General features: G+C 34.6%; 787 protein-coding genes, 10 tRNA genes, 1 other RNA gene, 3 pseudogenes and 1 riboswitch (2 of these 802 cut by a window edge). Of the genes and pseudogenes, 385 read left to right on the top strand and 416 right to left on the bottom strand.

The genetic code is table 11. The features are described from left to right. The 7 genes from ACFQ39_RS13860 to nudK all read left to right on the top strand — a co-directional run. Window positions 1-39, top strand: the 3' portion of a protein-coding gene (locus tag ACFQ39_RS13860) for a cupin domain-containing protein (RefSeq protein ID WP_377179943.1). 324 nt of this gene lie to the left of the window's left edge; 39 of the gene's 363 nt are visible here — the last part of the coding sequence; the start codon falls outside the window, past its left edge; the stop codon is at window positions 37-39. A 65-nt stretch (window positions 40-104) separates the two neighbouring features. Next, window positions 105-1,061, top strand: coding sequence for a DUF368 domain-containing protein (locus ACFQ39_RS13855; RefSeq protein ID WP_377179941.1), 957 nt, complete (start codon window positions 105-107; stop codon window positions 1,059-1,061). Continuing rightward, window positions 1,062-2,105, top strand: coding sequence for a DUF368 domain-containing protein (locus tag ACFQ39_RS13850; protein ID WP_377179939.1), 1,044 nt, complete (start codon window positions 1,062-1,064; stop codon window positions 2,103-2,105). 5 nt (window positions 2,106-2,110) lie between these two features. After that, complete coding sequence (locus ACFQ39_RS13845) at window positions 2,111-2,881, top strand: shikimate dehydrogenase family protein (protein ID WP_377179937.1); 771 nt, start codon at window positions 2,111-2,113, stop codon at window positions 2,879-2,881. A 124-nt stretch (window positions 2,882-3,005) separates the two neighbouring features. After that, window positions 3,006-5,099 (top strand): DUF349 domain-containing protein, encoded by a 2,094-nt coding sequence (locus ACFQ39_RS13840; protein ID WP_377179935.1) that lies wholly within the window; start codon window positions 3,006-3,008, stop codon window positions 5,097-5,099. 103 nt (window positions 5,100-5,202) lie between these two features. After that, a complete protein-coding gene (gene ettA, locus ACFQ39_RS13835) occupies window positions 5,203-6,894 on the top strand; it encodes an energy-dependent translational throttle protein EttA (RefSeq protein ID WP_377179932.1) in 1,692 nt (563 codons plus the stop codon). Between the two features lie 3 nt (window positions 6,895-6,897). Continuing rightward, the gene (nudK, locus tag ACFQ39_RS13830; RefSeq protein ID WP_377179930.1) at window positions 6,898-7,488 is read left to right on the top strand and encodes a GDP-mannose pyrophosphatase NudK; all 591 of its coding nucleotides are present in this window, start codon (window positions 6,898-6,900) and stop codon (window positions 7,486-7,488) included. On the opposite strand, the gene ACFQ39_RS13825 is transcribed toward nudK, so the two are convergent. Beyond that, window positions 7,485-8,006 (bottom strand): DUF7935 family protein, encoded by a 522-nt coding sequence (locus tag ACFQ39_RS13825; protein ID WP_377179928.1) that lies wholly within the window; start codon window positions 8,004-8,006, stop codon window positions 7,485-7,487. The two genes, nudK and ACFQ39_RS13825, sit on opposite strands and share 4 nt — an antisense overlap. A 155-nt stretch (window positions 8,007-8,161) precedes the next feature. Here ACFQ39_RS13825 and ACFQ39_RS13820 point away from each other — a divergent pair, with 155 nt between their 5' ends. From ACFQ39_RS13820 to ACFQ39_RS13780, 9 genes are all read left to right on the top strand, one after another. Further along, window positions 8,162-10,273, top strand: a complete 2,112-nt coding sequence (locus ACFQ39_RS13820; RefSeq protein WP_377179926.1) for an OmpA family protein — start codon at window positions 8,162-8,164, stop codon at window positions 10,271-10,273. A 125-nt stretch (window positions 10,274-10,398) separates the two neighbouring features. After that, the gene (locus ACFQ39_RS13815) at window positions 10,399-12,726 is read left to right on the top strand and encodes an ATP-dependent helicase (protein WP_377179924.1); all 2,328 of its coding nucleotides are present in this window, start codon (window positions 10,399-10,401) and stop codon (window positions 12,724-12,726) included. Window positions 12,727-12,783: 57 nt separating this feature from the next. After that, entirely contained in the window at window positions 12,784-13,413 is a 630-nt protein-coding gene (locus ACFQ39_RS13810) for a DUF4290 domain-containing protein (RefSeq protein ID WP_377179922.1), read from the top strand. A 20-nt stretch (window positions 13,414-13,433) separates the two neighbouring features. Continuing rightward, window positions 13,434-14,750: a UDP-N-acetylglucosamine 1-carboxyvinyltransferase gene (gene murA, locus ACFQ39_RS13805; RefSeq protein ID WP_377179920.1), complete on the top strand. Its 1,317-nt coding sequence runs from the start codon at window positions 13,434-13,436 to the stop codon at window positions 14,748-14,750. A 79-nt stretch (window positions 14,751-14,829) separates the two neighbouring features. Beyond that, entirely contained in the window at window positions 14,830-15,390 is a 561-nt protein-coding gene (locus tag ACFQ39_RS13800; RefSeq protein ID WP_377179918.1) for a nucleotide exchange factor GrpE, read from the top strand. A gap of 80 nt (window positions 15,391-15,470) precedes the next feature. Next, window positions 15,471-16,586: a molecular chaperone DnaJ gene (dnaJ, locus tag ACFQ39_RS13795; RefSeq protein WP_377179916.1), complete on the top strand. Its 1,116-nt coding sequence runs from the start codon at window positions 15,471-15,473 to the stop codon at window positions 16,584-16,586. Between the two features lie 348 nt (window positions 16,587-16,934). Continuing rightward, window positions 16,935-17,251, top strand: an RNA gene (gene rnpB, locus ACFQ39_RS13790) — RNase P RNA component class A. 178 nt (window positions 17,252-17,429) lie between these two features. Then, window positions 17,430-19,694: an aconitate hydratase gene (locus tag ACFQ39_RS13785; RefSeq protein WP_377179914.1), complete on the top strand. Its 2,265-nt coding sequence runs from the start codon at window positions 17,430-17,432 to the stop codon at window positions 19,692-19,694. A gap of 121 nt (window positions 19,695-19,815) precedes the next feature. Beyond that, the gene (locus ACFQ39_RS13780) at window positions 19,816-20,397 is read left to right on the top strand and encodes a TlpA family protein disulfide reductase (RefSeq protein WP_377179912.1); all 582 of its coding nucleotides are present in this window, start codon (window positions 19,816-19,818) and stop codon (window positions 20,395-20,397) included. Between the two features lie 57 nt (window positions 20,398-20,454). Here ACFQ39_RS13780 and ACFQ39_RS13775 read toward each other — a convergent pair whose 3' ends face one another. The 11 genes from ACFQ39_RS13775 to ACFQ39_RS13725 all read right to left on the bottom strand — a co-directional run bounded on the left by ACFQ39_RS13775 (window position 20,455) and on the right by ACFQ39_RS13725 (window position 35,360). Further along, window positions 20,455-20,796 (bottom strand): hypothetical protein, encoded by a 342-nt coding sequence (locus ACFQ39_RS13775; RefSeq protein WP_377179910.1) that lies wholly within the window; start codon window positions 20,794-20,796, stop codon window positions 20,455-20,457. A gap of 320 nt (window positions 20,797-21,116) precedes the next feature. Then, complete coding sequence (locus tag ACFQ39_RS13770) at window positions 21,117-22,286, bottom strand: aspartate aminotransferase family protein (RefSeq protein WP_377179908.1); 1,170 nt, start codon at window positions 22,284-22,286, stop codon at window positions 21,117-21,119. After that, on the bottom strand, window positions 22,283-23,779 hold the full coding sequence (locus tag ACFQ39_RS13765; RefSeq protein WP_377179906.1) for an OstA-like protein: 1,497 nt from the start codon (window positions 23,777-23,779) through the stop codon (window positions 22,283-22,285). Before ACFQ39_RS13765 ends, ACFQ39_RS13770 begins: the two co-directional genes overlap by 4 nt. 75 nt (window positions 23,780-23,854) lie before the next feature. Then, on the bottom strand, window positions 23,855-25,126 hold the full coding sequence (locus tag ACFQ39_RS13760; protein WP_377180031.1) for an adenylosuccinate synthase: 1,272 nt from the start codon (window positions 25,124-25,126) through the stop codon (window positions 23,855-23,857). Between the two features lie 15 nt (window positions 25,127-25,141). Next, window positions 25,142-25,579 carry a Fur family transcriptional regulator gene (locus tag ACFQ39_RS13755; RefSeq protein WP_377179904.1) on the bottom strand — a complete coding sequence of 146 codons (438 nt, stop codon included), beginning with the start codon at window positions 25,577-25,579 and terminating at the stop codon, window positions 25,142-25,144. A gap of 69 nt (window positions 25,580-25,648) precedes the next feature. Further along, on the bottom strand, window positions 25,649-27,862 hold the full coding sequence (locus ACFQ39_RS13750) for a RelA/SpoT family protein (protein ID WP_377179902.1): 2,214 nt from the start codon (window positions 27,860-27,862) through the stop codon (window positions 25,649-25,651). A gap of 59 nt (window positions 27,863-27,921) precedes the next feature. Beyond that, window positions 27,922-29,154, bottom strand: a complete 1,233-nt coding sequence (locus ACFQ39_RS13745) for a M48 family metallopeptidase (protein ID WP_377179900.1) — start codon at window positions 29,152-29,154, stop codon at window positions 27,922-27,924. Then, window positions 29,151-29,954, bottom strand: a complete 804-nt coding sequence (locus tag ACFQ39_RS13740; RefSeq protein ID WP_377179898.1) for a TrmH family RNA methyltransferase — start codon at window positions 29,952-29,954, stop codon at window positions 29,151-29,153. The genes ACFQ39_RS13745 and ACFQ39_RS13740 overlap by 4 nt, the downstream gene beginning before the upstream one ends. Before the next feature lie 54 nt (window positions 29,955-30,008). After that, the gene (locus tag ACFQ39_RS13735) at window positions 30,009-31,292 is read right to left on the bottom strand and encodes an amidohydrolase family protein (protein ID WP_377179896.1); all 1,284 of its coding nucleotides are present in this window, start codon (window positions 31,290-31,292) and stop codon (window positions 30,009-30,011) included. Window positions 31,293-31,304: 12 nt separating this feature from the next. Continuing rightward, window positions 31,305-34,259, bottom strand: coding sequence for an amidohydrolase family protein (locus ACFQ39_RS13730; protein WP_377179894.1), 2,955 nt, complete (start codon window positions 34,257-34,259; stop codon window positions 31,305-31,307). A gap of 33 nt (window positions 34,260-34,292) precedes the next feature. Beyond that, window positions 34,293-35,360, bottom strand: coding sequence for a DUF3810 domain-containing protein (locus ACFQ39_RS13725; RefSeq protein ID WP_377179892.1), 1,068 nt, complete (start codon window positions 35,358-35,360; stop codon window positions 34,293-34,295). A 208-nt stretch (window positions 35,361-35,568) separates the two neighbouring features. On the opposite strand from ACFQ39_RS13725, the gene dnaB reads away from it, so the two are divergent. Then, complete coding sequence (gene dnaB / locus ACFQ39_RS13720; RefSeq protein ID WP_377179890.1) at window positions 35,569-37,083, top strand: replicative DNA helicase; 1,515 nt, start codon at window positions 35,569-35,571, stop codon at window positions 37,081-37,083. A 10-nt stretch (window positions 37,084-37,093) separates the two neighbouring features. Further along, window positions 37,094-38,353, top strand: coding sequence for an asparagine synthetase B (locus ACFQ39_RS13715; protein ID WP_377179888.1), 1,260 nt, complete (start codon window positions 37,094-37,096; stop codon window positions 38,351-38,353). A gap of 22 nt (window positions 38,354-38,375) precedes the next feature. Here the strand turns inward: ACFQ39_RS13715 and purL are convergent, their stop codons facing one another. From purL to ACFQ39_RS13700, 3 genes are all read right to left on the bottom strand, one after another. Continuing rightward, entirely contained in the window at window positions 38,376-42,032 is a 3,657-nt protein-coding gene (gene purL, locus ACFQ39_RS13710) for a phosphoribosylformylglycinamidine synthase (RefSeq protein ID WP_377179886.1), read from the bottom strand. 78 nt (window positions 42,033-42,110) lie between these two features. Next, window positions 42,111-43,340, bottom strand: coding sequence for an RsmB/NOP family class I SAM-dependent RNA methyltransferase (locus ACFQ39_RS13705; protein WP_377179884.1), 1,230 nt, complete (start codon window positions 43,338-43,340; stop codon window positions 42,111-42,113). A gap of 81 nt (window positions 43,341-43,421) precedes the next feature. Further along, window positions 43,422-44,186 carry a TIGR02757 family protein gene (locus ACFQ39_RS13700; protein WP_377179882.1) on the bottom strand — a complete coding sequence of 255 codons (765 nt, stop codon included), beginning with the start codon at window positions 44,184-44,186 and terminating at the stop codon, window positions 43,422-43,424. Window positions 44,187-44,259: 73 nt separating this feature from the next. On the opposite strand from ACFQ39_RS13700, the gene recG reads away from it, so the two are divergent. Both recG and ACFQ39_RS13690 read left to right on the top strand, forming a co-directional pair. After that, window positions 44,260-46,368 (top strand): ATP-dependent DNA helicase RecG, encoded by a 2,109-nt coding sequence (gene recG / locus ACFQ39_RS13695; protein WP_377179880.1) that lies wholly within the window; start codon window positions 44,260-44,262, stop codon window positions 46,366-46,368. Between the two features lie 28 nt (window positions 46,369-46,396). Continuing rightward, complete coding sequence (locus ACFQ39_RS13690) at window positions 46,397-47,416, top strand: DUF481 domain-containing protein (RefSeq protein ID WP_377179878.1); 1,020 nt, start codon at window positions 46,397-46,399, stop codon at window positions 47,414-47,416. Here the strand turns inward: ACFQ39_RS13690 and ACFQ39_RS13685 are convergent, their stop codons facing one another. From ACFQ39_RS13685 to lon, 6 genes are all read right to left on the bottom strand, one after another. Then, window positions 47,417-48,607 (bottom strand): C40 family peptidase, encoded by a 1,191-nt coding sequence (locus ACFQ39_RS13685; protein ID WP_377179876.1) that lies wholly within the window; start codon window positions 48,605-48,607, stop codon window positions 47,417-47,419. Between the two features lie 32 nt (window positions 48,608-48,639). Beyond that, window positions 48,640-49,293, bottom strand: coding sequence for an alpha/beta hydrolase (locus ACFQ39_RS13680; RefSeq protein WP_377179874.1), 654 nt, complete (start codon window positions 49,291-49,293; stop codon window positions 48,640-48,642). A gap of 77 nt (window positions 49,294-49,370) precedes the next feature. Further along, window positions 49,371-49,703 carry a DUF4870 domain-containing protein gene (locus ACFQ39_RS13675; protein WP_377179872.1) on the bottom strand — a complete coding sequence of 111 codons (333 nt, stop codon included), beginning with the start codon at window positions 49,701-49,703 and terminating at the stop codon, window positions 49,371-49,373. 77 nt (window positions 49,704-49,780) lie between these two features. Further along, the gene (locus ACFQ39_RS13670; RefSeq protein ID WP_377179870.1) at window positions 49,781-51,040 is read right to left on the bottom strand and encodes a dihydroorotase; all 1,260 of its coding nucleotides are present in this window, start codon (window positions 51,038-51,040) and stop codon (window positions 49,781-49,783) included. A gap of 22 nt (window positions 51,041-51,062) precedes the next feature. Then, window positions 51,063-52,997, bottom strand: coding sequence for a BatA domain-containing protein (locus ACFQ39_RS13665; RefSeq protein ID WP_377179868.1), 1,935 nt, complete (start codon window positions 52,995-52,997; stop codon window positions 51,063-51,065). Between the two features lie 85 nt (window positions 52,998-53,082). Then, complete coding sequence (lon, locus tag ACFQ39_RS13660; protein ID WP_377179866.1) at window positions 53,083-55,545, bottom strand: endopeptidase La; 2,463 nt, start codon at window positions 55,543-55,545, stop codon at window positions 53,083-53,085. A 335-nt stretch (window positions 55,546-55,880) separates the two neighbouring features. Here lon and ACFQ39_RS13655 point away from each other — a divergent pair, with 335 nt between their 5' ends. From ACFQ39_RS13655 to ACFQ39_RS13635, 5 genes are all read left to right on the top strand, one after another. After that, window positions 55,881-56,450 (top strand): RNA polymerase sigma factor, encoded by a 570-nt coding sequence (locus ACFQ39_RS13655; RefSeq protein ID WP_377179864.1) that lies wholly within the window; start codon window positions 55,881-55,883, stop codon window positions 56,448-56,450. A gap of 11 nt (window positions 56,451-56,461) precedes the next feature. Continuing rightward, window positions 56,462-57,013: a DUF4179 domain-containing protein gene (locus tag ACFQ39_RS13650; RefSeq protein ID WP_377179862.1), complete on the top strand. Its 552-nt coding sequence runs from the start codon at window positions 56,462-56,464 to the stop codon at window positions 57,011-57,013. 11 nt (window positions 57,014-57,024) lie between these two features. Beyond that, window positions 57,025-58,101, top strand: coding sequence for a hypothetical protein (locus tag ACFQ39_RS13645; protein ID WP_377179860.1), 1,077 nt, complete (start codon window positions 57,025-57,027; stop codon window positions 58,099-58,101). A gap of 14 nt (window positions 58,102-58,115) precedes the next feature. Next, entirely contained in the window at window positions 58,116-58,832 is a 717-nt protein-coding gene (locus ACFQ39_RS13640; protein ID WP_377179858.1) for a head GIN domain-containing protein, read from the top strand. 168 nt (window positions 58,833-59,000) lie between these two features. Then, complete coding sequence (locus ACFQ39_RS13635; protein WP_377179856.1) at window positions 59,001-59,537, top strand: hypothetical protein; 537 nt, start codon at window positions 59,001-59,003, stop codon at window positions 59,535-59,537. Window positions 59,538-59,598: 61 nt separating this feature from the next. Here the strand turns inward: ACFQ39_RS13635 and ACFQ39_RS13630 are convergent, their stop codons facing one another. Continuing rightward, a complete protein-coding gene (locus ACFQ39_RS13630) occupies window positions 59,599-60,774 on the bottom strand; it encodes a GlmU family protein (protein ID WP_377179854.1) in 1,176 nt (391 codons plus the stop codon). A gap of 494 nt (window positions 60,775-61,268) precedes the next feature. Here ACFQ39_RS13630 and ACFQ39_RS13625 point away from each other — a divergent pair, with 494 nt between their 5' ends. Both ACFQ39_RS13625 and ACFQ39_RS13620 read left to right on the top strand, forming a co-directional pair. Next, a complete protein-coding gene (locus ACFQ39_RS13625) occupies window positions 61,269-61,658 on the top strand; it encodes a DUF302 domain-containing protein (RefSeq protein ID WP_377179852.1) in 390 nt (129 codons plus the stop codon). Between the two features lie 39 nt (window positions 61,659-61,697). Next, entirely contained in the window at window positions 61,698-62,558 is an 861-nt protein-coding gene (locus ACFQ39_RS13620; protein ID WP_377179850.1) for a DUF3943 domain-containing protein, read from the top strand. Window positions 62,559-62,590: 32 nt separating this feature from the next. On the opposite strand, the gene carB is transcribed toward ACFQ39_RS13620, so the two are convergent. Together carB and rpmH are read right to left on the bottom strand one after the other, a co-directional pair. Beyond that, the gene (gene carB / locus ACFQ39_RS13615; protein WP_377179848.1) at window positions 62,591-65,440 is read right to left on the bottom strand and encodes a carbamoyl-phosphate synthase large subunit; all 2,850 of its coding nucleotides are present in this window, start codon (window positions 65,438-65,440) and stop codon (window positions 62,591-62,593) included. A gap of 113 nt (window positions 65,441-65,553) precedes the next feature. Beyond that, entirely contained in the window at window positions 65,554-65,712 is a 159-nt protein-coding gene (gene rpmH / locus ACFQ39_RS13610; RefSeq protein ID WP_377179845.1) for a 50S ribosomal protein L34, read from the bottom strand. A gap of 163 nt (window positions 65,713-65,875) precedes the next feature. Here rpmH and ACFQ39_RS13605 point away from each other — a divergent pair, with 163 nt between their 5' ends. The 7 genes from ACFQ39_RS13605 to ACFQ39_RS13575 all read left to right on the top strand — a co-directional run bounded on the left by ACFQ39_RS13605 (window position 65,876) and on the right by ACFQ39_RS13575 (window position 72,072). Beyond that, entirely contained in the window at window positions 65,876-66,757 is an 882-nt protein-coding gene (locus tag ACFQ39_RS13605) for an SDR family oxidoreductase (protein WP_377180029.1), read from the top strand. A 144-nt stretch (window positions 66,758-66,901) separates the two neighbouring features. Next, on the top strand, window positions 66,902-67,675 hold the full coding sequence (locus tag ACFQ39_RS13600; protein WP_377179843.1) for a ParA family protein: 774 nt from the start codon (window positions 66,902-66,904) through the stop codon (window positions 67,673-67,675). Next, window positions 67,668-68,564 (top strand): ParB/RepB/Spo0J family partition protein, encoded by an 897-nt coding sequence (locus ACFQ39_RS13595; RefSeq protein ID WP_377179841.1) that lies wholly within the window; start codon window positions 67,668-67,670, stop codon window positions 68,562-68,564. Before ACFQ39_RS13600 ends, ACFQ39_RS13595 begins: the two co-directional genes overlap by 8 nt. Then, on the top strand, window positions 68,565-69,146 hold the full coding sequence (locus tag ACFQ39_RS13590; protein WP_377179839.1) for a DUF5683 domain-containing protein: 582 nt from the start codon (window positions 68,565-68,567) through the stop codon (window positions 69,144-69,146). Window positions 69,147-69,155: 9 nt separating this feature from the next. After that, complete coding sequence (gene dapB / locus ACFQ39_RS13585; protein ID WP_377179837.1) at window positions 69,156-69,860, top strand: 4-hydroxy-tetrahydrodipicolinate reductase; 705 nt, start codon at window positions 69,156-69,158, stop codon at window positions 69,858-69,860. A gap of 50 nt (window positions 69,861-69,910) precedes the next feature. Beyond that, entirely contained in the window at window positions 69,911-71,452 is a 1,542-nt protein-coding gene (gene lepB / locus ACFQ39_RS13580; RefSeq protein ID WP_377179835.1) for a signal peptidase I, read from the top strand. Beyond that, the gene (locus ACFQ39_RS13575; protein ID WP_377179833.1) at window positions 71,452-72,072 is read left to right on the top strand and encodes a WbqC family protein; all 621 of its coding nucleotides are present in this window, start codon (window positions 71,452-71,454) and stop codon (window positions 72,070-72,072) included. Before lepB ends, ACFQ39_RS13575 begins: the two co-directional genes overlap by 1 nt. A gap of 47 nt (window positions 72,073-72,119) precedes the next feature. Here the strand turns inward: ACFQ39_RS13575 and ACFQ39_RS13570 are convergent, their stop codons facing one another. From ACFQ39_RS13570 to ACFQ39_RS13560, 3 genes are all read right to left on the bottom strand, one after another. After that, a complete protein-coding gene (locus tag ACFQ39_RS13570) occupies window positions 72,120-72,737 on the bottom strand; it encodes a tRNA (guanine-N1)-methyltransferase (RefSeq protein WP_377179831.1) in 618 nt (205 codons plus the stop codon). Window positions 72,738-72,894: 157 nt separating this feature from the next. Beyond that, window positions 72,895-75,801: an FAD-binding and (Fe-S)-binding domain-containing protein gene (locus tag ACFQ39_RS13565; protein ID WP_377179829.1), complete on the bottom strand. Its 2,907-nt coding sequence runs from the start codon at window positions 75,799-75,801 to the stop codon at window positions 72,895-72,897. A 22-nt stretch (window positions 75,802-75,823) separates the two neighbouring features. Beyond that, window positions 75,824-76,162 (bottom strand): tRNA-binding protein, encoded by a 339-nt coding sequence (locus tag ACFQ39_RS13560; protein ID WP_377179827.1) that lies wholly within the window; start codon window positions 76,160-76,162, stop codon window positions 75,824-75,826. Between the two features lie 32 nt (window positions 76,163-76,194). Here ACFQ39_RS13560 and ACFQ39_RS13555 point away from each other — a divergent pair, with 32 nt between their 5' ends. Then, entirely contained in the window at window positions 76,195-76,749 is a 555-nt protein-coding gene (locus tag ACFQ39_RS13555) for a thioredoxin family protein (protein WP_377179825.1), read from the top strand. Here the strand turns inward: ACFQ39_RS13555 and ACFQ39_RS13550 are convergent, their stop codons facing one another. From ACFQ39_RS13550 to aroC, 4 genes are all read right to left on the bottom strand, one after another. Then, on the bottom strand, window positions 76,750-77,889 hold the full coding sequence (locus ACFQ39_RS13550) for an alpha/beta hydrolase (RefSeq protein WP_377179823.1): 1,140 nt from the start codon (window positions 77,887-77,889) through the stop codon (window positions 76,750-76,752). A 3-nt stretch (window positions 77,890-77,892) separates the two neighbouring features. Beyond that, entirely contained in the window at window positions 77,893-78,708 is an 816-nt protein-coding gene (locus tag ACFQ39_RS13545) for a hypothetical protein (RefSeq protein ID WP_377179821.1), read from the bottom strand. Between the two features lie 279 nt (window positions 78,709-78,987). Continuing rightward, a complete protein-coding gene (locus ACFQ39_RS13540; protein ID WP_377179819.1) occupies window positions 78,988-79,920 on the bottom strand; it encodes a peptidylprolyl isomerase in 933 nt (310 codons plus the stop codon). A 588-nt stretch (window positions 79,921-80,508) separates the two neighbouring features. Continuing rightward, window positions 80,509-81,567, bottom strand: coding sequence for a chorismate synthase (gene aroC / locus ACFQ39_RS13535; RefSeq protein WP_377179817.1), 1,059 nt, complete (start codon window positions 81,565-81,567; stop codon window positions 80,509-80,511). 100 nt (window positions 81,568-81,667) lie between these two features. Here aroC and ACFQ39_RS13530 point away from each other — a divergent pair, with 100 nt between their 5' ends. Next, window positions 81,668-81,943, top strand: coding sequence for an acylphosphatase (locus ACFQ39_RS13530; protein ID WP_377179815.1), 276 nt, complete (start codon window positions 81,668-81,670; stop codon window positions 81,941-81,943). On the opposite strand, the gene ACFQ39_RS13525 is transcribed toward ACFQ39_RS13530, so the two are convergent. Further along, window positions 81,933-82,688, bottom strand: a complete 756-nt coding sequence (locus ACFQ39_RS13525; RefSeq protein ID WP_377179813.1) for a sulfite exporter TauE/SafE family protein — start codon at window positions 82,686-82,688, stop codon at window positions 81,933-81,935. The genes ACFQ39_RS13530 and ACFQ39_RS13525 overlap by 11 nt on opposite strands. A gap of 135 nt (window positions 82,689-82,823) precedes the next feature. On the opposite strand from ACFQ39_RS13525, the gene ACFQ39_RS13520 reads away from it, so the two are divergent. Beyond that, a tRNA-Ser gene (locus tag ACFQ39_RS13520) sits at window positions 82,824-82,911 on the top strand. A gap of 545 nt (window positions 82,912-83,456) precedes the next feature. Here the strand turns inward: ACFQ39_RS13520 and ACFQ39_RS13515 are convergent. The 11 genes from ACFQ39_RS13515 to ACFQ39_RS13465 form a co-directional block, all read right to left on the bottom strand. After that, window positions 83,457-84,386 (bottom strand): hypothetical protein, encoded by a 930-nt coding sequence (locus ACFQ39_RS13515; RefSeq protein ID WP_377179811.1) that lies wholly within the window; start codon window positions 84,384-84,386, stop codon window positions 83,457-83,459. Window positions 84,387-84,560: 174 nt separating this feature from the next. Beyond that, entirely contained in the window at window positions 84,561-85,463 is a 903-nt protein-coding gene (locus ACFQ39_RS13510) for an alpha/beta hydrolase family protein (RefSeq protein ID WP_377179809.1), read from the bottom strand. Between the two features lie 215 nt (window positions 85,464-85,678). Then, window positions 85,679-86,473: a DUF6090 family protein gene (locus ACFQ39_RS13505; protein ID WP_377179807.1), complete on the bottom strand. Its 795-nt coding sequence runs from the start codon at window positions 86,471-86,473 to the stop codon at window positions 85,679-85,681. 259 nt (window positions 86,474-86,732) lie between these two features. Continuing rightward, window positions 86,733-87,194, bottom strand: a complete 462-nt coding sequence (locus ACFQ39_RS13500; RefSeq protein ID WP_377179805.1) for an RES family NAD+ phosphorylase — start codon at window positions 87,192-87,194, stop codon at window positions 86,733-86,735. Continuing rightward, complete coding sequence (gene parS, locus ACFQ39_RS13495) at window positions 87,194-87,685, bottom strand: type II RES/Xre toxin-antitoxin system antitoxin (RefSeq protein ID WP_377179803.1); 492 nt, start codon at window positions 87,683-87,685, stop codon at window positions 87,194-87,196. Before parS ends, ACFQ39_RS13500 begins: the two co-directional genes overlap by 1 nt. Window positions 87,686-88,087: 402 nt before the next feature. Continuing rightward, window positions 88,088-88,480 (bottom strand): hypothetical protein, encoded by a 393-nt coding sequence (locus ACFQ39_RS13490; RefSeq protein WP_377179801.1) that lies wholly within the window; start codon window positions 88,478-88,480, stop codon window positions 88,088-88,090. Between the two features lie 244 nt (window positions 88,481-88,724). Further along, window positions 88,725-89,144 carry a VOC family protein gene (locus tag ACFQ39_RS13485; RefSeq protein ID WP_377179799.1) on the bottom strand — a complete coding sequence of 140 codons (420 nt, stop codon included), beginning with the start codon at window positions 89,142-89,144 and terminating at the stop codon, window positions 88,725-88,727. Window positions 89,145-89,177: 33 nt separating this feature from the next. Beyond that, entirely contained in the window at window positions 89,178-89,723 is a 546-nt protein-coding gene (locus tag ACFQ39_RS13480) for a pyridoxamine 5'-phosphate oxidase family protein (protein WP_377179797.1), read from the bottom strand. Between the two features lie 149 nt (window positions 89,724-89,872). Beyond that, window positions 89,873-90,388 (bottom strand): DUF3124 domain-containing protein, encoded by a 516-nt coding sequence (locus ACFQ39_RS13475; protein WP_377179795.1) that lies wholly within the window; start codon window positions 90,386-90,388, stop codon window positions 89,873-89,875. 157 nt (window positions 90,389-90,545) lie between these two features. After that, window positions 90,546-91,607, bottom strand: a complete 1,062-nt coding sequence (locus ACFQ39_RS13470; RefSeq protein WP_377179793.1) for a 3-oxoacyl-ACP synthase III family protein — start codon at window positions 91,605-91,607, stop codon at window positions 90,546-90,548. 84 nt (window positions 91,608-91,691) lie between these two features. Further along, window positions 91,692-92,243, bottom strand: a complete 552-nt coding sequence (locus ACFQ39_RS13465) for an acyl-CoA thioesterase (protein ID WP_377179791.1) — start codon at window positions 92,241-92,243, stop codon at window positions 91,692-91,694. Window positions 92,244-92,600: 357 nt separating this feature from the next. On the opposite strand from ACFQ39_RS13465, the gene ACFQ39_RS13460 reads away from it, so the two are divergent. Both ACFQ39_RS13460 and ACFQ39_RS13455 read left to right on the top strand, forming a co-directional pair. Next, window positions 92,601-93,542: a sugar phosphate isomerase/epimerase family protein gene (locus ACFQ39_RS13460; protein WP_377179789.1), complete on the top strand. Its 942-nt coding sequence runs from the start codon at window positions 92,601-92,603 to the stop codon at window positions 93,540-93,542. A gap of 46 nt (window positions 93,543-93,588) precedes the next feature. After that, on the top strand, window positions 93,589-95,889 hold the full coding sequence (locus tag ACFQ39_RS13455) for a chondroitinase-B domain-containing protein (RefSeq protein WP_377179787.1): 2,301 nt from the start codon (window positions 93,589-93,591) through the stop codon (window positions 95,887-95,889). Between the two features lie 41 nt (window positions 95,890-95,930). On the opposite strand, the gene ACFQ39_RS13450 is transcribed toward ACFQ39_RS13455, so the two are convergent. From ACFQ39_RS13450 to ACFQ39_RS13420, 7 genes are all read right to left on the bottom strand, one after another. Then, complete coding sequence (locus ACFQ39_RS13450) at window positions 95,931-98,117, bottom strand: DUF5916 domain-containing protein (RefSeq protein WP_377179785.1); 2,187 nt, start codon at window positions 98,115-98,117, stop codon at window positions 95,931-95,933. A gap of 118 nt (window positions 98,118-98,235) precedes the next feature. Further along, entirely contained in the window at window positions 98,236-99,360 is a 1,125-nt protein-coding gene (gene chrA / locus ACFQ39_RS13445; protein WP_377179783.1) for a chromate efflux transporter, read from the bottom strand. A 38-nt stretch (window positions 99,361-99,398) separates the two neighbouring features. Then, entirely contained in the window at window positions 99,399-102,140 is a 2,742-nt protein-coding gene (gene fdhF, locus ACFQ39_RS13440) for a formate dehydrogenase subunit alpha (protein ID WP_377179781.1), read from the bottom strand. Between the two features lie 5 nt (window positions 102,141-102,145). Continuing rightward, entirely contained in the window at window positions 102,146-103,798 is a 1,653-nt protein-coding gene (locus ACFQ39_RS13435; protein WP_377179779.1) for a NuoF family protein, read from the bottom strand. Then, window positions 103,779-104,600 carry a formate dehydrogenase accessory sulfurtransferase FdhD gene (fdhD, locus tag ACFQ39_RS13430; RefSeq protein ID WP_377179777.1) on the bottom strand — a complete coding sequence of 274 codons (822 nt, stop codon included), beginning with the start codon at window positions 104,598-104,600 and terminating at the stop codon, window positions 103,779-103,781. The genes ACFQ39_RS13435 and fdhD overlap by 20 nt, the downstream gene beginning before the upstream one ends. A 124-nt stretch (window positions 104,601-104,724) precedes the next feature. Beyond that, entirely contained in the window at window positions 104,725-105,927 is a 1,203-nt protein-coding gene (locus tag ACFQ39_RS13425; RefSeq protein ID WP_377179775.1) for an alginate lyase family protein, read from the bottom strand. 190 nt (window positions 105,928-106,117) lie between these two features. Then, the gene (locus ACFQ39_RS13420) at window positions 106,118-106,978 is read right to left on the bottom strand and encodes a DMT family transporter (RefSeq protein WP_377179773.1); all 861 of its coding nucleotides are present in this window, start codon (window positions 106,976-106,978) and stop codon (window positions 106,118-106,120) included. A gap of 389 nt (window positions 106,979-107,367) precedes the next feature. Here ACFQ39_RS13420 and ACFQ39_RS13415 point away from each other — a divergent pair, with 389 nt between their 5' ends. Together ACFQ39_RS13415 and ACFQ39_RS13410 are read left to right on the top strand one after the other, a co-directional pair. Beyond that, window positions 107,368-108,993, top strand: coding sequence for a sodium:solute symporter (locus ACFQ39_RS13415; RefSeq protein WP_377179771.1), 1,626 nt, complete (start codon window positions 107,368-107,370; stop codon window positions 108,991-108,993). 71 nt (window positions 108,994-109,064) lie between these two features. Further along, on the top strand, window positions 109,065-109,943 hold the full coding sequence (locus ACFQ39_RS13410) for a hydroxypyruvate isomerase family protein (RefSeq protein WP_377179769.1): 879 nt from the start codon (window positions 109,065-109,067) through the stop codon (window positions 109,941-109,943). Window positions 109,944-110,172: 229 nt separating this feature from the next. Here ACFQ39_RS13410 and ACFQ39_RS13405 read toward each other — a convergent pair whose 3' ends face one another. The 4 genes from ACFQ39_RS13405 to ACFQ39_RS13390 all read right to left on the bottom strand — a co-directional run bounded on the left by ACFQ39_RS13405 (window position 110,173) and on the right by ACFQ39_RS13390 (window position 117,341). Beyond that, a complete protein-coding gene (locus ACFQ39_RS13405) occupies window positions 110,173-112,626 on the bottom strand; it encodes a DUF4982 domain-containing protein (protein ID WP_377179767.1) in 2,454 nt (817 codons plus the stop codon). Between the two features lie 193 nt (window positions 112,627-112,819). Next, window positions 112,820-113,746, bottom strand: coding sequence for a nucleoside hydrolase (locus ACFQ39_RS13400; protein WP_377179765.1), 927 nt, complete (start codon window positions 113,744-113,746; stop codon window positions 112,820-112,822). Window positions 113,747-113,753: 7 nt separating this feature from the next. Further along, a complete protein-coding gene (locus tag ACFQ39_RS13395; protein ID WP_377179763.1) occupies window positions 113,754-115,109 on the bottom strand; it encodes a glycoside hydrolase family 140 protein in 1,356 nt (451 codons plus the stop codon). Window positions 115,110-115,124: 15 nt separating this feature from the next. After that, window positions 115,125-117,341 (bottom strand): outer membrane protein assembly factor BamB family protein, encoded by a 2,217-nt coding sequence (locus ACFQ39_RS13390; RefSeq protein ID WP_377179761.1) that lies wholly within the window; start codon window positions 117,339-117,341, stop codon window positions 115,125-115,127. 215 nt (window positions 117,342-117,556) lie between these two features. Here ACFQ39_RS13390 and deoC point away from each other — a divergent pair, with 215 nt between their 5' ends. Then, a complete protein-coding gene (gene deoC, locus ACFQ39_RS13385; protein ID WP_377179759.1) occupies window positions 117,557-118,270 on the top strand; it encodes a deoxyribose-phosphate aldolase in 714 nt (237 codons plus the stop codon). A gap of 295 nt (window positions 118,271-118,565) precedes the next feature. Here the strand turns inward: deoC and ACFQ39_RS13380 are convergent, their stop codons facing one another. Beyond that, a complete protein-coding gene (locus tag ACFQ39_RS13380; RefSeq protein ID WP_377179757.1) occupies window positions 118,566-121,868 on the bottom strand; it encodes an FG-GAP-like repeat-containing protein in 3,303 nt (1,100 codons plus the stop codon). 472 nt (window positions 121,869-122,340) lie between these two features. Here ACFQ39_RS13380 and ACFQ39_RS13375 point away from each other — a divergent pair, with 472 nt between their 5' ends. The 9 genes from ACFQ39_RS13375 to ACFQ39_RS13335 all read left to right on the top strand — a co-directional run bounded on the left by ACFQ39_RS13375 (window position 122,341) and on the right by ACFQ39_RS13335 (window position 130,997). Next, complete coding sequence (locus ACFQ39_RS13375) at window positions 122,341-123,711, top strand: 3-keto-disaccharide hydrolase (RefSeq protein ID WP_377179755.1); 1,371 nt, start codon at window positions 122,341-122,343, stop codon at window positions 123,709-123,711. A gap of 6 nt (window positions 123,712-123,717) precedes the next feature. Continuing rightward, window positions 123,718-125,046: a Gfo/Idh/MocA family protein gene (locus tag ACFQ39_RS13370; RefSeq protein ID WP_377179753.1), complete on the top strand. Its 1,329-nt coding sequence runs from the start codon at window positions 123,718-123,720 to the stop codon at window positions 125,044-125,046. A gap of 1 nt (window position 125,047) precedes the next feature. Beyond that, window positions 125,048-126,229: a Gfo/Idh/MocA family protein gene (locus ACFQ39_RS13365; protein WP_377179751.1), complete on the top strand. Its 1,182-nt coding sequence runs from the start codon at window positions 125,048-125,050 to the stop codon at window positions 126,227-126,229. A 133-nt stretch (window positions 126,230-126,362) separates the two neighbouring features. Continuing rightward, entirely contained in the window at window positions 126,363-127,457 is a 1,095-nt protein-coding gene (locus ACFQ39_RS13360) for a Gfo/Idh/MocA family protein (protein WP_377179749.1), read from the top strand. Window positions 127,458-127,563: 106 nt separating this feature from the next. Then, on the top strand, window positions 127,564-128,586 hold the full coding sequence (locus tag ACFQ39_RS13355) for a LacI family DNA-binding transcriptional regulator (RefSeq protein WP_377179747.1): 1,023 nt from the start codon (window positions 127,564-127,566) through the stop codon (window positions 128,584-128,586). Window positions 128,587-129,196: 610 nt separating this feature from the next. Next, a complete protein-coding gene (locus ACFQ39_RS13350; protein WP_377179745.1) occupies window positions 129,197-129,526 on the top strand; it encodes a hypothetical protein in 330 nt (109 codons plus the stop codon). A 25-nt stretch (window positions 129,527-129,551) separates the two neighbouring features. Further along, complete coding sequence (locus ACFQ39_RS13345) at window positions 129,552-129,923, top strand: hypothetical protein (protein WP_377179743.1); 372 nt, start codon at window positions 129,552-129,554, stop codon at window positions 129,921-129,923. Between the two features lie 82 nt (window positions 129,924-130,005). Further along, a complete protein-coding gene (locus ACFQ39_RS13340; protein ID WP_377179741.1) occupies window positions 130,006-130,371 on the top strand; it encodes a hypothetical protein in 366 nt (121 codons plus the stop codon). A 62-nt stretch (window positions 130,372-130,433) separates the two neighbouring features. Then, window positions 130,434-130,997 (top strand): DUF2911 domain-containing protein, encoded by a 564-nt coding sequence (locus tag ACFQ39_RS13335; protein ID WP_377179739.1) that lies wholly within the window; start codon window positions 130,434-130,436, stop codon window positions 130,995-130,997. Between the two features lie 67 nt (window positions 130,998-131,064). Here ACFQ39_RS13335 and ACFQ39_RS13330 read toward each other — a convergent pair whose 3' ends face one another. Further along, window positions 131,065-131,472 carry a thiol-disulfide oxidoreductase DCC family protein gene (locus ACFQ39_RS13330; protein ID WP_377179737.1) on the bottom strand — a complete coding sequence of 136 codons (408 nt, stop codon included), beginning with the start codon at window positions 131,470-131,472 and terminating at the stop codon, window positions 131,065-131,067. Window positions 131,473-131,547: 75 nt separating this feature from the next. Here ACFQ39_RS13330 and ACFQ39_RS13325 point away from each other — a divergent pair, with 75 nt between their 5' ends. From ACFQ39_RS13325 to ACFQ39_RS13305, 5 genes are all read left to right on the top strand, one after another. Further along, complete coding sequence (locus tag ACFQ39_RS13325) at window positions 131,548-132,243, top strand: ABC transporter ATP-binding protein (protein ID WP_377179735.1); 696 nt, start codon at window positions 131,548-131,550, stop codon at window positions 132,241-132,243. Window positions 132,244-132,246: 3 nt separating this feature from the next. Beyond that, window positions 132,247-133,476, top strand: coding sequence for an ABC transporter permease (locus ACFQ39_RS13320; RefSeq protein WP_377179733.1), 1,230 nt, complete (start codon window positions 132,247-132,249; stop codon window positions 133,474-133,476). A 10-nt stretch (window positions 133,477-133,486) separates the two neighbouring features. Beyond that, the gene (locus tag ACFQ39_RS13315) at window positions 133,487-134,746 is read left to right on the top strand and encodes an ABC transporter permease (RefSeq protein WP_377179731.1); all 1,260 of its coding nucleotides are present in this window, start codon (window positions 133,487-133,489) and stop codon (window positions 134,744-134,746) included. Window positions 134,747-134,770: 24 nt separating this feature from the next. Next, window positions 134,771-135,883 carry an efflux RND transporter periplasmic adaptor subunit gene (locus ACFQ39_RS13310; RefSeq protein ID WP_377179729.1) on the top strand — a complete coding sequence of 371 codons (1,113 nt, stop codon included), beginning with the start codon at window positions 134,771-134,773 and terminating at the stop codon, window positions 135,881-135,883. Window positions 135,884-135,985: 102 nt separating this feature from the next. After that, window positions 135,986-136,420, top strand: a complete 435-nt coding sequence (locus ACFQ39_RS13305) for a DUF6146 family protein (protein WP_377179727.1) — start codon at window positions 135,986-135,988, stop codon at window positions 136,418-136,420. Between the two features lies 1 nt (window position 136,421). Here the strand turns inward: ACFQ39_RS13305 and ACFQ39_RS13300 are convergent, their stop codons facing one another. Then, the gene (locus ACFQ39_RS13300; RefSeq protein ID WP_377179725.1) at window positions 136,422-137,081 is read right to left on the bottom strand and encodes a hypothetical protein; all 660 of its coding nucleotides are present in this window, start codon (window positions 137,079-137,081) and stop codon (window positions 136,422-136,424) included. A 96-nt stretch (window positions 137,082-137,177) separates the two neighbouring features. On the opposite strand from ACFQ39_RS13300, the gene ACFQ39_RS13295 reads away from it, so the two are divergent. Continuing rightward, on the top strand, window positions 137,178-138,536 hold the full coding sequence (locus ACFQ39_RS13295; protein ID WP_377179723.1) for an aspartate kinase: 1,359 nt from the start codon (window positions 137,178-137,180) through the stop codon (window positions 138,534-138,536). A 33-nt stretch (window positions 138,537-138,569) separates the two neighbouring features. On the opposite strand, the gene ACFQ39_RS13290 is transcribed toward ACFQ39_RS13295, so the two are convergent. Together ACFQ39_RS13290 and ACFQ39_RS13285 are read right to left on the bottom strand one after the other, a co-directional pair. After that, a complete protein-coding gene (locus ACFQ39_RS13290) occupies window positions 138,570-138,950 on the bottom strand; it encodes a PUR family DNA/RNA-binding protein (protein WP_377179721.1) in 381 nt (126 codons plus the stop codon). Window positions 138,951-139,040: 90 nt separating this feature from the next. Next, a complete protein-coding gene (locus tag ACFQ39_RS13285; RefSeq protein WP_377179719.1) occupies window positions 139,041-140,807 on the bottom strand; it encodes an ABC transporter ATP-binding protein in 1,767 nt (588 codons plus the stop codon). A gap of 203 nt (window positions 140,808-141,010) precedes the next feature. Between ACFQ39_RS13285 and nusB the strand changes: the two genes are divergently transcribed. The 8 genes from nusB to ACFQ39_RS13245 all read left to right on the top strand — a co-directional run bounded on the left by nusB (window position 141,011) and on the right by ACFQ39_RS13245 (window position 147,416). Then, a complete protein-coding gene (gene nusB / locus ACFQ39_RS13280; protein ID WP_377179717.1) occupies window positions 141,011-141,949 on the top strand; it encodes a transcription antitermination factor NusB in 939 nt (312 codons plus the stop codon). A 32-nt stretch (window positions 141,950-141,981) separates the two neighbouring features. Beyond that, a complete protein-coding gene (locus tag ACFQ39_RS13275; RefSeq protein ID WP_377179715.1) occupies window positions 141,982-142,437 on the top strand; it encodes a DUF1573 domain-containing protein in 456 nt (151 codons plus the stop codon). A gap of 14 nt (window positions 142,438-142,451) precedes the next feature. Beyond that, the gene (gene yajC, locus ACFQ39_RS13270; RefSeq protein ID WP_377179713.1) at window positions 142,452-142,775 is read left to right on the top strand and encodes a preprotein translocase subunit YajC; all 324 of its coding nucleotides are present in this window, start codon (window positions 142,452-142,454) and stop codon (window positions 142,773-142,775) included. Between the two features lie 135 nt (window positions 142,776-142,910). Then, window positions 142,911-143,819, top strand: a complete 909-nt coding sequence (locus ACFQ39_RS13265) for a CdaR family protein (protein WP_377179711.1) — start codon at window positions 142,911-142,913, stop codon at window positions 143,817-143,819. Between the two features lies 1 nt (window position 143,820). Beyond that, window positions 143,821-144,402 (top strand): dephospho-CoA kinase, encoded by a 582-nt coding sequence (gene coaE, locus ACFQ39_RS13260; RefSeq protein ID WP_377179709.1) that lies wholly within the window; start codon window positions 143,821-143,823, stop codon window positions 144,400-144,402. A gap of 99 nt (window positions 144,403-144,501) precedes the next feature. Beyond that, a complete protein-coding gene (locus tag ACFQ39_RS13255) occupies window positions 144,502-146,067 on the top strand; it encodes a sensor histidine kinase (RefSeq protein WP_377179707.1) in 1,566 nt (521 codons plus the stop codon). An 11-nt stretch (window positions 146,068-146,078) separates the two neighbouring features. Beyond that, window positions 146,079-146,774, top strand: coding sequence for a response regulator transcription factor (locus ACFQ39_RS13250; protein WP_377179705.1), 696 nt, complete (start codon window positions 146,079-146,081; stop codon window positions 146,772-146,774). A gap of 12 nt (window positions 146,775-146,786) precedes the next feature. Then, window positions 146,787-147,416 (top strand): L-threonylcarbamoyladenylate synthase, encoded by a 630-nt coding sequence (locus ACFQ39_RS13245; protein ID WP_377179703.1) that lies wholly within the window; start codon window positions 146,787-146,789, stop codon window positions 147,414-147,416. On the opposite strand, the gene ACFQ39_RS13240 is transcribed toward ACFQ39_RS13245, so the two are convergent. Continuing rightward, on the bottom strand, window positions 147,413-148,033 hold the full coding sequence (locus tag ACFQ39_RS13240; protein WP_377179701.1) for a hypothetical protein: 621 nt from the start codon (window positions 148,031-148,033) through the stop codon (window positions 147,413-147,415). The two genes, ACFQ39_RS13245 and ACFQ39_RS13240, sit on opposite strands and share 4 nt — an antisense overlap. Before the next feature lie 3 nt (window positions 148,034-148,036). Further along, the gene (locus ACFQ39_RS13235) at window positions 148,037-148,531 is read right to left on the bottom strand and encodes an RNA polymerase sigma factor (RefSeq protein ID WP_377179699.1); all 495 of its coding nucleotides are present in this window, start codon (window positions 148,529-148,531) and stop codon (window positions 148,037-148,039) included. A gap of 373 nt (window positions 148,532-148,904) precedes the next feature. Here ACFQ39_RS13235 and ACFQ39_RS13230 point away from each other — a divergent pair, with 373 nt between their 5' ends. Genes ACFQ39_RS13230 through ACFQ39_RS13220 form a run of 3 tightly spaced genes read left to right on the top strand, consistent with a single transcriptional unit; the run spans window position 148,905 to window position 151,331 of the window. Then, the gene (locus ACFQ39_RS13230) at window positions 148,905-150,239 is read left to right on the top strand and encodes a 2TM domain-containing protein (RefSeq protein ID WP_377179697.1); all 1,335 of its coding nucleotides are present in this window, start codon (window positions 148,905-148,907) and stop codon (window positions 150,237-150,239) included. 18 nt (window positions 150,240-150,257) lie between these two features. Beyond that, window positions 150,258-150,563, top strand: coding sequence for a 2TM domain-containing protein (locus ACFQ39_RS13225; RefSeq protein WP_377179695.1), 306 nt, complete (start codon window positions 150,258-150,260; stop codon window positions 150,561-150,563). A 12-nt stretch (window positions 150,564-150,575) separates the two neighbouring features. Next, window positions 150,576-151,331, top strand: a complete 756-nt coding sequence (locus tag ACFQ39_RS13220; RefSeq protein WP_377179693.1) for a LytR/AlgR family response regulator transcription factor — start codon at window positions 150,576-150,578, stop codon at window positions 151,329-151,331. Here ACFQ39_RS13220 and ACFQ39_RS13215 read toward each other — a convergent pair. Genes ACFQ39_RS13215 through ACFQ39_RS13205 form a run of 3 tightly spaced genes read right to left on the bottom strand, consistent with a single transcriptional unit; the run spans window position 151,323 to window position 153,428 of the window. Further along, on the bottom strand, window positions 151,323-151,877 hold the full coding sequence (locus ACFQ39_RS13215) for an RsmD family RNA methyltransferase (RefSeq protein WP_377179691.1): 555 nt from the start codon (window positions 151,875-151,877) through the stop codon (window positions 151,323-151,325). The genes ACFQ39_RS13220 and ACFQ39_RS13215 overlap by 9 nt on opposite strands. Further along, window positions 151,877-152,731: a DUF3822 family protein gene (locus tag ACFQ39_RS13210; RefSeq protein WP_377179689.1), complete on the bottom strand. Its 855-nt coding sequence runs from the start codon at window positions 152,729-152,731 to the stop codon at window positions 151,877-151,879. Before ACFQ39_RS13210 ends, ACFQ39_RS13215 begins: the two co-directional genes overlap by 1 nt. Then, window positions 152,700-153,428: a hypothetical protein gene (locus ACFQ39_RS13205; RefSeq protein WP_377179687.1), complete on the bottom strand. Its 729-nt coding sequence runs from the start codon at window positions 153,426-153,428 to the stop codon at window positions 152,700-152,702. The genes ACFQ39_RS13210 and ACFQ39_RS13205 overlap by 32 nt, the downstream gene beginning before the upstream one ends. Before the next feature lie 208 nt (window positions 153,429-153,636). Between ACFQ39_RS13205 and ACFQ39_RS13200 the strand changes: the two genes are divergently transcribed. Together ACFQ39_RS13200 and ACFQ39_RS13195 are read left to right on the top strand one after the other, a co-directional pair. Continuing rightward, window positions 153,637-155,052, top strand: coding sequence for an ATP-dependent DNA helicase (locus tag ACFQ39_RS13200; protein ID WP_377179685.1), 1,416 nt, complete (start codon window positions 153,637-153,639; stop codon window positions 155,050-155,052). Then, on the top strand, window positions 155,042-156,319 hold the full coding sequence (locus ACFQ39_RS13195; protein ID WP_377179683.1) for a D-alanyl-D-alanine carboxypeptidase/D-alanyl-D-alanine-endopeptidase: 1,278 nt from the start codon (window positions 155,042-155,044) through the stop codon (window positions 156,317-156,319). The genes ACFQ39_RS13200 and ACFQ39_RS13195 overlap by 11 nt, the downstream gene beginning before the upstream one ends. A gap of 10 nt (window positions 156,320-156,329) precedes the next feature. Here ACFQ39_RS13195 and miaA read toward each other — a convergent pair whose 3' ends face one another. Further along, the gene (gene miaA, locus ACFQ39_RS13190) at window positions 156,330-157,241 is read right to left on the bottom strand and encodes a tRNA (adenosine(37)-N6)-dimethylallyltransferase MiaA (RefSeq protein ID WP_377179681.1); all 912 of its coding nucleotides are present in this window, start codon (window positions 157,239-157,241) and stop codon (window positions 156,330-156,332) included. 105 nt (window positions 157,242-157,346) lie between these two features. On the opposite strand from miaA, the gene ACFQ39_RS13185 reads away from it, so the two are divergent. Continuing rightward, on the top strand, window positions 157,347-160,241 hold the full coding sequence (locus ACFQ39_RS13185) for a choice-of-anchor D domain-containing protein (protein ID WP_377179679.1): 2,895 nt from the start codon (window positions 157,347-157,349) through the stop codon (window positions 160,239-160,241). Window positions 160,242-160,290: 49 nt separating this feature from the next. Here the strand turns inward: ACFQ39_RS13185 and ACFQ39_RS13180 are convergent, their stop codons facing one another. Beyond that, entirely contained in the window at window positions 160,291-160,710 is a 420-nt protein-coding gene (locus ACFQ39_RS13180) for a nucleoside-diphosphate kinase (RefSeq protein ID WP_377179677.1), read from the bottom strand. 66 nt (window positions 160,711-160,776) lie between these two features. Next, the gene (locus ACFQ39_RS13175; RefSeq protein WP_377179675.1) at window positions 160,777-161,790 is read right to left on the bottom strand and encodes an alkaline phosphatase D family protein; all 1,014 of its coding nucleotides are present in this window, start codon (window positions 161,788-161,790) and stop codon (window positions 160,777-160,779) included. A gap of 85 nt (window positions 161,791-161,875) precedes the next feature. Here ACFQ39_RS13175 and ACFQ39_RS13170 point away from each other — a divergent pair, with 85 nt between their 5' ends. The 7 genes from ACFQ39_RS13170 to ACFQ39_RS13140 all read left to right on the top strand — a co-directional run bounded on the left by ACFQ39_RS13170 (window position 161,876) and on the right by ACFQ39_RS13140 (window position 167,263). Beyond that, the gene (locus ACFQ39_RS13170) at window positions 161,876-162,901 is read left to right on the top strand and encodes a DHH family phosphoesterase (RefSeq protein WP_377179673.1); all 1,026 of its coding nucleotides are present in this window, start codon (window positions 161,876-161,878) and stop codon (window positions 162,899-162,901) included. Beyond that, entirely contained in the window at window positions 162,894-163,436 is a 543-nt protein-coding gene (gene gldI, locus ACFQ39_RS13165) for a gliding motility-associated peptidyl-prolyl isomerase GldI (protein ID WP_377179671.1), read from the top strand. Before ACFQ39_RS13170 ends, gldI begins: the two co-directional genes overlap by 8 nt. A 4-nt stretch (window positions 163,437-163,440) precedes the next feature. Continuing rightward, entirely contained in the window at window positions 163,441-164,541 is a 1,101-nt protein-coding gene (locus ACFQ39_RS13160; protein ID WP_377179669.1) for a peptidylprolyl isomerase, read from the top strand. 145 nt (window positions 164,542-164,686) lie between these two features. Then, window positions 164,687-165,223 (top strand): RNA polymerase sigma factor, encoded by a 537-nt coding sequence (locus tag ACFQ39_RS13155; RefSeq protein WP_377179667.1) that lies wholly within the window; start codon window positions 164,687-164,689, stop codon window positions 165,221-165,223. 2 nt (window positions 165,224-165,225) lie between these two features. Then, window positions 165,226-165,750 carry a hypothetical protein gene (locus ACFQ39_RS13150; RefSeq protein WP_377179665.1) on the top strand — a complete coding sequence of 175 codons (525 nt, stop codon included), beginning with the start codon at window positions 165,226-165,228 and terminating at the stop codon, window positions 165,748-165,750. Continuing rightward, a complete protein-coding gene (locus tag ACFQ39_RS13145; RefSeq protein ID WP_377179663.1) occupies window positions 165,731-166,570 on the top strand; it encodes a hypothetical protein in 840 nt (279 codons plus the stop codon). The genes ACFQ39_RS13150 and ACFQ39_RS13145 overlap by 20 nt, the downstream gene beginning before the upstream one ends. Before the next feature lie 111 nt (window positions 166,571-166,681). Next, a complete protein-coding gene (locus ACFQ39_RS13140; RefSeq protein WP_377179661.1) occupies window positions 166,682-167,263 on the top strand; it encodes a fasciclin domain-containing protein in 582 nt (193 codons plus the stop codon). Window positions 167,264-167,377: 114 nt separating this feature from the next. On the opposite strand, the gene trxB is transcribed toward ACFQ39_RS13140, so the two are convergent. After that, on the bottom strand, window positions 167,378-168,325 hold the full coding sequence (gene trxB / locus ACFQ39_RS13135; protein ID WP_377179659.1) for a thioredoxin-disulfide reductase: 948 nt from the start codon (window positions 168,323-168,325) through the stop codon (window positions 167,378-167,380). Window positions 168,326-168,476: 151 nt separating this feature from the next. Here trxB and ACFQ39_RS13130 point away from each other — a divergent pair, with 151 nt between their 5' ends. After that, window positions 168,477-168,815: a thioredoxin family protein gene (locus ACFQ39_RS13130; RefSeq protein WP_377179657.1), complete on the top strand. Its 339-nt coding sequence runs from the start codon at window positions 168,477-168,479 to the stop codon at window positions 168,813-168,815. A 211-nt stretch (window positions 168,816-169,026) separates the two neighbouring features. Beyond that, window positions 169,027-169,248, top strand: a complete 222-nt coding sequence (locus ACFQ39_RS13125; protein WP_377179655.1) for a hypothetical protein — start codon at window positions 169,027-169,029, stop codon at window positions 169,246-169,248. Between the two features lie 135 nt (window positions 169,249-169,383). Here ACFQ39_RS13125 and ACFQ39_RS13120 read toward each other — a convergent pair whose 3' ends face one another. Both ACFQ39_RS13120 and ACFQ39_RS13115 read right to left on the bottom strand, forming a co-directional pair. Then, window positions 169,384-170,721, bottom strand: coding sequence for a RagB/SusD family nutrient uptake outer membrane protein (locus tag ACFQ39_RS13120; RefSeq protein ID WP_377179653.1), 1,338 nt, complete (start codon window positions 170,719-170,721; stop codon window positions 169,384-169,386). Window positions 170,722-170,730: 9 nt separating this feature from the next. Then, complete coding sequence (locus ACFQ39_RS13115) at window positions 170,731-173,772, bottom strand: SusC/RagA family TonB-linked outer membrane protein (protein WP_377179651.1); 3,042 nt, start codon at window positions 173,770-173,772, stop codon at window positions 170,731-170,733. A 277-nt stretch (window positions 173,773-174,049) separates the two neighbouring features. Here ACFQ39_RS13115 and ACFQ39_RS13110 point away from each other — a divergent pair, with 277 nt between their 5' ends. From ACFQ39_RS13110 to ACFQ39_RS13070, 9 genes are all read left to right on the top strand, one after another. Beyond that, window positions 174,050-174,697, top strand: a complete 648-nt coding sequence (locus tag ACFQ39_RS13110) for a TetR family transcriptional regulator C-terminal domain-containing protein (protein ID WP_377179649.1) — start codon at window positions 174,050-174,052, stop codon at window positions 174,695-174,697. 4 nt (window positions 174,698-174,701) lie between these two features. After that, the gene (locus tag ACFQ39_RS13105; RefSeq protein ID WP_377179647.1) at window positions 174,702-176,045 is read left to right on the top strand and encodes an ABC1 kinase family protein; all 1,344 of its coding nucleotides are present in this window, start codon (window positions 174,702-174,704) and stop codon (window positions 176,043-176,045) included. A gap of 7 nt (window positions 176,046-176,052) precedes the next feature. Further along, entirely contained in the window at window positions 176,053-176,196 is a 144-nt protein-coding gene (locus tag ACFQ39_RS13100; RefSeq protein WP_377179645.1) for a DUF2256 domain-containing protein, read from the top strand. Next, a complete protein-coding gene (locus tag ACFQ39_RS13095; RefSeq protein WP_377179643.1) occupies window positions 176,166-177,482 on the top strand; it encodes a DASH family cryptochrome in 1,317 nt (438 codons plus the stop codon). Before ACFQ39_RS13100 ends, ACFQ39_RS13095 begins: the two co-directional genes overlap by 31 nt. Before the next feature lie 10 nt (window positions 177,483-177,492). After that, window positions 177,493-177,936 carry a hypothetical protein gene (locus ACFQ39_RS13090; RefSeq protein WP_377179641.1) on the top strand — a complete coding sequence of 148 codons (444 nt, stop codon included), beginning with the start codon at window positions 177,493-177,495 and terminating at the stop codon, window positions 177,934-177,936. Between the two features lie 206 nt (window positions 177,937-178,142). Then, complete coding sequence (gene folE, locus ACFQ39_RS13085; protein WP_377179639.1) at window positions 178,143-178,841, top strand: GTP cyclohydrolase I FolE; 699 nt, start codon at window positions 178,143-178,145, stop codon at window positions 178,839-178,841. Between the two features lie 3 nt (window positions 178,842-178,844). Then, complete coding sequence (locus ACFQ39_RS13080; protein WP_377179637.1) at window positions 178,845-179,069, top strand: hypothetical protein; 225 nt, start codon at window positions 178,845-178,847, stop codon at window positions 179,067-179,069. A 3-nt stretch (window positions 179,070-179,072) separates the two neighbouring features. Then, window positions 179,073-179,753, top strand: coding sequence for an SDR family NAD(P)-dependent oxidoreductase (locus tag ACFQ39_RS13075; protein ID WP_377179635.1), 681 nt, complete (start codon window positions 179,073-179,075; stop codon window positions 179,751-179,753). Beyond that, on the top strand, window positions 179,754-180,218 hold the full coding sequence (locus tag ACFQ39_RS13070; RefSeq protein WP_377179633.1) for a TspO/MBR family protein: 465 nt from the start codon (window positions 179,754-179,756) through the stop codon (window positions 180,216-180,218). Between the two features lie 63 nt (window positions 180,219-180,281). Here ACFQ39_RS13070 and ACFQ39_RS13065 read toward each other — a convergent pair whose 3' ends face one another. From ACFQ39_RS13065 to ACFQ39_RS13020, 10 genes are all read right to left on the bottom strand, one after another. After that, entirely contained in the window at window positions 180,282-181,226 is a 945-nt protein-coding gene (locus ACFQ39_RS13065) for a glycoside hydrolase family 17 protein (RefSeq protein ID WP_377179631.1), read from the bottom strand. A 25-nt stretch (window positions 181,227-181,251) separates the two neighbouring features. Then, window positions 181,252-182,160: a glycoside hydrolase family 17 protein gene (locus ACFQ39_RS13060; RefSeq protein ID WP_377179629.1), complete on the bottom strand. Its 909-nt coding sequence runs from the start codon at window positions 182,158-182,160 to the stop codon at window positions 181,252-181,254. A gap of 48 nt (window positions 182,161-182,208) precedes the next feature. Further along, the gene (locus ACFQ39_RS13055) at window positions 182,209-184,566 is read right to left on the bottom strand and encodes an MFS transporter (RefSeq protein ID WP_377179627.1); all 2,358 of its coding nucleotides are present in this window, start codon (window positions 184,564-184,566) and stop codon (window positions 182,209-182,211) included. A gap of 91 nt (window positions 184,567-184,657) precedes the next feature. Next, window positions 184,658-185,953: a glycosyl hydrolase family 17 protein gene (locus ACFQ39_RS13050; RefSeq protein WP_377179625.1), complete on the bottom strand. Its 1,296-nt coding sequence runs from the start codon at window positions 185,951-185,953 to the stop codon at window positions 184,658-184,660. An 8-nt stretch (window positions 185,954-185,961) separates the two neighbouring features. Next, on the bottom strand, window positions 185,962-189,423 hold the full coding sequence (locus ACFQ39_RS13045; protein WP_377179623.1) for a hypothetical protein: 3,462 nt from the start codon (window positions 189,421-189,423) through the stop codon (window positions 185,962-185,964). Between the two features lie 275 nt (window positions 189,424-189,698). Beyond that, complete coding sequence (locus tag ACFQ39_RS13040; RefSeq protein ID WP_377179621.1) at window positions 189,699-192,497, bottom strand: carbohydrate binding domain-containing protein; 2,799 nt, start codon at window positions 192,495-192,497, stop codon at window positions 189,699-189,701. Between the two features lie 27 nt (window positions 192,498-192,524). Further along, a complete protein-coding gene (locus ACFQ39_RS13035; protein WP_377179619.1) occupies window positions 192,525-193,379 on the bottom strand; it encodes a glycoside hydrolase family 16 protein in 855 nt (284 codons plus the stop codon). Between the two features lie 26 nt (window positions 193,380-193,405). Continuing rightward, a complete protein-coding gene (locus ACFQ39_RS13030; RefSeq protein ID WP_377179617.1) occupies window positions 193,406-194,830 on the bottom strand; it encodes a glycosyl hydrolase family 16 in 1,425 nt (474 codons plus the stop codon). A gap of 12 nt (window positions 194,831-194,842) precedes the next feature. After that, window positions 194,843-198,019, bottom strand: a complete 3,177-nt coding sequence (locus tag ACFQ39_RS13025; protein ID WP_377180027.1) for a glycoside hydrolase family 2 TIM barrel-domain containing protein — start codon at window positions 198,017-198,019, stop codon at window positions 194,843-194,845. A 329-nt stretch (window positions 198,020-198,348) separates the two neighbouring features. Continuing rightward, window positions 198,349-201,159 (bottom strand): helix-turn-helix and ligand-binding sensor domain-containing protein, encoded by a 2,811-nt coding sequence (locus ACFQ39_RS13020; RefSeq protein WP_377179615.1) that lies wholly within the window; start codon window positions 201,157-201,159, stop codon window positions 198,349-198,351. 230 nt (window positions 201,160-201,389) lie between these two features. On the opposite strand from ACFQ39_RS13020, the gene ACFQ39_RS13015 reads away from it, so the two are divergent. After that, window positions 201,390-201,464 (top strand) — tRNA-Pro (locus ACFQ39_RS13015). Window positions 201,465-201,526: 62 nt separating this feature from the next. Here ACFQ39_RS13015 and ACFQ39_RS13010 read toward each other — a convergent pair. Then, complete coding sequence (locus ACFQ39_RS13010) at window positions 201,527-202,567, bottom strand: DUF481 domain-containing protein (protein ID WP_377179613.1); 1,041 nt, start codon at window positions 202,565-202,567, stop codon at window positions 201,527-201,529. A 231-nt stretch (window positions 202,568-202,798) separates the two neighbouring features. Between ACFQ39_RS13010 and ACFQ39_RS13005 the strand changes: the two genes are divergently transcribed. After that, on the top strand, window positions 202,799-204,766 hold the full coding sequence (locus tag ACFQ39_RS13005) for a glycoside hydrolase family 97 protein (RefSeq protein ID WP_377179611.1): 1,968 nt from the start codon (window positions 202,799-202,801) through the stop codon (window positions 204,764-204,766). A 91-nt stretch (window positions 204,767-204,857) separates the two neighbouring features. Here the strand turns inward: ACFQ39_RS13005 and ACFQ39_RS13000 are convergent, their stop codons facing one another. Both ACFQ39_RS13000 and galK read right to left on the bottom strand, forming a co-directional pair. Further along, window positions 204,858-205,892: a UDP-glucose--hexose-1-phosphate uridylyltransferase gene (locus tag ACFQ39_RS13000; RefSeq protein ID WP_377179609.1), complete on the bottom strand. Its 1,035-nt coding sequence runs from the start codon at window positions 205,890-205,892 to the stop codon at window positions 204,858-204,860. 2 nt (window positions 205,893-205,894) lie between these two features. After that, window positions 205,895-207,043 (bottom strand): galactokinase, encoded by a 1,149-nt coding sequence (gene galK / locus ACFQ39_RS12995; RefSeq protein ID WP_377179607.1) that lies wholly within the window; start codon window positions 207,041-207,043, stop codon window positions 205,895-205,897. A gap of 72 nt (window positions 207,044-207,115) precedes the next feature. On the opposite strand from galK, the gene ACFQ39_RS12990 reads away from it, so the two are divergent. Genes ACFQ39_RS12990 through ACFQ39_RS12970 form a run of 5 tightly spaced genes read left to right on the top strand, consistent with a single transcriptional unit; the run spans window position 207,116 to window position 212,663 of the window. Next, the gene (locus ACFQ39_RS12990) at window positions 207,116-207,838 is read left to right on the top strand and encodes an NUDIX hydrolase (RefSeq protein ID WP_377179605.1); all 723 of its coding nucleotides are present in this window, start codon (window positions 207,116-207,118) and stop codon (window positions 207,836-207,838) included. A 21-nt stretch (window positions 207,839-207,859) separates the two neighbouring features. Continuing rightward, on the top strand, window positions 207,860-209,347 hold the full coding sequence (locus ACFQ39_RS12985) for a xylulokinase (protein WP_377180025.1): 1,488 nt from the start codon (window positions 207,860-207,862) through the stop codon (window positions 209,345-209,347). A 20-nt stretch (window positions 209,348-209,367) separates the two neighbouring features. Then, window positions 209,368-210,693, top strand: coding sequence for a xylose isomerase (gene xylA, locus ACFQ39_RS12980; RefSeq protein ID WP_377179603.1), 1,326 nt, complete (start codon window positions 209,368-209,370; stop codon window positions 210,691-210,693). A 10-nt stretch (window positions 210,694-210,703) separates the two neighbouring features. Beyond that, on the top strand, window positions 210,704-211,666 hold the full coding sequence (locus tag ACFQ39_RS12975) for a Gfo/Idh/MocA family protein (protein ID WP_377179601.1): 963 nt from the start codon (window positions 210,704-210,706) through the stop codon (window positions 211,664-211,666). Between the two features lie 19 nt (window positions 211,667-211,685). Next, on the top strand, window positions 211,686-212,663 hold the full coding sequence (locus ACFQ39_RS12970) for an aldose epimerase family protein (RefSeq protein ID WP_377179599.1): 978 nt from the start codon (window positions 211,686-211,688) through the stop codon (window positions 212,661-212,663). Here ACFQ39_RS12970 and ACFQ39_RS12965 read toward each other — a convergent pair. The 4 genes from ACFQ39_RS12965 to ACFQ39_RS12950 form a co-directional block, all read right to left on the bottom strand. Beyond that, a complete protein-coding gene (locus tag ACFQ39_RS12965; RefSeq protein ID WP_377179597.1) occupies window positions 212,660-214,492 on the bottom strand; it encodes a SulP family inorganic anion transporter in 1,833 nt (610 codons plus the stop codon). The genes ACFQ39_RS12970 and ACFQ39_RS12965 overlap by 4 nt on opposite strands. Before the next feature lie 61 nt (window positions 214,493-214,553). Further along, window positions 214,554-215,369, bottom strand: coding sequence for a universal stress protein (locus tag ACFQ39_RS12960; RefSeq protein WP_377179595.1), 816 nt, complete (start codon window positions 215,367-215,369; stop codon window positions 214,554-214,556). Window positions 215,370-215,374: 5 nt separating this feature from the next. After that, window positions 215,375-216,967, bottom strand: a complete 1,593-nt coding sequence (locus ACFQ39_RS12955) for a SulP family inorganic anion transporter (protein ID WP_377179593.1) — start codon at window positions 216,965-216,967, stop codon at window positions 215,375-215,377. Window positions 216,968-217,035: 68 nt separating this feature from the next. Continuing rightward, the gene (locus ACFQ39_RS12950) at window positions 217,036-217,332 is read right to left on the bottom strand and encodes a hypothetical protein (RefSeq protein WP_377179591.1); all 297 of its coding nucleotides are present in this window, start codon (window positions 217,330-217,332) and stop codon (window positions 217,036-217,038) included. Between the two features lie 233 nt (window positions 217,333-217,565). On the opposite strand from ACFQ39_RS12950, the gene udk reads away from it, so the two are divergent. Both udk and ACFQ39_RS12940 read left to right on the top strand, forming a co-directional pair. Beyond that, window positions 217,566-218,186 (top strand): uridine kinase, encoded by a 621-nt coding sequence (gene udk, locus ACFQ39_RS12945; protein WP_377179589.1) that lies wholly within the window; start codon window positions 217,566-217,568, stop codon window positions 218,184-218,186. Then, entirely contained in the window at window positions 218,173-218,490 is a 318-nt protein-coding gene (locus ACFQ39_RS12940) for an FtsB family cell division protein (RefSeq protein ID WP_377179587.1), read from the top strand. The genes udk and ACFQ39_RS12940 overlap by 14 nt, the downstream gene beginning before the upstream one ends. A gap of 31 nt (window positions 218,491-218,521) precedes the next feature. Here the strand turns inward: ACFQ39_RS12940 and ACFQ39_RS12935 are convergent, their stop codons facing one another. Both ACFQ39_RS12935 and ACFQ39_RS12930 read right to left on the bottom strand, forming a co-directional pair. Next, the gene (locus tag ACFQ39_RS12935) at window positions 218,522-218,896 is read right to left on the bottom strand and encodes a hypothetical protein (RefSeq protein ID WP_377179585.1); all 375 of its coding nucleotides are present in this window, start codon (window positions 218,894-218,896) and stop codon (window positions 218,522-218,524) included. Between the two features lie 58 nt (window positions 218,897-218,954). Then, complete coding sequence (locus ACFQ39_RS12930) at window positions 218,955-220,331, bottom strand: tryptophanase (protein WP_377179583.1); 1,377 nt, start codon at window positions 220,329-220,331, stop codon at window positions 218,955-218,957. A 274-nt stretch (window positions 220,332-220,605) separates the two neighbouring features. Here ACFQ39_RS12930 and ACFQ39_RS12925 point away from each other — a divergent pair, with 274 nt between their 5' ends. From ACFQ39_RS12925 to ACFQ39_RS12915, 3 genes are read left to right on the top strand one after another with little or no spacing between them, the layout of a single operon-like run. Beyond that, the gene (locus tag ACFQ39_RS12925; protein WP_377179581.1) at window positions 220,606-221,121 is read left to right on the top strand and encodes a DUF2892 domain-containing protein; all 516 of its coding nucleotides are present in this window, start codon (window positions 220,606-220,608) and stop codon (window positions 221,119-221,121) included. 42 nt (window positions 221,122-221,163) lie between these two features. Continuing rightward, window positions 221,164-222,162 (top strand): isoaspartyl peptidase/L-asparaginase family protein, encoded by a 999-nt coding sequence (locus ACFQ39_RS12920; protein ID WP_377179579.1) that lies wholly within the window; start codon window positions 221,164-221,166, stop codon window positions 222,160-222,162. Beyond that, on the top strand, window positions 222,159-222,848 hold the full coding sequence (locus ACFQ39_RS12915; RefSeq protein ID WP_377179577.1) for a copper homeostasis protein CutC: 690 nt from the start codon (window positions 222,159-222,161) through the stop codon (window positions 222,846-222,848). Before ACFQ39_RS12920 ends, ACFQ39_RS12915 begins: the two co-directional genes overlap by 4 nt. On the opposite strand, the gene ACFQ39_RS12910 is transcribed toward ACFQ39_RS12915, so the two are convergent. The 4 genes from ACFQ39_RS12910 to ACFQ39_RS12895 all read right to left on the bottom strand — a co-directional run bounded on the left by ACFQ39_RS12910 (window position 222,849) and on the right by ACFQ39_RS12895 (window position 226,972). Beyond that, a complete protein-coding gene (locus ACFQ39_RS12910; RefSeq protein ID WP_377179575.1) occupies window positions 222,849-224,678 on the bottom strand; it encodes a cation:proton antiporter in 1,830 nt (609 codons plus the stop codon). 76 nt (window positions 224,679-224,754) lie between these two features. Further along, the gene (locus ACFQ39_RS12905; RefSeq protein ID WP_377179573.1) at window positions 224,755-225,255 is read right to left on the bottom strand and encodes a PH domain-containing protein; all 501 of its coding nucleotides are present in this window, start codon (window positions 225,253-225,255) and stop codon (window positions 224,755-224,757) included. Continuing rightward, window positions 225,255-226,172 (bottom strand): bifunctional metallophosphatase/5'-nucleotidase, encoded by a 918-nt coding sequence (locus tag ACFQ39_RS12900; protein ID WP_377179571.1) that lies wholly within the window; start codon window positions 226,170-226,172, stop codon window positions 225,255-225,257. Before ACFQ39_RS12900 ends, ACFQ39_RS12905 begins: the two co-directional genes overlap by 1 nt. Beyond that, window positions 226,172-226,972 carry a 5'-nucleotidase C-terminal domain-containing protein gene (locus tag ACFQ39_RS12895; protein ID WP_377179569.1) on the bottom strand — a complete coding sequence of 267 codons (801 nt, stop codon included), beginning with the start codon at window positions 226,970-226,972 and terminating at the stop codon, window positions 226,172-226,174. The genes ACFQ39_RS12900 and ACFQ39_RS12895 overlap by 1 nt, the downstream gene beginning before the upstream one ends. On the opposite strand from ACFQ39_RS12895, the gene ACFQ39_RS12890 reads away from it, so the two are divergent. From ACFQ39_RS12890 to ACFQ39_RS12840, 11 genes are all read left to right on the top strand, one after another. Next, entirely contained in the window at window positions 226,971-227,471 is a 501-nt protein-coding gene (locus tag ACFQ39_RS12890) for a DUF6913 domain-containing protein (RefSeq protein WP_377179567.1), read from the top strand. The genes ACFQ39_RS12895 and ACFQ39_RS12890 overlap by 2 nt on opposite strands. A gap of 11 nt (window positions 227,472-227,482) precedes the next feature. Further along, entirely contained in the window at window positions 227,483-228,361 is an 879-nt protein-coding gene (gene dapA, locus ACFQ39_RS12885; RefSeq protein WP_377179565.1) for a 4-hydroxy-tetrahydrodipicolinate synthase, read from the top strand. Window positions 228,362-228,367: 6 nt separating this feature from the next. After that, window positions 228,368-228,877 carry a ferritin gene (locus tag ACFQ39_RS12880; protein ID WP_377179563.1) on the top strand — a complete coding sequence of 170 codons (510 nt, stop codon included), beginning with the start codon at window positions 228,368-228,370 and terminating at the stop codon, window positions 228,875-228,877. 96 nt (window positions 228,878-228,973) lie between these two features. Beyond that, window positions 228,974-229,810 carry an outer membrane protein assembly factor BamD gene (locus ACFQ39_RS12875; RefSeq protein WP_377179561.1) on the top strand — a complete coding sequence of 279 codons (837 nt, stop codon included), beginning with the start codon at window positions 228,974-228,976 and terminating at the stop codon, window positions 229,808-229,810. Window positions 229,811-229,852: 42 nt separating this feature from the next. Continuing rightward, on the top strand, window positions 229,853-230,182 hold the full coding sequence (locus ACFQ39_RS12870) for a DNA-directed RNA polymerase subunit omega (protein WP_377179559.1): 330 nt from the start codon (window positions 229,853-229,855) through the stop codon (window positions 230,180-230,182). Between the two features lie 10 nt (window positions 230,183-230,192). Then, window positions 230,193-231,401, top strand: coding sequence for a bifunctional phosphopantothenoylcysteine decarboxylase/phosphopantothenate--cysteine ligase CoaBC (gene coaBC / locus ACFQ39_RS12865; protein WP_377179557.1), 1,209 nt, complete (start codon window positions 230,193-230,195; stop codon window positions 231,399-231,401). Continuing rightward, window positions 231,394-232,284 (top strand): type IX secretion system protein PorD, encoded by an 891-nt coding sequence (gene porD, locus ACFQ39_RS12860; RefSeq protein ID WP_377179555.1) that lies wholly within the window; start codon window positions 231,394-231,396, stop codon window positions 232,282-232,284. The genes coaBC and porD overlap by 8 nt, the downstream gene beginning before the upstream one ends. A gap of 74 nt (window positions 232,285-232,358) precedes the next feature. After that, window positions 232,359-234,014: a DNA repair protein RecN gene (gene recN, locus ACFQ39_RS12855; protein ID WP_377179553.1), complete on the top strand. Its 1,656-nt coding sequence runs from the start codon at window positions 232,359-232,361 to the stop codon at window positions 234,012-234,014. A 71-nt stretch (window positions 234,015-234,085) separates the two neighbouring features. Beyond that, window positions 234,086-234,895: an enoyl-ACP reductase FabI gene (locus ACFQ39_RS12850; protein ID WP_377179551.1), complete on the top strand. Its 810-nt coding sequence runs from the start codon at window positions 234,086-234,088 to the stop codon at window positions 234,893-234,895. A gap of 35 nt (window positions 234,896-234,930) precedes the next feature. Next, complete coding sequence (locus ACFQ39_RS12845; protein ID WP_377179549.1) at window positions 234,931-235,938, top strand: glycosyltransferase; 1,008 nt, start codon at window positions 234,931-234,933, stop codon at window positions 235,936-235,938. Then, window positions 235,935-237,023, top strand: coding sequence for an AMP-binding protein (locus ACFQ39_RS12840; protein ID WP_377179547.1), 1,089 nt, complete (start codon window positions 235,935-235,937; stop codon window positions 237,021-237,023). The genes ACFQ39_RS12845 and ACFQ39_RS12840 overlap by 4 nt, the downstream gene beginning before the upstream one ends. Before the next feature lie 18 nt (window positions 237,024-237,041). Here ACFQ39_RS12840 and secA read toward each other — a convergent pair whose 3' ends face one another. The 4 genes from secA to ACFQ39_RS12820 all read right to left on the bottom strand — a co-directional run bounded on the left by secA (window position 237,042) and on the right by ACFQ39_RS12820 (window position 242,214). After that, window positions 237,042-240,383: a preprotein translocase subunit SecA gene (gene secA / locus ACFQ39_RS12835; RefSeq protein WP_377179545.1), complete on the bottom strand. Its 3,342-nt coding sequence runs from the start codon at window positions 240,381-240,383 to the stop codon at window positions 237,042-237,044. A gap of 85 nt (window positions 240,384-240,468) precedes the next feature. After that, entirely contained in the window at window positions 240,469-240,690 is a 222-nt protein-coding gene (locus tag ACFQ39_RS12830) for a DUF2795 domain-containing protein (RefSeq protein WP_377179543.1), read from the bottom strand. Window positions 240,691-240,795: 105 nt separating this feature from the next. Next, window positions 240,796-241,362: a cob(I)yrinic acid a,c-diamide adenosyltransferase gene (locus ACFQ39_RS12825; protein ID WP_377179541.1), complete on the bottom strand. Its 567-nt coding sequence runs from the start codon at window positions 241,360-241,362 to the stop codon at window positions 240,796-240,798. A 66-nt stretch (window positions 241,363-241,428) separates the two neighbouring features. Continuing rightward, window positions 241,429-242,214: an O-methyltransferase gene (locus ACFQ39_RS12820; RefSeq protein WP_377179539.1), complete on the bottom strand. Its 786-nt coding sequence runs from the start codon at window positions 242,212-242,214 to the stop codon at window positions 241,429-241,431. Window positions 242,215-242,303: 89 nt separating this feature from the next. Between ACFQ39_RS12820 and ACFQ39_RS12815 the strand changes: the two genes are divergently transcribed. The 14 genes from ACFQ39_RS12815 (at window position 242,304) to ACFQ39_RS12750 (ending at window position 256,733) form a co-directional block, all read left to right on the top strand. Then, entirely contained in the window at window positions 242,304-243,089 is a 786-nt protein-coding gene (locus tag ACFQ39_RS12815) for a polysaccharide biosynthesis/export family protein (protein ID WP_377179537.1), read from the top strand. 3 nt (window positions 243,090-243,092) lie between these two features. Then, window positions 243,093-245,558, top strand: coding sequence for a GumC family protein (locus tag ACFQ39_RS12810; RefSeq protein ID WP_377179535.1), 2,466 nt, complete (start codon window positions 243,093-243,095; stop codon window positions 245,556-245,558). Next, the gene (locus ACFQ39_RS12805) at window positions 245,555-246,178 is read left to right on the top strand and encodes a sugar transferase (RefSeq protein ID WP_377179533.1); all 624 of its coding nucleotides are present in this window, start codon (window positions 245,555-245,557) and stop codon (window positions 246,176-246,178) included. The genes ACFQ39_RS12810 and ACFQ39_RS12805 overlap by 4 nt, the downstream gene beginning before the upstream one ends. Window positions 246,179-246,197: 19 nt before the next feature. Beyond that, on the top strand, window positions 246,198-247,499 hold the full coding sequence (gene tviB / locus ACFQ39_RS12800; protein WP_377179531.1) for a Vi polysaccharide biosynthesis UDP-N-acetylglucosamine C-6 dehydrogenase TviB: 1,302 nt from the start codon (window positions 246,198-246,200) through the stop codon (window positions 247,497-247,499). A 17-nt stretch (window positions 247,500-247,516) separates the two neighbouring features. Then, the gene (locus tag ACFQ39_RS12795) at window positions 247,517-248,587 is read left to right on the top strand and encodes an NAD-dependent epimerase (RefSeq protein ID WP_377179529.1); all 1,071 of its coding nucleotides are present in this window, start codon (window positions 247,517-247,519) and stop codon (window positions 248,585-248,587) included. Between the two features lie 27 nt (window positions 248,588-248,614). Further along, window positions 248,615-249,067, top strand: coding sequence for a hypothetical protein (locus ACFQ39_RS12790; protein WP_377179527.1), 453 nt, complete (start codon window positions 248,615-248,617; stop codon window positions 249,065-249,067). A 19-nt stretch (window positions 249,068-249,086) separates the two neighbouring features. Further along, window positions 249,087-249,236, top strand: coding sequence for a hypothetical protein (locus ACFQ39_RS12785; RefSeq protein ID WP_377180023.1), 150 nt, complete (start codon window positions 249,087-249,089; stop codon window positions 249,234-249,236). A 148-nt stretch (window positions 249,237-249,384) separates the two neighbouring features. Continuing rightward, window positions 249,385-250,479 (top strand): redox-regulated ATPase YchF, encoded by a 1,095-nt coding sequence (gene ychF / locus ACFQ39_RS12780; protein ID WP_377179525.1) that lies wholly within the window; start codon window positions 249,385-249,387, stop codon window positions 250,477-250,479. A 20-nt stretch (window positions 250,480-250,499) separates the two neighbouring features. Further along, window positions 250,500-251,630, top strand: coding sequence for a tRNA guanosine(34) transglycosylase Tgt (gene tgt / locus ACFQ39_RS12775; protein WP_377179523.1), 1,131 nt, complete (start codon window positions 250,500-250,502; stop codon window positions 251,628-251,630). A 37-nt stretch (window positions 251,631-251,667) separates the two neighbouring features. Then, complete coding sequence (locus ACFQ39_RS12770) at window positions 251,668-252,756, top strand: LptF/LptG family permease (RefSeq protein ID WP_377179521.1); 1,089 nt, start codon at window positions 251,668-251,670, stop codon at window positions 252,754-252,756. Continuing rightward, entirely contained in the window at window positions 252,743-253,630 is an 888-nt protein-coding gene (locus ACFQ39_RS12765) for a DMT family transporter (RefSeq protein WP_377179519.1), read from the top strand. Before ACFQ39_RS12770 ends, ACFQ39_RS12765 begins: the two co-directional genes overlap by 14 nt. A gap of 90 nt (window positions 253,631-253,720) precedes the next feature. Beyond that, a complete protein-coding gene (locus tag ACFQ39_RS12760; RefSeq protein ID WP_377179517.1) occupies window positions 253,721-254,674 on the top strand; it encodes an acetyl-CoA carboxylase carboxyltransferase subunit alpha in 954 nt (317 codons plus the stop codon). Window positions 254,675-254,761: 87 nt separating this feature from the next. Then, window positions 254,762-256,282: an NAD(P)H-hydrate dehydratase gene (locus ACFQ39_RS12755; protein WP_377179515.1), complete on the top strand. Its 1,521-nt coding sequence runs from the start codon at window positions 254,762-254,764 to the stop codon at window positions 256,280-256,282. 70 nt (window positions 256,283-256,352) lie between these two features. Next, the gene (locus ACFQ39_RS12750) at window positions 256,353-256,733 is read left to right on the top strand and encodes a hypothetical protein (RefSeq protein WP_377179513.1); all 381 of its coding nucleotides are present in this window, start codon (window positions 256,353-256,355) and stop codon (window positions 256,731-256,733) included. Window positions 256,734-256,773: 40 nt separating this feature from the next. On the opposite strand, the gene ACFQ39_RS12745 is transcribed toward ACFQ39_RS12750, so the two are convergent. The 3 genes from ACFQ39_RS12745 to ACFQ39_RS12735 are packed head-to-tail and all read right to left on the bottom strand — an operon-like array spanning window position 256,774 to window position 259,275. Further along, on the bottom strand, window positions 256,774-257,661 hold the full coding sequence (locus ACFQ39_RS12745; protein ID WP_377179511.1) for a 3-hydroxybutyryl-CoA dehydrogenase: 888 nt from the start codon (window positions 257,659-257,661) through the stop codon (window positions 256,774-256,776). A gap of 3 nt (window positions 257,662-257,664) precedes the next feature. Then, window positions 257,665-258,300, bottom strand: a complete 636-nt coding sequence (locus ACFQ39_RS12740) for a sterol desaturase family protein (RefSeq protein WP_377179509.1) — start codon at window positions 258,298-258,300, stop codon at window positions 257,665-257,667. A gap of 15 nt (window positions 258,301-258,315) precedes the next feature. Continuing rightward, window positions 258,316-259,275: a Gfo/Idh/MocA family protein gene (locus ACFQ39_RS12735; protein ID WP_377179507.1), complete on the bottom strand. Its 960-nt coding sequence runs from the start codon at window positions 259,273-259,275 to the stop codon at window positions 258,316-258,318. A gap of 70 nt (window positions 259,276-259,345) precedes the next feature. Here ACFQ39_RS12735 and ACFQ39_RS12730 point away from each other — a divergent pair, with 70 nt between their 5' ends. Further along, a complete protein-coding gene (locus ACFQ39_RS12730) occupies window positions 259,346-259,993 on the top strand; it encodes a protein-L-isoaspartate(D-aspartate) O-methyltransferase (RefSeq protein ID WP_377179505.1) in 648 nt (215 codons plus the stop codon). Here the strand turns inward: ACFQ39_RS12730 and nadC are convergent, their stop codons facing one another. Continuing rightward, entirely contained in the window at window positions 259,994-260,851 is an 858-nt protein-coding gene (gene nadC / locus ACFQ39_RS12725; protein ID WP_377179503.1) for a carboxylating nicotinate-nucleotide diphosphorylase, read from the bottom strand. Window positions 260,852-260,909: 58 nt separating this feature from the next. Between nadC and rlmH the strand changes: the two genes are divergently transcribed. Continuing rightward, window positions 260,910-261,383: a 23S rRNA (pseudouridine(1915)-N(3))-methyltransferase RlmH gene (gene rlmH / locus ACFQ39_RS12720; RefSeq protein WP_377179501.1), complete on the top strand. Its 474-nt coding sequence runs from the start codon at window positions 260,910-260,912 to the stop codon at window positions 261,381-261,383. Between the two features lie 63 nt (window positions 261,384-261,446). Further along, window positions 261,447-262,340 carry a DUF808 domain-containing protein gene (locus ACFQ39_RS12715; RefSeq protein ID WP_377179499.1) on the top strand — a complete coding sequence of 298 codons (894 nt, stop codon included), beginning with the start codon at window positions 261,447-261,449 and terminating at the stop codon, window positions 262,338-262,340. 9 nt (window positions 262,341-262,349) lie between these two features. Here ACFQ39_RS12715 and ACFQ39_RS12710 read toward each other — a convergent pair whose 3' ends face one another. From ACFQ39_RS12710 to ACFQ39_RS12695, 4 genes are all read right to left on the bottom strand, one after another. Next, on the bottom strand, window positions 262,350-263,345 hold the full coding sequence (locus ACFQ39_RS12710; RefSeq protein WP_377179497.1) for a HupE/UreJ family protein: 996 nt from the start codon (window positions 263,343-263,345) through the stop codon (window positions 262,350-262,352). 1 nt (window position 263,346) lies between these two features. Then, complete coding sequence (locus tag ACFQ39_RS12705) at window positions 263,347-264,225, bottom strand: peptidyl-prolyl cis-trans isomerase (protein ID WP_377179495.1); 879 nt, start codon at window positions 264,223-264,225, stop codon at window positions 263,347-263,349. Between the two features lie 102 nt (window positions 264,226-264,327). After that, a complete protein-coding gene (locus ACFQ39_RS12700; protein ID WP_377179493.1) occupies window positions 264,328-266,211 on the bottom strand; it encodes a DUF3604 domain-containing protein in 1,884 nt (627 codons plus the stop codon). 68 nt (window positions 266,212-266,279) lie between these two features. After that, on the bottom strand, window positions 266,280-266,972 hold the full coding sequence (locus ACFQ39_RS12695; protein ID WP_377179491.1) for a LytTR family transcriptional regulator DNA-binding domain-containing protein: 693 nt from the start codon (window positions 266,970-266,972) through the stop codon (window positions 266,280-266,282). Between the two features lie 153 nt (window positions 266,973-267,125). Between ACFQ39_RS12695 and ACFQ39_RS12690 the strand changes: the two genes are divergently transcribed. Then, window positions 267,126-267,440: a MotA/TolQ/ExbB proton channel family protein gene (locus ACFQ39_RS12690; protein WP_377179489.1), complete on the top strand. Its 315-nt coding sequence runs from the start codon at window positions 267,126-267,128 to the stop codon at window positions 267,438-267,440. 96 nt (window positions 267,441-267,536) lie between these two features. Here the strand turns inward: ACFQ39_RS12690 and ACFQ39_RS12685 are convergent, their stop codons facing one another. The 6 genes from ACFQ39_RS12685 to ACFQ39_RS12660 form a co-directional block, all read right to left on the bottom strand. Continuing rightward, window positions 267,537-268,136: a sugar O-acetyltransferase gene (locus ACFQ39_RS12685; protein ID WP_377179487.1), complete on the bottom strand. Its 600-nt coding sequence runs from the start codon at window positions 268,134-268,136 to the stop codon at window positions 267,537-267,539. Next, a complete protein-coding gene (locus tag ACFQ39_RS12680; RefSeq protein WP_377179485.1) occupies window positions 268,129-268,752 on the bottom strand; it encodes a CatA-like O-acetyltransferase in 624 nt (207 codons plus the stop codon). Before ACFQ39_RS12680 ends, ACFQ39_RS12685 begins: the two co-directional genes overlap by 8 nt. Before the next feature lie 111 nt (window positions 268,753-268,863). Further along, window positions 268,864-269,457: a GNAT family N-acetyltransferase gene (locus ACFQ39_RS12675; RefSeq protein ID WP_377179483.1), complete on the bottom strand. Its 594-nt coding sequence runs from the start codon at window positions 269,455-269,457 to the stop codon at window positions 268,864-268,866. Between the two features lie 8 nt (window positions 269,458-269,465). Continuing rightward, window positions 269,466-271,097, bottom strand: a complete 1,632-nt coding sequence (locus tag ACFQ39_RS12670) for an amidase (RefSeq protein ID WP_377179481.1) — start codon at window positions 271,095-271,097, stop codon at window positions 269,466-269,468. 29 nt (window positions 271,098-271,126) lie between these two features. Next, the gene (locus tag ACFQ39_RS12665; RefSeq protein WP_377179479.1) at window positions 271,127-271,582 is read right to left on the bottom strand and encodes a YybH family protein; all 456 of its coding nucleotides are present in this window, start codon (window positions 271,580-271,582) and stop codon (window positions 271,127-271,129) included. Between the two features lie 19 nt (window positions 271,583-271,601). Next, window positions 271,602-272,057 (bottom strand): pyridoxamine 5'-phosphate oxidase family protein, encoded by a 456-nt coding sequence (locus ACFQ39_RS12660; protein ID WP_377179477.1) that lies wholly within the window; start codon window positions 272,055-272,057, stop codon window positions 271,602-271,604. Between the two features lie 116 nt (window positions 272,058-272,173). On the opposite strand from ACFQ39_RS12660, the gene ACFQ39_RS12655 reads away from it, so the two are divergent. Then, window positions 272,174-273,811, top strand: coding sequence for an ABC-F family ATP-binding cassette domain-containing protein (locus tag ACFQ39_RS12655; protein ID WP_449289252.1), 1,638 nt, complete (start codon window positions 272,174-272,176; stop codon window positions 273,809-273,811). A 201-nt stretch (window positions 273,812-274,012) separates the two neighbouring features. Here ACFQ39_RS12655 and ACFQ39_RS12645 read toward each other — a convergent pair whose 3' ends face one another. From ACFQ39_RS12645 to ACFQ39_RS12555, 19 genes and pseudogenes are all read right to left on the bottom strand, one after another. Then, the gene (locus ACFQ39_RS12645; RefSeq protein WP_377179475.1) at window positions 274,013-274,912 is read right to left on the bottom strand and encodes a hypothetical protein; all 900 of its coding nucleotides are present in this window, start codon (window positions 274,910-274,912) and stop codon (window positions 274,013-274,015) included. A gap of 21 nt (window positions 274,913-274,933) precedes the next feature. Further along, window positions 274,934-276,211, bottom strand: coding sequence for a DcaP family trimeric outer membrane transporter (locus tag ACFQ39_RS12640; protein ID WP_377179473.1), 1,278 nt, complete (start codon window positions 276,209-276,211; stop codon window positions 274,934-274,936). A gap of 139 nt (window positions 276,212-276,350) precedes the next feature. Beyond that, complete coding sequence (locus ACFQ39_RS12635; protein WP_377179471.1) at window positions 276,351-277,901, bottom strand: M20 family peptidase; 1,551 nt, start codon at window positions 277,899-277,901, stop codon at window positions 276,351-276,353. Between the two features lie 261 nt (window positions 277,902-278,162). After that, window positions 278,163-278,399 (bottom strand): annotated as a pseudogene (locus tag ACFQ39_RS12630) (VOC family protein); the annotation flags it as partial. 50 nt (window positions 278,400-278,449) lie between these two features. Then, window positions 278,450-278,980, bottom strand: coding sequence for a DUF4468 domain-containing protein (locus ACFQ39_RS12625; RefSeq protein ID WP_377179469.1), 531 nt, complete (start codon window positions 278,978-278,980; stop codon window positions 278,450-278,452). A gap of 615 nt (window positions 278,981-279,595) precedes the next feature. Further along, window positions 279,596-280,249 (bottom strand): class I SAM-dependent DNA methyltransferase, encoded by a 654-nt coding sequence (locus tag ACFQ39_RS12620; RefSeq protein WP_377179467.1) that lies wholly within the window; start codon window positions 280,247-280,249, stop codon window positions 279,596-279,598. A gap of 166 nt (window positions 280,250-280,415) precedes the next feature. Beyond that, window positions 280,416-282,215 carry a S41 family peptidase gene (locus ACFQ39_RS12615; RefSeq protein ID WP_377179465.1) on the bottom strand — a complete coding sequence of 600 codons (1,800 nt, stop codon included), beginning with the start codon at window positions 282,213-282,215 and terminating at the stop codon, window positions 280,416-280,418. Between the two features lie 168 nt (window positions 282,216-282,383). Then, window positions 282,384-282,923, bottom strand: coding sequence for a dihydrofolate reductase family protein (locus tag ACFQ39_RS12610; RefSeq protein WP_377179463.1), 540 nt, complete (start codon window positions 282,921-282,923; stop codon window positions 282,384-282,386). 1 nt (window position 282,924) lies between these two features. Further along, the gene (locus ACFQ39_RS12605) at window positions 282,925-283,641 is read right to left on the bottom strand and encodes a VIT1/CCC1 transporter family protein (RefSeq protein ID WP_377179461.1); all 717 of its coding nucleotides are present in this window, start codon (window positions 283,639-283,641) and stop codon (window positions 282,925-282,927) included. 25 nt (window positions 283,642-283,666) lie between these two features. Further along, window positions 283,667-284,305: a class I SAM-dependent DNA methyltransferase gene (locus ACFQ39_RS12600; protein WP_377179459.1), complete on the bottom strand. Its 639-nt coding sequence runs from the start codon at window positions 284,303-284,305 to the stop codon at window positions 283,667-283,669. Window positions 284,306-284,740: 435 nt separating this feature from the next. Then, window positions 284,741-286,957, bottom strand: coding sequence for a S9 family peptidase (locus tag ACFQ39_RS12595; RefSeq protein ID WP_377179457.1), 2,217 nt, complete (start codon window positions 286,955-286,957; stop codon window positions 284,741-284,743). Between the two features lie 300 nt (window positions 286,958-287,257). Then, on the bottom strand, window positions 287,258-287,956 hold the full coding sequence (locus ACFQ39_RS12590; protein WP_377179455.1) for a hypothetical protein: 699 nt from the start codon (window positions 287,954-287,956) through the stop codon (window positions 287,258-287,260). A gap of 155 nt (window positions 287,957-288,111) precedes the next feature. After that, window positions 288,112-288,657 carry a DinB family protein gene (locus ACFQ39_RS12585; RefSeq protein ID WP_377179453.1) on the bottom strand — a complete coding sequence of 182 codons (546 nt, stop codon included), beginning with the start codon at window positions 288,655-288,657 and terminating at the stop codon, window positions 288,112-288,114. Window positions 288,658-289,224: 567 nt separating this feature from the next. Continuing rightward, a complete protein-coding gene (locus tag ACFQ39_RS12580; RefSeq protein WP_377179451.1) occupies window positions 289,225-289,998 on the bottom strand; it encodes a hypothetical protein in 774 nt (257 codons plus the stop codon). A 363-nt stretch (window positions 289,999-290,361) separates the two neighbouring features. Next, the gene (locus ACFQ39_RS12575) at window positions 290,362-291,348 is read right to left on the bottom strand and encodes a HupE/UreJ family protein (RefSeq protein ID WP_377179449.1); all 987 of its coding nucleotides are present in this window, start codon (window positions 291,346-291,348) and stop codon (window positions 290,362-290,364) included. Then, window positions 291,345-292,205, bottom strand: a complete 861-nt coding sequence (locus ACFQ39_RS12570; RefSeq protein WP_377179447.1) for a peptidyl-prolyl cis-trans isomerase — start codon at window positions 292,203-292,205, stop codon at window positions 291,345-291,347. Before ACFQ39_RS12570 ends, ACFQ39_RS12575 begins: the two co-directional genes overlap by 4 nt. A 5-nt stretch (window positions 292,206-292,210) precedes the next feature. Further along, complete coding sequence (locus ACFQ39_RS12565) at window positions 292,211-294,067, bottom strand: DUF3604 domain-containing protein (protein WP_377179445.1); 1,857 nt, start codon at window positions 294,065-294,067, stop codon at window positions 292,211-292,213. 212 nt (window positions 294,068-294,279) lie between these two features. Next, a complete protein-coding gene (locus ACFQ39_RS12560) occupies window positions 294,280-294,915 on the bottom strand; it encodes a hypothetical protein (RefSeq protein WP_377179443.1) in 636 nt (211 codons plus the stop codon). A gap of 118 nt (window positions 294,916-295,033) precedes the next feature. Beyond that, window positions 295,034-295,975 (bottom strand): aldo/keto reductase, encoded by a 942-nt coding sequence (locus ACFQ39_RS12555; protein WP_377179441.1) that lies wholly within the window; start codon window positions 295,973-295,975, stop codon window positions 295,034-295,036. Window positions 295,976-296,114: 139 nt separating this feature from the next. Between ACFQ39_RS12555 and ACFQ39_RS12550 the strand changes: the two genes are divergently transcribed. After that, complete coding sequence (locus tag ACFQ39_RS12550; RefSeq protein WP_377179439.1) at window positions 296,115-296,504, top strand: hypothetical protein; 390 nt, start codon at window positions 296,115-296,117, stop codon at window positions 296,502-296,504. 242 nt (window positions 296,505-296,746) lie between these two features. Here the strand turns inward: ACFQ39_RS12550 and ACFQ39_RS12545 are convergent, their stop codons facing one another. Next, window positions 296,747-297,724 (bottom strand): hypothetical protein, encoded by a 978-nt coding sequence (locus ACFQ39_RS12545; protein WP_377179437.1) that lies wholly within the window; start codon window positions 297,722-297,724, stop codon window positions 296,747-296,749. Between the two features lie 113 nt (window positions 297,725-297,837). Here ACFQ39_RS12545 and ACFQ39_RS12540 point away from each other — a divergent pair. Continuing rightward, window positions 297,838-297,954: pseudogene (locus tag ACFQ39_RS12540) on the top strand (IS110 family transposase); the annotation flags it as partial. A gap of 44 nt (window positions 297,955-297,998) precedes the next feature. Here ACFQ39_RS12540 and ACFQ39_RS12535 read toward each other — a convergent pair. The 5 genes from ACFQ39_RS12535 to ACFQ39_RS12515 all read right to left on the bottom strand — a co-directional run bounded on the left by ACFQ39_RS12535 (window position 297,999) and on the right by ACFQ39_RS12515 (window position 302,936). Beyond that, entirely contained in the window at window positions 297,999-299,903 is a 1,905-nt protein-coding gene (locus ACFQ39_RS12535; RefSeq protein ID WP_377179435.1) for an alkyl sulfatase dimerization domain-containing protein, read from the bottom strand. A gap of 144 nt (window positions 299,904-300,047) precedes the next feature. Then, complete coding sequence (locus ACFQ39_RS12530) at window positions 300,048-300,677, bottom strand: hypothetical protein (RefSeq protein ID WP_377179433.1); 630 nt, start codon at window positions 300,675-300,677, stop codon at window positions 300,048-300,050. Window positions 300,678-300,824: 147 nt separating this feature from the next. Then, complete coding sequence (locus ACFQ39_RS12525) at window positions 300,825-301,481, bottom strand: hypothetical protein (RefSeq protein ID WP_377179431.1); 657 nt, start codon at window positions 301,479-301,481, stop codon at window positions 300,825-300,827. A gap of 68 nt (window positions 301,482-301,549) precedes the next feature. Continuing rightward, window positions 301,550-302,122: a Crp/Fnr family transcriptional regulator gene (locus ACFQ39_RS12520; RefSeq protein WP_377179429.1), complete on the bottom strand. Its 573-nt coding sequence runs from the start codon at window positions 302,120-302,122 to the stop codon at window positions 301,550-301,552. Between the two features lie 145 nt (window positions 302,123-302,267). Beyond that, window positions 302,268-302,936, bottom strand: coding sequence for a hypothetical protein (locus ACFQ39_RS12515; RefSeq protein WP_377179427.1), 669 nt, complete (start codon window positions 302,934-302,936; stop codon window positions 302,268-302,270). A 251-nt stretch (window positions 302,937-303,187) separates the two neighbouring features. Between ACFQ39_RS12515 and ACFQ39_RS12510 the strand changes: the two genes are divergently transcribed. Further along, window positions 303,188-303,568, top strand: coding sequence for an HU family DNA-binding protein (locus ACFQ39_RS12510; RefSeq protein ID WP_377179425.1), 381 nt, complete (start codon window positions 303,188-303,190; stop codon window positions 303,566-303,568). Between the two features lie 56 nt (window positions 303,569-303,624). Here ACFQ39_RS12510 and ACFQ39_RS12505 read toward each other — a convergent pair whose 3' ends face one another. The 10 genes from ACFQ39_RS12505 to ACFQ39_RS12460 form a co-directional block, all read right to left on the bottom strand. Further along, entirely contained in the window at window positions 303,625-303,930 is a 306-nt protein-coding gene (locus tag ACFQ39_RS12505; RefSeq protein ID WP_377179423.1) for a hypothetical protein, read from the bottom strand. 113 nt (window positions 303,931-304,043) lie between these two features. Continuing rightward, window positions 304,044-304,979: a transporter gene (locus ACFQ39_RS12500; protein WP_377179421.1), complete on the bottom strand. Its 936-nt coding sequence runs from the start codon at window positions 304,977-304,979 to the stop codon at window positions 304,044-304,046. Window positions 304,980-305,156: 177 nt separating this feature from the next. After that, window positions 305,157-305,966 (bottom strand): hypothetical protein, encoded by an 810-nt coding sequence (locus ACFQ39_RS12495; protein WP_377179419.1) that lies wholly within the window; start codon window positions 305,964-305,966, stop codon window positions 305,157-305,159. Between the two features lie 7 nt (window positions 305,967-305,973). Beyond that, window positions 305,974-306,504, bottom strand: coding sequence for a carbohydrate porin (locus ACFQ39_RS12490; RefSeq protein ID WP_377179417.1), 531 nt, complete (start codon window positions 306,502-306,504; stop codon window positions 305,974-305,976). A 9-nt stretch (window positions 306,505-306,513) separates the two neighbouring features. Then, window positions 306,514-307,293, bottom strand: a complete 780-nt coding sequence (locus ACFQ39_RS12485) for a hypothetical protein (protein ID WP_377179415.1) — start codon at window positions 307,291-307,293, stop codon at window positions 306,514-306,516. A 27-nt stretch (window positions 307,294-307,320) separates the two neighbouring features. Then, window positions 307,321-309,243 carry a DUF3604 domain-containing protein gene (locus ACFQ39_RS12480; RefSeq protein WP_377179413.1) on the bottom strand — a complete coding sequence of 641 codons (1,923 nt, stop codon included), beginning with the start codon at window positions 309,241-309,243 and terminating at the stop codon, window positions 307,321-307,323. A gap of 68 nt (window positions 309,244-309,311) precedes the next feature. Continuing rightward, window positions 309,312-311,171: a DUF3604 domain-containing protein gene (locus ACFQ39_RS12475; RefSeq protein WP_377179411.1), complete on the bottom strand. Its 1,860-nt coding sequence runs from the start codon at window positions 311,169-311,171 to the stop codon at window positions 309,312-309,314. A 158-nt stretch (window positions 311,172-311,329) separates the two neighbouring features. Then, window positions 311,330-311,917, bottom strand: a complete 588-nt coding sequence (locus ACFQ39_RS12470) for a Crp/Fnr family transcriptional regulator (RefSeq protein WP_377179409.1) — start codon at window positions 311,915-311,917, stop codon at window positions 311,330-311,332. 91 nt (window positions 311,918-312,008) lie between these two features. Beyond that, window positions 312,009-312,599: a Crp/Fnr family transcriptional regulator gene (locus ACFQ39_RS12465; protein ID WP_377179407.1), complete on the bottom strand. Its 591-nt coding sequence runs from the start codon at window positions 312,597-312,599 to the stop codon at window positions 312,009-312,011. A gap of 256 nt (window positions 312,600-312,855) precedes the next feature. Beyond that, a complete protein-coding gene (locus ACFQ39_RS12460) occupies window positions 312,856-313,461 on the bottom strand; it encodes a Crp/Fnr family transcriptional regulator (protein ID WP_377179405.1) in 606 nt (201 codons plus the stop codon). A 71-nt stretch (window positions 313,462-313,532) separates the two neighbouring features. Between ACFQ39_RS12460 and ACFQ39_RS12455 the strand changes: the two genes are divergently transcribed. Beyond that, window positions 313,533-314,108, top strand: coding sequence for a non-canonical purine NTP diphosphatase (locus ACFQ39_RS12455; RefSeq protein WP_377179403.1), 576 nt, complete (start codon window positions 313,533-313,535; stop codon window positions 314,106-314,108). Window positions 314,109-314,115: 7 nt separating this feature from the next. Here ACFQ39_RS12455 and ACFQ39_RS12450 read toward each other — a convergent pair whose 3' ends face one another. Together ACFQ39_RS12450 and ACFQ39_RS12445 are read right to left on the bottom strand one after the other, a co-directional pair. After that, entirely contained in the window at window positions 314,116-316,794 is a 2,679-nt protein-coding gene (locus ACFQ39_RS12450; protein ID WP_377179401.1) for a DNA gyrase/topoisomerase IV subunit A, read from the bottom strand. A gap of 20 nt (window positions 316,795-316,814) precedes the next feature. Then, the gene (locus tag ACFQ39_RS12445) at window positions 316,815-318,722 is read right to left on the bottom strand and encodes a DNA topoisomerase IV subunit B (protein ID WP_377179399.1); all 1,908 of its coding nucleotides are present in this window, start codon (window positions 318,720-318,722) and stop codon (window positions 316,815-316,817) included. 127 nt (window positions 318,723-318,849) lie between these two features. Between ACFQ39_RS12445 and ACFQ39_RS12440 the strand changes: the two genes are divergently transcribed. Further along, on the top strand, window positions 318,850-319,626 hold the full coding sequence (locus ACFQ39_RS12440) for a CDP-alcohol phosphatidyltransferase family protein (protein ID WP_377179397.1): 777 nt from the start codon (window positions 318,850-318,852) through the stop codon (window positions 319,624-319,626). 20 nt (window positions 319,627-319,646) lie between these two features. Here ACFQ39_RS12440 and ACFQ39_RS12435 read toward each other — a convergent pair whose 3' ends face one another. Continuing rightward, on the bottom strand, window positions 319,647-320,195 hold the full coding sequence (locus ACFQ39_RS12435; protein WP_377179395.1) for a lipid-binding SYLF domain-containing protein: 549 nt from the start codon (window positions 320,193-320,195) through the stop codon (window positions 319,647-319,649). 196 nt (window positions 320,196-320,391) lie between these two features. Between ACFQ39_RS12435 and ACFQ39_RS12430 the strand changes: the two genes are divergently transcribed. From ACFQ39_RS12430 to ACFQ39_RS12420, 3 genes are read left to right on the top strand one after another with little or no spacing between them, the layout of a single operon-like run. Continuing rightward, window positions 320,392-323,571 carry a T9SS type B sorting domain-containing protein gene (locus tag ACFQ39_RS12430; RefSeq protein WP_377179393.1) on the top strand — a complete coding sequence of 1,060 codons (3,180 nt, stop codon included), beginning with the start codon at window positions 320,392-320,394 and terminating at the stop codon, window positions 323,569-323,571. Between the two features lie 10 nt (window positions 323,572-323,581). After that, window positions 323,582-324,520, top strand: coding sequence for a PorP/SprF family type IX secretion system membrane protein (locus ACFQ39_RS12425; protein ID WP_377179391.1), 939 nt, complete (start codon window positions 323,582-323,584; stop codon window positions 324,518-324,520). A 21-nt stretch (window positions 324,521-324,541) separates the two neighbouring features. Continuing rightward, the gene (locus tag ACFQ39_RS12420; RefSeq protein WP_377179389.1) at window positions 324,542-324,823 is read left to right on the top strand and encodes a hypothetical protein; all 282 of its coding nucleotides are present in this window, start codon (window positions 324,542-324,544) and stop codon (window positions 324,821-324,823) included. Here ACFQ39_RS12420 and lptB read toward each other — a convergent pair. The 4 genes from lptB to ACFQ39_RS12400 are packed head-to-tail and all read right to left on the bottom strand — an operon-like array spanning window position 324,820 to window position 327,966. Beyond that, on the bottom strand, window positions 324,820-325,566 hold the full coding sequence (gene lptB, locus ACFQ39_RS12415) for an LPS export ABC transporter ATP-binding protein (protein ID WP_377179387.1): 747 nt from the start codon (window positions 325,564-325,566) through the stop codon (window positions 324,820-324,822). The genes ACFQ39_RS12420 and lptB overlap by 4 nt on opposite strands. Next, window positions 325,563-326,156: a YdeI/OmpD-associated family protein gene (locus ACFQ39_RS12410; protein ID WP_377179385.1), complete on the bottom strand. Its 594-nt coding sequence runs from the start codon at window positions 326,154-326,156 to the stop codon at window positions 325,563-325,565. Before ACFQ39_RS12410 ends, lptB begins: the two co-directional genes overlap by 4 nt. A gap of 3 nt (window positions 326,157-326,159) precedes the next feature. Next, a complete protein-coding gene (tatC, locus tag ACFQ39_RS12405) occupies window positions 326,160-326,981 on the bottom strand; it encodes a twin-arginine translocase subunit TatC (RefSeq protein ID WP_377179383.1) in 822 nt (273 codons plus the stop codon). 19 nt (window positions 326,982-327,000) lie between these two features. Further along, window positions 327,001-327,966, bottom strand: a complete 966-nt coding sequence (locus ACFQ39_RS12400; protein ID WP_377179381.1) for a KpsF/GutQ family sugar-phosphate isomerase — start codon at window positions 327,964-327,966, stop codon at window positions 327,001-327,003. A 147-nt stretch (window positions 327,967-328,113) separates the two neighbouring features. On the opposite strand from ACFQ39_RS12400, the gene ACFQ39_RS12395 reads away from it, so the two are divergent. After that, window positions 328,114-330,309 carry a RecQ family ATP-dependent DNA helicase gene (locus ACFQ39_RS12395; protein ID WP_377179379.1) on the top strand — a complete coding sequence of 732 codons (2,196 nt, stop codon included), beginning with the start codon at window positions 328,114-328,116 and terminating at the stop codon, window positions 330,307-330,309. Between the two features lie 2 nt (window positions 330,310-330,311). On the opposite strand, the gene ACFQ39_RS12390 is transcribed toward ACFQ39_RS12395, so the two are convergent. Further along, window positions 330,312-330,989 carry a ZIP family metal transporter gene (locus ACFQ39_RS12390; RefSeq protein WP_377179377.1) on the bottom strand — a complete coding sequence of 226 codons (678 nt, stop codon included), beginning with the start codon at window positions 330,987-330,989 and terminating at the stop codon, window positions 330,312-330,314. Continuing rightward, entirely contained in the window at window positions 330,986-331,717 is a 732-nt protein-coding gene (locus tag ACFQ39_RS12385) for an SAM-dependent methyltransferase (RefSeq protein ID WP_377179375.1), read from the bottom strand. Before ACFQ39_RS12385 ends, ACFQ39_RS12390 begins: the two co-directional genes overlap by 4 nt. Before the next feature lie 66 nt (window positions 331,718-331,783). Between ACFQ39_RS12385 and ACFQ39_RS12380 the strand changes: the two genes are divergently transcribed. The 28 genes from ACFQ39_RS12380 to ACFQ39_RS12245 all read left to right on the top strand — a co-directional run bounded on the left by ACFQ39_RS12380 (window position 331,784) and on the right by ACFQ39_RS12245 (window position 384,927). Then, entirely contained in the window at window positions 331,784-332,941 is a 1,158-nt protein-coding gene (locus ACFQ39_RS12380) for a THUMP domain-containing class I SAM-dependent RNA methyltransferase (RefSeq protein WP_377179373.1), read from the top strand. A 78-nt stretch (window positions 332,942-333,019) separates the two neighbouring features. Then, window positions 333,020-333,454 carry a GNAT family N-acetyltransferase gene (locus ACFQ39_RS12375; protein WP_377179371.1) on the top strand — a complete coding sequence of 145 codons (435 nt, stop codon included), beginning with the start codon at window positions 333,020-333,022 and terminating at the stop codon, window positions 333,452-333,454. A gap of 1,103 nt (window positions 333,455-334,557) precedes the next feature. Next, window positions 334,558-337,671: a SusC/RagA family TonB-linked outer membrane protein gene (locus ACFQ39_RS12370; RefSeq protein ID WP_377179369.1), complete on the top strand. Its 3,114-nt coding sequence runs from the start codon at window positions 334,558-334,560 to the stop codon at window positions 337,669-337,671. 17 nt (window positions 337,672-337,688) lie between these two features. Next, entirely contained in the window at window positions 337,689-339,449 is a 1,761-nt protein-coding gene (locus ACFQ39_RS12365; RefSeq protein ID WP_377179367.1) for a RagB/SusD family nutrient uptake outer membrane protein, read from the top strand. Window positions 339,450-340,151: 702 nt separating this feature from the next. Next, on the top strand, window positions 340,152-343,223 hold the full coding sequence (locus ACFQ39_RS12360) for a SusC/RagA family TonB-linked outer membrane protein (protein ID WP_377179365.1): 3,072 nt from the start codon (window positions 340,152-340,154) through the stop codon (window positions 343,221-343,223). A 57-nt stretch (window positions 343,224-343,280) separates the two neighbouring features. After that, the gene (locus ACFQ39_RS12355) at window positions 343,281-344,735 is read left to right on the top strand and encodes a RagB/SusD family nutrient uptake outer membrane protein (RefSeq protein WP_377179363.1); all 1,455 of its coding nucleotides are present in this window, start codon (window positions 343,281-343,283) and stop codon (window positions 344,733-344,735) included. 30 nt (window positions 344,736-344,765) lie between these two features. Continuing rightward, a complete protein-coding gene (locus ACFQ39_RS12350; RefSeq protein ID WP_377179361.1) occupies window positions 344,766-345,428 on the top strand; it encodes a fasciclin domain-containing protein in 663 nt (220 codons plus the stop codon). 156 nt (window positions 345,429-345,584) lie between these two features. Continuing rightward, entirely contained in the window at window positions 345,585-349,133 is a 3,549-nt protein-coding gene (locus ACFQ39_RS12345; RefSeq protein ID WP_377179359.1) for an alpha-L-rhamnosidase-related protein, read from the top strand. A gap of 251 nt (window positions 349,134-349,384) precedes the next feature. Continuing rightward, the gene (locus ACFQ39_RS12340; RefSeq protein WP_377179357.1) at window positions 349,385-350,722 is read left to right on the top strand and encodes a BNR-4 repeat-containing protein; all 1,338 of its coding nucleotides are present in this window, start codon (window positions 349,385-349,387) and stop codon (window positions 350,720-350,722) included. 279 nt (window positions 350,723-351,001) lie between these two features. Next, window positions 351,002-351,814: a DUF1961 family protein gene (locus ACFQ39_RS12335; RefSeq protein WP_377179355.1), complete on the top strand. Its 813-nt coding sequence runs from the start codon at window positions 351,002-351,004 to the stop codon at window positions 351,812-351,814. After that, the gene (locus tag ACFQ39_RS12330) at window positions 351,811-355,182 is read left to right on the top strand and encodes a glycosyl hydrolase (RefSeq protein WP_377179353.1); all 3,372 of its coding nucleotides are present in this window, start codon (window positions 351,811-351,813) and stop codon (window positions 355,180-355,182) included. The genes ACFQ39_RS12335 and ACFQ39_RS12330 overlap by 4 nt, the downstream gene beginning before the upstream one ends. 114 nt (window positions 355,183-355,296) lie before the next feature. Next, window positions 355,297-358,707 carry a glycosyl hydrolase gene (locus tag ACFQ39_RS12325; protein ID WP_377179351.1) on the top strand — a complete coding sequence of 1,137 codons (3,411 nt, stop codon included), beginning with the start codon at window positions 355,297-355,299 and terminating at the stop codon, window positions 358,705-358,707. 14 nt (window positions 358,708-358,721) lie between these two features. Further along, window positions 358,722-359,492, top strand: coding sequence for a hypothetical protein (locus ACFQ39_RS12320; protein ID WP_377179349.1), 771 nt, complete (start codon window positions 358,722-358,724; stop codon window positions 359,490-359,492). A gap of 66 nt (window positions 359,493-359,558) precedes the next feature. After that, entirely contained in the window at window positions 359,559-360,380 is an 822-nt protein-coding gene (locus ACFQ39_RS12315) for a 3-keto-disaccharide hydrolase (protein ID WP_377179347.1), read from the top strand. 35 nt (window positions 360,381-360,415) lie between these two features. Beyond that, entirely contained in the window at window positions 360,416-361,768 is a 1,353-nt protein-coding gene (locus tag ACFQ39_RS12310; RefSeq protein WP_377179345.1) for a family 43 glycosylhydrolase, read from the top strand. 39 nt (window positions 361,769-361,807) lie between these two features. After that, the gene (locus ACFQ39_RS12305; RefSeq protein WP_377179343.1) at window positions 361,808-364,069 is read left to right on the top strand and encodes a glycoside hydrolase family 3 N-terminal domain-containing protein; all 2,262 of its coding nucleotides are present in this window, start codon (window positions 361,808-361,810) and stop codon (window positions 364,067-364,069) included. Between the two features lie 3 nt (window positions 364,070-364,072). Beyond that, on the top strand, window positions 364,073-365,203 hold the full coding sequence (locus ACFQ39_RS12300) for a glycoside hydrolase family 88/105 protein (protein ID WP_377179341.1): 1,131 nt from the start codon (window positions 364,073-364,075) through the stop codon (window positions 365,201-365,203). Window positions 365,204-365,273: 70 nt separating this feature from the next. Beyond that, on the top strand, window positions 365,274-366,656 hold the full coding sequence (locus ACFQ39_RS12295) for a BNR repeat-containing protein (protein WP_377179339.1): 1,383 nt from the start codon (window positions 365,274-365,276) through the stop codon (window positions 366,654-366,656). 39 nt (window positions 366,657-366,695) lie between these two features. Further along, complete coding sequence (locus ACFQ39_RS12290; RefSeq protein ID WP_377179337.1) at window positions 366,696-367,880, top strand: alginate lyase family protein; 1,185 nt, start codon at window positions 366,696-366,698, stop codon at window positions 367,878-367,880. Window positions 367,881-368,082: 202 nt separating this feature from the next. Continuing rightward, window positions 368,083-369,336: a hypothetical protein gene (locus tag ACFQ39_RS12285; RefSeq protein ID WP_377179335.1), complete on the top strand. Its 1,254-nt coding sequence runs from the start codon at window positions 368,083-368,085 to the stop codon at window positions 369,334-369,336. A gap of 106 nt (window positions 369,337-369,442) precedes the next feature. Then, window positions 369,443-369,760, top strand: coding sequence for an L-rhamnose mutarotase (rhaM, locus tag ACFQ39_RS12280; protein ID WP_377179333.1), 318 nt, complete (start codon window positions 369,443-369,445; stop codon window positions 369,758-369,760). A 160-nt stretch (window positions 369,761-369,920) separates the two neighbouring features. Then, a complete protein-coding gene (locus ACFQ39_RS12275) occupies window positions 369,921-371,780 on the top strand; it encodes a DUF5060 domain-containing protein (RefSeq protein ID WP_377179331.1) in 1,860 nt (619 codons plus the stop codon). A gap of 635 nt (window positions 371,781-372,415) precedes the next feature. Then, window positions 372,416-373,747, top strand: coding sequence for a sulfatase-like hydrolase/transferase (locus ACFQ39_RS12270; RefSeq protein WP_377179329.1), 1,332 nt, complete (start codon window positions 372,416-372,418; stop codon window positions 373,745-373,747). A 708-nt stretch (window positions 373,748-374,455) separates the two neighbouring features. Next, window positions 374,456-377,332, top strand: coding sequence for an alpha-L-rhamnosidase (locus ACFQ39_RS12265; RefSeq protein WP_377179327.1), 2,877 nt, complete (start codon window positions 374,456-374,458; stop codon window positions 377,330-377,332). Window positions 377,333-377,434: 102 nt separating this feature from the next. Continuing rightward, window positions 377,435-379,063 (top strand): sulfatase, encoded by a 1,629-nt coding sequence (locus ACFQ39_RS12260; protein WP_377179325.1) that lies wholly within the window; start codon window positions 377,435-377,437, stop codon window positions 379,061-379,063. A gap of 530 nt (window positions 379,064-379,593) precedes the next feature. Further along, window positions 379,594-379,785 (top strand): hypothetical protein, encoded by a 192-nt coding sequence (locus ACFQ39_RS12255; RefSeq protein ID WP_377179323.1) that lies wholly within the window; start codon window positions 379,594-379,596, stop codon window positions 379,783-379,785. Between the two features lie 288 nt (window positions 379,786-380,073). Next, window positions 380,074-382,227 (top strand): beta-xylosidase, encoded by a 2,154-nt coding sequence (locus tag ACFQ39_RS12250; RefSeq protein ID WP_377179321.1) that lies wholly within the window; start codon window positions 380,074-380,076, stop codon window positions 382,225-382,227. A 156-nt stretch (window positions 382,228-382,383) separates the two neighbouring features. Next, on the top strand, window positions 382,384-384,927 hold the full coding sequence (locus tag ACFQ39_RS12245; protein WP_377179319.1) for a hypothetical protein: 2,544 nt from the start codon (window positions 382,384-382,386) through the stop codon (window positions 384,925-384,927). 10 nt (window positions 384,928-384,937) lie between these two features. Here ACFQ39_RS12245 and ACFQ39_RS12240 read toward each other — a convergent pair whose 3' ends face one another. The 5 genes and pseudogenes from ACFQ39_RS12240 to ACFQ39_RS12220 all read right to left on the bottom strand — a co-directional run bounded on the left by ACFQ39_RS12240 (window position 384,938) and on the right by ACFQ39_RS12220 (window position 390,334). Continuing rightward, entirely contained in the window at window positions 384,938-385,987 is a 1,050-nt protein-coding gene (locus ACFQ39_RS12240; protein ID WP_377179317.1) for a Gfo/Idh/MocA family protein, read from the bottom strand. After that, window positions 385,977-387,242 carry an MFS transporter gene (locus ACFQ39_RS12235; protein WP_377179315.1) on the bottom strand — a complete coding sequence of 422 codons (1,266 nt, stop codon included), beginning with the start codon at window positions 387,240-387,242 and terminating at the stop codon, window positions 385,977-385,979. Before ACFQ39_RS12235 ends, ACFQ39_RS12240 begins: the two co-directional genes overlap by 11 nt. Beyond that, complete coding sequence (locus ACFQ39_RS12230; protein ID WP_377179313.1) at window positions 387,235-388,644, bottom strand: four-carbon acid sugar kinase family protein; 1,410 nt, start codon at window positions 388,642-388,644, stop codon at window positions 387,235-387,237. The genes ACFQ39_RS12235 and ACFQ39_RS12230 overlap by 8 nt, the downstream gene beginning before the upstream one ends. 200 nt (window positions 388,645-388,844) lie before the next feature. Then, window positions 388,845-389,279, bottom strand: a pseudogene (locus ACFQ39_RS12225) (cyclase family protein); the annotation flags it as partial. A gap of 5 nt (window positions 389,280-389,284) precedes the next feature. Then, window positions 389,285-390,334, bottom strand: coding sequence for an isocitrate/isopropylmalate dehydrogenase family protein (locus ACFQ39_RS12220; protein WP_377179311.1), 1,050 nt, complete (start codon window positions 390,332-390,334; stop codon window positions 389,285-389,287). Window positions 390,335-390,515: 181 nt separating this feature from the next. Between ACFQ39_RS12220 and ACFQ39_RS12215 the strand changes: the two genes are divergently transcribed. The 18 genes from ACFQ39_RS12215 (at window position 390,516) to ACFQ39_RS12130 (ending at window position 423,629) form a co-directional block, all read left to right on the top strand. Next, entirely contained in the window at window positions 390,516-391,544 is a 1,029-nt protein-coding gene (locus ACFQ39_RS12215) for a LacI family DNA-binding transcriptional regulator (protein WP_377179309.1), read from the top strand. 220 nt (window positions 391,545-391,764) lie between these two features. Next, window positions 391,765-393,834, top strand: a complete 2,070-nt coding sequence (locus ACFQ39_RS12210) for a hypothetical protein (protein WP_377179307.1) — start codon at window positions 391,765-391,767, stop codon at window positions 393,832-393,834. Window positions 393,835-393,836: 2 nt separating this feature from the next. Further along, window positions 393,837-395,333 (top strand): nucleoside hydrolase-like domain-containing protein, encoded by a 1,497-nt coding sequence (locus ACFQ39_RS12205; protein WP_377179305.1) that lies wholly within the window; start codon window positions 393,837-393,839, stop codon window positions 395,331-395,333. An 18-nt stretch (window positions 395,334-395,351) separates the two neighbouring features. After that, the gene (locus tag ACFQ39_RS12200; protein WP_377179303.1) at window positions 395,352-397,007 is read left to right on the top strand and encodes a glycoside hydrolase family 43 protein; all 1,656 of its coding nucleotides are present in this window, start codon (window positions 395,352-395,354) and stop codon (window positions 397,005-397,007) included. A 6-nt stretch (window positions 397,008-397,013) separates the two neighbouring features. Further along, window positions 397,014-399,158 (top strand): hypothetical protein, encoded by a 2,145-nt coding sequence (locus tag ACFQ39_RS12195; RefSeq protein WP_377179301.1) that lies wholly within the window; start codon window positions 397,014-397,016, stop codon window positions 399,156-399,158. Window positions 399,159-399,185: 27 nt separating this feature from the next. Next, window positions 399,186-400,016: an acetolactate decarboxylase gene (gene budA, locus ACFQ39_RS12190; protein ID WP_377179299.1), complete on the top strand. Its 831-nt coding sequence runs from the start codon at window positions 399,186-399,188 to the stop codon at window positions 400,014-400,016. 2 nt (window positions 400,017-400,018) lie between these two features. Continuing rightward, a complete protein-coding gene (locus ACFQ39_RS12185; protein WP_377179297.1) occupies window positions 400,019-401,473 on the top strand; it encodes a sulfatase in 1,455 nt (484 codons plus the stop codon). Window positions 401,474-401,496: 23 nt separating this feature from the next. Next, complete coding sequence (locus ACFQ39_RS12180; RefSeq protein WP_377179295.1) at window positions 401,497-403,989, top strand: heparinase II/III domain-containing protein; 2,493 nt, start codon at window positions 401,497-401,499, stop codon at window positions 403,987-403,989. A gap of 58 nt (window positions 403,990-404,047) precedes the next feature. Then, complete coding sequence (locus ACFQ39_RS12175) at window positions 404,048-405,901, top strand: hypothetical protein (protein WP_377179293.1); 1,854 nt, start codon at window positions 404,048-404,050, stop codon at window positions 405,899-405,901. A gap of 69 nt (window positions 405,902-405,970) precedes the next feature. After that, window positions 405,971-408,448, top strand: coding sequence for a glycoside hydrolase family 2 TIM barrel-domain containing protein (locus tag ACFQ39_RS12170; protein WP_377179291.1), 2,478 nt, complete (start codon window positions 405,971-405,973; stop codon window positions 408,446-408,448). Between the two features lie 85 nt (window positions 408,449-408,533). Continuing rightward, on the top strand, window positions 408,534-410,447 hold the full coding sequence (locus tag ACFQ39_RS12165; protein ID WP_377179289.1) for a hypothetical protein: 1,914 nt from the start codon (window positions 408,534-408,536) through the stop codon (window positions 410,445-410,447). A gap of 430 nt (window positions 410,448-410,877) precedes the next feature. After that, the gene (locus ACFQ39_RS12160) at window positions 410,878-411,600 is read left to right on the top strand and encodes a polysaccharide lyase family 7 protein (RefSeq protein ID WP_377179287.1); all 723 of its coding nucleotides are present in this window, start codon (window positions 410,878-410,880) and stop codon (window positions 411,598-411,600) included. A 159-nt stretch (window positions 411,601-411,759) separates the two neighbouring features. Further along, entirely contained in the window at window positions 411,760-413,172 is a 1,413-nt protein-coding gene (locus ACFQ39_RS12155) for a sulfatase (RefSeq protein ID WP_377179285.1), read from the top strand. Between the two features lie 2 nt (window positions 413,173-413,174). Then, window positions 413,175-415,430, top strand: coding sequence for a glycosyl hydrolase (locus ACFQ39_RS12150; RefSeq protein ID WP_377179283.1), 2,256 nt, complete (start codon window positions 413,175-413,177; stop codon window positions 415,428-415,430). A gap of 115 nt (window positions 415,431-415,545) precedes the next feature. Beyond that, window positions 415,546-418,245, top strand: coding sequence for a family 78 glycoside hydrolase catalytic domain (locus tag ACFQ39_RS12145; RefSeq protein WP_377179281.1), 2,700 nt, complete (start codon window positions 415,546-415,548; stop codon window positions 418,243-418,245). A gap of 168 nt (window positions 418,246-418,413) precedes the next feature. Beyond that, window positions 418,414-421,041, top strand: coding sequence for a glycoside hydrolase family 3 C-terminal domain-containing protein (locus ACFQ39_RS12140; protein ID WP_377179279.1), 2,628 nt, complete (start codon window positions 418,414-418,416; stop codon window positions 421,039-421,041). A gap of 43 nt (window positions 421,042-421,084) precedes the next feature. Further along, window positions 421,085-422,449, top strand: coding sequence for a family 43 glycosylhydrolase (locus ACFQ39_RS12135; RefSeq protein ID WP_377179277.1), 1,365 nt, complete (start codon window positions 421,085-421,087; stop codon window positions 422,447-422,449). Between the two features lie 19 nt (window positions 422,450-422,468). Further along, window positions 422,469-423,629 carry a lactonase family protein gene (locus ACFQ39_RS12130; RefSeq protein ID WP_377179275.1) on the top strand — a complete coding sequence of 387 codons (1,161 nt, stop codon included), beginning with the start codon at window positions 422,469-422,471 and terminating at the stop codon, window positions 423,627-423,629. A gap of 21 nt (window positions 423,630-423,650) precedes the next feature. Here the strand turns inward: ACFQ39_RS12130 and ACFQ39_RS12125 are convergent, their stop codons facing one another. Then, complete coding sequence (locus ACFQ39_RS12125; RefSeq protein ID WP_377180021.1) at window positions 423,651-424,694, bottom strand: GntR family transcriptional regulator; 1,044 nt, start codon at window positions 424,692-424,694, stop codon at window positions 423,651-423,653. A gap of 479 nt (window positions 424,695-425,173) precedes the next feature. Between ACFQ39_RS12125 and ACFQ39_RS12120 the strand changes: the two genes are divergently transcribed. The 8 genes from ACFQ39_RS12120 (at window position 425,174) to ACFQ39_RS12085 (ending at window position 435,504) form a co-directional block, all read left to right on the top strand. Then, entirely contained in the window at window positions 425,174-427,276 is a 2,103-nt protein-coding gene (locus ACFQ39_RS12120; RefSeq protein ID WP_377179273.1) for a bifunctional aldolase/short-chain dehydrogenase, read from the top strand. Between the two features lie 92 nt (window positions 427,277-427,368). After that, on the top strand, window positions 427,369-428,649 hold the full coding sequence (locus ACFQ39_RS12115; RefSeq protein WP_377179271.1) for a sugar isomerase: 1,281 nt from the start codon (window positions 427,369-427,371) through the stop codon (window positions 428,647-428,649). A 9-nt stretch (window positions 428,650-428,658) separates the two neighbouring features. Then, entirely contained in the window at window positions 428,659-430,041 is a 1,383-nt protein-coding gene (locus ACFQ39_RS12110) for an FGGY-family carbohydrate kinase (RefSeq protein WP_377179269.1), read from the top strand. A gap of 3 nt (window positions 430,042-430,044) precedes the next feature. Continuing rightward, window positions 430,045-431,460 (top strand): purine-cytosine permease family protein, encoded by a 1,416-nt coding sequence (locus tag ACFQ39_RS12105; protein WP_377179267.1) that lies wholly within the window; start codon window positions 430,045-430,047, stop codon window positions 431,458-431,460. Window positions 431,461-431,499: 39 nt separating this feature from the next. Next, entirely contained in the window at window positions 431,500-432,795 is a 1,296-nt protein-coding gene (locus tag ACFQ39_RS12100; RefSeq protein WP_377179265.1) for a class II aldolase/adducin family protein, read from the top strand. Window positions 432,796-432,822: 27 nt separating this feature from the next. Further along, window positions 432,823-433,563 (top strand): (Fe-S)-binding protein, encoded by a 741-nt coding sequence (locus ACFQ39_RS12095; RefSeq protein ID WP_377179263.1) that lies wholly within the window; start codon window positions 432,823-432,825, stop codon window positions 433,561-433,563. After that, a complete protein-coding gene (locus ACFQ39_RS12090; protein WP_377179261.1) occupies window positions 433,560-434,927 on the top strand; it encodes a lactate utilization protein B in 1,368 nt (455 codons plus the stop codon). Before ACFQ39_RS12095 ends, ACFQ39_RS12090 begins: the two co-directional genes overlap by 4 nt. Continuing rightward, on the top strand, window positions 434,893-435,504 hold the full coding sequence (locus tag ACFQ39_RS12085; protein ID WP_377179259.1) for a LutC/YkgG family protein: 612 nt from the start codon (window positions 434,893-434,895) through the stop codon (window positions 435,502-435,504). Before ACFQ39_RS12090 ends, ACFQ39_RS12085 begins: the two co-directional genes overlap by 35 nt. A gap of 81 nt (window positions 435,505-435,585) precedes the next feature. On the opposite strand, the gene ACFQ39_RS12080 is transcribed toward ACFQ39_RS12085, so the two are convergent. Beyond that, a tRNA-Met gene (locus tag ACFQ39_RS12080) sits at window positions 435,586-435,659 on the bottom strand. A gap of 123 nt (window positions 435,660-435,782) precedes the next feature. Between ACFQ39_RS12080 and ACFQ39_RS12075 the strand changes: the two genes are divergently transcribed. Then, a complete protein-coding gene (locus ACFQ39_RS12075; protein WP_377179257.1) occupies window positions 435,783-436,163 on the top strand; it encodes an START-like domain-containing protein in 381 nt (126 codons plus the stop codon). A gap of 69 nt (window positions 436,164-436,232) precedes the next feature. Next, on the top strand, window positions 436,233-437,072 hold the full coding sequence (locus tag ACFQ39_RS12070; RefSeq protein ID WP_377179255.1) for an aminotransferase class IV: 840 nt from the start codon (window positions 436,233-436,235) through the stop codon (window positions 437,070-437,072). Here ACFQ39_RS12070 and ACFQ39_RS12065 read toward each other — a convergent pair. The 5 genes from ACFQ39_RS12065 to ACFQ39_RS12045 form a co-directional block, all read right to left on the bottom strand. Next, on the bottom strand, window positions 437,069-437,626 hold the full coding sequence (locus tag ACFQ39_RS12065; RefSeq protein ID WP_377179253.1) for a YqgE/AlgH family protein: 558 nt from the start codon (window positions 437,624-437,626) through the stop codon (window positions 437,069-437,071). The two genes, ACFQ39_RS12070 and ACFQ39_RS12065, sit on opposite strands and share 4 nt — an antisense overlap. Window positions 437,627-437,721: 95 nt before the next feature. Continuing rightward, window positions 437,722-437,994: an HU family DNA-binding protein gene (locus ACFQ39_RS12060; RefSeq protein ID WP_377179251.1), complete on the bottom strand. Its 273-nt coding sequence runs from the start codon at window positions 437,992-437,994 to the stop codon at window positions 437,722-437,724. 192 nt (window positions 437,995-438,186) lie between these two features. Continuing rightward, on the bottom strand, window positions 438,187-439,131 hold the full coding sequence (gene fmt, locus ACFQ39_RS12055; protein WP_377179249.1) for a methionyl-tRNA formyltransferase: 945 nt from the start codon (window positions 439,129-439,131) through the stop codon (window positions 438,187-438,189). Further along, the gene (locus ACFQ39_RS12050) at window positions 439,124-441,025 is read right to left on the bottom strand and encodes a RecQ family ATP-dependent DNA helicase (RefSeq protein WP_377179247.1); all 1,902 of its coding nucleotides are present in this window, start codon (window positions 441,023-441,025) and stop codon (window positions 439,124-439,126) included. Before ACFQ39_RS12050 ends, fmt begins: the two co-directional genes overlap by 8 nt. After that, window positions 441,025-441,555, bottom strand: coding sequence for an AAA family ATPase (locus ACFQ39_RS12045; protein ID WP_377179245.1), 531 nt, complete (start codon window positions 441,553-441,555; stop codon window positions 441,025-441,027). Before ACFQ39_RS12045 ends, ACFQ39_RS12050 begins: the two co-directional genes overlap by 1 nt. An 81-nt stretch (window positions 441,556-441,636) precedes the next feature. On the opposite strand from ACFQ39_RS12045, the gene ACFQ39_RS12040 reads away from it, so the two are divergent. The 9 genes from ACFQ39_RS12040 to ACFQ39_RS12000 all read left to right on the top strand — a co-directional run bounded on the left by ACFQ39_RS12040 (window position 441,637) and on the right by ACFQ39_RS12000 (window position 452,914). Then, window positions 441,637-441,918: a DUF493 family protein gene (locus ACFQ39_RS12040; protein ID WP_377179243.1), complete on the top strand. Its 282-nt coding sequence runs from the start codon at window positions 441,637-441,639 to the stop codon at window positions 441,916-441,918. A gap of 84 nt (window positions 441,919-442,002) precedes the next feature. Next, window positions 442,003-443,898, top strand: coding sequence for a peptidylprolyl isomerase (locus ACFQ39_RS12035; protein WP_377179241.1), 1,896 nt, complete (start codon window positions 442,003-442,005; stop codon window positions 443,896-443,898). After that, window positions 443,895-444,722 carry a hypothetical protein gene (locus ACFQ39_RS12030; protein ID WP_377179239.1) on the top strand — a complete coding sequence of 276 codons (828 nt, stop codon included), beginning with the start codon at window positions 443,895-443,897 and terminating at the stop codon, window positions 444,720-444,722. Before ACFQ39_RS12035 ends, ACFQ39_RS12030 begins: the two co-directional genes overlap by 4 nt. A gap of 7 nt (window positions 444,723-444,729) precedes the next feature. Further along, on the top strand, window positions 444,730-446,076 hold the full coding sequence (locus tag ACFQ39_RS12025; RefSeq protein ID WP_377179237.1) for a peptidylprolyl isomerase: 1,347 nt from the start codon (window positions 444,730-444,732) through the stop codon (window positions 446,074-446,076). Between the two features lie 9 nt (window positions 446,077-446,085). Continuing rightward, window positions 446,086-447,039 carry an AAA family ATPase gene (locus ACFQ39_RS12020; RefSeq protein WP_377179235.1) on the top strand — a complete coding sequence of 318 codons (954 nt, stop codon included), beginning with the start codon at window positions 446,086-446,088 and terminating at the stop codon, window positions 447,037-447,039. A 188-nt stretch (window positions 447,040-447,227) separates the two neighbouring features. After that, complete coding sequence (rpsA, locus tag ACFQ39_RS12015; protein WP_377179233.1) at window positions 447,228-449,390, top strand: 30S ribosomal protein S1; 2,163 nt, start codon at window positions 447,228-447,230, stop codon at window positions 449,388-449,390. Window positions 449,391-449,496: 106 nt separating this feature from the next. Further along, window positions 449,497-450,888, top strand: a complete 1,392-nt coding sequence (gene glmM, locus ACFQ39_RS12010; protein WP_377179231.1) for a phosphoglucosamine mutase — start codon at window positions 449,497-449,499, stop codon at window positions 450,886-450,888. Window positions 450,889-450,919: 31 nt separating this feature from the next. Beyond that, entirely contained in the window at window positions 450,920-452,383 is a 1,464-nt protein-coding gene (locus ACFQ39_RS12005; RefSeq protein ID WP_377180019.1) for an aminotransferase class V-fold PLP-dependent enzyme, read from the top strand. Then, window positions 452,384-452,914: a DUF1697 domain-containing protein gene (locus ACFQ39_RS12000; RefSeq protein ID WP_377179229.1), complete on the top strand. Its 531-nt coding sequence runs from the start codon at window positions 452,384-452,386 to the stop codon at window positions 452,912-452,914. Here ACFQ39_RS12000 and ACFQ39_RS11995 read toward each other — a convergent pair. Next, window positions 452,904-453,785 carry a lysophospholipid acyltransferase family protein gene (locus ACFQ39_RS11995; protein ID WP_377179227.1) on the bottom strand — a complete coding sequence of 294 codons (882 nt, stop codon included), beginning with the start codon at window positions 453,783-453,785 and terminating at the stop codon, window positions 452,904-452,906. The genes ACFQ39_RS12000 and ACFQ39_RS11995 overlap by 11 nt on opposite strands. Before the next feature lie 50 nt (window positions 453,786-453,835). On the opposite strand from ACFQ39_RS11995, the gene ACFQ39_RS11990 reads away from it, so the two are divergent. Both ACFQ39_RS11990 and priA read left to right on the top strand, forming a co-directional pair. After that, window positions 453,836-454,477 (top strand): rhomboid family intramembrane serine protease, encoded by a 642-nt coding sequence (locus ACFQ39_RS11990; protein ID WP_377179225.1) that lies wholly within the window; start codon window positions 453,836-453,838, stop codon window positions 454,475-454,477. Next, on the top strand, window positions 454,449-456,923 hold the full coding sequence (gene priA / locus ACFQ39_RS11985) for a replication restart helicase PriA (RefSeq protein WP_377179223.1): 2,475 nt from the start codon (window positions 454,449-454,451) through the stop codon (window positions 456,921-456,923). The genes ACFQ39_RS11990 and priA overlap by 29 nt, the downstream gene beginning before the upstream one ends. Here priA and ACFQ39_RS11980 read toward each other — a convergent pair. Beyond that, window positions 456,920-457,807 carry a sterol desaturase family protein gene (locus ACFQ39_RS11980; RefSeq protein WP_377179221.1) on the bottom strand — a complete coding sequence of 296 codons (888 nt, stop codon included), beginning with the start codon at window positions 457,805-457,807 and terminating at the stop codon, window positions 456,920-456,922. The two genes, priA and ACFQ39_RS11980, sit on opposite strands and share 4 nt — an antisense overlap. A gap of 113 nt (window positions 457,808-457,920) precedes the next feature. Between ACFQ39_RS11980 and rpsF the strand changes: the two genes are divergently transcribed. The 5 genes from rpsF (at window position 457,921) to ACFQ39_RS11955 (ending at window position 462,780) form a co-directional block, all read left to right on the top strand. After that, on the top strand, window positions 457,921-458,262 hold the full coding sequence (gene rpsF / locus ACFQ39_RS11975) for a 30S ribosomal protein S6 (RefSeq protein ID WP_377179219.1): 342 nt from the start codon (window positions 457,921-457,923) through the stop codon (window positions 458,260-458,262). 3 nt (window positions 458,263-458,265) lie between these two features. After that, window positions 458,266-458,562, top strand: coding sequence for a 30S ribosomal protein S18 (gene rpsR / locus ACFQ39_RS11970; protein WP_377179217.1), 297 nt, complete (start codon window positions 458,266-458,268; stop codon window positions 458,560-458,562). A gap of 19 nt (window positions 458,563-458,581) precedes the next feature. Continuing rightward, window positions 458,582-459,031, top strand: coding sequence for a 50S ribosomal protein L9 (rplI, locus tag ACFQ39_RS11965; RefSeq protein WP_377179215.1), 450 nt, complete (start codon window positions 458,582-458,584; stop codon window positions 459,029-459,031). Between the two features lie 89 nt (window positions 459,032-459,120). After that, window positions 459,121-462,240, top strand: a complete 3,120-nt coding sequence (locus ACFQ39_RS11960) for a TonB-dependent receptor (RefSeq protein ID WP_377179213.1) — start codon at window positions 459,121-459,123, stop codon at window positions 462,238-462,240. Between the two features lie 72 nt (window positions 462,241-462,312). Next, window positions 462,313-462,780: a DUF6495 family protein gene (locus ACFQ39_RS11955; protein WP_377179211.1), complete on the top strand. Its 468-nt coding sequence runs from the start codon at window positions 462,313-462,315 to the stop codon at window positions 462,778-462,780. Here the strand turns inward: ACFQ39_RS11955 and ACFQ39_RS11950 are convergent. From ACFQ39_RS11950 to ACFQ39_RS11925, 6 genes are read right to left on the bottom strand one after another with little or no spacing between them, the layout of a single operon-like run. Further along, window positions 462,775-463,452, bottom strand: a complete 678-nt coding sequence (locus ACFQ39_RS11950) for an SIR2 family NAD-dependent protein deacylase (protein WP_377179209.1) — start codon at window positions 463,450-463,452, stop codon at window positions 462,775-462,777. The genes ACFQ39_RS11955 and ACFQ39_RS11950 overlap by 6 nt on opposite strands. Further along, a complete protein-coding gene (locus ACFQ39_RS11945) occupies window positions 463,449-463,820 on the bottom strand; it encodes a DUF4258 domain-containing protein (protein ID WP_377179207.1) in 372 nt (123 codons plus the stop codon). The genes ACFQ39_RS11950 and ACFQ39_RS11945 overlap by 4 nt, the downstream gene beginning before the upstream one ends. A 14-nt stretch (window positions 463,821-463,834) precedes the next feature. After that, window positions 463,835-465,034: an alanine dehydrogenase gene (locus ACFQ39_RS11940; protein ID WP_377179205.1), complete on the bottom strand. Its 1,200-nt coding sequence runs from the start codon at window positions 465,032-465,034 to the stop codon at window positions 463,835-463,837. Further along, window positions 465,035-465,445, bottom strand: a complete 411-nt coding sequence (tsaE, locus tag ACFQ39_RS11935) for a tRNA (adenosine(37)-N6)-threonylcarbamoyltransferase complex ATPase subunit type 1 TsaE (RefSeq protein WP_377179203.1) — start codon at window positions 465,443-465,445, stop codon at window positions 465,035-465,037. Between the two features lie 8 nt (window positions 465,446-465,453). Beyond that, window positions 465,454-466,167 (bottom strand): YebC/PmpR family DNA-binding transcriptional regulator, encoded by a 714-nt coding sequence (locus ACFQ39_RS11930; protein ID WP_377179201.1) that lies wholly within the window; start codon window positions 466,165-466,167, stop codon window positions 465,454-465,456. A gap of 15 nt (window positions 466,168-466,182) precedes the next feature. After that, complete coding sequence (locus ACFQ39_RS11925) at window positions 466,183-467,811, bottom strand: acyl-CoA carboxylase subunit beta (protein ID WP_377179199.1); 1,629 nt, start codon at window positions 467,809-467,811, stop codon at window positions 466,183-466,185. A gap of 131 nt (window positions 467,812-467,942) precedes the next feature. Here ACFQ39_RS11925 and ACFQ39_RS11920 point away from each other — a divergent pair, with 131 nt between their 5' ends. The 4 genes from ACFQ39_RS11920 to lgt all read left to right on the top strand — a co-directional run bounded on the left by ACFQ39_RS11920 (window position 467,943) and on the right by lgt (window position 470,603). Continuing rightward, on the top strand, window positions 467,943-468,473 hold the full coding sequence (locus ACFQ39_RS11920) for an NADPH-dependent FMN reductase (RefSeq protein ID WP_377179197.1): 531 nt from the start codon (window positions 467,943-467,945) through the stop codon (window positions 468,471-468,473). After that, window positions 468,473-468,913 carry a MarR family winged helix-turn-helix transcriptional regulator gene (locus ACFQ39_RS11915; protein ID WP_377179195.1) on the top strand — a complete coding sequence of 147 codons (441 nt, stop codon included), beginning with the start codon at window positions 468,473-468,475 and terminating at the stop codon, window positions 468,911-468,913. Before ACFQ39_RS11920 ends, ACFQ39_RS11915 begins: the two co-directional genes overlap by 1 nt. 4 nt (window positions 468,914-468,917) lie before the next feature. Then, window positions 468,918-469,652, top strand: a complete 735-nt coding sequence (locus ACFQ39_RS11910) for a pirin family protein (RefSeq protein ID WP_377179193.1) — start codon at window positions 468,918-468,920, stop codon at window positions 469,650-469,652. A gap of 129 nt (window positions 469,653-469,781) precedes the next feature. Then, a complete protein-coding gene (lgt, locus tag ACFQ39_RS11905; protein ID WP_377179191.1) occupies window positions 469,782-470,603 on the top strand; it encodes a prolipoprotein diacylglyceryl transferase in 822 nt (273 codons plus the stop codon). Here lgt and ppk2 (ACFQ39_RS11900) read toward each other — a convergent pair. From ppk2 (ACFQ39_RS11900) to ACFQ39_RS11855, 10 genes are all read right to left on the bottom strand, one after another. Further along, the gene (gene ppk2 / locus ACFQ39_RS11900; RefSeq protein ID WP_377180017.1) at window positions 470,600-471,379 is read right to left on the bottom strand and encodes a polyphosphate kinase 2; all 780 of its coding nucleotides are present in this window, start codon (window positions 471,377-471,379) and stop codon (window positions 470,600-470,602) included. The two genes, lgt and ppk2 (ACFQ39_RS11900), sit on opposite strands and share 4 nt — an antisense overlap. Window positions 471,380-471,389: 10 nt before the next feature. Further along, on the bottom strand, window positions 471,390-472,247 hold the full coding sequence (gene ppk2 / locus ACFQ39_RS11895) for a polyphosphate kinase 2 (RefSeq protein ID WP_377179189.1): 858 nt from the start codon (window positions 472,245-472,247) through the stop codon (window positions 471,390-471,392). Between the two features lie 9 nt (window positions 472,248-472,256). Then, window positions 472,257-472,970: a sulfite exporter TauE/SafE family protein gene (locus tag ACFQ39_RS11890; RefSeq protein WP_377179187.1), complete on the bottom strand. Its 714-nt coding sequence runs from the start codon at window positions 472,968-472,970 to the stop codon at window positions 472,257-472,259. Between the two features lie 3 nt (window positions 472,971-472,973). Beyond that, entirely contained in the window at window positions 472,974-473,432 is a 459-nt protein-coding gene (locus ACFQ39_RS11885; RefSeq protein WP_377179185.1) for a FixH family protein, read from the bottom strand. Between the two features lie 14 nt (window positions 473,433-473,446). After that, entirely contained in the window at window positions 473,447-474,853 is a 1,407-nt protein-coding gene (gene ccoG / locus ACFQ39_RS11880) for a cytochrome c oxidase accessory protein CcoG (RefSeq protein WP_377179183.1), read from the bottom strand. Between the two features lie 111 nt (window positions 474,854-474,964). Next, complete coding sequence (locus ACFQ39_RS11875; RefSeq protein ID WP_377179181.1) at window positions 474,965-475,603, bottom strand: cbb3-type cytochrome c oxidase N-terminal domain-containing protein; 639 nt, start codon at window positions 475,601-475,603, stop codon at window positions 474,965-474,967. Between the two features lie 10 nt (window positions 475,604-475,613). Then, on the bottom strand, window positions 475,614-475,784 hold the full coding sequence (locus ACFQ39_RS11870; RefSeq protein ID WP_377179179.1) for a CcoQ/FixQ family Cbb3-type cytochrome c oxidase assembly chaperone: 171 nt from the start codon (window positions 475,782-475,784) through the stop codon (window positions 475,614-475,616). 1 nt (window position 475,785) lies between these two features. Further along, the gene (ccoN, locus tag ACFQ39_RS11865) at window positions 475,786-477,939 is read right to left on the bottom strand and encodes a cytochrome-c oxidase, cbb3-type subunit I (RefSeq protein ID WP_377179177.1); all 2,154 of its coding nucleotides are present in this window, start codon (window positions 477,937-477,939) and stop codon (window positions 475,786-475,788) included. A 21-nt stretch (window positions 477,940-477,960) separates the two neighbouring features. Continuing rightward, complete coding sequence (ccoS, locus tag ACFQ39_RS11860) at window positions 477,961-478,140, bottom strand: cbb3-type cytochrome oxidase assembly protein CcoS (protein ID WP_377179175.1); 180 nt, start codon at window positions 478,138-478,140, stop codon at window positions 477,961-477,963. 104 nt (window positions 478,141-478,244) lie between these two features. After that, the gene (locus tag ACFQ39_RS11855; protein WP_377179173.1) at window positions 478,245-480,620 is read right to left on the bottom strand and encodes a heavy metal translocating P-type ATPase; all 2,376 of its coding nucleotides are present in this window, start codon (window positions 480,618-480,620) and stop codon (window positions 478,245-478,247) included. A gap of 56 nt (window positions 480,621-480,676) precedes the next feature. Between ACFQ39_RS11855 and ACFQ39_RS11850 the strand changes: the two genes are divergently transcribed. Next, a complete protein-coding gene (locus ACFQ39_RS11850; RefSeq protein WP_377179171.1) occupies window positions 480,677-481,408 on the top strand; it encodes a Crp/Fnr family transcriptional regulator in 732 nt (243 codons plus the stop codon). Between the two features lie 11 nt (window positions 481,409-481,419). Here the strand turns inward: ACFQ39_RS11850 and rocD are convergent, their stop codons facing one another. After that, complete coding sequence (rocD, locus tag ACFQ39_RS11845) at window positions 481,420-482,673, bottom strand: ornithine--oxo-acid transaminase (RefSeq protein ID WP_377180015.1); 1,254 nt, start codon at window positions 482,671-482,673, stop codon at window positions 481,420-481,422. A 66-nt stretch (window positions 482,674-482,739) separates the two neighbouring features. Between rocD and ACFQ39_RS11840 the strand changes: the two genes are divergently transcribed. Together ACFQ39_RS11840 and ggt are read left to right on the top strand one after the other, a co-directional pair. Further along, a complete protein-coding gene (locus ACFQ39_RS11840; protein ID WP_377179169.1) occupies window positions 482,740-483,324 on the top strand; it encodes an acyl carrier protein phosphodiesterase in 585 nt (194 codons plus the stop codon). Continuing rightward, window positions 483,325-485,040: a gamma-glutamyltransferase gene (ggt, locus tag ACFQ39_RS11835; protein ID WP_377179167.1), complete on the top strand. Its 1,716-nt coding sequence runs from the start codon at window positions 483,325-483,327 to the stop codon at window positions 485,038-485,040. It abuts the gene before it with no gap. Window positions 485,041-485,064: 24 nt separating this feature from the next. On the opposite strand, the gene yidC is transcribed toward ggt, so the two are convergent. Then, complete coding sequence (gene yidC, locus ACFQ39_RS11830) at window positions 485,065-486,984, bottom strand: membrane protein insertase YidC (protein WP_377179165.1); 1,920 nt, start codon at window positions 486,982-486,984, stop codon at window positions 485,065-485,067. Window positions 486,985-487,068: 84 nt separating this feature from the next. Then, entirely contained in the window at window positions 487,069-488,136 is a 1,068-nt protein-coding gene (aroB, locus tag ACFQ39_RS11825; RefSeq protein WP_377179163.1) for a 3-dehydroquinate synthase, read from the bottom strand. A gap of 89 nt (window positions 488,137-488,225) precedes the next feature. Here aroB and ACFQ39_RS11820 point away from each other — a divergent pair, with 89 nt between their 5' ends. The 4 genes from ACFQ39_RS11820 to ACFQ39_RS11805 all read left to right on the top strand — a co-directional run bounded on the left by ACFQ39_RS11820 (window position 488,226) and on the right by ACFQ39_RS11805 (window position 493,675). Next, window positions 488,226-489,392 (top strand): proline dehydrogenase family protein, encoded by a 1,167-nt coding sequence (locus ACFQ39_RS11820; RefSeq protein ID WP_377179161.1) that lies wholly within the window; start codon window positions 488,226-488,228, stop codon window positions 489,390-489,392. Window positions 489,393-489,400: 8 nt separating this feature from the next. Further along, window positions 489,401-490,666 (top strand): metallophosphoesterase, encoded by a 1,266-nt coding sequence (locus ACFQ39_RS11815; protein ID WP_377179159.1) that lies wholly within the window; start codon window positions 489,401-489,403, stop codon window positions 490,664-490,666. 218 nt (window positions 490,667-490,884) lie between these two features. Continuing rightward, a complete protein-coding gene (gene typA / locus ACFQ39_RS11810; protein WP_377179157.1) occupies window positions 490,885-492,654 on the top strand; it encodes a translational GTPase TypA in 1,770 nt (589 codons plus the stop codon). Between the two features lie 82 nt (window positions 492,655-492,736). Next, a complete protein-coding gene (locus tag ACFQ39_RS11805; RefSeq protein ID WP_377179155.1) occupies window positions 492,737-493,675 on the top strand; it encodes an FKBP-type peptidyl-prolyl cis-trans isomerase in 939 nt (312 codons plus the stop codon). 25 nt (window positions 493,676-493,700) lie between these two features. Here ACFQ39_RS11805 and ACFQ39_RS11800 read toward each other — a convergent pair whose 3' ends face one another. The 3 genes from ACFQ39_RS11800 to ACFQ39_RS11790 all read right to left on the bottom strand — a co-directional run bounded on the left by ACFQ39_RS11800 (window position 493,701) and on the right by ACFQ39_RS11790 (window position 497,592). Further along, complete coding sequence (locus ACFQ39_RS11800; protein ID WP_377179153.1) at window positions 493,701-494,951, bottom strand: serine hydrolase; 1,251 nt, start codon at window positions 494,949-494,951, stop codon at window positions 493,701-493,703. A 109-nt stretch (window positions 494,952-495,060) separates the two neighbouring features. Then, the gene (locus ACFQ39_RS11795) at window positions 495,061-496,602 is read right to left on the bottom strand and encodes a glycine--tRNA ligase (RefSeq protein WP_377179151.1); all 1,542 of its coding nucleotides are present in this window, start codon (window positions 496,600-496,602) and stop codon (window positions 495,061-495,063) included. Between the two features lie 84 nt (window positions 496,603-496,686). After that, on the bottom strand, window positions 496,687-497,592 hold the full coding sequence (locus ACFQ39_RS11790; protein ID WP_377179149.1) for a hypothetical protein: 906 nt from the start codon (window positions 497,590-497,592) through the stop codon (window positions 496,687-496,689). A 264-nt stretch (window positions 497,593-497,856) separates the two neighbouring features. Here ACFQ39_RS11790 and ACFQ39_RS11785 point away from each other — a divergent pair, with 264 nt between their 5' ends. Further along, window positions 497,857-498,390: a ComF family protein gene (locus ACFQ39_RS11785; RefSeq protein WP_377179147.1), complete on the top strand. Its 534-nt coding sequence runs from the start codon at window positions 497,857-497,859 to the stop codon at window positions 498,388-498,390. Between the two features lie 67 nt (window positions 498,391-498,457). Continuing rightward, the gene (locus ACFQ39_RS11780; RefSeq protein WP_377179145.1) at window positions 498,458-500,053 is read left to right on the top strand and encodes an Ig-like domain-containing protein; all 1,596 of its coding nucleotides are present in this window, start codon (window positions 498,458-498,460) and stop codon (window positions 500,051-500,053) included. A 1-nt stretch (window position 500,054) separates the two neighbouring features. Here the strand turns inward: ACFQ39_RS11780 and ACFQ39_RS11775 are convergent, their stop codons facing one another. The 5 genes from ACFQ39_RS11775 to ACFQ39_RS11755 all read right to left on the bottom strand — a co-directional run bounded on the left by ACFQ39_RS11775 (window position 500,055) and on the right by ACFQ39_RS11755 (window position 504,323). After that, window positions 500,055-500,957, bottom strand: coding sequence for a lytic transglycosylase domain-containing protein (locus ACFQ39_RS11775; RefSeq protein WP_377179143.1), 903 nt, complete (start codon window positions 500,955-500,957; stop codon window positions 500,055-500,057). Window positions 500,958-500,974: 17 nt separating this feature from the next. Next, entirely contained in the window at window positions 500,975-501,514 is a 540-nt protein-coding gene (gene rfbC / locus ACFQ39_RS11770; RefSeq protein WP_377179141.1) for a dTDP-4-dehydrorhamnose 3,5-epimerase, read from the bottom strand. Continuing rightward, window positions 501,504-502,184 carry an alpha/beta fold hydrolase gene (locus ACFQ39_RS11765; protein ID WP_377179139.1) on the bottom strand — a complete coding sequence of 227 codons (681 nt, stop codon included), beginning with the start codon at window positions 502,182-502,184 and terminating at the stop codon, window positions 501,504-501,506. Before ACFQ39_RS11765 ends, rfbC begins: the two co-directional genes overlap by 11 nt. 19 nt (window positions 502,185-502,203) lie before the next feature. Continuing rightward, window positions 502,204-503,538 (bottom strand): tRNA (N(6)-L-threonylcarbamoyladenosine(37)-C(2))-methylthiotransferase MtaB, encoded by a 1,335-nt coding sequence (gene mtaB / locus ACFQ39_RS11760; RefSeq protein WP_377179137.1) that lies wholly within the window; start codon window positions 503,536-503,538, stop codon window positions 502,204-502,206. A 74-nt stretch (window positions 503,539-503,612) separates the two neighbouring features. Further along, entirely contained in the window at window positions 503,613-504,323 is a 711-nt protein-coding gene (locus ACFQ39_RS11755; protein WP_377179135.1) for an endonuclease/exonuclease/phosphatase family protein, read from the bottom strand. A 94-nt stretch (window positions 504,324-504,417) separates the two neighbouring features. Between ACFQ39_RS11755 and ACFQ39_RS11750 the strand changes: the two genes are divergently transcribed. After that, a complete protein-coding gene (locus ACFQ39_RS11750) occupies window positions 504,418-504,597 on the top strand; it encodes a hypothetical protein (RefSeq protein WP_377179133.1) in 180 nt (59 codons plus the stop codon). Window positions 504,598-504,639: 42 nt separating this feature from the next. On the opposite strand, the gene ACFQ39_RS11745 is transcribed toward ACFQ39_RS11750, so the two are convergent. The 6 genes from ACFQ39_RS11745 to ACFQ39_RS11720 form a co-directional block, all read right to left on the bottom strand. Continuing rightward, a complete protein-coding gene (locus ACFQ39_RS11745; protein WP_377179131.1) occupies window positions 504,640-505,491 on the bottom strand; it encodes a rhomboid family intramembrane serine protease in 852 nt (283 codons plus the stop codon). Between the two features lie 14 nt (window positions 505,492-505,505). Next, window positions 505,506-506,243, bottom strand: coding sequence for a rhomboid family intramembrane serine protease (locus ACFQ39_RS11740; protein ID WP_377179129.1), 738 nt, complete (start codon window positions 506,241-506,243; stop codon window positions 505,506-505,508). 9 nt (window positions 506,244-506,252) lie between these two features. Further along, complete coding sequence (gene mutL / locus ACFQ39_RS11735) at window positions 506,253-508,076, bottom strand: DNA mismatch repair endonuclease MutL (RefSeq protein WP_377179127.1); 1,824 nt, start codon at window positions 508,074-508,076, stop codon at window positions 506,253-506,255. Beyond that, window positions 508,076-508,273 carry a hypothetical protein gene (locus ACFQ39_RS11730; protein WP_377179125.1) on the bottom strand — a complete coding sequence of 66 codons (198 nt, stop codon included), beginning with the start codon at window positions 508,271-508,273 and terminating at the stop codon, window positions 508,076-508,078. Before ACFQ39_RS11730 ends, mutL begins: the two co-directional genes overlap by 1 nt. Window positions 508,274-508,480: 207 nt before the next feature. Beyond that, window positions 508,481-508,951 carry a 6,7-dimethyl-8-ribityllumazine synthase gene (ribH, locus tag ACFQ39_RS11725; protein ID WP_377179123.1) on the bottom strand — a complete coding sequence of 157 codons (471 nt, stop codon included), beginning with the start codon at window positions 508,949-508,951 and terminating at the stop codon, window positions 508,481-508,483. 5 nt (window positions 508,952-508,956) lie between these two features. Next, on the bottom strand, window positions 508,957-509,721 hold the full coding sequence (locus ACFQ39_RS11720; RefSeq protein ID WP_377179121.1) for a tetratricopeptide repeat protein: 765 nt from the start codon (window positions 509,719-509,721) through the stop codon (window positions 508,957-508,959). Window positions 509,722-509,938: 217 nt separating this feature from the next. On the opposite strand from ACFQ39_RS11720, the gene recF reads away from it, so the two are divergent. From recF to ACFQ39_RS11695, 5 genes are all read left to right on the top strand, one after another. Beyond that, the gene (recF, locus tag ACFQ39_RS11715) at window positions 509,939-511,036 is read left to right on the top strand and encodes a DNA replication/repair protein RecF (protein WP_377179119.1); all 1,098 of its coding nucleotides are present in this window, start codon (window positions 509,939-509,941) and stop codon (window positions 511,034-511,036) included. A 3-nt stretch (window positions 511,037-511,039) separates the two neighbouring features. Then, window positions 511,040-511,333 carry a DUF721 domain-containing protein gene (locus tag ACFQ39_RS11710; RefSeq protein WP_377179117.1) on the top strand — a complete coding sequence of 98 codons (294 nt, stop codon included), beginning with the start codon at window positions 511,040-511,042 and terminating at the stop codon, window positions 511,331-511,333. 30 nt (window positions 511,334-511,363) lie between these two features. Continuing rightward, window positions 511,364-513,352, top strand: a complete 1,989-nt coding sequence (locus ACFQ39_RS11705) for a vWA domain-containing protein (protein WP_377179115.1) — start codon at window positions 511,364-511,366, stop codon at window positions 513,350-513,352. Window positions 513,353-513,370: 18 nt separating this feature from the next. After that, the gene (locus ACFQ39_RS11700; RefSeq protein ID WP_377179113.1) at window positions 513,371-514,198 is read left to right on the top strand and encodes a prohibitin family protein; all 828 of its coding nucleotides are present in this window, start codon (window positions 513,371-513,373) and stop codon (window positions 514,196-514,198) included. Window positions 514,199-514,288: 90 nt separating this feature from the next. Then, on the top strand, window positions 514,289-516,202 hold the full coding sequence (locus tag ACFQ39_RS11695) for a polysaccharide biosynthesis protein (RefSeq protein ID WP_377179111.1): 1,914 nt from the start codon (window positions 514,289-514,291) through the stop codon (window positions 516,200-516,202). Window positions 516,203-516,204: 2 nt separating this feature from the next. Here the strand turns inward: ACFQ39_RS11695 and ACFQ39_RS11690 are convergent, their stop codons facing one another. Continuing rightward, window positions 516,205-516,972, bottom strand: a complete 768-nt coding sequence (locus ACFQ39_RS11690; protein ID WP_377179109.1) for a C40 family peptidase — start codon at window positions 516,970-516,972, stop codon at window positions 516,205-516,207. Between the two features lie 20 nt (window positions 516,973-516,992). Further along, window positions 516,993-518,171: an acetyl-CoA C-acyltransferase gene (locus tag ACFQ39_RS11685; RefSeq protein WP_377179107.1), complete on the bottom strand. Its 1,179-nt coding sequence runs from the start codon at window positions 518,169-518,171 to the stop codon at window positions 516,993-516,995. Between the two features lie 143 nt (window positions 518,172-518,314). Between ACFQ39_RS11685 and ACFQ39_RS11680 the strand changes: the two genes are divergently transcribed. Continuing rightward, a complete protein-coding gene (locus ACFQ39_RS11680; protein ID WP_377179105.1) occupies window positions 518,315-520,372 on the top strand; it encodes an HD family phosphohydrolase in 2,058 nt (685 codons plus the stop codon). A 2-nt stretch (window positions 520,373-520,374) separates the two neighbouring features. Here ACFQ39_RS11680 and lysA read toward each other — a convergent pair whose 3' ends face one another. From lysA to ACFQ39_RS11655, 5 genes are all read right to left on the bottom strand, one after another. Continuing rightward, the gene (lysA, locus tag ACFQ39_RS11675) at window positions 520,375-521,586 is read right to left on the bottom strand and encodes a diaminopimelate decarboxylase (RefSeq protein WP_377179103.1); all 1,212 of its coding nucleotides are present in this window, start codon (window positions 521,584-521,586) and stop codon (window positions 520,375-520,377) included. Between the two features lie 7 nt (window positions 521,587-521,593). Continuing rightward, window positions 521,594-522,829 carry a peptidase T gene (pepT, locus tag ACFQ39_RS11670; protein WP_377179101.1) on the bottom strand — a complete coding sequence of 412 codons (1,236 nt, stop codon included), beginning with the start codon at window positions 522,827-522,829 and terminating at the stop codon, window positions 521,594-521,596. A 104-nt stretch (window positions 522,830-522,933) separates the two neighbouring features. Then, window positions 522,934-524,115 (bottom strand): hypothetical protein, encoded by a 1,182-nt coding sequence (locus ACFQ39_RS11665; RefSeq protein ID WP_377179099.1) that lies wholly within the window; start codon window positions 524,113-524,115, stop codon window positions 522,934-522,936. Window positions 524,116-524,175: 60 nt separating this feature from the next. Next, window positions 524,176-524,739, bottom strand: coding sequence for a hypothetical protein (locus ACFQ39_RS11660; RefSeq protein WP_377179097.1), 564 nt, complete (start codon window positions 524,737-524,739; stop codon window positions 524,176-524,178). After that, window positions 524,732-525,763, bottom strand: a complete 1,032-nt coding sequence (locus ACFQ39_RS11655) for a sialidase family protein (protein WP_377179095.1) — start codon at window positions 525,761-525,763, stop codon at window positions 524,732-524,734. Before ACFQ39_RS11655 ends, ACFQ39_RS11660 begins: the two co-directional genes overlap by 8 nt. Window positions 525,764-526,131: 368 nt before the next feature. On the opposite strand from ACFQ39_RS11655, the gene hisG reads away from it, so the two are divergent. The 9 genes from hisG to ACFQ39_RS11610 are packed head-to-tail and all read left to right on the top strand — an operon-like array spanning window position 526,132 to window position 533,546. Further along, window positions 526,132-526,989, top strand: coding sequence for an ATP phosphoribosyltransferase (gene hisG / locus ACFQ39_RS11650; RefSeq protein ID WP_377179093.1), 858 nt, complete (start codon window positions 526,132-526,134; stop codon window positions 526,987-526,989). Between the two features lie 11 nt (window positions 526,990-527,000). Continuing rightward, complete coding sequence (gene hisD / locus ACFQ39_RS11645; protein ID WP_377179091.1) at window positions 527,001-528,284, top strand: histidinol dehydrogenase; 1,284 nt, start codon at window positions 527,001-527,003, stop codon at window positions 528,282-528,284. After that, the gene (hisC, locus tag ACFQ39_RS11640) at window positions 528,281-529,330 is read left to right on the top strand and encodes a histidinol-phosphate transaminase (RefSeq protein WP_377179089.1); all 1,050 of its coding nucleotides are present in this window, start codon (window positions 528,281-528,283) and stop codon (window positions 529,328-529,330) included. The genes hisD and hisC overlap by 4 nt, the downstream gene beginning before the upstream one ends. A 1-nt stretch (window position 529,331) precedes the next feature. Beyond that, window positions 529,332-530,465: a bifunctional histidinol-phosphatase/imidazoleglycerol-phosphate dehydratase HisB gene (hisB, locus tag ACFQ39_RS11635; RefSeq protein ID WP_377179087.1), complete on the top strand. Its 1,134-nt coding sequence runs from the start codon at window positions 529,332-529,334 to the stop codon at window positions 530,463-530,465. A 2-nt stretch (window positions 530,466-530,467) separates the two neighbouring features. Continuing rightward, window positions 530,468-531,061, top strand: a complete 594-nt coding sequence (gene hisH / locus ACFQ39_RS11630) for an imidazole glycerol phosphate synthase subunit HisH (protein ID WP_377180013.1) — start codon at window positions 530,468-530,470, stop codon at window positions 531,059-531,061. Between the two features lie 4 nt (window positions 531,062-531,065). Further along, window positions 531,066-531,791: a 1-(5-phosphoribosyl)-5-[(5-phosphoribosylamino)methylideneamino]imidazole-4-carboxamide isomerase gene (gene hisA / locus ACFQ39_RS11625; protein WP_377179085.1), complete on the top strand. Its 726-nt coding sequence runs from the start codon at window positions 531,066-531,068 to the stop codon at window positions 531,789-531,791. Window position 531,792: 1 nt separating this feature from the next. After that, entirely contained in the window at window positions 531,793-532,548 is a 756-nt protein-coding gene (gene hisF / locus ACFQ39_RS11620; protein WP_377179083.1) for an imidazole glycerol phosphate synthase subunit HisF, read from the top strand. Beyond that, window positions 532,548-533,150: a bifunctional phosphoribosyl-AMP cyclohydrolase/phosphoribosyl-ATP diphosphatase HisIE gene (gene hisIE, locus ACFQ39_RS11615; RefSeq protein ID WP_377180011.1), complete on the top strand. Its 603-nt coding sequence runs from the start codon at window positions 532,548-532,550 to the stop codon at window positions 533,148-533,150. The genes hisF and hisIE overlap by 1 nt, the downstream gene beginning before the upstream one ends. Before the next feature lie 3 nt (window positions 533,151-533,153). Next, on the top strand, window positions 533,154-533,546 hold the full coding sequence (locus ACFQ39_RS11610; RefSeq protein ID WP_377179081.1) for an acyl-CoA thioesterase: 393 nt from the start codon (window positions 533,154-533,156) through the stop codon (window positions 533,544-533,546). Window positions 533,547-533,604: 58 nt separating this feature from the next. On the opposite strand, the gene ACFQ39_RS11605 is transcribed toward ACFQ39_RS11610, so the two are convergent. Next, window positions 533,605-533,775, bottom strand: coding sequence for a hypothetical protein (locus ACFQ39_RS11605; RefSeq protein WP_377179079.1), 171 nt, complete (start codon window positions 533,773-533,775; stop codon window positions 533,605-533,607). Window positions 533,776-533,790: 15 nt separating this feature from the next. Beyond that, complete coding sequence (locus ACFQ39_RS11600; RefSeq protein WP_377179077.1) at window positions 533,791-534,654, bottom strand: VOC family protein; 864 nt, start codon at window positions 534,652-534,654, stop codon at window positions 533,791-533,793. Window positions 534,655-534,770: 116 nt separating this feature from the next. Between ACFQ39_RS11600 and ACFQ39_RS11595 the strand changes: the two genes are divergently transcribed. Continuing rightward, the gene (locus ACFQ39_RS11595) at window positions 534,771-536,699 is read left to right on the top strand and encodes a phospholipase D-like domain-containing protein (protein ID WP_377179075.1); all 1,929 of its coding nucleotides are present in this window, start codon (window positions 534,771-534,773) and stop codon (window positions 536,697-536,699) included. 24 nt (window positions 536,700-536,723) lie between these two features. Here ACFQ39_RS11595 and ACFQ39_RS11590 read toward each other — a convergent pair whose 3' ends face one another. Next, on the bottom strand, window positions 536,724-537,764 hold the full coding sequence (locus ACFQ39_RS11590; RefSeq protein WP_377179073.1) for a TlpA family protein disulfide reductase: 1,041 nt from the start codon (window positions 537,762-537,764) through the stop codon (window positions 536,724-536,726). Window positions 537,765-537,796: 32 nt separating this feature from the next. Continuing rightward, window positions 537,797-539,182, bottom strand: a complete 1,386-nt coding sequence (locus ACFQ39_RS11585; RefSeq protein ID WP_377179071.1) for a TlpA family protein disulfide reductase — start codon at window positions 539,180-539,182, stop codon at window positions 537,797-537,799. A gap of 146 nt (window positions 539,183-539,328) precedes the next feature. Between ACFQ39_RS11585 and hutH the strand changes: the two genes are divergently transcribed. After that, window positions 539,329-540,840 (top strand): histidine ammonia-lyase, encoded by a 1,512-nt coding sequence (gene hutH / locus ACFQ39_RS11580; protein WP_377179069.1) that lies wholly within the window; start codon window positions 539,329-539,331, stop codon window positions 540,838-540,840. A gap of 88 nt (window positions 540,841-540,928) precedes the next feature. Then, window positions 540,929-541,774, top strand: a complete 846-nt coding sequence (locus ACFQ39_RS11575; RefSeq protein ID WP_377179067.1) for a transketolase — start codon at window positions 540,929-540,931, stop codon at window positions 541,772-541,774. Window position 541,775: 1 nt separating this feature from the next. On the opposite strand, the gene ACFQ39_RS11570 is transcribed toward ACFQ39_RS11575, so the two are convergent. Continuing rightward, window positions 541,776-542,147: a helix-turn-helix domain-containing protein gene (locus tag ACFQ39_RS11570; protein ID WP_377179066.1), complete on the bottom strand. Its 372-nt coding sequence runs from the start codon at window positions 542,145-542,147 to the stop codon at window positions 541,776-541,778. A gap of 316 nt (window positions 542,148-542,463) precedes the next feature. On the opposite strand from ACFQ39_RS11570, the gene ACFQ39_RS11565 reads away from it, so the two are divergent. From ACFQ39_RS11565 to ACFQ39_RS11515, 11 genes are all read left to right on the top strand, one after another. Beyond that, window positions 542,464-543,558, top strand: coding sequence for a M14 family zinc carboxypeptidase (locus tag ACFQ39_RS11565; protein ID WP_377179065.1), 1,095 nt, complete (start codon window positions 542,464-542,466; stop codon window positions 543,556-543,558). 69 nt (window positions 543,559-543,627) lie between these two features. Further along, window positions 543,628-544,113, top strand: a complete 486-nt coding sequence (locus ACFQ39_RS11560) for an Lrp/AsnC family transcriptional regulator (protein ID WP_377179064.1) — start codon at window positions 543,628-543,630, stop codon at window positions 544,111-544,113. A gap of 121 nt (window positions 544,114-544,234) precedes the next feature. Then, window positions 544,235-546,220, top strand: coding sequence for an alpha-ketoacid dehydrogenase subunit alpha/beta (locus ACFQ39_RS11555; RefSeq protein WP_377179063.1), 1,986 nt, complete (start codon window positions 544,235-544,237; stop codon window positions 546,218-546,220). Window positions 546,221-546,309: 89 nt separating this feature from the next. After that, window positions 546,310-546,825 carry a lipocalin family protein gene (locus ACFQ39_RS11550; protein WP_377179062.1) on the top strand — a complete coding sequence of 172 codons (516 nt, stop codon included), beginning with the start codon at window positions 546,310-546,312 and terminating at the stop codon, window positions 546,823-546,825. Between the two features lie 11 nt (window positions 546,826-546,836). Then, entirely contained in the window at window positions 546,837-547,514 is a 678-nt protein-coding gene (locus tag ACFQ39_RS11545) for an OmpA family protein (protein ID WP_377179061.1), read from the top strand. 170 nt (window positions 547,515-547,684) lie between these two features. Continuing rightward, window positions 547,685-548,704 carry an XdhC family protein gene (locus ACFQ39_RS11540; RefSeq protein ID WP_377179060.1) on the top strand — a complete coding sequence of 340 codons (1,020 nt, stop codon included), beginning with the start codon at window positions 547,685-547,687 and terminating at the stop codon, window positions 548,702-548,704. 9 nt (window positions 548,705-548,713) lie between these two features. Continuing rightward, window positions 548,714-549,325: a nucleotidyltransferase family protein gene (locus ACFQ39_RS11535; RefSeq protein WP_377179059.1), complete on the top strand. Its 612-nt coding sequence runs from the start codon at window positions 548,714-548,716 to the stop codon at window positions 549,323-549,325. A 39-nt stretch (window positions 549,326-549,364) separates the two neighbouring features. After that, window positions 549,365-550,777 carry a M20/M25/M40 family metallo-hydrolase gene (locus ACFQ39_RS11530; protein WP_377179058.1) on the top strand — a complete coding sequence of 471 codons (1,413 nt, stop codon included), beginning with the start codon at window positions 549,365-549,367 and terminating at the stop codon, window positions 550,775-550,777. 4 nt (window positions 550,778-550,781) lie between these two features. Beyond that, window positions 550,782-551,375, top strand: a complete 594-nt coding sequence (locus ACFQ39_RS11525) for a hypothetical protein (protein WP_377179057.1) — start codon at window positions 550,782-550,784, stop codon at window positions 551,373-551,375. A gap of 10 nt (window positions 551,376-551,385) precedes the next feature. Next, the gene (locus tag ACFQ39_RS11520) at window positions 551,386-552,141 is read left to right on the top strand and encodes a sulfite exporter TauE/SafE family protein (protein WP_377179056.1); all 756 of its coding nucleotides are present in this window, start codon (window positions 551,386-551,388) and stop codon (window positions 552,139-552,141) included. Window positions 552,142-552,148: 7 nt separating this feature from the next. Next, complete coding sequence (locus ACFQ39_RS11515; protein ID WP_377179055.1) at window positions 552,149-552,331, top strand: CPXCG motif-containing cysteine-rich protein; 183 nt, start codon at window positions 552,149-552,151, stop codon at window positions 552,329-552,331. Here the strand turns inward: ACFQ39_RS11515 and ACFQ39_RS11510 are convergent. The 6 genes from ACFQ39_RS11510 to ACFQ39_RS11485 form a co-directional block, all read right to left on the bottom strand. Beyond that, on the bottom strand, window positions 552,320-553,528 hold the full coding sequence (locus tag ACFQ39_RS11510; RefSeq protein ID WP_377179054.1) for a multidrug effflux MFS transporter: 1,209 nt from the start codon (window positions 553,526-553,528) through the stop codon (window positions 552,320-552,322). The genes ACFQ39_RS11515 and ACFQ39_RS11510 overlap by 12 nt on opposite strands. A 362-nt stretch (window positions 553,529-553,890) precedes the next feature. Then, window positions 553,891-554,868, bottom strand: a complete 978-nt coding sequence (locus tag ACFQ39_RS11505) for a permease (protein ID WP_377179053.1) — start codon at window positions 554,866-554,868, stop codon at window positions 553,891-553,893. Between the two features lie 42 nt (window positions 554,869-554,910). Continuing rightward, complete coding sequence (locus ACFQ39_RS11500) at window positions 554,911-555,171, bottom strand: thioredoxin family protein (RefSeq protein WP_377179052.1); 261 nt, start codon at window positions 555,169-555,171, stop codon at window positions 554,911-554,913. Between the two features lie 49 nt (window positions 555,172-555,220). Further along, complete coding sequence (locus ACFQ39_RS11495; RefSeq protein WP_377179051.1) at window positions 555,221-555,526, bottom strand: ArsR/SmtB family transcription factor; 306 nt, start codon at window positions 555,524-555,526, stop codon at window positions 555,221-555,223. A 340-nt stretch (window positions 555,527-555,866) separates the two neighbouring features. Further along, window positions 555,867-559,334 (bottom strand): hypothetical protein, encoded by a 3,468-nt coding sequence (locus tag ACFQ39_RS11490; protein WP_377179050.1) that lies wholly within the window; start codon window positions 559,332-559,334, stop codon window positions 555,867-555,869. A 359-nt stretch (window positions 559,335-559,693) separates the two neighbouring features. After that, window positions 559,694-559,885, bottom strand: coding sequence for a cold-shock protein (locus ACFQ39_RS11485; RefSeq protein WP_377179049.1), 192 nt, complete (start codon window positions 559,883-559,885; stop codon window positions 559,694-559,696). 148 nt (window positions 559,886-560,033) lie between these two features. Between ACFQ39_RS11485 and ACFQ39_RS11480 the strand changes: the two genes are divergently transcribed. Beyond that, window positions 560,034-560,474 (top strand): toxin-antitoxin system YwqK family antitoxin, encoded by a 441-nt coding sequence (locus ACFQ39_RS11480; RefSeq protein WP_377179048.1) that lies wholly within the window; start codon window positions 560,034-560,036, stop codon window positions 560,472-560,474. A gap of 9 nt (window positions 560,475-560,483) precedes the next feature. Here the strand turns inward: ACFQ39_RS11480 and ACFQ39_RS11475 are convergent, their stop codons facing one another. The 16 genes from ACFQ39_RS11475 to ACFQ39_RS11400 form a co-directional block, all read right to left on the bottom strand. Continuing rightward, on the bottom strand, window positions 560,484-561,323 hold the full coding sequence (locus ACFQ39_RS11475; protein ID WP_377179047.1) for a DMT family transporter: 840 nt from the start codon (window positions 561,321-561,323) through the stop codon (window positions 560,484-560,486). 62 nt (window positions 561,324-561,385) lie between these two features. Further along, window positions 561,386-561,823 (bottom strand): GNAT family N-acetyltransferase, encoded by a 438-nt coding sequence (locus ACFQ39_RS11470; protein ID WP_377179046.1) that lies wholly within the window; start codon window positions 561,821-561,823, stop codon window positions 561,386-561,388. Window positions 561,824-561,832: 9 nt separating this feature from the next. Beyond that, window positions 561,833-563,128, bottom strand: a complete 1,296-nt coding sequence (locus ACFQ39_RS11465) for a phosphoribosylamine--glycine ligase (protein ID WP_377179045.1) — start codon at window positions 563,126-563,128, stop codon at window positions 561,833-561,835. Between the two features lie 214 nt (window positions 563,129-563,342). Continuing rightward, window positions 563,343-564,599, bottom strand: a complete 1,257-nt coding sequence (locus ACFQ39_RS11460) for a cation:proton antiporter (RefSeq protein ID WP_377179044.1) — start codon at window positions 564,597-564,599, stop codon at window positions 563,343-563,345. A gap of 50 nt (window positions 564,600-564,649) precedes the next feature. Beyond that, entirely contained in the window at window positions 564,650-565,549 is a 900-nt protein-coding gene (locus ACFQ39_RS11455) for a DMT family transporter (RefSeq protein ID WP_377179043.1), read from the bottom strand. A 133-nt stretch (window positions 565,550-565,682) separates the two neighbouring features. Further along, complete coding sequence (locus ACFQ39_RS11450; protein ID WP_377179042.1) at window positions 565,683-566,135, bottom strand: cold-shock protein; 453 nt, start codon at window positions 566,133-566,135, stop codon at window positions 565,683-565,685. Between the two features lie 210 nt (window positions 566,136-566,345). Continuing rightward, window positions 566,346-566,924: a 4'-phosphopantetheinyl transferase family protein gene (locus ACFQ39_RS11445; protein ID WP_377179041.1), complete on the bottom strand. Its 579-nt coding sequence runs from the start codon at window positions 566,922-566,924 to the stop codon at window positions 566,346-566,348. Beyond that, window positions 566,914-567,177 carry a phosphopantetheine-binding protein gene (locus tag ACFQ39_RS11440; RefSeq protein ID WP_377179040.1) on the bottom strand — a complete coding sequence of 88 codons (264 nt, stop codon included), beginning with the start codon at window positions 567,175-567,177 and terminating at the stop codon, window positions 566,914-566,916. Before ACFQ39_RS11440 ends, ACFQ39_RS11445 begins: the two co-directional genes overlap by 11 nt. 1 nt (window position 567,178) lies before the next feature. Next, window positions 567,179-568,444 (bottom strand): beta-ketoacyl-[acyl-carrier-protein] synthase family protein, encoded by a 1,266-nt coding sequence (locus tag ACFQ39_RS11435; RefSeq protein WP_377179039.1) that lies wholly within the window; start codon window positions 568,442-568,444, stop codon window positions 567,179-567,181. A gap of 2 nt (window positions 568,445-568,446) precedes the next feature. Continuing rightward, on the bottom strand, window positions 568,447-568,875 hold the full coding sequence (locus ACFQ39_RS11430) for a 3-hydroxyacyl-ACP dehydratase FabZ family protein (RefSeq protein WP_377179038.1): 429 nt from the start codon (window positions 568,873-568,875) through the stop codon (window positions 568,447-568,449). Window positions 568,876-568,880: 5 nt separating this feature from the next. After that, window positions 568,881-569,678 (bottom strand): enoyl-ACP reductase FabI, encoded by a 798-nt coding sequence (locus ACFQ39_RS11425; RefSeq protein WP_377179037.1) that lies wholly within the window; start codon window positions 569,676-569,678, stop codon window positions 568,881-568,883. Continuing rightward, the gene (locus tag ACFQ39_RS11420) at window positions 569,672-570,724 is read right to left on the bottom strand and encodes a type III polyketide synthase (RefSeq protein ID WP_377180009.1); all 1,053 of its coding nucleotides are present in this window, start codon (window positions 570,722-570,724) and stop codon (window positions 569,672-569,674) included. The genes ACFQ39_RS11425 and ACFQ39_RS11420 overlap by 7 nt, the downstream gene beginning before the upstream one ends. Beyond that, window positions 570,721-571,422, bottom strand: coding sequence for a methyltransferase domain-containing protein (locus ACFQ39_RS11415; protein ID WP_377179036.1), 702 nt, complete (start codon window positions 571,420-571,422; stop codon window positions 570,721-570,723). Before ACFQ39_RS11415 ends, ACFQ39_RS11420 begins: the two co-directional genes overlap by 4 nt. After that, window positions 571,419-572,558 (bottom strand): NAD(P)/FAD-dependent oxidoreductase, encoded by a 1,140-nt coding sequence (locus ACFQ39_RS11410; RefSeq protein WP_377179035.1) that lies wholly within the window; start codon window positions 572,556-572,558, stop codon window positions 571,419-571,421. The genes ACFQ39_RS11415 and ACFQ39_RS11410 overlap by 4 nt, the downstream gene beginning before the upstream one ends. 47 nt (window positions 572,559-572,605) lie before the next feature. Further along, entirely contained in the window at window positions 572,606-574,069 is a 1,464-nt protein-coding gene (locus tag ACFQ39_RS11405; protein ID WP_377179034.1) for an AAA family ATPase, read from the bottom strand. A gap of 1 nt (window position 574,070) precedes the next feature. Beyond that, a complete protein-coding gene (locus ACFQ39_RS11400) occupies window positions 574,071-575,192 on the bottom strand; it encodes a vWA domain-containing protein (protein WP_377179033.1) in 1,122 nt (373 codons plus the stop codon). Window positions 575,193-575,464: 272 nt separating this feature from the next. On the opposite strand from ACFQ39_RS11400, the gene ACFQ39_RS11395 reads away from it, so the two are divergent. From ACFQ39_RS11395 to ACFQ39_RS11380, 4 genes are read left to right on the top strand one after another with little or no spacing between them, the layout of a single operon-like run. Beyond that, window positions 575,465-576,151, top strand: coding sequence for a TetR/AcrR family transcriptional regulator (locus ACFQ39_RS11395; protein WP_377179032.1), 687 nt, complete (start codon window positions 575,465-575,467; stop codon window positions 576,149-576,151). After that, window positions 576,144-577,811 (top strand): peptidase domain-containing ABC transporter, encoded by a 1,668-nt coding sequence (locus tag ACFQ39_RS11390; RefSeq protein WP_377179031.1) that lies wholly within the window; start codon window positions 576,144-576,146, stop codon window positions 577,809-577,811. Before ACFQ39_RS11395 ends, ACFQ39_RS11390 begins: the two co-directional genes overlap by 8 nt. A gap of 6 nt (window positions 577,812-577,817) precedes the next feature. Then, a complete protein-coding gene (locus ACFQ39_RS11385) occupies window positions 577,818-579,170 on the top strand; it encodes an HlyD family secretion protein (RefSeq protein ID WP_377179030.1) in 1,353 nt (450 codons plus the stop codon). Next, window positions 579,157-580,569, top strand: coding sequence for a TolC family protein (locus ACFQ39_RS11380; RefSeq protein ID WP_377179029.1), 1,413 nt, complete (start codon window positions 579,157-579,159; stop codon window positions 580,567-580,569). The genes ACFQ39_RS11385 and ACFQ39_RS11380 overlap by 14 nt, the downstream gene beginning before the upstream one ends. Window positions 580,570-580,578: 9 nt before the next feature. Here ACFQ39_RS11380 and ACFQ39_RS11375 read toward each other — a convergent pair whose 3' ends face one another. From ACFQ39_RS11375 to ACFQ39_RS11340, 8 genes are all read right to left on the bottom strand, one after another. Beyond that, window positions 580,579-581,544, bottom strand: a complete 966-nt coding sequence (locus ACFQ39_RS11375; protein WP_377179028.1) for a PorP/SprF family type IX secretion system membrane protein — start codon at window positions 581,542-581,544, stop codon at window positions 580,579-580,581. Further along, complete coding sequence (locus ACFQ39_RS11370) at window positions 581,541-584,021, bottom strand: T9SS type B sorting domain-containing protein (protein ID WP_377179027.1); 2,481 nt, start codon at window positions 584,019-584,021, stop codon at window positions 581,541-581,543. The genes ACFQ39_RS11375 and ACFQ39_RS11370 overlap by 4 nt, the downstream gene beginning before the upstream one ends. 178 nt (window positions 584,022-584,199) lie before the next feature. After that, on the bottom strand, window positions 584,200-584,964 hold the full coding sequence (locus tag ACFQ39_RS11365; RefSeq protein WP_377179026.1) for an SDR family oxidoreductase: 765 nt from the start codon (window positions 584,962-584,964) through the stop codon (window positions 584,200-584,202). Further along, window positions 584,964-585,326, bottom strand: coding sequence for a cupin domain-containing protein (locus tag ACFQ39_RS11360; protein WP_377179025.1), 363 nt, complete (start codon window positions 585,324-585,326; stop codon window positions 584,964-584,966). Before ACFQ39_RS11360 ends, ACFQ39_RS11365 begins: the two co-directional genes overlap by 1 nt. Before the next feature lies 1 nt (window position 585,327). Beyond that, complete coding sequence (locus tag ACFQ39_RS11355; RefSeq protein ID WP_377179024.1) at window positions 585,328-586,593, bottom strand: MFS transporter; 1,266 nt, start codon at window positions 586,591-586,593, stop codon at window positions 585,328-585,330. Between the two features lie 127 nt (window positions 586,594-586,720). Beyond that, window positions 586,721-588,070, bottom strand: coding sequence for an FAD-binding oxidoreductase (locus ACFQ39_RS11350; protein WP_377179023.1), 1,350 nt, complete (start codon window positions 588,068-588,070; stop codon window positions 586,721-586,723). Between the two features lie 16 nt (window positions 588,071-588,086). After that, entirely contained in the window at window positions 588,087-588,461 is a 375-nt protein-coding gene (locus tag ACFQ39_RS11345; protein ID WP_377179022.1) for a group I truncated hemoglobin, read from the bottom strand. Window positions 588,462-588,594: 133 nt separating this feature from the next. Further along, on the bottom strand, window positions 588,595-589,686 hold the full coding sequence (locus ACFQ39_RS11340) for a nickel-binding protein (protein WP_377179021.1): 1,092 nt from the start codon (window positions 589,684-589,686) through the stop codon (window positions 588,595-588,597). Window positions 589,687-589,879: 193 nt separating this feature from the next. Between ACFQ39_RS11340 and ACFQ39_RS11335 the strand changes: the two genes are divergently transcribed. Further along, window positions 589,880-591,139 carry a mechanosensitive ion channel family protein gene (locus tag ACFQ39_RS11335; RefSeq protein WP_377179020.1) on the top strand — a complete coding sequence of 420 codons (1,260 nt, stop codon included), beginning with the start codon at window positions 589,880-589,882 and terminating at the stop codon, window positions 591,137-591,139. 1 nt (window position 591,140) lies between these two features. On the opposite strand, the gene ACFQ39_RS11330 is transcribed toward ACFQ39_RS11335, so the two are convergent. From ACFQ39_RS11330 to ACFQ39_RS11310, 5 genes are all read right to left on the bottom strand, one after another. Beyond that, the gene (locus tag ACFQ39_RS11330; RefSeq protein WP_377179019.1) at window positions 591,141-591,611 is read right to left on the bottom strand and encodes a nuclear transport factor 2 family protein; all 471 of its coding nucleotides are present in this window, start codon (window positions 591,609-591,611) and stop codon (window positions 591,141-591,143) included. A 10-nt stretch (window positions 591,612-591,621) separates the two neighbouring features. Beyond that, window positions 591,622-592,464, bottom strand: coding sequence for an ATP cone domain-containing protein (locus ACFQ39_RS11325; protein WP_377179018.1), 843 nt, complete (start codon window positions 592,462-592,464; stop codon window positions 591,622-591,624). Between the two features lie 43 nt (window positions 592,465-592,507). Then, window positions 592,508-593,626 carry an efflux RND transporter periplasmic adaptor subunit gene (locus ACFQ39_RS11320; RefSeq protein WP_377179017.1) on the bottom strand — a complete coding sequence of 373 codons (1,119 nt, stop codon included), beginning with the start codon at window positions 593,624-593,626 and terminating at the stop codon, window positions 592,508-592,510. Window positions 593,627-593,636: 10 nt separating this feature from the next. Then, on the bottom strand, window positions 593,637-597,953 hold the full coding sequence (locus ACFQ39_RS11315; RefSeq protein ID WP_377179016.1) for a CusA/CzcA family heavy metal efflux RND transporter: 4,317 nt from the start codon (window positions 597,951-597,953) through the stop codon (window positions 593,637-593,639). Between the two features lie 63 nt (window positions 597,954-598,016). Beyond that, the gene (locus ACFQ39_RS11310; protein ID WP_377179015.1) at window positions 598,017-598,409 is read right to left on the bottom strand and encodes a hypothetical protein; all 393 of its coding nucleotides are present in this window, start codon (window positions 598,407-598,409) and stop codon (window positions 598,017-598,019) included. Window positions 598,410-598,474: 65 nt separating this feature from the next. Between ACFQ39_RS11310 and ACFQ39_RS11305 the strand changes: the two genes are divergently transcribed. Together ACFQ39_RS11305 and ACFQ39_RS11300 are read left to right on the top strand one after the other, a co-directional pair. Beyond that, the gene (locus tag ACFQ39_RS11305; RefSeq protein WP_377179014.1) at window positions 598,475-599,722 is read left to right on the top strand and encodes a glycosyltransferase; all 1,248 of its coding nucleotides are present in this window, start codon (window positions 598,475-598,477) and stop codon (window positions 599,720-599,722) included. Next, window positions 599,715-599,930, top strand: a complete 216-nt coding sequence (locus ACFQ39_RS11300; RefSeq protein WP_377179013.1) for a DUF2905 domain-containing protein — start codon at window positions 599,715-599,717, stop codon at window positions 599,928-599,930. Before ACFQ39_RS11305 ends, ACFQ39_RS11300 begins: the two co-directional genes overlap by 8 nt. A gap of 17 nt (window positions 599,931-599,947) precedes the next feature. Here the strand turns inward: ACFQ39_RS11300 and ACFQ39_RS11295 are convergent, their stop codons facing one another. Then, the gene (locus ACFQ39_RS11295; RefSeq protein WP_377179012.1) at window positions 599,948-600,418 is read right to left on the bottom strand and encodes a Dps family protein; all 471 of its coding nucleotides are present in this window, start codon (window positions 600,416-600,418) and stop codon (window positions 599,948-599,950) included. A 99-nt stretch (window positions 600,419-600,517) separates the two neighbouring features. On the opposite strand from ACFQ39_RS11295, the gene ACFQ39_RS11290 reads away from it, so the two are divergent. Beyond that, entirely contained in the window at window positions 600,518-601,465 is a 948-nt protein-coding gene (locus ACFQ39_RS11290; RefSeq protein WP_377179011.1) for a LysR family transcriptional regulator, read from the top strand. 13 nt (window positions 601,466-601,478) lie between these two features. On the opposite strand, the gene ACFQ39_RS11285 is transcribed toward ACFQ39_RS11290, so the two are convergent. The 4 genes from ACFQ39_RS11285 to kdsB form a co-directional block, all read right to left on the bottom strand. Further along, window positions 601,479-601,673 (bottom strand): hypothetical protein, encoded by a 195-nt coding sequence (locus ACFQ39_RS11285; RefSeq protein ID WP_377179010.1) that lies wholly within the window; start codon window positions 601,671-601,673, stop codon window positions 601,479-601,481. Window positions 601,674-601,758: 85 nt separating this feature from the next. After that, on the bottom strand, window positions 601,759-602,031 hold the full coding sequence (locus tag ACFQ39_RS11280; protein WP_377179009.1) for a hypothetical protein: 273 nt from the start codon (window positions 602,029-602,031) through the stop codon (window positions 601,759-601,761). A gap of 137 nt (window positions 602,032-602,168) precedes the next feature. Further along, window positions 602,169-602,864 carry an HAD family hydrolase gene (locus ACFQ39_RS11275; protein WP_377179008.1) on the bottom strand — a complete coding sequence of 232 codons (696 nt, stop codon included), beginning with the start codon at window positions 602,862-602,864 and terminating at the stop codon, window positions 602,169-602,171. Window positions 602,865-602,879: 15 nt separating this feature from the next. After that, complete coding sequence (gene kdsB / locus ACFQ39_RS11270; RefSeq protein WP_377179007.1) at window positions 602,880-603,626, bottom strand: 3-deoxy-manno-octulosonate cytidylyltransferase; 747 nt, start codon at window positions 603,624-603,626, stop codon at window positions 602,880-602,882. Window positions 603,627-603,768: 142 nt separating this feature from the next. Here kdsB and ACFQ39_RS11265 point away from each other — a divergent pair, with 142 nt between their 5' ends. Continuing rightward, window positions 603,769-604,779 (top strand): adenosine deaminase, encoded by a 1,011-nt coding sequence (locus ACFQ39_RS11265; protein WP_377179006.1) that lies wholly within the window; start codon window positions 603,769-603,771, stop codon window positions 604,777-604,779. Here the strand turns inward: ACFQ39_RS11265 and ACFQ39_RS11260 are convergent. The 3 genes from ACFQ39_RS11260 to idi are packed head-to-tail and all read right to left on the bottom strand — an operon-like array spanning window position 604,776 to window position 606,246. Next, complete coding sequence (locus ACFQ39_RS11260; RefSeq protein ID WP_377179005.1) at window positions 604,776-605,309, bottom strand: peroxiredoxin; 534 nt, start codon at window positions 605,307-605,309, stop codon at window positions 604,776-604,778. The genes ACFQ39_RS11265 and ACFQ39_RS11260 overlap by 4 nt on opposite strands. An 11-nt stretch (window positions 605,310-605,320) precedes the next feature. Next, window positions 605,321-605,731, bottom strand: coding sequence for a 6-pyruvoyl trahydropterin synthase family protein (locus ACFQ39_RS11255; RefSeq protein ID WP_377179004.1), 411 nt, complete (start codon window positions 605,729-605,731; stop codon window positions 605,321-605,323). Then, window positions 605,728-606,246, bottom strand: a complete 519-nt coding sequence (idi, locus tag ACFQ39_RS11250) for an isopentenyl-diphosphate Delta-isomerase (protein ID WP_377179003.1) — start codon at window positions 606,244-606,246, stop codon at window positions 605,728-605,730. The genes ACFQ39_RS11255 and idi overlap by 4 nt, the downstream gene beginning before the upstream one ends. Before the next feature lie 184 nt (window positions 606,247-606,430). Between idi and ACFQ39_RS11245 the strand changes: the two genes are divergently transcribed. Further along, the gene (locus ACFQ39_RS11245; protein ID WP_377179002.1) at window positions 606,431-607,111 is read left to right on the top strand and encodes a peptidylprolyl isomerase; all 681 of its coding nucleotides are present in this window, start codon (window positions 606,431-606,433) and stop codon (window positions 607,109-607,111) included. A 100-nt stretch (window positions 607,112-607,211) separates the two neighbouring features. Next, window positions 607,212-608,801 (top strand): peptide chain release factor 3, encoded by a 1,590-nt coding sequence (locus ACFQ39_RS11240; RefSeq protein WP_377179001.1) that lies wholly within the window; start codon window positions 607,212-607,214, stop codon window positions 608,799-608,801. Between the two features lie 5 nt (window positions 608,802-608,806). On the opposite strand, the gene ACFQ39_RS11235 is transcribed toward ACFQ39_RS11240, so the two are convergent. The 3 genes from ACFQ39_RS11235 to ACFQ39_RS11225 form a co-directional block, all read right to left on the bottom strand. Continuing rightward, window positions 608,807-610,978: a tetratricopeptide repeat protein gene (locus tag ACFQ39_RS11235; protein ID WP_377179000.1), complete on the bottom strand. Its 2,172-nt coding sequence runs from the start codon at window positions 610,976-610,978 to the stop codon at window positions 608,807-608,809. 40 nt (window positions 610,979-611,018) lie between these two features. Beyond that, window positions 611,019-612,257, bottom strand: a complete 1,239-nt coding sequence (locus ACFQ39_RS11230; RefSeq protein WP_377178999.1) for a DcaP family trimeric outer membrane transporter — start codon at window positions 612,255-612,257, stop codon at window positions 611,019-611,021. A gap of 83 nt (window positions 612,258-612,340) precedes the next feature. Next, window positions 612,341-613,012, bottom strand: coding sequence for a hypothetical protein (locus tag ACFQ39_RS11225; RefSeq protein WP_377178998.1), 672 nt, complete (start codon window positions 613,010-613,012; stop codon window positions 612,341-612,343). Window positions 613,013-613,223: 211 nt separating this feature from the next. Between ACFQ39_RS11225 and ACFQ39_RS11220 the strand changes: the two genes are divergently transcribed. The 3 genes from ACFQ39_RS11220 to ACFQ39_RS11210 all read left to right on the top strand — a co-directional run bounded on the left by ACFQ39_RS11220 (window position 613,224) and on the right by ACFQ39_RS11210 (window position 613,525). Then, window positions 613,224-613,307: transfer RNA gene (locus ACFQ39_RS11220), tRNA-Ser, on the top strand. A gap of 26 nt (window positions 613,308-613,333) precedes the next feature. Continuing rightward, a tRNA-Pro gene (locus tag ACFQ39_RS11215) sits at window positions 613,334-613,408 on the top strand. Window positions 613,409-613,451: 43 nt separating this feature from the next. Further along, window positions 613,452-613,525, top strand: a tRNA-Arg gene (locus ACFQ39_RS11210). 85 nt (window positions 613,526-613,610) lie between these two features. On the opposite strand, the gene ACFQ39_RS11205 is transcribed toward ACFQ39_RS11210, so the two are convergent. Further along, complete coding sequence (locus tag ACFQ39_RS11205) at window positions 613,611-613,805, bottom strand: hypothetical protein (RefSeq protein WP_377178997.1); 195 nt, start codon at window positions 613,803-613,805, stop codon at window positions 613,611-613,613. 237 nt (window positions 613,806-614,042) lie between these two features. Between ACFQ39_RS11205 and ACFQ39_RS11200 the strand changes: the two genes are divergently transcribed. The 3 genes from ACFQ39_RS11200 to ACFQ39_RS11190 are packed head-to-tail and all read left to right on the top strand — an operon-like array spanning window position 614,043 to window position 615,443. Then, complete coding sequence (locus ACFQ39_RS11200) at window positions 614,043-614,798, top strand: hypothetical protein (RefSeq protein WP_377178996.1); 756 nt, start codon at window positions 614,043-614,045, stop codon at window positions 614,796-614,798. A gap of 8 nt (window positions 614,799-614,806) precedes the next feature. Further along, on the top strand, window positions 614,807-615,229 hold the full coding sequence (locus ACFQ39_RS11195) for a DUF5675 family protein (RefSeq protein WP_377178995.1): 423 nt from the start codon (window positions 614,807-614,809) through the stop codon (window positions 615,227-615,229). Then, window positions 615,207-615,443: a hypothetical protein gene (locus ACFQ39_RS11190; protein WP_377178994.1), complete on the top strand. Its 237-nt coding sequence runs from the start codon at window positions 615,207-615,209 to the stop codon at window positions 615,441-615,443. Before ACFQ39_RS11195 ends, ACFQ39_RS11190 begins: the two co-directional genes overlap by 23 nt. Window positions 615,444-615,866: 423 nt before the next feature. On the opposite strand, the gene ACFQ39_RS11185 is transcribed toward ACFQ39_RS11190, so the two are convergent. The 16 genes from ACFQ39_RS11185 to ACFQ39_RS11110 form a co-directional block, all read right to left on the bottom strand. Further along, window positions 615,867-616,547: a hypothetical protein gene (locus ACFQ39_RS11185; protein ID WP_377178993.1), complete on the bottom strand. Its 681-nt coding sequence runs from the start codon at window positions 616,545-616,547 to the stop codon at window positions 615,867-615,869. A gap of 903 nt (window positions 616,548-617,450) precedes the next feature. After that, window positions 617,451-618,128, bottom strand: a complete 678-nt coding sequence (locus ACFQ39_RS11180) for a hypothetical protein (protein WP_377178992.1) — start codon at window positions 618,126-618,128, stop codon at window positions 617,451-617,453. A gap of 17 nt (window positions 618,129-618,145) precedes the next feature. After that, window positions 618,146-619,705, bottom strand: a complete 1,560-nt coding sequence (locus ACFQ39_RS11175) for a S8 family peptidase (protein ID WP_377178991.1) — start codon at window positions 619,703-619,705, stop codon at window positions 618,146-618,148. Between the two features lie 193 nt (window positions 619,706-619,898). Continuing rightward, window positions 619,899-620,120, bottom strand: coding sequence for a restriction endonuclease (locus ACFQ39_RS11170; RefSeq protein WP_377180006.1), 222 nt, complete (start codon window positions 620,118-620,120; stop codon window positions 619,899-619,901). Window positions 620,121-620,288: 168 nt separating this feature from the next. Continuing rightward, window positions 620,289-621,002 (bottom strand): M48 family metallopeptidase, encoded by a 714-nt coding sequence (locus tag ACFQ39_RS11165; protein WP_377178990.1) that lies wholly within the window; start codon window positions 621,000-621,002, stop codon window positions 620,289-620,291. Beyond that, a complete protein-coding gene (locus ACFQ39_RS11160) occupies window positions 621,002-624,097 on the bottom strand; it encodes a type I restriction endonuclease subunit R (protein WP_377178989.1) in 3,096 nt (1,031 codons plus the stop codon). The genes ACFQ39_RS11165 and ACFQ39_RS11160 overlap by 1 nt, the downstream gene beginning before the upstream one ends. Further along, window positions 624,085-625,254 carry a restriction endonuclease subunit S gene (locus ACFQ39_RS11155; protein WP_377178988.1) on the bottom strand — a complete coding sequence of 390 codons (1,170 nt, stop codon included), beginning with the start codon at window positions 625,252-625,254 and terminating at the stop codon, window positions 624,085-624,087. Before ACFQ39_RS11155 ends, ACFQ39_RS11160 begins: the two co-directional genes overlap by 13 nt. Beyond that, the gene (locus ACFQ39_RS11150; RefSeq protein WP_377178987.1) at window positions 625,245-627,659 is read right to left on the bottom strand and encodes a type I restriction-modification system subunit M; all 2,415 of its coding nucleotides are present in this window, start codon (window positions 627,657-627,659) and stop codon (window positions 625,245-625,247) included. The genes ACFQ39_RS11155 and ACFQ39_RS11150 overlap by 10 nt, the downstream gene beginning before the upstream one ends. A 401-nt stretch (window positions 627,660-628,060) precedes the next feature. Beyond that, window positions 628,061-629,005 carry an AAA family ATPase gene (locus tag ACFQ39_RS11145; RefSeq protein WP_377178986.1) on the bottom strand — a complete coding sequence of 315 codons (945 nt, stop codon included), beginning with the start codon at window positions 629,003-629,005 and terminating at the stop codon, window positions 628,061-628,063. Window positions 629,006-629,074: 69 nt separating this feature from the next. Then, the gene (locus tag ACFQ39_RS11140) at window positions 629,075-629,446 is read right to left on the bottom strand and encodes a helix-turn-helix domain-containing protein (RefSeq protein WP_377178985.1); all 372 of its coding nucleotides are present in this window, start codon (window positions 629,444-629,446) and stop codon (window positions 629,075-629,077) included. A gap of 86 nt (window positions 629,447-629,532) precedes the next feature. Beyond that, window positions 629,533-630,366 carry a hypothetical protein gene (locus tag ACFQ39_RS11135; RefSeq protein ID WP_377178984.1) on the bottom strand — a complete coding sequence of 278 codons (834 nt, stop codon included), beginning with the start codon at window positions 630,364-630,366 and terminating at the stop codon, window positions 629,533-629,535. 16 nt (window positions 630,367-630,382) lie between these two features. Further along, on the bottom strand, window positions 630,383-631,645 hold the full coding sequence (locus tag ACFQ39_RS11130; RefSeq protein ID WP_377178983.1) for a tyrosine-type recombinase/integrase: 1,263 nt from the start codon (window positions 631,643-631,645) through the stop codon (window positions 630,383-630,385). 564 nt (window positions 631,646-632,209) lie between these two features. Further along, window positions 632,210-633,730: an arylsulfatase gene (locus ACFQ39_RS11125; protein WP_377178982.1), complete on the bottom strand. Its 1,521-nt coding sequence runs from the start codon at window positions 633,728-633,730 to the stop codon at window positions 632,210-632,212. Between the two features lie 667 nt (window positions 633,731-634,397). After that, window positions 634,398-636,293, bottom strand: coding sequence for a S9 family peptidase (locus tag ACFQ39_RS11120; RefSeq protein ID WP_377178981.1), 1,896 nt, complete (start codon window positions 636,291-636,293; stop codon window positions 634,398-634,400). A 194-nt stretch (window positions 636,294-636,487) separates the two neighbouring features. Continuing rightward, window positions 636,488-638,722 carry a hypothetical protein gene (locus tag ACFQ39_RS11115; RefSeq protein WP_377178980.1) on the bottom strand — a complete coding sequence of 745 codons (2,235 nt, stop codon included), beginning with the start codon at window positions 638,720-638,722 and terminating at the stop codon, window positions 636,488-636,490. Between the two features lie 87 nt (window positions 638,723-638,809). After that, the gene (locus ACFQ39_RS11110) at window positions 638,810-639,418 is read right to left on the bottom strand and encodes an HdeD family acid-resistance protein (RefSeq protein ID WP_377178979.1); all 609 of its coding nucleotides are present in this window, start codon (window positions 639,416-639,418) and stop codon (window positions 638,810-638,812) included. A 429-nt stretch (window positions 639,419-639,847) separates the two neighbouring features. Between ACFQ39_RS11110 and thrA the strand changes: the two genes are divergently transcribed. From thrA to thrC, 3 genes are read left to right on the top strand one after another with little or no spacing between them, the layout of a single operon-like run. Beyond that, window positions 639,848-642,292 carry a bifunctional aspartate kinase/homoserine dehydrogenase I gene (gene thrA / locus ACFQ39_RS11105; RefSeq protein WP_377178978.1) on the top strand — a complete coding sequence of 815 codons (2,445 nt, stop codon included), beginning with the start codon at window positions 639,848-639,850 and terminating at the stop codon, window positions 642,290-642,292. Window positions 642,293-642,298: 6 nt separating this feature from the next. Next, on the top strand, window positions 642,299-643,234 hold the full coding sequence (locus ACFQ39_RS11100) for a homoserine kinase (protein WP_377178977.1): 936 nt from the start codon (window positions 642,299-642,301) through the stop codon (window positions 643,232-643,234). Between the two features lie 2 nt (window positions 643,235-643,236). After that, window positions 643,237-644,532 carry a threonine synthase gene (gene thrC, locus ACFQ39_RS11095; protein ID WP_377178976.1) on the top strand — a complete coding sequence of 432 codons (1,296 nt, stop codon included), beginning with the start codon at window positions 643,237-643,239 and terminating at the stop codon, window positions 644,530-644,532. Here thrC and ACFQ39_RS11090 read toward each other — a convergent pair. Continuing rightward, a complete protein-coding gene (locus tag ACFQ39_RS11090) occupies window positions 644,522-645,640 on the bottom strand; it encodes a BamA/TamA family outer membrane protein (protein WP_377178975.1) in 1,119 nt (372 codons plus the stop codon). The genes thrC and ACFQ39_RS11090 overlap by 11 nt on opposite strands. 75 nt (window positions 645,641-645,715) lie before the next feature. Between ACFQ39_RS11090 and ACFQ39_RS11085 the strand changes: the two genes are divergently transcribed. Beyond that, window positions 645,716-647,368: a M1 family metallopeptidase gene (locus ACFQ39_RS11085; RefSeq protein ID WP_377178974.1), complete on the top strand. Its 1,653-nt coding sequence runs from the start codon at window positions 645,716-645,718 to the stop codon at window positions 647,366-647,368. On the opposite strand, the gene ACFQ39_RS11080 is transcribed toward ACFQ39_RS11085, so the two are convergent. After that, complete coding sequence (locus tag ACFQ39_RS11080; RefSeq protein WP_377178973.1) at window positions 647,347-648,813, bottom strand: aminopeptidase P family protein; 1,467 nt, start codon at window positions 648,811-648,813, stop codon at window positions 647,347-647,349. The two genes, ACFQ39_RS11085 and ACFQ39_RS11080, sit on opposite strands and share 22 nt — an antisense overlap. Before the next feature lie 73 nt (window positions 648,814-648,886). Between ACFQ39_RS11080 and gcvT the strand changes: the two genes are divergently transcribed. Continuing rightward, a complete protein-coding gene (gcvT, locus tag ACFQ39_RS11075) occupies window positions 648,887-649,969 on the top strand; it encodes a glycine cleavage system aminomethyltransferase GcvT (protein WP_377178972.1) in 1,083 nt (360 codons plus the stop codon). A 114-nt stretch (window positions 649,970-650,083) separates the two neighbouring features. Here the strand turns inward: gcvT and ACFQ39_RS11070 are convergent, their stop codons facing one another. Then, window positions 650,084-650,647, bottom strand: coding sequence for a 1-acyl-sn-glycerol-3-phosphate acyltransferase (locus ACFQ39_RS11070; RefSeq protein WP_377178971.1), 564 nt, complete (start codon window positions 650,645-650,647; stop codon window positions 650,084-650,086). A gap of 80 nt (window positions 650,648-650,727) precedes the next feature. Between ACFQ39_RS11070 and ACFQ39_RS11065 the strand changes: the two genes are divergently transcribed. From ACFQ39_RS11065 to ACFQ39_RS11050, 4 genes are all read left to right on the top strand, one after another. Continuing rightward, entirely contained in the window at window positions 650,728-652,044 is a 1,317-nt protein-coding gene (locus ACFQ39_RS11065) for a DNA recombination protein RmuC (RefSeq protein ID WP_377178970.1), read from the top strand. A gap of 1 nt (window position 652,045) precedes the next feature. Then, window positions 652,046-652,999, top strand: a complete 954-nt coding sequence (locus ACFQ39_RS11060) for a YheT family hydrolase (protein ID WP_377178969.1) — start codon at window positions 652,046-652,048, stop codon at window positions 652,997-652,999. Window positions 653,000-653,061: 62 nt separating this feature from the next. After that, window positions 653,062-654,132, top strand: a complete 1,071-nt coding sequence (locus ACFQ39_RS11055; protein WP_449289253.1) for a putative type IX sorting system protein PorV2 — start codon at window positions 653,062-653,064, stop codon at window positions 654,130-654,132. After that, the gene (locus ACFQ39_RS11050; RefSeq protein WP_377178967.1) at window positions 654,133-655,314 is read left to right on the top strand and encodes an Lnb N-terminal periplasmic domain-containing protein; all 1,182 of its coding nucleotides are present in this window, start codon (window positions 654,133-654,135) and stop codon (window positions 655,312-655,314) included. Window positions 655,315-655,370: 56 nt separating this feature from the next. Here ACFQ39_RS11050 and ACFQ39_RS11045 read toward each other — a convergent pair whose 3' ends face one another. Together ACFQ39_RS11045 and gyrA are read right to left on the bottom strand one after the other, a co-directional pair. Beyond that, the gene (locus tag ACFQ39_RS11045) at window positions 655,371-656,630 is read right to left on the bottom strand and encodes a tetratricopeptide repeat protein (protein ID WP_377178966.1); all 1,260 of its coding nucleotides are present in this window, start codon (window positions 656,628-656,630) and stop codon (window positions 655,371-655,373) included. A gap of 62 nt (window positions 656,631-656,692) precedes the next feature. Continuing rightward, on the bottom strand, window positions 656,693-659,209 hold the full coding sequence (gene gyrA / locus ACFQ39_RS11040) for a DNA gyrase subunit A (protein ID WP_377178965.1): 2,517 nt from the start codon (window positions 659,207-659,209) through the stop codon (window positions 656,693-656,695). A 222-nt stretch (window positions 659,210-659,431) separates the two neighbouring features. Between gyrA and ACFQ39_RS11035 the strand changes: the two genes are divergently transcribed. Then, a complete protein-coding gene (locus ACFQ39_RS11035) occupies window positions 659,432-661,978 on the top strand; it encodes an ATP-dependent Clp protease ATP-binding subunit (protein ID WP_377178964.1) in 2,547 nt (848 codons plus the stop codon). A 26-nt stretch (window positions 661,979-662,004) separates the two neighbouring features. Continuing rightward, complete coding sequence (locus ACFQ39_RS11030; RefSeq protein ID WP_377180004.1) at window positions 662,005-662,649, top strand: trimeric intracellular cation channel family protein; 645 nt, start codon at window positions 662,005-662,007, stop codon at window positions 662,647-662,649. Window positions 662,650-662,693: 44 nt separating this feature from the next. Here ACFQ39_RS11030 and ACFQ39_RS11025 read toward each other — a convergent pair whose 3' ends face one another. The 5 genes from ACFQ39_RS11025 to ACFQ39_RS11005 form a co-directional block, all read right to left on the bottom strand. Next, the gene (locus ACFQ39_RS11025; RefSeq protein ID WP_377178963.1) at window positions 662,694-665,144 is read right to left on the bottom strand and encodes a M1 family aminopeptidase; all 2,451 of its coding nucleotides are present in this window, start codon (window positions 665,142-665,144) and stop codon (window positions 662,694-662,696) included. A 120-nt stretch (window positions 665,145-665,264) separates the two neighbouring features. Further along, on the bottom strand, window positions 665,265-665,795 hold the full coding sequence (locus ACFQ39_RS11020) for a DUF4252 domain-containing protein (RefSeq protein WP_377178962.1): 531 nt from the start codon (window positions 665,793-665,795) through the stop codon (window positions 665,265-665,267). 3 nt (window positions 665,796-665,798) lie between these two features. After that, entirely contained in the window at window positions 665,799-666,320 is a 522-nt protein-coding gene (locus ACFQ39_RS11015; protein WP_377178961.1) for a DUF4252 domain-containing protein, read from the bottom strand. Window positions 666,321-666,339: 19 nt separating this feature from the next. Beyond that, window positions 666,340-666,768, bottom strand: coding sequence for a hypothetical protein (locus tag ACFQ39_RS11010; RefSeq protein WP_377178960.1), 429 nt, complete (start codon window positions 666,766-666,768; stop codon window positions 666,340-666,342). After that, window positions 666,755-667,261: an RNA polymerase sigma factor gene (locus tag ACFQ39_RS11005; RefSeq protein ID WP_377178959.1), complete on the bottom strand. Its 507-nt coding sequence runs from the start codon at window positions 667,259-667,261 to the stop codon at window positions 666,755-666,757. Before ACFQ39_RS11005 ends, ACFQ39_RS11010 begins: the two co-directional genes overlap by 14 nt. A 118-nt stretch (window positions 667,262-667,379) precedes the next feature. On the opposite strand from ACFQ39_RS11005, the gene ACFQ39_RS11000 reads away from it, so the two are divergent. From ACFQ39_RS11000 to ACFQ39_RS10985, 4 genes are read left to right on the top strand one after another with little or no spacing between them, the layout of a single operon-like run. Then, entirely contained in the window at window positions 667,380-668,879 is a 1,500-nt protein-coding gene (locus ACFQ39_RS11000) for a S41 family peptidase (protein ID WP_377178958.1), read from the top strand. 3 nt (window positions 668,880-668,882) lie between these two features. Beyond that, window positions 668,883-669,260: an RNA-binding S4 domain-containing protein gene (locus ACFQ39_RS10995; protein WP_377180002.1), complete on the top strand. Its 378-nt coding sequence runs from the start codon at window positions 668,883-668,885 to the stop codon at window positions 669,258-669,260. Then, window positions 669,247-669,837, top strand: coding sequence for an SAM-dependent methyltransferase (locus ACFQ39_RS10990; protein ID WP_377178957.1), 591 nt, complete (start codon window positions 669,247-669,249; stop codon window positions 669,835-669,837). The genes ACFQ39_RS10995 and ACFQ39_RS10990 overlap by 14 nt, the downstream gene beginning before the upstream one ends. Before the next feature lie 8 nt (window positions 669,838-669,845). Further along, window positions 669,846-670,343: a phosphoribosyltransferase domain-containing protein gene (locus ACFQ39_RS10985; protein WP_377178956.1), complete on the top strand. Its 498-nt coding sequence runs from the start codon at window positions 669,846-669,848 to the stop codon at window positions 670,341-670,343. Here the strand turns inward: ACFQ39_RS10985 and ACFQ39_RS10980 are convergent. Beyond that, a complete protein-coding gene (locus ACFQ39_RS10980) occupies window positions 670,335-670,847 on the bottom strand; it encodes a shikimate kinase (RefSeq protein WP_377178955.1) in 513 nt (170 codons plus the stop codon). The two genes, ACFQ39_RS10985 and ACFQ39_RS10980, sit on opposite strands and share 9 nt — an antisense overlap. 140 nt (window positions 670,848-670,987) lie before the next feature. On the opposite strand from ACFQ39_RS10980, the gene ACFQ39_RS10975 reads away from it, so the two are divergent. The 3 genes from ACFQ39_RS10975 (at window position 670,988) to ACFQ39_RS10965 (ending at window position 672,111) form a co-directional block, all read left to right on the top strand. Further along, a tRNA-Lys gene (locus ACFQ39_RS10975) sits at window positions 670,988-671,060 on the top strand. Between the two features lie 53 nt (window positions 671,061-671,113). Next, window positions 671,114-671,199: transfer RNA gene (locus tag ACFQ39_RS10970), tRNA-Leu, on the top strand. A 135-nt stretch (window positions 671,200-671,334) separates the two neighbouring features. Then, complete coding sequence (locus ACFQ39_RS10965; RefSeq protein ID WP_377178954.1) at window positions 671,335-672,111, top strand: carboxypeptidase-like regulatory domain-containing protein; 777 nt, start codon at window positions 671,335-671,337, stop codon at window positions 672,109-672,111. A gap of 56 nt (window positions 672,112-672,167) precedes the next feature. Here ACFQ39_RS10965 and fabG read toward each other — a convergent pair whose 3' ends face one another. The 9 genes from fabG to ACFQ39_RS10920 form a co-directional block, all read right to left on the bottom strand. Beyond that, on the bottom strand, window positions 672,168-672,914 hold the full coding sequence (gene fabG, locus ACFQ39_RS10960) for a 3-oxoacyl-[acyl-carrier-protein] reductase (RefSeq protein WP_377178953.1): 747 nt from the start codon (window positions 672,912-672,914) through the stop codon (window positions 672,168-672,170). Window positions 672,915-673,025: 111 nt separating this feature from the next. Beyond that, the gene (locus ACFQ39_RS10955; protein ID WP_377178952.1) at window positions 673,026-675,986 is read right to left on the bottom strand and encodes a M16 family metallopeptidase; all 2,961 of its coding nucleotides are present in this window, start codon (window positions 675,984-675,986) and stop codon (window positions 673,026-673,028) included. Window positions 675,987-676,068: 82 nt separating this feature from the next. Next, on the bottom strand, window positions 676,069-676,941 hold the full coding sequence (gene sucD, locus ACFQ39_RS10950) for a succinate--CoA ligase subunit alpha (RefSeq protein WP_377178951.1): 873 nt from the start codon (window positions 676,939-676,941) through the stop codon (window positions 676,069-676,071). 59 nt (window positions 676,942-677,000) lie between these two features. After that, window positions 677,001-677,939, bottom strand: a complete 939-nt coding sequence (locus ACFQ39_RS10945) for a UDP-3-O-(3-hydroxymyristoyl)glucosamine N-acyltransferase (RefSeq protein WP_377178950.1) — start codon at window positions 677,937-677,939, stop codon at window positions 677,001-677,003. 17 nt (window positions 677,940-677,956) lie between these two features. Continuing rightward, entirely contained in the window at window positions 677,957-678,523 is a 567-nt protein-coding gene (gene efp / locus ACFQ39_RS10940) for an elongation factor P (RefSeq protein ID WP_377178949.1), read from the bottom strand. Window positions 678,524-678,536: 13 nt separating this feature from the next. Continuing rightward, entirely contained in the window at window positions 678,537-679,322 is a 786-nt protein-coding gene (lpxA, locus tag ACFQ39_RS10935; protein ID WP_377178948.1) for an acyl-ACP--UDP-N-acetylglucosamine O-acyltransferase, read from the bottom strand. Window positions 679,323-679,339: 17 nt separating this feature from the next. Beyond that, entirely contained in the window at window positions 679,340-680,737 is a 1,398-nt protein-coding gene (locus ACFQ39_RS10930; protein ID WP_377178947.1) for a bifunctional UDP-3-O-[3-hydroxymyristoyl] N-acetylglucosamine deacetylase/3-hydroxyacyl-ACP dehydratase, read from the bottom strand. Between the two features lie 8 nt (window positions 680,738-680,745). Then, window positions 680,746-681,774, bottom strand: a complete 1,029-nt coding sequence (lpxD, locus tag ACFQ39_RS10925; protein WP_377180000.1) for a UDP-3-O-(3-hydroxymyristoyl)glucosamine N-acyltransferase — start codon at window positions 681,772-681,774, stop codon at window positions 680,746-680,748. 41 nt (window positions 681,775-681,815) lie between these two features. Beyond that, window positions 681,816-683,057 carry an HD domain-containing protein gene (locus tag ACFQ39_RS10920; RefSeq protein ID WP_377178946.1) on the bottom strand — a complete coding sequence of 414 codons (1,242 nt, stop codon included), beginning with the start codon at window positions 683,055-683,057 and terminating at the stop codon, window positions 681,816-681,818. Between the two features lie 73 nt (window positions 683,058-683,130). Here ACFQ39_RS10920 and porX point away from each other — a divergent pair, with 73 nt between their 5' ends. Together porX and ACFQ39_RS10910 are read left to right on the top strand one after the other, a co-directional pair. Continuing rightward, a complete protein-coding gene (gene porX / locus ACFQ39_RS10915) occupies window positions 683,131-684,678 on the top strand; it encodes a T9SS response regulator signal transducer PorX (RefSeq protein ID WP_377178945.1) in 1,548 nt (515 codons plus the stop codon). Window positions 684,679-684,690: 12 nt separating this feature from the next. Beyond that, window positions 684,691-685,293 (top strand): alpha-ketoglutarate-dependent dioxygenase AlkB family protein, encoded by a 603-nt coding sequence (locus ACFQ39_RS10910; protein ID WP_377178944.1) that lies wholly within the window; start codon window positions 684,691-684,693, stop codon window positions 685,291-685,293. A 16-nt stretch (window positions 685,294-685,309) separates the two neighbouring features. Here ACFQ39_RS10910 and ACFQ39_RS10905 read toward each other — a convergent pair whose 3' ends face one another. From ACFQ39_RS10905 to ACFQ39_RS10895, 3 genes are read right to left on the bottom strand one after another with little or no spacing between them, the layout of a single operon-like run. Beyond that, window positions 685,310-686,419, bottom strand: a complete 1,110-nt coding sequence (locus tag ACFQ39_RS10905; protein ID WP_377178943.1) for an efflux RND transporter periplasmic adaptor subunit — start codon at window positions 686,417-686,419, stop codon at window positions 685,310-685,312. An 11-nt stretch (window positions 686,420-686,430) separates the two neighbouring features. Then, a complete protein-coding gene (locus ACFQ39_RS10900; protein WP_377178942.1) occupies window positions 686,431-687,690 on the bottom strand; it encodes an ABC transporter permease in 1,260 nt (419 codons plus the stop codon). After that, on the bottom strand, window positions 687,690-688,937 hold the full coding sequence (locus tag ACFQ39_RS10895; RefSeq protein WP_377178941.1) for an ABC transporter permease: 1,248 nt from the start codon (window positions 688,935-688,937) through the stop codon (window positions 687,690-687,692). The genes ACFQ39_RS10900 and ACFQ39_RS10895 overlap by 1 nt, the downstream gene beginning before the upstream one ends. A 275-nt stretch (window positions 688,938-689,212) precedes the next feature. Here ACFQ39_RS10895 and serC point away from each other — a divergent pair, with 275 nt between their 5' ends. From serC to ACFQ39_RS10870, 5 genes are all read left to right on the top strand, one after another. Continuing rightward, a complete protein-coding gene (gene serC / locus ACFQ39_RS10890; RefSeq protein ID WP_377178940.1) occupies window positions 689,213-690,271 on the top strand; it encodes a 3-phosphoserine/phosphohydroxythreonine transaminase in 1,059 nt (352 codons plus the stop codon). Window positions 690,272-690,294: 23 nt separating this feature from the next. Beyond that, complete coding sequence (locus tag ACFQ39_RS10885) at window positions 690,295-691,245, top strand: D-2-hydroxyacid dehydrogenase (RefSeq protein WP_377178939.1); 951 nt, start codon at window positions 690,295-690,297, stop codon at window positions 691,243-691,245. An 80-nt stretch (window positions 691,246-691,325) separates the two neighbouring features. Continuing rightward, window positions 691,326-692,564, top strand: coding sequence for a DUF1015 domain-containing protein (locus ACFQ39_RS10880; RefSeq protein WP_377178938.1), 1,239 nt, complete (start codon window positions 691,326-691,328; stop codon window positions 692,562-692,564). 2 nt (window positions 692,565-692,566) lie between these two features. Next, window positions 692,567-693,247 carry a YggS family pyridoxal phosphate-dependent enzyme gene (locus ACFQ39_RS10875; RefSeq protein ID WP_377178937.1) on the top strand — a complete coding sequence of 227 codons (681 nt, stop codon included), beginning with the start codon at window positions 692,567-692,569 and terminating at the stop codon, window positions 693,245-693,247. 8 nt (window positions 693,248-693,255) lie between these two features. Next, entirely contained in the window at window positions 693,256-694,032 is a 777-nt protein-coding gene (locus ACFQ39_RS10870) for a hypothetical protein (protein WP_377178936.1), read from the top strand. Here ACFQ39_RS10870 and holA read toward each other — a convergent pair. Beyond that, complete coding sequence (gene holA / locus ACFQ39_RS10865; protein ID WP_377178935.1) at window positions 694,029-695,033, bottom strand: DNA polymerase III subunit delta; 1,005 nt, start codon at window positions 695,031-695,033, stop codon at window positions 694,029-694,031. The two genes, ACFQ39_RS10870 and holA, sit on opposite strands and share 4 nt — an antisense overlap. Before the next feature lie 49 nt (window positions 695,034-695,082). Between holA and ACFQ39_RS10860 the strand changes: the two genes are divergently transcribed. The 3 genes from ACFQ39_RS10860 (at window position 695,083) to ACFQ39_RS10850 (ending at window position 697,607) form a co-directional block, all read left to right on the top strand. Beyond that, a complete protein-coding gene (locus ACFQ39_RS10860) occupies window positions 695,083-695,529 on the top strand; it encodes a type I restriction enzyme HsdR N-terminal domain-containing protein (RefSeq protein WP_377178934.1) in 447 nt (148 codons plus the stop codon). Between the two features lie 68 nt (window positions 695,530-695,597). Continuing rightward, window positions 695,598-696,608, top strand: coding sequence for a glycosyltransferase family 2 protein (locus ACFQ39_RS10855; RefSeq protein WP_377178933.1), 1,011 nt, complete (start codon window positions 695,598-695,600; stop codon window positions 696,606-696,608). 630 nt (window positions 696,609-697,238) lie between these two features. Beyond that, window positions 697,239-697,607, top strand: coding sequence for an endonuclease domain-containing protein (locus ACFQ39_RS10850; protein WP_377178932.1), 369 nt, complete (start codon window positions 697,239-697,241; stop codon window positions 697,605-697,607). A gap of 306 nt (window positions 697,608-697,913) precedes the next feature. On the opposite strand, the gene sucC is transcribed toward ACFQ39_RS10850, so the two are convergent. Then, window positions 697,914-699,107 carry an ADP-forming succinate--CoA ligase subunit beta gene (sucC, locus tag ACFQ39_RS10845; protein WP_377178931.1) on the bottom strand — a complete coding sequence of 398 codons (1,194 nt, stop codon included), beginning with the start codon at window positions 699,105-699,107 and terminating at the stop codon, window positions 697,914-697,916. 259 nt (window positions 699,108-699,366) lie between these two features. On the opposite strand from sucC, the gene ACFQ39_RS10840 reads away from it, so the two are divergent. The 3 genes from ACFQ39_RS10840 to ACFQ39_RS10830 all read left to right on the top strand — a co-directional run bounded on the left by ACFQ39_RS10840 (window position 699,367) and on the right by ACFQ39_RS10830 (window position 704,180). Continuing rightward, window positions 699,367-701,724: a DUF5916 domain-containing protein gene (locus ACFQ39_RS10840; protein ID WP_377178929.1), complete on the top strand. Its 2,358-nt coding sequence runs from the start codon at window positions 699,367-699,369 to the stop codon at window positions 701,722-701,724. 706 nt (window positions 701,725-702,430) lie between these two features. Next, window positions 702,431-703,084, top strand: a complete 654-nt coding sequence (locus ACFQ39_RS10835) for an ABC transporter ATP-binding protein (RefSeq protein WP_377178927.1) — start codon at window positions 702,431-702,433, stop codon at window positions 703,082-703,084. Between the two features lie 346 nt (window positions 703,085-703,430). Next, window positions 703,431-704,180 carry a 5'-methylthioadenosine/adenosylhomocysteine nucleosidase gene (locus ACFQ39_RS10830; protein ID WP_377178926.1) on the top strand — a complete coding sequence of 250 codons (750 nt, stop codon included), beginning with the start codon at window positions 703,431-703,433 and terminating at the stop codon, window positions 704,178-704,180. 742 nt (window positions 704,181-704,922) lie between these two features. Here the strand turns inward: ACFQ39_RS10830 and ACFQ39_RS10825 are convergent. The 34 genes from ACFQ39_RS10825 to ACFQ39_RS10660 form a co-directional block, all read right to left on the bottom strand. Then, the gene (locus tag ACFQ39_RS10825; RefSeq protein ID WP_377178924.1) at window positions 704,923-706,041 is read right to left on the bottom strand and encodes a DegT/DnrJ/EryC1/StrS family aminotransferase; all 1,119 of its coding nucleotides are present in this window, start codon (window positions 706,039-706,041) and stop codon (window positions 704,923-704,925) included. Window positions 706,042-706,129: 88 nt separating this feature from the next. Continuing rightward, window positions 706,130-706,486, bottom strand: a complete 357-nt coding sequence (locus ACFQ39_RS10820; RefSeq protein ID WP_377178922.1) for a four helix bundle protein — start codon at window positions 706,484-706,486, stop codon at window positions 706,130-706,132. A gap of 94 nt (window positions 706,487-706,580) precedes the next feature. Then, on the bottom strand, window positions 706,581-707,657 hold the full coding sequence (wecB, locus tag ACFQ39_RS10815; protein ID WP_377178920.1) for a non-hydrolyzing UDP-N-acetylglucosamine 2-epimerase: 1,077 nt from the start codon (window positions 707,655-707,657) through the stop codon (window positions 706,581-706,583). A 209-nt stretch (window positions 707,658-707,866) separates the two neighbouring features. Further along, complete coding sequence (locus ACFQ39_RS10810; RefSeq protein ID WP_377178918.1) at window positions 707,867-708,433, bottom strand: YdcF family protein; 567 nt, start codon at window positions 708,431-708,433, stop codon at window positions 707,867-707,869. A gap of 254 nt (window positions 708,434-708,687) precedes the next feature. Continuing rightward, entirely contained in the window at window positions 708,688-709,530 is an 843-nt protein-coding gene (locus tag ACFQ39_RS10805) for a hypothetical protein (RefSeq protein ID WP_377178916.1), read from the bottom strand. Between the two features lie 99 nt (window positions 709,531-709,629). Continuing rightward, a complete protein-coding gene (locus ACFQ39_RS10800) occupies window positions 709,630-711,063 on the bottom strand; it encodes an MBOAT family O-acyltransferase (protein ID WP_377178914.1) in 1,434 nt (477 codons plus the stop codon). A gap of 2 nt (window positions 711,064-711,065) precedes the next feature. Then, window positions 711,066-711,686, bottom strand: a complete 621-nt coding sequence (locus ACFQ39_RS10795; RefSeq protein WP_377178912.1) for an acetyltransferase — start codon at window positions 711,684-711,686, stop codon at window positions 711,066-711,068. Further along, on the bottom strand, window positions 711,683-712,684 hold the full coding sequence (locus ACFQ39_RS10790) for a sugar-transfer associated ATP-grasp domain-containing protein (protein ID WP_377178910.1): 1,002 nt from the start codon (window positions 712,682-712,684) through the stop codon (window positions 711,683-711,685). Before ACFQ39_RS10790 ends, ACFQ39_RS10795 begins: the two co-directional genes overlap by 4 nt. 2 nt (window positions 712,685-712,686) lie before the next feature. Continuing rightward, the gene (locus tag ACFQ39_RS10785; RefSeq protein WP_377178908.1) at window positions 712,687-713,292 is read right to left on the bottom strand and encodes a sugar transferase; all 606 of its coding nucleotides are present in this window, start codon (window positions 713,290-713,292) and stop codon (window positions 712,687-712,689) included. Window positions 713,293-713,344: 52 nt separating this feature from the next. After that, on the bottom strand, window positions 713,345-713,719 hold the full coding sequence (locus tag ACFQ39_RS10780; protein ID WP_377178906.1) for a four helix bundle protein: 375 nt from the start codon (window positions 713,717-713,719) through the stop codon (window positions 713,345-713,347). Window positions 713,720-713,990: 271 nt separating this feature from the next. After that, window positions 713,991-715,124, bottom strand: a complete 1,134-nt coding sequence (locus ACFQ39_RS10775) for a hypothetical protein (protein ID WP_377178904.1) — start codon at window positions 715,122-715,124, stop codon at window positions 713,991-713,993. Further along, window positions 715,121-716,269: a glycosyltransferase family 4 protein gene (locus ACFQ39_RS10770; RefSeq protein WP_377178902.1), complete on the bottom strand. Its 1,149-nt coding sequence runs from the start codon at window positions 716,267-716,269 to the stop codon at window positions 715,121-715,123. The genes ACFQ39_RS10775 and ACFQ39_RS10770 overlap by 4 nt, the downstream gene beginning before the upstream one ends. Before the next feature lie 26 nt (window positions 716,270-716,295). Further along, window positions 716,296-717,504, bottom strand: a complete 1,209-nt coding sequence (locus tag ACFQ39_RS10765; RefSeq protein WP_377178900.1) for a glycosyltransferase family 4 protein — start codon at window positions 717,502-717,504, stop codon at window positions 716,296-716,298. After that, window positions 717,485-718,540, bottom strand: a complete 1,056-nt coding sequence (locus ACFQ39_RS10760) for a glycosyltransferase (RefSeq protein ID WP_377178898.1) — start codon at window positions 718,538-718,540, stop codon at window positions 717,485-717,487. Before ACFQ39_RS10760 ends, ACFQ39_RS10765 begins: the two co-directional genes overlap by 20 nt. Before the next feature lie 74 nt (window positions 718,541-718,614). Continuing rightward, entirely contained in the window at window positions 718,615-719,691 is a 1,077-nt protein-coding gene (locus ACFQ39_RS10755; protein ID WP_377178896.1) for a glycosyltransferase family 4 protein, read from the bottom strand. 4 nt (window positions 719,692-719,695) lie between these two features. Beyond that, window positions 719,696-719,935 carry a DapH/DapD/GlmU-related protein gene (locus ACFQ39_RS10750; RefSeq protein ID WP_377178894.1) on the bottom strand — a complete coding sequence of 80 codons (240 nt, stop codon included), beginning with the start codon at window positions 719,933-719,935 and terminating at the stop codon, window positions 719,696-719,698. Between the two features lie 324 nt (window positions 719,936-720,259). Next, window positions 720,260-721,390 (bottom strand): polysaccharide (de)acetylase, encoded by a 1,131-nt coding sequence (locus ACFQ39_RS10745; protein WP_377178892.1) that lies wholly within the window; start codon window positions 721,388-721,390, stop codon window positions 720,260-720,262. Continuing rightward, window positions 721,387-722,343, bottom strand: coding sequence for a sulfotransferase domain-containing protein (locus ACFQ39_RS10740; protein WP_377178890.1), 957 nt, complete (start codon window positions 722,341-722,343; stop codon window positions 721,387-721,389). Before ACFQ39_RS10740 ends, ACFQ39_RS10745 begins: the two co-directional genes overlap by 4 nt. Window positions 722,344-722,398: 55 nt before the next feature. After that, complete coding sequence (locus ACFQ39_RS10735) at window positions 722,399-723,529, bottom strand: hypothetical protein (protein WP_377178888.1); 1,131 nt, start codon at window positions 723,527-723,529, stop codon at window positions 722,399-722,401. Between the two features lie 7 nt (window positions 723,530-723,536). Further along, the gene (locus ACFQ39_RS10730) at window positions 723,537-724,799 is read right to left on the bottom strand and encodes a hypothetical protein (protein ID WP_377178886.1); all 1,263 of its coding nucleotides are present in this window, start codon (window positions 724,797-724,799) and stop codon (window positions 723,537-723,539) included. A 243-nt stretch (window positions 724,800-725,042) separates the two neighbouring features. Beyond that, window positions 725,043-726,842 (bottom strand): ABC transporter ATP-binding protein, encoded by a 1,800-nt coding sequence (locus ACFQ39_RS10725; RefSeq protein WP_377178884.1) that lies wholly within the window; start codon window positions 726,840-726,842, stop codon window positions 725,043-725,045. A 73-nt stretch (window positions 726,843-726,915) separates the two neighbouring features. Further along, on the bottom strand, window positions 726,916-728,271 hold the full coding sequence (locus ACFQ39_RS10720) for a capsular polysaccharide export protein, LipB/KpsS family (protein ID WP_377178882.1): 1,356 nt from the start codon (window positions 728,269-728,271) through the stop codon (window positions 726,916-726,918). A 44-nt stretch (window positions 728,272-728,315) separates the two neighbouring features. Continuing rightward, entirely contained in the window at window positions 728,316-729,353 is a 1,038-nt protein-coding gene (gene pseI, locus ACFQ39_RS10715; RefSeq protein ID WP_377178880.1) for a pseudaminic acid synthase, read from the bottom strand. Then, window positions 729,350-729,817, bottom strand: coding sequence for a GNAT family N-acetyltransferase (locus ACFQ39_RS10710; protein ID WP_377178878.1), 468 nt, complete (start codon window positions 729,815-729,817; stop codon window positions 729,350-729,352). The genes pseI and ACFQ39_RS10710 overlap by 4 nt, the downstream gene beginning before the upstream one ends. Further along, window positions 729,810-730,793, bottom strand: coding sequence for a UDP-2,4-diacetamido-2,4,6-trideoxy-beta-L-altropyranose hydrolase (pseG, locus tag ACFQ39_RS10705; RefSeq protein WP_377178876.1), 984 nt, complete (start codon window positions 730,791-730,793; stop codon window positions 729,810-729,812). Before pseG ends, ACFQ39_RS10710 begins: the two co-directional genes overlap by 8 nt. Continuing rightward, a complete protein-coding gene (gene pseF / locus ACFQ39_RS10700; RefSeq protein WP_377178874.1) occupies window positions 730,786-731,481 on the bottom strand; it encodes a pseudaminic acid cytidylyltransferase in 696 nt (231 codons plus the stop codon). The genes pseG and pseF overlap by 8 nt, the downstream gene beginning before the upstream one ends. Continuing rightward, window positions 731,478-732,632, bottom strand: coding sequence for a UDP-4-amino-4,6-dideoxy-N-acetyl-beta-L-altrosamine transaminase (pseC, locus tag ACFQ39_RS10695; RefSeq protein ID WP_377178872.1), 1,155 nt, complete (start codon window positions 732,630-732,632; stop codon window positions 731,478-731,480). The genes pseF and pseC overlap by 4 nt, the downstream gene beginning before the upstream one ends. Before the next feature lie 8 nt (window positions 732,633-732,640). Beyond that, window positions 732,641-733,654: a UDP-N-acetylglucosamine 4,6-dehydratase (inverting) gene (gene pseB, locus ACFQ39_RS10690; protein WP_377178870.1), complete on the bottom strand. Its 1,014-nt coding sequence runs from the start codon at window positions 733,652-733,654 to the stop codon at window positions 732,641-732,643. A gap of 1,235 nt (window positions 733,655-734,889) precedes the next feature. After that, the gene (locus ACFQ39_RS10685) at window positions 734,890-735,177 is read right to left on the bottom strand and encodes a hypothetical protein (protein WP_377178868.1); all 288 of its coding nucleotides are present in this window, start codon (window positions 735,175-735,177) and stop codon (window positions 734,890-734,892) included. 1,085 nt (window positions 735,178-736,262) lie between these two features. After that, window positions 736,263-737,393, bottom strand: a complete 1,131-nt coding sequence (rffA, locus tag ACFQ39_RS10680) for a dTDP-4-amino-4,6-dideoxygalactose transaminase (RefSeq protein WP_377178866.1) — start codon at window positions 737,391-737,393, stop codon at window positions 736,263-736,265. Window positions 737,394-737,649: 256 nt separating this feature from the next. Then, window positions 737,650-737,955 carry an SMR family transporter gene (locus ACFQ39_RS10675; RefSeq protein ID WP_377178864.1) on the bottom strand — a complete coding sequence of 102 codons (306 nt, stop codon included), beginning with the start codon at window positions 737,953-737,955 and terminating at the stop codon, window positions 737,650-737,652. Between the two features lie 2 nt (window positions 737,956-737,957). Then, window positions 737,958-738,305: a hypothetical protein gene (locus tag ACFQ39_RS10670; RefSeq protein ID WP_377178862.1), complete on the bottom strand. Its 348-nt coding sequence runs from the start codon at window positions 738,303-738,305 to the stop codon at window positions 737,958-737,960. After that, a complete protein-coding gene (locus ACFQ39_RS10665; protein ID WP_377178861.1) occupies window positions 738,296-739,033 on the bottom strand; it encodes a sulfotransferase family protein in 738 nt (245 codons plus the stop codon). The genes ACFQ39_RS10670 and ACFQ39_RS10665 overlap by 10 nt, the downstream gene beginning before the upstream one ends. Then, window positions 739,033-739,959 carry a glycosyltransferase family 2 protein gene (locus tag ACFQ39_RS10660; RefSeq protein ID WP_377178859.1) on the bottom strand — a complete coding sequence of 309 codons (927 nt, stop codon included), beginning with the start codon at window positions 739,957-739,959 and terminating at the stop codon, window positions 739,033-739,035. Before ACFQ39_RS10660 ends, ACFQ39_RS10665 begins: the two co-directional genes overlap by 1 nt. Before the next feature lie 1,030 nt (window positions 739,960-740,989). On the opposite strand from ACFQ39_RS10660, the gene ACFQ39_RS10655 reads away from it, so the two are divergent. Next, window positions 740,990-741,385, top strand: coding sequence for an HU family DNA-binding protein (locus tag ACFQ39_RS10655; protein WP_377178857.1), 396 nt, complete (start codon window positions 740,990-740,992; stop codon window positions 741,383-741,385). 716 nt (window positions 741,386-742,101) lie between these two features. On the opposite strand, the gene ACFQ39_RS10650 is transcribed toward ACFQ39_RS10655, so the two are convergent. The 10 genes from ACFQ39_RS10650 to ACFQ39_RS10605 form a co-directional block, all read right to left on the bottom strand. Further along, window positions 742,102-742,392 carry a GIY-YIG nuclease family protein gene (locus tag ACFQ39_RS10650; RefSeq protein ID WP_377179998.1) on the bottom strand — a complete coding sequence of 97 codons (291 nt, stop codon included), beginning with the start codon at window positions 742,390-742,392 and terminating at the stop codon, window positions 742,102-742,104. A gap of 804 nt (window positions 742,393-743,196) precedes the next feature. Further along, a complete protein-coding gene (locus tag ACFQ39_RS10645; protein WP_377178855.1) occupies window positions 743,197-744,159 on the bottom strand; it encodes a Gfo/Idh/MocA family protein in 963 nt (320 codons plus the stop codon). A 316-nt stretch (window positions 744,160-744,475) separates the two neighbouring features. Next, a complete protein-coding gene (locus ACFQ39_RS10640; RefSeq protein ID WP_377178853.1) occupies window positions 744,476-745,612 on the bottom strand; it encodes a GDP-L-fucose synthase family protein in 1,137 nt (378 codons plus the stop codon). 49 nt (window positions 745,613-745,661) lie between these two features. After that, a complete protein-coding gene (locus ACFQ39_RS10635) occupies window positions 745,662-746,036 on the bottom strand; it encodes a GxxExxY protein (RefSeq protein ID WP_377178851.1) in 375 nt (124 codons plus the stop codon). Between the two features lie 75 nt (window positions 746,037-746,111). Continuing rightward, the gene (gmd, locus tag ACFQ39_RS10630) at window positions 746,112-747,227 is read right to left on the bottom strand and encodes a GDP-mannose 4,6-dehydratase (protein ID WP_377178849.1); all 1,116 of its coding nucleotides are present in this window, start codon (window positions 747,225-747,227) and stop codon (window positions 746,112-746,114) included. Window positions 747,228-747,572: 345 nt separating this feature from the next. Next, window positions 747,573-748,442, bottom strand: coding sequence for a PPK2 family polyphosphate kinase (locus ACFQ39_RS10625; RefSeq protein WP_377178847.1), 870 nt, complete (start codon window positions 748,440-748,442; stop codon window positions 747,573-747,575). A gap of 499 nt (window positions 748,443-748,941) precedes the next feature. Next, on the bottom strand, window positions 748,942-750,105 hold the full coding sequence (locus ACFQ39_RS10620) for a sigma-54-dependent transcriptional regulator (RefSeq protein ID WP_377178845.1): 1,164 nt from the start codon (window positions 750,103-750,105) through the stop codon (window positions 748,942-748,944). A 632-nt stretch (window positions 750,106-750,737) separates the two neighbouring features. Continuing rightward, the gene (locus tag ACFQ39_RS10615; RefSeq protein WP_377178843.1) at window positions 750,738-752,042 is read right to left on the bottom strand and encodes an ABC transporter permease; all 1,305 of its coding nucleotides are present in this window, start codon (window positions 752,040-752,042) and stop codon (window positions 750,738-750,740) included. Next, window positions 752,039-752,971, bottom strand: a complete 933-nt coding sequence (locus ACFQ39_RS10610; protein WP_377178841.1) for an ABC transporter ATP-binding protein — start codon at window positions 752,969-752,971, stop codon at window positions 752,039-752,041. Before ACFQ39_RS10610 ends, ACFQ39_RS10615 begins: the two co-directional genes overlap by 4 nt. A gap of 65 nt (window positions 752,972-753,036) precedes the next feature. Next, window positions 753,037-753,732 carry a hypothetical protein gene (locus ACFQ39_RS10605; RefSeq protein WP_377178839.1) on the bottom strand — a complete coding sequence of 232 codons (696 nt, stop codon included), beginning with the start codon at window positions 753,730-753,732 and terminating at the stop codon, window positions 753,037-753,039. Window positions 753,733-753,843: 111 nt separating this feature from the next. On the opposite strand from ACFQ39_RS10605, the gene ACFQ39_RS10600 reads away from it, so the two are divergent. The 6 genes from ACFQ39_RS10600 to ACFQ39_RS10575 all read left to right on the top strand — a co-directional run bounded on the left by ACFQ39_RS10600 (window position 753,844) and on the right by ACFQ39_RS10575 (window position 761,561). Then, window positions 753,844-754,278 (top strand): MarR family winged helix-turn-helix transcriptional regulator, encoded by a 435-nt coding sequence (locus tag ACFQ39_RS10600; RefSeq protein ID WP_377178837.1) that lies wholly within the window; start codon window positions 753,844-753,846, stop codon window positions 754,276-754,278. 73 nt (window positions 754,279-754,351) lie between these two features. After that, the gene (locus ACFQ39_RS10595) at window positions 754,352-756,706 is read left to right on the top strand and encodes a 3-hydroxyacyl-CoA dehydrogenase/enoyl-CoA hydratase family protein (protein WP_377179996.1); all 2,355 of its coding nucleotides are present in this window, start codon (window positions 754,352-754,354) and stop codon (window positions 756,704-756,706) included. A 65-nt stretch (window positions 756,707-756,771) separates the two neighbouring features. Continuing rightward, on the top strand, window positions 756,772-757,953 hold the full coding sequence (locus ACFQ39_RS10590) for an acetyl-CoA C-acyltransferase (protein ID WP_377178835.1): 1,182 nt from the start codon (window positions 756,772-756,774) through the stop codon (window positions 757,951-757,953). 17 nt (window positions 757,954-757,970) lie between these two features. Next, window positions 757,971-759,764 carry an acyl-CoA dehydrogenase family protein gene (locus ACFQ39_RS10585; protein WP_377178833.1) on the top strand — a complete coding sequence of 598 codons (1,794 nt, stop codon included), beginning with the start codon at window positions 757,971-757,973 and terminating at the stop codon, window positions 759,762-759,764. Between the two features lie 92 nt (window positions 759,765-759,856). Next, complete coding sequence (locus ACFQ39_RS10580) at window positions 759,857-760,606, top strand: acyl-[acyl-carrier-protein] thioesterase (protein WP_377178831.1); 750 nt, start codon at window positions 759,857-759,859, stop codon at window positions 760,604-760,606. 88 nt (window positions 760,607-760,694) lie between these two features. After that, a complete protein-coding gene (locus ACFQ39_RS10575) occupies window positions 760,695-761,561 on the top strand; it encodes a hypothetical protein (RefSeq protein WP_377178829.1) in 867 nt (288 codons plus the stop codon). Window positions 761,562-761,566: 5 nt separating this feature from the next. Here ACFQ39_RS10575 and ACFQ39_RS10570 read toward each other — a convergent pair whose 3' ends face one another. From ACFQ39_RS10570 to ACFQ39_RS10560, 3 genes are read right to left on the bottom strand one after another with little or no spacing between them, the layout of a single operon-like run. Next, a complete protein-coding gene (locus tag ACFQ39_RS10570) occupies window positions 761,567-762,610 on the bottom strand; it encodes an alkane 1-monooxygenase (protein WP_377178827.1) in 1,044 nt (347 codons plus the stop codon). A gap of 9 nt (window positions 762,611-762,619) precedes the next feature. Then, window positions 762,620-762,943, bottom strand: coding sequence for a CCC motif membrane protein (locus ACFQ39_RS10565; RefSeq protein ID WP_377178825.1), 324 nt, complete (start codon window positions 762,941-762,943; stop codon window positions 762,620-762,622). 10 nt (window positions 762,944-762,953) lie between these two features. Further along, the gene (locus ACFQ39_RS10560) at window positions 762,954-763,172 is read right to left on the bottom strand and encodes a DUF2752 domain-containing protein (protein ID WP_377179994.1); all 219 of its coding nucleotides are present in this window, start codon (window positions 763,170-763,172) and stop codon (window positions 762,954-762,956) included. A gap of 138 nt (window positions 763,173-763,310) precedes the next feature. On the opposite strand from ACFQ39_RS10560, the gene ACFQ39_RS10555 reads away from it, so the two are divergent. Next, complete coding sequence (locus ACFQ39_RS10555) at window positions 763,311-763,847, top strand: Smr/MutS family protein (RefSeq protein WP_377178823.1); 537 nt, start codon at window positions 763,311-763,313, stop codon at window positions 763,845-763,847. Here ACFQ39_RS10555 and ACFQ39_RS10550 read toward each other — a convergent pair whose 3' ends face one another. Further along, window positions 763,848-764,363, bottom strand: a complete 516-nt coding sequence (locus tag ACFQ39_RS10550; protein ID WP_377178821.1) for a hypothetical protein — start codon at window positions 764,361-764,363, stop codon at window positions 763,848-763,850. It abuts the gene before it with no gap. Window positions 764,364-764,444: 81 nt separating this feature from the next. On the opposite strand from ACFQ39_RS10550, the gene ACFQ39_RS10545 reads away from it, so the two are divergent. Then, complete coding sequence (locus ACFQ39_RS10545; protein WP_377178819.1) at window positions 764,445-765,581, top strand: cysteine desulfurase family protein; 1,137 nt, start codon at window positions 764,445-764,447, stop codon at window positions 765,579-765,581. On the opposite strand, the gene ACFQ39_RS10540 is transcribed toward ACFQ39_RS10545, so the two are convergent. The 3 genes from ACFQ39_RS10540 to ccsA form a co-directional block, all read right to left on the bottom strand. After that, window positions 765,578-766,723, bottom strand: a complete 1,146-nt coding sequence (locus tag ACFQ39_RS10540) for a trans-sulfuration enzyme family protein (protein ID WP_377178817.1) — start codon at window positions 766,721-766,723, stop codon at window positions 765,578-765,580. The genes ACFQ39_RS10545 and ACFQ39_RS10540 overlap by 4 nt on opposite strands. Before the next feature lie 3 nt (window positions 766,724-766,726). Beyond that, a complete protein-coding gene (locus tag ACFQ39_RS10535) occupies window positions 766,727-767,215 on the bottom strand; it encodes a glutathione peroxidase (protein WP_377179992.1) in 489 nt (162 codons plus the stop codon). 101 nt (window positions 767,216-767,316) lie between these two features. Next, a complete protein-coding gene (ccsA, locus tag ACFQ39_RS10530; RefSeq protein WP_377178815.1) occupies window positions 767,317-770,508 on the bottom strand; it encodes a cytochrome c biogenesis protein CcsA in 3,192 nt (1,063 codons plus the stop codon). Between the two features lie 189 nt (window positions 770,509-770,697). On the opposite strand from ccsA, the gene ACFQ39_RS10525 reads away from it, so the two are divergent. From ACFQ39_RS10525 to ACFQ39_RS10465, 13 genes are all read left to right on the top strand, one after another. After that, on the top strand, window positions 770,698-771,168 hold the full coding sequence (locus ACFQ39_RS10525; protein ID WP_377178813.1) for a MarR family winged helix-turn-helix transcriptional regulator: 471 nt from the start codon (window positions 770,698-770,700) through the stop codon (window positions 771,166-771,168). Beyond that, entirely contained in the window at window positions 771,165-772,292 is a 1,128-nt protein-coding gene (locus ACFQ39_RS10520; RefSeq protein ID WP_377178811.1) for an efflux RND transporter periplasmic adaptor subunit, read from the top strand. Before ACFQ39_RS10525 ends, ACFQ39_RS10520 begins: the two co-directional genes overlap by 4 nt. A gap of 5 nt (window positions 772,293-772,297) precedes the next feature. Continuing rightward, the gene (locus ACFQ39_RS10515) at window positions 772,298-775,486 is read left to right on the top strand and encodes an efflux RND transporter permease subunit (RefSeq protein ID WP_377178809.1); all 3,189 of its coding nucleotides are present in this window, start codon (window positions 772,298-772,300) and stop codon (window positions 775,484-775,486) included. Beyond that, entirely contained in the window at window positions 775,473-776,795 is a 1,323-nt protein-coding gene (locus ACFQ39_RS10510; RefSeq protein ID WP_377178807.1) for a TolC family protein, read from the top strand. The genes ACFQ39_RS10515 and ACFQ39_RS10510 overlap by 14 nt, the downstream gene beginning before the upstream one ends. Window positions 776,796-776,917: 122 nt before the next feature. Beyond that, window positions 776,918-779,644: a pyruvate, phosphate dikinase gene (ppdK, locus tag ACFQ39_RS10505; RefSeq protein WP_377178805.1), complete on the top strand. Its 2,727-nt coding sequence runs from the start codon at window positions 776,918-776,920 to the stop codon at window positions 779,642-779,644. Window positions 779,645-779,758: 114 nt separating this feature from the next. Then, complete coding sequence (locus ACFQ39_RS10500) at window positions 779,759-780,508, top strand: Rossmann-like and DUF2520 domain-containing protein (protein ID WP_377178803.1); 750 nt, start codon at window positions 779,759-779,761, stop codon at window positions 780,506-780,508. Between the two features lie 5 nt (window positions 780,509-780,513). Then, window positions 780,514-781,041, top strand: coding sequence for a KdsC family phosphatase (locus ACFQ39_RS10495; protein ID WP_377178801.1), 528 nt, complete (start codon window positions 780,514-780,516; stop codon window positions 781,039-781,041). A gap of 1 nt (window position 781,042) precedes the next feature. Next, a complete protein-coding gene (locus tag ACFQ39_RS10490; RefSeq protein ID WP_377178799.1) occupies window positions 781,043-781,963 on the top strand; it encodes a YihY/virulence factor BrkB family protein in 921 nt (306 codons plus the stop codon). 160 nt (window positions 781,964-782,123) lie between these two features. Beyond that, entirely contained in the window at window positions 782,124-783,521 is a 1,398-nt protein-coding gene (gene fumC / locus ACFQ39_RS10485; RefSeq protein ID WP_377178797.1) for a class II fumarate hydratase, read from the top strand. A 137-nt stretch (window positions 783,522-783,658) separates the two neighbouring features. Continuing rightward, window positions 783,659-784,111, top strand: coding sequence for a nucleoside deaminase (locus ACFQ39_RS10480; protein WP_377179990.1), 453 nt, complete (start codon window positions 783,659-783,661; stop codon window positions 784,109-784,111). A 143-nt stretch (window positions 784,112-784,254) separates the two neighbouring features. Further along, complete coding sequence (locus tag ACFQ39_RS10475; protein ID WP_377178795.1) at window positions 784,255-785,241, top strand: YitT family protein; 987 nt, start codon at window positions 784,255-784,257, stop codon at window positions 785,239-785,241. Window positions 785,242-785,286: 45 nt separating this feature from the next. Beyond that, window positions 785,287-785,751, top strand: coding sequence for a DUF1569 domain-containing protein (locus ACFQ39_RS10470; RefSeq protein ID WP_377178793.1), 465 nt, complete (start codon window positions 785,287-785,289; stop codon window positions 785,749-785,751). 2 nt (window positions 785,752-785,753) lie between these two features. Then, on the top strand, window positions 785,754-786,179 hold the full coding sequence (locus tag ACFQ39_RS10465; protein WP_377178791.1) for a VOC family protein: 426 nt from the start codon (window positions 785,754-785,756) through the stop codon (window positions 786,177-786,179). Window positions 786,180-786,473: 294 nt separating this feature from the next. Here ACFQ39_RS10465 and ACFQ39_RS10460 read toward each other — a convergent pair whose 3' ends face one another. Genes ACFQ39_RS10460 through ACFQ39_RS10450 form a run of 3 tightly spaced genes read right to left on the bottom strand, consistent with a single transcriptional unit; the run spans window position 786,474 to window position 790,534 of the window. Then, window positions 786,474-788,183 (bottom strand): GMC oxidoreductase, encoded by a 1,710-nt coding sequence (locus ACFQ39_RS10460; protein ID WP_377178789.1) that lies wholly within the window; start codon window positions 788,181-788,183, stop codon window positions 786,474-786,476. Between the two features lie 10 nt (window positions 788,184-788,193). Then, window positions 788,194-788,817 carry a gluconate 2-dehydrogenase subunit 3 family protein gene (locus ACFQ39_RS10455; RefSeq protein ID WP_377178787.1) on the bottom strand — a complete coding sequence of 208 codons (624 nt, stop codon included), beginning with the start codon at window positions 788,815-788,817 and terminating at the stop codon, window positions 788,194-788,196. Continuing rightward, window positions 788,810-790,534 carry a GMC oxidoreductase gene (locus ACFQ39_RS10450; RefSeq protein ID WP_377178785.1) on the bottom strand — a complete coding sequence of 575 codons (1,725 nt, stop codon included), beginning with the start codon at window positions 790,532-790,534 and terminating at the stop codon, window positions 788,810-788,812. The genes ACFQ39_RS10455 and ACFQ39_RS10450 overlap by 8 nt, the downstream gene beginning before the upstream one ends. Before the next feature lie 154 nt (window positions 790,535-790,688). Between ACFQ39_RS10450 and ACFQ39_RS10445 the strand changes: the two genes are divergently transcribed. The 8 genes from ACFQ39_RS10445 to ACFQ39_RS10410 all read left to right on the top strand — a co-directional run bounded on the left by ACFQ39_RS10445 (window position 790,689) and on the right by ACFQ39_RS10410 (window position 798,886). Continuing rightward, window positions 790,689-791,714, top strand: coding sequence for a helix-turn-helix transcriptional regulator (locus ACFQ39_RS10445; RefSeq protein WP_377178783.1), 1,026 nt, complete (start codon window positions 790,689-790,691; stop codon window positions 791,712-791,714). Window positions 791,715-791,807: 93 nt separating this feature from the next. Next, the gene (locus ACFQ39_RS10440; protein WP_377178781.1) at window positions 791,808-792,731 is read left to right on the top strand and encodes a sugar phosphate isomerase/epimerase family protein; all 924 of its coding nucleotides are present in this window, start codon (window positions 791,808-791,810) and stop codon (window positions 792,729-792,731) included. 27 nt (window positions 792,732-792,758) lie between these two features. Next, window positions 792,759-794,246 (top strand): Gfo/Idh/MocA family oxidoreductase, encoded by a 1,488-nt coding sequence (locus tag ACFQ39_RS10435; protein ID WP_377178779.1) that lies wholly within the window; start codon window positions 792,759-792,761, stop codon window positions 794,244-794,246. Window positions 794,247-794,270: 24 nt separating this feature from the next. Beyond that, window positions 794,271-795,071 carry a 3-keto-disaccharide hydrolase gene (locus ACFQ39_RS10430; RefSeq protein WP_377178777.1) on the top strand — a complete coding sequence of 267 codons (801 nt, stop codon included), beginning with the start codon at window positions 794,271-794,273 and terminating at the stop codon, window positions 795,069-795,071. 88 nt (window positions 795,072-795,159) lie between these two features. After that, on the top strand, window positions 795,160-796,302 hold the full coding sequence (locus tag ACFQ39_RS10425; protein WP_377178775.1) for a Gfo/Idh/MocA family protein: 1,143 nt from the start codon (window positions 795,160-795,162) through the stop codon (window positions 796,300-796,302). Window positions 796,303-796,305: 3 nt separating this feature from the next. Further along, window positions 796,306-797,355 carry a sugar phosphate isomerase/epimerase family protein gene (locus ACFQ39_RS10420; RefSeq protein WP_377178773.1) on the top strand — a complete coding sequence of 350 codons (1,050 nt, stop codon included), beginning with the start codon at window positions 796,306-796,308 and terminating at the stop codon, window positions 797,353-797,355. Continuing rightward, window positions 797,352-798,101: a 3-keto-disaccharide hydrolase gene (locus ACFQ39_RS10415; protein WP_377178771.1), complete on the top strand. Its 750-nt coding sequence runs from the start codon at window positions 797,352-797,354 to the stop codon at window positions 798,099-798,101. Before ACFQ39_RS10420 ends, ACFQ39_RS10415 begins: the two co-directional genes overlap by 4 nt. Window positions 798,102-798,121: 20 nt before the next feature. After that, window positions 798,122-798,886, top strand: a complete 765-nt coding sequence (locus ACFQ39_RS10410) for a 3-keto-disaccharide hydrolase (RefSeq protein ID WP_377178769.1) — start codon at window positions 798,122-798,124, stop codon at window positions 798,884-798,886. On the opposite strand, the gene ACFQ39_RS10405 is transcribed toward ACFQ39_RS10410, so the two are convergent. Genes ACFQ39_RS10405 through pta form a run of 3 tightly spaced genes read right to left on the bottom strand, consistent with a single transcriptional unit; the run spans window position 798,881 to window position 802,698 of the window. Then, on the bottom strand, window positions 798,881-799,396 hold the full coding sequence (locus ACFQ39_RS10405) for a DinB family protein (protein ID WP_377178767.1): 516 nt from the start codon (window positions 799,394-799,396) through the stop codon (window positions 798,881-798,883). The genes ACFQ39_RS10410 and ACFQ39_RS10405 overlap by 6 nt on opposite strands. 6 nt (window positions 799,397-799,402) lie before the next feature. Then, window positions 799,403-800,587 (bottom strand): acetate/propionate family kinase, encoded by a 1,185-nt coding sequence (locus ACFQ39_RS10400; protein WP_377178766.1) that lies wholly within the window; start codon window positions 800,585-800,587, stop codon window positions 799,403-799,405. 17 nt (window positions 800,588-800,604) lie between these two features. Continuing rightward, a complete protein-coding gene (gene pta / locus ACFQ39_RS10395) occupies window positions 800,605-802,698 on the bottom strand; it encodes a phosphate acetyltransferase (RefSeq protein WP_377178764.1) in 2,094 nt (697 codons plus the stop codon). Window positions 802,699-802,868: 170 nt separating this feature from the next. Between pta and hutI the strand changes: the two genes are divergently transcribed. Both hutI and ACFQ39_RS10385 read left to right on the top strand, forming a co-directional pair. Beyond that, window positions 802,869-804,104, top strand: coding sequence for an imidazolonepropionase (hutI, locus tag ACFQ39_RS10390; protein WP_377178762.1), 1,236 nt, complete (start codon window positions 802,869-802,871; stop codon window positions 804,102-804,104). 89 nt (window positions 804,105-804,193) lie between these two features. Continuing rightward, window positions 804,194-804,745 carry an inorganic diphosphatase gene (locus ACFQ39_RS10385; protein WP_377178760.1) on the top strand — a complete coding sequence of 184 codons (552 nt, stop codon included), beginning with the start codon at window positions 804,194-804,196 and terminating at the stop codon, window positions 804,743-804,745. On the opposite strand, the gene ACFQ39_RS10380 is transcribed toward ACFQ39_RS10385, so the two are convergent. The 3 genes from ACFQ39_RS10380 to menC are packed head-to-tail and all read right to left on the bottom strand — an operon-like array spanning window position 804,746 to window position 808,103. Beyond that, the gene (locus tag ACFQ39_RS10380) at window positions 804,746-806,035 is read right to left on the bottom strand and encodes a DUF2851 family protein (RefSeq protein ID WP_377178758.1); all 1,290 of its coding nucleotides are present in this window, start codon (window positions 806,033-806,035) and stop codon (window positions 804,746-804,748) included. A gap of 36 nt (window positions 806,036-806,071) precedes the next feature. Continuing rightward, window positions 806,072-807,028: a CPBP family intramembrane glutamic endopeptidase gene (locus ACFQ39_RS10375; protein WP_377178756.1), complete on the bottom strand. Its 957-nt coding sequence runs from the start codon at window positions 807,026-807,028 to the stop codon at window positions 806,072-806,074. 4 nt (window positions 807,029-807,032) lie between these two features. Continuing rightward, entirely contained in the window at window positions 807,033-808,103 is a 1,071-nt protein-coding gene (gene menC / locus ACFQ39_RS10370; protein WP_377178754.1) for an o-succinylbenzoate synthase, read from the bottom strand. Between the two features lie 74 nt (window positions 808,104-808,177). On the opposite strand from menC, the gene ACFQ39_RS10365 reads away from it, so the two are divergent. The 3 genes from ACFQ39_RS10365 (at window position 808,178) to ACFQ39_RS10355 (ending at window position 809,532) form a co-directional block, all read left to right on the top strand. Next, window positions 808,178-808,249 (top strand) — tRNA-Arg (locus tag ACFQ39_RS10365). A 256-nt stretch (window positions 808,250-808,505) separates the two neighbouring features. Beyond that, a complete protein-coding gene (locus tag ACFQ39_RS10360; RefSeq protein ID WP_377178752.1) occupies window positions 808,506-808,994 on the top strand; it encodes an AAA family ATPase in 489 nt (162 codons plus the stop codon). Between the two features lie 13 nt (window positions 808,995-809,007). Continuing rightward, the gene (locus ACFQ39_RS10355) at window positions 809,008-809,532 is read left to right on the top strand and encodes a GNAT family N-acetyltransferase (protein ID WP_377178750.1); all 525 of its coding nucleotides are present in this window, start codon (window positions 809,008-809,010) and stop codon (window positions 809,530-809,532) included. A 38-nt stretch (window positions 809,533-809,570) separates the two neighbouring features. Here ACFQ39_RS10355 and ACFQ39_RS10350 read toward each other — a convergent pair whose 3' ends face one another. The 11 genes from ACFQ39_RS10350 to ACFQ39_RS10300 form a co-directional block, all read right to left on the bottom strand. Next, the gene (locus tag ACFQ39_RS10350) at window positions 809,571-809,954 is read right to left on the bottom strand and encodes a VOC family protein (protein WP_377178748.1); all 384 of its coding nucleotides are present in this window, start codon (window positions 809,952-809,954) and stop codon (window positions 809,571-809,573) included. Window positions 809,955-809,983: 29 nt separating this feature from the next. Next, window positions 809,984-810,661 (bottom strand): metal-dependent hydrolase, encoded by a 678-nt coding sequence (locus ACFQ39_RS10345; RefSeq protein WP_377178743.1) that lies wholly within the window; start codon window positions 810,659-810,661, stop codon window positions 809,984-809,986. A 64-nt stretch (window positions 810,662-810,725) separates the two neighbouring features. Then, on the bottom strand, window positions 810,726-812,723 hold the full coding sequence (locus ACFQ39_RS10340) for a TonB-dependent receptor (RefSeq protein ID WP_377178741.1): 1,998 nt from the start codon (window positions 812,721-812,723) through the stop codon (window positions 810,726-810,728). Between the two features lie 76 nt (window positions 812,724-812,799). Next, on the bottom strand, window positions 812,800-813,642 hold the full coding sequence (locus ACFQ39_RS10335) for a hypothetical protein (protein ID WP_377178739.1): 843 nt from the start codon (window positions 813,640-813,642) through the stop codon (window positions 812,800-812,802). Window positions 813,643-813,747: 105 nt separating this feature from the next. After that, the gene (locus ACFQ39_RS10330) at window positions 813,748-814,089 is read right to left on the bottom strand and encodes a hypothetical protein (protein ID WP_377178737.1); all 342 of its coding nucleotides are present in this window, start codon (window positions 814,087-814,089) and stop codon (window positions 813,748-813,750) included. 109 nt (window positions 814,090-814,198) lie between these two features. Next, window positions 814,199-815,098 (bottom strand): 1,4-dihydroxy-2-naphthoate polyprenyltransferase, encoded by a 900-nt coding sequence (locus tag ACFQ39_RS10325; RefSeq protein ID WP_377178735.1) that lies wholly within the window; start codon window positions 815,096-815,098, stop codon window positions 814,199-814,201. 11 nt (window positions 815,099-815,109) lie between these two features. Next, window positions 815,110-815,709, bottom strand: a complete 600-nt coding sequence (locus ACFQ39_RS10320) for an SPOR domain-containing protein (RefSeq protein WP_377178733.1) — start codon at window positions 815,707-815,709, stop codon at window positions 815,110-815,112. 19 nt (window positions 815,710-815,728) lie between these two features. Next, window positions 815,729-816,508 carry a (Fe-S)-binding protein gene (locus tag ACFQ39_RS10315; protein WP_377178731.1) on the bottom strand — a complete coding sequence of 260 codons (780 nt, stop codon included), beginning with the start codon at window positions 816,506-816,508 and terminating at the stop codon, window positions 815,729-815,731. Window positions 816,509-816,533: 25 nt separating this feature from the next. After that, entirely contained in the window at window positions 816,534-817,844 is a 1,311-nt protein-coding gene (locus ACFQ39_RS10310) for a 4Fe-4S dicluster domain-containing protein (protein ID WP_377178729.1), read from the bottom strand. A 162-nt stretch (window positions 817,845-818,006) separates the two neighbouring features. Beyond that, complete coding sequence (locus tag ACFQ39_RS10305; RefSeq protein ID WP_377178727.1) at window positions 818,007-818,954, bottom strand: MlaD family protein; 948 nt, start codon at window positions 818,952-818,954, stop codon at window positions 818,007-818,009. 62 nt (window positions 818,955-819,016) lie between these two features. Further along, complete coding sequence (locus ACFQ39_RS10300) at window positions 819,017-820,087, bottom strand: N-acetylmuramoyl-L-alanine amidase family protein (protein ID WP_377178726.1); 1,071 nt, start codon at window positions 820,085-820,087, stop codon at window positions 819,017-819,019. Window positions 820,088-820,292: 205 nt separating this feature from the next. Here ACFQ39_RS10300 and ACFQ39_RS10295 point away from each other — a divergent pair, with 205 nt between their 5' ends. The 11 genes from ACFQ39_RS10295 to ACFQ39_RS10245 all read left to right on the top strand — a co-directional run bounded on the left by ACFQ39_RS10295 (window position 820,293) and on the right by ACFQ39_RS10245 (window position 831,853). Further along, window positions 820,293-822,872, top strand: coding sequence for a putative LPS assembly protein LptD (locus tag ACFQ39_RS10295; RefSeq protein ID WP_377178724.1), 2,580 nt, complete (start codon window positions 820,293-820,295; stop codon window positions 822,870-822,872). Window positions 822,873-822,882: 10 nt separating this feature from the next. After that, on the top strand, window positions 822,883-823,263 hold the full coding sequence (locus ACFQ39_RS10290) for a Rid family detoxifying hydrolase (RefSeq protein ID WP_377178722.1): 381 nt from the start codon (window positions 822,883-822,885) through the stop codon (window positions 823,261-823,263). Between the two features lie 23 nt (window positions 823,264-823,286). Beyond that, a complete protein-coding gene (locus ACFQ39_RS10285; protein WP_377178720.1) occupies window positions 823,287-824,297 on the top strand; it encodes a M28 family metallopeptidase in 1,011 nt (336 codons plus the stop codon). 6 nt (window positions 824,298-824,303) lie between these two features. Then, a complete protein-coding gene (locus ACFQ39_RS10280; protein ID WP_377178718.1) occupies window positions 824,304-825,386 on the top strand; it encodes an exonuclease domain-containing protein in 1,083 nt (360 codons plus the stop codon). Then, window positions 825,386-827,341 carry a hypothetical protein gene (locus ACFQ39_RS10275; protein WP_377178716.1) on the top strand — a complete coding sequence of 652 codons (1,956 nt, stop codon included), beginning with the start codon at window positions 825,386-825,388 and terminating at the stop codon, window positions 827,339-827,341. Before ACFQ39_RS10280 ends, ACFQ39_RS10275 begins: the two co-directional genes overlap by 1 nt. After that, window positions 827,338-828,162, top strand: a complete 825-nt coding sequence (locus ACFQ39_RS10270; RefSeq protein ID WP_377178714.1) for an ion transporter — start codon at window positions 827,338-827,340, stop codon at window positions 828,160-828,162. The genes ACFQ39_RS10275 and ACFQ39_RS10270 overlap by 4 nt, the downstream gene beginning before the upstream one ends. Before the next feature lie 68 nt (window positions 828,163-828,230). Beyond that, the gene (gene smpB, locus ACFQ39_RS10265; protein ID WP_377178712.1) at window positions 828,231-828,689 is read left to right on the top strand and encodes an SsrA-binding protein SmpB; all 459 of its coding nucleotides are present in this window, start codon (window positions 828,231-828,233) and stop codon (window positions 828,687-828,689) included. Window position 828,690: 1 nt separating this feature from the next. Beyond that, the gene (locus ACFQ39_RS10260) at window positions 828,691-829,584 is read left to right on the top strand and encodes a geranylgeranylglycerol-phosphate geranylgeranyltransferase (RefSeq protein ID WP_377178710.1); all 894 of its coding nucleotides are present in this window, start codon (window positions 828,691-828,693) and stop codon (window positions 829,582-829,584) included. A gap of 1 nt (window position 829,585) precedes the next feature. Beyond that, the gene (locus ACFQ39_RS10255) at window positions 829,586-830,170 is read left to right on the top strand and encodes a Maf-like protein (RefSeq protein WP_377178708.1); all 585 of its coding nucleotides are present in this window, start codon (window positions 829,586-829,588) and stop codon (window positions 830,168-830,170) included. A 53-nt stretch (window positions 830,171-830,223) separates the two neighbouring features. Beyond that, a complete protein-coding gene (locus ACFQ39_RS10250) occupies window positions 830,224-831,177 on the top strand; it encodes a transketolase family protein (RefSeq protein ID WP_377178706.1) in 954 nt (317 codons plus the stop codon). 37 nt (window positions 831,178-831,214) lie between these two features. Beyond that, window positions 831,215-831,853 (top strand): outer membrane beta-barrel protein, encoded by a 639-nt coding sequence (locus ACFQ39_RS10245; protein WP_377178704.1) that lies wholly within the window; start codon window positions 831,215-831,217, stop codon window positions 831,851-831,853. A gap of 12 nt (window positions 831,854-831,865) precedes the next feature. Here the strand turns inward: ACFQ39_RS10245 and ACFQ39_RS10240 are convergent, their stop codons facing one another. The 3 genes from ACFQ39_RS10240 to ACFQ39_RS10230 all read right to left on the bottom strand — a co-directional run bounded on the left by ACFQ39_RS10240 (window position 831,866) and on the right by ACFQ39_RS10230 (window position 836,242). After that, entirely contained in the window at window positions 831,866-833,047 is a 1,182-nt protein-coding gene (locus tag ACFQ39_RS10240) for a succinylglutamate desuccinylase/aspartoacylase domain-containing protein (RefSeq protein ID WP_377178702.1), read from the bottom strand. Next, window positions 833,031-834,899, bottom strand: coding sequence for a CBS domain-containing protein (locus ACFQ39_RS10235; RefSeq protein WP_377178700.1), 1,869 nt, complete (start codon window positions 834,897-834,899; stop codon window positions 833,031-833,033). Before ACFQ39_RS10235 ends, ACFQ39_RS10240 begins: the two co-directional genes overlap by 17 nt. 68 nt (window positions 834,900-834,967) lie before the next feature. Further along, complete coding sequence (locus ACFQ39_RS10230; protein ID WP_377178698.1) at window positions 834,968-836,242, bottom strand: serine hydroxymethyltransferase; 1,275 nt, start codon at window positions 836,240-836,242, stop codon at window positions 834,968-834,970. A 102-nt stretch (window positions 836,243-836,344) separates the two neighbouring features. Between ACFQ39_RS10230 and fahA the strand changes: the two genes are divergently transcribed. Continuing rightward, window positions 836,345-837,646, top strand: coding sequence for a fumarylacetoacetase (fahA, locus tag ACFQ39_RS10225; RefSeq protein WP_377178696.1), 1,302 nt, complete (start codon window positions 836,345-836,347; stop codon window positions 837,644-837,646). On the opposite strand, the gene ytxJ is transcribed toward fahA, so the two are convergent. Continuing rightward, complete coding sequence (ytxJ, locus tag ACFQ39_RS10220) at window positions 837,643-838,020, bottom strand: bacillithiol system redox-active protein YtxJ (RefSeq protein ID WP_377178694.1); 378 nt, start codon at window positions 838,018-838,020, stop codon at window positions 837,643-837,645. The genes fahA and ytxJ overlap by 4 nt on opposite strands. A 161-nt stretch (window positions 838,021-838,181) precedes the next feature. Here ytxJ and clpB point away from each other — a divergent pair, with 161 nt between their 5' ends. The 4 genes from clpB to ACFQ39_RS10200 all read left to right on the top strand — a co-directional run bounded on the left by clpB (window position 838,182) and on the right by ACFQ39_RS10200 (window position 844,655). Further along, the gene (gene clpB / locus ACFQ39_RS10215; protein WP_377178692.1) at window positions 838,182-840,770 is read left to right on the top strand and encodes an ATP-dependent chaperone ClpB; all 2,589 of its coding nucleotides are present in this window, start codon (window positions 838,182-838,184) and stop codon (window positions 840,768-840,770) included. Window positions 840,771-840,990: 220 nt separating this feature from the next. After that, window positions 840,991-841,410: an Hsp20/alpha crystallin family protein gene (locus ACFQ39_RS10210; protein ID WP_377178690.1), complete on the top strand. Its 420-nt coding sequence runs from the start codon at window positions 840,991-840,993 to the stop codon at window positions 841,408-841,410. A gap of 180 nt (window positions 841,411-841,590) precedes the next feature. Next, on the top strand, window positions 841,591-844,179 hold the full coding sequence (locus ACFQ39_RS10205) for a phosphoenolpyruvate carboxylase (RefSeq protein ID WP_377178688.1): 2,589 nt from the start codon (window positions 841,591-841,593) through the stop codon (window positions 844,177-844,179). A 107-nt stretch (window positions 844,180-844,286) separates the two neighbouring features. Continuing rightward, window positions 844,287-844,655 carry a hypothetical protein gene (locus ACFQ39_RS10200; RefSeq protein WP_377178686.1) on the top strand — a complete coding sequence of 123 codons (369 nt, stop codon included), beginning with the start codon at window positions 844,287-844,289 and terminating at the stop codon, window positions 844,653-844,655. Here the strand turns inward: ACFQ39_RS10200 and ACFQ39_RS10195 are convergent, their stop codons facing one another. The 3 genes from ACFQ39_RS10195 to ACFQ39_RS10185 are packed head-to-tail and all read right to left on the bottom strand — an operon-like array spanning window position 844,656 to window position 849,355. Further along, window positions 844,656-848,066, bottom strand: coding sequence for a hypothetical protein (locus ACFQ39_RS10195; RefSeq protein ID WP_377178684.1), 3,411 nt, complete (start codon window positions 848,064-848,066; stop codon window positions 844,656-844,658). A gap of 36 nt (window positions 848,067-848,102) precedes the next feature. Further along, entirely contained in the window at window positions 848,103-848,585 is a 483-nt protein-coding gene (locus ACFQ39_RS10190) for a methylated-DNA--[protein]-cysteine S-methyltransferase (RefSeq protein ID WP_377178682.1), read from the bottom strand. A gap of 2 nt (window positions 848,586-848,587) precedes the next feature. Continuing rightward, window positions 848,588-849,355, bottom strand: a complete 768-nt coding sequence (locus ACFQ39_RS10185; RefSeq protein ID WP_377178680.1) for a TatD family hydrolase — start codon at window positions 849,353-849,355, stop codon at window positions 848,588-848,590. 116 nt (window positions 849,356-849,471) lie between these two features. Between ACFQ39_RS10185 and arsC the strand changes: the two genes are divergently transcribed. Both arsC and ACFQ39_RS10175 read left to right on the top strand, forming a co-directional pair. Then, entirely contained in the window at window positions 849,472-849,822 is a 351-nt protein-coding gene (gene arsC, locus ACFQ39_RS10180; protein WP_377178679.1) for an arsenate reductase (glutaredoxin), read from the top strand. Window positions 849,823-849,914: 92 nt separating this feature from the next. Then, a complete protein-coding gene (locus ACFQ39_RS10175) occupies window positions 849,915-852,350 on the top strand; it encodes an outer membrane beta-barrel protein (RefSeq protein WP_377178677.1) in 2,436 nt (811 codons plus the stop codon). A gap of 31 nt (window positions 852,351-852,381) precedes the next feature. On the opposite strand, the gene ACFQ39_RS10170 is transcribed toward ACFQ39_RS10175, so the two are convergent. Continuing rightward, complete coding sequence (locus ACFQ39_RS10170) at window positions 852,382-852,546, bottom strand: hypothetical protein (RefSeq protein ID WP_377178675.1); 165 nt, start codon at window positions 852,544-852,546, stop codon at window positions 852,382-852,384. 156 nt (window positions 852,547-852,702) lie between these two features. Here ACFQ39_RS10170 and ACFQ39_RS10165 point away from each other — a divergent pair, with 156 nt between their 5' ends. Further along, window positions 852,703-855,168 carry a TonB-dependent receptor domain-containing protein gene (locus ACFQ39_RS10165; RefSeq protein WP_377178673.1) on the top strand — a complete coding sequence of 822 codons (2,466 nt, stop codon included), beginning with the start codon at window positions 852,703-852,705 and terminating at the stop codon, window positions 855,166-855,168. 48 nt (window positions 855,169-855,216) lie between these two features. On the opposite strand, the gene ACFQ39_RS10160 is transcribed toward ACFQ39_RS10165, so the two are convergent. Then, the gene (locus tag ACFQ39_RS10160; protein WP_377178671.1) at window positions 855,217-856,272 is read right to left on the bottom strand and encodes a DUF5074 domain-containing protein; all 1,056 of its coding nucleotides are present in this window, start codon (window positions 856,270-856,272) and stop codon (window positions 855,217-855,219) included. 4 nt (window positions 856,273-856,276) lie between these two features. Beyond that, entirely contained in the window at window positions 856,277-858,100 is a 1,824-nt protein-coding gene (locus tag ACFQ39_RS10155) for a TonB-dependent receptor plug domain-containing protein (protein ID WP_377178669.1), read from the bottom strand. A 25-nt stretch (window positions 858,101-858,125) separates the two neighbouring features. Further along, window positions 858,126-858,330: riboswitch (cobalamin riboswitch) on the bottom strand. 79 nt (window positions 858,331-858,409) lie between these two features. On the opposite strand from ACFQ39_RS10155, the gene ACFQ39_RS10150 reads away from it, so the two are divergent. Genes ACFQ39_RS10150 through ACFQ39_RS10135 form a run of 4 tightly spaced genes read left to right on the top strand, consistent with a single transcriptional unit; the run spans window position 858,410 to window position 862,027 of the window. Continuing rightward, entirely contained in the window at window positions 858,410-859,537 is a 1,128-nt protein-coding gene (locus ACFQ39_RS10150) for an ABC transporter substrate-binding protein (RefSeq protein WP_377178667.1), read from the top strand. A 10-nt stretch (window positions 859,538-859,547) separates the two neighbouring features. Beyond that, window positions 859,548-860,573, top strand: a complete 1,026-nt coding sequence (locus ACFQ39_RS10145) for a FecCD family ABC transporter permease (protein WP_377179988.1) — start codon at window positions 859,548-859,550, stop codon at window positions 860,571-860,573. Window positions 860,574-860,580: 7 nt separating this feature from the next. Beyond that, window positions 860,581-861,378, top strand: coding sequence for an ABC transporter ATP-binding protein (locus ACFQ39_RS10140; RefSeq protein ID WP_377178665.1), 798 nt, complete (start codon window positions 860,581-860,583; stop codon window positions 861,376-861,378). Between the two features lie 4 nt (window positions 861,379-861,382). Further along, window positions 861,383-862,027 (top strand): SOS response-associated peptidase, encoded by a 645-nt coding sequence (locus ACFQ39_RS10135; protein WP_377178663.1) that lies wholly within the window; start codon window positions 861,383-861,385, stop codon window positions 862,025-862,027. On the opposite strand, the gene bshA is transcribed toward ACFQ39_RS10135, so the two are convergent. Then, window positions 862,028-863,170, bottom strand: coding sequence for an N-acetyl-alpha-D-glucosaminyl L-malate synthase BshA (gene bshA, locus ACFQ39_RS10130; protein WP_377178661.1), 1,143 nt, complete (start codon window positions 863,168-863,170; stop codon window positions 862,028-862,030). Window positions 863,171-863,281: 111 nt separating this feature from the next. Between bshA and ACFQ39_RS10125 the strand changes: the two genes are divergently transcribed. Further along, window positions 863,282-863,920 (top strand): NUDIX hydrolase, encoded by a 639-nt coding sequence (locus tag ACFQ39_RS10125; RefSeq protein WP_377178659.1) that lies wholly within the window; start codon window positions 863,282-863,284, stop codon window positions 863,918-863,920. Window positions 863,921-863,953: 33 nt separating this feature from the next. Continuing rightward, window positions 863,954-864,772: a lysophospholipid acyltransferase family protein gene (locus tag ACFQ39_RS10120; protein ID WP_377178657.1), complete on the top strand. Its 819-nt coding sequence runs from the start codon at window positions 863,954-863,956 to the stop codon at window positions 864,770-864,772. Here the strand turns inward: ACFQ39_RS10120 and ACFQ39_RS10115 are convergent. The 5 genes from ACFQ39_RS10115 to leuC form a co-directional block, all read right to left on the bottom strand. After that, window positions 864,769-866,289 (bottom strand): DEAD/DEAH box helicase, encoded by a 1,521-nt coding sequence (locus ACFQ39_RS10115; protein WP_377178655.1) that lies wholly within the window; start codon window positions 866,287-866,289, stop codon window positions 864,769-864,771. The two genes, ACFQ39_RS10120 and ACFQ39_RS10115, sit on opposite strands and share 4 nt — an antisense overlap. A gap of 171 nt (window positions 866,290-866,460) precedes the next feature. Further along, window positions 866,461-867,519: a 3-isopropylmalate dehydrogenase gene (gene leuB, locus ACFQ39_RS10110; RefSeq protein WP_377178653.1), complete on the bottom strand. Its 1,059-nt coding sequence runs from the start codon at window positions 867,517-867,519 to the stop codon at window positions 866,461-866,463. Beyond that, window positions 867,520-869,043 (bottom strand): alpha-isopropylmalate synthase regulatory domain-containing protein, encoded by a 1,524-nt coding sequence (locus ACFQ39_RS10105; protein ID WP_377178651.1) that lies wholly within the window; start codon window positions 869,041-869,043, stop codon window positions 867,520-867,522. 21 nt (window positions 869,044-869,064) lie between these two features. Further along, window positions 869,065-869,661: a 3-isopropylmalate dehydratase small subunit gene (leuD, locus tag ACFQ39_RS10100; protein ID WP_377178649.1), complete on the bottom strand. Its 597-nt coding sequence runs from the start codon at window positions 869,659-869,661 to the stop codon at window positions 869,065-869,067. A gap of 19 nt (window positions 869,662-869,680) precedes the next feature. Further along, window positions 869,681-871,084 (bottom strand): 3-isopropylmalate dehydratase large subunit, encoded by a 1,404-nt coding sequence (gene leuC / locus ACFQ39_RS10095; RefSeq protein ID WP_377178647.1) that lies wholly within the window; start codon window positions 871,082-871,084, stop codon window positions 869,681-869,683. A 337-nt stretch (window positions 871,085-871,421) separates the two neighbouring features. On the opposite strand from leuC, the gene ACFQ39_RS10090 reads away from it, so the two are divergent. After that, window positions 871,422-872,714 carry a dipeptidase gene (locus ACFQ39_RS10090; RefSeq protein WP_377178645.1) on the top strand — a complete coding sequence of 431 codons (1,293 nt, stop codon included), beginning with the start codon at window positions 871,422-871,424 and terminating at the stop codon, window positions 872,712-872,714. Window positions 872,715-872,759: 45 nt separating this feature from the next. Here ACFQ39_RS10090 and ACFQ39_RS10085 read toward each other — a convergent pair whose 3' ends face one another. The 7 genes from ACFQ39_RS10085 to ACFQ39_RS10055 all read right to left on the bottom strand — a co-directional run bounded on the left by ACFQ39_RS10085 (window position 872,760) and on the right by ACFQ39_RS10055 (window position 879,461). Further along, window positions 872,760-873,254 (bottom strand): hypothetical protein, encoded by a 495-nt coding sequence (locus ACFQ39_RS10085; RefSeq protein ID WP_377178643.1) that lies wholly within the window; start codon window positions 873,252-873,254, stop codon window positions 872,760-872,762. 154 nt (window positions 873,255-873,408) lie between these two features. Then, window positions 873,409-873,747, bottom strand: coding sequence for a hypothetical protein (locus tag ACFQ39_RS10080; protein WP_377178641.1), 339 nt, complete (start codon window positions 873,745-873,747; stop codon window positions 873,409-873,411). Window positions 873,748-873,866: 119 nt separating this feature from the next. Next, window positions 873,867-874,289 carry a (4Fe-4S)-binding protein gene (locus ACFQ39_RS10075; protein ID WP_377178639.1) on the bottom strand — a complete coding sequence of 141 codons (423 nt, stop codon included), beginning with the start codon at window positions 874,287-874,289 and terminating at the stop codon, window positions 873,867-873,869. A gap of 9 nt (window positions 874,290-874,298) precedes the next feature. After that, window positions 874,299-874,961, bottom strand: coding sequence for a hypothetical protein (locus ACFQ39_RS10070; RefSeq protein ID WP_377178637.1), 663 nt, complete (start codon window positions 874,959-874,961; stop codon window positions 874,299-874,301). A 399-nt stretch (window positions 874,962-875,360) separates the two neighbouring features. After that, a complete protein-coding gene (locus ACFQ39_RS10065; RefSeq protein WP_377178635.1) occupies window positions 875,361-877,109 on the bottom strand; it encodes a glycosidase in 1,749 nt (582 codons plus the stop codon). 8 nt (window positions 877,110-877,117) lie between these two features. Then, window positions 877,118-878,056 carry a carbohydrate kinase family protein gene (locus ACFQ39_RS10060; RefSeq protein WP_377178633.1) on the bottom strand — a complete coding sequence of 313 codons (939 nt, stop codon included), beginning with the start codon at window positions 878,054-878,056 and terminating at the stop codon, window positions 877,118-877,120. Window positions 878,057-878,111: 55 nt separating this feature from the next. Beyond that, a complete protein-coding gene (locus ACFQ39_RS10055) occupies window positions 878,112-879,461 on the bottom strand; it encodes an MFS transporter (RefSeq protein ID WP_377178631.1) in 1,350 nt (449 codons plus the stop codon). Between the two features lie 210 nt (window positions 879,462-879,671). Here ACFQ39_RS10055 and ACFQ39_RS10050 point away from each other — a divergent pair, with 210 nt between their 5' ends. The 6 genes from ACFQ39_RS10050 (at window position 879,672) to ACFQ39_RS10025 (ending at window position 887,391) form a co-directional block, all read left to right on the top strand. Next, window positions 879,672-880,136 carry a hypothetical protein gene (locus ACFQ39_RS10050; RefSeq protein WP_377178629.1) on the top strand — a complete coding sequence of 155 codons (465 nt, stop codon included), beginning with the start codon at window positions 879,672-879,674 and terminating at the stop codon, window positions 880,134-880,136. 212 nt (window positions 880,137-880,348) lie between these two features. Next, window positions 880,349-881,908 (top strand): arylsulfatase, encoded by a 1,560-nt coding sequence (locus ACFQ39_RS10045; RefSeq protein WP_377178627.1) that lies wholly within the window; start codon window positions 880,349-880,351, stop codon window positions 881,906-881,908. 175 nt (window positions 881,909-882,083) lie between these two features. Further along, entirely contained in the window at window positions 882,084-883,124 is a 1,041-nt protein-coding gene (locus ACFQ39_RS10040; protein ID WP_377178625.1) for an HAD family hydrolase, read from the top strand. A 111-nt stretch (window positions 883,125-883,235) separates the two neighbouring features. Continuing rightward, window positions 883,236-884,072 carry a PAS domain S-box protein gene (locus tag ACFQ39_RS10035; RefSeq protein ID WP_377178623.1) on the top strand — a complete coding sequence of 279 codons (837 nt, stop codon included), beginning with the start codon at window positions 883,236-883,238 and terminating at the stop codon, window positions 884,070-884,072. 112 nt (window positions 884,073-884,184) lie between these two features. Then, a complete protein-coding gene (locus ACFQ39_RS10030; RefSeq protein ID WP_377178621.1) occupies window positions 884,185-885,750 on the top strand; it encodes an arylsulfatase in 1,566 nt (521 codons plus the stop codon). A gap of 120 nt (window positions 885,751-885,870) precedes the next feature. Then, complete coding sequence (locus tag ACFQ39_RS10025) at window positions 885,871-887,391, top strand: arylsulfatase (RefSeq protein ID WP_377178619.1); 1,521 nt, start codon at window positions 885,871-885,873, stop codon at window positions 887,389-887,391. Window positions 887,392-887,498: 107 nt separating this feature from the next. Here the strand turns inward: ACFQ39_RS10025 and ACFQ39_RS10020 are convergent, their stop codons facing one another. The 4 genes from ACFQ39_RS10020 to ACFQ39_RS10005 all read right to left on the bottom strand — a co-directional run bounded on the left by ACFQ39_RS10020 (window position 887,499) and on the right by ACFQ39_RS10005 (window position 890,563). After that, window positions 887,499-888,356: a hypothetical protein gene (locus ACFQ39_RS10020; protein ID WP_377178617.1), complete on the bottom strand. Its 858-nt coding sequence runs from the start codon at window positions 888,354-888,356 to the stop codon at window positions 887,499-887,501. Window positions 888,357-888,362: 6 nt separating this feature from the next. After that, window positions 888,363-888,899 carry a helix-turn-helix transcriptional regulator gene (locus ACFQ39_RS10015; protein WP_377178615.1) on the bottom strand — a complete coding sequence of 179 codons (537 nt, stop codon included), beginning with the start codon at window positions 888,897-888,899 and terminating at the stop codon, window positions 888,363-888,365. 179 nt (window positions 888,900-889,078) lie between these two features. Then, window positions 889,079-889,534 carry a YybH family protein gene (locus tag ACFQ39_RS10010; RefSeq protein ID WP_377178613.1) on the bottom strand — a complete coding sequence of 152 codons (456 nt, stop codon included), beginning with the start codon at window positions 889,532-889,534 and terminating at the stop codon, window positions 889,079-889,081. Between the two features lie 105 nt (window positions 889,535-889,639). Continuing rightward, window positions 889,640-890,563 carry a LysR family transcriptional regulator gene (locus ACFQ39_RS10005; RefSeq protein WP_377178611.1) on the bottom strand — a complete coding sequence of 308 codons (924 nt, stop codon included), beginning with the start codon at window positions 890,561-890,563 and terminating at the stop codon, window positions 889,640-889,642. A 92-nt stretch (window positions 890,564-890,655) separates the two neighbouring features. Here ACFQ39_RS10005 and ACFQ39_RS10000 point away from each other — a divergent pair, with 92 nt between their 5' ends. From ACFQ39_RS10000 to ACFQ39_RS09990, 3 genes are read left to right on the top strand one after another with little or no spacing between them, the layout of a single operon-like run. Next, entirely contained in the window at window positions 890,656-892,092 is a 1,437-nt protein-coding gene (locus ACFQ39_RS10000) for an NADP-dependent isocitrate dehydrogenase (protein WP_377178609.1), read from the top strand. 17 nt (window positions 892,093-892,109) lie between these two features. After that, window positions 892,110-892,352: a hypothetical protein gene (locus tag ACFQ39_RS09995; RefSeq protein ID WP_377178607.1), complete on the top strand. Its 243-nt coding sequence runs from the start codon at window positions 892,110-892,112 to the stop codon at window positions 892,350-892,352. Between the two features lie 22 nt (window positions 892,353-892,374). Beyond that, window positions 892,375-892,659 carry a hypothetical protein gene (locus ACFQ39_RS09990; protein WP_377178605.1) on the top strand — a complete coding sequence of 95 codons (285 nt, stop codon included), beginning with the start codon at window positions 892,375-892,377 and terminating at the stop codon, window positions 892,657-892,659. 58 nt (window positions 892,660-892,717) lie between these two features. Here the strand turns inward: ACFQ39_RS09990 and ACFQ39_RS09985 are convergent, their stop codons facing one another. Next, the gene (locus ACFQ39_RS09985) at window positions 892,718-893,290 is read right to left on the bottom strand and encodes a PhnA domain-containing protein (RefSeq protein WP_377178603.1); all 573 of its coding nucleotides are present in this window, start codon (window positions 893,288-893,290) and stop codon (window positions 892,718-892,720) included. 9 nt (window positions 893,291-893,299) lie between these two features. Next, a complete protein-coding gene (glgP, locus tag ACFQ39_RS09980; protein WP_377178601.1) occupies window positions 893,300-894,946 on the bottom strand; it encodes an alpha-glucan family phosphorylase in 1,647 nt (548 codons plus the stop codon). Between the two features lie 438 nt (window positions 894,947-895,384). On the opposite strand from glgP, the gene ACFQ39_RS09975 reads away from it, so the two are divergent. The 3 genes from ACFQ39_RS09975 to ACFQ39_RS09965 all read left to right on the top strand — a co-directional run bounded on the left by ACFQ39_RS09975 (window position 895,385) and on the right by ACFQ39_RS09965 (window position 898,953). Further along, complete coding sequence (locus ACFQ39_RS09975; RefSeq protein WP_377178599.1) at window positions 895,385-896,572, top strand: META domain-containing protein; 1,188 nt, start codon at window positions 895,385-895,387, stop codon at window positions 896,570-896,572. Between the two features lie 108 nt (window positions 896,573-896,680). Further along, complete coding sequence (locus ACFQ39_RS09970) at window positions 896,681-897,769, top strand: AI-2E family transporter (protein ID WP_377178597.1); 1,089 nt, start codon at window positions 896,681-896,683, stop codon at window positions 897,767-897,769. Then, complete coding sequence (locus ACFQ39_RS09965) at window positions 897,766-898,953, top strand: class I SAM-dependent methyltransferase (RefSeq protein ID WP_377178595.1); 1,188 nt, start codon at window positions 897,766-897,768, stop codon at window positions 898,951-898,953. The genes ACFQ39_RS09970 and ACFQ39_RS09965 overlap by 4 nt, the downstream gene beginning before the upstream one ends. Here ACFQ39_RS09965 and ACFQ39_RS09960 read toward each other — a convergent pair. Next, entirely contained in the window at window positions 898,934-899,698 is a 765-nt protein-coding gene (locus ACFQ39_RS09960; protein ID WP_377178593.1) for an MBL fold metallo-hydrolase, read from the bottom strand. The genes ACFQ39_RS09965 and ACFQ39_RS09960 overlap by 20 nt on opposite strands. A gap of 300 nt (window positions 899,699-899,998) precedes the next feature. Between ACFQ39_RS09960 and ACFQ39_RS09955 the strand changes: the two genes are divergently transcribed. The 4 genes from ACFQ39_RS09955 to ACFQ39_RS09940 all read left to right on the top strand — a co-directional run bounded on the left by ACFQ39_RS09955 (window position 899,999) and on the right by ACFQ39_RS09940 (window position 904,347). After that, window positions 899,999-901,117, top strand: a complete 1,119-nt coding sequence (locus tag ACFQ39_RS09955) for a Re/Si-specific NAD(P)(+) transhydrogenase subunit alpha (protein WP_377178591.1) — start codon at window positions 899,999-900,001, stop codon at window positions 901,115-901,117. After that, on the top strand, window positions 901,110-901,418 hold the full coding sequence (locus ACFQ39_RS09950; RefSeq protein WP_377178589.1) for an NAD(P) transhydrogenase subunit alpha: 309 nt from the start codon (window positions 901,110-901,112) through the stop codon (window positions 901,416-901,418). Before ACFQ39_RS09955 ends, ACFQ39_RS09950 begins: the two co-directional genes overlap by 8 nt. Next, the gene (locus ACFQ39_RS09945) at window positions 901,418-902,806 is read left to right on the top strand and encodes an NAD(P)(+) transhydrogenase (Re/Si-specific) subunit beta (protein ID WP_377178587.1); all 1,389 of its coding nucleotides are present in this window, start codon (window positions 901,418-901,420) and stop codon (window positions 902,804-902,806) included. The genes ACFQ39_RS09950 and ACFQ39_RS09945 overlap by 1 nt, the downstream gene beginning before the upstream one ends. Before the next feature lie 83 nt (window positions 902,807-902,889). Continuing rightward, on the top strand, window positions 902,890-904,347 hold the full coding sequence (locus ACFQ39_RS09940; protein ID WP_377178585.1) for a TonB-dependent receptor: 1,458 nt from the start codon (window positions 902,890-902,892) through the stop codon (window positions 904,345-904,347). 13 nt (window positions 904,348-904,360) lie between these two features. On the opposite strand, the gene bcp is transcribed toward ACFQ39_RS09940, so the two are convergent. Then, window positions 904,361-904,810 (bottom strand): thioredoxin-dependent thiol peroxidase, encoded by a 450-nt coding sequence (bcp, locus tag ACFQ39_RS09935; RefSeq protein ID WP_377178583.1) that lies wholly within the window; start codon window positions 904,808-904,810, stop codon window positions 904,361-904,363. A gap of 32 nt (window positions 904,811-904,842) precedes the next feature. On the opposite strand from bcp, the gene nth reads away from it, so the two are divergent. After that, window positions 904,843-905,478 (top strand): endonuclease III, encoded by a 636-nt coding sequence (gene nth, locus ACFQ39_RS09930; protein ID WP_377178581.1) that lies wholly within the window; start codon window positions 904,843-904,845, stop codon window positions 905,476-905,478. Window positions 905,479-905,747: 269 nt separating this feature from the next. Here nth and ACFQ39_RS09925 read toward each other — a convergent pair whose 3' ends face one another. Further along, entirely contained in the window at window positions 905,748-906,335 is a 588-nt protein-coding gene (locus ACFQ39_RS09925; RefSeq protein ID WP_377178579.1) for an RNA polymerase sigma factor, read from the bottom strand. Between the two features lie 278 nt (window positions 906,336-906,613). Between ACFQ39_RS09925 and uvrA the strand changes: the two genes are divergently transcribed. Together uvrA and ACFQ39_RS09915 are read left to right on the top strand one after the other, a co-directional pair. Next, window positions 906,614-909,397, top strand: coding sequence for an excinuclease ABC subunit UvrA (gene uvrA, locus ACFQ39_RS09920; protein ID WP_377178577.1), 2,784 nt, complete (start codon window positions 906,614-906,616; stop codon window positions 909,395-909,397). A gap of 77 nt (window positions 909,398-909,474) precedes the next feature. Next, window positions 909,475-911,325 (top strand): hypothetical protein, encoded by a 1,851-nt coding sequence (locus ACFQ39_RS09915; protein WP_377178575.1) that lies wholly within the window; start codon window positions 909,475-909,477, stop codon window positions 911,323-911,325. 28 nt (window positions 911,326-911,353) lie between these two features. Here the strand turns inward: ACFQ39_RS09915 and ACFQ39_RS09910 are convergent, their stop codons facing one another. The 9 genes from ACFQ39_RS09910 to ACFQ39_RS09870 form a co-directional block, all read right to left on the bottom strand. Then, window positions 911,354-912,037 carry a hypothetical protein gene (locus ACFQ39_RS09910; RefSeq protein WP_377178573.1) on the bottom strand — a complete coding sequence of 228 codons (684 nt, stop codon included), beginning with the start codon at window positions 912,035-912,037 and terminating at the stop codon, window positions 911,354-911,356. 61 nt (window positions 912,038-912,098) lie between these two features. Then, window positions 912,099-912,174: transfer RNA gene (locus ACFQ39_RS09905), tRNA-His, on the bottom strand. Window positions 912,175-912,248: 74 nt separating this feature from the next. Further along, on the bottom strand, window positions 912,249-912,965 hold the full coding sequence (gene bshB1, locus ACFQ39_RS09900; RefSeq protein WP_377178571.1) for a bacillithiol biosynthesis deacetylase BshB1: 717 nt from the start codon (window positions 912,963-912,965) through the stop codon (window positions 912,249-912,251). Between the two features lie 151 nt (window positions 912,966-913,116). Further along, the gene (locus tag ACFQ39_RS09895) at window positions 913,117-914,655 is read right to left on the bottom strand and encodes a YifB family Mg chelatase-like AAA ATPase (RefSeq protein ID WP_377178569.1); all 1,539 of its coding nucleotides are present in this window, start codon (window positions 914,653-914,655) and stop codon (window positions 913,117-913,119) included. 47 nt (window positions 914,656-914,702) lie between these two features. After that, on the bottom strand, window positions 914,703-915,857 hold the full coding sequence (gene hppD, locus ACFQ39_RS09890; RefSeq protein WP_377178567.1) for a 4-hydroxyphenylpyruvate dioxygenase: 1,155 nt from the start codon (window positions 915,855-915,857) through the stop codon (window positions 914,703-914,705). Between the two features lie 12 nt (window positions 915,858-915,869). Then, window positions 915,870-917,027 carry a homogentisate 1,2-dioxygenase gene (locus tag ACFQ39_RS09885; protein WP_377178565.1) on the bottom strand — a complete coding sequence of 386 codons (1,158 nt, stop codon included), beginning with the start codon at window positions 917,025-917,027 and terminating at the stop codon, window positions 915,870-915,872. Window positions 917,028-917,141: 114 nt separating this feature from the next. Then, complete coding sequence (locus tag ACFQ39_RS09880) at window positions 917,142-917,378, bottom strand: NifU family protein (protein ID WP_377179986.1); 237 nt, start codon at window positions 917,376-917,378, stop codon at window positions 917,142-917,144. A 20-nt stretch (window positions 917,379-917,398) separates the two neighbouring features. Next, window positions 917,399-918,523: an Mrp/NBP35 family ATP-binding protein gene (locus ACFQ39_RS09875; protein WP_377178563.1), complete on the bottom strand. Its 1,125-nt coding sequence runs from the start codon at window positions 918,521-918,523 to the stop codon at window positions 917,399-917,401. Window positions 918,524-918,588: 65 nt separating this feature from the next. Beyond that, a complete protein-coding gene (locus tag ACFQ39_RS09870) occupies window positions 918,589-918,939 on the bottom strand; it encodes a 4Fe-4S binding protein (RefSeq protein ID WP_377178561.1) in 351 nt (116 codons plus the stop codon). Window positions 918,940-918,992: 53 nt separating this feature from the next. Here ACFQ39_RS09870 and ACFQ39_RS09865 point away from each other — a divergent pair, with 53 nt between their 5' ends. Then, entirely contained in the window at window positions 918,993-920,048 is a 1,056-nt protein-coding gene (locus ACFQ39_RS09865; RefSeq protein WP_377178559.1) for an acyl-CoA reductase, read from the top strand. A gap of 232 nt (window positions 920,049-920,280) precedes the next feature. Here the strand turns inward: ACFQ39_RS09865 and folE (ACFQ39_RS09860) are convergent, their stop codons facing one another. Then, entirely contained in the window at window positions 920,281-920,949 is a 669-nt protein-coding gene (folE, locus tag ACFQ39_RS09860) for a GTP cyclohydrolase I FolE (protein WP_377178557.1), read from the bottom strand. A gap of 58 nt (window positions 920,950-921,007) precedes the next feature. Continuing rightward, a protein-coding gene (gene hisS / locus ACFQ39_RS09855; RefSeq protein WP_377178555.1) for a histidine--tRNA ligase crosses the window boundary here: on the bottom strand, window positions 921,008-922,746 show its 3' portion. The gene runs 28 nt beyond the window's last position; only the last 1,739 of its 1,767 coding nucleotides appear in the window; its start codon lies beyond the right edge, outside the window; the stop codon is at window positions 921,008-921,010.

The raw sequence follows: 922,746 nt of genomic DNA, 5'->3' as shown, positions 1-922,746 counted from the left end.
GCTTTTACAATCGACAAAGTGAATAGAGAAGAAAATTAAGCATATTTTAAAATCTATTTTTTATCAATTTTACTTGTGTTCTGAGAGAATATGAATAGTCATAAATGGTTATATTTGGCAATTCAAATGATAATTTATCGATGGTTCGAAATCTTAAAAATTATTTAGTCATAACATTAAAGGGCATTGCAATGGGAGCAGCTGACGTAGTGCCTGGTGTATCTGGTGGAACTATCGCTTTCGTAGCAGGAATTTATGAGGAACTGATCGATACAATTAGCAAAATAAATTTTGGTGCTATTAGAATTTTAAAAAAGAAAGGTTTTATTCAAGCCTGGAAGCATATCAATGGTAATTTTTTATTGGCACTTGGGATCGGTATTTTTATAAGTATTCTCTCTCTGGCTAAAGTGATAAAATATTTGATAGAAAATGAAGCGGTTTTAGTTTGGTCATTTTTTTTTGGGCTGGTATTAGCCAGTGTTTTTTATATTGGAAAGCAAATTCAAAGATGGAATTTAGGTTTGATCATTATCTTGTTAGCTGGAGCAATAGCGGCATTTTATATTACAAAAATCCCACCTCAACAAACAGAAATCACTAATATATTTATTTTTTTTTCAGGCGCATTGGCAATTTGTGCCATGATTTTGCCGGGTATTTCCGGCAGCTTCATTTTGTTATTATTGGGAGCCTACAAACCGGTATTAGATGCGATTCATGACAAAAATTACAATTTGTTGTTTTTTCTTGGTCTAGGAGCGGTAATTGGTTTGCTCAGCTTTTCTAAACTGCTCAAATGGCTATTCGATCATTATGAAAGGTTGACACTTGCTGTTTTAACTGGATTTATCATAGGCTCTTTAAATAAAATCTGGCCTTGGAAAAAAGTTTTAGATTATGAAATGATTGATGGGAAGATGAAGGTTTTAAGAGAAGAAAGTGTATCGCCATTTGCCTTTGAAGGTGATAACCGCTTACTGTTAGCTATAGGTTTGTTTTTGATAGGAATGGGTTCTATTTTTTTACTCGAGCAATTGGCAAAAAAGAAAAAAGTATAAATGGAAAACACCAGAACACTTTCTGACAGAGTACTTTTATTTATTAAAGGTGTGGCCATGGGAGCAGCGAACAAGGTTCCAGGGGTTTCAGGAGGCATGGTGGCATTTGTAACCGGATTCTATGAAGAATTGATCTATTCATTGCAAAAGATCAATAAAAAAGCGTTTAAATTACTTTTTGATGGTCGGTTTAAAAGTTTTTACCAATACATCAACGGACGCTTTTTAGTGCTTGTTTTCGCCGGTAGTGTTTTTAGCTATTTTAGTGTTTCCAGAGTTTTAGATTATTTCCTTAGACATCACGAATTATATGTTTGGAGTACTTTTTTTGGAATGATTATAGGCTCCATCTATTACATCTTAAAAGATTTTAAGGATTGGTCTTGGAAAAATATAATCTTTATTTTTTCGGGTATTTTATTAGGTCTTGCCATTAGTTTTATGGATCCGGCAACAGAAAATGATCAACTCTGGTTCGTATTTCTATGTGGGGTAATTGGTGTTAGCGGAATGACTTTACCAGGCTTATCAGGTTCGTTTATCCTTATTTTATTGGGAAATTATGTGCTTCTTTTGGTCGATTCGGTCAATGAACTATTTAGAATTTTGGTCGATATTGTTCAATTTGATTTTTCGTTTATTCATGATGAAGTGCGTATGCATTACTTAAAAATCATCGCCTTTTTCACACTGGGTTCACTAACAGGATTAATCGTGATTTCTCATATTGTGGGATATTTACTCAAAAGATGGCATCAACCCGTTATTGCCGTAATTATTGGTTTTATAACAGGATCTTTGGGTATTGTATGGCCATGGAAAGAAGTTGTTTATAAATTTAATGAGCAAGGAGAGAAAATGTATGATAGCCAGGGTGACCTTGTTATCGAAAATTATCAAAGATATTGGCCAGACTTCAGCCAGCAATCGACTTGGATGGCTATCGGCTTCATTATATTTGGCATAATTATATTGTTAGTTCTTGAATGGTATGGAAAGCGCCATGACGAAAAAAAATTGCTAAAGCGGCAATCACAAATGTAATATTTATGGAAAATGATCTTATTGATATAAAAAAAGCGGAATATTTATTTGGTTTATTGGGCAGGCAAATAAGTTATTCTTTTTCGAAAGGATATTTTAATGAAAAGTTCAAAAAGAATGCTTTGAAAGGTTACTATTATACCAATTTTGATCTAGATATAATTGATGATTTACCTCCTTTATTAGATTCTTTACCGAATTTGAAGGGTTTTAATGTCACGATTCCTTACAAGGAGAAAGTAATGCCATTTTTGGATGAAATAGATGAAGAAGCTTTAGCCATTGGAGCAGTAAATACGGTAAAATTTTTGGAGGGAAATAAACTTAAAGGTTTCAATACTGATGTTTATGGATTTGAATATTCTATTTTGCCATTCATCAAACCTATGCATAAAAAAGCGCTTATACTGGGCACTGGTGGAGCATCAAAAGCAGTATCATATGCTTTAGATAAACTTGGAATTGAGCATAAGTATGTCTCCAGAGAGGCATCAAGAGACAATTCAATTCGTTATTCTGAATTAACGAAAGAAATTGTTAACGATCACTTTATTGTTGTGAATTGCAGCCCGGTTGGGACTTTTCCTGATATCAATGCTTGTCCCAATTTCCCTTATAATTTTGTAACGAAAAATCATTTATTCTTCGATCTAATTTATAACCCTTCGGAAACACTGTTTCTTAAAAAAGCAAAGTTTTATGGAGCGCAGATAAAAAATGGAGAAGAGATGTTAGAATTGCAGGCTGAAAAGGCTTGGGAAATATGGAATTACTAAAATTTTGAGTAAATTGCGCAACGCCATTTGGTATTTTACATCTGTAAGGTATAATTTGAGAATCACCATTTAAAATAGGATACTTAAATATTATTGGCAAATTTGAACTTAAACTTGTTTTACAATGTTAGAAAATAAAGACCCTAAACTTCCTGAAGAAAAATCTTCAAATGACGATCAGACTAAAGATAATTCTTTACATGAAGTTGATAAGGTGGTTGACAAAGAAACAACTGAAAAAGAGTCTGTTGAGGAATCCGTTTTAGAGGAAGAAACCACACTTGAAAAGGTTGAAGAAGCTGTTGAAAAAATAAAAGAAATCATTGATGAGCCTATTGTACAAATGACTTCTGAAAAACCCAAAGAAAATTTAAATGATAAAATTGAGGAAGCTGAAAATTCTGATGAATCAGTTAAATCAAATGCAGTAGTAAATGAAGTCGAAGAAAAAACAGAAGTAGCTCAAAAGCAGAAAAAGGCAAAGTCTGAAAATGAAGGGAAACAGGAACCGCTAGACTTTTCAAAATTAACCATGGAAGACTTGCTTGTTGAGTTTGAAAACATTTTATATAGATCCCCAATTAATGAGGTAAAAAAATATTATTTCGAATTTAAGAAAACATTTGATGCTAAATTCAGGGCTTTCGTTGAGGAAGAAAAAGCCAAATTTATAGAAGGAGGAGGGGATGAAATAGATTTCCATTACAGTTCTCCATTAAAATCAAAGTTTAACTCGTTAGTAAATAGTTTTAAGAAAAAAAGACAAGAGGCTTATTTGGCAATTGAAGCAGAACAAAAGGAAAATCTTGTCAAAAAAACTGAATTAATCGAGCGCTTAAAGGATTTAATTGACAATGCAGAGCCAGCTTCTATGTATAAAGATTTTAAAGATCTTCAAGCAGAGTGGCGCAGTATTGGACAAATTCCGAAGGCAAATTATAATGATATTTGGCAGACTTATCAGCATCATGTAGAGAGGTTTTACGATTTGCTTCATCTATCCAATGAATTTAAAGATCTGGATTTTAAGCATAATTTAGAAGAAAAGAGCAAGTTGGTAGAAAGAGCTGAAGCTTTGGCGCAACAAAAGGATGTAGATAAAGCCTTTAGAGAATTACAGGTATTGCACAGGCTTTGGAAAGAAGAGATTGGACCGGTAGCGAGAGAATACAGAGAAGAAATATGGCATAAGTTCAGTGAAGCAACAAAAAAAATCCACGAAAAAAGACATGAATTTCAAAAAGTAATTGATGAACAATTAGAAAAGAATGTCGATTTAAAATTTGAAGTGATTAAAAAAATTGAGGAAATTGATCTTGGCAAATTAGAATCTCGCGTTGCTTGGCAAGAAGCTATTAAAAAAGTAGAAGCCCTTAGAAAAGAATTTTTGGCTATTGGAAGGGTAACCAGAGCGAGAAACGAAGAGGTGTGGTCTGCTTTTAAAAGTGCTACTAGAAATTTCAATAAGGAAAAAAATAATTACTTTAAATCGATCAAAGGCGAGCAACTGGATAATCTCAAAAAGAAAATGCAGTTAATTGAACAGGCAGAATCACTTAAAGATAGTGAAGACTGGAAAACTGTAACCGATGTGTTTAAGAAGATTCAAGCAGATTGGAAAAAAATTGGGCATGTACCGAGAAAAGACTCTGACAAAATTTGGAAAAGATTTAAAGCTGCATGTAACCATTTCTTTGACAGGTTGCATCAAAAGCAAGAAGGTATAAACAGCGAACAAAGTGAAATAATTGATCAGAAAAAAGAATTACTCGGAAACTTTAAAGAAGAAATAAAGCAAGAAGAGAATATTGATTTAGACGCAGTGAATACTTTTGTTGAAGAATGGAGGAATTTGGGTGAAGTACCAGGAAACATGGGCCATTTAAATACTAAATTTAACAAAACCCTAGATTCAGCTTATAAAAAATTGGATCTCGATGAAGATGAGTCTAGTTTCTTGAAGTTTAAAAATATCGTTGATTCATATGCCGCCCAAAATGATGGAAGGAAATTAGAGTCTGAGCATCATTTTGTTCGAAAAAAATGTGATGAATTAACTAGAGAAATAAAACAGTTGGAAAACAATATGAGTTTTATTTCTAATGCATCTCAAGACAATCCGTTAATTCAGAATGTGTTAAATAATATCGAGAATTACAAAAGCGAACTTAAAGTTTGGCAGAGAAAACTCAAATATCTCAATGCTTTAGACTACTAATAAAATCCCGCTTTACTGCGGGATTTTTATTTACATGAGGTTAGTTTCAGTGAAAGAACATCTGAAATAGTTTTATATTTGTGGCAATCAAAAATATTGGAATATGTCAGATGATAAGAAAGTAATCTTTTCAATGTCCGGTGTAAGTAAAACTTATCCGGGAGCAAATAAACAGGTTTTAAAGAATATTTATCTCTCCTTTTTTTATGGAGCTAAGATTGGGATTTTAGGTTTAAACGGGTCTGGAAAATCTACTTTGCTTCGCATAATTGCCGGATTAGATAAGAACCATCAGGGAAATGTGGTTTTTTCTCCTAACTATTCGGTAGATTATTTATCACAAGAACCTGAATTAGACGAAAATAAAACAGTGATTGAGGTAGTAAAAGAAGGGGTGGCAGGAACTGTTGCAATATTAGATGAGTACAACAAAATAAATGATATGTTTGGCTTGGAGGAAGTTTATTCAAATCCTGATAAAATGGATAAACTAATGGCAAAACAGGCAGAACTTCAGGATAAGATAGACGCTTTAAATGCATGGGAATTGGATACTCAATTAGAAATAGCGATGGATGCATTAAGAACGCCAGATGGAGATGCCTTGATCAAGAATTTATCTGGTGGAGAGCGAAGAAGAGTGGCACTTTGCAGGATCTTGTTAAAACAACCAGATGTGCTTTTATTAGATGAGCCGACTAACCATTTGGATGCAGAATCAGTACAATGGTTAGAACATCATTTGGCACAATATCAAGGAACAGTAATCGCTGTAACCCACGACCGTTATTTTTTAGATAATGTCGCAGGATGGATTCTTGAGTTGGATAGAGGAGAAGGAATCCCTTTTAAAGGAAATTATTCTTCTTGGTTAGAGCAGAAATCGGCGAGATTAGCACAGGAAGAAAAAGTAGCGTCAAAAAGGCAAAAAACTTTACAGCGTGAGTTGGAATGGGTGAGAATGGCACCGAAAGGCAGGCATGCAAAATCAAAAGCACGTTTGTCAAATTATGATAAATTGATAAACGAAGATCAAAAACAAAAAGAAGAAAAGTTAGAATTATATATTCCAAATGGCCCCCGTTTAGGGAATAATGTGATCAATGCAGTGGGAGTTTCTAAAGCATTTGGAGATAAGTTATTGTATGAAAGCCTGAATTTTAATCTTCCTCCAAATGGTATTGTTGGGATTATTGGCCCTAATGGTGCCGGAAAAACTACAATATTTAAAATGATTATGGGAGAAGAAACCGCGGATAAAGGTGTATTTGAGGTGGGTGAAACTGCTAATATTGCCTACGTAGATCAGCAACATTCTAATATCGATCCGGATAAATCTATTTGGGAAAATTTTGCTCAAGGCCAAGAAACTATCCTAATGGGCGGTAAGGAGATCAACTCAAGGGCTTATTTAGGAAGGTTTAACTTTAGTGGATCAGAGCAAAATAAAAAAGTGAGTACATTGTCAGGTGGTGAAAGAAACCGTTTGCATTTAGCTATGACTTTAAGAGAAGAAGGAAATGTTTTACTCCTGGATGAACCTACCAATGATTTGGACGTAAATACCTTGCGTGCTTTAGAAGAAGGGCTCGAGAATTTTGCAGGATGTGCAGTTATTATTTCACATGACCGTTGGTTTTTAGATAGAATCTGTACACATATTTTAGCCTTTGAAGGAGATTCTCAAGTGTATTATTTTGAAGGAAGTTTTTCAGAATACGAAGAGAATAAGAAGAAAAGATTGGGTGGAGATTTAGTTCCGAAGAGAATTAAATATAAAAAACTGGTGAGGTAAGAAATGCTTAATCCAAAAATTAAAAATATAGAAAAAGAAGTCTTATCAGATAATTGGTACACCTTATATAAAATTGGATTTGATTACCAAAGAAAGGATGGTTCTTGGGTTAGACAATATAGAGAGAGTTATGACAGAGGGAATGGTGCAGGAATACTTTTGTACAATAAAGAAAAACAAACGGTTGTACTTATCAGACAATTTAGAATGCCAACCTATGTAAATGGGAACGAATCTGGTATGCTCGTTGAAACTTGTGCAGGTTTATTGGATGGTCAGGATCCTGAAACGTGTATCATCAATGAAGTTTTTGAAGAAACCGGATATAAGATTAAGAAGGTCGAAAAAGTGCTTGAAACTTATATGTCGCCCGGCGCAGTAACAGAAATCATTCATTTGTATTTAGGAGAATATACCGACGACATGAAAGTGAATAATGGAGGAGGATTAATAGAAGAGCAAGAAGAAATTGAAGTGTTAGAAATCCCAGTTAAAACGGCATTAGAATGGATTTCTTATGGAGAAATCATAGATGCTAAAACTATTATTTTGTTGCAATACTTAGCGATTCGATTAAAATTATTTCTCTCCTAAAAAATTGAGCGTACTTCGTTTTTTACAAGTGAAAGGGCAATGGCCGTAGGGCTTTCACTTTCAGTAGATTTTTGAAGTAATTTTTCCCGCAAATGTTCAGCATTTTCGGTAGATTTGTCAGCAGTCATAGCTCTGATGATTTGTATTTGTGCATTTTTTGCAGAAACAATGGCATTCCAACCATTATCTGAAATATAGATTTGTTGCGTTAAATTGTGTTCAAATTCTTGTTCTATATGAAGAATTAATTTGTTTTGATATTCAGACACACTAGCATTGGAAGGTTTGACCCTTACCAATAGTTTTGAAAAGGAAATTCTTTCTAAAAATAAGGCCATCCTTTCATAAGCTTGCAATCTTAAGGGTAAGGCGAGCTTCTGATTTTCCCTTTTTACTAAAAAAATTCTTCGTTGATTTTCGTTTTTTACAAAATCCTTAAAAAAATAAAGAGCAACACCTCCTGTAATTAAAGCAGGCAAACAATAAGCGATTATTTCTAATATTTTATCTGAGTCCATTCTACAATCTAATTAATTAGAATTAATTTAGTTCCATGACAAATCTCATAAAAATATGTGAATAATGTCAATAAATTTGATGGAATGATTCGTTTTTTTACTTATTCAAGAAATGGATGATTACTTAAATATCATATTAACTCAATTATAATTATATGAAAAAATTACAAATAAGTTTTCTTATTTCTTTGTTCTGTTCGTTTGCCATGGCGCAAACCGGACATATTTTACAAGGAGTAGGAGCAGTAAATATGTCTATGGGAGGTGCTGCAACAGGCCAACCATTAGATATTAGTGGAGCCATGCAATGGAACCCAGCCGGTTTGTCGGCCTTTGATGGGTCTATTCTTAAATTCGATATCGGTGCATTTTCTTCGTCACCAGAATTATATTCAACCGTGCCAACACCCCAAGGACCATTTAGTGGTTCTACGGAAGATGACAGAGGGATTTCTCCTATGCCTGCACTTGCATTTGCTTGGGGTGATAAAGACAGCAAATCTACCTTTGGTATTTCTGCTTTTGGTATTAGCGGTTTTGGTGTAACTTTTCCTGAAAGTTCTTCAAATCCCATTAACTTTCCGCAATCGCAAGGTGGTTTTGGACGTATAGAATCTGATTATATGCTATTACAGGTTGGATTTACGTGGGCTATTGCTCTTTCAGAGAAATTCTCAATTGGATTTCAACCAACAGCTAATTACGCGTCGTTAGAGTTAGAACCAAATCCTCTTGCATCACCTGATTTCCCGCCTGAAATGGGAGGAACAGGAAAAGGTTATCCAAAATCCGATAGAGCTACTGCTTTTGGCTATGGTGGACAAATAGGCTTGTTTTTTGATTCGCAAAACGGATTTAAAATGGGAGCATCCTATAAATCACCACAATTCTTTAGTGAGTTTGATTTTGAAAATGAATATTTGGATGGTACAGCAGCACCTGGCGTAAAATTTACCATGGATTACCCCGCAATTTATTCTGTGGGTATTGGTTATTCTAAAGGAATTGTTGATTTAGCACTGGACTACAGATATGTAGATTATGAAGGTACCGAAGGATTCGAAAAAAGTGGATGGGCATTTGCAGAAAATGGCTTTCCAACTGGTGCAGTGAATGGTTTCGGATGGCAAAATATTTCGATCTTATCCGCCGGATTACAATTAAAAGCAATCAATAAATTACCACTTCGTTTCGGTTATACTTATAGCACAAATCCTATCCAAGAAGATTTAGCGTTCTTTTCAGTACCGGCGACCGCAGTAATTGCCAATGCTTTCCAATTTGGATTTAGTTATGAATTTAGTGATTCTTTTGTTTTTGATGCCATGTACCATTACGGTATGAGTGATGGTAAAACAAGAGGACCATTATTAAGTCCAATGATGATCTCAAACAATAATCAATTAGGTGCTATACCTGGTAGTGAGGTAGCATATGACATGACAACTTCACTTATTATGGTTGGACTTAATTTTAGATTTGGAGGAAAAGACACAGATAATGATGGTGTAAAAGATACTGAGGATGCTTGTCCAGAAGTGCCTGGATTAGAGCAGTTTAATGGTTGTCCTGATACAGATTTAGATGGTATTCCAGATTCAAGAGATGTTTGTCCAACAATTGCCGGAACAGAGGCGATGAACGGTTGTCCTGATAGTGATGGAGATGGTTTTAGTGATCAAGATGATTATTGCCCTGAAATAGCAGGTTTAGAGCAGTTTAATGGTTGTCCTGATAGTGATGGAGATGGAGTTATGGATAAAATGGATGAATGTCCAAATGAATCAGGCTTAATAGAGAATAAGGGTTGCCCGATGAAAGATACAGATTTGGACGGTGTACCTGATGATGAGGATAATTGTCCTTATATATCTGGAGAACCTTCAAATGGCGGTTGTCCTTTGATTACTGATGAAGTGCAAAAACAAATAACAGATTTAGCAAGAGCACTTTATTTTAATACGGGAAAATCTACTTTTACGAACGAATCACTTGTTAGATTAGACCAAATTAGTTCAATTTTATCTGAATATAAAACCTCTAAATTTAGAGTAGAAGGTCATACTGATAGCACAGGTAGCGCCAGTGTAAATGACAGACTTTCTAAAGAAAGAGCAGAAGCGGTGATGGATTATCTAGTTAAAGCAGGTTTTCCAGCAGATATGATATCTGCACAAGGTTATGGCTCTTCAAATCCAATAGGAGATAATAATACTTCTAAAGGTAGACAGGCCAATAGACGAGTTGACATTTTTGCTGAAAAGTGATTTTTTTACTATGCAATGAAGAGGTTATTCTTAAAAAGGGTAGCCTCTTTTTTTATGTCGATAACTTTTATTGTGAGAATAAATTAAGGATTGTATTTTTGAGGCTTTAACCTGTTTGACTTCCTGTGAATAATTATATCGCTCAACTTAATGAATCTCAAAAAGAGGCCGTATTGCACAAAGATGGTCCGATGATTATTATTGCCGGAGCTGGTTCTGGAAAAACCCGAGTACTCACATATAGAATAGCTCATTTAATGCAACAGGGAGTAGATTCCTTCAATATTTTGGCCCTTACTTTTACCAATAAGGCGGCTCGTGAAATGAAAAAGCGAATTGCAGAAATTGTTGGGCAAAGCGAAGCAAAAAATTTGTGGATGGGTACTTTTCACAGTGTTTTTGCCAGAATTTTAAGAAGTGAAAGTGAGAAATTAGGTTTTCCGTCTAATTTTACAATTTATGACACACAAGACTCTGTAAGATTACTTTCTTCTATTATTCAAGAGATGAGTTTGGATAAAGACAAGTATAAGCCGAAACAGGTTTTGGGTCGTATTTCTCAATATAAGAATAGCTTGATTACCGTCAAAGCTTACTACACGAATCCCGAGTTGTTGGAAGCCGACCGAATGTCGGGAAGACCAAAAATGGGTGAGATTTATAAAAACTATGTAGATCGATGTTTTAAAGCTGGTGCAATGGATTTTGATGATTTATTGCTTAGGACCAACGAACTACTCACGCGCTTTCCGGATGTTTTGGGAAAATACCAAGATCGTTTCAAATATATTTTAGTAGATGAGTACCAAGATACCAACCATTCTCAATATCTCATTGTGCGAGCTTTGGCAGATCGTTTTGAAAATATATGTGTGGTTGGAGATGACAGTCAAAGTATCTATGCATTTCGTGGGGCAAATATTCAAAATATCCTCAATTTTCAAAGAGATTATAAAGAGGTTAGTATTTTTAAGCTCGAACAAAATTACAGATCTTCTCAAACCATTGTAAATGCTGCAAATAGCGTCATTGAAAACAATCAGAGCAAATTAGATAAAACAATTTGGACGCAGAACGATAAAGGTGACATGATTAAAATTATGCGTACTTTATCAGAAGGTGATGAAGGGCGTTTTGTGGCGAGTGCCATTTTTGAAGATCAGATGAGGCATCAATTGTCCAATGATCAATTTGCAGTACTTTATAGAACCAATGCTCAATCTAGAGCCATAGAAGATGCGCTGAGGAAAAAGAATATCGATTATAAAATTTTTGGAGGCTTAAGTTTTTACCAACGAAAGGAAATCAAAGATACGCTGGCATACCTGAGATTGATCTTGAATCCAAATGATGAGGAAGCACTGAAAAGAGTAATCAACTATCCAGCAAGAGGAATTGGCGATACCACCATGAACAAATTAACTGTGGCTGCTAATGAATTGAATAAATCTATATTCGAGGTTATAGAAAATATTGATGTTGTAAATCTTCAGTTAAATACTGGAACTAAGAATAAACTGCGTGATTTTGTCTTACTGATCAAAAGTTTTCAGGCAGAGGCACAAACATTAAATGCTTTCGAGATAGCAGAGTTGGTTTTGAAAAAAACAAAACTGGTTCGAGATATAGAAAAAGATGGAACACCTGAAGCGATTAGCAAAGTAGAAAATGTTCAGGAGCTTCTTAACGGTATCAAAGATTTTATTGAGGTTCAAAAAGAAAAAGAAGAAGATGATTCCTTGGCTGTTTTCTTAATTGATGTGGCTTTAGCGACAGATTTAGATAACGATAAAGATGATAAACCAAGGGTGTCTTTAATGACGATTCACTTGGCGAAGGGATTAGAATTTCCTCATGTTTTTATTGTTGGAATGGAAGAAAATCTGTTTCCGTCGGCCATGAGTATGAACACGAGAAGTGAAGTAGAGGAGGAGCGGAGGTTGTTCTATGTTGCACTTACCAGAGCAGAGAAGCAAGTTTATCTATCATATGCCCAATCCAGATATCGATGGGGTAAATTAGTGGATTGCGAACCAAGTCGGTTTTTAGAAGAGATTGATGAGCAATTTGTTCAACAAATTGCACCCAAACAACCTCAATTTAAGCAAAACAGTTTTATCGATTCCGATATTTTTGGAGAAACTCCCCCGGAGACTGTAAGATTTAAGAAACCAATTGGGGTAAAAAGGAAAGAAGCCCCAAAACCAATAAAAAAAGCATCACCAGTTCAAGGTAATTTTAAGAGAATGCACCAAGTAAAAATGGATATTCCGGAAGGACCATTTGCCACAAAACTTAAAGTAGGTAATTTTGTGATTCATGGGAAATTTGGTAAAGGCGAAGTGTTGGCTATTGAAGGAAATGAAAACGATCAAAAAGCCGAAATAAAATTTGAAAACGGAGAAATAAAAAAACTATTGCTCCAGTTTGCCAAGCTTAAAATAGTGAATTAAACCGCAGGCTTTCCGTGAAATAATTGTTACTTTGCAATATTATATAAGAAAAGAATTATGGAGTTAGAATACAATTCTGAAAGAGAACCGTTAATTATTCCTGAATACGGAAGACATATACAGAAGTTGGTAAATCATTGTATGACCATTGAAAATGAAGAAGAACGCAATACAATGGCAAAAGCGATTGTAGATGTAATGGGCAATTTGCAACCTCATTTACGTGATGTTCCGGACTTCCAGCATAAATTATGGGATCAACTTTTTATCATGTCCAATTATCAGTTGGATGCAGATTCTCCATATCCTAAGCCATTGAGAGAAAATCTTCAGGCTAAACCTGAAAAATTACCTTATCCTAAATCAGTTTCTAAATATCGTTTTTATGGCAATCATATCCAAACAATGATAGATACGGCAGCAGCATGGGAAGAAGGTGATTTAAAAGATGCATTGGTTATGACCATAGCCAACCATATGAAAAAATCTTATCTCAACTGGAATAAAGATACGGTGGATGATAAAATTATTATTGATCATCTAGCGGAATTATCAGGAGGAAAATTGAAATTGACGCTTAAAGATAATGAGTTGGCAGAGAGTAAAAATCTTTTAAGAAAAACTTCCAATAAATTCAATAATAACAATAAAGGATCTAAACAAAAAAAGATCTACAAAAAGAAATAATCATCTTAGTAGTTTAAAGCATGTCTATTTTTAAAATTGAAGGTGGTCATCAGCTCAGAGGAGAAATCACTCCTCAGGGGGCAAAGAATGAGGCCTTGCAAGTTATCTGTGCGGTATTATTAACGGCAGAAAAAGTTACAATAAGCAATATTCCTGATATTCAGGATGTTAATAAACTGATTTTCATACTTGGAGAATTAGGTGTAAAAGTCACTAGAATCGATAAAAACACCTATGAATTTCAGGCAGACGAAATCGACTTAGATTATCTAAAATCCGCGAAATTTAAAAAGGATGGCAGCTCGTTAAGAGGATCAATTATGATTGTTGGTCCGTTGCTCACCAGGTTCGGGCAAGGATATATTCCTAGACCCGGTGGAGATAAAATTGGCAGAAGAAGATTAGATACTCATTTTGAGGGATTTATAAAATTAGGAGCCAAATTCAGATACAATCCAGAGGAGTACTTTTATGGTGTGGAGGCAGAAGAGTTAAAGGGTACTTATATGTTGTTGGATGAAGCATCTGTTACAGGTACTGCCAATATTCTTATGGCAGCGGTGATGGCGAAAGGGGAGACAACAATCTACAATGCAGCATGCGAACCCTATATCCAGCAGTTAAGTAAAATGCTTATTTCGATGGGTGCAGATATTCAAGGGATTGGATCAAATAAATTGATTGTTAATGGCGTAAAATATTTGGGTGGATGCGAACATAGAATCCTTCCAGATATGATAGAAATTGGAAGTTGGATAGGAATGGCGGTAATGACAAAATCTGCACTTACCATAAAGAATGTGAGTTGGGAAAACCTAGGTTTAATTCCAAATGTGTTCAGGAAACTTGGGATTGCTTTGGAAAAACATGATGATGATATATTTATACCATCCCAAAAAGAATATGTGATTCAAAATTTCATGGACGATTCTATCTTAACCATTTCGGATGCACCATGGCCAGGTTTTACTCCAGATTTATTGAGTATTGTTTTAGTCGTGGCTACGCAGGCCAAAGGAAGTGTTTTGGTTCATCAAAAAATGTTTGAAAGCAGGTTATTCTTTGTTGACAAATTGATTGATATGGGTGCTAAAATTATACTTTGTGATCCGCACCGGGCAACTGTTATTGGTCTCAATCACGATTCAGAATTAAGAGGTTCTGTAATGTCGTCACCAGATATCCGAGCCGGAATTGCCTTGGTCATTGCTGCACTTTCTGCACAAGGTACAAGTACCATTCATAATATTGATCAAATCGATAGAGGGTATGAACGAATTGATGAAAGGTTGAGGGCTTTAGGGGCTAAAATTGAAAGAATAAATGATTCTTTCTGATTATTTAAAAATGACAATCTGACATAATTATTAGATTGGCAATACTTTTGCTAGGAAGGAGGCATAAAAGAGATCAGTTATGACGAAACAGAATAAATCAAATCCAGCACAAAATGATGCTGAGTTCGAAGATCAAATCAATGAATTAGATCAGTCTGAGATTGAAGATCAGGCAGAAGATAATAAAGAAGAATCTGAACCCAATTTAGATGAGGAACTTCAAAAAGAAAGAAATAATTTTTTAAGACTTTTCGCGGAATTTGAAAATTATAAAAAACGCACTTCGAAAGAAAGAATAGAATTGTACAGTACGGCTAATAGAGAATTAATGACAGCTTTATTGCCCATTTTAGATGATTTTGAAAGAGGTTTAAAGGAATTGGAAAAGTCAGATGATGATGCATTGTTTCAAGGTATGCAATTAATTTATAATAAATTTAAGAATACTTTGACCACCAAGGGTTTAAAAGAAGTTGAAGTAAAAATGGGTGATGTCTTTGATGCAGAAATTCATGAGGCTATTTCACAAGTTCCCGCTCCATCAGATGATTTAAAAGGTAAAATTTACGACGTTGTCGAAAAAGGCTATAAACTAGGAGATACTATTGTGAGATTTCCAAAAGTTGTTACTTGTCTTTAGTAAACGCAATAAACTTCAAAACAACTTTTCCCGTTTTTTGAATTGAAGAATTGGGATTGAGTGAGGCTAAAAAGAAAGAGATGAAAAGAGATTATTATGAGGTTTTAGGCGTTAGCAAATCGGCGAGCGCAGTAGAGATCAAAAAAGCATATCGCAAAAAGGCAATAGAGAGTCACCCTGATAAGAATCCGGGTGACAAGAAGGCAGAAGAGCGTTTTAAGGAAGCGGCAGAAGCCTATGAGGTGCTTAGCGATGAGAATAAAAAAGCCAGATATGACCAATATGGTCATTCGGCATTCGAAGGAGGAGGCTATGGTGGTTTTGGCGGCGGAATGAATATGGATGATATCTTTAGCCAGTTTGGAGATATTTTTGGAGGCCATTTTGGTGGAGGTTTTGGCTTTGGTGGCGGTTCTTCCAGGCAGGCCCGTGTAAAGGGAAGTAACCTCCGTATCCGTGTAAAGTTGGAGTTGCAAGACATACTTAACGGAGTAGAGAAGAAAGTGAAGGTAAAAAGGATGGTAAAAGCCAAAGGGGTAACCTATAAAACCTGTTCATCTTGTAATGGGCAAGGGCAAGTCTTGAGAGTAACCAACACTATTTTAGGCAGAATGCAAACGGCTACCACCTGTTCAACATGTCAGGGTTCTGGAAAAATTGTAGATAATAGACCAAAAAATTCCGATGCCAACGGTATGATTCAACATGAAGAAACAGTTTCTATTAATATTCCTGCAGGTGTTACGGATGGTGTACAGCTGAAAGTAGCTGGCAAAGGAAATGAGGCTCCGGGCGATGGAATACCAGGAGATATTTTGGTAGTTGTGCAGGAAATACCTCATGATAAACTAAAACGCGAAGGAAATAATTTGCATTACGATATGTATATTAGTTTTTCTGAGGCAGCTTTAGGAACAACGAAAGAAATTGATACGCTGACAGGAATTGTAAGGTTAAAAGTTGAAGAGGGAACGCAATCCGGTAAAATATTAAGATTGAAAGGTAAAGGTGTAGAGAGTTTAGAACGTTATGGGAAAGGCGATCTTTTAGTTCATGTCAATGTTTGGACTCCACAAAAATTATCGAGAAACCAAAGAGATTTCTTTGAAAAGATGATAGATGATGAGAATTTTGTACCTAATCCTTCAGAAAAAGAAAAGTCATTTTTTGATAAAGTAAAGGATATGTTTTTATAAATATTTCATTATCAGGTAGAAAAAGAAATAATTTTAGGTGGATGCATATTTTTATATAAAAAATATTATTATCTTTGAGTTTACTGAATCTATTCAGTAACTTTTTCTTTTTCATAGCAATTTTCCCACTCTTCTAAAGAGTGGGTTTTTGTTTTAAATACTTGATAAATAAATTGTTAAAATTTTTTAATGAATTTTATCAAAAATAATCAACAATTCTAGAGGAAGAGTCAAATATATATGTATTTTTACCATACCAAAATTATATTACTTTATAGTAATATTCTTTTTCATAGCAATTTTCCCACTTTTGTTTTACAAAAGTGGGTTTTTTGTCTCAAAAAGTTTGAAGTAGGTCATCTTATCGCTGCGTTCAGGCGCAGAGGAAAGTCCGGACACCACAGAGTAGCATAGCGGATAACATCCGTCGTTTGAGATTTTCGCAATTTCGAATAGGACAAGTGCAACAGAAAGAATGTACAGTTAGGCTGTAGTGAAATCAGGTAAACTCTATGCGGTGCAATGCTAAGTAAATTGAAGTTTGAGGATTACTCGTCCGATTTCAAAGGGTAAGCAGCTACAATTGCAAAGTAATTTGCAATGCAGATAAATGATAAGAGACGTTCAATACGTTACAGAATCCGGCTTATAGACCTACTTTTTTATTTTCCCAATTTTTCAATCAATTTGCTTTTAAAAAGGCAATGAATACTCATCTAATTTACCAATTACTTAAATGTTTAAGTAATTCCGATTCTTTGTATTTCCTTAGGATAATTAACAATAATAATTTTGTATTTTTGTGTCCCGAAAAAATAAAAGAATTATTAAAAATATAAGAATATGATCTTCGATATCGACATGATTAAAAAAGTTTATAGTCAGATGGCTGAGAGAGTAGATGCTGCAAAAGTGGCTACCGGAAAACCTTTGACTTTGGCTGAAAAGATTTTATATAGTCACTTATGGGATGGAAAAGCAACAAAAGCATTCAAAAGAGGCGCGGATTATGTAGATTTTGCTCCAGACAGAATTGCTTGCCAAGATGCCACTGCTCAAATGGCCTTGTTGCAATTTATGCAAGCCGGTAAGAAAAAAGTTGCTGTACCTACAACTGTGCATTGTGATCATTTGATTCAAGCAAAAATAGGTGCAGATGCAGATTTACAAAATGCGATTAATAGCAGTAGTGAAGTCTTTAATTTTTTAGCGTCAGTTTCGAATAAATATGGAATCGGGTTTTGGAAACCAGGTGCAGGAATTATACATCAGGTAGTTTTAGAAAATTATGCGTTTCCCGGAGGTATGATGATTGGTACAGATTCACACACAGTAAATGCAGGTGGTCTCGGTATGATTGCTATTGGAGTAGGTGGAGCAGATGCAGTAGATGTAATGGCAGGTATGGCTTGGGAACTAAAATTTCCTAAACTAATTGGGGTAAAATTAACAGGGAAATTAAGTGGCTGGACAGCGCCTAAAGATGTTATCTTAAAAGTGGCGGGTATTCTGACTGTTAAAGGAGGTACAGGAGCTATTATAGAATATTTTGGCGAAGGAGCAAAAGCAATGTCGGCTACCGGTAAAGGTACTATTTGTAATATGGGTGCTGAAGTGGGTGCTACAACCTCTACTTTTGGGTACGATGAGTCTATGGAAAGATATTTAAGGGCAACTGGTAGAGATGAAGTTGCTGATGAAGCTAACAAAATTGCTAAGTATTTAACTGGAGACGATGAAGTTTATGCAAATCCTGAGCAATATTTTGACCAGGTAATCGAAATTAATTTATCGGAATTAAAACCACATATCAATGGTCCTTTTACGCCAGATTTAGCCACTCCAGTTGGTGAAATAAGGGAGAAAGCGCTTGCAAACGATTGGCCTTTAAAGGTAGAATGGGGATTAATCGGTTCTTGTACAAATTCATCATATGAAGATCTATCGAGAGCAGCTTCTATCGCCAAACAAGCGGTAGATAAAAAATTATCTGCAAAAGCAGAGTTTGGAATTAATCCGGGATCAGAGCAAGTTAGGTTTACTGCTGAAAGAGATGGTTTGTTGGATATTTTTGAAAATTTAAACACGAAGATATTCACCAATGCATGTGGTCCCTGTATTGGTCAATGGGATAGAGCCGGCGCAGATAAGCAAGAAAAAAATACGATTATTCACTCGTTCAACAGAAATTTTTCAAAAAGGGCTGATGGAAATCCGAATACCCATGCATTCGTAGCTTCGCCAGAAATGGTTGCAGCTATAGCTATTTCGGGTAAATTAGATTTTAATCCAATAACGGATAAGTTGATCAATGCTGAAGGGGTAGAGGTGATGTTTGACGAGCCTACGGGATTTGAATTGCCTCCAAAAGGTTTTGCCGTAGACGACCCTGGATACGTTGCGCCTGTTGAAGATGGTTCTAATGTGAGTGTTGTTGTTAAACCAGATTCAAAAAGATTGCAATTGTTAGAATCTTTTGTGCCGATTGGAGAAAATGTGAAAGGTGCAAAACTTTTAATTAAAGCTTTTGGAAAGTGTACGACAGATCATATTTCGATGGCTGGACCATGGTTAAAATACAGAGGTCACCTAGACAATATTTCGAATAATTTATTGATAGGTGCGGTAAATGCTTTTAACAAAGAAACCAATAAAGTTCAAAATCAAATTACTGGTGAATACGGAACAGTTCCTGATACGGCCAGAGCTTATAAAGCGGCTGGTATTCCTTCTCTGGTTTTTGGAGATCACAATTATGGAGAAGGCTCTTCAAGAGAGCATGCCGCAATGGAACCTAGGCATCTAGGGGTGGCTGCAGTAATTGTAAAATCTTTCGCTAGAATTCACGAGACAAATTTGAAAAAACAAGGAATGCTTGGTCTTACTTTTGCTAATGAAAACGACTACGATCTTATTAAAGAAGATGATACTTTTAACTTTATAGATCTTAATGAGTTTGCTCCAAATAAGCCTTTGACACTAGAAATTGTACATAAGGATGGGACTAAAGATTTAATTAAATTAAATCATACATATAATGAAAATCAAATTGAATGGTACAAAGAAGGAAGTGCACTTAATTTGATCAAAAAAGAAAATGCTTCTTAAGTAGTTGAAAATTAACAAAAAAGCTGCCCTTCGGCAGCTTTTTTTATGTGAAATTACTTTTAATCATAGATTACGGAGGTATTGATTCTCTTCAATGATGTAAATTTGTAAAAATTATGCCATGAAACAATTTATTAAAAAGCATTATTCCAATATTCTTTTTTTTCTCTTTATTGTTTTACTTTTTACTCCTTATGGAATGCCTGTTCGAACGTTTTTGATCAAACAAATTGCATTTGTCACTACAAGAGTGTTACCAATAGAAAATAATGAGAATGAAAAAATAGAGTTAGAAAGCTATGAATGGTCATTAAAGAGTATAAACGGTAATGATGTAAACTTTTCGGATCTGAAAAATAAAGTAATTATCGTTAATTTTTGGGCTACCTGGTGTCCACCATGTATTGCGGAAATGCCAAGTTTTCAAAATTTATTTGATCAATTCAAAGAGGATGAAGAAGTTGCTTTTCTTTTTGTAACGACAGATGATAGATCCAAAGTTGACAGATTTTTGCAAAAAAAAGAATACAATATACCAGTTTATTTTCCTGTCAATCAGATTCCGAAAGAGTTGTCGAGTAACTCTATACCTGCAACTTTTATTATTGATAAGCAGGGTAAGATTATTGTTGATAAAGTGGGCGCAGTAGACTGGAATAGCAGTAGAATAATAGATCTAATTAATTCCTTAAAAAGTAAATAAAAAAAGCGCTGCCTGGTAGGGCAACACTTTTTTGCTAACTAATGAAAACAATGATTTTTATGAATTCTTAACCATTTTTAGAGGTAATAAGAACAATTCACCGGCATGGTCTGGTTTGAAGTTAACTTTTTTATAGTTCAATTTGCTTTTCAAGAAGCCTTCGGCGTCTTGATTTTCAGAATTAACAGAAATAATTACGATTTCGCCCTCACTATTAATCGTAAAAATAACTTCGGCCGAACACGAAACTTTATCACTTTCATAAGGACAGTTAGGGCCAATTAATTCTACAATATCTGCTCTTAATTGGGCGTTTGGTTTTACAGGGGCTAAGGTAGCGGCTGATACATTCATTGCAAAAAGTGCTAAGGCAAGAACTAAAATTTTTACTTTTTTCATGGTAAATAGATTTAGGTTAAACAAGTAATAGATTAGACATTTATATAATAAAGGACGCGATAATGTCTTTTCTTGTTACACAAAAAATTGTTAATTGACAATGAATTAAGAGAGATTTAACATATTAGCTTTTATTAATGAATAAAAACTAAGAAAATATTAACATTCTTGAGAAGTGTGTTGTTATATTACTTTAAAATTGAATAAAGTTAAAATTAATTTATATATATTTGAAAAGTTAATAATTCCATTACCAAATTAATATGTTATTTAGCAGGCATCTTTTTAAGTTGTCTGCTTTTTTATTAAGATGGAGAATACTAGTCTAATAACTTAAGAATAAGGTTACAACCTAATTTTATTTCTTCATTTGAAATAGTTAAAGGAGGTGTCAATCTTACAGCATTTGGTTCATATAATAGCCAAAACAAAACAATTCCACTTTTTAATCCGTTTATGATAATCTTATTTACCAACTTGGCATCATCTAAAATGAGTGCAAGCATCAACCCTCTTCCTCTTATTTCTTTGATGGATGGATGTATAAGTAATGACCTAATAAGCAGCTCTTTTTCTAATACGGTACTCATTAAATCTTCCTCATATAAGGTCTGGATCGTTGCTAATCCTGCTGCAGCTATAACAGGATGTCCACCAAAAGTTGTAATATGTCCAAGTTTTGGATTGCTTTTCAAATGTTGCATAAATTCCCCGGAACTTACAAAAGCACCTATAGGCATTCCGCCTCCTAAACCTTTTCCGGTAATTAAAATATCGGGAATAACATTGTAATTTTGAAAACCAAAAAATCTTCCAGTTCGTCCAACTCCGGTTTGAATTTCATCAAGAATGAGTAAAGCACCAACTTCCTCGCAACGTTCTTTTACTTTTATTAGATAGTCATTTTTAGGCTCTATAAAACCGGCCCCACCTTGAATGGTCTCAAGAATTACACCCGCGGTTTTTTCGGTAATTTTTTCTAAGTCGGAGATAGAATTGTATTCTACAAATTTACTGCCGGGGATCAATGGTCTAAAAGCACGGTTCTGATCCTCATTTCCGCAAACGCTCATAGCTCCCATGGTATTACCATGGTAAGCATTTTTAGCAGCTACAATCTCGTATCTTCCAGTTACTCTTTTGGCCAGTTTTAGGGCTCCTTCAGTAGCTTCCGTCCCTGAATTGGTTAAATAGACACAATTCAATTTGCTTGATAGATGTTTTACTAAAATTTTTGCCAACGCCAGTTGAGGTTCTTGAATGAATTCGCCATAGACCATAACATGGGTATAAGAATCCAACTGTTTCTTAATGGCTGCTGTAACAGCTGGATGTTGATGGCCCAAAGTATTGGCGGACACTCCAGCGACAAAATCTAAATATGCCTTTCCTTTTTTGTCATAAATATAAGTGCCTTTAGCATGACTTACTTCCAATATTAACGGATGAGGTGAAGTCTGAGCTTGATATTTTAAAAAATCCTTTTTCATTTTAGAAAAATATCTAGTTTGTTTTTTGGTCTTTCATCTTCTCGCCAAACAAAACCTCTTAATTTTCTGGCATTCTCGGGTAGTTTGGATGGGGGATAAGTTTCTCCCTCCGGGAGTGTAAGAAATTTTGCACTTTGTATTTCACCGTCTTTCAAGGTAAATTGTATCGAACTACAAGTTGTTTTATCAATTCCGATGAGCTCTTTATCTTCTGAACGAACGTAATGAATAATCTCTCCATTACCGATCACATCTACTAAATGGAGATCATTATCTTTAAACTTGCCAAAAATATTTCTTCCTTTAATCTGGTTAAAACCAAGCGAATCCTGCTGGATAATAAAGGCATTCTGTATGACTTTTAAGCTATCTAGTTTTTCTGTTTTCACGTTGCTTAAAAGTTTGATAGAATCTCCCGTGATTTGGCTTCCGTTAGACCAAAGAATGGGTTTCTTAAACATTTCGGTTAGTCCTGTTTCTTGATTAGAATAAATAGAATCACATTTTCCGCTCATATCACTTTTGAAAAACTTTACGCGGTGATATGCTCTAATTACTCTTTTTTCAGTCTGTCCGGTAAGGAGTAAAGTATCTCCGTGAATAAACAATGAATCTACATTTGTATTGGTGATTGCTAGCGCGCGGCCCACTGTAAAGGCAGAATCCTTTTTTTCAAAATATTCTGCATAATCACCTTTTAAAACAATATGATTAATAGTGTCTGTAATATTGATGTTGTCGGTAGCAGAGGCAAACCCAGTATTTCTATTGTAATAAAGGCTATCTGCTTTAATTACTCGATCTTTATATCTGATTAAAGCATTTTTGGTAAAATGAGAAATATTCTTTTTAGTGTCATAAAATCCTTTTTCGCTATAGATATAGTTGTCATCACTTGTGATCTTTGATGGCCCATAAAGAAAGGTGGTGCCCCAATTGGTATAATAATCCATGTGATTTGATTCGAGTACATAACTTGGATTAGTAATAACAACATCAGAAAGTGCCTGGTATTTATTCGTTTGTAAAAAATAATATCCAGAATTACTTGTAAGTACATTTGCACTATCTTTCAATGTGCCAAAATTTCGATAAAAGATTACTTGCCTGATTCTATCAAAATGTAAAGTATCTGTTCTCAGTTCCATTTTTGGGTCTCGAAGAACCACATCACCCCATGAAAGTGCCTTTTTGGTATTCCCGTTGTATTCTGTATAATCGCTTGTTTGCGAAATCGTATCCCCCTGTTTTAAAAGAACATCACCATAAGCTTTAATGTAGTTTTCTTTTGTATAATGAACTGCTTTTGTGCATTTTAATAATATTCCCTCATGTTTAATAGATACGTTTCCCAATAAAATCGTGGCTCCGGGTAAGCGTTCTTCGTCGATGGTTGAATTATCAGAATGAACAATTTCAATTCTTTTGGTTTGTGCATTGCACCAAAAGAAATGTAAGAATAGAAAGAAAAATAATAAGCCTTTTTTCAACATGATTATTTTCAGCAAAATTAAATAAAAAAGGCAAAGAGTTTACCCTTTGCCTTTTTTGCTTGAGATTCATAGACTTTAAAGTGTGATGGTTTGATTTCGATCAGGTCCAACAGATACAATTTTTACAGGTGTACCAACAAATTCTTCTATGAATGCGATATAATCTTTTAACGTTTTTGGAAGATCTTTACTCTCCTTGATAGAAGTGAGATCTTCTTTCCAACCAGGGAAGGATTTATAAATTGGTTTTACATTTTCTTCTTCAATATTGTAAGGGAAATGAGCTATTTCAGATCCTTTATAATTATAAGCTACCGCAGCTTTTATCTCATCAAAACCAGATAGTACATCTCCTTTCATCATAATTAATTGGGTAACCCCGTTAATTTGGACAGCATATTTAAGAGCTACCAGATCCAGCCAGCCACATCTTCTTGGTCTACCTGTTGTTGCACCAAACTCATTTCCAACACGCGACATGGTTTTGCCATCCTCATCAAATAATTCTGTTGGGAAAGGTCCAGAGCCCACACGTGTTGTATAAGCTTTGAAAATACCGAAAACATCGCCGATTTTGTTAGGTGCAATTCCTAATCCGGTGCATGCACCGGCGGCCGTCGTATTTGAAGAAGTAACAAAAGGATATGTTCCAAAATCGATATCTAATAAGGAACCTTGAGCTCCTTCGGCTAAAATTGATTTTCCATTTCTAATTGCGTTGTGAAAATATTCTTCACTATCAATAAAATCAAAAGATTTAAGGGTTTCAATCGCTAAGAAAAATTCATTTTCCAAGGCTTTTAGGTCGTACTCTAAATCAATATTATAGAAATCTAATAAATTCAAGTGCTTTTTGGCAAGTGCATTATATTTTTCTTTCCAATCGTCTAATTCTAAATCACCAACCCGTAATCCATTTCTACCGGTTTTATCCATATAAGTAGGACCTATTCCCTTCAGTGTAGAACCAATCTTTGATTTTCCTTTAATGATTTCAGTAGCAGCATCTAAAAGTCTGTGCGTAGGCAAGATCAAATGTGCTTTTCTAGAAATAAAAAGGATTTGTTTTAAATTTAGACTGTATTTGGATAAATTTTCGATTTCTCGTTTAAAAATTACAGGGTCAACAACGACACCATTTCCAACGATGTTTATCGAATTATCATGAAATATACCTGACGGAATTGTATGAAGGACGTGCTTATTTCCATCAAAAATAAGGGTATGACCAGCATTTGGACCTCCTTGAAATCTTGCAATTATGTCATAATTTTTTGTAAGAACGTCTACAATTTTACCTTTTCCTTCGTCGCCCCATTGCAGGCCAAGTAATAAATCGATCATTATAAATGAATGTATTAATTATTTTTTTTTAGTTCCGTAAAAATAAAGAGAATGACTATCGATTTTGAGGTTAAAAACTTCTTCGATAGATTTTTTGATATTTTCGATTCGAGGATCACAAAATTCAATCACTTCACCGGTATCCGTGAGAATAATATGATCGTGCTGTTTATTAAAAAAAGATTTTTCGTAATGAGATTGATTCTGACCAAATTGGTGTCTTCGCACTAAGCCGCATTCTAAAAGCAATTCGATGGTGTTGTACAAGGTAGCTCTGCTCACACGGTAATTTTTATTTTTCATTTCAATATATAAAGATTCAATATCAAAATGAATTTCACTTTCATAGATTTCTTGCAAAATGGCAAATCTTTCAGGTGTTTTTCTATGACTATTTTTTTCCAAAAACTTGGTAAAATAGTCTTTTACTACATCAATATCCTTAGAATCTGTCATGTTAATTCTTCTGCGTTTTAATGGCAAATTTACATTTTAATCGCCGAAAAAGTTGTAAAAAAACGAATATTATTTCGTAATTCTTGTCACTTTATCAATTCCGTCCAACTTACTTAATTGATTAATTAATTTTGTGAGTTGTTCATTATTTTTTACTTCAACAGTCAATTTACCTTGAAAAATTCCTTGATTAGCGGCTATATTCATATTTTGGATATTGATCTGCAAATTATTGGAGATAATCCTTGTTACATCATTTGTTAAGCCCACACGGTCTATTCCTGATATGAGAATTTTTACTTTATAAGCTTGTTGCGAAGAATCTATCCACTTAGCAGGTAAAATTCTATAAGCATATTGCGATTGCATACCAAGGGCATTTGGACAATCGTATTTATGAATTTTAATACCTTCTTTTATGGTTACAAATCCAAAGACTTTGTCTCCTGGAATGGGGGAGCAGCATTTCGCAAATGTATAGTTCAGTTTCTCTCCTTCTTCACCAAACACCAGCATGTCGTAATTATTGGTGTTTTCATCGGTTGCTGGTTTCCCTTGATTCGAACTTCTTCTGATTCTATTTTTAAAAAAATTCACAAAGGCGTTAGAACGGGAACTGGCATATTTTTTAAGTTGTGTATTATCTATTGTTCCATTACCAATTCTAAAGAATAAATCGAAACTCGTTTTTAATTTGAAAAAATTTACTAACTCATTATATGTTTTTTCTGAGTTAGGAATTTTTAAATGGCGCAATTTCCTGTCTAAAGTTTCTTTCCCCTCATTTGCAGTAATTTTTTGCTCTTCTTTTAAAATTCCTTTTATTTTTGATTTTGCTCTTGCCGTTTGCGCAATATCTATCCAGGCTAATTTTGGCTTTTGATTAATTGAAGTGATAATTTCAACTTGATCACCACTAATAAGTTCATGATTTAATTGGACCAGTTTACCATTCACCTTGGCAGCCCGACAATGCATACCGACTTCAGTGTGAATAGAAAATGCAAAATCTATGGGTGTAGCACCTTTGGGTAAAGATTTTATATCTCCTTGAGGCGTAAATACATATATTTCTTTGGAATATAGGTTTAACTTGAATTGCTCTACAAAATCTATGGCATTGGCCTCAGGATTTTCAAGTGTTTCTTTCAATCTGTTTAGCCATAATTCCAATCCGCTTTCATTTACATTCCCGTGTTTGTATTTAAAATGTGCGGCATAACCCTTTTCTGCGATCTCATCCATCCTTTCTGATCGGATCTGTACTTCAACCCATTTTCCTTCCTGACCCATAACCGTGGTGTGCAAAGATTCATATCCTGTGGTTTTGGGCTGTGAAATCCAATCTCTAAGCCTACCAGGATTGGGATTGTAATGATCTGTAACGATGGAGTAAATTTTCCAGGCATTGAATTTTTCTTGCTTCAGGTTTGATTTATAAATAATTCTTATAGCGAATTTGTCGTAAATTTCATCAAAGGTGACAGATTGATTTCGCATTTTTCTACGTATCGAAAAAATAGATTTTGATCTACCTCTTATTTGGTATTTTACACCTTCCTTATCTAGGGAAGCTTTAATTGGATCTGAAAATGTTTGGATATATCTATCTTGATCTTCTTTGCTTTCTTTTATTCGGGTAACAATATCTTGATAGACATCAGGTTCGGTATATTTTAATCCTAAATCTTCTAGTTCTGTTTTAATATTGTACAGGCCAAGTCTATGTGCAAGTGGTGCATAAATATATAAGGTTTCAGAAGCAATTTTTATTTGTTTGTCTTCTTGCATAGATTCTAATGTTTGCATGTTGTGCAAACGATCAGCAATTTTGATCAAAATTACGCGGACATCATCATTTAATGTCAACAACATTTTTCTAAAGTTCTCGGCCTGAATGGAAATATCTTTATCCTTTTTTAAACGAGAAATTTTTGTTAGTCCATCAACAATTTTAGCAATAGTCGGTCCAAAATTCTTTTCAATATCAGCTAAAGTAATCTCTGTGTCTTCAACAACATCGTGAAGTAAAGCGGAGCAGATCGAATTGGCACCCAATCCAATTTCATTTGCCACAATTTTTGCGACCGCAATAGGATGATAAATATAGGGCTCACCTGTTTTACGTCTTTGGTTTTTATGTGCCTCTACAGAAAAATCAAAAGCTTTCCTGATCTTAAGCTTATCTTCTCTGCTTAAGGTCTGATAGGAATTGCGCAGCATGTCTTTATATCGACTGGCTATTTCCTTGTTTTCATCTTCTATTGTGGCAACATATGTCATATGTTAAAAATAATACTTTAAACCTATATTAACAAGCTAGTTTGTCTACTCGCTAATTCTTATGCTAGCAAATTCTGTACCCTTTCTAGAAGTGGAGGATGTGAATAGTGAAAAAAGACATATGCTTTATGTGGAGTGAGGTTACTTAAGCTTTTTCTAGATAGTTTTTTTAGAGATGATATTAGGTCGTTACCATTGTGATGAAACTTAGCAAAATCATCTGCTTCAAATTCAAATTGTCGAGACATATATTGCATTGCGATCCCAGTTATTTCAGAAATGGGACTAAATAAAAGTCCAAAGGCAATGAGGCCAATATGAAAGCTCGGTATTTTTACAGATAAAGCTTCAGCCAAAATGGGGTTGCCTATCAATAAGGACAAAATGTATAATGTTAATCCGGTAATTAGTGTAGACAAGATCATGTTATAGATAACATGTTTTTTTTTGTAATGACCAATCTCGTGTGCCAGAACGGCTACAATTTCATCCTCATTTAGATCTTCTATCAGCGTGTCGTAAAGTACAATTCTCTTTTTTGAACCAAAACCAGCAAAATAAGCATTTGCTTTCGTAGATCTTTTTGATCCGTCAATTACAAAAATATTATCTAAGGTAAATCCTGTTTTCTGGGCAAATGCATCTATTTTAGATCTCAAACTACCCTCTTCTAAAGGTGTTTGTTTATTGAAAAGAGGAACAATAATGCTGCTGTAAAAAAATGTAAAAAACAAGGTGAAAAGGGTTATTAATAGCCAGGTGAATATCCAAAAATATTCACCTGTTATTTGATAAAAATAAATGATCAGCGCTAATATACTTCCTCCTAGTAAAATGCTGAGAAACCAGCCTTTTAATTTATCTAAGAAAAATAATTTGGGTGTAGATTTGTTAAATCCGTATTTCTCCTCAATCACAAAGGTCTGATAATAACTAAAAGGAGTAGTAAGAATATCGTTTGCCAACATAATTACACCAAAAAAAATAAGACCTACTACGATTTGATTTGAAGAAAAAGATCTTGCAAACTCATCTATCCAAGCAAACCCTTTAAAGTAAAAAAATAATAATAAAACCACGAGAGAAAATATAGATGTCCAAAATGAAAACTGATAATTTTCTTTCTTGTAATTTTGAGATTTTAGGTATTCTTTTTCGTCGTAAACATCATCAATAAGTTTAGGAACTGGATCTTTAAAATGTTTCGCATTCAGATAATCCAAATATTTATCAAAAAAGAACTCCAATACCAATATGGTAATAATTAGTTCAAATAAAAAAGTAGGTGTCATAAACAAAAATTTCTTTGTCGTTTGGCTTCAAAAATAAGAATTGCTGCAGAGACAGACACATTTAACGAGTCAATCTTTCCTTGCATGGGGATAATAATTTTTTCATCTGCATTCTGGAGCCAAAAGTCACTCAATCCGGTATCTTCTGTTCCTACGATTATTGCTGTGGGTAACTTAAAATCAAAAGTAAAATAAGGTTTGCTAGTAGGGGTAAGTGCTGCGGCATAACTTTTTATTTTAATCCTTTTTAAAAACGCTAAAATAGCTTCATTAGAACCTTGAACGATCTGATTTGTAAAAATACATCCCACACTTGAGCGAATGATATTTGGATTATACAGATCTGTTTTCGGATTTGCAATCAAAACGGCGTCTACATGCGCAGCGTCTGCAGTGCGCAACAGTGCACCCAAATTACCCGGTTTTTCTGGAGCCTCTGCTATCAAAACCAACGGATTTTCCGAAAGCACTATGTCTTCAAATAATAGCTCACTGTACTTTGCAATCGCAATAAGTCCCTCAGTAGATTTTCTATGTGAGATTTTCTCATAGATTTCTTTGGTAATTCTAACGGTCGGACTTCCTGTTTTTTCTTCAATTTTTTTAAAATGCTTTTCTGGAAGCAATTCTTCACACCAAAGCAACTGGTCTATTTTATAACCTCCTTGAATAGCCAAGTCTATTTCTCTCAAACCTTCTATGACAAACTCACCTTGATTTTTTCTAATTTTAGATTTTGTTTGTAACAAAAGGACTTGTTTCACCAAAGGATTTTGGCTACTACTAATTGATTTATACACAGTTTACTTTTTCACAAAAATAAAAAAAGCTTTCCAAAGAAAGCTTTAAGTTTGTTATTTGGCATATTTATCTCGATACCGCTCGTATAACTCTGTTTGATGAGATTTTAAGATGATCTTTCTGCCATCTATAAATGCATCAGTAAGTTGATTAGTTCGCATGTCTAATGCATTTCCTTCAGAAATAAATAGAGTGGCACTTTTCCCAACTTCTAAGGTACCATATTTATCGTCGATACCTAATACTTTTGCAGTATTTTGAGTAATCATTTGAAGGGCCTGTTCTTCGCTTATTCCATAGGCAGTTGTATGGCCAGCATAAAAGGGTAAATTTCTAGAATTCATTCTATCCATTTGTCCACTAACTTCTAAGCCAACAAGAATATTGTTTTGCATAAGAAAGGCTGGAAGTTTGTAAAACATATCGTAATCATCATCTTCACTATTGGGTAATGAATGAACACGTTTAACCAATACAGGTGTTTTTGTTGATTTCAACAATTCTATCACTTTATGAGATTCGCTTCCTCCAACAATTATAATGTCTTTAATATTTAGGTCTTCAGAAAATTTTATTGCATCAATGATTTCTTGTTCGAGATCGGCATGAATGTATAGTTTTTTTTCTCCAGTAAAAAGGGGTTGCAATGATTCAAAACCTAGGTTTCTCGAATTGTTACTTTTTAAATCGTAGCCTTTTACTTGTAAAAACAATTCTTTTATTTCGGATATTTCTTTACTGTAATCTTTATTTACTTCACTGTATACTCTTAAACCAAAACTCACATTTTTGGATTTAAAAAGTGTAGGCCAATTTAAATGTGTTCCATCGTCAATTTTCACAGCCGCATCTTCCCAATTCCAGGCGTCTAATTGTACGATTGATGAAGTGCCAGAAATGGTGCCTCCTTGCGGAGTAATTTGAGCGAGTAGAATACCATTCAACCGACTTGCTTCCACAACTTGAGATTCTGCATTATAAGCGATTAAACTTCTAACGTTAGGAACTTCATCACCTATTTCTTGTTGGTCAATGGTGGCTTTTACAGCATCAATTTCTCCTAAGCCTAAAGTGGAATTTGGTACGATAAAACCCGGATAAACATGTTTTCCAGCAGCATTGATAATATTTCCAGTGGGTAAATCTGATTCATTACCTATAGAGGTGATTAAACCATTTTCAAATGCCAGGTTCGTGTTCTCAAGAACTTTTCCATTACCCAAATGCAATGTTGCTCCTTGAATTATTACCTTTTCAGTTTGACTTTTTGCAGGAGTTTGTTGTGCATTAGAAATGAGTCCAAATAATAATATGATGTTAAAAAACAAGTATTTCATAAGTTTATTAGTTTAATCTACTGTGTCACAGTGGTTAAGTTTGGTTTCATTTTTTTTAGGTTTTTGAGTCTCCGAGCCACTATTTTTTGCCTCTAGCATAGCGTTTATTAGTTGACTGCGCTCTTTTTGAATATTTGCTCTTTTCATTTTATCTGAATTCAAATCAAAATACGTTCTACCTTCGATCATAGTTCTTTCCGCAAGGGCATTTACAGATAAGGGATTGTCTGTCCATAATACCAAGTCAGCATCTTTTCCTACTTTTATACTTCCAACATAGCTATCTATGTGTAGTAGTCTTGCAGGATTTAAGGTGACCATTTTCCAAGCTTCTTCTTCAGAAATACCTCCATATTTAACGGTTTTTGCGGCCTCTTGATTTAGACGTCTCATCATTTCCGCATCATCAGAATTAATGGCGGTCACAACGCCCTCATTATGCATAAGGGCAGCATTATAAGGAATAGCATCTTTTACTTCGTATTTGTATGCCCACCAATCGCTAAAGGTAGATCCTCCTACACCGTGTGCGGCCATTTTATCTGCCACTTTGTATCCTTCGAGGATATGGGTAAAGGTGTTTATTTTAAAATTGAATTGCTCAGCAACTTTCATCAACATATTTATTTCGCTCTGAACATAGGAGTGGCAAGAAATAAATCTTTCTTTATTGATGATTTCGGCCAAAGTTTCCAATTCCAGGTCTTTTCTATAGGGCTTGCCACTTTTTTTAAGGATTTCATATTCTTTGGCACGCTGGAAATAATCAATAAAAACCTGTTCAACACCCATTCTTGATTGAGGAAAACGACCTCCCATCCAATTCGATTGCTTTACGTTTTCTCCCAGAGCAAATTTTATAAATTTAGGTGCTCGCTTATCAATTAATTGATCTGGAGTTTCACCCCATTTCATCTTTATAATGGCAGATCTCCCACCAATTGGATTTGCAGATCCATGAAGAATTTGAGCCTGTGTTACACCTCCTGCAAGCGCTCTGTAAATATTGATATCCTCAAAATTTATCGCCTCCTCCATTGTCACCTCTGCGGTAGAGTTTTGACCTACTTCATTTGTACTCACAGTTGAAATATGTGAATGCTCATCAATAATGCCTGATGTTAAATGCTTGCCAGTTCCATCAATTTCTTTGACATTATTCGCAGTTAATGCTTTGCCAATTTTAGCAATTTTTCCATCTTTTATTAAAACATCTGTATTTAATAAAACACCCTCTTTTTCGTTGGTCCAAACAGTGGCATTTTTAATAAGAACAGTTTCTTGAGCTGGTTTGTTGGTTAAACCGTAACCATTGTTTGGAAATGTTACTGGGGTGAGCCATGGTGTTTCTTTTCCATCTTTTTTAGTATTTTCATCTATCTTTTCATTCTTTTTTACAGAGGTAAATGAGGTTTCTCTACCATCACTTAAAACTGCAACGCCAGAAAATTTTGAAGGATCGATTACTTTTCCCGTTAAACGGATATATTCCGATTCTTTTTTTGATGAATTGAAATAGAGATTTATCCAATTGTCTGTAAAACTTATTTTTGCAGGAATATTAATGGTGTCTTTTTTAACCTTTGCTTTTAAGTCAGGATTTGATCCGTCAATTTGAAGATCGTAACTTTGGCTGTTTATTTGTAAAGTGTAATTGCCCGAAAGGTCGAGAAGATCTATATCATTGATCACATGTCTTTTTCCTTGAATCCAATTTTCATAGATTATGGTTTCTTTTTCAAAAATGTCATCAGAACTAATAATAAAATTGGCCAGTTTACCCTTTTCTAAGGTTCCCATTTGCTGAGATTTGCCCAATATTGAAGCAGGAATTGTCGTTAAAGAAGCCAATGCAGCTTTTTTATCGAAACCGTAACTTATAGTTTTGAGCAAATTTTCTTTAAAATCACTTGTCTTTTCTAGTCCAAATGAGGTTAGTGAAAAGTTTATTCCCATTTTTTGAAGATTGGCTAGATTAGTTGGTGCTTGATTCCAATATCGCATATCGCTTAGTGCAATATAATCTGCCAGCATAGGGTTTTCAACATCATAAGCTTTAGGAAAATTGAGCGGAATTATAAGGCTGTTTCCAGCTTTTTTAAAATGTTCTGCAAGTTGGTATTCATTTCCTCCTCCGACAATTACAAAGTTGGTTTGTAATTCTTTTCCGAGCTGTATTGCCCTTAAAGCATCAGCTTTATCACCTGCGTAAAAAATTTGTAATAAAGATTTATTTCGATTATAAGCTTCAAGAGAGAGATCTTTGGTCTCACTACCGCCTTTTTGATACCAATCTGCATCAAAGGAAACTTGTTTTAATAAAGCCATGCTACCCATAATGGAATTGGGATAAATCTGATTACTTTCGTCACTCTTTTTAAAAGATAAAAATTGGGCAGATCGATCATCTAAAATTCTTTGGGCATCTGTTCCCAGTTCATTCAAGGACACCAAAACGCCAGTGCCTCGGATTATACCATCGGGTTTATGTGTGTGTACAATGCCAAAGCCTAATTTTCTTAATTCTTCGGCTTTTTTTTGATCAAACTTAAATTCGGAAACACCATTTCGCTCAGGAAGAATATGGTCATTCCAATAATAACCTTCTCGTTTTGAATCGTATTGTGGAGAACCTCCAGATCTAAAATTTCCAGAGCCTTTTTTTTCAACAGAGAAACCAAAATCTGAATAAGCTTCTATAAAAGATGGATAAATACTTTTTCCTTTTAAATCAATAATAACACAATTTTTCGGAAGATTACTTGATGAAGATACATTTACAATTTCATCTCCTCTTATAAGCAAGGTACCCTCTACTTTTTGGTTAGGATTGACGTGAATAACAGCATTCGTAAATGCTGTATAATTTTGGTTCTCATTTTTAACACCATAGTTTTTAGGGAAGTATTCTTGCCCGCTCAGAATAGCAGGGAATACAAAAAGAAAAAATATTATTTTTTTAATCATAAAAATGTGGTTTCGGTAAATATATAAAAAGAATTATAATCCATACTTTTCTTTATATGCGATGAGTAATTTTGTCATATTCGAATAACTCTTCATTCCATCTTCTTGGTTGTTCACTTTTAAATATCCATCATAGAAAGCTTTAAAGTAGGCTTCAGAGGCATTTTGGTACTTAGCCCAAAACAATTCCATTTCTTCAATATTTTTGATAATACCTTTTGGGGTTCTAGCCAAAAGATCTTGTGCTTTTTCTGGGTTCGCTATATATAGGTCGAATAGTGAATATCTGTAAGCCATCAATAATCCTGAATACTTTATATAAGGATCATCATGATAGTAGGCTGCCAAAAATCCAATGAAATTTGCCTCGCTCTCAAAACCAACACCCATCTGATGTGCCATTTCATGTAAACAAATAATAGGCAAAGAGACTTTAGGTACCAAATAATCTACTTGAGCTTCTCCTGTGAAAGGGTTGAGGTAACCCGAGAAACCCATATAGGTTAATGGTAGGCTGATCAAAGATTTTTTAAGAGAAATGGGGCGGTAATCGAGATCGGGAATTCTATTTTGTAGGTTTTCGTAACCCCCGGGAACTATATCAAAAATTTGATTTTTGGTATAGTGAATTACTACAGGTAAGCTGTCAATTTCAACAATTTTGTTGAGTGTTTTTGAAGTTTCGTTTAAGATAAATTCAGAAAGTTCCAGAAGTTGTATTTCGTTTAATTCCTTTTCATCTAAAGTTAATCTGGCGTAAACATTTTCTCTTGAATAGTTTAACCCCCAAAGGAAATAGAATAAAAAATAAATGATAGACACTGTTGCTCCAACAGAATAAATACTTGTTTTGTTTCTAAAACTTTTGTGTGAAATAAATAAAACTATATATCTGGTTATTAATACTATAGATAGTCCATACAAAATATCTCCGAAAGAAAATGGTATCCAACCAAAAGTGAATCTAAAGACTTTTGAAAGGCCCATGTAAATTCCCTGACTGTAGTATTTTTCTATCCACCTAGGAAAAAAGGAGCTCAACCAAACCAAGAATATTTGGACAATTAAACTATAGGTTAGCCATTTTTTTAGATCTTTCATCAGGGTCACAATTTAATGATACAGATTGAAACTACAGAACCTAATTTGCGAAAATATTTTTAGAGATATTTTTCATTTTAGATGAAAAAATATACATTTACCTTAGCTTCAAAGGTTATTAACAAATAATCACTTTTCAACAATAATTGTTGAAATATACTACTTCTAAAAAAGTATTTATAAAGTATTATTAAGGTACATTTGTCAAATGGAAAAAGCGAAAGTAATACAGTCGAAAGGCATGAAAATGGGAAATATTATCAATCTTGAGCAGGGAAAGCTTCCTCCTCAAGCTGTTGATTTAGAGGAGGCTGTATTAGGTGCTATGTTAATTGATAAAAAAGGAGTTGATGATGTGATAGATATTCTTCATCCCGATGTTTTTTACAAACCAGCTCACCAATATATCTATCAGGCTATTTTCCATTTGTTTAACGCATCAGAACCTATCGACTTATTGACTGTGTCTAACCAATTGAGAAAACAATCACAATTGGATGCTGCGGGCGGAGATTATTATCTGATCAATTTAACTCAAAAAGTGTCTTCTGCGGCTCACGTAGAATTTCACGCCCGGATTATACTACAAAAGTATATCCAAAGACAATTAATTTCAATTTCGAGTGAAATTATTAAAAGTTCTTATGACGAAACCACAGATGTATTCGATTTATTAGATGAAGCCGAAGCCAAATTGTTTGATATTACACAAGGTAATTTGAAAAAAAGTTCTGAGGCGGCAGAAAATTTAGTTAGTCAGGCGCTAAAGAAAATAGAAGAAATATCGAATAAAGAAGGAATGAGTGGGGTACCCACCGGTTTTACGAAAGTGGACAACATTACGTCAGGTTGGCAGCCATCTGATTTAGTAATTCTGGCAGCCAGACCGGGTATGGGGAAAACTGCTTTTGTGATGTCGATGGCAAAGAATATGGCCATAGAATTTAATATTCCGGTTGCTATATTTTCTCTAGAAATGTCTTCTGTTCAGTTGATTACCCGGATGATCTCAAGTGAAACTGGAATATCTTCTGAGAAATTGAGAAAAGGGAATCTTGAGGCTTTTGAATGGGAAATATTAAATAGAAAAGTAAAGAATTTATCGGAAGCTCCTGTTTATATTGATGATACACCCTCATTATCTATCTTCGATTTGAGAGCAAAAGCCAGGCGTTTGGTGTCACAGCATGATGTAAAAATTGTTGTGATTGATTATTTGCAATTGATGACCGTTGGAGGAAATGGAAAAGGTGGAGGTAACCGTGAACAGGAAATTTCGATGATTTCCAGGAACCTGAAAGCCTTGGCGAAAGAATTAAATATACCTGTTATAGCTTTGTCTCAGTTATCAAGGGCAGTAGAAACAAGAGGAGGAAGTAAAAGACCTTTGTTATCGGATTTAAGAGAATCTGGTGCAATTGAGCAGGATGCTGATATAGTTTCTTTTATTTTTAGACCTGAATATTATGGAATGACGGAATGGGATGATGATGAAAGAACGCCGTGTGAAGGACAGGCAGAGTTTATTATTGCGAAACACAGAAATGGTGGCTTAGATAATATTCGTCTTAAGTTTGTGGGTAAACTAGCGAAGTTTGCTAACCTTGAAGAAGGTTTTGATACAGAATTTCAATCTTCAATTAATACTGGCGTTTCACCTGTTCATTTTGGAAGTGCACAAGATGCTTTCGGACCTGATGATGAGGAAGATGTACCTTTCTAATTTATTCTTAATGTCATCAAAAAAGTATTTTTTTTTAATACTTTTTTTGTTGTGCTTCCACGCGAGGGCTTCATTTTTGCTTGTTCCGATGGATACTTCGCAATCCAATCATCTTAAAGCTTATGGAATCACTTTTTTTTCTTTACAAAATGGAGTTAAAGTTCAATGGCTTTTGAATTACTTAGGAGGATCCTTTTTGTTAGAAAATCAGGAATTTTTAAAAAAGGAATTAATTATTCGCGGCATATCTTATAAAGAAATTTCTGATGTTGCTGCTGCTGAGATTTTAAGTGAAATTGAAAGTCCGTCTAAAAATCAAACAACCGTACTTCTAGAAAAAGCGCCAAAAATTGCAGTATATTCACCGAAATCAAATCAACCATGGGATGATGCCGTAACCTTGGTCTTGCAATATGCCGAAATTCCTTACGACGTAATTTACGATAAGGAAGTTCTTGAAGATAAATTATTGCTTTATGAATGGCTGCATTTACATCATGAAGATTTTACCGGTCAATATGGGAAGTTCTATGGCGCTTTTCGATCTGCACCTTGGTATATCGAAGCAAAAGTAGAAGCAGAGGAATTAGCAAAAGAATTAGGTTATCAGAAAGTATCACAAGAAAAGTTAGCTGTTGCTACAAAAATTAGGGATTATGTTTATGGAGGTGGATTTATGTTTGCAATGTGCTCTGCCACAGATAGTTTCGATATTGCTCTGGCAGCAGAAGGTGTTGATATTTGTGAGTCGGTTTTCGATGGAGATCCATCAGACCCTGACTATCAAACCAAAATAGATTTCAATAAAACATTTGCTTTTACCGATTTCGTCTTAGAAAGAAACCCTGTCATCTATGAGTTTTCGAGTATTGATATGACCCAAAAGAGAAATATTCTCAAAACAGAAGATTACTTCGAACTTAAAGAATATAGCGCGAAATGGGATCGAATTCCGAGTATGTTGTGTCAAAACCACACGTTAATGGTGAAGGGCTTTATGGGTCAAACGACTTCTTTTAATCCTACACAAATTAAACCACATGTTTTGGTCATGGGAGAAAACAAAGTGAACGGAGAGGCCAGATATATACATGGAGTTCAAGGAAAAGGAATGTTTACATTTTACGGAGGCCATGATCCTGAAGATTATCAACATAGGGTAGGAGATGCCAAAACTGAATTAGACCTGCATCCCAATTCACCGGGATATAGATTGATTTTGAATAATGTCTTGTTTCCTGCCGCCAAAAAACAAAAACAAAAAACCTAATATTTCTATTAGGTTTTGAGAATTACTTATTTTTTTGGTCTATCCATTTTTTAGCATTTTCGAAAGCCTCTAACCATGGACTTACTTCATCTTCTCTTCCCTCTGGATAATTAGCCCAGTTCCATTGAAAAATGGACCTCTCAATATGTGGCATCATTACTAAGTGTCTTCCATCATCACTAGACATCATCGCCGTGTTAAAATCAGATCCATTTGGGTTTGCAGGATAGCCTTCGTAACCATATTTTGCTACAATATGATATTGGTCTTCACCATAAGGAAAGTTAAACTTCCCTTCGCCATGAGATATCCAAACCCCTAAAGTACTTCCGGCTAACGATGACAACATGACAGAATTATTCTCTTGAATCTTTACTGATGTAAAATTACTTTCATGTTTAAATGAATCATTATGGAGCATTTTTGGTTTTTCCTCGTGATCTGGGTTGATCAATTCTAACTCAACAAATAATTGGCAACCATTACAAATCCCTACAGAAAGGGTGTCCTCTCTCGCAAAGAAATTTTGAAGTGCTTCGTTGGCTTTTTGATTATATTTAAAAGCGCCTGCCCATCCTTTTGCAGAGCCTAAAACATCACTATTAGAAAAACCACCAACTGCACCAATAAATTGGATGTCTTCTAGATTCTCTCTGCCAGTCATCAAGTCGGTCATATGTACATCTTTTACATCAAAGCCGGCTAAATACATGGCATGTGCCATTTCTCTTTCGCTATTCGATCCCTTTTCTCTGATAATGGCAGCTTTTGGCTTTTTTTTATCGTTGATCAGAGGAAGTTTACCATTAAAATGAGTAGGAAATTTAAAATTTAATGGCTGATTTTTGTAATTTTTAAAACGCTCTTCCGCCTGATTGTTTTTACACTGATTTTTATCAAGTAAATAAGAAGTTTTAAACCAGATGTCTCTGTATTCTGCAATATCAAAAGAAAGATCAAAATTTTTGATATCCAGGTATTTTCCCTTTACAGCTTTTCCAATTTCTTTAAAAACGATCTGATTTTCAGCTAATATACTTTCTACAATCTGCGGTTGATCTGTCTGAATAATAACACCACTGTTTTCAGAAAACAAAAGTTCAACGATATCTTTGTTATTGAAGGGAGATAAATCTATTTCGGCAGCCACTTCTTTTTCGGCAAAACACATTTCTAAAAGCGTCGTAATTAAACCTCCCGATGAAATATCGTGCCCTGCAGAGATTAATCCCAATTTGATTAATTTTTGTACCGTATTAAAAGCATTTTTAAAATATAAATCGTCTTGAATGTTAGGTGCTTTTGATCCAACTTTATTTTGAGTCTGAGCAAAGCTAGAGCCACCTAAACTTAATTCATCTTTAGAAAAATCTAAATGATAAATTTTATTATTTGCTGAGGTTTTTAAAACGGGTTCAATTACTTTACTGACATCCTGACATTGACCCCCTGCAGATATAATTACTGTTCCTGGAGAAAGAACTTCATCGTTTTTGTATTTCTGCTTCATTGAAAGTGAATCTTTTCCTGTTGGAATATTGATGCCTAATGCAATAGCAAAAGCTGAGGCAGCTTCAACGGCCCTGTACAACCTGGCATCTTCTCCTTCATTTCTGCAAGGCCACATCCAATTCGCTGAAAGTGAAACAGATTCGAGATCCTTCTCTAAGGGAGCCCAAACAATGTTAGTTAAAGATTCAGCAATGGCCATTTTTGATCCAGCTCCTTCATCAATCAAAGCAATAGCAGGTGCATGTCCGATTGACGTTGCGATTCCGCTTTTCCCTTTAAAATCAATAGCCATCACACCAACATTATTTAAAGGTAGCTGCAAAGAACCACAACATTGTTGTTTGGCTACTTTGCCACCAACACAACGATCTACTTTATTGGTAAGCCAATCTTTACAAGCGACAGCTTCTAAGGTAAGTACTTGCTTTACATAGTCGTATATGTGTTCAGATGAATAGTTGATATCGGCATATTTTCTAATGATATATTTGTCGTTCATGATGGTTTTTGGCGAACTGCCAAACATATCTATCAACTTAAAATCCATTGGATTTTTAGGTAATTTATCCGATTTAAAAACAAATTTTCCATCATTGGTTACTTTTCCTACTGTATAAAACGGAGATCGCTCGCGGTCAGCAATACGGTGGAGCAGATCAATGTCTTTGTCGTGAATGACCAAACCAATTCTTTCTTGCGATTCATTCCCAATAATTTCTTTGGCTGAAAGTGTAGGGTCACCAACAGGTAATGCGTGTAAATCAATTTCCCCACCTGTATCTTCCACTAATTCCGATAAACAATTTAGATGTCCACCAGCACCATGATCATGGATAGAAATAATTTTATTATCATCGCTCTCTACCATGGCGCGAATGGTATTTGCAACTCTTTTTTGCATTTCGGGGTTAGATCTTTGAACCGCGTTTAACTCAATAGCGTTGCTAAATTCTCCGGTATCAGCAGAAGATACAGCTGCGCCACCCATACCAATTCTATAATTATCTCCACCAAGTACAACAATATCATCTCCTGGTGTTGGTTTGTCCTTTATACTATCTACTTTTTTGCCATATCCAATACCTCCGGCCAACATAATTACCTTATCATAGGCTAGTTTTCTATTGTGCTCTTCATGTTCAAAAGTATAAAGAGAACCTGAGATAAGAGGTTGCCCAAATTTATTCCCAAAATCCGATGCTCCATTTGATGCTTTGATTAATAGATCTATTGGTGTTTGGTATAGCCAATCTCTTTCTGCAATTTTTTCCCACGGTTTTTCCTTATTTAATCTTGGGTAAGGAGTCATGTAAACGGCTGTTCCCGCTAATGGTAAAGAACCTTTTCCACCGGCCAAACGGTCTCGTATTTCTCCTCCCGATCCTGTTGCTGCTCCATTAAATGGTTCTACAGTAGTAGGGAAATTATGTGTTTCGGCTTTTAAGGATATAACTGATTCGATTTCTTTTTTCTCATAAAAATCCGGTTTGTCAAAACTTTTAGGAGCAAATTGTTCCATTAATGGTCCTTCAACAAAAGCAACATTATCTTTGTAAGCCGAAACCAAAGAGTTTGGATTTTGTTGTGAGGTTTTTTTAATCAATTTAAACAATGAACTTTCCTTTTCAATCCCATCAATTACAAAAGTTCCATTAAAAATTTTATGTCGACAATGCTCTGAGTTCACTTGAGAAAATCCAAAAATTTCCGAATCAGTAAGTTTTCTACCCAGTTTTTTAGTTAAATTCTCAAGGTAATCTATTTCTTCAGTACTAAGCGCTAATCCCTCTTTTTCGTTATAAGCAGCAATATTATCAATATCTAATATTGGCTCAGGAGTAATGTCAATTGTAAATAACGTTTGATCTAGAACTTTATATAGTGCTTGAACCATTGGGTCAAATGTCTCTTCAATTTTAGATTTATAAAACTCTTCAATGCGAACGATATTTTGAATTCCCATGTTTTGGGTGATTTCGACGGCATTCGTACTCCATGGACTGATCATTTCTTTTCTAGGACCAATAAATAAACCCTTTAGGTTTTTGTCTGATAATAACTCAGCATTCCCAAACAGCCAAATAAGCTTTTCTATACTCTCTGGATCAAAATTTGCTGAAGTACCTACAGCATATATGGTTTGGTTCTTTTGAAAAAAATAGATCATCTTTTTTAGATTGATTTTAATGAGGCACAAATTTAAAAAAGCTCGTGCGAATAATGTATTTTGTAAATAACTTTATATTTATTTTGACGCATTTTTAACGAGTAAAGCCATATAAAACCCGTCAAATCCGGTTTTGGATGGAGAAATTTTCTTTTCTTCTACCAAAGAGAAATTTGAGTTTTTCTCCAGAAAATTTTTCACCTGATTCTCATTTTCAGAAGGAAGAATAGAACAAGTCGCATAGACTAAATTACCACCCGGTTTTAACATTGCTGAATAATTTTGTAAAATTTCAGCTTGTGTTTTTCTGATTTCATCTATAAATTCTGGTTGTAATTTCCATTTGGCATCAGGATTTCTCTTTAGTACACCTATCCCGCTACATGGCGCATCAATAAGTACTTTATCTGCCGAATTGTGCAATTTCTTTATTGTTTTGTTACTTTCAATAGGTCTTATGGTAATATTATGCGCACCATTTCTTTTAGCCCTTCTTTTTAATTCTAGCAGTTTGTTCTCGTAAAGATCTAAAGCGATAATCTGACCCTTATTCTCCATTAAACTTGATAGGTGAAGTGCTTTACCACCTGCGCCAGCACAAGCATCTATCACACGGTCGCCTGGCTTTACCTGTAAAAATGGAGCAACTAATTGAGAAGAGGCGTCTTGTACTTCAAATAAACCATTTTTAAAAGCCTCAGTTTGAAAGACGTTTTGTCTTTCTGTTAAGATCAGTGCGTCGGGATAATCAGGATTTTGGGTTGTATTAACTCCTTCTTTTTCCAATGTAATCTTTAGGGCAGTGGGGCTGGTTTTTAGTCTATTAGTTCTTAAAATCACTTCCGCCTGTTGGTTAAGTGCAGCAATTTCTTTCGTCCATTTTTCGCCTAATTCCTTTTCACCTAATTCGTCTAACCAATCTGGAATTGATTCTCTGAATTTTCTTATTTTGTTCAATTCATCAAACTTACCCTTAATTCTTCTTGAAGGTGTTTCTTCAAAACCTCGCCAATCAGGTAATTTGTATCCTTGTAATACGGCCCATACAGAAAAATTTTTCCAAATATTTTCACGAGAATAAAAACCTTTTGTACCAGCAATTTCATTGTACATTCTTTTCCAACGTACCATATTATAAACAGTCTCTGCAATAAACTTTCTATCTCGAGCACCCCAACGTTTGTCTCTTTTTAGTGTTTTTTGAACTACTTTATCAGCGTACTCATCTTCGTTATAGATTGAGTATAAGGCATCTACTACCGCCATAACTAAGGTTCGGTGTAAACGTTTATCGTTGGAATTTTCCATGTAAAAGGATGTGAATTTGAAAGTGCAAAGATACTTATTCTGAGGGAAGTAAAGTCGAATTTTTTGAATAACTATGACGGTCTAAAATTTTTCAAAAACACTTAATCCAAAAAGTGCGAAATCGTACTTTGTGGGATCTAATGGATCCAAAATTCTCAACTGATTATCTAATTCTTTTAAGGCTTTTGCATCGTTTTGTTTCCTTTGAACTAATCCTAATTTTCGAGCAATATTTCCGGAATGGACGTCTAAGGGGCAAGATAATATAGATGGGGAAATGTTTTCCCATAAGCCAAAATCTACACCATTGTTATCGTTTCTAACCATCCAGCGCAAGAACATGTTAATTCTTTTTGCGGCAGAACCTTTTATTGGATCGGATATATGTTTTTCTGTTCTTTGATTATGTGGAATTTCAAAGAAGATTTTTTTGAATTGATGAATAGCAAATTGAAGCTCATTTTCAGTTTGGAATTTTGTAAAAATATCTTCTAATCCGCCGTAATTTAGATAGATATGCTGTAAGCTTTTGACAAATTGGATTAGATCAATTCCATTAAAAGTTCTGTGTACAAAATTTTTAAGTTTGTCGAGATCTACTTTTTCATGATTCATCACAAAATCAAATGGAGCATCATCCATTAATTCCATCAAGATGAGTGCGTTTTTAATAATGCTTTTTCGGTTACCCCATGCAATAGTTGAAGAGAAAAAACCTGAAATCTCAATATCTTCTTTTTTTGTAAAACGATGTGGAATTTGAATAGGATCGGATTCTATGAATTTAGGTTGATTGAATTCATCGGCTTTAAAATCTAAAAATTCTTTCAACTCACTTTGCGTCATTTTTGTCTTTTTTCTAGAATTTCAAAAGTAAAGAAATCGTTGGACATAACTTATTTACTATATTCGTATTCCGATGAGCAATATGGATAAATTACAAACTTCAATTGCCTATTTAAAAGGGGTTGGTCCAGGTAGAGCAGATATTTTAGGTAAAGAATTAGGCATTTTCACTTTTGCTGATTGTTTGAATTTTTTTCCATTTCGATATATTGATAAAACTAAGTTTTATAAAATAAATGAATTGTTGCCTAATTCGTCAGAAGTACAGCTTATCGGTAAAATCTCTAATTTAAGAACTGTCAAACAAAAAAGGGGTAGTAGGCTTACGGCTCATTTTACTGATGAAACAGGTAGTATAGATTTGGTTTGGTTTAAAGGTGCCAAATGGATTCAGGATTCCATAAAACCCAATACATCCTATGTGATTTATGGAAAGCTAACTGTGTTTAACGGGATGTTCAATATGCCACACCCTGAGATGGAATTGCTCTCTACTAATAAAGCAAGTTTACGTTCAGCGCTTCAGCCTGTCTATCGATCAACTGAAAAATTGACCAATAAAGGTATCAATAACAGGGTTATGCAAGGTTTGGTTCAACAAATTTTGAAAGAGATCAATGGCAGGTTTGAAGAATCGTTGTCGACAGAAATTCTGGAAAAGTACAGGTTAGTTTCTAAGTCTGAGGCCATGTTTCAAATTCATTTTCCGGAAAACCAAGAAAAACTATTTGAAGCACAAAAACGTTTGAAATTTGAAGAATTGTTTTTTATTCAATTACAATTAATTCGGAAAAAAGTTTTGAGAAATATAAAATTCAAGGGTTTTGTTTTTAAGGAAATAGGAGATCATTTTTATCAATTTTATGAAAAACACCTACCTTTTGAATTGACAAATGCACAGAAAAAAGTGCTGAAAGAAATTAGAAAGGATTTAGGTTCTGGGGCTCAGATGAATCGGTTGTTACAGGGGGATGTAGGATCGGGAAAAACTATAGTTGCATTATTGACTATGTTAATGGCTCTGGACAATGATTTTCAATCGGCCTTGATTGCACCGACAGAAATTTTGGCTACTCAGCATTATAATGCTTTGGTAGAACTTTTGGGTGAGATGGAAATTAAAATCGACTTACTTACAGGATCAACCAAAACTTCGAAAAGAAAACAAATTCATGCAGATTTATTATCTGGTGATTTACACATACTAGTTGGAACACATGCGGTTTTTGAAGAAATCGTACAATTTAAAAATTTAGGCTTAGCTATTATTGATGAACAGCACAGATTTGGTGTTGCACAACGAGCAAAGATGTGGGAAAAGAATCATTTACCGCCACATGTTTTAGTCATGACCGCAACGCCTATACCGAGAACTTTGGCCATGAGTATTTATGGTGATTTAGATATTTCTATCATAGATGAACTACCCCCAGGAAGAAAAATGATAAAAACAGTCCATCGATTTGACAAAAATAGATTAGCCGTTTTTCATTTTATCAAAGAAGAAATTAAAAAGGGGAGGCAAGTTTACATTGTTTATCCGCTCATTGAAGAATCTGAACAACTCGATTATAAAGACTTGATGGATGGTTTTGAAAGTATTTCGAGAGAATTTCCTCTTCCGGATTTTAGAATAAGTATCGTACACGGAAAAATGAAATCGGCAGATAAAGATTATGAAATGCAGAGATTTGTAAAAGGAGAAACACAAATTATGGTGGCAACAACCGTCATCGAGGTAGGCGTTAATGTGCCAAATGCCAGCGTAATGATTATAGAAAGCGCAGAACGTTTTGGTTTGTCGCAATTACATCAATTAAGAGGAAGAGTTGGGCGTGGTGCTGACCAAAGCTATTGTATTTTAATGACCGGAAGCAAGTTATCTGATGATGCTAAGATAAGATTGCAGACCATGGTAGAATCGAATGACGGTTTTCAGATAGCCGAAGTAGATCTGAAGTTGAGAGGACCGGGAGATTTGGCAGGAACGCAACAAAGTGGGGTATTGAATCTTAAAATTGCGGATATCAGTAAAGATGCCCAATTGCTTTTTTTGGCGAGGGAAGAAGCAATCAATTTAATAAAATCGGACCCCAATTTATCAGATCCTAAGAATTTTTTAACTTCTAAAACCTATCAAAAGATTATCCTTAATAAAGAGAATTGGACAAATATTAGTTAATTTGTGCTATAAACTACCTTGACCTTAAATGATCAAAAAGATTTTACTTCCACTCGTGTGTTTAATTTCTATATCAGTATTGGCTCAAAAAGATACTATAAAGCTGAAAGATGATGGGATCTTGATAGGAGAGATTAAAGAATTAAAGCAAAGTGTCCTCAGTTTTAAAACGAGTTATAGCAAGAAGAATTTTCAAATTAAATGGCACGAAATAGCGGAAATTAGAAGCAACAGATACTTTATTGTTGAATTGGAAAATGGAACACGGATCTCAACGACAGTAAACAGTATTGATAACAATCCTGGAAAGGTAGATTTGTTTTCCGGTATGAATTCTTTTGAAGAGGAAATCGAAAATATTATCTTATTAAATCCAATTGGCAAGAATATGTTTAGTCGGCTTTCAATGGCCATTGATTTTGGATTAACCTTGACGAAGGCAAATAACCTGAAGCAAATAACCTCAAATATTTCTGGTAATTATACAGCGGATAAATGGTCATCAAGTGCTTATTACAAAATGGTATTAAGTAGACAAGATGGTATTGATGATGTTAGACGAATTGATGGAAATATTGATTTTTTGTACTTCCTGCCGAAAGAATGGTTTTTGGCTGTAGAGGCAGATTATTTGGGAAATGACGAGCAATTATTAGAAATGAGATCTACCTACAAAGTTGGAGGTGGATATTTTTTTTTAAAATCCAATGAGATGTACTTTGGCACCGGCACCGGTTTGGCTTATACCAATGAAAAGTATACAGATGGCGCTCCTACAAAACAAAGTTCAGAGATTTATGCAGGTCTAGGATTTAATAAATATGATATTGGTGATTTTAGTATAATGACTAATGCAGCCTATTACTATAGTCTCACTGAGAGTAATAGAAATAGATTAGACTTGAACCTCAATTTAATCTATGATTTACCTTATGATTTTTATATTAAAATGAGCTATACCTATAACTTTGATAGTCAACCCACAGAAGGAGCTGTAAAATCTGACTACGTAGCCCAAACCTCATTTGGGTGGGAGCTTAAACACTAGTTATTGTAATACTTTTTCTTGATTAAAAATATCTTTAACAGATCTGATATTCGAATCATTTTGATGTAAATACCTCCTACTGCCAAGGTATCGATCAGTGTTTGCTTTATCGTAATGTTCAGATTCAGGGTTAACGGAACTCAATCTAACCTGACTGGCAGAATGGATAAACTGACCATCATTATTGCCAAGCCAAATTCCCACATGCGTTACTCTTTGTTTTTTATCAGCGGTAGCTTTTGACCCAAAAAACATGAGGTCTCCTTTTTTTAGATTTTTAAAATCTAATCCGGGATCAACATCGAGACCCGCCATGATTTGTTGAGACGCATCTCTCGGGATAATAAATCCATTCATGAGATAAACTGTTTTTGTAAATCCGCTACAATCAACTCCTTTTGAAGAAGTACCTCCCCATAGATAGGGTGCCCCCATGAAATCTTTCGCATAACTTTCTATGAGTTCACCAGAAGGTTCTACAGAATCAAACCAATTGCGGAATAATTTAGCTTCTGCTTTTAAGACAAATCCTTTTCTTCCGTCAGGATATACCACATGATAACCTTCCTCAGTTTCTGAATTGTAATTGAGTACGCTACCCATGACAATATCACTCACTTTATTGTTTTGATTAAAATCTGTGTAAACATACCCTTCATGCTTAGTATAGATAATTTTAGAAGCGGCATTCCATTCAAAAAACAGCTTTTCATCCATTAATCTTATACCTCCGTGGTCAACCCATGAAAGATAATCATCTGGTGTTTGAACCAGATAAAAAGAGCCCTGTCTTTTTAAGACTTTTAGTGGAGTTCCTAACAACGCTTGAGTAGCTAATTCTGCTGAGTGCTTTGCTTCGGATCTGATATTTGCGACGGAATTATTTACGACGGCAAATGTAAAACCTTCTAACGTTGCATCAGGTAAAATTTTAATACTATCTGCAAACGATAAATTCTGCCTATGCAATTCTGCCTTTAGCGCTTCAGCGGCCTTTGGTAAATTTGTTTCGCCACTTATTAATAGTCCGTTTTTACCTTGTTCAACTTCAATATTGTAAAGTGCCACACGTTTATCGGGGGCAAAACTATTTTTAATACTGTCGTTTGTCTTTTCTGCAATAACCAATTTGGAATTGTTATTGCTGCAAGAGGCGATTAAAACGGAAATCAAAATATAGAGATATTTCATAGCATGAAAAAATTTGTACTTCAATATATTGGTTAAATTCTTTTTTCTATCCAGGTTTTTAAATCATAAAAATTTTGAGGTGCAACACCGTGTCCGACAGGATATTCTTTAAAAATATTAGGCACTTTTAAGCTGGTTAAGATATCTGGAGTTTTTCTTGCCCAATCTACTGGTATTACTTGATCTACAGTACCATGAGACACAAAGAAATCTAATTTTTTAATTTTCTCTGTATCTAAATTGTCATCAATTAATTCAGTGTTTAAATATCCGCTCAGAGCCAAGATGTAAGGAGTTTTATCAGGATGATTTAGCGCATAGGCCGAGCTTAAAATAGCTCCCTGACTAAAGCCAAGTAAGAAAATTTTATTTTCGTCTACTGAGTAGTTTTCCTTGATTTCCTCAATAAAGGTGTCGATTAGAGCTAAAGATCTTTTCGCTTCGGGTATATCAGAAAATTTATCTGCATTTTGATCAAAATGGATGGTGTACCAAGCATAGCTGTCAAATCCCAAAGAAAGAGGTGCTTGCGCGCTAACAATGAGCAATTCATCCGGCAATTCTGAGGCAAACGAAAACAAATCTTTTTCATTAGAGCCATAGCCATGTAAGAGTAATAGCAATGGTGCTTTACTTAATTCTGATTTTGGTTTTCTAACTAAATATTGAAGAGAATTCTGGCTCATATAATTAAAAAGGTAAAAGTGTTGAGGTCTAACATTGAGCCCGTAAAGAAAACACTTTTACCTTCGCTAAAAAAATATTAGCCTAAATTTTTAAACCATATTTGGAACTGTTCTCCTAATAATGGAATCGTTTTTTCTTTCCCTTGAACGGCATATACTAAGCCTAAAAGCCATAGTACAAAAACAGCGGGGGCGACAATTTTATAAAACAGAGAAATATCTACCATCGTACTAACAAGATTAAGGGCGAAAGCCAATAAAACCAAACCAAGTGCTTGCCTTATATGAAAGGCAGCAAATGAATTCTTTTTGTTTTGATTCATTACATAGGCGATTACTGTACCTATTAGAGTAATATAGCTAATAATAGCTATTGTTTTTCCTTCTTGAATGGTATTTTCCACTTCCATAATTATTCAGAATTGAGTTTAACATGCATTAAAGGTAAGCAAATACCAATGACTTTACAATCAAAAAATGGCAAGAATTACTGTGCAAGAACTATGTTGTTTTTATTGATAATTCCATAAACAGAACCTTTCATTTTCTGATTTTTAAAGATAGAATTCTTCGATGAAGATCTAATATTAGATGAGGTAAAAATGTATTCACTTTCTGGATTGAAAAGAGTCAAGTTAGCCGAATTGCCTTCTGCTATTTTAGAAGATGAAACGCCAAATACACTACGCGGTTTTTCTGTTAGTGCTGAAATTAAAGTTTCAAGAGGTAAAATTTTACACAAACTGCCAAATGCGCTCTCTAAACCAATTGTACCATAGAGAGCGTTTTCCATTTCAACTTTTTTGTTTTCAATGTCGATTGGATTATGATCACTGGTAATCATATCGATAGTACCATCTATAACTCCTTTAATAAGAGCCTTGCTGTCTGTCTTCGTACGTAAGGGTGGAGTAACTTTAAAATCTGGGTCAAAATCATGTAAAAACTCATCATTTAGGTTAAGGTGATGTGGTGTAACGCTACACGAAATATTCAAACCTTTTTTCTTTGCCTCCCGTATGAGTTTTACAGAATTTGCCGTTGAAATTGTTGGGATATGTAATTTACCTCCAGTGTATTCCAATAAAAAAAGATCGCGAGCAATTTGCAGTTCTTCTGCTAAAGAGGGTATAGATTTAAGTCCAAGCTTTGTGCTATTTACTCCTTCATTCACAAATCCATGTTGTGCTAGTTGGTTGTCTTGCGGAAAACTTATGACCAAACCGTCAAAATTTTGCGCATAAAGTAAGGCTACTTTTAACAAATTTGCATTGCTTAAAGATTTGTTATAATCTCCAAAAGCAATTGCGCCGGTCCTAAACATATCATACAACTCAGCTAATTCTTTTCCTTCGGCATTTATGGTGAGATTTCCAATAGGATATAAGTCTACGATTCCAAGATTTCCTTTATTTACTAGAAATTCTACCGCAGATTTATGATCAATTTTAGGATTGGTGTTTGGATTTAGTGCCACAGCAGTGAATCCACTTTTAGCAGCAACATCAATACCATTGTCGATGGTCTCTCGTTCTTCATAACCAGGCTCGGCAAAAGAGACGCTACTGTCAAACCAGCCATTTGATACATGTAAATTTTTATATGAAATTTCACGGATATTACCCTTTTTTTCTATGTTATCAGCGATTTGAATAATTATTCCTCTTTCGATTAGAACATCTTTTGTCTGACCATTAAACTGAGAATTTTTATCGATAATCTTGGCTGATTTTAGAAGTACATTCACTTTGTAGTATTTTTAAGAATAATCAATTTTTTACGAATTTCTGAATGAGCATTTCAGCGATGAGCAAAACCAAAACAAAAGTAATAAATAATTGCCATAAATTTTTGTCTTGGCCTTTTGCTTTCATCAACGAAAGTGCTTCATTTAAATCCTTACTGACGGTTATGTTCTGATTGTTTTTTTCTAATTCGGAAAAGTCAATTTTTCTAAAATAACTTTCACTTTTTGGGAAATTATAGGCAATTTCAAGAGAGGCCACATCTTTTTGCCGAACGGAATAGATTCCCGCTTTATTCGGTAGCTCGTTTGTCGTTAAAACTAACTCCTCATTTTGGCTTTTTTGAAGTGGTATGTAATCAAAATCATCTTTCGCTAAATGGTAAACTTCATCACTCTTAATGGGATTCTTAATGCTAATTTCATTTTGTTGACCTATTCTATAATATATATTATTTTGAGTATGATTTCTGATGGTAAAATTATAAAACAAAGGAACAATCAATGTCGAAGACGTTAGGTTGCTTTTTTCACTACTTAACGGGGAAGTAAAAATAAAGATCATACCGTTTCCAACATTCGATTTAGCTAAAAAGGGTGATCCATTCTCATATTTCATTAAGGAAATCGAATTTCTAAGAGAATTTTGAAAAGAGATTTGCGTTGAGGGATATGAGAAATTCTCCTCTCTCTTTTTAAAAACATTTTTAAAAAAGGGATCGTCATAATTGATTTCCGTAATTTTTAATTCTCGAGAAATCGTATCTCTGAAGCTTCCAATATTGAGTTGGTTCAGTAATTGGTTATAAGTTGGTTGATCAATATTTTCGTTAGGAATCAAGGCAATATTCCCACCATTGTATAAGTAATTAGATAAAACTTCTCTCAAATAAGCAGGTATAAACTCAAGTTCATTCAAGATAATTAAATCATAATTTTTTGCGTTTGTCGCCTCCCAATTATTTAATGTAATTTCATCAAAATCGAATTCTTTTTGGTGATATATTTTTTTAAGGTAATCTGTTTTGTTTCCTAAACTTAGAACCTTCAACTTTTCTTTTAAAGGAAATGAAAAATAGAAATCATTGTCAAAATCCAGACGACCATCTTCTAAAGTAATTTTTCCGCTAAAATTATCAATAGATTTAACAGTAAAACTGATATCTTCAAAACTGTTTTCTTTCACATTTGCTACTCTCTTCCCTTGAATTTCGTCATTGATCCAGAGTGTTACATTGATATCTTCTTTCTCAGACAATGCATTGTAAACTCTTGCTGTAAGTTGTAAATTATCGGGTGACTCAGATGTGGTCCAAATACTATCGACAAAAGCATTTCCAATATTTACTGGAATTAGTTCTACCAAATGATAGCTATTTGAAGTGTTTATTAAGTCAGAATCAAAAGTAAAAGACTGTAAATCAGATAAGATGATAATATTTTTTTGTACTTCTTTATTTGTCTCTATTTGATCGATGTGAAGATTAAGTTGTTCTTCATTACTTGAGCGGGTGGAATAGTCGAGGTCTAAAATTTTATCGTTCGTAAAGTTTTCCTTTTCTACCCCCTCGTTGGTAATTAAATATACTTCTTTACCCTTTAAGTTTTCGTATAATGTTTGTTTTGCTTGGCTAAAAAACTCTCCGGAAGGACCTTTAGCTTTCATACTTAAACTATTGTCTATGTAAATAATATCAACCTCTGGTATGGCATTTTTCTCAGAAGGGAAATAGGGTTGAGCAAAGGCTAATATCAGACAAGTAAGGGCGAGCAATCTCGTTATTAAAAGCAGCCATTTTTTTAGTTTTGATCGTTTTTGCGACTTTTCTTTGATTGCTTTTAGAAACTTTACATTGGTAAATTTAACAGTCTCAAATCGCTGTAAGTTAAAGAAGTGAAGAATAATAGGTATGAGCAATAGGAAAAGGCCAAAGAGGAGCGCTGGATTTCTAAAAAGCATACCGTTTATTTGTTCAGACCAAAGTTAAAAAAATAAACAGAAGGGTTTAAAAAAGCCGACTTAAAAAATCGGCTTTTAGAATATATTATTTTACGGTCAAATCTTTTGCATTTTTCACTTTTTGCTTTAAAAGTGCTAAATCTATGACTTCTTTCATTTCTTTGACATAGTGAAAAGTAAGTCCTTTTAAATAGCTCTCTTTGATATCATTAATATCTTTTAAGTTTTGCTCGCTTAATATTATTTCTTTGATGTTCGCTCTTTTGGCGGCTAATATTTTCTCCTTAATTCCACCTACAGGCAATACTTTTCCTCTCAAAGTAATTTCACCTGTCATGGCCAAGTTAGCCTTAACCTTTCTTTGCGTTAAAGTAGATACCAAAGAGGTGAGCATTGTAATACCAGCACTCGGTCCATCTTTTGGTGTTGCCCCTTCTGGCACGTGAATGTGAATATTGTAATTCTCAAACATTTTTGGATCGATCTTTAATTCATCGGCATTGGCTTTGATATACTCCAAAGCAATTTGTGCAGATTCTTTCATCACTTTACCAAGGTTTCCGGTTATAGAAAGCATTCCTTTCCCTTTCGATAAAATTGATTCAATAAATAAAATATCTCCACCCACACTTGTCCATGCAAGTCCGGTTACTACCCCGGCCTTTTCATTATTTTCGTATTTATCTCTTTCTAAATGAGAAGGGCCTAAAATGGTTTCGATATCATCATTAGTCAACTTCACCTGATAAGTTTCTTCCATGGCGATTGATTTGGCTGCGTAACGAACAACTTTCGCAATTTTTTTCTCCAATCCTCGTACCCCAGATTCTCGGGTATATCCAGTAATGATTTTTTCGAGCTGAGATTTACCAACTTTTAAATCTTTCGCCGTTAAACCGTGTTCTTTTAGTTGCTTTGGAAGCAAATGTCTTTTCGCGATTTCTATCTTTTCTTCAACCGTATAGCCTGTCATTTCAATAATTTCCATTCGGTCACGCAAAGCCCAAGGAATATCTGCAAGGCTATTGGCAGTAGCGATAAACATTACTTTAGAAAGATCATAGCCAACTTCCAAATAATTATCGTAGAATGAAGTATTTTGTTCCGGATCGAGGACTTCCAACATAGCCGAAGAGGGGTCTCCTTGGTGACTCATTCCTAATTTATCAATTTCGTCGAGAACAAAAACCGGATTAGAGCTTTTTGCCTTTTTAATATTGTGGATGATCCTTCCTGGTAGTGCACCAATATAAGTTTTTCTATGACCTCTGATTTCTGCTTCATCCCTTAATCCACCTAAAGACATCCTTACATATTCACGTCCGAGTGATTCCGCAACAGATTTTCCTAAAGACGTTTTTCCAACTCCCGGAGGACCATACAAACAAATAATAGGAGATTTCATGTCTCCCTTTAATTTTAACACGGCCAAATGCTCAATAATTCGTTCTTTCACTTTTTCTAATCCAAAATGATCCCTATCTAGAATTTTTTGAGCTCGTTTAAGATCAAATTTATCTTTTGTGTATGTTTCCCAAGGTAACTCTAATAAAAGATCTAAATAATTTCTTTGAATCGAATATTCGGCTACCTGAGGATTCATCCTTTGCAGACGACCTAATTCTTTATGGAACAGTTCTTCAACTTCTTTATTCCATTTTTTCTTTTTGGCTAACAAACGCATTTCCTCCAATTCTTCATCATAAGAAACACCTCCAAGTTCTTCTTGAATCGTTTTCATTTGTTGATGTAGGAAATACTCGCGCTGTTGTTGATCCATATCCTCCCTAACCTTAGATTGAATATCATTGCTCAATTCTAACCGTTGTAATTCAACATTCATTTTCTTTAATGTCTCGAAAGCACGGTCTTTTAAATTACTGATATTCAATAGTTTTTGTTTTCCAGAGGTATCTAGATTTAGATTGGAGCACACGAAATTTACCAAAAATGCACTACTTTGAATATTTTTTATAGCAAATGATGCTTCACTTGGAATGTTTGGATTCTCTTTAATGATTTTTAAGGCCAAATCTTTAATAGAATCTATAATGGCCGAAAATTCTTTGTCGTTTTTTTTCGGAATCACGTCTTTAATCTCCTTACTACTTGCAACAAGGTATGGCTCTTCTTTAAGAAGGGTATCTATTTCAAAACGCTTTTTACCTTGCAGAATTACCATTGTATTACCATCGGGCATTTTGAGCATTTTTAAAATATTGGCAACTGTTCCAATTTTATAAATATCATTGATACCCGGATTTTCAATCGTTTCATTTTTTTGCGCTACTACACCTATGGGTTTATTTGCTTTGTGAGCATCTTTAACCAATTTAATGGATTGGTCACGACCAGCAGTAATAGGAACAACAACTCCCGGAAAAAGCACAGTGTTTCTTAAAGGTAAAATAGGTAATTCTGAAGGGACATCTTCATTTTTCATCGCTTCTTCATCTTCCGGAGACAATAGTGGAATTAATTCAGACTCTTCATCAATCATATGCTGAAGTGACAAATTGTCAATATTTAAGAATTTTGGATTATTCATAGTTTATCTAAGTCAATTTGGCATTTTTTCAAACAAATTCATTTAGTATTTCCTTATATTTAATTCGTAATAAACTGAAATACAGTGCATTGAAAATGCGCAGATTTTTATTTTAAAAAGTAGGTTCAATTAACATGCCATTCATCAATTGCATGGGGTCATAGCTGTGTTAATTATTATGCAAAGGTCAGTTAAAATTATTTAATTTTAGAATGATTGTTATAAAGAGATATAAAATAGCTAGGTTATATTTTTTGGTCAAAAATATTTTTGAAATTTTTATTCTAAGTGTAACAAAACATATAAGAGGTGGTCTTTTTAACAGAATTAACTAATTGAAAGCAAATAGTGAACATATAAATCAGCTCATTGCCGGTTGTAGGAAGAGCGATAAAAAATGTCAGTTCGAATTGTATCAACAATACTATAAGGCAATGTATAATACAGCTTTGAGAATTGTGAACGATGAGTTTGAGGCAGAAGATATTATGCAAGAAGCATTTATGAATTGTTTTACTAAAATAGATACATACAAAGGTGAAGTCGCATTTGGAGCTTGGTTAAAAAAAATTGTGATCAATAAAAGTTTGACCAGTTTGAAGAAAATAAAGAAAAAGAGTGAAGTACAGCTAAAAGACTTAGAATATAAATTAAAAGATACTACAGATGAACAAATGGGCGTTGCGGAAGATGAAATAAATGATCAAGTAAAAATGATACAGCGTGCTGTGGGAGATTTACAAGAAAATTATAGAGTCGCTCTTCAGTTAAGTTTATTTGAAGGGTATGATAATGAAGAAATTGCCGAGATAATGCAAATATCAAACGAGAATTGCAGAACGACCATATCTCGAGCCAAAACAAAATTGAGACAAGCATTACAACATTCAACGCTGGTCTATTAAATTTAAAAATTATGAAAAATAATTTAGAAGATTTTATTCAACAAAACAGAGCGCTTTTTGATCGTGAAGAACCACCTGTGGGACATTTTGAAAGATTTCAAAATAGATTAGATAAACCTACTAAAGGAGGCTCATTTAAAGGTGTAATTAAAATTTTGCCTTGGTTGATGGCCGCGGCCTCTATTTTACTCTTGGTTTTTGTTTCTACCCTTAATATAAATGACACTAAAAACGCTGGAGTAGAACTAGCAGAAGTTTCGCCCGAGATGAAAGAAACACAAGGTTTTTTTGAATCGACCATTAGAAAGGAAATTGCTCTAATAGAAAAAGCGAAAAATCCTGAAAACCAAAAAATTATTGAGGATGGATTTGAACAATTGAATAAACTAGAGGAAAACTACCAAAAATTGACTTTAGAATTAAAAGAAAGTGGCGAGAATAAACGCGTAATTTTTGCCATGATTACAAATTTTCAACAGCGAATAGAGGTTTTGCAAACCATTCTGTTGCAATTGGAAGAATTGGAAAATTTTAGTAAAGAAACCGAATTAAATAAAGCTTAATCCTAAACAAAATGAAAAATAATATGTACAAATGGTTTGTTATTTTAATGATCGCTCCTATGATAACCTGGGCTACAAACCCCAAAGGAAAGATCGATAAAAGCAAAACAATAAAAAAAGAATTTTCTGTAAGTGCAAATGCCTTGGTGAAAATTGATAATAAGTTTGGTAACCTCGACGTGGTGACCTGGAACGAGAATAGAGTAGTAATAGAAATTACAATTACGGTTAACGGAAATAATGAATCAAAAGTAGCAGATCAATTAGAAAATATAGATGTGCAGTTTAGTAATTCTCAAAATGAAGTTTATGCGAAAACCGTCATTCAGAAATCAAATTCGGGCTGGTGGGGATCGAATAACAATATGAGTTTTGAGATCAATTATAAGGTGAAAATGCCTGTTACGAATATGGCCGATTTCACTAATGATTATGGAAGTATTTCTTTGAACGAATTAAAAGGGAAAGCGGATATTAATTGCGACTATGGAAAGATAATTATTGGCTCACTACATCACGATAATAATAGTATCAATATTGATTATACCAATAATTCAACCATAGAGTTTATGAATGGCGGATCGATTAATGCCGATTATTCAGGATTTACCGTTGATAAAGCAAAGAAGATTGATTTGAATGCGGATTATACGAGCTCTTCTTTTGAGAATATTGAAAACCTTACTTTTAATTGTGATTATGGAAGTTTATCTGTTGAAAACGGAAATAGAATAAATGGCAATGGAGATTATTTAACAATGAAATTTGGAACAATTTACAAAGTAATAAAAATTAATGCAGACTATGGTGGAATCAGAATAGATCAATTAAAAGCCGGCTTTGAAACTGTAGATATTAATGCCGATTATACAGGCGTTAAGATGAACGTAGATGCTGCCAGTACATTTAAGATCATTGTAAAAACTTCTTATGGCGGATTTAGTTATGACGATGATTTTATTCAGTTTGATAAGAAAATTGATAAAAATAATTCTAAATACTACGAAGGTTTCGCAGGAAATAATAATGCATCTTCCTCCATACAAATTGAAACAGGATACGGAAGTATAAAAATTTATAAAAACTAAATCAACCTAAAACAATGAAAAAATCAATACTATTCATCGCAGCAATTTTAATTTTTTCTAACGCCATTGCACAAAATTGGAATAAAGTAAAGGGAAACGGAAATGTTATAAAAGTAAATAGATCGGTTGGACCTTTTGAAGCCGTAGAAGTGTCGGGCTCCTTTGACGTCTTTCTCGTTGAAGGAAAAGAAGGAGAGATGACCATCGAGGGTGATGAAAATTTAATGGAATATTTGGAAACAGATGTTAATAATGGTGATTTAAAAATCAAATGGAAAAAAGGTTATAATATTAGCACAAGAAATAGTTTTGTAATTCATCTTTCTGTAGAAGAAATTAATCACCTGAGTTTATCGGGTTCTGGGAAAATTGAGAGTAAAGTTACGTTGAGAGGGGATGATTTTAGCACCTCAGTATCGGGCTCTGGTGATATGGATATAGTGCTAGAAACCAATGAGCTCAAAGTAGCAGTGTCAGGTTCAGGAAATATGGATCTTCAAGGTACTGCAAATCAATTTGAGGCATCTGTTTCAGGCTCGGGAGATATCGACGCAAAAAATCTGAAATGCAAGATAGCCAACATGAAAATTTCAGGATCTGGAGGTGTAAATTTAGATGTTTCGGATGAACTTATCGCACGTGTTTCCGGATCTGGAGATATTCGTTACAAAGGGAACCCTGCTAAACAAGATGTAAAGGTAAGTGGCTCTGGAGATATAACTAAAATGTAATCAATATCTTAACCTTAAAATGAATAAGGATTCACAACTGTGAATCCTTATTTTTTTGTTAAATTTTGAAATAAAGTGTAACAACTTTGAGGTTTAATAGTCTTATAATCAAAAGTAATATGTAATACATAGTACCATAAGTGTCTAACAAAATTTAACCCCAATAAAATGAAAAATTTAATCCTAACCAGCTTCTTAATTGTAAGTTTTACAATTTCTGCACAGTTTATTGAAAACCGAACTTTTAACTTTGGAAATACCCTAAAATATAGCCAAAAAGCTATCACAAATATGTCTCATAATTTCATGCAATCTATCCTTGAAGTTGATGAAGTGGAAGAAGATGAGCCCTTTGATTTTGACATAAAAAAATATTTGCCATTGGGGTTTAATCCATATGTAGTTGCACATTTAACATATACTAGTATTGCAGGAATCTTTGAAGAAGAAGATGAGAAATTTGACTTTGATACAAAGGCCTATTTACCAGAAAACTTTAATACTGCAAAGAATGCTTCTCTCGATGCTGCTTATGCTGAGGTGAATCAAGAACCAGATGCCACTTTCGACTTTGATACAAAATCATATTTACCTGTAGTTTTTGATCCTTTTGAAAATGCAGAAGCTTTAAAGAAGTATCGTGAATACAGCAACATTTCCTTTGATTTCGATTTGGAAGAAAATCAATTGAGTTATGTTAAATAAAATGAATTAATAAAAAAGGTGTCTATACAAAAATGCGGATCTAATTTTAGATCCGCATTTTTTATTTAAAATTTCGATAACCTGATGTTAACTCGAAGACGTGTTTTAATATATTTTGATCATGCTTGGTAAAGACTTCATTTTTTCTATTCATTACTCGTTCTACTGTAGCAAAAGCTTTTTCAATCGTGTAAGTTGTATACCCTTTTGATCCACCCCAAGAAAAAGAAGGAATAAAGTTTCTCGGAAAATCACTTCCAAAAATATTGGCGCTTACCCCAACAACAGTACCTGTATTGAACATGGTGTTAATCCCACATTTTGAGTGATCTCCCATAATTAATCCACAAAATTGCAGACCGGTATTCACAAATCGATTCTCTTCATAATTCCAAGATTTTACTGTACTGTAATCATTTTTTAAATTAGAATTGTTTGTGTCGGCACCAATATTACACCATTCACCAATGACTGAATTGCCCAGATAGCCATCATGTCCTTTGCTGCTATTTCCTGATAGAATTACGTTGTGAACCTCGCCTCCAATTTTGCTTTTAGGGCCAACCGTTGTGGCACCATATACCTTTGATCCCATTTTTACTACACCGTGTTCAAGAATAGCAAAAGGACCGCGGATGGCAGTACCTTCCATAATTTCACTGTGTTTACCTAAATATATGGGGCCTTTTGAAGCATTTAAAATGGCAAAATCAATACTAACACCTTCTTCCAAAAAAATAAGTTCCTTATTGATGCATTGGACATTTTTTGGGATGGGTGCCGATTTCCTGCCTTCTGTCAATAGTTCAAAGTCAGATTTCAATGCAACTTCATTGAATTCAAATAAATCCCAAGTATTTTTAAGTATGACTAGGTTTTCTTCGAAATGTATTTTTTCAAACTCTTCAAAATTAATTTCTTGATCTTCTTTTGAAAAAAAGGCAATGATTTCATCTTTGTATAAAATCATTTGATTTTCTGAAAGTTCAAATATAGTTTCAATTAATTTCGAATTTGGTAATACGGCCGCATTGATAAGCACATTTTGCTCAAGTTCTACCAATGGAAATTTTTCAGATAAATAATCTTCTGTAATTGTTGTTGTTGTACTTCCCAAAAGTTTCTCCCATTTTTCTCGAATTGTCAAAATACCAATTCGAAGGTCTGCAACCGGTTTGGTATAGGTAAGGGGGAGAAGTCCGGGGCGTGAGGGGCCATCGAACAGTATATAATTCATTTGTTTTTATTTTTTCAAATCGGAATTCTATCAATTGTCTGAATCTAATCCAATTTGTTTGAGTTTGTTTACATTATATGTACAATCAATTATATCTTAAAAATTTTGTTGATCGTAAAAAAGTCAAATTTATGTAAATCTTATTCATAAATTACCTTTTTAAAAATTATTCTTAGAACCAATTTGCTCGACAATGGCATTTTTTATATATGTTTCGAAAAAATATGAAAGTTAACTTTTGTACATGTCTTAATTTTTAAAATTAAGGAGAAACATATTGAATATGTTTAAGAAGATGAATTAGGAGGTTAAAAAACCACCCCGAAGGGTGGCAAATAGAAAACTATTTGTTCGAGGGGGGAAATTAACCCGATCGTCCAGCTTTCTCATTGTAATAACTTTTTTTTATGAAATAAATTGTTTCAGTGACGCTTAATCTATTTTTGTTCTTAACCTAAGAATCTGTAACTTTAGAATTAAAATAATGCAGAATTATGAGTTATTATATTCTTAAAAATCTAAAGAATATCACTTTTGAAAATGCAAAGCAAAAGGTGATTGAGGCACTAAAAACAGAAGGTTTTGGGGTGCTGACAAATATTGATATCAAAAATACATTCAAAAACAAACTGGATGTAGAGGTGAGACCCTACGAAATTTTAGGAGCGTGCAATCCTAATTACGCTTATAAAGCTTTACAAAATGATAGTAAGCTAGGTGTATTTCTGCCATGTAACGTAATTTTGGAGCAATTAGAAGACGGCTCGATAGATGTTTTTGCGGTAGATCCAATTTCAGCAATGGCTTCGGCAAACAATTCAGAAGTCGAAGGGTTTGCTATAGATGTAAAGAAAAAATTACAAAATATGATGAATAATTTATAAGTTGATTTATTTCAATCGTAATGTGTAAATTTGCCGGTTATGAATAAAATAGTCGGCATTTTATTTTTTATATCTTTTTTAATTGTCTGTCAGCAAATGATCGGCCAAGAAAAGGAATTTGAAAGAGCACTTGAACCTCCAACAAGATCTTATCAGTTCGGCAATGATTTTCTAAAACCAACGCCAGTAGCATTGTCAGCGATAAAGATGGAGGATGGTTTATTTACTAGATTCAATCAAGATTTTTACCAATCAAATTTAGTTTATGATCCTGTAAGAGACCCAAAAAGATTGCTATATAATACGGGTGTTTTTATCGGTGGAGCTGTTGTAACTTTTGGAGTACTTTGGGTTTTGCCTGAAAGTTTTACCAATTGGGATAAAGATCAAATGAGGGAGGATGGAATTTTTTCTAGATGGAAAGAAAATGTAAGTGCCGGCCCTATTTGGGATAGCGATGATTTCTTTTTTAATTGGATTGCACACCCATGGGCTGGAGCGGTTTACTATATGGCAGCAAGAGGAAGTGGATTTAATCCATGGGAATCCTTTGCCTATTCAACAATTATGTCTACTTTTTTATGGGAATACGGTGTAGAGGCTTTTGCTGAAGTGCCTTCTTGGCAGGATATTCTTATTACTCCTACCGTTGGTTCTGTCTTTGGAGAAGTATTTTATCATTGGAAAGGTAAAATAGTGAGAAACGACAGAAGAGTTCTGAATTCAAAGTTTTTGGGAGGTGCTTGCCTTATTGTAATGGATCCTTTTAATGAATTTTTGGATGCTGTTGGTGTAGAAACAAAGCATAAGGTTCAAACGTTTTCTGCAATTATGCCTATACAATACGATTTTGTAGATAAGAAACAAGTTTGGGGATTGTCTGCAGTAATCAACTTTTAAAAAAAAGGAGCTCGAGGCTCCTTTTTTTATTTCTATCTTGTTAAATACATCTTTCTTCTAGCATACAACTCGTAAAATTGATCGTCTTTTAAATTATCTATAAACAAAATACTTTCACCGGTAGACTTCATTTCTGGTCCAAGGTTTTTATTTACGTTTGGAAATTTGTTAAAAGAAAATACGGGTTGTTTAATGGCATATCCTTCTAGTTGAGGATTGAAATCAAAATCTGTGACCTTGTTTACACCCAGCATTACTTTTGTTGCATAATTTACATAAGGTTCATTATAAGCTTTAGAGATAAACGGCACTGTTCTAGAAGCTCTAGGATTAGCTTCGATAATGTACACAGTATCATCTTTTATAGCAAATTGGATATTAATAAGACCTACTGTATTTAAGGCAACGGCAATTTTTTTAGTATGGTCTGTAATCTGTTGCATTACAAATTCACCTAAATTAAAAGGGGGTAAGGTTGCATTAGAATCACCAGAATGAACTCCACATGGTTCTATATGTTCCATAATACCAATAATGTACACATTTTCTCCATCGCAAATGGCATCGGCTTCAGCCTCGATCGCCCCATCCAAATAATGATCTAATAAAAGAACATTGTTCGGAATTTTTCTTAAAATATCTATTACGTGTTCTTCTAATTCTTGTTTATTAATGACGATTTTCATTCCTTGCCCTCCTAATACATAACTGGGTCTAACCAAAATTGGAAAATCTAATTTATCGGCAACCGCCTGCGCTTCATCTGCTGTAGTTGCTGTTCCGAATTGTGGATAAGGAATTTCTAATTTTTGGAGTAATGTTGAGAATCTGCCTCTGTCTTCAGCTAAATCCAGAGCTTCAAAACTAGTTCCAATAATTTTTATGCCGTATTTATTGAGTTTTTCTGCCAATTTCAAAGCAGTTTGCCCACCTAACTGAACAATTACACCCTCTGGTTTTTCATGCTGAATGATGTCGTAAATGTGTTCCCAAAAAACAGGTTCAAAATAAAGTTTATCCGAGATGTCAAAATCGGTAGAAACAGTTTCCGGGTTACAATTAATCATGATTGTTTCATAACCACATTCTCTCGCAGCCAGTACACCGTGTACACATGAATAATCAAATTCAATTCCTTGTCCGATCCTGTTCGGACCAGAACCTAAAACAACAATTTTTTTCTTGTCTGTAACAATACTTTCGTTTTCAGAAAACTCTTTTCCATCTACAATCATATTGCTTTCAAAGGTTGAGTAGTAATAGGGTGTTTCTGCAGCGAATTCTGCTGCACATGTATCTACTAATTTGTAAACTCTTTTAATGTCTTCTGCGGATCTCTTGTCATAAACTTCACTCTCATAGCAATTTAGCATATGAGCGATTTGTCTGTCGGCGAAACCTTTTTGCTTGGCTTCTAATAAAAGTTCTTTTGGTAACGAAGCTAAATTGTTATATGAAGAAATTTCTTTTTCTAGTAAATAGAGTTCTTCGTATTGTCTTAAGAACCACATATCTATTTTGGTAATTTCATGAATTCTTCTCAAAGGAATTCCCATCTGAATAGCGTCATAAATTACAAAAACTCTGTCCCAACTTGCATGCTGAAGTTTTGAAATAATGCTGTCGTAATTCTTTATTCCTTTACCATCTGCTCCTAGACCATTTCGGCTAATTTCAAGTGATTGTGTAGCTTTGTGAAGTGCTTCTTGAAAAGACCTACCAATCCCCATCACTTCTCCAACTGATTTCATTTGTAATCCTAAAGTTCTATCCGATCCTTCGAACTTATCAAAATTCCATCGAGGAATTTTAACGATAACATAATCTAGGGTGGGTTCAAATAAAGCTGAGGTATTTTTTGTGATTTGGTTTTTTAATTCATCTAAGGTGTAACCAATGGCTAATTTAGCAGCAATTTTTGCGATTGGATATCCTGTCGCTTTAGAGGCTAGTGCGGATGATCTCGATACCCTTGGGTTGATCTCTATTGCCACGATATCCTCTTTTTCATCCGGACTTACCGCAAACTGAACATTACAACCCCCGGCGAAATCTCCAATAGATCGCATCATCAATATAGCCATATCTCTCATCCTCTGGAAAGTAGTGTCGCTCAAAGTCATGGCAGGGGCAACAGTTATAGAGTCTCCTGTATGAATTCCCATCGGATCCATATTTTCTATGGTACAGATAATAACTACATTATCATTTTTATCTCTTAAAAGCTCTAATTCGTATTCTTTCCATCCCATTAAAGCTTTGTCTATCAATACTTCATGGATTGGAGAAGCTTCTAGCCCACGTTGTAATAAATGATCAAAATCCTCTTTTTTGTAAACGATTGAAGCACCACTTCCGCCAAGCGTATAAGAGGGTCTGATAACAAGAGGGAACCCATATTCTTGAGCAATTTCTTTACCCTCTAAGAATGATGTGGCAATGGTTGATGGTGCCTGACCAATACCAATTTTATCCATCAATTCTCTAAACTGGTCTCTATCTTCTGTAATCTCAATAGCATTAATATCAACGCCTATTAGTTCAACCCCAAAATCTTTCCAAATTCCTTTATCATTAGCTTCTATACATAAATTTAAAGCGGTTTGTCCACCCATAGTAGGAAGCACGGCATCAACCTTATGCTTTTTTAAGACTTCAATGATTGATTTTGTTGTTAGCGGTTTTAGGTATACATGATCGGCCATTTGAGGGTCGGTCATGATAGTTGCCGGATTGGAATTAATGAGAATGATCTCTATTCCTTCTTCGCGTAAAGACCTAATGGCCTGCGTTCCTGAGTAGTCAAACTCACAAGCTTGTCCGATAATAATTGGACCTGAACCGATAATTAAGATTGATTTTAGGGAATTATTCTTTGGCATTTTTAAAATTTTAGTTCTGCAAATTTACAATAGTTTTTTACTTTACGTGTAGATATAAAAAAAGGTGTCACTTAAAAAGTAACACCTTCTATATCGTTGATTTATAACATCAATTATTTCTTTGGACCTGGATCTGAAGAAACAGAAAGTCTCTTTCTTCCTTTAGCTCTTCTTCTCGCTAAAACTTTTCTTCCATTAACACTAGCCATTCTTTCTCTGAACCCGTGTTTGTTCTTTCTTTTTCTTTTTGATGGTTGGAATGTTCTTTTCATTATCTTTAAATCTTTATAATTGGCTTTAGCTCAGTATTCGTCAAAAGTGCGGCAAATATACAAAGAGTTTTATATCTGACAAAAAGGAATTGAAAAATATTTTTAGAATATAGAAAAGCCCTTATTTTACCGTATTTTTGTTAAAATATTTAACCGAAAGATGATGAAATATACTGAACCCATGCTAAGAGAAGGCAGTCTAGCCGATAAAGTAATTATTGTAACCGGAGGAGGAAGTGGCTTGGGAAAAGCGATGTCAACTTACTTTTTGCAATTAAAGGCAAAGGTTGTCATAACTTCAAGGGATATAGAAAAATTGCAAAAAACGGCCAAAGAAATGGAAGAATCTACAGGAGGAGAGGTTTTGGCTGTTCAATGCGACGTGAGAAATTATGACGAAGTTGAAGCCATGTTGGAAAAAACATTAGCTCATTTTGGTAAAGTTGATGGATTATTGAATAATGCCGCAGGAAATTTTATCAGTCCTACTGAGAGATTATCTGCAAATGCTTTTGATACAATTATCGATATTGTTCTCAAAGGAACAAAGAATTGCACATTAGCTTTAGGAAAGCATTGGATTAAAATAAAACAAGAAAAAGCAACAGTTCTTAATATTGTTACAACTTATGCATGGACAGGTTCTGCTTATGTTGTTCCTTCTGCAACTGCGAAAGCAGGTGTTTTAGCTATGACAAGGTCGCTAGCCGTTGAATGGGCGAAATACGGTATGAGATTTAACGCGATCGCACCAGGACCTTTTCCGACCAAAGGGGCTTGGGATCGACTTTTACCTGGCGATTTAAAGGATAAGTTTGACATGAAAAAGAAAATCCCACTTAAAAGAGTAGGAGAACATCAGGAGCTTGCAAATTTGGCTGCGTACTTGATGTCAGATTTTTCTGCTTTTGTCAACGGTGAGGTGGTTACCATTGATGGTGGTGAATGGCTTCAAGGCGCTGGAGAATTCAATATGCTTGAACAAATTCCTCAAGAAATGTGGGATATGCTAGAAATGATGATAAGAGCAAAGAAAAGTAAATAGATTCTTTTTACTCATCCATTTGACTTTGTGTGGCTTAGCTTAGGCATTAAACAATGCCTAAAAGTAGCATACCATTGTTAAAAACTTCATTTTAATACCTCACAAATAATTGTATTTTTACAGCTTGAAATATCGCGAGATTTAATGGGAAAAATAATAGCAATTGCCAATCAAAAAGGAGGAGTAGGGAAAACTACAACATCTGTAAATTTAGCTGCTTCATTAGGTGTTTTAGAGAAGAAAGTATTGCTTGTAGATGCAGATCCTCAGGCAAATGCTACATCTGGTTTAGGTATTGATGTGGACAAAGTAGAATTAGGTTCTTATCAGGTATTAGAACACACTATATCTGCTCGTGAATCGATTATTTCAACTGGATCACCGAATGTAGATTTGATTCCTGCCCATATCGATTTGGTGGCTATAGAAATAGAACTGGTTGATAGAGATGAAAGAGAGTATATGCTTCGTAAAGCATTGCAACCCATAAAAAATGATTATGATTTTATTCTCATTGATTGTGCCCCCTCTTTGGGACTGATAACCTTAAATGCGCTTACAGCGGCAGACTCAGTGATTATTCCAATTCAGTGTGAATATTATGCCCTCGAAGGTTTGGGTAAATTATTAAATACCATTAAAAGTGTTCAGAAAGTGCATAATCCGGATTTAGATATTGAAGGTATGTTACTCACTATGTTTGATTCTCGACTTAGATTGAGCAATCAGGTGGTAAATGAAGTAAAGAAGCATTTCAATAATATGGTTTTTAAAACCATTATACAACGAAATATTAGATTGGGTGAAGCGCCTAGTTATGGAGAAAGCATTATTGCTTACGATGCAACAAGTAAGGGGGCTGTAAATTATATCAATTTAGCTCATGAGGTAATTAAAAAGAACAGTTTGAATGGCTAAAGCAGAAAAGAAACAAGCATTAGGTAGAGGATTATCGGCGCTTTTGAAAGATACCAGCGATGATATCATGTCTGTAAAAGATAAGAATGCCGAAAAATTAGTTGGAAATATTTTAGAGATTGAACTCAGTGCAATAGAAGAAAATCCTTTTCAGCCAAGGACAAATTTTAATGAAGAAGCGCTAAATGAACTAGCGGCCTCAATAAAAGAATTAGGAGTTATTCAACCAATTACAGTTAGAAAACTTTCAGGGAATAAATTTCAATTGGTTAGTGGTGAACGCAGATTTAGGGCCTCAAAAAAAATAGGAGCAACCACGATTCCAGCTTATATAAGAATTGCCAACGACCAGGAAATGCTCGAAATGGCTTTGGTTGAAAATATTCAACGAAGTGATTTGGATCCTATAGAAATTGCTTTGAGTTATCAACAATTAATTGAGGAAATTAAGCTTACGCAAGAAGAATTGAGCAAAAGAGTTGGTAAGAACAGAACAACGGTTACTAATTATTTGAGATTGCTCAAATTAGACCCAATTATTCAGACAGGTATTCGAGATGGGTTTTTAACAATGGGTCATGGAAGGGCATTGATCAACATTGAAAACCAAAATATTCAATTAGAAATCTATAAACAGATTATTGAAAATAATTTATCCGTGCGTCAAACTGAAGAACTCGTCCGCAATAGTAGAGATGGAAAAAAATCCTCTAAAAAAGGTTTGTCGAACAAAGAAACACCAGATTTTATCAAAGAATCTGAGCAAGAGATCAATGATTTTTTTGGTCAAAAAGTAGAGTTTAAACTTTCGGGAAACAACAAAGGAAAATTAGTCATTCCCTTTCATTCTAAAGAAGATTTTTTGCGAATCAAAAAATTACTTAAGTAAATGAATGCCTCGGCAAATAAGGCTTTTTTATGCTTGTTTTTAATAACAAATGCATTGCTGAGTCAAGAGAAGATTGCCGATGTCAATATTGTTTCAGATTCTATTCAAATTGGTGAATCCATCGATCCACTTTCTCCTGCAAGAGCTGCTTTTTATTCTGCTGTATTGCCTGGATTAGGACAGGCCTACAACAAGAAATATTGGAAAATCCCCATTGTGTATGGTGCTATAGGAACAGGAGTTTATTTTTACAGCTGGAATAAAAATGAATTAGACCGTTATAAAACAGCATACAATCAAAGAATTAACGGTTTTCCGGATGAATTTAACGGAGAAGATGGTAATCCTTTTATTTCTGAAGATGGTTTAGTAAGAGCGCAAAATGTGTACATAAAAAATAGAGATCTCTCTTTGTTCATTACGTTGGGGTTGTATGCGCTAAATATTATTGAAGCCAATGTTGATGCGCATTTAGATGATAGAGCCTTTAATAAAAACCTATCTTTGAAACCTAGTTTTTATTATGATCCTTTGCAAAATAGCACTGTTACTGGAATTTATATCAAATATGATTTTAACTAACTCTTTACCATGAAAATAGCATTATTAGGTTACGGAAAAATGGGAAAAGTGATTGAAAGAATCGCTTTAGAACGCGGACATGAAATTGTTTTAAAAATAGATAAAGATGATAGAGATTACGATATAAAGGGTGCGGATGTGGCAATCGATTTTAGTGTTCCATCGGCAGCATATTCAAACCTTAAGAAATGCATAGAAAATGGTGTGCCAGTAGTTTGCGGTACAACTGGTTGGTTGGATAAATATGATGATATTGTCCGTTTTTGTCAAGAAAAAAATGGAGGGTTAATCTATGCTTCAAATTTTAGTATCGGTGTTAATTTATTTTTTAAGCTCAATGAATATTTGGCAAAATTAATGAATGGTATACAAGGTTATGATGTGTATATGGAAGAAATTCACCACACACAAAAACTAGATGCACCAAGTGGTACAGCGATTACTTTGGCAGAACAAATTATCAAAAACTCCAACAAAACCGGTTGGAATATTGAGGTTCCAGTTGAAGAGGAGATTTATATAGACGTAAAAAGAGAAAATGAAGTGCCAGGTACGCATACGGTAACCTATAAATCTAATGAAGATATTATTTCTATCCAGCATAAAGCACAGAGCAGAGAAGGCTTCGCATTAGGTGCGGTACTTTCGGCAGAGTGGTTAAAAGGAAAGAAAGGTGTTTATAGTATCCAAGATGTTTTAAATATTGAAATGTAACAAAAGCGCCTTTCATCATACAAATACATAATCATTTAAATTTTCAGTACATGACCTTCACACAGTGGTTCATATTTTTTCTTCTAATTCAAATCTTACATTTTTTAGGAACATGGAAGCTCTACATTAAAGCAGGAAGAAAAGCTTGGGAAGCTGCAATTCCAATTTATAATGCAGTTGTTTTAATGCAAATTATCAACCGTCCAAAGTGGTGGGTTATCTTGTTGTTTTTTCCTATTATCAACTTGTTGATGTTTATGGTGATTTGGGTGGAGACGATCAGGAGTTTTGGTTTTCATACGACAAAAGATACTGTTCTGGTTATCGCTACTCTGGGTTTTTATATTTATTATATTAATTATTTTACTGATGCTAAATATATTGAGGACAGAAGCTTAAAACCCAGGACTTCTGCCGGAGAGTGGATTAGTTCTATTGTTTTTGCAATTATTGCAGCCACTTTTGTGCACACTTATATTATGCAACCCTATACCATACCGACTTCTTCCTTAGAGAAGTCGTTGTTGATTGGAGACTTTTTGTTCGTGAGTAAATTTCATTATGGTGCAAGGGTGCCTATGACAACGATCGCGGCACCGATGGTACATGACACTTTGCCCCTGTTAAAAACAAAATCATATCTTAAAAAACCTCAATTACCTTATATTCGAATACCTGGTTTTCAAAAAATTAAACGAAACGATATAGTTGTTTTCAGTTGGCCTGTAGATACAGTTGAGTTTTTCTTTCAGCGAACAGATAAAAAGATTAGGAAACCCATTGATAAGAAATCGAACTATGTGAAGCGTTGTGTAGGAATAGCTGGAGATAGTTTATCCATAATCGATGGTATTATTTACATCAATGGCAAAGAATCGATTATGCCTGATAGAGCAAAACCACAATACTATTATGATGTGAACACAGGTGGAAATACAATCAATGTAAATTTGCTAAAAAACAAATACCATATTAGGGAAGGTGGTCGATTGGCTGATGGAAATTATGTGTTGAATTTATCCGATGAGGATGCCCAGGCTTTGTCCAAAAACCCTACAGTTCAGTCTATGAAAAAGCGATTGGCGCCTAAAGGTGAGACTGAAAATGTTTTTCCAAATGTACTTGGTTTAAACTGGAACAAAGATAATTTTGGCCCGATATATATTCCTGAAAAGGGCAAAACAGTTAGTCTATCTAAAGAGACCTTACCGTTCTACAAACAAATCATAACAGAATATGAGAAAAATGATTTACAGGTATCAGGAGATAAAATATTTATTAATGGAGAAGTTGAAAACTCATATACATTTCAGCAGGATTATTATTGGATGATGGGGGATAACCGTCACAATAGCGAGGATTCTCGTTATTGGGGCTTCGTACCTTTTGATCATGTTGTTGGGAAACCTGTTTTTATCTGGTTTAGTTGGAATAGTGACGGAAAAGGTTTAGAAAAAGTGAGATGGGGAAGATTATTTACAACTGTTCATGGAAATGGTAAGCCCTATTCTTTTTTCTATTGGTTCTTAGGTTTTGTTGCGATTTGGTACGGATATTCTAAATTTAAAGACAAGAAAAAACAATCAAAATAATGTTTCCGGTTTTACAACCTACTTACTTTTCACCTATTATTCAATTTGTAGCCATAGCCAAATACAAAGAGTTTTGGTTTGAATTGGAAGATAATTTTCAAAAACAAACATATCGAAATAGATGTTATGTTTTTGGCGCCAATGGAAATTTATTGCTAAATCTTCCTATAGTTCATGAACACAGTGGGCAGCGACAAAAAACAAAGGAGGTAAAACTTGATCCACAGAATAATTGGCAACTATTACATAAAAAATCCTTGGAAGCAGCCTACCGTTCTTCACCTTATTTTGAGTTCTATGAAGAAGAAATCAATCTGGTTTTTGAAAAGAAATACACCTATTTGATTGATCTTTTGCTAGACACCAATGAAGTGATTTCTGAAGCTTTAGAATTGAATTCAATCATTCATAAAACAAAACATTTCGAGATAGAATATGCAAAAGATCTGCGCATTATGTCAAATGCAAAATTAAAGCAAGATTTTAAATTCGAATCTTATCATCAGGTGTTTTCAGATAAACATGGTTTTCTTGCTAATCTAAGTATATTGGATCTGTTATTCAATGAAGGACCAAATAGCCTTGATTATCTGCTCAAACACAGCCATTTATTGTCATAAAAAAAGCCCGTAAAAACGGGCTCAAACTAAAATATTAAGCTATTAAATTATTCTTTGGCAGACTTTTTAGAGTATTTCTGTTTATTCAATTCGTCTTGTAGTTCTCTTCTTACTTTTTGTTCGCGTTCTATGGAAACACGTTTATAATTTTCAAACTCCTCTTCGGTTTCTGCTAAGGTCTTCTGCGCGAGTTTAGTGACTTTATTACTTTCTTTAAAACGATAAATAAAGAAAAGTAATAAACCTAATAATCCAAAAATTAACGAATACATTATTGTGTTGTACAGACCTTTTGTCATAGGTACTCCAAAGCCCGTTATATTATCCTTTTCGTTTGTAATTTCAACCAAGTTATCATTAGTTGTTTTAAGGTTATCTTTTAGTGATTTAATTTCGTCTAATTGACTTTTTATAACTTTATCAGATTCTACAATTTGTTTATTGAGTAACAATAAACTATCCAGCACATTTGCTTTCAGTTTGTTGAAACTGGTAATTTTGATCACCTTATACTCTTGATACTTACCTGATTTATTATACAAATAATCAAATTGACCCTCAATTGCACCTTGCTCTAAAGTCGCAGATGGCTCATCATCTTGGGCGAATACTGTAAATGTTGATAGTAAAATTAATAAAAGGAATAGCCTTTGAGAAAATTTCATTCTGTAATTGTTAAATGTTAATGTCAAAAATATATTTCGCTTTATATAGCAAAACCCTTAAATATCTTACTGATATTTAAGTCATTAGCAATTTATTGAATGTTAAGCTATTTTTTAGATTCTTAAATCTATTGCAATTAACGAAAAAAATAAATATTTATTTTAACGCGGCACGCAAAATTGTTACCGGATGTGCTGCTTTTCGTTTGGTACCATCCCAAATTTGATGTCGACAACTGGTTCCTGCAGCGGCAACTTCTATTTGTTCATTTAAGTTTCTCACCTTTGGGAAAAGAGTGTCTTCGCCCACTTGCATGCTCAAATCATAATGTTCTTTTTCATAGCCAAAAGAACCAGCCATTCCGCAACAACCTGTTGTTAAAATGGCTACTTCATAATTTTTTGGAATATTTAGCATAACAAAAGAAGCTTCAGTGCCAGAAAGTGATTTTTGTTGGCAATGTCCGTGGATCTTGATTTGCTTTTTCTCCTCACTAAATTTTTCTGAAGAAATTCGTTTGGCTTTAAATTCTTTTTCAAAAAATTCTTCAATCGTTAAGGCGTGTGCCGCAATTTTTTTTGCAGATTCTTTATCCTCAGCCAATCTAAGATATTCATCTCTAAAGCCCAAAATCGTAGAGGGTTCTATTCCTACTAACGGGGTATCATTCGATACCAGATCTTTAAAGACAGCAATGTTACCATCTATGGATACTTTTGCTTTGTCTATCAAGCCTTTCGAAATGGCACTTCTACCGCTTTCTGGGTGGTCTACAACTAAAATATTGTATCCTAAAGCTATTAATAATTCAATCGCATCTATACCCGTAGAAACGTCGTAGTAATTCGTAAACTCGTCAATAAATAGATAAAGGCTTTTAGTTTGATTTTTTTGAGCTTCTAATTTGTGCTTATTCTTTTTGAGCCAAGTTCTTAAGGTAGCAGATTGTAATTTTGGAATAGATCTTTTTGGATGAATTCCAATAATATTTTTAACAGCTGTAGTGTTAAGAACCAGATTAGTTAGTTTGGGCATTAGCATCCCCAGCCTGTTGTATTTTACGTTATCTGCAAATAATGAGGTTCTAAAATCGACGGGATTGCTTTTGTAATATTGATAAAGGAATTCTGCTTTTAGAGAAGCAACATCCACGTTGCTCGGACATTCTGAAGCACAGGCCTTGCAGCTTAGGCAAAGATCAAATACTTCTTTCAGTTCTTTGTGGTTGAATTTATTTTTCTTGTCGGAGTTGGTTAAAAATTCCCTTAATGCATTTGCACGGGCTCTTGTGGTGTCTTTTTCGTTTTTTGTAGCTCTATAACTTGGACACATGGTTCCGCCAGCCGAAATAGGCTTTCTGCAATCACCAGAACCATTACATTTTTCAGCAACACGTAAGATACCTAGAGAATCACTAAAATCCATTAGCGTTTCTATTTCAGGTTCAATCCTTTCAGGAACATATCGCAACGACTGATCCATCGGGTAGGGGTCGATTATTTTACCTTTATTAAAGATGTTATTAGGATCAAAAACGTGCTTTATTTCCTTTAATAGGGCATAATTTTTTTTCCCAATCATCATAGAAATGAATTCTGAACGGACAATACCATCACCGTGTTCACCGCTCATGGAGCCTTTATATTTTTTCACCAATTTGGCTACATCTGTTGTAATAGCTCGAAGATCTTCTACGCCCTTTTTTTTCTTTAGATTCAGAATTGGTCGGAGATGTAATTCTCCTGCACCCGCATGGGCATAGTAAATGGGTTTTTGTCCATATGTTTCCATCATTTGCGAAAACTCCTGTATGAATGAGGGTAAGTCGGCAAGTGCCACGGCTGTATCTTCAATGCAGGCAGCAGTTTTGTCATCGCCAATAATATTTCCCAATAATCCAAGTCCGGCTTTTCTCAGTTCATTCGCTTTATGAATATCATTTCCCTTCAGGATAGGGAAGGCATAACCCAATTTATGCTGTTGAAGATCTTGTACGAGTTTACCGGCTTTTGTTTCAGCTTCATTTAAATCATCATCAGAAACTTCAAGCATCAATATAGCTTTCGGATCTCCTTCAACAAAAAATCTATTTTTAATTTGTTCGCGATTGTTTTTCGTACAATCCAAAATAGTTTTATCCATTAACTCACAATAGTAAAGATTGTGTTTCATGGCGATAACCACAGCTTCCATGGAAGACTTAATCGATTCAAAATGTGCGGCTACCATAACACTATGTGCAGGGGGTAGTAGATCTAATTTTAGCTTAATTTCTGTTGTAAATGAAAGGGTTCCTTCGCTACCGCAAAGCAGTTTAGATAAATTGATTTCCTTTTCTTGACCGCCAAAGATTTCAGCGTCCAATAAAGCGTCTACAGCATAACCATTATTTCTCCGATGGATTGTTTTTTTAGGATATTCTCTATGAATCTCTTCTTGAATCTCAGGTTGGGTGAGTTTTTCTTGAATTAGATGGTAAATTTTATTTTCTAATTTGGCTCCACGTGCCTTTTCTTTAAACTGCAATTCATTCAAGGCCTCAAAAGTAGTTTCAGAACCATCTGATAAAATAGTCTTAAGTGACAAAACTTTATCTCTAGTTACCCCATATTGGATAGAAGTTGTTCCAGATGAATTATTTCCGACCATCCCACCAATCATACAACGATTGGAAGTAGAAGTGTTCGGACTAAAAAATAAACCATATGGTTTTAAAAAAAGATTGAGTTCATCGCGTATAACGCCAGGCTCTACAACAATCGTTCTATTTGTTTCATCAAATTCGAGAATATTGGTAAAATATTTCGAAGTGTCTACAATAATACCTTCTCCCACTACTTGTCCTGCCAATGAAGTTCCTGCTGTTCTCGGAATCAATGTAATTTTATGCTCATTCGCAAAGGCTATTAGTATTTTTAAATCTTCTTTATTCTTCGGGTAGCATATCGCCAGTGGTAATTTTCTATATACAGAGGCATCTGTAGCATAAATACTTTTGTGTAAAAGGTCTATGTACAACTCTCCATTTAAATTTGATGATAAATTCTCAAATAAACTTGTCATAGGGTTTGATAAAAAAATGAATTTATGAAGCTTTTATGCCGTTATTTGCACGTTTGTGCGGTTGTAAAAGTACAACTTCTTGGTCATTTTTTACACCCAAAATTAAAATTTCACTCATAAAATCTGCAATTTGTTTGGGTGGAAAATTTAACACTGCTAATACTTGCTTTCCCAATAAATGTTGGGGTTGGTATAATTTAGTAATTTGGGCACTTGATTTCTTAATACCTATTGGACCAAAATCGACCTTTAACTTGTAGGCTGGGAATTTAGCTTTTACAAAGTATTCGGCTTCTATTATTGTTCCTACTCTTAGGTCGACTTTCATAAAATCGCCAAATTCTATCGTGCGTTGACTCATCTTTTGTTATTTTTGTATAAAACTACATAAAAATGGCAAGGACTCCCTCAAACATGCTAGCCTTAGGCACGAAAGCTTCCGAATTTGAATTAATCGATACTGTTACTGGAAAGGATATAAACCTATCTAGCCTGAAAGGCGAGCGGGCTACCGTGATCTATTTTATCTGTAATCATTGTCCATTTGTATTGCACACCATTGAAGAATTGGTAGATATAGCAAAAGTTTATGATGATTTTGGCTTTTCATTTGTAGCCATTTCGTCGAATGATATTGTTAATTATCCTGAAGATTCTCCGGAAAACATGAAAAAATTTGCCAGGAAAAATGATTTTCAGTTTCCGTATTTATTTGATGAAACTCAAGATGTTGCTAGAGCCTACAAAGCAGCATGCACACCTGATATTTTCGTATTTGACCGAGGATTGGAACTTGTATATCGTGGACAATTAGATGATTCAAGGCCAGGAAATGGAATACCGGTTACTGGCAAAGATTTGAGAAGAGCTTTACAAAATATTTTGGATGGAAAAGCTGTGGATGAGGTTCAAAAGCCGAGTATAGGATGTAATATTAAGTGGAAGTAATCAATTTTTGAATAGCCACAGAACAGCTTCTTTAAACTCTTGTTTCCATAAAAGTTCATTATGGTTTCCTTCCTGAACAAATTTGGATTGAATATTTTTTTCAGGATAACCAGCAGCCATTAGGTTTTTGATTGTTACTTCTGAATCTTTCACTGTTCTGGCATCCGGATCTTCTTTATAAGAGGCCATGAAATACATTTTTTGATTTTTAATGTTTCCGTTTAAAGAAGTAAAAGCACTAATTTCTTCTGAGTACCAAAACGAGGGTGAAAAAACACCTATTTTTCCAAATTGATCAGGTCTTTGTAGGGCGGCGTAATAAGATACCAATCCACCAAGAGAACTACCCATAATAGCGGTGTTTTCACTACCTTTCTTTACTCTTAAATCTTTTTCAACTATTGGCATTACTTGAGTTATGATAAAATCTAGATATTCGTCGGCTTTACCACCGCCATATTTTTTATTTACCCATGGGGTATATTCATCAATCCTTTTTTCACCTCCATTATCTATACCAATAACAATGGCTTCCAATTGATGAGATTCATATAGTTCATTCATCAACTCATCAACCTGCCATTCTCCTGAAAAAGATGTTTGGGCATCAAAAAGATTTTGCCCATCGTGCATATATATTACCCGGTAATCTTTGCTGTTTTTGTGGTAATCGGGTGGGAGGTAAGCCCAAATTTTCCTATTTTTTAAGTTTGAGGGATCATTTGCAATCCCTTCTGTAAGTAGTATAACATTATTGGTTTTTGTATGCGGTTGTTTCAAATTTTTATTCTTCCATCCCTCAATTTTTAAAAGAACAGTATCTTTTTCTTTTTGAAAAACATAGATTCTGTTTTCTATGTCTGAACCATCAATAGCAGTTTCAACCGTATCCCAGCTGCCTTGAGTGAATTTATACTCAAGTTGAAATTTGAATTTGGGCAAGGTAATAATGAGATGTCCGTTCTCGGTTTTGTTCAACCGGAAATCTTTTCCTCCCGACCACCCATCAAAATTTCCAGTGATAAATACTTCTTTATCTATGGTTTTTTCGGGATACTGATGAATGACGAATGTTACTTGAGCCAAGCATGGAATCATAGCTAATTGGAAAAGTAAATAAAAGATTTTGTTGTATTTCATATACTAAAAGTTAGAGGTTATACCAATAGACGGACCGTGATAGATCGTTTCAAAAGTTCCCTTCCAATTTTGATCATCAAATTCAAAGTTAAAATCGAAAAAATTATAACCCATAGAAAAACCCAAATGTTCAAAGGCCTGGAAATAAAGAATAGGATTGATATCCCAAAGACCTCCACTAAATTGATCAATATTTAATGCAAACCAATCTATTCGAAATGATCCTGAAATTTTTTTTGAAAACACGTATAGCGAAGTTAGAGTAATATTTGGGAGAGGAGCGACGCCCTTCACACTAACGCGCTCAGAACTGAATTGTTCATCATTAATATATGCATTTCCTTCAATAAAGGCTTTGATATTCATTGCGTGGAGCCCTAGGCCTCCAATCATAAGAAATCTATCATTTTGATAAATGGTTCTTCCTAGAGCTATCCTGTACATATTTAAAGAAATACCTGCTTCGGCAGAAGTACCAGCTTTAAATGTGTAATCACCCCATTGGATGTCATTTTCGAGAGTAGCCCTACGCTTGTATCCCAGTTGAAAATATTCTGTATTGAGATGCCATTTCTTAGTAAAGCGCCAATGAAATCCAATCACCGGAGTGATATGGTTATTCTTAACATTGAAGTTTTCATCAAAATCAAAACTGTTATTTTTTTGCGAAGATCCATTTACACCAACAGCATAATCATCAGATGGCCAATATATCCCGACTGTCACCAAAAATCGATCGCTTAATAATGGATTCTGCACATGCGCAGATTGTCCATAACCAAATGAGGTAAGCAGTAAAATAATGATCAACTCTCTCATGCGCGGATTGAAGGATTCCCTGTTTCTTGTTTTAAAATTGAAAAACTTCTAAAAGATTATTCAGTGAATAAATATATAAGAACTTTCATGGATGATGCAACTATTTTCAAGATTTGTGACATTTGGTCAGAAAAGAATTCATTCGAAGTGTTAATTTGACCCAACAATAAATTGTTGGGTTTGAATTTTCTTACGTTGGATAGATATAACTATTGATAAAACAAAAAAAGGCAAGTTGATACCTGCCTTTTTCTAAAAACTTTTTTAATAATAACTCAATTATTTTACATCAACCAACTCCACATCAAAAATTAGCGTAGCATCAGGAGGAATTACATTTCCGGCTCCAGCATTCCCATATCCTAAATGACCTGGAATAACCAATCGCGCTTTATCTCCAACGTTTAACAATTGAATTCCTTCATCCCAACCTTGGATTACTTGACCAACACCTAACATAAAATCAATAGGTTCTTTTCTGGTATAAGAAGAATCAAAAACAGAGCCATCTGTCAATTGCCCTTTGTAATGTACAGAAACTTTTTTTCCTTTTTGAGCTTTGGCACCATTGCCTTTTTGTATAATTTTATAGCGTAATCCGCTGTCGGTTTTATCAAAACCAGCGGCAACTTTATCAAGCTCTTTTTCCATTTTTGCTTTGGCTTCTGCTAGTCTTTTTTCTCTTGAACCTTCAAAAGTTCTAAAAGATTCTACAGCTTTGAATTTTTTTGCTTCTTCACCCACACGGATAATCTCAATTGATTCAATTTTGTCATTTTGCTGAACGGCATCAACGACATCCTGCCCTTCAACAACTTCGCCAAAAACAGTGTGTTTATTGTCTAACCATGGGGTAGGGACATGTGTTATAAAGAATTGTGATCCATTTGTACCGGGTCCGGCGTTGGCCATAGATAAAATTCCTGGTTTATCATGTTTTAAATCAGGATGAAATTCATCATCAAATTGGTATCCAGGGTTTCCTGTTCCGGTTCCAAGAGGACAACCTCCCTGAATCATAAAATTGGCGATTACTCTATGAAATTTTAAGCCATCATAATATTTCTTACCTTGAGGCTTCACTGAATTTTCTAATTCTCCTTCAGCTAAAGCTACAAAATGACCTACTGTGCCCGGAGTTTTATCATGAGTTAATTTAACAAGGATCTCTCCTTTCGTGGTATTAAATTTTGCGTATAATCCGTCTTTCATCATATTTATTTTAAAACGTCAAAGTTAATCAAACTTTTTATCAAGGACTCATTAAGGTGCTAAATATGCTGAATTTGGACATAAAAAAAGACCACTACGTTCAATCAAAACAATAGCGGTCTAAAAAAAAGGGATTGTAAGGCATTAAATGCCAATGTTTTATGGTTTAAATAAGTATAGTTAAAAAATGAGATGATTATAATTGCTCAGTCAACTTCCTGGTATTGTGAACAGGGATCGTTTCTAAAATTTGATTTTTACGGGGAGTAAAATTTATCAAGATTTGATCGAGATATATTTTTAAATTAGGCACTAGCAATTTATACTTCATGAGCAATTTTTCTTTTTATTCACAAATAATTTATGTGGTAAATATGTTATTGTGAGGGCAATTTTTTTAGTCAGACATTCATAGCATATCAGACAATATTAAAACGCAACTATTAAAATTTTATTTCAAGAAATTTTAGAAAAGTTTGATCAAATTAACTTTTTCTTGAATAAGATGATTATATCCTATTGAAAAACAGTTAATTAGAAGAATGGTAAATGATTTATTTTTTTTGGCAAATAATCAGATTCATGTGATTACTGACGTGCTTTGTTTTGAAGTGTCAGATCTGCCAAAACAAGTGCACTCAATGCTTCAACTATAGGTACTGCTCGAGGTACTACACAAGGATCATGTCTTCCTTTTCCCTGCATTTCTACTAGTTTGCCATCGGCATCAATGGTTTCCTGTTTCTGCATTATGGTTGCTACAGGCTTAAATGCTACTCTAAAATAGATATCCATACCGTTGCTGATTCCACCCTGTATACCCCCAGATAAGTTCGTTTTTGTACTGCCATCGGCATTAAATAAATCATTGTGTTCGCTTCCTTTCAATTTTGTTCCGGCAAAACCACTGCCATATTCGAAACCTTTAACTGCGTTAAGCGATAACATGGCTTTACCTAGTTCTGCATGCAGCTTTTCAAAAACAGGCTCGCCCAAGCCTAGAGGAACATTTTGAATAACACAAGTAATGACGCCACCAATTGTATCGCCACTTTTTTTGATTTTTTCTATTAGTTCAATCATTTTAGCGGCTGTTTGTGTATCCGGGCAGCGCACTATATTTTTTTCTATGGAATCTTTATTAAAATCGAGCAAATGAGTCGGCATTTCAATATGACCTACACTCGAGGTAAAAGCATTGATCTCTATACCTTTTAAAAACTGTTTTGCTATAGCACCCCCAACAATCCAGTTGGCTGTCTCTCTGGCAGAGCTTCTTCCACCGCCCCTGTGATCTCTGATACCATATTTTTTGGCATAGGTGTAATCTGCATGTGATGGACGATAAACATCGGTATTGTGATTGTAATCTTTACTTCTTTGATTCGTATTCTGGATCTGAAATCCGATAGAGGTTCCTGTGGTTTTTCCATCATAAATACCGGATAAGAATTCAACAGTATCAGGTTCTTTTCGCTGGGTAGTTATCTTAGACTGACCTGGTTTTCTTCTGTCAAGCTCGTGTTGTATCGCTTCAAAGTTGAGTTCGATACCTGCCGGACAACCATCTATGATACCTCCTATAGCAATTCCGTGTGATTCTCCAAAAGTAGTTAATGTAAATAGTTTTCCGATAGAATTTCCCATTCTCAAGATTCAAAAAATGAAAGGCAAAGGTAAAATATTTTGATAAAATGAAATGGATCTTTAGCTCTATTGTTTAATTTTGATGTTTTAATGAATTATTTTGGAGAAAAAGCATTTCAATATTATCGTTAAAGGAAAAGTTCAAGGAGTATGGTACAGAAAATTTGCCAGTGACCATGCACTTAGTTTTGATCTCAAAGGCTTTGTAAAAAATCTCAACAACGGGAATGTTTATGTAGAAGTGGAAGGAGAGATGATAAAAATTGAAAAGTTTATTAATCTGCTGAAGGAAGGCCCACCCTTAGCAAAAGTTTTAGAGGTAATCGTTCAGGAAGAAAAATATTCGGATTTTGAAGACTTTAAAATCAGTCGTTAAAGAACCAAAGTTTGACAGCCATTAAAATGATCATGATGATCATAAATATTCTCACAATACCATCACCTTTGTTCACCGACCATCGACTTGTGAACCAACCGCCCAAAGCCGTTCCAACAGCAAGCATCAGTCCGTATTCCCAATTTACTTTATCATTGAAAATAAAAATTGATAGGGCAGATATATTAAACACAAGAGTTACGAGGTTTTTGATGGCATTTGCTTTGACAAGTGCATAGTGATTTATGCCCGATAAAACCATTAACATGATGAGTCCTGTTCCAGCTTGAATAAATCCTCCATAAATACCTATAAAGAAGAATGCAATAATACTTAACCAAAGGTATTTTCCTGTCAACCTTTCAAGATTGAAATCTTTTGCCCGATTTTTATGAAACACTAAAAAAAACCCCACCAATATAATGACGATGGCTAAGATTCTATTGAAGATCTCTTCTTTAATATCAACAGCGATTTGTGCACCAATCATGGCGCCCAACATAGCAGAGATGCCAAAATATATACTAAAAGGAAAAGTTTTGATTGATTTTGATCTAAAACCAGCAGCGGTAGATAATCCTTGAATAAAAATAGCAACACGGTTTGTGCCATTTGCAACATTTGGAGGTAGCCCAAGAAATATGAGTAGAGGCAAGGTAAGTACCGACCCTCCACCGGCCATGGTGTTGATAATGCCCGTAACGAAGCCGATGACTAATAAGAGGAGGTATTCATGCCACATCATAACCGAAACAAATGTAGCTTAAATATTGGTTTTTTAATTCATTTAAAATGATTCTAAAAAAAGGAATAAAAATATTTTACTAAAACAAAAAAGGTAGTATATTTGCCCTCGCATTTGAGAAATCAAATTAGACCTGGAGAAATGGCAGAGTGGTCGAATGCGGCAGTCTTGAAAACTGTTGAGGGTCACACCTCCGGGGGTTCGAATCCCTCTTTCTCCGCCAAGTAAAACCGTAAATGATTAATATTTAATTGTTTGCGGTTTTTTATTTACTCATCTTTCCCATACTCTCCCCACAATCTTCTTGTTTTGACCGATTATTCTTTATCGAATCTTATCGGTGACTTCGTGTTTGGGGAGGTCCAAATAGGTTCAAAATTCTTCGATGTAGAGCAGATGATGCTTCTCTTTTTTAAGGGATACTTTGATGTCTGCGAAGAGTTTTTGGGTATCTATCGCTCTTCACTGTAAAGATATGTATGTCTTTTGGATATTAACATATTCTTTCCATATTGCTATTAGAGTTTTTTGGATTTGTTTTCATACATTATCCATACACCATCCATACTTTATCCATACTTCATCTATACACTAGCTATGGATCAATTTCTTGGGCTTTACTTAAGTGACCCGTCCTAAAATAACTATACAGGTTATTAAATAAATCCTGAGCTGATTGATTGACTTGAATATTTTTTTTGTCAGTTCGATCAGTTAGAGTATAGCTAGGGAAACTAATAAATAAAGCAACTTTTTGGGCGACAGTTTTTATTCTATTTTAAATTTCGTCATATAAATTTTACTGAGACCATTATTGCTTTCAGATAAATATCGTTGTAAATCCAAAACATTTTTAAATGCTCTTGGCGTAATATCATTTCTTTTGCTTGTAAAATATAGTATTTCGTTCTTCTCGTCATAAAACGGACAATATTCCATAAATTTTGTATTAATTGGCTCTCCTATGTTTTTTGCATTTTCCCACATTCCGTAGGCATCCTTTTTTGAGATATAGAGATCACCGCTACCATAACCATCTTTTTCATTGTATTTCGTAAATAATATAAAATCTTCTCCTTTTGAAATAAAGGCATTAAATTCATAACCAGCACTATTAATGCTTTCACTTAACAGCACAGGGTTCGCATATTTACCATTATCCCATTTACAAAAATAAATATCATCTTTTCCTAATCCAATAGGTGCAACCATTGTGAAATACAAGTTTCCGTTTTCACTAACTGAGGGATAAAATTCGTCCAAGTCCGAGTTAACTGGTTTTCCTATGTTCTTAGGTTTAGACCATTCTGCGTCTTGGTTATTTCTTTCAATACACCAAATATCAAAGTCTTTTTTTACCTTGATCGAATCGTTTAAAGGTCTATCAGAAACAAAAAATAAGCGCTTTCCATCTGCAGTCAAAAAAGGTTCCATATACATAAATGAATCGGAAAAAGGCATCAATTTTGGTTCTGACCATTTATTTTTTTCCTTTTTGATATAGACAATTTGAGAAATTTCTTGAAAGGGACTTTGAATAGTTAGAAATGCTTCATTTCCGTTTTCAGACATACTAAAATCACGCACACTATGATACTGATTTAAGTTATTGCTAAATTGGGAAACTTCATTTCTATCCTGTGCCAATAGGCAGTTTGTTACAATAAATAATGTGATTGCTAAACTATTTTTAATCATGCTTGTCTTCTAATTTAAAGGTTGTGGCCTAAGGTTTTTTGTATGATTTTACTGTGTGTTTCAACAACTAAATTAGCAAATTGAAACCGAATAGATAACTCGAAAGGATCTTCGTAAGATGCAAGTACTGGCAATAAATTTAGGCCTAAGTTTTATGCAGTTTTTTTAATTATTCTAATTCGATTTTTTCCTATGGCTATATTTTTTGTTCAAGGTTTTCTGCTTTATCCATTGAATTGAAATATCAAAAGGTGTTGTATCATTGTCAGATGCCGTATTGTGTCCCAACGCAGGAAATAAAGTATATTCAAAAGGTTTACCCCGAACTTTGAATGTATTTAATTGCTCCATGCACATCTTCACAGGAATCTGTATATCCTTTTCACCAAAAAGCCAAAGTCCAGGAATTGAAAGATTGTTCAGATAATTTTTTGGGTCAGTAGCCATGAATTGATACCTATCTGGGTCATTATTAGTGTGGTCACGAGCGTCTGCTTCTGTATGATTTTCCCAAAAATCATCTTTCCCATTCGTAAAAAACTGAAATCGGAGTTGCTCTAAAGTTGTGATTGTTGGACAACTAAAAAAAACCATAAATTCTATTTGTGGGTTTTTGCTGGCCGTAATTGGTATAATCCATCCTGCTTGACTGAAACCAACTAACCCAAGCGGTGTTTTTTTAGCTTCCAAACACTTTTGCAATTTATTTATTGCAGAACTTACATCGTCCGATAGTAAATTAAGATTAGAGATGTCAATATTATTGGTTCCAACAGTTGGTCCTACATAAACACCACCAGATTCTCCAACTCCACGTTTATCATATGTCAATACAGCAATTCCTTCTTTGGCAAGACGTTTAGCGAACTCCATTTCTCTTTTTACTGGGTCAGACCCATGAACAATTACAACTGCTGCAAATGGGTTTTTAGGTGTTAAAATTGAGCCTGCAATCATAACTCCATGACTTTCAAACTTTATATCCTGAATTGTAAAATCGGATTGCGAATAAACTATTTCTTGGCATGCCATTAACAGAAACCAAAAAAATAAGGTAGAAAAAAATTTAGTATTCATTTTAATTTAAAAATATGTTCTAATTAACCCTCCTTAGCATTCCTTTAAATGGTTTTGTACATGAATGTTTTCTGACTTTTTAATCGCAAAATGCCAATCATAACCAGAAATATTGAGCCCTTAGCGTAAATATGATATTTCTTGAAATTTCACTCTATGAGGAAACTTTGTCTAATTTTTCAAAAGAATTATGTAATTCTCTTTTATTGCAAATTTCAATCCTCATTTTTTTTATCTAATTCTGCTTTTAGCAATAATTTTAAGGCCTTTGCCTGATCATGGATATAGTCATAACTATTTCCAACCATCAATTTGTTTTGAATAATATAGGGTATGAACTTCAAAAATTCGGATTTGTTCATCATGCGTTCAAATGTTTCTTTTGCCTCAGTCGAACTGTAATTTTTGGAAATAAAATAATCACCCATATCTATAACCTGACTGGTTGTAAAAATGCCTTGTTTTAGGTGAAAATAGTTCAGCTGAATGTCTTGTTGGAGAAAATTATATTGTCCCTCGTTTGTAGTCCAAGAGTAGTATTTTTGGAGTGCTGCCCTGAGCGTCTCATTTCTAATTAGAGAAAGATTTCCACTGGATTTAAGTTCTTCAAATGCATTGTCTGAAATAAGTGGGATGTTGGTATAACCAGCATGTTCTATGCTTTTCATAAAGTAACTAGAAGAATCTAACACCAGCTCTGGTCTATTTATGGTCCTCAACAAAAATTCAGCACGATGAATACGACTTTTATTTAGAGAAATTGCAGTCAATATATTTTCCAGATTGGTGTTTAACTCTGCATCAAAACGTTTAAGGAATATTTTTTCTTGAATGCGTTCCTTCCGCTGTTCATTCCAGTTATTAATTTGAAGTGCAATTAAAATTCCAATCACGACTAAAATAATTTCTCCAACAGCATATCTCGCATACTTGAGTGGCCGATTATCATCAGCCATTTTTCCTGCCTTACCGGCAGGCACGTTTCGGATTCGTCTAAAAAAATTTATCATTGTCTAATTTAAGGATTTATTAAATCCGCAAGCGGCTATCTCGCATAAATGACCACAAGACCTTTAATTTACAATGTACATATTGGCTCGATCATATCATAGGTTAGCGGGTTGTTACTAATTTAGCACAATGGTATTGTTAATGATTAGTTGCTGCGACTGAACAACTAAATTTTCCTTTAAATTTTTATTTGGTTTTAATCTTGATTTTCTGGCTAGATTTCAACAACAATTAATTATAAACGGTGTTGTAAACTGTTTACTTGTTAAAGTATCTAGGGTCAAATGGATAAGGTTCAGTATTTATTATTTTTATCTTAGAAAAATCTGAATGTTTTGGGTTTAGAATATAATTGAACTCTCCTTTAACAACTACACTGGGTACTTTTAAAACAGGATATTGATTTTCATTGACAAACTTATCCCCGATATTTTGACTTTCAGGTTTTGAGGGCAGAGAATTCCATCCTTTTGGAAGATCTTTTTCGTTGATGTCTAATATTTTCAGAGAATTAGGGATTTCGATTTCTACCATATGATAGTCACTTGGTAAAATGCCCAAAGATATATGTACAGCAACTTCACTGTTTGCTAGTGCTCTAGTTTGTGCAGTATAAATTACCTCAGTACCTTTTGAATTCCATCTTTGACCATTTAGAGATGCACCATAGCCTGAAAGTTGATCTTTATATTTCTTACGGCTTAACCTGTAAACTATCATTAAACAAAAATTCCGTGTTCAATTCTGTTTAACTCAGCTATGACAATATCTTTTCCGTAAGATGAATCTAATAAGTCAATTGGTTTAATATTCCCTAGAGCCATTGAAGGTGTTTTAAGCCAAATCATAAAATGTTCAGGGCTGTCAAAAACTTCATTACCTAAACTAACAACTTCGGCAAGCTCAAATATTTTTTCGCTTTGTATTTGCTTAAATATATGTGATTTTTCTTTCTTATATCTCTGTAGGGTACGTACGTTTATATCTAAGAATGAGGACCATTGTTTGTCATCAAAAGGAGAGTTGGATTTAATTTCACTAAACAAAATTGTAGGGACACCTCTTTTTACTGCATTTGCAACAAGCAATTTGTCTCTTAAGAATCGAGTATATGTGATTTCTTTAGGCTTTAAGTCTCTACCTCTCTTAAAGTGTCTAACGAATATTTTTAATTCACTATTCTCTTTTTTAGATGTTAAAGTTTTCTCCATGCGAATAATTTTACAAATATAAAGGTACGACATTTATACTTTACATAACGACAAATATACAAATAAAGTTTAGAGGGAATAATTTGGGGTAATTGTTTACAACGTGTTATATCCTCACTAAAATAGTTATTTACAAGTATATCAAAGAGGTAAAAAAGTTTATTTTATCTTTTTTTTAAATAGTAGATATGCTTAAAACAGCGAGATACATTAGTTTCGCTGAATTTCATTTAGCTACGCTGAATCTTCGATTTGACTTCGTCGAAACTGCGATTTAGCTACGCTGAATTTCATTTAGCTTCGCTGAATTTCATTTCGTGTGGGAGCAGGGGATATGAAGGTTCATCTTGATAAGATTCTAAATTTTAAAGATGAAAGTAATAGATGAGGTGGATGATGATTCTACCTTTTCGTTATTCTAAAATTTAAGGTTATCATCATCTCTTCACATTTTTCATCCAGATCTTTAAGATCCGGAATCAGTTCCATAGAAGATGGTTTATTCAACCAACTTTTTGGATCACTCCAAAATCTACCTTTATCTCTCAATTGATTGGCTAGCACCTTATCAAATGGAACCATTGAAACAAATGCCGTATTCCATAAATTGGATAAGGTGGAATTTGGGCTGTAATTTTTATGCGAAGACACCAAGTATGATTTAGTCGCATTTATTGCTTTTTGCAAATCGCCAACTGCCGTGATTTTTTTCTCGAGCCTGGTACCTTTTTTGGTCATCACTTTTTCTAAAGCATTGCCAAATAGACCTAAAACCGATAGTATGTCTGCAATCATGATTTGTTACAATTAATAGGTAAATATATCAATTCTCATTCTTTTCATATCAATTCCTCAGACCCAACTTCTGTTTAAGTTCTCATTCAGAATCTAGATACAACGCCAACTATTTCATCTTTTGTCATGGCTTCATCAAGGATGAATTGACAGTATTTGTTATAAGACCAACCCTTAAAAAAGAAGCTCACCCTAGTTTTCTATGGACTTAATACTTAATCGTATCGTTGCGGTGTAGTTTTTGTTAAAAAAAATCTTTTTCCTTCACTTTAATTGTGGTTAGCTCAACTGTATGACCATCTGGATCTTTCGTGTAAATAGAATTGAAGTAATGATGGTCCTGAATATCATATTCTAAGTTCAAATCGCTGTATCGCTTTATTGCTTTTTCGAAATTTTCCTTATTCACACTAAAAGCGAAATGGTCAATTTTTACATTTTTTGAAGTTGGGTCAAGTTTAGGATCTGCAATAGTTGCAGGAAACAATGCAATTCCCGATTTTCCAGAACGTAAAAAGATTGGAAAATCTCCCCATTCAGGTAGTTGATGACGTTTCAATCCCAACACTTTTTCGTACCAAGAAACAGAGACTTCCATATCTGTAACCCGAATTGCTACGTGGTCCAAAAATTCAATTTCTATTTTACCCTCTTTACCTGTCATACATTTAATTATACAACTTATTCTAGCTAGTTCTTAATCGTCCAGAATTTTTGTTTCAAATCCATCAATACTTGTAGTATTTTTGTTTTTCCAATACTCCTCAATTTTGTCCTTTCCTTGTTTTTCTGCCCAAGTATTTAATGTTGTTCGTTCTTCTTTAAAATCCATTAATGGTACGGCTAAACCGCAAGAAGTTTGAACTAAGTCAACGTCCATTTCGATTATTTGTCTTCCACCTACATTTTCGGGGAATAAACTTATATATTTGTAAAAATCACTATCCCTTTTATGGTAAATTTTCGCTTTTCCATATAGCCTTAAAATCAATGGTTTTCCTTCAAAAGCACAAAACATAATCGTCATTCTATCATTCCTTATTAAATGCGCTGCAGTTTCGTTTCCACTACCTGTCAAATTCAACCAAACAATTTTATTCTTACCAATCACTCTTAATGAGTCAGTACCTTTAGGAGATACGTTAACTGTTCCGTCGCGGGATGCTGTACCAACAAAGAATATTTTTTGATTTTCTATAAAATCTTGAAGATCGGCAGTAATATGTTCTATTTTTTTTCCCATGTCCTTGTTCTATCAGAAATGTAATGGATGTGCTTAAAATAATTATATCTCGAATCCTTAAAACATAAAATAGTTTGATTTTCAAAATTTAAATAGATTGGCTCATATTCTAAATAATTAGAAAAACCGTTAATCATAATGAGTATTCATTATTCATTTACCGGCACTCCTCTTGTAGTAAAAGATAATCCTTGCTGACCATAGGTCGAAATCATAACAGCCTCAATTAAAGGCGGATTTTTATCATTTTTATTTGCCCAGTCAAAAACAAAATTTGCTCCAGAACCTCCTTCAATATCTTGTTCCTCAATAATTATTTCAATGGTTTCAAGTGGTTTTAAATAAATTGGTTTTTTAACGTACTGCCTAATGTTTTCTCCAATGGTATTATAATAGTCAGCTTTTAATATATAAACAGAATCTGTAGATGAAATATTTCGTATGCTCGCTGTAATGGTGAGGTCAAATGTGCGATGCTCATGAACGTGGTATATATGTGAGTAAACAGGGAGATAGGTTTTCCCCGTAAAATAGTCGTCAAAGTTCTCTATATTGATTTCTTTACTTTTCCAGTTTGCCTGTTTTATCGGGTATTTATCGGTTTCCTTTTTGCTACATGAAATGTTGATAAGGGCGATAAATAGTAAAAGGAATATATTTCTCATTTAAAGACATTTTTATTTATGGATATAAATTTATAATAAATTATCCTTTGAACGAAAGTTGATTCAGTTTTAGCAAGGGATGAGGCTAATAACCATGTAATTCGTTTTAGTACGGGTGCAGAATTAAAAAATGTTACAAAACAAAATGCAAGAAAAGCTAAAATTGATAAACCAAAGCATTGATATTCATTCCGGCCCCTACAGAAGCTAACATAATAATATCACCCTCATTTATTTTTTGATCATTTAATTTATCATTTAGGATCAAATCCAGAAGTGTTGGTACTGTTGCTACAGAACTATTTCCGAGCTTATGAATGCTCATCGGCATAATTCCCTTAGGCGGCTTTTGACGGTATAATCTGTAAAACCTTTGGATAATTGCCTCATCCATTTTTTCATTGGCCTGATGAATCAATACCTTTTTTATTTTGTCTATTTCAACACCACTATTTTCTAAAGCTGTTTTCATGGCGGCAGGAACATGGTTTAGGGCAAATTCGTAAATTTTCCTGCCGTGCATTTTTATATAATGAGTTGAGGGTGATTCATTAGGGTTATATGAACTGCCATTGAATAAAAAATGGGCTTCTTCCAGCGTAAAGGTTTGTGCAGCATAACCCAGGATTCCTTTGTTAGACGAGTTGTTTTCCTCCAATATACAAGCGCCCGCACCGTCCGAATAGATCATTCCATCTCTGTCATTTGGGTCAGATACTCTTGAAAGTGTTTCAGACCCAATCACCAGGCATTTTTTTGCCAATCCAGATTTTATGAATGCATCGGCTTGAATAACTCCTTGGATCCACCCTGGGCATCCAAAAATAATATCGTAGGCTACGCAATTATTGTTTTTTATTTTAAGGTTATGCTTTACGCGTGATGCAATACTGGGTAACAAATCACATTGATTAGAACCAGCATCAATATCCCCAAAATTATGGGCAACGATGATATAATCAAGTTCTTCGGGATCTGCATTTGCATGGTCAATAGCCTTGCGGGCAGCAAATGTAGCAATATCACTATTTCTTAAATCATTTGAAACATACCGCCTTTCTTCAATTCCAGTGATCTCTTTAAACTTTTGAATGATCACATCATTTGAGCGAGTAAGCTTATTTTTTTCTTCGTCATAAAACTCAGAGGATAAAAAGTCTTCATTTTTCTTTACAAACGTCGGTATATAACTACCAATTCCGGTAATAATTGATCGCATAAGACATGCTTTTGGTTCTTTTATTTCAAACTACTAAAGTAGTAAGTTTAAGAATACCACAACTGCTAAAAGGTGTAATAAATTTTAATCAAGAATCTTAAGTATTTTTTGATTTGCTTGTTGAACAATTTCCTTATCCTCCGTGAATATATCTACAACCCATGAAGGTGGAGCGATTATTTCTGTTGCACCAACCTCTTTCATTATGTCTTGGAGCGCAGTTGGAATATCTCGTTTCCATATGAGAGCTCTTGTAATTCCGATAGCTTTGATCTCATTTTCTTGTTCAAAATAGTGGACATTATAGACCCACTTATCATCCATACCAACACTTTCCAAAATCACATTAAATTTTGACCAAATTCTCAACGGTTTTCTATAAATAATTTTTTGCGAACCCAATGTAGGAGCTAGTCCACGCTTTACAATCGCTTTAAATAATTTAGATCTTGCAATTAGTTCCCAACGAACAAAATCCATATAAACAGGATATTTTGCTGCCGTCATCACACGTAAACCATCACAATCAAACAAACCCACCCGAAATGATATGGTAATTGTCTGATTATATTTTACTTGACTTTGAAAATTTCTAAGGATTAAGATTTTAAGAATAGTGTACCAGTAATAAATCATAGTTGGTTTTTTGTGTTAGATAAATAGTGGATATTTGAGTTTAAAAGGTAAAAAGGTTCGAGATAGATTTGAAAAAATTCTTTCAAAGAACGGTTAGTTAACGAGAATATTTTTTTGTTTTGGTGCACTAAATATTTTCTTGAATAGAACATCTCTTTACTTCGGAACGGTTAAGCGTTATATGTGATATTTGTTCATGGTAAGAATACGAATTTTCTTATGATTGAAAATAGCTTGAAGATATTAAAACTTATATGTGAATAAAGGGTTAAATAGTTGGAATATCCGTAATTAGCCTTATATTTGGTAAACCAAACTGGTAAACCAATTGCAGAATATTCTTTAAATCAATATGCTTTGAGTAAAAGGCGAACATTTTTAAAGCAAACAGCCCTAGCTGCGGGTTATTTGCCTCTATCCAGATTTTCATTTCCTATGTTTCAATATGCCGATGATGATCAATTAGAAGTACATATCTTTTCTAAACACCTTCAATTTTTGGATTTTAAAGAAACTGGGGCTGTTGCAGCTGAAATGGGATTTGATGGTGTTGATCTTACAGTCCGACCCAAAGGACATGTACTTCCCGAAAATGTGGGTATTGATTTACCTAGGGCAGTAGAAGACATCAGAGCAAGCGGAATACGTTGCGATTTAATCACTACAGCAATAGAAAGTGTTGAAAATCAATTGGATGTAAGTGTTTTAAAGGCTGCTTCTGATGTGGGGATTAAGTATTATCGGACCAATTGGTTCAAATTCGATCAGGCACGATCTATGAAGGCCAATTTGCTGAATTATCAGGAGGAAATTTATAGGTTAGGAGAACTTAACCAGAAATTGGGCCTCGTTGGTTGCTATCAAAATCATGCCGGAAGAAATGTCGGTGCTTCCTTTTGGGAAATTGAAAAAATCCTGGAAACAGTAAATCCTCAAACTTTTGGTACGCAGTACGATATTCGCCATGCCATGGTTGAGGGAGGATTTTCCTGGCAAAATGGATTAGAATTATTACATAAGCGAATCAAGGTCATTGTTTTAAAGGATTTTAAATGGGGCAAGATCAATAACAAATGGGAACCAGTCAATGTTCCAATAGGAGAGGGTATGGTCGATTTTGACACCTATTTTAAATTGTTAAAAAAGTATAAAATCAAAGTACCTGTATCACTACATTTAGAGTATGACCTTGGCGGAGCGGAAAAGGGGAACTCCGTGATAAATGTTGATAAAAAAGTGGTTTTCGATGCAATGCAAAGAGACCTGCAAATTGTCCAAGATTTATGGAAGAATGCCTAATTTTTCAAAGTAATATTTCATAAACTAATTTTTAGAAAGAAGCAGAATGAGAGTAATTTTATTTATTGCAAGTGTGATGTTTATGGTGTCTTGCAGCCAACAAGAGAAAATCAATCAGATCAAAGTAAACAACATTCAAGAACTACAGGAGGCTATAAAACAAAGTATTCCGGGTGATCAACTAATCATGGCTAACGGAGTTTGGAAGGATGTGCAGATTGATTTTTACGGGAAAGGGACAAAGGAAAAGCCCATCGTATTAATTGCCGAGGAAAAAGGTAAGGTAACCATAGAAGGAGCTTCCAATTTAAAAATTGGAGGAGAATATTTAGAAGTAAATGGCTTATATTTTAAAAATGGATTTACTCCTTCGAATACAATAATTCAATTCAAAATTAATGATGACACGATTGCTAATCACTGTAAAGTGACTCAATGTGTGATCGAAGAATTTACCCAACGCGATCGCGATGTGAGTGATCATTGGGTCGAACTGTGGGGCAGACATAATGAGTTCAGTCATAATTATATTGCGGGAAAATCAAATTTTGGACCTACGATTAGGGTGTACTTAGCAGGTAATGAGCATATCAATAATTATCATCAGATCATAAATAATTATTTCGGCCCAAGACCCCGAAAGGGAGGTCCGCATGGAGAAACTATTCAAATTGGAGATAGTGGCACTTCTATGGCACCTTCTTACACCAATGTTTCAAATAATCTGTTTGATCGATGCAATGGGGAAGTTGAAATAATTTCTAGTAAATCTAATTTCAATGAATTTACTCACAATGTATTTTTTGAAAGTGAAGGCTCTTTGGTATTACGTCATGGTAATTATTGTAAAATTGACGGTAACCTCTTTATCGGAAATGAAGCGTCAAATAATATAGGAGGAATCCGAGTTATCAACACGGGTCATTGGATCACAAATAATTATTTCTATAAAATAAAGGGAGAGGCCTTTAGGTCTGCACTTGCTGTAATGAACGGGATTCCGAAATCCCCATTGAACAGGTATAACCAGGTAACTGATGTCGTAGTTGCCTACAATTCATTTATAGATTGTTTGTCTCCATGGCATTTTAGTGTTGGCTCAAATGTTAGCCAGACTGATGTATTACCTCCTTCAGAAATACGTTCGGCTAGACCAAAGCGTGTTGTCGTTGCAAATAATTTAATCTACAACCAAGCCGGTGATGCTTACCCTATTGTAAATTACGATAAAGTAGATGGGATAAAATTCGAAAATAATATAACTAATACCGAGAATAAAAGCGAAATTAAAACCAAAGGTTTAAGAACAGAAAGCGTTGAGTTAAACCCCTTGTCTGACTATTTGTATGCTCCAATATCAAAAATAACCCCAGTATACCAAGGATTTGATTTTGAATTGATCGACAAGGACTTGTTTGGTACTGTGAGAACCGCCGAAAATAATAGTGTCGGCGCGATTGTTGGCCCAGTAAAAGAGAGTGAAATGTCTTTTGATAGGTCGAAATTTGGGACGAATTGGTTTCAAGCCGAAGGATCTAAGAATGAAGTAAAAATCTTCACTGCTTCTTCGTCCGAATCATTAATTAGTATTTTAAAGGAGGCGAATTCTGGGGATACAATTCTATTGGATCAGGCAGTTTATAAAATGGAAATGCCCTTGGTGATCGATAAAGTCATCTCAATTCTTTCAAATCATAATGAAAAGTCTGAATTGATTTTTAGTTCGGAAAGAACTGCATTCGAAATGCATCCCGGAGGTAATTTAACATTGAAGAATTTGGTTCTTACCGGAGATAAAACCCAGAACACCTTTATGACACTTGATAAATTTATGTTCAAAGCTTACAATTTAGCGCTTGAAAATGTAGAAATAAAGAAGTTTAAAAGTGTTTTGGAAGTTTCTAAAGGATCTTTTGCCGACGAAATCTCCTTTGTACAAACAGTAATAGAAGATTGTGAAAGAGGATTGATGTTAAACAAGGAAACAAATGATGGAGGTGATTATAATGTAGAATTCTTAACGGTACAAAATTGTAAATTTAACCTTATTCAGGAAACACTCTTAGATTATTACCGCGGAGGGTATGATGAATCAACGATTGGGGGTAATTTAATTTTTCAAGGAAATACTGTTACTCATTCAGGCAAATCGGCGAAAGATCAGATCTTGATCAAGAATCGAGGTATTGTAAATGTTGATCTTTCGCATAATACTTTTGAGAACAATCCGGTGAAACTGATCGCTGTTTTATGGGGAGAAAAGGGACAAGTGCCAGTTGACAATGCGATCAGCAATTCCGGTAAAATAGAGGTTGTACAAAACTTGAAATTAAAACTGATGTATTGATGTTGGTTTATCAAAGATAATAAGTAACAAAATTCGAGACCTTATATATTTAACCAATAAGTTAGTTTGAGCGTAAGTGCTCTGCCGCCTGGTGAAACAGGTGTAGTTTTGTAATTATCATTATACACCACAAAGAGATCAGACAAGGGTTTAAAGCGCCACTGAAGTCTGGAGTTTAAGCCAAATTCTTCGTCTAAACTATTGAATTGTATATAGGTAGACCAAAATAAATTTTTAGTAAATGTAATATCGAATTTAGGTCCTATAAATAATATGGTTTCAGTTGCATAGGGTTTAGGAAGTGTTACATAGTTTATGCTAGATTTAATTGAGGCCACAAAATAAGGTTGAATTCTCAATCCTGCTTCCCCCAACAAAGAGTATTTTTCGCCATTATAGAATTGACCTAAGTCTGTTCTGAAACTATAGCTAAAAGTTTTTCTTAAATCAGAGCGATAAGTAAAATCAAATTTGGTGTAATGATAATCTGTAAAAGCGGGTAATGTTAGGCCGTCTGATCTTGTAGGGTCAAATTCTTCCAGCAAATAGGTATAGGTATGGTTTAAAGCCATTTCTATGCTGGTTTGATTTGTAAATTGGATTTGATATTCAAGATCTACCATGCCGTCTGTAAGTAAAAAATCGAGATCGGGACTAAAGGTGAGGTTACTTCGCAATTCTATGGTATGTGTGTTAATAGAAGAGTTGACCGGATAAAAGATTCTTGTCGCAACAGGGTCTATGGTAAAAATATCTTCTCTTGTTACGAATCCCAGGTCGGCTTGATAATCTTTGCCGATATAAGTTGAGCCAAAATTAAATTTCCAAAAACGTGTATTATAACCTAAAAAACCACCTGAAGAGAATGATTTACCATCATCTCCAGGAATAAATGATTTATGTAAGTAGGCTTTGCCGGACCAAATATTATTTTTTGTCAAATAATTAAAATCCATGCCTAGCACGCGATTAAAAGTTTCATCCTCTGCTAAAAAATCTGGATCATTGGTCACTTGTCTATTCACAAAAATAAATCCAATGTTCGATCTGTCCAATATTTTTTGCTGGAGGGCTATTACCGCATTGTTATTGGTAGGAATTTCGTTCTTTCGATCTTCGGCCGTTTGGATATCGAGTAATCCAATTCTCAAATTTTTTGTCAACTTTCCACTCATTCTGGCACCAGCAATGATTGAATTTTCGATGTTTTCATCATCTAAATTTTTGGCAATCCCAATTCTTCTCGAAAAAAATGGATTCGCCTGGGTATTGCCAAAGCCTCCAAAAAGATCAGCATTATCAATAAAAAACTGTCTTTTTTCAGGTAAGAAAGCTTCGAATCGAGTGAGATTTACTACTTGCTCATCAACTTCAACTTGGGAAAAATCTGGATTAATGGTGAGATCTAAGTTCATACTATTTCCCAAAGGAATTTTGGCATCTCCACCAACGCTAAACGACTGATCAGATTGATTCAATGTGTAATCTTTACGAATATCACCCGAAATGTATGGAATCACTGCAAAGGGAACTCTTGTTTTTTCCAGTGGTCTTTCGAAAATCATATCTCCAGCAAATGCTAAGCTGATCACACTTTGATTTTGAGGTATATTTACCCAAACACTTCTTTCGTTTGATTGGGTGTCAAACCGATAAGAATTAAAACGCCAATGCGTTTCTCCTTCTCGAAACTTAAAATTCGAAAGCGGAATTTTCATCTCAGCAATGTAATAATCGTCATATAATTTGGTAATGTTCTCCCATTTTACATCCCAACTATCATTAAAATCTGAATTATCCGCACCACCACCGGATAAAAACGCTTCACGTTGCACCCCCTCCGAGTTGGTTCCAAATACAAAGGCATTATTTCCGTCGTTAAAAGTGTCAAAGATTAGGGTAATATTGTCATTACCTCTTGCTCTAAAATCTCGTTTTAAAGAAGGAACGATAAAATCATTTCCAATTGCTTCTACGGCAATACCTACATACAAGTATTTTTTGTCGAATAACATTTTAATTTCTGTGTTATTCTTACTCAGCACACTATCGGTTGGGAAATACTGCCAGAAATCTTTGGCGGGTATGGCTCTTGCCCATTGAGGTTCTGTTAACATCCCATCAAGGACAATGGGTTGTTCGGTCCAATATACCGTCACCTGTTTTTCCTGAGCATGACAAACAAAAACAAATAAAAAAATAAGAAACCCCCAATATAACTTCAGCATAAAACCTGTCCTAAGCAAGAATAAAGATACTGGATTGACATGAATCTTATGGCATAATTTTAAGTATAATTTGTGCTTTTTTTCGAATCGAATATCGTTCGTTCATAACAAGGGCAAATTAGATCAAACTCAATAGAAACCCCAATATCGAACCTAATAAAACAATAAATGCGCTATTTAGTTTCTTAAAAACGAAAACGATCATGATACAAATGAGTGAGATCAAAATAGTGCGCCAATCAGTTAGTGTATCTTTTGCCATTTCCAAACAGACAAAAATGATCAGTGCTACGGCAGCCACATTTATGGCGTCTAAGACGGCACCAATTACTTTTGATTTCCTCATTTTTGGAACAAAGGGATTTAATAACAAGACAAAAATAAATGAGGGTAGAAAAATTCCGGCTGTAGCTGCTGCTGCTCCAGGGAAACCATTCATTTGCCATCCGATGAATGTAGCCGTAGATAAGACTGGCCCGGGAGTCATTTGTCCAACGGCCACAGCATCGATCAATGTTTGTCTTGTCAGCCATCCATTTGCGACCAATTCTGCGTCTAAAAATGCAAATAAAACGTATCCGCTTCCATAAAGAATAGAACCAATTTTTAAAAAGGTCAAAAATATTTTAAGACTGCTGATCGGGAGTGGTTGAATCAATTGAAACATAAGCAATGGGGCAAAGCTTTTTATTTTACCTCGGGTCCTTTTTAAAAAATAAAGAAGTAATCCTAGTAAACCACTGGCAAAAAGGGCTACTATTTCATTAAGTCCAAACAAACATGCCATCAGAGTAATAAGACCTAAAATAGCTAGTTCTGTATTTTTTATCGCTTTTTTACCGAGTCTATAGGCCGCCATGGCTATGATTGAAATTACAGCCGGTTTGATGCCATAAACATAGGGTTCTACTTTTGGCAGTTGACCATATTGTTGATAAAGCCAAGCAAAAATGGCCGTAATGATGACCGCAGGAAAAATAAAACATACACCTGCAACAACAAGTCCTCTCCAACCTGCTCGTTCATATCCACAGTGCATGGTCATTTCAGTTGAATTAGGTCCTGGGATTAGGTTTGTAGCTCCAATGAGGTCCAGAAAATGTTCTTGGGTCATCCATTTTCTCTTTTTCACTACTTCATCTTCCATCATGGAGATATGAGCAGCGGGACCGCCAAAAGAAATTGCGCCTAACTTTAAGAATAGTTTTGCCACCTCTAGTAGTTCAGCTTTTTTGTTAGTCATAATATTTGGATATAACAAAAACTATTATCACTTCTACATTATGTTGAAATCTGCTTAGTTTTAAACTTTCCTTTGCTTTTGCGAATTCTGCACATCACAACTTTGTATTCGGGACACATCGCTTCGCTGTCGTGAACATCACTTGTAATGTTATTAAGCATAATTTCGGGGAAATGAAAAGTAGAACTAAATACGCCAGGACGAACTTCATCAGTAATAAAAGCTTTGATGTCTACTTTACCTCGGGCAGATTCAACACAAACCATTTCTCCATCTTCGATGAAATGATCTGCCGCATCTTTAGGGTGAATCATAAGTACATCTTCTGTTAAAATATCAACATTTCCAGTTCTTCTGGTCATTGTACCGCAATTGTAGTGCTCGAGTTCTCTGTTCGTCGTGATGATGTAAGGATATTCTTCGCCATGAGTTTCAACCTCTTTACTTTCACGCCAATTGATAAATGTGAATTTTCCTTTTCCACTACTTCTTTTAAACTCTTTTTGGTGCAGCATTTTAGTGTCTTTTCCACCCTCAAACACAGGCCATTGCAAGCCATTATCGGTTAGATTTTCCCATGTCACCCCAGCAAAAAAGGGAACAATTTGAGAAATTTCTTCAAGCATTCCTTCAGGAGTATAAGGAGGTTGTGGGTATCCCATCCGGTTCATGATCTCCACAATTATTTCTCCGTCAGATTTGGTGCCCGGAAGAGGATCTACAACTTTGTTTACTCGTTGAATTCTGCGTTCACCATTGGTAAACGTCCCACTTTTTTCTAAGAAGGATGTTCCTGGAAGGATCACTGTAGCGTATTTTGCAGTTTCGGTCATGAAAATTTCTTGAACGATAAGCAAGTCTAAATTATTCATTGCCCGGATCACTTTTTGGGTGTTTGGGTCTGTTTGTACAACATCTTCACCAATAAGCCAAAGGGCTTTTAAACTACCATTGATCGCAGCATCGAACATTTCAGGAATCTTATATCCAACATGATCAGGTACTTTTGAACGATAAAAAGTGTTATACCGCGCATTTATTTCAGGATCTGTCACATCGTAATATCCGGCTCCCTGATGAGGTTGTGCTCCCATATCAGCTGCACCTTGTACATTATTTTGCCCCCGCAAAGGATTTACACCAGCTCCTTTTTTTCCAATGTTACCAGTGATCATGGCAAGATCAGAAATAAGCTGTACAGTAAATGTACCCTGCGAATGTTCTGTAACTCCTAAGCCATGAAATTCCATCCCTGCATTTGCCTTGGCATAAGCCAGACTTGCCTCACGAACAAGATGCTTGTCAACTCCGGTTATGCACTCCAGTTGGTCTATGTCTAGTTTTAAGATCTCTTCTTTAAATTCTTTGAAACCTTCTGTTCTATTGTCAACAAAATCTTTGTCTACAGCGTCTTCTGTGATAATAAAATACAACATCATATTGAGCAGCGCAACGTTTGTTCCGGGTCGGAGTTGTAGATGGTAAGTGGCATACTTTGCAAGTTCGATCCGTCTTGGATCTATCACAATACCTGTTACACCTTTCATTAATTTCTGCTTCATTTTAGCTCCTGTAACCGGGTGGGCATCAGTGGGATTAGCTCCAATAATCAAGATACAATCGGTATGGTTCAGATCCTCGATAGAATTTGTGGCTGCACCTGTTCCAAAAGCGCGTTGCATGCCTAAGGCTGTGGGTGAGTGACAAACCCGGGCGCAACAATCGATGTTATTTGTACCGATGACAGCCCTCATGAATTTTTGCATGAGGTAATTCTCTTCATTTGGTGTGCGAGCAGAAGAAATTCCGGCAATGGCATCTGGACCAAAATTCGTTTTTATCTCTGTCAATTTGGAGCAGATAAAATCATAAGCTTCCTCCCATGTAGATTCAACCAAATCGCCATTTTTCCTGATCAAGGGTGTACGCAGTCTATCCGGGTGATTGTAAAATTTGAATGCGTAGCGACCTTTCAAACAGGTATGCCCGCCATTGGCTTCTGCCTCATAAGGTGCTTGAATAGAAAGAATTTTACCATTTTTTGTTGAGACTTCCAAATTACAACCTACTCCACAATAAGTGCAGACGGTCCGTGTTTTTTCGCTTGATGCAACAACAGATTTAGATTCAAAAACATCACTGATAGCAGAAGTTGGGCAAGCCTGAGCACAGGCACCGCAACTCACACAATCAGATTGCATAAAAGACTGGTCGAAACCCTTAATAATATGGGCATCAAATCCACGACCTGCCATATTTAAAACAAATTCACCCTGAACCTCATCACAAGCCCTTACACAACGATAGCAATTGATACATTTACTCAAATCACTTGTCATATAAGGGTGAGACCTATCTTTTTCTCGATCTAAATGATTTGCGCCTTCGGGATAACGAACAGCACGAATTCCAACCTGAGCCGCAACGTCTTGTAATTCACAATTCCCATTCACTTCGCAAGTGAGGCAATCTAAAGGATGATCCGTCAAGACTAACTCAATAATATTTTTGCGCAACTTTTGAATATTTTTTGAGTCGGGGTAGATAAAAGCATTTTCAAAAACCGGACTATGACAACTCGCCATGGCCTTGGTTTTTCCATCTTGTTGTAAGGCCACGTCAACACTACAAACACGGCAACTACCAAATGGTTCTAAATTGGGCGCATCACATAAAGTTGGAATCGATTTTTTGCCAAGATTTCTCCTTAAAAAAGAAAGCATGGTTTCTCCTTTCTCGATAGGAAAAGGCTGATTATTTATATAGGCAAATTTGGTCATAACAGTTAATTTTCAAAATGGTTCTTCAATTCATTTTCAAAATATTGCAAGGCATTTTTAGCAGGAAGGGGTATGCCTCCTCCATGTGCACACAGGGAACCTTGTTCTAAGGTTGATAGCAGATCATCGAATAATTCTCGTGAAATCTTATAGTCTGAAGTAGTGGTTTTATGAAGTAATTCATGAGCGCGTTTCGTACCTAATCGGCAAGGAAAACATTTGCCACAACTTTCAAAAGAAGCGAATTCGAATAAATGTTCTAGATATTGAATCATCGGAAAATCTTTTGGAATACAGATCACAGAAGCATGCCCGAGTAAAAAACCTGCCTTTGAAAAAGATTCAAAATCAACAGTTAAATCAGTAATTTTTTCTATGGGTACAATTCCGCCAAGCGGACCTCCAATGTGCAATGCTTTCACGGGAAGTTTAAAACCTCCGGCCATGTCAAACAAAACCTCCTTGAGTGAAGTGCCCATTTCTACTTCATAAATTCCCGGTTTTTTAAAAAAACTATCGAGGCTCATTAATTTGGTGCCACTCGATTTTTGCGTACCCATAGATTTATATCTTTCTCCTCCTTCGGTGAGAATAAAATGCAAGGCAGCCAAAGTTTCTACATTATTGACTACAGTAGGTTTATTGAACAGTCCTTGGGTGGTGGGGTAGGGTGGCCGCGTACGTACTTCCGGTCTTTGACCTTCTATACTATTGATCAGAGCGGTTTCTTCTCCGCATATATAAGCTCCCTGTGCTTTAATTATTTTAAGATCGAAATTGAAACCGGTTTCTAAGATATTCTTGCCTAAAAGTTGATGGTCTCTAAGTTCTTGAATTGCTAGATTGATAATTTCTACTGCTTCAGGATATTCAGCTCTGATATAAATAATTCCCCATTCTGCACCCGAAGCAAAACCCGCCATCAACATTCCGAAAAGCAAGGAGTGTGGTCTTTGCTCTAAAATAAACCGATCGGAATAGGCGCCCGGATCTCCCTCATCTGCATTGCAAATGATAAATTTTTGCTCACTTTGTTCACTCGCACAAGCTTCCAATTTAAAACCCATCGGAAAACCCGCTCCACCTCTTCCCCTTAGTCCGGATTTTTTAATTTCTTCTAAAACCTCTTTTGGACCTTTTTGTAATAGGCTTTTCAATGAATCATAGTGTGTCTTAAAACCCATGAAAGGCAGTGTGAGAACGGCTTTGTTCGCTTGAATATGGAATTTGTCAGTTTTTGGATTGGAATTTTGATCAACAATATTTAAGATCTCATTTTCTGTTTTGGCAGAGTAATTTTTACCATTGAGATAAAAGGCTGCATTTTCATGACAACGTCCCAGGCAAGTCATATGACCAATTTCATCGGGTATGAATCTTTTTTCCAAGCTACTTTTGACCGAAGGTTGTGTGCCGGCACATAAACAAGCAGATCCATTACATATATAGACTTTCTTATCCTTATTTTCAGGTTTCATAAAATCATAGAAGGAGGTGGTGCCATAGGTGTTGGCTTTTCCCATTAAAAACTCCTTAGCTAATTGATCTAAATCTGATAAATATGGCGTACCCGTTCCTTTGGATGCTGTACCCATTTTTTCAAAAAGGTTATCAAAAATACCTTTTCTGCCAGATAGTTCACTTAAATTCTTCGACATTTTTTTGAATTTTTGACTTGATTCTATGTGTATGCGCGTAACAGGTTGCCTTGTCATCTCTGCAAAATCCCAATAAAGTAATCCCTAATTCTTTAGAAAAATCCACTGCTAAAGTTGAAGGAGCAGATACTGCAGCAAGAATAGGGATATGGGCTCTAAATGCCTTCATGACAATTTCGTAAGATATTCTTCCGGAAACAATCAACACCTTCACTTTGTTTAAATTGTTTTTAATAATGAGGTCCCCAATTACTTTGTCTACTGCGTTGTGTCTTCCTATGTCTTCCATCACACTGAGTAAAACCCCTTCACCTGTAAATGCCGCAGCAGCATGACTTCCTCCTGATTTCTTAAAGGTTTTTTGACTGTTGTTGAGCATGTCAAACATATTTTCTATCTGACCAGCTTCAATTTCCAAGCCATCTTCTAATTTACCTTCCAGTTCATCTAGTTCCGTTTTTCCGCAAATTCCGCAACTACTGAGTGAGAGGAAATTTCTGCTATTGCGATAGCCCGATTTTAATCGGTGTTCCGGCACTAAGATATCAACTGCTTTTGTGATGCCATCTTCATTTTTTTTGAGGACGTTTATCTGTAGATCCTCGGCTTTATCGGTGTAGATATCTTCTGTAAACAAATAGCCATGAATAAATTCATTGTCGTTTCCAGGAGTTCTCATGGTCATTGAAAAGGCTGTTCCATTCAAAGACATTTCCAAAGATTCTTCAACGGTTAGCGCATCTTCGACCATTTGAGAGCTATGAGCAAAGAATTTTTTTCCTTGATAAAAGGTAAAGGCCATCGACGATTATTTTAGTTTTGTAAATAGCAAAAGCTCCACTAAAATAAGGATTTAGACCGTATTTCATGATAGGTAACATGATTTTATGAATTTAATAAACTTGCCGAAACAATTATTTAGTTTCTTAATCAATTTCATCAAGCCAAAGTAATGGGTTTCGTATTGGGAGATTTCTTTTCACTTCATCTACTTTTGGAAAGTGGGTATGACTTGACCACAACTCGAAATAATTGGAATCCTCAAAGGCAATGGCCCCAAACAGAAATGCAGGTTGGGCAACTGGCCATTGATCCCAATACATAACATCAGGTGTTAATGGCCATTTTTTCTTTTCTTTTACATAAGGCTTCATAAATTCTAAACCAAGCTTTATATTTTTATTGACAGGACTTATAAAATGCCATAAATCATTCTCTTTATCGGATAAAATCAAGCAGTTCATGACCATGGCATCTAAATTAAAAAGAGAATAACCAAAGGGCTTTGTTCTTTTTAATTCTAGAGGAAAACTACCATTTTCAGCCATTTGATCAGGTAGTAGATTATTTTTGAATCGCTCTCTGCAAAAATTTAATATGCTGTCATTATTTGTGAATTTAGCGTATAAAGCCACTTGCATATTCCAACAGGTACCGTGATTATTTGGATGAATCATTTCAGCCTTACCATAGGGGTGTTCTTTTAACCAAATTAAGAACTCGGAAAACCAATACTTAAATGACACCAGAATTTCAGGGTCAACTTGCTTATAATGATCTAAAACGACAATTGATTGTACTACTTCCATGAAGTGTATCCCGTCGATGATGCCAATTCCCCGACCTGTAAATCGACCTTTTATAGCTTGCGCATAATTCAAATGCGGATTCATTTTGGTGTCCTCATTTATAAACCAAGCTTTACAATGCTCTAAAGTTTTAAGTGCATAAATACTGTCTTTAGTAATTAAGTAAGCTGAAGTCAGGTTTCCAACAATTTCGCTAAATCGCATTAAAGCCTCCCTGTGTTCTGTGAAATTATCTGGATTCGTCATGCCATCTCGCTGAATAAAAGGACCGTCTAGATTTGTCGTATCAGGCCACCAATAATCACCCTCAGAATAAAAATCGTGTAAACCTCCGACACTGCGATCCGCTTTTTTTGCAGTGACTGTAACTGGTTTTTTTAATAGGTTTTCTTTTGCCAGTGCCAAAATAGAATCTTTTAAAATATTCTCTGCTTGAATTTGAAAAGTCAAAACAGGTTTCGAGCATGCTATGAAGACCAAGAAAATAAAAAGAGAAGCTAATTTCAGGAACAAGTTTGGCTTCGTTTTTATTGAATTCATATTAATCAGCTTTTAACTTCAAATTAAACTGGATTTTTCGGCAGTTTGCATATATATTAAACACCATTTTACTTGTAGAGCATCCAAACTTATTATTTTTTAAAGATAATGTCAATTGATAATTGAAAGTGGTCTCAAATCAACGTCCCTTTACTTGCACTAAGATATGACATAATATTTTAGGGCTTCTTTACTTTTTAAGAGATCTCATACTTTCAAGGACAACGGAAAGTAAGATTAGAGATCCTCCTATTATGGCATTCATAGAAGGGTATTCTTTAAGTAAAATCATACCTATTATAATCCCATAAATCGGTTGAGCGCTGCTAATAATACTTACGGAAGTGGTTGAGAAATGTTTGAAGCTATACAAGAACAACGTATGGCCAATTGCTGTTGTAACGAGCGCTAGTGTTAAATTCGCAGGAAATTGGGGTAAGATACCTGAAGTATCTAAAAACAGAAAAAAAGGTGAAAGACAGATAGTAATAATAAGTAGTTGATAAAACATCATGATCGATCCATTGTACTTGTTTACTTTCGATTTCATAATGATATTTCGAAGTGCGTAACAGGTTGCCGAAAAAACACCCAATCCTATTGCTTTTGAATAATCGTTTTCAAAATTGAAATCGGGTACTAAAAAATAAATACCAAAAAGCACCAAAGCACCTAATAGTAAATGCATTTTTTGAAATTTGGTCTTTAAAAGAAGTGGTTCTAAAAAAGCGGTAATTACAGGGTAAGTGAATAAAGATAGCATACCAATAGCCACATTGGATAGTTTTAAGGAGTAAAAATAAGTAATCCAGTGCAGGGCCATTAAAATTCCACCTAAGAAAATCATCCTTCTATCTTCACCAGCTACCTTGAAATTAAAACCCTTCCATTTACAAAAAATAAAGATAAATATGCCTCCAAGACAGGCTCTTAATCCAATTGTAATAGGTACTGGCATATCGATATACCTTCCAAGTGCCCCAGAAGTACTAATGCAGATTAGCGCAAGATTAAGTTCTAAAATATGCTGAAGCCCAATATTTTTGTTCATAATAAATTTTTGGATCAAAATCTGCGTAAAACTAAACAATCACTTTTGATATTTTTAAAAATATCAAAAGTGATCAATTTTTTTAGCATTATTTCTGAATTAGCAATCTCTAAGATAGTTTGCGATTGTTTTGGTTTACTTCAAATTCTTGGCATATTTTAACTCGTTTATAAAAATATTTTAAGAAATATTTTAAATAGATTAAAAATAATTTGGAGAAATGAGATAGTGTACTTACTTTCAGCTGTTTTTTGGTATTTTAAAAATTTTAGTGTTGATTAAAGTTTTTTATCTTCCCAATGATACAAATGAAATTTTAGTTTAACAGGCTGTTTATTAATTATTTATGGTAGCTTGTCGATGAATTTAACTTAATTGATTATCAATAAATGAAAGGACTGGATTCTTTAGATTGGATCGTGATCGTGGCCTATTTCGTTGTGCTATTAGGCATAGCGGCTTGGGTGATTATGCAAAAACAAAAAAACACGACAGATTATTTTTTAGCCGGTAGAAATATTGGTTGGTTTGTTGTAGGAGCGTCAATTTTTGCTTCTAATATTGGATCTGAGCACGTAGTAGGGCTTGCAGGAAATGGAGCAGGGGATAAAATGCCCTTACTGATTTATGAATTGCATGCATGGATCGTATTAATGCTCGGCTGGGTGTTTTTGCCCTTTTATGCGCGCAGTGGGGTGTTTACCATGCCGGAGTTTTTAGAAAAGAGATTTGATTCTCGATCGAGATGGGTACTTTCAGTCGTTTCGATCATCGCCTATATTTTGACCAAAGTTTCTGTTACCATTTATGCCGGGGGAGTTGTTGTCTCTGCCTTGCTGGGTATACCGTTTTGGATAGGGGCAGTAGCTACTGTTGTTTTGACGGGAATTTATACCGTTTTGGGAGGAATGAGAGCTGTAGTTTATACCGAAACCATCCAAGCAATTGTTCTGGTAATGGGAGCCGGTGTGCTTACCTATATGGGTTTAAATGCTGTAGGAGGCTGGGGAGAACTAAAAGCAACAGTGGGTCCGGAGTATTTTAATATGTGGAGGCCCAATTCAGATCCTGATTATCCATGGTTACCATTGTTTATTACAAGCACAGTAGTTGGGATATGGTATTGGTGTACAGACCAGGTGATTGTTCAAAGGGTGCTCACTGCCCGAAATATCAAAGAGGGTAGAAGAGGAGCTATATTTGGTGCTTTACTAAAATTAATGCCTGTATTTTTATTTTTAATTCCAGGTGTTGTGGCATTGGCTTTAAAAATGCAAGGAAAATTAGAGTGGGATAGTCCTGATCAAGCTTTTCCTGTGTTGATGAGCAATTTACTGCCTTCAGGTTTAAGGGGTCTTGTAGCTGCAGGACTGTTAGCGGCTTTGATGAGTTCACTGGCTTCTGTGTTTAATTCGTGTTCAACACTTTTTACCTTAGATATTTATAAGAAATTACATCCTAACAAGCCCGAAAAGGAATTGGTTAGAACCGGTCGTATTGCAACATTCGTGGTGGTTGGACTTGGATTATTGTGGATTCCTGTAATCTCTCGTTTATCTGATGGACTGTATGAATACCTGCAAAATGTTCAAGCCTATATTTCACCTCCGATTGCAGCTGTATTCTTATTGGGGATATTTTATAAAAGAATAAATGCCAATGGGGCCATTGCAACACTCACAACAGGATTCTTTATTGGATTTGTAAAACTTACGCTAGAGATTACGAAGGATAGTTATGACCCAGGAGGTTTCTTGTATAAATTAGCCGACATAAATTGGTTAGTATTTGGAGCTTATTTCTTTGCGTTGTGCATTGCCATTGCGATAGGGGTTAGTTTGTTAACTCCGGCGCCGTCTGAGGAAAAAGTAGCAGGATTAACCTATGCGGGAATTACAGCAGAACAAGATACTGAAAACAAAGCGAGTTATAACTGGGTAGATATTTTGGTGTCAATTGGCGTATTAGGTCTCGTAGGCTATATCATGCTTTCTTTTAGTACCTTATTATTGTAATTGCATTTGAAACGAAAATGAAGAACTCTTGAATATTTTTACCTACCTAAAGCTAGAAAAAACCAAATGAGATGAATAGACGTGATCTTATAAAGAAAATTAGCTTAGGAGCGGGAGCATTGAGTATTGGAGGATTAGTCAGTGGATTTTCAAATCTAACTAATTTTGAAAAGCAAAATCTACTTTTAAAAGGAAATGTAAATCATTCTGTTTGTTATTGGTGTTATAATTCTATTCCACTAGACAATTTTGCAGAGGTTTGTGCCGAAATAGGTTTAAAAGGAATTGATTTATTAGGGCCAAATGAATGGTCAATCGCTCAAAAATATGGATTAACTTGTTCATTGGGGACCGATCATTTTGCGGATATTATGAACGGTTTTAATAATCCTAATAATCACACATATCTTCAAAAGAATTATACTGAGCTTATTTCAAAAGCTGCTGACGCCGGATTAAAGCAGGTGATTGTTTTTTCGGGAAATAGAAATGGGATGGATGATGCAACAGGGATTGCAAATTGTGCAATAGGGCTTGAACCTCTGTTAAAATTAGCAGAGAAAAAGGGGATAACGATTGTAATGGAACTGCTAAATAGTAAGGTAGATCATAAAGATTATCATTGTGACCATACACCTTGGGGGGTAAGACTTGTAGACAAAATAAGCTCTTCTAATTTTAAATTGCTTTACGATATTTACCATATGCAAATTATGGAGGGTGATGTGATTGCAACCATCAGAGAATATCATTCCTACATCGCTCATTACCATACTGGTGGGGTTCCAGGAAGACATGAAATTAATGATCGTCAAGAACTCAATTATCCGGCAATCATAAAAGCAATTGTAGATTCAGGGTTTACAGGTTTTATAGCGCAAGAATTTATACCTACCTATCCTGATAAGCTTTCTGCCTTAAAAGAGGGTATTCTGATTTGTGATGTTTAGATTAATTATTTTTTTTGAGTAGTTCTGCATATTTAGATAAATGGAATCTTAAGGCAAGGATTAAAATAGATAGTAAAAGCCAAACAAGCTGATGTTGTTTTAATGTTTCATGATTTAAAAATTCTTTCGATTCAAATTTAAACTAGGCCATTTTTAAATTTTGCAAGCAATAATTGAAGGCATATTTATCAAGTAAAAATTAGAAGAGAATTTGTTAAAACATAAGTTTTTATGGCACTGCGGTCAATACTAGTTTCTCGCTCTTTAAACCTTTACCGGTTACAGTCAGATCTATTTCTCCCGTTTCTTTTCCCGATTGTACCAAAACCACGAGTTTTCCACTGAATAATTTCATGGTAGGTTCGTGAAACATTTCCAAAGAAGTAGGATCACCATTGCAAACGGCTCTAAACAAACCTTTACCTTTTACTTGAAAGTTGAGTTGATCTGTCGCGGTGGGACATGGAATCCCTTTATTATCTACAACAGAAACGGTAACAAAAGATAGATCTTCTCCGTTTGCTTTTAGTTCAGTTCGATCAGGTTGAAGGACTATTTGATATGGTTTTCCAGCTGTTTGTATTTCTTTTTCAGCTTTAGGATTTCCATTTTTATCAAAAGCAATGACTTTTAATGTACCGGGCTCATATTTTACATCCATCCACATGAGGCGATATCTATTCTGAGGAGATTGATTGTTTTTGGTCTGAATGCCCATACTTTTGCCATTCACAAAAAGTTCTGCACTGTCATAATTTGAATAAACAAAGACAGGGGTTTTTTCTCCCTCCCGACCTTCCCAATTCCAGTGAGGTAAGATGTGTAGCGTCTCTTCTTGTTTGTTCCATCTGCTTCTGTATAGGTAATACCTGTCTTTGGGAATTCCTGCCAGATCACATATTCCAAAATAGGAACTTCTCGAGGGCCATTTTTCGTCATAAGGAGTTGGTTCGCCGAGGTAGTCAAAACCTGTCCAAACAAATTCACCCATCACCCAAGGCTTATCGTCTTGTAATACAAAGTCGTCATCCGGTACATTAGACCAGCTACAATATTCAAGGTCATATGAACTCGATTGAAAATCATCGTATTGTTTCATGGCAGCTTTTTCAACTGGAAATTTATAAATGCCTCTTGAACTTACAGTAGAGGCCGTTTCAGATCCTAAGATAAATGCCTGCGGAAATTTTTCATAGGCGTCTTCATATAAATGTAAACGATAGTTAAGTCCGGGGATGTCTAAAACAGCACCAAAACCATTGGCCAAGGTATTCTCAACTTGATCCATACCCACGGTAACCGGTCTTGTGGGATCTTCCCTGTGAAATATTTCCTGCAACCTTTTGGCTTGTTTCACACCTTCTGCACTCCATTGATCTGAGACTTCATTCCCTGAGCTCCACATCACAATACATGGGTGATTTCTTGTGGCATGTATGAGGTTGACCAAATCCTTTTCAACGTCAGTTTGATAAAAACGGTTGTAACCATTTTTTACTTTTGGTTGTGCCCATTCATCAAAACTTTCGGCCAAAAACATAAAACCAAGTTCGTCGCATAACTCAAGTTGTTCAAAAGAAGGCATGTTGTGTGAACTGCGGATTGCATCCACGCCCATATCTTTTAAAATGAGCAATTGTCTTTTGAGCGCGGATCTATTGATGGCTGTTCCTAAAGGACCAAGGTCATGATGTAAACATACCCCTTTGAATTTACGGTTTACACCATTTAAACTAAATCCAACATTAGCTTCATATTTAATTTCCCTTACTCCAAATCTCGTTTCTACGATATCAACTAAAGTATCGTTTTTATATAATTTAGAAACTGCTTTGTACAGATTAGGAGTTTCCGGACTCCATAATGCAGGATTTTTTAAAGGAATATTGAATTCTATTTCATCTCCAAAAATAGCAGAACTCTCCCCTGAATTTATGACATTTCCATTGAGATCTGTAATATCTGTAACAAGGTTTAAGCCTGTACCATTTACTTTGGTCTTTATATTCACTTTTGCCAAAGTATCTGTGACATAAGGCGTGGTAATAAAAGTGCCCCATTGGGCTATACTAACATCATTTTTGATTATGATCTTAACTTTTCTGTATAATCCTGCTCCCGGATACCACCTGGAGGATTCAGGAGAATTATTTAAATGAACAGCTAATGTATTTTTTCCTTTTTTTGAGAGATCATCCGTAATATCGAAATAAAAATAGTTGTAACCATAATTCCATTCACCGATCTTTTTACCATTTAAGAAAACTTTAGGTTCGCTCATGGCTCCTTCAAATAAGAGAATCACCTTTTTGTTTTTGTCGAGCTCGGGAAGTATAAATTGATTCCTGTACCATGCCTCACCAATATGAGGCAAAGCCCCCGTACGTCCTGTTTTTTCGCTTGCAATCTCTTCTCCATTTTGAATGATGGCTACCATTTGCTTATCTATTTCTTTATCGAATGGTCCATAAATGGCCCAGTCATGAGGAACAGTCACCTGTTCCCATTTTGAATCATCAAAAGAGGGTTGAAATGCTTCTTTATTTGTCCCTTTTTTAAATTTCCAATTGTCTGTCAGTTCAATTATCGTTCTGTTTTGACAAATTGTAAGCTGAGATATACCTATTAAAAGCAAGGAAGTAAGAAGCGTTTTTTTGAACAATATTTTTTTCGTTTCATCCATTTTTCATAATAATAAAGAGAATTTTACTACGTTAACACTTTAAAGTTTATTATTAATTCTGCAATTTTTTCAAGGTTAGAATATGTTTGGGCCAATTTATTGGAGCAAGATGCTTAGCTATGCCCATTTTAGTTTGATAACCTGTTGTCCGCAACATTTTACTGTAAATAATTTTAATTTAATGGCTGAAATGTTAATCTAATAATTTAAAATGATAAAATGTTTGAAAGAAATCATTTTTCATTTTTTCTGGATCTATCCAATATATATAATTGACCAATTTACTCCCATTATCTTTCGAGGTTACCAATTGTTTTTGTTTGGTAAATTCCGGATGAATAATGGCTTCAATTAATGCCAAATCCCAAAGAATTCGTTCCTTTCTTCCACCGTCAAAATGATCAAACCATCTTTTTATCAAAAATTCTCCCAAAGGATTCAATTCCTCTATCTTCTTTTTCGATTCAATAAAATTGAAGGTTAAATTTGCAGCTGCCGTTGTTGGAATAATAGTCATTTCAACTTTACTATTTAATAATATCTCTAAAGCTTGGACGTCCATTACGCTATTAAAATCGTTTCTTTTTAAAATATCATTTTCAAAATCGTATGCGGTACCCAGCCAATACAAATTAATATGATTTTCAATATTGGGTTCAATGAAAATTGCAGAGGCGATATTAGTAAGCGCACCCAACGCTACAATATTCAATTTTTCACCATTCTTGAGTGCTTTTGCTTGATTGATTATTTCATATGCAGCGGCAGAATGTTGAGCCAAATCACCCCAATCGAACATTCTTTCATAACCACCTCTTAGCGTTTTAATATTATGAGGAAAATAAGCAACCAATACTTGGTTGAGTCTATGGCTATTTTCCATCGATTGTTCTACCGCCCAATGCGCGGTTTGCCATTGTGTTGCATTTAATGCAGTAATATTCCATGTGGGTTCCATCAAAGCTCTGACCAAAGCATAAAGATCATCTACTTCGTTGCCTGTATCGGCATCAATTATTACATTCCATTTCTGTTGAGCAATTAAGGTAAAATTTATTTGAAGAATAAATGCGAAGCCGAACAATAGAATCTTTTTTAAATACAGGTTATTGCTTTTCATGGATCTTTTAGTTTAGTATTTCTACAATCAAAACCCAATCATTTCCCTTACCTTTTGTTGGCGGTGTTATTAATTGTGTATTTTTATTGATCTGGGGACCTTTAAATTTTACGCCAGTTCTTGGGTCGAACCAATGGGTTTCAAAGTTATTACCATTTAAATTTGTAAAATCTATTTTAGTTCGTTTTCCGGTTGGAAAATAGATCATTGCATAAGAACCTTCGCTATCTCTTGTTGCTATGACATAATTTTGATCTTCTATTTGGTTATCAAGAATCATCGACTGATCCGGTATTCTAGTATAATAAGCCTGTGAAAGCATTAATGATTTTAGGTGTTTTACTTGATTTGCCATGGGTAAGTCTAGTGCCATTGGCCATGGCCTTAGCGGGCCGTTAACACCTTTTCTGTCTAACTTGTACATTTGCCAAACATCGTGGCAACCATAAGTTTGACCACAGGCTCCTGCAAAAACATTCCAATACATGATCCTTCTAATATCATCTGCGCTACTATATCCTAATTCTTTGGCATTAAAGCAATTAGGATGATCTTCGTACAATGGTTCTCCATCTAATACGGGCTTTGTGGGTATTAAATTATAATCGTGTTGAATATTTTTATAGGTAGGTCTATTCCCACAATGCCCAGTCTGATGCATGTTTAGGTCTAGCCATTTTTGCTGGTGAAACCAGGTAGATGATCCGCCTAATTCTTTAGGTTGCGGGTGAAAAGTCATAAAGGTCTTATCATAACCACCCACACCTTTTACAATTCCTTCGGCCAATGCATTCCAAATATTTATGTCCTTACTTCCATTTCTTGGATTTCTATCGCCTCCAATTACCCAAATTATATTGTCATAATTTTTATATCGATTTCCTATCCACTCTCCATATACAGCCGCATTGATTTCGTTAAATATTTCTGGCCCTATTCCCCATGATTCTTTAAACAATTTGTCACCCCAAGTGGGTAAGAGCGCTATGTAAATTCCTAACTCGTCCGCTAATTGGATGATCTTATCTATATGAGAAAAATAGGCTTCATTGGGTTGAGTAGGATCATTATTTATGATAGGGATTTCACCATAAAAATTGGGTGTATTAAGTCCGTCTAATTCTGCCAAAGCTACTGCTTGAACCACATTAAATCCTTGCTCTTGTCTTTTCTTGAGGTACATCTCAGATTCTTCCAGTGAACATCTGTGAAAAAGTTCCCAAGCCGTATCTGCCATCCAAAAAAAAGGTTCACCGTTTTCTTTTTCTAAAAAGCGGCCATTGTTACTTACCCTCAGATTTTGGCTCTGAAGATTTATAAGTGTAAGTAGAAATATGTACACTATTCCTTTGCTAAAATTCATAGATATTTTTAATTTTTAAGGTAATGTAAATGCAATATATTGGTCACCTGATTTACTTCCTAGTTTTCCACCACCACAAGCAATAACGACGTATTGCTTTCCCTCGATCTGGTAAAGGGCTGGGGTAGCATAACCAGGTACAGGCAGGTCGTGTTCCCACCAAATCTCACCTGAAATTTTATCGAAAGCTCGAATTTTAGAATCCAGGGTGGCAGCAATGAAAATTAAACCTCCTTTCGTAACTACCGGTCCGCCATAATTCTCCGTCCCAGTCACTGGAATTCCTTTAGCTTTTAATTCGGGATATTCGCCGAGAGGTACTTTCCAAAGCAGTTTTCCAGTGTTAAGATTTATGGCATTTAGACTTCCCCAAGGTGGTTTAATTCCAGGATACCCATTCGCATCTGTAAATTTATTGTAACCTGTCATTACGAATGGAATTTTGTCTAGAATACTATTTTCAATTTCTGGAACTATATCCTTGCTTTTAATGTCACCTGCAGGTTCCTTTTCTTCGGTATCTAAAATAAAGGCGAGTAAAGGTTCCTTTTCCTGATCAGGCAATTGTGAGAATGAAGGCATCATATTTCGTCCTGAATTTAATAATGCGCTTATTTCTAGTTTCGAATATTTTTTTTGAATATCTATCAATGAAGGAAAGGTCGGACCATTTCCTTTACGATCAATGCCATGGCAGGCAATACAATATTTATTATATACAACTTGACCGATTCCTTTGAAAGAGTGATCATTTAAAGTATTTTTTGGCACATCGATCATTGTCAAAATCCAAGGCATTTCACTATTGTTGACATAAAGAATCTGTGAATCTGGATCAACTGCCGCTCCACCCCATTCTCCACCACCATCAAAACCAGGGAAAATAAATGAAGGCTCTTTATTGGGAGGAGTAAACATGGTATGGTATTTTACTTTTTTGAATTTTTCGAGCAGGGTTGGATAAGTTTCAGGATCCAAATCGTTCAAATCCTCTTCAGTAAAATTTTGTCGGGCAAATGGTTCTGGTAAGGTTGGAATGGGTTGGGTGGGCCATGGTTCTTCGCCTGGAAGCGCATTTTGCGGTACAGGACGTTCTGTAATTTCATAGATAGGTTTTCCCGTTTCCCTATCAAAAATAAAGATGTACCCATGCTTTGTAATTTGAGCCACAACATCAATTTCAATTCCTTCTTTAATAAGCGTAAGTAAATTCGGATTTGCGGGCAAGTCTCTATCCCACAAATCGTGATGTACTATTTGATAATGCCAAAGGTATTTTCCTGTTTGTGCATTAAGGGCTATTAAAGAGTTAGCAAATAAATTTTGACCTTTTCTAATTCCTCCATAAAAATCGCTGGAAACAGAACCGGTTGGAACATAAACAATTCCCCTTTTTTCATCCAAAGTCATTCCCGCCCAATTATTGGCACCTCCCATTGTTTTATAAGCTTCTTTATCGGGCCAAGTTTCATAACCAAATTCTCCTGGATGCGGTATGGTATGAAAGATCCATTGAAGTTTTCCGGTTTTTACGCTATAAGCACGGATATGTCCTGGAGCTGCATCTGCCGTTTCAACAACACGCATCGGAAGTATTAGCAATTCCTTATAAATGATTCCTGGGGTTGTACTCGCGATATATGGATTAAAGCTATTAGGGTCTCGATCAAGGTCAAGACTGAGATCCAATTTACCTTCTTTACCAAAAGAACGAACAAGTTTACCGGTTTGAGCATTAATGCAGAAGGTGGTTGAACCACTGCTGTAAAAAATGCGTTTATCTTTTTTATTTTGAGATTCCCAATAAGTAACACCCCGAATAACATTAAACCAAGGTTCTTGATCATTTTTTTTTGAAACGGAAGAAGTTGGATCGAAAATCCAAAGTTCTTCACCTGAAGAAGCATTTAAAGCAAAGAGTTTTGATTTTGGAGATGTGCCATAAAGAATGCCATCGACGACAATAGGATTACATTGATTTTGAGACCGACCGTTTGCATCCTTATCTTTTGTGCTATATTTCCAAGCAACTTTTAGTTTTTGTACATTGGATTTATTAATTGTACTATCAGATGAATATCGCATGCCATCTTTTGTCCCGGCATAGTTGTTCCAAGAGGAATAATCAGCTTTGCCGGATGTTAATTCTCTTTCATGCGTGCAAGAGTGAATGAACATTACAAGAAACAAACAAATTAAAGATTTACTAAGAATAGGAATCAGTTTTATCATTTTTCATTCTATCTGATGTGATAAAATTTAAATATAACAATTCTACTTCTACTGATGGTTACATGAATAGTTATTTTATTTCTAGTTGTATCAGTCCTGTTAATTTAATTAAATTTACTGAAATTAAAATGCACTTTTAGAACGTATAGTTTTAGGTATATTCTATATTGTTGATGCAATTTCAGTTGAAAATAAACGTGTAAATATTATTAAAAATGGGAAAAATAGATAAACTAGCAAAAATGATAGACCATTCCGTTTTACATCCTACAATGACTGATGATGATTTAAAACGAGAATGCGAAGTTGCCAAAAAATATAATGTGGCATCAGTATGTGTAAAACCATATGCTGTAAAAGATGCCGTGCAATATTTAAAAGGATCAGATGTCTTGGTGGGTTGTGTTATCGGTTTTCCGGCAGGAAATTCATCCATTCATGTAAAAGTATTTGAAACTGAAACGGCTTGTAAAGATGGCGCGGCAGAGATAGATATGGTCATCAATATTGGCAAAGCGCTACAGGGAGATTGGGCCTATATAGAAAATGAAATCAAAGCAGTCACAGATGCTAGCCATGACAATGGTGCCGTAGTGAAAGTTATTTTTGAAACCGATTACATCACTAATAAAAAGGACATTGTGCGTTTGTGTGTAATCTGCACCAAGGTTGGAGCAGATTATGTAAAAACATCGACAGGGTTTGGTTTTGTAAAAGGCGAGGATGGGAAATTTGACTATACAGGCGCTACACCAGAAAATTTAAAATTGATGAAAGTGAGCGTAGGACCAAATGTTAAAGTAAAAGCTTCTGGCGGGGTTCGTACTTTAGATCAGCTTCTCGTAGTTCAAGAAATAGGATGCGAAAGATGTGGTGCTTCTGCCACAGCGTCAGTTTTGGAGGAGGCTAAAAAAAGATTTAGTTCTTAATTTTTTCTTGATTTTACGTGTTTGTATTGTATATCTATAAAGATTTTTATGAGGCTCATTTCTTAATTAAGCCTTGATCTAAATTAAATTTTATATAAAAAATTGATCGAATTTAAAAAGTTGGATAATTCCTGATTGCATAGATTTCTTTGAACAAGGAGGATGAAGCCTCCAAATAAAAAAAGTCCGTAGGTTTAGTTCTAGCTAAACGAGATATTTGGCAATTACCGTTAATTTTTTTTTGCTTCTACTGTTTTAAGATAACCAGTCTCACACCTAATATCGTTATTGGACTTTAACTTTTATTTACTTTGACAAATTGTAAATAATCGTTATTCTTGGCGACAATAATATACTGTTCTTCGCCAATTTTTATGGTGCTCATATCTTTTACGTCCCCTGGCACAAAAAATCCTGAATCTTTTCCTTCAACTGTTTTAAAAGATCCTTTCCCATTTCCGGTCAATAATAATCCGATAGACGCATCATTTCTGGGTGTTTCTACTTCAGAGCTGTACAAATTTCCTGCGAGTAAAATATCCAAGTTACCATCTTTATCGAAATCATCGATCAATGTTTTATTGATCGAGGAAACCTGGGCTAAATGAGGTAGGTTATGAATTTTAAAACTATCACCTGTATTTTCCAGGTAAGCACTTGCAAATGTTTTTGCTTGATAATGCAATGAATTTTTCAGGTCTTTTTCTGTATAAACATCTGTTAAGGAAGCACTTGCAAACGCTTCATAGTTCTTAAACTTTTGAGTAATTGTGGGGATTTGCTGAGATGAACATGATCTTCCTCTCACGGGAAATTGTATTCCTTCGTTATAATAACTCAATACGATATCTCCTTTGTTATTTTTATCGAAGTCGTTATAAAAAATGTCAAAAGTTTCATTTTCCGTCGCTTTATACTTGTAATTAAGTCCTAAGTTACCAGCTACATAATCCATATCTCCATCTCCGTCAAAATCGCCTTCTTCAATGCTAAACCACCATCCAGTGGAGTTGGCTAAGTTCATTTTTGCACTCACATTTTCAAACTTTCCTTCGATATTTTGAAAAACGGTAATCGGCATCCATTCACCGGTAATCATTAAATCTATATAACCATCATTATTGACATCTGTCCAGATTCCATCCGTAACCATTCCTAAATTTTTTAGTTCTGGTGCAACTTTTTCCGTAATATTAAGAAAAGATGGGTTTCCTGGAGTACTGGTATTTTCTAAAATAAAACTACTTGCAGGCATCGGATAGGCCATTGGTACTAATCTTCCACCCACAAAAAGATCGAGATCTCCATCTTTATCAAAATCGAAGGGTTTCACCCGAGATCCGCTCGATAACATGATTGGAAGGGCAGAAACTCTTTTTTCAAAATTTCCATCACCTAAATTATAATATAATCTATCCTGAAGTTCAGGGCTCCCCACAGCAAATTCATTTCCGCCACTCACCATATAGATATCATTTTTTCCATCACCGTCTGCATCAAAGATAACAACACCCAAGTCCTCTAACTTTTTATCATTTTCGATATCTATTACATGCTGTTGAACAAATCCATTTTTGCCCTGAAAAAATACACCTGCAGGATAGTTTGCAGCACCGCCAACAACCAGGTCATCAAGTCCGTCACCATTTAAGTCGCCAGTAGCAATTCCAGGTCCAAACATAGACATTCTATGCGGAAGCAATACTTCAAATTGAAAATCATCATAAATATTTTCTTTGTGTTCATAAGCGGCGATCTTTTCGAGATTCGTTTCTGTTGTGAAAAGTTTTATTTCATTTTTGGCCAAAATTGGTTCTGCTGTGATGGCATCTTTATAATCAATGGTCACAATTTGATTTGCTTTCATATTTGAAAGTAATTCTTCTTTCCCATCGGGCCATGTGATTTTAATTTTTTCAACCATATTTGCTTTTTCCAGACCGAAATACATTTCAGGAGCAACAGAGGATTGGAATCCTCTGGACAGAGTTAATTCTTGGTATTGATTTAGGCTGTCTGTAGTAAGAACAACTTTTACGCCTAAACCAAAAGTGTTTTTTGCCGGCCCTTTAAATCTGAGGGTTATAAAATTATTATTTTCTGCACTGTGATTTTCAAAAACAGAGGCTACATCATCTATATTGTTTACGATCATTTCTACATCTCCATCATTATCTAGATCAGCATAGGCACAACCATTTGAAAAACCTTCAAAACTAATACCCCATTCTTTACTTACTCTTGAAAAAGTTAGGTCTTTATTATTTTTAAAAACAAGGTTGTCTATTCGCTCAGATGGAATGGCCAGGCTATAAGCCAAAGTACTGTCAGGATGCATGGGTTTTTGACTTACTTTTTTAAAGTAGTCTGTATTGTTGATTTCTCGCCTAGTACCATTAGAAATAAAAATATCTTTCCAACCATCATTGTCAAGATCCACAAATAGTGCTCCCCAACTCCAATCTGTTGCCGCAACATCTGCCATTTGAGAAATATTGCTAAAAAAGGGTTTACCGCCAACTAAATTCCCATTATTGAGCTGTAAACTATTTTGCATGTATTGATAATGAAATCCGGCACCTACTGTACTCCAGAATAAGTTTGGATTCATGCTCGACATATTTGCCTTTAAACGCCGGTTGTTTTTAGGTGTCATATCGGTTTGGATGAAATCAGGTAATAGGTCGTTATTAAAGTCGGCAATATCAACGCCCATACCAAAAAATGCAACATTCTTTGTCACATCTTTTACACTTTCTACGAATGTTCCATCTTGGTTATTGATATAGAAATAATCCGGTGTGCTAAAATCGTTTGACACATAAATATCAGGCCATCCGTCCTTATTAAGGTCGCCAATGGTGGCACTATTTGTTAAACCGAAATTTTTCAGTCCGGCTTCTGTTGTAACATTTGTAAAAAAACCATCATCATTTCTATATAAATGGTCAGATTCTTCAATTGTCACCAATTTTTGTTTACTAACATATACCTCATTTGGTGTGCCAAATGGAGTAGGTGGGTAGTTTGCGACATATAGGTCTAAGTCTCCATCTAAATCATAATCAAAAAAAGTTGATTGTATGGAGTGGCTGGCATCAGCCAAACCGTATTCTGCTGCTTTTTCTGTAAAGGTATTATTGCCATTATTTATAAATAATTGATTTTCCCTCGGACCAAATTTTCCTGAAACTGAGCAATAGATGTCTAAAAAACCATCATTATTAATATCGACCATGGTTACTCCGGTATACCATCTATCATCACCCAAGAGACCTGCCTCAGTTGTGATATCTTTAAATTTTAAATTTCCTTGGTTGAGGTACATACGATTATCAACCATATTTCCCGTAAAAAAAATATCAACTAAACCATCGTTATTAATATCTCCAGTAGATACGCCACCTCCCATATAAATATATCCATAGGTGAAATAGTTTAAAGAATCATTTTCTATCAGATCATTTTTAAAATCTATACCTGACATGTTTGAAGAAATAGAATTGAACAGAAACTTTTGGGAAGTTTCATTTTCTGATTTAATTGTGCAAGCACTAAAAAAAAGTACAATTAAAAGTATGGTGTAAATGGTTTTCATTAAAAGGAAATTATCAATTTTCGTAGACGACCCTTGAGGGCCGGCTAAAAGTAATAAATAATACTTTATTATATCAATTAATGCAGTTCTGTTTTCTTAATTTTTGGGTTTTAATTTTCTTTTTATTAAATCAAAATGAGATAAACTAAACAGTCATATTCAACTTAAAGGATGGTTTAATTAATCTATTCTTCAAAAAAAGTGAAGATTTACAACTTTAACTAAACAGCTTTTGTTCGAAGAAGGGTGGTTATCAGCAATACTCTGCTGCTGTCCAAGAGCTAATCATTCTAATTATTCTGATAAGATTGATTATGTAGTTAGTATCCTCCAACCAGAAGAAATTTTCAGATTAATTGAAAGTAAAGGAAAAATTTTAGAAATTTCAGTATTGCGCAGGATAGATAGTAAGGATATCTTTTTTAATTTAGACCATTAAACATATATCGTGTTTTGATCAAATTAAAATTATATGAAAAACAGAAGTAAAAATTTAGTTCTTTGTTTAGTTATTTTAGTGGTAATTGGTCCTTTAACTTTGTTCGGCCAATCATCTCCACCTTGGAAAAATCTATTTGACGGTAAAACACTTAATGGATGGAGTCAAAAAGGAGGGAAGGCTAACTACACTGTCAAAGATGGTTTTATTGAAGGTGCAACGGTTAAGAATACGCCCAACTCTTTTTTAGTGACGGATGAATTATATGAAGATTTCATTTTAGAATTAGATTTTTGGGTAGACCCGGCGTTGAATTCTGGTATACAAATAAGGAGCAATAGCTATCCATATTATCGGAATGGGGTTGTTCATGGGTATCAAATTGAGATAGATCCTTCACAAAGAGCCTGGAGTGGAGGGATATATGATGAACAAAGAAGAGGTTGGTTATATGATTTAAATGATAATCCTACCGCACAAAAGGCATTCAAGCAAAATGACTGGAATCATTTCAGAATAGAAGCTATCGGAAACAGTATTAAAACCTGGATCAATGGTGTTGCAGCGGCAAATCTAATCGATGATTCAAATGGTAAAGGATTTATTGCCTTGCAAGTCCATTCTATTCGTGGAGATCAAAATGAAGGCATGAAAGTGAAATGGAAGAACCTTAAAATATTGACGAAAGGTTTGGAAAATTATAAATTAGTATCTGAATTGTCGCCCAGGAATAAAACTAATCAACTAACCAGTAATGAGGAGAAGGCAGGATGGATAATGTTATGGGATGGAAAAACCAGTGAGGGTTGGAGAGGGGCTAAAAGAAAAGATTTTCCCGATAAAGGTTGGGAAATTGAGGATGGTGTTTTAACAGTTTTAGCTTCTGATGGAGCTGAGTCAGCTGCAGGTGGTGATATTGTGACGGAAGAAGTTTATGGCGATTTTGAATTAATGTTGGATTTTAAAATTACTGAAGGGGCCAATAGTGGAATAAAGTATTATGTAGATACAGAGCTAAACAAAGGCGCTGGTTCGGCTATTGGCTTGGAATACCAGATTTTGGATGATTTACGTCATCCAGATGCGAAACTAGGTAACCATGAGGGAAGCAGGACACTTGCATCTTTATATGATTTAATTCAGGCAGATACGCATAAACCGGTAAACAGAATCGGTGAATGGAATACGGCACATATTATTTCTAAAAACAATCATATAGAGCATTGGTTAAATGGAATGAAGGTACTCGAATTTGATAGGGGCACTGATGCTTTTCGGAAATTAGTATCCGAAAGTAAGTATAAAGATTGGCCGAATTTTGGTGAAAATGAAAAAGGTCATATCTTATTACAAGATCACGGAAATAAAGTGTCTTTTAGAAATATTAAAATCAAAACAAACTAATTAGATATGACGTCAAGAAGGAATTTTATTAAATCAACTTCTCTCAGCAGCATGGCCATAACAACAGGTATGGTGTCTCTACCTTTTTTTGGAAAAGCAAATATTTTAGGTGCAAATGATCATATTAATTGTGCTGTAATTGGCGTAAGAAGTAGAGCCAAAGCCCATATTAAAGCGATCCATAAAGATCAGAATGCAAAAATTTTGTATAGTTGTGACGTTGACGATGTGATTATTGAAGAACATAAAAAATGGTGTCAGGAAAATATTGGGTATATTCCTAAAATTGAAAAGGATTTTAGGAAAATTCTTGAAGACAAAGACGTAGATGCTGTTTTTATTGCTACGCCTGAGCATTGGCATACGCCCATGGCTATACTGGCCATGCAAGCAGGCAAACATGTTTATGTAGAAAAACCATGTAGTCATAATCCTTACGAGAACGACTTGTTAGTAGCTGCTCAAAATAAGTACAATAAAAAAGTGCAAATGGGCAACCAACAGCGATCTGCTCAAAGTTCGATCCAAGCTGTAAAGGAAATTAAGGAAGGAATTATTGGTGAAGTGTATAAAGGCGAAGCTTATTACTCTAATAATCGTGGTTCAATTGGAATCGGAAATAAAATTGCAGTTCCTAAGACATTAGACTGGGAACTATGGCAAGGACCTGCCCCCAGAAGAACATATAAAGATAATATCCATCCGTATAATTGGCATTGGTTTAGAGATTGGGGAACTGGTGAAATTCACAATAATGGTACCCATGAAATTGATATTTGCCGTTGGGCAATGGGTCTTGATTTACCCAAAACAGTTACATCTTTTGGAGGTAAATTTACCTATGAAGACGACTGGGAGTTTTTTGATAATCAGCAAGTGACCTACGAATATGAAGGAGGAAGATTTATAACATGGACAGGTCATAGTAGAGGAATTATTCAGCCAAATCAACCGGGTCGCGGAACCACCTTATATGGAAGTAAGGGGGTAATTACTTTAAGCAGAAATGATTACTCACTTTATGGTCTGGATGGGAAATTGATTAAACAAATAAAAGAAAAAGAAGAAAGTGCCACAACCAATACAGTAGGAGAGGGTTCATTAGATATTTCGCATGTAGCTAATTTTTTTGAGGCCATTAGAGAAGATAAATCCTTGAGGTCTGATATTAATGAAGCCAGTATATCAACTATGTTATGCCATTTAGGTAATATGGCTCAAGATGCCGGCCAAACCCTTCAAATTGACCAAAATACCGGGAAGGTTCTAAATAATCCGGAAATCATGAAACAGTGGAAAAGAGAATATCAACCGGGCTGGGAACCAACATTATAGTATGAAACGTAGAGAATTTGTCGTCAAATCTAGTTTAGCTGCCTTAGGTTTATCAAGGACGGGGCTATATGGACAATTTAAACAAACGAAATCTGCCAATGAAACCATTCAAATTGGTGTAATTGGCACTGGGCAACGAGGGGCAGGACTTATCCCGTTTCTTCAGGAAATAGATCATTTTAATGTAGCTGCTTGTTGCGATGTTTTGCCATTTAGATTGGAAGAGGCGCTGAAAAGAGCTCCTAATGCAAGACCTTATGATAATTATGAAGAACTTTTGAGTAATAAGGATATTGATGCTGTTTTAATTGCGACACCATTTTACTTACACGACGAAGTGTCATTGGCAGCTATCGATGCCGGTAAACATGTTTATTGTGAAAAAACAATGGCAAAAGGAATACCAGAAATTCAAGCACTTGTGAAGAAGGTAGAAAAATCCTCATTGATTTTTCAAACGGGTCACCAATACCATAGTTCCAGGTTGTATACCCACGTAGTAGATTTGATCAAAAACCAAAAAATTGGAAAGATTGCTGCTGTTGAGTGTCAATGGAATAGACATGGAAATTGGAGGAGGGAGGTACCCTCACCCGAGTTGGAAAGAGCGATAAATTGGCGTATGTATAAAGAATATTCCGGCGGTCTGGCTGCTGAATTGTGTTCACATCAAATCGATTTCACAAATTGGATTTTAAATGAAACGCCAATTCATGCCATGGGAATAGGGGGAATCGATTATTGGAAAGATGGAAGAGAAACATTCGATAATATTCATTTGATGTATGCTTATCCGGGGGGTGTGAAGGCTACTTTTACCTGCCTGACAAGTAATGCATTAGACGGATACAAGATAAAAGTTTTAGGAGATAAAGGGACTATCATTTTAGATTACACTAAAGCCTGGTATTTACCTGAAACGGATGAAGAGAAAATTCTTGGTGAGGCTGATGGCGTTACAGGCGCTACGGTAAATTGGGAAAAGGATAAAGGTTATCCTATAAAAGTGGACCATATAAATCCAAGTAAACAAGCTTTGGTAGATTTTGGAGAGTGTATTAAAAATAATACCCAGCCTGTATCAGATGTTTTATCCGGAGCCAAAACCTCCATGTGTGTAAACATGGGGTTAGAGGCAATGCACGAGAAGAAAATTGTTCAATGGCACAGTCTGGAAAATTGAATTTTCCCACTTTAGGAATAAGAATCACTAGATTAATTTTTACAAATTCTATGACTATTTCGTAAATAAATGATTTTCATGGTGACATTTTAATTGATATCTTTAAAGAGATATCTTTTAAATAAATGATAAAATGAATAGTCGCAGAAACTTTTTAAGAAATGTCAGTTTAAGTGCAGTCGGAAGTTCTTTGCCTTATTCAATCTTAGCAAGAGCACTTTTTTCTAAAAAGAAACTTGGTGTTGCATTGGTTGGTTTAGGATATTACAGTACAGATTTGTTGGCTCCTGCCTTGCAACTCACCCAGTTTTGTGAGTTAAAAGGTATAGTGACAGGTTCTCCGGAAAAAATTCCACAATGGCAACGGAAATATGGAATCCTCGATTCTGATGTGTATAACTATGAAAATATGCACAAATTGGCGAATAACCCTGATATTGATATAGTTTATATTGTTCTTCCGAATGGTCTCCATAAAAAGTTTTCAATTGTGGCTGCTGAAGCAGGGAAACATGTGTGGTGTGAAAAACCCATGGCTGTCTCTGTGAGTGAATGCGAAGAAATGATTAGTTCATGTAAAAAGAATAAGGTGCAATTAAGCATCGGTTACAGAATGCAGCACGAACCTGTCACCCAAAAAATTATTGAATGGGCAAAAACAAAACCTTTTGGAAATATTTCAAAAATTTATGCAGAAGCAGGTTACAGGAGTTCCGGAGGTAATGCTTCCCATTGGAAGTGTAATCCCGAATTAGGTGGTGGGTCGATGTACGACATGGGGGTTTATCCGCTTAATGCAATTCGTTATGCTTCTGGTTTAGAGCCTATTGCTGTCTCAGCTATAAGTCAAAATACAAGGCCTGCATCATTTAATGTAGATGAAACTATGATTTTTGATTTAGAATTTAACAATGGATTGCAAGCAAAAGGCAAGTGTTCTTTTGCTGAGCATATCAATGATTTGAAGGTAGATTGCGAAAATGGTTGGTATAGACTTCAGCCTTTTCAATCTTATTCGGGTGTTCAAGGAGTAACCAGTGCAGGAGAAAGATTATTGCCTTTTAAAGGAAATCAACAAGCGAAACAAATGGATGATGACGCCCTGGCAATTATGAATGGCAGTAATCCAATTGTGAGTGGCGAAGAAGGTTTGAAAGATATAAGAATCGTTAAAGCTATTTATACATCTGCTCAGAGAAATGGTCAAAGGATATTGATTAATACATAAAAGTTAAGTAAAAATTATTTTTTTAAAATTTTAGTTTGATTTATATTCTTCCGTAATTCAATTGAAATTGAATCTTTACATTTGCATTCACCAAAAAAAAACAAACTTGGAAAAAAAGGTTACTTTAAAGGAATTAGCTAAAGTTTTAAATGTTTCTGTGGCTACTGTCTCAAAAGCACTGAATGATAGTTATGATATTAGTGAAGAAACCAAAATTCGCGTTAAGAAAAAGGCAAAAGAATTAAATTATGTGCCAAATATTATTGCGCAAAGTTTGAAATTAAAGAAGTCATTTAGTCTGGGTGTAATCATTCCCAATATCACTGATGAGTTCTTCGCGAGGGCTGTGCACGGAATTACAAAAGAGGCAAAAGAAAACAAATACAAAACACTTATCAGTATTTCAAATGAAGAGTTACAAAGCGAAAGAGAAAGTGTTGATACCTTTTTGAATAGCAACATAGATGGTTTGTTGATTTCTTTGGCGAGTGAGACTCAAATGAAAAAGCAATATGAGCATATCAAGAAAATTCAGGACCAGGAGATACCAATCGTGCTTTTTGATAGGGTAACGGATGAAATCAATTGTGATAAAATTACTATTGACGACTTTAAAAGTGCTTATGATGCCACTTATTTTCTATTGAGAAAAGGATGTAAAAATGTGGTATTTCTTTCTACAATTTCCAATACGAGTGTCTGTGAGTTGAGAAAGAAGGGCTATGCTCAAGCGTTAAAGGACAGTAAAATAAAGGTTGGCGCTACACGTTTTTTGGAAGTTACTCATGAAAATTTGGAAATTGAATTGAAGAAGTTTCTGGACCATGAAGAAGTTGACGGAATTCTGGGCGCTGATGAGCATTCTGCAGTCGCTTCCTTGCATTTGGTGCAAAACCTTGGGTATAAGGTGCCTGGTCAAATTTCTGTGATCGGGTTTACAAATGGATCTTTAACAAAATTTACGGTTCCTTCTTTAACGGCTATTAGTCAGCACTCAGAATTAATGGGTAAAAATGCGGTCCAAATTTTACTATCAAGAATTCAAAATGGATATTTGGATAAAGAAATGCAACATAAAATCGTACAAACGAATCTTATTCAAAGAAAATCTACCCGATCCAAGTCTTAATTTTTATTTCTTAAACAACTTTTTTTCATCCTATCGGAGAGAAAAAAATTTGAAATTACAGAAAAAAGTACTTTCTGTGAGAATTCCCATCTAGCTTTAAGAAAGGCAATTCTACCTGATTAAAGCAATAAATCAACCATTTTTATCGAATTGTATTATACCTAATTTTTGGTATAACAAGATTAAGAACTAAAATTTTTGATTTTTTTTTCTACACAACACAATAAAAAAATCATTTTTTTACTGTTGGTTTAAGGTGTTGAAAAAAGGATTTAAGGTATTGATATAGAGTAATTCATGAAATAATTAAACCGAAATAAATTCAGAAAAAATGTAGAAAAAAGGTGTCATGGAATATCGGGATTTTTAAAATTCCCATTTTTATCTATTGTTTAATCCTTCGATTTGTAGCTACATTTGAAATGTAATTGAGTGACAAACTTTTTTACAGCTCTCCTCTAAAAGTGAAATGAAATAATGAAGTCATAAAATAGCAAGCTACTATTTTGTTCTACATTAAATCAGATTACAAATTTTAACAACAAACAATTTTTACAATTTTTTTAAAACTCTGATTAAACAGCAAATAATAATTTAAAAATTTTACATCATGAAAAACGCAGTTTTAATCTTAGTATTTAGTTTCGCCGGTTTAGTTGGTTATGCACAACAATCAAACGTGTTAAATGATGATTTAGTATATGACCTAAAAACAGAAACGAAAAATTTTAATTCGGATCAGGAACTTGTTCTTGAAATAAATACACAGAACGAATTTAATATCAGTTTTTTAGAGGGTCTCACTACCTTCTCTGTCAATAACCATGAATTTGTTCATGAAAATACCATTATTAGTGAAGCATTTGAATTTATTGAAGGAGCTTTTTCATTAAATGAATATGCCGTAAACTACGAAGCAACAACAGAAAACAATATTTAATTATAAAAATAAAAAAGAAAACGCTATGAAAACTACCATTATCACCATCGCCATTTTATTGATCAGTATTGCCGGATTTTCACAAGACAAAGGTCAAGTCACAAAATATGTAACCACTTTTCCAAACGGAGAAGAAGCCATTACCATCGTGGATAACTCAGGATCTGATGTTTTAAATTTATCATCCGCAGAAAGTTTTTACAAATATGAAATTCTAGCACCAAACAATCACGAATTAATTCACGGTTCTTCCAATGAGGGTAAAGTTTGTGATATCGACAAAACAAAATTATCAGACGGAACTTATACCTTAAAAGTGTACACAGACGATTTTGTGATTACTAGCGACATCACTATAAACAAATCACTAGAAGAATCTGGTATTATCGGAATTTAAATCAAGGGTCTAAAAAAAGGGAAATAATAAAAAAAGGGAAATAATAAAAAAAGGATTTTACAAATTAAAAAAAGAAAACGCTATGAAAACAACCATTATCACCATCGCCATTTTATTGATCAGTATTGTCGGATTTTCGCAAGAAAAAGGTCAAGTGACAAAGTATGTAACCACTTTTCCAAACGGAGAAGAAGCCATCACTATCGTAGATAACTCAGGCTCTGATGTATTAAACTTGTCTTCTGCTGAAAGTTTTTACAAATATGAAATCTTAGCTCCTGCCAATCACGAATTGATTCATGGGTCCACAAATGATGGAAAGGTTTGTGATATAGATAAATCAAAATTATCAGATGGCACTTATACCTTAAAAGTATACACAAACGATTTTGTAATTACGAGTGATATTACCATAGACAAAGGAGAAGGAATAAGTGTGGTTCAGTAGGGTATAAATAAATAAAGTATAATAATTAGCCCTGTGAAATCGTAAAAATTAAAAAAATTGCTATGAAAAAGTTAAAAATTTTTGCAATGATCCTGTGGTTTACTATGTTGATTTCAACAATTAATTTGGCTCAAGCTCAAACATTTAAAAATCTTGATGAAGTACCACACGATATCACTTATTATAAAAAAGTACAAAATGGAGAACCTCAAATAAGGGTTGTATATGGAAGACCTGAAACAGATAAACAGAAAGTATTTGGAGAAATAATTCCATTTGGGCAGGTTTGGAGAACCGGAGCAAATGAAACAACAGAAATCAAATTCTATCAAGATGCCATGTTCGGAAATAAATTAGTAAAAAAGGGAACTTATTCACTTTATACAATACCGGGAGAATCATACTGGACAATTATATTGAATAGCGAAACAGATACATTAGGCTCTTACTTTTACAATGAAGACTTAGATGTTGCAAGAATTGAAGTGCCTGCTGTTTTAGAACAACCCATCAATGTTTTTACAATAGGCTTTGACCAAAAAAATTATGGGACACAAATGATCTTAGCTTGGGGTGAAACCCGTGTAAAAGTGCCATTATACCTTGAAGAGGAGCTAATTTCATAAAAAAAAAGGGATTTAATTTAAAAAAAGGGGATTAACAGTTCAAGACTAAATGTTTTGAACTGTTTTTTTATTCAATAAATCGCTCTTTATGGTGGCTTGCACTTCGATAACAAATCTCTTTTCTTCCAAACCACTTGAATCTATGTTTTGCCACAAAATCGTACAGCTTATCTCGTATTTTTATGGGTACCCATTTAAATACGGTTAGGAGTCGGTAAGGAAAATCCAAATATTTCAGAATTCTTAAAACTGCTTCAGATTTTTCATAAACTTTGTTTTGCTCTAAAAACAAGACTGAATTTCCTAAATTATTTTTTGATTGATTATGTAACAAAAGCTCTTTCGCTGCGTCTGATTGTAGTGAAGAAAATAAAAGTTGTTGTGCTTTATCTCGCTTTAAGATAAATTGTATAGAAGAACTGCACAAGTTGCAATAACCATCGAAAAAAATAATAGGCTTTTGATTTTCTTTCACGGTATAAAATTACAACAATCAAGTAAGTTTGATTGGTGAATAAAAATAATAAAGTATAAAAATCTAATAATCAAGATGATAAAACTCGTAGATCTGCATAAGTCTTATCCCATGGGGAAAGACTTTTTACATGTTTTAAAGGGCATAAATTTAGAAATTAAGGAAGGAGAATTTGTGTCCATTATGGGTTCATCAGGATCTGGTAAATCTACTTTGCTCAATATTTTAGGACTTTTAGATACACACGATAAAGGAGAGTATTATTTAAATGATCTGAAAATTGAAAAATTAGATGAGAAAAAGGCTGCCATGCTCAGAAATAAGTTTTTGGGCTTTGTTTTTCAGTCGTTCAACTTAATTAGTTATAAAACTGCCGTTGAGAATGTTTCATTACCCTTATACTACAAAGGTGTGAATCGAAAGGACAGACAGAAACTGGCGATGGATTATTTAGATAAAGTTGGTTTAGCTGATTGGGCGAATCATTTACCAAGTGAGCTTTCTGGTGGACAAAAACAAAGGGTAGCAATAGCAAGAGCATTGGTGACAGAACCAAAATTGATTCTTGCCGATGAACCTACCGGAGCTTTAGATTCTGTAACTGGTGAGCAGGTGATGGAAATATTAAGAGGAATTCATGCTGAAGGAATGACAATTCTTGTCATTACACACGAGGAAGATATTGCTGAGCAAACTGAAAGAATTGTTCGTTTAAAAGATGGATTGATCACTAGTGATGAAAAAGTAAAAAAAGTCGTTCTGAATTCATAAATTATGTTCGATATTGATCGTTGGAGGGAAATTTTTCAATCCATAGGTAAAAATAAATTAAGAACTTTTCTGGGTGCATTTACCGTTGCACTCGGTATTTTTATTTTTACGGTTTTATTTGGAATGGGCAACGGATTGAAGAATCAATTCGAGGAATTTTTTATGGATGATGCTACCAATGCCATTTTTATTTATGCCGGAAGAACCTCAAAACCTTATGGAGGTTTTAAGGAAAACAGGAGGATTCAGTTTAAAAATGAAGATCTGGCGCTTATAGAAAAGGAATACGGAGATAAAATTGAATACATTTCCCCCAGAATTTACAAAAATGTAAATGTTAGATATAAAAACGAGGCCGGAAGTTACAATGCAACTGCCGTTATGCCTGATCATCAGTTTTTAGAAAAGACCATCATTACGAAAGGGCGTTATATCAATAATGATGATATCATCAATAAGAGAAGGTATGCAGTTATTGGTAGACTGGTAGAAGAAGATATCTATAGAAATGAAGAAGCCATAGGTACATTTATAAATCTCAATGGTATGGCTTACATGGTGATCGGTGTTTTTGAAGATGCCGGAGGGGATAATGAGGAACGAAGGGTATATTTACCAGTTTCGACAACACAATTGATCTATAAGAACACCGACGAGATAGATCAAATCAACCTCACATATAAGCTGGAAATTGGTATACCCGGTGCAAGAAAGTTAGTGTCTGATATAACAAAGACGTTAAAAGAAAAACATAGTGTTGCCAGAGATGACCAAAGTGGTATCCGTGTTAGGTCTGTGTTCGAGAATGTAGAAGCAAATATGCAATTTGCCAATGTACTTCAATTAATTGTGCTATTTATAGGTATTGGAACTTTGTTTGCCGGAGCAATAGGAATTGGAAATATTATGGTTTTCGTCGTTAAAGAAAGAACCAAAGAATTAGGCATTAGAAAAGCGTTAGGAGCATCCCCAAAATCAATTGTTTGGTTGATTCTGCAGGAATCGATCTTTATCACCTCACTTGCAGGTTATATCGGTTTGTTGATCGCGGTATTTGTGTTGAGTCGGATAGGTAACAGCTTGCAAGAATATTTTATAAAAGAACCACAAGTTAATTTATCTACAGTTATTACTGCCACTATCATTTTGGTGGTTGTTGGAGCTATTGCAGGGTTTATTCCGGCTAAAAGAGCGGCGAGTATCAAACCAATTGTGGCCTTAGGAGAGGATTAAAATTATTATTATGAAATTCATTTTTGATAGAGATACTTGGCAAGAAATTTTTGATTCGATCAAAAAAAGCAAGTTGCGCACCGCCATTACGGTCATTGGTGTGTTATGGGGCGTGTTTTTGTTTATCACGCTGCTGGGTGCAGCAAGAGGTATGGAGAATGGGTTTGATAGAGAATTTAGCAATCTTGCAACGAATAGTATTTTTTTATGGGGTGAGCGCACAACAGTACCCTACAAAGGTTTTCAAAGAGGAAGATGGATGAATTTAAAAATTCAGGATGTAGAAGATATCCAGAACAAAATTCCCGAAATCGCGTTTGTAGCCCCACGGAATGTAAGTGGTGTTTTTGGAGGTGAACCGGCTACAGTTAAACGAAATACAAATAGTAAAACGTATAAAGTTTTTGGAGATTACCCAATTTTAGATGAAGTGTCTAAAGTAAAACTTAACCAAGGCCGATTTTTAAATCTTAGCGATATTGAGCAAAAGAAAAAGGTATGTATTATCGGAGAAAAAGTGGTAGATGATCTTTTTGAAAAAGACGAAGAAATCGTTGGTAACTATGTTGAGGTGAATGGGAGTTTCTTTAATATAGTCGGGGTGTACAGGCAAAATCCCGGTATGGGATTTGAAGGAGATGATTCTATTTACATACCCTTCTCTACTTTTCGTCAAATGTACAATACAGGTGATGATATTGGTTGGATGGTCATTGCAGCCTATGATGATGCAGACATTAAAAAAGTAGAAACAGATGTAAAAGACATACTTAAAAAGAGACACAATGTAAGTCCCGATGACACAAGAGCTTTTGGGTCTTTTAATTTTGGCGAAATGTTTGGTAAAATAACAGGTTTTGTAAAAGGAATTAAATTCCTGACATGGTTTGTAGGAATTGCCACACTGATTGCCGGAGTAATTGCTATTGCAAGTATTCTTTTAATTACGGTGAAAGAAAGGACAAAAGAAATTGGAATTAGAAGGGCATTAGGGGCGACACCGCAAGCAGTAAAAAGTCAAATTATATTAGAATCTGTGTTTTTGACTCTATTAGCAGGAGTTTTAGGAATTATTTTAGCAGGACTTTTATTGATGTTTATCAATTCAAAAACACAAAATTTAGATTTTCCATTTACTAATCCAACAGTAAACATTCCTATTGCCATTGGAGCTGTTCTGACATTGGTCATACTCGGTACTCTAATCGGAATGATTCCTGCACAACGGGCGGTAATGATTAAACCTATAGAAGCATTAAGAGAAGAATAAATTAAAAGTAAATAAACCATTAAAATGAAAAAAATAATCATCTTTTCCATTATCGCAATTTTATTTATTGCTGTATTAATTTGGTTCGGTAAAATGAACAGTAAACCTCCTGTGAGTTTTGATACCGAAAAGCCATTCAAAACAAGTATTACAAAAAAAACAGTGGCAACAGGAAAAGTTACTCCGCTCGAAGAGGTAGAAATTAAACCGCAAGTATCGGGTATCATAGATAAAATTTATCTCGAAGAAGGAGTTAAGGTTAAAAAAGGTGACCTAATTGCACAAATAAGGGTTGTACCTAATGAACAAGCCTTGAGTAATGCTATGGGGCGTGTAAACAAAGCGAAGATTCAATTGAATAATTCAGAAATTAGTTATAATAGAAATAAAAAGCTTTTTGATACGGGAGTTATTTCAAGAAGAGAGTTTGAACAGTTCGAATTGGATTACAATCAAGCGAAACAAGATGTTATTATTAGTCAAAATGATTATCAAATTATTAAAAAAGGTAGTGTTAGTTCTTCTGGAATGGCGAATACAAATATTCGCGCTACGGTACCGGGTACAATTTTAGAGATACCTGTAAAAGAAGGAGATCAGGTGATAGAAAGTAATAATTTTAACGCAGGAACAACTATCGCTTTGATTGCAGATATGACTAAAATGATTTTTGAAGGAAAAGTAGATGAATCAGAAGTGAGTAAAATTAAAAATGATACCGAGTTGGAAATAGCATTAGGAGCGATTGCTGATAAGAAATTTCCAGCCAAGCTAACTTTTATTGCGCCGAAGGGAACCGAAGAAAACGGCACTGTTCAATTTACATTAAAAGCAGATGTAAATTTAGAAGATGATTATTTCCTTCGTGCAGGGTACTCAGCCAATGCTGAAATTATCTTAGAACAAAAAGATAGTATCATGGCAATTAGAGAAGCACTATTACAGTTTGATAAAGAAACCGATAAGCCGTTTGTAGAGGTCAAAAAAGGTGATCAGGAATTTGAGAAGAAGGATGTTGAATTAGGAATTTCGGATGGGGTTAATGTTGAAATACTCTCTGGTATCACTGAGGAAGATGAAATTAAAGTTTGGAATAAAGCCAAGGGGAAAATTGAAGAGGAACAGGTAGAAGAATAAAACTTAGAATATAAATATTGAAGAAAAGCCCGGTTCCGGGCTTTTTTTATGTAAACATTTTTTGTTGGCATAAATATTGATTTATACGTTTAAAAAAAGTCAATGAGGATATTACTCGTTTTAGTTTTTATTTCATTTATGAGCTGCGGTGTTTCAAAAAGCGACAAGATCGTGAAAAACAACAGTGCGGATGGTATAGGCGAAGAAACGGTGGATACTATAAGGATAGCAAACGATTCTCTCGAATACGAAATCATTATTTTCGAGGTAGGTTTTCAATCTTGGTTGGCCACTCAAAGACCTCCTAGCTTTTATTCCTTGCCAATGCTCGAGATGAGGAATTATTTTATGGTCGTAGAATATAATAATAGGGTAAATCAACCTTTTAGGTTTGATCCGAACCTCTATGTTCAAGCTATTGACTATCGGCCTGATATACATTATGGCATGGAAGTGAATTACCTACTCTATATGTATTTTAATTTTTTTGAACAACGCTATAAACAAGATCTGGCTCCCGGAAGAATGTGGAATTGAATTAGTTTTGTTTGAGGTTGATCAAAATAGAAAAAGATCTTGTAATATCTGACTCTTTCACTACTAAGGTAATTTCATGCGTTGTAGAAATGATTTCTTGAACTGGTATGTTCGCCCAGGCAAATTGCTTCAAAATAAAGTAATAAACGCCACTCTGTTCTAAATTTGATTTTGGCAGTTTTATGGTAATGGAGGCGAGATTATCTAAAGAATGAATTAATTCTTCCTCCGCCAAATATTTATGTAGTTCTGCATCAATATCAGAACTAATTACAATATTCGTTTCAAAAATTCCTTGAGAAACAGTAAAAAAAGACTCGCTATTACTTTCGATATTGCCATAGAGTTTCGCAATTCTTTTTTGTAAGGTAACTGTATTTTTAAAAGTATAGTCCATTAGGTCTGAACGAACAATAAAATCTTTAAGGTCTAAAGAAAAAGCTTTGATATTTTTTCTGATTTTTAAGACTTGTATTGGAGAAACTCTGTTAATGGCCATCATAATTGCCCCTGTTTTGACTTCTTTGCCTAGTTTCTGTTCGACCTGTCCTTGTATTTCACGTGCTAATGATGATACATTAATAAGCTTGTCGTGCAATGCCTCTTCAATAAACGGTGTTTGACTTATTATTTCTTCTACTGCTTCCTGTACTGTCTTCATTGTTTAAATTTAAACAAAATGTTTTAAAATGTAAATTTACAATAAAAATTTTGTTAAAAGAATGGATTGATAAATATTTGCTGAAAAATCAAAAAAATGATTGTATCAAAGTTTGGAGGAACCTCCGTAGGTTCTGCTGAGAATATGAAAAAAGTGGTGGATATCATCACCCAAAATAAAGAGCCTCGAATTGTAGTTCTATCTGCTATGAGTGGTACTACGAATACATTAGTTGCCATAGCTCAGAATTTGAGAGAGTATCATCCACAAGAGGCCGAATTTTTAACACAACAATTGTATAAGAAGTATATTGGTGTAATTGGAGAATTATATGAAGAAGATGAGTTCTTTGAAAAAGGAAGGATTTTGATTGATTATTTTTTCACACACATCCGTTCTTTTTTCGAAGTTCCTTATTCTCAGAGTGTCGAAAAGATTTTACTCGCTCAAGGTGAACTAATCTCTACCAATTTGTTTCAATTATATTTAGAACAGATCGGTGTAAAGTCTAAGTTGCTACCCGCTTTGACCTTTATGAGAATTGATGAAAAAGGAGAACCCGATAAGAGTTTTATTGCTCAAAAGCTTTCAAAATTATTGTATCAAAATAAGGAAACGAAACTTTTTATTACCCAAGGTTTTATTTGTAAAAATTATTCAAAAGAAATAGATAATCTAGAAAGGGGAGGAAGTGATTATTCTGCCTCTTTGATTGGGGCTGCCATTGATGCGGAGCAAATTCAAATTTACACAGATATCGATGGGATGCATAATAATGATCCTAGATATGTTGATCGCACTTTTTCACTTGAAAAAATTTCTTTTGATGAAGCTGCCGAGTTAGCCTATTTTGGCGCTAAAATATTGCACCCTCAGAGTATTTTGCCAGCAAAAGAAAAAAATATTCCGGTTTTAGTAAAAAACACATTTAACCCAGAAGCAAAAGGTACATTAATATGTAATTGTGATTACAATGATCATCATATCAAAGCGATTGCGGCAAAAGACGGAATTACCGCTGTTAAGATAAAATCTTACCGAATGTTGATGGCCTACGGTTTCTTAAAAAAAATATTTGATGTTTTCGATAAAAACAGAACACCTATTGACATGATTAGTACTTCCGAGGTGGCCGTATCAATTACGATAGATCAGACAAAAAGGTTAGATGATATTCTAACTGAATTAAGAAGCTATGGAAGCGTTGAAGTTGATACAGATTTGAGCATAATTTGTATTGCAGGAAATATTGCACAAAACAAAAAAGGAATAACTGGAGCTATTTTTAGTACGCTTGAAAATATTCCCATCAGAATGATATCTTATGGAGGGAGCAATTACAACCTATCTTTTTTGGTGAAGACCACAGATAAAGTGGCTGTATTAAATTTACTCAATAAAGGTTTATTTAAGCAATTGTATCCGAAAACACCCACACTACTGAAACAAGAATAAATAAAAAAAGCTGCTCATAGCAGCTTTTTTTATTTATATATCTTCAAAACTTATGTCTGTAAAACTACCTGAAGGTTTTTCTTCGGTTGAATTATTTACTTCTTCTTCATTTGTTTTGTTAAAATCTTTTTGATGTCTTTCAGAAATAACTTCTTCGCCTTTTTCTTCTACGATATATCCTGTAGATTTCTGTAACATTTCATTAAACACGTCAAAATCTTCTTTGTATAAGTAAATTTTATGTTTTTTATAATGAAATGAACCATCATCATGGGTGAATTTTTTACTCTCAGTAATCGTCAAATAGTAATCCCCTGCTTTTGTTTCTCTTACATCAAAAAAATAAGTTCTTCTACCGGCCCTTAAAACTTGAGAAAAAATTTCATCCTGCTCAATAAACTCTTTTTCGCTCATAATCTCTTTCAATTAATTATAATAATATGTTTAGACAAATCTATAAAATTAAAGGAACTAAGCAATAAAATATTATTTTTTTTTGGCTTGTTAATCCTTGTCTGATGCTTCCTCTTCAAGTTGCTGATTATATATATCTTGGTAGTACCCTTTTTCATTAATTAACATATTGTGTGTGCCAGTTTGTACAATCTTTCCTGCTTCAAGGACTATGATCTGATCAGCATTTTTAACTGATGAAGTTCTATGGCTCACAATTATAGTGGTTTTACCTTGTCTTGCTTTCTCGAGATTTCCAAGTATAATTTCCTCTGTTTCAGTATCTACTGCCGAAAGGCAATCATCAAAAATTAAAATTTTAGGATTTGATATCAGGGCTCTTGCAATTGATATTCTTTGTTTCTGTCCACCCGAAAGAGTGACACCTCTTTCGCCAACAAAAGTGTCGTATTTCTTGTTAAATTCAATGATATTATGGTGAATATAGGCATTTTTGGCCGCTTCAATAACCTCTTCTTCTGAAGCATTTTCATTTCCAATTTTTATATTATTTCTTATGGTATCTGAAAACAAAAAGGCATCTTGTGGTACAAAACCTATGCTATCTCTTAAATCGTGTAAATTTACATTTTTAATAGGTGTTCCGTCTATTAATATTGTTCCTTGGTTCGTGTCGAACAACCTGGCGATTAAATTAATAATCGTGGTTTTACCTGATCCAGTCTTGCCTAAAATAGCCAATGTTCTACCCTTATCAACTTCAAAGCTGATGTTATGCAATGCTTCGATTTTGGTATCTTCATAAGTAAAGTATACATTTTCGAACCGAATATTTCCGTGGATTTCTGTAGGGTTTGTTTGTAAATTTTGGATATCGGGTTTTTCTTCTAAAAATTCGTTAATTCTTTGCTGACTCACTTCTGCTTGTTGAACGATAGAAGTTACCCAACCGACCACAGCGACGGGCCATGTCAACATATTGATATAAATAATAAATTCCGCAATAATTCCAATATTATCAATTTCTCCGCTGATGTACTGTTGCCCACCAATATAAATCACTAAAATGTTGCTAATCCCAATTAAAAGAACCATTGATGGAAAAAATAAGGCTTGTGCTTTATATAGTGAAATGTTTTTTTCTTTTTTAATCGTGGCTAAAACACTAAAATCTGAAGATGTTTGAGATTCTATGCTATAGGCTTTCACTACATTAATACCAGAAAAAAACTCTTGTGCAAAAGTAGTTAGTTTAGAAAGGTACTGTTGAACAATATTGCTTCTTTTATTAATTGTCTTACTTAGAAAATAGATTAATGCTGAGAGAATAGGGAAGGGTAGTAAAGTATAAAAAGTGAGTTTTGCATCAATTTGAAACATTTTTGTTAAAGCAATAATAAATAAAACAAGCATGTTCATGGTGTACATTATTGCCGGTCCACAATACATTCTAACATTACCTACATCTTCACTTATTCTGTTCATTAAATCACCAGTTCTATTTTTTTTATAAAAGGTTTGTGAAAGATTCTGGTATTGGTTGTAAATTTCATTTTTTAAATCAAATTCAATCAATCTCGACATCACTATTAAGGTTTGTCGCATTAAAAAGGTGAAAAAACCAGATAGAATTGCTGCACCTATAATAAGCAGAATATTGAGAAAAAGTTCGTGTTTAACTGACGCCAAATCACTAATGATATCTTTATTATAATCTTCGACTACATTGAGCGATTGCCTGATGAGTTGCGGCACCTGTAGTGCAAAGATCTTTGCAATTGCTGTAATAAGTACACCAATAATGAGGCGATAGCGATATTTATAAAAGTATTTATTTAGGTGTTTCAGGTTCTTCATGAATAATCGTAGGATTTTCCGTCAACGAAGATAAAGGTTTCAGTACAAAATTAACTTCAAATTGTTCGCAAAAATAAACACAAACAAACAATGGGTCATTTAACCCAAACCGTTTAAATTAATTTGAAGTTCTAATAAATTAAAAAAAATAGCACAAAAAGCAATATCTTTGCAAACCTTTTTAATGATACGATCTTTAAGTTATGGTGAATAGAAGACATATTCGAATCAAGGTGATGCAATCTGTATATGCCTTTTTACAATCAGGAAGCAATAACCTTACCAAGGAAGAAAAATTTCTTTCAAATAGTGTAGATAAAACATTCGATCTATTTGCACTTCAACTTGATTTATTGGTGGCTATAAAAAATATGGCCCAAGAACATTTGGAAATCAGGAAGAAAAAATACCTGGCTACTGCTGAAGATAAGAACCCTAATTTAAACTTTATTCACAATAAGGTCATCGCGTTGATTGAAAACGATGTCTCGTTAAAAAATCATATCGAACGTAACAAAATTACAAACTGGTCTAATGATAGAGAGTTCGTACGTTTAATTTGGGATGAAATTCAACAAAGCGACTTGTACAAGAAGTATATCAATTTGCCCAAATCTGGGTTAAAAGAAGATAAAGATTTTATTTTAGAAATTTTTAAAACAATTGTTGCACCAAATGAAAAGCTCAACGATTATTACGAAAGTGAGCATTTGGGTTGGGTAGATGATTTACCTTATGTCAATACCTGGATCGTTAAAATGATCAAGAATATCAAAAAGGGAAGTGCATTAGGTGTTTCAACGTTGGATATTGAAGATGAAGATCGGGTATTCATGTTAGATCTTTTTAGAAAAACAGTTTTGAATCATAAAGAATATGATGATGATATAGATGCTAAAACACCCAATTGGGATAATGAGCGAATTGCTGAATTGGATATGATATTGATAAAAATGGCCATTACAGAATTCATGAAATTTCCTTCTATTCCAACAAAAGTGAGTATCAATGAATATATTGAAATTTCAAAGGATTATTCTACTGCCAATAGTAGCTTCTTCATTAATGGAGTTCTCGATAAGATTTTGAAGGATTATCAGCAGCAAGACAAGGTGAAGAAAATCGGTCGTGGATTGTTGTAATTATCCTTATATTTGACGAAAAATTTTGAATTATGTCGTTTAAAAAAACAGCTATTTTATTTGTTGTAGGGTTGGTATTGTTAAGTTGTAAAGAAGATCCTACTGCAAAAATAAACAAAGAAAATGCCGAGGCTGCTCAGCAAAGAGATTACTCCATTAAAAATGAATCGCCCATCATCAATTTCGATCGTTCTGAGCATGATTTTGGAACCATTAATGAAGGTGATGTTGTAGAAACTACTTTCGATTTTAAAAATACAGGCAAAAACGAGTTAATCATCTATTCTGCTAAGGCGAGTTGCGGATGTACTGTTCCGGAATATCCTAAACAACCCATTTTACCCGGAGAGAGTGGAATTATTAAGGTGAAATTTAATTCTGCGGGAAAGCCTAATAAACAAATGAAAGAAATAACATTAACAACGAATACATTAAATGGAGTTGAAAAAGTGTTTATTAAAGCACAAGTAACTCCAAAAGCCTCATAAATTTAATACACAAGATGATAAACGCAATTATATTACAGTCGGGAAGCGGTGGAATAGGAAATATTATTTTAATTCCTTTAATGTTTTTAGTGATCTATTTATTTATGATTAGACCACAAATGAAAAAACAAAAAATGGAGAAAAAGTTTCAAAGTTCAATTACAAGAGGTGCCAAAGTAGTTACCACAAGTGGTATTCATGGCAAAGTGGTAGATTTAAATGATGCCGATAACACTTGTACCATCGAAACTGGAGCGGGAAAAATAAAATTTGAAAGATCTGCTATTTCTATGGAAATGAGCAAAAGATATTTGACCCCAGAAAACAGCAAGTCTTAATTAAAAACGGATCATAGAAGCGTAAAGAGTTCAGCGAAAGCTGAACTCTTTTTTTTATCTTTAACGAAAAATTAGTTGGACACAAAAAAATCAAATAAATCAACCGATTCACTTCAGAACAATAAAAAACTACGGATGTTTTTGTTGTTTTTAGGATTATCTCTCTTTTTTTGGTTTTTGATTAATTTGTCTAAAAGTTATATCACAGATGTTGAATTTTCTGTTGAATTTGTAGATCTTCCAAGTAAAATGCAATTACAAAGTAAATCTGACGAAACCCTTGTACTCACTGTTAAGTCTATTGGTTTTAATTTGTTGAAGCACAAGTACAGGAATAAGAAAATTCAGTATTCATTAAAAGAATTGAAGAGGAAAAATAAACAATCCTATTATTCTGTAAGCTCTAACAATATTAATTTCATTCAGTCTCAATTTAGCGGAGAAACGGATGTTTTAAAGATTAGACCTGATACCTTATTCTTTGAATTCGGTGTAAAAAAATTCAAGAAAATAAGTGTGAATCCTAAAATCGAAATTCAATACAAAATAGGATATGGTCTGTCTGAAGAATTGAAATTTTCTCCTAAAGAGGTGACAATTTCTGGACCGGAAGGAGTGATCGATACGATCAATGAAGTTAAAGTAAAACCCTTTGTGATGGATAATGTTTCTGAAAGTTTTGAGGCCGAAATTATGGTTGTTTCTCCTGGGCCAAATGTCGAAATTGAACCCTCTAAAATTAAAGTAAAAGCTCAAGTAGAAAAATTCACTGAAGGTAGTTTTGATATGAGCTATAAGGTCATTAATGTGCCTTCTAAAGCAATTATAAGCACTTACCCGAAAGAGTTAAAATTGATTTTTCAAGTATCATTAGAGAATTATAACAAGGTGCTTAAAGAAGGGTTTGAAATTATCTGTGATTACGAGCATTCAGAAAAGAATAATTTGGATTATTTAATTCCAAAGGTGATAAAGATGCCAGATTTTATTTCATCTGTGAGAATAGTACCAGAAAAAGTTGAGTTTTTAATCAAAAGTAAGTAAGGTGAAGGTAGTTGGTTTAACCGGTGGTATTGGTAGCGGCAAATCTACTGTAGCTAAAATGTTCCAAGACTTAGGTGTGCCCGTTTATTTTTCCGACACTGAAGCAAAGAGAATTATGCAAGAATCTAAAGAGGTTCAACAAGGTTTGATCGATCTCTTTGGTGAAAAGGTTTTTGAGTCTGGAAACCTAAACAGAACATATTTAGCGAGACTTGTGTTCAATAATTCGGAATTGTTATCTCAATTAAATGCTCTTGTACACCCAGCCGTGGCATTTGATTTTGAAAAATGGATTTCTAGGCAGAATGCAGAAATCGTCATGCAGGAAAGTGCTTTGATATTTGAAAATGAGAAGGAAGATTTTTTTGATGCGGTAATATTGGTCACAGCCCCAAAGGAATTGCGCATTGATAGATTAAAAAAAAGAGATCATAGTTCTCAGAAAGAAATAGAATCCAGAATGAATAATCAATTAAGCGATAAGGATAAATTTCCACGTGCTGATTTTGTTATTGAAAACATTGATATCCTCGAAACTGAAAAGAGAGTCAATGAAGTGTTATCAATCTTACTCTCAACATAATAGTTAGATCTTATTTTACAGTTGTTAATTTAATTTCAATTAGTGTTAACAAATGTTAAATTAATTTTAATATGCTAGAGTTAATCTAAATTTGTTAAAATGAGTAGAAAAATATTCGTACTTTTAATTATATGTATGGGAGTAGCCTTAATCGGTATTATTGCTGTTCAAATATATTGGATAAAAAGTACGGTAGAGGTAAAGGAAGAACAGTTTTCAACGAGTGTTAAATACGCGCTTGCAAAAGTTTCTGAAAACATTCAAAAGCGTGAATTTACAGATGATGTAACGAGATTTGCACCAATTTTGGACAGTTTAACAAAATTGGAAGAGAGAGGAGTTAAAGATTTTTTTTACCAACAAATAGATACGAGTAGAAATGAAATTTTTACTTACAGACAAAGAGTTCTAGAAAATAGTTACAGAACACAGATTAGTCCTTTAGAGGATGAATCATTTGATTTTAAAACGATTATAAGTGAGCAGGAAACGGAGGTAAAAAGGTTAGAGTTTAAATCGAAAGATTTTGCTGAGTTAAGTCCGGAAGAAAGAATTGTAAAAGTTGGAAAGTTAGATAAGTATGATAAACTGGTACTTGAAGAGTATTTTGATGCGATCAATGCTCGTGTACCTATCAATGATAGGATCACAGATAATGAGATAAGGCTTAATCTGGATAATGAATTGCGTACGAGAAATATTAACACACCATTTGAATACGCAGTTTTTAGCGAAGATTTAATAACCAGGGTCAAATCGGATAATTTTGAGATGACCACAGGAAGTAGTTACGAAGTTCCTTTATTTATTGACAACGAAGGCTATAGTGATTATAAATTGTTTGTGAGTTTTCCCGATAAAAAAGGATATATTCTATCAACAATTACGAGAAACTTACTTTTGGCGGCTCTTTTTATTTTGGCGATCATTTTTGTATTTGCCAGTTCGCTTTACCAAATGTTAAAGCAGAAAAAGATCTCTGAAATTAAAACGGATTTTATCAACAATATGACGCATGAGTTTAAAACACCAATCGCTACGATCAATTTAGCAATTGATGCGATCAATAATCCAAAAATAATTAACGACCAAGAAAAAGTAAAGCGTTATGCTGAAATGATTAGAGAAGAAAATAAAAGAATGCATGCTCAGGTAGAAAATGTACTAAGAATCTCAAAACTTGAAAAGAATCAGTTAGACATTACCAAAAGTGTACTCGATATACATGATATCATTGATGACGCTTTGAAACATGTCAACTTGATCGTTATAAATAAAGATGGAAAAATCAATAAAGAATTCAGAGCTACCAGAAGTGAAATTTTAGCGAGTAAATTCCACTTTACTAATGTTATTGTTAACATTTTAGACAATGCGATTAAGTACTCTAATAATGCACCAATAATAGATGTCACTACAGAGAATATTGGGAATTTTATTCTAATCAAAATCAGTGATAATGGTATTGGAATGAATAGAAATGTACAGAAGAAAATATTTGATAAATTTTACCGCGAACAAAGCGGAAATATACATGATGTTAAAGGTCATGGATTAGGCTTAGCCTATGTTAAAAGTATTACAAATTTGCACCAAGGTGCTGTATTTGTAGAAAGTGAAAAGGGTAAGGGGAGTACCTTTACCATAAAATTACCATTAATCTAACACTCCTTATTATGGCAAATAAAAGAATTTTACTTGTTGAAGACGATCCGAATTTCGGAACAGTACTTAAAGATTATTTATCGTTAAATGATTATAATGTAACACATGCCAAAGATGGCTTAGAAGGGTTAATAACATTTAAAAATGGCGAATTTGATATTTGTATACTAGATGTTATGATGCCAAAAAAAGATGGATTTACTTTAGCAAAAGAGATAAGATCATCTAATGTAGATATTCCAATTATTTTTCTCACTGCGAAAACAATGAAAGAAGATGTGGTTAAAGGTTATCAGTCTGGCGCAGATGATTATCTCAATAAACCTTTTGACAGTGAGGTTTTATTGTATAAAATTAAAGCGATCTTGCAAAGGAAAGAAAATGAAACTAGCGAAGAAGAGAATCAGTTTGAATTTGAAGTGGGTAAGTTTCATTTTGACTCAAAATTAAGGCAATTATCTTTTCAAGGCGAACCAGCTAGAAAATTATCTCCAAAAGAAAATAAATTACTCAAACTTCTGGTTTTATATAAAAATGATTTATTACCAAGAGAATTGGCGCTAACCAAAATATGGAGAGATGACAATTATTTTACAAGTCGAAGTATGGACGTGTATATCGCAAAGTTGAGAAAATATTTAAAACCTGATGACAAAGTTGAAATTGTTAATATTCATGGAGAGGGATTCAGATTGGTAGATGAATAAATAGTTGATCTCATGGCCGAGCTCGTAAAACTTTATAACGAAAACCCAAATCCTAAGCAAGTAGCAAAAGTAGTTGAGGTGTTAAAAAGAGGTGGATTAATCATTTACCCAACGGATACTGTTTATGGTTTGGGTTGCGATATTACCAACAGTCAGGCCATGGAAAAAGTAGCTCGTTTAAAGGGTATTAATTTAACCAAGGCGAACTTATCATTTATTTGTTACGATTTGAGTAATTTATCGGATTATTCAAAACAAGTTGATACGCCAACATATAAACTTTTAAAAAGCTCATTACCTGGACCCTACACTTTTATCCTACACGGTAATAATAATTTACCAAAAGTTTTTAAAAAGAAAAAAACTGTGGGAATCAGAATTCCTGACAACAATATCATACGTGAAATTGTTAAGCAGTTAGGAAATCCCATTGTTTCTACCTCAATTTATGACGAGGATGATTTGTTGGAATATACAACAGATCCGGAACTGATTTTCGAAAAATGGCAGAACCATGTAGACATAGTGATTGATGGTGGCTATGGTGGAAATATTCCTTCAACAGTTATCGATCTTACAACAGAGGAAATAGAAGTGGTGAGAGAAGGAAAAGGAAGTCTTGATATGTTTGAACTAGATTAGTCGACCTGACCTAATTCATTGTAATTGCGTAGTAATTTCTTTAAGAAAAATCCATAAACCAACCGGTAAATTAACCAAAATACCGCTAAAACAATAAAGAACATTAAGATTGACAACATCCATATCACGAGCATATTAGTGTTTTCCGGTAAAGATTCTTTAAAGGATGAGGAGGTAAAAACTTTGTAGAACATGTGAAAACCGATAATAGCCGCCATTAAAATGTTATAGTAAATATAGTTCTTAACGGTTTTTCGCGTATTAAGAATATCATCCATCAAACTTTTAACACTTGTATCTGCAGAAATGCTTTTATAATTTTTAAAAAAACAATAAATAAAACCTAAAATAATTAGCACGTGTGCTATGTAATAAAAATTTAGCATACCGTTCAAATCGTATTTTTCTATAAAACTGTTGTCTGACTTATGACCTGTGAAGAATAGGAAGATATTAGGCAAAGGCAAAATGAACTCTAAAATACTCAAAGCTAAAATCCATTTCACAACCGATGATGACTTTTGATGCATCATTTTAAATATATCTTCTTTGGAAAACCTAATTTTTTCTTCTTCCTGGTTTTTCCAAATATCTTTTAAATTCTCTAGTTGAGCCATTTATTATGGATTAAGAATATTTTTTAACTTGGTTTTTGTTCTGTTCATTTTCACTCTAGCATTAATCTCAGTGATCCCTAAAGTACTTGCAATTTCATTATAACTTTTATCCTCTAAATACATTAGTGCTAAGGCTTTTTCTATATCATTTAAACTATGAATTGCTTTGTACAATAAATCTAATTGCTTGTCTTGTTCATCATTGTACTCTTTGTATTCGAGCTCTTTCATATTGTCAAATATTGGCCCGGTATCTATATCTCGTTTATTTTTTCTATAAAGTGAAATCGCAGTATTAAAAGCGACTCGGTACATCCAAGTACTAAACTTTGATTCCCCTCTAAATTTGGGATAGGCTTTCCATAACTGAATGGTTATTTCCTGGAAAAGATCTTTGTGTGCCGACTCATTATTCGTATAAGTTCTACAAACCTTATGAATGATGTTTTGATGATTATCCAGCTCTTCCAAAAATTTATTTTCTAAATTTTTATCCACCCAAAAAACGTTTAATGATTAGTGTTAAAAATACTGTTTTTGTTACAATTCATGCCTCTATTATTTATGATTAGAACAATTCAATCACGATTATTGACAATTCAGCCAATTTATTTTTTGCTGCTTATTATTAACAATCATCTTTGTTTTAATAAAATGTCAAACCACTTATAGATTTGAATTATGATAAAATATGTTGTAGTAATTGTAGCTTATCTCATTTCATTTGTTACACAAGCGCAAGCTCCAAAGCAAATGCCAGATTGTCTTTGTGATGAAAATATAATCGCATCAGGTACATACTCAATTGGAAGTTGCGAAATTCAGGAAATTAAGGATAAAGGCATTACATTTGAATTAAAGGATTGAATTTATGAAAGCTTGGTTAAAATCAGGATTAATTATTTTACTTATCGGATTTGCCGTTTTTTTGTTGGGAACCTCACTTCAACAAAATGGTTTTGCGCAACCCCTTGCAGTATTGCTGAAGTCTTTAGCGATATATGAATTGTATTCCTTGATCATGTATTTCTCGCATCGATTCTATTTTGGATTTATCTCGAGAAATTTTAAAGGATCTGAAAATTTAAAAAAGCATATTATTTTCGGTTTTTCAGGTTCTCTCTTGGTCACGCTTTTAGTTTTGGTAGTTTTAAGATTTATAGTAAGGGTGTTCTTTTTCGGTGAGGCGCCAGAATCTTTTCTGGTTAATTCAAAAGGATATTTTTATTTCGGTATCAATATAACCCTAATTGTCACTTTACTTTTTTATATTTTTTATTTTTACAAAGCCTCTTCAGAAAAAAAAGTTACAGAATCTCAGGTTGTGGCAAAAACGGAGACGGCCAAATACGAATCGCTCAAAAGTCAATTAGATCCGCATTTTTTGTTCAATAGTCTAAATGTGTTGACATCCTTAATAGGAGAAAATCCTGTATTAGCAGAAAGATTTACTACTAAATTATCAAAAGTATACCGCTATGTATTAGAACAAAAAAATAAGGATTTAATCCCTTTAAACGAAGAATTAGATTTTGCAAAAACCTATATGGATCTCCTTAAAATGAGGTTTGAAGATGCTGTTGTTTATGAAATTCCAGAAGAGATTTCTAATAGTGAATTGAAAATTGTACCACTATCCTTACAAATTCTTTTAGAGAACGCAGTAAAACACAATGTTATTAGCAGCGAGTTCCCTTTAAAAGTTAAAATTTATGAAGAAGAGGGTAATTTATTAGTAGAGAACAATTTAAATAAAAAGGACAATGTGGGAAAGAGTACAAAAATTGGCTTAAGTAATATTAAAGACCGCTATGCGCTTATTACGAAGCGGCCATTTATTGTAGAAGATAAGAATAGAACATTTAAAGTAACCCTACCATTATTAACGCAAAAAATTAAAACGATGAGTACAGATCACAAAATTTTAGAAAGTAAGTATTTAAGAGCCAAACAAAAGGTTGAGGAAATTAAAGGGTTTTATGCCAGTTTAATCTCATACATTATTGTTATACCTTTTTTAATTTTTATTTATTATAGATTCACGCCTTTTACTATCCAATGGTTTTGGTTTCCTATTTTCGGCTGGGGTATCGGATTAGTTTTTCAAGGTTTTTCTGCCTTTGGAAATCCTATTTTTGGAAGAGGCTGGGAGGAAAGAAAGATCAAAGAAATCATGGATGAAGAAGACAAAACGCTTTGGCAATAATTTAAAAACTCTAAACTCATGGAAGATAGAAATAAAATTGATCGATATTTAGAAGCACAAAAACAGGTTGAAGAAATTAAAGGATTTTATATACATTTAATTGTTTATATCATTGTGAACGCATTTATTGTTTATGGAATTTTAAGCTCTGTAGGTTTTGATCAGCTAAATTTTTGGACATTTTCAACGGCTATTTTTTGGGGAATTGGACTTTTTTTTCATGGCTACCACGTGTTTGGAAAAAATCTCCTTTTTGGTAAGAAATGGGAAGAAAAAAAGATAAAGGAGTTGATGGACAAAGATAAAAGTGAATTTTGGGAATAAAATAGCTGTGTTTTGAAAATAGTAATTATTGAAGATGAAAAGCCTGCAGCTAGAAGGTTGGCCAGGATGATTGAAAACCTTGACTTACAAGTAGACATGATGCTTCATTCTGTGAGTGAAGCGGTTGATTGGTTTTTAAATAATAATAATCCCGATCTTATACTATTAGACATTCAGCTTTCTGACGGATTGGCTTTTGAAATATTTGATGAAGTTGATGTTGATAGCCCGATTATTTTTACAACAGCCTATGATGAATATGCATTGAAGGCCTTTAAGTTGAATAGCGTTGATTACTTACTAAAACCAATAGACGAAGATGAATTGAGATTGGCTGTAGAAAAATTTCACCAAAACTGGGTAAATGCCAATCCTCTTAAACTTAATATAGAAAAGATTAGAGAGGCACTCAAGCTTAATGAGGAGAAAAAGTTTAAAAAACGATTCATTATTAAAATCGGCCAACATTTAAAAATGATACCAGTAAGTAAAATATGTTGCTTTTATTCAGAGAATCGAGGGACTTATTTTAAGACCATTGATAACAGAGATTATCTGGTAGAGCCAACTTTGGATCAGTTGGAAGATGAACTTAATCCTAACCTTTTTTTCAGAATCAATAGAAAGTATATTATTAGTATGGATGCCATTGAAGATATGGTGTCTTATACGAATAGCAGAATTCAAATTCGTCTACATAGTGTAGATGAGGATGATTTAATTGTTAGCAGAGAAAAAGTGAAAAAATTTAAACAGTGGTTAGATTGATTCCTCAACGGTATCAGAAAAAAAACTAAAACAATTACTTCCATATTTTTTAAGCAGTTCAAAGTGAGGCATTGCAGATAGGTCGGTTTGAGAAGAATGCTCAACAATTAAAAGTCCTCCATCCTTCAACATTTTTTTTTCGAGAATTAAGAGGACTAATTTTTGGAATTCCTCTTGCCCAATATCATAAGGTGGATCTGCAAAAATTACATCAAAAGTTTGATGTGTTTTGTCTAAGAACCGAAAGACATCACTTTTGATGATAGTTAAATTAAGATTCAGTTCATTGTCAATTTTATTTATATAGAGAATACAACCGGCATGCTGATCAACAGAAGTTACTCGTTTTGTACCGCGAGAGGCAAATTCAAAGCTAATATTTCCGGTACCTGCAAAAAGATCACAGACACTTATTTCATCGAATTCATAGCGATTATAGAGCATATTAAAAAGCGCCTCTTTGGCCATATCTGTGGTTGGTCTAACCGGTAACTTTTTTGGAGCGACCAGTTTTCTACCTTTATATTTCCCCGAGATGATGCGCATTAGTTTTGGTGTAACAGAAGAAAATATTGCCTTTTTATATCATCATTAAATGCGTCTGAATAATTGTATGGGCTTCTATTTTCTAGGAAAGATACATTTTTAATGTACTTATAAGCAATGTTATATAATGAATCATTTTCAATGACTTCTCCCAGAAAGACAAGTTCTAAGTATTCCGGATTAAATCTTAATTGCTCTGCACAAAATAACAAGTAGTAAATAAAATCTGTTTTATTCTGAAAAGTAAAGCTATTCGATAATTGAAGCTGGTTATTTGCAATGGCGATTAAATCGAGTTGATTTCCATGAATATGGGCGAAAAAGTGAGGTTTTTCACTCAATTTGTACACATTTAAAATGTTTTGTAGAAAAATGGTTGTGCTATGCTTGTACTCAAATTCTCCAAATTTATCGATGAAAAAATTATTAATATTTACAAAAGGCACGTATACATTAATCATTTCGTGCGTTGAAATTTTATCATATGCAATAAAATCATTTTCGTATACCTTGAGATTATACTTCAGATATCCTTTTAAATTATGTTCATTAAAAAGTTCTCGCGGCACAATGGTAGATAAATTATTGGTATGGCAAATATTTACATTACTATATTTAAACTGTAAAGCTGATTCATTATTAAAAGCCGTTATAACATTATCCAGGTGTTTTTCAGGATTTACGGATGGCTCAGAAAACGGAACATAAGAAAGTAAGTCAACTGTATTAGTTACCTTATTTAAGGTACAAAAAGAAAATCCATCCAAACTGATTTGGATGGATAATTGTAAGTTGTCTATTTTAGTTGGGTCTATAGAACCTCTAGATATCTGTATCTTCTTTTTTACCATCATAAGAAGGAGGCCAGTTTCCATTTGAATTTACTTCGCTTAAAGAGCCTACTTGAATGTATTCACCAGGAACATTAATTCCACCTAAAGCTTCTTTTTCTTGACGGATTAGATCCTTGTCCATTCCATCCAAAACAATCGCCTTGTCCACTTTTACTTCAAACACAGGAGTTTTAACACCGGTTACTTTTTCTATGCTACCCACTTTTAGATCAAATTCTTTATCAGTGCCAGGAACTTTAAACATGTTCTTATAATCTCTTCCTTCGAAGCTGCTCTTAACAGGCTTGTAGCCTATGGTGTCTACAACTCTTTTTTCTACATCGACCGTAATTCTACCTCTTTGCTCAGTCACTACTACGTTTTTAACCTCTGTAATGGCAAATTGGGCAGTATCAATAAATGAAATCAATGCTGGTTTATTATCTGTAAACCTTCTGTTTACTTCTGCATACGCCAATTCTGCATCTCTGATCATTTTCAAATTGTTTATCACTTTCGCATACCTAACTTGCTTTTGTTTATTGAAATTAATTGGCGTCATAATTGAACTATAAATTTTGTATCCCAAGAAAATTATGGCAGCCCAAAGAACAATAGAAAGTAAAGGTTTTAATTTGTGAGGAATTACATTTACAATTAAAATCGCTAACAACGAAACGACAATGATTGCAACAATAATAATAAAAACTGAAGTCATTTTTTAATTTTTTTATTTATACGGTCAAAGGCAAATCTACAAAAAATATTTTATGATAAAAGAAATTATTTAGTTTTAAATGGTATTTTACAAAGGCTTCATTAGTAGGTAATTATTACCGTTTTTAGTACTTTGATATACAATTGTTTGTAAATGATAGCTAGCATATAACTACAGGTTATTGAAGCATTTTTCTTTAATTTGTTTCATGGTATTAAATGCAGAAGAAATATATTTTAAATTGAGCCAAAGGTTCCCCTATGAACCTACTTCGCTTCAGGACGAAACATTAAGATTATTGGCAGATTTTATAAAAGATAAAAATGAATCTATTTTTTTACTTAAAGGATTTGCTGGGACAGGGAAAACAACGATTATTTCATCCTTGGTAAAAACGCTTCCTTTTGCTTATAAACAATCCGTTTTATTAGCACCAACAGGCCGAGCTGCTAAGGTAATTACCAATTATTCGGGTAAAGAAGCTTTTACAATTCATAAGAAGATTTACTATCCCAAAAAGGGGAAAGGGGGTGGAGTTAGCTTTACTTTACAAAAAAATAAGCATAGCAACACTGTTTTTATCGTAGATGAAGCATCGATGATTCCAGATGAGATGGCAGAATCTAAATTGTGGGAAAATGGATCTTTACTTGATGATTTGATGACTTTTATAGACCAGGGAAAGAATTGTAAATTAGTCTTAATTGGAGATACAGCTCAATTGCCACCTGTACATATTGAAGAAAGTCCTGCGTTAAATGCAGGCTTACTCAATTTGAAATTTAATAAACGTATCTATGAAACTGAACTAACTGAAGTAACGAGACAAGATGCATCTTCTGGAATTTTACTCAACGCAACTGCTTTAAGACTGGCGATGGAGGAGGATTTTTTTAAACCGTTTCAGTTTAACTTAAATTTTCCAGATATCATTAATTTGCAAACAGGAGATGATATACTTGATGCATTTATGTCTTCTTATTCCGTTCCTGGCATAGAAGATACCTGTTTAATTGTTAGGTCTAATAAAAGGGCAAATAGTTACAACGAGCAAATCAGAGCTCGGATTTTAGACAGGGATGCTGAAATTGCCACAGGTGACCATTTAATGGTTGTAAAGAATAATTATTATTGGCTTCAAGATTCAAAAGAAGTGAGTTTTATTGCCAACGGAGATATTTGTGAGGTGATGGAAATCTATAAATATATTGATCTATATGGCTTTAGATTTGCTGAAATAAAGTTGAGAATGATTGATTATCCAAAAGAACCTCCATTTGATACAGTTGTTATTCTGGATACTTTAAAAAGCGAAACACCTTCTCTTACCTTTGAACAGTCTAATCAGTTGTATCAAGAAGTGGCAAAAGATTATTCAAGCTATAGATCTAGATATAAGATCATGCTCGCAATAAAAGAAAATAAATACTTCAATGCGCTGCAGATCAAATTTTCTTATGCCATAACTTGTCATAAATCTCAAGGGGGGCAGTGGAAAAATGTTTTTATTGAACAACCTTATTTGCCAAATGGACAAGATATTTCATATTTTCGTTGGCTATATACCGCCATTACAAGAGCGCAAGAGAAATTGTTTTTAATTGGATTCAAAGATGAAAAGTAAAACGTTAAAATTTTTTGGAATTGTTGGAGCTATAATGTTTTTAAGCAGTTGCTCTGTGAACAAAAGCCTACAAAAGGAAGTCATTGAACAGTCTGCCAAAGAGGAGTTTTTTAGAGGAATTGTGGTTTATGATCCAGAGAAGAATAAAACCCTGATCAATATAAATGGTAACAAGTATTTTACTCCGGCATCAAATACGAAACTTTTCACATTTTATGCTGCCTATAAAACCTTTAAGGATTCTGTTCCCGGATTAATGGTTTACGAAAATAAAGACTCTCTTATCATTTCCGGAACAGCTGATCCTTCATTGCTTTATGGATTTGACGAAAGTAAGACGATTCCCTATCTATCTTCCAAAAGTCAAAATATTTATATCGTAGACAAGCATATAGACGAAGCATTTTTTGGCAATGGATGGGCTTGGAATGATTATCCTTATGCTTATATGGTAGAAAAGAATCTTTTCCCCATTTACGGCAATTACGTCGAGCTCTCTAAAAAGGATACGAGTATAACAGCTGTGCCGCATTTTCTAAAAAAATCTGTAGCGATTAAAGATGAAACCGATGAGAGAAGAGATTATTTCACGAACGAATTTTACGTTAAAAAAGATGATGTCTTTAAAGGTAGAACAATTCCGTTTAAAACTTCAAATCAATTGGTTGCCGACATACTTGGGGATACTTTAAAAAGAAAGATCACACTAGTTCCTGCAACTTTTAGTAAACCGATGAAACCGTTCTATAGTGTTGCCTATGATACTCTTTATAAACAAATGCTGTTAATCAGCGATAATTTTATTGCAGAACAATTAATGCTTCAAGTGGGTAAGTCATGGACTGGTGAGTACAATGTTGAAAAGGGGATTGATACTATTTTGACCACCTATTTAAAAGACCTTCCTCAAAAACCGCGTTGGGTTGATGGCTCAGGTTTATCCAGATATAATTTATTTACACCAGAAAGTATCGTGGTTTTATTGAATAAGATGTATCGAGAAATTCCTACAGAAAAACTATTTGAATTTCTACCTAATGGAGGTGAATCGGGAACCTTAAAGAATTATTTCAAAAGCGAAAAACCGTATATTTTTGCAAAAACAGGAACACTTTCCAATAACCATAGTATAAGTGGTTATTTACGTACAAAGCGAGGAAAAATATTGATATTTAGCTATATGAATAATCATTATATGGGATCTTCTACAGATCGAAAAATGGAAATGGAAAAAGTTTTCAAATCCCTGTATGAAAATTATAAATAGTCTGTAAACGCTAATTTTTTATTTCTTTTTCGATTTGATCAATAATTAAATCTAGTTTGGTTAGATAATCAAACCAGATTGTTTCTTTATCTTTCTTAAACCAGGTATATTGCCTTTTGGCAAATCTGCGGGTGTTCTTTTTGATTTCATCTATGGCAAAATCTAAATTTATTTGCCCATCAAAATATGAAAACAGTTCTTTATAACCTACAGTTTGCAAAGCATTTAATTCTCTGTATGTATATAGTTTTCTCGCTTCTTCTACTAAACCGTTTTCAAACATTTGTTCTACCCTTTGGTTAATTCTATTATAGACGGTTTCTCTCGGAGCAGTCAATCCAACTTTAATGGTATTAAAACCTCTCTGGGTTTTATTGTTAGATAAGAAAGAGGCATAAGGTTTACCGCTAGCTAAACAGACTTCTAATGCCCTTATTAAACGTTGAGGATTATCTAAATCGATTTGATTGTAGCTGACAAGGTCTAGTACTTTTAGCTCATTTTGTAAAGAATGAATGCCTTCTACTTCTAAGCGCTTTTTTAAGTTCTGTCTCATTTTTGGGTCAACTTCAGGAAAGTTATCTAATCCTTTGATTACCGCATCAACATATAGGCCACTGCCGCCAACCATGACCACGGTGGCATGTTTTTTAAATAATTGTTCAAGTTTTTGTAACGCATCTCTTTCAAAATCTCCTACAGAATAATCCTCTTGGATTGATAAGTTCTGAATAAAATGATGAGGTACTGCATTCAGTTCTTCATTTGATGGAACGGCCGTACCGATATTCATTTCTCTAAAAAACTGTCTTGAATCAGCAGAAATTATTTCAGTTTTAAAATGTTTTGCCAACCGGATTGCCATGGCAGTTTTTCCAATAGCCGTAGGACCAATTACTGTTATTAAAGTGCCTTTTTCCATTTGCCCACAAAAATAGTGTTATTTGTAAAAATGAGCTTAGATAAAAACTTTTTTGCCTTAAAATATTCAATCGCTAATTACGTTATTAAACGGTAATCAATTTTTATGAAAACCCTCAGAATTAGTTTAGTATTATTTCTGTTTTTAACCTTCTACCAAAGTTCAATTGGGCAAGAACTTAATTTTTATGAAGAAGATGGTATTTTATTGATTCCGGAAGATGGAACAAACTTTCCAGAACCTGGGGCATACACACATTTTGGAGATGTTCCATTTGGAAGCAGTAAGTCTATAAAAATTGTAGTAAAGGTTGAACAATTTCTGTTGTTTCCATTTATGACACCGCGACTTTATGAATCTTACGATAGCAATGGAAATCCTGCGAATCCTTATACTGAAAATGAGTTTGTCGTATCACAATTAACACCTGTGCCAAATCCTTTATTTGTTTTAGCGGGGTCTGAATTTTCTTTTACCATTACGTTTCAGCCTCAATCAAATGGTGTTAAGGACATTATTGTTGATTTAAAACCATTGCTAACTTCTAATAACAATTTTAACATGAGGGGAGTGGGCTTGGCTTCAGAAATTGAAATTGTTCATTTGGTAAATGGTCAAACGATCATTAATAATAGCCAGCCGTCACAGCAAAATGGCACATATATGGGTACTTTGGGTATCGGAAATTCAAAAACCAATCAATTTTTAATTAAAAATGAAGGGAATTCTACTTTAACAATTAATCAATGGAATTTAACGGGCAGCTCTAATTTTCAATTGATTCATAGTGGTAATAACAACGTAGATCCCGGAGAATCAATAACCTTTGAAGTGAGATATACTCCGAATAATGAGATTACACACAATGCTACTTTAACGCTAGAGGATAATGATCCAGATGAAGGTACTTTTGTGATGAATTTTTCGGGAAAAGGGACCGCAGTTCCAGCAAATTTTGGGAAACTAATGATTACTCAGACCTATGAAAACGGAAATAGCGATTTTGTTGAAGTTAAGAACATTTCAGGTGGAGTGATATCGAATATTTTTTATTTAGCAAGATATAATCGAAATAGAAATACCTCTTCAAATCCAAATGTTGCTATTCAATTGGGAACATTCCAAATCGATGAAGTGAAGTCAATACCTTTTTCTTTTGATAGTGATCAACTAATTGTGATTTCAACATCGAATAACAATACTTGTTATGCCAATCGTATTGATATGGTTGGCGAACAGAATGGAAATTGGGCTCCTGGGAAGTCATTAGTAAAAAGTAACTGTACATCAATAAGTCCGCATTTAGATTTTTCTTTGACCGATTGGCAAGAATTATCATTGTCTGATGTAAATTCAGCAAGAAATGATCAAAATTTGAAACTTGGTATTCATTATAGTGGAGAATCCATATGGAACAATAACTGGATCAATGGTTTTCCAGATAGAACGAGGGTAGTGAGAATCTCCAGTCCGTATAATAATTCAACTCCTTTTAAATCTTGCGACTTAATTATTGATGAGGATTTAAATTTTGATCATAACACCAATCAAAGTATAGAAATATATAGGAATTTAACTGTTTCAAATGGTCAGTTTACCATTGGAGATACAGAATCTTTGATGATGTATAACGATTTTGCTTCAATCTCAGGATCAATTAAAAAAATTGAAAAAACAACAAATTTACAACGCGTTTATGATGCAACTTATTGGTCTTCTCCGGTTCAAAACGCAAATCTGCAATCCGTATTTTCTGGGGTGAACAAGAATAGAATGTTTCAACTAGATCCTTCAAAGAAAAATCAGATCTATTTAAATACGGCATATGAGCATTGGTTTATTGCATCAGGAAATATGAAAGTTGGGAAAGGTTATTCTATTGATGGAAAACAAATTGGAATAAACACTTTTACATTTAATGGAAAACCTAACAACGGTAAAATATCAACACAAATTTTCTTTAATTCAGGAACCGGGGTAGCGAGTAACGATTTTAATTTGGTTGGGAATCCTTATCCATCTGCCATTGATCCAATGAATTTGATTCAGGCTAATTCAAATGTATTCGACGGAGCCATATATTTATGGACACACCAGATAGACGCAGATCAGGGTGGTAATTTTTCTTCCAATGATTATATTGTATACAATTTGGCCGGAAGTCAATACAATTCTGTACCTACACCCTTTTATATCAGTTCAGGACAAGGTTTTATGGTAAATGCCATTAAAACGGACTATTTACAATTTGATAACAGTATGCGGTTAACAGGAAATAATCAATATTTCTATAAAGAAGAGTTGAGCAAAAACGGGTTAGTTGAAAAAGACAGAGTTTGGCTAAAAATTGTTGATCAAAACAAATATAAAAAGGAAATGATGATCGGCTTTTTTGAGGAGGCTACCTCGGGTTATGATTTAGGATATGACGCGAAGCTCTATCCAGGTGCTGGTTTAAAGATATTTTCTTTAGCAGGAGATGACTTGTTATCTATACAAAGTGTAGAAAAAAACTTTGAAAGTAAAGAAATTCGGGTCGGTTTTTCAACTGATGTAGAACAAGATCTATATTTTGGATTGGCAAAGTTAGAAGGAGAATTAAGATCAACAGAAATCTATTTAATAGACCACAAATTAAACGTTGAACACAACCTCAAATTATCGGATTATCATTTTCATCAAATTGAAACGGGTACTATTCTTGATCGTTTTAGTATCAAATTTAATTCCTCAGCGGTACTTCATTTAGACGATAAATTGTCAGATCAAGAATTAATCCGAATTAAACAAAATGTAGGTTTTATAGCTTTGGAAAGCATCTATGCAATAGAGCAGGTTGAGTTATTTGATTTAGGAGGAAGAGAATTAAGTAGGATGGAAGGAAATGAAAAAAACATTCAATTCTCCACAGCATCTTTCAAACCCGGAACTGTCCTTTTGTTAAAGGTTGGTTTCGAGAACGGTCTAAATTTGAGTAAAAAAGTAATTCTTTATCAATAAAAAATCCAATGCACAAGCATTGGATTTTAAAATAAGTTTATCTTTAAAACTAAAACATTTCTCTTCCGGAAAAATGAAAAGCACCTTCAATGGCAGCATTTTCATCACTATCAGAACCATGTACTGCATTTTCACCAATAGAAGCCGCATACAATTTTCTAATAGTTCCTTCCGCTGCATCAGCAGGATTAGTAGCACCAATTAAAGTTCTAAAATCTTCAACAGCATTTTCTTTTTCAAGAATGGCAGCAACGATTGGTCCTCTAGTCATATAGGTAACCAAATCATTAAAAAAAGGTCTTTCCTTATGAATAGCGTAAAAAGTTTCAGCATCTCTGGTTGACATTTGAGTTAGTTTCATGGCAACAATTCTAAATCCAGCAGCATTGATTTTTTCTAATATTGCTCCAATATGCCCTTTTTCTACAGAGTCAGGCTTCAACATGGTAAATGTTCTGTTCGTAGTCATTTTGTAGTTTTTAATTTTTGTGCAAAAATACCTGAAAACTACTTATCTAAGCAAGTAAATTGCTTTTTATTTTGGATAGCTTTGAGAATGCGATTGTAAAAGTTCGTTATTTTCTCCTCGAATTTCCATCAAAACCTCATTTTTATCAAGGTCAAATTGAAGTATACCAAAACTATTTTGAAATACAACTTCACCCAGTCTATAAGGATTTGGTTCACCTGTAAATGAGGTGTATGCATGGGTCATGCCACTTGACGTAAAATCGATTACCGGGTAATTCATCCCTTGAATATTTTTTGCCGAAATCTCAGATATATGACGATCTCCAGATAATAGGATAATATTTTTGGCCTTTGAGCTGCTTAAAAGTAGATCTAATTTTTTAACCTCATCGGGCATATTTCCCCAAGTTTCAAAACCATGTTGGTTAGACCAAACTTGTACACTACTCATAATAACATGAAAATCAGCATTCGAGTTATTCAATTCATTTGCTAACCATTCCCATTGTTTTTCTCCAAGCATAGTGCCACCTTTAGCGGGAACATATCTTTTTTTTTGATCACTCGACTTTTTAAGATCGGATCGGAAGTACCTCGTATCCAAAATAATAACCTTGATTATTTTATCTTGAACGAGATATTGTTCTGAAAAATAAATGCCTTTTTGTGCTCTACGCTGATCGTTATCGGGCACCTCTAAAAAATCTAAAAACAATTCTTGGGACTGATCTTTCATGGGATAATTTAAGCCACCATCATTTTGCCCATAATCGTGATCATCCCAAGTACCTAGAATTTCGTATTTCTTGCGAAACATTTTGTAGGACTCATTTTGCAAGAGTATGTCGTAATTTTTAGCCATGATTTCCGGGCTATCGGTATCAGAATAAATCACATCTCCTCCCCAAATAAAAATATTGGGTTGATGTTTGTCAATTTCATTCCATAAATTATTAACTAAAAATTGGTTGTTGCAAGATCCAAAGGCAATGATGAAATCAAAAATTTTGTTTTTTTGCGATGTACAAGATGTTACAGAAATTAGTAAAATAATGGCGAAATAATTTTTCAAAGACATGCTACAATATTTTCAGGTGGAGTAAAATTACATAAAACGATGAGTTTTTAAATGAAATTTTATTTTTATTGTATATTCGCAACCTATGCATGAAAAGCAAATTGAAGAAGTAAAAAAATTGCTCGCAGACTCGCGAAACATAGCTATTGTTTCGCATAGAAACCCGGACGGTGATGCCTATGGTTCTTGTCTTGCTTTATCTCATTTACTAAAAAAATTAGGTCATCATACAACAGTTGTATCTCCAAATGATTGTCCCAATTTTTTAAAATGGATGCCTGGGCAAAATCAGATTGTGATTTTTGAAGAACAGACAGAAATTGCAAAAGAAATTCTACAAAAAGCAGATATAGTTTTTACACTAGATTTTAACGCGCTTAATAGAGTTGGCCCGGATATGGAAAAGGTTTTGTCGGATATAGATCCTGTTTATATCATGATAGATCATCACCAAGATCCAGATCAATATGCCAAATATAGTTATGTAGATCCAAATATTTGTTCTACAAGTCAATTGATTTATCAATGGACGATTCAGATGGGGTGGAAAAACTATCTAGATAAGGATATATCCACATGTATTTATACCGGAATTCTTACAGATACAGGATCATTCAGATTTTCTAATACTAACGGAGATACCCATAGAATTGTTGGTGATTTATTGGATTTGGGCGTTGAACATACGCAAGTATATAGAGAAATTCATGAAAATTCTATCAGCCGATTAAAGCTTCTGGGAAAAGCGCTTAAAAATATGGTATATCTAAAAGAATACCGAACCGCTTTTATCACATTAAAAAATTACGAATTAAAACAATGCAACTATCAAAAAGGAGATACAGAGGGTTTTGTGAATTATGCATTGTCACTCACTAATGTTGTGTTAGCAGCCATTTTCATCGAAGATAAACAACAAAATATTATCAAGATTTCTTTTCGTTCAACAGGAGATTTTAATGTAAACGAATTAGCACGAGATCATTTTAACGGAGGTGGTCACATCAATGCCGCAGGAGGAAGAAGTGATGTCAATTTAAAAGATACTGTCGATAATTTTATTGCCATTTTACCAGAATATAAAGATTCATTATTAGCCTGCCATGAATAGGATTGTCATATTACTTTTTAGTGTATTGTTACTCTTTTCTTGCAATAAGGCCGAGCCAAGAAAACCGGTTATTCGCAAGACAAGTACTTTTATGAAAGAATCAATTGAAAGAAATCAAAAGATCAATCAGTTAGAAGAGGAAATTCTACGACTAAAGCTGCAAAAAGACAGCGTCAACAATTATATAACTTCTGATTTTGGTTTTTGGTATTTCTATAATCAAAAGGATAGTTTAACCGCAAGTCTACCAGAGACCGGAGATGAAGTATTGTTTACCTATGAAGTAAAAAGAATAAATGATTCTATTGTGTTTAATGAAAGCCAGATTGGAGATCAGTCTTATATCGTAGATAAACAAGAACTTATTACAGGTTTACAGGACGGAATTAAACTGATGAAAGAAGGTGAAACGGTTACTTTTCTATTTCCATCTCATAAGGCTTATGGTTATAGTGGGGCAGAAGGTATAAATCCGAATGAACCTCTTATCTACAAAGTAAAACTCAAAAAAATTATTAAGAATAAAAGTGATTAGATTTATGAAAAACGTGCTAAGATTAAGTTTTTTAATGTTGGTTGTTATACTTTCATCTTGTAAAACAGCTAAATATCCGGATTTATCGGATGGATTATACGCAGATGTTCAAACAAGTAAGGGAGATATTTTATTGTATTTGGAATATGTCAATACACCCATAACTGTGGCCAATTTCGTTTCATTGGCAGAAGGAACCAACCCTTTTGTAGCAGAAGAATTTAAAGGAAAACCATTTTACAACGGATTAATTTTTCACAGAGTAGTACCTGATTTTATTTTGCAAGGCGGCGACCCAAGAGGTAACGGAACTGGCGATCCGGGTTATAGATTTGAGGATGAATTTCCTGTTGATGACGAGGGTAATATTTTATTGTCTCATGATAGGGCTGGTGTTTTATCTATGGCAAACGGAGGGCCAGATTCTAACGGGAGCCAGTTTTTTATTACATTTAAAGAGGCCCAATTTTTAGACGGAAGACACTCAGTTTTCGGCCATGTAGTAGTTGGGCAGGATGTTGTAGATACAATTCAAAAAAATGATGTAATCGAGAAAGTTGAAATTATTCGAGTTGGAAAGGAGGCAGAAAATTTTGATGCGGCAAAAGAATTTGAAGATTATTTCTCGGGCGTAATTGAGAAAAAGAAAGAAGAAGAGGCAGCAAAAGAAAGGGTAAAAGCTGAATTACTCAACTTAGTTAAAGAAAAAGAAGCAACCGCTGTTGTGATGCCCTCGGGTTTAAAAATTATAAAAATTAAAGAAGGTTCGGATAAAAAACCTACTGTTGGCAGCAAAGTAAATGTTTTTTACGCAGGATATTTCCAGACAGGAGATCTTTTTGATTCCAACAATCGTGAAATTGCTAAGAAAAATGGCAAATACGATAAGCGCAGAGATGATATGCAAGGATATGAACCTTTTCCTATGGACTATAGTCCGGATGCCAGATTAATAGCTGGGTTTAGAGAAGGCTTGTTACAGATGAACTATGGCGATAAAGTGTTGCTATTGATTCCTTCTCATTTGGGATATGGAGAGCAGGGCTCAGGAAGTGCAATTCCGCCCAATGCAGATTTAATTTTTGAATTAGAAATTCTAGAGTAATTTAAGAAAATATAGTTGATAAAAGGAGGAGAATTTATTTCCTCCTTTTTTTGTTTCTATAGTTTGTATCTTTTAAAAAGTTAAAAATTTCTAAAAGTGCAACACACTTTATTCTTCATCGTATTTATAAGAGAACAGACAAAAAATGAGTGAAGCGGCAGAAATCAATTTGCTGGTAGAAAAATGCAAGAAAAACGATCGAAGGTCTCAATTGCAATTGTACGATCAATATTGCTCGGCAATGTATCATATTGCTGCGAGGTATTTACCCGAGGGGGCTGCAGCTCAAGATGCCATGCAAGATGGTTTTATTAAAGCTTTTACGCATATAGAAAGTTTCAACAATCAAGCCTCATTTGGAGCTTGGTTAAAAAGAATTATTGTAAATACTTGTTTGGATGTTTTGAAGGCAAAAAAAATAGATGAAATACCGATTGAAAATGTCAGTTTAACACTAATAGACCAGGACGATTGGCAAGTGCCAGATGAAACTACCTATAAGAAAGTAATTCGAGCGATCGATGAATTGCCGCAAAGTTATAAGCATGTGGTTAAGCTATATTTACTAGAGGGTTATGATCATTCCGAAATATCTGAAATTTTAATGATATCAGAAGTGAATTCCAGAACCAAACTAGCTAGAGGTAAAGAAAAATTACTGAAATTATTAAAAGAAAATTAACTATGGATGTAAGGGAAATTATTAGAAACAATAGCGAAAATAGAGTTTTACCCGAAAATCATAAAATTGAATTTGAAGGTAAACTTGATCGTGCATTTCATCGTAAAAGGGTCTTCAAACCCTTTTTGGTTGCAGCATCTGTTGTACTCATATTTAGTTTAGGCCTCTATCAATTCTCATCGAGAACTGAATTTAAAAAGGGGCAAGAAAACAATAAATTTGTTTCTGTCGGCGATTTTTCACCAGAATTAAAAAAAATTGAGAATTACTATATCACTGCCATCAATTTTCAACTCGCCAATTTAGATGTTGATGAGGAAGGTAAAGAAATATTGAGCAAATACTTGGTGAAACTAAATGAACTGACCCAAGATTACAAACGATTATCTCAAAAGTTACAAAAAGACCAAGTTGATGAGACTTTGATCAATGCGCTAATAGATAACCTCCAAATACGTTTGACCCTTATGTTAGAATTAAAAAATGAACTTTATAAATTGAAATCAAATGAAAGTAAAACAGCATAATTTAGTCGTATTGATATTTATTTTTCTAATCAATTCAATCACAGCCCAACAATCGAAAATTAATTTACCTATTCAGAATTACAGTGTTAAAAATAATGCTGAAATAAATTTAAAAGCTGTAAATCAAGAAATACAAATAGAACGCTGGAACCAAAACAAGGTGGAAATTGAAGGCGTGGTAGCTGGTGGACCTTTTTCAAATGAAGAAGAAGATAAAATAATGAAAGGTTGGGATATCCATGTGAGTAAAACGGGAAATAATATTGAAATTGAGTCGAAGCACAATTCTAAACATGAATTTGCCTTTGCTCCTGGCGATGAATGGGCGATTATGTCAGAACAATTTGTGATGTTACCGGAAATGATAGATGAATTGGTGATGCCTATGATACCTGAAATGACGGATATGTTTGAAGATTTTGATTTTCAATTTGATTTCGATTCTGATACTATTTTCTTTGATTTTGAAAAATTTCAAAATGACAAAGCGTACATGAAAGAGTGGCAAGAAAAAAATAAGGAAAAGTTTAAAAAAATAGAGAAATCGTTGAAGGAGAATGAGGAGTTTTTGAGAAAACAAGAGGAACTTCAAAGAAAAATAGAAGAGCAACATAGAGATGTGATCAAGGCACATGAAAAAAGAATAGAAAAAGAAATGGCGCAAAGAGAGCTAGAATTAGAAGAAAGAGATCGTGAAATTAAAAGAATTATTGAAAAAAGAAATAAAATGCCAAAAGCGAATTATACGTTGAAAATAAGAATTCCTAAAAATGCAAAATTGGAAATGGACGTTACGAATTGCAAAATTATTTCAGAATAGACCAATGGGTTTCAATCTAAGTGTTTAATAAATTTAACAAAAGATTAAACAAAAATAATATTTTGGAAGGAATAGGTGGTGTATCTTTGTATAAATTTAAAACCTATTCTTATGAAAACCAAGCATTTTATCTTATCATTAGCCTTATCGTTGGGTCTTGTCACTTCATCATTTGCGCACGAAAACCCAATCAAGGTTAGTCAAAAGTCAGAGCGTAGTACGCTCGATCCTTCAAAATCAGAAGTTCCACCTAACATTGTTGGTGTAGCAATTGGTAATGATAACTTTACCACACTTGTTGCAGCTGTGAAGGCCGCTGGATTAGTTGAAACATTGAGCGGGAACGGACCATTTACAGTATTTGCTCCAGTAAATAGTGCCTTTGCGAAGCTTCCTGCCGGTACAGTAGAGTATTTATTGAAACCAGAAAATAAGGCAGCTTTGACATCTATCCTTACTTACCATGTGGTAGCCGGCAAGTTTGATGCTGCTCAGGTTGTTAAAGCGATTAATGATAATAACGGAAAATTTGTCATTAAAACGGTGAATGGAGATTCATTAACGGCCTCACTGAATGATGGGAAAGTACATCTGATGGATACAAAAGGAAACCATTCTACTGTAGTCATTGCGGATGTTGATGCCTCAAACGGTATTATTCATGCTATTGATACTGTAGTAATGCCAAATTAACATTTTGAGGGGTGTTGATTTGAAGAAAACCGTTGTTGACCAACGGTTTTTTTTATAAGAGAAAGCCCGGTTGTACCGGGCTTTACTAATTATAATAATTAATATCGTCCACAATTAGATCAAAGAACCAAGATATCTTTCAGCATCTAATGCAGCCATACATCCAGTACCTGCAGCGGTAACAGCTTGTCTATATTCCTTATCTTGAACATCTCCACAAGCGAAAATACCAGGTAAATTAGTCTTTGTTGTCTTTCCTTTTGTAATTAAGTATCCAACGTCATCCATTTCTAAAACACCTTTAAAGATGTCGGTATTTGGTTTATGTCCGATAGCAATAAAGACACCGGTTACTGGAATTTCAGATTTTTCATTCGTAATATTATTGAAAACACGTACACCTTCAACAACATTTTCGCCTAAAACTTCATCAATTTCTGTATTAAATTTCACTTCAATGTTTGGCGTATTGTTTACACGGTGCTGCATCGCTTTTGATGCACGCATGTAATCTTTCCGCACTAAAACAGTAACTTTCTTACATATATTGGCAAGGTAGGTCGCTTCTTCTGCAGCAGTATCTCCGGCCCCAACCACAACTACATCTTGACCTTTGTAGAAAAAACCATCGCAAGTAGCACAAGCACTTACGCCTCCTCCAATCAGCTTTTGCTCACTCGGAATATTGAGATATTTTGCAGTAGCACCAGTAGATATAATGACTGTTTTTGCTTCGATAACCTTAGATCCATCTACTGTCACTTTGTGCATTCCGCCAACTTTCTTATTAAATTCTACCCCGGTCACAACGCCAAATCTAACTTCTGTATCAAATCTTTCTGCTTGTTTTTTGAGATCTTCCATTAAAGCATTACCATCAACTCCATCGGGGTAACCGGGAAAATTATCTACTTCGGTAGTGGTTGTGAGCTGACCGCCCATTTGCATCCCTGTATACATAACGGGTTTCATATCTGCTCTAGCTGCGTAAATTGCAGCTGTATAACCCGCAGGTCCAGAACCTATGATAAGACATTTAATTTGTTCTATTTCATTACTCATTATAAGACATTTTTATTGCGGTAAAATTAGCCAAATATGTTTTTTTAATCTACCAAATTGCATCTTTTTTCTCAATTAATTGATAACTAAAATTGATTCAAATTGAAAAATAGTGACTTGATTTGTAGTATTTTTGTTCAAAGTACATATTATGGCGCGAAGCAGCATTACTTCAATCGATGAATTCAATCGAATTATTCAAGAAAAACCTGCGGTTCTTTTTTATTTTTCAACGACAAGTTGTTCTGTTGGCGAGTCTATACTTCCAAAAATTAAATTTTTATACAATAAATCTTTTCCAAAGATTGATTTTTGTGAAATAGATATGAACGATGCAATGGAATTATCCGCCTTTTGCCAGGTTTTCGTAGAGCCTACAATTTTAATTTATTTTGATTGTAAAGAAACGTTAAGAAGAAGTAGAAATCTAAGTTTAATTGAATTAGAAGAAGCTACAACAAGACTTTACAAACTTTTTTTTACAGATTAAGGGGTCTTTATTCTTTAATTTTTGTTAAAAATGCAGCTTAAAGTGGGTTTTTTTGATGTTTTTGAAAAATATTTTGGAAAAATAAAAAGTATTTCTTTAATTTATTTCATCCTAACCGAAGATTGAATCTAAATTGTAATTCACCTATTTTTTTACGTCTAGACATCAGGAAGCGGTTGAATTGATTAATAACCCCCAAAAATCAAACAAAATGGATGTTTACATGCAAGCCCACGAATTTGAAAACAGAAGATTCAAATTCAAAACTACAAGTGAAAGAATCTTGGCTTCGAGAGAAGTAAAATCACTTATCTTATCGTTAAACGAAGAATACAAAGTAAAAAATGATGAAAAGATCATGGATTTGATGAAGCGTTTAACACTTATCAAAAGAAAAATTGAAAAAAGATTAAATAAAGTTCCAAAAGCCTAAAGATTACTTAATGTTTTTGAATTGCCTTTAATTCAAGTTGTTTCAATAATGAATGCAACCTAATTTTTAATTTAAAAAAAACCCTGATTTATAGCAAATCAGGGTTTCGTTCTAATAGAAATATTCAATAATAACCTAGTTACTTTCGTAACCTGGATTTTGAACAAGTGCAGGTGACACTTGTAGTTCTGTTCTTGGAATTGGAAATACTTTTCTAAAGTCTTCCATATCCAGTACTTCACCGATCTTATCAAGCCTAACTAAATCAAAGAATCTATGTCCTTCAAAATTTAGCTCTGCTCTCCTTTCGGCTAAAATGATGTCTTTATAATCTTCTAGAGTAGCAATAGAAGTAATACTACCTAAACCAGCACGATTTCTAATCGTATTGAGATCATCTAGTCCGGTATTTGGGTCATTGCTATTCATGGTAGCAGCTTCAGATCGAATGAGATAAAGCTCTGCCAAACGAATAACTTTTGTGTTATTTGAATTTGTGTTATCAGAATACTTATTGGTTTTGTCTCGGCCTTGTGCTACTGTAAAATAATTGGCTCGCGCATCTCCTTCCTCAAATGATTCTAATAAAGAAATATCTACGTTATACTCATTTCTTCTAATCGTATAAGTATTAAAAGCACTTTGATCCTGATCGTTAAATTCAACTTCAAAGATAGATTCGCTAGATGCTTCCGTTGTAAAATACAAGTTGTCAAGATTAGATTCTAAGAAGAAAGGGCCATTAGTGATAACTTCATTAGCATCGTCCCAAGCAGCTTGGTAATCTTTTTTGTAGAGATTTACTCTTGCGCGCAAGCTCAATGCTGCCCAATAATTCATAGTACCTGTATCACTTGATCCTTCAGTTAACTCTATCGCTGTGTTTAAATCAGATAAAATTTGAGCATATGTCTCGGCTACAGTCGCTCTAGGTAAATCAGGAATCTGGTTAAAATCACTGTCTGGAATTGAGCTAATCAAAAGAGGAATTCCATAATTCGATTGTGTATCAAAATGTTCACCATAAACTCTGAGTAAATCGAAATATGCCAAAGCTCTTACTGCATGAGCTTCTCCAAAAACTCTATCTCTATCTAATGCAGGATCGTCAATACCGTCTACATCGTCAATCAATAAATTAGCCATATTTATGACTCTGTAAATTGATACCCAAATATCAGTTACCCATAAATTTGTAAAAGGAACTGCTTTTTGATCAATTTCCATTTGCGAATCGTAAAAACCCTCAAATACAGAATTATCTGCTATTAGGTCGATATTTAAGACATATTCGGTTCCATAATATACATCCGATTGCATTGTTGAATAGGCACCCAACAGAATTCCCTCTGCCGATGCAGCATCTACCAACACGGTATTTCCGTCTAAGGAGGTTTGTGGTTCTGTATCTAGTACATCACATGCTCCAAAAGCAATGACTGATAAAATTGTTATAAATATTTTTTTCATCATGTATGTTTTTTAAAGTCCAATTTTAACACCTAAAGAGAAGCTCTTTGTTTGTGGAAGGGTTCCAAAATCTGCACCAGCTACAAGAGGGTTTCTTGCATTTTGACTAACCTCAGGATCAAACCCTGTATAATCAGTTAAAGTCCATAAATTCTGAGCTTGGATGTAGATTCTTAAGCTTCTTAAGCCAATTTGTTCACTGGCATTACTGCTTAGGTTATATCCTAAATCAAGATTTTTCAATCGCAAATAAGAACCATCTTCTAACCAACGAGTTGAGTATTCTCTCCAGTTGTCGCTCTCTAGTGAAGCTCTCGGAATGTCTGTTCTATCTCCAGGATTTTTCCATCTTTTATTTACACCTGTATAGTTATTCCCATCAGGTAGAGGGAATCCTGTACCGATTCTACTCCAACCAAGGTTTTCATAAAAAGCCCTACTGTGGTTGAAAATTTCATTTCCTACAGTAAATTGAAATAAGAAATTTAAATCAAATCCTTTGTAAGAGAATGAGTTCGTCCAACCACCAAAAAAGTCTGGTTGTGCATTACCTACGATTTGTCTGTCACCTGAGTTTATGGTTCCATCGTTATTGAAATCATCCCATATAATATTTCCTGTTGCGGGATCAACTCCCTTTTGGTCGATTAAAAAGAAAGTACCAATTGGCTGGCCCTCTGCTAGAATATGAGAATCGTTCAATATTTCTTCATCAACTACTAATTTCTTCACCTCATTCTCTATAAATGAAATGTTGAAATTTGTGCTCCAGGTAAATTCCCCGGTCAAAATTGCTCCTCTTAAAGAAAATTCAAATCCTCTGTTTTCAATTTCGCCAATGTTGTCTAGTACACCAGAAAAACCAGAAATTCCAGGAATATTTCTACTTAACAAAAGGTCATCAGTATTTTTTACAAAATAATCAGCCGTAAAAGAAAGTCTATTATTGAATAAGCCAACATCTATACCTACGTCAAATTGTTTTGTGTTTTCCCAGCTTAGATTTGAATTGCTCAATTGGGTTGGTACCAAAACAGGAGTTTGTCGATAAGCACCTACACCGTAAAGACCTCTAGAGGCAAAATTACTAATTCCTTCTTGATTACCAGTAATACCATAACTCGCTCTAATCTTAAGATCAGAAACGGTATTAGAATTCTTTAGAAAATCTTCGTTGCTCAATCTCCATGCGGCAGAACCAGAAGGGAAGAATCCAAATTGATTGTTTGACCCAAATCTTGACGAACCATCTGCACGACCCGTAAAGGTTAAAAGGAATCTATCATCGTAATTGTAGTTACCTCTAAAATAATATGAAGCTAGTCCCCATTCTGTGCCAGATGTTGTAGCCGCAGTTACTTTTGCCGCTACAGATAATTTTGTGAACTGGTCATTTGGAAATCCTTGGGCAGAAATATCAGAAAAATCTCTATCAGATGCTTGATATGAAGCTCCTAATATAGCATTGATGGTATGTTTTTGACCAAAGACTTTATCATATGAAAAATAATTCTCAGTTAACCAGGTAAGGTCTTCTGTAGATCCATAAGTGCCTAAGCCATTGGCTCCTGCATTTCTTGATTCTCTAGATATAATAGGAGTATACGATTCATCGACTAAATTGGTATAATCTGCAGACCAGGTTGTCTTGAATTTTAATCCTTTTGCGATATCCAATTCAGCATAAATATTTCCTAACACCCTCGATGTTTTGGTTTGTCTGAAATATTCATTGGCCACTAATACGGGGTTGTCCAGCATCCACCATCCAAAATAACTAAAAGGATCGGCATAGCTACCATCTGATTCGTATACTGGCATCAAAGGATCTGCGGCGAGTGTATTGATCACAACTCCATATAAAGAGTTATCATTAATTGTTCTGTCTTGATTGGTTCTACTTACCATCACACCAGAACCAACCTTAATTCTATCACTTACCTGACTATCAATATTCATTCTACCACTAATTCTGTCAAAACCAGTTCCTAATTGAACACCTTCCTGGTCAAAATAAGCAATAGAGGTAAAGTAGTTGGTTTTTTCGTTTCCACCTGAAATAGATAGATCGTAATTTTGAATGGGTGCAGTTCTAAATATTTCACCATACCAATCTGTATTTTGAAGGTCAGGATCATTAGGATCGTAACCCCATATGCTCGAGACATAATTTTCAGGATAATCGGTACCAAAATCTCTGTTATCTTGTGCTGCTGCTTCATCCATCAATTCTAAAAATTGTTTTGAACTCTGCATCTGAATGACATTGGTAACATTTTGAAAACCGTAGTAGGTATTAAAATCAATTTTAGATCTTCCTGAACCACCTCTTTTGGTTGTGATTAAAACAACACCATTTGCACCTCTGGATCCGTAAATGGCAGTAGCAGAAGCATCTTTTAAAACTTCAATTGACTGAATATCACCAGGATTGATGTCGGCTAATGAGTTGGTCTTTTGTCCACCAGTAAATAATCCTGAAAGATCTTCAGGAATCATTGGAATACCGTCTATCACGTATAAAGGTTCGTTTCCGGCCGAGATCGAAGTAGTTCCTCTAATCTGAATGTTGATACCGGCACCAGGTGTTCCCGAAGGAGTTGTTACCAGTACTCCGGCAGCTTGACCTTGAAGAGCGTTATCAACACTAGCTACAGGCTGCCTGGCTATGTCTTCTCCCTTGATGCTAGAAACAGCACCTGTTAAATCTCTTCTTGATTGTGTTCCATAACCCACTACAACAACTTCTTCAAGAATGTTTGCATCCTCTTGTAAAGTAATATTTAAAGAAGAGCCTGTTACCGTAATTTCTTGAGATACAAAACCGACAGATGATATCACCAGGATATCTCCTTGGTTTGCAGAAATACTGTAATTACCGTCAAAATCAGTGGCGACACCGTTCGAGGTACCTTTAACAAGCACATTCGCTCCAGGTATAACGGCACCTCCGTTATCTGAAATTGTTCCAGACACGATAATTTGCTGAGCAAAAAGTGAAGTTACTGTGGTAAAAATGATTGTTAAAAAGGAGAACAAAATTTTTTGTCTCATAAATAATGCATTTTAATGTTAGTAAAAAATTGAATAAATAACTTTGGCGAATGTAGAAAAAAATACGTCAATTGCAAATTATATAAATAAAAAAAGCAACTAAAGTTGTTAAAAAGAGTAAAAAAAACATAAAAATACATTGAAACGAATAAAAAATGCAAATCAATAAAAATTTAACAATATTTCTTTAGAGATAATAAAAATCAATAATGTTTAACAAAAAAATATAAAAGTTAAACAAATAAAAAAAATCCGTATCTTTACAAAAAAATATTTTATGGCTAAAAAGAAGGCAATAACAAAGAACTACCTTATTTCCAAATACATGGAAACTGTTTTGGAAGAAGGATCGCCAAAATCAGTGTACAGTTTTTCAAAAAAGCATCAATTCTCAGAAGCAGAATTTTATAATATTTATGGCAATTTTGAAGCCTTGGAGGGAGATATTTTTAAAACATTTCTTCAAAACTCTATAGACCTGATAGAAAAAAGTGAGGAATATGTAAATTTTGATACGCGTAATAAATTACTCACTTTATATTATACTTTTTTCGAAACACTTAAAGCTAATCGCAGCTATATCATGGCTAGTTTAGGTGATAAAAAAAATAGTCTAGGCGCTATCAAGAAACTGACTTCTCTTCGTACAGTGTTTAAGGAATTTATCAAAAACCTGGAATGGGATCTTTTAGATTTGAAAAAAGATAGATTGAAGGAAGTGCAAAGTAAATCATTGGAAGAGGGCGCTTGGATACAACTTCTACTCACTTTAAAGTTTTGGTTAGATGACCAATCTCCGTCATTTGAAAAGACAGATATCTTCATAGAAAAATCTGTGAATGCCACATTCGATTTGCTCGGAGTTAAGCCATTACAAAGCTTACTCGATTTAGGGAAATTTTTAGTGAAAGAAAAACTTCAATAAGCTTATGAATTCTATAGATAAAATTCCAATCACCAAAATTCAAAGAGCTTCGAAACTTGTTTCTACAGGGGCAAAAGTTGGTGTGAATTATTTAAAATATTACAGTGATAAGTTAGTAAATTCAGAAGAGGTTGCTAAAAAAAGACTGGATGAGAATAATGCTGAAGATATTTATGACAGTCTTAAAAAATTGAAAGGAAGCGCATTGAAAGTGGCTCAAATGTTAAGTATGGAGAAGAATATTCTTCCAAGGGCTTATGTAGATAAGTTTTCGCTATCGCAGTTCTCTGTTCCCCCTTTATCTGCACCTTTGGTAGTCAAAACCTTCAAGAAATACTTTGGAAAAAGTCCAAATGAAATATTTGATCAATTTGATTTGCAATCCGTTAATGCTGCCAGCATAGGTCAAGTGCATAAAGCAGAATTAAAAAATAAAAAGCTCGCTGTTAAAATTCAATACCCAGGAGTGGCAGAAAGTATTTCATCTGATCTGGCATTGGTAAAACCTATTGCGATGAAAATGTTCAATATCAAAGGCGAGGGTTCAGACCGATATTTTTTGGAAGTAGAAAATAAATTAAAGGAAGAAACGAATTATATTTTAGAACTAGAACAAAGCCAAGAAATCGCAAAAGCTTGCGGACATATAACAAATCTAAGATTTCCAAAGTACTACAAAAAGTATTCTTCTGAAAGAATTTTAACGATGGATTGGATGGATGGTGTACATCTTTCCGAATTTGTTGCCCTGAAAGAGTCTCAAGAAGTTAGAAATAAATTAGGTCAGGCGCTATGGGATTTTTATATGTTTCAGATTCACCAGCTCAGAAAAGTGCATGCTGATCCTCATCCAGGAAATTTCTTAGTAAGTGAGGATAGAGAATTAATCGCTCTTGATTTTGGCTGTATCAAGGAGATTCCTGAAGATTTTTACACTCCTTATTTCGAATTGGCAAAAAAAGATATACTTGATAACAAGAAACTTTTTCGTCAGAAATTATATGAATTAGAAATTCTGAGATCTGATGATACACAGGTAGAGATAGATTTTTTTAGTTCTGTTTTTCATGAAATGATGCTATTGTTCACAAAACCATTTCATGAAGAAACATTTGATTTTTCTGATGAGGTCTTCTTTAACCGGATAGCAGAACTCGGCGCGAAATACGCTAAAAGTACTGAAGTGAAAAATATGAATGGCAATAGAGGGTCTAAACATTTTATATATATCAATCGTACATTTTTTGGATTGTACAATTTAATGCATGACCTCAAAGCCAATCATATTCGCATTGGTGATCATACCATCTGGTCAGAGGATTTTGAGGCGACACGTTTGGTGAGTTAGTAGATTGATGAACTCTAAATCTAACTTACCATCCAAAATTTGTCTCGTTTGTAAATTGCCCTTTACATGGCGTAAAAAGTGGAAAAAGAATTGGAATGAGGTAAAATATTGTAGTGAGAGATGCAAAAGGAACAAAACAAAGTTGCACTAGTATGGTTTAGAAATGATCTTAGGGTAAAAGATCAATCGTCGCTTGCAAAAGCTATGGAAAAGGCCAACAAGGTAATAGCTGTCTATTGTTTAGACCCTAGACATTTCAAAGTATCGTCCTATGGTTTCATAAAAACAAATGTATTCAGAACAAAATTTCTTTTAGAAACCCTTCACCAATTAAAATCAAACCTAAATAAAATTAATGTTTCCCTTCTGGTTTTTAGAGAAAAACCAGAAAAAATTATACCCAAGCTGCACGGTATTTACGGATTTACGGAGGTCTATTTTCAAAAAGAGTGGACCACAGAAGAAATCAAAGTGGAAGAGGCTTTAAAAGAGCGTTTGAATGAAGCAGCTCAAATGATTTCAGTTTATGATCAATTTTTAGTCCACCCGGATGATATCATCATGGGTTTAGATCATATCCCCGATATTTTTACAGAATTTAGAAAAAATATTGAAAAGTACAGTAAAGTAAGGCCTGTTGTAGAGCTGCCTAAAAAAATGCCGGAAGCAAACTTATTGGAGGTAGAAAATGTAATTCCTACTTTAGTAGAAATGGGATTTACCGAACCTGACTTTGTGTCTATATCAGCCTTTCCATTCCAAGGAGGAGAACAAAATGCCATGAACCGGCTCGATTACTATTTCTTCAGATCAGGAAAATTAGGAAAATACAAAGAGACAAGAAACAATCTCATCGGTAGAGATTATAGTTCCAAATTATCAGCTTGGCTTTCCAATGGCAGTGTTTCTCCAAGAACAATCTACTGGGCCGTTAGAAAATTTGAAAAAAGATACATACTCAATCAATCCACCTCTTGGCTTATTTATGAATTGATCTGGAGAGATTATTTTAAATATGTTTCGATGAAATATGGCTCCAAAATGTTTTCGTCTCATGGCATAAAAAGTAAGTTGAAAAAATGGAAAAAAGACAAAGATTTAGTCAGGCAATGGGTTGAAGGAGAGACAAGTGAGCCATTTGTGAATGCCAATATGATTGAATTAAAAAGAACAGGTTGGATGAGCAACAGGGGAAGGCAGAATGTCGCTTCCTATTTTACTAAAACACTGGGTCTTGATTGGCGAATTGGTGCTTCCTATTTCGAATCAATGCTGGTTGATTATGATGTACATAGCAATTATGGCAATTGGATGTATGTTGCCGGGGTAGGCAATGACCCGAGAAACAGAACTTTTAATATACCCTTGCAAGCACTGCGTTATGATCCCGAACAAAAGTTTCAGAAAATTTGGCTCGAAGAAATATTATATGAATAATTGAATAAAAATGGTCCTCAATACAACACATACGAATAAGGATAACGATGAACTCTTAAATGATATGCTAGGTAAACCTTTCTCGTTATGGAGAGCTTTTAAAATGGGAGGGATTGGTTCAGGTAGAATGGTGGTGCAAAAAGTGAGTCCTAATTTAAATCATGTATTAAACTTTACCTCCAGTCTCAATTATGGTAGCATTGAGTTAAGGCCCAAAGGAATTATACTTCACATAACCAAGGGTCTTTATAACTATAGTTGGGCCATACCCTACTACCAATTGGTTATTTATAAAACTGATTCATTAAGCATTCATGCCCAAGGCAGGTTCGTTCAATTTCAAAATAACCGTTTATTAAAAGAAAATAAAACATTTTTACAAAAATTGCGAAATACCAAAAGACTTTACCTGAATAGTATGGGGTTTGGAGAAATGGAAACTTATGATAATTAATTTATCTTCATTTTTTGTAAACCTTCATCTTCTTACATTCAACTCATAACCACTTCAATTGATTCATTTACTATAGCAATTATATCTTGAAATGATAGCGTACCAATAATTTAACATAAATTATTGTTTAATAAATTTGGAAATAAGTTAAACACGTATTATATTTGTTTAAGAAATAATTAAAATAATTAAACAACGTAGAAATTATGAAAATCAACGGAGATATTTTAGAAAAAATAAACGGACACGATTTAAATCTTTTATCTGTAGAAGAATTTGGTGATGATCATATTTCTACGGGTATGGAAACCCCGATGAGACCTGATGCGTTCGACATGAGTGATCAACAAAAAAAGGATATCATTGCAGTTCTTTTTGGTGAAATAATGGATGTTATGGGTCTTGATTTAACAGACGATTCGCTCAAAGGAACACCTCAGAGAGTAGCTAAAATGTATATCGATGAAATATTTTCAGGTTTGAATCCAAAAAATAAACCAAAAGTAGCTTTGTTCGAAAATAAATATCGATATAATCAAATGTTGGTAGAAAAAAATATCACCTTTTATTCAAATTGTGAGCACCATTTCGTACCGATTATAGGAAAAGCTCATGTGGCATATATTTCTTCCGGTAAAGTAATTGGTTTATCAAAATTGAACAGAATTGTTCAATATTACGCCAAACGACCACAGGTTCAGGAAAGGTTGACCAATCAAATAGGGAAGGAGCTATCAGAAATTTTAGAAACCGACGATGTGGCTGTCATTATTGATGCCAAACATTTATGTGTTTCTTCTCGTGGAATTAAAGATGAAACATCGGCAACCGTTACCGCATTCTACGGAGGTGCTTTTAATGATCCTCAAAAAATCAACGAATTACATAACTATATAAACCAATAAATCATGGATGTTTTAGCCCAAGCTTACGAATTTGAAAGCTCTAAGCTTTCTTTAAAAACTACAAACGACAGAATACTTGCTTCTAGAAAAGCAAAAGATCTTATTCTATCTCTCAATGAGATTTACAAACAAAAAAAGGATGATAGTATAATGGATTTAATGAAGCGTTTGACAGCGATAAAACGTAAAGTTGAAAAGCGGTTATACAAAATGCCTAAAGATATTTAAAACATGCGTACTATTCTCGTAGTAGGCGGAAGTAAAGGAGTTGGTGAAAGGCTCGTTGCTCTTAATATCGATAATAATAGAGTGATTAATTTTAGTCGTTCTAAACCGAATGTGGATCATGCTAACTTGACTCACTTCGAAATCGATATTTTGAGTGACGAGTTACCCAATCTAGATCAAGTGGATCAAATCTTTTATTGTCCGGGAAGTATCAACTTAAAACCTTTTAATCGTTTATCGCAAAAAGATTTTCAAAATGATCTTGAAATCAATTTTTTTGGTGCTGTTAGAGTAATTCAGAAATATCTCGATGTACTGAAAAAGGGTCATGATCCCAGTATAATTCTCTTCAGTACAGTGGCCGTAAAAATGGGCATGACTTTTCATGCCAGTATTGGTGCAGCGAAAGGAGCTGTAGAAGGATTGGTAAAATCACTTGCGGCAGAATTTGCACCCACCATTAGAATTAATGCCGTTGCCCCCACGATCACAAATACATCATTGGCGTCATCAATATTAAGAAATGATGCTATGATGGAAAAAATGATCGAAAGACATCCTTTAAAAAAGATTTTAGATCCGGAAGAAGTAGCTTCTATGGCAAATTACTTATCTTCACCCATAGCCAAATCTATTAGTGGTCAAGTAATAGAAATGGATTGTGGAATTGTTAATCTCAAATAAGTGAACAAGCTATTTAAAAATTTACTCCTTTTCTTATTCATCAATTTTGGATCTCTAGCCTTAGGTGGCTTATTGATGAATAACGGGCCACAGGCAGAGTGGTATAATTCTTTAGAGAAAGCACCGTGGACGCCGCCTGGTTGGGTATTTGGATTTGCCTGGACAACAATAATGATTTGTTTTTCGGTTTATATGGCCTTTCTTTTTTTGAAAAGAACTGATTTTCCCTTGAAATTACTCTTTACAATTCAGGTTCTATTAAATATCAGCTGGAATTATTTCTTTTTTAATATACATTGGGTAAATATGGCCATGTTTATCCTTATTTCTTTAACTGTAGTTGTTTTCATTTTTTTATTTTCTTTTAGAAAAGAGATGAAATGGCTTACACTTTTAATTTTACCCTATGCTCTTTGGTTATTAGTAGCATGTTCATTAAATTTATATTTCAGCATGTATAATTGATTTAAAGTATAGATATGTAGGGTATTAAATGAAGTGTTTTAAAAAACTATTTTCATTAGATTCCTATGACTTTATTGTTAGTTTTGAATAAAGGTGCTTCATAACTTTTTTCGGAGTCCTATCTTCCTTAAAAAGTCCCCAGTGTTTTTCGGGTTCTAATGGGTCGTTAGATCCTTTCCATGGTTCGTCGAAAGCCTCAAAAACAAAAGTTAAAATCTTTCGTTCTGTGGTCCATTTTATTAAATCATCATAATAAATTTTCTGATTTTCTTCACTTACATTTTCTTGATTTATTCCTTTCCCATTAGAATTAGTTGCCCAGCCCGCCTCAGTGATAATAACAGGCTTGTTAGGGTATTTGTTGGCAACGGCGTAATAATTTTCTTTGGTGTAATTTAATGAATCATGTATATGTTTATATTCCCAAACCGGATACGTATGAATGGATACAAAATCTAATTCATCGACCAATTTATTCAATTTATTGAGCCAGGGGACATAGTTTTCGCAAAATGTAACAGGTTGTTTTGTCGCTTTTTTTAACATTCTAACATAATCAATCACACTTTCTACCGGGACGTAGTGATCAGTCCAATCTACACACGCTTCATTTCCGGCCGATAAACAAAAAATAATGTCAGGATATCGATTGGCAGTTTGTATGAGTTTATGTATTTGTTCAATATTTTTTTCTTTATTTTTTTTCAGAACATCTTCCGAGTAGGACCCACCCCATGGACAGCCAAAATTGTTCTTCTCAGCTACGATATATGCTCCCAACATTACTTTAAAGTCGAGCTTTTCTTGTGTGATCACGTCTAATACAATTTGAGCATGCTCATCACAGTCATATAAACGCAAATATTTCCAATTTTTATGAAGAATTAAAAGATCTTCCTTGATCTCTTCATAAGAAGGAACCGCTCCTCCCGGCATTTGTCCTTCACGAAAACCAGAGTAGCAAATAGCATTTCCAAATGGTATTTTTAATTCTTGGGTTAGCTTCATCAATCAATCCTACAATTAATAATTGTTAAAATTTTAATTTTTCATTTTTATCCCAAAGACCCCAAAATGCGCCAACATCGCCTTCTGAACCAGTTTTCCAAGACTCATCAAAGGATGAAAAATAAAACATATCAATATTTTCTTTTGCAGACCACGCTTGTGCGTTAATGAAATATTTCATGGCATTTTCAGGCGATGCCATGGCACCCTTAAGACTACCACCTTCACTTGGCCAACCTGTCTCTGTAATAATAACTTTTTTCCCTTTTCCTGCATCTACCGCTTGTGCATACATTTCTCTCATATGGTTTAATGAATATTCCAGTGGACAACCTTCCCAATAGGGATAGCAATTTGCTAAAATAACATCACAAGCTTCTGTAATTCCAGGGCGATGAGAGAATTCGTAATATGCATCTACATATCCCACGGGTATCCCTGGTAGTGCTTCTTTTACACGATTGATATACTTTATTAATTGTTCCTCGGTCAATTCTTTGCGATACATCACTTCATTACCAACAGCCGCTATATCTACATAACCTTTTTTCGCCAATGAGATCAAACTTTCAATTTCTGCTTCATTCATTTCAAGATCATCTCCTAACCAAGCGCCTACTAAGGTGTTAAGCCCCATTTTATGTGCAATGCGTGGGATATGTTCATTTCCTTCAACACAAGAAAATGAGCGCACCCATTTGGTATATGGCTTAATAATTTCCATTCGTCTAAAAACCTGATCTTCTGTAATTATATCGCCCGGTTTTTGCCCATCTTCGTACATACTAAAGCAAAGCCCATGCATTCCATTCTCAAGAGTCTCACGCCAAAGATGTTCTAATTTTGCAACGGACAATTCGGTAAAATCAATTCCAGCATAATCAGAGTAATTAGTCCCAGTTAGTGTAAATTGGCGTTCTTTTCTGTATGACATTTTGCAATATTTTAATTGTTAGTTCGATAATTTCCTGAAATAAAAAGATTAATTGTATTTCAATTTTTCATTCTTATCCCAAATTCCCCAACGTTGACCAACATCTCCTTCATGGTGTACTTTCCAAGATTCATCGAAGGAAGAGAAATAGAATAAATCAATTTGCTCTTCGGATGCCCATTTATTTACATTAATAAAATATTTCATTGCATTGGCGGGTGATGGATGAGCTTCATTATTGGGCATTCCTTGATTTGGCCAACCTGTTTCTGTAATCATAACAGGTTTACCATTTGCCGCATTTTTAGTTACAGCATACATCTGTCGCAAGTATAATGTAGACTGTTCGATGGTATATCCTTCCCAAAAAGGATAACAATTGGCAAGAATCATATCGCAGGCGTCAACAATATTTGGACGTTCTACGAATTGAAAATAGGCATCAACATACCCCACAGGAATATCTGGTAAAGCTGTTTTAACTCTTTTTATATACTTTATTAATTCTTGTTCTGATAATTCGTTTCGAAGTAATACCTCGTTTCCTACAACAGCTATATCAACTAATCCTTGCTTAGCCAAATTTATTAAAGCAGTAATTTCGGTTTCATTTTTACTTTTATCATTTCCAATCCAAGCGCCAATCATGGTTTTTAATCCTTTTTTACGGGCAACTTTCGGTATAAACTCATTTCCATCTGTAGAAGAGAAGGAGCGTATCCATTTTGTATATGGTGCGATGATATCCATGCGCTGCTGTATTTGTTTTTCGGATAACTGATCTCCAACATTCTGCCCTTCTAAATAAGGGCTAAAGCAAAGTCCAGGAATTCCACTATTCAAAGATTTTAAAAAGTGTTGGCTAATTTCTTTCTCGGACATTTTTGAAAAATCGATAACATTGACAGAAGACATATCGAAATTCATAGATGACAATGACAGCAATTTGTCTGTATGGTAATAAGAAGATGATTTCTGTGTTTCAGGCTTCTTACGCTTATCCAACTCGGCACGTATTTCATTGGCGCGTTCTTCTGTTACATCATAATTCTTCATTATCAGCATAGCAATAATTGTTCCTACGGCTGGGAAAAAGCAAAAGAATGCGTGCAATCCATCAACAGCACCTTGTTGATCTGTAGCAGGTAAATCAGGATTGAAGCCAACCACCCCAATAATCACACCGCTAAGTGCACCTGCGATTGCAAAACCAACTTTCACCATCCACCAATAAATGGCACCAAAAATACCTTCTCGCCTTTTACCTGAATTCAATTCATCAATATCGATTACATCAGCTGTCATTGACATCATAATCGTAAACAAGCTTCCTATACCAAAAGAGAAAAAGGGCAGTGCGATGATGTAAAGCCATGGTTTTCCGGGCACAAATAGAAAATACATCATAATGTAGCCGATAATCGAAATTCCCTGTGCCCACATGAACGCTTTTATTTTTCCCATTTTTTTTGACATCCAAGTAACAACCGGAATTACGATAAAAGTTGTCCCTAAAGCTCCAATACAACCAAACAAGGCAACCCAAATTCCGGTAGCGGCTGCATCACCATTAAATAGTCTATAAACAATCACAAAATAGGTAAGTGCGGCTACGGTATTAAATGCATTAAAAATTAAAAATGTAGCACCACATATTTTTCTAAACTCTGCTATTTTAAACGCATCTTTAAAGCTTTCGATTATTTTGAGTAGACTACCTCCAATATTAGAAGTATTAAGTGGTTCATAATTTTCTTCAAGTGTAGACTTACCTTTGATGAAAATTGCAGGAATCATTGCGGCAATTGCACAAGGTACAGCAACCCAAATTGCCAAATCACGAACCGCAATAGCTTGAGAAGGAAACCAATCTGGATCATCCATAATTACCCAAAACCATGGAGCTATGACCCAAGCCCATTGACCAATCCATTGAGCAACAGCCATAATATTTGTTCTTTCATGAAAATCATTGCTCATTTCGTAGCCCATAGCCACATAGGGTACGCTAAAAAATGTCAGCCCTAAATAAAATACAATTGACCATAAAAAGAAATACCAAAAATTATATTGCAATGAATTATCAGTATGTAGCTGCCACATAAGGGTAAATGCTACTCCCATAATAACCGCACCGAGTAAAACATACGGTTTTCGTCTTCCCCATTTCGATTTAGTATTATCAGAAATAAAACCCATAATAGGATCGGTAATGGAATCAAAAATTCTTGGAAAAAAATAAACAAGAGACCATAACCAACCGTTAAAACCAAATGATTGTACCAGGGAAACCATAAAAATTCCTAGAATAGCTGGAAACATCTGGTTCGCAAACATTCCGACCCCAAAGGCTAATTTTTGACCGAATGGGACTTTATTCGTTCCTACTGTTTTAACATTTGACATATTTTTTGGTTTATGGTTGTTTAATATTTGTTTTTTAATAGTCTTGACCAGTAGATTGAAATCTAAATTTTCTACATTTTAAAACACATAATTATTTAATCGCTTTGGTTTCATTTGCCATTGGAGGTACCAATACGTCTTTCATAAGTAAATCTTTATCACCATTGTAAGTCTTTTTAATTTGTCGACCACCTCTTGTTAGCCCTGCAAATGTTCCAATATCCACCATTTTCCACAAGGCGTATTTGGCTTGACCATCTACTGTAAATAAACCAAAATGATTTTCTTCACCTAAAGGGTTATTGGCATCTTTCCATGGTTCATCAAAAGCTTCAAAATAAAAACAAGATATTCCTTCTTTAGAAGACCAATCTCTGATATAATTGTAATACAAGGCTCCTTTATATTCATCTGCTGCTTTAGAACCTTCGGGTCCAAAGAGATTATGAGATGCACTAGACCAACCTGTTTCACCTATGTGGATAGGTTTATCAATTCCTAAACTTTTAACATAATCATGAACAGATTGATATTGAGAGATCATAAATTCCTTGGCTCTTAACATTGAAGCATCTATCTTTTCTTTATCCGTATAATTTTGACCCTCTTCAGGAATTTTCCAAAATGAGGGGTTGTAATGTGAATCCAAAAAAGGATAGGTGTGCATTGATATATAATCTACTGCTTTTATAAGTTTTTCTAAATCTTCAACACGATATTCTGCTTCACCACCCCCCCATGAGGCAAAATTGTCGGAGCTCGTTATCCATAAATCCTTATCCAACTTACCAGTTTTCTTTAAATTTTGTAAATACGTCACCCATTTTAATATTACACCAGGCTGCACATAATATTCTGCCGCCCATTTTACCATGGCTTCATTTCCTACAGCAATTATTTTCACGATATCCGGATATTCATTTGCTAGTCTAACCGCTTCTTCAATTTGTGGTTTATTTGCTTCGCTTTCAACATTATGATCAGATTCTATGTCTGTCCAAGCATTTTTACAATCAATCCAAGCACCCAACATGACATACATTTCAAAATTAGGATCTTCTTTCTTTAATTCGGAAATAGCTTTTAATACATTAGAAGCATGGGGTAGATGCACTTTGTAGGTACGGATAATTCCTACACCCATAGAAGACAATAACTTCATATCTTCCTTTAGTTCATCGATAGTTGGTTCAATATCATGATCAACATGGCGGTAACCTCCATAAGCCATTGCTAAATATTTAGGATTTCCTAAAATGTCTTTGGCACTTAAATTTGAATGTTCTTTCACTGTACTTGAATTATTTTCTTTTTTAGTTTTACTACTACATGAAAATACAAGAATCATAATAAAAAAACCGACTACTATTTTGATAGTCTTTTTCATTCTTTTTACTATTTTTTTAATGAAACAATAATTTGGCTAATCTCCCCAGTTCTTTCAAAAACTTTTTTACTCGTATGCACATCAAGATTCAAACTTTGAAATTCAAGTTTCGATCCCTTAACAAATTCAACCTCAATACCATTTTTATCTGATAGTTTATATATAATTGGTACTTGGCAAAATGTAAAACAAAGAGAGTTTTTAACTAAAGGAATAACTTCCATTTCCTTTTGGAGGTTTGTGTAACTGAAGTGGTTGGGTTCGTTTAAAAATTCATTTTTCCGAAGTAAGCTCGGTTCAAAAGTTATTGAACCATTTCTAACAAACACACCCAATTCTCCAATTCTACTTAAAATATCTTCTTTTACCTGACCAGTCATACCTGGTTGCTGGGCACCTTTTCCTGCAGGTGTATGAGAGTATGGATCGGTTGGAAAAGCGCCATACAGCTTAGGGGATTTATGAACACCTATTCCTGCTTCGATTTCATAATAATGGTCTAGAAGTCTACCAACAACTACCTCACTTTCATGAGTATTCAAGGCAAGTAAACAATTTTCTTGAACAGCGAGTAATAACTTGGAGACCATATGCCAATAAATAGAGCCTAATCCTTCATACCCATAGAATGTTCCTGAGCGTCCCGTAAAAGATTTATGATCAAAAGTGTCCTCAAAAATTTTAAGCAACAACTCTTTATCTTTGCCCACGAGTTTTTGATATTTTTCTTTTGGTAAATTTTCTAAGGCATTTTTTAAACTATTGGCATTGTGAAAACTGCCATTAAAATGATAATTTCCCAAAATATCTTGCTCAACAACCTCAGAATTGCCATTCGCGATTAATGTTTTTATCAGTTCAGATTTTTCCACTTCTGAAGATGGAATGTTATTCTTTTCATCAAATCTTTTTAATTCTTTATTTGGATAAAGTATATAGCTGTACTGATCTTCTCTAAAAAGTGCACTGCTTTTTAATCCGTCCAATAATTCTAAAGCCTCTTTGGCGGATAGATAACCAGAGCTTAAGGCAGCAACCTGACCTTCAAGCATTTCAGATAAATAAGATATTGATATTTCATCATTATTTTTAAGGGTCATAATGTTATATGCATGATATAAATTGTCTGACCGTTTATTCTTTTTTATGCTGTGGTCTAAGTAATTCTTAGTTAAGATGATGAAATCTATAAGTTGATTCTTTGTAATTTTCAATTTTTTATTAGAAAACCCATGATCATAAATCGACATCCTATATTTACTCGCCGCTTCGCCCAAACCATCTAAAACTTCCTTCCTTTCTTTATCCGATATAATTCCTGAAAGGATATGTTCTTTATCTAAAAGCGTATCTATTACTTCTTCGAAAAACAAAGCTAATTCAACTGATAATTCAAAAGATTCAACTTTATTACCCGAGAGAAGTTTTTCAAAGAAGTCAAGAAATCTTCTCAAATAATATAGGGTGACCATAGATACGCCATTACCGACTAAAGCATTGTTGGCGTCATTCCATTCTGGTCTTTGCGTATTCATCCAAATTCCTCCTTCCGGAATAAAATTAGAGACTTTGGCCAAAACAGTAGCCAACATCTTTTCTATAAAATTAACTCGGTAGATGGATTGATTTTTATCGCTCAGTAAAGTGCCATCTGCTCCAAATTCAACCTTTTTCCTCATGATTTTCTCGTTTAAATCATGGTCAAAAACAATGGTGTCTTTTGGGTTTTTTAAGATGTCGTTATAGCTTTTGATCTTGTATGGTACGTTGGCATAAACAAAAATATCTTGATCAAAAAGTGCAGCAAGTCGATTAGGATGAAAACTTTCGCTAAATTCTAAAAACTTTAGCAGGTATATAATTTGGTGATCGCCCCAATAACCAATATAAGACCAAGGATCATCTTCCTCAATTACTTCCCAATCAAAACCGCCTTTCGTAACTCTGTAAGGATTATAGCCTTCAAAGGTTGTAGCATTTAAAAATTTATGGATCATATTTTCGCAAAACATAGGGTAGGAGTGTGCCAATGCCTCCCAGTTCTGAAAAATATCACGCCAATTGCCTTCGTAATCTAGAATTTTGGAACCATCTATTTCGCTTCTTGTGTTAATTGAAAACCTATTCCATGGTCTACTTGGGTCACCGTGTCTTCTACTAAACTTAAGTGGTAAATATTCAAAGCATAATCTTTTAAAATCCCTGTCATTATCTTTCTCAGCAATTCCTTTTAAATGATTTAGTGAAAACAGTTCTGGTAACGATTGTAAAACATCATTTCTATTTTTCGATACTTTCTTGCTTGCTTTTGAGATGTATTTTATAAAATCTACTTTCTCTATGTTATAATCATCATCGAATATGCCTCCGCGCATAACGTTGAATAGTGTATTCGAAAAATGTCTAATATTATTCAAGGGATCTGCGGTAAGTTGTAATCCATCCGAGGCAGTTATTAACTTCACAAGGTTTTTGGTACCTTTATCAATATCTTGCTGAACGCGTTGCGCTATATTTTTATCAGTCTTAATTAATTCGGACAATTGATTGATCGCAGTAATAGATTGATTTACATCTGCAACAAATGTCCATTCTTTTTCTTCATTAGCCTTTAAAACAATTTCTGAAACTATAAAATAGGCACCTTTTTCTGCTTTTATATCTACCTCTTGGTCCACAACTTTTCCTTCTCTAAAATTTTTCAGCTGTAAAGAAGATAATAAATAGATGGGGTTCGCCAATCCATAGGACCAAACGACATTAGCTTTTAAGGCTTCACTCGGTTCTGCCTTATCAACAATAAAAGCACTAAGCGCATAAATGCCTATACCTGTCTCAGTTTCTAATTCACATTTTTTATAGGCGTCAACTAAATTACTACTACTGTTTTGGAGACCTGAATTAACACCAGAGGGCAAAAGATTCTGTAAACCATCTAGAACTGTGATCTCTACATTAGTTTTATTATTGTTTGTTAAACTCGATTTTTTTATAAATCCAAATGTATCACTTGAGTTCCATTCATAGCGAAAAGTAAGACCCAAATCAATATTGATTTCTTCAAAAATCACTTTGTTTCCAAAATTATTCTTATATAAGTTTCTAACAGTATGATAAATACCTTCATACCTGTTTGAAAAGGGTTCCCATAAAAATGTTTTGTCGTGCTTGTTAACCTGTAATATAGTTTTACTTCCTGTTGTTTCTGCTGATTCTGTAATCTTATCATCGGTATAATATGGGAATAAAGATGACTCCGCATTTTTTCTTCCAGCAGTAATTCCACCATTACTCGCAAGAAACATCCAATGGTTGGAATCGCTAACGATGCTCATGAAAAATGACCGCATCGCATCAACATTTGAAATTTTATAATATGTCTCTTTATTGAGATTTACTAATTCACCTTCGATATTTTTACTTTGAAAAGAAGCGGTATTATTACCGATACAAATATTTTTACGATCCATTTTTTTTTAAATTAAATACAAACTTTTAAAAGATTGTATATTCTGCTATTTTATTTATTGATGATATATATTCTTTTTCTAAATGTCCTTTACGGTATTAATTACAACACAAAGGATTGTAAAATATAACTAAACAACCCTCATTTTTATTCTAATTAAATAAAGGCTTAGAATTAGCATTGTTAGAGTGAACAACATTTTTATCATTTTATAAATTTAGAGTTATTAATGATTGTTTGTCATCAATATAAAATATTTTTAGATCTGTTTAGTAGTTAAGGGTTAAGCGTAATAGAAACATTATCGATGTTTGCAGAAACACTGCAACCCGCATCACCTCCGCAAACTGCTTCGATCAAGAATGAAATGCCAGACGAGACATCAGTTCCCGGAGGAATTGTGAATGTCCCTGTAAATGTTGCCCAAGAATCACTTAATGTGGGGCCTGGGTTAAATACATGGGTAAAGGAAGCTCCAGACGACCCTTCTCCAAAAAGTAAGACATTAAATACTGCTCCCGGTTGCACAACAGACCCTATATGATCAAATTTGATCTGAACAACATCACCAGCCGAAACGGTTCCAATTCCTATTCTTTCTTGTTTGAAGGCTGGATTACTTGGACCGTTAGTAGCAAGTTTACCAGACCATGAGCCACCATTGTTGATTGAATTATCCAAAGAGGCAGTACCACCATTTTGAAATAAGTTCCAGCAAGTATCTGTTCCAGACTCAAAACCGCCATCTGAGACTAAGTCACCTGTAGGTGGAGTACAGTCAGTAATTCCACCGCCATCACCGTAGAGCTTGAGGTCGTCAAAATAATAGGTATCTGTATTATTTGCATTTAAGTCAAAGAAAATTACAATTTTATTGAATTTATCGCTGTTCTCAGGCGCAAATGGGAAAGTTAATTCTTCCCATCCACTAGTAACAGAGGTAGTTAAGAACAGTTCGGTATTATTGCCGGGGTTTCCGATCTCTTCTAACTTAATTCGAACCTCAGTATTTGCCCTCGCTGACCAAACTTTTATTTTTAATCCATCATTTGAATTAAAATCCAGTTTTCCATCTAAATCAAACTGATTATTATCCCAAGGGTTATTTCCTAACTTAGTGATTTTACCAACCTTACAAGAGCTGTTTACCATATTGTCTGCATCAGGATTGTCTATCCATTCAAAATCGGCACCATCTTCAATAAAATTAGGAGATAAATCGGTTAAAAATGTCATGTTTAAATCTGCTGCACTAATCGATTGAACTGTTTCTGCAGTACAAGCAACGCCACCACCGTCACCATAAAGCATTAGATCATCAAAATAGTAGGTATCTGTATTATTTGCATTTAAGTCAAAGAAAATTACAATTTTGTTGAATTTATTGCTGTTCTCAGGCGCAAATGGGAAAGTTAATTCTTCCCATCCACTAGTAACAGAGGTAGTTAAGAACAGTTCGGTATTATTGCCGGGGTTTCCGATCTCTTCTAACTTAATTCGAACCTCAGTATTTGCCCTCGCTGACCAAACTTTTATTTTTAATCCATCATTTGAATTAAAATCCAGTTTTCCGTCTAAATCAAACTGATTATTATCCCAAGGGTTATTTCCTAACTTAGTAATTTTACCAACCTTACAAGAGCTGTTTACCATATTGTCTGCATCTGGATTGTCTATCCATTCAAAATCGGCACCATCTTCAATAAAATTAGGAGATAAATCTGTCAAAAATGTCATGTTTAAATCTGCTGCACTAATCGATTGAACTGTTTCTGCAGTACAAACATCACCTCCGCCATCGTCAGATTTATAGAGCATAAAGTCATCTATATAATAAGTCTGAGTGGTATTAGTATTCAATTCAAAGAATATTATGATCTTATCATATTTCCCGCTTTCACCGCTTGCAAATGGGAATGTTAATTCTTCCCAGGCACTGGCTGCTGTGGTCTTAGCTCCAATTTCCACATTTATATTGCTATTTGTTTTATCCTCAAGTTTTACGAGAACATTTGTTCCCGCGACTGGCGACCAAACTTTCATTTTAAATCCAGAATTAGCGTTGAAGTCAAATTTCTCATTAAACTCAATCTGATTATTGGCAAAAAGCGCTCCACCATTTCTATCAATTTTTCCTACCTGGCAGGAAGTATTCACTAGGTTATCAGTATCCGGATTTTGCACGGTTGTTAAAACGGCATCGAACGAACCAATTCGATCTCCGGGGTCGGTTTGGAAAGTTAAATTAAAGTCGTTTGCTTCAAGTGATTGCGAGGTTTCTTCTACACATGGTTTGGGAGGTGTTTCAATCTGGGTAATATCATCAAAATAGAAAGTGCCTGCTTTTGTACCCGGTCCGTCAACAAATATTGTAATCCTCACATATTTGTTAGAAGAATTAAAATCAAAGGAAATAAGTTCCCATCCGGTACCTCCATGGTTGGTTGAAACTTCGATATCTGGTCCGGTACCTTGTTCTAACTTCAATAAAACATCAACCGTTGAATCGGCCCAGAAGTTCATGGTAATGGTTTTGTCAGAAGTTAAGTCCAGCTGAGTTCCCAGATCAAAATTAATACCTTCATAGGCTACCCCACTATTGGTAATTGCACCAACTTTTGAGGCTTTATCGTTTGTTCCTGAGACATCCGGATTATCGACAATTTCAAAAGATGCACCATTAAAAACAGCCACATTATAAGCTACATTTGGATCATCAAAAGTAACGGGCAAAGTAATAGGATTCGGAATACTTATGGTTATGGTGTCTTCGAAAGTACCTGATGCACCAGAAGCACTGGTCGCTTTTAGGCTTACCTTATAGGTGCCATTTGCGAAGGTTTTTATAGGATTTATTTCGGTAGATGTACTGCCGTCCCCAAAAGTCCATAAGTAGGTTCTTGCTTCTGAGGAGATATTGATAAAAGTAACTGTTCCAGAATTTTCATTCAAGGTATATGTAAAACCTGCTTCAACTTCCGGAAAATTTGCATCATCATCGTCATCACAGCTGAGGACGAATATAGCTAGTATCAAATATAAAAACTTAATGGCTTGCTTTAAGAATTGTTTCATAACCTTTAGTATTAATTGTTTATTCTGTTATTTTTTATATACCCTCACATAATCAACCAACATGGTCTGAGGAAATGAAGTCTCACTATTTGGAGAGCCAACAAATGAACCTCCAACAGCCAGATTGAGAATGATATAGAACGGGCGATCAAAAACCCAATCACCGGTTACATCTTCAGGCCTAATCTGATTATATAAAACATCATCAACATAGAAATTTATGTATTCCGGGCCCCATTCAATGCCATAAACATGAAAATTCGTATCCAACCTGGCATTAACTAAATCATACGCTTTTGTGATAGCCATTCCACCAGAGTAGCCAGGGCCATGTACCGTTCCGTTTGTGATGGTTGGTTCTTGGCCTCGATTTTCCATAATATCAATTTCTCCACAATTTGGCCATTCCACTTCATCTATGTTATTTCCCAATAACCAGAATGCAGGCCACAAACCTTGACCATAGGGAAGTCTTATTCGTGCTTCAAAACGTCCATAAGCTTGCTCAAATTTGCCTTTGGTAAGAATTCTGGCCGAGGTATATGAGGAACCTTCATAATCTTCTTTTTTAGCACTTATTATTAATACACCATTTTGCACGGTAATATTTTCTGATCGATCTGTATAATACTGTAGCTCATTATTACCCCAACCCTTGCCAGCTGCTGTTCCTTCTCCATTACCTATGTCATAACTCCATAAGGAAGTATCAATGGGCCCGTCAATATCAAATTCATCTTGCATAACGAGTTCTTTGAAATTGACAACATTTTGTGTTTCGTCGTTAGAACAGCTCGAGATTAAAATTGTCGCAGCGATAAAAATTGATAAACTAAAAAATGTCAGTTTAGCTCTTGTCTTAAATCTATCTATCAAATTCATATTCTTTTTATTTAAAATCGATCTTACTATTTGTACAAATAAATATTATCTACATAAAAACTTGAAGGTCTTGGAGACGTATCACCTGACGCATCGAAAACTATTTGACCAAGATTCTTTCTATTGGCTAATGCAGTTATATCCAGATCAACACTAATCCAATCTCCGGTAACAAGGGCAGGAGTACTATTGGTAGATAGAGTTATAGATACAGTTGAATTATCTCCGCCACCGAATGCATCATCAGCACCAAAATCGACAAGGTTAATCCGCAAAGTAGATTCAGGATCAAAACCATTCGGTATAAAAATATCCAAATGCATTTTTGTCATACTAGAAGCATTTATTGTTGGAACATTTTGATTGAATTCAATACCGACGAAATTGTAATTCTCATAATTTAAAACGTTATCTCCATTTACTGCAAAATCGTTGGATGTGGTAGTTTGGAATGGAGCGTAAAATCCATTATAAAAATCTACAGGTACATTCGTATAAACGTCGCTGAATATGGATATTACCTGATCTGGGTCATATGGAGGAATAGGAGCAGGGGTAAATTGTCCAATAACCTCTACAGATAATGATCCTTTTGCTTTGACACCATCTAAAATAGCTGTAATTACAGCGCTGCCATTGCCCACAATCGATACAATTCCCAGTTCACTTACTCTAGCTACATCAGGATCGGTTGAACTAAACGTAAAATAACTCGGGGCAGCCAAAACAGTTTCGTTAATTCCAGAGCCTAAATTAAATGTTTGACTAAGACCTGAGGTCAAATCTATACTGGAGCCAATAAATGAAGTTTGGATCACATCTTCACCATTCAAAATGGCAGGTTTAGGTTGTGCAATGGTACCTAATGATTCGTATTGAAGTTCATCGATCCAAAATGTAAAACCATTGTTATTCTCTGGACCGGCTGCATACCAAAACATCCCTTTTTCAAGATCGAGTTTAAGTGGATCAGGGATAGGAATTACATATTTTGTCCAGGTTGTTGTGATTCTTAAATTCTGTCTGGTAACGGCAAACTTATTTTTCTCAAAATCAACTCCAAAACCTATTTCATTGATGGTAGCCGCCTGTGTTGCTTTTGCCCAAAATGTAAGCGCGTCATATTCTGATAAATTCCGCCCATTATAATCAGGAAAGATAGCTCCGGCAAAAGCACCTGCTGGATCACCAAAATTAGGAACATCAAAACGCATAGATGAGGTTCCTTCATATTTTGTCTCAGTATCTACAGAGAATGCATTAAGTTTTGATCCGCCAAATGGTAAATATTCTAATCCACCACTAAAACCATCAATAAAAACCTCTGCCGTATTTGGAAAAGATGCAAATTCTGCTTCATCTGATAAATCTCGTTCACAGCTTATATTAAAAGTACAAAACAAGCCTAGTAGGAACATCATTCTTAAACAAGTAAAATTTCTTATTTTCATTTTTCTACTATTTTATTTTCCAACATTGATATGAATATATGTTCTAATCTCCCATTCGGAACCATTATCAAATCCTACCGGACTTAAAATTGGCTCACCTCCAATGTCTCCACTAAAATTTGGAAGGTAACGCGGTGAGTATTGGTCGAGTGAGCGCCATGTTCCACGAATGCCAATCATCGTATTCGGAAGAATAAACCAATCAGGTTTTCCAAGCGTTGTGGATAAATCTAACATGAATTGTAGCGGAAATGTGAGGTTAAAGTCACGATGGTAATCATAAGGCCCCCAATCATTTATCTTTAAGGAATTGATCAATTTTAGTTTTTTATAAATTACCCTAATGTCGCCCCCAAATCGTTCAATCAATCTTTCATCACTTCCGTTTGCCTGGGCTGTTCCGAAGTAAACATTTGCTATTAATCCAAAATCAGAATTTAGTTTTGAAACAATACGGGTGTTAGACTCCCATAGGTCCTGAGCTGGCGCCGCACCGGGGAAGGCAAAAGTTGTTCGTCCATCTGGAAAGATACCAATTGCTGCATCTTGAGAAGTTGGATGATGTCTGTAGACAAAGCCTGTATTAAAGGCAAATTTAGCATCCTCCGCGCGGTCATTATCCCATTCATACATCCAGGTTGCTGGTGTTGGATCATAGGTCAGTAATAATTCCCCAGCAGTAGTTTCTCTATTTCCTCTTACAGCAAAAGGGTCATCTTGAATATTTCTAAGTCTTCCCGGTGCTTGAACATCTCCGGGCATGGGATCAACAAGAGGTCTTTGCCACAAAAAATTTGGAGCAATTTGAAAATTACCAAATCCATAAGTAAAACCTGTCAGGAAGTTCGATTGATTTCCACTGCCGGAATCTTTTAACCTCCAACCAGTAAAAGTTTTCGTATAATCTGCCCCACCATTTGCCACAAGACCCATAATGGCACCTTGAGCATACCAATTAAAAGCACCGCTCGAATAAGTTATTTTGGCTTTTCCTCCCCAGTTATCGTCAGAATTTACTTTATCATTATATACGATATATTTAGCGTCAGATCCAGGTGAATCTGGATTAAAATTTGGATTGATTTCGGCTATTTGAAAATCTCTACCATTTAAGGGTTGGCCTCCCCAGATACCACCAACTTCAATGCCGAATGGTCCGAACTCTCTTTTTACATGAAGTGTTGCTCTTTTTGTTCGAGGAAGAGGTATGGCGATCGATGAAACTGCCCGAGATGCGTCATCGATATCATTGTGATAAACTGCGGTGATGTCAAATTTTTCAATCGTACGACTATATTTTAAAAGAACGGCCGGGTTGGCACCCCACCATAGTTGAGGTCCAAAAGCTGCTTTGAAACCGTCTAATACTTTTTTACCATCAAATTCAAAACCGATAATTTCACCGTTGTAAATGTCTAAATTTGGACCGTAATTGGCTTCCGGATACAAACCAAAGAAATCTCCTTCATAACCCCAATGATAATGACCTGTTCTGTAGAAACCGCGAAGGTCAAAATCTTTGGCATTCCATTCATATTCAGCTGTATAAACTTGTACTCTATTGATATCAGATATTTGTAAGTTTCCCTCATCAGTATTTACTGATCTTGTACGAGCCCTATTTTCATAAAAAATTTGATCTATAGGGTTTTCTGCCACATTTCCAACAATGTTCACATTCACATTAGCACGCATGTTAGAAGTTGGATTTGCCTCTACACCAATATAAAAAGACTCCATATGATCAAAGCCAAGTTGATTAGGGTAAACCTGACTATCTGGGTCTGGATCTTCGGGGGTCGTAATTAAACTTCCTCCCGTATTAAAGGTGGTAAATTCTGCTCTTAAATTACTGATTGAAAGCTTTTTATTGCTAATAGCACCTAAGGCTGCAGCATCTCCACGTGCCCTGAGCATAGCATCTGTTAATTCAATGTTCTTGAAATAATTATCGACAAAAGTTAGATTCATACCTTCATCGTAGGGATTTAGTTTATGCGCCTCTTTCAAAGCATAATATGCAGCTCGAGGGTATAATTCATAGAGACCTCTTTCATTGGTCGGTCCTTTCGCACATATACCAAACCATTCTTCATTCATATTATTTTCTGTTCCATCTACGTCAAAGGCATAGCCTCCGTTGAACCAAGAGGCATTGCTATCATGTTGATCTTCAAATTTTCTATCGTCAAAACCAAACTTCCACCAACCATCGCTAAATTGAAAGGTAAACCCTCCAACAGAGTTATTAGCTTTTCCCAAACCTGCGGCGTTTTCGTAAATTTCTTTCCAATTTCCTACTAAGTAATAGGCTTGGGATTTTTGATCCTCAGTATTGCTGATCGCATTAAAGGCATCAGCGCCAAATTCAGTGAACATAATTGGCATATTCAATTTATTCTTCACTACTTCAAACATATCTCCGAATGAAATCCCACGATAGGCATTCGTACCATAAATATCAATATCTTTACATTCTTCTGCAATGATATCAATGAATAAAACATCACCATTACAAATGGCTACAGGGTGAGAAAAATCTTGTGATTTTATTTTTTTTGCTGCCTCGTTCATTAATCTGTACATGGGTCTTCCACGTTGCTCTCCAACAAATTGCTTTTCTTGTTCGTCATCAGGAAAATCCTCAGTTTCGGCTCCTGCCCAAAACAAACCGTAATTATTCTCGTTACCCAATAGGTACATTAAAAGTCCGGGGGTATTACCATATTCCTTAACCAAGGTATCAATTTCCTCGAGCAGGTATTCTTGCGTCCGTGAATCAGCGTAATTCGTAACAGGAGTCCAAACACCATCTAAGGTTAAGCCGTATCGCCCAAAGGAATGATTAAGCATGGTGTATATTCCATAGTTTTCGTATATGTATTGGATCCATTTTGCGGGTACACCAGTATATTGGCGAATTACATTGACATTCATGTTTTTCAACAAAGACATCTCAGTATCTAGTCCGGCTTTTATAATATCATCTGATTTGTTCCAAAAATCAGCATTTACCGTATTTGTGCCGATTGGAATATAATCCCAATTCATACCATTGATCATAAAATCATTTCCGTTAACCATCAATCTCATTCCATCTTCATTTCTAACTACAGATACCTCACTTACTTGGGCAAATCCCGTCGAAATGATTAGGAAAAATACTAGTCGTATAAAATTGTTTTTCATCATTTTAATTATTTAATAATGTCAAAAGAATTATTGCGGAATATGTTTTGGAATAATAATTTTTGGAATAAATAATTCAACCTTAATTCCATTTAATTCATGGCTTCAATAAAATGTATGCTAAATTGTCATAAATGTATGCTAAAATATCTATGAAAACTATTGAAAGCACCTATACAAAAACTCTACAACTTTTTTATTTTGGAGGTTTGCTTGTTTTAAAAATATTTTAATACACACATATACAGTGGTTTATATAGGTATGGTGGTTGCAGAAAAAAAATTTATGCAGGATTCAACTTAACATAAGTTGGGAGTAACAAGAAGGTTCAGATTTCCAATATTCGGGTCACCAAGTTATCTTCATTCGTTAAATTCATCTTTTTTCTTAGTCGATAGCGTTTAATTTCGACACTTTTATAGGAGATATTTAATAGGGGTGCAATTTCTTTTGAGGATAAATTAAGTCTTAGATAAGCACATAATCTTAAGTCGTTGGGGGTTAATTTGGGATATTCATTTTTAATTCTTTGTAAAAAATCTTTATCCGCATTATTAAATGCTTCTTGAAAAAATTCCCAATCATCGTCATGATTTAGACTTTTGTCAATTATTTTTATTACCGGTTGAATTAATTCTTTATCCTTTACATGAATCAATTCATCTTTGATCGTATTTAATAACTCATTCTTTTTAATAATACTCATCGTAGAAACTGCTAATTCTCTACCCTTACTTTTATTTTCTTGTTCTAATTGTTGATTTTTGATACGAATAATCGCCTTCTCTTGCTCAGATTGTGCTAATTTCAATTCCCGCTCATTGTTTTCTATGATTTTCTTTCTTTGTTTCCTGTAATATCTTTTATACATATTGTGTATAAACAGGAAAAACAATGAAATTAAAACGCCATAAATAATTAAGAAGAAATTTGTAACGTACCAGGGCTTTTCAATATTGAAGGAATATGTGGCAATATTTTTTGACACTGCATCACCAATTTTAGCACGGACTTTAAACGTGTAATTTCCAGAAGGTAAATTTTCAAAATATTCACCGGGTTCTTTGGACCAATGACTCCAATTGTCATATATGCCTTCCAATTTATACTGATAATTGGTCTCAAGATATTTTTGGTATTCGGGAACATTAAATGAGAATGCTATGTTGTTTTGATTACTTTGTAGATCACCCGACAAATTGGAATCTAATATGGTTAATTCATTTGAATTTTTATAATTACTAGCGGTTATGTAATTGATGGTGACTTCAAAATCTTCTACGCCTAACATAGAAAGATCAATAATTAAATATCCAGAAACACCACCAAATAAATAATTTTGATTTCCCAAATGCAAAACATTTTCGTAACCAGAAATTCCCTTTCGAAGAGATTGATTAAGAGAAATACTATTGATCTTGGATGTACTTGTTCGATTGTCTTGTGTAATGTAATTTATTTTTGAATTCGTGAAGATCCACAATATTTCACCTGTTTGATCAGTAACTAATTTTCCTGAACTATAGTCCTCTTCAGAATAAACTGCGCCTAAAATACTATCAAGAATAAACTTATTTTCTTTTTCTGAATATTTATAAAGCCCGTTTTTAAAAGCATATAATAAATCATGATTATATTTTAAAATACTCGAATTAGCACCTTTAGAAATAGAATCGATGCTTATGCTTATTGCTTTTGAATAATCCTCATCAACTTTAATTTTATAAATTCCTTTGTATTCATGATTTACAAAAATTTCATTATGAGGCATTTCTTCAAAATATCGAGACGAAATGTTGAAACCTTTAATTTCATTCTTAACGATCCAAGTATTGTCTTTTTGCTCTAAAATTGACAGTCCATTATAGTTGCCTTGTAAGATCAAGTTTTTATTACTCAATGGTTTTAATTGCCAACTACCCTGGGTATTGGGAATTTTTATTACTTGATTTTGATCCACAATAAAGGTACCCAAATGGTGGCAGCAAAATAAGGTGTTATCTAACTCTACCAATGACCAAACTTGCCCGGCAGTTCCGGCAATATATTGAAAACTATCCTTTGAATCGATCTCCTTAAAGTATAATCCTTGATTTGTACCTAGGTATATTTTACCATCAAAAAGTGCTGAGGTATAAACGCTTCCTAAAATGCCTTCATTATCATAATAGGTTTTGAAAGGCGATTTCATATTAATACAGGTTACGCCGTTGTCTAAACCTAGCCAAATATTGTTTTTTTGGTCCTCAAACACTGACAACACAGTGTTATTTAAAAGTCCATTTTTTTGATCAATGACCATTAATATCTCGCCATTTTCATCGACATGCCATAGACCGTCAGAGATAGTTCCTAAAAGAAAACTCTTATCCTTTAGTTGAATACCACTATAAATGCTTTTATTGTTTATGGTTGTATTAATATCATTTTCCCATTTCTTTGTTTTACCCTCTGTCAACACATAGTAACCATTGTTTTGTGTTAATATGAGTAAAGTGTTATCAAACGAAAATAAATTAGTAATTACATCATTTTTTAGAATATCATCCCCCGAGACCAAAGTTTTTTTATCATTAACAATTCTAAATAAACCTAGATTCAACTCCTGGAAATAAACAGAATTATTAGCAGCATACATTTTGGTAATTGTTGTTTCCGCATCGATTTTTTTATATGTTTTAGTTGGCTGGTCATAAATATAGATTCTGTTCAACGATTGAAAGAATAATTTGTTTTCTTCAAGCTTTATAATATTCCAAAATTGTTCATCTTCAATAAGTTCTTGTTTAATATGTTTTGAAAGAGAATTATAATTTAAATTACCAAAATTGTCTTTTTCCCAGTATCCGAACTCCATGTAAGCACCAGTGTAGATAAGCCCGTTTAAAACATTTACAGATCGGATTATTGTTTGATTAGGCGACTGATATAATTTCCATCTAGCCCCATTAAATTCTAGAAGTCCTTTATTATTCGCAACATAAATGAGATGATCTGGTGTCTGAGAAATTGCCCAATTTTGATTTTCCGCGTTGTAATCAGTAGTTGTATAATTTAAAATAGGGGGTATTTCTTGCGCAAATGCAAAAGTAACTGTAAAATAAATGTAAAAAATAAGTACAAGGCGAATCAGATTCATCCATCAAACATTTATATAACACAATAATACCATTAATTAATCAATTCTAGAAGTGGATTGCCATGTAAACATCCGGTCATGTTGGGTTTTTAAAAAATAATACGTTTTTTATTTTGGACTTTGATGGAGTCTAAATTAAATTTTTTAGAGGATATCATTTTCTTTAAAAAAAGAAAGAATTAGATTGTATGTATAGTTTCGGTCAGTTATATTTGCAGCCAAATAAAGTTCGGGGTGTAGCGTAGCCCGGTTAGCGCGTCGGCATGGGGTGCCGGAGGTCGGAGGTTCGAATCCTCTCACCCCGACAAAAAAAGTCCAGTTTTAGATTGGACTTTTTTCTTTTTTGGACATATTACAGAATGATTGACTAATGCAGATAATAAGATAGCTGAAGATTTAACCCATAATCGTCATTAGATTGCGCACCTGCCGACGGATTGCTGTCATAATTGTAATAAAAAGCCAATCCAACCTTAAAATTATCACTAAAAACACTTACCCTAGGGTTTAGATTAAAAACAGCCCGATATCTATTATCTGTGAGATACGGCAGGAAACTGATATCTGTATCTACCCAAATTTTAGGACTCGTGTATTTGTATAGTTTCCAAACCGCTTGGATTATTCCGGATAAATCATTTTCAGTTTCACCATTACCAAAGGGTCTTTCTCGAAGGGCACTTAGTCCGGCACCGATATAAAACCTGTTCATACTGCTGTACTTTAAATCTTTAATACCGATTAAATCTATCGCCCATCTCGCTTTTGTTCCTAATTCAGTGTTTTGGTTTAAACCAATTAGTGCTTGACTAGACCAGCCGCGCTGGAATAATCTTTCGAAGGAAATTGAGGCATCAGATTTTCGAGTTGATAAAGTATCTCCCTGGTAAGTATTATTGCTATCCCAAGAAATTTTAAAAAAAGATGATTTCTTTCGATAATTTAGATTTCCAGACCATGATAAGGTGGCAATATCACTCCCTTTAGAATAATTTAAACCAAGACTGAAATTTCCATAAGTTCTCAACCAAAAGCTGTTTTTTATGGGATAAACTTCAACTAGGTCATCTATCTTAACAAGAACTTTATTTTGAGGGGTTTCTATAAAAACTGTTCTAGGTTTATAGGAAGCTAAAAACGATCCGTAATATATTTCATCATTTTTTAACTTGATTTCAAATTGTTTATTCGATATGATGGTATTAATTTTAACTTCCTCTAAACTTATTGTACCCATGCCATCCATTTTCCATGTAGCAACACCATAGGTTAGACTCTTCAAGTCTCCTGTCAAAATATTTCCATTCATATGGTAAATGGTATCTGTTTTTTGGCCATTGATTTTTAGCGTACAGAAAAGAAGTATTGTGAACTGAAAAAAGAGAAAGTATTTGATCGATTTTTTCAAGATCAATTCATTATTGGATGGAGCACTATGTTGGTCTAGATATTTACGATAAAGATATGCAAAAGTACGAGCAGAAAAAAGATTCTATTGTCATTTTATGTGAAGAATTGATTGAACAAGTTTAAGTCAATATTGATCGAATTATTTTGATTATTCCAAAACAATTCCAATCATACATATTCTATTCCTATATTTACATAACATAAATTAAAATTCTTTAATATCCTAGAAATGAATAAGTTCAAATACACTATTTTAATTGGATTTATTTTGACGATGATTTCAAATTCTTGTAGCCCAGTACAAAAAGTAGATGATCATTGGCCAATTCAATCACCCAATGGAAAAATTACCTTGGTGATAAACCATTTAAACAAATTAGATAGCAGCTTGGTATACCATATTTTTATGAAAAGCGAAAAGGGTCTTGATACCGTTTTATCAAATTCTTCAATGGGAATTGAAAGATCAGATGATTCATTTACAAAAGGATTAAAGTTTATTTCGGTTTCAGAAACAATTGAAATTGATGAAACCTATGAGTCATTTGCTGGCAAAAGATCTCAGATTCGTAACCATGCTATGGGAAGGACCTTCACTTTCGAAACTTTAAATGGAAATAAAATTGAAATTGAAGTGCGCGTTTTTGATGATGCCACAGCCTTTAGATATATTTTTCCGGAAAAGAACGAAAAATTTCATAAAGTATTGTCTGAAACTACAGGATTTAATTTTTATAAAAAAGGCCGAGCATGGATGCAACCTTACGATATTGTTACCAAATGGACACCGGCCTATGAGAAATATTATGAAAGCAATGTTCAAATTGGTGAAATTTCACCCAATCCGCAAGGGTGGTGTTTTCCTGCCTTGTTTAAAACAGGTGCTAATTGGGTATTGTTAACTGAAGCTGGTTTGTATGACGATTTTTATGGAGCTCGACTACACAATTCATCCTCCAATTTGGCATACACAATTGGTCTACCCGAAGATACTGAGGCTAATGGAATAGGTGTCAAAGAACCTCAACATACTTTACCATGGAAAACACCCTGGAGAGTAATTGTACTAGGTGATAATTTAGGTGCTATTGTAGAAACTGATGTGGTGAAAAACTTATCAAAACCTAATGAAATAGAAAACATAGATTGGATAAAACCCGGAAGAGCATCTTGGAGCTGGTGGTCTGATCATCCAAGTAGTAAAAGCTATAATTCCATGAAACCTTTTATAGATTTAGCAGCTGAAATGGGCTGGGAGTATACCTTAATTGATGCCAATTGGAATACCATGCAGGATGGCAGTATTGAAGAATTGGTGGCTTATGGAAATAGCAAAGGAGTTGGATCTATTTTGTGGTATAATTCTGGGGGTCCGCATAATACTGTTACAGAAGAACCAAGAGACCTTATGCATGATTCTGTAAAACGCAAAGAAGAATTTAAAAAAATAGCTGGGTGGGGAGTTAAAGGTATAAAAGTTGATTTTTTTCAAAGTGATAAACCCTTTATATTACAGCAATATTTAGATATTTTAAAAGATGCTGCAGCGTTTAAAATTATGGTGAATTTTCATGGTGCAACAATTCCTAGAGGTTGGGAAAGGACTTATCCAAATTTAATGACGATGGAAAGTGTGAGAGGAGGAGAATGCTATAGTTTTGCTTCAGAATATCCAGAACGAGCACCAAGTCATAACACAATATTGCCAGCCACTAGAAATGTAGTTGGTTCAATGGATTATACGCCTGTCACTTTTTCTGATAATGAATTTCCACATTTAACAACAAATACACATGAATTAGCATTAGCTGTTATATTTGAATCGGGTTGGCAGCATATGGCAGACCGTGTTGAATCGTATCGCGCACAACCTGATGAGGTAATTCAATTTTTAAAAGATGTACCGGCTTCTTGGGACGAAACGAAGTATATTCAAGGTATTCCAGGAAATGAAATGGTTATAGCGAGAAGAAAGGGGAATAACTGGTTCATTGCGGGCATCAATGGAGAAAAAACACAAAAAGACTTTTTGGGAGATTTCTCCTTCCTAACAGGTGAATACGACGCCACATTTTTTTCTGATGGTAAAGATTCAAGAACATTTTCCATAAACAAGTCAAATTTAAACTCGTCTAGCAAAGTTGATCTGAAGTTGAGTCCTTTAGGCGGTTTTGTGATTCATTTAAAGCAGAAATAGAAGAATATTGGTTGATTAAAATATTTGTACTTAAGTGGAAAATAATTTTTTTTCTAAAAACCTACTAGTTTGAATTTAGGCCAATAGGAAATTACAGGTTTAAAAAGTGCGTTTCAGGTAAATTCTTTAAAATTTCTGCAGCTGATTCTGCCGTAATATCTCTTTGGGGATTTGCGAACATCTCATAACCCACCATAAACTTTTTCACTGTAGCAGATCTCAAGAGTGGAGGGTAAAAAGACATATGAAAATGCCATTCTTCATGGTCTTGGCCATCTGTAGGAGATTGGTGAATACCGGCAGAATATGGAAAAGAGGTTTCAAATAAATTGTCAAACTTGATTGTTACTTTTTTTATAATTTCTGCGAAAGAAATTTTTTCTTGATCGTTGAGTTGTCCTATGTGTTGGTAATGTTTTTTTGGAAGAATCATTACTTCATATGGCCATACAGCCCAAAAAGGAACGAGTGCAGCAAAATCTTTATTTTCAGTAATAATTCTTTCATTTAATTTTAACTCTTTTTCCAAATAAACTTTAAGTAAGCTTTGATTTTTTTTCAGCCAAAATTCGCTTTGTTGTTTAGATTTTTTTAAAACTTCCTGTGGAATAGATTCTTGTGCCCAAATTTGACCATGCGGATGTGGATTGCTGCAGCCCATCGTGTCGCCCTTATTTTCAAAAATCATTACATGGTTGATGAAATCCAAGCTACCTAAATCTCTATATTCACGTTGCCATAAATCGATGACCGCTTTGATATCATTCACTTCCATCAAAGGTAGTGTTAGTGAGTGATCTGGTGAAAAGCAAATAACTTTACATCGTCCTTTTTCAGATTTTGCCACGAAAAAACCATCGTTTATTTCTGATTCAGGTATTTCTTCTAGCAGTGCAGAAAAATCGTTCACAAAGGCATAAGGTCCAGAATAGTTTGGGTTTGTTTTACCGTTTGCTCTCGTATTTCCCGGGCACAAATAACAAGTAGGATCATGAATGGGTCTCTGGATATTCGTTTGATTTTCTGTTTTTCCCTGCCAAGGTCTTTTAGTTCTATGCGGAGAAACAAGTACCCATTCTCCAGTTAAAATATTTAATCTCCTATGAGGATTTTGATAAATTTCCATGATCAAATGATGGTTGTGCCCGAGCTTAGATTAACAGGAATAACTCCTAAATCTAAATTAAATTTTTCTTTATATGCTTTAGAAACTTCTGGAATGTAATCTTTCATGTGGTCTTTGTGAATCAGGTTAATCGTGCAGCCCCCAAATCCGCCGCCCATCATCCTACTACCCAGAATATATGGTTTTGAATTTCCGTAATCATGTAAAAAATCGAGCTCTTCGCAACTCACCTCGTATTTTTTACTTAGACCTTGATGCGATTCATTAAGAAGTCTTCCAAATTTATTGAGATTATTATTTTTTAATGCTTCTTTTGTTTTTAAAACTCTATCGTTTTCCTCCACCACAAACTGGCATCTTTTTAGGATTTTTTTGGGCAAGAAATCATGAAATACATTTAAATCATCTAGAGTAACATCTCTAAGTGAAGATATATTGGGTAGTTTTTTCTTCAAGATATCAACTCCCTCAGCACATTCATTTCTTCTCGTGTTATACTCGCTTGAAGCTAAATTATGAGAAACATTGGTGTTTAATAGCACTAATTGATAAGGTTCTAAATTGATGGGAACATTTTCATGCTGAACAGATCTGCAATCTAAAAGTAAAGCATTTCCTTTTTCACTCATCACCGATGCGTATTGATCCATAATGCCGCATTTGGTCCCAACAAAATCATGCTCCGCTTTCTGACTAATTTGAATGATTTCTAATTTGCTCAATTCCAAATTAAATAATTCGTTTAAGCCAAAAGCCAATCCACATTCCAAAGCTGCTGAAGAGCTTAAGCCAGAACCAATAGGAAGGTTACTTTTTAATATACAATCAAAACCCTCTAATTTATCAGTATGTTGATGAATGCCATAAACAACACCCAATAAATAGTTTGCCCACATTAACTCACCCTTTTGTACATCTGATAAATCAAAAGTAAAAAGCTGATCGAAATCTTCGCTAAAAATATTACATTTTGAAGCATTGCTATTCCTGGAAAATTGAAATATAATTGATTTATCAATAGCAGACGGCAATACGTAACCTAAGTTATAATCTGTATGTTCACCGATTAGATTAATTCTACCCGGTGAATTAATTTTGAGTGTTGGTGTAAAGTTTTTTAGAAACTCGTCTATTTGGGAGTTTAAAATCATGAATAGTTAGATTTGAGCAAAAATAATAAAAGTATTTTATACATTTGATGTGTATAGATTAAATTATTCAACATGTCCAAAAAGAAAAGTTTTTTTGATAATAATTTATATGCTGATAGTCAACCTCATTTGATGTTTACTGCAGTGGATTGCATCATATTTGGTTTTGATGGAGACGATTTGAAGTTGTTGATTATGAAAAGGAAAATGGAGCCTCTTAGAGGAGAGTGGTCTTTAATAGGGTCAATTATTCGATTGGAAGAGACGGTTGAGGAAGCTGCAACAAGAATTTTGAACGAAGCGACAGGTTTATCGGATTTGTATTTAGAACAAAGTAAAGTTTATAGTGAAGTCGACAGAGATTTAGGTTATAGGTGTATGTCGGTTGCTATGTATACATTGATAAGAAGTGATAAGTTTCATTTGGTATCAGAGCAGAATCAATATGATTCACATTGGCATGGTTTAGAGGATTTACCTAACCTAGTTTTAGATCATAAAAGAATGGTTTTAGATGCTATGGTAAAGTTAAGATCTAAGGTGAAATACCATCCAATTGGTTTTGAATTATTGCCTGAAAAATTTACGATTCCGCAATTGCAAAAATTATATGAGGTGATATTGGATGAGGAATTAGATAGTCGTAATTTTAGAAAGAAAATGTTGTCATTAGGTATACTCCAACAATTGTCTGAAAAAGATAAATCAGGTTCAAAGAAAGGAGCTTATTTATATCAATTTAATCATGAAGCCTACCATAAATTGGTTTCCTCTGGTTTTAATTTTGGCGTTTAAGAATAAAATATTGTGTTGAAAGTGTATTATTTAGGATTAGATATCGGAAGTTCTAGTATTAAAGTTGCTTTGGTTGAAGTTGAAACGGGTAAAGCGATCGGGGTTGTTAACGAACCTGAAAAGGAAATGGGTATGTATGCCCCACATTTGGGCTGGGCAGAGCAAAATCCGGATGATTGGTGGTTGCATGTTTGTAATGCAATAAAAAAGATCAAGAATAAATACCAAATCAATTCAACACAGATAGTAGGGATTGGAATTTCCTATCAAATGCATGGTTTAGTATTGGTAGATGATTATGGGATTCCTTTGAGAAAGTCGATTATCTGGTGCGATAGTAGGGCAGTAGCAATTGGTAAAAAGGCTTTTGCAGATTTAGGCCAAGAAAAATGTTTTCATCACTTACTCAATTCTCCTGCCAATTTTACGGCTTCAAAATTAAAATGGGTAAAAGAAAATGAGCCTAATGTGTATTCTAGAATTTATAAATTCATGTTGCCTGGTGATTATATAGCTTATAAATTCTCTGGCGAAATCAATACAACAATTTCTGGCTTATCAGAAGGAATCATGTGGGATTTTAAAGAGAATGATCTCGCTGATTTTTTATTAGAATACTATGGCATTAATAAAGGTTTAGTACCAGAAATTGTCCCAACTTTTGGATTGCAGAGCAAAGTTTCAAAACAAGGCGAAATTGAAAGTGAACTCGCTATTGGTACGCCGATTTTTTATCGTGCTGGGGACCAACCCAATAACGCCCTTACACTTAATGTATTTAATCCGGGAGAAGTTGCCGCCACAGGCGGAACCTCAGGTGTTGTTTATGCAGTAACAGATAATTTATCGGTCAAAGAAGGTGCCAAAGTAAACAACTTTGCTCATGTTAATTATTCTCAAAATCATCAACGCATAGGAAAGTTATTAAATATTAATGGAGCTGGAATACAATACAGATGGCTTTTAAATAATTTAGATGTTCAGTCTTATGAGGAAATGAACAAACTGGCTTCAGAGATAGAAATTGGTTCAAACGGATTATCTTTCATTACATTTGGGAATGGTTCTGAGCGCATGCTAGATAATAAAATGATCGGTACAAGAATTGTCAATATTGATTTGAACAGACATCATAAAGGGCACCTCTGTCGGGCAGCTTTAGAGGGTATTGCATTTTCATTTGTCTACGGTATAGAGATTTTGAAATCAGACGGTATCCAAATCAAGGTGCTTAGAGCGGGAGATGATAATCTTTTTAGATCAGAGATATTTGCCAACACAATAGCCACGCTTATAGATCAGGATATAGAGATTTACCATACCACAGGAGCCATTGGTGCTGCGAGAGCTGCCGGTTTGTATAAGGGAGATTTCGTAAGTTACAGTAAGAATATCATGAATAATGATCATGTCATGACTTTTTTTCCAGAAAAGGATAAAACAGCTCATAGGATAGCTTATGAAAATTGGAAAAATGATTTAAATTCAGTGCTTGAAAAAATTAAATAATCAAAATAAATTACAACACAATGGTCACATTAGGAGACAAAGAATACTTCAAAGGAATTGGGGCAATCAAATACGAAGGGAAAGAATCAGACAATCCTTTGGCATTTAAATATTATAATCCGGAGCAAATAATAGCTGGTAAAACGATGCGAGAGCATTTTAAATTTGCTATCGCTTATTGGCATACTTTCTGCGGAACGGGAGCAGACCCATTTGGACCTGGAACTCAGCAATTTGCATGGGATAAATCATCAGATGCAATTCAAGCTGCTAAAGAAAAAGCAGATGCAGCTTTTGAATTTATTAGTAAAATGGGTTTTGATTATTATTGTTTCCATGATTATGATCTTATCAGAGAAGGTTCGAGTTTTAAAGAATCAGAACAACGTTTAGCTGCTATTGTAGATTATTTGAAAGAAAAGCAAAAAAGCTCAAGTATTAAACTTTTATGGGGAACAGCAAATTGTTTTTCTAATCCCAGATACATGAACGGTGCCGCGACAAATCCAGATTTTGATGTCGTGGCCAGAGCAGGTGGGCAAATTAAATTAGCCTTAGATGCAACAATCGCTTTAGGAGGAGAAAACTATGTTTTTTGGGGTGGTAGAGAAGGATACATGAGTTTGTTGAACACGGATATAAAAAGAGAACTGGATCATATGGGAAGATTTTTGACAATGGCAAAAGATTATGCTAGAAGTCAAGGTTTTAAAGGAACCTTTTTTATTGAGCCGAAACCCATGGAACCCATGAAGCACCAGTATGATTTTGATACGGCTACGGCTATCGGATTTTTAAAAAAATATGGTTTAGATCAAGACTTTAAAATCAATATAGAAGTTAATCATGCAACACTTGCACAACACACTTTTCAACATGAATTAGCTGTAGCAGCGGCAGAAGGGATGTTGGGTAGTATAGATGCGAATAGAGGTGATTACCAAAATGGTTGGGATACTGATCAGTTTCCAAATAATATTCAGGAAACTACCGAAGCGATGTTGGTCTTTTTAAAAGCTTGTGGATTGCAGGGAGGCGGAGTGAATTTCGACGCGAAAATCAGAAGAAACTCAACGGATATGGAAGATGTTTTTCATGCACATATCGGCGGAGCAGATACCTTTGCCAGAGCCTTACTGATAGCAGATAAAATTATAACATCGTCACCCTATGAAAAACTAAGAACAGAGCGATACGCTTCATTCGACAATGGCAAAGGCAAAGACTTTGAACAAGGAAAACTCAGCTTACAAGACCTGTATAAAATAGCCCAAGAAAATGGAGAACTCACTTTAAAAAGTGGTAAGCAAGAATTGTTTGAGAACATTATTAATCAATATATCTAATACATATAAGTTGAAAAAAATAAGATGGGGCATAGTGGGTTTAGGTAATATAGCACATAGTTTTACTCAGGATTTAGTCAATATTGAAGGAGCTGAACTTGTTGCAGTAGCATCTAGAAGTATTGAAAATGCTAAATCTTTTGCTCATAAATTTTGTATTGAAAAGTTTTATGGAAGTTATTCGGAATTATTTGCTGATAAAGAAATAGACATTATTTACATTTCTACAACAAATGATTTACACGCTCCCTTAACAATTGAAGCCTTGAGCAAAGGAAAGCATGTTTTGTGCGAAAAACCGATTGCCCTCAATCTGCGACAAGCTAAAGAAATGGTAAAGGCATCCAAAGAAAGTCAAAAATTCTTTATGGAAGCGTTATGGACACGTTTTAATCCGTCTGTTATTGAAGTGTTAGATCATGTCAAAAGAAATACGATCGGTGATGTTCGGTATATCAATGCTGATTTTGCCTTTTTAGCAGAAAACCCAAAAATAAGGCTTACCGAGAAAGGAATGGGAGGAGGTTCGTTGTTAGATATAGGTATCTATCCTCTTTTTTTGAGTTATTTGATTTTTGGCAAACCTGAAAAAATATTGGCTTCATCTATTTTTTATGAATCGGGTGTAGATGAGCAAACCTCGATGATCCTTCAGTATAAAAATGCACAGAGTATTTTACATAGTGGTTTTGCAACCACTTCAAATATGGTGGCTACAATTAATGGTTCTAAAGGAAGGATAAATATTAACTCATTGTGGCATGAAGCCCAATCTTTTACTGTTGTTAAAAATAATCATACCATAGATTATCATTTCCCTACCATGGGTAAGGGATTTACTTACGAAATACTTGAATGTCATAACTCTATTCGCACCGGTAAAATTGAAAGTGAGCTTTGGTCTCACCAAAATAGTTTGGATTTAATTGAAATAATTGATGAAATTAAGTTGCAAATTGGGTTGAAATTTTAAATCTGATAAAAGGAACATAGTGAAAAGAATTGAGCTCGTAAATAAACATGGATCCAGATTAGAATTGACCAACTACGGAGCTACAATAATGAATTTTTTTATTCATGATAAAAAGAATAAGCTTGTTAATGTAGTTGTGGGTCTAGAGAATGTTGAAGATTACAGAAATGAGCCTTATGTAGCTGAAAACATTTATTTAGGTTGTACGGTAGGCAGATATGCCGGGCGAATTTCGAAAGGGAATTTTGAAATAGATCATAAAAAGTATCTTTTATTTCATGAAAATGGGGTTCATTTACATGGCGGAAAATGTGGGTTCGACAAGAAATTATTTAAAATTGAAGATCTATCACTAGGTGAAAATCCTAATGTGCTTTTGTCTTATACGAGTGCTGATGGAGAAGAAGGTTATCCGGGAAAATTATCAGTTTCAGTTCGCTTTACGCTTACTGAACAGAATGAAATTAAGATAGATTATTTAGCGAAAACAGATAAAAAGACTGTTGTAAATTTAACAAATCATACCTATTTTAACCTTGAAGGTGAAGGTTCCATTTTAGACCATGAGTTATTTGTAAATAGCCAAGAGATATTAGAAGTTGATGACCAGCTCATTCCGTCAGGAAAACTCCTCAATTCATCGCAAAGTAAATTTGATTTTAGCTCGTATAAAAGAATTGGAGAAAATAATTTTTCCGGACTAGATGATACTTTTGTGTTAAATGATGGTGAGATCAAAGCAAAACTCTTTTCCAAAAAAACGGGTATCGAAATGGTGCTTAGAACTGATCAACCGGCCTGTGTGATTTATACCCCTGTACAATTACAGACTTTACCTTATAAAAATGGTGTAAAATTTGATCCTTTTTCAGCTATTTGTTTTGAGGCTCAAAATTATCCTGATGCTCCGAATAAATCTAACTTTCCAAGTGCAGTGCTGGCACCAGGTGAAATTTACAAACAAACCACAAAATATTCCTTCAAAATTAAAATTTAAAGGCTAGTTCTATTTTCTTTGAGCCATGCAACACATTTTTTGAATGAAGAAAATAAATGGTCTTCAGATACTAGATCGGGGATAATATCAATTGATTTCATCATATAAAGTGGTTGTTTTTGAACGCCAACCAACAAAGAATGAATGTTTTTCTTTTCAAGGTCTAATAAAACATCTTCCAAGGCATAAAGTCCGCTTTGGTCTAAATACGGCACCTTGTCCATCCGAATTATCACGTGTGATGCAGTGGAGGGTATTTGACTTGCCAATTGCTGGAAGTGACTGGTTGAACCAAAAAATAATGGTCCCTTAATATGTTTGACAAAGACTTTCTCTTTAAACTCTTTTGGAAAATCAGTTTCATCTGACCAGGCCTTCTCTACATCAAGGCTTTTTATATTAGAAGATTCTGCCGAAAAATCACCCATTTTCTTCATAAAAATGATGGAAGCTAGAATCAATCCAATTCCAACGGCATAAACCAGATTCCAAAAAGTTGATAAAAGCATTACAATCAACATGATAATAACTTCGCTTATAGGCATATTTGGAATAGCCTTTAACCCTTTGTAATCCATAACACCAATACCCACAGTAATTAAAATCCCTGCAAGTACAGCGGCAGGAATTTTAGAGGCCAATGGACCCATGGCTAGTAAGATAATCAGAAGTAATACCGCAGCGATCATTCCAGATAATTTGGTTTTTCCGCCAGCTTGAATATTTACGACCGTCCTGATTGTTGCTCCCGCACCTGGCAGTCCTCCAAAAAGTCCACCTACAGAATTTCCAATTCCCTGGCCAATAAGTTCTTGGTTTGGATTGTGCTTAGTTTTTGTAATATTATCTGCCACTACAGAGGTGAGTAAGCTATCTATGGCTCCTAAAAAGGCTAATGTAATGGCTGTAAAAATATATGGGGCAAGAGCAACAAAGCTAAATTTTGTAAATATTTCTGATTGAAATACTGGGAATCCACTTGGAATCTCTTGTATAGGTACATAATCGAGATTGAAGCCAATGGCTATTCCCGATATTACCAGCAGAGCTGCTAGTGTACTTGGTATGACGGAGGTGATTCTTTTAAAACCATAAATAATAAAAATAGTCGCTACGGCTAATATCACTTCAAGCCACTTGATACTATGAATTGCTCGAGGGATACTTTTTACAGCTCCCACTACGCCGCTGGTACTACCTTTTGCTAAAGAAATGGCTTCTTTTTCAACATCTTGTGGTGTTATTTTCTCTGCTCTATCAATAGTTTCTTTAAAATCTTCCAAAACCAAAATCCCTTCTTTAGATTCATCAATCAGTATTTTTTCTAAAATATTCTCTTCGGCCAAAGGTCTCATATTCTGAATAAGTTCCTGATCATTTTGAGGATAATAACCCATAATCGGAAGAAGTTGGGTAATGATGATGATCAATCCAATTGCTGTCATAAACCCAGATACAACGGGGTATGGAATATATTTAATGTACTGACCGATACCCGAAATACCCATGAGTACTTGAATAATTCCGGCAATGATGAATACACTAAGAATTATGGGTAGAGCTTTGTTTAAATCCCCTTCGTTTGCTTGAATGATACCAGCAATCATCACCATACTAACTGCTGTTATCGGTGCTGTAGGACCACTGATCTGGGATGGAGTTCCGCCGAACAAGGATGCAAAAAAACCCAGAAATATTGCTCCATACAAACCGGAACTGGGGCCAAGACCTGAAGAAACACCAAAGGCAAGTGCTAGAGGCAAGGCAACAATTCCTGCGGTTAATCCCCCCAATAAATCTCCTTTTACATTGGTGAAAATATTCTTCATATTTAAGTTTGACTTTTATTAGAACACATTCAAAGAAATTTTAATTGAGGTCCTTTGTTTTTTATTCACTATCAAAGTTTTTCTCCGACAATAAAATTGATACGTCTGTATTCAGGATAATATCTTTGATGCTTAAGGATTTAAAATCACTAAGTTTTTGTTCTTGCAAAGATCTATCAATATACAATAAATTTACCTTACTTTTAATTAGGTATTGCGAAAGGTTTTGGGAGATATCATTGTTATTTTCAAAGAAGTATTCTACTATTTTTTGTTCATATTTTTGTGTAGTGGTTATTTTCTTGGAATTTTTAATAAAGTTGAACGTTGTTATTGGCTGGCTGGTATGCTGCAATAAATTTTGTGAAAACTTAAAATTTGATAAAAGATTTTGGTTGTTTAAAATGCCTAAACTAAGATCGGTCAAAGAAAAATCTTCCTTTTTCGAATTTACAATTAGTATAGGACCCGTAAAATATTTTAAGACAACCTCGGTAAAATCGTCTCCAATAAATTTAACAGGTTTTGATTTTTTCTTTCCCAAAACTAAAATATCTGCCTTATTCTGCTCCAAATAATGGTTAAGTTCATGTTTTGGATGTCCGATAGCAAAGCTAAAATCAATTTTTACTTTTTCATCATTATACAGTTCTTTAATAAAAGCCTTCGCTTTATCCTTCATTTTTTTGTGTTCAGATGTAAAAGTTCTAAAAGCAGATAACTGATTTTCTGTATCGATAACTCTTCCTGGTTTTTTAATGTGAAACAAATTAATGTTGGCATCCATCATCTGAGCAAACTTTATGGCTGGTCTCAAGGTTTCCAGGGTCGTATCTTTTAAGTCTACTAGCACTAAAATTTTTTTCTTTTTTTTCATATCTACTAACTTAAACTTAAACTTGATTTCGGTCGATCTTTAAAAAAATCAATAAAACTTGGAGGATTTTCAACAACTCCACGTTTTGAGACCAATTTAATGTCGATGTTCCTGTCTTTTGCCTTAAATAAAAAATCTTCCAATATTTCTATAACGTCATTATCTAAATATTTTGTGTTCAATAAATTTAATTCAAGAAATGTATCATTGGGTAAACTCTCAAGCTCCTTTAGAATGGCTCCCTTATTAAAAAAGGTCACTTCCTCTGCCAATGTCATTTTTATTTTATGCTTACCATTACTTTTATCCTCAATGTGGAGAAAATGAGAGTTTTGATAACTTTTTAAAAGGATAACTACAATTCCAACTAAAAGGCCCAGACTAATTCCTACAAGGAGATCTGTAAATACAATTCCGATAACAGTAACGATATAGGGAACGGACTGTTTCCAACCTTTGGCATACATCTCTTTAAATAATTTTGGTTTTGCTAGTTTGTATCCAACCACCAAAAGGATTGCCGCCAAAACTGACAGTGGTATTTTGTTGAGTAATTTTGGGATCAAAATAATTGATATCAACAACAAGAATCCATGAAATATGGTAGATAATTTGGTTTTACCACCTGATTGAATATTGGCAGAGCTACGAACAATTACTTGAGTTATTGGAAGTCCACCTATCAATCCAGACAAAATATTTCCAGCACCCTGAGCCAATAGCTCCCGGTTTGTTGGGGTAACATTTTTATTGGGATCTAATTTGTCTGTAGCTTCAACACTAAGCAATGTTTCTAAACTGGCCACCAAGGCAATTGTAAAAGCTACAATCCAAATTTGGGTTTGATTTATTGCCGCAAAATTGGGAAAACTAAATTGATTAAAAAAGGATGCTGCGTCCTGGGGTATGGGAACACTTACGAGATGAGATGATTCAATACTCAGATTACTATTTGTTTTGGTTAACTCATAAAATAGAATTCCAACGACAACCGCGACCAGTGGTCCTTGAATTATTTTGAAAATTTTGGCTTTTTCTGCCAAAACTAGATCCCAAATCAAAATAATTGCTAATCCCAAAACCCCTACGATAAAGGAACCTAATACAATATTATTTTCCAGATGTAATATGACTGAAAAAGTGTTTTCTCCTGAAGATTCAATAAAACTTTCAGAACCCTCTGGTTCTTTGTCATACCCGAAAAAATGAGGAATTTGTTTTAAAATAATGATAATTCCAATTCCTGTTAGCATTCCTTTAATAACCGAAGAAGGAAAATAGTAACCAATAACTCCAGCTTTCAGTACCCCGAAGATAATTTGAATGATACCGGCCAATACTACAGCCACTAAAAAGTTTTGAAAATTACCAAGGTCTAAGATAGCCGTTAAGACTATGGCGGCCAAACCAGCTGCAGGTCCACTGACTCCAACTTTTGATCCACTTAGGCTACCCACAACAATACCCCCAACAATACCTGCTATTAATCCTGAAAATAAAGGGGCTCCACTGGCCAATGCTATACCTAAGCATAGTGGTAAGGCAACAAAAAACACGACAATACTCGATGGCAAGTCATTTTTAATATATTTAAACATGTTATTAAATTTTAAAGATTTTTAAAACCTTTGTTAGAAAAAAATAGACGCATAATGCATTTCTTGAATCATATTAATTCAGGTGGTGGAGAAAAAATGGTTCGAAGTGGATTGGTATATAACCAGGAATTAAATCTGAAATAAAATTTTGGGTTGACCTCATCTAAACGTTCCCAAAAATAATCATGGTTTTGCATAACGATCTTTATATTAGAACATTCCTTACTCAATTTTTCTTCTTCTTCATTGAGCGAGTAAACAAAAGATACATCTACTGTATCACAAAATAAAGTACAAATTGTTGGACTGGCAATAAATGCCATAAAAATTATAGAAAAGACTAAGGATATTACTTTATCGGTCATTTTGAATCATAAAAAATCCAAATATATAACTTTATAAACGAAATTGAGGTCTGGACTTAATTTTAAGAACCTAATCATAACCCATTTAGTATAATTGGGCAATCAATTTAAACATTGAGAAAAAAATTATCAACTTCAAAGAAGACATTTGGACAATATAGCACCAATTCAAATTCTATTTCTTAAATTTGATTTAATGTTGTTAATTGCAGCTTATTTTAAGCACTTTTATTATGCTGTTAATTGGAATTGCGGGAGGAACGGGAAGTGGCAAAACTACAGTGGTTAATCAAATAGTTGAGGCCTTAAATCCTAATAGAGTTACTCTTATTTCTCAGGATGATTATTACAATGAGACGAGTCATTTGTCTTATGACGAAAGATGTAAAATAAATTTCGATCATCCTTCAGCCATCGATTTTGATCTTTTGATCAAACATGTAAAAAAGTTAAAAGATGGAAAATCTATTAACAAACCCGTTTATTCTTTCAAAAATCATAATAGATCCACAGAAACTGTTTTAACTTCACCCGAAAAGGTAATTATTGTTGAAGGAATTTTGGTTTTTACAAACAGAGAATTGAGAAAATTAATGGATATCAAACTATTTGTTTATGCAGATTCTGATGAGCGATTAATTAGAAGATTGAGACGTGATATTCGTGAAAGAGGAAGGGATTTCGATGAAGTAATAAGCAGATATCAGGAAACGCTTAAACCCATGCATGATCAATTTATCGAGCCATCCAAGAGTTATGCCGATATTATTATACCTCACGATGATTACAACTCCGTGGCAATAAATATTGTAAAAACAGTGATACAAGAAGCCCTGAAGAATGAAGCTAAATGATTTAAAAAAGAATAGGACTTTTAAAGTGATAAGCAATAAATATTTTTTAGTGCTTTTGCCGTTTGTTGTTTGGATGATTTTTTTTGATGAGAATTCTTATGTAAATCAAAGAGAATTAAATAAAGAATTGAATGATTTAGAAAGTTCTATCGACTACTACCAGAAGGAAATTGAATCAGATGAGCAACTTATTTCTAATCTTAAAAATGAGGATTCGCTCGAAAAGTTTGGTAGAGAACATTACAAAATGAAAAAGGAAAATGAGGATATTTATTTAATTGAATTTGACACAGTTAAAGAATAAAAAAATCTCTGCTAAAAGCAGAGATTTTAAGTTAAATTATATATTTCAACAATTTTGATTTTCTTTTGAGTGGTTTTAGGTTTTTCTTAAGTGTTTTTTTGTATTTCTTAAAATTGTCTAGTCCTAAAATATCTTCTAGATCTTTTGCAGCTCCTTGACTAATGGTCTTAATTCCATCAATTTTGTCTTTTTCTGATCGATCACTATCAATCACATCATACAATTTGTTGGCATAATTCTCATTGTAGTTTTGTAATTCGGTTGACTTGATATCGGAAAGACCAATTTCATTAAAGCCATTTAATCCTCTTAAAAGTTCATCTTTACTTACTCCTGATTGAGCTGCAACACCAAACGTAACTAGGAATAAGAAAAAGGCGGTAAAGGGTAATTTAGTTTTTTTCATAAGGTTTAAGTTTTTGATTAAGACGATAAATATACAAATAATTCTTTTCCAAGATGGATCATATTTTTTTAAATTTTGCTGTAAAATGTCTCATAATGGGTGCTTCCTCAATGATGGTATAACCCGATTTTGCTTCCTTTCTCGAGTCATAAATATTTTTTAAAACTGTCGCTACATACAACATGTGATTTTGAGAATAGGTCCTTCTGGGTATTGCCAATCTGACAAGTTCTAATTCAGGATACCTGTTTTTACGCGTAAAAGGATCTCTATCCGCCAAAACGGTTCCTATTTCTACCCCTCTTATACCTCCAACAATATATAACTCTATGGCTAAGGCCTGCGCTCTATATTGCTCTATGGGGATAGTTGGAACAAATTTATTGGCATCAATAAAAATGGCATGTCCGCCGAAAGGTTTTTGTACGGGTACCCCAAAATCATCTAAAGTTTGGCCCAAAAACTCAACTTGTTTAATTCTGCTTTCGAGATAATCGAATTCGGTTGCTTCATCCAGGCCTACAGCGAGAGCTGCCATATCTCTACCGTTCATTCCACCATACGTAATATATCCCTCAAACATAATATTGAAAACAGATGCTTCTTTATAAATTTTTGGGTCGTTTAAAGCGATAAAGCCCCCCATATTTACTAAGCCATCTTTTTTTGAACTCATCGTCATACCCATCCCATATGAAAAGAACTCCTTAGCAATTTCTTTGATGGTTATGTTTTTAAATTCCTCTTCACGTGTTTTAATAAAATAGGCATTTTCTGCAAATCTTGCCGCATCAAAAAGAACAGGAATTCCATATTTTTTGCATAGACTTGATACGGCGCGAATATTTTGCATCGATACGGGCTGACCACCAAGACTATTACATGTAATCGTGACTACTACGAATGGTATTTTTTCTTTTGGTGTTGTGTCAAAAATAATTTTCAGTTTTTTTAGATCTAAATTGCCCTTAAACGGATGATAAAGCCTTGTATCGTAGGCTTCGTCAATAGTACAATCAATTGCTTTCGCTTTTCTAAATTCTATATGTCCTTTGGTGGTGTCAAAATGAGCATTACCAGGAATAATATCCCCTTCTTTTACCAAAACTGAAAATAGTACATTCTCTGCTGCACGACCCTGATGAGTGGGTAAAACATATTGGAAGCCGGTAAGATTTTGAATTGTTTTTTCCAATGCATGAAATGATCTTGAGCCTGCATAACTTTCATCTCCTGTAAACATTGCAGACCATTGTGCATCGCTCATTGCGCCAGTACCGGAATCTGTCAAAAGATCTATAAAAACTTGATCAGAGGTTAGGCTGAATAGATTATAATGAACATTTTGAATCCAACGCTTTCTCTGTTCCATCGTTGACCGTTTTATCGATTCAACCATTTTATATTTGTAGGGCTCAGTATAAGGTAAATCCATAGTTAGAACGATTTTGAAGAAAATTAAAAAAATGCTGATAAATATTGAATTAAATCAAACAACTATTTATTTGGGCATTTGATATTTTTAAAAAGCGTATTTCGTTCTGTAAATTGTGTCATTGTGAAATGCTAAGTACTATAAAATTATTAAAAAAAATGGTAATATTATTTAACTGTTTATTCTTATCTAAAACCTAAAGAATAAAAACTATAAAATCACATGCATAAAACTTGAAAAAATGTAAATTTGCACTCCAACAAAAAACTTAAAAATGTTCAATAAAAATATAAAATTAGTTTTAGCCGGATTAACCTTAGTATGGGCGATTTATGAATTTGCACAGGGTCACATATGGAATGGTATTCTTATCGTTTTATTGGCCGGGATGTTTGTTTTTTTATATTTCAAGAATGAAATTTTATTGTTAGCATTTTTAAAACTGAGAAAGCAAGATTTTGTCGGAGGCAATAAGTTGCTCGATAAAATTAAAAATCCATCTTCTGCTTTAATCAAGAAGCAAGAAGGATATTATAATTTTTTAAAAGGAATTATGATTTCTCAAACTAATTTGACCCAGGCCGAAAAACATTTCAAGAAGGCTTTACAATTGGGTTTAAACATGGACCATGATAAAGCGATGGTCAACTTACAATTGGCAGGAATTGCGATGACCAAAAGACGAAAAAGGGAAGCCGTAAATTTGCTAAACGAAGCCAAGAAACTTGACAAACACGGCATGCTCAAAGATCAAATCAAGATGGTGAAAGAGCAAATGAAAAAGATCTAAGCTATTCACATTTTTTTCTTATTTTCATGAAAAAGAAATTTCGTGAAATCAAGAAGAGACTTTATTCGTATTGCTGCAATCAGTTCTGCTACAGCATTTGTTGGAAAAATTTTGGCAAATCCTACAGAAAACCTCAAATTCCCAAAAACAAATTTTAATGCACCCGGACCTATGGTTGTTTCTACATGGGAACATGGGATAGAGGCAAATCGGGCAGCTTGGAAAATTTTGTCAAATGGCGGCATGGCGATTGATGCAGTTGAAAAGGGTGTTAAAGTAACGGAGTCTGATCCATTAATTACAAGTGTTGGTCTCGGTGGATTACCGGATAGAGATGGGAAAGTCACACTAGATGCCTGTATCATGGACCATCAAAGCAATTGTGGTGCAGTTGCATTTTTAGAAAATATAGAGAACCCTATTTCTGTGGCTAGAAAAGTAATGGAAAATACCCCTCATGTGATGTTGGTGGGAAAAGGAGCCCAAGATTTTGCGCTTGAAAGTGGTTTTAAAAAGGTGAATCTTCTAACAGAAAACGCTAAGAAAGAATGGGAAGCTTGGAAAATGAGTTCTAAATATAAATCAGTCATAAATATTGAAAACCACGATACAATTGGAATGTTGGCCATCGATGGAAATGGAAACCTAGCAGGAGCTTGTACAACCAGCGGTATGGCATATAAAATGCACGGAAGAGTTGGTGATTCGCCAATTATTGGCGCAGGATTGTTTGTTGATAATGAAATTGGAGCTGCCTGTGCAACAGGAATGGGTGAAGCCGTTATCAGAATAGCTGGGAGTTCTATAGTAGTTGAGCTAATGCGCCAGGGGCATTCTCCCCAGAAGGCGTGTGAAGAGGCCGTTAAAAGAATCATTCAAAAGCATAAAAATTTAGAAAATCTGCAGGTGGGATTTTTGGCAATCAATAAAAGTGGTGAAGTTGGTGCCTTTAGTGTATATGAGGGCTTTAATTATGCTGTAACCTCTCGCGATATTGATATTTTGAAAAATGCCAAATATGTAAAAAAATTGGTAGAATGATATTCGAGGTTTGTACAGAAAACCTGTTAGGGGCTGAGCTAGCGGCAAAATTTAAGGCGAAAAGAATAGAACTTTGTTCAGGAATATCACTTGGCGGTCTTACACCGAGTATAGGTTGTATCAAACAATGTGTCGAATTTGGAAAAGTTGAAGTTCATGTTTTAATTAGGCCTAGAGCGGGTGGTTTTTTTTATTCAAAAGAAGAAGTGGAGATCATACAAACGGATATCATTACTGCAGCGAATATTGGAGCTCAAGGAGTAGTGTTTGGTGTTTTAGATGAAAACAATGAAGTTTCTTTTTTAAACAAGACTTTATTGGAATTAGCAAAAACACATAATTTACAAGTTACATTTCACCGGGCATTTGATGTAGTATCCAACATGAAAATAGCGATCGAAAAAATTATTGAAATGGGATTTGATAGAGTTCTCACTTCTGGTTTAAAGGAAAATGTCTTTTTAGGTTTGGAGAATTTGGCCTATTTGGTCGAGCATTATGGATGTCAAATCGAAATAATGGCTGGAGGAGGTGTAAATCATGTAAATGCAAAAAAAATTGCTTCCGTCGGAATTAAAAATTTACATTTTACTTCGCATAAAGAGTTAGAATATAATTTTCCTGGCTTCGGACCGACGTATATCCCAAATGAAAATAAAATTAGTAAGATTACATCCTTATTCTAGTTATTCTGATGTAATTTTTCTTCCCAAATACATCAGCCTATTTCCTGCTTCAACTTTCATTTCTTCAGGTTTTGCTCCTAGAATATGAATTTCACCAAGGTTATCTCTCAAAAACAATGGAATGGTATCTTTTTGATTGTTCGCCGCTTTAATTAATTTTTTAAATTCTGCTTTTTTACTTATTTCTACTTCACTGTAATTTGGAAAATCGCGTACCACTTCACTCAAATTGATAAAATCATTGTCGTAAGAAAAAATAGTGCTTGGATCTATACTGTCTATGTTTTGCATTTCTTTGGCGCTCAGTAATTTAAATGCGCCTTCTTCTCCAAAATATGGACTGAATTTTGCCATAGCAAAATTGTTAATGGTGGTACTTCCTGTTAAGGCAAGGAGATAACCAATATCGTTAAGTTCGATATCTTCTAACAGATCATCTGCGAAAATATCACATTCTATGGCTTCTAAATGCATATCCTTTGCCACTTGAATATGCTTTGGGTTAGAGTCTATTAAAACAACTCTTCTGTCGTTTTGAATCAAATATGAAGCGATTAATCTTGCAGGTTCTGAGGCACCTACGATTAAAATACCTTCTGACTTTGTCAATAAAACACCCGTAACTTTGGCCACCATTCTTGCGGTTGTGGCATTGAGTAGCACTGTTCCTAACACGACCATAAAAACAAGCGGAGTAATGTAGTTCGCATCATCATATCCTTGCATTGTTAATTTGATACCGAAAAGGGATGCAATACCGGCGGCTACAATTCCTCTTGGTCCAACCCAACTGATAAAGATTTTTTCGTTCTTTTGAAGTGTACTATTGGTTGAGCTTAAAAAGACTCCTAAAGGCCTAATAATCAATACTACTATAGAAAAAAGGATCAATGTTTTCCAATTGAAGATCAACTCGAGATCTGATATATCTATATTTGCCGAAAGTAAAATAAAAAGTATCGATATTAACAAGATACTAATCGTCTCTTTAAAATAAAATATGTCTTTTAAGGCATCAAGTTTCATGTTTCCGAGCACCATTCCCATAATTACTACGCTCAACAAGCCACTTTCATGGGCAAATAAATCAGATAAAACAAATACGCCTAAAACCAGCGCTAGAACAACTGCATTTAAGAGGTAGTGGGGAATTAATTTATTTTTTAAGGCAAGTGTAAAAGCATATGCCGACGTAAATCCTACAGAAAAACCGGTAACAATAATTTTTATAAATTCTATAAGTGCCTCTTTTGTATAGCTACTTCCCATTTGACTGCCAACGGTAATAAACTCAAAGACCAATACCGCGATTAAAGCTCCAATAGGATCAATTAGTATTCCTTCCCATTTCAATATGGTGGAAATATCTTTCTTAATAGGTAAGTTTCTTAAAATAGGTGCAATTACTGTTGGTCCGGTAACAACAATCAGACTTGAAAATAAAAATGAGATAGACCAGTTTAAACCAATGACATAGTGCGCAGCAATTCCAGCTGTTATTAAAGTAACAAAAGTTCCAAGCGTAATGAGTCTATAAATTACACTACCAACGTTTTTTAACTCTTCTTTTTTTAGGGTGAGCCCACCTTCAAATAAAATTAAACTGATGGCTAAAGAAACAAAGTTGAATAAACGCTCACCCGGGAATAATCCATGTGTACCATCCCAAACGGGTTCTATCCATTTGTTGCCATCTTCTGAAAGGTAGGTTGAAAACGGACCTACTAAAAGACCAATTAAAATAAGAGGTAAGATTGCAGGAATTTCTAATTTCCAGGCCGCCCATTGCGCTAAAATTCCTAAAATAATTATACCTGATAGTTCTAACATAGAATTTAATTAGGCTGGGAAGATAGTATTTTTTTGAGCTTTTTACTTTTCTTGAGAGAGGAAAAAATCTATTTAATTATATTTTTGCTTGAAGTTTTTCAATAAGATTTTGGTCATCAGGACTAATCATATATTTTTGGCCACTTTTTAATTCAATCAAAATTCGATTTTTGCGCTGTGTGACGTACCAATTCATCGTTCCGTATTTACGATTATAAAACTTGCCAAAATAGCCAAATAATCCTCCAACCCCAAAAGTTCGAATCGTGCCATATAGATCTGAATTTGACGGTAGATTGACTGAATTGATTTCTTTGAAATTTAAATGAATAGGTTTGAAGGCTCTATTTATGGTAAGAGCATCATCTGTTAAAGAATAACTTTTTGGATGCCATAAATAGCTGGTTAGGATTATGGCCAGTAAGATCAAAAATATAATCAATTGCCCTCTGATATCTGTGCCATTGTTTTGCATTTGAACAATGATTCGATAGAATAACCAAATGGTAAAGCCAATCATAAGTGCACTTAATATTTTACTACTGAGATCTAAAGATGCTTTGAATTCTGTTTTCATCAGTTCAAAATAATTTGCGTTCCATTTGCCGAAATATTCTTAAAGCTATCTAAATAAAAATCAATTCTTCCTACATTAATACCCCATTTTCCTACTTGATTTACAAGTACATTTTTATCATCTAAATTTTTTACCAAGGTAGGTTTTGGTAAAAATGTATGCGTATGACCCCCAATAATTAAGTCGATGTTTTTTGTTTGCTTGGCTAAATTTAAATCTGAAATTTTATCAGGATTTGATTTGTAATAATAGCCGAGATGGGAAAGGCAAATAATGATGTCGCAATGTTCCCTATTTTTTAGTATCTCCACCATTTCTTGACTAATTTCTATCGGATTCAAATACTCTGTTTCTTTGTAAAGGCTTGGCGTTACTAATCCGTTAAGCTCAATGCCTAATCCGAATACACCAATTTTCACCCCATCCAAAGTGTAAATTTGAAAGGGTTTGGTTTTCCCATCTAAGACTGTATTTTTAAAATTGTAATTACTTATCACAAAATCAAAAGTAGCATTTGGAAGTTGTTTATCTAACCCTTCAATTCCATTGTCAAAATCATGATTTCCTAGGGTAGAGGCATTATACCCCAGTTTACTCATTAACTTAAACTCTACTTCTCCACCAAAAAAATTAAAAAAAGGTGTACCTTGAAAAATATCACCGGCATCAAATAGCAATGTATTTTTATTTTCGTTCCTTACTTTTTCGATCAAACTCGCTCTTCTCGCAATTCCACCTAAATCAGCATATTCTTGATGATCTTTCGCAAAGGGTAAAATATGACTGTGCACATCATTGGTATGCAAAATGGTGATTTGCTTTCCTTTTGTCTCAATACAACTTTCTAGTGCCAAAGCACCAAAGGCAGTAAATGCTCCCGTTGCTGCTGTTTTTCTAATAAAATCTCTACGAAGCATTAGTTTATCATTTTAATTCGGTCATCAATAGCTCCTTTAATGGTATCTTTTAATTTTATTTCACTGATTATCACATCTCTTATTTTTGCATCGAGTGAATATAATTTAATAGGATCTTTAAAAAAGATCATATTATCGCCACCTTTTTGGAGGTAATCATTGGTTAAAACCAGGTAGTTTTCAGTTTTGGAAAACTTTTTACCATCAATTAATATTTCGGAAAGTTTCTCTCCTTCAAATGTTAAATTTACGCCACTTATTGGGTGTGCCTTTTTATTCTTTTCAAAATAATCAAATAGAGATTGTACTTGTTCACCTGACATTTCGGCAATAACAAGCATATTTTCAAAAGGCATTAATTCAAAAATATCTTCTACTTTAATTGGTCCTTTATAAACAGACTGTCTTAGACCACCATAATTGAAGAGTGCAAAATCAATTTTGCGACCTGTTTGTTCTTTGAATTTAGGTAGTGCAAAATTCAAACAGATATCAGCATAAGCATTACCTAAAGTGCTTTGTAGATTAACCTCCTCGTTTGATAAGATTTGATCATTGTAACCTATTATTTCACTAACTTTTTCTGTTAGTTTTTCATGGTAGGGTTTAACAAAGTCGCTAATTGAAGAATCAGAATTGATGTTATCATTGATTTCAACCGTTTCACTTTTAATTGTTTTTACTTGAATTTGCTCCTTTTTGCAGCTTATGAAAATAGCTATAAAGCCCAATAAAATGAGTAGTTGGTAATCTATTTTATTTATTTTTGTAGGCATAAAATCAAGTGGTTTATTGCTCATGAAGAGTTTGTTTCATAAAATTATTAAAAAGGATTTACATAGAGAAAGATCTGGTATTTTTCTAGAAACAAAGATTGAGAAAATATCTGTACTTATGGATGAGCATCAATTTGACAGCAAAGACATTTTAGAAGATTTACAAAAGAAAATCGGAGTAAAATTGAAAAGTGATTATATTTTGGTTTATTCTCAACAAAAAAAACCCGAAACCTCTGATGCTTGCAGATTTTTTACGAAAAGTGATTTTGGAATTTTCGGTAAAATTAAAAACCTCGGTTTAGTCGATTTTTTGTCCAATGATTTTGACATACTTATAAATTATTGCAGTCCGGATAGTGATGAAGCTAGAACTATTTTATTAAAAACGAAAGCAAAATTGGTTGCTGGTTTTGACGACAATCAAGCCCTTCAAGATTTTAGCTTTAAATTAGATCGATCTAATTTGATCGAATTCAATACAGAACTAGCTCGTTATTTAAAAAAATTTGAATTGATATAACCTTTTTAAAAATGAAAGAATTGTTTGGTACTGGTGTTGCTTTAGTAACCCCATTTGATAAAAATTTGGAAATAGACTTTGGTGCTTTAACTCAAATTATAGAGTATCAAATCAAAAACGGGATTGACTATCTCGTTCTTCTCGGAACTACGGCAGAAACGCCTACATTAACAAAGCAAGAACAAGATCAAATAATTACTCATGTAGTAAAAGTCAACAACGGAAGGCTACCCTTAGTTCTTGGGCTTGGCGGTAATAATACACAAAGTTTGGTCAATCAATTGAACGAATTAGATTTAAGGCCCTTTTCAGCTATTTTATCTGTTTCTCCATATTATAACAGGCCAACACAAGAAGGAATATATCAACATTATAAGCATTTGGCATTGGCAAGTCCACTACCCATTATAATGTATAACATACCCTATAGAACAGGCACAAATATGGAACCAGAAACGGTTTTCAGATTAGCCAAAGATTTTGACAATATCATAGGCATAAAAGAAGCTGCTGGTAATTTTGATCAGATATTATTGTTGTTAAATGGAAAGCCTGATGATTTCATGATTATATCTGGAGAAGATTCTTTGGCTTTATCGCTGGTTACGGCAGGCGGTGCAGGAGTTATTTCAGTTCTCGCCCAAGGTATTCCAGGCGAATATTCTGAAATGATTAAATTAGGGTTAAATTACAAAACAAAAGAAGCATTTGACTTATTAAAAGGTTTATTACCAGCTGTTCAGCTTATTTTTAAAGAAGGTAATCCTGTGGGAATTAAGTCAATGCTACACCATTTAAGACTTTGTCAACCTTATGTAAGACTTCCTTTGGTAAAGGTGTCTTCGGAATTACAAACAAAAATTAGTAATTTTGTAGAAAATCATAATTAGATAAAAATGTTAAAAGAAAAAATAGAATCGGCGTTGAACGAACAAGTTTTAATCGAGGCAGAATCCTCTCAAATTTATTTGGCCATGGCCTCTTGGGCAGAAGTTTTAGGTTTCGAGGGTGTGGCTTCGTTCATGTATGCTCATAGTGATGAAGAAAGGATGCACATGCTAAAATTAGTTAAATTCATCAATGAACGCGGTGGACATGCCAAAGTTCCTGCATTAAATGCACCTCCTATTAAATTTGGTTCTTTTAAAGAAATGTTCCAAAACTTATTTGATCATGAAGTAAAAGTATCACAATCAATCAATGATTTGGTGGATATAACTCTAACCGAAAAAGATTATGCAACCCACAATTTTTTACAGTGGTATGTAAGTGAGCAAATTGAAGAAGAAGCATTGGCGCGCCATATTTTAGACAAGATTAATTTGATTGGTGATGATAAAGGTGGTTTATACCTATTTGATAATGATATTAAATTATTGACTAACCAGGCTCCTCCAGTAGCATAATTTATTCATTTACAGATTGTTTTAGCCTAATTCGAAGATGTTATTAGCTTCGAAAATAATTTTTATATTTCCGTTTTAATGTTTTACTTTTGCGCCATGCAGAAAATGTATAAATCTTGGTATGTTTTGGTGTTGAGTATTACACTCATGTCGTGTAGTGAATACCATAAAGTACTTAATAAAGGGGATAATGCGGACAAGTACAAGATGGCTGAAGAAATGTACGACGCCGGTGAGTATAAAAAATCCATACCTCTTTTTGAAAAATTAGTAGGTCCATATGGTGGAAAACCTCAGTTAGAGAGAATCCAGTATATGTTGGCAGATGCGTATTACCAGACAGGAAATTACGAGTTGTCTTCTTATTATTTTGGTAAATTTATTGCTAATTATCCAGGTAGTTCAAAAATAGAAGAGGCGGCATACTTAAGTGCGCATAGCTATTATCTAGCTGCTCCTAAATATAGTAGAGATCAAACAGATACCAACAAGGCCTTAGAAGCCTTTCAAACGTATATCACCAATTATCCTGAGTCTGAAAGAGTTGCAGATGCTAACAAGTATTATCAAGAATTGAATGCAAGATTAGAAAAAAAAGATTTTGAAATTGCACATCAATACTATCATACAGAGCATTACAATGCTGCCATGACAGCTTTTGACATTTTTAATGAAGAGCATTTAGGTTCTTCATATAAAGAAGAGGCTATGTATTTTAGATTCAAGGCCGCACATGACTTGGCCGTTAAAAGTGTTTTGAGTAAAAAATCTGAACGATTACAAGAAGCTAAAAATTCTTACGACAAATTCATTAAAAATTTCCCGGAATCAGAAAGATTGAAAGAAATGAATGGATTGATGGAAGAAGTTCAAAGAGCTGAAGCAGAATTAAATGAGCAAATTAGAGCCATAGAATCACAAAGCAATAGTTAAATTGATTGAAATTATTTTTCATATATAAATGTTTTATTTCAAATGAGAGATTATAAAAAAACAAATGCCCCTGAAAGTACGGTTACTTTTGATAGAGAAAAAGTTCAGGGAGGAACAGAAAATATTTATGAAGCAATTGCTGTAATAGCAAGAAGAGCTGACCAAATCAATGCAGAAATTAAACAAGAACTAATTGAAAAATTAGACGAGTTTGCAACGCATAATGATAGTTTAGAAGAGGTTTTCGAAAATAAAGAACAAATAGAAGTGTCTAGATTTTACGAAAGATTGCCAAAACCTTCTTCTATTGCTATCAAAGAATGGTTAGACGGAGATATTTATTACAGAAACCCCAATAAGGAGGAAATATAAATTCTACTTTATGTCTGTTTTGCAAGGAAAAAATGTCCTTCTTGGAATTACTGCCGGAATAGCAGCCTACAAAACAGCATTTTTAGTAAGAGGTTTTATTAAAGCAGGAGCCAACGTGCAAGTTGTGATGACTCCAGCATCTAAAGAATTTGTAACTCCCTTAACCTTATCCACACTTTCTAAAAACCCGGTTTATTCTACTTTTTATTCTGATGAAGGAGAGAAGGAATGGAATAACCACGTCGATTTGGCCCTCTGGGCTGATTTGTTATTAATTGCTCCTGCTACTGCAAACACCCTATCTAAAATGGTGAAAGGAACCTGCGACAATTTGTTGTTGGCGGTTTATCTCTCAGCAAAATCACCCGTGTACTTTGCGCCGGCGATGGATTTAGATATGTATCGCCATCCTTCTACCAAAGAAAACATTGAGAGGCTTCAACAAATTGGACATGTATTTATTCCTCCCACAGAAGGAGAATTGGCAAGTGGATTGGTAGGTGAAGGGAGAATGCCGGAACCTGACGATATCATTCAATTTATAGAAGAAGATATATTATTGCAGTTACCTTTAAGAAATAAAAAGGTTTTAATTACGGCGGGTCCTACATATGAAGCGATAGATCCGGTTAGGTTTATTGGAAATTATTCTTCGGGTAAAATGGGTTTTGCTTTGGCTGAAGAGGCAGCTTCATTGGGCGCAGAAGTGATTTTAATTTCCGGTCCTACTTCACTTTCTACGAAGAATAATAGGATTACTATAGTGGACGTCCGCAGCGCAGAAGAGATGTACGAAGCAGTGCATCAAGTTTATAATCAAGTGCATGTTGGAATTTTTGCTGCTGCTGTTTCTGATTATAAACCTGCAAAGGTATCTGATATAAAAATTAAGAAAAAGCATGCAAATTTACAGCTCAACCTTGTTCCAACACAGGATATTTTGGCCTCAGCAGGTAAATTAAAAGAAAATCAGTTTTTGGTTGGTTTCGCCTTAGAAACTAACAATGAAATAGAAAATGCAAAAATAAAATTGAGAAATAAGAATTTGGATATGATTGTTCTCAATTCATTACAAGACAAAGGTGCGGGTTTTAGAAAAAACACCAATAAAATTACGATTATTGATAAAAATGAACGAATTTTATCCTTTGAACTCAAAGAAAAATCTGAGGTTGCCAAAGATATTTTTGATGAAATTATGAAGCAAATTCATGCGTAAATCACTCTTTTTTTTTATTTTTTTTTCGTCTTTCTTGCTCAAAGCACAGGAACTTAATTGTGTTGTAACCATTAACGATGCTGAAATCGGTATTTCAAACCGACAGATTTTTACGACCTTAAAAAATGCTGTTTATGAGTTTATGAATAATACCAAATGGACGAATATCAATTTTCAAAATCAAGAAAAAATAGATTGTTCTCTAGCCATTAATATTTTGGATTATCCTGAACCTGGGCTTTTTAAAGGTACTTTGCAGTTGCAAGTCTCTAGACCCGTTTTTAATTCAAATTACAAGACGCCTATCTTGAGCTTTAACGATAGCGATATTTCGTTTAATTACCAAGAATACGAACCATTGTTATATAACCCAAATAGTTATACGTCTAATTTGGTCTCGATCTTAACTTTTTATGTTTATACTATTCTCGGTTTTCATGCAGACACTTTTGCTTTTCAGGGAGGTGAAAGTTATTTTAGAGAAGCGCAGAATGTAGTAAACCAGGCCCAACAAGGTGGGGGCAAAGGTTGGAATCAGGCGGATGGAAATTTTACTAGATTCGTATTGAACGATAATTTGCTTTCTCCTGTTTTTATCAATTTTAGAAAGGCGATGTATGAATACCATTTGCTTGGTCTGGACAGTATGGCTGAACAACCGGCCGAGTCCAAGGAAGTGATAGCGAATGCCGTAATTTCTTTAGAACAGATATATAATGATCGACCCAATACATTTCTCATAAGAGTGTTTATGGATACCAAAAGTGATGAAATAGTAGATATTTTTTCTGATGGGAATCGAGTCGATACAAATAAATTACGGGAAGTCTTGTTAAAAATATTTCCATCTTTCGAACCAAAATGGAAGCAAATTAAAATATAACTTCATTGGACGGAGTTTTTTTTATTAATTTGAAACACGAATTAATCATTAATCATTTTAAGTAAAAGTATCTGATGCTAAGTAGTTTAACAGTTAAAAACTATGCTTTAATTCAATCTTTGAATGTCGATATTTTTTCTGGCATGAGTGTAATTACTGGTGAAACTGGAGCAGGAAAGTCAATTCTTTTAGGAGCTTTAGGATTGGTGTTGGGAAAAAGAGCAGACTTAAGTGTTGTTTATGACAAAAATCAAAAATGTGTTGTAGAGGCTTGTTTTAATGTGAAGGATTATGATTTAATAGAATTTTTTGAAAAGCACGACTTAGATTTTGAAGAAATTACTACCATTAGAAGAGAAATTCTGCCAAGTGGTAAATCCAGGGCATTTGTTAATGATACGCCTACGAACTTATCTGTTTTGACTGAATTAAGTCAAAAACTTATAGATATTCACTCTCAACACGAAACACTTCAGTTGGCTGATCAGCAATTTCAATTTGAAATTATAGATGCAATAGGAGTGAACAAGTTTCTTTTAAATCAATATCAGGAAATTTATAAAGAGCGAAGAATTTTAAAAAAGGAGCTCAGATCGCTCGAAGAACAAATTGAAAAGGAAAGAGAAAACCAGGCTTACAATCAATTTATACTAGACGAACTTCAAGCAGCAAATTTAAAGGTTGGTGAGATTGAAATGTTAGAAGATGTTCTGCATAAATTATCTCATGCAGAGGAGATCCAGAATAATTTGGTCAGCGCTGTCGATTTGGCAGATGATGAGCAAATTGGATTAAATTCTAATCTCATTTTATTTAAATCGTTTGTTGATAAAATCGCTAAATACGATAGAAATTTTCAAATAATATTTGAGCGATTGCAAAGTAATATCATCGATTTTCAAGATATTGTTGATGAATTGAGAAATGAAATGGATAGGGTAGAAGCAGACCCTGATCAATTACAAAGAACCAATGATAGATTACAGTTATTATATGATTTACTCAAAAAACACCGGGCTTCAGATATAGAAGAATTGTTGATAATTGAAAAGGATTTTGAAAGAAAAGTAAATTTAACTGAGCAAGCCACTGATCTGATCAAGATAAAGGAAAATAAAATCAAACAAGTTGAGGAAGAATTAACCATTCTTGCTTCTCAAATTTCGGATAATCGAAAAGAAGCTGCTGATTTATTCACTAAAAGATTGCACGAAAAGCTATCTTTTTTAGAAATGAAAAACACTAGATTGAACATTGTTTTTTCAAAAGCAACTATTCTATTGTCCAATGGATTTGATGAAATGAATTTTTATATTTCAAGTGATGCAGGTAAAACCTTTGACTTGGTGAAGAAAATTGCCAGTGGTGGAGAAATGTCGCGCATTATGTTGGCAGTAAAGAATATTTTGTCACAATTATCCCAACTTCCAACCATTATTTTCGATGAAATCGATACAGGAGTTTCTGGTGAAGTATCTAAGAAGGTAGCATATGTAATGAAAGAAATGGGTCGATATATGCAGGTGCTTGCCATAACCCATTTACCTCAGATAGCGGCCAATGGATCGCACCATTATAAGGTCTTTAAAGATGTTTCTGAAGGCAGTGTTACATCTAATATAAAAGAATTACGTGAAGAAGAGAGAATCAAAGAATTGGCAGAAATGTTGGGTGGTAAAGAGCTCACTGCATCCGCATTGGCTCATGCCAAAGAGCTATTAAGTGTCTAGGACTCTTTCATAAAAAAAATGCTAAATTTGTTTTAAGAACAATTTATAGAAATAAATCTAACTTATTATATATGTACAATTTACTCAAAGGTAAAAAAGGTATCATTTTCGGTGCTCTCGACAACAATTCTATCGCTTGGAAAGTTGCTGAAAGGGCTCATGAAGAAGGTGCTAGTTTTGTATTGACCAATGCCCCAATCGCGATGAGAATGGGAGAAATAAACGAACTAGCAGCTAAGACCAACTCACAAGTTATTCCGGCCGATGCAACTTCAATGGAGGACCTGGAAAATTTGGTGGAAAAATCTATGGAAATATTAGGAGGTAAAATCGACTTTGTGTTGCACTCCATTGGTATGTCTGTTAATGTGCGAAAAGGTAAGCATTATACAGATCCTTCCTATGATTTCACTACAAAGGGTTGGGATGTTTCTGCGGTATCATTTCATAAAGTAATGAATGTGTTATACCACAAAAAAGCGATGAATGAATGGGGTTCTATCGTGGCACTGTCTTACATGGCCGCGCAACGTGTTTTTCCGGATTATAATGATATGGCTGATAATAAGGCGTATCTCGAATCTATTGCAAGAAGTTTTGGATATTTCTTTGGGAGGGATTTTAAAGTACGGGTAAATACTATTTCGCAATCTCCTACCAAAACGACAGCTGGGTCTGGTGTAAAAGGTTTTAGCGGATTTTTGGCCTATGCTGAAAAAATGTCTCCACTAGGAAATGCAACAGCTTTAGAATGTGCCGATTATACAATTTCTTTATTTTCAGATCTGACAAAAAAAGTCACTTTGCAAAATCTATTTCATGACGGCGGATTCTCAAATATGGGAATTAGTGATGTGATTATGGATAAATTTAACGAATAAATAAGGGCTTCTTTAGAAGCCTTTTTATTTTCTACATGTCTAGAGATTTACATTTTTCTTTGATTATTCCTGTTTACAATCGAAAAGATGAATTACAGGAATTGCTTCATACTGTTGTAAATCAAAATTTTAATGGTCAATTTGAAGTGATTGTTATTGATGATGGTTCTGCAGATCCTTCGAAGGAGGTAGCGATTTATTTTTCTGATAAGTTGAATTTGCATTATTATTTTAAAGAAAATAGTGGTCCGGGTGACAGCAGGAATTTCGGTATGAAAATGGCCAAAGGAAACTATTTTATTGTTCTTGATTCTGATTGTTTGTTGCCAGAAAATTATCTTTCTACCGTAAGTAAAGTTTTAGAAAAAAATTATACAGATGCTTTTGGCGCACCAGATACTGCACACCCAAGTTTTTCAAGAATACAAAAAGCTATAAATTTCTCGATGACTTCCTTTATTACTACAGGTGGATTGAGAAATGAAGAGTCGAAAAATAGAAAATTTCAGCTGAGAAGTTTTAATATGGGAATTTCAAAAACTGTTTTTGAAAAAACTGGTGGTTTTGCGAATCAATATATCGGAGAAGATATAGAACTTACCATGCGAATATGGAATATGGGTTTTACCACACAATTTATTCCGGATGCATTTGTCTATCACAAAAGAAGAACAAATTTTAGGCAGTTTTATAAACAGACTAACAATTTTGGTGCGGCAAGACCCATTTTAAATGAACTTTATCCAAATTCAAAAAAAATAACATATTGGTTTCCAAGTTTTTTTGTGATTTTTTTTATCATTTCCATGGTTTTGTTTTTTTTCGGAATTGGGCTTCCTTTAAAAATTATTTTAGGCTATTTAATTTTGGTTTTGATCGACTCGACTTTTGAAAATAGAAGCTTGTTGACTGGATTATTGTCAATTGTTTCAACATTGATTCAGTTTTTCGGCTACGGAATAGGTTTTTTACGCACGATGTTTAGAAAGAAAATTTTGAGTCAAAATAACATGACCGCTTTTCCAAAAATGTTTTCCAAGTGATTCAGATCCTTCACAAAGATTTTAGGTTAAATGGACAGAAGTTTAACTCTGTGGAGGAGCTTTTAACATGTGTTGAGAGGTTACCTAATGAAGTTCAAGATTTTCTAATTGATTGGTTTTCTAATTCGAAATCAATAGTAGTAAAAACTTCAGGCTCTACAGGTTCACCTAAATTGATTTCAGTAAAGAAAAAGCACATGATTTCTTCGGCAAAGGCTACTGGTCAATTTTTTAATCTACATAGTCAAACCAGTGTACTTCATTGTTTACCTACTCAATTTGTTGCCGGGAAAATGATGTGGGTCCGAGCATTTGTATTAGGTTGGCATATTGATCTTATCGAGCCTAGTGGAAGTCCTTTAGAAAACATCCATAAAATATATGATTTTACTGCTATGACTGCCTTGCAAGCGGCTAATTCTTTAAAAAAAATAGAGCATATTAATAAACTATTAATCGGCGGAGGAAGTGTTTCGGATAGTTTACGGGTTGATTTCAATAAAGTAAAAACACTTGTTTTTTTGAGTTATGGTATGACGGAAACGGTAAGTCATGTAGCCATAGAACCCATAAATCAAGCTGCAGTCAACTTTTTTAAAGACAACAATTATCACTTTAAAAAAGATGAATTCACTTTGCTGCCTGATGTATTTATATCAACAGATGATCGTAGTTGTTTAGTGATTGACGCAAAAAAAATAACAGATAAAAGTTTGGTAACCAACGATATTGTACAAATTACTTCAATTAATACTTTTAAGTGGTTGGGGAGAATTGATCATGTGATTAATTCGGGAGGGATAAAATTAATTCCAGAAAGTATTGAACTTAAATTGAGCAAATTCATTCATCAACCTTATTTTATTTCTTCATTGCCTGATGATAAATTAGGGGATCGGTTAATTCTTTTTGTGGAAGGAAAAGTCAATTTTGACTCTATGGATTTAACGTCAGTTCTAGGAAAAACAGAATTACCAAAAGAGATTATTTCAATTCCACATTTTACATATACACCAACTGGAAAAATAAATAGACAAATCACCAAAGCTGAATATATGGAGCAAAAAAAATCCTCACCAATGTGAGGATTCTTCTTTTTCTATTTAGGCTTCATCGATGATTACCCAAGTACCATTACTGATGAGTGGTATCGCTTGTTTGAATTTTAACGATTTAGACTCTCCTGTTTTAATATTCTTTATGGTTACTTTTTCATTTCTGCCAACTTTCCTTTCAGTTCTAACTATCGTTTCTGTTACTTGTTGAGGCTGAGTTTGATTTGTGCTGGTTTCTCTTGTAGGACTCTCAAAATCGGCTTTAGATAATTGAACCTTTTCACGTTTTTGTTCTTTGGCCTGAGAAACTTGCTGTGGACTTTGACTTGGAAGTTCTCCTTTAAACAAGAAGGAAAGAACTTCTTTATTAACGCTGTCTAACATTTTTTTGAACAATTCAAAAGCCTCAAATTTATAGATCAAAAGAGGATCTTTCTGTTCATAGGTCGCATTTTGCACAGATTGCTTCAAGTCGTCCATTTGGCGCAAATGATTTTTCCAAGAATCATCAATAATGGCTAAAGTGACATTCTTTTCAAAATCTGTCATCAATTGTTTACCATTAGACTCATATGCCTCTTTTAGATTTGTAACTATTTGGAGCGTTTTAATGCCATCAGTAAAAGGCACCATGATTCTTTCATAGCGATCTCCCTGTTTTTCATATACATCTTTGATTACAGGAAAAGCAGCCAGGGCATTTTGCTCAATTCTTTTCTGATAATGCTTGTAGACGATATCGAACAACTCATCAGTAAGTGATTGCTCATCTTTGGATTCAAATTCCTCTTTGGTAAAAGGAGAAGTAGTTGACGAAAATCTGATTAATTCAAACTCAAAATTTGAGTAATTGTTCGTTGCCTTATTTTCTGAAACTATCAAAGCACATGTATCATAAATCATATTTACAATATCCACTTGTAACCTTTCACCGTAGAGTGCATGTTTTCTTCGTTTATAAACAACTTCTCTTTGGGCGTTCATGATGTCGTCGTATTCTAACAAACGTTTACGGATACCAAAGTTATTTTCTTCTACTTTCTTCTGCGCTCTTTCAATAGATTTTGAGATCATCGAATGCTGAATCACTTCGCCTTCTTTTAATCCCATTTTATCCATCATTTTAGCAATCCTTTCAGATCCAAACAGACGCATTAAATTATCTTCTAAAGAAACATAAAATTGTGATGTACCAGGATCTCCTTGTCTTCCTGCTCTACCGCGTAACTGACGGTCAACACGGCGAGAATCGTGCCTTTCTGTACCGATAATGGCAAGTCCGCCAGCATCTTTAACTTCTTTTGTCAATTTGATATCAGTACCCCTACCTGCCATGTTAGTGGCAATTGTCACAACGCCTGGCTCTCCAGCATGTGCAACAATATCTGCTTCCTTTTTATGAAGCTTAGCGTTTAGAACATTGTGTTCAATTTTCCTGATACTGAGCATTCTAGATAATAACTCCGAAATCTCTACAGACGTGGTACCCACCAGAACAGGTCTTTTCTGCTCTACCAGACTAGCGATTTCTTCAATTACAGCGTTGTATTTTTCTCTTTTAGTTTTGTAGATCAAATCCTCTTTATCATCTCTTAATAAAGGAACATTGGTTGGGATTTCTACGACATCTAATTTGTAAATTTCCCAAAATTCACCAGCTTCGGTTACAGCCGTACCCGTCATACCCGAAAGTTTTCGATACATTCTAAAATAATTTTGTAAAGTAATCGTAGCATAGGTTTGCGTAGCAGCTTCAATTTTTACATTTTCTTTGGCTTCAATGGCCTGGTGTAAACCGTCGCTGTACCTTCTGCCTTCCATGATACGGCCGGTTTGCTCATCTACAATTTTTATTTGCCCATCAATAATCACGTATTCAACATCTTTTTCGAAAACGGTATAGGCCTTTAACAATTGACTTAAGGTATGAATTCTTTCACTCTTTATGCTGAAATCTCTGTAAAGTTCTTCTTTTGATTTTGCTTTTTCTTCGGCACTTGCATCAGTTCCATCAATTTTTGCGATTTCCATTCCAATATCGGGTAGAACAAAGAAATTATCTTTTGCACTTTGACCACCTAAATAGGCGATTCCTTTTTCCGTTAGGTCAACGGAGTTATTTTTTTCTTCAATGACAAAATACAGTTCCGCATCCACTTTCGGCATTTCACGGTTGTTATCTTGCATATAAAAATTCTCAGTTTTTTGAAGAAGTTGTTTGATTCCTTCCTGACTCAAAAATTTAATAAGAGCTTTATTCTTAGGTAAACCTCTATAAACACGATAAAGCAATAAGCCACCTTCCTTAGTATCTCCTTCTGCAATCAACTTTTTTGCTTCGGCCAAAACCCCTGTGAGCAATTTATTCTGAATGCGAACGATTTCATCAACTTTTGGTCTTAATTCATTAAATTCATGTCTATCTCCATGCGGTGTGGCACCAGAAATAATTAATGGTGTTCTCGCATCATCGATTAAAACAGAATCTACCTCATCAATAATGGCGTAATTATGTGGTCTTTGTACCAAATCTTTTGGAGTATGGGACATATTGTCTCTCAAATAATCGAAACCAAATTCATTATTCGTACCATAAGTTATATCGGCGTTATAGGCATTTCTTCGGGCATCAGAATTTGGTTGATGAACATCAATACAATCTATGGTTAAGCCGTGAAATTCAAAAACAGGACCCATCCAGGCAGCATCTCTTTTTGCCAAATAATCATTTACGGTAACTACGTGAACACCCTTTCCGGTCAAAGCATTGAGGTAAATTGGTAAGGTAGCCACAAGGGTTTTACCCTCTCCAGTCATCATTTCAGCAATTTTACCTTGATGAAGTACGGCACCACCTATTAGCTGTACATCATAGTGAACCATATCCCAAACAATAGGTTTTCCAGCCGCATCCCAGGAATTACTCCAAATCGCTTTTTCTCCTTCAAGTGTCACATAATCCTTTTTTCCCGAAATTTCACGATCAAATGGAGTTGCCAGGACAGATAGTTCAGTTTGATTTGTAAAACGCTTTGCTGTTTCTTTAATCACTGCAAAAGCCTCAGCTTGAATATCTTTAAGTACACCTTCTGTTATCTCATAAATTTGATTTTCGAGATCATCTATTTCTTTATAGATTTCTTCTTTTCTATCAATATGTGCTGTTTCTACTTCACTTTTTAAGGTTACAATTTGTGCTTCTAGATCTTTAACTGCTTCTTTGATTTTTTGTTTAAAACCAGCTGTTTTATCTCTTAGCTCATCTAAACTTAGATTGCTCATTTCGGTATCAAAAGATCTAACCTCCTGTACAAGAGGGTTTAATTGCTTTAAATCCTTTTTTTTCTTATCGCCAACAAAGGCTTTTAGTATAGAATTTACTAAACTCATAATTAATGTTGTATGTTAATTTTTTTGAGGTTCGGACCGTCAAAATTAAGCAAAAAAAAAGCCTCAATTGAGACTTTTTGCTTTTTTAATATTCATCCTCATTCCAAAGGTAATCTTCATCAGAGGGATAGTCTTCCCAAATTTCTTGAATTGTTTCGTATTGTTCACCCTCATCTTCCATCGCTTGCAAATTTTCAACCACTTCTAGGGGTGCGCCTGTTCGAATTGAGTAATCAATTAATTCATCTTTGGTAGCAGGCCAAGGGGCATCACTTAGGTAAGATGCAAGTTCTAAAGTCCAGTACATAGTTTATAATTTTTTGCAAAAATAATTTTATTGCGCAAATAGTCAAGGATTTCGATGTTTTTTTTTAAAACAATTTCAATGTGTTAAAGAACTTGGTTTAATTTACTATCGAGAGATCCATTTAACCTCTTCTGCTTTCTGGTCAAATGTCAATTTTCGTGCCAGTACAAATAAGTAATCAGATAATCGGTTAATGTAGGTAATAATGATAGGTAAAACAGGTTCTTCATCAGCTAATTTAACAATCATTCTTTCAGCTCTTCGGCAAACAGTTCTGGCAATATGACAAAATGACACGGTAGTATTTCCACCGGGCAAAATAAAGTGAGTCATGCCAGGTAAGAATTCGTTCATACGGTCTATAGAATCCTCAAGTGATAGGACGTCTTTCTCTGACAACTTTTCAATTTGTAGACGATCCTTTCCACTTTTGAGTTTTTCTTTTGAAGGAGGAGTTGCAAGCATGGCCCCAATAGTGAAGAGTAAATTTTGGATTTGGTTTAACTCATCCTTAAGATTTGATGGAATCTTTTGAACTGAAATTAGGCCAACATGACAATTGAGTTCATCAATAGTCCCATAAGCCTCCAAACGAGGGTTGTACTTTTTTACTCGTTCTCCTCCAAAAAGTGAAGTATCACCCGTATCGCCAGTTTTTGTATATATTTTCATTGTTTGTTTAATCTAATTCATAAAAAAGTTAGACAAAAATAATCAATTTAAATAGATTGATCTTATTTAAACCCTTAAAATAAAATGTTGTTTGGGTTGTTCTTTTCTAAAAAAAACGATTCCCCACTGATAAGTATCGATTGTCACAGTAACTTCCGGGTGATTTTTTATCGTCTTCCAGGCGTCATTCATTTCTTTTGACCAATGGATATCGTCAAATATAAAAACGCTTTGATCTGTTTTATGTGTCAAACAAAGATCAAAATATTCTAGGGTAGGTTTTTTTTTATGATTTCCGTCAAAATAGATAAAGTCAAATATTTTATTTTCAAGTGCTGAGTGAAGGGTCTCTTTAAAATCGCCCTCTTTAATCGAAATATTATCAAGTTCATATTTCTTAAAAATATCCCTAGCAATCTTTGCTGTGTTTGGGCAGCCTTCCAAAGTAATGATATCTGCCTTTTTATCTCCCAATGCCATTGCCGAGGTAGCGAGGCCGAGGGAAGTACCAAATTCTAAAATATTTTGAGGTTGCAGAAACTGAATCAATTGAATCAATTGTTTCGCACATTTTTTAGAAAGACCAGCAGTACTGGCGATTTGATTAACTTGTCTTTTATCCTGATTAAGTTTTTTTGACCCCGCGCCAAAATCTTGAATATGGATGTAAGTTTCATTTTTCAACAAGTCAGAGCGAAAATCGAGATGTTTCTTAAATAAAATTTTATTTTTGTTTTTATTGGGTTTTAAGCCGGAATCATACAAACGATAAACAAATGGAGAGTGTATTCCATGTGCATTATTGGACTGAACTAAAAACTTAATGAAATAATATGCCTGCTGTATAATCATTTCAACCATTTTAAAACCGCGAAAATAAGGGAAAAATAATTGTAACAAACGAGATTTAAAATTATATTTGCCCATTACAAAATATGAAAATGAGAAAGGTTTTACTCCTGTTTATCGCTATTATTTTTTTTTCCTCTTGTGTTCCAAAAAAAGAATTGGTTTATTTTCAAGGAGAGCCAACAACTAAAGATTCTATATATAAATTACAAAATGAGCCATATCGCCTTCAGGTACATGATATGTTGTATATTGACATAAAATCATCAGATCCACAATTGGTGGCCCTATTTAAGAATACAGAATCTCAGAGCGTACAGACCCAAATAACTCCTGAAATCCTTTATTTTAAATCATACAGTGTTGACAGGAATGGTAATATTAGAATCCCATATATTGGTGAGTTAAACGTCTTGGGGTATACTGAAAAAGAAGTTTTGGATAAAATACAAAAGGAGTTCGAGAATTTTTTCAAAAATTCAGATGATATTTTCATAACAGTAAAACTAGCAGGCCTAAGGTTTACAGTTTTAGGAGAAGTTGTTAATCCAGGAACTGTTGTTGCATTTCAAAATCAGGTGAATATCATCGAAGCCCTAGCTCAGGCTGGTGATATACCCATTACGGGAAATAGGAAAAATGTTACCGTTTTTAGGAAGAATCTAAATGGAACCAATCGACTGGTTGTAGATTTAACCAGAATTGATTCGTTCGATGCACAAAACTTCTTTATTCAGCCCAATGATATAGTTTATGTTGAACCTTTGAAGCAAAAATCATGGGGTACAGGAGCTACCGGAGCACAAACTTTAACCACAATAATTTCTTTACTTTCATTAGTAACCACGACCATACTGTTAATCCAAAACATCAATTAATTAATGAAATCTTCAAATAATTTTGACATAAATGATTTGAATACTTTTGATGTTAAAGAGTATTTCTTCAAAATAATTGACCATTGGAAACTGTTTCTAGTGACAATTTTTTTAGGGCTTTTAATTGCAAATATCATAAACAGAAGATCTCAACGAATTTATAAATTGGATAGCGTTATTACAGTGAAAGATGAGCAAAATCCACTTTTTACCAGTAGTACTAATATCGCCTTTAACTGGGGAGGGCCAAGTGATAAAGTAGAGACTATTATGACTATACTTAATTCTCGCACTCACAACGAGAAGGTGGTAAACAAATTGCAATTTTATATTGAATATTACAAACAAGGGAAATATAGAAAAGAGGATATTTATGGTTCAGCGCCCTTTAGAATTAATTTAGATACTACCTATTTCCAATTGCAAAATACCTTTTTAAAATTAGATTTTAAAGAGAATAATGCTGTCCAGATTACTGTCGAATTTGAAGAGGATGAATACAATCTAATCAAATATTTCAAAAATCAGAATAAAAAGTATTTTCCTGTAGAGGAGCAATTTATTCAATCTTACCCCATTGGATCTACAATTGAATCGCCCTTTTATAGATTTGGTATTGAGAAGGAAAACGATTTTTCTGAATTGGCAGGTCAGACCTACTTTATAAGATTCAGTAACTTTAATGGATTGGTTAATGCCTATACAAAAATTGACGTTTCATCATTAAAAAAGGGTACTTCTCTAATACAGTTGGCACTAACAGGACCGAATAAGAAAAAAATCGAAACTTATTTAAATACAACTGTTGATGTTTTAAATCTTGATCAGCAAAGACAGAAAATTCAGTATGCGATTCGAACAAAAAAATATATCGATACTCTTTTTGGAGTTGAATCAGATAATTTACGTGATATAGAATCAGAATTAGGATCTTTTAAACAATCAAATAATATTTACGACTTATCTGCTGAGGGTACTAGTCTGTTGGGCGAGGTTACAATGCTTGACAATGAGACTCAGCGTGTCAAAAATAGGATTGACTATTACACAAGTCTAGAGAGCTATATAAGGAGTAGAAATCAAATAGATGAGAGTATTCCAGCTCCGGCTTTGGTAAATATCGAAGATCCCAATATTACACAAAGTGTGAATACTTTGATAACATTATCTAAAGCGAAAGAGAATTTAGAATTAACTGTAACACCTTCTTATCCTCCCTTAAAGAAAATAAATGAAGAAATAGATGTTGAGCGCAAAGTGCTGTTAGAACATCTATCTTCCATGAAAATTGCTACGCAGAATAGTTTGGATAATTTAAACAGACAAATGGCAAGCACTTCTGGTAAGTTAAAAAGTTTGTCACCTAAAGAACAGACTTTATTAAATTATCAAAGAAAATATAATCTTTCAGAGGCAAACTATAATTACCTTAAGCAAAAGAGTTATGAGGCAGGAACTGCAATCGCAGCCAACGTATCCGATATAAAAGTCTTGGACCGTGCCAAAGATGTTGGTCAGATGCCTATTCAACCGAAAACCAGTTTTAATTATCTCATTGGGTTAATGCTTGGAACAATTTTACCCTTGTTGTTTATAGTGTCCAAAGAGGTTTTGGATAATAAAATAACAACCGTTGAGGAAATTGAGAGAATGTATAAGATTCCTGTGCTTGGAGTATTAGGAAGAAATAATTATGAGAGTAGACTGGTGGTTTACAATAAACCAAATTCTACGATTTCTGAATCATTTCGTGCGCTAAGGTCAAATATCCAGTTTTTATTAAAAAAGGAGAATAAATGTAAAACAATTGTTGTTACGTCCTCAGTTAGTAAGGAAGGAAAAACCATGTGTGCCATAAACATGGCTTCTGTTTTTGCTATGAGTGGAAAAAAGACAGTTTTAATAGGGTTTGATCTGCGAAAACCTCAAATGCATAAAGAGTTTAATCATTCAAATGATTGGGGGATTGTGAATTACTTGATAGGAGAACGTACGATGGAGGAAATTATTTCTCCCTCTAAAATTGAGAATTTGGATTTTATAACTTCCGGACCCATTCCGCCTAATCCATCGGAATTAATTTTAAGTCAATCTGCTGATGCCTTATTTGAAGCACTTAAGGCAAATTACGACTATGTAATTATTGATACGCCTCCGGTGGGATTGGTTGCTGATGCCTTGGAATTGTTTAAATACTCTGATGCTATTATCTACATGATTAGGTATAACTACACTCAGAAAGGAATGCCAAAAATGATTGATGACAAATATAGAAATGGTGAAGTAACGAATATCTCATTTGTGTTAAATGATTTCAAAGTAAAGTCGAAATATGGTTACGGTTACGGTTACGGCTATGGTTACGGCTATGGTTACGGTTACGGTAAATATGGAAATGGTTATCACAGTAATGAAATTCCGAGTTTATTAAAGAGAATAGAAAGAAAAATTAAATCTTTTAGAGGTTGATTTTGCATGATTTATGTAATCAAACGATAACCAGAAAACAACGTTTAATTAAACGAGTATTTGATCTTTTTTTAGCGATTCCCATTCTGTTTATTTTGATCATACCGATGATTATATTTATATTATTTTCTACAATTTCAACAGGTTCTTTTGGATTGTTTCGTCAAGAAAGAATTGGTCGCTATGGGAAGACCTTTAAGATTTTAAAGATAAGGTCAATGAGATCAAACGATGTAAATTATAGTCCCATTTCGGTATTTAACCGGGAATATATAACCCCTTTTGGCCGTTTTTTAAGAAAATTTAATATTGATGAATGGCCTCAGGTAATCAATGTAGTATTGGGAGACATGAGTATGGTTGGTCCAAGACCGGATGTGTCTGGATATGCAGATTTGCTCGAAGGTGAAAATCGAAGGGTTTTATGTGTAAAACCTGGGATTACTGGCCCTGCTACCATAGATTTTAGAAACGAAGAGCAATTATTAATAAAACAAGATAATCCTAAAGAATACAATGATCAAGTCATTTGGCCGAAAAAGGTTGAATTAAACAAACGATATATTGAAAATTGGTCTATAAGAATGGATATTAAATATTTATTTAAAACCTTAAAATAACAAACCAAAAGAAAACTCCATGGATAATATAAAAGTTGCAGTGATAGGTCTAGGCTATGTTGGTCTGCCCTTAGCTGTTGAGTTCGGAAAGCATTTTGAAGTAGTCGGTTTTGATATCAACCAAAATCGAATAAATGAACTCCGTTCAAATAAAGATATTACATTAGAAACTTCGACAGAACAATTGGCAGAAGTAAATGTTGAATCTTTAAAATCACTTAAAAAACAGAAAAAAGGTCTTTGGATTACTTCTGATATTGAGGAATTAAAAGATTCAAATTTCTATATCGTAACGGTTCCAACGCCAGTAGATAAAAACAATCGTCCTGATCTAATGCCTTTATACAAAGCCAGTGAAACTGTCGGAAAAGTATTAAGTAATGGTGATATTGTTGTCTATGAGTCTACTGTTTATCCAGGTGCAACAGAAGAAGAGTGTTTACCGATTCTTGAAAAACTCTCAGGTTTGACGTATAATACAGATTTCTATTTGGGTTATTCACCAGAAAGAATTAATCCGGGAGATAAAGAACATACAGTCACCAAAATTTTAAAGGTTACTTCAGGATCAACTCCTGAGATAGCAGATAAAATTGATGACGTGTATAGAAGGATTATAGTGGCAGGAACTTATAAAGCGACATCGATTAAAGTAGCGGAAGCGGCAAAAGTGATTGAAAATTCTCAAAGAGATATCAATATCGCATTTGTCAATGAATTGTCGAAAATCTTTCGTTTAATGGGTATTGATACCCATGAAGTATTGGAAGCTGCAGGAACTAAATGGAATTTTCTTCCATTTAAACCGGGTTTAGTAGGTGGACATTGTATAGGAGTAGACCCCTATTATTTAGCTCACAAGGCCATGGAGTTAGGATATAATCCTGAAATCATTTTGGCAGGTCGTAGGTTGAACGATAGCATGGGGCCATTTGTAGCCCAAGAAACCATCAAATTAATGATAAAAAAGGGTTTGCCGGTTCATCATGCAAAAGTGTTGGTTTTAGGTATCACTTTTAAAGAAGATTGTCCAGACATTAGAAATTCCAGAGCAATAGATATTATTAGAGAACTTCAATCATATTCAGTAGATGTTGATGTTTTTGATCCTTGGGCTTTAAAGGATGAAGTGAAACATGAATACAATCTCCACCTGATCAATAATGAAAATGATATTGTTGAAAAATATGATGCCGTGATATTAGCGGTATCTCATAAAGAGTTTAAAACACTAAATTTGAATAATTTTTTGAAAGAGAAACACGTTAAATTTGATGTAAAAGCTCTTTTAGATAAAAATACAATAGATAGTAGGTTATAAGGTTATCGTTTTAGTAAATGGGAAAAATAAAAAGTAAAAAAGTATTAGTAACGGGAGCTGCAGGATTTATCGGACATCATTTGTCTAAATTATTGGTCAAGAATGGTTTATCAGTCATCGGTTTGGACAACATTAATGATTATTATGATATTGAATTGAAATACGCCCGATTGGCAGATATGCAGATAAATAGAACTGATGTTGAATATAACAAAATCGTTTCGGGGCTGATAGATTTCATCAAACTGGACTTAACAGATAGAGAGAATATTTTAGAATTATTTAAAAATTCAGAAATAAACTATGTCGTGAATTTGGCGGCGCAAGCTGGTGTTAGATATTCCTTGATCAATCCACACTCTTATGTAGATAGCAATATTACTGGTTTTTTGAATATACTTGAAGCTTGTAGAGCTTATCCGGTAGAGCATGTTGTATATGCTTCTTCAAGTTCTGTATACGGTTTAAATAAAGCTGTACCTTTTAAAACGAGTCAGCATACAGACCACCCTTTAGCTATGTATGCAGCGAGTAAAAAAGCCAATGAGATGATGGCTCATTCGTATTCCTATCTTTACGGCATACCGACAACAGGATTGCGTTTTTTTACGGTTTACGGACCATGGGGAAGACCAGATATGGCATTGCATATTTTTACAAAAGCTATGGTTGAAGATAGGGAGTTTGAAGTGTTTAATCACGGAAAAATGAGTCGTGATTTTACTTATGTAGATGATATTGTTGAAAGTATTTTGAGATTAATACCTCTTCCGCCAAAAGAAAATAATCCCAATTTCGATCCAAAAAATCCAGATCCTTCAATAAGTTCTGCACCCTATCAATTATTTAATATTGGTAATAATAGTCCTGTAGCTTTGATGGATTATGTAAATGCCATTGAAAAAGCTTTGAACAAAAAAGGGAAAATTGTGTTTAAGGAAATGCAACCAGGAGACGTTCAATCAACATATGCTGATGTTGAAAGTCTTTATAATTATATAAATTTTAAACCATCAACAAGTATAGAAAAAGGGATTAAGAATTTTGTAGATAAATATTTAGAGTTAAATAAAAATAAATTTTTATAAATTGATGCTTTTGAGGGGGTAATAAAGTTGTTTCAACAGAATTTAATTGCTTTCAGCCGTTATTTCAGTTTAAATAAGAAACTCAAATTTTATTCTTCTGATCAAATACAAAATAAATTAAATTTTTATACTTTCTTAAGACGAAAAATTTCGGATTTACTTCACGTCGAAAAACCGAATAAAGGAGATGTTTATAATATTCCTACAGGTAGAGTGCATGCCATAGGAGCAGGTGTTTTGTTGGCTGAAATTCAACAAACTTCTGATGTAACCTACCGGATTTTTGACTATAATCGGGTTGATGCGAAAACAGGAAAAACACGTGAATTACATACAGAAAATGCCCTTGATGCTATAGATTTTTCTGTTTCAGAGAATTATAAAACATTGTACGACTTAGAAAACAAGGAAGTAGCCAAGTTGGTGGAGACACTATATTTTAAAACAAACATTAGAAAAATAGGTATCTTTAAATTATGATACATTCGATTCGTTTGTTATCCTTATTTGTGTAGAAGGTGACTTTCAGATTCAATATAAATCAGGTATAGAAAATCTAAAAAAGGGTGAAACTATGCTTTTACCAGCCGCTTTGGGAGACATTTCTTTTGATTCTCGAGATGCAACGGTTTTGGAAGTGTATCTATAGATTAATCTATCGTATTCTCTTTTGTTTCTCACTTCACGAGTTAATGGTAAACAAATTAAATAGGTATTAATTGCCTTTTTGTATAATTTAATTGAGTTGGTAAAATAACTGAACTAATCACTTATATTTGCAACTCAAAAAAAGACATATGAAAGCCGGAATTGTTGGGTTACCAAATGTAGGGAAATCGACTTTATTTAATTGTTTGTCGAATGCAAAAGCACAATCGGCAAATTTTCCATTTTGTACAATTGAACCAAATATTGGTGTTGTCAATGTGCCTGATGCTCGTTTGGAAAAATTAGCTGAAATGGTTAATCCCGAAAGAGTTGTGCCTGCTACAGTAGAGATTGTTGATATCGCAGGATTGGTAAAAGGAGCGAGTAAAGGTGAAGGTTTGGGCAATAAATTTCTGGCAAACATCAGAGAAACAGATGCCATCATTCATGTGTTGCGCTGTTTTGATAATGACAATATTGTTCATGTAGATGGGAGTGTAAATCCTGTAAGAGATAAAGAAACAATTGACTTTGAATTGCAGTTAAAGGATCTTGAAACTGTAGAAAAGAAGCTGGAAAAGGTTAAAAGAGCTGCAAAAACCGGTGATAAATCAGCACAAAAGGAATTGCAGGTTTTAGAGAAAATACAAAAAAATTTAGAAGCCGCTGTTTCTGTAAGAGCCATAGATTTTACAGAGGATGAAAGGGAAGAAATTGTAAAGCATTTACAATTGATTACAGATAAACCGGTACTTTATGTATGCAACGTTGATGAGGCTTCAGCAAAATCAGGAAATGCCTATGTTGAAGTAGTGAAGGAAGCAATTAAAAACGAAGATGCAGAAGTTTTAGTTTTGGCAGTAGGAACCGAAGCCGATATCAATGAACTTGAAGATTATGAAGAAAGAAAAATGTTTTTGGAAGATTTAGGCCTTGACGAGCCGGGAGTTTCGAAACTAATTCGATCAGCTTATAAATTATTAAAATTACAGACCTACTTTACCGCCGGTGTAAAGGAAGTTAGAGCTTGGACAATTCATATTGGCGATACTGCCCCACAAGCTGCTGGTGTTATCCATACCGATTTTGAAAAGGGATTTATTCGCGCCGAAGTAATAAAATACAATGATTTTGTCAATTTAGGAAGTGAAGCGAAAGTAAAAGAGGCCGGTAAAATGGCAGTTGAAGGGAAGGATTATGTTGTGCAAGACGGGGATATGATGAATTTCCGCTTTAATGTCTAATTTTTCGGAAAAACGCACCTATGTTTTTTGAACTAAAAGGAAAGGATAACAATAGTAAAGCTAGGGCCGGTGTAGTTGAAACGGACCACGGCTTGATAGAAACGCCTATTTTTATGCCTGTCGGAACTGCAGCTTCAGTAAAGGGGGTTCATCAAACCGAATTGACAAATGAGATCAATGCAGATATTATTTTAGGAAATACGTATCATTTATACCTACGTCCAAAAACCGATATACTTAGTCAGGCGGGAGGTCTCCACAAATTTATGAATTGGCATCGTCCTATCTTAACAGATTCTGGGGGCTATCAAGTTTACTCTTTGTCCAATACAAACAAGATCAACGAAAATGGTGTAAAATTTAAATCTCATATAGATGGATCTACTCATTTTTTTTCTCCTGAATCTTCCATGGAAATTCAGAGAAAGATAGGAGCTGATATCATCATGGCTTTTGATGAATGCACACCTTATCCTTGCGAATATAATTACGCAAAACGTTCGATGCACATGACACACCGTTGGCTTGAACGTTGTAAGACTTTTCTCAATGAAAACCCTGAACATTATAATTATAAACAGACATTTTTTCCCATTGTTCAAGGGAGTACTTACAAAGATTTGCGCAAACAATCTGCAGAATATATCGCGAATGCCGGAGCAGAAGGTAATGCTATAGGAGGTTTATCTGTTGGAGAACCTGCCGAAGAAATGTATGCCATGACAGAAGTGGTTTGCGATATATTACCTTGGGATAAACCAAGGTATTTAATGGGTGTGGGTACGCCAATCAATATTTTAGAAAATATCGCTTTAGGAATTGATATGTTCGATTGCGTGATGCCTACTCGAAATGCAAGAAATGGGATGCTTTTTACCGCGCACGGAACCATCAATATAAAAAATAAGAAATGGGAAGATGATTTTTCCCCTATCGATGAAATGAATCATACTTTTGTAGATACTTTCTATACCAAAGCTTATTTAAAACATTTGTTTTCTGCGAACGAATATTTGGGAAAACAGATTGCAACCATTCACAACCTCGGTTTTTACATGTGGCTAGTGAGGGAAGCTAGAAAACATATTCTGACCGGAGATTTTACCGATTGGAAAAATAGTATGGTTAAACAAATGGATAAAAGATTATAAGTTGTTTATTTGTAAAAACTAAAAAGGGAAAGAATCTTTGAAAATTCTAGATCGATACATATTAAAAAAATATTTTGTCACCTTTTTTTTTACATTGCTCATTCTTATTCCTATAGCAATTGCAATTGATGTTTCAGAAAAGGTAGATAAATTTTTAAAACATCCTGATCTTTCTACGCATGAGATCATTAATGATTATTACGTCAATTTTATCATCAATTACGGAAATACTTTCATGCCTTTGGCGCTCTTTATTTCTGTCATCCTATTTACTTCTAAGCTATCCGGGAATTCTGAAGTCATTGCAATACACAGCTCAGGGATTTCGTTCAAAAGATTTTTAAGGCCTTATTTAATTGGGGCCTCAATAATAGCCGTTGTTTCCTTATTTGCTAATCATTTCATCGTACCAAAATCTAACAAAACTTTTGAGGAGTTTCAAGAAACCTATCTGCGGAATACGAAAAAGTATAACAAGACTTATGTACGGAAAATAAATCTACAATTAAGTCAAAACGATTTCGTGTATTTTGGTAGCTTTAATCTTAAAAGTAATAATGGTTATAATTTTTCATATGAAAGATTTAATGGTAATGAATTGAGTTATAAGATTATCGGTCAGAGTATTAAGTGGATTGAAAAAGATAGTACTTATAAAATAAGTAACTACAAAAAAAGACATATTTCTCAAGGAGAAGATAAGATTGAATCGGGAATCGTTTTTGATACCGTCTTTAATTTTACGCCCAGTGAGTTGCTCTATGTTGATTATCTGGCAAAAGAATTACCTTCTGATGAATTGGCAACGCATATCAAAGAATCTGAAGACAGAGGGGTGAAAAATTTAAATAATTACAAGGTTGAGCTATACAAAAGAACAAGTTTACCCATATCATCATTTATATTAACAATCATTGCCGTTTCTCTATCATCTAAAAAACGAAGGGGAGGAATAGGTATTAATTTAGCTTCAGGAATTACTTTAATGTTTATATATATCTTTTTTTTAAAAGTATCTGAAGTGCTTGGTGCAACTGCCGAGGCAAATCCTTTTTGGATGGTTTGGATGCCCAATATTATTTTTGGAATTCTAGCGATTGTATTATTTCGATATGCTAACAGATAAACTCAAAAATCAGCTTCATTTACATTTTATTGTATTTATTTGGGGTTTTACTGCAATTCTCGGGGCATTAATTTCTATCTCAGCTATACCATTGGTTTTTATGAGAGTGTTAATGGCTAGTGCTACTTTGGCTGCATTCTTTTATATCAAGAAATTATCCTTCAAAATAGATAGAGTTGGCTTACTTAAATTAGTTCTTGGCGGAGTTTTAATCGCGCTACATTGGGTAACATTTTTTCATGCGATTAAAGTTTCCAATATATCTACAACCTTGGTGACTATGGCAACTAGTGCCATTTTTGTAGCACTATTCGATCCCTTATTTAACAATCGGAAAATATTGGGTTATGAAGTGATTTTAGCAACTTTTGCAATGATTGGTTTTGTGATTATTTTTCAAATCAGTGATGAATATAGAAAGGGAGTTTTTTATGCATTGCTATCCGCTATTCTACTGGCATTTTTTTCCATATTAAATGGTAAGAATATTAAGAAATACCGTGCAGTTCATATAGCCTTTTATGAACTTTTTTTTGCTTCAGTTTTTTTACTGATCGTTCTACTCGTTCAAGGTGAGCTTCTGAATTCTATTCTTCAAATTTCTTTACACGACATTTTTTATTTATTGGTTTTGGCAACTATTTGTACCGCTTATCCATTTGTTGTCGTAACAAATTTATTGCACAAAATGAGTCCTTTTACGATCATTCTTACCAATAATTTGGAACCTGTTTACGGAATATTTTTAGCGATTCTCATCTTTGGTTCTAAGGAAAAAATGGACATATCATTTTACATTGGTGCCTTATTTATTTTTAGTGCAGTGATTGTCAACGGCTTGATGAAGTTGAAAGCGAAGTACAATAGCTCATAGATTTTGATTTATTGTTTATATATTTGTAGACTTTTCTCCCCCAAAAGTGTAATATTTGATCAAAACACGATCGTCAATATGTTATAGATTATGGAATATTTGGATTTTGAATTACCTATTAAAGAGCTTCAAGAGCAACTTACTAAATGTCAAGCCATTGGAGAAGAGAGCGATGTAGATGTTACAGACACCTGCAAAAAGATAGAAAAAAAATTAGCTGAATCTAAGAAGGAAATATACGGTAAATTGACTCCTTGGCAACGGGTACAATTATCACGACATCCTTCAAGACCTTATACACTAGATTTTATCAATAACCTTACACAAGGCACTTTCTTTGAATTGCACGGCGATAGAAACGTTAAAGACGACAAAGCCATGGTTGGAGGATTGGGTAAAATCGGTGATCAATCTTTTATGTTTATTGGTCAGCAAAAGGGTATTAATACGAAAATGCGACAATATCGGAATTTTGGCATGTCTAATCCTGAAGGATACAGAAAAGCATTGAGGTTAATGAAAATGGCTGAAAAGTTTAATATTCCTGTAGTGAGTTTTGTGGATACTCCTGGTGCGTACCCCGGACTGGAAGCTGAAGAAAGAGGACAGGGTGAGGCCATCGCGAGAAATATTTTTGAAATGACACGTTTAAAAGTGCCAATTATCGTTGTGATTATTGGCGAGGGTGCTTCAGGAGGTGCTTTGGGAATTGGTGTAGGTGACAAGGTCTTTATGTTAGAAAATACCTGGTATTCTGTGATATCGCCAGAATCTTGTTCTTCAATACTTTGGAGGAGCTGGGACTATAAAGAAATAGCAGCTGAAGCTTTAAAACTGACCGCACCAGATATGAATAAGTTAAAATTGATCGATGGAATCATTAAGGAGCCGTTAGGTGGAGCTCATTCTGATAGACAATTTACCTATAAAGCAGTTGAAAAGGAAATTCTTAAATCTTTTTCCGAATTAAAAAAATTATCTTCTAAAAAGCTGGTTGAGGCTAGGATGGATAAATACTTGAAAATGGGTGTTTTTAAAGGTTAGAATATAATGACTCGCTTCGGCGAGTTTTTTTTTGGAATACTTTTTCTATTGTCTGCTATTCTTTACCTTAGTCTAAGGTTAAGAAAAATGAAAATATTCAATACTTCACAAATTCAAAAATGGGATGCATACACCATAAAGGCTGAGCAAATTACTTCTTTGGATTTAATGGAAAGAGCTGCTACCGCCTGTTTTGATTGGCTTACTGAGCATGTCACATTTCATAATAGACGAATTTGTTTTTTTTGCGGTGTTGGCAACAATGGTGGAGACGGATTGGTGATGGCAAGAAAATGCCTTGAAAAAGGCTATGCGGTTTCAGTTTATATTGTTCATTTTAGTTCGAGTCAAAGTGAAGATTTTAAAAAGAACTTACAGAGATTAATCGATTTAAAAGCTACTATCAATCATTTAGTAGAGGATAATTCTTCGTTTAACTTAAAAGAAAGTGACTTAATCATTGACGCCATTTTTGGTACAGGGATGAGTAGAGATATTTCCGGTTTTACTTCAGAAATTATTCAATTGATCAACCAGACAGGAAAAGAAGTTATTGCCATTGATATGCCTTCTGGATTATCGACAAGCTCTCTTCTGAAAAATGATGGAATGGTCATAAAAGCCAGTACTACACTTACTTTTCAATGCCCAAAGTTAAATCTGTTATTACCAGATTATTTTAAATACTATGGTGAAGTTGTATTGATAAATATTGGGCTTTCTGAAAGTTTTTCCTCGGTTGAACCAAGTTCAATGTTTTATGTAGATGCCAACTTCATTAAGTCGTTTTTCATAAAGAGAAAGAAATTTGACCATAAAGGTACCTTTGGACATAGTTTACTTATCGGAGGTAGTTTTGGTAAAATAGGAGCAATTGTTTTAGCTACAAAAGCTGCAATAGGAGCAGGGTCTGGTTTAACCACAGCTTTTATCCCAAAATGTGGCTATGATATTTTACAAACTTCAGTACCTGAAGCAATGGTTGAAATTGATAATGATCTTGAACTGGCCTATTTTAATTATAAAGTTAATCCAACTGTTATTGGTTTAGGAATGGGAATGGGGACCTCAGAGAAAACAATTGAAGGATTTTATCGTTTTTTGAAACACAATAGCACGCCTTTGGTTATAGATGCCGATGCGATCAATATATTATCAAAAAAACCTAGTTTTTTAGAATTATTGCCCCCTGAGACTATTTTAACACCTCATCCCAAGGAATTGGAAAGATTGATAGGAAAATGGTCAAACGACTATGAGAAAATCGATTTAATGACAGATTTTACGGAAAAGCACAATTGTATTTTGGTAAACAAAGGTGCTAATACCCTTGTAGTTTATAAAAAGGAAAAATATTTTAATAGCACAGGTAATCCGGGTTTGGCAAAAGGAGGCAGCGGAGATGTTTTAACGGGTATGATTACCGGTTTGTTGGCGCAAAAGTACACAGCTTTACAAGCGTCGATTCTGGGTATTTACCTCCATGGCAAAGCGGCAGATTGTGCTTTAGAGAAGGGTATCTCTGAGGAAAGTTTGACAGCCTCAGATGTTATTCAACATATCGATAATGCTTTTGCATTTTTTTCATCTAAAACGATAAAAAAATGAGGTATATCAGTTTAAATGTCATTTTTTTTGATGAAATTTATAGAGTTTAATATTTAAAAGATCATAGACCATGGAGACTAAAATAGTTTATTTAAGCGACCTCAAATTTAACCTTTCCGTTTGGAAGAAAGAACTGAGATTTCACAAGCAGGAAATGGAAAGGTTTGAGAAGAAAATGGAAGAAATTGCAAAAAGGAATTTAGGTGTAAAAGCGATGGCTCCTCTAGAAGGATTTCAGAATAGAATTATACGTGAAAAGGAAGTAATTGGTCAGTTACTTCAGCGCATTAGAATGAAAAGAAGAATTGTAGAAACACTTGAGAAAGGAAGTGAAGATGATGATCGATTAAGAAATCAACAAAACACACTCCGAGATGATATGAAAACTTATATCAAATTGCATTATGAGTTAAAAGAGGAAATAATGGACTATTTTTTGAAATGGTTATAACATAAAAAAAGACCGAAGATTCTTCTTCGGTCTTTTTTATTTAAAGAAAGCGGACAGATATTTTTTCTGCTTTTTTCGTTTCTGAATAATCATAAAAACCCTCACCAGATTTAATACCTAATTTACCTGCAGTTACCATATTGACTAATAATGGGCAAGGTGCGTATTTCGGATTTCCAAACCCATCATGTAAAACGTTCAAAATGGACAAACAGACGTCGAGCCCAATAAAATCGGCTAGTTGTAAAGGTCCCATTGGATGGGCCATACCCAATTTCATGACAGTGTCTATTTCGTAAACTCCAGCTACTCCTTCAAATAAGGCGTAAATAGCTTCATTAATCATTGGCATTAAAATCCTGTTAGCAATAAAGCCGGGATAATCATTTACTTCTACAGGGGTTTTTCCCAATGCTTCAGAAAGGTTCATAATCTTATCAGTAACATCATCTGATGTTGAGTAGCCCCGAATCACTTCAACGAGTTTCATCATGGGTACCGGATTCATAAAATGCATCCCAATAACCTTATCGGGCCTTTTTGTAGACGCTGCTATTTTTGTAATGGAAATGGATGAAGTATTGGTGGCAAGGATGGCATTTTTTGGAGCGAGCTCATCCATATCTTTAAAAATACTCAATTTTAAAGCTACATTTTCTGTTGCTGCCTCAACCACCAGATCGGCTTTTCCCAGACCGTCTTTCATTGATGCAGTGGTTTTAATACAACCTAATGTTTTGGTTTTTTCTTTAGAAGTAATTCTTTCCTTTGCCAACATTCTATCCAAATTGTTGGTAATGGTGGAAATGGCCTTTTGCAAAGCAACTTCTGAAATATCGATCAAGGTTACATTAAAATTGTTTTGAGCAAAGACATGGGCAATTCCATTTCCCATGGTTCCGGCTCCTATTACAGATATATTTTTCATAATTTAGTTTTTAAGGGGTGGCATCGTGCCAAAAATTCGATCCCAAAGTGTGGTTGAAACACCGAATGCTCTATCGGGATATTTATAATGGTGCAGATTGTGGTGTTTCCAAAGATATTTAAACCTTTTAGGAGGTTTGTTTACATGTGTTGCTCTGTGAAGAAAAGAATACAACAAGTAGCCCAAAAAGAATCCAGGAAAATAGGCCCAAGTAAGATTTGGAAATCCAAACAACCAAAAAAGAATATAAAAAATCGAAAATAAAACCGTTGCCATTAAGATACCGGGTATCGGAGGCATTAACAATCTTTCTTCATCTTTAGGATACAAGTGATGGGAACCGTGCATAATAAAATGGAATCTTTGGATGTATTTATTTTCTGATGTCCAATGAAATAGATACCGATGTAAAATGTATTCTGCTAAGGTCCATGAAAAAATAGCAAAAAGAAAGATGAAAATAAATGTTTCAGGGTCGATTTTAATCTTAGTTAATGCGAAATAAATAAGGCTAGTAATTACTGTGCCATATACCAAGACATTCATTTTTAGACTCGTCTTGGTAAATTGTTCTAAAAAAGGGTTTCTAAAAATGGTTGCCTGACCTCTATGATGCTCAGTAGTCACTTTCGGTTCCATTGCAAATCAAAAAAATTAAAAATTATCTATAATCAGTTGGGCTACACGGAGTGCTTCTGTTCCTTCTTCCAAAGATACAATGGGTTTAGTATTGTTTTGAATGGCGACTGCAAATGTTTCCAATTCATCCAAAATAGCATTATTATTCTCAATTTTGGGATTTTCAAAATAGATCTGTTTTTTAACACCTTCGGCATTTTGCAAAATCATGGCATATTCATCTGGATTTTCGGGAACATCCTTCATTCTAACCACTTCACTTTTTTTTTCCAAAAAATCTACAGAGATATAAGCATCTTTCTGAAAAAATCTCGATTTACGCATATTTTTTAAGGATATTCTACTAGCGGTTAAATTGGCTACACAGCCATTTTCAAATTCAATTCTGGCATTGGCTATGTCGGGGGTATCGCTAATCACCGAAACGCCACTTGCATGTACTGCTTTTACTTTTGATTTTACAACGCTCAAAATAATATCAATATCGTGAATCATCAAATCTAAAACCACGGGGACATCAGTTCCTCGTGGGTTAAATTCTGCCAATCTGTGAGACTCTATAAACATGGGTTCAGAAATCTGGTCTTTCACGGCTGTAAAAGCGGGATTGAATCTTTCAACATGCCCAACCTGTCCACGAACACCATTTTTCTTCACCAAGTCTCTTAAGCTTTGTGCTTCTTCTACTGTCTTTGTAATGGGTTTTTCTATAAATATATGTTTTCCTTTTTCAACAGCCGCCACAGCACAATCAAAATGATTCAATGTAGGTGTGACTATATCTACCACGTCCACATGATTGATGAGATCTTCGACAGAATCAAATAAATGATAACCGAATTCTTCAGCAACTTTTAAAGCGTAATCTTTATCGGGATCAAAGAATCCTGCCAGCTCGTATTTATTGCTTTGGTTAAGTAATCTTAAATGAATTTTGCCGAGGTGACCGGCTCCTAAAACGCCTGCTTTTAACATAAAAAATAATTTTACCAAATTTACAAAAAACTCATGGTTAAGTAAATTTATTCTCTATTTTTGATTCGATATGTTAAAAGATTTACCAAGACATAAAGGACTTCGAAATCAGTTGGTTGCCACGCTAAAAGCGAAAGGAATTAAGAACAAGAAAGTATTGGAGGCTATTGCAAATGTGCCTAGACATCTTTTTATGGATTCTGGATTTATTGATTTTGCTTATCAAGATAAACCTTTTCCTATTGCTGCAGACCAGACCATTTCGCAACCCTACACCGTTGCGTTCCAAACTGAGTTGTTGGAAGTTGAACCCGGAAGTAAAGTTTTGGAAATTGGCACAGGGTCGGGCTATCAAACGGCAATTTTAATGGAATTAAACGCCATTGTTTACAGTATAGAAAGGCAGAAAGAATTGTATGACAAAGCAAAAAAGTTTTTGCCAAAAGTGGGCTACGTACCAAAAAAATTGATTTTTGGAGATGGATATTTAGGCTTAGAGGAAGAATCACCTTTTGACAGGATCATCGTGACCGCAGGAGCTCCCTTTGTACCAAACCCATTGCTAAGTCAATTAAAAATAGGTGGTAAGCTGGTTATTCCTGTTGGGGAGGATGTACAGAAAATGACAGTTTTTACAAGAAAGGGAGAAAAGGAATTTGATAAAAAAGAATATGGTGATTTCCGTTTTGTTCCGATGCTTAAAAATAGTGTAAAATAATTACACAGCCTTTAAACTCAGGTCCATATTGCTGACGGAGTGAGTCAAAGCACCAGATGAAATATAGTCAACGCCACATTCGGCATATTTTCTTGCCGTTTTTAAAGTAATACCACCAGAAGATTCTGTTTTGCAAAAATCACCGATTAATTTCACGGCTTTCTTTGTCTCTTCAAAGTCAAAATTATCGATCAAAATACGATGAATACCTTTATGTTCAAGTATTTTTTTAATTTCTTCCATATCTCTGGCTTCGACAATAATTTTAAGATCTAGTTGATTGTCTTTTAGGTATTTTTGTGTTTTTTTTATGGCTTGGTGTACACCCCCCGCAAAATCGATATGGTTATCTTTTAGCATGATCATGTCATATAGTGCAAACCTATGATTTTCGCCACCACCAATTTTTACTGCCCATTTTTCAATAGCCCTTATTCCAGGTGTTGTTTTTCTTGTATCTAAAATTTTAGTTTTTGTGCCTTTCAACAATTCTGCAAACTCATTCGTTTTTGTGGCGATGGCACTCATTCTCTGCATAGAATTGAGCACTAATCTTTCTGCTTTCAAAATAGATTGAGAAGATCCTGAAACATAAAATGCTATATCGCCAACGGCCACTGCATCTCCGTCTTTTAAAAGTATTTCGATCTCCAAATTTTTGTCTACTTCCTCAAAAATCATCTGAGCAAATTCAATCCCGGCAATTATTCCCGACTCTTTTACTAGTAATTTAGCTTTTCCTTTAGCTTCTTTGGGGATACAAGCTAAAGAACTGTGATCACCGTCACCAACATCTTCTCGAAGGGCATTTTTTATAATGATTTGCAGTTCTTCCTGGAATTGTTCAGTGCTGATCATAATCGGAATTTTAAGATTACAAAAATAAGTTTTTATCTTTATGCACTTAAAGTAAAAGATGAAAATTAAACTTTTGGTTATTGGTAAAACGGATAGCAAAGAAATGCAATCGCTGATTGAAATCTACCAAGACAGACTAAAACATTACGCTAAATTTGAATTACAGGTGATACCTGATCTTAAGAAAGCTAAAAATCTATCAGAAATTCAACAAAAGGAAAAGGAGGGTGAATTAATTTTAAAAGAGATTCAATCCACCGATGAACTTGTTTTGTTAGACGAAAATGGAAAAACATTTCACTCTGTTGGCTTTTCCGAATTTTTACAAAAAAAAATGAATTCGGGCATCAAGCAATTGGTTTTTGTTGTTGGTGGACCATATGGCTTTTCAGAAACTGTATATCAAAAAGCTAAAGGAAAAATTTCTCTTTCAAAAATGACCTTTTCGCATCAAATGATAAGGTTATTTGTTGTTGAACAAATTTATCGCGCTTTTACGATATTGAATAATGAACCTTATCATCATCAATAAAAAAGAAATTTAAAAGATATAATAAGGGAATTGTATTTTTGTAATACATTTTAAAATTAAAACATGGCCGGAGGTTTTTTCGCAATCTTAGATGACGTAGCTACTTTAATGGATGACGTTGGAGTTATGACGAAATTGGCTACCAAAAAAACAGCTGGTGTTTTGGGAGATGATTTAGCGGTAGGCGCAGAAAAGGCTTCAAGTTTTCGAGCGTCAAGAGAATTACCGGTATTGTGGGCCATAGTTAAAGGTTCGTTTTTAAATAAATTGATCATCTTACCTTTTGCATTTTTACTCAGTGCATTTGCTCCGCAGTTTATTGTACCTATCTTGTTAATTGGGGGTGTTTATTTGAGTTATGAAGGTGTTGAAAAGATCATTCACTCCGTATTCCATAAAAAAGATCTCGGTCATGAAGAATTGATAAAAGTTGCCTCAGAAGAGGAGCTCATGAAAATTGAGAAGGCAAAGATTAAATCTACCATTGTAACTGATTTTATCCTTTCTCTAGAGATTATCATGATTGCCCTTGGCACGGTTACCGGAGAACCTTTGTTAGAACAAATTATGGTGGTATCACTTGTTGCTATTGTTGCTACCATAGGTGTTTATGGTCTGGTAGCACTGATGGTTCGTATGGATGATACGGGTTATAAATTGGTTCAGAAGGCTCGAGGCAAAAGTAAATTTATTAAATCTACCTATGTTATCATTGCTAAAAGTTTGGTCTGGGCTTTGCCAAAACTTATTCAGCTGCTAGCCATTGTAGGTACTGCTGCCATGCTTTTGGTAGGAGGAGGGATGTTCGTACATAATATCGATAAAGTTCACGACTTTTTTCATGGATTACCTTCTATTTTGGCAGAATTTATCGTGGGACTAGTTGTGGGATTACTAACTTTTTTTGTGATAGAAATTTTTAAAAAACTAAAAAAAATGTTGTCAAAAAAGGCTTAAAATGGTTTTTTAATTCCAAAACCCCAGAACTCTCTCAATCATCCAGAATGCCGCAATAGAGCCAATGGCATAGGCAGGAATTTTTTTCATAAATACCGGCCAATCTTTTTTAAGACCTAAAATTTTTAAAACACCCAAGACGACTAGTACAAAAGCGATCTGACCAATCTCTACACCAATATTAAAAAATGCCAAAGCGAGCGGGATTTCATTTTGGGGTAGTCCAACATCAGCAAGTGCTCCGGCAAAACCAAATCCGTGAAGCAAGCCAAAAATAAAGGCTACCAACCAAGGCTTTTGTGCGGTTAAAGTTTGTTTTCCATTTAGCCCGTTTAATATTTCTATGGCTAAAAAGACGATACTTAAAGCAATGATCGCCTCTACCGGTGGACTAGGAAAATTGACTACACCCAAAACAGCTAAACTCAAGGTGATACTGTGGGCCAAAGTAAAGGCTGTAATGGTTTTTAGAATCTTCCAGGCACCATTTGTGATGATAATCAAAGCTAAAACAAATAATAAATGGTCTATGCCAAACCAGATGTGTTCAATACCTAAAATCGTATATGTTTTAATGACTTCACTTTTTACTGTTTTACCGGGTAGCAAAGCAGTATCCTTATCGGGTTGTAGCATCAAGGTTGCTTTTTCTCCATTGAGATATTCTACGCTAACCAAAGCGTCAATTAAGGTTTTATTAAGTCCGCTAATTGTAATTGGTTTTCCCTGTAGTGCCTGCTCTGACGTGATCTTGTAGCTATAGGTCACAGACCCTTGGGTCAGATTAGGTGGATTGAGGATTTCCACCAAAAAAGCATCAGGAAAAATGGGTTGTATGGGTGGAACAGCTTCACCCATACTGGGAACTTTCCAAAAAACCTCATAGGTAGTTTCAGAAGTTTGAATGATCTGTAAAAATGCAGGCCTGATTTCATGGGCATTCAAACCATTTATCCCACTGACGAATAAGGCAATAAGAAAAAGAAATTTTTTTAAAATATTCATTTTAACTGTTGATTTGATTTTCCATTTCTTTTACGAATTCAGGTTCAAATTTTTCGGGATCAAAATCCAATTCTACTCTATATTTCTTTTTTAATTCTTTCATAATGGCCTCGTTGGTTTTTTGTTGTTCATTGTATTCATAATCCAACAAAACATCTCTTTTTACTTCTTCCAATTTGGGAATTCTCTTCTCAATTTTATTCGCGATAAATACCAAGTGCTCTCCAAAAGAAGAGCTTACCGGTCCGTACCATTGATTCAAAGGTATATTTTCAAATGATTCACTTAACGTTGAACCAAACTGATAAGCGATCTCATCTTGATTGATATCTGTTAGGCTATAAGGAAATGGCATTTTATCACCGAAATTCTTCATTTCATCAAAACTAGCATTGCTGTGATTCTTTAAAACAACAATTGCATCTGATTTTGGATCCTTTCTGTTATCCCTACTAAAAATGATCTGGTAAAAGGTGAAAGTTGGCGGGAAAGCATATTTTTCGCTGTTCGCTTCAAAATAATCCTGTAAGTCCTGATCAGTTGGCTTTTTTAATGCGGCGATATCATTTGAAATGAACTGCATTTTTTGGGATAATCTACGCTTGATAATCTCATCATTGTGATCTAGATTCATTTTCAGCGCTTCCTGATAAAAAATCTCCTGTTTTATGTTCTGTTCGAGCAAATTTTTGAGTTCATCTTCTGTTGGCAATCTTTTCCACTGCATCTCCCAGCTGGCAATGATGTTGTCTACATCGCTTTGATCAAGACGGATTACTTCTCCTCCTTTTTCATTCTTGTTGACGAGCCCATACAGTATAAATAAAAAGATCCCGATAAAAATAAAATGGACAAGGGGTTCTTTCAGTAATTTTTTCATAAGTAAAGTCTAATTAAATAGATTTCTAAATTAAGCTATTTTACAAAACAGAAAAAGGTTTTCATTATTTGAAAACCTTTATCAATTCCTAATTGAGTTTTTTTATTTTGGGGCATACCAGATAGGGGAGGTATAGGCCCTTTCCGTATTTGTCAGCGGTATATCTTTACTGGGTTTTGCGCCATACCTGAGTTTGTCGTATAATGTCCATCGCGGGGTTGGAATTTCGATGACCCTTACATAGTAAAATGCTTCCAACTCAGGATTGAAATCGGGATCTTTCCAAACACTTTTTAATTCGGTAGCCCCAATCGAATTATCCCAGGTTGCATTTTCAACATTCACTGAATTTCCCACAGAAGGCAGTTTCCCCTTTGCGTCTAATTTGCGATCGCCACTCCAGACAACATCATATACCTTTTCACCTAGAGAACCATCTTTATTAGCCCAGCCTTTCACAATTTGTATCCTGTCTAAGCTTCCACCTTCTGGATCCATCAAAGCGTATACAATAAAAGAAGGAACGCTGTTGTTCGTATTCTTGAGATCTCCACCCATGGGAACACCATTTTCGTAGCCAATTTTAACAAAATCACCTTCGACTTGATCTGATGTGAAATTAAAACCACCAAAGAATCTTACTTTCATGCGAGATCCTGTTGTAGCATAGGTTTCTTTTCTCTTCATGGCATCCCACAAAGATGTCCTGGTATTTTCATTTGCCCAAACAGCGGCATATCCTGATGCTAAAGTCTCCCAGGTCAATATTTTACCTTTAGGTGATTCCATAAAAATATGATCCCAACGATGGTCTGAGGGTTCTGCATTTGCAGCCTTTCCGAAAAAGTTATTGTCATCAGCCGTAGCCAGAGAAGTATGAGAATCGGTACTTCCTATGAAACCAAATTTGTACGGATTAGTGCCCAATTGATTTTTGAATTTTAAGCCCAATTTTAATGCAGATCTACCGTATTCATATTGAAGCATATCTTTCGTTTTTACCTGAGAATAGTCTAAATTCGTTCTGTCCCAGGTACCATAATCAGCATATTCATCGTTAGGTGATAAAAATGGATGAGCCTCTGCATCACCTTTGATCTGGGTAACCTCATAAAGGGGTTCCCATTTGGCTCTTCTGTCTGCATAAGCCTTATCCAAAGCTTTACCAGAAACGGTTGTTTCTGCGAACATCATTCCATTGCTCAAATTTCCGTTATGTGGAATCGCTAATACTTTTCCTCCTGTATTGGCCTCATATGATTCAAGGTTATCCCACAATCTTTCTGGATCTGAGCTATCTTCATTTGTAAACGGCAGTTGAGTTCCGGCTTTGTCACCATTGTCTCGATAGATAACTACACGGTGCATGTTATTTCCTCGGATCAATGAAGTCCATTCGTAACCGATAAAGGCAGTAAATTTTCCGGGTCTATTGTACTTTTCTGCAGCAGCAACCACATCTTTCCAAACGGGTTTCATCATTTCCGGATCATTTGTTTTAAAAGATAGCGTACCTTGAGAAAAATTTCCAATGATATCGATCGCGGCTTCTGTATTTTTACCTTCATCCAGCATTTTTTTCCAACGTTTTCCCTCTGCTGTCTTCATAATAAATTCATCTTCATTCATAAGGCCTGGAAAAACACCCATTCCGTCGGAGTGATCTGCAACAACCAGAAAATCAAGAGGTCTGCTCAATTTTGCTTGCAATCCGGTTGAGGAGGTAACGGTTTCACCCATTGCGAATTTATAAGCTTCATCCATCCCTGTTGTATTCCCAAATGCACCCGCGTCTAAAGACAAAGAAGTATGAAGGTGGGTGTCTCCCCAATAAACATTTTCAGGGTAACTGCTTGTCGCTTCTAATTGTGTCGAATTTACTGATTCAGAAATAGTCGAATCATCTGTAACGTTTTTATTTTTTGAATCGTTGGCGCAACTTAAAAGAAGTCCAATTGCAGATAGAAGTAATAATTTTTTCATCATGTAGGTCTGTTAGTAGCATAAAAGTACTAAAAAAAAGGTAAAACATTTTTGACTCAATGACTATGCTTTTATCTTTCTTTAAAAAAGTCTATGACTGTCTTTTTATAGCTTCTGGAGATGGGAATATTGTATTTTGAATGAATAATGATTTCATTGCCATTTAAAACTGCTACCAGAGGATTGATCAAAAAAGAGCGATGCACTCTTAAAAAATGTGGTAATTTATTTTCCCAAGAAGATATTTTTACGTTATTCTTAATTTCTTGTCCATTTGAAAGTATAACCAACGTAAATTCATTTCTGCTTTCTACAAAAAGGATATCATTTTTAAGGAGATTGGTTTTTTTTCTATCGCTAAAAATGGTGATCGATTCACTGTTGGATGTATTTTGAGATACGAATAAATAAGCATCTAAACCCACGAAAAACCCCAATATGATCCAAACTAAAACAGGATTTAAAAAAACTTTTTCCATTTGACCTCCGCGTAATTCCAAAAAATACCAATAGGCTAAGGTAATTGCCAAATAACAAAAGTATAAGGAGAAAACTGCTAAATAAAATGTTCTTAACACCCTTTTTAACTTTGGTAAAGGTTTAATTTTCGGCCATGAAAACTTGATCAATAATGCCGGTGGAATAAAAAACAAAGAAACCAGCCATGCTTCCCAAAAACTTGTAAAGGAAGTTTTAAATAAAAGAGCAATTAATAAAGAGGTACAAAACCAATATATGACTTGGTACAGGGAATTAAATTTCATGAAGTAAAAATAATAATTGTCATTACATTTTGCGCTAAGGAAGTGCATCAACTATGGTAAAACAGGGTTTTAACCTCTTTGGAAATGGATTTAGCATGGTCGATTTTATATGGATAGATGTAATTTTAAGGTATTAATTTTAAAACAAAAAAGATGTTAGATTTATTTTATCAAGGAGGAACTTTATTTATGAGTTTATTGACCATTTTACTCATTGCCCTAATTATTGCAGCATTTAAATATCCTGAATGGATAAACGAAATTGGACTCATGGCATTGGCTATCGGTGTTCTAGGTCAGATAATTGGTTTATATGGTGCTTTTAAAGGTATTGAAGAAATGGGAGAAGTTAGTCAACAAATGATGGCTGGTGGACTAAAAGTGAGTTCTATAACTACAATGTACGGTTTGATTATTTATGTAATCTCTTTGGTGCTAAGGTTGATAAACAAACCTAGGATAAGTTGATTAAATCAAGAAATAAAGATTAGTGGAGAGCCCTTTGGGGCTTTTCTTTTTTTAAATTATGACTAAAAAGGTAGGCCTTAACACTTGATTTTGAATTTATTCAAAAGGGAGTTTTTTGAAATAGTAAAGCTTGTCTTCCTCAGTAATTTCTCGATAAACTTTACAAGGGTTACCCATGGCAATTACGTTTGGAGGTATATTTTTTGTCACCACACTTCCCGAAGCGATCACGGCATTATCTCCGATTGTAATTCCTGGATTGATCACGACATGTCCGCCAATCCAAACATTATTGCCAACCGTTACAGGAAAGGCATATTCGATACCTTCATTTCTCTTCTCGACATGAATTGGATGTCCGGCAGTGTAAATACCCACATTCGGCCCAATAAAAACATGATCCCCAAAGGTTACTTTTGCACAATCCAATACGATCAAATTAAAATTGGCGAAGAAATTTTCTCCTATTTCAATATTGTAACCATAATCACAATGAAATGGGGGTTCTAAGAAGAAATTCTTTTCAGTCTTACCAAGTAACTTTTTTAGGATTTGCTTTCTTTTCTTATTTTCTCTAGGTCCTAAATTGTTGAACTCGTATACCAAGTCTCTTGCATGCTGTCTTTCAAGATTCAATTCTTTTCCAAAAGGATAATAAGGTTTTCCAGATAACATTTTACTCTTTTCGCTAGCCATTCATCAAAATTTGAAATTTATCTACAAATAAACCTACTTCATAACCATCCATAAGTGCATGGTGTACATGGATGGAAACGGGCATAAATTTTTCACCCTCTTTCTCAAACATTTGGCCAAAAGATATTTTAGGACAACTATCTAAAAAAGAATAACTTCTTGCATGCGATAAAGAGGTAAAGTTTAACCAAGGCAGGGAAGAATAGTGGATCACATTTTCACCGGAAACAGCCGGCATCAGTCCTGTTGTACTTCTTACGCGTTCAATTTCTTTCTTTGCTTCGATTACAAAATCTTCAAAATTCTCTTTATAGTTCATGTATGAAAAACCAAATGGGCCATTCTCTCTGTTAATGGTTGGCGATGCATTTACACTGTCGAAAACAAAAACTTCTCCATCTATAATCCGATAGCGAAAAGGCTCAATAGAATTCGCTGCAACTAAAGAAGTATGCAAATAATACAGAAAAAAAGAATAGTTTCTTTCTTTCGCTTTTCGATATGCTTTGGTGCAGTTTATCTCTACGGTTACACCAAAAAAAGGCTCTTCAAATTGTTTAAAGAAATTAAAATGGTCTTTTCGATTCCAGGTATTTATGTCGATTTGTTTTTTCATTTAAATCAATTGATTTATTACTTCAATATTTCAGTCTTTTTTGAGAGATTCTAAATAAACTCTTCTTAATACTTTTATTAAAAAATACGTTTTCAATCAATTGTTTAAAGCTTAATTCCTTTGCAATCTTAACTGTAACGATTTTTTTACATTTGGCCATTCTTGTTCTGTAATTGAAAATACGACAGAATCTCGGTAAGTTCCATCAGGATTAATGCGATGATTTCTCAAGATACCATCTTGTTTCGCACCCAAACGAGTAATGGCTTCTCGCGATTGAATGTTGTACCAATTGGTAAGAAATTGAACAGCAATACAATTCAATTCTTCGAAAGCATAACGGAGTAATAAAAATTTACATTCTGAATTGACCCCTGTTCTTTGATGAGACTTTGCGTACCAGGTAAATCCAATTTCCAACCTCCGATTAGCCTGGTCTGCGTTGCAGAACCTCGTCGATCCAATAATTTTTCCTGTTTCTTTATGAAATACTACAAAAGGATATCCGATATTTTCTTCTTTTTGGGCGAGTGCCTGCAGGATATAGGCATCTATCGTTTCTTTAGAAGGAACTGAAGTATACCATAAGTTCCACAATTCTCCATCACTGGCTGCCAAAAGAAGTGCTTCTTTGTGGTTTATTGTCAAAGGAAATAATTCAATCAAATTTCCTCTTAATTGGATATTGTTTAACCACTTTTTCATTCGCTTTTCTAATTAGTAAATAAAGAGGGATGTTCTTCTTCAAATGAGGTAATTTCTTGTATATAGCGGGCAAAACTTAAAATATTGGCCTCATCAAAATGATTGCCCAATAAGGTGATACTGCCACCCTTATTCTCTGCATAGCTGCCATTTGGCAATACGACACAGGGATGTCCGGTTAAATTAGACATTAATAACTGACTGCTGAAAGACGGCGCTATCAGTACATCGATGTCTTGCATCATGTCGTTAAATTCTGTTGTTAATTGATGTCTTAAGCGATTGGCTTGAATGTACTCCACCGCCGGAATTAAACGTGAAGCCCTGAATACATTAGGCCATGCATTTTTAATCTGTCTCACCAACAAGGTGTCTCTGTTCGATCTGGTCAATTCATCAAAGGCAGCTCCGGCCTCTGCACTTAGAATAAAACTGAGCGAATAAACAGGAATTGAAGAAGGAAGTTTCTTTTCTATTAATTGAATCCCTTTTGATTTTAACAGTGCAATGGTGGTACTATCATTTTTCCGATTAGACTTATCCTTGCTAAACTCCTCTGATAAATACCCAATTCGTAATTTTCTTACATCTGTTCCTGACTTATAGTTAAACGGGTAGTTTTGCACCGAGGCATCCAAGCCGTCTTCACCTCTTATCACTTCTAACACCAAAGCACAATCCACTGCATTTCTGCAAATCGGACCAAGTTTATCCATGCTCCAGCTCAATGCCATGGCTCCGTGTTTACTCACCCTGCCAAATGTGGGTCGTAATCCTGTTGCACCGCAAACGGTAGAGGGAGAGACAATTGAGCCCCAAGTCTCGCTCCCAATGGCAAAAGGCACCAAACCAGCTACGGTTGCAGAGGCAGATCCTGCCGATGACCCACTGCTGCCTTCCTCTAAATTCCATGGATTTCTTGTTTTTCCTCCATACCAAACATCGCCCCAAGCCAAAGCACCCAAAGTTAATTTTGCCACCAAAACAGCGCCTCCTTCTTCCAATTTTTTAATAACTGTTGCGGTTTGTGCTAATTCTTGATCCTTGTAAGGCATTGCTCCCCAGGTTGTTTTGTATCCTTCTACGGCTAAAAGATCTTTCGCTCCATACGGAATGCCATGTAATGGCCCGCGATAGATTCCCTTTTTCAGCTCCTCATCCGCTTTTTTAGCTTGTGCCAGCGCAAGAGAATCGGTAAGCGTTATAACGCATTCTAAAGTATGACCATATTTTTTTAAGCGATTCAAATAGATTTGCGTCAGTTCTAAAGAACTGATTTTTTTATTTTTGATCAGATAGGCGAGTTGGTGAACAGGGTAAAAGGCCAAATCGTTTTGATTTGTTGGCAATTCAACTTTTTTATCGATGTCCCAATCTATATTTTCTTGCTTTTGGGGGATTTTAGTTTTATTGAGTGGTGGACTAAAAACTAAACTAAACGGCAGATCATTGGGTAAATTCATTTTTCGAATCGCCTCATAATTCTGAGCTTCTTCCTGAACAGAGCTTTTCAAAGAATCTATTTCGGCCCTATCAAAGGAGAGCCTTATTATATCCAATGCGACTGCGATAGAATCAATTTGTTGTGCTTGTGTGATATAAGAGATGAGACATATAAACAATAGTAATGTTTTCTTCATTTTAAGTGTGATTAGGATAAACAATTTATCTATTCCGCTATTCTATTCCAAATATCCAAATATATTTTCCAATCTTTTTCTACTTTTTTCCAAACAATAACATATTTGCCCTTCCATGAAGTTTCTTTTCCATCTGAAGTTTTCGTTGTTCCTTCATAATATCCATAATCGTAAGCTTCATTACCGATTACTTTAATTTCTAGGGGAGTAATTTTATGTGCAATGGTACGGGATCCATCTATTTTTTTCCAATAATTTGTAATATCATTTGTACCCAAAATGATATCCTTGTTATTCGGAAAGATCTTTGCATCAGATGTATAGGCTTTACCAATGCTTATATGGTCCGAATTGACCACATGCGCAGAAAACTTTGAGATATTTTTTAAAATTTGGTCAATCTCCTCCTTTTCGCCAATAAAGTTCTGCCCGTAAAATGGGGTAGACAAAATCATAAAACAATAAAAAATTAAATTTTTAGTCATGGTGGATGTATTTTTATATTTATAAAAATCTATAGGTTTTTTTAGCTGCATCAATTTGTTGCTGTTCTGTGGTTTCCGGATAGAATAAATAGCTGGGAGCAACAATTTGCTTTGTACTTGTAGCAAAAATTAAAATGATATTAGTAATAGGAAATTTACCTTTCGTCATCTTTGATAATTTAATATGCATTTTTTCAAATTCCGGATTTGTTCGATCTACGATTTCCGAATTACCTTTGATTTGATATCCCTTTTGAACAAAAATATCTATAAAACTGAGGCAAACATTCTGGTTTATTCGTAAGTTTTTTACTGTCTGTGGAGAGGCAATATTGGCCACAATTATATGATCTTCGCCGTAATCACAAAAAATTTCTTTGGGAGATACATTAGGCATACTGTCTTTAGATACAGTGGCTAACCAGCACAGAACACTCCTCTTCATACAAGCGATGATGTCAGAACTAAGTTTCATTTTTTGATAGATTTGGATTCATTTTACACGAAGCTACAAATCTTTTTTGCAAAGAGTGTTAGAAAAGGATTTTAGCACTAAAGTTTTTAATATTTTTGCCGCTTTAAAAAAAGAAGATGATTTCAGTAGATAATTTGGCGGTAGAATTTGGCGGAACAACTTTGTTTAGCAATGTTTCATTTGTAATTAACCCGAATGATAAAATTGCATTGATGGGAAAAAATGGCGCAGGAAAATCTACGATGATGAAGATCATTGCCGGAGAGAAACAAGCAACCCGTGGAAATGTAAGAGCGCCAAAAGATGCCGTTATCGCATATTTGCCTCAACATTTGCTCACGGAAGACGATTGCACTGTTTTCGAGGAAGCCGCAAAGGCTTTTAAACAAGTGTTCGACATGAAAGCAGAAATGGAGGCGCTTAATAAAGAGCTCGAAACTAGAACTGATTATGAGAGTGATGCTTATATGGCCATTATTGAACGCGTTTCTGATCTCGGTGAAAAATTTTACCTTTTAGAAGAAGTGAATTACGATGCTGAAGTTGAAAAGGCATTGAAGGGATTGGGTTTTAAGCAAGAAGATTTTAAAAGACAAACGAAAGAATTTAGTGGTGGATGGAGAATGCGCATTGAACTGGCAAAAATACTATTACAAAAACCAGATTTGATTTTGTTGGATGAGCCAACCAACCATATCGATATAGAATCTGTCATTTGGCTGGAAAATTTTTTGGTGAACAATGCCAATGCTGTGATGGTTATTTCTCACGACCGTGCCTTTATAGATAATATTACCAACCGCACCATAGAGGTAACGATGGGTAGGATTTATGACTATAAAGCCAATTATTCACATTACCTACAATTGCGTGCAGATAGGAGGGCACATCAACTCAAAGCCTACCAAGAGCAGCAAAAAATGATTGCAGATAACAAAGCATTTATTGAGCGTTTTAAAGGAACTTATTCTAAAACAAACCAGGTTTCTTCGAGAGAAAGAATGCTTGAAAAATTAGAGATCATCGAAATTGATGAGATCGATAATTCGGCTTTAAAATTACGTTTTCCTCCGGCCCCACGTTCGGGTGATTATCCGGTAACCGTTAAAGATGTGACAAAATCCTATGGAGAAAAGGTGGTTTTTAAAGGAGCCAATATGGCAATTGCCCGCGGTGAAAAAGTTTCATTTGTAGGAAGAAATGGTGAAGGAAAATCGACCATGATCAAGGCGATCTTGAATGAAATAGAGGTAGAGGGTACCTGCCAACTTGGGCATAATACAAAAGTGGGCTATTTCGCACAAAATCAAGCATCATTGTTAGATCCGGAATTAACTGTTTTTCAAACGGTTGATGAGGTAGCCGAAGGAGAAATACGTACCCAAATCAAGAATATTTTAGGTCGGTTTATGTTTAGCGGAGACGATCTTGATAAAAAAGTAAGCTTGTTATCAGGTGGAGAAAAAACCAGACTGGCCATGGTAAAATTACTCCTAGAACCTGTGAATTTGCTTATTTTGGATGAGCCAACGAATCATTTGGATCTCAAATCGAAAGATGTTTTAAAAGAAGCTTTGGCCACTTATGATGGAACGATGATTCTGGTTTCGCACGACAGAGATTTTCTTCAAGGTCTATCTCAAAAAGTATTTGAATTTAAAGACCAACGCGTGATTGAGCATTTTGAAACCATCGATGCTTTCTTAGAAAGAAACAGAATAAAGAATATCGCCGAAATTAATTTGATGAAATAGTAGCAAAAAAACAGGAGCTATGAGTTAATAAATTTAGAGCGTATTAATGGTATTTAGTTTAGGGTAAATGTTTAAGTTTTTTGATTCTATTGTTTTTGACAGTTTAATTTACTTTGATAGTTCAATCTTATAGACAAAATATTGTGCGAAAAGTCAGATTTTTTTAGACATTTATAATTTTATGTAATTGTAATTAGATCTTTACCATGGCAATGGAATGACAGGTGCGATGGTTAATCGGAGCTGATGTTGAGGGCCAAAAGCATCAGGCGAGGCTACATAGTACCAATATTGCGCTCCAAATCTAATCGGCATTTTTCCTGCCTTCACAACTTTTTGAACTCCGGTACCAAGAGGTAAGGTCAATTTGTTTCCATCACTCGCATTATGATTGTAAGCATAGGTAGGTGATGCTGTAACTTGCCAACCATTTTCGAGATTGATCGTGTAGAAATATTGTCCTGCTGTTATACTAACGCCGTCTTGAACCGCGTTGGCCGTCATCCAATTGGAATCGGCTAATATCGTTGAGCTAAAGGGGTCTGCATCCTTTGCACTGCCGACACTCCATGCATGACTCACGATAATTCCCAAAGCTCCAAAACCGGTTAATTTTGCCACCATAAACTCTGGACCTAGCGTTGTGTAACTCGCTCTAAGGGCTTCATTAGAAGCTGTTCTAAATCCACCAAATACACCAACTAGCGTAATCCATTTTGAAGGCCAAGTTTTTCCTACAGCCACATCAGCACTGATGTTTCCGAAACTTGATTCCTGTTCAAAACCATTGGGTGTAATTGTTGGCTGAGAAATATACATAGGGATCAAAGGTCTAACATATAGGTTTAAGCCTTCTGAAAGGGGGATAGGCAATGAAGGTTGAAAATTTATAATTGTAGCACTCTGGCCACTAGCATCACTTAGATCTCCATGATACCCAATAAAATCAATTGGAAACAACATCTGACCCACAGTAGCATTTGGATTGGCTAATTCTTTAGCCAAATCAGCAGAGCTTTTTACTTGCTCATCTCGTTGAGCGAAAAGTGGATCAATCATTAAGAGTACCAGGGTAATTATGATTAAATACTTGATATGCATTTTTTATTTGTTTAATGAAATTTAAAATTCAAATTTGGCCATGGATTGAATTCTGTGGGCCGAACCATAGGCGTCATTTGCGGTTCTCTGAGCACCCCACATATATTCAGTTCCTATAGAGAAATTTTTATCAAAATGATAGATTAAATTTAAATGACCGACACCACCGCGTTTTAAGGCAAAATCTGCCCTGGAATCCGGGGCATCTAACCAGCCATAGGCATAATTAAAATTAGACTCCAAACCTGGTGCCCAGCGATGCATAAAACCTACCATAGCAGATAATGCCGGAATTCCTTCCAATTGTCCATTTTCATCGAGTACCGCATTTGCGTCACTTCCTGCAAATGAAATAATGTTTTCACCATAAGCATTACCTGAATTTAGGTTAAAAGTGAAATAATTATTCTTGCCGATATATTGACGACCAGCAACCACAAATGCAATTTGAGCAATCTGATCACTTGGACCCTCATTGCCACCATCCCAGCGCAATTGAGCAATACTTGAACCTAACCATAAGACTCCTGATTTCCATTTATAATCTAATCTTAAGGCTAATAAGGGCAATTTCACATTAGGCTGTCCCAACAAGTTATTTGCGTTTTCAATACCTAATGAATTTAAGTACTCGAGTCCGGCAACGATCATTATTTTATTGGATATATCTTTTTGATATCTAATTTGAATCGATCGTCCGCCAAACAGGGCATCTCCGGCAGCAAAATCAATCATGGCGGCCATGGATTCTAAGAAGGATAAGGTAGTCCAGGTTTGTCCAATGATAAAATCTCCAGCCGTGATATAGGCATGTCTAATTCTAAATCGATTGTTTTCTGTAAAAAAGTCACCTTCGATAAATAACTGTAGTGGTATTTTGTTTTCTGAAAAACGTCGGATGTCTATATTAATACGCGTTTCTTTAGCTAGAAAAGAAATATATCCTTCATTACCAAACTCAGGTTCTCCCTCAACCGGAATAGAATTCATTAAAAATTGACTTTTATCTGTCGTACCGTCAAAATCATAAATTAAATCAACTTTTGCATATCCTCCAATTTTCATTCGTAAATCGGTACTAAACATAGGCCAAGAACCGGGAAATTCCTCATTCACAAGCTTTTCTCTAGCGGTTTCCAGAATAACTTCCTTTACATCTTTTTGAGGAATTGTTAATTGATTATGTATAGAATCTTTAGAGGTTTCTTCTTGGGCCAATAACTGATATGGCAGTTGTAAAAGAATTATAATCAATATAAATTTAAAATACTTTAAAACCTTGAGATTAAAATTATACATCCGTTTGATTCTTGATCAGTTTATAATAACATTTATTGAATTAGTGTACACTTTACTATCCTAAATAATCACAACAAAGATTTTTCGCATCCGTGACTGAATAATGTTTTTAAGTGGTTTTTCACCCTTAATCTAGTATTTATAGCTCTTCCAGGTTACCAAAAATCTGATAGAAGAAGCCTATAGATTTGGCGTACTCATCTACCAAAATACGTTCATTTACACCGTGAAACCCTTTAAATTCTTCTGTGTTTTCTAATTGGATAGCTGTAATCGTATACACATCGGGCGCAAAATCTCTGGCTTGAAAATGTTTAGAGTCTGATCCACCAACCACAAAGAAAGGCGACACAATTAAATCATTGCCATAAATTTGACGGATTGTTTTTTCTAGCATTTTATAACCAGGACCATTGGCATCTGCAATATTGGTAGCCGGTGTAGATGCAGAAATGTCTCTAATTTCAATACGATCATCATTTATCGCTTTTTTAACATGTTCCATAATCACTTCAGGTGTATCACCAGGCATTGGTCTGAAATTCACAACAGCAGTTGCTGAAGGCGGTAACACATTGTCTTTGATTCCAGCATTAAACATGGTTACGGCGATGGTTGTATGCAACATGGCTCTGGTTACTTCGTTTTTAGACATAACATCGATGAATTTTTGTTCCATTTCAGTCATTTCATCATCTTTTCCAAAAGCAACAGCAGCATATAGAGGCTGATTTTCTTCATCCAATTCAGGACCCATATATAAGTATTGTTGACGTACGGCTGGGTGTATTTTGTAAGGAAACTGAGCAGCTTCTAACTTGGTAATCGCTTCAGCTAAAATACCTATGTTAGACTCTTCAGGAGGCATAGAAGAGTGTCCTCCAACCCCATGTATAGCTAGTTCTAAACTAATAAAACCTTTTTGAGCAATACCTATTAAGGCTGTGTTTTCTTCAATACCTGGGAATATACCTGGTGTTAAAGGAGCCGATTCATCCATAACATAGGCAAATCTCTCAATACCTCTCTCTTCTAATACATCAGCTATTATTTTGGCACCTTCGGCACCTCCAACTTCTTCATCTTGTCCAAATACAAAATAAATGGTTCTAGAGGGTTGCCAACCTTCTTTTATTTTCATTTCGGCAGCTTCTAAAATAGCGTGGATTTGATTTTTATCATCCAAAACACCACGTCCCCAGATATAACCATCCTTCACAGTGCCTGCAAAAGGATCTTCTTTCCACTGGTCTCTGGAATCAGCAGGAACAGGAACCACATCCTGATGTGCATAAAATAAGGCCGGCTCTAAGCTCGAATCTTTGCCTTCCCAAGTGTATAGTAAACTATAAGGCCTTGGGTTTCCATGTAGTTCTTTCTTGAGCGTTTTATGCACCAATGGGTACGATTGCTCTAAAAATTTATGATAATCCTCAAAAGCTTTAGTGTCAAAATCATCTCGGTTTTGGTTCGATATCGTTTTATATGTTACTGCTTTTGATAAACGATTTACAGCACCTTCTAAATCGACATCAATTGAGAATGGCTCAACGCCAGTCATCTGCATAGAAGTAAAATTATCTAAATTTACTGTTTTATCCGCTTTAATTTCTTGTGTACTTGGTTCGTTTGACTGCTTACAGCTCCATAAAAGGACAAGTGAAAAAATGTAAATGAAAGTGTTTCGCATGGTTTGTTTTTTTTATTCGTTCAAAGATACAAAAACCATTTTCGCACAAAAATTTAAGCATTTAAAGTTATCCAGAATATTTTCTAGTTTACGGTTGTGAAACTTCTTTAAGATGATTGGATATTTGATCTAAATTGCTGCGCGCACCGCATCAACCTTGGTTAATTCTGCGGCTAAACTGATTTATCTACGGCCTATATGGTTAGAACTAAAAGAAAACTATCTGCCGAGATCATTGACAGATATGACAGTACTCGTTTTTTATTCTTGATAGGCTCCCGAAGAATAGGTTAATTCATAGCTATGTGTATAAATTTCGAATACGATGCCAAATGGATCTTCTACATAAACCATTTTATACGGCTTTTCATTTGGGTAATATTCACGAATAGGCATTCTCTGTTTACCACCGGCGTCCACGATTCTTTTGGTTAGGTTTTCTATATCCGGATCTTGAATGCAGAAGTGAAAAAGACCTGTTTGAAAAGGATTAATTTGAAATAAGTTTGCTCCATTTCTTGCTGTTTATTTAAAAAGATAGATAATGATTATTTCATGATATAATCTACCATAAAATATGATAGATCATTTATCATTTTTTCAGCTTCTGCGATAAAAATCAGACTTATTTTGTTGGCCTCCCCATTTTCATCCCCTAACCTAAATGACATTGTAATTTCACCATCAGAAAAATCTATTGTATAAAAATAGGGCATATCAACAAAAAGAACCTGTCCCATAATTCTGCTAAATTTTATATTTAAAGCAAAATCATGTATGGTCATGTTTTTATTCGGAACTTTTGTAATGTCGATCTGATTTTTAACATTATAATACAGATCGGCCCATTGAACTGCCTTGTTGTAAATTTCATTTTGGCTTATATCATTGATTGTTACAATGACGGGCTTGATACCTTGGCTAGATATCTCAAAGGGTATAAACAATAATTTTTCTGTTGGTTTCTCGGTTAATTCATGAGCACTTATTTTAATTATTTCTCCTGAACTTATTGCCGATTCTAGGTCTAAGACAATATCATTAAAAAATGCTCCCTCGATAAATTGTATTTGCTTCATATCCACAACTCCTAGAATTTTTTTTCGTTTTTTTGGAAGACAGTTTACTGAAACTTTTGATTGCTAATTGTCTATTTTCAAATAACTTATCTAAATTCTGTTGAGGTATCGCTTTAGTTTCAAAATCGGTATTATCCAAAAAAAAGCCGGCAAGGAGATCTTTTGCTAATGGAAGGGGGTGTTTTTAGGGGCGTAAATATGAATAAATTGACCGGTATCAGGGTTAGTGCCCTTAGCTAAATATAGAATATCTCCTCGATTAATTTTAAGGGTGTCAAAAAGTACAACCGGGCATGCAATTTTTTTCCCCGGGGTTTGCCCGAATAAAGTATTGCCCAGTATCCATAAACAAATCACTATTTTTTTTTACAGGTATATTTATTGGAAACCATGCCAAAAAATTGACCCGGTCTAATTTGGTTTCGCATGAACGTGGGGCATATTTTGAGGTGTTACTAAAATTTTTACAACATCCTTTTAATGCGCGCTCAAAGATTTGTTCTTTTATCTAAATAAACCAAAAGAAGAATGCCTAAAATGAATATTGGAAATTTTAGAACAGAGGTTACATTATTTCCTAAGGAACTATTTTGGTTTGACTGATCAAAATTCAAGCTAAGAATTTTTCCGCCATAAGATTCCGATCAGTCTTGGAATTCCAGCTTTATTTACTTCATCAAACCATTCTTTTATTTCCACCAATTCAAAACCATTTTTCTTCGCTGCGTTCAAATATTCAGAAATATGATGAACATAAGTTTCTAATTCCTGTATTCCGTTTTCAGTTTCAAATTTGGCCTTACTGCCTGAATATTGTTTGAATGGATGAAGTTCACTGATGAAAAAATAACCATCACATTTTAATTTTTGGTTTGCTTGATCAAAAACAAAATCTAAATTTTTAACATGCTCAAGTACTAGATTACATGTTATTAAATCCGCATAATTATTTTCAATATTCCATTTTGTTGTAAAGTCTGCTCTATTAAATTGCACTCGTTTGTCTTGGATTTTTTCTTTGGCTTTATTCAGCATTTCTTGGGAAAAGTCTAATCCAATAACTTTATCCGCTTTTTTTAACAGATAAATTGTATTTTTTCCGGTTCCGCAACCCAATTCTATCACCTTTGAAAATTTGAGCTTATTTAGCGTTTCGATTGTCGCTATTTTGTCTAAATCTCGTGTTTTATTCAAGTTAGTGTCATATTGGTCAGCCCAAATGTTGTATGCCTTTTCGATACTCATTATATCTCTGATTGGTTTTTTCATAGGATTGAGAACAGATAATCGCTATCCACCTTGTTGTACTTTCCTTATTTTTATTAAATTAATTTTTTAACTCAATTAATATTTGTGTGTCGTGTTAATCAAAATACTGCCAACGTTATGGATAAACCCAGTCGCAACCAAATGGAAATTACTGGAAATCTAGCCTTTATCGTCTACTGCCATCCTTTATTATCTTTAGAACGGTTTCAATTTCAGCATCTCTATTCTCCAAAATATCCTCCCTTCGAACCATGACTTCCACATCTGGTATTACACCCGTATTGGGTTGGGGATCTATAGAAAATCCTCCCATGACAGGGAAATCTATTTCTATCTGAGAATTAGGTAAACGAAGAAAAAGTATCTGACCTCCATTGATATCATTAAGGTTTCCACCAGTTTCTTGTCCGATTGTCGGTCCGATTTGTTGTTGCTTAAATCTTTGGGCAGTGTAGAAAGCCAAGGAAGTATTTGCAGAACTCACCAATAAGTATACCTGACCTTTATAAAGCTCATGTTTGATGGGTTCACTTTTATTTTTTGCCTCTTCAAAAATATAATAACCACCAATGGGATTATTATTCTTTGGTTCAAGGTTAAAATACCAAGGATTATCCCCCCAAGTTTGCACATAAGGTTTTAGCGATTCTGGAAAATTTATATAGCGTGTTCTTCCTTCTCTTTTCAATTGATAGGGCTCGTTAGATAAATAAGTAAAAAGTTCATTAGACATTTCATCAGCTCCGCCTGTATTTTCTCTTATATCGATAACAAGGTGATTTATCCCTTGGCTCCTTAGTTCTGCAAATGTTTTAAATAAGAAATCTTTGTAATCTAATGTCATTGCCTTCCAACCAAAAAGTCCAAATGAGTTCATTGTGAGAAGTCCAATACTATCCCCCAGTACTTCAAACTTCCATAAATCATCACGACTTTGTGGGAAATCGCTATATCGTTCCATTAAAATTTGAGTTCGTTCGTCACGAGATAAGGCAGACACTTCAACATTCATTACTTTTCCCGTTTCATCATCTTCAATTTCTAAGGCGACATTGTTTCCATTTAGAGGATATAGTAATGGAAAAAAAATATCGAAAGCATTATATCGAAAGTCATAACCATTCACCTCTAGTTTGTAGCTTCTGTTTGCATCTGTTGCTCCATCTGCACCTACATATAAGATCATTTTCTCCTTGATTTCTTCTACCGGGATACTGTTTATTCTTGTAATCCGAACTCCTCTTTTTAGTAGTTGATTATTCGAGGCATTACGTGTCACGATCATTTCATTACCAATCCAGCGAAAGGTAAAAGGAAGCTTATCTTTTTGATAATGGATTATTGAATTTATGACTTTGTTTTGATTGTTAAATCCCGCTTTGGTATGGTCACATTTTAATTGGGCTGTAAGTTTTGATATGGCCAGGTATGCATCGCCGGTAGTTAGTGACTGGCTGAAAGAGGATTTTAGTTCCTCTAAGGCCTCGGTAATTTGTTTTTTGTTATTGTATCTATAGGTACCCGGATGAACATCTAAAACCATGGTTTTAATTAGCTCAAAATCTTCTAATAGCTGTTCTGGAGCCAATGGTTCTAATTTACTGATATCTACTAGTTGCTCTTGATTCCATATATTATTTGATATATGATCAGCATTTGCACCGAGAGAAATCGTGCGATTTTGAATACCTTCCCAAATAGGATCACGGTCATTCCTATAGCGCACAAACTTGAACTCTACATCCTCACTTACATCTTGAAATTCTAAAGAAATTGAATAGAGGCCATTCATTTTTTTCAGTGGAATTGACTTTTCCCAATTCAATGGAGCAACACTTCCTCTGATGCCCACATTTAAAATGCTATCCTCAGGGACTTCTGACAGAATGAAATTAACTTTATACTGACCACTAATGTTGATGGTTGTAAAGATGAGGGATAAAACAAATAATATAAGTCTCATCATTTTTTGGTTTTATGACATGCAACATTTAACATGCTTACTAAAGTAATCATTTATAAGTTTAATTTCTGATGATCAATGTTGCACCGAATTATATTTTATGTGAGAGAGTGGACTTATTTTATCACTTTGAGTAAAGTGATAAAATAAAGAATTGATTGTGTAAAAATTTTATTTTTTACGTTTGTAATGATGCTGTGTTATTTGGTTCAAATAAGTTTTTGTTTCCATCAGATCAAATTTCAATTCGCATGGAAGTTCTGAAAACAGGGGAGCACCACCGCCCAATAAAATCGGGATTGTGGTAAGTATCATTTCATCGATTAAATCTTCCTTCAGAAAACCTCTGATCGTTGTTCCGCCGTCAATATAAAGTCGGTAAAAACCTTTTTTGTGGAGCTGCTCTAACAATTCATTCAATAAACCTTTACATAAAAAAACTTTGTCTTTAAGGTGCTTTGGAATTACTTTTATTTGATGGCTTAATACGAACACCGGCTTGTCATAAGGCCAATCCATATCAAAGCCAAGTACCGTTTCAAAGGTTCTTCTTCCCATCAAAAGGGCATCGATTTCATTCATAAATGCGCCATAACCCATATCCTCATGATCTGGATTTGGAATGGCATGCAGCCAATCTATTCCGCCATTTTTATCAGCGATATAACCATCGATACTTGTAGCGATAAATATACTGTTCTTTTTATTCATTTTATCCCATATTTACATTGAAAAAATAACCGACCAAAGCCGTAAGACCCATGGCTACTGTTCCCCAGAAACTAATTCTGATGATCGCTTTTCCAACGCTTGATCCGCCGGTTTTGGCCGCTAAAGCGCCCAATATGATCAGAAAAAATAATGCAAATCCGTAAAGTGAATACTCCATACTTTTTAAAGGTAGAAAAAGGGTAACCAAAAAGGGAAGTAATCCACCAACTGTAAATGCAGCACCGGAAGCAAAGGCCGCCTGCAATGGTTTGGCCTGACTAATTTCATTGATGCCTAATTCATCTCTTATATGTGCGCCTAATGCATCGTGTTCTGTTAATTCTTTAGCAACAGTTAAAGCAGTTTCTTTCTTTAGACCTCTTTTTTCATAAATTTCCGCTAACCTTTCTAATTCGATACTAGGCATTTCTTTGAGTTCTTGCTTTTCACGTTCGATGTCAGCATTCTCCACGTCAGTTTGTGAGCTTACTGAAACATATTCTCCGGCTGCCATGGATAAAGCACCTGCAACGAGTCCTGCGAGGGTTGCTAAAATAATAGGCTCTCGTATATCGCTTGCGGCAGCAACCCCGATGGCGATACTCGCAGTCGACAAAATTCCATCGTTCGCCCCAAGCACAGCGGCTCTTAACCAATTGCTGCGGTGGATATAATGATTATCTAAATAATTGTCTAATTCCTCTACTTTTTCTGTCATTTTTCGGTTTGTTCAAATTATATCGCTAGTTCGTTGTTTTTCTGGCTGTCAATATTGTATGTATTTCTAATTCCGTTTCTCCTTTTTGATATTCTACCTGAAAAGCCCTTAATTCACTAAATCCATGCTGCGTGAGGAGATTTTTAATTTGATCTATAGGATGGTAATAGAAATAAACCCTGTCACCGTTACTTCTAACTTGAAAATGAGATTTATCTAAATCTCCTTCCACAAAACTCAAATAAATGATTCCATGATCATGAAGCAATCTGCTGCAATTAAAAATGAATTCCCGGCAATCGCTTTCAGATAAATATGGCAGGCAAAAACCGCAAACAATTCCATCAAAAGATGCTTTTAGTTTGTTGATCTTCCTAACATCCATCACGCTAAACTTAGCTGTAGGATTATTTTTTTTAGCCAGCTCAACCATTTGTGGGGCAACATCAATTCCTAGAATAGTAAAGTCAGGTCTATTTGTTAGCAGATATTTGGTAATATTTCCGGGACCACAACCCAGATCGAGTATATGTGCATTTTCGGATGGAATTGAGGCACAGAAAAACGCATAGGTCTCGTTGTACAAGTCCAAATCCATAAACTTGTCTTCGTATTGTTTGGCAACTTTATTCCAGGTTTCAAAGGTTTCGGCGTATCTGTCCATTACTATAATTCATTTAATGCCACCTGATAGTTTGCTATGAATCAATTGTGTTGAATATATTTTGCATTTTCGCAGTAGAAATCTAGCCTTTATAAAAGTAATGTTTTTTGATATAGTATTTAACTGGTAATGAGTTAAAACAGCTTGGTTTTAAGTTCTCTTTGAAGAAGTTTTCAAATATCGCAAATGGAATGATCTCAATTTATTGTTTGCCAACGTCTTGTTAGATTTTCGCCAGTACAGTCCTATTTTTTGATATAGGTCAGAAGTTCAACAAATTGCAGCAATTAATAGAATGTTGCTTTCGAGTAATTTTGTATTGTGTAAAAATGCAATGCAATTTAAATCCTCTTCTTTGTTCATTTCCTTACTCACGCCATATCTGTCTCTTTGTTCATTCCTTAATTAACATGATGATATGTATTTTACCAAACATTATCTTCCACCGGGAGGACAGTGTAGTTTCAAGTAATTTGTATATAAGGTTGACAAATGTTTTAAGGTTCCTTCCCCTTCTCTAATTCCATGAGACCTGTTTGGATAAGGCATAAATTGAAATTGCTTGTTGTATTTTATTAACTCGTTTAACAAGAGTTCTGCGTTTTGATAATGTACATTATCATCTCCGGTTCCATGGATGTACAGTAAATTACCTTCTAATTTTTTTGCATAGGTAATGGGAGAGCCTACCCTAAAATCTTCCATATTTTCTTGCGGTAGGCCCATATACCGTTCTTGATAAATATTATCGTAAGTCAATTGATTTGCAACTGCAGCGAGTGCAATGCCCGTTTTGTAGATCTCAGGATACCTAAACATTAAATTCAATGTAGCAGAACCACCTCCGCTATGACCCCACACAGCTACTCGTTCAGCATCTACAAAATCCCATTTCAAAATTTCTTGGGCAGCCTTTGCTTGATCATTTATATTGATGACGCCAATTTTTTTGTAAATAGACTTCCTCCATTCCCGTCCTTTTGGAGCAGGCGTACCTCTGTTGTCAAGAGAAATGTACAGGTAACCATCATCCGCCATATTTCCATCGTAGAACCTATTTCTGCCAGCAGTAAAGGTGTCGTTTACTGTGGTCATCGCAGGTTCAGAATAAACAAAAAATACCACGGGATATTTTTTCGTTGGATCGAAATTCGTTGGTTTTACCATCCATCCGTCCATTTCAACATCGTCTGCTGTTTTTATCCTGAAGAACTCGGTGGTTGGTTTTACTTCCAACTTATTTATTTGAAAAGCAATACTTTCTTTTTCGCTTAAAGCCTTGTGATCAGCAACGGTAATAAATTCGCGCGTAAATGGCGTGTAGTGGTTTGTAAAGGTATGTTGAGCATAGGTACCATTGGAGGAAAAAGAGTAATCGTGAGTTCCTTTTAAGCTTTTAGGGCTTAATAATTCGTTTTCCCCTTTTCCATTTAAGTTTGTTTTATATAAATACTTCTGCGTGGCATTATCGGGCGAAGCTAAATAGTATACATAACCTTCTTTTGAGTTGATGTGTTTTATATCGATAACATCAAATTCGCCCTTTGTAATAAGTACTTCTGGTTTACCTTCTAAAGATATTTTGTATAAGTGTCGCCATCCATCTTTTTCTGATGCCCAAAGAATGCTGTTCGTTTCTTCTATAAAACTGAAATTATTGATGTAATCTAAAGCATAGGTATTGCCTAATTGAAATAAATCTACCCATGCGATGTCTGATTCTTCTTGAATCATTTTTGTACTTCCACTTAACGGATCGGCAATGAATAATTTGCTTTGGTTTTGTTTTCTGTTTAATTGCTGTATTAAAAGATCGTTGGTTCTTGGAATAAACTCCATTCTCACCAAATAATTTTGAGATGGATCTCCTGGAACATCCATCCAAGTTGTTTTGGCATTTGATAGATTTACAACGCCAACTTTACACGCAGAAGGGCTTTCACCCACTTTAGGATACTCTAAGGGAATGATTTGAGCGTAGATTGAATCTGTATTATTGATCATAAAAAACTTTTTGATTGCGCTTGCATCAATTTGCCAATAAGCAATGGATTTGCTGTCAGGGCTCCAGCGAAATCCATCTCTACAAGCAAATTCTTCCTCGTATGCCCAATCAAAAGTCCCATTAATTAACGAAACAGTGCCATCGGTGGTTAATGCTTGAATGTTTCCGCTTGCATAATCTTCACTATACAAATTGTTTCCTGAGACATAAGCTATAGTATTCCCATCAGGAGAGAATTTTGCGAACTTAAGAGAGGAAGGAGGTAGGGTTCTCCCAATTTGACTTAGGGTATTTGTTTTAAAATTAAAAACCCAATAATCTCCTTTCGTATTTAGTCTCCATACTTTTTTTGTATTGGTAAACAATAGTATTTTTTGTTGGTCTTCTGAAAATGAAAAATGCTTGACTTCTAAAGGCTCCGATTTTCCTGCTGGTGTAAGTTGTTCTTTTGAAATAACAGTTTTTACATCATGATGAGGCAGGGTATAGGTAACCAATTGATGTTCTTCCAATTTAAAATAAGAATCCCCGTTGCTTGTCCAGTTTACTTGTGCTTTCCCACTAAAATGAAAAGAAAAAACACAAATAATGAAAAGAATTTTAAAGGTATTTACCTTATTTGTAAAGGACTTTCTTAACTGCTTCATTGGTTTATTGTTGTTATTTATTAGTATAATTCTATTTCAAATGTAAATCATTCATTCGATCATTTTGTCTCTAAGGAGAACAAACGTGAGTGTATAATCATGGATGTGACTTAAGAAGCTTAAAATTCCGAGTAAAGGACTGACTTTGTTATTCACAAAAAAATGGGATGAAGCACTTATGTCCCTATTATCTTAGCCATTGATGAAAGATGTTTTTCTAAACTATTTGTATATGCTTAAAATTTTCAAAGTTGGTTATGTGCATCAAATAGTTCACCGGAGTATATATTTCAATTGCCTTTAACAGATCAATAATAGCCTTTTTTGTCCACTTTTTTCCTTTGGTGCGCGATGAATACAAGGGAGAACTTTACTTTTAGGGTGATCAATAGCCAATCTGTATAAATGGCCTAAACCTAACTTTATTGGCTTTGCCTCAGGTTTGGCCAGATAGTGCAGATCAAAGAAATTTTCACTCAAAAATGATTCAAAATCTTCCTCTGCTACTTGATATATTTTTTTAAGTTCATCACGTATTTCGGGGACAAGTATTTTTTGTCTGGCTTGTGCGTTTGGTAATATTTCGCTAGACTCGCCGCAGTAAGTGCATAAAAAGGTGTCGACTGGAATAGGAGAGCGATCTACATGAAATGAATAAACATCCGTTGGGAAAAGCGGATTGCCATCATCTCTGTCATAGTATTCGATCAGATTAAGCGTTGGACAGGCCCCAAGATCTTTCAAGGTCTTGAGATCCTCTAAAAGAATTTCACGAGCAAGCTGCCCCTGGTCGCTCAACTTAAGTTTAAGAAGGTCATTGGGTTGAATTTCGGCTATATTTTCGTTTGACGCTAACAGTCTGACAATTTCAGAAAAATCACCTGCTAGTTTGCGATTCCAACAAATCGCATTTATTTTTCCATGAAAAGAAGCGCTAACAAAGTCTTGAAAATTAGTGACGTATTGAATTTGATTCTCTGTATGAGATATATTTTCCATAATGAATATAATGCTGAACAATTTGACAAAAGTAGTATTATCCGGTTTTCAATACCTCTTATTTGAAATTTTACCGATCATTGTATTGTAGAATTTCGTTTGGGTATTTCGATCGCGTTTTTTGTTTTGATTCCGTTTTGTTTCTCTTTTTTTCATTATTGGTACAAAACGTATCTTGGCGGTTTAAGTCCGTTCAATCGCATAGAGACAAGCATTTGTGCTCTATGGTGCGTGATGTGGTCTGCGAGTAATAACATGATCTGTCTTTTTGTTCTGTTCGCTCCAAAATAGTCCAACCTATCCTCAAGTTTGTTTGGATCAAAATTTGAGATGAAATCCATGGTAATATCAAAGGTTTCGCTGATTTTGTCAATCATCTCCTGTTTTGATTTGTTATCTACCTTGAGTTCTGTGTCGGTATTCCAATCTCTTGCTTCTCGCCCGCCCATTAAAGACTGACTATGCCAATCCATAGCCCAAGCGATATGCATCAAGTTTTCGGCAAAACTCATTGATTCGGGCGTCGCCTTGTAATCGTATTTATCCTCTGGCATTGTTTCCGCAACAAATAGTAAATACTTTTTTGAATTTTCCATTCGCTCCAAGTATTCCTTTATAAAGTCATTTTCTTGGGCCTTGAGGGCCGATGAAAATGAGGAAAGGAGGATAATAGAAGTCAATATGTATAATTTTTTCATCATATATAATTCATTTTAATTATTCAATTCAAATCATATGTTCCTTATAGTACTGAATAGATTATTCCCATCCCAAATAGCATGGAGAAGGGTGATACCACTCTCATTAATTTAGGTGTTAAAACGTTTGCACACCTCAGTGCATACCCATGATGAATTCTTCGTGGCACGAAATATAGGACCAGAGAAGTAAAGATCATGAACCAACCTAAATACTTTAATATTTCAGGAAATTTCGAGTATGCTGAATATAGAACAAGCCCTGCCGCGGGTATCATTCGAATCGTAATCTCAACATAATTGATCAGGTTAGTGCTTCCGGCTTGTCTTAAATAAGCTCTTGCCTTTGCCGGTTTCAGGAGCATTAAAAAACCAACTCCAATGAGAAAAATACCAAAGAAAATTACGATATACTTGGCTATGATTGTCATAAGTATTTTAGGTCTTTTAAATATCATTTTTTAAATGGTGTACAACGTTTAGTATATTTAAAGTAGTGGATCTCACAGAACCAAAACCTTTGATTTTACGATAGATTGCCTATTTATTATACATTTTTGTAGCACGGATTCATTCTTTCTTGGTTCCTAATAAATAAAGCACAACACCCGGTCCGGACTTTACTTTGTCAATTTCCCAATCATAGTTTTCTGTTCCGTTTAGGTTCTCAACAAGTTCATTCATCTCTTTCACTGAATAGGTTCTCAATGATGAAACAACTCCGTCCCACAACACAATTAGCGGGACTATTGGGATAAAATAGGTAAAAATAATCCGTCCGATTTTAAAGGGTCTTAAAAATGGTGTGACCAGCAAAACGCTCATTGGAGATAAAAGCATAGCAAAAATACTTGGAATGCTTCTTTCTTGTCCTTCAAATATTGCAATTGAGTTTTTTGTGTCAATGGCATTTTGCAGAATCAGTTTTGCATCTTTTGGCTTAAAATGGTGCAAAGATAAAAATTGGGTTCTCAATCCACTTAATTCCTCGGGCACCTTTCTCGCATCAACCGGCTTTTCCACAAACTCAAAATTGTCTGCTTTCTTTTGAACGAATTTGAATGCCAGAATGTTGGGATAAAGGTCAGTCAAAATTATTTTCAGATCCGGAATGTCTTTTGTCAATTCAGAGTTCAACCAAATAAGACCGCCACCACCGCCTGAACCTAGATCGATCATACGATGTGTTTTGTCCTTTAGTAGCATTTTTTTAAGTTTTGGAATAATTGGCCTGTACATTTTTGTCTTATTGGACAAAAACTGTAAGAAGTCAGTGACATAATTCCTTAAATAAGTTGGAAACCACTTTTGGTCTTCAAATTCAAATAAGTGTATTCTTCCCATTTTGGCTACATATCTTACAAAGCATGATACAATTACTAAAATAATTATTTATGCATTATGAAAAGAGATCATTCAAGTTTTTCTGCCTATTATTTGGTTGAGGTAAAAAGTCTCAAAATTACTCCAATATTGAATTTGTCATATTTCTTTACAAAACTTAAAAAAGAGAGTTTAAATTTTTTACAGCATGTTTAAAGGATATAGCCTATATGCATCAAGGGTATAAATTATGGAAACTGTCAAGTAGAAGCACATTGATGCATGATAAAGACTTTAATTTCATGGCTCATACTAATCTGTTCTACTAAATAAAGCACTTATGTTGTTGTTACACGGATTATTTTGTTGAAGTACCCATTCATATTAAAAACCAACGATCCGATCGATCAACCAAAATGCTGCCAATGTACCTATGGCATAGGGGGCAAGTTTTTCGGTCCAATTTTTTCTGGGCACATAAGAACGAATGAATCTAAGTAACACTAAAACCACCAAAACAAATAAAATTTGTCCTAATTCTACGCCGATATTGAAGGTGGCCAAAGCTAGAGGAATTTCTTTTTGAGGCAAACCAATGTCTTGCAAGGCGCCTGCGAAGCCAAATCCATGAAGTAAGCCAAAAACAAAGGCGACGATCCAGGGCTTTTTACTGGTGAGGGTGGAATTACCTTTTTGGATTTTTAGGATCTCCAAGGCGAGAAAAACAATACTCAAAGCAATCACTGCTTCAACCGGAGGTCCAGGCAAATTCGCTATGCCCAACACTGAAAAACTTAAAGTGATACTGTGTGCCAAGGTAAATGCTGTAATTGTCTTCAAAAGTTTTTTAAAACCTTTCGTGATTAATACAAGGGCTAACACAAACAACAAATGATCAAAACCGAGTAAGATGTGTTCAATGCCTAAAATGATATAGGTTTTTGCCACATTCCATTTACTAGGTGTTTCCGGAATTAAAATAGAGTTCCTGGTGGGTTGAAGAAGAAAACTATGTTGCTCGCCATTCAGTAAGCGAACCACAACCAACACATCAGTTCCTGTTGTATTGAGCTGATCGATCGAAAGCCGGGTATTTGCGATACTTTTCTCGCCTTTGAGCTGGTAATTATATAACACAAAAGCCTCCAATATGCGCGGGGGAAGGGTTTCTGAAAGTGTAAAACTCTTTTCAAACTGAGGTTGAATATCCAAAACCTTATCAACCGTGCGAGGCACTTTCCACAATACAGCATAGTGATGAGGCGATTGCTCTTCAATTTGTAAAAAAGCCGGGCGTACCTCATGTGCAAACAGGGAGTGACTTCCAAGGCCAGACGAAAAAACCAAAAGGGTAATTAGAAAAAGCCTCATTGTATGCGGTAGCTATCTTTTACACTATTTGGAACTTTGCCCGATGTAATTTTTAGCCCATATTTATCCAGTAATTCAAGATATACTTGTTCTTGTGTTTCAAGCTCGGACTGGTATTCATATTCATTGAGAACATAGGGTTTGACATCTTCGAAGTTCGCCATTTTAGAACTATCTTTTTTAGATATATACACCAAATGCTGCCCAAAACCAGAAAGAACGGGGCCCACCCATTGAGTGATCGGCAGACTGTCCAAAGCCTGGGCAAAATCACCTCCAAATGCGTTGTTTATTTCCGCTGGTGAACTGTTCTCCCAGAGATTGGGAAGGGATAACTTCTGTTTCCTGTTTGCGGGAATTTCACCTCCATTGTTCAATGCATTCTTGCTGATTGCCAATTGCTCTGCAAGGTTTTGTTCGTTATTTAAAAACAAAACCTGCTGAAAGGTAAAGCTTGGAGGCAATTGAAACAGTGCTTGGTTTGCTAAGTAAAATGCATGTAGATCTCCTTCTGTTGGAGGTTTTATCATCGCATTTAAATCATTGGAAACTGCCTCCATTTTCTGCGCCAAACGTCTTTTAACGATGATATCGTTGTGATCCAAACTCAATGCCAAAGCTTCTTTGTAAAACACTTCTTGCCGAATATATTGGTCGAGAAAAGCTTTAATATCATCTTCATTCGGTTCTCTTTGCCATTGGTTTTTCCATAGGCTAAGCAAATAATCGTATTCGGCATCATCAATAACAATGGCAGCCTCAGATTCCTCAGCTTCATTTGTCAGGTAGTAATACCCAAAGATCATCGCACCCAAAAGCATGAAATGCAACAAAGGTTCTTTTAAAAATTTCTTCATACATCTCAGTTAGCCGGCTCAATCCAGATAGGAGAAGCCCAAGCGCGCTCTTGAATCACTTTTTTTGTATCTTCCGGATAGTGGACATCAGGATTTCTGATCTCATCCCATAAACTAAATCTCGCTGTTGGCAGTTGTATCACCCTTACATAGTAATAAGCATTTTGATTGGGATCAAAGGTAGGATCTTTCCATACGACCATTAATTCCGGCGCTCCTTTTTCCTTATTGAACTCACCTGTTTTCATGTCTATGGGTGCATCGATAGGCGTTACGGTTCCATCCGGTTTCAATCGGTCTTCAGAGGCAGCGATGTTAAAGATGGTATCTTTCATTGCTCCATTTTCAACCCAACCTTTAATAATTTGAATTCGGTCCAAATTTGGTGCGATAGGGTCTTTTATTGCCCAGACCAAAAATTCTGGAGTGCTGTTGCCTTTATAATTTTGTCCCATGGGCACTCCTTTGGCATAACCATCTTTCACCATTTCTTCATATGAATTATACGATGACTGATAGCCATTTCCTGCAAAAAAACGCACTTTGATTCTTGGCCCTGAAGTGGCAAATGATTCTCGTTGATGCATTCCATCCCAGATCGCTTCTCTTGTATTGGAAGTTGCCCATACGCCTGTTAAGCCTCCTGGATTCATATCACGGTTGAACATTTCGCCATCCTGTTCATTTCTTGATCGGTCCAATGCTGTCTCATCTGCCATACCATGATGGCCCACATAATTAAATTCTTCAACGTTCGACATCAATCCATTATGACTATCGGTACCCCCAACAAATCCATATTTGAAAGGGTTCACACCTAATTCTTCTTTGTATTTGACCCCTCTGGTCAATCCATAGCGGATAAAATTATGCTTTTCAAAGACTCTACCATTGTACTCCTGAAGTGAAACGGCATTTTCAAAATCTGCAAATTCATCATTAGGCCAGAAATTAGGAACCACTTCTGAATTCCCTTTGGTTTGCATCATTTCTAAGTTTCTTTCAAAATGCTGGCGAGTTTCTGCATAGGCCTTATCAATAGGTTTATCGTTCATAGCGACTTCAGGAAACAACATACCTTTACTTTCATTGGGGTTATGAGGGTTACACAACACTTTCACCCCGTTTTTCTCCTGAGTAATCATCCAATCCCACAGTTCTTGAGGAGAAGCCCCTTCATTTGCTGAGAAAGGCATATCGGGCACATTTGAATCTCTAAAGAATACATTTCGGTGCAGGTTGGCAGTGTTGGGAGCAGAACTCCACTCGTAGCCATGGATAGTCGTAAACTTTCCGGGTTTGTAATTTTTTTCGGTGGCCTCAATGTTTTTCTGCCATTGTGATTTTACTGCCTCATACCCTTGCCAAAAGTCAGGATGTGCGTCGCCTCCAGCCAAAGCATCCAGTACATACTTATTGTAAACCTTTAATGCTGTTTCCAAATCCGGAGCATCTCTCATTGATTTAGCAGCTTCACTGTCATAGCCCGGTGTTCCTTCGTTCATCAAGGTGTAGGTTTCTCCAAGAAATTCACCGTGATCGGTTACAGCTGCCCAGTCTAATGGTCTGTGTAATTTATGAGGTTTCCCATTGACAATCATCTCTTCACCCTGAGCAAAACGATAGGCATCATCGGGTGTAAGTCGAGTTCCGGCAATGAAGGCATCCATTGAGGCAGCAGTATGCAGGTGCTGTTCTCCAAAATATGCTTCTTTTAATTCATTTTCTCCTACATTATAACTCACTCCATTATGCATATACCCCTCTTCCTGTTCAGAATTTGTAGTTTCTTGCTCTTTCATTTTGTTATTGCAGGAGACAAGAATGACCATCAAGACGATAAATTTTAAGTATAATTTCATTTTAGGTAGATTTAATTAGTTTCAATTTGCTTATAACCACTAAATTAATGATTTTTTCAGATGAAGGAAAATCATTTTTTTTTTTTTTCAAATGGTTGAAATAGAAAGTCTTTAAACCACGTCAATTATGGATTTGCTATATTTTTTACAGCATGTTGTAAATGATGTAGCCTTTATTCAGGATGAATGATTATTCTACGTAGTTTTTTATATTATGGTTCGGGAAGCAAGACGGATAGGGATAAGACAAAATATGGATCATTATTGAACGGATTAAAATAATAACATGACAATTCAAACCACTTATAACCGAGGTCGATCATGGGGCCATATTGCAGTTCAAGCGAATTCTGATAAAGTTGGGTTCTTTGAAAACTAAATCCAAACGACATCCAATCTAAAGGAGCATAGGTAAAGTCAGTCCAATTATAGTAAAAGTCACTATGCCTATCTTTAAAATTAAAAACATATTGTGAACTCGAGTTCAAGTTAAAACCATAAAAATCAAAATCAACTTCCAGTCCCGGAGAAAGTCCGTTGAGCTTACCTGCCAAGCCTCCTATCATGGGTGTAAATGTGTATTTAAAGTGATTGCCTCCGCTAAAATTGTAGCCAAACCAGGCAGAAAATGTATTTAAATCTTCATAATTGTACCGGGCCTCCATGTGCAACCAACCTTTATCAAGGATATAAACGGGAGAAAACACTACTTGATCAGGGACTAGATAAAGCCATCCTTCGATATCATGGCTCCACGTCGATCCGGATATGGTATTTTCGTCCTGTGCAAAAGCAGGTTTGTTCCAGATGAAATAAAATCCCAAAATTAAAAAAACAATCTTTTTCATCCGCCGAGTAACCATATAAGTGCGACTAAAAATATACCCATTACGATATAGACCAATACTGTAACAAAAGGCTCTAGTTCTGCATATTTTACCAGAGCAAAGCCTAAAGTAGGGATGATTACCAAGGCAAGTAGAGTTCTTTAATTTCAGATTGATAAAAACCTTCAAGTTTTTCTTTAAGGTCCTGAGAAATAGGATGATGAGTACTCTCTACATTACTTGTTAGCTGTTCGATATTGAGATTACCCGGAATTACGGTAGAAACAGCATCATAGGCCAAACAAAATGCGATGGCTATTTGGGCGAGGTTTTCTTGTGTCCCAATAATTTCCCTGGTTTTATTCACCAGCATCGCTCTTGTTTCAATATCTTCTTCAGACCAGCGACGTCGAATATCCTTAAACCTGCTTTTCGCATGATACTTACCTGTTAACCAACCGGAATCTAGTGGGATCTTTACAATGATGCCCACCTCTTTATTTTTTGCCATTTCAAATCCGTGCAAAGTATCCTGATGAAAAATATTAAAAAAGGCCTCAATTACTTTCGAATTTGTGGTTTCCATCAACAACCTCATGTTGTCAAAGGTATCTAAAGATGCACCATAGGCCCTTATTTTACCTTCTTCCATTAACTTTTCTAGTATCGCGTAATGGACATTTTTATTTCCGTCAAGAAAGGCAGAAGGCGGATTGTGAATGATGAGTGAATCGACATAATCTACCTGAAGCCTTTTTAAACTACCCGTTAAAGACTCCCTGATGTGATCAGCTCTAAAGTTTAGTTGACCGGTGTGTGTATGGCCAAATTTGGTATTGATCACGATTTTACTTCGATCTTTGCCTTTTAGCGCTTTGCCCAAACGCTCTTCACCAGTTCCCAGTCCATAATTTGGAGCCGTATCAAAAAAATTGATACCGAGATCCAAAGATTTGTGAACCAGTTGAACAGCCTCCTTTTCTGTCATGCTTTTCCAACCTGAGTTTTGACCTAATTGCCATGCACCCAAACCAATTTCGGAGATGTTTACGGAGTTTTTGATGAATTTTTTATATTTCATTTTACGGAAAATTAATTCGCTAAGATTTTAACCCTGCTGTATACTGTTCCCTCTCGTATTATGTTCAAGATTTACCGCTTTTTTGACTAAATTAGTGAAGGAAAATCCTTCATAAAACTAATCAAATAAATTTTATAAAATGGTGAAGTTTTTTTTCGCATGGTTTCCTATGATCATTGTGGCCATTGTCAACGGTTTATCTCGTGAAAAGGTTATTGCGAACAGCTTGAATGAATTGCAGGCCCACCAATTGTCTACCATGAGTCTGATCATCCTATTCGGCATTTATGTTTGGTTTTTGTTTAAAATATGGTCACCTGAAACTCAAAAACAGACCTTCAAAATAGGCATTCTTTGGCTGGTACTTACCATATTGTTTGAATTTTTATTTGGTCATTTTGTAGCAGGTCATTCCTGGCGTAAATTATTTGGCGATTATCATATTTTTCAAGGTCGACTATGGGTTTTATTTCTCCTTTGGATAGTTATTTGTCCATACGTGATATTTCGAATTCAAAAGCAATTGTGATGAAACAAAATGAATAGGAGGTAGGGTTATGCGTATTTTGAGCGTGGCGCTAAAAAGGTTCTCATTAGGATTTTATATAGAATATTTTCTTGTTTTACATCTGAAAAAAATAAAGAGTCAAATGGGTTGACAACATTGTAATACGCCAAAACCGTCTTGGTTTGATAGAATAAAAAATTAAATATCAGCTTCGAGAAACTTGGTTAGTGTTTTTCATAGGAGCCATCGTTGTGCAACGTTTTTTATTCTCTGATTTCAATTTTTGCTGCTGACCACGGATGTCCGTCTAAATAGAAATTCATTCCTGTTTTATCCTGGATATCAACCAATTTATTATGTACTTCGATAGGCCTCAAAAAAATGATTTCTCTCAACTTATTTGTTCTGTTCAAATCCTTTCGTAATGGTCCTTCAAGAATTCCATAAGTTGGTTCTTCCTTATCATTTTTACTCGCACGATACCATTCGTCAATTAATGCAAATTCGAATGCCGAAATTTCACCTTTTTTCAGTGCAATCTTTAATTTAGGCTTAAGGTTTTGGTAAAGTGTATCCTTTCTGTTGTAAGCGTTTGAGATTGAATTGTGGTGGCTCAATATTGTCGACATCCAAAAGTCGTTCCCTATGAACTTTTCTCCCGGATAGCCATAATTATTAAGAATATCTAAGAATTCTGATATTTGTTTTTCGCTGTGTGGCGCAAATTTTTTCTCTGCGTATCTATCTTGTGCTTTAGAACTAAATGCGAAAAGAGCCCTAATGGCTTTCCTTTGGTCTTTTGAAAACATTTTCTTTACTCTTTTTCTTAGCCTTTGATTTAACGTTGATTCGTATAGTTCATTCAAGGCATGGTATTGCTTTTTGATTGATTTCCAATCTTTGCCTTTTCGTATTTTATCTAAAAAATTATTATTTCTTATCGATTTTATTTTCCAACCTGATTTTATTCCATTTATCAAAAGCCTTTTAGATTTTTGCTCATCATTTAAGAATAATGCAAGTTGAGTTGCAATCTGAAAGTCTCTTAAAAAGATAAATTCATATTTCTCAAATAACTCTTCATAAACTTGTAATGCATCTTTGTAATTTTCAGAAGCAATAAGTATTTCAGCATCTACTGCTCGCTGGTGATAAATAGTATAATCTAAACTTTCATTTGCTTGGGTTGTCGTCACCTGACAAAATAAGATTAGATTGAAAAGAATTATAATTTTAGTCACTATTTTGGTTTAACGGTCTCGGCTATGAGTAGTTGCGTGGTTTAGCGGTTAATTTTGCAAGCCAGCCTGCCGGCAGGCTGGTACACACCAAACTGACACGAGTGTAGCGAACTGGCGCAAGCAAAAAACTATCCCTGATTGCCGTCTGCAATAAGTTACTTAAACAAGCTTTTGCAGTGGCTAAATCTGGATTACCTTATGATGAAAATTTTGTGTCAAAATTAGCATAAAAACAATTGGATTTTAACTCAGTTCTTTGTTAGCAAACGTTTTTTTATCTAGATGACAAATTAATATCTGACTTAGTAAAGTCAAAGAAACTGGCAAAAACATCTAAATTATTTAAATCTCCTTTTGCAGTTCCAGAACCATTTTTAATTGCATCTTTTACTTTTTCTTTTCCTAAAACAAAGTCATAAACAACATTACTAGGTAAATCCAATACTAAATCAGCGTTTTCAGGAACATAATTATAAAATGCTGCAATACCATTTCGCACATGGAAACCATATGTCTCATTTCGGTCTGTAATGTTAAATCCTATTTTAAAATCTGCATCAATCGCTTTTGATGCATCTATTTTTACTCTTAGGTTTTCTAATATAGTTCCTATACCAAATTGTTGTATTATAACTGGATTTGCAAAGTCAAATGCTCCAGACTTATCTAAAGTACCGTCTAATTCTTTTGCTCCTGACAAAGCAAAGTTTCTGTAATAAATGTTAGATTGTTCGTAACCCCATAATTGCATAGCTTTTGCTTTTGCATTTCTAGCTTCTTTATTATCAGGATTAGCCCTCACGGCATGAGTTAATATTTCCATAGCCCACCCATAATCTTTTGCATCTATAGCTTCATTGGCAATTTTCAACACATTGTCGCTACCACCCATTGCAGAAACATACAGTTTCGCCTTTCTATGAAAATTAGGTGTAGCTAGTTCAGTAGCATCGCCTGAATACCAACCAAGGTAACCATTATAAACATTTCTTACTGAATGTTCTACACTTCCATAAAACTCCTGTAACCATGGGTCTTTTTTTAGTTGCTCTGGTAATGAAATAAGGTTAACTAATTCTTCTCTAGTTGCACCTTGATTCATGTGGTATATGGATTGGTCATGAGTGTATTGAATAGCATCTCTATAATTTTGAATGCGCTCAACTATAAAATCTCTACCAACCCAAGAACGCATATGTGAGTGACTAAAACTATTACTCTTTTTAGCAAAATCTAGAAGATTGTCTACTCCTTTATACCATTTTACTAGGTCACGATATTTAGTACCTCTAAGTGTATATAAATTAGGAAAAGACTCGCCCTGAGTGGTTTCAGAACCATGAACGTGTTTTAAGTCTGGAAAGAATACATCTATTTCATCCTCCGCATCTCCATATGCTTCAAACATCACAATTTTAACACCCGCAACTTCTGTTTCTAGTTGCCCTTTTACAATATCTGTTGGTTTGTAAAATGATATTTTTCCTCCAGCAAAGGTAGGTCCTAGCCCTGCATGGACTAAACCTTCTTTATTTTGACCTAAATAAGTTGCGCCGCCGTAAGCGGTTCTCTCTGTTAAAATACCACCAACCACACTAGCGTCATTCGCCAAGTAATCCATAAATTGATAGTGTGCAAATATTTTTACTTCACCATTGTCAACTTGCTCTTGTGTTACTCCCATGCCTGCGGAACCAAAAGAATGGTCAGGATGTCTATGAGAATATATAACGGCTTTTACCGGTAACTCTATGTTTGTAGATTTTCTAAAATCTGACATTATTCTTTCAGATGCTTCATCACTTTCTCCAGGGTCTACAACTATTAGACCATCTTCTCCTATGACAATTAACGTAGAAGTTAGTTGCCAGCCTGCCATAAGAAATACTTTATCTTTCACTGGTTCATATATGGTTTTTGCCATTTGTTTAGCAAAAGAAGTCATTCTGGGGTTTATTGTTTCACTTTCTTCAGTTATCGCAAGGTTGTCAAATTGCTCCCTGATTGGTGCTAAATTTTTAATGACTTCTGGGTCTGCATAGGGTTCAACCTCCAAAGGTATATTTTGGTCAATATCGTCATGTTTTAATAAGCTATTATCAAATGAATTGCCAGAATTTTCGTTTTGAGCACATCCAACTAAAAGAATTGGAATTAAGAATTTTAGGATTTCTTTCATTTTATTAGTTTTAATGTTTGCCAACGTGCTTGTATATGGTTTGTTGCGTGTTTAAGCACCTAATTTAGCAAATAAAAACCGAATAGAAAATCCGCGAGGATTTTCGTAAGTAGGCTAGAACTAAGCAATAAATTATATACGTTGTTAGCCACTGTTATTCTCATTTACTATATCTTGTATTTCAGAAATAGCAATTGTTTCATTTCCTTGAATTAATCTAGCAATTAGTAAGGCTTTTACTTTTTCATATTCATCTATTGTCTTAAATATTTGACTAAATGATTCTGTAATTTCAGGATTAAATTCAGTTTGTTCCCTTTTAAATTCGTTGCAGAATAATGTAAATAGCTCAACTGATTTTTTTGAAAAATCAGCAATACCTTTTAATTCAGTTCCTATTTCAGGAACATTTAAATCTTGATGTGCTAGATATTTACTTCTAACAGCTTCATAGTCACTTTTGTCGTATATTTCAACCAATTCTTTTGTTTTAGTTTCTAAATTGACAAAATCCGCTTTGCATTTATTTTCTTTTGCAATATTAATTGTCTTTGTAAAAGAAAATTTTTCCTTTTTATTAGTCAGTTTGTAGAATTCCAATATTTGTGAAGCCATTAAGGAAGTCCAAATCCAAAATAAGCCTAAATTATTTCCTAAGTTAAATGGTTCTCTGTGGAGATTATAATTTATAAAACTCATCAATTCTAAATTATGATGAATTCCGTGAATTATATTTTCTAAACCAACAAGTCGTTCTTCAAGTTCCGGTTTCATAATTGTGGCTAACGGTCTCGTGTATGAGCAGTAGCGGATTTTAAGCGACTGCTTTTCGGATTTAAATATACTTAAATTAAATGGAAAAACGGTTCGAGTTAGCACTCATACCGCTATTGCTTATACACATTGTTAGCTGCAGTTTTTCTAGTCAAACTCCCATCTTACAAAAGGACCAAAATTGCTATTAAAAACTTTGTTCGGTCCAGACCAGTCGAAATTTGCACCTAGTCCGAATATAAATTGTTTTCTTTGAATTCCTGCTCTTAAATAAATATAACTAATGTTATGTTCATTGTAGTTAATACTCAAATTATGAATGAATTGTAGCCTACTATAAAATTTCCAATCATTGTTAATTGTTGGGTGGTACTCATATAAACCAAATAATTTGACATCTAAAGCGTCATTAAGAAAAATGGACAAATTGGTTACAGCTAAAAAATTCTTATTTGCAAAACTATGTTTAGGACCTAATATTGGAGAAAAACCCGCAAATGAATTAAAATCGAGTCCCGCCATTACTCCAAATCCGTTTTTAAAATTATAACCAAACTGAGAAATAATAATTGCTCTGTTTTCCTCAACATTATTCTTATAATTTGCAGTGTACGTTGCTAGACCAAAAAAGTCAAAATTACTGGTTGGGCTGAAATACTTTTTTATCACGAACTGTGAATACACTTCTTTGTTACCTGTCATTATCTCAACCGGAAAAGGTGGTTTGGGATTTTGACCAAAAGTTTTTTGAATACTAAATAATAGAATAGTTAGAAAAGCAAAGCAAATTTTATATGATTTCATCTCCAAGTTTATAGTTCGGAGCTAAACTATGAACCTTAATTAGAAGAAAAATTGCTCTAGAGCAACAATTAAAGTTTTGTTTTCAAACGGCTTAATGTGTATGGAGTGATGCCCAAGTATGAAGCAATCATTTTATTAGATAATCTTGACAAAATCATAGGTTGATAATTCATCAGCCATTTTAGTCTTTGTAGTGTTTCTTCTCCTTGAAAGTTGTAAATCCTTTTCACTGAGGTTACATAAGCCATCTCTAAGATATCTCGATAAATCAAGTTTATGGAAGGCTCTGTTTTAACCAACTCATAAAAATCCGTTTTATTTATATATAGTATTTCAGACTGTTCAATTGATTGTATATTTTCTTTGGATGGTTCGTTTGTAATTAAACTTGTAAGGTCAGTTCCAAATTTACCTTCAAAAGCGAAATATCTAGTTAATTCTTTGCCTTCTTCATTAAGATGAAAAAATCTCAGGCATCCTTTATTTACAAAATACAGTTTTGAACAAATTTCTCCTTCTCTTGATATCGTTTCGAATTTCTGTAAATTTTTGACTATAAAGTAATGAGAAAAACGGTTAAACTCTTCCTGTTTGATATTCGCCTTTTCCTTTATGTATTCAAATAAGATAGGGTATTTCATATGAAAGCAAAGTCACATTTTAAATTGCAGCTAACGGTCTCGTATAACCGTCAGTTACGGGTTAATATGCGTTAATTTTCGGTTTAGCACAAGCCTTAGCAATTCCGAGTGGATTCGGACGAAGTCGAATCGGCCGTAATTGCGGTTATACATTGTTGGCAAACGTTTTTTTTATATTTTGAATAACATTATTAGCATAATGGAAGTAAAATGATTTTAAGTTTTTCAACTTTTTCATTTTTCTAATATGTTTTCCCATTTTTGAAAAATCTCGTTGTATTCCAATTCCATTTATACTTATAGAGAAGGTCAATAAATGGGCACTCGTAGGAAATATATATTCAACGTTTTTTTGAGCTTCTATAGTCATTATATACAATGCAGGGTTGGTAAATCGTAACCTACTTAGTGATGAAACTTCATTCCAATTCAAATTAATTGATTCTTCTCCATCTCTTTTGAGAATTATAATTTCCTCATTCATTTTAGCTAAATAAAAATTAGAACTTATATTCTTTCTTGTTAATCGGAATAATTGAAAAATGATTAAAACGATTATATACGTTAAGAAAAAATTCCAAGAAATATCTCCTAGAAATATTACTATGATTGGTGTAATTATTAACCACCCTAAAAACAGATATTTAAAAACACCTTTCCCCATTTTCCACATTTCATATGTCATTCCATCACTCTCAATCATTTTTGTTTCTTGTAAACTACTTTTCTTAGAAATGTTTGCCAACGTGTTATATACGTACCAAAATAATGATTTATCAAATAAAATTGCGGGATATGGTTGATTTTTTGACACTTTTATATCTAATCAAAATTTTGTCAAGACAAAATAGGTCGTTCATCAAATAGAATAAATAGTAAAAACCAGATCTCTTATATAAGAGATCTGGATATTATAAATAAAACATCCAGATGTTATAAGTGTAACATCTAGATCTCATCAATTAAACATCTGGATGTTTTTATAAACTTGTCAAGAAGTTTTTTATATTTGTTCTTTACCGAACCTGAGATTCATTCGAATCAGCGTTTTTTTATACTTAAACCATGGCAATTAAACTAAAGATCGTTACAAAAAGAGACCCAAGAGATGTGACAAAACCTGTAAAATATCACGGCTTAGCGATATCGAGAGGAAAGACTGATCTGGAAGATCTGGCAGAGCTAATTACCGGCCAAAGTACCATGACGCGTGCCGATGTGTATGGTGTACTGATGGCCTTGGAGCACAATATGCTGGAACAACTCAAAGAGGGTAGAACGGTAGAGTTGGGCAGAATTGGAAATTTTCAGGTAGGGGTGAGTACAACAGGTGCAGAAACCAAAAAAGATTTTAGCAAAAAATTGGTGAGCAAACGCAGGGTGCTCTTCAGACCGGGTAAGGCGATGAAAAGCATGCTCAAAGGTTTAGAGTTTTCGATGAGGTAGAGGTTTTTTACCAAGTGATGGTTTTAGCCTTAGGTCAAATTGCAAACAGTCAATGCTCAACGCAAAAAGCGTTTTTTCTCTCCTCTCTTTGCATTCGCCCCATGCACGTTACCGCCACCCCAGGTCAAACCTGTTTTTTGGGAACTAAATTTTGGATAATCAATTTTCTGCTCGGCCTTACTCTCTTCTGTTTTAACTTGATTGGTATGACCGCCCTTTAAAATAACTTTAGGTGTTTTTCTTTTTCTGACATCATTTATTTTTTTTGTCTTTTTTCGCTGCCAGATATAGACCAATAGGATGACTGCCGAAAGGATGAAAATAATGACCAACTCAGAAGATAGGGGTAGGAGTAATTTCATTTGTCGAAAAATAAAAGGATTACCTCAAGGTATGAAAAAATGAGGATAAAATTTGAAAAAGGATTAGTTAGTTGATGCCATTATGTTGAACGAGGTCAAAAAAGAGGATGAATTTATTTTACTTTACCCAACCAAGTTCTTTGCCAACCCACAGATATCGTTTGAAAATCTTGACCAATTCTAACAATAGCACCGGTACTGGCAGCAATTTTTATAGAACTTTGTTTGTTAATTGGAATGACAGAAGTGACACCGATTCTCGAATTTGATTGTCGGTTATCCTTATTTATACCGTCTACATAAGAATTTCCACCTCCGTACCATGTGGCATCAATGGCGATCCAAAATTGTGGGTTTATATTATAACTTAAATGGCCTTGTATAGTACCTAAAGGATCTTGAGAACGAACCGCATCACCTGGAAAAAACTCATCATTGTCTGTAAAGAACCAAATTCCTGTGTAAAAATCTAACAACCATCTTTGGCCAAATTGATGAGAAATGGCGAGTTCTGGTCTAAACGACCAGCGGTTTGTCCCGAGGTTCACGAGCTTATCAGCATAAAATTCCCCGGTGGGTGCAACGATATTGATGCTGGCTCCCAAAATGGTTTTCTTTTTCTGTGGAATGATTTGACCAGGATTACGGGAAGGTGCGCCATAGAACAAAAAAGACCAACGCATGCGCAAATCTGAAAAACCCGACCTGGAAATCCTTCTATTCTCACCAACCACTTTTCCAGAAAAATCGGCCCAGCTATAGGGTACGGCCACTAAAGCCTGAGAGGTCATACCAAAAAAGGAAAAACTATGTGCCAAAGCCAAAATAGCAGAATGTGCCTGTGCTTCTACATCGTCTATTTGAATGGTAGGATCTGTTAAAACTGATCCCCCTGAGTAAGAGTAACCCAAATTCAAGGCGGTCACATTTTTCGGAACCCAACTATAGGCTCTCGGATCTAGGTCTTGCGCATAAAGTGAAAATGTACTTACATTAAATTCTAATAGGATGAGAAGTAAAAGAACACCTATTTTATGGGCATATGGCATTCGCTTAAGGCTTTGGTTTAGCTAAAATTAAGGTTTTTTTCATTCAATAAATAAAAAATTGAATAAATAACTAAGACACCTTTCGCTTCATTTCCATCTAAGATATGCCAACATTAGGTTTTTATCAAAAAGACCTACAATTGAAGTTTTTTTATGGAATAAATATGTAAGATACCATTAATTCGCTGGTGCAAACATGGCATTGATATTTAGTCTGATCGTAAAATCACCTTGTCCGGGGCCACTAATAACATATTCACCTCCTATAAACATAGATAGATTTTTGGCAAATGCTTTACCGAAATTTACACCTAATGGGATATTGTAATCGTTATTTTCCCAATCGAATTTCATGATAGGTGAAAAGTTCATGAAATAGCCTTCTTTGAAAATCTTTGTGACAATAGGTTGAAATAACATAAAATTCTGATCGGCTCTGTCGGTATCTCCGGCAAACGAAAAATATTGTTGACCGAGAACTCCAACAGTTAATCCAAAAGCTTTGGTCATGATCACTCCGGCGGCACCTGCGCTCCATTTGCCGCTCCCTAGGTAATCTGAGTTGGCAGTAGGCAGTATAAGTGATGGACCAATACCCAACAATCCAATTTTTGTTTTAAAAGCAATCACATCAACCAAAATAAGATCAGACAAACCCGTGGCATCGAATTCCGAATTGGGCATTGTCTGACTAATCACCGGAACTTCTAGTCGGTAAATACTGTACACCTTAGAAGGGTCTTTGCTTTTGATAAAAGGGAGTCCGATACTTTTTGTGGGTTGTATAATTCTACTGATCAAAATCAACTGATCACCGCCATTATCTTTAATGGTATAATTGGGTTGAACTTGTAATTTGGTCACAAAAGCCAAAGGATTGGTTGCATTTTGTGCTGCACCGGCTACATCGCTTTCTTCCGAATTCTGGGCAAAAAGTCTTGAAGAAATAATAAAGCTCAACAAAAAGTATGTGCAATATTTTATCATAGAATGTCTAAAATTTAATCATACTTCGAAATCCTAAAAAGGTTACACCGGTATTGCTTAAACCATTATACTTTTCAATTCCAGGAGAAATGAACTGAATATCAGCCCCCAAGGTAAACCATGGGGTAAAATAATATTCATAGAAACCTTCAAAACCTGCTTCGGCACTACTCATGCCAAAACCTGGATAAACACCCGGAATACTCGGAATATTTAATTCATTTAAACCGTCTGATAATGAATAATGAAAATAGCCAATACCCCATTGGTCATGCATCCTGTTTTTAAAGGGACTGTTGCCACCCACGCCTAGTGTAAAGAAATGATCTGAGACGGATCCTTTTCCGTCAGTGATCCCGAGGGTCCCAAAAACACCAAACGTTTGTTTGTTGTTTTCCTCATGTTCAAAAAGTGTTTGCTCAAAAAAATAGGTCGCAGACCAACGGTTACTTTTTTCTCCAATATAATTTCCTGTAGGTGGAAAGAAGTCTTCCAAATCATCCGTATTTCTTACATCTTTTGTGCTGTAAGCACCCATAACTCCTTGCTAACCTTTTTTACCAAAAAAATGTGTCACAAAATTGTATGAACCAAAAAAGGTAACTCCATCTTCAAACAAATCTCCAAAGCCCATTTTATTGACACGGCTATTGGCATCATAAAAGGCCAGGGTGAGATCTCTATTTTCATTACTCGACATATAATAGGCTCCAAAAACATAGGGAACGGTAATTGCGTTTGGTGGAGAAACCATGGCATTGTGGTAAAAATTACGTACCCCTAAGCCCCCGTTAAACGTAGAGAAATTACTCAAATCGATGTTGTTGATCTTACCAAAAACCACCTTATCGGTTTGAGATAAGAATTGAATAAAATAAAAATTCATATCCCAGCGGTCTGCGCCATCAATTCCGGGTAAATACAAAGCCATGTTTACAGGCAAGAGAGTTCCGCCTCTGCCATTTACGCTTTGCCCCATATTGTATTCCATACGGGCAATGGCAAAGAAACCTTTCCATAAGCCGATCTTTTCACCATTTAAAATGGTCGTAAATCCAAATTTACTTCCAAATTCAAAATCATTGTTTCCATCACCATTTACCATTCCCTGGTAAAAGTTGGTCAGACTCGCTTTAAAAATAAAGCCATTTTCTTTTAAATCTGTTCTGAGACCTCCCCAGTTTCCGGTTAATGTTTTTCTTTCTTTAAGTGCTTGGCCGTCATCAACATAATTAGTATCTACAGACGCTTGTAACTCGCCATCTTGGGCAAATAGGCTGTGAAAACATATCATTGTGAAAATGATACATAGCTTTATTTTGTTCATAGTGGGGGCTGTAGTGTAAAACAATGATTATTTAGATTCGTACCATATCGGACTAGACCATGCCCTTTCTTGTTGTGTCATTGGTGCGGCTTTTGGAACATCTGTAATATTGTATTTCACAACATCATATAATTGCCATGTAGGGGATGGAATTTCCAAAACCCTGACATAATAAAAAGCATTTTGATTGGGTTGAAAATCAGGATCTTCCCAAACTGTCTTTAATTCTGAAGCGCCTATATTATTGGTGTAGGTCGCTGTTTTAAGGTCTACCGTATTTCCCACGGCAGGTAACTTGCCGTCAGATCCTATTTTTCTGTCGCCAGACCAGGCCACATCATAAACCTTTTCTTTTCCTATGCCATTTTCGACCCAACCTTTTACGACCTGAATACGGTCTAGGTTTGCCCAATTTGGATCTTTTGTTGCGTGGATCAATAACTGAGGAGCCTTATTAGAGAAAGCCAAATTACCTCCCATAGGTACACCCTTTTCATAACCTGCTTTTACAAAATCACCGTCGAAATCTGACATTGAAAAGTCATATCCACCAAACACTCTTAGCACAATACGGGTACCTGTGGTTCCGTAGGTTTCTTTTCGTTTCATGGCATCCCAAAGCGCTGTTCTTGTATTTTCTGTTGCCCAGACAGCCGAATAACCCCCGGCTAAATAATGCCAGCCGTATCTGGTTTCACCATTATTTACTTTGGTTATTTCTCCAACGCGCTCAGCTGATGGTTCTGATGAAATGTGTTTTCCCCACCAATTATCTTCATCACCTGAAACGATTCCCGTATGGGTATCAGTAGCTCCAACGATGCCAAATTGAAATGGGTTGGCACCCAACTTATCTTTGTAGATCATCCCATCGAGCAAAGCTTTTCTGGCATATTGATATTTTCTCTGTTCAGGAGTCGTTAGAACATCCAGCGTAAGATTTCCCTGATCCCAACCTGTGATCCCATAATTGGCAAATTCATCTTTGGTTGAAATTAAAGGATGCGTTTCTCCAGCTCCTTTGATCTGCATGATCTCGTAAAGGGGTTCCCATTTGGCTCTTTGTGCAACATATTCTGCGTCTATCGGTTTACCTTCAAAGTCATTTGGAGAAAACATAAGGCCACCGGAAAGATTTCCATTATGAGGAATGGCGAGCATCCTGCCTCCGGTTTTTTGCTCATAATTTTCCATAAATTCCCATAGTTTTTCCGGGTCTTCACTTTGTAGGGCAGAAAAGGGGAGAATTTGGTCGGCCTTATCTTTGCCGTCTCTAAACATGATGTTCCGGTGTAAATTATTACCACCTGGAACAGATGTCCACTCATAGGCAATGATGGTGGTGAATTTCCCAGGCTTATTATATTTTTCAGCCGTGGCAGTATATTCCTGCCAACTGTTGCGCAACATGGGTATAGCTTTTTCCGGATTGGTAACAGGCTCCGGTAAATTGCCTGAAGCCAGGGCTTCAGGAATCCCAACAGCCAGTTTTTGGTTGGCTTCTTTGCTGCCTTCTTGCAACAAGTCGTACCATTCTTTCGCTATAGGATCTTCCAGCATGATCGGGTTGCCTTTTACAATTTCATTAAAGCTACCAAATCCTTCAGCATGATCTGAGATGGCTAAAAAGTCTAATGGCCGTACCAGTTGTACTTCCTGTCCTGTATTCGATTTGATCTTTTCACCAATGGCTAATCTATATGAATCTTCAGGGGTGAGTCTGGTACCCCCTCCAAAAGCGTCACCGGATATTGATGTATGAAAATGTGTATCTCCCCAAAAAACCTGTTTGTTTTCGAAATAAGGCGGTTTGATGAGATCCTGGGCAAGCTCCGTAGAATCTGATAGGGAGGTAGTTTCTTGTACGGTTGTATTCTCTTTTTTACAAGATACAATTAGCAGAGGAGCCATGAATAATACACAAATGGAAGAAAAAAAAGATGATTTCATATTGACTAGAATTAAGTTTGATTAGGTGATCTATTTAATGTTCATATTGATCTAAATAGCTTTAAAAATTAATTCGGACGATACCAAATAGGGCTAGACCAAGCTCTCTCTTGAATGGTACTCTTTACGCCATCCAACAATGGAATTCCGGCTCGGACTGCATCATAGGTAGACCATCTGGGTGTGGGTATTTCTATGACACGAACATAATAGGTAGTGTGAAGGGTAGGATCAAATTCTGTGTCTTTCCAGGTACCCATTAAGGTAGAAGCACCTATGGTATTCGTGTAGGTGGCCTTTTTTAGATCCACTGTATTTCCAACACTTTCCAATTTCCCCTGGCTATCCTTTTTTCTATCTCCAGACCAAACCACATCGATGATCTTTTCCTTCATCTCGCCACTGGCAGTCACCCATCCTTTGATGATCTGTATTCTATCTAAATTGGCTTGATCAGGGTCCTTGAGTGCCCAAACGTAAAAAAGGGGAGATCCATTCCCTTTTTTTAAGGTTTGACCCATGGCTACTCCTTTTTCATAACCATTTGCGACAAGGCTTTCATAATTTTCCGGATTTTCATCTAAATTAAAACCTCCAAAGAACCGCACTTTTAAACGTGTGCCGCTGGTGGCAAAAACTTCCTTATTTTTCATGGCATCCCATATGTCCTCTCTGGTATTCCGAGGCGCCCAAACTCCTGTAAGCGCTCCGGGGGTAAGGTCTACGCCTTTGATCCAGCCACCCACTTCACCTGTTCTTCTTCTTTCGATAGAACCATCGGCAGAACCATGGCTACCTATTTTGAAGTTAGATTCGGTAAGATTGCTGGGTGTTCCATTATGGTTATCTGTACCACCGATGAAACCGTATTGATAGGGATTTACACCCAACTCCTTTTCGTAAGCCAATCCTTTTATAAGACCCGAACGCACAAAATCACCTTTAGAAAATTTTCTATCGCTATAATCCTGAATCGAATTTGCATTTTCATAATCAGCGAATTCATCATTTGTCCAAAATTGGGCATGCACCTCAGAATTTCCTTTGATTTGCATCATTTCAATAAGTGGCTCAAAACGATTTCTCATGGTGGCATATTCAAGATCAATGGGGTCTCCTTTCGAATCTTTCGATGAAAACATCATGCCTTTACTCGCATTAGAATTGTGTGGAGCCGCAATGACCTGCATCCCTTGTTCTTCCAACCCTTTCATCCATTCCCACAATTCTTCTTCACGATTGATGTCGGCATAACCCGGTACAATATCTGGTACATTGGTGTCTCTAAAAAAAACATTTCTATGCAGGTTTCCTCCACCGGGAGCCGCACTCCATTCAAAGGCGGGAATCGTGGTGAATTTTCCGGGAATATAATGGTCTTCCGCTGCTTGGATGATATTTTTCCAACCGTTTTTCACCGCTTCTTCTCCGGGATAAAAAGAAGTATGTTGAGGAACATTTCCTCGATTTACACTTACCACATATTTAAAAAACCATTGCTCTCTTATTTCGTATTCGGTAAGACTTCTCAATTCTACCAATTTTTCATTGTCATAGCCGGGAGAACCAGGAGTGAAATTAGCATACATTTCTCCCAAATATTCGGCATGATCTGTAACGGCGCAAAAATCTAAAGGTTTACTTATTTTAATTTTTTCTCCGTTGACTTCTACTTCTTCACCTTTGGCAAAGCGATAGGCATCTGATGGAAGGAGGCGTGTTCCTCCCAAATAAGCATCTAAAGAATAAGCTGTGTGTAAGTGTGTTTCTCCGAAATAAGCCTCTTTTAATGGGTTTGAGATAATTTCGTCGGAAGGATCAGAAATCTCTGATTCTTCTAAAGTTGATTGATGTTGGTCTTCTTTTTTTGCTTGAGCACAGCTCAACAATAAAATAACCAATAAAAAACCATAGAACTGTTTTTTCATGGGGGATGGCAGGTTTAATTAGATTTAAATTCTATCTATTTAGTAGATAATTTGTTGTATGACTAAATTAAAAAGATTTTATCATTTAAAAATTGACGATGGTTAAGTGTCATTTTATGGTAATTGAAAGCAGGTTTTGTTAGAATTATCATAGTCAATTAACTATTTTTTAACCTTTTAATCAATCTAGATAAGGATTCCGGTGTAATGCCAAGGAAGTTCGCAACGTGCTTTTTCTGTGCCTGTTCTAAAAATAGTGGATTTGCCTCCAGCAATTTTAAATAATATTCTTCACTACTTAAGAGTATCATATCGTTTAACCTGTTTCTGGTAGTGAGCAAATTCTCTTTTAAAATATCCAGGTACATGTTCAAAATATTCCTATTTTCATAAGCCAATTGTTCAAATTCATCGAAATCAAAAATTAGCAATTGCAGTTCTTGCAAGGCTTCAAAGGTAATATTGGGTTTTTTGTTGCCAAAGATCATGTCGGGGTCGGATAAGAAAATACCCTCAGACCTTAAAATGATATCCCTTTCTTGAAATTTTTGATCGATGACATAGCCTCTTACAGAGCCTTTTAAAATAAAAAAAGCTTTTTTCGAATTTGAAATGTAAACGGGAATATTGCTTTTTGGCACAAAAGTCTCTATAGAAGTAATATGTAAAAAAGTATCTAGTTCTTCTTTGCTGAGATAGGGAAATAATGCGAGAATTTTGTTTTCAATGTCTTGAGGGAATACCATTGGTTTTCATTATTTATGCATATTACGAAATTAATTAATTTGGAGCAGTCAATTTGAATGAAACATTAAATGGGGTAAAATTGCCCTTAAACTATTTGCTTTTTAATCTTGCGATAATCCTGGAAAGCGAAACGGGGGTGATGCCTAAGTAATTGGCAATGTGTTTATTAAAAGAATCTTTTAAAAAGGAAGGATTTTTCTTGAGTAAATCAAGGTACCGCTCTTCATTACTCATACTTACCATAGAATTGACCCGGTAGGTTAATACGGTAACGGCATCTTTTAAGACATTGATGTATAATTTCATCAAACCTTCATTTTCCCAAATCATTTTTTCAAATTTCAGGAAATCTATAATGAGCACATCGGTAGGAGCAATGGCCTCAAAAATAGTTTTCTTCGGTTCATTTAAAAAGAGAACATTTGCATCACCGGTAAAAACACCTTCAGACCTTAGTATAATATTTCGTTCTTCCCCATTTCCGTCAAAAAAATAACCGCGAATAGACCCTTTAAGAATTATAAAAGCTTGTTTCTGGCGCAGACTATTATCTAAAATAACCTCTTTACTTTCAAAATGAGCATACTCGGTCTGCTCCATAAAGGCAATACGGTCATTCTTACCTAATGTAGGACAATGCTTTTGAAGCAATTCTTCTATTTGATCCTTAGTTAAACCCAAGATTTTTTAATCAACTAAACCTATGCAAAATAGGAATTTTAAATGATTTTTAAAAAACAGATCGGTGTAGACCAAAAAAAAATGAAAAGATCGGGGGATAATCTTTCCATTTTTTGAGGGTTTAATAACAAAAAACTTAGGTTTAACTTAGTTGATAGTACAATGATACAGCATTTATTGCGTAAAAAAGTTAACATATGTTAATTATATGAGTAAAAAATGAAATTTTTTGAAAAAAAAATATTTTGTTTAAGTTTTAGGATTGTTTCACTTGATTTTCTTCAACACGTTTGATGATTCTAGATAGAGAAACAGGTGTAATACCGATGTAATTAGCAATATGTTTATCAAAAACCGACTTTAAAAAGAGCGGATTCTTTTCTAAAAGGTCAATATAACGCTCTTCATGCGTCATATTGATCATCGAATCTATTCTTTCTGTGAGAATGGCGATCGTTCTTTTTAAACTTTGGACATATAATTGACCTAACTCCTTGTTTTGATTTGATATGGATTCCAGTTCACTAAAATTAAAGACAATCACATTTGTTTTTCCAATACTTTCAAATGTTAATTTGGCTGCTTGATGGTTGAACAAGGCCGTTGAATCTCCTCCAAAATCTCCTTCGGCCACCAAAACAACAATTTTTTCTTGTTTGTTCTTATCGATATAATACCCTTTAGCACAACCTTTAACTACGAGGAAAGAATGAGTGGAAGAAAGTTCTGAGGTGAGAATAGTCTCTTTATTCTTGTGTTGAACATAGGTGGCGTTTTTTAAAAAAATTTCAGCAGATTCATCGCTGAGTTCAGGATAATGAACCCTAATTTCTTTGACGATTTTTTTAAATTGTTTATCCATTCAAGATTTGTTGGTCCTTGTGATTTTGTCGGGTTAAAAATTTAACTTTGTTAAAAATACGAATAAAACCAATGAAATTAGTTTTTGCTTCTAACAACATGCACAAATTACAAGAAATAAGAAGTTTGATGCCCGCTGTTCAAATTTTAAGTCTCAAGGATATCGGCTGTGATGAAGACATTGAAGAGACAGAACTGACATTAGAAGGCAATGCAAAGTTAAAAGCAGATTATGTACAAACTAATTATGGTTATGATTGTTTTGCTGACGATACAGGATTGGAGGTGGAGTGGCTCAACGGTGCGCCTGGTGTCTTTTCTGCACGCTATGCAGGAAAAAAGGTCACGTATGAAGACAATGTGAAAAAATTATTAAAAGAAATGCAAGGCGCCAAGAATCGAAATGCTGCTTTTAGAACTGTGATTGCCCTTAATCTGGGTAAAGAACAATTTCTTTTTGAAGGTGTGTGCAAAGGAAAGATCATTGAAGAAAACAGAGGAAAACAAGGTTTTGGCTATGATCCCGTTTTTCAACCTACAGGTTTTGAACAGACTTTTGCAGAAATGAACCTTGATGACAAAGGAAAAATTTCGCATCGAGGTCTGGCCATTCAAAAATTAGTCCATTTTCTAAAAGAAAATCAATAAGGTCGTATTAAAATAATTTTGTTTGTCCGTCTTCTTCAAAGTCAGTATCCGAATCGCCTTCAGCATGTTTTTGCTTTTCGCTTTTTGCTTCAGATTGGTCATCTACAATTTCTTCATCAATTACCTCGACCTCATTTAACTGAGGTTCCTCATACGGAAGGGGTTCTAACAAAATAACATCTTTTATTTTTTCTGTAGTTAATTGGTTTCCAAGTGATTTTATACCTTTAATTGAAATAAATTCTTCAAAATTAACTTCAATTTTTTCTAGTGATTTTTTAGAAAAAATTACTTCCGCCACAGGTCTGTAATCCGTAGCTACGATTTGTAATTGAGTCTTTGGGTGATCAGAGATAAACACTTCTTCTTTATTGGGATGTTCGATCATAAACCGCTTTACATAATACCTTTCCTTTTCACCTTCGAAATAAATAACAGATATGGGCTTATTTGGATTCCATTTTTCAAGGATGATCATGTCATCATCAAAATGCGTAGTAAGTTCGGGTGTAATTGTTTTGGCAACACCAGATTGATTGATGATGAGCAATCTGTCCTCCGCTGTAAATTCGCCGAGTAAATCTCCTCGTTCATCCACATTCAATCTTTGCACTGTATTGTCAAACCAAATTTTTCTCGGTTTTAAGGTCGAAATTCCTTTTTCTTTCAATTCAATTTTTTTGACAGGAAATTTAGTAACGAGGTTACCCTTACTGCTTCTACCTTTGATAAGAATATCGGCAAAATCGATATCCCATTTTATCTTTTTTATCCTTTGCAAAGCCCTCAAAAGGATAGTTACCGTTTCTGCTTCGCCATTGGGATTTGCAGAAAAGTACAGGATTTGAGATTGATCGGTACCATTTGTGAGGTCATATTCTTTATCCCTTGTGATACCTGTTACAGAAAATCGTTTGACATAAGAAGGACCGTTTTTGCCATCTCGATAGATGAGATTATACACGGTGCGTTTATCGTTTTTCTTGAAAACAGCTGCGTGAATAATGTTTTTACCGACAAAGGTTTTTGCGTCGACTTTGGTTACCATCATTTTACCGTCTTGCCTGAAAACGATGATATCGTCTATATCAGAACAATCAGCTACGTATTCATCTTTTTTCAAGGAGAGTCCTACAAATCCTTCTTCTCGGTTCACGTATAATTTTTCGTTCCTTAAAACGACTTTTGTCGCCACAATGTCATCAAATACTCGAATTTCAGATTTCCTTTCTCTTCCTTTACCGTATTTGGTTTTTAGATTTTTAAAATAGTTGATGGCAAAATCGATCAAATTTTCCAAATGGTATTTCACTTGGGCAATTTGTTCTTCAAGGGATGCGATATGTTGGCCCGCCTTATCTAAATCAAATTTAGAAATACGCTTGATTCTTATTTCGGTTAGTCTGACAATATCCTCTTCGGTTACAGCTCTTTTTAAATGCTTTGTATGAGGCTTAAGGCCTGTATCAATGGCAGAAATTACCCCTTCCCAAGTTTCTTCTTCTTCGATATCCCGGTAAATTCTATTTTCAATAAAAATGCGTTCTAGCGATGAATAATGCCATTGTTCCTGCAGCTCACCCAGTTCAATTTCCAGTTCACTTTTTAATAAATGTAGGGTATGATCTGTGGAATATTTAAGGGCCTGTGAAACACCAATAAAAATAGGTTTATTGTTTTCGATCACACAACAGAGTGGTGAAATAGACATTTCACAGCTCGTAAAAGCATATAAAGCATCAATGGTTTTATCTGGAGATACGCCGCTTGGGAGGTGAACCAATATTTCTACAAATTCCGCTGTATTATCCTCAATCTTTTTGATCTTGATTTTTCCTTTTTCATTGGCTTTTAGGATAGATTCGATCAAACTAGAGGTTGTGGTGCCAAAGGGTACCTCTGTAATCGCTAAAGTATTTTTGTCGAACTGAGAAATTTTTGCCCGAACCCTTATTTTACCGCCTTTTTTCCCGTCGTTGTAATTGCTGACATCTATTATTCCACCTGTCAAAAAATCGGGATAGATCTTTACCGATTGACCTTTTAAGATTTTAATAGAAGCGTCGATAAGTTCGTTGAAGTTATGTGGAAGAATTTTTGTTGATAATCCCACCGCAATTCCTTCACCACCTTGTGCCAATAATAAAGGGAATTTTACCGGTAAATCAACCGGTTCTTTTTTTCTTCCATCATAGGAAGCTTGCCATTCTGTTGTTTTCGGATTAAAAACAACTTCCAAGGCAAATTTAGATAATCGAGCCTCGATATACCTGGGTGCTGCAGCGCCGTCTCCTGTAAGAATATTACCCCAGTTTCCCTGCATATCAATGAGCAACTCCTTTTGTCCGAGCTGAACAAGTGCATCACCGATACTTGCATCTCCGTGAGGATGATATTGCATGGTATGGCCTACAATGTTTGCTACCTTATTGTAACGGCCATCGTCAAGATCCTTCATAGAATGCATGATTCTGCGCTGAACCGGTTTAAAGCCGTCATCGATGGCGGGCACCGCTCTTTCCAGAATCACATACGAAGCATAATCTAAGAACCAATCTTGGTACATGCCCGTTACTTTCGTGAGGTCATCACTGCCAACAACTTCGTCGTTGTATGCCTTATCATCTAGATCTTCTTCTAAAGAACTGTCCTCTATTTGATCGTCAAAATTATCTTTCTCTTCCATATTTATCTACAGCAGTTCAATTAAATATTCGTAGTTAACAGATCGTTTTTAGCCATGATTTCCTTTTCTTTCTCTTCTTTTTCTACAAGATCTAACTCTACTTTTAAATTATTAATGATAAACTTTTGCCTCTGAGGTGTATTTTTCCCCATATAGAAACTCAACAATTTATCAATAGAAGTTTCCTTGTCGAGCATCACAGGATCGAGCCGAATATCGTCACCGATAAAATGACTGAATTCATTAGGAGAAATCTCACCCAAACCTTTAAAACGGGTAATCTCAGGCTTGCCCCTAAGTTTTTTTATCGCTTCTTGTTTTTCTGTTTCACTGTAACAATAAATTGTTTCTTTTTTATCTCTCACCCTAAACAACGGGGTATCCAAAATATGTAAATGCCCTTCTTTGATAATTTCTGGGAAGAACTGTAAGAAGAAAGTAATGAGTAATAACCTGATATGCATCCCATCTACGTCGGCATCTGTTGCTATAACAATGTTATTATATCTCAGATTTTCAATGCCATCTTCAATATTTAAAGCGGCTTGTAACAGGTTAAATTCTTCGTTTTCGTATACGATCTTTTTTGTTAATCCATAAGAGTTTAGCGGTTTTCCTTTTAAACTAAAAACAGCTTGTGTATTCACACTTCTCGATTTTGTGATCGATCCGCTCGCAGAGTCTCCCTCCGTAATGAAAAGGGTTGTTTCTAAACGATTTTCTGCTTTCATATCGTTGAGATGTATCCTGCAGTCACGAAGTTTTTTATTGTGCAGGCTGGCCTTTTTTGCTCTTTCACGGGCCAATTTTCTAATCCCTGATAATTCGCTGCGTTCTTTTTCTGCCTGAAGAATTTTTCTTTGAATTTTTTCTGCGACCTCAGGATTTCTATGTAAATAGTTGTCGAGATTTTGTTTTAAAAAATCAGTGACAAAGGCTCTAACCGAAGGAAGATCTCCACCCATTTCAGTAGATCCCAACTTGGTTTTGGTCTGACTTTCGAAGACGGGCTCCATCACTTTGATCGAAATAGCGGAGACAATAGATTTTCTTATATCGGAAGCTTCATAATTTTTATTAAAAAACTCTCTGATCGTTTTTACCAAAGCTTCCCTAAATGCATTTTGGTGCGTACCGCCTTGGGTGGTATGCTGTCCGTTTACAAAAGAATGGTATTCTTCGCTATACTGATTATTGCTGTAGGTAATAGCTACTTCAATATCTTCACCAATTAAATGAATAATCGGGATCAATTTTTCTTCTTCTTTGATGTTCTCGTCTAAAAGATCTTTTAAACCATTTTCAGATTCGAACTTTTCATCATTATAAATAATGGCTAAACCTCGATTCAGATAGACATAATTCTTCATCATTTTCGCCACGTATTCTTGTCGGTACTTATAATGTGGGAAAATTGAATTGTCAGGTACAAAAGAAATTTTAGTTCCCTTACGTGAGCTTGAAGCTTGTTCAGCTTCTTCATTGATGAGTTCACCTGCAGAAAATTCTGCTACTTTGGTTTTTCCATCGCGAATAGATTGCACGCGAAACTCGCTGGAAAGCGCGTTCACTGCTTTGGTACCAACTCCGTTTAATCCAACGGATTTTTTAAAGGCTTTGGAGTCATATTTACCTCCGGTATTCATTTTTGAGACAACATCAACCACTTTACCCAAGGGTATTCCGCGACCGAAATCGCGCACACTTACTCGGTTGTTTTTAATGTTCACTTCAATGGTTTTACCACTGCCCATTACAAATTCATCGATAGAATTATCAATGACTTCTTTGATCAATATGTAAATACCGTCGTCGGGTGATGAACCATCTCCCAGTTTTCCTATGTACATACCGGGCCTCATGCGGATATGTTCTTTCCAATCGAGAGAACGTATGTTTTCTTCGGTATATGATGTCTGATTTGCCATTAAAATATGGGATTTGCTGAGCGCTAAAGTAATAATAACCTATAAAAAATAAAAAGTAATCATTTTTTTTTATTAACAGTACTATCAAAAGGGAATTTCCTACTTTTACTTTAAAATCAATAGTAAAATGATCAAAAAGAACATTCCAAATATGATCACATTGGCCAATATGCTATGTGGTATTTTGTCTGTGTTAATGTGTTTAAATGATAAGCTGCTCGCTGCGTCTTTTTTTATTTTGTTAGGTATTTTCTTTGATTTTTTTGATGGTTATTTTGCCCGATTGTTAAAGGTAGGAGGAGATTTTGGAAAAGAATTGGATTCGTTGGCAGATGTGGTTACTTCGGGTATAGCACCTGGTTTTATCATGTTTCAGTTGATCATTTTTGCACAAAATGGTTCTTGGTTTGGCGAATTAAATGCTTCTTCAGAGAATTGGCAATCTTTCGCCGAGAACAGATATTACTTTTTACCTTATTTGGGATTTATTATTCCTTTGGCTTCAGCCATGCGGTTAGCTAAATTTAATATAGATGAGCGCCAGACAGATTCATTTATTGGTTTAGCTACACCGGCTCTTTCATTACTGGTCGCATCCATTCCGTTAATTTATCATTATTCTGAGCAGATGTATTTTGTTCGATTTTTTCAATCGCCCATAACTTTAGTCGTAATTACCTTAATTGGTGCCGTGCTTATGAATTCTGAATTGCCCATGTTTTCATTAAAATTCAAAAATTATGGTTGGAAGACCAATCAAACGAAATATATTTTTCTTGTTGTAAGTATCTTTCTGGTGGCGACCCTCCAATTTGTTGCTATACCCATCATCATAGCAATTTATATTCTATTTTCTGTCCTTGAGAATAGCACAAAAAAAACTCCGATCAAAAGACCGGAGTGATATAATTATTAAGTGTGTTATTATTTTGCCTTAAACTTGAAATGCTGTCCTCCAAGAGAAGCCTCAAACATTAATCCGCCAATTGCTTTTGTGTAAACAGCCACACCATCTTTGTAAGCAACATCAATAGATGCTCCTTTCTCTAAAGCCACAGCAGATGCCTGTCCGTCAAATTTTAATTTACCATTGGTAAAATGATCATAAGCCTCTTTGTTTTCAAAGAAAATAATTTCGCTGTATTGTTGACCGCCCGCTTGCAATCCTATAGAAGCCTGAGACATAGTAGCTTCTCCGGTAATTTTACCACCTTGATAAACAACTCCTTTTCCACCTGCACCGCCAACACCTAATCCGGCTTTGGTTATTTTAGGGAAAATGGCATAACCATAGGCTTTTTTGATGTTGTCTTTTAGATTGGGATAATCTTTTTCGATTTCTGAAATTGCAGCTTGTGCTTCTTTCGTTAATTCAGGTTTCCAGCCACCAACTTGAGCATTCATTGCCAAGGGTGCAATTAAACACATCATAAAGAAAAAGGTCCGCTTAAATTGTTGAGTTAATTGATTCATGATATATATTTTTAAAACATCATAAATATAAGTTTTTTAAAAGACTTACTAGAATTACATTTTGTAAATAATTTTAACATAAAACAATTTTTTTCTAAAATTTAAGTTAAATATGGACGATTCCTAATCGTTTTAGTAAATCCTCCCCCTGAGTATTAAAAACTATTAACGGCTTAAGGCCATATTAAAAAGGAATATGAAACTATTCAAATTAAACTGGGGGCTAATTTTAGCATGCATTTTATTTTATACACAGGGTTTCTCCCAAACAATAGTACCGTTTCAAAAGCGCTATGAGAATGTTGGGATAAACGGTGATCTCACCATGATAGGAAATGCTATATTAAACAATAGCCCAAATATGCCTTATAACGGTACTGGAATCAATAATGATTTCGACATGGTCTATGTGGATATAGATAATGACCCGAGTACCTTTAGCTCAAGTAGTGCAGATTTCAATTTGGCGAGTTGTGATAGAATTGTCTATGCAGGCTTGTATTGGGGTTCGGTATTAGCCCCTTCAAATTCTAATGCGAATCAGGTAAAATTTAAAACACCAGGTGGGAGTTATCAGAATATAACGGCTGATGTAAGTTTAGACGATGTGATCTATTACAAAGATGTAACCACCATCGTTAAGAATAGTTCAAACAAAAGTGGATCTTATTTTGTGGCCAATGTGGTGTCTACTTTAGGCAGGAACATGGCTGCCGGTTGGACTTTAGTGCTGGTAATTGAAGGTCCAAGCTATTCAAGAAAATTTATTTCAACTTTTGACGGGTTTAACCATGTCGACAGAAATAATAACTCAGAATCATTTTATTACACCGGATTTAAAACACCCCCTGCGCCATCGCCTGTTGAAGGAAGGGTGGGAGTTGCGGCCTTAGAGGGTGACCTTCGTTTAACCGGAGATAGAATGGCTTTTAGAGCGGATTCAAAACCGAGTTTTTCCTATTTGTACGATGCAGAAAACACCCAAGACAACTTTTTTAACAGCAAAATTACCATAGATGGCGCGCTAGTCACAAATAGAAATTTAAACAGTTCCAATTCTTTGAGCTGGGATCAAAAAATCATAGATCTGACAACTTTAAATGCTGGAAACAGTATATTGGGTAATGATGAAACGGGTGTTACAGTAAGGGTTGAAAGTAGCGGTGATGAAATCTGGACATTCCTAAACACCTTTGCTGTAGAAATTATTGAACCTGTTTTAAAAGTAGTTACCAGAGTAGAAGATACAAATGGAAATGAAATAACACACAGTTCGCCTGTACCTCTAGGAGCCACAGTTTGGTATGAAATCACCTTTGAAAATGTAGGCACAGACAATGCAACCAACACGTATATTTTAAATAATATTCCATCCAATGTTACTTTAGATCAGAATAGTCTTGTGCTTCCAGCTGGAGTGACATCCAATTACAATACGCAAACGAGACAATTGAGATTTGATGTAGATAAATCTTTAGTTCAGAAGAAAGGGTTGTCACAACCCCATCAAATAAGATATCAAGTAACAGCTTCGAACAATTGTTTTGACTATACAGACGCTTGTACGAACCTATTAGAAAATAGCATAGAGTCTTATTATGACGGCGAACAATCGGGTACGAATATCGCTGGTACACCTGGTTTTAATTCCATAAATGGTTGTGGGCTAGGAACTGCAGGTTCTATGGATCTATTTGTGGATACGAGTTCTTGTTCTTTTGATAGTGAATTGTATTTGTGTAATGACACACTTACTTTTTCCGGGGATGATGGTTACGACACTTATATCTGGACAAATGCACAAGGTCAGGTTATAGGCAACACTAAAGAAATAACAGTAAATGGTCCTGGTGTTTATACCGCAACCCAAAGGAGAACGGGTTGTACTGAAACCATCAGAAAAGTGACAGTATTAGGACTTGATGTAACCTTGACACCGGTAGATGCACTTTGTAAAGATAGTGCAGATGGTAAGGTTGTGGTTAAAATTAATGAAGCTTCTACGGCTTACAATTACGAATTATTTAGAAATGGTGCTGTGATAGATTCAAAAATAGGGATCAGTTCAGATACGCATACTTTTACAGGATTAGATATTGGTAATTATGAAGTCCGATCACAGAAAGCGGATGGTTGCTTTACCATTACTCCTTTTAGTATTGCAGAACCTACTTTGTTAGTGGCCTCTTCGGTAAAGATCAATAATGTGACTACCTGTAATGGTGATGTACTCAATGGAAAAATAAGAGCTGCGGGTACCGGTGGAACTCTGCCATACACTTTTAGTATTGATGGTGGTAACACCTACCAAACCGAAGATCTTTTCTCTGTTCCAACAGAAAAAACGTATGAAGTTTTTGTAAAAGATGCAAATGGTTGTATTGCCATTACGACAGTCGATGTAGGTTTTGATCCTGAAATTCTTTATGAAATTACGAGTGAGGATGTCGTTTGTCCGGGAGATAATGACGGGAAAATATCAATTAATCTGACAAATGATCAAGGTTATAAAGTGACTTATAGTATTGATGGAGGGGCAAATTATCAAACTTCACCAGAATTTAGAAACCTTGTTGCAGGAGAATATAATGTCATTATTAAAAAGGAAAAAGACCTTAATGTATGTGAGACCGTCAAAAGTTTTGCAATAAACACTTTAATAGATCTTAAACTCGAAGCCACTACGGATTTTTCATGCGATAGTGGAGGGAATTTGATTGTAGCTTCTGTAGACCCTATTTATGATGGTTTGGTAACTTTTACCCTAGATGGATCAATCAATCAAAGCACTGGCATATTCGAAAATGTTCCAAAAGGGAATCATATCGTTACTGTGAAGCACAATGAATACGGCTGTAACGGGATTCCGGCAGAGGTTTTTGTTGAGGAATATATCCCCTTAGATTTTACCATTGAAAATACATTTATCAACGAATATACTGTTATGGTAACAGGAGGTAAACCCGGCTATGAATATAGTTTTGATAGTCCAAATAATTTTAGCTCAGACAATGTCTTGCGAATCAGAAAGTCAAAGGAATATACTTTTTACGTTAGAGATGAAAAGGGTTGTGTTGAAGAGAAAACGGCATTTTTAGAGTTTTTAGATATAGAAATACCTGATTTCTTTACACCTGAAGGTGATGGTATCAACGATGAATGGTATCCTTATAACATTGAAATCTATCCAAATATTAGTGTGAAAATTTTTGATCGATACCAAAGACTGATAAAAAGTTATAAGGGCAATCAATATAGTTGGGATGGTAATTATGAAAATAAACCTTTGCCAAGTGGAGATTACTGGTATGTCATTAAGTTAAATGAAACATCAGATAATAGAGAGTACAAAGGTCATTTTACTTTAATTAGATAAGAATAGATAGATGAAAAAGTTATTTGTAATCATATTCGTGCTAAGCACTGTTAAAATGATTGGTCAGGAGTTTAAAATGGCACCCTATACACAATATTTGGTTGAGAATCCCTTTACCATTTCCCCTGCCTATGCCGGTTTTGATGAGGATATTCATCGACTGCGAGTGGCCGGTGTATTTCAATGGGTAGGATTAAAAGATGCACCGAATACACAAACGATAAGTTATGATACGAGAGTTTGGGAAAGATCTGGAGTTGGGGCAATATTGTACAATGACAGCAATGGTAATACCTCACAAATAGGGGGTCAGCTAAGTTTTGCTCACCATTTAACCATCAATGATGAAAATGATCAATATATTTCATTTGGTTTGAGCTATAAATTTGTTCAATTTAGAATTGATGTTTCAAATTTTGAAAATACAGGAAATGATCCGAATGTGGGTGCAAATATTTCCTCTATTAATTCAAATTTCGAGGCTGCTTTTTTATATCGTTTAGAAAAATTCTTTTTCAGTTTCAACGCTTCAAATATTTTAAACAAGAATGTGAAAGTTTTTGATGAATCTGAACCGAAAAAACTGAGAAATTATTATATTTATACGGGCTATACCTTTGAATTAGAGGATGGTGAGTATGAATTAGAACCGTCTTTGTACTTTAAATATTTTGAAAGTGATGGCAGATCAGCTACGGATTTGAATTTTAAAGCGAGGAAATATACAGACGATGGTTACCTGTGGGCCGGAGTAGGGGGCCGGTTTTTTACGGATCAAAGTTTTGAACCAGCTTACGTATCACCTATGCTAGGGTTAAAAAAGCAAAAATTTTATGTAGGTTACGGCTTTCAATACAATATAAATCAATCTGTTGAGTTAAATAATGCAGGGACACATTTGTTAACATTGGGAATAGATTTCGATCATTCCAGTAACACCAGATGGTAGAATTATAAAAAAAGGGGAATTATGAGAAATATTAAAATTATTTTATTCGTGCTGCTGGTAGTCATTTTGAGTATGTCTACTTATGGCCAAGAAAGTGAGTTTCAAAACAAAGTTGAATTGCAAAAAGTGCCAACTGAAATCACCAAAGAAGTGAGTCAATTTAAAGGCTATAAAGTTACCAAAGCGGCCTATAAATTGGAGAACAACAAAAAAGTGTATCGCTTAGAAATTGTAAAAGGACAATCAAAGCACACTTTGCTAGTAGATGAAAAAGGAAAAATAATCGGAAGAGAAGAAAGTTAGATCTTTAATTTTTTTCTTCTTTCTAAAAGTTTAAAATTTTCTCCCAAATACACTTTTCTAACCATTTCATCATCAGCCAGTTCTTGTGGAGTTCCTTCTTTGAGAATGCCTCCTTCGAACATCAGATACGTTTTGTCTGTAATGGCTAACGTAGCTTGAACATCGTGATCAGTTATAAGGATGCCTATGTTTCGGTCTTTTAAATGAGCGACAATATTTTGAATGTCCTCTACGGCAATGGGGTCGACTCCGGCAAAAGGTTCATCCAACAATATAAAATTTGGATCAGAAGCCAACGCTCTCGCAATTTCTGTTCGGCGCCTTTCTCCACCCGAGAGCAGATCTCCCCTGTTTTTTCTCACATGATTTAAACCGAATTCTTTGATCAAAGCCTCTAATTTTTCTTTTTGATCATTTTTGCTTTTACCACTAAATTGAAGAATAGACATAATATTATCTTCAACAGATAATTTTCTAAAAACAGAAGCTTCTTGCGCTAAATAACCAACTCCTTTTTGAGCTCTTTTGTACATGGAATATTCTGTAATATCTTCATCATTGATAAAAATCTTGCCCTCATTGGGTTGAATCATACCGACAATCATATAAAAAGAAGTGGTTTTTCCTGCGCCGTTAGGGCCTAAAAGCCCTATAATTTCGCCCTGTTTTACTTGTAGCGAAATCCCTTTTACTACCTTTCGGCTGCCGTACATTTTCATTATATTTTCAGCGCGTAAAATCATTTCTTTTTGTATTTATCGTTTAAACCTATTCCGGCTTCAATATATGAAACTACTTTCGATAATCGTCTCTCTTGTGTTTCGGTCTTTTTAGCAGTGCAAATATACTCAGTAAAATCTCTTTTATCGGTTAAACTGAATGCATTGAATTTTTCAAAGAGTTGAACATTTGCATCTAATTCCTTTTTCAGCAATTCAGGAATTAGCAATTCTTTAGATTTCTTTGGTGAAATAACAATTTGATTCTTGGTGTTTTCCATCGCTTCCAAAACAAAACTTCTTATGATAGTTTTATCAATGATGTCCTCCGGTTTATATTTAAGTTGACGCATGGCAATGGTTTTCTTCTGTCCTGCAATTAAATAATTCAAGGGGTTGCTTAGCATTGCCCCTTGAAAAAACCAGATTCCAAAATGATTTTTAAATGAGGCTAAACCTACTATATTCTTACCCAAATAAGTGTAAGTTGGTATACCCCATTTCAATGTTTCTGTAAGACCTAAATCAATAAAAACAGATCTTAGTTGCAGCAATTTATCTTTAAAATTTGCTTGATTAAAATATGCTTCAATTTTAATGACTTTATCTGACATCGTCTATTTTTGCTTCTTTAGTTCCGCTTTTTTCTCTTTTTTGACAATGAATTTTGAAATTTTTATACTTAGCTCATATAAAATAACCATGGGAATTGTGACAATTATCTGACTGATCACGTCTGGAGGTGTAATTAAAGCTGCCAATATTAGCACTAGAACAATAGCATATTTTCTGTATTTCTTTAAAAATTCGGGTGTTACTAATCCGAGTTTTGTTAAGAAGAAGATAATCACGGGTAATTCAAACAACAATCCGGCAGAAAGACAAGATGCTTTCAGTAGACCGATATAACTCGCTAAATCGATATTGTTTTTTACTTCCTCTGCCACACGGTATGAACCTAAAAAATTAACCGAAAGTGGTGTTATGACATAATAGCCAAATAAAACTCCAATAAAAAAAAGGAGGGACGACACAAAAATAAATAATCGCGCATGCTTCTTTTCGTTGTCGTACAGCCCTGGTTTAATAAATTTCCAAAATTCAAATAAAATAAATGGGAAGGCTAAAATAAAACCTACGGCAATAGCAGTCCAAATATGCGCAGAAAACTGTCCTGCCATTGTTCTACTTTGCACAAGAAAAGGAATTTCGTCGATACAAAGACCATCAGTACCTAGCTTTTGAGAAATATTACACAAGAACTCATAGGTAGCAAAGCTTGGGTCTTTGGGTTTCAGAATGATCTTCTCAAAAATAAAATCTTTAAAGGTGAAAGCAATAGCGCTAAACACCAAAATTGATAGAGAAGATCGAATCAATGTCCAACGTAAAACCTCTAAATGGTCCAGAAAGGACATATCATTTTTAGCATCACTCATAAATAAGGTGTTTTAAAAATTAAATCAGACCCTCTTTTAATAAATCTTGGAAATGAATAATTCCTTGATAAATACCCTGATCTAAAACTAAAATTGACGAAATATCGTGTTTTTTCATGACTTTCACGGCATCGACTGCCATTTCATCTGGACCAATACTTTTTGGATTTTTAGACATAATGTCTTTGGCACTTAAATGACCAATTTCATCATTTTTTTCTAACATTCTTCTTAAATCTCCATCTGTGATAATTCCGACGACATTTTGATCTTCTGAAACCACGGTCATCCCGAGACGCTTGTCAGAAATTTCAAAAATAACATCTTTAATAGAAGAATTAGGATTTACATTGGGTTTGGCATTTTTAACCATTAAATCTTTTACTCTTAGGTAAAGCTGTTTTCCCAATACACCTCCAGGGTGATATTTTGCAAAATCATTGCTCGAAAAATCCCTTTGCTCCAACAAGCATATCGATAGAGCATCTCCCATGACCAATTGTGCAGTTGTACTGGTTGTAGGGGCAAGGTTGTTGGGGCAGGCTTCTTTTTCAACATAGGTATTTAAAACAATATCAGCATTTTGCCCAATATAGGAATCCGGATTTCCTGTGATGGCAATAATCTTGTTGGAAGATTTTCTGATCAGAGGAATCAATACTTTTACTTCGGGGGTATTTCCACTTTTAGAAATGAAAATTACCACATCGTTCTCTTGTATATTTCCCAGGTCTCCATGAATGGCATCAGCGGCATGCATAAAAATAGCCGGTGTACCGGTTGAATTAAGTGTGGCTACTATTTTGTTTCCGATAATGGCACTTTTTCCAATGCCTGTTATAATCACTCTACCCTTTGAATTTAGTATGGTTTCTACAGCTTTACTAAAGTCTTGATCGAGAAGTTCTTTTAAATGTAAAATTGCATCAGCCTCAATTTGAAAAGTGTTTTGGGCAGATTTTAAGATATTTTTATCGTTTTTCAAGATGGGTTGGAATTTGTTATCAAAAAAAATACTGTATCTTTAAGTACAAAAAAAATAAGATTTCATTTGGCAGGATATTTGCTAAACCAGCCTGTATTTTCTATTTTAATTAGTCGCAAAAGTATTGAAAAATAGCTAATTCTAGTAATGAAAGAAGTAAAAATTGATTTGAACGAAAGCCTAAAAGAGTACTTTGGTTTTTCGAGTTTTAAGGGATTACAGAAGCAAGCCATTGAAAGTATTATTGAAGGGAATAATACTTTTGTTGTAATGCCAACCGGTGGAGGTAAGTCACTAATCTACCAATTACCCGCACTTGTAAAAGAAGGAACGGCCATAGTTGTTTCACCATTGATTGCCTTGATGAAGAATCAGGTAGATGCAATGAGAGGTATATCAACAGAACACGGCGTGGCTCATGTGTTGAATTCATCATTGAATAAAACCGAAGTGAACAAGGTATTGAGTGATATCGAAAACGGAGTGACAAAATTACTTTATGTCGCACCAGAATCACTCACTAAAGAAGAATATGTCGATTTTTTAAAAAAGCAAAAAATTTCATTTATTGCTATCGATGAAGCACATTGTATTTCTGAATGGGGTCATGATTTTAGACCGGAGTACAGAAATTTGAGAAATATAATTAAACAAATAGGTGATCTGCCAATTATCGGTTTAACAGCAACAGCCACAGAAAAAGTACAAGAAGATATACTCAAAAACTTAGGTATTTCTGATGCTCGTACTTTTAAAGCCTCTTTTAACCGACCCAATTTATTTTATGAAGTTAGACCTAAAACCAATGATGTTGAAAAAGATATCATTCGGTTTGTGAGAAATTACAAAGGAAAATCAGGCGTTATCTATTGTTTGAGTAGAAAGAAGGTTGAAGATATTGCACAGGTGTTGCAGGTGAATGGAATAAAATCAATTCCGTATCATGCCGGATTAGATGCTAAAACCAGAGCTAAACACCAGGATATGTTTTTGATGGAGGATGTAGATGTTGTGGTTGCTACCATCGCTTTTGGTATGGGAATCGATAAGCCGGATGTCAGATTTGTCATACATCACGATATTCCAAAAAGTTTAGAGAGTTATTATCAGGAAACTGGAAGAGCCGGTAGAGACGGTGGTGAGGGTTATTGTTTAGCGTACTATGCCTATAAAGACATAGAGAAATTAGAGAAGTTTTTAGCTGGTAAACCTGTCGCTGAACAAGAAATTGGTAATGCATTGTTACAGGAAGTTGTGGCTTATGCAGAAACAAGTATGTCTAGAAGAAAGTTCTTGTTGCATTATTTTGGAGAGGAATTTGACGAAGTAAATGGTGAGGGCGCAGATATGGATGACAATGTTCGCAACCCCAAAAAGAAAATTGAGGCAAAGAACGATGTCAAATTGCTATTGGAAGTAGTTAAAAAAACAAATCAGGAATACAAATCAAAAGAAATCGTCAATACATTAATCGGGAAAGAAAATGCTTTATTAACTTCTCATAATACCCACAAACAAGAATTTTTTGGTGCGGGTAAAGATAAATCCGATAAACATTGGATGGCCTTGATTAGGCAAGTACTTGTGGCTGATTTACTTTTTAAAGAGATAGAGCAATATGGTGTGTTGAAAATTAATGAAAAAGGACTTGAGTTTATAGAGAACCCTGTCTCTTTTCTGATGACCGAAGATCATGTGTATGAAGAAGGAGATGACAATAATATTATTACTTCAAATAAGGGAGGTGGAGCAACGGATGAAGCATTGATGGCAATGCTGAAGGATCTCAGAAAAAAGGTTGGTAAACAGAAAGGGGTTCCTCCATATGCTGTTTTTCAAGATCCATCTTTAGAAGATATGACGCTAAAATATCCCATAAGTATAGAAGAATTATCCAGTGTTCATGGCGTGGGAGAGGGTAAAGCAAAAAAATACGGCAAACCTTTTGTCGATCTGATTGCAAAGTATGTTGATGAAAATGAAATTGTAAGGCCAGATGATCTGGTTGTAAAGAGTACAGGTGTAAATTCGGCTTTAAAATTATACATTATACAGAATACCGATAAGAAAATACCTTTAGATGATATTGCCAGATCAAAAGGATTGACCATGGATGATTTTATCAAAGTAATGGAACAGATCGTATACTCAGGTACAAAAATGAATATTGGGTATTATTTGGATGAAATTTTAGATGAAGATCAACAGGAAGAAATTTTTGATTATTTCATGGATGCTAAAAATGATAAAATCAAAAATGCATTAGATGAGTTTAATGGAGAGTTCGATGAAGAGGAACTTAGATTGATGAGGATAAAATTTATAAGCGAAGTTGCCAACTAAGCTTAAAGGGCACCAATAAGTGCGACTGAAAACCCAGTAATGATCGCAATAAACTTCTGTAAGTTAAACTTATGGCTCTCAGAACTTTCAAATAGAATAGCTGTTGAGATATGGAGAAAGATTCCAATGATAACGGCTGATATTTCTTCGTGGTAATTGTGTAAAAAACGTATTTTTTCTCCAAAAAAACTTCCTATGGGGCTCGCGAAAGCAAAAATTAAAACCAATCCAAGAATATAACTTTTTTTTAAGCCGGATTTTATGAGGAAAATGACTAAAATTACTGCAACAGGAATTTTATGTATTATAATTGCCCATAATAATTCTGAATTATTTTGAATACCAAGCGGCATTCCTTCCAAAAAAGCATGAATATATAAACTTATAAAAAGTATCCAGGGAATTTTAGTGGTGTTTGTATGAATATGCACATGTCCGTGTTCAGCACCTTTAGAAAAAAATTCCAATATCGTTTGAATAATAATTCCAATTAAAATAAAAACCCCAATATTTTGTGAATGGTCGTTGTAGACTTCAGGTATTAAATGTAATACTGTCATAGACAGTAAGTAAGCGCCACTAAAGGAAAGTAATAATTGAAGCACTTTTTTCCCTGGATTAAGATAAAATGCAATAACTGCACCTAAGGCAACGGCGAGTAACAAAAACCAATAACTCATTTTAATAAGAGTATTAATCGATCTGAATGCACATGATTGAATGGCTCCAGATCATAATTTCCAAAGGTTTCTATAATTTCTAAACTGGCAAGGCTAGACATTCTTTCAAAATCTTCAAAAGAAAAGCTTCTCACTTTTTCCGCAAAACAAAATTGTTGTTCATCAGCTTCAAATTCGATCGTCTTAACTAATTGTTCTTTTTGAATAGCTCTTGAAATTTTAAACAAAATATCTTCTTTCTGAACGGTTTCTGTCGTGATGAGTTTTTTTCTTATCTTATTAATATTCAAGAAGTCAATCACTAAGATTCCATCTTCTTCTAAACCTTCTTTAAACTTTTTTAAGACTTCAATATTGGTTTCATCTTCATCAAAATAGCCAAAACTGGTAAATAAATTAAAAATGGCTTTGTACTTGTAATTTAAGCTCTGCCGCATATCATGCTGTGTAAACCTCAGACTGCCATTTGCAAATTCATTCGCAAATGCAATGTTGTTTGCAGAGAGATCTGCACCTACCACATCATATCCACATTTGTTCAAAAAAATAGCATGTCTACCTCTTCCACAAGGCAGATCTAAGATTTTAGAACCCTGCTTTAATTGAAGAAAATCGATTAAATTAAGCATAAAGCCCTCTGCTTCAGTTTCATTTCGATGGTCATACAACTGATGATAATAAGGCGTATCAAACCATGCTTGAAACCAATCTGTTTCCTTTTTAATCATTAGGGCTTTTTCTTTTAATCTATGCAAATTAAAACAATATTCACGAAATAAACTTAGTTTTGTGGCATGGAGAACAATTTTACAATGATCGCCAAAACACTTTTTGGTTTTGAGCCAATTTTATCGAAAGAATTATTGAAACTCGGTGCGAAAAACATTAAAGAAGGCGTGAGAAGTGTGAGCTTCGAAGGAGATTTAGGTTTTATGTACAAAGCGAATTTGGCTTTGAGGACAGCCATTAGGATCTTGGTTCCCATTAAAACTTTTCAAATTTTAAATGAAGAAGAATTATACCAAGGGATTAAGACCATTGTTTGGGAAGATTATATGAATTTGGAAACGACTTTTGCTTTAAATTCGACTACTCACTCCGAGAATTTTACGCATTCACATTACATATCTTTAAAAAGTAAAGATGCCGTAGCAGATTATTTTAGAGATAAATACGGTAAGCGCCCTGATGTAGATATAGAGCAACCTGATTTACTGATCAATGTTCATATTGATAGGGATCAGTGCAACATTTCATTGGATTGTTCTGGCGAAGCATTGTATAAGCGAGGTTACAGAACCGCGACGAATATTGCCCCTATGAATGAGGTTTTTGCGGCGGGCTTAATTTTAATGACCGGCTATGACGGCGCAGAGCATTTTATCGATCCGATGTGTGGCAGCGGAACAATGTTGATAGAAGCGGCCATGATAGCCAACCAGATTCCTGCCAATATCAATCGGGCGACCTTTGGATTTCAGAAATGGAAGAATTACGATGCCGAACTTTATGAACTTATCAGAAGTTCATTGTTAAAAAAAATCAGAAGCTCATCGAGAAAAATTTTGGGATATGACAAGGCCCCATCTGCTGTGATGAAGGCTACGCAGAATGTTGAAAATGCGAACTTGGCGGATTTTATCGAAATTGAGAAAAAGGATTTTTTTACTACCGAAAAGCCATTTGAAGGAAAAACGATATTGTGTTTTAATCCGCCTTACGGAGAGAGATTAAAAATTGATGTGCCAACTTTTTACAAAGAAATTGGAAATACCTTAAAGCAAGGCTATCCTAGCACGGATGCATGGTTCGTGACTTCTGACTTAGAGCAAGGGATAAAAAGTGTCGGTTTAAGAGCTTCCAAAAAAATCAAAGTTTTTAACGGCAGTTTAGAATGTCGTTTTGTCAAATATGAAATGTACGAGGGTTCAAAAAAGGCGAGTAAAAACTAGTTTGATTTTAAATGTTTTAGTGATTTTCAATCATTTTTAATTCTAATTTTGTGATTGCCTATTTAAATCCAAATTCTTATGTCTGTAGAAATAAAACTGATTGCGGCTCCTGAAACCTATGCGCTAAGAAAACAAGAGCTCAGAAAAAACATGACGCTGAGTGAAAAAATACCCGGTGATTTTGAGGAGAGTACGTTGCATTTGGGATTATATGAAAATAACAAGTTAGCTTGTATCGCGACGTTTATGCCTGCTGAAAACGATTTATTTAAAGAGAATCAATACCGACTCAGGGGTATGGCTACAGATGAAAAACATCAAAAAAAAGGATATGGCAAGGCTGTATTGCTCAAAGCAGAAGAGATTTTAAAGGAAAAGGGTATTGATTTGATTTGGTGTAATGCACGTGTTGTTGCCCTGGATTTTTATAAAAAATTGGGTTACGAAATCATTGGAGGAGAATTTGATATACCTCAAATAGGAGGGCATTATGTAATGTTTAAGAATATTTAAAAAAATCAAGAAGAATTTTATTTCCAAAAATGGTGTAAAATCATTCTTATAGCCCAATCAGAAATATGTAATTCATGCTAGGTACCGATTGTTTTTCTTTCTCAGTTTTTAGAATATTTCAGTTTTACTACTATGACAACAATAGTATTGTCAACTCACCTTTATGGATTAAACATATTTAAAATCGTTTTGTTAGATCATCTTTCCTAAAACTTACCGGCAATTTCATTTCTATTTGCTTGATGGGTTTCATTTTTATCAATCAAATTCCCAACAAAGACCAATTGAATCTTACTCTTTTATAACCACTACGAATCATTTCTGGATAGCCAATTTTTCTATAGATAAGGCTATTGTCCGTGTAATTGAGGTGCAATCTGTAACTGGTTACATAGTAGACGAAGACAAGGTGCCATTGCAATTCGCGGCAATTACAGCGCTAAACCGGGCAGATTCAGCTTTGATTCTAATGAATCTATAGCTATCTAGAATGCTACATTTTCTTATGCCTTTACAAAGAAAAATAGTTTTAGTTCAAAATTTTCTACCCTAGATTAATGAATAAAAGCACAGGTCTGCTTAGAACAAGTAATTCCAATTATTACGAAGAGACGCACCGCGAAGTTTTGGGTAATATTACATGCTTAGTTTTACCTATTTTTTGAATGCAAAGAACAAACTAGAGAGGGAAAAAGAAAGAATCTGATGCCGTCCACTACTAATAGGATGAAAGTTTTATACTTTTTTTTTAAAATGAAATTCTTTCTCACGAGGAAATTCTTCTCATAAAAATTTGGTGAAAATTTGCACAAAATTACTCTACTAATCACTTTTTTTTAATGCTATATTTTTCTGTGTTTTTTTAAAAATATTTTGGGGCTGAAAATTGATATTTCAAAATCACAAGCCCAAGTAATAGTCACTTAAACCATAAAAATAAGATAAAAAAAATCCTTTATCATCTCACCTAAGTTACTCCAAGTAAGTTCACTAGGAACAGGATAGTGCAGGATGCAAATACCTTAAATTCTTGTTAAAATTGACCATAAGATTGTTAAAACTTATAAACTCAAATTATTAATCAATTCTCAAAAGTAAAAATTATGAAACAATATTTTTACGTTAAACACCTGGATAAGGTCGTTTTATTTTTTCTTTTTATGATTTCCATTGGACTTGGTGCTCAGACTTTGGTTAAAGGTAAAGTTTCAGACCAATTTGGTCCGTCACTGCCTGGCGTTAACATCATTCAAAAGGGAACATCAAATGGAGTGGTAACAGATTTTGATGGTAACTACGAAATTACATTACAAGGAGATTCGAAGATTTTAGTATTTTCATTTATGGGGTATCAAACCAAAGAAGTAAATGTGGAAAATAAATCTATTGTAAATGTAATTTTAAATGAAGACGCACAAAGCTTAGATGAGGTAGTAGTAATTGGTTATGGTACTGCTAAAAAAGTAAATCTAACGGGCGCCGTTGATGTTGCCACAAGCGAACGACTTGAAAGTAGAGCTATTACCAATGTTGGGGAAGGACTTCAAGGAGTAATTCCTAACTTAAACATTACAGTGGTCAGTGGAGATCCAACAGAATCGCCAGAGTTTAATATTCGTGGTTTTGAATCAATAAACGGTGGGGCTCCATTAATTTTGGTAGATGGTGTTCCAATGGATTTAAATAGAATAAACCCTGAAGATATTGCCAGTGTAACTGTATTAAAAGACGGTGCTTCGTCAGCAATTTATGGTGCCAGAGCAGCTTTTGGTGTTATCTTGGTTCAAACGAAAACAGGTAAAATAGGCAAAGTAAATGTTCAGTTAAGTTCTCTGTTTTCTTGGAATAAGCCGATTTACAATATTAATCAAATAGAAAATGGCTACATCTACGCATTAGAAAGAAATAAAGTGGCCACAAGAGATGGGGGAACACCAGTTTATGACGATGCATATATCGAAGCTCTGAGAAATTATTGGGAGGATCCAGCGAATAATCCTGAGTATGAAATAGTTGATGGAACCTTCAGGAATTATGGAAATCCAGGATTAACGGATGACTTAGTTAATGAGTTCTCACCAAGACAGAAGTTAGATCTTGCTATTTCTGGAGCCAGTGACAATGTAAACTATTATACTTCTTTTGGTTTTTTTAATACGGATGGAGTTTACAATCATCCCAAAAATGATAATTATAAAAGATATAATGTTTTAGCAAAAGCCGATTATAAGATCAAAGATTGGTTAATTTTTGAGAGTCAGATTACCGGAAATTTTGAAAATTCTGATAAACCATCGCAAGTAGACCTTAATTCGCTGATTCGGGTAGAACCTATTCGACCTTATATAGTTCCTCTTTTACCAGGTTATGAACAATATGAAGGTATGAGCTGGGGTCATGCTTTTCCCGAATATGCACGATTAGAAAACGGTGGTCGGACAAAATTCACAAATCAGGATGTATGGATGAAAGCTGGTGTTACACTTACACCTGTCAAAAATTTAGTTGTAAAAAGTAACTTCTCGTATAACTTTTTTAACAGACAATATGAGAGCGCCAAAACAGCTTTCGAAACCGTTAGTCAAGATTTAGAACAAACAAATCCGATAGTTATTCAAGGAGATAATACAATTGATGTTTCAAGAGATTACAACCAATATTATGTTTTTAATGCTTTTGCTGAGTATACCTTGGATCAATTTGAAAATCATTATTTCAAGTTTATGGCAGGTTATAACCAGGAATATGGCCTGAATACAAATGTGCGAGGTGATGCGAATCAATTGGTTTCTCCTAATATCATAGACATTAGTGCAACCACGGGAACTCGCTTTATTACAGGAGGAAAATCAGAACTTGCCATCCGAGGTTTATTCTATCGTTTTAATTATAGTTATAAAGATAAATATCTTTTTGAAACTAGTGCCCGATATGATGGGACATCGAGATTTCCTAAAGATGATCGTTTCGGATTTTTTCCATCTTTTTCTGTGGGCTGGAGAATTTCTGAAGAAAGTTTTATGGCCGGAACAGATGATTGGCTGGACAACCTTAAATTAAGATATTCTTACGGGGAATTGGGTAACCAAACATTTGGGAATAATTTTTATCCCTATATTCCTTCCTTAAACGTATCTACTTCAAATTTTGTTCTTTCCTCAGGCCAGATTCCCATGGTATCACCCCCAGGTTTGGTGAGCCCGTCTTTGACTTGGGAGAAGGTAGTTAGTTCTAATTTTGGACTCGATATTATTATGCTCAAGAACAGATTGGATATGTCTTTTGATATCTACACTCGAGATACCAGAGATATGCTTCTTAGAAGAATTTATCCCGAAACACTCGGTGCAAATCCACCCCAAGAAAATGGTGCCGATTTAAGAACAAAAGGATGGGAAGTATCTGTGAAATGGAGAGATAATATTGCTGATGATCTGAATTATTATTTGAATTTTAATCTTGCCGATTGGACTTCAGAGATCACAAAATATGAAAATCCAACAGGCGCTTTAAATGAATACTACAAAGGGCAGCAAATAGGAGAAATTTGGGGCTATGAAACAATTGGAATTATTCAAGATGAAGATCAGTTAGCCGGTATTGCCGATCAAAATAGATTAGGAAATGGATGGAAAGTTGGCGATATTGAATTTGCAGATTTAAACGGTGATGGTGCGATTAGTAATGGAAATAACACGCTGGACGATCCCGGAGATACAAAAATCATTGGTAACACCACTCCTAGATATTCTTATGGTATAAATGGTGGATTACAATACAAAGGTTTCTCCTTTGATATTTTCTTCCAAGGTGTTGCAAAAAGAGATTATTATCCAAGTAATGGGAACTGGACATGGTTTTTCCCATGGAGATCTTATAATGGTGATGAATCTTGGTTAAAAAACACTTGGACTCCAGAGAATAGAGATGCTTATTTTCCAGAAGCTCAGTTAGACGCTAAAAACAATGTTGAGCAAACTAGATTTTTGCAAGATGCAAGCTACATAAGACTTAAGAATTTAAACATTGGATATACAATTCCACCGCAATATACTGAACAAGCAGGTATATCAACTTTAAAAGTCTTTCTAGCTGGTCAAAATCTCTGGGAGTCTTCTGATATAAGAAAACCTCTTGATCCTGAATATGTTTTTGATGCTTCTATAGCTTATCCATTGTTGAGAACTTATAGTATAGGAATGACCTTAAATTTTTAAAACTAAATACATAAAAAATGAAAGCATATAAATTTATTTTAATCTTTATTTTGTTCCTTTCTTGGTCATGTAATGACGATTTTTTGGAGCGATATCCGCTAGACGAAGTAAGTAATGAGACTTATTGGTCAAGTGAAAATGATATAAGAAACTATAACAATGGTTTGTATGATAAAGTCAAGAATGATGACATCTATCCAATCATGATGGGGCTTGGAAGGGGGCCTGGTGTTATTTTTTATGAAGGACTTTGGTGGCAAGATGAAATGAGCGATAATTTGGCGGCTACTCATCCGCGTGCCGTAGAAATGTATAAAGTAAGAACGGGTAATTTCTTTGTTGAAAATAACCCTAGAATTATGGGTTATAAAGGATGGGATTTGATACGTTCTATAAATTTTGGTCTGGCTAATTATGACAGAGCTGGTTTAGAGCCAGATAATGTGAATCGCTACAAAGGAGAAGCACGTTTGATGAGAGGTTGGTTTATGTCTGATAAAGTTTCTCGATTTGGTGATGTTCAGTGGATTGGAGAAGTGTTAAACATAGATTCACCTGAACTTTATGCTCCTCGTGATAGTAGAGATTTTGTAATGGAAAAGGTATTAGAGGATTTAGACTACGCTATAGAATGGCTTCCTGCGGATTGGGGCAATGGTGAAAATCCAGGTCGTGTAGATAAAATGGTTGCCCTAGCGGTAAAATCCAGAATTTGTCTATTCGAAGGGACATGGAGAAAATACCACGGTCTGCAGAATGCATCATTTTGGTTAGAAGAATCAGTTAAAGCCTCTACCCAACTTATGAACGAGGGTGGATTTTCACTTTATTCAACAGGAAATCCTTTAACGGATTATAGATATGCATCATCTTCTACAACACAAGAGGGTAATCCAGAAGTAATTTACTGGCGTAAATATGAGTCTCTCATCAATAGCCATTTTGCTTCGCGCTTATTCTGGAATTACAATGGTGGCGCTACAAAAAATTTCGTCGAAGATTTTCTCTGCACAGATGGATTGCCAATTTCAATTTCTGACAATTATGCTGGTGATGCCCAGATAGAAGATGTTTTTGTAAATCGCGATCCAAGGTTGCGACAATGTGTACTCAATCCGGAAGACAAGGTGATGTTAAATTATCCTAATGATAATTTTGATTACCCAAGATTAGTAGGCCAAAGTGGTGGTCGTAATAAATCTAATACTGGGTATCATGTTGTAAAACATTGGAATGCGGAAGATGAACAACGTCCTAGAGACCAACATATAGTTTCACCTCCTTGCCTGCGTTTGGGAGAAATTTTCCTCAATTATGCAGAGGCAAAAGCGGAATTGGGAACAATAGACCAGAATGATCTCGATATTAGTATCAACCTCTTGCGAGATCGAGTTGCTATGCCACATCTTACAATGAATCCTCCAATGGATCCAAGATATGCAGATGTTGGTGTTTCATCTCTCATCATAGAAATTAGAAGGGAAAGAAGAGTTGAGTTGTTTCTTGAAGGACATAGATATCATGATGTTCGTCGTTGGAAACAGGGACCAAAAGAATTTGGGGATTCAGATTATGGAATTCGCTGGGACGAAGCCGCACAGGCAAGATATCCTGGAGCTCGCGTAGAATCTACTGTAATCGATGGGATACCTTATATAGATGTAAGAAAAGGAACAGATTTTGTACCTAGTTTTGATGAAAGTAAGCACTATTTGTGGCCAATTCCAACAAGTGTGATTTCTCAGAATCCAAGTGTAACCCAAAATCCTGGATGGTAGGAGTTTTTAAAATATAGCATTGAATTATATTTAATTGAGTAATTAGTTTAATGAAGAAACCCATTTTGGAAAAGTACCAAAATGGGTTTCTTTTTAATCATGCGTATTTTCCCTTTAGACGAATATATTTTTGAATGCCAACATATTATTTCCTTTAGTGCTACTTTATATCTGTTTTTATCACTAGTAGTGACAGTTTTTTCTCACCGATAGATTTAAAATAAGTACCCGCTCTAGTTCAATTTATTTGGCAATTTATTGAAATTTTATGCCATAATGTTTTTCAATGAAGTAAATGAAAAGAATACTTGACCATATTACCAAATTCCACGTTTCTTAATATCTAAAACTTTAAACGTTAAATTAAAAAATAGTTCTCTTAAAAAGTTTAGCAAAAGTTAAATGCAGTTCCATTTGCTACGTATTCGATTGGGAAAATTCAAATCATTCATCATTATCCAAAATAAAGATAAAAGCATCTTTTATTTACGATTGTTAAAAATATATTTATTTGGAAAAATTGAATTACAATTTAGCAAAAAACATAAATTTAAATCAATACTTCTTATTAAAACTAAAGAAACCACAAAATTTTGCAGGATAGAACAGGATAGTCAATAGAAGTGAAAACTCTAATATTGAGATTATTAGTTAAAGAACTATACAATTATTCAAAATTATTAAAACAAAAAATGTGGGATTATGAAAGACAATTTTTTTAAAAAGCATCTCATGAAGGTGTCTTTTTTTATTTTCTTTTTGCTGAGTATTTCGATACAAGCCCAGTTGGTAACAGTAAAAGGTAAAGTAACAGAATTAGATGGCATCGGTTTACCAGGTGTTAACATTATTCAAAAAGGAACCTCAAATGGAGTAGTGACAGATTTAGGGGGAAACTATTCTATTCAATTACAAAGTGGTTCGGATGTTTTGGTCTATTCTTTTGTTGGATACGAGACTATTGAAAGAAGTGTTGGTGTTAAGTCGGTAATCGATGTCATTTTAAAGGAAGATTCGCAGAGTTTAGAAGAGGTAGTAATAGTTGGTTATGCTGCCACAAAAAGGAAAGATATTTTAGGATCTGTCGCTTCTATTAAATCTGAAGACATTGCGCAAACAACACCTGTAAATGCATTAGACGGTATTCAGGGTAGGTTATCTGGGGTGCAAATTTCATCAAATGGTGGACCGGGATCAGGTTCATCAATAAGTATTCGAGGTACTTCAACTTTTTCAGGTGGGGTTAATCCCTTATATGTGGTAGATGGTCAACAATTAGAAGATATCGACAACTTAGATCCTAGTGATATTGCTTCGATCGAAGTATTAAAGGATGGGGCGTCAGCTGCCATTTACGGTTCAAAATCTGCCAATGGAGTTGTGATTATTACAACGAAAAGCGGAACCAAAGGGGGGCAAACCCGTTTAGATGTCAATGCCGCAAGTTCATACAGTTTTTTAAATAGCGCTATCCCCGTAGCCAATTCTAATGAACGTATATATTATGAACAAGTAAGGGGAGGAACAGATCCAAACTCAGTTACTAGACCGGCAGATTCCTTAAGTTTACTTTATGCCAATTCAAATGATTTGCAAAAATTGGTTACAAGGGTAGGTAGAAGAGATCAAATCAATGTCGCAGTGAGCGGAGGTGGAGAGAAAAATAAATATTATTGGAATACAGGATATCTACAAGAACAAGGAATTGTAATTAATAGTGGATACAAAAGAATAAATTCTCTAGCAAGAATAGATGCAGATATATTTAAAAACCTTACGGCGGGAACTAAATTGCTGGCTTCTTATGAAATTCAAAAAGGTTTAAATGAAAATACTGTTTTCCAGCAGATTGCAGAAAGAATACCTTATTTTCCAGTGTTCGAGCCTGATGGGAGTTATACTCCTGAAATTGCCGGGCGACAAAATCCTATTGCCGAGGCAAATGAAAGAACCTTAGACGATCGCAATTTTAGAGCCCAAAGTTTTAATTATTTGCAATGGCAAATCTTACCTTCTCTGTCGTTTAGATCTACTTTGGGGATCAATTTTAGATTGCGTAAACAAAATGAATTTAACCCAACTATTGTACAAAGAGTTGGAACACCACCAGATGGTAGAGAAAGACAAACTTTGAGTTACGACTTATTACACGAAAACTTTTTAACATATAGGGAAAGTTTTGGTGATCACAATTTAAGTGGTATTGCAGGTTTTTCTTTACAAAAATGGGATGAGGAATTTTCCGATATTAGAGCACAATCATTTTTGTCTGATTTTCCGCAAACATTTAATAACGTTGATGAATTGAGATATGCCACAACCTCTAAGGCAGGCCATTCACTCACAGGACTCTTTGCAGATCTTGCTTATGATTATAAAGGGAAATATTTGATTAAAGGAACGATTCGTAGAGACGGTTCATCAAGATTTGGTGAGGATAAAAAATACGGTGTTTTTCCTTCAGTTCAAGTAGGATGGAGACTGAGTGGAGAAAAATTCATGGAGAACACTGTAGTTTCTAACTTGCTTTTTCGCGCAAGTTATGGTGAAACAGGGAATGAAAGAATAGGAAATTATGAATCTCTTTTGCTTTACCAACCAGGTTATTGGTATGGTACAAATGGGATAGCGACTTATCAGTTAGCAAACCCGGATTTAGGTTGGGAGAGCACTATATCCACTAACTTTGGTGTCGATTTATCCATGTTTAAAAACAGATTCAATTTAACTTTTGATCTATGGCAAAAAACGACAGAAGATTTGTTATACGATGTACCATTACCCGAGGAAACAGGTTTTATTCAAGTTCGTAAAAATATTGGTTCAGTAGAAAATAGAGGTTTTGATCTAAGTCTGAGTGGTACTATTGTTAGAAGTGAGAATTTTCAATGGTTTAGCAGCTTCAATATTTCCTATTTGCAAAATGAAGTAAAAGAGCTTGCAGATGAAGATGGCTTTCAGGATGGTGATTTTTATATTTCGGAGGGTGAACCAATCGGAAATATGTATGGTTACAGAAATTTAGGCGTTTTTCCTTATGATGAGTCTAATGCCTTTACTAATGATGGAGTACAACTAAGTCCTAATTTTGACATTGAGGGTAACTTTGTTAATTATACCTTAAATGGTCAAGAATATACTGGTGATGTAAACAGATTAAGGGTTGGATCCAGAACCTTACGCGGAGGTGATATTTATTGGGAAGATGTAAATGGTGATTTTAACATCGATGGAGCCAATGACAGACAAGTTATTGGTAATGGATTACCCGAGTATTTTGGTGGTTTCTTTAATGAATTTACCATCAAGAATTTCTCTTTTTCATTTTTGTTCGATTACAATTTTGGAAATGATATCTATAAGAGATATGATCAATTGCGTAACGATTTAAATTCAAGTAATGAAACTCCAAGTCCTGATAGAATTGCCGGTGCGTGGACAAAACCAGGAGATATTGCAGAATTTGCTTCTCTAGATAGAGGAAGAACACAAAACCGTTTAGGTCCAAATTCTCAATACATCTTAAGTGGAGATTATATCAGATTAAGAAATATCAGATTCCAATACAATATAGCTCAACACACAATTGATAGAATTTCTTGGATGAAAAATTTCGGTGTTTATATGTCTTTAAATAACTTATTGACGTGGACCAATTATGATGGGTACAATCCAGAATTGGGGAACAGAGGAAATTCTTTGCAACCCGGGGTAGACAACCTGAGGTATCCAAATCGAACTGAGGTAATTATAGGAGTAAATATATCTTTATAATTTAGGATGAAAACGAATAATCAATTTAAAAAAACAGCAATGATACATATAACAAGAATGAAAAAAATTGTAGCAGTGGCTCTTCTATTGGTTTTCGCAAGTTCATGCGAAGATGTTTTAGATGAAAGCCCTTATAGTGAGATATCGGATGAGCAATTTTGGCTTAACAATGGTAATGCCGAATCTGGTATAGCAGCTATTTACGACGCGATGCAAAAAACCTACAGAACCAAGCACTATTTGTGGGGAGAATTTCGTGGGGACAGTTATATTGCTTCTGCCACCCCTACAGGAGAGGCCTTGGAGTTGTTAACTAATACCTTACAGCCTTCAAGTGCAGGTATTCTTAGATGGAACGATTTATATCAAATGATTGGAAGAGCTAATTTAGCTATCGAGAAAATTCCACAAATACCGTCTTATTCGCAAAGTTTATTGGGTGAAGCATACGCGTTAAGAGCATATGCCTATTTTGATGCTGTTCGCGTTTGGGGAGGTGTACCTCTGTTTACTGAAGCAATTTCTGGCTTAGATCAAGAATTAATAAGGGCTAAAACAGATGGAACAACAATATTGAATGATGTAGTGATACCGGATATGTTAAAAGCAGAAGAATTAATTACACAACCTGCTAATAAATTCAGGTTTTCAAAAACATCGGTTTGGGCATTCCAAGCAGATGTGTATATGTATTTAAAACAATTTGACAAGGCAAAACAAGTACTGGACAAGATAGTTGCTTCAGGGGAGTATAGATTGACGAATGACCGCCAATCTTGGAATGATATGTTCTATAATGATCCTGATTTTGGAGGAAAAATAATGGAAGGTCCCGAATTGATGATGTCGATCCGTTTCTCCCTTACCGAAGATAATGACCGATCTGGTGTGTTTTCTCTTTTCTTTGCGGGTTTACCGTCATACTATATAGCCCCTTCGCTAGAGAACAAATGGATTGAAAAATTTCCGACTGATTCAGCCCTTTGGGTTGCTAAATATCCAGGTTTTACTCCAGGAGGTTTCGAACCTGATGGAACTACTCTTTGGGGTGATTGGAGATATTTTGATAGTAGAGAAGAAGGTGATCCAATTGGAGAGGCGAGAGTTGCAAAATATCAATCCACAAATTATAGTCCAAGTATAGATGATACTGATATTGTACTTTATCGATACGCTGGCATTTTATTATTATTGGCCGAGGCAGAGAATCAATTGGGAAATAAAACTGCAGCTGTAGATTTAATCAATCAAATTAGGCAGGCGAGACAACTTCCAACCGTAAATGAAGATGATTTTGCTTCTGTTGATGAGTTAGAGAATTTTATTTTGGATGAACGTCAGTTGGAACTTTTATCAGAAGGAAAGAGATGGTGGGATTTAATCAGAACAGATAAAGCGGTAGAAGTGATGGGGCCGATTAATGGGCAAACAGCTGAAACACTATTGTTTCCAATTTTCCAAGACCATTTGATCGATAATCCCTTGTTAGAACAGACACCGGGATATAATTAAAATTAAGTTTTACTTTTAAAACATAAAATCATGAAAATTAAAAACATATATTTTATCAAAAGTTTGTTGGTTCTCTTCTTAATTGCGATGATAAGTTGTGATTTAGAGATTCAAGAAGAATTTAAATTTGAGGCTGAAATTCCTGTTTTACAGGGGTTTCCTGATCTGACAGCATGGGACTGGATTCAAACCAGAACTACTCCGGGAGCCACAAATCCTGCTGAGTATGCCGGTGAAGAATTTGATTATTTAATTGAAGCAATTCAAATAGCTGGGATGGAATCAGAATTCAGTTCTTCTGACCCCAATCGGACCTATATTTTACTAAATAACAATGCATTTACAGGGGGAGGTGATATATTGGAATTAGTGACAGGTTCATCAACCGGAAATTTGCAAGATGCCGATGTGGAGTTGCTAAAGAGACTTTTACAATACCATATTGTAACTACCTATATCGCTCAGAATGATCCATTAAAAGTCTATGGAACCTATTATTCCTTTCAAACTTTATTGCCAGGAAGTGATGGTGAAATTACCTTCCGAAGAGATGAAAGGCTAAGACTTTATATTAATGATTCACCAGATTTGCCCTCTACGAGAGCAAATGAAAATGTTTTGAGACATAACTATGTTTTCAAAGATGGTATTGGCCATATTATTCAAGATTACGTTAGAAAAGTACCATTTTAATTAGAGTTCATTATATATTAAATAGTTAGAATCCCTTTCATTTTATTTTGAAAGGGATTTTTTGTTTTTGTTCAGGATAGTACAGGATGAGCGATAAATACAGATAAATTATGTTTGAATTAGTGGTAATCTATTATCTTGTAAAGCATATGCATCATGACTAAACACCTGTCTATGAAAATGGTAAAATACTTCTTTTTATTTGTTAACATATTGATTTATTCTTTGGCTGTTTCTGCACAACGGAGTGATTCAGTATTAGATCAAAAGCCAAACATTATTTTTATTCTAACAGACGATCAGCGTTTTGATGCGATTGGTTATGCTGGGAATAAATTTGTTCAAACACCAGAAATGGATAATTTGGCAAAATCTGGCACATACTTTACAAATGCTCTTGTCACTACACCTATTTGTGCGGCAAGTAGAGCCAGTATTTTAACTGGTTTGCACGAACGATCTCATAACTTTAATTTTCAAACCGGCAATGTAAGAGAAGAATATATGGCAAATTCTTATCCTGCACTTCTGAAAAATAATGGCTACTATACAGGTTTCTATGGAAAATATGGTGTGCGGTATGACGATTTAGATAAGCAGTTCGATGAATACGAATCTTATGATAGAAATAATCAATACAAGGATAAGAGAGGGTACTTTTATAAAACTATAGGGAACGATACTGTTCATTTAACCCGATATACGGGTCAAAAAGCGCTGGATTTTATTGATAAGGTCTCAACCGATAGACCATTTTGTCTATCACTAAGCTTTAGTGCTCCTCATGCCCATGACTCGGCAATGGATCAATATTTCTGGCAAGAAAGCACTAATAATCTTCTGGTAAATACCACCATACCGGAGCCAGAATTAGGTGATGATAAATATTTTTTAGCTCAACCTAAAATGGTGAGAGATGGTTTTAATAGGCTTCGTTGGACATGGCGTTATGACACACCGGAAAAATATCAGCATAGTCTTAAAGGATATTACCGCATGATCTCTGGAATTGACATGGAGATTACAAAAATCAGAGAAAAGCTAAAGCAAAAAGGTTTAAACAATAATACGGTGATTATTTTGATGGGTGATAATGGTTATTTTCTTGGAGAACGCCAATTAGCAGGAAAATGGCTTATGTATGACAACTCTATTCGTGTTCCTTTAATTGTTTATGATCCAAGAATAAAGAAACACCAAGATATTAGTGATATGGCTTTGAATATTGATATACCCTCCACAATTGCAGATATTGCGGGAATTTCAGCTCCCAAAACATGGCAGGGAAAAAGTTTAATGTCTATTGTGAATAGAGAAACCAATACCATTGGCAGAGATACTGTTCTTATTGAGCATATTTGGGATTTTAGTCAAATACCACCAAGTGAAGGGGTGCGAACCAAAGAGTGGAAATACTTTAGATATGTAAACGACAAAACCATAGAAGAGTTGTATAACCTCAAAGATGACCCAAAAGAAATTAAAAACCTTATTGGAGATAAAAAACATCAAAAAATTGCTGCTGCCTTAAGAATTAAATGCGATGAACTCATAAAACGAAATAGTAATAAATACAGATCGGCCCCAAAAGATTTGACCGTTGAGCTCATCAGAGATCCAAGTACAGAAGTTGAAATTTTAGATAATAGACCAGAATTTGGATGGACAGTTCCTGCAGAGTCTAGGTTTCAGTCTGCCTATCAGATCTTGGTAGCCTCAACTAAAGAAATTATAGATAGCAATAATGGAGATGTTTGGGATAGCCAACAAGTACGCACAAATGCTTCGAGTAATATAGAATACAATGGTAGCCCTCTTGGAATAGGAAAAACCTATTACTGGAAAGTAAGAATTTGGGATGAAGACAATCGCCTGGTAGATTATTCTGAAGCGCAAAAGTTTACAATAGGGAAGAGCAGTAATTATATGATTTCTACCGAAAATAAGTTTGTACTGAGTAAAATAAAACCGGCAAACTTTGAAAAAAGAGGCGATTTCTATTTTATAGATTTTGGTAAGGCGGCATTTTCAACAATAGATTTTCAATACAAAGCTAAAAAACCACATACCTTAACAGTTAGAATTGGAGAACAATTAGAGGGTAAAAATATCAATCGAAAACCATTTGAAAAGAGTCATATTCGTTATCAAGAGGTGACGGTAGACGTAAAACCTGGTAAAACGAATTATCAAATTGCGATAAAACCTGATGTAAGAAATACATTGCCCGATAAGGCAATTCCTTTGCCAAAGGGATTTCCGGTACTAATGCCATTTAGATATGCAGAAATAGAAGGTGCCCAAGAAACAATGGTGGCAGATGATATCGAACAACTGGTGTACCATACCTATTGGGATGAAGATGCAAGTAGTTTTCAAAGCGATAATGATATTTTGAATCAAGTTTGGGATCTGTGTAAATATTCTATAAAAGCGACAACTTTTAATGGTTTATATGTAGATGGTGATAGAGAGAGAATTCCCTATGAAGCAGATGCCTATTTAAATCAACTAAGCCACTATACAACCGATAGAGAATATGCCATGGCAAGACGAACCATAGAGTACTTTATGGAACATCCAACTTGGCCAACAGAATGGCAACAACATGTTGCCTTATTGTTTTATGCGGATTATATGTATACAGGTAATACTGAACTTATTGAAAAATACTACGAAGCCTTAAAACACAAAACGCTATATGAACTTTCAAATGAGGAGGGTTTGATAACTTCAGAAAAAGTAACGCCAGAATTTATGTACAAGCTTGGATTTAAAGAGGGTTACAGTAAACCATTAACAGATATTGTCGATTGGCCATCTGCAGGTTGGGGCGGAGACCCGAACAATTTAGGTGAAAGAGATGGCTTCATTTTTCAACCTTATAACACAGTAATTAATGCTTTTTTTTATGAAAACATGAAAATCATGGCAGAATTTGCTGGCATGCTAGGTAAAACACAAGAGGCTTTAGACTTTGAATTGAGAGCCGCTAAAGTAAAAAAGGCTTTAAATGAAAATATGTTTGACAAAGAACGAGGGATTTATATCGATGGCATCGGAACCGATCATGCATCTTTACACGCCAATATGATGCCATTGGCATTCGGAATGGTTCCAGCAGAGAACTTTGAATCTGTAGTTAAATTTATAAAATCTCGGGGTATGGCTTGTAGCGTATATGGTTCTCAGTTTTTGATGGATGGACTCTACAATGCGGGAGAAGCAGATTATGCGCTTGATTTATTATCCAGTACCTCAGAAAGAAGTTGGTATAATATGATACGCGTTGGTTCGACGATCACACTTGAAGCTTGGGACTTGAAGTACAAGAATAATTTAGATTGGAATCATGCTTGGGGAGCAGTACCGGCAAATGCTATACCCCGAGGATTATGGGGTATTAGACCAAAAACCCCTGGATTTTGCGTTGCGACAATCAAACCTCAGATGAGTAACTTAAATAGTAGTTCTATTGAGGTGCCTACAGTTTTGGGTACAATAAAGGGAAATTTTAATGTGAATGGGCCCAGGGCGCAAACCTATCAGATTGAGATTCCTGCAAATATGGTAGCAGAGTTTGAAATTGACGCAAAGACTGAGGATGTGATTACGTTAAACGGGAAGAAAGTAAATTTGTCTTTTGGATCGATTAGACTTTATCCTGGTGTAAATGAAATAAAACTTGTTGTAAATTCATTTTAAAAAGTAATGTAAAAGATTGCTTTTTTACCAGTTCTAGCTTTTTTTTTTGTATTACCAACGCCAGATTTGGTTTGAAGGCATCCTAAAGGTTTCCGTATTTTTTAAATTTTACTTTTTTGTTTGGAGAGTATAATAGGACTGAGTAAAATCTGTCAATTGTCAATTCCTCTAAATCAGGATAGCACAGGATGGCAACTGGCTATAAAGAACTTAAGTTTATCGGAAACTTTATAAGGTAATCAAATACAGTTATGAAAAAATGGATTTTATTACTTATTTTACTTTTACACTTTATCGCAATTCCTTTAGCCCAAAGTCAAATAAAATTAAAAAAATCTACAAAAATTACGGATCGCGGTCTTTATTTTGAAGGAAAAAAAGATGAGAAATTTCATTTTGGAAGAAGAATAACACCCCATGGCGATTGCATAGACGTGGTGGATGGTTATATTTTCGTCACCTGGTATCGCGGTGGTATGGACGATATGCACGTAATGCTTTCACGTAAAAAAATTGGAGAAGATATTTGGAAAACAATAGAATTCCCTAAAACCCACATTGGGTATCGAGGAAATAAAAAAATTGGTGATTCTCATAATACAATTGCAATTGGCATTAGCACTGTTGATAATACCATCCATTTGCTGTATGACATGCATGCATACTCCGCTAGGGATTTTCCTGAAGATTATTTTAATTATCGAATATCAAAACCAAATGCCGCTATTGTTTCTGATGAAGAGTTTACAATCGATCTCTTTAATCCCAAAAGAAACTATTTAAAACTTGGAGAAAATTATGAAAGAGTAACTTACCCTAATTTTTTTAGAAATGATAATGGGGAACTTTTTGCAGTATGGCGCTTAGGAGGTTCTGGAAACGGAAACCAATCCTTTGCATTATACAGTAAAAACGGTTGGTCTAAAACAACTAATTTCAATAATGGATTTCAAGGAAATGAGCAAGAAACATATAGTATTTATGGAAGTTTTAAATACCTGCACGGAAAAATTAGAACAGGTTTTTCCGTTCGATTTAAAGATTTTCCTACAAATGCTTACACCAATAATTCAGGTTTGTTTTATGCCTATTCCGATTTACCAAGCGGTGATGGCGATTGGTATAATGCGCAAGGAGAACTGCTAAATTTTCCGATCGAAAGCCCTAAGCCATTAAAATTAGGAGAACCTACTGAACTCGGAATGGGTAATAAAATTACCAGTGGTCCTTCATGGACGGTGACAGAATCTGGTGCAATTCACTTTATCTCAGTCTTGAATGGGAAAGGTGTTCATTATTTTAAAAGTGCGTCAGACAAAGAATTTAGTCATGTGATAGATACTCCAATCGGGGATATGTATAGTTTTAATCAGACCGTATTTTTGGTGGGATTAGAAAATGGATATCCAATAATACAAAGCACTCCAGAAGGAACAAATGATTGGAAAGTAATTTATCATAATAAGACAGGACCAAAATTCCGACATGGAAATACGTATTTTGATAATGGTAAATTGTTTTTTTATGCAATGGAAGAGAGTAGTGGGCAAGCTCAACCTATTCATTTGTTGGAATATGACATAAATTAATATACTCTTGTATGTTTGATGAGGTCCTTGAAAGTAAAAGGTTTAACTGTTTATATTCTAATTGAAAGTTCAAATACTGTTAAAACAGATAAAATCAATAAGGAATATTTTATTAATAGTTACATCGGACGAATGATCTCAATGGGAATAAAGAAGTTTCTAATGAAATAATAATGAGAAAATTTAGAAATGGAATCTATTTTTACATATAACAGCAGATAACGAAATAATTTCTAAAAAGATTTATCTACTAATAACCTTAAAATGAATAAGGGGTTGATGAAAAAATATAGATCAATTAAGTCAAAAAAAATAGGATTATTTTTTTTATTTCTTTGGTCAATCTCAGCTTTTAGTCAAATAGCAGTAGATGAAATTGTGGAATTTAAAGATTTAATTAAAGCGGAAAATTGGACACTTTCATTTGAACAAAATATTAATAAAAAATGGCAAGAGCAATGGTTTTTAGATGGAAAGCTTGCCAAGGTAGTCAATAAAAGTAATGGCTTTTTATTTAGCGCAGGTCCAAAAGAGGGCAATGACTCACATCATGCGGTACTTTGGACAAATGATTCCTTTGAAGGTAATGTGAAAGTTGAATTTGATTTCACTAAAAAAGACACGATGAACAAATATGTCGTCATAATATACCTTCAAGCAACTGGAAAAGGAGTTACGCCTTATGAAAAAGATATTTCAAAATGGAATGACCTGAGAAAGGTACCTTCGATGTCTACATATTTCAACAACATGAATGCACTCCATATTAGTTATGCCGCTTTTTCTAATGGAAAGGAATATGTTAGAGCGAGAAGGTATCCCGTGACAAATGAATTGACTTTTAAAGACCTTGTTATAGATCCATCATATGATGATTTAAAGGGTATTTTTAAAACGGATGTAACATATCATATAACCGTGCTCAAGACAAAAGAAAAACTTTTTTTTAAGGTACAAGGAGATGATAAAGATGAATTATTTTGTTGGGATCTCACTTTAAAAGAACCAATTATAGAGGGTAGAGTGGGGTTAAGGCATATGTTTGCAAGATCTGCATTTTATGAAAATTTCAAGATATACTCACAAAAATGAAAAACATAAAATACTGTTTTATTTTTCTTTTGGTTTTTTTTGGCTCATGGCCATTTTTTGGGCAAGAAGAAAAATCCTTAGAAGAGAATTTTAAAAATCCACCTGAGCGCGCAAAACCCCGAGCCTGGATGCACGCCATGAGTAGCAATATGTCTAAAGAGGGTTTAACAAAGGATCTGGATGCCATTCAAAAAGTAGGCATTGGAGGTATTTTACTTTTTAATGTCACGCATACAATTCCCAAAGGGAAAGTTCTTTTTAATTCGGATAAACACCATGAATTGATAAGACACGCTGCCGAAGAGTGCGAGCGCTTAGGATTGAGTTTTGGTGTACATAATAGTGATGGTTGGACTTCAAGTGGGGGTCCTTGGATTACTCCGGAAAACTCCATGAAAATGATTGTTTGGACTGAGGAAATTGTGGATGGAGGAGAAGTCTTATTGAACCTTAATAGACCAACAGCTCGAGAAGATTTTTACAAAGATGTAGCTGTTTTGGCGTACCCCGCTTTTTCGTCTGAATTGGAAGATAACAAGATAAAACCTCTAATTACTTCTTCTGATTTAAAATTGGATACCGGGCTCATTTCTGATGGAAATTGGGATAAACCTACGGTTTTACACTCTTCACTGGAAAATAAAAATTGGATTCAGTTTGATTTTGGTAAACCTTATGGTATTCAATCTATCCATATGGCCTTGACAAAAACCATTGCCGGAAGCAGAAAATCTACGTTGTTTTGCTCTGATGATGGGGTTGACTTTAAAAAAGTAAAAACTTTTGATCTGAAAAGATTATCCAAAAGAGAATTTGCAATCGAAGAAAGTTTTCCGGAAATCACAGCGCGTTTTTTTAGAATTGAAACAGAAGATGATTACGAAATTATGGAGCTAAGATTCAGTAAAAGAATGAATTACGTTAATTATTTAGCAAAAACTTCATTGTTTAAAATAGAAAATGATAGGCTCGCCCCAATCAAGACCGATGAAAGCGTTGAAATTATTAAAAAGAACACCATCTTAGATTTGACTTCTCTTATGAATCAAAATGGTTTACTCAAAGCAAATTTACCTCAAGGAAAATGGACCGTCATGCGTTTTGGTTTTACAACAACTGGTGCGGTAAATTCTCCCGCTTCAGATGAGGGCCGAGGTTTGGAGTTAGATAAAATGGATAAAAAAGCACTAAAAATTCATTACGATGCTTATGTTGGCAAAGTTGTGAAAAATTCAAAAGATACAGCGCCAAACGCATTACAATATTTAGAAATTGACAGCTTTGAAGTGGGCGGTCAAAATTGGACTGACGATTATGCTTCTATTTTTGAAAAAACATATGGATATTCTATTATTCCATTTTTACCTCTTTACTCAGGAAAATTAGTCGAAAGTGCAGAAGTTTCCGATGAAATATTGTGGGAAATAAGAAAATTGAACAGCGATTTAATCACAAAAAATTATTTTGGGTACTTTACGGAACTAACCCATAATGATGGACTTATAAGTTACATAGAACCCTATAGTTTTAATGCGCCATTTAATGAATTAGATGCCGGGAAGGAAACAGATATTCCAATGGGCGAGTTTTGGATGCATCAACGTTATCAGACAGAAACTGCTGTTTCGAGTGCTAGAATTTATGGTAGAAAAATTGTTTCGGCAGAATCTTTTTCTGCACAATCCAACATTAATTGGAGAGGTCATCCGGGTTTTTCAAAAACAACTGGCGATATGGCGTGGATTTTAGGCATTAATGAATTTATGTTTCACCGCTTCGCTCATCAGGCTAATACACACGTAAAACCGGGTATGACGATGAGTCAATGGGGGTCTCATATAGATAGAACACAAACTTGGTGGGAAAATGCTGGTGCCGAGTGGTTTAAATATATCGCACGCGGTTCTTATTTGTTAAGACAAGGAAATCCAGTTTCCGATTTATTGATCTACGTTGGTGAAGGTTCACCAAATTCTATCACAAAAAGAAATTCTTTTTCCGTTGAAATTCCTGTAGAAATTAATTTTGACAATATTAGTACAGATGCCTTGCTCAATAGAGTTAAGGTAAAGAATGGTGAATTATTTCTCCCAGAAGGAACAAAATATAAAGCATTGGTTTTACATAATTGTGAAAGGCTTACGCTCAATACTTTGCTAAAAATTCATGAATTGGCAGGGAAAGGGATTATTATTATTGGCGAAAGACCTCATAAAATTGCGGGTTATGCAAATACAGAGCAAGATAAAATATTGTTTAATAAACTATTAGACGAGATTTGGCAAAAACAAAAAACCTTTACCACTTTTGATTGGCATAATGTGTTTAAAGAAAATGGCATTCAGTACGATTTGGTGGCAAAAAATGAAAAATCATATTTACCTTATATCCATCGTTCCACACCAAATGAAGAAATATATTTTATCTCAAATCAAGACTCAATAAAACATAAAATAGATCTACAGTTTTCATTAAAAGGGAAAATACCTGAATTATGGAATCCTATGACGGGTGAAACCAAACAAATTGCTTATTTTAAGAATAACAAAGAAGGAACTCAAATGTCATTGGTACTGGAGGGAGCTGAGTCAACTTTTATTGTTTTTAGAAAATCTAATGTAGACCAAGAACATGTAATTGATCTAAAGACTTTGGCATCAGACGCACCGGTTTTTAGTTATAATGGGAAAAAAGGAATTGATATGGATGTGTCTATGAATGGAAATTATTCGATCAAATTTTTCTCTGGTCAAGAGAAGAACGTTGATGTTACCGATTTGGCACAGGCAAGTTTATTAAAGAACCTATGGATAATTGCTTTTTCAGAAGAATCAGATATTGACCAACTTAAGGTTGATAGACTTTTTGATTGGACAACATCTTCTAATTTTGATATTAAACATTACTCAGGAACAGCGAATTATAAAACAAGTTTCTCCATAAAAAAAAGTCAGATAAAAGAAAATGAAAAGCTAATATTAGATCTCGGAGAAGTCAATATTGCTGCCAAGGTAATACTTAACGGTAAGGAAGTATCAACCTTATGGGTTGCACCCTTTAAAGTTGACATCTCAAAATTTGTAAAAGTAGGTGAGAATAGCTTAGAAATTGAGGTGACGAATACATGGACGAATCGTTTAATTGGAGATGAACATTACGAGAGAACTGACATGTACTCAATAGATTCTTATGGCAATGAAATTCCTAACATGCCAAATTGGTACACCGATAATTTACCAATGCCTGCAGGCAAAAGAACTACTTTTTCTGCTTACCCTTTTTATAATAAAAATGATGATTTGATGCCGTCTGGCTTAGTTGGACCAGTTTCTATTCACACTGTGCGTAAAATTTCAGTTACAAATTAGATTTAAAAGTGTTTTTTTAGTTACTGATATTCTTCATTCTCTGGCTAAAAACAAGATAGTACAGGATGCCCTAGAATCTGCTATATCTTATTTTGGTAGATTATTATCTGAGAAATGTCAATAATTATCTTAATTATCGAAAAGGCGAAAACAAACACCATCAGAAGTTTTAGGTTTTTCCTTTATCTTTTACTTTTTTGCTCATTTGGTTTACTTTCTTCTTGCGAAGAAAAGGGAAATTTACCCTCAGATTTAGAACAAGGATTTAAAAATCCACCTCAGAATTCTAAACCCAAAACATGGATGCATGCAATGAGTGGGAATATGACAAAAGAGGGGCTGACAAAGGATTTGGAATCAATGGCCGAGGTTGGGTTGGGAGGACTTTTACTCTTTAATATTACCCAGGGAATTCCAAATGGACCAATAAAATACAATTCGGTTGAACATCATGAGATGATTAGCCATGCAGCCCATGAGGCAGAGCGTTTGGGCTTAACTTTTGGTGTTCACAATTGTGATGGTTGGTCGGCAAGCGGCGGACCTTGGGTATCTGCGGAGGAATCTATGAAAATGGTGGTTTGGAGCGAAATTCAAGTGCAAGGAGGAAAAAAAATAGAATTACAACTACTCGAACCGAGTAAAAGAGAAAATTTTTATAGAGACATTGCCGTATTGGCCTATCCTAGTTTGGGTGCTGAAATCGATGATGCTAAAAATAAAGTAGAGATCTCGGCTTCCGATGTTAATTTAAACATAAACATAATTTCTGATGGAAAGATAGATAATGAAACCACAATTTCTAAAGTGGGGGAAATAAATCCTTGGATTCAGTACTCTTTTGAGGAACAAAAAGACATTCGATCTGTTAAGATCATCTTTAATGATCGCCATGCAACGGCCATCTTACAAACTTCAGAAGATGGAAAAAACTTTAAAGATATTCGTGAGTTGTTTAAAGTACGAACAGGAAAAGGTGAATGGGCAATCAATGATCATTTTGAGGCAATAGGGTCGAAATATTTTAGATTACAGTTCAACCAACAAACAACCATCAAAGAGGTTCAATTATCTTCCGTATTTACCATAAACAATGCGTTGGGCAGAACAGCCATCGCAAGAACAGAAGACCATGCTTTAGCACCTATTGGGATGACAGATAATTCGATGATCATCAATCCTGATGAAATTAAACTTCTCAATGAAGACATTGATAATAATGGCGTTTTAAGAACTAATCTTCCTCAAGGGAATTGGACAATCTTACGATTTGGTTATACATCAACAGGTGCTTTCAATAATCCTTCATCTGATGAAGGAAGAGGTTTGGAAGTAGATAAACTCAGCAGGACAGCTTTTAAAAATCACTATGATGCCTTTGTAAAAAAAGTAGTCAACAATACCAGCTCATCTGCTCTAAAATATGCTGAGATTGATAGTTATGAGATGGGTGGCCAAAATTGGACTGAAGATTTTGATTCAATTTTTAAAAGTAGGAAAGGATACGATTTCATTCCATTTTTACCATTAGTTGCCGGTAAGTTTGTAGAAAGTACCGAAGCCTCTGATGCTATACTCTCTGATTTTAGAAAAGTGATTTCCGATTTAATGACAGAAAACTACTTTGAATATTTTACAGAACTCTGCAATGCGGACGGACTGCAAAGTTATATTGAGCCCTATGGTTTTGGTCCTTTGAACGATCTGGATATTGGAGGAGTTACAGATATTCCCATGGGCGAATTTTGGATGAACCGTCCCATTACCCAAACAGCATCTGCAGTTTCATCGGCTCATATTTATGGCAAACCAATTATATCTGCAGAATCTTTTACCTCAACGCCAGAAATAAACTGGAAGGGTCATCCTGCCATGGCAAAAACTTCTGGAGATTTGGCATGGACTTATGGCATCAATGAATTTATGTTTCACCGATTTGCTCATCAGGCCAATACACAGGTAGAGCCAGGAATGACAATGAATAGATGGGGTTTTCATTTTGACCGCACCCAAACTTGGTGGAAAAATGCTGGAGCGGCATGGTTTCAATACATTGCAAGAGGATCTTTTATGCTTCGCCAAGGAAATCCGGTTTCAGATGTTTTGGTATATATTGGAGAGGGCGCGCCGAATGGTTCTTATTACAGAAATGATATTGAACCCGAGGTCCCCAAAACAATCAACTTTGACAATGTCAATACCGATGTTCTACTCAACCGACTTCAACTTAAGGGGGATGGATTATTGCTCCCCGAAGGGACAAATTATAAGATGTTACTTTTAAAAAACACCAAAAAACTGTCTCTTTTAACTGTGCAAAGAATATATGATATCGCAAAAAGTGGTTTTCCTGTTTATGGTGAGGTGCCTCAAAATCTGGCAGGGTATCAAAATTCTGAACAAGACAAAAAAGCATTTTTAGTTGTACAAAAAAAATTGGCTCCATTAGTGAAGCCTGTCTCAGATTGGAACACTGTACTTTTAGAGTGTGGCATCATTCCTGATTTACTTGTAAACAAGGATGAGGCAATTGATTTTACCCATAGAAAAACAGAAAATGAAGATATTTATTTCTTTTTTAATGCCGATACTTCCGCTACCAAAATATTTGATATTTCTTTCAGAGTTCCCAATAAAATTCCAGAATTATGGAATCCAATAAATGGAATGATTACCAGAAAAGCAGATTTTGTCCATCATAAAAATGGTTCTACACAAACAAGTATTACACTGGCGCCTCAAGAATCTACATTTGTCGTTTTTAGAGAAGAATCTAAAGGAATCGAATCTGTGACGAAACCAAATATAGATATCCATTTTTCTTTTTCTAAAGGAGATGATCTTAAAGCGCGGATTTATAAAAACGGAAATTATAATATTTCGTTATCATCTGGAAAATCTTGGGATCTATCGGTATCCGATCTTCCAGAACATTTTGAAATTGAAGGCTCTTGGGATGTTACGTTTAAAAAAGAAAATGGATATGGTGGCTCAATCAAAATGGATTCTTTGGTAGATTGGAAAGATTATCCAAAAGACTCAATCAACTTTTACAGTGGTACCGCCACCTATGTCAAAACAATTACTATTCCTCAAGAACTATTGAAAACAGATATCAAGGCCGTTTTGGATTTGGGTAAGGTTTATATTGTTGCCAATGTATGGTTAAACAATAAACAAGTGGCTATTTCTTGGATGCATCCTTTTGAATTAGATATTTCTGAGTATTTGGTATCTGGAGAAAATACCTTAAAAATTGAATTGACAAACCAATGGTCGAACAGACTAATTGGTGATGAAAGATATCCACCAAATGATGGTAATTACAAAATTGAAGGATATCGTCCGGAAGGGAAAATGCCAGATTGGTATGTAAATAATGAACCCAGACCTTCAGGTAAAAGAACAACTTTTACAACGGCTCCATTTTATAAGCAGGATAGCCCGCTTATGCCCTCAGGTTTGTTAGGGCCGGTAGAAATAAAGTTTTCAAAAGAAGTGATCTATTCGAATAAAAATAAATAAATTTTAAATTAAATATGAAAAGATTATTTTTTAAAGGTAGGTTCATTTTTTCTATCGCGTGGTTGTTGTTTTATGCAGCGTTTTTAAGTTTAACAAGTTGCAATGATAGTTCAAATGATGAAATGGAAGTTATTCAAGAAATAGAGGAGGAAGAAGCAGGTAATATTTGTCTTTCAGGTAAATTGTACAATGAAAAAGATGGAATTATACGAGTAGATATTGAAAATACGAGTGTTACAGATAATGGATGGAAAACTGAAAACACGCTTAGTGGTTTTGAAGGCGAAGGTTATCTCGTTTGGTCAGGCAATGATAATTTTAATACACCTGGTGTTGGTGTGATTAAGTTTTCTGTACAAATCAATAATCCAGGAACTTATCAGTTCGTTTGGAGTTCTAGAATTACCCAAGGGACTAACAATACCGAGCACAATGATTCTTGGCTTAGAATTCCAGATGCAGCTGATTTTTACGGCGAAAAAGCAGGTACTGGAGAGCTTGTATATCCAAAAGGTTCTGGTAAAACTCCAAATCCTGAGGGCTCAAGTTCAAATGGTTGGTTTAAAGTTTATATGAACAATTTGAGCGAATGGTTTTGGAGATCTAATACAAATGACAATGATCCATATAATATTTTTGCAAAATTTGATACAGCGGGCGTCTATGATATTGAAATATCCGGAAGGTCCAAATTTCATGCTATAGATCAATTTGTTTTGTTTAAAACAGACAAAAGTTTGTCTGTTGCGCAAAATTCTGCACTAAGTGAAATTGGCTGTAAATAATTAGATGAACATTATTTAGTGCCTGGATAAAAAAAAGTTTTTTAAACATTGATAAAAATTCACTCTATGAAACATAATAAAGCAATATTTCTTTACTTAGGTTTAATCACTTTTATTTTATTTCTGAGCTGTGGGACATCAAAAAAGAAGGGAAGTTCTGCAGGTTTTGTTCCTGTTTTTAATGGTGAGAATTGGGACGGATGGCACCTCAAACTTAAAAATAATGATCAAGAAATGGCTAAACAGGTGTTCGCTATAGAAGATGGTATGGTACATGTTTTTAAAAACATGCCCGATAGTCTAAATCTTAATACAGGTGAAAATGCGACCCATGGCATGTTTTATACCAACAAAAAGTACAGTAAATTTATTTTCAAGTTTGAATACAAATGGGGGACTAAGATTTATAATAACTTTGATCAATTTCAATATGATGCGGGTATGTATTACCATGTAACTGATGATAAGATATGGCCGGTTGGCATTGAGTATCAGGTGCGTTATGATCATACCCAAAACAAAAATCATACAGGAGATTTTTGGGCACCTAAGGGCACAAAATTACAATGGTATGCCAATGAGAACGGCACCTTTGAATTACCTCAAAATGGAGGTAAACCGCAAGTTTTTAAAAAAGGAGAGCAAGCTGTTTTAGCGAATGCGCCTTATAACGGTTTGAACGGTAAATGGAATCAATGTGAAGTTATTGTCATGGGAAATCAGTACGCAATTCACAAATTAAATGGCAAGGTGGTAAATATGGCTACAGACCTCAGTATTAGTGAAGGAATAATTGGCTTGCAATCGGAAACAGCAGAAATTTATTACCGAAACATTCAAATTAAAGAATTCGATGAAATCATCCCAATGGAAGAGTTTTTGAAATAAAATTTAACTATGCTAAGAATAAAGTTTTCGTTTACATGAAATTTAATTATCACATCAAAAGTATCATTTCTATTGGTTTTTTACTAATAGCGGATTTTGTTTTTTCACAAAATCCAATTGTGCCCAATGTAGGTTTAAATGATCCACATATCCATATTTTTAAAGATACAGCCTATGTATATGCTTCTCATGATAAATCAATTGAGAATAATGGTTTTGTTATGGAGGATTGGTGGATTTGGTCTTCGCCGGATTTGGTAAATTGGACAAAACGGAGTGTTTTGAAGCCAGAAGATACTTATATCGGGAAAGACTTTACAGGTTGCTGGGCAACTGATGTAGGCTATAAAAATGGTAAATATTACTGGTACTTTTCAGAACGAAATGAGCAAACGGGAGTTGTGGTTGGAGATACTCCTGTTGGTCCGTGGAGAGACCCTCTTAGCAAACCAATTTTGACCTCAGAATTAACGCCAACACATGAATACGACATGGCTATTTTTGAAGATGAAGGAGAGCATTTTATCATATTTGGCGTTTGGGATTATTATATTGCTAAATTAAATGACGATATGATCAGTCTCGCAGAAAGCCCAAAGAAAATAAGCATTACAAACCCTAGAGGACCGTATAACTCGGATGGAAAAAATAAAGAAATGCCTACAGATGACAAACCCTTTGTGCATAAATATAAAGGAAAGTATTATTTGTCTTGGGGTTGTTTTTATGCCATGTCCGACAACCTTTATGGTCCTTATGACTATGTAGACACCATTATCAAGGAAAGTAGTTTTGCTGAAGGATTTGATGATCCAACTTGGCCCAATGGTTTTTTACAAGGCAGACACGGTTCTTTTTTTGAATGGCATAACCAATGGTATTTTGCATATTGCGATATAAGTCAAACAGGAAATCGGTGGTTTAGAGATACTTTTATTAGTTATGTTCATTATAAAGATGATGGAACCATTGCTCCAATTAGGGTTGATGGCACTGGAGTTGGCCAATACAACGCAAACAATGATATAGAAGCCGAAGATTATTTTAAGGCTGATGGTCTTCATAAAACCGAAAATACCGTTGGTGGTTTTTCTATGGAATCAATAAAAGATGAGGGGTATGCAGTTTATCCAAACATTCAAAATTTAAATGGAAAAAAGGGAATAGAATTTGAAATTTTATCTTCTTCAACAAATGAAATTGAAGTTCATGAAGGTTCTCCAACCGGTAAACTTTTGGCAACTTGTAAATTTCAAGCCAACAATACAAGAGCATTTAAAAAAGAAAGTTTTGAAACAATAGGCTTGTATAATGGACAAACCCTTTGTTTGGTTTTTAAACCTGTACCAAATGGCGAATTGAAAGTAAACAGATTTAGATTTAAATGATCTTAAAAGTAAATTATAGATAATAATAAACAAACGTAAATGAAGAGATTACTTGTTTTATCCTTAAGCCTAATTGGTCTTTTGTTGAATTCTTGTAAAGAAGAACCTGCAAAAGATTATAGGGATCCAAATTTATCAATAGATGAGCGTGTTGAGGCATTACTACCCTTATTATCCTTAGAGGAAAAGGTGGCACAAATGCGTATTTTTCATGCCAATATTGGGGTGGAATCCGACGAGAATGGAAACTTAAAACTTTCCGAAAAAGTAATAGAAAAACTCAAATTGGGTATTGCCGGAATAAAAAATCCTGGAGAACATATGAGTCCGGTGGAAGCCGCAAAATTCAACAATAAACTTCAAATGTATATTATAGAAAATAACCGTCACGGAATTCCTGCTCTATTTGTTACAGAATCATACAATGGTGTCGATGCGGAAGGAAGTACTAAATTCGGTCGCCCAATAACTTCTGCGGCCTCCTTTAATCCAGAATTAGTGTATAAAGTTTGGGATATAGTAGGAAGAGAGGCAAGGTTAAGAGGGATGCATATGTGTCATTCTCCAGAAGCAGATATTGTTCGAGATCCACGTTTTGGTAGAATGAGTGAAGCTTTTGGAGAAGATACTTACCTTACAACTCAGATGGTAACAAACGCGATTAAAGGTGTTCAGGGAGACTATGATGGATTGGGAAATGGCACACACATTGGCGCTGTGGCAAAGCATTTTGCGGGTTATGGCCAAGTACTTGGCGGTACCAATTTTGCAGCTATAGAGATTTCTCCTAGAACCTTAATCGATGAAATCTATCCACCTTTTGAAGCTGCCGTAAAAGAAGCAAAAACTCTAGGTATAATGGCTTCTCACGGAGATTTAAACGGAATTGCCAGTCATGGAAATCCGGAGTTGCTAAACGGAGTTTTGCGTAACCAATGGGGTTTTAAAGGTTATGTTGTTTCTGATGCCAACGATATTGGTCGTTTATATTATTTTATGAAAGTGGCGGAATCGCCTGAAGCTGCTGCTTTAATGGGCTTGTCTGCCGGTGTTGATATTGATCTGTATGCCGAAGATGCCTATTCCTATTTGCCAGCTTTGGTTAAAAAGAATCCAGAAATTGAAAAATTAATTGATATGTCCGTGAAAAGAGTCCTTCGCACAAAATTTATTTTAGGACTTTTTGACAATCCTTATGTGGATGAAAATTTAGCAAAGACAAGTATTAGAAGTGATGCTTCATTAAAATTAGCTCAAGAGTCAGATTTAGAATCCATTATATTATTAAAAAACAGCAATAATATTCTTCCGATAGGTAAAAATAGATCAAAAAAAATAGCTTTGATTGGGCCACTTTTAAGTGAAACTACCCAAACAGATTTTGAGGCAGTAGATGGGTCGAATTCTTATTACGCCGACTTCGGATTTAAACTTACAGATGAAAACAAAAGTATCCCTAAACTAATTGAAGATAATTCTGCCGGTGTTGAAAAATTAGTCAACATTGCCAAACAATCCGATATTGTGATTCTTTTCTTAGGAGGGGATGAGTTTACTTCAAAAGAAGCATTTTTTAATGGTGCTTTAGGAGATCGAGCTACCATAGATCCGGTAGGGCAGCAAGATGAATTGTTAAAAAAAGTAAAAGCTTTAGGAAAACCGGTTATTGTTGTTTTAAAGCATCGCAGAACGCTGTCTATTAATGAGATAGCCGAAAATGCCGATGCATTATTAGATGCATGGGATTTAAGCGAGTTAGGTGATAACTCATTGGCAAAAATTATTTTTGGTGAAGTTTCTCCGTCTGGAAAATTGCCAGTCACAGTGCCAAGATCTATTGGTCAACTCCCATTTCATTACAGCATGAAAGAAATAAATCATAAAAAAGGTTATTTATTTTTAGAAGATGGGCCATTGTATCCATTTGGATTTGGCTTGAGTTATGGATCGTTTATCTATACGAATTTAGAATTATCCAATGAAGAAATCACGCCAAATTCTGAGATAACAGTTAGTGTTGATGTCTCGAATACAGGAAAAATAAAAGCTAAAGAAGTGGTTCAGATGTACTTAAAAGATGAGATCGGTTCTGTGACCAGACCAGACAAAGAGTTGAAAAGCTTTAAGAAAATTGAATTAAATCCTGGAGAAACCAAAACGATTACATTTACAATTACACCAAAAATGTTAGAATTTACAGGCTTAAAAATGGAGAAAATTTTAGAAGCGGGAGATTATAAGGTAATGGTGGGAACCTCATCAAAAGAGGGATTAACAAAAGAGTTTAAATTAAAAATGTAAAAAATGAGAAAATTAACACTACTCAAAATCGAGATTTTATTAATTGTACTTTTAGGAGTTTTATCATCCAACAAAACAAACGCTCAAGATAAGTTAGACAAAAGCACAATAGTGCCAAGTATGATAAAAGCCATGGAATGGCAAGAACAGCATCCTATTTTTGCGATAGCACCTACCGATTGGACCAATGGAGCATATTACACAGGTGTAACTCGTGCACATCAAGCCACACAGAACCAAATTTTCTTAGCAGCAATAAAAACCATGGGATACCGCAATGAATGGAAAACCTATATTAGAGATTATCACGCAGATGATGTGGCTATTTCTTATGCTTATTTGTATTTAGAGATGAATACAAACAGAAAAAATATGGTCAATTTAGAGCCAACAGAATCTTTTCTTCAAAAACACTTGTTTGAAGACAACCAATGGAAAACGGGTGAGGATAAAGAAAAAAGCATTTTATGGTGGTGGTGTGATGCCTTATTTATGGCCCCGCCAGTTATAGTTGAATACGCAAAACTGAAGAATGACGAATCCTATTTGGATGCGATGCACAAGTATTATTTAGAAACCTATAATTTACTTTACGATAAAAAAGAAAACCTTTTTGCGCGTGATAACCGTTTTGTTTGGACAGGAAAGGAGACTGATATAAAAGAGGAAAATGGAAAAAAAGTATTTTGGTCGAGAGGAAACGGATGGGTTTTAGGAGGATTGGCTTTAATATTAGATACAATGCCAAAAGATTACAAATACAGGCCATTTTATGAGCAACTGTTTAAGGAGATGGCAACAAAAATAAAATCACTTCAGCAGGCTGATGGATTGTGGACAACAAGTTTATTATATCCAGAATCATACGCGCATGGTGAAGTAAGTGGTAGTGGATTTTTCACTTTTGCTTTGGCTTGGGGTATCAATAACGGATTATTAAATAAAGATGAATACAGTTTAAACGTGATGAGAGGCTGGAATGCTTTACAAAAATGTCAGCTAGAAAATGGCATGGTAGGTTGGGTTCAAAATATCGGTTTTGATCCTAGACCCGCAGATTTTGACAGTTGGCAAAATTACGGAACAGGAGCTTTCCTACTAGCAGGAAGCGAGGTTTTAAAGTTAAAAGACTAGAAAAAAACCTACATAAAACTTTTGTAGCCCAAAAAAAGTGAGTTTTCATCGGGTTTTAAAGGCAGTTGATATGAAAAAATTGTTCCCTTTTTCTGTTTTAATCCTTATGTTTTTTTTGATCCAATGCAAGGAAGAAAAAAATGATATGCTTCAGAGTATTCTTAAAACAGATTCTTTAGAAGTGTATATAACGGATAGTTTGTTTATCGATTCCGTTTGGGCTGCCAATAGAGTTTCTTTTGATCTTCAAACCATTGGAAATAAGCAATATGTTGCCTACTACGACAAAAATAGAATGATGACCGTTGCCACCCGCGAATTGGGCACTAGGCACTGGGAGAAAAAAACACTTTCTAGTAAACTCGTTTGGGATTCACATAATTATGTGGTTTTGGGCTTTGATGAAATGGGTTTTATACACGTAAGTGGCAATATGCATAATGTACCATTGGTTTATTATAAAAGTGAAAAACCCTTTGATATACATAGCCTAACCGAGCGAAATAAAATGACTGGCGTGAATGAAAATGCGGTCACTTATCCAAAATATTTTAATGATAAAGATGGTCATTTGTACTATACCTATCGGTCCGGTGAATCAGGAAACGGGAATAATTGGGTGAATAAATTTGATACCAAAACGCAAACTTGGAACATGCTTTTAAAAGATGGTCTTTTTAAAGGAATTTTTGAAGATAGCAATAGGTCGGCATATTCTAAATTCATCACAGGACCTCAAGGTAATTTTCATTGTGTTTGGATGTGGAGGTGGACCCCAGATGTCGAAACTTCTCATCAATTGTGTTATGCAACGAGTACTGATTTTTTAAATTGGAAAAATATAAAAGGAGAAGCGGTAGAACTCCCATTTACACCTGATAATGAGAAAGTTATTGTGGATGATGTGCCTTCAAAAGGCGGTATGCACAATGGTAAATTTGATATTAGAATTATTGATGAAGTTCCAATAATTGCTTATTTGAAATATGATGAAAATGGCTTGACCCAATTGTATGCAACAACATTTAGAAATGGTGAGTGGATAATAAATAAGCTTAGCGATTGGAATTTTAGATGGAAATTTAAAGGTGGTGGCGATCAGATGTCGTTTGGAGCAAGGTTCGACTTAGGAATTTCTAAGGAAGGGATTTTAGCAATTGATTGGGACAATGAAATGGGTGAAAATGGACGGTATGCAATCAATCCAAAAAATGTAAAATTGTTGGATACTTTAATTCAGGTAAAGGCGAAATATCCCAAAGAAATCTTTAATAGAATGACGAATGATCCAGCACTTTCTGTGGTTTTGCAAAATGGGAAAAATACAGATCAAGTAGGAAATGAAAGGTATGTTTTAAAATGGGAATCTAAGGTTAAAAGTCATGGAACTCATGCTCCAGAAATCATACCACCTGGTCCTAGGAGTGCATTATTTCTCGTGAAAATTGAGTAGATTACATAAAGTGTAAATAGCAATCATAAAAAAAGAAAAATGAAAAAAAATCTATTATATGTTCTTATTTGTTTCTTTTTTCTTTCCAGATTAACGAGTCAAGAATTAACAAATTTGGACTTTGAGTTGGTAGAATCCGCTCAAAAAAAAATTGCTGATAAAGACACATTATATCTGTTAGCTATAGAAAAACTGATTAGAAATGCAGACAAAGCGTTATATGAAGGTCCTTTTACGGTAATGTCTAAAACCCAAGTTCCACCAAGTGGAAATAAGCACGATTATCTGAGTTTAGCACCCTACTTTTGGCCAGATCCAGATCAACCGAATGGTTTGCCATGGATGAGAAAAGATGGCCAGGTAAATCCGGGAACAAGAGGAGATAATGTGGATTATGAAGAGAAAAACAACTTTTTTAGAAATGTTAAAATCCTGTCTTGGGCTTTTTACTTTTCTAACAATAAAAAATATGCGGAAAAGGCCAAAGAACTATTGGAAGTGTGGTTCATAAATCCAGAAACAAAAATGAATCCAAACCTCAATTATGCCCAAGGAATACCGGGACAAAATGATGGAAGATGTTTTGGGATCATAGAGTTTGGTGGAATTTCTGAAATAATTACAGCAATAGAGTTGTTGGAATTAAAAAATGCTTTGGACGCCAAAACAAGCAAAGAGTTGAGAAGTTGGTTATCAGAGTATTTAAATTGGCTGCAAACTAGTGAGTTTGGGATACAAGAAAAAACTAGGTCAAACAACCACGCTACGCATTATGACGGTCAGGTAGTCAGTTTGTTACTATTTCTAAATAGAAATGAAGAAGCAAGGGAGGTATTAGTTTCTGTAAAAACCAATAGAATTGCGACTCAAATAGAACCTGATGGCAGCCAACCTCATGAATTGGGACGAACGAACGCATTGTCTTACAGCACCATGAATTTAAAAGGATTAACAAAACTTGCTTACTTCGGAAAAAGGAATAATATTGATATTTGGAATTATAAGGCAGAGAATGGAGCTAGTATTCAAAAGGCCTATGCTTTTTTAGCGCCTTATGCTCTTGGAGAAAAAGAGTGGGATTATGAACAAATTAAAGATCTTGAAGGGTCTTTAGAAAACCTAAAAAAACTTTTTAGAAATGCCGCAAATATTTTTGGAATCAATGAGGTTATCGATCCAAAAATTTACAATGAATTAAATAATCCGATCATGTCATTCTTATAAGTGGCAAAAGAATGTTTGAAGAAAAGTGTTTTACAATTGATGAATAAGAATTAGTCCCAATTCATCAATTAAAAGTAAGTCCTGAGAATAATACGGTCCCATGTTAAATCGGGATATCCTGCGTTGTAGGATGTCAGGGATAGTGCAGGATAGTTCTCAAAAAATGAAGAATTACATTTAGAAATTATTAAGACGAACAAATATGGGTTATTTAAAATTAATTTTTTCGGCAGTCTGTTTACTAAATATTTTTGGTTTTGCTAAAGCACAAACTAACTTATTTACGAATCCTGTTGTAGATAGTCTGGTGGTTTTTGAAGAAAAAGATGGATTGGTCGCTGTAGAAGCAGAATACTTTTATAAACAGAGTAAGTCTGACATAAGACAATGGTATAGAACATCCAAAAATGAAAATCCTCAGGTTGGGCGTGATGATGATGGACAACATGTATATGGCGCAAGTAACAATGCATATCTGGAAATTTTGCCAGACGAAAGAGTAACACATTCCGATAAGCTAATTCATGGAGAGAATTTTTCAAATGATCCGGGCTTAATGGGGGTATTACATTACAGAGTAAAAATTAATACCCCTGGACGTTATTTTGTATGGGTACGGGCGCTTTCTGTGGGTGCTGAAGATAATGGTATTCATGTGGGTTTGAATGATGCATGGCCGGAACATGGACAAAGAATGCAATGGTGTGAAGGAAAAGGAAATTGGACCTGGGAAAGCAAGCAACGAACAAAAGAGGTGCATTGTGGTGTGCCGAAAGAGATTTATTTAGACATAGCAAAGGCAGGAATTCATGATATCCAATTTAGCATGCGTGAGGATGGTTTTGAATTTGACAAGTTTATTTTAACAACTTACATTAATTTTCTGCCAATCGCAGATGGTCCAAAACCAATTGTATCCCAAGGTATTTTGCCGTCTCCCTTTCCCATTGTTGAAATGCCCACTTCCAAAACCTTCTATTTTACACAAATAGCTAAGTCCAATCCTAATAATAAGGTAATTTCTTCTCAGCAATTTCCTGTACTCGGCACTAATTTTTATGCAGAAGGAAAGCATTGGCTGGCCATTAATCCCAAAGACCATGAAGAAGCTAGTACAAGTGTCACGTTTGATTTTGAGTCTGGAAATTACGATATAGTTTTTGTTGGCATTGGTGAAAATGACGGTAGATCAAGTTATATGGTTTTGGTGAATGACAAGGAGATTGGTAAATATCAACCACCACTCACAAACATACTTTTTGAAGAAGGTAAAAACTTTAATGCCTTATGGGAGAATACTTTGATAAAAAAAGGAGATAAAATTACGGTCATTGCCAAAATTGGCAGTACCGATGGCAAAGAGCATACTAGAGGTCGATGGGCGGGTATTATTTTTGCTCCCGTTGGTAAAGGAAAACAAATTCAAGAGGCCCCTTCATCATTTTCTGCGAAATAATTAACAATGTTTAAAAGAAAAAGAGGAAAACGCTAGTTCTAATTTAGAAATAGTCTTGGAGGAAGCAAGTGTTGATCATGTCAAATTAGTTGAATAAATTCATTAAATGATGAAAAGATTAGCCTTTAAAATGAAATTAAATGAAAATCAAAAAGAAAACTACATTAAGCGCCACGATGAGATTTGGCCAGAATTGAAAAATCTTCTTAAAGAAGAAGGAATTAGCGAATACGCTATTTTTTTGGATGAAGAAACAAATACACTTTTTGCCTTTCAAAAAGTTAGTGGTCAAGGAAGTTCTCAGGATCTTTCTTCAAATCCAATCGTGCAAAAATGGTGGAATTACATGGCAGATATCATGCAAACCAACCCAGACAATTCTCCTATTACAACAAGGTTAGAAGAAGTTTTTTATTTGGAGTAGATGTTTTGTCTTACAATCCATTTAATGCCACAATCCGCTCGCTTTTATACAGTACAGAGCAGGATAGTTTCTACATTTAAAACCTTAATTTAGTCCTTCTTTCAAAATCAAAACAGGATATTATTTTTATTACAATCAACCATAAATTATGCATAAATACATGACTTTTTCAAGGCTTTCATTTTTTCTTTTATCAAGTGTTTTTATGTTAACCATTTCTTGCCAAAGAAGCGAAGTCCAAATTCAAGGAGAATTAAAAAAATGGCATAAAATAGAATTGGTTTTTGAAGGCCCCAAAACAAATGAAATGGATGAAGTTAATCCATTTTTAGATTATCGATTAGATGTTGTTTTCAAATCAAACAATAAAGAATACGTGGTTCCAGGGTTTTATGCTGCAGATGGAAATGCTGCAGAAACAAGTAGTGATGCTGGTAATGTTTGGAAAGTGAGGTTTACACCGGATGAAATTGGGGAATGGAATTATACTGTTTCTTTTAAAAAAGGGGATGAAGTTGCCGTTTCTCAGGATATTTCCAAGGCAACAAGTGGGGGTTTCATGGATGGGCAAAAGGGAGTTTTTACCGTTTTAGAATCAGATAAATCTGGGCGAGATAACAGAGCCAAAGGAAGACTGAATTATATTGGTGGACACTATTTGCAATTTGAAGAAACAGGTAAATACTTTATAAAATTAGGTGTTGATGCCCCGGAAAATTTATTGGCTTACGCCGATTTTGATGGAGCTACAAATGCATTAGATTTCCAAAAAACTTGGGAACCACATCAAAAAGATTTTGCCGAAGATGCAAAAAGTTTTGTTTGGCAAAATAACAAAGGCGAAAATCTATTGGGAGCAATACATTATTTAGCTAGTGAGGAATTAAACGCATTTTCTTTTTTAACTTTTAATGTTGATGGAGATGACAGAAATGTATTCCCACATCTTTTAAAAGTGCCTGTGTCAGAATATGAAGCCTATGCCAATGATAAAAAAAATAAAGAGGCCTGGGAAAACATGTTTCATAAAACCAGATATGATGTGTCGAAATTAGATCAATGGGAAAGAATTTTCGATTATGCCGAAACCCAAGGCATGTTTCTACATTTTAAAACAAACGAAACCGAAACAGACCATTTGATGGATAAAGGAGACTTTGGTGTAGAAGGAAAATTGTATTACAGAGAACTTATTGCACGTTTTGGTCATCATTTGGTAATGAATTGGAATATAGGCGAAGAAAATGATGACCCGATTAGAAAGGTTGTAGAAGTGGCCAACTATATTAAAACTCTTGATCCCTACAAACACCATCTTGTAATTCATACTTTTCCTAACAAAGATGATAGATATGCAGATTTAATAGGGGATCAATCTCCTCTTACTGGCGCTTCTTTACAGTTAAGTCGTGAAAATTTCTCAGATGTCCATCCGCGTGTTTTAAAATGGAGAACAAAGTCAGATTCTACAGGAGTAAAGTGGGCTATCGCAGTAGATGAGCCTGGAAGTGCAAAAATAGCGCTTTTACCAGATAATGAAGATCTTACACATGATTTTGCCAGAGGTAATGCCATGTGGGGAACACTTATGGCCGGAGGTTTTGGGGTAGAATGGTATTTTGGCTATGCAAGTCCAAATTCCGATTTAACTTGTCAAGATTTTAGGAGCAGAGACTTGTTTTGGGATCAAAATCGTTATGCATTACATTTTTTTGATAATTACATTCCATTTTGGGAAATGGCATCTGCTGATGACTTATTAATTGATTCAAACGGATTCTGTTTTGCTAAAAAAGGAGAAGTATATGTGGTCTATCTTCAACCCGATCAAAAAACAGCCAACATTCTTTTAGAGGAATCAGAAAAATTGTTTGAAGTACAATGGTTTGATCCCCGAAATGGCAAATTTCTAGAATCGGCTAGTCAAGAATTGGCTACTTCATATGGATTGCTAAGTATTGCCAAGCCTTCAGAAAGTGAAGATAAGGATTGGGTGGCCTTAATTAAAAAAAGCGAATAACGAAACGGCCATAAATAAAATTTAAGCGGAACATATATTTTTATGTTATAGATTATTTTTTATTTCCAACAAAAGGTGTTTCAATCCATATTTTACGCCTTGTTTTTCGTGGTTTTTATATTCAATTTAATACCAGTTATTGCGCAAAAATATGAGTATAACAATCCTGTAAATCAAGGTTTAAATCCAAATTCTTCCATCTGAAGGGTTGATGATGATTACTATTTGGTGACTAATACTTTTGAGTATTTTCTAGAGATCTCTGAGTATCAATTAGACAGACGCCGTAAAAGAATAAGGATCCAAGAGATAGATAACGAAGTTTTTAAGTTGACTTGTCCAAAAGGTATTTCAGGTAATTTCCTCTTCAATTAAACTGGTATTAATTAAGTTTTATCAATATGAGGTATCAAAATCAAATATTTTTAATGCTGTTATTTTATTTTCATCTTTAAGGGGAAATGGACCAATTAATAATGAATCAAATTATTGTTTGGTAAACAAATAATGAAATGTGACCCCTAAAAGAACTTTCAACATCTATAACAATAAAGAGACCAAACAATACCAGCTGGATGTATTGGTCGAATAAAAATTAATATATCGTTAACTAAGTATTTAAAATAAATAGAAAAATGGAAAAAATCTCTATTTTGATTTTAGCAGTTGCTATGTCTCTTTCCTGCGGAAATAAAATTAAAAATGACTTTGCCAAAAATGAAACTGAAACCGAAGTTAAAACTACACTGCCTAACATTGTATTCATTCTATCAGACGATCAATCATGGACAGATTATGGCTTTATGGGGCACGAACAAATTGAAACACCACGCTTGGATCTGTTTGCTGCAGAGAGTTTAACCTTTGAACGTGGTTATGTACCAACCTCTTTATGTTCACCCTCATTGGCAACCATTATTACAGGATTATATCCAAAAGACCATAAAGTTTTAGGTAATGATAGAGTACTTCCTGGTAACACAAAAGCTAATAGAAATGAGTGGCGCTCAAAAAATTATGAGCCAGTTATTGAGAATTTTAAGGATTTAGTGACACTTCCAGATATTTTAAAAGATAAAGGCTATTTATCGTTTCAAACAGGAAAATGGTGGATAGGAAACTATAAGAATGGAGGCTTTGATTATGGGATGACACATGGTGACCCAAGCAGGGGAGGACGTCACGGAGACTACGGACTAGAAATTGGACGGAAAGGCTTGGACACGCTAACGAGCTATGTTGATTTAGCGTTAAAAGAAAAGAAGCCATTCTTTTTATGGTACGCACCGTTTTTACCTCATGCGCCACATACCCCACCGCAGCGTTTATTAGATAAGTATCTGCCAAAAGCGCCTACGGAATACGTTGCTAAATATTGGGCGATGTGTGAGTGGTTTGATGAAACTTGTGGCGAATTATTCGATATGATAGAAGCAAAAGGTCAAACAGAAAACACCTTATTTGTATACGTGTGTGATAATGGTTGGGTGCAAAACTTGAATAATTCAACTTACAATGAAATATCAAAACGCTCTCCATATGATTTAGGTATGCGTACACCAATTATGTACAAATGGGCAGGGAAAATAAATCCTAAAAGAGATAAAGAAACCATAGTGAGCAGTATTGATATGGTGCCAACTGTGTTGGATCTTCTGGGTATTGAAAAGCCTGAGAACTTGCCCGGAATTAGTGTTTTGGACAAAGAAAAGTTAGAAGAAAGAGACATCATTTTCGGTGAGATCTATGCTCATGATTTTGAAACAATTGAAAATAGCTTATTATATGATATTGCAATATCCAAACCTTATAAAATAATTGTTCCAGATTCAGCGTCAAAAAAAAATGAAAAAGTTCAATTATTTAATATCGTTGAAGATCCTTTTGAGAAGAATGATATTGCCGAAATTCATCTAGAAAAAGTTCAAAAATTAAAACAGCGAATAGCTGAATTTAGGTCAGAATAAAAGCGATAGAGATAAAAAAATAAAGAGTATTAACAGTTTTGGTTTCGTTTATTTTGTCAGATAAGTGATAAGAAAATTTTGGGAATAAATAGGTTATTCATTTGGGTTGTTTCTATAAATGATTTAAATATTTGGATTGGGCCATAAAGCTGTAAAAAAAATCAGATAAACCGATCTTTTTGGGATTTGGTTTTTGTATCTACTCGTAATTTTTTTTTAGTTTAAAGTGGTTGGCTTACACCTACTTGAAGTTACTTTTAGAAGCCGATGAATTAGTTATATTACTTCACGTTGATGTTTTCCTGAAATTTCAACAAGAAATTAGGCCGAACGACTATTTAATGACAATAAAAATTTGATTTAAAAATCAGAAAGAAAGTTGGTAAAAAAAGTGAATGTCACAGTAACTATAAGTATTAGGGGTAATAAAACCTTGAACATATTTACTAAAGATGAGACATTACCGATTGCATTCTTTTTTGAAAGGGATCAAACAGATTTGGTGTTGATCATTACTATTCTTTAAAAAACATAGTATCAGTTGCGGAATTAGGATTTAAAATTGTATGAAGTAATGTTTATTTTAGAATTAATCTAGTCTGTATTTTGTATTGCCATATAATATGAGTACATGATGCAACAGGATAGAATTAGAAACGACTAAAACTATCTTTGGTTATTTATTAAATCTTATTATAGTCAAAAAGAATGTCAAAATACAACTGCTTTTTTTCGCTATTTTTTCTCCTAGTATTTCAATTTTCTTGTCGCCAAAATGAAGCTTCTTCATCAATTTTAATTTTTGATAAATTACTTGTCAATTCAAAGGTTAATCCATCAGCGATAGAAAATGATCAACCACTTTTTTCATGGATTATAAATACAGAAGGATTTAATAAATCGCAATCGGCATATCATATTTTGGTAGCATCTTCCAAAGAAAAGCTTAATGAGGATGATGCAGATATTTGGAATTCTAATAAAGTTGAAAGTGATAAATCTGCCTATGTGAAATACCAAGGAAAAAATTTAAAGGCTTTGAAAACTTACTACTGGAAAGTTAAAATTTGGGATGAATCTAACTATGAATCCAAATGGTCAGAATTGCAAAGCTTTCAAATGGGATTAATGGATGAGCACAATTGGGAGGAAGCAAAATGGATTACCTTAAATAAGGATTCTCGAATTTCAGAGCATCGTTTTAGAGATTATCAAACAGGTAATATGGACAAGCCAATACCGGTTGATGGTTTTGCAGCTAGTTATTTTAGAAAGGAATTCAACCTAACTAAAACAATAGAAAACGCACAAGTCTACATTTGTGGTTTAGGGTATTACGAATTGTATTTAAATGGCGAAAAAGTAGGCGACCATGTCTTAGATCCTGCACCATCTAATTACGAAAAACAGGCTTATTATGTAAATTATAATATCACACAAAAGTTTAAGCCTGGTAAAAACGCCATGGGAATTATTTTAGGAAATGGTTTTTACGGACAGAATATTTCGTGGAAAAATGATGCGGAATCTGAAAAAGATTTGTCCTATGGACCTCCTACGGTGCGCTGTTTGGTCAAAGTAAAATATTCCGATGGTACAACATCAGATTTTTATACTGATGAAACATGGAAAGAAGCAACAGGTCCCATAGTTTTTAACAATATTTATGGAGGGGACACCTATGATGCACGATATGAAATAAATGGTTGGAATACCATTGGTTACAACGATGAGAAATGGGGTGTAGTGAAAGTTGCTTCACCTCTAATAAAAAAAATAAGCGCCCAACAAATACCACCCATTAAAAAGTTAAAAGAATTTGAACCACATAACGTTTTTCAAGCTCCTGATGGCAATTGGATTGTTGATTTTGGTCAAAATATCGCTGGTTGGATAAGACTAAATGTGAAAGAAAAGGAAGGTCAACTTATAGAGATTACAACTACTGAAGCTCTTAAAACTAATAAAAAGGATATTTTTCAAGGAGCGACTGGTGGAAGTGCAAATGGAATGGCACAAATATATAAATACATTTGTAAAGGGAGCGAAACTGAGTCTTGGGAGCCCAAGTTCAGTTATCATGGATTTCGATACGCAAAAATAAAAGGAGTATCTAGAAAACCGGATGCAGATATGATAAAAGCGGTTTTGGTGGCTACTGATATTCAAGAAACGGGAAATTTTACATCTTCTGACGACTTATTAAATAAAATGCACACTACAAGTAAATGGACTATTGTTGATAATTTACACGGGATTCCGGAAGATTGTCCACATCGTGAAAAATGCGGATGGTTAGGTGATGCCCATGCATTTTGCGAATATGCACTTTATAATTATGATATGTACGATTTCTACAAGAAATATATGGAAGATATCCGTACACAAATGAGACCTGTCAATGGCCATAATAATCCAGATATTAAATTTCAAGTACCAACAATGATTGCTCCAGGAAAGCGCACATCCACCTATGCAAAAATAGATTGGGGAGTTGCTACCATGTATTTGCCCTGGTATAATTATTTGTATTATGGAGATGATACTATTGTAAAAGATTATTATGGAGAGATGAAGGATTTGACTAACTTCTATCTTTCTTTTAAGGATGAAAATGGTATTATCCAAGATGGAATGGGAGATTGGTGTCCACCGCTTTGGGATAGAAGACTAAATCCTAGTGCCATGGAATGCGATCCTATTATCTCCGCCAATGCCTATTTTTATGATATTCTAGGTGTCATGGAAGTGTTTGCTGAGATGAATAATGATGATACTTATGCTGCTAAAATGAGACGAGAAAAGGTAGCTTTAAAAAAGGCCTTTAATAAATCTTTTTTAGTTGAAATCACAGATACACCGCATAAATGGTATCAAAGTCAAACAGCAACAGTCCAAGCCTTGCAATTTGGGATCGTGCCAGACGATATAATCGATCAAGTTGTAAATGGTTTGGTACATGATATTGTTGAAGTTAAAGGAGGACACCATTCTACTGGAATTCATGGGAATAGATATATTTATACTGTGCTAAGCAAATATGGCAAGGCAGATTTAGCATATCAAATTCTAACAACACCTGATTTTCCAAGTCAAACATATGTCATGAATAGTGGTTTTACAACATGGCCAGAACGCCAATTTCTGTGGGAAACAATGGTAGGTCCAACAAATTCATTAAATCATCCCATGCATACCGGCTTTTCAGCTTATTTTTATGAATCGCTTGGTGGTATTAAATCTTCAACGGTACATCCCGGTTACAAAGAGTTTTTTATAAAGCCCGAGTACTCGGCTAAAATTAGCGAAACAAAAGTCGTTATTCCAACGCCATATGGTAAAATTGTTAATGAATGGGAGATTAATAATGGCAACCTAACTATGCGTATTGACGTTCCGTTTAATACCAAGGCAAGACTTGTTTTAACTAAAAAAGAGCTTGAATCACTTAAAATCAATGATCTACCTTTTTCAGAATTTCAAGGATCAAGCATGGAGGCCGTCAAATGGTTGACACATGTTTTTTTGGGCTCAGGACATTATGAAGTTCAATTTTTAAAAGACAACATGAATCGCGTAGAATGATTTTTACATTGGAATTAATATGAGTCTGATATCTCACTAATTTGTTTAAAAAAAATTGAAGCCACAGCTAATCATTCGAAAAAATAGATATAAATATTTAAAATGTATGTATTGTATTTTTTAAGTTTTAAAACATTAATGTTTGCTGGGATTCTGCTTTTGTTTGGATGCAAATCGAATTCAAAAGGTAAAGATGAGGTAGATTCAGGAACGCAATCTCTTTTAAGGAAACCCAATATTCTTTTTGTTTTGGTTGATGATTTAGGAAACCATGATTTAGGAATATCAGGCAGCGCATTTTATGAAACACCAAATGTCGATGGTCTTGCAAAACAATCTATGATTTTTACCAATGGATACGCGGCAAGTAGCGTTTGTAGTCCTTCTCGAGCTAGTATTATGACAGGTAAGTTTACTGCCAGACACGGAATAACCGACTGGATTGGCGCAAAAGTAGGAACAGCATGGAGGACTAGAAACCGCCATAATAAACTATTACCCGCTGAGTATATTTGCAACCTACCAAAAAATGAGCTCACCTTGGCAGAAGTGATGAAGAATTCTGGATATAAAACCTATTTTGCTGGAAAATGGCATTTAGGAGATGAAGGTTCCTTACCAGAAGACCATGGATTTGAAATAAATAAAGGAGGATTTCACGCAGGAAGTCCTGCCGGTGGGTATTTTTCTCCCTGGGACAATCCAAAATTAACAAATAAACAGAAGGGCGAAAATTTAACTTTGCGGTTGGCATTTGAAACGGCTCAATTCATTAAGGAAAATAAGGATGTCCCATTTTTTGCATTTCTATCGTTTTATGCAGTTCACGCGCCCCTTCAAACTTCAGAAATAAAATGGAAAAAGTACAGAGATAAGGCAGAAAAAATGGCAATCGCTGAAACCGGTTACAAAATGGAACGGGATTTACCTATACGAGTCGTACAAGACAATCCAGTTTATGGCGCTCTAGTTGAGACCATGGATGATGCGGTTGGTATAGTGTTAGGAGCACTTGAAGCTAATGGGGTAGCAGACAATACCATTGTTGTTTTTACTTCAGATAATGGAGGAGTTGCTTCTGGAGATCATTATGCCACAAGTAATTTGCCATTAAGAGGAGGAAAGGGATACCAATGGGAAGGAGGCATTCGAGAACCTTTTTTTATAAAGGTTCCCTGGCTCAATAATACTGGTTCAAAAACTGAGTTTCCTGTAATTAATACAGATTTTTATCCAACGCTGCTAGATTTAGCTGATTTACCTCTTCTGCCCCAACAACATGCGGATGGGATCAACCTAAAACCTTTGTTAGAGGGAAAAGATTTTAAAATTGAAAGACCTTTATTCTGGCATTATCCCCACTATGGAAATCAGGGTGGTGAGCCAACTTCTATTATACAGTCTGAGGGATGGAAATTAATTCATTATTGGGAAGACGGCCGGGAAGAATTGTTTAAACTACCTTCAACAGAAAAAGATGAATTAAATATTATTTCTGAGTATCCTGAAATAGCAAAGGAACTAAGCGAGCACCTAATTTCTTGGCTAATAGAGGTTGGTGCTCGTTTTCCTGAAAAAGACACTGAATATGATAAGGTAGAAGCAGAAAAAAGGAAGTTTCAAATAGAGAATAGCTTACTTCCCTCGCTTGAAAGAGAGAGACTAGAGTTACTATCAAAAGGATTTCTACCTAACCAAAATTGGTGGAAAAGTAAATTAATTATTGATTAATAATATTGAAAAAAGGTGATGAAGTTTTGCCAAATCATAATGTTTACAGGTAAGTATTTGAAATTGAGTTTTGAGTTAATTTAAACTGAAGGGCAGTATGCCTTTCGGTTTTTTTTTAGGCAGGCTGAAGTTTTATCAAGACGAATAGAATTGTTAGAATATGCTCATCATAAGCTACAGTAAAGTACAGGATACTAATTCAGAAGGAGCTGATTATATTTAAAAATTCTAAATTTTGATCAATTTTCAGATACGCATTAAAATTCCTATTTGTATCGCGATGCTATGTTCACTTAGTTTATTTTCTCAAATTAAACATGGGCTTAGAGATGAATTTGGGCGACATGTAATTCCAAGAGCTTTGTTGTTGATACCAACGATGGTAGAGGAGAAGTTTTTTTTAACCAAGATGATTATACGAGAATGGGTATAATGGAGTAGATTATCAGTTAATTAGATTAGAACTTGGAAAATTAAGTGCTTTTTCTAGTGCTAAATTAGAAAAAGATTACCTTCTAAAATTAGATACTTTGGTCAATTTTGGAAGAAATGCAGGTGTCAAAACGATTTTTAAAATGACTGTTTATGGGGTTGATGAATTTATTTGGGAAGATTCTTGGTTGATTAAAAAAGGAGAATACAAAATCTATATTGATGCTCGGAAAGTTATTTGGCAGCGCTATTCTATGAATATATCTGTATCGGGTTATGATGTAGTATAGGATCCTAAACTATTTTTATTGGAGCCAATCGACATTATCCATATGGATTTTCATCCTTATTGGCGATGATATTGTGATGTATTACAATCCATTAAAAACGGTAGGATTAGAATCCTGTAAATGCCCGAAGGAGTATAATTTAACAGATTTTATATGGGATAGTCAAAGCCAGAACCTCTGGATTTTGAAATGGCCAATGGGTGACCAGGAAATGGATATCAAAATTGTTCCGGGAATAAGAAATTTCGAGTAATTAAAAATATACTTCTATTAAATACTATATTGGTGATGAAATTAATTTTATTAAGTTTTTCGATACTTGTTCTTTTTTCTTGTTCAACGGAAAAAAACGATGCTAAGCAGGAAAATAGGGAAGATGTTGAAATTGCTAAAAAAGTTGAAGCGCTTATTAGCCAAATGACGCTTGATGAAAAGATCGCAGAGCTGACTCAGGATGCTCCGGCAAATGAAAGGTTAGGAATACCATTTATGAAATTTGGAGAGGGTTTACATGGTTTATGGTATGACGGTGTAACGGTTTATCCTCAAGCAATTGCTTGCGGTTCTACTTGGGAACCCGAACTCATCAAAAAAATGGCATCTCAAACAGCTTTGGAGGCCCGCGCCCTAAACATAACGCATTGTTATTCTCCAAATTTGGATGTAATTTCTGGTGATCCGAGATATGGTCGTGTGGAGGAATCTTATGGAGAAGATCCCTATTTGGTATCGAGAATGGGTGTCGCTTTTATTCAGGGGATGCAAGGTATGGGTAAAGAGCGATTGGATCAAAACCATATTTTAACAACAGCCAAACATTTTGCGGGCTACCCAGAAAACAGACGTGGAATTAATGGAGGTTTTAGTGATATGTCTGAGCGTCGTTTTCGAGAAGTATATTTACCGCCTTTTGAAGCTGCGGTGAAAGAAGCCGAAGTAGGATGTATTATGCCTGGACATCAAGATTTTAATGGAGTACCTTGCCATATGAATAATTGGTTGTTAAATGATGTTCTTAGAGAAGAATTAGGATTTGACGGATTTATAGTATCTGATAATAATGATGTAGGAAGGTTAGAAACCATGCATTTTATACCGGAAACTAGAACCGAGGCTGCTTTGCTTGGTTTAAAAGCAGGGGTAGACATGGATTTAGTCTTAGGGAAACCTATAGAATTGTATACTTACCATTCAAATATTTTGAAGGATACAGTGACTAAGAATCCAGAATTACTTCAGTATTTAGATAAAGCCACAACTCGAATTCTTACAGCGAAATATAAACTTGGATTGTTTGGTTCTGAATTAAAAGAAGCCAAAACAGATACAATAGTCAGCAGAAAGGAACATCAAGATTTTGCTTATGAAATGGCTAAAAAGGCAATCATATTGTTAAAAAATGATGATCATCTTTTGCCGCTCGATATTTCGAATATAAGTTCATTGGCAGTTATTGGCCCAAATGCAAATGAGGAAAGACCTAACCAAGGCACATATTCTTTATTAGGTGGTTATTCGGGATTACCTCCCTATTATACTTCGGTATTGGAGGGTATTCAAAAAAAGGCTGAGGGGAGGGTGAAAATCAATTACGCAAAAGGATGTGATTTACTTAGTGAGTCAAAAACAGGATTCCCTGAAGCGATTGCGGCAGCCCAAAACTCGGATGCTGTTGTTTTGGTGGTAGGTGGTTCAAGAAAAACAGGTGGAGAGGGTATCGATCGTTCTGAGCTGGATTTATTCGGTGTTCAAAACGACTTGGTCGAAGCGATACACAAAACAGGGAAACCGATAATCGTTGTGCTCATTAATGGACGCCCTTTATCGATTAATTATATTGCAGAGAATATTCCTTCGGTCCTTGAGACTTGGTATTTAGGGATGCGGTCCGGAGATGCCATTGCGGATGCTATTTTTGGCGATGTCAATCCCGGAGGAAAATTAACCGTCTCATTTCCAAGATCTGTAGGTCAAATACCCGTTACTTATTTGGAGCGTCCAGATTTTATAGGGTCCGGCAAAGGATTGTATCATTTTAGTGATAAATCACCTCTATTTCCCTTTGGATATGGGCTAAGCTATACCACGTTTAAAATTGATGAACCAAAATTAGAACATAATGTAATTGATATAAATGGAACTACTTCGGTTTCAGTTGATATTAAAAATATAGGTGACAGGGCAGGTGATGAAGTGGTACAAATGTATGTCAGGGATGATTTTGCTTCTGTAGGTCGATATTTAAAAATGCTAAAAGGATTTGAGAGAATCTCATTAGAACCAGGTCAAACAAAGACGGTTTCATTTAAATTGGGATTCGATGAGCTTCAAATACTTAATCAAGAAATGAAAAAAGTTGTCGAACCTGGAACTTTTACGATTTCAGTTGGAACATCCTCATTAGAAAAGGATTTGCAAACAGTTAAACTAAAGGTAAAATAATAGAGTTTATCATTTCAATGAGCTCAAGGAAATAAAATATAATTAATGTTGATGCATCAAGGAATTAGATATTTTTGTTCATTATTTTGGGCATTTTTTTGCTCTATCCTAATCATAAGCAAACTTGAAGGTCAATCCATAAATAGAGAGCAGATTATGGATAATTATACCATAGCAGTTATTGATAAAACCGGAATCTTAAATGAAGAAGATCATCCTGTAGCTTTCGGAAAAAGGATATTTTTCAATGCTATCAAATCTGCAGGAGGTAGAATTGAACAGGTTGAAAATGTATCAGAAACGAATCAACTCCTATTTGTAATTATAGGTACATTGGAGAATAATGATGTGAGTAGTCTGATTTCTGAAGAGTCAAAAATCACTCAAGATAAACCTGAGGGCGTATTTTATCAATGGCGATCTGTAGCGGATGAAGCTGCACTTATTGTGGGAGGTACAGATACTATTGGCTTAATGTATGCTCTTAGTGAACTCGCTCAACGCATTGAGGATAAGGGACTTTCTGTTTTAATGACTTTAGAGAATACAGTTGAGTTTCCCGATAATCATATCCGCGGTTTAGATAAATTTATAAAAGACGAAAAGGATGATTCTTGGTTTTTTTCCGAAGATTATTGGCAGTATTATATTGGGCAATTAGCAAAAAATCGTTTTAATAGGTTAACACTTATTACAGGATACAATGATGGTAGTAAAAAAGATTTTATGATGCCTGTTTATCCTTATCTATTAAAGGTGCCAGAATTTGAAAATATAAAACCAAAGAATAGTCTTTTAAAATCTCCTAAAGAATATTTAGCACAACTTAGACGGATAGGCGAAATATGCCATAACTACGGACTGGAATTTGTATTCGGAATTTGGAGCCATGGCAGGAGTGATGAATTGATTATGGGCTTACCACAAGACCCATTAGCCTATACAAAGTACTGCTCTAATGGTTTACGAGAGTTAATAAGACAAGTTCCAGAAATTGATGGTATTCAAATGCGTGTTAATTATGAATCTGGTGTAGGAGGTTTTGGCGATACCGCCGAAAATTTTTGGAAAGAAATAATAACGGCCGTTGGTGATGGTCACAAGGAGCGAAACGGAAAACTTTTTGTCGACCTTAGGGCGAAAGGGCTTACCGTAAAAATACGCGAATGGGTTTTAGAAACTGGTATGAATTTAAGCGTTACCAGTAAATATTCTTGGGAAGGAGTTGGACTTCCATACCATCAAACAGAAATGAGAAAAGCAGAGTTGGCTATGTTGGATAACAATGATAAACGACAAAGATACGGCTACGCAGACTTTTTATATAAATCACGAGATTTTGAATATATCAATAGATTATGGGGTATAGGTACAATGCGAATATTTACTTGGGCTGATCCTGATTACGTGAAGCGATTTTCGCATACAACAAGCTTTGGAGGGGCTAAAGGTTTTCAAGTTACACCTCCAATGGCAAGAAAGCAAAATGATTGGAATCTTTTCACAAATGATTCCTTAGTTTATTACAAATGGGAAGACCAGCGTTATTGGGCTTGGTATGAATTATTTGGAAGACTTGGCTATTCTAAGAATACAAATCCAGAAGTATGGCAAAGGACGTTTAAAAAGCATTATGGGAAATCATATGAGGCTGTCCTAGAGGCTTATAGTGCAGCTGGAAAAGTACTGCCCTTAATTACCTCGTCTCACCTTACCTATCACCCGGCAAACTATAACTGGGCAGAAATTGAGAGTGGAGGAGCCCTATTCGTTTCGAATAACGCAAGTCTTTTTCATGAACGTAAAGAGCGAACCTATCAATCAGCAGAACCAGGAGATCCAGGTCTATTTTATAGTATTAATGATTATGTCAAAGATGTTTTAGCGAATGATGTAAAACCTAAAATTAATCCAATTCAGTTAGCAGATCTTTACGAAAACTTTTCAAATAAAATTTTGGCGGCATTGTTAAAAGTTAATCTAGAAGACATTCCGGAAAACTATAAAAAAGAGTTTGCAACTAATAAAATTGACCTGGAAATAACAGCAGCACTTTCGGCATATCATTCGTTTAAAATAAAAGCAGCAACCGATTTTGCTTTTTTCCAGGAAACCCAAGAAAAAGGATATTTACCGTCAAGTCTTAAAAATATGGAAGTGGCCAAAAGGCACTGGATGACTATAGTTGCTCTTACCCAAGAGCTCTACTACGAAAACCCAATTTTTTTACATGACAATGGTACTTGGTACGAAAGACTAATTGAAATTGACAAAGATATTAGTAAATTGAAAGAACTCATTGGAGTTTCAAATAATCTGGAAAATCTAAGTCATTGGGATACAGTAAAAAAGTCAACTAATTTAGGGACAAACAATATTGAAGTCACAGTACCCGATAGTGCCAGTTCTAAAAACGATCTAATTGTTACTTTTAAAACCAATGAACTTTTACAGCCTAAAGAAGCACCAAAAGTCCATTATAGGATTGCGAATATGGCTTCTGGAAAGTTCAAAGAGTTAATTATGAAATGGGATGGCAACAATTATTCTACCCAAATTCCTGCGGATTATCTTAATCCAGAGTATGATTTACTTATCTATTTTACATCTTTTACAGAGGAAGGGCATGTCATTATTTATCCGGGTTTGTTTCATCAAGAAGTAGAAACACCTTATTTTGTTGTTTCAATACTTGATTAATGGATGTTTTTTAAAGCCCATATGGCTTTTTTACTTTCAATGAAACAGGAGAATTAATTTCTGCGGATTTATAAACCGCTTCTTGAGCCTTCAATGTTTGTAAGTAATTTTCACCACTGGTTTCAAATGGTTTTCCAGATAGTAAATTAGCGACAAAATCTTTTTGAAATATGTAACAGCAATCTCCAGCAAAACCAATATCTCTATGTTTGTAGGTATGCGGCTTTTCGGCTTCACCCAATTTTTGAATTGTGAGGTTCCCATCTGAATATAATCTTATAGTACCCTTTGATCCATCAATTAAATACTCGCCGAAAGTATAACGTTGTTTTTTAAAATTGTTCTCATTGTATCGGTTAGCATCCCAAATGGCATGCGAAGAATTTTCAAAATTTAAAATCATTAATCCGGAATCCTCACCCTTAATTACAGGATTCAATCTTTTGAGTATGGCGTAGACGCTCGTAATTTCGCCGGCATGGAAGCGGAATGTATCAATAAAATGGACACCCGTTTCATAAATCAGTAGTTTTTTATAATCCCTGAAATAGGGTTGTCTAGATAGATAGGCATCTTTCCCCCAACCATCGCCCATTCGACTCCTAAAATTAAGACTGAAAAGATCACCAATCTCGCCTTGCTCAATAATTTTTTTTATTTCCCTGTGCCAAGGTTGAAATCTGAAATTCTCATGAATTACGAAACGTATATTTTTACTGGAGACATAATCAACTATTTTTTTAGATTCTTCATAGGAAGGTGCCAATGGTTTTTGACAAACAATATGAACACCTTGATCTGCTGCGAATTTACACATTTCAAAATGCGTTTCGGGAGGTGTAATGATATCGATAAAATCTGGTGATTCTTTGAGGATCATTTCCTTATAACACGTATAATGATTTTTTATACCATAGGAGGTCATGATATTTTTTGCTCGTTCTAGATTTGAATTGCAAAGCGCCGTAATTTCCACTTCTGGTATGCGTGTCCAGGCCTCGTATTGAAATTTACTGAAATAACCCGCACCAATTGCGACTCCCTTTAATTTAGTTTTCATTCGTGATTGGTTTAGTAGAATCCATAAATATCCAACAAATAATAGCAATCACGCCAAGTAATGCCGCCAAGAAAAAAAACGGATCATTAGAACCTGTCCATGATTGTAAATAGGGAAATGCTAAAGCCGTTGCAAAAGCGCCTAAATTACCCGCCATATTCATCATCCCTGATACTTTTCCCGAATGTTCTTTTCCAATATCCATGCAAAAAGACCATGAAGGGCTTAGGGTCATATCTGCACCAAAAATGGCTATTGAAAGACATCCAACGGCACCTAAAGCTGTTTCCATATACAAGCTAGATAAAATCCCTATAACAACCAAACAAAACCCAATAATGGCAGGTAATTGTCTGGATAATTTCCATTTACCTGTTTTATAAATGGTATCAACCATAAAACCAGAAACCCAATTCCCTACTGCTCCTGCAATGAGTGGCAACATCGCGTAGAACCCTGTTGCAACTAAATTCAGTTCATATTTTTCTTTTATATATGGAAATAACCAGGTGAGCATAAAGAAGAAAATAAAATTACTTCCTATGTATTGAATCATGGCTAGATCAACATTTTTAGATTTGATAATTTGTGTCAAAGGCAAATCCTCGTGGGCTGTTTCCATTTCTTGCTGACGGTTTTTAACGATAAAATCTCTTTCAATTTCTGAAATACCGCTGTGTTGTTCAGGTTTATTTCTGAACAGCAAATAGAATAAAAGCGAACAGAGAAGGCCAATAAATCCGAAAAAATAGAAGATAGGTCGCCAACCCCACGCATCAATTAAATAGGCTACCAAGGGAAGGGCAAAGGCAGCGCCTAATCTAGATCCAGAAAAGTTGATTCCCTGAAAAATACCCCTCTCCTTCAAAGGCACCCAAGAATAGGCGGCCCTTGAGATATTTGGAAATGCACCAGCTTCACCTGCACCAAAAACAAATCTCGCAGAGAGCATGGATACATAATTCCAGGCCGCTCCTGTCAAAGCAGTAAAAACAGACCATATGACCATGATAGTCGTCATCACTTTTCTAACCCCGTATTTATCACCCATGGCACCTCCAGGTACTTGAAAAATTGCATAACCTAAGGCAAAAGCGCTTAATACCCAGCCCATTTGTATATCGTTCAAGTTTAAATCACTGCTGATTGAATCTTTAGCAGACGAGATGCATACCCTATCAATGTATAAGAGTAAGGTGATTAAAAAGGATCCTAGAAAGAATCCATATCTTTTATTTGGAATTCGATTACCCATTGGAAGAAAGTTTTTGAATTATTTCTGTGAGTGACTCCTCCTTGCCCACGTTACCGGGAAAAACAATGTAGGTTAATCCTGGAAATTTGGTTTCAGGACCCATTTTCCAAACAGGAATCCCTTGGAGTATTTGTCCCAATACAGTAGAACGCTGCATGCCTAATCCTTTTATAGCCAAATCGTGTGAAGTTATTCCGCCTTTCGCAAGTACATATCTGGGTCTTACGGATATACCCTTCATTAAAGTTACCAAAGATTGAGAAATTAGGGATGCAATTTCAATATTGGAAGCTGTATCCTTATCCTGTATTAGTTTTCTACTTGTATAGATAACCACATCTTTGCCGCTAGAAATGTTTTTATCTATTTGTTTTATGATCGACGATAGATAGGCATTTGTTTGTTTGCTCGTAATTATATCGCCATCGACCTCAATCATTTCTTTTTTACGACCGTCTTTAAAAAGATGAGCGAGTTGAATCGACGATTTGGGCACATACGAACCAATAATGATCAATCCACCTTTTTTATCTTCAACATCAATAATCAGTTTTGGGGCTAATAGGGGTTGAGGCTTTAATCCTATATAGGATGGAATAAAAGAGCTGGATGTCCGAAACAAAATCCGTTTTCCTGATTTTTCTGCTAGCTTTAAAGCATTTATCGCTTTGTCCAGATCAAAATAGTTTAAAGCATTTATAAAGCAAAATTTTCCAGTTTCTATCGTGTTTATCTTATCACTTAAAATTTGGGTGTCTGATGTTCTAATAGATTCAATATCCAAAGAAATAACATCGGAAGATCTTGTTTTTCCCAATGTTTTTTCTTCTATATACAACTTTAAGTTAGCATTGGCATAGGCAAAGGTATGATCTTTAGAAAATGCTGTTTCATTAACAGGGATCAATTGTTCATCTTCAGAAATATAATGCGTATCATCTACCGTGACTCTTCTTCCTTCGAACATAATTGGGATAAAAACCTTGATAGAATTGGAATTAGGCATCGCTTCTTCGATCACTTCAATTTCTGAAAAATGGCCTCTTAGTGTTGAATCGCAGCGACTAATTATAACGAAATCCCGCCCTGTCATTTCTGATGCTCTAAGAATGTTTTTGGAAATGGTACGATACAATTCTGAGGATTGTTCCTGTGTTAAACTTCTCGAATTGGTCAATAAAAAAAATAGAGATGTTTCGTTTTCGAATTCATTAATTAAAGTGTTCAAGTCCCACTTGGCTAAAAGTGGAACATCGTACACAGTCTGATTTCCTGTTGGATCATCATCGATAACCACAACTGTCTTGTTGGATGACAGAAATAAATCCTGATTAAGACTTCGATAATCAAAAGTATCTTCTTTTGGTAATGTTTTTGATATGTGTTTCAAAGAAATAAGCATCAGTACTTTTCAATAGCAATAACGCGCGCGGGGGAGCCATCTCCACCACGTATTTTTAAAGGGAGTGCAATCAACTCCACACAATTAGACTGTAAGCTCTCAAGATTAGTGAGTCCCTCAATGATAACGACACCTTTTAATAAAATCTCATGAATATGAGTAACTTCTTCGATATTATTGACATCGGCAACGGAAGGCGGTTCAACGCCGACCATTTTAACTTTATTATCCAAACACCAGATAGCCATCGATTCACTAATTCTCGGCAACTCTTGTCTGTATTTCGGTGTGAGAACAAATTTTGACCAACCTGTCCAGAAAATCAAACTGTCACCTTCAGAAAATAATGCTTGAATATTTAGTGGGATATGTTCTGGATTTATCAAACCTTTTGAACCGATATGACGCACATCTACGACCCAGGCTTTCCCAATAAAATCGGAAACAGGTATTTCATCAATAGTCTGACTGCTCACATTAAAATGAATAGGCGCATCCATATGTGTGCCACAATGCGAGTAAAATGTCAACGTACTGGCATTCCAACCATCTTTGTCAATGGTTTTCTCAGTTTTTTTTGAAAAACCTATCAAATCTTCAGCGTACTGGAGCGTAAGGTCAATTATTCTATACATGTCATTTAAAGGTTCTTGATCACAGCCGCTGCTACTTCTAAAGTCCCAGCATTTCCACCTAAATCCCTTGTAAGCACACCTTGTTGTGTACTCTTGTCGATAGCTGTCATAATTTTTTCTGCCGCCACTGTTTCACCTAAATGCTCCAACATAAGTGCAGCCGACCAAATTTGACCATAGGGATTGGCGATGTTTTTTCCCGCGATGTCTGGTGCAGATCCATGAATAGGTTCAAACATAGAGGGGAAGTCCTTTTCAGGATTTATATTTCCGCTGCCTCCAAGTCCTAGACTTCCCATGATAGCACCTCCCAAATCACTTAAAATGTCACCAAAAAGATTGGTTGTCAGAACTACGTCAAAGACTTCAGGCCTCAGTACGAAGTTAGCGGTACAGTTGTCAATATACATTTGATCGTGTGTCACATCCGGATAATGCAGAGATACCTCTTTGATGATGCGATCCCAATAGGTTAAACTGTTGATCAAAGTATTAGATTTAGTGATATGTGTTAATTTTTTCCGCCTTTTTTGAGCGAGTTTAAAGGCATAATGTGCCACACGTTCAATTCCTTTTCTAGTAAAAACACTTGTATCAATTCCCATACCAGCGTCAGAATCAGGTAAATATTGACCGCCCATTTGAACAAACTCACCTTCAACATTTTCCCTGATGATAACAAAATCAATTGGCTTTTCACTTCTTAACGGTCGTGTCACACCGGGGTATGTTCTTACGGGGCGATAATTCACATACTGTTCAAAGTTCGTGCGAACCTTAAATGTGTAATCTTTCGCTGGCAAGGTGTCGTCTACTTCTGGTAATCCTACGGAACCAAAATAAACAGCATCAAATTTTTTTAGAATGTCCAATCCATCTTTTGGAAGAAACATGCCATTTTTTAAAAAATATCCGGCACCCCAATCAAAGGTCTCAGACCTTATACTGAATTTTTGAATTTTCGCGATTGCCTCTAAAACGCTATACCCGGCTGGTACAATTTCCTTTCCAATACCATCACCAGGTACAATTGCAATATTGTAATTTCTACTCATTTTATAATAGTTTTCAATTTTTTTAATGTGCAAAAAATTGCATATAATATATTTCCACAGGTGTAAATATAAAATAAAAATAGTTATAGCAATGTATATATACAAATAAATGAAATTTATATGATGCAAAAAATTGCATTAGTCAAATAAATGTTTATTTTTGATACATTAATATTGGCAATTGAAAACGAAAGTGACATTACAAGACATTGCGAATATCTTAGGAATTTCGACTGCTACTGTTTCTAGGGCTCTTCAAAATAATTCTAAGATAAGTGAATCTGTACGAAAAAAAGTTTTGAAGACAGCTCATGACCTAAATTATTTCGGCCATAAATTTCCCGAAACGGTTTTGCCAAAAAAAAGCAATACAATCGGTGTTATCGTGCCAAAAATCACTTACCATTTGTATGGAATGGCTATTAGTGGGATCGAAAAGGCCGCAGAAGAAAGTCGCATTCACATTATTATTTGTCAATCTGACGAATTGTACGAAAGAGAAAAGAACTTGACAGAAGAACTTCTAAAAATAGGGGTGTCCGGATTAATTGTTTCTCCCGCGGGCGAAACAAAGAATTTCAATCACTTTGTAAAACTCAAAGAAATGGGTATACCTCTGGTTTTGTTCAATAGACAATGTGACGAAGTAGCCACAGACAAAGTAGTGATTGATAATTATAAAGCTTCCTATGATGCCACAGAGCATTTAATATCCATTGGTTGTAAACATATTGCATATATCGGAGGTCCTCAGTTTCTACAAATAAGCAATAAACGTGCTTTGGGATACATGCAGGCTTTAAAAGATGCTGATATATCTATTGATGAAAAACAAATTGAGTATTGTAATTTTACCAAAGAAAGTAACTTAAGTGCCGCGAGGAAATTGTTGTATTCACCTCATCCTCCTGATGGGATCTTAGCATTTAGCGATCAAATAGCAATCGCAGCTATGATGGCCGCCAAGGAAAGAGGGCTTAAAATTCCTGAGGATCTTGCCATAATTGGGTTTAATAATGAACCTGTGGATGAACTTCTAGAACCCTCACTAAGCAGTATTGATCAACCCGCTTTTCAGATGGGCTATGAATCTGCCCAATTGCTAATTCAAAAAATAAATAATCCGTCTAACGAAATTTCCCATAAAGTCTTAAAATCTGAACTCATTATTAGAAATTCTACCAACAGAAATAAATTAAAATCGATGTAGTCTTTGCAAATAATTTCCATGATAGCACAGGATAGGCTTTTTTGTTCCTTAACTTATTTTTATAAAGGAATTTGCAAATAATTAAAAATCTATTCCAAGGCTCATGGTAAAAATCTATTCCTTATTATATTTTGTTATATCGGTTTGTTCGATAAGTATAATGGTGTCCTGTAGTTCCCTGTCAACAAAAAAAGGAATCTATATAGAATCAAAATCTCCGATGGTCGAATTTGCATTGCAGGATTTGAAATCTGTTCTTGGTGATGTGCATATTTTAACCGATTCGTCACAAATGATGGAGGCGGATATTCTGCTACAGATAAATTCTGAAGTTGAGCTAAAAAAAGAAGGTTTTTCTATTAAAAAAAGTCATCGTAAAATTATAGTATCGGGCTTTGATGAAGCAGGACTTATGTATGGTATTTTAGAACTTTCGGAACAAATTGAGCTATATGGAATTGCAGGAATTTCGGAAATGACAAAGAACCCCTATTTTGAGATGCGCGGTCCAAAATTCAACATACCCTTAGATGTGCGCACACCGAGTTACTCAGATGCGAGCGATGCTGGTCAAAGGAATATACCTGTCATGTGGGATTTCGATTTTTGGAAAAATTATATAGATACCATGGCAAAGTATCGTTATAACTATATTTCTTTATGGAGTTTGCAACCTTTTCCATCTTTAGTTAAAGTGCCTGGTTACGAAGATATTTCCTTAGATGATGTTCAGCGTTCAACGGGAACTTGGGAAAATATCTATAACCTAAATGGAATAGGCATGGATACGCCAGAAATCCTTGATAATCCAGAAACCCTAAAGAAAATATCCATCGATGAAAAAATAGAATTTTGGAGAAAAGTAATGGCCTATGGAAAAGACCGTAACATTGATTTTCATCTTATTACTTGGAATATTTTTAATTATGGAACAGGTGGGAAGTATGGAATTACAGATAGAATGGATAATGAAATCACCAAAGATTACTTTAGAAAAAGTGTAAAACAAATGTTTGTTACTTACCCTGATTTGGCAGGGATCGGTCTAACGACCGGAGAAAATATGAAAGTAGATGGTAAAAGAACGAATGCAGAGGAGCGAGAAAATTGGGCATATGATACTTACGCCAAAGGTATTCTAGATGCTGCAGCGGAAATGCCAGATAGAAAATTTACTTTTATCCATAGACAACACCAAACCGGAGCCAAAGAAATTGCCGAAAAATTTAAAGAAGTAATCGATACAAAGAACATAGAGTTTTTGTATTGTTTTAAGTATGCAAAAGCGCATGTGTATAGTGCAACAGAACAACCGTATTACTTAAATGACAATTTTGTAGAGGACATTGGTAGCATGAAAACGATTTGGGGACTTCGCAATGATGATACTTTTTATTTTCGGTGGGGTTCTCCAGATTTTGTGAGAGAATTTATAGAAAATATACCACACCAAGTGGCAAGAGGGATTTATTTTGGCTCGGATCAATGGATTTGGGGTAGAGATTTTTTGACTAAAGATCCAGAAACACCAGATCAGTTAGAAGTGATAAAGCATTGGTACCAATGGATGCTTTGGGGAAGATTGAGTTATGATCCAACCATAAGTAATGAAAAATTTACTGATCTGTTGGCAAATCGCTTTCCCGAGGTCGACGCTAAAAAACTATTTTCTGCATGGCAACAAGCGTCTCAGGTTTATCCAGTAACAACCGGATTTCATTGGGGAAGTTTAGATTTTCAATGGTATATTGAAGGTTGTATAAGTCACCCAAGGTTTGCACAAAACAAGACAGGATTTCATGATGTTAATCGTTTTATAAATTTGGGAGTACATCCAAAATCCGGCAATCAAACCATTCCTGAATATGTAAAAATGACTTTGGCGGATAGTAGTTCTGTTCTAAAAACGCCCTTGCAAGTTGCAGAAAAATTACATCAGCTCTCAGATGGTGCTTTGAATGATTTAAAGGGAATTAATTCAATCCAAAATAAAGAATTACAATTCACTTTAAATGATATTGAAACTGTTTCTTTCTTAGGAAAATACTACGCACATAAAATAACTGGGTCAACCTATGTGGCCATGTATAGAGAAACTAAGGATACTCATTTTCAAAATTTGGCTGTTGCTGAACTGACTAGAGCATTGGATTTTTGGATAAAATATACGGATAAGGCTTTACAGCAAAACAATAACCCATTATGGACCAATAGAGTAGGTGTTGTAGATTGGAAAGAAATTACAAATTGGGTAAAAGAAGATATTGAAATCGCAAAAATCGATTTGTAATTATGAAAAAAGTAACCTTAATTCTTTTCATCGTTTTAACCTGTTGCAGTCAGATTTTTATCGGACAGCCCTTAAAAACTAGGCTTGTTGTATTAGCAGATATGGGCAATGAGCCCGATGAGGAGCAGCAAATGATGCACATGCTTATGTATTCAAATGAGTTTGATATTGATGGACTTATTGCCGTAAGTGGGAAGTTTTTGCACAATAAACATAGGCTAGTTGAAAGGCAAAGACTTTATCCTGACCTATTTGAGAATCTTATTGATGGCTATGGTAAAGTTTTTGAAAACTTAAAAATTCACGCAAGTGGTTGGCCAGAACCGAGTTATTTAAAATCGGTTGTAGCTTCCGGCCAGCCGGGATACGGGATGGCAGATGTTGGAGAAGGCAAAAGTTCAGAAGGTTCTAAATTATTGATTAAAAGTTTTGAAAAAGAAGATGCGCGATTATTGTATATCGTAGTAAATGCAGGTTCAAATACCTTGGCACAAGCCTTGAATGATTATAAAAAATCTCATAGTAAAAAAGAGTTGGAAGTCCTTTTGCAAAAAATCAGGGTTTTTGAAAACGGTGCACAAGATAATTCTGGTGCTTGGATTTGTGCAAACTATCCAGACATTCATTGGATAAGAAGTAATTACCAAACATATGCCTATGGGGGTCCGGCTTGGGCCTGGGGAAATTCTAACGATGATGATAAAAAGGGCCCACATACATGGAAACCTTATTCATATAATGCCACAGGACAACACCAATGGGCATTGGAGCATATCAAAAATCACGGCGACTTAGGGAGGTTGTTTCCTTTGCGACAAAACCATGTTGGTAAACTTGTTTTTATTGAAGGCGGTGGCACCATACCATGGCTGGGTTTAATCCATCAAGGGTTGTCTGATATCAGTGAGCCAAGCTGGGGAGGTTGGAGCGGCAGGTTTTCGGAAGAAAAAATAAAAAATGTGCCTTCTAGACATGAAAGTGTGAGAATTGATGAAGAGACTTATGGTGATTATTATTTGTTTACAGAAGTTTCAGATGAATGGACAGATCCTGAAACTAACGAAATCTATAACTCAATCTACGCTCCTGTATGGCGTTGGCGCCAGGCATATTTCAATGATTTTCGAGCCAGAATGGATTGGTGTATAGCTTCTTATGGAGATGCAAATCATAATCCAATAGCTGCAATAAATGCTAATGCTGAAGAAAAGATACAAAATTTAAATGCGAGTGCAGGCGAAACTATCACTTTAGACGGTTCAGCTTCTTTTGATCCTGATGGGGATGATTTAAAATTTAATTGGTGGGTATATAAAGAGGCAGGAACCTATTTGGGTAAGGATATTATTGTTCAAAATCCTAACCAATCAATCATCAACTTTAAAATCCCTAAAGATGCAAATGGGCAAACCATTCACGTAATTCTCCAGGTGGAAGATCAAAATAAAATCGTGTCTTTAAATGATTACAGGCGCATTGTCATCACAGTAAATGAATAACATAATTTATTAAAGGATATGGTGAAAGTTTTAAAAAGATCAGATTTAATAGCGTGGATTTTCTTTTGTTGTGTTTCTTTTACAACAATTGGGCAAAGCTTTAAATACAATAATCCCATAATAGCAGGGTTCAATCCAGACCCTTCGGTTTGTCGCGTAGGGGATGATTATTATTTGGTAACAAGTACTTTTGAATATTTTCCAGGAGTACCTATTTACCATAGTAAAGATTTGGTAAATTGGACGATGATTGGGCATGTATTGCATCGCCCGGAGCAGCTTGATTTGGATGGAGTAGCTTCTACTGCTGGTATATATGCCCCAACTTTGCGATATCATGAAGGGACATTTTATATGATAACAACGCTAATAACTAATAGAGAAGGCACAAAACCAAAAGGAAATTTTATAGTAACAGCTAAAAATCCAGCGGGGCCTTGGTCTAGTCCGCATTGGATTGACGGAGCGCCAGGGATTGATCCTTCTCTGTTTTTTGATGATGATGGTAAAGCCTATTATTGTGGTAATAGAAATGCAGAGAATCAAGAATTTAGAGCTGAAAAACAAATTTGGATACAAGAAATCGACCTTCAAAATTTTAAACTGAAAGGGAAAATAGGAACGCTAGATTCTAAACCGTATTATATAAATGATATCATTGGTTCAGCGGTGGCTTTTGAAGCACCTCATATTTATAAAAAGGATGGTGTATATTACCTTTTGATTGCTCATGGAGGGACAGGTATGGGACACGCTGTTTCCATTTGGAAGTCTCATACACCATACGGGCCTTGGGAAGATAACCCTGACAACCCAATCTTAACACATAGAGGGGATACTTCGGGTATTAATGCTACTGGTCATGCCGATGTTTTTCAAACTCAAGATGGCGATTGGTGGTCAGTCTTTTTAGCTGTGAGGAGTACAGATGAAAAGAATAATGTTATGGGGCGTGAAACTTTTCTTGCACCTGTAGATTGGTCAGGAACATGGCCTATTTATAACCCTAAAGGTGAAGTTTCCAGAACTGCTTTCACACACGATGCACCAAAGTTATTTGGCGGCACACAAAAAGATTTCAATTTTAAAGACTCTTTTAGTAATGAAACACTTGACCTAAATTGGAGTATGATTAGAACTCCAAGAAGCACTTGGTGGGATTTAAAAACTACTATGGGTAAGTTAAAATTGTTGTTAAGACCTGATGAAATAAAAAACTACGAACAGCCTTCATTTTTAGGTTTAAGAGTCCCTGATATGAAAATTGAATCCGAGGTAAATTTAGATTTTACACCTGCTACTCCTTCAGAATGTGCAGGTTTAGCTTTTGAACGAGGGCATGATGAGGAATGGACTTTGGTAAAGGAATTGATAGATGATAAAGCAGTAGTAAGCGTATTTTATAATGGAGAAAAAAAATTGGGGCAATATCAATTGAAGTCAGAGAAAACAATAACACTAAAAATTAAGTTAGATGACTTTAAAATGTCATTTTTTGTAAAAGAGGATACAAATTGGGAAAAAATTGCAGAAGCCGATGCAAGTTCATTAGGTTTTCCTCCTGCAGGACGCTTTACAGGTTCTATGGTTGGTCCTTACGCTTCATCAAGAGGAGAAATATCTACAACATGGGCAAATTTTGATGACTTTGAATTGAGAATAACTGGCAAATAGTCAACTATGATTAAGACTATATTTTTTAGGAAATCTGTTTTAGTCTCAATGCTAATTACATTTTTTATTTCTGTGTATTCTTGTGTAGAGCCTAATGAGTTTACATTAGGAATAGAGATTGATACTGAGTTACCTCAGATACTTCACGGTGCACAGAAATTAAAAGAGTTTGCTCTTACTAACCAAATTCCAATTGTTGAAAAGGATGCGAGTTATATAATTCAAATAGCCATAGATTCTTTACAATTGAAACCTGAGGCATTTGCAATTAGTGTACATGATAAAAAGGTTTTAGTAAAAGGTGGTAACGCCACTGGTGTAATGTATGGGCTTCTCGACATAAAAGAGCAGTTATGCGGTAAAGTTAAAAAAATCATAGAAAAAGAAGAATCCCCCTATTTAAAATTCAGAGCTTTAAAATTTAACCTTCCTTGGGAGGCATACCGTTCAAGCCAAACTTTACTAGAACATACTGAAACTTGTAGAGACACTCTTTTTTGGAAGGATTTTTTGGACATGATGGCTGAAAATCGTTTTAACAAATTGACGTTGTGGAATTTACATCCTTTTAGTAGAATGGTTAAAACCAAAAAATATCCTGAAGCCAGTCCTTTTTCTGATGCAGAAATGAAAGAATGGGAAGTTTTTTGGCATTCTCTTTTTAGAATGGCAAAAGACAGAGGTATTGAAACTTATATGGTTAATTGGAACATTTTCGTCTCTAGTGAATTTGCCAAACATCACAAAGTATCAGATCTCTCTAGAAGTAATGAAAAATATATTGGTAAAGGCGATACCGCGCAGGTTGTGAAAGATTATATGCGGGAATGTGTTAGAGAAACCATTGATAAATATCCAAACCTAACAGGATTGGGAATTACACTTGGTGAAGGTATGGGTGGGATGACAGCCCAGGAACGAGAAGATTGGATTTTGGAAACAGTTGTTGCTGGAGCAAGACAAGCTTCTCGAAAAATAAAGTTTATTCATCGCGTACCACTTTCAGCAGGTACTGCAAGTTCTGGTTCAACAGATGTTACTGTTGAAAAATTAACTCGTCAAACATTAGATACGCTAACCTGTTTTGATGGCCCAATCAATATTGAATTGAAGTTTAATTGGTCTCACGGACATTCTACAACCAAACTAGTAAAAGTACATGGAGGCGAACTTTCAGATACTTATTGGAATCCTATGCCCGATAATTACTATTTAGCCTGGATGATACGCAATGAAGATTTTTTCATTCTTCGTTGGGGACAAACAGATTTTATAAGACAACACATTGCAGAAAATGTGCATCCTTATGTTAATGGATACTATGTAGGTTCAGAAACTTATATTCCCGCAAAGGATTATATCACATCGTTAGAAGGAGCTTCTACAACATATGCTTTTGAAAGACAGTGGATGTTTTACAAAGCATGGGGTCGCTTATTATATAATCCCAAAACTTCTAATACATATTTTGCAAAGGTCTATGAAAAAAGATTTCCAAATGATGGAAATACGCTCTTTGAGGCACAATTAAAAACAAGCAACGTACCCTTAATAATTGCTTCTTATCTAAATGCACGTTGGGATTTTACCTTGTATTCTGAAGGTTTTTTAGGGTTTAATGATGGTCCTCCGGCTGTGAAATTACTATCGTTAGAAACAATTGCCAATAGAAATCCAATGGATCCCGGTTACGTAGGTGTTAAAACATTTTTAGCTGCAAATGAAGATGAATTAAAAGGAAAATTAACACCCATCCAATTAGCCGATAGTCTTTATTCTTCTTGTAACAAAGCTTTAAAAAGTGTAGAAATGATTGCAGAAAGAGATAATGTTGATTTATTATATGAAGTTTCAGATATTAAGGCTTGGGCTTATTTGGGTCTTTACTTTTCAGACAAGCTAAAAGCTGCCGTTGCTTATCAGAAGTTTCTAAAAACAAAAGATCTGGTAAATCACCAAGAAGCTGTTGATTGGTTGGAAAAAGCGACAATGAATTGGTCGGAAATCGTAAAGGTCACCGAACCAGTTTATCAACCTGTACCCATAGAGCATAAAGGGTATAGAGTAGATAGTAATTTATTCCATTGGTCAATTGTTCAAGAAGAAGTGGAGGCAGAACTAAAATGGCTCAAAGATTTATACAAAGATTGATGTTGAATTTTTATAAAATTGATTGACATGACGAAAAAAATAATTTTAAGAAGTTTACTGGGATTACTTTTAATTGCTTGTGCTGATAAAAGCAATGAATCGAGTAAGCTAAATATTGCAAAGGAGATCAAGGGTAGCAGTGCAGAGGTACTAAATAGCAATACTTCTGATGTATTTTATCATTATTCAATTTGGTGGGCTTTTGTAAATAAAATATTTGAAGGAGACATTGATGCAAAAGAATTAAAAACCAAAGGTGATATGGCCTTGGGTTCATACAATTTTTTAGATGGAGAGTTAATTATGCTAGACGGTGTTTTATACCAAGCAAAAGAAGATGGCACTGTTGTAATACCAAATGACGATGAAAAAATTGCCTATGCCAATGCAGCCTTTTTTGATAGTGAAAAGGAATTTTCTCTAAAAAATGTAGCTAATTATGACGAATTAAGAGATCTAATTAATGACGAATTACCTTCAAAAAATTTCTTTTATGCTTTTAAAATTCATGGGAATTTTAAACAAATAACCTGCGGAGGCTTGCACAAGCAAGACAAACCTTTTGAGAAAGGTTTGGATGTATTAATTCCTTCAAGACCCCTTTTTGAAAGAGAAAATTTCTCTGGAACCATGGTTGGATTCTATTGTCCTGAGTTTATCGGAAATATTAATGTGGCGGGTTATCATCTCCATTTTATATCTGATGATGGCAAATTTGCTGGACATGTTATGGAGTTTGAAGCTGAAGATCTTTTAGTACAATTAGATCAAATGCACGAATACCAATTTGTTTTACCCAAAACAGAAGATTATAGTCACGTTGGGTTTGAAAAGGAGTTTCAATACAAAAAAAAATAAAAATGTCATATCTAAAAAAAATCATTGCTAACTGCCTTTTTATTATTGGATTAATCCTTTTAGCAAGTTGTAATCCCAAGAAAGAGAAAGTAGTACAATCTATAAACCAAGAGTTAAAAGCAAAACCCAATATACTTTTTATCGCAGTTGATGATTTAAAACCTGAACTCAATTTTTATGGTGCTACACACATTCAATCACCTAATTTAGATAAACTGGCATCGGAGAGTTTGGTTTTTGAACGTTCTTATTGTAATGTTCCAGTTTGTGGAGCGTCGAGAGCAAGTATATTAACAGGTCTAAGGCCAACAAGGCATCGTTTTTTGAATGCATTTACAAAAAAGGATGAGGATGCGCCTGACGTTAATTCGCTCCCGATGACCTTCCTGAAAAATGGCTATACAACGATATCGAACGGAAAAATATACCACCATGGGGATGATGATAAAAATGCCTGGAATGAGATTTGGCACCCCGAAACAAAAGGTAATTACTATGCGCTAAAGGAAAATTCAGACTTAAGGACTGATGATGATCGGGGTCCTGCTTTCGAAGTGGCCGAAGTTGCTGATTCTGTTTATTCAGATGGTAAAATAGCAAACAAAGGAATCAGAGATTTGCGAAAGCTCAAAAAAACAGGAGAACCCTTTTTTCTTGCACTTGGGTTTATGAAACCGCACTTGCCTTTTAATGCCCCAACCAAATATTGGGAGATGTATGATGAAAAGAAAATAACACTTCCTGAAAATTATATCCAGCCAGAAACAACTCCCTCTAGGGCATTTCATAAATTCGGAGAATTGCGAAATTATTATGGTATACCACAAGGAAATGAGCCAATAGACGATGAACTTGCCAATAAGTTAATACATGGATACTACGCTTCTGTAAGTTATGTAGACGCACAAATTGGTAAGGTTTTAACAGAGCTGGATCGTTTGGGATTGGCAGAAAATACCATAGTTGTATTATGGGGAGATCACGGCTGGAATCTTGGAAATCATAAACTTTGGTGTAAACATGTCACATTCGAATCTTCCCTGCGTACACCTTTGGTTGTGAAAATTCCCAATGTCACAAAAGGAACTAAAAATAACAATATTGTTGAGTACATCGATGTTTATCCAACACTTTGTGAGCTAAGCGGTATAGAAAAACCAACACATTTAGAAGGGCTTAGCCTTTTGCCACTATTTGAAGGTAAAAGTATTGATAAAAATTATGCTGTGTCAAAGTTTAAGGATGCCGTTACTTTAATTAAAGGGAGTATGTTTTATACAGAATGGATAAATGACAAGGGAGAGGTTAGTGACCGCATGCTGTTTGATCATACAAACGATCGATTGGAACTTAATAATTTGGCTGAAAAACCAGAATACAGAGAAAGTGTTTATGAATTGTCAAATGATCTAAGAACCAAATGGGGCGAAGATTTTTTGAAGAGGCCATTAAAATGATAAGTAATTATTAAAAACCCATTGTGATAAAATTTTACCTCACAACCATATTTTTGGTTTATTGTTTTAGTTTGACCGCACAACAATTAGTGCGTCCTTTTATTTTAGTAAAAGCCGATGATAGAGCTGGTATTCTTCAAAAAATAGAAAAACAAGCTTGGGCTAAAGATACCTATAGCATTTTTATCGAAAAAATACAGCCAGAAGTTAAATCGCATCAGACTAATCCAGAAGCGTTTTTAAAGGGAATGCCTTTTGATTGGGCTAAGGTCCAAAAAGGTGAAATTCCACCTTTTTACAAAACGATTCATATTCAAAATGGCAAGCCCAGTAATTTAGATAATGCTACCAAAGAAGAATGGAAAAATGGAAGGAAATTAATTCGTTTTCTTCAAATTGCTCAGGATTGTGCAATTGCCTATTATCTTACAGAAGATGAAAAATATGCCGAATGTGCGATAGATATTTTGAATGGTTTCACGCAAAGTGTTCTGCAATCAAAAGTATCTGATTGGCATGGCAGAGGCGGTTGGTTATTTCCGGATGACGGATTTAGAGAGGTACGTGAAATAGGTGTAAAAGTGCCTATTATTTATGATTTTATTGCGGAATATATTAGAAAAGGTGGAAAACCTTATGATATTTTCCAAAAATCTAAAATTGAATTTCCTCAGGAGAAAGCACAGCAAGTGTTTAGAACTTATGCAGATATTACAATTAATTATGGGCATATAGGTTCAAATCACCCCGTTCTAGAAGCGCCGAGTTTAGTGTATAATGCCTTAGCTATGGAAGATGAAACGGAAAGGAATCAATTACTTTCTTATTTCTTGACTGAAAACACCGAAAACCAAGATGCTTTACCTGTAATGGCAAATAACTATAAAAATGAAGGAGATATTTGGCCGGAAACTTCTCAATACCTTAACGGTGTTGCCACTATTTTAACGCGATTGATGTTAGTTGTGAACAGGTATGACCCTACTTTACATTTGGGAGAAAGGTATTCCAACGTTCTTTTTGCCCTGCCTGCCTTAGATTATTTGGTCTACCCAAATAACGAAATTATCCGTTGGGGAGATGGGAAAAGACATGGCAAACCAAACTATAGCAGTTATGAAGACGCTTATCTTCTCGGAGAAATGGATGAGGTTGACAAGGTAACTAACAAGTTTGGGCCATTGATTCAAAGGGCTTTGGATGAAGGCAAATATGGAAGAAATGATATTGATGCGGTATTGATGCACGGACTTAACCTTCCAGACACCACGAATGCTTTCGAACTTCCCAGAACAGATAAGGTTGATCATGCCGGTATTTTTTTGCAACGTAATTTAACTAACTCAAACAAAGCAGAGAATGATTTAATGTGTTTTGTTGGCGGTGCTCATATGGTGCACGGTCATGCCGAGGGTATGAACATTGAACTTTACGGAAAAGGACAGGTTTTAGGAGTTGACAATGGCAGAGGTAGCTATCAGCAAGATATTCATGAGAATTACTCTCGTATATGGGCATCTCATAATTCTGTAATTGTAAACGGAAGTTCACAAGGCGAAGGGGGATGGGCTAATTTGGGAATTAATAAAGTGCAATTAATTGCCATGGAACCAAAACCAATGCAGAAAGCTGTTTCTCCTTTGTATTCCTTTACACAAACCAGTTTTATAGATGACAAAGGCAATCAGGCAGAAGCAAGACAAGAACGAACCCTGGCATTAATTCGAACTTCTGAAACCACCGGGTATTATGTAGACGTTTTTAGGTCAAAATCCAATTTGCCCAATGAGTACCACGATTATTTATACCATAATATTGGGGATAAACTCACTTTTTTGAACAAAAATTTAGCGCTGAAACCAACACCAAATAGATACATGTCAAATGGAAATGAAGAGTGGATTCAGAATAAAAAATACAGAAATCCCGGCTGGCATTTTTTTAAAGAGGTAGAAACATCTCTTACGTATAGTAAAGATGTAAAATTTCAATTTTCAATAGAAAAACTTGAAAAATCTCCAATTTATATGAAGGTACATATGCCAGGATTTGACAACAGAGAATACACCAAAGTAATGGCGCCCCATACTTTTGAAGCACCTAAACCTTATGATGAATTACCTACGCCAACTTTAGTAGTTAGAAAAAAAGGGGATGCTTGGAGCAGTCCTTTTGTAGCTGTTTATGAACCATTTTCGGGAAATATGGATAATGCGAGCATCGTTTCTGTTGAAAAATTAGAACAAAACGGAATTTATAAAGGGCTAAAAATTATTTCTAGTATTAATAAATCAAGACTCGTTCAATACGTCATCACTCAATCGAAAGATGAAGTATATCAAGATAAGAATAGGGGTATTTATTTTAAGGGCATCTTTGCTATAATTACCACAAACGCTCAAAATGATTTGCAGAATGTTTATATCGGTGAAGGAGAAAAGTTAAGCTTTAAAAATAAAGAATTCTTTCCTACAACGGGAAAGAATTCAATCTTTCTATTTGATATTGAACAATAAATAATGCTTACAAAAAGAATTAAGATAGAATAATTGAAAGTCAAAATTAATTCATGACATGATCAAAACACTGATTTACCTATTAACCTTTTTTACGGCTTCTTATGTGCCTAGTAATCTGTATGCACAAGCCACTTCTGAAAGCGAAAAAAACAAGTTTTTTGAGTTTAATGTTGCAGGTATTTTGGTTTACAAGCAAGATGAAAAAGGGAACTCTCTGCCTGATTTTTCTTATGTTGGCTATCAGGCAGGCGAAAAAGCATTACCAACACTTCCTGTAAAAATTACTATTGGTCCAATAGAAGGAGATAATACACATAATATTCAGAATGCATTAGATATACTTGGTAATTTTCCACTAGACAAAAATGGTCATCGTGGAGCACTTTTGCTAAAGAAAGGTGTTTATCATGTGGAAGGTGTTATAGCTATAAACCAAAGTGGTATTGTACTTCGGGGTGAAGGTAACGGTCCAGATGGAACCATTTTGATCGCCAAGGGTTATGGAGATGTGAAGTACAAACGTACATTCATTCAGGTTGGAAACGACGACAAAATTCAACTAGATAAATCTTCTTTTCAAGAAATTGAAGACGATTTTGTACCCATAGGAACGCATACTTTTAAGGTTAAATCAGCAACAAGTTTTAAAATTGGAGACCGCATTGTGGTATTTAGACCTTCAACAAAAAATTGGATAACCGAAATAGGATGTGATACAATAGAATCTAGGTGGGCAGGAATTAGAGACATACAATGGGTTAAAGAAAAATCATCTGATAATCAATCTAAATTTAAGAAAGCAGGGTTTTATTATCAAAGACTTGGTTATGATTCGCATTACTCAATCTTAAAAAATAAAAATGAAACTTGGGAAGAGTTTCAAAAACGTATTCCGATTTCTGAGGATGGAAAGTCATTCGATTTTACCCGACAATGGGAAGCCGGAGAATACGATTTGTATTTTGAACGCCAGATTACTCATGTAAAAGCCAACCAAATTACGATCGATGCACCTATTGTGCATACTTTGGATGCCAAATTTGGCGGTGGTGGTATTTTTCACTTCAAAACTCCTACAAGGATAAGCGAAGTAGGTATAGAAAACTTACGACTAATATCTGAATTTAGCGAGCCTGTTTCAGGTCATCCTTACGGTGCACCCGAGGAGCAAATAAAGGCTGAACAACATGCCTGGAATGGAATTGTGTTAAACGAAAATACCGAAAACACATGGGTAAGAGACATAACTGGCAATTATTTCGGCTGGTCGCTTGTTTCTGCCAAAGGGAAAAAAGCGACTATTCAAGACTGTGTTAATCTCGGGCATGCATCAAAAATTGATGGAGGTCGAAGATATCCATTTATGATTAACGGTCAGTTAAATTTGGTGCAAAGATGCATAACTTTTGAGGGTAGGCACGAATTTGTGAATCAGGAAAAGACGCAGGGTCCTAATGTCTTTGTAGATTGTATTGGTTTTGACTCTAAGCAAAATTCTGGTCCTCACCATCGATACGCTGTTGGGAATTTGTATGATAATATTACCTCTGAAAAACCGATGGAATCTCGTTATCGCGGAAAATCTGGAACTGGTCATGGTTGGGCAGGCACCCAAACCTGTTTTTACAATTGTGTTGCACCAGAGTTTTTTGTTGAAGCACCACCGGGGGGAATATCTTGGCTCATCGGCTCTGGAAGTATTAAAAAAAATGCGAAGCTAGAAAAACCAGTCAGTCTTTATTATCAGCAAGTGCAGGACCGCTTGGGAAAAACGGCGCTAACCTATTTGCTAATCGAAGACCAATTAAAATTCATGGGAGAATACCGCTGGGTTCAGAATCGACTCAATGTTGAAAATAAAAAATACCACAAGAGCATCGATGTTGGAACTATCCCTGAGGAGATTTAAAATGGGCAAGTCTATAATTCCATGTACTTGAATTTCAGCACAAAAATCAAGAATTAAAAGATTTACTTTATGAAATCAAAAATGTCAGTTTTCTTAATATGTATGGTAATTGCATTGTTTTGCTTCAATTGTAAAACCCAAACCAACCAAGAAACACAAAATCAGAAAACACTTTTTAATGACAATTGGCAATTCTACCTTCAAGAAAATGAGGAGGTATCGCTAGGCGAATTGCCTGAAGCTAAATGGAAATCCTTGCATTTACCACATGATTGGAGTATTGAAGGGAAAATTTCTAAAGACAATCCATCAGGTCATTTTGGTGGATACTTTCCCGGTGGACTTGGTTGGTATAAAAAATCGTTTGAGTTTAGTAAGGCATGGAAAAATAAAATGGTTTCAATCATTTTTGACGGTGTTCACAAAAATAGTGAAGTGTGGATTAACGATCATTATTTAGGTAAAAGACCAAATGGCTATGTAGGGTTTTCCTATGATTTAACGCCGTATTTGATAGAAGGTCAAAACAGTATTTTAGTTAAAGTGGATAACTCGAAACAACCTAATTCTAGATGGTACACCGGAAGTGGGATTTATAGAAATGTTTGGATTCAGGCAAAGAACAAATTATCAGTGCCTCTTTGGGGGACATTTATTACCTCTAAAAACATTTCTGAGGCAAGTGCCGATATAACTATTGAAACATCAATCATGAATCATGATAGCAAATCGGAAAATGTTGAGGTACTATTCGAAATTTATGATATGAACATGAAATTGGTGTCAAATGCCAAAGTTGCTGGGTTGGTTGAGTCTCAAGACACATTAAAACTTAGTCAAAGCGCACAAGTTATCAATCCAAAATTATGGTCTCCAGAATCTCCCCATTTGTATAAATTAGTTAGTACAATTATAAAAGGTAATAAGGTTTTTGATGTAAATCAAACTTCTTTTGGCATAAGAAGTATTCGGTTTGAGGCAGAAACAGGATTTTGGTTGAATGATAAAAACATAAAAATTAAGGGGGTGAATAACCATCATGATGCTGGTGCGGTAGGAGCCGCAGTTCCAGATGATGTTTTGCGACGCAGGTTGGAAATTTTAAAAGAAATGGGCTGCAATGCCATTAGGACTGCGCACAATCCGTTTTCCCCAGAATTTTACAAAATGTGCGATGAGATGGGCTTTATGGTAATGGATGAAATGTTTGATGAATGGGTTGCTTCATGGCCCTGGGTAGAATACAAAAATAGAGGAAAAGTGGATTTTGGTTATCATCTCGATTTTGAAAAATGGGCAAAAAAAGACCTGACTAGCGTTATATTAAGAGATCGTAACCATCCATCTATAATTATGTGGAGTCTTGGCAATGAAATTCCAGATCAATGCTATCCTGAGGGACCCGAACGTTTAAAACCTTTATTGAAATTAGTACATGATTTAGATAATACACGACCTGTAACCGCTGGTTGTTGTTTTATGCATTTGGCAAATGATTCCGGATTTTCAGAATTGCTGGACGTTGCAGGCTATAATGGTGGTGGAGGTTCTGTGTTTTATGAGAAGGATAAAGCTGTTTATCCAAACAGGAAATTTATCGCGACCGAAATTCCACATTCATTTCAAACTAGAGGTGTGTATAAAACAATTACTGAAATGAGAAGTCCACAACAAGGAATTCCTGTGCCAAATTTAACTGAAGTAGAGGTTTTTCCTGAGTTTTCTGGCTTTTATTCATCTTCTTATGACAATTCTAGTGTGCGTATATCAGCACGTGACTCTTGGAGAAGGACCGATAGTTTACCCTATGTTTCTGGAGAATTTCGTTGGACAGGATTTGACTATTTAGGTGAAGCTATAAAAGGTTGGCCATCCCGCTTTTTTAATTTTGGGATAATTGATTTGTGCGGTTTTCCTAAGGATACTTATTATTTTTACAAAAGCCAGTGGACCGATGAGCCAATGGTCCACATCCTTCCTCATTGGACATGGCCTGGAAAAGAAGGCCAAACAATTCCGGTTTGGACCTATTCTAATTGTGATGAAGTAGAGTTGTTTTTAAATGAAAAATCTTTAGGAACAAAGTCAAATAAGGGTAAATTGAATCTATCATGGGATGTACCCTACATTTCTGGAACGATAAAAGCCCTCGGTAAAAATGAGGGTAGAGTAGTGTCAGAACAAACATATCACACGGCAAAAAAAGCTTTCAAAGTAGAAGTGATTACAGATAAAAGTGAAGTTTTGGCTGATGGCGTGAGTTGCGTTCATTTAGAGGTTAATATATTGGATGAAAATGGGAATTTCGTACCATATGCAGATAACCTTATCAAATTTGAGATTGAAGGTCCTGCAAATAATATAGGTGTAGAAAATGGTGACCCCTTAGACCTGGCTTCAAACAAAATAAACCAGAGAAATGCCTTTAATGGCAAATGTTTGTTGATTTTACAAACCACCAAAGAGCCCGGGAAAATTAAGGTTAATGTCAGATCTGAAGGTTTGGAGACTGGTGAAGTTTTTATTTTAAGTAAGTTGAGTGCATAAGTAAATTGAACTGTGAAATTATCTGCTTTATTGCTTTTGATTTCTTTACATAGATGTAGAACATAAAAACACTTAAGAATATATTTTGAAAAGAAACCATTTTATTTACCTCAGTGCCTCCGGAACTCTAAGTTTGTTTTTGCCGTTTTACGCCTGTAAAAACAATCAGAATAAAGATTTTAAACCTGTTTTGAGCCAATCTGATTTTGAACAAAAGGTTTTAAACTTATTAACTGTTTGGTGCGATGCCATGATAAGAGACCAAATTGTTGCTCCCGAAGAAATTGAAACCCATGGTGCTTTGTATTGCCATGCTTGTGAAAAAATTCACGGTCGATGCATGGATGCGGTCTATCCTTTTATGTATATGGCCGATCAAACTGGCGAGCAAAAATATTTAGACGCGGCAATAAATGTCATGAAATGGTCAGAAAATGTATCCATGCCAGATGGCAGTTGGACCGTTATTCCAGATCAGAATTCTTGGAAGGGAATTACTGTTTTTGGCGCTATTGCTTTAGGAGAAGCTCTATATCATCACGGACATGTTCTGACACCAGACATTAAAGAAAGTTGGACACTTCGATTGGAAAAATCGGCCGATTTTATTTTTAAAAATTTCACGATAGAGTACAGTCATATAAATTATGCATTTACAGCTATCTATGCGCTAAATTTTTTGGGACGATTTTTTGAAAATCAAGAATATATTGATCGAAGTAAGGTGTTGGCCAATGAAATACCGAAGTGGTTAACAGAACCCAATAAATTGCTTTTTGGTGAAGATAAACCCGCCAATGAACCTAGCGCAAAAGGATTAATGCCAATTGATTTAGGTTATAATGTTGAAGAAACTCTAAACGGGGTTGTTCAATATGCTGTGTTAGAAAAAGATGAAGAGCTACTGCAAATATTAACCAATTCATTAAAAGGACATCTTGAATTTATGCTTCCTGATGGAGGCTGGGATAATAGTTGGGGAACACGACAAAACAAATGGACATATTGGGGAAGTAGAACCTGCGACGGTTCTCAACCCGCTTTCACATTGCTCGCTGATAGGAACCCTGCATTTGCAACCTCAGTTGTTTTACATACAGAATTACTAGAAAAATGCACTGTTAATGGTCTTTTAGCAGGGGGATTGCATTATAAAACGCATGGTGTAAAACCATGTATACATCACACATTTGCTCATGCAAAGAATTTAGCATTTTTGTTAAATCATCCTGAAAAAACCAGGAAACTCACAAAAAATAGCCCTATTCCTAGAGCGATAAGCAATGGTGTCAAGCATTTTCCAGAACTCGATGTTTGGTTGGCGGCAAAAGGTCCTTGGCGGGCCACAGTTTCCTCTTATGATCAGGTTTATAAAATAAAATATTCTTATGCAGCGACAGGAGGGGCTTTAGCTGTTCTGTGGCATGAACTAGTTGGTCCTGTATTCACAGCGAGTATGGCTGAATTTATTTTGGTAGAAGTGAATAACCAGCAAGAGCAACCGGATGGAGAAGATATTCCCTTAACACCAAGGATTGAGTGTCGAAAAAATGGAAAATTGTTTAGTAATATATTTGATTTAGAGGCAGAGGTTAAAGCAATTACAAAAAAGAATGAGTTGAGGTTTGAAATAAACACCCAATTGACCAATAGAGATCATGAAAAAAGTGGAGGGATGTATCAGTTAAACTACCTTTTGAACAAAGATGCTGCTATTATCAAGGCTAAAAAACCCTTTGGACAAGAGGATGGTAGATTGGTACTTCCAATTATTTCTGCTACTGGAGAAAAAGTACTGCATATAAAACCGAATAGAATTGAGATTGTAAAAGAAAAAGGAATAATCACATTAGAAACCAACGTGCCAATTGCAATTATGAATACTAAGAAAGATAGGGTTTTTAATATGGTTCCCGGATTTGAAGCCATACCTATTTATGTAGAATTCAGTTCGGAAGAAATTATTTGTAAGATCACAGTAGATAAAAATCCTTCTTAGAAAAATATCTAACTCCTTTAGTAATTTCAGTATTAGGCAGCAACGGTGAAAAGTAAATGAAATATACTAAAAACATAATCTATGATTTTGTCTTAGAATCTGGCTTAGGCAAATTTAATCTAAGAGGAAAGAAAAATTTTCTAATCAGAATATTGATAATCGAGCTATGGATGGTTTGTTTTTTAATCAATATTTTGCCAAATACATTATTTGTTTTCCTTTTCGTTCTGTTGGAATAACTAATCAACATAGGTAATAAACTTTTACGCATGGCAATCGATAAATAAATCTTGTGCATTTTATTTATAGAGGTTTGATCATTTCTGCCATGATAGTGCAGGATAGATTCTTTTATTGGATTTAGTACTATTGGGAAGCATTTTTGTATTGAGCAAATTATTATATAATGCCATATTTTAAAATGATCTAAATGTACAAGACCATTCTTGCTATTTTGTTTTTTTCATTAATCATTCCGTTAAAAAGTTGCAGTGATTCTGGCGAGCTAGAATCAGAAATTGTTGAACCATCTGAAACAATATCTTTAACACCTCCGACCGGTATTCCTGATCCATTTAATTTATTTACCGTAGTAGATGCTGATGTTGAAAGAAAAGACTTCAACAAAGTAAAAAAATGGTATGAAGAAAGTCATGGAAAACAAGTTTTCAAGTTGTTTGAAGGAGATGAATTTAACGGCGAAAGAAAGCATGCCAGAACAGAAGCTGGTCAGGGTCTAAAGTTTAGAGCAGGGACTACCTGGCATAATTTTGAAGCCACAATGAAATTGAGTAACAAGTTAGATATTACTTATACAATTGCCCAGCTTTTTGCTGGTTGCTGCGGACCCCAGCTTCGTATTGAAGTCAAAACAAATGGAAGAATACATGCAGGCTCACGCTCAAATGGTAACGTGCTTATTTCAAGTGATGAAGATTGGGCAGATGGACAAAAGAAATTTAAGGTTAAAATAAGAACAAATGGTGAAGATTTTGAAGTGTATTTTAATGAAGCATTGAAATTTACAGGAACAACAGAAGAGAGTATCAATAATAATGTAGATGCATTGTACCATTTTAGATGGGGAGTATATTCGAATGAAAAAATGAAACAAAACCTAAGTAATACAGTGACAGAAATTTCGAGAAATTAATAGTGATTTCTCTATTTACAATTGTGTGTTAAACCCATATTTTTAACAATGAGGCTAAATTCAGTTTTAATAATAACATGCTTTTTATTGCTTCCTTTATCCTGTACAAAGGAAAAAAAATCTATTTCAATTGAGAATAACAAGCCCCTTAATGTTTTAATGATTTCTGTAGATGATTTGAATAGTTATTTGGGCTATCTCGGAGATCCAAATGCGATCACGCCGAACATTGATAAACTCGCTGAAAGTGGTGTAGCGTTTATCAATGCACATTGTCAAACACCACTTTGTGGGCCTTCGAGAGCCTCAATTATGACTGGGTTGAGGCCATCTACAACTGGAATATATGGTATGATTAAAGATGATTCTATTCGAACGAATGATCCACTTACCAAATCGGTGGTTTTTTTACCAGAGGTTTTTAAGAACAACGGCTACGACGTACTAGGCGTTGGAAAAATATTTCACACCTATGCTCCAAAAGATCTTTTTAAAGGACCGGGAAGATTTGTAGGCGAAAAGCCGAATAATAATTTTGGACCTGCCCCAAAACAAAGAATGGCATGGCAAGGATACCGTCCTGGAAATAAAAACGAAGGACCAAGAACAAATACTGATTGGGGCGCTTTCCCTGATCAAGATTCATTGGTTTCTGATTTTAAGGCTGCAAATTGGGCAAAGAATCAGATTGAAAAAGAAATAACTGAAAAACCCTTTTTCCTTGCAGTTGGATTTTTGAAACCTCATGTTCCTTTGCATGTGCCGCAGAAGTGGTTCGATATGTATCCTTTAGAAAAGATTGTAGTACCACCATACTTAGTAAACGATATGGATGATGTTCCTGAGATCGCTAAAAATCACATCTCGAAACTTGCCATGATGCCCACAACAGATTGGGCGATTGAAACGGATAACTGGAAAAAAATTATACAGGCATATTTGGCCTGTGTTAGTTTTGTAGACCATCAAATCGGTGTTGTTTTAGATGCTTTAAAAAATAGTCAGTACGCAGATAATACCATAGTGGTTTTATGGTCTGACCATGGATATCGCGTTGGAGAGAAAGGGACATTTGCTAAACAAGCACTTTGGGAAGAAGCCACAAGGGCTCCACTTATTTTTAGCGGTCCAGGAATTACAAAAAACAAAAAGATAAATGCTCCTGTAGAATTACTTTCAATTTACCCAACCCTTTTAGACCTATGTAAATTGCCAAAAAACGATCATAACGAAGGAATAAGCCTCACTCCATTGATGAAAGATCAATACAACGGGGAAAAGTTGAGTGCTATTACAACCTATGGTTGGAACAATCATAGTGTTCGAACCATAAATTATAGATATATAAAATATGAAGATGGTTCTGAAGAATTGTATGATAAACAAAAAGATCCTAACGAGTTTGTGAATTTGGCAAACACGCCTCAGTATCAAAAAGAAAAGGAAAAATTAGCTTTGTTATTACCAATAACGAACAATAAATGGAACAAATATTCATCTTATTCTTTTGAGCCGTATTTTATCGAGCAAAAAGAAAGAGTGAACGGGTTACTAATTGGCAATAATCATTAGGTATGAAATTCTTTAAGTTTACATCCAAGGTTTATAGCATTATTGTATTTTTTGTCTTGTTTGCTTGCGCAGGACCTAACCAATTAGAGAAAGATTTTTTAAATCCTCCAAAACAGTTTAAGCCCATGCCCTTTTGGCACATTAATGGTGAGCTAACGACTGAAGGCATTAGAGAACAAATGAAGGATGCCAAAGAATTAGCAGGATTTTCGGGCATTAGTTTGTTGCCTCTTGCCTCAAAAAATGAAAGACAGGGAACCACACCTAAATTCTTAACTGAATCTTATTTCGATAGATTTCAAGATGTTTTGACTACAGCGAAGGAGTTAGATATGGAAGTTATTTTGTATGATGACAACGATTTTCCTAGTGGAATGGCAGGTGGAATTATGCAGGAAAAATATCCGGAATACTGCAGGAAACGAATTGATAAAATAGAAAAAACCCTTCAAGGACCAGCGGTTCTGAGTGACCATGTATCTCATGATGTGTTGATGTCTGTTGCTGCCATGAACACAAAAAGTTTGGAACGTATAGATTTAAAACCATTTATTAAAAACGGTATACTAAAATGGGTGGTTCCAGAAGGAGAATGGAAGATTATGTATTTTCCATTAATCACAGAAAATAGTCATAAGAAGTATTTAATTGTTGATATTTTAGATACGCTTGCGGTTCGTAAAATGATCAATCATACTTATGATGAATACTACAATCGTTTTGGCTCTTATTTTGGGAATACGATTAAAACAACTTTTTTTGATGATGTAGGTTTTTGGAAATTTCCAAGAACATGGACAAGTAAGTTCAATGAAAAGTTTAAAGAACTTAACGGGTTTGATCCGGAACCATACTATCCAGCCTTATGGTATCATATTGGTCCTGATACGGAAGCAATACGTTATGCCTTCTATTTAACAAGAGCCGAATTACTTGCAGAAGGATTTCCTAAACTCGCAGCAGATTGGGCCAAAAAACATCAAGTTAAAGATACAGGACATCCTCCAGGTAATTATGATCCAACGCCAATTGATATGAATGGCGATATTTTTAAGTTTTTTAGGCATACGGCTATCCCGCTTACGGATGCGATCATTCGTTATCAATTTGGACAAAATGGTCACAAGTTGATAAGTTCTGCTGCAGATTATTATGACAAACCACTTGTTTCAACCGAGATTTACGGGGCTTATAGAGATTCAATTTTTGATTCTAACATGCTTTACAGGCCTATGATGGATCTATTTGTACGAGGTGTTAATATGGTTATTCCTCATGGTTTATGGTATAATCCAGAGCATGTTTATATACCACCCTTAGTTTCTCCTTATAATGATAAAATAGCTGGCGAACTGCCTACATATTCTGATTTTGTTGGTCGAAGTGCCATGTTATTGCGTGGAGGGCGAAGAATATCTGAAATAGGATTGCTCTATCCATTTGAAAGTCTAGCAGGATGGTATAGATTTGAAGCAGAGGAAAATCCAAGACAGGGGTTTTTTGTGTCTCCTGAGACAGATTATCAAAAAATTAGTGGGATACTGACAAATGAAATAAGACGAGATTTTACATTTGTGCATCCCGAATTTTTATTGGATGAAAAATATGTTGTTCAGGATGGATCACTAAAACTAGATAACAAAGAAAACTTTCAGGTTTACAATACAATTATAATTTCTGGGTGCAATATAATATCCTATCGAACATTGGAAAAGTTGAAATTATTTTATGAAAATGGAGGTACCCTTATTTCAACTACCCAATTGCCCTTCAAATCAACTGAATTGGGGAACGATGCTAAAATTATTGAAATGATAAAAGGGATGTTTAAAATAGACCCGTTAAATCAGAATAAATTGACTGAGGTATCTCATCATCAAAATCAAAAGGGAGGCAACGCTATTTTTATTCCTAAACTTAGTTCAGAAGTTTTAGAGCAAATACTTGAAAAATATACCAACCCTGCTGATGTATGGTTTTTATCTAACCCAAAGTTGAAAAGTGACTTTGGCAAGTTTTCCTATATACACAAGATAAAAGATGGAAAGAATATCTTTTATTTTTCAAATTCCAGTGATGAGGTCATACAAACCGAAGTCTGCGTAAAAGGAATTTTAAAACTTGAACAGTGGAATCCTCACAATGGTGAAATTAATAAAGATATAAAGTTAGAATATATCAAAACAAATAACCAAGATTATACAAAATTTAAGCTGAGACTTGAACCTGTAGCATCTGTTTTTTATGTGAGTTCTTAAAAAAATTAAATATTGCTAAACCTTTCAAACAAAGTTTATGAAAATTCATTTGAAATATTTACTAGTAGCTTTTTTACTTATATGGGTAACAATATCTTGTAATAAAAAAGGTATAATGGCTCCAGAAACCCTTTCGGTTTCAGAAGGATTTGAGAACCCAATTGGGTTTTATGATGCAACACCAACATTTTCTTGGAAATTACCGATTTCATCAATGGCAAACCAACAAACTGCCTACCAAATTGTTGCCGCCACAGATCCAAAACTTTTGCCTGATAATCCTGATTTATGGAATTCTGAAAAGCAGTTGAGCAATCAATCCACGTATATAAATTACGCTGGTAAATCTTTAATATCTCGTCAAAAAGTATACTGGCAAATTAGATATTGGAATGAAGAAGAGAAACAATCAAATTGGAGTGAAGTAAATCATTTTGAATTGGGTTTATTATCCAATTCTGATTGGAAGGCCAAATGGACTGGATTAGCCACAGCAAGTGATAGCATTAAAGGAAGAACGGGGGTAGTTACCCATAGACCGCAATACCTTAGAAAGAACTTTGAATTATCATCAGATGTGGTTTCTGCCCGTTTGTATGTTACTGCTAAGGGTGTTTTTGATGCATGGTTAAATGGTAAAAATATAAGTGACGATGTGATGCCTCCAGGTTGGACGCCTTACAACAAACGTATAGAAACCATAACCTATGATGTGACAAGTTTTGTTGCATCTGGCCAAAACACCCTTAGTTTTGAATTGGCTCCAGGTTGGCACTCTGGAAGATTAGGATGGAATAAATCGATTTGGGCTAATTCAAAGTCACCTAAAATTTTATGCCAATTGGAAATTTTAATGGCTGATGGTTCCAAAGAAACTATTTTGTCAGATGACACTTGGGTAGGAACAACCAATGGTCCAATACGCTTTTCTGAAATTTATGATGGAGAGATTTACGATGCCAATTTAGAAATTCCAAATTGGACAAGTAATACTTTTGATGACAGAAATTGGAACACGGTTGAAGTTGATTCTATTGAAACCGGGGTAAAATTAGAGCCCAAAAGACATTCTAATGTAAAACAAATGCAAATACTTCCTAGTCAAGAAGTAATAAAGAACTCAGACTTTAGCGCGATTTTCGATTTAAAACAAAATATGGTTGGTGTTCCTTTATTAAAAGTGCCTGTAAAAAAAGGAGATACGCTCATCATAAGATTTGCTGAAATGTTATCGCCGGATGGAAGTTTTTTTACGGAAAATTATCGCTCAGCGCATTCTACAGATTACTATATTGCTTCTGAAAGTAAAACCATAGAATGGTCACCAAAATTTACTTTTCACGGTTTTCGTTATGTAGAATTAAGCGGGTACGACACTTCAAAAGTACCAACAAAAGATTGGGTAACTGGTTTAGTTCAATATTCTAACTTTAAGAATCAAGGCAATTTTACTTCTTCTCATGAAAAGTTAAATCAACTTCAAAGCAATATTATTTGGGGTTTGCGAGGAAACTTTTTTGATATTCCAACAGATTGCCCGCAGCGTGATGAGCGTTTGGGTTGGACAGGCGACGCGCAAGTTTTTGCTCCTACGTCTATATTTAATGCAGATGTACATGCTTTTTGGGCAAGTTGGTTGCAGAGTTTACGAGAGTCACAATTTGATAATGGGGGAATACCCTTTGTAGTTCCTGATGTCTTAAAAAATGATAAAGTAAGTTCTGGTTGGGGAGATGCTGCAGTGGTGATTCCTTGGGAAATTTATTATCGCACAGGAGATCTTGAGATACTTGAAGAGAATTTTGACATGATGAAAAATTGGATCAATTTTCATGAATCCGAAACTACTAACTATATTTCACATATGAATTCATTTTCTGATTGGTTACAACCATATGCGCGAGAAAATGAACAAAAGGAATCTCGATTTGGTGATACGCCAATGAATTATATAAGCACAGCCTATTTTGCTCATGTTACGAAATTGGCACAGCAGACTGCTGAAGTTTTGGGTAAGAACAAAGAAGAACAAGAGTTTAAGATACTATTCTCTTCCATTCAAAATGCTTTTCAAAAAGAGTTTTTCGACGAAACAGGAAGAATAAAAAATGACAAGGGTACGCAAACCGGCTATTTAATGGCCATTGGTTTCGGCTTGTTATCAGATGAAATGGAACAAAAGGCAATTCCACATTTGTTGGAAAAAATTAAAGAGGCAGATGATCATTTGCGCACTGGCTTTTTAGGGACTCCATTACTTTCGAAAGTATTAGATAAAATAGGAAGAAGCGATGTTATGTTTACGTTGCTGTTAAATGAAACTTACCCATCATGGTTTTATTCTATTAACCAAGGCGCTACAACCATTTGGGAGCGCTGGAACAGTTATAGTAAAACAGAAGGCTTTAGCAAAGAAAGAATGAATAGTTTAAACCATTATGCATATGGCGCAATAGGCCAATGGATGTATGAAAGAATTGCGGGAATAGCACCTTTAGAACCCGGCTATAAAAAAATTAGAATTGCTCCTTTGGTCGGCGGTGGATTAACATCAGCGAGTGGAAGCTATAATTCGCCTTTTGGTATTATTAAATCTTCGTGGGAACTTGAAAACGAAATCTTTAAATTAGAGATTACTATACCGCCAAATACAAAAGCTGAAGTTCAAATACCATGCAACAAAGAGAACGAAGTTCAATTGGATGGGGTATCAATTTCAAATAATAACAATATCAAACTGATTAAAAAAACCGATGATATCGCCACGATTGAGGTAGGATGCGGAGACTATAGTTTTACTGTAAAAATGCCCTGAGCAAGAACAGTTTTTACTAATAGTTTAGCATGAATAGGTGATTTTAAATTTCAATAATCGTAAAGAGAAAGATACAATTCAACAGAATAATATATGATGATTAAAAACCTCCTTATCTTGGGTAAAAACAAAATTAAATGTAGCATCCTCAATGCCAGGCTTGTAAAAATGACTTTTTTGTTTTCGACTTTATTTTTTCTATGGTCGAGTTGTAAAAAATCAGAGGAGCCCTATTTAAACACTTCTCTATCCTTTGAAGAAAGAACAGAAGCTTTATTAGAACAGTTAACTATTGATGAAAAAATTTTGCTTTTACAGTATAAATCACCTGCAATTGATAGACTAAATATTCCGGAACATAATTATTGGAATGAGTGTCTGCACGGTGTAGCAAGATCTGGTACAGCGACCGTTTTCCCTCAGGCCATTGGTATGGCCGCTATGTGGGATAAAGAAGAAATGTTTCAAATTGCAAATGCCATTTCTGATGAGGCAAGAGCAAAGCACCACGACTATGCTGCAAAAGGAAAGCGAGGAATTTATCAAGGCTTGACATATTGGACGCCTAACATCAACATTTTTCGAGACCCTAGGTGGGGTAGAGGTATGGAAACTTATGGTGAAGACCCTTATTTAACAGGGGAATTGGCAGTTCCTTTTATTAAAGGTTTACAAGGCGAGGATAAAAAGTATTTAAAATTGGTAGCAACTGCCAAGCACTTTGTGGTGCACAGTGGTCCAGAATCGAGTAGGCATTCTTTTGATGTATATCCGTCTAACCGAGATATGGCAGAAACTTATACACCTCATTTTAAAAAAGCAGTTCAAGTAGCACATGTTTATTCTGTGATGTGTGCCTATAATCGCTTTCGTGGCGAACCCTGTTGTGGAAGTCCGGTTTTAGATAATTTATTAAGAAATGAATGGAGATTTAAAGGTTACGTGGTTTCTGATTGTGGAGCCATTCGCGATTTTCATAAAAAAGATGCCCATGAAGTGGTAAATTCTCCGGAAGAAGCAGCTGCTTTGGCTGTAAAATCTGGTACAGATTTAAATTGTGGAAACACTTATCCGGCTTTGACAAAAGCAGTTGAGCAGGGTTTGATATCTGAAGCAGAATTAGATGTCTCTGTGAGAAGATTGTTGCTCGCAAGAATGAAGCTTGGGCAATTTGATCCTAATCATTTGGTAGCTTTTTCTAATATCTCTATGGATGTCGTAGATAGTAAAGCTCATCAGGCAATAGCCGAAGAAGCTGCAAGAAAATCAATGGTGCTTTTAAAAAATGATGGAATTCTACCTTTTTCGAAAGAATTAAATAAGGTAGCAGTTATCGGTCCCAATGCAGATAATTTGGAAGTATTATTGGCAAATTACAATGGGTACCCCTCTAATCCTATAACACCGCTTCAGGGTATTCGCGAAAAATTACCAAATACAGAAGTAAGTTTTGCGCAGGGTTGTGAATTAGCACCAAAATTACCTTATTTAGAATTAATTCCTTCAGAATATTTGTTCACAGACTCAAGCACAATAACACAAGGGCTAAAGGCCAAATATTACAATAATTCTGAATGGAAAGGTGAGCCAATTCTTTCGAAAATAGAGAGTAGGATTGATTTTATTTGGAAAGATAAAGCACCTTTACCTGAATTGGATTACGATCATTTTTCGGTAGAATGGGATGGGGTTTTAAGACCAGACAAAAGTGGAGAATATGCCATAGGCGCAGAAGGGTTTTCGGGTTTTGAATTGTTTGTGAATGATTCATCTATTATTAATCTAAAAGGGGAACATCGTCCTAGAAAGGATTACGGATATTTTAAGCTTAAAGCGGGGAAAACCTACCCTATAAAAATAAGGTACGTTCAAGATAACTCATCATACCCTATGATGCAGTTATTGTGGTGCCCCCCTAAAGATAACCTAGTGCAAGAAGCTGTAGACTTGGCGAATAGTTCAGATTTGGTTATTTTATGTATGGGACTAAGTCCATCTTTGGAAGGAGAAGAAATGAAGGTGAAAGTAGAAGGATTTGATAAAGGTGATAAGCTTGATGTAAAGCTTCCAGAAATTCAAACTGCATTGATGAAAGAAATAATGAATACTGGAAAACCAACCGTTTTGGTTCTTTTAAATGGAAGCGCCATTGCATTTAACTGGGAAAATGAACATATTCCGGCTATTTTAGAAGCTTGGTATCCCGGCCAATCTGGAGGCAAGGCAATTGCAGATATCATTTTTGGAGATTATAATCCGGCAGGTAGATTGCCATTAACGTTTTATAAATCCATCGATCAAATTCCACCTTTTGAAAATTATGATATGGAAGGTAAGACATACAAATATTTTCACGGAGAACCTTTGTATTCTTTTGGTTATGGCTTGAGTTATACACATTTCACTTATGACAAACTTTTAGTTTCAAAAGAAATAAAAGCAGGAGAGAATATTCAAGTTTCAGTTGAGGTAACAAATACGGGTAATTTCGACGGCGATGAGGTTGTTCAATTGTATGTTTCGCTTACCGACGCACCATTTCCTGTTGCCATTCGCTCTTTACAAGGATTTAAAAGAATTCATTTAAAGAAGGGAGAATCCCAAAAGGTTGAATTTATCTTATCACCCGATCAATTCGCATACTACAATAGTGAAAAGGACATATTTCAAGTCGGATCGGGCAATGTCCACATTTCCGTCGGAGGGATGCAACCCAATCAAAACCATTCATTTTCAAAAAGTGTTTTAGAACAAAAAGTAATGGTTGTCGGAGGAGATTTTGATATTAAAAAATAATTGTAATTAATTTATTATTAAAACTATATATATAATTATTTATATGAAATATTTAAGTATTCTTAAAAAAGGAAGCATGATTGTAATGATGTTTTTTACTTTTAATTTATGTCTTGCACAAGTGTCGAGTACCCAGTTTAAACCGGGAAATCCTTTGGTAGCAGATGTGGGTATGGCCGACCCGCATATTCGTATTTTTAACAATAAAGCCTATATGTACGCCACAAGAGATGAAGATAAAACGGCACAGACTTTTGTGATGCCCGATTGGAAAATTTGGTCATCCGATGATTTGATTCATTGGAATTTGGAAACAACGATTTCGCCCACAGAAACCTATATGGGTGAGTCTAAAAGTTGTTGGGCAACTGATGCGGAATATAAAAATGGGAAGTATTATTTCTATTTTTCAAATGGTAATGTAGATACGGGAGTTATGGTTGGAAATACACCCGTAGGGCCATTCAAAGACGCTTTGGGCAAACCTTTATTGCCACAAGATTTGACGCCAATTAAGGAATATGACCCCACTATTTTAATAGATGATGATGAGAAAAAGTCGGCATATATTGCATTTGGACACCACCGTTCCAATGATCCTGCATATTATTTTTGTATCGCAAAACTAAATGAAGACATGATTTCATTAGCCGAAAAGCCGCGTGAAATTGAAATTTTGGGGGATTCGGAGATATTGAAAGGAAATGATAAACCGACCCTTCATAAACACAATGGAATTTATTATTTATCGGCTGGATCGCATTATGCAACTTCAAAAAATGTGTATGGCCCCTATACAAAAACAGGTAATTCTGGTAATGATAATTATGGTTTGAATTCAAGGGCACACGGAAATTATTTTGAATGGAATAACCAGACTTTTCATGTTTGGTGCCATTTTTATTTGGGAAAAGATGTAGCCAGATACAGAGAATCTTATTTGTCTTATTTACATTACAAAGACAATGGAGAAATGGTTACAGATACAAATTTTTTAGACAATCATTTTTCTAATGGTGTTGGCCAGTACGATGCAAATTGGGAAAAAATTGAAGCTGAATGGTATATGACTGCAACTGACATTCAGAAAAAAGAATCTAAAAAAGGGGGTTTTGAAATACAGGAAGTAGGGAATAACAGTTCTTTGTACTTTCCTAATGTTCGCAATTTAGCGGGTAAGTCGGTTATAGTTTTTCAATGTTCTTCAAACAAAAATGGTGAAATTACAGTCAGCTCAGATATTGAAAATGGCAAAGTACTAGGGAAGTGTAAAATACCTAATACCGGTGGATTTGATAATTACAAGGAGATATCTTGTGATTTAAAAAATTTGGATAAGGCTAAAAATATTTATCTACAATTCAAAGGAAAAGATTTTTTACATCTAGATAGTTTTTTAATCCAATAATAAAAGTAATTTGCGCATTATGGTTGATTTATCCTTTTGTTTAAAGAGAGTTGTTCTTGTTTTGAATTTGGTTTGTTTTTCACTTTATTCTCAAAAAACAAAGGAAACCTTCCTTTTTGTTGGTAGTTTTACAAACGGAGAAATTGGTAACGGGATTCATGTATATACTTTTAACCAGCAAAATGGAAGTTCAGAGCTGGTTCATTCAGAAAACGGCTTGATAAATTCTTCATTTTTAGCACTTTCTCCAAATGGAAAATATCTCTATGCTGCAACTGATACCCAATTAAAAACAGAAGGATACGTTTCTTCTTTTTATGTAGACAGCGAGACGGGTAATCTTAAATTTTTGAATAAGCAATTGGCGGGTGGAAGAAATCCTGTGCATATTAATTTACATCCAAAAGGAGAATTTCTAATCAATTCAAATTATACAGATGCAGGCATTTCACTTTTTCCAATCAAAGAAGATGGTACTTTGAGTGCTTATACTGAGTTATTTACTTTTGAAGGAAGCAGTGTTTTACAACCACGTCAGGACAAAGCTCATGTGCATTCTTCTAATTTTTCACCAAAGGGTGATTATCTTTTTGTAATGGATTTGGGAACAGATAAAATTTATTCATTTAAGGTTGAGAATGATCAAGTGGGTAAAAATACCTTGGTAAAGCGTGAAAGTATCCAAACAGTAAAGGGTAGTGGCCCGAGACATTTAACATTTCATCCAACAAGAAACTATGTTTACGCTGTGAATGAACTCAACGGGTCAGTTACGGCATATAAATATGAAAATGGGAATCTGATCTCTTTACAAAATATTTTGTGTTACGAAAAAGGCGTCAAAGTATTTCAATCTGCTGATATTCATTGTTCTCCGGATGGGAAATTTTTATATGTTTCAAATAGAGGATCTGAGGAAAATTCAATAGTAATTTTTTCTATTGAGGCAAATAGCGGAAGACTTGAATTGGTTGGAAGAACGCCTACTTTTGGTGAGCATCCTAGAAGCTTTGCAATAGATCCTAGTGGTAAATTTTTACTGGTGGCGAACCAATTCACAAACAATATTATTGTTTTTAAAAGGGATGCCAAAACCGGTTTACTTACTAAAACCAACAACGATATAGAAGTAAACGCTCCAGCAAGCCTAAAAATGTTTAGCTATTTTTTATCTAATTAATTCAGTATGTATTTGCTGATTTTAAATCGAATTTCTATCAATAAACAAGAAAGGATTTTTGGTGATTCCTTTTTTATGTTTTAAAACCATTTCGGCGGCTGATTTTCCCATTTCGTGAAAATCTGTCGAGATAACTGTAATACCTAAAAGTTCTTTTAACGGCGTATCGTTATAGGAAATTATTCCTAAGTCTTCAGATATTTTTTTGTTTCTATCACGAGAAAGTTTAACAAGATTCACCAAATCAGATTCTTCAATTGTAATAAACAAGTCTTTATCTTTTAGAATTAATTCCTCATCAATTTGATTAATGATATCAAAAGGAATTGAATATTCAACACAAAACTTTCTAAATCCGTGTAAAATTCTCCTTGGATAAGGATAATGTGAATTTTCAGGATATGCCAAAATCATTCTGTTATAAGTCTTAATTTTTTCTAAGCCTTGTTTTAGTGCGTTGTAAATATCATTTTCAAAATCTTGGTAAATCATGATGATGTCTCCTTGCACATCAACTTTATTGTCTAGAATAATAAGTTTATCCTTTGAAATTTGATTAATGGCTTCTTCAATTTCATCATTAGAACTCAAATGTTTTGACCCCTCCGTTCTAAAATGAGGCATAATGACATAATAATCATACGCATTTAGATTTTTGTTTAGCAAATTGAGAAAAACACCCTTGTCGCAATGATAAATATGAAGATCTGTATGCGCATTGTCACCCATTTGACTCACAAATGAGTTATACATTTTCATTTTATAGGTACTAAGTTTATTGATCAAAAACAAAACGTTTGTTTTTGACAATAATTTGGTTCTAGTGATGTAAAATCCTTTTCCTCGAATAGAAGAAATAATTTTTCTTTCTTTTAAAATACGATAAGCTTTTTCTACTGTATCTCTAGATAGATAAAACTCTTCACTAAAAACGTTTATAGAAGGTATCTTTTGATTCATTTTGAGATTACCAATTGAAATATTGTAAATAAATGAATCTACAATTTGCTTGTATTTTGGAGTTCTCGAATTTTCATCAATTTGAATATAATTTAAATCCTTCATAAGAATCTTCACGATAGTAAAATGATTTAGTTCTACTTGCAAGATATAAGAATATATGCTCACCTAAATACTAAAAAGGGGTATCAATTGTCCTGATAGGAGTTCTAAGGTGTAAGTGTTAAATTTATTTTTTGGCATTTAAAATGTCTAGCAGGATTTTTTATACATTCTATCAGAATTGTAAGAACGTACATAAATATTTTTTTACTTGGTTTAAAAACAGTACAGTACAGGATAGAGTAATTCTAATGCTATCTTATTTTCGTTATTTATTTGTATGTAAGAAGCAAAAAAAGGATTTATTTAAAGTATATTTAAGAGATATGTTTTTTTAAAATCAATTACCAAGGTTAAATTTAGTTTGGATAATGAATTTCATATTTTTTAATCTATAACTCATTTTTTTACATTGAATTTAAAATCAGTTTAAATTACAGTTTTGAACTTGGTAGAATTGTTCTCTTTAATGTTGAAATATTATGATAAAAATGAAAGAATTTAAATTTGTAAATTATTTATGGGATATTAAAAAAGCGGAAACTCTAGGAAATGACCAAGTTGCCTTGTTTTTGTATCGCTCAAATATTTTAGGTGCGGATTTACGCATTACGAATTATGGAGGTGGGAATACAAGTTGTAAAACCATAGAAAAAGATCCGCTTACCAATGAGGATGTTGAGGTAATGTGGGTGAAGGGTTCTGGTGGTGATATTGGTACTTTGACCCGAGCAGGAATTGCAGGATTGTATACAGATCGTTTAAGAAATTTAAAAAATGTTTATAAAGGTTTAGCTGATGAAGATAGAATGGTTGGCCTTTTTAACCACTGCATTTTTGATTTAGACAGCAAAGCTCCTTCGATAGACACGCCTTTACACGGTTTGCTACCATTTGCGCACATAGATCATTTACATCCTGATGCACTTATTGCAGTTGCTGCAGCAAAGGATAGTGAGAAGGTGACAAAAGAGATTTGGGGAGACACCATGGGTTGGGTGCCTTGGCAAAGACCGGGGTTTGATTTAGGTCTACAATTGGAAAAATGTTTAGAAGAAAATCCGGGAATTAGAGGAATTGTTTTAGGCAGTCACGGACTATTTACTTGGGGAGATACCTCTTATGAATGTTATATAAATAGTTTGGAGGTCATAGAAATGGCCTCAGAATTTATACAGAAGAAAATTGAAAAAAAAGGTGTTGTTTTTGGAGGAGAAAAAATAAAGAGTTTGCCCCAATCAGAACGAATAGAAAAAGCATCAACATTAATGCCTCTTTTAAGAGGATTGTGTTCTTCAGAAAACAGAATGATAGGTCATTTTGATGATAGCGAAGTGATTCTTCAGTTTAGTAATAGCCAGGATTTAGAAAAGTTAGCCCCTATGGGAACCTCTTGTCCAGACCATTTTTTACGCACCAAAATACAACCTTTGGTTCTAGACTTAAGTCCCAATGAAGATCTAAGTGAACCAAAAGAGGTATTAAAAAAGTTAGAACCAGCATTTGAAGCTTATCGACAAGAATATATCAACTATTATAACACATGTAAAAAAGAGAATAGTCCATCCATGCGCGATCCAAATCCGGTAATCATTATATATCCCGGAGTTGGCATGTTTAGCTTTGCAAAGAACAAACAAACAGCAAGAGTTGCCAGTGAGTTTTATATCAATGCAATCAATGTGATGAGAGGGGCAGAAGCTATCTCTGAGTATACCTCCTTACCAAGACAAGAAGCCTTTGATATTGAGTATTGGTTATTAGAGGAAGCAAAGCTCCAACGTATGCCCCAAGAAAAACCGCTGTCGAGAAAAGTGGCATTCGTCACTGGTGCAGGCGGAGGTATAGGCAAAGCTATTGCAGATAAATTAGCAGCAGAAGGCGCTAATGTTGTACTTTCTGATATAGTAGAAGAACGACTAATAGAAGCAATCTCTACGTACAAAAATGATATTGCGGCTTATGCAGTTTGCGATGTAACTAACAGTTCATCAATAGAGCATGCATTTAAAAAAGCCTGTGTTGAGTTTGGCGGCGTAGATATTGTGGTTCATAGTGCAGGTTTAGCCATTTCAAAACCCATAGAAGAAACGACAGAGAAAGATTGGGATATTTTACAAGATGTCTTGGTAAAAGGTCAATTTGAATTAGCTAGGCAGTCTGTTGACATCATGCGAAAGCAAAATTTAGGAGGAGATTTTATCAGCATAGCGAGCAAAAATGGCTTGGTTGCCGGTCCTAACAATGTAGCCTATGGAACTGCCAAGGCAGCTCAGCAGCATATGGTAAGGTTATTGGCATCAGAATTGGCAAAGGATAAAATTAGGGTCAATACAGTCAATCCGGATGGAGTTATTGTAGGTAGTAAAATTTGGGAAGGAGAATGGGCAGAAGGAAGAGCCAAGGCTTATGGAATTAGTGTTGACGAGTTGCCAGCTCATTACGCAAAGAGAAATCTTTTGAACGAAATTATTTATCCTGAAGATATAGCCAATGGTGTTTTTTCATTAGTGGCTATTTTAGATAAATCCACAGGAAATATCATTAATGTAGATGGAGGGATGGCGAATGCCTTTGTCCGCTAATAAAATTTATTTCATTAATTAGTTTAAGTTAGTTAGAGTAATTGATCCTTCCATAAATATAATTTTTATGGAAGGTTCTTTCAAAAGAAGTTATGAAAATAAGTAAAGATCAGATTGCAGAATCAAACCAGAAAGAACAAAATAACCATCGAGTTCAATTTGAGTTTTTAGAGGATCAGTTAAGCAGAAAGAATGTGCATGTTGCTGAACTTATTCAAAAGCTAGCAGATTTTCAAGTAGCAATACCAAGTTGGGCTTTAGGTGCAGGTGGTACAAGATTTGGAAGATTTTCTTATTATGGCGAACCCAGTAACCTCACTCAAAAGATAGAAGATGTTGGGATTATACACATGTTAACCAGAACTGCTGGCGCAATTTCTTTACACATTCCTTGGGATGTCCCAGAAGATTATACGGCTGTAAAAGAATTGGCAAGATCTTTAGATTTAAAGTTTGATGCGGTAAATTCTAATACTTTTCAAGATCAAAAAGGTTCGAGAGAAAGCTACAAATTTGGATCGCTGAGCAATGTGAGTCAGGCAGTGAGAGAGCAGGCAATTGCCCACAACAAAGAAGTGATTGGCATTGGAGAAAAATTGGGTTCAAAAAGCCTCACTGTTTGGTTGGCAGACGGTTCTTCATTTCCGGGGCAAAATAACTTTCAAACTGCTCTGCACCATACTGAGAATAGTTTGAAGGAGATTTATAAGTCTTTGCCCATTGATTGGAAAATGTTCATAGAATATAAACCCTATGAACCCAATTTTTATAGTACTGTTATACAAGATTGGGGAACCTCTTTTATGTTGGCGAACGCCTGCGGTGAAAAGGCCTATTCACTTGTAGACCTCGGACATCATTTACCTAACACAAATATAGAACAGATTGTATCTACGTTAATGTGGAAAGGGAAATTAGGAGGTTTTCATTTTAATGACAGTAAGTTTGGTGATGATGATTTAACGGTAGGAAGTATAAAACCCTATGCACTATTCTTAATTTTTAATGAGTTGGTGTATGGTATGGAAAACAATCCACAAAATCCTGATTTGGCATGGATGATTGATGCTAGCCACAATATCAAAGACCCCATAGAAGATTTGATACAATCTTTAGAAGCCATTCAAGAGGCGTATGCAAAAGCCTTGTTAGTAGATCAAGTCGCACTAAAATTGGCACAACAAGAAAATGATGTTACACAATGTCAGGAAATTTTACAAGGTGCATATAGAACAGATGTTCGAAGTTTGATTCAAATGGCACGTGTACAAAAAGGTGGAGCCATACATCCGTTGAAGGCATATAGAGAATTGGCTATTCGTAAAAAACTTATTGAAGAAAGGGGAAAACACACGATTGCTACCGGCTTATAAAGAAAAAAGATGAAGAAAAAAGTAACAGCCATTTTTGATATTGGTAAAACCAACAAGAAGTTCTTTTTATTCGATAAAGATTTTCAAGAAGTCTATCGCGAGTATGCCAGGTTTGAAGAAATTGAAGATGAAGATGGTTATCCCTCAGAAGATTTATTGGCACTTCAAAAGTGGGTCGTTGAGGTTTTTGACAGAATTTTAGAAGATAAGAAGTACAAAATAAAAGCCTTAAATTTTACCACTTACGGAGCCAGCTTTGTTCATTTAGATAAATATGGTAATCCAATAATGCCATTTTACAATTATAATAAAATATTAGATCAGGAAGTAATTGATTCATTCTATGAAATCTACGGTCCCGAAGAAGAATTTTCAAAAACAACAGGAACTTCAAACTCAGGAATGCTTAATTCTGGCATGCAATTGTATTGGCTCAAGTACAATAAACCTAAGATCTTTAAGAAGATAAAATATTCCTTACACTTTCCTCAATATTTGAGTTATTTATTTACAGGTATTCCTGTTTCAGAATTTACGAGTATAGGTTGTCATACTAGCCTTTGGGATTACGACAAAAAAGATTACCATGATTGGGTTTATCAAGAGAAAATTAATGAGATACTAGCACCTATTGTCTCAACAGATACAAGCATTTATAAAAATTATAAAGGGAAGCATATAAAAATTGGTGTAGGAATTCATGATAGCTCAGCTGCATTAATTCCTTATATCCGAAGTACGGATAAATCTTTTATTCTAGTTTCTACAGGTACATGGAGTGTCACCCTAAACCCATTTTCTAATAAAAATATCACCAACAAGGAAACGAAAAATGGTTGTATCAATTATATGAGAGTTGATGGCAGTCCAGTAAAATCTTCACGTATATACATGGGAAAACAATACCAAATTATGATGAAGAAAATGGCCAAGCACTTTAAGGTTTTTGATGAGTACCATAAGACTGTTCGTTTTGATCAAGCGATCTATAACGATATTCTTAAGGATTATGAACCAATATACTTTAATGATAATCTGCAAGAAACAGATGTAGAATTGAGCAATTTACCTTACCGATACTTTGAGGAGGCTTTTCATCATTTCATGATCGAAATTATTCAAGCGCAATTAGATAGTATTGAAATGGTGAAAGGGAATAAAAGAATAAAGAAATTGTATGTGGATGGAGGGTTTACAGATAACGATGTTTTCATTCAACTGTTGGCCCATTATCTGCGTGATATGGATATGAGAACGACCAATTCTGCATTTGGGACCGCTTTGGGGGCCGCAATTGTTATTTCACCAAAAAAATTGAATTCGCAATTTCTTAAAATGAATTATGGCCTTAAAAAACACGTGCCTTTTTTAGTGTCATCTAACAATAGATAAATAATGAGTCAAATAAACATAGAAGAAGAAGTTATAGAAGGAATTGCCGGAGGCGAATTCGAAAGAGAACCCGTTCCTTCCTCAAAATTGAAAGGGTGGAAGAGTTTTTTGGGAATGTATGCAGGGGAGCATGCAGCAGGCACGGAGTTCATGATTGGACCCTTATTTTTAACTGCTGGTGTAAGTGCTTTTGACTTGATTATAGGGTTACTTTTAGGAAATTTATTAGCAGTTCTAAGTTGGCGCTATTTAACGGCCGAGATTGCGGTCAAGAATAGATTGACCTTATATTTTCAATTAGAAAAAATTAGTGGTAAGAAATTGGTAACAGGATACAATTTGGCTAATGGAATTCTTTTTTGTTTCCTTGCTGGATCAATGATAACTGTTTCCGCCACAGCAGTTGGAGTACCATTAAATATGGAAATGCCAAAACTAACAGATACTATGCCCAATGGAATGACTTGGATTGTGATTGTTCTACTTATAGGAGCAGTTATATCATTTATAGCAGCCCGCGGATACGATACAGTTTCCAAAGCTGCAAATTGGATGTCACCTATTATTGTAGTGGCTTTTATGGCCTGTGGTTTGGTTGCCTTGAATCAATTGGGGGTAAAAAGTTTAAGTGATTTCTGGAATATCTGGGGAGAAGGATCTGAACCATTTCCAGGTCAAATTAAATATACATTTTGGCATGTCGTGATTTGGTCTTGGTTTGCCAACGCAGCAATGCATGTGGGTATGTCAGATCTTTCTGTTTTTAGGTTTGCAAAAAAAGCAAATTCTGGGTGGACAACAGCAGCAGGAATGTATGTCGGGCATTATATGGCATGGATTGCCGCAGCATTACTGTATGCGGTTTATTTAAAAACACCTGAAGCGCAAGCTTTTTTGTCAAATGGAGAAGCTCCGCCGGTGGCTCCGGGACCGTTGGCAAATAATGCCCTAGGTATTTTTGGTATTATAGCAGTAGTGTTGGCAGGATGGACAACTGCAAACCCAACAATCTATAGAGCGGGTTTAGCTTTTCAGGCAATATTACCGAAACTATCAACGGCAAAAGTGACTATTTTAGCTGGAACTATTGCGACAATAGCCGGCATTTTTCCAGCATTTGCCATGAAATTACTCGGCTTTGTTGCACTCTATGGCTTTATTTTAGCTCCTTTCGGGGCTATAATTGTATTCGAACATTTCTTTGCGAAAAAATATAACATTATCAAAAATTATGCAGAATTTGCCGGAATAGCTTTTAACAAAGCAGTATTCTACGCTTGGCTTATTAGTTTTGGCTTATTTTATGTAATTTCATTAAAGTTTGATGTTTTTCTATCGTTTGTTACGCTTCCAGCTTGGCTTCTTTGCGGCATTCTATTTTTGTTATTTAGCAAGTATTATCAAAAAAGTAGTTTGTGATTTGCGTAGAATTAAGTGCGAAATATTGATACATAGACCATGATAAATAGGTTAAATACGAAGTTAATGCACCCCAGAGATCAAATTGCTTTGGTGATTCGTCGCATTTATGAAAGGGGAATGACCACAACTTCCGGTGGAAATATCTCCTTGAAAGATGAAGAAGGAAATATTTGGGTCACGCCTTCGGCAGTAGATAAGGGATCTTTAAGACCATCTGATATTGTTTGTGTAAAAAGCAATGGATCAATTATTGGTAAACATAAGCCATCGTCAGAATTTCCTTTTCATAAAGCCATTTATGAAGCGAGATCAGATATCAAAGCTGTTATTCATGCACACCCTCCGGCATTGGTTTCTTTTAGTATTGTTCGTAAAATTCCAAATACCAATGTGATTTCTCAGGCAAAACATATTTGTGGTCCAATTGGCTATGCCAAATATGAACTTCCTGGAAGTAAGGCACTTGGAGAAGTTATCGCGAAGGAATTTGCTAAAGGTTTTAAAGCAGTGATTATGGAAAATCATGGAACTGTTCTTGGGGGATCTGATTTAAGTGATGCTTTTCAAAGATTTGAAGCACTAGAGTTTTCTGCCAGAATTATTTTATTCGGCTCAAATATTGGCAAACCTAATTATTTGAGCGATGAACAAATCAACGAATGGGAAAAGCAAGTGCCTTCTTTGATGCCAGAAATGGATGTAGTAGAACATCCATCTGACGAAAGGGAAAAGAGGAACGAAATTGTAAAAATAGTACGCAGAGCTTGTCGACAAGGTTTGATGATAAGTAGCTATGGAACCGTTTCGATGAGATGGAAAGGAAATGATTTTTTGATTACTCCAACAGATGTACCTAGATGGGATATGGATATTGGAGACATTGTTCAAATTAAAAATGGAAAAAGAGAATCTGGAAAAATGCCCAGTAGAGCTACCTGGATGCATGAGGAAATTTATAAAAAGAACCCAAAAGTGAATTCTATAATTATGACTCAATCTCCTTATTTAATGGCATTTGGTGTAACTAATGAGTATTTGAATGTGCGAACTATACCAGAAAGTTGGATCTTTTTACAAGATATTGCATCATTCGAATTTGGAACACACTTTAAATCTCAATCCGAATCAAAAATAATTAATAACAAATCTACAGCCATAATTATTCAAAATGATTCTGTTATGATTACAGGAGATAAATTGTTGCAGACTTTTGATTACCTTGAGGTCGCTGAATTTAGCGCCAAATCTTTGGTGATGGGGGCTTCACTTGGCGAAATGGTTCCAATTAATAACGAACAAGTAGAGGAATTAAGAAAAGCATTTCTTGAATAATCTTTAAAACCCTTAAAAAATTGATTCATGAGAGTTGGTCTCTTTATACCTTGTTATATCAATCAATTGTATCCGAAAGTTGCTATTGCCACTTTAGAAATTTTGGAGAAATTGGGTGTCGATGTACATTATCCTATGGGGCAAACTTGTTGTGGGCAGCCTCTAGGGAATTCTGGATATGAAGAAGATTCAAAGGCAACCTGCCAATTGTTTGTTGAGAATTTTAAATCTTATGATGTAATCGTAGGACCGTCAGGAAGTTGTATTTATCATATTAAAAAACATTTTGATATTTTGCCTCAAACTTCAGAGGTTAAGAAAGTGCGAGAAAATAGCTATGAATTATGTGAATTCATTTCTAAATATTTTGATCCGGGAATATTGAATGCCTCATTTCCCTTTAAGGTAGGGTTACATAAAAGTTGTCATGGTTTAAGAGGATTAAGACTTGGATCTTGCTCTGAAAGGGCAGATGAATACTTTTCCAAAGAAGAACAGTTATTAAATCACGTCAAAGGATTGGAATTAATGACCTTGACACGTAAAGATGAATGTTGCGGTTTTGGTGGAACATTTTCTGTATTCGAAGAAGCAATTTCTGTAAAAATGGGAAAAGATCGAATTAAAGATCATCTAAACAGCGGGGTGGAAGTAATTACTGGGGCGGATCAATCCTGTTTAATGCACTTAGAAGGGTTGATAAACAGAAGTCAACAGCCCATTAAAGTGATGCATATTGCTGAAATTTTAAATAGTCAATTATCATGATCCATGCAAAAAATGCTGAAATATTTAATAGAGATGAGCTTAAAGTAGATTGGCATGATAAAGCTTTATGGTTTGTTAGAGAAAAAAGAGATCGAGCTGCACATGGCGTAAAGGGTTGGGAAGAATTACGAACATTCGCTTCTGAAATTAAAAAGAATGTCCTTTCCAATCTTGATAATTACCTCATTGAGTTTGAAAAGAATGCACTAAAAAATGGCGTAATAATTCATTGGGCTTCAGATGCTGAAGAGCATAACCAGATTATACTCGGAATTCTGAAAGCAAAGAATTCTTTTAAAGTAGTTAAAAGTAAATCTATGCTTACCGAAGAATGCCATTTAAATCCCTTTCTAGAAAAGAACGGCGTAGAGGTCATAGATACAGATTTAGGAGAGCGAATTGTACAATTGGCAGACGAACCTCCAAGCCATATAGTATTACCTGCCATACATAAAACAAAAGAAGAAGTTGATGTTTTGTTCCAGAAGCATCTAGGTACTAAACCAAGTAAAGGTAATCCGGAATATTTAACCAATGAGGCGAGAAAGCATTTACGTGATAAGTTTTTAAAGGCAGATGCGGCTATTACCGGTGTGAATTTTGGTATTGCCGAGACAGGTGGATTCGTGGTTTGCACCAATGAAGGTAATGCTGATATGGGAACCCATTTGGCCAAGACCCATATTGCTTCTATGGGGATAGAAAAGATTATACCTAAACAAGAGCATTTAGCAATTTTTTTAAGATTACTAGCAAGAAGTGCAACTGGACAACCAATCACTACTTATTCATCGCATTTTAAAAGACCAGCTATGGGTACTGAAATGCATATAGTCATTGTTGATAACGGTAGGTCTGAACAATTGGGTCGTGAGGATTTTAGATCTTCATTACATTGTATTCGTTGTGGTGCTTGTATGAATACCTGTCCCATTTACAGAAGAAGTGGCGGCCATAGCTATGAGGCTACCATTCCTGGTCCAATAGGTTCAATTCTCTCTCCCGGAAAAGATTTGACTCAAAATAGTTCTTTGCCATTCGCATCAACATTATGTGGTTCATGTTCAGACGTTTGTCCGGTAAAAATAAACATACATGAGCAACTTTATAAATGGCGGCAGTTGATCGTAAAGGATGTAAATCAACCCTTTATGAAGAGAAACGTATTAAAATTTGCCGGTAAAGTCTTGGCAAATCGGAGTCTATACAAATTTTTTGGAGGCTCTGCACGTTGGTTGCTCAAAAACGCACCAAAGAAATTAATTTATTCAGGTCTAAACACATGGGGAAAGTCAAGAGATCTAACTGACCCTGGGAAGAATAGTTTTGATGAGTGGTATAAAAATAGACAGAAAAATGGGTAAAGAAGAAATTTTATCGCGAGTTAAAAAAAACAAACCGGTACTGCACATTTTACCAGAAATAGATTTGAAGATTTTTTCAGAAGAGTTGGATCTCATCGAAACATTTAAAAATAATGTGAAAGTAGTTGGAGGTACTTGCTATACTTCAATTTCTGTAAATGACATTTATGCACAAGTTGAAAAGTTATTTTCAAATCAAAAAATAAAATATTCTTTATTACCTGATAATCAATTGTATAATACAATTGATTTTAAGTTAAAATATAATCAAAAAAGCTTAGAGAATTTAGATGTATTTATACTTAAAAGTAATTTGGGTGTGGCAGAGAATGGTGCACTTTGGCTATCAAATAACGATTTCAATATTCGTGTTCTGCCATTTATTACCAAACATTTAATTCTTGTAATTGACTCAAAAAACATAGTAGCAACACTGCATGATGCCTATCAAAATTTAGCCGGGAAGGATTATAATTTTGGAATTTTTATCTCCGGTCCATCAAAAACTGCCGATATTGAACAGTCCTTGGTCATAGGTGCACAGGGGGCAATGAGTTTGACTGTTTTTTTGACGTAATCATTTACCCCATTTGTTTAGTCATGATATTTTTTTGAATAAAAAAAGGATTTCAAAATCTTGAAATCCTTTTATTCTTAGTAGCGAGAACGAGAATTGAACTCGTGACCTCCGGGTTATGAATCCGACGCTCTAACCATCTGAGCTACCTCGCCATTTGCGCGTGCAAATATAAAAACAATTTTGCTTGACACAACATATATTTTATAAATTTTGTGAGTAAATAATTTTTTTTTAAATCTGAATATATATATATTGCCTTCGTGAAAATTTAAAAAATGACAATGAAAAAGATTGAGCTCGAATTCCCGATACATGCGTCTCCATCGTTTATTTATCAGTATGTTTCTACCCCGGATTCGTTGGGAGAATGGTTTGCAGATAATGTAAATTCTAGAGGGCAAAACTATACTTTTATTTGGGATGATTCTGAGGAAGTGGCCAAAAGAGTGGCACAAAGAACGGATCAGTTTGTTAGATTTAAATGGATAGACGCAGATGATGAAGACGCATTTTTCGAATTTAGGATACAAGTTGATGCGTTGACAAAAGACGTATCGTTAATGGTAACTGATTTTGCCGATGAGGGCGAAGAAGAAGAACTCAAAATGTTTTGGGAAAATAAAATTTCTGATTTGAAACATGCCATTGGCGGTTAATCAAATCTATCGATAAAAACCTCGGAAGCTCCGAGGTTTTTTTTTCTATTTTTGCAAAAAAATACAGAAATGATCAATTTTAATGGAACACTGATTCCAGAAGAATCTCCAATACTTTCGGCAGATAATAGAGCATTTAAATTTGGTGACGGTATCTTTGATACGCTTAAGTCCTTTCGTAATAATATTTATTTTATTGAAGATCACTATTTTAGGCTCATGTCATCCATGCGTATGTTGAGGATGGAAATCCCTATGGATTTTACCCTGCAATACTATAAGGATCAGATAGTGAAAACATTACAAGCGAATCACTTATCTATTTTAGCTCGAATTAGAGTTAGTGTTTTTAGAAAACCGGGTGGATTTTATGCACCAAAAACCAATGAAATTGATTTTTTGATCGAGGTTTCTTCCTTGCAATATATTGAAAACCAAAATTGCGAGATTGAACTTTACAAAGATTTTTCACTACAATCCGGTATTTTATCGACCATTAAAACCAACAATAAAATGCTGCATGTTTTGGCAGGTATTTTTGCTACTGAAAATGGATTTGATAATTGCGTGTTAATAAATGAAAAGAAGAACTTAACAGAAGCGATGAACGCCAATGTGTTTTTGGTCAAAGGAAATACCGTTTTCACTCCACCTTTAGAAGATGGATGTATAAATGGTATTGTTAGAAAACAGGTATTGCGAATTTTAGAAAAGTTTGATTCATTAGAACTTCAAGAAGTTTCTATTTCACCTTTTGAATTGATGAAAGCCGATGAAGTGTTTTTGACAAATTCAATTTTCGATATTCAATCTGTGACAAAGTATAGAAAGAAAATTTATACTACAGCTAGAACACAGGAAATTAGAAAGAAATATAACAACCGATTAACAGATCAAATCGCGATCTAGTTTAAACTGGGGTTGGAAGGAGCATTCGCCCATATTTTATAGACGCCCCCAAATTTTTTCATTTCATCTTTCCAAAAACTATTGTGATTTATGTTAAATAGATTTTGGAAATTATTCTCAATGACAACCCAGGAATAAACAGAGAGTTCCTCGTCAAGCTGTTTTGAAGACCAACCACTGTAACCTAAAAAGAATCTTATATCATTTTTAGAAAGTACACCTTCCTTTAATAGTTCCAATACAGCCTCAAAATCGCCTCCCCAATAAACGCCATTACTAATTTCAATACTTTCGGGAATCAATTCGGGTACACTATGCACAAAATATAGGTTGTTTTCTGATACAGGACCTCCGTAATAAACGGGAAGTGTAGAATCCAACTCTGGAAATATATCGCCTAATGTGTATTCTGTTGGTTTATTAAAAATAAACCCAACAGATCCATTTTCATCGTGTTCAGTAAGTAAAATCACAGACCGATTGAATGAACTGTCTGTTAAAATTGCTGGCTCGGCTACTAGCAATTTACCTTTTGATGCTTTAATCTTTATCATTTCGGGGGAAATTATATTGCTAAATGTAAAAAAAAATATCAAATAAAAAAAGGCTATCAAATTTGATAGCCTTTAAACGTTTAACCTTTTTAGAATTAGTTAACAGAATTTTTCAATTCAGATCCTGGTTTGAAACTTACTACCTTTCTAGCTGGAATTCTAATTGTAGCTCCAGTTTGTGGGTTTCTTCCATCTCTAGCTGGTCTGTCTTTCACATCAAAAGAACCAAAACCAACTAAAACAAGCTTATTTCCTTCTTTTAAGGTTTTCTTTACATTGCTCATCATTGAGTCTAATGCTTTTCCTGCAGCTGCTTTAGAAATCCCAGCATCAGTGGCCATAGCCTCAATTAAATCTGATTTGTTCATAGTTTAAAATTTTAAAATTAGTTACAATATTCTTTTTTTGCTTAATAAAGCATAACAAATATAGATTTTATAAGGGTTTACGCAAGTTTTGACTCAAAAATCAATGAGATTGTTAATAAAAAAAGTGAAAATGTTAATAACCTAGACGCAAAAGCATAAAACCTAGATAAATAAAGGGCTTAAAAGGAATAATCATTCGAAATGGGCTCCGTCTAAAATCGTATATCCATTTAACAAACTTTTGGCATCCATAAGCTTTTTTCCAGCCAGTTTAAGTTGGTCAATTTTAATAAATCCATTCTTACAAAAGACTTGGATCTCCTTTTGTTTTATTAAAATGCTTCCAAAATTTTGGATGTGCTCTAATTCAAATGGGGTACATGAAGAAATCAATGTTTTTATTTGTTCATCGCCATTGACTAACAAGGTATGTGCTAATGGATATGGGGAAAGTCCTCTCACCTGGTTAAAGACATTGTACACATCCTGTGACCAATCGATTCTACAATTCTCTGAAGTTAATTTAGGCGCAAGTTTAAAAGATTCGTTTGACTGTTTTTTTGGGAAAACTTTTTCAGAAGCGATCAGTTGAACTGTTTCGATGACTAATTTGCTACCTGTCAACATCAATTTATCATGCAAGTCACCAGCTGTTTCATTTTTATCTATGTCAACTTCTTGTTGTAAAATAATCGCTCCCTCATCTATATTTTCATTGAGAAAAAATGTAGTTACCCCCGTCTTTTTCTCTCCATTAATTATGGCCCAATTGATAGGAGCAGCTCCGCGATAATGAGGCAGGAGTGAGGCGTGGAGATTAAAAGTTCCATAGTTAGGTAAAGACCAGACTACTTTAGGTAACATCCGAAAAGCGACAACAATTTGAAGATTTACCTTTAAATTGATTAATTCTTGGACAAAATGATCGGCCTTCAAATTGTTGGGCTGTAATACAGGTAAGTTCCTTTTAAGTGCGTATTCTTTAACGGCTGATTGTTTTAAATTTCTTCCTCTTCCAGCTGGTTTGTCTGGAGCTGTAACTACAGCAACAACGTTCATTTTTGCACGCAGCAGAGCCTCTAAACTAGCCACAGCAAAGGCAGGAGTACCCATAAAAACAATTCTCAGGTCATTCATTTCTCAACTTTATTTTGTTGTGCGAATTTAACTCTATTCGTCTATTTTCAAGTAAATATCTTAAGGTTTTTAGCACATCTTCTCTTGGTTTTTCTATACCATTGATCAACTCAGAGCTCGTAATATTTGAATTTTGTTTTAAAAACTCTACAATGATTTGAATAAGATCTGTGTCTTTTGAATATATGGCTTGTTTGCAAATATCACAATTCCCGCATACCTGTGTCAAGGATGTTTCTCCGAGATAATTTTGTAAGAACAAATTTCTGCAAAGGGAGTTTTGTTCTATGAAATTAACCATATTTTTGGCCTTTTCAATTTTTCTATCTGATATTCTTTTGAGGTAGGGCTGAATAGAATTTATGACGAATAAATCTTCACGAGGAACTAAAAAATTAATTTTTGTAGCTTGTTTTCTTTTAAAATAGCTGATAATACCGAGCTGATTTAATTGCTCAAGAAGATTGATTAGTTTCCCTCTTGAAATTTGTGTTTTTTTGGAAAGTTCGTATTCATCAACAGCTACATATAAATCGAAAATACCACCATAATTTCTACAGAGATTTTGAATCAATTCCTTTGATGATGGATTTTGTTCGTAATGTCTGAATAATCCATCATTATTAGAAGTTATTTTAATTCTAGATCTGGATTCACCAGTATTCTGAATAGATAAGATTCCCGCGTTTTCAAAAAAGGTGAGTACATTAAATGTATTTAAAATTGGCAGGTTGTAGGTGTTGCAAAATTCCTGTAAGTTAAAATCATAAACATTTTCAGGGTTTTCTCCATTGGCGATTTGATAATTTGACATGAGATTTTTATAAACTTTTTTACAGTCTTCTTTTGTGATGAATCCATTTTGAAGAATTTGTTTAAAAGTTTGGATACTCGAATTATTATACAGCAAAAAAGCATAGGCGCTTTTACTATCTCTACCAGCTCTGCCGCTTTCTTGAAGATAGTTTTCTATGCTGGCCGGAATATCGACATGTATTACTACCCTTACATTGGACTTGTCTATTCCCATACCAAAGGCATTTGTCGCAACCATGACAAGCGCTTTTTCATGTATCCAGGTCTCATATGCCATTTTCTTTTCTTCTTGTGTCATGCCACCATGAAAATAAGATGCACTTATTTTTTGATGATTTAAAAAATTGGATAGATCAACCGTTTTTTTTCGTGATGAAACATAGACAATTGAGGGTTCGTTATACTTTTTTAGAATATGGATCAGTGCTGTCTTAATATCTTCTGTTTTTACCACATTGAGAGAAAGGTTCCTACGAAAATGTGATTCCTTAAAAACAACTGGTTTTTTCAGTTTGAGATGACTTTCTATGTCTGCAATTACTCTTTTTGTAGCAGTAGCTGTTAAAGCAATGATAGAAGTTGATGGGAAAGTTTCTTTTAAAAAAAACAATCGTAAATAAGAAGGTCTAAAGTCATGTCCCCATTCAGAAATACAATGCGCTTCATCAATTGCGATAAAGGTTAAATGGAGTTCTTTTAGTTTTTCTTGAATTATGTCTGATTGAAGTTTTTCCGGAGAGAGGTATAGCAACTTATAATTTCCAAATTTCAAATTATCAAAAGCGCGAATGGTATCTTTGAAAGACATTTGTGCACTTAAAACCATAGCTTTAATACCTTTCTTTTCAAGCCCATTGATTTGGTCGTTCATTAAGGCAATGAGCGGAGATATGACCAAGCAAATACCTTCAGAAATCACAGCGGGTATCTGATAGCAAATAGATTTACCCGCACCTGTTGGCAACAAGGCGATAACATCGTTTTTCTGTAAAACGCTTTCAATAATTTCCCTTTGAGGAGTTCTGAATTCCTCGTGCTTCCAGATCGTCTGTAAAACAAATTCGGGGCTTTGTTGCATTAAATGTTTTTCAAAATAAAATCTACTCGGCTAATCACTGTATCTTTTGGCACCTCTACTAAGTCGTAACCTAATTTGCTGTAAGTCTCAAATAAAAAATGATGAATTTTTTCGGCTTGACTGTAATTTTCGTATCGCTCGTTATCATCTGTATAAATATCTTTCCAGGGAGGAAGAATAAAAACTAATTCGTAAGGATGTGCCTCGATGGTATTCGTTATTGGCTCTGGATAATCTATCCCTAAAAAGTCGAGATAGGCACTGATATCAGGTAGACCTCGGTCAAAAAAAATAGGGTTATCCAATAAATCTTCTGCCACTTGAAATTGTTCCAATCTTCCCTTCAATAATAACTCACTAAAGCGAATCGGATCAGCCAAGAATAGTTGATTTATTCCTTCAGACTGGGCTTTGAGTGTAACTTGTCTTGAAATTTCAGGCATGCACCTAAAATTTCTTTTTGATAATTCATCGATTATAGTAGATTTTCCAGTTCCAGGACCACCGGTTAATACGATTTTACGAGGCATCTTAGTGTTATCTTTTAAACCACTTCAAAAGTAAAAAATATTAATTGTAAATTTGTCTGATCTTTTCTAAAGGTGTATTCAATGAGTAAAGAATCTGATTTTTACGACAAACTAAAGCAAAGTTTACTGGAAACTACAAGTTTTCCAACCCAATATCTCTATAAGTTTATTATACCTACTTCTGAGAAAAAATTAAAAGAAATCGAAAATATTTTCAATAATATGGGTGCTGTGATCAATAGCAAACCTTCGTCAAATGGAAAATACACTAGTCTATCGATCTTTGTGAATATGGCTACACCTGATGAAATTATCGATAAATATAAGGAGGTCGGCAAGATTGAAGGTGTTATTTCTTTGTGATATTTTTAACAGGCATTCGGAAAAAATCAAATACTTTTGCCCTTAGATTTCCACAATTTTGTTTTTGAAAATATTTATAATTCAATGAAGTTCAGATATATTCTGATTGGTTTAATCTGTTTTTTTGGAGCTCGGGCTTTGGGCCAACAAAAAGGGGATATTCTTCTTTGGATAGACGATAAACCTATTTATACCCAAGAATTTTACAAAGTTTATAACAAAAATAAGGAGGCAGTTATTGCTTCTGAAGATCAAGATATTGATCAATACCTCAACTTATTTTTGGAGTTTAAATTAAAACTTATTTCAGCTTACGAGTCAAATCTCGATCAGAATGAAAATTTCAAGAATGATTATAATAAATATCGAGAACAGTTGCTCGATTCTTATATCAAAGATGAAGAAATTGACGAAAATTTGATCAAATCTACGTATGATAGAATGTTGTTTGAAGTAAATGCAAGTCATATTCTTATAAAATGTGAACCAAGTGCCAGTCCGGCCGACACGCTTAAGGCTTACCAAAAAATTATGGAGGCAAGAGAAAGAATCTTACTTGGTGACCCGTTTGAATTGGTTGCAAAAGAATTTTCAGAAGATCCATCCGTTGTTCAAAATGGAGGTAACCTTTCTTATTTTTCTGCTTTTGACATGGTTTACCCCTTCGAAGATAAAGCTTATGAGACAGCGATAGGAGAAGTAAGTATGCCATTTCGCACCAATTTTGGATATCATATTTTACAAGTAAACGACAAGAGGCCTGCCAAAGGCGAAATAGAAGTAGGCCATATTTTTATCAAGAACAAAGAAGGTGATACTATTTATGCTCAAAATCAAATTCAGGAAATTTTTCAAAAAATAGAACAGGGAGAGGATTTTTCTTTTCTTGCTAAAAAGTATTCCGATGATGAAGTTAGTGCTTCAAATGAAGGTAAATTACCGAGGTTTGGCACAGGAAGAATGATAAAGGGTATGGAGGATGAAGCCTTTTCTCTAGAAAATATTGGCGATGTAACAGAACCATTTCAAACTAGTTATGGTTGGCATATTTTTAAATTATTGCAGAAGTACCCAATTCCAACATATCCGGAAGCTAGGAATGGAATTGTAATGCAACTTCAAAGAGGAAATAGGACAGAAATTGTCAAAAAAGAATTTGCCGAAAGAATTGCTAAGAATCTTGTGGTTAAATCGGTTACTGATCGAGAAATTTTAAATTTGTCAAAGGGAAACATTATAAATAGAGATGAAATTGTTTTGACAATTGAAAATGAAACACACACTTTTGGAGATTTTATAGATTTTTCAAAAGATTTAAAAAATTTGCCTTTGCATGATCAGTTTAATCAGTTTGGTAATGAAATGATCATTCAATATTATAGAGATCATTTAGAGGCTAATAATGAGGAAGTAGCAAATACGCTGCAAGAATACAAAGACGGCTTATTATTATTTGAATTATTGGAGAATAAAATATGGAAAGCTGCGGAGTTAGATTCAATAGCGCTTCAAAGCTATTTTAATAAAAACGCAGAAAATTATTTTTGGAAACAAACTGCACATTGTATTATTGCAAATTGCAATGAGAAATTTTACGCAGAACAAGTGCGCAAGTTGTTACAAGAAAAAATGTCAATGGAAGAAATTAAGGAAGAAGTAAATGAAGGAGCCACCATTCATGTTTTGTTCAATGAAAGTTTAATTGAGATTCCAAGTACTAAATTACCGGATGCATTTGATTTAAAAGTTGGAGTTTCCGAAGTATATGAAGAGGATAAAAATCATTACACCGTGATTGATGTTCTTGAAATAAAGCCGCCAAGACAAAAGAAATTGGAGGAATGCCGTGGTCAGGTAGTCAACGATTTTCAAAATAATTTGGAAAGGGAATGGATCGCCTCTCTGAAAGAGACGCACGAAATAAAATGGAATAAGAAAGTAGTGAAACAAATGAAGAAAACATTAGAAATGAATCAATGAGGATAGCGATTTTTATATTGATAACCATTTTGTTCGTCAGTTGTAAAAAAGAATTACCGGCTGAAAACGCAGTTGCTCGCTTAAATAATCAATACTTAAGTAAGCAAGATTTTCAAGCATATTTGCCTTCAAATTATACTTATGATGACAGCATTCAGCTAAGATCTAGTATCATCAATAATTGGGCAACCAATGAATTGTTGTTGGAAAAGGCAAAATTGAATGTTGGGGATGAGCAGGAGGATATAGATAAACTTGTTGAAAACTATAAAAAGGAATTACTGATAGAAAGATATAAGGAAGCGCTATTGAACAAGCTTTTAGACACGGTTGTAACTGAGTCTGATATCGAAACTTTTTATCTCGCCAATAAGGATATTTATAGGTTGAGTGAAGACTTGGTTAGGGTGAAATTTATCTTGTTTGATAAGAAACTAAAAAATGCGGATGAGTTTGAAAAATTGTTTAAAAGTGATGACAAACAAGATTTGGAAGAATTAAATGATAGAAAGCTCGAGTTGAAATCATTTAATTTGAACGATTCAATTTGGGTGAGTTATAAATCGGTAACAAACAAATTACCCTTTTTATTAGAAGAAGACAAAGTAAAAAAAGAGAAATTTCTCAAAAAAGAAGATTCATTAGGAGTATATTTGGTGGCTTTTAAAGATGTGCTTTATGTAAATGAAACAGCGCCAAAGAGTTATGTAGAGCCTATGGTTAAAAAAATGATTTTACATAAGAGAAAGTTAGATCTTTTTAAAGATATTGAAAAATCACTGCTGTCTGAGGCAGTTAAAAATAAAAAATTTGAAGCATATTAAAATGAGAATGAAGTTAACATATGTATCGGTTGCTTTTGGGTTTATGATTGGTATTTTATCAGCTCAAGAGAAGGTGAAAATTGACGGAGTTGCAACTGTTATAGGAAAGAATATTGTGCTAGATTCAGAAGTAGAGGCCTTTAAACTAGAATTGTTGCAACAAAGTGATGGGAAATCAGATATATCGGATTGTGAAATGTTGGAGCAAATAATGAATAGAAAATTATTAGCTCATCATGCTGTGATAGATAGTATTGTGGTGTCTGAGGCTGAAATAAGTGCTAATGTGCAAAGAAAAGTGAGTTATTTTAGTCAACAACTTGGTTCTCCTGAAAAAATGCTAGAGTATTATGGTTTCGACTCAATGAAAGATCTTAATGCGGAATTGGCAGATGTAGAAAGAGAAGCAATGTATATCAATAAAATGCAGCAAAAGCTCACCTCTGAGATCGACATAACTCCCGAAGAAGTAAAGAGATATTACAAAAGTTTGGAAGAATCCGGAAACTTGCCAGAATTTGGCGCAGATATAGAATTGGCACAAATTGTTATCAATGTAAACCCCTCGCCTGAGGAAGAAGCAAGGATTTTGGCCCGCTTAAATGAAATTCGTGATCAAGTAATTAATGGTGAGAGTTTCAGCATGAAAGCGATCTTGTATTCAGATGATCCAGGCGTGAGCCAAAATAGTGGATTATATACCATTACCAGACAAAGTCCGTTTGTAAAAGAATTTAAAGAAGCTGCCTTTAGTTTGGATGAAGGAGAAATTTCAGAACCTTTTAAATCTGATTTTGGGTATCACATTTTAATCGTAGAAAAGGTAAAAGGAAAAGAAAGGGATGTTCGACATTTACTTCTGCAACCCGAAATAGATCAAAAGGAATTAGATCAGGCAAAGGACAGTTTAACTAAAATTAGAGAAGACATACTCAAGCAAAAAATCACCTTTGAAGAGGCTGTATTAAAATATACGGACGATAAAGATACAAAGTTAAACAAAGGTTTTTTGATTAATCCAATGTCTAGCGATACTCATTTTGAATTGACGAGAATGGATCCTGAGTTGTATGCTCGTGTATCTAATCTGAAGCCTGGAGAGTTTTCTGAAGTATTTTACGACGAAACTCAACAACAACAAAAAATGTATAAATTTTTGGTGCTTAAAAGTAAAACAGAATCTCATGTAGCAGATTTATCTAGAGATTATGTAAAGATAAAAGATTTGGCACTTCAAAAGAAAAAGGCAGAGGCAGTTGATAAATGGGCGACAGAAAAAATAGTTGATACCTATATCAAAATAAACGATAAATACGAAGGTTGCACTTTTGAGGGCAATTGGAGAAAATTATAAATATCACCCATGTCTGATGTAGCCTTGATAAAAAAACTTGTTGTAAGTCATGAAGCACTTGTCAGCGAAATTGGTAAAATAATTGTTGGTCAAAAGCAGGCAGTAAATGAAGTTTTGCTCTCAGTTCTATGCGGTGGGCACTCATTATTAATTGGTGTTCCCGGGTTGGCAAAAACATTATTGGTCAATACGGTTTCAACGGCACTTGGTCTACAATTTAAACGAATTCAGTTTACACCGGATTTAATGCCTTCGGATATATTAGGTAGTGAAATATTGGATGAAGACAGACATTTCAAATTTATCAAAGGTCCTATTTTCTCAAATATTATTTTAGCGGATGAGATCAATAGAACACCTCCTAAAACGCAGGCTGCTTTGCTGGAGGCCATGCAAGAAAGAGCGGTTACAGTAGCGGGCCATAATTATAAATTAGATTTACCTTTTTTTGTTTTGGCTACGCAAAACCCGATTGAGCAAGAAGGAACCTATCCTTTACCAGAGGCTCAGTTAGATAGATTTATGTTTTCAATCTATCTCGATTATCCCACATATCAAGAGGAAATTGAAATTGCGAGGACAACAACAACAGATAAAAAGGTTGTTATAAATCCCGTGTTTAATGCAGCAGAAATTTTGGAATATCAGCATTTAGTGCGAAGGATTCCAATGAATGACAATGTCGTAGAATATGCTGTTAAATTGGTTTCGAAAACAAGACCCACATCAATGCATGCACCGGAAATGGTAAAAAACTTTTTAGATTGGGGAGCCGGTCCAAGAGCTTCACAAAATTTAGTTTTGGGTGCAAAAGCTTATGCGGCTATTCAGGGAAAGTATTCTCCTGATATAAAAGATGTGCAGGCAGTGGCTCCCGGAATTCTTCATCATAGAATTGTTAAAAACTACAAAGCAGAGGCTGAGGGAATTAATGAAAAAGACCTTATTCAGGCATTATTCTAAGACAAGATTGAACAATTTGATTTTAAGGTCTTAAAAAGGCGTTGAATTATTGAATAATACTTTGTATATTTGCAGCCCTTTTGAGCAACATCAGGTTTTAAAAGGATTGAAAATGTTTATAAGTTTAATATCTCTTGTTGATGAGTTGCTTTAAAATCTGATAAACAACAAGATACAAAGATTATTTCATGTCTAAATTAGATGAAAAATTAGAACTCTACACCCAAGAAGCTGAAAAGTTAGGGATAGAAGTTGATTCAAAATTATTTGAACAAGTAGTTAGAGGGCTAGGTCCTTCTATTTACAAAGAAGATGCAGAGTTAGTTTCTTGCTCACAAGAATCTGAATTAACAACTGTAAAACAGAATTTCTTGATTAAGAAATTAGGTTTAGAAGATGGTGAAGAATTAGATACAGCCATCACTAAAGTTTGTGAGCAAATGGGTACTGAAAACAAAACGAAATATCGTGCGATATTTTATTATTTGTTGATTATCGAAATGGGATTGGAAGATTTTTACAAAGTTGATGAGGATGAAGATACCGAAGACGATGGTGAAGATGTAAGTTTAAAAAAGATCCTAGAAGACGGAGAAGAAATAACTGTACAAGACCCACAAGAATTCTTAGAAAATTTTGATTGGAATAAATACCAACAAGGTATTGAAACGATTGATGAAGAAAAATACAAAGCTTTCGAAGATGCTTTAGACGGAACAGTAGGTTTTGTTGAAGAGCGTCAGGTGATAGAAGGAGTTGTTGTAAGAATGACTGATAGAGAGGCTATTATCGACATCAATTCAAAATCTGAAGGCGTAATTTCATTAAATGAGTTCCGTTACAATCCGGATCTTAAAGTTGGAGATAAAGTAGAGGTAAAAGTTGATAAGTTAGAAGACAGCACTGGTCAATTGGTATTATCTCACAGAAAAGCTAGAGTAATCAAAGCTTGGGAAAGAGTAATTAAAGCTCATGAAACGCAAGAAATTGTTACCGGTTTTGTAAAATGTAGAACAAAAGGAGGTATGATTGTAGATGTTTTTGGCATCGAGGCATTCTTACCTGGTTCTCAAATCGATGTGAAGCCGATCAGAGATTACGATCAGTACGTTGAGAAAAACATGGAATTCAAAGTTGTAAAAATCAACCATGAATTTAAAAACGTAGTAGTTTCACACAAAGCGCTAATCGAATCTGATTTAGCTGAACAGAAAAAAGAAATCATCGGTCAATTAGAAAAAGGACAAGTATTAGAAGGTGTTGTTAAAAACATTACTTCTTACGGTGTGTTTGTTGATTTAGGTGGTGTTGATGGATTAGTTCACATTACTGACCTTTCTTGGAGCAGAATTAATCATCCAAATGAAGTTGTTGAATTAGACCAAAAATTAAATGTGGTTATTCTTGATTTTGATGATGATAAATCCAGAATCCAATTAGGTTTAAAACAATTACATAAACATCCATGGGATGCCTTAGATGAAAATCTAAGTGTTGGTGATAAAGTTAAAGGTAAAGTAACAATTATCGCTGATTACGGGGCATTTATAGAAGTTAGCCCAGGTGTTGAAGGTTTAATCCACGTTTCAGAAATGTCTTGGTCTACACATTTGAGGTCTGCACAAGATTTTGTAAATGTTGGTGATGAAGTAGAAGCTGTGATTTTAACTTTAGACCGTGAAGAAAGAAAAATGTCTTTGGGTATGAAGCAACTTCACCCAGATCCATGGACTGATATTGATAAGAAATACCCTGTTGGATCTAAACATACTGGAACAGTAAGAAATTACACTAATTTTGGTGTGTTTGTTGAATTAGAAGAAGGGATTGATGGATTAGTTTATATTTCTGATCTTTCATGGACAAAGAAAATCAAGCACCCATCTGAATTTGTCAACATTGGAGATAAATTGGATGTAGAAGTTCTAGAATTGGATGTTGAAGGTCGTAAATTGAATTTAGGGCACAAACAAACAACAGAAAATCCTTGGGATCAATACGAAGAAAAATATAGTATCGACTCTGTTCATAAAGGAACAATTAAAGAGGTAACTGATAAAGGAAGTATTGTTTCTTTTGAAGAAGGTGTTGATGCTTTCGTACCATCTCGCCATATGGAAAAAGAAGATAGTTCTAAATTGACAAAGGGTGCAGAAGCTGATTTCAAAATTTTGGAATTCAATAAAGAATACAGAAGAATCGTTGCTTCTCACACGTCAACTTTTAAAGCTGAAGAGCAGAGAACTGTTAAATCTACCATGAAAAAAATGGAAAATGCAGAAAAAACCACCTTGGGGGATATTTCTGAATTGGCAGATTTAAAGAAAAAAATGGAAAAAGGTAAAAAATAATCCATTTTTATAATTTTAAAGAACCGTTCTTTTCGAAGCTTTCGAATTGAACGGTTTTTTTGTGACAATTTTTAAGCGAAAGGGTATATTTGTAAAAACATAATTTATGACTTTAATTAAATCTATTTCGGGAATTAGAGGAACCATTGGCGGAAAAATTGGTGAAAACCTCACACCAATTGATGTAGTGAAGTTTTCGGCATCTTATGCTACTTGGCTAAAAGGAAAAAATAACAATAAGAAACTTAAAGTTGTCATTGGAAGAGATGCTAGAATTTCTGGGAAGATGGTTAGTAGTCTTGTTTCGAACACGCTTGTTGGGATGGGAGTTGATGTGATCGACCTTGGACTTTCAACAACTCCAACAGTAGAGATTGCGGTAGATTTGGAAAAAGCCGATGGGGGTATTATAGTAACGGCTAGTCATAATCCTAAACAATGGAATGCCTTAAAGCTACTCAATGAAAAGGGAGAATTTATAGAAGATAAGGATGGACAAACCATTTTGCAAATTGCTGAAAACGAGAGTTATATTTTTGTTGAAGTGGATGAACTCGGAAGTTATTCAAAAGTAAAAGATTACTTGGAGATTCATATTGATGAAGTTATAAAATTACCTTTGGTAGATGCAGAAGCCATCAGTAAAGCAAATTTTAAAGTCGTGGTAGATGCAGTCAATTCTACAGGTGGTATAGCGATACCAAATCTTTTAGATAGGTTAGGGGTAGAGTGTGTTAAATTATATTGTGATCCTACCGGAGAATTTCCCCATAATCCAGAACCCTTGCCTGAACATTTGGAAGAAATTTCAAAAAAAGTAGTAGAAGAAGGTGCAGATCTCGGTTTAGTTGTTGATCCCGATGTTGATCGGCTAGCCATTGTAAATGAGGATGGCTCTATGTTTGGCGAAGAGTATACTTTGGTTGCCTGTTGCGATTATGTTTTACAAAATACACCTGGGAATACAGTTTCTAATTTATCATCCAGCAGAGCATTGAGAGATATTACCGTAAAAAATGGTGGAAAATATGAAGCAAGTGCAGTCGGTGAGGTAAATGTAGTCACATTAATGAAAAAAAATAAAGCCGTCATAGGAGGTGAAGGAAATGGCGGAATCATTTATCCTGAAAGTCATTATGGCAGAGATGCTTTGGTCGGTGTTGCTCTATTTTTATCTCATTTAGCGAAGGCTAAAATCAAATGTAGCGAGTTAAGGGCTTCATATCCGAGTTATTATATGAGTAAAAATAAGATTGTTTTGACACCTGATTTGAATGTTGATCATATTTTAAATTTAATGGCTGAAAAATACAAGGGAGAAGAAATTAGTACCATTGATGGTGTGAAAGTTGATTTTGACAATGAGTGGGTTCATCTCAGAAAATCAAATACAGAACCTATTATTCGTATCTATACCGAAAGTAGCACACAAGAGAAGGCGGATGATTTAGCAAAAAAAATAATTAAAGAAATTAAAGAGATAGCAAGTATTAAGTAATTTATAAACAAATAAATAGGTGATGGATGTAATGCAATTGGAGAAATATTTTACAAAGTTTAGAGAAAATATTGTAGGAATAGATGAAACCTTCATTTCTCCTTATGGAAAAAAAAAGATCATCTATGCTGATTGGACAGCTAGTGGTAGATTGTATAGGCCAATCGAAGAGAAAATACTAAATGATTTCGGACCCTATGTTGCGAATACACATACAGAAACATCGATGACCGGATCTGCTATGACAATGGCCTATCACAAGGCTCGATCAATTATTAAAAAGCATGTCAACGCAAATCATGAGGATGTCTTAATCACTTATGGTACAGGTATGACTGGTGTGATTAATAAGTTTCAGAGAATTTTAGGTTTGCGTTTTCCCGAACATTTTAAATCTTTTACTGAAGTCCCTAAAGAATTAAAGCCGATTGTTTTTATTTCGCATATGGAACATCACTCTAATCAAACCTCTTGGTTAGAAACGATTGCCAATGTAGAAATAATTCCTTTTGATAAAGAAGGCCTCATTGATTATGAGTCGTTACATGAATTATTGGAAAAGCATCAGGGTAGAGCTATTAAAATTGCCTCAATAACTGCTTGTTCTAATGTAACAGGTATTAGAACCGATTACCATAAAATTGCTAAAATTATGCATCAGTTTGGCGGCTTTTGTTTTGTAGATTTTGCTTGTTCAGCGCCTTATGTAGATATAAACATGCATCCTGAGGATGAGCAAGCTCACTTGGATGCAATATTTTTTTCACCACATAAATTTTTAGGTGGTCCAGGAACATCCGGAGTATTGATTTTTAATAAAAAATTGTACAAGAATTTAGTCCCTGATAATCCGGGAGGTGGAACTGTGCTATGGACAAACCCCTGGGGGGATCATGTTTATATTGCGGATATTGAATCTAGAGAGGACGGTGGAACTCCGGGGTTTTTGCAAACCATTCGTATTGCCTTGGCCATAAAATTAAAGGAGGAAATGGGAGTGGATAATATTATTTTAAGAGAACATGAAATAGTTCACCGTATTTTCGAAAGACTTTCTAACACAGAAAACCTGGTTTTGTTAGCCCCACAACACGCTGACCGATTGGGTGTTATTTCTTTTTATATCAATAGTTTACATTTTAATTTGGGTGTAAAATTACTCAATGACAGATTCGGAATTCAGACAAGAGGAGGCTGCTCGTGTGCGGGTACGTATGGTCATTTCCTGTTACATGTTGATCAGCAAAAATCCGCTGATTTGGTCGAGCAACTTGAGCAAGGTTGTTTGTTAGATAAGCCGGGATGGATTAGGATGTCGGTTCATCCTACAACTACAGATGAAGAAGTAGAATTTTTGTGTGATAGTATAGAAAAATTAGCTCAAAATTTTGAAGATTGGCAAAAGGATTATCATTATAACTCAACAACAAATGAATTTGTGCATAAAACATTCCATTCTCCTGAAAAAGAACTTGTTAATAAATGGTTTTCGTGAATGTTGAAAAAGTATATTTGTTTATTAAGAGCTGTAAACGTGGGTGGAAATAATCTTTTACCTATGAAAGACTTGAGAGCGGAATTGACTAAGGCGGGCTTTCGAAATGTGCAGACATATTTGCAATCTGGGAATTTGATTTTAGAAGATCGACGAGAGTTAAATGATGTGAATGGGTGTATTACAAACTTAATAAAAAATAAATTTAATTTAGACATTATTTGTTTCACCTATGTAAACGGAAATTTTAAATCATTTTTTAAATCCAATCCGTTTTCTGATGTTTCATTAGATCATAAAAAGATTTATTTCTCATTTTTGGAAACAAAACCAGACCAAGATTTGTTGGATGAATTTTTGAATTTTGATTTTCAAGGAGAAAAATTTAGGTATAAAGAGGGTATCTTATACTGTTATTATGAAAACGGCTATGGTAAATCAAGAATGAATGGTTCATCCATTGAAAAAAAGCTAAAAGTGAGCTGTACAACAAGGAATTTTAATACGGTACAGAAATTAGCTAGTAGCTAAATTTTTCATGTTTAAACCTGTCGTGAGTCCAAAAATAATAGGCAGGCTGCTCTCGTATTTGCTTTTCCACTCTTTTAATAAACAAATCAGTAATTTCATAATCTTTAAAGTCTCGCGGGGTATAGGTCAAGACCTCATAAGTAGTTTCATATTTTCCACGACCAATTTTTTTTGTATCAAAAAAAGTGACAGGATAATTATATTCTTTTGCGATTTGCTCTGCACTGGTATAAACAGGAACCTCATGTCCAAAAAAACTCGTGTAATAACGGATACTTCTTTTTTTTGGAGATTGATCACTGATCAAAGCATAAGTACCATGTTTACCTTGTTTATAATTTTTATGCATTAATTCACGGGTTTCTTTTGTAGTAATTAAAATGCAATTAAACTTTGCTCTACTTTTTATGATAAAATTATTCAAATATTTATTCTTGATCTTTTTATAAACAGCATAAGCGTCATTATCTAAAAGTACATTTAATCCAATGAGCCATTCGTAATTAGCATGGTGTGAGGTCATCACAATAACTCCCGGATGGTCTTTACTAAGTCCTGAAAATAATTCAGGATTGGTTAAGTGCATGCGTTCATGAATTTCTTTTTTACTAATTGATGAAGTCTTGATCATTTCCATAAATATATCTACAAAATGATGGTAAAACTGTTTCCTTAATATTTTCAATTCTTCCAGGCTTTTTTCAGGAAAAACCTTTTGCATATTTTCTAATACCAATTTTTTTCTGTAACCAATTACATAATAAATGAGGTAATAGATTAGATCAGAAATAAAATAAAGAATAGGAAATGGAAGGAAGGAAATTAATTTCGCAATAGGGTAAACTAGGATGTAAACAAGTAATTCAAGCATATTGAACGCAAATATCGTATATAATTTTATCTTTGAGAAAAAATAAATTTATGGAAGTCATTGTGCTTATTCTTATTATCGCAAACGTTTTGGTATCTATGAAAGGTTTTAATGATAAAGCATTCTTTGAACAATATAAGTTTCAAGTAGGTCCGGTACATCAAGGTCAAAAAATAAGAATGCTCACTTCTGGGTTTTTGCATGTGGATATGAGTCATTTGTTGTTTAATATGCTTACACTGTACTTTTTTGCCAATGCGGTTATAGATCATTTAGGTAACCCCAAATTTTTAGCAATTTATTTTGGAAGCTTATTGGCAGGAAGTCTATTTGCGTTAAATTTTCATAAAAATGAACCGTATTATTCTGCTGTAGGTGCTTCAGGAGCGGTAATGGGCGTAGTTTATTCTTCCATTTTGCTCAATCCTTCTATGAATTTATATTTATTTTTTATTCCTATACCCATACCTGCTTACGTTTTTGGGGTTGGATATTTACTCTATTCCATGTTCGGCATGAAAAATAGTTGGGGTAACATCGGCCATAGTGCGCATATTGGTGGCGCTATTGGCGGTTATGTGCTTACCTTGCTTTTATATCCTTCAGCATTTTTGGAGAATAAATGGATGGTTATTATTCTTGCCATTCCAATTGTATTGATGTTTGTTTTTAAAGATAAGTTGGAAAGATAATATTCATCTCATTTACTATATAGATGTCATATTGCCTATCCCTCTGCCAAAGCTATTTACCTATCAAATAACCGAGGCAGAAGCTAACTTTTTGAAAGTTGGTATGCGCGTAGCGGTACCCTTTGGCAAAAGTAAAATTTTAACTGCATTGGCATACAGGCAACACCGAAATGCGCCATCTGCCTACGAAGCCAAAGAAATATATCAAATTCTTGATGAAGCTCCTATCATTAGTGCGCCTCAAATAAGTCTTTGGGAGTGGTTGGCAGAATATTATATGTGCTCCTTGGGAGAAATTATGAAGGCCTCATTGCCTAATTTGTTTTTGTTAGAGAGCGAAACGATTGTTTATAAGGGTGATACAGAATTAGAATCGAATTCAGAGGAAGAAGAAATGATCTTGAGGATGCTAGATCATCAAACTGATGTAAAAGTAAATGAGATTTCAAATTTGATTGAAGGGAAAAATGCCATGTCGTTGATTTCCAAAATGCTTGAAAAAGGCCAAATAAAAATCAAAGAAGAAATTTTTGAGCAGTATAAACCGAAATTGGAGAAATACATCAAAATTTCTGATGAATTTTCGAGTTCCGACAAGCTAGAAACATTGATGGTTCATATGTCGAGGGCGAAAAAGCAAAGAGAAGCATTGTTGTTTTATTTCCATAAAGCTAGACAAGTTGATTTTTTAAAAAAATCTCAGTTTGAAAAAGAAGGAAATGTGTCTGCATCTACCATTAAATCTTTAGTTGATAAAGGGATTTTTGAAATTTATTCAAAGGAGATAGACAGAATACTGCTCGAAAATTCAAATGAAGGTCTGAGTGATTTAACAGATGCACAAAAAGTTGCACTAAATGAAATAATAGAAAATTTTGACAAGGAAAAAATTGTTTTACTGCATGGCATCACCTCTAGTGGTAAAACCGAAATTTACAGCAAATTAATTGAAGATCAATTAAAACTTGGAAAACAAGTACTGTATTTATTGCCTGAAATTGCCCTAACCACACAAATTATAAATCGGTTACAGAAGTATTTCGCTGATCAAATGGTTGTATTTCATTCAAAATATAGCAATCAGGAACGTGTGGAATCTTGGAATAAAATTTTAAATCACAAGAATGAGGGGCAAATTATATTAGGTGCGAGGTCGTCATTATTACTTCCACTAAACAATCTCGGCCTGATTATTATAGATGAAGAACATGAACATTCGTATAAACAAATAGATCCTGCACCGCGCTATCACGCTCGTGATTCTGCTATTGTTTTAGGAAATATTCAAAAGTCAAATATTCTTTTAGGCAGCGCAACTCCATCCTTAGAAAGTTATCACAATACCAAAGTGGGAAAATATGCCCTGGTAGAATTAAATTCGCGGTTCGGAGATGTATTATTGCCTGACATAGAATTAACTGATATCAAAGATAAACATAAGAGAAAACGAATGACGGGTCATTTTTCAGACCGTTTAATAGAAGCTATTCAAGAATCATTGAGTAAGCAAGAGCAGGTCATTCTGTTTCAAAATAGACGAGGTTTTGCACCTGTAGTAGAGTGTGAAACTTGCGGTTTTTCACCAAACTGTATCCATTGCGATGTCACATTGACCTTTCATAAATATAATAATGAGTTGCGCTGTCATTATTGTGGTCACAGAGAAGTACTACCACTTGCATGTCCGGCTTGTGGCAATGCACATTTAAATACAAAGGGATTTGGTACTGAGCAAATTGAAATTGAATTAAAAAGTCTTTTTCCGGAAATAAAAATCGCCAGAATGGATTACGATACCACGAGGACAAAACATGGTTATCAAAAAATAATTGAGGCTTTTGAAAATAGAGAAGTTGATATTTTGGTTGGGACTCAAATGTTGAGCAAAGGTTTAGATTTTAAACATGTTTCTTTAGTTGGTATTTTAAATGCCGATAATATGCTCAACTTTCCGGACTTTAGAGCGCATGAACGCAGTTTTCAATTAATGACTCAAGTAGCGGGAAGAGCAGGAAGATCTGAAAATAAAGGTCAGGTAATCATTCAAACCTATAATCCCTATCACCAGATCTTACAACAGGTGAGTACAAACGATTACGGAGCAATGTATAAAGATCAGATCTATGAAAGACAACAGTTTAAGTATCCCCCCATTGTAAGGTTAGTGAAAATTACTTTGAAGCATAAAAACAATTTTTTATTAGAGAAAGCCTCAGATTGGCTGGGTAAATCTTTAACCAATCAATTTGGATCTGCAGTTTTAGGTCCTGCAAGCCCATCCATTTCAAAAATTAGAAATCTTTATATAAAAAATGTATTGATCAAAATTGAAAAAAGGACAGCTTTGAAAGAATCAAAAGAGCTTATTCAAAAAATTAAATTGAGTTTTGAATCGATTGCCGAATTTAGATCGATCAGATTTAACATTGATGTGGATCCCTATTAGAGTAATTCTTTCCAATCTTTGCGCAAATCACTTGCTATTTTTCCTGTCCCATCGTGTTTCCATCCGGGAGGTTTAACCAAATATTTTAAGCGATTAGAAAAATTTATTTCACTTTTGAAAACATCTGAAAACAGATCATACCATTCATGAAAAGCAATCTTTAAAGGGTTGTAGGTATTGATGTTAGTTGTTAGTCCGTAAACTGGCTTTTCCACTTCAGGTTCGAAAGTACCAAAAAGTTTGTCCCAAATAATTAAAATCCCTGCGTGATTTCTATCGAGATATTGGGGGTTTGTTGCGTGATGAACGCGATGGTGAGAAGGTGTGTTAAACACTGCTTCAAACCAAGCTGGTAACTTTTTTATGGTTTCTGTATGAATCCAAAATTGATAGAGCAAACTAATAGACATTTGGGTAAGAATCATAATGGGATGAAATCCGAGCAGAGCCATCCAAAGCCAAAAAATAAAAGAAGTAAAAGAACCTGTCCAGGTTTGTCTGAGTGCCGTGGCTAAATTGTATTTTTGCGAAGAATGATGAACTACATGGGAAGCCCAAAAAAACCTGCTCTCATGACTAATTCGATGCATCCAGTAGTAGGAAAAATCATCTGCAAATAAAACTAAAATCCATGCCCACCATGTAAAAGGAATTGTAAATAGTCTAAAATTTTGATAGACGAACATAAGTGCACCCAATACTAAAAGCTTGCTGAGCAGTCCGACAAATACATTTCCCAAACCCATAGCAATAGAGGAAGAAGCATCTTTTATTTCGTAGGTTTCAATATTTTTCTTTGCGGTTAAAACAATTTCTAAAAAAATGAAAAGCACAAAAAAAGGAATGGCATAATAGATTAAATTAGGTATTTCCGGAACCTGCATAGATATGTATAGATAAGATTAAATTATTTCAAGAAAACATAAGTTTGTACAAGATATGTATTTGTAAAATAATATTGTATATTTGCACCCCGAAAATAATAAATTTTATAAATATGAATCATTACGAATCTGTTTTCATTTTGAATCCCGTTTTATCTGAATCTCAGGTAAAGGAAACAGTAAAAAAGTTTGAAGATTACTTAGTTTCTAAAGGAGCCGAGATGATTTGGAAAGAAGATTGGGGGCTAAAAAAATTGGCTTATCCAATTCAAAAGAAAAAAACCGGCTTTTATCATTTGTTTGAGTTCAAAGCTCCTGGAGAGGTTATATCAACCTATGAGTTGGAATTTAGAAGAGATGATAGCGTTATGCGTTATTTGACAGTTAAATTAGACAAGCACGCAGGTGCATGGGCTGAGAAAAGAAGAGAAAGAGTTAAATCATCTAAAAAGTAATTCATGGCTACAATTGAACAACAAGCACAAGGAGGAAATAAAGGAGCTGTTAGATATTTAACCCCTTTAGAAATTGATACAAAAGTAAAGGTAAAATATTGTCGTTTTAAGAAAAATGGCATTAAATATATCGACTATAAAGATGCAGATTTCTTGATGTATTTGGTTAATGAACAAGGTAAAATTTTACCTAGAAGACTTACAGGTACTTCATTGAAATATCAACGTAAAGTAGCACAAGCAATTAAAAGAGCACGTCATTTGGCCTTGATGCCATATGTAGGTGATTTGTTGAAATAATTTAAAAAGAGATTTTATTATGGAACTTATATTAAAACAAGACGTTGCTAATTTAGGCTTTGCTGATGATATTGTAAACGTAAAAAATGGTTACGGAAGAAATTTCTTAATTCCACAAGGTAAAGCAATTTTAGCAACTCCTTCTGCGAAGAAAGTGTTGGCGGAAACTTTGAAGCAAAGAGCTTATAAAGAAGCTAGTATTGTAAAAGAAGCTGAAAAAGCAAGTGAAGCTTTAAAAGCACTTGAATTGAAAATTACTGCAAAAGCTGGTGAGGGTGATAAACTCTTTGGTTCTGTGAGTAATGCGAATGTTGCTGAGGCCTTAGAAGCAGCTGGACAAAGTATAGACAAGAAATTTATAGTTGTTGCAGGTGGTTTGGTAAAAAGAGCTGGTAAATACAATGCAAAAGTAAGATTACATAGAGATGTAATCGTTGATTTACCATTTGAAGTAGTTGGTGAGAAGTAATTGTTAACTATTAGTTAAAATAAAAAAGCCTATTATAGTAATAGGCTTTTTTTTTATGCTAATTTTGCGCAAAATTTAAAAACAATATAATGGGGAAAAGTTATTTTTTAATTTTAGTGATTGTGCTTTTGTTTGGGGTTCAATTAAATGCACAGGTTACAACTTCGTCTATATACGGAACTGTTGCTGATGGAGAGAATGTTCCTTTACCGGATGCAACAATCGTAGCAACACATTTACCAACGGGAACTACCTATGGTAGTACGACAAATTTTGATGGACAAGTAAACTTGCGTAATATGCGTGTTGGTGGTCCTTACACAATTTCAATAAGTTATGTTGGTTTCAAAAATCAAGAAATTACCAATGTGCAACTTACATTGGGTAAAACTTTTGAATTTAATGTTATTTTGCAGGCTGACAATCAATTAGAGGAAGTAGTTCTAACGACAACAGGCGATAATGTCTTCGGGAATAATAGGACTGGAGCAGAAACAAGTGTTGGAAGAGAGGCGATTAGAACTCTACCTACGATCTCAAGGAGTGCGGCAGATTTTACTCGCTTAGAGCCCTCTGCAACCGGAAATTCATTTGGAGGAAGAAATGATCAGTTTAATAATTTTTCTTTAGATGGATCTATATTTAATAACCCTTTTGGATTAGATTCTCCAACGCCGGGAGGACAAACCGATGCACAGCCGATTTCTTTGGATGCAATTGATCAAATTTCTGTGTCAATTGCCCCCTATGACGTTACACAAGCTGGTTTTACAGGAGCTTCTGTCAATGCTGTTACTAAAAGTGGTACAAACGAATTTCATGGTACGGTTTATGGATTTTTTAGAAATGAATCTTTAACGGGTGACAAGGTGAGGGGAGATAAAATATATGTCCCAGAACTCGATCAGAAACAATATGGGTTTAGCATTGGAGGGCCGATAGTAAAAAATAAATTGTTCTTTTTTGCTAATTTAGAAAAAGATGACCGAACAGATCTTGGTTCTTCTTGGGTGCCTAATACAGGTTCAGGATCGATCAATGAGTCTAGAGTTCTGGAGTCAGATCTAATAGCTGTTCAAGGTTTTTTAAGTGGTTTAGGCTACGATACAGGGGCCTATGAAGGATTTCTTTATGGAACAGAATCGTTAAAAGGAATTTTCAAGTTAGATTGGAACATAAACGATAAGCACAGAGTGGCTTTGGTTTATAATTTTCTCGATGCATCAAAAGAAAAACCGGCACATCCAAGTGCTTTAGGATTTAGAGGACCTAGTGCCAGTACACTCCAATTCGAAAATGCTGGATATCAAATCAACAATAAACTTAATTCATTCTTATTAGAAGTTAATTCGAACTTTACTAATAACCTGACAAACAAGTTACAGGTTGGATATTCATTCTTTGATGATTTCCGAAATCCTATGTCTACACCGGCACCCAGTTTCACGATTCTTGAAAATGGCGCACCCTATATCATAGCAGGGCATGAACCCTTTTCAATCAATAACAAATTAGAACAAACCGTGTTCCAATTTACAGATAATTTGACCTATTTTTATAAGAAGCACACTTTTACTGCTGGTATCTCATTTGAAAAATTCAAATTTGGAAACTCCTTTAATTTAGGTGCTTATGGTGCCAGAGGAGTGTTCTTCCCAACTTCTGGTTCAGTGGATGAATTTTTAAATGATCCGACCATAGCAGATGATTTAGCAGCTGCAATAGCTGCTGATAAAAGTTTAAGTGAAGCAGGGGAAGGAAATGTTGGTGGTTTTAATTGGTATAAAGCAGATTTAGGTCAGTTTGCATTTTATTTGCAAGATGAATTTCAGGCAACTGAAAATATAAGATTGACATTAGGTATTAGATTTGACAAACCAATGTACTTTGATACTTCTAAATATGCGCAGGAATTCATTGATACCCAATGCTGTTATAATCCTAATATAGAATATTTTGACCCTAAAACGGGTGATGAAGTGTTTTTTGACAGTACAGAAATGCCAACTGAAAGTGTTTTAGTTTCTCCGAGATTCGGATTTAACTGGGATGTTAAAGGTGATAATACTTTTCAGGTCCGAGGTGGTTCTGGAATCTTCTCCGGTCGTTTCCCATTCGTTTGGTTAGGAAATCAAGTAGGAAACCCAAACTTTTTCTTCTATCAGGTTGTTGATCCAGATTTTAGATGGCCTCAAGTTTGGAGAACCAATATTGGTTTAGACTATAAATTCGAAAATAATTATGTAGTTTCCACAGATTTCATTTATACAAAAGATATCAATGGTGCACATGTTCAAAACTGGGGTTTAAATAGACCGACCGGAACTTTGAATGGTGTTGATAACCGTCCAATCTATACCGACGGGGATAAAAATTCATTTCAAAATGGAGCTTATGTATTCACCAATTCAAACAAAGGTAGAACCTTCAACTGGTCTGCAAAAGTAGAAAAGAGTTGGAGTAACGATCTTTATGCAAGTGTCGCCTATAACTATTTGAAAGCTCAAGATGTAAACTCAATTGAAGCAGAAATCACTGGAGATGCATTTGCTGGAAATCCGGCTCTAGGAAATGTAAATGATGACGTGCTTGCGAGATCAAAATATGGAGATGATCATAGATTTATTGGAGTTGTAAGCAAGAAGTGGAGATATGGAAATGATAGATGGTCAACAACCTTGTCATCTTTCTTTGAGTATGCACAAGGAGGTAGATTCTCTTACACTTATGGTGGTGATATCAACTTTGATGGTTCAGGCTTGAATGATCTTATTTATATCCCTACATCAGAGGAAGTAGAACAGATGAATTTTAGTCAACCCGGAATGGCAACTGCTTTTGATGCTTTTATCTCCCAAGATGATTATTTGAAAGAAAGACGCGGAAAATATGCTGAGCGGTATGCTGCAATATCTCCGTGGAGAGGTAGAATCGATGTTAAATTGTTACAAGACTACAATTTTAATATAGGAGATAAAGTACAGACAGTTCAATTTAGTGTTGACATATTGAATTTTGGGAATATGTTGAATTCTGATTGGGGTGTTATACAACAACCTAATTCAATTCAACCAATTGGCGTGAATGTAGATCCAGATACAAAAGTGCCAACTTATTCATTTGACGGTAATCTTCAAAAGACATTCGGGTACGATGCGAGTTTATTGTCTAGATGGCAAATGCAATTTGGTTTGAGATACATTTTTTAAAAGTGATTAATAATATATTTAATAAGAGCCGTTTAGTATAAAATTAAACGGCTTTTATTTTTAAATTTGCACATGAAATATCAACAACTTACAAAAGAACAGCTCAAAGAGTTTCACGAAGAGTTCGCTGTATTTTTAGCTTCTCAGCAGATTACAAAAGATGAATGGGAAGAAATTAAAACAAATAGACCGGAGATCGCTGAAGAAGAATTAAACTTGTTTAGTGATGTTGTTTGGCAAAAAGTATTGGATAATGTCTATTATTTGGAACACTTTTCTCAGAAGACATTAAATTTATTCAAATGTTTAGATGATAATATACAACGTATTGTTGTCGAAGTAGATAAAGTTGATTTTGATTTTTTAGATACGGATAATTTTAATTGGTTTTTAGACCAGTCGAAAGATCCGAGTATCTCTTATTTTAGAGGCCAAAAGGCATATTCGAATGAAAGAAATTTGGAGCTTTTTGATCTGATCCAGAAAGGAAGTGTAATCTCGAAAGGTGAGCTTTTTAACGCAGTTGAAAAACTGTTATAAAAGATATCTTTTTAAATCTTCAACAGCTTCGGTAGCCTTTTTTGATACTAATATTAAATTCTTCGTGGTATTCGAAATATTAGGTTTGGGATCTATAAAATAAATTTTTGTTTCTGGACTAACAAATTGAATAAGGCTAGCAGCAGGATAAACTTGCATTGAGGTACCTATGACCAACAAAATATCAGCATCTAAGCAATATTTATAAGCGGTTTTCATTAAAGGGACCTCTTCACCAAACCAAACGATATGAGGTCTTAATTGGCTTCCATCTTCAGAGGTATCGCCAATCTCAATATCTTGTTCCCAATTACAGATTAAGTTTGGGTTTGATGAACTCCTTGCTTTGAGCAATTCTCCGTGCAAATGAAACACATTCGAAGAGCCAGCGCGTTCGTGTAAATCATCTATGTTTTGTGTAATGATGACAACTTCGTAATTTTCTTCTAATTCTTTGAGAAAATAGTGCGCAGCATTGGGTGTTACTTGAAACAATTGTCTTCTTCGTTGGTTGTAAAAATCTAAAACCAAAGCTTTATTTTTTTGCCATCCCTCAATTGAAGCTACTTGTAAAACATCATGACCTTCCCAAAGGCCATTGTCATCTCTAAAGGTTTTTAAGCCACTTTCAGCACTTATTCCGGCTCCGGTTAAAACTACAATCTTTTTCATTTTACAACTTTTTCAATAGACAATATAGTTGCGATAGAATCGCACAATTGAACCTGTAAAATCAGATCTTTTAATTCTCGATTCCCTTCTATATGGTATTGACGGCAAGGATTATTTTTTACATTACTTTTAGAAAAGTCGATATCTCCTTTTAGTAAAATTTGTTGAATCACAAGGGTGTCTATTCGTTCTAAGACTAAACTTTTTTTCACTTCATCAGAATATAATAAATGCTTTGATCGTATAATACTTAACATTCTATCATTGGGAAGCCAATTACAGGAAGCCTTCTTCCCTCCTAAAAAGAAAAAAACAAAAAGTATACCTATGGCGAACCCAAAACCGTACAGGGTAAACCTGTATTTCATGTTTTCTATCAAAACTAAAAAATTAGGAGGTTGATATCTGTAAAAGGTAAACTAAACCAGTCGGAAATACTTTTATTTGTCAATACTCCATGGTATAAATACATTCCCTTTTGTAACCCTTTGTCAAAACGCATGGCTTGTTCAAAGCCACCACTTTCACCGATGTCTAATAAATAAGGAGTAAAAATATTGCTGATAGATTCTGAAGCTGTTCTGGAATATCTGGATGGTATGTTGGGTACACAATAATGAATAACACCATACTTTGTTAAAGTAGGCTTACTGTGCGTTGTAATTTCAGAAGTCTCAAAAACACCTCCATTATCAATACTTACATCAATTATCACAGCACCATCTTTCATGTTTCTTACCATGTTTTCGGTTACTACGACAGGTGTTCTGGTCTTTCCTCTTAAAGCACCAATGGCTACATCACATCGATTTAAAGAGTCGGATAATACCTGAGGTTGAATAGTTGATGTGGCTATCGGGTATCCTAACTTATGTTGTAAATTTCGCAATTTAGTCAAAGAATTATCAAATACTTCAACGCGAGCACCCAATCCTTTGGCAGATCTCGCAGCAAATTCACCAACGGTTCCAGCTCCAATAATTACCACATTGCTCGGAGGAACTCCAGAAATATTTCCTAAAAGTAATCCGTTGCCTTCATTTAAATTATTCATCAATTCAGAGGCGATTAGGATCGATGCTGTCCCCGCAATCTCACTTAAAGACTTTACAATGGGAAAAAAGCCATGATTGTCTTGAATGTATTCAAAGGCAACAGCAGTAACTCTTTTTAGAGCCAATGCTTCATAGTATTCTTTCTTCTGTGTTTTGATTTGCATGGCAGAGAACAAAATACTCTGCGGATTGATCATTTTTATTTCGTCAAAAGAAGGTGGTTCGATTTTTAAGATTATATTACAAGCAAACACATCGTTTGCATTATAAGATATTTTAGCACCCGCTTCTGCATATTGATCATCTGTGAAATTTGTCCCTTCACCGGCACCAGACTCCACCATTATTCTATGTCCGTTGGCTGTCAAAGAAGCAACAGCGGTTGGCGTAAGGCAAATCCTTTTTTCATCGTAATGGGTTTCTTTTGGTAAACCAATATACAGCTGATTTTTATTCTTTTTCACCTCGAGCATTTCTGGTTGAGGCATTAATTCTTCTTTACTAAACGGAGATAGTTGGCTGGCCATTTATTTCATTTCAAGTGAACGCGTACCGTCATGGTTAATTGATATCCTGATAGCGTGAGCATCTAAAGGTAATAAATTTTCTACTTTTTCAGGCCATTCTACAAAACACCAATTTCCACTGTCGAGATACTCTTCAGCTCCAAATTGGTAAACTTCATTTTCATCATTTATTCTGTAAAAATCGAAATGATATAAACTTTCACCAGAATGTGTTCGGTATTCATTGATAATAGAGAAAGTAGGAGAGGAGGTAACATCTTCTACCAATAATTGTTTCGCTATTTCTTTAATTAAGGTGGTTTTACCGGCACCCATTTCTCCATAAAACAGCAATACCTTATTTCCTGCCTGAGAAATAATTGTTTTGGCTACCTCTTTAATGTCCGGCAATTGGTATGTTATTTTCATCATCAAAAATACTATTCCATGTTGTGATAAACATTTTGAACATCATCATCTTCCTCAAGTCTTTCTAATAACTTTTCAACTTCTTCCTGTTCTTCCTCACTCAATTTTTTATTTGTTTGGGGAATTCTTTCAAATCCAGACGACAAGATTTCAATTTGATGGTCTTCCAAATATTTTTGTATCGATCCAAACATTTCGAACGGAGCATAAATAAGAATGCCATCTTCCTCTTCAAATATTTCTTCTACTTCAAAATCGATGAGTTCTAATTCGAATTCTTCTAAATCCATAGAAATATCTTCTTTTTTCACCCGGAAATTACAGATATGGTCAAACATAAAAATGACAGAACCAGATGTTCCCAAGGCACCATTAAATTTGTTAAAAGCCGCTCTCACATTTGCAACGGTTCTATTGTTGTTGTCTGTAGCAGTCTCTACCAAAACAGCAATCCCATGTGCCGCATACCCCTCAAAGAGTACTTCTTTGTAATGCGCAGAATCCTTTTCTGAGGCTTTTTTGATCGCTCTTTCAACATTTTCTTTTGGCATATTTGCTGCCTTAGCATTTTGGATAACTGCCCTTAATCTTGCATTGGTATCAGGATTTGGACCTCCTTCTTTAACCGACATAGCAATATCTTTACCTATTCTGGTAAAGGTTTTGGCCATTGCAGACCAACGCTTCATTTTTCTAGCTTTCCTAAATTCGAATGCTCTTCCCATAGCTTCAATAAATATTTATACTTGTATAACTCCAAAATTAAATTTTTTCTCAATTGGTTTGTGATTGGCTGCTTCAATACCCATAGAAATCCATTTTCTTGTTTCAATTGGATCTATGACTGCATCTGTCCATAATCTTGCAGCAGCATAATAAGGCGAGGTTTGCTTTTTATAACGTTGGGTAATTGTTTGTAAAATTTCCTTTTCTTTTTCTTCTGTAATTTCTTCACCCCTCGCTTTTAATGTAGAAGTTTCTATTTGAAGTAAAACCTGAGCAGCCTGAGTTCCACCCATTACAGCTAATTCTGCGGAGGGCCATGCAACAATCAGGCGCGGATCATAAGCTTTACCGCACATGGCATAGTTACCCGCTCCATAAGAATTTCCAACAACTACGGTGAATTTGGGCACTACAGAATTACTCACCGCATTAACCATTTTAGCGCCATCTTTTATGATTCCTCCCTGCTCTGATTTGCTACCAACCATAAACCCGGTAACGTCTTGTAAAAAAAGTAAAGGAATACTTTTTTGATTACAATTTGCAATAAACCTAGTGGCTTTATCTGCAGAATCTGAATAAATCACACCACCAAATTGCATTTCTTTTTTACCATTTTTCACCATTTTTCTCTGGTTAGCAACAATTCCGACGGCCCAACCCTCTATCCTTGCATAGGTACATATGATGGTCTTACCATAATCTGCCTTATATTCTTCCAAAGAATCTTTATCGACCAGAGCTTTTATAATATGCATCATATCGTACTGATCAGTTCTTGTTTCGGGGATCAATTTATACAGATCTTCAATACTTGTTTCGGTTTCTCTAGCTTCTATTTTGTTAAAACCGGCTTTTGGTTTATCTCCAATTTTGCCAATAATTTTTTTGATTTTATCAAGTGCGTCTTTGTCATTTAAAGCTTTGTAATCACAAACACCTGAAATTTCAGTATGTGTTGTAGCACCCCCAAGTGTTTCATTATCAACTACCTCTCCAATAGCAGCTTTTACTAAATAACTTCCAGCCAAAAAAATACTACCAGTTTTATCGACAATAATTGATTCATCACTCATGATAGGTAGATAGGCTCCACCTGCTACACAGCTACCCATAACCGCTGCAATTTGGGTAATTCCTTCACTACTCATGATGGCATTGTTTCTAAAAATTCTGCCAAAATGTTCTTTATCTGGAAAGATCTCATCTTGCATAGGTAGATAGACCCCGGCACTATCGACAAGATAAATAATGGGTAAATGGTTATCTAAGGCAATTTCTTGAGCGCGCAAATTTTTCTTTCCCGTAATGGGAAACCATGCACCCGCTTTTACAGTAGCGTCATTGGCTACTACAACACATAGTTTACCCGAAACATACCCTACTTTGACAATTACACCACCACTTGGACAGCCACCATGTTCAGGGTACATTTCATCTCCCGCAAAAGCACCAATTTCAATGCTTTCAGAATTGGTATCCAGCAAATATTCTATTCTTTCTCTGGCGGGCATTTTACCCTTTTGTCGGAGTTTTTCTTGTTTACTTGGTCCACCGCCTTCAGAAACTATCTCAAACTTTTGATTTAGTTCATCTACTTTTTGGCGATTGGAAGAGAGGTTTCTCTTTTCTTTTGGGTTCATTATTTGGTTTTATAGGGTGTGTCAAAAGTACAAAATCATTTGAAAAGCATCACTATAAATAACACGGTAATATATACCATGGTAATTAAATATTTTGTATCTTTGTTTGATATTATATGAATCAAAACTTTATGAAAAAGATTTTAACATTCGGTGGTAGTAACAGTAAAAACTCGATTAGCAGAACATTGGCCAAACATTTAGGCAAGAAGTTAGGCAATTTCGATATTGAAGATATAGATTTAAACGATTTTGAGTTACCATTGTATTCGATAGATAGAGAGCAAGAGTTCGGTTTTCCAGAAAACGCAAAATTATTAGACGATAAATTAAGCTCTACAGACGGAATAATCATTGTTTTAGCAGAACATAATGGGGCCTATTCGGCTGTTTTTAAAAATATGTTTGATTGGTTATCGAGAATTAATGGAGAAGTTTGGAAACAAAAACCCATGTTATTGTTGAGTACTTCACCTGGAGTCAGGGGCGGAGAATCGGTTTTAGAAATTGCCAAAAACAGATTCCCGAGAAATGGTGGGAATATTGTTGGTTCTATGACTTTTCCAAATTTTAACGACAATTTTAAAAATGGTGAAATTGTGAATACAGCGCTAGAATCTGAGATTATCTCTTTACTAAATGATCTGAGAAAAGAATTGTAATGGAGACCAGTATTTTTGAGAATAGTTCTAATTTTCCCAATGAAAGCACCCGTGCATTGCTCAATTTAAAATATACTGCCAATTGGCTTGAAAAGCTTGGGAATGAGTTATTAAAACCATTTGATATCTCGATTCAACAATACAATATTTTGAGAATTTTAAGGGGAGCTAAGAAAGCTATAAAAATTAATGAGGTAAGAGAAAGAATGATCGAAAATTCTCCAAATGCCACAAGGTTAATGGACAAGCTTTGCGAAAAGGGTTTAATTGAAAGAGAGAGAAGTGAAAATGATAGGAGGGTAGTGTTTGTCAAGATTAATCAAAAAGGTTTAAATCTTTTGGATCAAATATCAATAGAAGAATATGTGAAAGTAATGAATAATTTAAACGAAAGAGAATTAAAGAAATTAAATGAGTTATTAGTAAAATTAATAAAGTAAAAAGATGAATATAAAGTTATATCCAGCAGCTGAAAGGGGCTATGCAAATTTTGATTGGCTTCAGGCAAACTATTCATTTAGTTTTGCAAATTATTATAACCCTAACAAATTGAATTTTGGGGCTTTAAGGGTTTTAAACGATGATATCATTCAAGGTGGAGCCGGATTTGGGATGCATCCACACAATAATATGGAAATTATTACCATTCCATTGGAGGGTTCATTAAAACATAAAGACAATATGTCTGATCAATGGATCGAATTAAAACCTGGAGAAGTTCAGGTAATGAGTGCAGGTACAGGAGTTGTTCATTCTGAAAAAAACGGAAGCGCTGCTGATTTTTTAAGTCTTTTTCAAATCTGGATCATTCCAAACAGAGAAAACGTTGAACCCGGGTATGGTCAGATTGAATTTAGTGAAAGTGACAGGAAAAATAAATTGCAAAAGTTGGTGGTCTCGCATGATAACAAGGAATTTGAAAGTGCAAAAAATATTTTAAAAATTCATCAAGATGCCATTATTTCGAGAATTGATTTAGATAAGGGAAAGAGTTTTACTTATAAATCTATGACTAAAGAACATGGTGTTTATATGATGTTAATAGATGGTGAGCTCAATATACAAGACTCAGTTTTCAATAGAAGAGATGCTGCCGGAATTACAAATGCAAATGAGTTTTCTATAGAAGCGAAGAAAAATTCTCAGATATTGTTTATTGAAGTACCCATGCTATCTTAATGAGATGAAAAAAATAAAAGCTCCCAATTAGAGGAGTTTTTTTAATTAGTAAGTTCGATAATTTAAAATTAACTCAATTATTTTTCATTGTACCGATCTAAACTTATATTTACACCCTTAATCGTTTCTATGCACTTTTTAAGTATTATTTGGGATCCCAATATCGAAATTTTCAGAATTGGTAATTTTTCTGTTCGTTACTATAGTTTAATGTTCGTTATCGCTTTTGTGGTTGGCCTTCAAATCATGAAGAAGATTTACAAAAATGAAAATGTGAGCCTTGAAAAATTAGACCCACTTTTTGTCTATACCGTAATTGCTACTTTAGTAGGTGCCAGATTAGGTCATTTTTTGTTTTACGATTTTGAGTTTTTAGTGAAGCACCCCTTAGAAGTACTACTTCCTTTTCGTTTAAACCCTTTTGAGTTTACTGGGTATCAAGGTCTCGCAAGCCACGGAGCAGCCATTGGAATTATTATTGCCATGGTTTTATACAGCAAAAAAGTCTTGCATAAACCGGTTTTATGGATTTTAGACCGTGTAGTAATTCCGGTTGCTTTTGGCGGTATTTTTGTTAGAATCGGCAATTTAATTAACTCAGAAATTATAGGAAAACCAACAAATTCGGATTTTGGTTTTATCTTTAAACAGCTCGGTGAAGATTTTCCTCGCCACCCAACCCAGTTATATGAGGCTTTTGGATACCTCATCACTTTTCTCATTCTTTGGTTTGTTTATTGGAAAACTGATAAGAAGGATAAATTAGGCTATATCTTCGGTCTGTTTATGGTATTCTTATGGTCGGTTAGATTTATTGTTGAATTCTTTAAAGAAGCACAAGTAGGTGAAAGAGCAGGTTGGGAGTTAAATACAGGTCAATTACTGAGTATTCCTCTAATATTATCAGGCTTTTACTTTATGTTTTTATTTAAACCTAAAAAATTGGTTTAAACGACACGATCTTTATCATAAGGAATCGTTTTTAAAAGATATTCTATTACTTTAATTCTTGCATTTTCTTTGCGATTACCCCGAATTACTTTAAAAGGAATTCCCGATTTAGTGTTCTCGAACATTTGGTTTTTATACTCCGTATATTGATCCCAAAGTTCTTGTGCTTTGGCATCTACGGCACTGTATTTCCATTGTTTCAATGGGTTACTTTTAATATCCTCAAATCGTCTGGCTTGTTCATTTTTTGAGATAGACATGTAAATTTTTACTAAAATAATCCCAGATTCGGTGATCATCCTTTCAAATTCATTTACCTGATTCATAAAAATATCATATTCTTTTTGTGTGCAAAAACCATTAACGGGCTCAACAATGGCCCTGTTGTACCAACTTCTATCAAAAAAAACAATCTGACCGGCACTCGGAAATTTGTTGACATATCTCCTAAAGTACCATTGGGTTTGTTCCTCTTCTGTTGGTTTTGGCAGTGCTACAATTCTAAAGAAACGAGGATTGATACGTTCGGTAATTCTCCTGATGGCCCCACCTTTACCGGCAGCATCACGACCTTCAAAAATGACCACGACACGCAATTTTTGAGCGATAATATGCTCATGCATTTTGATAAGTTCAACCTGTAATTTCTTTAGTTTATTGCTATATTTTCTATAACGAATGGCTTTATTAAAATTCAAAGGATCTTTATTCATCAATAATGAAGTCATCGCCTTTTTGCCGTTTAAGATTTTTACTTCATCGTCGGTTAACTCAATTTTGTTCATCTTAATCGTATTTAGAGGTTGATCGGAAATAACGGTTTATTACATTGGGATCAGGATGAAGCGAGATTTTGCTTTTATCTTTACCGGTATAATCAAATTGCGAAAGCACATAGCGCATACATTCTAATCGTGCCGTATGCTTATTGTTCGTTTTGACAATGACCCACGGACTGAATGATGTGTGTGTCTTGCTAAACATTAATTCTTTGTATTTGGTATATTTATCCCAATAATCCTGACCTTTTTTATCTACTTCACTAAATTTCCATCTTTTTAAGGGATTATGGCGCCTGGCTTCAAATCGTCTAAATTGTTCATCTTTAGAAATTGAAAGCCAAAATTTTATGATAATGCTTCCATCTTCATACAGCATATGTTCAAATTCAGGTAGTTGCGCCATAAATTGTTCATATTGTTGATGATTGCAAAAGCCCATCACAGGCTCAACTACTGCTCGGTTATACCAACTGCGATCAAAAAAAACAATTTCACCTGGATTTGGTAAATGCTGTATATACCGTCTAAAATACCATTGACCCTGCTCGACAGTGGTGGGTTTCGAAAGTGCTACCAATCGGGTTAAACGAGGATTTAAATGTTCCATAAATCTTCGAATATTACCACCTTTTCCAGCAGCATCACGACCTTCAAAAATAATCGCAACTTTTTTATTATGTTCTTTTACCCACTTCTGTAATTTAACTAATTCTGCTTGAAGTTGACGTTTTTCTGTTTCATAGTTCACTGTAGCTAATACATTACTTATATTAACGTCTTTCTTCGCTATGATTTCGAGTAAATCCTTTTTCGTTTTAGCTTTTTGGAAGTCTTCCCTGTCGAGTTTCCGAGTTTTGCGCATGCCTAAAATCTAATTATCTGTAACACATTCTGTTGCATTATTCCCTACGTTCAACTTAACATCAGAAGGTGAAATATATGGAATCCCTAATCCAAGACCTCTAAGAATAAATAGCAGTCCGATGATTACGACAAATATAGGAATTGCTTTTTGAATTTTATTTCTGAAGGAAATATTTACAAAATTCCCGAGTAACGCTGCTACAGACATCAGTGCCACAGTCCCAAGACCAAACATCGCCATATAGGAGGCTCCATCAAGCATATTTCCTGATGCTATCGCTCCAAAAACAGCCATATAAACCAGGCCACAAGGTAAAAAACCATTTAAAAAGCCCATCATAAAAAATGAAGTAAAATCCTTTTTAGGCAAATAAAAGGCCATTTTTTGTTTGAGTAAACTTACTAGTTTATAAATGGTATGGGTTGGCTTTTTACTGAAATTCAAAAATGCGGGAAACAGTATGGCATGAATCATGATGATGCCAATCAAAATAGATAATCTTTGTTGAAATCCGGCCAGATAAAGTCCCTTTCCGAAAAAACCAAATAAAACTCCAATAAGACTATATGTAAATATTCTACCCAAATGGTATAAGGTTAATTGCCCCGCCATTCTAAGTTTATGATCTCGTGAAAGGGGTAAGGCAAACGCAATGGGGCCACACATACCCAAACAATGGAAGCTGCCTAAAAGACCTAATATAAAAGCAGTATAAATCAAATTTTAGTAAAAAAGAGATTCTTTATAGAGATATGATTCTTTACCATCACTCCAATCAATTTTAATTTGCCATTTTCCTTCAACAAGTTTATCATCATCAATGTAGATTTGATGATTTTCAAGATTAGATATCGGTAGTATAAAATCTAGTTTTTCATTAGAAAGTCGTTTAAAACTAATTGAACCTGAAATCAAATTTTCAGGTAAATTATCTGGGAATTGAATGGTTAATCCATTTCCATTATGTACAATTTTTATGTTTTTGACCAGATTGTTTCCTTTATTTTCTTTATCAATTTCTTTTTGATATTGAATTTCCTCACCATAATAATCTTCGGTCACCAAATGATGATTATACTTATCGACTGCAGATGCACGATAGACAAATTGCAAAATAAAGATCATAAAAAGGATCATCGCCACTACAACTCCAGTACCCCAATTGAATTTAATTTTTTTCATGTCTAAAGTCTTATTTATTTTACGATTAAAGGTGATGGAAAGCTCGTTTTCGTATCTTCAATCATCATACCATTTGAAAACACGCCAATTATTATTTTTTGATTTTCGATATCTTTTTTAGCCTTTTTTATAAAAAGTGTTCTTTCTATTAATCCGTTTTTAGGTACGTTTAAATCTCCACCTATCACCTGAATACTTCCTTTTTGATCTATTAATTCGAGTTGAAGATTGGAAAAAGTGTTATTGGTTTTATTCACAATTTTTACGGTATAAACATTTTGAATTGAATCTCCTTGACTTGAATACATTTGCCCTGGCAACCTCAATACGGTCGCTTCCACATCATTTCTAGCAAAAATGAGAGAAACCAATCCAACCAATAAGATGGTAAGTACGGCTATATAACTGATAATCCGGGGTGAGAATCTGAACTTTTCCTCCTGGGCAATATTGCTCTCTGAGGCATACTTGATAAGTCCAGGTTCAAAATCTACCTTTCTCATTATTTCATCACAAGCATCTATACAAGCTGTACAATTAATACACTCTAGTTGTGTTCCATTTCTGATATCAATCCCGGTAGGACAGACCAAGACACATTGTTTACAGTCAATACAATCTCCAAACCCTTGTTCATCGCGATTTTCACCTTTTCTTATCTTACTCCTGCCATTTTCATTTTCGCCTCTTTTGTAATCGTAGGCAACAACAATCGAATTATTATCGAGCATAACCCCCTGTAAACGGCCATAAGGACATGCAATAATGCAGACTTGTTCTCTAAACCATCCAAAAATCCATAAAAAGACTAAGGTAAAAATGATTAATTTACTAAGTGTAGCCAAATGGTTAAATGGTCCATCCTTTATATGCTGAATAAGCACATCGCTTCCGATGAGATAGGCGAGAAAAACATTGGCGATGATAAATGAAATGAGAAAAAAGATAAACCATTTAAGGATTCTTTTCCATATTTTTTCTGCATTCCACTCTTGTTTGGCCAATTTTATTTGCTTTCCTCTGTCTCCGTCTATCAAATATTCTACCTTTCGAAAAACCATTTCCATAAAAATGGTTTGTGGACAAATCCATCCACAAAAAATTCTGCCAAAAATAACCGTGAATAAGATGATAAACACCACGCCGATAAGCATGGAAAAAACCAACAAATAAAAATCTTGCGGCCAGAAAGGTTGTCCAAAAATATTGAATTTACGTTCTAATACATTGAACAACAGAAACTGATTTCCGTTAATTTTAATGAAAGGAGATAAAAGAAAGAAAGCCAATAAAAACCAACTCACAATAGTTCTGTAATTTGTGAATTTTCCTTTCGGTTTTTTGGGATAAATATAATTGCGATTACCCTCTTTGCTTATGGTGCTGATAGAATCTCTAAAATTTTCTTTATTCTCGTTCATAAGGGCTTACTTAAAAAGGCTGTTCTATTAATAAACAGAACAGCCTTCAATCTACTAACTAAAAAAATCAAAACAACAGTATTGCTTTTCGAGAAGATTGGTGAATTGCAATTACTGTTTAGTCCATATAATTTCTCCCTCTGCCTCCTTGGGGTTTGCTGGGGTTGTTCCTTGCAAAGAAATGACATAACTGGCAACTTCTTGCATTTGCTGAGCACTCAAAGATGCTTTCCAAGAAACCATACCTTTACCAGATCTACCACCTTCACTAATTGTATTATATACTTTTTCCATACCTCCGCCAAGAATCCAATGGTCATCTGTCAAATTTGGCCCAATTCCACCGCCACCATCTGCCATATGACAAGCGACACAATAGGTACCGAAGGTTTTCTTTCCGGCATCAAGGCTTGCTGCATCAGTGAGAAGTGTCACATCTACTTTAAATAGATCAGGATTTGCTTCTTTGTATGCTTCTACTTCAGCTTTAGCTTCGGCAATTTCTGTTTCTAACTCTTCGTATTGATTATATTTTTCACTATTAAAAAAAACATTGATATAATAGAATGCACCTACCAAGATGGTTATGATAAATCCTGCAGTCCACCATGGTGGCAATACATTATCTAATTCTTTAATCCCATCGTAATCATGATCTGTCATGATTTCTTCTTCGTTCTCTATATCTTTTGCTCTGGTAACAGATTGAATAAATCTTTTCCAACCCGAAATTTGATCATTTTTACTCATCTTTTTTTAATTAATCATTATCAAGGGGTAAACTACTTTTTTCTTCTATACTCTCCTTTGGAATTCTAAAGGCATAAATAAGCATGACAGTGAATACCAAAAAGAATAACAATAGGGATATAATCGGATAAATTTCAATACCGACTATTGTATCGACGTGATGTTTTATATACTTCAGCATATTATTGGTTTTGAGCTGTTTGTTCTGCTTTAATATCCGTGCCTAATCTCTGCAAATAGGCAATTAAAGCAACAATTTCTTTATCTTGAATATTGGCATCGCCATAATTCTTCACAAACTCAGGATCTTGTCTTAAATTTTTTTCTACTTCAGCGGCCTGACTTTGCAATAAATAAACGGCCTTATCTAATTCACCTTGTGTATAAGGTACACCGAGTATGACCATGGCATTCACCTTATTATTTGTTTGGGATATGTCGAGATCATTCTCAATTAACCATGGATACTTTGGCATAATCGAACCAGGTGAAGTCAGCTGAGGATCCATCATATGGTTAAAGTGCCAGTTATCATTATATTTTCCACCAACTCTGTGTAAATCAGGACCAGTTCTTCTTGAACCCCATAAAAATGGATGGTCATATACAAATTCTCCTGCCTTTGAGTATTCTCCATAACGTTCAACTTCCGAACGGAATGGTCGAATCATTTGTGAGTGACAGTTATTACATCCTTCTCTAATATAAATATCTCGCCCTTCCAATTCTAGAGGTGTATAGGGTTTTACAGAAGTAATGGTTGGAACATTAGATTTAACCACAATCATTGGTATAATTTCTATTACACCACCAATAATTACTGCAACGGTAGTTAGAACAGTAAATAATACAGTTCGTCTTTCTAACCAGCTATGTACAGTCTCTCCGCTCATTCTTCTGGAAGAAACTTCTTTCAATGGCATTGCTTCTGCCAGTTCATCCTCCACAGCGTGGCCCTTGCGTGCTGTTTTAACAACATTATATCCTAACAATATAAATCCTACTAAATACAAGGTTCCTCCAAAGGCTCTAAGCGCATACATTGGCATTAATTGCGTTACTGTTTCTAGGAAATTTCCATATACCAAGGTGCCGTCTGGATTGAATTGCTTCCACATTGAGGCTTGCGTAAAGCCTGCAACATATAGAGGTAAAGCATAAAATAAGATACCCATGGTACCAATCCAGAAATGGACATTGGCTAATTTTTTGGAATATAATTCTGTTCTCCATAATTTACCGGCGAGCCAATAAACGATACCTGCTGCCATAAAGCCATTCCAGGCCAAAGCACCAATGTGAACATGAGCAATAATCCAATCTGTGTAATGACCAATAGCGTTCAAATTTTTGAAAGATAGCATGGGTCCTTCGAAGGTAGACATACCATAACCGGTAATTGCTACAACAAAGAATTTTAGAATAGGATTCTCTCTTACTTTATCCCAAACTCCTCTCAGGGTTAAGAGTCCGTTGATCATACCACCCCAAGAAGGGAAAATGAGCATAACAGAGAATACGGTACCCAAATTTTGAGCCCACTCTGGTAATGCAGTATACAATAAATGGTGAGGCCCCGCCCATATGTAAATAAAAATTAAAGACCAGAAATGGATAATTGAAAGTCGATAAGAATAGACGGGTCTATTTGCTACTTTAGGAACGAAGTAATACATTAAACCAAGTACAGGAGTAGTTAAGAAAAATGCCACAGCATTATGCCCGTACCACCACTGCACCAAAGCATCCTGCACGCCCGCGTAAATGGAATAACTTTTAAAACTTGAAACGGGTAATTCTAAATTGTTAAATATATGGAGGACAGCAATGGTTACAATAGTTGCTATATAAAACCAAATGGCAACATAGATATGTCTCTGTCTTCTGATTAAAATTGTTCCAATTGTATTGATCGCAAAAACAACCCAAATTAAAGTTATTGCGATATCGATAGGCCACTCAAGCTCTGCATATTCTTTTGAAGATGTTAAGCCTAAAGGTAAGGTGATAGCAGCAGCAACAATAATTAATTGCCAACCCCAAAAATGAATTTTACTCAATACGTCACTAAACATTCTTGTTTTTAACAAACGTTGAAGTGAATAGTAAATACCCATAAAAATACTGTTCCCAACGAAAGCAAATATTACCGCGTTAGTATGTAAAGGTCTTAGTCTTCCAAAACTCAGCCAAGAAATACCCTCCATATAATTTGGGAAAATAAAAAGGAAGGCTACCAGTAATCCAACGAGCATACCCACAACACCCCACAAAGCTGTGGCGATAAGAAACATTTTTACAATCTTGTTGTCATAGTAAAATTGTTCTTTTTCCATAAATTGAAAATATTAGATTGATTAATTAGAATTAGATTCTTTTTTTGATTTTTCCGTAACCAGTTCATCGTCAAACAACATTCTTACCGAGGGTGTATAAACATCATCGTATTGTCCACTTTTTACAGATCTGACAAACAATATGAAAAACACAACAGCAATAATCAAGCTTGCGATGATAAGCATGAATATGATATTCATTAACGGAGATTTTTTTAGTTACTGCAAATAAACTAATATTAAAAAACTCAAACCCTGATAAAAATCAGTTTTTGATAAAATCATTAACAAAAGTTTAACGAAGACTAAAGTAATAATTTTTTGGAAATAAAATTGGTAGCCATCGTTACAAATGTCACCACGGTTATAGAACTCAGAGGCATTAAAATAGCTGCAACTACAGGCGATAAAAGACCTGATACAGCAAAATACATGCCTATTATATTATATAAAAAAGAAATAATAAAGCTGAAAATAATGATACGCATAGTTAATTTTGATAGCTTTAAAAACACAGGTAGGTGATAGAATTTTGAGGCATCGAGTATGCCATCACAGGCAGGAGAAAAGACATTAATGTTTTCAGAAACAGCGATACCAACATTGCTTTGTGCTAATGCTCCTGCATCATTTAGTCCATCCCCTAACATCATTACATTTTGATCGTAATTTTGTAACTCTTTGATATAATTTAACTTGTCTTCTGGTTTTTGATTGAAGAACAATTCTGAATCATGAGGTAGCAAGGAGGATAAAAATTGTTTTTCACCCTCATTGTCGCCAGACAAAATATTGATTTTATAAACAGGAGAAATAGAATCAAAAGTTTCTTTGATAGATTCTCTGTAAGCATTCTTAAAAACAAATTTGCCTTTTATTTCATCATGTATTTTGATGAAAATTTCAGTCAATAAAGTATTATTTTCATTTGCTTCTACAAAATTTGAAGATCCGATTTTGATACTGGCATTTGAAACAATTCCTTCTATACCCTTTCCGGGTAACTCAAGAAACTCTGTGATGTTTTGTTCTTTAAAATTTGGCAAGAATGTGTAAAGCCTTCTGCTTAAAGGATGGTTAGATGATTTTAATACACTTTTTACTTTTGCCAATTCATCTTTGGACAATTCTTTTCCAAAATAGGATATCTCAGAGGCTCTATTGCTCGTCAAGGTTCCTGTTTTATCAAAAACCAAGGTATTTACCCGAGCTATATTCTCTATGACTTGTGCATTTTTTAAGTAGAATTTGTTCTTACCAAAAATACGCAACATATTCCCCAAAGCGAAAGGTGCCGAAAGAGCTAGAGCACAGGGACAGGCAATTATGAGTATAGCAGATACAACTTGAAAGGCAACACTTTGGTCGATCTTGAACCAATATATTCCTGCAATTAGAGCAATAAGCAAGATAATTGCCGTAAAATATTTACTGATGGAATCTGTAATATTTTTTATGCTTTTGGTATATTGATTTTGAAAAATATCATTACTCCACAATTGTGTCAAATAAGATTGAACAACAGTTTCAAGAGCTTCAATTTCTATGGCACCATTTGTTTGTTTACCTCCAGCAAATATTTTATCTCCGGAAATTTTTCTTACAGGGTCAGATTCGCCGGTTACAAAACTGTAGTCTATATGTGCATTTCCATTGATTAGTATGGCGTCAACAGGAATTATCTCTTCATTTCTAATTAATAAGCGATCGCCTTTTTGAATATCATTTACCACTATGGATTCATGACTTTCGTCTCTGTTAACTTTTGTAATTGCAATAGGGAAATAAGATTTGTAATCTCTTTCAAAGGACAAAAAATTATAAGTTTTACTTTGAAAAAATTTCCCTAATAAAAGAAAGAAAACTAATCCGGATAAACTATCAAAATAACCTTGGCCCGTATGACTGAAAATTTCATAAGAACTTCTAAAAAAGAGAACGAGAATTCCTAAAGAAATGGGAACATCGATATTTAAAATACCTTTTCGCAACCCTAGATAGGCAGAAATCAGGTAGTCCTTGGCCGAATAAACGACCACCGGTACGGCAAAGGCGAACATTAATATCCTAAAAAAGGGTTTAAACCTATTTAACCAAAATTCATCCATCTCAAAATACTCAGGAAAAGAAAGTAACATGATATTGCCAAAGGCAAATCCCGCCAAAGCCAATTGGTAAATTAAGGTTCTATTCTGGCTTTTTAATGATTTGGTCGAATCTTCCAAACTTATATAAGGCTCATATCCAATGGAAGCAAGTAATTCAACAATTTCTTTAAGAGAAACATCTTTTATTTTAAAGGTGACCCTAACTTCCTTTTTAGGAAAGTTGACTAAAGATTTTTTTATGCCCCACTTTAGTTTGTCTAAATTCTCTAATACCCAGATACACGAACTGCAATGAATTGTTGGTATAAAAAGATTGATCACGGCCGTTTCACCATCGTTGAATTCTAAAAGTTTGTCTGCAATCAGTTCATTATCGAGATAATCATATTTGCCTTTGATGTCAGCTGGGATAGTTCCTGGACTTGATTCAAGGTCGTAATAGTCGCAAAGATCGTGTTGATTCAATATTTCGTAAACCGTTTTACAACCGTTGCAGCAGAAAAGTTTATCATCAATATTTATCTCCTCAGATTCACATTTATTTCCGCAATGGTAGCAAGGGGGTAATGGCATTCAGTAGAAAATTAAGGGCAAATTTCTTTGAAATTTGTGACATAAAAAAATGATAAATGTCATATTTTATTTATTTTTACCGAAATTCTATCTTGGCTATGTCAGAAAACTGTGAGAAGTGTGCGATACGTGAATTAAATTCCTTCAGTAAAGTTCCGATTGAGGAATTATCTAAAGTAAATAAGAACAAGAAATCTATTCATATCAAGAAAGGTGAGGTGTTATTCGAAGAAGGAAGCACCTTAAAAGGAGTTTATTGTTTGAAAAGTGGAAAATGTAAACTCACCAAACTTGCACCAAATGGCAGAGAGCAGATTGTGAGATTCATTAAAAAAGGAGAACTGATAGGACACCGTACTATTTTAAGTGAAACGGTAGCTCATTTAACCATTACAGCTCTTGAAGATATGGATGTATGCTTTATTCCAAAGAGTGAGGTGCTCGAATTATTTAAAAAAAATTATGAATTTTCGCTTGATCTAACAAAATCCATTTGTGATAATTTAGATGAGGCCAATAATTCGATTGCGAATATTGCTCAAAAAAATGTGAAAGAAAGATTGGCGGAAATCATTTTATTCTTTGAAAGAATCTTTGGAAAGGATAGTGAGGGTTTTATCAATGTAAATTTGACCAGAGAAGAAATTGCGAATGCCATTGGAACTGCCACAGAATCAACGATTCGTTTACTATCTGAATTTAAAAAAGAGGGATACATTCAACTTTCAGGAAAGAGGATAAAAATATTAGATGCCCAGAAACTCCAGCATCTTACGGAAGGATATTAAAAAAAGAGTGGTTAACCCACTCTTTTTTCTATTTGCATGATAGTGTCTTTGATGATTGAGATACACTCGTATAACTCTTTCTTATTCATAACCAAAGGCGGAGCTAAGCGGATAATGTTACCGTGGGTAGGTTTGGCGAGAAGACCATTCTCTTTTAATTGTAAACAAATATCCCAAGCTAAATTACTTTCCTCGCTATTGTCTATAACAATTGCATTCAATAGTCCTTTTCCTCTTACTAATTTGATCAAACTATGATCTTTTGCAAAGGCTGTTAATTCATCTCTGAATATTTGCCCTAAAACATGAGCATTATTTGCTAAATCTTCCTCTTCTACAACCTTCAAGGCTGCAATAGCAACAGCGGAGGCCAATGGGTTTCCACCAAATGTAGAGCCGTGTTGCCCAGGTCTGATCACTTCCATCACTTCGTTCTGTGCAAAAACAGCTGATACAGGATATACTCCACCAGAAATAGCTTTGCCTAAAATTAAAATATCTGGCTTAACATTCTCATAATCAACAGCTAATAATTTACCAGTTCTTGCAATTCCGGTTTGTACCTCGTCAGCTATAAAAAGTACATTGTGATCTTCACATATTCTTTTTGTCTCGGCTAAAAAGCCATCTTGAGGTACATAAACTCCTGCTTCACCTTGTATAGGTTCTACTAAAAAACCAATCACATTGGGATCGTTATCTAAAACTTGCTTTAAAGCCTCCGGCGCATCATAGGGTATAGAAATAAAACCTTCTGTAAATGGCCCAAAATTTTTGCGAGCCGTTTCATCATTTGAAAAAGAGATGATCGTAGTTGTTCTGCCATGAAAATTATTATGACAAACCACTATTTTAGCTTTATCAGGTGTTATTCCTCGTTTTTCATAACCGTATTTTCTTGCCAATTTGATGGCCGTTTCTACCGCCTCAGCACCTGTGTTCATTGGCAAAACCTTGTCAAAATCAAAATAGTCGCAAACAAATTTTTCATATAAACCGAGTATATCATTGTGAAAGGCTCTTGAAGTAAGTGTTAATTTTTTTGCCTGTTCTACAAGTGCATGAATGATTTTTGGATGACAATGCCCTTGATTTACAGCAGAATAGGCAGAAAGAAAATCATAATATTGTTTTCCTTCTACATCCCAGACAAAAACTCCTTCTCCCTTGTGTAATACAACCGGTAATGGATGGTAGTTGTGAGCACCATACTCATTTTCTAGCAACATGGCTTCTTCCGAAGATATCATTTGTTCCAGCATAATAAAAAAGTTTTGTACAAAAATAGGGTTTCCAAACGGAAAATGATCAATTTTTTCTAAATTCACCTAATGAACTTTCTTGCCCATATCTATCTTTCAGATAATAATGAAAATATTCAATTAGGGAATTTTTTTGCCGATTCTGTCAAAGGTAAAAAGTATTTAAATTATCCAGATGAAATTCAAAAGGGGATTTTATTACATAGATTTATAGATAGTTATACAGATGATCATCCCCAGGTAAGAATAAGTAAAAGGAGACTCGATCCAAAATATGGATTATATAAGGGAATTATCATTGATATCTTTTACGATCATTTTCTCGCCATAAATTGGACAGATTTTTGCAGACAAAGCCTACATGAATTTAGTGAGCTATTTTATCAAAATTTAGAAAGGAATTTTGATATATTACCGGAGAATACCAAAAGAATGGTTCCTTATTTGGTAGAGCAAAGTTGGCTGGAAAGTTATGCCACTTTTGAAGGAATTGAAAATGTTTTGAAAGGGATGAACAGAAGAACTCAACTTAGATCTCAAATGGATTTAGCTATTTCTGATTTGCAATTGTCTTATGAAGAATTGGAAACAGATTTTCACATTTTTTTTCCTGAGCTGATGGAATCATCGAAAGAAAAGTTAAAAACATTATAAATGATGATGCAAATAGTGAGAATATTTTTGTCTATCCTTTTAATTTTGGGATTTACACAATGTGCAGAAAATCCAGTATCAAAAGAAAGTAAGTCTGATGCTCTAAAGGGAGTTTTGGCAAATAATGCCATGGTTGTAAGTGCTAGGAAGGAAGCCTCTGAAATTGGTGTGGCCATTATGAATAAAGGAGGAAATGCTTTTGATGCGATGGTCGCTACTCATTTCGCTTTGGCGGTGGCATACCCCGTTGCGGGAAATATTGGTGGTGGTGGCTTTACAGTTTATCGTCTAGCTAATGGAGAAAAGGGTACGTATGATTTTCGAGAGAAGGCGCCATTATCAGCACATAGAGACATGTATTTAGATGAAGAAGGTAATGTCATAGATGGCCTAAGTACTTTAGGGGCTCTCGCTATTGGAGTACCTGGTAGCGTTGGAGGAATTTTCGAAATTTATAAAGCTCATTGCACATTGCCTTTTCAAGAATTGATACAGCCTGCCATAGATTTAGCCAAGCGTGGGGTAGTAGTGACAGAGAACGATGAAGAAGCTTTACATTATTATGCTCCATTTTTTAAAGAGGCGAACAAAGGAGATATTTTTTTAAATAGAGATTGGAAACAAGGAGATACCATTAAATATGTGGAATTGGCAAAAACCCTTGAAAGAATTAGAGATAATGGTGTTGAAGAGTTTTATGAAGGGTATACGGCAAAAATGATGATTGAAAAAGTACAGGAGTTGGGCGGGATTTTGACAGAACAAGATTTGAAGGCCTATAATGTCAAAAAGCGTGATCCGCTTGTATTTAAATTTCGTGATTTTGAAATTATCTCTATGGCACCACCCTCTAGTGGAGGAATCTGTTTGGCACAGATTCTGAAAAGTTTAGAGCCTTACAAACTTGAAAAATTGTCTCATAATTCTCCGGAATATATTCAGTTATTAGTGGAGGCTGAAAGAAGAAGTTATGCAGATAGAGCTTATTATTTAGGAGATCCCGATTTTGTAGAAATTCCTCAAGAAGAATTGATTTCTGCTGAATATCTAAATGATAGGATGAGCAGTTTTAATTGGACTTACGCGACACCCTCTACAACCGTTTCTCATGGATTAATCGAGGTGGTTGAAAGTGATCAAACAACTCATTATTCAATTATTGATCCTTTTGGTAATGCCGTGTCGGTAACGACAACTCTAAATGGTGGTTTTGGTTCTAAGGTTTATGTAGAAAAAGCAGGTTTCTTTTTAAATAATGAAATGGACGACCTGAGTATAAAACCAGGAGTACCAAATATGTTTGGTCTGGTTGGGGCGGAAGCCAATGCTATAGAACCGGAAAAGCGCATGCTCAGTTCTATGACACCAACGATTGTGGAGCAAAATGGTAATTTAAAAATGGTTTTAGGATCCCCGGGAGGTTCTACAATTATAACCTCTGTTGTTCAGAATATACTAAATGTGGGTATTTTTAACATGGGTATGCAAGAATCTGTTTCAAAGTCGAGATTTCACCATCAATGGTTACCGGATGAGATTAAATTTGAAAGTCAATTTGACACCCTGAATTTCGCTCAACTGAGAGAGAAAGGTTATAAAATCGATCATAGTAATGCCAGAATTATAGGGAAAGTTGATGCTATATTAGTATTGGAAAATGGACTTTTGGAAGGTGGGGCAGACCCAAGGGGAGATGACACAGCCATAGGCTATTAAAAAAGCGGCTTTCGCCGCTTCATTTTACTTTTTATTTTTTTTCTGCAATTCTTGTTGTGCTTGCGCTTGCTTCATCGCATCATCTAATTTTTGCCTAAAAGCACTCTTCTTTTTTTCAGGTTTCTTTTTGTTTTCTTGAATTTGAGCGTGAATTTTATCCTCATCAATAATAAAGTTCTTAATGATTAGCATGATTCCAATAGTCAATAAGTTTGAAATAAAATAATATAAACTCAAACTACTCGCATAACTATTAAAGAAAACCAACATCATGATTGGCGACATCCAAAGCATAATTTTCATCATTTTTTGCATATCTGGCATACCCTCTTGCTGAGGCTGCTGCATATTCATTTGTTGACTTTGTGTCATTTGCATATAAATGAAAATTGCAACTGAAGCCAAAATCGGAAACAAACTAACATGATCACCATAAAATGGGATGTTAAATGGAAGCTTAAGCACTTCATCATAAGCAGATAAGTCGTCTGCCCATAAAAATCCCTTTTGTCTAATATCGATATTCGAAGGGAAGAATCTGAATAAGGCAAAGAAAACAGGCATTTGAAGAAGTGCAGGTACACAACCTGCTAAGGGGCTTACACCGGCTTTTCTCTGCAAAGCCATCACTTCCTGCTGTCTTTTCATGGCATTGTCTTTCCCCTTGAATTTGTCGTTGATCTCTTCCATCTCCGGCTTCAAAACTTTCATTTTGGCACTCGATAAATAAGATTTGTACACCATGGGCGACATTAAAATTCTAACGACAATGGTCATTAAAATAATCACGATACCATAGCTAGAGAAAATAGAACTCAAGAAATAGAATACCGGAAGGAACAAGTATTTATTAATCCATCTAAAAATTCCCCAACCTAAACTAACGATTCTATCGAGGTCTTTGCCTTTGTATTCTCTTAAAACTTTGTAATCTACCGGACCATAAAAAAGATTCATGTTATAATCCAATTCTCCGCTTTCCATCTTCAAAGGTATAGCGGCTGCAAAATCTTTTGTGAAGACAGTATCAATCTCCTCGTCTTGTACTAAGTTTTTTGAACTTAGTTTAGCTTTTTCAAAAGGCTTATCTGCAAGCAAAATTGACGTAAAGAACTGTTGCTTAAAAGAAATCCAATTTACATTTTCTGCTTCATCCTCATTAAAGTCTGATGCGGGGCTCATAAATTCGAACTCATCCTCATTAAATAAATAACGCAAATCTGTATATTGATTTTCGTATTTTACACTTTTTTCTGTTCTAAAGCTCGTAGTTTGCCAATTTAGATCAATGGATTTACTCCCATCTATTGCCTGTTCCATACCTGTAGATTGTATGCTGAAATCCATCATATAATCATCAGGTTTTAAGGTATATCTATATTCTAGAAATTTATTAGCGGCAACCTTTAATTTCATAGAAAGGATCTGATCCTCACCACTCTTTGTCAGGCTAGGTTCAAAATAAAGGTTCTTTGTTTCTAAGTTGCGGTTATCTGTTGTGCTAAATTGTATGTTTAAATTAGCATTCCCGTCTTTGATAATGTACAAGGGTTTCTGATCAAAAGTTTTGTAGTTTTTAAGTTCAACTTCTGTAATTTGTCCACCTAAATTCGCAACTTCAATTCTAACTAAATTATTTTCTAAGGTAGTTGTCCCTTCTTTAGCGCTGGGCAATGCTGCTCCATAAGCAAAAGCTCCTAACGTGTTTTGTGCTTTAGATAATGCCAAAGAATCTGTATCAAAAGTATTGATGACAGCTTCGGTAACGCTTGTATCATTAACCTCAGATAAGGATTTTGTTTCTTCTTGAATTTGTTCTTGTTGAGCTTCTTGCTCTTGAAGTTCTTCTGGCGTTGGTTGGTTTGAGTATAAATACCACAACATGATCGCTCCTAATAAAACAAATCCTATTGCGGAATTGAGGTCAAATTTTTTTTCTTCCATCGTAAAGCCTTTGCTAACTATAGTTTTTAAATGCGGGGCAAAAGTAGTAAAATTTGTCTAAAGGATAGGATTGGCTCGGTTAATTTAGTCTGCGTAATAGGCAAACCCTTCTAAAAGTAAATCTTCATGTACATTTATATCCCAAATACAGTTTTCCATCTCTTTTAATAAAACAAAGTTCACCTGACCACTTACATTTTTTTTGTCATACATCATAAGTGGTATAATCGATGTGATATCATTTTTAGACATTTCAACTTTACCATAAAAATTTTTGACAAATGACTTAAGTTCATCAACTTTTACAAGAGGAAACCCATTGAGTTTATAAGAAAAATAGGCTTCTATAACCATTCCTACAGCAATAGCTTCACCGTGGGTGAGATTTTCTTTCTCTTTACTATCTAGGAAATAGGATTCAACGGCGTGTCCTATGGTATGTCCGAAATTTAAAGTTTTTCTCAATCCTGTTTCTTTCATATCGGTTTTTACTACCTCATTTTTAATGTCAATTGATTTGTAGATCAATTCATTCACTTCGTTTAAATCGATATCTTCAAACCTGTGTATTGTTTCCCATAAAGTTTTGTCGAAAGTATATCCATATTTAATAATTTCTGCTAATCCGGACTTCAATTCTCTCTTCGGCACCGTCAACAAATAGTCGTAATCTATGATGACCATGGCTGGATTACTAAACAAACCTATTTGGTTTTTGAGTGTACCCAGATCTATACCAGTTTTACCACCTACGGAGGCGTCAACCATACTCAATAATGTTGTTGGGATATTTACAAATTCAATACCTCTCTTAAAACAAGAGGCTATAAATCCGCCCATATCAGTAATTACGCCACCACCTAAATTGATCACCAAACTCTTTCTATCGGCATTAATTCTGCTCAGTTCTTCCCAAATTTCAACGCAGGTTGTAATATTTTTAAACTCTTCACCAGGAGGTAAAACGATAGTTTCATAGGCAAATTCAAGTCCAAACTTTTGTTTAAATAGAGGTAAACAATCTCTTTTTGTATTTGCATCAACCAGTATTATGATTTTTGAAAAACGATTATTTCGGAGATAATCACCTAACGCTTTATATCCAGGATTTTGAAAGTAGATTGGGTAACCGGTAGATTGAATAACAGACATTATATTTTTTGCTTTTTTGTGATGCAAATAACGGAGAATTTTATTAAAAAATAAATGCGACTATCTATCTTTGTTAAAAAAATGAACACATGAATAATATATTTGATAACACGGAAACAGCATTTGCGATAAAATCTGATTCTGACTTAGAAAAAGCATATTTTTTATTTAAAATGATAAAAAGTGAACCTTTGGTAAGAATCGGCAGTGCCGTAACCAAGTTTGCGCTTAAATCAAACTTGCCTGTAGAAGGTTTAATTCGTTCAACTGTTTTTGATCATTTTTGTGGTGGAGTTAGTGAAGAAGATTGTATGCCCATTATTGATAGAATGTACACGAAAAATGTACATTCTGTCCTAGATTTTTCTGTAGAAGGTAAGGAAATTGAGAATCAATTTGATTTTGCGATGGAAAAAATCCTTCAAATTTTAAAGTTTGTTAAAGAAAAAGATGCCCTTCCATTTGCAGTTTTTAAGCCAACTGGTTTCGGTCGATTTAAGTTGTATCAAAAAATAACTGAAAAAAAAATACTGACAGAAGAAGAAAAATTGGAGTGGGAGAGAGTTCGTCAACGCTACGAAAAAGTTGCCAAACTGGCTTTTGATTACGATGTACCTTTATTAATAGATGCCGAAGAGAGTTGGATGCAAGAGGCAGTTGATGATCTGACAGAGGGATTGATGATGAAATATAATAAAGAAAAAGCAATTGTTTTTAGCACATTACAATTATACAGATGGGATAGACTTGATTATTTGAAGGGCCTTTCTGAACGAGCTCAAAAGAATAATTTCAAAATTGGTATGAAACTTGTAAGAGGTGCCTACATGGAGAAAGAAAGGGAGCGTGCCAAAGAGAATGGTTATGCAGACCCTATTTGCAAAGACAAGGCGGAAACAGATAAAAATTTTAACGATGTGTTAAAATACATGTTTGAAAACATCGATAAAATGGCTATTTTCTGTGGAACACATAATGAAGAAAGCTCGTATTTAATGATGGATTTAATCCAAAAATCTGGTTTAGAAAAAAATGATCAGAGATTATGGTTTGGTCAGTTATATGGTATGAGTGATCATATAAGTTTTAATCTGGCAAAAGAAGGCTATAATGTAGCCAAGTATTTACCATTTGGTCCTGTAAAAGATGTGATGCCTTACCTTATTAGGAGAGCTGAAGAGAACACTTCGGTAGCAGGACAGACCAATAGAGAATTGGATTTAATTGCCAAAGAGAAAAAAAGAAGAAAATTGTAAAGAAATTAATGTCGACAAGAAATATTGATCCCAACATACCATTATTAACAACCGTTTTATTAGCCATAGATGCCTATGTTTTTTATGCTTTAAGTCATGGCATGAAAAATTTGCCTCGTAAAAATTTACTCGGACTTATTTATATAATCGGGATGGCTTTTGGTTATGTCGGGTTTTATTTTCTCGTACAAAATTTTACGATACACCCTTTAGAATCAACCTATTTTAGAAATTTTTTTATTGGATTTTTCTTTGCCTTTTTAGTGTTTAAGGTAGTTTTAGTGTCATTCTTTTTACTTGAAGATACGATTAGAACCTCAATTTTGTTTATCCGTCAATCTTTAAAAGCATTTCGAAAATCTCCTCAAAAGGTAAAATTGTATAGCAGAAGAAAATTTGTTAGGCAAATTGGACTAACGGCTGCAGCCATTCCTTTTACTTCCATGATTTATGGTGTAGCCAAAGGAAAATACAATTTCAAAGTGAGAAACCTGAATATGACTTTTAATAATTTGCCAAAATCATTTAACGGTTTCAAAATAGTACAGATTTCAGACATTCATTCAGGTAGTTTTGATGATATCTATGCGATTCGAGAAGCAATTGATTTGATCAACGACCAAAATCCAGATGTGGTCTTATTTACAGGAGATTTGGTGAATTACGATGCCAGAGAGATTAAACCTTTTGTAGAGGAATTTAAAAGATTAAAACCCAAAGTTGGTACCTATTCTGTTTTAGGAAATCACGATTATGGAGATTATAAGAGTTGGAACACGGAACAAGAAAAAAGTGATAACAACGAGCTTTTAAAGGAGTTTCACAAAGAAATGAATTTTAACTTGCTCAATAATGAAGCTGTTATACTTTACCAGGGAAATGATAAAATAAGTATTGTTGGTGTAGAAAATTGGGGGAAACCTCCCTTTCCACAAAACGGCGATCTAGATATGGCAGTTCTCGGGGTAGAGGATGTCCCTTTTAAAGTATTGATGTCTCATGATCCGACCCATTGGAATAAAAAGGTAATCGATCATCCTACGCATTTTGATCTCACTTTATCCGGACATACTCATGGCATGCAATTTGGTGTGGAGATTCCGGGATTTAAATGGAGCCCTGTCAAATATCTCTATCCGGAATGGGCTGGGCTATACGAAAAAAAGAATCAATTTCTGTATGTAAATAGAGGTTTTGGTTATATAGGTTTTCCGGGTAGGGTAGGAATTTTACCGGAGATTACCCTTATCAATTTACAATCGCCCTTGGCCTAATAACATGAAAAAATAAAAAGGTAATTTTTAAGAATTGGTCATTTCAATTCTTAAATTTTTAAATGTCCCATTAGGCCGAATTATAATTCTAATTTGAGTTGTTTTATAAATAATTGTCTTTCAGAAAGTTATTAAATCTTTGTAAACAAAAATAAACTCCGTTTAAGCGAGCGGAAATCATTTAAAATCAATTACTTTTGCACATCAAAAAAAATCAGATGCAATCAATCAGGAATATCGCGATCATCGCTCACGTAGATCATGGAAAAACAACATTGGTCGATAAGATTATCGACCAGGCAAAAATACTAGACGACAGAAAGGAAAGAACAGATTTGTTATTAGATAGCAACGACCTTGAAAGAGAACGGGGGATTACCATTTTGTCAAAGAACGTATCTATTGTGTATAACGGTGTAAAAATCAATGTGATTGATACACCTGGTCACGCCGATTTTGGTGGTGAAGTGGAACGTGTTTTAAAAATGGCCGATGGAGTGCTGTTGTTGGTAGATGCTTTTGAAGGACCTATGCCTCAAACCCGTTTTGTTTTAGGGAAAGCGTTAGAATTGGGTTTAACACCAATTGTAGTAGTGAATAAGGTGGATAAGGAGAATTGTACGCCTGATTTGGTTCATGAAAAAGTATTTGATTTGATGTTTGCCCTAGATGCCACAGAAGAGCAATTGGAATTTGCTACAATTTATGGTTCGGCAAAAAATGGTTGGATGAGTACAGACTATCAAAAACCAACAGATAATATCATTCCTTTATTAGATGCGATAATCGAGAATATACCCGAAGCGCCTTATCGTGAAGGAACTCCGCAAATGCAAATCACTTCATTGGATTTTTCTTCTTTTACCGGAAGAATTGCGATAGGAAGGGTTTTTAGAGGTGATTTAGAGGAAAACAAAGACTATATTCTTTGTAAATCAAATGGAAGCAAGAAGAAAGTAAGAATTAAAGAACTTCATACCTTTGAGGGATTAGGAAGAGCAAAAGTTTCTGAAGTTAGAAGTGGAGATATATGTGCGATTACCGGTTTAGATGATTTTGAAATCGGAGACACTTTAGCAGATTTAGAAAATCCAGAACCTTTACCTAGAATTGAGGTAGATCAACCCACGATGAGTATGTTGTTTACCATCAATAATTCACCATTTTTTGGAAGAGAGGGAAAATTTGTAACCTCTCGCCATTTAAGAGACAGATTGTTCAAGGAAACAGAAAAGAATCTCGCGCTTAGAGTAAAAGAAACTGGTAGTGAAGATAAATTTGATGTCTACGGAAGAGGTATTTTACATTTATCAGTGTTGATTGAAACTATGAGAAGAGAGGGTTATGAATTGCAAGTTGGACGTCCGCAAGTTATTATGAAAGAAATTGATGGGGTGAAGTCTGAACCCTATGAAACTTTGGTCATTAATGTTCCTGAAGAATTTGCAAGTAAAGCGATTAACTTAGTTACTCTAAGAAAAGGTGATCTTTTGGTGATGGAACCAAAGGGAGACCTTCAACATTTGGAGTTTGATATTCCATCTCGCGGGCTAATAGGTTTGAGAAATAAAATTTTAACCGCAACCCAAGGTGAAGCCATTATCAACCATAGATTAAGAGGATATGACGCTACCAAAGGTGATTTTAGTGAAGTGACAAACGGAGCGATTGTTTCATCTGAAACAGGAAAAGCAACGGGTTATGCTATTGATAGACTGCAAGATAGAGGAAGATTTTTTATAGATCCTAACCAGGAAATATATAAAGGTCAAGTTGTAGGTGAGAATAACCGCCAGGATGATATGGGTGTGAATTTAATTAAAGGAAAAAAATTGACAAACGTTAGGGCTTCAGGTTCTGATGAAGGCTTGAAAATTGCTCCAAAAGTTGAGTTTTCTCTCGAAGAATGTCTTGAATATATTCGTGAAGATGAATATTTAGAGGTAACGCCAGTAAGTTTAAGAATGCGAAAAATTAATTTCGTTTAAATTTTTTAAGATTTTGTTAATTCGGATAGGCTAAAGTGGCAAACCCGTTTTAAATTGTAAATTGCGCAAAATTTATTTTGATATGAAGTTGAAATTATTGTTTTTATTTTTACTAACCTCGGTAATGATTTCGTGTAGTGATGACGATGATAAGGATAAGCATGATCCAGTGGCTCAAGCTTTGATTGATGACGAAATATTGGTGGATTTTTTGCAGTCTCATTATTTGACAGACGACAATAAGATCGATAGTATTAGAAATGGAGAAACACCTTTGTATACACAAGTTGATATTGAAGATTTAGTTTACAATGACATCAATTATAAACTTTATTATTACATCGAGAAACAAGGTGTTGGTATTAACCCGTCGATGAACGACTCGATTCAAATCTTATACCAAGGATTTACATTGGATAGTATAAAATTTGATCAGAATCTCAGTTATCCAAGTTATAAATCTTGGTTTCATTTGCCAAATTTAATTGCGGGTTGGAGATATGGAATTCCCAAATATAAATCGGGAACAAAAGTTATTTATCCGGATGAATCTTTTGGTTATGAAAATACGGGGTCAGGGATAATTTTTATGCCTTCGGGTCTCGCTTATGGAGAAAATGGTTCAGCAAATATTCCGTCAAATGCCCCAATTTACTTTTTTATAGATTTAGGAAATGTGATCAGAGCTGATGCTGACAACGATGGTGTAATCAATAACGATGAAGATATTAATAAAAACGGTGATGCTACTGATGATGATACCGATGGAGATTTAGTTGCCAATTATCTGGATATAGATGATGATGGCGATGGAATTACGACAATTTTAGAGGACGTTGATGGTGATGGTAACCCCTCAAATGATGACACTGATAAAGATGGAATTCCAAATTATCTAGACGAAGATGATGATAATGATGGAAGAAAAACAAGTAAGGAAGACAATAATTTTAACTTTAATTGGAACGATGATGATAAAGACGGTGATGGTATTCCCGATTATTTAGATCCTGATAATTAAAAAAAGGCCTCATTTGAGGCCTTTTTTATTTGTCATAATTAAATTTAAATTTTGTCAGATCGGGTGTGAATTCTCTTTTTCGATCTAGTTCATAGCGATAGAAAGCTCTTCCCAAAACGCCCATAAAGGGCCATGCAGTTTCTTTATATTCATATTCACCATCGTTTAAAGTTTCATTATCATTGGTATAAATTACGGCGGAAAGAGCAAACTCAATATTGTTTTTTAAATCAATGATATAAGCGTTATCAATAGTAAAACCATACGCATCACCAATTTTGTTGAAAACTCTAATGTGATTTGGAATTTCTTCGTCATCCTTGTCGCCAAACATTAAAAACTTACAATAATTATCAGGTATTTGACTGTAGTCAGGAAAGACAGTTTCTCTTGGAAGTTGCGACATATACTGCAATAAAAAATGATAATCGGTCTCAGTTAAATCAAATTGCTCTGTTGTTTTGAATTTTTCATGAAAAATTAGCCTTAATAATAACTGATGTAGGTCTACCAAGGAGGCAGCATTTTTATCTTTGAAATTCATAGGAGTATTTATCAATTCATCTCCCTTTAAATATGCTTTCCCCAAAAATATATCACTTGGTTTTGTGAAATCTTGTTGACTGAATTGCGCATTTTGTGTAAATAAAGGTTTATTTGACTTTCTATCTATAAATCTAACGGGATTGGTATGTTTGTTTTCGTCTTGCGAAAGAGAAATCGATAAACGATGGGTAATTCTTACATCGTCAAAACCCTTGGCTTTTAGTTTGTTGTTGAAATCCTTTTGTCCCAAAAATTCATAAAGGCGGTTATAAGCATCATTATCACTGGTAACCAATATTTTTTTTATGTAGTGAGCGATAGAAGGAAAGCCGTTTTCTGCTGTTGTATCAACCTTGACAGCTGTTTGACCTTTGTAAACACTATCTGTAAGCATGATGTCATATTTATCAAGCGCCTTTATGTTGAGTTGATTTATTTTTTCTAAGCTCAGCGCAGAAGCAAATAATTTTACTGTACTTGCCGGATAAAAATACTCCTTCAATTCAGTTCTAAAATGATGTGTTTGAAAGCTAGGTAAGTTGTTTTTATCTCTGTCTATTTGGGTGTAGATAATTTGTAACCTATATTTCTGTGGGTTTTCAACGATATCTTTTCCTAAAGAATCCAGGTTTTGTATTAAGAAATCTTGAATAAATTGATCCTTTTGATCTTGAGCAAAAGAAAAGAGAATGGAATAAAAAACAAGTAAAAAGAGTATTGGTTTTTTCATTTATATAGTTTTAAAGGATGTCAAATTTGAAAAGAATTAATTTCTGAAAAAAATATTTCATAAAAAAAGGTGAGTAATTACTCACCTTTCTCATAAATATTGTAATTCACTACATTTTTTTTAACCAATTGGCCACTGAAACTTCTTTACCAATCACATCAATTAGTGTATCAATTTTTACTCGTTTTTGCTCCATAGTATCACGGTGTCTAATTGTAACAGAGCCATCAGTTAAACTTTCGTGGTCTACAGTAATACAAAACGGGGTTCCGGCAGCATCTTGCCTTCTATATCTTCTTCCAATGGCATCCTTTTCGTCGTAATCTACATTGAAATCAAATTTGAGTTGGTCAATAATTTTTTTCGCTAATTCAGGTAAACCATCTTTCTTCACCAATGGTAAGACAGCGGCTTTATTTGGAGCCAATACAGCAGGAATCTTTAGCACAGTTCTTTCAGAACCATCAGTTAAGATTTCTTCTTGTAATGATTCAGAAAAAATAGCTAAAAACATCCTGTCTAAGCCAATTGACGTTTCAATAACATAGGGTACGTAGCTCTCATTTAATTCTGGATCAAAAAATTGAAGCTTTTTGCCAGAAAATTTTTCGTGCGCCTTTAGATCAAAATCTGTTCTCGAATGAATTCCTTCTAATTCCTTAAATCCAAAAGGGAAGTCAAACTCTATATCTGCAGCGGCATTGGCGTAATGTGCTAATTTTTCGTGGTCGTGGAAACGATATTTTTTCTGATCAAATCCTAAAGAATAGTGCCATTTAATCCTATTTTCTTTCCACTCTTCATACCATTTTAATTCTTCACCGGGTCGAACGAAAAATTGCATTTCCATTTGTTCAAACTCTCTCATTCTAAAAATAAATTGTCTCGCTACAATTTCATTTCTAAATGCTTTTCCTGTTTGAGCAATCCCAAAAGGAATTTTCATTCTTCCTGATTTTTGAACGTTGAGAAAGTTCACAAAAATTCCTTGAGCTGTTTCTGGTCTTAAATATAAATCCATGGCACTATCAACCGAAGCGCCAAGTTTTGTACCGAACATGAGATTGAACTGTTTTACATCCGTCCAATTTTTAGAACCCGATAAGGGGCAGGCAATTTCCAATTCCTCAATTAAAGCCTTTACATCTGCCAGATCTTCTTTTTCTAAAGACCTTGCCATTCTTTGCAAGATTTCATCTTTTTTTGACAAATAGCCAAGAACTCGAGGATTGGTTGTTTTGTATTGCTCTTCATCAAAAGCATCACCAAATCTCTTTGCTGCTTTCTCAATTTCTTTTTGGGCTTTTTGATTTAACTTTTCTGCAAAATCTTCTATGAGCACATCAGCTCTATACCTTTTTTTAGAATCTTTGTTATCAATCAACGGATCATTAAATGCATCCACATGCCCGGAAGCTTTCCAGGTAGTAGGGTGCATAAAAATAGCAGCATCCAAACCTACAATATTGTCGTGCATTTGCACCATGGCCTTCCACCAATAGTTACGTATGTTATTCTTTAACTCGACACCATTTTGACCGTAGTCATAAACAGCACTAAGTCCATCATAAATTTCACTTGACTGAAAGATATACCCATATTCTTTGGCATGGGAGATTACCTTTTTGAATTTATCTTCGTTATTTTTCATGTGGCAAAAATAGTTAAATTCTCGACTGTGAGAAATAAAAAAAGACTGTCGAAACAGTCTTTTTATAAAGCTTAATTATATTATTTAGAGTCCTAAAAACGAATCGCTCAATTCGAGTTTTGTTACCCCAACTAACCTACCTTCTACAAATACTTTAATTGGATAAGTCCCTTTTTCATATTTTTCTCCTTTATCTTCTATAAAGAGGACAACATCTAGTTCTGCATTTTCGTAATTGATGGTCGTTTCTTCTGTATATTTTACTTCTGATCCGTCTTTTAACATCACTGTCCCTTTCGCGTTGATGACTGATCCATTTGGTCTCTGAACTACAATAAATGCTTCTTTGTCACCTGGTTCTGCAATTTCATTTTCAAGCAAACGGAACTCAACTTTAATCGCATCTGTTTTCTGCGCTTTATTCGTTTCAGTATATTTTCCGTTAGACCTAAGTTTTAACGCGGTAACCTGTGCGTCTTTAATATTTAAAGCACTACCTATTTCAACCTTCTTTGCCAGAACTTCGTTCACAGCTTTTAAAGTGTCGTTATAGTTGGTCTGTACTTGTAATTGATTAGATAAACTGTCTTTTTCATCAATTAATACATTTGATACCATTTTTAACGAGTCTACTTCATCTAACAATCTGCTGTTTACTGCTTGTAAATTTGCAATCTGGCTTCTGTAACGTCTTAAAACTGAAGCGTTTGCAGTTTTTAAATTCAACACAGAATCACGAAGTGCAACAATTCTTGCTTTTTCGTGGCTTAGAGAATCTGTAAGTGAAGTGTTTTTTGCAATGGCGATATCATATTTCTCTTCCATTGCCGTTAAATTTCCTATGATCTGCTCCTTTTCATCCTGTAAAAATTGTAAAGCCTCTTTATGATCTCTACTTAGAAAAAAAGTGTATCCTATTAATAGGAATAAAAGCACAGTAAGTGCTATTAATAGAATTTTGTTGTTTTTGCTTGAAGCATTTTCTTCCATAATGAATTCATTTTTTAATTAATCGTAACTGATATAACGCAGAAATACGAAAAAATTGTACGCAAAATTAATTTTTTTTATTTAATTCAATGAATTAATCCCAGAATATATATTTTGTCAATTTTAAATGATGTTTTTGAGATTTTTTTTCCTGATCGGTGCAAGGTTTGTGAAAAAACTTTAACGGTAGGTGAGGAGCTTATCTGCCTTTCTTGCCTGTCAGAATTACCGCTCACGAAATATACTCTAGAAAGGACTAATCCTTTGGAAAAGATTTTTTATGGACGAATTCAAATAGAATTAGCAACAGCTTTACTCTATTATGGTAAAAACAATTCGGTTCAGACCTTGATAGAAAAATTAAAATATAAAAATGATGAAGAAATTGGAATATTCTTCGGGAAATGGCTTGGAGAACAATTGAAAAATAATACTCATTTTGAGCGAATTGATATGATCATTCCTGTTCCATTACATCCTAAAAAATTAAAAAAGAGAGGTTATAATCAACTGACAAAATTTGGAGAACAAATTTCTAAAAAACTTCAAAAACCTTTTGTGGAAGACATTCTTTTGAGAAAAATGCACTTAGATACCCAAACAAAAAAAGATAGGTCGCACAGAATTTTGAATGAAGAAATTTTTCAAGTAAAGAGTTTAAATGATCTAAAAGGAAAGCACGTTCTACTTATTGACGATGTTATTACCACAGGAGCTACATTAGAATCTTGCTGCAAAGCTTTATTCAAGGCGAAAAATGTAAAAATAACTATTGCGGCAATGGCCTTTACAGAATAAGGAATCTCTCTTTTTTTAAGCGTGGTTTGAATAAAAAATATATCGTTAATTTGCACAAAAAAACATAATGCGCGTTTATCAGTTTTTCATTTTACTAGTGCTTGTATCTCTTTATTCTTGTGCGAGAAGGGGTAGACCCGAAGGTGGTCCAATTGATGAAGATAAACCCATTATGGTAAAAAGTGATCCGGAATTTGGAACGACCAATTTTAAAGGAGATGAGATTAAAATTTATTTTGACGAGTTTATTAAACTTAAAGATATTTCACAGCAACTTATTGTGTCTCCTCCATTAAAATATCCACCGATTATTGTACCCCAGGGCACAGCCTCAAAGTTTATTGATATTAAAATAATGGATACGCTTTTTGAGAATACAACCTATACCTTTAATTTTGGTCAGAGTGTGATTGATAATACCGAGGGAAATATTCTAGATAATTTTAGATTTGTCATCTCAACTGGTGATTATATCGATTCATTAAATATAAAAGGCACAATTAAAGATGCCTTTAAACTTGAACCTGCCGAAGGAGCAGTCGTCATCCTTTATCCCTACTCCGAAAATTTTAATGATTCTATTGTTTTTACTGAAAGACCCACTTATGTTGGTGCAATGACAGACAGTATAAATTTTGAAGTGAATAATATTAAACAAGGAAAATACGCATTATTAGCGTTAACAGATAAAAACCGAAATTTTAAGTACAATAAGAAAGAAGACAAAATAGCATTTTACGATAAAATTATTGAAGTTCCATCAGAAGATTCCTATGTATTAGAATTGTTTACAGAAGATAAAAATTTTAGACTTCCTACAAAACCAAGCGAGATCTCGAAAGGCTTATTCTTTCTTGGTTATGAAGGTAATATCGATAGTATTGAAGTTAGAGCATTGGGTAATATTCCAACATCTTTTAAAGAGCATTATGCACCATCCATAAAAACTGACACGATTAAATATTGGTTTAGCAATTATGAGAAAGATAGTTTAGAATTATTTGTCAGAAACAGAAGTTTTACAGATACAATTACGCTTAAGATAAGGGAAGATGAAATTGATAGTCTAAAAATAGAATCAATTACAAGTGGAAATTTAGATTTAAGAGATACATTAAAAATTGTAACCAATAATCCTGTTTTTGAAATTGATACGTCAAAAATAAAACTTTTTATAAGAGATTCTATAGGAGTTGATTATAATTTTAATCGAGACAAGAATAGAACGTCGATGTTTATCTTATTCGAAAAGGAATTTGATGCCAAGTATAAATTAAATCTGAACCCGGGTGCATTAACCGATATCTTTGGCACAAGTCATGACTCGATTAGAAAAAGTTTTACTACAAAAAGACCTTCAAATTATAGTTCTATTTATTTAACAATCAACAACATAAAAGAGTATCCGGTAATAGTACAACTCGTCGATCAAAAAGGAGAAGGTGTAGCTTCAAATTACCTTACCAAAAAAGAAGAAGTCCGTTTTGAAAATATAAAACCAGGTAAATTTAAGGTACGCTTAATTTACGATAAAAATAAAAATGGTAAATGGGATTCAGGGGATTACTTAAAAAAGATTCAACCCGAGAAAGTAGTATATTTTAAAAATATATTAACCGCTAACGCTAATTGGGAAATTGTTGAAAATCTAACAATTGAATAAGCTATACAGGGATTTCTATAAAGTATTTTTTACGCGATTTATTATTGAGGTTTTGTTCTAACAACCAAGGGTTATTGAGTTTTAGCTCTTTATAAGTTATTCCATGAGAACTTGCAAATTCGGTAAGATCGGGTATTTCAACATCGATTTCAATTGTCTTTGTTCGGGTCAAATTATAAAGATCACTTTTTTCGAAAACAAAGCCATATTTTTTTGGATTCGACATAATTTCTTTGGTTACAACAATTCGAGGAATATACCTTGATGTTTCAGCGTTCAAATATAAATCGTAGTAAGAATTTACTTTTTGATAATCCATAACCCTAGATATTCCAGCCATGCCGGCATTGTATGCGGCAGCGGTTAAAGTCCAGTTTCCATATATTTTGTAAGCTTCCTGTAAATACTGACATGCCGCTTCGGTAGATTTTACCAGATTGTATCTTTCGTCAACATTTTCATTCACTTCCAGTCCATATTCTCTTGCGGTTTTAGGCATTAATTGCCAATAGCCCTTAGCACCGGCAGGAGAAGTTACATTTTGCAAACCACTTTCAATTAAGGCCAAGTATTTAAAATCATCTGGGATATTATATTTCTTTAGGATCGGTTCAATCACCGGAAAATACTTGTGAGCTCTTTTAAAATTCAATAATCCATTTGATTGCCAATAGGTATTAACCAAAAGTTCTCTATCCACTCTTTCTAAAACATCCTCATCTTCAATTGGCACCTTTTCACCGGCAAAAGTTAGATTTGTTGGAACCTTTAGGGCCTTTATTTCGTATAACGCGCTCGTGTTTTTTCCAGGATCTGAATTAATTTCTAAAACATCTGCATTGATAAAAAGAAATGCGATAAATAGTACTCCTAAAAGCGCGAATATTTTGTACAAATTTTTCATGATAAGGGGATATTAAATTAAAACGGACTATCAAATTTACTAAATTTTTGCGCATGCTTATCTTTCTCTGTGATAATGGGATGTTCTACACCCCAAGGTATATTGAGATTTTCATCATTCCAAAGAATAGAATCTTCAGCTTCTTTTTGATAAAAATTAGAGCATTTATAATTAATGATGGTATTGTCTTCTCTACTTAAAAAACCATGTGCAAAACCAATAGGTATAAATAATTGATGTTTATTTTCTGCACTTAGAATATGGCCGTAATACTTACCGTAATTCGGCGAATCTTTGCGCAGGTCTACAGCAACATCATAAATGCTTCCCTGAACAACCCTAATCAATTTTGCCTGTGCAAAAGGAGGTTTTTGAAAATGTAATCCTCTTAAAACATTTTTTTGAGAAAGGGACTCATTGTCTTGCACAAATGTAAGGTCACTAAATCGTTCAAAATTTTTCTGGTTAAAAGTTTCCATAAAATAACCTCTTTCGTCATAGAAAACTTTCGGAGTTATTAAAAGGACATCCTCTAAATCAGTGGTTTTAATGGTCATTCTCTATTATTATTTTATTGATGATCTTACTTATTTTTCTAGCTTTGGTCAGTATCATGGCATGACTTCCATCTTTAATTTCTATAAAATCAGACAAATTATTGACGGGGAATATTTGGTCTTTAGTCCCGTGAATATGAAAAATTGGAGTTTCTGTTTTTTCCGCTTTCCAAAATAACATTTGTCTTGTAGCCCAAAGTAAATACAATTTGTCTTTCATAGACATATACCTCGCATAGAGATATACTTTTCTTTTCAACAATTTACCAGGTACGCTTAACTCCTTTGAGTCAAATTTAATATAGCTAAGTAATGGAGATAAATAATATAATCTTGAATATTTAATCCATTTTAACCTCCATGGCAGTTCATGTTTAGATTTTATACTCGAAATAAGAATAACCTTTTCTATGTGTTGCAATCTCGCTATTTCTTGTGCAATAATCCCGCCAAAAGAAACACCAATTAAAATAATATTTTCTCCTGTAATAGATTTTGCCATTCTTTTAGCGTAAGATGCGAGTTCTTCTTTGTTGCTCAAAGGGCTAATCCAATCTAAATAATGAACTTCAAAATAGTTTGAAAACTTGAGATATTCAAAAATACGACTGCTGGCTCCAAGTCCGGGAATTAAATAAACCTGTTTTCTATTCGATATGTTTAATTGCACAAATACTGACTGGGTGATGTTAAACTGAGATGACTTCGTTTACCCATGAAAACAATACAGCACCGTCTTCAGCAATAGACTCTAATTTTATTTGATGAGTTGTATTGATCAATTCTGTTTGATAAGGCGTTTTAACTTTTACGTAATTCTCTGTGAATCCGTAGATAAAACCATCCTTGTTTTCACTTTCAAATAAAACGGTGGCTCGTTTTTCCAATTGACTTTCATAAAAGGCTCTTCTTTTTTTAACGGATAAGCCTCTTAACATTTTGCTCCTTTTGGCGCGAACTTTCATCGGTACAACACCTGGAAGATCAAACGCTTCAGTATTAGGTCTTTCAGAATAGGTAAACACATGTAAATATGAAATGTCTAACTCACTCAAATATTGATAAGTCTCTAAAAAAAGATCATCCGTTTCACCAGGGAAGCCTACAATCACATCAACACCAATACAAGCATTCGGCATAGATCGTTTAATTTGTTTTACACGATCTGAATAAACACTTCTGGGGTATCTTCTTTTCATCAATCTCAGCAATTCATCAGAACCACTTTGCAGGGGAATATGGAAATGAGGAACAAATGTTTTAGAGGTTGCCACAAAAGAAATAATATCTTCATTCAACAAATTGGGCTCGATAGAAGAAATCCTCAATCGCTCCAGTCCATCAACCTGATCTAATGCCGAGATCAAATCTAAAAAAGTATGCTCATGTTTTTTATTACCAAATTCACCTTTGCCATAATCTCCTATATTCACTCCTGTGAGTACAATTTCTTTAATTCCTTTTTTAGAAATTTCTGAGGCATTATTAATGACATTTTTTAAAGTGTCGGATCTTGAAATTCCTCTGGCTAACGGAATTGTACAATAGGTACATTTGTAATCACAACCATCCTGAACTTTTAAAAAAGCCCTTGTTCTATCACCAATAGAGTAAGAACCTACATAGAAATTGGCATCTTCTATCTCGCAAGAATGAACTTCACCAAGATCATTTTTACTTAAATCATTGAGGTAATCAGTTACTTTAAATTTTTCCGTAGCGCCTAATACCAGATCAACCCCATCGACACTGGCCAATTCCTCAGGTTTCAACTGAGCATAACAACCTACAGCTATTAAAAAGGCTTTTTCATTTTTTTTTAGGGCAGATTTGACGATTGATTTAAAGCGTTTATCCGCGTTATCGGTTACAGAACAGGTATTGATTACATAAATATCTGCTGTTTCATCAAAATCTACTCTTTGAAAACCTTTATTTTGGAAATCTCGCGCAATGGTTGAAGTTTCAGAAAAATTTAATTTACAACCTAATGTGTAGAAAGCCACCTTTTTACCGTTCGCCATACTTGATCTTTTCAGATGGCAAAAGTACGATTTTAATCGAATTTAAAAAGTCGCGTTGGAAGATAAAAAAAAGGTTAAAACTGTATTTTTGCCATTACTGGATAATGGTCGGAAAATTTCACTTTGTAGTTTTTATGTTCTGTCACGGTAAACTGTTCATCAACTAAAATAAAATCAATTCTCAAAGGATACCTCTTCAGATCAAATGTTCGGCCAAATTTTTCTCCTGCTTCGTTAAACGTATCCTTCATATCACCTTTAATTTGGTGATATACCCAAGAATATGCTGTATTGTTCAAATCTCCAGCAATAATGATTTTTTTAGGTCCTTTCTCTCTAAAAGCCATAAACTTTTCAATCTGATTTTGCTGTTTGACAAAGGCTTTGGTCATGGTTTTTAGTAACCGCTCTGAATCGCCGTTTGTTAATAACTGCTGATTTGCACCTAATCGCAGTGATTCGAGATGTATATTATAAATTCTTAAGGTATCTGATTTTACCACTATGTCGATATAAATAGCATTGTTATCACTGTTTTCAAAATTCAAATCACCATAATCTAAAATTTTATATTTTGAATAAATTGCTTGACCAAATCCTTTTTTTGATCCCTTTAATACAATGTGTTTATAAGGATATTTAAAGGTAGGCTGATTATTTGGATTGAATTCTTGAAGTAATAATATATCTGGATTTTCTTTTTGAACAAAGTTTGCAATTTCTTCAGGGATATCATCGGTATCTATCCATTTGTAGGTATTAAACAGCCTCACATTGTAGGTCATAAGAGTCAAATCATTTTCAGAAAAATTATTTTCCTGATTAAACTTGAAGGGAAATGAAGAAAATAAAAAGGCTAGAACCAAGCAAAAAAGTGAAATGAAAATAGGTCTTTTAAATCCTAATATTACCCAGTATACAACAAAAATCAAATGGAGAACCAAAAATAGGGGTGCTGCCAAACTGAGTACTGCAGCAATAGGAAAAGTCTTTGGAGGTAGATACGGCAAGATAAAAGAGGCCAAAAATAGAACGGCTACAAGCGTATTGATGAAATAAACAATTTTGTTAAAAAAAGATAAATCTTTCATAATAGGCTATTTATTTCTTTCCGAAATCAAATAGAAACTGTTTTTCTTCTTTTGATAGGGCCTCGTATCCAGATTTGCTGATTTTGTCTAAAATATGATCGATTTTCTGTTGATCTTCAGATTTCTTGAAAGTCGAATTAACGGGCTTTTTACTTTTATAAACCGTTTTTAGATTATTTTCCTTATTCTTTCTCGAGAAAAAAACGTTTTTTGATTTTTGCGATTTTTTTTCCGGGAAGTATTGAGTCAAAAGAAAACCAGTCAAAGCTCCACCCAGATGGGCTAAATGCCCACCCGCATTTCCCATAGGAATTTGTAAAATATCTAAAATTACCACAAAAAGAGCAACATGCTTTAATTTAATAAAACCAATCCACTGAAAACGCATGGCATAATTTGGGATAAGGGTTGCCAGACCGATTAAAATGCTCATAACACCGGCCGATGCACCAACTAAAAGAGCATTTCTACTTTTTAAAGCGGGAAGGAAATTATAGCTGAGAAGAAATACAATACCACCGACCAAAATTCCTAAAAAATAGTAATTCAAGAATGTTTTGGAATTAAAATAATCTAAAAATAACGTTCCAAAATAATAGAGAACCAATAAATTAAAGATAATATGAAAAAAACCATCATGCAAAAATCCATAACTTAAGATTGTCCAGGGTTTTGATAAAAACGAATCCAAATTTGGTGAAAGCGCAAACCAATTTATCAAAAAATTACCATGACTGTTAAAAAAGAAAGAAACAGTATTGAGTAGAAGGCTGATCAAAAAAATAAACGCGGTAATATAAATCATTTTCATGACAACATTTGCCGAAGAGAATTTATCTGTTATAGTATCTAACAATTGCATGACAAAAAAGTATTTTAATTCCAGCGATTAAATTGATTCTTTTTCCAATATTGCATCATAATAAATCCAATGACAGCTCCACCCACATGCGCAAAATGAGCAATTCCTCCTCCGAAAAGGGAAAAACCGGTTACGCCAGAAAAAAGGTCTAAAGCGATGAGTACGGGAATAAAGTATTTTGCCGCAATCGGCACAGGGAAAAAAATAAGCGCCAATTTTGCATTTGGAAATGACATGCCAAAAGCCACAAGAACACCATAGATTGCGCCGGAGGCTCCCACCGCTGGCGTATGATAAATTTGATAAAAATTAGAAATTTGCTTTTCAGATATTTGAGTTAATATATTTGAGTTGTACTGCCCAGTCGTCAACATCTGTTGAATATCACCTTCACTTAAACCTATTTGAATCAATTCTCGATATACGCCATTAAACTGATAATAATTCACCAAAGTATAAATGATACCGGCACCGATACCCGCAGAAAAATAGAAGAACAAAAATTTATTTTTGCCCCACATTTGCTCTAACGGTGTACCAAAAGCCCAAAGCGCATACATATTAAAAAGTATATGCATAAAGCTTCCATGCATAAACATATGCGATACAAACTGCCAAATCCCAAAATTTTCATTTTTAGGAAAATATAAAGCGAGCCATTCTGATAAATTAGTACCCAGTAATGGCCCTGCAGCAAAAAAAATAACGTTGATGATTATAAGATGCTTAACTGCATCTGTAATTCTTCCCATAAATGTGCTTTAACTATCAAATTCTTCTTCTACAAAGGTGGTAGAAATTGTAATATACGTTTTCTTGCCAAAGGGCGAATAATTCGGTTCTTTGCACAAAAATAGCTTATTTAGTATATCTTCTTGTTCTTTATTGCTAAGTTTTATTCCTTTTTTGATGGAGCAAGATTTAGCCATACTCTTGGCGATGGTATCAATTTGACTAATATTGCTATTTGGATGATCACTTTTAAGATCATTGATCAGTTGATCTACAAAATCACCTAATTGCTCTACTTTTATATGGGCTGGAATTGAATCGGCAAAAAGCTTTCCATCTTTTTTGAGTGTAAAGTGGAATCCAGAGCTTTCTAAATCTGATTGTATTTCTTGGATTAATGCACTGTCAGCTGCCGTGATTTGAATAAGTTTTGGAAAGAGCAAAGATTGACTTCCAAGACCATCAATCGTAATTTTAGCCAAAAAGTCTTCGTACAAAATTCTTTGATGAGCCGCATTTTGATCGATCAACACTAATCCTGATTGTATGGCGCTCACAATATATTTTTCGTGTAATTGATAAGTTTTAAAATAGACCTGCTCTTTTTTATCAAATAAATGTTGTGTTACATTTTCATATTCAAACTCGATGTGCTTAATTCTTTCTTGCTCTTTTTCTCGCTTAGTATCGATATATAATGATTCCCAATCAGAACTAATTTTTTTAGAAGGAACATTTGTTTGGTTTGAAAAAGGGTTGAAGTTCCGATCTACTTGAATGGAAGGCGCTTTAATTGATTTGTTTTGATAGTGATAGGGAGTATCCAGATTGGAATCTCTATTAAAATCAAGTATCGGAGCGGCATTATATTGCCCTAAGCTGTGTTTGATAGTTGCCCTTAAAATCGCATAAAGATCCTTTTCATTATCAAATTTTATTTCAGTTTTGGTCGGATGTATGTTGATGTCGATACTTTGAGGAGGCACTTCTAAATATAGAAAATACGAAGGATGTTCTCCGCTTGGTATAAGATTTTCAAACGCTAAATGGACAGCGTGGTCTAGGTACTGACTTTTAATATACCTATCGTTTACAAAGAAGAATTGTTCACCTCTTTTCTTTTTTGCATAACTGGGTTTTGTGACAAAGCCACTAATTTTTATAATTTCTGTCGATTCATTGATGGGAATCAATTTTTCATCGATCTGTTTGCCAAACACATGGACCAATCTCTTTTTTAGATTGGCAGATTTCAAGTTGTAGATTTCCTGATCGTTATGGGTGAGCGAAAAAGAAAGGTGTGGGTAGGTGAGAGCAATTCTTTGAAAGACATCAATAATATGCCTAGTTTCGATGGTATTCGACTTCAAAAAATTTCTTCTTGCAGGAATATTATAGAATAGATTCTTAACCTCTATATTGGTGCCTTTTTGGGTATAGATGGGTTCTTGCGATTGTACATGACCACCGTGGATGACTAACTGAGAGCCAATTTCCTGATTATCTTGTTTTGTTTTAATAGACACGTGTGCCACGGCGGCAATAGAAGCCAAAGCCTCACCTCTGAATCCGTTTGAATGTAAATTAAAAAGGTCATCAGCCGTTCTGATTTTTGAAGTCGCATGTCTTTCAAAAGCCATTCTGCAGTCTGTTTGACTCATGCCTAAGCCGTCATCAATCACTTGAATAAGCATTCTTCCAGCCTCTTTTATAACCAGTGAGATTACTTTAGCCTTTGCATCAACCGCATTTTCCAATAGCTCTTTTACAACTGAAGCGGGTCTTTGAACTACTTCTCCTGCTGCAATTTGATTGGCCACATGATCAGGTAAAAGTTGGATGATATCTGACATTAAATCAATTTATGGATTTCGAAAAAATAAGCAGCTAATCCTACCAAAATTGCAATGATGATGGCTAAACGAAGATTTGATTTTCTATCAATTGTCCTCTTTTTGTGACGTGCCCAATCCTTTCTCAGATTGTCTTTTGAAATAGAGATACCTGACAAACTACTTGCTGATTTTTCTTCTGCTGCTAGTTTTTTCATGTGTTCAAGACGCTCTTTTTTTGGATCATAATACCGAGGCTTATAATCAAAGACATAATACGAACGTGTTTTAAAAGGACTACCTAGCATAACTTTGTTTCTAATGATAACAAATATACGTAATCATCTAAGTTATTACAACAGCATATCATATTTTCAGATATACTTAACGTTAAATAATGAAAGAAAGAATGAAGAAATGATCTCCTATAAATTGGCCATTTTTATTGCGGCAACGGCACATTCAATTCCCTTATTTCCAAATTTGCCGCCAGATCGATCAATAGATTGCTGTTTATTGTTGTCTGTTAAAACACAAAAAATGGTTGGCGTGTCATATAAAACATTTAAATCCTTAATTCCTTGAGAAACTGCTTCACAGACATAATCGAAATGCTTTGTTTCTCCTTGAATCACATTGCCTATAGCAATAATAGCATCAAAACGATTTTCTTTCAATAATTTTTTTGCACCGAAAATCAATTCAAAACTTCCAGGGACCTGAAGAATTGTAATGTGATCTGGCTTTGCACCGTGCTTTAATAGAGTTTCAACGGCGCCATCACATAATTTTTTAGTGATATCAATATTCCACTCAGAAACAACAATCCCAAATCGAAAAGCATTCGCATTTGGGACAGTTGAATCATCGTATAATGATAAATTATTCGTAGCCATCTGAATTACTTATTGGCTAATTTTGCTCTTTCAATAAAAACATCAATTTGTTTAGCCTCTTCAGATGTGTTGTAATCATTCTTAATGCGTTCAAACATGGAAAGTGCATCACTGTATTTATCTAACTCCATGGCTGTATTTCCTGCTTTAAAAAGGTAAAGAGGCGTTGTAAAACTATTGTCTTTAAAATTAGCCGCTTTTTTGTAATAGTCTAAAGCGTCTTTAGGTTGATTGATCTCTATAAACGCATCACCTATATTTCCTAAAGCTAAACTACCCAACATTTCATCTTCAGATGAAAAATCATTTAAATATTTAATGGCGTTTTCATAATCACTTAATTTCAAATATGAAATCCCACTCATGTATTTGGCTAAATTTCCAGCTTTGGTTTTTCCGTAATTATCGATAATGTCTAATAAACCATATTTTCCATCAGCACCATTTAGTGCAATAGTAAACAAAGAATCAGCCGATACAGTTGCCGATTGAGCTTGCTCAAAACTCTGTTTTGGAAATGCCAGTTCATCTGCAGCTTCTTTTTCTTTTGGCTCAATAACATAATTATTGTAAGCGATTGAACCCAGAATAACTAGGGCTATAACAGATAATGCAATTAATATTTTTCTTTGATGTTTTTCAACCCATTGTTCAGATTTTGATGCAGTTTCATCTAAAGTATTAAAAACTTCTGCCGTTGTACTGTGATCTTCAATACTGGAAATTTGTGTTTTTCTTACTTTTCCACCTTTTTTCTTATATGTCGCCATCTATTAAAATTTTCGCGCAAAATTAAAATATTATTTCAATTGATAAGCAGTTTTTGAATTAATTTTTGTTTTTTTGTAAACATCGGTAATTGATAATTTTATTTGTAAAACAAACAAAATCAATTATTTATGTTTATTACTGGTAAAAGAATTCTCGACTGAGAAAAGATTTTTCCATTTCGGCTTGTATCATCTCTCTTACATTAGTTTCTAATACATGGTTTTAAATTCTTTATCCTTATTACATTTTAAAAATTTTGACGCTCGGTTTTTTGAATTTGAGCCGAAAATAAATTGTTTTGTCGGGCAAAATGGAATTGGCAAGACCAATGTTTTAGATGCTATTTATCACTTGTCATATACAAAAGGTTATTTCAATTCTGTCGGCACTCAATGCATACAGCACGACAATGACTATTTTCTCATCGAGGGAAACTATGAAAGAGAAGAAAAATCTGTTGTTGTAAGTGTAGGGCTAAAAAAAGGACATAAAAAAGTAGTCAAAAAAAACGGAAAAGAATACGAAAAGCTCAGTGATCATTTTGGTTTTCTACCTGCTGTGATCATTTCTCCATCAGACACAGATCTGATTAAAGAGGGTAGTGATTTGCGAAGAAAATTCATTGATGGTATCATTGCCATGAACGATAATGATTTTTTAAACGATCTTTTGAGCTATAATCAAACTTTGGCGCAACGAAATGCCTTGTTGAAATTCTTCGCGGCCAATAGAACATTTGATAAAACAAACCTTGATATTTATAACCAACAATTAGCAGATTTTGGAACCAAGATTTATGCCAAGCGAAAAGCATTTGTTGATCAATTTATCGAAGTTTTTCAAAAAAGATATAAGCAGATCTTAGGAATTTCAAGTGAAAAGAATTCTGAAGAAATCAATTTGAAATATGATTCTCAATTGCATGAGCAGGATTTAAGTTCAATTTTGATTCAAAATGAGTCGAAAGATAAATTGCTTCAATACACGAGTTCCGGGATTCATAGAGATGACATTGTTTTCCTTTTAGCAGGATTTCCCATCAAAAAATTTGGATCTCAAGGTCAGCAAAAATCTTTACTAATTGCTCTAAAATTGGCTCAATTTGATTTTTTGAAAGAAAAAACCAAAATTACACCCATTATGCTTTTAGATGATATCTTTGATAAATTAGATGACAATCGAGTTTCTCAATTAATAGAACTGGTCAATGATCATAACTTTGGTCAAATTTTTATTACAGATACGCATGCCTCTCGCACAGAAGAAATAGTTAAAAAAGTGAATCAACAATATAAAATGTTCGAACTCGGATAAAATATGAAAAGAGAAAATGACATCATGAGAATTAATGTAATTCTTGAAGAGGTGATTAGTGATAAATCCTTAAAGAAAGGATTGACTTTGGTAAATGTAAAAGAAGCTTGGTATACGGTTATGGGAAACGGTGTGATGAGTTATACGGAAGATGTTAGTCTTAAAGGAACACAATTGATTGTGAAATTGAGTTCTACTTCGTTGCGAGAAGAATTGAGTTATGGGAAAGATAAAATAATTTCAATGCTCAATAAAGAACTAAATAAAGAGCTCATCAAAACGATCAGATTTGCTTGATTTTTAAGTGTTTAAAATAAGTAGATACATATGATTTTGACTATTTTTTTAGCCCTACTTATTTCATCAGTAATTGTTTATTTTTTTTATTGGAAAACAAAAAAACAAGCTGGAAGCTATCTTTGGTTGAGTTCAATACTTAGAGGTTTAGCCCTTTTTCTGGTCCTGTTGCTAATTTTTGATCCTAAAATCGAAATGGTTAGTGAATCAATAGAAAAATCAAATTTATTGGTCCTTTTGGATCAATCTTCTTCAATCCAAAAGCAGAATAAAGACTCAATTGCAGCATCGTTAAAGGATAATATTCAAGAGGATAAAGATTTAAATAGAAAATTTAATATCTCATTTTTTTTATTTGCCAAAAATTTAGCTCTAAGTGAAAAAGATTCGTTAGAGGTAAACGGAACAAATATACATGGAGCAATTTCGGGTCTAAATGACCTATTCGCCAACAATCAAAACGCTATTGTTTTAATAACTGATGGCAACCAAAATGAGGGGGTAAATTATATTTATGCCCCAAATAAAATACCTGTTTATCCTGTCATTTTAGGAGATACGAGCACTTCTTTTGATATATCTATACACAAGGTGAATGTAAATAAGTATAGCTTTAAAGGTCAGAAATTTCCCGTTGAAGTATTTGTTCAATATGATGGCAAACAACCAATAAGAAGAGCTGTAAAAATTTTTGAAAACAAAAGGCAGATCGCCCAAGAATTTGTGGATTTAGGTCCAAATCTAGGATCCGCAATAGTTCAATTTAAAATAGAATCACAAACCGTCGGAAATCACTTTTATTCTGTATCGGTTGATCAAATTGAAGGTGAAAAGGACTTGATAAACAATGCTTCACCTTTTTCTGTTACTGTAATTGATGAAAGTGCAAAGGTGCTGCTTTTATATAAACAATTGCATCCAGATATGGGTTTTTGGAAAAGAATGATTGAATTAAATCAGCAGAGAGAGGTAGATGTTGCTTCTGTTGAAAGCTTTAGCGGAGAGCTGACTAATTATAAATTTGTTATTTTAATGGGTTTTGACAGTAGCTTTAATTTAATTTATAAAAAGCTGATTGATAATAAAATAAATCATTTGATTGAAACAATTAATGGAACAAACTATAATGTTTTGAGTTCACAAAATAAGACAATTTCTTTTGATGAGTCACCAATATCAATAACTATTAAAGTTTTTGAAAGTAATAACTTTTCGGAAATTGATCTAAATCCACTCGAATTTGAGAAATATCCACCACTTATATCAAAAATTAAGAAGGTTTCGTTCAAGGAATCGCATGAGGTATTATGGAAAGATGAATTAGAGAACCCGATCTTGGTATTTCAAAATAAAAATTTTCGTTCTGTTTATTTATTTGCAGAAAATATTTTTCAGTGGCAAACTTATCATGGTTTAACGGGGAGTCAAAAAAATAATTTTGAAGATTATTTCGATGGAATTATTCAGTTTTTACAATTTCAATATAATGATCAGGTAGTTTTAGATTATCCAAAAATAGTTTTTAAGGATGAAAAAATCGTCATTAGTTTAAAGGTGTTCGATGCGAATTTTAATTTGAGCACGAACGATGATATGATTCTTAATATAATTTCTGAAAATGATACTAGCGAGCGGAAATTACCGATGATATTTAAGAACAATAAATATCAATCAAATTTTTTTTTAGCACCTGGAAAATATAATTTTAAAATCCAAAGAAATGGTAATTTGGAGAAAACCGGCAGCTTTCAGGTACTCGATTTTTCTGCGGAGGATAGAGAAACGGCTTCAAACTTTAAAGACCTAAATCAATTAGCTATTCATACCAAAGGGGAGTTGTTTATGCCTTATCAATTAGATTCTCTAAAATCAATTTTATTAAAATCAAATAGCTTTAAACCCATTCTGTCTGAGGAAAAAGAAGAACAATCATTTATTGATATAAAATGGATTTTAGGCTTAATTGCACTATCTTTGACCCTAGATTGGTTTTTGAGAAAAAGCCAAGGATTTTATTAAAATTTAAAATTAATTTTTATGGCTCAACAACGACTTGAATTTCCAAAAAACATTTTTCCGATTATCTTTTTCGGTGTTTTAGCACTTATATTTATTTCAAAATCTACCGTAACTATTGAAGCTGGAGAGGCTGGGGTGTTATGGAAAAGGTTCGCCGGTGGAGTTGTGACAGATGAACCGGCGCTAGGAGAGGGTTTTCATTTTGTAGCCCCCTGGAATAAAGTAATTATATATGAAGTGAGACAACAGGAATTAACTGAAAAAATGAAAATTTTATCCTCAAATGGACTCGATATTCAATTGGAAGCTACTGCTTGGTATCAACCACAGGTAGAAAACTTAGGAACATTGCACCAAACCAAAGGTGAAAACTATCTAGAAAGAGTGATAAAACCGGCTATTCGATCTGCAACCAGAAGTGTTGTTGGTAGATATACGCCTGAGCAAATATACTCGAGTAAAAGAGATGTAATCCAAAATGAGATTTTTGATGAAACTAAAAAAATTATTGAAGATCAATATGTTCAATTAAACGAAGTTTTGGTAAGGGATGTAACACTTCCCGCAGCGATAAAAGACGCCATAGAAAGAAAACTTGGGCAAGAGCAAGAGTCATTAGAATATGAATTCAGGTTAGCAAAGGCCAAAAAGGAGGCGGAAAAACAAAGAATTGAAGCACAAGGGAAGGCTGATGCAAATACTATTCTAAGTGCTTCATTAACCGATAAAATTTTACAAGACAAGGGAATTGAAGCTACTTTGCAGATGGCCCAATCTCCAAATTCAAAAGTAATTGTAATAGGTAGTGGGGAAGGTGGCTTGCCCATAATATTAGGAAATAATTAGGCTTGCCAAAATTTCTTTGTCAATAAATTAAGGTTTGTGGAAATCTATTAGTATTTTTGTAAAGTATTTTTTCACCAACAACCGTTATCAATGACCAAGCTTTTTAAAGGTAGAAAAAACAAATATACGAGTAGATGGGTTGTATTGTTGATAGATCTTTCTATTACAATGCAAGCTTTCTTTCTTGCCTATTTAATACGATTTAACTTTAAATTAAATTTCGAAAGTCAAGATGTAATTTCGCAATTGCCATTTGTCTTTACCTTGGCTCTATTCAGCTTTTTAGCCGTAGGATCTTATAAAGGGATAGTGAGACATACAGGTATTAAGGATGCAATATCAGTATTTTGGGCTACAACCCTCCTGATGGGTCTAATTTTGTTGTCAACTTTGGGAGTAAGATATTTCGATCTATTTCAGGAATATGATGTTCCACTAGGGATCATTTTTATTCATTATTTGTTAAATATCGTTTTGTTAATTTCGAGTCGCTTTATTTTTAAATACTTATTTAACAAAGTAATTTCTTCATATAAACCCCCGAAAAACATATTGATTTACGGTGCTGGGGATTCTGGATTGTTGACTTATACAACGATGCAAAATGCAAACCAAAATAATTATAGAATTATTGGTTTTTTAGACGATAGCAAGGCTAAAGTAGGAAAGCAATTCAATAGAATAAAAATTTACGATCCTGAAAAAATTACACCAGAATTTATCAAAAGAAATAACATTCAGGAAATAATATTTTCGATTCAAAACATCAAACCATTTGTTCTTTTTGATAAGGTAGATCGCATGGCTCAATTACCTGTTAAAGTTAAAATTGTACCTCCTGTACAACAATGGATAGACGGTCATTTGAATTTGGCTCAAATTTCAGATGTAAAGATTGAAGATTTGTTAGAAAGATCTCCTATAAAAATAAATAATCCAATTGTTCAAAAAGATCTTCAAAATAAAGTAGTCTTAATTACAGGAGCAGCAGGTTCCATTGGGAGCGAAATAGCTTGGCAGGTATCAAAGTATGGTTATAAGCAATTAATTTTATTAGATCAGTCTGAATCGGCTTTATACGATCTTCAACAAGATTTTAAAAGGTCTGGAATTGATCATTTTTCGGTTGAATTAGCCGATATTCGAAATGAACACCGAATGTTGGAAATTTTCCGAAAATATGAAATTGACGTTATTTTTCATGCAGCAGCTTATAAACATGTTCCTTTAATGGAAGATAATCCTTATGAAGCTGTGAAGGTGAATGTGGTGGGCACAAGTATTTTGATGAAATTGGCTACCAAACATAATGTCGATAAGTTTGTGATGATTTCTACCGATAAGGCTGTAAACCCAACAAATGTGATGGGTGCAACTAAAAGAGTAGCAGAAATACACGCCAACTACCTCAATGGTTTAGGAAAGACCAAGTTCGTGACAACTAGATTTGGAAACGTTTTAGGATCAAATGGTTCTGTTATACCCCTATTTAAAAAACAACTTGATATGGGTGGTCCATTGACAGTTACACATCCTGAAATCACCAGGTTTTTTATGACAATTCCAGAGGCTTGTCAGTTGGTTTTAGAGGCTGGTGCCATGGGTAATGGTGGTGAGATTTATGTTTTTGACATGGGTGAGTCTGTGAAAATAGTGGATCTAGCCAAGAAAATGATTAATTTAAGTGGTTTACGCTATCCCGAAGATATCGATATTACCTTTACAGGATTGAGACCTGGAGAGAAGTTATATGAAGAATTACTGGCTACCGAAGAAAACACTATTCCTACTTATCACGAAAAGATCTTAATCGCAAAAACACAAAAGGTTGATTTTGAAAAAGCTAAACAAGCGATAGATAAGTTAATGAAGGTAGAGTTGCTTGAAACCCTTGAAATAGTTGTGATCTTAAAAGAATTAGTTCCTAATTTTGTTTCAAATAATTCTCAATTTGAATCCTTAGACAAGCAGAAAGTTAAAGTGAAATCACTTAAAATAAGCTAGAACTATTTAAAAATTTGCTTAATTACTCTTAAGTTGTGTGTGTGTTTGTTTAACCGAACATTGAATATACCACTGTGGTCAATTTTATCAATTCGAACTTCACCCCAACAATGAATAATATTGTGGTTTCTTAATATTATCCCAGTGTGAATGATATTTCCCTCTTCATCGTCAAAAAATGCGAGATCACCAGGTTCACTTTCTTCTATAAAACTCAATACTTCTCCTTGACTAGCTTGTTGGTATGCTTCTCTTAATAGTGGATATCCATTTATTCTATAGACCATTTGTGTAAAGCCAGGAGCATCTATACCAAAAGGTGTTTTTCCTCCCCATAAATGCGGTGAGTTTAAATAATAATAGGCAGTTTTTACGATCTCCTGTTTACTTTGACAACCTTCAATCGTATCACATTCAAAATTTAAAGTCTTTCCAAAAATAATATTGGATCTTTCATTTGATAAAATTTTTGCACCAAGAGAGATAGGTATAAAGTCTTCATTTATTTGAACATGACTGACCAATTCATGACAATATCTATTTACCTCTTTTGAGGCAGCAATATATTCCGTTTCAGATAATAATTTTATTTGATGATGAGAAACCCATCCTTCATAATTATCTTCGTCTAGAATTATTCTTACCCAGCCATCTGATTTTTCCAGGATTTTAAATAATTCCCCAAATAATACCTGTGAAATCATTTCGCTTCTGTGGTTTGGCTCTATGCGAAGCGGAATTGCATTGAGTAAGCAAATACCATAGTTCATTCAACTGATATTCAAAAATATTAACATAATTCAATCACCATTGCACTTGCGCCGCCGCCGCCATTACAAATACCGGCAGTTCCAATTTTTCCTTTATGCTGTTTTAAAACATTGATGAGTGTAACAATGATTCTTGCACCAGAACATCCAAGAGGGTGACCCAGAGAGACAGCACCACCATGAACATTAACTCTTTCAGGATCTAGATTTAATATTTTGATATTGGCTAAGCCCACTACTGAGAATGCCTCATTTAATTCATAAAAATCTACATTTTCAGGTTTGATAGAGGCGTGTTTTAAAGCTTTAGGTATAGCCAATGCAGGACTTGTAGTAAATTTTTCCGGCGCCTGCCCGGCATCAGCATAACCGCGGATGCTGGCAATGGGTTTTATTCCTAATTCTTTGGCTTTTTCCAAACTCATAATTACGAGTGCCGCAGCACCGTCGTTTAATGTTGATGCGTTTGCAGCTGTAACCGTACCTTCTTTGGAAAATGCCGGACGCAGAGTTGGTATCTTTTCTAGATTCACATTATTATACTCTTCATCCTCATTTATGATCTTTGGATCTCCCTTTCTTTGAGGAATTTCAACAGGTATTACTTCATCTTTAAAATAGCCTTTTTCCCATGCCTGTTTAGATCGTTTATATGAATTAATGGCAAACTCATCTTGTTCTTCTCTCGAAAAATTGTATTCTGTAGCACATAAATCACCGCAAAGGCCCATATGATTTCCATCATATACATTGGTAAGTCCATCTTTCAAAAGACCATCATCCATGACGATATTGCCAAATTTTTTCCCATTTCGTCCATCCAAATAAAATGGAATCTGACTCATACTTTCCATTCCACCGGCAATAGCGATATCGATATCACCAGACCTAATGGCTTGTGCTGCGAGCGCAATGGATTTCATTCCTGATGCACAAACCTTATTTACAGTAGTACAAGGAACATGATCTGGTATTCCGGCAAAAAGTGCTGCTTGCCTTGCAGGTGCCTGACCTGCACCGGCCTGCACAACTTGGCCCATAAAAACTTCATCGATGAATTTAGGGTCTAAATTTATTTTTTCAATAGCTGATTTTATAGCGATGGAGCCTAATTTTGGAGCGGATAGTTCAGATAAACCGCCTAAAAAACTACCTATAGGTGTTCGAACTGCAGAAACGATAACAACTTCTTTTGACATGGTAATAAATTTCCGTAAAATTACTTAATTAAATTGAAATGAATACCCCTAAAATGGTGAGATGCGATTTAAATACTGGTCAAAAAACAAGCGAACCGATCGATTTACTTAAGTAATTCATTACTTTTGAAACAAAGTAAGTTATGAAAGAACTCATCAATAAATATTATCAAAATCATTCTTTAATTTATAAGGTTTTGTTGTTTTTGATCACTACAGCGGTGATTGTATACTTTTTTCCAAAGGGTGGAAAGTTCAAATATAACCTGCAAAAAGGCAAGCCTTGGCAATACGAGAATTTATATGCGCCCTTTGATTTTTCTATTCAAAAATCTCCTGAGGAATTGAATGCTGAAAAAGAAGAAATTGAAAAAAGTAAGCAATTATTTTTCCTTGTAAAAGAAGAAGTAAAGGCTGAAGTAATCGAAAGTTATAATAAGAAGGTAGATTTTATTTTAAAAGATTCTTTGGCTTTGAAAATGAACAAGGCGAGGTTAAAGAATTTTGGTGAAAAATTCATCAATAACGTATATAAGGTTGGTTTCTTAAACAAAGCGGATAATAGTAAAATTCAATCAAATCAGTTAATAACACTTCGTCTGGGAAATGAAGCTTCGGATATTTTGTCTGACAATTTATTTACCACAGATGAATTGGTTAGTTCTATTCAACAATATTTTACAAACAGCAGTTACGAATCTTTAGAGAATAATTTTACCTCACTTTTTTTTGAAATTCTTGAACCAAATGTTTTTTACGATGAAGAATTAACGAATCGTGCGCTCGAAGAAGAGTTGAAAAATCGTTCGTTTACAAAAGGTTTTGTTGCCGAAAATGAAAGAATTATTTCTAAAGGAGATATGGTTGATGCGTCAAAATATGAAATTTTGGACTCTTTAAAAAAGGAATATGACACGCAGCTCTGGAGTAAATCCAGCTATAACTGGATTGTTGTAGGATATACCATACTGGTGGCTTTGGTATTGGTGATGTTGTTTTTATTTTTAAAGAAATACCGACTCGAAATTTTTCATAATAATACAAAACTAACTTTCATTTTATTTAACATCGTTTTATTTGTCTTTTTAGTTACCATCGTACAGAAATATTTTGTTGGTTACCTTTATGTAGTGCCTATTATTATTTTGCCCATTGTCTTAAAAGCATTTTTCGATGCTAGACTCGGGCTTTTTACGCATGTACTTACCGTTTTACTTTTAGGATTTATCGTACCCAATAGTTTTGAATTTGTTTTTTTACAGATTATTGCAGGAATGGTTACTATCTTAACCGTTTCAGAATTACACCGAAGAGCCAATTTGTTCGTCTCGATTCTCAAAATTACACTTATTTACACCGTGGCATATCTCGCGTTTTCGATCATTCAAAATGGATCGGAGCAAAAAATTCAATGGGTCTATTTCGGTATGTTTGCATTGAACGGAGTATTATCATTTTTATCACTTTTTTTAATTTTAATATATGAAAAATCTTTTGGATTAGTATCAGACGTTTCATTGTTGGAACTTTCAGACACAAACTCAACTTTGCTTAGAGAATTAAATGAAAAAGCACCAGGGACATTTCAACATTCCATGCAGGTGGCTAATTTGGCAGAAGCGTCGGCAAACGAAATTGGAGCAAATGCGATGCTGGTTAGGGCAGGAGCGCTATATCATGATATAGGTAAAATGTTAAACCCAATGTACTTCACAGAGAATCAAACAACCAGTGTAAGTCCACATCACGATTTATCCCCAACAGATTCAGCAAAAATTATCAGAGATCACGTGATAAAAGGGATTGAAATGGCTAAAAAGAATGGTTTGCCCGATCGATTGATTGATTTTATCAGAACACATCATGGAACAAATACCATTTATTATTTTTATAAAATGCAATCAGAATTGACTCCAGATCAAGTCAATATAGAAGATTTTAAATACCCCGGACCTATTCCATTCTCGAAAGAAACAGCTATTTTGATGATGTGTGATAGCTGCGAAGCGGCCTCAAAAAGCTTAAAAACACCTACAGCCCTATTAATTGATGAATTAGTGGAAAAGGTGATCAATACACAAATGAGTCAGGGCCAGTTTATGAACTCAGATATTACTTTCAAAGAAATTCAAACAATTAAAAAAGTGATTAAGAAAAAACTGCATAATATCTATCATTTGCGAATAGAATATCCGGAATAAAACTATAAAGGCAATTCAATTTTAGTCTGATTTCTAAGAATGTCTTTAAACGTTTCGGCTTCTCTTATCAAATAATCCTTTCCCTTGTAAAATAACACTTCTGCCGGTAAATATCTTGAGTTATAATTTGATGCCATACTAAAACAATAGGCTCCCGCATTATGAAAACATAAAATATCTCCAGCAGAGATTTCTGAAATTTCTCTTTCTTGAGCAAAGGTGTCCGTTTCACAAATATAACCTACAATATTGTACTTTTTTTCTTTTCCTTCTGGCTTTGAAATATTCGTAATGTTATGATAAGCATTGTAATACATAGGTCTAATTAAATGATTAAACCCGGTATCTAATGCTACAAAAACAATATTTGTAGAAGGTTTAATCGTATTTACTTTCGCCAAAAAATAGCCGCATTCACTTACCAAAAATTTACCAGGTTCAAAAACCATGATCAGGTTTCTACCATATTCTTCACAAAACTCACTAAAGCGTAGTTTAAATTTTTCAGCGAATAATTCAATATTCGTAGATTTGTCTCCTTCTTTATAAGGTACTTTAAAGCCTCCGCCAAAATCAATAAATTCAAGATTCTCAAACTCTTTTGCAATTCCCATAAGAACCTCAGATCCTTTTAAGAAGATGTCTACATCCAAAATATCAGAACCGGTGTGCATATGTACTCCAATGATATTTATTCCGGTTTCTTCCACAATTCTATGAACTTCTTCCATATGTTGTTTCAGAATTCCAAATTTGGAATTGACATGCCCTACTGATATTTTTTCATTTCCACCGGCCATAATTTGTGGATTTATTCGAATACTGACAGAGGCATCAGGGAATTTTTCCGCAAATAACCTTAATGTATATAAATTATCAATCGTGATTTTTGCTCCAAGATGCTGCACTTCTTCTAGCTCTTTCATCGATACACCATTGGGTGTATAAGAAATTCGCTTAGGTTCGAATCCTGCCTCTAGACCTAATAATACTTCTCCAATAGAAACACAGTCTAGATTTGAGCCCAAAGATTTCAATAATTTTAAGACACTAATATTCGAAAGGGCTTTGGTGGCATAATTGATTTGTAACGGGTTGTTTCCCGCAAACGCTTTAGTTAAACGGTTATACTGAAAAATGATTCTTTCTGCGTCATAAACATATAGCGGACAACCATAATTGTTGGCCAAAGAGAGTAATGTAGAGTTTTCCATTAAATAATTAGGATTGATATTTTTTAGCTGTTAACTCGGCTATTTTTACGATAACTTCAGTAGCCTTTTGCATCGATTCTAGGGGAACGTATTCATATCTTCCATGAAAATTATGTCCACCTGCAAAAATATTTGGGCAGGGTAGCCCCTTGTAAGACAACTGAGATCCATCAGTGCCCCCACGAATTGCCTTAATCAACGGTTTAATACCTACTATTTTCATCGCTTCTTCAGCAATGTCAACAATATGCATTAAGGGTTCTACCTTTTCTCGCATATTGTAGTATTGGTCTTTTATTTCTACCTTAACCAAGTCTTGCTTCAGATTTTTATTTAACTTTTCGGCAATTGTTCTAAACAAATCTTTTCTTTTTTCAAATAATTTTCTGTCGTGATCTCTTATAATATAATGAAGTTCGGTACTTTCTACATCTCCTTTAACATTGGTCAAATGAAAAAATCCTTCATAACCTTCTGTATGTTCAGGAACTTCATTATCGGGCAAAGCTTGGATAAATTTTGAAGCGATCAACATAGAATTGATCATTTTTCCTTTGGCATATCCAGGGTGAACTATTTTGCCTGTAATTTTAACCTTTCCGGATGCTGCGTTAAAATTCTCATATTCCAGTTCTCCAATTTGAGAACCATCCATCGTATAAGCCCAGTCAGCATCAAACTTTGTTACGTCAAACAAATGTGCTCCTCTTCCAATTTCTTCATCAGGAGTAAAACCTATTCTGATTTTTCCATGTTTAATTTCAGGATGCTGAATGAGGTATTCCATAGCACTCACAATTTCCGTAATTCCTGCTTTGTCATCAGCACCTAGTAGAGTTTTACCGTCGGTTGTAATAATAGTCTGTCCTTTATAAAGCAAAAGGTCATCAAAATAGGAGGGAGACAAGATAATATTCTCTTCTTCATTTAACACGATGTCTTCACCATCGTAATTTTGATGAATCTGTGGATTTACATTAGTTCCGGAAAAATCAGGGCTCGTATCAAAATGAGAAATAAAACCTATGGTTGGTACTTCATAAGTGATATTTGAGGGTAAAGTGGCCATTACATAAGCGTTTTTATCAATACTTACATCTTGCAATCCAATCTCCTTTAATTCTTCGGCAATTAAGTTCGCCAAATCCCATTGTTTCTTTGTACTCGGACATGAATCACTTTCCGGATCTGATTGTGTATCAATTTTTACATAACGCAAAAATCGCTCTAGTATATTTTCCATCTTTTAAATTTTGTCAAAAATATCAATTCCTGAGTTTAGGCCATAAAAAAATAGGTTGTTTTTTTAAAACAACCTATTTCAGTTAAATTATATGATTTTATTTCTTATATGGAAACTTTAGAAATGACATAAAATTTTGGGGCTTCACCTTCTGTTCTTATTCCGGGCCAATCTATTATTCCTTTTTTGAAACTGTAAGAGTTTGTGTCTAAACTCATTTTTTGAAAAGTTATGGAATTAGTTAAAGCGCCATTTGATATTGGATTTATCCACCCAACATATACTTCCAATCCCTTCATTTTATAATTTGTCATCAAAGTATATTTCATTTCTAGTTCAGGATATTCTGTATTTGATCCTAATATGGTCAAACTCACTTTACCTACCTCGATCAAGCTGTTTTCAGAGCAATTATCCTCAATCTGAATATAAATAGGATATTCTTGGGATTGCGGATCAATTAAAGAATTATAATCAAATTGATTTGCCCATCCCCAGTTCAGTTGATTTAATTCTTGAAAAGAAAAGCAATCTTTTATGTCATTTTTGATAAAACCAAAATGAGTTAAGTCACCACCACCTCCTGGCTCATTGGTATTATGACCAGAACCATCATTTCCATTCTCAGAGGAGGAGTTGGATTCATTTTCATCGTTGTAATCGCAAGTATTAAGACAGAAATTGTGATACCAACCCCATCGGCTTCCATTAAATTCAATGGCTAATTCCCCTTTTCCAAAGGCAGTTTCAGACTGCTTAATAATTCCTTCACTGTTTTTCGAAACCACAGATGCATGCATGGAGATGATAATACATAATTCGCCATTATGATTTGCAGACCAATTATTATTGATATCAACCGTGAATTGAACTGATTGAACATGCCCATGTTCCCCGTGATACGGAAAATGACCTATTTTAGGATTTCCGCTTTGAGTAACCGGTAAATCAGATTTCTCACCTACGAACAAATGAGTTTCTGTTAACCACCAATCACCTGATGTTTCATAGGTGATGTAGATCTTAGTGTCGTCATTGGTGACGGTAATTTCGCCTACATCGATATTTTGACCAGCAATTAATTCATAAACAACCGGATCTCCACAATCCTTGATTTCTGAATTTTCAACAGCGTTATTTTGATCAAATTTATCAGATGTTGAAGTTGTTTGGTTGATACTTTTTCCATACTGATCAACACTTTGCAAGTAAATTTCCTCTTCACTCTGATTACAGGAAACAATAACCCATATCCAAAGGAAGAATAAAAGCGATTTTATTCTCATAGCATTTTTTAAATAAAACGCTAAAATGAATAATTTAGTGTATATCTTTTTGAAGTTGAATTATTCGATGAATTCTAAATCGTCTAATATTGCCAAGGATGTACATAACCTTTCATCAATATTTTCTATACCATAAACCTTAGAGCTAAGCGTATAATACTCATCCGGTTTTGTCTTGATATAAATTTGGATAAAATTAAAATCAAAACCATTTTGATGACCTTTAGAATGATCATAAAAAGCAGGAAATCCTTTAACCGTCATCTCTCCTTGTTCTAAAAGCAAAAGTTCGTTTTTTAATTGAATGTCGACAAATTTTTTAACAAATTCTTCATTAAATTCAACCGATCCCTGATGCCACGCTACGTCTAAAATAAAGGAACTTGTCAATTCTATGGTCGTATCGGCAGTATATATTTCTGATTTATATTCATCAACATAAAGTTGTGTTTTCCAATCTTTTGGCAATTCTAGTTTAAATTTTTTTAATGCGTCTTTATAAACTTTCGTATCTGAAAATGACTTGTGCGAAACGCAACCCATCTGATTGCCAATTTCACTTTTCTTACATGATATAATGGAGAGAAACAGTGTTAAAAGAAGGAGCGTAAAAAACCTATTCATGAAATGTTATTTTTGAAATTTGTTTATTCCCTGCCAGCCAGGCAGTAGTTCTGTTTGTAAAACGGATTGTATAAAAAGGACGATCTGAAATTTTCATCCAGTGTTCACCACCATCTCCGGATTTATAGATTCCCATGGTCGATACTGCCATGATTTCTTTTCCATTGGTATTGGGGACAAATCTGACACAACTGATATAAGGAGGTAAGTTATTATTTGCAATTAAAGTCCAGGTATCTCCGGAATCTTTTGTAACCGCTTTGTTAGCAGTATTTTCCGACTTATTCTCCCAATTGCCACCCATAATAATACCGCTTTTTTCGTCATAGAAATCACAAGAATAAATGCCCGTCATTTCTTTTCCTTGAACAATTGGACTTTGGACTACTTTCCAATTTATACCGTAATTATGGCTTGCAAAAACACGAGAAGCTTTTCCACCTGAAACCATCCAAACAAAATTTTTGACAGCCTTGATATTGGTATTGCTCGCGGCAAATGCAGCCTCGCCTTTAATGATTTTTGGCAATGAATTACAATCAGTTTTTTTCCAAGTATGACCACCATCTTCGGTTTTTATGAAAGAAAGACAATCATCGGTAGGATCTCCCATGGCATAACCTATTTTCTCACTGGCAAAGGTCATAGCATCATAAAAAACGTGTGGGTGTTCCTCCGAATACACCAATACAGGGCTCATTGTAGGGTGAAAAGGATCAATTTTAAAAAGTTTTGCAGGATTCCCAATAGACAGGATAAAAACATTTTTCTCGTTATAAGTGACAGCTCTAAATTCTGGTTTACTTCCGTCTTTATTTGTTATTGAATCTAGGATAATATTACTATTTACAACTTTTCCGAATATACCGTTTGAACCGGCAAAGAATAAAGTAGAATCATTGATCACCTCGATAGCTCTAATGCTCGAGGGAATAGAAAAATCTTGAAATACAATTTTATCCTGTGCAAAAACTAAAGGGTTTACCACAAAGATGAAATACAACAAAAAAATAGATTTGTTCATTTTTATTATAAAGTAGCCAAAAATAAATCATTTACAGAAATAAAACTAATTAGCAAAGTCTAAGTTCTTTGTATACTTTGGTTCATTTTCATTAGAATATTTAATTCAAAAACAATTAAAATTGATGAAATTGATTTTTTTATTAAAAAAATGGCAAAAACATTTTTACGTCTAAACATTTTATTTTTATATTTGCGCAGATTGAAAAAAGAAATGAACATTCAAAATTTACATCACCATCATATTTTAACTTGCCGTCAAGCGAGCTAAATATGCTGTGATATAATCATAAAATATTAACCCGTTTGAGCACATCAAACGGGTTTTTTCTTTCCCATTGAGGTGCTTAGAAAAATAATTAAAATAACATGACACAATTAAAAATTGCCATTCAAAAGTCGGGTAGACTAAACGAAGATTCATTAAATATTTTAAAAGATGCCGGTATCTCTGTGAGCAATGGATTAAATCAACTAAAATCTTCTGCTTCTAATTTTCCGCTCGAAATTTTATTTTTAAGAAATAGCGATATTCCCCAATATTTGATAGACGGGGTGGTAGATATTGCAATCATTGGAGAAAATCTTTTGGTTGAAAAGGGGGGTAATATCTCTGTTTTAGAAAAGCTCGATTTTTCAAAATGTAAAGTTTCACTCGCAGTACCTAAATCTTTTCAATATAATTCTATAAAGGATTTAGAAGGAAAAAAAATTGCGACATCTTATCCGAATACCTTAAATAAATATCTGAATCAATTTGGTATTGAAGCGGAGTTACACGAGATCTCTGGATCGGTAGAAATTGCACCAAATATAGGTCTGGCAGATGCAATTTGCGATATTGTGAGCAGCGGTAGTACCTTGTTTCAAAATAACTTAAAAGAAGTTGAAGTTTTATTTCGTTCTGAGGCTGTCATTGCAGTTTCACCGATAATTACACCAGAAAAGCAAGTAATTCTAGACAAACTACATTTTAGAATTAAATCAGTTTTAAAGGCGCGAAGCTCAAATTATGTGCTGTTAAATGCCCCAAATGATAAAATAGAAGATATAGTTAAAATCTTACCCGGAATGAGAAGTCCAACGGTTTTGCCCTTGGCGGCTGCCGGTTGGAGTTCAATTCACACAGTCATAGAAAAATCTAAATTTTGGGAGTTGATTGATGAATTAAAGAATGCCGGAGCAGAAGGAATACTCGTAATACCGATAGAAAAAATGGTTCTTTAAAACTTTTTGTGATGAAGAAAATTATATATCCCGAAAGAAAAGATTGGTACGAACTATTACAGAGACCAACAGCCACTTTTTCTCATATTCAGCCTTTGGTTCAAGAGATATTTGAGGAGATTCAAAAAGAAGGTGATACCGCAATTAAAAAATATTCTTTAAAATTTGACAATGTTGATCTGAGTAATTTTGAAGTGAGTACTAAAGAAATTACGGATGCGAAGAATGCGCTTTCAAAAGAATTGAAAGAAGCTATTAAAGTAGCTAAAACAAATATAGAGACCTTTCATAGTTCACAAAAAAGAGAAATTAAGAAAATTGAAACTTCGCCTGGTGTTATTTGTTGGCAAGAAAAAAGAGCTATTGAAAAAGTGGGTCTTTATATACCTGGAGGTACAGCACCTCTCTTTTCTACAATTCTGATGTTAGCTTTACCTGCCACTATTGCAGGCTGTGATGAAATTATTTTATGTACACCACCAAATGATCAAGGATTTGTGCACCCGGCGATTTTATATACAGCTGCGCTTTGCGGGGTGACAAAAATATTCAAGATTGGTGGTATCCAAGCCATTGGTGCGCTAACTTTTGGAACAGAAACAGTCTTGAAAGTAGATAAGATATTCGGTCCTGGAAATCAATTTGTAACGGTAGCCAAGCAAATTTCTACCCAGTACGGGATTTCGATTGATATGCCCGCCGGACCTAGTGAGTTATTAGTATTGGCAGATCATACCGCTAATCCGGTCTATGTGGCAGCAGACCTTCTATCGCAAGCGGAACATGGTACAGATAGTCAGGTGATTTTAGTAAGTAAGGATAAAGATTTTGCCCTTAAAGTTGAGATTGAAGTAAATAATCAGATCCAGAAATTACCCAGAAAGAATATTGCAGAAAAAGCAATTGAAAACTCAAAAATCATCATTGTTCAAAACAATCAGGAAGCAATTGATTTAATCAATTTATATGCACCTGAGCACTTTATAATTTGCACTGAGGATAACGATTTTTTTGTTTCCACGATTAAAAATGCAGGCTCCGTTTTTATCGGTAATTATACGCCTGAAAGTGCGGGAGATTACGCCTCAGGTACAAATCATACATTACCGACAAATGGATTTGCTAAGGCCTACAGCGGTGTTAATTTAGACTCGTTTATGAAGTCAATTACTTTTCAAGAAATTTCAAAAACAGGTCTAAAGGGCATTGGTTCAGCCATAGAAATTATGGCAGCAACGGAGGGATTGGATGCCCATAAAAATGCAGTTACAGTAAGATTAAAGGATTTAAAATGAGTGCAAATTTTAACTTACAAAAATTAATCAGGCCAAACGTTATAAAAATGAACGCTTATTCTTCTGCTCGAGATGAATTTAAAGAACTGGGTGCGGATAAAGTATTTATTGATGCGAATGAAAACCCCTATGAAAATGGTCTAAATCGATATCCCGATCCTCAGCAGAGAAGCGTGAAAGCAAAATTAGCTGATATAAAAGGTGTTAACATTGAGAATATCTTGTTGGGCAATGGAAGTGATGAAATTTTAGATTTAATTTTTAGAGCGTTTTGTAACCCCGGTCGGGACAATGTGATCATACTTCCTCCAACTTATGGCATGTATAAAGTTCTGGCGAACCTCAATGATATAAACGTTAAGGAAGTGCTGCTAGATGAAGCCTTTCAGCCAAATACCAATCTCATATTAGATTCTATTGATGATAATACTAAATTAATTCTTATATGCTCCCCGAATAATCCTACAGGAAATAATATAAGAGTACGTTCGATAGAGAAAATTCTTGATAATTTTGATGGAATTGTTGTAATAGACGAGGCTTATATAGATTTCAGCAATGAGAAGAGTTGGATTGAAAAGCTTGAAAAATATCCAAATTTGATTGTCACCCAAACTTTTTCAAAAGCCCTCGGATCCGCTGCCATTAGGTTGGGAATCTGTTATGGCTCAAAAGAAATTATAGAGGTTTTAAATAAAATAAAACCACCTTATAATATCAATATTTTAACACAAAATGCAGCGATCGAAAAACTTGACAACTATAGATTAATAAATAAAGAAGTAAGTGAAATAAATACATCTAAAAGTTTGTTTATAAATTATTTAAATAAAAATAAAAAAGTGTTAAAAGTCTTTCCTTCCGATGCTAATTTTGTGCTTGTTAAAGTTGATAATGCCAATTTACGATATAGACAATTAATTGAAAAAGGAGTAGTAGTACGAAATAGAACACATGAGCCTTTATGTGAAAATTGCTTGAGGTTTACAATCGGAACGCAGCAAGAAATGACCTCACTAATGGATATTTTTACAAATCTGGATTAATATGAAAAAAGTATTATTTATTGATAGAGATGGAACCTTGATAAAAGAACCTGAAGACTTACAAGTTGATGGTTTCGAAAAACTTGTTTTTTATCCAAAGGTGTTTTCAAATTTATCTAAAATAGTAAAGGAATTTGATTTTGAATTGGTCATGATTACCAATCAAGATGGTTTAGGTACAGATTCATTTCCTGAAAGCACTTTTTGGCCCGTTCATAACCTCATCATCAAAACTTTTGAAAATGAAGGTGTTTTTTTTGAAGAACAATTCATAGATCCAAGTTATCCTGAAGAAAATTCTCCAAATAGAAAACCGCGAACCGGTTTACTGACCAAATATTTTTCCGATAAATATGATCTCGAAAATTCATTTGTTATTGGTGATAGAATTACGGATGTAGAATTAGCTAAAAACCTAAATGCAAAAGCTATTTACATCAATAATCAAAGTGATTTGGGAAAGGATGAATTGAGTGTAAAAAGAAATGAATTAGATCGCTGGATTTGTCTTGAAACAACTTCATGGGAAGAGATTTATGCTTTTTTAAAATTAAATAAAAGAAAAGCAACCATAGAGAGAAAAACCAATGAAACTGATATAAAAATTGAACTAAATCTCGATGGAACGGGTAAATCTAAAATAGATACAGGTCTGCCATTTTTTGATCACATGTTAGATCAGTTGGCGCGTCATGGAGGAATGGACCTCAATATCTCGGTAAAGGGAGACTTAGAGGTAGATGAGCACCATACGATTGAAGACACGGCTATTGCTTTGGGAGAGGTTTTTCATTCGTCATTAGGAAATAAATTAGGTATTGAACGATATGGTTTTACCTTGCCCATGGACGACTGTCTGGCTCAAGTTGCTATTGATTTTGGAGGAAGGAATTGGTTGGTATGGGATGCAGAATTTAAAAGAGAAAAAATTGGAGAAATGCCTACAGAGATGTTCTTTCATTTTTTTAAATCATTTACAGATGGTGCGAGGGCAAACCTAAATATTAAGGCAGAAGGAAATAATGAACACCATAAAATTGAAGCAATTTTTAAATCATTTGCAAAAGCGATCAAAGTAGCTATAAAAAGAGACCCTGATAAACTAATTCTACCAAGTACCAAAGGATTGTTGTAATGATGAATACAAAACAAAACATTGTTTTAATTGATTACGGAGCGGGAAATGTGCAATCCGTAAAATTTGCTTTAAACAGACTGGGTTATGAGGCGCAATTATCTGAAGATGCGGATGTAATTCAACAGGCAGATAAGGTGATTTTTCCGGGCGTAGGTGAGGCGAGCAGTACCATGGAAATTCTAAAAGAAAAAAAATTAGACCAGATCATTTCTAAATTGACACAACCTGTTTTGGGAATTTGCCTCGGTATGCAGCTGCTTTGTGGAGCAAATGAAGAAGGTTTTACTGAAGGAATAGGTGTTTTTGATGTTCCTGTATTGAAATTTCCAAGTTCAGTAAAGGTTCCGCAAATTGGTTGGAACCAAATCAAACAATTAAAATCACCGCTTTTCGAAGAGATTGCGGAAAATGAATATATGTATTTGGTGCACAGTTTTTATATTCCCAAAAACAATTATGCTATTGCGACTTCATTTTATGGGTTTGACTATTGTACCGCAATTCAAAAAGATAATTTTTATGGGGTTCAGTTTCATCCTGAAAAAAGTAGTTTAGCTGGTGAAAAATTGTTAGATAATTTTTTAAAATTATAAGTTGATGAGAATAATTCCGGCAATAGATATTATTAATGGCAAATGCGTAAGGTTAACCAAAGGGGACTACAATACACAAATTATTTATAATGAAGACCCTCTTGAAGTGGCGAAAGAATTTGAGGCGAACGGAATACAATATTTACATTTGGTAGATTTGGACGGAGCGAAGTCCAGCAAAATTCATAACCACAAAATTCTTGAAAAAATAGCAACTAGAACTGCTTTATACATCGATTTTGGTGGAGGCATTAAATCAGATGAAGATATTCGTATTGCATATGAATCAGGAGCAAAACAAGTAACGGGTGGTAGTATCGCAGTAAAAAATCCAGATTTATTTCAAAAGTGGCTGAAGAAATATGGTAATGAGAAAATTATTTTAGGTGCTGATACTGATCATGGAAAAATTTCTACAAATGGTTGGCTCGAGGCATCTGAAATGGATGTGATTCCTTTCGTAGAAGCTTATCAAAAAAAAGGAATTAAATATGTTATTAGTACAGATATTGCAAAAGATGGTATGCTTCAAGGTCCATCATTAGACTTGTATAAAGAGATGTTGATTAAATTACCAGAAATTAATCTCATTGCAAGTGGTGGAATTACGACGATAAATGATTTAGAAGATTTAAAAAAATTAGGATGTGAAGGAGCTATCATTGGAAAGGCCATCTATGAAAATAGAATTTCACTAGCTGATTTGACTAAATTTATATTAAACGATTAAAATGATTACAAAAAGAATCATTCCTTGTTTGGATATTAAAAATGGAAGAACAGTGAAAGGGATCAATTTTTTAGATCTTCAGGATGCTGGAGATCCTGTAGAATTAGCCAAATATTACAGTCAAACTGGGGCAGATGAATTGGTATTCTTGGATATTTCTGCCACAGAAGAAAGAAGAAAAACATTGATAGATTTAGTGACTAAAGTGGCACAACAGATCAACATTCCTTTTACAGTTGGGGGTGGTATTTCCTCTATTTCAAATGTTTATGATCTTTTACATGCAGGTGCAGATAAAATTTCCATAAACTCATCTGCAGTTAAAAATCCAAACCTGATCAATGAACTATCGAATAAATTCGGCGCACAGTGTATTGTTGTGGCTGTAGATGCGAAACAAATTAACGGACATTGGAAAGTTCATTTGGTGGGAGGGAAAGTACCTACAGATATTGACCTATTCGATTGGGTTAAGGAAGTTGAACAAAGGGGTGCAGGAGAGATACTGTTTACATCCATGGATCATGACGGTACCAAAAGTGGTTTTGCCAATCAAGCTTTAAAAAGAATGACAGAATTAATTAATATACCAGTTATTGCCTCAGGAGGTGCAGGAAAAAAGGAAGACTTTGCGGATGCCTTTAAGTTGGGTTTAGCAGACGCAGCTTTAGCAGCAAGTGTATTTCACTATAAAGAAATGGAAATAAACTTCTTAAAACAATATTTAAATGGGCAAGGAATTGCCATGAGATTATGATACAAATAGATTTTTCAAAGTTCGATAATGGTTTGATTCCGGCCATAATTCAAGATGCTGAAACAAAAACAGTCTTGATGCTAGGTTATATGAATGAAGATGCCATTAAAAAAACATATGAATTAAAGAAAGTTACTTTTTTTAGTCGAAGTAAAAATAGATTATGGACAAAGGGCGAGGAAAGTGGAAATTTTCTCCATTTTGTCAGTATGAAAAACGATTGTGACCAAGATACTTTACTTGTTCAGGTAAATCCTATCGGGCCTACTTGCCATAAAGGAACAGATAATTGTTGGGGCGAACAAAACAGCTCAGAATTTGATTTTATTTCAAAACTTGAAAAAGTTATTGAAAACAGAAGAGAAGATGTTGAAAATAAATCTTCTTATGTAAAATCACTTTTTGATAAAGGAATCAATAAGATCGCTCAGAAAGTAGGAGAGGAAGCCGTAGAAGTTGTGATTGAGGCAAAAGACGATAATGATGAATTGTTTTTAAACGAATCTGCAGATTTACTCTTTCACTATTTAATTTTATTACAGGCCAAAGGTTATTCATTAAAAGATGTTCTTTCTATTTTGAAACAAAGACACAAAGCCTGAGTTATGATTTATTCGTCTAAATATACCATTACCAAAAAAGTAGAAGCTAAAGATATTGATCGCTTACATCATGTTAATAATGTCGTTTATTTAGAATGGGTGAATGAAATTGCAAAATTACATTGGGAAGAGCTAGCCAAAGATCATGTGCAGGATTATTATTGGGTGGTAAGAAAACATGTGATCGAGTATTTTAAGTCGGCACTTTTAAATGACGTATTAACTATATCAACTTGGGTTGGCACTTCGAAAGGTGTACTGTCTGATAGATATGTGGAAATAAAAATAGGTGAGACAATTTTGGTTAAAGTGAAGTCAACATGGTGTTTAATAGATGCCCAAAGTCATAGACCTAAACGAATAACAGAAGATATGATCCGATTACTAAAACCATAAAAATGCCCCCAAATAGTTTAACTTTTTGGGGGCACTTCAAAATAGTGATTTTTTAAATCTACCACCTACCTCCGCCATACATATTTACGCCTACACTTGGGGTAACGCGCGGACCATTGGGTCCAAAGGTCATGTCGAGACCAACATTTGTATGCATGCTGCTGCAAGATTCAAGAATAAAAAAGACAAAAAGTAAAAGTATGATAGATATTATTTTTTTAAGTTTCATAACGAAAAGATTTAATTAGTTATTCCAAATTTGAACTGCAAAGGGAGCTCCATTGGGATCTTGGATAATGGCGACAGTATTATTTCTGATGCTCTGATCCGGTTCAAGCATGATTACTGCCCCTAAAGTTTCAGCCTTCTCAGAAATTGCATTTACATCCGTTACCTTAATATAAGGAACCCATGCAGAACGCATGTTTTCTACAGGATTTTTCATTACGCCTGATAGTTTATTGCCATTATTTTCAAACAAAAAATAAGGAACAGTTTGACCCTCCACTTTATTGGCTTTATAGGGCACTAAACCTTGATAGTAAATGAGTGATGCATCCAAATCACTTGTCCATAATTCATTCCAAAGCCAGTTATTATTTTCAGAAACAAATGTAGGATCTCCACTGTCGGAGTGCACAAAAGAAATGTATGCCCCTTGTGGATCCCTTACCAAAGCAGATTTACCTCTCCCTTGAAAATGAGCAATTTTAAACATGGTTTTACCTCCTTTTTGAGTATTGTAGGCAACTGCTTTTTCAACATCAGGTACAGAAATAGAACTCAGCCATTCTCCTGCCGGATGCTCTGTTGCATTTAACTCAATAATTCCACCGATGGCTTTCCCGTTGTTATAAATGACATGGTATTGTTGACTGCCCTCTTTACCAAGCGTTTCATAAGTCCAGCCAAACATCGAAGCATAAAACTCCATGGCCTTTTCAGGATTTGGTGTAATGAGATCATGCCATATCACCTGGCCGTATTGATAATTGTTTGTTGGGTTTGAAGATATGCTAGGATAATCAATCCGGGCACAAGACATTACAAGAACACCTACTAATACAAGTGTCAAGTAAAATTTAATGGTTTGGTTTAATAATTTCATAAATGATTTGATTTTGGTTGATATTGGTTTAAATTTATCATTTTTATTCAAATTAAACTTCAACAAAATATTTTTTTTTAAATTTATTATTAAAGTTTCGAAATACGATCCGTTATATGTTGGTTTGTTTTAAAAGCTATATTCAAATTATTTTAGTACTGGCATTCACCATCAAGGTTTATGCTCAGAAAGACTTGTATGCCTTTAAATCTGATGTGACGCCAAGTAAAAGTAAAACTGAAAAGCCTTCATTATTTGGATCTGAAGCTGTTAGTTCTTTTAAAACAAACATTGAGAATATCGATCTTTATTTTAATTCAGAATACATACCTTATTTGAACAAATCACCCTTGTCAAGTTTAGAATTCTTCAATATAAATTACGAAAAAGTAGATCTCCTGCCAAATGATTTGACTTTCTTGATTAATAATGAAGATTCTACAATTGTATCAGAACTTTTTTTAGCGCCTGAATCTATTCAAAACCTTTATACACTAAATGAAGTAGCCTATATAGAAAATTTTAAAGGTGAAGATTTTTTGGAAGCCAAAAAAAACGCATTCCAAAGACAGCTTTATTCTTTAAAATCATATAAGTTCAGTAAAGACTATTATCAGTTTTTTGATTGGAAAAGTCTTAATCATCCTCCTGTAAAACAACTTAGAGAAAGTTTAAAGTTTTACGATAAAAAAAGAACATTAATAGATTATGATACAATTAGTTCTGAATTTTTTTCTCAAAATTTTCATCAGTTAGTAGACCAACTTTCAGGAACAAATTTGACTTTTGGAAATGAATTAGAATTACTGGAAAACGGCTATTCCTTTGATAAAAAGTTAGAATTAGTAAGAAATGCCAAGAAAAGCATTTTAATTGCGGTGATGTCTTTTTATAAAGATTCAAGTGCTATGGTAATGGCCAATGAATTAATTAAAAAGTCAAAGGAAGGAGTGCATATCGTTTTAGTGGTAGAGAAAGTTTGGACAAAATTAATGATGAAAAAGGGATTAAAGGAGTTTCCTAAGAACAACATTACAGTTATTTACGCCGATGACCTTCTAAAATATGACAATCATAAAAGGGCTTTGTTTCACAATAAAATATGGGTTTTTGATGAGGAAACCGCTATTGTTGGAGGTCAGAATATATTAAACAGTGATAATATTTCAACAGGATTTAATCATCAAAGTCGGGATTCTGATTTGTTGGTGAGGGGCCCTGCCGTGACCGATATTTCTAAAAGTGTAATAGAAATTCTAGAAAAATATAATTATCAAAAAAAATGTACTGAAGATCAGATCCGATATATAAAAGATTTTCAAAAATCTTTGAGTAGTAGACTTGATGCCGAAGTTTTAGATAAAAAAAGAGGTACAGCGATCTATCAAGAAAAATTGGAAAATCCAGATTCTCGGATGATGGGAGTGTGCAGGTATATTATTCAAGGTCCGCAAAATGATAAAAATTTGATTGCAAAAGTTTATTTGCAATATTTAAATCAAGTCAAATATAAAATCGACTTAAATACTGGCAAGGTAAATTTTAATTTAAAGGATAAAAATGCGTATTCTTTTTTTGAAGGTTGGGAACAACAACTTTGGAATAAACTGTTTGAATTGGGCGAAAATGGGAAAGAAATTAATTTAATTTCAAATGGAATTGATGGTGGTTATGGTGAATTGAGCAGCCACATGAAAAGACAATCGTTTGTCAAAAATGATAAGTGGTTATTTGGAAAAGCATACCCTGTGGTAGCGGAAAAACTAGATAGAAAGGCAGCGCACAGAAATTATCCATTTTTACGTGCAGCACAACAAAAAAAGAATATTGATGTCTGGTTTTATTTTCAATATATGCACTCAAAATCATTTATGCTAGATCGTTTTGTTGTTTCAGTTGGCAGTTTTAACCTCGATAAATGGTCAGCAGATAAAAGTCATGAATCAGTGCTTATTTGTCAGGACAAAGAGTTGGCAAAACAATATGAATACAATTATGTCTTAGATTTGGTAAATTCTACCCCTGTTCCAGTTAAGTATAAATAAAAAAAGAGGCTTTCGCCTCTCTTCTTATATTTCCAATTTGTTGAAAAGTTCTATGAGTCTTGGATCAGATGGTCTTGGTGCATCAGCATCCACAATTTTACCTTCTTTATCAATCAGAATAAATCTCGGTATTCCTTGAATATTGTAATCTTTTACAAAGTCTGAATTCCACTCTTGATTCGCAAGTAATTGAATGCCTTGTAAATTTTCTTCCTTTACCATGGCCAACCATTTTTCTTTATCATCAATTTTATCAATAGATAAACTAACAATTTCGAGATCCTTTCCCTTGTACTGCGCATTCAATTCTTTCAAAAAAGGAATTTCTCTTTTACATGGCGCACACCAAGTTGCCCAAACATCTACATAAACATATTTCCCTTTGAGGTCATCTAAGGATACTACCTTGCCATTGACATCAGGAAAACTAAACTTAGGAGAAATAGTACCAGGCTTGAAAGCCATTAACCGGCTGTGCTCAACTTCATAATTATTATTAAAAAAGGTGATCATTTTGAGATTCGCGTCTTGTTCTTGTTTTTTTACTTCCGGATCTAAATCTTCCGCCTCTTCAAGCAATTGTTCGTTTCTTTTAAGGATCTCTTGCATTTTAGCATCAAATTCAGGCTTTTCAAGGGTGAATATTTCATCGATATTATTCATTAAATCCAGTTCATCAATGTACGCCATTTTATCAAACATATATTGGTTAGTACCCGCACCTCTCCCTTCTAATTCGACCGTGTTTTTAAGGTCATTTGCATCAAAATTCAGGGTGAAATCATAACCATTTCTCAAATGTAAAACAGACTGTTGGGTTCCATCTGTGATACCGTGAAATCCGTCGGTAACTTTTAAAGTATCGCTATAAGAACCATCATCATTGACAAGTATTTCTTTTGAAAAATTATTATTGCCTTGAATCGTTAATTTTTCACTTTTCTTATTCTTAATCTTACCTTTTATTGTAACATAATCTTTTGGTGCTGCTTCCTTACATCCGATGACTAATAGACCCAATGTGGCAATTAGAAAGATACTTTTTAATAAATTCTTTTTTTTCATGTTTATTTTTTGGTTTTATTCTTTTAACTAAATTAGATGTTGAGTGAATTCAATAATTCTGTCAATTCTTCTTGTGACGGACGTGGGGCATTAGCATTTACAATATTTCCTTCCTTATCAATTAAAATAAACCTTGGGATACCAAGGATACTATAATCTTGAACAAAATCAGACTCCCACGCGTTTGGAGCAAAAATTTGTATGCCTTTTAAATTTTCTTCAGCCACCATTTGCTCCCACTTGTCATGATCTTTGGGATTATCAATACTCATACTCACAAAAGCTATTTCTTTATTTTTATATGCTTCAGTGATCTCTTTTAGGTGCGGAATTTCTCTTTTGCAGGGCCCGCACCAAGTTGCCCAGACGTCTACATAAACAAACTTTCCTTTCAAATCATCCAAAGATGTCGTTGTTCCATCGATGTTCTCATAGTTTATGAATTTTGGAGATGGTTTACCGGCAGCTACTTTGATGAGTTTTTCATATTTTTCTGTAATTTCTTTTTTGTGTTCCTCATTACTAGATGAAGCCATAAAAATATCATAATAAGGTTGCACTTCTGAAGTAAAAGTGATACCATATTGTGCATTAGCATAAAGCAAACTATTTCTAAGCGCCTCATTTTCTACCTCCTTTGCGATTAACTTTATATAGTTCAAAGAATAATCTTTCGAAAGGTTCTCATCAGAAGCAATTTGAGCTCCGTAATAATTCTGTAGATAATTTCTATAACTCGACAAATTAGCTAAACTTTGATCATCCAATCTTAACCCTTCATTAAAAGTGTTAAATTCATCCGACACTTTAAACTCCTCATCACCTGATACATACCTTCTCTGTGCTTCATAATTCTGCATTCGATTAGCCCAAGTGTATAATAAATTTGCTTCTTCCAATTCTTTAAACTCTTCACTAATACCCAACTGACTAGTCATAAATGCTAACTGTTTAGTTTTAAGATCAAGTGCTGTCTTGATAAAACTAGCTTCATCCAGGCTGCCCAGGTATGCATAGGTTAGTGTGTCTCCCATATTTTCGTTTTTTAAATAAGTAGCAGACAAATAATTGTTCTCTGCACTGCCATTTCCTTCAAAAATTAAGGTTTCATCGAATTGTTGATAATCTAAATTGACCGATATGTCTGTACCGGGACTTAAAAAAATCGTCGAACTTTCTTTATCTAACGAGATCCGGTAATAGCCGGTAACAATGTTTTCGAGTGTATCATTGAAACTTCCGTCTGTAGAAATCTCTATTTCTTTAATTATTTTATTGTCAATATCCCGAAGCTTGATGATGTTTTCAGAATGATTTATCACCTTCCCATTGAGAAGGGCATAATTCTTAATATCTTCTTCCTGTTTGTTACAAGAAATAAAAAGTGTAATCGAAAAAATAAATAATAAATATCTCACAGTATATCTTTTTTTAACTGCCAAAGATAATATTAAATGCATATTTGATCCTTAAGAAAATCGATTTAACATAAATTTTAAAGTTTCGATGAAAAGTTAGGATTCTAAAGATCAAAAAATGACTAATTTGCGCAAAATTTATCGTTATGACTATCTACCACTTTATCAATAGAGAACAGTTAGATCTTCCAAAAATTTATGATATTCTCCATAATGATGTGAAGCTTAAATTATCTGAAGAATCTATTGAAAAAATTGTCGTATGTAGAACGTATTTAGACGCGAAACTGAAAAAAAGTGATGATCCTATTTACGGTATCAATACTGGGTTTGGCTCGCTGTACAATGTAAAAATTAATAGAGATCAGCTTCAAAAATTACAAGAGAATTTAGTGATGTCTCATGCTTGTGGAACCGGTGAAGTTGTGCCTCTTGAAATAGTTAAATTAATGCTATTGTTTAAAATCCAATCCTTAAGTTACGGATTTTCGGGTGTACAATTAAAAACGGTTGACAGGTTAGTAGATTTTTTTAATTATAATATTTATCCGGTAGTTTATACACAAGGGTCTTTGGGCGCCTCAGGAGATCTAGCTCCCTTGGCCCATTTGAGTTTACCGCTGATTGGGAAAGGTGAGGTGTTTTACAATGGAGAGAAAAGAAAAGCAAAAGATATACTAGAATTGTTTGATTGGGAGCCGATTGCTTTATCCTCTAAAGAAGGATTGGCACTGTTGAACGGAACACAATTTATGAGTGCTTATGGCATTCACCTCTTACTTAAATCGTTCAAATTATCTTATTTGGCAGATTTGATCGGATCGCTTTCTCTTGAGGCTTTTAACGGGAGCTTATCTCCTTTTGAATCAATGATTCACCTTATTCGTCCACATCGAGGACAGCTGAAAACTGCAGAACGCGTAAGAACTTTTTTAAAAGGCAGTGAATTGATGAAGCAATCAAAAAAGCACGTACAGGATCCATATTCTTTTAGATGTATACCGCAGGTTCACGGCGCAGTCAAAGATGCATTGCGTTATGTAGAAAAGACAATGTTGGTAGAGATTAATTCGGTTACAGACAATCCGAATATATTTGTTGATCAAGATCGAATTATATCAGGAGGTAATTTTCATGGGCAACCTTTGGCCTTTGCTTTGGACTTTTTAGGCATGACATTCGCAGAAATTGGTAGTATTTCAGAGAGAAGAATATTTCAACTCATATCAGGTGCGCGAGAATTACCCCCGTTTCTAGTAGATAATCCAGGCCTTAACAGTGGTTTTATGATACCTCAGTATACCGCTGCCAGCATCATTAGCCAAAATAAACAATATGCCACACCTGCATCAACAGATTCGATTGTTTCTAGTAACGGACAAGAAGATCATGTGAGTATGGGCGCCAATGCAGCAACCAAAGCAAAAAAAATCATAGATAATGTTCAGACCATTTTAGCGATTGAATTGATGAATGCTTCTCAGGCATTGTATTTTCGTAGACCCTTAAAAACTTCAGTTTTTTTAGAAAATTTCCTTGAGGCCTACCGCAATGAGGTTCCTTTTATAGCCAATGATAAAGTTTTACACGATGATATGGTTTTAAGCGATCAGTTTATTGAATCTATCATTATCGATAGCGAAGACTTGTTTGGCTAAAACTTTTTCAAAGTTTATTGACTATTTTCAATATTTTCTGCTGGTTTTAAACAGAGTTTGATATTTTTGCAGTCCAAAATAAATAATTATGTCCACGATTCAAGATTTAGAAAATTTCACTACCCAAGTAAGAAGAGATATTGTGAGGATGGTTCATGCAGTAAATTCAGGTCATCCAGGAGGATCTTTGGGGTGTACAGAATTTCTAACAGTTCTTTACAAAGATGTAATGGAATATAATACTAATTTTGATATGAACGGTGGAGGTGAAGATCTGTTTTTCTTATCTAATGGTCATATATCACCAGTGTACTACAGTGTTTTGGCCAGATGTGGATTTTTTCCTGTAAAAGAATTAGATACATTTAGAAAGCTAGATACAAGATTACAAGGTCACCCAACTACGCACGAAGGCTTACCAGGTGTGCGGATTGCATCAGGTTCTTTAGGTCAAGGTTTGTCTGTTGCTTTAGGAGCAGCACAAGCGAAAAAATTAAACAATGACAGCCATTTGGTCTATACGCTTCATGGTGATGGAGAACTACAGGAAGGACAGATTTGGGAAGCTGTGATGTATGCTGCAGGAAAAAAAGTGGATAACTTAATTGCAACGATAGATTATAACGGACAGCAAATAGATGGCTCTACAAATGATGTAATGCCGTTAGGAGATTTAAAAGCTAAATTTGAAGCATTTGGTTGGGATGTTTTGGAGGTAGATAAAGGAAATGATATTGAATCTATTCAAAAAGCTTTGAAAGAGGCGAAATCTAAAACCGGTAAAGGTAAACCCGTCTGTATTTTGTTGCATACCATCATGGGACATGGTGTAGATTTTATGATGCATACGCATGCTTGGCATGGTAAAGCTCCTAACGATGAGCAACTGGAGATTGCATTGGCTCAAAATCCTGAAACACTAGGTGATTATTAAATTAAGGTCGATATTCCTTAAAAGTACCATCTTTAAAAAAAATAACAATTCTTTCAATTGATTCATTACTCCCGGAAAATTCTGGGAGTTTTTTTTGCACTGTATTTTGACTTATGATAGGGGGTAGCTTATCTTCGATTGTTTCTACTTTAGGAAAAGTACCTTTTCCATTGAGTAGCCAATACAATTCAACCTCATCAAAGGTTTTAATTATTTTCAAGACAAAGTCTAAACTAGGTTTGTTTCTTCCCGATAAGAGATGAGAAATACTCGACCTCTGAACATCAATTTTATCGGCAAATTGCGACGCTGAAAGTTGGTAAAAATCCATAACACTTTTAAGTCTTCTAGCAAAATCATCACTGTTTATCATTGTAAACTATATTGTTATTTACAAATGTAATCGAATTTATAAAACTTACAAAAAAAACAATTAGAGTGATGATATTTTTTAATATAAATCTCTACTAATACATTAATAAAAAATATACAAATAACTAGTTATGAATTGTATAAATATATTTAATGTTTAATTGAATATAAATTTAAAGGATTCGTGTCAGAATAACACAGAACAGTTTACTTTTGTAAACTATTCCAACTAAACGTCAATTTACATTTGTGAAATTAAAAAAGTTTACATTTGTAACATGGCTAAAATTGATCGTTTACTTATTGAAAATTGGTACATGCAAAATTTTCAAAAAGGACTTAAAGGAAGATACGTAACCCTACAAAATATAGATCCAATTATAAAGGATTTAGGTGATACGTTTTGTATTTCAGAAATAGGTAAATCGTTTTTAGGGAAATCTATTAAAAAAATTGAATTTGGAAAAGGTTCGCAAAAAATACTGATTTGGTCTCAAATGCATGGTAACGAAAGTACCGGAACTAAAGCCATGTTTGATTTGCTAAAGTTTATGGAGAATCCGGGAACACTTGTTCATTTGCGGAATTCGATTTTAGAACACTGTCAAATTAGTTTTATCCCTATTTTAAATCCGGATGGAGCCGAGCAATACACCAGAGTAAGTGCTCAAAATATTGATTTAAATAGAGATGCAGTAGAACAAACCGCCCCTGAGAGTCAAATTTTATATCATGAATTGAAAATATTTAATCCAAATTTTTGCTTTAATCTTCATGATCAAAGAACAATTTTTAGTGTTGGGCGAGAGAATAAGCCTGCAACTTTATCTTTTTTAGCACCTTCCACCGAAGTGAATAGAGAAATAACGGAGGGCAGAAAAGTAACCATGTCTGTTATTTCGGGGATTAAATCGTTGCTTGACGATTTTATTCCAGATCAGTTAGGAAGATATACTGATGAATTCTATCCAACAGCGACAGGAGACAATTTTCAAAAGGCAGGATACCCAACGGTTTTAATAGAGTCAGGTCATTATCAAAATGATTACAGCCGTGAAGTGTCAAGAAAATACACTTTTTACAGTATGCTTCAAGGTTTGAATAGTATAGTGAATGGATTGGAATATTGTGATTATAAGGATTATTTTTTAATTCCTGAAAATAAGCAAAACCTATATGATATTATATTAAGGAGTTGTAAATTAAATGACGAAAAGACGGATATCGCAATTCAATTAGTGGAAGTTTTAAATGGTGATAGCATAACTTTTGAGCCGAAAATTGCTAATAGAGGAAATCTAAAAGCATATTCTTCGAATATAATTTTAGATACTGACAGAACCAGCAACTTAATATTTAATTCCGAAGAAAATCTTTTGCAGTATATTGTAGATAATCTATCTATTCAATGAAAAAATTGCGATTTTAAGTTTTTTATTTAATTATTTTTATGATATTTGCAATTGATTTAAAAACAAACTATGTCGAAATTTAAGCTTGATGAGCTCGATCATCAAATTCTCGAAGCTTTAATAGAAAATGCTAGAACTCCTTTTACGGATATTGCAAAAAATTTATTGGTTTCCGCCGGAACTATACATGTTCGGGTGAAGAAGATGGAGGAAGAAGGTGTGATTAAAGGCTCTACTCTTACCGTAGATTACAATAAGATGGGTTATACCTTTATTGCATACGTAGGGATTTTTTTAGAAAATTCATCAACAACTTTTGATGTTGTAAAAGAAATTGAAAAGATTCCTGAAATTACTGTTGCTCATTTAACGACAGGTAAATTTTCAATTTTTTGCAAATTAAGAGCGAAAGATACACGTCATGCAAAAGATATCATATTCAGTCTTGACAAGATTCCTGGAATTAAAAGAACAGAAACATCAATATCCTTAGAAGAAGTGATAAATGATAAGAAAAGGTTGATGCATAAAATATTTAAAGAGATAATATTTTAATCAAAATCAACATAACTTTGAAAATCCCTACTCGTTTAGGGATTTTTTTTGCAGTATTTTGACCTAAATAAATGTATGATTTTTCAACACTTAGTTCTAATTTAGCAAGCAATTTTTATTTATGAATAGTCCAATGTCATTCGAAACTTCAAATCTCAGCCAGGAGATGTTGATACAACTTTATCAATCTATGTTAAAACCAAGATTGATCGAAGAAAAAATGCTTGTTTTACTCAGACAAGGAAAAATTTCTAAATGGTTTTCAGGAATTGGACAGGAAGCAATTTCAATTGGAGTCACCCTTTCCCTTCAAAATGACGAGTTTATTTTACCCATGCATCGAAATTTGGGTGTATTTACTTCTAGGAATATACCACTTAGAAAGTTATTTGCTCAATGGCAAGGAAAATTGGAGGGTTTTTCAAAAGGTAGAGAGAGATCATTCCATTTTGGCACCCAAGAGTACAAAATCGTTGGAATGATCTCTCATTTAGGTCCGCAATTGGGTATCGCAAATGGAATCGCTTTGGCTGAAGTTCTTAAAAACACGAATAAATTAACTGCTGTATTTACAGGAGAAGGGGGGACGAGTGAGGGAGATTTTCATGAGGCTTTAAATGTGGCATCTGTATGGAAACTTCCCGTTTTATTTTGTATTGAGAACAATGGTTACGGACTTTCTACACCCATATCAGAACAGTTCAATTGCGAAAATTTAGCGGATAGGGCATTAGGTTATGGGATGGAAAGTCATATCATAGACGGAAATAATGTAGTTGATGTTTATCAAAAAGTCAATGAGATAGCAAAAAGTGTAAGAGTACATCCAAGACCCGTACTGTTAGAATTTAAAACTTTTAGAGTAAGAGGACATGAAGAAGCTAGCGGTACGAAATACGTTCCACAAGAATTGCTTGATTTTTGGGCAGCAAAAGATCCATTAGAAAATTTTAGAGCCTTTCTAAAAGATCAAAATATTTTATGCGATGAGGTTGATATTCAGATCAAAGAAGCAATTGTTCACGAGATAAATGAAGAATTAGATATCGCGAGAGCCTATCCTGAAATCTCCTTTAATGAAGAAAATGAAATCTCTGATGTTTATGCAAATTCAGAGTTCAAACTCGTTCATCCGAGTGAAAAAACCAAAGAACTCAGGTTTGTAGACGCTGTCTCGGAGGCTCTAGATCAATCGATGGAAAGATTTCCGGATCTTGTTCTTATGGGACAAGACATTGCGGAATATGGCGGAGTTTTTAAAATTACTGAAGGTTTTGTTGAAAAGTATGGCAAAGCGCGAGTTAGAAATACCCCAATATGTGAATCTTCTATCATAGAGACCGCCTATGGACTATCTGTAAAAGGTATAAAATCTGTTGTGGAATTACAGTTTTCTGATTTTGTTACTTCTGGTTTTAATCCAGTGGTGAATGTGCTCGCAAAATCTTACTACCGCTGGGGGCAAATGAGTGATACTGTGCTTCGAATGCCATGCGGAGCTGGAGTAGGTGCGGGACCATTTCATAGTCAAACCAATGAGGCCTGGTTTTTTAAAACACCTGGTTTAAAGGTTGTTTATCCCGCTTTTCCTGCTGATGCAAAAGGTTTATTGGCTACAGCCATTGAAGATCCCAATCCGGTGATATTTTTTGAACATAAAATGCTGTATCGCTCTGTGCGAGAAAATGTTCCTACAGATTATTACCACATTCCTTTTGGGAAAGCAAATGTGTTGAAATCAGGGAATGATATAACTGTTGTTACCTATGGGGCTGCTGTTCATTGGGTTATTGAAATAGTGCAGAAAGAAAAAATAAGTGCTGATCTTATAGATTTGAGATCCTTAATTCCCCTGGATACAGAAACTATTTTTGAATCTGTGAAGAAAACAAATCGAGTGATCATAGTTCAAGAAGATACGTTGTTTGGAGGTTTGGCTTCTGAAATTTCAGCATTAATCACAGAAAACTGTTTTCAGTATTTGGATGCGCCGGTAAAACGCGTTGGAAGTTTAGAAACTCCAGTACCATTCTCAAAAACCTTAGAGGATAATTTTTTGCCAATCAATCGAATTGAAAAAGCAATGAAAGAACTATTATTATTTTAAGATTTGTTTTATAAAGCCCTAAAATTATTTAGTTAACATTAATTAATTTTAATTAAATTTGACTAATTAATAACTAAACCCTTTTTAAAATGAAAAAAGTACTATTCTTCATTTTTGCTTTGGTCATCATATCTTGTAGTTCATCTTCATCAACTACGTCAGCTCCCAAAGCAGAAAAATTAAGTAAAAAAACACTTAAAGGCACTTGGGAAATTACAGACATTAGATTTGTAGGTGACAAAGGACTTTATAAAGCTTTCTTATTCGACCTGGCTGACTCTCCTTGTTTTAAAGGAAGTCAATGGGTTTTTATTCCTAACAACGGTTCCGGTAAGTTTTCATTACCTGGTGGTTCAAGTTGCGAGGCCGTAACTAACCGAATTCATTGGTCTTTTTACGAACCCGGAGATGCCACTTATCAATTTCAGTTTAAATACGTTGATGAAAAAGGTAAATCACTCGATGGAGCCAATACAGGTTACCGTAGCAATATTGACGAGTTGACACCAAATTCAATGATCATGAGAGTAGCTACAACGTATGAAGGAAATCCATTCGATGTATTGCTTACTTACACAAAAGTTTCTGAAGACATAACCCTATAATTTTTATAAAAATGAAAAGAATTACAAGTATATCATTATCAATGCTTTTGGTCTTAGGACTTACTTTGGGTAGCTGCACTGCTCTTCAAAATGCCAATAACACGCAAAAAGGTGCAGGTCTTGGTGTTGCAGCCGGCTCACTTGTTGGTGGCTTAATTGGAGGAAATATTGGAGGAGCCTTAATTGGTGCAGCCATAGGTGGCGCTGCCGGAGGGTTGATAGGAAACCATATGGATAAACAGGCCGATAAAATAGAAGAGGCAGTCCCGGGAGCAGAAGTAAAAAGAGTGGGCGAGGGGATCCAAGTTGTTTTTGACGACAAAAGTGGAGTGAATTTTGCCTTGAATAGTGCAGATCTAACAGAGACTGCAAAACAAAATTTAAATGCCATTGCCGAAGTTTTTATCGAATTTCCTGATACAGATTTAATGATAGAAGGTTATACTGACGATACCGGCGAGGATTCTTACAATTTAAAATTATCAGAAAGAAGAGCAAAATCTGTAGAATCTTATTTAAAAACCCAAGGAGTTGCCGCAGCTAGATTCGCTAGTGTAAAAGGTTATGGCGAGGCAAGCCCCAGATTCCCAAATGACAGTAAAGAAAACCAAGCAAAAAACAGACGTGTAGAGATTGGTATTGCTGCAAATGAACAGATGATTCAAGATGCCAAAGCCCAAACGGAATAAGTATCGGATTTAAAATTTTTAAAAAGGTCAGTTTACTGGCCTTTTTTTGTTTTTGGACAATTTGCAGTAAGATGATGGTATGGTTTTATTCATTTTATGGTTTCAATTTCAATCATTTTTTATACTTTAGAGAAGTATCTATGCATAAAATGAATTTTTAATCAGACTTCATGACTCACGAATTTAAAGAAATTATTTCGGGCTTTTTATTGGCAAAAAACAAAGGGTTTAAATGTGTACTCGCAACAGTCGTAGCCTTAGATGGTTCTTCTTATCGAAAGCCTGGTGTTCGAATGCTAATTGATTCTAAAATGAATATGACCGGAGCTGTCAGTGGTGGTTGTGTCGAAAAGGAAGTTTGTCGACAAGCGGTTTCTGTTTTAGAGACCGATATGCCGAAAATTATGACCTATGATGGCAGATATAGATTAGGATGCGAAGGAATTTTGTACATATTGATTGAACCATTTGATCCTTCATCCGAAGTAATAAGTAGATTTAATTCAGCTTTAAAGAATAGAGAATGTTTTGAAATTCACAGTCATTATCAAAAGGAAATTAGTAGTAATGAAAATTACAGATCGAAAATTTTATTTGGATCAGAAGTGTATACTTTCATTGATAGGCATGAAGTAGGTTTTGCTTTACAGAAAATGGAAAAGTTGATCGATGTTTTAAAACCTTCTTTACAATTATTAGTGATTGGAGCAGAACACGATGCGGTTCAACTCGTGAAAATCGGAGCTTTTTTGGGTTGGAATGTTAAAGTGATTACCCAGCCAACAGATGAACAAGTGTTAGCTGATTTTCCGGGGGCAGATGAAATAGAATATAGCTTACCCGAACAATTCAACGGATCTAACATTATTGCCCCAAGCGCTGTTGTACTCATGAATCATAACTTTGTAAAAGATTTACATTTTTTGGAAAAACTACAAGATGTAGAGGTGTTTTATATAGGAATCTTAGGGCCTGTGAAAAGAAGAGAAAAATTGCTTAATGCACTCATCGAGAAGAATATTTTAGTCAAAGAATCCTTTTTAGAAAAAATATTTTCGCCTGCCGGTTTAAATATTGGTGCGGTAACTCCCCAAGAGATTGCCTTATCTATTTGTGCAGAAATTCAAGCCGTTCAAAAGAAAAAAGAGCCCAGTTTTTTGGTTTCCATAAAAGGAAAAATTCATTCTTAGATAAAAATATTGCCTTCAATTAATCTAAATAAAGAAATGGCTGTTGTCATTCTGGCTGCTGGAGCAGGTTCAAGAATGGGGAAAATTAAACAACTTCTACCTGGTTCCAAACGTTCGTTTTTAGAAGAAATCATTGAAAAAGCCATGAAGCTTGAAACTTCAAATGTGTTCGTTACTATAGGTGCGCATGCTGAAACAATTAAACCAAGAATAACTCATTTTCCAGTTGAGATCATTATTAATAAAAATTGGCAAAAGGGTTTAGGTAATTCGATCGCTTTTTCCACTGGGTATATCATGGAATTTTCCAAGGAAATAAATGCCATTCTTTTTGTTTTAGTAGATCAACCTTTAATTGATTTAGAGTATTATAAACAGCTTATAAATAAGTATATAGATAATAAAAAAAATATTGTTTGCTCAAATTATAACAACACCCCAGGTGTACCTGCAGTTTTTGGAAAAATGTATTTTAAAGACTTAAATGAGCTAACAGGAGACGTAGGTGCAAAAAAGATTTTGATGGCAAATATTGGGGATGTTGAACTTTTAGAAGAGCAAAATAATTTATTGGATATTGATAATTTGGATGATTATTCGGATTACCTTAATTCAATCTGATAATTCTGTTTATATTTATTTCCTTTTAAAAATATTTACATGAAGAAATCCTCAATTCGAAAGAACTACTTTTTTTTGCACCAAGTCCTTTTCTTTTTTGCGGTTTTTGCTATCTATGGCCAAAATGATGAGGCCCAAATCAAATCGTTTTATGACAACTCTTTAACCCAAGGTCAAAGTTATGCCTGGTTAGCTCATTTATCAAATACAATTGGAGGGCGATTATCTGGTTCTGAAAATGCAAAATTGGCTGTTGAATACACAAAACAAGAATTAGAAAAATTAGGATTTGACGTATACCTACAACCCGTGCTGGTACCAAAATGGGAGAGAGGTAAACCGGAAGAAGCATTTTTAAGGGTTAACGATAAAAAAATAACAGTAAACATCTGTGCTTTAGGTGGGTCTATTGGCACACCTGAAAAAGGTCTTGAAGGAGAAGTGATAGAAGTGAATGGAATGAATGCATTAGAAAAATTAACTCCGGAGGATGTGAAAGGAAGAATTGTCTTTCTAAATGAGCCAATGGATCCGACACAAATACACACCTTTAAGGCATATGGGAACTGTGTTAACCAAAGATATTCCGGTGCTTTGGAAGCGGGAAAACTCGGGGCAAAAGCGGTTGTTGTAAGATCTTTAAACCTTCGCCTAGATGATTTTCCTCATACAGGTTCTATGACATATGGTGATTTAGCAGTTGAAAACAGAATCCCATCTGTTGCCATTAGTACGAACGATGCGGAAAAATTGTCAAAGCTCTTAAAAGAAGAGTCTTCGCTGAGTCTCTACTTGAAAATGTCATGTAAACAGTTTGACGATGTGCTTTCTCATAATGTGATAGCTGAAATAAAGGGCAGTGAATTCCCGAATGAAATAATATTAGTAGGCGGACATTTAGATAGTTGGGATCTCGGAGATGGGGCTCATGATGATGGGGCTGGTGTCGTACAATCGATGGATGTTTTAAGACTTTTAAAATTAACCGGAATTAAACCTAAAAGAACCATTAGAGCAGTACTTTTTATGAATGAGGAAAATGGTCTGAGAGGAGGGCTAAAATATGCAGAAGAAGCAAAAAAGAAAAATGAGCGCCATATATTCGCCTTAGAGAGTGATAGTGGAGGGTTTACACCCAGAGGTTTTTCTTTTGATTGTAACGCGTCGTATTTTAACCAAGTATTGCAATGGAAACCCCTGTTTGAACCTTATTTAATTCACTATTTTAAGCAGGAGGGAAGTGGCGCAGATATAGGACCATTAAAAAGTGAGCATACTGTTTTAGCAGGTTTAAGACCCGATTCTCAGCGTTATTTTGATTACCATCATGCATCCAGCGACACATTTGATGCGGTGAACAAGCGTGAATTGGAATTAGGTACTGCTACCATGACTTCTATGGTTTATTTATTCGATAAATATGGATTGCAAGAAAATTCTTTAAAACATTAAATCTATGCTCCTTAAAATTTTAAAAATTCAAATTGTTTTCATCATCTTTCTAAATTCTATCCAATTGGAAGCACAAAAAACTGATTTACCTTTTTATACAATTCCGGAGTATCCGGAAAAAATAACAGAAGCCGCCATTTTACAAAGAACAATTGATGGACTGGGTTTCAGATATTTTTGGGCTACAGATGGTTTAACAAAAAAAGATCTCGATTTTAAAGCTTCAGAAAACGGAAGAACGAGTTTTGAAACTTTGGAACATATCTTCGGGCTTTCTAATGTCATTTTAAATGCGTTTGAAAAATCACCAAATAAAAAACAGGAGAAAGTGGAAATGAGTTACGAAGATTTGAGGGCAGCTACATTAAATAATTTGTACAAAGCCTCACAGATCCTTCAAAAAACAGAAAAGGTAGATGATTTTCTGATTATTTTTGAACGAGATGGAAATAACTCAACTTTCCCCATCTGGAATCTGATCAACGGGCCAATTGAAGATGCAATTTGGCATTGCGGACAAGTGGTTACCCTAAGGAGAGCTTCCGATAATCCTATTAACCCAAAAGTGAATGTGTTTTTGGGAAAATTAATGGATTAGAAAAGTTTTCGTGATAGATTTATTCCATAAAATTTTTACAAATTTCGATTTCCTCTGGGCTGGTGTTGCCTGTGTTTTTTTGGGGATGAGCAAAGCAGGCATCAAAGGAATAGGGGTTTTGGTGGTCTTACTCATGGCTTATGTTTTTGAGTCCAAACCATCAACGGGTGTTCTAATTCCTTTAATGATTTTGGCCGATGTAATGGCCGTTTATTATTACCACAGACACGCCCGATGGATGTACTTACTAAAACTACTTCCAGCCATGTGTGTAGGTGTTTTACTCGGAGTTTGGTTCGGACAATCTATTTCTGAAGTATTGTTTAAGCAACTCATGGCGGGATTTATTTTACTGACGATCCTAATTATGTTCGGTTTAGACCAAGCTAAAAAAAGAAATATCCCCAATAATGTGTTTTTTTCAAGTGGGATGGGCCTACTATCTGGTTTTACTTCTATGATAGGGAATTTAGCGGGTTCCTTTGCCAATATTTACTTTCTTGCCATGCGATTGCCAAAAAATGAATTTATCGGGACAGCAGCTTGGCTTTTTTTTATCATCAACGTATTTAAATTGCCTTTTCATATTTTTTCTTGGAAAACGGTTACCAAAGATTCTCTTCAAATAGATTTGTTTTTAATTCCATTTGTTTTTTTGGGTTTCTATCTTGGAATTAAAGTGGTGGAGAAAATTAACAACGAGTTTTATCGAAAATTCATTTTGATTGTCACTGGTTTAGGTGCTATCTTTATCTTGTTCAAATAGTGTACCCATGGAAGAAATATTTTTTCAGTGTCCTTATTGTTGGCAAGAAATATCAATGTTGATGGATCCATCAATCACAGAACAAGTGTATGTAGAAGATTGTGAAGTGTGCTGTAATCCCATCGAAATAAATCCCGTGTTTAGAGATAACGAATTGATAGAGCTCAATATCAAGGCTTTAGATCTGTAACTTTTTGAGTTTTGTCCATTTCAAATAATACAAAATGGCTAAAGAGCAAACACCCGATATAAAAAAGCCTAGAAAAAGGGGCAGGGCAGTATTCTCTATATTCTTTCCAATATAAGTACTAATAGGGATGGCCATTGATGTTGAAATAAACCCGGTTAAAGCTGCGCCAATTCCCGCAATATGACCAATGGGTTGCATGGCGAGTGCTCTCAGATTTCCAAATAAAAATCCTATACAGAAAAATTGGACAGCAAAAAAAGCAATGAGTACCCAAGCAGCAGGATTGCTTTTTCCGGAATAAAGTAAAACAAATAATAAGGAACTCAATATAAATCCGTAGAGCGAAAGTGTGACTAACTTTTCCATACCAAAACGTAATACAAAAGTTCCGTTTAAAAACGTCGCAAGGAGTATTGTAACTGATAATCCAGCAAAAATGAGCGGAAAATCATTTGCCATATGGTATTGATTATGAAATATTTGCTGTGCCGCACTTAAATAAATTATAAAGGATCCTGTGATAAAGCCGGAAATAACAGTAAATCCTAAGGTTCGGGGATATTTAAACAATTCTTTGGTACCATCTGAAAACAAATGCCAGGTAAATTTTGTTCGATTCTCTTTGCTTAAAGTTTCTGGCTGACGCTTCCAGAACCAAAAGGTCACAAATAGGGTAATGATCAGCTGACCATAAAAAATAGCTTGCCAATTGTAATGATCCAGAACAAATTTACCTGCTGCCGGTGCGATAATGGGTACGAGTAGAAAAACTACCGTAACAAAACTCATGATTCTGGCCATAAAGTCGCCACTGTATGTATCTCTGATCATAGCAATACTGATGGTTCTGGCCGACGACAAGCCCATACCTTGCAAAATTCTGCCAAAAATCATGGACTCTAAATTTTCTGCATTTAGACAGATAAAACTTGCGAAAATAAAAAGCAAAAAACCAAAGTATACGATAGGTTTACGTCCAAAACTATCAGATAAAGGTCCAAATAATAAAGGTCCAATTCCTAATCCTAAAAAGATCATGGAAATAATGAGCTGGTTTTGACTATTATCTATGGTACCAATTGAAATTCCTATGAGGTCTAGTGCTGGCAATAAAGCATCGATAGCCAGGGCGGCAACCGACATTAATGATGCCATGAGGGCGATAAACTCGAATTGTTGAAGGTTTGATTTTTTCACAGCGCAAAAGTAGGGGATTCTTTTGGTTTGTTCTAGAAGGTAAGTTTTAAAATATTCTATTTAACATAATATAAATTATAGTACAACAAACAACAATTAGCGAAATAGCGCTTTTGGGCGATATTTGACATAATTGCAGATATAACGCCTTTAGACTTATATCGATAGTAATTATGTCAAGCTAATTGGGGCTTCATTAGATTAATTTAGATGTGTAGCCATAATTTGCCGTTATATAAAATAGCCAAGAAATAGCTGTAATTCTTTTTAATATTTTGTACTTGGATCAATAAAATTTCAAATACGCGATTCTCACGAATTAAGATTATTAGAATTTAACAAACAACATTAACTAATGATTCCTATAATATCGTATTGAACAAATATCCAGATGTAATGATACAAAGTGTAACGACACCAAAAAAGATAGCGATTAGTTTTAAAGTCATTACTTTTTTTAATAGCATGGCTTCTGGCAATGATAGACCCACTACGCCCATCATAAAGGCAATTGCAGTTCCTAACGGAATTCCTTTAGCAACCAATACTTGAACTACGGGTAATACACCTGAAGCATTCATATACATAGGCACTGCCATAATGGTAGCCAATGGAACAGCAAAAAGGTTGTCCTTTTCCATATATTTTTCAAAAAATCCTTCTGGAATATAACCGTGCATTAATCCGCCAATGGCGATACCGACCAAAACATATGGAATGATTCCTTTGAGGATTTTTAATACTTCTGCCCAAATAACTGGTAAGCGTTGTTTAAACGTTTGTTTTTCTGCTTGAAATATATCTTGCTCTCTTTGCGCGTTTGCTAAAACTTCTTTTACCCATGGCGTTAGATAGCCTTCAAGTTTTAGATTTTGAAGTATGATGCCAGATATAGTTCCTAATAACACACCACTAATTACATAAATTATTGTTGTTTTTAAACCAAACAAGCCCACAAATAGTCCGATAGCTACTTCGTTGACCAAAGGTGAGGTAATCAAAAATGAAAAGGTTACACCTAATGGGATTCCTCCTCTCACAAAACCGATAAAAAGAGGAACAGATGAACATGAACAAAATGGTGTAACTACCCCAAAAAGACTTGCCATAAGGTATTCTAAACCAAATAATTCATTCCTTGATAAATAGTTTTTGACCTTGTCTATGGGAAAATAACTATTGACAATTCCCATAAAAAAAATGACCACAAAAAGTAGTATCAAAATCTTTATGGTGTCATAAATAAAAAAATTTAAGGCTGCTGTAAGATGTTGCCCCTGGTTCATCATGAGGATATCATAAACGAACCAATCCGCTATATTTTGTACCCAATCAAACATTACTTACTTTGCATGTACTACTGAAAAAGAATCAAGGTTAATTCAATAAACCAAACGAGGGTTTAAATACTCTAAAAGTGAAAGAACTTCCTCTTTTGAAGGCACTCTACCCTTTATTGTAATAACTTCATCAATGACTAGGGCTGGTGTGGTGAGAACGTTGAACTTCATAATTTCCATGATGTCCTCAACTTTTTCTACAGTAGCATCAATATTGTTTTCAGAAACCACATCGTTTACTACACCTGTCATAGATCGACATTTTTGACAGCCTGTTCCCAGTATTTTAATGACTCTACGCATAATTTTATTGCTAATGTTTTGACGATAAATGATAAACTTTTAAAAAAAATCAATGGAAAAACTGTTGGAATAAGGTTTTCGCATGCTCCCAGTTTTTTTGATTGATACAATACTTTATTTTGGGCGGTTTTAATTCTCCTTGAATTAGACCTGCATTTTTTAGTTCTTTCAAATGCTGTGAAATCGTAGATTGTGCTAAAGGGAATTCGTTCACTAAATCTCCGGTAAAACAACTGCATTGATTTGCCAATCGTTTAAGAATTGCTATGCGAGTTGGATGACCTAAAGCTTTGGCAAATTTAGCCAATGTTTCAGTTTCTTCATTATATGCTATAAGCTCCAAATTTCTTTTCATCTAATCTTGTAAATTGCTTTTATAGGGTCAGTTTTGCTAACATTCTATAGTGTGGTTAACTTCCTCCAATTTATTACTCATCACTTATCGCAAATAAACGATGAAAATGTTCAGAATAACATGATCTTCGTCATATCGTCATAAATTATTTCAGTTCAAAGATAAAAAGGCATTACATATTTAATAGATAAAACATTTCTAGAGGGTTTTTACGCTAAATTATGGGTGAATCCTTTTTCCAAGCCTCCTACCCTGGCATATTTCAAGTAAAATTAGACCTGCTGTCAACAGGTCTAATAAAACAAGGTGTCAAAAGATAGATTGAATTGAATTTGGAATCCTATTTTTTAAATAAAGGATCCGCTCCAATTGTTCCTTCAAGCAGCTGTAAATATTGAGTAGAATTTGTTTCTTCTAGTTTTGACTTTAAATGCTCTAATTTTTTCAACAAATCCATAGCACTAACCAAATCCGCATTGATCGGATTTGAAATAAAATTTTTGATATAAGCAATTTGTTTATTGTAGAATGCAATATCCTTTTGTTGTTTTAATCTCAATCTTTCTTTGTACCAATCACTTTGTAATACATAATCTCTATCGAAATATTTTCTCAAAGATGGATCACTTATTTCTTTTCCTTCAAAATGTCCGTAAGCCATGATATGTAATAGTATTTTTAATGGAGGAATGGCTGCTTCAACACTGCCGTCCTCAAAATACCGAAGAGCCACTTTTTGTTGAGCTTCTACGATATTGTTAATTCCGTCAACAAAATCATCCAATCCTTGCAGTTCTGGCTTTAACATTTTCTCATTAAACACGGCATTTGGTTCATCGAAAAGTCGATTCAAACAACGCCATGAGAAAATATTTGTTATTCTGTAACCTAAGCGACTGGCTAAAACTTTTTTACCATTGTGTTCAAAATCTTCTAATTTTTCTAAAGAGCCATTGGCTATCAGAGCTTTAGGATCTCTGTCTTCAGGCTCTAAACGAGCCCAAATTTCAGGGATCAACAAGCTTATATCATGATCAACTTTATTCTCAGCACCCACATAACCGGCTGCGGTACTAAAAGCATCGGATTCTGTAAGAATATGTGATAACAAGGCATTGTTGAGATCGGTAGTTGGGGTAAGCATGTTAAATGGTCCTTTTGTTAAAGCACCTTCTGAACCTGCACCTGTGGTTGATGGAGATTTACCTGTAAGACTACAAATAAAATCCATAAAAAGCTCAGGAGTTTCCTGATAATGGATAGGATTATACACAGCTAAGGGTCGGATGCCTGCTTCTTTATCTACAGGATTATTTCTTCTTCCTGGCAATACGGCATTAACCACATTGATTACCGGATCTTCAGTCTTAACTTTTCTGTATAGACGAACACCTATTTCACCTAAATAACTATCTTCAGTTTCATTAATAAAAATATTACGTTCGAGGTATCTCGGGTTTTTCGTGGGTTCTCCATCTACGATTCTCGTATGTGAGGGAAGTGCAAAATACTCTTCTTCATTCGGACTATTGACAATTTCTAAGATCAAATCTTTAACGGGCTGCGTGTATTTGTCAAAATTAATAGTATCCTCATAAATTTCAATCGCGTCTTGCTTTTTTAATAACTCATAGTTTGTTAAAAAAACATGATCTGATACGAGATCTCTTTCCGCACCTTCATCATATCCCCTTACTATGGCTTCATCAGGCCTTTGGAACAAATGAGATTCACAATTGGCAACAACTTTGAAGCTTTTGTTCTTAAATTCCGGATTTAAGTTTTTAAAAGATGCCCTTGGCAATGTGATAGACGCCGTAATATCGTCTTCTAATTGTATCTTTTGGCTTGCAGAAAAATCAGAGCGCAATTTATTTAACAACCACCGACCTTCGGGATTAAACCCGATTCTAACATAACTTCCTACAACATCCGTATTAAAATATTTTAATCCCGTGCCCTTTTGTCCGTTTACGATTTCTACAGACATACAATCTTTCCAATTTAACGATTCGTGATCTTGACGGTATAATCGCTTGACAAATAGTACTAAAGATCTGATATGAACAGGGATATTTCTTAAAAACTCGTTAAATTCATCATTGTTCTTATCAGAGGGTGTGAGTAATTTTACAGCAGATCCTAAAGTTCTGCCCTTACTTAAAAATGACCTTGAAGGAGGTAAACTCGGATCGTAATTTTTCCATCGGGTAGAATAATTGTATTCAATGATTTCATCAGCTTTTTTAAAGTCTTCATCAATATCAATGATATTAAATGTGCTATAGGTAATGGCATTCAACATCGATTTTGAAATTTCTGATTTACCACCACCGGAAACTGTACATGGTTTATGGCAAAATATACCTTCTGGTGATGTATTGACAATTCTCCAAAGAGCAACTGCTTTGTGTTTTTCTAACTTAAATTTATTACCTGTTGGATGAATATATGTTTTGCAAGGAGACAAGATGAGTTTCTGCGCTTTGTCATTATATTTCCATGTGATACTGTTGTTATTGGTATTGATATAGGCATTCTCTGGTATATAAACCAAGTTCGGATATTTTTTATCAATAGCGTAATTACCCGGTTTTACCACAATGCGATCCCCTAATATTTTTTTAATTTCCTCAAAGTTATATTGGTTATTGTATTTTTCGGAAAACGCGCTTCCATCAACAATATCCCCCATCACTCCTCTAGGAAATGCAATGGCGCCTCCGGCATGCTCTTCTTCAACCAAACCGTATAAATTAGCAGAATAACTAATCTGGGTTTTTATTTCTTTCTTGGAATAGCCAAAATAATTATCGGCAATAATCGTAACCACTACTCCCCTATCATCTCGGCAAGTCACTTTAAACGCACTACCATCATTGTATAACTCATCTTTATTTTTCCAGCACATACCATCTCTTCTCTGACGTTCTGTGGCATCATCGTAATGAGGTAGACCAACATCTCTTTTCTTTAATGTTTTTAATTGAGGCGCTAAAACAATACATCCGGTATGACCGGTCCAGTGTTCCGGATCCAAAGCGGAATCATTCTGAGCCAGGTCAGGATCACCGGCGTTTCCAAAAATAGATTCGACAAAATCTAGATTAGTGACCAAACTACCTGGAGCAAAAAAACGAACTTCCATCGTTTTCTTTGAAATAACTCCTTTTACTTCTGGGCAAACCATCGGTCTCAACAATAAGGAAACCATTACTTTGGCCTTATTTTCTTGATCTGACGTAAAGGGTAATATTTTTAAATCATCTGATGGCGTAAATGCCGATTTTAAAAAATGTGCAAATGTAATTTTTGGAACCTCAATCTTATCCAATGGAACGGGCAAATCACCTTCTACGATATGAAAAGTTCCTTTGGTAGTTCTTTTGTCATGTACAGGATTGTTTAAAATACCCTGTTTTATTCTATAAGAGGTAATATTTTCGCTTTTAAAAGTAGAGCCATTGGGAGGTAAACTTAATTCTCTTGCTTGTCCTTTTTGATTGAGAATTAAAGTGTTGTTTGGTACCCTTAGCCCTTTGGAAAAATCAATTTCTTTTAAATAATCTTGAATAAAAGCTTGAATTCTGGTATCGGCAGGTGAAAGATAATTTGAAAGTAATCTAGACTTTTCTTTAAATCCCTTTGTAAGTTCACTGGTTAGTTTTTGTAATTTCGGATTGCAAAACTTGTCTATATCATTTTCATGATCCTGAAAAATGGGTTGACCTAAAGAAGCCAATTGTAAATTTATATATTGTACCGTTTCTTTTCTGTTGGGATTAATTTTCGATTGCCGCTTACTCATTTGTAGGATTGTTTATTTATTTCTCTGAATGACTTTATATTTCTTTTATTCATAACCACCAATAAATTGGTTAACCAATTTAAGCGGCAATACAAACATCACAAATTTCAACAAAACAAGGGGTTAAAAAAACATTTTTGTAACAAATTTTATGATTTGTTCTTAGATAGACAGATCTTAAAATTTTGTTTAAAATAAAACAATAGGATCTTTGGTAGTTATGAAAACTATTTAAGATGAACCTGATTTAATGATAGATTATTTGGAAATGCAGACGACTTGATGTATTAATAGTGCTTTAAACAAAAAAAAGCCCGTCAAATATTGACGGGCTTTCATTAAACTTGAAAGTATATGTATTAAATAACTTTTACGTTCACTGCGTTTAATCCTTTGTTACCTTCTTTAAGATCAAATTCAACCTCATCGCCTTCACGAATCTCATCAATTAATCCTGAAATGTGAACAAAATGTTCTTTTTGGTTACCTTCTTCAGTGATAAAACCAAATCCTTTGGCATCATTGAAGAACTTTACTGTTCCTTTACTCATTGTAATATATTTAATTTATAAGTTGCAAAGGTGGTGATATTTATTTGATATACAGACCTAAAATTCATTTTAATTACAATTTAGCTTAATTTTGGCATAATAAAATATGATATAATTTAACTTTAGTTCCAACTTAAATGCTAATGACATGAAAAGATTATACATCATCGCTTTGTTTACTTCCATGGTTTGTAACGCTCAAATAGACCTGGAAGGTAAAGATTTAGTACCGATGACAGATACCTATCAAAAAGCCTACAAATTGGGATCTGTATACTATCAAACAGGAACAAAAATTCCTTTTACCGGTGTACTATATGGAAAATATGACAATGGAAATTACCAGTCTATGCAAGAATATGTGGATGGAATTGGGAATGGTAAGTGGATTGATTTTAATCCGGAAGGTGTAAAAGAATGCGAAGGAACTTATAAAGATAATAAGGTAGAAGGACCTGTTCAGTTTTTTTATGAGGACGGAAGTTTAAAATCTGAAGGACAATACTTGCATTGGAAAAGACCCATTGGCCTTTGGAAGTATTATGATAAAAAAGGAAATCTTGTTCACACAATGACCTATACAAATTAGTACAACATCCTAATGGGTTGATTTGTACTTTGTGTTCAATACAAGGGCAACAATAATCATGGTCATGCCTAATAAACTCCAGAAGGTATAGACTTCATTAAAGAGTGCAACACCTAATAACAGGGTAAAAACAACTTCAATATACTTCAAGGGTGCAATTTGGGTGGCACTTGCGGATTGAAATGCTTTTGTCATATATAATTGTCCGTAATAACCAAATACCCCTAGACTCAAGAGTAAAACCCACTCGAAGCCAATAGGTTGGGTCCAATTGCCTATAGATAAAATTCCTCCTACAATGGTGGCAGTTACCATAAAATAGTTGACAACTACTACAGGATGTTCAGTATTTCCAATCTTACCGAGTATGATATAAACCAATCCACTAAAAACAGAAGCAATTAAAACCAATAGTAACCCATAGGTATCCACCTGTTTATCCAGTCCTTTTAGCACAATGACACCCGCAAAGGCCAAAATAAAAAATAACCACCTTAGTGTTTCTATTCTTTCTTTTAATAAAATTACTGCAAAAATAGCCGCAAAAATTGGAGCTAAATACCGCAAAGAAACTGCTGTTCCAACAGGTAAATATTTGATCGACATAAAAAAGAATGTCATAGAAGTAACGCCAACTAAACCTCTTAAAATCAATAGCTTTTGGTTGTTTCCGAAAGGAGAAATTTTCTTTTTAATAAGAAATCCAAAAGTAAAAAATAACGACCCGACCGATCTTAAAAAAACAATCTGAGCAGCACTAAATCCATCGAGATATTTCACCGTCACGTTCATACAAGCAAAAGCAAAAGTGCTAAACAGCATAAATTTTAAGGCTTGGTACGAACTCATGGAGTTAAATTAAAGGGGCAAATATGACAAAATAAAATGGTTAAATAGTTAATTATCGAACATCAATCTGCAAATAATTCTTCTTTTAAACCATCATATTCCAGTCTTTTAATGTGCTTAAAATTATTTTTCAAATAAAAACCTTTTAATCCTTCTTCTTCAATTGTTAACCAGTATTTCTGATTTTTATCTAAGGTGCGTAACTCTTCTAACCAACGGGACCCCCAATTTTTACCTCTATTTTTTTCAGAAACCCACAGGTATCCTATGTATAGATAATCCTTTGCATACCAAGAAAGTGCCTCTTCAGCATATTTATTCATTTCAGGAATCATACTGGAAAAAACCATCCCTCCTACCAAGATCTCCTGGTCATCCTCAATAATATAAATTTTGGCATCCTCTTTGAGTTCCTGCCAATAAGGAATGATTGACTCTTGCCAATCTTTGGGAAGTATTTCGAAAAATCGATTTGGATGATGACTAATTTCCTTGAGCATAAAATACAATTAAAGTAATCCCCAGGACCACAATTTGTCCGAATCTTCATGCCAGCGATCTCCAATATCTGTTCTGTAATAACTGTTGTTGACAATTACATTTTGCACGCGATTATACATGTTTTTTTGTGCATCTCGCATCGTAAGACCCGTTCCTGTTATTAACAAGGCAATACCTGTATCCCCGGTAATAAGCCACTCATCTTCTACTTTTTTCAAATGCATGGGATGTAAACCTTCCTTCATTTCTTTTTTTACAATAACGACAGCATCTTTTGAAAATAGTTCGAATGTTTTTTTGTCTTCATAGGGAAATGGCGGTACAACAATAAAAACACCAACTTGAAATCCCTTTTTTACATTAATTTTGAATTTCTGACCTTGTGCCAGTTTAAAGAAAAAATCACCCATAGGTTCCAGAATTCCGGCTCTCTGAATCATAATTTGTGGAAATCCAAACCTCGAAGTAAATTCAAGTGGAAAAATTCCATTCCCATTTACAATACAATTAATGTCTAAATGACCGATAAAATTTGATTTTGCCAATGTTGATTCGAACTTTTTGAGCGTTGCATCAAAAATTGGAGAATCTTTGGTCCAAAACATACTGGTTCCCATTTCTCCGGTTGAAACTCCTAATTCTTTTGGAAACAATTTTTTATGTTCAAAAGTGATATTTACCGGATGGAGAAATTCTGTTCCATTAAAAAAAGCAGCAATGGAGATCTCTACGCCTTTTACTTTCTTCTGAATTTGAAAATTGCCGAATTTATTGCCCCATGACTTTTCATATGCCATTAAAATTCGCTTCACATCAGCACCTTCATCATCATTTCCTACAAATAAAAGCTGCTTAAGTTCCTGTGTTTCTCCCGAGGGTTTAATAACATAAGCGTCAGGATTTTTTTCAATAAATTCAATGGCATCATGAAAATTATAAAATTCATGAGAAGGCAAGACCTTTATTTTATGTTTTTTTAATTGTTCGTGTCCAAAGTTTCGATCTAATTCGAGGCGGTCTGTATAGCGTGAGCCACCGACAACAAGTTTTCCTGATTTGCGCAATTCTTCGCACGCTTCACCATAACCGGTATAATCAAAAATAATTAGATCAGCCCAATCGATGTGCTTTTTCCAATCGGAAACTTTTAAGCAAAATCCTGAGCCAATTTCGCGACAAGATTTTTCCTCGATGAACATTTTAACAATATTGCCTTCTTTTAGCATGGCATTGGCAATATCCAAGGTTTCCCCGTATTTTGACACCAGTAAAATTTTCCTGGCATTGGATTTAGCTTTTTTCAAAAAATGTATTGAATAGAAGTGTTATATTAATTTACATATTTTTCAACCAATCTATTTGACCTTCTGTGAAACTGAAAGATATAAGTTGTCGTGAAAAACTGTGACAAATGTAGAATTTAATTTATTAATTAAACGAGGTACTTGGAAATAGACTTATCACTACATGAAATATTTAGCGTCCTTAGAAGCTAAAATGCAATAGGTTTCCGGCAAATTAAACATCCTCCGTCAAGTCCTTTGTCACACTTTTTACAAGCCGTCCTACAGTAAGTCCTTGAACCAGAATAGAGAAAACAACAACCATATAGGTAATGACAAGAAACAAATCACGATGCATTTCTTGTTGTAAGCCAAGGGCAAGAGCAATTGAAATCCCCCCCCTTAAACCTCCCCAGGTCATTATTAAATTGGTTTTTGGAACAAAATCTAATTTCTTCTCAAAAAACTTGACAGGTACAATCAAGGATAAATACCGGCAAATTAATATAATCGGAATGGCTAGCAATCCGGCTTCCATGTAACTAAGTTCGAATGAAAGAACAAGCATCTCCATCCCAATTAGTACGAAAAGAATTGTATTTAAAAGTATATCGATAAGTTCCCAAAATTTATCAACATAACTTTCAGTAACTTTTGACATGGCACTATTTCTCACTGTATCATTTCCAACAATTAATCCGGCAACCACCATTGCGAGGGGTGCAGAAACATGAAAGTGATGTGCAACGACAGTACCTCCCATGACGGCGGCAAGAGTGATAATGACTTCGACGTCATAATCATCTATAGATTTCATTAATTTATAAGTGATATAACCTAAAACAACTCCTAAGAAAATTCCGCCGAGGACCTCTCGAGCAAAAAGAACAAGTACATCTGAAAAATCAATTCCAGCACCTCCTAATTGAGCGATTTTAAATATGGTTATAAATACCACAACCCCTACGCCATCATTGAATAAAGATTCTCCTACAATTTTAGTTTCCAGCTTTTTAGGCGCACCTGCTTGCTTCAAAATACTCAAAACAGCAATTGGATCTGTAGGCGAAATCAAGGCACCAAACAATAAGCAATAAATAAAGGGCACCTCTAATTGAAACAAGGGTAAAAGTAAGAACATCGCAGTACCAACTAAAAATGTAGAAATGAGAACACCCAATGTTGAAAATGCCAAAACAGGCCACCGTTGTATTTTTAATTGTTCAAAATTAGTATGTAAAGCACCTGCAAATAGCAAAAAACTCAACATGATATCAAGTAGCACCTCTTTAAAATCGATGTGAGTGATGATGTATTTTTCTGCATTTAATAGTGTTGAATCGATGGCACTTAAAGCAAAAACCCCCAGAGTAAAAAGAATAGTAATCAACATTAAGCCTATGGTATTAGGCAATTTTAAAAATCTAACATTGATATATCCAAAAATAGCAGATACTGTGACTAGTATGGTGGTAATTAGGAAATAATCCATTTGATCATTGAATTAATTTGCAATTTAATAGAATCTGATTTTTTTTCAAACTATTTAAAAATTCTCTTTTTACGATTTATAAAATAAACACCCGTTAGGAGTATTAGTGCCGCGATGATAGATTGAAATGAAAGCTTTTCATCTAAAATATACCACCCCAGTATCAAGGCAATGACAGGGTTCACATAGGCTGAAGTAGACACTTTTTCAGTCGATACAACTTTTAATAAATAATTAAAAGATGTGAAAGCCACAATACTACCAAAAATGACAAGCAAAATCATTGACCACACAGAAGCAGTACTCCATAAATTCGGAGGGAGCCAATCCTCTCCTAAAAGAAGACTTGCTAGCAAAAGCATAATGCCACCAGAAATCATTTGATAACCAGTACTGACAAAATAATTAACAGGCATTTCATTTTTAGCTACAAATACGCTGGCGTAACTCCAACTTAATACACAAGAAAAAATCATTAAAATCCCTACTAAACTATTTTCATGAAGATTTAATCCTTGTTGATTCACCAATAAAACCATACCTAAAACACCCAGAACAACCCCAATAATTGCTTTTGGCAGTATTTTTTGTTGATATAATAGGCGCATCAGTAATAAAACAAATATAGGTTGAGTGGATGCCAATAGTGCTGCAAATCCGCTGTCGACATATTTTAAAGCCCATACAAAAACACCGTTTCCATAGGTCAGAAACAAGAACCCGGCAATAACGGAATTGATCAACTGTCTTTGAGAGACAACTAAGTTGTACTTGAGAATTTTTGAAATGATAAAGATTAAAATTCCGGCAGAAATAAATCTGATAGCCCCCAAATACAAGGGCGAGACCTCGCCAACTATAATTTTATTGAGCAAATAGGTAGAACCCCATATAACATAAATGGCAATAAATGCCAAGATGATGATTATTTTGTACTGAGGCTTTGCCAATATCTGTTAATTTTTGATGAAAATAAACAATAAAAACAGAATAAACACCATTTTTTACGCGCTCGATTTTGTGGTACAAAAAATCTGGTTTATAATTAAATTACAAACTCACTCAATACAATAAAATAAATGTTTAGACGCGTTTTACTCTTACGGCATTCATTCCTTTCATCCCTCTTTCGAGTTCAAAAGTTACTTTGTCGTTTTCAGCAATTTCATCAATAAGTCCACTGACGTGCGTAAAATATTTTTCATTATTCTCTAAATCAATAATGAATCCAAATCCTTTTGAAGTGTCAAAATAAGAAACTTTCCCATTTCTTATTGGATCCGGTTCTTCTAATTCTTCTTTTTTAGGAATAGCAATTTCGATACTTTCTACATCAATCTCTACTTTCATACTAGGATCAGGCGGAGTATCAGTAAGATTTCCGTCGTGATCTACATAAGCAAATTGAATTCCTTTTTTGCCGTTTTCTTGAGCTTCAAGTTTACGGGCTTCCATTTTTTTTCTTTTATCCTCGCGTTTTTTTAATCTTTTCTTTTCTTTTTCTGATTTATTAAATGTCTGTTGAGATTTTGCCATTCGCCTGTGTTTTAAATTATTAATTATTGTTACTTAAAGAAGTAAATTGAAAACCTAAACGAATATTTGAAAAGAATTATGGTATAAAAAAAGGAGTACTTTTAGAAACACTATCATTAACAAGCATGAAAATCGCCGAAATTCAATTGGCACAAAGATACACATCAATTTGTAAATCTTGTTAGTAGAGGACTTATTTTTATTTTTGAATCAGGCTTGTATGGCAATAAAACCGTATTTTCCATGGTGACTCAAGGAAAAATCAACTTGCATAGGATTATTTTTATACAGCAAGATGGGTGCACCTATATTATTTTTTTTCATCGATATGAGATGTGTGGGAATTTGGTAAATATCTCCTATTAGATCGATAAATTTTTTATAAATAACCTTACTTTGGATTGATTGCTCATTGCTCTTAAATGGGAGCAAAAATTCTGCAATTGGATTTTTGCTTGAATTACTTGCAATCGAATAAACACAATTTTCAGCTACTTTTGTAGTCGTAATGAAGGAATATCGATCAGTACAAACGGCTCCGACGGCATGATTAAAAATGTCACATTTGAGTTTTGTGGGTGCTAAAATTCGTTCGTTATCAGATCTACTCACAATTTTATAGGCACTTTCCTTCATACTCCATAATCGCCAAATCATCTGTTCAGGATTATCTGAAGAATCTATCAAGTATTGTTCTTTCAAAGAAAAGACCTTTTCTAAAAATCTTTTTCTCCTATCTTTTGTGTATTGGGTTAATTCTGTTAGATCTACAATGTCGCTACCTATCATTTTTTTCAGTTAATTTTTGCTCAATGATTTCTATAGCTGATTTAACCGACAACATTTTTTCCATGGATTCATTGTCAATCTCTATGTCAAATTCATCTTCAACATCTAAAACAACGTCTACCAAATTGGCAGAGTTAATCTTTAAATCTCGAATAAAATCTGTCTCTTCTGAAAGTTCTTCATAGGCCGTTTCATCCTGAACATAGGGTTTGACAATTTTTTTTAATCTTTCAATAAACTCATCTTTATTCATGTCAATATTTTTTAAAAATAACGCAGGCATTTACATCGCCAAATCCAAAACTAGCTTTCGCAATGACATTTATCTCTTTTTTGATCAGTTTTTTCGGTATCCGATGATCACTGATCATGGCTAATATATCTGGGTGCACATCTTCACAATTGATAGAAGGAAAAATGAAATTATTGTACAATTCTAGTACAGCCGCAACACTTTCAATTGACCCTGAAGCAGCCAAACAGTGTCCGATTTGGGATTTTAATGAGTTGATAAAAGGAAAATCCTCTCCACTCCTATTCAATGCTGCGACCCAATTTTCAATTTCCAAACTATCTTTGGTCGTTGCAGTTAAATGCCCATTGATACAATCAATATCTTTTGGATCAATATCCGAATTTAAAATGGCTTGTTTGATACACATTTGCACCCCCTCGGGATTGGGAGCGGTCATAGAACCGCCATTTCGCTGTCCACCAGAGTTTATAGCTCCTCCTAACACTTCTGCATAAATTGTAGCTTTTCTTTCCAAGGCACTATCCAGTGTTTCTATTACGAGAGCCCCGGCACCACTACCTGGAACAAATCCGGAAGCACTTTTGCTCATCGGTCTTGAAGCTTTTTCAGGACTCTCATTATATTTATGTGCCAATACCCTTAATGCATCAAAACCACCCCAAACATAAGGGCCATGATCTGCACAACTACCGACCAACATTCTCTTAGCATACCCAGCCAAAATCCTTTGATAACCCAGAATAATTGCCTCCGTACCCGTGGTACAAGCCGAAGAATTGGTTGTCACAATGTTACCCAACCCCAACATACCGCCTAAATATGCACTTACACCACTCGCCATGGTTTGCGCTACGGTGGTGCTGCCTAATCGACGGACCTGTTTCTCATCTACTTTATAGATAGCTTCCCTAAACTTTTCGACCCCCGAGGTTCCTGCTCCGAATATCGTACCACTTTCATAGTCAACTTTGTCAATAGTCTGGTATAGTCCGGCATCTTTATAGGCGTCGATACCGGCCATACACCCATATAGAATCCCAGAGCTTTTGAAATCTTTTAATTGTAGTGGAGTAAAGTATTTTGTTTTTAGTTCTTCCGTAATTTCAGGTATACCCCCAATACAGCACGAAAAATTTAAATCTTCTAATTCTTGATAATGTTTGATGCCTGATGTACCAGTTTGAATTGATTTCAAAAAGCTTTCTACACCAATTCCGTTTGGAGATATTACACCTAATCCAGTAATGACCACTCTTGTCTTCATAATTATTTTATCATTCCAGATATTTCGCCTCTGCAAACTAATTTCTCTTGGGCATTGAACATATTTACGCTACACTTTAATTTTCCAAACCTAAAATAGAGTTTTTCAGATTTTACAACAACCCTTTCTTTTGGGTATACCGGTAAGTAAAAATCGATCTTCTGAGATGTGAGCGCAATACTTGGTTTTTCAATTTGGGTCTCTCCTATTAAAACAATACCCAAACATACAACACCGATTTGTGCCATAGTTTCGGTTAAAATAACCCCTGGGGTAATGGCTTCGTTTTTAAAATGTCCTCTATAAAAATACTCATCCTCGGAATAAGTATATTCGCCAGTCACACCCTCTTCTGAAATTTCAAGTAATTGATCAACAAACAAAAAAGGTTTTTGATAGGGTAACATCGCTATGATTTGATCAGAATTCATCATATTCAATTTATATGTTCGCCCCCGTTCACAGGTATGACAGTTCCATTTATCCAGGCCGCTTCCTCCTTACACAATAAATAGACAACATTGGCTACATCGATGGGCGTTGTCAAACGTTTAAAAGGATTTCTTTGGCGGGTAAATTCTTTTATCGAATCACTATTAGGAATCATTTTAAAAGAAGCTGTATCTGTAACACCAGCTTGAATACAATTCGATCTTAAACCAAAAGGAGCAAATTCTAATGCGATATTCCTGGAAATTGCCTCAAGTGCTGCCTTGGCTGCAGAAACGGCTCCATAATTTGGCCATGCTTTAGAATTACCTTCGCTGGTAAAAGCTAAAATTCTAGCATCTGAAGAAAATAATGATCCGGTAAAAATGGCTTTTGTCCAATCGTATAAACTTATAGCCATGGCATTTAAGGTTATAAGAAAATCTTCATTAGTTAGAGTACTTTGATGATCATGGACCATCGCTTTTAAGTGACCCTTTGCCACGCTGTGTATAAAAGTTTTGACCTTTCCATTTTCTCCCATTTTTTCTTTTAAAGATTCTAAAATCAATAAGATATTTTCAGATTTCAATCCATCAAGATTGAAAGAAATAAATTGTACATTTTCATTTTTTATCTGCTCAAAATACTTGTTGATTTTCTCTATATCTGTTCTCCTATCTCTGTGAATGATACATATATTCATGCCATGTTCAGCCAATTTTAGTGCACTGGCCAAGCCTAAACCACGAGAACCTCCAAGGATAATGGCCCAAAAATTTTTATGCTCAAATTCTCTTACCATTTCAATAATATGCGTTGAGCGGAAAACCCTGGTCCAAAACTCAACATCAAACCTAAGTTTCCAACCGGTAATTTTTGATCGAAGAATCGTTCTAAAACATACAATACGGTAGCACTTGACATGTTTCCGTAAAGCCTTAGAACTTCTTTTGTATCGTTGATATTCTTGCCAAAAGAACCAAAAAGCTCTTCTACGGTTTGAACGATTTTTTTGCCGCCTGGGTGAAAAATTAAATGATCGATATCTTGAATAGTTAAATCATTTCTCTCCAAAAAAGGATAGACAATTTTCGGGAAATGTTCAGAAATAGTTTCGGGTACTGATTTATCCAAGATCATTTCCAACCCGGTATTTCTCAATTTAAATCCCATCATGTGTTCCGCATCGTAAAAATGATACATGGCCTCATCCAAAATTTCTGGCCCTTTTTCGTCTTCGTATGAAGATAAAATAACAGCAGAAGCGCCATCACCAAAAATTGCGGCACTTACAATATTTGCCATTGAAAAATCATCGAGTTGAAAAGTAGAGGTTGGCGATTCAACCGCGATTACAGCAGCCCTTTTATTAGGATTTGCTTTTAAAAAATTTTTCGCATAAATCATTCCAGAAACGCCTGCAGCACAACCCATTTCAGTTACTGGCAAGCGAACAATATCTTGACGCATATGAAGTCTGTTGATCAAATAGGCATCTAAGGATGGGATCATAATTCCGGTACAACTTACCGTAATGATAAAATCGATAGAAGTGGGTTCTAAATTTGCCTTCGCTAGCGCTTTTTTTAGGGCAGATTCACCTAATTTAATAGATTCTTTGCTATAAATATCATTTTTTTCTTCAAAGGAAGTTTTGAGAAATACATCCTCTGCATCCATAATAGAATACCTCTTATCAACTCCTGCATTTTCAAAGATCTTCATTACTTTTCTCTGAAATCTGTCCTCTTGGCCCGAGAGCCAAATCTTTAAAAATGGCAAAATCTCCTCAGTACTTCTTGAATACTTTGGAACTTGTTTTGCAACAGCTGTTATTTTTACACTCATCGTTGAAGTATCCATTGATAACGAAATGCCCATTTCCAACTGATCTGACGTTTGGCTTTTATCTGATCAGACATTTGAATTAATTCTTCTAACTTAAACCCTTTCAGAATGGAGATCAAACCATCATTCACAATCATTTCATTTGAAATGGGTAAACAAAATAGTTTAAAAAGAAAATATGCCATTTTATGCCTGTGTAGATCATTGACTAAGATACCGATTTTTGCTTTGTCAACTAACTTTTTTAAAAGTTTTACGATTTCATTTTCTGTAAAATGATGTAGGAAAAGGGTTGAAAGCACGATGTCGCAATATGCTATATCAAAATCATCATCTAGTACATTTGATTGTTTAAATTCAATTTCCGGATACTGTGTAGAAGAATTTTGTGCATAATCAACCGTGTTCTTATTGGCATCAAATCCGATTAGTTTAAAAGAGTATCCATTCTTTCGTCCAAAATCAGCTATTAATCTCAGCATTTTTCCATTTCCACATCCCAAATCTACGATTGTCAATTGTCCTTCTTTGGGTTGGTTTTTTAGCATTTTTTTTAAGCCATTGATGGTAACTGCATTGCCACCGAGTAAAAAGTTGATCACAGCCAACTGATCTAAAGATTTCGTGAGTGCCTCACCTCCAATCTCAAAATCATCCATGATCTCTACCTCTAAACTTCTTTCTTTTGTGTTGATCATATGCCAGAATATTCTTTTAAAGGTTTGCCGTGCGTGAGTTGAATAACTGGGTTTAATACCGATGGGGCCATTTTTAACAATACCATAGAAATTTCTGAAAACTGTTTCATTCTAAAAATTTTTGCCAAATTTCTTCCCAGTTTTAAACGCGATTGAAAAGCTTTTTCCCACTGTAACATATATTCTGCTTCTAATGTATCTCTAGAGATCTGTTCATGAAGATACTGGATGATAAGATTAGATGCAATTTGTGCTGAATGAATGGCAATACCCATACCATTTCCACAAAGCGGATGTATTAAACCTGCACTGTCTCCACACATCAAAATATGGTTTTTGACTACACTTTTCTGATCGAATGAGATCTGGCTAATTGCTAAGGGTTTTTTAAACAACAAGTCTGATTGGTCAAATATTTCTTTCAAAAAAAAATTCTTTTTTACAACTTGTTCTTCAAACTCTTCTGTATTCCTGTAAAGTTTAAAGATTTTATAATCAGCAATATAGCAAATGTTTAGCTTGTTTTTTTCAATATTCGATACACCGCAATAGCCTCCCTCAAAATTGTGTAGTCCTACAAGATCTTTAGGAAAATGACCTCTAAAATGTGATTTAACAGCTAAATAAGGTGAATCTTTTTGTATAAATCGCCGTTTCAATTTTAAATCGAGATTTGACCTTTTTCCAAAAGTACCTAATACGACCTTTGCTCTAAATAAATCCTTGCTTTTCGTGTGGACAGTAAAAACAGACTTAAAATCAATTTGTATGACGACATCATTTAAAAGGGTAGCACCATATGAAACTGCCAATTTAGAGAGTTCATGATCCATCGTATATCGGCTTAGGCCGAAACCGCCTAAATCGAGTTTACTTTCAATATATTTGCTGGACGGCGTACTCAGTATAAGTCGCTCAATTTTCTTTGCATCAAATTGAAATGGGTCGAATCCGAGAGAATTGATATAGGGTAAAACTTCATTAGACACGTATTCCCCGCAAACTTTATGAAATGGGTATAACTGCTTTTCTATAATAAGCACTTTGATTCCAGATTTGGAAAGATGTAAAGCTGAAGTTAGACCGGCTAGACCACCTCCTACCACAATCACATCAAAATCTTCCTGAAGATTCAAAACTTTTATCTTTACCTTAACTAAAACTAAAGATAACTAAAATATACCTATTGCAAATCAGAAAGAAAAGCCCCATAAGGATCTTTAAATTCATAACCCTTTTTCACTCTCTGTTTATTGAGCTTATTGTATTCAACTAAGGCCCATAAAATAAATTCTTTGACAAAAAGCGAATCTTTTTCAGGTAAATCAGGCATATATTTTTTAATGAGTTTTCCCAATGGTTGAATTGAATTTAAACGGTTAGCATATTCTTCCTCAGTACAGTCATCCATAATTTCAAACGTGCTTTCATCAAAAAACCATTGCACAATTTCTTGATATGGATCTTGCTCATCTTCATGTTTTAGCTTTTTAATTTCGGGAAAATACATGTCGAACAAAGTTTTTGAGGCGGCACTGATTAACTGCTCAGCTACAAAATTAGCACCCTCCTGCTCTCCTTCATAGACCAATTCTACTTTGCCGGTTATAGACGGAATCATGCCTAAAATATCAGAAAACCTAATCGTTGTGTTAGAAGAATTATTCTGTAAACATCTATATTCTGCCGTACTCAATAAATTTTCATAAGAAGTGATGCTCATCCTGGCGCTAATTCCGCTTTTATGATCCACATATGGATTATCTCTAGCTTCAAAACCGATCTGTTCTACTAGATCTTTGGCAATTTCAGGAATATGAATTTCGGATAGCCTTTCATCTTGTAACTTAGCTTCTTGTGCTGTAATGGTTTTGGCAATTGCCAAACTTTCCGGGTAATGCGTCAAAATCTGAGAACCAATTCTGTCTTTTAAGGGAGTAACAATACTTCCTCTATTGGTATAATCTTCAGGATTGGCGGTAAAGATAAATTGAAGATCTAAAGGCATTCGCACCTGAAATCCTCTAATTTGAATATCTCCTTCCTCTAAAATATTGAAAAGGGCAACCTGAATTCTTGACTGAAGATCGGGTAATTCATTGATGACAAAGATACTTCTGTTTGCTCTCGGGATCATTCCAAAATGAATCACCCTTTCATCTGCATAACTCAATTTTAAATTTGCGGCTTTAATGGGATCAATATCTCCTATGAGATCGGAAATAGTCACATCCGGTGTAGCTAATTTTTCAAAAAATCTTTCATTTCTATGAACCCAATCAACAGGGGTATCATCTCCCAATTTTTCAATTTGATCCTTACCAAATTTACTGATAGGCTTGAGTGGATCATCGTTAACCTCAGATCCTGCAATGATGGGCATATATTCATCTAATAAATCGACCATTAACCTCGCTAATCTTGTTTTTGCCTGTCCGCGTAAACCTAATAAATTAATATTGTGCTGAGATAATATGGCTCTTTCAAGCTGCGGAATAACAGTGGTTTCATAACCGTGAATTCCTTTGAAAGAAGTTTTACCATGCTTGATGTTTTCAATTAAATTATGGCGTAATTCTTCTTTAATACTTTTTGAAATATAGCCTGATGCCTTAAGCTCTTTTAATGTTCTTATTTGGGGTTTCATCTTATTTTATTCTTTTTTTTCTATTGTTCTCGTAGTCATGAAAAATCATTTCGCCCAATCCTTGTAATCCGGTATAAAAAGCTTTTCCCCTATTCGATTGGGTGAATTTTTCAATGAATGATTGCAAATATGGATCTTTCGCAATCATAAATGTTGTAATGGGGATGTGTAATTTTCTGGCATAGGCAGCTGCACTGTAACACTGGTCTACTATATACGGATCTAATCCGTTACTGTTTTTATAATAGGTTCCATCTGATAAACGCAAACAACTCGGTTTGCCATCAGTGATCATAAAAATCTGTTTGTTTGTATTTCTTTTTCTTCGCAACAGATCCATAGCTAGTTGCAAACCCGCAACTGTATTTGTGTGGTATGGGCCCACTTGTAAATAAGGTAAATCTTTAATACTGACAGTCCAGGCGTCATTACCGAAAACTAAAATATCTAAAGTGTCTTTTGGATAACGCGTAGTGATTAACTCTGCCAAAGCCATGGCCACTTTCTTAGCCGGTGTAATGCGATCTTCTCCGTACAAAATCATACTATGGCTGATATCGATCATCAATACAGTACTCATCTGAGCTTTGTGGTGCGTATCTTCTACAACCAGATCATCTTCAGTAAGTTTGAATTCTCTAAATCCGTGATTGATTTGCGCATTCTTTAAACTTTCTGTCATAGAAATTTGTTCTAAACCATCACCGAATTGAAAACTTCTAAGGTCGCCGGTGTGTTCATCACCTATACCGCTACTCCTTGTTTTGTGACTTCCACTACCTTTCTTTTTTAGTTTTCCAAAGATCTGATCTAAAGCATTTTTCCTAATGGCTCTTTCAGTTTTTGCGGTAATTGCTTGTTCTTTATTTCCATTTGGTGCAATGCGGTCTTGAATAAATCCCTTTCTTTTTAGATCTTCAACAAAATCGTCCAAAGTATAATATTCATCTGTTAATTTATACTCCTTATCCAATTGCCCCAGCCAGTCTAATGCTTCATCCAAATCACCAGAGGTATGCGTGATTAGCTCTTTAAATATATCAAAAAGCTTGTCGAAAGGACTTTTCAATTTTTCCTCAAAAGGGCTAAACTCAAAACCTGTCCTAAATCCTTTCTTTCTCATAATGATGATGAATTACACAATTGAAATACAATAATTGACCAAAGTATAAGCGCAATATTTAAACAAAATACATATGTATTTGTATGTGTAAAGATAAGGAATAATATACTTTTACATAACTAAATATGATTGCTAAAAATGCTGAATTAAAATTCTTAAGATAGAATAATCTGATATGTATAGATTCAATTGCTAATGTTTTGTTAAATAGTTTATATTTTTTATTAAACATAATAGCATTACTATTATATTTGCAATAAAAATACCTAATTATGGATAATTTGCTTTCATCGATCAAGCTTTCCGTTCCTGACAAGATCTATTTAAAAGATCCCGAATCTTCTGAATTAGGCAAGCGTATCATAGAAAACAGTATTTTGTTAATGAACGAGATCGGCTTTGATAATTTTACGTTTAAAAAATTAGGTTTAAAAATTGGATCTAATGAGAGTTCTATTTATAGGTATTTTGAAAGTAAGCATAAGTTATTGGTTTATTTATCTGCAAGATATTGGGCCTGGATAGAATACCAACTGGTTTTTGAAACCCATAATATCAGCAATTCGGAAGAAAAATTGAGAAAGGCAATCCATATTGTGACAAGGAGTGTGGAAGAGGATATAAGTTATTCACATATCAATGAAATTCTGCTACATAATATTATCGTAAATGAAAATTCAAAATCTTTTTTAACAAAAGAAGTAGATAACGAGAACAAAGAAGGTTATTTTGCTGTACATAAACGCTTAGTTTCGCGCTTAAAAGACGTAATTTTGTCTGTAAGCCCTAAATATCCATATCCAACAAGTTTGGCAAGTACAATTATTGAGGGCGGTTTACATCAACATTTTCTAAAAGATCATTTCAAATCTATGACAGACTGTGATAAATCAGATACGCCGACCAACTTTTTTACAGACCTTACCTTTTACACCTTAAAATCTTATCAGAATGTCTAATACAAAAATGACGCCTTGGGAGCGGTTAATGGGATTGATCACACTCGAGAAAAAAGATATCCTCCAGATTTTTTATTACGCAGTATTTAATGGTATAGTGGCCTTATCGCTTCCTTTGGGAATACAATCTATCATCAATTTGATACAAGGAGCCCAAATCTCTACTTCATGGATTGTGCTCGTTATTTTGGTAACTGTGGGAACCGCGTTTTCCGGAGCTTTGGGCTTTATGCAGATTAGAATTCTCGAAACCATACAGCAAAGAATATTTACAAGATCATCCTTTGATTTTACCTATAGATTTCCGAAAATTAAAACGAGTGAATTATTTAATTACTACCCTCCTGAATTAGCCAATAGGTTTTTTGACACTTTGATGGTTCAGAAAGGATTATCAAAAATTATCATAGATATTCCTACGGCGGTACTTCAGATTATTTTTGCGCTTCTACTTTTGTCGTTTTACCATCCGGTATTCATTATTTTTGGTTTGTTCCTTTTAATTCTTATCGTGGTCGTGTTTAGATATACGGCAAAAAAAGGTTTAGACACAAGTCTGGAAGAATCTAAAGCAAAATACAAAGTAGCCCACTGGATACAAGAAGTAGCAAGAGCTGTGATTAGTTTTAAATTTTCTGGAAGAACAAATCTGGCACTCAATAAAAATGATCTTTTGGTTGATAGCTATTTGAATGCCAGAGAAGGTCATTTTAGCATACTTCGATTGCAATACTTTTTGATGATCGCATTTAAAGTGATTGTAACAGCTAGTTTGTTGCTTATCGGAGGAGGATTGGTGCTGAATCAACAAATGAACATCGGTCAGTTTGTGGCGGCAGAAATTATCATATTATTGGTGATTGCCTCCGTGGAAAAACTGATCATTGGCTTGGAATCTGTCTATGACGTGCTAACTTCCATTGAAAAAATTGGTCATGTGGTTGATAAAGAATTGGAACCACATGATGGTGAAAGACCTGATTTCAGCAAAACATTTCAAATAGAACTCAATAAAGCATCCTATGGAGTTCCAAATAGAGAAAAATTTATTTTGAAAGATATTTCGCTAATGGTTGATACTACTACGCGCATGTTGGTAGATGGTGAGTGTGGATCAGGAAAAAGCAGTTTATTCAATTTAATTTCGGGTGTGTTAGAGCCCACCGGAGGTCATGTGTATGTAAACAATCATTCCATCACCAGCTTATATCTAAATTATTACCGAGCGCATTTGGGCCTTTCTTTATCTGAAGAAACGCCATTTGAAGGAACATTGAGAGAAAATGTGACCTTTGGAGATCTTTCAATTTCTGACGACCGCATTTTTGAGGTTTTTGAAAAAATTGGCTTAATGTCTTTTATTAGAGATCTTCGTATGGGATTAAATACTGTTTTATATCCCGAAGGAAAGCGCATATCAAAAACTGTTGCGAAAAAAATAATTTTGGCCAGGGCTTTATTAAAAAATCCAAAAGTACTTATTTTAGAAGAGCCCCTGGATGAATTTAATACAGAAGAACTCGAAGAAATTGTAAAATATTTAGCGGATAAGAGCCATCCATGGGGATTGATGGTCATAAGTGCAAATCCTATTTGGAAAAAATACATGAAAGAACACCTTACTTTAGAAGATGGTGAAATTAAAACATTTAAATCTTAAGATATTATGTTAAAGATTTCTCACAATGTAATAAAAGAGGGAATTAATATGGCCGATTACAAATCGGGCAAAACCATATTTGACAGAAAGTATTATAAACAGTTCAATCAATTTCTTTGGGTTTTTTCTATCATTTTGCTGATTACCCTCTTTTTACCATGGACACAGAACATCTCCGGTACCGGAAATGTAACGACCTTAAGACCTGAACAAAGACCTCAGAGTATCCAATCTACCTTACCCGGTAGAATTGAGGAGTGGTATGTACAGGAAGGTGATTTGGTTCAAAAAGGAGATACGATATTGCGAATCTCTGAAATAAAAAGTGAATACTTTGATATTAATTTGGTTTCAAGGACTGGTGACCAAATTGATGCAAAAAAATCTTCAGTGCAAGCCTATGAAAGTAAAGTAAATGCCTTAGAAAGGCAGATTGCTGCACTTAGAAATGAACAGATATTGAAATATGAACAGGCTCAAAATAAATTGATGCAAGCCGGGTTAAAAGTAAAAAGTGATAGTATAGAACTTGAAGCCGCAAAGACCAATTTAGAAATTGCAGAAAGACAGTTTGACAGGATTCAAACACTTCAATTAGAAGGCTTGAAAGCTGTTAAAGATGTCGAGGAGAAAAGATTAAAATTACAAGAAACGCAGGCAAAATTAATTTCTCAGGAGAACAAATTGCTCACCAGTAAAAATGAAGTTATCAATGCACAGGTAGAATTATCCTCTATCAATGCGAGCTACGGAGATAAAATTGCCAAAGCACAAAGCGACATGTTTACGGCGAGATCGAGTCAATTTGATGCGACAGCGCAAGTAACAAAACTGGAAAACGATTACACAAATTATGAGAAAAGAAATAGTTTGATGTACATCACTGCCCCACAGAGTGGATTTATCAATAAGGCCATTAAGTCCGGTATTGGAGAGACCTTTAAGGAAGGCGACCAATTGGTTGGTATAATGCCTTCTGCCTATGAATTGGCAGTTGAAACATTTATTGATCCTATCGATTTACCGCTCATGCATTTGGGTGAAAAAGTAAGAGTGCAATTTGATGGCTGGCCGGCGATCGTCTTTAGCGGATGGCCAAATGTTTCTTACGGAACTTACGGTGGTACAGTCGTCGCGATTGAGAACTTCATTAGCCCAAATGGTAAGTATAGGATTCTTTTGGCACCTGATAAAGAAGACCACGAATGGCCAACTGCCTTGCGGGTTGGATCGGGGGCCAGAACAATGGCCCTGTTGAACGACGTACCTATTTGGTTCGAAATGTGGCGAAAACTCAATGGTTTTCCACCGGATTACTATCAACCTCAGGTAAAAATGGGATCTGATGAAAAAAAGTAGCGATATGAAATTCAGCCTAGTATTTGTCTTTTTTATCTTGTCTCAGTTCGTTTATTCTCAAGAAAACAGTTTGTCTGTGCTCAGTTTGGAAGAGTATTTGGGTTATGTAAAATCCTTTCACCCTATTGTAAGGCAAGTAAATTTAGTAGTGGATGAAAGTGAAGCCAAATTGATGAAAGCAAGAGGTGCTTTCGACCCCAAATTGGAAGTAGACTATTTAACGAAAGAGTTTAAAGGATCTGAATATTATGATAAGTTAAACGCTACTTTCAAAATTCCTACGTGGTATGGCATTGAATTAAAGGGAAATTTTGAAGAAAACGCAGGGGCTTATCTCAATCCCGAGAGTTTCACGCCAGATGATGGGCTTTATAGTGTGGGTGTTTCTGTTTCTCTGGCACAAAACTTATGGATCAATAAACGAATGGCTACACTAAAACAAGCTAAACTCTTTGAAAAACAGGCTTTGCAAGATCAGCAATTAATGGTAAACCAAGTGCTATATGATGCTGCTTTGGTTTATTTCGACTGGTTAAAAGCCTACAATGAAAAGTTGGTTTTCGAAGATTTTTATCAGAACGCAGTCATTAGGTTAAATGGTGTAAAGCGTAATTTTGAGACAGGAGAAAATCCGGCAATTGACACTTTAGAGGCGGGTATCACCGTAAAAGATCGCGCGCTCAATTTAGAAAAATCAAAATTGGCTTATACGAAAGCGAGCTTTGAATTGTCGAATTTTTTATGGCTTTCCGACGATTTACCCATTGAGGTTAGAGAGGATATTACGCCGGATTTGCTGACCACCGAAAAAATTGATCTTGCTTTAAACCTTTCCGAGCTAATTGCTGATGACGAATTGATTGATAATCATCCCAAAATCAGATCATTAAATTACAAATATGAAAGTTTAAGGGTTGATAAAAATTTAAAAGTGAATAGGCTATTTCCTATCGTGAATGTCGACTATAATTTCTTATCCGAAACATATGACCAGATCAATTCATTCAACGAGAATAATTACAAAGCTGGATTTTATGTTAGCTTTCCTTTATTTATTAGAAAAGAAAGGGGCGATCTGAAGTTGGCAAAATTGAAGCTGCAAAGTGCAGAATTAGACATCATGAACACGGAAGTAACCCTTAAGAATAAAATACAAATGATTCAAAGGGAAATAGAATCCTATGCGATTCAAGATAATATTACACAAACCATGATCGTAGATTATGAAGCGCTTTTTCGTGCGGAGGAAAGGAAATTTGATATTGGAGAAAGTTCACTGTTTTTAGTAAATAGCCGAGAATCCAAGCTTATTGATGCGAAACTTAAGGGAATAGCCATATTAAATCAATATTATATTACCAAAGCGAAGTTATACAATGCTTTAGGAAACTCGATCTAAACAATTTTTCTAATTCTGGATATCCCATAACCTGGTAATGACCGTAGCGCAATCCAAATTAAAACCAAGGGTAATTTGATGGTTCATACTGTTTTGAAAAACCACATCTCCTAATTGATGTGTATAGGTATAGGACAGCAACCAACGATTTACGTTGACGCCAATGATTGGGGTGATTTGTCGCAAAGACGCTAAATCGGAACTGTCAAAACTTTGCCTATAAGATACTGCTGCCCATAATTGGTTCCCTTCTCTGTTTAGTTTGCGAAATGTTTTAAGGTTAAAATCTGCCCAAATTTCTTTGGTATATTCTATGTATTGGACCATCACAGAAGGTTCGAAAAAGTAATCTTTCTCTTTGTTTAACACTCCTCCTAGCGTAAAAAGATATCTTCTTAAATTTTCAGTTTCTAAGCTAGAATTGACCAAGTCTCTCGGACTTTCCAAAATGTTTTTTATGGTAAAATAACTGAAGATATTTAGGTTGTGATAAGACATCCCAAAATCTGCGTTATAATAATTTGAGGTTTCTGTATTTCCCGAAATAACCGGATCATCAGTAATAAAATCACTTTGATCTATACTGTTTTGCAAATACATAAAATTTAAACCAAAAGAGAGCTGATTTAAATTATATCCTTTATCAAAAGCCAAATGGTAAGCATAAGTTCCTATAAAACCTCTTTTGGCATGATATCCATTCTGATCGTTAAAAATAATCCCACCTACTGCCGCATTATCCCAAAATCGGTTATGAAAATTTAGGGTTTGTAGAGAAGGTCCGTTTTCAACACCAAAAAAACTCTGACCGTAGGTAAGCCTGAATTTACCACAACTGCCTACACCTGCAGCTGCCGGATGTAGTAAATATACGTTATCTGATAAATAATCGTAATTGATAGGGAAAGTCTCCTGGCTATAGCCTTTTATCAGTGAAAATAGGAATAATATGAGGAGGGTTTTCTTAGCCATCATTTTTCGCTCCGAATTAAACTAAAATGACCTTTTACGGTTCTTCCATCTTCCAAAACGCCCACGTACCAATAATCCGAAGACGGCATTTCTACACCTTGATAAGATCCGTCCCAACCTTTATCCTCACCTTTTAAAGTGTATAATAACTTTCCATACCGGTCAAAGATATGAATCGTAGAATCAGGCTGAAATGCTATGCCATCTACCTGCCATAAATCATTAAATCCATCGTTGTTTGGAGTGAAAAATTTTGGAAAACCGATGACTGAAATTTCCAAACTCGATTCACCACATCCATTTTGATCCTTTACCCTAACCTTATGTATTCCCGCTTCAACATATTCAAAAGTATTGTTGAGTTGAAAAGATCCGTTATCCAAGGCAAAACGATAATCTCCGACACCCAAATTATCTGTAAGAATGGTTACTGTATTATTGTTACTATTGTCTTGAACTAAAATATGATCAGGCGTTAAAATAGGTTGTTCCGATGCTTTTACAAAAAACCTTTTCTCCGAAGACTGACAACGCTCCTCTGAAGTTGCAACAACTGAATAATTACCCGGACTACTAATTTCAATCGACAATCCTGATCCAATAACGGTGCCCGCATCATTAAACCACTGATAACTGTAATTTCCTTGGTTTTCATAAGTTTCTACTAAAATAGAACTGGTATTTAAACATAAAATAAATTCCCGATCGATTTTAAACTCTGGCAAAGGGTTGACAATAAGCTTTAGATATTGCCCTATACCAATGCAATTGGTATTATCCTCACTTTCTATTCTCACAAAAATAGTTTGTTCAAAAGCTGTTGTATTGACATAATTAAGTTGAGGTAATTCATTCTTTTCTACTTGTGCATCCTCTAAATTCTGAAAGTATGCTACACGAAGGTCTTGTCCGCTAGGAGTCTGATCTAAAATGGCTTGTGTGGCCTCACTAAGATTAAAACTATAAAAACCATCGTTTTGATTGTCCGTATCACAAGCACTGAGTGTATAGTAAAAACCGGGTTCAATAGGTGATGGTGCCGAAACAGAAAGTTTAATTTGTGAAATTCTAAAACAACCTTTATTGCTCTCTACTCTGCAATAAACAGTATTACTCGTTCTATTATTAAAAGGTGAGGGAGCAATTTCATTGACTTTATTTTCGGCGTCACTCCTGCTTAAATAATAATGAAAACTTACCATGGGTGGTGCTGGAGGATCACCGCTGCTGGGTATTCCTATAAAAATCGAACCTATAGCCTGGTCAAGGTTAAAGTTTGTAAAACCATCTGGGTTGCCATCTTCATCACAATTATTTAATTTTACGGATTCATTTATTTCAGGGATCGGATTGATGACGGCAAGAACCTCTTCTCTTTTTCCCAAAAAACAGTCTTGTTCTTCAGAAGCCAAGACATAAAATGTTTTTGATTCCGATAAATCTGGACTATAACTATCACCAATAAAAATAGGTGTCTGACTGTCGATACTTTCAAACCAATAAACCTCACCAGAACTCGCCGAAGCTTTTAAATCGACAATACCTATCCCACATTTTTCATCACCTTTAAATTCTGTTATTTTAGGAATGTAAATACGCGTGGTATCCGAAAGATTTAGAACTGGGTCATCCTCAAATCCACCGTATTCTATGACATATCCCTGAGCGACATATAGGTCCGTTCCTCCTTGGTTAGGTAAATCATTCCATGTGCCAAACGGAGCCCCTAGTCCTCTATGAGTGATGTGGGCATAGCTCTCAGAATTAGCACCATCACCAAAATCATTCGGTTCATCTGCCCTCCAATTTGCGTAAAAATAAGGGGCTGTAGCGGACCCATTTGATAAACCTTGCCAAAATTGTGTTCCAGCTTCCGGTCCGGTAACCCATTTCCATACACCATCAACTTCTTCATCAGAACCTCCAATCCAACCCACACCAGTCGCTTGTTCTCCTGCAAATAGAGCTTCTTCCCGAGAAGTTAAGGTGGCTAAATAACCTTTCATCCCAAAGTAACTACTGTTTTCTGCTGCTACTTTTGCTTCTTTCCAAGTTATACCTGACTGCGCTACATAAACATAGTAATGTTGCGTGGAAGGCAAATAATTAGCAGAACCAGGGGTTAATGAAAAAACACGTTCTCCGGAAATATGAGGATCTGAGTTCCAAAAAACAATATCCTTTACAGCTGCAATCAATTCTTCATAATCCATTGAATTGCCACTTTTTGGAATTAATCCAATTTTTCCTTGTTGTGCGTCAAAGGATGTAGTTGTAATATTAGGGTGAGCAGATGGATTTGACAATTTCAAATTATCGGAACCTCTTTCATATCCTTTGGAAATCTGAATATAAAAATTACTTATAGGATTGTTGTTTGGGTCAAAAATCGTTAAATCTGTTACAATGGGAATTTCTGTTGTTGGACAATAAGCTTGATTACCTTCTGCCTTAATGGTAGCTACATCACTCTGAGCCATGATTTTTGTCGAAATCAAAAAGAGATATGTAATAAATAAGTAATTTTTGACCAAAAGAATAATTTCTTAAAATGATTGATCAAAGTAAAGGTAAAATGCATGAAGGACAAAAAAATGATACAACAAAAATTGTGAGTTTACCAACAAAAAGTTATACGATTCCATCAAACAATTCAAATTAAAAAATGGTTTGTGTACAACCCCCGTCTATGGCCAAAGAACTACCAGTTAAATAACTAGCTTTTTCACTCGCCAAAAAAGTCACGACAGCAGCAAATTCTTCAGGCTCTGCAAAACGTTTAAGTGGGATATCTTTGGTTTTTTCTAAAAAATCAGGATTAGTATCAATCAATTGAGCCAATCTTTTTGTTTTCGTATAACCGGGCATCACATTGTTAAAAGTGATTTGGTATTTACCGTATTCATTGGCTAATGATTTCATCAAACCCGCGATACCACTTCTGATAGAGTTCGAAAGAATGAGCCCTTTTACCGGTTGTTTTGCTGCAATGGAAGTGATAGAGATGACCCTACCAAAACCCTGTTTCTTCATACCCGGTAAAAATTGTTGAATTAAGAATAGTGCACTCGCAAATAACTGATCATAAGCTTTTTGGAAATCTAATAAGTCAAAATCTTCAAAACTTCCCGAAGGAGGTCCGCCAGTATTGGTGACCAAAATATCTATTTTCTTAAACTCTTTTAAAACTGCTTGACAAGTGGACCTTAAACTTGCAATATTTGATAAATCGCAGACAAATGCTGAACATTGTTTGGGACCAAGACCATCAATTTGTTGTTTGGCTTCTTGTAAACCCTCCATATTTCTAGCACAAATTATCACCTGTGCCCCTTCACTTGCCAATGCCAAAGCGACGCTCAAACCCAATCCTTCGCTGGAAGCTGCGACAAAAGCTGTTTTATTTTTTAATCCCAAATCCATTATTTGCTATTTTTAAGGTAATGATCAGTGCCATCCAACCAATCTTCTCTCAAAGGTGTCCATGTATCAATTTCTTGAACATCCGTTAGCATGAGAGCTTCATGAGGTAGGTTCGATGGAATTACTAGGACATCGCCATCCGTAAGATCAATAATGTCTTCTTTATTTTTACCTAACCAAAATCTAATTTTTCCATGAATGACTTGCGTAATTTGCTCGTGATGATGTTCGTGCAGTGGCACTAAAAAGCCTTTTTTAAAATTCATTTTAGCGATCATAAGCCTATCACCATAGATTAATTTTCTATGCATCGACGGCGTTACTTCTTCGGTAGGAACCTCATCCCAATTAATTTTTTTCATGTCAACTGTTTTGGTGGTCTTGTAAATCTTTTCTCAAGTCTAATTTACGAAATGTAGGTGAGATAAAACCTGTAAAAATGACAGTCAGCAAAGTCATTGTTCCGCCAAAAACAACTGCGGTTACGGTTCCCATCCATTTGGCCGTGATACCACTTTCAAAAGCGCCTAGTTCATTGGAGGATCCTACGAACATTGAGTTGACAGATGCCACCCTGCCCCGCATATCATCAGGTGTTTTTAATTGTAAAATCGTCTGTCTGATAATCATAGAAATACCATCGGTTAAACCACTCATAAAAAGGGCAAATACCGATAGCCAAAATGAGGTAGATATACCGAATATAATGATTGAACAACCAAAACCAAAAATGGCCATAAGCAATTTTTTTCCTGCATTTTTATCAAGCGGAAAATGAGCGGAAGTAAACATAGTGAGCAAAGCCCCTACTGCCGGTGCAGCTCGTAAAATACCAAAGCCCTCGGGGCCTACTTTTAAAATATCCTGTGCATAGATGGGCAAAAGTGCTACCGCACCTCCAAAGAGCACCGCGATCATATCCAAACTAATCGCCGTTAAAATAATTTTATTGCTAAAAACGAAATCAATGCCTTGTTTCAAACTTTTAAATACAGGTTCCCCAATTTTAGGATTTAAAATGGGCTTCTTTTCAATTTTGGAAAGCAATAACAAAGAGACAACAGTAAAACCAAATACGAGGATCATAGACCAATGAACACCTATCCAATGGATACAAAATCCGGCTACAGCCGGACCAATAACAACCCCCAATTGCCAAACTGAACTGCTCCAGGTGGCGGCATTCGGATAAACTTTTTTTGGTACGATTAAAGAAAATAATGAAAAAATAGTGGGACCTAAAAATGCACGCACAATTCCCCCTAAAAACACCAAGAAGTATATACAAACGAGAATTGTTTTAGTGGAAAAGTCTTTGATAAATTCAGGCCAAGTAATCAGGAAAAGACCAAAACTGATCACAGAAAAAGCCATGATACAGCGCATAAATAAAGTTTTTTTCTCCTTCTGATCAACAATATGACCTGCAAAAAGAGCTAAACTGACAGCTGGAATTACTTCCATTAAACCAATAATTCCGAGAGAGAGGGGATCTTTTGTAATACTGTAAACCTCCCATTCTATCACTACAAACTGCATAGACCATGCAAAAACCATGGCGAACCTCACCAATAAGAACAAATTGAATTCCTTATACCTCAAGGCAGCATAGGCATCATGCTTACTCATTATTCCTCATCTTATTTTTTCTCAAATGTAAGTTTTTCAAGATTGAAATGAGAAATATGAATGACAATTTAGTTCTTGGTTTTTAAACAGACTAGGGTTTAATATTTTGGTTAATCTTAAAAAAGTTTTATGGATCATATTTCCGTTTTATATCCACAAGTCTTTTGTAATTACCTTTATAACTGGCTTTTACTCGTTCTTGACCTTCATCCATCATAAAATTAGAATAAGCACCACCCATGGAAAATGGATGACAAGCATCCCAATAAGTTTTAGCCCAATCCGTGATTATTTCTCGATTTTTTGGATCAGGATCTACACCCACAAAGACACCGGCGTATTTGGCATCCCTATATGCCCATGGCGTATCTGTATTATTGGGCCTACTTGCAGCCCCAGTGATAGGGTATAGGTGCATTTGTGACAATGGCGTTGGGATTTTAGATCCAAATTCCAAATGTTTTTCGGTTAACTGCTCATTTAAATCATTAAAAAAATCAGCACGCCAATACCATTGTAAACCTGGGGGTAATAAACCATCAAAGAGTGTTTGAATACTTGGATAAGGCATTTCTCCTACATGTTCAAATATGGGTTTCAGGGCCCTTACTGGCTCAAAAAGCTTATCAAATTCTTTGGGATCTCCGGTATAACACCAAACAATACCGCAAAATTTCTTGTGATGGAGACTTTCAGGAAATGGAGATTTGGGTATAACCATGGTGGCGATAAACCCGTTCAAATCTTCCGATGTTTTATGGATGAAATGATGGAACCACTTCATGATTTCTTTTGTTCTTTCGATTGGGAATAAGGTGGGTCCGCCTATCACATTTTTAACAGGATGAGCTTTAAATTTAAAGGCGGTTACGATACCAAAATTTCCTCCTCCACCCCGAATAGCCCAAAATAGATCGCTATTTTGATCTTTGTTTACTTTCACAAATGAACCGTCAGCCAAAACCATATCAGCCTCTAATAAGCTATCGATGGTGAGCCCAAATTTTCTTGAAAGATAACCAACCCCTCCTCCCAAGGTTAATCCGCCAACACCTGTAGTTGAAATAATTCCTGCCGGTACAGCCAAACCAAAAGGATGTGTAGCATGATCTACCTCACCCCAAGTGTTTCCGCCTCCAACAACAACCGTACTATCTTTGACATGAACCCTGACAAATTTTATACCCGATAAGTCAATGACCATTCCGTCATCGCATAGTCCAAGTCCACCGCCATTGTGTCCGCCTCCTCTTACCGATGTGATTAAATCGTGATTTTTTGCAAATCGAACACAATAAATGACATCGGCGACATTGGTACATTTGACAATCATTCCTGGATGCTTATCAATCATGGCATTGTAAACCTTTCTAGCGTCTTGATAATCATCATCTGAGGGAAGAATTACTTTTCCTCTTATTGTCGAGGTAAATTGTTCTAATTTTTCTTTTGCTATAAATTTTACTGAATTTGACATAATATTGGATATTTGATTATTTCGCGATGATCATTCCTTTCAAGGACCATAAAATATAGAGCACTTCTTTTTTTGCAGCTTCATCTATACTGTTCTTGTCTAGAGCAGCGAATATATCATCTATGGTATGCATATATTCGCCAGGGCTAATATTCATGCCCTTATGCGCAGTTTCCATATCTCTACCTGTATAATTTGCCGACCCACCACTTCCCATGGAAAAGAAATCTATGGTATGTTTTTTGATTTTATCCAACTTTTCGGGTTCACTCTTATAAGGTAAAAATCTGGCATTGACAGCTGTATTATTCATATGATTCTCAACAGTATCATTAACAATATTGGAGATTCCTTCTCTCCCTCCCAATTTTTCAAATAGTGTAGTGCTCATTTTTATAGATTTTTGATTCAACCAAAACTATTTGAATTTTATGGGATGAATGGGTAATATCTAGTCAATTCATCGCACAATTCGCTCATTGAACTAGATTTCTAAGAAAATAGCCTGTAGGGACTAATTCTTCTTAGCAGGTTAATTGATATTGAGACGGAAGAATATGGTATTTTTTAAAAAAGCACTTTGAAAAGTAAGAAGGACTATTAAACCCACAATCAAATGCGATCTCTGAGATGTTGCCCTTTTTATGATGTATAAACTCGATAGACTTATCCAGCTTGTAATCAGATAAGAACTGGACAGGTGATTTTCCTGTAAGTGATTTTACTTTTCGATAGAATTGAGACTGACTATAACCGAGAAGTTTTGCAAAGTTTTGAATTTGAAAATTAGGATCATTCCAGATCTTTTCTAAACAATCTGTAAAATTTTTAATAAAGGCTTCTTCTGAAAGATTTAAACTTTGGACTAATTCGTTCTTCAAAAAGTCATTCGTATGCCTTTTTTCATAATAAACCCTAACATCATTGGTAATCGTAATTGGACTATTGATAAGCTGGCAAATTGTTTTGGATAAGTTTACGGTATCTTCAAAAAGTCCAGCTTTTTCTTCAACTGGTAGACCGGCACTAAGGCCAATTTTTACTTTTTTAAAGGATTTTTCAAATTTTGGAATCACAAATTTTAGCTTATGTTGCAAATTGAAAGCACAAGAAATCGCATTTGATATTGATTTAAATGACGCTAAATACGATTCATTATCAGATTGAACCACCCTTCCTTCATACTTTTTAAAAGTTTTAATAATACTTTGATGAATTTTTTCTGAAAACAAACTGTATTGATAATTGTTTTGCCTTTCCATACTGTTATGAGACAATTCAAGGTACATAATACAACGAAAAGCAGGATCGTCAATAATGTTGATTTCTGTATCACTTGTTTTTTTAGGATCTTCAATTCTTCCCAAAAAAGACTCTACAATAGTCTCGTCTACTTCTATAATTTTATGAGGCAATACTCCATGGGCAAAGTCGTGCATTTTACAAACAGCTTCTTTATTAGGAGCTTTGATTAAACAGAAGGCAGTTTTACGTTCAGCATCAAACCAATAGGTCATTCCTTTACAATCAAATTGTTCCTCAATTTTTAAATCTTCTTGATGTAATTGGGCTACATGTTCAGCAGTTACGTCACTGGAAACATCGTGCCTATCCATAAAAATTGGCATTTTTTCTTACAATTTAAGAAATTAAATTGAATGATGTATGATAAGCAATTCACAATGAAAGTTTTAAAGCTAGAAAGAAAGAGCCAATATGTTGCATTTTCCAAAAATGAGAGATATATCCATTATTCAATGGAAAAACTGAATAAAAAGCTAATTTTGTACCCGCAAATTATTTGTCAATATGGAAGAATTAAATCACTTTATTTATCATTACTTAATAGAAAAGGGAGTTGATAATGATTTTGCCAAATGGCTTAACTTGATTGTTTTAGTGCTTGTCGCCTATTTGTTCTTGACACTTATCGATTTTATTATCAGAAAGATTCTATTGGGTGCTTTTACAAAAATATCGGAAAAAACCTCGACACAGTTTGACGATTATATGGTTCAAAATAAATTGCCGAGAAATATCGCGCATTTGGTTCCTCTGCTCATTGCGCATGAAATTGTACCTTTTGTTTTCTCGGATTTCCCCTTTTGGGAAAATTTATTCACAAAAGGCCTTTCCGTTTATTCTATTATTCTTGTTATATGGATAATACGGTCCTTATTGCATACGCTGCGAGATTATTTCAGAACCCTGCCACGATTAAAAGATAAACCCATAGAAAGTTATATACAAGTAGTACTTATTATTACGTGGTTCATTGGGATTCTATTGACTTTCGCAGTATTGACAAACAATCCGATTTGGAAATTTATTACGGCCTTAGGAGCAGCTTCTGCTATTTTTTTATTGATTTTTAAGGATACTATTTTAGGATTTGTTGCGAGTATCCAAGTGTCTGCAAACGATATGATGCGTATAGGCGATTGGATTACTTTTGATAAATACGGGGCTGATGGAGATGTGATAGAAATTAATTTGGCAACGGTAAAGGTGCAAAATTTTGACAATACCATTACCACAATTCCTACCTATGCCTTGATCTCTGACTCCTTTAAAAATTGGAGGGGGATGACAGAATCTGGGGGTCGAAGAATTAAACGCTCTTTGAATATAAAAATGGAAAGTGTTAACTTTCTTTTACCTGAAAGAGTGCATGAATTAAAAAACATTCAATTAATTTCAGAGTATATAAACAGCCGTCAGATAAATGTGGATGAGTATAATCGAAATAATAAAATTGATAAAGATTTACTGATAAACGGTAGAAATTTGACCAATCTAGGGGTTTTTAGAAAATACGTTGAAACATATGTTGAAAAGCATTCTGCCATTAACAAAGACATGACATTAATGGTAAGACAATTAGCCCCTACTACCCAAGGTATTCCCATCGAAATATATGCCTTTAGTAAAGATAAAAGATGGCAGAACTACGAATATATCATGGCAGATATTTTTGATCACCTAATTTCCGCTGTTCCTTATTTTGGTTTGCAATTATTCGAATTGCCCTCGGGGAATTCTTTCCATATTCATCAGAAAACAGAATAAATCAATTCTCTAAACAATCATCCTTCCTTCGGGTATCAATTAAATGAATAATTTTCCAAGCGGAATCTATTTTGACCAATTGAAAGGCATTAACACCGCAATGACTAAACTGATGATCCAAAAAGAACTGATAGGGAGTCCATGCCATTGCCAAATTATCATCGATAAAAATAGTTATACTAGTCAATCTTTCATCAAAAAGATGTTCCTGATTCTCTCCTAAGGTGCTTATAAATTTGTCTACCTTAATGTCGGTCAAAACAGGTTTCCCATCCTCGTTAAATCTTGTGCTCAAAAGTTTTGCTTGCGGATGAAAGACAGACCTTACTTTAGCAGTATCTCTTGCTGTCATTCCATCAAATAAACGATAAATGAGAGATTCTATCGCTTCTTTTTCAACTTTGTTTTGGCCGTGAGAAGCGACAACCAAAAAAAATAAAAATAAGAATGAAATAATGAATTTGTTCTTCATTGAGGCACAGTTAAACCTTACATAACTCATGGCAATTGGATAAAATTTGATTGTGTTTTTTTCGATCTATATGAGCTTCCATTAATACGTCGGGATTCGCCCAGAGCTCTTTACAAAGAACAACACCACTTTCTAATAATTTGATTTTATCATTTTTACTTAAGCTAACCAATGTAGTAATCGGATATAACTTGAATTGCTCAATTTTATCGATCAGACTCTTTCCCTTCGGATAGTCCCAGCTCACCAATTTTAATCCCATACACCTGCCATAATCAATCGCATCAGAAGAAAAACGAGTATTGGTATATACCCATCCCTCTTGGAACAGAGCTTGATGACCATTGATATGCTTGTAATGCGTATTAATATCTACAAATCTGGACTGAATGTACAAAGGTATTTTTACATCGTTTACCCGACCTTGCGTATTGTGGTATTTACATTCTACCATATATTGTTTTACCTTATTTGTGGCTACCACATCTACTTCATGCATTACACAATGACCCTGAACGAAGACACCAACCTCAGTTTTGAAACCCTCTGCTTCTATAATTGCTGCAACAAACTTTTCAAATGGAAAGCCTGATGGACCTAACTCCATAATGGCTTTTTTGAGTTTATACAATGACGCACAACCTGATTTATTGCTTTTTAACATTTTATATGCCGCAGAATAAATCTGCTTGGTAGTCATGCCCTCGTACAAAGAGCCATCAATTTCATTGGCTATTTGTTCGATTAAAGCTTCTGTTACCTTCGATTTTCTCAACGATCGCTTTAATTTTTCAATATCAAAATCAACCAATTCTCCGGAATACTTTCTAATTTTTACAGAATCTTCTTCCATACTCACTTTTTTCAAAGTTAATCTTAAATGATGGTTTTTAAAACTATTCTTCTCCTACCATCAAAATATTTCCTCTGATTAAAAATTGATCTTGTAGATCTAGGTTTGAAGTGTCTGAAATAATGATCATTCCGTCTTGTATAAGAGGTTCATTTAAATAGAGTTTCTCTAAATGAATTTCATCATTTTTTTCAATTAATTTCAGAAGTACGTTTTGAGATTCATCTTTGACGATACATTCTTCAGGTAGCACCATAAACATTTCCTTTTGAGTAAAGATATAAGCCTTTACAAACATCCCTACAACAAATTTTTGTTTAACCGACTCATCAATATCTACATGAACTTTTATCGTTCGGTTTTCGTCTAAGGTATTTCCAATCAAATAAACTTCACCCTCATAAAGATCATCAGATAAAGAGGGGATTTTAAATTCAACCTTCTGTCCTATACGAAGATTTAAAGCCTCCTTTTCAAAAACCTGAAGCTCAACATGCTGATGGTCGTCATTTACGATTTCAAGTATTTTCTGATGCGGACTAATATAATTACCCATTTCAACGAAAATCTGTGAAACCATACCCTCGATTGGTGATTTGATTGGCGCTTCAGATTGGATGTTTGTTGATGATGGATCGAGATTTAACATTTCTAGCTGTTTCTTCAATCCATTATATGTGGCAAGTGCAGATTGATAATTTGATTTCGCAATTAAAAAATGCTTTTCGGAATTGATCTGTTCTTCAAACAAAGATTTTTGTCGTTCGTATTCCATTTTTAAATATTCCAAACGTTCAGAGGTTTCCAAAAATTCTTGTTGCAGTTCTACGAAGGCTATATTCTCTATGGTTAAAAGTAACTCTCCTTTTTTGACAGAAGAACCAACGATAGGCTTTAAGTTTTTAATATAACCACCAGCTATAGCACTGATCACGGCCCTGTTGTTTGGCGGAACCTCAATGACGCCATTCACCTCAATTTTATGACTGATCATTTCTTTTCTAATCTGTACAAAATCCATTTTTCCATTGTCGAATTGATCTAAACTCAAAACAATGGTATTTGACGGAGGGGTTGCTTTATCTTCCGACGAACTCATTTCTCCTTTTTTACATGAAGAAAAAATCAGAAATAAAACGAAAATATATAGAGTTGACTTCATAATGATCAATTTAAAAATTAAAATATTGTAGGTTTAAAATAATTTGGTTGTATTGATGCAAATGATCCAAATAGCTTATCTCAATTTGTGTGGCATTTTCCAGACTTTTTATATAATCGAAATAATCGATCTCGCCTGTTAAATAGGATCTATTTGCTGTTTTTATAAGTGCTTTAGACAAGTCACTTCCCTCCTTTTCATAATAGTCTAAATAGGCCAGATATTTTTCGAGATCCTTTTGATGAATCGCATATTTCGATTCATACTTTTTGACAAACTCAATTCTTTCTTGTTCTGCTATATCCTTTTCAACTTTGGAAGCATTGAGTTGAGCTGCATTACCGCCAAATAAAATGGGAATTTTTAAACCGATTTGAAAACCTTGTAAATGTTCATTTATATATTCATTGGTTCCCATAAAATATTCCAGACTAAGGTCAGGAAAAAAGTTTTGTTTCTGCTCAGAAATTTTCAATTCTACCATTTTATTTCTCAAGTCAAAAACCTCATTAACATAATTATAGAATAACTTATTTTGATCAATAGTTATAGCATAAAGCTTTTCAAAAGGAACTGTGATGGGTTCTTCTGATTGTACGATTGCCTGTAATTTAAGCATGGCGTTATTAATATTGTTCAGCGCTTCATTTAATGCAATTTCTATTTTCTTTTGTTGGGCTTGTGCATTGATCTTTTCCAGATAATTTGTTTCACCCAGTTCAAATCTTCTATTTGCTTTTTTCGAAAAATCCGCGTACAAGCTATCTAGTTTTTTTAAGTCGAATGCAATGTTTTTATAGTATAGAACTTCTTCATAAGCCTTGGCAACCTCACCCAATATTTTTCTTTTTTCGATAGCATATTGAATCTCCGAAATCTCGTATTCTGTTTTGAACAATTTCTTTGCGTTAAAATACAAACCCGGAAATCTAATATCCTGTTGTATGCCGAATACCTTGAGTGGAAGTTCATTCAGAGCAAGATTATTCTCGTCAAAAGCATAATAAATGTTTGTTTTATCAAACTGATAAGCTTTCTGAACTGATACTTTCTTTTGTTGAACTTTAAAATAGCTGGACTTAAGTGCAGCATTATTTTCTATGGCTTTTTGTTGTAACTCTGTCAAGGTAGGAGATGGAATTTGGGAAAAACCCATGTAATTAAAAAGTAAAAAGATGAGTAGAAGGGCCTTATTTTTAAGATTAGTCTTTGTTTTAGAATCGAAAAAACGTACATAAAAAACTGGTAAAACAACCAAAGTGAGAAAAGTAGAACTAACAAGACCTCCTATGACTACAGTGGCTAGGGGTCTTTGCACTTCCGCGCCAACGTTGCTTGAAATAGCCATCGGTAAAAATCCTAGTGCAGCTGCAGATGCCGTCAATAAGACCGGTCTCATCCTTTCCTGTGTACCTTTTTGAATCATTTGAAACAGGTTTTCGTCATTTTTCAAATTCATTTCTTTAAAATGCTTTATTAAAACAATTCCATTGAGAACGGCAATACCAAAAAGTGCGATAAAACCAATACCCGCAGAAATACTGAAAGGCATACCTCTTATCCAAAGGGAGAAAACCCCACCCACAGCCGCCAATGGAATAGCCGAGAAAATAATCAACGTATCCTTGAGAGATTTAAAGGCAAAATACAGCATCATAAAAATTAGGAAAAGTGCAACCGGTAAGGCAAATGCCAACCTATCTTTGGCTTGTTGCAAGTTTTCGAACTGCCCGCCATAAGTAATATGATAACCCGGGGGTAATTTGACATGATTCTCTATCATTTCTTGTATTTCGTTTACAACCGATTGTAAATCTCTGTTCCTTACATTAACACCTACTACAATTCGTCTTTTTGTTTCATCTCTTGAAATCTTTGCGGGTCCTTCTGTTAATTTAATATCTGCAAGTTCTCTAAGCGGTATCAACAAACCATTTTGAGTTGATACTTGAATATTTTTAATGGTTTCAAGATTGTTGCGCGTTTCTTGATCAAAGCGCATAACAAGATCAAATTTCTTCTCTCCTTCATAAATTTCACCCGCATACTCGCCCGAAAATCCCATTCCGATCATTCGGTTTATTTCTTTGATCGTCAATCCGTAAAGTCCTATTTTTTCTCTGTTGTATTTGATATTGATCTGCGGTAAACCAACAACCTTTTCTACAACCACATCCGAAGCCCCTTCTATATCTTTGATTACATTTTTTATCTCATTTGCCTTTGTATTTAATAAATTGAGGTCTTCACCAAATATTTTAATGGCTATATCTGCGCGGACACCTGTGATCAATTCATTAAATCTCATTTCTATGGGTTGCGTAAACTCAATATCGATACCAGGAATCACTTGAAGTGCTTCCTTAAATTTATCTGCCAATTTATCTTTTGTTGTAGCCGAGGTCCATTCTCCTTTGGGTCTTAATTTGATAATGACATCTGATTCTTCCATCGACATAGGATCCGTAGGGATTTCTGCAGCTCCAATTCTGCTCACAACCTGACTTACTTCAGGAAATTCTCTGATTAAAATATCCTCTATCTGTGTAGTTATTTCTATGGTTTTTGTCAGCGAAGTTCCTGTTTTGATCACGGGTTGAATCACAAAGTCACCTTCATCTAAAGTAGGGACAAATTCACCTCCTAATCTCAAAAAAATCAAACTGGTTAAAAATAGCAAGCCAACTGAACCTGCTATCACTGTTTTCTGATGATGTAAAACATAATGAAGCGTAGGTTGATAAAACTTGTTAATGATAAGAAATACTTTGTCAATGAGAGTGTCCTTTGCTTTGACGGGTTTTAATACAAGTGACACAATCGCAGGAACATAGGTTAAACACATCAGTAAAGCACCAATAATTGCGAAACTAAAGGTCAATGCCATGGGTCTGAACATTTTCCCTTCCACTCCACTTAATGATAAAATAGGGATAAAAACAATTAAAATAATCAATTGTCCAAAAACGGCTGAGTCCATCATTTTTGAAGCGCTATTGATCGTAATCTCATCAATTTGCTCTTGTTGTTCTTCCTTTGTCAAGCTTTTGAGTGATATTTTTCCGGAAGTCATTTTGTGGCTTATATATTCTACAATGATAACTGCTCCATCTATGATAATACCAAAATCAATGGCTCCTAAACTCATCAGATTTGCATCTACATGCAACAAATTCATCAGTGCAATGGCAAAAAAGAGACTAAGGGGAATAACAGAAGCGACAATTAATCCGGACCTCCAATTTCCCAGAAACAAAATCACGATAAAAATGACAATCAAACAACCGAGAATTAAATTTTCTGTGATGGTATGCGTTGTTTTGGCAATGAGTTCGCTCCTTTCTAAAAAACCGTTAATATAAACGCCTTCAGGGAGAGTTTTTGATATCTGCGCTACCCTTTCTTTTACTGCTTTAATAACTTCATTAGAGTTCCCGTCTTTGAGCATCAAGATCTGTCCTAAAACCTTTTCTCCTTCGCCATTACCCGTTATAGCTCCAAATCTGGGGGCATGTCCTATTTTTACTTCTCCAAAATCTTTGATCTTCACAGGTATGCCTCCCCTTGTTTTAACAATGAGATTTTCAATATCTTCTTTGCTTTTCAACAACCCCTCGGCTCTGATAAAATAAGTTGTCTGATTCTTTTCGATATAACTTCCACCGGCATTGGCATTATTCATTTGCATGGCATCAAAAACATCAGATATGGTAAGATGCATGGCATCTAACTTTTGTAAGTTGATAGATACCTCATATTGTTTTAAATACCCGCCCCATGAATTAACCTCCACTACCCCGGGAATTCCTGAAAGTTGACGTTTGACGATCCAATCTTGAATGGTTCTTAAAGAGGTTGGATCATATTTATTTTCGTATCCTGGTTTTACATCTAAAATATATTGATAAATTTCACCTAAACCTGTAGATACCGGACCCATTTCTGGTGTACCATAGCCTTCAGGGATTTTTTCTGCTGCCATTTTTATTTTTTCCGCAATTAATTGCCTCGGTAAATAAGTCCCCAAATTATCTTCGAAAACAACCGTTACTACAGACAATCCAAATTTAGAAACCGACCGCAATTCCTTTACCCCAGGTAAATTAGCCATTTCCAATTCAACGGGATAAGTAATAAATTGCTCTATATCCTGTGTTGATAAATTTTTAGAAGTAGTAATGATCTGTACCTGATTGTTTGTGATATCTGGAACAGCACCAATATGAATTTGAGAGAGCGAATAAAGCCCAAATAATAAAACCAAAAAAGTAAAAAACAATACGATGTATCGGTTTTTGACGCTATAGCTGATGATTTGACGCAGCATAAAAATTGAATTAAGATTTATACAATTGGCTTAGGAAAAACAAGCCATTAAATTAATAGAATCTTAATTGCGAGGAGGTTGAAACACTTTTGAATAAAGTCTTACTCCTTCACCAAACCGGTAGAAATAGGACTGCTTTTGTAAACTGTTATTTTCTTGATCTTCAATAAACCAAGTGACTGGATTTAATAGAAATTGAAAATCCAATTGCAGTGAAATATGATGAAAAGGCAAGTTTTGATGTTTTTGTTGATCTAATGGATCATCATCGAGGTGGTTTTGAGTGAGTGTGCCGTAATGTTTTTCAATAAAACTGAAAAGATCGTCTCCAAATTCATCACTATGGTAACTGTAATGCTCGATTAAATCGTTCAAATGCAACAAATCCGATATATGAATTTGAAAACTTTGCATCAAGAACAAAAAAGCAAATATGACAGATTGTAACTTCACCATGTACCAAAGTTAAAAAGAATTCCTCAATCCTTGTCAATCTTTAAAGTTTAAGTAATTTTAGTTGCATGAAAAGAGGAAAGTTATTTGTGATTGCCTTAGTTTGGCCAGAACCAAATGCCACAGCAGCAGGTATAAGGATGACTCAGCTGTTAGAGCTGTTTAAGCACATGAATTACAAGATATACTACGGTGCTACATCTGCTTTTAATGATGCTAGTGCAGCGCTTCAAGAATTAGGAGCAGAGGTTTTGAAAATAGAATCAAATAATAAGAGTTTTGATGAAATTATTCATAAAATAAATCCTGACATTGTGCTGTTTGATCGGTTTATAGCAGAAGAACAATTCGGCTGGCGAGTTGATGAAATATGCCCAAAAGCAATGAAAATATTAGATACTGAAGATCTGCACTTTTTAAGGGAAACGAGAAAAAAAATCAGTTCCGATAAAAATTTGATCATCGAAATAAAACAAAATGATCTAGCCAAAAGGGAAGTGGCGAGTATGTTGAGGTCTGATCTATCTTTACTCATTTCTTCCTTTGAATTGGAATTATTGGTTAATGAGCTCAAGATTGACGAAACTTTATTGCATTACATTCCCTTTTTACCCGAAGCCTTATCATTAAAGAATTTGGAAGAAATGCCTGGTTTTAATGAGAGACAACACTTTTTGAGTATTGGCAACTTTATGCATCAGCCTAACCGAGATGCTGTATTTTTATTACATGATGAAATATGGCCAAAAGTCAGAAAGGAACTGCCTGATGCAGATTTATTGGTCTGCGGAGCCTATGCGGATGATCAAATTAAAAAACTTCACAATAAAAAAAATGGATTTTTGGTATATGGTCACATTCAAAGTGCAGAAGAAATATTCAAACATACCAGAGTTTGTTTGGCTCCTTTACAATTTGGTGCTGGACAAAAGGGTAAACTGTTAGATTCTATGCGCTTTGGCACACCAAATATCACTACGCCAATTGGGGTTGAAGGTATGAAAAATGATTTGCCATGGAATGGATATATTACAGATGATTGGGAAGAATTTGTCAATAGATCTGTCGATCTCTATACAGATCAGTCAGCTTGGGAAACGGCACAAAAAAATGGTTTTACCATTTTGGAAAAATCTTTCGACAAACAGAAAAATACGGAGGCTTTTAGATTAAAAATTGAATTTACCTTAACCCATTTGGAAGAAATTAGAACTGCCAACTTTTTTGGTGCAATGCTCAAATTACACAATTCAAAAAGTACGAAATACCTATCTAAATGGATTGAAGAGAAAAATAAAAAACTTTACGATGTATAAACTGTTTGTCATTGTAGGAATTATTTTGATTGTTATAGGATTATTGCTCAAATTTGTTCCTGGAGCTTTAACCTGGTTTGGAAATTTACCTGGAGATATCAAATATAAAAATGGCAATACGCAGGTCTTTTTTCCAATCACTTCCATGATTGTGGTGAGTATTGCCATTTCTCTTATACTAAGATGGGTGAGAAAATTCTATTCCTAATTGGTCTAAAAAGAAAATTAAGACAACCAGGCTTTGAGCATCCAGCTTGTTTTTTCCTGTTCAGAGATAAAATCACTGATCAATGAGTTTGTTCCTTCATCATCCGCCTCTGCAGAAGAAATCATAATTTTCCTTTCAATTTCCAATAAAATAGCCAGAGAGTCTAATACCAATTGCACTGCTTCTTTGTCTTGAGAAACGTTTTTCCCTACAGGTACTTCAGCATGCTTTATGTAATCTTCAAATGTATGCATCGGTTTGCCTTCCAAGGTTAATATCCGCTCCGCGATCATGTCTATTTTTTCATGTGCATCGGTGTATAATTCTTCAAATTTAACATGTAATTCAAAAAAAGATTTCCCTTTAATATTCCAGTGTAGTCCTCTTAAGTTTTGATAGTAAATTTGAAAATTTGCCAATAGAATATTCAATTCTTCTGCTAATTTTGAAACTTCTTTTTTGTCTAATCCTAAGATTGTGTTTTTCATGATATGTTTTTTTTATTAAGGTAAAAGTACGTATTAATTGGCTCAATTTGGTCATTTCATTATTGATGCATTTTATATCTTTATCGAAAATATTTATAGATGACTATTACTCAATTAAAGTATTTATTGTCTGTTGCAGAACATCAAAACTTTACGACGGCTGCAGAACATAGTTTTGTAACGCAACCTACACTAAGTATGCAAATTCAAAAATTAGAAGAAGAACTAGGCGTGCTTATTTTTAACAGAAAGAAAAAGCCGGTTGAGTTAACGCCCATAGGTGAAAGAATTATTGCACAAGCAAAATTAATTGTGGATGAGAGTAATCGTATTCAAGATATTGTAGATCAACAAAAAGGTTTTATCGGTGGTGAGTTTAGATTGGGGATTATTCCAACAGTCATGCCTACCCTACTGCCATTGTTTTTGAAAGCATTTTTAAACAAATACAAAACTGTAAATCTCGTTTTAGAAGAATTAACAACTGAAGAAATCATTACTAAACTTTCCGACGGTCATTTAGATGCTGGAATTGCCGCCACCCCCTTAGAAAATAATATTATTAAAGAAAGTGTTCTTTATTATGAACCGTTCGTTGGATTTGTTTCTGAAAACCACCGACTTTATCAGAAAGAAAAAATTAATGAAGAAGACCTCGATATCAGTGACCTTTTGTTGTTAGAAGATGGGCATTGTTTTAAAGACAATATCATCAACATTTGCAAAACAGATATATCTTCAAACAAGGAACATTTTAATTTACAGAGCGGCAGTATTGAAACCTTGATCAAACTTTCTAAAGAAGGTCTAGGAATGACTTTATTACCCTATTTACACACCTTAGACCTCAAAGATGGTGATGAGAAATATTTAAGAAATTTTGAAGGAACAGTTCCTGCTAGAGAAATTAGTTTAATCTATCATCGTTCCCAATTAAAAATGCAACTGATAGATGCACTCAAAAAAAGTATTGATGGAGTGATCCGTGGAGCAATTGCCTTTCATGATGTTAAAATAATTAGCCCACTGCAAAAAAAAAGGGGTTAACAACCCCTTTTTATTAAGTAATTACGTTAAAACAAACGGTTAATTCTGGCTTGTTGGCCGTAAACCGCAATAACCAAAGTCTAAGTTCTTCAATTTCAAAAGGCAACAATAACTTGACAGCTTTTGTTAATTCTTTACAAAATAACTCTGCATCAAAACTCACCTTTTTGAGAACCGTTTTGGTGTACTCATAAATTGCTCTTGGCATAACGAATTTTGTTTTTAATAGAACGTGATTTTTCCTTTTCTCGTATAAATATATAAAAGATAATGACAAAAACAAGCCTTTTTAACTATTCTTTTAATTTGCCAATTTTATCGAGTAATGCATTGGCATTTAACTCAAGATCTTTTTTTACTTCTTTTAAATGCTTTGATCTATTTTCGACCTTTTTGTCATTAATTCTTTCAATCAATTCATCAAAAACACCAATAGATTCGTCTATGATTTTTTCAAACTTTTCAGCTTTCTTTTCGTCTGAAGTCAATTGAGCGACATAACATTCCTCTATCACATCAGATAAAACAATATTAAGGTCTTTTTTTAAATTTTGGATACTTGCCATAATTTCTTCTTTTTAAAGAGGTTAATTCGTTTCAAAAGTACAAACGAAATTTCTGCAAATGTATCAAACATAATGCCACTTACACTAAAAAAAGTCATAATTCTATCTGCCTTTTTTTGGAAAAGATGATGAGATTTTTATAAGTATGTCAAAATATCTGTAAGTTTTTTTACAGAACTGAATTGCTTTGATTGTTCATGATCCAAAGAAACCTCTTCATATACCCAAGTGGTATGAAATGGAACGTGAATGGCGTTCGCACCAATACCAAGACAGGGTAAGACATCGGATTTTAAAGAATTTCCGATCATTAAAAATTCTGAAGGCGCTAAATCTAAATGTCGAATCAGCTTTTTATAATCTTTTTCCTTTTTCTCACTCATAATTTCAATATGATGAAAGTGATATAATAAACCTGATTTTTCTAATTTCCTTTCTTGTTCCAACAGATCGCCTTTGGTTGCCACCACCAACCTGTATTTCGTTTTCAAGTCATTCAAAACTTCATGTACGCCCTCTAATAATTGAATAGGATGATCTAACATCTCTTTGCCAAAATCTAAAATTTTACCGATTAATTTAGGGGATAAGCTATAGTTGGAAATTTCTAGAGCGGATTCAACCATAGACAAGACAAAACTTTTGCTGCCATATCCGTAAAGAGGTAAATTTCTTATGATTACTTTAAATAATTCTTGATCGATTTTGTTCTCAGTATCATAAAATGAGAGCATTTTACAAAACTTTTCTTCTGTTTCTCTAAAATAAGTTTCGTTTACCCAAAGTGTATCATCCGCGTCAAAGGCAATTGTTTTTACGTTTTTATAATTCATCGTATACTATCATTTTTAGGCTAAAAAATATTTTTGAGCTTTTGCTAGATCTTCAGCTGTATCAATTCCTATTCCTTTAAAATCTGTCTCAACAAGCTTTATTTTCTTACCGTATTCTAAATAACGCAAATTTTCTAATTTTTCAGTCGCCTCCAAACTTCTCATGGGCATGCTGTAAAAATCCATCAAAGCTCGTTTTCTAAAAGCATAAACACCGATATGTTTATAATAGGTGACACCCGTTTCTTTGTCTCTGGGAAAAGGTATGGGTGAACGAGAAAAATACATGGCAAAACCCTGGTAATCAGTAACTACCTTTACTACATTAGGATTATTTATATCTTCCCAATCCAAAAGCTTTTGTTTTAAAGAGGCTAGATCGATTTTTTCCTCTGTGTCATTTAAGAATACTTCGATTAATTTTTTCAAAGGCTCTTCAACCATAAAAGGCTCATCGCCCTGAACATTCACAACGACATCCACGTCCATAAATTCAACTGCTTCCGCGATCCTGTCTGACCCACATTCGTGTTGCTTTTTACTCATCATTACCTGCCCTCCATACTTCAGTACTTCCTCTTGTATGATGTTACTGTCTGTGACCACATAAACCTCTTTAAACAAACCAGTTTTGATCGTTGCTTCAAGTGTTCTGATAATCACGGGTTTGCCTGCCAGGTCTTTCATCAATTTCCCGGGGAGTCGAGTAGAATCATACCTCGCTGGAATCATAGCGATAATATTCAAAGGCTTGTTTTTCATGCTAAAAAACAAATTTTAAAAATCTATTTGGCAAAGAATATATTTAATTAAACATCAAATATAATATAAACGTCAAGATTAAATTTTATTAATAGATGTTCTTTTTTTTAAAATCACTATTTTAGTGTAAACAATTAATCTGATGGAAGAATTTATCCAAAACATGCCAAAGGCCGAATTGCATCTGCATATTGAAGGTACTTTTGAGCCTGAACTTATGTTTGAAATTGCTCAAAGAAATCAAATCTCAATTCCATATGCCTCTGTAGAGGAATTAAAAAATGCCTACAAGTTCTCTTGCTTACAAGACTTTTTAGACATTTATTACCAAGGAGCTCAAGTGCTTCAGCATGAGAAGGATTTTTACGACCTGACCATGGCTTATTTAAAAAAATGTAAAGAACAAAATATCCGACATACAGAAATAATGTTCGATCCGCAAACACATACAGAGCGGGGTATTCCATTTGAATCGGTACTTACTGGAATTCACAACGCATGTCTGGATGCTCAAAAAGAGTTCGGTATCTCTTTTGTTTTAATTATGAGCTTTTTAAGGCATTTATCTGAAGAAGAAGCTTTTAAAACTTTAAAACAAGCAGAACCTTTTAAAGATAAAATCATGGCCATTGGATTAGATTCTTCAGAAAAAGGAAATCCACCGCTCAAATTTGTAAGAGTTTTTCAAGCTGCCGTAGAACAAGGGTATATTCCCTTAGCACATGCTGGAGAGGAAGGAGATGCAGATTATATTTGGCAAGCAATCGACTTGTTACAGGTGCATAGAATAGACCATGGAAATAATTGTATTACAGATAGGAATTTGGTGGAGGAAATCATAGAAAGAGATCTAGCGCTAACAGTTTGTCCTTTGTCTAATGTGGCCCTAAAGGTGGTACCAAATATTGATAAGCATCCTTTAAAAATTATGATGCAATTGGGTTTATACCTAACAATCAATTCAGATGATCCGGCCTATTTTGGAGGATATATCAACGAAAACTTCAACGCTATCCAAAATTCTTTAGATTTAAGTAGGTGGGATCTGTATACCCTGGCTAAGAATTCTTTCGTCTATTCTTTAGCCTCTTTTGATGAAAAAAGTAAATATTTGGAGGAATTAGATCGATACTATGAAAAGTATTTAGATTAAGTACGCTGAAGAATTTTTTTTGCTTCTTCGATGTGTTGTTCTGCTTTGAACAAATTATTAAAAATATATTTAACCTTACCATCCATGCCCACAATATAGGTCACTCTTCCTGGAACCAAACCAAACATATTACTGGGAACACCAAACGACTTTCGCAATTCATTATTGCCATCTGAAAGAAGTGTAAATGGAAGGTTATATTTTGCGGCGAAATCTGCATGACTTTTTACATTGTCAGAACTAATTCCTATTACTTTTGCATTGAGGTCATTAAAAATGTGGTAATCATCTCTAAATTTACATGCCTCCTTCGTACATCCGGGGGTATCGTCTTTGGGATAAAAATAAATGACCAAATTCTTTTTTCCCAAATCTTTTTGGATATCGTAATTTGATCCGGTCTGATCCATTAGTGTAAAATGTGGTAGTTGATCACCTACTTTTAAGGGTTGATTGGATTTCATCTGACAGCTGATTAAGGTTGAAATTAAACCAAATAATACTACAAGAAGAATTGATTTAATTTTCATGATTCAATATTTTACTCACCACTATATGTGACAAAGTTTCTAGGCGTTTCATAAAGCGTAACAGTTAACTCTTTGTTGAGGTCTATTTTTTTTCTCAAAATCTGCCATATGACCACACAAATATTTTCTGCACTTGGATTGAGTTCTTTAAATTCTTCTACTTGTAAATTCAGGTTTTTATGATCAAATTTTTCTTCTATTTCTTCAAAAATCAAATCTTTTAACCATTTCATATCCACCACATAACCTGTATCAGGATGAATATCTCCTTTAATTGAAACTATCAACTCATAATTGTGCCCGTGATAGAGTGGATTGGCACATTTCCCGAAAACTTGTTCGTTTTTTTCATTCGTCCAATCAGGATTTGATAATTGGTGCGCAGCATTAAAATGTGCTTTTCTATGAACGGTTACCTTCATTTTTTTAATAGTCTTTGATCGTATTCTTGAAATATAATTTTAAACCAAGCAGTATATTTATCAGGATGATTCTCCATATCAATTTTTAAATCGTCTAAAGATATCCATTTGTATTCGGCTACTTCATCAGGATTAATTTTCGGTTCAGCGTTGTATTCACCAATCATCACATGATCTAATTCATGTTCTGTCAATCCATTTTCAAAACTAGCTTTATAGATAAACCAAAAGGTATCTTCTAAAGCACAGCTAAAACCCATTTCTTCAAATAGCCGTCTTTTACCGGCTTCAATATTGCTCTCGCCTGCCCTTTGATGGCTGCAGCAGGTATTGGTCCATAAACCGGGAGAGTGGTATTTATGTAAAGCTCTTCTTTGCAACATCAATTCACCTTTTTCATTAAATATAAAAACCGAAAAAGCCCTGTGTAATACTGCTTTTTCATGTGCTTCGAGTTTAGGCATGGTACCGATCTCATTATCTTCTCTATCAACCAAGATGACTTTTTCTTCCATTTCTATATCAAAATTTAGATGCAATAAAGATAATCTAAAAAACAAAGTAGTTTGATCTTATGTTTTGAATCTAATTCAGTCCTGCAAATTTAACTGTTTAATTTTGATTAAAAAAAGTTAAACACAATATTTCTAAAATTCCTATTCTAACATTTCTCTTATATTTGTGCGTTAATCAAAATATATGAGATACTTTCTATATTTTCTCTTGGCCACGCTCATGATATTATCCTGTTCAGACGAAAAATATCGAGAAGAAAGCAATTCCAAATCAACAACCAAAAGGACGAAGAAGATAAAAAAGGCTCAACCCTTAGACAGTATCAACAGGAATAATACGGTTGCATTTTTAAAAAAATATGGCAACGAAAATAGGGAAACCAAAGCTGTACTTCATACGCATTTTGGCGACATTCATTTAAAACTTTACGAAGAAACTCCCCTGCACAGGGCTAATTTTATTTTTCTTTCAAAAATGGGTTATTTCGACACCACTTGCTTTTACAGAGTGGTCCCAAACTTTATCATTCAAGGAGGTAATTCTGAAAACTTAACAACCAATGCCATGAGGAATAGTTATCAAAATTATAGGATTCCACCAGAAATGTCAGTGCAGCTTAAACATAAATATGGGGCTGTAGCCGCAGCGAGAGATTGGGAAGATAATCCGGGAAAAGTATCCAATCCTTTCGAATTTTACATCATCCAAGCCAGAAGTGGAGCGCATCATTTAGACAATGAGCATACAGTTTTTGGAGAAGTAACTTCCGGGTTTTCGGTGATTGATATAATCGTAAACCTCGAAACTGGGTCTGATGAATGGCCCTTAGAAGACGTTTTTATGCGTATTGAAGTATTTGAATAATTTAAATAATATGTCACGAATCCTGGATATTTAAAAACTTTACCGACCAGTTCTTCATTTCTCACCTTTTATCGTAATTTTGCCACTCAAAATTTGATCCATGAGCTTTTTATCTGAAATAAACAGAAGACGAACCTTTGGTATTATTTCGCACCCTGATGCGGGTAAAACCACCCTGACAGAAAAACTATTGCTATTTGGAGGTGCCATTCAGGAAGCCGGAGCTGTTAAAAGCAACAAAATTAAAAAAGGGGCAACTTCTGACTTTATGGAAATTGAACGTCAAAGAGGAATTTCTGTTGCGACCTCTGTCCTGGCCTTTAATTATAAAAATAAAAAAATCAACATATTAGATACGCCAGGACATAAAGATTTTGCGGAAGATACTTTTAGAACGCTCACAGCAGTCGATAGTGTAATCGTAGTCATCGATGTTGCAAAAGGGGTTGAAGAACAAACTGAAAAATTGGTTGAAGTTTGCCGAATGCGTAAAATTCCAATGATTGTATTTATCAATAAATTGGATAGAGAGGGTAAAGATGCCTTTGATTTAATGGATGAAGTTGAACAAAAATTAGGCTTAAAGGTTGTTCCGCTCAGTTTCCCTATTGGGATGGGGTATGACTTTAAAGGAATTTATAATATTTGGGAAAAAAAATTAAATCTATTTTCTGGTGAGGCCAAATTAAAGGTGTCCAAAGGAATTGTTTTTGACGATTTAGATAATCCGGATCTCGAAAAGGCGATAGGAAAAAAATCGGCCGACGTACTTAGAGAAGAACTTGAACTGATAAGAGAAGTTTATCCGGAATTTGACAGAACGGAATACCTGGCAGGTAACTTGCAACCTGTTTTCTTCGGATCGGCTTTGAATAATTTTGGTGTTCAAGAATTATTAGACTGTTTTATTGAAATTGCCCCTACACCACAACCTAAAATGGCTGATACACGTTTGGTGGATTCTAAAGAGAAAACCTTTACAGGATTTGTATTTAAAATTCATGCCAATATGGACCCGAATCATCGTGACAGGTTGGCTTTTGTAAAGATTGTATCAGGTATATTTAAGCGAAACACCAATTATTTACACGTAAAATTGGGTAAGAAAATGAAGTTTTCAAGTCCGAATGCTTTTTTTGCGGAAAAAAAAGAAATCGTTGAGGAATCTTATCCCGGAGATATTGTCGGATTGCATGATACAGGAAGTTTTAGTATTGGAGATACGCTCACAGAAGGTGAAATATTAGAATTTAAAGGCGTACCAAATTTCTCGCCAGAACATTTTAGGTATGTCAACAATGCAGATCCAATGAAAGCCAAACAATTATTTAAAGGATTGGACCAGTTGATGGATGAAGGTGTAGCACAGTTGTTCACTTTAGACTTGAACGGCAGAAAGGTAATTGGAACAGTTGGAGCGCTCCAGTTTGAAGTGATCCAATACAGGCTTGAACATGAATACAATGCAAAATGTACTTATGAATCCATCAATATCCACAAAGCGTGTTGGGTAGACCCTGATGATCCTAAAAATAGTGAGTTCGAAGAATTTAAACGTGTGAAACAAAGATATCTTGCAAGAGATAAAAAAGGGCAATTGGTCTTTTTAGCAGATTCACCATTTACCGTACAAATGACGCAAGACAAATATCCTTCCGTCAAATTGAGGTTCGTCAGTGAATTTGACTAAATGTACTATATATTGCTTTGGTTTAATTTCTGCATTAATTCCTGACTTTTCCTAGCTCTTCCTGAATCTCTGTATATCAGTGCGAGAAGGTAAGTGTAATCTCGGTTTTCCGGTTCAATAAGCAAAGCTTGTCGAACATATTTTTCCGCATTAGGATAATCAAAATTTTGGAAATAATAAGTCGCTAAATTATATCTTGCTCTGCTGTCTTGATCATCCAAATCGATCGCAGTTTTTAAATCGTTGATTGCTTGTTCATTATTCTGCAATTCAAAATGCAATAAAGCCCTTAAATAATAGGGTCGCCCGTTGTTAGGATAATACTGGATCAGGGTATTCAACATTTTCAAAGCCTCTTCATTCTTGCCTGTCTGATTTAATGCCGTAGCTAGATTTGTATAAGCTGGAAACAAAAGACTATCCTTTTTAAGTGCATTTTGATAGCTCCTAATGGCATTTGCAGGGTCATTTATCTGCATAAAATAATCACCAAGATTTAAATTTCCTGCGGCAAAATCTGCATTGGCGTATAAAAACTTCTCGTATTCTTTGATTAATTGGTGAACTTGGGCTCTATCTGATTCATTTAACTGATTGGCGTTAAATCCTAAAAGCAATTGTGCAGCACCTAACCGCACCAATTTAGATGGATCTTTCATCATTTCCAAGCCTACCCCAGCTCTATCCTCAAGAGGTAAATTCATTAACTTCTGAGCCGCTTTAAAACGAATCAAAGATGCAGAATCTCTAGTCGCTTCCAATACGTTTTTTAAATCTGCCTCACTGGTCATACTCAAATTTTCAAGGGCTGTTGCCCTTGTTAATGAGGGATACTTAACATTTAAAATAAAACGATGGACCCTTTCCTTTTCTGAGGCACTGATATTTTCCTTGGTAGAAAGCACCAAATAATCCGAAAAATGATCTAATCGTTCTGGCCCATACCATTGAACAATATAATTGCTCGCCCAACTATTACTTTTATCTTTATGACATGCTGTACAAGCATTTGGTGTGCCAAATTCCTCACTTTGATCAGGTCTTGGATTTCTAAAACTGTGGTCTCTTCTAAAATCATTCCCCATATAATACCTGCCTGTCATATGGCAATTGATACACAGACTTGCTTCTGTATTCATTTCATGAAAATGATGGTTCTTAGAGTCGTATTTGTCAGGAACATGGCATTGCAAGCATAACTTGTTTCCTTCAAATTTCAATTCCATAGAATGAGGATTATGGCAATCGGAACATTTTATACCATTCATATACATTTTACTCTGCATAAATGAACCTAAAACATAATCTTCTTCATTGATTTGACCATCAGCGAAATAATACTCCGGCGTGATGGTCTGTAGCATGAATTGTTCGTCATAGTCTAATCCCGGAGTAAAATTTTCTGTCAACTTAACCCTCCTGGAATGGCAAGGTCCACATTGTTTGATTTGTTCTGCCTGATTGAGTCCGGTAAAAGTATACATAGATAAAGTGCTGTCCTTTTTTTCTGCCCAAAGCAAGTGCTTTTCACCGGGCCCATGACAACTTTCACAATTTACATTGATCATTGAATAGGAAGTTGCAAAAGAATCCTTTGCTACATCGTAGTTTTTTTGGAGGTTTGTTGAATGACATTCTGCACACATGGTATTCCAATTTTGCCCACCTTTTGACCAGTGCAACCAATCATTCGGCCGAATTTGATCATTGGCATATTGATGAAACCATTTTTTTTCTATCGTATCCCATGTCAATCGAAGTACTTGCTTTTTTCCCTTATCAAAATCGATCATATATTGTTGTAGTGGTGTAATCCCGAAAGTGTATTTAATAATATATGTTTTTTCACTTGAATCAATTTCCTTGACGTCTACCATAAACTCTTCACCGTTTTTGTAAAGCCTGTAATCAACGCCATCAAGAGATACGGATTGATTATTAAAATCACCTAAAACCGTTGTAGCATTCGCTTCTTGCATGGCGAGATCATGATGAGATCCTCGCCAATCTTCATAGGCCGTTTCATGACATGATTTACAGTTTTCGTCTCCTACATAACCATCCCTATACTTCGAAATAAAAGTACTTGTATTTACAGAGCTATAAGAATCATTTTTTTTGTTACAACTAGTAAGAAAAACACCAAAAAGGGTAAGCGTTAAAAGAAATCGGGTCATGTATCTGTTATGTGTTTGAGGGAGTAATTTACAAATAATGTCAGAAAAAGAACATGAATCCAAAACTAATTCTCATCGCATCTCTGCTCCTTTGTTCATCATAAAAAACTTGATTGATGAATCCATCGTATTTTATTTGCTTTACCCCATAATTTAATTCTAAACCAATGGTCATACGTTTGTCAAAAACATCGTACATGAAGTTAAAAATTCCGTAGTAATGTAATTGATCGTAATCTCCATTTAACACTAGTTCTTCATTTGATACCACAGATTGTCCGAATATAAATCGATCAACTTCATTCATAAAAAACCGTGTAAATCCAAAGACAACATTGGTATGCAATCGAGGCGTAATAAAATGTTCATAAGATCCCCAGCCCCCAATAGATGGTGTGGCTTCAAGTTCATTATTTATGTTCGGAAAGCCATCATATCCATTTCCGCCTAAGGTTGTCATATAGGCAGTAATTCCTTTGCCGGCTACCAATTGAAATTGAAAATTATTCCTTTCGATAAAATGAATTCCTGTAAAAGATAGTCCATAGCCAAAAAAATTATCTAATTCACCTTCATATGAATAACGAATATTTCTAAGAATTCCTGACAGCCTCAAATGCCCAAAATCCATCTTTCTTTTGAAGGCTATAACTACATCAGGAGTAATTTGATCTACTTCCTCTAATTGCGGTTCGAGATCATCAAAACTATTATAATCATTGATTGGCGCTTCAAAGCTGATTTCATATTCCCAACGGTGATCCCGTAAAGTATTCGAATATTTTATATGTGGACTTCTCAACCAAATTCCGGAGGGTGGTCCCTCCCATTCCATTATATTCGGCCAAAGATATTCATCACCAAAAGCATTCCAGTTCTGCCCTATTTGCCAATGGCCAGATTGGACATAAGCCTTTCGCAATCTAAAATGTCCATTTCCACCCCAAAAATCACCTTCTACAACGCCAATAATTTGCTCTCCTTTATTGGTCAAAAAAACGGTTTCCCATTTGATCTGACTTTGGTAAAGATCGAAATTCAAACTACTTGTATCATCTTGTTCTCCTAAGACTACAATATTTCCAACATTAAAGGTTTCGCTGTCATTTAATCCGCCAAAAACATCAAAATAACCATTCAATTTTAGGTTGGCCCCAATACTACTTTTGTATTTCGGTTGGTCAAATAAGCTATCCTTAGATGTAATGGTAAAAATTCTATCTTGGGTATAGCCATTTTGTAGGAATAACAATATGGCAATAAGCAATATATTACGCATAGGAGTGTAGGTTTGGTTGACCTAAATATATAAAATAAAAAAAGACCGGATCAACCGGTCTTTCAATAAAATTGTTATATAGATTATTTTATCTTTTTGGCTACTGCTGCTGCATACTCCGGTGCAACTTTTTGTACAGTTGAAGGATCAGTGATATCTACACTAACAACGCCAACCAATTGTTTTCCGGGATCTTTAGCTAAGTCGTAAAAAGTTGTCTCTAATTTATAGGTTTTAGAAGTATAAGTTCTTGTTTCTGCAGGAACATAGGTCCCACCGTAACCATAACCGTAAGGAGAATATACGCTGCCATAATAACCGCCAAAACCACCGTAGTAACCACCGTAATAACTTGGGTAATATCCGCCTGTAGTATAACCTCCGGTTTGGGAAGATACAACTTCCTGACTCATATCACGTAAAACGGTAAGACAAACTGCATTAAATCCTTCCGCTTTAAACATAGATACAATTTGATCAATTTCTTGATCTGTTCTCTTTACGTTGTGCAATGTAGCTGGGAATTTGGTGTAACTCTCTACTGCCTTGTAGCCCTGAGCCCTTAAAGCATTCGCAATTTCTTGTTCAAATCGCTGACGAGTAACAGCGTCATCTGTTCTGCCGATCACCAAAACCTGATCATTTTTTATATTCGACATATTATCATCCTTCCAAGAGTCTGTGACACTGACTGAAGAGCAGGATGACAAAAAGAAAATAGCTAATAAAGCAGTTAAAGCAAAGTATTTTTTCATTAGAATAAAATTTAGTTAATATGATTATGATGAACAAAGATAATATTAAAATTAAATCAATTTCTAATATTTTTCAATTAAACCCTTAATTAATTGACGTATTAACAACTTGTATTTGTGGCACTTATTTTTTTTTTGAAAAAAAATAGTTTTTTTTATTTGAATAGCTGTGAATTTTGTTACATTTGCAACCGCAATTTCAGATTGTTGAGGAGAGGTGCCAGAGTGGTAATGGAGCAGATTGCTAATCTGTCAACGGGTAACCGTTGCCAGGGTTCGAATCCCTGTCTCTCCGCAGTGAAATATTGTCATCCGTTTTTACGGGGTGTAGCGTAGCCCGGTTATCGCGCCTGCTTTGGGAGCAGGAGGTCGCAGGTTCGAATCCTGCCACCCCGACAATAAAAATAAATTTTGAGGTTTCGTACCTGATAAATTTGGAGGTCGCGTAGCTCAGCTGGATAGAGCATCTGCCTTCTAAGCAGACGGTCAAAGGTTCGAATCCTTTCGCGATCACTTAAAAATGAAAGAGTTATCAAAATTATGTTTTGCTAACTCTTTTTATTTGCACAAAATTTGCACAAAAAAATAGGATTAAATTTTAGTGAATTAACCCTTCTACTCTACTAATATCTAAACCCATATAGTTACAAAACTCCTCAACAGTGACTAACTGATGCTTTTCTTTTTTTAGATTGTCCTTGATTGTTTTAATAACTTTTCTACCATAACGCTCACTTTTACCAGTAATGATTTCGACGTCCTGTGGATATATGCATATTCTTTTTTTCATCATTTTAATTCTTTTTGTTTAAACCGGTAGGATATTTTCATACTCTATCCATACTTTATCTATACTTTATCAATAGCCTTCTATTAAGACTACAAGGTAATAAATTCACTTTTGGAATTAAAATTATTTCTTGGCTTTTTCGGCATAAAAAACTCACATCGGAAAGGAAATTTTTATTACTTAACTATTTGATAATATATTTGTTATAATACAATACTTAATATTATAATATAACATATTATGGCAAGACAAAATGGAATTTTAAAGATAACAGGGAAGCTTGATGATTTGAGCTTTTATAAGTCCAAAGATGGTTTTTTGGTAAGAACTAAAGGCGGTATTTCAAAAGATAGAATTCAAAGCGATCCTGCTTTTGTAAGAACACGTGAAAATGGCAATGAGTTTGGTGAATCTGCTAATGCAGGAAAATTACTTCGTGTGGCGGTTCGAAATTTACTAATGAATGCAAAAGATGGCAGAGTTACCGCGCGATTAACTCAATTGATGAGTAAAATCAAAAACTATGATGCAACTTCTCCAAGAGGAGAAAGAAAAGTTTCTATTGGTTTAGTTGAAAATGAGGCAAAAGCTTTACTGAAAGGATTTAATTTTAATAATAGAGCTTTACTGGGTTCTGTTTTGTTTGCTCCATTTACAGTAGATATTGTGACAGGTGAAATTGATGTGCCAAATTTAGTTACTGCAAATGACATTTCACATGCAACCGGAGCTACCCATGTAAGTTTACAGTCTGCATTTTTAGATATTGATTTTGCCACTGGATTAAGCGATATTACTTACAGTAACAAACAAAATTTACCGATAGATAGTGTAATTGCTTCTGCAACCTTAACACCTTCAGGAATTCCTGTAGGTACGGGAAATAAAATTTACCTTTTAATTTTGGAATTTTTCCAAGAAATAAATGGTGTACAATACTCTCTTAAAAACGGAGCATATAACGTATTAGCAATTGTAGGAGTTGATAGTATTTAATATTTGGCATGTTTTTAGAACTATTTAGAGTATATGATGAAAAGGGTGTTAATGGCACCCTTTTTTTAAATGGTAAAATGCTATGCCACACCATTGAATTGCCTTGGAAACAAAATCAAGTTGGCATTTCTTGTATTCCAGAAGGTACGTATGACCTTTCTATTAGGTATACCAAAAAATTTGGTTTCCATTTACGCATCTTAAATGTATTTGGAAGAACCAACATTCTAATTCATCCAGCAAATAATGCACTCAAAGAGCTTAAAGGTTGTATTGCACCTGTAAGTATTTTAAAAGCACCTGGAGAAGGATTGTTCTCAATAAAAGCCACAAGTATTTTAATGCATCATATTAAATACATAAAGAGAGCAAATGAACAATTAAAACTAATTATAAAATCTTCAAACCATGAATATCCTAGAAAGAATTAAAAAACCTACCCCTACTTTCTTTAAGAAATTAAGAAACATTGGCCTTACAATGGCTGCTGCGGGAGGTGCGATTTTAACTGCTCCGATTTCTATACCTACAATCATTTTAACTATTGCGGGGTACTTAACTCTAGCTGGAACAGTTGTATCTGCGATCAGTCAAACAGTAGTATCAGATGATGATGGTGAAGTTGACACAAAAGGTGATGGGTAATTTACAAATCAGATATGGAGTTCTTGGTGGTACATTACTATCTGCACTATTTAATATAGAAATTCATAACATTTTTTTCACCGTAATCATGGCAGCAATAGGTGCTGTGGTCAGTTTTATGGTATCCTTTATCCTGAAAAAAGTAGTAAGAAAATGTTGTTGAACTGAACTTGAGGATTTTTCTCAAAAGAAAAAGAAAAAAAAGAAAGCATTCCATTTGATGGCTTTAGAGGTAATGTCAAGGTTATTGAAAAAAAATACTACCCTGGTTACGTGGTTGTATTTGATATTTTCGAAAATTGGTTGGATTTTTTTTTAATACCTGTAAGGTCTAACCTTTACAGTACTAAGCGGATGGCAAAAGCAAAAGCCATCTACATTTGCGATGTTTTGTTTGATTTATGTATAGTTTAAAAAATACTTTTACATTTTTAAAATCTCCAAATTTTTCGGATCAAGTTTATTTTTTACGCTTATGTTATGAATAAATTTAGTGTCTCCTAAATATGGCATAACTATTAATCCAGAAACATTTTGTGTAAAATCTTTATGATAAAATGGTGATTTGTCATTTTTGAAATCGAAAGAATCTTTAATATCTTTTACATCTATTTTTTTATCCCAATCAGAGGCGTCAATACATATAATTAATTTAAAGTCATCATTAATAATTAAATCTCTGTAAGTTTTTTCCTTCTTTAGTACTTTTTGAAGATCATTCTGGTTTAAACAGCCTAAGCCAACAAAACATCCAGAAGTATCTACATTAAGTTCATTGGCTTCGTATGATTTTATTTTGGTTTGTAGTTTTTCGTTAGGAATGTTAATTCTTAAAACTTCACATATAATTTTGTCCTCATTAGTACTTACTAACCAGTCGGGCTTTTTTTCTAAAATGTTAGGCTCGTATTCTAAATTATTATCAAATTTTTCAGCTAGATATTTACCAAATTTAATTTCACTCCTTGCGGATAAAAAGTTTATTTCATCTGAGTTTGCAAGTATTTTTTTTAAAATGGTTTTACCTGTTATTTTTTCGAGATGTTCAATATCTGACAAAAACTCTTTGTTGTTTTCTAAAAAGCGTTTCATTATTTTAGTCATAGTTGACCTCGTATTTAATTATTAAAGACACACTTTTTCATAGATTCTAAACAAATATAGATTTTTCTTTATTCGGATTAAAAAACGAGTATTGGTTAACGAAACAATTGTTAACAGAGCAGGTAAACAAGCGCAGCGTTAGCGAGCCGCCAGCGAGCTGAGTGAGGGTGTTTCAGAAATAGCCATAAGCTATTTTGCGTTGGCGACTGAAACCACGTTTTACGCTGGTGGCGCTGTTTTTGATGCTACGGTAAAAACAAGTGTTGTGAATGAAAGCAATGAAATGGTTTTAATGTAAAATGTAGTAGTTAATCATATTCATTCATGCATTACCTAAGGTTTGAATTATGAATAAACAAATGTAATGGAGTGAATTTACAACGCTTGTGAGCGTTTGGCAATTGGGTATGTATTTGCGTCAATGTCATTTGTAAGTTATATCACTTGTATTGAAAAAGTCTTAAACTGGAAACTACTAATTGCATACTTAATTGCCAAAATGGCTGTCTCAAAAACTGTGACACCAATTAGCCCGAACGAATAGCAGGCGAGCAAAAATATTAAGCAGCGGTTGTACCCAATAAAATAAATTGCGCAGCAAAACCTATTTGGGTTTGGGTACAAGAGTAGCTGCGAGTGAGGAAGGAGAGAAATGTGTGAAATAAAACAAGTAAATAGTACCAACGAAGGCGTGTCGCATTAGTGGTATTATTTATGGTATATGCAAGCCAGTTAAAACGAATTGAATTGTTAGATTATATTGATCGGGATTGCTTCACTTAGTTCGCAATGACTCCGCTTAAAATTATTGGCTTGCAGATATGTTTTATGAAACAAAATGTAACGACTGACGAACACCGCTTTACCTGCTCACGGATGTTTGTCGATAAAAGAAAAGGTAAATTATATGTTTTGCTTTATATTTTCCAAAATCATTTGAACAGTGTTTTGAACCATTTGTTCGAATGATTGAAAGTATGGTAATTGTAAAACTTTATGGGTTAGCTGATCAAGATCAGTATATTTAATATTATATTCAAAATTAGTAGGTTCTTTCTTGGCTTTGTAATCAACTAGAATTGTCATGGAAAGAGGGTCTATTACTTTATTTAAATCCTTGTGAAAATTGTTTAAATAATGGAAATGTTCATTGTAATTATTTATGATAGTGAACATTTCTGTATTGAAATTATTAGGGCTAGAAGAGTTGTTGATTCTTTTAATTTGAAATATTAATTCATTAAAATTAGTACAATCCCCCTTACCTGATCCTTTGTTCTTATTAGAAAAGCAATCTTCTAATTCCGTATTTTTATCGTGGAATGCTTGAAAAACACAACCGCTGAATAAACTTATACTGTGGTATGAAAAAAATTTATGTTCTTGAATAATTTTATCAAAACCTAACAGTGCATCTGGTATTAGTTTTATAGTACCGCACCAATTGTTTAAACATTCGAAATTTCTTACTGTGATATACTCAATTTCAATTTTAGGATATTCTTTACATAAAAGTATATCCACCATATAATGCCCAAATTCGTGCCATAAAATCTTATTAATTTGCTCTAAATCACTCAATATTAAATAAAATAATATTAATCTAAACCATTTAATTTTTCTCTCAATTTATCTGATAAATCATTACAGTTTAAAATCTTTTTGACAAGAGAAGTTTTATCAATTTTATGCCCGAACAATTCTGATTCTTCTTCATCAAAATCCAACAATCCAATTTGAGGTAGTTGAGCTAATTCCGTTTCAAACATTTCTTCTCTTGAATTCATCTCCTGATTATCCTTATTACCAAACAAAACTGTACTAAATGGAAATTGAACTTTGTCTAAATGAGAAATACTTAATGAAAGATTTGGAACTATTTTTTGAGCGTCCTTTGCTTTAATTACTCCATTACCAACTTTTTTGTATTCTAAACCATAATCATTTGCAGTTGAAAAAAGTGCATGGCGCACTGCTTCCACCTTTTGCCAAGGATACTTATATTGAAAGTCTTTATATTTCTCAAGCCATAGAGCAGCCGCTGCACCAATTTGTTGCGTAGCACTAGATGTGCCACCACCAGACATTTCAAACGATGTTTTGCAGCCTAAAATAGCCCATGGAATATTTGGTGTGAATGCAGATAATGCTGTATTCATGAGTTTTTCTGGACCCCAATTACCTTGCATTGTATTTATCGTATTCTTTGGTTTAAAATAAGGTTGGTTGGCATAGGTAACTCCACAAGCAGCAATAACTCTGTTAAACCTTGCAGGGTATATTAAATTTTTCGTTGGAATACGACTGAAGTTATTACCGGCAGCTGTTACCATTACAATCCCACTATCATAGGCTTTATTTACCATAAAAGCCCATAATTTTGATGCAACACCACCCATGGACATAGTTAAAACATCACATTTATTATCTATTGCATGTTGGACACCTTTTGCAAAATTTTTGGTTTGTAAAAGAATTACTGAATTGGCAATTCTGATTGGAATGATTTCAGCAAAAGGTGCCCCTCCAAAATAGTTATTAAAATTTTCCCTATTTACTTTATTACCGGCTAAAATGGCTAACGTACCAGTACCATGACCAGGTTGTTTCAATATACCGCCAATTCCAGGATCAGTGGGCAATTGACCAATCTCAATAAAGTTTCTTCCTAATTTTTCTTTGAGGTATTTCGGTTTAGAAATATGGTCAGGATCGTACCCAGTATCTAAATGCGCTATTCTAATTTTTGATTCATGATTATCTGGTAATCGAGCATCTAGAAGTTGCGTCCTGTCAGAATTTAGATGCCATGCAAACTCATTTTTATTGGGTAATTTACCCCATTGTGTTAGATACCCTCCTTCTTTACAGTCTGGTTTATATCTTTTGGTAAAAACTTGTCTTATATTAAAGTTTGGTTCTACATAATTAATTATCTCCTTATGACTAGTAAATAATTTGTGCGCTTCATTCCATCCATTTTTCCAACTTAGTTTTTCTTTGGAAATATCTGATTTATATAATCTCCAAAAGCTGTTGTCTTCATAAAAACTTTCAGTATCATCAAATAAAGGTAAGAATCGGTCATCCTTCAATAATCCACTCCCCTCTTTAAGTTGAACTATTAGTTCACCTGTGAATTCATATTCATATTCCATTTTTAAAAATACAAAAAGATTTATTGCGGTACTAATACTCTAAATCATTATCTGCTGCTTCGGATAGCCCATCGAAAACCTCATAAGTGGCTGTTGGTTTCTTTTTGAGGTACCAAGTTGGCTCATCACCTTTTATTACATCATAGGCAATACCCAGTGTAGTAAAGTGTTTGCGCGAAACAATTACTTTGTTTTATTTATGTACAAATTTAAGTTTTTCTATATCTGCTGTACCTTTAGTCTCTCTAACTAGTTGAACTTTCATATTTTCATGATCCTGTCTAATTACGGTCCAATCTGGATTGTAGTTTCCTATAATCTTGGAAAAATCAATCTTATATTTTGAAGGGAATTTGAAAAAGAAATGTACTTGGTCATTACCTTCTAATTTTGAGTTAACAAAGAAGGCTACTATATCTTAGTCTTTTTGAGTTATTATAGAGTCCATTCCTATTTGAATCTACGATTTCTTTTTGTACCCTATTAAATCTTTGCTTAATGTCATTAGCTAGAGGTAAACCCGCTGGAAATGAAAAACCTGCACCTAAAATTACTACTAAATTATTCATAACCTATTAGTATTTTAATACTTCCAATCAACATGCCTAAATGGAAGCTTGTTTAATTCTTCTCTATAAAATCTCCATTTTGGCATAAACTCAGTCATATAGCTAACAAACACTTCGTTATGTGAACGTTCTTGTAAATGGACTAATTCGTGAACGATAATAAACTCAATACATTCTATAGGTTTTTTTGCTAATTCTAAATTGAGCCATATTCTTTTGGCTTTTGTATTACATGTACCCCATTTGGTACGCATCTTTTTTATACCAAACTCATTAGAGTGTACGCCTATAACTTTTTCCCATCTAGCAATTAATTTTGGTGCAATTGTTTTTAGTTCATTACGATACCATTCTTCTATAATTTCTTGTCGTTTTTCTTCTGAAGTTTTTGGTCTTATATAGAGTTGAATGGTATCATGTTTCAAAATAACTTGTGGAGGGTTATTATGCTCTATTACTTCTAATAAATATCGTTTGCCTAAAAAATAATGACTCTCTTTGGTTAAGTATTCACGTGGTGTTTCTCGTTCTTGATTTTTAAACGATTCTTGTTGTTTTTTTATCCATTTAAGTTTGTTTAAAGCGAAAACACGAATGGTATCTAAGTCCATTCGGTTAGGTGCAGAAATTCGAACAGCTCCATTAGGCGGATATACGCTTAAGTGAATGTTTTTAATATCCTTTTGCTCTAATTCTATTTTTATATTTCCTAATTCTATCTGCTGCATTAATATTCTTTCTGTTCTCTAATTATATTAAAAATATACTCTACTTTATTTTCTAATCCGTAAGGGCCTGGTTCATCATTAGCTATATCAATTCCTGAATCTATGGAGAAAGAATCTAGTTGTTTGTAAATTTCTGCTTTTATTTCTCTTTCTTTGGCTAGATTACCCCTCCAACTATCTCTTTTAACACGTTTTATTGAACTATCAATTAACAACGCCAACGCTTCATTGTTATTTAAATTATTATATAATGCTCTTTGTGCTATGGTAACTAAAGTATCTGGTGTTTCTTCACTTTTACCCTCATTTACACGTTTAGCTAAGTCTGCAATTTTTTCTAAGTATTCAGCATAATTAATTGCTTTTTCTCTACGTTCTTTAATGATTTCAGCCAATAATTTTGACATTTTATCAAAAAAAGCTGGGTCGATCAAATGCTCCTTAATTATCTTTTTTCTAACATTGTTTTCAATAGTTTCGGCAATGGCTCCTTGATTAGATTTTATACCATTAGGCATAGAATTAATGGCATCTGCAATTCCAGATTTTACGATGATATCCAAAAGTGGCATATCTTCAAATGGCGAAATGGTTTCTGGCTCATCAGCTTGAATATAGGTGTCAATTAAATGACGCATATCTGCTTCATAGGTTTTTAAGTCTAGGGTCTCACCACTTGCCTTTCTTATTTCTTTACGCAATTTGAGGTAATAGTCTAGTTCTTTCTTTATACCAATAATGTCGCTTTCAGTATACCCCGCTTCTGGCATTTCATCAACAATATTTGCATAGGCACGAATTAAAGCCACGGTTTTTTTATACAAGGTAGTCCGTTGCGTTTCCTTTGCTTTTAGCTCTTCTTCAATTTCAGTATTACCACAGAAATAGTGAATATAAGCTAGTGTATCTTTTGGGGGAGCAACAGGCTCACACAAGATATGTATTTCTTCTAACGCATTATCTAAACGTTCTTTACCAATTTTTAGACGGTCTTGAAGCATAATATCTATGTCTTTTGCTTCAAATTCTTCGTAATCTAAATCGGAGGTATAAACTGCGACTGCGTTTTCAACTTTCTTGAACAAGTCTTTATAATCTACTATGTAACCAAATTGCTTGTCATCAGTATCCAAGCGGTTTACCCTACATATTGCCTGAAAAAGTCCATGGTCTTGCATACTTTTATCAATATACAAGTAGGTACAACTCGGAGCATCGAAACCTGTCAGTAGTTTGGAAACAACAATCAACAGTTTCATATTGGCAGGTTCATCGCAAAACTTTGCTTTCGCCCAATCTTCATACTGCTCTGTGGTTTTATTTCCCAAAAGTTCTGTATATAAATTATACATAAACTGTTTTTCAGTTTCGGTACTCGCTCCTGTGTCTTCCGTAGTGATATCACTGGTATGAGGACTATAGGATGTGACTATGGCACATTTGTTCCGAAGCTCAGAATTGGTGCGTTTAAACAGCTCAAAATATCTACATGCTTCATATATGGAACTTGCAACCAATATGGCATTCCCCCTTTCAGAACTTAAGCGTGTTTTTGTACCAAAATCCAATATAATATCGGCAACCACCTTTTCCATTCTTGAACGACTGCTCAATACTTTTTGCATCGTTCCCCATTTCTTTTTAATTTCAGATTTCTGAAAATCATTGAGTCCTCGTGTTTTTGCATCAAACCATTCGTCAATTCTCTTTTGTGAGGTTAGACGTTGGTCTATATCCCTAGCCTCATAAACCAAATCCAAAATAACCCCATCTTCAACGCCTTCATTAAACTTATAGGTATGTATGTACTTACCGAAGACCTCTATACTGGTTTTCTTGTCTTTTTTAAGTAATGGCGTTCCAGAATAGCCTATAAATACAGCATTGGGTAACATAGCTTTCATGGTACGATGCAAACGACCACTTTGTGTACGGTGACACTCATCTACAAACACAAATAATTCGCCAACTGCTTGTGATGGTTGACTTTCAAGCTCCTTTATAAACTCATTAAAATTGCCTTCGTCTCTTTTTCCAAACTTATGTACCAAAGAACACAACAGCCTTGGTGTGGGTGTACTTAATTTCTCCATTAAATCCCTTCCACTCCTTGTACGGTATATCTGTTCATCAGCATCTTTAAAGACTCGTTCTATCTGTTTATCAAGCTCATCACGGTCTGTTAATATGGCTATTCGAGCATTGGGATTATTCTCTAAAATCCATTTTGCCAAATACACCATGACAATACTCTTACCACTTCCCTGTGTGTGCCATATAATACCACCTTCGTATCTATTGATATATTTTTGAGCTTCTTTTACCCCAAAATATTGATGGACTCTTGGTAATTTCTTGATACCACCGTCAAACACAACAAAGTCGTAAATGATTTCTAAAAAGCGTTTTTTGTTAGACATCTTTAAAAGATATTTGTCTAACAGGTTACGACTGTTATCCTCAATATCTTCTTTCCATTTCAAATAGTATTTTTCTGGTGTGTTAATTGCCCCATATCGCAAACCTTCGGTGTCATTACCCGCAAAAACATATTGTACCGTAGCAAAAAATGGTTGAATAAAGGCATCCTGTTGGTTTACGATGCTTTGACGAATCCCATCATTTACGGTAACTGTACTACGCTTTAACTCCAATACACCCAATGCGATACCATTTACATAAATTACAATATCTGGTCTCTTAGTCTTATTGCCTTTTATGGTAACCTCTTCTGCAATGGCAAAGACATTTTTATCCCAATGCTTCCAATCAATAAAATGGACTTTCTCTGTGTTTTTACCAACTTCGGTTTTTATATCAGCACCATAGCGTAAGAGTTCATATACATTCTTATTGGTAGTGTATAAGCTGTCACTAAAGTTGTTGGCTGTCGTTTTAAGCTCATAAATGGCTTTTGTAATTTGAACTGGGTCATACCCTTTCTTTTGCAAATAAGCTGAAAGCAATTCCTCTTCAATATTACCATTGGTTTCACGTTCTTCCCAATTACCTAAATAGGTATAGCCTAGTTCGTCTTGGAACAACCTCACTACCCTGTTTTGAGTGATACGTTCTATACTGCCTACTCTACACATACCAACCTTATTTTACCCGTTAACAAGTTTTGCATCAACCCTTGTTTTAGCATTTTATATTTAGATAGCTTTTGTTCTATTTGTGCTATTTCTGCATCCATATCGGAAAGTATGGTAGCTATCTCTAATTGTTCTTTTGGTTTTGGAACTTTTATTTCAATATGTTGATATTCTCCAATCCAGTGTCGTTTATGGTCACCCAAAGGAAATACTATTTGTTGCATCAACTCATAAATAAACCTAATGTCAACAGAGTCGTTTTTCTTCTTCAAAATCTTCATAGCAGAAGATTTAACTTTAAAATGGAAATCAACAAATTTAGTGGCAGTTGTAAAATCATCAAAAATAATTACAGGAGCATCTTTAAAAACTCCAAATTTCTCATTTGTATATCCCAAAATAAATGTCTTCCCTGCCGTTAAAACAGGAATATCATAATTATCATTGTACTCTGTATCAGTTACTATGTAATCAGTAGGTTGTTCATAAACCAAAAAATCCCCCAACTTCTTTACCTCCCAATCCTCTTTAGGTGTTAAGAGTTGTTGCATAGCGCCTTGTTTAATAGCTCTTTTTTTAGCAAGTTTTCGCTCAATGGCTTGTATTAAATTGTCTGTATCGCTTAATACTTGGGCAATGGCTTTTTGTTCTGGGAGTGGTGGAAGTGGGACAGGTATTTTTCTTAAAACAATCATCCCAACCGAACTACGAGTAGAACCACTCATTATTTTAGAAAAATAGCTTTTAATATATTCAGAATTTAAGATGTAATACAAATAACCTTTATTGATTCCAATAGAATCTAATACCCCGAGAGTTGGTGAAAGTGTATATTTTCCTATATTATTTTTGAGCTTAATTACCTTTCCTATTGATGCAACTCTTCCGAGTCCAATTAAGTCTTTTCTTAAATCATAACGTAGTTTATGCTCTTCAAAGATTTGTTCATCTACACGTCTAAATTTTTCCTTTATTATTTGTCCATTTTCATTTAAATCGCCAATACCTAAAAATGGAATACCTTTATCTACGGATTTTGGTGCTCGATGACTTGGATGTGGATCGATAACTTTAGTTAAGTTTTCAAGTAAATCTATATCCCAATTAATTGGTATTTTGCCTACTTCAGTATTTTTATATCCTTGTTTTAGTTCCATGCAAATCCCATTTTTTGTAGATGAGTATTTACTTTAGCTTCTAAACTTTCTACCACCCTATCAATAAATGGTAATGGGTTTTCGTAGCGCTCTGCCAGTTCTTTTACGCGGTTGGTTAAACGTTGGCTAATATGGTCTATTTCGTCTTTTATGTTACTTTCTATGGTCTGCATCCATTTATCATCTACTACTAATTGTTTTACTTCATCTTCTGTTAAGGTTGGGTATTTTGCAAAAAGTTTTAAATCCAAGTCTGCTTCTGCTTCTTTGATCTTTTTATTGGTTGCTGTTTGTTTGTCTAAAAGAGAGATGTATTGTTTAAGTACTTTGAGTTCATCAGCAGCATCCGTTTCGCCTTTCAATTCTTTAATACGAGCATTAACACTGGCTTTGTTAACCTTTTCCATGTCAGCAAAATAGCCTTCTTCACCACTATGTTCTTCTTCCAATTCGGTCAGCTCACTTGCAAGGGTTTCTTTTTCTGCTTGTAAATTTTCTAATGTTTCTTTTTCAGTATTAAAATATCTGTTAATCACGATGTCTTTGGGCACAAGGTCACATGTCCAACCTTTGTCTACTTTCTTTTTGTTTTTGCCACTTTCAACAATAACCCTTGAGGTTTCTGCTTTCCAGCCATCTTGGGCAATAAGATAGCAATCATCTTGCACTATTTCAAACCAGTAGGTCATAAGGTGCTGGTACATATCGTACTTATCTATCAACGCTTTATCGTTATATTGTGCCAATAGCTTTTCAGATAAGTCATGTATCAGTTCTTTGGGGTTAAAACCTTGTGTTAAGCCCTTTAGCGTTGTAGTGGTTTCTGTTTTCCATTGGTTAAATAAACTATCCATTTGCGCACTAAATGCAACAAACTCGGGGTGCTCAAAAATGGTGGATTTAATTTCTTCCTTAGACACTTTTAAGGTAGAATAATTATCTCGTGTACTTGGTAAAAACAAGGCTTTTTTTATAGTAGGATATACTTCCCAAAAGCGTTGCAAGGCGTTAATATCTGCATTGGGAATATCGCCTAATAAATGTGCTTCAATATCTTGTATATCTTCTGCTTCTTGGCTTTCTATGTATCTTGGGATGTTGAGGTTAAACTCATTGGCTTCAATATCTGTTAATGAAACCATTTTGCTAAAACCAGGTATTTGTTCTTGGTTATTGAACACATCGGCTATTCTATGAATGTCTTGTTCTCGCAATCGGTTTTTATTACCATCTTTAACAAAACCTTTACCCGCATCTATCATAAAAATACCTTTACGGTTTTGGGCATTTTCTTTATCTACTAATATAATACAGGCAGGAATTCCGGTACCATAAAATAAGTTGGCAGGTAAACCAATAATCCCTTTGATATAGCCTTTACGGATTAAGTTTTCACGTATCTGTGCTTCTGCATTTCCTCTAAACAACACACCATGTGGTAAAATACAAGCCCCTTTTCCATGCCGCTTTAAAGACCGTACAATGTGCAATAAAAAGGCGTAGTCACCATTTTTTACTGGAGGTATCCCATAATCTTGAAAACGATTATATGGGTTGTCTTCCGGCAAGTTCAATCCATTACTCCAACGCTTATCACTAAACGGAGGATTGGCAACTACATAATCAAAGGTTTTTAGGTTATCGTTTTCTTGATTTTTGAATAAAGGATTAGCCAAGGTATTGCCCTGTTTGATTTCAGCCGTTGGGTAGTCATGTAAAATCATATTCATACGAGCCAAACTTGAAGTTGGTCCATCTTTTTCTTGGCCATACAGCGTAACCTTTCCTTTTGCTTCGCCACTGACTTTTAAAAGAAGGGACCCTGAACCACAGGCAGGATCATATACCGTTGTATCTGTTGTAGTATCATGATCATTTATCCCAATGATTTTTGCCATAATTCTGCTTACCTCAGCAGGTGTGTAGAACTGACCCTTGCTCTTTCCACTTTCTGTCGCAAAATGACGCATCAAGTATTCATAAGCATCGCCTAAAATATCATCACCTTCGGCTTTGTTCTTGCTAAAATCTAATTGTGGGTTTTCAAAAATGGCAATTAAATTGGTTAACCGGTCTACCATTTCTTTGCCACTACCTAACTTGGTTACGTTGTTAAAGTCTGGCATATCAGACAGTTTGTTGGCTTCCGCAATTGGGCCAATGATTTTTTTGTTGATTTGGTCTCCAATATCGGTAGCTCCTTTTAGTGCTACCATATCTTGAAAACTTGCACCCGCTGGGATGACCATAGGTGCGTAAGGTTGACCAGCCCATTTATCACTAATATATTTTATAAAGAGCATAACCAATACATAATCTTTGTATTGACTTGCATCCATACCCCCTCTTAATTCGTCACAACTTGCCCAAAGCGAGCTGTATAATTCTGATTTCTTTATTGCCATGTTGGGATTCTAAGTATTTTGAATTTATGTTACTATTTTTGAAGATTAAAAATAGAAATCTTTTAGAGTTATACGCTCTTTATAGGATAAAAATACCAGCCTTTTTTTAATTGAAATTTAACGGCCTAATTCTTTATTGTTTAGCCTGTTATTTAATGAATTTCTTATGTGACAATTAAGGGTGTAGAATTTTATAGCTTGGTAATTACTAATTCAGCCTCTTTCTTGAGATTTATAAGGTACAAAATTTGATTCGTGGCAAAGAGTTTTAATGTTAAAGTTGTGGACGTTGTATAATAGAATTAAGATTGCAACAACAATAACCTATAATTCAACTCCAATTAAATTATAATTTTTATTCAATATTCAAGTGCCTAGGATTGAATAAATGAATAAAGCCCCTATTTTAATGATCTACTTACCGTTGGTTGTGAAATTCCTAACTCTTTAGCAATTTGATTCTGAGTTTTTCCTTCCTTTTTAAGTGCAATTATTCTATTTTTTATAACGGTTTTATCATGGTTGGCTAAATTTTCAAATGGCACCTTTTCATTCGTCATTGTAAAACATTGATTTTTATCAAATATTAATACATAACTTTTTTGCTTAAATTCTTGAGGCAAATAGTTTCCTTTTACTACACAAAGGTGTCTTTTGTTTGGATCTTCTCTATCTAAGCGTAACTCTAACACTAATCGCATTTTAGCTTCAAAACCTTGTGAGCCAAGCAAATTATTTTTACTGGGTGTTAAATCTTCAGTTCTTTTGCCTGTATGATGGAGAAAAATTATTAGACATTTATACTTCTGTGCTAGCTGACTATATTGATTTAAGAAACTTCTTACTTGACTACTATCGTTTCCTTGACCAGTAAACACATCGCTATAGGCATCAATTACTATTAAATCAACAGGTTCTTGTTCAAGTAAAGTTGCTAGCGTACCTAATAAGTTCTCAGTGTTAAATACAAATTTTATATTCTCGTAATTGGCCTCTTTATTTCCAGTTAGTCTTTGTGTCTTTTTAAGCAAAGATGTAGTAGAGTATTCATCATCTTCAGTACTTACATAAATTGCTTTGTGATGTACTGTATTAATTTTAAAATCAAGAAATTCTGATTTGTTTAATGCAACGCTAATCGCAAATTGGCGTAGCAAACTACTTTTGCCAGTGTCTGAAGAGCCACCTAAAGCGACCAAACCTACTTTAGGGAATATTGGGTTTAACAAATTTAGAATTTTTGTTTGTTTTCTATTCAATAATTGTGCACCAGTAAACACGCCTTCAAGTTGGGGTAAATTGGCTTTAACTTGTTTTATAGTAGGAGTTGAAATAGTATTTTCCATGATTAAAAACGTGTTGTATATTTTGTTGCCAAAACCTTCCTATTTAGAAATTCTAGAGTACGATGTTTCTTATTTTGAGTTTCCATGACCCACATATTTAGAAGGTTTAACATAGAGGTTATCGGCAATATACTTCAACTCAGTTAAAGATTTCACTTTGCCAGAAGCAAGATGTTCGTCAATCTCAGATTTTAAAAAGAAGAGTTTTTTACCCTTTTTATTATAAGGTATTTTGTTTTGGTGCACCCAAGAATAGACCGTAGCCTTTTTAGGTTTCGCGGGATGGTAGTCGCAAAGTTCATCAAGGGATAGCCAAATACTTTGATTTGTTGAAGAAACTTCTTTACATTGAAGTTTTTGGTCTATTTCTTCAATTTTACAGTACATGTCTTGTAAAATTGAAGGAATGTTTTCGAAAGTAAATTGTTTTGTGTTTTTCATTGAAAATATATTTTAAATTATAATTTTCAACAAAATTCGACTAGTACTAGTACCCAATACAAGCCCAATGGTTAACTTTTTTTAATTTATTTTACTTTTTTGTTTTGGTGGAGCCATTCTATATCGGGAAAGAGTTCTTTATTTAATGGTAATATTTTTTTACCTCTAAGGTAATCATAACATGTTTCTTTGTTAAATGCTACTATTTTACCCTTGTCATTTTTAAAACTAAAATTATTAACCAACCAATCTCTTACATCAGTCATATTATCTTCTAAAATATATTGATTTTCTTTGAGCCTTTTAAAAAAATCGACGAGAATACTTTGGTTAGTATTAAAAAGCAATGGTTTTTTTAACCACTGGCCTTTTAAAACTCTGGTTAAATCATTGTCAAATTGATTCTTATAATTTATGTTTTCAAAATAAATATTTAATCGATTATATAATAAATCCAATTTTTCTGTATCCAATTTGATTTCGATACTTTTGGAAATATAATTAAGATTATCATTAGCTACTTTTGCAATCAATTGTAATTTATGATCATCAGTATTGGGAAATGAATCATTTGTATGAACAATACAATTTTCATAAAATTTATTTTCACTAAAAAATTTAGGGGTTCTGAATTTGTAAACGTTACTTAGGTAAACATCAATACTATCCTCATCCTCGCATTTATCTAAACAATCCTGTATCATTTCAAACCAATGTTTTTGTGTTTTGATGCTTTCCATCATAAGCATTCTTCTTGTTTCTTTAAATTGATCCAGTTCTTTTTGCATTTTTATTGGACTATAATTAAGATTTAAAATTCTATCTACTTCAATTTCTAACATGTTTTGAAACATAGAAATCTCCTGTTCCTTCTCAAGTTGACGATAAAAATCATTGTATTGTTGACGAGAGTCGTTCATAATTAAGTATAGAAAATTAAAATTCCATTAATTTGTTTACAAAGTGTTTTTTAGCTTCATCTTCAAAACCGGCAAAATAATTTTTGGTTACTGATAGATTGCTATGGTTTAGGGCTTCAGAAATAAACTCCATGGAGGCTCCTTTTTGTATTGAAAGTGTTGCAAAACTATGCCTTGCCCAATAGGTTGATATTTTAAATTTAAAACCTTCTTGTTTCGCCAATTTATTAAAATGAAGGTTTATAAAACTGGTGAAATTTTTAATTTTCTTTTGCTGCTCAACAACATCATCTTTTTCTGAAATTATTGGAAACACAAATTTGTTCTTCCTCATAGGACTGGTGCCATACTTATTAATAACTTCATTGGAAAAATCATTCAAAAACACTTTGACTTTCTTTAAATTACTTTTTTTGGTATTTACTGTTTTTGCTCTATAATATGTCAGATTATCATCATTGAGGTTTTCATGCTTCAACAATAAAATATCTTTTATATTCATACCAAAACACATATAGCTAAAGAACCAGAAATCTTTGGCTTTCTCCTGTTCAGGTGTACTTGGCGTAGCATTAAACAATAATGATATTTCTTCTTTTGTTAAGGCTTTTTTTACTCCTTTCGCATTAGGAATTTGGTACTTGTCATTTCCTTTACCAAAGGGATAGACTTCTCGTTTGATATCATTTTCACTTATTGCATCATTAAAAATTGTTCTAAGAGCTCTGGTATACATAGATACTGTTGTACGACTTTTATTCAATTCATGTACCATATAGGATTCATATTTATTTAAAAAGTCGGCTGTTATATCATAAAAAGTGAGATTTTTTAATTTGTTATTAGTTTTGGATTCCAAAAAATTACTCAAAGATTTTAAGCTTAAATTATAGTTACTTGCAGTGGAAACTTGATCATTAGATTTGAGTCTTTTTATCTTTTCTTTATAATGATACGCCACATTTATATGAGCATCTTTACTACGAAACATTTTTTTTTCAAAAGCATTGAAACTAAATGGAGTTAAATCCTTTGCTATTCTTTCGGCATTCCCCTCTAGTTGCTGTAATATTATTTTTGTTTCTTTATTTTTCCCTCTCACCTTAGTTTCCGAATTGAATATTGTATTAAAGTCATCGATAGAGAGGTCTATACCCGTTGGGTATAATTTTTTCGTTTTAGTGATTGAAGAATATAAACGTAGTTTAACCGGAAATAAATTATTAATCTTTTTACTAGAAGTTCTCTTATCTAAATAAAGTGATATGTTATAATCCATTATTTATAGTCTTTTTGTAAAGATATAAATTTGCACAAAATTTGCACAAAAAATAACAAAATAAACCTATCCTAAATATTAACAACTATCAGTGTATTGTTGTATTATACTGATATTAAGTGATATATAAAAGTATATAGCTTGTATTATAAATATATCATTATGCCTTCTAAGCAGACGGTCAAAGGTTCGAATCCTTTCGCGATCACAAATGAATTAAAAAAATCCCGCTGTTGCGGGATTTTTTATTTGGTGAAAACACAGCAAGTTCATATGCTAAAGGTTTAGACAAATAAAAAAGAGAGTCCATCGATAGACAGATTAAGGCTTTACAATTCTCAAAATGGGATTGAAAAGATCACGCAAGTAATCCTTTCGCGATAACTTATACATATTGATAATCGATTGGCAAACTACATAAAAGCCCGGTTTGGGAACAAAACGTGTTTTTTTGCTTTTGTTTATAAGCTTATCGCTTGTGGAAGCATATGATAAAGTTAAAAAGGCCAGATTTCCACTATGATGAAGTAGAAACCCAGCCTGAAGAATAAGAGTTTTAGATAATTATTTTGCAGTTTCCAAAAGACTTGAGAAGTCATCTAGTTGTACAGACATCGTTTCCTGACTTGGTGGGAAATCCTTAAAGCTTCCTATTAACTTCCCTAGTGGTTTACCAACCTGACCTAGCACCCAAGATCTATTTTCCGCCCATTCATCATAACCTCTCGCTTCATGAAACCTTTCGAAAGGGTCCAACTTCAAATTTGTAATGATTGGGGTTGACAAAGTTGGTTGGGGAGCACGAAACCATTTTTTTTGATCTCTGAATAACACTTTCCAGTCACCCCATCGCATCCCGTGAAGCGTACCTTCTGTAAAATAGAAAAATTCCTTGCGCTTGCTTTTGCCATTATTCAAGACAATATCAATTTGATCATAACCATCCAAATGCACTTTAAAATTTTTTCCTCCCACATTTGCACCTTTCAGAAGCTGATCTTTCAAATTATTATTTCCAACTAAAGACATGATCGTTGGCATCCAGTCTTCCATGGTCATAAATTCGCCAGTCACACTATTCGCAGGAATATGCCCGTCCCATTTAACCATCATAGGCACCCTGAATCCACCTTCCCAGCCACCAACTCCTTTTTCACCATGAAAAGGTTGGTTTCCTCCATCTGGCCAACTGTTTGAAGCTGCTCCATTATCAGTCGAAAACATCACTATAGTGTTATCATCTACGCCCAACTCCTCCAATAGGTCTAAAAGCTCTCCAACGTCATCATCTAATTCCATCATACCGTCTGCATAAATACCATATCCACTTTTTCCTTCATATTCACTATTCAAGTTAGTACGATAGTGCATTCGAGTTGTATTATGCCAAACAAAAAACGGTTTATCAGATTTTACAGCCTCTTTAATAAAACGCTTGGATTCAACAAGAACTTCTTGATCAAGGTTACGTTGACGCTCTTGACCCCATTGACCTAAGTCCTTAACCTCTTGTTTGCCGTTTCCTAATGCTTTTGAGTGTATCACACCTCTTTCTTTCAGACCAAGGTCTTTCTGAATATTTTCGTCCTTAGGAAAATCATACTGCTCAGGATATTCTCCGGCATTTAAATGGTATAGAATACCAAAAAATTCATCAAACCCGTGGGCAGTTGGTAAATGCTCATCCCTGTCACCGAGATGATTCTTCCCAAATTGTCCTGTTGCATAACCCTTGGCTTTTAACAATTGTGCTAAGGTTACATCAGAATCTTGAAGACCTTCCTTCGCTCCTGGAAGACCTACCGTACTTAATCCGGTTCTCATAGGGTATTGTCCAGTTATAAATGCAGCGCGTCCTGCGGTACATGAGGCTTGAGCATAATGATCCATAAAAAGCATGCCCTCATTGGCGATGCGGTCAATATTTGGTGTGGAACCACCCATCATTCCTCTGTGATAAGCACTGATGTTCCACATACCAACATCATCTCCCCAGATAATGAGGATATTCGGGTTTTCTCTACTCTGAGAAAAAACGAGAGAACTGACAGATAAAATAAATGTAAATAAAATTGTTTTTTTCATACCTTAAAATTTGGTTGAATTCTTTTTTGGTTAGAAGAAATTCTTGTTAGACAATAAATAATAATTGACATAAATTTACGAATTTTTTTTATTTCAATACCTAATAAACAGGACCCTAATAAGATTTATTCCACAAAATGATTTCATACTTAGGAGTCGGAGTTAAATGCTCGATATTGTTCACCGGCGGTATTTTGAAATTTAAGGCACACCACGTACCAGTAAAAAAGCTGAATATGCAAAGTAAATGGGAACAGTTTTAAATGACCTTAAGGTTAAGTCTTTCAGTTTTTCCCAACTTAAAGCCTCTTTTCATGGTGTTTGGCGACATAGTTCAAGTAGATTTACAGCTAATAAGAATGAATAAAATGAAGCTATTTAATAGAATCAGCAAGAAACCTAATGAAATCCGGAATCATATTAAAAACCTTTCAAAATTGATCTGTTTCCTACCAATAATTCAATTTCCATAATGATTTTAAATTGGACTTGTGGTTACATCTAAAGAATAAATTAAAATTTTTCGCTTAATAAAATTTAGAAACAATTGAAACTACCTATACCTCCAATTCACTGCTAAGATTACCCATCCGAAAAAATCTTTACGATCACCTAAAGACAGCAAAAAACCCGCTTCATGATAATGAAGCGGGTTTTTGATAAAACTCTAAAGCGTTTCTTTTAACCATCTAAAAAATTCTCTTTGCCAAACCAAGCCGTTCTGCGCTTTGAGTACCCAATGGTTCTCATTAGGAAAATAAAGCAACCTGCTTTTTAAACCTTTTAACTGTGCGGCTTGAAAGGCTTCAAAGGCTTGACCATCAGGAACTCTGTAATCTTTGCCTCCTTGAGCAATGAGAATGGGTGTATCCCAGTTATTTACAAAATTTTTAGGGTTAAAATCTGTATAAGTTTTCATCGCTACAGCATTGTCTTTTTCCCAGTACGCTCCTCCGTTATCCCAGTTCACAAAAAACAGTTCCTCAGTGGTTCCGTACATACTTTCCATATTAAAAATACCGTCGTGTGAGATAAAGGTTTTAAACCGTTTGTTGTGATGTCCTGCGAGAAAGAAGATCGAATATCCACCAAAACTGGCTCCAACAGCACCTAACCTTGCTTGATCAACAAATGGTTCTTTTGCGATATCATCGATGGCAGATAAATAATCTCGCATCGCTTGACCTCCATAATCTTTACTGATCGCTTCATTCCACGCAACACCATGTCCGGGCATCCCTCGCCTATTTGGGGCCACAACAATATAACCCTGAGCAGCCATGATTTGAAAATTCCACCGAAACGAATAGAATTGAGATAGTGCAGATTGTGGACCACCCTGACAATATAATAAAGTGGGATATTTTTTTGACGGATCAAAATCTGGTGGATAGATAACCCATACCAACATATCTTTTTGATCTGTTGTTTTTACCGTACGTTTTTCAATTTTACTTTTTTTAATCTTTTTATAAATGGCATCATTGACATGTGTGAGTTGATTCATTTCACCATTAGTCAGGTCCACAGTAAATATTTCCGCGGCATGATTCATGTCTGTTCTGGATACAATCATTTTCTCTCCAGAAACGCCAATTAATCCATTGATATCGAAATCCCCTGTGGTAATTTGTTTGACGGTAGGTCTTTTTTTACTCTTTCCCGGATAATCTACTTCAAACAATTGAGTAGTTCCATCAATCGGAGCGTTAAAATAAACACCGCTACCATTCTCTTTCCACAAAAAAGAATTAACGGTGCCGTCCCAGGCTTCTGTAAGATTAATCTGAATATCTCCTGAGCGGACAATGATATCATTCTTATCGGCTTCATAACCATCACGCTTCATGCTCAACCAAGCTAAGGCGCCTTGTGGAGAGTATTTTGGACTTGTATCATACCCCATCATCCCTTTGGTTAAATTTGTCGTTTGACCTGAGGCTACATCATAAGAATAGAGATCCGAATTTGTGCTAATAGCATAATCCTTCCCTGCTTTTTTCTTTGAAACATAGACGATCAATTTGCCGTCCGGACTCCAGGTATAATCGCTGTCATCTCCGAATGGTTCAGTTGGACAATTAAAGGGCTCATCTTGCATCAGATCAATTTCTATATTGTCTTTATGGAGAATGAGATGCTTAAACTCTCCATCCTCCCAAGTATCCCAATGTCGATACATCAAATCATCATAAATCAAAGCCTCAGATTGCTCAAGTTCTGGATAATAATCTTTGCCAAAAACTTTGTTTATTTTCACGGATTTGGCACTCAGCTTATAATTTCCGATAGGTGATATGTTTTTATTTGCGACCAAAGTGACCCCATCTTTGATCTCTTTTGCTTCTCCTCCATCGAGAGAAAGAAGAAACTCAGTTGTCGACCCTTCATTTTTTGAAACATCGAACTTTTTGACACTGTAAACAATTGATTTGCCGTCTTTTGTAATACCGATGGCATTTATTCTGCCTAAATTCCATAAAAGTTCAGGAGTCATCACCTCCTGTCCGAATATATTAGAAAACAAAAAAAGAAAAACCAAAAAAGAAACACTTTTATACATGATAAATTATTTTAAAAACATAGAGTTTGTAAAATTACGGTTTCTTTTGAATCAACCCTATTTTATCACTTTAAAAGGCTTGTACAAGAACCCCTTATTTCAATAAAGTCCCTTTAAAATTGAATTGACAAATTGAAGAATTCAGAATAATTAAGAATGAAAGTAATTATAATCTTTTTAATTTTAAATAAGTCTTATTGAATAAATTTAGATGAATTGGTATGAACAAATAAGATATTACCAACTTGATCATAGCCCTCGAATACAGATAGATCATTGGCATCTTTTACTCTTCCTTCATGAAAACCAATAATAGTCAAGTCTGCTTCCGTAGAATGCTTGTTAATGAGATCCCTTTTGTTTACACCTGTTTCTAAGGGTAAAACACGAATATTGTTGGCCGAAATAGGCAACCTGCCGGACGTGGTTAATTCTTTTAATTTTAATTCCTCAGATTTAATGTCCTTTTCCTTAAATGCTGCAAAAATTTTGATTTCTCCATTTTTCCAATCAGGATGCCCAAGGATGATGTACGACAACAAGATCATTAAATTTCCATTGTCATAGTCCTCCTTCCCTATCCAAACATGGATTTCATTTTTATACCTGAATCCTCGGTCAGAACTTGCTAGAATAGCTACATCAAAATTGGCAGTTTTCAAAACGCCATAATTATCAATAACATCTTTCAGCCAATCCGTCTTGCCTTTTTTATATTCAAACAACATCATATTATTGGGCTGGCCCGACACACCGGGAAGCTGAATACATTGAATAATAGCCCCTGTATTTGAGGGAGATATAATGGCTTCCAAATAGACGTTAGAATGACTGGTACTCGCCAATTTAATTAACCGATCTAACTTTTCCATAGATGCAGCTTTTGTTTCTGAAGAATAATACCCCTTGTCAAAATGTACAAAAGTTCCAAAGCCATATCGATAGGACAACCATTTCATCATTTCAAAAGCAGAATACCTCTCAAAACTTTCTGGTGATAAACACAACACGGCAGGCCTCCAACTTTGATCTGCTTTCTCTTTTTCTGTTTTTTGTAAAAATACCTGTACTTTTCTGCTAAACTGGTAAATAACACTTTGAAATATTCTGGATATACCCTTGTTGTGTGCCGTATTGTAGGTAATGTAAAAATACAACATGAGCATCAAAGAAATAGCAGCAATAGCATAAGTCGTATTAATCTTAAACATGAGATATATACACAAGACAGCCCCTAAAAGTGAGAGATACCATTTCGATTTGAATGAGGGTCGATAAGAGGGATCAGCAGCAAAATGTTGCAAGAAAGAAATGAGACAAAGTGAACCATAGGTTACCATAAAGAACATTGAAATGATTTCCGCAACAGCGTTTACATCGCCCATCACCACAAAAAATAAGGCGATAATACTGGTTATGATTGTTGCATTTCGCGGCTCATTGCTTAAGGCTAATCCTTTAGAGATCCATTTGTTGACATTGGAACTCGGAAATACGTCATCTGCACCGATGGCTTGTAAGGTTCTTGGGGCAACCATAAACGACCCGATTGCCGAAGATAAGGTAGCTGCAGCCAAACCCATGGGAATGATAGGTCCCCAAATAGCAATTTTAGACATGATTAATTGGTCACCAATAAGGTCTTCAGAGCTTGCAGAAACTGCCAATTTATAAGCAATAAATACATAAATGATCATTCCAATTATGGTCGCAGATAAGGTGCCTAGCGGGATTGATTTCTTGGGATCGCGCAGATCGCCCGATAACCCAACACCTGCAGTCATCCCTGTAAATGCGGGAAAAATGATAGCAAATACATAAAAAATACTGATATCGGTTGGCCTATTAGACAATGCAATGGATTTATTTACAGTTTCGCTGTAATCTGTTGAACCTAAAAAGAAAAATATCAGAGAAATAACTAAAATCGTTACAACAAAATATAAAGCTTTCACCCCCATATCCGCTCCCTTGCTTATCATTAAAAAAATAAGCATGATCAGAGCCGGAATACTAAAAATTCTGTTATCATAAATTTCATAACCAAAATTTGAAGCAATCCATGGTTTTACAGCTTCAAATGCTTCGGCAAAAGCAATGATATAAAATGCTACACTAATGGCTTGAGATAAAAATAAAGCCAAACCAATAGAAGCACCGATATTGATTCCAAATGACCTGGAAATGATAAAATATTCTCCTCCTCCTTCTACCTTTTGGTTGGTGGCAATTTCTGCCAAGGCCATTGCCGTTGGTATGGTCACCATATGTCCGACCAAAATAATAAGCAAAGTACCCATAAACCCTACACTGCCCACTGCATATCCAAATCGCAAGAACATGACTGCTCCCAGAATGGTTGAAATGGCCGTTAAAAATACGGGTAATGTACTAAAGTTTGATTTTGATTGAGAAAGAGAATTTTCCATTTTGGTAGGATTAAATTTAGATTTTACAATCAAAAAAAGCCCAACTTTGTAGCCGGGCTTTTCTCTTCTTTTATAGTTGGGCTAATATTATTCTAGCTTATTTACGGCAGATCTCACTTCTTCCTTGACCTCTCCTACTCTACCTTTTACTTTCCTTAATTGCAGCGAAATAAAAATATTTCCAATACCTAATAATAAAAATGCAAATGCTAAAGTAAATACCAAATAACTAGCACCTACTAATGGATTGATGATGGCAAAAAAAGCGAATATGGTAGTCAATATACCAAAAACCAAAATCCAGCCCCAATTGTGCACCCCTTCTTTCTTCATTTTGAATGATCCGGATATCATAAATATACCCCTAAAAAGCAACCAAAATCCAACAAACAAGGAAAAAAGCACTATAGTAACTCCTGGATATTTTAAGAGCACAAAGCCAACAATTAAATCTAGTATTCCTCCACCTAAATAGAGGCCCCAATTTTCGATTTCATCTTTATGCCCAATCGCATAAATAATCGTTAAAATACCGGATATAAAAATTAACATACTAAAGAAAACTGTTAATCCAACAAAACTTTCAACAGGTGTATTGAACATCCAAATAGCACCAATGATCATTAGAATTCCGATGATTAGAAAAATCCACCAATTCTTTACAGATTGATTTACTTTTGAAATAGCATTCGCCATAATTTTAAAATTTACTTTATCATATTGATAAATAGGTTAATAATTGATTTTGATATACATTATCAAATGTAGAAAAATTTTATTAAAATATTAATAAATGTAAATATTTCTATTACTGTCTTGATAATTCTACAAAATCTATAAAAGACATGTAGACTAATAAAAAATCAAAAAAAGTAAACCTTTGACAAGAATTTATTGAGAAAATAAGATTTTCTTAAACGTTTATGTAAAAAAATAAATAAAATAATATTTTTTCTAAAAAAGACTTCTATATTTGTTGCATGTATAATTCAAGATTTTATTTTAATTTCTTCAAAGGTGTTGTCAGGCTTACAACAACTACCGATACCCCTTAAGGGGTCTTTCTATTTTTTCTCAGTTATATTTAGCGTAATTTTTTAAGATTTTAAATTTAGTCCACAAACCATGATAGTTGCAAAGTTTGGCGGAACTTCAGTAGGTTCTGCAAAAAATATTCAAAAAGTTGTTGAGATCATTTCTCATAAAAATGAAAAATGTATAGTTGTTGTTTCTGCCCTTGGGGGTGTCACAAATTTACTGATTAAAGCTTCCGAGCTAGCCGTAAAAGGAGATCAAGAATATGTGAATGTATTGAAAGATATTCAAACCAAACATAAAGACACGATTGATACATTGTTTGATGAAGAAGACCAGGAAAATTCAGCCGCTTATGTGATGGCTCAAATGCACAAGCTCAAAGATACCTTAAAAGGTGTTTATTTATTAAATGATCTGTCAGAAAAATCTTTAGCAAAAATTGTAAGTGTGGGTGAAATTCTTTCTTCGTATATCATTTCTGAAGCGTTTAGAGTAAATGGTATGAATTGCGAACTTTTTGATAGCCGATTATTGATCAAAACCGATAGCCATTACAGTAAAGCGGGCGTCCATTACCAAAAGACTTATAAAAATATCAAAGATGCTGTAAAGAATTCTGATAAAAAGGTGATGATTATGCCTGGATTTATAGCCTCCGATGAAAAGAATAATGCAACTACATTGGGTAGAGGCGGGTCAGATTTTACGGCTGCGATAGCTGCAAATGCGATCGATGCAGAATTGTTGGAAATCTGGACAGATGTGAGTGGTATGTTTACAGCAAATCCTCAAATAGTGAAACAGGCTAAGCCCATAGAGCAGATCACCTATCAGGAAGCTATGGAACTTTCTCATTTTGGCGCTAAAGTGATCTATCCTCCAACCATACAACCGGCTATGGATAAAAAAATACCCATTTTGATCAAAAATACCATGGCACCCAATGATCGAGGAACCCTGATCGCCGAAAAGACTCCTGCAGGTAAGAATATGGTCAAAGGAATTAGTCATATCGAACAAATTTCTTTACTTACACTTCAAGGAAATGGAATGGTGGGTGTTCCCGGAATCGCAAAAAGATTATTTGGTGCTTTATCACAACAAAATATCAACGTTAAATTTATAACACAAGCCTCAAGTGAGCATTCGATCTCTTTTGCTATAGATGATGAAGATGCAGAAAATGCTAAAATCGCTGTCGACAATGCTTTTGAATATGAAATTTTTCAGCGAAAAATAAATCCGGTTACCGTTGAAAGCGACTTAGCGATTATTGCTTTAGTGGGCGACAATATGAAATCACATCAAGGAATCAGTGGCAAAATGTTTAGTAGTCTCGGAAATAATAACGTAAACATTGTGGCGATCGCCCAGGGATCTACAGAGAAAAATATTTCGGCCGTGATTGCCAAAAAAGATGCGAAAAAGGCATTGAATTCATTACACACCACATTTTTTGAAAATCAGTTAAAGCAAATCAATTTATTTATTGTTGGTGTAGGAAATGTTGGTAGCAAATTATTGGAACAAATCAAACAGCAACAATCACATTTGTTAGAGAAATTACATTTGGAAATGAAAGTAGTTGGCCTGGCAAATTCGAAAAAAATGATTTTTGATGAGGATGGAATTGACCTAGATAATTGGAAAGAAGAACTCCACAAATCAAAAATCACGTCCAACTTAGATGAATTTTACAACCAGGTGATCAACCTCAATCTAAGAAATAGCGTTTTTGTAGATAATACGGCTAACGACGTAGTACCATCGTTTTATGAAAAATATTTAAAGAAAAGCATGGCGGTGGTGGCCTGCAATAAAGTAGCTAGTTCTTCAGATTATGCCAATTATAACCTGCTTAAAGAGCTGTCTAAAGAATACAACGCACCTTATTTGTTCGAAACAAATGTAGGAGCCGGTTTACCGATCATTGACAACCTTAAAAACATGATCAATTCCGGTGATGAAATTCAAGAAATTAAAGCAGTGCTTTCAGGAAGTTTAAATTTCATATTTAATAATTTCGACGCAAAGAACAGTTTTTATGACGTAGTAAAAAAAGCAGGAGAGGAAGGTTATACAGAGCCCGACCCAAGAATCGATTTAAGCGGTGTAGATGTAATGCGAAAAATACTTATTTTGGTGAGAGAAAGCGGTATACAAATGGAGTTGTCTGATATTGAAAATGAAAGTTTTTTACCTAAAAACTCGTTAAACGCGAAAAGTGTTGAAGATTTTATGGAAAGTTTAAAAACGGAAGCGAATCATTTCAATTTATTAAGAGAAGGAGCTGAAAAGAATAATTCCAAATTAAAATTTATCGCCTCTTTTAATCGAGGAAAAGCAAAAGTAAAACTAGAGCAAATTCCTCAGGAACATCCATTTTACAATCTTGACGGAAAAGATAACATTGTGTTGTTTTATTCTAACCGATATGCCGATCAACCTTTGATTATTAAAGGTGCTGGAGCTGGTAGTGATGTCACTGCCTCAGGTATTTTTGGCGATATCATAAGAACCATCAACAAATAGGGTATAATGAATGAATTGACCATTTTTTCACCGGCTACTGTAGCGAATATTTCCTGTGGTTTTGATGTACTCGGTTGCTGTTTAGATGGGATTGGGGATGAAATGACAATTAGAAAAATACCTCAAAAAGGTATTCGTATTTCGAAAATCACAGGAATGGATTTACCCCTTGAAACCGAAAATAACGTTGCAGGTGTTGCGGGCCTGGCTTTGCTAAAAAAATTAAAAGAAGACATTAATTTTGGATTTGAAATAGAAATAGTAAAGAAGATCAAACCGGGTAGCGGAATAGGAAGCAGTGCTGCCAGTGCTGCCGGAGCTGTATTTGCCATCAATCATTTATTAGATAAACCATTCACAGAACTGGAATTAATAGATTTTGCCAGAGAAGGGGAAAGACTCGCATGTGGTTTTCCTATAACAGATAATGTGGCTCCTGCCCTATTAGGCGGATTTACTTTGGTAAAACACGATGAGCCCCAAAAGATATTAAAATTACCTGTTCTGAAAGATCTTTTTATCGTGATCTTACATCCTCAAATTGAAATTAAAACTTCTGAGGCCAGAGCTATCTTGCCTATACAGGTAGATCTGAATCTTGCGGTAAAACAATGGGCGAATGTAGGTGCTTTTGTCCATGCCTTGCATACACAAGACGAATTACTATTTGCAGCATCTTTACATGATTATATTGTTGAACCCCATCGGTCAAAACTGATTCCAGGATTTGAGGAAATTAAAGATACTGCTTTAGAGCAAGGTGCTTTAGGCTGTGGAATTTCGGGCTCGGGACCTTCAATATTTTCTTTTTGTAAAGGAATTCAATCTGCTCAAAATGTGAAAGATAAACTGGAAAAAATATATAGATCTAAAAATATTCCTTTTCAAATCCATATTTCCAAAATAAATCCTGTAGGAATACAAATAGTTGAATCAAAATAATTATGAAGTATTATAGTCTTAACCGGCAAGCTCCCGATGTAAACTTTAAACAAGCTGTTGTTGATGGAATAGCGCCTGACAAAGGATTGTATTTCCCGAGCGAAATTAAAAGTTTACCACAAGAATTTTTCAAAAACATTCAAGATTATACATATAACGAAATTGCTTACCACCTAATTGAGCAATTTGTAGGCGATGAAATTCCTGAGAAGGATCTGAAAAAGATTATAGAAGACACACTGAGTTTTGATTTTCCTTTGGTGAATGTAAATGATGACATATTTGCCCTCGAACTCTTTCACGGTCCTACCATGGCATTTAAAGACGTTGGTGGTAGGTTTATGGCACGGTGCTTATCCTATTTTAATAAAAATGAGAATAATGAAGTAACCGTTTTGGTGGCAACCTCAGGTGATACGGGAGGTGCTGTGGCCAGTGGTTTTTTAGGAGTAAAAGGAGTAAATGTCGTTATTCTTTATCCGAGTAAAAAAGTAAGCGAGGTACAAGAAAAGCAACTTACTACTTTAGGTCAGAACATTAAAGCCCTTGAAGTGAACGGTACTTTCGACGATTGTCAGGCAATGGTGAAAAATGCTTTTATAGACAGGGAGATTACTTCTAAGATTAAATTAACATCTGCGAATTCCATCAATGTGGCGCGCTGGTTACCGCAAATGTTTTATTTTGCTTTTGCCTATAAACAATTGGCAAACAAAGACAAACAGCTTGCCATAGCCGTTCCAAGCGGAAATTTCGGGAATATTTGTGCAGGGATGATGGCGCAAAAATTAGGTTTGCCCATAGACCAATTTATCGCTGCAAATAATGCCAATAGTGTCGTGACCCAATATTTGGATTCTGGCAAGTACAATCCCAAGCCTTCGGTCCAGACCATTTCAAATGCCATGGATGTAGGCGATCCGAGTAATTTCATAAGGATTCAAGAGATCTATCAAAATGATTTTAATATAATAAGAGAACATTTGGTCTCTTATGCTTTTGATGATGAAACAACTAGAGCAGCCATGGAGCATGTTTATAAAAATCAAAATTATATTCTGGATCCGCATGGTGCGGTAGGCTATTTAGGCCTGGATTCCTTTCTAAAAAATAAGACGGATTGGCAGGGAATATTTTTGGAAACTGCCCACCCGGTTAAATTTTTAGATGTCGTTGAACCAGTGATTAAAACTAAAATCGACTATCCGGAACAAATTTTAGCCGTAATAGACAAACAAAAACAGTCTACAGTTATAAGTACCTATGAAGAACTAAAATCGTTTTTGCTTAACGGATAAAAGCCTCACCTATTCTAAAATAAACACCCCAGTCTTCTTTACCCACGGCGGCATCAATACCAATATTGATATTTGATTTGGGCAAAGCTGCAAAACGAATACCTGCACCGGCTGCGGGTAGAAGATTGTTAAAAGACAAATCTCCAAAATTGTTTACAGCGGTTGCTATTCCGCCAAAAGCGACAAATCCCCATTTGTCGTTTAACCAATGTCTGTATTCTGTTTGTGCGTCGTACACTTGATTCGCTCTGTTCTTCCCATTCGAATATCCCCTTAGATCATCTCTACCTACTACATTTTGACCGGAAAAGGGTACATCCCCGGTAGCCACCTGAGCATATAAACGCCACATGATCGTGTTTTTATCTTTAAGTGGATAATATTGATTGAACTGAAAATTAAAATTACTGTAGTTCGAAGTACTTCCTAATCTTTCTAAAAAATGATTGGTAACCAGCTTGCCGTTATTCCCGGAAGTTGGCGTAAACTGGCTGTTTCTTGAGTCCTTTTCAACAGTAAGCCCAAAGCCAAACAAGGTTTGATCATCCTCAGGGTTAGTGGGTAAATCAAAAGTTGTTTTTGTATTGGAAACCAATAGATTAGCCCCTACATAATAGTCTTTATATACTTTTGCAATAAATTGTGCATAGAGAAAGGCAAAGACATTATTGAAATCTACAAAAGCCCCATCTAAATTTGGTGGTAGTATGCCTGGAGGTAATTCTCCAATGACATCATTCCAATCTACAAAAGTCTGAAATTCAATAGAGCCTAATCCTCCAACCAACTTTGCTCTATATTTATCCTCTTTAAAATAGAACGTATTTGGCAAAATCAAAAACCAACTTTTATTACTGGTATAAGTTGCAATCAAGCCGCTTGAAGACAAAGGTGAAATAGTGTCCTTTTTATTGAGATGATAAAAATAACTGGCCATGCCGCCAAACATGACACCAAAACTAGTATTATAGGTAAGTGTAGGTATTGCGATAAAACTTTTCCTTTTTCCAATATCGTTTGCTTTTTGAAGAGAGTCTGTATTTCTTTCTTGGGTAAAACCCAAAGCACAAGAAAAAAAAACGAGTATAAGAAGACTAATGTTTTTCAAAAGGTTGATTTTTTTTCAAAAATAAGACTTCTTTATTTGAATCATTTAAATTTGTCTGGTTTAAATCTGTATGGCATGCTATTAAGAAAATGTATTATTATTTTTCTATTCCTTTTTCAAGTTTCCTTTTGCTTAGCGCAAAAATATACGCATCAAGATACGCTAAGAGGCTCTATCACCCCAGAAAGAATTTGGTGGGATCTTTTACACTATGATTTAAAAATAAATGTAAATCCCGAAAATAAATCTATTACGGGAAGTAATGCGATAACATACAAGGTGTTAGGAGAAAGTAACATCCTTCAAATTGATTTACAAGATCCTCTCAGAATTACGAAAGTTCTAAAAAACGATCAACCTTTAAAATACACCAGAAACGGGTTCGCTTATTTTATAGAGCTCCCGAATAAATCTAAAATTGGAAACATTCAAAAATTGGAGGTATTTTATGAAGGAGTGCCGGCTGAAAGTATAAATCCGCCATGGACAGGTGGTTTTACTTGGGAGAAAGATTTAAATGGAAAAGACTTTATCGCTACTTCCTGTCAAGGTATTGGAGCTAGTATATGGTGGCCAAATAAAGATCATATGTATGACGAACCCGATCGAGGTATGCGTTTGTCTATAACTTGTCCTGAAACTGTCATGGCCATTGCGAACGGAAGACTGGTAGATACTGTAGATAATAAAAATAGAACAAGAACCTATGTTTGGGAAGTTATCAATCCAATTAATAATTATGGAGTGAATGTTAATATTGGCGACTATACCTATTTTAGTGAAAAATACCAGGGTATAAAAGGTGAGTTAGATTGTGATTATTACGTGCTGAGCTATCATGTACAAAAGGCCAAAGAACAGTTCAAACAAGTTCCTAAAATGCTGGAAGCTTTTGAATATTGGTTTGGCCCGTACCCGTTTTATGAGGATAGTTTCAAACTAGTTGAGGTTCCTTATTTAGGCATGGAACACCAAAGTTCTGTCACCTATGGAAATGGATACAAAAATGGTTATTTAGGAAAAGACCTGAGTGGTTCGGGCTGGGGCTTGAAATTTGATTTTATTATTATTCATGAGTCCGGACATGAATGGTTTGCCAATAATATTACATACAGGGATATTGCAGATATGTGGATTCATGAAGGTTTTACCGCATACAGTGAAACTCTATATGTAGATTACCACTTCGGTAAAGAAGCGGGCAATGATTATGTGATAGGCACCAGAAAAAACATACGCAACGATAAACCCATCATTGGAGATTATGATGTAAATAATGAAGGTTCTCGCGACATGTATCCGAAAGCTGCAAATATGCTTCATCTGATAAGGCAAGTCATGAATGATGACCAGAAATTCAGGAAAATCCTGATGAGTTTGAACAAAGATTTTTACCACCAAACTGTGACAACAGAACAAATCGAAAATTATATCTCTGAAAAAAGTAAAATAGATTTTTCAACGGTATTCGATCAATATTTAAGAACAAAAAATGTACCCATTTTGGAATATAAATTAGATGGAAATCAAATGTCTTATAGGTGGGCAAATGTCGTAGATGGTTTTTCAATTCCCCTAAAAGTTTATGTAAATGAGATAGAAAAATGGATAAAACCTAGTACTGATTGGCAAATCTTGACTGATGAAGCCGACATTGAAATTTTAGAAATAGATCGCAATTTTTATGTGATTAGAAGCGAGTTAGATCAATCTAATTCGGGTAGTTGATAAGTTGAAAAGATACTCTCTTCCTTCATCAGTTTTTCTATTTCTTCAGATTTTCTGGGTGCCAGTGCCGAATAATTAACAGGTCCGTCTTTTGTGATCAAAACATCATCTTCAATTCTCACAGCAATTCCCCAGTATTTTGAATCGCAGGCACTTCCTTCCGGAATATAAATACCCGGTTCCACGGTAATGATCATATTTTCTTTAAATGATCCTCTGTTGTTGAGATCATGAACATCTAGACCAATATGATGTGATGTACCATGTGGGAAATAGGTCCTTCCTTCTTTCTCTTCTTTGATGATACCTAAATCGATCAATCCTTTATTAATGACAGCCCGCGCAACAGAGTCTATGATTTTACTATTATTTCCAATCATAGCGGCGTTGATTCCTGCTTCTTGAGCCTCGTAAACCAAGTCGTAAATTTCCTTTTGTTCTTTGCTAAATTTACCGTTTGCCGGAATGGTTCTGGTAACATCTGCCGTATAACCGTGGTATTCTGCTCCTAGATCCATTAGAACAAGATCCTTCCCTATGTTTAACAAATCATTATCGATATAATGCAAAACACAACCGTTGTTCCCGGCGCCAACAATGGATGGATAACCTTCATATTCTGCCCCGTATTTTCTAAACACATATTCATGAATACCTTGAATTTCCATTTCAGACATTCCCTGATGCATGGCTTTCATCACTTCAATCTGACCTAAACACGATATTTCAACGGCCTTTTTTAAAAGCACGAGTTCTTCTTTGGACTTTATTTCTCTTAAACTAGCCATTAGAGGCTTCAATCCGTTTTTATCAATATTCGTTTTTAATGTGGGTTGCTGATCAAAGCTGGCACTGGCAGAAAACGTATTTAAATCTATTTTACTTTTAAACTGCTCTATCAATGTAAATAGATTGGCCTTTTCGGCCTTGGTATCCCTTACATCATTTCTAAACGGTTCAAACATTACTTTGTCGAAGGTTGAGAAATCAATTGGGATATTGATAAAATCTTCCCCATTATACACTGCAGCGAGGCCCAATTCTTTTAAAACCCCTTCAACACCAAGTCGTTTACCGTTCCATTGCTCTAACCTTTGATTGCGCTTTTGTACGTAAATAAGTTCATTTACTTTTTCGCCTGCGATGAGTTGTGGTTCAGAAAAAATAAGTAGGACAGAATGCGGTTCTTTATAACCTGTTAAATAATAAAAGTTAGGATCTTGATGGTAAATATAATCGACATCATTCGCTCTATTTCTAACCGGATTGGCAAAAAAAACAGCTACACTGTTCACCGGCATGGATTGTCGAAGTACCTCTCTCCTATCTTGATGAAATTCTGGCTTTAAGAAATCATCAGGCCTGTTGCTTTGCGCATAACTCAATGAAAAAACAATGAAAAAAATAAATTTACAAAGTTGAAAATAAAATGGTTTGATGCGCATATAGAGCTTTTGTTTAAATAAATTCAACTGAATTGTCAGTATTCTGTAAATTTGCAAAATAAAATGAAATAAGATGAAAAAAATCCAACTAAATCAAATTCACGAATCTTTAGGTGCAAAAATGGTTCCCTTCGCAGGTTACCTGATGCCAGTGCAATATGAAGGGGTAAATTTAGAACATGAAATGGTGAGAAATGGTGTCGGTGTTTTTGATGTGTCGCATATGGGTGAGTTTTTGGTAGAAGGAAAAAATGCCTTGGATTTGATTCAGTATGTCACTTCAAATGACGCTTCAAAATTACAAATAGGAGACGCCCAATACAGTTGTATGCCAAATGATAAAGGTGGAATTGTTGATGATTTGATCGTTTATAGAGTGAAAGAAAATACTTACCTCTTAGTGGTCAATGCATCAAATATTGAGAAAGATTGGAATTGGATCAATGAAAAAAATAGCTTTGGTGCGGAGTTAAAAAATCTTTCAGACCATTATTCTCTGCTTGCGATTCAAGGTCCTAAAGCAATCGAAGCAATGCAATCACTCACTTCTATCGATTTAGCTTCCATTCCATTCTATAAATTTAAAATTGGTGATTTTGCGGGTATTGAACATGTAATCATCTCGGCTACTGGGTATACAGGTAGCGGTGGATTCGAAATTTATTGTAAAAACGAAGAAGTAGAAAAAGTTTGGAAAAAGGTTTTTGAGGCTGGAAAGGAATTTGATATAAAACCAATTGGATTGGCTGCCAGAGATACATTGCGTTTGGAAATGGGATATTGCTTATATGGCAATGATATTGATGATACAACTTCTCCGATTGAAGCTGGCCTGGGTTGGATTACAAAATTTAGTAAAGAATTCGTCAATTCGAAAGCGCTATTAGAACAAAAGGAACAAGGGGTCACTAAGAAATTAGTGGCATTCGAATTATTGGAAAGAGGGATTCCTCGAAAAGATTATGAGCTTGTTGATGGAAAGGGGCAAGAAATTGGTAGAGTAACATCAGGAACCATGAGTCCTAGCCTTAAAAAGGGAATTGGCATGGGTTATATAGCGAGCGAAAATGCCAAAATGGGAGAAACTATTTTTGTAAGGATAAGAAATAATAACGTTCCTGCCCAAATTGTAAAACTTCCTTTTTATAAAGGTTAAAAGAAGATACGATTGTTACAATCAAGAGTTTAAGCTTATCAGCCATCAATTCATTGGTATGTATTTTGAATTGAGAAAAATAGCAGATAATCGATCTATATATTTTTTAATCCGTTAAACATTTAAGTGAAAATCTGGATCAAATTGATCTCTTTTCTTCCCTTCTATATGTTTAAAAAACTCGTGAAAATGTTGAAAATCAATTTTTTCATCCCCTGTTAAAGTATAAGGCTCAGCTACAACAATTTCTTTCTTCCCATAATCAAAGCCACACATAACCACCGGAATTTGAGCACCTTTGGCGACATAATAAAAGCCTGTTTTCCATTTTGAAACACTTTTCCTCGTACCCTCAGGTGATAGGGTAAGTACAAATCGATCACTCTCCTTAAAGATTTTAATAATCGCCTCAACTCTGCTCTCACTTTTACTGCGATCGACAGGTGTTCCTCCCAAAGCACTAAAAATAAAACCAAATGGCGGTTTGAATAATGTGTGCTTAGCGATATAATTAGCTCCTAATTGTTGACTGTAATTTACAAATACACCAACAGGAAAATCTACCCAACTTGTATGCGGAGCCACAATGATGATATATTTTTTGAGTTCGGTAGGAAAACGGTTCACAACTTTCCAACCCATCACCTTTTCTAACATAAATTTGGAAAGACTTTGCATATCTTATAAGAGTTTGTTGACTTAATTTTGTAATATAGTACCTCGATACAAATGACTAAAATATCGATAATTTTCTTACCATGACTGAAGATTATGTTTTTCTCTATTTTATTTTGATTTTCTTCTTAGGTGTTTTACTGACCTATTTGATTTTTAAAGTGATGACTGATCGAAAAATAACTTTACAACAATCTGTGATTGAAACCCTTAGTTCAAATGAAAAAAAGCTTATTCTAAATATAGAAGAATTAGCAAAACAATTAAACGGTGAGAGAATAAAGAATGAATCGCTTGTCATTGACCTGACAAAGACAAATGCAGAGTTAGATTATGCACGTCAAAAAATGCATGAACAGCTCAAGGAAATGGAGCAACTGCAAGATAAATTTAAAGATGAATTTGAGGTCTTGGCAAATAAAATTTTAGAAGAAAAAACCAAAAAATATACTGAGACGAATAAAGAAAACTTAACACAGATTCTTGATCCTCTCAAAGAAAAAATTAAGCATTTTGAATCAAAAGTGGATAATATACATCGCGATACAATCGATCGACAATCTGCTTTAAAGCAACAAATTTCAGGCTTGATGGAACTCAACGAAAGGATGAGTAAAGAAGCCCTTAATTTAACCAAAGCACTCAAGGGAGATCAGAAGAAGCAAGGTGATTGGGGAGAGTTTCAACTCGAAACACTTTTAGAAAGATCCGGATTAAAAAAGGATATTCATTTTAGCACCCAGGCAAGTGAAAAGGATGAGGAAGGCTTATTAAAAAGACCTGATTTTATCATTCATTTGCCCGAAAACAAGTGCATGATCATAGATGCAAAAGTTTCGCTGGTAGGTTATGAATTGTACTACAATGCTAGCTCTGCTGAAGAAGAAAACGAAGGTTTGAAAAAACTAATGCTCAGTATCAAAAATCATATCAAAAATTTAAATCAAAAACGGTATGAGGAACTCTATGGATTGCAAAGTCCAGATTTTGTATTGATGTACATCCCTATAGAGCCTGCTCTTATGGTGGCACTTAAAAATGATAAAAATATTTTTCTGGATGCTTTGCATAAAAATGTTGTATTGGTCTCTACGTCTACGCTTTTGGCCACGATGTCTACGGTTGCCACCATTTGGAAACAGGAAGATCAAAAACAAAACGTCATTGAAATAGCCAAACAGGCAGGAAGTTTATATGATAAATTTGAGGGCTTTATTCAAGATATGATGAAAATAGGAAATCAACTCAATGCCTCCAGAAATAGCTATGACAGCGCCATGAATAAACTCTCTACAGGTAAAGGGAATATCGTAGGAAGAATAGATCAACTCAAAAAATTGGGAGCCAATGCACAAAAATCATTGCCTGAAAATTTAGTCAGAAAAGCGTTAAACAATTAATTTGATTATCAACACAACATATCAACCGGAACGCTATTTCAGAAACGGGCATCTTAATACGGTCTTCCGTACGCTTGCCCATCAGCTCCAATTGAATTATACACGAGAACGGATAAACACACCGGATGGTGATTTTCTCGACCTCGATTGGGTGGTAAGGGAAAATGAAGATCTCATAGTAATGATTCACGGATTAGAAGGTAGCGCGCAATCAAAGTATATAATTTCTTTGGGAACAAAAGCGATTGAAAAAAAATTTGATGTTTTAGCCATGAATTTGCGGGGATGTAGTGGAGAACTAAATAGATTGTACAAATCTTACCACAGCGGAGAGACAGAGGATTTGCAATATGTTTTAAAAGATATCATCAGTTCAAAAAAGTATAAAAGGATATTTTTAGTGGGCTATAGCTTGGGTGGAAATCAAGTTTTAAAATATTTGGGTGAAACGCAAAAGTATAATCCCATTTGCAAGGCGGTAGCCGTTTCGGTGCCATGTGACTTACATGCCTCTTCCGTTGAAATATCTAAACCTAAAAATTTCATCTATTTATATCGCTTTCTAAACTCTTTAAAACCGAAGTTGATAAAAAAGAATGAAGTGCATTATCCTGAATTCAGTGAGACCATCGTTAAAGAAATAAAGAATTTTTCGGATTTTGACAATCTCTATACAGCTCCTGCACATGGTTTTAAAAATGCGGTGGATTATTACCAACAAGCGAGCAGCAAACCATTCATTCCTTTCATTAAAAAAAACACACTGATAATTTCAGCCCTGGACGATCCATTTCTCAGTAAATCCTGCTTTCCTTTCGAAGAAGCCAATAAAAATGACTTCGTTTATTTAGAGGTTCCAAGTTTCGGCGGACATGTAGGTTTTAATGTACAACTCAATTACAAAAAAGATTATTGGCTAGAAAACAGAATACTTCATTTTTTTAGAAGCAATTAGGGTGATTTTTTACAGTTTAACAAAGAGCAGATTATTTATATTTGTCCAAAATTCCTGATTTGATCATTCGATATCTTTTTATTTATTTATTCCTTTTTTCATCGATAATTTTCGGACAATCTTTGCGGAATTATTCTAATGAATTCCTGAACTTAGGAGTAGACGCCGCCTCATTTGGTATGGGTAAAGCGGTGATTGCCTTCTCCTCAGATGTGAATTCAATTTATTGGAACCCAGCTGGATTGGTCAATATAGTAGACATCGAAGGTTCATTGATGCACGCCGAATATTTCCAAGGAATAGGAAAATATGATTTTGCAGCATATGCTCAACCTATCGATACAGAAAGTGCTATTGGCGTTTCGTTGATTCGTTTTGGTGTAGATGATATTCTTAACACTACTGAATTAATTGATAATCAAGGCAATATTAACTATGATAACATCAGCCTTTTTTCTGCGGCTGATTATGCTTTGACATTGGCTTATGCTAGAAAATTACTCCTATCCGGAATCAGTCTGGGGATTAACGGGAAAGTGGTGCATAGGCAAATTGGCGATTTTGCTTCTTCTTGGGGCTTTGGATTGGATGCCGGTCTGCAATATCAAACTAAAACAGATTGGAAACTGGGCCTCATGTTCCGTGATTTGACAACCACATTTAACGCTTGGTCTATTGATGAAGATGAATTTGCAAAAGTACAATCTGCAATTCCCGGAGCGAATGATCAGAAACCGGAGACCATAGAACTTACGAAACCAAAGGCACAACTAGGAGTAGCTAAAAAGTTTGAATTATTCAGAGATTTTAACTTGTTGACTGAATTTGATTTAAATATGAGATTCTACGAAACCAATGACCTCATCTCTACCTCATTTTTAAGCATTGATCCTGCATTTGGTTTTCAGGTGGATTATATCGATATGGTGTTTTTGCGCGCCGGAGTGAATAATTTTCAACAACAGTTAGAATTTAATCAGAATAAAACCATTGCGTTTGAGCCTAATTTTGGAGTAGGCTTTAGGTATTCCGGCATACAGATTGACTATGCTTTGGCAAATATTGCTGGTTTAAATGGAACCTTGTTTTCAAATATATTTTCATTAAAGTTTGATTTGAGTTACTTTCGTTAAATGCAAAGAAATTTTTTAGTTTTAGCCTGTTTGATCTGCTGGTTGTCTTCATTTTCTCAGTCAGTAGAACTATCCGAAAATGCAGAAATAAGTGTCATCACCTGTGGCCCTGGTAATGAATTGTATTCTACTTTTGGTCACAGCGCTTTTCGAATACAAGATAAAAAACAAGATATCGATAAAGTATATAATTATGGTACCTTTAATTTTGCTACCCCAAATTTCTATGTGAAATTCGTAAGAGGGAAATTATTATATGAACTCAGAGCTTATCCTTTTTATAATTTTCTGAGAGGTTATAGAGATGAGAACCGATGGGTAAAGGAACAAATCCTAAATTTAAATCTGCAACAAAAACAGGCCATTTATGCCTTTCTGGAGGAAAATGAAAAACCGGCAAACAGAGGATATAAATACGATTTCTTCTATGACAATTGTTCTACAAAAATGTATGAGGTTTTGGAAAAGACCTTAAATGATCAACTCGTTTTTGACAGTAATTATGAGCCAAACGATTATACCCATAGGGAATTGATTCAACAATATCTGGGAAATTTAAAATGGAGTGATTTCGGGATAGATTTAGCCTTAGGATCGGTGATCGACCGTACGATTTCCCCAAAACAATACATGTTTTTACCCGATTATGTCCTAAAAGCAATGGATCATGTAAAGCTTAGATCAGATAAGAAAGAAATTCCTTTGGTGCGAGAATCAAGGATTTTACTTCAAAGCCAGCCGCAAGAACAAGAAAAATCGCTCTTTACTCCTTTGCTTGTCTTTAGCTTGTTAGCTCTTCTGGTCATTTTCATCACCTATATGGATTATAAGAAAAAGACGAGAAATAGCCTTTTAGATATATTAATTTTTTCGATCACAGGTTTGGTAGGTGTATTATTACTAGTACTATGGTTTGCTACAGACCATACAGCTACGGCAAATAATTTCAACATTCTCTGGGCATTTGCACCGAATATCTTTTTTGTATTTCTTCTAAACAAAAACACGAAACTTCGGGTTTATTATATGCTTACTTTACTTGTTTGCCTCGATCTTTTGCTAATCATTTGGTCATTGAAAGTGCAAATTTTTTCTGTTGCACTAGTTCCTATTTTAGTGGCGCTCTACCTGAGGTATATTTATTTGTGGGTTTATTTTAAAAAGAAAAATTCTATCAAATAGCATAAAAAAAAGACCTCCATAGGGAGGTCTTTTTCGTATGATGTCAATTTAATTTCTTAGTTCAAAGAGTCATAAATAGCTCTCATTTCTTTATACTTATCATCATTCTCAGTGTTTTCGTATAAACTCATAAGGGTTCTAACGATATCCTTATCATTTGGTTTGATGCTATTGGCTTTTTCGTAAACAGGGATAACTTCTTTATATAAAGCCACTTGTTTTGCCTTAATTTCATCGTATTTCTTAAAATTACTTAAGTTCTGATTCATTTGCTCTACTAACACCTTATCAGCATCCAACATCGCAGATCCTAGGTTGATATAAGCATCTGTATAATTTGGATCTAATTCGATGGCCTTTTTGTAATAACCTTTTGCTTTTTCCATATCACCTTGCTCTGCGCTAATCACACCCAAGTTGTAATAAAGAACATGGTTATTAGGATCCAAACTGATAGCTTCCTCCATTAATTTCGCAAACTCTTCTTTTTGACCTAATTTAATGTGCAAATTAGCTTCAGTTAAAATTAAACCAACATCTTTTGGATCAACTTTTCTTGCATCTTGAACAGCAGCAATCGCTTTTTCAGCATCCCCTTGCTCAACATAAGTAAATGCAATATTTTTTATGATGGTAGGTCTTTTAGATTCTGTATTGCTGATTTTAAAATCTGTATAATTTTTTGACTTTTTCATTAAGTCCATTTCTGCTTTTGAAGCGAAAACTTCTCTTTCATTAGTTTCAGTATTCATGGCAGAATATTCGGTAGTGATTCCCGTATAACCCAAATCTTTAAGGGTAGTAAAGTACTCCAAAGCTAAATCATAATCTTTGTCCAAATACGCAGCATTCGCGGCATATTCTAAGAATACTGTATCTTTTGGGCTCAAAGCAAATACCTCATGCAATTCTTTCTTAGATTTTGTATAATCTCCATTTTGATAATCTGCGATCCCCTTTGCCGAGATATCAGAAACCAAGGTGTTTAACTCACTGGCAGCCAAATCAGTATATTTCGAACCTTTTACATTACTTTCAGTAGAAACTAAATTACTGTATGCTTCTGCTGTTTTATCGTAATACTCTGCACTTGTTTTTGCCAAACCTCCATAGGTCATAAATTGGAGATAATAAAAATTAGCTTTGGTTTTATCATCCATAGACCCTACCATTCCCTCTAATTGTTCAATGGCAGTTTTTGCCGTTGCATAATCACCTGACTTAATTGCTTTATCAGCAGCTTTTAACTCATTCTTTTGGGCAAACGTTGCTAATGAAATCATCATCATTACCAACATCATAAATGTTTTCTTCATTTGATTTAATTATAAATTTTAATTTTAATAGTTTAATACCGGCGCAAAATTAGCATTTTGAATTATTCAACAGTATGATTTTCATCATTATTTGCCTCATTTTCCAAATTTTCATCAATTATTACATCATCTTCTACATCAACTTCGTGAATTACTTTCGCTACAGCGGCAATTTCATCGTTGTCTTTGATATTGATCAACTTAACACCCTGAGTAGCCCGGCCCATCACCCTGAGATCCGAAACTGCCATACGAATGGTTAAACCGGACTTGTTAATGATCATCAAATCATCATGATCGGTCACATTTTTAATTGAAACCAATTGACCGGTCTTGTCCGTAATATTGATGGTCTTCACTCCTTTACCACCTCTATTCGTGATGCGATAATCTTCTAAATTTGACCTTTTCCCATATCCCTTTTCAGAGACGACCAAAATATTGTCATCTTCGCTGGAGATAGAAACCATCCCTACAACCTCGTCATTCTTTCCTGCCAATGAAATACCTCTCACCCCGGAAGCGTTCCTTCCCATCGGCCTGGTCTTATTCTCTTCAAAACGGATCGCTTTACCTGATTTTACCGCAATCATAATCTGACTGTTTCCATCTGTTAATTTGGCTTCCAATAATTCATCACCGTCTTTTATGGTAATCGCATTAATTCCGTTCGCTCTTGGTCGCGAATATTGCTCCAAGGAAGTTTTCTTCGTGATTCCTTTCTTTGTAACCATGATGACATAGTTATTATTGACGTATTCTTCGTCTTTCAAATCTTTTGTCACGACAAAGGCTTTGATCTTATCATCACTTTCTAAATTGATCAAATTCTGTATGGCCCTTCCTTTGGACGTTTTATTTCCTTCCGGAATCTCATAAACACGCATCCAAAACACCTTGCCGTTTTGTGTGAAAAACAACATGTATTGATGGTTCGTAGCAATGAATAAATGTTCTAAGAAATCTTCTGACCTCGTAGCAACTCCTTTTTGACCTCTTCCTCCTCTATTCTGAACTTTATACTCAGTAAGATCTGTCCTTTTAATATAACCCGCATGAGAAATAGTGACAACGACATTATTATCAGGGATAATATCCTCGATACTCAAATCACCACCGGAATATTCAATATTGGTTCTTCTTTCATCACCATATTTTTGCTTAATTTCCAGCAATTCGTCCTTGATAATCGACATTCTTCTTTCTTTGCTGCCTAGTATGTCTCTCAAATCAGCAATAAATTTAATGATGTCATCGTATTCCGAACGCAATTTTTCTTGTTCCAGACCTGTCAATTGTCTCAACCTCATTTCGACAATGGCACGCGCTTGTTTGTCGGATAATTGAAAGCGTTCCATCAATTTTTCTCGGGCTTCCTCAGCATTGCTGGAAGATTTGATCAGTTCTATTACTTCGTCAATATTATCCGAAGCGATAATTAATCCCTCAAGTATATGAGCCCTGTCTTCTGCTTTGGCCAACTCAAACTGAGTTCTTCTCACCACTACGTCATGCCTGTGCTCAACAAAATGAACAATGAGCTCTTTTAAGTTTAACATTTGAGGCCGACCTTTTACAAGTGCTATATTATTAACACTAAATGAGGTTTGTAGCGCTGTATACTTAAATAATTTGTTTAATACAATGTTTGGGATTGCATCTTTCTTCAGTACATATACCAACCTTCTACCTTGACGGCTAGTCTCATCTCTTACATTGGCAATTCCCTCTATCTTCTTGTCATTAATTAGATCTGCGGTCTTTTTGAGCAATTCCGATCCATTAACCTGATAAGGAAGTTCAGTTACGATAATACATTCTCTACCATTCACTTCTTCAAAATGTGATTTTGCTCTGATCACAACTCTTCCTCGACCAGTTAAAAAAGCTTCTCTGACTCCTTCATAACCGTAAATCGTTCCTCCCGTCGGAAAGTCAGGGGCTTTGATATGCTCCATTAATCCCGGGATATCGATGTCATTATCATCGATATAAGCCACAGTACCATCAATAACTTCTGTTAAATTGTGAGGAGCCATATTTGTCGCCATACCCACGGCTATACCAGAAGCACCGTTCACCAGTAAACTGGGTACACGGGTAGGTAAAACGGTCGGTTCATTTAATGTATCGTCAAAATTTAATCTGTGATCTACTGTATCTTTTTCGATATCCGCTAACATCTCCTCAGAGATCTTTTTCATTCTCACCTCGGTATATCGCATCGCAGCCGGACTATCTCCATCGGGAGAACCAAAATTCCCTTGTCCATCTACCATTTCATAACGCATACTCCAATCTTGAGCCATTCTAACCATGGCATCATAAACTGAGGTATCTCCATGTGGGTGGTACTTACCTAATACTTCCCCAACAACTCTTGCAGATTTTTTATGTGCTCCGGTTGCTTTAATACCTAATTCGTGCATCCCGAATAAAACTCTCCTGTGCACTGGTTTTAAACCGTCACGGACATCGGGTAATGCTCTTGAAACTATCACAGACATTGAATAATCAATGTAGGCCGACTTCATTTCTTCCTCTATATTGATAGGGATTATCTTATCGTTTTCCTCCATATTTCAATTTTGAATTTTTTATTTTTTTACAAAGGAGCAATATACAATTTATCTATATTTTATAAGGCTTACGCGCCCATTTTATTCCCACAATTTATCAACAAATAACCATCCATATATCCTTGTAGCTAAGCGGGTTACTCATTTGTTAATACCTAGGCATAAGTTTTGTAAGGAATTAACCAAAAAATCTACTAAATTTACATCATAAATACCTAAAAAATGGACGATAATTTTTCACCGAAAGTAAAGGATGTCATCGCATATAGCAAGGAGGAAGCGTTGCGTTTAGGGCATGACTTTATTGGTACAGAACATTTGATGTTAGGATTGTTGCGTAAAGCAAATGGAGAGGCGTATGATATTTTGAGCTCTTTTGATATTAATTTTTCGAACTTAAGAAGAAAAATTGAAGCATTACACCCTGTATCTAACATTGAGAATATAGATAATAAGAAGAGTCTTCACTTGACAAAGCAAGCTGAAAAAGCATTAAAAAGTACTTTTTTAGAAGCCAAATTATTTAAAAGTGATAGCATAAGTACAGCCCATTTATTGCTTTGTATTCTGCGCAATGAAAATGATCCAACGACAAAAATTTTAAACAACTTCGATATTTTTTACGATGATGTGAAAGAAGTTTTTCAAGAGATGTACATAGATACAGAAAAAAGCGAAACACCAAGAGCTGAAATTCCCCAAGAAGATTTTAATGACCCAAAAAAGAATCCTTTCGAAGGTACCTCTAAGGCTAAAGCTGATAAAAAAACCAAAACACCGGTTTTAGATAATTTTGGAAGAGACCTCACCTACTTGGCAGAAGTTGGAAAACTTGACCCCGTTGTAGGAAGAAAAAATGAAATTGAAAGAATTTCTCAGATCCTGAGCAGACGTAAAAAAAATAATCCTATCCTCATCGGTGAGCCCGGTGTAGGAAAATCTGCCATTGCTGAGGGGCTGGCACTTAGAATTATTCAAAGAAGGGTTTCGAGAATTTTATTTAATAAGCGAATTGTACAATTAGACCTGGCGAGTTTAGTTGCTGGAACCAAATATCGCGGTCAGTTCGAAGAAAGAATGAAGGCCTTGATGAATGAATTAGAAAAAAATGATGATATCATTTTATTTATTGATGAAATTCATACCATCGTAGGTGCCGGTGGAGCAACCGGATCATTAGATGCTTCAAACATGTTCAAACCTGCGCTGGCAAGAGGAGAGATTCAATGTATAGGTGCCACAACCCTGGATGAATACAGACAGCATATAGAAAAAGATGGTGCTTTAGAAAGAAGATTTCAAAAAGTAATGGTTGAACCAACTTCCATTGATGAAACGATTGAAATTTTACACAATATCAAAAATAAATACGAAGATCATCACAGTGTAACGTTTACCGATGATGCCATTAAAGCTTGTGTTACTTTGACGAGTAGATACATGACCGATAGGTTTTTGCCTGACAAAGCCATCGATGCTTTAGATGAAGCAGGATCGAGAATCCACATCACCAATATCGTAGTGCCAAAACAGATTTTAGAATTAGAAAAGAAATTGGAAGAGGTCACTGAATTGAAAAATACGGTGGTAAAAAGCCAAAAATACGAAGAAGCTGCAAAATTGCGCGATGATGAAAAACGCTTGGAAAAAGAGCTCGAAATAGCCCAGCAAGAATGGGAACTTCAATCAAAACTCCAAAGAGAAATCGTAACAGAAGATAATGTGGCGGAAGTGGTGAGTATGATGACAGGTATTCCCGTAAATCGTATAGCAGAAGCAGAAAGTAAAAGACTCAAAGACCTGCCTGAATCCATCAAAGGTAAAATTATAGGTCAGGATGAAGCTGTGGCGAAAGTAGTAAAATCGATCCAAAGAAATCGAGTGGGATTAAAAGACCCAAATAAACCCATTGGTTCATTTATATTTTTAGGACAAACCGGCGTAGGTAAAACACAACTTGCCAAAGTACTGGCTCAAGAACTATTTGACACGCAAGATGCTTTGGTTCGAATTGATATGAGTGAATACATGGAAAAATTTGCAATTTCCAGATTGATTGGCGCACCTCCTGGTTATGTAGGTTATGAAGAAGGTGGGCAGCTTACGGAAAAAATCAGAAGAAAACCTTATGCCGTAGTTTTGCTGGATGAAATCGAAAAAGCGCATCCGGACGTTTTCAATATGATGTTACAAATTTTAGATGATGGATACATTACAGACAGCTTAGGCAGAAAAGTTGATTTTAGACATACAGTCATTATCATGACCTCGAACATCGGTTCAAGACAACTCAAAGACTTTGGCCAGGGTGTTGGTTTTGGTACAGCCTCTAAAAAATCTCAGGCGGATGCCAACGCCAAAAGCGTGATTGAAAATGCCCTGAAAAAATCTTTTGCTCCAGAGTTTTTGAATAGGATTGATGATATTATCGTGTTTAATCCTTTAGAAAAAGAGGATATCAATAAAATTATCAATATTGAATTAGCTAAATTACTTGATCGTATTTCCGATTTGGGCTATAAAATTGACTTGACAGATAAAGCGAGAGATTTTATTGCAGAAAAAGGTTTTGATAAACAATACGGAGCCAGACCTTTAAAAAGAGCAATTCAAAAATATGTAGAAGATCCGCTTGCCGAAGAAATTGTGAATTCATCGCTGGAAGAAAATGATGAAATTTTGATGGATTATAAAGAGGGAAGTGATCAATTAAACATTGAGATCAAAAAAAAGAAAAAATCCACTGATAAAAAAGCAGATAAAGAATAAGTGATGAAAAGATCCATCTGAAAATGATGGATTTTTTATTTTCAAAAACGGATAAAGAAGAGATGAATTTTTTCCATTTATTTGATATTTTAGGAACAGCTGCTTTTGCAATTTCAGGTGCTTCTTTTGCGATGGAGAAAAAAATGGATCCCTTTGGTGTTCTGATCATCGGTTTCGTCACCGCCATCGGTGGTGGTACATTAAGAGATATGTTAGTAGGTAGAGAACCGGTGAGTTGGATGACCAATATACCCTACATTTACACCATCATCATTTCTGTAATCCTGGCTATTATTTTTAGAAAAAAAATTGGGAAATTGAGCAAATCTCTTTTTTTATTTGATACGATCGGACTGGGAATATTTACAATTACAGGAACAGAAATTGGAATGCAAAATAATTTTAATCCGATTATTTCAATTTCTTTAGGGATGATGTCTGCCACCTTCGGGGGTGTAATTCGAGACACACTGTGTAATGAAATTCCCTTGATTTTTCACAAAGAAATATACGCAACAGCGTGTATTTTAGGGGCTATGACCTATTTAATGATTCAACCTTTACAATTACCCATTGAAGTGAATTTTATCATCACGATCGGAATTGTGATCGCGATTAGAACTTTGGCAGTTGTTTTTAAGTGGAGTTTGCCGAGCTTTTATAAACAATAAAACCGCAACAAAGTGCGGTTTTATTGTTTAAACGATCTTTCATTTTATAGCTTGGCCAAACCATCTTCAACGATTTTAATCATTTCTGCTTTGTTTGAATACTGCGAGGCTTGTTTGACGCCTAACACCTGATTCAATACCTGACGAGCCATTTGATCTGCACCATAGTCTTTATATTTTATGCCCATATCGACAAAACTATCCACCAAATTTTGCGTAGCCTCAATATTTGAACTGTTGACCACCCATTGAAATCCTTCTTTATAGATATTCTGAGTTTGTTTATCATCTGTAAAAAACATTCCTGCAATAAGATTGTCAGCTACAAAAGGCATTTGATCCTCATTTTTGATTTGGATGTAAATAGGAATCAGGGCATCTTTTAGATACTTGCGATTTTTTTCATTGACAACACTTTCTAAATTTGTCAAACCGAGTTGAGGGTCCAAAGCGAAAAGAGCACTCAATGCAGCGTTTTGTACAGCATAAGATTTACTTTTTAATGCTTCGTTGTATAAAGGGATATATTTTTCATTTTTAGTGATGGCTAGTTTTTCAATAGCTGCCGCTTGTACCAAAGTTTTTGGATCTTCTTTTGCCAACTTCTCCATATGTTTGATCGCCTCGGCTGCATCAGATCTCGAAATATCCACTTTATCAATCGCCAATATTCTTAAGCCGTAATAAGGATCATTTAAAGCTTTACTCAAAGTTGTCACAGCAATTTTCTCGCTTTGATGATCCCCTAAATTTTCTATGGCTTCTCTCCTATCTTCATAGGTTGTTCCATAAAGATATTGATGCACATAGTTTTCGGTCGTTTTCGAATCATTTATTTCTACCAGCAATACGCGGTCTGAATCTACATTCACCAACTCTGGTCTTTTAGTGTATTTAAAAGAAAAAGACTCACTTTTTTCATCTATCCAGACAGGATAAGTTTTGGGCTTTCCTCCTTCATAAACTTGAATGGTCAAAGGAAATTGGAAAACTTCTTCCTGATTTTGACTGATGCTTACAGCGACCAATTTGCTGCTGTCATTATAATCATATTTTACCTCTAACTTGGGATGACCGTTATTAAAATACCATTGATTAAAAAACCAATTGAGATCTTTACCCGTAACCTTTTCCATCGCTAATCGCAATTGATGGGCTTCTCCGGTTCCGTATGCATTGTCGGTGAGGTATTGTTTTATGCCCGTTCTAAAAGCCTGGTCTCCTAAATAGCTTCTAAGCATATGTAAAATAGTACCTCCTTTGTTGTAGGAAACAGCATCAAACATATCTTCTCTACTCTCGTAATAAAAACGAACTAGATCTTTGAGTTCATTACCACCGGCCAAATAGCCCTGTATTTCTTCGTGCCTGTGAGCATCTGCCGCATCTTTACCGTACTTGTGCTCAATCCATAAGTATTCCCCATAATTGGCAAAGGACTCATTTACCGTTAAATTACTCCAACTTTCGGCTGTGACATAATCTCCAAACCAGTGGTGAAATAATTCATGTGCGATAACATACTCCCATGAATTTTCATCTATCAATTGACCAGGTACTTGCTGAGCATTTTCAGCATGTAGAACCGCTGTTGTATTTTCCATGGCACCGCTTACATAATCTCTTGCCACCATTTGAGCATACTTTGGCCACATATAATCTACACCTGTATAGGAAGAATAAAAATCCATCATTTCAGGTGTAAGGCCAAAAATATCTTTAGCATATGGCTCAAATGCTGGCTCTACATAATAATCTACGTCAATATTTTTCCATTTATCTTTTACAATGCTGTATTCGCCTATACCCATAAAAAATAAATAAGGTGCATGCTTTTGATCTAATTTCCAGTAATCCGTTCTGGTTCCGTCATTGTTGTTTTTTTGCTCGACTAAAATTCCATTGGAAAGTGTGACATATTTCTCTGGTACTTTGATATAGATTTCCTGACTTGTCTTCTGATTTGGTGAATCGATCGTTGGAAACCAACAGCTACTTGATTCTGTCTCTCCTTGTGTCCAAATCTGAGTAGGTTTTTCTGCATCCTTTTGATCGGGATCAATAAAGTACAATCCTTTCGCATCGTTAATTGCAGCACTTCCTTCTTGCTTTACTTCATCTGGTCTTGCTGTATACTTAATATAAATGGTGTACTGATCATCTTTTAAATAGGTTTTACCCAGATTTACCTTGAGTACATCATCTTTATAGTCATATTTCAAAGCTCTCCCATTCTGCGTGACTTCATGAATTAACATCCCTTTTGCATCCAATGTCAAGGAAGAAGTAGGATAAAAATGTGGGGCTAGGGTAAGCCATGCTTCTCCGGATAATTGCCTTTTTTCAAAATTAAAAGCTACGCTTAATTTGGTATGAACTAGATTATTTTCTTTTTCCCTTTCCCCGCGGTAAGTTGTACTGAGGTCCTGTAACTCCTGAGCATTTAAATGCAACACACTCATAAAGAGGACAATAATTCCTATTTTAAAATTCATCATTTATTTGTTAAATTGAACGGTAGCAAATATAAAATTTTATGTAAATATCTTTGTCTCAATTGTTCAAAATAAAAAAAGGCCCTAAACCTCTGAAGTTTGGAGCCTTTCGACATTTTATTATCTCATAAAACCTTCTATTTGAGAAAATATAGGGTTTTCTTTATCCATCCGATCAAAATCATTTAACAAAGCCATGATTTTATGGGGTTCCATGCGGTCTCCCAAAACTCTGGCTAAACCAAAACCTTCTTGATCATTCGCTGCAAATACTATAAATTCATCCACTGTATCTTCATCCCCCACATAGACTACCCTTAACTGAGTCCCTTCGTGATTTGCACGCATCAACTCAATTAAATTTTTATTCTTAAGTACCGCCATCACTTCAGATTTTTCTTCTTCAAAAACATCTCTATTCTCTTGAGTCAATTTAAACATGAGCAAATTGACCTTTTTAATCGATTTCAAAGTTTCTAAATTCTCCTTACTCGCCCCTTCCTTGAGTGAGACAATACTGGTGGGTACATCTAAACTCAAAAAGTTCTCATTGTCTTGCTTACTTACAAAATACTTTTGTAAACTTGGACCATTCGAGCACCCGATAAGTGTCAATAATCCGATTCCTAAAATGAAATAAATCCTCTTCATAATCTAGTTTTTACTTGCTTTTTCTAAATGCTCACCACCTGGCAGATCCATCTTCTCAGTAAGTTTTGAAATCTGCTTTAAATCGATATTACCGGTTAAGGAAATAATTACAGATTCGCCTAGATCTATATCTCCACTTTTCACAAACATAAATAGCTCTTTCACAAAATCTTCACTTTTCCCTTGTTTGACGTAAATATTGACACGATCATCTCCATCTTTTACCCGCATGAGCTCTTCTAAATTAGCAGTTTTCAAATACTTATCTACTTCCGCAGCCATTTGGGCAGCTACACTTTTATTTTCTGTAGCAAAAACCTTCAAAGTTTCAATATTCTTGATCAAATCCAAATACTCTTCATCAGATTCAGAACCGATCTTACTCATTAAAGAAAATGCTTTCTGATTGACGATGACTGAGGTAACTCCATCAATATCCTCAAATTTATCAAATTGAGATTGTGCAAAAACCGCTGTACTCAATCCAATCGAGAACAAAACGTAAAATAAAATTGACTTTTTCATATTCTTTGTTATTAAATTTTTATTCATTTTTAAATATTTTTCTTTGTGTTTCTTCATAGTAATTCAATTGGGCAATCGCTTTATTTCCCTTGTTTAAATTTTGAGAGATCAATTGTAAAGCTTCCTGTGTTTTCGCAAAAGCCTCTCTGGCCGCAACCTCTTGATTGTGCTGGTATTGTTGATAAGAGAAAACACTTACCATCAGTAAGAAAGAGGCGGCAATAGAGATAAATTTCATATTGAATTTTCTTTCTTTGGGCAACTCGATCTCTTTGACAGATATATGATTCGGTTCTTCTTTAAAGTAACCAAAAAAGGCCCTGTACTGAGCCAAATGCTCGGCAATTTGATTTCCTGAAAAATATTCTTTCAATTGTTTCTCTTCCGCCAAAGTGGTTTCGGCTTCAAAATATTTTTCTAGTAATTTTTCTATGTTACCTGATTCCATAGGATTCCTTTTTTAAAAATTTTTCTCTTAACGTTTTTCTGGCTCTGGACAAATTCACCCGAATTGCCGTTGCTTCCATTTGCATGATCTCTTCTATTTCTTGAAAATCATAATTTTCTACATCCCTCAATTGAACGATCATTCTCTGTTTTTCCGGTAATTCATTGATCAGATTTTTCATGATCGTTGCTTGATCTTTCCATTCCAAATCTCCTTGAACGGAATCGTCGCCGGAATAATTACTGTGAACTAAAGATAAATTGGACGCCCTTTTTGATTTGAGTTGATCTAAACAATAATTCTTCGTCATGGTCATCGCATAAGCCTCAATATTTTTGTATGCACCGAGATTTGATTTTGATCGCCACAACTTTAAATACAACTCTTGTGTCGCGTCCTCAGCCTCATCCGTCGAAACCAAAAGTCGTTTCGCCAAACGATACACTTTATCTTTAAAGGGCATTACTTTTTCTAAAAATTCCTTTTGGTTCATTGTAATGATTTCCAAATCTATCGACTTATACTCTATCGACGAATATGTGTCAATAATGTTACATGGCACAATTTATGCAAAGCTTTTTTTTTAAATTTGGCAACTTAAATAAATATTTATGAAGAGTAATATAAAATTTTCAGTTTCGATTTTTTCAATGATGGTGGCTTTATGGTTGACTAGTTGTGGAGGCGATGACAATGATCCAACAGTAGTAGAGCCCCCTATCGCATCAAAAAATACTGAAATTCAAGACTTTATCTGGCAAGGAATGAATGAAATTTACTATTGGCAAGATAATGTTCCGAACCTGGCAGATAATAAATTTGCGAGCCAGGATGCTTATAAAACATTTTTAGAATCAGAAGATGATCCTTTTGTTTTCTTTGATAACCTCCTATACCAAAAAAATGTAGTAGATAGATTTAGCTGGATTGTAGATGACTATGTTGAATTAGAGAATTCTTTCCAGGGGATTTCAACGACAGATGGAATTAAATTTGGAGTTGCCGCTTATGGAGAAAATGGTGTTTTTGGTTATGTACGTTATGTTTTACCTAATTCAGATGCCAGTAAAAAGGAAATTAAACGCGGTGATATTTTTACCCATGTCAATGGTGTTGCCATTACCCGGTCCAATTATGTGGACTTATTATACGAATCATCGAGTACTTCACACACCCTAAGTCTGGCTAAAATTGAGAACAATACCATCACGCCGACCGGAGTGGATGTTGAGTTGTCTAAGTCGGTACTGACAGAAAACCCTGTATACCTCAGCAAATCGTTTACCATAGACGGTAAGAAAATAGGTTATATCATGTACAACCGTTTTAATGATGATTTTGATGATGAAATCAATCGTGCTTTTGGTGAATTAAAAGCTGAAGGAGTTACAGATCTTGTGCTCGACTTCCGATATAACCCCGGAGGTTCAGTCAATACAGCGGTATCCATTGCAAGTATGATTACGGGTCAGTATAACGGAGAAATTCTGCTGAAAGAAAAGTGGAATAGAAAATATCAGGCCTATTGGGAGGCAAATAGACCCGATTACCTCATTTCAAAATTTCCGAATAGATTAGGAAACGGAAATCTGATCAATAGCTTAGAACTGAATAGCATCTATATTTTGACAACCGGAAACACGGCTTCTGCCAGTGAATTGATTATCAATGGCCTAAAACCCTACATCAATGTAAAATTAATTGGTCAAAAGACCTATGGTAAATCTGTAGCTTCAGTAACGCTTTACGACTCAAATAATTTTGGTAAAGAGGGTGCAAATCCAAATCATAAATACGCCATGCAACCCATTATTTTAGAGACCAGAAACAAACTGGATGAAAACGACATTGACGGGTTTGATCCTGATTTTGAAATTGCTGAAAATATCGCCAATTTAGGTACTTTAGGTGATACGGATGAGCCCTTATTGCAGGCGGCGATCAATATGATCACTGGAAGGGCCATGAAAATGGATACTCAAAAATTTAGATTTGCGGATGATCTGCTCGATGCAGCAGCAATACCTAATTACCGCAATGATATGTACTTAGAATTAGACAATGAGGAACTCACAAAACATTTTTCCAGAACCCCTTTGTTATTGGAATAAATGATGCGGATAGATAAATACTTATGGTGTATCCGTTTTTACAAAACAAGAACCATCGCCGCTGAGGCATGTAAAAAAAATCATGTGCGCATCGATGGTTCTCCCTTAAAACCTTCTAAAGAAATATATGGTGGAGAGAAATTGACAATTCGTCATAATCAAATCAATTATATCATTGAAGTTTTAGAGATTCCTCAAAACCGCGTAGGTGCAAAAATTGTCGATTTATACCGAAGAGATCTCACCCCGGTCTCTGCCTTTGAAAATAAAGAGGCGCTCAGATTGGCCCAGGATTATTACCGAAAAAAAGGAACGGGCAGACCTACTAAAAAAGACCGTAGAGATTTAGAAGATTATATAGACGAAAATGAATCAGAATGAAATAAAAGCTTTTTGGGAATCTAAATATCGCGAAGGTCAAACGGGTTGGGATATTGGTGCAGTGTCTTTGCCGATCAAAACTTATATAGATCAAATAGAGAATAAAAATTTAGATATTTTAATTCCGGGAGCAGGAAGAGCCTATGAAGCTGAATATTTGTTAAAACAAGGATTTCAAAATGTCCATGTACTTGATATTGCTAGAGATCCGCTTGCCGAACTCAAAAATAGGGTGCCTCACTTTAAGGATGAAAATTTACATTGTGAAAATTTTTTCACACATCAGAAGACCTATGACCTCATTCTTGAACAAACCTTTTTTTGTGCTATCGACCCCACATATCGAAAGGAGTATGTTCAAAAAGCCCATTCAATGTTAAACATAAAAGGAAAAATAGCTGGTTTATTATTCGATTTTCCTTTGACTGAAGAAGGTCCCCCTTATGGTGGTTCTGCTGAAGAGTATATAAATCTCTTTGAGCCCTACTTTCATTTAAACTTATTAGAAAGAAGTTATAATTCCATCAAACCGAGATGGGGAAGAGAACTTTTTTTTATATTTGAGAAGAAAAATTAAGCATTTCCATGTCGAGATCTATCATACTCACCAGCCAAGAAATTACATTCAAAATAAGACGTATCGCTTATCAAATTTATGAGTCAAATATTGATGAAAAGGAAATCATTATTGCAGGCATCAGTGAAAATGGTTTTTTGTTGGCGAAAAAAATAGCAAAAGTATTACAAAACATTTCTCCTATCAAAATTGTGCTTTGTGACGTAAAAGTGAACAAAAAGAATCCCCTGGAGGAGATAAAAACGAGTTTAAAACCGAGTGACTATGAAAATAAGTCGGTGGTTTTAGTGGATGATGTACTTAATTCGGGTGCTTCCCTGATTTACGCTGTAAGACACTTTCTGAATGTTCCTTTAAAAAAATTCAAAACAGCGGTCTTGGTGAATCGAAATCATAAAAAATATCCGGTAAAAGCTGATTTTAAAGGAATATCCTTATCTACTTCTATACAGGAGCATATTACTGTTGAATTTCAAAAGAATAGTACGATTGCCTATTTAGATTAAAAGACAAATTTCTTCTGTTATTTCTTCTACCGTTTTCTGATCTATAACTACTGTAAAATGAGATTGCTCATAAAAACTCCGGCGTTCAAATAAATGCTTCGCAACAAATTCACTGAGTTGATCTTTATCTAAACTTGCGATCAAGGGTCGCAGATCTTGTTCCTTACTCAATCTCGATACCAACGTTGGAATATGAGCTCTTAAATAGACACTCTTGCTATACTTCAAAATTAAGCTCATATTATCGCCATAACAAGGGGTACCTCCTCCCAAAGCGAGAACGAGATTCTTTTTCTCTCTTAAAATTTGATCGAGATAAAACCTTTCCTGTTTTCGAAAGTAAATTTCCCCTTTTTCTTTAAAAATATCGTTGATACTTTTATTTTCCTGACTTTCAATATACTCGTCTAAATCTAAAGCCTCAAAATTTAATCTTTTAGCTACTTTTTTCGAAACAGTTGATTTACCACTGCCCATATATCCTATCAATGTAATGATGCTCATCTTTATAAATATGCTATTAGATATTGCTAATAAATTGATTTTTAGCGCCCTAATCTTTGATGCAAATATCTTCAAAATTTATTTAAAATAATCCTTGCAAAATAAAATAATGATGGTATATTTGCAACCGAATTTACAAAGACCTGGTAGCTCAGTTGGTAGAGCATATCCCTTTTAAGGATAGGGTCCTGGGTTCGAGCCCCAGCCAGGTCACGTTCTTTTAAAAATGATCCGCTTTTAAAGCGGATTTTTTTTATTTTATCATTGCGCACGTGGCGAAATTGGTAGACGCGCCAGCTTGAGGGGCTGGTGTTCGCTTTAGAACGTGCTGGTTCGAGTCCAGTCGTGCGCACACTTTTATAATGACACAAATTGCTTACAATACCCTCCTCGCTTTTAGTAAAATTTTCACTAAATTTTGCCATTTTATTAGTATCATTGCGGCATGCTTAAAAAAATTGTTATTGCATTTTTAATTCTGTTTTCAATGGGCCTTCGCGCGCAGGAAAGAGAAACTGCAGTAGACACAATCAGAAAGTTAAAAGGCCGTGTGATTAGCGTGCACGATAATGAACCCCTTCAAAGTGCCCATATCCTCAATTTGAATACGGTTGTGGGAACCATCACGAACACAGATGGGAAATTTGAGATTTCTGCAATACCAAACGACACCTTATTTATTTCATATATTGGTTATCAATCTGTCAAATTAAAAGTAACCCGAGATCTTCTCAAAGGAAATGAATTGGAAATTGCCATTCATGAAAAAACTGTGGTCATCGATGAAGTCACAGTAAAATCACATAAATTGATCGGTGTACTTGTTGTTGATGCCAAAAATGTACCTGAAGACAAATATTCTAGGATTTATATCAATGGTCTACCTCAAGCTTATGAAATGGGTGCTGGTCGTAATACTTACACGGGTGCTTTGAGTGCCATTTTTAACCCTGCAGATTTCTGGTATAGTAAATTAGGCAAAAAACCCAAAGAGCTCAAACGACTGAAAAAATTAAAAGAAGGTGACGAAGTTCGAAATATGATGGAGCAGAAATTCAATCGGGAAGTGATCATGGATTATCTCGATATGAGTAGAAAGGAATTGAACGACCTTTTAACAGAATGCAATTACTCACAAAGCTTTATAGAAAGAGCCAGCGATTTACAAATCATAGAAGCGTTTTTAGAATGCTATGAAAACCATAATGCGCTTAAAAAAGGTCAGGTAAAACACGAAAGAATTCAACTTCGCGATACCTTATAAAAAACCCCAACTATTTTTCAATAATTAGGGTTTATCAAGCAGTAAATCTATTTTTTTTAGGTCAGCATACCTCCGTCTACATGCATGGTTTGCCCTGTGATATAAGAAGACATATCACTTGCTAAAAACACACAGGCATTGGCGACATCTTCAGGTTTTCCTCCTCTTTTTAAAGGAATTGCATTTCGCCATTCCTGCACCGTTTTTTCGTCTAACTTATCTGTCATTTCCGTTTCTATAAAACCGGGTGCGATGGCATTACACCTGATGTTTCTTGAACCTAACTCCAAGGCGACGGATTTAGTAAAACCTAATATTCCGGCTTTAGAAGCCGCATAATTGGTCTGACCGGCATTTCCTTTTACACCTACCACTGAGCTCATGTTGATGATCGAACCACTTCTCTGTTTCATCATAGGGCGAATCACAGCTTTAGTGAGATTAAATACTGATTTTAAATTGATTTCGATCACCTTATCAAAATCTTCTTCAGATATCCGCATCAATAAGTTATCTTTCGTAATTCCTGCGTTATTGATCAAAATATCAATTTTCCCAAATTCCTTGATCACTTCATCCACCAAACTTTGTGCTGCATCAAAAATAGCCGCATTAGACTGGTAGCCTTTTGCCTTTATACCGTGAGAAGATAATTCCTTTTCCAAAGCATTGGCCGCTTCTGTTGAAGAATTATAAGTAAAAGCCACACTGGCACCCTGTTTAGCGAATTCTAGAGCTATTCCCCTACCGATCCCTCTCGAAGCGCCCGTAATTAGCGCTATTTTATTTTCAAGTAATTTCATATTTCGTAAAGATTAAGTTCCAAAGATAATAAAATGAATAAGATCTGTCTCATAAAAAAGCGCCTCAAAACACAAGTTTGAGACGCTTCCTATCTAAATATAACTAAACGTTTATTGCTTTAAATCAGTTTGTTTGTAATTAAATAAATAATCAATGTCCATTTCTGTCACCTCCCCTAATTTAGCAAGTGCTTTCATGTCTACATCCTTTTTATTTCCAATGACCACCGTCGTATATTCTCCTCCTTTGATATTTTCGTCGAAAAAGTTTTTTAAGTCCGTCATATCCATTTCTTGAACACCCGAATAGACATCTTTCCTGATATCGTAATCGATCCCTCGTTTTTTCAAACTTTCATAATTCCAAAATATATTGGACTTGGTAATTCTCTGTGCGGCAATCTTTTTTAAGGTCGATTCTTTGGCCTGCTCAAATTGTTCTTGTGCCTCTGGCATATCGTTCATTAAATCCATCATGGCATCTACCGCTTCGGGTAATTTATTCGCTTGAGTACCCACATAGGCATAAATGTAATCCTCGTCGCCCGCTTTTCTTGCCATACTATAAGAAGAAAATGCGCTATAGGCCAAAGATTTAGACTCTCTGATTTCCTGAAATACGATGGAAGATAATCCACTGCCAAAATAAGTGTTAAATAATTGTGCTTCAGCCATTTTTTCTTTATCAAACGCATCTCCCTTTGAAACCAAAACCATTTCAGATTGGACCATATCGTAATCTACAAAATAGACCTTTCCTCCTGTTTCTTGCGCAGTATATGTTTCTGGTTCTGGATAAGATTTTAAGGGTGTCTCAACTTGATGACTTTCATTCAATGCCACCATGGCAGCATCGAGATCATTGCCGTAGTAAAAAAGACGTTGATCGTAGTTCTTCAAATCCTTTACAATCTGAACCAATTCTTTTGGATCTATCTTCGCCAATTCATCTGCGGTATAAATATTGCGCAATCGAGAATGATCTCCATATTTCGCATATTCAAATAAGCCATCCCAAAGAATATTGTCTTTTTGAGTTTTACCGTCTTCTCTTGATTTGAGTATTCTAGCTACATATTTATCATAACTCTCTTGATCAGCAACAGCATTATTCCAAAGATCCTCTAACAAGAGTAGCCCTTTATTCATATTCTCCTTTAGTCCACTTAAACTCACATAGGTCTGATCACTTCCCGTATTTACATTGTAATTGATACCCAATTTGTAAAATTCCTTTTTCAGGTCTTCAGGCGTAAATTTCTCTGTCCCAACAAAATCCAAATACCCGGCTGCTAAGGAGATTTTTTTATTGTGATCGCTACCCATATCAAAAATAAAATTCATTTGAAATAGGTCATTTACTCTGTTCTCGATACTTGCTATGTCTATATCATTTGAGAGCTTAGAATAGTTAATCTCTTTTTCAAAATCGACAAACACTGGAGAAATCTCTGCCGGTTTCATCTCATTAAAAGTCACCAAATAATCCGATTGTTTATCTCTGTTTAAGTTGATCGGTGTGATTCCCGGATTTTCAACTTTTGCAATGTTTTCATCTGTGCCTTGTTTTTTATAAGTGACGACATAATTATCCTTATAAAAATCATTGGCAAAAGTGATCAATTCTTCTTTGGTCACCATTTTCATTTCATCTAATTCCTTAACTATATCGGCCCAATTCTGGCGATGAATAAATGAATTAAAATATGCGTTAGCCAAAGCTGTACTGGATTCAAATTCTCTTAACTGATTTAATTTTAAATCATTTACGACGGCTTCAATCATCCAATCATCAAAATTTCCACTTTTAATTTTATCCAATGTGGATAACATCAATGCCTTCACTGTGTCTAAACTTTGGCCAGCCAAAGGATAACCGTCTAAGAAATGTATGCCATAGTCATTTTGAAAGAGCGTAAAAGAAGTTGCGTTTTGCACCTTTTGTTGCTGATTGAGATCAAGATCAAATAAACCGGCTTGACTATTCGCCAATATCATATCCACCAATTTTACCATTCTGGCCTCCTTACTGCCGATTTTATCGGTTCTAAAAGCGACATAAACAGATTCATTGGTGGGTCCGTATACCTCTTTAACGATAGGAGAAGTAATCGGTGACTCTTTTGGAAGTTCAGGGTGTTCTACGGGTTTATTTTCCCATTTTCCAAATGTATTGTTGACGATATCGATGGTTTCTTCAAAATCTATATCACCTACCAATACTAAGCCCATATTACTGGGTACATAATATTTTTCAAAATAATTGTGGATTGCAACCAGAGAAGGGTTTTTGAGATGATCTGAAGTACCGATCGTTGTTTGCTGCCCATAAGGGTGAGTTGGAAATAAACCTTCCAGTGTTGTTGAGAATTTTTTTCTAAAATCATTGTCTTGCCCTCGATTGAATTCTTCGTAAACGGCCTCTAGTTCTGTATGAAATAATCGTAAAACTAACTCTTCAAAACGATCACTTTCCAATTTAGCCCATTTTTCAAATTCGTTTTCCGGGATCTTATTGTGGTAAACCGTTTCTTCAAACCAGGTATGCGCGTTCGTTCCTTGAGCTCCCATAGCCCCAACCATTTTATCGTATTCATTGGCAATAGAGTAATTAGAGGCTTCCAAAGAAACCTTATCGATCTGACGGTAAATTTCCTTTTTCTTTTCTGGATCATTTTCAGCCTTATGTATTTCATATAACTTACTGATAGAATCCAATAAAACCTTTTCCGACGACCAATCTTGTGTTCCAAATTCACTGGTCCCTTTAAAGAGCATATGTTCCAAATAATGGGCTAAACCGGTACTCTCTTTTGGATCGTAATTCGAACCGGCCCGAACAGCCATATAGGTCTGAATTTTAGGTTCGTCCTCATTCTTGCTGAGATAAACGGTTAATCCATTCTCTAAGGTATAAAGTCTTAATCCCGTAGGATCTCCGTCAAAATACGTGTAACTAAAACCTTTACCATCCGTGGCAGTTTTAATTTCATAGGGGTCTTGTTCATTCGCCTGTTTACAGCTTATTAAAGAAATAGCAAACAGTAAAATGAGTAAATAAATGTTTTTCATAGTATATATTTAGTTGAAATAAAAAAGTCTGCCTAAAGTAAACATAAGCAGACTCTTATAAAAATTTTTTACATTAAATTAACTATCCGAATAACTCGGCTACTTTTTTACCTATCTCGGCCGGCGATTCTACAACATGAACGCCATTTTCTCTCAATATGGCCATTTTAGCTTGGGCCGTATCATCTTTTCCGCCTACAATGGCACCGGCGTGCCCCATAGTTCTTCCTGCGGGAGCCGTTTGCCCTGCTATAAAACCAACTACCGGCTTTCTGTTTCCATCTGCCTTGATCCATTTCGCAGCATCGGCTTCGAGCTGACCACCGATTTCACCGATCATGACGATCACCTCAGTTTCATCATCATTCATCAACAATTCAACAGCTTCTTTGGTTGTAGTGCCTATAATTGGATCTCCACCAATACCAATGGCTGTTGTGATACCCAATCCTTGTTTTACAACTTGATCTGCCGCTTCATAGGTCAACGTACCTGATTTTGAGACGATCCCTACTTTACCTTTTTTAAAGACAAATCCGGGCATAATACCAACTTTGGCTTCTCCTGGAGTGATTACTCCTGGACAGTTTGGACCTATAAGTCTGCAATCGCGTTGATCGATATAAGCTTTTACTTTGACCATATCACCTACCGGAATCCCTTCAGTAATACAAATGATAACTTTTATCCCTGCTTCCGCTGCTTCCATGATCGCATCTCCTGCGAATGCCGGGGGGACAAAAATAATAGAAGTATCCGCTCCGGCTTTTTCTACCGCCTCAGCAACAGTATTAAAAACAGGTCTATCCAAGTGCGACTGACCTCCCTTACCTGGAGTAACTCCACCCACCACATTGGTACCATACTCTATCATCTGTGAAGCGTGAAATGTTCCTTCACTTCCGGTAAATCCTTGAACAATAATTTTCGAATCTTTATTGACTAATACGCTCATGCTTTATTTATTTCTGTTGAATTATTTTCTGATTACAAAAGTAACCTAATGTTCTTATTTTATAAAGTTATTTTCAGTTTTTCTATCAATTGTGGTAAGTACTTGAGAACTGCCAATTCCCTTAATTTCTCTCTTACCTCACCTGCAGGAACACCATAGTAAACTTTACCTCCTTCAAGTGATTTTGAAACACCTGTTTTTCCCTGTAAAACCGCTTTGCTACCCACAGTAACCCCGCTGGTAATTCCCACCTGACCCCAAATGGTCACTTCATCTTCAATCACACAACAACCCGCAATACCAACTTGAGCCGCCACTAAACACTTCTTTCCCAAAACAGTATCATGCCCTATCTGAACCTGACAGTCTATTTTAGTGCCTTCTCCAATCGTAGTATCTCCCGTAACGCCGCGATCTATCGTGCAAGAAGCACCGATATCCACATGATCCTCGATCACCACTCTTCCACAAGATAAAAGCTGATCAAAACCCGCTGGCCTTTTTTTGTAATAAAACGCATCGCCTCCGATAACAGAGCCTGCATGAATGGTAACATGATCTCCGATAATGGTATGGTCATACAAACTTACATTGGAGTGTATCACACAATTCTCGCCAATGACAACATGATTTCCAACAAATACATTGGGCTGAATTACCGTATTTTTTCCAATAATGGCCGTTTCAGAAATATGTGAATGGGAACTTTGAAAAGGCCTGAAAAATAAACTCAGTTTATTAAAATCCCTGAAAGGATCATCAGAGATCAACAATGCTTTTCCTTCGGGACAGTCTACCTCTTTATTGATTAATACAATCGTCGCTGCAGATTGTAAAGCTTTGTCATAATACTTGGGATGATCGACAAATACTATATCCCCAGGTTCGACGACATGTATCTCATTCATCCCTAAAACGGAAAAATTTGAATCTCCAATATATTGACAGTCAATAATTAAAGATATCTCTTCTAAAGTATATGTTCTTGGAAATTTCATGCAGAGAAAATAAAAAATTACTCCTTTACACGTTCTACATACGAACTGTTACTCGTGTCAATTTTAATTTTGTCACCTTCATTGATAAATAGAGGTACGTTGATTGTTGCACCCGTTTCAACAGTAGCTGGTTTTGTGGCATTGGTAGCAGTATTTCCTTTGAGTCCGGGCTCTGTATGTGTGATCTCTAAAACCACATGCGTCGGCATATCCACTGAAAGTGGTGCTTCATCTTCTGCGCGCACAATAATAGAGACAATTTCTCCTTCTTTAAGCAAATCGGGAGTATCCAAAATTTCCTTATTCAAAGTGATTTGATGATAATCATCTGTATTCATAAAATGAAAAATATCTCCCTCAGGATATAAAAACTGATATTTTCTTGTTTCAACCCTTACCTCTTCGATCTTATGTCCGGCAGAAAAGGTGTTATCTAATACTTTACCTGTTGTGAGACTTTTTAATTTTGTCCTAACAAAAGCTGGTCCTTTACCTGGCTTTACGTGTAAAAATTCTACAATTTTATAAGTGTCATTATTATAGACAATGCATAATCCCTTTCTGATATCTGATGTCGATGCCATATTTCTTTATTAATTAATAATTGCTTGAATATCCTTTCATGATGCCTCTTTGAGAATTTCGTATAAAGGTGATCACCTCATCTCGTTCTGGTGTAGCATCCATTTCTGCTTCTATGATACGAAGCGCCTGTGTAGTATTATTATTCTTTTGATATAAAATGCGGTAAATATTCTGAATCTCTCTGATCTTTTCAGTAGAAAATTCCCTTCTTCTCAGACCTATAGAATTTATACCGATATAAGACAATGGCTCTTTGGCCGCTTTTGTATAGGGGGGAACATCTTTTCTCACCAAAGAACCACCTGAGATCATGGCATGTTTTCCTATATGGATAAATTGATGAACACCTGCCAATCCTCCAATGATGGCATAATCTCCAATTTCTACATGACCTGCCAAGGTAACACCATTGACAATAATTACATGGTCTCCAATAATGCAATCATGAGCCACGTGAGCTGTAGCCATAACCAGACAGTCGTTTCCGATTACTGTTTTGCCAAATGCTTTGGTACCTCTATTGATGGTGGCGCATTCTCGAATGGTTGTATTATCACCTATCACAGCCAGAGAATCCTCATTTTCAAATTTAAGGTCCTGAGGAATAGCAGAAATAACGGCTCCGGGGAAGATCTTGCAATTCTTTCCAATTCTCGCACCCTCCATGATGGTCACATTTGATCCGATCCATGTTCCATCACCTATGATCACATTGTTGTGTATCGTGGTAAATGGCTCTATCACCACGTTGCGTGCAATTTTTGCACCGGGATGTACATAGGCTAATGGTTGATTCATTTTAAATTATTTTATGATTATTCCTCTTGTTTTTTAACGATCTGGGCCATCAATTCCGCCTCTACAACTAATTTGTTGTTGCCATAGCCGTAGGCTTGCATATGGCAGATGCCCCTTCTGATCGGACTGATAAGATCTGCCTTAAAGATCAGGGTATCACCCGGCAACACCTTTTGCTTAAACTTCACATTGTTCATTTTCATAAAATACGTGAGATAATTATCCGGATCGGGTACCGTACTCAACACCAAGATTCCTCCACATTGCGCCATTGCCTCCACCTGTAAAACTCCTGGCATAACCGGTGCACCTGGAAAATGACCTACAAAAAAGGATTCATTCATGGTTACATTTTTCATACCCACCACATGTGTGTCAGATAGCTCAATAATACGATCAATCAACAAAAACGGAGGACGGTGCGGTAATATCTTCATGATAGCATGAATGTCCATCAAGGGTGGCTGATTCAGATCAAACTGAGGAACATTATTTCGCTTTTCTATTTTGATGATCTTGTTCAATTTTTTAGCAAAATTAGTGTTGATCTTATGACCGGGCTTGTTAGCGATTACTTTTCCTTTAAGACGCATACCAACAAGAGCCAGATCTCCAATGACATCCAATAATTTATGTCGAGCCGCCTCATTAGGCCAATGCAAGGTCAAATTATCGAGAATTCCATTGGGTTTAATGGTAACAGAATCTTTTTTAAAAGCCTTGCTCAACTTCTTCATGGTTTCATCAGAAAGTGGCTTGTCTACATAAACGATTGCATTGTTCAAGTCACCACCTTTGATTAAGTTATTGTCCAGTAAAGTTTCAATTTCATGTAAGAAACTAAAAGTTCTGGCATTGGCAATTTCCGTTTTAAAATCGGTGATATTCTTTAAAGTCGCATTTTGGGTACCTAAGATTTTAGTGCCAAAATCTACCATGGTAGTAATCTCATATTTATCAGAAGGCATGATCATGATCTCACTGCCTGTTTCTTCATCTTTAAAAGAAATAATCTCCTTCACTTCAAAAACTTCCCTTTCAGCACTTTGCTCTACAGTACCTGCCTTTTCTAAAGCTTCTACAAAAAACTTGGAAGAACCGTCCATAATGGGTGGTTCTGGGGCGCTTAATTCTATGATGATATTGTCGATTTCTTCTCCAATAATCGCGGCTAAGACGTGCTCTGAGGTATTGATGACAACACCATTCTTTTCTAGATTTGTTCCTCTTTGGGTATCTGTGACATAGCAAGCCAACGCTTCAATGGTGGGATGTCCCTCAAGGTCGGTTCTAACAAAATTGATCCCTGTGTTTTCAGGGGCTGGTTTGAAGGTTAATTTTACTTCTTTACCAGTATGCAAACCCACACCTGATAAAACAACCTCATTTTTTATGGTACGTTGTAAATTACTCATTGTATCATTTATTTTTCAGAAATACTATGTTTCTCTAGATCATTTAACCGTTGAACAATTTTGGGTAAATTTTTAAAATGGACGTAGGATTTGTTGTATTCTCCATAAGGTAACGCAGGACTACCCTGAACCATCACATCATCGGCTAAATTTCTACCGATTCCGCTTTGTGCTTGAATTTTTACTCGATCACCAATGACAATATGTCCTACAATACCTACTTGTCCTCCTATCTGGCAATGTTTACCAATTTTAGTTGAACCTGCAATACCACTCTGCGCAGCAATAACAGTATGTTCTCCTACTTCTACATTATGTGCGATTTGAATCTGATTATCGAGCTTTACACCTTTTTTAATGATCGTTGAACCTAGTGTAGCCCTATCAATGGTAGTTCCTGAGCCGATATCGACAAAATCTTCAATAATGACATTTCCGATTTGAGGGATTTTTTGGTAAGCACCAGATTCATCCGGTGTAAAACCAAAACCATCACATCCAATGATCACACCACTATGAATCACACAATGTTTCCCTATCTGTGATTCAGAATAGATTTTGGCACCTGCAAAAATAATCGTGTCATCACCAATTTTAACATTACTGCCAATAAAAACGTTTGGATATATCTTTACGTTGTTGCCAATAACTGTATTTTCTCCAATATAAGCGAAGGCGCCGACATAAAGTTGATGGCCCATCTTAGCAGACGAATGTATATAATGTGGCTCCTCGTAACCACTTTTGTTTAATTTAACCTGATTGTAATACTCTAACAATTTGGAAAATGCTTTATAAGAATCTTCAACTTTAATAAGCGTGACACTGAGTTCCTTTTCAGGCTCAAAACTCTTGTTGACTATGGCAACCGAAGCCTGGGTAGTATAGATGTAAGGTTCATATTTTGGATTGGACAAAAAGGTTAAAGACCCCTTTCCTCCGCCTTCAATTTTAGCGAGTTCAAAGACTTCTTCCTCCGGATTTCCAACCACAACTCCATCGAGTAGTTCAGAGATTTGTGCTGCCGTAAATTTCATTGCTGCAAAAGTAAGAAAAATAATGTTGAGTGTTGTTTCATTTATTTCGGATAACAAATATAGTATTTGCTAATTGATTCTGAAAAAGAGCTGGCACGAAACAGATCCGAGGACTCAGCTAAATCCAATAAATCGCCTTGCTTATTCAGTAATTGAATATTTTTGAATTGCGAATCATAAACCTTTAATTTGATCTCTCCTGTAAAAACAAAGTAACCGATATCTTTTCTGTCTATTTGATTTTTTGTCAAATACTTCAATTCCTTTTTGTTCACATAACCTTGAGGAATGGGTTCTGAAAACATTTCAATTTTTGGCAGTTTTCTGTTGAGCAATGACCTGCACAATTCTGCCAAAACCAAATCAGCGTGACCTGACCATAACTTAAGTGCAGACAAAACATCGTTATCATCCAGAAGGGCAAACATATGGATAGAAAGCGCTTCCATTTTCACTTCAGCTTTCTGAGCTTTTAAAAAATAAGATAAAGCTTCTGTACATTGAACTTCAATTCCTTGACCAATGAGCTCTTTGGCTCTTTTTAAAACATTCACCAAGACATGCTCAGCGGCTACACCGGTTTTGTGAAGATAGGCCATCCAATACATCATTCTTCTCGCCAAAATGAATTTCTCTGCAGAATAGATACCCTTTTCCTCCAAAACCAATTGGTCTTCAAAAACGGTCATCATACTTATCAATCGGTCAGAATTGATATTTCCTTCCGCAACACCGGTGTAAAAACTATCTCGTTTTAAATAATCTAAACGATCCATATCTAATTGCCCTGAAACCAATTGGTGCATAAACTTTCTGGGATAACGATTGGTGAAAATGTCAATCGCTAAATCTAATTTTCCGTCAAACTCTTTATTCAAACTTCGCATGAATTGCAAAGAAATTTCTTCGTGATCTGTGCTTACGATAGAATTTTCCAGGGCATGAGAAAACGGACCATGTCCGATATCATGCAATAAAATACTGATCAACAAACCCTCCTCTTCTTGATTAGAAATTTTTACTCCTTTTAAACGCAAAGTATCTATTCCTTTTTGCATGAGAAACACACAACCCAGAGCGTGGTGAAACCTGGTATGATGCGCTCCTGGATAAACCAAATAAGACAATCCCATTTGTGAAATCCTCCTTAAACGCTGAAAGTAAGGATGCTGAATAATTTTATAAACAAGCTTGTTGTGAACATGCACAAAACCATAGATTGGATCGTTAAATATTTTAATTTTTTTCACACTGTTTAACTTGTTTTTTTGTACTTTGCCCATTGGTTCTTGGCAGTTCTTTAAATGATAGTAGCCACAAAAATAAACGATTAATTTAATTTCTTTAAGACAAGCAATGAGTTTAGCTAAAATATTATGGGTAGATGATGAAATTCAGAATTTAAAACCTCATATTTTGTTCTTGGAAAAAAAAGATTATAACGTAAAACCCTGTACAAATGGTGCCGATGCCATCCAATATGTACAGTCAGAAAGTTTTGACATCGTTTTTTTAGATGAGAATATGCCGGGCCTATCCGGCTTAGAAACACTATCAGAGATCAAAGCCAAACTACCTAACCTTCCCATCATCATGATTACCAAAAGTGAGGAGGAATATATTATGGAAGAAGCCATCGGCTCTAAGATTGCAGATTATTTGATTAAACCTGTAAATCCAAATCAGATCTTATTGAGTTTAAAAAAGAATTTAGATACCTCCAGATTGGTTTCCCAAAAAACAACTTCTAATTACCAACAAGAATTTAGAAAGATTGCCATGGATTTAGCCATGGTGAATACCTATGAAGATTGGATAGAATTGTATAGAAAATTGGTTCATTGGGAAATTCAACTAGAATCTATCGCAGATCCTGGAATGGCAGAAATTTTAGAAAGTCAAAAAACGGAAGCTAATTCTCAATTTTTTAAATTCATCAAAAAAAATTACGCTGATTGGTTCGCCGGGAATGATAAACCCATCTTATCCCATACTTTATTTAAAGAAGTTGTTGTACCTCATTTAAGTGCTGAACAAAACACTTTGATGATCGTGATAGACAATTTGAGATATGACCAATTAAGGGTGCTCGAACCGATTATTTATGAGTATTACAAAACGGTGGAAGAAATTCCTTTTTACAGCATTTTACCCACAGCAACCCAATATGCAAGAAATGCAATTTTCTCTGGTTTAACGCCTTTGGATATGGAGAGGAAATATCCAAACTATTGGAAAAATGATACCGATGATGGGGGTAAAAACCTGTATGAAAGTGAATTTTTATCCGAACAAATAAAAAGACTGAATTTAAAGATCAAACACGAATTTTACAAGATCATCAGTTTGAATGATGGAAAAGACTTGGTCAATAATTTTTCTAAAATTAAAGAAAATGATTTGACGGTTTTGGTGTATAACTTTGTGGATATGCTTTCCCATTCTAGAACAGAAATGGAAATGATCAAAGAATTGGCCAGCGACGACAGAGCCTACAGATCCCTAACCTTAAGTTGGTTTAAGAACTCTCCTTTGTTAGAGATTATTCAAAAAGCAAAGCAGGCTGGTTTAAAATTAATTATCACAACAGACCACGGAACGATCAATACCAAGAGACCTTCTAAAGTGATCGGGGATAAAAACATTAGCGCAAACCTTCGCTATAAAACAGGCAAAAGTTTGAGCTTTAATGATAAAGAAGTATACGAAGTAAAGAATCCGAAAGAGATATTTTTGCCTTCGATCTATATGAGTAGCTCATTTATCTTTGCCAAAGAAGATTATTTCTTTGCTTACCCCAACAACTATAACCACTTTGTAAAGTATTACAAAAATACCTATCAACACGGCGGTATTTCTCTCGAAGAAATGATTATCCCTTGCCTCATCTTGGAACCGAAATAGGAATTTTTTATTGTGTGCATAAATAATGATCTGCTAAAAAATCTGCTGCCCTATGAGGGCGAGGTATTTGATCATGGCATCATATTTCCGAAAGAAGTAAGTCAACATTATTTTACAGAACTATTGGACACTTTGCCATGGGAATCTGATGAATTAATCATGTTTGGAAAAAGGATCATCACCAAAAGAAAAACAGCTTGGATTGGAAATAAAGGCCTAAAATATACCTATGCCCAACAAACAAAAATTCCGACTCCATGGACAAACTCATTGCTGGAAATAAAAAATAAAATTGAATTAATTACTTCTGCTAAATTCAATGCCTGCCTACTAAATTTGTACCATAATGGTCAGGAAGCCATGGCTTGGCATAGCGATGATGAAAAGGAATTAGGAGATTATCCTGCCATCGCCTCATTGAGTTTTGGTTCATCGAGAAAATTTAGCTTCCGACATAAAGGTACCAAAGAAAAAGTATCTTTAGAGTTAAGCGATGGACAACTTCTGATGATGCAAGGTGAAACCCAAAAATATTGGTCGCATATGCTGCATAAATCTGCTAAGATTAAAGATCCTAGAATAAATCTGACCTTCAGGCAAATTTATGGTACCTGAAACGTTTAATCTCAAATTAATTTTGGCCTTCTTTTTTCAGAATGTTCCATACTTTTATTTCATCCTCAGGCTTTACACCTTCTTTAACTTCTACAAATATTCCATCACTTACACCCAATTCGATATCTTTTCTTTCAAAAGTATTTTCACCTGTTTTGAGTTCTACATAGGGTTTTTTGGTTTCGACATCATATTGTACCAAGGCCTCTTTGATCGCTAAAACACTGTCTACTTTGGCCAATATAATAGAAGCATTGGCACTCAAACCCGCTCTGATAAAAGTATCCGAACTTTTAGTCAGTGTTCCCTTAATTTCAAATTGCACAGCCCCATTCTCAAGAACTCCTTTAGGAGCGATGTAATCTAATACTGCATCGAAAACGGCATTATCAATGGCTCCAACCGTAATTTCTAAGGGCAATCCTTCTTTGATTTTTCCAACTTCTGATTCATCAACCTTACCTTCAAAGATCATTTTGTTCACATCAGCCAAAGAAGCAATTGTGGTTCCTTCGTTAAAATTATTACTTTCTATGACCTGATTCCCTACTTCAACGGGTACGTCCAATACCATTCCACTAACGGTCGACTTGATCAATGTATTGGCACTATTCCCCAATCCCTTGGTCGATCCTGTTTTTACGATATCGTAATTTTCATTTGCCGCTTTATAACCTTGCGTTGCTTGTTTGTAGGTAACTTCTGCTCTTTCCAGTTCTTGTTTTGAGATGACGCCTGATTCAAATAATTTCTTTTGACGGTTGTAATTTCGTTCTTCATCATCCAAAGCGATTTTTGCCGTATTGATATTATTCTTGGCATTGTTTAAAGCCGATAGATTGGGAATAATTCTGATTTTAGCGATGAGGTCATTCGCTTTTAACACATCACCACCCTCTACATATACTTCTTCTATTACCCCCGAAATATTTGGTTTGATCTGTACTTCTTCTAAAGGTAAAATACTTCCGGTAGCTACCGTTTTGCGTACAATATTTTGTTTGCTCGGTTTTTCGGTTTCATAAACAACAGGATCCTCTGCATTTTTAGAATAGAGATAATATAGAGCTCCGCTAAAAGAGAGCAAAATAACGATTAAAATAATAATGGTCGTTGTTTTTTTCATGGGTTAAATAGTTATTCAGTTCTTAATGCTTCTACTGGTTTAATTTTGATGGCGCTTCTGGCAGGTACAAACCCGGCCAAAAGTCCGGAAAATATTAAAATACTCAAGGCTGTAAAAATGACGCCTAAACTTACACTTGGATTCAAAAACATATCCACAGGACCTAATTTTTCAAGAGCGAAATTGACGAGGTAAATGACTAAAGCGCCAAAGGCGATCCCTGCCATTCCGGAAACCAAGGTGAGTACAATAGATTCCGTTAAGATCTGACCCTTGATATTCCATGGAGATGCGCCAATCGCTCTTCGAATGCCGATTTCCTTTGTTCTTTCCTTCACTACAATTAACATGATATTACTTATACCGATGACACCGGATAGTAAAACCAATATACCTACAAAATAAGCAATGACTTTTAACGCCGTAAAGAGGCTTTCTACCCTTTGATATTGTTCAAAAAGATCAAAATAGCCTATCGCTCTTGCGTCTTCGGGATGTATTTTATGGTTTTTTCTGAGTAAAGAGACGATCTGTTCTTTGATCCCGGTTATCGGTGTATTGTCATTGGCAGTAATGGCCATCCAACCTACGTTATCTCCTTGATTAAAGGCTTGGGAAAATGAAGTAAAAGGCACAAAAATTTGCTTTTGCGCTTCTTCCGCATCTCCTCCTGAAGATTTCTTTTTATAAACCCCAACCACCATAAAATTGACCCCATTGATTTTTACGTAGGTACCCAAAGGGTCTTCGCCTCGATCATATAAACCTGTTTTGACACTTTCGCCAATCACAGCTACTTTTCTTTTTTCGTTAATATCACTGTAACTGATAAATCTACCCGCAATAATATCCATGGGTTCTTGTTCGATAATTTCAGGATAATCACCATATACATTGTATGCCCCTGTCTTTAAACCTCTGATGACATTATTGGTACCATTGAAACCGTTGAGTTGATTTCTGGGTGAAATAAAGCGTAAATCTTTAAAATTTTCTCTGAGATCCTCTACATCGCGTAAATTATAATTAAATCTTCTTCCTTTAGGCATACCAAGGTAAGGTCTCGTTGCGGTTCTCGTCCAAATAAACATCGTATTTGTAGCGATATCACCAAAATCAGATTTGATTCCATTTTCTAAACCTTTACCGGCCGATAAGAGTAATATCAAAATAAATATACCCCAAAATACCCCAAAAGCGGTGAGTAGCGTTCTAAACCAATTTGAGGTTAGCGTCTCTAATATTTCGTTCCAACGATCTCTGTTAAACATCATTCATGTTTTAAAGCTTCAATCGGTTTAATATGGGCTGCCTTATAGGCTGGTATAAAACCGGCTAAAGTTCCGGCTATAATTAAGACGAATACCATGGTGAGGGCCATAGAAAAATCTACACTCGGGTTACTCACATAATCCACTTCAATATTGGGTCCTACAATTTCTAACAGTGCCATTCCTAAAATTAAACCGGCAAATCCGGCCAGAGCAGTGACAAAAATAGATTCGTGCAGGATCATATTAATGATCGACCAGGGTTTCGCCCCAATCGCCTTCCGGATACCAATTTCTCGAGTACGTTCTTTGACCACGATCAGCATGATATTGCTGACCCCCGCCACACCTGCAATGATGGTGCAAATGCCAACAAACCAAAAGAATAAGGCCATATTATCGGTGAGTGTATAAAATCTTTTTGCTTCATCCAGAGCATTATTAACCCCAATAGCCCTGTCGTCATCCGGGGCGATCGTATGCGCTTCCTTTAAATAGGTCTTTAAATCGGAAACAAATTGGTTTGATGCTTCCACAGTCTCGTCATAACTACCTCTTGGAGCTATGGTAAAAGACATGGAACCAATTTTATCCCCACCATTAAAAGTAGTTTGAAGGGTACTGATGGGGACAAAAATTCTGTTCTCCTCCCTTTCTCCACCAAAATCAGAATAGACACCTATAACTTGAAAGTTAATGCCACCGATCTGAATATACTCATTCACAGGATTTTCAGTTCTTTTCATCAACTCATTCCAAATTTTCTCACTGATGACGATTACCTTGAGCTTTTTGTCAATATCATCTTCATTGATAAATCTTCCGCTCAACATTTGAGCGTTTTCTACTTGTTGCATATTGGGATGTACACCTACGACACCATAACTACCAGCTTCTTGCTTGTAATTGGCAGATAGTCCGCCACGCCACATATTCGCTGATTTGTATTCAATATCTTCCCTGAATACCTTGGAAGCATAATCGAAATTTTGATTTCTGAGTTCAATTCTTCTGCCCGGATTTAAACCTTTATACTCTTTTGTAGTTACCTCACTCCATACCCATACAACATTGGTTGCATCCGCTTCAAATTCCTTCCGTATCCCATTTTGCATCCCTTGACTAAACCCCAGGAGTATGACCAATATAAAAATACCCGAAGCTACTGATAAACTGGTCAAAAAAGTGCGCAGTTTATTCTTGTGCAGGGTTTCAAAAATTTCTCGCCAATTGTCAAGGTTAAACATGGGGGTCTGTTAATTAGTTGTGATCTTATCTGTTTAGACTGTAAAATGTGATATTTGTTACAGTCTCTACCAAAGTATTTTATGCTTTACTTCAACAAAAATTCCTTTTATGAGTGTTTTTCAATATTATTCTATTCATTTTAAACACGGAGTAACAATAAAACCTGTGCTGCATATGTTGAGACATTGTGCATAATTATTCTAAAAAAATTAAAGATTTCATGCTGACTAAATAAAATAAAATGCACAATTTTACAGCTTCAAAAACCAACAAGATGAAAAAACATAATTTCAGCGCAGGTCCAAGTATTCTTCCCCGGGTGGTATTGGAACAGGCCTCAAAAGCGATTTTAAATTTTAACAACCTCGATCTGTCATTGATAGAAATATCCCATAGAAGTGCTGATTTTGTTGCGGTCATGGAAAAAGCCCAACAACTCACTTTAAACTTATTAGGGTTAGAAAACAAAGGCTATTCCGTACTTTTTTTGCAAGGAGGAGCTAGTTTAGAATTTTTAATGGTCCCTTATAATTTGATGAAAGAAAATGGGAAAGCTGCGTATATAGATACAGGAGTTTGGAGTTCAAAAGCCATAAAAGAAGCGAAACTATTGGGTAATGTAGAAACTGTAGCTTCTTCTAAAGACAAGAATTACAGTTACATTCCTAAGAACTTTTCTATCCCACAAGATGCAGAATATGTACACTGTACAAGTAATAATACAATTTTCGGAACACAAATCAAGACTTTCCCAAAAACAGATATGCCATTGGTATGTGATATGAGTTCAGATATTTTTTCTCGTGTACTGGATTTTTCTCAGTTTGATTTGATTTACGCGGGTGCACAGAAAAACATGGGTCCTGCAGGAACAACTTTAGTGGTTGTCAAAGATGAAATTTTAGGAAAAACCGGAAGAACGATACCAAGTATGCTGGACTATCAGGTACATATCAATAGTGAAAGTATGTATAACACGCCTTCTGTGTTTGCAGTTTATGTGTCTATGTTAACCTTGCAATGGTTGAAAGATTTGGGTGGTTTGGCGGCCATTGAAAAAATGAACAATGCGAAGGCAAAGTTGCTTTATGACGAAATTGATACCAATCCGAATTTTAAAGGTACAGCAGCCATAGAAGATCGATCTCATATGAACGTTACTTTCCTGATCGAAGACACAGAAAAAGCAGCGTCATTCGACAAACTTTGTAAGGAAGCAGGTATATCGGGTATCAAAGGACATAGATCTGTTGGCGGTTACCGGGCAAGTATTTACAATGCCATGCCCCTAGAAAGTGTTCAAGCACTCGTCGATATCATGAAAAAAATATAAGTTTAAATTCAAAATAGACATAAATGAAAGTTTTAGCAAATGATGGTTTAGCCAATTCTGGTGTTTCAGCACTCGAAAAAGCAGGAGCAGAAGTGATTTTAAAAACCGTTGCCCAAGAGCAACTCGCTAACTTTATCAATGAAAATAAGGTAGATGTATTATTGGTGAGGTCTGCCACAACAGTGCGAAAAGATTTGATAGATGCCTGTAAAGGTTTAAAAATCATTGGTCGTGGAGGCGTAGGAATGGACAATATTGATGTCGATTACGCAAAAAGTAAAGGAATAAAAGTGATCAATACACCTGCAGCTTCTTCTCACTCTGTAGCAGAATTGGTATTCGCACATTTGTTCGGTATGGTTAGATTTTTACACGATTCAAATCAAAATATGCCTTTAGAAGGTGATACAAAGTTTAAAGAACTCAAAAAAGCCTATGCCAAAGGTGTTGAACTAAAGGGTAAAACCTTAGGTGTCTTAGGTTTTGGTAGGATCGGACAGGCAACAGCCAAAGTAGGTTTAGGTGTTGGGATGAAAGTAGTGGCCTTTGACCCTTTTATTGATAGCGCACATCTGACTTTGGATTTTTTCGACGGACAAAGTGTTAGCTTTACCATTGACACCATTTCGAAAGAAGAAGTTTTAAAACAGGCTGATTTTATTACACTACATGTTCCTGCCCAAAAAGAATATGTGATCTCTAAAAAGGAATTTGACCTGATGAAAAAAGGAGCAGGTATTGTCAACGCGGCAAGAGGTGGCGTGATTGATGAAGTTGCCTTGGTTAAAGCGATTGAGGAAGGTAAAATTTCTAATGCGGCCTTAGATGTGTTTGAAAACGAACCAACGCCGGAGATTCAACTTTTAATGAACAAAAATATTTCATTAACCCCTCATATCGGTGCGGCTACCTTGGAGGCACAAGATAGAATCGGGGAAGAATTAGCGACTCAAATCATTGAGATTTTAGGTTAATTTTATCCTTTTATTTTAAAATAGAGATTATATCCCGTCTGGTTTATAATCTCTATTTTTGTTTGATAATGAATTGAAACATGGCCAAAGTAAAACCCTTTCGGGCTGTACGACCTACCAGAGACAAAGTTGCACTGGTGACTACGCGTTCCTATGAGCTTTATGACATGAAAGAACGACGTAGTATCCTCAAATACAACCCCTTTTCTTTTTTACATATCCTTGAACCGGGTTTTAAGTTTAATAAAGTGGTGAAAGGGTTGGAGCGCTTTAGATTGGTCAATAATCGATTTCTAGAATTTAAAGAGAATCAGATTTTTCAAAAAGAAGAAAAGCCTGTTTATTATTTGCATGAAAAATCCTTTGGAGAACATGTATATTGGGGGATCATTGCCGTTTGCTCTGTAGAAGATTATGAAAACGCCGTCATAAAGAAACATGAAAATACCCTGGCAGAAAGAGAAAAGTTGTTTGGGCATTATTTGGAGGTAGCCGGATTTAATGCCGAACCTGTGTTAATCACCTATCCGAACCAAATAGAAATTGACCATTTATACAACAGGTATAAATTGGAAAGGGCCGAATATGAATTTACGACCAATAAAAAAAGAAAACACCAATTATGGATCATTGATAATCCGGCTGATATTGCTTTAATTGAAAAAACTTTTGATTCCATTCCACAATTATACATTGCTGATGGTCACCATAGAAGCGCTTCCTCGCATTATCTCAAAAATCTGTTGAAAAGCAAAAACAAAGGGCATACCGGAAATGAATTCTATAATTACTTTATGACCTACCTGATACCTGAATCGAATTTACAGATTACCTCATTTGATCGTTTCATTAAAAAATTAAACATGTCCAAGGAGGATTTTTTAGTGCAACTCGATGCTTATTTTAGAATTGAAAATTTGGGAAATGAGCTTTACAGACCTTCAAAAAAACATCATTTTAGTATGTACCTGGATGGAGATTATTTTAAATTGTATTTGAGAAGTGAAAAGTACAACATAGAAAATGCCTTAGACGAATTGGATGCACAAGTACTGTATAAAACCATTCTAAAACCAATTTTAAAAATAGATGATCTAAGTGCCGACAAAAATATAGTCTATATCCCTGAAAAAGAAAACCTGAATCAACTGAAGACAATCGTAGATGAAAAAAAATATGCAGTTGGTTTCGGACTCTTTCCTGTGACCACAGAGCAATTAAAGGCAGTTGCAGATGCGAAATTGACCATGCCTCCAAAAAGCACCTACATCCAACCCAAATTAAGAAGTGGTTTAACTATTTATGAATTAACAGAATAAGTATGTTTATCAAAGAAAAAATTAAACTTTTAAAAACAAATATCCCTGCCGGTGTTACTTTGGTAGCAGTGAGTAAAACAAAACCCATTGCAGATATTCAAGAAGCTTTTGATGCCGGGCAAAAGGTCTTTGGAGAAAATAAAGTACAAGAAATGGTACAGAAATTCGAAGAGCTCCCTAAAGATATTCAATGGCATATGATTGGGCACGTGCAAAAGAATAAGATCAAATACATGGCCTCTTTCGTTGCATTAATTCATGGCGTCGATCATTGGAGTACTCTTTTGGAGATAGATAAACAGGCAAAAAAGCATAACCGGGTGATCAATTGTCTGCTTCAAGCCAAAATTGCCAAAGAAGAAACCAAATTCGGAATGTCATTTAAAGATATCGAAGCATTACTTCATTCTGAAGAATTGCCAAATTTGCACCATGTAAAAATTTGCGGCTTGATGGGTATGGCTAGTTTCGTAGAGGATGAAAATACAATCAGGGAAGAATTCAAAAGATTAAAAAACTTGTTTGACAAATTAAAGTCTGATAAAACTTTTGCTGGAAATATCGATATGAAATTCCTTTCTATGGGAATGAGTGGAGATTACCCTATAGCTATTGAGGAAGGAAGCAACATGATTCGTGTAGGTTCAGCTATTTTTGGTGAAAGAAACTATATAGCCAATTGATTCCTGCTATGATAAATAGATCAACCCTTCTTTTTTGTTTTTACTCTACCTTTTTTTCCTTTGCCCAGGAAAATAATCAAAATTTTGAGTCAATTTCAAAAGGTATAGGATATCACCTCATTGATTCTACGCAACAAAACACATTGATTTGCTTTGGCGGATGGAGTACCCAAAAAGCCTGGGTAGAGAATTGGGCCCAAGAAATAAATAAGGCCAAATCCTCTTTGCAACTGAAAGAAATGTATGCGGTCAAAGGACCTGATGACGTGTATTATAAAGATGATGAAATCGCATTACATAGTTTAACAAATCACCTAAGGAGTGGTACCATAAACAATAAGATCATCGTATTGGCGCATTCCAGCGGAAGTTTTGTGGCTCATAAGTTTTTTCATGATTTGGCTGAAAATAAAGCTACCGAATTATTAAATAAAATCGAATATTACAACCTGGATGGAGCCATTGGGTCGGATACACCTAAAACAACCATAACTTCAAATATTGCAGGACAACTCCATGCGATTTACGCGGTTTATGCAATAGAAGATCAATCAAATCAACGCTCTCCAAACACCGAGGAAATGAAAAAAATGGTTCTACTCTATCCCGACAAAGTCTCGAGCATTGTGTTGAGAAGCAAGAACTCAGGATGTATAGACCCTTGGTGTGTTCATGAAATTTTGATCAATGCCGTACCTTATAATAAAAATGGTTTTGATCTAGAAAATGATTATTTACAATTAAATGAAGAACATCCGGTCACAACGCAGTATCTGCAAGACTAGTGCAAAATCTTAAAAAGAAGTTGTTTCAATATATCCCCATGTGTTGATTGCCCAGCATTCACCCCTTTACTTTGAAGATCTGCTTCTCTTAAATGTGAGATGACTTGTGCTACTTTTCTCATAGGATAAGTTTTAGCGGCCCTTTCTATGTCTTTTAAAGCATAAGGACTGACTCCTAATGCCTTTGAAGCATTGATTCTTCCTTTATCCTTTAACCCATGATACATCAACAATTGTGTAAAAAAAGAGTTGAGCAGAGAAATGGTCATGATGATAGGATTGCTCTTTGGGTTTTGTGAAAAATACTGTATGATTTGATTGGCTTTAAAAACATTTCGCTCTATGATGGCACTCTTTAATTCGAAATTATTAAAATCTTTGCTGATACCTATATTTTCTTCAATATGAGTAGCATTGATCTGTGTTTGGGCCGGCACGATCAGCATGAGTTTTTCCAATTCATTGCTGATTTTTCCCAGATCCGTCCCTAAAAACTCTACCAGCATCTGAGCAGCCTTTACCTGAATGGTATAACCTTTTTCATTGAGCACATAGTCGATCCAATCGGGTACTTGATTTTCATAGAGCTTTTTACTTTCAAATAAAACTCCGTGTTTCCCGATAACTTTGGCTAGTTTCTTTCTTTTATCTAGTGTTTTGTACTTATAGCAAATCACTAAAACCGTACTCATTTGCGGATTTTCGGCATAGGCACATAGATCTTCGATCGTCCTGGACAAATGTTGTGCTTCTTTCACGATCACAACCTGTCTTTCAGCCATCATAGGATAGCGTTTTGCATTGGAAATAATGTCGTCTACACTCACATCTCTACCGTACAAAACCAGCTGATTAAATCCCTTTTCTTCTTCTTTTAAAACATCATTTTCGATTATAGCCGTAATTCTGTCGATATAATAAGCCTCCTCACCCATCAAAAAATAAATAGGTTGAACATGACCCTTTGAAATATCCTCTTGAATTTGTTTTACCCGATTCATGTATAATGGTTAATTTAGCCTCCTAGAAAGCAGCATAAGTATACGACATATGGTCGAATTAAATTTTCCAACCTATCCCTTCAGGCTCAAAAGTAAAGAAAATAAAGTGTTTATTTTTGACATCCTGAGAAAAAAAGAGGTCGTGTTAACACCTGAAGAATGGGTGAGACAACATGTTCTTCACTGGCTTATAAACGCAAAAAAATATCCTGCCTCCATTATTGCCATAGAGAAACAATTACAACTCAATAAAATAACAAAGCGCACAGACATTCTGATATTCGATAAAAGTGGTCAACCCGATGTCATCATTGAATGCAAAGCACCACATATTTCCATCACTCAAAATTCTTTTGACCAAATCGCCAGGTACAATTTAAAATTAAACGCGAATGTGCTTATGGTCACAAACGGATTACAGCATTATTACTGTGCCATCGACCATACCAACGAGGCCTATGTCTTTCTTCCCGAACTTCCCACTTATCAAAAATAAATACTTTAAAAAGGCTAAATATCTGGGCTTTTATTTTAAGTTTGCAACCTTTATAGAAGCATAGTAAATTGAAAATAGCGGTAGTCATACTTAACTGGAATGGAGAAAAATTATTAGAAAAGTTCTTACCATCCGTTGTACTTCACAGCAAAGACAAAGCCGATATTTATATAGCCGACAACGCTTCTACAGATGGTTCTATCAATTTCCTGAAAAAGAATTATCCCGAAATAAAAATTGTACAAAATACCACCAATGGTGGTTATGCAAAGGGGTATAATGACGCTTTAAAAAGGATTGATGGAGACATTTATGCCTTGGTAAATTCAGACATTGAAGTGACTGAAGGATGGTTAGATCCTATTGCCGAAGAATTTAAAAAATCTGAAAATACAGCCGTTATCCAACCCAAACTCTTGGATTATAAAGACAAGACCAAATTTGAATATGCAGGAGCCGCAGGTGGTTATGTCGATTTTTTCGGCTATCCATATTGTAAAGGAAGGGTTTTTAACCATTTAGAAACTGATCATGCCCAGTTTAATGATACCTACCCGGTTTTCTGGGGTAGTGGAGCTTGTTTGTTTATCAGATCTCAAGTTTATCATAAACTAAAAGGTTTAGACGAAAATTATTTCTCTCATCAGGAAGAAATTGATCTTTGCTGGAGAATACAGAATGAAGGTTTTGAAATTAAATATGTGGGAGCTTCTGCGGTTTACCATGTTGGAGGAGCCACATTGCAGGAATCAAATCCGCGTAAAACATTTTTAAACTTCAGAAATAGTTTGTTCACGATTGCCAAGAATGTGCCAAAACGCTATGTGGTTATTGTGGTTTTAGCACGTTTGGTTCTCGATGGAGTAGCCGCACTCAAATTTATCTTTGAATTGAGACCCATTCATTCATGGGCAATTCTGCGCGCCCATTTTAGCTTTTATTGGTACCTCCCAAAAATGCTAAGAAAAAGAAAATACATCTCTTTTAAACAAACCAGATACTTTGATTGTTTCAGCATTGTATGGGAGCATTTCGCTTTGAGAAAAAAGACTTACAACGAATTACATACCAACGGCTAATTATACTTTGTTCAAACCTTCCCCTCCTCTTAGGAGCCTGCCTGCCTTTGGAAGGGGGTGGCTGAAAGCCGGGATGGTTCTAGAAACTACAATCTTGATTTCCAACCTTCCCCTCCTCTTAGGAGCCTACCTGTCGGCAGACAAGCCCGCATGCCATTTTACCAGCCTTAGGGATGGCAAGGCAGGGCGTGGTAACCACCTCCCCCTTCGGGTACTCCTCCTAAAAGGAGGAGAAGTTTTACATACATTTAATAGTGTTAAACTTTTGCATCCCCTCCTTTTAGGAGCCCGCCTACAAGCGAGGCAGGGGGTGGCTGAAAGCCGGGGTGGTTATATTAACAAAGATATTATCTTACAATCCATCCCCTCCTATTAGAAGCCTACCTGTCGGCAGACAAGCCCGCATGCCATTTTACCAGCCTTAGGGATGGCAAGGCAGGGCGTGGTAACCACCTCCCCCTTCGGGTACTCCTCCTAAAAGGAGGAGAAGTTTTACATACATTTAATAGTGTTAAACTTTTGCATCCCCTCCTTTTAGGAGCCCGCCTGCCGGCGAGGCAGGGGGTGGATGAAAGCCGGGGTGGTTAAATATCCAACGTTAACTTTTTATCTTCTTATTCATAAAAAATTATGAAAAGGAAGTATAACCATCAAAACAAACCCCATCTAACCCAAAAAAGAAAATTTTTGAGGAATAATAGCACAAAAGCAGAAATACGGCTTTGGCAATATGTAAAAAATAAGCAAATCAATGGCTTGAAATTTAGACGACAATACAGTATTTACAACTTCATTCTTGATTTTTACTGTCCTGCAAAAAAAATCGCCATCGAATTAGATGGAGAAATTCATAAGAACCCCATTTCAGAACAAAAGGATCATCAAAGAGATTTTCTGCTAGAAAAACTTGGAATAAAAGTATTAAGATTTGAAAATGACATGGTTTTTAAGAATCCTGAAATCATTGTCAACGCAATTTTAGATCACATCAAAACCTAAATCCCCTCCTCTCAGGATCCTGCCTGCCTTTGGCAGGGGGCTGTCATGTAATGTCGGGGTGGTTAATTCAAGTCAATTTTTCTATCCTACCTTCCCCTCCTTTTAGGAGCCCGCCTGCCGGCGAGGCAGGGGGTGGCTGAAAGCCGGGGTGGTTATCCTCTTAGGAGCCTGCCTGCCTTTGGCAGGGGGTGGTACGCAGTACCGGGGTGGTAAAAAAAAGACCATCAATCTGATGGCCTTTTTAGAATTTGCAATTGCTTCTCGATTCCAATATACGAGAATAATTATATCTTTTAGAATTTGAAATTATCCCAACACTTCCTGAACCTTATCTGCCGCCTCTTTGAACTCAACCACAGAAATAACGTTCAAACCACTTTTATCAATCAATTCTTTGGCTTCTACCGCATTGGTACCTTGTAATCGAACAATAATAGGAACTTTGATCTCATCACCCATATTTTTATAAGCATCAACAATTCCTTGAGCTACACGGTCACAACGCACAATACCTCCAAAAATATTGACCAAAATAGCTTTCACCGCAGGGTCCTTCAAAATAATCCTGAATCCGGTTTCTACCCTTTCCGCATCGGCTGTTCCACCGACATCTAAAAAGTTAGCAGGCTCACCTCCTGATTGTTTGATCAGATCCATGGTCGACATCGCCAAACCTGCTCCATTTACCATACAACCAACATTTCCATCCAGATCTACATAATTTAAACCTGCGGCATTGGCCTCTACTTCTATCGGACTTTCTTCTCTCAGATCTCTTAGATCCACATAATCTTTATGACGGAAAAGTGCATTATTATCCAAGGTCACTTTTGCATCTACAGCCAAAATTTTATCATCTGACGTTTTTAATACAGGGTTGATCTCAAATAAAGTGGCATCCGATTTCACATAAGCTTCATACAAAGAAGTGGCAAATTTGGTCATTTCTTTAAATGCTTTTCCGCTTAAGCCTAAATTAAAGGCAATCTTTCTTGCTTGAAAAGGCAACAATCCGGTTGCAGGATCAACTTCCTCCAAAAAGATCAAATGTGGTGTTTCTTCGGCTACTGTTTCTATATCCATTCCACCTTCTGTAGAATACATGATCATGTTTTTACCCGCACCACGATTTAATAAAACCGACATATAAAATTCTTCTGGTTCAGAATCACCAGGATAGTATACATCTTCAGCGATCAAAACCTGATGTACTTTCTTTCCTTGTGGTGGAGTTTGAGGTGTTTTCAACATCATACCAATGATATTTTTTGAAATACTTTCTACCTCTCCTAAATTTTTGGCGAGTTTCACTCCTCCCCCTTTACCCCTTCCACCGGCGTGGATCTGGGCTTTGATGACCCACCAACCTGTGCCGGTTTCAGCGCTTAATTGTTTGGCCGCATCTACGGCACTTTTATGATTATCAGCAACTATACCTCTTTGGACTCTTACACCAAAACTGCTTAAAATTTCCTTTCCTTGATACTCGTGTAAATTCATTACGAATGATTTTTATTTGAAACGTTACAAAAGTAAGGATTTAATTAAAATACTGCAGTACACTAAACTTTTTTATCGTCAAATTGTTTAGTTTTTTTCTTTTGGTTTAACACAATTTTATGAGAATTCAGTGAAAGATTTAGGAATTTCGCAAATATATTTTACATGCTTAACTTTGATGAAATTTATACCATTATTTCTCTTCCTTTTTTTCTGTTCCTATACTTTTTCACAAGATGGTCCTTCAAATAAAAAATTTTTGAAAGCCACAAGAACAGAGGAGTTGATTAAAGTGGATGGTATCTTAGATGAAGCTGCTTGGCAGACCGCAGAAATTGCCAAAGATTTTGTCATGTTAAGACCCGGAAACGGCGACAGAGAGCCTGAAGATCAGAAAACAGAAGTTAAAATTCTATATGACGACCAGGGCATTTATGTAGGCGCATATTTATATGATGCCAAGCCTGAACGAATTTTAAAGCAACTTTCAGAACGAGATAATCTAGGAAATACAGACTTTTTCGCGGTGATCATCAACCCGAGTAACGACGGACAAAATGAATTTGAATTTTTTGTGAGTGCGGCAGGCGTTCAACTCGATGCCCAGGTATCTTTGGCGAATGGCGAAGATTTTAGTTGGAATGAGGTCTGGTTTAGCAACATCCAAATGAATGAGGATGGCTGGGCTGTAGAAATAAAAATTCCTTTTGCTGCCCTCCGTATGCCAAAAGAGGAAAAACAAGTTTGGGGCCTAAATTTCCACCGCCGTATAGAAAGTAAAAGAGAGCAATACACCTGGTATTTTGTTGATAGAACCAAAGGCAACATGTCGCAGTATGCAGGTATTTTAACAGGTATTAACAACATTGATCCTCCTATCCGACTTAGTTTTTTTCCCTTTACTTCCTTTATCGCTTCAGATTTTGACGGAACCACAGATACCAACTTAGCATTTGGAATGGATATCAAATATGGCATCACCAACAACTTCACCCTGATCGCTACCCTCATACCCGATTTTAGTCAGGCTGGATTCGACAATATAGCGCTTAATTTAGGTCCTTTCGAACAGGTCTTTGCTGAGCAGCGACAGTTCTTTATAGAAGGAGCTGATATTTTAAACAAAGGTGATCTGTTTTTCTCTAGAAGAATTGGCAACAGACCTGTTGGAAATGGCGATATCGAAGAATTTACAGAAGAAAACCCACAATATGAGATTCTCGACAATCCAACCCAGGTGGATGTTCTGAATGCGGTAAAGGTGACCGGAAGAACAAAAAAAGGCCTGGGGATGGCAGTTTTGAATGCCGTCACTAGAGAAACAGAGGCCGTGGTCAGAGATACCATTTCTGGTGAAAAAGAAAAAATTGTGACCGAACCTCTAACCAATTATAATATTTTTGTCATTGACCAAGAGTTTAATAAAAACTCCTCCATCGGTTTGGCGAATACCAATGTCACCCGATCAGGAAGTTTCAGAGATGCCAATGTGACTTCGCTATTTTACAATATTGCCAATAAAAAAAACACCTTTGTCGTCTATGGAGATGGTAGCATGAGTAATGTCTCTGAAGACGGGCAAACTACTACCGGATATGCAGGAAATTTGGCTTATGAAAGAACAGAAGGTAAGTTCCGCTATGAATTACGCAGCAGGTTCATGGACGACAAATACGATAAAAATGACCTGGGTTTCAACCGAAACAATAATTTTATGGATTTTATGGGCGAATTGAGTTATCGCATATTTGAACCCACCAAAAACTTTAACAATTATCGCATCAGGCTTTTTGCAGGTCATTTTAGAAGATTTGATCCTAATGTAAGCGTGAGCAATTACATAGAATTAAACACTTTTTTTGTCACGAAAGAACAATTTGCTTTTGGAGGAGAAATTGGGGGAAATATAGGACCCCGGGTAGACTATTTTGAACCCCGAACCGAAGGGAGATATTGGGTAAGAGACCCAAGGATAAGAATGAACGGGTTTATTTCTACGGATTTTAGAAAGAAATTTGCCTTGGAAGCTAGAGGAGATTTTTCGAGGTATATCGGAGAAGGTGGATATGAATACGAAATCGGTTTTTACCCCCAATACAGGTTTAGCGACAAGTTTTTTATGCAATTCGGTATCAGCAGAGAATTGGCAATTGATGAGCTGGGTTTCGTAACGAGTCTGGATGACGGGACCATTATTTTTGGAGAAAGGGAGAGAAAAGAATTAGAAAATGTTCTGACTGCTAAGTATAATTTTAACGACCGATCTGCCCTGTCCTTGGCACTCAGAAATTATTGGTCGCCTGTAAAATACAAAGATCAATATTTTGCATTACAAAAAGATGGTTCTTTAGTGGAAACGGACTATTACGAAGACAACGACCTCAATTTTCACTCTTGGAATTTTGACCTTCGCTATGTTTGGGTTTTCTCAAGAGGCAGTGAACTCGTCGCTCTCTATAGAAACTCACTTTTAGATTTTGAAAATGATTTAGGACAATCAGAAGATAATTATTTTGGAAACATTTCCAATTTGTTCGACCAACCCTTTGGACATAGTTTTTCAATAAAACTGGTCTATTTCTTAGATTACAACAAAGTACGCACCTGGGTACAATAAGAATTAAATAGTTACATCCCACTTCCCCTCCTCTTAAGAGCCTGCCTGCTCGTGGCAGGGGGTGGTACGCAGTACCGGGGTGGTTATATTAACAAAGATATTATCTTACAAACCATCCCCTCCTTTTAGTAGGGTGTTGCAAAGCGACGGGGTGGTTAATATGTTTAAAATACTTAAATAAAAAGAGCTTCCCCTCCTTTTAGGAGGGGTGTCGCAAAGCGACGGGGTGGTTATTTTCAAAAAAATCAAATTACATAACAGCCTTTTCCCCGTCCGTTCGTCAGAGATAGTGAATGATGTGCCATAAATGCATTTTTCAGAGCACAGCGATAGAAAAAAGAGCATAGAGGAACGATAATTAACGGTGCAATGCAATCGTATTCGAACAGACTTGCCTTTCCTGCCTGTTCGGCAGGTGGGTTTATCTACTTTTTTATCAAGAAAACAGTAGGAAGACAATTTCCGACTAACAAGAGGAAACACTCGCTCTGTAAGAAAAACCAAAACACAATAATCAAATAACTACCCGGTTGGCAAACCTTCCGTAGGATATAAAGGATATAGAACAAAGTTCCCAAATAAATAACGCATGACCGTATAACTGCATAACCGCATAACTGTATAAACTTATAACCGTTGAACCAAAAAAATTAATTACACGCCATTTTCTATATTTTTACGTAATTTGCTCAACTAGTTCAAAATAATGATCACAGCAAAAAACATTCATAAAAATTACGGAGAAGTAGAGGTTTTAAAAGGAGTTGATCTCCACATAGAAAAAGGCGAGATCGTGGCCATTGTTGGTCCCAGTGGAGCAGGAAAAACGACACTTTTACAAATTCTCGGTACACTCGACAAACCCACCAAAGTTGATGCGCTAAGTATCAATCAAACGGACCTAACGAACTTGGAAGATAAAGCCATTTCGAAGTTCAGAAATAAACACATCGGTTTCGTCTTTCAATTTCATCAACTTTTGCCGGAGTTCACGGCACTCGAAAATGTTTGTATTCCCGCATTTATTGCCAACCGACCCAAAAAAGAGGTAGAAAAAGAAGCAAAAGAATTATTGGATTTTTTAGGTTTATCTCATCGCTATGAACATAAACCGGCCGAGTTATCCGGTGGTGAACAGCAAAGGGTAGCCATAGCCAGAGCTTTGATCAATCAACCTGATGTGATTTTTGCCGATGAACCCAGTGGAAATTTAGATACCCAAACAGCGCAGAATTTGTACAAATTGATTTTTGAATTGCGCGAAAAATTTGGGCAAACTTTCGTGATCGTCTCACACAATCCTGAACTGGCTAATCTCGCCGACAGAACCCTGATCATGAAGGACGGTAAAATTACATGACCCTGTGGAAGGATAAAGCTTTTTAGTTATGAATGTTGAATGTAGAGTTAAATGGTGAATGATGATGAGGGAAGCAGTGAAACAGTTATGCGGCTATGCAGTTTCGCGGGGCATAAAGATGAATGTTGATTATTAACTATGCATGATATCACTATTTCACTGTATAACCCACCGCAGGCAAGGACAAAGGACCAAGTATAAATTGCACTGAATAAGGGATAAAGGATAAAAATTTAAAACTTGGCCTCAAATAAAAAGATCCATGATTCAATCACACCATCACTATTTCAACGTATAACTGTATAACCGCATAACTGCATAACCGTATAACCAAATATCCTAAATTATGCCAATAGGAATCATAAGCGCCATGCCGGAAGAGATTGAAGCAGTCATAGATCACATGACCACTCATAGATCGCATATAAAAGGAATGCGTACTTACCATGTTGGAGAATTGTATGGCAGAGAAATAGTTCTGGTTTTTTCTCGATGGGGAAAGGTAGCTGCGGCAACCACAGCGACACAATTGATTGAAGACTTTAATCTTTCAGAAATTGTTTTTACCGGTGTAGCTGGTGCTTTAGATGAAAATATAAATATCGGGGATATCGTAGTTGGGAAGAAAATGTTTCAACATGACCTGGATGGTTCTCCCATTGTCAAAAGGTATGAAGTCCCTTTGTTAGGCAAAACCTATTTTGAAACGGATACCAAAAACAGAAAGAAGTTGACTAAAGCTTGTCAAAACTTTTTGGAAGTATTGGATGGTTTTATCCCAAAGAATCAGGCAGAAAAATTTGGTATAACAGCGCCAAAAATCATTGTAGGAGATATTGCCAGTGGAGATCAGTTTATCTCTGAAAAAGAAGAAATCAAAAAAATTAAATCCGGCTTAGCCACCGTTGTTTGTGCAGAAATGGAGGGTGCCGCAGTGGCCCAGGTATGTTTTGAATACGCTATGCCCTTTTCAATTTTCAGGACTATCTCCGATAAAGCTAATGACAATAGCCACATCGACTTTCCGGCTTTTGCCAAAGAAATTGCCAGTAATTACGCGCTTGGAATCCTGAAAAACTATTTAGTCAATAGTTAATCTTCCCCTCCTATAAGGAGCCTGCCTATCGGCAGACAGGCCCGCCTGCCGGCGAGGCAGGGGGTGGCTGAAAGCCGGGGTGGTTATTTTCAAAAAAACAAATTACATAACAGCAGTCTCCCCGTCTGTTCGTCAGCGATAGTGAATGAAGTGCCATAAATGCGTTTTTCAGAGCGAAGCGAAGTCGGGAGATCTCAATTCCTAAACCAAACTTCCCCTCCTCTTAGGAGGGGTGGTACAAAGTACCGGGGTGGTTATATTTCCAACAATTTTTCTTACTGAACTTCCCCCCTATTAGGAGCCTGCCGGTTCACCTCCCCTTGGCATGGCGAGGCAGGAGGTGGTGCGAAGTACAGGGGTGGTAACCACCTCCCCCTTCGGGTACTCCTCCTAAAAGGAGGAGAATCGTTAAACTAACCCTGCCAAAAGCCTTCCCCTCCTCTCAGGAGCTTGCCTGTGGAAGGGGCATATTACGTAGTACCGAGGTGCTTATATTACAATCAAATTTACTTTTTATCCGTCCCCTCCTCTTAGGAGCCCGCCTGCCGGCGAGGCAGGGGGTGGTACGAAGTACCGGGGTGGTTATATTAACAAAGATATTATCTTACAATCCATCCCCTCCTTTCAGGAGGGGTGTCACAGAGTGACGGGGTGGTTCATTCCCCTCCTCTCAGGATCCTGCCTGCCGGTTCACCTGCCCTTGGCATGGCGAGGCAGGGGGTGGTACAAAGTACCGGGGTGGTTATTTTGATAAAACCTCTTTTACAATTGCCACAACCCTATCCAGATCTTCCCTTGTCAAATTCGACCCACTCGGCAAACACAAACCTCTTTCAAACAGATCCTCAGAAACGCCATTGGTATAAGCCGGAAACTCCTCAAAAACAGGTTGCAGATGCATAGGTTTCCATAGCGGACGAGATTCTATGTTCTCTTTTTCCAAAGCCAATCGAATCATTTCCCTCGTGTTATAACTATCTGTTAATATGGTCGTCAACCAACGATTGGCAAAAAATCCTTCAGCTTCTTCTACAAAAGTAACAGGCAAACCCGCAAAAGCCTTTTGATAATAATCAAAATTTTCTCTTCGCGCCTCTACCCTATCTTTCAAAACTTCCATTTGTCCTCTGCCTATCCCTGCCACAATATTGCTCATACGATAGTTATACCCAATTTCAGAATGCTGGTAATGTGGCGCCTCATCCCGGGCTTGGGTAGCCAAAAAAGTAGCTTTTTTACAATAATCAGCATTGTTCGCAACCAAAGCGCCGCCTCCTGAAGTCGTAATGATCTTGTTCCCATTAAAAGAAAACACACCCAATTCGCCAAAAGTCCCCATATGTTTCCCTTGATAAAAGGCACCCATCGCTTCTGCCGCATCTTCTATGATAGGAATATTGTATTTTTCGGAGATGGCCATGATCTCTTTCATTTTTGCGGGCATTCCGTACAAATGCACGAGCAAAATAGCCTTTGGCTTTTTCCCTTTAGAATTCCTGTCTAAAATGGCTTTTTCCAAAAGGATAGGATCCATATTCCAGGTGTCTCTTTCCGAATCTACAAAGATGGGAATGGCTTTTTGATAGCGTATGGGATTGGCCGTAGCAGAAAATGTAAAGGAAGAACAAAGTACTTCATCATCCTGTTCAACGCCCAGCAAGATCATTGCCAGATGTATCGCTGCTGATCCCGAACTCAATACCGAACAGGATTTTGCTCCTGTAAAGTCACAAATATCTTTTTCCAGGCCATTCACATTGGGACCCAACGGTGCTACCCAGTTCGTCTCAAAAGCTTCTTGGACATATTTTTGCTCTTCCCCTGTTAAATGAGGAGAAGAAAGCCAGATTTTTTTATTCATAAAACTAAGATAAAATAAAAATGACCAAAGAAAAAGATTTAATATGAATCATCTCTCTGATCAACTTTAATTTTTAATACTAAAAATACTATGTGTTTTTCGATCTTGTAACGATAGACCCTAAAATTTTATTCAACGCCAATGATTCGTCAATTAAAGATGTTAAATTTTCGATATCAACGCTTGACGGATCAATGATCTCTTTGATTATCCTTAACCAATAATTTGTCTCTTTCATTTCTTTCAATGCAATTCTCACTTTATTCGTAAAATCCGCTTTAGAAATTCCTGCCTGAGCTTCTTCATAATTTGCTCCTGCTGAGGTGGCACTTTTTATTAATTGATAATTGATCACCTTATATTCAACCTGAAATGGCAACGTTCGAACGAATTTTATTACAGAGACTGAAAAAGTAAATAATCTTTTTGATAAATCATTTTGCATAAAAAATCCCTTTTGTCTCTTATCTTGCTTCTTTTATCTTTTATCTTTTATCTTTTATCTTTTATCTTTTATCTTTTATCTTTTCTCTTGCTTCTTACATCTTCAAAAGATCCTCCACAATCCTCTCCGCCGTCTTCCCATCCCATAAATAAGGAATGTCTCCTGCTTTCCAGTCGCCTCTGTGCAGTTTTTCCATAAACGGCGCCACATTCTTTGGGTTAGTTCCTACCAACTCATTGGTACCGATCGTTATGGTTTCAGGCCTTTCCGTATTATCCCTCAATGTCATACAAGGCACTTTCATTACCGTGGTTTCTTCTGTAATTCCACCAGAATCCGTGATCACGGCAAAAGCGTGTTGCACCAGATAATTGAATTCCAGATAGCCAAGTGGTTCGATCATATGCAGGGTGTTGGCCTCTATACCAATCCCTTTTAAACTCTTGGCTGTTCTGGGGTGTACCGGAAAAATGATGGGCATTCCCTTCGCTCCTTTGACAATCTCATCGATCAGGTATTTCAACTTGGCTTCCTCATCCACATTGGCAGGTCTATGCAGCGTCATCACAAAATAACCCTTCTCTTTCAAGTCAAAATCCTCCCAGGCTTCAGGTTGAATAAATCGAGGCATGTTCTTAAGTAAAGTATCGATCATGGTATTTCCAACATATCTAATTTTTGATTCATGATGCCCAAGTTTTCTAAGGTTCTCATTGGCCACTTCGCTGGTCGTATAGAAAATATCCGTGATACTATCGGTTACCATACGGTTGATCTCTTCGGGCATGGATAAATCATTCGATCGGATTCCTCCTTCTACATGAATCACCCCTACCCCCAATTTTTTAGCTGCAATACTACAAGCCATGGTAGAGGTAACATCACCCACGACGAGCACCCAATCTGCAGGGTCTTTGAGTAACAAAGCTTCATAACGCTCCATGATCCTTGCCGTTTGTTCTGCCTGCGTACCACTGCCTACTTCCAGATTGACATCTGGTTCAGGTATACCGAGTTGTTCAAAAAAATTACCCGACATCTTTTTATCGTAATGCTGACCGGTGTGGATCAACCGATATTGGATCTTTGGCTTTACTTTTTCCAAGGCCTCAATGATTGGGGCAATTTTCATAAAATTGGGCCGTGCACCGGCAATGATATCTAGTTTCATACTTTTTACTTATTATCGTAACTTTCCTTTGAGAGGAAAGAAAATTCTACATTTCTAAAAACTATATCTTTAATATGATTAAATTTTAATATAGTAATGCATTCCTTTATTAATCTTTTATACCCCTTATCAAAAAATTTCAAGATTAGATTCAAATGATAGATTCCCAATTTGAAATATATTGATCGAATCCTTTTATCTTTTATCTTTTATCTTTTATCTTCTGTCTTTTGTCTTCCTATCACCACAACACCCATTCTCCACTTCAACTCCCCCAACACCTCATGCAACCAAACATCCATCAATTGAATGGATTTCACATTTGGTAAGCTAAATCCATGGTAACTATGATGCCTACTTTTCACTTTAAAATTTGTAGGCGCAGCTTGGGGTTCATATCCCGCTGCTCGAAACATGTCCATCGCCCTGGGCATATGGGCCGCATCGGTAGCAATAATGGGGATACCATTATCCTCAAATGTTTGTTGAAAAGCCAACACTTCTTCCCAGGTAGTTGAAGGGGTTTCTAACATTTCAATCTTGTCCTTTGGCACGCCCAACGCTATGGCAGCACGGCGGGCAACCGAAGCCTGACTTTCGAGATTTTTCCCAGCATAACCAGAAGTGACTAAAATACTATTTGGAAGCTGTTTAAAAACGCGAATACCTTCTATAAGCCTTCCCAAAGTTTTCAAATCCAATTGGGAAGTTGCCGGTAATGTAGTATCCAGATCATACCCGGCTCCCAGCACATGAATACAATATGCCTGTGTCATGTTTAAATTTTTTATGTCAAGCATTGAATACTCAGATTCCAACTTTTTGATAAGTATTTTGGGTATAAAACTTGTGCTGCAAATCAAAAAAACTAAAAATCCAATAACAACCGACCAATAAAATAACCTTTTCTTTTGAAACCGGTAGCTCATAAAACAAAAAATAGCCCAGAGGCTAAAAAACATAGATAAGTTCGTAATTGATTTAAAGAAATCAAGCATTTAATTAATCATGAATGATTGCAAAAATATTTTCAATGTTTGTCTTTTAAAAATTTCGTGATTTGACTCGCAATTTTTTCATGTGCCATACAATTCCAATGACCATGGTTTTCAGTTTTCCAATTTTCTTTTTCATCCTTGATGATTTCCATCGCTTTAAATCCCTTATGTCTTGTTAAGTTTATTAATTCTTTATCAGAATTAGGATGAAAGACAAACAATACGTTTTCCCACTCGTAATTTTTCTTTATAAAATCTAATAAATGTGCAATATCTTCATATTCACTTGTTTGAACTTTGTCCTTTTTTCTTTCTGTTTCTGATATTTCATTTTCATCCTGTTCTTTTTCTCTTCTAGGAGTGAACAAGTCAATATTTTTGCGATATAAATAATAAATAAACTTAAAATTATATAATAAATCTTTCCATTTAGAGCCTTTATATTTTGGATACTTAATTTCTCCTGATTCTAAATCAACTTGATAGGATCCTTTATACCTACTTTTTTTATAAATATTTGATAAAAAGTCATTACTACTAACGTAGATAATTTTTAAAACTGGATTTAGGCTATCAAGGGGTTTGGCATACTCAAATTCACCTAACACATTTAAACCTGCCATAGAAACGTTTAAAAAGTTATAATCAGGATTTAATTTTGATAAAAATTCTCGCTGTCTACAACTATCAGGATTCATGAAATTTTGAATGTAAGAATCTCCAATTAATAGAACCAAATTAATATATTTATTTGGTAAATTCTTTCCTGGATAGCCCATTTCATTTACATACCATTTATGTACTCCTCCATCTGAATAGCCTTCTTGATTTGGATAATAATTCACATTACCATCACTATTTTTATATGTTTTCATTGCATCTGTACTAATGTGAAAAACACGAGACAATATTTCTGAAAAAATCAAAAAGAAAATAATAAAAAAGATTCCTTTTTTAATAAATGTTCTCATAGACTAAAACTGAAAATAAATGAAAGCTTGTTCTTTTCCAGAATAGACTAAAATGGAAAAGATAATTGCGGAATATAAAGAATATCGTAAAATTTTAGGTAGAATATCTACAGTTTGAATTGCAAACTGTTTGCTTCTACCAAGCCATTCGATTGTTAAAAAGATTCCAATAATAAGTAGGATTTTAGTTGGAAATAGTTCGAAACTAGAAAAAAATGTAGAAGTAAACATTCCTTTTAAATACAAAATGGCATGATTTATATTTTCTGCCCTAAAAAACACCCATGCAAGTACTGTAATAAAAAAGGTACTTCCCATTTGGACTAATTCTTTAAGGGTTGGCAAATATTTTCCTTCTGCTACAATGTTGGTATTTACTCTATTTTGATTGAGTAGTAGTAAGGGTAAAAAATAAATTGCATTTAAAGCACCCCAAACAACAAATGTCCAATTGGCGCCATGCCAAAACCCACTGACGATAAAAATGATAAAAACATTTCTAATTTGTTTCCATTTGGGTCCTCTACTCCCTCCTAAAGGAATATATAAATAATCTCTAAACCAGGTGGATAAAGAAATATGCCATCTTCGCCAGAATTCTGCAATATCTCTAGAGAAATAAGGAAAAGCAAAATTTTGCATCAAATTAAACCCAAAAAGCCTAGAAGTTCCAATGGCAATATCCGAGTAACCAGAAAAATCACCATAGATCTGAAACGCAAAGAAAACAGCACCTAAAAATAAAGTGCTGCCCAGATAATCTTCAGAATGATTAAAAATCTGATTGACGTATTCAGCACAATTATCAGCTATAACGATCTTTTTAAACAAACCCCATAGGATCTGTCGCATCCCATCAACCGCTTTGGGATAAGAAAATTCACGTTTTTTATAAAACTGAGGTAATAAATTATTTGCTCTTTCAATAGGGCCGGCAACCAATTGTGGAAAGAAGCTTACAAATGCGGTAAAGGCAATAAAGTCTTTGGTGGGTTCTAATTTCCTTTTATAAACATCGATGGTATAACTTAAGGTTTGGAAGGTATAGAAGCTTATTCCAACGGGTAATACGATATTTAATGAACTAGCGTTAAACTCACTGCCAAAGAAAGTGAAAGCAGTTATAAAATTTTCTAAAAAGAAATTGTAATATTTAAAAAAGCCTAAAAATCCAAGATTAACAGAAATACTAATCCAGAGTAGTGCTTTTCTTTTTTTCTCGTTTTCTTGATTTGATAAAAGTCTTCCAATGCTATAATCTACAATAGTACTAAACAAAATCAGTGATAAAAATCGCCAATCCCACCAACCGTAAAAAACATAACTGGCGACAACAATTAATAAATTCTGAAGCTTTAAACTTTTATTGGTGACGAACCAATAAAGAATAAACACAATAGGAAGAAAAAAAGCAAAATCTATAGAGTTAAAAAGCATATCTACAACTTTTTCTTACCTGGAATCCCTATGAAGGTTGAAAATGATTCTACATCTGTCAATAACATAGTCTGCCCACCAATAACAGCCCCTTCCCCAATCTTTATATTTTGAATTGTACAGGCACCTATTCCAATTTCAGCATAAGCACCAACTGTAGTAAAACCTCCCAAATTAACTCCGGGAGCAAGTGCACATCCATTTTTAAGCCTGCAATCATGTCCGATAGCACAATTCATATTAATGATGACAAAATCGTCAATTTGGGTTTCATGATTGACCGACACATTAGGATAAATAATGGTTCCTTTTCCAATTTTAACACGATTAGAAATCCATGAATTCTTTGAAACAAAGGATGGAAAGTGAAAGTCTACTCCTATTTTTTGAAGAATTCTTTTCTTGGTTTTAGGATTTGAAATTCCAACGGCAATGGCACAATCTTTAAATTCATTAATAATATCAATCTTTCCTAAAACGGGGATTCCCCAAAATTGTTCACCCTGTTTTTCCGGGGCGTCATCTAAAAACCCCCTGATCTGGTATGACTCTTCAAATAACTCCTGATTCAAGGCCAAAAACCCACCCACATTTCCTGCTCCAATGATGATGAGATCTTTCATGTTGTATATTTTTCCAATTCTTTCTTTAATCCTTTTTTCACCGGCAATTGCCACAATAATTTGCACCAGTTGTGATTCCCTTCCAACAGTTCAGGCCCACTGTTGGTGATAGCCACATCCCAGCCAATCGATCTGTTTTGCGGATGTAATAAAGCCGCTGATTTGACCATTTGAATACTTTCCTTCCAAAAAGGCACTTGAAAACCTTTAATTTCTACACCTGTAATGGGATGTGAAAATTCATCAGATTTTGTGATGTCACTATAAACACCTGGTCCTGTTACTTTTCCGGTTAGTTCATCAACAGGAGCAGCAATATTTCCTGCAGCCAAATTATCGACGTTGGAATTAATAGTAATTCTTAACCTGCACCCCAAAATATCCACCACATTATTCGCATTGAGTTGCGTGAAAATTCGGATTGTATTGAGGCCCGAAGGTGAAAGTTCCATCAACTTATCGTGTTGAACAATAAATTCTTCTAAAAGGTCATTTTTTGACTGACTGAGCTTTTCTTTTAATGATTGTCTATTATGGTCTATCTCTAAAACTTCAACACCTTCTCCACACTGTCCATTAGAACTTTTTAAAACAATTTTTTTAAATTTTGATGCATAGATCGAATTGATTAACCTATCAATATGATCCTTTTTAAGACTATAATATTGATGTTTTATAAAGCCGTTATACTCTTTTAAAAATAATAGTTTATTCTCTAAAATATTCCTGGAAGATTTTGGATTCATTTTTAATTGATACTCATACATAGTTCCAGTTCCGGCATAAGTTTCCCTTTCTTGCCTATCTTTCTCGTAAAACTTAAAATAAAAATAATCCAAGGGAGAAATATTGTAAATGATTGACGATAAAAAGATATCCTTCAATAAAGAAATCTTCGATTGATTATTTTGAACAGAAACAAAGTCTACAAACTTTTTAAACTTTCGTTTATCCATTTCCTTGAGATAATAACCCAAAAAAACAATTCTCTTAAACATGACTAATTTATACCATTAAAGGGTTGCATGGGTCTCTCATCACTTTGGTTAATCCCTTCTCTTTGAATGACTTTTAAAAAAGTCATCCAATAAATTTTAAGATCCAAGAAAAATGAACAATGATCCACGTAGTAAATATCGAAATTAAACTTTTCTGTCCATGAGATACTGTTCCTACCATTTACTTGTGCCCAACCCGTAATTCCGGGTCTAACTTCATGGCGCCTATTCTGTTCTGCCGAATACAACGGAATATACTTAAATAACAATGGCCTTGGCCCAACAAGACTCATATCCCCTTTTAATACGTTAAACAGTTGTGGCAATTCATCCAACGACCATTTTCTAATAAATTTTCCAAGATTTGTCATGCGTTCAACATCGGGCAATAGATTTCCATGACCATCCCGCTCATCCGTCATTGTTTTAAACTTAATAATAGAAAAAGGTTGTGCATCTTTCCCTGGTCTGATTTGGAAAAAGAAAGGACTCCATTTGTTCTGGAATATGAGTAGGATAGTCAATAAAACCAGAATGGGACTGATAAACAGAAGTATCCCAAAACTAATTACAACATCCAATATTCTTTTAATGAAATATTTATACATCTTCTCTTTCTGACCAATTATTCCACATACACAAAACCAACATAGTCATTTTTCATAGAACCCAATTTTCGGGATTGTTAATCATATTGACGATCTTCCCAATAATATGATCGTATTTTTCGATTAATAAATTTCTCATATCGGATTCAATATAATCGCAGGCCAGAGCAAAATCCAACCATACCTGTACTTCAGCGGCTTCACCCTCTGCAATTGACAATTTTGAGATAAATAATTTTGAATACCTTCTATGCCGCCAGGCTTCTGCAATATTCACAGAAACCGATCTCGAAGCTCTTCTGATCTGATCCGTAAGCGAATACTGCTCAGATTTAGGAAATTTTTTAGACCATTCAAAAATTTCCATGGCCGACTCAAAAGACGACTTATAAACGTCCAAATCAGTATGTACTCTAATAACCGCCATTTTTATAGATATTCTTATTTAAATACTTCCTCAAATCTCAGAGTCTCTCAATCAATCAATCTCTCCGTCTCTCCATCTCTCCATCTCTCCATCACTCCTTCTCTCAATCTCCCCTTCTCAGCATCTCTCCTTCTCTCCATCTCTCCGTCTCTCAATCACTCAATCTCTCCATTTCTCAATCACTCCTTCTCTCAATCTCCCCTTCTCTCAATCTCCCCTTCTCAGCATCTCTCCTTCTCTCAATCTCTCAATCACTCCATCTCTCCTTCTCTCAATCTCTCCTTCTCTCCTCCAAAATCAAATCCCCCAACGCATCTGCACTCATAAACTCCACCTCCGGCCATTTTTGGACAATTCGTTTGAGTAATTCTTTCAAAGCACCTAAACCTTTCGCCCGATTCTTTGGGTCGATATGACCGCAAAAATTCACCCGGTGCGATGAAATATTGGCGGGTTTTCCCCAGAAAAAAGCCGCTTCCACCTGTTGAAAGGTATAAGTAACCCAATCCAATCCCCGATCATCAGTGGGTTCAAAAACCACATTACGTACTAACCAGGTCAAATTACTTTTGTGATCAAAACCTAATACATTAATTTCCTTTTTATATTGGTCATTTCCTAAATGCCTTGCTGTATAAAAGGGTTTATCCAGATGTTGAAGTCCCAATTCAGACAAACTTCCCTCTAGGGTAACAGGGAACTGTCCTGCGGGCGGGGTAAAGACTGTGGCAGGGTATCCGAATACTTTTTCAAATGCATCGAGTCCGGTTTCCATTAGATCTGGGAAATCCTTTTGATCATCTTGGTTGCGAAATGAAAAGGCGGCTGTATAGCCTATTGGCTCATAATTTTTTGCTTCGATACTTGTATAAGACCTGTTTTCCAAATTGACCATCAAATCTTTATCCTTTGTCTTGAGTTTCTCCTTAAAAACGACCAAATTCAAATGCTCTCTCCCGTGAAATTGGGGCTTTAAAAACCCCTTGTTTATACCCTCCAGCCATAATGGCCAGGTACCTAAATAGGCTTTAGTTTGTAAATCTTCTAATTTAGAAAAAGTTTGAGGCAATAGTTCATAAAAGTATTCGCGTTGTTCTTCCGATTTTATACGTTCAAAATCGATGTTACATGGCAAAGCATAGGGTGTAAAAACAGCAGGTTTTTCATGAGCATCTTTTACAGAGTTTAGTATTTCGAACAATTGTTCCAGGTCTTCCTTTGTTTCAAGGGTATCATAAGCATCAAATCTCGTACTTACTTTTAATCCGGCTTTGTCCAGTTCTTTTCTTGCCTTTTGTGAATCAAGCCGTACATTGCCATAATCATCCACAGAAAAAAGTACAATTTTTCGTTTGCTTTTCCAACCGGGAATATTCTTAATATGATTAAATAGCTTTTGCTTCATGATGCATCTAAATATTTCATAACTAATTTTTGTGCATTATCCCTTTTAAAATGTTGGGACGCAAGTAGACTGTTGCAAACCATTTTTTCATACGCTTGTCGATTGGTCATGGCCTTGAGTATAAATTCGGCAGCCTGATCCAATTGTTTCTCTGTAAAACAGGCCGCGTGTTCATAATGTCGTGCATAGAAATTGAGCTCAGAATCTGCTGAGGCGAGGTAGAGCGAAGGAATACCGTAGCTCATCAAGTTGTAGGATTTACTGGGAACACTCCCTGTAGAGGCCTGCTCGTCAAGAATGACGATACCTAGATCCGCTGCAGATATGGAAAAAGGAAATATTTCATCAGATTGAAAAGGTAAAAATTGACAATTTTCCAGCTTTTTTTCTTTAACCAACTTTTCAAGTTCTAACTTTCTTGGCCCTCTCCCAATGATTTGGAATAGAATATCCTGATTTTCTTTTAGGCGTTCAGCCAGTTCGAGCATCAATTCAACCTTATGTGTAAAGCCAATGTTTCCGGAATACTGCACAACCAATTTATTTTCTAACTTATGTTCTTGAACAAAAGGATTTTTTTCTTTGGCTATTTTGTTGTTTTCTTGAAAAATCGACCAGATGGGTTGCACCAAAATTTGTCGGTTCGTATAGTTAGATAACAAACCTTTCATCACCTCTCCTATAGTAAATAATTTGTAAGCCTTTTTAAAAGAAAATCGGTTGAGTTGAGACCAAATGCGATATACCCGATGCTCCTCCTTCATCCCGGTAATTTTTAAAACATCCGGATAAACATCCCAGATTAGCATAGAAAATCGATGGGGCAATATCAGGTTGAGCAAATAAGCCATTGGGGGAACCGAAATAAAAAACACCTCATGTCTGGAGTATTTCATCATAAGTTTCCACCACATACTCCACATGGCTTGAATATATACAAAACCTTTTTTGATACCGTGCTCTTCCTGCCATTTGATGATAGGATCTATCTTAATTTTATGAGACAGGGGTTCTCCTTGAACATGCACACTACCTGTAATTAAGACCACCTCAAATCCCGCATTGACAAATTCATTACAGACGCCAATAGTTAAATAATTGGCAGCTTGGTTAAGGACAACCATCTTTCTTTCTTTCAATTTCATATAAAAAGTAATACAGAAACCTAAAATTACCCTTTTAAAAGGTCCTTATATAATTGAAGATATTTAATATAAGTTTTATCTTTATTATAGTGGTTCTCCGCTCTTTTCTTACAATTTCCGATTGAAAATCTTTTGGGGTTTTTAACAATAGTATCTATAGCACTTTTTAAACCCCCAATATCACCTTTTTTAACCACTATTCCGGTATCAGCATCTATAGATTCCGGACTTCCACCTGTATCATAAGTAATGACGGGGGTACCACAGGCCAAAGCTTCAATATTTGTTGTAGGAAAATTATCACTATAGGTTGGATTAACAAATGCTGTTGCTAAGGAATATAATTCAGCCATTTGATAAACACTTTCTGTTCGAGAAATGCCTAAAATATTTTCAGGCAAACCTTTTATTTGTTTTTTGGTTAAACCAATCAAAACAATTTTATATTCAGCGGATATAATATTGTTTAATGCTATAAAATCGTCTAAACCTTTTCTTTTATCCCAAATACTGGCAACCCCTAAAATAACTTGAAAATTTACAATTTTCAGTTTTTGACTAATGCCTGATGAAACAGGTTTAAAAATGGACAAGTCAATCCCATTAGGAATTACTTTGACCAATTTTTCTTTCAAAAAAGATTGACCTACTAAGTCTTTCAACCAAAAAGATGGTGTTACAATTGTTAAATTATTGATCGAATTAAAAAGTGCTTTTTTACGAAGAAAGTTATCTTTTGAATTATCGAAAAACCAACTTTCTGGATAATAACTTTTCATAGGGCATTTAAAGCATTCGGTTTTCCATTTTTCGCAATTAAATCGATCAAAATAAGAACAATGACCGGTAAATGGCCAACAATCATGAAAAGTCCATACAACTGGAATATTTTTATCCCTAATAAAATCAAACAGGACTTCAATATTTAAATAATAACCATGGATATTATGTAAATGGATAATATCTGGTTGTATGATCTCTATTTCTTCAACTAACTTTCTTGTAGCTTTTTTCGAACCAAAACCATGGGTATCAAAAATTCTTGTAATTAAAACATGCTGGTAAACATCCTTTAGTGTCCCAATTTTTAAAGGAATAGAATTGGAGGGCTGGCCTTGTCGGGAAAAAGCAATATAACTATCTTGCCCGTTTAGTAAAACAGTCTGGCCTATTTGCTCTGCAATTTTCCCTCTACTGCCAGTATTTAAAGTCGTATTAATTTGTAAAATCTTCAAATAACGTTTCTTTAAATATTTTTATTTGGTAATGAGGATTATAGAATCGATCAATCCGGTCAAAACATTCCTTCATAACTTTATCAGATTTTTTGGGATACATAGTTATCCAATTCTCAATTACATTAACTAGACTTTGTAAGTTATTTTCACTAAAAAAAGAGCCAGTTTTGTTTTTGACAATAACCTCAAATTCTGGCATCTGATTTTTAAAATTATCATGTGTGATCACAGGAGTTCCATAACCCATTGAATGGATAGCAGTCAGACCAACATTACCAGGAGAAACACAAAGGTCTGAATTATAGATAAGTTCTCCCAATATACTCTCATCATAACAAGCTCCATAGAACCAAACCCTATTCGAAAGTCCCATACGCTCTGACTTATCTCTTAGTTTTTCACACTCACTTCCCTCTCCTATAATGATTAGGTTACACGGTTTATGAATAGAATTCAGCCTATGTAATGCGTCTAGGAGCAAGTCAAGTTTTTTAATTTGCGTCAGTCGCCCGATAAAAAGAAGGGTAGAGTCACTATTATTGAAATAATTTTTTAAAATAGCTGAATGCTTTAAGGTTTTTCTGACTTCAAATTGTTTTTGGTAATCGAGTGAATTATACACAACTTTTAGTTTTTGCTGAGGAATCCCCATTCCTAACATTAAATCTTTGGCATAATTTCCATAAAGAAAATACCCTGTCACTAGCTTTGCTTGTAACTTTTTTAAAATTAATTGAATACCCGTTTCTTTACCGTAAAATCCATGATTCCAAATGTAGGTTCTTTTACCTTTAAAAAAATTTTTTATAATAAGTATCCAGGCTGTTATATCATAGGGTTGTCCTGTAATGATATAATAGTTGTAATCCAAATTACTTAGCTTAGATTCACCCTGTAAATAATAGAAGGGTTTTTTTATAATTTTAAAAGGAAATTCAATTACCATTTTGTTAAAAAGGACATAATCCATTTTTTTTATACTCCCATAAGTATTATTTCCAAAATAAAAATCACAACCCAATGCTTTTTCCATGAATAAAAAAATCTCTTTGCGATAGTGCGGAGCATAATTAAGAGAACAACAAATTCTAATTTCTTTCAAAGCTGCTAGATACTTTCTATAAGATCTATATATTTTTCATAGACCAAGTCTTGGTTAAAAATGGACTTGGCTTTCTTTCGATTTTCCAAACCCATCTTCTTCTTATAATCTGTTGGTAATTTGATGAATTTTTCAATACCAGTAGCAATAGAATTAACATCCTTATGGTTGACAACGAAACCATTAATCCCATCCTCTATTAAATATTTATTTTCTGGAATATCACTTGTTATTACAGGTATTCCGGATGCCAATGCTTCTGATATGACATTTGAAAAGCCTTCATAATTAGAAATCAATATCAATAAGTCAATTTTTTTATATACTTCTAAAATTTCATTTGATTTACCACATAACGTAACCGCAGCTTCTAATTTTTCCTTTTTAATTAGTGTATTGACATTATCCAAATAACTAACATTTCTAGAATCTCCATAAATAGAAAAATGGATAGGAATATTCTTTTTATGGAGCAGAGAAACTGCTTTAATCATTTCTAAAATATTCTTTTCCCTAGAAATTCTACCTATAAAACCTAAGTGCAATGTATTATTGGCATAAGATTTCTCCAAAAATGAAATTTTGGAAACATCTAAAAGATTAGGAAAAAAATAGGTTTTGTTTTTTATTCTCTTGAAATTTTTCTTTAAATAATCTAATTTGGAAATGGAATTAACAGTTATGGCATTGGCCAAGCGCATTAAGTTAAAATGAAATCTATCCATCCTTGGTTGAATATCAGCTGTTCTTTCTCCTACAATGACTTTGCATTTTACTCCACTCAACAATCTCGCAATAATTGTCACTTGACCAACAACTTTCAAATAAGAAACAATAAGGTCTGGTTGAAACTTTTTAATCTTTCGTGAGGTCAACCATATGCGCTTTATCCTATTTTGATAGTTGTATAAATGAAAATATTTTATGTTATTATTATCCACAAAATACTTGTAAAAGCTATAATCTGTTAGGGCAAAAACTTCAATTTCATGACCCTTATCTTGAAATAATTTTGCCAATTGTAAAATTTGATATTCCGCCCCTCCTTGATTTAATGATCCTGTGATAAAAAGAATTTTCATGAAATTATTTTCTTTTTGCAATAATCTTTCCAGGTACCCCGGCAACAACCGAGTAAGGTTGTATGTCTTTGGTAATTACAGAACCTGCTGCTATGACTGAACCCTTACCAATATTAACGCCAGATAATATAGTACATCTTGCAGCAATCCAGACATCAACTTCAACGGTAATATTCTTAAAATTAAACCCCTGATTATTAATATTTTTATTTGGTTCTTTGAATTTATGATTACCACTATGCATTATAGTGTATGGTCCTATAAGGACATTATTCCCAATAAATATTTTACCATTTTCATTGTCATTTGCAGCTATCCAAACTCCGTAATTAATTTCAACATTTTCACCAATAGAAATATTTCTGGGCCTTTGGATCTTAATTCAAATTCCAGTACTGAGATTTTTACCACATTTTTTTAAATATAATTTATAAAAACCCATTCTAAAATATTTTCCTAGGGTTCCAGGAATAAGTGAAACAAATATTTCTATAAATTCAAATATTTCATAAGAAGCTCTATTTATTAGTTTTTTTAGCATAAATATTTTTAATTTTAAACATTAAAGCTATTCCGTTTCAATTATCCCACCTAATTCATCAGAACTCATAAATTCAACATCTGGCCATTTTTGTAAAACCTTTTTTAAAAGCTCTTCTAACAATTTTAAATTTTGATCTCTATTTTTCGGTATTAGGGAGCCAATATAATTAATCCGATGAGAGCCCATAATTGCTGGTAGTCTCTTGTGAAAGGAAAGCTCTATTTTCAATAAAGCCTTTTTAACCCAATCGACTTGGGGGTTTGAAGTCGGTTCAAAAAAAACATTTCTAGTCAAATAAATTTGATTTAACTTATTTTTTTGACCTGTATAATGTAATTTCCTTTTAAAATTACCTTTAGACTTTGAAGGAATATATTGCACCGGTAAGCCCTGTAAATAATGAACACCACTTTCTTTTAAAACCTTTTCCAAATTGGGATGCCAAATATACGCAGCTGCGATATATGATTTTGAAGTATATCCAAAATAATCACTAAAAACTTTACTAGCCTCTTTAATATAATTTTGTTGAAATATAGTTTCTTCTGAAAACCCATTTTCATCTAAAGCCGACATTAGGTTTTTTCTTTTATTGATTACAATTTGTTGGTACGGTATACCAAAGCATTCCGACTCAAAAGCAGCTAATAAATCTTTATTTCCTAATTTTAGCTCTTCTAACCATAATAAGGCATGTAGATGTTCTCTTCCGTGCAATTGGGGTTTAAAAATTTTACCCGCAATTCCCTCTTCCCATAAGTCCAATATTTTATGACCGTCAGGTAACTTCATGATCGTATTATCAAAAGTTTCAAAAAAATAATTATTGAAATCAGATTCCTTAATTTTTTTAAAATCCGGATTTCCAACGATCGTATTTGCCGTAATGATTGGTGGATTACCTTTAAAATCTTTAAACTTATGTAAAACTTCAAATAAATTTTCTAAATCCGTAACATTTGCAATGGAGTCAGTTAATGAATATCTGTCTAGCAGTATTTTTGGATTTTTTTGAGAAAGTTTTGATAAAACTTCCTTGTTAGGCATTCGAATACTTCCCCAATCATCGGACTCAATAACTATAATTTTTTTATCGGTTTTCCATCCAAAAGAATTTACATATCCTTTTGCAAATTTGGATACTAAATTCATCATCTAATCAGATATTTTTGAGAAGGATAGGAACTTCCTTTTTGATATATATCACCCAATCCAAAAAGATCAATTATTTTAAAAAGCTCCGCTTCTTTTTTTGAATCTACTTTGGAACGCCATAATTCAATAAAATCTTTACTTTCATTATTCTCTTTATTTTTAATTTTATGTGATTTTTCTTTACCTGACTGAACAGTAACCCGAGAAGGAATATTTAATTGGTTAAAAATTTTCTCTGAATCTTCGAGTTCCAATTCACTGACCATTTTATCGACAATTGGTCTTGGATCGACAACCAATTGCTCATAGGTAATAATCAACCAGTCAGATCTTCGTTTTTCCAATGCAATTCTATTTTGAATACACCAAGAAAGTATGGCTTTTTCTAAAAAATCATCATTATTATTTATATCCATTGCTAATCGCTGTATATCGGCAGGAAATCTACCAATAACATTTTTTGAACATAACGTTTCTAATCTTGGTAATAGCTTTCTTGAGAGTGCTACAGGAATTGGGTGGCGAATTAGGTAAACAACTTTGCCATTGCAATTGTCGGAAATTTCATTAATCAGGTATTCTCCTCCATTTATAATTTTAAAAACCATTCTATCTGTGAAAAAATTATAGTTTTTTCTTAAAGGATTTGGATTCATCCAATTGATTTTACCAACACAATGTTTTTTAAAATACTTTATCAATTTATTCCTGTTTTCTTCGTCGTACAATTCCTCCCAACTTGTTATTCCTGATAATTCTCTTATTTTTTTATCTCTTATATTTAAAGGTTCATTGCAATATTTAATTCCCTTTTGTGTCCAAATTAACTCTTGTAGCCATGTTGAACCGCTTCGAGGCATTGAAAAAATAAAAATATTCTTCTTATTAGATGGTAAATGAATGTTTGAGAACTTGTTTATAAACCTTAATGCTGCTGATTGATTCAATTTCATTAGTAATAATTTAAGATTTTATCTACTATTTGTTTACACTATCATTAGGTATTATTTAACTTTTCTTAACCTTATCGTTATATTCATGTAAACTCAAAAAATTTTCTACAACATTTTTAATATTATAATTCTCTACATTCGCCACTATATAGGCATCTTCATAATTTCCTTTTAAAAAATTATCAATTGTAGCTTTTGGTATATCTTGGGAAGAAACAGAAAGTATAGGTTTGTTTAATATTGCATAATCTATCAACTTACTGGGAACTTGGTTATTCCCTTTATTTTCAAAATTTACTACGAAATCCATCTTGACAAGTACTTTTAAAAATTCATTTCGTGAAATTATTGGAAATATTTCAATTCTATTTTGTGATTTATCTGCGTAATATTGAACTAACTCCAACTTATTAGTATAAACATAAAATTTAAAATTTACTTTAAGAGAGTTCAAATATTCTAAAAATTGTCTCGGATCTCTATTATTAGGAATAAAACCACCACCATAAATAAAAGTTGGAACCTTATTATAGCTTCGATTTATTCCTTTTACAAGAGTTTTTATTTCATCAAAATTAAACCCCTGTGGAATTACCTTAATTTTAGTTTGTATACTATGATTATATGCCTTTATAGCTCCTTGAACAGGAACTGTTATAAAATCAACCCTTTTAGCCCACCAGCGTTCCAAATACTTAAAATAAAAAGGTTTTTGAAAGGTATCATTTTCAACTATTAAATAAGGATCCCCACAATCCGCAATCCATGTTTTAGTCAAATTTTTATTTACCCTTAATGCTCCTGCAACTCCCCAATGAATAGTATGAGGTATGGCAATTGAAATTAATAGGTCGTAATTCTTTTCATTCTTAAGAGCATTTTTCACCAAGAAATAATATTCACATGAGGGAAAATCTAAATAGTTAGATAAAATTCTATAGAAAGCTCTATTAACCAATTTGGGTATTTTATGGGTACCTAAATTTGGTGTTTTCCATCGTGGGGTTGGTAGTACTTTTAAATTTAATTTATACTTTTTTTTAAATCCCTTTTGCTTATTATCCATATGTGTATACAAGGTAACCTCATGACCTATGCGAGAAAACTCTTTCACAAGTTCTGTAGTTCGAAATGCCCTTGGAGTATTCATTGGATAAAAGGAGCGGGAAATAATTAAAATTTTCAATATATTTTTATTTTATCAAATCAATTAAAGGCATGGTATTTTCATAAAAAAAAGCAATCATTGGGTTACCAAAAATTGCTGTAATATTAATAAAATCAAAACCCATTCTTAAACGTACAATAATAAACATAATCAAAATTGGAGTTCCCAAAACAATAAATTTTTTCATTCCTATATTAAAATATTGATAATATCTAATTAAGATAAAAAATGTGAGCATAATAGCTATAGTTAAAAATCTTGCTCCAGAGGGAATATTCGACATGACATTAGCATAGGAATAAAATAACAAAGTAAATGCAAATAAATTTTCAAACTTACTATTATTCGCGATAATACTTTTCCTGAATAGGAATAAGAGTAATAAGGAAATCCGGGTAAACCATATAATAACTATATTATGAATAGAGACATACCAGTTAATACTTAATTTTCTGAGATCAACTTGCTCTCCATAAGCTTCGTTAGTATAACCTATAACACGATTATTGTATGCTTCGGGTAAATAAACATATGAAATATTTTGTAAAAACTCAAAATTCAAAATAGAGTAATAAATAGTAGAAAAAAATAAAGCAAAATAAATAAACGTTCTATTTCCTATGAAAATATATAATATAAATATTAAAACCGCTGCTGAAAATGAAAAATGAATTAATGGAGTTAAAATAATTATGAACAGTTTTTTTTTTTTTTGACCATTTAATAAATAAAAGCAAACACCATAAACAAAAATTATGGAAGCTGTCCAAAATCTAAAACCATTAATATTCCACAAGGGATTAGTTAATGCGAAACAAGTCAGAAGCAATATTTTATTAAAACTAAGTCTTTCTGATTCATTCTTTATTAAATACCAAATTAATCTTGAATAAAAATATCCGAAAATTAAACCAAAAACTGCAAATAAAACTTTGGCACTATTTGTAAATAATGACACTATGTACGTAAGTATGGGCGCAATAAAATCAACACTTTCTCCAGAATTAAAAATACTATCCTTTAAATAATTGAAATTAGTATTTCTCTGATGCATGATAACTAAATCTTGCCAATAAACATAGCCATCAATTCCCTCTGAAGTTAATATAAGTGTGTAACCAAAAAATATTGCAAAAAACCAAAGAATATTTTTCGACCATTTTTCGTTTTTGTTTTTAAAAGCAAAATAGACTGTGAGAATTGGTGAAACTAAAAACATTGCGGTTGCAAAAAAACCGTAATTATTTTTTTTTTGAGTTGTTATATTATTGTTATTTACATTATTCATTTGATGTCAAATAGCAATAGTGCTTATATTTCCTAAAGAAAACATCAACACAAATTATTTTTATTTATTATTGGATGATAAGGTCAAAACTTTACACAACTTAAATTTAACCCTTTTTAAATCAGAAATAATCAATCTATTTAAGGATCTATTAAAATAGTACGTATAGTATTAATTTACCATCTAAACGAGGTTCCTTTTAAAATTTTAATAATTATGCCATAGTATAATTGAAGTTATCAACTAAATTTTTTGAGATTTAACCAAATTATTAAATTCTTTTACTTCTTTCGTTAATTCTTCGAAAGTGCCATGGCTCACAACTCTACCCTTATTTAAGTAAAATATAATATCGACATTTTTTATAGTGGATAATCTATGCGCCACAATCAAAACCGTATATTTTCCTTTTAAAGCATCGATGTTTTTCTGAATTTCTTTTTCTGTTTCAGAATCTAGTGCTGATGTTGCTTCGTCTAAAATTAAAATTTCGATTTTTTTAAAAAGTTCTCGTGCAATTGAAATTCTTTGTCGCTGACCTCCGCTTAAGTTCACGCCATTGTTACCTAATAAATTTTCCCGACCTTGGGGAGTACTTTGTAAAAATTCGCTTAATGATGCATCCTTCATTGCCTTTTCAAAACGCTTCAAATTACTTTCAGTCTTTTTCGCCCATAAAGTAACATTATTATAAATAGTATCATTAAAAATAACTGATTCTTGTGTAATGTAGCCTATTTTCTTATGATATACAGACATGTTTAGATTATCGTATATTACACCATCCACCGATATTTCACCAGATTCCGGTTGTAATAAACCAGATAATACATTTATCAAAGTTGTTTTCCCGCTACCACTCTCACCAACAAAAGCTATTGCTTTATTTTTTGAAATTTTTATATTAATATCCGATAAAATTTTGGTCTTTCCAATTACCACATTTACGTTTTTAAGCGAAATGCTATTCTCAAAGAGAAATTCTTTCGACTTTTGCTTAGTTTCTATATTATTTCTGAGAGACTTTGAAAAATTTTTCAAATTGTATAAAGATCCTGAACTTCCTAAAAAAGTATTCCAAGCAGATTGCGCACCCATCACAGCTACAAGGGCTCTATAAAAAAACAATAAAGATATTAGAATAGGGCCTAAGTCAGAGCCTAATACTTCGGCTTGAATTAAAATTACAGTTGAAACTACTAAAATTAACAAAGGTTCGCGCAGCCCTTTTAAAATTGATGCCAAAACTCCTATTTTTTTAGCTTCTGCTTGAATTAAATCCACTTTTTCAATTAATTTTTTTCCATAATTCTTAACAAAACCAGTAGCTTTTAAATATTTATAATGCTGAACATGTTGAATTATTAACCCTTGAAATTGATTACTTTCTTCTGTTAATTTAATCGAAGCAACTTTTGTTTTATTATAAAATGACCTAAAAATTACATTAGTTAAAATGCCTCCCAGAGAAACTAAAATGGCAAATTGAGAATCAACAAAAAATGCAAACCCCATATATACAAAAACCATAATTAATTGCTGAAATGCTACAAAGTAAAAAGCAAAAGCCCGTATCACTTTTTCAACCTCCCCCGTTAATGTATTTTGAATTTGACCAATATCGGCTTGCATAAAATACTGATAACCTATATTATTTAAATCATTGATGTTTTCAATTCTTATTTTTCTAATAAAAAACTGTTGTACGACTACCTGGTAATAACTTTGAAAAAAAATTGCAAAACCTTTTAAAATAAAAAATAAAGTCATAGTTAATAGAACAACCAATAAATTAAGCTCAAAACCCATATTGCGTAAAAAAATAACAATAAAATCAAGCTTACCAAGGCCATCAGTCGTAACTTCTTGACTTGTAGAAACTAATTGCAACAACGGTAAAAACATTGTAAGACCTAAACCGTCTAAAAGCCCTACGGCAATGCTTAGTAAAACAATTATTATTACTTTGTACTTTAAATGATTATAGAAAAATGCAAAGTTTTCAAAGTTTTTAACGATATATTTTTTAGTTTCGTTTAACAAGTTTATTTTAGAGAATTAGATTTCTATGTACAATTTTTTCTTATTTTAATATAATTGGTATGAATTATTGTTGCTAATTTATTTCACCATTCTTATTGTACAATATAGAATACATCGAATTATATACAGTTCTAATGTTTATTTCAAAATCATAATCTTTATAGCCCCTACTATATTGTAAGTAAATAATTCCTTCTGCCATTTTCATCATCAATTTAGATAATGCTATTTCTAATTCGTTATGTTCAAAATTGTAATCAAGAATATCATTTAATTTAAAACCTTCGTCAAACTTGAAAACACCAGGTAAATTCTTATACCAAACGCCCCATCCAAAAACTAATGTCTTTTTACCTCCGGTAATTGCCTCCCAACCTGCTGTTCCTGCAACTGTTGCAACGAATTGACAATTTTTCATTAAATTATAAGTATCAAACCTTTTGTCTATCAATATTGTATGATTTATTTTTCGCAATCTTTCATAAAAAGAATTTCCTCGGATATAATAATTTTGTTTCGGATTCTCTTTTATATAGATATACCAATCCTCAGGCAATATGTCCCTTAGTTTTTCGACTGCTAAAAGTTGATCTACATATACTCCACCCCAAATAGAGGTTGTTTTTTCTGGTTGCAAATGAAGAGGGAAATACACATATTTTAACTTAAGATCAATAGATGAAACGGAATATAAATTGTTGTTGTTTTTATATTTTTTTTTTAAAAAATAACGTTCAATTGCATTTTTATCGGTTCTATAAATAAACAGTTCCTTAATTAACCTATATTCATCTTGAAATTTTTTATACAAACTATTTTTTATATTAAATGTTGAAATTTCTTTCTTATTCATATACCAAATTTCTTTTTCAAATTTCGACTGGATTTCAATTTTATTGTACTCTCTTAGATTGCTTGATGTCTCGAAATTTCCATAATCTTCATTTTTGAAATAATAGAAGAATTTATTGGGAAATTGTGATTGCTCCATAATTAGCGTTTTTATACCTAAAAGCTGACCCAGCTCATATAAAATGAAATCACCTCCGATGTGTGGTGCCCTATTAAAAATAATTAAAGAAATCTTGTTATCAACTAATTTATGGTAGGTATAATTAACCATCATATTAAAGATATTTTCATAATCATATATAGTACGATTATCTGGTAAAAAAGAGCCCAATTTCGACCATCGCGAATACATCTCAATAAATTTAAACAACTTAGGTTTTATACCATTATAGACAGAATTATTCATTTTTTTATAACTAAATTTGAAAAAAGATTCCCTTTCATGAGAACTGTGCACTGATCTATAGAATTCATTGTCACTCCAAATAACTAAATTCCACTTTCCTTGCTGTTTGAACTCAGAGATAATTCTTTCTTCTAATTTTACAGACTGTTTATAATACCATACATTATCCATTTTTTAACCTACAGAAAGAGTGAAAGATTTTATCATAAAATTTATTAAATAGCAATATTATCTTTATTCAATCTTGACCCTTTGCTAACATCACATTTCATCGATTTACCAATTACTTCGTCAAAATATTTAGGATGTAAACCAAAACCAGGTCTAATAGAACGCACATTCTCATCTGATAATTTCTCACCAGCTTTAACATCTTTTATAACATATAAGGATCTTGAAAATTCCCTGCTTTTCTTTGCTTTAGCTGTTAAGCTATAATCTACTTTTCCTAAAGATTTTTCGGTAGAACGAACGGCCTTTACCATTTTTTTAAAAGCTTTTTCATCTAAAGAAAATGAAGCATCCGGTCCTCCAATAGATTTATTTAGAATAAAATGTTTTTCAATTACAACAGCACCTAAAGCAGTTGCTGTTATCGCGACCAATTCTCCTGAAGTATGATCGGACAAACCCGATAAAACACCATAACGTTTAGCCAAATCCGGTATCATCAATAGATTAGCATCTTCAATCTTAGCCGGATATTGCGATGATGTTTTTAATAATATAATTTCATTATTACCCGCATTTCTACATACATCTACAGCTAATTGAATATCTTTGTCATCGGCAATTCCCGTAGACATAATCATGGGTTTTCCTTTAGATGCAGCATATTCAATTAAAGGAATATCGGTAATTTCAAAAGAAGCAATTTTATATGCTGGTACTTGCAAATCTTCTAAAAAATCAACCGCCGTTTTATCGAATGGTGATGAGAAACAAATCAATCCTTCTTCTTCTGCAACTTTAAATAAATCGGCATGCCATTCCCAAGGCAAAAAAGCTTCCTTATATAAATCATATAACTTTCTTCCTGCCCATATAGTTCCTTTAATTATAAAATCATCTTTATCGCAATCTAAGGTAATCGTATCTGCTGTATAGGTTTGTAATTTAATTGCATCTGCACCTGCACGCTTTGCAGCTCTTATCGTTTCTTTCGCAATTTCAATATCGTGCCCATGATTGGCTGAAAGTTCAGCAATAATAAAGGTTTTTCCTTTTCCTAATTTAAAATCATCTATTTTCATTTTTTTAATCTATAAATAAAACTATCTATGCCATTAATTATTTCTTCGTCAATTAATTTAAACCCTGCTTTTTTAAATAACTGAATTGAACCTTCATTTGTTTTTTTTATATAAGCATAAATTGGAAGTTCATTGGTTTTAAAGTATTCATTTGTCGATATTTCAAGTCCTCTCAATGCAAGCCCTTGACCTCTAAATTTTTCAGATATGGAAATTCCGATTATAGCATTATTTTCATTCAAATTATAACGTATTTGACCTATTGATATCTTTTTAAACTCTAGAATATAAAAAAGAATATTTTTATCTTGTAATTGATTAAAAAACCATTCATTATGATTTTCATATTGGATAGGTTTTGAGTTAAAAGAATTTTCACGTACCGAATTTTCATTTGATAATTTAAAAACGAATTTTAAATCATCCTTAGTAGCTCTTCTTATATCTAAACTATTTTTATTCAAACAATTGTTGTATATTCTTTTTTGAATTATAATTGTTATATAACATCAATTTTTTTATTTTTGAAATATAAGATTTCAAATTGAACTCTAATCTTGAAAAATCAAATTTGTTAAAATCACCTAATGGTATTGCCATTTTATTCTCAATTAGACCGTGATAAATATTTTTTTGATTTAAAACAAAGTAACCCAAAAGCATGGGTTTATTTAAAAATAGAAGTTCTAAGCTTATTGTACTTGCGGGAACAATTGCGAAATCAGATTTGCACATAATTTCAAAAACTACATTTTCACTGCTATTTTTAAATAATTTAACTTTTTCAGATTTTAGAGAAATTAATTGATCGTGTTTGTAAGCCGCTCCTAGTAATACAAATATTTTTGTTATATCTTTTACCTTTACTAATTGCTCAACAACTTTAAAAGAAAAATCATTACTGTCAGCCCCACCAAAAGAGACAAAAACATTTTTGAATTGTTTGCTAGATAATGATTGTGTGCAACTAGCATTCAGAAATGGTCTTCTTACTAGAGCAAAATCTAATCCTAAGGCTAATTTCGTATACGGTTCTACTTTATAGTCACTGGTCTTAATTCCTGGGCTATGATTTATAACCACATCTGCTTTTTGAACACCCCTGACCAAGTCATCTATATAAATTAATCGAAAACCAAATTTCTTTATTTGTTGTTGATAGTTTTCTTCAAAATCATATCCATCTAAAACAATAATATTTCTTCTAGTATAATTCTTATGAAACCATATTGGTTCATCTTCAAAACTAAGTGTGTCAGCCAATAGTGTAACTTCAAAACCCGCCTCATGAATTGGAGTTTGGATACTATCCTTTTTTGTAACAAATATGATCGAAAAAGTATCTCTAAGCATTTCAGCCAACGCAATACCCCGATATATATGACCTAAACCAATGGTAGAATTACCATCAACACGTATTATTACTTTGGGCTTATCCATGCAAAATTTTATATTTCAATTCTGCATTTCTCCAATCATCTTCTGTATCAATATCTTGTACTAAAAAGGACGGTAGTTCATAAAAGCCTGTATTATCCGTCATTAAGGATTTTGATTTTAATAAAACTTTCCCTTTTATCCAATAAAACTGACCAACATCATGGTAATGTTTTTCTAAATCTTGTGATCTTGTATTGGTATATTGTGGATTCGAAAACAAAATTGTTCCTTCTTTACTTATAATCAAACTTCTCTGAACTGGATAAGAAAATTCAACAATAGGTATTAATGAATCTTTATTTTTATTGAAAAAAAGATATTGACTTTCAATTAAATGATGAGTTCGAATAAAAGGTGCCGTTGGTAAAATACAGCACACACTGTCTACCTCAATTTTTAGATTGTGGTATTGGTGTATAACTTCAACTAATACATCTGACAATGTTGCAAAATCATCTGCATTCTTTTGAGACCTTTTGTGTACAGTTGCCCCGTATTGTATCGCAATTTTTTCAATTTCATTATCATCGGTTGAAACTACCACTTCATCAAATAAGTTTGACTTTAAAGACGTTTCAATGGAGTAAGCAATAATGGGTTTTCCCAAAAAATCTTTTATATTTTTTTTTGGTATTCTCTTACTACCACCTCTTGCAGGTATGATTGCTAAATTTTTTAAAATTTTCACTTGTTTTCAGAAAATTCAAGTACTTTTTCTATCACAAATTCTTGTTCCTCCTTTGTCAAAGAAGGAAACATAGGTAAACTAATACATTTTCCATAGTAATTTTCTGCATTTTTCAGGTCTGCTTCTTGATACCCTAATTCTTGATAATAGGGTAATTTATGTACCGGGATATAATGTATTTGAGAATAAATACCGTTTTCTTTTAAAAAATCGTACAATTCTTTTCTTTTTTCTACCTCTATTACAAAAAGATGATGCGCATTAAGAGTTCCTTTTGGTAGATTTTGGTATTTTAAAATTCCATCAAAAGCATTTTTATAGATTGTAGCAATTTCATTTCTCTTTTGAACTCCTGCATCATTTTTCGCCAATTGTGTAATTCCAAGCGCAGATTGAAAATCGGTTAATCGATAGTTAAATCCTAATTCTTGCATTTCATAATACCATCCTCCATGATTTTCTGCCATTTTTTCCTTCGTAATTCCATGGGTTCTCAAAAGAGCTAATTTATTATACAATTTTTTAGAATTGGTGGTAACCATACCTCCTTCACCACAAGCAATATGTTTTACTGGATGAAAGGAAAAAACAGCGATATCTGCAAAATTTCCATTACCACAGTTTTGTTTTACTCCTTTTGAATCCTTAAAAAAACCTCCCGGAGCGTGACAAGCGTCTTCTATGATCCACAAATCATGTTCATTCGCTAAAACACGAAAAGCCTCAAGATTTACAGGAAGTCCCGCAAAATCAACAGGAATTATTCCCTTAAAAAAGCCTTTAGGTTTACTTTCAATTAATTCTTTGGTTTTTTCAAGTGACAATATATAAGTGTTCGGGTCAATATCGGCAAACCAAACTTCTCCCAAACAATAACGAACACAATTAGCAGAAGCGGCAAAAGTTATTGGGGTTGTAATCACCCGATCTCCAGGTTGTAAACCCAAGGCTAATACCGATAAATGTAAGCCAGATGTAGCATTATTAACTGCCACCGCATACTTCGAACCCACATAAGCCGAAAACTTTTCTTCAAACTCTTGAACCTTAGGCCCTTGTGTTAAGTAATCCGCTTTCAAAGTTTGTACAACAGCATCAATATCTTGCTGATCAATATACTGTCGCCCGTAGGGTATGATTTTATTAGACATTCTCTATATTATAAATTAGAATCTACATGTTCTTTAATCAAAAGTCGAAGTGTTTCCATATCTTCCCATTCTTCATTTTCGCCAGAATTATAACTAAAACCTTTCGACACTTTTTTCGCTTTGAATTCTTTTATAAATTCTTCTAAGCTCCATTTATGTGTTGCAGGTAAAATTGTATAGTATTTACCCAAATCATAGGTGTAAAAGGAGTCTGATGGCGTGATCATTTCTTCATGAATTTTTTCACCAGGTCTTATACCAACTATCGGTTTTTCGGCATCAGGTGCAATAGCGTTCGCGATATCCATAATTTTATAGGATGGTATTTTAGGCACAAAAAGTTCCCCTCCCCAGGCATGTTCCAAAGCGTGCATCACCATGTCAACGCCTCCTTGTAAAGAGATATTAAAGCGGGTCATTGTGGGATCGGTTATGGGCAAGGGTTCCCCTTTTCTTTTTTTCTCTATAAAAAAAGGAATTACAGAACCATTTGATCCCATCACATTACCATATCGTACAACGGAAAAACGAATCGGATTAAATCCTGTAATATTATTTGCGGCAATAAATAATTTATCGGAAGTCAATTTCGTTGCTCCATAGAGATTAATTGGTGCACAAGCCTTGTCTGTAGATAAAGCTACAACGCGCTCCACTTTTGTTTTAAAGCAAGCGTCCACCACATTTTCAGCACCACCAATATTGGTTTTTACACATTCATCCGGATTGTATTCTGCAATATGTACATGCTTCATGGCAGCCGCATGTATCACATAATCCACCTCTTGCATCGCACGAATCAAACGATCTTTATCCCGTACATCTCCAATAAAATAGCGCATCTGCGAATATTTTTGCACTGGAAATTCTTGTGCCATTTGAAACTGCTTTTGCTCATCTCGTGAAAAAATAACCAATCTCCTAACTTCCGGGTATTTTTTTAGAATATGGTCTGTCAATGCCTTACCAAGAGAACCTGTTCCTCCCGTAATTAAAATGGATTTATTTTTAAAAGTAAACATATCTTTTATTTTTTATCGACTTATGCAAAAGAAAATAATAAATTTAAAATTATCATCTAATTTCCCATTGCTTCGCCCTTATCAGTCCCTTTTTTTAAAAAAAAGGTTCCAATTCAGGCTATTTATTCGTGGGCAAATTTAATTTTTTAAAAAAAGAAAAACTTTATATGTAATATAAAAATTTGAAAAAGATATACACGATGGTTTCCTTCTTATTTATAGAAATTTTGATTGGTGTTGGTGGTTGGTCATTCAAATCGAAGTGGAGAAATCTCACGATAATATCAGAAATGTAATTGAGATATCTCGGTTTCGCAGCAATTCACATGAATCCGAGAATCAACACCGTTAAATGACATGATGGATGCAATGAGTTCTAAATTATTTAAGTATAGAAAATGAGTTATTGTACAAAAGTTATTTTCACTGTTGGTTACTAAAACTTACCTAATGACTCTTTGCACAATGCATTTATTGAGATTGCACAACACTTTATGGAATTCAGTCAAAATCTTTGCAAGGAAATCGTAAAATATGATTCAATTCATCTTTAAAATTAAAGCTTGAAAACCTTTTAATAATTAACTCCGATTGACCATTTACAAATATTCTGGTGTTAATTATTCTTTAGTACTTAGTACATTGAATTAGGTCTATTCCATTTTGCTGTAAAAATACTAAATATAGTTGGTTACCATTAAAACTATAGTTTTAATAAAACAAGGTGCTTGAAAAGACGAGCTCAAAACCGGCAACTGATGACTGAAATTGGAGCTTTTTTATGCCAAATTTTGTAAAATATTATTGCTTTTACTATCGAACCCCATACGAAAATGAACATTTCCCGATCCGGGTAAAGACAAAAGAATCTGTTTACAAAGTTATGCAAATTAAAAAATCATAATATAAAGTGGATGAATTTTTTTAAATTGTCTTAAGAAATATTTTTTAAGACAATTTAGATGATTTATTTGTTAGCAAAGCTATTTCTATTTGTCTATATAACAAACAAGCCGAAAGAATAAAAATAAATTCTCCCTAGTCTTACCAAATCTTTGAAAATTAAGATTTTCATAAAATTGCAGATCCAAATTACATGTATTTGACAACATGATGATGAAAAGAACAACACCTCTAGAGGTAACTAATGCTTTAAAGTTATTTTTTGCGTTATCATTTTGAAATAAATGAGTAGAATTTCCTTTTGAATAAGTTAATTCTCATTAAACCAATTCCTATACTTTTTTTAAATATGTGTTTTTATCATCTGAACCTAAAAATTCAAATTGCTGCGAAAACTTGTTTAACATTGAAGCATATTGTTCGCTTGACATTATGGTATAAGAATTGGGCTCAATACTTTCAATAATATAGTCAATAGTTCTACCCTTTGGAAAACTATATCCTAATTTCAACCTATTAGCTGAAAAATATGGTGTATAATAATAAAGTGTTTCATTAGTGAAAAGATATACCTTACTCCCTTTGGGAATAAATACCTCTGCCTTTTTAATTTCTGACATAGATTGTTTATACTTTTCTTTCTTATACGATGCAATTTTAAAACAATACAAACTTGATATTAATGTAATTATTAAAACCCCTCTAAAAACAAGTTTAATTTTTGTACTTAAGTCGACAATATGTAAACCAATAGCCAATAAAACTAAAAACCAAGGCATTATCAATAGATAATAATAAACAAATTGTGCAAACAATAAGCTCAAAAGAGAACTAAATAAGACCATCAAAAAAAGAAAAACCTCCCTATTTTTTATTTGATACACAAGTATAAGAAAAATTGAAAAGGGTAAAAACAAATAATATAGGAAAACCTTAAAAAAATCAAGTAAACCTATTAATAAATTAGAATTACCGGTGTGCCTTATTCTACCTTCTTCATTTGCTTGCGCGATTAATCTTTTCAAATAATTTATAAAATCAACTTGATCTGAATGAAAAAAATACATCAAAAAAAGTATTGTAATGAATCCAAAAAATACCAATATTAGAGACTTAAAAGCTATATTTTTTTTTGAATAAAAGAATGTATAAATTGTTATGGGCAGTCCTAGAGACAAGGCATATTGTTTGGTATAAAATGCCAAAAAGAGAAGACATCCGGTAAGAAAATAGTGCTTTTTTAAAAATGAAATTAGTACTAGCAGTATAAAAAATAATGTTATTATTTCCAAATAAATATAGGTTCCACCGAGAAAGGTAAAATAAAAAATAAAAATTGTTGATACAAAAACTCTTATATGTTTACCTATATTAATTAAATTAAGAATTGTATAAAATAAAAAGGTATTTAATATGGTTATTACGAATAGTAACATATAGGTATATTTCAAAATATGTTCACCAAATAGATTTGGTAAACCATAAACATAAATCCCTAATGGATTGTACTGAACGTTTATATTATAAAAACCAATCTTGTAAACAATAACATCTCTACCTACTGATAAGTAATATGAACCATCTCTACCTATATAGGGATAATAAAAACTCCATACCCAAAGAAACAATACGCTAATTAATAACGATGAAATAAAAATATTGAAGAAGGTTTTATTCCAAAAATAACTCACAACTTTATCTGCCATCATAAATAAAAACTCTTTATCGTATCCGTAATAAAAAAGCTTTGATCATGATTTAGCCCATAAAAAAGAGGTAATCTTAATAATGTATTAGTATAAATATCGGAATTTACTAAGTCTAAACCTCTATATTTTTTCTTATAAAACGGACTCTTATGTAACGATAAATAATGGAACACCGCACCAATTCCATTATTCTTTAAAAATTCAATTAAGTCAGTTCTTTCATTGGCACTTTCACAAACGATATAAAACATATGTGCATTATTCGTAGAATAATCAGGCGTTTTAGGTAGTTGAATAATTTTCCTTTGCTTTAATTCGTACAACCCTTCATAGTACTTATTCCAAATATCAATCCTTTTTTGTTGAATGTCATCCAGGTGTTCCAATTGTGCAAACAAAAATGCTGCATTAATGTCCGATGGTAAAAATGAAGATCCTATATCCACCCAACCATACTTGTCTATTTCCCCTCTGAAAAAAGCAGATCTATTCGTTCCTTTTTCCCAAATAATTTCTGCTCTCTGTGAAAATTTTTCATCATTGATAACTAACATACCACCTTCACCAGAAATGATGTTTTTCGTTTCATGAAAAGAAAAGGCTCCTAGGTGGCCAATACCTCCCAAGGGTCTTCCTTTATAATAAGCATCTATGGCCTGTGCTGCATCTTCAATAACGTAAATATTATGCTTAGAGGCAATGGCCATAATTGTATCCATTTCACAAGCATTACCGGCATAATGCACTACAACAATTGCTTTGGTCTTTGAAGTAATGAGCCCTTCGATCTTAGTTTCGTCAATATTAGGATGATCTGCATGACTATCAGCAAAAATTATATTTGCTCCTCTTAAAACAAAAGCATTTGCTGTAGATACAAATGTGTAACTTGGCATAATTACTTCATCTCCTGGATTTATATTGATTAAGATAGCTGCCATTTCAAGTGCATCGGTACAAGATGTGGTCAAAAGACATTTTTTAAAACCATATCTATCCTCAAAGAATTCATGGCATTTTTTCGTGAATATACCATTTCCTGATATCTTACCACTTTTTACAGCCTCCAGGATATATTTATCTTCTTTACCTGTTAAATATGGCTTATTGAAATTTATCTTTTTCACTATTATCTTAGTTTTTTAAATTTCTTTTTTAAATGAATTTTGCAAAAATACCATCTACAATTTAAAAGGAAGAACATTTATTTGGACAACAATGCCAGCTGCAATAACAGCCCCCTAATGTACCTTTACCCCTTACCATTTGTTTGATTTTACTCCAATCCATACATTATATTAAATGGTAATCGAATCTCCTGTATCTTGTAATGCAATTTCACAATAATTATGAACTGATGAAATTAGATACTTATAATGTATATTAAATTGTATAACAAATTAAACCAAGAATAATAAATGAAATTCCTACTAAGGTTTTTCGATCTATATTTTCATTAAAAAAAATTCTTGATAGAAAAACTACAATTAAAATAGTCAATGAGGTTAACATATAAACAATGTCAATTTTAATAGATCTTAACGCAAGAAAATTCAAAATTGGTATCAATAAAAATAACAAAAGAGCTATGACCAAGTGCGAAAATTTATGATCTTTCGTATATTTTTTATAAAAGAATTGGCCAAATGCAGTAAATGATATAGCTAAAGCTAAATATAGATAACTCATTGCTATATATTAACTTTTCTACTCATAAACCAAACACCTGTTAGAATAAAACATACTCCAACAACTTTTGTCATTTTCAATTCGGCATCTCCTTTATATAGTGCAACGGCATATAACAATGGAAAAAACAATGAAACTAGTGGGTAGCTTTTACTTAGATCATATTTTTTATAAACCTTACCCCAAATAACAAATTTAAGGAAGTTGACTAGAATCACAACACTAATAATACCAATTCCTAATGGACTAATCAGTGAATTACTCATTTTTGCTCCGTAATTCAATAATAAAGCACTGATTAAAGTAACTAATACGGTCGAAAAAACCAATAAAACTTTTCTTAATTCCAATTTGTCAATGTTTGATGAAGTAAACTCTCCAAATGAAAATTATGTTTTTTATAATATTCTTTTAATTGAACTTTTATAACATCTATTACCTCCTCATTCCTCTGTGACATATTTATTTTTTGATTTAGGTTTGATGGCACGTAAGATTTATAAATACCTAAAAAGGAATATATTGCTTGAATCGTATTAACACTATCTAATAGTTCTTCGAGTATCACAACTTTGACATTTTCTCTAGAGAAATAATCGAGATAGGTCTTGATATAATTTAAGTATTCACCTCTTCCTAAATAGTCAAATGGATTCACAGAAATTTCACTCCTATTGTACTTAGGAGGGGGAATATTATCAAGAAAGACTTCTTTTAAACTCCTTGTTTCAAGTCCATTATTTAAACTAAAAAAATAATTTGAAAGTGCACGTTCTACGGGATCTCTGAGAACAAAAAGAATTTTGGCTTGCGGTAGTATTCTATTTATATTGGATGCCGCTTCCTTACTTTCATAATAGCTAGTGCTTTTTTCTAAATAAATCCTTTTCCCTTTTTCACAATTGGAAAAATACTTATTAAGATATTCATCCTTATTCAAATTCTGGTCTAAATGAAGGAAATATTTAGGTTCAGGTTTGGACGGTTGTGAAACACAAACCTCAGGATGTTCTTCCAATAATTTGAACAAATAAGTACTTCCACTTCTTTGCGCACCAACAATTATACAGTGATTCATCACTCAATGACTTCTTTAACGAAATAACTTTTATTGGACGAAATCTGATCAAGTATTCTTGATAAATATTCTCCAATTACACCAAGTAATGCTATAATAAAGCCTCCTAAAAAAGCAGTTAATACAACCAGAGTTGTCCATCCTTGAACAGAACTTCCAAGTAATATTTCTTTTAAAAGATATGCCAAACCAACTAAAAAGCTCAATGCTGAGATGAATAGACCTATACTACTCAATAATCTAAGAGGATAAGAAGAATAATTTATCAATAATCTACTTATCAACTGAACGATCTTTTTTGCTGAATAGTTGGATTCCCCCACTTTTCTCGGGGCATGGTCAACATCTACATTTCCAATTTTTGAAGAAAACATAAGCAAAAGACCTGGTATATAGGGATAGGACGTCTTATAGGTTAATAACCTGTCAATTACATCTCTTTTAATGATTCGAAAATTTGTTAGAGTAATATCTTTTGGCTTGTTAAAAACCTTATAATTAAGGTAACCAACCAACTTACTCCCTAATTTTCTGTGATGTGCATGCTTTTTCGATCTGAACTTTCCAAAAACTAAATCATAATCCGAATCATTCATTGAATCGATCAAGGGTAAAATTTGATCTGGGGGATTTTGCATATCATCGTCCATAGTGATTATATAATCCCCATTTGCATAGTTAAAACCACATAATACCGCATTATGTTGGCCAAAGTTTTTAACCAAGTTGATCGCCTTAACAAATTCATATTTTTCGGCTAATCCCTTTATGACCTCCCAACTATTGTCAGGACTTCCATCATTTACTAAAATAATCTCTCCTTGCAAGTCACGTTGTCTTAGAACTTGTAGAATTTTAAATACCGTTTCACCAACAATATCAGAACTTCGGTACACAGGTATTACTATAGAATATAATTTTTTCAAATCAAAAAAATTTTACTTACCAATAAAATCAGTCCATAATCGCCTCCTCCAAATAGACAATGTATTTTCAACCAATATAAATACGTCTTCATCTTTAGCCTACAGAACATTTATTAAATGTAGGCATGAGAAACATTAAATTTTTTATAACAACCATAGCTTCGCCATGCTGACTCCCATTATATTTCTTGGAATTCAGTTAATAGAATCACTTCCGGGTTCAAGCACCGTTTGGGTTTACTGCGATAAAATGCAACTTATTTGAGCAATTTTTTCGATGCTTGGGGAATATTGATTAAGGCTGTAAATATAGTTTTTTCCTTAGACTAAAACCCAGTAATATGGGCAAAAATAAGGCTTCTTTTTAACATCCTATTAACAGTTTGAATTGAAAGGAAATAGATCTTTAAATACTGCTTAGGCAAGAAAAAAAATAAAAAATATCCCATAGTATGTAAGATTCATGAAATCTAACCCTAAAAAAAAGCAAGGTAGCTCGAATTAAATTGCAAAAGTGCTTTCCATAAAAAGCTAAGTATCATTTATCCGAAAGCAAAAATTCTTTTCAAAAAAGCTTTTGTCCTTTTTTTAATTCGAAAATACATTTAAAATTAGGTGTCATAGGATATCTTAAAATACATCCATAACATATGATTATCTATCTTTTCCATCGAAATTTATTCAGCTGCCCAAATAGTTTCATAACAAAACAGAAAGTGCATGTTTGCCAGATTAACAGATCAATATGTTCCTAAAATATAGGAGAAATTTTTCTACTGTTAAAACAGCAATACAACCGGATTCTAAATAAAATCTAAAATTTTACACCTAATAATATTTTTTTAGATGTATTGAACTGTGGAAGGCATATAAATAAAGGGTTTAGGAAAATAAAAAATTTATCAACATAAAATTGTGAATTAAAAAAAGTAACCATTTGTAGAATTCGCACTTTTACGACTATACATTTGACCTGTAAGAAAAATTCTTACCCGGTATATCCGGTTATATTAATTTAATATTTTTTAAAATGAGTTTAAATTTTAAAGCTCAGCAGAAAATAAATCCCAGGGATTTATCTGCGCCAAAGAAGTACTACGCCACTGCCGTGAGCGGACGTACAGTTGATTTTGAAGAGTTGACCGAGTTTATTTCAGACCAGTCTACTTTAAGTGAAGCCGATATTTACGGCGTATTGAAAGCGGTAGAACGCACCATTATTCGTGAGATGAACAAGGGAAGATCAGTTCGCTTGGGCGATATTGGTTCTTTCCAATTGACTTTGCGAAGCGAAGGCAGAGATACCGCCGAGGAAGTGGTGGCCACTGCAATCAAAAGTGCGCGTACCATCTTTAGGCCTGGAAAAAGGTTAAAAAAGATGTTAGCTAAAATGGATTTTTCTAAAATTCAAGATCAGGTCGCTTAGTCGTTCTATATCATAGAACATGAAAATGGGCTTCTAATAAGAAGCTCATTTTTTTTGCTTCATCCTAATTTCTTTTCCATTCAAAAAAATGGTCACATATAGATCTAAAAAAAGCTCAAGATCAGGCCGCTTAATTCCTTGAAAATGAGCTATTTTTTATCGTCTTATAAAAGACTGTACAAAATTAGATGTTTTTGTAAAACTTACAATACTTTATATATAAAATTTCTTTCTTTTAACCAGCCTCAGCATATGTCAATTCGAGTACCGCAAAGGAGAGCTTGCCCACATTGGTGGTGCCTGCCCGCCGTGGCGGGTATCGAGAACTACAAAACGAAATTACCTAATAAATACCTCTCGATACAATCCTGTTCACCCAGGATCACTCGAGGTGACAATCCTCCTGTCAGTTCGAGTGACGCGTAACGATGCTTGCCCGCTGTGGCGGGTATCGAGAACAACAAAACGAAATTACCTAACAAATACCTCTCGATACAATCCTGTTGACCCAGGATCACTCGAGGTGACAATTCTCCTGTCAGTTCGAGTGACGCGTAGCGATGCTTGCCCGCCGTGGCGGGTATTGAGAACTACAAAACGAAATTTCCTAACAAATACCTCTCGATATTATCCCGAATCCTCAAGATCACTCGAGGTGACAATCCTCCTGTCAGTTCGAGTGACGCGCAGCGGTATATCGAGAACCAACGAAAAATTTATTTAAACTTCTTTTTTGCCAAATTAGGAAGTTTTTCATACGCCCCATTAATCAATGCTTCCTTTTTAGCGCGCGACCATTTTTTAATCTTTTTCTCAGAATCTATAGCCAATTGAACATCAGTGAATTCAACATAATAAACAAGTCTTACCGGTTTTCTTGAAGAGGTATAGCTATTGACAAAATACCCTGAATGATGCTGCTCCAACCTTTTCTCAAGGTTAGAAGTAATCCCTGTATAATAGGTTTTATCACTACAAAGCAGAATATACACAGAGTAAATTTCCATCATTTTATTATTTCAATCTACTCTGTTATGCATTTATATCGAATACGTCAACATATCCTTTGTCAGTTCGAGTGACGCGTAGCGATGCTTGCCCGCTGTGGCGGGCTCCTGAGAGGATAACCACCCCGGCTTTCAGCCACCCCTCCTAAGAGGAGGGGATGTCCTTATATAAAATTTGTCATAAATTTCTCCTCCTATTAGGAGGAGCCTGCCTGCCGGAGGCAGGGGCAGGTGGTAAAAAACATATTTAATAAAATGCCCGAACCCTATAGAAATTTATTGGCTTGAATATGACATACTAATTACAGCCCTCTTCGACGAATTCGCCACAGCTCATAAACTTGCCCGCTGTGGCCGTGCCTGCTCGCCTTGGCGGGTATTGTGAACGGTGAAATAAAGACCGGCCTCAAATAAAAATGGATGAAGATCAAGATCAATGCATAATTGCCCGCCGTAGGCGGGGTAAGACCAGGAAGTTCCGATTGGCGATGAGGAAATCACCTGGTCGCATTTAGCATTGATAAAGGTCGAGTTCATTTTTATTTGCAGCCTAGATTTTTTTGCTTCTTTTTTTATCGATGAAAAAAAGAAGATATAAACCCCGTAGTTGCAAGCTTCGGGCTACATTATTGAAAGACTTGTCTTCTCTAACCACTACCTGCCATCCTCTGTTTAGATGATGCTTTGATGTGGTAAGTTTGTCAGATACGTGTCACAAACCAGAGCTTGCCCGTCGTGGCGGGTATCGAGAACTATAAAACGAAATCAACCCACTACCTCGGAATCACTTCAGGTAACAATTGTTTAAGCAAAAGGATGTGCCACCAAGGGCTTACAAGCAAAAGGATGATAATCTCCTTTCTGACCAATAGGTGTTGATACCCTGATGGTATGCACAATCTCAATAGCCTGGCGCGGCGCTTCGAGACCATAACCTTTACCATGCAGTATATCGGCATAGGAAGTAGTATGCAAATCGGTAAATCCTCCGCTGAATTCCAGTTCTTCACCTTCTATGGTTATCGATCTGTAAGTGGTTTGTCCTTTGGCCTTGACATCATCAGGCAATAGGTCAAAATTGATGGATAAGAACCATCGAACTCTGGCTTTTTCAAACTCTAAAAAACCGGCTGAGCGATCATGTGTATTGATATGCACGGTATTTTTTTTCAAACTACCAAAGATCCATGAAAGCATATCAAAAAAATGAACCCCAATATTGGTGGCAATTCCTCCTGATTTAGATAGATCTCCTTTCCAGGAAGTGTAATACCATTTTCCTCTCGAAGTGAGATAAGTGAGATCTATATCATAGACCTTGTTCTTAGGCCCATTTTCGATTTTTTCCTTTAAAGCAATAATACTGGGATGCACCCTGAGCTGCAATATATTATAAATCTTATGACCTGTTTCTTTCTCTATCAGAGCCAACGCATCCATATTCCAGGGGTTCAGCACCAATGGCTTTTCGCAAATGGCATCAGCTCCTTGTCGTAAGGCGAAACGGATGTGTGCATCGTGTAAATAATTGGGAGAACAGATCGAAACATAATCTAATTGATGACCGGTTCTTTTGAGTTTATCTATATGTCGGTCGAACCTTTCAAATTCTGTAAAAAAAGAAGCATTGGGAAAATAGGAATCGATAACGCCTACACTGTCAAATTTATCCATCGCAGCAACGAGATCATTTCCTGTTTCTTTGATGGCTTTCATGTGTCTTGGAGCGATATAGCCCGCCGCTCCGATCATGGCGAAGTTTTTCATAATATGTAATTCTATCCTTAAAAAATGCTTGAAATCATTTTACTGTGATGATATGCTAATATTGTAAAGTATCCACACTTTTCTTGTTTGATTTTTTATAGCCCCTCCTTAGTTAAGTTACAAATTCATAACAAAACCGATCATTATTAAAATTTCTCAACATTACTCTTCACTCTTTCCCGCCCCGGCGGTCAGGCACTCCTTCACCCTTTCACCACAAAAACCGCACTACTGCATCACCGTATCACTCCATAACCGCATAACCGTATAACTGCATCACCGTATCACTGCATCACCGCATAACCGCATAATCCCACTACCCCCTCACATACCACTTATACATTCTTTCAATCCCTTCTTCCAACTCAACCGAATATTTCCAGCCCAATTTTTTCAGCTTTGAAGAATCAGTCAATTTTCTCATGGTTCCATCTGGTTTTTCTGCATTAAATACAAGATCTCCATTAAAACCAACTATTTTTTTGATGGTCTCGGCCAATTCTTTGATCGAAATTTCTTTTCCTGTTCCGATGTTGATATGGGTATTTCGGATTTCTTTTTGGGAACTCGATCTCTCCACATCATTAGAAATAATGTCTTTAAAATCTACATTTTCCATCAAATGTACACAAGCATCAGCCATATCTTCACTCCATAAAAACTCGCGCATGGGTTTCCCGGAGCCCCAGATTTCAACGGATATGGCATCTGACCCCTTCTCCCTTTGGGCACCTCCCTTAAAAGGTGAGGAACTAATACCGTAAGCAGATAAGACTTTTAGAATTTCTTCTTCTGAATTCTGTCCGTTAATTCCTTCGATGGGTAACTTATCGATATCTTCTCTTATCGTTTTCCAATCATTTTTTTCCAAAGCTTTTCCCAGATGAATTTTCCGGATCAATGCGGGTAAAACATGCGATTTTTCAAGATCAAAATTATCGTTGGGTCCGTATAAATTTGTAGGTTGTACGGCGATGAAGTTGGTCTTATATTGGATATTATAACTCTCACACATTTTTATTCCAGCAATCTTAGCCAAAGCATAGGGCTCATTGGTGTATTCCAATTCGTCAGTGAGTAAATACTCCTCTTTCATGGGCTGCGGACAGTTTTTCGGATATATACATGTAGATCCTAAGAACAATAATTTTTTTACCTTATGCAAATAACTCTGGTGAATCACATTATTTTGAATCATCAGATTTTCATAGATAAAATCCGCTCTATAGGTATTATTCGCCACTATACCACCCACTTTAGCCGCCGCCAGAAAAACGTAGTCAGGTTTTTCTTTTTCAAAAAAATCTGCGACAGCCCTTTGATCTTTCAGGTCGAGCTCTTTATGTGTTCTGGTAATAAAATGATGGTAACCTCTTGCCTTGAGGTTTTTCATTATCGCAGAACCTACAAGTCCGCGATGTCCGGCAATATATATTTTAGAATCTTTTCTCATATTTTTTGTTGCTCAAAAGACACAAAGAAATCTCAAAGTAACACAAAGATTACAGGATTACACGTTTTATACCTTCTGATAATTTGGTTACATTAAAATTAATAAGTAAACCCAGTTTGTATCCACCCAATTTTAAATAAGTTAGCACTTGTGCAAGATGAACATCGGTGAATGTCTCTACTGTTTTTAATTCAACTACCAATAAATCCTCGATTAAAAGATCTATTCTATATCCATGATTGAGTTGAATCTCTTTATACACAATAGGCCTAGGAACTTCCTTTTCTACTTTTAAACCGCTCTTTTTTAACTCAAAAGCCAAACATTCCTGATAAGCTGACTCCAACAATCCCGGACCAAGCCTTTTGTGTACTTCTATCGCAGCACCTATCACTTTAAAAGCCAGATCGTTTTCTGTAATCATATATTTACCAACAAAATTATTGTTTTTCCTCTGAGTGTTTGGTGACTTCTTTGTGTCTTTTGTGAAAAAACTATTTTATTCAAAATAATTCAACACATCATAACCTCCTTCATGCAGATACCTGTCTTTTTGCATGAGTTTTAAATCGCTTTTCATCATATCTTTTACCAGATCTTGTAAATCGTATTGTGGAACCCAGCCCAATTCTTCTTTCGCCTTACTTGCATCGCCTATCAGCAATTCAACTTCAGTAGGTCTAAAATAACGCGGATCCACGGCTACAACCTCTTTTCCTATCTCAACTTTATAGTTAGGGTGATTTGAAGATTTGATATACCCTTTTTCATCTACACCTTTTCCTTTAAATTCCAACTCAACACCTATTTCAGCAAAAGCCATTTTAACAAAATCTCTTACGGTCGTCGTTTTTCCAGTGGCAATTACCCAATCCTGAGGGGTTTCGTGTTGCAATAGCATCCACATCATCCGCACATAATCTTTCGCATGACCCCAATCTCTTTTGGCATCTAAATTTCCTAAGTACAATTTATCTTGTAACCCCAAGGCAATTTTGGAAGTGGCTCGTGTTATTTTTCTCGTCACAAAAGTCTCTCCTCTAATGGGTGATTCATGGTTAAACAAAATCCCATTACACGCATAGATTCCATAAGCTTCGCGGTAATTTACTGTGATCCAATAGGCATACATTTTTGCTACGGCATACGGACTTCTGGGATAAAACGGTGTTTTTTCTGTTTGGGGGATTTCCTGCACTTTTCCGTAGAGCTCTGAAGTCGAAGCCTGATAAATCCTCACTTTTTTCTCCATGCCCAAAATCCGGATCGCTTCTAATAAACGCAAAGTACCAATACCGTCTGCATTGGCAGTATATTCAGGCATTTCGAATGAAACGTGTACATGACTCATCGCAGCCAGATTATAGATCTCATCAGGTTGTACTTCCTGAATAATGCGGATCAAATTGGTACTGTCCGTCATATCTCCATGATGAAGCACAAAATTTTGATTGGCTATATGTGGATCTTGATACAAATGATCGATTCGATCTGTATTGAATAAAGAAGACCTTCTTTTAATTCCGTGAACGATATAATTTTTTTTGAGGAGAAATTCACTGAGATAAGCACCATCTTGTCCTGTGACTCCTGTTATTAAAGCTATTTTTTGCATGGTTTTGGGTTAAATTTTTTTTGGGGATTTATAATTATTTGAGGTGATGAAAATTTTCAACTCACCTTACTTAACGTATGAATTTTCTAATCATTGTATGAAGTTCATTCCATTTATGCTTATCTGAGCTATATTTCGTGATAAAACTTAATATTAAAAAAACAAAAATCGCTAAATAAAGTGCTTAATCCAAATAAAAAACAAACCAATTTTATCAAGTTTAGATGGTGTATAGATAAAGCATAGATGGAGTATGGATAGTGTATGGATAGTGTATGGAAATCAATATCTGGAATTTACTTATGAACCTGTTCAAAATGGATCAAAACACATACTATACTTTCTTTACAGCTTATGTTCATCCTCACTGCGCAACAACTGCTTATATTCTTCTAATTGAGATAAGGTCTTTTCGTCTAATTCCGGTTCCTGAATATCTGTATATCTTTCCAAGGTCTCTAAAATGGTTTCAGCCACGATTAAGCGACAAGAATCTTTGTCATCTGCCGGAATCACAAACCATGGCGCATCCTTTTTTGAGGTGCGGTTGAGCATATCCTCATAACAAAACATGTATTTGTTCCATAATTGTCTTTCTTCGAGATCTCCGGAACTAAATTTCCAGTTTTTTTCTTGTAACTCAATACGCCGCAACAAACGATTTTTTTGTTCTTTTTTAGAGAGGTGTAGATAAAACTTCAAAATAATCATCCCATTGTCGCTCCAATGCTTTTCGAATTGATTGATGTGCTCCATGCGCTGATGGTAGAATGTTTCATCTATTTGAGAAACATCATCAATACCCGGAATATTTTCGCTTAAAATATATGCAGGATGCACACGGGTAACCAGCACATTTTCGTAATGGGTACGGTTAAAGACCGCAAATTTTCCTCGTTCAGGTAAAGCGAGATAGTGTCGCCAAATAAAATCGTGTTCTTTCTCCTGACTTGTGGGCTGTTTAAAACTATGAACATTAATTCCACGCGTATTAAAATTCTTAAAGACTTCCCTGATCAGACTGTCCTTTCCTCCGGTATCCATTCCTTGTAGGCAGATGAGTACACTGTATTTGTTATGCGCATACATGGTATCCTGAATCTTCGCGAGTTTCTTTCTTACTTTTTTGAGTTTGTCTTTGGCATTGGGAATAACCTCTTTAGTTTTTAAATGCGCCAGACTTATGGTTTGGTTGACTTGATAGGGGTTTGGCATAGGTAAATGATTTACATTGATATGAAATAAGAAAAGTAAGAAAAAATGAGGAGTTAAAAGATATCTGAAGCTATTTTACTAAAAAACCTTCCCCTCCTTTTAGGAGCCCGCCTGCCGGCGAGGCAGGGGGTGGTACGAAGTACCGGGGTGGTTATATAAACTTCAGTCTAAAAAACAAATTAAACTCATCCCCTCCTCTCAGGAGCCCGCCTGCCTGTCAGAAATAGGATGGGGCTGGCTGAAAAGCCGGGGTGGTAATTAATTTGTTTAAAAGATATTCCTTTTACCACCTCCCCCTGCCTCCGGCAGGCAAGCCTTCGGGTACCTGCCTGCGGCAGGCAGGCTCCTCCTAAGAGGAGGAGATGCCCTTGACTTGTTTTAGAAAAGGTTATTGACAACTATTATTCCCCTCCTCTCAGGAACCTGCCTGCCAGCCTTTGGCTGGGGGTGGTACGAAGTACCGGGGTGGTCATTCAACTTAAAAAATGATAAGTATAACTTATTTACTCGCAAACAACTGTACATCCTCCAACGAAATAACCTGTCCGCCCAAGATCATCAATCTTTCCACCACATTTCTCAATTCTCGAATATTTCCTGTCCATTGGTAATTTTTCAGCAACTCGATCGCCTCTTCACTAAATTGTTTGGGAGAAACACCTTGTTCTTCTGCGATGCGCTTGACAAAATAGTCGATCAAAAGTGAAATGTCTTCCGGTCTTTCATTCAAAGAAGGAACTTCGATCAAAATGACCGCTAACCTGTGGTAAAGATCTTCTCTAAATCTTCCTTTATCGATCTCCTTTTGTAAATTCTTATTCGTTGCAGCAATCACCCTGACATCAACCTGAATATCCTTATCACTCCCAACACGGGTAATTTTGTTTTCTTGCAGTACCCTCAGCACCTTGGCTTGCGCCGATAAACTCATATCCCCCACTTCATCTAAGAAAATAGTTCCTCCATTTGCTGCCTCAAACTTTCCGGCCCTATCTTTGTTGGCACCAGTAAACGAACCCTTCATATGTCCGAACAATTCACTTTCAATTAATTCTGAAGGAATTGCCGCACAATTCACTTCGATCATAGGTCCATTGGCACGTTGACTTTGATAATGGAGGGCATGCGCTACCAATTCCTTTCCACTACCATTAGGCCCGGTAATCAGTACTCGTGCTTCAGTTGGTGCTACCTTATCAATAATATTTTTTATTTTTAAAATTGCCTTACTTTCACCGATCATTTCGGTGTTCTTATTGATCTTACTTTTTAAGATTTTATTTTCAGTGACCAATTGCTTCTTATCTAAGGCATTTCTGATCGCATTCAGCAAGCGATTGAGGTCAGGTGGCTTTGAAATGTAATCGTAGGCACCGAGACGCATACTATTTACGGCAGTTTCCAATTCACCATGACCCGAGATCATGATAAAAGGAGTCTCCGGTTTGATTTTCATCGCTTTTTCGAGTACTTCTACGCCATCCATTTTGGGCATCTTAATGTCGCATAATACCAAGTCATAATCCGCCTTTTCGATCATATGATAGCCCATAGCACCATCCTCAGCCTCTTCAATCTGATAATCTTTGTACTCATTCGAAATAATCTTAGTCAAAACTCTTCTGATGGCAGCTTCGTCTTCTACGATTAGGATTCTGGACATAGTTCGGTTTGTTTTTCTAGTATCTAGCAAAAATATGGTTTAAAGTATAACGGACAAAGAATAAAGGACAAAGAATAAAGCCTGCCTGCCCAGGGCAGGGACAAAGAATAAAAAAAGGACAATGAAAAAGAATAAGGACAACAGAAGTAAGAGGTTTAGCTTCCGGAGATTTTGTGTAGAAAATTATTTACGAGATTTGTTAGCTATAGCATATAGAATATTTTTTAATTCTACGAATTCAGAAAGAAGGACTTCAAGATCCAAAGTGTTTTCGCTAGAAATTTCTTTTAATGCAATTCTAACTTTATGAGAAAAGTCTGCTCTTAAACCGGCGCCATGGGATTCCTCACATTTTCTCCAGAAGAAGCAGCTGATATTATAAGTTGATATTTAATAACATTACACTCAGTTGAATTGCTCAAATTGCGAGTTAGTTTTAAAATATTTACCACAAATTCAAATATTCTTGGACTTAACTTTCTTTGCATAAACACATAACAATTTTTTATCTATGCCATTTGTGTTATTGAAGTAAGTATTTAAAGGAAAAAAGTTAAAGTTGATCCACTTTCCCTTTTATAGGCAGAAACTTTATCCTTTGTCCCTTGAACTTTATCCTTTTAACTTTATACCTAATACCTAATCCACTTCCAAAGCTCTTTATAACTCGCCTTTTTCCCGTACATCAATATACCAACACGGTAGATCTTTGCAGCAATCCAAATCACTACAAAAAAAGTGATGTATAAAATGATTAATGAAATTACTATTTCCCACCAGGGCACTCCAAAAGGAATCCTCATCAACATGACAATTGGAGAGGTAAAAGGAATAAAAGAAAAAATAGTTGCGATGGTTCCATGCGGATCATTGATTACCGTGGCAAATCCCACATAAACACCAATCATCAAAGGCATGATCACGGGCATCATAAACTGCTGGGTATCTGTCTCATTGTCTACGGCTGAACCTATGGCCGCATACAAAGAACTATACAATAAATAACCGCCCAAAAAGAATAAAATAAACCAAAAAAACATGCTAATAATGGGTAGTTTCATTACTTCTTCCATGGCAAACTGAAAATCGTTTTGCTTTAAAATCTCCATTTGTTCCGGGGTCATTTGAGCCTGATTCATACCTCCCAACTCGACGCCAAAAAAGAAACTCAATCCGAAAAACAAAACCAAAAGTATCACAGCCCAGATAAAAAATTGCAGTAAACCTGCCCCTGCTGTTCCCAATACTTTACCTAACATCAATTGAAATGGTTTTACCGAAGAAATGATGACCTCAACAATTCTGCTTGTCTTCTCTTCAATGACACTGCGCATCACCATAGCGCCATAAATAATAATGAACATCATGATCAAATAACCTGCGCCCATACCCATGGCAACTTTAATTCCGTTGATCATTTTAGAGGAACGTTCACCAACAAAATTTGACATGTTAATTTCTACGTCGATATTTGCCTGATCTAACTTCTGGAGGTCTATACCCAATTGTTCCATCTTTTCCTTTTCCAACTTTCTCTCGATGGTATTTTCTAAATCACCCATTAATACCATTCCGGGCGTTTCCTTAGAAAAAAACTGAATGGATGAGGCCATTTCATTAAGGCTGTCCTTTTTAGGAATATAGAGCAATCCATCTTGATTAGCTTCCATCACAATTGTCTTGGCCTTTTCAATACCAACCTCCGACAAATTCATAAAATCAATGGATCTACCTGAAAAATCTTCCTCTGTAAATAATTCCGACTCATCCACATAGGCAACAACACTCCTTTTTTCCAAACTGCTTTTAGATAAAAAAGCAACCAAGGCGATCATTCCTATCATTATTAAAGGACTTAAAAAAGTCATGACAATAAACGACCGGTTTCTCACTTTTGCCAGGAACTCACGCTCTATTATTAGTTTTAACTTTTTCATAAACTGTGTTGTTTAACGGCTTGAATAAAAATATCACTGGCAGTGGGAATCACTTCCACAAAATGGTTGATGGTAGATTTACTGTTTAAATATCGAATCAATTCACTACCCGTTTCTTCATCTGACAATTTAATTCTCAGTTTCAAATCGTCCTCTAATGATTTAAAATTTGCGGGTTCAACCATAAATTTCTGACTTAGGTCTTTGAATAAAAAATCTTTATCCTCAGTGTGCAAACCTACCTCGAAAGTATGTGTTTTAAACTCTTTTTTGATGTCGGATAATTTCCCGTCTATAATTTTATTCGACTGATGAATAAGTGCAATATATTCACACAATTCTTCAACAGATTCCATTCTATGGGTAGAAAAAATAATGGTTGCTCCCTCTTCTTTTAATTGTAAAATCTCGTCTTTGATCAAATTTGCATTGATTGGGTCAAAACCACTAAAAGGTTCATCAAAAATGAGTAATTTGGGCTTATGCATTACAGTGGCAATAAATTGAACCTTTTGAGCCATTCCTTTTGATAATTCTTCCACTTTTTTATCCCACCAATTACCAATTTCAAACTTATCAAACCAGTATTTTAACCTTAGTTTTGCATCTTGTTTTGACAAGCCTTTAAGCTGTGCCAAATAAATACATTGTTCTCCAACCTTCATGCGTTTATACAGACCCCTCTCTTCTGGTAAATATCCAATATTACCGACATCTTCGGGCAACAACGGTTTTCCGTCAAAGATCACTCTCCCTTCATCGGGCATGGTAATTTGATTGATGATTCTGATCAAAGTTGTTTTTCCGGCTCCATTGGGACCTAATAAGCCAAATATACTTTGGGTGGGTACTTCTACTGAAATATTATTGAGTGCTTTAAAATCGCCGTAGTTTTTAACGATATTTTCTGTAATCAGAATTGAGGGCATATAAAACAATTAAGCGCCAAATATATAAATTTGACGCTTAACAGCTCGATTAAATTTTGATTGATTTACGAAAGTCTATCTCTGTATTTTTCATAAATTTCTTTTACCATAGCTTCAGTAATATCCGGTTTAATTATCCTTACCATCTCTGTGATACCATTATTCTCATAAAAGATTCCTTTTGCTACATCATAGCCTGTTACAGAGACATTGTTCTTGATATCAAAGGTTACATCTCTAAATTCATTCCAATCTATGTATTTAGGAATATGAATATAATATCGATTAGGATTGCCATTTGATTGCCAAATATGATCAGTAATTTTCTTTATGGTAAAAAATTTATTCACCCTCACTAAAGCATCAGTATCTTCTTTCATTCGAACAGGTTTGGCAAATTCAAAACCCTCTTTTTGATACAAACGCTGTACTTCTTCGATAAAATTGTGTCTGTTAATTCGTTTCACTCGAATCCCACTGTACTTTTTCTTACCAATGGTAATCTCACATTTCGCCCCCGCAATATCAAAATCCGTTTCTTTATTGATTTTGGTGGTTGCACGCAATATTTTTTCAAAAGACGCGGGTTCTTTTGTTACAAAAACAATGGAGTGTGGTTTCTCTATCGCTGTGAATCTACCGTAATAAGATGCAAGCGGATTGGGTATGTTAATGACAAATGTGTTGGGTATTTTATTTCTTTCTATCGGACTAATATTTTCTTGAATTATTAGTTTCCCTATGAGTTGGCGTATTTCCATGAATTTTATTTGAGCATTGCTGACGCCTAATTTACAAATAACTCTCAGGAAAAAAAACAAAATTTTCAAATATACTATGCGTGCATAATATATTTTTTTATCTTTGAAACAATGAAAAGGGAAAAAACCATAGATCATGCTCTAAGAGCAACTTGGCAATCGGTAGCCAAGTCATATAATGAGCAGGCAATGAAACACGAAAGTACTATGGCCATGGGTATGGCTTTGTTGTATATTGATCAAGATACAGGCACTCCCTCTACTGCCCTAGGTCCCTCTATGGGCATGGAATCAACGAGTTTATCCAGGATATTGAAAAATATGGAAGAAAAAGGACTCATTTACAGAGAGAAAAATCCAGAAGATGGTCGAGGCGTCCTAATTAAACTTACGGCCTTGGGAAAAGAAAAAAGAGAAATTTCAAAAAATACAGTTTTACAATTTAATAATTCAATCAAAGAAAACATAGACGAATCTAAAATTGAACATTTTTTTGAAGTAACTGAATTGATAAACAGGCTCATTTCAGAAAAAGCCATTTTTTAGTACGAACAAACTAAACTTTTATAAAGTGAAAAAAAGACATATTAAAAAAGTAGTCGTTATAGGATCTGGAATCATGGGGTCCGGGATAGCTTGCCATTTCGCCAATATTGGTGTGGAAGTTTTACTCTTAGATATCATTCCAAGAGAAATCAATGAACAGGAAAAAGCCAAAGGTTTAACCTTAGAAAGTAAGATTGTAAGAAATAGAATCGTAAACACCGGTTTACAGACAGCTTTGAAATCAAACCCCTCTCCTATCTATAACCAAAAATTTGCCGAGAGAATATCTACAGGAAATTTAGAAGATGATATTCACAGAATTAAAGATTATGATTGGATCATTGAAGTAGTTGTAGAAAGATTAGATATCAAGCAGCAGGTATTTGAAAAAATTGAAAAATACCGTTCCCCCGGCTCCTTGATTACTTCAAATACTTCAGGCATTCCGATTAGTTTCATGAATAAAGGCCGCAGTGAAGATTTTCAAAAACATTTTGCTGTCACCCATTTCTTCAATCCGCCCAGATATTTAAAATTATTTGAAGTAGTTCCCGGACCAAATTGTGATCCTGAAGTGGTTAATTTTTTAATGAATTATGGAGAGAAATTTTTGGGTAAAACCTCTGTTTTAGCCAAAGACACACCCGCATTCATAGGTAACCGCATTGGGATATTTGGGATTATGAGTTTATTTCACAGTGTAAAAGAACTCGGCTTAACAATTGAAGAAGTAGATAAACTTACCGGCCCGGTAATAGGAAGACCAAAATCGGCGACTTTTAGAACTGTAGATGTTGTAGGCTTAGATACTTTGGTACATGTGGCCAATGGTTTATATGAAAATGTGCCGAAAGATGAAGCACACGATCTTTTTAAATTACCCGAATTTATCCAAAAAATGATGGATAACAAATGGTTGGGTAGCAAGACAAAACAAGGTTTCTACAAAAAAGTTGTAGATGCGAAAGGAAAATCTGAAATCCACGGCTTGGATTTAGATACATTGACCTATAGGCCTGGTTCAAAAGTGAAATTCTCCACTTTAGAGAGTACTAAAGGAATCGACAAAGTTATTGATAGGTTTCCAGTTTTAATCAAAGGTAAAGACAAAGCTGGTGAATTCTATCGCAAGAATTTTGCGGCCATGTTTGCTTATGTCCAAAATAGAATCCCAGAAATATCCGATGAATTGTACCGTATAGATGATGCCATGAAAGCTGGTTTTGGATGGGAAAATGGTCCTTTTGAAATTTGGAATTCAATTGGTGTTAAAGAAGGAATGAATTTGATGGAAAAAGAGGGTTATCCTGTTCATGATTGGATAAAAACGCTATCTGAAAAAAATCTTCCTTTCTATATGGTAAAAGAGGGGAAAAAATATTTTTATGATATTCCTTCACAATCAATGAAAGAAATTCCAGGGCAAGACGCTTTTATCATATTGGATAATATACGAGAAGCTAAAACGGTTTGGTCTAACAAAGAAGCAAGTATTCAGCATTTAGGACAAGGTGTATTAAATGTAGAATTCCAATCGAAAATGAATACCATTGGCGGTGGTGTCTTGCAAGCCATCAACAAAGGAATAGATCTGGCTGAACAAGAATACGAAGCAGTGATCTTGGGTAATCAAGCCGCAAACTTCTCTGTTGGCGCCAATTTAGCCATGGCTTTTATGCTTGCCATCGAGCAAGAATACGATGAATTGAACATGGCAACAAAAATGTTTCAAGATACGGTTATGCGCTTGAGATATTCCTCTGTCCCTACATTGATTACTCCAAGAGGAATGACTTTTGGTGGTGCTTGTGAAATGAGTTTACATGCAGACAAAGTCGTTGCTGCTGCCGAAACTTATATCGGTTTGGTAGAATTTGGTGTGGGAATAATTCCTGCAGGAGCGGGAACTAAAGAGATGACAAAACGAGTTTCAGATCTTTGGGTAAAGGACGATGTCAAGTTAAATAGAATGAGAGATGCCTTTATCAATATTGCAATGGCTAAGGTGGCAACTTCTGCCTATGAAGCCTTTGATATGGGTTATTTTAAAGAAGGGAAAGATGTAGTTGTAGTAAATGCCGACAGACAGATCGCAACGGCCAAAAGGTTGGCTTTGGAAATGTTGGAAAATGGATATACCCAACCTACTCCTCAAAAAGTAACGGTATTAGGTCAACAAGCTCTTGGCATGTTTATGGTGGGTAGCGATAGTTTGGTAAGTGGTAAGTATGCTTCTGAACACGATAGGAAAATCGCGAATAAACTGGCATATATTATGGCTGGAGGCGACCTCTCTGAACCAGCAGAAGTTAGCGAACAATATTTATTGGATCTTGAACGTGAAGCAATCTTGTCATTATTGACTGAAAGAAAAACATTGGAAAGAATTGAGCATACTTTAAAAACAGGAAAACCTTTAAGAAACTAAGGTAAAAATAGAAGAGTCAATATTGAGATTTATCTGTTTATACTTCAAACTAACATCTAACATACATGAAAACAGCATATATTATTAAAGGATACAGAACGGCAGTTGGTAAGGCACCTAAAGGAGTTTTTAGATTCAAAAGACCAGATGAATTGGCAGCTGAAACAATTGCTTATTTAGTAGAGCAAGTTCCTGAATTGGACAAATCGAGAATAGACGATGTCATTGTAGGAAATGCAATGCCGGAAGCAGAACAAGGATTAAACATGGCACGTCTGATTTCTTTGATGGGATTAAAAACAGATGAAGTACCAGGAGTAACGGTGAACAGATATTGCGCCTCAGGATTAGAAACAATTGCCATTGCAACAGCAAAAATTCAATCTGGAATGGCAGAGTGTATCATTGCTGGCGGAGTAGAAAGTATGAGTTATATTCCTATGGGAGGCTACCGCCCTACCCCAAATTACAAATCTGCAAAAGAAGGGCATGAAGACTATTATTGGGGGATGGGATTAACAGCGGAAGCCGTAGCAGATCAATTTGGCATATCTCGAGAAGCGCAAGACGAATTTGCATTTAACTCGCATCAAAAGGCAATCAAAGCCCTAGAAAATGATACGTTTAAAGATGACATTGTTCCTATCTCTGTTGAACAAATATTTCTTGATGAGTCAAGCAAAAGAAAATCAAAAAGCTACTCGGTAGCAGTTGATGAAGGTCCTAGAAAAGATACTTCAACCCATGCTTTGGCAAAACTTCGGCCTGTTTTTGCGAATCACGGTTCTGTAACGGCTGGAAATTCATCACAAATGTCTGACGGAGCAGCTTTTGTACTTGTTATGAGCGAGGATATGGTCAAAGAATTAAAACTTGAACCAATCGCGAGAATGGTTTCTTATGCAGCCGTAGGCGTAGAACCTAGAATTATGGGAATTGGACCTGTAAAAGCTATTCCAAAAGCTTTAGAAAAATCAGGTTTAAAACAAAAAGATATTGACCTTATAGAACTTAATGAAGCCTTTGCATCTCAATCATTGGCTGTGATTAAAGAGTTAGGCTTGGATAAAGATAAAATTAATGTAAATGGAGGAGCCATAGCACTTGGGCATCCATTGGGTTGTACTGGTGCCAAGCTTTCTGTACAACTGTTTAATGAAATGAAACGAAGAAAAAACAGATACGGAATGGTTACCATGTGTGTGGGAACAGGACAGGGTGCTGCCGGAATATACGAACTACTATAAAATCAAATAAGAACGAAATGAAAGTAATTAAAGGAGGCGAATTCTTGATCAAGGAAGTATCAAGTGATTCAGTATATATTACAGAAGAGTTTACGGAAGAACAAAAAATGATGAAGGAAGCCGTGGTTGATTTTATCGATCGCGAAGTTTGGCCAAATAAAGAACGATTTGAAAATAAAGACTACGCACTAACGGAGCAAATTATGCGTCAGGCCGGTGAAATGGGATTTTTAGGCATCTCAATTCCTGAAGAATACGGTGGTTTGGGTATGGGATTTGTGTCAACAATGCTAGTTACAGATTATATTTCTGCCGCTACAGGTTCCGTGGGTACTGCTTATGGAGCACATACAGGTATTGGTACAATGCCTATTTTTTTATATGGAACAGAAGAGCAAAGAAAAAAGTATTTGCCTCAACTCACATCAGGAACTAAATTTGGAGCTTACTGTTTAACAGAACCAGGAGCTGGTAGCGACGCCAATTCTGGTAAAACAACTGCTAAATTATCTGAAGACGGGAAACATTATTTGATTAACGGTCAGAAAATGTGGATCTCTAATGCTGGATTTGCTGAGATTTTTATCGTGTTTGCAAGAATAGAAGACGATAAAAACATTACTGGTTTTATTTTAGATTACGATAAGAACAACCCTAACGGTGTTACATTTGGAGAAGAAGAAAATAAATTAGGCATCATTTCCTCATCAACCCGTCAAGTATTTTTCAACGATACAAAAATTCCTGTTGAAAACATGTTATCTGAAAGAGGAAAAGGATTCAAGATTGCGCTTAATTCTTTAAATGTGGGAAGAATAAAATTGGCAGCTGCATGTCTCGATGCAGGACGAAGAGTGATTACTGAATCAGTAAAATACGCCAATGAAAGGGTTCAATTTAAGACCCCTATCGCACAATTTGGTGCCATCCAAGCTAAAATAGCGGATATGAGTACACGATTATTTGTTAGTGATGCAGGCTCATATAGAGCAGCAAAAGATATCCAAAACTATATAGACGACTTACTTTCCAAAGGTAAGTCGCACCAAGAAGCAGAATTGGAGGCTTTTAGCGAGTATGCCATTGAAGCGGCCATACTTAAAGTTTATGCTTCTGAAATGAGTCAGTATGTTACTGATGAAGGCATTCAGATTTTTGGTGGAATGGGTTTCTCTAAAGAAACACCCATGGAATCTGCTTGGAGAGATGCCAGAATTACAAGAATCTATGAGGGAACCAATGAAATCAACAGAATGCTTACTGTGGGTATGTTGCTCAAAAAAGCGATGAGTGGCAGCATAGATTTACTCACTCCGGCAATGGCTGTTGGAAATAGTTTAATGGAAATTCCTTCATTTGACATCCCAGATTATAGCGAAAGATTGAGCGAAGAAAAAGAAATGTTGGCGAAACTTAAAAAAGCCTTTTTAATGATTGCAGGCAAAGCTGTACAATCTTTTGGAATGGATCTTGAAAATCATCAGCAATTAGTAATGGCGGCAGCCGAGGTAATGATCGAAATTTATATGGCGGAAAGCGCCATATTAAAAGCTGATAAGTTGGCTCAAATGACATCAGATAAAGAAGCCAGTGGTCAGATATTAATGGCAAAACTCAATTTGTATAAGGCCGTTAATGTTATTTCCGAAAAAGGAAAAGAAGCAATTGCCTATTTTGCTGATGGCGATGAAGAAAGAATGATGTTGATGGGCTTAAAGCGTTTTACAAAATATGCAAACTCGCCAAACCCTATAAAATGGCGTAAAGAAATTGCTGCTATGGTAATTGAAGCGAATTGCTATTGCTTTTAAATATGAAAATAGTCCCGCTTCTGCGGGATTTTTTTTATCCATTTTTAAATAAATTATCAAACATGAATTGTACGCGTAAATCGGAAAAAAAATTGAATAATACTTTTGAAAAAGAGTTTGCTTTGAGGTATTTTGAGATGAATAAACAAGGTACAATTACCCCTTCTTCTATGCTTACGCTGTTAGAAGAAACAGCCGCAGATCACTGCGAAATCATTGACCATAGCTTATACCAACTAGGCAATAAGAATATGGGATGGGTTCTGGTTTCGGGTTGTTTAGAGATGTATAGATATCCTAAATACAAAGAAAATATTATCATAAAAACTTGGATGTCTGAGTACAGCAGTGTGAAAGGAATAAGAGAAAATATTATTTATGATGAACGAAGAAATGTTATAGGAAAAGCGAAAGGACTGTGGATCTTTTTCGATATCAGCAGAAGACGTCCGATTCGTATTTTTGAAGAAATCAAAACAAAATGGTCTTCTTTTGAAGAAGTAAGTATAGCCTGTGATTTAGGAAAAGTCATTCCAGAAATTGAATCAGGCGATATCAAAACCAAAATTAAAGTACAGCGCTATGATACTGATATGAATGAGCACGTAAACAATATTAGATATTTGGATTGGCTTATGGATTCTATACCCAAGAATTATATTGAAAATTATGCTCTAACGGCAATAGATGGTCGATTTTTAGGAGAAGCAAGACTAAAAGATCGCTTGATAAATTACACAAGAAAAGGTTCTGAAGAGAATAGCTTTTTGCATACCATTAAAAATATTGACACAAATAAAGTTTGCGCTACAGCTATAACCCACTGGTCACCAATTAACTAAAATTTATAAAATGTTTTCTTAGATATGGAACACATTTAAAATAATTTAAGTTTATCTTTGTTTTTAGTGTATTAAAATAGCTTAAAATATGAACATAAAAATTCCCCTCGTAATTTTTATGAGTCTTTTTGTTGCTTCTATATTTTCGCAGGAAGCATCAGAAATTTATTTATTCGAATTGGTGCAAACTGAAACCAGTTATGAATTGAATAATCCCATAAATATTTCTAATAATCCTGGTTATGACAATCAGCCAGCATTTACTTTAGATGGAGAGTCTGTTCTGTTTACCTCTTTTAGAGATAATCAAGCCGATATAGCTTTGTATGATATTAAATTAGACTTTAGAAAATGGTTGACAGATACTCCAGAAAATGAAGTTTCACCACTTCCATATCCCGATAAAAAAAAATGGTTTACAGCAGCTAAGTCTGATTCTATTGGTCACCAAAAGGTTTTTCAATACACTTTCAAGCAAAAACCACCCAAACCCCTCTTCACAGAAAATGAAATTGTTTACTATGATTGGTACGATAAGTCTGCAATGATCTGTTTTATTGCGGGCGATACGGACGCTTTGTTTATTAAGAATTTTAAATACGATATACTTTATCCCATCCAACAAAATATCGGTCGATCATTTCAAAGAATTCCCGGAACAGATCTAATTGGATTTATTAACTACAATCACGAGGTTCCAGAAATTTATCGGGTTCACCCCAAAACGAACAAATTAGAATACATCGTTGATGCTCTTGAGGGTTCTGAAGATTTAGCTTTTACAAATAATCGAACCATATTTATGGCGAAAGGAAATCAAATCTTCAAATTTAGACCTGAACAAGATAAAGATTGGATGCCTGTAAAGATCAATTCTGACATCGGATTAAAAAATATTACACGATTAACAATCAGTCCAGATGGTACAAAAATGGCTGTGGTAGCAGCGGAATAATTAAACTAATTTGGCAAACGCGGATTCATTATTTTAAACCACAGAGGCGGTATCAAGGCTACCAACATCATTGCGGGATATCCATAGGGCAATTGAGGAGAATCCTCGTGATTGTCTAATAATTGGTATTTTTTACTTGCTAAAAAATGATGATCCGAATGACGGGTTAGTTCGTATAACACAATTCTTCCAAAATTGAAATTTGCATTCCATGAATGTTTTGGTTTTACCCTTTCAAAACCTGCGTTGGGTAAAGTATTTCGCCTTAAACCATAATGTTCTAGATAATTAATAGTTTCTAATAATAATACACCAATTATTCCAGAACAAACTATAATCATTACCGTGACAAAACTAAAAAGTGTTAATAGGACTATTAAATAAAACAACATTAAGAATGTTAAATTTAACATGGTGTTCTTAAAACTCAAAAAAGATAAATTTTTCTTATTCAACAAGTTTAATTGTATATTCCAAGCACTCATATAACTTTTTAAAATTGATTTAAACCAAAAAAAGTACAAGATCTCTCCTTTCTGAGCCGTAGCCGGATCTATGGATGTAGCAACATATTTATGATGACCCCGATTATGTTCAACAAAAAAATGAGTATACAACGCAGGTGTCAATAATAATTGCGCCATTAATTGGTCAAAATTAGATTTTCTGTGGCCTAACTCATGGCCCACATTAATTCCACAAGTACCTACCACAATGCCTACAGACCATGTATTGCCTATTATCTCTGTTAAACTAAAATCTTTTTGATCTAAGAAAGTACCAAACAAAAGGATAACAAATAAAAGTATGGGCAAATTGAAGTATAAAATCCAATCAAAATACTTTTGTTTTCCCTTACTTACTTTCTCATCTTCACTGAGATTATTAGGATTATTTTTTGAAAAGTGATCGATCAATGGAACCATTAAAAAAACAAAGATTACATTGGTGAAGCTCCAAATACCACCTGCATATAAACCAAAAACAGCTAAGGCCGGATTGATATAGGCGGCTAGATATTTGAGGTCTTTTAACCACTGACCGATCATAAAATGAAACTAGTTAATTTGTTCTTCAATTATTTGTTGATATTGTTCCATCATTACCTCGTATTGTCCTGAACTGAATAAATATATTACCCAAATCAAAGCTAGGACACCCACGATAATTCCTATAATAGAAGTTGTTTTTCCTGTATTTGCATTGTTTATTCCTTGGTACAAATCTGGATTTTCATTATGAATTGCAATGGCTTTATTGGCCTGTAACAATCCTATAACACCTGTAATAATTCCAATAAATCCATAGCAACAACAAGCAGTAACTATAGAAACTATTCCTAGAATCAATGCGGCATGTGAATGAGGTAATTTTTCTTTCATAATGGTTTGTTTAAATGATTTTTAAAATATAATTTACAATGATAATGAATAAATTAAGTATAAAGAGATAAAGTAAAACTTTATGCCCTTTTGAGAATTGAAACTTTAAATGGAGAAGTAAAAACCCGAACATTATAAATAAGGTATATATGGCGGGATACATATAAAATGCCTCTGCAAAATCTCCTTTTAAAATTAAAAGAATTGACCGCTGTAAACCACAACCCATACATTCCATGCCCATATTCTTCCATTGACATGCCAACAAGTTTTCTTCTAAAAATGATATAAATCCCATTGTTTTATATAAGTTGTTTAAAGATAAAAAAAATATCAGATTTTTATAATGCTGTTGTATTTTTGAAGTATGAAAAATCAATTTAACATTGGTGATTTAGTTTCGGTTGTCGATGAGGACTTATCGGGTAAAATCATCGAAATAAAGGAAGATCAAATCAGTTTCAGGTGTACGGATGATTTTGTTTACACCTATTCTATTAATGAATTAGTTCAGAAGAAAAATTTACCTGAGCAATTGTTATTTCAAGAGGAACACAAATTTAGGGTCGATAAAGTAGAAGTGAAAAAGAAGACGCCTGTTAGTCGAAAAATGTTAAAAAAAACACCCTCGCTTGAGGTTGATCTGCATATTGAAAAGATAATAGAGACATACAGACAATTAGATAATTATCAAATTTTAGAAAAACAACTCGACTTTGCTAAATATAAAATAGAATTTGCTTTAAGAAAAAACATCAAAAGAATTGTTTTTATCCATGGAGTAGGCACAGGTGTTCTAAAGTATGAATTATTAAGAGTATTGAAAAATTACCCAGTAGAAATAAATGAAGCTTCCTACGCTCAATATGGTGAAGGTGCAACAGAGATTTTTTTCATAAAATAATTAGGGACTAACTGTTGATTGAAAAGTTCCAAACAAATAAGCATCGTTAAAAACCAATGTTTCATTGCCACTTTCAAGTAAGACATCGTTTAAAACAATAATATGCTCATATCCAACAACTGTAACCCCGTCATTACCATATAAAGCATTATTCTGAACGAAAATCGTTCCTGAAACACCACGCCAGTCTTTTTTAACTTTGGGTTCAATTGGAGGGAGAACCTGGCAAAAATAGGAAGATGTCACCTCATCAGCAAAAACACGGTCTGTCACGGTATAAGGTCCATTGACAGAAACATTCACAGGTGCAACCGGTTCTTCAGAATTTTTTATTTGAGCACCTGTGAGGGTAACTATAAGTGCCTCTCTCGCGCCATTTTCACTCAATCTGTATAATGTGTATTCTCCACAAACATTTACTTTTTCGGCAAACTCAAAACTTGATTGATTTATATCACCATCATCGCAGCCAAAAAATGATAATGTTAGTATAAAAATTAAAAATGCTTTTTTCATGTTTGTAATTTGAAAAACAAAAATAGGCCATTTCACGGGATTACAAATTTATGATTCCTACAAAATAATTACTTTTACCTCATGCAAAGTATTTATCTAGACAATGCGGCGACAACACCACTTAAAAAAGAGGTTGTTGATATTATGACCGAAACCCATATGAATAATTTTGGCAACCCTTCTTCAACGCATCAATATGGGAGAAAGGCGAAAGCTTTATTAGAATCTGCAAGGAAAAATATTGCTAAATACCTGCATTGTGATCCCTCGGAAATTTACTTTACTGGTGGTGGTACTGAGGCCGATAATCTAATACTTTTTAATAGTGTCAGAAATTTAGGTGTAAAAAGGATTATCACGTCGTTAATAGAGCACCATGCAGTTTTGCATACGATAGATCGACTGGTGTTTTCAGATCATATTGAAGTTTGTTATGTAAAGCTTTTAGAGGATGGTTCACCCAATTTGCAAGATTTAGAAAATCTTTTGACAGATGGAAAGCCAACTTTGGTTAGTTTGATGTGGGTCAATAACGAGATAGGAAATACCATCGACTTGAAGCAATTAGCTTTACTTTGCAAGAAGTATGGTGCCTACTTTCACTCAGACACAGTACAAGGAATCGGTCATTTACCCTTAAATTTAAAAGAAACGGGCGTACATTTTATCGCTGCAAGCGCACATAAATTTCATGGTCCAAAAGGCGTTGGATTTGCCTATATTCAAAAAGGAATTCCGATACAAGCTCACCTTATTGGTGGAGAACAGGAAAGAGCTGTAAGAGCAGGAACTGAGAATTTACCAGGTATATTAGGTATGGAAAAAGCTTTACAACTCGCTACAGAGAATTTGGAAAGTGACATGTTCAAGTTAAAGGAATTAAAGTCCTATTTTATTGAAGAACTTAGAAATAATTTTAAAAATATTCAATTTAACGGTACAAGTGCAGCAATTGATATCAGTGCTCCACATATTTTGAACGTTAGATTTCCCAAATCAATTCCAATGTTACTTTTTCAGTTGGATTTAAAAGGAATCGCAGCTTCTGGTGGGAGTGCTTGTCAGAGTGGAAGTAATAAAGGCTCTCACGTTTTACAAAATGTTCTAAATGAGCAAGAACAGAAAAAAACAAGTGTTCGATTTTCTTTTAGTACGCTAAATACAAAAGAAGAAATAGATTGTCTAATTATGATATTAAAAGAACTGATAAAAGATTAGGAAATGGATTTTATAGCTTGATCTAAGTCCCCTTTAATATCTTCAACATCTTCTATTCCCACAGAAAACCGTAATAAATGATCGTTTATTCCTGTCTTTTTTCTATCCTCTTGAGACATTAAACTATGTGAGGTTAAAGTGGGTAATAAAATAGTAGATTCAACACCTGCCAAACTCAACGAAGGTTTGATCATATTTAGCGCTTTTTGAAAGGCAACAGCATCTAAATTATCATCTAATTCAAAAGACATCATGCCACCGAAGCCATGCATTTGTTCCTTGGCAATTTCATGGCCTGTATGCGACTTAAGCCCAGGATAATAGACCTTTTTTATCTCCGATTTCTTTTCTAAATATGCTGCTAAAATTTGAGCGTTTTCATTGTGCCTTTTCACCCTTACCGCCAAAGTTTTGATACTTCTTTCTAACAAATAAGCCATGAAATCACTTAAATTGCCTCCAAAATTGATTCCCTTTAACTTTACTTTTTGGATATGATCCATTGTTCCAACCACTACTCCTGCTAAAATATCGCTGTGTCCACCTAAATATTTAGTAGCACTATGCATCACGATATCTATACCTAAATCTATTGGTGTTTGATTGAAGGGTGAAGCGAAAGTATTATCAATCATCGTAATCAAACCCTTATTTTTCGCTAAAGTTGCAACACTTTTAATATCTGTAATCGTCAGTAACGGATTAGAGGGTGTTTCCAGGTAGATTACCTTTGTATTCTTTTTAATTTTTGCCTCAAAATCTGAAGGTGCTACGCCATCTGTGAAATCATATTCAATTCCATACTGAGGAAATTCCTTGACAACAAAATTATAAGTACCTCCGTAAATAGCATTGGGAAAAATAGCATGATCTCCCGCCTTTAGAAAAGCCAAAAGCGCCGTTGCTATTGCCGCCATCCCCGAACCAAAAGATAGTCCTGCCTCTGCATTTTCTAAAGCAGCAACTTTCTTTGCAACCACTTCTTGATTTGGCGTGTTAAAATTTCTTGGATATCTGTTCTGATCAACATCTAAAAAAGGATAAGAACTCGCCATGAAAATAGGAGAAACTGCTCCACCGAATTGCGTGTCTTTTATCTCACCTTCATGAATACATAGCGAATTCTTTCCTTTTGTTGTCATTTTTTAGGATTTTTGGTTAATCCATGCTACTATGGTTTCATCTGTTGGTAAAGTTTTTGGAGAAACTACCCTTACCAATTTACCATTTTCATCAATCAAATATTTTTGAAAATTCCAAGCCACCTCTGAATCTTCTAATCCATTTTTAGATTTTTGAGTCAAATAAGTATAAATGGGGTGCATGTCTTCTCCCTTTACCGAAATTTTTGACATCATAGGGAACGAAACACCATAATTCATTTTACAGAATTCTGCAATCTCCGCGTTAGAACCGGGTTCTTGTCCTCCAAAATTATTTGCCGGAAAACCAACAATTACGAAGTTGTTATTTTTATTTTGCTCATACAAAGACTGCAAATTTTCATACTGCGGCGTTAAACCACATTCTGAAGCTGTATTTACAATCATTACTTTTTTCCCTTTTAACGAAGAAAAATCGAATTCTTTACCATAGAGATCTGTGACTTTAAAATCATAAATACTTTGTTGCATTTGTTCTGTTTTAGTGTTTGAAGATATTTCAACTGTTTCTTTTTGAGCTTCTTTTTTACAAGCCGTAAAGAAAATTAAGAAGGCAATAATAATTAGGTTTTTCATGGTTTTATTTTTTTATAATATTTCTTGAATTTAAGAAATGCAAAAATACTGATAATTGAAGAGAAAATTAACCAACCCCATATTTCATTTGGAATTGGTGCAGATTCACCTGCTGCATAAGAGTGTAAACCGGATAGTAGATGATTTACCCCTAAATAGGTCATTAAAATAGAGGCAAATCCAAAAACCGCCATCAAATTGAAGGTATATTTACTTTTCAAGCCCGGAATTAATCGCATGTGTAATATAAATGAATAGATCATAATACTGATCAAGGCCCAAGTCTCTTTTGGATCCCAGCCCCAATATCTACCCCAACTTTCATTGGCCCACATTCCACCGAGAAAATTTCCGATGGTTAACATGACCAAACCGATGGTTAAAGACATTTCATTAATAACCGTAATCTCATCAATAGCTAATTTTATTTTCTTCTTATTATTTGAATTGGTAAAAACGTAGAGTAACAATGCCAGTAAACCTAAAATCATACTTATTGTAAATGGTCCATAACTGGCGACAATAATAGCAACATGCACCATTAACCAATAAGAATCTAAAACAGGAACTAAATTTCCAATAGAAGGATCCATCCAATTCCAATGAGCCACCATTAATAACATGGAAGTCACAAATGTAGTAGACGCCAGAGTTAAAGGTGATTTTCTACCAAATGCAAATCCGAAGAACATGGTTGCCCATGCCACATAAATCATCGATTCATATCCGTTACTCCATGGCGCATGTCCCGAGATATACCATCTTATCGCCAAACCTGCGGTATGATAAAGAAATAATAGTAAGATGGCAATGGAGCTAATTTTTATCAAAAGGCGCAACAATTTGTTGTCTTTAAAAATATGAACGATAACCAAAATAAATAAAACCAAACTCGCGAGCATATATTTCCAAAACAAACCCTTAAAAATATCATGTTCATTGTAAAAAAGCTCAAGTTCGATTTTTCTTTCAGACGGAATTACTTCTGACCCAAATTTTTGTTGGTACTTATGCATACTGTCTAAATACTGATTAGGTGTCGTGTAATCACCGGTTTTAAAAGATTCTTGCAATGCACCTGCGTATAAAGGAACTATTTTACTCACAAATAAAGAATCTTCCCCTTTAAATCCAGCAAAACTGACCTCGGGATAAGAATACCATTTATTATTTTTATCGTTTGGCAATGGGAAAAATTTAAAAATACCACCCCCAAGCGCACCAAATAATAAGTTAGCTCTGCCATCAACATTTAACAGGCTTTCTTCATATTTAGTTTTAATTTTTTTCTTGTGCGCTGCAGCAACCTCATCTTTTAGTTTATAATTTCCTTCTTCTGTAAAAAAGTCAGAAAAGCGCGCATATTTTTGATCATGAGGAATACCAATAAGATCTCTCAGTTTCGTATTGTCTTTTTTGATATAAATAAAAGGAACAAAATACCAAGCTCGAGGATTAATGATCATAGAAACCAATACCTGATTGGCATCCATATCTCCATAATTATCCTTTTTACTCACCTTTCTCAATAACTCTGAGGCAAATGTATTTACGGGTTTCATTCTTCCTCCGTCATCCTGAATTACCAACGAACCAAATTCTCTGGCATGAACGGGATCTATGGCTTGCTGATTCAAAATTGAATCAATTGTTTTGTAATAATTGTTGTGATTATGCTCTTCTGTATTTTGCGAAAAACCTAAGAACGAAGCTGCTACCAAGAAGAGCGTAAGTAATTCTTTTTTTGCCTTAATTTTCTTCAACTTATTCTCTAAAAATGAAAATCTAGATTCTTTGGTAAATAAGGATAATGTAAGGGCAAAGAATAAAAGCAGGTATCCAAAATATGTAGTATAAGTACCTAATTGATCGTGATTTACAGAGAGAAATGTTTGTTCAACTTCTCCCTTGTCATTGTAGCTCGCTTGAAAAAACCTGTAACCTTTATAATCCAATATATGGTTCATAAAGATTCTGTAATCAAACGTTTTATCCTTATCTATCACTGTAACTTCGCTTGCATATGATTTCGGACTCATAGAACCTGGATATCTATCCAATTGAAAATCCCTTAATTTTACCTGAAATGGAACCTTCCATTGTACCGAGCCATAAGCCAATCTAAAATTTAAGCCATCCATCTCAAATTTTACAGGAGAATTAATACTCAATGCACTTCCACTCAACTTCACCAACTTTTCTTCCTTATCAGTCTTTACCAATACTTCTAGCATATCGGCTGGATTAGCATCTTTATCACCTGCCTGTAATTCCATTTTTCCATTTACAGCACCTTCAGGAACAACAAATTGGGTTCCGTTAAACATATAAAGCGCTCGCAAGTTAAAATGTTGAAGTGAATCTGCTACAACCACACCTTGCTGTTGGGTAGCCATCACCATATAATTTCCTTCTGCGGGAGGATTAATTTTTAAAGAATCATTTACCGTCACAAAATTAAATGCTCCTGCCGTAGGCTTATCAAAAGAAAAAAGGGTATTATGTACATTGACCACCTCGCCTTTTTTAAGTAAATGTTCATGTCGGCCGCCACCTCCAGATTCAACAACTTTTAAATAAACATCACCATTAGGGTCATTTACAAAAACCTCTTTTGCATTTGCGATATAACTAACATACTCAACTGAAACCGGTTTTCCTTTAAAGTCGGTCTCCATCAAAAAGTGATTCCCACCTCTTAGGAAATTAAAGAACTTAGCCATACGTCCTGTAAAGCTTTTATCTTCTTCACTCAAATTTGCAAATAAAAAATCTTCTGAAACTGGTGTTTTCTCTTCTTTTCCATCATTTAAATAAAGAGAAACAAAAGCCTTATCAGACAACATGAGATCTGTCGTTTCGCCTTCGTATATTGGCATCACGCCTTCAAAACTGTAATATCTTGTAATGGCGGCACCAAAAATGATAAAGACAAAGGCTATGTGAAATAAAAAAGTTACCCTTTTTCCCTTTTTATACAGCTGGTATTTTTTAACATTTCCTATAAAATTGATCAGGAAGAAAAGTAATATTAATTCAAACCACCATGAATTGTAAACTAGTGCTTTAGCGGTTTGGGTACCAAAATCATTTTCGATAAAGGTAGCAATCGCCATGGATGCAGCATATAACAAAAATAGTAGTCCGGTAAGTTTAGTTGAGAACAAAAAATCGAGTAATTTTTTCATGAATTTTTTCTAGCAATAATTTCGCAAAAATACGAAAATTAAAAATTAGCGACTAAGCTAAAAATAAAAATAGTAGTCCAAGGACTTTTATTCATTTTTTAAAAATAATAATAGTTGCATATGCAACTATTATTATAAAACACTACTTTTACACCTCAATTTTAAATTCATTTTAAACCATTACCATGTATGTCTGTCCAATTAAAAATAGTTGATTTGAACACTTCTATTGTACCTATTTTAGGTAAGACTAGCAAATTTATAGGAATTTGTATCATGGATCATTTTCAGACAAATGGCATTGACCTTAGCAAAGAGCAATGGTTGGTGCTAAAATATTTGCATGAAAAAAATGGTCAGGCTCAAAATGATTTGGCATTTATAACGGACAGATCAAAAACCTCGCTTACGCGCTTAATTACGACGATGGAGAAAAAGGGTTTAGTCTGCAGAACAAATTGTAGAAAAGACAACCGGGTTAATCATATTTATTACACAGATAAAGGTGAAGCCATGTTTCAGAAATCATTGCCATTATTTACCCAGGTCATTGAGGAGTTAATAAATGGAGTATCATCCGAAGAAATAGAGCAAACAATTTCTGTTTTGAAAAAAATAAAAGAAAACGCACAAAACAAGATTAACGAAATAAACTTATGAGAAAGAGTATTAGCATAATTCTGGGAATTCTACTTCTAATCCTGACCTATTTTGGAGTAAAATACATGATTTTAAGTAATCAGAAAAAGGTTTTGCCACCCAAAACTAATGTAAATTCTGTTTTTGTACAATCTGTTGAAAACAAGGATGTTGCAATTCAAATATCAGCAAGTGGAAATATTGTGGCTAAAAATAAAATTGAATTGTACTCAGAAGTTCAAGGTGTGCTTGTACCCTTAAATAAGGAATTTAAACCGGGAACTTCTTATAACAAAGGAGAAACTATTCTTAAAATAGACAATCAAGAGCATCTGGCCAATTTACAGGCACAAAAAAGTAATTTATTTAATTCTATAGCATCTATCATGCCTGACATTAGATTAGACTATCCCAACGAATACCAAAAATGGGAAAAGTATTTAAATGAATTCGATTTTAATAAAACCACTCCTGCCCTACCCGAAACAAGTTCTGATAAGGAGAAGTTTTTTATTTCAGGTAGGAATATTTACACTACCTTTTATAATGTCAAGAACCTCGAAGTCAGGTTAGAAAAGTATGCCCTTAGAGCCCCGTTTAACGGTGTATTAACTGAAGCTTTAGTGAACCAGGGAACTTTAATTCGACAGGGTCAAAAATTGGGAGAGTTTATTGATCCTTCTAACTACGAAATGGAAATAGCCATAAATGCAAATTATAAGGAACTCTTACAAATTGGAAAAACAGTTGAACTGCACGATCTTGAAAAAACCAAAACCTGGGAAGGAAAAGTTATTCGTATCAATGGTAAAATAGATCAAGCCTCACAAACTTTAAAAGTTTTTATTCAGGTAGCCGGAGATGGGCTCAGAGAAGGCATGTATTTGGAAGCTGATCTTCAGGCGAAAACAGAGCAAAATGCTTTCGAAATTTCAAGAAAACTTTTGGTTAATAACGAAAATATTTATCAGGTTAGAGATACCATTTTAATTTTAACTCCAGTGCAAACAGTTTATTTCAGTGATCAAACGGCAGTAGTAAAAGGTTTAGAGAACGGCATGAAGATTTTGGCAAAACCTGTTCCAGGGGCTTATGATGGAATGGTTGTGAAGGTAATTGGAGATACAACTAACCCTAATAATTAAGAACTGTGAAAAAAATTATCACATATTTTATTAAATATGACGCCGCCGTAAATATTTTCATGCTCGCGTTTGTTATTTTTGGAATTATCGGGGTGCTGGCAATGAAATCATCTTTTTTTCCGCTGACAGAATCTAGAAATATTTCAATCTTATTAAACTATCCGGGAGCTTCCCCTCAAGAAATGGAAGAGGGAGTAGTGCTGAAAATTGAAGATAACTTAAAGGGAATAGTTGGAATAGATCGTGTGACATCTGTTTCCAGAGAAAATTCGGCAAACATCAACGTAGAAATTGTAAAAGGTAAAAATATTGATGTTGTTTTGGCCGATGTGAAAAATGCGGTTGATCGAGTACCCTCCTTCCCTTCGGGTATGGAACCACCGGTTATCGCAAAAATCGAAAATACCAGGCAAACCATTAGCTTTACCCTAAACGGAGAAAATATTCCTTTAAAAACCCTTAAACAATATGCGAGAGAGATTGAAAAGGACCTTCGCCGTATGGAAGGTATTTCTCAAATCGAATTAACGGGCTTTCCTGCTGAAGAAATAGAAATTGCTCTTCGTGAAAATGATTTAAGAGCCTATGACCTTTCTTTCACTGAAGTTGCTGCGGCAGTGAGCCAGACGAACTTATTGATTACCGGTGGTAATATAAAAACTGAGGAAGAGGATTTCTTAATACGTGCTCGAAATAGAAATTATTTTGGTGATGATCTTAATGATATCATTGTGCGAGCAAATCCAAACGGAAATATCATACGGTTAAAAGATGTCGCAGAAGTCAGGGATATTTGGAATGAAACTCCAGACAGGCTATATTTTAATGATGAAATTGCTATAGAAATAGGTATAAGTAATACAAATAATGAAGACCTTCTCAAGTCTGCAGATTTAATTAAGGCATATATTGCAGATTTTAATACGAAGCACGATAATTTAACTTTGAATATCGTAGATGACAGATCAATTACACTAAATCAAAGAACAGAATTATTAGTTAAAAATGCCATCGCCGGAATTTTATTAGTTTTACTTTTTCTTTCTCTATTTCTAAACATTCGACTTGCTTTTTGGGTGGCAGTAGGCTTGCCCATTTCTTTTTTTGGGATGTTTATTTTTGCTCCAATGTTAGACATTACTATTAATGTATTGTCTCTTTTTGGAATGATTATCGTTATTGGTATTCTGGTAGATGACGGAATTGTTATTGGCGAAAATATTTATCAGCATTATGAAAACGGCAAATCGCCAATTAGAGCAGCCATAGATGGTACCATGGAAGTAATACCTCCAATTGTTTCTGCCATTCTTACCACGATCATTGCTTTTTCTACTTTTTTCTTTTTAGATGGTAGATTAGGAGAATTTTTCGCTGAAGTTTCGGCTGTGGTAATTCTAACTTTAATAATATCACTTGTTGAGGCATTGATAATTCTACCTGCGCATTTAGCACATTCTAAAGCCTTGCACAGAAATGAGGAAGAGGATGAGAGAAGATCATCAAAAATAGCAACTGGTCTCTACAAAATCAATCAAAAAGCAGAGCAATTTTTGTTTTTTATTAGAGACAAAATGTACGAACCTTATATCCGCTTTTTTATAAAGCATAAGTTTTTGGGCTTTGCAATTCCTACAGCATTGTTGATGGTGGCATTCGGAAGTATTAATAGTGGTATAGTTAAAACCGCCTTTTTCCCAAATATTGCGAGTGATGTAATTAGTATAAATCTAACTATGCCACAAGGTACAAATGAAAAAATTACCGATTCTATCATATCGGAAATTGAAGAAAAAGTATGGTTAGTGAATATCGATTTCACAGAAAGACAAACAGATAATCAGCCTGTAGTTCAAAATGTAATTAAAAGAATCGGACCAGGTACAAATACGGCTAGATTGACAGTCAATCTATTACCCGGTGAATTGCGTGATTTTCCCTCTTTAGATATTACAAATGCCATTCGTGATACTGTTGGTAAAGTTTATGGGGTAGAATCACTCACTTTTGGTTCAGGTTCTAATTTTGGAGGTAATCCGATTGCAGTTGCTTTCTTAGGAAATAATATAGATGAATTGAAAGCTGCTAAAACTGAACTCAAAAGAGCTATGGAAGCCAATCCGGTACTGAAAGATGTTTCGGACAATGATCCTGATGGAATCAAAGAAATTGAAATTAAATTAAAAGATAAAGCGCAAATTTTAGGTCTTACGCTTCAGTCTGTCATGAGTCAGGTACGCTATGGCTTTTTTGGATTTCAGGCTCAAAGATTCCAAAGAGGGCAAGACGAAATTAAAGTATGGGTGCGATATGATAAAGAAAACAGGTCGTCCATCAAAAATTTAGATGATATGTGGATCAATACTCCATCTGGGAACAAAGTTCCTTTTAGAGAAATTGCTACCTACACTATTGCGAGAGGAGAAGTGGCTATTAATCATTTAGATGGTCAAAGAGAAATTCAAATAACCGCAGATTTACAGTCTCCTAAAGATAGTGCGACTGAAATTTTAGAAGAAATGAAGGAAACAGTAATAGCTGATATTCTTTCAAAATATCCAACGGTAAGCACAAGTTATGAGGGCCAGAATCGTGAAGCATTAAAAACTCAGAAATCTGCGAGTTCTGTTGGTTTAATTATCATTATTTTAATTTATATCGTGATCGCATTTACTTTTAGATCATTTAGTCAACCTTTAATGCTCATACTCATGGTTCCCTTTAGTTTAATCGGAGTCGTTGCAGGGCATTATTTTCATGGTTTTCCTATAAATATATTGTCTTGGCTCGGCATCATCGCTTTAATTGGAATAATGGTAAATGACGGTCTTGTGTTGGTTGGTAAGTTTAACTCCAACCTTAAAGAAGGCTTAAAATTTGATGAGGCACTAGTCCAAGCGGGTGTTTCCAGGTTTAGGGCCATTTTTTTAACATCTGTTACTACAGTAGCTGGTTTAGCACCACTGCTTTTAGAAAGAAGTAGACAGGCCCAGTTTTTGAAGCCTATGGCAATATCTATATCCTATGGAATTATCGTGGCTACCTTTTTAACCTTATTAATGTTGCCCTTAATGCTGTCGTTATCTAACAATATCACCGTTTATTTTAAATGGTTAATCACCGGTGTAAAACCAACGAAAGAAGAAGTTACAAGAGCTATTAAAGAATTAAGTTCAGAAAATGAAGAAGTATAGTATATTCCTTTTTACATTGCTCATCGCAAACCTAATTTTTGCACAAGAAAATCTAAGCAAGAATAAGGCCGTAGAAATTACACTTGAAAATAACTATGACATCCAAGTAAGTAATAACAATGTTAAGATTGCCGAAAACAATGCCAGTATATACAACAGTGGTTTTCTACCTACTTTAGATGCGAGTACGTCAGCAGGATATTCAGACAATAAAAATGAAATTTCCTATCAAGATGGTAATTTTTTAGAAAATAAAACGCAAGTCAACAATTATAATGCAAATGTTGGCGTAGGCTATTTATTATTTAACGGCCTAGGAAGAAAATATAACTATAAACGATTTCAGGAACTCTATAATTTAAGTGAAATTCAAGCGCAACAGGTTATAGAATTAACCTTACTTGGTTTACTTACCTCCTATTATGAAGTAGCAAGGTTAACAGAAAATAAAGTGAATCAATTTAAATCGCTTGAGATCTCAAAAGATAGACTGCTGAGAGAAAAATACAAATACGAATTCGGTCAGAATACCCAATTAGACGTTCTCAATTCAGAAGTGGATATCAATAATGACAGCATTGCATATTTAGATATTGAACGCCAACTGGCAAACACCAAAAGAGACCTCAATTTAATTATGGGTAGAGATGTAAATTCACCTTTTGAGGTAGATACGATTGTCAATTATGAAATTGCACTTAATTATGATGAACTATTGGCTTCTGCAAAAGAAAAAAACGTACTTCTACAGCAAGCAGAAAAAAGCGTTGCCATTAGCGATTTAGATATTAAAATAAACCGCTCAGGATGGTTACCGACAGTAGCTGCCAATGGAGGCTTAAATTGGAATAACAACCATTTTAATGCAGATACTTTTAATGCATTTTCGTTAAAATCACAGAATGTTACCGGCTTTAGCGGTGGAGTATCTTTAAACTGGAATATTTTTGATGGTGGTAGAACAAAAGTACTTGTTCAAAATGCCAAGATTGCTGCAGAGAATTCATTAGTTCAAAAAGAGCAGATTGAAAAAGAGCTTGAACGCAATATGGCCAATGCTTGGGAAACCTATCAAAATGCACTCTTTATTCTACAAGCTGAACAAAAAAATGTTGAAACCAATAAAAGAAATTTTTCCAGATCTGAAGAGCAGTTTAAGTTAGGTCAAATTATATCAGTAGAGTTTAGACTAGCTCAGGTAAACCTTCTTAATGCCATTAACAATTACAACCGTGCTAAATACGCAGCTAAAATAGCTGAACTTACCGTTCTGCAACTAAGCGGAAAACTTTTAGGTGCCATTTATTAACTATCTCAAGTAACAATTGTTACTGAAACCTTCGTACACCAGAATCTATGATATAAATCATAGAAAACTGCGGTCTATCTGTCTAACTTTGGTCGAAAATAAAAAACAAAAATTATACGATCATGGAAACGATAAATCAGACAAAATCCCATGTATATAAGTTCGGAGATAAAACGACGGATGGGAACAGTAAAATGAAAAACCTTTTGGGAGGTAAAGGAGCTAACTTAGCTGAAATGAGTGCAATTGGAATACCAGTTCCACCGGGTTTTACAATTACTACAGAAGTTTGTACAGAATACAATTTAGTTGGTCAGGATGCAGTGATTGAAATGATCAAAGGAGAAGTTGAATCCGCCATCGAAACAATAGAAGGTATTATGGGCGCCAAATTTGGTGATAACGAAAACCCATTATTATTATCTGTGCGTTCTGGCGCACGCGTTTCTATGCCAGGTATGATGGATACCGTTTTAAATTTAGGAATGAATGACGACGCGGTTAAAGGAATTGCCATAAAAATGAATAATGAGCGTTTTGCATGGGATTCATACCGAAGGTTCATTCAAATGTACGGTGGTGTGGTTTTAGGTATGAAACCTCATTCTAAAGAAGACATCGATCCATTTGAAGAGATTATAGAGAACTTAAAAGAAAAGAGAGGTATAGATCTGGATACAGATTTTACTGTTCAAGATCTTAAAGATCTGGTTTTTGACTTTAAAGCAGTTGTCAAGAAAAGAAAAGGTTTTGATTTTCCAACAGATCCTTGGGATCAACTTTGGGGAGCAGTGATGGCCGTATTTAATAGTTGGAATGGCGATCGCGCTGTCTATTACAGAAACATGCATGGTTATCCTGCCGATTGGGGAACTGCAGTGAATGTTCAGGCTATGGTATTTGGAAATATGGGCGATAGTTCTGGTACAGGTGTTTGTTTTACAAGAGATGCGGGAACAGGAGAGAATATTTTTAATGGAGAATATTTAATTAATGCGCAAGGTGAAGATGTGGTGGCCGGTGTAAGAACACCACAACAAATCACGAAAATTGGTTCTCAACGCTGGGCTGAATTGGCTAAAGTAGAAGAAGATGATAGAAGAACAAATTACCCTTCATTAGAGGAATTAATGCCTTCTATTTATGAAGAATTAAATGGATATCAGGAAGTTTTAGAAAGACATTATCGCGATATGCAAGACATGGAATTTACCATTCAAGAAGGTAAATTGTGGATTCTTCAAACAAGAAATGGTAAAAGAACTGGTGCAGCAATGGTGAAAATTGCCATGGATCTTTACAAAGAAAAACTCATTGATGAAAAAGAAGCGCTTTTGAGAATTGAGCCATTAAAATTAGATGAACTTTTACATCCAATTTTCGATCCTAAAGCGATAAAAAAATCACATATTATCGCACAAGGCTTGCCAGCATCACCAGGTGCCGCTACTGGTCAAATCGTGTTCTTTGCAGATGAAGCAAACAAATTCAAAAACACAATTTTAACTAGAATCGAGACCTCTCCCGAAGACTTGGAAGGAATGAATGTAGCTAAAGGTATTTTAACTGCAAGAGGGGGTATGACTTCTCACGCAGCAGTTGTTGCAAGAGGTATGGGAAAATGTTGTGTTTCTGGCGCAGGTGCTTTAAAAATAAATTATAAAACCCGCACACTCGTTGTAGATGGCAAAGAATACCACGAAGGTGACTGGATTTCAATTAATGGTACTACAGGAAATATCATGGAAGGGAAAGTGGCTACGATGGAACCAGAATTAACAGGTGAATTTGCCGAGCTAATGAAACTTTCTGAAAAATTCTCTAAAATGAAAGTGCGTACCAATGCAGATTCACCTAAAGATGCCTTGGCAGCACGTAATTTTGGTGCACTCGGTATCGGTCTTACCAGAACTGAGCATATGTTCTTTGAGGTAGATAGAATCAAAGCGATGAGAGAAATGATCTTAGCCAGCACCGTAAAAGGTCGCAAACATGCGCTTGATATGTTATTACCTATGCAAAGAGAAGATTTTGAAGGAATCTTTGAAGCAATGGCAGGCCTACCTGTTACCGTAAGGTTACTAGACCCACCACTACACGAGTTTGTTCCTCACCAATTGGCACAACAAAAAGAACTGGCAGAAGAAATGCATATTTCTTTAGAAGCCGTTAAAGCTAAAGTGGCCGAATTGGAGGAATTTAACCCAATGTTAGGGCATCGTGGTTGTAGATTAGGGATAACTTATCCTGAAATTACAGAAATGCAAACAAGAGCAATCATAGAAGCTGCATTGAATCTAAAGAAAAGAGGTATCGTGGCATATCCAGAAATTATGGTTCCTCTTATCGGCACTAAAGCTGAATTTCTTTCTCAGGAAAAATTAATTAGAGATACAGCTGCTGTAGTTTTTCAAGAAAGAAATGATTCAATAGATTTTAAAGTAGGCACAATGATTGAAGTACCTAGAGCTGCGTTAATGGCTGAATCTATTGCAGAAAGTGCAGAATTCTTCTCTTTCGGTACAAATGACCTTACCCAAATGACATTTGGATATTCAAGGGATGATGCTGGAAAATTCTTACCAATTTATATCGAAAAAGGAATATTAAAACATGATCCTTTTGAAGTATTAGATCAAGAAGGAGTTGGACAATTGGTTACTCTCGCAACAAAAAATGGAAGAAAAACGAATACAACTTTAAAAGTTGGGATTTGTGGTGAACACGGAGGTGAACCTCAATCTGTGGCGTTTTGTTATAAAAACGGACTTAACTATGTGAGTTGCTCGCCATACCGTGTGCCTATCGCACGTATCGCATCAGCACAAGCAGAGATTTTAAATTCCTGATTAGTATTAGATTTTTGTTGGTAAAAGGGCTTTTCTTCGGAATTGCCCTTTTTCATTTGGTCAATTTTAAAGATTGACCATTTATCTCAACTATCTTTTGGCTATCTTCGCCTTATGATTACTGTTGTTTTAATTGGCGCAGGAAATGTCGCTGTTCATATGGCTAAGGCAATGTATGCTGCAAATGAAGTTCATTTAATTCAGCGCTATGCCAGAAGTCTGAGAAATCAAGAATTCTTCAATTCTGAAATTCCATTTACAAAAAATTTATCAGAATTAATGCAAGCAGATCTATACTTGATTGCCATTAATGATGATGAGATTTCAAGTTTCTCAAAAAAATTAGAAGTTTCAGGTCTTGTTGCACACACTTCGGGTAGTATGGCCCTAAATGAATTGCAATGCAAATCTGGGAAAGGTGTCTGTTATCCTGTTCAAACCTTCTCGAAAAATGAATTATTGGAATACATCAATATTCCCTTTTGCCTAGAAGCCGAAAATAAAAGAGATCTAGAATTACTCAAGAAGTTTGCCAATTCCATTTCCAAAAATGTCTATGAAATAAATAGCAATCAAAGAGAAAAGCTCCATTTGGCAGCGGTATTTGCCAATAATTTTAGCAATCATATGTTTAAAATAGCCAATGATCTGTCAGAAGAAAATAATTTTTCGTTCGATATTTTAAAACCTTTACTTTTGGAGACTGTAAAAAAACTTAATCATTTGAGCCCTATTCAAGCGCAAACAGGACCAGCCAGACGGAATGATCAAAAAGTAATTGCTAAACATCTCAAACAACTATACCAAACTGAAAAAGAAATATACCAAGTGATTACTAAGTCTATCATAAAAACATATTCATAAAAATAATGGAGAAGAATTATAAAGAAATCATGACCAACATAGATACATTCATTTTTGATGTTGATGGAGTTTTAACCGATGGCTCTGTAACCATTTTCCCTAATGGTGAGCTTGTAAGAACAATGAATACAAAAGATGGTTTTGCCCTTAAAACTGCTGTAGAAATGGGATACAGGGTTTGTGTTATATCGGGTGGTACGAATGAGGGAGTAAAAAGTAGATTGAGAGGTTTGGGTATTACCGACATTTACTTGGGGGCACATCAAAAATTAGAACAATATCGAGAATATATAGAATTATATGATATTAACCCTGACAACGTGCTATTTATGGGAGATGATATTCCTGATTTACCAGTAATGGAGTTGGTAGGACTCGCCGCTTGTCCCAATGATGCTGTACCGGAGATTAAGCATATTTCAAAATACGTTTCACAAAAAAAAGGTGGCAAGGGCTGCGCACGCGATGTGATTGAGCAAGTGTTAAAAGTTCAAGACAAGTGGCATACAAGTTTTGATGCCAAATATTTTTAAAATGTCTTCAAAAGATGGTTTACATAAAATTCCTGTTTTACGCTGGATCATAAATTTTTTAGAACGAATTAGACTACCCGGTTTCGAAGGAATGTCGGTCTATGAAATTTTAGAAATGTACATCACAGGAATTATAAAAGGAACGCTTACTACAAGGGCCGGAAGTATTGCTTTTAGCTTTTTTATAGCTCTTTTCCCATTTGCCCTGTTTATATTAACTTTAATTCCCTTTGTTCCTATTCCTGATTTTCAAGAGGATTTTATGGAACTCATTTTCAATTTCACACCCTCACAAAGCTCTAAAGAAGCAATTGCCTATGTGCTTAATGATATTGCCAATAACAAGTACGCCGAATTGCTTTCTTTTGGTTTCTTCCTATCGATGTTCTTAATGACAAATGGGGTAAACGCCATTTTAAATAGTTTTGAATACACCTATCACAATATCGAAACAAGGACTATTTTGAGACAATATTTTGTTTCATTGATCATCACTTTGATATTAGCTGTTGTTCTTATCATTTCAGTTGCCGGATTGATATTTTTTGAAATATTTTTGAATGATTTAACAGCAAATGGAATAGTTCTAGATACTGTGTTTTGGATGCGAATAATTCGTTTGCTTATTCTTGTAATGATTATCCTGATCAGTTTTTCAATACTTTTTTATTTTGGAACAAGAGAAGGAAGACAACTTGCTTTTTTTTCTCCAGGGACTATTTTAACAACCCTATTGTTTATCCTAAACTTTGAAATATTCGGAATTTATATTGAAAAATTTGCCCAATACAACAAGCTATATGGATCTATCGGTACAGTATTGGTCATCATGCTCTTTATTTACCTCAATTCTATAATTCTGCTTTTGGGTTTTGAATTAAATACAACCATCATCAAATTACACGAAGAAAAAAGTCAATAATTAAATCATAATAGTCTCATTTTCAAAGCCTTTTTTCAATTTTGGACTTTAGAAATAAAATCAATCGTTTAAGTAAATAAAGCCGACAAAAATCTTGTTTCAAGACCTTAAAACCTTGGGCTTTTCGTAAATTTGTGTAAAATTTTTTAAAATCATTACCATGAAATATAGAATAGAAAAGGATACCATAGGAGAGGTAAAAGTACCGGCAGACAAATATTGGGGTGCACAAACAGAGAGATCGAGGAACAATTTTAAAATTGGTCCTAATGCATCAATGCCAAAAGAAATTATAGTTGCTTTTGCTTACTTGAAAAAGGCGGCCGCTATGGCAAATGCTGAATTGGGAGTTTTAGACAATACAAAAAAAGACCTAATCTCGAAAGTTTGTGATGAAATTATAGAAGGAAAATTAGATGATCATTTTCCCTTGGTAATTTGGCAAACAGGTAGTGGTACACAAAGTAATATGAATGCCAACGAAGTTATAGCTCATAGAGCTGAAGAGTTGGCAGGTGAAAAATTAGGTACAGATAAAAAAGTTTTATCACCAAACGATGATGTAAATAAATCTCAATCGTCAAATGATACCTTCCCAACTGGGATGCACATTGCTTGCTATAAAATGATTGTTGAAAAAACCATTCCTAGGGTGAAACAATTAAGAGATACCTTGTATAAAAAATCTATCGAATTTAAAGATGTGGTGAAAATTGGAAGAACCCACCTGATGGATGCCACTCCCCTAACTTTGGGTCAAGAATTTAGCGGATATGTATCTCAACTAGATCACGGACTGAAAGCTTTGAATAATACCTTAGATCATTTAGCAGAATTGGCCTTAGGAGGTACAGCTGTGGGAACCGGATTAAATACTCCAAAAGGCTATGACGTACTCGTAGCTAAAAAAATTGCAGAATTGACCGGCTTACCTTTTAGAACAGCTGAAAACAAATTTGAAGCTTTGGCCTCTCATGATGCAATTGTTGAAAGTCATGGAGCTCTAAAACAATTAGCTGTATCCTTAAATAAAATTGCAAACGATATCAGAATGTTAGCTTCAGGGCCTAGAAGTGGTATCGGTGAAATTATCATCCCTGCAAATGAACCGGGGTCTTCAATTATGCCGGGAAAGGTTAATCCCACGCAATCTGAAGCCATGACCATGGTTTGTGCTCAAGTAATGGGTAACGACGTGGCTATTACCATAGCCGGAACTCAGGGTCATTATGAATTGAATGTTTTTAAACCCGTAATGGCCTATAATTTCTTACAAAGTGCAGAATTGTTAGGTGATGCTTGTGTTTCTTTTGATGAACACTGTGCTCAAGGGATCGAACCTAATCACAAAAGAATTAAAGAATTACTCGATAATTCTTTGATGCTTGTAACCGCATTAAATACGAAAATTGGTTACTACAAAGCAGCTGAAATTGCGAACACAGCTCATACTAATGGAACTACTCTAAAAGAAGAAGCTATAAATCTCGGATACGTTACGCCCGAAGAATTTGATGCCTGGGTAAGACCGGAGGATATGGTTGGAAGCCTAAAATAATTTAATCGAGTGTCCGATATTCTCGGACACTCTTTTTCTCTTTCTCTATGTGCAATTCATTTAACAAAAAATTTTTGGATGAAGCTTCAAAAAAGTTTCAGCAAAATGATCTTCCTGTCGATGAACATGAAAAATTTATGTCGATGGCTATCAATTTAGCCAAAGAGGGAATGGAAAATGAAGAAGGTGGTCCGTTTGGTTGTATCGTAGTAAAAGAAGGTCAGGTGATTGGTAGAGGCAATAATAAAGTAAGGAGTAACAATGATCCTACTGCACATGCAGAAGTTGTTGCCATTAGAGATGCCTGTTCTCATCTTAACGATTTTCAATTAACCGAATGCATTATTTATACTACTTGCGAACCTTGCCCTATGTGTTTAGGTGCCATTTATTGGGCTAGACCCCAAAAAGTATTCTATGCATCTCAAAAAGAAGACGCGGCAAAAATCGGATTTGACGATCAGTTTATTTATAAAGAACTTGATATAGATGTAAATAGTAGAAAAATTCCTTTCCAACAAATTTCCAGATTAGAATCCATAAAATTGTTCGAGATTTGGGAAAACAATAATTTTAAAAAACCATATTGATACAATGGTGAATTAAAGGTCTTTTATTTTTTTGAAATACAATTAAATATTGAACATGAAGTTTAATTCCTAGTAAAAGAGAATTTCTTTATAATTATACAAGCATTATCCTATAAATTACACATATCAATTGATTGATCCATATGGAGAAGAAACAATTATATAAAGATTTCCTGATCAAGAGGTTGAGAAAAACTTTGGGTGCTCAAAGTTCGGCACAAATAAGTGATTATTTGATAGCCAAACAGGCATTAAAATTTAGGGTAACCATACTTCATTTTATTCGAGATACGCTTTTTATTTTTCTCGGGGTAATTTGCGCTAGTTTCGGACTTACCGGATTTTTACTCTCAAATGGTTTTATCGACGGCGGTGTAACAGGAATTTCTTTGTTAATCAATGCAACAACTGGAATACCTTTATATTATCTTATAATTATAATCAATGCGCCATTTATCGTTTTGGGTTATTTCCAGATAAGTAGAAGTTTTGCAATCCGAAGCGTCTTTGCAATACTCGGCTTAGCCTTAGCACTGGCAACAATACAATATCCTATTATCACTTCTGATAAACTTTTAGTAGCAATTTTTGGAGGTTTTTTCTTAGGTGCAGGAATTGGATTAGCTGTAAGAGGTGGAAGCGTACTAGATGGCACCGAGGTTTTGGCAGTTTATCTTAATAGAAAAATAGGCCTAACCATAGGCGATTTAATATTAGTTTTTAACATTTTCATTTTCTTAACTGCAGCATATTTACTCTCTATTGAAACTGCGCTTTATTCAATTCTAACATATTTGGCTGCTTCAAAAACTGTAGATTTCATTATTGAAGGTGTGGAAGAATACATTGGCGTTACAATTATTTCTACCCATAGCGATGAGATTAGAGAAATGCTTACAGTTGATATGCGAAAAGGAGTAACTATTTTTAAAGGTAAAAGAGGATTTGGTAAACGCGGTGAAAATTTAAATGAAATTGATATAATTTATACGGTCACAACTCGTTTGGAAATAGCAAAATTGCAAACCGAAGTCCAGAAAATTGATATGAACGCCTTTATTGTGATGGACAGTGTAAAAGATCTTAAAGGAGGAATGATTAAGAGAAGACCGCTAAATGAACACGAATAATGTATAGCTTTTTTTACTATCTTGTTTTAAACAAAACTTAATTCAATGATCGATGTGTTTTCAAAAAAGGATGTGCATTCTACCATAGAGCGCATTAATAAATTAAATAAAGATAGTAAGCCAGAATGGGGTAAAATGAATGTTGCACAAATGCTGGCTCACTGCAATGTAGCTTACGATATGATTTATACCGATAAATATCCTAAGCCCAATGCATTAAAAGTTTTTATACTTCGAACGCTTTTAAAACCGTTTATCGTGAATGATAAACCTTATAAACAAGGTAGTCCAACTTCTAAAGAATTTAAAATAGTAGAGCAAGTAAATTTTGAATCAGAAAAAGCTAAATTGATTACGAACATTGAAAAAACAGCAGATCTGGGAAAAGATTTTTTTGAAGGGAAAGAGTCGCATTCTTTCGGTAAACTTACCGCCCAAGAATGGAATAGAATGTTTGGAAAACATTTGGATCATCATTTAAATCAATTTGGAATAGTAAAAGATAAATAAATATGACTATTAATCCTTTTCATTTGGCAATTCCGGTTAAGAATTTGGAATTGATGAGAAAATTTTATCGAGATATTTTGTCTTGTCCAGAAGGCAGAAGCACGGATATATGGGTTGATTTTAATTTTTTTGGACATCAGCTCGTAATTCACAAAGCTGATATTTCTGAAGACATCAAAAAAAGATTAACCAATCCTGTGGATGGCCATCATGTTCCCGTTCCACATTTTGGTGTTGTTTTAGATTGGCAAGATTGGGAAAATCTTGCTTTGGATTTAAGAAAAAAAGAAATCCATTTTGTCATTGAACCTTATGTTCGATTCAAAGGTGAAATTGGAGAACAAGGCACCATGTTTTTTCTAGATCCTGAGGGAAATGCATTAGAATTTAAGGCATTCAAAGACATAAAAAACCTGTTTGAAAAATAAATTCCAAACAGGTTGTTTTGATTTTTTAGAAACCCTGACTGGATAGTTTCATACGGTTTAAATATAACTCGTATTCCAACTCAGCAGATTGCAAGTTCGTCTTGTACTTTTTAGTACTTAATTGCTTACTTTTCTTCTTGCTTTTTTCAGAAGACTCCGGTTTCTCGCGATAAGATTTACCCATTTTCTGCAATTTTTAATTTAAAAAATAACGTTTAATAAACCTGTTTTATTATCGAAACAACAAAAATAAATAAGAAAACTTTACAAATTAAAAATATTTGAAAATAATTATTAATCTATTCTTTTAATGAAATCTTTCGCGTGATTTGCCGCTCTTGCAGTAAAAGCCATATAGGTAAGAGATGGATTTTGACAAGCGGAAGATGTCATAAAGGCGCCATCTGTAACATACACATTAGGGACAGAATGAATCTGGTTATTTTCGTTTAAAATAGAGGTTTTTGGATCTCTTCCCATCCTTGCGGTTCCCATTTCATGAATGCCATTTCCGGGATAAAAAGAATCTTTACTATCATAAGTTTGTACGTTTGTAAAACCTGCAGCTTTTAACATAGCGTAGGCTTCTTTCTGGATGTCTTCACGCATTCTTATTTCGTTTTCTTTAAACTCAACATCTAAATCAAACGTTGGCAATCCCCACTCGTCTAACTTATCGTAATTTAATGACATTTTATTGTCATGGTAGGGTAAACATTCCCCGAAACCACCTAAACCAATTCCCCACTTTCCGGGTTTTAACAATTCATTTTTGAGATCCTTACCGTAATTAAATTCGGCCACAGAGCGCTGCCAATTTGACCTGTTTGCTCCACCCTGATATCCATATCCGCGAATAAAATCTTTTTTTGACTTAGATCCTGGCATATTCACAAATCTCGGAATGTAAAAACCATTTGCCCTTCTACCTTTATAATATTTATTTTCAAAGCCATCAACGGATGCAGATGCTCCTGAACCCAACTGGTGGTCCATAATATTGTGTCCAAGTTCACCAGAATCGTTCCCCAAACCGTTAGGAAACCGTTCTGATTTAGAATGCATTAAAATTCCGGCAGAAGCCAAGGCAGAAGCACAGCAAAAAATAATTTTCCCTTCAAAAAACAACTCTTCTTTAGTTTTTGCATCTCTTATTTTTACACCTGTTGCCCTCTTTAGTTTATCATCATAAACAATTTCATAGGCAACAGAATCTGGTCTTATAGTTAAATTACCTGTTTTTTGCGCAGCAGGAATTGTAGAACTATTACTGCTAAAATAGCCTCCATAGGGACAACCTCGAATGCATCTATTTCTGTTCTGGCAATTCGACCTACCTTCAAGTACATTATCTCCCGTCTTATTAGCTACCCTGCCAATAGTTAATAACCTGTCGTTAAAATTTTCTTTAATTTTCTTTTGGAGCTCAAGTTCTGCACAATTTAATTCCATCGGAGGTGTAAACTTCCCATCTGGTAAATGATCTAAACCCAATTTTTCTCCTGAGACTCCTATAAATTCTTCAACTTTATCATACCAAGGTGCTATATCTGCATATCTAACAGGCCAATCCACACCATGCCCGTCATTTAAATTTGCTTCGAAATCCAAATCACTTAAACGATAAGACTGTCTACCCCACACCAGCGATCTTCCTCCTACTTGATAACCTCTAATCCAATCAAACCTTTTTGGTTCATTGTAAGGATGTTTGAGATCATCTACAAAAAAATGTTTGCTTTCCGGTTTTACAAGTGCACCATTCCAAAACCTTTTTTGCTTTTCCTGATTCTCTGTAGACTTAGTATTTTGCGCTCCGCGGTAATCAAAATCCCAGGGATCCATATTCATAGTTGGATAATCCTCAATATGTTTTACCATTCTTCCGCGCTCCAAAACCAACGTCTTTAATCCGTTTTCACATAATTCTTTTGCTGCCCAACCTCCTGATATACCTGAACCAATGACTATTGCATCGAATTTTGTTTTTTGTAAATCTGCCATTTTTTATGATTTAAAGAGACCAAGCATTACCCACATCACTCAAAGGAATACATCCTTGAAACACGCCGGGAACAGGATCGTAACTCAATATTTCTTCACCCACTTTCTCAGAAGTATAATAGCCAAACAAAGTGTAATACCTTATTTTCATAAGAAAGCTGTACAATAAATAATTTTCTTTGTCCGTCTCAGCAACTTCTGCTACTTTTTTATTTGTTAATGATTTTATTCTTTCTTGCTCTACTTCATTTATTGTAAACAATTCTTTAAAAATCGACTCTATATCAGTTCTGTTTGCATTAGATTTTTTCTTTCCTGCCTTGTTCTCTAATAATTGCCCAAATATCTCTCCACCAGATCTGAATAACTGCTGATTCTCTTTGGTTTCAACCGCATCTAGCATTTTATCAATAAACTGGGGAACATTAACATCTAGAGCTCCTGGCAAATCATCCTTAGGTAAAATAATATCAACCAAATGGCTGACCATACTTTGTTCATCAGGTGTTAAAAAAGAAGCTTTCCATGCAGGGTTTTGTTCTTTACATGAATTCAGGACACTTAACATGCTTGAAGTAGTTGCTACATAACCCAAACCTAGGGTTATGTTTTTTAATGCTGTTCTTCTATCCATTATGATCTATTTTTAACATTTTTATAAATTCCGCGGCGTGATTTGCTGCCCTCGCGGATAAGGCCATATAAGTTAGTGAAGGATTCTGACAACCCGCAGAGGTCATACAAGCTCCATCCGTAACATAGACATTTAAGACCGAATGCAACTGATTGTGTTTATTTAGAACCGAAGTTTTAGGATCATTACCCATACGAGCAGTTCCCATTTCATGGATACCAATTCCTAAATAACAATCATCATTATAACCTTTTACATTTTTAAAGCCTGCAGCTTTCATCATGGCAACTGCTTGTGTCACCATATCTTCTCTCATTCTAAATTCATTCTCCTTTAATTCCGCGTCAAACTGCAAAATGGGCAATCCCCATTCGTCTAGGGTATCATAGTTCAGTGTCACCATATTGTCATGATAGGGCAATACTTCTCCAAAACCACCCATTCCAATACTCCATTTTCCAGGCTTTAGCAATTTTTCTTTTAGTTCTATACCAAAACTCATTTCTGCAACTGCTCTTGTCCAATCTGAACGGCTAGATCCACCTTGGTAACCATAACCTCTTATGAAATCTTTCTTTTCTGACTTTTTATCGAGATTTTGAAACCTAGGAATATAAAACCCGTTTGGTCGTCTTCCCTTGAAATAGGAATCATCAAGATTATCTATTATTGCGCTTGCACCGGCACCTAAATGATGATCCATAATATTATGGCCAAGTTCTCCTGAATCATTACCCATTCCATCAGGAAATCGGTTCGATTTTGATTGCAATAAAATTTGTGTTGTGGGCATTGTAGATGCGCAACAAAAAATGATCTTAGCTTTAAATTCGATCTTTTCTTTTGTCTCAGCATCGATTACTTTTACACCCGTAGCTAATTTTTGTTTGTCGTCATAAACAATTTCATAGACAATAGAATTTGGTCTCAAGGTCATTTTCCCTGTTCTCTGCGCAGCTGGGAGTGTTGAGGCATTACTACTAAAATACCCACCAAACGGGCAACCACGAATGCACCTGTTTCTATACTGGCATTTTGCCCTACCCTCGAATTTTCCATCACCGGTAATATTAGCCGTTCGACCAATGGTAAGAAATCTATTTTCAAAATTTGATTCAATCCCTTCCTTTAAAATCTTTTCTGCACAAGTCAAGTCCATAGGCGGTGTAAACTTGCCATCAGGTAACTGAGGTAATCCTAAATTTTCACCTGAAACACCAATAAATTCTTCTACTTTATCATACCAAGGGGCAATATCCTGGTATCTAATAGGCCAATCTACTCCATAACCATCCAGCTTATTTGCTTCAAAATCAATGTCGCTTAATCTATAACTTTGCCGCCCCCAAGTTATCGACCTCCCTCCAACATGATAGCCTCTAATCCAATCTAATCGCTTTGTTTCTCCATAGGGGTGCTTTAAATCATCAACAAACCAATGTTTACTTTCAGGTTTAGTTACATAACCAGTTCTCGCTTGTTTTTCTTGTCTTTTATTTTCTTCCGGGGTACTTTGCTCTCTTAAATCAAAATCCCAAGGGTCCATATACATTGTAGGATAATCTTTTATATGCTCAATCATTCTACCTCTTTCTAAAACAAGGGTTTTAAGGCCATTTTCACAAAGCTCTTTAGCTGCCCAACCTCCAGATATTCCTGTGCCAATTACGATGGCGTCATATATTTCATTTTCAAGCGTGGTAATATTTTCAATCATAAAAAAATATCGAAATTCAATTACTAATAGTAGGTTCGGTTTAGGTCGTTTAATTTTAACGAAATTGTCACAATATATATATTATTTTTTATAAATTGTTAACCGTTTTTAAAAATAGAGAAAACACACCATTTAGCTTGTTCAATTTATTTCAATGAAATATCCTACACAATCCATACAACCTTATATTGATAATGAAATTGAGTATCATGCTGACACTTGTCTACCCTTAATTGATGCTGTATCAAGAAATAAGGTAAAATTCAATGCACTTGCTAGGTTTACTTATCCTGGCAGAAGATTAACCGAACAAACTTTTGGACTTAATAGCGTAGGCTATTGGGATGCCAATGAACCGCAAGATTGGGGATTAGACTGGCATAGAAATGAGGGTGTAGAAATTCATTTTTTAGAATCTGGCACCATGCCCTATAGTCAAGAGAACAAACATACCATCTTATCTCCTAACCAATTAACAATTACTCGTCCTTGGGAAATACACAAAGTTGGAAATCCTAAAATAAATATGGGTAAATTCTATTGGGTCATTTTAGACGTTGGAATTAGAAGGCCTCATGAAAAATGGAAATGGCCAGATTGGATTATTCTAACTCCAGAAGATCTAGAAAAGTTAACCAAATTATTGCGCCACAATAACAGAAGTGTTTGGGACGGAAATAAAAAAATTCGGAATTGCTTTTTACGGATCGGTCAGACTGTGGATGCCGACAAAAACGGCAGCAATGCTTCAATGGTAAGAATATTAATTAATGAATTATTGCATTTGCTTTTAGATTTAATTGACAGACAAGATATTGATCTAAATGAATCGTTAACAGATAGTTTACATAGTGTTAAACACTTTCTTAACGAATTAGATAGCAATTTATTTGAAGATTGGACGATAGAAAAAATGGCAGATTCTGCTGGTATGGGAACTACCCGTTTCACACACCATTGCAAACAACTAACCAATCTTACACCAATGAGATATTTGATGATGAAGCGATTAGAATTGTCTAAATACTCATTATTGTATCATAAAAAGCAATCAATCACAGATATAGCATATAAATGTGGCTTTTCAACAAGCCAATATTTTTCAACTGTTTTTAAAAAACATGAAAAATGTACCCCTCAGGAGTTCCGAGAAAGAGTGATGGATGAATTAACGATTTAATGTTTAATTTTTTTCAATGAATTAAAATAAACAGAAAAGACAACTACTTTCCGTACATTTCCCTTCAGAATTATTTTTTCAACAACTCAAAATATGAAAAGAAGACAGTTTTTAATAAAATCTGCACAGACTTCGGCCGCAATTTCACTAATATCTCCTTATTCTTTTTTAGATTCAACAGAAAAAAATGATCTTTTCTTTAAAATTTCATTGGCGCAATGGTCTTTGCACAATGCTCTTTTCGCAAAAGAAATGGATAACCTCGATTTTGCAGCAAAGTCTCGACAGTTTGGCTGTGAAGGATTAGAATATGTCAATGCCTTTTTCAAAGATAAAGCAAAGGATAAAGCATATTTAGCCGAAATGAACAATCGGGCAAAAAATGAAGGTCAACAAAATGTTTTGATAATGATCGATGGTGAAGGTAATCTAGCTGATGCTGAGACACAAAAAAGATTAGTCGGTATAGAGAACCATCATAAATGGATCGATGCTGCACATTACTTAGGATGCCATGCAATACGGGTGAATTTAGGAGGTGGAGTTGATAGAGATGAAGCAGTGAAGGCAAGTGTTGATTCCTTAACCAAATTGTCCGACTATGCAAAAGGTTCAAATATTAATATTTTAGTAGAAAACCATGGTGGTTTTTCTTCTGATGGCGCTTGGATGACAAAAGTGTTTTCTCAAGTACATAATAGTAATTGTGGCACACTACCTGATTTTGGAAACTTCTGTATTACACGTAAAAATGATGAATGCACAGAAATGTATGACCGTTATAAGGGAATGGCAGAATTACTACCCTTTGCAAAGGCAGTAAGTGCTAAGTCTAATGACTTTAATGCAGATGGAGATGAAATTCATACAGATTTTTACAAGGTAATGAAGATGGTGAAGGATGTTGGCTATAAAGGATATGTTGGAATTGAATATGAAGGAAAGAAAGAGAGTGAAGAAAAAGGAATAGAGCTAACTAGAGACCTATTGATCAAAGTAGGAAAAAAGTTATCATAATTTAAATATTTATTAAACTCTAACTATATGACAAATAAAAAGAAAGGTTTTACGCTGTCTCGCAGAGATTTTGTGAGTAAAACCCTTGCAGCTTCTGCAGGAATTAGTATTGTTCCCTCATATGCCATTAGTGGCCTAGGACATGTTGCTCCAAGCGACAAACTCAACATTGCAGGAATTGGTATTGGTGGTATGGGATTTGCCAATCTTAAAAACATGGAAACCGAGAATATTGTTGGTTTATGTGATGTAGACTGGAAATATTCAGACCGTGTTTTTAAACATTATCCAAAAGCAAAAAAATACAAAGATTTCAGAAAGATGTACGATGAAATGGGTAAGGATATTGATGCTGTTATGGTAAGTACTGCTGATCACACCCATGCTATTGTTGCTGCCCAAGCTATAGCCATGGGCAAACATGCATATGTGCAAAAACCTTTAACCCACACTGTATATGAATCTCGATTATTAACCAAATTAGCCGATAAACATCAGGTAGCTACACAAATGGGTAACCAAGGAGCTTCCGAAGAAGGAGTAAGTTTAGTGGCAGAATGGTTAGCAAACGGTGAAATTGGCGAGGTTACAAAAGTAGAAGCTTTTACAGATCGTCCTATTTGGCCACAAGGTTTAGAAAGACCTGAAGCTATGACGGCACCAAGTACTTTAGATTGGGATTTGTTTATAGGACCTGCCAAGATGAGACCATACAATGAAATTTACACACCTTGGAACTGGAGAGGTTGGTGGGATTTTGGAACTGGGGCTTTAGGTGATATGGCTTGTCATATCTTACATCCTGTATTTGTTGGATTAAATTTGGGGTACCCAACCAAAGTAAATGGTAGCTCTACCCTATTACTTGCAGATTCTGCTCCAAATGCAGAGAAAGTAAGTATTATTTTCCCTGAAAGGAAACCTACCTCAAATATGAAAATTAAACTCCCAGAAGTAGAAGTTACATGGTATGACGGTGGTTTGCAGCCCGATAAACCAGCTGGTTGGCCTGAGGGAAAAGACATGAATAATCAAGGTGGTGGCGTAATTTTCCATGGAACCAAAGATAAAATAATTTGTGGCTGTTATGGAAGAGATCCATGGTTACTATCAGGTAGAAAACCTAATTCTCCAAAATTCAGAAGAAGAATAGATGTTTCTCACGAGCAAGATTGGATTCGTGCAGCAAAAGAAAGTGCTTCTAATAGAGTACCAACTTCTTCAGATTTTAAAGAAGCAGGTCCTTTTAATGAAATGGTCGTAATGGGCGTTTTAGCTGTGAGGTTACAAACCTTGAACAAAACACTTAACTGGGACGGAGAAAATATGAAATTCACGAATATTAGTCCGAATGATCAAATTAAAATCATTACCAAGGATAAATTTAAAATTCATGATGGTCACCCAACTTTTGATAAGGAATATACCGATCCTGTAAGCGCAAATGATTTTGCCGCTGAATTGATCAAACATAATTACCGCGATGGATGGAAACTTCCTGATATGCCTGTTTAAAAAAAAATTAAAAATATTATAAAAATGAAAAGAATATCAATAGTTATTGTTTTAATACTTCTAGTTTCTGCAGTAGCCTGTAAAAAAGCTGAAAATACTGATACAGAAACTGCGCCTAAAGAAGAAGTAAAAGAAGTCGTTTCTGCCGAAGCTCCGTTAAATGGATTAAGTGCTGAAGAAGAAAAAGATGGTTGGATGCTTTTGTTTAATGGTACCAGTACAGATGGTTGGCGCGGTTATAAAAAGGACCACTTTCCAGCAGGTTGGAAGATTGTAGATGGAACAATTATGTGTGAAGGATCTGGTCGTGGCGAAGCCGGAGCTAAAGATGGTGGAGATATTATTTATGATAAGGTTTTCCAAAACTTTCATTTAAAATTGGATTGGAAGATTTCTAAAGGTGGTAACTCTGGAATTTTTTATTTAGGACAAGAAGAATTAGATTTTATCTGGAAAACTGCGCCCGAAATGCAGGTACTTGATAATGTAAATCACCCCGATGCAAAATTAGGAGTTGACGGAAACAGGCAAGCTGGATCCTTATATGATTTAATCCCTGCAAAACCGCAAAATGCAAATCCTTTTGACGAATGGAATTCAATTGAAATAATTGTTTATAAAGGAACCGTTGTGCATAAGCAAAATGGTGTAAATGTAGTCGAATACCATCTTTGGACTCCTGAATGGAATGAAATGGTAGCAAACAGTAAATTTCCTGCCTTGAACGCAGAGTGGGCTGACGTCGCCAGCAAAGGGCTTATTGGATTACAAGATCATGGAGACGATGTATGGTTTAGAAATATCAAAATCAAGGAACTCGATTAATTGTTTTTTTAAACTTTTACCGAATTATTACAATATGAAACTCCTTGGTCTTTCCAAGGAGTTTTTTTAAAAGTAAAAAATACTGAATATGAGAAAATTGAGAATGGGGATGATTGGCGGTGGTCAAGGTTCATTTATTGGTGAAGTGCACAGAATTGCAGCTCGCTTAGACGGGCACATAGACTTGGTTTGTGGTGCATTTAGCAGCACCCCTGAAAGATCACTAGAATCAGGAAGAGCATTGCATATCCAAGAAAATAGGTGCTATGCCAATTTTGAAGAGATGATAGAAAAAGAAAAAAATCTTCCTTCAACAGAAAGGATGGACTTTGTAGCTATTGTTACACCAAACCATATGCATTTTTCGCCTGCAAAATTAGCCCTACAAAATGGTTTTCATGTTGTATGCGATAAACCCTTAACACTAACCCTCGAAGAAGCTTTTTCACTGGAAAGGATTGTAAATTCAAGTGGTCTTCTTTTTGTACTTACTCACAATTACCCAAGTAGTCCCATGATTCAGCAAGCAAGAGCCATGGTATTGGAAGGTGAATTCGGTCAGATACGTAAGGTAGTCGTTCAGTATTTACAAGGCTGGCTTTCAACTGCTTTAGAAAATACAGGGCAAAAGCAAGCCGCATGGCGTGTAGACCCAAGTAAATCAGGAATTGGAGGAGCTTTGGGAGATATTGGAACACATGCCCACAATTTAGTAGAATTTACCACCGGATTAAAAATAGTAGAGTTAGCAGCAGATTTGGGTAAATTTGGTAAAAACAGGGTTTTAGATGATGATGGAAATGTACTAATTAGACTAGAAAATGGTGCAAAAGGAAGTTTATCCTTTTCTCAAATAGCCCTTGGTGAAGAAAATAATTTAGCAATTAGTGTATATGGAGATAAAGGTAGTTTTACCTGGCGACAAGAGAATCCGAATGAGTTAGTAACTAGATGGTTAGATAAACCTAAGACTATCTATACACCAAATGGTGTATCAACAAGTTCAATAGCTTCCAGCTTTTCCAGGATACCTGCAGGCCATCCTGAAGGATATTTGGAGGCATTTGCAAATATTTACAAGAATTTCGCAATTCATCTCAATGAATATTTAGATGGAAAAATGAATGGTCCTGCTAATTATCCGGGTATCAAGGAAGGTGTTCGCGGGATGCAATTTATTTATGCATGTGTGAATAGTAGCGAAAATAATAGTGATTGGAAAAAAATTTAAAAGATGAAAACAATTAAAGGTCCTGCCGTTTATTTAGCTCAATTTATGGGAACTAACCCTGAGAAAAATCAACTCGACCCCATGTGTAAATATTTTAGCGAACTTGGCTACAAGGGAATACAATTACCAGCATGGGAAAATAGGTTATTCGACTTAAAACTAGCGGCAGAAAGCAAAAACTATTGCGATGAATTAAAAGGAATTGCAGCACAATCCAATTTAGAAATTGTAGAAATGGCTTCTCATTTACAAGGACAATTGGTAGCTGTGCATCCTGCCTACGATCAGCTTTTTGATGGTTTTGCTCCAGTTGATTGTAGAAATAATCCTAAAAAAAGGACTGAATGGGCGATTCAGCAAATGAAGTATTGCGCAGAAGCAAGTAAAAATTTGGGTATAAATGTTCATGGTACTTTTTCAGGGGCTCTTTTGTGGCACACAGCTCATCCGTGGCCCCAAACGCCAAATGGATTGGTAGAACTTGGATTTAAGGAGTTAGCAAAGAGATGGTTACCTATTTTAAATCATTTTGATAAAATGGGTGTTGATGTTTGCTATGAAATACATCCGGGTGAAGACCTCCATGATGGTATTACCTTTGAACGCTTTTTAGAAGCAACAGGAAATCACAAACGTGTTCATATCTTATATGACCCTAGTCATTTCGTGCTACAGCAACTTAACTATTTAGATTATATAGATATCTATAAAGAGCATATTAAAATGTTTCATGTAAAAGATGCTGAGTTCAATCCAACCGGAAAGTCTGGCACTTTTGGTGGCTACCAAAAATGGATAGACAGAGCTGGAAGGTATCGTTCACCTGGAGATGGACAAGTAGATTTTAAGCAAATTTTTTCTAAACTAACCCAGTATAATTGTGATGTCTGGGCAGTGATGGAATGGGAATGTTGTATAAAGAGTCCTGAACAAGGTGCACAAGAAGGGGCTCCATTTATTGAAAAATTGATGATTGAATCAACAGCGAAAAGCTTTGATGATTTTGCAGGAAGCAATCAAAATGATTTAAAAACTTTACTTGGACTATCATGAAAAAAAAGTTCACACTTATTATGTATTTTCTAACATTTTCTGCTGTTTTTAGTCAAGAGAATACAACTTCAAAACCGGAAGACACAGAAGTTTGGAGCCCAAAACCACCCATTGTTATTCCTTCTAATGAATCTAGAGCACCTTCTGATGCCATTGTTTTATTGGATGGGAGTAGTTTATCCAAATGGGAAAGTACCAAAGATGCATCTGGACCAAAATGGATATTAAACTCAGACAGCAGCATGACTATTTTACCGGGAACTGGTAGTATCCAAACGAAAGAAAAATTTGGTGATGTACAACTACATATCGAATGGAAATCTCCCATAGAATTAGAAAAAACAGGGCAAAACAGAGGGAATAGCGGTGTTTTTCTGCAAAAGAGATATGAAGTACAAGTGTTAGATAATAATTCCAATGACACTTATTCAAATGGTCAAGTAGCATCTATTTATAAACAATCGATCCCCCTAGCGATGGCTTCTAATAAAACAGGCGAATGGAATAGTTATGACATAATTTTTCATGCACCAAAATTTGACCCTCAAGGCAATCGAATAAAAAAAGGAACCATAACCGTGTTACATAACGGAATTTTGGTTCAAGATCATTACGAATTGGAAGGTACTACAGAGTATATAGGCCAACCAAAAAAAGTAGCACATGGAGAAGATTCGCTAGAATTACAAGATCATGGCAGCGAAGTAAGTTACAGAAATATTTGGCTTAGAAAGTTAAATGAATAAAATCAAATAGAAAGAATTGTATGAAAATCAATTTAAAAACGATCATTTTATTACTTGTATCATTTTTAGTAGGTTTTTTCGGCTTTAAACAAACATTTGAATATTTTAAAGGTAAAAATCAAAAACAAGAAAAAACTGATTTATTTGTAGTTGAAACCAATCCTGGTTGGACGGCTCTTTTTGACGGAAAATCTTTTCGAGGATGGCATGGTTATGGAATCGATTCAGTTCCTGATTCTTGGAAAATTATTGATGGTGTGATGGTCTTTAAACCCGATTTTGAAAATCGAAGCGGGCTAAATAATCTCGTCACTGATAAAGAATATGAGAGTTTTATCTTGTCGTTAGATTGGAAAATTGAAAAGCAAGGAAATAGTGGTGTTTTTTGGTCAGTTCAAGAAGTAGACAGCTTGGCGGTACCCTATCTCAGTGGTCCGGAAATACAAATTCTAGACGATGAAAATCATTCAGATCGTAATGATTCATTTAAAAGAAGTGGTGCGTTGTTCGGTATCGTTCCGGTCGAAAAATCATTTTCAAAACCGCTGGGAGAATGGAACAACCTTATCCTAAAAATCGATCATAAAAAAAATATTGGTGAAGTGACTTTAAATAACAATATTCTCTATCAATTTCCAGTAAACGGAGAAGCATGGGAAAATCTTATTGCAAAATCTAAATTTAAAGACTGGGCAGCTTTTGGTAAATCTAAAAAAGGAAGGATTTCCTTACAAGACTTTGCGGGAGGCGTTGCTTTTAGAAATATCCAGATCGAAGAGTTATAAATATCTTTCTTGTATTATTTTAATATGATGAATTGAATGACCGCTAATAATAAAACCAACAGCTCTCACAGACATATTGCTACCACTAGCTAAACCAATTTTTGCGAAGTCATTCTCGTTAAAACTAGTAAATAAAGAAATACTGGCATCACGTACAGTTTGAAATTCATTAATCAATGATTCCATATCTCTTTGGTTCGCTCTAGAATTTTCTACATAATCATTTTCTTCAAAACCAGGAAGAGGGGTTTTATCTTCACGTGAAAATCTTAAGGCCCGGTAGGCAAAAACTCGTTCTGCATCGATTAAATGTTGTAATAATTCTAAAACCGTCCACTTCTTTTCTGCGTATTGATATAAATACTTTGCGCGAGGAATCTGCTTAAAAAAATTAAGTGTATTTGTCTTGTTTTCTTTCAATAAATCTAAAAGACTCAATCCACTATTTAATGCATTTTCAATATATCCTGAATAAAATGGAGCGTATTCTTCTTTATTTATCTCATTCATAATTAACTATTTAAGCACTTCATAAGATTGTTGGGCAATTTCCAATTCCTCATCTGTTGGAACAATTAAAATCTTAACTTTCGAAGTTGTTGTGTTAATTTCTCTTATTACTTTTTCACGTTTAGCATTTAATGTTTGGTCTAATTCTAATCCCAAAAAATCCATGTTTTTACATACCAGATTCCTCAATACATCCGAATTCTCTCCAATTCCTGCTGTAAAGACAATAGCATCTAACCCATTTAAAATTGCTGCGTAACTACCAATATATTTTTTTATTCGATAAGCATTCATTTGTAAAGCCATTTGACAGTCTTGATTCCCGTTTTCAGCTTCCGCCTCAATTTCTCTTAAATCACTAAAACCAGTTAGACCAAACATCCCGCTTTCTTTCTGCAAAACTTGATTTACTTCTTTGACGCTGTATCCTAATTCATTGATCATGTAAAAAATTATAGATTGGTCTATATCACCACTCCGGGTACCCATAATCAAACCATTCATCGGACCAAAACCTAGCGTATGATCAATGCTTTTCCCATTTTTAACTGCCGTCATACTACAACCATTTCCTAGATGAATAGTGATTATTTTGGATTGTTCTTTTGCAAGATACGAAATGGCCTTTTCAGTGACATATTTATGACTAGTTCCGTGAAAACCATATAATCGAATTTTATTTTCATCTAAAAACTTATTAGGAATGGCATATCTATAAGCCACCTCAGGGATAGTTTGGTGAAATGCCGTGTCGAAAACCGCTATTTGTTTAGCATTTGGAAAAATACTTTCTGCTACTTCGATGCCAATATAATTTGGAGGATTGTGCAAGGGTGCTAAACCAAATAGTTCTTTAATCTTGCTCTTTATTTGCTCGTCGATAACAACAGTATCTGAAAAGTCATTTCCCCCATGCACTACTCTATGACCAACTGACTTGATTTCATCGGCAGAATGTATCACACCGACTTTATGATCCATTAGCAAAGCTGCAATTTTGTTGAGACCCACTTTATGATCAGGAATATCACAGATTTCTTCGTGCGAATGTTTTTCTGTTTTATAAATGATTTTTCCATTTTCAATTCCAATTCTTTCAACCATTCCTTTACAAATGACCTTTTTTTCGGGCATTTGAAACAATTGATATTTAATGGATGAACTTCCTGAATTGATAACTAATATATTCATACTTTTTTTTATCTAAATTAAAATCCCTGTGCTTGGATAGCCGTAATAATAACTGTGTTAAATACATCATCAACGGTACAACCTCTGCTCAAATCATTAACTGGTTTATTTAAACCCTGTAACATCGGTCCAATAGCTAATGCACCGGTTTCCCTTTGAACAGCTTTGTAGGTATTATTTCCTGTATTCAAATCAGGAAAAATAAGAACACTTGCTTGTCCGGCTACTTCCGAATTTGGCATTTTTGCTTGTCCAACTTGCATATCAACGGCAGCGTCGTATTGAATAGGTCCTTCAATTTTTAAATCAGGTTTTTTTCTTTTTACAATTTCAGTTGCCTCGCGTACCTTATTTACACCCTCACCCTTACCAGAATTACCTGAAGAATAAGAAAGCATCGCAACCTTTGGTTCTATGCCGAAAGCTTTACTAGACTCTGCCGAAGAAAGCGCAATTTCAGCCAATTCTTCTGCCGTTGGATTAGGATTGATCGCACAATCACCGAAAACTGATACACGATCTTCTAAGCACATAAAAAATACCGAAGACACAATGTTTTTTCCTGGTTTTGTTTTAATAAATTGTAATGCTGGTCTTATGGTGTGTTGGGTTGTATGAACCGCTCCGGACACCATGCCATCTGCATGACCTTTGTAAACCATCATCGTACCGAAATAAGAAACATCTGACATCAAATCTTTCGCCATATCTCTATTGGCCACTTTCCCTTTTCTCAACTCATAAAGTGTATCTACGTAATCATCAAATTTGTCAGAATGTACAGGATCAATAATTTTAATTTTTTCTAAATCCAGAAGTAATCCTAAATTATCTGCTTGGGCTACAATTTCCTCTTGATTTCCTAAAAGGGTAATTTCGACAATTTGCATCGAAACCAATCGAATTGCTGCCCTTAAAATTCTTTCATCTGAACCTTCGGGAAGAACAATGTGTTTTTTATTTTTCTTTGCCCTAACTACTAAGTTATATTGGAACATCCTTGGTGTTATTCCTTCCGTATTAAACGTTGAAAATTTTTCTGCAATTTCTTCAACATTTACATGCTTTTCAAATGACTCCAGAGAAGTATAAATCTTATCCTTGTTTTCAGCATAAATATGGGATCTGATCGATCCAATTTTATTGGTAGTTTCAAATGTGCCAGATTGAACAGAAATAATAGGTACAATTTGGCTTAATCCCTCTATCAATTTTAGGATAGGTTCTTCCGGAAGAATACCCCCTGTAAGCACAATACCTGAAATTTTTGGATAATTTCTAGATATATTCGCTTGTAAAGCTCCTAAAATAAGGTCGGCTCTATCTCCTGGTGTAATCACTAAACAGTTGTCGAAAATATTGCGTAAAAAATTTCGAAGCTGCATCGCTCCTACCGCAAAACTCCCACTTTGATTGTTTAAATGACTTTCGCCAAAAAGTACTTTGGCATCCAAAACTTCAACCAATTCTTTCATGGTTGGATGATCTAAAGAAGGTATAAATGGGATGGTATAAACCTGCGTAGAAGCAGGAATAACTTGCTTTAAGCGTTGATCAATTTCTTCCCTACTGTCTTGATCAATTTTATTTGCAACCAAAGCAAGTACGGTAACTTCCTTATCATCAAAAGAATCGTATGATAAATGTGCATTACCAATAATTTCATCAATCGTTTTATTCTTTCCATTTGAAACAATGATGGTTGGAATACCTAAGTTTTTCGCAATTAATACGTTAAAATCCAATTCTATAAATAAGCCTTCACCCGAGAAATCTGTTCCCTCTACAAGAATAAAGTCAAATCGATCTTCAAGATTTTTATATTTAGAAATTATCGTATCGATTAGTTCATCTTCTTGATTATTTGCTTTTTTATTAATCACATCTGCACCTGTCACTGCATAACAGTCTTCATACGTGAGATCTAAATCAAAATGAGTAAGCACCGTATTAATATGGTTATCGATTTTTTTATCTGGCGTATTCTCAATTATTGGTCTGAAATAAGCTACTTTATTGGTTTTTCCCAACAATGTACGCATCAAACCTAGGGTGACTATCGATTTACCACTTTCGGGTTCACTTGTAGCGATATATATGGCTTTACTCATTTTTTAAAATTTTTAGCAAAAGTACTCATTTATGAAACATATTACTTGACAAATATCACCTTAGGCTTTATTTCAAAATGGGATAAACGTATATTTTATATAGCTTTATGGGCTATATGATTTATAAATCATGTAATTTAAGTTACATTTATATCAAAAAAATATTGTTCATGCGCACAATCATAAAAAACATAAAAGAACTTGTTCAAATTAGAGATAACCATATTGATCGTATTATAGGTAAAGATATGAAGGTTTTGCCCACCATTAAAAATGCCTATTTGATTATTAAAAATGACATAATCACGGATTTTGGTTTGATGAAAGATTTAAATCATTTAGATTTTGATAAAGAAATAGATGCAACCGGAAAACTAGTTCTACCGAGTTGGTGCGATTCGCATACCCATATTGTTTATGCAGGTAATAGGGAAAGTGAATTTGTAGATAGAATTAATGGTCTGACCTACGAGGAAATTGCTTTAAAAGGTGGAGGAATCTTAAACTCGGCAAAAAATTTACAAGACACATCAGAAGATGAATTATTTGTACAAGCCTCTGTGCGAATTGAGGAAATTATCCAATCTGGTACAGGTGCTGTTGAAATTAAATCAGGTTATGGCTTAGAGATTGGAGCTGAGATAAAAATGCTTCGGGTGATAAATAGATTAGCGCACAAATTTCCCATTGCCTTTAAATCAACATTTTTGGGTGCCCATGCTTTTCCCGAAAGTTTTAAAAATAAAAAAGAGGAATACGTTAAAAAAATTTGTGAAGAGATGATTCCTCAAATCGTCCAACATGATCTAGCCGAATTCATTGATGTTTTTTGTGAAAAAAATTATTTCACTGTAGAACAGATGGAAACCATATTAGAAACAGGTAAAAAATATGGATTGATTCCTAAAATTCATGTCAATCAATTTAACAGTATAGGCGGAGTGGAGTCTGGAGTAAAACATAATGCACTAAGTGTTGACCATTTAGAAATTATGACAGCCGAGGATATAGCGGTATTAAAAGACTCCAAAACAATGCCTGTAGCCCTACCTGCTTGTTCTTTCTTTTTGGGCATTCCTTATACCCCTGCCAGAAAAATGATTGATCAGGGATTACCCTTGGCTCTAGCCACAGATTTTAATCCTGGCTCCTCTCCTACCGGAAATATGCATTTTGTAGTGGCTTCTGCATGTATCAAAATGAATATGACGCCGGAAGAAGCAATTAATGCAGCTACAATGAACGGTGCTTATGCCATGAATTTGAGCCATTCTCATGGCAGTATCAGTATAGGTAAAAAAGCGAACTTAATCATAACAAAACCAATACCTTCCTATCATTTCATTCCTTATGCTTTTGGAAGTAACTTAATCGATCAAATAATTCTAAATGGAAATGTTTATTGATTAATCATTAGATTTTTGCCATATCTCATTCATTGGGTGAGATAATGATATGTTTTCGTACTTTTGCAGCGAATTTAAAATGTTAATCATTGAAAGCAAGAAAAAGTAATCCATGGCACGCTGTAGAAATTGGCGATGATGCTCCCCACATTGTAAATGGAATTATAGAGATCCCTAGACATACAAGAGCGAAATACGAATTAGATAAAGAAAGTGGGCTTCTAAAATTGGATAGAGTTTTATATTCTTCTGTTTACTATCCTGCTAATTATGGTTTTATTCCAAAAACTTATTGTGATGACCATGACCCCCTAGATATTTTGGTCCTTTCACAAATTACTATTGTTCCTCTTTGTATCGTACCTGCAAAAGTTATTGGTGTGATGCGAATGCTCGATGGCGGCGAACATGACGATAAAATCATCGCCGTAGCCGAAAACGATATGAGTGTAAGTCATTATAACGATATTTCTGAATTACCCGATCATTTTAAGAGAGAGATGCAAAACTTTTTTGAAGATTACAAAAAGTTAGAACACAAAACTGTGCAAGTGAAAGAATTTCAAAATGCAGAATTAGCTAGAGAAATTGTAGCACAGAGCATTGTTGATTACCAGAAGTTAATCGCAGAAGAGGAATAATTAAGCTTCTCTTTTCGTTGTTTTCAAAAGATAATTACCCACTTCGCATTCTAAACATCTCTTTTTATCACAATAAGCATGTTTAAGGTGAATAAGTGCTTGTGATCGCATGGCATTATCCGAGATTAACCCGATTTCTTTGAATGACTTGATAAGCTTATTCTTTTCAGGTTTAATTTGTTCCATAATCCCAAAAAGTAAGTCATTATTATGTTGCCCTATTTGTTTGAAATAAACAAATTTTAATGGAATAAATGTGTTGATTACAAGAAGATCAATAAAACTTTTTGTAAGCGTTTTTGCTATAAAAGGAGTCTCTTTTTGAAAAGTATAATGGTTTAACCAAAACGTTGAAACTTTGACTTTAAATAAATTGTAAAAATCATCCAAATTCTCGAGCCTAATTATATTGCTAAATAATCCTTTAACGGTATGAATTAAAGCTGCAAACTGCGCTATTCTTATGGTAGGAAAATTCGGAGGCCTTAATCTCCCAAATTGCATTAATATCGAATAATCTGGTAATTTATATTTGTATTTTAAAAAGTAATATATTTCTAACAATTCATTTTGGTAAGTACCGTGTTCCGCGTCTTTTAAAAGATTTGTTTGCCCAAAAAACAATGCCTCAATACAGATCAAATCATATCTTTCTCTTTTAATCATTGACCAAGTAATTGTTTTGGCCAGATAAAAAAAAGCTTCTCCGTTGACATTTAAACCAAAGTTTCTTGCCAAAAGCATATATAGTGTTTGTTCCCAATCTCCTTTATTGCTTTTCAAAAGATTTTCGATAAATTCAGATTTATGCTCTAAACGTTCTATAAATAACCTTTCTTGCCAATGATTTAAAAACATTGGATCTACACATTTCAGATGTGTTTCGCAAGAAACGAACAAAGGCTTTCCATAAATTAAATCGCGGTAATTATTTAATATTGAAGTATTTGTTAGACGAGATAGTTCTATACAAGGAATAACAATTTTATGTTTGTCAAGTATCTCAGCATCTTTATGCCAAACTACATGTAAGATCACATTATCATAAAACGGATCTTCCTGATGAAGATGCTTGTACCAGTCGGATGCATTGACATGAATTTCAACATTACCGGCCCATACTTGTTCTCCAATCTTAATTTTTGCATTAAAAAAATCAGGCCCACCAAAACTATTTCTAATTCCTGATTGAAGAATAGTAATTTTTTTACCCAGGTTATCCTTTAAATTGTTAATATCAAAGAGTTTGTATTGCCACAAGTAACTCAAAAAATCTTCATGAATTTGCATCGTTTTTTTATTCTTGATGCAAAATCGAACAGCAGGTTAACTTTCTTTATCCAATTCTTCGATTTGAATTGGTAAAACAGGTCCACTTAACTTTTCTTTCCAGTTCGTCCAATTGTACTTTTTCGAAAACAACACTAAAACCAATGGATATACAACAAAAACCGGAATAAAGGTTTCCATTCCTGCCGAAGGCTCAGAAGTATCAACCCAGAGGGCATCTGTTTGAAAAACCATCCAATCGGATGTAACAAGTACGGCAGCAATGATATTATTTGCGGCATGCATACCAAGCGCTAGTTCAGTCCCTTCATCCATTAATGTACAAATACCAAACATCAATCCGGTACCGATATAGTACACCATTACTATTTGTCCAAGTTTCTCTACTTCAGGATTAAATCCGTGTAATAAACCAAAAATAACCGAAGTAAGAATCAATGGCATTAAAGCATTCTTAAACCAAAGTCCAAAACCTTGCATGGCATAGCCTCTAAAAAGAATTTCTTCAAAACTTGTCTGAAACGGCAATAAAGTAAACGAAAGGATAAGCAATATTAGAAATGGAACTGGCCTAAAATTCCATGTATACAATTCTGGTTCTGCTATATAACCTAAAACAAAAAACAAAATTGATATTCCTCCCCAAAGTAAAAAAGCAAAAATCACCCTGTTAAAATCAATACTTTCTCTGCTGGTAATAACTGTTTTAAACGCCCTTTGGTGTATGTATTTCACTCCTAAAAAAAGAAAATACAATCCCAAAATAAACATCAATAATATTAAAAATAAATACAAATTTGCATTTATTCCCAAACCGGCGAATGCATTCTCTGCTGCTTCCATAAAAGTACCTAAATTTCCAGCCTTTACATAAGCAACCACGGTAATCGGAATAATACCAATTACCTGCCAACCAAAAAGCATTAGAAAAAAAGTGAGTAAATAGCGCCACCAATCGTTCTTGCCCAAATAGGCTTGTTGAATAAAACTCATCCTTTTAATTTTTCTTTATGTTTGTTAACAAATCTTGTGGCCAACGATTATATTTATCATCTGGTAAATATAATAATTGGCCCTTTTCTACAATAAGTGGTGAAGAAATATTATTGGTAAATAATCCTCCTGTACCCAAGCCTTGGGGCAAGGAATTATTTAATGTGCTGGTAAATTGTGCAATGGCATTTAACCCTATATTACTCTCTAAAGCTGAAGTAATCCAAAAAGGAATACCCATATTCTCTGCCATATCAATCCATTCTGCACTTCCTGCTGCACCGCCCACCAAACTAGGCTTTAAAATGATAAAATGAGGCTTTATTTTCTCCAAAACTTCACCCTTTTGTTCCTTCTCAAAAACACCTATCAATTCTTCATCTAGGGCAATGGGAATTGGCGAATTTTTGCAAAGCTCTCGCATCATTTTCCATTGTTTTACTGCGATAGGTTGCTCGATGGAATGGATGTCAAAAACAGCTAATCTATTTAGTTTGTCTAAGGCATTTGTTGGCGAAAAGGCTCCATTGGCATCTACTCTAAGGGTGATCTCTTTTTTTGAGAAATGATTTCTAATAAAATTTAACAGATTCAATTCAGACTGAAAATCTATGGCACCAATTTTTAGTTTAAGGGTAGAAAAACCCTGCTCAATTTTTTCTTTTATTTGTTCTAACATATACTCTTTATCTCCCATCCAGATCAAGCCATTGATTGAAATTCCACCCTTTCCTTGCGTAAAATCCGATGGAAACAGCAAAAACGGATCTTGATTCTTAAGGCTTAATAAGGCTTGTTCCAATCCAAACTGAATAGAAGGAAATTCGCGTAAAGACTCAAGTAATTCGTCTTTTGGCAAATGAATATGTTGACAAAGCCATTTGAGTTTTTCTTCATAATCTGGACGGTCATCTGCACTTAAACCTCTAAAAAGTGCACATTCGCCAATACCAAATCTATCTTCATTTTCCAGCACGAGAAAAAAGGTTTCTTTGGTATGTAAAATTCCGCGAGAAGTTCCTGCTGATCTTTTAAATTTGAGTTGATAAGGCTGATACCAAGCAGTAAATGACATAGTATAAATTTACCGCACTAATTTAAGTGAATTATACGAGACAAAAATTAACAATTTTTTTATCTTCGCTCCATGGCCTCGTAGTTCAACGGATAGAATAGAAGTTTCCTAAACTTTAGATCCAAGTTCGATTCTTGGCGAGGCTACTTTCTAATTGTCTTTCATTTGAGACAACAACTAACCAAACAACTTTGATTTGAGTAAATCATTATGATAAATCTAAACCAATAAATTCAACATTTGAGCTTAACTAAACAGTAAACAAAAGCCACGAAAATCTCATTAATTTATAGTTTTAAAAAACTCGGCCAAACAAAGTCGTTATTTTATAATTGAAATAGTCACACAAAAATTTTAAATACTTCATTCATAATCTTGAGCAATTAAATAAGAAAAACAAAAATGATACATCTTATTGTTGGAAATACAGGTTCAGGAAAAACGACCTTTGCAAATGAATTAAAAAGAAATACAAAGGGAATACTTTTTTCTATTGATACTTGGAATAAAACGCTATTTCTGGCTGATAAAAAACCAGAAGATGGATTGGAATGGTTTTTAGAAAGAATTGAAAGAGCAGAGAAAATGATCGAAGGTTTGGTACATCAACTAGAAAATACAAAGATTGATAGTATTTTAGATTTGGGATTCTCAAAATTTGAACATAGAGAAAAGTTTAGAAAATTTGCTCAAATCTATGGATACCGTATCAAAATTCATTTTTTAGACGTCCCAAAAGAAATAAGATGGGAAAGAGTCATGAAACGAAATAAGGAAAAAGGAGATACATTCGAATTTGAGGTTACGAAAGAAAATTTTGAATTTATGGAGACTTGGTTTGAAAAACCAAGCTTGAAAGAGATTGCGAACGATACCTTTATTCGAGAATAAAAAAATGTGAAAATTGAATTTTCGTAGAGGAAATAGCAACGATTTAGAGCAACTAAAAGAATTAGGTGTAAGATCTTGGATACAATTCAAAGAGGAATTGGCAGATAAACATTGGAATGATTTATATAAGACGCTGAGTAATTGGGAGACTTACGCTGATTTACTTAAAATTTCAGATTGTGTGATCTGTGAAAACAATGAAAAAATCATTGGAATGGCATTTTTGGTTTCAAAAGGAAATCCTACAGAAATTTATGACGAAAAATGGTGCCACCTGAGGTTTGTTTCTGTCGACCCTGAGTATAGAGGCAATAAAATTGGAGAAGCTTTAACCAGTATGTGTATAGAAATTGCCACAGAAAATAATGAACAGACAATGGCGCTCCACACCTCTGAAATAATGCATAGTGCCAAACATATTTACCAAAAATTAGGTTTTAAAATTTACAAGGAAATTGATCAGAGATTAGGCATTAAATATTGGCTTTATACGCTCGAACTAGATGAATTTAAAGCTAAATCTAGAAACCAATTATAATTTTCAGTATTTAATCTTTCTTTTATAAATATCAGTTACTAGTTTTTAGAATGTAGTGCAATTCTATTTCCTTCTGTATCAATAAAAACAGCCATATAGCCTATTTCATCAGAAATCAATGTTTTTTTATGGAGTATTGTACCCCCTGATTTTTCAATTTTACCTAATTCATTATCTACATCCCCCGAAGAAAAATAGATCAAAACCCCATCTTTGCTCGGTTTATAAAAATCTTTATGTTTAACCAGGGAACCTGATGAACCGAAAGAATTTGCATCTTCGGCATTGGGAAACCAACCCATTACAAGACCTCCCATGTCATGGATACTTATTTTAACATTAAATACTGTTTCATAAAACTTCTTGGCTCTATCCATATCTGTGACAGGAATTTCAAACCAGCCAACCATATTATGTTTCATAATATTAAAGATTTAGTCAGATTAAACTTTTATATGTTTAGACCTCCGCCTATTGGCAGTAAAATAAGTTCTTTACCTTTTTTCTCAAAAGTTTGTTTTGCTTTTAGATGATCTATTACAATATATCCAAATGTATCGTAATGATATCCCAATATACGGCTACATTCTACAAAATCTGAAGCTATTACCGCACTTTCTATACCCATGGTAAAGTTATCCCCAATCGGTAATACGGCGAGATCTAATTTTGTTTGCATAGGAATTAATTTCATATCCATGGTCAAAGCTGTGTCTCCTGCGATATAAACATTTCCTTCATCGGTTTTTAAGATAAAACCACCGGGTTGACCGCCATAACTACCATCTGGAAAAGAGCTCGTGTGAATAGCATTTACATAAGTCAGTTTTCCAAAATCAAATTGCCATGAACCTCCATGATTCATAGGATGACCTGAAAAACCCAAGTTTTCATAATACGACACTATTTCAAAGTTTGAGACAATTTTTGCTTTGGTTCTTTTCGCTATTCTTTCGACATCTAAAATATGGTCTTGATGTGCATGCGTGAGTAAAATATAGTCTGCTTCTAATTGGTCTAGATCTATTTCTTTTGCCAATTCGTTGGCAGAGATAAAAGGATCAACGACGATGTTTTTACCACCAACTTCAATCGCTAGAGAAGCATGTCCGAGATAAGTAATTTTCATGGTTAATTATTTTTACCCTAAATTTAATCAACTCGTCTCAAAATTGAATAGATTTTCTTCTATTTTATTGAAAAACATATGAAAGATTGATGAAAAAGTTCCTACCCATTCGCGGAATGTTGTTCCAATCTGTGTAGGTTGAATAATTGACATCAAAAATGTTTTCAACCCCGGTTTTTAAAAAAATAGTGTTTTTTCCTAAATAGAAATTATAAGATCCATTTAAATTGCACACGGCATAAGCCTCTGTTTGATTTTCTCCAAATTCAGGACTGAAGTTTTTCTGCTTACCAGCGCCATTAAGGATAAATTCGGCATCAAACATGTTTTTTTTAAAATGAAAGCCAACTTGGTACGTAACAGGACTAATCAAAGGTAAATTTTCACCATCCATATCTTGTCCTAAGCTGTAACCCACTTTGGCCATTAAATGCCAATTAAGTAAAAAGGAATAATCTGCGTTTACAGAGGTATTCCAGATCGTAGCATAATCCAAGGCAGAATATATTTTCACTCCATCAGCACCAATGGTCATTTCACTTAAAACAGGGTCGACAACACCCAGAATATAATCTTTGATATAAAAAAATGACGTCTCTAAACCTAGTCCGAAATTTTGCTTTTTATAGGCTAATTTGAAATTAATTTCTGTGGATTTTTCATTGCCTAATTCTGGATTTCCGATATAATCAAAATTATCAAAACTATTAAACAAATAAAAACCATAAGCCTCCGAAACACTTGGCGCTCGTTGACCGTGACCCAAACCAGCCATCCAATCAAAATGATTTAAAACTTTAGTGTAAGTTGAATTAAAGCCAAACAAAAATCTTTCTTGACTTCTATCCATATTAGGATAAAATATTTTCAAACTATTAAATCCAAAATCATCTGCAATATTTTCATGTTGTCCTCCAATTCTAAGATGAAATTTTATTTGATCAGCAGAATTTAAAGTCCAAATATCCTCTAAAAACAAACCTGTATAAAAGGTTTGGACATCTGGCCATGTGAGCATAAACATTAAAGACTCCTCAGGATCATTCGGATACATCGTCATTTCGGCTTTCGATCTATTGTAGTACCCATTAAAATTTGTCAAAATTTGATGCTTATTCTTTTTACTTTTTGCCTTTGCATAAAACCCAAAAGTATCACTCCAGCCCGGCATATCCATATGAATTGGCGTATCTGGTCTATTTGTATCATCCATTACATGTTCTATGGTATTAAAATACACCTTCGATTCAAAATCGTAAAATAGCGCGTCTAAATTTTTATATTCATAGCTTAATGAAGCTATTATCGCCTTTGCCAAAGAAACGTCCATCGTTAGTGCAGGATATCCAACGTCATTGGCCTGATCATAAATAAATGTGCCTACCAAAGCACTTTCCTCAGTTAATTTCATGCCTGAAGCCAAAGAAACATTGAATTTCTGGTATTGAGAAAACTGAACTTTTTCTCCCCCTCCTGCATAATAATTATCAGCGTTTCTATACAAAAAATCTGTATTAATAAAGTATTTTTGGCGGGAAACATTATACTCTGCGCTCATTATTTTTGCTCTAGGATTTGATTCATAACCAAGATCCAAACCAAAATTTTGCTTTGGTCCTCCAAAATAACTTTTTTGTAAAACCAAATCAACACCACCGCCAATTGTTGCGCCGTTCTCCAGACCTTGTTGACCAGAGTTGACATGAATTTCTGACAAATTAGAGACATCAACATAAGAAGTGATAGGATCCATTTTATCAGTACAAGCACCGAAAATCTGCATCCCGTCTATGGTAACCGAAAGTCTTTCAGAAAGCATATTGTTCATGGCAGGTTCCCAGGCATAATTCCCTCTTTTGATCATATTGATTCGTGTAGATTTTTCTAAGAACTCATCAACTGTTGAAAGTGGCTTGGCTTGTTTCTGATTAAATATATCTTGTTGACTTACAAGAATAATCTCTTCTAGACTAATTGGTAATATTGAGTCTTGTTCTTTTTCTTGAGCTTTTGCATGACTCACAACAAAAAGAAATACAAGGATAAAGTATCGTCTGTACATCACTGTGTCATTAAAAGAATTGAAAGGCCTTAAACAATCTTTTAATTTGCAAGACCTTTCATGTTTGATTCCTTGTTTAAAACTCTATCTCTAAATACAAACTACTAGCTTCGTTTGTATCTGTTACTTCCTCGCCTTTAATAAGTTCATTATTTGCATTGAGTAACTTGAGGTTAAGTTTCCAATATCCTGTCATGGTAAGTGACAACATTCCGTCATAACATCGCTCGATGCTATTAAAATGTAGGTCTTCATTGTTTGGAGAAGAGTGGTTTCCCATACTAGGCATCCTTGGATCTAATTCGATCTTATAGTTTTCGACCACGGGAAAACTCATCATATTCTCCATTTTATATAGCCCCATACTCAACTCATTAATAGCTACTTCTGGTTCTTCTGGTTTTATATAGGCTAAAACATAACGCACCTCATCACTACCTGTAAAAACAGTAACATTTTTCAAATCAGTTTTTAAAACATTGATGTCATCCGATATTTTGAAGGTTTCTCCATTCACTGTATAATCGATAGTTAAAGACCAACCTTCTGTATCATTCCCTGGCATTTGGAACACGATAAAGCCTTCATATAAAGTATTGAATTCCGATTTTTTTGAAACAATTGAATAAGGGCAAGAATGCATCATACTTGTCATGTGCATTAGAGGTTTCCAAGTAATTTGTGCATTCTCGACGTATTTATTGGATGCTTTATCCAAAATTCTAAGGGTGATGTCATTGTATCCGGTAAAGAGCATTCCGCTAGATGTATAAGCTTCTACTACATGTGAATTATTTGAGAATTCTTTGGCTTTGAACAAACCTTGAAGCTCGTTTTTTGAGTTTTCTTCAGAGTCATTACTACAAGAAATTAGCAAAAGAGATAAGATAATAGGTAAAATATATTTAATAGTTTTCATAATTTTTTAATTTTTTGAACAAACAATAGGCTACACAGCTATCTAAAAATGAAGACAGCGCAATAAATTCAAACTAGTGAATAATAAAAAATGATGTAAAAACTATTAAAGTTTTGGTGGTTTAAACAGGCGGGAAATATGATCTAACGGAGATAATTGCTCATAGAAAATAATTAAGTTTTGGCTTTCACTAATGTAATCTATGAACATGTAAAAGGAGCCAATTACGACAAAAACTGGGAAAAGTGAAACATCCAATTTCGGTGGTATTGTCTTATTATGCTGATGATCTAACAAATCAGTTGCCTTGTTTATCTGCTTTTCTAAATAACACTTTCCATTACAAGTTAAAATAGGCTTGTCTTTGTTTTCACACATCACCTCAGAGATGTATTCATAATGCATGAGATAGTCAAACACAGGTAAAAATGGTCCTAAGAGGGACAATAGATACAAGTTCAAAAAAAGATGAGTGATGACTAAATTTTTCATTTCAAAAAATAATAGTGCAAAGGAGATAATTTAGTCTTTTATTTCAAATGATTTTTATCATACATTATAAAATCTGTCCGATCCCGAATAAGACTGCAAATAAAAAAGTGCTGAGTGCTAACTTTTTTAGTTCAGGATCAAATTTCTTGGGAGATTTATTGTTCCAAACCATTTTGGCATGGAAAAAAATGGGAATAAATGCAATTACAAATAAAAACTGATAATAAGATTTAGGATTTAAGACATTGTAAACCAAAGCAAATAAGAAAGCAGAACCCAATAAATAGATGTGATAATACTTTGCAAATTCAGAACCTATTTTAACCACCAAAGTATTTTTCCCTGAGTTTTTATCTGAATCAATATCTCGCATATTGTTCAAGTTCAGTACACCAGCAGAAAGTAATCCAATAGAAAAGGCGGGTAAAAATATGTCGATTGGAAGTCTTTTTGCGAATAAAAAATAAGCACCACATACGCTCAGTAATCCAAAAAAAAGAAAAACGAATATATCTCCAAAACCTGCATAACCATAAGCGTTTTTGCCGACAGTGTATTTTATTGCCGCCACGATACTTGCAATTCCCAACCCAAAGAACAATAATGCATAGCCGAGGTAAGATTCTCTAAACGAAAAATAGATCAGAGCAATGGCTGTAATTAAGGTGATCACTATGGTAATCCACATCCCCTTTTTCATTTCGGCCGGACTAATAGCTCCCGTTTGAATCATTCTTTTAGGGCCTATTCTTTGTTCGTTATCCGTTCCTTTCAATCCATCTCCGTAATCATTGGCAAAATTGGAAAGAATTTGAAATCCAATTGTTGTTAGTATGGCCAAAAAGAAAATCGTTGGATTGAAGCAATCATTAGATACAGCCAAAAATCCAGCAACAATAATGCCTGAAACAGATAGCGGCAATGTTCTCAAACGAGCGGCATTGATCCATTTATTTTGTGCCATAAAGCTTATAATTATTCGGCTTTAATCCATTTTTCACCACTAAGTTGCAGTGCCTCAGCCATATTGATGGGTTCTCCATAAGATTTAGCAATAATAAAACAATCCTTAAAACCCATTCTTTTTAGGTCATTTCTAAGCTCAAATGCCTCTTTGTAGGTACTAAATTTTCCGAGGGCATATTTATTCATTCCATCCTCCATAAATTCAGACATTTGTGCCATGTCTTCTGAAATTAAGTTACTTCCAAAACTAGTATAAGCACCAATCTGAACACTATATACCAAGGGAAGGTTGTTTATACTAAATGAACTTTCTCTATCAAATTTTGTAGATTTCATTTGTAAATTATGCAATGAATCTGTCTCGATTATACTCAAATTGTTTCGGATCAAATACTCTTCAGAAACCCTTTCTTCTTTAGGTAAAAAAGACCAAATGAATAAAAGCAATAATAAAACGGACAATATGCTCAATAAAACTCTATGACGCTTAATTATAGATACTTTGTGTTCTTCTTCTTGTAAAGCTGTAGCCAAAGCATCAATAGTCTCTTTTGACTTTTCAACTTCGTTGTATAGATTCGTTAAATCGTTTTCGTTAACGTAAGGCATATTCTATATTATCAATTATCTATAAATCTTTTGCATTAGCAATTAATTCTGCAATATCCATGACAGAAACATTTGCTTCCATTTCTTTATTTTTAATTCCATCCGTAAGCATTGTATTGCAAAATGGACATCCAGTCGCTATGGTGTCAGGTTTTAGTGCTAATGCTTCTTCTGTTCTTTCTATATTGATATCTTTATTTCCTTTTTCAGGTTCTTTAAACATTTGTGCTCCTCCGGCTCCACAGCATAAACCATTAGATTTACATCTTTTCATTTCAACCAACTCCGCATCCAACTTTTCTAAAAGTAACCTAGGTGCTTCGTAAACATCATTTGCTCTTCCTAAATAACAAGGGTCGTGAAATGTAATTTTCTTACCTTTAAAAGAAGCTCCCTCAATTTTTAATCTTCCCGAATTCAATAAATCGAGTATTAGTTCTGTATGATGAATTACTTCATAATTACCGCCTAATCCAGGATATTCATTTTTTAGCGTATTGAAACAATGCGGACAGGCAGTTACAATTTTCTTCACTTCATAGCCATCTAAAACCTGAATATTCATCATCGCCTGCATTTGGAACAAAAACTCATTTCCTGCTCTCTTTGCAGGATCTCCAGTACAACTTTCTTCAGTCCCTAAAACCGCAAAATTGACATTGGCTTTTTGTAAAATTTTTACAAAGGCTTTTGTAATCTTTTTAGCACGGTCATCAAAACTTCCAGCGCAACCCACCCAAAATAAAACTTCAGGAGATTTACCTTGGGCCATCATTTCGGCCATAGTTGGAACTGACATATTTATCTTGTTAGATTCCATAAAGTTATTCATTTTTCCAATTCAAACGATCCATCTGACTATATTGCCAAGGTGCTCCGTTGTTTTCAATGTTAGTCATTACTGCATTTAATTCCTGAGGAGCAGCAGATTCTTCCATGACCAAATATCTTCTCATATCCATAATAATGGATAATGGATCTATTTCTACCGGACATTCTTCAACACAAGCATTACAACTCGTACAGGCCCATAATTCTTCATTTGAGATGTGTGAAAAAAGCGATTTTTCATCTTCAACAAATTTTCCATTCACATCAATATTTTTCCCTACCTCTTCTAACCTATCTCTTGTTTTCATCATGATGGCCCTAGGTGAAAGTTCCTTACCGGTTAGATTCGCAGGACAAACCGAAGTGCATCTACCACATTCAGTACAGGTATATGCATTGAGTAATTGGATCCAAGTTAAATCTGATACATCTTTTGCGCCAAATCTTTCAATGGGCTTATTCGGATCTGGGGCCGCATAAGGATCAGCATTGGGATCTAACATAAGTTTTACTTCATCCGTAACCGATTGAAGATTATTGAATTTCCCCTTCGGATTTAAATTGCCAAAATATACATTTGGAAATGCAAGTAGAATATGTAAATGCTTTGAAAAATACAAATAGTTTAAAAAAATGAGAATTCCGATAATATGCAACCACCAAGCTCCTCTTTCGATTAACACTAATGTCCCTGCATCATCAGTCAATAATTTTGAAATATGTTTGCTGATTGGATATGCTCCTGCTTGGTTGTAATGGTAAGAACCAAGTTGTTGCAAACTATAATCTGCCGCATTCATCAAAAGAAATAAGGACATTAAAACCATCTCAAAATACAAGATATTCAAAGCATCATTCTTTGGCCATTTGGTCATTTCTTTGTTCCAAAATCTAGGAACTCTTAAGACCACTCTCCTCATCCAAAAAATAATGACAGAAGCCAATACCAAAAACGCTAATATTTCGAATGAACCGATTAGAAAATCATATACTGGTCCTAAAAAAGAAAAAATTCGATGTGTTCCAAATAAACCGTCAATAATAATCTCAAGTACTTCGATGTTAATGATTAAAAATCCAACATAAACTATAATGTGTAAAAAACCAGAAACGGGTCTAGATACCATCTTAGATTGACCTAAAGCTACTCTCACCATATTCTTCCAACGCAAGGATGATTGGTCTGATCGGTCTAGTTCTTTACCCAAACGTATGTTTCTGATGAGTTTCTTTACATTTTTGACAAAAAAGAAAACCCCACCGAAAAGGATGATTGCAAATAAAATATTTGGAAGAAATTGCATGTAATTTTTTATCTATATAAGCTATTTTAAATCAATTAATTATACTTTAAAAAAATGTTCCAAAACAAAATTTTACAAAGTACTAATTACCCACATAAAACTACTAAAATTCAATTGTAAATCATATATGTGAACGCGAATTTATAAAAACTTATTAACCGCTTAATTCTGTTCTTTAGTTTCTTCGTATGACTTCTCTTTTTTACCAAAAACTGAAAAATGAACATATCTTTTTGGATGTTCTTTCATATCCCTCAACAACTCTTCAAGTTCCTTTGTAGCTGCCTCTAAATTATCGTATAAACTTTCGTCATGCACGAGTTTTCCAATACTTCCTTTTCCTTTATTGATACTATCCATCAAAACATTAAAATTTGAAACAGTCTGATCAAAACTTCTCAAAGTTTCGGAAATATTCGCATTTTGTAAAGAATCACTCAAAACAGAAAAATCTTTCATAGCAGAATTTGCATTGTACAAGATACTATCTATTCTTGCGGAGTTATCACTTAACAAACTTTCAGCTTCTCCGGATAAGCCTTTAAATTTAATTAAGGTATAATTTAAATTATCCAAAGATTTCGATAGTACTTCTCTGTTTTTGTTGTCCAATACCTTATTTACATTGGCCATCACTGTATCAGCATTCACAATAAAACTTTCTACTTTGCTCTGAAGTGGGGCAATTTGCTCATTAATCATCCCAATAATATCTTCTGAAACCTCTCCTCTCAATGTATCACCATTTTCGGCCAAAAACTCATCTTCGACGAGCTTTAAACGGAGGGATTTACCACTTATAAAATCAGGACTATATATTTCAGCTATGGTGTTCTTAGAGAAATTTATGTCATCTGTCATTAAAATATGAACAACCAAAGAACCTTTTTTTATGGGATGAAAGGTTATATTGGAAACCCTTCCTACTTTCAATCCATTAATGGTTACCTGGCCATTTGGACTCAAACCCTGCACATTATCATATACTGCATAAAAAGTTCTATCCTTACTCATTAAAGAACTGTCTTTAAGGTAATTGTAACCCCAAATAAACAATACAATAATTAATACGGCTATGATTCCTGTCTTAATTTCTCTACTAATTTTCAAAAGTGGCAAATTTTAAACAATATTACGAAATAAAACGGCAAATCACTTTATTGAGTATGGCATCAATTTACGATTTCCTTGAGAGGTACATTTTTTCCATCTCTAAAAGCAACTACAAAAGCAGTTTTATAACCTTTCTCCCTAGCTTCTTTTTGCAACACACTTATTTCACTGTAATTATTTGTATTACCATAGTAATACTTATAATGCTTTCCAATTTTTTCCATTTCTACATTACTCAAACCTTTAAAATTATAGGGTTTAAGGTCTAATTTATTGGTGCTTGAGGCGATCTGTACTCTAAAGTCAACTCCTTCATAAATTTTTGGCGCCTCAACTTTTTTCTCTTCTTTTTTTACAGGAACAGTTTCTACAACCGTATTTTTATCCAAATGACTTTTATAAGATAAAATAGCATCTCCAATAATTTTCGCCACTTTTTCCTGACCCTGTTTAGAATTTAAAAAAGCGCCTTCGCTTGAATTGGTAATAAAACCTGTTTCTATTAAAATACTAGGCATATAGGTTTGATGTAAAACAACAAATCCCGCTTGTTTTACCCCCCTACTCACTCGATTCTCTTCTTTAAATTTCTCCTCTACCAAACTTGCCAAGAATAAACTTTGGTCTAAAAATTCTTCCTGCATAACTGTCATGCCAATTACTGCTTCAGGCGAATTCGGATCAAAACCGGCATATGTTTTTTCATAGTTGTCTTCTAAAAAGATTACTGAGTTTTCATGCTTGGCCACTTCAAAATTTTGTTTATTCGCATGTACTCCCAACACATAAGTCTCTGTTCCTGAAGCTTGTGTGTTGTGTGCATTACAATGCACAGAAACAAATAAATTAGCGTCAGCGTCATTGGCTATTTTGCCTCTCTTTTCTAACTCAACAAATACATCTTTGTCTCTTGTGTAAACAACATTAACACCTTTGTCTTTTTTAAGGTACTCACCTGCTTTTAAAACAATATTTAGTGCAATGTCTTTTTCAATATAACTTTTTGCCGGTCTGCCAGGGTCTTTCCCTCCATGTCCGGCATCCAAAACCACCACAAACCCTTTTTGTGCAGATAATTGTATCGAAAAAATTATAAAGAATAAAACTACTAAAGCTTTTCTCAACTTCATTTTTAATCACATTTTTAGATTATTTACGCCCATTTATGACGCCCTCATTTTTTACTTAGTATAAACTTGACTGCCAAAAAATATATGTAAGTTTGTAGCTTTAAAATTTTGGCTTCTTTTTACAAAAATAGTATTTAAAGTATTGCATACAAATTTAAGGTACATAGTTTTTATTTTCCTTACGCTACTCGTTGTAAATGGCACAATGAATGCGCAAATTCGATCTGAAAATGATTCAATTGTTGCACCTAATTTGTCTGCTACAATTAATGAAATAGAGAAGGATACGAGTACTGTAGATTCTCTTGATTTAAAAAAGGAATATCTAGAAAATAATATTAAACATAAGGCAAAAGATTATGTTCAAAATGATTTCATCAATGAAAAAGTCATTCTTTATAATGAAGCTGAACTGCTTTATGGCGACATTGAACTAAGAGCCGGAGAAATCATTATCGATTATAAAACCAATTTAGCCTACGCAAAGGGGATTATTGATACTGCGGGGGTTTACACTCAAAGGCCTAAGTTCAAACAAGGGGCTCAAGAAAGTGAGCAAGATTCTTTAATCTATAATTTTAAATCTGAAAAAGCACTTATTTATAACTCTCGTACCGAGCAACAGGGTGTTTTTATAACAGGTGACCTAACAAAAAAAGAAAACGATTCTGTTTTTTATATCAACAAAGCAAAATTTACTACCTCGCAAAAGGAAAAACCCGATTACTATATTGCAACTTCCAATATCAAAGTTGTTCCTAACAGTAAAATTGTTGGTGGCCTAAGCAATTTGGTCATTGCAGATGTACCTACTCCCCTATTTTTACCCTTCTTTTTTGCTCCTATCACAAAAGGTAGAGCCTCTGGTTTTTTGATACCTACCTGGGGTCAAAACAATAGTCAGGGATATTTTTTACAAAATGGAGGTTATTATTTTGCGATTAATGATTATTTGGATTTGGCTGTCTTGGGTGATATTTATACCAATGGTAGTTGGGGTATGAGGACAGAATCAAACTATGCCAAACGATATAAGTTTACTGGTAATTTTAGTTTTAGGTATGAAAGTTTAATTAACAGCTATTTAGGACTTCCAGATTATAGTAAATCGACTAACTTTTTTATAAGGTGGAGTCACAGTCAATCGGCACAGGTAAATCCGAATCAACGTTTTTCTGCTTCTGTAAATTTTGGAAGCAGTAATTTCTTTAAAAATTCTTATAATGAGTTCAGTTCTCCACAGTATTTGGTGAATACGTTTAACTCTTCGGTAAACTTTTACAAAAAGTTTGTTGGCACTCCCTTTAATATGAATGTGGGTTTAACACATACACAGAATACAAATACGGATCAAGTAGATATGAATTTGCCTTCTTTGCAATTAAGCATGGAAAGAATATACCCGTTTGCGCCTAGAACAGGGGTAAAGAAGAATCCTATTCAAAATATAGGCTTAACCTATAACATGAATGCCCAAAACCGACTTACTACTACTAGCGATGATTTTTTTTCGGCTGAAGCTTTAAAAAATGCAAGATCTGGTGTACAGCATAATGCCAATATTGGAACCAACATGAAAGCATTAAAATATCTCACGATCTCGCCAAATGCAACTTACAGAGATGTTTGGTATTTTAACACGTTGGAGAAAAGTTGGGATACGATCTCACAAAGCGTTGTTACCGATACTATTCAGGGCTTTGATTCTTACAGAGAATATTCTGCCAATGTTTCGGCTTCAACCACTTTATATGGAATGTTCAATTTTAAAAAAGGACGTTTAAGAGCTATTAGACATGTCATTAGACCTACCATTGGCTATGCATACAGACCAGATTTTAGTTTTTATTATGATGAATACCAAGCCAGTTTGGATCCTAATGATATTGACCAATACAATCGGTTTCAAAATGGAATTTTTGGAGGACCATCTCGTGGTGAATCAAACAGTATTTCCTTCGCCTTGAACAATACTTTTGAAGGTAAGGTGATGAAAAAGGATGCGGAAGAAGATGAAGAACCCGAAAAAAAGATGCTTTTAAATAACTTGAACTTTTCTTCAAATTATAATTTTGCAGCGGATTCTTTGAATTTCTCACCAGTCAGGGTAAATGGTGGAACACAATTGTTCAAAAATAAAATGAATGTAAATTTTAATGCTACCCTAGACCCCTATGCCATTAATGCCAATGGTACTAGAATTAATACTTTCAATATTAATAATGGAGGTAGTTTATTTAGATTGACAAATGCCGGATTTACAACCAACTATCAAGTATCAAGTAAAGATTTTGGGAAAGATAAAAAAGGGAAATCTGATGCCGCTAATGATGAAAGTGATAATAATGCAGATTTGGACCCTTTATTAGGAAGAAGTATTAATGACAACAGACAATCTCTTAACGCGAATAAATCTGATGATGTAAAAGTGGCTAATCTTTATAAAAACGCTATGCCCTGGAACGTATCAATGCGCTATTCATTAAATTACACTAATTCGAGAGGTGAAGGATTGATATCAACAAATTCTTTGCAGGTCGATGGTGATATTGAATTTTCACCAAAATGGCGTGTTGGTGTATCTTCAGGATATGATTTTAAAGATAATGGCGTAACTTACACCCAATTGAGATTTGAAAGGGATTTAGATAGTTGGAGATTTAGTTTTAACTGGGTTCCATTTGGAGATAGAGCCACATATTATTTCTTTATCGGTGTAAAATCATCGGCATTAAGCGATTTGAAATACGACAAACGCTCGGTACCAGACAGACGTTTATTCTAAATATAAAATCATGAAAAAAATTATAAAAACTACACATGCTCCGGCTCCTATTGGCCCTTATAACCAAGCTATTTTATCGGAAAATACCTTATATATTTCAGGTCAAATAGCCATAAATCCACTAACAAATGAATTGATTTTATCCGATATTCAATCAGAAACCAAGCAAGTGATGGAAAATTTAAAAGCCATTTTAAAAGAGGCCAAAACAGATTTTTCAGCCGTTGTAAAATCTTCTATTTTCATTTCTGATATGAATAATTTCGCCGCAATTAATGCTGTTTATGGTAGTTATTTTGAAGGATTGATTGCCCCTGCAAGAGAAACTGTTGAAGTTTCTGTTTTGCCTAAAAATGTAAATGTAGAAATATCCATGATCGCGGTTATTTGATGATTAAATTAAAATCCTGTTTTATGGATCGAAATAAGTATTTACTTCTGCTATTTGTTACTGTTTTATTTTTTGCTTGTAGTTCGCAAAAGTCTTCCATCGAGGAGGTTTTTTCAGTTACTGCAAACTATGCCAGCGATGAAGCGTTATTAAAAAAGAATTTGATCCACATTGCTTCTCTGGAATTTAACGGAAGAGAGACGGGAAAACCCGGGCAAAAAAAAGCAAGTCAATACCTAGCGAACTATTATAGAGACCTGGGCATATTATCACCGATGGAAAACGGAAATTATTTTCAAGAAATACCAAAGGAATTCTTTAATAAAAATACCGAAAATGGCAGTGAAAATGTGTTGGCCTATATTGAAGGTACTGACTTTCCGGAGGAGATTCTAGTAATCTCCGCACATTATGACCATTTAGGCAATAAGGATGGCCAAATTTATTTTGGTGCAGACGATGACGCCTCAGGTACGGTGGCAGTCATGGAAATTGCCAGACTTTTCCAAGTGGCCAAAAAAGATGGTAAGGGTCCCAAAAGATCTATTTTATTCCTGCATGTGACGGGTGAGGAAATTGGTCTATTTGGATCAAAGTACTATACCTCACACCCAATATTTCCGCTTAATAAAACAGTGGCAAACCTAAATATTGATATGATTGGCAGGATAGATAAGAAGCATGAAAAAAATCCAAATTATATTTATTTGATTGGTTCTGATAAATTAAGTACCGAATTACATGACCTATCTGAACAGGTCAATCAAACGACAGAAAAATTGGACCTCGATTACACTTTCAATAGCGAGAAAGATCCAAACCGCTTCTATTACCGCAGCGATCATTACAATTTTGCAAAAAACAAAATTCCAGTTATATTCTATTTTAACGGAACGCATGAAGATTATCACAAACCAACTGATACAGCAGACAAAATAAATTATGAATTATTAACCAAAAGAACCAATTTGATCTTTTACACGGCTTGGGAAATAGTTAATAAAGAAGGACGAATTGCTTTAAATACCAATTAATTTTTTGTGTATGCCATTTTAGACATAGAAACTACAGGAGGTAAATACAATGAGGAGGGTTTAACCGAAATTGCCATTTATCGTTTTGACGGTCAGGAAATTAGAGACAAAGTCTCAACACTAATTAATCCCGAAAAACCTATTCAGCCTTTTGTACAACAACTTACAGGGATCAATGAGGGTATGCTTAGAAATGCCCCTAAATTTCATGAAGTTGCTAAACGAATTGTAGAGATTACTAAAGATTGTGTGTTAGTGGCGCATAACGCATCTTTTGATTTTAGAGTCATTCACAATGAATTTAAACAATTGGGATATGATTTTGATAGGCCTACAATTTGTACGGTGGAACTCACCAAAACCTTAATTCCTGATTTAGAATCTTACAGTTTAGGAAAACTTTGTAGAAAATTGGGTATCCCTGTTAGTGATAGACATCGGGCCGAAGGAGATGCGTTGGCCACTCTAAAACTTTTTAAAATCCTTTTACAAAAAGACGAAGAAAAAGCAATTGTAAAAAAAGCAGTCAAATTTGATCGAAGTAGAGATCTTTCTTCAAAGTATTTAAAAATACTTGAAAATCTGCCTAACACTGCTGGCTTATTTTTTGTTTTTAATTACAGGAAAGAGATTATATATATCAACAAAGCTGACAATTTAAAGAAAGAGGTAAATAAGCTTTTTCTCACCAGCACGCAAAAAGCGAATAAAATAAGGAAGGAGATGAAATCACTTTCGTTTGAAGAGACTGGAAGTAATTTGGTCAAGGAAATTAAATTTATGGAATCAGTTTTTTCAAATAGACCCAAATTTAATCCTTTCAAGAAGAAAATTGTAGAGAAATCTGATTTTACAAATCCAAATTTGATTTTAATAGATTCTGGAAGAAATCAAGATGAGAATTCTGTTGTGTTGATAGAGAAAAATGAACTCATTGGTTATGGTTATGTAGAATTAAATTACCAAATAAATAATATTGACGTACTTCGTTCGTTGATATCCAAAAAGAAATTCAACGACGGAACAGAGAAAATTGTTCAGGAGTATTTAAAGAAAGAAAAAGTTAAAAAAATTATTAGATTCGATTAATGAAATTATTAAGATTATGGATTATCCTATTACTTCTTGGGATTTCCTGCAATGCCCAAAATGTAATACCAAAATTTGGAAGTGTTTCAATGGAAGAGATGAACATGCCAAGTTATCCAAATGACACCACCGCTAATGCTTTAGTCTTGTTTGAACAATGCGATGTCAAATTCGTACCTCAAAACAATAGAATTCATCTTGAAACCACCATTTACAAAAAAATTAAAATTTTTAATAAAGAAGGAGTCGATTACGGAAATGTCAGTGTTAAAATTTATGATGATCAGAAGGGTGGAATGGAAATAGTCCAGAAGATCAAAGGTATAACGCATAGTCCTGGCGAACCTGATCATTATCTATCTCCAAAGAATATTTTTCAAAATAAAATAGACGATCATTGGCATGAAGTGGTTTTTACGCTACCCAATATTAAAGAAGGTAGCGTCTTAGAATATTCTTATATCATAGAATCTGAATTCTTTTTCAATCTTAGAGGGTGGTATTTCCAATCAGAAATACCGAAATTATACAGTGAATACCATGCGCTTATTCCAGCCTTTTGGAATTATAATGGTACTTATACCGGATACTATCCTTTGTCTTTAAGAGATGCAAAATTGAAAAAAAATTGTTTTGATCCTGGTAATGGCGTTGATCAACCTTGTGATGAACGAACCTATGTAATGAAAGATATTCCAAGCTTTATAGAAGATGATGTATATTCTACATCTCCCAAAAACTATATTGCCCATATTGAATTTGAACTGGCTGAAGCCTTTAAATTAGATGGAACCTCTACAAAATATACAACTACTTGGAGTGACGCTGATAGAAAGTTAAAAAGCTTATTCGACTTAAATAAATCATCACTTGAAGGTTATTTCAGAAAGAACATACCGGATTCATTATTTTCAAATCCCGATCCGTTAATAAAAGCGAAAAGTATTTATCATTTTGTTCAGAATCATTACACATTAGACCCATCTAAAGATTATATTTTTGATGATCGCTCATTAAAAGATATGTACGATTCGAATTTAGGTGGTGTACCTGATATCAATCTAACCTTATTGCATGCAATGAATGCAGCAGGTTTTGATGCAAAAATCTTTTTATCTGCAACTAGATCATTTGGTAGGCCAACTAAAATACATCCCGTTATTACTGACTTTAATTATTTGTCTGTTTTTGTAAATATCAATGATCGACCCTATTTTCTCGATGCTTCCCAAAAGTTATTACCCTTCGGTTTTCTACCTTTTGAATGCCTAAACCAATATGGACGGGTTATTGACATTGAAGATGGTAGTTTTTGGGCAGATATTATACCTAACAGGATAAATGCAACAAGAAGAACCTTAAAACTAACAGTTAACGAAGATGGAACATTAGAGGGTTCGGCAAATGAAACTTTTACAGGATACGAAGCGTTCATTGAGAGAGAAAAACTCTCTAATAATAATCTGACCAAATCCATTTCGGGGCATAAATTTGAACCAACCAATTTTATAGTCAAGGATTTTCAAGATTTAGAAAAACCAATAGAAGAAAATTATATACTTAGATCAAATTCCGCTGAAATCGTTGGAAATAGTTTATATATAAATCCATTTCTTTTCTCCTTGGAAGAAAATCCTTTAAAACTAAATAGACGTAATTATCCTGTTGATTTTGGATATCAAAAAACTGATATTTATGCTGTTGAAATTGAATTTCCTGAAAGTTTTTCGGTGACCTCGCTTCCTGTACCAATTAATATGTCTATCCCAAAAAATGGTGGTTCATTTACAAGTACAATTTCGCACCATGGGAATAAGATAACTTTATACTACAAGATAAACCTGTTAAAATCAATTTATGAGGTCTCAGAATATGCATATTTGAAAGAATTCTTTAGTCAAATCATCAACTTTCAAAATAGTTTTATAATTTTAGATAAAACTATTTCAAATTGACGCAGAAAAAGAAAAATTGGCAAGAAAGGTTACACGAAATTATTTATGAAGCTGATACCAAAGCTGGAAAGCGATTTGATGTAATTTTACTATGGCTCATTTTATTCAGTATTGCACTTGTCATGCTCGAAAGTGTCAAAGAACTCGATGCTAAATATCATACTTTCTTCAATGTTTCAGAGTGGATTATCACCATCTTATTCACCATAGAGTATATTGCGAGAATTATTTCTGTTAAAGAACCTTCAAAATACATTTTCAGCTTTTATGGCATCATTGATCTGCTATCAACAATTCCAAAATATATTTCTATCATTTTTGGGGGAGCACATGCCTTAGTTGCGCTGCGAGCCTTAAGATTGCTTAGGGTATTTAGAATTCTCAAATTGGTTCGATTTATTGGAGAATCCGAAAAATTAGCCAAAGCACTTAAAGCAAGTCGTCATAAAATTTTAGTTTTTATACTGGCAGTATTTATTATTTGTCTAATAATTGGCACTTTTATGTATTTAATTGAAGGAGATGAAAGTGGCTTTACGAGCATCCCAAAAAGTGTTTATTGGGCTATAGTCACATTGACAACCGTGGGGTACGGTGATATTGCACCTCAAACAGCACTAGGTCAAATGCTAGCCAGTGTAGTAATGATTTTAGGTTACGGAATTATTGCAATCCCTACAGGCATTGTGACCGCAGAATTTACAAAGCAAACTGGACAAAAAATTGATATAAATACACAATCTTGCCCCAACTGCACAATCGGATACCACAAGGACAACGCTAAATATTGCTATTCTTGTGGATCAAGTCTAGAAAAATAAAATACCACCTGTTTTCGAATTCATCAACTTAAATAATTAATTGTTGGTTATTTTTATAGTTTTGTAACATGCAAAAGAATATCAACATACAGAATAAAAAAGCGCGTTTCGAATATGATATTCTAGACACTTATATTGCCGGTATTCAATTGAGTGGAACAGAAATAAAATCAATACGATTAGGGAAAGCTAGAATTACGGAAAGCTTTTGTGAATTTAATGAGAAGGGAGAACTTTTTGTCATTAACATGTATGTTGAAGAATATCAGCAAGGCAGTTTCTACAATCATTTACCTAAAAGTGCAAGAAAACTTTTGCTACAGAAAAAGGAGCTAAAAAAATTAGCAAAAGAGGTACAAAATGTAGGTTTAACAATTGTACCACTTAAACTTTTTATTACAGAAAAAGGCTGGGCCAAACTTCAGATAGCACTGGTAAAAGGTAAAAAATTACACGACAAAAGAGAAACAATTAAAGACAGAGACAACAAAAGAGATCTTGCGAGAATTAAAAAGATTTACCAATAAAATGAAGTATTGGTTGAAATTAGTGCGTATCAAAAACCTCATGATGATGATTTTGATTTTTGTACTGATAAAATTTTCTATTCTCGAACAATTACCCTTTCAAACAAACCTGAATACTGGCAATTATCTTTTATTATCTTTTTCCATCATTTTTATTATGGCCGCTGGTTATGTTCTAAATGATGTATGTGATTTGGAAACAGATAAAATCAATAGAAATAAATCTTTGATTGTGGGAGATAAAATCTCAGTAAAAAAAGCTAAAATATTTTATGTTTTATTGAGTTGCTTTGGTCTTTTATTGGGTTTACTTTTTAGTTATCGGTTAAATAGACCCTTTTATTTTATCTTTTTTTTAATCCCTTTTCTACTTTTAATAACATATTCTAAAGTATTGAAATACAAATTTTTAATAGGTAATTTAATTGTAGGATTTTTGCTTTTTATAAGTATTTATTATTTCAATGTATTTGAACTTTATCCCATACAAAACACTTCTTTTCAATTCGAAAAAATAGAATCTGAAAATCGAATAACTGCACTTGCCATTTTTGCCTTTTTACTTACCTTATTAAGAGAAATAGCAAAAGACGCTGAGGATATTCCGGGAGATATTGTCTCTAAATCTTCTAGTTTACCAATTAAACTTGGCTTGCAAAAAACAAATACTGTTCTTGTCTTCCTTACCAGTATTACTTTGATTTTTGTTATTATTTTTATCTATAAAATATCATCCAATTATCTAAAAGTGTACTTAGTTTTAGGCGTAATATTCCCTTTGCTCTATTTCGCAATTTCAATTAATAAAAATAATAAACCCTCAGATTATACAAAGTCCACCAAACAACTAAAATTAATTATGTTTATCGGTATTCTAAGCATTTTGTTTTTTTAAAATGATAAATTTCCCATATAAAATAATTCTAGCCTCTGCTTCACCTCGAAGACAAGATTTTCTTAAAGCCTTAGAAATTCCTTTTGAAATAAGATTAAAAGAGGTTGAAGAAGTTTTTCCGCCTACCTTAAAAAGAGAAGAAATAACCAATTTTCTGGCTATCCTAAAAGCAGAACCTTTTTTGAAAGAACTAAAAAAAGATGAAATCTTGATAACTTCCGACACCATAGTTTGGCTAGATAATGCTGCACTTGGAAAACCTAAAAACTATCACGAAGCCTTTTCAATGCTCAAGTCATTATCTGGGAGGATGCATGAAGTTATTACATCAATTTGTCTAACTTCAAATAGAAAACAAGTCATCAAACATGATATGACTAAAGTATATTTTAAAGAATTGAAGGAAGAAGAAATCAAATTTTATTTAGAATCATTTAAACCCTATGATAAAGCTGGCAGTTACGGAATCCAAGAATGGATTGGATTAATTGCTGTCACAAAGATTGAGGGAAGCTATTTTAATGTTATGGGCTTACCTACAGAAAAATTGTACACATCTTTAGAAGAATTTACCGCAGAGGGTTAATATTTTTATATTTTTGCAGCCTAAAATAAAATTCTGAGCATAAAGCATAAACCATGAAAAAATTCACATTTACAGAAAAAAAAGATACGAGATCGGGATTTGGTGCCGGTTTAGCCGAACTAGGAAGAACAAACCCCAATGTAGTTGCTCTATGCGCTGATCTAGTAGGCTCTTTAAAAATGGAAAAATTTATTGAAGAGAATCCTGATAGGTTTTTTCAAATTGGAATTGCCGAAGCAAATATGATGGGTATTGCCGCGGGATTGACCATAGGAGGAAAAATTCCTTTTACTGGTACTTTTGCAAATTTCTCAACAGGAAGAGTTTATGATCAAATTCGTCAATCTATCGCATATTCTGGTAAGAATGTGAAAATATGTGCTTCGCATGCAGGATTAACTTTAGGCGAAGATGGTGCGACTCACCAAATTTTAGAAGATATTGGTTTAATGAAAATGTTACCGGGCATGGTAGTCATTAATCCTTGTGACTTTAACCAGACCAAAGCGGCAACAATTGCTATTGCAGATTACGAAGGTCCTGTATATCTCCGATTTGGACGTCCCGCAGTTCCTGTCTTTATGCCTGAAAATGAAAAATTTGAAATAGGAAAAGCCTTACTCTTAAATGAAGGTTCAGATGTAACGATTTTGGCTACCGGACATTTAGTTTGGGAAGCTATTTTAGCTGCGGAGCAATTGGAGAAAGAAGGAATTTCTGTAGAAATTATCAATATACATACGATCAAACCTCTTGATGATGCCGCAATTCTAAAGTCTGTTGCCAAAACAGGATGTGTAGTTACCTGTGAAGAACACAATTATTATGGTGGACTCGGAGAAAGTGTTGCGAGGGTTTTAACTCAGAATAATCCGGTTCCTCAAGAATTTATTGCTGTTCAAGACAGTTTTGGAGAAAGCGCTACACCGGCCCAATTAATGGAAAAATATGGCTTAAATGACAAAGCTATTTTCAAAGCTGTAAAAAAAGTATTAAAAAGAAAATAGTTGTAAATTTGTTTTTCAACAAACAAATCTTTCAACTATGAAAAATCTATTAACACTTATTATCTTTTTTTTATGCTTTCAAATTACTCATGCCCAGTTTATTGAGTATGGACTTAAAGGTGGTTTGAATTATAATTCTAACGGAAGTTTGCAAGACCTTTCGGGTTTTGAGGACGACTTCAAAATTAAATCTAACGAAGAAACAGGTTTTCACGTGGGTGTTTTTTCTGAAATAAATTTACCCCTTTGGCTGTATATTCGCCCGGAATTACTTTACACGCATACTGAAAGCACCTACAAGGAAGCTGGGAAAAAATCTAGACTTGAAATGAACAAGTTCGATGTACCAGTATTATTAGGATTTAAATTTTTAGGTCTGGGAAGATTCCTTATCGGCCCATCTTTCTCTTATGCTTTTGATACTGATTTGTCTGATACTGATATTTTTGATAATGTCAAAAAAATTGATTCAGACGATTTTTCAGTAAACGGTCAAGTTGGATTGGGCTTAGAATTAGGAAATTTGGGAGCAGATGTGAGATGGGAATTAGGACTATCCGGTACAGAAGCCATCTTTAGAGGTGACCCTGCAGGACCAAACGCTTCAGATATAAGTACTGTAAGGGTTGACACAAGTCCACAACAAGTTATATTTAGCGTATACTATAAGTTTTAACAAGATCTCATTTTAAGGAAAAGGCGTGATCTTTCGATCACGCTTTATAAAGTGATAATTTTTTCCAGTCAAAACTCTTTGCCTGTAACCAAATAGGTGGAATATTTCTTTTGCCATAAATGTAGCAATCATGGGGTTGACAACTAGTGTAAATGGATTGTCAGGGTGCTTTTGGATACCTGGGAGAATTCTCAATAAATGATGAGCATTATATTTTCTTAGAAAAGCCGATAGTTTCAACCATTTTTTAGATATTTTATGGATGATAAAGAAACCATCTTCGCCTAAATTTTGATATAAAGGCATAAATATCAAGCCTTTATTTACAGCCCTAATCTCCTTTCCATCGCTGTATGCTAACAATTTATCTTTAGTGATTTCATCAAAATTTACAAAACCATTTATCATCTTAAAATTTTCGTCTTTTTGAATTGAATAACGAAAATCGATTTGAAAAAAATCGTTGTTCTTTGAAGATTTATTTAAGCGTTTATCAAAAACATCAAACCCTATTATTTCTTTCTTTTTTAAACAATGTCCAAAATATAGCGAAAGCCATATAAAAGCCTCGCAATTATCTATAGCTTCTTGACTGTAGTGTTCTCCTGCTTCAAAACCCAATGAGATATAGCCATACTCATTCATAAAAGTTAAAAGTGGCCCATTTAAATATTCTTCTAAGCCTAAAATAACAGGTACCGAAAAACAACTGGAAAATTTTCTATTATTCAAAGAATCACTAATTGTAATAAATGGCTGTGTGGGAGAAGAGGTCGTATGAAGGTCAATAAAGTATTTGGTCCCCCTGTGTTTTGTAATGATATCTTTTACGGCCTTATAAATCTCAAATTGTTCAAACTCTTCAGGGTTATTTTCATCTATGTTGTCTTTGATTTTTTCAATTCTATTCAAACTCCAAATTCTATTCAAATCTTCTTGAAGATATCTAACTTCCTGATCTAAAGCCTTTTTGTTACCGTAAATAAAATAGACATTTCCCTGGACATTGTCTTTTTGTTTTTCCAATTGAGTTAAGACTCGCCTAGCCGCCAAGACTCCGGCCTTTTCATTCCCATGAATACCTGCAAAAAAAATAAAGGTCTGATCATCTAAATTATTCAAAACCTTTCCAATGATTCTTTCCCTATTTTTTTTTATTTCAATTAGCCTCTTTGTTTTAATATCGTTTTTCAAAATCATGTCTTGTAATTATGCCTACCAAATCACTCTTATCGAGTACAGGCAGACAACCTATTTCTTTTTCTTTCATTATTCTTTCAGCTTCCTCCATTGTTTTTTCTGGTGAAATGGTAAACAATTCTTTTTCCATAATCTCATTTGCCATAATAGGCAGTTCTGAATCAAAGGCTGAATAATTTTGTAATCTGTTTCGTGTAATCAGCCCCACTAATTTATTCTCCTTATTTACAACAGGTATATGATTTATTTTTTTCCATTTCATCACTTTCTCAATCAGTTCAACTAAACTATTTTCATTTACAACAAATAACTCTGTAGACATAAACCGTTCGACTTTTTTCCTTAAAAAATCATCATTCCTCAGCTGATGAACTTGCATTTTTGGCCATTCTGTGATAGGTAAATTTAAGCTTTGATTTTTGTACATTTCTTCAGTAAGTGCATAATTTGCAGATTCTCGAGTCATTTTTTTTCTTAATGCTCGGTGATTTTTAATCATCCAACTGCTACCTGTTTCTTTGGCTTTGACCCGCTTCTCAATAATGCCCAAATAATATTTTATATCTTGCTCAGACACTTTTTCTTTTCTTAAACCGTGTCTTGCAATTGGCAATAATTCATCTAATATTAATTCGCAGGCGGTTGTAGTTTTTCCGAACCAATCAAAACATGTTTGCAATCCTGTTCTAGCTGCTCGAACAAAATTACCTCTTGCATCGTCAAAATCCATTTTGGAAGAAATATTACAATACTTATCTGGTAATCCTTTCATCAAACCTACCCAAAAAGCAGTATTGGCCACCTCATCCACCAAAGTTGGTCCTGCCGGAATATAACGGTTTTCAATTCTTAAATGAGGCTTGCCATCTGATACGCCATAACAAAGCCTATTCCATTTGTACAATGTACCGTTGAACAAATTTAATGCTGTTAATTTTGGAATACTTCCTGATTTAAAGAGAGCTTCAGAGTTTTCATATTCTTCAGAAGTTAATATGGGTGAATACCTCGCAATATCATCTCTATATAATTCTAAAATAGATTCTTTAATCCAATTTGTCCCAAAAGCAACCCTCGCCTTTTGCTCTCTTAAAAGATAGGAAGCATTTCTAAGATCTACACTTTGTTGAAATAATGCAATTCTAGTCTCACTCCACAATTCTCTACCCATTAATAATGGAGAATTAGTAACCACAGATAGAACAGGTCCGGCAATTGCTTGAGCCCAGTTGTACTCATCAATCATTTTTGTTGGATCAAGTTGCAAATGCACTTGAAAACTGGTATTGCAAGCTTCAAATAAAATTGACCTATGGGTAACAATAAATTGATGAACACCTTTAATATGAAGCTTAAACTCGTTCCCTCTTATTTTCTTGAGAATTTTGTTAAGTGTGGTATATCTATTCAGGGGCGTAATATGGTCTAAATAGAGATTTTTTTGTTTAATTGTTGGTAAAATTCCAGTTAAAATAACATTTACATTTTCTGCTTTTGCCGATGCATAAGCCCTTGCTAAATGTGTTTTTAACTTTGCTTCCAAATCTGAAAAACATTTATTTCGCAGTTCAACGGGGCGAATATTTAATTCCATATTAAATAATGCCAACTCAGTCGTGAAATAATCACTATCGAGTTTTTCTAAAATTTTCAAAGCTTTTTTGGACGGATGAAAATCCAAATCGGTTAAACACATTTCTTGTTCGGCCCCAATTCTTGTAATGCCTGTTTCTAACAAGTCATTCACAATCATTTGATCAAGTATTTCTATATCTTTCAACAAATGACCTAAACATTCACGCTGTGCTTCTAAACCAATAATTTCTTTAACGGTAAGTGAGCCCATAAAAAAAGCATTCAATCTTTAAATATAAGATTAAATGCTTTTCTAAATTATGACTATGGTCACTTTTATCAATCAACAAAAAGTGGTTTTGAACTCATCAATTCATTTACTGTTTTTCCAACTTTATGAATAACGGCATCATCACTTGGGTTTGTAATAACCTGATCTATAAGCGAAACGATTGTCTCCATATCGGATTCTTTCAGTCCTCTGGTGGTCACGGCCGCAGTTCCCACACGAATTCCCGAAGTAACAAATGGAGATTTATCATCAAAAGGAACCATATTTTTATTCACAGTAATCTCGGCTTTCACCAAAGCATTTTCCGCTTCTTTACCAGAAATATTCTTGTTTCTTAAATCAATTAACATCATATGATTATCTGTTCCGCCGCTAATAATTTGATAATCTCTTGCTACAAATGCCTTTGCCATAGCTGCAGCATTCTTTTTTACTTGAATCTGATAATGCAGAAAAGTATCACTCAATGCTTCGCCAAAAGCAACAGCTTTGGCAGCGATGATATGCTCTAATGGTCCGCCTTGCATTCCTGGAAAAACAGCACTGTTCAACATGGCACTCATCATTTTCACCTCTCCTTTAGGTGTTTTTTCACCCAGTGGATTTTCAAAATCTTCACCCAACATAATCATTCCGCCTCTTGGACCTCTTAACGTTTTGTGGGTTGTTGTGGTTACTATATGACAATGAGGCATAGGATCGTTTAGAATTCCTTTTGCGATAAGTCCGGAAGGATGTGAAATGTCTGCAACCAAGGTCGCACCTACGCTATCTGCAATTTCTCTAAATCTTTCAAAATCTATATCTCTTGAATAGGCAGAAGCACCTGCGATGATCATCTTAGGCTTTACTTTCGTTGCTGTTTCTTGAATTTTATCGTAATTCAACACGCCAGTTTCTTTTTCTACCCCATAAAAATGTGGTTTGTAAAGTTTACCCGAAAAATTAACCGAAGAACCATGCGTTAAATGACCACCATGAGAAAGATCAAAACCTAAAATATTATCACCGGGTTTTAATATAGCTTGATATACAGCTGCATTAGCCTGAGAACCTGAGTGAGGTTGTACATTGACATAAAATGCACCAAAAAGCTCTTTCGCTCTATCTATTGCCAATTGCTCTACCTCATCTACCACCTCACAACCTCCATAATACCTTTTACCCGGATATCCTTCAGCATATTTATTGGTTAATACTGAACCTGCAGCTTCAAGTACCTGCTCGCTCACAAAATTTTCTGAAGCGATTAATTCAAGTCCGTTAGTTTGTCTTTCCTTTTCCTGTCTGATTAAATCAAATATTTGCTGATCACGTTGCATGGTTACTAAAAAAATTAAGTTTTGTTAAAATCGGTCAAAAATAGTAAAATCATTTTGCAAATAAGGATAAACTTATATATTTGAATCTTAAAATATATAAACATGAGCAATTCCCCCATAGTAAAAATATCAGCAAATGATCCTAAGAGAAAATCTTGGATTAAGGTGAATTCATATTCAGACTTTCCTATCCAAAATATTCCTTTCGGCGTATTTATCACAAAACATGATGTGATCACCATTGGAACGAGAATTGGTAAAACGTGTATAGATCTTGCTGCCCTCCATCAACTGGGATATTTTGAAGGAGTCCCACTGACGGAAGATATATTTATGCAAGATAATCTCAATGACTTTATAGATGATGGAAGAAAGACATGGAGAGCTGTAAGAAACAGAATTGCTGAAATTTTTGATGAAAACAACCCTATTTTAAGAGATAACGAAAAACACAGGGAAGAGATTTTATTTGATGAAAAGGATATTGAAATGCTTATGCCAATTTCGGTAAATGATTATACCGATTTTTATTCTAGCAAAGAACACGCGACAAATGTAGGCAGTATTTTTAGAGACCCAGAAAATCCGTTATTACCTAATTACCTTCATATCCCCATTGGATACCATGGAAGAAGTTCTTCTATTGTTATTTCGGGTACAGGTATTCGAAGACCTGCAGGTCAAAGAAAAACAAATGGTAAAAAAGAAATCACTTTTGGTCCTACTAAATCAATGGACTTTGAACTTGAAATGGCGTTTATTACTACAGGTGCAAATAAATTAGGCAACACAATTCCGATTGGTGAAACGGACCAATATATTTTTGGAATGGTTCTATTAAATGATTGGAGCGCAAGAGATATTCAAGCGTGGGAATATGCCCCACTTGGTCCTTTCTTAGGGAAAAGTTTTGCCACTTCTATATCACCGTGGATTGTTACCATGGATGCACTTCAACCTTTTAGAGTTGACGGTCCTGAACAAGATCCTAAACCATTACCCTATTTACGACAAACAGGAAAGAATAATTACGATATCAATTTATCAGCATCGATTAAACCTAAAGGAAAACAAGAAGCTGTTGTCTGCGAAACAAACCTAAAACACATGTATTGGTCTGTTTATCAACAACTAGCACATCAAGCAAGTAATGGTTGTAACATTTGTACTGCGGATATTTATGGCAGTGGAACAATTAGCGGCCCAGAAAAAGGAAGTTTCGGCTCTATGCTCGAAATCACATGGAATGGGAAAGAACCCATCAAAATGAAAGATGGTACAGATCGTAAATTTTTGAAGAACGGAGATACAGTAATTTTAAGAGGTTATTGTAAGAACGATAAAATTCGCCTTGGATTTGGTGAATGCAGGGGTATTATAAAAAAAACCAAAGAAGGCATTTAATCAATGTCTAAATCTAAAATGTCATAATGAGAAGCGTGTCTTAAAAGCTTCTCGTTTTTTATGATTAAAACTTGTGGAGATTGATGTGTGATTTTAAATTTATCGGCAAGTACTTTTGATAATTCCCTATCGGATAACACATTAACTAGAAAAACTAAATCGTTATTACCCTTATCCATTAGTTTCGCTTCAAACCTTCTCAAAACAGCAGAACTTATCCCACAACGTGGACTGTGTTTAAAAATAATAATCTTTTGATTTAAGGCTGTAGTCGCAAGTTTATCTAATTCCTCAACATCTTCTAACTTTTTCCATTTTAAAAGATTATTATGCTTATCCGCTTTATTACTGAAGAAAGTAGGTCTTAAATTCATTGTTACCAATTGAAAAACAAAAATAAATTAATTCACAAATATAACAGCACGTCATTTAGTCAGCTTTTTTACGTTTAAGACGACATTTTGACTTGTTTTTGCAAATTTATATGACTTGGAACACAAATTGACCATATCCATTGAACCTTAAATATAAAAAAATGAACTTCAATAATTTCACTATAAAATCACAAGAGGCTATACAAAAAGCACAGCAAATTGCTTACGGCCTGGGACAACAACAAATAGAAAATGCGCATCTACTTAAGGCAATCTTAGAAGTTGACGAAAACCTTACTCCTTACATCTTAAACAAACTTGGGGTAAACGTAGATCTATTTAAGCAAACGCTGGAGAGTATCATCCAAAGCTACCCTAAGGTTGAGGGAGGCGAAATCATGCTTTCTAAAAGTGCGAACAACACTTTAATGGAAGCTGGCAAGATTGCCAAGGACATGAAGGATGAATATGTTTCGTTAGAACATTTATTGTTGGCAATGTTAAAATCAAAAGATGCTACAGCACAATTAATGAAAGACAATGGCATAAATGAAAAAGACTTAAAACAAAGTATAGAAGGACTTAGAAAGGGACAAAAAGTATCATCGCAAAGTGCTGAAGATACCTACAATGCATTGAATAAGTACGCTAAAAATTTAAATCAATTAGCCAATGAAGGTAAGCTGGATCCGGTTATTGGTAGAGATGAAGAAATCAGAAGGATTCTTCAGATATTGTCAAGAAGAACAAAGAACAATCCTATCCTCATAGGAGAACCAGGTACGGGTAAAACAGCCATCGCCGAAGGACTTGCTCATAGAATTGTAAAAGGCGATGTACCTGAAAACCTTCAGAATAAGGTAATTTACTCCTTAGATATGGGTGCCTTAATAGCTGGAGCAAAATACAAAGGAGAATTTGAAGAGCGACTCAAGTCTGTTGTAAAAGAAGTAATTTCATCCGAAGGAGACATCGTTCTTTTTATAGATGAAATACATACTTTGGTCGGTGCTGGGGGTGGCGAGGGCGCAATGGATGCTGCCAACATACTAAAACCCGCATTGGCCAGAGGTGAGTTAAGAGCCATTGGCGCAACTACTTTGGATGAATATCAAAAACATTTTGAAAAAGATAAAGCTTTAGAGCGAAGATTTCAAAAAGTGCTGGTAGATGAGCCTGATACCGAAAGTGCTATCTCTATTTTGAGGGGGATCAAAGACAAGTACGAGAATCATCACAAAGTTCAGATAAAAGATAGTGCTATTATTTCTGCTGTCGAATTATCTCAAAGGTATATCAGCGATAGATTTTTACCGGATAAAGCCATCGATCTAATGGATGAAGCTGCTGCTAAATTGCGTATGGAAATCAATTCCAAACCAGAAGAATTGGATGTGCTCGACAGAAAGATCATGCAATTAGAAATCGAACTGGAAGCTATTAAACGAGAAAATGACAAAGAAAAAATGTCGAGTTTAAAAGAAGAACTGGCAAATTTGAAAGAAAAGAGAAATGAAATCAACGCAAAATGGACAAGCGAAAAAGAGATCGTAGACAAAATTCAAGAAGCCAAAAAGAATATTGAGCAATATAACCTAGAAGCCGAAAGAGCAGAAAGAGAAGGAAATTATGGACTTGTAGCCGAATTGCGTTATGGTAAAATCAAAAAAGAAGAAGAAACTCTCAATAACTTACAGCGTGAATTTGAAAAGAATCAGGAAACAGCAATGATTAAAGAGGAAGTAACTAGTGAAGATATTGCTGAAGTTGTGGCAAAATGGACTGGAATTCCTGTACAAAAAATGCTTCAAAGTGATCGAGTAAAATTGCTTATGTTAGAAGATGAATTACACAAAAAAGTAATTGGTCAAGATGAAGCAATACAAGCCGTTGCCGATGCCGTGAGAAGATCTCGTGCAGGTTTACAAGACAGTAAAAAGCCAATCGGAACCTTTTTATTCTTAGGAACAACTGGGGTGGGTAAAACAGAATTGGCAAAAGCACTTGCTGATTATCTTTTTGATGATGAATCGGCCATGACAAGAATTGATATGAGTGAATACCAAGAAAGACATGCGGTAAGTAGATTAATAGGTGCCCCTCCAGGCTATATAGGCTATGAAGAAGGCGGACAATTAACTGAAGCCGTGAGGAGAAAGCCTTATTCTGTTATATTGTTGGATGAAATAGAAAAGGCGCATCCAGATACATTTAATATTCTTTTACAAGTTTTGGATGAGGGAAGATTGACTGATAACAAAGGTCGTGTAGCTGATTTTAGGAATGCCATTATCATTATGACATCCAATATGGGTTCAGATATTATCCAAAATAACTTTGAAGATATCGATATGAATAACAGAGACCAGGTCATTGAATTGACAAAAATAGAGGTAGTCAACTTATTGAAAAAAACCATTCGCCCAGAATTTTTGAACAGGATAGATGAAATCATCATGTTTACTCCACTTAACAAAGAGGAAGTGGCTCAAATTGTAACCCTACAGTTAAATCTTCTCAAAAAAATGTTACGGGATAAAAACATAGAATTTAGCGCTACTCCTGAAGCAATAGAAAGTTTAACAGAAAAAGGGTTTGACCCCCAATTTGGTGCCAGACCTATCAAACGTGTGATTCAACGCGAAGTGTTAAATGAATTATCTAAAGAAATTTTGGCCGGAAACATTTCCGCACAAAGTGAAATTTTATTAGATTCGTTCAATGATAAATTTGTATTTAGAAACAAGTAATGTAGATTAGACACCTTTTATTAATTGTTGAAAAAATTTATCACCATAGACCTCGATCATTTTTTGATCGAGGTTCTTTTTTGTCATAATAAATTGATAATCAGTAGACAAATTGTCATCATATAAAGCTTTAATACTGTCATTTTTTCGCTTTTTTTATTTGGCATTTTCTTTGAAGTATAGATTGAAAATAGAATTAATAACTTAAAAATCTATAAATATGTTAGTAAAAAGAAATCCGATATTCTCGACAGTTTTCGATGAATTATTAAACGACCTTGCCATTAAAACAAATGATGATTTTCGTTTTAAAACTCCAGCAGCCAATATTGTAGAAAACGAAACTAATTTTGTACTTAGTTTGGCCGCTCCTGGAATGAATAAAAAGGATTTTACCATTGATCTTGATGGAGAAATATTAACTGTTTCTGCAGAAGTAAAAAGTGAAAATGAAGAAAACAAACCAAGATTCACTCTTAAAGAGTACAATTTTAAAACATTTAAAAGAACTTTTACACTTCCAAAAGACCTTGTACAAGCTGAAAACATCTCGGCTAGCTATAAAGATGGTGAGTTAAATATAACCATTCCGAAAGTAGAATTGGTGGTACAAAAACCCAAGATGATTGAAGTAAAATAATTTCAATCTAAACAAATGAAAGGCTACTAATTTTAGTAGCTTTTTTTTATTTAATCATTATGGGAAATGGCAATTTTTTAAGTATAAATCAAAAATAGATTTGGACATTTCATTTTTTATTAAAATCCTTACTAGTTATTGATTAAACCTTATTTTTGTTTTCTAAAATCAAAAATAAATATGATTACCCAGCCAAAACTAACTCGTTTCAACCAAAATATACTCTCAAAGTTTCAGATCTATAACAGTATTTTTATTACGCTGCCTTTTGATAATATTGGACATACTGGTGTGTTACTTCCTTTATTTAAACAAGTTTGTGAAAACGGCTTAGCCCAGGGTAAAAATCCTAAGGAAATAATTGATTATTTTTTTGCAAAATATGACGAAAACCCATCTGAACAAGACAAAATAGATTTGATGTTCAGATTTATTCAATATATTGAAAGACAGGTAGTTTTATTTGATGCTGTTGAAGATGCTGCATTTCCTATTGTCAACAATATGGACGGTATTGGTACGCTTCGAAATACCAAAGAAATTGCCTTTGAACAAAATAAAAAAGAAGCCTTACAACAATACCTGGAAGATTTTAAGGTACGCGTTGTACTTACCGCTCACCCAACACAGTTTTATCCCGGTTCAGTATTAGGAATTATTACAGACTTAACCACCGCTATTGAGAAAAACGACTTAACTCTCATAAAAAAATTATTAGCACAATTAGGAAAAACACCTTTCCTAAAAGAAAGAAAACCTTCACCTTTAGACGAAGCGATCAATTTAACATGGTATTTAGAGAATGTTTTTTATTACTCTGTAAGTACCATATTCAATTATTTAAAAAGCAATGTGTACGACAATAGATTTATTGATAATGAGGTAATTAATTTAGGTTTTTGGCCTGGAGGAGATAGAGATGGGAATCCCTTTGTAACTACTGATATTACTTTACAGGTTGCTCACAGGCTAAGGAATACAGCCATAAAAAATTATTATAGAGATATTAGAAAACTCAAGAGAAGGTTAACATTCAAAAATGTTGAACCCTTAATATCTAATCTCGAAAACAAACTTTACGAAAGTTTTACAAATCCTGATGAAAAACCGACCATTAGTCTTGAAGAAATCAAATCAGAACTTAAGAAAATTAGAGAAATCGTTATCAGTAATCATCAATCATTGTTTTTACAAGAATTAGAAGATCTAATCGCAAAGGTTAATCTCTTTGGGTACCATTTTGCTTCATTAGATATTCGTCAAGACAGCAGGATTCATAGTAGTGTTTTGAAAAGCATTGTAGAAAAAATGCAAAATTCTGGAGCAAAAGATTTTCCTAAAAACTATCAAGAGCTTAGTGAAGAAGAAAAGATAAAACACCTAGGAAGCCTCGAAAATAATATTCCGGTAGATTATGTAGATGACGAAATTACACAAAACACCCTCGGTTCAATACAGGCAATGAAACAAATTCAAGAATGGAATGGTGAAAAAGGTTCAAATAGATATATCATTAGCAACAACCAAAGTGCCTTGAATATTTTTGAAGTATTTTCATTGTTTAAGCTTTCAGGTTACACAGGAAATCTACCACTTGATATTGTCCCATTGTTTGAAACTGTGAATGATTTAACGAATGCTCCTAAAATTATGGAGCAATTGTACAACAATGAACTGTACAAAAAGCATTTGGCATCACGAGGAAATAAACAGACCGTGATGTTAGGGTTTTCTGACGGCACGAAAGATGGAGGATATTTAAAAGCGAATTGGTCTATCTACGAAGCGAAAGAAAATCTTACTCGAATTTCTAGAAAAAATAACATTAGGGTCATCTTTTTTGATGGTCGTGGAGGGCCACCGGCAAGAGGTGGAGGTAAAACTCATCAGTTTTACGCGTCTTTGGGGCCGGATATTGAAAGTTCTGAGATACAATTAACTATTCAAGGTCAGACGATCAGCTCTAATTTCGGAACGATTGATTCTTCTCAATTCAATTTAGAACAATTAGTGAGTTCGGGCGTTTCAAATCATTTGTTTGAAGGGGCTAAAAACAGGATGTCAGACGAGCAAAAGAAATTAATGAGCGATTTAGCGGATTTGAGCTATCAGTCTTATGTGGATTTTAAAAGTCATCCAAAATTTTTACCCTATTTAGAAAATATAAGTACGCTAAATTATTATGCAAAAACAAATATTGGTAGTAGACCCTCAAAAAGAGGTCAGTCATCTGGGTTAGAATTCAGTAATTTAAGAGCCATCCCATTTGTAGGGTCTTGGAGTCAGTTAAAACAAAATGTACCAGGTTTCTATGGCGTAGGTACAGCTTTGAAAAAATATGAAAATGAAGGCAGGTTTAACGAACTTATTGACTTGTACAACTCGTCTAAATTTTTCAAAAGTCTGATAGAAAACAGCATGATGTCAATGAAAAAATCAAACTTCGAATTGACGCGATACATGGCATCGGATCCAGAATTTGGTTCTTTTTGGCGAATGATTTATGAAGAATTTGAAACCACGAAAAGATTGTGTCTACAATTGGCTAACCAAAAAGAATTAATGGAGAATTACCCGGAAGGAAAAGCATCTATCGATATAAGAGAGTCTATAGTATTACCGCTATTGGTCATTCAGCAATACGCATTAATGCATTTACAAAAATTAAAATTAGAATCTAATCCAGATAAAGAAGAATTGGAAACTTACGAAACTATTGTCACACGATCATTATTTGGAAACATCAATGCAAGTAGAAATTCCGCTTAGTTAAAAAATATCTTAATTCGTTAAGCATCAGTACAATTATTTAGATGAAAGACAATAATTGCTTTTAGAACAGCGTTATACCACATATACCTGTTAAAAAAAGTATTATGAGATTTTTAAAGAACTTTGTGGTGATTTGCTTGATCGTTCCTTTCTTTTCTTGTAGCACCAACGATGAATTAAAAGAAATATCTGGCAGTTATGCCTTTAATCAGGCAGGCAAACATACATTTGTTGTCAATGCAGAAAATATTGTTGCAACAATAAAATTGGTAGGCGCAAACCAGGGAGAAACAGTTTTACTCGACAATGTCGCACTAAATAGAAATGTAGAATACACAGCTATTGTTGGAGATGGAATACACTATGATACAGAAATTTGGAATAATTTAGTTCCGGAATATATCGCAAAGTCAGGAAATAAAGATCTCAACCAAAATGGCTATATCAAAATAGACTGGATTGGTTTTGATTAATTAAAAGCTTGCGCGAAGTTGCACTGTACCAGTATGAATGGCCTTAATTTCTTCTGATTTTCTTCCTAAATATGCAAAGTTCACATCCAAATAAGTAAATATTCTTTTTTGAAAATTTATTGACCAAGTCATATTTTTACCTGATTTTAATCCTTCTAACATCTGATAACCTATCAAAGAATTCGGGTTTCCTTCAAAATCATTGATGATATAATTCAAAGACCCAATCAGGTTAAATTTATCTGCATTTGCCCAATTTCCACTTACACCAAAGTTATGTGCTTGTAAGTTTTCAAAATCAGCTTGTTGGTTTTCCTTTTTTTTAAATTGATAATGAAAATCAAATTTTGTCTGATTATTGAACAAATAGGAAATGGCCGGTCTACATGTAAAATTTTCAATTTCGTAGTTTCGATTAGCAAAAAGTTCAGACGATGAAATGGTCTTACCTATTTCTCCATTTATTTCAAAAAGCCAAAAAGTACCCAAACGATGATTGAACAAAAATTGATGGTTTCGAATTGAAAGATCCCGATCATCTATCAAAAAGTAATTCTTTTTCCTTCCTTCTGAGAAAATATAACCAGTGCTAAATTTTTGTAGGCCTCTATTAAAGAAAAAACTATTTCGAATTTGATTATCAAGAGAAAGTAAATCTTCTTCATTGTTAGCATAGGGGTTAAAATTAACACTCCCCTCACCTCTCTTTTGATTTGATTTTATCAAATAATAAAATTGATTGCTAAAATGAGAGATTACCTTTTTTATTCCCTCTTGGTTTTGCCATGATCTGGCTTGAATGTTTAAAGCTTGACTTAAACTATTCTCATGTGATCTGATATAGTTTAGATTGGGCAACAAAACACGAATATAAATGGCTTCGTCTGGAAAGCTAGCAATAACAAATTCGTCTAATTCTTGTATTTGATTTCCGTTAAAATCTATCCACGTATAAAATCCTTTACCCGGCTCTACTTCTACATAAGAAAAATCTTGTTGAGGAAGAACTCCAGATTTAGTCTGATAGGAGAAGTTGAAGTGCACAAAATCTTTCCACAAAAATTGATTGTAAGTCAGACGTCCATTTAATGTTTCTTCTTTTTTCATTTCAACCGGCAAAACCTGTCTGTATCCAATATTAGCATTGAACTCACCTCTTTTAAAGGGACTCCATCTGCCCTCTATTGAAAAATAATGCGCATGGTTAACCTTCTCTAAATTATTTGCTCTTACGCTATCTACTTTTTGATATAAATAACCCAATTGTACAAATGTTTTAGCACTATCACCTACACCAATATTCCCATGAATATCAAACAATTTATGACTTGAAGGGTCTAAAATGTTATTAAATTCCTTTATCTCATTAGATTCTACTACGGATCTTAGGCCTGCCCAGTAATTTCCAAATTCTTGTTGTAGGTTAAAGTAGGATCTGAAAAAAGTACTTTCTTCCAAATCAGATTCTCCGGTTAAAAAACTTCCTTCCCAATTTATATGGGTTTGTTCAAAATTGTAATAGGTTTTTACTATATTTCTATTTCCTTTGAAGGATTCTCCTAGTTTCAAGTTTTGAAACTGATAGGTAATTTGCCCCCTATTCTCATTTAAAAATCTAAATCCACCTGTAAAGAATGATTGATTTTCCTTACTTAATCCTGGCTGATTCTGTAAATTCCAATCGCGTAAAAACTCTATATTTCGGTATCGTTCAACAGTTCTGAAATTTTTCGTGATAAATTCATAATTTACACTTGAAAAAAGATCCCATTTTCGATCGATTATCTTTTGATCCCATAAAAATTTTGTTGCTAAACCTTGATTGTCACTATCATCCTGAGAAGAAAAAAGATTTAAATCTTGATTACTTGCGGCTAACTCTGTTATAACATTTGTCTTTTTATTCGGATGATAATTGATGTTCAAATCAATTAATTGCAAAGAAACTGGTGCCGCCAAAAGGAAGATCGGTTCATAACTACCTTGTTTCACACCATTTATCGGACTTATATAAGCAAAAACTCTACCAGCCGCTATACTTCTCTCCAGCACGTAATCTCCTCGATTGTTGCCCAAAAATGAAAATTTCACTTCAAATAGTTCATCTTCTGGATTATTACTGTAAACATAAATTTCACCATTTAATGTATTCACTTTGCGGTATAAAACCTTGTTGGGGGAATATTCTGAAATTACTGCAGACAGACTCGCCATTTTTAAAGGGTTATCACCGGCATTTGATAAAATTTCTTTTTGATTATCTGTGAGGTCCTGAAGGGCTGGTCTATTTTTTGAATCAGTTTCATTGTAATAATCAAAATGCACAGACAACTTTTCTGAAAAATATTTATAACCATCATTTGTAATAAATCTAGTATAATTATTTTCAGCCAATTGATAATCTAGTGTGAAACGCATATTTGCATTTACGGTAAACAGAGAAGTAAAAGTAATTTCTCCAGTAGCGTAATTGATGATATATTGCTCATTTTCACCTCTTTTTAAAGGTATTCCATTTAAATACAAAGTCTCACTTCCCGATAATATAAACACATATTGTTCTCTATTCGGACCTAAAATTCTATATGGCCCCTGATTCCCTTCCACACCCGTAAACTGAAAGGTTGAAAACTTACCCCTCACCAAACCAGCTGAAGCATAGAAAGAATGACTCCCTCTATCTCCTTCAATTTCTCCTCCAAAACTAACTCCCGTTATTTTTTTATTAAAATTCATAAAAGATGAATTGATCTTAGTTAAGTTGAGATCACCACCTTTCACATTCCAATGGTCTCCTAAAATTTCCAAATAGATCCTATCGAAATCTCTTAATCTTTGGGTATAAACTCCTTCTTGCAAGGGAATATTATTATCGGTAATTGAGGATCTTAAAGACACTTTTTCATTTAGTTTGCCCTCTATTTGCAAATTGAAATTAGAATTCACAACCGCATCTTGGTTATTGCCAATTGTAATGGAACGAGATAAACTACCTGAACTCTTTAAACCCTCAAACAATTCATTGGGAGCATTTCTAGTTTTATCAGATATACTATACATTTCGGTAAGATCGGTTGTCTTTTCTTGAATGATTGACGGATCTATTCCTGAATAAGTTTTGGTTAAAAAGTCCGGATATCTTTTATATTTCACATGAATCCTTTCTGGCAAATCGGAATCTTGATAGAGCAAAGTCAATACAGCCGTTGAAAAATCAATATGATATTCTGAAGGTTCTATAAGCTCATCATCGGTAGTTCTCACCTCAAATGAAGTAGTCATTATACTAACGCTATCAACTTGTAAGACAGGCGAAGTAACTTCGAGCCATTTTAAAATAAAACCATCTTTACTTTGCGCGAAAGAATTTGAAAAGCATAATATAAAGGCGACAAGCAAAACTTTTCTCATGAAAAAATGATTCGGCAAGCTCAAAAATAGGCCAAATTAAAAAAGTGATTGTTGCTTTTCACATTTTTCATGTTCTAGTAACCATTTTTTTCGCCAAAGTCCCCCGGCATATCCTGTAAGTGATCCGTTGCTCCCAACTACTCGGTGACATGGAACAACAATCCAAAGTGGATTTTTCCCATTGGCAGTAGCAATGGCACGAATTGCCTTCAGATCCCCCATTCTTTTAGATTGTTCTGCATAAGAAATTGTTTTTCCATATGGAATTTTGGAAAGTTCACTCCAAACTTTTCTTTGAAATTCAGTTCCTTGAGGAGCTATTGGGAAATCAAAAACCTTTCTCTCTCCTTCAAAATATTCATTTAGTTGATTTATCGCAATAATTATATAATCAGGAATTACATCCCTTTCAATAAATTTCTCATCCAAAACTTCTAAAGAAACAACTGATGTTCCATCTCCAGTTATTCTAGCTGTTCCTATCGGAGTTTGGAAATATGCTTGATGGCGATTTTTCAATATTAAACTTTAAAAATTTGTCGTGAATTTTCTGTGGTGATTTTTGCCAATTCCTCGATGTCTAAACCGTAAATCTCACTTAGCTTTTCTGCTACTTTGAGTAAATAAATACTTTCGTTTCTTTTTCCTCTGTATGGGGCTGGTGCCAAGTAAGGAGAGTCTGTTTCTAAAACAATATGATCAAGTGGAATGTGTTTAATGAATTGGTCAATTTTTCCGTTTTTAAAAGTTACTACACCTCCTATTCCAAGTTTCATATTTAAGCGAATAGCTCTTTCGGCCTGTTCCTTATTACCTGTAAAACAATGAAAAATACCAAATAATTTTTTATCTTGTTCTTCCTCTAAAATTTCAAAAATAGGTTCAAAGGCCTCTCTACAATGAATGGCAATTGGCAGATTTAATTCTTTTGCCCATTGTATTTGCTTTCTAAATGCATCCTGTTGCTGCACTAGGTAAGACTTATCCCAATAAAGATCAATCCCAATCTCGCCGATGCCACAGAAGGAACCAGTTTCAATATTTTTCCTCACTACTTCTAATTCTTCTAAATAATCTTCTTTAACATGAGTAGGGTGAAGTCCTGACATTAAAAAAATATGATCAGGGAAATCTCTTTTCAAATCAAACATTGATTTGTAATAACTTTTATCTATAGCCGGAATAAAGAACCGCTCAATTCCAGCATCGATAGCCTTTTGTATTACGGTTCTTCTATCTTCATCAAATTGTTCAGAATATAGATGGGTATGTGTATCTGTAAGAATCAAGATTTTTTGTTTACAAATATAGCCCTTCTCTACTAGTCCAAAAACAAAAATGCCTTATGAAATGACTAAAAAAATACAAACGAATAATCTATATTTGTGCTGAAAAAATATTTTATATGATAAAATTTTACCATAATCCAAGGTGTAGCAAGAGCAGACAGGGCTTAGAAATTCTTAAAAATGCTTCACTAGATTTTGAAACAATAGAGTACCTTAAAAACCCACTTTCTAAAAAGGAGATTAAAGAAATTATAGATTATTTAAACATCGATGCCATCGATTTAATTAGAACCAGTGAATCTGATTGGAAAGAACATTTCAAGGGTAAAAATCTTAGAGAAGATGAGATTATATCTGCAATGGTTGAATTTCCAAAACTTATAGAAAGACCCATCGTTATTTCAAATCAAAAAGGAGTTATTGGAAGACCACCTGAAAACATCGCATTATTCCTCAAAAACATATAAAAATAGTGGTTTTTAGGTAGATTAAAATTTACCAAATTTCACTATCCATTCGCTGGAAATTTTTATCTAATTTACGCGTTTGATAATGACGAATGAAATTTATTCCTCTGATCATATTGTTATTTTTTGTTTCGTTCTATACGGTAGCCCAGAATACTAGTATCGCAACAATTACAGGCCGCATAAAGGATTCTGAAAACCATCAACCCCTACCCTATGCCACTGTAACATTTTACAACCTTGAAAACAGTGAGTTCAAAGGAATAGTAACCGATACCAAAGGAAACTTCACTATCGAAATCCCAAGCGGTAATTATAAAGTTACTTTTCAATTCTTATCCTATAAACCATTTATAATCAATCGTATAAATATTGATCAAGATTTAGATTTAGGAGTCATCGAAATTGAAGAAGTCCTTGAAAATCTGGATGAAATTGAAATTATTGGCAATAATAACTTAATGGATTATAAATTCGATAAAAAGATTTATAATGCTTCAAAAGATATAGGAAATTTAGGAGGCAGTGCTATAACTGTTCTCGAAAACACGCCCTCATTAAGGGTTGATGAACAAGGTAGAGTGATCATTAGAGGAAGTGAAGCGATGATCTTGGTAGATGGAAAACCCTTTGCCACTGCTGGAAATTACGCAGATTTGCTTCAGTCGATACCCTCTAACTCCATCAGTAAAGTTGAAATTATTAGCCAATCTGCAAAATACGATGCAAATTCTGGAGGAGGTATTGTAAATATCATCCTTAAAAAAGGTGGGAACGAAGGATTTAATGGAACATTAGAATTTCACGGTGGAATTCCTACAGAAGCGGGTGGCTCAACCTTTGTTAATTATAACTCAGACAAAGTTAATGTTTATTCTACAGCAAGTTATAATCACAATAACCAAATTAAGTATTCAGAAATAGAACAATATTACAACGTTATTAATCCGCAAAACGGACCTTATTTATTTGAAACCAGAGATGATCTTAGACAAAGAAATAGTTTTCTATTCAACGTTGGAAGCGAATTTAAATTAGACGATAAAAATACATTAAACTCATCTCTTTTGTATAGCATGGCTAACAAAAACTTTAAATCCGAATTGGATTTGACTGATTACACCTCAAATGATATCATTGACAATAACCTTTATAGAGATGTTTGGGATAATACTGATGAAAATTATATTGAGTTTTTGGTCAGTTATAAGACTATTTTTAATCGAGAAGAACATCATCTTTCTTTCGATATAAAATACGATAGATCAGAATCAGACAACCAAATGGATATTTTAAATACCAACCTGTTTCCTAATTTGTCTGTAGACCAACAAAAAACATTAAAAATTCAGGATTTTTATACACTTATGGGACAAGTGGATTACAGTTTACCTTTTAATGATAATTGGCTTTTGGAAAGTGGATTTAAAGCAAACTACAGAGATTATAAAAATGACTTTAATATTTTTAATTTCGCCCCTATTCCCAAAGTATTTGAGCCTATAGAGGGCTACGAAAACAATATAAGTTATAAAGAAACTGTATTGGCCGGATATCTCAATTTGAGTAAAAATACAGAGAAATGGAACTTTTCTGTTGGCTTAAGGTCTGAGTTTAGTGATGTTTTAACAAGTGATCTTACCAACAATATTGAAACACCAAATCAATACACCGATTTTTTTCCTAGTGCCTTGGTAGCCTATACTTTTATGGACGAAAGCATGATCACTTTTAATTATTCGCGTTCAATTTACAGGCCATCCATATCGCAGCTAAATCCTTTTGTTTCATTTGCGGATGAGCGTTTTATTATTACCGGAAACCCATTTTTACAACCTTATTATTCTGACTATTTCGTAGCAGAATATTATAAACAATTCAAAAAAGGGTCTTTAAACACAGCTTTATTTGCATCATTAGATCACAATCAGGTTCTCTCCATATTAGAAAATACTGGTGAGCAAACCAATGAAGGATTTGATATATTTTTAAGAAAACCTATTAATAATGGCGATTTAAACCAATACGGAATTGAATTTGATTTTATATATCCCATTACAGATAATCTAAGATTTAGAACATTGCTAAGCCCGTACTATTTCGAGCTTACTAAAACTGAAAATGGATTGTATGATGCAGAAGATTTTGTATTTTATGGTAATGCCATTCTAGATTTTCGTTTCGGTAATTCGTGGAAAATACAACCTAGTTTTACTTATCAAAGTGAAAAAATTACAGGACTCACTGAACTCAAAGCAATTCAATATATCAACTTAGCATTGAGCAAAGATTTTTTCAACAACAAAGCGACGTTAGCCTTTACAGCACACGATATATTCAAAACAAGAAATATAATTTACGAATCTGTGGAGGCTAATGCCATTACAAATAGAAACTCGATTTTTGACCCAAACTTTTTACTATCTTTTTCTTACAGATTTAATAAAGCACCAAAAAGAAATTCGAAGAACAGAGCGAATGAAATGAAGAAAAGTATTTTTGAAATAGATGAAGATGAGAAAAACTAAAAAAGAGGGTTTAAATACTAAACCCTCTTTTTTATGCTTTTTGCTTTTTAGCTGCCCTTTTTAATTTTCGATCTTCTAACAAATTTCCAATCAACCAATAAGGAACTACAAACGCAGCTAAAAATATCATTAACCAAAATCCCATCGTAAAGATGATCATGAATACTATATAACCTATAAAATGTGAAAATTCCATTAATTTTTTTTTAGAGTTACAAAATTAAACTTTTTTCCAGAAATCCTTCAATTTACTAGAAAAAAAATCAAAGGTATTTTTAACATACTATTAACAGAGCTCCAATTAAACTAAATCTAATTTCGCCTGTCAAAAATCAAAACAATCATACGCACAATGGCGAAGCACAATTTAGTTTTACTACTTTCCATCATATTTTTCATTTCTGCAGCAACTGCCCAACGTCCACCAAATTCTGGAAACCGACCAAATCAAGCCAATTTCGAAATTAAAGGCATCGTAATCGATAAAACCACAGCACAACCCTTAGAATATGCCACGATCGTAATCAAGTCCATTGCAAACGATCGTATTTTTGGAGGGATAACAGATAATAAAGGGCAATTTTTTGTAGAGGTACCTGAGGGAAAATATGTTGCTACAGTCGAATTTATCTCATTCAAAACCAATAACCTTGGAGAATTAGTGGTTGATAAAAATCTGGATTTGGGTAAAGTTATTTTGGAAGAAGACTCAGAGAATTTAGACGAAGTACAAGTGATTGCAGAAAAAAGTACGGTCGAAATTAAATTAGACAAAAAGATCTATAATGTTGGGAAAGACATGACCGTTAAGGGAGGTAATGCTATTGACGTATTAAATAATGTTCCATCAGTAACAGTGGATGTTGATGGAGCCGTGAGTTTAAGAGGAAATGAAAACGTACGCATACTTATAAATGGAAGACCAAACAATTTGGTAGGTGGATCTGACAATGAGGCACTGAGACAATTTTCTGCAGAAATGATTGAAAAAGTAGAGGTAATTACCAGTCCTTCTGCACGTTATGATGCAGAGGGAACAGCCGGTATTGTAAATATTATTTTGAGGAAAGGTTCTAATGACGGTTTTAATGCAAATGCAACCATCTTTGGAGGATACCCCGAAAATGCCGGAGGATCTGTTAACTTAAACTTTCGAAAAAATAAGTTCAATTTTTTTAATAATACCGGATATAGCTACTCTGATGCTCCCGGAAATGCCAAGTATTATTCTGAATTCTTTAACAACCCAACTTCACCTTTTGTAAAGGAGAAAAGGGAGTACAACAGAATCAATAACAATATCAATACTAACTTTGGAGTAGAATATTTCATTACTGAAAAAAGTTCTATCATAGCCAGTTTCATTTACAGAAACTCGAAAGGCGACGATGAAACTGTAAACGAAACGACAAGATTTGATTCTAATTTAGAAGAAACTGATTTTATTGTCAGAACTAGTAATGATACTGAAGACAGAAATGACTGGCAATACAATTTAAACTACATGAACAATTTCAACGAAAATGGACATAAGTTGACAGTTGATTTCCAATTTGAGGACAATTATGAAAAGGAATTTTCCGACATCAATGAAAAAGAATTTTTCCCGATAGAGCAAGATCAGTTGGGAGAGCAAAATAGTACTGAACGTCCGGAAAAACAGTACTTATTCCAGTCAGATTATGTGCTTCCTATGAAAAATGACCATCAGTTCGAGGCCGGTGTTAGAAGCAATATTTTAGATCAGACAACAGATTTTAGAGTTTATTTCGAAGATGATGATGGTGATTTTAATCTCGATACAAACCTTTCCAATATTTTTAATTACGATGAAAAAATTCATGCCGCTTATACCCAATATGGGGCAAAATTTAACAAGTTTAGCGGCCTTTTAGGACTTCGAATGGAAATTACCGATATCGATATTGAAATAGTAGATCGCGAAGATCTTGCTGCAGAAAGAAATTACACAAATTGGTTTCCTACAGTAAATTTGGGTTATGAATTGGCAGACGAAGAGAACATTACTATTGGGTATAACAGAAGAATTAGACGTCCAAGATCAAGAATGATCAATCCATTTCCATCTCGTTCAAGTGAAACAAATATTTTTCAAGGAAACCCTTATTTGAATCCTTCTATATCTGATGCATTTGAACTGGGATATTTCAAAAAATGGCCAAAAGTCACTCTAAACACATCCATTTATTACAATCACGCCACTGATGTGTTTCAATTTATTACAGAAGATACCGGTGAAACCACAGAAGGGGGAATACCTATTATCAAAAGGTTTCCCATCAATTTAAGTACAGAAGATCGATATGGATTTGAACTAGCTACAAATTATACACCAAAAAAGAATTGGCGTTTTAATGCCAGCTTTAACCTCTTCCAAAATACAGTGGATGGCTTTTATGAGGGTGTTGACTTTGGCGCAGAAAACTTAAGTTGGTTTACACGTTTAAGTGGAAAAGTAGTTTTACCATATAGTATTGATTGGCAAACAAACATGATGTATATGGGGCCAATGCAGAATGCGCAAAACAAATATAAAGGGATGTTCACAGCAGATATGGCATTTAGCAAGGATATTATGGATGGTGATGGAACACTTTCATTCAACATTAGTGATTTGCTAAACTCACGAAAAAGAATGATGGAAACTACCACGGAAAGTTTCTATTCTGAAAGTGAATTTCAGTGGAGGGAAAGACAATTCAGACTAACATTTACATATCGTTTTAAACAGAAAAAGAAAAGAGATTTCAATCGCGATTATGACGGTGGAGGAGATTTTGAAATGATGGGAAGTTAAATAAAAAAGGAGGGTTAGCCCTCCTTTTTTATTTAAACATATTCAACTTTATTGAAAGACAACAGAACCCGGTATAACACCCGTTTCTATTGTTTCTAACACTGTACTAGTAATCGCATTAAATATTTTTAACTCACCTTCACTTTGAAAATCTTTGGCGTCGGTGGCGTACAATTCACCATTTAAAGAATTCATACTATAAAAGTACCCCTCAATTCCTTGAACAATGTCGATGGGATCAGACATTGTAGCGGTGTTCATTTTTAGTACTTGTCCATCTAAATTAAAATATAAACTTCCATTCGTGAAGGTTAACAGATCAGGGTGTTGTGAATCTGTAAAGTCTATTTGATCTAAACTTAGATCTGTTGGATTAATCTTAAATAAACTTCCATGCGTTTCATCTCCGGTCCAGGATGGTTTTCCTCCACATAAAACCCATACTTGATCTTTATCATCTCGTAGAATTGAATTAGGAACATCCGAAACTTCCAACATTCCCAAATTTTCAAGACTATTCAAGTTAACAACCATAACATATTTATTTTGACTATAACCTCCTTCAAGATTTACGAAAAGTTTGCCGTTACTTATTACCATATTTTCAGGCCCCTCTCCTACAGGAATAGTTTCAATCACGTTGTCATTATTTAAATCAATAACCGAAATAAAATCATCTGAATTATTAACCGGATCACCCCAGTTACTTAAATATCCGCGATTATTATGAGACACCATATGTCTCGGGGAATTGACCCCTTCTCCTTGAATAGTACCTATTTTTTCCATGGTATATCTATCTACAACAACTATCTTGTTGGAATTATTTACAACGATGTAGGCCTTATCTTCATGAAAACTCATAGATTGAACAATATTTCCTAGCACCTCATTATTCACCTTCTGATAAACTTTTTGCGTGATCAAACCTTCTTCCGAGACATGGGTGATACTTCCAGACCCATTGTTAAAAGGCCCCTCGTTTGTGATAAAAAAGCCATTGGCAAATTCACCTTTTTCCTCAATTTCCTTGTCATCGTCACTACAACCGAAAATTATTAAACTAAATACAAAAAGGATCACTAAATTTTTTAGATACATCATAATGCTAAAATTGATAATTGATATTTAAATTAAAATTTGTTCCGGGCATTGGTCTATATGCCACTGCCTCGTAATATTGATTAAAAATGTTTTCGATATAAAGACCCGCACTTAATTGGTTTTTCATGATATCATATCGCAAATGCACATTTGATAACCAAAAGGCAGCGACAGTTTCTGTATTCGACGTTGTTGTATAAACTTTATCAGTATATTGTAGATAATATTTTACCAAGAGTTTTTTACGACTGGCACTAAATATATTGTTGAGTTTATGGTTTGGCACATAGATCAATTCTTTATTGAGATCAAGATCTTTGGCATTGACAAAGGTATATTGGCTTTCGATATTGAAATAAAATGAGTGAATATTAAAATTATATCTAGCGATAAATTCAGTACCCAATTGCCTACTTTCCTTTACGTTTTTTGGTGTCCAAAAAAAATTGTCAATAGGAACCCACTGAATCAAATTTTCGCTTCTAATATAAAATCCGGAGAGATCGAAATTAAGTCCATATTTACTATAAGTGATACCAAGTTCTGAAGTAAAACTGTTTTCCGACTTCAAATCCGGATTACCACCAGGATTCCAAAATAAATCGTTAAAAGTGGGTAACCTATAATTTGTTCCTGCATTAAATCTGATGTTCATGGTTCTGGATGCTTTCCACCTTCCATCGACCGAATAAATAAAAGGAATATCAAATAAATCTGACCAACCTTTTCTCACACTTATATTATAGGTAAATCTATTCTTAATTTGTTGTCCAAAGAGTGCATAAAATTCACCCTTATTTAATCTCTCATTTTCCAAATCATCTCCCTCAGCCTTTGAAAATTGAGCATCAAAACCAACTCCAAAAAAAATGTTATTGGCAAAGGCATAAGAAAAATCTGAACTGGCGATTACATTTTCACCTATATTTTTTGTGTATTCATCAAGTCGATAATCATTGTAATAGAGGTAATCTTCATTCAAATAGGCGAGATTCGTAGACAATGAATAGTGATCTGATTTTCTTTTCCAATTCAATAAAAGCCGGTTGTTCTTGTTTTCTAATTTCGCGATACTCTTCGCCGTTAGGGTCCCAGAAAGATTTCTATCATTTAACACGTAAGACTGAAATAAAGAAATTTCATTCTTCTCATTTAGCTTATATCCCATCGTTAAATTCAGATCAAAGTTTTTATAAGCTCCGTTTTCATTTTTTTGATCTAATCCTGGAATAGGATAATCATTTTCACTCTGGTTAAAGCCTGTCGAAATTTTTAAAAATACCTTTTCAAAGTTTTTTATAATTTTTAGATTAGTCATATAAGTTTCAAACTGACCTATTCCGGCAGACATACTAATTTCATCTTCGGCATCAAATCGCACATTATCTTTAATATTGATGGCACCTCCAATGGCACCGCTACCTAACAAGACACTTCCTCCTCCTTTTCTAATTTCTAAAGAAGAATACCCATTTGTACCCAATGTATTAAAGTCTGATTGTCCGTTAAGTGAAGAGTTGATAGGAACACCATTCCAATAAACGGCCGTTTGAGAGGCTGTGGTCCCTCTTAAGGCAATTGAAGAAACCATACCTCTACCATTTTCTTTGAAGTAAAAATTAGCTTGATTTCTTAGCACATCTTCAAGTGTTCCAAATTGATTTTGATGCAAACTATCTGAAAATTGAATAAGGCTATAGCCAGTATCTAACTGAGGAGAAAATCTACCAAATACAAATACCTCATTCAGATCATCCGTCAGATCGTCCTGAGCAAATGCCGAAAAAGTTAAAATCAGAAACCAGGTAAAAATGTATCTATCTATCATAAAAATATTTTTCCTCCGAAAATATTTGTTATCGATTTTCCTGGCAGGTTTCCTGGCTTGCGTCTTATTGAATGCCTTCCCTTGTATTTTACAAAGTGACTTTAAGATTTCCAATAAGCACCTTTCGGCTAAGCTTACAGTTGCGGAGACAGCTCTCGATTTTAACGAGATTCCCTCTTAACACTACATCTATAATTTCGATATAGGTCACCAAAAATTTCAGCACAAATGTACAGAAATAAGATTGATTTGAACGGTTTTATTCTTTAATTTGCCAACTAAATTACTAGTCGACCTTAATCATCACAGATGAAATATATTTATGTCATTTTACTCTTCGGTACACTTCTGGCTTGTAAAGAAGACAAGCCGGTAGCATCTGTAAATCAGGAGATCAATAGCTCAATTCGTTTTGCCAAAGGTTTTGATATTGAGATATTTATAAATTTGAGCAAAATAATTATTAAAAGACCCTTTCCTAATGCACAAACGCAGGAAGTCTTTTACCTCATTCCAAAAAGTGTAGAAATTCCAGATTCGCTTCAAAATAAAAATATAATTCGTACGCCTGTAGAAAGCATCGTACCTACCTCCACAACCCATATACCCGTGATTGAGTTGTTCGATATGGAAAACAAAATAGTTGGTTTCCCGCAAATGAATTATATATCCTCAGCCAGAACAACAGAATTAGTCAACAATGGGAAAATAGCAGAATTGGGAAATATTCAAAATCTCAATTTTGAAATACTCATTTCCTTGAATCCTGAATTAGTGATAGGTTTTAGCATGGGCGAAAATGATGCCTCATTTAGCCGTTTAGAACAAACAACTATTCCTGTTCTTTTTAATGGAGATTGGTTAGAAGAAGATCCTTTGGGGAGAGCGGAATGGCTCAAGCTTTTTGGAGCTTTATTTGAAAAAAGTGAAAAGGCAGATTCTATTTTTAATCTAATTGAAAAGGAATATATAGAGGCGAAGAAGATCGCACTTCAATCTAAAGACAGACCAACTGTGCTCTCTGGTATTTTATTTGAGGACAAGTGGAGCCTACCAGCCGGTGAAAGCTTTATGGCAAACCTTTTTAAAGATGCCAATACAAATTATCTTTGGAGAGAAACAAGGGGTACTGGTTCCCTCGTCCTGTCTTTAGAATCTGTGATAGAAACCGGAAAATCAGCTGAACTTTGGATTGGTTCGGGTATTTTTACGAATTATCAAGCCATGCTGGAGAGTAATAATCACTACAACACCTTTAAGGCATTTCAAGAGAAAAAGATCTTTAACTTTGCCAAGAGAAGAGGTGAACAAGGTGGTATTTTATTTTTTGAATTAGCGCCAATTCAGCCTCATATTGTTCTGAAAGATCTAATTAAAGCATCTCACCCTGACTTGTTACCCAATTATATTCCTTATTTTTTAGAACCCTTAGATTAAACTAAATATTATCATTTCAAAAAAACATACAGGCTACTTTTTATTGTTGGGATTGGGACTCTTTGCAGCTTTGATGATCAATTTGAGTTTAGGTTCTGTCTCTATACCCATTAGTGAAATCTTGAGTAGTCTTATGGGTCATTCTACTGAGAAAAATGAATGGCATTATATCGTAACTCAATTTCGTTTACCCAAATCACTTACAGCCGTTTTAGTTGGATCTGGATTAAGTGTATGCGGCCTATTGATGCAAACATTATTCAGAAATCCTTTGGCCGGACCTTTTGTACTTGGCATAAGCTCTGGCGCGAGTCTAGGTGTTGCCTTGCTTATATTGGGTGCTTCCGCTTTTGGAGGGATTTTTTTAAGCTTGTCCGGTAATCAAATGGCAATAGCAATTGCCGGAAGTTTAGGTGCTTTATTGGTTCTATTTGCCATTCTACTTATATCCAATCAGATCAAAAATACGATGGCTATACTTATTATTGGACTCATGTTTGGAAGTTTTAGTGGAGCGGTTATTAGCGTTCTTTCTTATTTTAGCTCGGCAGAAAATTTACAACAATATATGTTCTGGAGCTTCGGTAGTTTGGGAAATACCAATTGGAAATCTCTCGGCATATTTTTTATGCTATACCTATTAGGTATGATCTTGGTGGTACCCACAATTAAATCACTAAATACACTTTTATTGGGAGAAAATTACGCTAAAAGTCTTGGTCTATCCATTAAAAAAACAAGAAATCAGATCCTCATTCTAACAAGTATTATTACAGGAGTAATTACGGCTTTTGCGGGTCCTATAGCCTTTATCGGTTTGGCAGTTCCACATATTGCAAAATTGAGTTTACAAACTTCAAATCATAAAATATTAATCCCCGCAGTATTTTTTTTGGGCGCAATTGTGATGCTGCTCTGCGATACCATTGCTCAATTACCGAATTCAGCTTATGTATTACCCATCAATGCTGTTACTTCTTTATTTGGTGCACCATTGGTTATTTGGTTATTATTTAGAAAAAAACGATTAATCTAAGGACTAATTGAATAAAACAAACAACATATTATCAACGGAAGATCTTACCATAGGTTATAAAAGAAATAAGGGTAATCATGTGGTGGGCAAGTCTATTTCATTGGCCTTGAAAAAAGGAGAAGTTGTTTGTTTAATGGGGAAAAACGGTATTGGTAAATCTACGCTCCTCAGAAGTATAACAGGAGTTCAGGAAAATTTAGGTGGTGAGGTTTTTCTTAAGGAGAAATCATTGCGCAAATTTTCTTTATCTCAGATCGCTCAAACAATTAGCTTGGTGCTAACCGATAAAATTGAACCGACAAACCTCACCGTTTTTGAACTAGTGGCCCTTGGCAGACATCCTTATACAAATTGGCTAGGCACATTATCTCAAAAAGACGAAGAAACGATAGTTTTTGCTTTATCTAAAACAGATTTATTGTCTTTAAAAAACACTAAAGTAAATGAATTAAGCGATGGGCAAATGCAGCGCGTAATGATTTGCCGGGCTTTGGCACAAGATACACCAATCATTATTTTAGATGAACCTACGGCTCATTTAGATATTCAACATAAAATAGAAACCTTTCAATTATTACATTCCTTTGCACATGAACTGAATAAAGCCATTTTGATTTCAACACATGAAATTCAGCTCAGTTTACAAATAGCGGATCAACTTTGGTTAATGGACAATCAAGGTATTACCACTGGAAATGTTGATGAACTGGTAAAAAATGGAGAAATTAATAGAATATTTGACAATCCGTCTATTCAATTTGATCATCAAACTAGGTTATTTAAATTTATCAACTTAAAAAAATAACCATATGTGTTTTTATTCTAAATTAAGCAAAAAGGCAGAAGAAATAGAGAGTAAATTAAAGGCAAAATTTAAAGACAAAACAAGCTATGTACCTCAACAAGAGATCAAAGCATTTGATTTTCCTCAAATACCAATCATTACTTCAGAAAATGAACAACTGATTGACTTTTTTCAATGGGGTTTGATTCCCGAGTTTTCAAATAATGATGATATCAAACAATTTACACTCAATGCTAAAATTGAAACTTTACATTCAAAACCTTCATTTCAATTATATACTTCAAATAGATGTTTGATTCCGGCAGATGGATTTTACGAATGGCAGTGGCTCGATCAGAAAGGCAAAAAAAAGGAAAAATACTTGATCTCATTACCTCATGATGAACTGTTTTGCTTTGCAGGAATTTGGAGTTCTTGGCAAAACCCCATCGATCATAGCCAATTGAATACCTTTACGATCATTACAACCCAAGCCAATGAATTAATGAGTGAAATTCATAATTCAAAAAAAAGAATGCCAATCATTTTAACACAGAGAAATCAAAAAAATTGGCTTTTTGGAGAAAATTTAGAAAACTTTAAAAACCCTAAAGTTGATTTAGTTGCCACCAAACTCAATAAAGAAAACCAACAGTACACCCTGTTTTAATTATTTCAAGGCTGAAACCCGTTGTAATGCAATTTCATAAATACGTTCGTACTGAGGAAGCACCTTATCTATGCTGAATCTTTTTGCATTTTCAAAGGCATTTTGTTTGAATTGTTCTAACCTTTGGTCATCTTCTAAAATATAAACTGCATTTTTAGCCATATCCTCGCAATCGCCTACATCGCTTAAGAAACCCGTTACACCCTGCACATTCACTTCGGGTAAACCACCCGTGTTTGATGATATTACAGGCGTTTTAACAGCCATTGCTTCCAAAGCTGCCAAACCAAAACTTTCTGTCGCAGAGGGTAATAAAAACAGATCAGCATAGCACAATACCTTCTTGATCTCAGTTGTATTACCCATAAAGATAATCTTATCTTTTATTCCTAATTCTTTGGCATATCGCATGGCAGATTCCTTTTCAGGCCCCTCTCCTATCATGATCAATTTAGAGGGTATTTTTTCTTGAACTTTATTAAAAATAGTGATGATGTCTTGAATTCTTTTTACAGGTCTAAAATTACTGATATGCAGCAATATTCTTTCTTCCGGCTTTGCGATGTTAGACCTCATACAATCTGAATCCTCATGATCTTTTACATGCTCAAAATCAATAAAATTATAAATTACTTCAATATTGTTCTCAATATTAAATAACCTCAAGGTATCCTGCTTGAGATTTTCTGATACCGCTGTAACTACATCCGAATTGTTAATGCTAAATTCAACAGCCGTTTTATAAACTGGGTGACTCCCCACCAAAGTAATATCCGTGCCATGTAAAGTAGTAACAACAGGAATTTCTACACCTTTTTCTTTAAGCATTTGCTTGGTCATGTATGCCGCATAAGCATGAGGGATGGCGTAATGAACATGTAATATATCCAGTTTATATTTTATAACTACTTCAACCAGTTTACTAGACAAAGCAAGTTCATAAGGCTGGTAATGAAATAAGGGATATTCTTCAACAAACACCTCATGAAAAAACAAGTTGGCGTTTAAAAAATCTAACCTAACGGGCTGGTGTGTGGTTATAAAATGAACTTCATGACCGTCTTTGGCCAAACCCATCCCTAATTCTGTGGCCAAAACACCACTTCCACCATACGTAGGGTAACAAACAATTCCAATTTTCATGAAAATATATTTTGTGATTCTTCAATAGTATGTCGTATTTCTTTACAATACTTTCAAATTACTTGAAGATTTGATTAATTTTGATTTACTGTAAAATTACACTTTTTTATTATGGACTTCGGCCATTTTTTACATTTGGTACCTGAATTGATCCGCGCTCCACTAGGTGGACTCGAATCTCAATTGAAAATGGTGCCGAAAGAGAGACCTATTTTTGCAGAAAAAGAACTTTTAAAAAGGTCTCCTAAAGAAGCATCTGTATTGGCACTATTTTATCCTAATTCTTTTGGGAAAACTAGTTTTTTACTAACTTTAAGAGCTTCATACAAAGGGGTACATGCAGCACAGATAAGTTTTCCTGGAGGGAAAAGAGATGCCAAAGATAGAAATTCTGAAGAAACAGCGCTTAGAGAAACCAATGAAGAAATAGGTGTTAACATAAATGATATCAAGTTGTTAAGAAAAATAAGTAATACATATATACCGCCAAGTAATTTTTTAGTACACTCTTATGTTGGAATGTTAGACTATCGACCTGAATTTAAATTAAATCACGAGGTAGAGGAAGTGATAGAAGTAAATTTAACAGATCTCATGGATAACGAAAAAGTGAGAATAAAAAAATTAACAACAAGCTATATGAAGGAAGTTGATGTTCCTTATTTTGATTTAAATAATCATACCGTTTGGGGAGCGACAGCAATGATTTTAAGTGAAATTAAAGACCTCATCGAGGTGGTAAATTCATAATTTTAGTTATGTTTGCCAAGCAAATTATAAAGCATGACCTTGTTTAAAAAAGATATTTTTGGAAAAAGTCTTTTCCTTAAAAAAACTTTGATTCGAACCCTCGGACTTGTATCTCATAGAAGATACAGAGGTTTTAATGAATTACATATTGAGGGCTCAGAAATTATAAGGGATCTACCTCCCACGAATGTGCTATTCATCTCCAATCATCAAACTTATTTTGCAGATGTAGCTGCCATGTTTCATGTATTTAATGCTTCTCTCAATGGTAGAGTTGATAACATAAAAGACATCGGTTACCTTTACAATCCGAAATTAAATATTTATTTCGTGGCGGCTAAAGAAACCATGCGTGCTGGTTTGCTACCAAAGATTATGGAATATGCCGGATCTATTTCAATAGAACGGACATGGCGTGAAAAGGGTAAGGATGTGAATAAGCAGGTGAAAATGAGTGATATTTCGAATATCACCCGGGCTTTGAACGATGGTTGGGTGATTACCTTTCCTCAAGGTACTACTACTCCGTTTAAACCGATTCGAAGAGGAACCGCCCATATTATTCTTAAAAACAAACCCATCGTCATCCCTATTGTGATAGACGGATTTAGAAGATCATTTGATAAAAAAGGATTATTGATTAAAAAGAGAGGTATTTTGCAATCGATGGTGATCAAACCACCTTTAGAAATTGACTATGAAAATGATACCGTTGACGATGTGGTAACAAAAATTGAATATGCCATAGAGCAACACCCATCGTTTTTAAAAGTAGTACCAGTGCCTGTAGAAGATTATCAAAAATCTGAAGACGAACTCAATAAAAAAAGGGAATTCTGGACGAATTATTAACGGTTAAATTGTTTAATAATTCTAAGTTTTAAAAGCCTTTGATAATCCTCTTCCAACCATTTTAAATAATTGGCAGAACTTTTCATGATACAATAAGAGTATTGTTTAATCCTGTAAGCTATATCCTCTTTTAACAAGTTTGAAAGCATGTAGGCATCTAAAATACTTTCTGCATTTTCAACACACATCTTGGCGTGCTGTTTTATAGATTTTTCCAAGGCCAATTTAGATTTCTCCCCATTATCAAGCGCCTCTTCATAAGCTGCCTTTATATCGAATTCTAAATTTTCTGTTTTAGAAAACTTCTTTTTAATTTCATCTGGCAATTGGTAAGAAAACTTTTTCTCAATTTCGTCATCGCTCCGTAAGTTTTCTAAGAAGATATTTGGATTTTTAAAGATATATTTCCAATCAATGGGATCTGTCCATAATCCAAATCTCGCAACATTGTTTCCTAAATCGAGAATCTTAAACTTATCTTTTTTTCCTATGACCCTCGATCCACGACCGATCATCTGAAAATAGAGCGCCAAAGATCTTGTTGCCCGGTTAATTATAATCGTTTCAATTGAGGGTTCGTCGAAACCCGTGGTGAGAATACTCACAGAAGTAAGCACAGCATCAGGTGTTTCCTTGAACCATTTAAGTATACTTCTCCTCTCTTCTTTTGTATTTGTATTATCAATATATTTCACCTTGTAACCTGCCGCCAAAAAGGTTTCATACACAAACCGGGAGGTCATAATTCCATTATTGAAAATCAATGTTTTAGTCCCCTTTGCTTCCAATTCATAAGCCTTCAAAAGCTTCTGTTGCATAGTGGTCTGTACATATAGCTCTTCTGAAGATTTTACTGTATAATCTCCATTGATACCAATTTTTAAGGAAGTTAGACTTACATTAAAATTAAATGTAGCTGCTTCGGCCAAAAACCCTTTTTCTATTAAAGAACTGATGTTTTCACCAACAATAAGATCTTTGTAGATCTCATTCATCGGTAAATTAATATTTGAGCTCAAAGGAGTTGCAGTAACACCAAGAATAAAACAAAAATCAAAATACTTAAATAATTTCCTAAAGGAGTTATAATGTGCCTCATCAACAATCACCATTCCGATATCATTGATCTTAACTTTCCCCTCTTTTAATCTATTGTTAAGCGTTTCGACCATAGCAACAAAACAATGATAGTTACTATCATTTTTTACTTCTTTTACATTGCTGTCTATGATTTTATTTGGAACCCGAAATTCCTTTAACATATGAGAAGTTTGCTTACTCAGTTCAATTCTATGGGTGAGAATCAATACTTTTTTTCCGGTAGTAGCAATATATTTTCTGGCAATTTCAGAAAAAATAACCGTTTTTCCTCCACCTGTTGGAAGTTGATAAAGAAGGTTGTAATTACTCGGATAATTTTGAATACAATCAAAAATTCTCTCGATGGCTCCTTGTTGATAGCCATACAATTTCTTCCCAATGATTCTTTCTTCTTTTTCGAGCGAGGTAAGCGACATGCATCTTAAAATAAGTTACAAAAATACAGTTTTACTAAGGTTACAGAAGCATTTTTTAAAAACTTTTGAAAAGAATTTTCGATGTTTATATATCCTATTGAATATCAATCCCTCACAAAAAAATCCGTACAAATGAATTTGTACGGATTCCTATTTTCAAAAAATCTATTATTAAATTTTTGAAGCCAGCCAGTCGCCAACTTCGCTCGTTTTATAAGACTTAGCTCCTTCTGACAAATCCTCTGTCACATACCCTTCTTCTAAAGATCTGTTCACAACTGCTCTTATCGCTTCCGCTTCTTCTTTTAAACCGAAAGCATCTTCGAACATCATCGCTGCAGATAAAATAGTGGCAAGTGGATTGGCAATGTCCTTGCCAGCTGCTTGAGGATAGGATCCGTGGATGGGTTCAAATAATGAAGTTTTTTCGCCCAATGAAGCGGATGGCATCAATCCCATAGAACCTGAAATTACTGATGCTTCGTCGGTAAGTATATCTCCAAACAAATTCTCTGTAATCAATACATCGTAACTATTTGGCCATTGCACCAAACGCATGGCAACTGCATCCACAAATTCATAAGAAACTGTTACCTCAGGATAATCTTTTTCCATGGCTTGTACTGTTTCTCTCCACAATCTCGAAGTCTCCAACACATTGGCCTTATCTACACAACATAATTTTTTTGATCTGGACATCGCCATTTCAAACCCCTTTTTCGCTAAACGGGTAACTTCTTCTCTGGAATAAACGCAATTGTCATAAGCGACCTCGCCATTTTCTCTTCTTCCTTTCTCGCCAAAGTAAATTCCTCCGGTCAATTCTCTTAAGAAAACTAGATCTGTTCCTTCAATTCTTTCCCTTTTGAGTGGAGATTTATTGATTAAAGATGGAAATGTAAACGTAGGACGAACATTGGCAAATAGTCCTAGCTTTTTTCTCATTTTTAATAAACCCTGCTCCGGACGCACCTTCGCCGATGGATCATTGTCATATTTTGGATGACCAATCGCACCAAATAAAACAGCATCTGCATTTTCACAAATCGCATGTGTTTCATCCGGATAAGGCTCTCCAACAGCGTCTATCGCAGCAGCTCCTGTTAAAGCGGGAGTCCAACTAATTTCATGTCCGAATTTTTTTGCAACAGCATTAGACACTTTAACGGCTTGATCTATCACTTCCGGCCCAATACCATCTCCTGCCAATAAGGCTATATTTAATTTCATTTAATTCTTTATTATGTTTAACATTTTTTGTGTGGCAATAATAGCCGAAACTGTCTGATCTGAATCTAACCCTCTGGTTTTAAAGGTTTTTTCGCCAAATTTCCAGGTAATTACAGTTTCACATAGTGCATCTGAATTAGATCCCGGCGGAATTCGAACAGCATAATCCGTTAATTTTGGCAATTCTAATTTTTTCTTTGCATAAATCTTATGTAATGTTTTCATGAAAGCGTCAAACTGACCGTCGCCCTGAGCACTTTCTTCAATCGTTTCTTGATCTATTGTCAATGAAACAGTTGTTGTTGGTCTCAACCCTTTTGCATGGTTGAGTACATAAGAATTTACTTTAATTTTCTCTTCATAGGACTGATTGTGCAAAACATCAGAAATGATATAAGGTAAATCTTCTTTGGTTACCACTTCCTTCTTATCTCCTAATTCTATAATTCTATTAGTGACTTTTAAAATATCTTCGTCGCTTAAATGTAATCCGAGTTCAAGTAAATTTTTTTGAATATTGGCTTTACCCGAAGTTTTTCCCAATGCATATGTTCTTTTCCTCCCAAACCTTTCTGGTAACAATTCATTGAAATACAAATTGTGCTTGGAGTCACCATCGGCATGTATACCGGCCGTTTGGGTAAATACATTATCTCCTAAAATTGGTTTATTCTCAGGAATTCTAAAACCAGAAAATGTTTCTACCAATTTACTAACCTTATAAAGGGAGCTTTCTTTCACATCTATAGAAACCTGTGGAAAGAAGTCGTTAATGACCGCAACAACACTTGCCAGCGGAGCATTCCCAGCTCTTTCACCCATACCATTAATTGTCAAATGAATTCCGTTTACGCCTGCCTCTATGGATTCCATCACATTAGCCACACCGAGATCATAGTCGTTATGACCATGAAAATCGAGATGCATTTTTGGATATTTCTCTCGAATTTGACTTAAAAATTTAAAGGTTTCCCTTGGTGTTAAGACCCCTAGAGTATCGGGTAAAAGAACTCTTTTTATCGGTTGTGTTTCTAAAAAATCTAAAAATTGATACACATAATCGGGAGAATTTTTCATCCCATTACTCCAATCTTCTAAATACACATTGGTTTGTATTCCTTTATTTTGCGCCAATTGAATCACTTGGGCAATCGCCTCAAAATGCTCTTTCGGTGTTTTTTTTAATTGATGTTTAAGGTGATTCAAAGAACCTTTGGTGAGCAAGTTTTGCACTTTCGCACCAGACTCTTCCATCCAAGCAATAGAAAGACCTCCATCAACAAAAGAAAGCACCTCAACTTTATTGATGAGACCCTTATTTTTGGCCCAGGATGTAATTCCCTTAACTGCATCAAATTCACCCTCAGAAACTCTAGTAGAAGCGATTTCAATTCTATCTACATGCAATTCTTCTAGCAATAGCTGAGCAATCGTCAATTTTTCTGAAGCAGTAAAAGATACTCCGCTGGTTTGTTCTCCATCCCTAAGCGTCGTATCCATGATCTCAATCTTCCTTTTTTTCATCTAAGGGTTGTATGAGTTTAATTAAAAAGGTCTTGATTCAGCAAAAGCTTTTATCTCTGGTTTGATATTCTCTAAATAATCAATATCATCAAAACCATTGAGCATGTTTTCTTTTTTGTATGAATTTATTTCAAAAGATTCTGATCTACCTGTAGTCAATAAAGTCACTTTTTGATTTGGTAGGTCAACTTCTATCGCAGTTTTAGGATCTTTATAGATTTCTTCAAAAATTTCCTGCAAAAAAGACTCACTTACCTGCACCGGTAAGACACCAATATTTAAACAGTTATTTCTAAAAATATCTGCAAAAAAACTAGAAATCACTACTCTAAAACCAAAATCATAGATGGCCCAAGCTGCGTGCTCTCTCGATGAACCCGAACCAAAATTCTTTCCTCCTACAAGTATTTTACCACTGTATTTTAGGTCGTTAAGCACAAAATCAGCTTTTGGACTATTGTCGTTATTATATCTCCAATCTCTAAACAAATTGTCACCAAAGCCTTCCCTTTTTGTCGCTTTTAAAAAGCGTGCAGGAATAATTTGATCAGTATCGACGTTTTCTATAGGTAACGGAAATGCGCTACTTTTTATAATATTAAATTTATCGTAAGCCATAAGGCAATTATTTTATTGATTAAACGAGTTGCAAAAGTTCTCTTGGATCTGTGACTTTACCTGTTACTGCAGCTGCCGCTGCTACCAACGGACTTGCCAATAAAGTTCTTGAACCTGGCCCTTGCCTTCCCTCAAAATTTCTGTTAGAAGTACTTACCGCATATTTTCCGGCTGGCACTTTATCGTCATTCATCGCCAAACATGCTGAGCATCCCGGTTGTCTGAGTGTAAAACCTGCTTCATTCAAAATATCAAGAATTCCTTCTTCTTTGATCTGATCTTCAACTTTGTGTGATCCTGGAACCAACCAAACAGTTACATCTTCAGCTTTCTTTTTGCCTTTTACAATAGAAGCAAAAGCCCTAAAGTCTTCTATACGGCCATTGGTACAGCTACCAACAAAAACATAATCGATCTTTTTTCCGATCATACCTTCACCCTGTCCAAAGCCCATATAATCTAATGATTTGATATAGCTGGCTTTTCCTCCATCAATGGCATCGACTAAAGGAATGGATTTTGAAATACCAAGTCCCATCCCAGGATTTGTACCATAGGTTATCATAGGTTCTATATCTGCTGCGTCAAATTCAAAAACTTTGTCAAAGGTAGCTTCTTCATCTGTTTTAAGTGTCTGCCAGTAAGCCATCGCTTTGTCCCAATCAGCACCTTTTGGTGCAAAGGTTCTTCCTTTGATATACTCAAATGTCTTATGATCTGGAGCGATCATTCCTCCTCTTGCGCCCATTTCAATACTCAAATTACAAACGGTCATTCTCCCTTCCATACTCATTTCTTCAAACACATCTCCGGCATATTCCACAAAATAACCTGTTGCTCCTGAAGTAGATAGTTGAGAAATGATATACAAAGCCACATCTTTAGGTGTTACCCCAAATTGAAGTTTACCATTTACTTTGATCACCATTTTTTTTGGTTTAGGCTGCATAATGCATTGTGACGCCAAAACCATTTCCACCTCTGAGGTACCAATACCAAAAGCAATAGCTCCAAAGGCTCCGTGTGTAGAAGTGTGAGAATCACCACAAACGATGGTCGCACCGGGAAGTGTAATTCCATTTTCAGGCCCTACGACATGGACAATCCCATTATTTTCATGACCAAGCCCCCAGTGCCTAATGCCATTTTCATTGGCATTTTGCTCCAAGGCTTTTAATTGATTGGCTGAAAGTGGATCCTCAACAGGTAAATGTTGGTTGATGGTTGGTGTGTTGTGATCAGCAGTAGCAAAGGTTTTTTCAGGAAATAATACTTTAATCCCTCTTGCTTTTAATCCTAAGAAGGCTACCGGACTAGTAACTTCATGGATCAAATGTCTGTCAATAAACAGCACATCTGGTCCATCTTCAATGTGTTTTACCACGTGTGAATCCCAAACTTTATCAAAAAGTGTTTTGCTCATAATGTTAAAAATTAACTTTGCTTATTTTTTCAAAGGCTCGCAAATGTAAATATATAAAGGGAAGGACTGCTATAAAACACGAAATTTTTTACAATGTTCAAACAATTGTAAAAATGCAAAAATCAAGTTTAAACCGTTAAATATCAAACAAAAAGGTGATTTTAATTTTATATTATCTAACAGTAGTCATATTTTTAATTTTCTAAACTCATCTCTTTACATTTTATAGGCTATAACCTCAAACCTAACACATACCTAGGCGTATTATTAAACAATCTTAAAAAAGAGATCTCTGTTCATCATTATTTTGTAATATTAGCCCTCAAATACAATTACCATGTTCTATATTTTATCAAAGAAGTATTTTTTATTGTTCGCTCTAATCACAGGTGCCGCATTCGCTCAGGGACCAAAACCTGTATCAAACCTTTATCAAATGGCAAAGGAAATTCACGATGAAGTAATTACCATCGATACACATTGCGATATCAACATCAAGAATTTTACAGATACAAAAAATTACACACAAGATCTTTCCTCTCAAGTAAATTTACCCAAAATGGAAAAAGGAGGTTTAGATGTGGCTTGGTTCATTGTGTATACCGGACAGGGGGATTTAGATGAAAAAGGCTATCAAGCCGCTTATCAAAATGCCATCAGTAAATTTGATGCTATTCATAATTTAACAGAAAAATATGCTCCGGAGAGAATTGAAATTGCATATACTTCTGCTGATGTTTTTAGAATTATTAAGTCGGGGAAAAAAGTGGCCATGATCGGCATAGAAAATGCCTATCCTTTAGGGACTGACTTAAAAAACATAAAAAAATTTCAAAAACTAGGAGGCCGATATATGTCTTTAGCACATCAAGGACACAGTCAATTCTCAGATAGCAATACCGGAGAAAAAGATAATATTTGGCTTTATAACAACGGATTAAGTGAACTCGGAAAAAAGGCAGTTGTAGAAATGAATAAAGCAGGTGTCATGGTAGATGTGTCTCACCCTTCCAAAGGGGCATTCAACGATATCATTGCTAGAAGTAAAGCGCCCATTATCGCATCACATTCTTCTGCAAGAGCCCTTTGTAATCATTCAAGAAATCTCGATGATGAACAATTATTAGCAATAAAAAGCAATGGCGGCGTTGTTCAAACTGTGGCATTTTCGAGTTATGTAAATACGGCAAAAGATACAGCCTATAAAAATGGCCAAAAAAATGCTTTAGATAAAGTGGCAACAATGAATCAATTCGAGATCTTGGATTGGGAAAGCAAGCAATTACTATCAGAAGATGAATTAATCGCTTACAATAACAAATTTGAAGAAATCAAAAGATTAGCAGCAAAGGAGTTGACAAAAGCAGCAAAAGAATTTCCTCCTGTGAATGTGTCTGATTTTGTAGATCATATTGATTATATGGTCAAATTGATCGGTATAGACCATGTGGGTATAAGTTCTGATTTTGATGGAGGAGGCGGAATTGAAGGCTGGAGTGATGCTTCAGAAACCTTTAATGTAACGCTAGAACTAGTCAAAAGAGGTTATACAAAAGAGCAGATCGCCAAGCTTTGGGGGTTAAATTTATTGCGCGTGTTAGATGAAGTGCAAAAAATTGCTGCTAATTAAGCTGAAGAAAATAAAAAAAGCCTGTTCAATGAACAGGCTTTTTCATTATGCGGCTTTTTGATTCGTGTTGACGAGATTTTTAAAAGTGTTGATCTTTTTAACCCATGCTTCAGCCCTATTCAACTCATATTCCTCTTTGTAAAAAATATCAGTATCAAATAAATGCAGAATCGTCTCACCAGAAGGGTATAAACTCACTGCTAAGTCTAACTTCTCGAGTGAAGAACTATTCTTATTTTCTTTATCGATTACAACTTTTTTATCTATTCTAACGTTCTTCACTTTGGTAAGATCAATGAGCGTACATTCACTTTTATCATCAATTACGCGAACAAATAACATTTTTTTCGCGTCTTGATCAATCCCTATAAAATTATGCGACCAAGTTTCCTTTTCGGAAAAATGTAATCCTGTTTGGGAAATTTCGTTTTCTATTAATTTGTTGACTTTATTTTTAATATTGCTTCCATTCTTTAAAAAAAGGTAATAGGGTACAAAAACAATAAACAACATAAACGAAGCTATTAATATTGATTCCATATATTTTAATAATTATATTACTTGTTGTACATCGCGACGAAATTTTGTCACTTCTCAAATCAAATTTTGCTCATTCTGACGCGAAAAATAATTTTGATTTTAAATGTCCAACGGTTAAAATTGAATTTTTTATAAATCGGAGTATGGCTATACTTTAAAAAAAGAAGTGTTTAGGAAATAGTAAATTGAATAGGATTTCCTTAAAAATAAAGCTTGAAAACCTAAAAGGCAATTGGGAGTAATCAACGACAGGAAATTCAATGTGTCCCTCAAGCTGACAACCCTTAGCAGATAAATCAAAAAAGTCTACATCGCGAACAGGCAGTAAAACTTCATGAAAAACAAGCTCTAAAATAAGTGAATTTTGATGCTCTGTTTGCTTTGACTTTTGAGCAATTACTTCAAGGTCGTTTGTGATTCTTGCTGAAATAAATTCTGACCCAAATACTTGAAATCCAATAAACAGAAATAAGGCAATAAGATACCTTTTCATTCACCCAAAATTTTAAGTAAATGTATATTTTATTCTTATATCAAAATGTTAAATATTTCGCAGGAAGGAGCAGTCTACTTTTGACGTTAACAACTTGTAAACAAATGAATTATAAAAAATCAACCTACAAACCCTTCTACTTTGTGTTTGCCATCACAATAGGGTTTGTTCGAAGAATGTCCGCAACGACAAAAGGCAGTTTTATTTTCTTTGATTTCTTCTTTCCCATCGGCATTTATAACTTTTATTGTTCCGCTACAGATTAAGGGGCCATTGGCCATGACTTCAATTTTGTTTAGATCTGACATTTTTTCTTGTTTTAGGTTAGTGATATAACTCAATGCTCCTGACGGACATTGATCTATTTGTTCGATTAACTGTTCCGATGACGCATTTTCAATTTTTATCCAAGGTTTCGCTTTTGGATTGTAAACTTTAGGTAACATTTTTACGCAGGTTCCTGCATGAATACAAATTCCCGGTTTCCATACAATCGTAATTTCACTATTGCTGTAATGTTTTATGACCACTTTGTTTTCCATAGATAAAAATTAATCTTGTGGGCTAATCATAATATGAGCATTGTACTTACCCGGAAACATCAACCATGGATGTCCTTCTTTATTGGGTTGCAATCCTAAACCAGTGGTTTCTGCTGTAGCAAATGGCGTATAGACCACATACCGATATCTGCAGTTCCTCACTTCATTGTCATCAATATCATAATAGCCATTTTTACCAAAATAAATATGTAAGGCTGCGGGAACCTCTGGCATTTGCAACACATTTGTAATGGCTTCTTCCTCTCTAATCTTTTCTTTTTCCTCTCTATTCTTCCCTTCTTTTGTAAGCTCTCGCCCTCTCGCCATAAAAGGATCTAAACTTTTATGATAAGCCACAACTTCAAATCCATCTCTATTGGGATCATCAGCCACGCAAATCATGCTATTTGAACCCTGTCTCAATAAAACAAACTCTCCCTGTTCATCATAGCCATACACGGTAGCCAAGTCTCGCATAACCATCGGTGCTGCTTTAACCGCAGATAGAATTTGTTGCTCATTTGTAAGTTTTTGGTTTTTTACGATTTCTACTTTCTTTTCTTCAACCTCTTCTAACTCTACCTCATCTACTTCTATAACTTCTTTTACTTCCTTTTTACATCCTGTAACAGCAAGTAAAATGAATAAAACAATTAAAACATAATATTTCATATACCTAATTTTCTTTCGAATTTACGATAATATTTTTAAAAATAAAGAAAGCCATGAACTGAGCTAATTCGCATTTCCTCTATATTTCTCATGGTATCTGGGTATTTTTCAAAAAAATGCATTTTAGGCGCAATTAAACTTTAATATGTCCGTTTTTAAATATGAAAATTGCTATGAAAAAGAATAAAAAAATTGCTAACGAAATTCTCTCAAATCTCACCTAAACTGAGATTTCAAAATAAAGGTTTTTAGTTAATAATTGATTGATTCGGCCATGACAGAATATGCCTTGAGGGGGGCGAACAAAAAATTTAAAGTTGAATAATTTTACATTTTGTCATGGCCTTAATTTTAAACCTCAGCCATACCTTCCACTATCCAAATAATGTAAATTTCTACTTAAAAAGACATTGTCTTTTTTACTCGATTATTATAGTAATTTACATTAAAGTGATAAGTCTTTAAATCAGCTGTCAATTGTACCACTTCATTTTCATATTCCCATGTAATATCTATTTCATCTACCGCAGAATCGCCAAAACTTACTGCTCCTAAAAATGCCTTGGACTGATTTCTCAATTGAATCAATTTTAATTGATTTTTAACTATTCTACTTTTTAGACCGTCTTCAACATCTCGTAAAGTTATATTTGTTCTGTTTATTTCCTTATGACCTGCGTTACCCCCTCGATCAGCAGCTTTGTAATCATTGGAACCGGCAAAAATATCGAGATACCAAACTTGTGGTATACCCGGCATAAATAATTGAATAGCTCTTGCTAACAATAATTTTTGCTCATCTTCACCCAAAGCGCTAAAAAATGTTGCATTGACCTGATAATAGGAGATCTTTTTACCCTTTGAGTCGTAAAGATTTTTAACCCTTCCTCCCCGTTCTATGATCTTGTTCATTACAAAATCTATTTCCTCATCAGACAACAATCCAGGATGAAAAGTACCCTCAATTTCTTTGCCTTTTAAATCTAACACTGGAATTCCATCATGACAGCCCAACATATTTACAGTCTTAAATTCTTTGGTGACCACTTCCCTTGCCCAATTTACCAACGCGCGATTTGAACCAGTTTCTAAAGTGTGGATTACAAGACCCGGAAAAAAGAAGTCATAGGTTTGAAAACCCCGATTAGCGACTTCATCGTGTAAATGACACCCATACTCAGCATGAATTTCGGGTAGAAGAATTAAATCATTTTTGATGGCTATTTGCTTGATCCTATCCAAATAATCCCAAGTACCGGGTTTATTAAAAAAATTTGATTGTCCAATCTCCTTATGCAAATAGGCAAAAGCATCCAAGCGCACTATTTTGCAACCGTAACCGGCTAATTTTTGCAAAGTTTCTTCATAAAATTTCCAAACTAATGGTGAGTTGGCATTCAAATCCATCTGTCCCAAATAAGTCCGCTTCTGTTTGATGATTAGAATAAGCTCCTCTTTTAAAAAATTATATTCTTCAAGATCCAATAAAGAGACATCGTGATTTTCTGCCAATGTGAGATTGACCGTATTACAAATAAATTCCTTACCATTTTGTGGTATCTCTCCTAAATTTTGAAGATCCTCAATGGTGAGCTTTTGATAGGTAATTTGTTGATAAAAAGTATTCCAAAAAGGTTCCTCGGTACCCTCGGGGAAAAAAACTTTTAAAATAGGAAGTCCCGCTTTACGCATAAATAGTTTATCGAGAAACTCTTGTTTTGGATGGATAATGCCATCTTCACCCATTGTTCCGTTTCCTTCCCAAAAGGTATTCCAGTTTATAAAGAAATCTTTAAACTCAGATTTATTGCCGTACTTCAATAAATCCTTGAATTGAGGAGAAGCTACAGATAAATGATTTAAAACGATATCGCATTTTAAAGCTATTCCCATTTCTTCCAAGGCCTTCAGATCATCGGCCGACACCAATTCTTTATTGAGATTATAATCGATAACAGAAAACCCTCTATCTAAATCGCTATTAAAAAAAGTTGGTAATACATAAAAAAAAGAAAAGGCATCTTTAAAATCGGGATATTTCAACATAGAAATAAGGTCGCTCAAATTATTCCCAATGCTATCGGGGTACGCATTTAACATAACCCCATTCATTACCTTCTTGTCCGACTTTTCTTTTTTCGCGCTCATCTCTAGAATTACAATATTTCAGATAAAACAGTAATGTTGTCAGGTAACCTCCCTACGTTCTGAAGTTTTAATGCAGCCAAATGAAGTGCTATTTCCAGACATTTTTCTAACGGTCTATTCTTGCCGTAGGCCCATAAAAATCCTGACCAAAACGCATCTCCTGCGCCGGTTGCATCTAATACTTTGTCAACTTTTACAGCCGGTAACTGGACTACCCCCTTCGTTCTATGAGAACACTTCACCCCATTTCTACCAAGTGTTAAACAGACCAGATCGACTCCCATAGAATGAAAAAAAGTAAATATCTCTTCATGAGGAAGTTTTCGCTCAAAAAGTCTACACATATCATCCTCACTAATCTTGACCAATGGATTAAACCTGCAATACGCTTTGATCACATGCAATGCCTTTTCCTGTGCATCCCATATTTTTTTTGCGTAATTAATATCTATACTCAGCTGACAACCCAATTGGAACGCTTCTTCAGCTTTTTTTAAAATGGTTTTTTGTGCCGGGTTTTTGCTAAGTGCAAAACAGGTTGTATGAAATATATGGGTATTTCTGAGCAATTCTTTTGGGATTTGGTTTTGATAAATCCTCAAATCAGCATCTCTGCAGGGTATAAACTCAGGCGTGTGCACAGTTTTAGATACAAAAATAACACTGGTATTGTTTTGATTTAATTTAGCCACATGATCGACCCTCACACCCCCTTCTTTGAGGCTTTCTAAAATATATTTACCAAAACCATCTGCCCCGACCGATGCGACCATCATTGTTTTCAATCCCAGTTTCGCCATATTCATGGCAACGTTCGCGGGAGAACCACCCATGTAACGATGGTAATCAGAAGTATCGCGAATTTCCTTTTCCAATTGATGCCCAATAAAATCAATGAGAACTTCTCCAACACATAAAATATCTATATTTCTTCTATCCTGCTCCAAAACTATTTTTTCTTGTATGAAACGTAACTATTTAAATTGCTCAAATTTTTTCTGACTAATGTGCCCCTGTATTGATTATGGAGGTATTTTCTTCCTCCTCAAGAGAGGCCGGTTGTTTAAGTCGAAGAGCCAAAAGACCGGCAATCATAAAAAAAACTCCTCCAAAAAGAATCGCGTTAACAGCGCTATTTTGCAACAAATTTTTTACAATTGGTCCGAATGTTAAGGTTTGGATTCCCATTGGAATTACAATCATCATATTTAAGATCCCCATATAAACTCCGCGCCTTTCTTGTGGAACTATTTTAGACACCATTGAATAGGGTATACCCATCATCGCTGCCCAACCAATTCCAAATAGAATCATCGGGAAAATTACAATCATAGGGTCGTGAATATAGGGTATGCTAAGCATGGCAATTCCTGTTAAGAAAAGACTTAAAACATACACTTTTTTTCCGCCGTATTTTAGCGCCAATGGTACCAATGCCAAGGCAAAAATAATTGTAGATACGTTGTAAGCTGTATTCATTTTGGCCGCCTGACTAAGTGCCTGAGATTTATCAAAGCCCATACTTTCTTCAAACATAGGGGCTATGAACTGCCAATACACAAACAAAGCATACCATTGAAATAAATAGACAAGAGATAATTTCCACATAAACTTTGGCATCTCCTTAATGGCATCAACTATCTCTAAAAATGGTGTTTTGATGCGCTCTGACAATGGAAGCGCATTGTGTTTTTTTATTTCATCGAATTCCTCTTCAGAAGGCGGTATTTCGGGTGTTTTAAACACTGACCACAATATGGTAGAAACCGATAGAATTGCACCTATAAAGAATGAATAATATAACCATTTTGGGATTGTATTGACACTTTCACTTAAGGACTCAGTACCGCCAAACCAGTCTTGAAAAAGAAAAATAGATGCATTCGCCAAAACAATACCGGCGCCTACAAACAAACTTTGCATTTGGTATCCAAAACTTAACTGTTTGTTGGGTAATTTATCACCTACAAAAGCGCGATAGGGTTCCATAGCCATGTTATTGCCCACATCAAGAATCCATAATAACCCAACTGCAAACCAAAGAGCAGGGCTAAAAGGAAAGGCAAATAAACATAAACTGCCTATCAAGGCCCCTATCAAAAAGAATGGCTTTCTCCTCCCCCATTTTGGCGACCAGGTTTTATCTGAAATAGCCCCTACAATAGGTTGAATGATCAGACCCGTTACAGGTCCTGCGAGATTGAGCAGTGGTAAGTCTTCATGATGCGCTCCAAGAAAAGAAAATATAGGATTCACAGCCGTTTGCTGTAGACCAAAACTAAATTGAATTCCCAAGAATCCCACATTCATATTAAAGATCTGCCAGAAACTTAAATTTGTTTTTTTTACCATTTGAAAGGTTTTATCTTATGCAATTTACATTTGCAAAAAACTACTGTACGCTTTTTTTGAAAAAATTCATTTTTTAACAAACGAAATCGTTTTCGAATGGCGATGTAAACACCTGTAGAGCAAAAGATAAATTTAATTCACTATGTCCTACTACTTTTCAAATTCCTATATTTACAATGTGAAACATTTAATTAACCAAATTTTAAACCTATGAAAAAATTAACTTTACTCATTGCCTTTTTATTTGTTGCCATGTCTTATGCGCAAATGCCAACAAAAGATGAAATGTCTATGATCCAAGATATCTTTGGATCAGAAAAAAAAGAGATCATTGCCGAAAATATTGACCTTAGCGGTGTAGACGCTGCTAAATTCTGGGAATTGTACGATGAATATGAAGTAGCCAGAAAAGTAAACGGACAAGAAAGAATCAAATTATTGAGCACCTATGCCTCTACCACAAGTGCTGTATCGAACCAAATGGCAGAGGATATGTTACAAAAAGCTATTGTCATAAGGTCTGCCAGTGAGAACACATTGATGAAATACACAAAGAAAATTAAAAAAGCCACTAACCCCGTTGTTGCGGCCCAATTCTATCAAATAGAACAATACATTGCCGACGGCATCCGATTCTCTATTTTAGATAATATGGATTTTATCCAAAATAAATAATCAACCACAGATTTAATAGAAAGGCCTTTGGGCCTTTTTTTATTTACTTTTTTCTAAATGAATAATTCAGATTTTTTTAACAATTAGAAATAATAATTAATTTGGGTTAACCTAAAAATTCACATATAACTATCAAATATTAAAATCGGCTTGCTCCTAAATTTGTATATTTGTTATCTTTCAATCAAAGTATTAACCAAATTTTATTTTACATGAAAAATTTTAAACATCTAATGCTGGGTTTATCCCTGTTGATGGTTCTTTCTGTATTTGCCCAAAAAAAACCAAATATTTTGGTGATCTGGGGTGATGACATTGGAACCTGGAATATCAGCCACAACAACCGTGGGATGATGGGATATGAAACCCCAAACATAGACCGCATTGCCAAAGAAGGTCTTGCTTTTACAGATTATTACGGACAACAGAGTTGTACCGCCGGGCGTGCTGCCTTTTTAGGAGGTAATGTACCGGTGAGAACAGGTATGACCAAAGTAGGAATGCCCGGTGCCAAAGAAGGTTGGCAAAAATCTGATATCACCATTGCTACCGTACTCAAAGCCCAGGGATATGCAACAGGACAATTTGGTAAAAACCATCAGGGAGACCGTGATGAACACCTACCAACCATGCATGGCTTTGATGAATTCTTTGGAAATCTCTATCATCTAAATGCTGAAGAAGAGCCTGAAAATGAGGATTATCCTACCGATATGAAATTAAAAAATGGTAAAATGTTTGGCGAAGTGTATGGCCCAAGAGGGGTATTACACACTTATGCCGACGGCAAAGGAGGACAGCGTATAGAAGATACTGGCGCCCTTACCAAAAAGAGAATGGAAACTGTTGATGATGAAACCTTAGCTGCAGCAAAAGTTTTTATGAAAAAACAAGTGGATGCCGGCAAACCTTTCTTCACTTGGTGGAATGGAACGAGAATGCACTTCAGAACGCATGTAAAAGAAGATCGCAGACATAAAGGTAATGATGAATATACGGATGGTATGATAGAACACGACATGCATGTTGGGATGCTCTTAGATTACCTGGATGAACTAGGGATTGCAGACAACACCATCGTATTGTACTCAACAGATAACGGTCCGCATTACAACACTTGGCCGGATGCAGGTACAACACCTTTCCACGGAGAAAAGAACAGTAGCTGGGAAGGAGCTTACAGGGTTCCTGCTTTTATCAAATGGCCGGGTAAATTCGAAGCCAACAAAACGTTGAATGGTATTGTTGCACACGAAGATTGGTTACCAACATTTGCCGCAGTTGCCGGAAATACGAATATTACAGATCAATTGAGAAAAGGCACTACCGTAAACGGAAGATCCTATAAGAATTACATCGATGGTGTTAACCAACTAGATTATCTTATGGGTAAAACAAAAGATTCTCCCAGAGAAGGATTTATTTATGTAAATGATGCAGGTGAAATTGCCGCGTTGCGTTACCAAGACTGGAAAGCCATGTTTATGGAAAACAGAGCTGATAAATTGCAAATTTGGTTAGAGCCTTTTGTAGAATTAAGAGCGCCCTATTTAATGAACCTAAGACGTGACCCATTCGAAAAGGCCTTACATGGATCAAATACCTATTATGACTGGTATATAGACAGAGCTTATATTTTAATGGCGATGCAAGGTTATGCTTTTAATTTCTTGAGCACCTTTAAAGATTATGTGCCAAGTCAGACCGCAGGCGACTGGAGTTTGAGCAAAACCCAAAAACAAATTGAGGAAATGATCCCAAAAGGACATTAATAAAAAGTGGCCTGATCATTCAGCCTGATTATTAGTTTAAAATTACCGAATGACCTTCTACCCCAAGTTGAAGGTCATTTGTTTTCTATGTCAACAAGTTTTATCTTTAAACTTTTAATCTTTTCAATTTCAGTAATTTTATAACCTATCAACTAAATCAAAATTTAACATGAAAATGAGCGCTCACTTTTACACATTGTCACTATTCGTCACATTGTTATTTGTTTCTTGCAAACAAGAAAAGCAGATTTCGCCCGTCACCCAGGAGGAAATAGCCCAAAGTAATATAGACATAGATCATTTACCCTCATGGAATGATACGGAGGCAAAAAAGAATATCATCGCCTTTGTTGAGGAAGTGACCGATAGAAACAGTGTAAACTATGTGGAGGTGCAGGATCGGATCGCTACTTTCGACAACGATGGTACTTTATGGACAGAACAACCCGCTTATTTCCAGTTATTATTTGCTTTAGACAGAATCAAAACCATGGCTGCGGATCATCCGGAATGGAAAAATAAACAACCTTTTAAAGCTGTGTTGGAGGATGACATGAAAACCATCATGGCATCAGGCCACAAAGGTTTGGCAGAATTGGTGATGGTGTCTCATACCGGAATAACAACCGAAGAGTTTGAAAAAATAGTACAAGATTGGATCAAAACATCAAAGCATCCAACCAAAAATGTGCCCTATGATCAATTGGTGTATCAACCCATGTTGGAGTTATTAGAATATTTACGCGCCAATAATTTTAAGACATTTATTGTTTCTGGAGGTGGGGTAGAATTTATGAGAGCCATAGTACAAGAAGTTTACAAAATACCGTCTGAACAAATTATTGGCAGTTCAATTAAAACTGAATTTGATTATAACGAAGGTAACCCCGTTATAAGAAGATTACCAGAGATAGATTTTATTGATGATAAAGAGGGAAAACCTGTAGGCATCAATAAGTACATTGGCAAAAAACCAATTTTTTCTGCAGGTAATTCTGACGGCGATCTACAAATGTTACAATGGTCTGCCTCAAACAGTAAGAAAAATTTTGAACTGTACATTCACCATACAGACGAGGTAAGAGAATGGGCTTATGATAAAGGTTCTCCTATTGGTGGCCTCGAAAAAGGTTTAGAAGAGGCCTCAAAAAACGGTTGGACCGTGGTAGACATGAAAAACGACTGGAAGGTAATCTATCCTTTTGAATTGAAATAAATTTCACTATGTTTTCCACTCTATTTTATTGATCAAATCATTAAATTTCTGCCAAATTAACTGAATCCGGATAGCATCGAAAATAAGCAATACATAGACCTGAATTCTATTTTGAACAATCAACTGGTAGAGTTTTTGCCGGGTATTTTTTATGTGTATGAGTTTAACGGAGAAATTTTTGAATTGATCCACTGGAACAAAAATCACGAAACGACAACAGGTTATTCTGCAAAGGAATTAAAGCATAAAAATGTGTTCGATTTTTTTTATGCCGAAGATTATTCTACCATTGAGGACGGTTTGGGTGAAATTATACAAACGGGTGCAGTGAAGCAGGTATTCGCCAATCTAAAATTAAAGGATGGCAATACCCTGCCCTTCTTATTTGAAGGACATGCATTTTATTCTGGTGAAACTTTATTCTTTATGGGAGTTGGCATTGATATGACAGAATATTTTAATGCGAAAAAGAAGCTGGCCCAAACCAAAATAAAAATAAACTCCATAAAAATCAATTTGCAAAAGAAAGAAAGGGAATTACTCGCTTTTGCATTGGATAAAACGAGAGAAACTAAAATTGAATCAGAGCTGAAAAACCGAATCAAAAAACTTGCATTAAAAAAGCCGACAGAGATAAGCAAAGCACTGATTGAGTTCGAAAAAGAACTGAATAGCCAACCCAAAGAAAATCAGTCATGGGAGGTTTTTAAAAATAGATTTATAGAGGTTCATAATAATTTTTTCAAGCAATTACAAAAGGCACATCCAAATCTCACCAATGCCGAATTAAGAATATGTGCATATCTCAAAATGAAAATGTCTACAGATCATATATCCAGCATTTTGAATATCACAAAGGATGGAGTTAAAAAAAGTAGATACAGACTTAGAAAAAAATTGAATTTATTGAGGAATGAATCCTTAAATGACTATGTCAATAGATTTTGATGTCTACTATTTGTCTACTTATATAGCTCAAGTAGAATTTTCAAATATTGTATCTTAAGGGTCGGAAAATTATACAATCCGAAATAGTTGTTTCTAACCAAATCTTATTCTTATGAAAAAAAATTATTTTTGGCTATCGCTTTTAACGATAGCATTAACTACTCAACTTTATGCCCAGCAGAAACCCAATATTATTGTAATTTGGGGTGATGACCTTGGTGTAGATAACGTGAGTGCCTATCACCGAGGTATGGTAAAACCAATGACACCGAACATAGACAGAATTGCCAATGAGGGAGCATTGATGACGGATGCCTATGCACAACAAAGCTGTACTGCCGGACGAGCAGCATTTATTATGGGACAACATCCTTTTAGAACAGGAATGTTAACCATTGGAATGCCGGGGGCTAAAGAAGGTATTAGAGCTACCGACATGACCATTGCGGATATGCTTAAGAATTATGGCTATGCCACTGCGCAGATTGGCAAAAATCATTTAGGCGACAGAAATGAGTTCTTACCCACAGTACATGGTTTTGACCGTTTTTATGGTAATTTATACCACTTGAATTCTGAGGAAGAACCAGAAGATCCTGAATATCCAAAGGATCCAGAATTTGATGCAAAATACGGTCCAAGAGGGGTGTTAGAATCTTATGCAACCTCTAAAACAGATGCAACCGAAGATCCTAGATGGGGTAAAGTTGGCAATCAAACAGTTAAAGACCATGGCCCCTTAACTAAAAAGAAAATGGAAACGGTTGAAATGGAATTACTTGACCGCTCTTTAAAGTTTATCGATGAACAAGCGAAAAGTAATAAGCCTTTCTTTTTATGGCATAATAGTACCAGAATGCACGTTTGGACTCATCTTGCTGAAAAATGGGTGAATAGCTCAAATGGAGGTGGACTTTATGGTGATGGAATGATGGAACTTGATTATGTTGTTGGTAAGCTTCTCGATAAACTGGATGAGTTAGGCATTGCAGACAATACGATTGTTGTATTTAGTACTGATAATGGTGCCGAAATGATGAGTTGGCCAGATGGAGGAACTTCTCCATTTAAAGGAGAGAAAGGAACAACTTGGGAAGGAGGATTTAGAGTTCCCCAATTAGTTAGATGGCCGGGCAAAATTCCTGCTGGATCTGTAGTTAATGGAATATTTAGCCATGAAGATTGGATGCCAACCTTGGCCGCTGCAGTAGGCGAACCCAATTTAACTGAAAAAGTTAAATCTGGTTATAAAGCAAATGGTAAAACCTTTAAAAATCATTTAGATGGCTATAACCAACTGGATATGTTAATGGGAAAAGATAAGGTAGGAAAAAGAAGAGAAATTTTCTACTTTGATGCTGGAGGAAATCTGAACGCACTTAGATATGATGATTGGAAAGTGCACTTTTCAATCATTGAAGGAGACCTAACAACTGCCTATAGAAAATCACCTAGCTGGCCGATCATTGTCAATATGCGTCAAGACCCTTATGAAAGAGCTCCAGATGAAAGCCGCATGTATTTGCGTTGGCAAGGTGAGAAAATGTGGACGATGGTTCCTGCTCAAAGTATAGTGGCAGAATTTATAGAATCATTTAAAGCTTTTCCACCTGCAAAAAGTGGTAGTTTAAGTGTTGACAAAGTCTTGCAACAATTAACCACAGCGCCCTCAAATTAATAGAAAAATAGTTTTAGTTAAAAGCCACAATTTTTGTGGCTTTTTTTTTTTACCCTTGATAATAATTTTTTATATTTTTAACTAACAATTAAATGTATAAACTAATTAAAACCTTTATTTATGACTAAAAAAACATTCTATTTTTTATTAGCTATGGTGATGACCATAGGCATGTATGCACAAAAAAAACCTAATATCGTTATTATTTGGGGTGATGATATTGGCTGGTTCAATATCAGTGCATATAACTTAGGAATGATGGGGTATAAAACCCCGAACATTGACCGCATTGCCAAAGAAGGCGCATTATTTACAGATTGGTATGGACAACAAAGTTGTACTGCCGGTCGTGCTGCATTTTTAACAGGACAAAGCCCAATCCGTTCAGGTTTGTTAAAAGTGGGTCTTCCAGGAGCCAAAGAAGGTATTTCAATTAAGGATCCAACCGTCGCCGGTTTACTCAAAGCTCAAGGATATATGACTGCCCAGTACGGTAAAAATCACTTGGGTGACCTGGACGAACATCTGCCCACCAATCACGGTTTCGATGAATTTATGGGAAATCTTTATCACTTAAATGCCGAAGAAGAACCAGAAAATGTAGATTATCCGCAAAATCCTGAATTTAAAAAGAAATTCGGACCCCGTGGCGTCATCAAATCTACGGCAGGTGGAAAAATTGAAGACACGGGACCACTTACTAAAAAGAGAATGGAAACCATCGATTATGAGGTAACTGATGGTGCACTAGATTTTATTGATCGCGCCAATAAATCAGGTAAGCCTTTCTTTTTATGGTGGAACTCAACCAGAATGCATGTAAATACCCATTTGCGACCAGAAGCAGAAGGCAAAACAGGTTTAGGTATTTACGCTGATGGTATGGTTGAACATGACAATCACGTAGGCCAAATTTTAGATAAGTTAGATCAGTTGGGAATTGCTGACAATACCATTGTGATGTATTCTACTGATAATGGTGCTGAAATATTTTTATGGCCTGATGGAGGAATGACTCCTTTTAGAGGTGAAAAGAACACCCAATGGGAAGGTGGTTACCGTGTTCCTGCCGCAATCAGGTGGCCTGGTGTTGTAAAACCCGGCACAATAATTAATGATGTAGCCTCACATGAAGATTTATTACCAACTTTATTGGCCGCTGCCGGTGATGCCAATATCAAGGATAAACTTTTAAAAGGTGGGGTATCTGCCATAGGTCGAACTTACAAAGTTCATTTAGACGGTTATAACTTAATGCCTGCATTGAAAGGTGAAGCAAAATGGCCAAGAGCAGAGTTTTTATATTGGACAGACGGTGGAGATTTGGCAGCTTTGAGATATGATCAATGGAAGATTCATTTTATGGAGCAAAGAGCCCATGGTTTCGAAGTTTGGAGCGAACCGTTTGTTTCATTGCGTGTTCCTGCACTTTACACATTAAGGGGCGATCCTTTCGAAAGAGCCAGCCACGATGCTGACCTATATTCTAAATGGAGATTTGACAGAGCATATGTGTTAGTACCAGCGCAAGCCTACGTATCAAAATGGCTAGAAAGCTTTAAAGATTTCCCACCAAGAATGAAACCCGCGAGTTTTAGCTTGGATCAGGTGATGGATAATTTAAGTCAACCAAAAGATTAATTTACTTTTAGAACATTGCAGATCAATTGAGTAAAACACTCAGTTAAAAATAAAAGAGTCCTTCATTTATGAAAGACTCTTTTTTATTTTATATAAGATCACTTGTTTTATAAAACCTCATTCAAGCCTATTTCTTTTGGATAATTTTGATCTTCAATATGATCAGTTCTTAAAAAACTCTGATAAAAAAGTATGCTCATGATAAATCCATAGATAAAATTAGAAATTCCCACCTCAAAGCCATGGGCTATTCGCACAAATTGTGGCATAGCATCATTTGGAACGATGAGGGGTGCAATACCGCCGATGATCGAAAATACCAATCCTACTAAAATCGCCTTTTTATATTTTGGTAAGTTAACCGTGCGATCGATCAATATAGCGACAGCAATAAAAACAAAGCCTCTCAAAAACAATTGGGTCTTGATGATAAGATCCATCGGAGGGATTTTATCGCCATAAAATTCATTCAACTTTGGATATGACAAATACAAAACTGCACCGGCTAACAAATAAAAGACCAGATACATGAAATTACCTGTTACAATCCTCCAAATCCAACCCATTAGTTTCCTTTTATTGAACCCTGCCTGATGGGTGCCTGACTTCTTTATGATATACTTTACAAACACAAAAGAAAATAGTGCCATTTCGATGGCATTGACTCCTATTTGGCGAATTGTTTCACTTCGGTCTGTTACATTAAAAATAAAGGCCTCCACCAATATATTAAAGCTTCCAATGGCAAAAAATATACTAAAAATAATAGCGATTAATTTTTCGGACTCATAACGATTATTCCTAGCGATCATAGCCAATAATAAAACGACCAATACATCTGAGAAAAATAACCATGGTGCCTTTTCAATCCCAAAAGCACTTCCTGTTAGAACTCCAATCATCCATTGTATTGACAATAAAATGATTGAACCTAAAGCTGTTTGATAAATCAAATTTGTTTTCATAATATTTTATTTTTGGATAAGATGCAGTACATTTTTACTCCAAGACAAGGTTGCATTCAAAGATCGAATCCCATGATCTATGGCCAATCTTCCATGAAGCGGAGTTTGATCTTCAGTTTGCTGTAAAAATTCTTGTAAATTCTGAATATGTGAAATGAGATGGATGTTAAGCGACTCCAAGAAGTGCATCACATCCTTCTCGTCTAACAAACCATCCATAAAAGCAAACCGAAGCAAGAGTTCGTCGAGATTCTTTTGAACGTCAGACAATTCTATAGGTCTGAGCATCCAATCTTTAAGAGCGGCAAGCCCATTTTCGGTAATAGAAAATTGCGATTTTCGGGTATCTTCATTTAATTTTTGCTCTACTAAGGAAAGTTTTTGTAATCTTTTTAGCGAAGGATAAATGGACCCAGGGCTACTGCTGTAATTGCCCATCGCAGTTTCTTCAAATACTTTTCTAATTTGATAACCGCTTAAATTTTCTTTTTTTACCAATCCTAAAATGGCAAAGTCTAAAAGTGTAGGATTATTTGATTTCATAATTTAGTACGATTCGTACTGCTAATATAATACGAATCGTACTATTTATCAAATTAAAATTCATTTTTTTTCGATCAATCAAATTTTAGTAAAAATTAACAACGATTTTGAAGACTTCGATTATATCCATAAAAAAAGGAGACTTAAAGTCTCCTTTTTCTATTGTCTTTTGATATATGTTATTTGAAAGCCTCAATATGAACCAGGCTCAATTTCCATTGATTATTATCCAGGCGTTTCCATACCAAAGAAAGATTTCCAGAATCTTGTGTTGTTTCCCCGTTATTTTGTGTGAGATCAAGTGTGTATTTACCCGATAAATAAGCTACATCACCACTTGTCCCCGAAACGTAGGGAGCTACTTCTATATTATTGACAAATCCGACGGCCAATCTCAACCAACCGCGATTGATATCAACCAATCCTTTGTAATGCTTACCTCCATTTACCACTACTCCATCCGGGCTAAACTGTTCACTAACTGTATCGATATCACCCTTATTCCATGCATTTAAATAATCATTTAACAATTGTTCGATATCTGCCTTTTCAGATTTAGCAGCCGAAGATTTTTGGTCATTTTGTTGACAGGATAGTACTGAAAAAATAAATAACAGAATTAAAAGTTTTCTCATGTTAAAAAGTTTTAAGTTAAACATCCGAAAGTATTCATTCTCAGATTTGAAAAATATGATATTTGATAGTTTATAGAGATAATATTAATCAAATTTCATCATTTTCTAATACTTTTCAAACCAGTTAAAATAATCTTTGATGATTTGCTCCTTTTCCTCTTTTACATAATCCAGAAAAGCCTGAGCAATACGTGTCATTTTTTTATTCTTTAACCAAATTAAGTACCAATTTGATTCAATAGGAAAACCTTCTACAGGAATAATTTGTAGTTCACCATTTAATAGTTCATTTTTAATTCCTATCAGTGGCATGATAGAGTAACCCAAACCAGCAATAACAGCTTGTTTCACCGCCTCATTCGAGGTAAGTTCCATTTTTTTTCGAACGGGTAGCTTATTTTGATTGATATAGCGCTCCATTACCAAACGCGTGCCCGACCCTTGCTCTCTATAAATTAAGGGAATTGATTCAAAAATATCCTTTTCATATAAGCCTTTTTCAAATTTTTTCTCATTATTCCCAATGACATATAATTTGTTTTTCATCAATTGGATCGATTCCAGAGATAAACTTTCTGGCAGTACACTCACCATAGAATAATCTACCTCGTTATTCTCTAAACTTTCAATCACTTTACTCTTATTGGTTACATCCAGTAAAAGTTCAATTCCTTCGTGTTCCTTGATAAAATCCGAAAGAAAAAAGGGAATGATATATTTAGCCGTTGATACAACCGACATTTTCAATTTTCCGGCCAATTTGCCCTGGTAAGCCAATGTCTTATATTCGATGGTATATACTTCCTGAAGAATTTTTTCCGCGGCCTCAGCAATTTCTTTACCAAAATCAGTTATAAATACCCTTTTATTGATGACCTCAAAAAGAGGTAGATCAAATTGATTCTGAAAATTTTTTAATTGTATGGAGACAGCAGGTTGTGTTAAATGCAGCTCTATGGCTGCCTTGGTAATGCTTTCATATTGAGAAACTTTCAAAAATATCCTCAGCTGATTGAGCGTATAGTTCATAAATTATTTTTATGATAAGTATAGCAAATTTAAATAAAAATTTATGAATTATGTTTTGCAATTTTGCCATACAAATTTAAACCATTTACTAAATGACAAAAATAACTATTGCAAAAGGAGACGGAATCGGTCCTGAAATTATGGATGCCACACTTTCTATTTTAACCGCAGCTGGTGCGAAATTAGAAATAGATGAAATCGAAGTGGGTGAAAAAGTGTATTTAGCTGGAAATACTGCAGGAATCTCTAAAGAATCTTGGGAAGTAATCCGCAAAAACAAAGTCTTTTTAAAAGCACCGATTACAACTCCACAAGGAGGTGGTTACAAGAGTTTGAATGTAACAACAAGGAAATTCTTGGGGCTTTATTCAAATATACGTCCCTGCACAAGTTTTCATCCTTTTGTTAAAACAAAGCATCCGGTAATGGACATTGTGATTGTCAGGGAAAATGAAGAAGATCTTTATGCGGGAATTGAACACCAACAAACTGATGAAGTAGTACAATGCCTGAAATTAATCAGTCGCCCGGGATGTGAGAAAATTGTGCGCTACGCCTTTGAATTTGCAAAAAAATATAATAGAAAAAAGGTGACTTGTTTTACGAAAGACAACATCATGAAACAGACCGATGGATTGTTTCACAAAGTCTTTGATGAGATTGCTGTTGAATATCCAGAAATTGAGAACGAACACTGGATTATAGATATTGGTGCTGCAAAATTAGCCGATACACCAGAAGCTTTTGATGTGATTGTGATGCCAAACCTCTATGGAGATGTTATGTCGGATGTGGCCGCTCAGATTGCCGGTTCTGTTGGATTAGCAGGTTCTGCCAATATCGGTGAAGAATGTGCCATGTTTGAAGCCATTCATGGATCTGCACCGAGAAGAGCAGGACAAAATTTAGCAAATCCTTCGGGCTTGTTACAAGGAGCCGTTTTGATGCTCAATCACATCGGGCAAACCAAAGTTGCCGAAAAAGTTCAAAATGCCTGGTTAAAAACCATAGAAGACGGAATTCACACCTATGACATTTATAATGAAGAAATTAGCACTAAAAAAGTAGGAACAAAAGAATTTGCAGAAGCTGTCATTGCCAATTTAGGCCAAAGACCAAGTAAACTAAAATCCGTTGAATACAAAGATGGCGAACCGCTAAACTTGCCAAAATTTGTAAGAAAACCCAAAAAAAATAAAGAATTAGTAGGTGTGGATGTTTTTGTGCACTGGTCAGGCGATAATCCGGGCGAATTGGCATCAAAACTTCAAGCATTAAACTCTGATGAAGTTGAATTAATTATGATCACAAATCGAGGAATCAAAGTTTGGCCGGAAGGATTCAAAGAAACCTTTTGTACAGACCACTGGAGATGTAGATTCCAGCACAAAGAAGGAAAAGCAATTAACAAGTCAGAAATCGTATCACTTTTAAGCAAGGCAATCGACCTAAATATAGATACCATTAAAACTGAGAACCTCTATGCTTTTGAAGGAAAAGCAGCTTACTCATTAGGACAAGGACAATAATTTAAAACGCTAAGATCATGCAGTTTCAACTCATTAAAGGAAATTTTTCAAAAAACGATGCAATCGAGATCCTAACACACATGTTCGAGATTAAGATAAAATATCATGAAAATAAAATTGATAAAACCATGTCTGAAGAAGATATTCAAATGCGAGAAAGAAAAATCACTCAATTGCAAAATGATCTTCATGAAGTAAAAAAATTCATCGATCAAGGTGGAGCAGTATCAAGTCTTCAAGCGATTATTGATATTAATTAATTATTTTTTTAAAACCTCAATCATGGAAAACAAAAAAGACATAACGCAATTCACTTTAATAGATGGAAAATTTACCCCAAAAGAAGCAAAAGAAATTTTGTTATATCTGGTGTTTAGTAAAATAAATTTTCATGCGAGAAAAAATCTTGGTGCTGTTGAACGTTTAGGTGAGCCGGATTCTCTTTCAGAAAAGAGAATGGAACAATTATTTAAAACAGAAAAAGATATCAAAGCTTTTTTGGATGATCATTTGGGTAATGATAAAAAACTGGTGATTAAATCTTCAATCGACATTAGTTTCGAATAGTTATTTAAAAAACGCCTTTCTTTTCAGAAAGGCGTTTTATTTATTCAGGAAAGTACTGCTAAGACTTCTTGACAAATTTATTCAGAATAACGATTTGTTGACCGTTAATTTTCCCTTCAATTTGTTCTGCATTATCTGAAACTAATCGAATGTTTTTTACTACAGTTCCACGCTTCGCATTAAAGTTGGCTCCTTTTACATCGAGATCCTTAATTAAAACCACCTGATCTCCATTCTCTAGGACAGCTTTATTGCTGTCTAAATGCACTATTTGATCTTTGTTCACCTTTTCTAGAGCTTTTGCCCATGTTAAAGTCTCATCATCGAGATACAGCATTTCCAACAAACCCTGAGGCCATCCTTCATTTTTTAATTTTCTGAGCATTCTCCATACTAACACCTTTACAGATTCGTGTTCTGACCACATACTATTGTTTAAACAACGCCAGTGAGCTGGATCTATTTTAGCCTCATCATGTAATTGTTCTGCGCAAACAGTACAAACGAGTACCGAATTCTCTAAATTATTCTCTTCTTTGGGAGGAACCAAAAACGTTTGCAAACCTTGGTCTGCCCCGCATAGTTCACAAGCATTGTGGCTTCTTTCAAGCAAAGCATCTAAGGTATTCATATAAATAGATTAAATATTGTACATTTTTTTATAATAATCTGTTGCCATTCTTCTGCTTGTAAATTCGGGAATCACATCAGAAATACCCTGCATCACAATTTTTTGCCATGTTGCGGGCTTTTTATAATAAGTAGGAATTACATCCTTTTCTAAAGAATCATATAGATTTAAAGCATCAAACTCGTCTTGTTCCCAAACGGGTTTTTGAAAATCTCCTTCCGGTAAAACAAAACAATTCTTTTTATTCTTTTCAAATTCAGGAATCCAACCATCATTGACAGAGACATTCACAGATGCATTCATCGCAGCAGTCATTCCACTGGTTCCAGAGGCTTCTCTTGTAATTCTTGGCGTATTCAACCAAACATCAGAGCCTAATTTTAGCATTCTCGACAATTCAATCTCATATCCAATCAGTACTGCTAAATTCTTATGATCTTTTGAAAAACGAACCAGATGATTAAAGATATCAATCGCATAATAATCCATCGGATAAGGTTTCCCTGCCCAAATCACCTGAACTGGTTTTTCTGTATCATTTATCATTTTGATAAATCGCTCTTGATCAAACAAAAGTAGGTCTGCTCTTTTATAACCAGCAAATCTTCTAGCCCAAACAATAGTTAAGGCATCCGGATCCATTTTTTTCCCTGTTTGTTTCTCAACTTCAGCAAAAAGTTTCCTTTTTAATTCTTTCTTTCTACTTGAAATTTTATCAACATCTTTTGTTTCCCATGCCTTTTTGATTTTATCATCTTGCCAAAATTTTTGATTTTGGGCGTTGGTAATGGCAATAATTTTACTAATGCCGTGATACCCTTTCCACATGTCATTGGCTACTACCCCATGCAACTTTGAAACAGCATTGGAAATCTTCGCTAACCTAAGTGCAGAAATCGTATAATTAATCATCCCTCCATGGATCATTTCCTTTTGCAACTCTTCATTAGACAAGACTCTGCCAAAAAAACCGCAACGGTTTAGATGACGCCCATCTCTTTCTTCATTTCCGGCCTTTTCTGGCGTATGCGTTGTGAAAACCATTTGCTCTTTTGTAACTCCCTGATCTCTCAAATGATAAAACGCGGGTAATCCGTGGCCTTCATTTAAATGATAAATATCGGCTCCACCCAGTGCTTCAACTACTTTAGCGCCGCCAATTCCTAAAACAATACTTTGTGAAATTCTTGTAAGTTCATTAGCATCGTATAAATGGTTGGTAATTGTTCTCGATAAATGATCATTACCTTCGACGTCAGTACTCAAAAAATACATGGGTACAGTACCAAATGTTTCTGGTTTTAATTTGTATGCACGAACTTTTACATGTGGATTATCGTGTAATTGCACCTCAACTTCAATACCCGTATCTTCAAGAAAATCATATTGACGTTCAACAAAATTAGTACTTAAGGTCTGGTCTTCATTACGCTGTTGGTCGTAATAACCAAATTTCCAGAGCATACCAATACCAATTAAATTTTGTTTTAATTCATACGCTGAACGCATGTGAGAACCTGCCAAAAAACCAAGTCCGCCGGAATAGATATGCAAATCTTGATGGATAGCAAATTCCATGCTGAAATAAGCTACTCTCTTTTTAAATTCTTTCGCTGGTTTGTAAGGCATCTCCCACTTATCTTTCTTTAAACTCATTCTATCAATTTTTTATGTTTTGCGCAAATTTAAACTTTCCATTGATTTACTAAGCTGTGATATGTCATAATTGAACTTCTTTCAATAAAATATTCACGAAAACGTTATCGAAAATTTAAATTTCCAAAGCTTTAGGATTACTCAGTTCACTAATCCTTTCTTAGCATAAAATTTACTTTAGTATTGATTAAAGTTAAATGATCAATGCGATTTTAAACTTAGTTGTATGTATAACAATCAAAAAAAATCGATCAAATACGCAGGCAATTCAAACGATTTTATTATGGGATTGAAAATTTAAAATAACCTTTTATGAACAGCAAAAAAGCCAAATGTAAATACAGAAGAGCAGCGCAACGAACTCAAAGATGAGGTGCAAATTTAGAAATAGGAGTTCATCATTTTTTTGTAAATTTAGCACAACTAAAACCAACCCATATGAGGAATATTTACCTATTTTTTATACTGTTTGTCCTGGTCTCTTGCGGCACTTCTCAAAGTACAACTTATGTTGATCCACATGCAGAAAAGCATCTTACGCCTCATGAAAATTTTGCAATTGAACAACAGAAAGCTATTTCTGACAAAGAAATGGCCTTAAAAATTCAAGGAATCTACGAAGGTTTGGTACCCTGTGCGGATTGTAAAGGTATTCAAACAAAAATTCAGTTGTATCCGGATATGATGTACAGAACTGAGATGACCTATACAGGAAAATCAGCAACACCGATTATAGAAAGTGGAAAATACAGTATAAATAATCAAGGAATTCTTTTGCTAGGTGACAGCCCAAATGGGTATAACCAAATTATTTTTCAGGATGGCTACCTGGTCATCTTGGATAAAAACGGTAATCATATAACAGGTAACCTTGCAGAAAGGTATTATTTATACCCTCCTAATCAACAACCAAAAATGGAAAATAAAGAAATGGATGCTAATTTTTTAATTGAAAAACACCAAAGAGGAATTGATTTTTACGCTCAAGGAAATGAACCATCTTGGAATTTAGAAATGGATTTAGATAAAGTGATGACCTTTAAAAATATGGATGGATTAGTTTTTACAGCACCTTCAGTAGAACCTTCACTGGCTATGGATGCCAATGTTAAAAGGTATAGAGCAATTACAGAATCCGGTGAAATAATTATTCAACTTCATAAGGTAAAATGTTCAGATACCATGTCAGATAAAGAGTTTGGTTACAAGGTAAATATAGACTTTAAGAGTTCTAACGAGAATAATTATGTAAGCTATACCGGTTGTGGAGATTATGTGCCAAATACGCGATTACATAATATTTGGGCAATTAAGAGTGTAAATGGCAAGACTCTGAATAAAGACGATTTTAAACAAAAATATCCAACTTTGGAAATAAACACTTCAAACGGAAAAGTTTTTGGAAATGATGGTTGTAATAATTTCAATGGAAGTCTTAGTTTTGAGCCTGGAAAACTCGAGTTCGGACCTATGGCAAGCACGATGATGGCGTGCTTTGAAAATCAAGAAATAAGCAATGCCATTGGTAAGACTTTGAGTGGTATGTTGGATTATTCGTTCGAAGATAACGAATTGATATTGTCTAAAAATGGAAAAACAGTTATGACGCTTAAAAACGTTGACTGAGTAATCTTAAATAAATTACACCTATTTTTAGGTTTTCATCGCGATTTTTTAAAAGGTAGAGTTGATTCCTGATTTATTCATATATAATTTAAAAATCTAAAACTGATTGTGACTCCAAAAATCATTTCCCAAGGAATCCTTAGAGCTATTGGTATACTCGTTGCCATTGCACTTGGATTATTGTTTATTTACAAAATTCAATCTGTTATTGTTTATGTTGCGATATCGATCGTGCTTGCATTGATTGCCGGCCCAATATTAAAGTTTTTTGAAAATAAACTGAAACTATCAAGAACCTTTTCTGTTGTGTTAATGATGGCGATCTATTTATTTATCATTATGGGCGTAATATCTATGTTTATTCCATTGGTTCTCAAACAAGGACAGCATATTTCTTTATTGAATACAAATGAATTGGTTAGCGACGTAAAATCTCTGTCTTCAAAACTCAATAATTACCCCTTACTCAGAAAAATGAACATAGAACAGGCCATAGAAAATTATGATTACACCAAACTTGTCGGTTCACTTTCGGGATTATTAAACATTTTAATAGGTACTCTTGGTAGTTTTAGTATTGGTTTATTTTCAGTACTGTTTATCACTTTCTTTTTAATGAAAGACAATATGATTTTGTACAATGCTTTTCTCGCTATTACACCGGATGAAAAAGAAGAAAGAATTCTAAAATCAATTTATAAAATTAAAAACTTATTATCGAGATATTTTATGGGATTAATTATTCAAGTGAGTATTCTTTTTGTGATTTACTCCATTATTTTACTCATTTTTGATGTTGAAAGTGCTATAGTTATTGCTTTTCTATGTGCTTTACTCAATCTCATTCCTTATGTCGGACCTTTAATTGGTGGGGCCTTAATGTTGACCTTGACCATGACCAGTAATTTAGAGCAAGATCTGCATACAAGACTAATCCCAACAACCATTTATGTGTTTATCGGATATGTGATTGCCCAATTAATAGATAACTTTTTTAGTCAACCTATCATCTTTTCAAAAAGTGTTAAATCCCATCCTTTAGAAATATTTTTAGTTATTATTATTGGAGGGCTTTTATTTGGAATAACCGGAATGATTTTAGCCGTTCCTATTTTTACAGCCCTAAAAGTAATTTTAAAAGAATGGATCGATAATAATGAAGTGGTTAACAAGCTTACCCAAGATCTTGAAGATTGAACAATCAACTTTTAAATAAAGAAGTTCAGCAGTTTATTATTGAAAACTTAGATAAAGATCTCAATAAAATCATATTATCAGGTTCTCCATTTCCCAATATTTCTGTTCAAGAATTGGCGGAACAGATCATTGGCAGAAAGCAAATAGAATATAAACTTCCTACTTTTTTTAAAACCGATGAAATTTTATTTCCGAAAAAATTAAATCTTGAACAAAGTTCTTCAGAAATAACAGGAAGATTTAAAAGTCAAATTATTGATGGGCAAAGCATTGTAGACTTAACCGGAGGTTTTGGCATCGATAGCTATTATTTTGCAAAAACTTTCGATCATGTGATCTATTGCGAACAAAATAAAACTTTATGCGATATTTCAAGACATAATTTTGAGGTTCTTGGAATTAAAAACATTATTTGTCAATGCGCTGACAGCATAGAATGGTTATCTTCTCACTCAGAAAAATTCGATTGGATTTATTTAGACCCTGCCAGGCGCGATTTGGAACAAAGAAAAGTTTTTTTACTCGAAGATTGTACTCCCGATATTTTGAAAAATCTTGATTTACTCTTTTCTAGAACAGATCATATTTTATTAAAACTATCTCCAATGATCGATATTAGTTCTGTAGTCTACAAAATTCCATTTGTAAAACATTTATTTGTTGTGGCAATTAAAAATGAGGTAAAAGAATTACTGGTTATCATAGAAAAATATTTTGATAGAGAAATTGAGCTAAGTACTATTAATTTTTCAAAAGAAACAGAAATATTTAAAAGTAAATATCCAGATATTCCTCAAACCACCGTAACGCCTACTAAAAAATATCTATATGAACCCAATAGTGCCATTTTAAAATCCGGATTATTCAATTCGCTAAGCAATAAATTGAATTTAAGTAAGTTGCACACAAATACACATTTATACACTTCAGATGAAATCATCAATTTCCCAGGTAGATGCTTTGAAATCATTTCACAATCTAAAGTGAATAAAAAAGAAATAAAAAAGCAAATTCCTCTATTGAAGGCAAATGTGGCAATTCGTAATTTTCCAGGTACTGTTTTTGATTTAAGAAAAAAATTTAAGCTAAGAGATGGCGGAACAGATTATTTATTTTTTACAACAAACTTAAATGAAGAACACATTGTGCTTTATTGTAAAAAAATCAGTCCAAATCAAGACTGAGACCATCATATGCCAAAAAAACATTTTGAGGTAAAATCTTACTCACCTCTTCATGAAATCCTAATTTGTGGCTGATATGAGTAAAAAAACATCGTTTAGGTTTTATCTTCTCAACTAATTTCAATGCCTCTTCTAAATTTAAGTGTGTGGGATGCCAATCTATTCTCAATGCATTGATCACCAATACATCTAGGTTTTTTAATTTTTCTAATTGCTCCTCCTCTATTGTTTTTACATCTGTTAAATACGCGAAGTTTTGTGTTCTAAAGCCTAGTATTTTCAATTTTCCGTGCATCACTTCAATGGGAAGAAAATCAATTTGTTCTACAGTAAACTTTTGATTTAAAACTTCATACATATCTATACTAGGCGCGCCTTCATAACGATTTTCTTTAGCAAAAATATATGCAAATCTCTCTTGCAAATTTTGAAGCACATCTTGTTTGGCATAGACCTTCATACTTCCTTGTCGCAACGTAAAAGACCGAATATCATCAATTCCTGCTGTATGATCAGCATGAATATGCGTAAACAAAATTGCATTCAAATGGTCAATATTTACATTGAGCATTTGTTGCCTAAAATCAGGGCCACAGTCTATAACAACATTCGTATCCCGATCCTGAATTAGGATAGATGATCTTAATCTTTTATCACGTGGGTCATCCGATAAACATACTTCATGCTTAGAACCTATAACCGGAATTCCCTGAGAAGTACCCGTACCTAAAAATGTAATTTTCAAAAGAATTTTGTTTGTTCAATCAAAAACGAATATACAAAGATATTCAACAATGTCTCCTTCAATTCTTAAAGTAAAATTCTTAAATATTGAAACTTGAATGAATGTTAATTTTTGTCACAATTTTATGAAATTGATCAAAACAAGTTAAATAATATGACATTTATCAAATATTATGAATGATTTAATCAATACCTTTATCAATATCGAAAAAGAAAAAATTGTCAGTCTCCAATTTATATCCAACAAAATCGTTTTTAAATAATATATCCGTAAGCCGGATTTAATTTATTATAATCTGTGATGAAAATAGGTATTTTAAAAGATCATAAAAAAGGAGAAAGGCGGGTAGCAATTTCTCCTAAAATTTCAAAGCAATTAATCAGTAAAGGTTTTGAGGTTCTTGTTGAAAAAGATGCAGGTCTCAATGCTTCTTTCAAAAATAGTGATTACGAAGAAAATGGTGTTACCGTTGAAAGTAGAGCGGTAGTATTTAAGGATGCAGACATCCTCATCAAAATAAATCCTTTTGATGAAGAAGATCTTAAACTTATAGACAACCACCATATTTTGATTAGTCAGTTGTACCACAAATCAAATACCAAGCTTATTCACGATATTGCTGAAAAAGGTGCAACAGCCTTTTCTTTAGACGCAATGCCACGTATTTCGAGGGCACAAGAAATGGATGTGTTAAGTTCTCAAAGCAATTTAGCAGGTTACAAAGCGGTAATTTTGGGCGCCTATGAAATGACGAAAATATTCCCACTTATGATGACCGCCGCTGGCACGATTACCCCATCCAGAGTTTTAATTTTTGGAGTTGGTGTTGCTGGATTACAGGCCATTGCCACTGCTAAAAGATTGGGTGCAATTGTTGAGGCTACAGATATTCGATTAGAAACCAAAGAACAAGCAGAATCTTTAGGAGCAAAGTTTATTACAGTAGATGGAGACACAGGAGATGCTTCTGAAGATGGTTACGCTAAAGTTGCTTCTGAAGAATATAAACAGAAACAAAAAGAAGCTGTAAACAAATCTTTGTTTGAAGCCGATCTTGTTATTACTACAGCTATGGTTCCAGGAAGAAAATCTCCGGTTTTGATTACAGAAGATCAAGTCAAACAAATGAAAAATGGAGCCGTTATTGTTGATCTAGCCGCTGCGCAAGGAGGAAACTGTTCATTGAGTAAACTCAATAAAACAGTTATAGAAAACGGTGTAAAAATAATTGGTACTACCATCGCTCCTGAAAGTGTATCTACCAATGCTAGCGATCTTTTTGCAAAGAATATTTACAATTTTATTTCTCATCTTACAGAAGAAGCCCAATTTAAATGGGATTTTGAAGATGAAATAACTTTTGGTACTTGTATTGTTAAAGAGGGCATTATCAAACAAAACGGAATAGAAAATGGATAATATATTAAGTTTTTTTAGTGAAAACCTTCAAATGGTTTATATCGTTATCCTCATGATTTTTGTGGGGGTCGAAGTAATTGGTCATGTACCTTCTGTATTGCACACTCCTTTAATGTCTGGGGCCAATGCCATCCATGGTGTAATCATCGTAGGGGCTATTCTTGTTATGCTAAACGCGGATCCAAACAATTATTTTGCGCTGGGTCTAGGATTTGTAGCTGTTCTTTTGGGTACCTTAAATGTAGTTGGTGGGTTCGTTGTGACAGACAGGATGCTCGAAATGTTTAAAAAGAAAAAGTAATGGAATATATTTTCAGTCTTGAGGTAATTTACCTCATTGCCTCAGTTACGTTTATTCTCGGTTTAAAATTATTGGGCAAACCTCAAACCGCGAGAAAAGGAAATTTAATCGCTGCCTTCGGCATGTCTTTAGCCATATTCGGAACCATATTTCTATATAAATCCGAAGTGAATAACATGGTATATATACTCATTGCTATTGCTATTTTAATAGGAACAATTTTAGGTTGGCTTATAGCGAAAAGAGTAGCTATGACAAAAATGCCCGAACTGGTTTCACTATTTAACGGTATGGGAGGAGCAAGTGCAGCATTAATCGGAATTATAGAGTTCCCACATTTTAACCAGGAACCTCTTCTGCTGATGACGATTGTTTTAGGTATGATTATAGGTAGTATTTCATTTTCTGGTAGTATTATCGCATACGCTAAATTGAACGGGTCGCTAAAAAAGCCAATCAGAATATCCGGATATAACTTCATAAACAATATCTTTCTTTTGATATTGTTGGTTTATGCTTTTTCCCTTGGCTTTGGTTGGCTCCAAGCCGGATGGCATGTTTATCTTTTGTTTTTTATGGCTATTTTATATGGGGTCTTATTTGTTATTCCTATTGGGGGTGCAGATATGCCGGTAGTGATTTCATTATTAAATTCATTTACAGGTTTAGCGGCAGCTTTCGCAGGATTTTTATACAATAACATGGCCCTCTTAACAGGTGGTATTTTAGTAGGATCTGCCGGAACCATACTAACCTTTGCAATGTGTAAGGCAATGAACAGACCTCTGGCCAATGTTATTTTTGGTGCCTTTGGTGATGTGAAAACAAAGGCCATCTCTAGTTCTAACACACAAAAAAGTGTTAAAGAAGTATCTCCAAGTGATGTAGCCATTTTAATGAACTACGCCCAAAAGGTAGTCATAGTTCCTGGTTATGGTCTGGCCGTAGCCCAAGCACAACATGAAATCCACGAACTAGAGCAAATATTAGAAAGTAAGGGTGTAATTGTAAAATATGCCATACACCCTGTTGCAGGTAGAATGCCTGGCCATATGAATGTTCTTTTGGCAGAGACCAATGTGGAATACGAAAAATTGGTAGAAATGGAGGAGATCAATCCAGAGTTTAGCAATACAGATGTTGTATTCGTAGTAGGTGCAAACGATGTTGTAAACCCAGCGGCTCATAATGATAAATCGAGTCCCATTTATGGTATGCCTATTTTGGAGGTTGTCAATGCAAAAAATATCATTATTAATAAAAGAAGTATGAATCCTGGTTATGCCGGTATAGACAATGAATTATTTTACTATCCAAAAGCTTCCATGCTTTTTGGTAATGCAAAGCCTGTTTTAAATAAATTAATACAGGAAATAAAGGCACTTTAACCTAAATACTCAAAAATAAAGGGTCCAATATTGTTTTTTAGAATAGCTAAAACTTAGTTATCTTTGCACAAAGACAATTAGTAATGGCTGCACTTAAAGGTGATACTGAATTAGAACATGCGTTAACATTAAAACAAAAAGCGCTGCAAATTAACTTAAATGAGCATATTTATGGAACATTTGCAGAAATTGGCGCAGGACAAGAAACAGTCAGGCATTTTTTCCGTGCAGGTGGCGCTTCAGGTACAATCGCAAAAGCCATGTCGGCTTACGATAAAGAGTTTTCAGATGCTATTTACGGTGTTGAACCAGATCGACGTTATGTAACAGAATCTCGATTGAGAAAAATGTTAACACACGAAATGGATCTGATTGAACATAGGATTGATCGTGAAAAGCATCCTCATAAATTGTTCTTCACTTACGCTAATACTGTTACTACCATCGATTTCGCTAAGCAATTTAAAGGACATGGTTGGGTTGGGATCAAGTTTCAAATGGATCCGTTAGAGGACTATAATGAAATTGTAATTCATTGTCGATTTAAAGAAACAGATTCACGCTTGCAACAAGAAACTTTAGGAATGTTAGGTGTGAACCTTATTTATGGTGCGTTTTATATCAATGACAAACCTAAAGAAATGATAGAGTCTTTTTATGATAACATCCATAAAGATTCTGTTGAAATTGATATGGTAGACTTTTCTGGCCCTCGTTTTATGTATGTTGACAACCGCTTGATGAGTCTCTATCTGGTAAAAAATGGAATGACCAATGCGGTCATGTTTAATCCTAATGGCAATAATTTATTACCTGCTCAAGTGCTTTACAAAAAGAATATTTTGGCATTTAGAGGAAGTTTTAGACCTGTAACTAAGGTTAATCTCGATATCTTTGAAAAGAGTAAGCAATTATTTTTTGCCGAGAAGAGGGTTGATGAAAAAAATACCCAGACTATTTTTGAAATGACATTGGCCAATTTAATTTCAGAAGGTGGAAAGATAAATGAACGAGATTTCTTAGATAGGGCTGAATTACTTTGCTCTTTAGGTCAAACAGTAATGATCACAAACTTCCAGGAATACTATAAACTTGTTGAATATTTTTCAGAATTCACAAAAGCCCGAATGGGATTGGCGATGGGGGTGTATAATTTGATTCAAATTTTTGACGAAAAATACTATAGACATCTAAGTGGTGGAATACTAGAAGCGTTTGGTAAATTATTTTACAAAGATTTAAAGATTTATTTGTATCCTCTTATGGATATTGAAACAGGCGAAATTATTACGAGTGAATCATTAAAGGTTCACCCTAGAATGAAGGAACTCTACAAATACTTTAAATTTAATGGTCGAATTGTAGATGTAGATAATTATAATCCGGAAATTTTAGATGTTTATTCCAGAACTGCCTTTAAAATGATTGCACAAGGGAAAAAAGGATGGGAAGACATGCTTCCTCCAGGTGTTCCCGAAATCATCAAATCAAAAAGATTGTTTGGTTACAATCCTAGAAGAGTAGAAAAAGCCGCAAAATAAAATAATAAGGATACTAGAGTATTTGCTCCGCGTGGTTTTTAGTTTTGACTTTTGTAATTATATTTTCAATTTTTCCTTTTTCATCAATAACGAATGTAGTGCGATGGATTCCGTCGTACTCTCTTCCCATAAATTTTTTAGGTCCCCAAACACCAAATGCCTCAATAATTTTTTTATCCTCATCAGCAATTAACGAATAGGGTAGATTATTTTTGTCGGAAAAACTCTTTTGCCTTTTGACAGAATCTGCACTTACACCAATCACTTCATAATTTTTATTTAAAAAATGTTCGTAATTATCTCTTAAATCACATGCTTCGGCAGTACATCCTGGTGTACTCGCCTTAGGATAAAAGAATATAACTACTTTTTTACCTAATAAATCTATTGATTTTATAGTTTCATTATTTTGATTAACTCCTTCAAATACAGGTGATTTATCTCCAATTTTAAGTTCTAACATAATTTGTAATTTTACACCTAAAAGTACGAAAAATGACCAAAAGAGAAAAAGTTCAATTTGTGATTGACACCCTTGAAAATTTATATCCAAAAACACCTATTCCTTTAAACCATCAAGATCCATATACTTTACTCATTGCTGTATTGCTTTCTGCTCAAAGCACAGATGCACGTGTAAATACAATAACACCTAAACTTTTTGCAAAAGCAGATAGCCCACAAGACATGGTCAAATTAACTGTAGAAGAAATAGAATCAATAATTAAACCTGTTGGGCTGTCACCCATGAAATCGAAAAGCATACATCGACTTTCAGAAATTCTTCTAGAAAAACACGATGGAACAGTCCCAAATAATTTTGAAGATCTCGAAGAACTGCCCGGGGTAGGTCATAAAACAGCTTCTGTGGTTATGAGTCAGGCACTTGGCGTACCGGCTTTTCCGGTAGACACACATATCCACAGACTGATGTATCGCTGGAATTTAAGCAATGGAAAAAATGTAGTCCAAACAGAAAAAGATGCCAAGAGATTATTCCCCAAGGAACTATGGAATAAATTACATTTACAAATTATTTTTTATGGAAGAGAGTATTCACCAGCTCGCGGTTGGCGAATTGAAAATGACATCATTACGAGAACAATTGGCAGAAAATCGCTTTCGACTTAAACCTAATAAAAAAGCCTTAAATGTAAGATTTAAGGCTTTTTCTTCGATTAATTCAAATGAAACATTAAGCTTTCTTTTTCCACCTCCACTACTTTAATCGACTTAGAGTAGTTTAATAAAAAGGAGATTGTTTCGTTTTTCGGTTCTAATTTTTCTTTAAAGAATTTTTGTGTGTAAAGTTTTGCCATATACTTACTTTGTTAAGGGATTTTATATAATAACGGGCAAAACTCAACATTATTGTATCAGATTAAAAAAAAATTAAAATTTTATTGATTTGTCAATATTATCTTATTCTGATCTATCAATTTTCTCAAGTTGATGAGCGCATAGCGCATTCTACCTAAGGCTGTATTGATACTTACACTGGTTTGCTCCGAGATTTCTTTAAAACTCATTTCTCCAAATATACGCATTTTCAAAACTTCTTTTTGATCTTCAGGCAATTGTTCAACCAATTTTCTCACATCACTGTGAATTTGGTCTTTAATCATGTGACTTTCCACATTTCCTGTAGGATCTCCTAAAACAGAGAAAATATCGAATTCATCTGTGTTTTGGAAAGTAGGCATTCTGTTGCCTTTTCTGAAGTAATCAATAATTAAATTGTGCGCAATTCTCATCGACCACGGTAAAAATTTACCTTCTTCGTTGTATTTACCCAATTTTAAAGTGTTGATAATTTTCACAAAAGTATCCTGAAAGATATCTTCTGCAACATCTCTATCTTGCACTTTTGAATAAATAAAACTAAAAACTCTTTGTTTGTGTCGAAGGATAAGAATTTCGAGCGATCGCTCATTTCCTTCAATGTAACTCTTTACGAGCACACTGTCGTCTAATTTTTGTGTTTGCATAATTCCCCTTTTTTTTATTGAAGTTAATTTTAATCTAAACTTCGATTAGCTATTGTTATGAAAGTAGAACTATACTATAAGCACAAATTTTTTAGGTTAATAAATACAGGGGAGACTAGTTCTGTTCTCTTAGTCTCTGGACAAATATAAATACATATTTAGTTAATAAACAAATTTTTTGTAAAAATATTTTATAGAAATTAACATTTTTTCAGTTTTTATTAACAAATCTATCTCACTATCTTTGTCATTTCCTAATCTCAAATCCGCTAGAAACGTTGAAAAATAAAGACTTCAGAGATCATATCTTTATAAAAGGAGCATCAATACACAACCTAAAAAAAATTGATGTAAAAATTCCAAGAAATAAGCTCGTTGTTATCACCGGACTCTCCGGATCGGGTAAATCTAGCCTCGCTTTTGATACTTTATACGCAGAAGGTCAACGAAAATATGTAGAAAGTTTGAGTGCATATGCTCGACAATTTTTGGGAAAACTAGACAAACCGAAGGTAGAATTTATCAAAGGAATTTCTCCTGCCATCGTTATTGAACAAAAAGTAAACAGCACAAATCCGAGATCGACTGTAGGTACAACAACAGAAATTTACGATTATTTAAAGTTACTTTTTGCAAGAATCGGGCGCACTTATTCGCCAATTTCGGGAGAAGAAGTGAAAAAAAACACGGTCACTGATGTTATAGAATACACAAAAGCATTACCTGAAAATACAAAGTTACTGCTACTCTCTCCTATTGTTTTAGATAAGAATAAATCTTTAGATAAAATGTTGGCTGTTTATCAGCAACAAGGTTTTTCCAGGATTCAAATAAAAGGTGAAATAGTTCGTATAGAAGGTTTTAAAGATTTTAAGGAGAAAAATGTCTCTTTGGTAGTTGACAGATTAGTAACACAGGATGATGAGCATTTTTATGCGCGAATGGCAGATTCCGTGCAAACTGCATTTTATGAGGGAAAAGGTAATTGTATCATTCAAAATTTATCAGATCAATCCTCTAAATCATTTTCAAGTTTATTTCAACTAGATGGATTAGATTTTTTAGAACCAAACGTACACCTATTTAGTTTTAATAATCCCTATGGAGCTTGTCCTAAATGTGAGGGTTACGGAAATGTGATTGGTATTGATGAAGACTTGGTGATCCCTAATTCTGCTCTATCTATATACGAAGATGCCATCATGCCCTGGAAAAGTGATTCATTCATAAATTATAAAGAAGATCTAATCTTAAATGCCTATAAATTTGATTTTCCAATTCACAAACCATACTTCGAATTAACAGATGAACAAAAGCAAGTACTTTGGGAAGGAAATAAATATTTTAAAGGATTGAATAGATTCTTCAAATTTATAGAAGAAAAAAGTTACAAAATTCAGTACAGAGTAATGCTCTCTCGCTACAGAGGAAAAACGAAATGCAGTACATGTAAGGGACTTAGACTTAGGCCGGAAGCCAATTATGTCAAAATTGACCAACATACAATTTCAGAATTGGTAGAATTACCCGTTGATGAATTGACTATCCTTTTCGATAATTTATATTTAACTGATAAAGAAAAAAAAATAGCCAACAGATTGTTGATCGAAATTCAATCTAGGTTACACTTTTTATGTGATGTGGGATTAACATATCTCACATTAAACCGTAACTCCAATTCACTTTCTGGCGGAGAAAGTCAGCGTATAAACCTTGCCACATCTTTAGGAAGCAGTTTAGTTGGATCGTTGTATATTTTAGATGAACCAAGTATTGGGTTACATTCTAGAGACACCGAAAATCTTATCAGAGTTTTACAAAAATTAAGAGATTTAGGAAATACAGTGGTGGTGGTTGAACATGATGAAGATATTATGAAAGCCGCTGATCATATTATCGATATTGGTCCGGAAGCCGGAACCCATGGAGGAGAACTCGTTGCTGAAGGAGATTTTAAACAAATACTGAATTGCACATCCTTAACTGCAAAATACCTCGGTGGGAATATGGGTATTGAGGTTCCCAAACAAAGAAGAAAAACTGATAAGTTTATAAAAATTAAGGGAGCTCGAGAGCATAATCTCAAGAATATAGATGTACAAATTCCTTTAAATATTTTAACCGTTATAACGGGTGTTTCCGGTAGTGGTAAAAGTACTTTAGTGCGCAATATTCTTTATCCTGCCATGCAAAAGAAACTTATGCAATATGGAGAAAAAGTAGGGCATTTTTCTGGATTGGAAGGAAATTTTAATCATTTAAAAATGATTGAATTCATCGATCAGAACCCTATTGGAAGATCGAGTCGTTCAAATCCAGTAACCTATATAAAAGCATTTGATGATATTAGGTCACTTTTTGCAAGTCAAAAACTATCTAAAATGAGGGGTTATAAAACCAATCATTTTTCATTTAATGTTGAGGGTGGCAGATGTGAAACCTGTAAAGGCGATGGTGAAGTTACCATAGAAATGCAGTTTATGGCCGATGTACATCTTGAATGTGAGACCTGTAAAGGAAAAAGATTTAAAAAAGAAATCTTGGAAGTGAATTTTGAAGGTAAAAATATTTACGATATTCTTTCATCTACAGTAGATGAAGCCATTGAATTTTTTACAAATAAAAACCAACCTAAAATTGTACAAAAATTAAAACCGCTATTTGACGTGGGCTTGGGTTATGTTCAACTTGGCCAAGCTTCCTCAACACTTTCCGGCGGAGAAGCCCAAAGAATTAAACTAGCCTCTTTCCTGGTTAAAGGCAATTCTGCGAAAAAAACATTATTTATTTTTGATGAACCGACCACAGGATTGCATTTTCACGATATTCATAAATTATTAAAATCATTTAATGCGCTTATTGATAAGGGCCATTCTGTAGTAGTGATTGAACACAACATGGATTTGATCAAATGCGCAGACCACATCATAGATTTAGGTCTGGAAGGTGGAAAAAATGGCGGTTATATAGTAGCAGAGGGAACACCTGAATTAATTATCGAAAATAAAAAATCGTACACCGCAAGATATCTTAGAGACAAGATTTCACTTGTTAAAAATTGAAATATTTTAACGGTATTTATAGGTATAATCTTATGTTTTATTAGCACCTTTACGTCTTATTAGAACGAACATAGATTATGATAAATAAAACACACACCTTCCATATTCCTGTCATGGGTATAGGCTTCACGCTTGATTCTCCATTAAAAGTAGCTCATCTCGGCATTGATTCTGTCATTTCATTGGTAGATGATATCCTGATTGAAAAAATGAGAAAATTTTACTCAGAAAAATATTTAATTCCATATAAAGAAATTAGTGATAAAATTGAAGATTTTAGAGCAAAACGCATTACTTCCTATCTTAATTTACTAAATGATCTAGTTGAAAGTAAATTTGATGAATTAAAAAATATCACTCACCAAAAGAGTATCGAATTACAACAATACTTTAATCTTCTTCCAGGAGGTTCTTCCCTAAAAAAGGACTTTGATGAACTTTTTAGTAAGAATTTTCCAAAAAAAGATATTCAAAAGTGGTTAGACAAACATCTAAAAATTGGAAGTATTGATGTGAATATCATGACCAAAATTGATAAAGAGAATTATTTTAATGGAGAAAAATTACCCGCCGAATTTAACGATGCTCATGCAGCTCTTCGAGGTTTTGCTGAAAGTAAATTGAGTTCTTCAGTAATTCTATCAGCAGGTATGAATCCCAGGCTTTATAGTTATTTAGAGCAGTTTAGCGATTTTTATCCAGATCAAAATGGCTATATCAAAAAGAAAGTAGTTCTTAAAGTGAGCGATTACAGATCTGCTTTAATACAAGGGAAATTTTTGGCTAAAAAAGGAATATGGGTTTCAGAATACAGAATTGAATCTGGCCTAAATTGCGGAGGTCATGCTTTTGCTACTCAAGGGTTTCTCTTGGGACCAATTTTACAAGAGTTCAAAGATAATAGAATTGAATTGAAACAGTCTGTACAAGAAATTTTATTTCAAACACTAAGTTCTAAAAACAAAGTCGTGCCAGAAGTTAATCTTGAGTTGAAAATATCTGCGCAAGGCGGTGTTGGAACCCACGAAGAACAAGCGTTTTTAACTAAACACTATCAAGTTGACTCTGTTGGATGGGGGTCACCTTTTCTTTTAGTACCTGAAGCTACTACTGTAGATGAAGAAACTCTTCAAAGGTTAGAAAAAGCAACAGAATCAGATCTTTACTTAAGCAATATTTCGCCATTGGGTGTCCCTTTTAACAATTTAAGAGGAAATACGAAGGATGCCGAAAAAAATGCCAAAATTGAAGCAAACCGACCCGGAAGTACTTGTCCTAAGCAATATGTTGCTCTAAACAAAGAACTTACTAAAGATCCAATTTGTACAGCTTCAAGACAATATCAAAGGTTGAAAATAAAAGAATTAGAAAAACAAAATTTGAACGAAACCGATTTTTCTGAACAGTTCAATCGCATAGTGGAAAAATCTTGTATTTGTGTTGGATTAGGAACTTCTGCTCTAATGACTTATGATATAGATCATAAAACGGAAGGAACAGGTGTTTCTGTTTGTCCCGGGCCCAATATGGCATATTTTTCTAAAAAGATGAGCTTAAGTGAGATAACTGATCATATTTATGGAAGAGCTCAACTAATTAAAAATAATTACAGACCTAACTTCCTATTGAAAGAATTGAATTTATATGTTGATTATTTCAATAATATGGTCAAAGAATCAATTCAAAATATTTCGGAAAAACAGACTAAAGTATTAAATACCTTTGGAGAAAATCTAAATTCTGGAATTTCGTATTATCAAAAAATGTTTGGAGAAATGAGTGAATATTTCTCAGATTCAAATCAGAAAATTCAAAAAGAATTAGAGAAGAGTAAGACCGAGCTCGACCAAATCTATCAAGACCTCGAGTTCATGATATCTAACCTTCAATTAAAGAAAGATCAACAAACTATTACCCTTCCATCTTAAATAAAGATGAAAGAGAAAAAGGGATAAATTACTGTTTTTCAGCACTTAAATTTGCAATAGCCTCTTTTGCTAAAACAAAATCAGGTTGAATCGTAATTGCTTTTTCAAAACTTGTTTTTGCAACGGGGTTTTGTTTTAACTCGGCAGCATTTAATCCTTTTAAATATTGTATCGCTGCTATTAATTCAACCTCCTGGTTATGATTCTGGTTAATCGCATAACTTACCGTATAATTTCCGGTGTCATTTAATTTCTCAACCTTTTGAATGGTAGCAAAAGATTCTGGATACCTTTTTAGAACATACTGTAAATTGGCCAAGCTAAACCCGTGATAATTATCATTTGATTGAGCAAATAGTTTAGCGAACGATTCAGCAGCTTTATCATATGCACCTATTGCTTCCAGCGAAAATGATTGAAGTTCTAATGTTTTAATATCATTAGGCTTGTTTTTAAGGATTTCCTGGGTAATCACAAAACAAGAACCATATTTTCTTTCCGCATAATATAATAAAGCCAAACTATCTTTGTACTGACTTTTATCTCCTTCTAGGACGATCAGTTTTAACATGCTGTTTTTTACAGAGGCCGGATCACTATAATCCTTTGCCTTTTCAAGTATTTTCTTTTCTAATTGTATGGCTTCTGCATTGTTTTGCGCATAGGCACTTACAAAAAGAAGCATTACTATTCCGCTGAAGATTTTTTTCATTATTTTAACCTTTATTTAATTAAAAAATAAACGCCCAATGCAAAATTGGGCGTTTTAATTTGGGTGGAAGACCGGTCTCGAACCGGCGACCTCTAGAACCACAATCTAGCGCTCTAACCAACTGAGCTACAACCACCATGGTTTTTGTTACTTGGCTTTTTGCAAAGTGAGTGCAAATGTAATTAATTTCTCATTTCGTGCAAACAAAAAATTATATTAATTTATCCAAAGATGAAACAGCCACAAATCGCTCTGTAGTGAAGCCTTCTGCGTATTCTGTATTGATCAATCTGCCCAGGTCTCTGGCTCTGTAGGTTATACTTTCAGCAAAGTTTTTAGTGGCAATTGGAGAGATGGGTTCTTTGCTAACCGGATTGTAAAATTGACTGGTATATGCCATAACTGCTTGTACTTTTTTGGCAATAAAATCATTTACCTCTACTACAAAATCCGGTTGAATGTTTTTCCACTGAATATAGTGATAAACGAATTTAGGTCTCCAAGCTTCTTGAATATTTCCGTCTAATTCAGTTACAATTTTTCTCAAACCCGATAAAAAACAAGCATCACTCACTAGTTTGCTACCTTTCGGATGGTCTATATGTCGATCATCAATAGAATTACATAAAACGATTTCCGGTTTATATTTTCTGATCATTTTTATAATTTCAATTTGATTTGCTCTATCATTTTGAAAAAATCCATCAGCAAAACCCAGGTTTTCTCGTACCTCTACACCTAAAATATCAGCAGCATCTTTAGCTTCCTGATCTCGAATCTCTGCAGAACCCCGAGTGCCCAATTCTCCTCTCGTTAAATCGACAATACCAACCTTTTTACCAAAAGAAATTTCTTTAGCTAATGTAGCCCCACAACCTAATTCCACATCGTCCGGATGTGCTCCAAATGCCAATATATCTAGTTTCATAATTTTCAAAAAAGTAAAAGTAAAGCAATTCTGATGGAGTTCCAAGCTTGAAAGACATAAGTTTAAGCGGATATTTTTTCGATGTTTTTCATACTTTTTGAATGTAAAATCAATGGAATTAAACTAAAAGTTAGTCAAAGTATAAAATATATTATCCCAACCACCCTTCTCTATCTAAACTTCTATATTGAATGGCCTCTCCGATATGATGGGTTTTGATGTCGATAGATGCTTCTAAATCTGAAATCGTGCGCGCTACTTTTAAAATTCTGTCATATGCTCTAGCCGAAAGATTCAGCCTTTCCATAGCGTCTTTCAACATTTGCATGGAGTCTGTATTTAAAGTGCAAATCTCACGAATCATTTTTGCTGTCATTTGTGCATTGTAATGCACTTTGTCATTATCCATGAATCTTTTGGTTTGAATTTCTCTGGCCTTTATCACGCGTTCTCTAATGACCTCACTATTTTCACCTTTTCTTTCGTCTGTCAGTTTTTCAAAGGGCACGGGTTGCACTTCAATATGAATGTCGATACGATCCAACAATGGACCGGAAATTTTATTCAAGTATCGTTGCATTTCTACAGGACTATTCATTCCCGGTTTATCCGGATCCAAAAAATATCCATTTGGGCTAGGATTCATACTTGCAACCAACATAAAGCTACTTGGATATGTGACTGTAAATTTTGCTCTTGAAATGGTTACCTCTCTATCTTCCAATGGTTGGCGCATAACCTCTAAAACAGTTCTTTTAAATTCAGGTAATTCATCCAAAAACAAAACACCATTATGTGATAAAGAGATTTCTCCCGGCTGGGGATATGAACCGCCACCGACCAAAGCGACATCTGAAATTGTATGATGAGGCGATCTAAATGGCCTTTGATACATTAAACCTACTTCTCCTGTAATTTTACCTACAACAGAATGAATTTTTGTTGTTTCTAGTGCTTCTTGGAGTGTCATAGGAGGTAAGATCGAGGGTAATCTTTTTGCCAACATGGTTTTTCCGGAACCCGGTGGGCCAATTAAAATAATATTATGGCCGCCTGCAGCCGCAATTTCCATACATCGTTTTATACTTTCTTGTCCTTTGACATCAGAAAAATCAAACTCTGGATTTTGAATATGATCATAAAACGCCTTTCTAGTATCTATTTTTGTTGGAACTAGAACCCCTTTACCTTCAAAAAATTCTATGACTTCTTTGATATTTTCAACACCATAAACATCTAAGTTATTAACAATAGCGGCTTCGTTCACATTTTGAATTGGTAAAATAAATCCTTTAAAACCTTCTTGCCTTGCCTTTATGGCGATAGGTAAAACGCCCTTGATAGGCTGTAAACCACCATCGAGAGAAAGTTCTCCCATAATAACATAATCTTCTAGTATTTTGGTTTGAATTTGACCCGAAGCAGCTAAAATTCCCATAGCTATAGTAAGATCATAGGCTGAGCCTTCTTTACGCAGATCAGCAGGAGCCATATTGATGGTAATTTTTTTGCCCGGTAATTGATAACCATTATTTTTAAGTGCAGCTGAAATTCTATAGCTGCTCTCTTTGATAGCATTATCTGGCAAACCCACTAAATGGTAGGCATATCCCTTATCTATATTTACTTCAATGGTAATTGTGGTGGCCTCCACACCAAACACGGCACTGCCAAATACTTTTACGAGCATCGTTTATTATATCAATGCACGAAAAGTTATTTAGTTAACATGAAAAATTACAATGTTCCTCGTCTGGCCTGTTCTGCTTCGATAGATTCAAATAGTGCTTTAAAATTGCCTTTCCCAAAAGATTGAGCTCCTTTTCTTTGGATGATCTCGAAAAACAAAGTAGGCCTGTCTGTTAATGGTTTTGTAAAGATTTGCAACAAATAGCCTTCGTCATCACGGTCTACCATGATTCCATGTTCCTTTAAAAGAGTCAATTTTTCATCGATCTCTCCTACCCTTTCGCCAACTGTATCATAATACGTTCCCGGCACATAGAGAAACTCCACACCACGTTTTTTCATTTCACTTACTGTAAATACAATATCGTCTGTAGCAACAGCAATATGCTGACAACCAGGTCCTTGATAAAAATCTATATACTCTTCTATTTGAGATTTCTTCTTTCCGGCAGCAGGTTCATTGATTGGAAATTTAATCCTTCCATTTCCATTTGTCATCACTTTACTCATTAAAGCTGTATAATCAGTCGAAATATCCTTATCATCAAAAGTGATCAAATTGGCAAAACCCATGACTTCATTGTAAAATGTTGCCCAAACATTCATTTCTCCCCAACCTACATTTCCAACCATATGGTCGATGTATTTTAAACCGCATGGACTAGGATTGTAATCTGATTTCCATTCTACAAAACCGGGCAAAAAGGCACCTCTAAAATTCTTCCTTTCAACAAAAATATGAACAGTATCTCCATAAGTATGAATACCTGATCTTACAACTTTTCCATTTTCATCTTCTTCGGTTTTGGGTGAAAAATAAGATTTAGCACCTCTTTTAGTCGTTTCTTCCCATGCTTTTACAGCATCATCAACCCATAGGGCAATTACTTTTACGCCATCCCCATGTTTTTCCAGATGTTCAAAAATCTCTCTATTCTTGCCCGGCATAGGCGTGGTTAGTACCAATCTGATTTTATCTTGAACTAGCACATAACTTGTTCTATCTTTCAAACCTGTTTCCAATCCGGCATAAGCCAAAGATTGAAATCCCAAAGCTGTTTTATAAAAATGAGCTGCTTGCTTTGCATTGCCTACATACATTTCTACGTAATCTGTACCCAATAGTGGCAAAAAATCTTCTGCTTCTTCAAATATCTTTGTCAGACCGAAATCTATATTTTGCTTATTTTTCAAACTTTTCATAATTATTAAGGTTTAAATAATCCAAGATTTATAGTAATCTCCCACTTCCATTTCCATGGCTGCTTTTGTAATTTTTAGAGGATGAAAAGGATCTATCATAACGGCGAGTTCATCGGTCTTTGTTTTTCCTATACTTCGCTCTACAGCTCCGGGGTGAGGACCATGTGGAATTCCACCGGGATGCAAAGTTATCTGTCCTTTTTCAATATGATTTCTACTCATAAAATCGCCATCAACGTAATACAATATTTCTTCAGAATCAATGTTGCTGTGATGGTAAGGTGCTGGAATTGACAGCGGGTGATAATCGTATAAACGCGGCACAAAAGAACAAACAACAAATCCATTCCCTTCCCATTGCTGATGTACCGGAGGCGGTTGATGAATTCTACCTGTAATCGGTTCAAAGTCGTGAATGGAAAACGCATAAGGATAATTAAAACCATCCCATCCTACTACATCAAATGGATGATAGGTAAGTGTATATTCCCATAACATTCCTTGTTTTTTGGCTAAAACTTTAAAATTTCCTTTCTGATCTATCGTCTCTAAATTTTCAGGCAACCTAAAATCTCGTTCACAATATGGCGAATGTTCCAATAACTGACCAAAATTATTGCGATATCTTTTTGGTGTTACTATAGGACTAAATGATTCAATAAATAACAGACGATTTTCTTCCATATCAAATTCAATTTGATAGGTTGTTCCTCTTGGAATGATCAAATAATCTCCGTAACCAAATTTAATCTGACCATACATTGTCTTTAACAACCCCGAACCTAGATGAATAAAAAGCATTTCGTCGGCGTCACTATTGCGATAAAAAAATTCTTTAGAAAAAGTTTTGGGCGCTGCTAAACCTATATGCAAATCATTATTAACAAACAATGCTTTTCTGCTCTCAATATAATCCTCAGAAGATTGTAAAGAAAACCCCTTAAAACTAAGGGCTCGCATATTTTTTTCAATCGCGATAACAGGTGTGAGATCCCTTAACTGTTTCACTTCTGTTACCACTGTAGGAGGATGCAAATGATAAATTAGGGAAGACATTCCGACAAATCCGGCGGTACCAAAAAGTTCTTCTTGATACAGACCTCCATCAGGATTTTTGAATTGGGTGTGCCTTTTCGGAGGGATTTTACCTAATCGATGATATCGTGGCATAATACGAAGGGTTAAATTGATGCTAGATGAATAATTTGGCTATAATTACGTTATTCACAAATATAGCGAATAATCATTTAGCTTCCTAAATCAAACCCTCCGTTAAAATGAGAATTATTTAATTTCTTCTACTCTAGAAATTTGCGGAACATGCTTTTTTATGGTTGCTTCAACCCCATTTTTAAGTGTAAGTTGATTTACATTACAACCAGAACAAGCTCCTTCTAACTGAACTTTTACTACATCATCTACTACATCAATCAGGGTTATATTCCCTCCATCAGCAATCAGGTAAGGCCTGATTTCATCTAAAGCTTTTTCGATGTTCTTAATTAATTCTTCTTTCATCAATTCCTTTTTCAATTGCTCGTTTATTTTGTGCTACATCCAGACATCGTGGTTATTCTAACCACTTCTGTAGGCGGTAAAGTTTCATTTCTTTTAACCAATTCACTCAACATTTTCTTGGTTACCTCAGCAAATGCCTCTTCTAATTTTGAATTTGTCTGAAGCGCTACCGGGCGACCTACATCACCTGCCTCTCTAATACTTTGCACCAAAGGAATTTCTCCTAAAAATGCCGTATCTAAATCTTCTGCCAAATGTTTAGCTCCACTTTGACCAAAAATATAATATTTATTTTCTGGTAATTCTTCAGGTGTAAAGTAACTCATATTCTCCACAATTCCCAGAACAGGTACACTTATATTTTCTTGTTTGAACATCGCTACCCCTTTTTTAGCATCTGCTAAAGCAACAGCCTGTGGTGTACTCACAATTACTGCTCCAGTGACAGGGACAGATTGTACAATCGATAAATGAATATCACCAGTTCCTGGAGGAAGATCGATTAACATAAAGTCGAGTTCACACCAATGCGCATCAAATATCATTTGATTTAAAGCCTTTGACGCCATAGCACCACGCCAAATTACAGCTTGGTTTGCCTCTGTAAAAAAACCTAAACTCAATATTTTTACACCGTAATTTTCTATGGGCTTCATTTTTGATTTCCCATTAATATTGACTGCAAGTGGTCGCTCACTCATTACGTCAAACATAATAGGCATGGAAGGTCCATAAACGTCAGCATCTAAAATACCCACTGAAAAACCCATTTTGGCCAAACTTACCGCCAAATTAGCCGTTACTGTTGATTTTCCTACACCACCTTTACCTGACGCTACAGCAATAATATTCTTTATTCCCGGAATTTTTTTCTCCGGTACAATGCGAGGAGTTTTTGCATTCTCAACAATCACATTAACCTTTACATCTATTTTTTGATCTACTTGATCATGAATAACTTTCATGATCTCTACTTCAGTTTTTTTCTTTGCTTGCAAAGAGGGGTTTGATATGGCTACATCTACTATCACTTCTTTATCAAAAATTACAATATTTTTGATCGCGTCACTTTCTACCAAACTTTTTCCTTCGCCGGGGGCGCTAATGGTGTTTAGTGCATCTAATATATCTTGTTTCTTAAAACTCATTTTCTATTTTTTTATCAATCTTTTCAAATATACTTTAAAATCAGGGTTGGAACATTTATTTAATTTTACTCTTGATGTAAAAATTTCTTTTTAGCGAGTAACTGCTCCTCAGTTTCTACATGATCATCGTCAGGAACACAGCAATCTACAGGACAAACGGCCGCACATTGAGGCTCATTATGAAACCCCTTGCATTCTGTGCATTTATCTGTCACAATAAAATAAAACTCATCGCTTACCGGTTCTTGAGAAACATCGGAATTAACTTCTTTACCATCAGGAAAAATTACAGTTCCTTTTAAGTTTGTTCCTTGACTATATTTCCAATCATCCGAGGCTTCATAAATTGCATTATTCGGACATTCAGGTTCACAAGCACCACAATTGATGCACTCATCAGTTATCTTTATTGCCATCTATTTTTTAATTATTTTTGCAGCACAAAGATAACATTCATAAATTATATTTCATGCGACTAGAAAAGAGAATTGAGGCATTTAGTGAATTAGGCAGTTTTCTGGCACAATTTTCTGAGGATAAAGTTGAAATGAATAACTTGGTTAAAGGAAATGATTCTTTTTTTGATGATTTTTCAGATCAAATTAAAAATGCGCAGCATTACAATGGTTGGTTCACAGAAGAAAACATGCGCTTTTCTTTTGAAAATTGGGGAAAACTTTTGACCAAAGAAAATCTTGAGAATTGGTTATCGTCTTATCAATTTGATCAAAATAAGGAAAAGAATGTAGCCGTTATAACAGCCGGTAACATACCACTAGTTGGCTTTCACGATTTTTTATCTGTACTTATATCTGGTCATAAAATCACAATAAAACAATCTTCTAACGACTCACAATTACTTCCCTTAATTGCAAAATATTTGGAATTTGTTGCTCCAGAATTTAAAGGAAAAATTAATTTTACTCAAGACAGAATCAAAAGTTTTGATGCAGTGATTGCCACAGGAAGCAACAATACTGCACGCTATTTTGATTATTATTTTGGCAAATACCCAAATATTATCAGAAAAAACAGAAATTCTATTGCTATTTTGCGTGGGGATGAAACGAAAGAAGATCTAAAAGGTCTCGGTGAGGATATTTTTAGGTACTTTGGTTTGGGATGTCGAAGTGTTTCAAAACTATTCGTCCCAAAAAATTATAATTTCGATCCGCTTTTTAGAGAGATCTTACCCTATTCTTACTTAATGGAGTATAAAAAATATGAGAACAATTATACTTACAACAAAGCGGTGTATTTAATGAGCAAATTTCAATTGCTTGAGAATGGTTTTCTGATGTTGAAAGAAGATGCAGGTTATTCATCTCCTATTGCGTCTCTTTTTTACGAAAATTACGAAGATTTAAATGACCTTCAGCAAAGGCTTGACGCAGAAAAAGATAAAATTCAATGTGTGGTTGGGAAAGGTCAAATTGGTGAAATTCCCTTTGGTAAAACACAAACCCCATCTTTAAATGATTACGCCGATGGCTTAGACACTCTTTTGTTTTTATCGAATCTTTAAGCAGTAAGTATATATTTAATTCGATTTTGACTTATTTTTTCTGAAGAAACGCCAAAAAAAAATTACACCAGTTTTTTTGTTATTAAAAAATTTGCCTTTAAGAAAATTTCAACTGATCTAGACTTTCCTTTTTTTGAGATTAATTATTTTAGATCTCACTGATACTTTTTACAAACCAAAGAAAAACATAACGCTAAACAAAAAAACTATCTTCGGATAGTTTTTTTTGTTTTTATTCAAATGCTGTATCTAAATTGATGTAATCCAAAAATTCCCTTCTGAGAACTTCATTTGCTTTAAACTGCCCACCATATTCTGCAGTAACAGTGCTACTTGCAATGTCTTGAATCCCTCTTGAATTCACACATAAATGCTTTGCATCAATTACGCAAGCTACATCCTCTGTTCCCAAGGCTTTTTGCAAGGCTTGCACAATCTGCATATTTAATCTTTCCTGAACTTGTGGTCTTTTTGCAAAATATTCCACTACCCGATTCATTTTTGATAAACCTATCACCCTACCACTTGAAATATAAGCTATATGAGCTCGTCCGATAATTGGCAGCAAATGATGTTCACATGTAGAATATAGTGTAATATTCTTCTCTACCAACATTTCGCCATATTTGTAATTATTATCGAAAGTTGATAGTTTGGGCATTGTTTCCGGACTTAAGCCCGCAAATATTTCTTTCACATACATTTTTGCTACACGCAGGGGGGTTCCCTTTAAACTGTCATCCGATAAATCCATGCCCAATGTGTAGAGAATTTCTGCAACATTCTTTTCTATGGATTTTATTTTTTCAGCACTACTGAGTTCAAACGCATCTTCTCTTAGGGGAGTTTTTGCAGAGGTAGAAATGTGATCATCTCCTATTTCGTCTATCATTTTAATCATGTTATAAGATTGGGAAATTTTACTTTAGCCTACAAAAATACAACTTAAACTGTAATTTTTATTTATTTCCTAACATCAAAGCCAAATCATTCAAATCACAATTTGTTTGATCACCTCGAATCATATTTTTTAGGGTGTAAATTCCTTTTTCAATTTCTTCAACCCCAGCCATTACCACGTATTCAATTTCTCTTTTGTTAGCGTAATTCAACTGCTTTTTAAGTTTGTCTGCATTTGGAAATAACTCTGAGGATATACCCAGAAATCTTAGTCTTTTGATGGCTTTTAAACTATATAAAGCTTCGTCTTCTCCAAAATTAATAAACAACGCTTTAGGTTTTGGTATCTTTACTTTTTCAAATAAATTAAGTTCCTCTAAAACCAAATAAATCCTGTCTAAACCAAATGAAATACCAACACCGCTAATTCCTTTCAAGCCAAAAATACCAGTTAAATCATCATACCTTCCTCCTCCTCCCACGGAGCCCATTTCCACATTTTTTGCCTGAACTTCAAAAATTGCACCTGTATAATAGTTCAACCCTCTCGCCAAGGTTATATCGAGTAATAACTCTGAACTCTCTAGACCTAATTTTTCTAAATTCCGCAATACAAAGGTTAGTTCTTCAACACCTTTCTTTCCAATGTGAGAATCTTTTAACAAAGCATCAATTTGTTCTAATTTTTCAAAATTATCTCCTTGAAGTGTTAAAAGAGGTCTTACTTTTTCGATGGCATCGTCAGAAATTCCTTTGATTTTCATTTCTTCTGTCACCTTTTCAATACCAATTTTATCCAGTTTATCCAAAGCGACCGTAAAATCAATAAGCTTGTCAGATTCACCTATTAACTCCGCAATACCCGCTAAGATTTTTCTGTTGTTGAGTTTAATGATGACGGGCAATTTTAGTTCAGTAAAAACAGCATCGTACAGCTGAACAAATTCTACTTCTTGCCATAAACTATCACTACCAACAACATCTGCATCACATTGATAAAACTCTCTAAACCTACCTTTTTGAGGTCGGTCGGCTCTCCAAACAGGTTGTATTTGATAACGTTTAAATGGAAACGTAATTTCATTTTGGTGCTGTGCAACATATCGCGCAAATGGTACAGTTAGATCGTAGCGAAGAGCTTTTTCTGAAATTTCATTAGAAATATTCTTAGAAAACCGTTTACGATATTCAGACAGTTCATCAATAATCTTTCCATAAACCTCCTCTATGAAAGGGAAAAGTTTTTGCATTTCATTATTTTCTAACCTTTCCGAGGTATTTTCCGTTATTCCAATGTATTTATTAAAAAATTCAAATATTTTATCCTTAAAAAGCTCACTAATGCTACCTTCTAGAAATAATCGTTCAATTGATTTATGAGAATCAATATAACCAATGATTAAAGAAATATTCTGATTAACTCTGTATTGGTATTTTTCTTCAATGAAACTTTTTAATTCATTTTTATTTCGCTCTAATTCATAAAAATTTGGCTTTCTGCCTACTTCAATTTCAAATTTATCCAAATCATTTAAGACATCCTTAAAAATACGAGACACTGTTAAAGATAAAAGTTGGACTTCTCTAACAATATTTGATAATTCTTTGGTTTTAAAATCTCCCGAATTTAAAATTTTGAAAATCAATCGATCTCCTTCTTCACCATATTTTCCCATCAAGGTTGATGAATTCTCGAAACTAGGGGTTTCTATAGGTTGAAATCCAAATTTTAAAAACTCCTTTGAAATGGTCTGAAATAAATAGTTTCTTTTGGCAAGTTCTTCAGGACCAAAATCTC

It is taken from the genome of Namhaeicola litoreus, assembly GCF_042679565.1.
Lineage (GTDB): Bacteria > Bacteroidota > Bacteroidia > Flavobacteriales > Flavobacteriaceae > Namhaeicola > Namhaeicola litoreus.
Note: the sequence above shows the minus strand (reverse complement) of the source record. Positions and strands in the feature narration are given on the sequence as shown.

Bases quoted from the DNA above. Each gene is read 5' to 3' on its own strand.
- ACFQ39_RS12125 (WP_377180021.1), bottom strand. From the start codon at position 424,694: ATGAAGGATTTAAATTATATTCAAATTGATGAAAATTCGAGAACTCCA.
- ACFQ39_RS12815 (WP_377179537.1), top strand. From the start codon at position 242,304: ATGAGAAAGGTTTTACTCCTGTTTATCGCTATTATTTTTTTTTCCTCT.
- ACFQ39_RS11460 (WP_377179044.1), bottom strand. From the start codon at position 564,599: ATGGATTATTTCCTAATTACCACCATACTAGTCACAGTATCTGCTATT.
- ACFQ39_RS13475 (WP_377179795.1), bottom strand. From the start codon at position 90,388: ATGAGAAATATATTCCTTTTACTATTTATCGCCCTTATCAACATTTCA.
- ACFQ39_RS10275 (WP_377178716.1), top strand. From the start codon at position 825,386: ATGAAATTATTAAGATTATGGATTATCCTATTACTTCTTGGGATTTCC.
- ACFQ39_RS10535 (WP_377179992.1), bottom strand. From the start codon at position 767,215: ATGCAACAAAGTATTTATGATTTTAAAGTCACAGATCTCTATGGTAAA.
- ACFQ39_RS11065 (WP_377178970.1), top strand. From the start codon at position 650,728: ATGACTGAAGATTATGTTTTTCTCTATTTTATTTTGATTTTCTTCTTA.
- ACFQ39_RS12020 (WP_377179235.1), top strand. From the start codon at position 446,086: ATGTCTGATGTAGCCTTGATAAAAAAACTTGTTGTAAGTCATGAAGCA.
- ACFQ39_RS11295 (WP_377179012.1), bottom strand. From the start codon at position 600,418: ATGAAAAACACAATCTTAGGATTAGACAAAAAAGAAGTTTCAAAATTA.
- glmM (WP_377179231.1), top strand. From the start codon at position 449,497: ATGACTTTAATTAAATCTATTTCGGGAATTAGAGGAACCATTGGCGGA.
- ACFQ39_RS09995 (WP_377178607.1), top strand. From the start codon at position 892,110: ATGCAGTTTCAACTCATTAAAGGAAATTTTTCAAAAAACGATGCAATC.
- ACFQ39_RS12390 (WP_377179377.1), bottom strand. From the start codon at position 330,989: ATGAGTTATTGGTTTTTGTTACTCGCCGTTGCCTTAGGTGCAGTTATT.
- ACFQ39_RS10115 (WP_377178655.1), bottom strand. From the start codon at position 866,289: ATGTCGCTTACCTCGCTCGAAAAAGAAGAAAGAATCATTGGGAAGAAA.
- ACFQ39_RS12100 (WP_377179265.1), top strand. From the start codon at position 431,500: ATGATAAATAGGTTAAATACGAAGTTAATGCACCCCAGAGATCAAATT.
- ACFQ39_RS13040 (WP_377179621.1), bottom strand. From the start codon at position 192,497: ATGAAACAATTCTTAAAGCAAGCCATTAAGTTTTTATATTTGATACTA.
- ACFQ39_RS11125 (WP_377178982.1), bottom strand. From the start codon at position 633,730: ATGAAAAAAACAATTTTATTTACATTTATTTTATCTGTCAGTTCTCTC.
- ACFQ39_RS13685 (WP_377179876.1), bottom strand. From the start codon at position 48,607: ATGAAATATCTCTATATTTTGATTTCCGTTTTAATCGCCTCTTGCAGC.
- ACFQ39_RS10310 (WP_377178729.1), bottom strand. From the start codon at position 817,844: ATGCAATTTCTTCCAAATATTTTATTTGCAATCATCCTTTTCGGTGGG.
- ACFQ39_RS13115 (WP_377179651.1), bottom strand. From the start codon at position 173,772: ATGAGACAAAAAATTTTGTTCTCCTTTTTAACAATCATTTTTACCACA.
- ACFQ39_RS12895 (WP_377179569.1), bottom strand. From the start codon at position 226,972: ATGAGCAATAAACCACTTGATTTTATGCCTACAAAAATAAATAAAATA.
- ACFQ39_RS09910 (WP_377178573.1), bottom strand. From the start codon at position 912,037: ATGAAAAAAATCTTCAGCGGAATAGTAATGCTTCTTTTTGTAAGTGCC.
- ACFQ39_RS12495 (WP_377179419.1), bottom strand. From the start codon at position 305,966: ATGATAAAATATTGCACATACTTTTTGTTGAGCTTTATTATTTCTTCA.
- ACFQ39_RS11010 (WP_377178960.1), bottom strand. From the start codon at position 666,768: ATGGAATCAGGTAACATAGAAAAATTACTAGAAAAATATTTTGAAGCC.
- ACFQ39_RS13275 (WP_377179715.1), top strand. From the start codon at position 141,982: ATGTCGTTTAAAAAAACAGCTATTTTATTTGTTGTAGGGTTGGTATTG.
- ACFQ39_RS12675 (WP_377179483.1), bottom strand. From the start codon at position 269,457: ATGAAAAAGTGGTTAAACAATATCCAATTAAGAGGAAATTTGATTGAA.
- ACFQ39_RS12065 (WP_377179253.1), bottom strand. From the start codon at position 437,626: ATGATAAAGATTAAAGCATCAAAAGGTAAATTGCTAGTAGCCGAGCCA.
- ACFQ39_RS12355 (WP_377179363.1), top strand. From the start codon at position 343,281: ATGAAAAAAATTGTAGCAGTGGCTCTTCTATTGGTTTTCGCAAGTTCA.
- rplI (WP_377179215.1), top strand. From the start codon at position 458,582: ATGGAACTTATATTAAAACAAGACGTTGCTAATTTAGGCTTTGCTGAT.
- ACFQ39_RS10900 (WP_377178942.1), bottom strand. From the start codon at position 687,690: ATGTTTAACAGAGATCGTTGGAACGAAATATTAGAGACGCTAACCTCA.
- ACFQ39_RS10460 (WP_377178789.1), bottom strand. From the start codon at position 788,183: ATGGCAGATTTACAAAAAACAAAATTCGATGCAATAGTCATTGGTTCA.
- ACFQ39_RS09975 (WP_377178599.1), top strand. From the start codon at position 895,385: ATGAGGAATATTTACCTATTTTTTATACTGTTTGTCCTGGTCTCTTGC.
- ACFQ39_RS10875 (WP_377178937.1), top strand. From the start codon at position 692,567: ATGTTTATCAAAGAAAAAATTAAACTTTTAAAAACAAATATCCCTGCC.
- ACFQ39_RS12510 (WP_377179425.1), top strand. From the start codon at position 303,188: ATGGCAATTAAACTAAAGATCGTTACAAAAAGAGACCCAAGAGATGTG.
- ACFQ39_RS13130 (WP_377179657.1), top strand. From the start codon at position 168,477: ATGGCGCGAAGCAGCATTACTTCAATCGATGAATTCAATCGAATTATT.
- ACFQ39_RS12875 (WP_377179561.1), top strand. From the start codon at position 228,974: ATGCAGAAAATGTATAAATCTTGGTATGTTTTGGTGTTGAGTATTACA.
- ACFQ39_RS10560 (WP_377179994.1), bottom strand. From the start codon at position 763,172: ATGGGTTGTGGTTTACAGCGGTCAATTCTTTTAATTTTAAAAGGAGAT.
- typA (WP_377179157.1), top strand. From the start codon at position 490,885: ATGCAATCAATCAGGAATATCGCGATCATCGCTCACGTAGATCATGGA.
- ACFQ39_RS10155 (WP_377178669.1), bottom strand. From the start codon at position 858,100: ATGATAGATAGATACATTTTTACCTGGTTTCTGATTTTAACTTTTTCG.
- ACFQ39_RS12620 (WP_377179467.1), bottom strand. From the start codon at position 280,249: ATGAAAAAACCAATCAGAGATATAATGAGTATCGAAAAGGCATACAAC.
- ACFQ39_RS12730 (WP_377179505.1), top strand. From the start codon at position 259,346: ATGTTAAAAGATTTACCAAGACATAAAGGACTTCGAAATCAGTTGGTT.
- dnaB (WP_377179890.1), top strand. From the start codon at position 35,569: ATGGAAAAAGCGAAAGTAATACAGTCGAAAGGCATGAAAATGGGAAAT.
- ACFQ39_RS11540 (WP_377179060.1), top strand. From the start codon at position 547,685: ATGACTCACGAATTTAAAGAAATTATTTCGGGCTTTTTATTGGCAAAA.
- ACFQ39_RS10990 (WP_377178957.1), top strand. From the start codon at position 669,247: ATGAATCAGAATGAAATAAAAGCTTTTTGGGAATCTAAATATCGCGAA.
- ACFQ39_RS12890 (WP_377179567.1), top strand. From the start codon at position 226,971: ATGAAGAGTTTGTTTCATAAAATTATTAAAAAGGATTTACATAGAGAA.
- ACFQ39_RS11745 (WP_377179131.1), bottom strand. From the start codon at position 505,491: ATGCAATTGTTAGATACTATAACAGATAAATTCTCTTCGGCAAATGTT.
- ACFQ39_RS11610 (WP_377179081.1), top strand. From the start codon at position 533,154: ATGATTTATTCGTCTAAATATACCATTACCAAAAAAGTAGAAGCTAAA.
- ACFQ39_RS13845 (WP_377179937.1), top strand. From the start codon at position 2,111: ATGGAAAATGATCTTATTGATATAAAAAAAGCGGAATATTTATTTGGT.
- ACFQ39_RS13145 (WP_377179663.1), top strand. From the start codon at position 165,731: ATGAAAGTAAAACAGCATAATTTAGTCGTATTGATATTTATTTTTCTA.
- ACFQ39_RS11525 (WP_377179057.1), top strand. From the start codon at position 550,782: ATGCTCCTTAAAATTTTAAAAATTCAAATTGTTTTCATCATCTTTCTA.
- ACFQ39_RS12595 (WP_377179457.1), bottom strand. From the start codon at position 286,957: ATGAAGCAGTTAAGAAAGTCCTTTACAAATAAGGTAAATACCTTTAAA.
- ACFQ39_RS12150 (WP_377179283.1), top strand. From the start codon at position 413,175: ATGAAATTCTTTAAGTTTACATCCAAGGTTTATAGCATTATTGTATTT.
- ACFQ39_RS10895 (WP_377178941.1), bottom strand. From the start codon at position 688,937: ATGTTTAACCTTGACAATTGGCGAGAAATTTTTGAAACCCTGCACAAG.
- ACFQ39_RS10830 (WP_377178926.1), top strand. From the start codon at position 703,431: ATGCCAATAGGAATCATAAGCGCCATGCCGGAAGAGATTGAAGCAGTC.
- ACFQ39_RS12265 (WP_377179327.1), top strand. From the start codon at position 374,456: ATGTCAAAATACAACTGCTTTTTTTCGCTATTTTTTCTCCTAGTATTT.
- ACFQ39_RS13725 (WP_377179892.1), bottom strand. From the start codon at position 35,360: ATGAAAGATCTAAAAAAATGGCTAACCTATAGTTTAATTGTCCAAATA.
- ACFQ39_RS13250 (WP_377179705.1), top strand. From the start codon at position 146,079: ATGGCAAATAAAAGAATTTTACTTGTTGAAGACGATCCGAATTTCGGA.
- ACFQ39_RS11425 (WP_377179037.1), bottom strand. From the start codon at position 569,678: ATGGTAAGAGAATTTGAGCATAAAAATTTTTGGGCCATTATCCTTGGA.
- ACFQ39_RS11600 (WP_377179077.1), bottom strand. From the start codon at position 534,654: ATGAAATTATTAAACCAAACCATTAAATTTTACTTGACACTTGTATTA.
- ACFQ39_RS11495 (WP_377179051.1), bottom strand. From the start codon at position 555,526: ATGAAAAGAAATTTGGAGCTTATAGCATATAATGAAGAAACTGAAACA.
- ACFQ39_RS13510 (WP_377179809.1), bottom strand. From the start codon at position 85,463: ATGAATACTAAATTTTTTTCTACCTTATTTTTTTGGTTTCTGTTAATG.
- ACFQ39_RS10455 (WP_377178787.1), bottom strand. From the start codon at position 788,817: ATGGATAGAAGAACAGCATTAAAAAACATAACCCTAGGTTTGGGTTAT.
- ACFQ39_RS12160 (WP_377179287.1), top strand. From the start codon at position 410,878: ATGTACAAGACCATTCTTGCTATTTTGTTTTTTTCATTAATCATTCCG.
- ACFQ39_RS10550 (WP_377178821.1), bottom strand. From the start codon at position 764,363: ATGAAAAAAGCATTTTTAATTTTTATACTAACATTATCATTTTTTGGC.
- ACFQ39_RS10235 (WP_377178700.1), bottom strand. From the start codon at position 834,899: ATGGGCTCACTTACCGTTAAAGAAATTATTGGTTTAGAAGCACAGCGT.
- holA (WP_377178935.1), bottom strand. From the start codon at position 695,033: ATGAATCGGGTAAAACAAATTCAAGAGGATATTTCAAAGGGTCATGTT.
- ACFQ39_RS12420 (WP_377179389.1), top strand. From the start codon at position 324,542: ATGAGAAATATTAAAATTATTTTATTCGTGCTGCTGGTAGTCATTTTG.
- ACFQ39_RS11660 (WP_377179097.1), bottom strand. From the start codon at position 524,739: ATGAATAGGTTTTTTACGCTCCTTCTTTTAACACTGTTTCTCTCCATT.
- ACFQ39_RS11190 (WP_377178994.1), top strand. From the start codon at position 615,207: ATGAATATCCTAGAAAGAATTAAAAAACCTACCCCTACTTTCTTTAAG.
- ACFQ39_RS10065 (WP_377178635.1), bottom strand. From the start codon at position 877,109: ATGAGCGCGAAAAAAGAAAAGTCGGACAAGAAGGTAATGAATGGGGTT.
- ACFQ39_RS11120 (WP_377178981.1), bottom strand. From the start codon at position 636,293: ATGTATAAAAGTGTTTCTTTTTTGGTTTTTCTTTTTTTGTTTTCTAAT.
- ACFQ39_RS12320 (WP_377179349.1), top strand. From the start codon at position 358,722: ATGAAAAGATTATTTTTTAAAGGTAGGTTCATTTTTTCTATCGCGTGG.
- ACFQ39_RS12960 (WP_377179595.1), bottom strand. From the start codon at position 215,369: ATGAAAAAAAAGAAAAAAATTTTAGTGCTAGTAGACTTAAAAGATACG.
- ACFQ39_RS11405 (WP_377179034.1), bottom strand. From the start codon at position 574,069: ATGAAACCCCAAATAAGAACATTAAAAGAGCTTAAGGCATCAGGCTAT.
- ACFQ39_RS11545 (WP_377179061.1), top strand. From the start codon at position 546,837: ATGAAAAGAATTACAAGTATATCATTATCAATGCTTTTGGTCTTAGGA.
- ACFQ39_RS11850 (WP_377179171.1), top strand. From the start codon at position 480,677: ATGTCATATTTTATTTATTTTTACCGAAATTCTATCTTGGCTATGTCA.
- ACFQ39_RS12940 (WP_377179587.1), top strand. From the start codon at position 218,173: ATGAAGCTAAATGATTTAAAAAAGAATAGGACTTTTAAAGTGATAAGC.
- ACFQ39_RS11570 (WP_377179066.1), bottom strand. From the start codon at position 542,147: ATGATAAACAGTGATGATTTTGCTAGAAGACTTAAAAGTGTTATGGAT.
- ACFQ39_RS11380 (WP_377179029.1), top strand. From the start codon at position 579,157: ATGAAAAAAAGTAGCGATATGAAATTCAGCCTAGTATTTGTCTTTTTT.
- kdsB (WP_377179007.1), bottom strand. From the start codon at position 603,626: ATGAAAAACAAGCCTTTGAATATTATCGCTATGATTCCAGCGAGGTAT.
- ACFQ39_RS13300 (WP_377179725.1), bottom strand. From the start codon at position 137,081: ATGAAGACAGTACAGGAAGCAGTAGAAGAAATAATAAGTCAAACACCG.
- ACFQ39_RS12585 (WP_377179453.1), bottom strand. From the start codon at position 288,657: ATGATGAAAAAATTATACATATTGACTTCTATTATCCTCCTTTCCTCA.
- dapA (WP_377179565.1), top strand. From the start codon at position 227,483: ATGAAAGAATTGTTTGGTACTGGTGTTGCTTTAGTAACCCCATTTGAT.
- ACFQ39_RS11920 (WP_377179197.1), top strand. From the start codon at position 467,943: ATGAAAAAGATTTTAACATTCGGTGGTAGTAACAGTAAAAACTCGATT.
- ACFQ39_RS10325 (WP_377178735.1), bottom strand. From the start codon at position 815,098: ATGGCACAAAATAAATGGATCAATGCCGCTCGTTTGAGAACATTGCCG.
- ACFQ39_RS11340 (WP_377179021.1), bottom strand. From the start codon at position 589,686: ATGGATAGGCACGATGTTTCCAGTGACGTAACTGCTGAACATGTAGCC.
- ACFQ39_RS12695 (WP_377179491.1), bottom strand. From the start codon at position 266,972: ATGAAATTTAATTCCCTGTACCAAGTCATATATTGGTTTTGTACCTCT.
- ACFQ39_RS12360 (WP_377179365.1), top strand. From the start codon at position 340,152: ATGAAAGACAATTTTTTTAAAAAGCATCTCATGAAGGTGTCTTTTTTT.
- ACFQ39_RS10165 (WP_377178673.1), top strand. From the start codon at position 852,703: ATGGCGAAGCACAATTTAGTTTTACTACTTTCCATCATATTTTTCATT.
- hisG (WP_377179093.1), top strand. From the start codon at position 526,132: ATGACACAATTAAAAATTGCCATTCAAAAGTCGGGTAGACTAAACGAA.
- ACFQ39_RS12375 (WP_377179371.1), top strand. From the start codon at position 333,020: ATGTCTGTAGAAATAAAACTGATTGCGGCTCCTGAAACCTATGCGCTA.
- ACFQ39_RS11245 (WP_377179002.1), top strand. From the start codon at position 606,431: ATGAGATACTTTCTATATTTTCTCTTGGCCACGCTCATGATATTATCC.
- ACFQ39_RS10465 (WP_377178791.1), top strand. From the start codon at position 785,754: ATGACTATTAATCCTTTTCATTTGGCAATTCCGGTTAAGAATTTGGAA.
- ACFQ39_RS13225 (WP_377179695.1), top strand. From the start codon at position 150,258: ATGGAAGATAGAAATAAAATTGATCGATATTTAGAAGCACAAAAACAG.
- ACFQ39_RS13630 (WP_377179854.1), bottom strand. From the start codon at position 60,774: ATGAATTATATACTGTTCGATGGCCCCTCACGCCCCGGACTTCTCCCC.
- hisF (WP_377179083.1), top strand. From the start codon at position 531,793: ATGATTACAAAAAGAATCATTCCTTGTTTGGATATTAAAAATGGAAGA.
- ACFQ39_RS10030 (WP_377178621.1), top strand. From the start codon at position 884,185: ATGAAAAAAAATTATTTTTGGCTATCGCTTTTAACGATAGCATTAACT.
- ACFQ39_RS11200 (WP_377178996.1), top strand. From the start codon at position 614,043: ATGGCAAGACAAAATGGAATTTTAAAGATAACAGGGAAGCTTGATGAT.
- ACFQ39_RS12315 (WP_377179347.1), top strand. From the start codon at position 359,559: ATGAAACATAATAAAGCAATATTTCTTTACTTAGGTTTAATCACTTTT.
- ACFQ39_RS13340 (WP_377179741.1), top strand. From the start codon at position 130,006: ATGAAAACAACCATTATCACCATCGCCATTTTATTGATCAGTATTGTC.
- ACFQ39_RS11225 (WP_377178998.1), bottom strand. From the start codon at position 613,012: ATGAAAAAATACTTTGCTTTAACTGCTTTATTAGCTATTTTCTTTTTG.
- ACFQ39_RS13210 (WP_377179689.1), bottom strand. From the start codon at position 152,731: ATGATGGTAAAAAAGAAGATACAGATATCTAGAGGTTCTATAGACCCA.
- bcp (WP_377178583.1), bottom strand. From the start codon at position 904,810: ATGTTAGAACTTAAAATTGGAGATAAATCACCTGTATTTGAAGGAGTT.
- secA (WP_377179545.1), bottom strand. From the start codon at position 240,383: ATGAGTTTAGTAAATTCTATACTAAAAGCCTTTGTTGGCGATAAGAAA.
- ACFQ39_RS10805 (WP_377178916.1), bottom strand. From the start codon at position 709,530: ATGAAAACATATAAAAATAGTGATGGTAATGTGAATTATTATCCAAAT.
- wecB (WP_377178920.1), bottom strand. From the start codon at position 707,657: ATGAAACTAGATATCATTGCCGGTGCACGGCCCAATTTTATGAAAATT.
- ACFQ39_RS12250 (WP_377179321.1), top strand. From the start codon at position 380,074: ATGAAATTAATTTTATTAAGTTTTTCGATACTTGTTCTTTTTTCTTGT.
- ytxJ (WP_377178694.1), bottom strand. From the start codon at position 838,020: ATGAATTTAAGACCTACTTTCTTCAGTAATAAAGCGGATAAGCATAAT.
- ACFQ39_RS12095 (WP_377179263.1), top strand. From the start codon at position 432,823: ATGAGAGTTGGTCTCTTTATACCTTGTTATATCAATCAATTGTATCCG.
- ACFQ39_RS13315 (WP_377179731.1), top strand. From the start codon at position 133,487: ATGAAATTCATTTTTGATAGAGATACTTGGCAAGAAATTTTTGATTCG.
- ACFQ39_RS13060 (WP_377179629.1), bottom strand. From the start codon at position 182,160: ATGTCATACAGAAAAGAACGCCAATTTACACTAACTGGGACTAATTAC.
- ACFQ39_RS12450 (WP_377179401.1), bottom strand. From the start codon at position 316,794: ATGGAAGAGAAAGATAATTTTGACGATCAAATAGAGGACAGTTCTTTA.
- ACFQ39_RS12325 (WP_377179351.1), top strand. From the start codon at position 355,297: ATGTCAATAATTATCTTAATTATCGAAAAGGCGAAAACAAACACCATC.
- ACFQ39_RS10020 (WP_377178617.1), bottom strand. From the start codon at position 888,356: ATGAAAACAAATTTGATTTATCAAACAGCTTTAGGTTCAATCATTTTA.
- ACFQ39_RS11165 (WP_377178990.1), bottom strand. From the start codon at position 621,002: ATGCAGCAGATAGAATTAGGAAATATAAAAATAGAATTAGAGCAAAAG.
- ACFQ39_RS11855 (WP_377179173.1), bottom strand. From the start codon at position 480,620: ATGCCATTACCCCCTTGCTACCATTGCGGAAATAAATGTGAATCTGAG.
- ACFQ39_RS11135 (WP_377178984.1), bottom strand. From the start codon at position 630,366: ATGAACGACTCTCGTCAACAATACAATGATTTTTATCGTCAACTTGAG.
- ACFQ39_RS13155 (WP_377179667.1), top strand. From the start codon at position 164,687: ATGAGTGAAGCGGCAGAAATCAATTTGCTGGTAGAAAAATGCAAGAAA.
- hisH (WP_377180013.1), top strand. From the start codon at position 530,468: ATGAATACAAAACAAAACATTGTTTTAATTGATTACGGAGCGGGAAAT.
- ACFQ39_RS11560 (WP_377179064.1), top strand. From the start codon at position 543,628: ATGTCGAAATTTAAGCTTGATGAGCTCGATCATCAAATTCTCGAAGCT.
- ACFQ39_RS10635 (WP_377178851.1), bottom strand. From the start codon at position 746,036: ATGATTACAGAAAACGATCTGGCTTTTAAAGTGATAGGTGCTGCGATA.
- ACFQ39_RS10320 (WP_377178733.1), bottom strand. From the start codon at position 815,709: ATGCCTTACGTTAACGAAAACGATTTAACGAATCTATACAACGAAGTT.
- ACFQ39_RS12050 (WP_377179247.1), bottom strand. From the start codon at position 441,025: ATGCAACAAAGCCCCGAATTTGTTTTACAGACGATCTGGAAGCACGAG.
- ACFQ39_RS11365 (WP_377179026.1), bottom strand. From the start codon at position 584,964: ATGGATTTGGGATTAAAAAATAAAACAGCTTTTGTCGCAGCTTCCAGC.
- ACFQ39_RS12555 (WP_377179441.1), bottom strand. From the start codon at position 295,975: ATGAAATATAAAAAATTCATCAAAAACTCCGTAAACATCTCCGAAATT.
- ACFQ39_RS11790 (WP_377179149.1), bottom strand. From the start codon at position 497,592: ATGGAAGAAAATGCTTCAAGCAAAAACAACAAAATTCTATTAATAGCA.
- ACFQ39_RS12070 (WP_377179255.1), top strand. From the start codon at position 436,233: ATGATCAATTTTAATGGAACACTGATTCCAGAAGAATCTCCAATACTT.
- ACFQ39_RS10545 (WP_377178819.1), top strand. From the start codon at position 764,445: ATGCAAAGTATTTATCTAGACAATGCGGCGACAACACCACTTAAAAAA.
- ACFQ39_RS12825 (WP_377179541.1), bottom strand. From the start codon at position 241,362: ATGAAAATATATACAAAAACTGGCGATACGGGTGATACTTCACTTTTT.
- ACFQ39_RS12635 (WP_377179471.1), bottom strand. From the start codon at position 277,901: ATGCGAAACACTTTCATTTACATTTTTTCACTTGTCCTTTTATGGAGC.
- ACFQ39_RS11565 (WP_377179065.1), top strand. From the start codon at position 542,464: ATGCAAAATTTTCAAAAAGGACTTAAAGGAAGATACGTAACCCTACAA.
- pseI (WP_377178880.1), bottom strand. From the start codon at position 729,353: ATGAAAATAGATGATTTTAAATTAGGAAAAGGAAAAACCTTTATTATT.
- ACFQ39_RS10340 (WP_377178741.1), bottom strand. From the start codon at position 812,723: ATGTACAGACGATACTTTATCCTTGTATTTCTTTTTGTTGTGAGTCAT.
- ACFQ39_RS11960 (WP_377179213.1), top strand. From the start codon at position 459,121: ATGGGGAAAAGTTATTTTTTAATTTTAGTGATTGTGCTTTTGTTTGGG.
- ACFQ39_RS10255 (WP_377178708.1), top strand. From the start codon at position 829,586: ATGATAAATTTCCCATATAAAATAATTCTAGCCTCTGCTTCACCTCGA.
- ACFQ39_RS10650 (WP_377179998.1), bottom strand. From the start codon at position 742,392: ATGGAAATTTACTCTGTGTATATTCTGCTTTGTAGTGATAAAACCTAT.
- ACFQ39_RS12120 (WP_377179273.1), top strand. From the start codon at position 425,174: ATGATAAAAATGAAAGAATTTAAATTTGTAAATTATTTATGGGATATT.
- rlmH (WP_377179501.1), top strand. From the start codon at position 260,910: ATGAAAATTAAACTTTTGGTTATTGGTAAAACGGATAGCAAAGAAATG.
- pseB (WP_377178870.1), bottom strand. From the start codon at position 733,654: ATGTTTACTTTTAAAAATAAATCCATTTTAATTACGGGAGGAACAGGT.
- chrA (WP_377179783.1), bottom strand. From the start codon at position 99,360: ATGACTAACAAAAAAGCTGAACTACTAGAGGTGGCAAAACTATTCTTA.
- ACFQ39_RS10870 (WP_377178936.1), top strand. From the start codon at position 693,256: ATGATAAATAGATCAACCCTTCTTTTTTGTTTTTACTCTACCTTTTTT.
- ACFQ39_RS13435 (WP_377179779.1), bottom strand. From the start codon at position 103,798: ATGTCGAAGAATTTAAGTGAACTATCTGGCAGAAAAGGTATTTTTGAT.
- ACFQ39_RS10405 (WP_377178767.1), bottom strand. From the start codon at position 799,396: ATGAATGAGATAAATAAAGAAGAATACGCTCCATTTTATTCAGGATAT.
- ACFQ39_RS13390 (WP_377179761.1), bottom strand. From the start codon at position 117,341: ATGATAAAACTGATTCCTATTCTTAGTAAATCTTTAATTTGTTTGTTT.
- ACFQ39_RS11695 (WP_377179111.1), top strand. From the start codon at position 514,289: ATGACCAAGCTTTTTAAAGGTAGAAAAAACAAATATACGAGTAGATGG.
- ACFQ39_RS10595 (WP_377179996.1), top strand. From the start codon at position 754,352: ATGGGGTCCGGGATAGCTTGCCATTTCGCCAATATTGGTGTGGAAGTT.
- ACFQ39_RS12670 (WP_377179481.1), bottom strand. From the start codon at position 271,097: ATGAAGAAAACATTACTATTGTTTATATGTCTCATCTCTTATATCACA.
- gmd (WP_377178849.1), bottom strand. From the start codon at position 747,227: ATGCAAAAAATAGCTTTAATAACAGGAGTCACAGGACAAGATGGTGCT.
- ACFQ39_RS11375 (WP_377179028.1), bottom strand. From the start codon at position 581,544: ATGATGGCTAAGAAAACCCTCCTCATATTATTCCTATTTTCACTGATA.
- ACFQ39_RS09895 (WP_377178569.1), bottom strand. From the start codon at position 914,655: ATGCTCGTAAAAGTATTTGGCAGTGCCGTGTTTGGTGTGGAGGCCACC.
- ACFQ39_RS11925 (WP_377179199.1), bottom strand. From the start codon at position 467,811: ATGAACCCAAAAGAAAAGAGAAACCTCTCTTCCAATCGCCAAAAAGTA.
- ACFQ39_RS12615 (WP_377179465.1), bottom strand. From the start codon at position 282,215: ATGATGAGACTTATATTATTTGTTTTATCCCTCATCTTTACAACCATC.
- ACFQ39_RS11750 (WP_377179133.1), top strand. From the start codon at position 504,418: ATGAAAATAGGTCTTTTAAATCCTAATATTACCCAGTATACAACAAAA.
- ACFQ39_RS11325 (WP_377179018.1), bottom strand. From the start codon at position 592,464: ATGGAAGAAGATTCTGTAAAAATTAGAAAGTATTCCGGAGAATTGGTT.
- ACFQ39_RS12240 (WP_377179317.1), bottom strand. From the start codon at position 385,987: ATGAAAACTAAATTAAAGGGAGTCGCAATTGGTGCGGGTTATTTCAGT.
- ACFQ39_RS13285 (WP_377179719.1), bottom strand. From the start codon at position 140,807: ATGAAGAACCTGAAACACCTAAATAAATACTTTTATAAATATCGCTAT.
- ACFQ39_RS10605 (WP_377178839.1), bottom strand. From the start codon at position 753,732: ATGGAAATACGCCAACTCATAGGGAAACTAATAATTCAAGAAAATATT.
- ACFQ39_RS10480 (WP_377179990.1), top strand. From the start codon at position 783,659: ATGTCGATGGCTATCAATTTAGCCAAAGAGGGAATGGAAAATGAAGAA.
- ACFQ39_RS10750 (WP_377178894.1), bottom strand. From the start codon at position 719,935: ATGCATAGTGGTAATCATAAATTCAAAGAACCAAATAAAAATATTAAT.
- ACFQ39_RS11335 (WP_377179020.1), top strand. From the start codon at position 589,880: ATGGAAGAATTAAATCACTTTATTTATCATTACTTAATAGAAAAGGGA.
- ACFQ39_RS11820 (WP_377179161.1), top strand. From the start codon at position 488,226: ATGAATAATATATTTGATAACACGGAAACAGCATTTGCGATAAAATCT.
- ychF (WP_377179525.1), top strand. From the start codon at position 249,385: ATGAAAGCCGGAATTGTTGGGTTACCAAATGTAGGGAAATCGACTTTA.
- galK (WP_377179607.1), bottom strand. From the start codon at position 207,043: ATGATTTTAAACTCCCAAATAGACGAGTTTCTAAAAAACTTTACACCA.
- ACFQ39_RS11395 (WP_377179032.1), top strand. From the start codon at position 575,465: ATGGATAATTTGCTTTCATCGATCAAGCTTTCCGTTCCTGACAAGATC.
- pseC (WP_377178872.1), bottom strand. From the start codon at position 732,632: ATGTCTAATAAAATCATACCCTACGGGCGACAGTATATTGATCAGCAA.
- mutL (WP_377179127.1), bottom strand. From the start codon at position 508,076: ATGTCAGATATCATCCAACTTTTACCTGATCATGTGGCCAATCAAATT.
- dnaJ (WP_377179916.1), top strand. From the start codon at position 15,471: ATGAAAAGAGATTATTATGAGGTTTTAGGCGTTAGCAAATCGGCGAGC.
- hisD (WP_377179091.1), top strand. From the start codon at position 527,001: ATGAAGAAAATTATATATCCCGAAAGAAAAGATTGGTACGAACTATTA.
- ACFQ39_RS12025 (WP_377179237.1), top strand. From the start codon at position 444,730: ATGAAGTTAACATATGTATCGGTTGCTTTTGGGTTTATGATTGGTATT.
- ACFQ39_RS11315 (WP_377179016.1), bottom strand. From the start codon at position 597,953: ATGCTGCGTCAAATCATCAGCTATAGCGTCAAAAACCGATACATCGTA.
- coaBC (WP_377179557.1), top strand. From the start codon at position 230,193: ATGTCTGTTTTGCAAGGAAAAAATGTCCTTCTTGGAATTACTGCCGGA.
- gcvT (WP_377178972.1), top strand. From the start codon at position 648,887: ATGAAAAAAATCCAACTAAATCAAATTCACGAATCTTTAGGTGCAAAA.
- ACFQ39_RS11285 (WP_377179010.1), bottom strand. From the start codon at position 601,673: ATGCCAAGAGCAATTTATGAGTACACCAAAACGGTTCTCAAAAAGGTG.
- ACFQ39_RS10260 (WP_377178710.1), top strand. From the start codon at position 828,691: ATGAAGTATTGGTTGAAATTAGTGCGTATCAAAAACCTCATGATGATG.
- ACFQ39_RS12680 (WP_377179485.1), bottom strand. From the start codon at position 268,752: ATGAAAAAACAAATCGACATAAATACCTGGAATCGAAAAGACCATTTT.
- ACFQ39_RS11940 (WP_377179205.1), bottom strand. From the start codon at position 465,034: ATGGCCAGCCAACTATCTCCGTTTAGTAAAGAAGAATTAATGCCTCAA.
- ACFQ39_RS12435 (WP_377179395.1), bottom strand. From the start codon at position 320,195: ATGAATCAATTAACTCAACAATTTAAGCGGACCTTTTTCTTTATGATG.
- ACFQ39_RS13480 (WP_377179797.1), bottom strand. From the start codon at position 89,723: ATGGGAAAAAAAATAGAACATATTACTGCCGATCTTCAAGATTTTATA.
- ACFQ39_RS11470 (WP_377179046.1), bottom strand. From the start codon at position 561,823: ATGCTCAAGGAAATTAGTCATCATCCAAATCGATTTTTCGAAATACTT.
- ACFQ39_RS10590 (WP_377178835.1), top strand. From the start codon at position 756,772: ATGAAAACAGCATATATTATTAAAGGATACAGAACGGCAGTTGGTAAG.
- ACFQ39_RS11195 (WP_377178995.1), top strand. From the start codon at position 614,807: ATGTTTTTAGAACTATTTAGAGTATATGATGAAAAGGGTGTTAATGGC.
- ACFQ39_RS12370 (WP_377179369.1), top strand. From the start codon at position 334,558: ATGAAACAATATTTTTACGTTAAACACCTGGATAAGGTCGTTTTATTT.
- ACFQ39_RS13400 (WP_377179765.1), bottom strand. From the start codon at position 113,746: ATGAAAAGCAATAACCTGTATTTAAAAAAGATTCTATTGTTCGGCTTC.
- ACFQ39_RS09870 (WP_377178561.1), bottom strand. From the start codon at position 918,939: ATGGCAATAAAGATAACTGATGAGTGCATCAATTGTGGTGCTTGTGAA.
- ACFQ39_RS13650 (WP_377179862.1), top strand. From the start codon at position 56,462: ATGAAAAATAATTTAGAAGATTTTATTCAACAAAACAGAGCGCTTTTT.
- ACFQ39_RS10905 (WP_377178943.1), bottom strand. From the start codon at position 686,419: ATGAAAAAAACAACGACCATTATTATTTTAATCGTTATTTTGCTCTCT.
- ACFQ39_RS13350 (WP_377179745.1), top strand. From the start codon at position 129,197: ATGAAAAACGCAGTTTTAATCTTAGTATTTAGTTTCGCCGGTTTAGTT.
- ACFQ39_RS13705 (WP_377179884.1), bottom strand. From the start codon at position 43,340: ATGGAAAATTCCAACGATAAACGTTTACACCGAACCTTAGTTATGGCG.
- ACFQ39_RS13305 (WP_377179727.1), top strand. From the start codon at position 135,986: ATGAGGATATTACTCGTTTTAGTTTTTATTTCATTTATGAGCTGCGGT.
- ACFQ39_RS10055 (WP_377178631.1), bottom strand. From the start codon at position 879,461: ATGGTAAAAAAAACAAATTTAAGTTTCTGGCAGATCTTTAATATGAAT.
- ACFQ39_RS13770 (WP_377179908.1), bottom strand. From the start codon at position 22,286: ATGAAAAAGGATTTTTTAAAATATCAAGCTCAGACTTCACCTCATCCG.
- parS (WP_377179803.1), bottom strand. From the start codon at position 87,685: ATGGAGAAAACTTTAACATCTAAAAAAGAGAATAGTGAATTAAAAATA.
- udk (WP_377179589.1), top strand. From the start codon at position 217,566: ATGCTGTTAATTGGAATTGCGGGAGGAACGGGAAGTGGCAAAACTACA.
- ACFQ39_RS11870 (WP_377179179.1), bottom strand. From the start codon at position 475,784: ATGCTGAAGTATATAAAACATCACGTCGATACAATAGTCGGTATTGAA.
- ACFQ39_RS10785 (WP_377178908.1), bottom strand. From the start codon at position 713,292: ATGTATAAATATTTCATTAAAAGAATATTGGATGTTGTAATTAGTTTT.
- ACFQ39_RS13290 (WP_377179721.1), bottom strand. From the start codon at position 138,950: ATGAGCGAAAAAGAGTTTATTGAGCAGGATGAAATTTTTTCTCAAGTT.
- folE (WP_377178557.1), bottom strand. From the start codon at position 920,949: ATGATTAAAATGATAGACGAAATAGGAGATGATCACATTTCTACCTCT.
- ACFQ39_RS11445 (WP_377179041.1), bottom strand. From the start codon at position 566,924: ATGATAGGTAGCGACATTGTAGATCTAACAGAATTAACCCAATACACA.
- ACFQ39_RS09885 (WP_377178565.1), bottom strand. From the start codon at position 917,027: ATGCCACGATATCATCGATTAGGTAAAATCCCTCCGAAAAGGCACACC.
- ACFQ39_RS13730 (WP_377179894.1), bottom strand. From the start codon at position 34,259: ATGATTAAAAAAATAATATTTTTTCTTTTTGTATTCCCTGCTATTCTG.
- gyrA (WP_377178965.1), bottom strand. From the start codon at position 659,209: ATGGAGGAAAACGATAAGATAATCCCTATCAATATAGAGGAAGAAATG.
- ACFQ39_RS11780 (WP_377179145.1), top strand. From the start codon at position 498,458: ATGCGCGTTTATCAGTTTTTCATTTTACTAGTGCTTGTATCTCTTTAT.
- ACFQ39_RS12575 (WP_377179449.1), bottom strand. From the start codon at position 291,348: ATGAGGCTTTTTCTAATTACCCTTTTGGTTTTTTCGTCTGGCCTTGGA.
- ACFQ39_RS10980 (WP_377178955.1), bottom strand. From the start codon at position 670,847: ATGAGCATCATTACATTGATAGGATATATGGGCAGTGGTAAATCAACT.
- ACFQ39_RS13110 (WP_377179649.1), top strand. From the start codon at position 174,050: ATGGCTAAAAAGAAGGCAATAACAAAGAACTACCTTATTTCCAAATAC.
- ACFQ39_RS11480 (WP_377179048.1), top strand. From the start codon at position 560,034: ATGAAAAGATTATACATCATCGCTTTGTTTACTTCCATGGTTTGTAAC.
- ACFQ39_RS10885 (WP_377178939.1), top strand. From the start codon at position 690,295: ATGAAAGTTTTAGCAAATGATGGTTTAGCCAATTCTGGTGTTTCAGCA.
- ACFQ39_RS12345 (WP_377179359.1), top strand. From the start codon at position 345,585: ATGACTAAACACCTGTCTATGAAAATGGTAAAATACTTCTTTTTATTT.
- ACFQ39_RS12410 (WP_377179385.1), bottom strand. From the start codon at position 326,156: ATGTCAGATAAAGTCATTAAAATTGAAGCATATTTTAATCAAGCAAAT.
- ACFQ39_RS11690 (WP_377179109.1), bottom strand. From the start codon at position 516,972: ATGAACTATGGTATTTGCTTACTCAATGCAATTCCGCTTCGCATAGAG.
- ACFQ39_RS13050 (WP_377179625.1), bottom strand. From the start codon at position 185,953: ATGAAAAAGACTATCAAAATAGTAGTCGGTTTTTTTATTATGATTCTT.
- ACFQ39_RS13465 (WP_377179791.1), bottom strand. From the start codon at position 92,243: ATGATTTATTACTGGTACACTATTCTTAAAATCTTAATCCTTAGAAAT.
- ACFQ39_RS10525 (WP_377178813.1), top strand. From the start codon at position 770,698: ATGTCTGTCCAATTAAAAATAGTTGATTTGAACACTTCTATTGTACCT.
- ACFQ39_RS11430 (WP_377179038.1), bottom strand. From the start codon at position 568,875: ATGAATTCTGATCAAATCATAGCGATGTTACCCTATCAAAAACCTTTT.
- ACFQ39_RS11815 (WP_377179159.1), top strand. From the start codon at position 489,401: ATGTCGACAAGAAATATTGATCCCAACATACCATTATTAACAACCGTT.
- ACFQ39_RS11085 (WP_377178974.1), top strand. From the start codon at position 645,716: ATGCTATTAAGAAAATGTATTATTATTTTTCTATTCCTTTTTCAAGTT.
- mtaB (WP_377179137.1), bottom strand. From the start codon at position 503,538: ATGGCGAACGGTAAAAAGGTGGCTTTCTACACATTAGGTTGTAAATTA.
- rpsR (WP_377179217.1), top strand. From the start codon at position 458,266: ATGGCTACAATTGAACAACAAGCACAAGGAGGAAATAAAGGAGCTGTT.
- ACFQ39_RS11980 (WP_377179221.1), bottom strand. From the start codon at position 457,807: ATGCAGGTTCCGGAAATACCTAATTTAATCTATTATGCCATTCCTTTT.
- ACFQ39_RS10425 (WP_377178775.1), top strand. From the start codon at position 795,160: ATGAGAAAATTGAGAATGGGGATGATTGGCGGTGGTCAAGGTTCATTT.
- ACFQ39_RS12300 (WP_377179341.1), top strand. From the start codon at position 364,073: ATGAGAAAATTAACACTACTCAAAATCGAGATTTTATTAATTGTACTT.
- ACFQ39_RS12260 (WP_377179325.1), top strand. From the start codon at position 377,435: ATGTATGTATTGTATTTTTTAAGTTTTAAAACATTAATGTTTGCTGGG.
- ACFQ39_RS10570 (WP_377178827.1), bottom strand. From the start codon at position 762,610: ATGATCGGTCAGTGGTTAAAAGACCTCAAATATCTAGCCGCCTATATC.
- ACFQ39_RS13800 (WP_377179918.1), top strand. From the start codon at position 14,830: ATGACGAAACAGAATAAATCAAATCCAGCACAAAATGATGCTGAGTTC.
- ACFQ39_RS13295 (WP_377179723.1), top strand. From the start codon at position 137,178: ATGATTGTATCAAAGTTTGGAGGAACCTCCGTAGGTTCTGCTGAGAAT.
- ACFQ39_RS11740 (WP_377179129.1), bottom strand. From the start codon at position 506,243: ATGGGAAGAATTACAGATGCAGTTAAGCATCTTATAATCATCAACGTT.
- ACFQ39_RS12235 (WP_377179315.1), bottom strand. From the start codon at position 387,242: ATGGGTAATCGAATTCCAAATAAAAGATATGGATTCTTTCTAGGATCC.
- ACFQ39_RS12340 (WP_377179357.1), top strand. From the start codon at position 349,385: ATGAAAAAATGGATTTTATTACTTATTTTACTTTTACACTTTATCGCA.
- ACFQ39_RS13160 (WP_377179669.1), top strand. From the start codon at position 163,441: ATGAAAAACGTGCTAAGATTAAGTTTTTTAATGTTGGTTGTTATACTT.
- ACFQ39_RS13025 (WP_377180027.1), bottom strand. From the start codon at position 198,019: ATGAAAAACAATTTTATACGACTAGTATTTTTCCTAATCATTTCGACG.
- dapB (WP_377179837.1), top strand. From the start codon at position 69,156: ATGAAAATAGCATTATTAGGTTACGGAAAAATGGGAAAAGTGATTGAA.
- ACFQ39_RS10790 (WP_377178910.1), bottom strand. From the start codon at position 712,684: ATGTTTAAGAGAATTGTTTTTTTGGGTTATTATCTCAAGGAAATGGAT.
- ACFQ39_RS13310 (WP_377179729.1), top strand. From the start codon at position 134,771: ATGAAAAAAATAATCATCTTTTCCATTATCGCAATTTTATTTATTGCT.
- ACFQ39_RS10090 (WP_377178645.1), top strand. From the start codon at position 871,422: ATGTTCTATATTTTATCAAAGAAGTATTTTTTATTGTTCGCTCTAATC.
- sucC (WP_377178931.1), bottom strand. From the start codon at position 699,107: ATGAATTTACACGAGTATCAAGGAAAGGAAATTTTAAGCAGTTTTGGT.
- tviB (WP_377179531.1), top strand. From the start codon at position 246,198: ATGGATAATATAAAAGTTGCAGTGATAGGTCTAGGCTATGTTGGTCTG.
- ACFQ39_RS13565 (WP_377179829.1), bottom strand. From the start codon at position 75,801: ATGACAAGTTTATTTGAGAATTTATCATCAAATTTAAATGGAGAGTTG.
- ACFQ39_RS13150 (WP_377179665.1), top strand. From the start codon at position 165,226: ATGGATGTAAGGGAAATTATTAGAAACAATAGCGAAAATAGAGTTTTA.
- ACFQ39_RS10080 (WP_377178641.1), bottom strand. From the start codon at position 873,747: ATGAAAAGGTATCTTATTGCCTTATTTCTGTTTATTGGATTTCAAGTA.
- ACFQ39_RS12755 (WP_377179515.1), top strand. From the start codon at position 254,762: ATGAAAATATTCAATACTTCACAAATTCAAAAATGGGATGCATACACC.
- ACFQ39_RS09940 (WP_377178585.1), top strand. From the start codon at position 902,890: ATGGCTGCACTTAAAGGTGATACTGAATTAGAACATGCGTTAACATTA.
- ACFQ39_RS13175 (WP_377179675.1), bottom strand. From the start codon at position 161,790: ATGTCTTTGAAAAATTATTTCGCCATTATTTTACTAATTTCTGTAACA.
- ACFQ39_RS11175 (WP_377178991.1), bottom strand. From the start codon at position 619,705: ATGGAATATGAATATGAATTCACAGGTGAACTAATAGTTCAACTTAAA.
- ACFQ39_RS10495 (WP_377178801.1), top strand. From the start codon at position 780,514: ATGGAGAAGAATTATAAAGAAATCATGACCAACATAGATACATTCATT.
- ACFQ39_RS11100 (WP_377178977.1), top strand. From the start codon at position 642,299: ATGAATGAATTGACCATTTTTTCACCGGCTACTGTAGCGAATATTTCC.
- ACFQ39_RS10175 (WP_377178677.1), top strand. From the start codon at position 849,915: ATGAAATTTATTCCTCTGATCATATTGTTATTTTTTGTTTCGTTCTAT.
- ACFQ39_RS12030 (WP_377179239.1), top strand. From the start codon at position 443,895: ATGAGGATAGCGATTTTTATATTGATAACCATTTTGTTCGTCAGTTGT.
- ACFQ39_RS13345 (WP_377179743.1), top strand. From the start codon at position 129,552: ATGAAAACTACCATTATCACCATCGCCATTTTATTGATCAGTATTGCC.
- ACFQ39_RS09945 (WP_377178587.1), top strand. From the start codon at position 901,418: ATGGAATATATTTTCAGTCTTGAGGTAATTTACCTCATTGCCTCAGTT.
- ACFQ39_RS12530 (WP_377179433.1), bottom strand. From the start codon at position 300,677: ATGAAACCGGAACTTGAAGAACGACTTGTTGGTTTAGAAAATATAATT.
- ACFQ39_RS10315 (WP_377178731.1), bottom strand. From the start codon at position 816,508: ATGTCAGTTCCAACTATGGCCGAAATGATGGCCCAAGGTAAATCTCCT.
- ACFQ39_RS12445 (WP_377179399.1), bottom strand. From the start codon at position 318,722: ATGGCAAATCAGACATCATATACCGAAGAAAACATACGTTCTCTCGAT.
- ACFQ39_RS12765 (WP_377179519.1), top strand. From the start codon at position 252,743: ATGCTAACAGATAAACTCAAAAATCAGCTTCATTTACATTTTATTGTA.
- ACFQ39_RS10245 (WP_377178704.1), top strand. From the start codon at position 831,215: ATGAAAAATCTATTAACACTTATTATCTTTTTTTTATGCTTTCAAATT.
- ACFQ39_RS12930 (WP_377179583.1), bottom strand. From the start codon at position 220,331: ATGGATTTACCTTATACTGAGCCCTACAAATATAAAATGGTTGAATCG.
- ACFQ39_RS13170 (WP_377179673.1), top strand. From the start codon at position 161,876: ATGCATGAAAAGCAAATTGAAGAAGTAAAAAAATTGCTCGCAGACTCG.
- ACFQ39_RS10010 (WP_377178613.1), bottom strand. From the start codon at position 889,534: ATGAGAAAACTTTTAATTCTGTTATTTATTTTTTCAGTACTATCCTGT.
- ACFQ39_RS10585 (WP_377178833.1), top strand. From the start codon at position 757,971: ATGAAAGTAATTAAAGGAGGCGAATTCTTGATCAAGGAAGTATCAAGT.
- ACFQ39_RS11360 (WP_377179025.1), bottom strand. From the start codon at position 585,326: ATGAAAAAAATTAATTGGGATGAGGTTCCTACCGAAGAAGTAACGCCG.
- ACFQ39_RS13325 (WP_377179735.1), top strand. From the start codon at position 131,548: ATGATAAAACTCGTAGATCTGCATAAGTCTTATCCCATGGGGAAAGAC.
- ACFQ39_RS11390 (WP_377179031.1), top strand. From the start codon at position 576,144: ATGTCTAATACAAAAATGACGCCTTGGGAGCGGTTAATGGGATTGATC.
- ACFQ39_RS10615 (WP_377178843.1), bottom strand. From the start codon at position 752,042: ATGAAAAAGTTAAAACTAATAATAGAGCGTGAGTTCCTGGCAAAAGTG.
- ACFQ39_RS13035 (WP_377179619.1), bottom strand. From the start codon at position 193,379: ATGAATTTGATAGATAGATTTAAGACAAGAGCTAAACTGACATTTTTT.
- ACFQ39_RS13600 (WP_377179843.1), top strand. From the start codon at position 66,902: ATGGGAAAAATAATAGCAATTGCCAATCAAAAAGGAGGAGTAGGGAAA.
- aroB (WP_377179163.1), bottom strand. From the start codon at position 488,136: ATGTCTGTTATTCAATCTACCGGTTACCCAATCTACTTTCAAAATCCT.
- ACFQ39_RS11130 (WP_377178983.1), bottom strand. From the start codon at position 631,645: ATGGATTATAACATATCACTTTATTTAGATAAGAGAACTTCTAGTAAA.
- hisB (WP_377179087.1), top strand. From the start codon at position 529,332: ATGAAAAAAGTATTATTTATTGATAGAGATGGAACCTTGATAAAAGAA.
- ACFQ39_RS10105 (WP_377178651.1), bottom strand. From the start codon at position 869,043: ATGAAAAAAAGGAAGATTGAGATCATGGATACGACGCTTAGGGATGGA.
- ACFQ39_RS13100 (WP_377179645.1), top strand. From the start codon at position 176,053: ATGAACTCTAAATCTAACTTACCATCCAAAATTTGTCTCGTTTGTAAA.
- ACFQ39_RS10250 (WP_377178706.1), top strand. From the start codon at position 830,224: ATGAAAAAATTCACATTTACAGAAAAAAAAGATACGAGATCGGGATTT.
- ACFQ39_RS12090 (WP_377179261.1), top strand. From the start codon at position 433,560: ATGATCCATGCAAAAAATGCTGAAATATTTAATAGAGATGAGCTTAAA.
- ACFQ39_RS10930 (WP_377178947.1), bottom strand. From the start codon at position 680,737: ATGAGTAATTTACAACGTACCATAAAAAATGAGGTTGTTTTATCAGGT.
- ACFQ39_RS11730 (WP_377179125.1), bottom strand. From the start codon at position 508,273: ATGAAAAAACTAGCAGCAGAAGAAAAATCAGCAAGTAGTTTGTCAGGT.
- trxB (WP_377179659.1), bottom strand. From the start codon at position 168,325: ATGAGTAATGAAATAGAACAAATTAAATGTCTTATCATAGGTTCTGGA.
- ACFQ39_RS11420 (WP_377180009.1), bottom strand. From the start codon at position 570,724: ATGAGTGTAAAAATAACAGCTGTTGCAAAACAAGTTCCAAAGTATTCA.
- fabG (WP_377178953.1), bottom strand. From the start codon at position 672,914: ATGAAATTACTTGAAAATAAAATAGCGCTAATTACGGGCGCTTCGAGA.
- ACFQ39_RS13850 (WP_377179939.1), top strand. From the start codon at position 1,062: ATGGAAAACACCAGAACACTTTCTGACAGAGTACTTTTATTTATTAAA.
- ACFQ39_RS10040 (WP_377178625.1), top strand. From the start codon at position 882,084: ATGAGCGCTCACTTTTACACATTGTCACTATTCGTCACATTGTTATTT.
- ACFQ39_RS09985 (WP_377178603.1), bottom strand. From the start codon at position 893,290: ATGAATACCTTAGATGCTTTGCTTGAAAGAAGCCACAATGCTTGTGAA.
- ACFQ39_RS10285 (WP_377178720.1), top strand. From the start codon at position 823,287: ATGGATCGAAATAAGTATTTACTTCTGCTATTTGTTACTGTTTTATTT.
- ACFQ39_RS11110 (WP_377178979.1), bottom strand. From the start codon at position 639,418: ATGGCGAATGCTATTTCAAAAGTAAATCAATCTGTAAAGAATTGGTGG.
- ACFQ39_RS11680 (WP_377179105.1), top strand. From the start codon at position 518,315: ATGAAAGAACTCATCAATAAATATTATCAAAATCATTCTTTAATTTAT.
- ACFQ39_RS11205 (WP_377178997.1), bottom strand. From the start codon at position 613,805: ATGATGAAAAAAAGAATATGCATATATCCACAGGACGTCGAAATCATT.
- ACFQ39_RS13625 (WP_377179852.1), top strand. From the start codon at position 61,269: ATGAGTTATTATATTCTTAAAAATCTAAAGAATATCACTTTTGAAAAT.
- ppdK (WP_377178805.1), top strand. From the start codon at position 776,918: ATGGAAACGATAAATCAGACAAAATCCCATGTATATAAGTTCGGAGAT.
- ACFQ39_RS13755 (WP_377179904.1), bottom strand. From the start codon at position 25,579: ATGACAGATTCTAAGGATATTGATGTAGTAAAAGACTATTTTACCAAG.
- lpxD (WP_377180000.1), bottom strand. From the start codon at position 681,774: ATGAAATTTACGGCAGCACAAATCTCTGAACTACTCGATGGAGTTGTG.
- ACFQ39_RS12845 (WP_377179549.1), top strand. From the start codon at position 234,931: ATGTCTAGAGATTTACATTTTTCTTTGATTATTCCTGTTTACAATCGA.
- ACFQ39_RS10290 (WP_377178722.1), top strand. From the start codon at position 822,883: ATGAAAAAAATTATAAAAACTACACATGCTCCGGCTCCTATTGGCCCT.
- ACFQ39_RS11530 (WP_377179058.1), top strand. From the start codon at position 549,365: ATGAAGAAATCCTCAATTCGAAAGAACTACTTTTTTTTGCACCAAGTC.
- ACFQ39_RS11655 (WP_377179095.1), bottom strand. From the start codon at position 525,763: ATGAACAAATCTATTTTTTTGTTGTATTTCATCTTTGTGGTAAACCCT.
- ACFQ39_RS13450 (WP_377179785.1), bottom strand. From the start codon at position 98,117: ATGCTGAAGTTATATTGGGGGTTTCTTATTTTTTTATTTGTTTTTGTT.
- ACFQ39_RS10295 (WP_377178724.1), top strand. From the start codon at position 820,293: ATGAATGCGCAAATTCGATCTGAAAATGATTCAATTGTTGCACCTAAT.
- ACFQ39_RS12915 (WP_377179577.1), top strand. From the start codon at position 222,159: ATGATATTCGAGGTTTGTACAGAAAACCTGTTAGGGGCTGAGCTAGCG.
- ACFQ39_RS13405 (WP_377179767.1), bottom strand. From the start codon at position 112,626: ATGGATGAAACGAAAAAAATATTGTTCAAAAAAACGCTTCTTACTTCC.
- ACFQ39_RS11305 (WP_377179014.1), top strand. From the start codon at position 598,475: ATGAAAAGAGGAAAGTTATTTGTGATTGCCTTAGTTTGGCCAGAACCA.
- ACFQ39_RS12990 (WP_377179605.1), top strand. From the start codon at position 207,116: ATGTCCAAAAAGAAAAGTTTTTTTGATAATAATTTATATGCTGATAGT.
- ACFQ39_RS10510 (WP_377178807.1), top strand. From the start codon at position 775,473: ATGAAGAAGTATAGTATATTCCTTTTTACATTGCTCATCGCAAACCTA.
- ACFQ39_RS11955 (WP_377179211.1), top strand. From the start codon at position 462,313: ATGAAATATCAACAACTTACAAAAGAACAGCTCAAAGAGTTTCACGAA.
- ACFQ39_RS12295 (WP_377179339.1), top strand. From the start codon at position 365,274: ATGAAAAAATTGTTCCCTTTTTCTGTTTTAATCCTTATGTTTTTTTTG.
- pta (WP_377178764.1), bottom strand. From the start codon at position 802,698: ATGAGTAAAGCCATATATATCGCTACAAGTGAACCCGAAAGTGGTAAA.
- ACFQ39_RS10720 (WP_377178882.1), bottom strand. From the start codon at position 728,271: ATGGATAATGTATGGTATTATAAACAGTCTGTAAAATTAGAAGAAAGA.
- ACFQ39_RS13000 (WP_377179609.1), bottom strand. From the start codon at position 205,892: ATGGAAATTTATCAAAATCCTCATAGGAGATTAAATATTTTAACTGGA.
- tsaE (WP_377179203.1), bottom strand. From the start codon at position 465,445: ATGATGAAAATAACATACCAATTGCCGGACATTAAAGAGGTAGCCAAA.
- ACFQ39_RS13470 (WP_377179793.1), bottom strand. From the start codon at position 91,607: ATGCGATCAATTATTACCGGAATTGGTAGTTATATACCGACGTTTGTA.
- ACFQ39_RS11710 (WP_377179117.1), top strand. From the start codon at position 511,040: ATGAAAAGAGAAAATGACATCATGAGAATTAATGTAATTCTTGAAGAG.
- ACFQ39_RS11345 (WP_377179022.1), bottom strand. From the start codon at position 588,461: ATGAGCACTACACTATTTGAAAAATTGGGAGGGAGAGAAGGAATCTCC.
- ACFQ39_RS11280 (WP_377179009.1), bottom strand. From the start codon at position 602,031: ATGGCAAGTATCCAAAATTTAAAAAAAGACCTTAATATTGTTTTATCT.
- efp (WP_377178949.1), bottom strand. From the start codon at position 678,523: ATGGCATCGACATCAGATATCAGAAAGGGATTATGCATTGTCTATAAT.
- ACFQ39_RS12795 (WP_377179529.1), top strand. From the start codon at position 247,517: ATGGGAAAAATAAAAAGTAAAAAAGTATTAGTAACGGGAGCTGCAGGA.
- ACFQ39_RS13855 (WP_377179941.1), top strand. From the start codon at position 105: ATGGTTATATTTGGCAATTCAAATGATAATTTATCGATGGTTCGAAAT.
- ccoN (WP_377179177.1), bottom strand. From the start codon at position 477,939: ATGGAAAAAGAACAATTTTACTATGACAACAAGATTGTAAAAATGTTT.
- ACFQ39_RS12625 (WP_377179469.1), bottom strand. From the start codon at position 278,980: ATGAAGCAAATACAATTTATCGAGGGAGCATTTTTTAATGATATTGTC.
- ACFQ39_RS12230 (WP_377179313.1), bottom strand. From the start codon at position 388,644: ATGCTTATTTCTTTGAAACACATATCAAAAACATTACCAAAAGAAGAT.
- ACFQ39_RS13665 (WP_377179868.1), bottom strand. From the start codon at position 52,997: ATGCTTTTTAGAAATCCAGCGCTCCTCTTTGGCCTTTTCCTATTGCTC.
- ACFQ39_RS11350 (WP_377179023.1), bottom strand. From the start codon at position 588,070: ATGTCAAATTCAGTAAAATTTATAGCAAAAGAAAAATTAGAACAATTT.
- ACFQ39_RS10230 (WP_377178698.1), bottom strand. From the start codon at position 836,242: ATGCAACGTGATCAGCAAATATTTGATTTAATCAGACAGGAAAAGGAA.
- ACFQ39_RS11260 (WP_377179005.1), bottom strand. From the start codon at position 605,309: ATGAAAATTAAATCAATTCTTCTTGTAGTATTATTTGGTTTAATTTCA.
- ACFQ39_RS13785 (WP_377179914.1), top strand. From the start codon at position 17,430: ATGATCTTCGATATCGACATGATTAAAAAAGTTTATAGTCAGATGGCT.
- ACFQ39_RS12560 (WP_377179443.1), bottom strand. From the start codon at position 294,915: ATGAAAAAGATTGTTTTTTTAATTTTGGGATTTTATTTCATCTGGAAC.
- ACFQ39_RS13490 (WP_377179801.1), bottom strand. From the start codon at position 88,480: ATGATTGCAGACATACTATCGGTTTTAGGTCTATTTGGCAATGCTTTA.
- ACFQ39_RS11885 (WP_377179185.1), bottom strand. From the start codon at position 473,432: ATGAAAAAAATTAAATTCAATTGGGGTACTGGAGTTGTAGTGGCGATG.
- ACFQ39_RS13675 (WP_377179872.1), bottom strand. From the start codon at position 49,703: ATGGAAGTGGAAAATACCATTCAAGAAGGAAAAACAATAGCTATTATT.
- ACFQ39_RS13030 (WP_377179617.1), bottom strand. From the start codon at position 194,830: ATGAAAATAAGAAATTTTACTTGTTTAAGAATGATGTTCCTACTAGGC.
- ACFQ39_RS09915 (WP_377178575.1), top strand. From the start codon at position 909,475: ATGATAAATAAAACACACACCTTCCATATTCCTGTCATGGGTATAGGC.
- ACFQ39_RS11235 (WP_377179000.1), bottom strand. From the start codon at position 610,978: ATGACCCGATTTCTTTTAACGCTTACCCTTTTTGGTGTTTTTCTTACT.
- ACFQ39_RS11555 (WP_377179063.1), top strand. From the start codon at position 544,235: ATGAATAGTCCAATGTCATTCGAAACTTCAAATCTCAGCCAGGAGATG.
- ACFQ39_RS13185 (WP_377179679.1), top strand. From the start codon at position 157,347: ATGAAAACCCTCAGAATTAGTTTAGTATTATTTCTGTTTTTAACCTTC.
- ACFQ39_RS13545 (WP_377179821.1), bottom strand. From the start codon at position 78,708: ATGAGAGAGTTGATCATTATTTTACTGCTTACCTCATTTGGTTATGGA.
- ACFQ39_RS13820 (WP_377179926.1), top strand. From the start codon at position 8,162: ATGAAAAAATTACAAATAAGTTTTCTTATTTCTTTGTTCTGTTCGTTT.
- ACFQ39_RS09955 (WP_377178591.1), top strand. From the start codon at position 899,999: ATGAAAATAGGTATTTTAAAAGATCATAAAAAAGGAGAAAGGCGGGTA.
- ACFQ39_RS11910 (WP_377179193.1), top strand. From the start codon at position 468,918: ATGAATATAAAGTTATATCCAGCAGCTGAAAGGGGCTATGCAAATTTT.
- ACFQ39_RS12610 (WP_377179463.1), bottom strand. From the start codon at position 282,923: ATGAATAAAAAGAACAGTATATTTATCGCTACAAGTATCGATGGTTAT.
- ACFQ39_RS12430 (WP_377179393.1), top strand. From the start codon at position 320,392: ATGAAACTATTCAAATTAAACTGGGGGCTAATTTTAGCATGCATTTTA.
- yidC (WP_377179165.1), bottom strand. From the start codon at position 486,984: ATGGAAGAAAAAAAATTTGACCTCAATTCCGCAATAGGATTTGTTTTA.
- ACFQ39_RS10430 (WP_377178777.1), top strand. From the start codon at position 794,271: ATGAAAAGAATATCAATAGTTATTGTTTTAATACTTCTAGTTTCTGCA.
- fumC (WP_377178797.1), top strand. From the start codon at position 782,124: ATGAAATATAGAATAGAAAAGGATACCATAGGAGAGGTAAAAGTACCG.
- ettA (WP_377179932.1), top strand. From the start codon at position 5,203: ATGTCAGATGATAAGAAAGTAATCTTTTCAATGTCCGGTGTAAGTAAA.
- leuD (WP_377178649.1), bottom strand. From the start codon at position 869,661: ATGGCTTACGATAAATTTAATATTATAAAAAGTAGCGCATTTCCGTTA.
- ACFQ39_RS11590 (WP_377179073.1), bottom strand. From the start codon at position 537,764: ATGAAAAAAAAGAATTTATTAAAAAGTATCTTTCTAATTGCCACATTG.
- ACFQ39_RS12305 (WP_377179343.1), top strand. From the start codon at position 361,808: ATGAAGAGATTACTTGTTTTATCCTTAAGCCTAATTGGTCTTTTGTTG.
- recG (WP_377179880.1), top strand. From the start codon at position 44,260: ATGAGCAATATGGATAAATTACAAACTTCAATTGCCTATTTAAAAGGG.
- ACFQ39_RS13560 (WP_377179827.1), bottom strand. From the start codon at position 76,162: ATGAGTCAACGCACGATAGAATTTGGCGATTTTATGAAAGTCGACCTA.
- ACFQ39_RS12270 (WP_377179329.1), top strand. From the start codon at position 372,416: ATGGAAAAAATCTCTATTTTGATTTTAGCAGTTGCTATGTCTCTTTCC.
- ACFQ39_RS13415 (WP_377179771.1), top strand. From the start codon at position 107,368: ATGAAAGGACTGGATTCTTTAGATTGGATCGTGATCGTGGCCTATTTC.
- ACFQ39_RS13245 (WP_377179703.1), top strand. From the start codon at position 146,787: ATGGCCGAGCTCGTAAAACTTTATAACGAAAACCCAAATCCTAAGCAA.
- ACFQ39_RS10665 (WP_377178861.1), bottom strand. From the start codon at position 739,033: ATGAATCACTGTATAATTGTTGGTGCGCAAAGAAGTGGAAGTACTTAT.
- ACFQ39_RS13090 (WP_377179641.1), top strand. From the start codon at position 177,493: ATGGTCCTCAATACAACACATACGAATAAGGATAACGATGAACTCTTA.
- ACFQ39_RS11275 (WP_377179008.1), bottom strand. From the start codon at position 602,864: ATGAATTATAAAAACGTAAAAACAATTGCCTTTGACGCGGATGATACA.
- bshA (WP_377178661.1), bottom strand. From the start codon at position 863,170: ATGAAAATTGGAATTGTTTGTTACCCTACGTATGGTGGAAGTGGTGTT.
- ACFQ39_RS13595 (WP_377179841.1), top strand. From the start codon at position 67,668: ATGGCTAAAGCAGAAAAGAAACAAGCATTAGGTAGAGGATTATCGGCG.
- ACFQ39_RS12660 (WP_377179477.1), bottom strand. From the start codon at position 272,057: ATGAAACTTAGTTCTGACATCATCGCTTGTATGAAGAGGAGTGTTCTG.
- miaA (WP_377179681.1), bottom strand. From the start codon at position 157,241: ATGGAAAAAGGCACTTTAATAACAGTAATTGGTCCTACGGCTATTGGA.
- ACFQ39_RS12750 (WP_377179513.1), top strand. From the start codon at position 256,353: ATGGAGACTAAAATAGTTTATTTAAGCGACCTCAAATTTAACCTTTCC.
- ACFQ39_RS13255 (WP_377179707.1), top strand. From the start codon at position 144,502: ATGAGTAGAAAAATATTCGTACTTTTAATTATATGTATGGGAGTAGCC.
- ACFQ39_RS11805 (WP_377179155.1), top strand. From the start codon at position 492,737: ATGAAGTTGAAATTATTGTTTTTATTTTTACTAACCTCGGTAATGATT.
- ACFQ39_RS12820 (WP_377179539.1), bottom strand. From the start codon at position 242,214: ATGATTATACAGCAGGCATATTATTTCATTAAGTTTTTAGTTCAGTCC.
- ACFQ39_RS11290 (WP_377179011.1), top strand. From the start codon at position 600,518: ATGACTATTACTCAATTAAAGTATTTATTGTCTGTTGCAGAACATCAA.
- ACFQ39_RS11595 (WP_377179075.1), top strand. From the start codon at position 534,771: ATGTTGGTTTGTTTTAAAAGCTATATTCAAATTATTTTAGTACTGGCA.
- carB (WP_377179848.1), bottom strand. From the start codon at position 65,440: ATGCCAAAGAATAATTCCCTAAAATCAATCTTAATTATCGGTTCAGGT.
- ACFQ39_RS11775 (WP_377179143.1), bottom strand. From the start codon at position 500,957: ATGAAAAATTTGTACAAAATATTCGCGCTTTTAGGAGTACTATTTATC.
- ACFQ39_RS10150 (WP_377178667.1), top strand. From the start codon at position 858,410: ATGAAATATATTTATGTCATTTTACTCTTCGGTACACTTCTGGCTTGT.
- ACFQ39_RS12040 (WP_377179243.1), top strand. From the start codon at position 441,637: ATGAGTAAAGAATCTGATTTTTACGACAAACTAAAGCAAAGTTTACTG.
- ACFQ39_RS10820 (WP_377178922.1), bottom strand. From the start codon at position 706,486: ATGCAAAATGATTTATCAAAAAGATTATTTACTTTTTCAGTCTCTGTA.
- budA (WP_377179299.1), top strand. From the start codon at position 399,186: ATGACGAAAAAAATAATTTTAAGAAGTTTACTGGGATTACTTTTAATT.
- ACFQ39_RS13455 (WP_377179787.1), top strand. From the start codon at position 93,589: ATGAGAGTAATTTTATTTATTGCAAGTGTGATGTTTATGGTGTCTTGC.
- ACFQ39_RS12275 (WP_377179331.1), top strand. From the start codon at position 369,921: ATGACTTTTTCAAGGCTTTCATTTTTTCTTTTATCAAGTGTTTTTATG.
- ACFQ39_RS12175 (WP_377179293.1), top strand. From the start codon at position 404,048: ATGATCAAAACACTGATTTACCTATTAACCTTTTTTACGGCTTCTTAT.
- ACFQ39_RS11265 (WP_377179006.1), top strand. From the start codon at position 603,769: ATGGAAGAATTTATCCAAAACATGCCAAAGGCCGAATTGCATCTGCAT.
- ACFQ39_RS10770 (WP_377178902.1), bottom strand. From the start codon at position 716,269: ATGAAATTGAAAGAAAGAAAGATGGTTGTCCTTAACCAAGCTGCCAAT.
- ACFQ39_RS13360 (WP_377179749.1), top strand. From the start codon at position 126,363: ATGAATAGTCGCAGAAACTTTTTAAGAAATGTCAGTTTAAGTGCAGTC.
- ACFQ39_RS11025 (WP_377178963.1), bottom strand. From the start codon at position 665,144: ATGAATTTTAAAATAGGAATTATTGTCCTCTTTATGAGTGTGTTGCAT.
- ACFQ39_RS11500 (WP_377179052.1), bottom strand. From the start codon at position 555,171: ATGCGTAGAGTCATTAAAATACTGGGAACAGGCTGTCAAAAATGTCGA.
- ACFQ39_RS11665 (WP_377179099.1), bottom strand. From the start codon at position 524,115: ATGAGAATAAAATCGCTTTTATTCTTCCTTTGGATATGGGTTATTGTT.
- ACFQ39_RS12605 (WP_377179461.1), bottom strand. From the start codon at position 283,641: ATGACAGAAAAAGTAGAGGAATTAGACAATTATTTAGATAATCATTAT.
- ACFQ39_RS10135 (WP_377178663.1), top strand. From the start codon at position 861,383: ATGTGTTTTTATTCTAAATTAAGCAAAAAGGCAGAAGAAATAGAGAGT.
- lon (WP_377179866.1), bottom strand. From the start codon at position 55,545: ATGAATAATCCAAAATTCTTAAATATTGACAATTTGTCACTTCAGCAT.
- ACFQ39_RS13065 (WP_377179631.1), bottom strand. From the start codon at position 181,226: ATGAAGCTAACCCAAGAATTAAAAATACCATTTGGAAATGCTATTTGC.
- ACFQ39_RS10810 (WP_377178918.1), bottom strand. From the start codon at position 708,433: ATGACACAGGCATATTGTATTCATGTGCTGGGAGCCGGGTATGATCTG.
- hutH (WP_377179069.1), top strand. From the start codon at position 539,329: ATGACTATCTACCACTTTATCAATAGAGAACAGTTAGATCTTCCAAAA.
- ACFQ39_RS12685 (WP_377179487.1), bottom strand. From the start codon at position 268,136: ATGGCTAGCGAAAAGAGTAAAATGTTATCTGGAAAACCTTATTATCCT.
- pepT (WP_377179101.1), bottom strand. From the start codon at position 522,829: ATGGAAAATATACTAGAGCGATTTTTGCGTTATGTAAAAATTGATACA.
- ACFQ39_RS11685 (WP_377179107.1), bottom strand. From the start codon at position 518,171: ATGTCAAAAGAAGTTGTTATCGTTTCTGCAGTTCGAACACCTATAGGT.
- ACFQ39_RS10000 (WP_377178609.1), top strand. From the start codon at position 890,656: ATGACAAAAATAACTATTGCAAAAGGAGACGGAATCGGTCCTGAAATT.
- ACFQ39_RS12210 (WP_377179307.1), top strand. From the start codon at position 391,765: ATGGTCGAATTTGCATTGCAGGATTTGAAATCTGTTCTTGGTGATGTG.
- ACFQ39_RS10300 (WP_377178726.1), bottom strand. From the start codon at position 820,087: ATGAAGTTGAGAAAAGCTTTAGTAGTTTTATTCTTTATAATTTTTTCG.
- recF (WP_377179119.1), top strand. From the start codon at position 509,939: ATGGTTTTAAATTCTTTATCCTTATTACATTTTAAAAATTTTGACGCT.
- arsC (WP_377178679.1), top strand. From the start codon at position 849,472: ATGATAAAATTTTACCATAATCCAAGGTGTAGCAAGAGCAGACAGGGC.
- ACFQ39_RS10045 (WP_377178627.1), top strand. From the start codon at position 880,349: ATGAAAAATTTTAAACATCTAATGCTGGGTTTATCCCTGTTGATGGTT.
- ACFQ39_RS11705 (WP_377179115.1), top strand. From the start codon at position 511,364: ATGATTTTGACTATTTTTTTAGCCCTACTTATTTCATCAGTAATTGTT.
- ACFQ39_RS13810 (WP_377179922.1), top strand. From the start codon at position 12,784: ATGGAGTTAGAATACAATTCTGAAAGAGAACCGTTAATTATTCCTGAA.
- rpmH (WP_377179845.1), bottom strand. From the start codon at position 65,712: ATGAAAAGAACATTCCAACCATCAAAAAGAAAAAGAAAGAACAAACAC.
- nadC (WP_377179503.1), bottom strand. From the start codon at position 260,851: ATGATCAGCACTGAACAATTCCAGGAAGAACTGCAAATCATTATAAAA.
- ACFQ39_RS13575 (WP_377179833.1), top strand. From the start codon at position 71,452: ATGTTTCCGGTTTTACAACCTACTTACTTTTCACCTATTATTCAATTT.
- ACFQ39_RS12645 (WP_377179475.1), bottom strand. From the start codon at position 274,912: ATGCATATCAAGTATTTAATCATAATTACCCTGGTACTCTTAATGATT.
- ACFQ39_RS12525 (WP_377179431.1), bottom strand. From the start codon at position 301,481: ATGAAATCATATAAAATTTGCTTTGCTTTTCTAACTATTCTATTATTT.
- ACFQ39_RS12170 (WP_377179291.1), top strand. From the start codon at position 405,971: ATGAAATCAAAAATGTCAGTTTTCTTAATATGTATGGTAATTGCATTG.
- ACFQ39_RS12600 (WP_377179459.1), bottom strand. From the start codon at position 284,305: ATGGACAGATACGCCGAAACCTTTGAAACCTGGAATAAAGTTGCCAAA.
- ACFQ39_RS13540 (WP_377179819.1), bottom strand. From the start codon at position 79,920: ATGAAAGACGGATTATACGCAAAATTTAATACCACGAAAGGAGAGATC.
- ACFQ39_RS10470 (WP_377178793.1), top strand. From the start codon at position 785,287: ATGATCGATGTGTTTTCAAAAAAGGATGTGCATTCTACCATAGAGCGC.
- ACFQ39_RS11255 (WP_377179004.1), bottom strand. From the start codon at position 605,731: ATGAAGGTAACCGTTCATAGAAAAGCACATTTTAATGCTGCGCACCAA.
- ACFQ39_RS10410 (WP_377178769.1), top strand. From the start codon at position 798,122: ATGAAAATCAATTTAAAAACGATCATTTTATTACTTGTATCATTTTTA.
- ACFQ39_RS12475 (WP_377179411.1), bottom strand. From the start codon at position 311,171: ATGAAAAAACAGTTCTATGGTTTTTTATTGGTTATTTTATTGTTGAGC.
- ACFQ39_RS10745 (WP_377178892.1), bottom strand. From the start codon at position 721,390: ATGATGAATTTAGTATCCAAATTTGCAAAAGGATATGTAAATTCTTTT.
- ACFQ39_RS12205 (WP_377179305.1), top strand. From the start codon at position 393,837: ATGAAAAAAGTAACCTTAATTCTTTTCATCGTTTTAACCTGTTGCAGT.
- ACFQ39_RS13570 (WP_377179831.1), bottom strand. From the start codon at position 72,737: ATGAAATTTTCTCAAAGGCTATTCCTTTTATTAATTTTACTATCAACA.
- nudK (WP_377179930.1), top strand. From the start codon at position 6,898: ATGCTTAATCCAAAAATTAAAAATATAGAAAAAGAAGTCTTATCAGAT.
- ACFQ39_RS11720 (WP_377179121.1), bottom strand. From the start codon at position 509,721: ATGGCGACATATAAGAAAAAAGGTGGAAAAGTAAGAAAAACACAAATT.
- ACFQ39_RS13735 (WP_377179896.1), bottom strand. From the start codon at position 31,292: ATGAAATACTTGTTTTTTAACATCATATTATTATTTGGACTCATTTCT.
- ACFQ39_RS12735 (WP_377179507.1), bottom strand. From the start codon at position 259,275: ATGTTAAAAGCAGGCGTTTTAGGAGCCGGTCACCTCGGCAAAATTCAT.
- ACFQ39_RS11990 (WP_377179225.1), top strand. From the start codon at position 453,836: ATGGAAGTCATTGTGCTTATTCTTATTATCGCAAACGTTTTGGTATCT.
- ACFQ39_RS10420 (WP_377178773.1), top strand. From the start codon at position 796,306: ATGAAAACAATTAAAGGTCCTGCCGTTTATTTAGCTCAATTTATGGGA.
- ACFQ39_RS13640 (WP_377179858.1), top strand. From the start codon at position 58,116: ATGAAAAAATCAATACTATTCATCGCAGCAATTTTAATTTTTTCTAAC.
- clpB (WP_377178692.1), top strand. From the start codon at position 838,182: ATGAACTTCAATAATTTCACTATAAAATCACAAGAGGCTATACAAAAA.
- ACFQ39_RS12535 (WP_377179435.1), bottom strand. From the start codon at position 299,903: ATGAAAGAAATCCTAAAATTCTTAATTCCAATTCTTTTAGTTGGATGT.
- ACFQ39_RS10555 (WP_377178823.1), top strand. From the start codon at position 763,311: ATGAAAAATCAATTTAACATTGGTGATTTAGTTTCGGTTGTCGATGAG.
- ACFQ39_RS11185 (WP_377178993.1), bottom strand. From the start codon at position 616,547: ATGACTAAAATAATGAAACGCTTTTTAGAAAACAACAAAGAGTTTTTG.
- ACFQ39_RS10025 (WP_377178619.1), top strand. From the start codon at position 885,871: ATGACTAAAAAAACATTCTATTTTTTATTAGCTATGGTGATGACCATA.
- nusB (WP_377179717.1), top strand. From the start codon at position 141,011: ATGGTGAATAGAAGACATATTCGAATCAAGGTGATGCAATCTGTATAT.
- ACFQ39_RS09925 (WP_377178579.1), bottom strand. From the start codon at position 906,335: ATGCAAACACAAAAATTAGACGACAGTGTGCTCGTAAAGAGTTACATT.
- fdhF (WP_377179781.1), bottom strand. From the start codon at position 102,140: ATGACCAAATTTGCCTATATAAATAATCAGCCTTTTCCTATCGAGAAA.
- ACFQ39_RS10610 (WP_377178841.1), bottom strand. From the start codon at position 752,971: ATGCCCTCAATTCTGATTACAGAAAATATCGTTAAAAACTACGGCGAT.
- ACFQ39_RS10825 (WP_377178924.1), bottom strand. From the start codon at position 706,041: ATGAATAAAAAAATCTGGCTTTCTTCTCCTCATTTAACAGGGGAAGAG.
- ACFQ39_RS12570 (WP_377179447.1), bottom strand. From the start codon at position 292,205: ATGAAGAAATTTTTAAAAGAACCTTTGTTGCATTTCATGCTTTTGGGT.
- ACFQ39_RS11605 (WP_377179079.1), bottom strand. From the start codon at position 533,775: ATGAAACTTAAAAAAATAATATCTATCATACTTTTACTTTTTGTCTTT.
- ACFQ39_RS13765 (WP_377179906.1), bottom strand. From the start codon at position 23,779: ATGTTGAAAAAAGGCTTATTATTTTTCTTTCTATTCTTACATTTCTTT.
- ACFQ39_RS13265 (WP_377179711.1), top strand. From the start codon at position 142,911: ATGTTTTTGTTGTTTTTAGGATTATCTCTCTTTTTTTGGTTTTTGATT.
- lepB (WP_377179835.1), top strand. From the start codon at position 69,911: ATGACCTTCACACAGTGGTTCATATTTTTTCTTCTAATTCAAATCTTA.
- ACFQ39_RS13230 (WP_377179697.1), top strand. From the start codon at position 148,905: ATGAAAGCTTGGTTAAAATCAGGATTAATTATTTTACTTATCGGATTT.
- ACFQ39_RS10500 (WP_377178803.1), top strand. From the start codon at position 779,759: ATGATTACTGTTGTTTTAATTGGCGCAGGAAATGTCGCTGTTCATATG.
- fdhD (WP_377179777.1), bottom strand. From the start codon at position 104,600: ATGGCCTTTACCTTTTATCAAGGAAAAAAATTCTTTGCTCATAGCTCT.
- ACFQ39_RS12145 (WP_377179281.1), top strand. From the start codon at position 415,546: ATGGCTCCAGAAACCCTTTCGGTTTCAGAAGGATTTGAGAACCCAATT.
- ACFQ39_RS12965 (WP_377179597.1), bottom strand. From the start codon at position 214,492: ATGAAGAATATTTTCACCAATGTAAAAGGAGATTTATTGGGGGGATTA.
- folE (WP_377179639.1), top strand. From the start codon at position 178,143: ATGAAAATCAACGGAGATATTTTAGAAAAAATAAACGGACACGATTTA.
- ACFQ39_RS12485 (WP_377179415.1), bottom strand. From the start codon at position 307,293: ATGAACAAAATAAAGCTATGTATCATTTTCACAATGATATGTTTTCAC.
- ACFQ39_RS12140 (WP_377179279.1), top strand. From the start codon at position 418,414: ATGACTTTTTTGTTTTCGACTTTATTTTTTCTATGGTCGAGTTGTAAA.
- ACFQ39_RS11145 (WP_377178986.1), bottom strand. From the start codon at position 629,005: ATGGAAAATACTATTTCAACTCCTACTATAAAACAAGTTAAAGCCAAT.
- ggt (WP_377179167.1), top strand. From the start codon at position 483,325: ATGATGATGCAAATAGTGAGAATATTTTTGTCTATCCTTTTAATTTTG.
- nth (WP_377178581.1), top strand. From the start codon at position 904,843: ATGACCAAAAGAGAAAAAGTTCAATTTGTGATTGACACCCTTGAAAAT.
- hppD (WP_377178567.1), bottom strand. From the start codon at position 915,857: ATGAAAAGTTTGAAAAATAAGCAAAATATAGATTTCGGTCTGACAAAG.
- ACFQ39_RS09865 (WP_377178559.1), top strand. From the start codon at position 918,993: ATGCGACTAGAAAAGAGAATTGAGGCATTTAGTGAATTAGGCAGTTTT.
- ACFQ39_RS10490 (WP_377178799.1), top strand. From the start codon at position 781,043: ATGTCTTCAAAAGATGGTTTACATAAAATTCCTGTTTTACGCTGGATC.
- ACFQ39_RS10995 (WP_377180002.1), top strand. From the start codon at position 668,883: ATGCGGATAGATAAATACTTATGGTGTATCCGTTTTTACAAAACAAGA.
- ACFQ39_RS13555 (WP_377179825.1), top strand. From the start codon at position 76,195: ATGGCAAGGACTCCCTCAAACATGCTAGCCTTAGGCACGAAAGCTTCC.
- ACFQ39_RS13180 (WP_377179677.1), bottom strand. From the start codon at position 160,710: ATGACTACGAACAGAACATTTACCATGTTGAAGCCTGACTCTGTAGAA.
- ACFQ39_RS13095 (WP_377179643.1), top strand. From the start codon at position 176,166: ATGCAAAAGGAACAAAACAAAGTTGCACTAGTATGGTTTAGAAATGAT.
- ACFQ39_RS12245 (WP_377179319.1), top strand. From the start codon at position 382,384: ATGGATAATTATACCATAGCAGTTATTGATAAAACCGGAATCTTAAAT.
- ACFQ39_RS10800 (WP_377178914.1), bottom strand. From the start codon at position 711,063: ATGCTTTTTAACTCTATAGATTTTGCTTTTTTTCTTCCTATTGTGTTT.
- ACFQ39_RS10450 (WP_377178785.1), bottom strand. From the start codon at position 790,534: ATGATTGAAAATATTACCACGCTTGAAAATGAAATATATGACGCCATC.
- ACFQ39_RS12850 (WP_377179551.1), top strand. From the start codon at position 234,086: ATGTACAATTTACTCAAAGGTAAAAAAGGTATCATTTTCGGTGCTCTC.
- ACFQ39_RS11840 (WP_377179169.1), top strand. From the start codon at position 482,740: ATGAACTTTCTTGCCCATATCTATCTTTCAGATAATAATGAAAATATT.
- ACFQ39_RS10160 (WP_377178671.1), bottom strand. From the start codon at position 856,272: ATGATGTATCTAAAAAATTTAGTGATCCTTTTTGTATTTAGTTTAATA.
- ACFQ39_RS12810 (WP_377179535.1), top strand. From the start codon at position 243,093: ATGAAATCTTCAAATAATTTTGACATAAATGATTTGAATACTTTTGAT.
- ACFQ39_RS12760 (WP_377179517.1), top strand. From the start codon at position 253,721: ATGGAATATTTGGATTTTGAATTACCTATTAAAGAGCTTCAAGAGCAA.
- ACFQ39_RS13380 (WP_377179757.1), bottom strand. From the start codon at position 121,868: ATGAAAACCATTTACACCATACTTTTAATTGTACTTTTTTTTAGTGCT.
- ACFQ39_RS13645 (WP_377179860.1), top strand. From the start codon at position 57,025: ATGAAAAATAATATGTACAAATGGTTTGTTATTTTAATGATCGCTCCT.
- ACFQ39_RS11015 (WP_377178961.1), bottom strand. From the start codon at position 666,320: ATGAAAAAGTCAATTTTATTTTACGTTTTGTTCTCGATTGGATTGAGT.
- ACFQ39_RS12075 (WP_377179257.1), top strand. From the start codon at position 435,783: ATGACAATGAAAAAGATTGAGCTCGAATTCCCGATACATGCGTCTCCA.
- ACFQ39_RS10625 (WP_377178847.1), bottom strand. From the start codon at position 748,442: ATGCCAAACCCCTATCAAGTCAACCAAACCATAAGTCTGGCGCATTTA.
- ACFQ39_RS11515 (WP_377179055.1), top strand. From the start codon at position 552,149: ATGGAAGAAATATTTTTTCAGTGTCCTTATTGTTGGCAAGAAATATCA.
- ACFQ39_RS13700 (WP_377179882.1), bottom strand. From the start codon at position 44,186: ATGACGCAAAGTGAGTTGAAAGAATTTTTAGATTTTAAAGCCGATGAA.
- ACFQ39_RS12290 (WP_377179337.1), top strand. From the start codon at position 366,696: ATGAAAAAAAATCTATTATATGTTCTTATTTGTTTCTTTTTTCTTTCC.
- ACFQ39_RS11020 (WP_377178962.1), bottom strand. From the start codon at position 665,795: ATGAAGAGGATTTATTTCATTTTAGGAATCGGATTATTGACACTTATC.
- ACFQ39_RS12330 (WP_377179353.1), top strand. From the start codon at position 351,811: ATGAAAAACATAAAATACTGTTTTATTTTTCTTTTGGTTTTTTTTGGC.
- aroC (WP_377179817.1), bottom strand. From the start codon at position 81,567: ATGGGAAATTCTATCGGAAAACTATTTACATTAACTACTTTTGGAGAA.
- lgt (WP_377179191.1), top strand. From the start codon at position 469,782: ATGCACTTTTTAAGTATTATTTGGGATCCCAATATCGAAATTTTCAGA.
- thrA (WP_377178978.1), top strand. From the start codon at position 639,848: ATGATAGTTGCAAAGTTTGGCGGAACTTCAGTAGGTTCTGCAAAAAAT.
- ACFQ39_RS10520 (WP_377178811.1), top strand. From the start codon at position 771,165: ATGAGAAAGAGTATTAGCATAATTCTGGGAATTCTACTTCTAATCCTG.
- hutI (WP_377178762.1), top strand. From the start codon at position 802,869: ATGCGCACAATCATAAAAAACATAAAAGAACTTGTTCAAATTAGAGAT.
- ACFQ39_RS11930 (WP_377179201.1), bottom strand. From the start codon at position 466,167: ATGGGAAGAGCATTCGAATTTAGGAAAGCTAGAAAAATGAAGCGTTGG.
- lpxA (WP_377178948.1), bottom strand. From the start codon at position 679,322: ATGAATCAACCATTAGCCTATGTACATCCCGGTGCAAAAATTGCACGC.
- ACFQ39_RS10600 (WP_377178837.1), top strand. From the start codon at position 753,844: ATGAAAAGGGAAAAAACCATAGATCATGCTCTAAGAGCAACTTGGCAA.
- ACFQ39_RS09950 (WP_377178589.1), top strand. From the start codon at position 901,110: ATGGATAATATATTAAGTTTTTTTAGTGAAAACCTTCAAATGGTTTAT.
- ACFQ39_RS11370 (WP_377179027.1), bottom strand. From the start codon at position 584,021: ATGGCTCAGAGTGATGTAGCTACCATTAAGGCAGAAGGTAATCAAGCT.
- ACFQ39_RS11355 (WP_377179024.1), bottom strand. From the start codon at position 586,593: ATGAGTAAGCATGATGCCTATGCTGCCTTGAGGTATAAGGAATTCAAT.
- ribH (WP_377179123.1), bottom strand. From the start codon at position 508,951: ATGGCTACGAATAATTTATCATTATACGATGATTCAACTGTCCCAAAT.
- ACFQ39_RS11575 (WP_377179067.1), top strand. From the start codon at position 540,929: ATGTCCACGATTCAAGATTTAGAAAATTTCACTACCCAAGTAAGAAGA.
- ACFQ39_RS11310 (WP_377179015.1), bottom strand. From the start codon at position 598,409: ATGGTGAAGTTACAATCTGTCATATTTGCTTTTTTGTTCTTGATGCAA.
- ACFQ39_RS10985 (WP_377178956.1), top strand. From the start codon at position 669,846: ATGTCGAGATCTATCATACTCACCAGCCAAGAAATTACATTCAAAATA.
- ACFQ39_RS10435 (WP_377178779.1), top strand. From the start codon at position 792,759: ATGACAAATAAAAAGAAAGGTTTTACGCTGTCTCGCAGAGATTTTGTG.
- ACFQ39_RS11300 (WP_377179013.1), top strand. From the start codon at position 599,715: ATGTATAAACTGTTTGTCATTGTAGGAATTATTTTGATTGTTATAGGA.
- ACFQ39_RS10540 (WP_377178817.1), bottom strand. From the start codon at position 766,723: ATGACAACAAAAGGAAAGAATTCGCTATGTATTCATGAAGGTGAGATA.
- ACFQ39_RS12455 (WP_377179403.1), top strand. From the start codon at position 313,533: ATGAAATTAGTTTTTGCTTCTAACAACATGCACAAATTACAAGAAATA.
- ACFQ39_RS10685 (WP_377178868.1), bottom strand. From the start codon at position 735,177: ATGTCAGAAATTAAAAAGGCAGAGGTATTTATTCCCAAAGGGAGTAAG.
- ACFQ39_RS12440 (WP_377179397.1), top strand. From the start codon at position 318,850: ATGATCAAAAAGAACATTCCAAATATGATCACATTGGCCAATATGCTA.
- ACFQ39_RS10780 (WP_377178906.1), bottom strand. From the start codon at position 713,719: ATGGCGGTTATTAGAGTACATACTGATTTGGACGTTTATAAGTCGTCT.
- ACFQ39_RS12115 (WP_377179271.1), top strand. From the start codon at position 427,369: ATGAAAATAAGTAAAGATCAGATTGCAGAATCAAACCAGAAAGAACAA.
- ACFQ39_RS12045 (WP_377179245.1), bottom strand. From the start codon at position 441,555: ATGCCTCGTAAAATCGTATTAACCGGTGGTCCTGGAACTGGAAAATCT.
- ACFQ39_RS13605 (WP_377180029.1), top strand. From the start codon at position 65,876: ATGAAATATACTGAACCCATGCTAAGAGAAGGCAGTCTAGCCGATAAA.
- ACFQ39_RS11490 (WP_377179050.1), bottom strand. From the start codon at position 559,334: ATGAGTAAGCGGCAATCGAAAATTAATCCCAACAGAAAAGAAACGGTA.
- ACFQ39_RS13825 (WP_377179928.1), bottom strand. From the start codon at position 8,006: ATGGACTCAGATAAAATATTAGAAATAATCGCTTATTGTTTGCCTGCT.
- ACFQ39_RS12335 (WP_377179355.1), top strand. From the start codon at position 351,002: ATGAAAAAATATAGATCAATTAAGTCAAAAAAAATAGGATTATTTTTT.
- ACFQ39_RS09990 (WP_377178605.1), top strand. From the start codon at position 892,375: ATGGAAAACAAAAAAGACATAACGCAATTCACTTTAATAGATGGAAAA.
- ACFQ39_RS10360 (WP_377178752.1), top strand. From the start codon at position 808,506: ATGATACATCTTATTGTTGGAAATACAGGTTCAGGAAAAACGACCTTT.
- recN (WP_377179553.1), top strand. From the start codon at position 232,359: ATGCTAAGTAGTTTAACAGTTAAAAACTATGCTTTAATTCAATCTTTG.
- ACFQ39_RS13620 (WP_377179850.1), top strand. From the start codon at position 61,698: ATGAATAAAATAGTCGGCATTTTATTTTTTATATCTTTTTTAATTGTC.
- ACFQ39_RS11050 (WP_377178967.1), top strand. From the start codon at position 654,133: ATGCAAAGAAATTTTTTAGTTTTAGCCTGTTTGATCTGCTGGTTGTCT.
- ACFQ39_RS11795 (WP_377179151.1), bottom strand. From the start codon at position 496,602: ATGAAAAATAACGAAGATAAATTCAAAAAGGTAATCTCCCATGCCAAA.
- ACFQ39_RS13365 (WP_377179751.1), top strand. From the start codon at position 125,048: ATGAAACGTAGAGAATTTGTCGTCAAATCTAGTTTAGCTGCCTTAGGT.
- serC (WP_377178940.1), top strand. From the start codon at position 689,213: ATGAAAAAACATAATTTCAGCGCAGGTCCAAGTATTCTTCCCCGGGTG.
- ACFQ39_RS12550 (WP_377179439.1), top strand. From the start codon at position 296,115: ATGGTGAAGTTTTTTTTCGCATGGTTTCCTATGATCATTGTGGCCATT.
- ACFQ39_RS12000 (WP_377179229.1), top strand. From the start codon at position 452,384: ATGTTGAAAAAGTATATTTGTTTATTAAGAGCTGTAAACGTGGGTGGA.
- ACFQ39_RS10775 (WP_377178904.1), bottom strand. From the start codon at position 715,124: ATGAAGCAAAAGCTATTTAATCATATTAAGAATATTCCCGGTTGGAAA.
- tatC (WP_377179383.1), bottom strand. From the start codon at position 326,981: ATGAGTGATGCTAAAAATGATATGTCCTTTCTGGACCATTTAGAGGTT.
- sucD (WP_377178951.1), bottom strand. From the start codon at position 676,941: ATGAGCGTATTAGTCAATAAAGATTCGAAAATTATTGTTCAAGGATTT.
- ACFQ39_RS13075 (WP_377179635.1), top strand. From the start codon at position 179,073: ATGCGTACTATTCTCGTAGTAGGCGGAAGTAAAGGAGTTGGTGAAAGG.
- ACFQ39_RS12105 (WP_377179267.1), top strand. From the start codon at position 430,045: ATGAGTCAAATAAACATAGAAGAAGAAGTTATAGAAGGAATTGCCGGA.
- glgP (WP_377178601.1), bottom strand. From the start codon at position 894,946: ATGAGTTTAAAGAAAGATAAGTGGGAGATGCCTTACAAACCAGCGAAA.
- ACFQ39_RS10070 (WP_377178637.1), bottom strand. From the start codon at position 874,961: ATGAAATATTATGTTTTAATTGTTTTATTCATTTTACTTGCTGTTACA.
- lptB (WP_377179387.1), bottom strand. From the start codon at position 325,566: ATGATTTTACGCGCTGAAAATATAATGAAAATGTACGGCAGCCGAAAG.
- ACFQ39_RS10565 (WP_377178825.1), bottom strand. From the start codon at position 762,943: ATGAAAGAAAAATTACCTCATTCACATGCCGCATTGATTCTAGGAATA.
- ACFQ39_RS12925 (WP_377179581.1), top strand. From the start codon at position 220,606: ATGTTCAATAAAAATATAAAATTAGTTTTAGCCGGATTAACCTTAGTA.
- rpsA (WP_377179233.1), top strand. From the start codon at position 447,228: ATGTCTAAATTAGATGAAAAATTAGAACTCTACACCCAAGAAGCTGAA.
- ACFQ39_RS12480 (WP_377179413.1), bottom strand. From the start codon at position 309,243: ATGAAATCATCTTTTTTTTCTTCCATTTGTGTATTATTCATGGCTCCT.
- ACFQ39_RS13420 (WP_377179773.1), bottom strand. From the start codon at position 106,978: ATGAACAAAAATATTGGGCTTCAGCATATTTTAGAACTTAATCTTGCG.
- ACFQ39_RS10015 (WP_377178615.1), bottom strand. From the start codon at position 888,899: ATGAAATCAAATAATCCTACACTTTTAGACTTTGCCATTTTAGGATTG.
- ACFQ39_RS10795 (WP_377178912.1), bottom strand. From the start codon at position 711,686: ATGAAAGATCTCATCATCATTGGAGCAGGAAATGTGGGTGGGTTTTTG.
- ACFQ39_RS12950 (WP_377179591.1), bottom strand. From the start codon at position 217,332: ATGACCGATAAAGTAATATCCTTAGTCTTTTCTATAATTTTTATGGCA.
- ACFQ39_RS13505 (WP_377179807.1), bottom strand. From the start codon at position 86,473: ATGATAAATTTTTTTAGACGAATCCGAAACGTGCCTGCCGGTAAGGCA.
- ACFQ39_RS11485 (WP_377179049.1), bottom strand. From the start codon at position 559,885: ATGAGTAAAGGAACAGTAAAGTTCTTCAATGATGCCAAAGGATTTGGT.
- ACFQ39_RS11475 (WP_377179047.1), bottom strand. From the start codon at position 561,323: ATGAGTTCGTACCAAGCCTTAAAATTTATGCTGTTTAGCACTTTTGCT.
- ACFQ39_RS13125 (WP_377179655.1), top strand. From the start codon at position 169,027: ATGGATGTTTACATGCAAGCCCACGAATTTGAAAACAGAAGATTCAAA.
- ACFQ39_RS12155 (WP_377179285.1), top strand. From the start codon at position 411,760: ATGATTTCTGTAGATGATTTGAATAGTTATTTGGGCTATCTCGGAGAT.
- ACFQ39_RS13750 (WP_377179902.1), bottom strand. From the start codon at position 27,862: ATGACATATGTTGCCACAATAGAAGATGAAAACAAGGAAATAGCCAGT.
- ACFQ39_RS12195 (WP_377179301.1), top strand. From the start codon at position 397,014: ATGATTAAGACTATATTTTTTAGGAAATCTGTTTTAGTCTCAATGCTA.
- ACFQ39_RS11035 (WP_377178964.1), top strand. From the start codon at position 659,432: ATGGACGATAATTTTTCACCGAAAGTAAAGGATGTCATCGCATATAGC.
- ACFQ39_RS12870 (WP_377179559.1), top strand. From the start codon at position 229,853: ATGAGAGATTATAAAAAAACAAATGCCCCTGAAAGTACGGTTACTTTT.
- ACFQ39_RS10640 (WP_377178853.1), bottom strand. From the start codon at position 745,612: ATGAGAAAAGATTCTAAAATATATATTGCCGGACATCGCGGACTTGTA.
- ACFQ39_RS12715 (WP_377179499.1), top strand. From the start codon at position 261,447: ATGGCCGGAGGTTTTTTCGCAATCTTAGATGACGTAGCTACTTTAATG.
- ACFQ39_RS11320 (WP_377179017.1), bottom strand. From the start codon at position 593,626: ATGAAGTCAACTCTATATATTTTCGTTTTATTTCTGATTTTTTCTTCA.
- ACFQ39_RS10375 (WP_377178756.1), bottom strand. From the start codon at position 807,028: ATGAGTTTTATTCAACAAGCCTATTTGGGCAAGAACGATTGGTGGCGC.
- ACFQ39_RS11155 (WP_377178988.1), bottom strand. From the start codon at position 625,254: ATGGAACTAAAACAAGGATATAAAAATACTGAAGTAGGCAAAATACCA.
- ACFQ39_RS13375 (WP_377179755.1), top strand. From the start codon at position 122,341: ATGAAAAACAGAAGTAAAAATTTAGTTCTTTGTTTAGTTATTTTAGTG.
- yajC (WP_377179713.1), top strand. From the start codon at position 142,452: ATGATAAACGCAATTATATTACAGTCGGGAAGCGGTGGAATAGGAAAT.
- ACFQ39_RS10755 (WP_377178896.1), bottom strand. From the start codon at position 719,691: ATGAAAATTCTTTTTATCACAGGATCATTAAATCAAGGAGGGGCGGAA.
- ACFQ39_RS10085 (WP_377178643.1), bottom strand. From the start codon at position 873,254: ATGGAATCAATATTAATAGCTTCGTTTATGTTGTTTATTGTTTTTGTA.
- ACFQ39_RS11030 (WP_377180004.1), top strand. From the start codon at position 662,005: ATGGATTTTTTATTTTCAAAAACGGATAAAGAAGAGATGAATTTTTTC.
- ACFQ39_RS11755 (WP_377179135.1), bottom strand. From the start codon at position 504,323: ATGACCTACAATGTGAGGCTGTTTAATACCTACAAATGGATAGATACC.
- ACFQ39_RS10350 (WP_377178748.1), bottom strand. From the start codon at position 809,954: ATGAAACATAATATGGTTGGCTGGTTTGAAATTCCTGTCACAGATATG.
- ACFQ39_RS12580 (WP_377179451.1), bottom strand. From the start codon at position 289,998: ATGGGAAGAATACACTTATTTGAATTTGAAGACCAAAAGTGGTTTCCA.
- ACFQ39_RS10620 (WP_377178845.1), bottom strand. From the start codon at position 750,105: ATGTCCAGAATCCTAATCGTAGAAGACGAAGCTGCCATCAGAAGAGTT.
- ACFQ39_RS12035 (WP_377179241.1), top strand. From the start codon at position 442,003: ATGAAGTTCAGATATATTCTGATTGGTTTAATCTGTTTTTTTGGAGCT.
- ACFQ39_RS12640 (WP_377179473.1), bottom strand. From the start codon at position 276,211: ATGTATAATTTTAATCTCAAGGTTTTAAAGTATTTTAAATTTATATTG.
- ACFQ39_RS12060 (WP_377179251.1), bottom strand. From the start codon at position 437,994: ATGAACAAATCAGATTTAATTGAGGCTATGGCCACTGATGCTGGGATT.
- ACFQ39_RS10440 (WP_377178781.1), top strand. From the start codon at position 791,808: ATGAAAAGAAGACAGTTTTTAATAAAATCTGCACAGACTTCGGCCGCA.
- ACFQ39_RS13500 (WP_377179805.1), bottom strand. From the start codon at position 87,194: ATGATAGTTTACAGGTTAAGCCGTAAGAAATATAAAGATCAACTTTCA.
- ACFQ39_RS12830 (WP_377179543.1), bottom strand. From the start codon at position 240,690: ATGTACTGGACTTTAGAACTTGCATCTTACCTAAGTGATGCCCCTTGG.
- thrC (WP_377178976.1), top strand. From the start codon at position 643,237: ATGAAGTATTATAGTCTTAACCGGCAAGCTCCCGATGTAAACTTTAAA.
- ACFQ39_RS12110 (WP_377179269.1), top strand. From the start codon at position 428,659: ATGAAGAAAAAAGTAACAGCCATTTTTGATATTGGTAAAACCAACAAG.
- ACFQ39_RS11115 (WP_377178980.1), bottom strand. From the start codon at position 638,722: ATGGAAAATTCTCTTTCTCAATCAAAATCAAACTTTAGTACATTACCC.
- ACFQ39_RS13715 (WP_377179888.1), top strand. From the start codon at position 37,094: ATGTCATCAAAAAAGTATTTTTTTTTAATACTTTTTTTGTTGTGCTTC.
- ACFQ39_RS13745 (WP_377179900.1), bottom strand. From the start codon at position 29,154: ATGACACCTACTTTTTTATTTGAACTAATTATTACCATATTGGTATTG.
- ACFQ39_RS11945 (WP_377179207.1), bottom strand. From the start codon at position 463,820: ATGAAATACAGGTTTACCCTGTACGGTTTTGGGTTCGCCATAGGTATA.
- ACFQ39_RS10655 (WP_377178857.1), top strand. From the start codon at position 740,990: ATGAGTTTAAATTTTAAAGCTCAGCAGAAAATAAATCCCAGGGATTTA.
- ACFQ39_RS11240 (WP_377179001.1), top strand. From the start codon at position 607,212: ATGAGCTTTTTATCTGAAATAAACAGAAGACGAACCTTTGGTATTATT.
- ACFQ39_RS09875 (WP_377178563.1), bottom strand. From the start codon at position 918,523: ATGAGTTTTAAGAAACAAGATATATTAGATGCACTAAACACCATTAGC.
- ACFQ39_RS10760 (WP_377178898.1), bottom strand. From the start codon at position 718,540: ATGGAAAAAGCATTGGGTTGTGATTTTTATTTTGGAAATAATACTTAT.
- ACFQ39_RS12900 (WP_377179571.1), bottom strand. From the start codon at position 226,172: ATGCTTCGTAGAGATTTTATTAGAAAAACAGCAGCAACGGGAGCATTT.
- ACFQ39_RS11400 (WP_377179033.1), bottom strand. From the start codon at position 575,192: ATGAGAAAGAAAGGATTTAGGACAGGTTTTGAGTTTAGCCCTTTTGAG.
- ACFQ39_RS10675 (WP_377178864.1), bottom strand. From the start codon at position 737,955: ATGAGTTATCTATATTTAGCTTTAGCTATATCATTTACTGCATTTGGC.
- ACFQ39_RS12220 (WP_377179311.1), bottom strand. From the start codon at position 390,334: ATGAGTAGAAATTACAATATTGCAATTGTACCTGGTGATGGTATTGGA.
- xylA (WP_377179603.1), top strand. From the start codon at position 209,368: ATGGTCACATTAGGAGACAAAGAATACTTCAAAGGAATTGGGGCAATC.
- leuC (WP_377178647.1), bottom strand. From the start codon at position 871,084: ATGAGCAAAACACTTTTTGATAAAGTTTGGGATTCACACGTGGTAAAA.
- purL (WP_377179886.1), bottom strand. From the start codon at position 42,032: ATGATCTATTTTTTTCAAAAGAACCAAACCATATATGCTGTAGGTACT.
- menC (WP_377178754.1), bottom strand. From the start codon at position 808,103: ATGTCATTTACTGCTTGGTATCAGCCTTATCAACTCAAATTTAAAAGA.
- ACFQ39_RS13195 (WP_377179683.1), top strand. From the start codon at position 155,042: ATGAAAAGTAAAACGTTAAAATTTTTTGGAATTGTTGGAGCTATAATG.
- ACFQ39_RS10205 (WP_377178688.1), top strand. From the start codon at position 841,591: ATGATTACCCAGCCAAAACTAACTCGTTTCAACCAAAATATACTCTCA.
- ACFQ39_RS12655 (WP_449289252.1), top strand. From the start codon at position 272,174: ATGATTTCAGTAGATAATTTGGCGGTAGAATTTGGCGGAACAACTTTG.
- fmt (WP_377179249.1), bottom strand. From the start codon at position 439,131: ATGAATGACCTGAGAATTGTTTTTATGGGTACTCCTGCCTTTGCTGTG.
- ACFQ39_RS12185 (WP_377179297.1), top strand. From the start codon at position 400,019: ATGTCATATCTAAAAAAAATCATTGCTAACTGCCTTTTTATTATTGGA.
- ccsA (WP_377178815.1), bottom strand. From the start codon at position 770,508: ATGAAAAAATTACTCGATTTTTTGTTCTCAACTAAACTTACCGGACTA.
- ACFQ39_RS10195 (WP_377178684.1), bottom strand. From the start codon at position 848,066: ATGAGAAAAGTTTTGCTTGTCGCCTTTATATTATGCTTTTCAAATTCT.
- ACFQ39_RS12005 (WP_377180019.1), top strand. From the start codon at position 450,920: ATGCAATTGGAGAAATATTTTACAAAGTTTAGAGAAAATATTGTAGGA.
- hisA (WP_377179085.1), top strand. From the start codon at position 531,066: ATGAGAATAATTCCGGCAATAGATATTATTAATGGCAAATGCGTAAGG.
- ACFQ39_RS12380 (WP_377179373.1), top strand. From the start codon at position 331,784: ATGGAGAACAATTTTACAATGATCGCCAAAACACTTTTTGGTTTTGAG.
- ACFQ39_RS13590 (WP_377179839.1), top strand. From the start codon at position 68,565: ATGAATGCCTCGGCAAATAAGGCTTTTTTATGCTTGTTTTTAATAACA.
- ACFQ39_RS12200 (WP_377179303.1), top strand. From the start codon at position 395,352: ATGGTGAAAGTTTTAAAAAGATCAGATTTAATAGCGTGGATTTTCTTT.
- ACFQ39_RS13045 (WP_377179623.1), bottom strand. From the start codon at position 189,423: ATGGATCGTAAAAATATTTGTATCGGTAATAATACCGCTTCTTTTCAA.
- ACFQ39_RS11550 (WP_377179062.1), top strand. From the start codon at position 546,310: ATGAAAAAAGTACTATTCTTCATTTTTGCTTTGGTCATCATATCTTGT.
- ACFQ39_RS10415 (WP_377178771.1), top strand. From the start codon at position 797,352: ATGAAAAAAAAGTTCACACTTATTATGTATTTTCTAACATTTTCTGCT.
- ACFQ39_RS12740 (WP_377179509.1), bottom strand. From the start codon at position 258,300: ATGGAACCGAAAGTGACTACTGAGCATCATAGAGGTCAGGCAACCATT.
- ACFQ39_RS10170 (WP_377178675.1), bottom strand. From the start codon at position 852,546: ATGGAATTTTCACATTTTATAGGTTATATAGTATTCATGATCATCTTT.
- ACFQ39_RS12350 (WP_377179361.1), top strand. From the start codon at position 344,766: ATGAAAATTAAAAACATATATTTTATCAAAAGTTTGTTGGTTCTCTTC.
- ACFQ39_RS13775 (WP_377179910.1), bottom strand. From the start codon at position 20,796: ATGAAAAAAGTAAAAATTTTAGTTCTTGCCTTAGCACTTTTTGCAATG.
- ACFQ39_RS13120 (WP_377179653.1), bottom strand. From the start codon at position 170,721: ATGATGAAAAAAATATTTATAACAATTTTATCAGTCATTGCTTTTGGA.
- ACFQ39_RS10730 (WP_377178886.1), bottom strand. From the start codon at position 724,799: ATGAATAATGTAAATAACAATAATATAACAACTCAAAAAAAAAATAAT.
- deoC (WP_377179759.1), top strand. From the start codon at position 117,557: ATGGGAAAAATAGATAAACTAGCAAAAATGATAGACCATTCCGTTTTA.
- porX (WP_377178945.1), top strand. From the start codon at position 683,131: ATGAGTTTAGCTAAAATATTATGGGTAGATGATGAAATTCAGAATTTA.
- ACFQ39_RS13055 (WP_377179627.1), bottom strand. From the start codon at position 184,566: ATGTCAAATGTTAAAACAGTAGGAACGAATAAAGTCCCATTCGGTCAA.
- ACFQ39_RS10945 (WP_377178950.1), bottom strand. From the start codon at position 677,939: ATGAAATTTCCAAGAACATATACTTTAGAAGAGATATCTTTAATTATT.
- ACFQ39_RS10075 (WP_377178639.1), bottom strand. From the start codon at position 874,289: ATGGAAAACAAAGTGGTCATAAAACATTACAGCAATAGTGAAATTACG.
- hisC (WP_377179089.1), top strand. From the start codon at position 528,281: ATGAGTGCAAATTTTAACTTACAAAAATTAATCAGGCCAAACGTTATA.
- ACFQ39_RS12565 (WP_377179445.1), bottom strand. From the start codon at position 294,067: ATGAAATTATACTTAAAATTTATCGTCTTGATGGTCATTCTTGTCTCC.
- ACFQ39_RS11140 (WP_377178985.1), bottom strand. From the start codon at position 629,446: ATGAAAAACACAAAACAATTTACTTTCGAAAACATTCCTTCAATTTTA.
- ACFQ39_RS12395 (WP_377179379.1), top strand. From the start codon at position 328,114: ATGAAAGAAGTAAAAATTGATTTGAACGAAAGCCTAAAAGAGTACTTT.
- ACFQ39_RS10210 (WP_377178690.1), top strand. From the start codon at position 840,991: ATGTTAGTAAAAAGAAATCCGATATTCTCGACAGTTTTCGATGAATTA.
- ACFQ39_RS10400 (WP_377178766.1), bottom strand. From the start codon at position 800,587: ATGAATATATTAGTTATCAATTCAGGAAGTTCATCCATTAAATATCAA.
- porD (WP_377179555.1), top strand. From the start codon at position 231,394: ATGCGTAAATCACTCTTTTTTTTTATTTTTTTTTCGTCTTTCTTGCTC.
- ACFQ39_RS12135 (WP_377179277.1), top strand. From the start codon at position 421,085: ATGAAATATTTAAGTATTCTTAAAAAAGGAAGCATGATTGTAATGATG.
- ppk2 (WP_377179189.1), bottom strand. From the start codon at position 472,247: ATGCGCAAAACTCGGAAACTCGACAGGGAAGACTTCCAAAAAGCTAAA.
- rfbC (WP_377179141.1), bottom strand. From the start codon at position 501,514: ATGACCATTAAAACCACTGATTTAGAGGATGTCCTTTTAATAACTCCG.
- idi (WP_377179003.1), bottom strand. From the start codon at position 606,246: ATGGAAGAAAAAGTCATCTTGGTTGATAGAGAAGATAATGAGATCGGT.
- ACFQ39_RS11450 (WP_377179042.1), bottom strand. From the start codon at position 566,135: ATGGCAAAATCTCAACAGACATTTAATAAATCAGAAAAAGAAAAGAAA.
- ACFQ39_RS12700 (WP_377179493.1), bottom strand. From the start codon at position 266,211: ATGATGAAAAAATTATTACTTCTATCTGCAATTGGACTTCTTTTAAGT.
- ACFQ39_RS11875 (WP_377179181.1), bottom strand. From the start codon at position 475,603: ATGAGTAAAAATGATCAAATTTCGGGTTGGAAAAGATTTATTCAATCT.
- ACFQ39_RS10955 (WP_377178952.1), bottom strand. From the start codon at position 675,986: ATGAAAAACATTTATTTACTCATTTTACTGTTTGCTATTTCTTTAATA.
- ACFQ39_RS13200 (WP_377179685.1), top strand. From the start codon at position 153,637: ATGGTATTAAATGCAGAAGAAATATATTTTAAATTGAGCCAAAGGTTC.
- ACFQ39_RS13515 (WP_377179811.1), bottom strand. From the start codon at position 84,386: ATGATTAAAAATAGTTTAGCAATCACATTATTTATTGTAACAAACTGC.
- ACFQ39_RS11230 (WP_377178999.1), bottom strand. From the start codon at position 612,257: ATGCGTAATATATTGCTTATTGCCATATTGTTATTCCTACAAAATGGC.
- ACFQ39_RS11800 (WP_377179153.1), bottom strand. From the start codon at position 494,951: ATGAAAAAACCAATACTCTTTTTACTTGTTTTTTATTCCATTCTCTTT.
- ACFQ39_RS10200 (WP_377178686.1), top strand. From the start codon at position 844,287: ATGAGATTTTTAAAGAACTTTGTGGTGATTTGCTTGATCGTTCCTTTC.
- ACFQ39_RS11440 (WP_377179040.1), bottom strand. From the start codon at position 567,177: ATGAATAAAGATGAGTTTATTGAAAGATTAAAAAAAATTGTCAAACCC.
- ACFQ39_RS10965 (WP_377178954.1), top strand. From the start codon at position 671,335: ATGGGCCTTCGCGCGCAGGAAAGAGAAACTGCAGTAGACACAATCAGA.
- ACFQ39_RS10880 (WP_377178938.1), top strand. From the start codon at position 691,326: ATGGCCAAAGTAAAACCCTTTCGGGCTGTACGACCTACCAGAGACAAA.
- ACFQ39_RS10445 (WP_377178783.1), top strand. From the start codon at position 790,689: ATGAAATATCCTACACAATCCATACAACCTTATATTGATAATGAAATT.
- ACFQ39_RS10120 (WP_377178657.1), top strand. From the start codon at position 863,954: ATGACCTTGTTTAAAAAAGATATTTTTGGAAAAAGTCTTTTCCTTAAA.
- ACFQ39_RS11415 (WP_377179036.1), bottom strand. From the start codon at position 571,422: ATGATCAACACAAAAGAAAGAAGTTTAGAGGTAGAGATCATGGATGAT.
- ACFQ39_RS13780 (WP_377179912.1), top strand. From the start codon at position 19,816: ATGAAACAATTTATTAAAAAGCATTATTCCAATATTCTTTTTTTTCTC.
- ACFQ39_RS13425 (WP_377179775.1), bottom strand. From the start codon at position 105,927: ATGAATTCAATAAAAACGAAGCCAAACTTGTTCCTGAAATTAGCTTCT.
- ACFQ39_RS13690 (WP_377179878.1), top strand. From the start codon at position 46,397: ATGATCAAAAAGATTTTACTTCCACTCGTGTGTTTAATTTCTATATCA.
- ACFQ39_RS11435 (WP_377179039.1), bottom strand. From the start codon at position 568,444: ATGAAGACAAGAGTGGTCATTACTGGATTAGGTGTAATATCTCCAAAC.
- ACFQ39_RS10645 (WP_377178855.1), bottom strand. From the start codon at position 744,159: ATGAAAAACTTCGCCATGATCGGAGCGGCGGGCTATATCGCTCCAAGA.
- ACFQ39_RS10380 (WP_377178758.1), bottom strand. From the start codon at position 806,035: ATGCAAATTCATGAAGATTTTTTGAGTTACTTGTGGCAATACAAACTC.
- ACFQ39_RS11915 (WP_377179195.1), top strand. From the start codon at position 468,473: ATGGAGACCAGTATTTTTGAGAATAGTTCTAATTTTCCCAATGAAAGC.
- ACFQ39_RS13410 (WP_377179769.1), top strand. From the start codon at position 109,065: ATGAATAGACGTGATCTTATAAAGAAAATTAGCTTAGGAGCGGGAGCA.
- ACFQ39_RS11150 (WP_377178987.1), bottom strand. From the start codon at position 627,659: ATGGCAATAAAGAAATCAGAATTATACAGCTCGCTTTGGGCAAGTTGT.
- ACFQ39_RS13680 (WP_377179874.1), bottom strand. From the start codon at position 49,293: ATGAGCCAGAATTCTCTTCAATATTTAGTTAGAAAACCAAAATCAGAA.
- ACFQ39_RS13485 (WP_377179799.1), bottom strand. From the start codon at position 89,144: ATGACAGGTAAAGAGGGTAAAATAGAAATTGAATTTTTGGACCACGTA.
- ACFQ39_RS12905 (WP_377179573.1), bottom strand. From the start codon at position 225,255: ATGAAAACAGAATTCAAAGCATCTTTAGATCTCAGTAGTAAAATATTA.
- ACFQ39_RS13550 (WP_377179823.1), bottom strand. From the start codon at position 77,889: ATGAAATACAACAAAATCTTTTATTTACTTTTCCAATTAGCTATGATT.
- ACFQ39_RS12880 (WP_377179563.1), top strand. From the start codon at position 228,368: ATGTTAAAAGAAAAAATAGAATCGGCGTTGAACGAACAAGTTTTAATC.
- ACFQ39_RS11000 (WP_377178958.1), top strand. From the start codon at position 667,380: ATGAAGAGTAATATAAAATTTTCAGTTTCGATTTTTTCAATGATGGTG.
- ACFQ39_RS11080 (WP_377178973.1), bottom strand. From the start codon at position 648,813: ATGCGCATCAAACCATTTTATTTTCAACTTTGTAAATTTATTTTTTTC.
- ACFQ39_RS13840 (WP_377179935.1), top strand. From the start codon at position 3,006: ATGTTAGAAAATAAAGACCCTAAACTTCCTGAAGAAAAATCTTCAAAT.
- ACFQ39_RS13205 (WP_377179687.1), bottom strand. From the start codon at position 153,428: ATGACTTCAGTTTTTATTATTATTGTTGCAATCATTGTCGTTTCGTTG.
- smpB (WP_377178712.1), top strand. From the start codon at position 828,231: ATGCAAAAGAATATCAACATACAGAATAAAAAAGCGCGTTTCGAATAT.
- ACFQ39_RS12460 (WP_377179405.1), bottom strand. From the start codon at position 313,461: ATGGATAAACAATTTAAAAAAATCGTCAAAGAAATTAGGGTTCATTAT.
- ACFQ39_RS12745 (WP_377179511.1), bottom strand. From the start codon at position 257,661: ATGAAAAATATATCTGTAATAGGAGCCGGAACCATGGGAAATGGAATT.
- ACFQ39_RS13395 (WP_377179763.1), bottom strand. From the start codon at position 115,109: ATGAATTTTAGCAAAGGAATAGTGTACATATTTCTACTTACACTTATA.
- ACFQ39_RS11160 (WP_377178989.1), bottom strand. From the start codon at position 624,097: ATGTGTAGAGTAGGCAGTATAGAACGTATCACTCAAAACAGGGTAGTG.
- ACFQ39_RS13335 (WP_377179739.1), top strand. From the start codon at position 130,434: ATGAAAAAGTTAAAAATTTTTGCAATGATCCTGTGGTTTACTATGTTG.
- ACFQ39_RS13525 (WP_377179813.1), bottom strand. From the start codon at position 82,688: ATGATGTGGCATGAATACCTCCTCTTATTAGTCATCGGCTTCGTTACG.
- ACFQ39_RS12705 (WP_377179495.1), bottom strand. From the start codon at position 264,225: ATGAAAAAATTACTGAAAGAACCCCTTGTCCATTTTATTTTTATCGGG.
- ACFQ39_RS12365 (WP_377179367.1), top strand. From the start codon at position 337,689: ATGAAAGCATATAAATTTATTTTAATCTTTATTTTGTTCCTTTCTTGG.
- ACFQ39_RS12520 (WP_377179429.1), bottom strand. From the start codon at position 302,122: ATGAAATACCCTATCTTATTTGAATACATAAAGGAAAAGGCGAATATC.
- ACFQ39_RS10850 (WP_377178932.1), top strand. From the start codon at position 697,239: ATGAAAAGGAAGTATAACCATCAAAACAAACCCCATCTAACCCAAAAA.
- ACFQ39_RS13240 (WP_377179701.1), bottom strand. From the start codon at position 148,033: ATGGCTCAACTAGAGAATTTAAAAGATATTTGGAAAAACCAGGAAGAA.
- ACFQ39_RS13005 (WP_377179611.1), top strand. From the start codon at position 202,799: ATGAATAAGTTCAAATACACTATTTTAATTGGATTTATTTTGACGATG.
- ACFQ39_RS11700 (WP_377179113.1), top strand. From the start codon at position 513,371: ATGGCTCAACAACGACTTGAATTTCCAAAAAACATTTTTCCGATTATC.
- tgt (WP_377179523.1), top strand. From the start codon at position 250,500: ATGTTTTTTGAACTAAAAGGAAAGGATAACAATAGTAAAGCTAGGGCC.
- ACFQ39_RS10335 (WP_377178739.1), bottom strand. From the start codon at position 813,642: ATGAAAACTATTAAATATATTTTACCTATTATCTTATCTCTTTTGCTA.
- ACFQ39_RS10860 (WP_377178934.1), top strand. From the start codon at position 695,083: ATGGTCGAATTAAATTTTCCAACCTATCCCTTCAGGCTCAAAAGTAAA.
- ACFQ39_RS12385 (WP_377179375.1), bottom strand. From the start codon at position 331,717: ATGATTAAAAAGGAAACAGATTGGTTTCAAGCATGGTTTGATACGCCT.
- ACFQ39_RS12470 (WP_377179409.1), bottom strand. From the start codon at position 311,917: ATGGTATTCCCTCAAGACATTGAAAACAAAATTCTCGCATTATTTCCC.
- ACFQ39_RS12590 (WP_377179455.1), bottom strand. From the start codon at position 287,956: ATGGAAAATATATCTCATACAGAGAATCAAATTCAATACGTCACTAAT.
- ACFQ39_RS10575 (WP_377178829.1), top strand. From the start codon at position 760,695: ATGAACATAAAAATTCCCCTCGTAATTTTTATGAGTCTTTTTGTTGCT.
- ACFQ39_RS13320 (WP_377179733.1), top strand. From the start codon at position 132,247: ATGTTCGATATTGATCGTTGGAGGGAAATTTTTCAATCCATAGGTAAA.
- ACFQ39_RS10050 (WP_377178629.1), top strand. From the start codon at position 879,672: ATGAAAAAATTAACTTTACTCATTGCCTTTTTATTTGTTGCCATGTCT.
- ACFQ39_RS10475 (WP_377178795.1), top strand. From the start codon at position 784,255: ATGGAGAAGAAACAATTATATAAAGATTTCCTGATCAAGAGGTTGAGA.
- ACFQ39_RS13635 (WP_377179856.1), top strand. From the start codon at position 59,001: ATGAAAAATTTAATCCTAACCAGCTTCTTAATTGTAAGTTTTACAATT.
- ACFQ39_RS10345 (WP_377178743.1), bottom strand. From the start codon at position 810,661: ATGAAAATTACTTATCTCGGACATGCTTCTCTAGCGATTGAAGTTGGT.
- ACFQ39_RS10740 (WP_377178890.1), bottom strand. From the start codon at position 722,343: ATGAAATTGAATCAATCAGCAGCATTAAGGTTTATAAACAAGTTCTCA.
- rpsF (WP_377179219.1), top strand. From the start codon at position 457,921: ATGAATCATTACGAATCTGTTTTCATTTTGAATCCCGTTTTATCTGAA.
- ACFQ39_RS11950 (WP_377179209.1), bottom strand. From the start codon at position 463,452: ATGAAAAAGATTGTAGTTTTAACCGGAGCCGGAATAAGTGCTGAAAGT.
- ACFQ39_RS10125 (WP_377178659.1), top strand. From the start codon at position 863,282: ATGGACTTCGGCCATTTTTTACATTTGGTACCTGAATTGATCCGCGCT.
- rhaM (WP_377179333.1), top strand. From the start codon at position 369,443: ATGATGAAAAGATTAGCCTTTAAAATGAAATTAAATGAAAATCAAAAA.
- ACFQ39_RS11045 (WP_377178966.1), bottom strand. From the start codon at position 656,630: ATGAAGAAAACATTTATGATGTTGGTAATGATGATGATTTCATTAGCA.
- ACFQ39_RS11330 (WP_377179019.1), bottom strand. From the start codon at position 591,611: ATGAAGAACAAATTCATTATTTCATTCTTATTTTTATTTTTTTTGGTT.
- ACFQ39_RS13080 (WP_377179637.1), top strand. From the start codon at position 178,845: ATGGATGTTTTAGCCCAAGCTTACGAATTTGAAAGCTCTAAGCTTTCT.
- ACFQ39_RS11005 (WP_377178959.1), bottom strand. From the start codon at position 667,261: ATGAACCAAAAGGAATTTTTAGAAAAAGTAATGCCCTTTAAAGATAAA.
- ACFQ39_RS10835 (WP_377178927.1), top strand. From the start codon at position 702,431: ATGATCACAGCAAAAAACATTCATAAAAATTACGGAGAAGTAGAGGTT.
- ACFQ39_RS12085 (WP_377179259.1), top strand. From the start codon at position 434,893: ATGAGTGGTATAAAAATAGACAGAAAAATGGGTAAAGAAGAAATTTTA.
- ACFQ39_RS12425 (WP_377179391.1), top strand. From the start codon at position 323,582: ATGAAAAAGTTATTTGTAATCATATTCGTGCTAAGCACTGTTAAAATG.
- ACFQ39_RS12710 (WP_377179497.1), bottom strand. From the start codon at position 263,345: ATGAATATTTTAAAAAAATTTCTTTTTCTTATTGCCTTATTCGTCAGT.
- ACFQ39_RS12285 (WP_377179335.1), top strand. From the start codon at position 368,083: ATGGGTTATTTAAAATTAATTTTTTCGGCAGTCTGTTTACTAAATATT.
- ACFQ39_RS12665 (WP_377179479.1), bottom strand. From the start codon at position 271,582: ATGACTAAAAATTTAATTTTTTATTGTTTTATGATTTTGTCTACCCCA.
- ACFQ39_RS11505 (WP_377179053.1), bottom strand. From the start codon at position 554,868: ATGTTTGATTGGGTACAAAATATAGCGGATTGGTTCGTTTATGATATC.
- ACFQ39_RS12490 (WP_377179417.1), bottom strand. From the start codon at position 306,504: ATGGGTGCTTACAGCACAAAAGATGTAAGAAATACGGATGATTTGGAA.
- ccoS (WP_377179175.1), bottom strand. From the start codon at position 478,140: ATGAATATCATATTCATGCTTATCATCGCAAGCTTGATTATTGCTGTT.
- ACFQ39_RS13105 (WP_377179647.1), top strand. From the start codon at position 174,702: ATGAATTCTATAGATAAAATTCCAATCACCAAAATTCAAAGAGCTTCG.
- ACFQ39_RS13370 (WP_377179753.1), top strand. From the start codon at position 123,718: ATGACGTCAAGAAGGAATTTTATTAAATCAACTTCTCTCAGCAGCATG.
- ACFQ39_RS12955 (WP_377179593.1), bottom strand. From the start codon at position 216,967: ATGTTTAAATATATTAAAAATGACTTGCCATCGAGTATTGTCGTGTTT.
- fahA (WP_377178696.1), top strand. From the start codon at position 836,345: ATGAGCAATTCCCCCATAGTAAAAATATCAGCAAATGATCCTAAGAGA.
- ACFQ39_RS12935 (WP_377179585.1), bottom strand. From the start codon at position 218,896: ATGAAAAAAACTAAATTACCCTTTACCGCCTTTTTCTTATTCCTAGTT.
- ACFQ39_RS12505 (WP_377179423.1), bottom strand. From the start codon at position 303,930: ATGAAATTACTCCTACCCCTATCTTCTGAGTTGGTCATTATTTTCATC.
- ccoG (WP_377179183.1), bottom strand. From the start codon at position 474,853: ATGAACGAGAATAAAGAAAATTTTAGAGATTCTATCAGCACCATAAGC.
- bshB1 (WP_377178571.1), bottom strand. From the start codon at position 912,965: ATGAAACTAGATATATTGGCATTTGGAGCACATCCGGACGATGTGGAA.
- ACFQ39_RS12310 (WP_377179345.1), top strand. From the start codon at position 360,416: ATGAAATTTAATTATCACATCAAAAGTATCATTTCTATTGGTTTTTTA.
- ACFQ39_RS12130 (WP_377179275.1), top strand. From the start codon at position 422,469: ATGGTTGATTTATCCTTTTGTTTAAAGAGAGTTGTTCTTGTTTTGAAT.
- ACFQ39_RS10920 (WP_377178946.1), bottom strand. From the start codon at position 683,057: ATGGGCAAAGTACAAAAAAACAAGTTAAACAGTGTGAAAAAAATTAAA.
- ACFQ39_RS12690 (WP_377179489.1), top strand. From the start codon at position 267,126: ATGTTAGATTTATTTTATCAAGGAGGAACTTTATTTATGAGTTTATTG.
- lysA (WP_377179103.1), bottom strand. From the start codon at position 521,586: ATGGAAAACTCTACATTACTCTCTTTGGCCAACAATTATGGTTGTCCG.
- ACFQ39_RS12500 (WP_377179421.1), bottom strand. From the start codon at position 304,979: ATGCCATATGCCCATAAAATAGGTGTTCTTTTACTTCTCATCCTATTA.
- pseG (WP_377178876.1), bottom strand. From the start codon at position 730,793: ATGGATAAGCCCAAAGTAATAATACGTGTTGATGGTAATTCTACCATT.
- ACFQ39_RS13215 (WP_377179691.1), bottom strand. From the start codon at position 151,877: ATGCGCATCATCTCGGGGAAATATAAAGGTAGAAAACTGGTCGCTCCA.
- ACFQ39_RS11385 (WP_377179030.1), top strand. From the start codon at position 577,818: ATGTTAAAGATTTCTCACAATGTAATAAAAGAGGGAATTAATATGGCC.
- ACFQ39_RS11070 (WP_377178971.1), bottom strand. From the start codon at position 650,647: ATGCAAAGTCTTTCCAAATTTATGTTAGAAAAGGTGATGGGTTGGAAA.
- gldI (WP_377179671.1), top strand. From the start codon at position 162,894: ATGAATAGGATTGTCATATTACTTTTTAGTGTATTGTTACTCTTTTCT.
- ACFQ39_RS10005 (WP_377178611.1), bottom strand. From the start codon at position 890,563: ATGAACTATACGCTCAATCAGCTGAGGATATTTTTGAAAGTTTCTCAA.
- ACFQ39_RS12910 (WP_377179575.1), bottom strand. From the start codon at position 224,678: ATGTTAGAACTATCAGGTATAATTATTTTAGGAATTTTAGCGCAATGG.
- ACFQ39_RS11995 (WP_377179227.1), bottom strand. From the start codon at position 453,785: ATGCTTGAATTACTTGTTTACATCCTAGTTTACCCTATTGCGAAATTA.
- ACFQ39_RS13140 (WP_377179661.1), top strand. From the start codon at position 166,682: ATGAAAACCAAGCATTTTATCTTATCATTAGCCTTATCGTTGGGTCTT.
- leuB (WP_377178653.1), bottom strand. From the start codon at position 867,519: ATGAAATTAAATATAGCCTTATTGGCAGGAGATGGTATTGGGCCGGAA.
- murA (WP_377179920.1), top strand. From the start codon at position 13,434: ATGTCTATTTTTAAAATTGAAGGTGGTCATCAGCTCAGAGGAGAAATC.
- ACFQ39_RS13020 (WP_377179615.1), bottom strand. From the start codon at position 201,159: ATGAATCTGATTCGCCTTGTACTTATTTTTTACATTTATTTTACAGTT.